We start from the raw sequence: 922,746 nt of genomic DNA, 5'->3' as shown, positions 1-922,746 counted from the left end.
ATAAGGGAGAAGGAATGAAAGGCGTTGTCATCGGACATGTGCTGGAGCGCGAACAGCATCCGAACGCCGACAAGTTGAATAAATGCCTCGTCGATATCGGCGAAGAAGAGCCTGTCCAGATCATCTGCGGGGCTCCGAACGTGGACAGAGGGCAAAAAGTAGCCGTCGCCACGGTTGGTGCGGTATTGCCCGGCAATTTTAAAATCAAAAAAGCGAAGCTTCGCGGGGAAGTGTCTAACGGCATGATCTGCTCTTTGCAAGAGCTTGGCATTCAAGGCAAGCTTGTGCCGAAAGAATATGCGGAAGGCATCTTCGTCTTCCCGGGCGATGCAGAAACCGGTGCGGACGCTCTTCAAAGCCTGGCGCTCGACGATGCGGTTCTCGAACTGGGACTGACGCCAAACCGCGCCGACGCCATGAACATGCTCGGCGTTGCCTATGAAGTGGCTGCGATTCTCGGCCGCGAAGTCAAGCTTCCTGAGACGGCTTATCAGGCAGGCGCCGAAAAAGCGGCGGACTATATTTCCGTCAAAATTGAAGATACAGAAGCCAATCCTTTGTACGCGGCAAAAATCATTAAAAACGTCAAAATCGGCCCGTCGCCGCTTTGGATGCAGACGAAGCTGATCAATGCCGGCATCAGACCGCACAACAATGTCGTCGATATTACGAACTTTGTTCTGCTCGAATACGGTCAGCCGCTGCACGCGTTTGATTATGACCGCTTTGGCTCAAAAGAGGTCGTCATCCGCAAAGCGTATGAAAATGAAACGATAACGACGCTTGATGAACAAGAAAGAACATTGACGCTTGAGCATCTTGTCATCACAAACGGTTCTCTTCCGCAGGCAGTCGCAGGCGTAATGGGCGGAGCGGACTCCGAAGTCCGCGAAGATACGGCGACAGTGCTGCTTGAGGCCGCGTATTTTAACGGTCAGACCGTTCGCAAAGCATCAAAGGATCTCGGTCTTCGCAGCGAATCAAGCGTCCGCTTTGAAAAGGGCATCGATCCTGCACGGGTGCGCCTCGCTGCAGAACGCGCGGCAGATTTGATCAGCCGGTATGCCGGAGGAACCGTCTTAGAAGGTACGGTTGAAGAAAACCACCTTGATATCAAAGAGAATGTCATCCGCCTTTCCGTTGATAAAGTGACGAAGGTTCTCGGCATGTCCATCAGCAAAGAAGAAATGGTCAACATTTTTGAAAGGCTCGGCTTTGCAGTTGAAGACGCTGAACGGGAACTGGTCGTGACGGTTCCGTCAAGAAGAGGCGATATTGCGATTGAAGAAGATTTGATCGAAGAGGTCGCAAGACTGTACGGATATGACAACATTCCGTCGACACTGCCGGAAGTAACAGGCTTTGCGGGCGGACTGACACCTTATCAGGACAAGCGCAGAAAAGTAAGACGCTTTCTGGAAGGAGCAGGCCTTTCCCAGGCGATCACATACTCACTAACAAACGATAAAAAAGCAACGGCTTACGCATTGGAAAAATCGTTTAAAACGATCCTTTCGCTGCCGATGAGCGAGGAAAGAAGCGTGCTGAGGCACAGCCTGCTTCCTAATCTGCTTGATTCGGTCGCATACAACCTGGCACGGCAGTCCGATTCTGCAGCTTTTTATGAGGTCGGTTCAGTTTTCTTGAAAGCCGAAGAACATACGAAACCGGTCGAAAAAGAACACGTCGCCGGAGCCGTGACAGGCCTGTGGCATAAAAACCTCTGGCAGGGCGAGAAAAAGCCGATTGATTTCTTCGTCGTAAAAGGCATCGTCGAGGGTCTGTTGGAAAAGCTCGGCATCACCGAAGGCATCGAATTCGCTCAATCTGAAAGAAAAGAGCTTCATCCCGGGCGGACGGCCAATATTTTGCATAACGGCTCATTAGTCGGCTTCATCGGCCAGCTGCATCCGTCAGTTGAAAAAGAGCTGGATCTGGGCGACACGTATGTGTTTGAACTGGACCTGCACGAGCTCCTTCGATTGGATGTACCGGAGATCACGTATACACCAATTCCAAAGTATCCTTCTGTTACCCGGGATATCGCGCTTGTTGTGAATAAAGAAACAGCGGCCGGTCAGCTTGAGGACGTCATCAAAACAGCAGGCGGCAAATGGCTCAAAGAAGTCCATGTCTTTGACGTCTACGAAGGCGAGCACATGGAAGAAGGCAAGAAATCTGTCGCCTTCAGCCTGCAATATTTGAATCCTGAACAAACATTGACTGAAGAAGAAGTGACAAAAGTTCACGACCAGGTGCTGAAAGCACTGGAGGATGCGTATCAGGCTGTATTGAGAGGATAACCGGTTCCCAGCCCAATTGAGGCTGCCCGGCTGCAGTACAAAAAAGGCGTCTCCGCTTTATGCGGAGACGCCTTTTTATAACTATTGATACCAAACTTTATTTTTCTCGATCAGGCTGTTGTGTTCCGCATCCCAGACATCGACGGTGTATGCGTAATCGTAGTTCATAATGCAACGGATGCCGCTTCCTTGCGGATCATGCTCCACCCCGAAATTATGGGAAAATTCGTGTCTTTGTGCTTTTGCCGTATTTTCCGTTCCCAGGTCGAACGTGACGCTGAAAGCAGGACCGTCCGGTTTAACAGGGTATTGAAAAGCGATGCCGCCCGCTTCAAAATTGTCGTTGGCTGTAAAGCCGGCTACGAATTTATAAGGCCGTCCTTCGAATTTGTCCGCCAGGTTGTCAAGAATGTCAGAGGCATTGCTTCCGGAAGAACTCCATGGGGCAACAGCTTCCACGACAAAATCAATATCGTGGTCGCGGTTAAACATTTCGTCCGCCTCTTCAACGATGTTGACGATTCTCGTTTTCCAGTCTTTGTGTTTCTGCCGGTACTGCTTATCAGCCACCGCGAGGACACTTATCTTTTGCTTGCCCGTGCTTGTCTGAGTCGAAAATTTACCGTTGTTTACATTCTTTTTAAATGTGATCGTACTCGTTTCATTTCCTTTCTCATCCAGCACTTTTGTTTTCGTTGTTTTTTCAATGTGAACTTTGCCTGTTAAATCTTTATAACCTTCCTTAGGTTTAGGCAATGCTTCCTTATGAATCCCTTTTGTTTCATGAGTATGCTCATGACCGCCCGTTTCCGCGACTCCGGCCACCCCGGGTATTAAACTTGCAGAAAGCAATAAAGTAAAGAATAAAGACCGTTTTTTCATTTGAAAAATTTCCTCCTTAGTTTTTAACAGACTAAAGATTCGTCTAGTTAACTAGAAATCCCTTCTTTCTATCCAAAAAGAGGAAAATATACATAGGTTCTTATGACAAACCTTTCAATGTAACTACAAAGTTCGTTAAAATCAGACAAGAAATCTGCCATTTGACAGTGATTTTTAAACAGAACTATAGGCCTTTTGTTTGCTAATATTCTGATAAATCGTAATATTCTCTAGCGAAAATGATCGAAATTCAGCAAAGATTGCTGAGTTTTGAATTGCCTGCGGGAATAGAAGCAAGAGAAAGGCACTGCTTGGCTGTTTCGCATAAATAGACAAGCCGTCCGCCTCTATAACCTTATTTTGCACCTAATTTCTTCTCTCAATAAATGTTAACCAAGTCACATTCCTCTGGCCCGCTGGAAAAAACTATTTCATATCTTTTTTTTAGTATAAAATCATTAATAGTTCAAAATAACCATTCAGAAAGGATTGGTACTATGACAAAAAACCCGAGCAACAGTACTCAAACATTTATCATTTTAGGCTGGATATGTACCGGTATATCACTACTGCTTTTTCCAATTTTATTTGGTGCAGGAGGAGTTATTTTTGGATATCTAGTAAGAAGTAATGGGAAAGTCCAACACGGGACAATCATGATGATCGCAGCTATCGCTTGTGGTTTATTTGGTGTTGTATTAGGAATGGCTTCTGCCGGATATTAAATTCATTCCAATCGATAATGAGAATCCGAGGCAGAACAGTATACATAAAAAAGCAGGCCGACGGGTCTGCTTTTTACTTGATTATAATGCCGGGATGCCAGGCCATAATCTCAGCACGCAATGTTTGCAGCCTCTTCATCTTCCTCCCTAATCTTGTCGGGCTCATAGGCCCTTTCCCGTAGGATAAGCGCATCCATATATATGTGGAAGATTTCCGTGATTCTAATATAACTAAGAACATATCATGATTAAGAAAAGCCTCATCTCATTATATTAATCAGGAGATAAAATGAATGATGGTAAGAGCATGAAGTTCATTACGTCCTGTCAAGACAATACACGATTCCGTTTCAAATATTTACTGTGAATGGATCGAAGAAAGAATTCGTAAGTTTCATTGCGAAGAGCCGGGATGAATGCGGGATATAGCCACAAGCGGAAATACTCCTTGGAACTCCGTGAATTGGTCTCTCGAGCTTCCTGCTAAAACAGCTGGGAACCCTGATAGTCAGGAGTTCCCGCTTTTTGGTGTATTCAGTTTTTCGACGCCAGGCGCACCGCTTTCTGTGTGTTCGCAAAATGGCGTTTCGTGAAATGACCGAGCGCTGCTTCGCCGTGTTTCTTGATCAGCTTTGCCGCCGCTTCATCGACGAGCGGACCCGCTCCTTTCGGGAGCGTCATCCCGGCTTCTTTCGAAAGCTTATCCATCTCCATTAAAAATGAATAGCGTGCGATGATCGAAGCCGCTGCAACTGAAAGATGGATGCCTTCCGCTTTTGTGCTGAAATATGTACGTTCTTTGATGGCGTTTTTGCCGGCCAGGTGTTTAAAATAGACGGCAGGTTCTGCGAACTGGTCAATTAAAATCGCTTCAGGCCGGGTTCCGTCCAATTTTTTGAGAAGGTTGCCGATCGCCTGGTTGTGGAGAAGGGCCTTCATTTTTCCCTGGCTCATCCCTTTTTCCTGCATTTCATTATACTTTTCATTTCTCAAGACGAGCAGGCTGTAAGGAACTGTCTTGATTAAGTCGCGCGCGATCTGAACGATTTGCGGATCTTTTAAGTTTTTTGAATCTTTAACACCGAGTTCCTTTAACAGCGGCAGCTTTACCTTGTCAGCGTATACGCACGCGACGGTGATCGGACCGAAATAATCGCCTGTCCCGACTTCATCGGAGCCGATCACAGACATGGAACCGATGCCTTCAGGCGGCTGATAGACGGACGGGATGCTTTTTTTGGATGCGGGCTTTTTGGAAGCCGGTGTTTCAGCATCCGCCGTCCAGCGCTCCGCTTCCTTTTCCGCGTTTTTTCCTTGGAACAGCACCTTCCCCGACCGGTATGCTGTAATGGTGCAGCCCTGTGGTTTGGCCTGGAAAACCGCGCCCTGTACGGAAAGGGAAGTCATGTGAGGCCCGTAGTGGCTTTGCATCCGTTCAATAACAGACGGGGGAACTTTTAAAACAGAATGTGACACGTTCTAATCTCCTTTATTAGCTGCTTAAACAGGCTAAATCATTGTTTTTATAAGTGTATCATAACAGCGGAGGGCTCGTCTTTCCATTCAATCTCTAAACATGTTATGATATAGACTAGGATTCTCGCATAATTGGAATGGAGGAGAAACGTTGTCTGATGGTCAAAAAACGAAAACAACAGTTGACATCTACGGTCAGCAATTCACAATTATCGGCGATGAGAGCAAGAGCCATATGAGGCACGTTGCCTCGATTGTGGATGATAAAATGAGAGAAATCAACGAAAAAAATCCGTATCTTGATATAAATAAACTGGCCGTTTTGACGGCTGTAAATGTGGTTCACGATTATTTGAAGCTGAAGGAAGAGCTTGAGAGATTAAAAGGACAAATTAAAGAAAAGGATTGAACATCACGATGCTAGATATCATCATTATCATTTTGCTTTTGTCCGGTTTGTTTATTGGACTCAAAAGAGGGTTTATCCGCCAGTTTATCCGTTTGGTTACGTTTATCGCAGCGATCGCTGTGGCCGCAACCTATTACGGCGACCTTGCACCTAAGCTCGGCTGGATTCCGTCTCCCGACTTTACGGGCGGCCAGTCTGCGCTGGCGTTTGTAAACGGAAGCCTTGAAGGCGCTTATTACAATATGATTGCGTTTTTGATTCTCTTTTTCCTGACGATTATCCTTTTGAGAATTGCCGCATCGTTTCTGGATGCCGTTGCAAGCATACCGGTTCTCAAACAGATCAACCAAGTACTTGGAGCCGTGCTCGGTTTTGCGGAAATCTATCTGTTCGTGTTTGTCGTTCTGTTCATCGGAACGCTTCTGCCGATCGATGTTCTGCAAAACATGATGGCCGGTTCGGTGATGGCTGATTTGATCATTCATAAAACACCGTTTTTATCAAACATGTTAAACAATCTGCTGCATCAGTACGGATCTTTGTAAAAACTTCTCTGTTTGTAGGGAAGTTTTTTTTCGGGGCTCTTGAGAACCCCGAAAACTGTCGAATAGGCCTGTTTGTTGTAGGATCAGCCAAAAATTTGTATGATTGAAGCAGGATGAACGAGGGGAAACAAGAGGTGAACAGCATGCATAAAAAAGATATCATCAAATTGCTTGAAACGATTGCGATATATATGGAACTAAAAGGGGATAACCCGTTTAAGATCTCCGCTTTCAGAAAGGCTGCGGCAGCTCTTGAACAAGACGACCGGAGCCTCTCGGAAATCGATGATATGATGTCCCTGTCAGGGATCGGCAAAGGCACGTATGCCGTCATCAAGGAATATATGGACACGGGAGCGTCCGGTACGCTGGAACGATTAAAGGAAGAGGTTCCGGAAGGACTTGTCCCGCTTTTGAAGCTGCCGGGCCTCGGCGGCAAAAAAATCGCCAAGCTGTATCAGGAGCTCGGCGTCTGTGATGCGGCGTCTTTAAAAGAGGCATGCGAACAGCAAAAGGTTCAGGGGCTTGCCGGATTCGGCAAAAAAACGGAAGAAAAAATCCTGCAGGCTTTAGGTGAAGCGGGGAAACGCCCTGAACGGTACCCGATCGCGGTCGCTTTGGCTGTCGCCGGCATCATCGAAGAACAGCTTGAAGGGCTCGAGGGCCTCATCAAGTTTTCGCGGGCTGGAAGCCTGCGCCGTGCCAAAGAAACGGTGAAAGACCTCGATTACATTATGGCTGTCACTGATCCGGAACTGGTCCGGGAAGGACTCTTAAAGCTTTCGAACATCAAGGAGGTCATTGCCGCAGGAGATACGAAAGTGTCTCTCACATTTGTGTTTGAATACGAAATCAGTGCGGATTTCCGGCTGGTGACGGAGGAACAGTTCCCAACGACGCTCCATCATTTTACCGGATCAAAAGACCACAATATCAAAATGCGCCAGCTTGCCAAAGAAAAAGGCGAAAGAATCAGTGAATACGGCGTCGAAACCGTTGAAACTGGAGAAATTAAAACCTTCTCAAGCGAACAAGAGTTTTTCGCCCATTTCGGGCTTCCGTTTATTCCGCCCGAACTGCGGGAGACAGGAAGAGAAGTTGAGGACTACCGCGATGACATCGGACTCGTTTCCGCCGAGGATATTCAAGGAGACCTTCATATGCACTCGGCTTGGAGCGACGGTGCTTTTTCGATCAGGGAAATGGCGGAAGCCTGCATGGCAAAAGGGTACCGCTATATGGCGATCACAGACCATTCCCAGTATTTAAAAGTGGCAGGCGGTTTGACGCCTGAGCGCCTGCGCATGCAGGCGAAGGAAATTGATGAACTGAATAAGGAATTGACCGATTTTCATATTTTTAAAGGCGTGGAAATGGACATCCTGCCTGACGGAACGCTAGATTATGACGATGAGCTGCTGGCGGAAATGGACCTTGTCATTGCTTCGATCCATTCAAGCTTTTCACAGCCGCAGCATGTCATCATGAAGCGGCTTGAAACCGCACTGATGAATCAGCACGTTGACATTATCGCTCATCCGACCGGCCGTCTGATCGGAAGAAGGGCGGGTTATGAAGTCGATATTGACCAGCTGATCGAGCTTGCGAAGAAAACGAATACCGCCTTGGAACTGAACGCAAATCCAGCGCGGCTCGATCTCAGGATGGAACACTTGATGAAAGCGAATGCTGCCGGAGTGACACTCGTTATTAATACGGATGCCCACAACACAGCGATGCTTGACGATATGAAAACGGGCGTTACGGCAGCGAGAAAAGGATGGACGCCAAAGGCCAATGTATTAAATACCCGCTCCTTTGAAGAAGTCCAGGCATTTTTGTCGCGCCATCGATCTTAAGGAGGTTTAATGGACGTTGCAGCAAAAAGCGCTATCAGCACTTGAATTTCATAAAGTAAAAGAACAGCTCACAGAGCATGCGGCATCTTCTTTAGGGAAGGAAATGCTTTTGGAACTCAAACCTTCCCGTTCGCTCGAAGAAGTCAAAAAGCTGCAGGAAGAAGTCGATGAAGCAGGAACCGTCCTGCGTTTAAAAGGAAACGCCCCTTTCGGAGGCCTTACCGACATTAGAAAAGCGTTAAGAAGGGCGGAAATCGGCAGCATTTTAAGCCCGGCGGAATTGACCGAAATATCGGGTCTGCTATACGCAGCAAAACAGATGAAGCATTTTCTCGAAGGCCTGTTCGAAGACGGGGTTGAGATTCCTTGTCTTCACCAATATGCAGAAAAGCTCATTCCGCTTTCCGAATTGGAAAGAGACATCAATTCGTGCATCGATGATCATGGAGAAGTGCTAGACCATGCATCTGAGACGTTAAGGGGAATCAGGACGCAACTGCGGACGCTTGAATCAAGAATCAGGGACCGGCTGGAATCAATGTTGCGTTCTTCATCTGCGCAAAAAATGCTGTCGGATACGATCATCACAATTCGCAACGACCGCTTCGTTATCCCTGTCAAACAGGAGTACAGATCAAGCTACGGAGGAATCGTGCACGATCAGTCGTCTTCCGGCGCGACATTGTTTATCGAGCCTCAGGCGATTGTCGATATGAACAATGCGCTTCGCCAGGCGAAAGTAAACGAAAAACAGGAGATTGAACGGATTTTGCGCGTCCTGACAGAAAAGACGGCAGAGCACACAAATGAACTCTTTCACGATGTCAAAGTGCTTCAGACGCTGGACTTTATTTTTGCAAAAGCAAAATACGCCAAAGCGACAAAAGCGGTTAAACCGGCTGTCAATGCTGACGGCTATGTCCGCCTGATTCAAGCCCGCCACCCGCTTTTGCCCCTGGATGAAGTCGTTCCGAATGATATTGAGCTCGGCGGAGAGTATACGACAATTGTCATCACGGGCCCGAACACGGGCGGTAAAACGGTGACGCTTAAAACGCTCGGGCTTTTGACCATTATGGCGCAGTCGGGATTGCACGTACCGGCGGAAGAAGGATCAGAAACCGCCATATTTGATCAAGTATTTGCCGATATCGGCGATGAACAGTCAATCGAACAAAGCTTAAGTACGTTCTCGTCACATATGGTCAACATCGTCGATATTTTGAAAGACATGACGGAAAACAGCCTTGTGCTTTTTGACGAGCTCGGCGCCGGGACAGACCCGCAGGAAGGCGCGGCCCTTGCGATCAGCATCCTTGACGAGGTGTGCCAGACTGGCGCGCGCGTCATTGCCACGACTCATTACCCTGAGCTGAAGGCATACGGCTACAATCGCGAAAATGTCATTAATGCAAGCGTCGAATTTGATATCGATACACTGTCACCGACCTACAAGCTGTTAATCGGAGTGCCCGGCCGAAGCAATGCGTTCGAAATTTCGAAGCGACTCGGGCTGCCTGATTACCTGATCGGCCGCGCAAAAGCGGAGATGACGGCCGAGCATAATGAAGTTGATACGATGATCGCATCGCTGGAAGACAGCAAAAAGCGCGCCGAGGCGGAGCTGAACGAGACAGAAGCCATCCGCGCCGAGGCTGAAGCCCTTCACCGCGACCTCCAGCAGCAGATCAGCGAATGGCAGGAGAAAAAAGAAAGGCTCTATGAAGAAGCGGAGCAAAAAGCCGCTGAAAAAGTCAAAGAAGCGATGAAAGAAGCAGACGAGATCATCCAGTCGCTCCGCATGATCAAGGAAGACCATAAAGCATTTAAAGACCATGAGCTGATCGAGGCGAAAAAACGCCTTGAAGAAGCGGTGCCTTCGTTTGAAAAAGCGAAAAAGCCGGCTCAGAAAAAAACGGACAAGCGCGAATTAAAACCGGGCGATGAAGTCAAGGTTTTAACCTTTGGTCAAAAAGGGACGCTGCTCGAAAAAACGGGTGCGGCCGAATGGAATGTTCAAATCGGCATTCTGAAAATGAAGGTTAAGGAAAAGGATCTGGAATTCCTGAAATCGGCACCTGAACCCGAAAAACAAAAAACGATCGCCGCCGTCAAAGGAAAAGATTATCACGTCTCGCTCGAACTCGACCTTAGAGGGGAGCGGTATGAAAATGCGCTTCACCGGGTTGAAAAATACTTGGATGATGCGGTGCTTGCGGGCTATCCAAGAGTCTCGATCATCCACGGAAAAGGAACCGGCGCCCTCCGAAAAGGCGTTCAGGACCTCTTGAAATCCCACCGCAATGTGAAAAACTCCCGGTTCGGCGAAGCGGGAGAGGGAGGATCAGGCGTCACCATTGTCGAATTAAAATAAAAAAGGGAGTCTAGAAGGATGAAAGAGTTTTGGGAGAACGACCTTGTGGAAATTGCCGCGTACTACAGCGTTTCCGTTTTGTGTCTTGTGATATTTTTATCTGTGTTTGAACTCGTCACCACCTATAAAAATTGGGAGGAGATTCAAAAAGGAAACATGGCGGTCGCGATGGCAACAGGCGGAAAAATTTTAGGCATCGCCAACGTGCTGCAAAAATCGATCAGCCAGCATAATTCCCTGCTGCAAATGATGGGGTGGGGGCTGTTCGGTTTTATCCTGCTTTTGATCGGCTACTTCATTTTTGAATTTCTGACGCCGCGCTTTAAAATTGACAAGGAGATTGAAAACGACAACCGCGCAGTCGGCTTCATTTCATTCGTCATTTCAGTCGGCCTGTCATTTGTCGTGGCTTCGGGTATCTAAAGGGGATCAACATGGAGAAATTAGCGAAAGTCCTGTTTTTCACAGCTGGGGTATTTGTGGTTATCGGCCTGATTTATATGATCTTTTATGCTTGAAAAAGGTGTCCTTTAAAAGGGCGCCTTTTTAAAAAGAAAAAATATCATTACTTTCTGAATATTGTTTTGATATACTGAAATCAAGAATATATTGTTTAAAAGGGGGGAGCTTATGCCGACTGAAAAACCGTGGCTGCGTCATTATCCCGAACAAATTCCTCACGAGCTGCAATTTGAAGATCAAACACTCCATTCCATCCTGCAACAATCCGCCCAACAGTTTTCTGAAAAAACAGCGATTCATTTTCTCGGAAAAAAATGTTCGTACCGGCAAGTTTATGAGGACGCTTTAAAAATGGCAGATTACCTGCTGTCACTCGGCATTCAAAAAGGAGACAGAGTCTCGATCATGCTGCCGAACTGCCCGCAGGCGGTTATCGCGTATTACGGCGTTCTTTTCTCCGGCGGCATCGTCGTCCAGACAAATCCGCTGTATACGGAAAGGGAGCTTGAACATCTGCTTCATGACAGCGGGGCAACCATCATCATTACGCTTGACATGCTGTACCCGGCGGCATATAAAATGAAAGCGCTGTCAAATATCCGGCACATCATTGCGACAAGCATAAAAGATTACCTGCCTTTCCCTAAAAATCTGCTGTACCCAATCGTGCAAAAAAAAGAGAATCAAATGTCGGTTGAGATCAATGAAAATGAGACGACACACCTCTTCCGAACCATCATGAAACGCCCCGTTCCAAGCGGTCCGCCGGGGATTGAAATCGATCCGGCCCACGACATTGCCGTCCTGCAGTATACCGGAGGCACGACAGGCACGCCAAAAGGCGTCATGCTCAGCCACCGCAACATACTAGCCAATATGGAGATGTGCGATGCCTGGTTTTATCAATTGAATAAAGGGGAGGAGAAGGTGCTGGGGATCGTCCCGTTTTTTCACGTCTACGGAATGACGGCCGTCTTGAATTTCACGATCAGGCAGGGGTATGAAATGATTCTGCTGCCGAGATTTGACGCGCGCGCAGCGCTGAAAACGATCGATAAAGAAAAGCCGACGATATTTCCGGGGGCACCGACGATATATATCGCCCTGTTGAACCATCCTGATCTTCACCAATTTGATCTATCGTCAATTAAGAGCTGTTTGAGCGGATCTGCAGCGCTTCCTGTTGAAGTCAAACAGCAGTTTGAAAAGGTAACGGGCGGAAGGCTTGTCGAAGGTTACGGAATGTCTGAAACCTCGCCCGTCACTCACGCCAATTTTATTTGGGATTTGAATAAAGCGGGCAGTATCGGCTGTCCTTGGCCTGGTACAGACGCGGCTATCTATTCGGAAGAAACCGGCGGTTTTCTCGGACCTTATGAGCATGGAGAAATCGCCGTCAAAGGACCGCAGGTGATGAAGGGCTACTGGAACAATGATGAAGAAACCGCTCAAAGTCTAAGGGACGGCTGGTTTTTTACAGGGGACATCGGCTACATGGATAAAGACGGCTTCTTTTATATTGTCGACCGCAAAAAAGACGTGATCATTGCCGGGGGATACAACATTTACCCGCGTGAAATCGAAGAGGTGCTCTATGAGCACGAAGCCGTTCAGGAGGCGGTTGTTGCCGGCATCCCTGATGAATACAGAGGAGAAACGGTTAAGGCTTTTATAGTGCTGAAAGATCATGTTACAATAACGGAGAAGGAATTGGACGAATATGCCAGATCGCGTCTGGCTCCTTATAAAGTGCCGAAAGTATACGAGTTCAGGGACGAACTGCCGAAAACGGCAGTCGGGAAGATTTTAAGAAGAGCGCTCGTTCAAGAAGAAAAAACCGGCGTCTGAAAAAGCGAAGTCTGCCGTCGATTTTGACGGCATGCTTTTGTGGTGCGATTTGAGTTAAGCTTCTTGACAAAGCGTCCATTTTTATTTACGATAAATTCATGAATGAGTATTCATTCATTAATTTGAAAGGAACGAAGCCAATTGAAACAAAAGAGACCAAAGTATATGCAGATTATCGACGCAGCTGTCATTGTGATTGCAGAAAACGGATACCATCAGGCGCAGGTTTCGAAAATCGCCAAGCAGGCCGGAGTGGCGGACGGCACCATTTATCTTTATTTTAAAAACAAAGAAGATATTCTCATCTCGCTATTCAAAGAGAAAATGGGACAGTTTATCGAGCAGATGAACGAAGAAATGGAAGTGACAAATTCGGCGACAGAAAAGCTCACGCTGTTCATCAAAAAGCACTTTGAACTGCTCAGCAGCGATCGCCACCTCGCGATTGTCACCCAGCTTGAGCTGAGGCAGTCGAATCTTGAGCTGAGGCTGAAAATCAATGAGATTCTCAAAGGGTACTTGACGATCCTGGAAGACATCATCACCGAAGGAAAAGAAGCGGGAGAATTTAAGAGCACGCTTGATGTCCGCCTGGCGAAGCAGATGATTTTCGGTACGGTGGATGAGACGGTTACAACCTGGGTGATGAATGATCAAAAATACGATCTGCCAAAGCTGGCAGACAGCATTCATGAATTGCTGATCCATGGGTTCGGCAGCCAAAAGACGAAGGAGGAGAAATAAAATGGCAGCATTAACATACGCCGTAGACGACTATATCGCAACCATTACGATTCAGCACCCGCCGGCAAATGCGCTATCGACGCAAGTGCTTGAAGACCTTTCCGCATGTCTTGAGGAGCTTTCAGAACGTCAGGATGTCAGAAGCGTCGTGATTCACGGGGAAGGAAGATTTTTCTCGGCAGGCGCTGACATTAAAGAGTTTACATCATTGATGGACGGGTCTGATTATGCAAATTTGGCTGATAAAGGCCAGCAGATTTTCGAAAAAGTAGAATCTTTTCCAAAGCCCGTGATCGCCGCGATTCACGGAGCTGCTCTTGGAGGAGGTCTGGAGCTTGCAATGGCATGCCACATCCGGATTGCCGAGGAGAGCGCTAAGCTCGGCCTTCCCGAACTGAATCTCGGAATCATTCCCGGCTTTGCGGGAACGCAGCGCCTTCCGAAGTATGTGGGCACCGCCAAAGCGCTTGAAATGATCGGGACATCAGAGCCGATATCCGGCAAGGAAGCTTTTGAATACGGCCTTGTCACGATTTTGGCGGCGAATGAAGAAGAAGTGCTGCAAAAGGCACAAGAGCTCGCGCGAAAATTCGCTGAAAAAAGTCCGCAGACGATGGCTTATGTCATTGAACTCCTGAATTCGAGCAAAGTGTATTCGTATGAAGGCGGCCTCAAGCTGGAAGGAAAATACTTCGGCGAAGTGTTCCAATCGGAGGATGCGAAGGAAGGGATTCAGGCATTTCTTGAAAAGCGGAAGCCGCATTTTAAAGGGAAATAACAAACGTGAAAACAAAGGGGATGAATAGAACATGAACATTTATGTCTTAATGAAGCGCACGTTTGATACAGAGGAGAAAATTCAGATTGAACAAGGGGAAATCAGCACGGATGGAGCGGAATTCATCATCAACCCGTACGATGAGTACGCCATTGAAGAAGCGCTTCAGCTGAAGGAGAAGCACGGCGGTGAGATTACGGTTGTCACAGTCGGCGAGGAAGAAGCTGAAAAAGAACTCAGGACGGCTCTGGCGATGGGGTGCGACAAAGCCGTTTTGATCAACATTGAAGACGATCTGGAAGAAGCGGACCAATATACGGCGTCAGCCATCCTATACAACTATTTGAAAGACCGCGAGTATGACATGATACTCGGCGGGAATGTGGCGATCGACGGGGGATCGGGACAGGTGGCGCCTCGTTTGGCCGAGCTGCTCGGCATCCCTTGTATCACGACGATTACAAAGCTGACGGTAAACGGCGGAGATGTTGAAGCGGAACGCGACGCCGAGGGTGACCTTGAAGTGATCCAAACGTCGCTTCCAATCGTAGCGACTGCACAGCAGGGGTTGAACGAACCGCGTTATCCGTCACTTCCGGGAATCATGAAGGCGAAGAAAAAGCCTCTTGAGGAGCTTGAACTTGATGATCTGGACATCGACGAGGAAGACGTGGCCGCCAAAACAAAAACGATCGAACGGTTCCTGCCTCCGAAAAAAGAAGCCGGGAAAATCCTTGAAGGGGAGCCGGAACAGCAGGCGGCAGACCTTGTATCACTGCTGAGAAGCGAAGCAAAGGTCGTTTGAAGCCGAAGGGAGCAAAAACACGGTCATTAAAATACAGGGGGAAATGGACATGAGCAAAAAAGTTATCGTATTGGGAGAGTTCAGGGACGGTTCGTTGAGAAATGTGACATTCGAAGCGATAGCTGCAGGAAAAACGGTTGCCGAAGGGGGAGAGGTGATCGGTGTTCTCTTCGGTGAAAGCGTTTCAAGCGATGCGGCACAACTGATCCATTACGGCGCTGACAGAGTGCTTACAGCCGAAAACCCGCTCTTGAAAAACTATACGTCTGACGGCTATGTTCAAGCCTTTATGCCGATCATTGAGCGCGAAAGTCCGGACGTGATCATTTTCGGCCATACGTCAATGGGCAAAGACTTGTCGCCGAAGCTTGCAGCCCGTATGGGAACAGGGCTGATATCAGATGCCGTCAACGTCGAAGTAGCCGGCGGCAACATCGTGTTTACAAGACCGATCTACTCAGGCAAAGCGTTTGAGCGGATCATTTCCGAAGATGAAACGATTTTTGCAACGATCAGACCGAATAATATCGCCCCGCTCGACAAAGATGAGACGCGAACGGGAGCGGTCGAAAGCATCGAAGCGGATATTCGGGACATCAGAACGGTTATCAAGGACATTGTCAAAAAAACGTCCGAAGGCGTCGATTTGTCTGAAGCGAAAATCATCATAGCCGGCGGCCGCGGCGTCAAAAGCGAGGAAGGCTTTAAACCGCTGCAGGAGCTTGCCGACGTACTGGGCGGCGCGGTCGGCGCTTCAAGGGGAGCCTGTGACGCAGACTACTGCGACTATTCGCTTCAAATCGGCCAGACCGGCAAAGTCGTAACTCCAGACTTATATATCGCCTGCGGCATTTCAGGAGCGATTCAGCACCTCGCAGGGATGTCAAACAGCAAAATCATCGTTGCCATCAACAAAGATCCGGAAGCCGACATCTTTAAAATTGCCGACTACGGGATCGTCGGCGACTTATTTGAAATCGTTCCGCTGCTCACGGAGGAATTTAAAAAGCTGAGCGTCAGTACTTGATCAAAAGCCGGCCTGAAATGGCCGGCTTTTTACATAGGCACATTTCCGCCTTTTGCAAAATAACATGGAATAAGGACATTTTTAGAAAGGCTAAAATCCCGATGTGTAAAACTGCGCAGATAGGGAAATGTATAATCAAGCATTATGTTAGCGTGAACCAAAGGGAGATGCTATACTAAAAAGCATAATTTCACAATTGGAGGAATGAAAGAATGGCTATCGTAAAAGCAACTGATCAAACATTCTCATCTGAAACAAGTGAAGGCGTAGTTCTTGCCGACTTCTGGGCTCCTTGGTGCGGACCTTGCAAAATGATCGCGCCAGTACTTGAAGAGCTTGATCAAGAAATGGGAGACAAACTGAAAATCGTAAAAATCGATGTTGACGAAAACCAAGAAACTGCCGGCAAATACGGCGTGATGAGCATCCCGACTCTCCTCATACTAAAAGACGGCGAAGTGGTTGAAACATCTGTCGGCTTTAAACCGAAAGAAGCCCTTGAAGAACTGGTCAACAAACATTTGTAAAATAGAAACCTGTGAAAAAGGCGATTCCAAAGGGATCGCTTTTTTCTTACAACGCGCCATCTTCCTTCTCCAATTGTAGCGAACGTACGGTCGGTCATGGTAAACTGAAATGAAGAAAAAACGCCGAAACAAGGAAGGATTTTTGATGAACAAAAAAATCAAAGAAAAGCTGGCCCTTCTCCCGGATCAGCCTGGCTGCTACTTGATGAAAGACAGGCAGGATACCGTCATCTACGTCGGGAAAGCGAAAATCTTAAAAAACAGGGTCCGCTCCTATTTCAGCGGGTCCCATGATGCCAAAACACAGCGTCTTGTCAGTGAAATTGAAGATTTTGAATACATTGTCACCTCCTCGAACATCGAAGCGCTCATTCTTGAAATGAATTTAATCAAAAAGTACGACCCGAAATATAACGTGATGCTGAAAGATGATAAAAGCTACCCGTTTATTAAAATCACGAACGAGCGGCATCCGAAGCTGATTGTCACGAGGAAGGTCAAAAAAGACAAAGGCCGCTATTTCGGGCCGTATCCCAATGTCCAGGCTGCGAGGGAAACAAAAAAGCTGCTGGACCGCCTCTATCCGCTCAGAAAGTGCGCCAAACTGCCGGACCGCGTCTGTTTGTACTATCATCTCGGACAATGTCTGGCGCCATGCGTATATGATGTGTCTGAGGAGACAAACCGACAGCTCACAGAAGAAATCACCCGCTTTTTAAAGGGCGGATACAATGAAGTCAAGAAAGAACTTGAAGCAAAAATGCTCGAAGCCTCGGAAAACCTGCAGTTCGAACGGGCGAAAGAATTCCGCGATCAAATGGCCCATATCGAGTCAACGATGGAAAAACAGAAAATGATGCTGAATGACATGGTTGACCGCGATGTATTTGCCTATTCGTATGACAAGGGCTGGATGTGCGTCCAGGTCTTCTTTATCAGGCAGGGCAAATTGATTGAAAGAGATGTCAGCATGTTTCCTTTATACAGGGAAGCAGACGAGGAGTTTTTGACGTTCATCGGGCAATTTTACTCGAAAAACAACCATTTCCTCCCAAGGGAAATTTTAGTTCCAGACAGCGTCGATAAGGACATGATTGAGGAGCTTTTGGACGTGAACGTGCGCCAGCCGAAAAGGGGAGCGAAGAAAGACCTGCTGCTCCTTGCCCATAAAAATGCAAAGCTCGCTTTGAAAGAGAAGTTTTCGCTCATTGAACGGGACGAAGAGCGGACGATCGGCGCGATTGAAAAGCTCGGCAAAGCACTGGGCATCTACACGCCGTACCGAATTGAAGCGTTTGATAATTCAAATATTCAAGGAACGGACCCCGTTTCGGCGATGGTCGTCTTTCTCGACGGAAAACCGCATAAAAAAGAGTACCGCAAATATAAGATTAAGACGGTTGAAGGCCCTGACGACTACGGGTCAATGCGCGAAGTCATCAGAAGAAGATATACAAGGGTGCTGAAAGAGAATCTGCCGCTGCCTGATTTAGTATTGATCGACGGCGGAAAAGGCCAGGTGTCTGCCGCCCTTGACGTTTTGGAAAATGAATTGGGGCTCGATGTCCCTGTTGCCGGTCTGGTGAAAGATGATAAACACAGAACTTCCAACCTTTTGATCGGCGACCCCCTTGAGATCGTCCAGCTTGAGCGGAACAGCCAGGAATTTTACCTGCTTCAGCGCATTCAGGATGAAGTGCACAGGTTTGCGATCAGCTTCCACAGGCAGCTCAGAGGAAAAAGCGCATTTCAATCGGTGCTCGACGGCATACCGGGCGTCGGCGAACAGCGGAAAAAACTGCTGTTAAAACATTTCGGTTCCGTTAAGAAAATGAAGGAAGCGAGCGCCGAAGATATCCGCAAGCTCGGCATCCCCCTGAAGACGGCGCAGCTGATTGAAGAGGCTTTGAAAAAATAATGTTGAACTTTTAAAAAGAATCTGATAGAATTTGTACTAATTTCATAATAAGATCGTGTGATATGGTGAAGATAGAGGTGCGAACTTCAAGAGTAGGCTTGATGAGGAAGATGGATTCCGATGAAAAAAGCCGAAAGGGGAGCGTCGCCGAAGCGGGGAAAAAATCCATTCGTTTTTCCTGCTGGCTTTACATTGAATAAATGTAAGGCTGTCAAGAAATCATTTCTTGGAGGGCTATCTCGTTGTTAAAATCATCGGCATTTTTGTTGGTTAAAGCAATGAGGGAATTTCTCTCATTGCTTTTTTTGTACAAAAAAACGTACAGCCCGCCGGTCAAGTTTTCCTCTTCATACATAAACAAGCACGAACGAAAACAAAAAGGGTGGTATTTGATGGGTCTCATCGTCCAAAAATTTGGCGGAACTTCAGTAGGATCAGTGGAAAAAATATTGAATGTCGCAAACCGCATCATCGAAGAAAAACAGCGCGGTCATGATGTTGTCGTCGTCGTTTCAGCGATGGGCAAATCGACGGATTCCCTCGTCGCGCTTGCTAAGGAAATTACCGAACAGCCGAGCAGCAGGGAAATGGATATGCTGCTGACAACAGGAGAACAGGTAACAATTTCGCTGTTGACAATGGCTTTGCAGAACAAGGGGTATGATGCGGTTTCCTATACAGGCTGGCAGGCCGGCATCGAAACCGAAAATATTCACGGCAACGCAAGAATTACGAACATTGATGCAGGCAAGCTGAAAGAGCGTCTGAATGAAGGGAAAATCGCCGTTGTCGCCGGATTCCAAGGGACGACAGCGGAAGGTGAAATCACAACGCTCGGCAGAGGCGGATCAGATACGACAGCCGTTGCCCTCGCAGCTGCCCTGAAAGCCGATAAATGCGACATTTACACCGATGTACCGGGGGTTTTCACAACCGATCCCCGCTATGTGAAAACAGCGCGGAAGCTGGCCGGAATCTCCTACGATGAAATGCTTGAGCTTGCCAATCTTGGAGCAGGCGTCCTGCATCCGAGAGCTGTTGAATTTGCGAAAAACTATCAGGTGCCTTTGGAAGTCCGTTCAAGCACCGAGAAAGAAGCGGGCACATTAATCGAGGAGGAATCATCAATGGAACAGAATTTAATCGTAAGAGGCATTGCATTTGAAGATCAGATCACACGTGTGACTGTATGCGGCCTGGCGAGCGGCTTGACGACGCTGTCAACGATTTTTACAACGCTCGCCAAACAGAACATCAACGTTGACATCATCATTCAATCAGTGACAAGCACAAGCCAAACGTCAATTTCTTTCTCCGTGAAAACGGAAGACTTAAAACGGACGGTCGAAGTTCTCGAAGAATACAAAGACGCGCTCGACTATGAACAGATTGAAACGGAAAACAGGCTGGCCAAAGTCTCGATCGTCGGTTCAGGCATGATCTCCAACCCGGGAGTAGCAGCGGAAATGTTCGCTGTGCTGGCGGAAAAAAACATCCAGGTCAAAATGGTCAGCACATCCGAAATCAAAGTTTCGACTGTCGTCAACGAAGGCGATATGGTGAAAGCCGTTGAAGCGCTGCATGATGCTTTTGAACTGTCGAAAATAAGCATAGCTGCGAATTAAACATCCTGCAATTTGCTAGCAGGAGGAGAATGGTATGTAATCAGAGTTAGTAAGGGCTAATGCAAAGTCGAATAAGGCGGGAAATCCGCGAAAATGAAGATGAATATTTTTCCTTAGGGAGCTCAATCATATCGCTGTTTTCCGCTCTGATAAGCTTTTATCCATTGTTTGTTGTGGAATGGCTCCAGTAGTCGGGAGACGATTGATAATAACACAGAGCGATTTTACGGTGCTGCATCCTTTTTCTTCATAAAATATATCCGCGGTCCCCGCCTATGACACTTTGTGCGAAATAAATTTGATTAAACATAGCCCAATACGGTTGCGATGTTTGTAATACCGAATCAGCCAGAGGCCAAATTTTATTCCTTTTTGATATAAATAATAGGCCGAAAAATAAAATGTTACTTTTCAGCTATTGGTTGGCTGTTTTGGTTTCTACTTGATGTATGGGTCCTTTTTTCATATTCAAGCTATGTGCTTTTATTGTATGATGAGCGATTTCTTTATTGCTTTTTCTATATCATCTAAAACAAGCGATCAAAAAAAGTATGATGATTAATCATGATCCATTAGGTAATGGCAAATATAATTTAAAAACGGCACCTTGTTTGTTATGGTTTTCTGCAGTGATTTTACCTCCATGCACTTCTAAAATCTCCTTGCTTATGGCTAAGCCCAATCCGGCTCCTCCTGTTTTTCGATTGCGAGAGGTTTCTCCTCTGTAAAGCGGCGTAAATATCTGGTCTAACTCGGACTCGTGCAGTCCCTTTCCTTTATCCCGAATGGCAATAACAGCGTATTTTTTCTCTTCGAACAGTGAAACGTAGATGTCGCTGTTTTTAAAAGAAAATCTTATGGCATTGTCTATTATGTTGTAAAAAGCTCTGGAAAAAAGCTCGGGATCTGCATAAACATATGTATCACCTTCAGGAATTGATTTTATGAGATGAATTCCCTTTTCTTCTAATATTGCTGAGTAATCGTTCAGGTAATCGTCAAGTAAGCGGTTTAGGTTTACAAACTCTACACTTGGTTTTTCTTTGTAAAGTTCTAGCTTCGTGTACGAGAATAGGTCTGACACTAAATGATTCAGCATATCCGCTTTATTTCTGCATGTCACAATATATTTCTTTACTTTTTCAGGGGCTTGGTGTAATTGCTTTTCTATAATTTCTAGATATCCCCGGATTGTAAATATTGGTGTTCGTAAATCATGCACGATAGAAGCAATAAACAGTTTTCTTTCGTTTTCAAGTGATTGTTGTTTGGCTAATGATTTCTTTAGCTGCAGCTGCATGGACTTAAATCCGTTTGATACTTCATGAATTTCTGTAACACGTGAAGAAGGAAGAGAAAAATTGAAATCCTGCTTTGAAATGAGCTGTGATGTTTTCTCCAGTGCAGTCAACGGAATTAATACTTGTTTATTCATAAACCATGCAGCTGTCGCCAAAAGCATTAGGAAAACAAATAATGCGATGAATAAGCCTCCATACTGTTCTAGAAAACTGTTTTCTGGACCATTGAAAGCATGGAGTACAGGCCTTTTATCTTGAACATATAAAATGCCTGCGAGTTTTTTGTTCTGATATACATAATATTCTTCAAGAAGATAGTTTGTATTCCCAACTGAGTAATCTGCTGTTTGCTCTATTTTTGTAATCTGATGATTATCTGGTTTTTCTACTGTTGAAAATAAGACTTTTTGATCTTTGTTTAGCAAGCGTATCCCTATATGAAGCTCATCAGTTTTATGATGTATTTGTTTTTGCCACTCTTTTTTGTTCCAATTTTCCGGCTGATTTAGAATGTTTTGTTCCAGCCAAGGCATTATATCTTCTATTTCAATAGAATTTGTTTTTGATTCATTATAAAAATGGACGGCCATTTTTGTAGTAAGAATGGGGAGCAAAATAAATGCAATCATAAAGAGAAACAGCCATTTTTTTATTGTCAGTCTTTTTTTATGCCCCTTTAACATGTTTATGCCCCCTCCACAAATTTGTATCCGACTCCCCAGACAGTTAGGATCCAGCGCGGCCGAGAGGGGGTTTCTTCAATTTTTTCCCTGATTCTCGCGACGAATACCCTTACTGTATGCGGATCACTATAATGCTCCCCCCATATAAATTGGATAATTTGATCGTGTGTAAATACTTGATGGGGATGTCTGCTAAGTAGAGATAATAAGTCAAATTCCTTTGAGGTGAGGGAAACTTTTCTTCCGTGTATATGTACTTCTCGGGATAAGTAATCAATTGTAAGGCCGTTGAATGAGTGTCCGGGTTTTTGCTGTCCGGAGCGCCGTCTCACTGCTTTGATTCTGGCTACAATCTCACCTGGTGTTGCCGTTTTTACAATATAATCATCACCCCCGACACTTAATCCCCTGATTTTATCGGTTGGATCCTCTTTGGCGCTTAAAAATAAGATAGGGACATCCTTTATGTCTCTCAGCTTCTTGCATATCGAAAAGCCTGATTCCCCCGGCATCATTACATCTAGCAAGATACAGTCGACCTCTTGTTTGTTGACAATGGAGAGGGCTTGTTCTCCATTAAATGCTGTTAGAACATTGTAATTCTCGATCTCCAGAAAGTCTTTCATCAGTTCAATAATTTCTGCATCATCATCGACGACTAAAATGGTTTCTTTCATTATCGCCATTCCTTTCTGTTTTGCTTCTGAATAACATTATGACGTTTTTTTGGTAATTGCGGAATATGTGTGAATAAATCTTGATATTTTATTGATATTTTATTAACGCCCTATTGAGTTTAGCTATTTAAAATGAAACTGAACTATAAAAAGAGGTGAAAAACATGAGAGCTTCAGTCCTGCAAACTAAAAAGTTATCAAAGTCATATGGAGAGGGAGCACATCAATTTTTTGCATTGAGAAATATTGATTTGGATATAAAAAAAGGTGAATTTACAGCCATTATGGGTCCTAGCGGCTCGGGAAAGTCTACGTTATTAAATATGCTGTCAGGGCTAGATAAACCAACTTCAGGAGAAGTCACACTAGACGGTATTCATTTATCTCATTGCAATGAGGCTCAAATTACACAACTCAGAAGAGATAATATCGGTTTTATTTTCCAAATGTTTAATTTGATTCCTGTTCTAACGGCGGAGGAGAATATAACGCTTCCTATACTCCTAGCTGGAAAGAAAGATAAATCGGTAAATAAAAAGGCAAATGATTTGCTGCAATTATTAGGGATTGGAAGACTCGCTTCTTCTTATCCGTCCCAGATGTCAGGGGGACAGCAGCAGCGGGTTGCAATTGCAAGAGCGCTTATTATGGAACCCAGTATCGTATTAGCAGATGAACCAACCGGAAGTCTTGATACAAAAACTGGTGATGCCATTTTGACAATTCTCCGCCACTTTTGCGATACGAAAAAACAATCGCTTATCATGGTGACGCATGATGCAAATGTGGCTTCACATGCACATCGGATTATATTTATGAAGGACGGGGAATTGGCGGGAGATATTCAGCTCACTGCGACTCCTAAAGTAAATTTAAGCCATATCACTAAAAGATTAGAGGATATATACGCATGAAATTAACTGCTCAATTGGCTTGGCGATTTTTGAAAGCAAGAAGAGCCAGGTCTATATTTGCTGTGATCGGTATTAGTCTTGGGGTTATGCTGCTCATTATTTCGCAAATCGTGATGACAACTTTAGAACAATCAAACGAAAAATCTGTGTTGGAAAAATACGGAGATTTTGATGTGGTTTCAGGTTATAACGGATCAACCAAAAAATTGAGTGCGAAAGATTTGCAAAAGATAGAGGGATTTCCAGATGTAGATCAAATAACCCCGATGTTATTTCCGTATGCAAGTGAAGATATGCCGGCTGCTGTTGCATCTCAGCCTGTTTATATAGGCTTTAAACATCACCAATTGGCTATGGAGCACCCGCTGGTTTCCATCGGTAAAGGTGGATTTCCGAAAGCTCAGGAAGTGGTAATCCCTGCTCGATATGCAAAAGCTAAGGGCTTGGATATTGATTCTGAAATTAGTTTCCCTTTTCCTCCAGGGGACGACGTAAAGGTACGAGTATCTGGTATTTTAAATGAAAGCGAGCAATTAAATAATATCGTCATTTTTGATTATGATTGGCTCGCAGCACAAACTCATAATGTAAATAAAGCAACGGCAGTCATGCTGAAATTAAATCAATCAGCTGATAAACAAAAAGTAATAGAGGATTTAAAGGAACATTTTGCAGACATATCCATTGATCAACGAAAGGCGATGACGACAGAGAAAGAACAACTGGGCGGGTTAAAACCGATTGTCAACGGTTTATCAATTACAGTCTTGTTAGGAAGCCTTTTAATCGTAGTCAGCACTTTGCAAATGTCGGTTCAAGAAAGACAAAAGGAATTAGCAACATTAAGACTTTTAGGCGGAAAGCCTGCCCAATTGTTTTATATGGTCATCTGGGAAGCTTTTCTGATAGGGACTATGGCTGCATTAATAGGAACGGTTACAGGTACTGTACTATGTTATGCCCTGACAAATATTGTTGAACAATTTATAGGCTATTCCATCCAATCAATATCAATCCCGGCAAAAAGTATAATCATTTCGTTTTTTGGAAGCATTCTTTTGACTGTCTTAGCAGCAACAATACCAGCTTTATCGACTAGCAGGCTTTCTCCTATCGCTGCATACAGCCAAAAAATCAGTAAAAGTAAAGCGGAATCAAAAGGAACCATTATCGGCCTGTCCATGATTTTGCTATTGCTGGCAGCTATGACATTTGCAGTGCATAAAAGCGGAGGAAGCGGCAGCTTCAGTATTCTGTTAGGGGTATCATTTGTACTCATTATGTTTGTGATGACTCCTGCAGTATTGAGGATCATTGTAACGGCACTAACTTTTCTCTTAAGGCCGTTTTATCAAATGGAAAGTATGATTGCCGGAAGAAATGCTCTGAAAAGAATGAGAAGAAGTCAGCAAATTGCCAGGGTATTAACGTTAGCAGTCATTGTTGGATTCGTTGGATATATGATTTTGCAAGCTGTTGTCAGTCAAACAGAAAAAACAATATCAAAACAATATCCGCTTGATTATGTCATACAGGCTACAGAAGCCTCGTATGAACCAGGTTTCTCTTCTTCAATTATAAAACAAATTGATCATATGAACGGAGTTGAAACAATCCCGGTTCAAACAAGTATATTAACACATACTTTGGATTTAGATATAAAAAAAGTAGATTCAAACTGGAACGGGCAATTTATGACCGTAAACGGAAAAAAAGAAGTTTTAACGAGTGTGGGTGGCCTGGATTTGGAAAAAGTACGCAACACTGCCCCTTTTGAAATTGTGAAAGGCCGAATTGATCACCTTAAAGATGATGAGGCCGTGATTACGAAACAATTCTCTGACGACATCGGGTTTCGAGTCGGAGATACAGTCACATTGGAACCAGATGAATTAAGTGAAGTTTCTGGCAAGAAGCCATTTACATTACGCATTGTCGGTGTGGTTGACGAAGTGCCTATTTTACCTGATGAAGATTTAAGATTCTTTACTAATGAGACTACGTTAAAAGAGTTATTTCATCTTCAAAAAACAGAACAAATATTTTTTAATATTAAGGACCAAAGTGAAAAAGGCCATATAAAGGCCAAAATTGAGAAACTGATGGAAAATCCCCAATATCAAGATGCTATTTTGTATGATAGAAAAGAAGAAATGGATAAATTTTATCAACAGTACAAACAGCGTATTGTATTATTGGGAAGCAGCGTGTTAATCATCACCTTAATTGCACTTGTTGGCTTAATGAATAGTATGGCAAGCAATTTAAGGGAAAGTAAAAAAGAGTTTGCGATGATGAGAGCCATAGGTGGAAAGCCGTGGCAAATCGTTCGACTCGCTTTATATGAAGGAATTGTTATTTCATTAGCTGGCTGTATAATGGGTTTAATTTCAAGCGTTATACTGGGGTATAATCTATTATCAGCTTTAGATGTAAAGAACCTCGAAATACCTTATGTGATAATTTTCATCATATTATTAATAAGTCCGTTACTGGGTATTCTATCTGCCCTTCCTTCTGCACTGTGGCTTTCAAAAAGTAACTTAGTAAAATCGGTGTTTGAAGATTAATTTTTAAGCATAACCGTTTCTAACGTGCTGGAAGAATGAAGCAGTGGATGTGTGATTTGCCGATATTCTCAACAGAAGGTTTAAGAATGTGTGTCTATTTGGGTTTTATTGTAAAAAGGCTGCTGAAAATCAACAGCAGCCTTTCGAGCATCATACCGGATCTTTCATATCCCATTTGACGGTCAATACAACTTTTCCGGCTCTTTTTTTCACTTGTTCATACGATTCGGCAATTTGTTCGTTCATCAGCTGGATTTGCTCGGCGATAAATCCGGCTTCTAGCTGAAAGCAGGGTTCCTTTTGATATTTGAGGCGGTTTGAGACCAGCGGGCCTTCGAGCTCAAACTCAAGCTCCTGTTTTTTTGAATGGGCGATCGTAAGCGTTCCCCAGCCTGCATCCAGAAAGAAAGCGGGAAGATCCTCCCTGGATTCAAGCGGGAACTTGCGGGCGAGCTTTTTTCCCGCCCAGTACATCATATCTGCGTAGTCTTGTCCCAGCATATCGGGAAGCAGCACTTCCCTGATCAACTCATAGCCATATGCGGAGACTTCCAGCTCTTTTAATTGCGCTAAGTTTGCTTCATATTTGTTCATATCCAATGTCTCCCCTCTTTTCTCCGTTTATTATAGCTTAAATGGGGTGAAAGATTACAGCGGGGACATGCAATTAGGAAGAAAAAAATCTGATATATTTATATTTTGATAAAATAAAATTTTCTAAAATATGATTAAATTTTAGAAAATTTCAATTTATGTACGCGTTTTCTTGACGCCTATTTCTCATAGGAGTAAAATGAAATTGTCATAAAAACTTAACAAAGTGCGATATTTGAAACAGGACGGGGGATAGGAGACCTTTCATTTTTACTGCACTTTTCAACTAGGGGGTAAAGCAATGGCCGGGAACAGAGAGTTTGTTTATCGAAGACTGCATTCTTTACTTGGCGTCATACCGGTAGGCATATTTTTAATCCAGCATTTGGTTGTCAACCATTTTGCGGCAAGCGGAGAGGAGGCGTTTAATAACGCCGCTCACTTTATGGAAAACCTGCCGTTCAGGTACGTCTTGGAAATCTTCGTGATTTTCCTTCCGCTGATTTATCATGCTGTTTATGGAGTATACATAGCTTTTACAGCGAAAAACAATGCGAACAGATTCGGCTTTTTTAGAAACTGGATGTTCGTTCTGCAGCGGATTACAGGAATCGTTACCTTGATTTTTGTCAGCTGGCACGTGTGGCAAACACGGATTGCCGCCCAAATGGGGGCAGAAGTAAACTTTGACATGATGGCTGATATTTTGAGCTCCCCGATCATGCTCGGCTTTTACATTGTAGGTGTCCTCTCAACAATCTTCCACTTTTCAAACGGTTTATGGTCGTTTGCTGTCACTTGGGGAATCACCGTTTCTCCTCGCTCACAGCGAATCGCCACGTTTGTGACAATGGGAGTCTTTGTTGTGTTGTCCTATGTAGGGCTGAGAGCGATTTTGGCATTTGTGTAAAAGAACTAGATTACTAGAGGGAGTGGGGCAGGCATGAGCAATTCAAGCATCATCGTTGTCGGCGGAGGACTTGCGGGTCTGATGGCGACCATTAAAGCTGCGGAAGCAGGAACAAATGTAAAACTATTTTCGATCGTTCCCGTTAAGCGCTCACATTCCGTATGTGCGCAGGGCGGAATCAACGGAGCGGTCAATACAAAAGGTGAAGGCGACTCCCCTTGGGAGCATTTTGACGATACCGTTTACGGAGGCGACTTTCTGGCCAACCAGCCGCCGGTCAAAGCGATGTGTGATGCGGCGCCGTCGATTATTCATTTGCTTGACCGCATGGGCGTCATGTTTAACAGAACACCTGAAGGGCTGCTTGACTTCCGGCGCTTCGGGGGAACTCAGCATCACAGAACGGCATATGCGGGGGCGACGACCGGACAGCAGCTCTTGTACGCGCTGGATGAGCAGGTTCGCCGCTTTGAAGTAGAAGGGCTTGTTTCGAAATATGAAGGCTGGGAGTTTCTCGGAGCCGTTCTTGATGATGACAATGCGTGCCGGGGCATCGTCGCCCAAAATCTGACGACGATGGAAATCGAGTCGTTCCGTTCAGACGCAGTCATCATGGCGACCGGGGGACCGGGCATCATCTTTGGAAAATCGACGAACTCGATGATCAATACCGGATCAGCCGCTTCGATCGTTTACCAGCAGGGCGCTTACTATGCGAACGGAGAATTCATCCAGATCCACCCGACCGCCATTCCGGGAGACGACAAGCTCCGTCTGATGAGCGAATCGGCGCGCGGTGAAGGCGGACGAGTCTGGACGTATAAAGACGGCAAGCCTTGGTATTTCCTCGAAGAGAAATATCCGGCATACGGAAACCTTGTGCCGCGGGATATTGCGACGCGTGAAATATTTGATGTATGCGTCAGACAAAAGCTCGGCATCAACGGCGAAAACATGGTATATCTCGATCTTTCCCACAAAGATCCGAAGGAATTGGACATCAAGTTGGGCGGAATCATTGAAATCTATGAAAAATTCATGGGTGACGATCCGCGCAAGCTGCCGATGAAGATTTTCCCTGCAGTCCACTACTCAATGGGCGGACTCTGGGTCGACTACAATCAGATGACCAACATTCCAGGACTGTTTGCCGCAGGGGAATGCGATTATTCAATGCACGGCGGAAACCGCCTGGGCGCGAACTCGCTCTTGTCAGCCATTTACGGCGGCATGGTGGCAGGTCCGAAAGCCGTTGAATATATTCAAGGTCTTGAAACATCCGCAGAAGATCTGTCTTCTTCCGTTTTCGACAGCTGCGTCAAAAAGGAAGAAGAAAAGTGGGCTGACATTATGAAAATGGACGGCAATGAAAATGCATATGTCCTTCATAAAGAGCTCGGCGAATGGATGACAGATAACGTGACGGTTGTGCGCCACAATGACAAGCTGCTGAAAACGGATGAAAAAATCCAAGAGCTTGCCGAGCGCTACCAAAACATCAATATCAACGATACGGCAAAATGGAGCAACCAGGGCGCCGTATTCACACGCCAGCTGCACAACATGCTGCAATTGGCACGGGTGATCACGCTCGGTGCATACAACCGGAATGAGAGCCGCGGCGCCCATTATAAACCGGATTTCCCTGAACGTAATGACGAGGAATGGCTGAAAACAACAATGGCGAAACATGCAGGCGATTTTGAAGCCCCGAAATTCCATTATGAGGATGTCGATGTTTCATTAATCGCACCGCGTAAACGGGATTACTCGAAGAAAAAGGTGGCGAAATCATGAGTGAAAATAAGACAATCAAGTTTATCATCACTCGTCAGGATACATCGGATTCTAGTCCTTACCAGGAAGAGTTTGAAATTCCATACCGTCCGAATATGAACGTCATTTCCGCTTTGATGGAAATCAGAAGGAACCCGGTAAATACGAAAGGGGAAAAAACGTCGCCGATTGCTTGGGATATGAACTGTCTCGAGGAAGTGTGCGGCGCTTGCTCGATGGTGATCAACGGCAAGCCGAGACAGTCCTGTACAGCCCTGATCGACCAGCTTGAGCAGCCGATCCGCCTTGAACCGATGAAAACATTCCCGGTTGTCCGCGACCTTCAAGTGGACCGGAGCCGCATGTTTGATTCATTGAAGAAAGTCAAAGCATGGGTACCGATCGACGGCACATATGACCTCGGACCGGGACCGAGAATGCCGGAAAGAAGACGGCAGTGGGCGTATGAGCTGTCAAAATGCATGACTTGCGGCGTATGTCTTGAAGCTTGTCCAAACGTGAACGATAAAACAAACTTTATGGGGCCTGCACCGCTCTCGCAAGTCCGCTTATTCAATAGCCATCCGACAGGAGCGATGAACAAATCGGAACGGCTTGAAGCGATTATGGGAGACGGCGGACTGGCCGAATGCGGAAATTCACAAAACTGCGTGCAGTCATGTCCGAAAGGCATCCCGCTCACAACCTCAATCGCTGCATTAAACAGGGATACAACCGTTCAGGCGTTTAAAAACTTCTTCGGAAGCGACAACACGGAATAACACGAAAAAACGCACCTCTTCAAGCCGAAGAGGTGTTTTTATGACCAAAGGGGATGAAAAACAATGAAGCTGCCGGGATATATTGAAGAACCGTTTGACACATGGTGTCAGTCATTTTCTTTTTTTGATGAAGTATCCGTCCGTTTTTCAGAAACGGACATGTTCGGTCATATGAACAATGTCACACCGTTTGTCTATTTCGAGGAAGCGAGGATTTCCTATTTCAAGCACCTGGGCGTCATGGACCGCCTTTCAGACGGGAAGAGCGCGTCCATTCCCGTCGTGGCGAGCCAGCAATGCGATTATTTTCAGCAGGTCATCCTTCATGAACATTTGAAAATCGGCGTCAAAACAGCATCTGTCGGCAACGCTTCCCTCACCCTCCACTATGCGGCGAAAAATGGGGAAGGTGACCTTTGCTTTACAGGGGTGGCGGTTATGGTGCAAATTGCGAAAGATACGGGTAAACCGGTGAAATGGACAGATGAACAAAAAGCAAAACTGCTTGGCAATCACTCATTTCCTGAGAAATAATTGAGAGGTAGAGGAAAATGAAAAAAGCGATGATCATCGGCGCGAGTTCCGGAATTGGCAAGGCGCTTGCCAAGCAGCTGTCAGCCGCAGGAGTTGAGGTCGGTCTTGCTGCAAGAAGGTATGAACTGCTAGCCAAATTGCGCGACGACCTCCCTGGACCTTCATACATTAAAAAGATCGATACAGCCGACAGCGAACGCTCGCCTATACTGTTGAAAGAACTGCTTGATGAGATGAATTGGGCAGATGCAGTCTTCATCTGTTCAGGTGTTGGATATTTGGAAAGCGAAATGGATTGGAGCAAAGAAAAGGAAACGATCGATGTCAATATGACAGGATTTGTGTCCTGCTCGAACGTGTTGATGGAGCATTTTATCAAAAATGGGAAAGGGCATTTAGTCGGCATTTCATCCATTGCCGCGCTGAGAGGAAACGGAGGGGCCGTCACCTACGCCGCTTCAAAAGCATTCGTTTCTAATTACTTAAAAGGGCTCCGTCAAAAAGTGAAAAAACTTGGGTATGATGAAATCGTGGTCACCGAAATTCAGCCGGGCTTTGTGGACACGGCTCTTGCAAAAGGTGATCACCTGTTTTGGACGGCTTCGCCCGAAAAAGCGGCTGCACAAATCATCAGTGTTGTGCAGAAAAAGAAAACGCACGCATATATTACGAAAAGATGGCGGCTGATCGCCTGGATTTTAAAATGTCTTCCTTAGAAGTTCAGCCCTGAAACGATGCCTGTGTCATGATCTGAAAAATAGGTGTTTGAGGGAACCCTTTTCTCCGTCAGAAACGTCACCGACCTTGCGTATGTTTCATATGATATCACGACTATATCGAAACCCATTCGTTTCAGATCAGCTCTCACCTTAGCAAGGAGGGTTACAATACTTGAAGGAGAAAGAGTTTCAATCAAAGCCGCTGCTAACAAAAAGAGAAAGAGAAGTGTTCGAATTGCTCGTTCAAGACAAGACAACAAAGGAAATCGCAAGCGAGCTCTTTATAAGTGAAAAGACTGTACGTAATCACATTTCCAATGCGATGCAAAAATTGGGAGTGAAAGGCCGTTCGCAAGCTGTTGTTGAACTTCTTCGAATGGGTGAGCTAGAGCTCTAAATTGAGCCGGTGTTCCTTCTTGTAACAAGAAGGGAACCGGTTATTTGTTTTGAGGTGCAATTTGTATATTCATGTTGAAGTCTTGCAATTTGTGTAGAAAAGAAGGAAAATAGACTCAAGTGTTTTGAAAACAAAACAACGAGTCGAGCGAGGTAGAGAAAATGAATTCGAATGCTTCTTTGAATCACATAGCGGATATTGAAAAATCACTCCGCCATATTGCGGGCATCATCAAACAAAAAGGAAGAGAAATTCTCACCCAATATACGATTACCCCTCCCCAGTTTGTCGGTCTTCAATGGCTGTATGAATACGGGGATATGACGATCGGCGAGTTATCACAAAAGATGTACCTGGCGTGCAGCACCACGACGGATTTAATTGACCGAATGGAGAAAAACAACCTCGTTGAACGGGTGAAAGATCCGTCCGACAGGCGCGTAGTCCGCATTCATCTTCTCTCGGAAGGAGAGCGGATCATCCAGGAGGTCATTCAAAAAAGGCAGGACTATTTGGAAGACATGTTAGAGGCGTTTTCCGAGGAAGAAACAGCCGCATTTGAAAAATTATTAATTAAACTTCAGCAGGAAATGAACAGAAAATGAGGCGATTTTGTTGGATCAACCGATAGGAGTCATCGATTCGGGAGTCGGCGGTTTAACCGTTGCAAAAGAAATCATGAGGCAGCTGCCGAAAGAAAAAATTATATATCTTGGAGATACGAAAAGGTGTCCGTACGGACCCCGGGACAGAAAAGAAGTCCTGTCATATACATGGGAAATGACAAATTATTTGTTATCCCGCCACCATATTAAAATGCTCGTGATCGCCTGCAATACAGCGACGGCCATCGCACTTGAAGAAATCAGCAGAGAAGTAGCGATCCCGGTCATCGGCGTTGTGCAGCCCGGAGCCAGAACCGCGATTAAAGTGACGGAGAACCAGCGGATCGGCGTGATCGGAACAGAAAACACGATCAAAAGCGGCGCATATGAAGAAGCGCTTCTTTCGCTGAACGGAGATTTAACGGTAGAAAATCTGGCTTGCCCGATGTTTGTCCCGTTTGTGGAAAGCGGTAAATTTTTGGATGAGACGGCTGATGAAATCGTCAGGTCGTCACTGCACCCGCTCAGGGATTCATCAATCGATACACTGATTCTCGGATGCACGCATTATCCGATTTTAAAAGAGCCGATTCAGCGCTATATGGGAGAGCGCGTCAACATCATTTCCTCCGGAGATGAAACGGCCAGGGAAGTCAGCACGATCTTGTCATACAACGGTTTATTAAGCAAAACGGGTGAACCGCCGGAACACTTGTTTTTAACAACCGGGGAGCGCGCCCGCTTCACAAAAATTGCAAATGATTGGTTTGGATACGAAGTGAAAAATGTGGAAAGCATTTCTCTTCAGGAAACCGCTATAAAATAAAGCTGCCGCACAAGCAAACGGCAGCTTTTTTCATGAGCCTTTTCTTTAAAAGAAAAGGTTTTTTGTATTCAGAGGGATTTTTTTAAAAAGCGGTCTAATTCAAAAACGGGCTCGTATACATAATAGTACAAACTGCCTTAGGAGGGAAAAGTATGCTGAAAAAAGGAATGAAAGGAATCGCGGTTTCGGTTACGGCCTCCGCGCTGCTTCTTTCCGGGTGCGGAATATTTCAGTCAGATCAAGCCTCAGAGGAGATAGATCCGCCGCAGGACATCACATATGTAAAAGAGGAGAAGGAGCAAGACAAAACAGACAAAACCAAAGATAAAACAGAAGACAAAGGCAGCAAAACGACAAGCGACGATAAAGCGGCTCAAACAAGCGATACGGTCATGAGAGAGCTTTATCTCATTGATAAGAACGGCTATGTGACAGCGCAGACGCTGCCGCTGCCAAAGCAGGAAGGTACGGCTAAACAAGCGCTTGAATACCTCGTTGAAGGCGGCCCTGTTTCAAACATCATGCCAAACGGATTCAGAGCCGTGCTGCCGGCGGATACAGCGGTCAATGTTGATATTAAAGAAGACGGAACAGCGATCGCTGACTTTTCAAATGAATTTAAAAACTATAAAGCTGAAGACGAGCAAAAAATCGTACAGGCGATTACATGGACGTTAACACAGTTTAACTCGATTGATAAAGTGAAGATCCGCATGAACGGCCATGATTTGAAAGAAATGCCTGTTAACGGCACGCCGATTTCAGAAGAACTCAGCCGCGAGGACGGCATCAACCTCGATACGGCGGGTGTGACCGATATAACAGCGACACAGCCGGTCACCGTCTATTATTTGGCTGAATCGGACAAAGGCACATACTATGTTCCTGTAACGAAACGGACGTCTGCAAAAGAAAAAGACCAGGTGACGGCGGCGATTAAAGAGCTGACGGAAGGACCGGGCAATAAAAGCGGCCTGCTTTCCGATTTCCAGGGCGATGTCAAGCTTGAAAACGAGCCGAAGATTGAAGACGGCCATGTGACTCTCGACTTTAACGAAGCGATCTACGGGAGCGCCGACGGCGAGAAGAAAGTGATATCGGATGAAGTGTTAAATAGTATTGTGCTGACATTAACCGAACTGCCTGATGTGAAAAGTGTGTCGGTTACTGTGAACGGAAAATCCGAGCTCGTCAATGAAAAAGGAGAAAAGCTTTCCAAGCCGGTTTCAAGACCGAGCAAGGTGAACACAGGTAGTTTTTAAGCAGAGATTTTTGATATACTATAAAAAAAGAGGTAAGCGATTAAAGCTGCCTCTTTCTTTATTCAGCTTTTTGGAAGAGCAGAATGATTGTGAAAGGTTTATGTACATACAATCGGAGGTAAAAAATGAGATACGATGGAAGAGAAAACAATGAACTGCGCCCTGTCACAATGGACCTCGACTTCATTACGCATCCCGAGGGATCGGTCCTGATCACAGTCGGCGGGACAAAGGTGATATGCAACGCGTCTGTGGAAGACCGCGTACCGCCCTTTTTGAGAGGAGAAGGGAAGGGCTGGATCACCGCGGAATACAGCATGCTGCCGCGGGCCACGAACCAAAGGACGATCAGAGAATCGTCAAAAGGGAAAATCTCCGGGCGGACGATGGAAATTCAACGGCTGATCGGACGAGCTTTGCGGGCGGTCGTTGATTTGGAAAAGCTCGGTGAGCGGACGATCTGGATCGACTGCGACGTCATTCAGGCTGACGGAGGCACAAGAACCGCGTCGATCACCGGAGCATTTACAGCCATGGCGCTTGCCGTCGGAAGACTTGTCGAAAAAGGCACACTGAAGGCGATGCCGATCACTGACTTTTTGGCTGCCACTTCAGTGGGAATCGATAAGGAAAAAGGATTAATCCTTGATTTGAACTACCAGGAAGATTCTGCGGCAGAGGTGGATATGAACGTCGTCATGACAGGCGAAGGCCGCTTTGTCGAACTTCAGGGAACAGGAGAGGAAGCGACATTCTCAAGAAGTGAATTGGACGGGCTTTTAGAACTGGCTGAAAAAGGGATCGCCGAACTCATCGAAAAGCAGAAAGAAGTGCTCGGCGACGTTGCATCAGCCATTCAACAATAACATGAGAAAGGCTTGATACACGATGAAAGAAGTCATCATTGCCACGAAAAACGAAGGAAAAGTCAGGGAATTCAAAGCGATGCTCGAACCAAGAGGCTACGATGTCAAATCTCTACTGGACATCGGCTATACGCCCGAAATCGAAGAAACCGGGCAGACGTTTGAAGAAAACGCGGTGATTAAAGCGGAAACGATTTCGAAAGAAACCGGCAAAATCGTAATTGCCGATGACTCAGGCCTGTCTGTCGACTACCTCGGCGGCAGCCCCGGCGTATACTCGGCCCGCTATGCAGGAGAAGAGAAAAACGATCTCGCCAACCTGAAAAAGCTATTGAAAGAGCTTGAAGGGGTGGAAAAAGAAGACCGCTCCGCGAGGTTCAGATGCGCGCTCGCATTATGCATTCCAGGACAGGAAACGAAAACGGTCGAAGGTTCTGTGGAAGGATACATTACCGAAGAACCGCGCGGCACAAACGGCTTCGGCTACGACCCGGTTTTTCTCGTCAAAGACAAAGATCAAACGATGGCCGAGCTCTCAAGCGGCGAAAAGAACAAAATCAGCCACAGAGCGGAAGCACTGAAAAAACTGTCCGCTCTCTTGGACCAAGCGTAAAGGAGGAGGGCCGATCATGAAGGTTCTGATTGTCAGCGACAGCCACGGCCTTGAAGACGAACTGGAAATGATCGCTGAGCGGCACGGGAAGGAAACAGATCTCATCATCCATTGCGGGGATTCCGAATTGGATCCTTCCCATCCCGCGCTTTCCTCTTACTTAACGGTAAAAGGAAACTGCGATTTTTACGGGGAGTTTAAAGACGAAATTGTCGTTCCCGTCGGATCAAAAAAGCTTTTTTTCACACACGGGCATTTATACGGCATTAAACAGTCGCTTTTAAATGTATACTACCGCGCTGAAGAACTCGGCGCCGACATCATCTGTTTCGGCCATTCCCACATCGCGGGAAGTGAACTGATGGACGGAAAACTGCTGATCAACCCCGGCAGCATCCGCCTTCCGCGGGTGCGGAAAGAAAAAACTTATGCTATACTGAACATTGACAAAGACAATGCAACGGTCCGCTTTTACGACTTGGACGGCCGGGAAGTCGAAAGCCTGACGAACCATATCCAACTGCCAGCACATTCATGAGGAAGAATTTTTTTCTTCCTCGTGAAGAAAAAAATTCTAAAAAGTTGTTGACTTTATGTCCCGATCCACATATAATAAATCTTGTCGCTGATAGTTAAAGCGAAACAAAACAACATCATGTCCCAGTAGCTCAGCAGGATAGAGCAACGGCCTTCTAAGCCGTCGGTCGGGAGTTCGAATCTCTCCTGGGACGTCTCTGGAAAAAGCCTCAAACTTCTTGGTATACAAGGGTTTGAGGCTTTTTTATTTTGCCAGAAACTTTGTTCTATTTTAGGAGCGGATTTATAGGAAATAACAGGAGATGATATTAAAAAAAAACAAATATTGACGATAATATTTAGTGACATTAAATCGTTAGGAGAGAGAGAGTTGAAAAAGAAAATATTTTTGCTTTTGATCATTTTAGTTGCCTCCGTTTTCCCTGGTAATGTACGGGTAGAGGCAGAACAAGCATCTACAACGAAAGAGTGGATACCACAAGCTTATCTTCCAGATAAAATAACTGCTGCTGCTGTAGCAGCAGTAGACAGAAAAATTTATGTAATCGGTGGTACAAGCAGTGGGAGATCTATAAATACCACTTATGTTTATGATCAAGATAGTAAGAAATGGACTGAGAAAGCAAGCATACCTTTAACGGTGTCTGCAGCCTCTGTAGCTGTAGTTGGGAAGAAAATTTATGTAATTGGAGGAACCTCAGGTAGTACTTATCGAAAGTCAGTTCAGATATATGATACACAAAATGATACATGGGAAAAAGGAATAGATATACCTACAGAAAGGTTAATTTTTTCCACTGCCTCTGTTGTAGACAATAGAATCTATGTAATGGGTGGAAACAATGCTGAAAGTTTATCTGCGAATTATTGTTATGATACAGAGACTAAAACTTGGACAAAGAAAAAAGACTTGCCCATTCCTTCGTCAGGGGCAACATCCCAGACAATTGATGGGAAAATTTATTTGATAGGTGGTGCGGATACAAGTATTGTTACACAACCAAAAATAAATGATTCTATTTATGAATACGATCCTAAGAGAGACATATGGTTAAAAAAACAAAATCTAATTATAGGAACACAATATCTTACTTCAACAGTTTTAAATGGGAAAATTTACATTATGGGAGGAAAAACAAACAAAAACGAGCCAACTACCAAAGTTCAGGTGTACAACCCTAAAGACGATTCAATATCAGATTTTCAACCTTTTAAAATTCCTAGATTAGCAGCGGGGGCAGCTACAATAGGAGAAAATCTTTATATAATTGGTGGACAATCAACAACGAATAATATAGTAATACAAGAAAATGGAATATACAACTCTGTACAAATGTATTCTGTTGAAACTCTTGATGATTCTACAGGAAATGGAGAAGATCCACAAACATCAGATGAACCGACTCAAGACATAAAAGGTAAACGAGCAATTCTAGTTGTAACTATGGTATCTGGTCTCGAAAAAGAGTTTGATCTATCGATGGAAGAGGTTAATGATTTTATTTCGTGGTACGATCAGAAAGCTGCTGGTACAGGCCCTGCGAGGTATGTAATTGATAAGCATGAAAATAACATAGGACCGTTTGATAACAGGAAAGACCATGTTATCTTTGGTAATATTCTTACGTTTGAAGTAAATGAGTATTCATCTAAAAAAGCTGAATAAAAACTGATGAAAATCTCTTTTTAATGAAGCTGTCCAAAAAAGTATCAGTCGTATAAAGATGAAGCCCTTTACCTGCCCGTAGAGGCTAACTACTAAGACCAACTGCATCATGAAATTTTATAAAAGGTGTCTCCTTTTTTGAATTATTATAGGGGAAATCGGAAATCGATGTTCCTTCTGTCCATGGGGCCATCGGCCTTCCGTCGGTCGGGAGTTCGAATCTCTCCTAAGACGTCACTGAAAATAAGCCTCAAACTTCTTGGTATACAAGGGTTTGAGGCTTTTGATATTGTAAAGCAACAACACCCTAAAAATTTCCTTTCATCATTTCGAACAAAATGAAAAAGATAAAGGGTGTGATCAATTTTAAGGAGGATGTTGTCATGACAAAACAACAGCAAAACCAGCAGCAAAAACAAAAGCAACAAAAACAAAAGCATGAGCAGCTGCTCGGAGTGAACATCACGGATACCGAACTTGCTCAGGAATTCGGAAATATCCAGCAGCAGCTTGCCCAGCTGGAGCAAACTGTTAATCAAATGGGGTCACAGCATCAGGGCCAAAGCGGCCAGCAGAGCTCTCAATTGAGCCAGGGAATCAATCAGCTGAAGCAGCAAATTCAGCAATTCAGCTCCCAATCTCAGCAGCAAATGCAGCAGACGGATCAGCAAATTCAGCAAAGCATTCAGCAGGCTGTTCAGCAGCTGAATCAGGCTCTTCAAGGAATCCAGACAAACCAGGCCATGAACCAAATGAGCCAGGCACTTCAGCAGGCGCAGCAATCATTTAACCAGCAAGGACAGCAAGGTCAACAGGGTCAGCAAAACCAACAAAACCAGCAGCACAATCAAAATTTCCAGCAGCCCCTCCAATAAAAAAGCTTAAAAGAGCCGTTTAGCACGGCTCTTTTTTATATCGGTCATTCCTCGTTTTGATCCTTTTCGTCATGGGTTGGATGCGCCCCGGGGTACTGTCGCGGCATTCCTTGGTGGAGGTTGCGGAATTCATATGTGAAATTGCTGTAGTACTGCTGACCTTCCTTCCATGGCGTGTTTTTGTTTTCAACAGGCTTGTCTTTGCCCTGGGCAGCTCCATACGCTCCTTCAGGAAATTCTTCTGCCGTTAAAAAGTTTCTTTGTGTTTCAACGTTTGACAGTTCTTTTTTGTCGTCCATCAGATCACCCCTGTTTTAGTTTTATTGTTGCCATGAAAAAGAAGAGCTATGTGTTTTCGTTTTGTGCAGTAGGATTCATTTTAAGAACGGGAGAAGATGCTCATTTTCTGCCGAGAGTACAACGGGCAAATGCGCCGATCGCAACGAAAAGCACAGAAAAAACCTTTCGGATGTTATGGTATTTTATGGTTTATTGGTTCTTTTCTCCTCAGCATTTAAGAATGGTTCTTCTATCTTAATACCCGTCTATTCTCGCTTTTTGTTATACATCTCAATTCAGCAATGGTTTAATCTGTTTTTCAGATTGATGTAAATGGGGCATTGGTTGTAAAATTTACCATGTAGAAAATCTTACAACGTTCGTTCTGCTTTTATTTTAGAAAGGGAGCTGAAGAAAGATGCAAACGCTAGAAAAAATGGAGCAAACAAATGTTCAGACGGCGAGAGATTATGTGACAAAAGCATACGAGACAGTGCGGCAGCGAAATCTTCACGAAAGCGAATTTCTTCAAGCTGTAAAAGAAATTTTCGATTCCCTCGTCCCTGTATTGGCAAGACATCCAAAGTATATCGAACACCGCATTCTTGAAAGGATTGCAGAGCCTGAACGGATGATCACCTTCAGGGTGCCGTGGGTCGATGATGAAGGCAATATCCAGGTTAACAGGGGATACCGGGTTCAATTTAACAGCGCAATCGGTCCGTATAAAGGCGGCATCCGTTTTCATCCTTCTGTAAATGCGAGCATTATTAAATTTTTGGGCTTCGAACAAATTTTTAAAAATTCTTTGACCGGCCAGCCAATCGGCGGCGGAAAAGGCGGGGCTGATTTTGATCCGAAGGGCAAGTCTGACAGGGAGATCATGAGTTTTACGCAAAGCTTCATGAATGAACTGTACAGACATATCGGACCGGACACGGATATCCCTGCCGGTGATATTGGTGTCGGAGCTAGGGAAGTCGGGTTTATGTTCGGACAGTATAAAAAGATTCGGGGCCGCTATGATGCAGGTGTGTTAACAGGCAAAGGCCTTGAATACGGGGGCAGTTTGACGAGGAAAGAAGCGACAGGGTACGGTCTGGTTTATTTCGTAGAAGAAATGCTGAAGGATCAGGGGCTGCGTTTTGAAAACAGCACCGTTGTCGTCTCCGGTTCAGGCAATGTCGCGCTGTATGCGATGGAAAAAGCCGCTCAATTCGGCGGAAAAGTAGTGGCCTGCAGTGATTCTGACGGCTATGTCTATGACGAAAAAGGCATCAGCCTTGAGACGGTGAAGCGGCTTAAAGAAAGCGGGAACGGAAGGATTCGCGAGTATGTCAGCGAGCATCCGGAAGCACACTATTTCGAAGGATGCTCCGGCATTTGGTCTATTCCGTGCGATATCGCGCTTCCGTGCGCGACCCAGAACGAAATTGACGAAGAGGCTGCCGGAGTGCTCATTTCAAATGGGGTCAAAGCCGTCGGAGAAGGGGCGAATATGCCGTCTGAAGAGGGCGCCGTCAAACGCTTTTTGGATGCGGGGGTTCTTTTCGGGCCGGCTAAGGCTGCAAATGCCGGCGGTGTGGCCGTTTCAGCGCTCGAAATGGCGCAGAACAGCGCACGGCTCCACTGGACGGCGGAAGAAACGGATGAGAAGCTCAGAATGATCATGACCGATATTTACAAGAGAAGCGTTGAAGCGGCTTCAGAATACGGACGTCCCGGCAATCTGCTTGACGGCTGCAATATAGCCGGATTTATTAAAGTGGCGGATGCGATGATCGCTCAGGGAGTCGTTTAACCGTAAAAAGAGAGAGCAAAATGCTCTCTCTTTTTTGTGCTTTGTTAATCTTCTCTGAATCCACCGGTAAAGCCGTGCACAGCGGGAACGGAAATTCCCGGATAGCTGATGCTGAATCCGAGAGTCGGAGTGGTGAACACTCCGCCGTACGGATAATAGGTATAGGGCCCGTGTGCTGAAGGATTATAGACATAAGTAGTCGGATAACCGAAGTATCCCGGGTATTGGCGCACGCGGGGATCAGAGTATGGAGGAAAGGTGCGGTACATCATATTCACCCGTTTCTATTTGGATTAACAGCAGTTTATGTAAAAAATCGTAAAATGGAGTCTGTACACAAATGTGGTAAAAAATCTAACCTTCCGGGATGAAATTTCAAAAAGTTGTCAGTCATAAAATCTAACAAAACTGTATAAAACACCAGTTTTTTTATGTAATCTTTATAGATTGCATAAAAAATTTCAAATTGTTTTTCAATTTTGCATTTCCTTTTATATCAATCATGTAAGCGTATACAAGTAGATTGATTAATCGAAATTGTCTAATAATTTTAAAAAATACGGTTGACACTGCATGTAAAGGGGCGTAATATGAGTTCAAACAAAAGAACAAATCACTTGAAAACTTTTCATCTTTCCCGGGAATGACAGCGGGAAAACGGGTTCCCGCATCATCGATTTTTAACCGTTTAAAGCGTTCATTTACAACAGAAAGGTGTGCTAGAGGGATGGGGGACCAGAAAGACCAGTGGATCTTCCTAAACGACAAACTCGTTAAAAAAGAAGACGCTAAAATATCAGTCTATGATCACGGATTTTTATACGGGGACGGCGTGTTTGAAGGGATCAGGGTATACGACGGCAACATCTTCAGAATGAAAGAGCACATGGACCGCCTCTACGATTCTGCGAGATCGATCATGCTGGAGATTCCATATCAGCAGGAAGAACTGACACAGCACGTTCTCAAAACAGTCGAAAAAAACGGGCTTAAAGACGCTTACATCCGCTTGGTCGTTTCAAGAGGAGCAGGTGACCTCGGACTCGATCCAAACAATTGTTCACACCCGAGTGTCATTATAATTGTCGAACCATTGGCAATATTCCCGAAACACTTATATGAAACGGGAATTGACATCGTTACGGTTCCGACAAGAAGAAACAGACCTGATGTGCTGAGCCCTAAAGTGAAATCGCTGAACTATTTAAACAATATTCTTGTCCGGATCGAGGCGCACATGGCGGGCGTGACAGAAGCGCTCATGCTCAATGATCAAGGCTATGTCGCCGAAGGTTCTGCGGATAACGTATTTATTTATAAAAGCGGAAAGCTTTTGACGCCTCCGGGCTATATCGGAGCGCTTGAAGGAATCACTCGGAATGCCATTATCGAAATAGCGCAGGAGCTCGGCTATGAAGTGAAGGAGGAGCCGTTTACCCGCCATGACGTATACACAGCCGACGAAGTGTTTTTAACCGGAACGGCTGCAGAAGTCATCGCGGTCGTTAAAGTTGACGGCCGCAAGATCGGGGACGGCAAACCGGGAGTCCACACAAACCGGATGCTTGAAAAGTTCCGCGAGCGCGTCGTCCGTGAAGGGATAAAAGTCAGCCTCGAAGATCAAAGCTTAAGTGTCAGTTGAATAAAGACAAACGTTGAAGAGGATAAGTAACAGCGGAAACGCCGCCTGCAGAGAGCCGGGATTGCTGGAAACCGGTGACGGCCTCCGCTTGTGAACTCCCCTCTGAGTGTCAGCCTGAACGACTTCCAAGTTTAGTAAGGCTGGCCGGGTGAACGTCACGAAGGTTCACTCGTTATTAAACCGGATAAGCGATTATCCATAAGGCGGCTTTCGAAAGCCGCGAACAAGGGTGGTACCGCGGAAAGAAAAGCCTTTTCGCCCCTTTGGCCTGCAAGGTGTGCAGCGTCAACAGTGGGCGGGAAGGCTTTTTTTAGCTGCAAAAGCAGATTGGAAACATGCTTTGCGGCATATATACATGAATTATTTTTAAAAAACCACGTGAATGAACAGTGATGATGATCACTTGATAAGGAGGAAGAAAAATGGGGACGAATGTACAGTTGGATGCTGAAAATGCCCAATGTACACAAACAATGGCAGGGGCGTCAATGCTGATTGAGGCTTTAAAAAAGGAAAATGTCGAAGTGATCTACGGGTATCCCGGCGGTGCGGTCCTGTCGATTTATGACAAACTCTACGGATCGGGGATGTTTCATGTACTAACGCGCCATGAACAAGGCGCTATCCACGCAGCCGAAGGATATGCGAGGATTTCGGGGAAACCGGGTGTCGTCATCGCCACATCCGGTCCGGGAGCGACCAACCTTGTAACGGGTCTGGCCGACGCGATGATCGATTCATTGCCTCTCGTCGTATTCACCGGTCAGGTTGCGACCTCGGTTATCGGATCTGACGCATTTCAAGAAGCTGATGTCATCGGAATTACGATGCCGATTACAAAGCACAGCTACCAGGTTCGCCATGCAGAAGATCTGCCGAGAATTATTAAAGAAGCATTTCATATCGCAACAACAGGAAGACCGGGCCCCGTTTTAATCGATATTCCTAAAGACATCGCCGTTGTAGAAGGAGAATTCCGCTACGACCATGAGATTCACCTTCCTGGCTATCAGCCGACGAAGGAACCGAATTATCTGCAGATCAGAAAGCTTGTGGAAGCGGTCAGTGCAGCGAAAAAGCCGGTAATTTTAGCGGGCGCGGGCGTATTGCACGGGAAAGCGTCAGAAGAATTAAAAAATTATGTCGAACAGCAGCAAATTCCGGTGGCGCATACGCTGTTAGGCTTGGGAGGATTTCCAGCCGACCATCCGCTTTTCCTCGGGATGGCCGGAATGCACGGAACGTATGCGGCCAACATGGCTCTGTATGAAAGCGATCTGTTAATCAGCATCGGTGCGAGATTCGATGATCGGGTCACAGGGAACTTGAAGCATTTTGCAAAATATGCGAAAGTCGCTCACATTGACATCGATCCGGCTGAAATTGGCAAAATCGTTCATACGCACATTCCGGTTGTCGGCGACAGCAAGCTTGTACTGACAGAGCTGATCAAGCAAAACGGCAAACCGAGCGCTTCCGATGAATGGAAAAAGCAGCTTGCGGACTGGAAAAACGAATATCCGCTCTGGTATGAAGAGAATGAAGCAGAAGGATTCAAACCGCAGAAGCTGATCGAATATATCCACCGCTATACAAAAGGCGAAGCTATTTTAACGACGGACGTCGGACAGCATCAAATGTGGGCCGCGCAATTTTATCAGTTCCAAAAAGCCGACAGGTGGGTCACTTCCGGCGGGCTCGGCACGATGGGCTTCGGACTTCCGGCGGCAATCGGGGCACAGCTTGCGGATAAGGATGCGACAGTTGTATCGATACTCGGCGACGGAGGATTCCAGATGACACTGCAGGAGCTGTCCGTCATTCGCGATCTGAACCTTCCGATCAAAGTCGTGGTCTTAAACAACCGCTGCCTCGGAATGGTCCGGCAATGGCAGGAGATCTTTTACGATGAGCGCTATTCACACTCCAAGTTCGCATCACAGCCTGATTTTATCAAGCTGTCTGAAGCATACGGCATCAAAGGTGTCCGAATCACATCTGAAAAAGAAGCGGAAGAAAAGCTGGAAGCGGCGCTAACGTCGAATGAACCGGTGGTCATCGATGTTCAGGTTGCACAAGCTGAAAAAGTATTTCCAATGGTTGCGCCTGGAAAAGGGCTGCACGAAATGGTGGGGGTGAAACCTTGAAAAGAATCATCACGCTGACGGTTTTGAATCAAAGCGGCGTCTTAAACAGAATTACAGGGTTGTTTACAAAACGGCATTACAACATTGAAAGCATTACCGTCGGCCACACCGAAACAGCGGGGATTTCCAGGATCACGTTTGTCGTGCATGTGGCAGATGAAAAAGAAACGGAACAGCTGACAAAACAATTAAACAAACAGATTGATGTACTGAAAGTCACGGATATTACAAATCAATCGATCGTCCAAAGAGAGCTGGCATTAATCAGGGTGGTTTCCCCTCCGTCGAGCAGGGCGGAAATAAACGGCGTCATTGAACCGTTTCGGGCGACTGTCGTCGATGTCGCAAAAGACAGCGTCGTGATTCAAGTGACGGGGGAATCAAGCAAGATCGAAGCCCTGATCGAACTGTTGAAACCATACGGGATTAAAGAGGTTGCCAGAACAGGCACCACGGCCTTTGCGAGGGGAACCCAGCAAAAGCCGTCCTCTATTAAAACAATATCAATTGTATAAAACATAAAAAGGGAGAGATTGAAATGGTAAAAGTATATTATAACGGTGATATCAAAGAAAACGTATTGGCAGGCAAAAAAGTAGCGGTAATCGGATACGGCTCTCAAGGCCATGCGCACGCACTGAACCTGAAAGAAAGCGGAGTGGACGTCATTGTCGGCGTCAGAAAAGGGAAATCCTTTGCAAAAGCAGAGGAAGACGGCCATCAAGTTTTCACGGTAAGAGAAGCGGCAGAACAGGCCGACATCGTTATGGTGCTTCTTCCGGATGAACAGCAGCAAAAAGTGTATGAAGCGGAAATTAAAGACGGACTTCAAGCGGGCAATTCACTCGTATTCGCCCACGGATTCAACGTTCATTTCCATCAGATCGTGCCTCCGGCAGATGTTGACGTATTCCTTGTCGCTCCTAAAGGACCGGGACATCTTGTCAGAAGAACGTTTGAACAAGGTGCAGGGGTTCCGGCGCTGTTTGCGATCTATCAGGATGTCACAGGGGAAGCGAAAGACAAAGCCCTTGCTTATGCTAAAGCGATCGGCGGAGCAAGAGCCGGTGTTCTTGAAACAACATTTAAAGAAGAAACTGAAACCGACCTTTTCGGTGAACAGGCGGTGCTGTGCGGAGGATTGACTTCCCTTGTCAAAGCAGGATTCGAAACGCTGACAGAAGCGGGCTATCAGCCTGAACTCGCATACTTCGAGTGTCTGCACGAGCTGAAGCTCATCGTCGACTTGATGTATGAAGAAGGTTTAGCAGGCATGAGATATTCGATTTCAGACACAGCGCAGTGGGGAGATTTCGTATCAGGCCCGCGCGTCGTCGATGAGAAGGTAAAAGCATCAATGAAAGAAGTATTGAAAGACATCCAAAACGGTACATTCGCGAAAGAATGGATCGTCGAAAACCAAGTCAACCGTCCGCGTTTCAACGCCATCAATACAAGCGAAAACGAACACGAAATCGAAGTGGTCGGAAGAAAGCTTCGCGAAATGATGCCGTTTGTCAAGCAGGGCAAGAAGAAGGAAGCGGTGGTAGCCGGTGCGAAAAATTAACTTTTTTGATACGACACTCCGTGACGGTGAGCAGTCGCCGGGCGTTAATTTAAACACGCAGGAGAAGCTGGCGATCGCCCAGCAGCTTGAAAAACTCGGGGTCAACATTATGGAAGCGGGTTTCCCCGCTTCATCCCCCGGGGATTTCAACGCAGTAAAAGAAATCGCAAGGACGATTAAAAACTGTTCGGTAACGGGGCTTGCCCGCTCTGTCAAAGGAGATATCGATTCGGCGTGGGAAGCGCTCAAAGACGGGGCTGAACCAAGGCTTCACATTTTTATCGCCACTTCTGACATCCATTTAAAATATAAGCTGAAAAAAACGCGCGAACAGGTTCTGGAACAGGCGGTCGCAATGGTGAAATACGCCAAAGAACGCTTCCCGATCGTCCAGTGGTCTGCCGAAGATGCGTGCCGGACCGACCTTCCGTTTTTAGCCGAGATCGTCAGCGAAGTGATCGCCGCGGGAGCGGACGTCGTCAATCTTCCGGATACGGTCGGTTATTTAGCGCCAGCCGAGTACGGAAATATCTTCCGCTATATTAAAGAAAATGCCCGCAATGCTGACAAAGTCACGCTTTCAGCCCATTGCCACGATGATTTAGGCATGGCTGTCGCCAACTCTTTGGCTGCGATTGAAAACGGAGCGGATCAAGTCGAATCGGTCATCAACGGCATAGGCGAAAGAGCGGGGAACGCCTCTCTTGAAGAAATCGCCGTCGCCCTCTATCTCCGAAAAGATTTCTACCAGGCGGAATCAACGATTCAGCTGAATGAGATTAAGCGGACAAGTGATTTAGTGAGCAAACTGACCGGCATGGCCGTGCCGCGGAACAAAGCGGTCGTCGGCGATAATGCCTTTGCCCACGAATCAGGCATTCACCAGGACGGCTTCTTAAAAGAAAAAACAACATATGAAATTATTTCTCCGGAGCTTGTCGGCGTAAAAACGGATGCGCTTGTCCTCGGAAAGCATTCAGGGCGCCACGCATTTAAAGATAAGCTGCAAAACCTCGGGTTCCAGTTTGGAGAAGAAGAAATCAATAAATTTTTTAACATCTTTAAAGAACTTACCGGCAAGAAAAAGGAATTTACGGATGAAGATCTCATCTCGCTGATTCTCGAGGAGAAAACGGCAGACCGCAAAATCGGCTATGAATTTATTTCGCTGCAGGTTCATTACGGCACCTCGCAGGTTCCGACAGCAACGGTTTCCCTTAAAGATCAGGAAACGGATCAGATCATCCAGGAAGCGGCGACCGGAGCGGGAAGTGTTGAAGCGGTGTACAACACGCTGAAGCGCTGTATGGATAAAGAAGTCCAGCTCCTTGATTACCGGATTCAATCCAATCGCAAGGGACAGGATGCATTCGCGCAAGTATACGTCAGGGTGATGATCGACGGAAAAGAATCCGGAGGACGCGGAGTCGCCCAGGATGTTCTCGAAGCATCTGCCAAAGCTTACTTGAACGCAGTGAACCGCTATCTCGTATTGAAGACGAATACGGAAGGATTGTCAAAACAGGCGGCTGTAGGATCATAACAGTAATAAGGAAGGAGTTTGTTGAATTTGAAAAAACGAATCGCACTTTTGCCCGGTGACGGAATTGGTCCCGAAGTATTAGACGCGGCTGTTGATGTGCTGAAAAGCGTTGCTGAACATTATCAGCATGAATTCGAATTTGAATACGGCCTGATCGGCGGAGCGGCAATTGATGAGGCGGGAGCGCCGCTTCCCGAGGAAACTGTCGCCGCCTGCAAAGCTGCGGACGCCATTTTGCTCGGAGCAGTAGGCGGGCCGAAATGGGATCAAAATCCTTCTGAGCTGAGGCCTGAAAAAGGGTTGCTCGCCATCCGCAAGCAGCTCGATCTTTTTGCCAATCTGCGGCCTGTTAAAGTATTTGAAAGCCTTGCGGGAGCTTCTCCGTTAAAAGCTGAATATATCGAAGGTGTTGACTTTGTCATCGTTCGCGAGCTGACGGGCGGCCTGTATTTCGGAAAGCCTAGCGAGCAGTACGTCAATCAGAACGGCGAGGAAGAAGCCGTTGACACGCTGTTTTATAAAAAGTCGGAAATGGAAAGAGTCATCAGGGAGGCCTTCCAAATGGCGCAGAGACGAAAAGGCAAAGTGACCTCAGTTGATAAAGCGAACGTCCTTGAGTCAAGCAAACTATGGCGCAAGACGGCGGAAGAAGTAGCGAAAGAGTTTCCTGACGTCAAGCTTGAGCACATGCTCGTCGACAATGCAGCGATGCAGCTCATTTATGCGCCTGGACAGTTTGACATTATCGTGACTGAAAACATGTTCGGCGATATTTTAAGCGATGAAGCATCGATGCTGACCGGGTCGCTCGGCATGCTGCCGTCGGCAAGCTTATCAAGCTCCGGACTTCATCTATATGAACCTGTGCACGGCTCGGCCCCTGATATCGCGGGACAGAACATAGCCAATCCGCTTGCGGCGATCTTGTCCGCGGCTATGATGCTCAGGACGTCATTCGGTCTTGAAGCTGAAGCGAAAGCTGTTGAACACGCAGTTGATCAAGTTCTCCGGGCAGGTAAGCGGACGAAGGACCTGGCAAAAGGATCGGAACATTCCACGACTCAATCGATTACAGGGGAAGTAAAAGCTGCGCTGGCAGACGACAATGCCATTTCAAACATCATGACCGCTTACGTTTAAGGAAAATGGATATTGGTAGAGGGAGGAAGAAAGATGATGCCTCGAACGATCATCGAAAAAATTTGGGATCAACACGTGATTAAAAAAGGTGAAGGGAAGCCTGACCTTCTCTATATCGATCTGCATCTGATACACGAGGTAACGTCACCCCAGGCCTTTGAAGGCCTAAGGCAAAAGAATAGAAAAGTCAGACGGCCTCAAAATACGTTTGCCACAATGGACCACAACATTCCGACTGTCAATCGGTTTGAGATTAAAGATGATGTCGCCAAACGGCAGGTCAGTGCGCTCGAACGGAATTGCGAAGAATTCGGCATCCGCCTCGCAGACTTGTCAAGCGTCGACCAGGGGATCGTCCATGTCATCGGGCCTGAACTGGGGCTGACGCTGCCGGGCAAAACGATCGTTTGCGGAGACAGTCATACATCTACACACGGAGCGTTTGGTGCGCTCGCTTTCGGAATCGGAACGAGCGAGGTGGAGCACGTCTTGTCGACGCAGACGCTTTGGCAGCAAAAACCGAAGACGCTGGAAATCCGCGTTGACGGCAAACTGCAAAAAGGAGTGACGGCTAAAGACGTCATTCTGGCGGTCATCGGAAAATACGGGGTTAAATTCGGTGCGGGTTATGTCATTGAATATACCGGCGAAGTATTCCGAAACATGTCGATGGACGAACGGATGACGGTGTGCAACATGTCAATCGAAGCTGGGGCAAGAGCAGGATTGATTGCACCGGATGAAACAACATTTGAATATGTCAAAACGAAAAAATATGCGCCAAAAGGCGAAGAGTTTGAGAAAGCTGTAGAAGAGTGGAAGAATCTGAGAACCGATCCGGGGGCGGTCTACGACCGGACGATCGTGATGGACGGAAGCGCGATTTCACCGATGGTGACGTGGGGCATCAACCCTGGCATGGTGCTGCCGGTTGATGAAGCGATTCCGGGCCCTGAGGCCTTCTCTCAGGAAGACGATAAAAAAGAAGCGCAGCGCGCATATGAATATATGGGTCTTGAACCATATAAAAAAATCGAGGACATTACAATCGAGCACGTCTTTATCGGTTCATGCACCAACTCGCGCATGACAGATCTTCGCCAGGCTGCTGAAATGATAAAAGGCCAAAAAGTCGCCGACGGCGTCAGAGCGATCGTCGTTCCCGGCTCGCAAAGCGTCAAAATTCAAGCTGAAAATGAAGGGCTTCACCAGATTTTCATCGAAGCGGGTTTTGAATGGAGAGAATCGGGATGCAGCATGTGTTTGAGCATGAACAACGATGTTGTCCCTGAAGGAGAGCGCTGTGCTTCCACTTCCAACCGCAATTTTGAAGGCAGACAGGGCAAAGGGGCCAGGACGCATCTCGTCAGCCCGGCGATGGCCGCGATGGCCGCGATTCACGGACGCTTTGTCGATGTCAGAAAATATTACCAAGAGACAACAGCTGTATAGAGGAGTGACAAGATGGAGCCATTAAAGACCCATACCGGAATAGCAGCGGTGCTAAACAGAATCAACGTAGACACGGACCAGATCATTCCGAAGCAATTTTTAAAGAGGATCGAAAGAACGGGATACGGCCGCTTTGCTTTCTTTGACTGGAGGTATTTGGATAACGGTGATCCAAACCCTGATTTTGAGCTGAACCGGCCGGAATACAAAGGCGCTTCGATTTTAATCGCCGGCGAAAACTTCGGCTGCGGCTCTTCAAGGGAACACGCCCCATGGGCGCTAGACGACTACGGATTTAAAATCATTATCGCGCCGTCTTTTGCCGATATCTTTCACCAGAACTGTTTCAAAAACGGCATGCTGCCGATCCGCCTTCCTTACGAGACGTGGAAAGTGCTTGCTGAACAGTATGAACATCAGTCTTTGCTGATGACTGTCGATCTTGAAAAACAGACGATAACAGACCATGCCGGGCAGCAGATTGCCTTTGAGGTCGATCCGCATTGGAAAGAGATGCTGCTGAACGGTTACGATGAAATTTCTTTAACATTGCTCCTTGAAGAAGAAATCGAACAATTTGAGAAACAGAGAAGTTCTTGGCTGCAAGCATAAAAAAGCTGTCCGATGTAGATCGGAGGCTTTTTTTGCTGAAGGCAGCATACTGCCGCCGGTTCTTTCTTGTGTTTAGCGGGCCGGGTTGATACACTTGTTAAAAAATAAGTGCCTGAAAGGAACTTAGAAATGAAGCATGACAAGAAAAACTCGAAGATCATCCCGTTCCCGAACGTTAAGGAGCGTTTAGTGCACAAAGGGATGGCCGCGCTTAAAGAAAAGAATTACCATGAAGCGCTCAGGCTGTTTTCTGAAGCGAAGCGCTATGATGACGAGGAATCGGATATTTATCTGGGAATGGCCATCTGCCTGCTGGAAATCGGCGAGCTTGAAGAAGCGAAAGGCATCTGTGAAAAAATGCTGAAAGAAGGCCACGGCCATTATTTTACCGTTTTACAAGTCTATATGACGATTTTAATCCAGCTCAGACAATACGAAAAAGTAAAAGAAACGATTGAAGCTGTACTCGAAGAAAATAAGCTGCCTCCTGAAAGCGCGGAACAGTTTTATAAACTGCTTGATTTCAGCCGCAAGATGACGGAAGACCCCGGACCTGAGGATATCACCGAAGACCTTCCCGAGACGGAGGAGGTTGATCAGGAAAGGCTTTTGAATGACACGGAAGAGCAGGTTAAGCTTCTTCACGGACTGAAGGACCGCAATCTGACAAGCTATATCGGCTTGTTGAAAACAATTTTGCAAAATCCGAGCGCGCATCCTGTCGTAAAAACGATGATTCTCCAGCTTTTGGCCGAGTCAGACCATGAAAAGCCGACACTTGTCGCAAAATTTGGCGATTCGATGACAATTAATCCGACAGAGACAGTCAAGCCGGATGATATGCCGATATTAAAGCATGTTCTGAGCGTGCTGGATGACACGCTGGGGAATGAAAATCCCACGCTGTACCAAGCGGTCGAAGAGCTGTGGAGAAGGCATATTTACGTCCTCTATCCGTTTCAGCCGAAATACTCAAACCGCGAGCTCTGGGCTGCTGCGCTGCATAAAGTCGGATACGAAATGCACGGGATCGACATCGATAAAGAGGAGCTTCATATTCTCTATGAATTCAATGACAGACAGCTTGACGAGGCCTGCGCGCTCATCAAAGACATAGAAGAAATTTCTTATTTGTAAATGTTGAAAGCAGCGGGCATTGTGTTATAATATAGTGGTTGCATTTGTGAAAAACGGAAGTTGATCCGTTTGCCGCTTAAAGTTCATTATTTATCTTTGTATACATAATGATGGCTGTCAGAAACACATGAGCTGCACACAGTCGGCAGCTTGCGATGGACGTAGCCGTTTGTTTGTTTTAAAATGGAAAACCGACACAACCTGAATAGATTTTGGAGGGAAACACATGTCAGTAAAATGGGAAAAGCAAGAAGGAAACGAAGGCGTTTTAACGGTTGAGGTAGATGCCGATACCTTTAATAAAGCCCTTGATGATGCATTTAAAAAAGTCGTAAAGCAAGTATCCATTCCTGGATTCCGCAAAGGGAAAGTACCGCGCGGTTTGTTTGAACAGCGTTTTGGTGTTGAGGCGCTTTATCAGGATGCGCTGGACATCCTGCTTCCTGTCGAGTATCCGAAAGCGGTAGAGGAAGCGGGCATTGAGCCTGTTGATCGCCCGGAAATCGATGTGGAAAAAATCGAAAAAGGCGAAAACCTGATCTTCACTGCGAAGGTAACGGTTAAGCCTGAAGTGAAACTTGGCGAATACAAAGGCCTTGGCATTGAAAAAGACGATACTGCCGTAACGGATGAAGACGTTCAAAATGAACTGAAGTCTCTTCAAGAGCGCCAGGCTGAACTCGTTGTAAAAGAAGACGGCAAAGTGGAAGAAGGGGACACTGTTGTTCTTGACTTCGAAGGATTCGTAGACGGCGAAGCGTTCGAAGGCGGAAAAGCGGAAAACTATTCCCTTGAAGTCGGTTCAGGCTCTTTCATTCCAGGTTTTGAAGATCAGCTTGTCGGACTTGAAGCCGGTGCTGAAAAAGACGTAGAAGTAACATTCCCTGAGGAATACCATGCGGAAGAGCTTGCGGGCAAACCTGCCGTATTCAAAGTGAAAATCCACGAAATCAAAGCGAAGGAGCTTCCTGAGCTTAATGACGAGTTTGCGAAAGATGTCGATGAGGAAGTTGAAACGCTTGCCGAGCTGACTGAAAAAACGAAAAAACGTCTCGAGGAAGCAAAAGAAAACGAAGCGGACGCTAAACTTCGCGAAGAGCTTGTCGTAAAAGCAGCTGAAAACGCTGAAGCTGACATTCCTCAAGCGATGATCGACACAGAGCTTGACCGCATGATGAAAGAATTCGAACAGCGTCTGCAAATGCAAGGCATGAACCTTGAGCTTTACTTCCAATTCTCAGGACAGGATGAAAACGCGCTGAAAGAGCAAATGAAAGAGGATGCTGAAAAACGCGTGAAATCCAACCTGACACTGGAAGCGATCGCCAAAGCTGAAAACCTTCAAGTCACTGACGAAGAAGTCGAAGAAGAGCTTTCTAAAATGGCTGAAGCGTACAACATGCCTGTTGAAAACATCAAACAAGCAATCGGTTCTACAGAAGGAATGAAAGAGGACTTAAAAGTTCGCAAAGCAATTGATTTTCTTGTAGAAAACCGTTAATATGTTTCATAATCATACTTTATATAAAACAGGGCGCGAATGTTTCGTGCCTTGTTTTATACAATTTTGACTTATCATCTTTTCTTTGGGAAAGGATAGATAATGTCGTTTTGATCAACATACATATTGAATATGCCGAACGGCAAACACAACGTTATCGCCTTTTTGGAAAGTGTGGTAAAATGCAATACATAATGGAACGAATGTTTTCAAGCGATGTTTCTTTTAACGAAGAAACAGGAATGACAAGGATATAAGGGGTGAAAGAATGTTTAAATTCAACGAGGAAAAAGGACAATTAAAATGCTCGTTTTGCGGAAAAACACAAGATCAGGTACGCAAGCTTGTCGCCGGACCAGGCGTATATATATGTGACGAGTGCATCGAACTTTGCACTGAAATTGTAGAAGAGGAACTCGGCTCTGAAGAAGAAGTGGAGTTCAAAGATGTCCCAAAACCAAAGGAAATCCGCGAGATTCTTGATGAATACGTCATCGGCCAGGACCAGGCAAAAAAATCCCTTGCCGTGGCCGTCTACAATCATTACAAGCGGATCAATTCGAACAGCAAAGTCGATGATGTCGAGCTGTCAAAAAGTAATATTTCCATGATCGGACCGACTGGAAGCGGAAAAACGCTTCTTGCTCAAACACTAGCCCGCATCCTGAATGTGCCGTTTGCCATTGCAGATGCCACTTCGCTTACTGAAGCAGGCTATGTCGGTGAAGATGTGGAGAACATTTTGCTTAAGCTGATTCAGGCTGCTGACTACGATGTTGAAAAAGCGGAAAAAGGCATTATCTACATCGATGAAATCGATAAAGTGGCCAGAAAGTCCGAGAACCCTTCAATTACACGCGATGTATCAGGTGAAGGCGTTCAGCAGGCTCTGCTTAAAATTCTTGAAGGTACGGTTGCAAGCGTTCCTCCACAAGGCGGAAGAAAGCATCCTCATCAAGAGTTCATCCAGATTGACACAACGAACATCCTGTTCATTTGCGGCGGAGCTTTTGACGGAATCGAGCAAATCATCAAGCGCCGTCTCGGTCAAAAGGTCATCGGCTTCGGCTCTGACAACAAGCATGAAGATCTTGAAAAAGAAGCGCTTCTTTCCAAAGTCCTTCCGGAAGACTTGCTTCGCTTCGGTCTGATCCCTGAATTCATCGGCCGTCTCCCGATCATCGCAAGCCTTGAACCACTCGATGAAAAAGCGCTGGTTGAAATTTTAACAAAACCGAAAAACGCACTTGTTAAACAATATAGAAAAATGCTTGAGCTGGATGATGTGGAGCTTGTATTTGAAGACGAAGCGCTCACAGAAATCGCTAAAAAAGCAATTGAACGTAAAACAGGAGCACGCGGACTTCGTTCCATTATCGAAGGAATCATGCTCGACGTGATGTTCGATCTGCCGTCACGCGAGGATATTGAAAAATGCGTGATTACAGGCAAAACCGTCACTGACGGCGAACCGCCGCGTCTCATTATGAAAGACGGCACGGTCGTCAATAAAGACAAAAAAACTTCAGCATAATGCAGAGAACCTCCTAGCCAAAGGAGGTTCTTTTTTTGCATTTGGAAACCGTCGCCATACAGAAAAAAGTGACGGTTTCCAAAAGCAAAATTATCCCTTTCTGTACGTTTATTCCCTCCCTGATCAGGAAATACTATCTGACATACTTAAAGATACGAAACCATTTCAGGAGGGACCATCAGTTGAGCTGGACGAGCATTGCACTTTTTGTACAACTATTTTTCGGGATCATCATCGGATTATATTTTTGGAATCTGCTCAAGAATCAAAGAACCCAAAAGGTTACGATAGACAGAGAGTCCAAAAAAGAGATGGAACAGCTCCGGAAAATGAGATCAATCCATTTATCAGAACCGTTATCAGAAAAGGTGAGGCCGACATCTTTTAAAGACATCGTCGGCCAAGAGGACGGCATTAAAGCGCTGAAAGCCGCCCTTTGCGGACCAAATCCGCAGCATGTCATTATTTACGGCCCTCCAGGTGTAGGGAAAACCGCAGCTGCAAGGCTTGTCCTCGAAGAAGCGAAAAAGAACAAGCGCTCACCGTTCCAGGAACATTCCGTCTTTGTCGAGCTTGACGCGACAACGGCCCGCTTCGACGAGCGGGGAATCGCCGACCCGTTGATCGGATCGGTCCACGATCCGATTTATCAGGGTGCCGGAGCGATGGGGCAGGCCGGAATTCCTCAGCCAAAGCAGGGAGCCGTTACGCATGCGCACGGCGGGGTATTATTCATCGACGAAATCGGAGAGCTTCATCCGATTCAAATGAATAAAATGCTGAAGGTGCTTGAAGATCGGAAAGTGTTTTTGGAAAGCGCCTATTACAGTGAAGAAAACACGCAAATCCCCAAACACATCCACGACATTTTTCAAAACGGGCTGCCGGCGGATTTCAGACTGATCGGCGCGACGACGAGGATGCCTGACGAAATCCCGCCAGCGATTCGGTCGAGATGTCTGGAAGTGTTCTTCCGCGACCTTGAAAAGCAAGAATTAAAAACGGTCGCCAAAAAAGCGGCTGATAAGATTCAGAAGAAAGTCGCAGAGGAAGGACTTGACCTGTTGACGCGGTATGCGAGAAATGGCCGCGAAGTCGTCAATATGATGCAAATCGCCGCCGGAATGGCTTTGACTGAAGAGCGCGACGAGGTGACGGTTGAAGATATCGAATGGGTGATCCATTCGAGCCAGCTGACACCGAAATACGAACAAAAAATCGCCTCCAAACCGCAGGTCGGCATCGTCAACGGACTTGCCGTCCACGGCCCTAACAGCGGTTCGCTGCTCGAAATTGAAGTCACAGTCAACAAGGCTGCTGATAAGGGATCGATTAATATCACAGGCATCGCAGAAGAAGAGAATATCGGCAACCAGTCAAAATCGATCCGACGGAAAAGCATGGCGAAAGGGTCGGTCGAAAATGTCATGACTGTATTGCGGACAATGGGAGTAAAAGCTTCGGATTATGATATTCACGTGAATTTCCCCGGCGGTATCCCGGTTGACGGACCATCTGCAGGAATTGCCATGGCGGCGGGCATTTTCTCCGCCATTCATAAGGTTCCGATAGACCATACTGTCGCCATGACGGGGGAAATCAGCCTGAACGGCCGGGTAAAGCCGATCGGCGGCGTGATTCCGAAAATCAAAGCGGCCAAGCATGCGGGGGCAAAAACGGTTATTATTCCGCACGAAAATGTCCAGTCGATTTTAAAGCGGATAGAAGGCGTACATATCATTCCCGTCAAAACCTTGCAGGAAGTGCTGGACCTTGCATTGGTCAACCCTCCTTCAGAAATGCCTGACGGCGCTCAGATGAAAAGAGAATCCGTATAAATCCCCATCATTTCAGATGGGGATTTTTTTCGGGCCGGTTTTCTCCGACAGGCGCCGGCATGTTTTCTTAGCGGAGGACATCTTTTCCTTTTTCAGAACTGAAAGAAAGGGTATACTACAGGAGACCCTTTTTATTTCGCCGGGCTTACAATTGTACAGGGATAAAAAAAGTATATTATAATGGTTCATACTAAAGTTACGGAGGTGTCAGTCAAAATGGCAGATGAAACGAAACGAAACATCCCGCTCCTCCCTTTAAGAGGTTTACTCGTCTATCCGACGATGGTTTTGCACCTTGACGTCGGGCGTGAAAAGTCGGTTCAGGCGCTTGAACAGGCGATGATGAATGACCATATGATTTTTTTGGCAACACAAAAGGACATATCCATAGACGAACCGGATGAAGACGAGATTTTTACATTCGGAACCTATACAAAAATCAAGCAGATGCTCAAGCTGCCGAACGGAACGATCCGCGTTTTGGTGGAGGGGCTGCAGCGCGCCCGCATTCTTGAGTACCATGATTTAGATGAATATACGTCTGTAAAAATCGAACGAATCGATGAAGAGACTGAAAAAGATGTTGAAGATGAAGCACTCATGCGCACATTGCTTGACCACTTCGATCAATACATAAAGATTTCGAAAAAAATATCGGCTGAAACATTTGCCGCTGTGACAGATATTGAAGAGCCGGGAAGAATGGCCGATATCGTCGCCTCCCACCTGCCGCTTAAGTTGAAAGACAAGCAGGAAGTGCTGGAAACGATCGATGTCAAAGCCAGATTAAACAAAGTGATCGACCTGATTCACAACGAAAAAGAAGTCCTTGAGATTGAAAAGAAGATCGGGCAGCGCGTCAAGCGTTCAATGGAAAGAACGCAAAAGGAGTATTACCTGCGCGAGCAGATGAAAGCCATCCAAAAAGAGCTTGGCGATAAAGAAGGAAAAACGGGCGAGGTCCAAAAGCTGACTGAGAAAATCGAACAGGCCGGCATGCCTGACAATGTGAAAGAAACCGCGTTTAAAGAGCTAAACCGGTACGAAAAAATTCCGTCAAGCTCAGCTGAAAGTTCTGTCATCCGCAATTATATTGAATGGCTTATTTCCCTCCCATGGAATGATGCAACAGAAGACAGGCTTGATTTAAATCTCGCCAGTCAAATTCTTGATGAAGAACATCACGGACTTGAAAAAGTGAAAGAACGGGTTCTCGAATATTTGGCAGTCCAAAAGCTGACCCGCTCGTTAAAAGGACCGATCTTATGCTTGGCCGGACCTCCGGGTGTCGGAAAAACCTCGCTGGCCAAATCGATCGCCAAATCGCTCGGACGCAAATTTGTCCGCATTTCCCTTGGCGGCGTGAGGGATGAATCCGAAATCCGTGGCCACCGCCGCACATATGTAGGCGCCATGCCGGGCCGCATTATTCAGGGGATGAAAAAAGCAGGCAAGAACAATCCCGTGTTCCTTTTGGACGAGATTGACAAAATGGCTTCGGATTTCAGGGGAGATCCTGCTTCAGCGATGCTGGAAGTGCTCGATCCTGAACAAAACCATACGTTCAGCGACCATTATATTGAAGAGACGTTTGATTTATCAAAGGTTTTGTTTATTGCGACCGCGAACAACCTGGCCACAATCCCGGGTCCGCTCAGAGACCGTATGGAGATCATCACGATCGCGGGCTATACGGAAGTGGAAAAGGTCGAAATCGTCAAAGACCATCTGCTTCCAAAACAGCTGAAAGAACACGGTCTGAAAAAATCCAATCTGCAAATACGGGAGCAGGCTGTCCTTGATGTTATTCGCTATTATACGAGGGAAGCCGGCGTCAGAAGTCTTGAACGCCAAATCGCAGCGATATGCAGAAAAGCGGCGAAGCTGATCGTATCAGGGGAAAGAAAAAGAATTACGGTCACGGACAAAAACCTTGAAGACTATTTAGGAAAAAGAATGTTCAGGTACGGACAGGCTGAGCTCGACGATCAGATCGGCGTTGTCACAGGTCTTGCCTACACGACGGTCGGCGGAGATACGCTGTCCATCGAAGTGTCTCTTTCCCCCGGGAAAGGCAAGCTCATTTTAACCGGAAAGCTCGGCGATGTCATGAGAGAGTCGGCACAAGCCGCATTCAGCTATGTCCGTTCAAAAGCAGAAGAGTTAAACATCAACCCTGATTTTCATGAAAAACACGATATTCACATTCACGTGCCGGAAGGGGCCGTTCCGAAGGACGGGCCATCCGCGGGGATCACAATGGCGACAGCTCTTGTTTCGGCGCTGACGGGCCGACCTGTTTCACGAAATGTCGGCATGACCGGCGAAATCACGTTAAGAGGCCGCGTCCTTCCGATCGGCGGCTTGAAGGAAAAGGCGCTCGGCGCACACCGTGCCGGCTTAAAGACTGTCATTATGCCGAAAGATAATGAAAAAGACATTGAGGACATTCCAAACAGCGTGCGGGAAGGCTTAACCTTCATTCCTGTCGCTCACCTGGACGAAGTTCTAAAGCATGCGCTAGTAGGAGAAGAGAAATGAAAGTAACGAAATCAGAGATTGTCATCAGTGCGGTGAAACCCGAGCAGTACCCTGAAGGGGGGCTGCCGGAAATCGCCCTTGCCGGGAGATCTAATGTCGGAAAATCGTCATTTATCAATACAATGATCAACCGTAAAAACTTAGCGAGGACATCATCAAAGCCGGGCAAAACACAGACATTAAACTTTTATATCATTAACGATGTCCTTCACTTTGTCGATGTGCCCGGTTACGGATTTGCGAAAGTCTCCAAAACGGAGCGCGAGGCTTGGGGCCGTATGATAGAGACGTATTTGACATCCCGCGAAGAACTGAAAGCGGTCGTCCAAATCGTCGACCTCAGGCATGCTCCTTCACAGGATGATGTCATCATGTACGACTTTTTAAAGCATTATGAAATTCCTGTGATCGTGATTGCGACAAAAGCGGATAAAATCCCTAAAGGTAAATGGGAAAAGCATGCCAAAGTCGTCAAAGAGACGCTCAATATAGAAAAAGAAGACCAGCTCATCTTGTTTTCCTCCGAGACGAAAAAGGGTAAACAAGAAGCGTGGTCGGCGATCGAGCAAATGATCGCGAGATAAAAGAAAAAGCACTTGCGGGATTGATGCAAGTGCTTTTTCTTGAATAAACTATTTTCTTTTTAAGAATAATAAAAGCAGACTAACCGCGATAAAAGCGGCCGGCCAATAAGCTTCTACATATGCCGTCTCGATATTCGCCGTCTTCAGCCAGGCGGCAATCTGCCGGAAAAAATAAAGATAGAGGGCGACTGCGATCATCAGCAGACTCTCATATTGATATTCTTTCGTCTTAAACGATTTGACAAGAAGCGCCGCACCGAGGATCAGCACGATGACCGCAAAATCATCCGCGCGGCTGAAATAGTCCTCTTTAAATGTGAAATAAACGCCGATCGCTGTCATGAAGAGCCCTGCAAAGGAATGGGCGGAATCGGCTTCCTTCTGCCCCTGATAAAAAAGAGCCAGCCCGATGAGCCCCGCAAGTACAGACCATTCTTCCTGTCCGTCAAACAGGCTGATCCGGCCCGACCGCAGAAAGGCGTAGACAGCCACGGCTATCAACAGCAATGGAAGCAAAACAGATTTCTTTTTCAAAGTATCACCTTCTTGATGTAGTGAAAGAAATAGAAACACATTTTCTACTATATCACATCAATTTTTTAAAATCTGTTCACATTTTGGGAAGAGAAAATAGTGAATATATGTTATAATCGTTTTGAATAATAAATTCTATATTATAATCATTCTAATTTAGATAGATGCTGGGGGTGCAAGCAAGAGTTATGCATATACTTGTCGTGGGATTGGATTACAAATCAGCCCCTGTTGATATACGTGAAAAGTTAACCTTTCAGCCGGATGAGCTGGGGCAGGCGATGTCGCAATTGAAAGAAGAAAAAAGCATACTTGAGAATATCATCGTGTCGACATGCAACCGGACAGAGCTGTATGCAGTCGTTGATCAGCTGCACACCGGGCGTTATTATATGAAAATGTTTTTGGCGAACTGGTTCGGACTAAGCAAAGAGGACATTTCGCCTTACTTGAAGTTTTATGAAAACGACGGAGCCGTTGAACATTTGTTCCGCGTATCGTGCGGATTGGATTCGATGGTTATTGGAGAAACGCAGATTTTAGGCCAAGTGCGTACAAGTTTTAAGCTGGCTCAGGAAGAGAAGACAATTGGTACCGTTTTCAACTATTTGTTTAAGCAGGCTGTCACCGTCGCGAAGCGCTGCCATGCCGAAACGGACATTGCTTCAAATGCTGTATCCGTCAGCTATGCAGCCGTCGAGCTTGCCAGGAAAATCTTCGGCGACCTTTCCGATAAACACGTGCTGATTCTCGGCGCGGGCAAAATGGGAGAGCTTGCGGTTCAAAACCTGCACGGCCACGGAATCGGACAGGTTACCGTGATCAACAGAACATTTTCAAAAGCGAAGGAGCTTGCCGGCCGTTTTTCAGGCGCGGCGAAAAGCTTAAATGAGCTGCAATGCGCTTTAATGGAAGCCGACATTCTCATCAGTTCAACGGGCGCAAGCGGCTATGTCGTCACAAAAGAGATGATCGAACATGTCAATAAGCTTCGCAAAGGATGTCCGCTTTTTATGGTGGATATTGCCGTGCCGCGGGATCTTGACCCGGCTCTCAGCGATGTGGAAGGCGTCTTTCTGTACGATATTGACGATCTTGAAGGGATCGTGGAAGAAAATCTGAAGGAGCGTCAGGCCGTTGCTGAAGAAGTGGAGCTGATTATTGAAGCTGAGATCGTCGCTTTTAAACAATGGCTGAATACGCTCGGCGTCGTGCCGGTCATCTCTGCTCTCAGGGAAAAAGCTTTGACAATCCAGGCGGAAACGATGCAGAGCATCGAACGGAAGCTCCCTCACTTGAGCACAAGAGAGAAAAAACTTTTAAACAAGCATACGAAAAGCATTATCAACCAGCTCTTGCGCGACCCGATTTTAAAAGTGAAGGAGTTTGCGTCAGAAGCTGATGCCGAAGAAAAGCTTGCACTGTTTACGCAGATTTTTGATATTGAAGAAGCGGCTTTTCCTGACGGAGAGAATCAAGACGAACGCCAGCCGGTTCATGCGTTTAAGCGGCAAAACCAGCAGGGTTTGACTTCTATCGCGAGCGAGTGACAGACATGACAGACACATTGTTAGCAAGGCTTAACGAAGTTACAATCGTGTTGTACGCGCTCACCGTCCTCTTTTATTTTATAGACTTTTTACAGCACAACCGGAAGGCGGGAAAAGCGGCCTTCTGGTTGCTTTCTATTGTCTGGATTCTGCAGACGGTATACCTTTTTTATTTCATGCAGTACACAGATCAGTTTCCTGTTTTGAATAATGCGCAGGGGCTTTATTTTTACGCGTGGGTGCTTGTCACGCTGTCTCTCGTTTTGACGAAGCTTTTGAAAGTGGAATTTCTCGTTTTTTTCACCAATCTCATCGGCTTTTCAATGGCGGCGATCCACACGTTTACACCGACGGCCCAGCAGTCGGCGGAGCTTTCGGGAAGGCTCGTGTCCGAGCTCTTGATCATCCACATTACAATGGCGATTCTTTCGTATGGAGCGTTTTCATTGTCGTTTGTCTTTTCCGTGCTGTATCTTTTTCAGTACCGTTTATTGAAAAAGAAAAAGTGGGGGAAATGGCTCTTACGAATCGAAGATTTGCCAAAACTTGATCATATGGCTTATGTCCTTAATCTCATCGGCGTTCCTATGCTTTTGCTGAGTCTGATTCTGGGGATTATCTGGTCGTATGTATCGCTTGAAACCCTGTACTGGGCGGATCCGAAAGTGCTCGGATCGATCGTGCTGCTTTTTTTATACGGATACTATTTATTTATCAGGATTGTCAAAGAGCTGCAGGGAAGGATCGCGGCCATGTGGAATACCGCGTCTTTTCTTGTTCTTTTAATCAATTTCTTTTTGCTCGGCAGCTTTTCGCAATTTCATTGGTTTAGTTAGTTAAAACGGTTGCCCGTGACGGATTGGGAGGAAGAAAACATGAGAAACATCATTGTAGGCTCAAGAAGAAGCAAATTGGCGATGACCCAGACAAAATGGGTGATCAAAAAGCTGGAGGAATTAAATCCGGATTTCACGTTTGAAATAAAGGAAATCGTTACAAAAGGCGACCGGATCTTGGATGTTACGCTGTCAAAGGTCGGCGGGAAAGGCCTGTTCGTCAAAGAAATCGAACAGGCGATGCTTTCCGGGGAAATTGATATGGCCGTTCACAGCATGAAGGACATGCCGTCGGCGCTTCCCGAAGGGCTGGTGGTCGGCTGCATTCCAAAACGGGAAGATGCCAGGGACGTTCTCATTTCAAAAAGCCGTCAAAAGCTGGCCGACCTGAAACAAGATGCGGTTATCGGCACGAGCAGCCTCAGAAGAAGCGCGCAGCTTTTGCAAATGCGCCCCGACCTTGAGATCAAGTGGATCAGGGGAAATATCGATACAAGGTTGAAAAAACTTGAAACCGAAGATTACGACGCGATTATTTTAGCAGCGGCCGGCCTGTCAAGAATGGGCTGGAAGGACGATGTCGTCACCGAATTTCTTGATCCAGAGAGCTGCCTTCCCGCCGTTGGGCAAGGCGCGTTGGCGATCGAGTGCAGAGGCTCGGATGAGGATCTGCTGTCCCTCTTTTCGCGCCTGAACGACCGCTACACACAGCTGACCGTCACGGCCGAGCGTGCTTTTCTTCATGCGATGGAAGGCGGCTGCCAAGTGCCAATCGCCGGATTTGCGACGATGGACGAAGACGGCGTCATCGAACTGACCGGTCTTGTGGCATCGCCTGACGGAAAAACCGCATACAGAGAAACAGTAAAAGGAAAAGATCCGGAGGCTGTCGGCAGAGAATGCGCGGCGGTCATGTCGGAAAAAGGAGCAAAGGCACTGATTGACCGTGTGAAACAGGAGCTGGAAGACAATGAAGCATGATCTTCCTTTACAGGGAAAGAAAGTGCTCGTCACCCGCAATAAAGCCCAAGCCCAATCCTTCAGGGAAAAGGTGGAGGCTTTGGGCGGAGAAGCTGTTTTAACGTCATTGATTTCGTTTCGGCCCGCCCTCCCGCGAGAACAGGCCCAGCGCTTTCGAGCAGATCTTGAAAGCGCGGACTGGCTTGTTTTTACAAGCGTGAACGGGGCAAAATTCTTTTTTTCTTATTTGAAGAACGCCGGGTTCAGCGTTCCTTTCGTATCAAAGGCCAAGGTTGCCGCTGTCGGTGAAAAAACGGCCAGGTATTTGCGCGACAGGGGTCTTTCTGTCGATCTGATGCCTGAGTTATACGTGGCTGAACATTTGGCGGAGGCACTGAAGCGAAATGCCGGCCGTCATGATAAAGTGGCCGTTTTAAAAGGAAATTTATCCCGGGACGTCATCAAGAAAACCCTCACTCCGCTCGGAATTCAAGTTTCGGAATGGATTTTGTATGAAACCGTTCGTGATGAAAAAGGAATTCTGGAGCTTAAGGAAGCAGCAAAACACGCGTCTTTTGATTTTGTGACATTTACCAGCTCCTCGACGGTACATACATTCATGTCCATTTTGAAAGAGGAGAGCAGAACGTGGGCCGAAAAGAACGGTACGGCTTTTATTACGATCGGGCCTATGACAAAGAAGGCGCTGTCGGACTACGGAATTCCTTCATATATGCCGGACGTCTATACAATCGACGGAATGCTGCGTGAAATATGCCGCATTTCAAGAAAGGGAGAATGACAAATGGAAGCATCATTTCAAAGACACCGCCGCCTGCGGACGACAGCAGGTATGCGAAAATTGGTAAGAGAAACCGAGTTAAGAGCATCTGACTTCATTTATCCGATATTTGTAACCGAGGAAGAGAACGTTAAAAGCGAAGTTCCGTCCATGCCGGGCGTATACCAGCTGTCTTTGGACCGGCTGAAAGAGGAAATGGAGGAAGTCGCAGGCCTCGGCATTCAATCTGTGATCGTCTTCGGCGTGCCTGAACACAAAGATGATGTGGGAAGCGGAGCCTATCACAACCACGGCATCGTTCAAAAAGCGATTGCGCAAATTAAACAAGACTTTCCTGAGCTTGTCGTTATCGCAGATACATGCCTATGCGAGTACACGGACCACGGTCACTGCGGCCTTGTGGAAAACGGTGAAATACTAAATGACGAATCGCTCGTTCTTTTGGCAAAAACCGCTGTCAGCCAAGCCCGTGCAGGCGCTGACATTATTGCGCCTTCAAACATGATGGACGGTTTCGTTGCCGCCATCAGGGATGCGCTTGATCAGGAAGGATTTACAAATGTGCCGATCATGTCGTACGCTGTAAAATATGCGAGCGCGTTTTACGGCCCGTTCCGCGATGCCGCGGGAAGCAGTCCGCAGTTCGGCGACCGCAAGACGTACCAAATGGATTATGCCAACCGCAGGGAGGCTCTCCGGGAGGCAAAATCCGATGTGGAAGAAGGCGCCGATTTCCTGATCGTCAAGCCGACGCTTTCATATCTTGATATCGTCAGAGAAGTGAAAAACGAATTTAACCTGCCTGTTGTCGGATACAATGTAAGCGGGGAGTATGCGATGGTCAAAGCCGCGGCCCAAAACGGCTGGATTGAAGAAAAAGCTCTTGTTCTCGAAATGCTGACAAGCATGAAACGGGCGGGCGCTGATTTGATCATTACGTACTTTGCAAAAGATGCGGCAAAATGGATTTCGGAATAAGAATTTGAACTGGGGGTTTTAGAGGATGCGGAGCTATGAGAAGTCTAAAGCGGCATTCGAGGAGGCGCAACGAGTCATGCCTGGCGGGGTGAACAGCCCGGTCAGAGCCTTTAAATCAGTGAACATGGACCCGATTTTTATGGAGCGGGGAAAAGGATCAAAAATCTATGATATTGACGGAAACGAATACATCGATTATGTCTTGTCATGGGGACCGCTTATTTTAGGACACAGCAATGAAAAAGTGGTGAAAGAAATTCAAAAGACGGCAGAACACGGGACAAGCTTCGGTGCACCGACAGAACTGGAAACCGAGCTTGCCGAGCTTGTCATCGACCGCGTTCCTTCCATAGAAATCGTTCGGATGGTGAGCTCCGGTACGGAGGCGACGATGAGCGCCTTGCGGCTGGCGCGCGGTTACACAGGCCGTAACAAAATCGTGAAATTTGAAGGCTGCTACCATGGACACGGTGATTCCCTGCTGATTAAAGCGGGCTCTGGAGTAGCAACGCTCGGCCTCCCTGACAGCCCCGGAGTTCCGGAAAGCATTGCAAAAAACACGATTACCGTTCCTTACAATGATCTGGAAAGCATGAAGCTTGTCTTTCAGGAATTCGGAGAGGACATTGCCGGCGTTATCGTTGAACCTGTCGCGGGCAATATGGGTGTTGTACCTCCGGTTAAAGGGTTCCTCGAAGGGCTTCGCGAGCTGACTGAGACGCATGGCGCTCTGCTGATTTTTGATGAAGTAATGACAGGCTTCAGGGTGGGCTACAACTGTGCGCAAGGCTATTTCGGAGTGACGCCTGATTTGACTTGCCTCGGAAAAGTGATCGGCGGCGGTCTTCCTGTCGGCGCTTATGGAGGAAAGGCGGAAATCATGGAGAAAATTGCGCCGAGCGGTCCGATCTATCAGGCCGGCACGCTGTCCGGCAACCCGCTTGCCATGACAGCCGGACTCGAAACATTGAAACAGCTGACTCCTGAATCCTACCAGGAATTCTCCCGCAAAGCAGACCGTTTGGAAAAAGGAATTTCTGAAGCTGCCGGGAAAAATGGCATTCCGTGTACATTTAATCGAGCGGGGTCTATGATCGGCTTTTTCTTCACAAATGAACCGGTCATCAATTATGATACAGCGAAACAGTCTGATCTCGGACTGTTTGCCGAATATTATAAAGGGATGGCCGATGAAGGCGTGTTTCTCCCGCCTTCACAGTTTGAAGGGCTGTTCTTGTCAACCGCTCATACGGATGACGACATTGAGCATACGATTCAAGCTGCTGAACGCGTATTCGAAAGAATCAGCCGCTCCAGATAAAGAAAAGGGCTGCCGGACATTGCCGGCGGCTCTTTTTTGCATGGTGCCGGTAACGGCTTATGATTTTTCTGTTCATATTCTGCCTGCTTTTCTCATACATCTTTACTGACATCTAATTTTAAAAATTAGGTGAAGGGAGGATATCAGTTTGCCGCAAAACAATCGTTTGCAATTTTCTGTAGAAGAGTCAATCTGTTTTCAAAAAGGACAGGAAGTATCCGAATTATTATCGATTTCATTGGATCCTGACATTACCGTTCAGGAAGTAAATGATTATGTATCCATACGAGGGTCATTAGAGCTGACAGGCGAATACAACATAGATCAAACCCGGGAATATGCAGAGCTGCCTGCGACAAGCCGATTTGTGGAAGATGTAAAGCTGAAAGGGGACGGCAGCGCAGAGCTGACGCATTGTTTCCCAGTGGATATCACTATCCCGAAAGACAAGGTCAATCATTTAAACGACGTATTTGTTTTTATTGATGCTTTCGATTATCAGCTGACAGATGCGAGGATGCTGACGATTCAAGCTGATTTGGCGATTGAAGGCCTCTTGAATGTAAGCGGTGAAGCCGGAGAAGAAGAACCGCGTACTATGCCTGCGGCCGTCCAGCCGGAAGAGGAGCTTGAGCCTGCCTTCAGATCACCTTCAAACGACGAAAAACAGGGTAAAGAGGAAGAATTTTTGATTCAGCTTGACAGATCTTATGAAGAGCAGGACGAAGAACAGCCGTATGAAGAAGCAGAAGAAACTGATACCGATGCGGAAGCGGTTCCGATTTACCAGTCGTTTCTCGGAGACGATACAGAGGAAACAAAGCCGTTTTTTACAGCGTCTTTGTCTGCGGCAGAGCGGACGAAGCGCGAAATGGAAAATCCAAAAGACGCCGCTCTTGAACATCCGGAAGAAGAATATGAGCTGAAAAGGGAGAAAGTAGAAGCAAAACCGGAAGAAGAATATGAGCTGAAAAGGGAGAAAGTAGAAGCAAAACCGGAAGAATATGAGCTGAAAAGGGAGAAAGTAGAAGCAAAACCGGAAGAATATGAGCTGAAAAGGGAGAAAGTAGAAGCAAAACCGGAAGAATATGAGCTGAAAAGGGAGAAAGTAGAAGCAAAGCCGGAAGAATATGAGCTGAAAGAGGAGAAAGAAGCAAAGCCGGAAGAATACGAGTTAAAAAGGGAAGAAGCGGAAGAAGAGCCGGAGCCGCTCCAAAGGGCTTATCAACCTCATGATAAACCGAAAGAAACCCCGTTCTACGGTGTTCCGCCTCTTTTGGAGGAAGACCAGAATGACAGGGAGCCTGAGACGTTTGAAGTTGAAGTGACACAGGAAGCAGAAGCGATTGATGAAGAAGAGGAAGCCGGGCATACCATTGAAATCCCGGAATATTCGTTTCATGAGCAGACGGAGCCTGAAGAAGAAAGAGATGAGATGCCGGCAGCAGACGACCAGGAAGTGTCAGCGAAGGAGAATGACAATGCTCTCTATTTGACAAAGCTGTTTACAAAACAGGGAGAGGAGGAGTTTACTCGAATGAGGATGTGCATCGTTCAGCAAAACGATACCATTGATCTTTTGTGCGAGCGCTATGATATTAATGTCCAGCAGCTCATCCGGATGAATTCCCTTTCCCTTGACGAGGAATTAAAAGAGGGACAGATCCTTTATATACCGGATTATCAAAGCAGCCATGCCTAATGCATTGATAAAAATGTGGTGAAGCCGATGGAAGGCATCCAGTCTGTTTTAAATGAGTACGGTCTTACGCCTGAATATATGGAATCGGTCAGTCCAAAGGTATGGAAAGTGTATACGGATCACGGTGTATTCGCCCTGAAAAAATTGGCGGCTTCAAGAAACGCCCGCTTCACAGAACAGATGATCTTGCTGGAGGAAAAAGGCTACAGGCAGTTTGTTCCCGTCTATCGAAATCGCACGGGCGAATTTTTAACGCAAGCCGGAGAAGATGTCTGTTATCTCATGCCTTGGCTTACCCTTGAAAGAGAGGAAGAGCGTGACCAAAAACACGAATATATGTTTAAAGAAATCGCTCTTCTTCACCAGCGAACGGAAAAAGAGCTCGGTGTGAGGCGGGAAGAAATACTCGGGCACTATGAACGGACAAAACGGAAATGGGAACAGCAAAAACAGAAATATGAAGAATTCATCTCAAGAGCGGAAAACGAATGGTATATGTCCCCGTTCCAGCTTCAGGCAGCCATGTATTTCAAAGAGACGATATCAGCTGCAGACTTTGCGCTTGCCCGCCTTGAAGAGTGGTATGAGACCATGAAAGACAAAGAGTCTTCGAGAATGGTTTTAAACCACGGGCAGCTGTCCGTCCGGCATTTTCTCTATAACGATACCGGAACGGGTTACTTTACGAACTTTGAGAAAGCGGGACACGGGCCCCCAGCGAACGATCTCATCGTATTTTTTACAAGAATGTTTAAGACGAATCCCGTGATGTGCACGGAATGTGTAAACTGGTTTTATACGTATCACAATGTCTATCCTTTGCGGGAGGAAGAAATCAGCTTATTCCTCAGCTATATGGCTTACCCCGGGCCTGTATTCGGTGTGCTGAACCGCTACGACCTTGAGAAGGGGCCCGGAGAAAAAGAAGCCTGTACAACGCTTTTGAAGGCGTACTGGCAAATGAAAAACGCCGAACCGCTTGTGATGAGCATTCACGAGACGGAAGAAAACAGAAAACTGCAGGAAGAAACAGAGTCCCCATCATCATGATGCGGACTTTTTTCGTGCTTATATCCAGTCAAGGTGAAAGGCGCACGCAAGGAATATGAGAATGCCCAAAAGGAGGACATCAAATGTGGTCGGAAAGATGATCGTGCGTATGCCCTGGAAGATCGTGATCGGGAGGACGACTTGAACAGCAACAAGCCTGACTTGCTTCAGCCACGGCTGGAATGAATGTGTGTTGAATTTTTTTCGCATCTTATGCCTCCTCTCTTATCGTTACAGCATCATATGAGGAAAAGGAGCTTGTGTGCATGGCCCAGTATCGTATAAAACAAGAGAAAAACGGAAAAGATGATTGACGAAAATGAAAAAGATTTAGTAATATAAGAAAAAGAAAAAGTACGTGCTGAAAAGTCAATGATCACCCGCTTTGAATGGGAAGAGTACAAAAACAGACGCTTGCAGAGAGGGAAGCCGGTTCGCTGAAAGGCTCCCAGTCAGTCTTTTTTGGAAGGTCGCCCAGGAGCGCAATTTCTCGAACAAAAAGTAGAGAAATTCGGGAAAGTCCCGTTATCCCATTTAAGTGCGTGAATGCGTTTTTTTCGCATTCATGAAAAAAGGTGGTACCGCGAGAGAGTTCTCTTCGTCCTTTTAACAGGATCGAGAGGGCTCTTTTTTATTGTTCAGCCGTTTAATACTGTTGGAGGTTTGAAAATGGATAATCAAGAACTGACGATGCCGACAAAATACGATCCGTCTGCAGTTGAAAAAGACAGATACGACTATTGGGTGAACGGCAAATTTTTTGAAGCGAAAAACGACCCTGAAAAAGAACCGTACACCGTTGTCATTCCCCCGCCGAATGTGACGGGTAAGCTGCACTTGGGGCATGCTTGGGATTCCACCTTGCAGGATATCGTGACAAGAATGAAACGGATGCAGGGCTATGACGTGCTCTGGCTGCCGGGTATGGATCACGCCGGTATTGCAACTCAGGCAAAAGTAGAAGCGAAGCTTCGCGAAGAAGGAAAAACGCGCTATGATCTCGGCCGCGAAAAATTCCTTGAAGAAACATGGAAATGGAAAGAGGAATATGCCGATTTTATTCGCAGCCAATGGGCGAAAATCGGCCTTGGCCTTGACTATTCAAGGGAGCGTTTCACCCTTGATGAAGGGCTTTCTAAAGCGGTTCGCGAAGTATTTGTGAAGCTATATGAAAAAGGGCTGATTTACCGCGGAGAATATATCATTAACTGGGACCCGGCCACTAAAACGGCTCTGTCTGACATCGAAGTCATCTATAAAGACGTACAAGGCGCGTTCTATCATATGCGCTATCCGTTGAAAGACGGTTCAGGCTCGATTGAAATTGCGACGACCCGTCCTGAAACGATGCTCGGCGATACAGCGGTTGCGGTACATCCGGAAGACGAGCGGTACAAACACCTAATCGGAAAAACGGTTATTCTGCCGATCACAGGAAGGGAAATTCCGATTGTCGGAGACGACTACGTCGATATGGAATTCGGCTCAGGTGCCGTCAAAATTACACCTGCCCATGATCCGAACGACTTTGAAATCGGAAACCGCCACAACCTTGAACGCATTCTCGTTATGAATGAAGACGGCACAATGAATGACAAGGCGCTTCAATATAAAGGCATGGACCGTTTTGAATGCCGCAAGCAGATCGTGAAAGATCTTCAGGAAGAGGGCGTGCTGTTCAAGATTGAAGAACATACGCATTCGGTCGGCCACAGCGAACGCAGCGGAGCAGTCGTTGAGCCGTATTTGTCAACGCAGTGGTTCGTGCAAATGCAGCCGCTTGCCGATGCCGCCATCGAATTGCAAAAAAGCGAAGGAAAAGTCAACTTCGTCCCTGACCGTTTTGAAAAAACGTATCTGCACTGGATGGAAAATATCCGCGACTGGTGCATTTCCCGCCAGCTTTGGTGGGGCCACCGTATTCCTGCGTGGTACCATAAAGAAACGGGGGAAATCTATGTGGGCGCTGAAGCTCCTGAAGATGCCGAAAACTGGGAGCAGGACAAAGACGTTCTTGACACATGGTTCAGTTCCGCTCTTTGGCCGTTTTCAACGATGGGCTGGCCGGATATCGATGAGGAAGATTTCAAGCGTTACTATCCGACGAACGTCCTTGTCACAGGATACGATATCATTTTCTTCTGGGTATCCAGAATGATCTTCCAAGGTATCGAATTTACCGGAGAACGTCCGTTTAAAGATGTTTTGATCCACGGGCTCATCCGCGACGACCAGGGCCGCAAAATGAGCAAATCGCTCGGAAACGGCGTCGATCCGATGGATGTGATCGATAAGTACGGAGCGGATTCGCTGCGCTACTTCCTTGCGACGGGAAGCTCTCCAGGACAGGATTTACGCTTCAGCTTTGAAAAAGTGGAGTCAACATGGAATTTTGCGAACAAGATTTGGAACGCATCAAGGTTCGCCCTGATGAACATGGACGGCATGACATACGAAGAGCTTGATCTGTCAGGAGAAAAATCAGTTGCCGATAAGTGGATTTTAACAAGGTTGAATGAAACGATTGAAACTGTGACACAGCTGGCTGACAAGTACGAATTCGGCGAGGTTGGCCGCCATCTCTACAATTTTATCTGGGATGATTTCTGCGACTGGTACATCGAAATGGCTAAACTTCCGCTTTACGGTGAAGATGAAGCGGCGAAAAAGACGACCCGCTCTATTTTAGCGTATGTGCTGGATCAAACGATGCGCCTGTTGCATCCGTTTATGCCTTTCCTGACGGAGGAGATCTGGCAGCATCTTCCTCACGAAGGGGAATCCATTACAGTCGCCAAGTGGCCTGCAGCTGTTAAAGAATATACGGACACCGAAGCAGCGGCGGATATGAAGCTTCTCGTTGAAGTCATCCGCGCTGTACGGAACATCCGCAGCGAAGTCAACACGCCGCTCAGCAAGCAGATTGAGCTTTATATTAAAACAAGCACGCCGGAAATCGCCGAACGACTTGAAGAAAACCGTTCGTACGTGGAACGCTTTACGAATCCGAGCCTTCTTCAAATCGGAACGGATATTCAGGCGGTCGATAAAGCGATGACCGCTGTCGTATCCGGCGCCGAGCTGATTTTGCCGCTCGAAGGTCTGATTAACATTGAGGAAGAAATCAGCCGCCTGCAAAAAGAACTCGATAAGCTGACGAAGGAAGTTGAACGGGTTCAAAAGAAATTAAGCAACGAAGGATTTATGAAAAAGGCGCCTGCACATGTCATTGAAGAAGAGCGGGCGAAAGAAGCCGATTATACGGCAAAACGTGAAGCTGTAGAAAAAAGAATCGCCGAATTGAAAAATTAATCACACGAAAAAAGGAGGTGTTTTCCAGGTCTTTCTAAAGGTGCTGGAAAACACCTTCATCAATTGAAGGGAAGGAATTCGCTTGTTCAAAACGTTTGATGAAGCACTCAGCTGGATTAACGGAAGGCTTAAATTCGGCGTGAAGCCGGGTTTGGAACGAATGGAATGGCTTCTGAGAAAGCTCGGGCACCCCGAGAAAAAGCTTAATGCGATTCATGTCGCCGGAACAAACGGAAAAGGTTCAACGATCGCTTTTCTCCGTACGGTATTAAATGAAGCCGGTTATACAGCAGGCACCTTCACATCACCGTATATCATTACCTTTAACGAACGGATCAGCGTTGACGGCGCACCGATCTCGGACGACGAATGGACGGCGCTCTTTAATGAGGTCGGGCCTCTCGTCCTTGAGCTTGAAAAAACCGAATTCGGAGCCGCCACCGAATTTGAAATTATTACGGCATGCGCATTTTTATATTTTGCTAAATACCGGCGCACCGATTTTGTTATTTTTGAAACGGGATTAGGCGGCCGTTTGGATTCGACAAACGTCGTGAAGCCGATGTTAACGGTCATCACTTCGATCGGCCATGACCATATGGCAATATTAGGCGGCACGCTGAAAGAGATTGCCGCAGAAAAGGCGGGAATCATCAAACACGGCGTTCCTGTTATCACAGCTGTTCATCAGCGTGAAGCAGCTGAAGTGATAAAGCGAAAGGCGATGGAGACAGAATCTGCTTTTATATCCCTTCATGAGGATTGCGAGCTGTCCGGAGAGCGTTCACTGCCCGATGGAGAGCAGTTTTCACTGAAAACACCGTTACATCGTTATGAAAGAATTGAAACAAGCCTGATCGGCACCCATCAGCGGCAAAACGCGTCTCTGGCCATACTTGCGGCCGAATGGCTGACAGCCGAAAAACATGCGGCCATCAGCGAAGAAGAGCTGAAACGCGGCATTCATAAGGCGGGATGGCCCGGCCGGTTTGAGAAGGTATTGAACAGGCCTCTCGTTTATATCGACGGCGCTCATAACAAAGAAGGGGTAGAGCGGCTGGCCGAGACGATCACGTCCCACTTCGACGGGCGAAATATTCACGTATGCTTCAGTGCTCTCAAAGATAAGCCGTACAGAGACATGATCCGCAAAATCGAGTCGTTTGCGTCATCGATTCACTTCACATCTTTTGATTTTCCGAGAGCGGAATCCGCTCAAAAGCTGTTTGAGCAAAGTACCGCTGATCATAAAACATGTGATGAAGACATCGGCTCTGTTTTCCGCTATATCGAAGAACAAGCTGAAGATGAAAAAGCGGTGGTCATTGTTACCGGGTCGCTTTACTTTATTTCCGCTGTCAGGGCAGTTTTAACTGAATAAAAAACATAAAAATGCGCTTTTGGCCATCGGCTGACTGCGCATTTTTATGTTTTATGAAAAGCGGAGGCGCTTCATATTTGCTAAAATAACAGCCTCAGGAAGCCGTTTTTTCCCATGAAGCGGTTAAATTTGATTGTGCGAGGCTGATAGTGATGTTCATCTTTTACCTTTTTACGGCGGGGTTAGTGCTCGGTTCCTTTTTTAGTTCAGCCGGGCGCCGCATCCCTGAAAAGATATCATTGATTGCTCCGCGTTCCCTCTGCCGGGCTTGCAAAAGAAAGCTGGGCCTCGCGGAGCTGATACCTGTTTTGTCCTATTTGATGCAGCGGGGGAGGTGCAAGGGGTGTCAAACCCCGATATCGATCGTGTATCCGGCAGTTGAGCTCTCCGCCGCCATCCTGTTTGCGTTTGCTGGTATGCAGGTTGGGCATCAGGGGGAGCTGGTTATTGTGCTTGCTCTTATTTCCCTGCTTTTGATCGTCTTTGTATCTGATGTGACACATATGGTCATTCCGGATGCTGTGCTTTGTTTTTTCCTGATTGTCTTTGCTGTCGGACGGTTTCTTGTTCCCCTCGAGCCGTGGCATTCCGGTTTAAGCGGTGCGTTTGCCGGCGGCATGCTTCCGCTCTTGACGCTGCTTTTGACGAAAGGAGGGATCGGCTGGGGGGACGTAAAGCTGTTTGCGGTGCTCGGCATGGCGCTCGGCAGCCGCCTCCTCATTCTCGCTTTTTTCCTTTCGGCAGCCGCAGGAACGGTGCTTGGTCTGATTGCATTGCTGGCAGGAAAGCTAAAGAAAAATGAACCTATGCCGTTTGCTCCCGCGATTCTGATCGGGACGCTGATAAGCTGTTTCTATGGCAATCCAATGATCGAGTGGTATCTTCAAATGGCACGGTGGTGAAAAATTTGACGAAACCTTTTTGGGCAAGACGACAAAAGTCTTGTTCTTTTTTTTTGAGGCTGTGATAAAGTGTGGACAATAAGAGGGACAGCCTTTGGGAGAACTCCTCCTTCCTTCTGGCTTCCCTCTGCCGATCGTATAGAGAGCGGCCAATCTGCCGCCTAATCTCAATATAAAACAATAAACGGAAAGCGAGGGAAGCCACATGAAAAAACGGAAGAGCAAGAAAAACTCAGCTAAAAAAGTGCCCCAGGAAGACCCGCTTAAAGTGATGATCAATGGCAGAGAAGAGACCATCTACGGAAATGAAAAAGAGTTTTCCAACAGAAATGAAGAAAAGAAGTTCACCTTTTCAAACTGGGAAGAAAAGAGAAAGGCGGAACGGGAAATATCGGCTTCAAAAGAGGACGGCGCACCTGAAACAGATGAATTTACATGGACGCCTCCAGACGAAGAAGAAACCGTGTACAAAGACGATCCCAAAGTGGTGGCGCCTTATCAAAAGAAAAACGAGGCTAAAAACAACCGAAAAGCGAAAATGTCCCTTACGTTTCCTTTGAAGCGCTTTGCTGCAACCATTATCTTTGCTGTGTTGCTCGGCACGGGACTCGGGCTGTTCGCGCTGAATCTCGCAACCCATAAAGAAGGAGTGCCGGCATCCGGCAGCTTGGGTGCGGATGCGGAAAACGGACAGGCGGTAAAAGCCGGTGACTCAGGTGCCGAAGAGAAAAAGAGCGGACAAAAAAATAGCGGACAAGCGGGAGAATCTTTTAAAAGCTTTGCCGTTCAGGCCGGCAAGTTTTCATCTAAAGAAGGAGCGGAGACGCTGGCCTCTCAAATCGCAGACAAGGGGTATGCCGCCGTTTCGATTGCCAAAGACGACGGATTTTATGTGATCGCCGGAATAACAGGGGAAAAACAGATGACATCTGAAATTGGCAAAATATTAATCGAAAACGATTTTGAAGCGTGGGGCGGAAAAGAGCTTCCGGTTGCACTCGAGCCCGGTTTGCTAGAGCCTTTTAAAGAAGCGGCCGAGCTGTCGGCAAAAGCGATTCTCGGCGCGGAGGTTACATCTCAAAACATAGCTGATGTCAAAGCTGAACTTGACGGCGCCAAATCAAAAGGAGAATCTGAAGAGGTAAAGAAGAGCATACTGGAAGCCGTCAACCTGCTTGAGAAACCGACCGCAGCCAACGGCTGGAAAAGCCAGCAGCTATTGCTGAGCCAAATAAAATAAAAAAACCAGCAGAGGCGCTGGTTTTTTTATTTTCACGATTTTTGTCATTAAAAAGTTACTTTTCTGAAATTGTGGCGGCGGCGTTCTTTTGGTAGGATAAAACAGGTATCTTTTTTTCCTATGCAAAAACCTTTGAAAGGATGTCTTCTTATGACCCGACAGCTCATATTGGCTTCACAATCACCCCGCAGAAAGGAACTCCTCGATCTTCTTCAGATTCCATACAGCATCGTTACGAGCAACGCGGAAGAAAAATTAATTCGAAACTTTTCACCAGCAGAAAACGTCAAATGGTTGGCGGAACAAAAAGTGCGTGCAGTAGCCGAACAATATCCTGATGCCGTCGTGCTTGGCGCCGACACCATTGTTCTTTATGACGGGGCTTATTTGGGCAAGCCCAAAGATGCCGAAGATGCAAAAAGGATGCTGAGCATGCTTTCGGGACAGACCCATTCAGTGCTTACCGGCGTCTGCATTAAGGACGGCGAGAGATGCGAAACATTTTTTGAAGAAACCGAAGTCTTTTTTTGGCCTCTTGAAGAAAAGGAAATCAGCGCTTACATCGCTACAGGAGAGCCGTTTGATAAAGCCGGTTCATACGGAATACAAGGAAAAGGCGCGCTTTTTGTCAAACAGATAAAGGGAGACTATTATACAGTTGTGGGTCTTCCGATTTCCAAAACGATGAGAATGCTGAAAACGTTCGATCTTCACTCCTTTTGATAAACCGAACGAGAAGGGAATCAAAAGGGAGGGTTTATCATAAGCGATCTGCCGTTGAAATTAAAGGATTTTCCTGATGAAGAAAGGCCGCGGGAGCGCCTTCTCAACACAGGCGCCGAAAGTTTGTCAAACCATGAACTGCTCGCGATACTGCTCAGAACCGGGACGAAAAAAGAATCGGTTCTTCAGCTTTCAAGCCGGCTGCTTCAAACGTTTGACGGCCTCCGTTTGTTAAAAGAAGCATCCGCTGAGGAGCTTTCAAGCATTTCCGGGATCGGCCGCGCCAAAGCCGTGCAGATTTTGGCGGCGCTCGAACTTGGCCGGCGCATTCACAGCCTTGCCTGCAAAGACCGTTATGTGATCCGTTTTCCCGAAGATGCGGCCAATTTTTTAATGGGGGATATGCGCTTTCTGTCTCAGGAGCACTTCGTATGCCTGTATCTGAACACGAAAAACCAGGTGATCCACAAGCGAACAATTTTTATAGGAAGCTTGAACTCTTCAATCGTCCATCCGAGGGAAGTGTTTAAGGAAGCTTTAAAGCGCTCCGCAGCCTCATTCATCTGCGTCCACAATCATCCGTCCGGAGATCCGGCTCCAAGCCGCGAAGACATAGAAGTTACACAGCGCCTTCACGAGTCCGGACAGCTGCTTGGAATCGAATTGCTCGATCATATCATCATCGGTGATCAAAAATTTGTGAGCTTAAAAGAAAAAGGATATTTGTAACACTTTTTTTTTCATTAAATTAAGCTATAATAGAATTTATGGGTTTTTGCTTAGGAATATTGTTTTAAGAAAGGAAGATACATACAAATGTTTGGAATTGGTGCGAGAGACCTTGGAATAGATTTAGGAACGGCGAATACGCTTGTTTTTGTGAAAGGTAAAGGAATTGTCGTCAGGGAGCCTTCCGTCGTTGCGCTGCAAACAGATACAAAGCAGATCGTTGCAGTCGGAAACGATGCGAAAAACATGATCGGACGTACGCCCGGCAATGTCGTCGCCCTCCGCCCGATGAAAGATGGCGTAATCGCTGATTATGAAACAACAGCGACAATGATGAAACATTATATTAGCAAAGCTGTTAAAAACAAAGGCTTATTTGCGAGAAAGCCTTATGTCATGGTTTGTGTCCCGTCGGGAATTACGGCGGTTGAGCAGCGTGCGGTAATCGACGCTACGCGCCAGGCCGGGGCGAGAGATGCATATCCGATTGAAGAACCGTTTGCAGCGGCGATCGGAGCCAATCTTCCTGTTTGGGAACCGACTGGAAGCATGGTGGTCGACATCGGCGGCGGAACGACCGAAGTCGCGATTATTTCCCTCGGCGGCATCGTCACATCCCAGTCTATTCGCGTTGCCGGTGATGAAATGGATGAAGCAATCATTACTTATATTAGAAAAACATATAACTTGATGATCGGTGACCGTACTGCGGAAGCGATCAAACTTGAAATCGGTTCTGCCGAAGCTTCTGAAAACGGAGAAAGCATGGAAATCCGCGGCCGCGATCTTTTAACAGGTCTGCCGAAAACGATTGAAATCACTGAAAAAGAAATTACAGCGGCGCTTCGCGACACTGTGACTGCAATTGTCGATGCCGTAAAAAATACGCTTGAAAAAACTCCGCCTGAACTCGCGGCTGATATTATGGATCGCGGAATCGTCCTGACAGGAGGCGGTGCGCTGCTGCGCCACTTGGACAAAGTCATCAGCGAAGAAACGAAAATGCCGGTTTTAATTGCGGAAGACCCTCTTGACTGTGTAGCGATCGGAACAGGTAAAGCTCTCGAGCAAATTCATCTATTTAAAGGCAAAAATTAAGGACACAGGGAATAGAAGAGGTGTATAATCATGCCGCAGTTTTTTACGAATAAACGGTTGATGCTTTTACTCCTTTGTATCATCATTTTAGTGGCAATGATTGGATTTTCGTTAAAGAATGACCGGAATGCAACTTGGCCCGAAAAATTTATTGGCGATACAACTGGTGTATTCCAGACGATTTTTCATACGCCCGCTCAATTTTTTGCGGGCTTCTTTGAAAATATCGAAGACTTAAAAAATACGTACAGCGAAAATGAGCGCCTGCGGAAAAAGCTCGACGGCCAGACGCAATACGAGGCAAAGCTGCAAGAGCTTGAAAATGAAAATAAGTCTTTAAGAAAAGAGCTCGGCCATTTGAAATCAATTAAAGACTACACGCCGATTCTGGCGACTGTTATCGCCAGAAATCCCGATAAGTATGAGTGGTGGAACCTGATCACGATTAACAAAGGTTCTAAGCACGGCGTCGAAAAGGATATGGCGGTCACAGATGAAAACGGCAACTTGATCGGAAAAATCAAAAGCACTAAAGTGAACAATTTCACTTCCACAGTCCAGCTTTTAAGCGCAACAGACAGAAACAACAGAATTTCTACGGTTATCGCTGCAAATAAAGGCAAGAAAACGGTCAACGGAATCATCAACGGCTACGACTCCGAGAAAAAGGCGCTGTCAATGGAAATCATTGAGCCTGATGAAGACAGGGAAGTGAAAAAAGGAGACCTCGTCGAAACTTCCGGGGCAGGCGGCGTTTTTCCGAAAGGCCTGACAATCGGAAAAGTGACAGAGGTTGAACCCGATTCCTACGGCTTGACAAAAATCGCTTATGTAGAGCCGGCGGCCGATATGTATAACCTTGATAACGTCATCGTCGTCGACAGAACGCTTGATACGGTGGATGTCAACAAGATGGACGATGAGGAGGAAGGTTCGTGAAACGCTTCCTTCTTCCCGTCGTGATGATGTTTGTTTTAGTATCTGACAGCGTCTACGCGGATTTTGTCAACCTGCCTTTTGTGACGGAAGAACAGCAGCTCATCCCGCGTTTTCTGCTGCTTGTCTTAGTTTTTATGACGGCTTATGTCAATCAGCCTTTTGCCATTACATATGGATTTATTTTCGGACTGTTATATGATATTAATTACACCGACCTTTTAGGTGTATATATGTTCGGTTTTGCCGGTATTTGCTATTTATCGTCAAAAGCATTCAAAGTATTGCAGGCAAACGCGCTGGTCGTCATTTTTATTTCGCTGCTCGCCGTCTGTGTTCTTGAATTTTACCAATATGGCGTGCAGATGCTGATACGTCCGGAAATCATGCCGTTCCATCAATTTGTGCTCGGCAGGCTCCTGCCTACGCTTGGGCTGAACGCCGTTGGCGGCCTTTTGCTCATTTACCCGTTCAAATGGTTTTTTACCAGTCTTAAGAAAGAGCTGAGGAATGAGTAAAAGAGGATTTTATGAGCCGATGTCGAAAAGAGTATGATGTTGAGGTGAACACCGTGAAGACCCAAAAGCAGCAATACGTAACAATTAAAGGAACGAAAAATGGATTGACGCTTCATCTTGATGACACATGCTCTTTTGAAGAATTATTGTACGGTCTTCAGGATATGCTGTCACTCGAACATTATATGGATGGAAAAGGCCAGAAAATCAGTGTGCTCGTTAAGCTCGGCCACCGTTTTGTGACCGAGGAGCAAGAACAGATCCTGACCGATGTGATCACTGAGAAACAAAATCTGTTCATCCACTCCATTGAAAGTGAAGTCATAACCAAAGATGAAGCAAACCGTTTAAAAGCGGAAAGCGAAATTATTTCTGTCGCTAAAATTGTCCGTTCAGGGCAAGTCCTCGAAACGGAGGGTGATTTGCTTCTGATTGGGGATGTGAATCCGGGAGGAATGGTGAAGGCCGGAGGGAATATTTTCATCCTCGGCTCATTAAGAGGGATTGCCCACGCCGGTTTTAATGGAAATAAACGAGCTGTTATTGCGGCTTCGGATATGAGACCGACTCAATTGCGTATCAATCATGTGCTCAATCGCTCCCCAGACCACATCCAAGAAGGGAACGACATGGAATGTGCTTATTTAGATGAAAATGAGAATATGGTCATTGACCGCCTTCAGCAATTAGCTCATTTAAGACCTAGTTTAACAAGGCTTGAGGGAGGAATGTAAAATTGGGTGAAGCTATCGTAATAACCTCGGGGAAAGGCGGAGTAGGCAAAACGACGACATCCGCAAATCTTGGCACCGCCTTGGCCATTTTGGGAAAACGGGTATGTCTCGTTGACACGGATATCGGCCTGCGCAATCTTGATGTCGTCATGGGCCTTGAAAATAGAATCATATATGATTTGGTAGATGTCGTTGAGGAGCGATGCAAAATCCATCAGGCGCTTGTGAAAGATAAACGCTTCGATGATTTGCTTTATTTGCTCCCGGCCGCCCAGACAAGCGATAAGTCGGCTGTTCTTCCCGAGCAGATGGTCAAGCTTGTCCAGCAGCTCAAACAAGACTTCGACTACATTGTCATCGACTGCCCTGCAGGGATTGAGCAAGGTTATAAAAATGCGGTCTCGGGCGCTGACAAAGCGATTGTCGTGACGACACCGGAAATCTCCGCTGTTCGTGACGCCGACCGGATCATCGGCCTGCTTGAAAAAGAAGAAAATATTGAGCCGCCGAGACTTGTCGTCAACCGGATCCGCAACCACTTAATGAAAAACGGCGATACGCTGGATGTTGATGAAGTCATTCAGCACTTGTCGATCGAACTGATCGGTATTGTTGCGGATGATGACGAAGTGATTAAAGCTTCCAATAACGGGGAGCCTGTCGTCATGGATCCGAACAATAAAGCTTCAATCGCATACCGGAACATCGCCCGCCGCGTGCTGGGCGAATCTGTGCCTTTACAGTCGTTTGAAGAAGAAAATAAAGGCGTTTTCGCAAAGATTAAATCATTTTTCGGCGTACGCGCTTAACTTGCAAAAAAGCAATCTCCAAAACGAGATTGCTTTTTTGCAGTTTCATTGATCGTTTTCGACTTTGTGCTTTAACAAGGAAAGCTTATTGTCCCAATACATGTCGAAGTAGGCGAGCCACTGCTGCAGCTCCGCGAGAGGTTCGGGATGAAGCCTGTACAGTTTTTCTCTGCCCGCTTTTCTTCCGCTGACAAGTCCGGCTTCTGACAAAATTCTCAGATGCTTTGAAACAGCCGTTCGGCTCATCGGGAAATGAGTGCTGATATCTGTTACAGGCAATTCCCTGCCGGCGAGGAGCTTCAGCATCTTTCGCCGTGAGGGATCGGAAACGGCTTGGAACACATCATGTTTTACGGCCGATGATGTCACTAGCCTTCAACTGCCTGACGCAGCTTTTGATTGACGATCACTTCCCAGCCGCCATTCATCCGATTGCGGACATCCGCTTGTTTTTCTCCCGCTTTTGCAACCGTTTCTTCCGGCGCGCCCCATCCTGAATGAATCAGGGTAAATTCGGTTTTTTCTGCAGACAGCTCTTTCAATTCAAATGTGACGATCCATCCCGACGTATCCCAGCTGAAAGCGAGTCGATGTGGCGCTTCAAGCTCGATCACTTTGCAAGGGGAGGGGCCGAACGGAGACTGCAAGGTGAATTCACAGCCGATCACCGGACGGAAATCATTTGGCATAAACCAGGCGGCGATGCCTTCACTGGTGGCGACGGCCTCCCACACTTTTTCTATCGATGCGTGAAAAACAGCCTGTTTATGTATATCAGGCACTTGTTGATTGCTCATAATAGACCTCCTAGAAAAAAGTAAAACCAAAAGGTTTCCTATCTATTATATGAAACCTTTTGGTTTTATGTCAATATACCGTCATAAACGCCTAGGACAAGACATATCATTGAACAAACGAACCTGAATGTAAAGGATGAGGGTTATGAGTCATAGAGCAGATGAGATTCGAAAAAGAATGGCCAGGAAAAGAAAGCGGAAGGCGCCGGATAAACAGCCCTTTTCGTCAGGCGGCAAAAAGCTGCCGGTCAAGCCGCCTGCATGGACAGCCTTTTCGGAAGATGAAAAGGCCGGAGACTTCCCTCCGCCTGAGGGAAGCTCCCTGCTGATAAATGGGAAGCACCCTCTTGTCAAAGCGGATGCGCTCATCATGAAATGTCTTCTGTCGGCATGTCTTGTCCTTGTGTCCGCTATTGCCTACAAAGGCCAGTTTGAACCCGCAAACCAAATCAAACCGGTCATCAGCCAGGTGTTTACTGAAGAGTTCCAATTTGCGGCTCTCCAGAATTGGTATGAATCCAAGTTTGGCGATCCCCTCGCATTCTTTCAACCGAAAGGTGAAAAACCATCCGGTCAGGTCGAGGTGAATCAAGATCTCGCTGTTCCTGCCATGGGAAAGGTTCAGGAGAAATTCTCAGGCCAGGGCATTAAGGTAGAAACAGAAGACGAAACGATCCGCAGCATGAAGGAAGGCTATGTCATTGAAGTGGACAAAAATCCGGAAACGGGCCTGACGGTGGTTTTGCAGCATGCGGACAACAGCTATACCTACTACGGCCAGCTGAAAAAAGCGGATGTCGCTTTATACGATTTTATAGATAAAGGAACGAAGCTCGGAACGATTAAGCAGGATAAAAATCAAAAAGGCGTCTATTACTTTGCGATCAAACAAGGAGAGGAATTTGTTGATCCGATACAGGTGATCACATTTGAATAAATGGACGGAGCTCTTCACCAAGCTTCACATTCACCCGCTGCTGTGGCTTGTCATGGCGATCGGTATCATGACAGGACATATTAAAGCGCTGTTTTGTTTAATGATCGTTATTTTGATCCACGAGCTTGGCCACGCTGCTGCTGCCGTTTATTTTTCATGGAGAATTAAAGGCATTTTCCTGCTGCCTTTTGGGGGAACGCTTGAAGTCGATGAACATGGCAACAGACCGTTAAAGGAAGAGCTGGCCGTCATCGCCGCGGGGCCTGTTCAGCATATCTGGCTTCAATTTGCTGCATGGCTTTTGGCGGTCAATTCGCTCGTCAGCCCTCATATATTTGAAACGTTTACCTTTTACAATCTGACCATCCTCTTGATTAATCTGTTTCCGGTTTGGCCGCTTGACGGCGGGAAGCTGCTGTTTTTGCTGTTTTCAAAACACCTTCCGTATCAGAAAGCACAGCGGGTGATGCTGGCTGTGTCGTGCTTTTGCTGTACTGTTTTAATCGCGGCAATTCTGTTGGTTTCCCCGTCACAGCTGAGCGCTTGGGTGCTCCTCGTATTTTTGGCTGCATCCCTTTACCAAGAATATCGCAATCGCCATTACGTCCATATCCGTTTTTTGCTTGAGCGCTATTACGGAAAGGAGAGGGAAGTGCGACGCCTCGCCCCGATCACGGTGTGCGCTGAACAGCAGATTTATGAGGTCATGCTCCTGTTTAAACGAGGCTGCAAACACCCGATCATTATTGAGAAGGACGGACAAAAACTGAGCCAGCTTGATGAAAACGAAGTTCTCCACGCTTATTTTACAGACAAGCGCACGACTTCCTCAATGGAAGATCTGCTTTTGGTTTATTGACCGTCCATCCTTCTAAAAGACATTGACACTCGGGCTCTTTTCTGGTATATTTTTTAATGTTATGGATGTAGCACCCGTGCTACAACCGCTCAGCACAGGTGTTAAGTGCTTTCTTAGCCCCCTGTGATTGGCGAGTCTTAGTTTATTAGGAGGTGCAGAGATGTACGCAATTATTCAAACAGGCGGAAAACAAATCAAAGTTGAAGAAGGCCAAACTGTATACGTCGAAAAGCTTGCTGCTGAAGCCGGCGAAACAGTTACTTTTGACAACGTATTGTTTGTCGGCGGTGAAAATGTTAAAGTTGGCAGCCCTACGGTTGAAGGCGCTACGGTAACAGGCAAAGTTGAAAAACAAGGCCGTGCGAAAAAAATTACCGTATTCAAGTACAAGCCGAAGAAAAACCAACATAAAAAACAAGGTCATCGTCAACCTTACACTAAAGTTGTAATCGAAAAAATCAACGCTTAAGGCGTGTATGATATGATTCATGCAAAGGTTACCAGAGCCCGATCGAACAAAGACATCTTAGGCTTTGAAATGTCGGGACATGCGAATTTTGCTGAACATGGTCAGGATCTCGTTTGTGCAGGGGCATCGGCGGTCGCCTTTGGAGCTGTCAATGCCGTCATGAAGCTGACGGGCATTGAGCCGGTCATTGACCTCGGGGAAGACGGCGGATTTTTATCTTTCGGATTCCCGGACGGTACGGATCGGGAGGCTTTTGAAAAGGCGCAGCTCCTTCTCGAAGGCATGATCGTCTCCCTTGAAACGATCGAACGAGACTACAAAGGTTACTTAAAAGTAACGACGAACAAAATATAGGAGGTGAGCTACATGCTAAGATTAGATCTTCAGTTTTTTGCATCTAAAAAAGGAGTAGGTTCAACGAAGAACGGACGTGACTCTGAGGCGAAGCGCCTAGGTGCTAAACGTGCAGACGGTCAATTCGTATCTGGCGGTTCCATCCTTTATCGTCAGCGCGGAACAAAAATCTATCCAGGTGAAAACGTTGGGCGCGGCGGAGATGACACTCTATATGCAAAAGTCGACGGAACTGTTAAATTCGAACGTTTCGGCCGTAACCGCAAAAAAGTGAGCGTATATCCTGTAGCCTAACCTTTAAACGAAACTCCGGTCGTTCTGACCGGAGTTTTTTACATACAGCACCGTGACTTGCTGAAAAACACCTTCCCGCCCCCTGGACAAGGCCGGGTTTCCGCTCTGATTCTGCTTCTTTAAAGTATATAAACGTGTTTCATTTATACTGCCTTCTCTGTTATAATTCAAAGTACAAACTGAATCAGACTCCTAAAATAGAGAACAAACGATTGGGAGTGCAAAAATGGAAGAAACTTCGAAAAAACAAGAAAAGACGATGGACGATAAGGCTTTGACCCATGAGCTTATTCATCTGCTCAGCCATTCAAGGCACGACTGGATGAATAAACTGCAATTGATTAAAGGAAACTTAACATTAAAAAAGTATGACCGCGTATTTGAAATTATTGATGAAGTGGTCATCGAAGCTCAGCATGAATCAAAGCTTTCAAACCTTAAAATCCCGCGTGCGGCGTATGAGCTGCTTACATTTAACTGGATGGCCCATTCGCTGACGCTTGAATATGAGGTGATCGGTCAGGTCAGAGATTTGTCAGCTTATGAAGAGAAGCTCGTCGTTTTCGTCAGAAAGCTGTTTGGGACTTTTGAGGATGCCGTTTTGAAAGGCGGCGACAATCATCTGACGATCACGCTGCAGACGGACGGTCCGGACGACCGGCTCGTCATCTTTCTGGATTTCCACGGCGTATTCACAAAGCTGACCGGTATCAAAGACTTTCATCATTCACTGGCTGATTTTTATGAAATCAAGCGGCTTGATGTAACAGACCGTGAGTGCATCGCTGAAATTCATATCAAGTAAAGCGGTTTTTTAGGAATAGAACGGAGGACATTATGTTTGTTGATCAGGTAAAAATATACGTAAAAGGCGGAGACGGAGGCAACGGAATGGTTGCTTTCCGCCGCGAAAAATATGTGCCAAAAGGAGGCCCTGCCGGAGGTGACGGCGGAAAAGGCGGAGACGTCGTTTTCAAAGTTGACGAAGGCCTCAGCACGCTGATGGATTTTAGATATCAAAGACATTTTAAGGCGACGCGCGGAGAACACGGCATGTCTAAAAACCAGCACGGCCGAAATGCAGAAGACATGGTTGTAAAAGTCCCGCCCGGCACGGTTGTCATTGACGATGATACAAAGCAGGTCATCGCTGATCTAACGGAGCACGGACAGGAAGCCGTCATCGCAAAAGGAGGACGCGGCGGACGAGGCAATACCCGTTTCGCGACGCCTGCCAACCCGGCGCCGCAGCTTTCTGAAAACGGCGAACCCGGCAAGGAGCGCTATATCGTTCTCGAGCTGAAAGTTTTGGCCGATGTCGGTCTTGTCGGTTTCCCAAGCGTTGGAAAGTCAACGCTCCTGTCTGTCGTGTCTTCGGCCAAGCCGAAAATTGCCGATTACCACTTTACAACGCTGAACCCGAATCTCGGAATGGTCGAAACGGAAGACGGCCGCAGCTTTGTAATGGCGGATCTTCCGGGACTGATTGAGGGGGCGCACGAAGGGGTTGGCCTCGGACACCAATTCCTCAGACATATCGAAAGAACGCGCGTCATCGTGCACGTGATCGACATGTCGGGTCTTGAAGGGCGCGACCCGTATGAAGATTATGTGACCATCAATAAAGAGCTTGAACAGTATAATCTGAGGCTGACAGAACGTCCTCAAATTATTGTCGCCAATAAAATGGATATGCCGGATGCGGAAGAAAATCTGAAGGCATTCAAAGAAAAGCTTACAGATGATTATCCTGTTTTTCCAATCAGCGCGTTGACCAGACAAGGATTGAGGGATCTGCTGTTTGAGATTGCCGACCGTTTGGAAACGACACCGGAATTCCCGCTCTACGACGAAGAAGACATGACTGAAAACAGAGTCATGTATAAGCTTGAGGATGAGGAAGCGCCGTTTGAGATCAGCCGTGATCCTGATGGCACCTTTGTGCTCAGCGGAGCCAAGCTTGAACGCTTATTTAAAATGACGGATTTTTCAAGAGACGAGTCTGTTAAGCGTTTCGCCAGACAGCTTCGCGGAATGGGCGTTGATGACGCGCTTCGGGCCCGCGGTGCAAAAGACGGAGATACGATCCGTCTTCTCGAATTTGAATTTGAATTTATCGACTGATCATACCGGAGAGTTTGCCAGGCAAGCTCTCCGACTTTTAGCTGAAAGGAACGCCTTTCCTTTCGCTTGCTGGATCAATGTAAAGGAATTAGGGTTTTTAAAAGGAGAGAAAAGTCTGTGAAAGAGGAGACCTTTTATCTTGTCAGGGAAGACGTGCTGCCGGAGGCAATGCGGAAAACACTTGAGGTCAAAAAGCTGATTGAGCGGAAAAAAGCGGAATCTGTAGCTGAAGCCGTCCAAAAGGTAGATTTGAGCCGAAGCGCTTTTTACAAGTACAGAGATGCGGTTTTTCCTTTTTATACGATGGTCAAGGAACAGATTATCACGCTTTTTTTTCATTTGGAGGACCGCTCGGGAACGCTGTCCCATCTGCTCCAAGTGGTGGCTGAATCGGGCTGCAACGTGCTGTCGATTCACCAGACCATCCCTCTTCAAGGAAGAGCGAATGTCACGCTGTCCGTCAGTACGAGAGGAATGGATGGAAATATCGATTTGCTGATGAACAAATTAAGAAAGCTGGAATTCGTAGAAAAGGTCGAAATACTAGGTTCGGGCGCTTAAAGGGAGAGAATGTCATATATCATGAGTATGAGAGTAGGTTATTTAGGTCCAGAAGCAACATTTACGCACCTTGCCGTCTGCTCCTGCTTTTCAGATGCAGACCAGCAAGCATTTAACACAATACCCGCCTGTATGGATGCGGCGATGAACGGCGAGATTGATCTGGCTGTCGTCCCGCTTGAAAATGCAATTGAAGGATCGGTGAATCTGACAATAGACTACTTAATCCACGAACAGCCCCTTTATATTGTCGGAGAAATCACCGCTCCCATCCGTCAGCATTTACTTGTGCATCCTGCAAGAAAAGAGGCTTGGGAAGACATTCAGAAAGTTTATTCCCATTCCCATGCGATCGCGCAATGTCATAAATTTTTGCACAGCCGGTTCCGCTCCATTCCGTTTGAATATGCGACATCCACCGGTGCAGCTGCAAAATACGTGAGTGAACATCCGGACGAGAACATCGGCGTGATTGCCAATGAAATGGCAGCCGCTACGTATGGATTAGACATCGTCAAAAGAGATGTGCATGACTATGAATACAATCACACGAGATTTGTGATGCTTCATCCGGATCACGAGGCATCTCCGCCGGTCAATCCGCACTTGACGGGAAGGCCGAAAACGACTTTGCTGGTAACCCTTCCTTCGGACAGATCAGGGGCTCTCCACCAGGTGCTGTCGGCTTTCGCCTGGAGAAATTTGAATCTTTCTAAAATTGAATCGCGGCCGACAAAAACCGGTCTCGGCAATTATTTTTTCATTATTGATATTGAAATGGCACTGGACGATGTGCTGATTCCAGGTGCGATAGCTGAGCTTGAAGCTTTGGGCTGCAAGGTGAAAATGCTCGGAGCCTACAATGCGTATACATTATAAAGAAAGGTCCTTTGCATTGATGACGGCAAAGGACCTTTTCTTTATTCGGGAATGAGGATGCCCGCTTTTTGCAGGGCGTCGCAAGCTTGTTCGATCTTCTCTTCGTCATCTGCCTCCAATGTGTGCAGATGGGTGCCGTTTGTCAGTTGAGACAGATAAGCGGCGTTTGTCGAAGAGATTTTTTTGACGAAGTCCGAGACTTCTTTTCTTGTGCTGACTCTGATCGAAGCTGTTAAGTCGCCGTAGACAGGATGTTCAATCGTTACATCTTTCACCGTTACGCCAAAGTCGACGATCAGATTCAGCTCTTCTTCCGTTTTTTCCGGCTCATGGTCGCAAGCGATGAGCCGCTGAACCGGCTGTTTTTTGCCGAGAACTGACTGCAAATACACGTATCCTTGGCTTGTTGCGATGATCGGTTCGTTTTTTGCTTTTAATAAAGAAATGTCCTGTACGATGACCTGCCGTGAAACAGATGCTCTTTTCGCCAGTTCGCTTCCTGTCAGCGGAGCCTCAGACTCCTTCAGCCAGGCCAGAAGCTGCTGGCGCCGCTCAGCGCCCGTAAGTTTTAATCCGTCTGTCAATCCGATGGTCTCCTTTCTCATGCATCATATCTTCAAAAACGTCCAACAGCTTATCAACATGTTCGCTTGTCGTATCGCATCCGAACGAAATTCGGACGAATTGAAGCGCGAGCTCCCTTGGGACTAAAAGGGCTTTCATCGTATTCGACGGCTCATGATAGCCGGCTGAACACGCGCTTCCGGTAGAAATGCAAATTCCTCTCCGATTACATTCCAGCATAGTATATTGTCCTTCAAAGGAATGAAAAAAACAACCTATAATATGCGGCAGAACATGCGAATTTGCCGAATCGGGCACAGCGAGGGAGACGGGAAGCTTCCGGGCTTTTGCCTTTTCCAGAAAACGGGCGCGCAGCTCCTGATGTTTAAGATACGCGGCATCCATACGCTTTATTGTCAACTCGGCAGCGGTAATGAAAGCGCCGATTCCAGGGACATTGACGGTGCCGCTCTTCAATCCGTTTTCATGTAAAGTGCCCGGGTAGACGGGTTTCCAGTTCACACCAGGCCGAATATAGACCGCTCCAACTCCTTTTGGTCCGTATACTTTATGGCTTGAAAAAGATAAGGCATCAGCGCCGAGCTCATCAATGCCGACCGGAATCTTGGCAAAGGTCTGTACGCAGTCGCTGTGCAGGAGCACGTCCCGCTTATGCAAGTAAGCCGAAAGCTTTGCCAGGGGCTGGATGACGCCTGTTTCTGAGTTGGCATGCTGAATTGAGACGAGACCTGTATCAGGACGGAGGTGCCGTTCCAGTATCTCTGTTGTGATGATGCCTGAAGCATTTGGTTTCATCAAGTCGACTTCAAAGCCCAGTATCTCAAGATGCCGCTTCAAAATGTGGATCGACTGATGTTCCATTTCTGTCATTAAAAAGCGCTGCTTTCCGGCGGGGAGTCCATTTAAGATGGAGTGAATCGCCAAAAAATTGGCTTCGGTGCCGCCGCTCGTAAAATAAACGCCTTCTTCTTCCCCGGATAAAAGTTCCGCCATCTTTTGGCGGCAGTAGCGCAGAATACTTTCGGCTTTCCCTCCTGCATCATGCAGACTACTCGAATTTCCGTACACGTCTGTGCTCAGTTTTTGAAACGCGTCCAAGGCTTCTTTTGCCGCCGGTGTCGTCGCTGCATAATCAAGATAAATCACGGCTCTCGTCTCCCATTCTTTATAAAAAATACTTGAGTTTATTTTATCGATATGTAAATATAGGTGTCAAGACACATGTAAATTTACAGGAGGAGTCGACATGTCTCATCAGACGATAATTGTTGTCGGAGCAGGTGCCGCTGCGCTGTCTTTTGCTGCATCCATTCCGCCGTCTTATGAAGTGATTGTGATGACAAAAGCATCTGTAAAAGACAGCAATTCAACCCTCGCTCAGGGAGGAATTGCCTCGGCTGTATTGCCTCGCGATTCCTGGTCAGCTCATGCGGACGACACATTATATGCCGGATGCGGCCACAATCAAATCGAAGCGGTTCAAGATGCCATTAAAGACGGCCAGCGCCTTGTTGATGAGCTGATTCTTCAGCATTTCCCTTTTGATACTGACGAATCCGGAAAGCTCTGCCTCGGCAAAGAAGGCGCACATTCGATGAACAGAATTTTGCATGCCGGGGGAGACGCTACGGGGCAGGCGCTGATCCGGCACTTAATCGGAAGGCTCGGTCCTCACGTCATACTGAAAGAATACGAAACGGCGGCGGATTTATGGATGGAAGACGGACGCTGTGCGGGCGTCTGGACGAAAGACCGCCAGGGAAAGACTTTTCTCAGGAAAGCCGATTTTGTTGTGCTGGCGGCAGGAGGCTGCGGAAATCTATTTCAAATCAACACGAATAACCGTTCTGTGACAAGCGATGCGATTTCTTTGGCATATCGGGCAGGAGCCGAGCTCGCAGATTTGGAATTCGTTCAATTTCATCCTACATTGCTCGTCAAAGACGGGCGCGCACACGGGCTTGTTTCAGAAGCTGTGCGCGGAGAAGGAGCTGTCTTGGTTGATGAAAACGGCCAGCGGGTGATGGAAGGGATTCACCCCATGCAGGATTTAGCGCCGCGGGACATCGTATCTCGTGCGATTCACGAAAAGCTTGCCTGCGGAAGCAGCGTATTTTTGGATATTATCCGCATATCAGACTTTAAAAGCCGCTTCCCTACGATTTCCTCTCTTTGCGAAAAAGCCGGAATTTCCATTGAAGAAGGCCGGCTTCCGGTTTCACCGGGCATGCATTTTTTAATGGGGGGCGTTTCTGTGAACAGATGGGGGGAAACGGCGGTTCCACACCTTTATGTGATTGGGGAAGCTGCATGCACCGGCTTTCACGGTGCCAACCGTCTGGCAAGCAATTCTCTCTTGGAATGCATCGTCTTCGGAAGGAGAGCGGCGGAACGGATACAAGCTTATCAAAAACTTGAGCCTGTCAGAGGACAATCTCCTCAGCCTGAGGATGTGACATATTCTGTTCCCCTGACAGATGTGAAGGATATTCAAAAACACATGACAGATCATGTGGCGATCGTGCGAACGGAGGATGAATTGACGAAGGCGAAAGAATGGCTTGAGCGAGTGCCTTTTCAAATCGTGAATGTGAAAGAAATCACAAAAGAACAGCTTGAATTAGCTCATTTATGGCAGACCGCCAAGCAGATGACGGCCTCGGCATTGCTTCGTACAGAAAGCAGAGGCGGCCATTACCGTTCGGATCGCCCGGTGCCTGATGATAAAAACTGGCATGGCAAGCAAATCGTTCACACAAAAGGCGGGATCAAGATAAGACAAAACGAAGGGATTGTGAAATATGCAGCGGCTCATACTTAGGAACATGCTTAAAGAATTTTTCAAGGAAGATATCGGCTGGGGGGATTTCACTTCTGAAGCCGTTTTCGATGCCAATCTTCAATGCGAAGCTGTCATCACAGCGAAGGATGACGGATGGTTTGCAGGAGAATTAGTAATTTTCGAAGGCTTTCGGCTGCTCGATGAAACGATTGCCGTGCAAATGCTGAAAACAGATGGCGAAGCGGTCCATAAAGGAGAAACGATCGCGCGACTCAAAGGCCGTGCAGCTTCTCTCATGACCGGCGAACGGGTCGTGCTGAATCTCATTCAAAGAATGTCGGGGATCGCCACTTTAACAAAGCAGTCCGTTATCAGGCTGAATGATCCGGATATCGCGATTTGCGATACGAGAAAGACGACGCCGGGCCTGCGCATTCTTGAAAAATACGCGGTCAAAACCGGCGGGGGCTGCAATCACCGTTATGGTTTGGACGGCGGCATCATGATTAAAGACAACCACATTGCCGCCTGCGGCTCGATTTCAAAAGCGGTTGAAAAAGCACGGGCAGCGTGCGGCCATATGGTCAAAATCGAGGTGGAGATCGAGTCTGAACAAGAGCTTCAAGAAGCGATTGAGGCTGAAGCCGATATCATTATGTTTGACAATTGTCCTCCTGACAAGGTGAAAGCATTTGCGGAAATGACACCCGCAGGCATTATGACGGAAGCTTCAGGCGGAATTTCATTTGAAAATCTCCCCGCATACAGGGGAACAGGGGTGCACTGTATTTCATTGGGCTACTTGACCCATTCGGCGAAAAGCCTTGATATCAGCATGAATGTCGATCTAAAAAAATAAGCGGGATTGGAGAGGTGACAGATGTCTATTTTAAACTTGATTCATGACAGGAACGCCGGCATGATGCCGGAGCTGTATAAAGAATTGACCGAAGAAGAAATGGCCGGAAGGATTTTGAATATCAAAAAGAAATTCGGAGAAAGGCTGTTTATCCCGGGGCATCACTACCAAAAAGACGAAGTGATCCAATTTGCGGACGCGACGGGAGATTCGCTTCAGCTGGCGCAAGTCGCCCAAAAAAATAAAAAAGCGGAATATATCGTGTTCTGTGGCGTGCATTTTATGGCAGAAACAGCCGATATGCTTACTTCCGACGAACAGATTGTCGTTTTGCCGGACATGCGCGCAGGCTGTTCGATGGCCGATATGGCCAACATGCAGCAGACGAATCGCGCCTGGGAAGAGCTTGCAGAGCTGTTTGGCGATACCATCATTCCCCTCACATATGTCAATTCGACAGCGGAAATCAAAGCTTTTGTAGGAAGAAACGGGGGAGCGTCCGTGACATCCTCAAATGCGGCCCGCATGTTGACATGGGCGCTATCGCAAAAGGAGAGAATTTTATTTCTTCCGGATCAGCACTTGGGACGAAACACGGCATTTGACCTCGGCATTCCCCTCAGCAGAATGGCGGTGTGGGATCCCATCGAAGAAAAACTTGAGTATAACGGCGATTATGAAGACATAAAAATCATTTTGTGGAAGGGGCATTGCTCTGTTCACGAAAAATTTACCGCGGCGAATATCAAAAGTGTTAAAGAACGGGATTCGGACATTAATGTTATCGTTCATCCGGAATGCACCCATGAAGTCGTCGCGCTCAGCGATTTCAGCGGGTCTACAAAAAAAATCATCGATACGATTAATGAAGCAAAACCGGGGAGCAAATGGGCGATTGGAACAGAGATGAACCTTGTTTCGCGCATTATTCAAGAACATCCTGATAAACAAATCGAATCCCTTAATCCAGATATGTGCCCTTGTTTGACAATGAACAGAATCGACATGCCGCATTTGCTGTGGTCGCTGGAGCAGATTGACAAAGGTGAACTGACAGGCGTGATCAAAGTTGATCAAGATATCGCAAAAGATGCCATTCTTGCGCTGAATCGGATGTTAACGATCCGTTAAATGTTTGGAGAACAAGTTTTTATCATAACCCCTCCGCTATGCGCATAAATTTGTGGAGAAGCATATTTGTTATTCTCATCTGTTCGTTCACGTTTTTGCATAGGAGGGGAAAACGTTGAAAATTCATATTGTCCAAAAGGGCGATTCTCTGGAAAAAATCGCGGAAAGATATGAAGTGGACTTTGAAGAACTGAAAAAGCTGAATTCGCAGCTGAGCAATCCAGATTTGATCATGCCGGGCATGAAAATCAAAGTACCATCAGGGGGAGTGCCGGTCAAAAAAGAAGAACAGCTCAATATGAGAAAAGAATTACCGAAAAAACAGCAGGAACATCCATTTGCAAAAGAAAAACCGAAAGGTAAGCTTGATGTTGAAGATATAAAACCGAAAGAAAAGCCTTCGGTTCCTTATGTTCCGCCTGTCCCGAACATCGGGCAGTCAAGTTTGCCTGAAGGCGACATTTCAAATTTGTATCAAAGCGTCAATCAGCTTCATCAGCCGTACGCACCTCCAAAACCTTATGAACATCAAGAGAAAGGCCCCAACATGTATAATCCATGGACAAATGAGGAGGAGAATCATATGGAAAATGTCAATTATCCGAATGTTCCGCAGCCGCCGAATGTCGGTGCAGCAGGTGATGAAAATAAGCAGTTTCACGGCATGCCAAATGTAGCTGCTGCCGGATATCATCACCATCACCATCCGCATCCTTATCCGTTCTATCCTGGAGGCTGCTGGATTCCTGTTTCACCGGTGCTGCCTGGATCGGGCTTATGCCACCCTTGGTATCCATATCCTGCTCAAATGCCTTACATGCCTCAGCCTAGCTATGTATCTCCTGCTGAATATGACGGTGATGACAACATGGGGCATGACAATGCCGGTCATCACGGATATCATCATCAGCCGATGACTGCTCCGGCATATGCGCCTTATCAGCCGTTTCCGGGATATGCATCACCAAACGTCGGACACGATCCCAATATGGCACACGGCAAAGAAGATGACTGCGGGTGCGGGCCAGGCCAATTCCCGGGAGGTTTTCCGGGTGCAGCGCCATATGGACAGATGCCGCAAATGGGAGCTCCGTACGGTATGGGCGGATACGGACAGCAGCCCGCAGGCGGACAGATGTTTAACAGACCGGAAGATGAAGAAGACTGATTCGGAATGGGACGATGATCTATCGTTCCTTTTTTATTGTGGGCCGCTATAAACACTTTCATGCTTTTTCACGGGACTGTCTATAACTGTCAAGGGTAACTCTTCACATCTCGCACATCCTAAAAAAGAGCGCAATGCTCAAATTCAGCGGTTTTCACGGGGGGTATTACCATTGGACAGCAAGCTGAAAGTGTTTTCGGGTATTTTGCTTTTGACAGCTGGTCTATCTGCCTGCGGAACGAACGACGCTATAGATAATGGAAACAATACGCGTCCGATCGGATATTATTCAAATGATGCAGATCGTAATAACGGTCTTGATAATGACGGTCCTGTTACAGAAATGCTTGAAAACATGAACGGGAGAAACGGTGCAACGAACGTGAACAATCGAGCGGGCAACGGCAATCCCGTTCCAACAGGCGATGGAACTTTCAGCCGGGGAGACATGAATTATCACAATCATTTGGTGAACACGGCGGACACGGGCTATAACAGACCGGAAAACCGTAAAATCTCCAGGAATATCACTGGACGCGTCAACAAGTTGAATTATGTTGACGAGAGTCAGGCCGTCGTAACGAATGAAACGGTCATCATCGCGGTACGGTCAGATAAACAGCTGACAAATAATGAGAGAACTCAAATTAGAAAAGCAGCCAAAACGTTTGCTGGAGACCGGACAGTTCAAGTTGTCGAGGACGACGGCGCATTTACAAGGCTGCGCGAAATGAACGACGACCCTCAGAACATTAGGGATCGCGGAGACACGACGAATAACAATTTGAACCGCTTGCGCAACCAATAAGCAGGGAATTGCCGGGGATTCCCCGGCAATTTTTTAGTAAGCGTTCGGCCGATTTCTTTACAAAAACGGGGAAAACCGTATAAAGTGTACATAGAGACGAGAATTTTTTTGGAGGTAGAAAGATATGGCTGGCCATTCTAAATGGAAAAATATTCAGAGAAGAAAAAATGCCCAAGATGCTAAACGCGGCAAAATTTTCATGAAGCTTGCCAAAGAAATATATGTAGCCGCAAAAGAAGGGGGACCCGATCCCGAATCTAACGCAAGTCTGCGTCTCGTCATCGATAAAGCCAAAAATGCAAACATGCCAAACGACAACATCGACCGCGCCATCAAAAAAGCTTCCGGCAGCCAGGATGGAAAAAGCTACGAGGAAATTACGTATGAGGGCTACGGCCCAAGCGGTGTGGCTGTCATGGTCAAATGTTTGACAGATAATAAAAACCGGACGGCGACAAACGTCAGAACTGCTTTCAGCAAAAACGGCGGCAGCTTGGGGGAAACAGGATGTGTTTCTTATATGTTCGACCGGAAAGGATATATTGCAATCGAGCGTGAAGATCTTGAGATAGATGAAGAGGAGTTTATGCTTGAGGTCATTGATGCCGGTGCCGAGGAGCTAGAAACGAGCGAAGAGCTGTTCGAGATTTATACAGAGCCCGAACAGTTTGAAGAAGTAAAGAAAAACTTGGAGGAGCGCGGCTACGAAACGGCGACAGCCGAAATGACAATGGTTCCGCAAACCTATGCAGAGGTCGATGAAACACTTCAGGAAAAAGTCGAAAAACTCATTGACGTACTTGAAGATGATGACGATGTGCAGGAAGTGTATACGAACGTTCATTAAAGGACGCCGCACCAGGTTCGCGGCGTCTTTTTATGCATTCAACCATTTAGCAGCCGTATCAAGCTGCTGCGGAATCAAGATTTGATTTTTCATCATATATTGTGAAGGAATCTGTCATCATGAGAGGAGGTTCTATAAATGGCTGAACAGCGCGAAAATGAGAAGCCTTTCACGGCTATAGACGCGGGTGCGCAAGATCAGGAAACCGCTCAAGTCATCGAAAAAATCAACAGCTTTATCACGGGATTTGGTCAATCCATCAATGAGCTGGTTCAGAAAAACAGCGGCATCGATCTGAGAGAGGCCGACCTCACAAAAAGTGAAAATGCAGAGATGAATCAAGCGGTCCAAAATATCATCAGCGAATACATTCAAAATATCAACAGCCTGAATGCTGATCTTAGCGGAAAGATCGGTGAATCGATCAACGGCATCGTCACAAACAAAGATCAAAAAGATGTTTAAGCATTTGACAGCATGACGTGTATTGCCGGCAAAGCTCCATTCAGCCTTGTCGGCAAGTTTTTTTATACATATGAGAATGTACTGTAACGCTAAATGCTTTTTTTCATGCCGCAGCGCCGGCATTCACGCAAAAACTGCCCGTTTTTTACAGAGCTTTTAAAAAGGGTGTAATCGCAATTGTCGCACCGTCCGTGGCGGACATCCGGATATTGATTGTAATCATAAACTTTTGTCAGGTCGTAGCCTTTTGTTTCATATTCTGTTTCCATGTTTTATCACCTGCATTTTTATTGTCGGTAATAGGATAACAGAACGGGGATGAAAAGAAAATATAACATCAGCAGCCGGCAGACGCGGCAGATGTTACTTTTATCAAACCGTATACCCCGTTTCTGATAGAATGCCTTATTCTCAAGCGGGATAGGCTGTAGGGAAAGTCGTGCAACAAGAGACGCCTATTCTTATGAGATTTTTTTCTTAAAATTTATCGATCTTTTAAACTAATGAAAAAGCATCATTTTATTTAAATTTTTATTTTTTATCAAACTTATTCATAATTGAACGCGTCATGTCTAAAGCGTAAAATAACTGTGTCACAAAAAAGCCAAATATACAATGAGGCTTGGAGGACATGCTTAGAAATCGAAAGGTAGTGTAAAAGGGGAATAATCAATGAAGAAAAAAGTACTCATCTACTTGGTGATCGCAGCAGTGATGATAAATGGCGCATACAGGTGGTTCGAAAAAACAACCCGGGAGAACTTTCAGATCCAGGCCGGGGACAGATACATGAATTTCAAGGAATTGCAGGAACACGAAAAAAGCGGTTATGACATTGAGTACCACGAAAAAGCGGGAAGCGACTGTTTAATTTTTTCGCCTCATGGAGGAAGAATAGAAGGCGGAGTAAGCGAGCTTGTCAGAGCTTTCAAAGATGATTATTCAACTTATTTATTCGAAGGAAAAAAGGATGAGAACAACTCGGATCTTCATATTACAAGCACAAACTTTGACGAGCCTCTGGCATTGCAGAAAATAAAAGAACACCGCTATACCATCGCATTCCACGGCTATTCCGGCGACCGCCCGCACACGCTTGTGGGAGGAACGGACAGAAAGCTGGCAAAAGCCATCGTCAAATCTCTGAAAGAGTCTGACTTTTCCGCAGAATTGGTCAAAGTGGACGGGAAATTTGCCGGAACTGCCGAGGAAAACATCAATAATGAAAGCCAGTCAGGAATGAGCGTGCAGCTTGAAATCAGCACGGCTCAAAGGAAAGAGTTTTTCGAAGACTTTTCCTATAAAGAGAGGGAGGAAACAAAAACGAGAACATTCCGCAAATATGTCAAGGCGGTCCGAAGGGTGCTGCAGGACAGATGCTGAAAATGGAAACTCGTGTTATTCTGTGTATGAACTGCTAAAACACGAAGGAGGAATAAAAAATGGAACGAAAAGACCGCATCGTTCAGGAATTTATGTCCCACCGTCTGGTGACAGAAGAACTGATTCAAAAGATTGATGAAAAACATCTCGATTACAAACCGACTGAAACGTCGATGCCAGCGAAGGAACTTGTCACGCATATGCTGCAATCTTTCTATGCCTTTGCTTCGGCGGCAAAAGAAGGAAACGGAGAGTCTTTTAAAAAGAAGCCGGAAGAAACAGGGTCAAGCCTGAGCGAGCTCGCCAAAACGTATACAGAAAAAACAAAAAAGCTGCTTGAATCTTTTACGGATGAAGAATTGGATCGTGAGGTCGATTTGACCGGCGTCTTCGGACGGAAAGTAGCCGGCGAACAGCTGCTGCAGCTAGCGATCGGACACGAAATTCATCACAAAGGCAATCTGTTTGTTTATGTGCGTGAAATGGGACACACGGATCTGCCTTTGTACGTAAAGATTCATTGATTACGGGAGCCTGAAGATCACCCCTCCTTGAAAGAAAACCGGCTCAAAAGGAATACGAAAGCAGCCGGGTGTACACATTATGAGTAAAAGCAAAAGGAGGGTGTCAGCATGAATACGCATCGTGCCCAGGAAATCGTCGAATCACCCGACATGGTTGATGTTACTTATAACGGCAGGCCGATTTATATTCAGCATGTCAACGAACAAAATGAAACCGCAAGAATTTTTCCGCTCGGCCAGCCGGAGAACGAGCAGGAAGTACCGCTCGCAAATTTGAAAGAGCATTAAAAAGCAACCCCTTCAAATGAAGGGGTTTTGTATTTGTCTTATCACTCGGCCATCAAAAAAAACACCCGAAAGCCCGAGTGTTTAATTTATGATTTTTGCAAGTCCTCTTACTGCCAGCCTCAGCACATAAAACAACGGCTCAAGCAAATCAACGAGATAAAGATAATCCCATTTATCATCATTTCGTTTCTTCTTTTTCTTCAACAGCTGTTTCTCCCTTCCTGACTTTAATGGGGTTATTTCATATACGGACGCGCCTTCTTTAAGTTTCAAATTAGGGGTGAAATTTGTTTTTTCTGGCGGCCCATTGTTTCTGAAGCCAGTTTTTTTTATAAAGATAAGCGATCAATTCCATCCACAGCTTAGGAAGCCTTTGCGGGAAACGGCTTTTTTTATAAATGGTTTGATAGGCTGTTTTTAAGTCATCCCACTGTCTGCATTCTTTCGTCTGCAAAAACCTGGCCACATCGATGACTTTGATTGTCCCAGCCGGCGTCAGTATCAGGTTTCTGAGGTGGATATCGGATGGATTCAATCCTTTCCGCTTCGCATCGTTCAATGCGCGGTCGACCTCGCAGATCATGTCATCATCGATCGGAATGCCTTTGTTTAAACACTCATAAAAAGTGTATCCTTTAATATACTCCATTAAAATATATGATGGCCCTGTTTCATATATATCAGGATAATAATTCGAATCAGAAAGCTTTTTGTAAATCTCCGCTTCCCTTGCGGCAATGTTCTTAAATTCGGGAAAAAAGACTTTAAGAGCCATTTCCCTGCCCTCTTCAGTCAGCTTAAAAACGTATGCGCTCCTGCCTTTCCCGATCAACTCTAAGTCATCGGGTTTTTGGATAAGTTTATTGAACTTTTTTTTCGTATTATACTTTACGGCCTCTGCATAGGTTTGCGCCTTTTTCACGCCGAACTCACCTTCTTTTTAAGGGCTGGTCAAACGAAAAACTCTCTATAATGTTGTTTATACATGAGAACGAGGGGTTTTGCACCTTAAATGCTTTTGAGTTCTTCATATTGGTTTAAAAATGTAACATTCGTAAACCGGTTGTCATCTAATTGCTTTTTTAGATTAATTTTTAAAAGCGTTGGTCAAACTATGGATATGATCGTTAAGGCAAAAAAGAAGGTGATATTGATGAACAGCCAAAGCAAGTTCAAAATCGGTTTATTGCTTATTGGAAGTCTGCTGGCCGCGCTCAGCTTTCACCTGGAGGCCCTGGCCGAAAAGCCGGCTAAAGTTCAAATCCAGCTTGAAAAGGTTTATCTGGACGGGGACGTTGGAATCGAAAATAAAGTAGAGGCCGCTCGAACACTGGAAGACTTTAAAGCTGCTTATAAAGGGTGGCAGCTCATCGATCAGAAAAAGGGGTTTATTCTGTTTCGCAAACAAGTGGACGACATTTCTCCCCTCAGCAAAACAAACGGTTATATCGGAGTGACGGAAGACGGCGTGATTTCGACTTTTCACGGCCGCCCGGGCATATTATCAGAGCCGATTCAATCGTTTTTTCAGATTGATATAAAGCGCCTGGAAAGCCGGATGGTGGATGATTTGCGCAAAGGGATCCCATACCGCACGAAAAAGGAATTTGAACATGTCATTGAAGCCGTAAAATCATCCAGAAGCCAACATCATGTAAAAGATATGAAGACATGACGCTGTTATGTCTTTTTTCAGCTGCAGACAGAAGCCATTTTTAGCGAACATATGTTAACTTTTTCATTCTAGCTTTGCCTGTTTTGTGTTACAATGAAGAGCAGTCAAAGAGGTGAATGAACGTTGATCGAATTCGTAAAAGGGACGATTGATTATGTATCGCCCCAATATATTGTCATTGAAAACGGCGGGATCGGCTATCAGATCTTTACGCCAAATCCGTTTATTTATAAGAAAAACAGCAACGAAACAATCTATACATACCATTATGTAAGAGAAGATACGAATGCGCTGTACGGCTTTTCGACAAGGGAAGAAAAAATGCTGTTTACGAAAATGCTGAATGTTACGGGAATCGGCCCGAAAGGAGCGCTTGCGATCCTCGCTTCCGGCGATCCGGGAGCGGTGATTGAAGCGATCGAGAATGAGGATGAAGCGTTTCTCGTCAAGTTCCCCGGCGTAGGCAAAAAAACGGCAAGGCAGATCATTCTTGATCTGAAAGGGAAGCTCGCGGACGCCGTTCCTGAAATCGCGGCCGATCTGTTTAACCATGAAGAGCGGGAGCAAATTCATGAAGCGGAAACGGCTCTTGAGGAGGCGCTTGAAGCATTAAGAGCGCTCGGCTATTCCGACCGGGAAATTAAAAAAGTCCAGCCTCATTTGAAAAAGGAAGAGGCGCTTTCGACGGATCAATACGTTAAAAAAGCATTGCAAAAATTGTTAAAGTAAGGTGATATCATGGATGAGCGGCTTGTATCAAGTGAACTAGACAACCATGAATCAGCGATCGAGCAAAGTCTGCGTCCGCAAAGACTGGCTCAGTATATCGGCCAGGAAAAAGTGAAAGACAACCTCAAGGTATTCATTGAAGCTGCGAAAATGCGGGAAGAAACGCTTGACCATGTCTTGTTGTACGGGCCGCCGGGATTGGGAAAAACGACGCTCGCTGCGATCATCGCCAACGAAATGGGAGTCAATCTCAGAACGACGTCAGGTCCGGCGATCGAGCGCCCCGGCGATTTGGCGGCGATATTAACGGCTCTGGAGCCAGGTGACGTTTTATTTATTGACGAGATCCACCGTCTGCACCGTTCGATCGAAGAGGTGCTGTATCCTGCGATGGAAGATTTCTGCCTTGATATCGTGATCGGCAAAGGGCCGTCGGCGCGTTCTGTGAGGCTCGATCTTCCTCCTTTTACCCTTGTCGGCGCGACCACAAGGGTCGGGCTTTTAACCGCGCCTCTCAGGGACAGGTTCGGCGTTCTGTCAAGGCTTGAGTATTACACGCGTGACGAGCTTTCAGACATCGTGATCAGAACGGCGGAGCTGTTTGAGGTTGACATCGATTCGCTCTCGGCTCTCGAAATCGCGAGACGGTCAAGAGGGACGCCGCGGATTGCCAACAGGCTTTTGAGGAGGGTCAGAGATTTTGCCCAGGTGCTTGGAAACAGCTCCATCACGGAGGAAGTGGCGGTGGATGCGCTGGAACGCCTCCAGGTTGATAAACTCGGGCTTGATCATATCGACCGCAAGCTTTTAATGGGCATGATCGAAAAATTTGGCGGCGGTCCAGTCGGCATTGATACGATTTCGGCTACCATCGGTGAGGAGTCTCACACGATCGAGGATGTGTATGAGCCGTATCTTCTTCAAATCGGTTTTATTCAAAGAACGCCGCGGGGGCGCATCGTAACCCCTGATGTATACAGCCACTTTAAAATGGAGGTTCCGAACCGTGACTGAATTTCCAAAGATTTTAATGGTGCTGGGCGCCGTCATTTTTGGCATCGGTTTATTCATGCAAGTCATCGGCAGGCTCCCCGGCGATATTTTTGTAAAAAAGGGAAACGTGACATTTTTCTTTCCGGTTGTTACATGCATTGTCATCAGCATCATTCTGTCCGTGGTGTTTTCGTTTTTCGGACGAATGAAATGACGCGACATTCAAGTCTATAGATAGAGTAAGGTGAAAAAAGATGAAAGTAGAATTATTCGATTTTGACTTGCCTGAACGCCTTATCGCACAGGTTCCTTTAAAAGAGCGGGATGCGTCCAGGCTGATGGTGCTGGATAAAAAAACAGGAGAAATCACTCACAGCACGTTTAAGCACGTGATTGATTTTCTGAACGCGGGCGATTGCATCGTGTTGAATGATACGAGGGTGCTACCGGCCCGCTTGTACGGAGTCAAGGAAGAGACGGGCGCAAAGGTTGAAGTTCTTCTGTTAAAACAGGAGGAAGGGGACGTATGGGAAACGCTTGTCAAGCCCGCAAAGCGGGTCAAGCGCGGAACCGTTCTTTCGTTTGGAGACGGCCGTCTAACGGCGGTCTGCACAGAAGAGCTCGAGCACGGCGGAAGAAAAATTGAATTCCGCTATGAAGGAATTTTTTACGAGGTGCTCGAATCGCTCGGCGAAATGCCTCTGCCTCCTTATATTAAAGAACAGCTCGATGACAGAGAGCGCTATCAGACGGTTTACTCAAAGAAACAAGGATCGGCGGCTGCGCCGACGGCCGGGCTGCATTTTACGGAAGAGATTCTGGATGCGCTCAGGAAAAAAGGCGTGCATATTGCGTTTATTACCCTTCACGTCGGGCTCGGGACATTCCGGCCTGTCAGTGCGGAAAATGTAGAGGAACACGATATGCATGCCGAGTTTTATGAAATGTCGGAAGAAACGGCAGCATTGTTAAACCGCGTCAGACAGGAAGGCGGAAAAATCATTTCCGTCGGCACGACATCGACGAGGACGCTTGAGACCATCGCTTCCGAACATGACGGCCGCTTCCGGGAAGCGAGAGGCTGGACATCGATTTTTATTTATCCAGGCTACACATTCCGGGCGATTGACGGGATGATTACCAATTTTCATCTTCCGAAATCGTCCCTCATTATGCTTGTCAGCGCGCTCGCAGGCAGAGAGCATGTGCTTTCTGCCTACCGCACCGCAGTGGAGCACGAATACCGCTTCTTCAGCTTCGGAGATGCCATGTTGATCAAATAAAATTCAAAAAGATTGGAGGGCTCATAATTTGTCGCAGCAACCGATACGCTATGAGTTCATAAAAGCATGTAAACAAACAGGAGCAAGGCTGGGGAGAGTGCACACCCCGCACGGCTCATTTGAAACGCCGGTGTTTATGCCCGTAGGAACGCTCGCCACCGTTAAAACGATGGCGCCGGAAGAGCTGAAAGAAATGGGTGCAGGCATTATTTTAAGCAATACGTACCACCTTTGGCTGAGACCGGGCCATGACATCGTCAAAGAGGCGGGGGGCCTTCATCAGTTTATGAATTGGGACCGCGCCATTTTGACGGATTCAGGCGGCTTTCAGGTGTTTTCCCTGAGCGAGTTCCGCAAAATCGAAGAGGAAGGCGTTCATTTCCGCAATCATTTAAACGGAGACAAGCTGTTTTTATCTCCTGAAAAAGCGATGGACATCCAAAACGCCCTCGGATCAGATATTATGATGGCGTTTGACGAATGCCCGCCGTACCCGGCAGAGTACGATTATATGAAGAGGTCTGTTGAGCGGACGAGCCGCTGGGCGGAAAGGTGCCTGAAAGCTCACAAACGCCCTGACGAGCAAGGGCTTTTCGGAATCGTTCAAGGCGGAGAGTACGAAAACTTGAGAAAACAAAGTGCGAAAGACTTGATTTCACTGGATTTTCCGGGATATGCTATAGGTGGACTATCCGTCGGAGAGCCGAAAGACGTGATGAACCGTGTGCTGGAGTTTACAACTCCGCTGCTTCCTGCGGATAAACCGCGCTATTTAATGGGGGTCGGCTCACCGGACTCTCTGATTGACGGAGCCATCCGCGGAGTGGATATGTTCGATTGCGTGCTGCCGACAAGGATAGCGAGAAACGGTACGCTCATGACGAGCGAAGGGCGTCTCGTCGTGAAAAATGCCAAATATGAAAGAGATTTCAGACCGATCGACGAGCAGTGCGACTGCTATACGTGCCGCAATTACTCGCGCGCTTATATCAGACATTTAATCCGCTGTAACGAAACGTTTGGAATTCGTTTAACTTCTTATCATAATCTTTATTTTCTGTTAAAATTAATGGGGCAAGTCAGAGATGCCATTCGTGAAGATCGTTTAGGTGATTTCCGGGAAGAGTTTTTTGAGCGCTACGGTTTTAATAAACCAAATGCTAAAAGTTTCTGACACATAAACGAAGAAAGCGATAAAGCCATTTGAAAGGGGTGAAAAAATAATGGAGATGCTTGGAACATTACTTCCGATTATTTTAATGTTTGCGGTTCTTTATTTCCTTTTGATCCGTCCGCAGCAAAAGCAGCAGAAGGCTGTCCGCCAGATGCAGGAGGAGCTGAAAAAAGGAGATAAGGTCGTAACGATCGGCGGCCTGCACGGCATCGTTGATTCAATTGACGAAAGCAAGGTTGTCATCAAAACAGGCGACAATACCCGTCTGACATTCGACCGCCGCGCGATCAGAGAGGCGTCAGCAGAATAGCCGAAAGGCTGATACATAAGCATCGGAAATCAGACTGTCGCAGGACGTGAAAACGGCGCTAGCGCCGTTCCTTATGTCTTGATGAAGCCGCAGTTGTTCCTGATGTGACATGGCATAAAAGAAGCCTGATGGGCATGAGAAAAGGGAGCGGTCATCCGCTCCCTTTTTGCTGTCTTTATGCACGGCTCCCCTGCAGATTGACCCCGAAAATCCCGCCCAGCATGCTGACTCCCAAAAAACCGGAATGATAGAGCAGCTGCTTCAAATTGAAGGCTTCGCCAAAGCCGAGATATTGAAACAAAAGCACCGTAAGAGAGAAGCAAAGCGCTGTCAACCCTCCGCTCAGCCACCCTTTTTCCTTCGATTTGCCTCCCGCAATAAAACCGCCGATGAACAAGGTAATAAAAGAAATGGCGGTAATAAACCAGCTGAATGAACTTTCGGTTAATGATGTGAAGGTGAGGAGCAGCGAAATGACCAGGCTTCCCGCAAACATCAAAGCGAAAATAACCGCCAAGCTGTATAAAATCCCTTTGCCGACTTGTTTTGGTTCGTTCATCACGATCCTCCTTTCAATATAGACGGGCTCGTCTTTTTAAATGTATTCTGCACGTTTGGCAAATAGACTAGCTCCCCCGACCTTTTATACATAAAAGCCTCAATTTTACAAAGGCTATGTTTATGATCATGATAGGCGGAAGGAGGCGGGCGGTAATGGATGAAATTTTAGCTCTTACGTTTCGGACGGTCGTTTTGTATTTCATCATCTTTATTTTGTTTCGCTTGATGGGAAAGAGGGAAATAGGCGAGCTGAGCATATTGGATCTTGTCGTTTTTATTATGATGGCCGAAATCGCGGTTTTGGCCATTGAAAATCTCGATGACCACCTTCTCCATACGATCATTCCAATTCTCGTTTTGACGCTGATCCAGGTTATATTTGCATATCTGTCATTGAAAAATCAAAAAATCCGCCGGCTTCTCGATGGAAAACCGACGATTATCATAGACCGCGGAAAAATTGATGAACACGCTATGAGGACACAGCGCTATAATTACGATGATTTGATGACGCAGCTGAGAGATAAGAATGTGGAACGAATCGGGGATGTTTCATATGCGATTTTGGAGCCGACCGGGAAGCTTTCAGTGTTTACAAAAGACGGGCCAAACAAAATGATCGAACTGCCGTTGATTGTTGACGGAATGGTTCAAAAAGAACAATTAGAAAAGATCGGGAAAGACCGGGAGTGGCTTGAGCAAAAGCTTGAAAAAAGAGGACACCGCGATCTTTCCAAAATTTCTTATTGCACATATAATAAAGGTTCTTTTTTTATTGATATAAAGGATGAATTTAAACCTTAAAGCGAGAGCTTACGAAATCCAGCGGCCGAACAGCGGAAACCGCTGGATTTCTTCTTTTTTGACCAGCTTGAAGGCGACCAGAAGGAAGACGTAAAGAAAGCTTGTAACCGCGACACACAAAAGCAGGCGCATCGGCTCGGACTGGTCTAAAAAAAGGTGTTCTTTCATCAGAAGGCTTCCCCACCCTGATATCAAAATGACGCCGAAGGATACGATATATTCTTTCAGGTTAATGCTGATGGGAAGCACTTTGCTGACGGTTGCGGCGTGCAGCAGGGTGACGAGGATGATCCCCGTCAAAATCGCCAGCGCAGCCCCCATAATGCCAAGCGAAGGCCGTGAAGCGAGAACAATAATGAGACCTGTTTTCACAACGGCGCCGACCAGGCTGTTCATCATTGCCGCGCCGGCCAGGTTTAAAGCCTGCAGGACGGCCTGCAGCGGACCTTGGAAATAGTAAAATAAAAAGAATGGAGCCATGATTTTCACATAAATCGCAGCATTTGACGACCCGTACATCACGCTGACCAGCTCATCCGCGTACGAAAACAAAATGACCGCCGATATTCCGCCGCTTAAAAGGCAAAGCCTCATCGCCTGCTCAAGCCTGTATTCCACGACTTGCATTTTTTTCTGTTCGATTCCTTCGCTGATGGCTGGAACGAGCGCCGTAGACAGAGAATATGTGATAAAGCTCGGGAGGGTGAGAAGCGTCAGGGCAAAGCCGGTCAACTCTCCGTACTGGCTCGTTGCGGCGGAAGCGGCGACCCCTGCTATTGCAAGGCTTTGCGCTACGACAATCGGTTCAAAAAACCATGACAGGTTGCCGATAAAACGGCTGCCCGTTGTTGGGAGCGAGACGCTCATCAGCTCGAAAAACGTGGTTCGTCCAGATTTCAGGGATTGGAAAAAACGTTTTCTGATGCGGATTTTCTTTTTGTATTTAAAGGCGACGAACAAATAAAGGAGTGAAGCCAACTCGCCAAACACGGATGACAGCATCGCGCCCGCAGCCGCATATTCGATGCCGAGCGGAAGGAATGCCGTCGTGCATACGGCGACAAGCGATATCCGGACAATTTGTTCGAGAACCTGGGACACGGCAAGCGGCCTCATATTTTGCTTTCCTTGAAAATAGCCCCTCAGCACGCTGGAAACAGCAATGATCGGAACGACCGGTGTAACCGCCAAAAGCGGATAAAGCGTTCTTTTGTCTGTGAGCAGCGTGTCGGCCATCAGCGGGGCGTAGATGAGAAACACCGGAGTAATGACGGCGCTGAGCGTCCCGGTAATTGCAAGAGACATCACTAAAATCTGCTTTGTCTTTCTGTGGTCTCCGCGCGCTTCCGCTTCAGCAACCAACTTGCTGATGGCGACAGGTAGGCCGAACTGGGTGAGGGTGACCGCCAGAAAAAAAGTCGGAGCCGCCATCATATAAAGCCCGACACCTTCACCTCCGATGAACCTTGCGATGACAATCCGGTTGATAAAGCCGAGCATTCTCGTAATCAAACCTGCCGCTATTAAAATGAGCGTTCCTTTTAAAAACGTCTGCTTCGTCATTTCTAGAGTCCCCTGCCTTCTCAAACAACCTTTAATCATATACAATAAGATATGCGCATACATCGTCCAAGCATGACAAGTCTCTCTGAAAAAATGTGAAAGGAGCGTGGCTTTGGCATGGGCAAACATCCGGCTGATCTGTACAAGGATCATTTAAAACCCTTTCTTCACAGCAAGACGGAAGAGTTCAGGATACTCGGTTATGACGATATTGAAATAGAGGAATTGTGGTCATACTTATTGAATAAGAAATGGAAGAAAAAGAAGGATGTTCAAATTCATCAGCTCGCCGGTGATATTTTATCTGTGAAAATTGGCGAATTTATGAACTATGCAACCGTAGAATCGTTTAAAACGTCTAATTTACTCGACAGCAAAGAAGGGCAGAATATGCTCGATGAGCTGCTGAGGTAGCCGTAGATTTTGGTTGATTTAAGGAGGAAATACATAATGAAAAAAGGACGCTTGATTGCGTTTTTCCTTACCGTTCTCTTGATCGGTACGGGACTGGGAATGTTCACGAAGCCGGCTGCAGACAGCATCAGCCTCGGCCTTGACCTTCAGGGCGGTTTTGAGGTTCTGTATGAAGTCCAGCCTGCCAAACAGGGCGACAAAATTGACAGGGACGCCCTCATCAGTACGGTTGAAGCACTGAACCGCCGGGCGAATGTGTTGGGCGTCAGCGAACCGAACATTCAAATCGAAGGAAACAACCGGATCAGGGTTCAGCTTGCCGGCGTCGACAACCAGAACAGGGCGCGGGAAATCTTATCCACACAGGCTCAGCTTACGTTCAGGGATACGAATGACAAAGAGCTTTTGAACGGTTCAGATCTTGTCGAAAACGGTGCTAAACAGTCGTTCAAGCAGGACACAAATGAGCCGATCGTGACGATCAAGCTGAAGGATGCCGATAAATTCGGCGAAGTGACAAAGAAAGTGCTCGATATGAAGCCGAACAACCAGCTCGTCATCTGGCTTGATTACAAAAAAGGCGACTCCTTTAAAAAAGAATCGCAAAAAGCGGATCATAAATACATCTCCGCTCCGAATGTCAGCCAGGTGCTGAACACGTCAGACGTGATGATTGAAGGAAATTTTACGATTCAGGAAGCAAAAGATATGGCGAGCATTTTAAATGCGGGCGCTCTTCCTGTCAAACTCGTTGAAAAGTATTCGACATCCGTCGGCGCGCAGTTTGGGGAGCAGGCTTTGAATGATACCGTGTTTGCGGGAATCGTCGGTATTGCTATTATTTTCTTATTTATGCTTCTTTATTATCGCTTGCCTGGTTTTGTCGCGGTCATTACGCTTTCTGTCTACATCTACATTACACTGCAGATCTTTGACTGGATGAATGCGGTTCTGACCCTTCCGGGGATCGCGGCTCTTATTTTGGGTGTCGGGATGGCGGTTGACGCAAACATCATTACGTACGAACGCATAAAAGAAGAGCTGAAGCTCGGCAAATCGGTCCGCTCGGCTTTTAAAGCAGGAAACAGAAGATCATTTGCAACGATCTTTGATGCCAATATTACGACGATGCTTGCCGGAATCGTGCTTTTCATATTTGGTACGAGCTCTGTCAAAGGCTTCGCGACCATGCTGATCCTATCCATTTTGACAAGCTTTGTTACAGCTGTCTTCCTGTCGCGCTTCCTGCTCGGCCTGCTGGTCGAAAGCCGCTGGCTTGACCGGAAAAAAGGCTGGTTTGGAGTGCGCAAAAAAGACATCCTGGACATCAGCAAGACAGACGAAAATACTGAGCCTCCGACTCCGTTTACCAAATGGGATTTCGTCGGTAAGCGTAAATGGTTCTTCGTATTTTCCGGGATTATTTTGGCTGCGGGAATTGTCATTCTGCTTGTTTTCAGGCTGAACCTTGGCATCGATTTCTCCAGCGGATCAAGGATCGAAGTGCAAAGCGACCACAAGCTTACGAGCGAAGAGCTGAAAAAAGACTTTGAAGAGGTCGGGTTGACAGCCGATTCAATCGTTCTTTCGGGTGATGATCAAAAACACGGCGTCGCCAGATTTGTCGGCGTTCCGGATCAGAAAAAAATTGCCGAAGTGAAGGATTATTTTAAAGATAAATACGGCTCGGAGCCGAACGTCAGCACAGTATCACCGACAGTCGGAAAAGAGCTGGCGAGAAACGCCCTCTATGCGGTGGCCGTCGCGGCTCTCGGGATCATCTTGTATGTTTCGATCCGCTTTGAATATAAGATGGCAATTGCGGCGATCGCTTCGTTGCTGTACGATGCATTCTTCATCATCGCGGTCTTCAGCATTACAAGGCTCGAGGTGGATATTACGTTTATCGCAGCCGTGCTGACGATTATCGGTTATTCGATCAACGATACGATCGTAACGTTTGACAGAATCAGGGAACAGGTGAAAAAGCGCAAGCCGAAGAGCTTCAGCGATTTATCGCATATTGTGAATCTGAGCTTGCAGCAAACGTTCACTCGTTCGATTAATACGGTGCTGACCGTCGTCATTGTGGTCATTGCGCTCCTCATTTTTGGCGCAGCATCGATTACGAACTTCTCTGTCGCGCTGTTAATCGGGCTGTTGAGTGGAGTGTATTCATCGCTCTACATCGCAGCTCAAGTATGGCTTGTCTGGAAAGGGCGCGACCTGAAAAAGCCGAAGCGCAAGCCTGCAGGAGAATAAATCGAGGACTGCCCGTACTGCCGGGCGGTCCTTTTTTGGTTTGAAGAGAAAAAAGTTGTTTTGGCGGCTTTCTATCGATCTTCTTTTTGTTTAAAATGGGAGCAGAGCGGGAAAATAACGCTAGAAAACGACGCGAATGGAGAGAGTATCTCATGAACAAACAATGGACGTTAATCTCTGCACTTATTTTTACATTAATTGTTGCTGTTTTCGCGGTCATTAATGTTGAACCGGTGAAGGTTGATTTTCTTTTTGGAACGGCAGAATGGCCTTTGATCCTGGTCATTTTGGTATCGGTATTGATGGGGGCGCTCATTATCGGCTCGGCCGGCGCTTTCCAGATCATGCGGCTGAAAAAAGAGCTGAAGGCGCTCAAGAGAGAAGAACGGGTAAAGTATCCTGAACTTGAAGCCGAATCGGCGGCCCCTGAAAATCAGAAAGACTAGAAAGATTGCACGAAATAAATTGAATCCCCTCATGCTGCTCTAGTATAATAGTGTGGTTGAGGGGTGAATTTATGTTAGCGTCAAAAATGCGTTGGGACGTGCAAACGCCCGACAAAGAAAAGGTGGAGCAGCTCGCCGGAAGATTAGGCATTACTCCCCTTGCCGCCTCATTGCTTGTCATGAGAGGTTACGATACAGCCGACAAAGCATCTTCATTTTTAAATGGCAAGGATGCAGTTTTTCACGATCCTTATCTGCTGAAAGATATGGAAAAAGCTGTACAGCGAATCAAACAGGCAATTTCAGATCAAGAAAAGATTATGATTTACGGCGATTATGATGCGGACGGTGTGACAAGCACGACTGTCCTTTTGCAAATGTTGAAAAAATGTTCAGCACAAGCCGATTTTTATATACCTGACCGCTTTAAAGAAGGGTACGGCCCGAACGAAGCGGCCTTTCGCGGGATCAAAGAATCAGGCTATTCATTGATCATCACAGTTGACACAGGCATTGCCGCCGTTCATGAAGCTGAAGTCGCTAAAGAGCTTGGCGTCGATTTGATCATTACGGATCACCATGAGCCGGGACCCGTTTTGCCGGATGCCTATGCGATCATTCATCCGAAGCAGCCGGGCTGCGGCTATCCATTTAAAGAGCTTGCCGGCGTCGGTGTCGCATTTAAGCTAGCCCACGCTTTGAACGGAGAGCTCCCGGAAGATTTGCTCGACCTTTGTGCGATCGGCACGATTGCCGACCTTGTGCCGCTTCATGATGAAAACAGGCAGATTGCCAAGCGCGGCATGGAACAGTTCAGGAGAACGAAGCGCCCCGGATTAAAGGCGCTGACCAAAATTGCCGGAGCGGAGATACATAGTGCGGATGAAGAGACCATCGGTTTTCAAATTGCGCCCCGCTTAAACGCGGTCGGCAGAATTGAACAGGCTGACCCGGCCGTTTACCTCCTGAACACAAAAGACGAAACAGAAGCGGAAGAGCTGGCCGAAGATATCAACGCCTTGAACAAGGAGCGCCAAAAAATCGTCAATCAGATGACAGAGGAAGCCGTTCAGATGATCGAGGAGGAAGGGCTTGACCGGCCGGTGATCGTCGCGGCGCGGCCGGGCTGGAATCCCGGTGTCGTCGGAATCGTGGCTTCAAAGCTTGTCGAGCGGTATTACAGGCCCGCCATCGTTCTCGGTATCGATGAAGAAAAAGGCATTGCCAAAGGATCTGCGCGCAGCATCAAAGGATTTGATTTATTTCAAAATCTCTCGGAGTGCCGGGATATTCTCCCGCACTTCGGCGGGCACCCGATGGCAGCCGGAATGACACTCAACCTGGAAGATGTTTCGGCACTAAGGGAGAGAATCAACCGTCAGGCTGAAGCGGTTCTGACCGAGGAAGATTTTATTCCCGTTCAAGACGTCGATTTGTGCTGCCGGCTCGAAGATATCACGGTTGACAGCATTGCCGAAATGAACATGCTGGCGCCGTTCGGCACGGGAAATCCGAAGCCCTTCGTCCTTGTCAGCGACGTTAAAATTGATGATTCCAGGAAAATCGGCGCCAACAAGAATCACTTGAAGCTTGTGCTGGCAGACGGCGAGAACAAGCTTGATTGCATCGGATTTTATAAAGGCGCCATCGAAGACGGGATCGTTCCTGGAGCAAAGATCTCGATTGTCGGGGAACTGTCGATTAACGAGTGGAATAACAGAAAAAAACCGCAGCTGATGATCAAAGATGCAGCCGTCAATGAATGGCAGCTGTTTGATCTGCGGGGAAAACGGTCATGGGAAGAAAAAATATTGCAGCTGGATCCTGCGAAACGGGCGTGCATCTGCTTCCGTGAGGAAACCAAAGCGAAGCTTGCGGGGACAGGCCTTGAAGAAGAGCTGACCGTCATCAGCGGTCCTGAAGATGCAGAGCGTCTCGTCCTTGAGAGCCGCTATGCGGTATTTATAGATATTCCGCCGTCGCTCGACATCTTTGACCAAGTGATAAAAGGCAAAAAACTGGAGCGCATTTATCTGATTTTTTATCAATCAGACGAACATTTTTTCTCAACATTTCCAACTAGGGAATATTTTAAATGGTACTATGCTTTCCTCCTGAAAAGAGGTTCTTTTGACTTGCCGAAATACGGCGGGGAGCTTGCCAGACATAAAGGCTGGACAAAAGACACAATTGATTTTATGACAAAGGTGTTTTTTGAGCTCGGTTTTGTTACAATAGAGAATGGTGTTTTATCTGTTGTTTATCATGCCGAAAAGCGCGATCTGACAGATTCTGAAACCTACCGGGAAAAACAGCGCCTGATTGAATTGGAGCAAAAGCTCATTTATTCTTCGGCGGATGAGCTTAAACAGTGGCTGGATAAGCGGATGGCGGAAAACGCCGTCGCTTATAAAGTATGAGGAGGACATGAAGACAGATGGATTTGAAGAAGTATGTGACAATTGTGCCGGACTACCCGAAGGAAGGCGTACAATTTAAAGATATTACAACATTGATGGACAAAGGCGACGTCTATCGCTACGCGACAGATCAAATTGTAACGTATGCGAAAGAAAAAGAGATCGATCTTGTCGTGGGACCTGAAGCGAGAGGATTTATCATCGGCTGCCCTGTCGCATATTCGCTCGGGGTAGGATTTGCGCCTGTCCGCAAAGAAGGCAAACTGCCGCGTGAAGTCATCAAAGTCGACTACGGATTGGAATATGGAAAAGATGTCCTGACCATCCATAAAGATGCCATTAAACCGGGGCAGCGCGTCTTGATCACTGACGACCTGCTTGCAACCGGCGGAACGATCGAAGCAACGATCAAGCTGGTTGAAGAGCTTGGCGGCGTCGTAGCCGGAATCGCTTTCCTGATCGAACTGACATATCTTGAAGGAAGAAATAAACTGGACGGATATGATATTTTAACCTTGATGCAATACTAAACAAATTTTATACTATAAAAAGCACTCATAAAAAGCGGGTGCTTTTTTTCCTATTCATATAGTATTCCGGGGCCGGCAAAAGTCCTTTTGAATTTCTTCTCTTTACATCTGTGACATTTTTCTTGATAATAATTACAATACAGTTTTCAATTATAAAAAAGGTGATTCCATGGCGAACGAACAAGTATTAACCGCTGAGCAAGTCATTGAGAAGGCGAAAAGTTACCTTTCCGATGAACATGTTGCTTTTATAAAAAAGGCTTATCAGTACGCGGAAGACGCACATCGCGAACAATACCGCAAATCGGGCGAGCCGTATATTATCCATCCGATCCAGGTCGCGGGTATCCTCGTCGATTTGGAAATGGACCCCGCCACAATAGCGGGAGGATTTCTCCATGATGTGGTGGAAGATACGAGCGTAACGCTTGAAGATTTAAAGGAAGCATTCAACGAAGAAGTTGCGATGCTTGTCGACGGCGTCACGAAGCTTGGGAAAATTAAATATAAATCACAGGAAGAACAGCAGGCAGAAAATCATCGGAAAATGTTTGTGGCTATGGCTCAGGACATCCGCGTCATTTTGATCAAGCTGGCGGACCGCCTTCACAACATGAGAACCTTGAAGCACCTGCCGCAGGAAAAGCAGCGCAGAATTTCAAATGAGACGCTTGAAATATTTGCTCCGCTGGCTCATCGCCTTGGGATTTCAAAAATAAAGTGGGAGCTTGAGGATACCGCTTTACGCTATTTAAATCCGCAGCAATATTACCGGATCGTCAATTTGATGAAGAAAAAGCGGGCCGAAAGGGAATTGTACGTCGAAGAGGTCGTAAACGAAGTGAAAAGCCGCGTCGAAGAGGTCAATATTAAAGCGGACTTTTCCGGCCGGCCGAAGCATATTTACAGCATCTACAGAAAGATGGCGATGCAAAACAAGCAATTCAATGAAATTTACGACTTGCTCGCAGTCCGGATCCTCGTCAACAGCATCAAGGACTGCTACGCGGTTCTAGGCATCATTCATACGTGCTGGAAGCCGATGCCGGGCAGATTTAAAGACTATATCGCAATGCCGAAGCCGAACATGTACCAGTCCCTCCACACCACCGTCATCGGGCCGAAGGGGGATCCGCTGGAAGTCCAGATCAGGACGTTTGAAATGCACGAAATTGCGGAATACGGAATCGCGGCCCACTGGGCTTACAAAGAAGGCAAAAATGTCAATGAAGATTCAAGCTTTGATAAAAAGCTCTCCTGGTTCCGCGAAATTTTGGAATTTCAAAATGAGTCGAGCGATGCCGAAGAATTTATGGAATCTCTAAAAATCGATTTGTTTTCCGACATGGTGTTCGTTTTTACGCCGAAAGGGGACGTCATTGAATTGCCGTCAGGCTCTGTGCCGATCGACTTTTCGTACCGGATCCATTCAGAAATAGGCAATAAAACGATCGGGGCGAAAGTAAACGGAAAAATGGTCACGCTTGATTACAAGCTGCGCACAGGGGATATCGTAGAAATTCTGACATCCAAGCATTCGTACGGTCCGAGCCAGGACTGGATCAACCTTGCGCAGACATCTCAGGCTAAGCATAAAATCCGCCAGTTCTTTAAAAAGCAGCGCAGAGAGGAAAATGTCGAAAAAGGCAGAGAACTGGTTGAAAAAGAAATTAAAAACCTGGACTTTGAAGTGAAGGACGTCTTAACTGTTGAGAATCTGCAGAAAGTCGCTGACAAGTTCAATTTTGCCAATGAAGAAGACATGTATGCCGCAGTCGGCTATAACGGCATTACAGCCGCTCAAGTTGCAAACCGTCTGACGGAAAAAGAACGGAAAATCAGAGATCAGGAAGAACAGGTGAAAAGCGTTCAAGATGTAACACCTGAACCGAAACCTTACCAAGGGAAAAAACGCGAAGCGGGTGTTCGCGTCAAAGGCGTTGACAACCTTCTGATCAGACTGTCAAAATGCTGCAACCCCGTTCCGGGAGATCCGATCGTCGGATTCATTACAAAAGGCCGTGGTGTATCCGTCCATCGCGAGGACTGCCCGAATGTTTTAACAAATGAAGCGCTCGACCGGCTGATTCAAGTAGAATGGGAGCATGAGCCGCAGACGCAGCGGAGAAAAGAATATAACGTCGAAATCGAAATTCTCGGCTATGACCGCCGCGGCCTTCTTAATGAAGTTCTTCAGGCCGTTAATGAGACAAAAACAAATATTTCATCTGTGTCAGGTAAATCGGACCGCAATAAAGTGGCGACGATCCATATGGCCATCTTCATTCAAAATATTAATCATTTGCATAAAGTGGTTGAACGGATCAAACAGATCAAAGATATCTACTCCGTGCGCAGGGTGATGAATTAGGAGGAAAAGCGTCATGAGATTAGTTGTTCAGCGCGTCACAGATGCAAGCGTTTCGGTAGGAGGCGAGACTGTCGGTCAAATCGGCCTCGGCTTGATGGTGCTTGTCGGCGTGACGCATGAGGATACGAGCGAAGATGCCGCATATTTGGCGGAAAAGCTAGTCAATCTGCGGATTTTTGAAGATGAAGGCGAAAAGATGAACCTGTCGCTTTTAGATGTCGGAGGCTCCGTTTTATCGGTTTCTCAGTTTACCTTGTACGGCGACACGAAAAAAGGAAGACGGCCGAATTTTACAAAAGCGGCAAAGCCCGATCAGGCGCTTCAATTATACGAGGAGTGGAACAGCATGCTTCGCGCAAAAGGCGTTGCTGTCGAAACGGGAAGATTTGGCGAAATGATGGATGTCAAGCTGACAAATTCGGGTCCCGTCACCTTTGTTATGGATTCGAAAGCATAAAAAAGCTCCCATTTGGGAGCTTTTTTATTAGTTAAAATAGTTTTCTAAGCCGCTTCTAATGCCGTCTGTCACTCTTTCTCTATAAGCGTTCGTGCTGACAACCGCTTCTTCTTGAGGATGGCTCAAGTAGCCGAGTTCAAACAATGCGGCGGGCTGTTTATTTTCTCTTAATACGAAGTAGTCCCCGAATAATACGCCGCGGCTTGGCAGAGGCGAGTGCTTTTCGATCTCGGACTGCACGTCTGCTGCGAGCTTCCGGTCTTTTGACGGGCTGTAGTAATAGGCGGTATTTCCCCTTACGGACGCGTTTGGAAAACTATCATAATGAATGCTGATAAAAGCGTCGGCGTTTCGGTAATGAGAGGTCGCGACCCGCGACTGAAGGCTGACGAAAGAATCGTCATTCCGCGTCATATAGACGTTGACGCCATCGGCTCTCAGTTTCGCGGCAAGAAGCGTTGCTGTTTTGATGGTCAGCCGTTTTTCGAGCGTCCCCCGCGTTCCGATTGTCCCGCTGTCATGTCCTCCGTGTCCGGCATCGATGACAACCGTTTTATTTTTAATTGTGCCGCTCGCGCTTGACCGCTTTGCCAAAGGCGGTGCTGCGCTTTTCGAATCTCCGGCTGAGCCAGACTGGTCAGCGGTCTGAACGACCCAGTTTGCCACATAGGCGGAATCGCCGTTTGACAGTTTGATTTCATACCAGTCGCCTTTTGCAGAGACGATCGGGTAAGACTCGCCTTTCCCTGCGCGCTTGACGATCGCTGAGGATGTCGAAGGCCCGCTTCTAACATTTGTGCCTTCATACACGATGGTGGCCTGCTGTTTTGACCCGGAGCCGCTGCTTGTTTCCGAAGTTCCGCTTTTCTGTTTGGGTCCTTCGAGAATATAGTGGCTTGCGACCCAGCCCTTTTGACCATTAAATTCGATTTCATACCAGCCGTGCTGTTCGTTTAAAATCGTCACACTTGCATTCCGTTGAAGCGACGCAATAATCCGTCCTTGATGGGAAGCTGTGCTTCTGACATTTAAGGTGGATACGCCGACCGTTCCTGATTTTGTTGATGAAGCGCGTGATGAAGACGATTGAGACTGTTTTGCTCCTGAACCTTGATTGACATAGTCTGAATGGACCCAGCCAGTGATGTTCTGATAGGAAATCTTCACCCAGTTTCCGTTGGTCTTTAGCAGGTCAGCCTGTTCTCCTTCAGGGAATACGCCTTGGACTTCATATGAAGTGCCGGGGCCTTTTCTGATTCTCAGGTTTGCTTCGGAAGATGTGACTTTTCCCGCCGCTGAATCAGAGCCGTTGGAGACTTGGCTTTTTTTCTTGATCAGCCAGGATACAACCCATCCTTTTTGTCCGCCGTTCAGCTGGATCTGGACCCAATCCCCGCGCTCTTCAAGAATCGGATAGCTTTCATTCCGGCTGACGACGCTGACGATTTCATGGCTCAGTCCGGGTCCGCTCCTGACATTGATTTCATCGGTGGCAATCACGGCTTCCCCGATGGCTGCAGAAGCTGTGTTTGACGATGTATAAAAGGCTGCTTGTGCTGCCAGCATCATCGATAGGATCAATACTGTTCTTTTTTTCATATTGTTACCCATCTCCTCCTTTCGGTAAAAAACTTGGAACACTACTTCTTCTTCTATATCGTATATTCCTTGCCGTTTTTTTAATAAAATGAAAATGATTTGTTTATACTATAGAAAAAAGATATCAAAAGGATGTTGTTATGTGAGGTATAATCAAAGAATGGGCAGAGCGATCCATGAGCAAGATGCAAATCTGCATCTAAAGGATCATGCGGATCCGGAGCAAGCCGGCTTTATGGAAGAAACGGCGACTGAGCTGGGGCTCGCGTCCAAAGAATCAATTCAGAATAAAAAGAACCGCAAATAGGGTTGACATGCACACTTAACACTCGTATTATAATATAAATTAGTGTACATATGAGTTGAACTGAAGATGGAGAATAGTAGGCAAGAGTACGTGAAAAGAGAGGAACCGCCCTGGGCTGAAAGCGGTCTGCACGGTATCTTGACCGAATGAACACTCCGAAGGTTTCCCGCTGAAAGCCCGGCAGAACTTGCGAGCAATTAGGCGGCGGACGTGAACCTGCGTTAAAGGCATGAGCGGGAACGGGTTGATCGTTCCAACTAGGGTGGCACCACGGGTATAACTCTCGTCCCTACTATTGGTTTTATAGTAGGTTCGGGGGTTTTTTTATTTCCATAAATGAAAAAAAGCATTTAAGTCATGAGGAGGATTTAAAAATGGGATTTAATATTCCAAGGGGAACACAAGATATTCTCCCAGGAGAATCGGAACGCTGGCAATACGTCGAAAAGATTGCGAGAGAAACGTGTCATGCGTATCAATATAAAGAAATCCGGACGCCTATTTTTGAACATACAGAACTATTTTCCCGCGGGGTGGGAGAATCGACCGATATCGTGCAAAAGGAAATGTACACATTCGCAGACAAAAAAGGAAGAAGCCTGACGCTTCGTCCTGAAGGCACTGCATCTGCAGTACGCTCTTTTGTGGAAAACAAACTTTTTGCTAATCCGGTTCAGCCGACGAAACTTTACTACATCGGACCGATGTTCCGCTATGAAAGGCCGCAGACAGGCCGCTACCGCCAATTTTATCAATTCGGCATCGAAGCGATCGGTTCGAACGATCCGGCGATTGACGCGGAAGTCATTGCCTTGGCGATGAGCGTATACCGGAAAGCGGGTCTCAGCAATCTGAAGCTGGTCATTAACAGCCTCGGCGACAAAGAGAGCCGAACCGCTCACAGAGAAGCGCTGATCCGCCACTTTGAGCCGAGGATCGACGAGTTTTGTTCAGACTGTCAAAAACGGCTCCGGCAAAATCCGCTGCGGATTCTGGACTGTAAAAAAGACAGGGATCATGAACTGCTGAAAACCGCTCCTTCGATTCTTGACTACTTAAATGAAGAATCCAAAGCCTATTTTGCGAAAGTGCAGCAATATCTGACCGACATCGGCATTGCGTTTGAGGTCGATCCGAACCTGGTGAGAGGTCTTGACTATTACAATCACACGGCTTTTGAAATCATGAGCAATGCCGAAGGTTTCGGAGCGATTACGACGCTTGCTGGCGGAGGGCGCTATGACGGCCTTACCGAGGAGTTCGGCGGACCGAAAGCGCCGGGCATCGGCTTTGCAATGAGTATCGAACGTCTTCTCGCCGCACTGGACGCGGAAAATGTGAAAGTCGGAGCGGATGAAGGCATTGACTGCTATATCGTGACACTTGGCGACAAAGCCAAAGACTATTCTGTATCCCTCCTTTATAAATTGAGAGAAGCAGGAATTTCCGCCGAAATCGACTATGAACAGAAAAAAATGAAAGGCCAGTTTAAATCCGCCGACCGTCTCAATGCGAAATATATCGCTGTTTTGGGCGAGGATGAACTGAGCCAAAATCAAATGAATGTCAAAGATGCGAAAACAGGAGATCAACAGGCCATCGGCCTTGATGAATTCATCCATTTCTTGAAAACAAACACTGAAAGTTAAAGGAGAGGACCGCTTTGTTTGGACGAACATATTATTGTGGCGAAATAACGGAGAAGGCGATCGGAGAATCCGTCGTTTTAAAAGGATGGGTTCAAAAAAGACGCGATCTCGGAGGCTTGATTTTTATTGATTTGAGAGACCGCACCGGCATTGTGCAGGTTGTATTTAATCCCGACGTTTCCAAAGACGCCCTTGAAACAGCTGAAAGCATCCGCAGCGAATATGTGCTTGACATTACAGGAAAAGTCGTTGCCCGTGAAGAAGCAACAGTCAATCCGAACTTGAAAACCGGAAGAATCGAAATCCAGGCGGAATCGGTCAATGTGCTGAGTGCGGCCAAAACGCCGCCTTTTGCGATCAGCGACCAGGCTTCAGAAGTGTCTGAAGACATCAGGTTGAAGCACCGCTATCTCGACTTGCGCCGACCGGAGATGTTCAACACCTTAAAAATGCGGCATAACGTTACAAAAGCCGTCCGCAGCTTCCTTGATGACAACGGCTTTATCGATATTGAAACACCGGTGTTGACAAAAAAAACGCCTGAAGGAGCGCGCGACTATCTCGTGCCGAGCCGCGTCCATGAAGGAGAATTTTACGCGCTGCCGCAGTCTCCGCAGCTTTTCAAACAGCTGTTGATGGTGTCCGGCTTTGACCGCTATTATCAAATCGCCCGCTGCTTCAGGGACGAAGATTTGCGCGCCGACCGCCAGCCGGAGTTTACGCAGATCGATATCGAAATGTCATTTATGAACCAGGAAGACATCATGAAGCTCGCTGAAGAAATGATGGCTAAAGTCATGCTCGAAACGCACGGTGTGGACATTTCTCTGCCGCTGCCGAGAATGTCATATCAGGATGCGATGAACCTTTACGGATCCGACAAACCGGATACCCGCTTTGACATGCTTTTGACCGATGTATCAGAAAACGTAAAGGATTCCGATTTTAAAGTGTTTGCGTCAGCTGTGGCAAACGGAGGCGCGGTTAAAGCGATAAACGTTAAAGGCGCTGCATCTAAATATTCGCGGAAAGACATTGACGCACTCGGCGAATTCGCCGCAAACTACGGGGCGAAAGGGCTGGCATGGCTGAAAGCCGAAGCGGACGGACTGAAAGGCCCGATTGCGAAGTTCTTCCAGGACGAAAAACAGCAGGTGCTCATTGAAGCGCTTGACGCGAAGGAAGGGGACCTCATCCTCTTTGTCGCAGACCGGCTGGAAGTCGCCAATGACGCGCTCGGCGCGCTGCGCTTAAAGCTCGGAAAAGAATTGAATCTGATCGATGAAAGCTTGTTCAACTTTTTATGGGTCGTTGATTGGCCGCTTCTTGAGTATGATTCAGAAGAAGGACGTTTCTATGCGGCACACCACCCGTTCACGATGCCTGTCCGGGAAGACCTTGATCTGGTCGACACGAATCCGGAAGACATGAAAGCGCAAGCCTATGATCTTGTCTTAAACGGCTATGAGCTGGGCGGCGGATCAATCCGTATTTTTGAAAAAGATGTTCAGGAGAAAATGTTTGCGCTTTTGGGCCTATCTGAGGAAGAGACGAAAGAGCAGTTCGGCTTCCTGCTTGAAGCGTTTGAATACGGGGCTCCCCCGCACGGCGGAATCGCGCTCGGCCTTGACCGGCTTGTGATGCTGCTCAGCGGCCGCACCAACCTGAGAGATACGATCGCATTCCCGAAAACGGCAAGCGCAAGCTGTTTGTTGATGGAAGCACCTAGCGAAGTGGACAGCGCCCAGCTCGATGAGCTGCACCTGTCAATCAACCGCAAAGTTCGACAGTAAATTGTAAAATATACGGCTGCACATCCCATTGAAAATCAAAGGGACGTATGATATCATTTTTAACAAATAAAGTCCTGATGTGTTTGTTGTACACCTAGTTTTGACCGAACATTTTTTTACTTGGGAGTTCGACGTTTCCAAATGGAGCAAATGCCTCTTATCACTCGTGTGCTCAGGAGGACTTGCAAAGTTTGGAACAGAACACCCACCTGCCGAGAGCGGGATCAAAACGAAGGAATACGACAACGGCACAATCGGGACTTTTTTTGTGCTTGAAAAGGCCTTTTTCGGCCATACATAGGATAATCTATGAGGCGAAGCGAAAAAATATGACGGGAAAATGAAATAGACCGCTTGTTTAATCACCTGATTATGATAAGATACTATCGGTAACTGTTAATAAAGATGGAGTGAGATTCTTGTTACATCAGTTTTCACGCAATGAATTAGCGATTGGAAAAGAAGGTTTAAATATTTTAAAAAACAGCACGGTCGCCGTTTTGGGCGTCGGCGGGGTCGGCTCTTTCGCCGCGGAAGCGCTCGCCCGTTCTGGTGTCGGCAGAATCGTGATGGTCGATAAAGACGATGTTGACATCACCAATGTCAACCGTCAGCTGCCGGCTTTACTTTCAACGGTCGGACAGCCGAAAGTTGACTTAATGAAAGCGAGAATCGCCGATATTAACCCTGAGTGTGACGTCATCGCTTTAAAAATGTTCTATACCGAAGAGACGTATGAACAGTTTTTTGCTTATGAACCGGATTATGTAATCGACGCGTCAGATACGATTCATTATAAAATTCACTTAATGAAAGAGTGCCTGAAGCGGGACATCAACATCATTTCAAGCATGGGAGCGGCCAATAAAACAGATCCGACAAGGTTCCAAGTGGCCGATATTTCAAAAACCCACACCGATCCGATTGCAAAAGTCATCCGGACGAGGCTTCGCAAGGAAGGCATTACGAAAGGCATTAAAGTCGTCTTTTCTGACGAAAGCCCGATCGTGATCCGCGAAGACGTACGCCAAATCGTCGGAAATGACGAAGCGAAAATTCGCAAAGCGCAGATGCCGCCGTCTTCGAATGCTTTTGTTCCGTCAGTCGCAGGCTTGATCATGGGCGGCCATGTGATCATGGAGCTTTTGAAAGATATCCCGATCAAAAGGGTGAAAGATAAGTAATACAAAAATGACGGCAACGGTGCTGTCGTTTAAGATTGTTGACAAAATCTCAAAACTAAAAGCCGTTTTGGGATTTTGTCATCCTTTAAAGCTCAGTGTAAGAATAAACAGCCTGTTCCCCATATGAAAAGGGAACAGGCTGTTTATTATTTTTGTTTCATCAGCTTGTCATATACTTGTTTCAGCGCGAGCTCAAATTTTCCTGTCTGCTTCGGCTGATAGTAAACTTTGTTTTTCAGCGGATCAGGCAGGTACTGCTGTTTGACCCAGCCGTTCTCGTAATTGTGCGGATATTTGTATTCGACGCCTCTGCCAAGCTCTGCGGCTCCTTTATAATGGGCGTCTTTTAAATGGTTCGGCACATCGCCGATCTTTCCGGAGCGGACGTCTGACAGCGCTTCGTCAACCGCAAGGATCGCCGAGTTCGATTTAGGAGACAGGCAAAGCTCGATCACGGCGTTGGCGAGCGGAATCCTTGCCTCCGGAAATCCGATTCGTTCCGCCGTTTGAATAGCTTGAAGCGTTCTTCCTCCAGCCTGCGGACTCGCCAGGCCGATATCTTCATAGGCGATAACAAGCAGCCTCCGTGCAAGGCTTTCCAAATCCCCCGCTTCAATGAGCCTTGCCAGATAATGAAGTGCCGCATTGACATCAGAGCCTCTGATCGATTTTTGGAAAGCGGAAATGACATCATAATGCGCGTCTCCATCTTTGTCGTGGACAAAGCTTTTTTTCTGCAGGCATTCTTCTGCGATTTCCAATGTAATGCGGATGGTTCCTTCGCTGTTTTCCTTTGTGGACAATACGGCAAGCTCGAGCGCATTCAAAGCGGAGCGGACATCGCCGCCGCAGCCGCGGGCCATATGGTCAAGGGCTTCATCGTCGAGGGCAACATCATAAGAACCGAGGCCTCTGTGTTCATCCTCAAGCGCCCGTTTAATGGCCGCTTTGATTTGTTCAGAGTCTAATGGCTGCAGCTCGAAAATCTGCGTTCTGCTTCTGATCGCCGGATTGATCGCATGGTACGGGTTGGCTGTCGTCGCCCCGATCATAATAATCATGCCGTTTTCCAAATACGGAAGGAGAAAGTCCTGCTTGCCTTTGTCGAGCCGGTGCACTTCATCAAGGATTAAGATGACCTGCCCCGACATTTTGGCTTCGGCGGCAACGGCTTCCATGTCCTTTTTATTATTGATGACAGCGTTCAGCTTTCGGAAAGCGATGCTTGTGCTGCCGGCAATCGCCGTGGCGATCGACGTTTTGCCGATGCCCGGGGGGCCGTACAGAATCATCGATGAGAGGTGTTTGGCCTGCACCATCCGATGAATGATCTTTCCTTCTCCGACCAGATGATCCTGGCCGAGAACCTCTTCGATTTTTGTAGGGCGCATTCGAAATGCGAGTGGTTTCATGATTGATCTCTCCCGAATGTATTCTTTTTATAGAGTAACGGAAAAAAGACGATTAGAAAAGAAATGAATATGGCAAGCTGAATATAGGGCCGAAAATGAAAGTTTATATAAAGTGTGCTATAATAACCTGTAATCTATCAGAAGGGCAAGGACGGTACCTTGCCTTAACCGAGTTTTTAATATATAACAGATGCTTAAAAACCAACAGCCGGCTTGCACCGGTAATTTCATTTGGAGAACGGCTTATGCCTTGTTAGGATGTGCCGGGCGCCTCCTGCGTCCGAACGGGACTCGGCTGCGTGCTTTTTCCTCCTTCGAGGAACGCCGAGTGCTTCGTCCTGGTGAGAAAGAAGACTCGGCTAAAGGCTTTCGCGTCCTTCGAGGAACGCCGAGTACCTTCGTCTTGGTGAGAAAGGAGACTTGGCTAAAGGCTTTCGCGTCCTTCGAGGAACGCCGAGTAGCTTTGTCCTGGTGAGAAAAGGAGACTCGGCTAAGAGCTTTCGCGTCCTGCGAAAAACGCCGAGTACCTTCGTCCTGAAGGCATGATTTATTATAGGTTAGAGGTGTTTATTTTGAAAATATCAACTAAAGGCAGATACGGGCTGACGATTATGATTGAGCTTGCTAAAAAGCATGGGGAAGGCCCGACTTCTTTGAAAAGTATTGCTCAGACAAACGATTTATCGGAACATTATTTGGAACAGCTTGTTTCACCTTTGCGGAACGCAGGACTTGTGAAAAGCATCCGCGGCGCGTACGGCGGCTATATTCTGGGTGACGAGCCTGAGGCGATTACGGCGGGCGATATCATTCGCGTTCTGGAAGGACCGATCAGCCCGGTGGAAGTACTTGAAAATGAGGAGCCGGCAAAGCGCGAGCTGTGGATCAAGATTCGCGACGCTGTCAAGGAAGTGCTGGACTCCACGACGCTTGAAGACTTGGCCAGCTATACAGAGGGCGAGCAAGAAGCGTATATGTTTTACATTTAAGATCGAGGTGTAATGGTAGGATGGAACGGATTTACTTAGACCATGCAGCGACTTCTCCGACTGACCCCCGGGTAGTGGAAAAAATGCTGCCTTACTTAACGGAAAACTTCGGAAACCCTTCAAGCATTCATTCCTTTGGGAGGGAGAGCCGAAAATGGCTTGACGGCACGAGGGAGCTGATCGCTCGGGAAATCGGAGCGCATCCCAATGAAATCGTTTTTACGAGCGGGGGAACCGAAGCCGACAATATGGCGATTCTCGGAACCGCACTGGCGAGAGAGCAGCAGGGCCGCCACATCATCACGACAAAGATCGAGCACCACGCCGTTCTGCATACGTGCAACAGGCTTGAAGAAATGGGATTTGACGTCACATATCTTGATGTCGACGAAAGCGGAAGAATCTCCGCTGAGCAGGTGAAAGACGCGCTGCGGGACGATACCATCCTGGTGACGGTAATGTATGGAAACAATGAAGTGGGAACGATTCAGCCGATAGATGAGATCGGCGATCTGCTAAAAGACCATCGGGCGCTGTTTCATACAGATGCGGTACAAGCCTTCGGCTTTTTGCCGATTGATGTGCAAAAAAGCCGTATCGATATGATGTCAGTCTCAGGACATAAACTGAACGGGCCGAAGGGGACAGGCTTCTTATACGTCAACGAAAAGGTGAAGCTCAGCCAGCTGCTTTTCGGAGGAGAGCAGGAACGCAAACGCCGGGCGGGAACGGAAAATGTCCCGGGAATCGCGGGACTCGGTGAAGCCGTTTTGCTGTCAGGTCAGGAAAGAGAAGAAAAATCGGCGCTTTACCGCCGGTTTAAAGACATCGTCATTCGTACGCTGGAAGCAGATGGCGTCTCCTTCGATGTGAACGGCAGCAGAGAGCACAGCCTGCCGCATATTTTAAATCTGTATTTTCCGGGAGTATCTGTTGAATCGCTGCTCGTTAATCTCGATATGGCGGGAATTGCAGTATCGAGCGGATCGGCGTGCACGGCCGGATCTGTGCTTCCGTCTCATGTTCTCTCCGCCATGTTTGGCGAGGAAGATGACCGGCTGACGTCATCCATACGGATCAGCTTCGGCTTTGGCAATACAGAGGAGCAGGTGGAGCGGGCCGCGAAAGAACTTGCGGCAATTGTTCAGCGCCTGTCATAAGTGTCGGGAAGCGACGCTCCGAGCTAAAGATTCGCATCTTGCCCGAAAATGATGATATGATCTGAAAGGACAAGTTTTTGAATTGATTTATTGGAGTTGATGAAAATGACGAAGCGGCCTGAAGATACACGGGTGGTCGTCGGAATGTCCGGAGGCGTTGATTCCTCTGTGGCGGCTTTGCTTTTGAAAGAGCAGGGCTATGATGTCATCGGAATTTTTATGAAAAACTGGGATGACACAGATGAGAACGGTTTTTGCACAGCGACGGAAGATTACGAAGATGTTATAAAGGTATGTAATCAAATCGGAATTCCGTACTATGCGGTAAATTTTGAAAAGCAGTATTGGGAAAAGGTTTTTCAATATTTCCTTGATGAATATAAAGCGGGCAGAACGCCGAACCCGGATGTGATGTGCAACAAAGAGATTAAATTTAAAGCCTTTTTGGAGCACGCTTTGTCGCTTGGAGCCGATTATTTGGCCACCGGCCACTATGCGCGGGTCGACCGTACGGACGGGCGTGTTAAAATGCTCAGAGGGCTGGACGAAAATAAAGATCAGACCTATTTTCTTAACCAGCTGACAGAAGAGCAGTTAAGCAAAGTGCTGTTTCCGATCGGCGAGCTTCAAAAAAGCCGCGTCAGGGAAATCGCAAAAGAAGCGGGGCTTGCGACAGCTGCCAAAAAAGACAGCACAGGCATCTGCTTTATCGGAGAACGGAACTTCAAAACGTTTCTCAGCCAGTACCTTCCAGCACAGCCGGGAGATATGCGGACGATGGAAGGCGAATTCAAAGGCCGCCACGACGGTTTAATGTACTATACGATCGGACAAAGGCACGGCCTCGGCATCGGGGGAAGCGGAGACCCTTGGTTCGTCGTCGGAAAAGACCTTGAAAAAAACATCTTGTATGTTGACCAAGGATTCGACAATCCGCTTCTTTTCTCCGATAAGATCACGGCGACAAACGTAAGCTTTGTGCATGACGGCGTCTTCGGCGGCGAAGACGAGCTCGCCTGCACGGCCAAATTCCGCTATCGCCAAGCCGATCACGAAGTCACTGTCAGAATGACCGGGACAGATGAAACAGAGGTCGTCTTTAAAGAGCCGGTCCGCGCCGTTACGCCGGGACAAGCGGTTGTCTTTTACAGAGGTGAAGAATGCCTAGGCGGCGGAACGATTGATGATGTGTTTAAAGACGGACAACAACTTTGGTATGTATAAAACCGGGGCTCTGGATAACACCCCGGAGCTTCTCGAACGGCTGCCGGCAATGTCGGCGGCCTTTTTAAAATAGTTCGTGAAAGGGAGAGGGCTTTTGGATTACAATCAAATTGGAATAGATGCTATGCAAAAAGGCGACTTTGAAAAAGCCGCAGAAGCCTTTACAAAGGCAATTGATGAAAACAGCGGCGATCCGGTGCCTTATATCAACTTTGCCAATCTGCTTTCGGCAGTCGGGGAACTGGACAGGGCGCTTAAGTTTTACGACCGGGCGGCTGCTTTGGACGAGAAAGCGGGAGCAGCTTATTATGGAGCCGGGAATGTCTATGTCATGAAAGAACGGTATCAAGAAGCGAAGGACATGTTTGAAAAAGCGCATCGGACGGGCATGGAAAACAGCGACTTATATTATATGCTCGGGACGACGCTTGTGAAGCTTGAGCAGCCGAAGCTCGCGATGCCGTATTTGCAAAGGGCCGCTGAGCTGAACGATACGGATGTCGAAGCCCGTTTTCAATACGCGATGTGCCTTGCCAATGAAGGGATGCTGGACGAAGCGATCACGGAGTTTTCAAATGTAACAGAGCGCGATCCGTCCCATGCAGATGCTTTTTATAATTTAGGCGTTGCCTATGCGTTTAAGGAAGATCGGGAAACCGCGCTTGCCATGCTGAACAAGGCGCTGGACATTCAGCCGGACCATATGCTCAGCATTCGCGCCAAGCAGCTTTTGGAAGAAGCTTGATTGATCAAGGGCCGTCATAACGGATTTTGAATGGAGAGGGGGAGAACAGTGATGCAGCGCCATAACCCGGACCAAATTGAAATGGAAGAAGCTTCATTTGTAAAAGGAACGGTTGCGGCTGTCATTTATCATAATGAAACAAACCTGTATACCGTATTAAAAGTAAAAGTGGAAGAAACATCGGAGTCTTTTGAAGACAAAACCGTTTCTGTCACGGGTTACTTTCCTTTGATCCATGAAGACGATATCTACACTTTTTACGGAAAAACCGCCTCCCATCCGAAATTTGGCCTGCAATTTCAAGCGGATCATTTTAAAAAAGAAGTGCCGACAACGAAAGAAGGTGTGATCCAATACTTGGCCAGCGATTTATTTGAAGGAATCGGCAAAAAAACGGCCGAGGAAATTGTTAATAAGCTTGGGGAAGGTGCGATCAACAAAATTTTAAGCGACGGCGCCGTCCTGTATGATGTTCCGAAGCTCTCCAAAAAAAAGGCGGATAAGCTTGCCGCTGCCCTGCAGCAGCATCAGGGGCTCGAACAGATTATGATCTCCTTGAGCGAATTCGGCTTCGGCCCCCAGCTGTCCATGAAAATTTATCAGGCGTATGAAGCGGAAACGCTTGATAAAATCCGCGAAAATCCGTACCAGCTTGTCAAGGATGTCGAAGGAATCGGCTTTATCAAGGCGGACGAACTGGGCGGCAGAATGGGGATCTCAGGCAAACATGAAGAGCGGATCAAGGCGGCGATTTTATACACGGTTGAAGCGACATGCCTTCAAGAAGGGCATACATACATAGACACGAGACAGCTCATCATCGAGACGCAAAAACTGTTAAACCAGTCTGCAGGTGATGAAAAAGTAACCGAGATGGATGTGGCGGACGCGATCATTTCTTTAGGGGAGCAAAAAGAGCTGTTCATTGAAGATGAAAGGTGTTATTATCCGTCCCTTTACTACGCTGAACAAAGCTTTGCCAAAAGGGTGCAGAAAATCGCCGGACAGACCGAATACGATGACCAGTTTCCCGAATCGGAATTCCTGCTCGCTTTAGGGGAGCTTGAAGAACGGATGAAAGTGCAGTACGCGCCAAGTCAAAAAGAAGCGATTCAAAAAGCGCTGATGTCGCCGATGCTGCTTTTGACAGGCGGACCGGGAACCGGGAAAACGACCGTCATTAGGGGAATCGTCGAGTTGTACAGCGAGCTGCACGGCTTAAGCTTAAATCCGGCTGATTACAAAAAGGATGAAACGTTTCCGTTTGTGCTCGCAGCACCGACCGGCCGGGCCGCTAAGCGGATGAGCGAGTCGACCGGGTTGCCGGCCGTAACGATTCACAGGCTTCTCGGCTGGAATGGAGCCGAAGGATTTACGCACGATGAAGACAATCCGATTGACGGACGGCTGCTCATCATTGATGAAACGAGCATGCTTGATATATGGCTCGCCAACCAATTGTTCAAGGCGATTCCCGACCGGATTCAGGTCATCATGGTCGGAGATGAAGACCAGCTTCCGTCCGTCGGTCCCGGACAGGTGCTGAGGGATCTTTTGGCATCGAATGTCATTCCTTCTGTCAGATTAACCGATATTTACAGGCAGGCTGAAGGCTCTTCCATCGTTGAACTGGCGCATGAAATGAAACAAGGAAAGCTTCCTGAAAACTTGACCGCGCCGACAAAAGACCGTTCTTTCATTCGCTGCCGCCAGCAGCAGATTAAAGAAGTCGTCGAAAAAGTCGTCAAAAACGCGCTGCAAAAAGGGTATTCGGCCAGGGATATTCAGATTTTGGCTCCGATGTACAGGGGAGCAGCCGGTATCAACGAGTTAAACGCGCTTTTGCAGGGCATCCTGAATCCCCCGAAGCCGAAAGGCAGGGAAATGAAGTACGGCGATGTCGTGTACCGTACCGGGGATAAAGTGCTTCAGCTCGTCAACCAGCCGGAACACAACGTGTTTAACGGTGATATGGGTGAGATCGTCTCGATTTTTTATGCAAAAGAAAATACGGAAAAAGAAGATATGGCCGTCGTCTCTTTCGACGGGAATGAAATCACCTTTACAAAAAAAGATTTTAACCAATTTACGCACGCCTATTGCTGTTCAATCCACAAATCGCAGGGCAGCGAATTTCCGATCGTCATCCTTCCGGTCGTCAAAAGCTATTACCGCATGCTGAGAAGGAACTTGCTTTACACGGCCATCACAAGAAGCAAGAAATTCCTGATTTTGTGCGGGGAAGAAGAGGCCCTTGAATGGGGCGTGAAAAATAAGGAATCATCGGAAAGGCAGACATCGCTTAAAAGAAGGCTTCAGCAGGCGGCGCATGAAGAGGATGAAGAGCTCATGGCGCTGCAAAAAGAGCTGCCTTTTAGCGTCTATGACGCCAATATCGGGATGGAAGGCATTACACCTTTTGATTTTATGGAAAAGGAAGCAGAATAAGTGTTTTTCATGGAATCCATTTCATCGTATGAGTCGCGTCGCAACAGCAGATCATAAGAATGTTCGTAAAAAGGTGGTTGATCACACTTTGAGAACATGCAATGAGCTGGAAGGACTCAATGTTTACGACAGACAATCTTCTCTCCCGCTTGGGGTGGTAACAGATATCTGTTTTTCCAATGAAGGGACATGTCTCGGATTGATTATGGAAGAGAAGCGGCGCTTTTACAATCCCCGTTCGCTTCTTCCGCTTCCCGCTGTCACCGAAATCGGACGTGACAGCGTATATGTTGATTTCACCGAATTCAAGCCGATGCAAATTCCGAAGCAGAGTCTTTCTTATGACCAGATGAAACAAAAAATGGTCAAAAACGGAGCAGGAGATACGCTGGGCATGCTGGAAGATGTATACTTTTCTTCCGACACGGGCATAATCGTAGCATATGAACTATCAGACGGTTTTTTTGCCGATTTGTCAGGCGACAAAAAGCAGATTCACTCATCTGGGGAACCGCTTGAAGTAGGCAGAAGCACAATCGTCTTGAACGAATAAGAGGTGTGTGTTCAAATGCTCGTTTGCCCGAATTGCAAAAGCAAAAACATCGGCAAAATCGGTGTAAATCAATATTACTGCTGGGGATGCTTTATTGAGCTGACCCTTTCAAAAGGAAAAATTTCGACTCATCAAGTCGAAGAGGACGGAACATTGAGCAGCCTGGACGATCTGTTTTCAGATGACGAACGAACGATTAACCTTTGAATGGAGGTTAGAAAGTTGAATCGTACAATGACTTCTCTCATTTCTTTAGGAGCCGGGGCTTTGATGTACTACATGGCGTCTCAGAACGATATGATGAACAAGCGAAACATGAGAAAGCTGAGAAGACGCGTCATGAAAATGTTTTAAGCAGAAGGGATACCCTTAAAAAGGGTGTCCCTTTTTTCTTCGGGAATAATTACAAGCAGAAATCAAAAGCTAACAAGGGGTGAAAAAAATGCTGAAAAAACCGCTGCAGCTTTTAATGTGGGTCTCGATCTTCATGCTTTTGCTATTAACCGTCTATATCTTTTTGCAGCTGAGAATGATTTGGGAGCCTGTCTGCGTGCTGCTGAAGTCGATTCTGATCCCGCTTGTAATTGCGGTTTTTATCACCTATCTGCTTTTGCCTGTCGTTGAAAAGATACACCGGGCCGGCGTGCCGAGAACATTGAGTATTTTGCTGATTTATGTTCTGTTTTTTGCCGGTCTCGGCTACGCCTTTTACAAAGGGGTGCCGATCCTCATTAAACAGCTGACAGAGCTATCAGAGGGAATTCCGTTTCTTGCCGCATCTTACGAAAGCATGCTGGATCAGCTGCATCATCATACAGACGGCTGGCCCGACGGCATGCACGACAGGATCGACAGGTTCGTCAATCAGACGGAGGAATTCGTAGCAAGCTGGGTGGAACGGACGATCAGAAGCATCCGGTTCGTTTTTGATTATATGCTCGTGGCGGCGATTATTCCTTTTTTAGTATTCTACATGGTGAAAGATATTGATACGATGAAGAAGGCGGTATGGTATTTGACGCCTTCTTCATGGAGGGCGAGAGGCAGCGAATTCATCCGCGATGTCGATGATTCTCTTGGAGACTACATCAGAGGCCAGCTTTTTGTCTGTCTTGTCATCGGCTTGGGAGCGAGCCTGTCATTTTGGTTTTTTGACCTGCCCTATCCGCTGATCCTCGGCCTTGTCATCGGCGCGACAAATGTCATCCCGTATTTCGGTCCCGTCATCGGCGCGATTCCCGCCGTTATGGTAGCTGCCGCTTTATCGACGAGGCTCGTTTTCGTGGTGATCATTACGATTTTGGTGCTGCAGTTTATCGAAGGCAATATTCTCGGCCCTCTTGTCGTCGGGAAAAGCCTGCATATGCATCCCGTCGTCATTATGCTTGGATTGCTGGCGGGCGGGGAGCTTGCCGGCATCATCGGCATGATTCTGGCTGTGCCTGTCATGGCCGTTATCAAAGTGATGCTCGTCCATTTTTTAGCGGCAAGAAAAGCGTGAGCGGCAGAAGTTTGACATAACGGCCTCCGTTGTCTATAATTTCGAAATAGACATACATACGTATCTCGATTGACGGATCCGAGTATACTGAAGCCCTGTTTTATAGAGAGAAGCTCCATTGCGGTGAAAGAGCTTTAACAGAAGATCAGTAGAAGCTAATCCTGAGTGCAGGCGAAAACCTGCCGTCTTCATCCGGCGTTATTCGGATATCAAGGTGATGGGCGTTTTGTTACGCCCATAATCAGGGTGGTACCGCGAGAGGAGCTCTCGTCCCTGTGTAAACGTTGTTTGCATAGGGCGGGGGCTTTTTAATTTGCATGTGCATCATTTAAAGGAGGAAAAAATAATGAAGACATTGACATCCGCACAAGTGCGCCAAATGTTTTTAGATTTTTTTAAAGAAAAAGGGCATGCCGTTGAACCGAGCGCCTCTCTTATTCCGCATGAAGATCCCTCCCTGCTTTGGATCAACAGCGGAGTTGCGACGCTGAAAAAATATTTTGACGGACGGGTTGTGCCGGAGAATCCGCGCATCTGCAACGCTCAAAAATCAATCAGGACGAACGATATTGAAAATGTCGGGAAAACAGCCCGCCACCATACGTTCTTTGAAATGCTCGGGAACTTTTCGATCGGCGATTATTTCAAAGAAGAAGCGATCGAGTGGGCATGGGAATTTTTAACCGATCAAAAATGGATCGGCTTCGATCCCGAACGGCTGTCAGTCACGGTCCATCCGGAAGATGACGAAGCGTATGAATTATGGTCAAAAAAAATCGGCGTTCCTGAGGAACGGATCATCAGACTGGAAGGAAACTTCTGGGATATCGGTGAAGGCCCGAGCGGACCGAATACCGAAATTTTCTATGACCGCGGTGAAGATTATGGAAATGACCCGTCTGATCCGGAACTTTACCCGGGTGGGGAGAACGAGCGTTACCTTGAAGTATGGAACCTTGTGTTCTCCGAGTTCAACCACAATCCTGACGGAACATACACACCGCTTCCGAAGAAAAACATCGATACGGGGATGGGTCTTGAACGGATGGTATCTGTTATTCAAGATGCCAAGACGAACTATGATACGGATTTGTTTATGCCGATCATCAAGGCGACAGAAGCCATTTCAGGAGAAAAGTACGGCACATCTGCTGAAAAAGATACGGCATTTAAGGTTGTGGCCGACCATATTCGAACGGCTGCGTTTGCGGTCGGCGACGGAGCGCTTCCGTCAAACGAGGGGCGCGGCTATGTCATCAGAAGACTGCTTCGCCGCGCTGTCCGCTATGCGAAGTCCATCAATATTAACCGTCCGTTTATGTATGAGCTCGTGCCGGTAGTTGCCGACATCATGGCCGCATTCTACGGCGAAGTCAAAGAAAAAGCGGACTTTATCGCGAAAGTCATCAAAACAGAGGAAGAACGCTTCCATGAAACATTGCACGAGGGCTTGGCGATTCTCTCAGAAGTGATTCAAAAGGAAAAAGCAAAAGGAAACCGCATCATTTCCGGGGAAGATGTCTTTAAACTGTATGATACGTATGGATTCCCTGTTGAACTGACCGAAGAATACGCCGAAGATGAAGGCATGGAAGTCGATCATGACGGATTTGAGCGCGAGATGGACAAGCAGCGCGAACGGGCCCGGCAGGCGCGCCAGGACGTCGGCAGCATGCAGGTTCAAGGCGGCGCTCTCCGCGATATCATGACAAAAAGCGAATTCATCGGCTATTCCGATATCAAAACGGAAACGAAAATCGCCGAGCTTCTTCAAGACGGGGAACTTGCCGACCTCGTTCAAGAAGGCAAGAAAGTTCAGTTTATCCTGGAAAAAACCCCGTTCTATGCTGAAAGCGGCGGGCAAATCGGTGATAGAGGCTGGGTTAAAAGCGGGGATGCCGCGATTCGCGTCACAGATGTTAAAAAAGCGCCGAACGGCCAGAACCTGCATGAAGGGATCGTGGAAAGCGGCGCAATTAAAAGAGGCATGAGCGTGACCGCAGAAGTCACGGAGCGGCTAAGAAAAGACATCGTCAAAAACCATACCGCGACACATTTGCTTCATCAGGCGCTGAAAGATGTGCTCGGTACGCATGTCAACCAGGCCGGCTCGCTAGTCACTGACAGCCGTCTGCGCTTTGACTTCTCTCACTTTGGACAGGTGACTAAGGAAGAACTCGAACAAATAGAAACAAAAGTGAACGAGAAAATTTGGGCATCGATTCCTGTGCAAATCGACTTAAAACCGATTGATGAAGCGAAAGCGATGGGAGCCATGGCGCTGTTTGGCGAAAAATACGGAGACATCGTCCGCGTCGTTCAAGTTGGCGACTACAGCATCGAGCTGTGCGGAGGCTGCCACGTGAGAAACACGGCTGAAATCGGTCTCTTTAAGATCGTGTCCGAATCAGGCATCGGGGCCGGCACCCGCAGAATCGAAGCGGTAACTGGGCAGGGCGCTTATGAAGAGATGAACGCCAAACTGGAGCTTCTCGAGCAGGCGGCAGAAGTCCTGAAAACCAATGTGAAGGAAGTGCCGAAACGGATCGAAGCGCTCCAGTCTGATCTGAAAGAAGCTCAGAGAGAAAACGAATCTTTATTGGCGAAACTGGGAAATAAAGAAGCCGGAGAGATTTTAGAAAAAGTAAAAGAAATTGACGGAATCAAACTGCTCGCAGAAAAAGTGAATGCCAAAGATATGAATCACCTGCGCACAATGGTTGACGATCTGAAGGCGAAACTGGGCTCAGCCGTCATCGTTCTCGGGGCGGTTCAAAACGAAAAAGTGAATATTTCCGCCGGAGTTACAAAAGATTTAATAGAGCGGGGTTTCCACGCAGGCAAGCTTGTCAAGCAAGTCGCAGAAGCATGCGGAGGCGGCGGAGGCGGCCGTCCAGACATGGCGCAGGCGGGAGGAAAACAGCCTGAGCGGCTTGCTGAAGCATTAGCATCTGCGGAAGAATGGGTAAAATCCGTTTTATAAATAGCCGTTGTGGTGTAGAATGGTGATTAGAAGGTAATCAGGCTGAAACTTTGCCTGCGAATTTGGGAAAGAGGTGCAAAACGGTGAGCTCATTTGATAAGACGATGAAATTTAACTTTTCCGACGATTCGATGGAAACCAATGTAAATGAAGTGCTGATAACCGTCCATGATGCGCTTCAGGAAAAAGGCTACAACCCGATCAACCAAATTGTCGGATACCTGCTATCAGGAGATCCCGCTTACATTCCAAGGCATCGAGATGCACGTAACCTGATTCGGAAAATAGAAAGAGACGAGATAATCGAAGAATTGGTTAAATCGTACTTAGAACAGCATAAAGAGGCGTAAACAAGCATGCGAATATTAGGTCTGGATTTAGGTTCAAAAACGCTCGGCGTAGCGCTGAGCGATGAAATGGGCTGGACGGCTCAAGGGATAGAAACGATTAAAATCGACGAGGCGGGCGGTGACTACGGCTTGAACCGCCTCGCCGAATTGACGAAAGACTATGTAATTGACAAGATTGTACTCGGTTTTCCCAAAAACATGAATGGAACCGTCGGCCCGAGGGGGGAGGCGAGCCAGAAGTTCGCGGAAGTGCTTGAAGAAACGTTTCAAGTTCCCGTCGTGCTTTGGGACGAGCGCCTCTCGACAATGGCGGCCGAAAGAATGCTGATTTCAGCAGATGTAAGCAGGCAGAAAAGAAAAAAAGTAATAGATAAAATGGCGGCCGTGATGATCCTTCAAGGATATCTCGACAGCCTAAACTCATGAGGTGATTAAGATGGAACACGGAGAAAAAAACATTACGATTGTAGACGACAAAGGAAACGAACAGCTGTGTGAAGTGCTCTTCACATTTGACAGCGATCAGTTTAACAAGTCATACGTGCTTTATTATCCGGTTGAAGCACAGGACGAGGAAGAGATCGAGATCCATGCTTCAAGCTTCGTACCGAATGAAGCCGGAGAAGACGGCGAACTGATGCCGATTGAAACAGAGGAAGAGTGGGATATGATCGAAGAGACGCTGAACACGTTTTTAGCGGATGAAGACGAAGAAGAATAAAGCAGCGGCTGAACCGCTTGACAAAATCCTAAAACTTAAACCGTTTTAGGATTTTGTCATTTTTTAAATGGGCATCTGCAATCATTTGCGCCCTGCTGCCGACAGGCGGCTTTTTTTATTAAAACATTTTGTAATAAATTGCCGAATGATAACGAATCATGTAGTATATACCATGGGAGGAGAGGAGGACACCAATGTTTGAAGATCAGACAAAGAAACCGTTTATAAAAAGACTCCTTAAACATAAAATAAAGTTTTGGCTGACTGTGGTCGCGGTTCTGCTGATTTTAACCGCAGGCGCTGTTTCGCTCTACGTCAAATCGGCGCTCGAACCGGTCGATAAAAATAATGCAAAAACGGTCAGCGTCTATATTCCGGAAGGATCGACCGTTACGTCCATCGCCGCCAAACTGAAAAAAGAGGACCTAATTAAAAACGAAAAAGTATTTATCGCTTATGTGAAATTTAAAAATGCCTCCGGCTTTCAAGCGGGGAACTTTCAGCTCAGCCAGTCGATGGATGCGGCCGGCATGGTCAAAAAGCTGACGAGCGCTTCGCATGTACCGGCATTTAAAATTACCGTTCCTGAAGGAAGACAGCTCCAGGAAATCGCAGCTATCATCGCCGGACAAACCAACTACTCGGCAGCGGACATTATGAAAAAGCTGGATGACCGCGAATTCATCAGCCGATTAAAACAGAAGTATCCGAAACTGATCACCGACGACGTGCTAAACAAGAATATCAAGCATCCGCTTGAAGGATACCTGTATCCTGCGACATATCCGTTTTACGACCCTGAGACGAAGCTGGACGCAATCATCGAAGCGATGATCAAACAAACAGATCAGCTGGCTGAAAAGTATGAAAAGCAGATGAAAGACAAAAAGATGTCCGTCCACAAAGCCTTGACGATGGCTTCGTTAATTGAAGAAGAAGCTACCGAAAAAGCGGACCGGCATAAAATCTCAAGCGTCTTTTACAACCGCATCAGCAAAAACATGCCATTGCAAACGGATCCGACCGTTTTATACGCGCTTGGGGAGCATAAAAACCGTGTCATGTACAAAGACCTTGAAGCGGATTCCCCGTATAATACGTACAAACATGCCGGTCTACCGCCTGGGCCGATTGCTAACGCGGGAGAGAGCTCCTGGGAAGCGGCATTAAATCCGGAGCAAACAGACTATGTTTATTTCCTTGCAAAGAAAAATGGGGAAGTCGTCTTTACAAAAACGCTTGAAGAACACAATAAAGCAAAAGCAAAATACATTACGAACACGCAGGACGAGGAAAAAGGAGAGTAAAAATTATTCTCCTTTTATTCGCAAATACAAAGGTTTTATGATAAAATATATCGGGTTGTTTATTGAGAAAAGACAGTCGACTGCTTTAGGAGAGTGCTGCACATCTGACCTAAGGCTCTTTTTTATGAAAGGGAGGCCATCTGCCTGTGAAGATTGGACACGAAGAATTGACCGGCTATCTTGAAAAGCTGCTGAAGCAAAGACCGGCTGAAATTATGAAACTGGAGGCCTATGCCGAAAAGCATGGCGTGCCCATTATGGAACCGACAGGAATTGAAGTGCTCCTGCAGCTTCTTTCACTCAAAAATCCGAAAAAAATTCTTGAAATCGGTACCGCCATCGGTTATTCGGCGATTCGGATGGCACTTGCCCTTCCCGAAGCTGAAATCTTTACGATCGAGCGCGATGAAGACAGGTATCGGGAAGCGTTGAAAAACATCCGGTCATTCCAGCTTGAAAACAGAATTCACGTGTTCTTCGGCGATGCGCTCAGCGAATCGGATGCCGTTCAATCGATGGCTCCTTATGATGCGCTTTTTATCGATGCCGCAAAAGGCCAGTATCAGAAGTTTTTCAGTATATATGAAAAAATGCTCGCCGATGACGGCATCATTTTTACTGACAATGTCCTTTTCAAAGGCCTTGTCGCATCAGATTACAATCAGATCGAAAACAAGCGCATCAAAAAGCTTGTATCGAAAATAGATCATTACAATCATTGGCTGATGGAGCATCCTGACTACCACACGGCGATCCTGCCTGTGGGCGACGGATTGGCCGTCAGTCAAAAAAGAGGTGAACGGATATGAAAAAGCCTGAACTGCTTGTGACGCCGACGGCTGTTTCGGATATTAAGCCTTTGGCAGAGGCGGGCGCCGATGCGTTTATCATCGGTGAACAAAGGTTCGGTCTGCGTTTAGCCGGGGAGTTTTCCAGAGAGGAAGTAAAAGAAGCCATCATTCAGGCTCATCAAAAAGGCGCAAAAGTATATGTTGCCGTGAATGCGATTTTTCACAATGACCGGGTGCCAGAACTGAATGACTACCTTTCTTTCTTGGCAGAGGCAGGCGCCGATGCGGTTGTCTTCGGCGATCCCGCTGTACTTATGGCTGCACGGGAATCAGCGCCGAATATGAAACTTCACTGGAATACGGAAACGACCGCAACCAACCATTATTCCTGCAACTATTGGGGGCGAAAGGGCGCGAAGCGCGCGGTGCTCGCAAGAGAGCTCAACATGGACAGCATCGTTGAGATTAAAGAGAAAGCAGAAGTCGAGATCGAAATTCAGGTTCACGGCATGACATGTATGTTCCAGTCAAAGCGCTCCCTGATCGGCAACTATTTTGAATACCAGGGAAAAGTCATGGATATCGAAGGAAAGAAAAAAGAAAAAGGCATGTATCTTCATGATAAAGAACGCGGTAACAAATATCCGATTTTCGAAGACGAAAACGGCACGCACATCATGAGTCCGAATGACGTCTGCATCATTGATGAGCTTGAGGATTTAATCGATGCCGGCGTCGATTCATTTAAAATTGAAGGGATTTTAAAATCGGTCGAATACATGACTGAGGTAACGGCCATGTACCGCGAAGCCATCGACCTTTGCATCGCAGACAGAGAAGCATACGAAGACAAGAAAGAAGAATGGATCGAGCGGATTGAACAGCTGCAGCCTGCAAACCGCAGCATCGATACCGGATTCTTTTTCAAAGAAACAGTATACTAAAAGGAGGGATAGCCATGTCTGCAGTAAAAGATAAAATTTCCAAAATCGTTGATGGAAAACGCGTCATTACGAAAAAGCCAGAACTTCTTGCTCCGGCGGGAAATTTGGAAAAACTGAAAATCGCTGTCCACTATGGCGCAGACGCTGTATTTATCGGCGGACGTGAATATGGACTCCGCTCAAACGCAGATAACTTTTCAATTGAAGAAATGGCTGAAGGTGTCGAATTTGCGAAAAAATACGGCGCAAGAATTTATGTGACGACAAACATTTTTGCGCATGAAGAAAATATCGACGGGCTAGAAGACTATTTGCGCGACCTCGAGGGAGCAGGCGTGTCAGGCATTATCGTCGCTGATCCCCTGATCATTGAAACATGCCGCAGGGTCGCGCCGAAGCTGGAAGTGCATTTGAGCACCCAGCAGTCCCTTTCAAACTGGAAAGCCGTTCAGTTCTGGAAGGAAGAAGGCCTTGAGCGGGTCGTGCTCGCACGCGAAACGAGCGCACTTGAGATCAGAGAAATGAAAGAAAAAGTGGATATTGAAATCGAAACATTCATACATGGTGCGATGTGCATCGCTTATTCCGGCCGCTGCGTGCTCAGCAACCATATGACGGCCAGAGACTCTAACCGCGGAGGCTGCTGCCAGTCATGCCGATGGGACTATGATTTGTATCAGACGGACGGGGCGAATGCACTGCCGCTATATGAAGAAGGCGATGCACCGTTTGCGATGAGCCCGAAAGATCTGAAGCTGATCGAATCGATTCCGCAAATGATTGAAATGGGTATTGACAGCCTGAAAATCGAAGGCCGGATGAAATCGATTCACTACATTGCGACAGTCGTCAGTGTGTACAGAAAAGTGATCGATTCTTATTGCGCTGACCCCGAAAATTTCGTCATCAAAGAAGAATGGCTGAAAGAACTGGACAAATGCGCCAATAGAGACACGGCGCCTGCTTTCTTTGAAGGAACCCCCGGATATGAAGAGCAAATGTTCGGCGTTCACGGCAAAAAGACAACATACGACTTTGCCGGACTTGTCCTTGATTATGATGAAGAGACAAAAATGGTCACGCTCCAGCAGCGGAACTTCTTTAAAACCGGAGATGAAGTCGAATTTTTCGGTCCGGAAATCGAAAATTTCACATGCAAAATTGACACGATATGGGACGAAAAAGGCAATGTGCTTGATGCAGCCCGCCATCCCCTGCAGATCGTCAAATTTAAAGTGGACAACAAGATATATCCTAGCAACATGATGAGAAAGGGGCAGTAATGGCATGGGGAAAAAACCGGTAGTTATCGGCATAGCGGGAGGCTCCGGATCTGGAAAAACGAGCGTCACCAGATCCATTTATGAACAGTTTAAAGGTCATTCGATCTTGATGCTGGAACAGGATTTATATTATAAAGATCAGAGCCATCTGCCGTTTGAAGAGCGGCTGAACACGAACTACGACCATCCGCTTGCATTTGATAATGACTATTTGATCGAGCATTTAAATGAATTGCTTGCCTACAAGCCGATCAAAAAGCCGATTTACGATTACAAGCTGCATACGCGTTCAGAGGAAGTCGTGCACGTCGATCCGAAAGATGTTATTATTTTGGAAGGAATCCTTGTCCTCGAGGATGAAAGGCTCCGCGACTTAATGGACATCAAGCTGTATGTCGATACGGATGCCGACCTGCGGATCATCAGAAGGATGGTCAGAGACATAAAAGAAAGAGGACGTTCGATCGATTCTGTCATCGAGCAGTACATCTCAGTCGTCAGACCGATGCATAACCAGTTTGTCGAACCGACGAAACGCTATGCCGATATCATTATTCCGGAGGGCGGACAAAACCGCGTCGCCATCGACCTGATGGTAACAAAAATACAAACTATTCTTGAACAAAACGCGATTTTATAATAACATAGCATAGACAAACACAACTCTGACCATATTATGTATAGAAATTGAAGGGTTCTCATCCTGAGCCCTTCTTTAACTGTATAAGCACCATTTACCGGAGCCTTCCATCCGGTTTATATGATACTTTACAAATATGGGAGAGAAGAAGGGGACAAGGGTTGTCCTCATTCTTGTATATTCAAGTCTATACCTCACATACAAGTGATGAGGAACCAACTAGAAGGAGTGAAGGAACATGGCACAAGAGAAAGTATTTCCTATGACAGAAACGGGAAAGAAAAAACTGGAAGAAGAACTTGAGTATTTGAAAACGGTTAAACGTAAAGAAGTTGTTGAACGTATTAAAGTGGCAAGAAGCTTCGGAGACCTCTCCGAAAACTCCGAATACGATTCAGCAAAAGAAGAACAAGCTTTTGTAGAAGGGCGCATCACAACCCTTGACAATATGATCCGCAACGCAAAGATCATCGAAGACGATGGTGCAAACTCAGATATCGTCGGCCTCGGAAAAACCGTTACATTTACGGAGCTTCCTGACGGTGAAGAAGAATCTTATACCATTGTGGGCAGCGCGGAAGCCGATCCGTTTGAAGGAAAAATCTCGAACGATTCCCCAATCGCGAAAAGCCTTCTCGGCAAACAGGTCGGGGACGAAGTGACCGTTCAAACACCGGGCGGCGAAATGCTTGTAAAGATTGTGAAAATTTCATAAAATTTGTTTAGCAAACGATGACCTCGTCCACAATGTGGATGAGGTGTTTTTATTATGAAATGGCAAAAGCGCATGAAGTGGGTGTCGATTATCATTTCGGCTGCCCTGTTATTTCTGCTGATCAGGCTCGCTGAAATTCAACTGTTTTTTACCGAATCCTTTTCTAAACGGAATGTGAACTTAATCCAGGAAAGCGTCAAACAGCGCACTGAGGAAGTTCGGATTTCAGACGGGAGAGGATCTTTTTTAGATCGGAACGGCGAACATTTGTCCGTCACCCAAAAACCGGCCATCGTCTTATTTCCTTTTTTAAAACATCAGCCATGGCCGGCCGAAGAAGCAGCCGAAATTTTAAACATGACAAAAGATGAGCTCGAGAATAAGCTTGAGCATGCGAAAAAACCTGTGATTCTTACAAAACATGAAGGAGCGTCCATTTCAAAGACGGCTCTCGAAAAAATCAAAAAACTGAAATATCCCGGCGTTTACGGCGTATACATAGAAGAAACAGAAAAGAACAGGCTGGCTTCGCATACGCTCGGTATGACCAATCAAGACCCGGACCTTCTCCGACGAAAATATCCCGATAAAGAGGGCCTCTCCATCAGCACGAAAATCGGCACCTTCGGCATGGAGCGGACATTTGATGAATTCCTGCTGCCTGAACAAGATACAAAACTGTTGTATCATGTGGACGGATTGGGAAACCCTTTGTTCGGTATGGACGTCAAATATACGGCAGATGCAAATCCGTTTTACCCGCTGCAAGTCAAAACAACGATCGACAAAAAGGTTCAGCGGGCAATGGAAGATGTACTGGCTGACCATCAGCTTGATAAAGGCGGAGCGGTTCTGATTGACATCGAGACGAACGGCGTGGCGGCGATTGCGAGCAAGCCCGATCTCAACATGGCATTGCAAAAAACAAGGCAAAACTATATGCTGACACCGGTATATCCCGGCTCGGTTTTTAAAACCGTGATTGCTGCGGCAGCGATCGAAAACGGCTTGGACCATCCGTCAAAAACCTTTAACTGCAATTTGAACCTGTACGGTGAGGCCGGAGAAGACAAAGGGAAGCTCAGCTTGGAAGACAGTTTTGCGGAAAGCTGCAACTACACGTTTACAAATCTTGCTGGGCAGCTCGTTGAAAAAAACAGCTCCGTGATCGAAGATACCGCCGCAAAGCTTGGGCTGACCGGACGGGTCGGCTGGGAAGGGAAACTGTATCATGAAGATGAGTTCAGACAGTTTCATTATGAAACTGCCGGATCAATCTGGGGGGATGAAAAGGACAAAAAAGTCAAAAAAGCTGTAGCCCAGACCGCCATCGGCCAAAAAAATGTGAAGCTGACCCCGTTGGAAATCGCCAACATGATGGCGACCATTGCAAGAGGCGGAGAGAAAAAACAAGTCAAGATCGCAGACCAGATCGAATATAAAAACGGCACATTGATGACGGCTTTTAAAGATCACAAGCTCCCCGGAGAGAAAATCGATCAGTATACCGCGCAAAAACTGCAGAAACTGCTCAGAAAAGTCGTCACGTCTGAAAAGGGGACAGGCCGGCGCTTCAGAGATCTTCCGTACGAAGTAGCGGGCAAATCGGGCACAGCTCAGACAGGCCGGACGGCAGATGACAAAAAATCGCTCTATCATAAATGGTTCGCAGGTTATTTTCCGGCGGACAAACCGAAATATGCGCTCGTCGTCGTCCATATGGATACGCCGGATAGCAAGGCTGCGACAAATGCCGTATTTTATGATATTGTTAAAAAAGTATATGAAATTGAAAAGAACCAGACATAGAAGAATGCCTCAGGTGATGATAAAATAGAAAGCGAGGCAAGAGGGAAAAAGGAGTGCAATGAACTTGAGCGAAACAAGGGAATCTCGTTTTGAAAATCGTGATAAGCGCAGGAAAGCGAATCTTGTGCTTAACATTTTAATAGGCATCGTATTGGTATTAATCGTTGTCGTCGCCAGCAGTCTGATGATGAACAGCCCGAAGGAGCAGGCGCAGCAAGATGCTTCGAAAAACGATTCTGAACAGACGACAGAAGCACCTGCTTCCGACAATAAGAAACAAACGTCTGACGAAGATGTAAAAGATGAGGACAAAGGAAAAAGCGATTCTGCCGACAAAGAAGACAGCGATTCCGACTCGGACAAGGATAAAGACTCTGCTTCAGACGAGGGCAAATCAACATCAGATGATCCGTTTGAAGGAGCCGAAGTGAAAGAAGGCGGTTCAAGCGCCAATGTTGAAAAAACGATCATCAATCCTGACTGGAAGCCTGTCGGCACACAACAGAGCGGACAGCATACCGCAACATATGATTCGTCTTCACAAGACTGGAAAGAAATGCTTGAAGCCATTTCATATGCGACAGGGGTTTCCCAAGACAACATGACGTTGATCTGGCTCGGAAACAACGGCAGCCCGCAAGATGCGAAAGGAACCATTCAGGCGAAGGACACCGGCGTCAAATACCAGGTAGCCATTACTTGGGTTGACGGGAAAGGCTGGAAGCCGACAAAAGTTGAACAGTTGAAATAAAGAAAAAAGCGTCCGGTTTTAACAACCGGGCGCTTTTTTTATGATTCGGCTTTAAAATGCACGACTGCGCTGTAGTGGATCCGTCCGTCAATGACCGCCGTCTGATGGGAAACCGAATGGACCCTCAGCAAAAGCGCCTGGTTGTTTTCAATCTGCTGACTGATCTTTTTTTCAAGCTCCTCTAAGCTCAGCGCCTCAAAAAACTCAATTTTATCTTTGATCAGATCGAGCCCGAAGTTCATAAACCAATCCTCCATTCGTTTCAAGTCATTTTTTATTAAAGCAAAGAAGCGTCCGGGTGACAAGGGAAATATAACCAAGCCTTTTTTGTACCCAAAACGAATGACTTGTGGTAGGATAAGAACTAATCAACTGAATAAATCATACTATACTTATAGGAATTGTAAAAATAGATGGAGAGTGACGATAAAATGGGAAGAGAGTTCATTCCTTTATTTGAGAACTGGGCAAATTCTTATGATGATACAGTAGTTGGCCGCGATCTTCAGTACAAAGAAGTGTTTCGCAACTACGACGGCATTCTGGATGATGTCGTCAGCCGCTCCGGGCATAAAGTTCTTGAATTCGGCGTCGGCACTGGCAATCTGACTGCAAAATTGCTGGCAGCCGGAAAGGGAGTCACAGGTGTAGAACCTTCAAAAGCAATGAGGGAAATTGCCGAGGCAAAGCTAGCGGAGACTGCAGTGATCGTTGACGGAGACTTTCTCGACTTTCCGGAACCGCCGTTTTCTCCCGACACGATTGTCAGTTCCTATGCGTTTCACCACCTGACAAACGAAGAGAAACGGGAGGCTGTGAAGCGATATGGAAAAATGCTCGGAAAGCATGGTAAAATAGTGTTTGCTGATACCGTCTTCAAGGATCGGGAAGCCTTCTCTGCCGCTGTTAAAAAAGCGAAGGAAAAAGGGTTCCTGCAATTGGCGGAAGACCTTGAAACGGAACATTATCCGACGCTTTCGGAAATGGAAATGATCTTTACCTCAGAACAATTCAGTATCGCCTTTCAAAAGCATAATGATTTTGTCTGGGTAATGGAAGCGGCAAAATTGTAATTTGAAGGGAAGTTTTAAGATATGAAAATCGCAGTTATCGGAGCAATGGAAGAAGAAGTCACGATTTTGCGAAGCAAGCTCGAACAGACGAACCAAGAAGTCATCGCAAACTGTGAATTTACCAGCGGATTTTATGAAGGAAAAGAAGTCGTACTTTTAAAGTCCGGCATCGGCAAAGTCAATGCAGCCATGAGCACGACGATTCTGCTCGACCGCTTTAAACCGGACGTTGTCATCAACACCGGATCAGCCGGCGGCTTCCATCATTCGCTTAATGTCGGAGACATCGTCATCTCGACCGAAGTCCGCCATCATGATGTCGATGTCACGGCATTTGATTATGAATATGGACAGGTTCCGAATCTGCCGGCCGCATACAAGGCCGACAGTACATTGATCCAAGCGGCGGAAGCCGAAGCGTCTGAACTGGGACACATTCAGGTTGTCAAAGGAACGATTGCAACAGGCGACTCCTTTATGAGCGATCCTGACCGCGTGGCATTCATCCGCGGCAAGTTTGCAGATCTTTACGCGGTTGAAATGGAAGCGGCTGCTGTCGCACAGGTTTCCTATCAATTTAATACGCCGTTCGTTGTCATCAGGGCGCTTTCAGACATCGCCGGAAAAGAGTCTGAAATTTCATTTGACCAATTTTTGGAGCAGGCTGCCAAGCATTCGACAGATCTTGTGCTCCGCATGATCAAAAGAATCAATTAAAAACAGGGGGGAGCCCCCCTCTGTTTTGCACCTCTTGAAGGAGGAAGGAACATGAATGTGATCAAGGACATCACCCAATTGATCGGTAAAACGCCGCTTCTGCAGATTTTGAATTTTCATATCCCCAGCGGTGTTAACATATATGCAAAGCTTGAAATGATGAATCCGGGAGGCAGCATTAAAGACCGGCTCGGAGAAGTGATGATTGCTGAAGCCGTCGATTCGGGAAAGCTGAAACCCGGTGGAACGGTCATTGAGGCGACAGCAGGCAATACGGGAATCGGCCTTGCCCTCGCCGCCAGAAAGCACAGGATTAGACCCGTTTTTTGCGTGCCCGAGCATTTCAGCATGGAAAAACAGTCGATCATGAAAGCGCTCGGCGCTCGAATTGTTCATACCCCCAGAAGTGCCGGAATGAAGGGTGCGATTGAAAAGGCACTTGAACTTGAGAAGGAGATTCCTGATTCTTATTGCATTTTGCAGTTTAAAAACCCAGTAAATCCATTGGCTTACTATAAAACGATCGCCCCGGAAATATGGGATGATCTAGAGGGCCGGATTGACGTCTTCGTCGCCGGTGCGGGATCAGGCGGGACATTTGCGGGAACCGCCAAGTTTCTAAAAGAAAAAAATCCGTCCATTAAAACGGTTATTGTTGAACCTGAAGGCTCGATTTTAAACGGAGGAGAACCGCACGGACATAAAACCGAAGGAATCGGAATGGAATTCATTCCGGAATATATGGACGAAAGCCATTTCGATGAGATTTACACCGTGCTTGACGAAGAGGCGTTCCGGCTTGTAAAAGAAGCCGCTGAAAAGGAAGGGCTTCTGATCGGAAGCTCATCAGGCGCCGCGTTGTTTGCCGCGTTGAAAGAAGCCGAAAAAGCGAAAGCCGGCACAAACATTGTGACAATTTTCCCCGACAGCAGCGACCGCTATTTAAGCAAAAAAATTTACGAAGGAGGAATATGAGATGAAGCCAAAAACGAAAATGATCCACGGCGGCATTACAGGAGACGAAAAAACAGGAGCGGTATCGGTTCCTATTTACCAAGTCAGCACGTACAAACAGCCGCGCGCCGGACAGCATACAGGATACGAATATTCCCGGACGGGAAATCCGACAAGAACGGCGCTCGAATCCTTGATCGCGGATGTTGAAGGCGGTGAGGCAGGCTACGCGTTCGGCTCTGGGATGGCAGCGATCACAGCGGTCATGATGCTTTTTAAAAGCGGCGATCACATCGTGTTGACAGATGATGTATACGGCGGCACATACCGCGTGATGACAAAGGTGATGAATCGCATCGGCATTGAAGCGACCTTCAGTGATACGAGCAGCATTGAAGACATCGAAAAAGCGATCAAGCCGAATACAAAAGCGATTTATGTTGAGACGCCGACAAATCCTTTATTGAAAATCACGGACATCAAGAAAGCCGCTGAAACAGCGAAAAAGCACGGCCTGTTGCTGATTGTCGACAACACCTTCTACACACCGTACTTTCAAAACCCAATCTCGTTGGGAGCCGATATCGTCCTTCACAGCGCGACGAAGTACTTGGGCGGACACAGCGATGTCGTCGGCGGACTGGTTGTGACAGCCTCGAAGGAACTCGCAGAAGAGATCCATTTCATTCAAAATTCTACAGGCGGGATTCTCGGGCCTCAGGATTCCTGGCTCTTAATGAGGGGGATGAAAACCCTTGGCTTGAGAATGGAAGCGCATGAGCAAAATGCCAGGAAAATCGCAGCTTTTTTAGATGATCATCCGGCCGTCAAAAAGGTTTATTATCCAGGGCTGCCGTCCCATCCGGGACATGAGCTTGCCAAGCGGCAAAGCACGGGCTTCGGCGGCATGATCTCGTTTGATATCGGAAAAGAAGAGAACGTGGACATTGTCCTTGGCCGTCTGAAATGGTTTACGATTGCCGAAAGCCTTGGCGCGGTTGAAAGCCTGATTTCAGTGCCGGCGCGGATGACTCACGCTTCGATCCCGCGTGAACGCCGGCTGGAGCTTGGCATTACAGACGGATTGATCCGCATTTCCGCCGGGGTAGAAGATATTGACGATCTGTTGGAAGACTTGCAGCAAGCGCTGGCCCCGATTTCTTAAAATGGCTGAATTTACATGTCTGGTCATCTGTCAATCTATGTTATCCTGAATCATATCCATTATGAAACAAAAGCAGGTGATCATGACATGCAGAAGAAAAAAGTCAAATCGCTGATGGAAGACTATAAGCAGTTTGCTTTTACGCTTCTCAGCGTAAGCGCATTTTTATATATCGGATCGGTCATTCCCGGACAAGGTTTGGAAACCGGCCAAAAGATGACAATGATGCTCGCGACATGCGGCTTTTTGGGAGGAGCCTTCTATTGTGTGAAGCGCTCGCTTAAATATAAAAGACAATTAGATGAGATGGAAGAATCGTAAGCGGAGAGACTCAGAGAGGGGCTCTCCGCTTTTTTTGTTTGATCAATCCGTCCATTTATTAAAAAAACGGTTTACAAACAGGAATTTGATGGATATACTTACAAAGTAAACAAAAAGCAAAGGAGGTTGATGAACATGAAACCAGCACTGACTACATACATTAGACTTTGTGAACGCCAATATCATGATTCATCAAACCTGTGGGAGAGATTGTGCACTTCCTTAACCGATGCTTTTTCAGCACAGCCGGTCCGTTAGGAAGTTAGGCATAATCATACGCTGCTCCTCCCGCAAGATAAAGACTCGATTCGTTTTTATCTGGCGGTTTTTGTTTGCGCCCGCAGGTTTGTCAGATAATCTGCGGGCTGTTTTTGTTTTTAGCGAACTTGAAAGGAGGTGAGCGATGTGACAATAAATCTATTCTTCTTAACACTAACCATTCAGAGACGATTTAAAAGTCCGGAAGAGTACGAGCGAGAATACGAAATCGAACAAATGTACAATGAAATGAAAGACCTGCAGCTGAAATATCTTTACATGAACAGCCAGCGCTAGCTTAAAGCGCGAAAAAAAATAAAGGAGGAGATCAAGATGATGCATAGAAGGGAACTGTTGGCACATTACACTCGGGAGAAGGACCAGGTTTAGCCGGGGCTGATACGAGTTCCGCATCTCCGCTTTTCTGCATAATATGAAGCAAGCAATTCAATGAATGCGGGTGAAAAGCATGCAGAAAAACGGCAGAATGCCTTTTATCGGCCACGGGTATACATCAATGCCTCATTCTTTCAAGCACGGATACGGTAATCCGTACCGGCGCCAAAGAATGGAGATGGCGCGCCAATTCGGGTATTGGCCGCATTATTGGTATTATTGAGAAAGAGCAGAAAACGTTTGTTTTCTGCTCTTTTTCATGTGGACAAACTGAATGGCAAAATAAAAAGGGGGGATTTAAAGCCCCCCTCCTGTTCATTTAGCAGACGTAACAAGCGCCGATGATAATTAACAGAATGAATAGAACCACAACAAGCGCGAATCCGCCTCCATAGCCGTATCCGCCGCCGTATCCACCGCCGTATCCGCCAGGGTAGCCACCCCATCCGCCGCAGCATCCGCCGCCGTAACCAAAGCCCATAAATAGCACCACCTTTTAGTGAAAATTCCATATATACTATGCATGGGTTTGAGTTGTGGAAAGGGCGGATAGACCAATTCATTAAAAAAACAGTTTTCTTAAAGCGAAACATTTTCAAAGCTGAAGCCGTCTAGTTATGGAATGTAACAAAAGAATGCAGTTATTTTTGCTAATGCTTTTAATATTCGGTTTATTGACCGATATGATTGGTGAAAGGCCCGTTTGAACGATTTGCAACCTGAAAAACCGGGCTAATTAGTTATTAAAGCAGGTGTTATAACGTGTTTGAACAATGGCTTGGAAAACAATTGCGGAGCCCGAGAGGCATTTTGTCGAAATGGGTCGCGTCATATATGGAAAACGGAAATCATGATATAAACGAATGGACCATCAATTTAATGGATGTCTGTCCGCATGAGCGCATCCTTGAAATCGGAACGGGAAGCGGAGCGGCGCTTTATCAGATCGCGGAGATGCTTGAAAGCGGCAAAGCCTGCGGCATAGACGCTTCAAAAAGCATGGTCAAGCAAGGGATGCGGCGAATCCGTCATATGAAAGAAGAAGGAAAAGCCGAATTGAAGCTCGGCCATGCCGAAAACATTCCTTATCCGGACCGTTCTTTTCATAAAGTATATTCAGTCCACACCCTTTATTTTTGGACGGATTTCAAACAAGCATTAAAAGAAATTTACCGTGTTTTACAGGTTGACGGCACGCTGTTTCTCGCCGTCCATCTGGAAGGGCAATTGAAAAAATCGAAAAAAACAAAAGGCTTTTCCTTATACTCAGAAGAGCAAATCAAGCAACTGCTTGAAGAAAGCCATTTCAGAGACATCACGGTACATATGAACGAAAATGACTGCTGCATTTCTGCGGTAAAATCGTGAGCTTTGTACGATCATCCCTTTCATACGAGAGGGATTTTTTATGTTTGATAGAGTTGAAACCAGATCTTAAATATCATATTTTTGATTTTTAAAGAAAAGTATTCCAATAACATAGCAAACATGGTTTAATATCAAAGTGAACGTTTTTACTATATTTTCCGGAGGTATTTATGAACAAAAGGATCGTGAAAAGTTCAATTGCTTTCTTTCTCCTTGTTGCATTGATTTTTGGCCAGCTGCCTCTACCGAAGACTATGGCGGCCGAAGACAGCGTTCCGATTAACGAAACCACACTGACCGGCGCGTCCCCAGTTGAAGCGTCATTTCAAAGCGATGATGAGGTGCATTGGTATAAAATCAATCCTTCAAATCAGGAAATCGCAAACCACACGCATTTCCGCGTTAAACTGAAATCAGATGCAGAGCTGAACATTTCCGTTTACTCCAGCCTGGAAAACGCAGCTGATCACCAAACGTTTGACAGATACAACGGCTACTCCTATGAAAATAATCCCGCTTTAATCGATTTTCCGATTGCCTGGAAAGGTCCTTACTACATAAAAGTAGAAAATCACCATGATGAGGAAAACGAAACCACTTCAATTACAGATATTTCTTACACCATCAGCTATGAAGGCGTCACCCTGCCTCCGGCAAACCAGGAGGCGGAAGAAGAGTGTCCTGCAGAATTAAGCGTCTCCGAAAGGGAAACCGGCAAGGGCATATTAAAACAGTTAAGAACGATCAGGGATGAAGTTCTTTCAAAAACTGAAAAAGGAAAAGAGCTGTCTTCCCTTTACTATAAAGCAGCTCCATTCATCAGCGCAAAAATGCTCTTTAACAAATCGATGAGAGACAGTGTCTACAAAGACTTGGTGCAGCTGAAGCCGCTGTTTTCCGATGTCGCAAAAAACGGAAAAGAGAGCGCATACACCATTACGAATGATGATCAAAAAGCGATCAGCCGTCTGTACGAAACAGCGCGCGAGTCCGTTCCCGAGTCGCTGAAAAAACAGCTGGATCAAGTGGCAAAAGACATCGGCATCGAACAATTAACAGGCAGCAAAGTATCGGCTGTGCTGGAGAAAGCGGGGATGGCGACAGCTACATCAAGCGCCCCTGAAAAACGCTATATTGTAAAATTGAAAGACGGCAAAAAACTGGGTTCTTTCAAATCTAAAGCCCAATCTTCCGGCGTCAAGGCATTAGAACCACTTGGTAAAAGTAAAACGAAATTTAAAGATATGTACGTTGTGGAAATGAAGGAAAGCCGTTCAGCCGGATTCAAAGCGGCGGCAAAGCAATATCAGACGGCAGCAGCCAAGATTGCCAAGATGCCTGAAGTGGAATTCGTCGAACAGGTTCAGCAATATGAAGCACTGTCAGCGGACACCCAGTATCCATATCAATGGTCGCTCAAAAATAACGGCAAAAACCGTGCTGCGAATGCAGACATACAATTTGAACAGCTTCAAAAACTGATGAAAGGCAAAAAGCTGAGAGATACAGTAATCGCCGTTGTCGATACGGGTGTTGATCATACGCTTGCCGATTTAAGCGGCAGCGTCAAAAAAGACGAAGGCTATAACTATATCAGCCGCACCGCGGACGCGATGGATGACAATGGCCACGGCACACACGTGTCAGGCATCATCGCAGCTGCGCAAGACAACCATTTTTCAATGGCGGGAATCAATGCCTATGCCAAAATCCTGCCTGTCAAAGTGCTGGATTCTTCAGGAAGCGGAGATACGGAACAGATTGCCAACGGCATCATCTATGCTGCCGACCACGGTGCAAAAGTCATTAATTTAAGCCTTGGCGGACCATACAGCAGGGTGATGGAATATGCGCTCAAATACGCGGCGTCCAAAAATGTGACGATCGTTGCCGCCACCGGCAATGACGGAGTGTCGGAGATTTCGTACCCGGCATCTTCGAAATATACGCTTTCAGTCGGGGCGACCAATAACCTCGATCTCGTCTCGGACTATTCCAATTATGGAAAAGGTCTCGATATGGTGGCGCCGGGAACCGATATTCCAAGCCTCGTTCCGGACGGAAATGTCACTTATATGAGCGGAACATCCATGGCGGCGCCGCATGTTGCAGCTGCAGCAGGACTTCTTTTGTCACAGAATCCATCTTTGAAACCAAAGCAAGTCGCAAAGCTATTGACCGAGACGACAGCAGATGTGGCATTTGAAGAACAGGATAATCCCAACCCGGACTATGATCTGGATGTAGAACCGGCTGCTCAAATCCCTGGTTATGATTTCGTTTCCGGGTGGGGGAGGCTGAATGTTTATCACGCAGCCAGCGTTTTTGAGCTGAACATGAAGGTTCATCCCGTTTTAAACCGCCATACGGCAGTGACAGGCACAGCCAAAAGCGGTGTGGCGGTCAAAATCTTGCGAGGGAAGCAAGTATTGGGCACGGGAACAGCCGGAAAATCAGGCGCGTTTTCAGTGAAAATTCCGGCCCAGAAGGCGGGGCAAGTTCTTCATGTCGCGGCATCGGGTTATCAGGCGGAAGCCTCGCTCAGAACCGTCGTGGAAAAAGCGCCGAAAAACCCTTCCGTCAAACGCATCACGAACAAAGATACTGCCGTAACGGGGAAAACGGCAGCCGGCTACACGATCAAAGTGAAAAACGCGTCCAAAAAAGTGATCGCGCAAGGCAAAGCGGATGCATCCGGAGCGTTTAAAGTGAACATCAATAAGCAAAAAGAATATGCCGTTTTGTATGTCTCCGCATCTGCTGATGACTACAGAGAAAGCGGCGATGTTAAAATGACGGTTGCTGATGTCATCCCGCCAGGCGCCCCGAAAGTTTATCCGGTTTCCGATAAAAGTACGGTGATTCAGGGAAAAACAGAAGCAAACGCGCAAGTCAGCGCAAAAGTAAAAGGAAAGACGATCGCTTCCGGTAAAGCGACCGGAAAAGGTGAATACAAGCTGAAAATCAGCAGGCAAAAAGCCGGAACGGTCATCAGTGTAACAGCAAAGGATAAAGCCGGGAATGTCAGCAAAGCGAAAGCCGTCACTGTGCTTGACAAAACTCCCCCGCCCACGCCAAAAGTGAATACGGTAACAAACAAGAGCACGGCCGTTAAGGGGAAAGCAGAGGCAAACGCCGCCATCACCGTCAAAGCAGGAAAGAAAACGCTTGGAACCGGCAAGGCCGATAAAAAAGGCGCGTTTTCCGTTAAAATAAAAAAACAAAAGGCAAACACTGTTTTAGCGGTCACTGCAAAAGATAAAGCCGGCAATACGAGCAAAGCGAGCATATTAAAAGTCAAAAAAGCAAAATAATCCGATGGCAGAGGGAACTGATGACATATCAGTTCCTCTTTTTTAATCGAAATTAATATATAAGAATACTATTAAACAGCCGCACTGCCTCCATTCGATTTATGAATTTCAACTCATGTCAACAGTTGGGTCTATTCTCCCTTTTTTTGTTTTCCTTTAAAAAATTTTATATTAAAAAAGGAATTTTCGAGTGTTCTGTCAAAAAGTGAATGTATTGGAAAAGCGGAATGAACGTTCATTCCGCTGGCTTGGAGGGCAAAATCAATGGAATCGGAAAGCAAATATCAGAAGATTATCGAGGCTTCGCTCGTCCTTTTCGCAGACCGTGGCTTTGACGCCGCAACCATTCCGATGATTGCCGAGAAGGCAAACGTCGGTGCAGGCACCATCTACCGCTACTTTGACAGCAAGGAAGACCTTGTGAACGTCTTGTTCCAAGACAGTGTGAAGAGATTTAAAGAAAAGATTGAGGAGGACTATCCTGAAGATTCAGCAGGGATAAAAAAACAATTTCAGCATATTTTCCGCTGCCTTTTCGAGTTTTCTCAGGAAAATGTCCATGCGCTTTATTTTTTGGAAATTGACAAAACCTCTCATTACCTGACAGAGAAAAGCCGTGAAGTCTTAAACGAACTGCTGGATTTCGTCTATTTATTTTTTGAAAAAGGGAAAGCGGCCGGCGTGATTCGCCCCTTGCCTTCTCACATCTTGTCGGCTGTGGTATTCGGGGCGTTCGTTCATATTCAGAAATTGGTAAGGGCCGGGGAAATCGAAGATCCTACCGGACTGATCAAAGAGATTGAAGAATGTTCCTGGCATGCTGTCAAACATCATGGATGAAAAGCTTTTTTCAAAACAGAAAGGATGATTTTCATGAACACGTTAAATGGAATTCCAATCCCTAAAACTTACGGACCGCTCGGCAACCTGCCTTTGCTTGACAAAAACAAGGTCTCCCAGTCTCTTTGGAAAATCGCGGATGAGATGGGGCCTATCTTTCAATTTAAGTTTGCGGATGCGATTGGGGTATTTGTGTCCAGCCATGAACTGGTTAAAGAAGTCTCTGACGAATCCCGGTTTGACAAAAACATGGGGAAGGGGCTATTGAAAGTTCGCGAGTTCAGCGGAGACGGGCTGTTTACGAGCTGGACGAAGGAACCCAATTGGCGGAAAGCCCACAATATCCTTCTGCCGAGCTTCAGCCAAAAAGCGATGAAGGGATACCATCCCATGATGCAGGACATCGCCGTCCAGCTCATCCAAAAATGGTCCCGTCTCAATCCGGATGAAAGTATTGACGTACCGGATGATATGACGCGGCTGACGCTGGATACGATCGGCTTATGCGGATTTAACTACCGATTTAACAGCTTCTACCGCGAAGGGCAGCATCCGTTTATCGAGAGCATGGTCCGGGGTTTGAGCGAAGCGATGAGACAGACGAAGCGCTTTCCGCTGCAGGATAAGCTGATGGTCCAAACGAAGCGTCAGTTTGACAGCGATGTTGAGTCGATGTTTTCTCTTGTTGACCGGATCATCGCTGACCGGAAGCAGGCCGGCGGCGAAAGCGGAAATGACCTTTTATCGCTTATGCTTCATGCGAAAGACCCTGAGACCGGCGAAAAACTGGATGATGAGAATATCCGCTATCAAATCATTACGTTTTTGATCGCCGGGCACGAGACGACGAGCGGTTTATTATCGTTTGCGATCTATCTGCTCCTGAAGCATCCGGATAAGCTTAAGAAAGCGTATGAAGAAGCGGACCGCGTGCTGACCGATCCCGTTCCTTCCTACAAACAGGTTCAGCAGCTGAAATACATTCGAATGATTTTGAATGAATCGATAAGGCTTTGGCCGACGGCGCCGGCTTTTTCTCTTTACGCAAAAGACGAAACAGTTATCGGGGGAAAATACTTGATTCCGAAAGGCCAGAGCGTCACAGTGCTCATCCCAAAACTGCACAGGGATCAAAGCGTCTGGGGAGAAGATGCCGAGGCGTTCCGGCCTGAACGGTTCGAGCAGATGGACAGCATTCCGGCGCACGCATACAAACCGTTTGGCAACGGCCAAAGGGCATGCATCGGCATGCAGTTCGCCCTTCACGAAGCGACGCTTGTGCTCGGCATGATTCTTCAGTACTTTGATCTTGAAGATCATGCAAACTATCAATTGAAGATCAAAGAATCGCTGACATTAAAACCGGATGGCTTCACAATCAGGGTAAGGCCGAGGAAAAAAGAAGCAATGATGGTGACGCCGGGTGCTCAACCTGAAGAGAACATGCGGCAGGAAGAAAAGCCTTCCGCACCGGTAGCGGAAAATACGCACGGAACCCCTCTCCTTGTGCTCTACGGTTCAAATCTCGGCACAGCCGAAGAGGTTGCAAAGGAGCTTGCTGAAGAAGCGCGTGAGCAAGGATATCGAAGCCGGATGGCGGAGCTTGATCAATATTCAGGCGACCTCCCGGCAGAAGGGGCTGTTATTATTGTGACGGCTTCCTATAACGGAAACCCGCCCGATTGCGCAAGGGAATTTGTCCATTGGCTTGAGCATGATCAGACAGGCGATTTGCACGGTGTCAAATATGCGGTATTCGGCTGCGGTAACCGGAGCTGGGCCAGCACCTACCAGCGGATTCCGCGCCTGATTGACAGCGCATTGGAAAAAAGAGGCGCCCAAAGGCTGCACAAGCTTGGAGAAGGGGACGCAGGCGATGATTTTGAAGGACAGTTTGAGTCATGGAAAAACGATCTGTGGCCGCTTTTAAGAACCGAATTTTCATTGTCCGAACCCGAGCCGAATCAAACAGACAGACAAGCCATATCTGTCGAGTTTGTAAGCGCACCTGCGGCTTCGCCGCTGGCTAAAGCTTATCAAGTGTTTACAGCGAAAATATCGGCAAACCGGGAACTGCAGTGTGAAGAGAGCGGGAGAAGCACGAGGCATATTGAAATATCGCTTCCTGAAGGTACCGCATATCAGGAGGGAGACCATCTCGGGGTGCTTCCGCAAAACAGCGAGGTGCTGATTGAACGCGTTTTTCAGCGGTTTGGGCTGAACGGAAATGAACAAATTATGATCAGCGGCCGGAATCAAGCATCACATTTGCCTTTGGAGCGGCCCGTTCATGTCAAGGATCTTTTTCAACATTGTGTCGAGCTGCAGGAACCGGCTGCAAGGGCCCAGATTCGCGAGTTGGCGGCACATACTGTTTGTCCGCCTCATCAGCGCGAGCTTGAAGACCTGCTGAAAGATGACGTCTATAAGAATCAAGTGTTGAAAAAACGGCTGACAATGCTTGACCTGCTTGAGCAATACCCGGCCTGTGAACTGCCGTTCGCCCGCTTTCTGGCGCTTCTGCCTCCGCTAAAACCGAGGTATTACTCGATTTCCAGTTCGCCGCAGCTTAACCCTCGGCAAACAAGCATCACCGTCTCTGTCGTAAGCGGCCCGGCATTGAGCGGCCGCGGGCAATATAAGGGGGTTGCATCGAACTATCTCGCAGGCCTTGAGCCGAAAGACGCGATTTCTTGTTTCATCAGGGAGCCCCAGTCAGGCTTCAGGCTTCCTGGAGATCCTGAAACACCGGTGATCATGGTCGGACCGGGCACCGGAATCGCACCTTACCGCGGATTTCTTCAGGCGCGCCGCCTCCAGCGTGATGCCGGGATAAAGCTCGGTGAAGCGCATTTGTACTTCGGCTGCCGCCGTCCGAATGAAGATTTTCTGTATCGAGACGAATTGGAGCAAGCGGAAAAGGACGGAATCGTCCATTTGCATACAGCGTTTTCCAGGCTTGAAGGCCGTCCGAAAACATATGTGCAAGATTTGCTCAGAGAGGATGCAGACATGCTGATTCACTTGTTGAACGAAGGCGGCCGCCTGTATGTGTGCGGAGACGGAAGCCACATGGCTCCCGCTGTTGAACAAGCTTTGTGCGAGGCGTACCGCATTGTACAGGGAGCGAGTCAGGAAGAGTCGCAAAGCTGGCTGTCCGGACTTTTGGAAGAAGGGCGGTATGCAAAGGATGTGTGGGACGGCGGCGTTTCCCAACATAACGTGGACGAGGGCTGTGCCGCGGACAGCATCGCAAGTACGTAAAACAAAAAGAGGCATTCTGAATTGATTTAAATAGACTAAACTTATAAGAGGATATTATGTTCAATATATGAGCATGTATCCTCTTTTCTTTGGCATATTATATTTGTTAATTAGATATTGAGATTATCGCAAATGGAATATAAACGATGTAGGTGAAATTAAGCAGTTAATACTAAAAAATGGATATTAATCTATACTCTTTTGTGTATTATTAATCCGATTATGCTTTTTCGCCCAAAGTTTTTCAATATAACCTGTTCCAAATAGAACTCCAGCTACAATAATTACAAATCCAATTAATTGTGAAGCTGTAATGTTTTCATTTAAGAAAAGTGCGGAGAACACAAGACCAAAAAAAGGAACAAAGTTATTAAATATGGCTGTTTTTCCGGCTCCTATCTGCTGGATCGCTGCATAAAAAACTATATACCCCACACCTGTTGCCACTACCCCTGACACAATAAATAAAAAGTAAATAAAGAAAGTGGCTGAAGTCATTTCGTTGAATCCTTTAGGTTCAGTTATAAAACTAATAATCAACAAACCTATTGAACCTAATAAATACATTATTGTTGTTACCTGTTTGGAATCGAGAGTTGCTGTTGCCTTTTTTACAAAAATAAAACTAATGGCTTGGACGAACATTGCAATAAATAAAATCAATTCTCCTTGAGACAATTGCATATTATTGAATGAACCACCTTGAATAAAAAAGACACCAATTAATGCGAGGAGAAATCCTATGATTCGCAATTTTGTTAATTGTTCACCTAAAAAGAGGACGGCAAGTATTGCTGTTGTAAGTGGTACTAATGATAGAATTAAAGAAGCATTCGAAGCATCAATAATTGTTAAGCCTATTGCTATAAGCGAGTGATGTAGAATGACACCAAAAACACACCCGAGTAGTGTATAAATCCATTCTCTTTTCGATAAACGACGAAATGATTTTCCAAGAACAATTATGATCAATGCCGTAATCCCAGCCATCATAATTCGAAATGCCGTCATGGTTTGTGGAGGTAAATGTTCCACCAATACTTTAATTAAAACCATATTAAGTCCCCAAATAGCTGTGACAAAAAATACTAAACCATAGATTAGTAATAATCGCTTTTGATCCACAAACTTCCCTCCTTTGAACCTTTTAGTTTTCATCGTCTACTCCTAATAATCTCGAAACTGCTTATATTTCGCATAGAATTAACCTGTTATTAAAATAAAGTAATGAATCGCCATTCTTTTTCCGAATTTAGACTTCGATTACTGTCGGAATATGCTTTGCATAAGTTAGGAAATTATTGACGATCAGCTTTGTTTTGACCTTCATATATCCGGTTGTCGTTCCATCGCTACATCCATACCACTCTTCCAAAAGCACATCCCTATCAAAAACAACCTGCACAACATTTTCCTTGTCCATTAAAACGCCAAATACAGTAGCAGCACCGATTTTTACGCCAAGAATACTTTCCATTAGTTCCGGCGGAGCAAAGGATACGCGTGAAATGTCAAGTGCATTGCTAAAATCTTTTGATTTGAATGGCTTATCAGCGGTGGTTATAAATAAATAAAACCTTGTCTTTTTACTATTGCAGAGCAACAGCGTTTTTACCATTTTCATATCCAATTTTTGATTGATCTCGATACAGTCCTCCATTGATATGGCTTCATCAGTAATCACTCGTTTAAATGAAATCTGTAACTTTGTCAATGATTCGTAGACCATTTTTTGTAGCGTAGACTTATAGCTATCTGGTACTTTTTCCATAATATCACTCACAAAAAACATCTTTATATCCCTAGCCTTTCCTAACTTGAATTTTTGATAGTAATAACATATCATGTTCATATGTATTACAAAAACGAATTTTTCTCATGATATGCATGACAAAAACAGATGGAAAAGGAAACGAGTATGAATATCCAAAAATATGTGGCGTTTGTAAAAGTAGTAGAATTGGGTAGCTTTACAAAAGCTGCTCAAAGCTTGGACTATACACAGTCGGGGATCAGCCGTATGATTAACGATTTAGAAACGGAATGGGGGGTTTCCCTTTTTGAAAGAGGACGTGCCGGTATTAATTTAACCTCTGATGGCTTAAAGTTACTGCCCCAATTAAAGAGAATATGTAATGAGCATGAGATCTTAATGACTCAGATCGAAGAGTTACACGATATAAAGACTGGGATGATTCGTATTGGGACATTTTCTAGCGTAGCAACCCATTGGCTTCCTAATATGATTAGAATTTTTAAGAAGGATTACCCAAAGATTGATTTTGAACTTCTGCTTGGTGATTATACAGAAATTGAAAGTTGGATTCTAAATGGACGTGTTGATTTTGGATTTGTGCGACTTCCATCAAAACCAGATTTAGATACTATCTTTGTGGAGCAAGACCGTTTGCTGGTCGTAATGCCATTAAATCATCCTCTTGCTAATTGTGAAAAATTTCCAATCGATAACTTATTGAATAGTCCGTTTATGCTACTGGAAAAGGGAGCAAAAGCAGAAATCTCTGAAATTTTTGAGATGCACCAAATTTCACCCCAAGTTAATTTTACAACATGGGATGATTATGCCATTATGTCTATGGTGGAAAACGGACTAGGAATCAGTATATTACCAGAATTGATCTTGAAGCGTATTCCTCACAAGATTATAGCGAAAGAGCTTGAAATTCCTGCATTTAGAAATATTGGTATAGCCACAAGGGACCAAAAATCACTTTCCCTTGCGTCCAAGGAATTTTTAGAATATTTATCATATAGGAACATTGAGTGAATAAGTATGATGGATCAAAATGTAAAATACACATACAGTCAGTTTGAAATATTTCAAATCATGGTTCGCGACTATACTCGAGTCCGGACCTTTTAAAATACTCAAAAGAGTATTCAGACAGGTAATAAAGCATGTTTTTTCGCATTTTCAACTATTCAGCAATAGAAGCTAATGTTGAATAATCAAGCCGAAAAAACAACAGATCTATTAGCTACGTAGTACAACGGTGCTGCGCATTCAAATAACATCAATCTGACTAACTTTGTGAAAGAATGTACTTAAAGTAACGGGGGCGTTAGTTGAAGAAGAAAGGGCATAACATATTAGTCATATAAAATATGTTATGCCCTTTAATTTATTTATCTTTTTTCAATTTAGGTCTTGTAATCTTAACAGGATGCCTCTTTTTTAGAGTTTGTGATTCTTCCATTGATATAGATGAAAAGGTTTAATCCCAAGAACCAAACGAGCAAAATATATCCCCATTTTGCCGGCGTCTCCCAGCCCTCGAAAAAAGGCAGAGAATCAATGAATGTTTGCCCTTTCATGATGACAAACACCAATAACGCCACAGAGGTGACGAGAGCGAGCCCTTGTAAAATGAGCGTTTTTGCACTTCGTTTTTTCAAATCTCCCCATACGTACATCAGTACGAAGACCAGGGAGACCATTGAGATGATATCATTCGCTGTGCCGTTTATTTTGAGCCCAAACCTGAGAAAAAGATTCAAACATGCAGATGCCAAAAATCCGTTAAATCCAATTGTTTTAAGCAAGATGATTCCCCCTCAAACCATTATAGAGGGAGATAAAGGAAAAGCCAACATGACAGGCTGCATTTATTCATTCTAAAAACGGCTGATCTTCAGGAGGAATCGTCATGCTGGCTTTGATTTAAATATCGGCATGTGGTGAAGAAAGTTTAGCTTTTATTTCGGATCTGTGTATCGTCTTGCCGCTTGTTCCTTTTGGCTTCGGCAAAGAAAATTGCCGGATAAGCGGCCAAAAGCAGCAAGGTAATGAAGGCGACGATTCCCGGCCATTTAAAATGAGTCCAGAAGAAGCCTCCGAAAGACCCTGCTAAGCTTGAGCCGAGATAATAGCTCAGCAAATAAAGGGAGGAAGCTTGAACGCGCTGTTCGCCGGCCGTCTGCCCGACCCAGGAGCTTGCGATCGAATGCGAGCCGAAAAATCCGAATGTAAAGACAGCGATTCCGGCGATTTTCAGAGAAAGCTGAGGCAGAAGCGTAAGCAATGCGCCTCCCGCGATAATGGCAATCCCGATTTTCAGCATCAGCGGGCTGCCAAAACGGTCGGCTTTCTTTCCCATATAAACGGAACTGATTGCCCCTGCCAAATAAACGATAAAGATGAACCCGATGACAGTTTGAGAGAGTCTGTACGGAGGGCCCATCAATTGAAATCCGATATAATTGAACAGCGTAACAAAGCTTCCCATTAATAGAAATCCGAGTGAAATAATCGACAGCAGCCGTTTGTTCATCAAGACGGCAGAGTAGGCGAGGCTCGCCTTTTTCATGCTCGTTTTTCGCTTAGCGGAGTGCTGTGGACGGGGCAGCAAAATCCAAAACAAATAGCTTAATAGCACTGATAATCCCCCGATGATTCCAAGCGCTGCACGCCAGCTGAACAAGTCTGTCAAAAGGCCGGTCAAAAGCCTTCCGCTCATTCCTCCAAGGCTTGTGCCGCTAATGTATAACCCCATCATTTTCCCGAGCCCTCGCGGATCAAATTCCTCTCCGACATAAGTCATGGCGATCGCGGGTACGCCTGCAAGGAAAAAGCCAAGCAGCCCTCTCATCACCAAGAGCGCCGCGAAGTTCGGACTAAAGGCGGTCAAGAGGCCGAGCACAGATGTCGCAAACAGGGATATTGCCATAATTGTCTTCCGGCCGAATCCGTCAGATAAAGCTGCTGCCGTAAGCAGTGCAAAAGCCAATATACCTGTTGAAATGGATAAAGTTAAGCTTGCAGCTGCCGCCGATATGCCGAATTCCTCCGCAAACAGAGGCATGAGCGGCTGTGTGGTGTAAAGCGTGGCAAATGTCACAAAACCGCTGATGAATAAGGCGATGCTTGCTTTTTGATAATCTTTCGTATGCGGCTGTATGTAAGTCATGGTAGCTCCTCTTTTCCAGAATGACAATCTATGTTTCATGGTACGCTTTCATTTGTGATGTGTCTAATTTATAATATCTATCAACATCATGCATTCTAGTTATGAAGGAGCGGATGAGCATTGGAACTCTATCAAATTGACCATTTTATTGCCGTGAGCAGGCATAAACATTTTACAAAAGCCGCCCTGGAACAAAGGATTTCCCAGCCGGCTTTGAGCAGGTCGATCAAAAAGCTTGAAGAAGAATTGGGCGTCCCGCTGTTTATTCGAAAAACAAAATCGATCCGCCTAACAAAGTACGGCGAGCAGTTCCTCATCAAAGCGAAACAGGCCCGCCTTGCTCTTGACGAAGGCGTCCAGCAAATCAGGGAAAGCGTCAATCCGAATGCCGGGGAAATCTCGGTATCTTTTTTGCATACGCTTGGTTCACGCCTGATGCCGCAGCTGATTGCCGGTTTTAAAAAGAAATACCCGAATGTTGCGTTCCGTCTGTATCAGGCCGCAAATGAACATCTTCAGCATATGGTGGAGACGGGCGAGGCTGATATATGTCTCAGCTCACCACCCCTTCCAAACGAACTTCTTGAATGGACGGTGCTGGATACTGAACCGCTTTACCTGGTGCTTCCCGCCGACCACCCGCTCGCAGATCGGAAAGAAGTCGCGATCAGATCCATTGCCCATGAGGACTTTGTCGGTTTTAAGCCGGGTTATGGTCTTCGATATGTGTTTGATCAAATGTGCCGGGAACTGTCCATCAGCCCGAAGCTTGCGTTTGAAGGGGAAGAAGTGTCGACGATTTTGGGCCTTGTGTCAGCAGGGCTCGGTGCGGCGATCCTGCCGAAAACGGCGGAACACATCCATTCTCCGGTGGCATTTTGCCGAGTGTCAGACTACCGTTCTGAGAGGACGATCGGTCTCGCCGTTTTGAAAGACTATTATTTATCGCCGGCGGCACGCAACTTTAAAGAATTTGTCATCGAATACTATCGACGGAATGAGCGGCCTGATCAGCCGTAAAGCAAATAAAGACTTCTCATGGTGACAATTATCCTGTATATTGATAATGATAATTATTATCAATTGGAGGGTTGAACATGACGAAAAAGCAGTATTCTTATATATTGACCGTTTTACTCGCATTTTCTGTTTTTCTTTCAGGCTGTCAAAGCGGCCAAAAACAGACGGCATCAAAGAACGAAGCGAAAACAAGAGTGGTGAAAACAATCAACGGAAATGTCACTGTACCGGCCAATCCGAAGCGCGTCGTTACGATAGGATATGCAGGGACAATGCTTGCATTCGGAATCAAGCCGCTTGGAGAAACAGGGAAATATCTTGAAAGTCCCTATATTAAAGATCATATTTCAGAAATAAAGAATATCGGGGGAAAAGACGGTTTTTCAGTATCTGTGGAAAAGATTCTTAAGCTTAAACCCGATTTGATCGTATCGATGACAAACGATAAAAAAGAATATGAAAAGCTCTCAAAAATCGCTCCGACTGTCGTTTATCCGTTCGGCACGTTTAAAGATGCACGCGATGAAATGAAAACGTTTGGCACGCTGCTCGGCAAGGAAAAGGAGGCCCGGGAGTGGACGAAAATGTTTAATCAAAAAATGAAAGTCGCCCGCGCGAAAATCAAAGATGCATCTGTGCAAGGCGAAACGTTCTCTTTAATCGGCGCATATGCAAAATCTGTGTATGTCTACGGGGCCTACGGGTATCGGGGCGGAGAGGCGATCTATACGCAGCTGGGACTGACGCCGCCTGAATCTGTTAAAAAGGATGCCATTGATACAGCTGATGGATATAAAGCCATATCTTTCGAAGTTCTGCCGAAATATGCCGGAGACTACATATTTGTCGATGAATCATACAACGGAAAGCTTGATCAGGACAATCCGGTTTGGAAGTCGCTTGACGCGGTGAAAAAAGGCAAGGTCTTTTTCCTCGATCCGGACAGGTTCTGGCCGTATGATCCAAACGCTGTTCAGGCGCAGGCCGAAGAAATCGCGGACATGATTTCCAAGAAAGCGAAAAACGAATAGAAAAGCGGGGAGCCGAAAAGAATGATCCGGCTTCCCGCTTTTTCATTTTTCATAATGCTGAAATTGAATATCCAGTGTCCGGAGGTACGTTTGCAGGCCCGCATCTTGGATGGGGATGATATAGGCCGCTTCACCTGACTCATTATGGTGGGAATGCCATAATCCCGGCGGTGTAATGAAGGCTTTTCCGGTTACCCAGTCAATCCGTTTCGGATCGATGATTTCCTTTGTGTCCGGATCGATTTTGCTTCCGACTAATGTGTACGTGCCTGGTGCGGCATAGGCGACAAAATCGAGAGCCACCGACTTGTGGCTGTGGGGCGCTTGATTGGAGCCGGGAGGCACGATGCCGAACATCGCCCACAATACATGGGTGATCGTCAGCGTTTGATCGAATATATCATTGTTTAAAAGAACGGAAATACGGTTTCGGAAACGGGCGTCAGGAGCGGCGGCCGCTTCAGCCAATTTTGCTTTTGCCTGTTCAGCGGTGTAGATGGTTGGTTGAAAGCGGGATTCCGACGGCTTTACGCCCAAATAATGCAGGAGAGGTGAATCGGTGATGTAATAAATGGCTGCATCTTCTGCTGCGGTATGCTGGCTGCTTGAACCGGCAGGCAAAGTCAAAAAATCGCCTTTCTGCCAGTGAATCGTATCTTCGCCCGCTTCGGTACGCCCTGCGCCGCTGACAATGTAATATAGTTCGCTTGTCGCGCGGGGGGCGGTGTGAATCGTGTCACCCGAACGAATCTTGATGAAGTGGGCGAGAAGGGAAGGGCTTGAAGCTGGATATTCCGTCTTCAGTTCTTCTGAGATGTCCAGCGGGATGATCCGCGTTTCACCTGTTTCATACAATTCAGGTCCGAACTCTTTCACAGGAATCGGACTGATTATTCCGCTTCCAATCGGGTCAGAGGCAGTGGTATACTCGAAAAAACGGGCATGTTTCGTCAAATGCTCGGCTCGGGTTTCAAATTGAGAATGCATTGAAAAACCTCCTGTTATTTTTTGATAATTCAATCATATCTCATTTGGAAGATGATAGTAAACCATTACATTGATAGAAACAGATACGGAAAAGAGGGATTGGATTGGGAAAAGGATTGAACGGCAGAAGAATTGCCATCGGAGCATCGCGAAAAACGGATGAAATGAGCACATTAATCAAAAAGCAAGGCGGGGTTCCCGTCGTACGTTCCCTTCAGGGTACCGTGTTTTTGGCCGAAAAAGAAGTAGGTCCTGATTTGCGAGCCTTTGTTGAAACGGGAGCCGACTGGGTGATTTTTACGACAGGAATCGGGACGGAGACGCTTGTCAACCTAGCTGATAAACTGGGGATCGGTGAGCGCTATTTACAAGCGATCCGCGGGGCGAAGGCGGCATCGAGAGGCTACAAAACAATCGCCGCATTAAAAAAGCTCGGCATTACGCCGGTTGCGGCGGATGAAGACGGCACCACCAAAGGACTGATCGACTCGCTTCAATCCCATGATTTTTCCGGGAAACGGGTGATGGTCCAGCTTCACGGCGAAAACGCACCGTCACTGCTTCAGTTTTTGGAAGAGAAAGGTGCAGCTGTTTTTCCGCTTTTGCCGTATCGCCATGTTGCACCGGACCGGGAAACCGTCGCCTTATTGTGCAGCGAGGTCATCAACCGTGAAGTGGATGCAGTTTGCTTTACAACAGCCGTCCAAGTCCGCTCGCTTTTTCATTTTGCGAAAGAAAACGGCTATGCGGAGAAAATTGTCCAATCTTTTCAAGACAGCGTGTTGGCAGCCGCTGTCGGAAAAGTGACGGCAGAAGCTTTAAGAGAAGAAGGAGTTGAACGCCTGCTCGCTCCCGGCCTCGAACGAATGGGAGCGATGATTGTGGAGCTGGCTCGGTTTTATGAAACGGAAGAGGAAATCAAAACACAGTAAGTGCGAAGGAAATCAGCAGATTGGGGCGTGAGAGTCTCCTTGGGAGGCGCTGTCATGTATGCAGACCCAAAAGGAAAAAAGCCGCAGACACAGCTTGCCGTGCGGCTATCATTTTCTGGGCTGTGATACTTTTTGTGCATCATGCTTTTGAATATGTTGATCGTGAGCCGTTGATGTCAAATTTTTCTGTTTTGCTGGGTTTGAGTCTCACCGTGTTTTTTCTGACGGAAAGCCTGGTCAAACGGCTTGCAGCCGCAAAAACAAGAAAAACGCTTCGCCGATGAGCCGAAGCGTTTTTTGCTTTATAAAACAAATTGATCTGAAACGAATACCGCGCCGTCTTCATTAAAAATCCGTGCGGGCTTTGTTCCGATGACCCGGATGTCTGAAATGCTTGCGGCGATTCCCGTTTCTTCCGGCAAGGCGATGACGGGAGTGTCAAAGGCATGCCTATACCTTTTAATCAGCGGATCATGTTCAACCTTGTAGTGACACCAAACCGCATAGTCTCCCAGAAGCTTTAATCCGTTAAAATCGCGCAATCCGCAAGCATTGCGGTCCATATAAGAGCAAGTCATGATGTTCTTTCCGAGAATGACGGCGCCTGCGCTTCCGCCGTAAATGACGCCGCCGCTTTCGGCATAGCACTTTAACACCTCGATAAAATGTGATTCAATGAATTGTTTGAGCAGACGAAACGTATTTCCTCCGCCAATATATACGGCAGAAAATGCGTCTAAATCGTGCACGGTTTTGCCTTTGACATCCGTCCACATCACGATATTTTTAACGCCGAGCGGGTGAAAGAGCCGGCTGATCCAATCGAAGCCTTCATCATACCTGTCGGCGTCCATGGCAATCGGAATATACAACAAAGGCTTATGCGGGCAGAGGCTCCCGGCAAAATGTCGATCCAGCCGTTCAGTTTGGTGCGCATCTCCGCCCCCGGAAAGAAACCATTTTCCCATCCTGACCTCCATCTATTTATTATGTTTCCTTTAATTGTTCATTCAGCACGCTGTCCTCCAAAACGGCAAATTTGTCTCCATACACTTTCGTAATATGTGTTTCACCCCAGGCGCACAATGAATCCAATATGTCTTTAAGCGTCCATCCGTATTCGCTGAGTTCGTATTCGACCTTCGGCGGCACCTGCTGGTACACGAGCCGATTGATGACGCCGTCCTCCTCCAGTTCGCGCAGCTGCTGGGTCAGCATTTTCTGCGTAATGTTCGGCATCAGCCGCTTCAGCTCGCTCGTGCGTTTTTTGCCGTGCGTCAAATGGCACAAAATCACACATTTCCATTTACCTCCAATTACTTCAAGTGTAGCTTCGACAGATATATTGTACTTTTTCGGCTTCATGTTCTCCTCCAAACCATAGGAACCGAAAAGTACCTATCTAACTTTTTGGTTCCTATCGCACTTAAAAGTGCGTACTTTTTTTTATAGATGATATGTACCATAATATCATTTGCCGGCAGACATTTGCTATACATTAAAAACGAAAGGGGGAAAAAGAATGACTTCTGTTCATGATAAAAAACGCAGTACATTAGCGCTTTTAGCCTTGGCGGCCAGCGCATTTGCCATCGGAACAACCGAATTCATCAGCGTGGGGCTTCTGCCTTTAATTGCTGATGACATGAACATTTCAGTGACGACCGCGGGGCTGACTGTATCGTTATACGCTTTGGGCGTGACAGTCGGCGCACCCGTATTGACGTCTGTCACATCGAGTATGCCGAGAAAAGCGCTGTTGCTTGTGATTATGATTATTTTTATGATCGGAAACGGGCTTGCGGCATGTGCCGGAAGCATCGGTGTTTTATTAACCGCCCGCGTGATTTCCGCGTTTTCTCATGGCGTATTTATGTCAATCGGTTCAACGATTGCGGCAAGCCTGGTCCCGGCGGATAAAAGAGCCGGAGCGATATCAATTATGTTTACCGGTCTGACGATTGCGATGATTACCGGAGTTCCCATCGGCACGTTCCTCGGTCAGCTGTTCGGCTGGCGGATTGCTTTTGCGGCGATCGTCGCTATCGGCGCACTGGCGTTTATCGCCAACAGCTTTCTTGTTCCGGCCGATTTGCCGAAAGGCGTCCGAACGTCTTTCAAGAGCCAATTGAAACTTGTAACCAATGGCCGTCTGCTGCTTTTATTCATCATTACGGCGCTTGGTTATGGAGGAACATTTGTTGTCTTTACGTATTTATCCCCGCTGCTTCAGCATGTGACAGGTTTTAAACAGGAAGCTGTTGCCGTCATTTTGCTTACTTACGGCATTGCCGTCGCGCTCGGAAATATCATCGGAGGTAAAGCGGCCAACCAAAAACCGCTTACTGCATTATTCTATATGTTCATCGCCCAAGCGGTTGTGCTTCTCATCTTAACGGCGGCTGCTCCTTATCAGGCAGCGGGCTTTATCGTCATCATGCTGATGGGATTTTTAGCATTTATGAATGTCCCCGGGCTCCAGTCCTATGTGGTAATTCTGGCTGAACGGTTTGTTCCGGGGGCGGTAGATGTCGCATCAGCTGTCAATATCGCTGCATTCAACGCCGGGATCGCGATCGGATCTTATACAGGAGGCGCCATCACACAGTCGATCGGTTTGATTCACACTCCATGGGCCGGAGCTTTGATGGTGCTCGGCGCCGTCGCGCTGACGGGCTGGAGCAGGGCGCTGGAACGAAATGACCAAAAACAAAATCAAGCTTTAAAGAAAAACTGCGCATGATGTATACAAAAATATGAGGAGGCCAATTAGATGACGGCAAAAAATCTGCAAGATCGAATCACATTGAATAACGGGACGGACATGCCCTGGTTTGGACTAGGCGTGTTTAAAGTAGAGGAAGGGCCCGAACTGGTGCAAGCCGTAAAAACGGCAATCAAGCACGGCTACCGCAGTATCGATACGGCAGCCATCTACGGAAATGAAGAAGGGGTTGGCCAAGGAATTCGCGAAGGGTTGAAAGAAGCCGGAATTTCTAGAGAAGACTTGTTTGTAACGTCAAAGGTCTGGAATGACGATTTAGGCTATGACGAAACGATTGCAGCCTACGAAGCGAGTCTCGAAAAGCTCGGGCTCGATTACCTGGATTTATACCTGATCCACTGGCCTGTTGAAGGGCGCTATAAAGCGGCGTGGAAAGCCCTTGAAACTCTTTATGAACAAGGGCGCGTAAAAGCAATCGGCGTCAGCAATTTTCACGTTCACCATCTGGAAGACTTGCTGAAAGATGCCGCCGTCAAACCGGTGATCGACCAGGTCGAGTATCACCCGCGGCTCACGCAGAAAGAGCTGCAAGCGTTTTGCCGTTCGCACAGCATCCAGCTTCAAGCATGGTCGCCGCTGATGCAAGGCCAATTGCTCAGCCACCCGCTGCTGAAAGATATCGCGGACAAGCACGGCAAGACACCTGCTCAAGTCATTTTACGCTGGGATTTGCAAAACGGAGTCATCACCATTCCAAAGTCGACAAAAGCGGAGCGAATTGCCCAAAACGCGGACGTATTTGATTTTGAACTGACCCTCGAGGAAATGAAGCAAATTGACGGGCTGAATGAAAACACCCGTGTCGGTCCTGATCCTGATAACTTTGACTTTTAACAAAAAACGGCCCCGTTCGAATTTCCGAGTGGGCTTCGACACATTTTTTATCCGCCGTTTTTCACAGGTAAAAGCCATAACATGAAAGAGAAAACGAGATATTAAGAGAAAATAGAAGGTAATAAGTCATAAACTGTGTAAAAAAGGTTATAAAATTGATAAACGAGGAAATTTGATCATTTATGAAACTTTACACGATGATTGAACGGGCGTAATATAAATCTCATCAAAAAACTGAATAAAATTTCCAATTAACGTAACCGCTGAATTCCAATTGGAAGCGGGGGAACCAATTTTTTGTGGCGCTGCCACTTGGGGTGAATCCTTTTCAAGGTAAGGTGACTCTTTGCACCTGAATCCGACAGCTAACCTCGCAAGCGTTTAAAGAGAACCAAAAAACGTGCATAAAGCACGGTTTCTTAACTGTGCCCAAAAAAGCCGTAAGAGGTTTGTTCTCTTGCGGCTTTTTTTCGTGCAAAAAACATGAAAGGAGGTGAGCGGAGTGCTGGATATCGTGATGCTGGCCATTGTCGCATTTTTAGCGGGGATGATGTTTCTGTTGCTGAGATGGGCGGGGAAAACCGCTGATCAATCATAAATGTGAAAGGAGTGATTGCCATGGCGCTATTGGCAGCGGGAGCAGCCGCCATGTTTGTCTATTTGACTTATGCTTTATTGAATCCTGAGAAATTTTAATTGTACACAAATTGGGGGTATTGAAATGACGTCGCTCATATCCATCTGTTTTATCCTGCTTGCCGCATTGCTGGCAGCCAAACCAATGGGGCTTTACATAGCGAAGGTATTTGACGGCGCCCCGTCCAAAATCGACCGGTTTTTCCTTCCGGCGGAACGCTTGCTGCTTGAGCTGGGCGGAGTAAAAGGAGAAAACCAATCGTGGAAGAAATACGCCGCCGCGCTGGTACTCACGAATACGGCGATGATTTTCATCGTTTATCTCGTTTTTCGTCTGCAGGGTGTACTGCCTTTAAATCCTGAAAAGGTCGCGGGAATGGAACCCACACTGGCTTTTAATACGGCAGTCAGTTTTATGACGAATACAAATTTGCAGCATTACAGCGGCGAAAGCGGTCTGTCCATGCTTTCGCAGATGATTGCGATCACCTTTTTAATGTTTGCCGCTCCCGCTACGGCGCTGGCAGCCGCGGTTGCGATGATTCGGGGGCTCGCCGGGAAACCGTTCGGCAACTTTTTTGTCGATTTGGTCCGTTCGATCACGCGGATTTTACTGCCGATCACAGTTGTGGTGTCGCTTGTTTTCGTCGCCCTAGGCGTACCGCAGACGCTTGACGGTTCCGTGACAGCCCATACGGTGAGCGGAGGTGAGCAGTCCATTGTTCGGGGGCCGGTGGCGTCCTTTTTATCCATCAAAGAGCTGGGGAACAACGGCGGGGGGTATTTTGGCGTCAACTCTTCTCATCCATTTGAAAATCCGAATGGATGGAGCAATGCGATTCAAATTTTATTAATGCTCTTGATTACCATCTCACTGCCGTTTACGTATGGGAAAATGGTTGGGAATCTGAAGCAAGGCCGCATTCTTTTTGTATCCGCAGGTCTTTTGTTTTTGCTTTCAGCCGGGGCAGCTTTCATGGCGGAATCGCAAGGCAATCCCGTCATCAATCAGCTCGGAATCGAGCACACAGAAGGCAGCATGGAAGGTAAGGAAGTGCGTTTTGGAACATTGAATTCAGCTTTTTATGCGATGGTTACCACCGCGAGCGAGACAGGAGCTGTCAATACGATGCACGACACGCTCACGCCACTCACGGGTCTTTTGGCATTGCTTAATATGATGCTGAACACGGTGTTTGGCGGAATAGGCGCCGGATTGATGAACATGCTTCTATACGCGATGGTTGCGGTTTTTCTGTCGGGCTTAATGGTCGGAAGAACGCCTGAGTTTTTAGGCAAAAAAATTGAAGGAAAAGAAATGAAGCTTTTAGCCGTTACTCTGTTGATTCATCCTTTGTTAATCTTAGGGGCGTCAGCGCTTGCCGTCATGACGCAAGCGGGTCAGGCTGCAATTTCAAATCCCGGATTTCACGGGATCAGCCAGATTTTATACGAATATACGTCTTCAGCCGCGAATAACGGTTCAGGATTTGAAGGGCTCGGAGACGCGTCGCCTTTTTGGAATATAACAACGGGAATTGTGATGTTTATCGGCCGTTATTTCTCAATTGTCACACTGCTCGCAGTTGCGGGGTCACTTTTGAAAAAGCAAACCGTTCCGGAAACAATCGGAACATTTCGCACCGATTCAAGCCTGTTCAGCGGGATTTTTATCGCTTCGATCCTGATCGTCGGGGCTTTAACATTCTTTCCGGTGCTTGTGTTGGGACCGGCCGCAGAATATTTAACATTACGATAAGGGGGCTTTACTCATGAACGATTTGCATCATTCCAGTCAACAGGCCACACCGGATGCCGTTCACACAACAAAGCAAACGATGAACGACACGATCATCAAAGATGGGTCAAACATGCCTTTTTAAAATTAGATCCGCGAACTATGATCAAAAATCCGATTATGTTTGTCGTAGAAGTCGGATTTTTCATAACGGTTCTGCTTTCCGTGTTTCCCCGGTTTTTCGGCAGTACGGCGGCTCCCTGGTTCAATCCGGCGGTTTCTTTCATTTTGCTGATCACCGTGTTATTCGCGAATTTCGCCGAAGCGCTGGCTGAAGGAAGAGGAAAGGCGCAGGCCGATTCTTTAAAACAGACGAAAAAAGGGGTTTCGGCCAATAAAGTAATGGATGACCGCATTGAGAAGGTAGCGTCTGCCGAGCTTAGAAAGGGGGACATCGTCATCGTCTCCCAGGGAGAAATGATACCTGGCGACGGTGAAGTCATCGCGGGTCTCGCATCAGTAGACGAATCGGCCATCACGGGAGAGTCTGCTCCGGTCATAAAGGAAGCAGGCGGTGATTTCAGCTCTGTTACGGGAGGCACCCGGGTCGTCAGCGATTCGATTAAAGTCAAGATCACGAGTGATCCGGGTGAAACGTTCCTCGATCAGATGATCGCTTTAGTCGAAGGGGCTGAAAGGCAAAAAACGCCGAATGAAATCGCGTTGAATACGGTTTTAACGAGCTTAACGCTGATTTTTCTGATCGTTGTTGCGACACTCCCGTTTTTCACGTCCTATCTCGGTTTTCAAATTGATCCCGCCGTCTTAATTGCCCTGCTTGTCTGTCTTATACCGACGACGATCGGCGGGCTCCTGTCAGCCATCGGGATTGCGGGAATGGATCGCGTGACCCGCTTCAACGTTCTGGCGATGTCGGGGAAAGCTGTCGAGGCTGCGGGCGACATTAACACGATTGTTCTTGATAAAACAGGGACGATCACTTTTGGAAACCGGATGGCCGGGGAATTTGTTCCTGTCGGAGATGAATCGCTTCAAACCGTTGGTGAATATGCGGCGCTTGGCTCCATCCATGACGAAACACCGGAAGGACGCTCAGTCATCGAACTCGCTGATAAACTCTCGATTCATTATGACTCGTCCGTTGCTGAAGCAGGAGAACCGATTGAATTCAAGGCGGAAACGAGAATGAGCGGCGTGAACCTGCCCGACGGAAGGCACATTCGCAAAGGCGCTGTCGATGCCGTGAAAAAGTGGGTGATCAACAATGGCGGAACGATACCTTCGAATCTCGATCTGGAAAGCGAACGGATTTCGAAAGAAGGCGGAACACCGCTGGCTGTAGCGGCAGACGGAACAATCTTCGGTTTGATCTATTTAAAAGACACCGTTAAACCGGGCATGAAAGAGCGCTTTGCCGAGCTTCGCAAAATGGGGATCAAAACGGTGATGTGCACAGGCGACAATCCGTTAACGGCCGCTACGATCGCAAGGGAAGCGGGCGTTGATGACTTTATTGCCGAAAGCAAGCCCGAAGACAAGATTAATGTGATCAAGCGCGAACAATCTGAAGGAAAGCTTGTCGCCATGACGGGCGACGGAACCAATGACGCGCCCGCACTTGCGCAGGCTGATGTCGGGCTTGCCATGAACAGCGGCACAACAGCTGCCAAGGAAGCAGCGAATATGGTGGACCTTGATTCGAATCCGACAAAAATCATTGAAGTCGTCTCGATCGGAAAGCAGCTGCTTATGACGCGCGGCGCCTTGACTACGTTCAGCATCGCAAACGATATCGCCAAATATTTTGCCATCATCCCGGCGATGTTTATGCTGGCGATTCCCGAGATGAACGCGCTGAACATCATGAGGCTTGGTTCGCCGATTTCAGCAATCTTATCTGCGCTGATATTTAACGCGCTGATCATCCCGCTTCTTGTGCCTTTAGCCATGAAAGGAATTGCTTATAAACCGATGAGCTCAAATGCTTTGCTGGCCCGCAATTTATTGATCTATGGCCTCGGCGGCGTCATCGTCCCTTTCATCGGAATCAAGCTGATCGATATGCTGCTTCAGATTATGTTGTAAGGAGGAATCGTCATGAAAGAAATCGGAGTAATCTTCAGAATCAGCCTGCTGTTAATGCTGGTTTGCGGGCTTGGATATCCGCTCGCGCTGACAGGGATTTCACAGGCCGCCATGCCTGGAAAGTCAAATGGAAGTCTTGTGTATGACCGGCAGGGGAATGTGATCGGCTCTGAACTCATTGGCCAGCGGTTTAGAGACCCGCGGCTCTTTCAAGGAAGGGAATCCAGCATCAAGTATGATGCCGCAGGATCTGGATCCCCAAACGAAGCGCCGTCAAATCCCGATTTGCTGAAACGGATGAAAGCATCGATTGAAAAGTGGAAGGAGGAAACCCCTGATGTTCCGATCAGTAAACTGCCGGTCGATTTAGTCACGAACTCCGCTTCGGGATTAGACCCTGATATCAGTCCCGACGGGGCGATGGCGCAAATTCCGAGAATCAGCCGTCTGACAGGACTGCCGGAGAAAGAGCTTGTGCAGCTTGTTCATCAGCATACCAAAAGCGACTTCTTAAGTGAACCGCGCGTCAACGTGCTACTTCTCAATATCGATTTAAAAGAAAAACTGAAGTAGAATGCTGCCCGGTGTCTGATCATACGACACCGGGAAAAACAAACTTGATGGAAAACGGAGATGCTGCAATGCGGACAAAAAACACCCGTGATTATCGAAGGAAGACGCCGGGAGAACTGCTGGCCGAAATTGAACAGCTGAAAAGAGGGTATTGGACCATTTATATCGGTTCTGCGCCGGGAGTCGGAAAAACGTATCGGATGCTCCAGGAAGCGCACGATTTAAAGCGGGAAGGGATCGATGCCGTGATCGGCCTTGTCGAAACGCATCATCGAAAAGACACGGCCGCACTCGTCACAGGTTTAGAAGTCATTCCAAAACGAAACATTTCATATAAAGGGATAACGATGGGAGAAATGGATGTCGATGCGATTATTAACCGGAAGCCAGACCTTGTGCTTGTCGATGAACTGGCTCACACCAATGTGCCAGGTTCGAAAAATGAAAAGCGGTACATGGACGTTGAAGATATTTTACAGGAAGGCATCAACGTGCTGTCCGCCGTCAATATCCAGCATATCGAAAGCGTCCATGATATCGTTCAACACGTCACCGGGGTGAAAGTGAGAGAACGGATCCCGGACCGCGTATTGGAATTGGCGAATGAAGTCATCTTGATTGACGTCACTCCGGAAACATTGCAAAAGCGGCTTCAGGAAGGAAAGGTATATGAAAAACATAAGATTCAACAGGCTTTAACCCATTTTTTTACGAAAAATAATTTAGCTGCGTTGAGAGAGCTCGCCTTGCGTGAAGTTGCAGATGATGTGGATGATCGTCTGGAGCGGACGAACGGCAGCCTCCGGCCGAGGGGAACGAATGAAAAGATTTTGGTGTGCGTCCAGCACGGAAAAAATGCCGAAAAACTGATACGGCGCGGATGGAGAATCGCAAGCCGGCTGAAGGCCGATCTGCTCGTTTTAAACGTGTCGCGCACGTCAAAGGAGCAGCTGGCCCCGACAGAACGGGATAAAATCGGGCAATGGGAGACGCTCTGTGCACAATTCGGCGCCGAATTCATTTTTAAACACTCAAACAAAAGGCGCATTTCTGAAACGATCACTGATACAGCGAAACAGCACGGCATTACACAAATCGTGCTCGGCCAATCCGCCCGATCGCGATGGGAAGAAATCAGAAAAGGCTCGATTGTCAACAGCATTATGAGGCATACAGACGGAATCGACCTTCACATTGTCTCGGATGAGAAAGCTTGAGATCGGGATGCCGTTGTTAAAGGATGTTCAGCGGCGCCTGCGGCCTCCAGTATCAGCAGTTCTTTTTTCATCTCCAATCCGCCTCGGTATCCCGTGAGCTGCCCGTTTTTGCCGATAACCCGATGGCACGGCACCACTATTAACAGCGGATTTGCGCCGATCGCCGTACCTACGGCCCGGACAGCGTTCCGCTTTTGTATACGCCCGGCGATATCGGAATAGGAACGCGTGCTGCCGAAAGGAATTTCGGAGAGCGCCTGCCACACGGCTAGCTGAAAAGGCGTTCCGGCAAGGTCGACAGGAAAGCTGAAATGAGTCCGCTTGCCATCTAAATACGCCTGAATCTGCTCGGCGTATTCTGCCAATCCTTTGTCATCCCGAATGAAAACTGGCTGTGCGTACCTTTTTTCAGCCCAAGCGGCCAGCTCCCCGAATCCTTGATTCCATGCCCCTGTAAAACAGAGCCCGCGGGTAGTCGCCGCAATGTGAATCTGCGAGCGGCGGCAAGTCAGCGTACGCCAGTATACGATTTGATCTTCCATATGTTTACCTCCGTTTCATTTGCCGGTATGACGTCGGTGATTGCCCTGTTTTCTTTTTAAACAAAGCGGCAAAATAATCCGCATTCCCGATGCCTACCATTGAGGCGATTTCTGCGATCGTTCGTTCAGAATGGGCAAGCAAATCGAATGCTTTCTCAATCCTTTTCTGCAGGATGTATTCTGCCGGCGAGACGCCTTTGATTCGTTTAAACGTCCGCTGCAGATGAAAAGGGCTGATATGGCACCTGTCTGCCAAAGCTTGCAGAGACAGCGGATCGCGATAAGATTCCTCGATGATTTGCACCGCCCGCTGTGCCAGCTCTTCATCCGGCAGCAGCATCCCGGCCGGATTGCAGCGTTTGCAGGGGCGGTACCCTTCTGATAAAGCATCTTTTGCATTGAAAAAGATTTGCACATTTTCGATTTGCGGAACTCTCGATTTGCAGGAAGGGCGGCAAAATATCCCGGTCGTTTTGACCGCGTAATAAAAAACTCCGTCATAGGCGGAATCGTTTTCCGTAATCGCCCGCCACCTTTCAGGCGTCAATCGTGATTTGCTGTTCATATCTTCACCCCGATCTATGTCAGTATAACCTAAATGACAGCCGGAGGTGGAGAGGCGGGGAATGGCACAGCAAGAAGACAAAGAAGAAGAGGGACGGTTGCCTGCGTCTCCGAAACGCGCTACAATTCATTTGCAATACAGGATGAGGTGAGAATATTGCCGAAATCAGAGAAGCAGGCCTCCTAAAATAAAAAAGCTATATTTTAGGAGGTGAAACATGAATTTTCAAACAATCGATCTCGACACTTGGTATAGAAAATCTTATTTTGACCATTACATGAAGGAAGCGAAATGTTCTTTCAGTATAACGACAAACGTCAATGTGACCAATTTGCTTGCCGTGCTCAAGAAAAAGAAGATCAAGCTGTACCCGGTTTTTATTTATATCGTATCAAGGGCCATTCATTCGCGTCCTGAGTTTAGAACAACTTTTAACGACAAAGGACAGCTGGGATATTGGGAACAAATGCACCCGTGCTATACGATTTTTCATCAGGACGACCAAACGTTTTCCGCCCTCTGGACAGAATACTCAAATGATTTCTCGCGGTTTTATCGTCAATATCTTCAGGATGCCGAGCGCTTTGGAGACAAAAAGGGCTTATGGGCTAAGCCGGACATCCCGCCCAATGCGTTTTCAGTTTCTTCTATTCCATGGGTGCGCTTTACAAACTTTAATTTAAACCTAGATAACAGCGAACACTTGCTGCCGATTATTACAAACGGGAAATACTTTTCAGAAGGCGGTGAAACATTTTTGCCGGTTTCCCTGCAAGTACACCATGCAGTGTGTGACGGCTATCATGCCGGCGCTTTTATGAACGAGTTGGAACGGCTTGCCGCCGATTGTGAGGAGTGGCTTATGTGACAGAGGAAAGGCCGATTGGATTCGGCCTTTTTTATATGCACTTCTTAGCGGGTCTCCTACCATCTCTCCCTGCTGTTTAAATTTACTCACGGGATTTGGAACGCCGGCTCTCAACAAACTTCCGGTAATGAAAATCATGAACCAAACGGATCGTCGGCCTGATTAACAGCTGAAAGCTGCCGATCACAAACATCCATATTCCCGCCGGCTTCAGTTCCTCGAAGAAAAAACAGAAGCTCCCGACAAGGAATAAAAGACCGATAAGAAAATCGTTTAATGTATGAAGAACTTTGTATCTTTTTTTGAAAAAGAGTTCGTATCGATCATTGTGGTTTTGCGGCATTGCTTGATCCCTCCAGTCCTTTTATTACCCTGCCGGAAGCAGGAGTGAAACGTCGGTATGCATAGGATTTATGAATAAGGAAAAACATATAGGGACATCGACCATCGAGGAGTGAAAAATATGCGGCTATTCATATGTGCATTGTGCCTGTTCAGCATGATTGTTCCGACAATTGAAACGAGAGCGCTGACGTTTGAAGAATTGCCGGTTAAACAGGCTTCAAAACAATGGGAAGTTCAAATCGGTAAAGCCGAAGCAAAAAACGGAATGGCGAAGCCGGAAAAAGGTAGCTTTCATACTTATGCTGTCGAAATCAAAAACATTGGACACGATGTAGCTTCGGCGGAAATTTATCTCTATCGGAATGAACCCAATTCTTCAACGAAATTTTCGCTTTGGAATATTCCTCACGACAATGCGGTCTCTTTAGCCAAAAGCTTAAATGACGGAAGCCCTGTCAAGCACCGGAATTTGCTATTGGCAGAGAATGCGACCGAATTGGAAGTGGACTTGATTTGGACGGAAAAAGGGAGCGAAGGCAGACTTTTAAAGGAATCGTTTATTTTCAAAGGGAGATGAATCATAAAGATAGAGGCCGTTGAACCGTCAACGGCCTTTTTTGTGAAAGTTAAGGCAGCCGGTCGTTCGGCCAACATAGTATCGAAGTGAACGTTGATCAGCAGAGCTTTCACAAAACATTTACATTTAGAGAAAAATACAGGATGTTTTCACCAATATTTTCTCAATAATGATACACTATTGACAAGCTGCTACTTTGGGTGGGGTGTTTCTGTGGATTCTGATGAAGCAAAAACACCAGACTGTGTCATGAGAGCACGAACAAATCGATATAAAAGTAGGAGAGTCAGGATTGTCAAACTGTAAAAGATCTTTTTTTATCCCGTGATTCGGCTTTAAAGTTCTGAATCTTCAAGAAGTTTGCCGCCTTTTTGCTGATCAATCGAGAACAAAGGATGATACATATGAAAAGAATAGATAAAATCTACCATCAGCTGCTGGATAATTTTCGCGAAACGAATATCCATCAGCTTTTAAAGATACAAGGGAATTCGGCTCAAGAAATCGCCGGTCAGCTGCAAATGGAGCGTTCAAATGTCAGCTTTGAATTAAACAATCTCGTTCGTGCCAAAAAGGTGATCAAGATTAAAACGTTCCCTGTGCGCTATGTCCCGGTGGAAATCGTTGAAAACATCTTGAACATCAAATGGAACTCAGAGTTGATGGAGGTTGAAGAACTGAAGCGGCTGGCTGACGGCCAAAAAAAGCCGGCGCGCAACATGTCCGCCGATCCCCTCGAGCTCATGATCGGGGCTAAAGGGAGCTTGAAAAAGGCAATCTCTCAGGCGAAAGCGGCTGTCTTTTATCCTCCGCACGGCTTGCACATGCTGCTGCTCGGTCCGACGGGTTCAGGTAAATCGCTGTTTGCGAACCGGATCTACCAGTTCGCCGTTTATTCGGACATATTGAAGCCCGATTCCCCGTTCATCACATTCAACTGTGCCGATTATTATAACAATCCTCAATTATTGCTCTCGCAATTGTTCGGACATAAAAAAGGGTCGTTTACAGGTGCCGGCGAAGACAAAGCAGGATTAGTCGAACAGGCGGACGGGGGCATTCTGTTTATGGATGAAATTCATCGTCTCCCGCCGGAGGGGCAGGAAATGCTGTTTTATTTCATTGACAGCGGCACATACAACAGGCTTGGTGAAACAGAGCATAAGCGAACGGCAAAAGTCCTGTTTATCTGCGCAACAACAGAAAACCCGAGTTCTGCATTGCTGAAGACATTTTTACGGAGAATTCCGATGACCGTACATATTCCGTCGCTCGATGAACGCTCCCTTGGAGAAAGAGTGGAGCTGACAACGTTTTTATTGGGGAAAGAAGCAGAGCGGATCAAGAAAAACTTAAATGTTCATATCGACGTCTATAATGCATTGATTCATTCTGCAAAATTCGGAAATGTCGGGCAGCTGAAATCAAATGTGCAGCTGGTCTGTGCGCACGGATTTTTAAATAACCTTGACAAAGACGAGGTTGTTGAACTGACCGTCCGGGATCTTCCCGATGAGATTAAACAGGACTGGATGTCCAGCAGCAAAAATATCGAACGGAGCAAAATGATTTCTGAATACGTCAACATTACAACGATCATCTCTCCGATTGTGGAAGATGATACAACGAAAATCGATGACTCATTTAACTTATACCATGTTATAGAAGAAAAAGCGAAAATCCTGAATAAAGAAGGCTTAACAAAAAAACAAATCAATCAATATATTTTAACGGATATTCATTTGCACGTCAGAAGCTTTTTTAATCAGAAAATGCTTCAAAACCACAGCTTGCTCAAATTCGTTGAAGACGACGTGATTCAGATGACGAAAGAATTAAAGGAAGTCGCTGAACATGAGTTAGACTGCAAATTCGACCGTAAATTCATCTATTTCCTGAGCATGCACATCGCCGCATTTTTAAAGCGCGGAAAACAGATTGATGTTTTAAACCCGCAGGAAACAGATGAAATCAGGGAAACCCATGTGAAAGAATATGAGGTCGCACTGATTTTCAAAGATAAAATTCAAGCGTATTTTAAAGTAACCGTTCCGGAAATCGAAGTCATCTACTTGACGATGCTGATTCAGTCGATTAAATCATGGAAAGAAAACAAAAGGACGGGCATTGTCGTGGCGGCCCATGGAAACAGCACGGCGAGCTCTATGGTTGAAGTAGCCACTGAACTGCTGGGGAGCACCCCGATTGCTGCGGTTGATATGCCTTTGACCGTTTCACCTGCGGAAATCGTAAGCAGTCTGGCGGAGAAAGTGAAGCAGGTTGATGAAGGAGAAGGCGTATTAATGCTTGTCGACATGGGATCGCTTGCGATGCTGGAAACAAGGCTCGAACAACAAACGGGCGTAAAAATAAAAACGATCAGCAATGTTACGACATCGATGGTGCTTGATGCTGTCCGCAAGGTGAATTATTTGAATTTGAATTTGCACGCCATCTATGATTCGGTTACAAAGGATTTCATCGATTTATGGGCCGATAAACCGCGGGTCTCAGGCAAAAAGAAGGCGATCGTCTCCATTTGCACGACAGGCGGCGGAACGGCGAAAAAGCTCGAAGAGATCTTAACAGCAATCGTGAGCAGGACATCAGATGAACAAATCAGCATTTTGACGGTGTCATCGATCAAATTAGCAAGCCGCATGAAAGAAATTGAAAAAGCGTATGAGATCCTTGCCACGGTGGGCACGAAGAATCCTAAAATCGATGCTCCGCACGTGCCTTTAGAAGTATTGATTGAAGGCGAAGGAGAAAAAGTGATTCAGCAAGTGATTGGAAACGGCAATGTCCCTGCGAGCGGCGGATTATCCGGTAAAAATGTGGTGGTGAAGGAGCTGTGCGAAGACAGCCTGAAAAAATATCTTGTCTTTTTGAATCCCTATCATATGATAGACATGCTGTTGGAGTGGCTTCAGACGGTTCAAGACGAACTGCGCATCACATTCAGCAACGCGGTGCTGATCAAAGTCATCATGCATACCGCTTTTGCTTTTGAAAGGGTGATCAAACAGAATCCGATCGCTTTTCCTGAGGAAGAAGAAATGAATGATCAGCTTCAAAACGTTCTTCACATCACAGAGAAAACATTAAAGCCTTACGAAGAAAAGCTTGGACTCGCGATCAGCGAAGATGAAAAAATATTTATCGCGACCATCTTTTCTGAAGAGTTATAGCTGTTTTCCATGAGCGATTTTTTCAGGTAAACCTGTATTAAGTGGAATCCCATTTTAATACAGGTTTATTTTTATGCTTGAATGTGTTTCAAACTTGAAAATCATTCGTCTTGAGATGCAGTGAAAGCGCTTAATACAACTTTGTTGGCACGATCCTTGCATTATAAATAAGCGAACGAAAAAAGAAAGGAGCAATGTACATGATTACAGTCATTATCAGCGGCCACGGAAACTTTCCCACAGCATTAAAAGAATCTTCAGCGATGATATTCGGAGAAGAAGACAGCCTGATCGCGGTGCCGTTTCTGAAAGGGGAAGGCATTCAGACACTGCAAGAAAAATATCATCAGACGCTGAAGGACATTCCGGAGGAACACGAGGTGCTTTTTTTAGTGGATATTTTCGGCGGGACGCCATACAACGCAGCGACTCCTTACATCGCGAAGGAGCGGAGATTCGATATGGCAGCCGGCGTGAACCTGCCGATTTTGTTAGAGGCATTGAGCTTGAGGGAGCATATGCCGCTCAAACAACTGCTGAACCAGTTGAAAAAGATGAGCCGGGAATGCTTCCAAATCTGCAGCGAGCAATTGGAAAAATTCAGTCAGTCTAATCAGGGAAGAGAGGATGAATTGTAATGAAAATCGTTTTAGCAAGAATTGATGACCGCTTTATTCACGGCCAAGTATTAACAAGATGGATTAAAATCCACGCTGCTGACCGCATTATCGTCGTCTCTGATGAGGTGGCGCAGGACGAAATGAGAAAAACGCTGATCCTTTCTGTCGCACCTTCAAATGTGAAAGCCAGCGCCGTTTCGATCTCCAAAATGGCCAAAGCGTTTCACAGTCCGCGGTACGAAGATACGACGGCAATGCTGTTATTCGAAAATCCGGGCGACATTGTTTCTTTAATCGAAGCAGGTGTTCCGATCGAAACAGTCAATGTCGGCGGGATGCGCTTCGAGAATAACCGCAGGCAAATCACGAAATCGGTAAGCGTGACTGAAAAGGACATCAAATCGTTTGAACAATTGCACGGATTGGGCGTGAAGCTGGAACTGAGGCAGCTGCCGTCAGATTCGAGCGAAGACTTTATGCAGATTTTAAGAAACGCAATAAAATCCTAGAAGGAGGGTTCTAAAGCCATGTCAACGATTCAAATTATTTTGCTGCTCGTCATTGCAGCTATAACAGGTATCGGTAGTGTATTGGACGAAGGGCAGACACACCGTCCGCTGATTGCCTGCACGTTGGTCGGCCTGGTTCTCGGGGATCTGAAAACAGGCATCATTCTCGGCGGAACGCTGGAGCTGATGGCGCTTGGCTGGATGAACGTCGGTCTTGCAATGGCCCCCGATACGGCTATCGCTTCCGTGATTTCGACCATTTTAGTGATTACCGCCGATCAGGGAGTCGGTGAAGGGATTGCCGTCGCGGTGGCTTTGGCTGCTGCGGGTCAGGCGCTGACGATTTTCGTCAGGACGATCACCGTATTTTTAATTCACCGTGCCGACAAATACGCAAAGGATGGCAATTTTAAAGGAATTGAAATCATGCATATTACCGCCATGGCGTTTCAGGCGCTGCGCGTTATGATTCCGACATTGATTGTGGCTCTGATCAGTGTCAGCGCTGTTCAGGCGTTTTTGGGAAATATTCCGGACGTCATCACAAAAGGTTTGCAAATAGGCGGGGGGATTATCGTTGTTGTCGGATATGCGATGGTCATCAACATGATGAACATTCCGTATTTGAAGCCGTTTTTCTATATCGGTTTTTTGCTGGCCGCGTTTACCGATTTCAATTTAGTCGGCTTCGGTGCCCTCGGGCTTTGTCTGGCATTTTTATATCAGCAAGTGATGCAAAAAAATCATGCGCAGGGGGCGGTGGCTGCCGCCAGTGACAGCAGCGTTGCTGCATATGATGATGACGATGATCTGGATGCTTAACTATTGAAGGAGGGACGAATAATGAGCACAGAAAAAAGGTTAACAAAGAAAGAGATTTTCAGTATGTTTATCCGCTCAAACTTTTTGCTCGGATCATTTAACTTTGAGCGTGTACAGGCGCTCGGCTACTGCTACGTCATGATTCCGGCGATCAAAAAATTGTACGGTCCGGGAGCGAAACGGAGCGAAGCGCTCCAGCGCCACTTGGAATGGTTTAATACGCATCCGTGGCTGACAGCGCCGATATTCGGCGTGACCGCTGCGATGGAAGAAGAAATGGCCAACAATAAAAAGATTGATGCCAAAGCGATTAATGGAATGAAAATCGGCTTAATGGGCCCGTTGGCAGGTGTGGGCGACCCGATTTTCTGGGGGACGCTGCGTCCCGTTCTGGCAGCCTTGGGAGCGTCGCTTGCTTTAAGCGGAAACATCGCCGGCCCGCTTTTGTTTTTCTTTTTAATCAACGCGATCAGGTTAAGTACAAAATACTACGGGTTAAAGTACGGCTATGTGAAAGGCATGGAAATTTTGCAGGACTTGGTCGGGAACCGCATTCAGAAACTGACGGAAGGCGCTTCAATACTCGGGCTGTTTGTGATGGGAGCGCTCGTTTCCAAGTGGACGACGATCAATATCCCGATCGTCGTGTCGAGAATTAAAGATGATGCAGGCAAAGTCGATGTACAGACCGTGCAAAACATTTTAGACAGCATCATGCCGGGGGTACTGCCTCTAGGATTGACATTGCTCGCTGCCTGGATGCTTCGCAAAGGGGTGAATCCTCTTCTCATGATTTTCGGTATTTTTATCATCGGGATTGTCGGCTATTGGGCTGGCTTTTTGGCATAAAATGATTTAGTTGTTCTTTTCTTAGCTTTTGGAGAGGCAGGTCCATTCGGCCGCAAAAAGGGGGAGGCTGTTTGGACTTCCTGCCTTAACCGTCACTAAAAACCGTGTGAAGAAGAGGGGAGAAAAGGGATGAAAAAGAGAATGATTCAGATGGGGATCATAGGGGCTATGATGTTTCCGGAAGCCTTTTCCGCAGCTGCGGCCGACCCGGACTACTATAACGAGGATCATCGGCCCAAGTATCATTTCACGCCGGAAGCAAACTGGATGAATGACCCGAACGGGATGGTGTATTACGCGGGGGAATATCATCTGTTTTATCAATATCATCCGTATGGCTTGCGCTGGGGGCCGATGCATTGGGGGCACGCAGTAAGCAAAGATTTGGTCAAGTGGGAGCATTTGCCGGTCGCGCTGTATCCGGATGAAAAAGGGACAATTTTTTCGGGAAGCGCTGTCGTCGATCGGCATAATACAACAGGGTTTCAAACAGGGACGGAGAAGCCGCTCGTTGCCATTTATACGCAGGACCGGGACGGGGAACAAGTACAAAGCATCGCCTACAGCAATGACAAAGGCAGGACATGGACGAAGTACTCAGGCAACCCCGTCATTCCAAATCCGGGAAAAAGAGATTTCCGAGATCCGAAAGTCGTTTGGCACAAACAGACGAAAAAGTGGGTGATGGTGCTTGCGGGCGGCGACCGAATTTTAATCTATACATCGCCTGACCTGAAGCACTGGACATATGCGAGCGAATTCGGCGAAGGAGAAGGCAGCCATGGAGGCGTGTGGGAATGTCCGGATCTGTTTGAGCTTCCTGTAGAGGGCAGACCGAATGAAACGAAATGGGTGATGCAAGTCAGTGTTGGAGACGGTGCTGTCTCAGGAGGATCAGGCATGCAATATTTCGTCGGAAGCTTTGACGGCACAACCTTTAAAAATGAAAACCCGCCGAATCGCGTATTATGGACAGATTACGGCAAAGACTTCTACGCAGCTGTCAGCTGGTCTGATATCCCGCGGTCTGACGGGCGAAGGCTTTGGTTAGGATGGATGAGCAATTGGCAATACGCAAACGATGTTCCCACTTCCCCGTGGAGAAGCGCAATGTCTATCCCGAGAGAACTAAAATTGAAAGCGTTTTCCGAAGGATTCAGAATTGTTCAGGCTCCGGTAACTGAGCTGAAGTCGATCAGGGGTGCATCGCAAATGTGGAAAAACAAGATCATTTCACCTCGAAACAGAAATTTTTTGAAAGCGCTGTCAGATAATGCGTACGAAATCAATGCGGAATTTCAAGTAAATACCGGAACTGCGGCCGAATTTGGCTTTAAAGTCCGAACAGGGGAAAACCAATATACGAAAATCGGCTACAGCAAAAACAGCGCTTCACTGTTCGTCGACCGAAGCCAATCCGGAAACGTCTCCTTTAATCCGAACTTTAACACCGGAAAGCATGCGGCCCCGCTGCAACCGGTCGGTGGGAAGGTGAAGATGCGCATTTATGTCGACCGCTCTTCAGTTGAAGTATTCGGCAACGACGGGAGGCAGGTGATCACCGACATTATTCTGCCGGACCGATCCAGTAAAGGGCTTGAAGTATACGCATCTAACGGGTTTGTCAAGCTGAATTCAATGACGGTTCATCCTCTGAAAAACGTATGGGGAACGTCACCCTTTCAATCGAATTTGACCGGCTGGACGACCGTAAACGGTGTATGGGCCGACACGATTGATGGAAAACAAGGGCGATCTGACGGGGATTCGTTCATTTTATCTTCAGCAAAAGGAACAGATTTCACATATGAAGCAGATGTCACGGTAAAGGATGGAAATGGCAGAGGGGCGGGTGCTCTCGTGTTTCGGGCCGACAAGGATGTTCAAAACGGATATCTTGCCAATGTGGATGCCAAGCATGATGTGGTGAAGTTTTTCAAATTTGAAAACGGCTCGGCCTCTGTTATTGCCGAACACCGCACACCGATAGAAACCGGCCGGAAATATCACCTGAAGGCGGTGGCCCGCGATTCCAACTTTCATATTTACTTGGACGGCCGATTGGTGATAAGTGCTCGGGATTCCACGTTTACCGAGGGAGCATTTGGCTTGAATGCATGGGATGCGACCGCAGTCTTCCAACATGTTTATGCTGATCGATAACGATGAAGCTGGAATGCCGGGCATTCCAGCCTTTCATTTAAAAGACGCTGCGGACCAATCCGCCGTCCGCCCGCAAGGCTGCACCATTGATCGGCGAGGAAAGCGGACTGCTTAAAAAGGTGACAAAGTGCGCGATTTCTTCCGGCCGAATCAGCCTTTGTATGATAGAGGTCGGCCGGTTTTCTTTCATAAACCGCCTTTCCGCTTCTTCGATCGTCAGGTTTTCATCTGGATAAAGAGTCTTCAGCATCGTTTCAACGCCTTCGGTTAAGGTTGAGCCCGGCATAACGGTATTGACAGTCACATTTGTACCCGTAGCAAGCTCTGCCAAGCTCCGGGAAATCGAAAGCTGCATCGTTTTTGTTGCGCTGTAATGCGCCATTTCCTGTGACGGCATAACCGCAGCTTCGCTCGCAATAAAAATGACCCGGCCTTCTTTTTTCTCGATCATGCTTTGCAAATATCTCCGCGAGAGCCTTACTCCGCTCATAATATTCACTTCGAAAAAGCGGAACCAATCCTCATCCGGAATCTCAAAATATTCCGCCGGCTCAAAAATTCCTAAATTATTAATGAGAATATCAACATGCGGGAACGCTGCTATTAGGTCTTGACACCCTTTCTCAGTGCCAAGATCATAAGGGGCCGGATGAAGAACAGCCTCGGGGAATTGGCCTTTCAATTCGTCTATTATTTGATTGACCTTGTCTTGCCGGCGTCCGTTAATGATGACAGACGCACCTTCTTTCGCAAGTGAAGCGGCAATCGCTTTGCCGATTCCGGACGTTGATCCGGTCACCAATGCTGTTTTTCCTCGTATGTTCAGGTTCATCATGGATCCCTCCGTTTTCTTTTCAGTATAAACAGAACAATGTCATACAAAACATCATTCATGATTATGGAACAGAAGAACCCGAAACGGAAGTACGCACTTTAAAGTTATATAGGCACTTTTTTGTGCCCCCTCAGTTTAAAGAGGGGACCGTTTGTTTGACCAGGCAAAAAAAGCATCAAAAAACCGCCGTCTGTAAACGGCGGGCTTACTGTTTATGGGGAATTCAATCATAGCAAGTAACGGTGATGTATGTATCGTTCCCTTTAAACAGAACGAGTTCTGCTTTTTTGTTCGCGCCATCTGTAAAATCGCTGACATCGATCACCGGACTGTTGCTTTTCGGTCCGACGTAGATATTTTTTCTAACGATTTCGGGAGTGCTTCCCGCCCCGTCAACTTCATACAGCGTAAAAGTAAAGCCATAAAAGCTGTTGTTGTGAAAATAAAATTTCCCTCCGCCTGATTTAATGATCGGAGTCTGCGATGTCATGCCGTATGTGCCGATATTATCCCATACACCGGCACCTGCTGCAGACGCAGAAGAAAAAGGCAAAAGCAAACACGCCAAAGTGAGCAGTAAGGCACCGATTTTGCTGAATTTCATGATTGGTCCTCCTTTTTAGTCACTACACTGGGGATTGTATCATTCATCACAGATGAAAGAATGAGGCATTGTTCCCTGAAAAATTGGGTTTATCTTTTTACGCGATGCACTTTTTGCAAGCGGCATCCATAAATTGTGCTTTTATTAAGAAAAAAGGCCGATCATGGTGCTGCGGCGCTGTAACAAATGAAGCTGATATCCCATGAAGGCCTCCGCGGTTTTTCGAGTTTTTTTCTTTTGAAATTGAAATAGACACTGCTAATGATTGACAACATTTTCAAACTGACTTAAACTTAGTTTGATGATTAAACTAAGTGTGTGCATAAGGAGTGGATGAAAGAGGGAGATCATTTTATGTTCTGATCAAAGCAACCTTCGAAATCTGATTCTTGCGAAAATTGAAAAATGGAGGTAATAAGATGACATAAACCTACAATCTAGTATTCGTGGTTGACGAGTGAAGCATCTGTCTCACTTCGGCTGAAAGGCCGCTTGCCAGGTTCAATGTATGCGCTTTCATAAAAACTTATCATAAAGCCGTTTTGAAAGGCTGTGGAGGAGGTAAGAATCATGACGGGTGGACATGTAAACCAAGTTAGTATGTATGAGAAATCCGGTTATGCTTCTGGAGATTTAGCATGTAATTTAATTTACACCACGGTTTCTACATATCTGTTATTTTTCTATACGGATGTTTATGGTTTATCAGCCGCTGCCGCTGGAACAATGTTTCTGATTGTTCGAATCATTGATGCGCTTGCCGATCCTTTTATCGGAACATTAGTAGACCGAACAAACAGCAGATTCGGGAGGTTTAGGCCGTATCTGCTGTTCGGCGCGTTTCCGCTTGCTGTACTTGCCATCCTCTGTTTTACAACTCCAGATTTTTCAGATACCGGAAAATTAATCTACGCTTATATCACGTATGTCGGGTTATCACTCACATATACAGCGATAAATGTTCCATACGGCGCATTAACCTCCGCGATGACGAGAGATAATCAAGAGGTCGTCAGCATTACTTCGGTTCGGATGGTCTTTGCCAATCTTGGCGGACTCATCGTATCTTTTTTTGTTCCTTTACTTTCTACTTATTTAGGTGATACGACAGGAAACACGGCTCTTGGCTGGCAGCTGACGATGAGCATGCTGGGGATAATTGGCGCCTGTCTATTAATCTTTTGTTTTAAAAGTACAAAAGAACGGGTCACTCTGCCAATGTCCGAAGAAAAAATTAAATTTTCCGATCTATTCGAGCAATTCCGGGTGAATCGTCCGTTAGTCGTTTTAAGCATTTTCTTTATCATTATTTTTGGCGTCAACTCGATAAGCAATTCCGTCGGCATCTACTACATGACGTACAATGTAGGCAGAGCCGATCTTGTGAAATGGTACGGCTTGCTTGGAAGCCTTCCTGCATTGGCCATCCTGCCGTTTATACCCCGAATCAATAAGTGGCTGGGAAAGAGAAAGCTATTAAATGCCGCTTTATTATTAAATATCATTGGACTTTTAGCCATTCTCATTGTTCCGCCAAGCAATGTGTTTCTGGTGCTCTTCTTTCGGGTCATTGCCGCAGTTGGAAGCGTGACGGCCGGGGGATATATGTGGGCGCTTATCCCTGAAACAATCGAATATGGCGAATATAAGACAGGGAAACGTTTGAGTGGATTGATTTATGCGATTATCGGCTTCTTTTTCAAGTTTGGCATGGCACTCGGCGGAATCGTTCCAGGACTCATATTGGAGAAGTTCGGCTATGCCGCAGGCCAGGTCCAAACACCTGAAGCGTTGACAGGGATATTATTAACGACAACTGTAGTTCCGGTTATTTTCCTTATATTGGCTATGATCGACATTAATTTTTACAATTTAAGCGATGAAAAATATGCAAAAGTCGTACGTGAATTAGAGAATAGAGATAAAGTGACTTGGACTCTATGAAGAATTTCAGTAGAAATATACATTTTAAAGACAACCGTGAGGAGGAATGAAGATGAAAATTATCAATCCGGTGCTTAAAGGTTTCAACCCGGATCCATCCATATGTAGAGTAGGGGAAGATTATTATATCGCAGTATCCACCTTCGAATGGTTTCCAGGAGTGCAAATCCATCATTCAAAAGATTTGGTGAATTGGCGTTTAATTGCACATCCGTTGCAGAGGGTTTCACAATTGGATATGAAAGGGAATCCCGACTCAGGCGGTGTATGGGCGCCTTGTCTAAGTTACAGTGAAGGAAAGTTTTGGCTTATATATACAGATGTAAAAGTTGTGGATGGAGCCTGGAAAGACTGTCATAACTATTTAGTTACTTGCGAAACCGTCGATGGAGATTGGGGGGAGCCGATTCAACTAAATAGTTCCGGCTTCGATGCTTCATTGTTCCATGATGTCGACGGAAGAAAATATTTGTTAAATATGCTGTGGGATCACCGGATCGGCCGCCATTCATTCGGAGGCATTGTGATGCAGGAATTTTCCGTGCGCGAAAAAAGGCTTATCCATCAACCGAAAATCATTTTTGAAGGCACAGATATTAAACTGACTGAAGCGCCGCACCTTTATCATATCGGGGATTATTACTATTTGTTGACAGCGGAAGGCGGGACCCGTTACGAGCATGCCGCCACAATTGCCCGTTCAAAACATATCGAAGGACCATATGAGATTCACCCCGACAATCCAATTTTAACGTCTTGGCACGAACCTCGGAATCCGTTGCAGAAATGCGGACATGCATCAATTGTGGAAACGCATACAGGCGAGTGGTATTTAGCTCACTTAACCGGGCGTCCTATTCATCCTGCTGATGACTCGGTTATTCACCAAAGAGGATATTGTCCTTTGGGAAGAGAAACCGCGATTCAAAAATTAGAGTGGAAAGACGGCTGGCCTTATGTGGCAGGCGGAAAAGAGGGGAGGGTGGAGGTGGAAGCGCCCCGCATATCTGAAACAAAATTTCCATCGACCTATCAGGAAGTCGATCAATTTGCTGATCGGACATTAAATATGAACTTTCAGACATTGCGGATTCCCTTTACGAAAGAATTAGGATCATTGACTGAAAGGCCGAATCATTTACGTTTATATGGACGTGAATCACTAACCTCCACATTTACCCAGGCGTTTGTAGCCAGGCGTTGGCAAAGCCTCCGTTTTACAGCGGAGACTGCTGTTGATTTCAACCCGGAGACCTTTCAGCAAGCCGCGGGACTCGTGAATTACTACAACACCGAAAACTGGACGGCTCTTCAAGTGACTTATGATGAAGACCTTGGGCGCATTTTGGATGTAACGATATGCGATAATTTTACATTCTCACAGCCGATAAAAGACAAAATTGTCATCCCGCGGGACATACAATATGTTTATTTAAGAGTAAATGTCGAATGGGAAACATATTATTACTCCTATTCTTTTAATAAAAAAGACTGGTATAAAATTGAGATCCCGTTGGAATCTAAAAAACTGTCAGATGATTATGTGCGCGGAGGAGGATTCTTCACCGGAGCTTTTGTGGGAATGCAATGCCAAGATACAAGCGGAGCACATCAACATGCCGATTTTGATTACTTTATGTACAAAGAGCTATGAGTCAACAAAATACCGCTCCCGACAATCGGGAGCGGTTCAAATTTGTTTTCTTCCCTTCCCATTTTAATGCCTCTTTCCTTCCTCGGTTAATTTAAAAGTTGTCATCCTCGCTCGCTTTGGGGTAAGTGAAACGCAAAAGGAGCAGATGCATTATGAACCTTTCAAATTAAACTTCATTACTAAACAATGATTACAGAAGGTGTTCATTAATGAACATCCATAAGACAAAAGACCGGGGGGATAGGCGCTCATTTTGCATGCATATGCTCTTTTTTGCTGGTGTCGATGAAAAATACAAAAAATTTATATTTTTCAAATTCCCACTTTACAGGTAGGTATAGTATAGATTATATTTAACAATAAAAATAAACCAATTGAAGTGGGAGGCCAACATGAAAAAGCTGATTGTGTTTGTCTTGATAGGATTATTTGCGCAGCTGATAGATGGCGCCTTAGGGATGGCGTACGGGGTGACATCGTCGTCATTGCTGCTTGCCTTCGGCATCGCACCGGCGGTTGCGTCAGCATCCGTTCACCTGGCGGAAGTCGTCACAACCGCGGCATCCGGTGTGTCGCATATAAAGTTTGGAAACGTTGATAAACAAACGGTCAAACGACTCGTCATCCCGGGATCACTCGGGGCATTTCTCGGCGCTTCCTTTTTAAGCAACATTCCGGGCGAGCTTGCGAAACCTTATATTTCAATATTTCTGCTTGTCCTCGGCGTGTATGTGCTCACTCGATTTCTATTCATGTTTAAAATAGGAGAGCAAAAAAGCGGTATCAGCCTTTCGAGAAAAAAAGCCGTTCCCCTGGGATTAATCGCGGGTTTTGCTGATGCAACCGGAGGGGGAGGCTGGGGGCCGATTGCCACTCCAGTTTTGTTATCCAAAAAAGGCGTCAGTGCGAGAAAAGTAGTGGGTACTGTTGACACAAGCGAGTTTGCTATTGCCGTTTCGGCAACGTTAGGATTTTTCATTTCTCTCGGCTGGGAAGAAGTCAATTGGCTGTGGGTTGGTGCATTGATGATTGGCGGAATTATTGCGGCTCCGATTGCCGCCTGGCTGGTGCAGAAGGTGCATGCCCGATTAATGGGCGTTCTGGTCGGCGGACTGATCATTCTCGTCAACACAAGAACGCTTGTCCATTCGTGGATCAATCAAACAGCATTATATCCGGCTATTTATATTGGAATCATCGCAGTTTGGATATCAGCTATTGTATATATTGTTGTAAAAATAAGAACAAGTGATCAAACTGCTCAAGCATTAAATCAATAATCTTGCGACGGCTTCAGATATCATGAGCGTTTTAAAAAAGATGCGGAAGTCGATAAGCAAGAGAAGGGAAGAACTTCAGGCCGTCAACAAACGAATACATTCCGATCGGACAACCGAAGGGCTCCTGTTAGACTGCCGTTCCTTGAAAAGGAACTGTAAACTAAGAGGACTTTTTATTTTTAAATTTACTTATAGCGAGATCGGCATAGCGCCGGTCTCAACTTGTTTTCATGCCTCTTTTTGCATTCCCCGTCTCATTTCTAAACAATGAATGCGGAAGGTGTTTATTAATGAACATCTCCAGCTTGATTGCCGATTGAATGCGGGTTTTCCTGGAATTATAATATTTGTGAATGAGTGGATGTGAATAGCCTAACGCACTATCGCGGTTTATCATTCCGGTGCAGGCTGTTATTTACAAAAATAGAGATGGAGGTAGGATGTATGTCTTCAAAACAAGAGGAGAGCTTCGCCATATTAACTGAGAGAGAATTGTCTTCTGCGGCATTTAAAGATGAAGCGTACGAATTTTACAAGCGATTACGCGCTTCCCGTCCTGTCTATCCCGTATCGATGGGGGATCTGGGCGAAGGCTGGCTCATTACGAGGTACGATGACGCGGTCCGTATATTAAAGGATGCAAGAATGAAGAAAAACTACGAAAATGTGTTTACAGAAGAAGAATTAGAAAACTTCTCCGCTCTGGGAAATGAAGAACCTTTATCAAAGCATATGCTCAACTTAGATCCTCCCGACCACGGCCGTTTGCGGTCCCTTGTTCAGAAAGCATTTACTCCCCGGATGATATTGCAGCTCGAAGGAAGAATCCAACAAATCGCTGATTCCTTATTGGATGAAGTAGAACCGAACCATTCTATGAATCTTGTAGACGACTACGCTTTTCCCCTGCCGATTATCGTGATCAGTGAGATGCTTGGTATTCCAGTTGAAGATCGGCAAAAATTCAGGGTTTGGTCCCAGGCGATTATTGATTTTTCCGACACTCCTGAAAGCCTGGAGGAATACAAGCATAAAATAGGCGAATTCGCTGAATACCTGGAATATTTGGTCCGCAAAAAAAGGGAGGAGCCGGCTGAAGATTTAGTCAGTTCGCTCATTCAGGCAGAAAGCGAAGGAACGAGATTAAGCATAGAAGAGCTGTATTCGACGATTATGCTCCTTATCGTTGCAGGACATGAAACGACGGTAAACTTAATAACCAATATGACCTTTGCCTTGCTGAACCACCCTGATCAGCTGGAAAAGCTTCGTCAAAATCCTGATTTAATCGACTCAGCCATTGAAGAGGCGCTCAGATTTTACAGTCCAGTGGAATTAACCACCCTGCGCTGGGCGGCCGAACCATTTACATTGCACGGGCAGGAGATTAAGCGAAAAGATGTGATCATCGTTTCATTAGCGTCAGCCAACCGCGATGACACGGTTTTCCCGAATGCCGACCGCTTTGATATTGAAAGAAAGGATAACCGCCACCTTGCCTTTGGCCATGGCAGCCATTTTTGCCTCGGCGCACCGCTTGCCCGGCTGGAAGCCAAAATCGCAATTCAAACATTGCTGCGCCGCTTTGAACATATAGAGATCAAAGGCGAAAGGGAGCAGATCAAATGGAAAGGCAATTTTCTGATGAGAGCTTTAGATGAACTGCCATTATGTTTTTAAATGGTTGGATTTACAGTCAGCCGTGATATGTTTGCTGTCATTTCGGCTCGAAGAAAAAGCAGACGACCATCTATCACAGGACTCATAAAAATCGTACTCCCCGATATGACGGGGAGTACTTTTCTTGCCGGCTTAATTGTCTAATACTTTTTCAGGCCGCTTTTGCGAATGCAGCCTCTCATATTTTCCTCGCAGGTTTACAGCCCTCGACAGTAAAAACCTTTAATTCTCTCATTGATTTTAAAATTTGTAAGTTTCTTGTTTCTGTTTATAATTAGAAACATATGCTAATGTTCCGCCGCCTTAAAACTGATTAACAGATGAGCATTCCCGGAATGTTCCGTGAGACGTTTTAAAATATACTGGCTAAAGAAGAAAGGTGTTTTTAAACTTGAGAGGATTCATCAAATGGACAGGGGTGGCCATTCTGTGTATTGGCTTGATCGCCTGTACTTCCAACAAGAATGCTGAAAATGTTCATTACGCAAAAGACGACAGACAAACATTGGATATTTATACACCGCAAACAAACGAGGGTGAAAAACATCCTGTTCTCATCTATCTTCACGGTGGAGGGTGGACAAGCGGCGACAAAAGCAGGGCTGCTTCGAAGCCGGCATTTTTCACGGAAAACGGCTATGTTTTCGTATCTGTCAACTATCGGCTTCATCCCGATGTTCAATATGAAGAGATGGCTGATGATGCGGCTAAGGCTGTTAAATGGGTGATGGATCATGCTGATGAATATCAAATCGATCCGTCAAAAATCAATGTTATGGGACATTCGGCAGGAGGGCACTTGGCCGCCTTAATTGCCGCAAATCCGGCATATTTAAATCGTGTCGGCCTCACGCCGGCCTCGCTCAATTCGATTGTGGTTTTAGATGGACCCTTGGATATGAAACGATTCATCGAAGCGATCCCGTCTTATCAAAAAGTGTTCGGTTCCGACGAAAAGGTATGGACAGAAGCTTCGCCGCTCTCCTACATCAACAACTCAAAATTACCGCCTGCCTATCTTGTGACCCGCTGGGAAGACCCCGCCGTCTACAAATTCGCGGAAACCGTAAACAAAGCGAAAGCAACGGATTTTGTGTATCGGGTCAACAGCTTATCTCACAGTGATTTAAATAAGATGTTCGGCTCACCGGATGCGCCGGCAGAAGCACAGAATCTGACAAAAGCGGTTATGGCGTTTTTAGAGAAGGAAAATAAATAGACTAAACAGGCCGATTTAGCCTCCTATGCACTGGATGAAAATGTATAAACAGCTGTTAAACTAGCAGAGAAAGGCCTGAATTTTAAATCCGGCCTTTCTCACCCCTTGTTACCCTCCTCACTCATAATGCATCAATCTGCAAAATCCCAAAATTTAAACAAAACATTAATAAAATCAAGCCATTTGATTTAACAAATTTACGATACGATCATATAGAACTTGATGGTTGGGAGATTAAGAGCAAGGGGGATATGATGTGAGAATGAAACGATTAAGGATGAGGAAGCATTTACTGATAGCTGTCTGTTCTTTGGCACTTCTTCTAAGTTCTCTGGTTGTAGGCGATGCGAGCGCGGCAACTAAACCAACAACTGCAGCTTCGCCGCAGTCTTCCGGATTTTTCGTAGATCATTACAAAAATAATATCTCTGCTAATATGACGGTGGAATCCAATCCAGTCATCGGGGTGCTTTCCGAATTTAATAAACTTTGGATCCCCGGAAAGACGTGGAATACCGGTACTAAACTGAACAGAAGAGTGTTGGATGCCAACATCCAAAAAGTCGTGGATATTACTGAACACCGCACGATGTTTGAGGAAAATGCTGCATATTTTGATGATCGGAGGGGCCAGAGCTACAGTGTTATTGACGGCCTCGGGAAGCTTGCTGACGTCTATCGAATGAACGCGGGAGCGACGACAACGATCATCAGCATCCCGGCAGATGCCTCGATAAAAAAATATCATGATGAAGGAACCAATTCAGGCAGCACCAGTTCGGAACTTGGACATGTCGTGAGCTTGGTCAATACTTTACGCGGCAACTATTCTTCATCGAATCCGGCTAAAGGCTATTTTAATTATCCCCGTCCGTTTCGCTGGAAAGACAATTCGATCATTGTTCCAACGCTTATTCCCGTCATCAATCCTGATCCGAGCAAAGACGGAGGTTTTCCAAGCGGACATACGAACGCCGCATATCTCAGCGCTTTTGCCATGGCCTATGCGATACCAGAGCGTTATCAGGAGCTGCTGACTCGCGCTTCTGAACTCGGTCATAACCGGATTGTTGCCGGTATGCATTCCCCGCTGGACGTTATGGGGGGGAGGGTCATGGCTACAGCATTGTCAGCTGCGATTCTGTCTGATCCCGACAATGAAAAATTGAAGAAAACGGCTTATGATGAAGCTCATCGTAAACTATTAACGCAAACCGGTACAGGCGAAGACAGATACAGCGATTATGAAACGAATAAAAAACAATATACGGAACGATTGACATATGGATTTCGTCAAATGAAGACAACCGCTAAACCAATGGCAGTTCCAAAGGGAGCCGAAGTCCTGCTGGAAACGCGTTTTCCTTACCTTGATAAAAAGCAGCGCCGTTTGATGTTAGCCACTACCGGTCTTCCGGCCGGCTATCCTGTTCTTGATGATGCGGAAGGATGGGGAAGGCTTAATCTCTTTTCCGCCGCAGATGGGTATGGTGCTTTTACCAAAGATGTTACCGTGAAGATGGATGCTGCCAAAGGCGGCTTCCATGCAACGGATCGCTGGCGCAACGACATCTCCGGCGCTGGAAAGCTGACCAAAAAGGGGACAGGCACTTTGAAGCTGGAAGGGAAAAATACATATTCCGGCGGTACACGGATTGATCAAGGGACGCTTGAGGGCGGTTCGGAGACAGCTTTCGGGAGAGGTGATGTTTCATTGGGAAGGGGCACCCTTAGGGAAGATGTGCCGGGAAAACTGATGATCGGGGGAGACTACAAACAATCTGCTGAAGGAATACTTGAACTTCATCTCAGCGGAAAAAAAGATCAGTTGAAAATTAAAGGAAAAGCAAGATTAAAGGGGACATTACGTCTCAATTTTACAGACAATTACGTTCCGGCTGATGGATCGGCGGTCATAACCTTCCGCAAGCGTCATGGCTCATTTTCTTCCGTCGAAACCAGAGGATTGCCAAGCAAGTATAAAGTGAAGATCATCTATAAGTCCAACAGTATTCAGTTGAAACTTGATCAAAAGGGGAGAAGCTGATCTTCATCATAAGCTGCAAGCTGGCGCTTACTGCCGCCAGCTTGTTTTTCGTTTTGACGAAGTCTATCTTGAACAGGAGATCTTAAAAAATAGTCGGCACCATTCCCCCGTCCATACGGATCGGAGACCCTTTAAATGCGGATGCATAAGGACTGCATACAAATGCCGCCAGTCTGCCGATTTCAATAGGTTTGATAAATCGCTGTATTTCGGATTGAGGCAGGTTTGTGGTCATGAATTTCTTCTCTTTTTCTGAAAAAGTCATTCCTTCATCAGGGTACATTCCCTCAATGATTTGCTTCACATTCTCAGAGAGCGTCGGCCCCGGCATGATCGTATTGACCGTCACTTCTGTTCCGATTGTTAATTTAGATAAGCTTTTTGACAATGATAATAGCATTGATTTTGTCATACAATACTGAGGCATCTGCCCAGAAGGCATCATCGCTTCTTCACTCGCAATCAAGATGATGCGGCCAAAATCATTTTTCAGCATTTTCGGCAAATAAAATTTAGTTAAACCGTTTGCAGCCAGAACGTTGGTGCGGAAGTATTTTTCCCATATTTCATCGTCAACGTCCTCATATTCCATGATTTCATAAATGCCCATATTGTTTATTAAAATATCGATTTGAGGGTATTTTTTAAATAAAGCTTCCCTTTGCCTAATATCCACGATGTCAGCCGCGGCGTTTTGGGGAGAGGTGGCAGGAAAAGCTGATTTTATTTCATTGACTGTTCGTTCTGCCTCTTCCTCATTTCGTCCGTTAATGAGGACATGAACACCTTCTTTGGCAAGTTCAATAGCGATGGCTTTTCCTATCCCTTTCGTCGATCCTGTAACTAAAGCTGTTTTGTTTTTTAATCCCATATCCATCAAACATTTCTCCTATTCTAGTTAAGTCCATTCAGCCGGGTTTGCTTACGCCAATTAGAAGGTGTCTCGCCTTCCCAGAGGCGGAAGGCCCGGTAGAACGAGTTCTGATCTTCATATCCGATCAGAAAGGCCACTTCTTTAATATCGAGCGAAGGGTCTGCCAAGTACTCCCGCGCCTGCTTATGTCTGACTTGGATCAACAGCTGTTTGAAGCTAGTGCCTTCATCAGTAAGCCGGCGCTGCAAGGTGCGGCCGCTCATTCCCAATTCGCCCGCGACAGTCTGAATGTCTGGGTGCCCTCCTGTGAGCGTGCGTTTCATGATCCACTTGACCACTTCAGTGATTGAAAGGCTATTTTGCTGATCATTCAACGATTGATCCAGCACAGGAGTCAGAATCTCCAGCAACTCTGCATTATACGAGACAAAGGGGCGGTCCAGATCTCCTCGATGCAGCGTCAGCCGATTCCGATCTGCACCGCTCCGGATACGGCAGCCGAAGTATGCTTCAAGCGCCTGCATGTCGCCCATTGGGTGTGCAAACTCGACCGACTTCGCTGTCAACGGCTGACCTGTACCCCGGCGCCCGAGTTCCAGAAGAAATGCCAGTGTAATGCCAATCAAGAGCGGCGGACCGGGTTGCTTATCATCCAACCATTCCAGTTCGATTGTGCAGTGCTCACTTTCCTCGGTGATACGCAAGCTTTCGGGAGGGCACAATTGTTTATAGCGGGCCATTCGCTTTAGCGCGTCGCGGTAGTCACGAGCATGGTAAGCCGCTAATACGGCTGGAGGGTAATGTGCCGGCTCAAAGCCGGTCGCAAGCTTGATGATTCCTTTGGAAACATCATCAACGAGATCGGAATACGCCTGCCAGATCGCGAGGTATTGGGCGGCGGTGACAACTGGTTCAGTCATCATGGTGAGCGGCAGCTGGGCTTTTCGGAGCACGTCAGAGGCGTTAATTCCTAAGTGACGCAATCCCGCCCAAAACCCTGCCGGGAATTTAATTCGATTATGAGACATCATACGTATGAGCACTCCTTTAACTTTCTGCACCTTCGCTCACTTGGTCGTCATTCCATCCTGCCTTATTGGCGGGACAGTTATAACTTTACCTATCCATTGTCGGACTGTAACTAGCAAAGGACGACATTTAACTTGCCGATTACGCCGAACGTGTCAGCGTACGAAGACTGTGACAGGCAGGCGCTGTATTCTATCATTACCTTCAAATAGGAGGGACAAGTATTATTGTTTGAATCTTCAATTGATGTATGCAGTCCTTAGATATAGGAAACAAGCCGGGAGGAAACTCCCGGCTGTAAAATCATCCCTTGCCAAACACGGGATTTCCTGTTTTCATCACATGTTTTCTCGTCATGAAAAAGAGGAGGGCGGCGACAAAAAACTCGGAAAGCGGCAAGGATAGCCAAACTCCCGTGACGCCAATAAACTTAGGCAAAATCCAAAGCAGGATGAGAAGGGACACGAAGCTTCGCAATATGATGATCAAAGCCGATGAACCGGCCCGGCCAATGGATTGAAAGTAACTCATATAGACAAAGTTATAGCCAAGGAAGATATACCCGATAAAAAATAGGCGGATTCCATCGATGGCCAGCTCCTGGATTTCGGTTGATTCTATTCCGAATAAACCTACAAGGAACGGTGCAGCCACCCAACCGATAACGAGCAAAAGAATTCCCAGGATAACAGCGGTCTTCTCCCCAATCTTCATGCTGCTTTTGATTCGTTCGCTTTCTTCAGCACCATGATAATAACTGATCATTGGCTGAAGCGCCATTTCAATGCCGAAGAAGGACAGGAACATAAACCCGTGAAGGTAGTTGATGACCGAGAAGGCAGCGACCCCTCCCGTGCCTGCCAGTCCGGACATCGCCAGGTTATACCCTGTTACAAATATGAGGAGCCCGGCCTCCGCCAGAAAACTTGGAAACCCGATGGCAAAGATGTGCAGAAGGGATTTCCGGGACCACTGAAACGCCAGCTTTCTCAGTTGCGCTTGCCGGTTAAAGAAATGCAGGGATAATACAAGCAGTCCGGCGAATCCGCCAAGCACCGTTGAAATCGCAGCACCTGTTACCCCCATGTTCAAAATCATGATTGTATAAAAATTCAGAATGATATTCACAATCGATGTTGTTGCAAGAGCTATCATCGAAAGCTTTGGACTGCCGTCATTCCTTACAAAAATACTTAAGACCTGTTCTAATGCGATGACCCAGCCGAATAAAAACATGACGTTTAAGTACTCTATGACGTAAGAAGAGGTGTCGGAGTTAGCGCCAAGCCATAGGGAAATGGCTTGAATATTAAAAAGCCCGAACACCCCTAAAAGCGCACTGATGATTAGTGTAGAGAAGAGAGCCAGAGAAAAAACGCTGCTTGCCTTTTGCGGACGATTCTCCCCGATGCTGATAGAGTACTTCGTTGCTCCGCCTATCCCAATCCACAGAGCGATGGCCATAATCAAAGAAATGACCGGATAGGAAAGGTTCACTCCAGCCAGTGCTGCGGTTCCAATCCCATTTCCAACGAATAGGCCATCAATTAAAATATTCGCTGACATCAAGAGTAATCCAAGCGTTGCAGGGATGAAATATTTAAAAAACACTTGATTAACTGGTAATTTCATTAGCTGCTGATGTGTTTCTGTCATCATGTATTCCTCCTATAATGAGCTACAGGAGTATTCTAAACCTTCAAGTTACTTGAAGGTCAATCAAAACTTTGTCACCGGAATTTGGATTAAAGTGACAAAATGATCGGACTCCTTGATGACAGCCTCATCAAGAACGGAAATCTCAACGGGGATTCCTTCAAGTTTATATCCTTCCTCTTTCAGCTGACGTAAAACAAGCTGATAACTTTTTCTCATGTCCTCGTAGGGGCCAATATGAGGATAGCTTGCATACAAACCTTCGTTTAAATATTCATTGCTGTTTTCGCCGTGCAGCAATTCAAATAAGCCGATGTATTTTACAGGTCCTTCTTGCTTCAAGCTTTCCATATCCACGATCGTTCCGATGTCTCCGGTGAAGAAGCCGTTATTCTCGATCGACTGGCTCGAAAGCGTTTCTCTATCCTTTAAATAGATGTCGTCGCCTTCCTCTATCAGATCAACAGGTTTGTCAAAATACAGATAGGAAACAGGCCGTTTTGGGAAATACTGAAATGTTAAAGCAGGATGACCGGCAAGTTTTATTCCTTCTTCGATTGTGGAAATTTTGTTTTCGATCCTCGCCGCACTGCGTTGGAGCCGGCAAATTTCCATCCTCACTTCCTCAAGCTTCTTCTTCAAAATATCCATCGTCGTTTCCGGAGTCCTTTTATCTAACTGATGCTGAATGTCTTTTAACGAAAATCCATTTTTCCTTAAAAAAATAATGGTATCCAGAACCTGAAATTGTTCAACACCATAATATCGATAGGATGTTTCAGGGTCAGTATACTTTGGCTTGAACAGTCCGATTTCATCATAGTAACGCAGAGTCGATGCGGGCAGCTTGAAAAGCCGTGCTACTTCTCCCACACGGAATCGATTATTCACCATTTTTCACCTCATTTGTTGGTATGTGAACTTTTTTTAGGGTTATCGGATGTATATCTTAAGCCTACTATTGACATTAGGTGAAAATGCATGCCTGGTCAATAAGGAACCGCAGCCTCTAAAAGGGGCATTACGCCAAATGATAGATTTTCAAAAATAAATGAGGGCTTCATGATTGGAAGCCCTCATTTATTTTTCACAAACGTGAATTAAAGAAGCTCATTTCAGAGAAAAGGTTTGAAATGTTCCCGGCAAGTTTATTGCTGAACCGCCCTTGTTCCGATTGAACGAAATCGCGGGTGCTCTGCCAGTATGGAACGCTTCATTTCTTTTACAACCGGGTGGTCTGACTTTAAAAACCGATCTTTCTCGTAAAGCCCGGTCAATTGGCCGTGATCTAAAACACCTAGTGTATCACTTAATTGATAGGCGGCTTTTAAATCATGCGTTATAAAGAAATACGACATTCCAAAATCGTTTTTGAGCTCTTTTAATAAATCCAATATAAGCGTTTGGGTTACCATGTCCAGGCTGCTGACAGACTCGTCCAATACGATCAGCTTCGGCTTGAGCGAGACTGCTCTTGCAATATTAATTCGCTGCAATTGGCCGCCGCTGAATTGATGCGGATATTTTGTTAAATCCTCTTCAGTTAAGCCTACTCTTTCCAACAGCTCGATAATGGTCCGTTTTTGCTCGGCGATTGTGAGCCTTTCATAGTTTTCCAGCGGTTCTGCTATGATTTGTTCCGCCGTCATTCGCGGGTTGACGGAAGAATATGAGTCTTGAAAAACAGCTTGAAGGTCGCGGCGGATTTTCCGCCGGATGGATTGCTCGGCTTTATATAGATCATGACCTTGAAAAAAGATTTGGCCTGATTGCGGCCGTTCCAAACCGAGCATCACTTTTCCCAATGTGCTTTTCCCGGCTCCGCTTGGTCCAAGCATGCCCAGACATGCGCCTTCTTCAATTGAAAAGCTGACATTGGAAAGGACTTGTTTCGATGGAGCTTTCCATTTGAACAATTTGCGCGCCGTATAATGATGAGTGACGTCTTTCACTTGTAATAAACTCACTTGTTCACCCCATATCAAATGCAGGTCTTCTTCATACTGACTCAAGTGGCAAGTTGATCCATTGGCAAAGTCAACCGTGCACTTAACAGCTTCTTTGTATAGTCATGTTTTGGTTCATCAAACAGCTGAAACACATCTCCATTTTCTACAATTCTCCCATTCTGCATCACAGCGACTTCATCGGCCATTTCAGCAATGACGCCCAGATCATGAGATATAAGCAAAATCGCCGTGCCGAATTCAGATCGCAAGCCGTCTAAATATTTCAGCACCGTCTTCTGATTAAACACGTCGAGCGCAGTTGTGGGTTCATCCGCAATAAGAACGGCCGGCTCCAGGCATGCTGCAATTGCAATCATGACCCGTTGAAGCATTCCGCCGCTTAATTGAAAAGGGTAGGAATGCAAAAGTTTAGCGGGGTGGGGGAGGTTTACATGATGCAATGCTTCGGTCGCGAGCTCTTTCGCCTGTTTTTTGCTAAAAGATGTATGAGAGCGAATCGATTCGATCATTTGCTGGCCGATCGTAAAAACGGGTGTAAAAGCGTTCATCGGATTCTGCATGATATAGGCTATATCTTTGCCGCGGATTTTACGCATGTCCTGTTCTGCTAATCCGTTCAATTCCCGGCCCCGCAATGCAATACTTCCTTCCACCTTGGTTGTGTTTGGATCAAGCGTCTGAAGAATAGACATGCTCGTTACCGTTTTTCCGCAACCGCTCTCACCAATTAAACCAAGAACCTGTCCGCGCTTCAGTTCAAAATTAATCCCTTGAACGATAGTTGAATTTCCTTTTTGATTGTGAACCTGCACATGCAAATCTCTGACTTGAAGTACAGTTGATTGTTCTGTTCCCAACTTCCTCATTCCTTTTTATCATCGACGTTTGACGCCGTATTGATCTGATAAGGCTTCGCCCAATAAATTGAACGTCACAACGACAACCATGATCATCAGCCCTGGATAAATCATTAACTCGGGGTTCGTCCGAATATACGATTTACCTTCATGAATCATCGCTCCCCACTCAGCTGCCGGGGGCTGAACGCCTAATCCGAGAAAAGACATGGCGGAGATATCCATAATGGCCCAGCCCATTTCCAACGTGCCGATGACGACGAGGGGAGGGAGGACATTAGGGATAATATGCTGTTTAATAATTTTCCATTGTGAAGATCCATTGATTTTTGCCGCCGCAATAAAATTCTCCTCTTTCAGGCTAAGCACCATTCCTCTAAAAATTCTTGCATAATAGACCCATTGCACAAGCATGAGGGCCACAATGACTTGAGGAAGTCCAGGACCGAATATGCCCACGAGGCCAAGAACTAAAATTAAGTTCGGAAAGGCCATCACACCATCGCAGCATCTCATTAACAGCTGATCAATCCAGCCGCCTTTATACCCTGAGATCGTCCCGATTATGAGGCCGATAACGAGTGAGGAAATGAAAATGAGCATCGCGAATCCAAGAGAAATCCGGGCGCCGTACAAAAGGCGGGATAAGTTGCATCTTCCCAGATGATCAGTTCCTAAAGGAAACGTCCAGGATGGAGGCTGCAGCTTATAGACCAAATGGACATCAGCAGGGTGATGCGGCGCAATCCAAGGGGCGAATACAGCGATGATAAAAAGGACGGTTAATATGATGGTGCAAATTGCGATCACTTTTGGGCCTTTGAAAATCTTGCGTATACTTATCATCGATGCTGTCCTTCTTTCCTTGAAATGCGCGGGTCAATATACATTTGAATAAGGTCAACAATTAAGTTGCTCAATATAAAAAAGGCGGCGGCTAAGAACACATAGCATTGAATGACAGGGATGTCCCGATTGAAAATGGCCTCAATAAAATAACGGCCAAAGCCCGGCCAAGAAAAAACGACTTCAACAATGATTGTGCCGGTGAGCAGCTTGCCAAGGTTCATTCCCAGCCCCGTAATCATCGGAGAAATGGCCATTCGCAATACATGTTTGGCCATAATGTTCATCCTCGTCATTCCTCTTATGCGAGCAAATTGCACATAGGGTTCTTGCAGGTTTTCGATGACACTTGCACGGAGCAGCCTTGTATACATCGCGATTAAAGGAAGCGCCAAAGTCATCGACGGCAGTACAAGATGCTGCCATGTCCCGATTCCCTCTACCGGCAAAAGGTCTAACTGAACAGAAAAGAAAAAAACCAGCATATACCCTAACCAAAAAGTCGGGATGGATGCTCCGAAAAAGGAAATGAAGCGGCTGATATGATCAACTGCACCGTTTCTTTTAATTCCCGCTAAGAAGCCTAGCGGCACACTGACAAGCACCGCAATCATTAAACTCCCAAGCGCGAGCTCGATCGTCGCCGGCATTCGGTGTGCAACTTCATCCCAAACCGGCTGATTCGAAACATAAGATATGCCAAAATCAAGTTGGCATATCTTCAATACAGAGTTTACATATTGAATAAAGAATGGCTGATCCAAGCCAAACTCATGTCTTTTTTGCGCTAAAATTTCATCGGTTGGCTGGATATGTGCTGCGGCTAAGTATGCTTCAGCTGGGTCAACCGGTGAGAGATGAATCATTCCAGTTGTGAGAAGTGCAGCTAAAAGAAACACTGGAATAATAGACATGATTCGTTTCAATATATAGTTGCCCATAAAAGCCTCCTAGTGTTGCTGCTTGATGCGAATCCCTGTAAATGGATGTTCGTCACGATTGGCAGGGAACGTAAAGTTGCTGATATTCTTTTGATATATCGCCGTCTTTTTAATATAAGAAACAGGAACGATGGCTCCCTGGTCTTGAAGGGATTTTAAAATAGATGAGTAAAGCTCCTGCCGCTCTTTTTCATCAGTCGTTTGAGGTACCTTTGCCATCTGCTTGATCAGCTCGTCCTTGTTTGGATAGGCTGAAATCGCTTCATTAAATCCGAATCCTTTGGAGGAGACAATGTTTAAAAATGTGTGCGGGTCATAAGGCGCACCATAGTTGCTAAAGAAGTTCATATCAAACTCATTCGCTTTAAACCGTTTGACTTGGGTTGCCAATTCTACACCTTCAAGATTCAGCTTTACCCCGATCGCCGCCCATTCTGCCTGCAGCGTTTCGGCCATTGTTTTTTGAATGGATTCCGCTGAATCATACATTAAACTAAATTCAAGAGGCTTTCCGTCTTTCTCGCGCACCGTCTTGCCATTCGGAAGCTTCCAGCCTGCCGCATCTAATAGCGCTTTTGCTTTCTCTGGATCATAGTTGATTTGCTTTACATCAATATCAGACGTGTATGGGAAGTCTGTCGGCAAAATATGATCTGCTTTTTCTTCTAACCCGGAGGTGATGCCTTTCACCAAGGCTTCTTTGTCAAAACCATAGTGGAGGGCTTGACGCACGCGCTCATCAGAGAGCTGTTCTTTTTTCGTATTCATGACAAGCTGTCTCGTCGCCACAGGTTCAGAAAGGCTTGTTTCATATTGGCCTGTCGCTTGCAGCTGCTTGAATGCATCCAAACTGATAACGCCTTCGCCGTAAATGAGGTCAAGCTCACCTTTTTCAAATGCAAGCACCCTTGTTTCGGCGTCCGGGATGACTTTCACCTTGATTTTCTCGACTTTTGGCTTTTCACCCCAATAATGTTCATTGCGTTTAAAAACCGCATATTCATCAGCTTTATGCTCTTCCAATACCCACGGGCCCGTACCTACCGGTTTTGCGACACCCTTTGATGTATCGCCGTCCTTAGGGAAGCCGGCTTCTCCCAAAAACCGGACCGGCCGTACTACGGCTAGTTCCTGAATGGTCGGGTAATATGGTTCAGTTAATGTCAATTTAAATGTATGATCATCAATCACTTCTGTTTGGGCTATTTTTGAAAGAAACCCTAACCAGCTGTGTAATTCAGTATGTTTTAAAATGGAATCAAAATTCTTCTTCACAATTTTTGCATTAAACGTTGTCCCATCTGAAAATTTTACATTCTTACGCAAATGAAACGTATATACTTTACCGTCATTTGATATATCCCAAGATTCGGCTAAATGCGGTTTAAGCTTTCCTCCCGCTTCATAGGTAACCAAAGGTTCATATACCATCGACTGGGCAAATAATTGGGAAGGATTATACACATGCGGATTCATCTCGCCAATATCTCTAGGCCAAGCCATTGTGACCATGTTTTCATGCGTTTTCTCTGTTGAATTTCCTGAGGTTGTACATCCGGCCAATAAAATAGAAAAGGCGAGCATTAATACAAAAGTAATTTTAATTTTCGAACTAATCCTTCCGCTTATCATGCTTTGTTTCCTCCTAAATGAAGTTGATAATCATTTTCATTCTATGCAGGAAGCATGCCCTTGTCAATGTAAGATATAGGAACTGCTTACATGCTGCGGAATGGGGAAGCGGCGGCATCCCGTGAAGAACGAGCGCAAAGAGGGAGAGGCGAAAATGAAGTGGCGAAGAATGAACTTTTTATTAAAATGGATTGTAAAAACGAAGCAATCAAAGTACACTTGATGATAATGATAATCATTTACGATTGAGGGTGTAAACTCATGACATATACCGGGAGTGAAGAGCGATGAGCAGAAATGAAGTGTTTGATGTGACCGTGATCGGCGGAGGTCCGGCCGGTTTATATTCCGCCTTTTACAGCGGACTGCGGGGAATGAAAACGAAGATTATCGAATATCAGCCGATGCTGGGCGGAAAGGTTCACGTATATCCTGAAAAAATGATCTGGGATGTCGGGGGGCTAACGCCGATTTCCGGAGCCAGGCTGATAGAACAGATCGTGCAGCAGGGGCTAACATTTCATCCTGAAGTGCTGCTGAATGAGAAAGTTAAATCGATTGCCCGCAATGAAGAAGGGTTGTTTGAGTTACATACGGCTGCCTCAGGGGTGCATCTGTCCAAGACGGTCATCGTTGCCGTGGGCGGCGGCATCCTCAATCCGCAAAAGCTTCAGATTGAAGGAGCAGAGCGCTTTGAAGTGTCCAATCTGAATTATACGGTCAAATCGCTGCAGCATTTTAAAGATAAAACGGTCATAGTATCAGGCGGCGGCAATTCGGCTGTCGATTGGGCCAACGAGCTCGAACCTGTAGCGAAAAAGGTCTACCTCGCTTACCGCAAAGATGCGCTCAGCGGGCATGAGGCCCAGGTGGATCAGCTGCTGAACAGCTCGGTGAGCTGCTTCTTCCATACACAGATTACCAAGCTGATCGCTTCGGAAGATCATGAGGTGATCGAACGGGTCGAGCTCACGAACGCTCAAACCGGTGAGGTGATGGAGCTGCCTGTCGACGAAGTGGTTATCAACCACGGCTATGAACGCGACACCTCACTGCTGGAGAACAGCCGGCTTCATATTACCAGGGTTGATGACTATTATATTAAAGGTACCGCCAACTGCCAGTCTTCCGTGCCCGGACTGTATGCGGCAGGGGATATTGTGCATTATGAAGGCAAGCTGCACTTGATCGCCGGAGCGTTTCAGGATGCGGCAAACGCGGTCAACAGCGCCAAGCGCTTTATCGATCCCGAAGCACACAAGAGTGCGATGGTGTCGTCACATAATGAGGTTTTCAAAGAGCGCAACCGCGAGCTTGTGAAGAAGATGTTCGTGTAGAAAAGGAACGTTTCCGCCGTGGGAGCGGCTGATTCGTCGAGGGGATCTTGGAGATATGCCAAGATTCTCTTTTTATTTAAACCAGCCTTTTTCCTTTGAACGGGTAATGGCTTCGATCCGATTTTTGACCTCAAGCTTTTCAAGAATCATTGAGATATAATTTCGCACGGTTCCGCTTTTGATGCTGAGTTCTTGGGCGATTTCTTTTGTGTTTTTTCCGTCAGCCACAAGTTCGAGCACTTCTTTTTCTCTATCTGTGAGGGGATTGGCCTCACTGTACATGTCTTCCATCAATTCAGGCGCATAGATCCGCTTTCCTTTCATGACGCTGCGGATGGCGCTCGCAAGCTCTTCGCTTGGGCTGTCCTTTAACAAATAGCCTTTAACACCTGCTTTAATGGCCCGCTGAAAGTAACCGGGGCGGGCAAAAGTGGTTAAGATAATAATGTTGCAGCCTGTATCCTTTAGTTCCTCAGCAGCTTCAAGTCCCGTCTTTCCCGGCATTTCAATGTCCATAATGCATACATCAGGCCGATGTTTTTTTGTGAAATCAACGGCATCCTGTCCGGTTGTGCCTTTGCCGACGACTTCCATATCATCTTCTAAATTCAGTAGTGATCCTAAAGCGCCCAAGAGCATCTGTTGATCTTCCGCAATAAATATACTAATCATGCAAGCCATCCTTTTTTGTTTATTTTGAGTTATTAGGAATTGACATGGTAAGCTTGGTGCCGTTTTTTGTATCAATGTGAAGGCTTCCGTTTGCAAATTCAAGCCGTTCTCTCATGCCAAGCAAGCCGTGTCCTTTTGAAAAGTACTTCTCTTCACCTTGAAACGTTCCATCGTCAGTCACTGTAATGACAACTTCCTTCCAGAGCTGCTGGATGTCAATGCGGCAGGTTTTAGCCTGACTGTGCTTGACGACATTAGTGACAGCTTCCTTTAAGCACATGCTCAATATGTTTTCATTAAGCAATGAGATATTTTCCGGCAATTTTTCTTCTTCATAGATGAACGCAATGTCGGCTGCTTCAAGAATTTGTTTGATGTTGATCATTTCATCCTTGAGCCGGATGCCTTTCATGGAGGATACAATTTTTCTGACTTCATTTAAAGAAGTTCTCGCAGTTTGCTGAACGCTTTTCAGTTCACGCGCGGCTTGATCGGGATCTTTGTAAATTAATTTTCTCGCCAAGTCGCTTTTTAAACCGATCAGAGACAGCTTTTGTCCAAGTGTATCGTGAAGGTCGCGGGCAATCCGCTGCCGCTCTTCTAATTTTACCAAATTGGCGATCCGTTCATTAGCATACTCGAGTTTTTCTTCGAGGCGTTCGCGCTCCTTGCGGTTTCTAATACTGAACGGCAATAAAATCGCGCTGATGAGGGTGATGACCACAAAAGGAATTTGTGTCAGGAAAAATTCCTTTTTTAACACGAGGCTGAAGTTGGCAGCGACGGCTGCGCTTATTAAATGAACATAATATAAAATGTGAAAAGGGGCTCGTTTTTTTATGTTCCCTATAAAATACGCGATAAAAAAAGCAAAATAAATATAGCTGAACAGCATAATCGAGGCGGTTGAAATGCCGATTAATATAAACGCCCACAAATAAATGTCCCAGCCTTTTGAAACAAACGCAAATCTGTATACCGCAAAAAATAAAAGTGTCAAAATGATGCCGACGACGATGACAAGGGTAGATGATGATTGCATGATAAAGTAGAAGGGCAGGATGAAAAATATCGTCCATATATACGGCGAGATCCCGTTAAGTTTTTGAAATGCAAAATGCTTTTTGAACATGATATAACCTCGTTTTCAGCTTTTCATCTTTAGAGTAACTTTACCATTGCCTGAGCCGGATTGCATCATCCGACAATAAATAAGGAAGCCTTCTTGTTGATATAAGAAGACCTCCTCATCGTCAGGCGTTCTTTCGCAGTTTCTGTTTTTCCGTTGAATTCTGCGGAAGAGGGGAAGATGTTTGTTTCATGTCCCGAAAGGTTACAAACTGCTTTTTTTCTTCATCCCAAAGCCGGAACGCGAGTGATTGCAGGCTTGTTTTTAAAGTGATGGTCGGGACGTTTTTTAGTGGTTCGTGCTGCTCATGTGCGATTTCAAGTTTATAGTTAGGCACCTTTGGGCTCAGATGGTGAACGTGGTGGTACCCGATATTGCCTGTAAGCCATTGAAGCAGTTTCGGGAGCTTATAAAATGAACTTCCTTCCACAGCCGCCTGAACGTAGCTCCAGTTTTCATCCGCTTCAAAATAAGAATCTTCAAATGTATGCTGAACATAAAACAGCCAAACGCCGATTGAACCTGAGATCAGAAAGATCGGACCCTGTACGAGCAAGAACGATTGCCAGCCAAAGATCAGGCAGCAGACAGCAGCCAATGCCGCGATTGCAAGGTTGGTAAGATATGTGTTCACACGTTCCTTTCGTCTTGCACCTTTTTTGTTAAAGCGGTTTGTGATCAGAAAGACATAAATCGGTCCGAGAATAAACATGATAAACGGATTTCTGTAAAGTCTGTATGCGATTTTTGTGCGTAGAGGTGCGGCTTTATATTCGTTTACCGTCAGCAGCCAGATATCGCCTGTTCCGCGTTTATCCAGGTTGCTGCTTGTCGCATGATGAATCGAATGGCTGTGCTGCCATTGAAGATAAGGAAATAAAGTCAGAACGCCTGTCAAAAAGCCGAGAATATGGTTATGGCGCTTTTGTTTGAAAAAGGATAGATGGCAGCAGTCGTGAAAAATAATGAAAATTCTCGTCAAAAACCCTGCGGCAATCACCGTTATTCCTAATGTAAGGAGGTAGGAGACATCGAGGCTGAGATAGGCAAGAAACCACAGTCCGAAGAAAGGAATAAACGTATTGAAGAGCTGAATCAGACTGTTTTTGGTATCAGGCTGGGCAAATGCAGCAACCTGTTTTGTTAACTGTTTTTGTTTATGTGTGGTGGTTTGTTCAGTCATAGTAAAGTTATCCTCTCATAAATGGGTCTTAAGTTAAGTTTACGGTACAGAGAGATGTCTTTGTAGTAGCACACATCATGCTTCGAACATGACACTTGTCATGTTTCCTTCACCCGAATGGATAAGAAGATTGACAATGTCATGATGGGCAAATCCGTATGATGATATGGTGAATAATGGAATTTGCAAAAACGCGATGATTGATTAGTTAAACAAAGTTCTTTTACAATGATGTGATAGATGTTCATTGTTTAGTCATTTCATAAGGAGAGAATTCATATGTCACGAATGGAAAATAAAACATTTAATTGTGAGAAGGAGCTGACGCTCAACATTATCGGCGGAAAGTGGAAAATGCTGATTTTGTGGTTTTTAGGAAAAGAAGGTACGAAAAGGTTCGGAGAATTAAAAGCTTTGATGCCCGGCATTACGCAAAGAATGCTGGTGAATCAGCTGCGTGAATTAGAAGAGGATCATATTGTACATAGGGAAGTATATCCGGTTGTTCCCCCAAAAGTTGAATATTCCCTAACAAAACAAGGAGAAAGTTTAATGCCTATATTAGAGGCGATGTATGAATGGGGTAAAAATTATATAGAAACGAACTTTTCAAAAGATGATGAATAGAATGATTGACTTTAAGATACTGTTTTGGAGACAGTATCTTTTTCTATACCATATGAGGAAAAGTATAGTATGTAAAAAAAAAGTGCGTACTATTAATGGAATTTTCCCCTTGTTATACTCTTGATGTAACAAAATATGAAAAGAATAATCCGCGGAATTCTTAATTCAAACAGGAGTGATTGTAAGTGGAATTACAGTTAGCATTAGATTTAGTCAATATACCGGAAGCCATCGAAGTAGTAAAAGAAGTAGAAGAATACATTGATATTGTAGAAATCGGTACGCCGGTTGTGATAAATGAAGGACTCCGTGCAGTGAAAGAGATGAAAGCCGCTTTCCCGAATTTGAAAGTGCTGGCAGACCTTAAAATTATGGATGCGGCGGGGTATGAAGTGATGAAAGCATCAGAAGCAGGAGCCGACATCATCACCATTTTAGGGGCTGCTGAAGATATGTCTATTAAAGGCGCTGTAGAAGAGGCGAAAGCGCAAGGGAACAAAATCCTGGTGGATATGATTGGGATTAAAGACATCAAATCGCGTGCTAAGGAATTGGATGAGCTTGGTGTCGATTATATTTGTGTCCATACCGGTTATGACCTTCAAGCCATTGGCCAAAATTCATTTGAAGACTTAATGACGATTAAAAATGTTGTGAAAAACGCTAAAACGGCTATTGCAGGCGGAATTAAATTAGACACACTGCCCGAAGTCGTTAAATTAAAACCTGATTTGGTTATTGTCGGGGGCGGTATTGCAAATCAAGACGATAAAGCTGCGGCAGCCGCAAAAATGAAGCAGATGATCCAATAAACATGAAGACTTATGATTATGTAAAAGCGATCATCGCAGAGCTTGATCATGCAACGTCTCAAAATCAAGCGGAAGGTATAGAAGACTTAATATCCACTATCTTGTCTTCTGAAAAAGTGTTTGTTTCCGGTGCAGGCCGCTCCGGTTTAATGGGGAAATCATTTGCTATGCGATTAATGCACATGGGGATCAATGCGTTTGTAACAGGGGAAACCGTAACACCGGTATTTACCGAAAAAGACTTGCTTATCGTGGGCACGGGATCTGGGAAAACAGAAAGTTTGCTTCATATGGCGGAAAAGGCAAAAGATATCGGAGGCACTGTAGCAACAGTTACGATCTCTCCAGATTCGCCGATAGCTGAAATATCTGACCTGATACTGCAACTGCCCGGCTCCCCAAAAGATCAAACGACAGGCAATAAACAGACGATACAACCGATGGGCTCGCTTTTTGAACAGACTCTTTTATTGTATTATGACGCTATCATATTGCGAATCATGGAAATGAAAGGGCTGAATACTCATAACATGTATGGAAATCATGCCAACCTTGAATAATAGAAAATCGCCATCCGTAATCTTGGATGGTGATTTTTTTGTATGCAAATCTGTTTTTAATATATCATTTACATCTATATTATATTTTTAAAATGTGGATAACGTAAACTGGAGCAGGGACTAAATGGATATATGAAGAAAGGAGCTTATTATGCTTACAAGTTTTAGCTTGGTTGGGTTTATCCCTTTATTTGTTTTTATTATTTTCATCATATTCGTGTTGAGAAAGCTTGTCCCTTTTTTTTTAGAAATAAGTAGAGTGTTGATAAAGAAGGAGGCGGTCTTCGTAATTTCCGCCTTAACCGCATTCGATTTCATTTGACTGGAAGACAAAAAAAGCGTTTTCTGATCATATTATTGTCATGTTTTGATGAACTATTATGTACATACTCATCTCCTAAAGAACAGGTGTCAACTAATTTTTAATAATACAGACCTTATATCTTCGATACTGATAAAGCAGATGAAAAGATTATCAATTGTTGAATATATTTTGGTTATGTGTTATGTTTTTATCAAGTTAACAGACATCATTTCTTGTTATTTTGCTAACGAAATTTAAAATGATCAAAAAGGGGATAAACAAATGCCATTATTACGTTTCGATCTAATAGAAGGCCGTGATGAACAAGCATTAAAAAAATTATTAGATACCGCACACGATGCGATGGTAGAAGCGTTTAGCGTTCCGGAGAAAGACCGCTATCAAATTGTCCATCAGCATCCGGCGAATGAGCTTATTATCCAAGATACAGGCTTGGGATTGAATAGATCAAAGGATCTGGTTGTGATCAGCATCACCAGTAAAACAAGAACAGAAAGCCAAAAAGAGAAATTGTACGCTTTACTTGCTGAAAAGCTTGAAGCGGAATGCGGCATTTCACCTGAAGATGTCATGGTGTCCATCACAGAAAATGGAGATGCCGATTGGAGTTTCGGCCTCGGCGAGGCGCAGTTTTTAACTGGAAAGCTGTAAGCGGGCAAAAGGAATGTTGACAGGGACATCTGAATCCCTCCGGAAAAGCTTAAGCTGCTGACGGGAAGTCAGCAGCTTTTTTCTTTATATTTCTCCGGGTTTTCGCTTATTTGCTCTTGGCCATTTGTGGTGCATCACATATTGAGTCATCGTGTTAAAAATAACCGCCCATTGGTTTTCGGTGAGCGTTCCAACGGTTTTTTCATTGTTGATTTTTAGACTTTTTCTTAAGTGTTTCATTTGACGCGGGGTAAAAATTCCGCGTAAAGCAACACAGAAAGGGGCTTGCGGCTCCTTTAGCGCATATTCGGCAAGCCCAAGAAACGCAATGTAATGTTTATGTGATAGAGGCGCTTCTTTTTTTCGTGTTATTCTGACCATTGCCGAGTCCACTTTTGGAGGGGGAGAAAAATGCTCTTTCGATATTTCTCTGACAATGCCAATATCAAACCACATTCTCCAAGCTAAAACATAGGAATTTTTAATGAATTTTGATGTGAAACGTTTAGCAGCCCCTTTTTCCATTACGATGATCCCTTTTTGAAATCCGCTTGCAGGATTGTTCAAAAGCATTTTCATGATGGGGGTTGTGATGGCATAGGGAATATTAGAGACCACCACAAACTTTTCTTTTGGTAAATGAATCTTCATGATATCTTGATGAATAATTTTCGTATTTGAATGCTGTGCCGTTTTACGTGTGAGTATAGCAACGAATTTAGAATCGTTTTCCACTGCCAATACCTTACCGGCTTTTTGACTTAGCACAGTTGTCAAAGCCCCTTTTCCCGCTCCTAACTCTAAAACCGTATCGTCTATGCTAATATTTGCCCGATCCACAATTTCTTCAATTAATTTTTTATTATGCATCAAATGCTGTCCGGAAAAATTCGGAGATTCCCCTCGGTTTAACTTTTTTCCTCTGTACTTATGATTTTTTTTCTTCATGTTTCCTCTTCCTCTCATCATAAAAAATCACAGGCGGTCTGCCTGTGATTCAGAGTAAAGGGAAGAGCCATCCTTTAAGGATGAAGCCGCGGTATTTCCATAACCAAATAAGCCTTTCTCAGCCGTTAGAAAAAAGGATTAAACAAAAAAGAAAGGCAGAACGATCCGCCTTTCTACAAATTACAAATTTTATATGCAAATTGAAGATTATTAAAAAAGGACAGACTGATCCCGTTTACTCTGCATACACAAACAGAGCCTTTGAACGTATTTAATTACTGGTTCAAAGTTGGGAAACGAAGTCTCATTGAGTGTGTCATTTTTTAATAATCCTCCTGAAAAGTTAAAGTTACGATCTCATTGTAGGGCATTCTTTGGAAAACGTCAACGTCTGGAATTTTCTCGTCCCTTACGAATATCGCAGGAGGCCATCAGGCAAGGCATGTGTGAAGAAACGGGAGTCAACGAAACGTCTTCATCAGCGGCCGGCGGTGACATTTCGTTTTCAGACCCAAAAAAGCCGCCATGTTTTGATTGGCGGCTTTTTGAAGACTAATCAATCGGAATTATAATCAGATCAAGAAGCAAGGTGCATTAATGTCGAGTTCTTTTAACCAGCAAAGCGGCCTTCTGTATTATAAATCCCGCTATTAAAAATACGACTAGCAGCAATGTGATGGTTGCTCCCGGAGGTGTACCCCACTTATAAGAAGAGGTAAGACCAGAGAGAATACTTAAAAGAGCAATGATGATAGAAACCGAAAAAACAGCTGTAAAGCCTTTGAACAGCCGAATGGCAAATGCCGCTGGAAGCACTAATAATGCCGACACAAGCAAAACTCCGATTGTTGGTATAATCACAGCGACTGTCATTCCAACTAAAATGCTGAATGAAAGAGAAAGCAGCCGAACATTTACTCCGCTTGTTTCGGCTGTATCCTCATCAAAAGTCATTAAATAAAGCTGTCTTTTAAAAATAAAGAAATATAATAAGACAAGCAGCGTAATTCCGCCCATAATGTAAAGCTGTTCAATGCTGATCGTTACAATAGAGCCAAATAAGTATTGCTCAATATTCGTCGTCATTCCACCCTCAGTAACACTTAATAAAAAGAGAGCAAAAGAAAGACCAGCAGCCATTAAAATGGCAATGGAGACCTCGGAATACGTACGGTAAGCTCTCCTTATATATTCAATGCCTACGGCTCCAACTGTTACAACTAAAAAACTTGATAACGTTATATTCGTATGGACAAAGAAACCGATGGCGACGCCAGCGAGTGAAATATGAGATAGAGTATCGGCCATGAGAGCCTGTCGTCTGAGGACAAGAAAGACCCCGAGTAATGGAGCTATGATCGCAATTAAGCATCCTGCATAGAAGGCTCTTTGCATGAATTCCAAATCAAACATTTCCATCTGCTGTTCTCACCCCTCTCTAAACGAATAGTTTTTGTTAAATATGGCTCCGCTTCGTCTTGGTCATGGGTAATCATGATAACGGTTTGATGATGTTGTTGTACTTGCCGGTCCATCATTTGATAAAAGGACCGGCGGCTTTCAACATCCATACCTGTTGTGGGTTCGTCCAGGACAAGGATGTCAGGTTCTGAAGCCAAAATTCTGGCAATACAAACTTTTTGTTTTTGTCCTCCAGATAAATGGCCAATTTTGCGATGACGAAATTCCCACATTCCGACCATCTTCAGGGACTCCTCTATTTTTTTATGATCTTGTTCCTTTAATTTGCTAAACCAGCTTCCTTTCTTGTACCGCCCTGAGCGCACAAGCTCGAGCACAGTACTCGGGAACCCTGCATTAAAAGAAGCAATTTGCTGTGGCAAGTATCCGATTTTCAAACGTTCCCCGCCAGGATTGGCTGCACTGATGTTCACACTTCCATGCCAAGGCTTTAACAAACGAAGCATAAGGCGAAGAAGCGTTGATTTTGAGGCCCCGTTAGGGCCGGTAATCCCGACAAATTCTCCGCTATTAATGGTGAATGTTATATCTTCCAATAGAGGTGTATGCTCATATCCGTACATCACATTGTGTAATGAAATAAGTTCCAATATCATTCTTACCTTTCCATCAAAAACAAGTTGCATGTCTCATCATTGAGATAATGACGATTCTAACTGTTTTAAATTATTTTTCATTAAATCAATATAGTCCAGTCCTTGTTTTTGCTCTTCTTTACTTAGTCCTTCCAATGTATGGAGCACTTCAGTTTTAGCTCTAATTTCATCTGCTAATGTTTTCGCAACTTTCGGAGAAGCGAGTTCTTCAAAGAAAATGGTTTTAATATGGTGTTTCTGTGCGAACTTTTTTAATTCTGCAAGTTTAGCTGCACTTGGCTCTTGTTCAGGAGAAAGACCCGCGATAGGCACTTGTGTTAATCCATATTGCTTCGTTAAATATCCGAATGCTGCATGCTGTGTAATGAGCTCTTTGTTTGGAACATCTTTTAATGTTGACTTATATTCTTGATCAAGATCCTGTAATTTCTGCAAAAATGCATCGCGATTCTTTTCATAATAATCTTTATTGTCCGGGTCTGCTTTTTCAAGCGCTTTTGTGATATTTTTTACTTCCTGCTGGGCAAGGACAGGATTTAACCATACATGGGGATCATATGTATGCTCATGCCCGGAATCTTCATGTTCTTCTTCCTCTTCTCCGTTTCCTTTCATCAGTTCAATGCCTTTGCTTGCTTTTACAAAAGCAGGGCCGTTTTTTCCCACGCTTTTTTCAATAGAAGGTTCCCATGTTTCCATATAAGGACTGTTATAAACCAGGACATCTGATTCCCCGATCTTTTGAACATCTTTTGGGGAAGGCTCCCATTCATGAGGCTCAACAGTAGATGGAATTAAAAGGTTAACATCTGCTTTATCTCCCGCAACTTGCTTTGTAAACTCATACATTGGGTAAAATGTTGTGGTGACCTGTAATTTTTGATGATCTGATGAGGAGCCGTTTGCTTGTTTTCCCTCATTTCCAGAACATCCTGCAAATAGTGAAAGACAAGTTGCCGCAACCAAAGCAGTTGTCATCTGTTTTTTCATGTTTATTCCTTCTTTCTTAAAAAGTATTCATTCGTTCATTACCATTACTTGTGGTTGATCATTCAGATCGATAACACTTAACTTAATGAACTAATTCTATATTAAATCATAATCATTACGATTTGTGAAGTGTTTTTAATTGTTCAGGGTAAGATCGGCAGTATCACAACCTTTTAAAAAATCTAAACAGGGCGGGACAGACCGAACAATCATCATGAATTGCTTCTTTCCCTTAACATTGAAATGATAGATGTGATTGTTTATACTTTAAATTGTAAATCGTAACAATTACGATTTAAAAATAACTCAAGTAGAAAAGTGGTGCAATAACATTGAATCAATCATTCGCATTCTCACGGCATCGCAGACTGCGCTCAACGCCGGGTATCCGGAATTTGGTAAGAGAAAATCGGCTTTCCGCTAACGATTTCATATATCCTCTATTTGTCCAAGAGGGTAGGGGGTTAAAAACAGAAGTACCTTCCATGCCGGGCGTTTATCAACTGACATTAGATTTATTAGAAGAGGAAATTCATGAGTTAAGAATACTCGGAATTAAAGCGATTCTTCTCTTCGGAATTCCAAGTTGGAAAGATGATTTGGCAACGTCTGCTTATGTGTCAGATGGAATTGTTCAACGAGCGGTTAGGCAAATCAAGGCTTTAGATTCTGATTTGGTCATCATTACAGACACATGTATATGTCACTATCAAACAGAAGGCCATTGCGGCATACCTGTAAACGGCAGGATCGATAATGACATGTCTTTAGATATACATGTAAAAGTCGCCGTATCTCAGGCGGAGGCAGGTGCCGATATTCTGGCGCCCTCAAGTATGATGGACGGATTTGTGACGCATATACGACATGCGCTGGATGAATCGGGTTATAAAGATATACCGATCATGTCGTACGGTATTAAATATGCTTCAAGCTATTATGGACCATTCCGTGATGCCGCGGATAATTCGCCGGCTTTCGGTGACCGCCGCACCTATCAGATGGACCCGGCAAACCGTTTGGAGGCTTTTCGTGAGGCTCAGTCCGATATTGAAGAGGGAGCGGATTTTATGATCATTAAACCTGGTTTGCCTTATTTAGACATCATCAGGGATATGCGAAATTCTCTCCAGATTCCGCTGGTTTCATATCAAGTAAGCGGTGAATATGCCCAAATAAAAGCTGCATCGCAAAACGGCTGGATAGATGAAAAAAATACAGTGTTGGAAAGCATGCTTGCGATGAAGAGGGCCGGTGCAGATCTAATTGTTACATATTTTGCAAAGGATATAGCAAAATTTCTTCGGGAGGATGATAGGTCGTGAAACGGGCCGCGATCGTATTCATTCGATTCTATCAAAAGGCGATATCACCTCTTTTCCCGCCAACTTGCAGATTTTATCCAACATGCTCCAACTATGGGCTTGAAGCGATTCAAAGGTTTGGGTTTATCAAAGGCAGTTATTTGCTCATCAAACGATTATTGAAATGCCATCCTCTTCATCCCGGAGGCTTTGATCCTGTTCCAAGCAAAACAGATAAAAAAAGTGGAGGGGATTCAAATTAAACAGGATTTAACTCTTTTCGATCGCAGGGCAGGTAGGGGAAGTTGAACGCTTTCCTGAAGAATTCCTGCACATTCAGGGCAGTAAATAGAAAAGGATACATAAAGATGACCGGGTGTATGTTTTAGCAATACACCCGGTCATCTCAGCTTTTTATGCTTTAAACCGTTTTATTATTTTGTTGTTCCTCATGGTTTTTTATCGCAAAGAGACTAGTCAGCTTCTAACAAGCTGGTTTTCTCTAGATTGCACAGTGTCTTTTGCAGTGTATGATGATCTAAATCATCACCAATAAAAACGAGTGTATTGTTCATCTTCAATCTTGATTTTGTTTGCAAAGGCATGCCGTAAGCGTATTGAAAAAGCAGTGTATCCGGATTTCCTGTAAAACGGATATAGCCTTTAATACGGTAGATCGTATCAGGCATTGTTTTTAAGAAATCTTCAAATAGCCTCTCGCTGATCGGATGTAAGAAAGTATGAACATAAGTTTTCATATGAAGATGCTGAATAGCGTGTACTTTCTCATGTTCGGCTCTTTCTTTCTTTTTAAGATTCGTCATGGTTTGAATATCGATGTCAGCGAATTCAGCCGGAATCAGCTTTCCCGCTGGATTTATACGATGTAATTCCTCTTCGATTCTCTTTTGGCTTTGCTTTGATATACAGTCAATCTTATTCATGACGATCATATCTGCATGCTTTACTTGCTCAACAATCAGCTTTTGGAGAGGAATCTTTAACTTTTTGCGTTCCATCCAACAGGCAGCGTCCAAAAGAGTAATGATAGAACCAATTCTTACTTTCTCAGCTAAACGGGGAGATAAACAGGCGTCCAACACTTCAACAGGATGGGCAACCCCCGTTGTTTCAATATAAATGACATCAGGATCATATTGATTTAACAGTTCGGATAATTGAACTTCGAGCTGATCAGACAGTGTGCAGCACACACATCCATTTAGCAATTCCTTTAAAGGTGTTTCGCTGGGAACCGAATCTGAATCGATGGAGACTTGACCCATTTCATTCATTACAACAGCTGCTGTTCTTCTTTCTTTTTCTAGAATTTTTTGAAGCAAGGTTGTTTTTCCGGAACCTAGGAATCCAGATAAAATAATGATTTCTGCGTTTGCCACGATGATCATCCTTTTCTTTTTAAATGTACCGGAAAGGGAAACAGATTTGCCGGTCAGTCTCTGGCTCATTGAAAAAGTGAGCTTCTACACCGAATACATCATGTAAAGTTTTCTCTGTTATCACGTTTTCAGGACGCCCCTGTGTGTAGAGCCGCCCGTCCTTCATAATCATCATCTGGTCACAATATTTTATGGCCTGATTTATGTCATGAAGCACCATGACAACCGTCTTCCTTTGTTGCTTATTTAAGGACTGAATTAAATCCAATACTGCGAGTTGATGCTGTACGTCAAGAAAAGTGGTAGGCTCATCCAATAAAAGAATAGGACTCTCCTGAGCAATGGAAAGAGCTATCCATGCCCGCTGCCTTTCTCCCCCTGACAAATGAGACAGCTTGCGATCTTGATAATTCACCAGTTTCGTCAGCTCGAGCGCTAATTTAATTGCTTCATGGTCCTGTTTTTTGAGCATTTTAATCGCTCCCGCATGCGGAAACCTTCCTTGTTCTACAAGTTCATAAACGGTCATGTCAAGGTCGCTGTCATACGATTGAGGCAGCATGGAAACAGTCTGTGCCAGCTGCTTTGCCGAATAGCTGGTAAGCGGCTTTCCGTGAATAGAAATTCGTCCAGAATCGGGTTTCAGCAATTTGGATATCGTTCGGAGAAGGGTGGACTTCCCCGAACCATTTGTGCCAAGTATCCCGGTTATTTCATTGTTGGGGATGTTCACAGACAGATTGCGAATAATGTTGTTATTTGAGATTGATACAGACAGGTTTTCGATCGTAATGGCATCCATGGTATGATTGATAGCACCTCGCTTTTATCATGTTTGTTTTCTTAATAAATAAAGAAAAAAAGGCACGCCCATAATGACGGTTACGGCTCCTGCGGGAAGCTGGATGTTTTGGCTGATGAAAGAAAAAGGCAAGAATGAAAATATATACTGTGCAATTAAATCGGCTGTTAACAGCAAAAGAGAAGATAGCAGCATACTGATAGGAAAGCTTTTTCTCGCATCCTCGCCAACGATCCGTTTGGCAATGTGAGGGCCGATTAAACCGATAAAGCCAATTGCGCCAACAATCGAAACCGCTCCTGCTGTTAAAAGGGCAGAGATGAAAAATAAAAGAGCGTTTGTTTTCTTTAAAGAAAGGCCCAGGAGCACAGCAGATTCTGTTCCCAGCCTCCAGGCATTTGCTATTCCCGCTGTCAACAATCCCGCAATGAGCGCAGGAACAGCAATTGGCCATAAAAGATTCAAGTGAGTCCAAACCCTTCCATTCAATGATCCGATTGTCCACAATAAAATGCTTCCAAGCGCTTCTTGGTGTCTTAGCAAAATAAATGAAGTCACAGCTTGCAATACCGCTGAAATTAAAATGCCGTTTAACAAAAAGACAGACGACATCTTCTTGGTATAAGAGCTTAATACATAAACGAAGAAGGCCGCCAAAATTCCGCCGAAGCATGCAAAGAATGGCAGAAAAAATGAAAGCTGCAAATGAGCAGGACCAAATGTAATCCATAAAACAGCAGCGCAAACTCCGCCAGCTGTAACACCTATCAGCCCCGGTTCAGCCAATGGATTTCTCGATAAGGATTGAATCATAGCGCCTGCAAGCCCAAGCATTCCGCCTGCCAATATCGCAGTTAATCCCCTCGGAATTTTCAGATCTTGGATCACTTCATACCGGTAAGCAGGAGCAGTTCCATTGATCATGTCAGAAATGACAGACAGGGGGGATGCGTTGTTCTCCAGGATCATGGAAAGCGAAAAAAACACGATTAAAAAGAATACGTTCAAAAAAAGCAGCATGACAAATCGGTTTCTAGAGTTCATGTGCTCTTCCTCCTTTTATTTAAAAAGAACAAGAGCAATAAACCGCCAAACATTACGGTAAACAATCCGACCGGCAGTTCTTGCGGATAAAACAACATCCTTGTACTCAAATCGGTTCCCATTAACGTGCAGCTTCCGATCAACCCTGACAGCGGTAAAATGACAAAAGCATTGCTGGTTCCCATTATGCGCCTCGCTAAGTGAGGCGCAATAAATGCTATGTATCCAACAGGGCCGCATACGGCAACCCCGGCGGCTGAAAGCGAAACACTGAGAAATAAAAGAAAAGTACGCATTTTCACGACTGAAACGCCTCTGCCTTGGGCCGCTTCATCTCCGAGTCTAAGAACATTCAACGGCTTTGCCATGGCCAAAGCCGCCGGTACACAAACAAGAAACCAGGGGGCGATTTCTATCACGTGATCCCAATTTCTGTTGGCAAGACTGCCTATCAAATAAAAAAATAGCAAACCGATATCATTTTGACTGCCGATACTGATGGTGATAATGATTAAACTTTGGAAAAAGGCACTGACTGCAGCGCCGATTAAAATCATATTTTGTTTATTGGCTTTTCCCATCGTGCATAAAATAACAACGATCCCTCCAGCCAGTCCTCCAGCCAGGCTTATAAACGGATGGAGATAAAACGCTACAGGCAAATGCAGAACAGTCAACACTGCCATTGTGAGTGAAGCGCCCGCACTAACACCTAATAGTTCAGGACCAGCCAGACCATTATGGAAAGTATCCTGCAGGATAGTTCCGCTCAGCGCGAACATCATTCCTATGAAAAAGGCGATCATTGCCCGCGGCATCCGAATCTCCATGATGGAAACGTAAAGCAGCGGGTCACTCTCTCCGCCCTTTGTCAATATGCGAAACACACTGCTGAAAGAAGCGGAAGGAGAACCTGCTGAAAGGGAAAGATAGAATAGGTATATACATGATAAAGCAAGGACGAGATATAAAATCAATAATCGTTTATGCTTCACGCCCATTTATTTTATTCCTTTTCAACATCAATCGTTGGATATAATTGTTCCATTGCTTCACGGAGAATAATTGTTAACGAACCGACACCCCGACCATTTGCCCAAATCGAAGTCCGGACTTCATGGACGTTGTCATTTTTCACGGCTTTCAATCGTTTCCAAATGCGGTTATTAGCAAGCTGCTCTGATAATGAAGGGCCTTTATTATTTCCGAAATTGAAGGTTTCGACAAAGATGACATCGGGATTTTCCTTTAAGATTTCTTCCAGCGAGTATTTGGTTCCACCGGCATTGTGTCCTTCTTGCTTTCCTTTGACTTTCCACGGGTAATCAGTTATTTCATTTAAAATAGAACCGACAATGGAACTTTGTGTATCAATGCCGAAGTTAATATCAGACCCGTACATAACTAAAGCCTTTTTATTTTTCGGCGACATCTTTTTAACTTGCTCCAATTTCTTTTTAAAGTCATTTGTCAGCTGTTTTGCTTTCTTTTCTTCACCAAGCATCGAACCAAATGTTTCAACGAAAGAAAGCGAGTCTTGATAATGATTGGGATTGACTAAGAAGAGAGGAGCTTTATCGCCCAGGCCGTCTCTTAAATTATCATGAACACCGCCAAGCCCAATCACCAAATCCGGTTCATATTGATAAATGTTCTGAAGGTTAGGTTCATAAAACGTGCCGCCGATTAATGGAATTTGATGGTCTTTTCCATAAAATTCGTCTTGGCTGACAAGTCCGTCTTCGAGCACAGCTTCAGGCTTCAAACCTAATTCATGCAATGTATCACTGCAAATTTCTGTTAAACAAATAATCTTTTTAGGTGTTTTCGAGAAAGAAATTTTATGGCCCGTGTCATCTGTATACGACATTTCTTTCTTTTGACTGCCTTTGTTATGGCTAGTATCACTGTTCTCCGGCTGGCTTGAGCAGGAAGAAAGGATAACGATGAACATGGCAATCAAGAAAATGGCTTTCTTCATATGGATGCCCCTTTCAAATCGTAATTGTTACTATTTATAAGTTTAATAACATTTTACAACGTTGGCAAGTATGGAAAAAATAAAAATTCTTGACATATAAAGGAATAAAAATTATGATGAGTTTCAAATCGTAACCATTTCGATTTGATTGTTGGATGAATGACAAATGGAAAGGAGGGCGAAAATGATTTCTTTTCGATGGGAGGTGGCTGCAGAGGATGGAGCCATGCTTTGCGCAGATGCTTATGTACCGGCTGAAACCGGTGCATTTCCAGTTATACTCACGAGAACTCCCTATGGCAAATCAGCATTTTCCGAGACAGCTAAAGCGTGGTGTGAATTAGGTGTCGCGTTTGTAGCGCAAGATGTAAGAGGGCGCTATCAGTCAGGCGGAAGATGGATACCGTATTCTGCAGAAGCAAAGGATGGTGCAGCAACGCTTAAAGCGTTGAAGAGGGCTTCGTGGTGCAACGGACATATTGCATTAATGGGTGAATCTTATGGAGCGTTTACAGCTTTTTCAGCTGCTCAATCGGAAATTGGCAGGCAAACGCCGTCAGCTTTAATTACACTCGTGCCTGCAATGGGACTGAAAAAAACTGCATTCACTTCTGATCGCGTTTTTTATCTCGGCGACCGGCTTTGGTGGGATGCCTCATTCGGTTCTTCACGAGAAAATATAGAGCATCTGTTTTCAGCCGTATTGAACAAGCATTCTTCCGCTGTTTTCACATTGCCGGTGATTGACATTCCAACAGTCTTTCCCATGCAGCTTGCCAACTGGCGCCGGATTTTAGAGAATGAGAACAATGAAGAATCGTTAAACTTGGAGTCTGTCCATCAGCCTTGTTTACATATTGGAGGATGGTACGATCCATTTGTATCCCACACCATTCATAATTTTAAAACCTTAAGAAAAAAAGAGAAGCGTCAGGCGCTGGTGATTGGCCCGTGGAGCCATGAAGTGAACCGGATTCCAGCCTTTGAAATCTTACATGATCAAAAACATGCCGTGATTCCTCTTGGCTCGCTTGAACATGCATGGCTTGAGAGTATATGGTCTGACAAGCTGTATCCATTTCCTGAAATCCTGCTGTATGTGACAGGAGCTGATCAATGGATAGCACCAGAGGAATGGCCGCCAGCCGGTACAATGGATTTCACTTTATATTTACGCGAATGCCGGTTGTCGACTGATATGCCGGCAGGGGGAGAAAACACAAGTTCCTCTTACACTTACGATCCTTTACAGCCTGTTCCTTCCCAAGAATATCCTTCTAAAAGAAATGAAATTGAAAAAAGGGCAGATGTATTAGTATTTACCTCAGCCCCCTTTGTTCGTGACATCATTTTGTCCGGTGCTCCGGCCGTAAAATTATGGGTCAGCTCTACCGCCCCTTCAACCGATTTTATTGTTGTGATAACTGAAGTTTTTCCGGATGGAACGTCAGTATATTTAACACATGGCCATATAAGAACAGGCGATGAGAAAGGAGGTATCAGACCGCAAGACGTGACGATATCGATGGAACCGAGATGCCACAAAATAAAAAATGGCCGCCGGATTCGTCTTTCGATATCGAGCAGTTCATTTCCGAAATACGCCAGGCACCTTAATCGAAATGGAGATCAACACCTTCAGTCTTCACCCCAAATTGCTGAACAGACGATTTGGCATTCTGAACACATGCTGTCACATCTCAAAATACCAATAGAAAATTCATTGTTAGAGAGGTGTTCATATGAGTTTACCCCTGGATGGCCAACTGCTCATTGATAAAAGAACCGGTATTATTAATGGTTTGCAAAAAGTGGATATTGAACCTGTTTTACCGAGGAAAGCCGTCTCATGGAGAGCGCAAGTCACCAATGGAAGGATCCTTGCTAATATTCCGTCAGATCGCATTGCGGGGGGCACTCATTTTTCCAATGATCAAGCAAGGAATGCAGCCATCGGGGAAGCGATTGAGCGATATTCCGGAAATTATAAAGGAGGGCCCTTTATTCGAGGCTCCTATCAGGAGTTGAAAAGAAAGGGCTACAAGCTGCTGGACCCTGACCGGATTCCTCTTTATTCTACTCGGCAGTATGCTGAAAAAGGTTTTCCTTTTATCCCGTTTACAAAGGATTTAAAAGTGAATTGGGTACAAGGTTTTTCTCTTACATGTAAAGAAGAGGTGCTGCTGCCCGCCTCGCTTGTTTATATTAACTATTATGAAGGGATATTTGCCAATGAGCCGCCTGTTCATTTTGTGAATTATGCCGGCATTGCCAGCGGGCCGACCTTGGAATTTGCACTTAAATCAGGCCTTTTGGAACTGATAGAGAGGGACGCAACCGCAATCTGGTGGGGATGCAGGGGCCAGATTAATGCCATTGACATAAATGATCATCCCGATCTTCTTAACAGTTTGGAAGCAAGAGAAGAAAGTGAAATACGCTATACTTTTCTTCCTTTAACAACAGATATAAATATTCCAGTCATTGGGGCGATGCTGTATGACCCTGTTCGTCAAATTGCATGTATGGGTTTTTCGAGCAGGCCCGATCCGAAAAAAGCCTTGCTGAAGGCTGCTGCAGAAACGGTTCAATCCTATCATTTATCATTGGATTTACTGGATCCGGATAGCCCGTTATGGGACGCGGTTCATACAGGAATACTGCATCAGGCTGCACTGCATTCCTATCGAAAAGACAGGAAATATGTTCAGTCATTTAAATCGGATTACCATGATATGATTGATCTTTTGCATAATAGCCAGTATTATTTAGATCCTGACTCACATCAGGATATTCGCCATATCTTTGATGCAGAAGAAAAGGGAATGCTTCCGGAAAAGCAGTCTCTTACTTCATCAGATATTGCAGAGGCTCTGGCAAAACATCAAATCGAGTGTTTTTATGCAGATGTGACGACTGAAGATGTCAGAACTGCCGGTTTCACAGTAACACGAGTGATCGCTCCCGGGCTTGTGCCTAATGCACCGGCAGCCTTTCCATACCTTGCGCCTAAACGTCTGTATGAAGTGCCGTACCGCATAGGGTGGTCAGAACATGTGCTGGACGAGCATCATATCAATTTGAAGCCCATTCCTCACAGCTAATCATGAAGAGGGATGATATTGACCTTTATAAAAAGAGGTGTTTTTCATTGCCTTTTTTATGTGAGACCGCACCTGTCAGAACCTATGCGCGAAATCAAATCGTTCCTTTGGAAAACAGCCGGATTTACATTGTTCAATCAGGCCTTGTTTTTATATGGGAAACACATCTTGACGGACGTCAAGTTTTGGTGAATATCCTTGACGGAAATTCGGCCATTCAAATTCATAACTTTGTCCATGCCTCATATGAAATGCAAATCAAAAAAACGTCCTTTCTGCAAATTACATTTCTTGAAGCGATTGATAATCAAATGAATATACTCCATGCATTGAGAAAACAAACATTTATGTCAGAAGAGCTTGCAGCGATCCACAGGGAAAAATATGTAGAGCATAGGCTGTATTTTTTTCTTCAATTTCTAAAAAGACATTTTGGAAAGGAAATCAAAAAAGAGCATTATTTAATAGCAGTGCCTATCACACATGAAGAGCTTGCATCCGCTGTAAATTCAACAAGGCCGACCATTACCAAATTGTTAACCAAAATGATTGATAAAAATCAGGTTGTCTATCAGCAAAACGGGAAAAATCGCTGGATCATATTAAAGCCGCTGTTCTTTTCTGCTGCAGAGCCGTTCTAAAGATAAAAAAAAGCTGCGTCAACTTCAAATTGACGGCAGCTTTTTTTATCTTTTATTAATTTTCTTCGTTGTCTTTTTCTTCTTCCCAAACGAAAGGATTGTGAACCAGTGCATGATGGTGTGGATCTACAGCAAATGTTCTGCCTTCATCTAAAACTTCCAATAACGTTTTGCTGGCTTCTGAAACTTGTTTGCTCATTTTTCTCCACCTCTTTGAAAAATTTTTGAGATTGCATGCATGCTTGATCTCATCTTTATTTTCTATCAATTGGCAACGTATTTCTGTCAGATCAATGACGACAGAATGGTATGGAGAAACACAGCTTTGACAGCGAATTTTATTTAAGATGATAGAAAAAAGGGTGATCTGATGACACACTATATATTTCCTCATCATATGATTCCGTTTCTAGGTTCCGATCAACAAGCCTATTTGATGAATGAAGAAGGAGAAATCATGAAAGTAGGATTTCTGAATGAACGTTCTAACATGTACTGGGGACGTTTAAAACCTGGCGCTTCGATTCAATTGCCGGATGAAGAGACAGAACTGATCCATGTCATGAATGAAATTTCTCAAAGAGAGGAATTCATATCTCCCTCTATTCATATGGTTACTGACGATTCTTTTTCAAAAAAGCTTGAGGCGAAATTTGAACAATCCGGATTTTTTATATCGTCGACAAACCAAAAGGGGATTCACATTGTATTCAGCGGATTTTTCAATTGCGATTCTTTTCAAAGATTCAGTGATGATGCCCAAGAAAACCAGCTGCATTGGCTGCCGCTTTATTTCGACGGACGTATTGCCAGAGTAGGTCCATTGCTTGGTCCTTATCTTCAATTTGAAGATTTAAGGAAGCGGCTATTAGCGGCAGCATATTTTCCCGATGTCACTGATTCTTTATGGAAGGCAGCGCAAACGGCTCCCTTTTCAGAACATCACCTCCCTCTTGTCCATCTGGAATGGCTGCTGACGCAAATCAGCTGGATCGTTCATGATTACAGCTCTGCAAATCAACTCCGGCTGCATATGCATCAGATCAGCCTTGACCCCGCAAACATGGAAACAAAACGCCATCCGATATTAAAAGTGCCGTCTCCTATTCCAAGTCATGAAAGAAAGGATGAATGTCATGTCCGCTAATGTGCTGGGACTTCTCGGAAGTCTCCGCTATCCGTCAAAAACAGAAGAAGCTTTAAGGATATGCCTGAAGGCCGCAGAGCGCAGAGGTTGTACCACAAGTATATTTGATGGCAGGATCACGCCGCTTGAATTTTGTGACGGACGCGATGAAGAGGATACATATGTGGAAGGGGTGGCTTTGTTGAGGGAAAAAGTGCGGGAAGCGGATGCAATTGTCATCGCGTCTCCGGAATACAGCGGAAGCTATTCTGCTTTTGCCAAAAATATGATTGATTTTCTCGGGCCGGATTATCTGCAGGGAAAATGGGCGGGTGTTATAGGGGTGGCAGCCGGAAATTCAGCGGCCAATACGGTAGCGCATCTTTCAGCAATTCTTGCACGAAACGGATGCTGGCTCGTCCCCACCCCTGTAGAACTGCCGGCAAGCCATACCATCTTTTCACAGCACGCGTCTTCGCCGACCGCAAAGCATTTGGTAAGTTTGCTGAATGCACTGGGCGAAAATATCGCTTTCAGCGTTAACCAAATAAATCGGAGGCAATATGAAAACCATACAAGTCAGTGAGACCGTTATGTTAAGAGAATTCAAGACAGAAGATGCTGAGAGCCTGTTTGAGTTGATTGATCGATCCAGAAATCATTTGATAGAATGGCTTCCTTGGGTTGACGGGGTAAAAAGTGTGAAAGACAGTCAAGGGTTCATTACGTTTGCACAAGAAGAAGCGGTATCCGGATCTTCGCTACATCTCGGCATTTTTGAAAAAGGCCGTTTGGCAGGGAAAGTGTGCTTATATCAAATCAATGACAGAATCAAAACAGCCTCTATTGGCTACTATATAGGTGCGGATTTTGAGGGAAGAGGACTCGTGACACAAGCTGTAAAACAGCTGGCTGCTTTTGCCTTTCAGACGCGAGGGCTAAATCGCTTAGAAATAAAAATGATCAGCCAAAATAAACGAAGCCTCGCTGTACCTCAGAGACTTCGTTTCTCTTATGAGGGCTGTTTGCGAGAAAGCGGAGAATTTCAGGGAAAGCCTGCTGACCAGCTTATATTTTCGTTGCTAAAAAGGGAATTTCAATCATAAGGATGCGGAAAAAGAAAGATTTTAGCTAACGTTTAAAAATGACCACGACAACAATTGACTGAAGTGCCGGCAGTGCTGGGATTAAAACGAGTTTTAGAGAAGCATGGAAATGAAGATGCTCCGAGTTTGAATGAAGCCTGAGCTTTTTGAATGGCCTTGTGCTTTGACAAAAAAGGATGAACTAAGCTACAATCCAAATCGTAATGTTTAAGATTTATATAGGGGGAAAGACTTCTTATGAAGCATAAACGGCGAATTGGATTATTGATAGTAGCTTCTGTATCTCTGGTTGGCACAATGGCAGCTTGTTCAAAGTCAAAAGCTGAAATGGAGCAGGTGAACGCTGAAGTAAACCAGCCTGCTGATACGTCATCAACAGAAACATCGAAGAATGTAAAAACAAAAACGGAGAAAAAAGAAATCGACTGGACAAAACCTTCAGACGGAAAATACCCTGACATTAAAAATAATGATTCCATCTGGATTGATGTGTCTACAAAAAAACAGGAGGCCTACATAAAAGATGGAAGTAAAACAATCTATACGATGAATATTTCGTCAGGTCTCGATCAAACAGAGGATGATTCAACACCAAAGGGTACATATTATGTAGAGCCTGAACGAGGTGAGTGGTTTTTCTCCCCAAAATATCAGGAAGGTGCAGAGTATTGGGTTTCATGGAAAAATCATGGTGAATTCTTATTTCATAGCGTACCATTCAACAAAGATAAAAAAGTCATTGAAAAAGAAGCAAAAAAATTAGGGAAAAAAGCTTCCCATGGATGCATCAGGCTTGCGATTCCAGATGCAAAATGGATTTATGAAAACATACCTGAAAAAACAAAAGTAGTGATCAGCTGATTTGGCTCGTTTTATTTATCAAGTTAGGAGACTCTTTTTTTAAGAGTCTTCTTTTTGCAAATATCGGTGGCATCCGAATTTGACGCATGAAGAGGAAAGGCGGTCAAAAATAGACCCCTTTCTGCTTTTTAGAATGTTTCATATAATAAACATAAATGATATGAATGAAGTGCAGAGGAAATGTAGTTTTTAATCAGACTTAGGAAACAAACCAGCCGCTAAAAAAGATGAGGATCATACATGGCAACTGATCTTTTCATGCTGATGTACTGGTTATGGAGGGCATTAAAACAAATAAAGTTGATTTGTAATGATTAGATGAAGTGTAAGAGCATGATAATGGAATAAAAGAAACGAATTTAATTTAAAGAAGGAAGTGAAAGCATGGATCTTGAAACGGTTATGAAGGAACTTGAAGCGCTGGGTACGGAAAATATGAAAAAAAGATACATAACGAATGGTGCACACGAACCGCTTTTTGGTGTGGCGACAGGCAAAATGAAGCCGCTCGCAAAGAAAATCAAGAAAAATCAGCCTTTGGCGGAGCAGCTTTACGCTACCGGGAACTACGATGCCATGTATTTTGCCGGCATTATTGCTGACCCAATCACAATGACTGAAGCTGATTTCGAGCGCTGGATCGATGCGGCGTATTTTTATATGCTTTCTGATTATGTTGTTGCCGTAACTTTGGCAGAAACCGATTTTGCGCAGGCTGTCGCAGATAAATGGATTTCAAGCGGTGAAGAACTCAGAATGTCGGCAGGCTGGAGCTGTTACTGCTGGCTTTTAGGTAATCGATCGGACGATGAATTTAATGTGACCAAAATTGCCGGTATGCTTGATCAGGTGGAACATGCGATTCACGATTCTCCGGATCGAACAAAATCGGCTATGAATAACTTTATCTACACAGTCGGGATTTCATATTTGCCGCTTCATGAAAAGGCGGTTGAAACCGCAAAAGCAGTAGGCCCGGTCGAACTCAGGCGAGGCAAGAAAAAAAGCAGTATCCTGAATGCTTCCGAAAATATCCAAATGGATATTGATAGAGGCCGTCTTGGTTTCAAACGGAAATATGTAAGGTGTTAGCATAGTTTTAGTAAACCATCTAAAAATAAATAGGAAGTGGAATATGGAAAATAACGTTTTTGAACAGATGGCAAAACGATATGATACAGAAGAAAGAATTGAATTAGCAAAAGTGATCGTGAATGAAGTAAGACAGGAATTGAGAAATAGTCAATCAAAATCTTTAATCGACTATGGGAGCGGTACGGGTCTCATTAGTTTAGAATTATCAGATTTAGTACATTCTATTTTGTTGGTCGATTCATCAAAACAAATGCTGGAGGCGGCAAAAGCTAAAATTTCTCGCAAAGGAATCGCCAATGCAAAAGTGCTTTATTCAGATTTTACCGAAGAAACTCCTGAACTGAAGGCAGACATCGTTTTAATGTCACTCGTCCTTCTTCATATTCCGGATACGGATAAAATTTTACAAGAATTGTTCGGTGTTTTAAATAATGGCGGAAAGCTCTTGATTATTGATTTTGACCAAAACGATAAAATTCAACATCCGAAAGTTCACAGCGGTTTTTCGCACGAAGAATTGAAAAAAAGATTATCCGATGTTGGATTTAAATCAACTGAAATGAAGACATTCTATCACGGCCATCGTATTTTTATGAATCAAGATGCCTCAATGTTTATATCTAGCAGCATAAAGTGATTTCTTGTTTTTTGAAAAGAAATAGCGGAAGCCGGAAAACGATCCGGCTTTTTCTGCTTTCTATTTCTTCAAATAAGGCCGAAAGGGCCGGCGATGACTTCTTTTTCTCTGCCGTCCAGGGTGTTCGTTTTTTTAAGCTCTGTGCCTGAGCTGGATAGTGTCAATGGCGTTCTCCGATCCAGAGAACCTCGATGAGCGAAATTTCGTTTACTACTAGAATTTATCCGTTTCCTGAGCGAAAAAGAAGTGAGCGGTTTTAAACTTAAACAATAAAGCTATTAATAGAGATGATATACGAAAACGAAATATCATGCTCGGGTTAGGAGATTTTCAAAAAGCCCTTGATTTCGATTCAAGGGACTTTAAATGTGAGGCGATTTCTTCAATAAAGTCGGATTTCAATCTTGGCCTATCAAAAAACAGGAATCTTCACTTTTAATGATGAACTAGAGCTTATTAATAATGACAGTTAATTTATAATTAACATGTCTGTTTAAGTTGATCAAAAACTGATCTAATGATTCATTGGATGGGAATTTGCATTCCAGGAGATAACAGCCGTCTCCGCTGATTTTATAATTGTTGATGACATATTCATCTTGTGTTTTGATAAAGGATAAATAGGATTGATGATGTGTACTTTTGGTATAGATATTGAGCATCGCGTGAACAGTATAACCCATCTTTTTTTCATTTACTTTAATTGTATACCCCTCAATCACTCCGTTATCTTCTAATTTTGCGACCCTGGCGGCAGCTGCTTGTCCTGTCAAATGGACTTTTCCGCCCAGCTCTTTCATCGTAATTCGGCTGTTTTTAGACAGTTCCTCCAAGATCTGCATATCCGTTTGATCTAACATAGCATTCAAATCCTTTCAAAAATCAAGTTAATCGGCAAAAAAGAGTGATTGATTCTATGCATTCTCGTCAATGAGTGACATTGTAAACTATACGGAGATAAAAGAAAAAGAGATGTGTCTCATGAACGGTTCTCATACTCAGTTCGACTGGAACTTCAAGATTAACACTCCAACTATTATGGGGGCATCCCTTCAGGCAATGAGCAACCTTCTGGCGGCATGTCCGAGTCGCCCGTTGAGGAGGCCGGCGGCGAGGTGGCCATAAGTGGGTAGGGACGCATCAAGAGAATCTTCCAAAGCGGATCACCACTTCAGCGTAATTTCGGCGCCGGCGAAATCACCTCACTAAACGAGAGAGGTTTATCTCAAAGTGTGTCATCGAGCAATTGATGCCTTTTTTATTGTCATTACACTCCATTTAAAAGAGTTTTTTAAGCTTATTTTTATATATAATATACGGTCTTTCCAAAACAAGTCAAACGGTCAAAAGATCAAAACGGCGAACACTTAAAACCTTGACCAGGCAAAATATAATATATTTTAAAATCACTCAAGTTCACTTAATTACCCGGAAATGTCCCACGGAGTTCGCGCTTGATGATATCTTCGATAATGTTCCCTTTATAAAAAAAAACCCTCCTTTTTAAAGAATCAAAATATATAGAACGTCCTTTCTATTTGTAACATAACATAATTGAGGTAATCAACCTTAGGGGCCCGGAATTCTTTTAATGACTCTATGATTCATCCATTTTTATTGTGAAAAAGTACACATAATGAATACCATTCCAAAATTAATGCAATTCGATGAAGTGTTTGACTACAGAAGCAGTCAATTGGTAATCTGGAGATAAAAAGTTGTTCGATCTAACTAAAGGAGAAGTTGATTAAATGAGTCGATCTGCAAAAAAAGATAAATTACTTCAAGTGGCTGAGCGATTATTTTATGAGCACGGATTTCGCGGAGTAGGACTGAAACAAATCATCAGTGAAGCGAATGTAGCCACAATGACGCTTTATAATCATTTCCCCTCCAAGGACAATTTGGTTGAAGAAGTACTTCGGCAGCGTGAGGAACGCTATTGGTCTTATTTGGATTCGCACGTTGAATTGGATTCGGATTCTCCTTTTATCCTTGCTGTTGAAGCCCATTGTCGCTGGTTAAAAGAACACTCTTATAAAGGAGATATGTTTTTAAGAGCGATAGAAGATTACGCAGGAACCGATAATGACATTGAGAAAATTGCGAGAGGACATAAACACAAATTGCTTCAATACTTTCAAAAATTAGCTCAGAGAAAAGGGAAAACAAATGAGCAGGATTTAGCTTACCAATTTACACTACTCCTTGAAGGAACCACTTCTATGACCACATTGATTGGTGCGGAAAAAGCTACTGAATATTCAATTGCAATGGCGAGGACACTTGTCCAACATACATCATAATTTTTTTATAAATAAATTAGAGAAACTAAAGAGATCAAGCAATGGCTTGGTTTCTTTTTTCATGAAAACAATAAATTTGAAGCCGACATGATAGCGTCGCCTGGCTGCTCCTTACCACTTCTCATTTAAAACAGTGATTCTATATAAGAAGAAAAAAGATAAATTTTGGCCTATTGATCAATAACAATCGGCAATTATAGAGTGATCTACTCGTTTACTCTCCAGAATCCACCAAGAAAAACAACAGCTTTTCTCTTGTGAATTGATATATGAGAGGGCTCATGATAAGCGTTTTCGTACATAGATGAATTAAAGCATATACAAAATCCCCTGTTGAACTTGCTTCATTTAATCATTATCTTTAACCACTCCGATTTTTCTAATTTGGCAACGCTAGAGGTAGCTGCTTGTCCCTTTCTCCAATCGCAATACGACTGTTCTAAAAAAATTCTATTAACACTAGCGCTTTTGTCCGCGTTCAGAATTTAAAAACATTATCCCAAAATTCAGGCTATATTTAAGCTTGCTTTGCATCCATGAATACATTCTTTCAAAATTCAAGTCAAACGGCCAAAAGACTTGATTTAATCCATGTATTTGATAATTGAGTGTAGGTAAACTATAGGTATATCAAAGAAAAGGAGTTTTACACATGAACATTCAACAAATTCGTAATGCCACGCTTATTGTCGAATATGCAGGCAAAAAGTTTTTAATAGACCCAATGTTGGCTGAAAAAGGTGCTTATCCTCCATTCCCAAATGCGCCAAGGCAAGATCAAAACAACCCTTTAGTTGAATTGCCAACGTCTGTCGACAATATTATCAATAAGATTGATGCTGTTATTGTTACTCATTTACATTATGACCACTGGGATGAAGCTGCTAAAGAGGTATTGCCGAAAGATATCAAGTTGTTCTCCCAAAATGAAGAAGATGCAACAGAAATACGAAATGCCGGCTTTAAAAATGTCGAGGTTTTAACAAAAGATACAGTCTTTGAAGGTATTCACTTAATCAAAACCAAAGGTGAACACGGAAGAGGAGAAGTTTTAAAACTTGCAGGACTTGTATGCGGCGTAGTGTTCAAACACGAAAGCGAGAAAACGTTATATGTAGCCGGAGATACCGTATGGTATGAGGGGGTTCAGGAAGAAATTGATACACATCAACCTGAAATCATTGTCATAAACGGCGGAGATAATCAATTCTATGAAGGCGGTTCGCTTATCATGGGTAAAGAAGATATCTATGAAACGCATAAGGCTGCCCCAAATGCAAAAATTATCGTGAGCCACATGGAAGCTGTCAACCATTGGGGATTATCCAAAGAAGAATTAAAATCCTTTATTCATGAAAAAGGAATCTCTTCTCATGTTTTAGTACCTGAAGATGGCGAATCATACTCATTTTAAATTCAAACAGAGAAATATTTAAATGAAGGAGACGAGCATTCATGATGTCCATTGAAAATAATAAAGAATTGGTTCGTCGTTACTTTGAAATAATTGAACAAGAAAAGTATGAGGACTTGAAAGACTTTTGCCATAAGGACTTTGTATTCTATCCGCAATTAGATACACCGTTTCCGGGTGTAGAGGGTTTAATTGAATCAGAAAAGAAAAATTTTGATGCTTTCCCAGGTTTCAAAATGCCAATTCAAGCGATGGTAGCTGAAGGAGACCTAGTAGCCGTTTATTTTATATTTGAAGGTAAGCACACAGGTATCCCATTTGCTGGAGTTCCTGCAACGGGAAAAAACGTTAAATTCTCTCTTATGATGTTGTTACGTATTGTTAACGGTAAAATTATTGAGCATAGATCTCATGTGGATGTGCATGATATTCTCCGTCAGCTTAGCGGTAATGCTTAATATAAAGTACAGTAAAACTTTTTCTTATCTTTTTTATTAGAAGACTCCTTTTTTAAGGGGCTTCTTTTATATATCGATGTCAACTAAAAGGAGTGTTTGTTGTGAAAACAAATGTTAAGATTGATTGGAAGAATGGTGTCAATGGGAACGGTTCTCTTAAAACAGTATTCCTGAATACAAACATTGCGATTCCTGCTGAATTCGGCGGTAGTGGAAATGGAGCCTCTCCCAAAGAAATTCTTGTAGCATCTGCAACAGCTTGTTTTACATCTGTTCTTATCTCTATGATCGAATCAAGGGATCTTCCTGTCATTGATGTGGCGGTTGATTCTGAAGGGCTTAACTCTGAAGATGAATTTAAAATCATTCATCACCCTCGTATCGTTTTATCCGGGAATAAGACAGAAGAACAAATTCAAACAGCAAACCGCCTATTTGCAATGGCTGATAAAGGATGCGCCATTGGGAATTTGCTGAAAAAAGCTGGTGTTAAAATTGAGATTCAAGGAGAAATCTTAGCGAAATAAATCGAATCATGGTTTCGATAGATAACAAGTTTTAAAGGATCGCTTATTATACTTCCCTTTCTTTACAGGAGCCTAAAATTTGATTTATCCTCATTAGTTCAGTATATTATACACATAGGGGTATGTGTATTGCGCGGGTGATATTCCAGTAGAATAGGCTGTTTTGTACAAAAAGTCATCACAGGCTGGATTCTTAACGAATATGACAGAAATGCAGGACAGTTCATATCCGCATAGTAACGGTTTCGCGAAACTGTTGATAAAAATGATATGCTATCATCATAAGAAAATGGGAGGTAATCTGATGGAATACGATGATCAATTAAAAAATAGGATCAAACGAGTTGAGGGTCAAGTTCGAGGGATATTAAAAATGATGGATGAAGGAAAAGAGTGTAAAGAGCTCGTAAGCCAAATGTCAGCGGTTCGTTCCGCATTAGATCGCGCCATTGGTGTTGTTGTCAGCAGCAACTTGGAGAAATGCGTTCGCCTTCAAATCGAAAGAGGAGAAGATACCGAAGACCTCATTCAAGAAGCCGTTAATTTATTGGTTAAAAGCAGATAGTGTTAAGATGGCTGTTGATAATACAGCCTCTGTACACCCCCCCCTGGTTAAAATAAAATCCCTTAAGGGTATAAAGAGCTGAAGCTTATATTTTTTTATTTTTTACATACCCATACGGGTATGAGTATATAAAAATAGGAGGGTTGATCTATGTCAGACCAAAAAGAAAAAACGACCATTGTTTTATTTAGCGGTGACTTAGATAAGGCGATTGCCGCTTTTATTATTGCAAATGGCGCCGCTGCTTATGATCATGAGGTAACAATTTTTCATACATTTTGGGGCCTTAACGCTTTAAGAAAAGATGAACCGGTGCCAGTAAAGAAAGGGCCGCTTGAAAAAGCGTTCGGCTTCATAATGCCCCGGGGTCCAAAGAAATTCGGATTATCTAAAATGAATTTTGCCGGTATCGGGCCTAAAATGATCAAACATGTCATGAAAAAGCACGGCGTGCTGTCTCTGCCTCAGCTGATTGAAATGGCCCAAGAACAAGGAGTTAAGCTTGTTGCCTGTACAATGACAATGGACTTGTTAGGCTTGCAAAAAGAAGAACTTATCGATGGTATTGATTATGCAGGAGTTGCCGCATATCTCGGGGATGCCAACGAAGCAAAAGTGAATTTATTTATATAACGGTCTCCAAATTAACCGGTGCTTTAAGGAATATGGTTGCCGGAGCGATCAAATGGAACCGTGATACAGAAAATGAGTATGGAGGGATGATTGATGAACATCAAATCTGACCGCGTGTTAGATGCAAAGGGGCTTGCTTGTCCAATGCCCGTTGTAAAAACGAAAAAGGCCATTAATGAGTTAGAACCGGGGCAGGTAATTGAAGTGCATGCTACTGATAAAGGGTCTCTTGCTGATATACAGGCATGGACAAAAGGAAGCGGCCACCAGTATCTCGGGACGACAGAAGACGGAGATATATTAAAGCATTTTCTTCGTAAAGCAGGTCACTCGGAAATAAAGAAAGAAAAAACGTTTCCTTATGTGATTCAAAATGAAGAACTTCAAAAAAAGGTAGAGGCGGGAGAACGGATAACAGTCGTTGATGTTCGGGAACCTGCAGAATACCGTCTCGGCCATATTCCAGGAGCGATTTCAATCCCATTAGGTGAACTTGAAAAAAGAGCAAATGAACTGAATAGAGACGGGAAAATGTACGTTGTTTGCCGTACAGGTAATAGAAGCGATCTGGCAGCTAAACAGCTTGCAGCTAACGGCTTTAAAGACGTTGAAAATGTGGTGCGGGGAATGGAGGAGTGGTCAGGGCCTATTGAAAAAGGATCAATAAATTGAACGGCTGCAAAAGTTGCGACCATTGCAACATGATGCCAATGAGATGCTAACAATCTAAGGAGGTTTAGAAGTGGACTTTACAATCATTTCACCAAAAGAAGTAACCGAAAAGCTATTAAGAAAAGAATCGTTTTTTATTTTAGACGTACGAAATAAAGATGCCTTTAGTGATTGGAAAATCGAGGGCAGCCGGGTTGAGCATTTAAATGTTCCGTATTTTGATTTAATTGATGGTGTAGATAAGATTGCAGGCCAAGTTCCTAAAGATCAAGATGTTTTAGTGGTTTGTGCCAAACAAGGGTCTTCAGAGATGGTTGCACAGCATTTAGTGGATGCCGGTTTTGAAAGAGTTTTTGCGCTTGAAGGCGGCATGAAGGCGTGGAGCGAATTTTTACATCCTGTAAAAATCGGAAACTTGAAAGAAGGAGGCTCGATCTATCAATTCGTAAGAATGGGGAAAGGCTGTTTATCCTATTTTATTGAGACTGACGGAGAAGCAATGGTAGTGGACCCTGCTCGTACTGTAGACGCATATATAGATTTTGCAAAAGAGAGAAACGTTACAATTAAACATGTGGTCGATACACATTTACATGCGGATCATATTTCTGGCGCACGTTTACTGCGTGAGCGTACAGGAGCCGCATACTACCTGCCGCCAAAAGATGCAGAGGAAGTGCGATTTTCGCATGAATCGTTAATTGAAGGTCATGATGTTTCGATAGGAAACACAAGCATGAAAGTGGAGCCTATCTACTCACCGGGCCATACGATCGGAAGCACATCTTTAATTGTTGATAATCACTATTTGTTAACAGGAGATATTTTATTTGTTGAATCAATCGGCCGGCCAGACTTGGCTGGAAAAGCCGGGGACTGGGCAGAGGATTTACGTAACACGTTGCATGAAAAATACAAACAAATATCAGGTGACTTGATTGTTCTTCCAGCTCACTTTTCGACAGTCAGTGAATTAGGCGATCAAGGGCAGGTTCAAGCTAAGCTGAGTGATGTATATAAAAAGAATGCCGGTTTAAATCTGGATGAAAATGAGTTCAGACGTGCTGTATCAGAAAACCTGCCGCCACAGCCAAATGCCTATCGGGAAATTCGGCAAACCAACATGGGCAGAATAATGCCGGATGCTGACAGACAAAGTGAGATGGAAATTGGACCAAACCGTTGTGCGGTTCATGGATGAATATAGATTTGAAGATAGGGAGAGATAAAACATGAAATCAGATAAAGTCATAGATGCTAAAGGATTCGCGTGCCCGATGCCAATTGTGAAAACAAAAAAAGCGATGGATGAATTGCAATCCGGAGAAGTGTTAGAAGTACATGCCACTGATAAAGGGGCAAAAAGTGATCTGACAGCATGGGCGAAGTCAGGCGGTCATGAGTTGCTTCAAGGTACTGAGGAAGATGGTGTACTAAAGTTTTGGCTTAAAAAAGGTTAAGGTGATAAAAGGGGGGACTATTCCCCTTTTTATTGAAGAAAAGGGGGAAAGCCGGTGGACATCTCTTTTATTCTTCTCATATTTTTCATCGGATTTGTTGGCTCTTTTATGTCCGGAATGCTTGGTGTCGGCGGGGCAATAATTAATTACCCTCTATTATTATATATTCCTGTGTTATTAGGGTTTACAGGTTTTAATGCTCACCAGGTTTCAGGTATTGTCGCAGCCCAGGTTTTTGTTGCAACATTTTCCGGTGTATGGGCTTACCGGAAAGACGGTTACTTAAATAAAGAACTGATCTCCATCATGGGATTAAGTATTTTGATCGGCAGTCTGATCGGTGGTTATGGGTCACATTTTTTCTCTGAAGACGCCATAAACCTGGTTTACGGATTATTGGCGATTATCGCTGCCATCATGATGTTTATTCCAAAGACAGGAACAGAAGCTCATCAAAGTGATCACGTTCGCTTTCCAAAGATATTAACCTCAATCATGACTTTTGCAGTCGGTTTGACTTCGGGCATAGTCGGTGCGGGCGGAGCTTTTCTGCTTGTTCCGCTCATGTTAGTCGTTTTAAAAATACCTACACGAATCACAATCGCAACATCGCTCGCAGTTACATTTATTTCATCGGTTGGAACAACAGCCACAAAGCTTATATTCGGACAGGTGCCCATTTTACCGGCTTTGATTGTAATGGCTGCCAGTCTAATTGCATCCCCGATCGGTGTTTTCATTGGCAAGAAAATGAATGTCAAAGTTCTTCAAGGTATTTTGATATTCGTTATTTTGCTTACAACAGTGAAAATTTGGGTTGATATCTTCCGTATTTAAGGATTTCTGTATGATCCGTTTTGAAGGAGGGATTGGATGAAAGAGATTACAGAGCTGACTTCAATGGTGGCAATTGAGAAGTTTATAACCGGTCATAAATTAAGTTTTATATATATATCAAGGCCTCAATGTACAGTATGTCACGCTGTTCTGCCGCAGCTTAGAGTACTGTTGACTCGCTTTCCAAAGATTAAATTAGGGCATATCAACGCTGATAGAGTGGAGGAGGTTGCCGGCAGGTTTTCAGTCTTCACAGTTCCTGTGCTTCTTTTGTTTATTGAGGGAACCGAATGTCTAAGAGAAGCGCGTTTTGTTCATTTTGAACAGCTTGAACAGAAGCTAAAAAGAGTCTATCAGTTGTACGAGGAATAGATAGCTGAGGGAGGGGCCATGATGTGTCAAAAACCGACTTTTTTTGAACGGTCTAAAGAAGAAGGAAAGTCAATGGAAAGCGGCTATTTAAGGCAGATCTTTGACCATTTGCAGGATGGAATCATCATGATGGATCAGGAACGCCGAATTCTGGTGATGAACCCGTCCGCAGAGAAGATGACGGGATGGAAATTAGGGGACAAGGTTCCGTATTGTTCCTACTGCCAAACGAGAAAATTGGAAGCGGGAGAAGCGCGTTGTTATTTGCTGGCCAAGCGGGAAGTTCCTTATTTTCTTTCTTCGATGCCCACCTATGAAGGACGATTCGTCGACATGGAGATGAGTACGGCTGTCATTTCTGAAAACGGCGATCAAATGGAAGTTCTTTTGGTTCTGAAAGATTTAACGATAAAGAAAAAGGAAGAGGAAGCGCGGATCTCCAAGCTGGTTCTGCAAAAAACGCTAGAAACTCAGGAAAACGAACACAAGCGGCTGGCCCAGGAACTGCACGATGGCGTAGGGCAATCGCTTTATTCGGTTTCAGTAGGTATTCAAGCGATTCAATCGCGCATGGAGCAGGAAGAAACATTTAGAGAGTACATGCAGGAAATCATCGATGAATTGGAAAAGGCGATCCAAGACGTCAAGCTCTACGCTCTCCAGCTGCGGCCGCACAGTCTCGATCAGCTGGGGCTGATTCCTGCTGTCGAGCACCTTGTGTCCAGCTTAAACAAGACTCATCAGGATGTTTCTATTACGTTTGCCTCAAGCGATATCAGCAATCGCTTGCTGCCGATTTTTGAAATCAATTTGTACCGAATCATTCAGGAGGCGCTGCATAATGCCCTGAAATATTCGCAGGCGACACTAATTGAAGTCATACTGTACAAAGAAGGCGGTGAGCTCGTTTTGATCATTCAGGACGATGGCATTGGTTTTGAACGCGGGCTGACAGAGGAAGGCTTGGGATTCAAACATATGGAAGAAAGAGTCGATCAGATGGAAGGAAGCCTTCGAATTCACTCGGCACTTCAGAAAGGAACGACGATTAAAGTGAAAGTACAGGACAAGGAGGGGAGGGGGAGTGATCAAGGTATTGCTGGTCGATGACCACATGATGATTCGCAAGGGCATCCGTGTCCTTTTGGAAGGTTTTTCTGAAATTGAAATTGCGGGAGAAAGCAACAATGGCAATGAAGCCGTTTTTAAGACCGGACAGTTGAAACCGGATGTCGTGCTGATGGATTTGTCGATGCCAAACGGGTTGGACGGATTCACAGCGAGCACTGCGATCCGGAAGATGAACCCTTCTGTTAAAATCGTGATTTTGACAATGCATGATGAAGAAATTTTTATCCAAAAAGCGATAGAGGCGGGGGCCCATGGATACGTCTTGAAAAACAGCCATTATCAGTTGCTTTATCAGGCAATTGTCGAAGTGTACAGGGGAAATCTCTATTACAAGACATCTGTATCGCCAGACATCATTGATCAATGGCTGAATTCAGAGTCCCAAAAGCCGCCTTCTGTTTTAACTGTTCGCGAAAAGGAGATTCTCAGATTCATCGTTCTGGGTTATGCCAATAAGGAGATTGCCGATAAACTCTCAATCAGCGTCAAAACCGTCGAAAATCATAAAACAAATATGATGCAGAAATTAAAACTGGACTCGAAACACGAATTAATCCAATATGCGATCAAAAACAAATATCTCGATCTGTCGTTGTAACATACGGCCCCTTAACCTTGTCAGCTTGGGAAGACGGGGCTCACATAAAAGTAGGGGAGTTCCCCTATACAAAAAAAGGAAGATGGATGGTAACTTAAAAAACGAGAGACACATCTTTAAGACAAACAGCAACTTTTTAAAACAAAAGGTGGTTGACTATGGCAAGACAAGCTCGTTATACCATTGTCATTGTAGGAGCAGGGACTGCTGGCATCTCTGTCGCCGCCCGTCTCGTCCGGGCTTCTAAAACACTCAAAGGACAAATTGCCATCATTGACCCGCAAACAAAGCACTACTACCAGCCTTTGTGGACATTAGTCGGAGGCGGCGCAGCGAAGAAGGAAGAGTCCGAGCGCGAATTAGCTTCCCTGATTCCTGCCGGGGTAGACTTGATCGGCGATGCTGTAACAGAGTTTCGCCCGAATCAGAACACACTTCTTACAAAACAAGGAACGATCGTTTCCTATGATTATCTCGTGGCAGCAGCCGGTTTGCAAATCGATTGGGACGGGGTCAAAGGTTTGAAAGATGCGGTTGGAAAAAACGGGGTTTGCAGCAACTATTCATATCATACGGTAGACAGCACTTGGGAAAATATCCGCAATTTCAAAGGCGGAACCGCCATTTTCACTCATCCTGATTCTCCCGTGAAATGCGGGGGAGCTCCGCAAAAAATTATGTATTTAGCAGACGACTATTTTCGCAAGTCAAATGTTCGCAATCAATCGGACATGATTTTTGCATCGGCGAAATCAACCATTTTTGATGTCACCAAATACGCAAATGCGCTCGAAAAAGTCGTCCGGCGCAAGGATATCCAAACGATGTACAAGAGAAATCTAATCGAAATTCGGCCTGATTCAAAAGAAGCCTTGTTCGAAAACTTGGATACGGGAGAGCAGGAAGTATTAGCATATGATCTTCTTCATGTGACGCCGCCGATGAAAGCGCCTCTATTCATCAAAGAAAGTGCATTGGCGGATGCCGGCGGCTGGGTCGATGTTGATCCGTACACTCTGCAGCACAAAAAGTTTGCCAATGTTTTCGGAATTGGTGACTGTGCCAACCTGCCGACGTCCAAAACAGGAGCTGCAGTTCGTAAACAGGCTCCGGTTGTGGTGCGAAATCTGTTGTCCTTGATCAAAGGATTATCATTAGATGCAAAGTACGATGGATATACCTCGTGCCCCTTGGTTACAGGATACAACAAACTCGTGCTGGCCGAGTTTGACTATCACAAGGTGCCGCAAGAAACGTTTCCATTTGATCAGTCCAAGGAACGATTCAGCATGTACCTGTTAAAAAGAAGATTGCTGCCCATCATGTATTGGAATGGCATGTTAAAAGGACTGATGTGATGCGAACTCAAAAAAGGATATATTCCGATAAATGTTTCAAGAGGGGGAATACAACATGTTATTGCGCTATTTTTACGATGAAAAACTAGCCCATGCATCCTATCTGGTTGGCTGCCAAAAAACAGGGGAGGCGATTGTCATTGATCCCGGCCGCAATCTGAAACCATATTTGCAAGCAGCCGAAGATGAAGGGCTAAACATCACAGCGGCCGCAGAAACCCATATTCACGCCGACTTTGTTTCCGGCGCTCGCGAACTCGGCGCTACACATCAAGCGAAGCTGTATCTTTCCGATGAAGGAGACGCAGACTGGAAATACCAATATGTCGATGAATTGAACCATCAACTTGTAAAAGAGGGCGATCGCTTTTCCATCGGAAACCTGATGTTTGAGGTTATGCATACTCCCGGCCATACCCCGGAAAGCATTTCCTTCCTGTTGACGGACGGCGGAGGAAATGCGGATCGTCCTATCGGCATCTTTACAGGAGATTTCGTCTTTGTGGGCGACATCGGCAGACCCGATTTGCTCGAAAAAGCGGCGGGAATCAAAGGAACGTCAGAATCGGGAGCAAGAGAGATGTTCAAGTCCCTCGGAAAGTTTAAACAACTCCCGGATTACTTGCAGGTTTGGCCGGCTCATGGCGCAGGCAGCGCTTGCGGCAAGGCATTGGGAGCCATTCCAACTACGACTGTCGGCTACGAAAAGATGTTTAACTGGGCAATGGCATACACCGATGAAGAAGAATTTGTTAAAGCCTTGCTTGACGGGCAACCTGAACCGCCAAAGTATTTCGCTGTGATGAAACGAGTAAATAAAGAAGGTCCTGCATTGCTCAAAGATCTTTCTGCTGTTTTAGAGATTACTTCGATTGAACAAGTGAAAGATTTGCAGGGAAAAGAGCAAATTGTGGATACCCGCTCTTCCCGAGAATTTGCTGAAGGGCATATCAAAGGCACAATCAACATTCCATTCAACAAGGCGTTTACGAACTGGGCTGGCTGGCTCATCGACTACACTCGTCCTGTATACTTCATAACGAATCCGGCCGAAGTGAACGAACTCCTGGAAGCGCTGCGCTCTGTGGGCATTGACAATGCGGCAGGGTTTATAGATCGGGACAAAATCCTGGCAAGCGGTGCTTTTTCACTTGAATCGTACGCGGAGATTACACCACCTGAAATCGCAAAATTAGTCGATGACGGATTCGTGCACGTGCTTGATGTTCGCAATCTGACTGAATGGCAGGAAGGTCATATTCCGAATGCACAACACATCATGTTGGGAACGCTTCAAGAACGTCTGGATGACATTAGAAAAGACTGTCCAATCCTTGTGCAATGCCATTCCGGAGCCCGATCTGCAATAGGGGCCAGCATCCTGCAAGCTAACGGCGGTTTCAAACAAGTTTTGAGTTTGAGCGGCGGCATTGTCCAATGGCAGAAAGACGGTCTTGCCATTTCAACCCCTTGCAGCGGATTTTAATGAAAGAAAATTTCTGCTCAAGTCATGGAATAAAGAGTCAAGAGGCCGATATTGTCTTACTCCCGGCCTCTGACTGATATTATTTCCGCTTTTCCTTCTCCGTCCGATCAAACCTCTGAAACATTTCCACAGCCCCGCTTCTTCGCGTTTTCTCTGCCTTCGGATCATGGCCGACGATGACTTCTTTTTCTCTCTCCTTATGGATGTCGATGTATGATTCACTTTTCAAGTTTCATACCTGAACTTGCTGGTGACGATGAAGCTTTCGTTTTCCGACCCTGAGGACATCGTAAGGGTGATTTCGTTGCCACTCGACGGTTATTCGTTTTGTACGGATAAAGAGACCGTTCAGGGAGAGTTTATGGTCATGATCTGTATACAAGTTCAGGTGGCGGATTAAACATTGCACTTGGAGATGGCTTAGTATGTCGCATATCTGTTGTTTTTTCCAGCACAATCCCTGAGAATACGGCTATATTCAAGACTTATATACACTCCATCGACCGCGAAATTGCTATAATGTGGTTAATTTCCATTCGCATTTCGGTGATCAGAAGAACCATGAACATAAAGAATAGAAACTAAAAAGAAAGGATGAGATTAATGAAGGAATATTTTTCAATCGGGGAAACAGCCCGTCTAAATAACATTTCTATTCAAACATTGCGCTATTATGATAAGATCGGAATTTTCAAGCCTCAATGTACAGATCAGGATAATGGCTATCGATATTACCATGTTAAACAGTTCTTTTATTTAGATATTATAAAATATCTCAAATCTATTAAAACGCCGTTGGGAGAAATTAAGCGCATGATCTCACATACATGTACCCCCGAACTGATGCAAGCCTTTCTTGAGGAGCAAGAAAGCGTGATTGAGCGTGAGATGGAAAGACTCGAATGTGCCAGGCAATTGCTTCAAAGAAGAAAGAACCAGCTTCATGAACAATTGGAGATCCGCACTAAAAAAGAAGAAGGTCTAGTTTATGTTCGACATATAGGAGGCCAAACCATTTTAAAAGCAACGGCACCTCAAGTGAATCCTCATGACCAATCAGATTTGTACTACCGAAAATTGGCTGAAGTTCTTGAAGAAAGTGGAGATATCGTTGATAACTATTATGGACTGATTTATGATTTAAAGCCTTATAAAGATTCCGGTGACATTTATTGCAACAGCGTTTATACGACGATTTATGATGGAGTAAAGATAGATACAGGGGAACAAAACACGAGGTTAGATACAATCCCATCCGGCGAATATGTATGTATTTCATTTGATTGCACGGCAACAAATTATTTTGACTACTATCAAAAACTGTACCATTTTATTGAATCACATGGTATTCAAACGGATGGAAAAGTATATCAAGTTTCTTTTCCAAATAGCTATAACTCATTAAAAGAAGAAGACTTCCTCACAGAATTTAGAGTGCGGAAAAAATAACAATCCCCTTGACCCTATAGTTGCTATAGGGTTTATGATTTATGCATCGTTCTGATGAATATTCGAAAGGGAGGATGTATAAAAATGGCAGAAAATAAGACGCTTCGGTTACTCATGCCAAAAAGCCTGCTGGAAGCCCATTTATTAAATTCTAAACGAATGGTTCATCTGAAGAAGTACCTAGCGACTTAGATGTGTGCCTCTCAAATTTAATGAATCTAAAACAAAAGGAGCGATGAAGATGAGAGCACCGATAGATGAACCCATTTGGTACGCTTACCCTGGAATGGTAGCTGTCGTTACGGCTCAATATAAAGGTGAAAAAAACGCAATGGCTTCCGGGTGGCATACGTATATTGGATCTTCTCCCGGAATGTATGGGATATCGATAAATAAAGAGACATATACTTACAAATTGATTGAGAAAAGCGGCGTTTTCGGTGTGAATTTTCTTCCGGGGAGATGTTCGGAACTCATTCAAGCATTAGGCACCCATAGCGGCAGAGATTTAAATAAGTTTGAAGCATTTCATATTCAATACGAAGAAGGACTAAAAGCTGAGATACCGATTTTAACTGATGCGTATTTCGCTTATGAGTGTAAAGTACACAGTGTTTCCACTTTAGGCGATCAAGAGTGGATTGCGGGAGAAGTTTTACAGAGATATCAAGATCAAGAGCTTTTCTTAAAAAATGGTATGCCGAATTTAGAGAAATTGGATGTTCCGCTTCATATTGGAGGGGCCAGCTATCGAATATTAAATAGTCAAGCAGAGGAGCGTCAACACGTTTTTTATCCCAAAACTGATTGAAACATTCAGGTTTCTCCGCATAGAGTAGAGGAAACCAATCAATGAATGTATCTGCAGCGGACTCCGCTGGAACTCATTGACTTATACGAAGTAAAAAAGAGACCAAAGACCGCAACGCTTCTCTTTAAGAAGGCTTTGCGGTCTTTTTATATTTCTAAGGCTCAATTCATTTTACCCTCCAAAAGGTATTTAAATTTCCATTTGCAGACTATCTGTTTTTGTTTTGGGAAAATTGCAAGTTAAAATTCATCTTCATTAATCCTATTATTAAGTTGCTTTTGTTGTCTTAATTTCATAGGCATGATAAAATTCCAAATAACCAAACATCCTATGTTTGATAAATGCATTACAGGAGGATAGACATATGCTTCAGAAAACAAACCGGCAGACGCTGGTTGAGCAAGTCGCACTACAAATAGAAAGTATGATCGAATCTGGTAAGTGGGGTGTCGGGATGCGCATTCCTGCCGAGCCGGAGTTGATGAACGAGTTGAATGTTAGCCGCAATACATTAAGGGAAGCAATTCGGGCATTGATACATGCGGGACTCTTGAAGACGAAACAAGGTGACGGAACTTATGTCTGCTCTTCAAGTGCCTTGGGAGCCGTGTTGAAAAAACGCATTTTGCGATCAGATACGCTGCAAACATTAGAAGTTCGATATGCACTCGAACGAGAGGGAGCTCATCTTGCTGCACAACGCAGAACCGATGACGAGGCGCGCGACCTTCTTCTTCAGCTGGAACGCTGCGAGGCAGCGGCAGAACTCGGTGACATTGATAGCTTTGTAGCGGCCGATATTGATCTGCATCAAAATATTGTCAAGGCATCTCATAATGAAATATTGATTGAAATATACAGCCATATCGCCGAAGCGTTACAAGATTCGATCACAAGCCTGACCCGTTATGAAGTAGATGCGGATTTCTTGGAAATGCACCGTCAACTGGTCGAAGCGATTGTTGGTCAAAACGCTGCTCGTGCCGTGGAAGCAGTTCATCGCTATATCGGGGAATCGAAGGATGTTATTGCCGGTGAAGAGGGGGAGCGGCTATGAGCGTACAAAGTGGTACAAAGCCAACTGAGGCAAAGCTTTCGTTCTCATTGAGTTTGCCGATCATCATAGGCATTGTCCTTATTTCACTGACGATGCGGTCACCGCTGACATCGGTAGGCCCACTGGTAGGTTCGATTCGCGAGTCCCTTGGATTATCAAATACTGCGGCAGGCTTGCTCACGACATTGCCGTTGCTTGCTTTCTCGCTTCTTTCCCCCTTCGCACCTATCTTGGCGCGCCGCTTCGGGATGGAACGGATTATACTTTATGCCTTGGTTCTGCTCATGATAGGTATCGCTGTCCGCTCTCTGTCCGCAACAGTTCCTTTGTTTGCAGGCACCGTTTTGCTTGGGCTTGCGATTGCGGTGTGCAACGTGCTAATTCCAGGTCTGGTTAAACGGGATTTTTCTCATAATGTCGGTTTGATGACAGGACTGTATTCAGTATCGATGAATTTATGCGGGGCGATAGCCTCCGGTGTAAGCGTCCCGCTTGCCCGCAATCTCGGTTTTGGCTGGAATGGCGCACTTGGAATCTGGGGTCTGCTCGCTCTGATAGCCGCACTATTCTGGTTTCCTAAAGCGCGGGCGAGTCACGCGTCAGCCGGAATAACAACTAGCGGTGCGTCGACGCGGCGAAGTCTGTGGCGTTCACCGTTGGCATGGATAATTACACTTTTTATGGGATTGCAGTCTTTGCTTTTCTATGTATTGATCGCTTGGTTACCTGAAGTCATGACAAGCCGGGGCTTGAATGAAGACAGCGCTGGCTGGATGCTATCGTTGTTTCAATTCGCTTCGCTTCCCGTATCATTCATCGTACCAATCGTTGCGGGACGCATGAAGAACCAGCGTTTACTGGTTGTCATCATGACTATCCTGTTTTTTGTTTCATTAGGTGGCCTTTATTTCGGCGATAATGCACTTATTTTGTTATGGACAATTTTACTTGGAATTGCTGGGGGATGTGCGTTCAGTTTGGCTATGATCTTTTTAAGCTTGCGGACGAAAGATGCCACCGATGCGGCTTCTTTATCTGGTATGTCCCAATCTGTCGGATATTTGCTGGCTGCAACAGGACCGACCTTGTTTGGATTGCTCCATGATGTCACGGCAAGATGGAACCTCCCAATATTACTGTTGCTTATGGTCAGCATTCTGCTGTTCATATTCGGTCTGGGCGCGTCAAAAAATCAAACGGTATAAAGGGCTCTGTTTCAGCAAAGCTCTTGCTGAAAGAGCTCATGAACTGCCCAGAATAAATAAAAATAAATTGAATTGGTGTAAGGCAAATCAATTTCAATAGCTAGGTTGAGGGCCTGGTGAAATAAAAGGGAAGCCGGAACTTATGGACCGGTTTCTTCTTCATTTCCCCTTCTTCCGCTTCTCCGCCTGGTAAAGCTAATGAAATATCTACTGTAACTTAAGGAATGTTTAAGGTCGATCACAAGTAGATACTAGATCAGGCCAAAGGTATCAATTCGATTGTTTATTACTAAGCCTATGTATTTCACGAGCCATTGATTCCAAAATATACATAACGGGGATTTGCGTAGTAATATTAGCATTTTCAAACCACTCTTCCGTCACGTAATACGAGATATTAATGTCGGATATTCTGGCAATGGTGGAGTGCTTATGATTTGTAATACTGATCACTTTACTTCCTTCTTGCTTGAGCTGATGAAGATGAGTGACTGTAGAATGGCCTTCACCTGAGACGGATAAAGCAATCGTGATGCTATTGCGGCGGAATTGGGAATGTGTCGGAAAGTAAGGATCTTTAATATACATTGAAAATTTGCCTAAACATGAGAAGTACCTTGCTCCGTACTCAGCAAGAATACCTGAGCTTCCTACGCCGATAAAAATGACACTCTCCGCTTTGGTAATTAGAAGCGCGGCCTCCGCAATCTTTTCTTCAATGTCTCCTTTTAACGTTCTCTCAAAAAACTCGGCTATTGAATGTTGGGAACTCTTCAATACCGTCTTTTTATCTTTTTCTAACTGCATTTTAAGCTTTACTTTAAATTCCGAAAAACCCTCACAATTTAGTTTTTTACAGAAACGCAGAATGGAGGCTGTTGATACGTGCGTTTCATCTGCCAATTCGCGGATTCGCATATAGACGACTTTCTCGCCATTTTGACAAATGTAATTATATAAAGAAGTTTCCAGTTCATTAAACGAAGCGATGATCTCATGGGTAAACATGTATGCGGGGCTCTCCTTCCCTTGACCCTTTTTGCTAACTTCATCTTAGCATACCTGCTTCCTAAGAAACATAGTGTTACATATGTGCAACAAATGACTTCTTGTGTGATTAAAAACAACATGTTACCGGCTTATTTACCGGCTTGCTCATCTGCAGATACAATTGATCCATAAGTACTTTTGCTAAATTACCCGGAGGTGTAAAGAGGATGACACAAGGAATTAAAATTGTCACGATAGGCGGGGGATCGAGTTATACTCCTGAATTAGTAGAAGGGTTTATCAAACGGTACGATGAATTGCCGGTTCGAGAATTATGGCTGGTAGATATTGAAGCGGGAAAAGAAAAATTAGAAATCGTCGGAAACCTTGCGAAAAGAATGATTGAAAAAGCCGGTCTTCCAATTGAAATTCATTTAACGCTTGACAGGAGATCAGCTTTACACAATGCCGATTTTGTTACGACTCAGTTTCGCGTAGGGCTGCTTGATGCCCGTGCAAAGGATGAAAGAATACCTTTAAGTCATGGAGTTTTAGGCCAAGAAACAAACGGACCGGGCGGATTGTTTAAGGGACTGCGTACCATTCCGGTTATATTGGATATTGTAAAAGATATGAAAGAGCTATGTCCGGATGCCTGGTTAATCAACTTTACAAATCCTGCCGGAATGGTGACCGAAGCTGTCCTTCGCTACACTGACCATAAGAAAATCGTCGGCTTGTGCAATGTTCCAATCGGAATTGAGATGGGGATCGCCAAGCTTTTGGATGTCGATCATTCACGGGTTCGCATTGATTTCGCCGGTCTCAATCATATGGTATATGGATTGGATGTATACGTCGACGGAGTCAGTGTAAAAGAGAAAGTGATGGAGCTGTTATCAGATCCGGAGAACAGCAGTTTTGTAAAAAACATCGAAGGGCAAGGCTGGGAGCCGGAATTTATTCGGGCCTTAAATGTATTAACCTGTCCATATCATATGTACTATTATAAGACAGATGAAATGCTGCAAAAAGAATTGGAAAACTTTAAAAAGGGAACAACGAGAGCTGAAGTCGTTCAGAAGCTTGAAGAGGAATTATTTGAGCTGTACAAAGATCCCGACCTGGCCGTTAAACCGCCTCAATTAGAGGAGCGCGGCGGTGCGTATTACAGCGACGCAGCCGTTCGTCTCGTTTCGTCTATCTATAACGATAAACGTGATATTCAGCCGGTTAACACAATCAACAATGGAGCGATTGCAAGTATTCCGGATGACTCTGCGGTTGAAGTAAGCTGTGTGATTACAAAGGAGGGTCCAAGGCCAATCGTTCATGGTGATCTGCCAGTTGCAGTCCGGGGACTCGTTCAGCAAATCAAGTCATTTGAACGAGTAGGCGCCGAAGCCGCTGTAACAGGAAGCTATGATACAGCTTTGCTGGCGATGACGATCAATCCGCTTGTCCCTTCTGATAAAATCGGCAAAGCGATTTTAGATGAAATGCTTGAAGCGCATAAAGAGCATTTGCCAAGGTTTTTTAAAAAAATAGAAGCATAAGGGGGGAGCAGTTGGTTAAATTGGGCGTTCACTTTATGTTCAGCTGATAAGGAGGAAAAAGTGAGCATAAAACTAATAGCGGTTGATATGGATGGAACATTTTTGGACGATGACATGAAATATAACAATGATCGTTTTATGAAACAATATCATGAATTAAAAGCACGGGGAATAAAATTTGTGGTTGCAAGCGGCAATCAATATGATCAGCTTAAATCCTTTTTTCCATCAATTAAAAATGAAATAGCTTTCGTTGCTGAGAACGGTGCTTACGTAATAGATTCGGGAAAAGAAATATTCTCAGACGAAATGTCTAAAGAAACGATAAAAAAAGTTATCGATGTTATAGAAAAGTATGAATACACAAATCTAATTGTTTGCGAACAGCTTAAAGTTTATCATGCCGGGTTCTTAGTATCTACAATTGTCCTTGCCATAACCTTCATCCCACACATAAAAAAGCTAAATAAACAAATGGTCACTAGTGAAGTTGAAACACTCGAAGAGCAATCAAAATTAGCTGATTTATTCCATACGGAGAAACTTCATCGAGCAGAAGACGCACCCGTTATCCAGCCAAATTAGCTGGCATAAAAAGAGGCTGGGTTTTATATTATTCCTAGTCTCTTCATTGATCTCACTTCCGCTTCTCCTTCTCCGCCCGGTAAAACTCATGAAACATCTTCATCAGCGTGCGCTTTTCAATCCGCGAAATCCCGAGCTCCTTCGCAATTTCCCGCTGCATCTTCTCTTTCTTCAAATCAAGGCTGAAGCGGCCGGCGATGACTTTTTTTCTCGATAAGGCTGATTTAAATGCCACTCACAGGTTATCCGTTTTGGGCAATTACTTTTACCAGGTTGAGGGACTGAACTAAAAAGATACCGAACTATATCTAAATAGTTCCTGTTTGATGACAAAATAAAAAGATGCAAACTGAAGGTAATGAATGATCAATCCTTCGTATAAAAAAATATATTTTTGTTTCATTTTTGTATAAAAAATTATATAATGAAGTCAAGAATGAAATCACTTGTGATAAATGCGGGTAAATGAAAGTTAGGTGTTAGGTTTGACTGAAGCAAAACAGGTTTTAAAAAGTTACATACCATTTGCAAAAACGATAGGGGAAATGTTTGGTGCAAATTGTGAGGTTGTCATTCATGATTTGACAACCCCCCAGTCTTCCGTCATTTTTACAATGAACAACCATGTGACGGGAAGAGAGGTTGGCCAATCCTTTGACCACTTGGTGAAAAAGGTTCTTTTATCCAATGAATTTAAAGAGGATTACTTAGCTGGATATGAAATTCAAACAGATGATGGGAGAACAATAAAATCATCGACTACCCTCATTAGAGATGGCCAGCAGCAGGTGATTGGGGCATTTTGCATCAATTACGACATGAATGTAATGATTCAAATGAAAGAAATGTTAGATGCATTTATGCCCGGTGTTGAAAAGAAAAATCAAATACAAACTTCGAATACGGCGGAGCAGGAAGCTTCGATTCAGAATGTAGAAGAGATCACGAACCAGTTAATTGAACAAATTGTGGCGAATCGCAAACATTCCCTGATGAAACGCCGGGAAAAAATCGAGCTGATCAGATTTATGGATGAAAAGGGAATATTCCTCATGAAAGGTGCCATTGATAAAGTAGCAGAACAACTAGGCATTTCAAAGGTAACCGTCTACAGCTATTTGGATGAAGTGAAAAAAAGACAATCGGAGTGAGCGGAGTGGAGAGTATTTTTGAAGCAGGGAATTTAAAATCGAACGGTCATTATGCATTAGCTGTAATTCATCAAAACACGGTCTATGTATCAGGGCAATTTGCCATTGACCCAATCACGCAGGAAAAGAAATTTGGTACCATTGAAGAAGAGACTTTACAGGCATTGTCAAATATAGAGTATATCTTAAAAAAAGCCGGCAGTCATAAAGGCAAAATTGTAAAGATGACCCTATATCTACACGATATCAATTTATTAGACCGTGTTGACAATGTCTGTCAGGATTTTTTTCGCGATTATCGCCCAGCACGGTCAGTTGTTCCGACGAACGAGCTGCATTACGGTTTTCAGGTTGAAATTGAAGCAAGCGCCAGTCTGTAATATATTTTTTTGCCTAAAGCATATAAAAAAATATATAACATATAAAAAAATATATAATAGGAGGTCTAAAAATAATGGAACAGTATCAATGTCATTCCTGCCGTACGAAATACAATGTATCTGAACAGGTGTGGAAATGCCAGTGTGGCGGAGTGTTAGACCTTGTAAAAGAAAAAGTAGAATGGTCCGATTCAAAAGTGCTCAAAGATATTCCTTCTATGTGGAGATATATTGATGCTATGCCATTTGATCGCGACTCCACCATATGGAGCGGCATCACTATGGGGGAGGGATACACACCTTTAATCGTGTTAGACAGCGGGGAGCCGAACACTCTTGTGAAAGTGGACTATATGATGCCTACTTTGTCTTTTAAGGATCGCGGTGCTGCTGTATTAATAGCTAAGGCAAAGGAGCTGGGAGTGAAGCATGTAATAGCTGACAGCAGCGGAAATGCGGGGACATCTATTGCAGCTTACGCCAAGCGGGCTAACATCGCATGTGACATCTTTCTTCGGAAGGGTACATCGCCTAAGAAAATCGCGCAGGTGAAAGCGCATGGAGCCAACGTTCGCGAAATTGAAGGAACAAGAGAAGATGTGGCTGAAGCAGCACAAAAGGCTGTGAATATAGAGAAAAAATTCTATGCCAGTCACGTTTTTAATCCATATTTCTATGAAGGAACAAAAACGTATGCCTTTGAGATTTGGGAACAAATGAATGGAGCGCCGGATACGCTTATTATTCCAGTTGGCAATGGTACGTTATTACTTGGAGTTTACTATGGATTTAAAGAATTACTAGAGAGCAAATGTATAGACAAAATGCCAAGGCTTGTTGCGATACAGGCAGAGAATTGTGCGCCGTTGGCAAAGGCATTTATCAACAATCAACAAGTTGCTCAACCCGTCAAAAGCAGCGGAACACTTGCAGAGGGCATCGCGATTGCCAAACCGGCAAGATCTGCTCAAATATTAGAAGCCATCCGTGCCACAAAAGGTCAAATCATTACAACCAATGAGGAAGAGATTCTAAAAGCTCGTACAGCATTAGCAAGTAAAGGCTTTTATGTTGAGCCAACAACAGCAGCTAACTATGCAGGATATTTAAAATACGATCATTCTTCTGATGAAAAAATCGTGATTCCATTATGCGGTGCTGGGATTAAATCTAATTAGGAACGAAGAGAGAAACCTTGAATATGGAAATGGGGGAGTTAGCATGGAAAACAAGAAAATCATTTTGCTGAGTACCGGCGGTACAATTGCAAGTAAGCCTGATCCTGAAACAGGTCTATTAGAAGCAGGTGCTATGACAGGTGAAGAGCTTTCTGAAATGTGCCGACTGCCTTCTCATATAGAGATTGAAATCAAGTCAGTCTTTCAAATGTCAAGCAGCCATATGACATTTCATCACCTTAAAATTTTAAAAGAAAATATAGAGAGCTTTTTCCGGAATGAAGATGTTGCCGGAATTGTGATACCGCATGGGACAGATACCCTTGAAGAGACTTCGTATTTCCTTGATCTGGTTATTTCTGATGATCGGCCGGTCGTGTTAACGGGGTCACAAAGAGGACCGACACTTGACGGTACAGATGCATTTGTGAACCTAAGACAAGCTTTCTTATTAGCGGCACATCCTGATGCGAGAGGATTAGGGGTAACAGTGTTGTTTAATGAGAGGGTCTTTGCTGCTCGATATGTGAAAAAACAGCATGCGTCAAATATTGATGGTTTTTTCTCACCGGGATTCGGTTGTTTGGGAACGGCCGATCAAGATGAGATCGCAATTCATCAAAGATTAATCAAGCATGAGGCGTATCAGCTGATTCAACCATTGCCAAATGTAGAACTTATTAAGTGTTCACTTGGATCAGACGGAAAGTTTATAGATTATGCGGCCGAGTGCGGAAGTGCAGGAATCATTATTGAGGCGCCGGGAAGAGGGCATACGGCTCCAGCAATATTAGAAAGTGCAAAGAAAGCCGTAGAGAAAGGGATTCCTGTCGTTCTGACAACAAGTGCTGATGAAGGTGAAGTCAAGGGAGTATATGGATTCAAAGGAAGTGCTTCAACATATGCAGATGCCGGAATCATACTAGGCGGCTGCTATGACAGTAAGAAAGCAAGGATCAAACTCGCTGTTTTGCTGGCTGCTGGACAGAAGATTGATGAGGCTAGGTTTAAATACTAAAAGGGATAATAGGAGGCGATTTTATTGAAGCCTGTACACACGAAATATTCAACACGTGATGGGGGCCATTACGTGCCAGCCATGGAACACAATGGTGTTCTCTATATTTCAGGGCAGTTGTCGATGAATCCGGAAACGGGGAAAATTCCGGCTGGGGGCATCAAAGAAGAAGCAAAACAGGCGTTGGCAAATATGGAGCTTGTCCTCAAGGAACGGGGATTAGCCAAGGAAGATGTGATATTATGCAGACTTTATACCCCAGATGTAAAGTATTGGCCAGATATCAATGAGGTCTATGCTCATTTCTTCGGCAATCATAAACCGGCAAGAGTAGTTGTTCCATCAAATCATTTATATGCCGGGTGTCTTGTTGAAGTTGAAGCCATTGCAGCGATAAAGGAGGAGGTACAATGAATGATTTACAATTAGATACACCAGCTCTTTTAATCGATAAAGACGTGATGTTAAGCAATATGAAGGATATGCAAAATTACGCTAATGAACAGAAAGTAAACTTACGACCTCATACAAAAACACATAAAATGCCTAAATTAGCTAAGCTACAAGAAGAAATGGGAGCTACAGGAATCGCTGTAGCGAAAGTAGGAGAAGCTGAAGTGATGGCGAGAAATGGCTTAAAAGATATCTTTATCGCAAATGAAATTGTTGGGAAATCAAAGCTTAAACGTATTAGAAAACTATCTGAAACGATTGATATCTCTTTTGGAATCGATAGTGCGTATCAAGTACGTGAAATTGAAGAAGTATTTGAAGGAGCTTCAAAGAAAGCCCAAGTGTTAGTGGAAATTGAAGTAGGAGAACAACGCTCCGGAATTATTGAAGAAGATGATTTTCGTACTTTATTAGAATTAATCAAAACGTGTCAAAATGTCGAGCTAAAAGGAATCTTCTCACATGACGGACATTCTTATAAAGCGAAAAGTGTAGCACATTGTAAAGAACTCTATAAAGAAAGTGTAGAACGAACATTACATTTTGCCCGAATTGCAAAAGAAATGGATCTAAAGCCGAAAGTGGTTAGTATTGGCTCTACTCCCCCCTTCATGTTTAAGTTTGATATTCCAGAAGGGGTGACAGAAATTAGACCTGGCACTTACATTTTTATGGACGCCTCACAAGCAAATGTAATTGGTACGTATGATCGCTGTGCTGCTTCTGTACTCACAACCGTGATTAGTAAACCAACAAAAGAACGAGTCATTACAGACGTAGGGGCCAAGGGAATTACCGCCCAAACACGAAGCGAAGGGCTTACTGCAACCAAAGGGCTTGGCCGTATCAAAGAATACGAGGACGTTTATATTCATGGCGTATTCGACGAACATGCTATTATTTATCATGAAGAATTCAACAAAAAAGTAAGCATTGGAGATAAGGTGCGAATTATTCCAAATCATATCTGTCCAGTATGTAACTTGCACGATAAAGCCTATCTAGTCGATAATGGAGAGGTTGTAGATGAATTAAATATTGAAGCTAGAGGAAGACTTCAATAATTTAAAAAATAAGGGGAGATGGCATGAGTCCGAATCATCACAAACTTTTTTACAAAGATCCCTATCTTAAAACGTTCGAAACGAAAATCTTGAAACAGCAACAGGACAAAAAAGGTGATTTTTATATTACCCTAGAGGAAACAGCCTTTTATCCAACAGGCGGGGGCCAGCCCCATGATATAGGAACATTGAACGGTGTCAAGGTTTTAAACGTTGAAGAGGTCGATGGAGAAATTCGTCATTATGTAGAAAGGACTTTACCGAATTTAGATGATCAGGTTGTTGGGGTTATTGATTGGGAACGGCGTTTTGATCACATGCAACAGCACACCGGGCAGCATATTTTGTCGGCGGCATTCGCGCAGTTATACGATATTCATACAGTTGGATTCCATCTTGGAAATGATACGGTTACCATTGACCTTGATGTATCAGAATTAACAGAGGAAATGGCAGGCAAAGCAGAGAAGCTTGCAAACGAGATCATAACGGAAAATAGGTCCATAGTAGCGAAATGGGTAGAATATGATGACTTAGTAAATTATCCGATTCGTAAACTCCCATCTGTAAAAGAAAATATTCGTCTTGTCATGATTGATGAATTTGATTACAACGGATGCGGCGGAACACACCCTAGCGCTACAGGAGAAGTCGGAGCAATTAAAGTATTGAATTGGGAAAGACAGAGGAAAAAAATTCGTTTGTATTTTGTATGCGGAAATCGGGTTATAACGCATTTCGATCAAAAACAAAAAGCAATCGTTGAATTGACTGGATTACTTAATCGTCCTGAAGGGGAATTAAGCGAAGCTGTCAAACGGTTGCTTGAAAATATAAAAAAGCTAGACAAAGCGCTTCTAGAATCTAATGAAAAAAACCTTCAGTATGAAGCCAATGAATTATTAGCCAAAAACACCATTCAAAATGATACTGTCATGGTGATCGAAACGTTTTCAGATCGATCGATTCAAGAACTTCAAAAGCTAGCAAAAATGATCGCTGATCGAGAAAAACGGGCCCTTATTTTTTTCTTATCAGAGAACGATCATCGCTTCCAATTGGTTTGCGGACGAGGAGAAGCAAATAAAATGGATATGAGAACCCTAATGCAAGAAAGCCTTTCCCTTATTGATGGAAAAGGTGGAGGAAATAAAATGTTCGCTCAAGGTGGAGGGACTGCTTCATTAACAATAGAGGAATTTATGAAAAATGTTATGAACATTATAGCAACACAAATAAAATCAGAATTCAACAGACCTCTGTAAGTGGATAACAAGCTCTCACTTTTATTGAGGTCATAGAGGAAAGAAATAGAAGCCGGATTATTAGACCGGCTTCTGCGATATCACTTCTCCTTCTCCGCCCGATAAAACTCATGAAACATCTTCATCAGCGCCCGCTTCTCAATCCGCGACACATAGCTCCGAGAGATCTCGAGCTCCTTCGCGATTACGCGCTGCGTTTTTTCTTTCTTCAAATTAAGACCGAAGCGGCCGACGATGACTTCCTTTTCCCGTCCGTCCATAATGTCGATGTATTTTTTGACTTTTTCAAACTCTGTGCCTGAGCTGGATGGTGTCGATGACGTCTTCGTTTTCCGATCCTGAGGACATCGATGAGGCTGATTTCGTTGCCTTCTTTGTCCTGGCCGATCGGGTCATGGAGAGAGACGTCTTTTTTCGTTCTTTTCAAGGCGTGCAAATGCATGAGATTTCATTATTCATTACAAAAGGGGGGTGATTTCCTATCACTGATTGATTAAATCAATGTTGAGTCAGCCTCCTGTAATACTAGCGAATGAAGGAGATACTTTAAATAGCCAAGCTGCATTTTCAATTGCGTGTGATTATATGTACGAAAGGTTAATATGACGTAACATGAAAGTTCGAATGCAAAAGTGCATACCATGTAAAGTTCGGCTTTTTCGGCTGTCCAAGCATATATTATAAATTCCGCTGTATTTAAGTGCGAAGCTTGTAACAGGTTTAAACGAAAGCCTGATATCTAGGTATTATGCTTTAAACACACATCTGGATTTCTCTAGAAAAGCAAAGGTATTTGGGGGTTTATGTAAAAAAATAGTAAATGCCTTATGCAACAAACAGGCTGTAGAGCAAAGTGAAGCATATCATCAACTTTCTGACCGAAATCAAACATGAAAACTGAATAAACCCTCTTAATAGAGGTTTTTTATTTATGTATTGGATTGGTTTAAAATTTACAATTGAGTCAAAAGGTGAAAAAGCTCTATCCTATTTCTAGGATAAAGCTTTTTTTATTGTTAGACAGCATTAATACATTTCTCTAAAAAAGTTACCAGCAACTCTCTGCGGCATCTCGCCGTGTTCAATTGTTTAGTCCTTTTTTTTCATAATCTTTACAAATCTGAAAAAGTCATCATCATTCGGCAGGGGCTTGTCATCTTCGCGTCCATTGCGATGCATATGCGGATCAGAGTGATGTTCATTGTAGAACTCTACGATGTGGAATCCACACTTATTCACATAGAAGTTGATATTTCGCTTTTCGAAATAAGGTGTCACGGTTTCCCAAAGCACAGTATCCGGATACTGTGCTTCAATGGCTTTCCAAGCAGAAAGACCAATCCCTTGGCTGTGATATTCTGGAGATACATAGAATAAATCTAGCGAATTATGATTTGTTTGGCTGTTGATACGTACTACTGCACCACCGACATTCTTACCATCCTGAAGAATATGATATACCACCGCTCCGGGAGCATTGAAAGACTCCTGAACATCATTGTCCGATGGAATCGGTCCATCTTCGCAATCACCGAACGTTTCAATCACGGCGATCGCAAAGGCTTCTTGTAATTTTTTTTGGAATTCTGGCAGATCAGATTCCTTTGCTAGTTCCAGAATAACTTTTGGTTCCTTTTTTGTTTTCATGATTGTTCACTCCCTCAGTTGCTGAAATATCGAGTTCAGTCGTTCAGTAGAAACATTCCAGCTGTTCTACGAGCCCTTATCACAAAAAGTGATTCCGTCGCTTTTTCTTCCGCGGTAAATTTGGCGTTAAAATACTTCAAAAGCTTTCTCCTGTCTTTTTGTATGATTTCTTTTTCTTTGTTTCATTGGAAAACAAGCTGCATGTAACCCTTATTTACTATCGTTCACTACCGTATTAAGTGTGTATGCGGGATTTGTCATCATTCTCGAATTTTTCCTGCGAAAAGATACAAAAATAGTCGAATGAGGCGCCTTTGACTATGAACATGCGTAAAAGATTCAATTTAGATTCGATCATGAGCAATGCACATTGAGTAAACTCTGGTGGATTTATTAGCCCAAAGAAGCCTAAATGATATAAAAATAACTAGTCCATATATCAAATCTGTCCGTTTAATGCCCGCTTCATTCAACAACACTAATTTGAAGTCATGCAATCTGTGCAAGGGGGTTATTTCTGAATAGATTTTTCCGAGTGCAGCGGAGTTGCTTTGGGACTCCCGTTTAATTTGCCATACGTCAGCTTGCGCCATATTAATTCCATCGGACCGTACTTAAATCGTCTCAACCACAATGTACTAAAGATCATAAGCACGAAATACACGGCCAGGCTGAACATGAACGTGCCGGCAGATTGAATATGACCCGCAAGCCCGAATCCGTACCTGAGGAACAGAACTGTTCCAATGATAGAGTGAAGCAGATAACAGGTCAATGACATCCGTCCGACTTTGGTGAATATCATCATAGGGCCTCGCAGCTGAGGAACGTATAGAAACAGCATTGCAAAAGTGCTCATATAAAACATACTTCCGGTTAAGCCGCCATTTTGACTCAAGACAGAGGAAATGTCCTTCCACAGCATATTCTCAGAAAGATTAAACATGTCTAGTAATATACTGCTTTGTGTTATTAGAAAAGCGATTGTGCTAATGATCCAGATACGCTTCCATATAGGCTTTTTCGCTTCCATGTCTTTGAAAAATTCCATCTTAACAAAGTACACGCCCAGCAGAAACATGAGAAACATGGAATAGATCATAGAGAAAGAGCCAGCAGCCATCGTGACCATATCTGTCCACCGAGTGCTGATGGATTCCACGTAGGTAAGGCTGCTGTGGCTAAACAAAGTAAACTCTGAAAAATTTGGGTTTTTTGACCCTGCAGTATTGATGACATTGTACAACATTGTGAAAACAGGAGTCAGGAATTGAAACACGATAAGTGCGATAATCCATCTAAGCACCGTTTTGGCCGTGCGTTTATAGAAGGCGAGTAACAGGAAGCCGCTTACGGCGTAAAAGGCTAATATGTCACCGACCCAAACAAATGTGATGTGCAAAATGCCAAATCCCAACAGGATAGATAACCTACGGGCAAACAGCTTGTTGGGACTATCTACCTTCTGCGCGGCTCGATCCATAAAAATCATAAACCCAACCCCGAACAGGAAGGAGAATAACGTAACGAATTTCCCTTCGGCAAACCAGGAAACCAGATTGTGCAGTACGTCATCGGAGGTCATTTCGAATCCCTTTACTGAATCTACGATCAGGAAATAATTGACAATAATAATGCCCAGCAAGGCAAATCCGCGTACGATGTCCAGAAAATGAACCCGTTCCCGCAGACTCACCGGTTGCCCGTGTCCTTCTTTTTGTACAGTCATATCAATGCTCCTTTTCCATTTATCATCGCAATGTGTGGTTCGGATCTGAAAAACCTGAGCCTTACAATGGATAAATATAAAGACCGAATCTTAACAATTTATGAAGAGTCATCGTTTTTTTAGAAAATGTGACAAATTTGTGGCGGGCATCAGCTTTCATAAATTGTTAAGATTTACGTAGTATCTTATAACGTACTTAACGATGAACGATATATAGTAAGGACACACGAGAAATAACATCAAGAATCATGAGGTGATAGAGACATGACCCATCGAATATTAGTCGTAGAGGATGATCAGGATATTGGTGATCTTTTGGAGGAATCCCTTACGCGTGCAGGCTACGAGGTGCTAAGAGCCAAGGATGGAAAGCGAGCATTGCAACTTGTGGATGACTCGCTTGATTTGGTTATTTTGGATATTATGATGCCAGGCATTTCGGGAATTGAAACATGTCAGCACATCAGGAAATCCTCTAACGTCCCGATTCTGTTTCTGACGGCCAGATCGAGTACACTCGATAAAACTGAGGGGTTACTCGCCGGCGGCGATGATTATATGACTAAACCATTCTCGGAAGAGGAACTTCATGCTAGAGTGATTGCTCAATTACGCAGATATACTATCTATCAGGAAAAGAAGGAACAAGAAGAAACATTTCTTATCGGGGGCAAACTAAGAGTGAGCGAAGAATTTAATGAGGTCTGGAAAGAGGAGCAGCAAATCAAGTTGTCAGATCTGGAATATCGTATCCTGAAACTTCTGATGAGCAAACGCAACAAAATATTTTCTGCCCAAAATATATATGAGAGTGTGTGGGGACAGCCTTACTTTTACTGTTCCAACAATACGGTGATGGTGCATATTCGGAAGCTGCGCTCCAAAATTGAGGATGATCCGGCATGTCCGGTTTATATAAGAACTGAATGGGGAAGAGGATATCGATTTGGCGCATCGTAAATTTACGCTAACCAAAAAACTGGCTTTGCTGATCATGGTTGCTGCATTTGTGAGTGGTGTGATCTTTCTGACGTTGCAAAAAATCACAGATGATCTGATCGAGGGATATCTGAGTTCGGATGAGTATTATCACGAGGAGTCAGCAAGATACATTCAAAAATTCAGCAAGTACGTTTCAGAAAATGAGTTGTCTACATCAGATAGAAAAGCGTTTGGTGAGTGGGTCAAAAAAGAAAATTACATTAACCTCACCATATTCAAGGATCAGGAGCTGCAATATGATTCCATTTATTCCGAATCGGATTATGGAAAGGAAAAGCTGACTCAGTACGCTCAAAATCATTCACATCCTGTCAAGTTTAGCGATGGTGAAGGAAGAGTCATTATCGACGGTTTCTACTCTTCCCGATATTATAGTCTGGCCTTTACATTGGATTTGCTCGGGGCAACCCTCATCTTTTTAATCATTGTTCTCTTTGGCATTCGCCAAAGTCTTCGCTACCTTAAAACGATTCACCAAGAGATTCATATTCTTGAAGGGGGCGAACTGGACTACGAGATGACGATAAAAGGGCATGATGAATTAGCGATGATTGCAAAGAGCATTGAGGATCTGCGGAAAGCTTTCCTGGACAAACTTAAAGCTATCGAGGAATTGCAAGCTGAGAGCCGTAGCCTGGTTACCGAAATGTCGCACGATATGCGCACACCGCTGACGTCGCTGATCATGAATCTGGAGTTTGCCAAAAAAGCGGGAGGCGAAGCGGGTACCAGCAAAGATCGGTATGTAGCCAATGCTTATGGTAAAGCACTGCAATTAAAAAGCTTGTCTGACAATCTGTTTGCGTATTTCCTGCTGGACAAGGAATATGAGGCCGATCTGGAGACCGTTGCAGTAAAAGAAGTGATCTACGATCTAATATCAGATCAGATTGCTATCCTTCATCAGAAGCATTTCCGGGTCAATATTTCAGGCGAGCTGCCGGAAACCTATATTAACGTGAATTTGGAGGAGCTTGGTCGTGTATTTGATAATGTGATGTCAAACTTATTTAAATACGCAGATCCGGAAGAAGAAATCAGCATCACGTTTGTATCGGATCAAGAGATATTTGAGATCCATGTTAGCAATACGATTAAACTTGCGGATATAACACCGGAAAGCAACGGACTCGGTGAAAGGAGCATTGCGCGAATGATGTCCCGTATGCAGGGACAGTTTCACAGTATACAAAAGAATTCTAAGTACTACATTGTGCTACGATTTTGGAACACCAAGATGTAGGCTGAGAATAAAAACCACGAATATATTGAAATAGGAGACAACATGATGAGATTTTCCAACAAATTCAAAAAGGTGCCTTACCTGTTACAAGCGCTTCTCAATGTCTGTCTGTTCTTCCTGGCGATAGCCTTAAGCGCACTTCTGATCAGTGAGACATGGTACATTGTGCAATTCGTATACAAGTCACTGTTCAACAAAGTGGACAGCTATTATGAGATGCTTGGAGAACTGCTTATATTCTTCATGTACTTTGAGTTCATTGCTTTGATTATCAAATACTTCAAATCAGACTTTCATTTCCCGCTTCGCTACTTCATTTATATTGGCATCACAGCTGTCATTCGTTTGATTATCATCGATCATGATCAGGCGATCTCAACGTTCTGGTGGGCGATGGCCATTCTTGCAATGATCTGTGGATTCTTTATTGCCAATAGACGAAATTCTGTTGTTGAACATTAATAAATTAGTTCACTTTATGCGATACGCCGCCGAAATGTCCTAATTGTGAATGGGAACTGGAACAGAATAAAAAAATTGATAATCGGTATTTATAAGTCTAGCTGTTTAATGTCAGTTCAGAAATCTGTAGTGGATCAAAGTGGATTGTGGTTGTGAGTGGATATCTGAATGTATTTTTTGGCTACTTTAACAGACATGTCCCGATGACATAGCATTAAGAACTGAAAATCGCTTCTTTATTTTAAAAGGAAGAGGTTGAAATTCTTAATAAATAAGATGAAAAAGTTAGGATGGACGTTTATTGTTTTTTCTCGCTATTTTTTAACCATAATTGATATAAACGTATAGAAATGTAATGAAAATAAACTTTCATAACCAATGAGATAGATTTACTATATTGAGGGCCCAGTAATATAGAATACAGATCGATGGTTCAAGCCATCGGTTTTTTATTTGTTTTCATACTGAAAATCACCCATTAGGACAAACAGTTATTACATAGCATTACCCAAGGTGTGATGTATTTATGAAGGTGATGCTCATCGAGGGACCGCAAGCTGACAAATGCATGAACGATTCCTCTCATTATTTAATAAAACTTGATAGGAAGTAGATCCAGAGTGATGGCAATGTATATAAGGGTATGGATCGAGCAACCATACCCAGATCGAGGCCTGTATAAAGAAAGCAGGGACGATGCGATTAAAGAACTCATAATCAGTTATCTGCTATGATCCAGATTGTCTTTCTCATAGAGCTTATTAGTGTGCAAAAACAATTTTCATAACTCTTTCATCTATTTCTTTTAAAATAAACTTTAGTGAAAATAGAGAAAAGCCGGAATGTCCAATCCGGCCTTTGCTAAATTATTTCCCCTTCGCCTTCTTCCGCTTCTCCTTCTCCGCCCGATAAAACTCATGAAACATCTTCATCAGCGCGCGCTTCTCAATCCGCGACACATAGCTCCGCTAGATCCCAAGCTCCTTCGCGATCTCGCGCTGCGTTTTTTCCTTCTTCAAATCAAGACCGAAGCGGCCGACGATGACTTCCTTTTCCTGTCCGTCCAGAATGTCGATGTATTTTTTCACTTTTTCAAGCTCCATGTTGAGCTGGATGGTGTCGATGACGTCTTCGTTTTCCGATTTGAGGACATTGATGAGGCTGATTTCGTTGACTCCTAGAGGTTATCCGTTTTTGTTGTATTAAAGTAATAAAGAATTTTTAAGTTTAACGTTATTTAAAAAAGAAACATACATACGTATTTGGTATGTCCCCCATGATGCTATTCACACGTATGAAAGTAACGGTCTTGAAAATATGTGGGGAGACGCACAAACAATTGCAATGAAAATTAAAGATGACATGAAAAGATAATTTGGTTTGCCATGAACTGTTGGAATTGAACCGAATACGCTGCTGGCAAAACTCTGTCTTGACACGAGTTTTTGGGCATGCCGAGATGTGAAAACAAAGAAATTTCAGTTTCTCTTTCCAATATTCAGGAGACAATTTAATCAAGCTCAATCTATTTCGCCCTGATCAAGAAAAAAGCGAATACTTGGGTACGTTATGGACGGTTTCAGAGAACGGTACGGCTCGTCAGCACTTCTACACGAAGTTTTTTATACAAACGCCGGAACCGCAAGATTGAGATTAAAGTTAGAAAGGAAAATTGTGTATGCTGCGGGACAGAGGAAGTATCAAATGGGTGTCAATGATGTTACCGGAACACGTTGAATTGCTCAAAGAATATCATGAAAGTCTTGATAAAGTGAAAAAGCTGGTTGGTTGTCATATCATTTTTAATGACCTTTCTAAAATGGAGTCGTGTAGTTTATACGGTCACTGATACTCCTTCGTCTATATCCACTTACATTCTTCTGCTGAATGATAATGTCCATTACTCTATCTAAATTGCTCCCAGCTCTTTTGATGTTGTAGATGATGCACCAAAGAGCTTTTTCTACACACCTGCAGCCTTTCCTTGTGCAAGAGGGGAAGTGTCTACACGTAGCCCCACATGCAATGCACTACTTATCCCATTTTCTTCTCCCCACTGAAAAATTCTGATCTCTCCTTCTCTAAATATTTATATAGACACAGTATTTTTTACTGTGCCTATCCTAACTTTTCCCTTGATATCTCATCTAGGTTAGAAAAAAGAATGTCACACCCTAAGAACAGAAATGTAATAAAAAAGGATAAAAGTAACTCTCCACCTTGAAATATGGATACATTACTTAGATGGCTATTTGTAACATACTCTATGGAGAAATAAACGGCTATCCACGCAACAGCAAACTCAAATATATAAGTTACCCACTTAGGAATTCTAACAAATATTGAGAGTCCTTTTATAACTGCCATAAGTATAAGCATGTAAACAAGTGCTAATGAGCTTACTAATAAAGAAAATATGTATAAATCAGATCTAGAGCTATAATTTACATAGTCGCCTAAGAAATGATTAACACCTAAAGAAACAAAATAAATAATTAGGCTAGGAACAGCCATTGCAAAGAATAAACAAAAGCCTATGAGGAGGATAAAAGATATGAACGCCAAGGTGTTTGGGGGATTATCTATAACCCCCTTTTTAATCAAAAGTAAAAACAAAACACAGGAAATAACCAAACATGAAAGTATAGCTAGAGTTATTGCTGTAAAGATAGTCATCTTTGACCTCCATTAGAAAAGTGCCATTAGTGGGGAACTAACAGCACTTTCTTAAATTTTTTATTCGTTAAATCAGCGTAATAATGAATTTTGCCAATGCTCTTGCCACATCAGGCGGACAGCCAATGCCTCTCAGTCCATTATAAAACTGATTCTCAGTCCATTTTTCGCCTTTATCCATCAACTTAGCTACTTTAGCAGAGTTTTTTCTAACCCATGCGGCGGCCTTTGGAGACAAAGGTCTAAGCATTTGCGATAAAACCCAACCTCCTGAGCGGAGAGCTAATTTAAAGGCTTTATAAGTCCATGACACTGCGCCTTGAGTTTGAAAATTCCCATTAGCAGTAGCTACTGTTTTAACAGGTACATTCTGTGACTTGATAGCGTTTTGTACCCCTTTATGAACAGTCACTTTCATAGCAACAGGAGTAGATGACGCTGTTTTTTCAGATGCTAATGCACCTGATGTGCCTAAGAAAGATGTAAGAAGCGTGGCGCTTAGAACCACTGAAGCTATTCTCTTTTTATTTTTCATATATATTTATCTCCTATTATATTATGAATAATTTTAAAACGATTTAATTGCAATGGTTGTCCAATATGCTAAAACTTTGGCATTTATGTTAGAAAGTCCTGATTTTTTAAGCGAATTATATAGCTTATTTTGGACATCAGACCACCCAAAGGCATAATACTCATCTAAAAGGTCTTTTAGTACGGGTTCTATATACTTTGTAAACCTTTCTTCAAGTTCATTTCTTACTTTCTTTCCTGCAAGCCTTTCTACAAGTTGAAAAAGCTTTGCTTTATTCTTTAGAACTGCCCGGATAGCATCTTTAACAGGCTTTGTAGCAGAGTTTTTATTTTGTAATTCAACCTTTGGTGTGAACAGACTATCTACAGTATAAACAATGGGTACGGATGTTCCAGTGGCATTAGTATCAATCTCATCATTTTCCTTAGCTTGAGATGACTGGACAAAGGAAGTAGAGCCAAGGGCTAAAGAAGCTATTACTATGAATCCTTTAGCTAGTCTATTGATAATCATTTCCTCCTCTACGTATAATTAGTAGCAAACCAGTGACTATGTATTTAGGTTACAACCTGTAATTGTTTGCTTTGGTATGAATTCCCACCTCCTTGTGATTATTCTATCAGTAGTAAAAATATGGGTAAATAGGAAAAAGGAATAATATTTATTTACATAATTTACATTATTAAAAAGTTCAAAAAATATAATTGTGTATAGCTTATCTGTCATATGAGACTCTTTATAAGAGGAGAATAATGTACTAATAAATATTATCCCCTTCCATCTCTACCTTCCCTTTCGCCTTTTGTTTAATAATCTATTTTTAATCAAAATAAGACTTTCTAATGAACTTTACCAGGACTCAATCAGTGCAGGTTAAAGGCTTAGTGATGACTAATTTCATAAAGGCCAAATAAGTTTTCTAAAACCAAACTCAATTGACCTTTAGCAATGTTAAAGCCTATTATTTTGGGAGAGAGGTGCTATAATACTTTTACTCTTAAAAAAGGAGGAGGAACCTTATTAAGTTCCCCCTATATTCGACACAGTGGAGGCTGTAGCTATAGATTTATACTTCTAGTGTTGTAGGTAACTAGCAATTGGTACAGATTCTGCCCTTTCAAAGTAGTTTGCGATTTAAATAAGCAAAAAAAGACCAGGGTTATCTACTTCCTGGCCTTCTTATATTTTATTTTCCCTTCGCACGCTTCCGCTTCTCCTTCTCCGCCCGATAAAACTCATGAAACATCTTCATCAGCGCGCGCTTTTCAATCCGCGACACATAGCTCCGCGAAATCCCAAGCTCCTTCGCGATTTCGCGCTGCGTTTTTTCTTTCTTCAAATCAAGGCCAAATCTGCCGACGATGACTTCCTTTTCCCGTCCGTCCAGAATGTCGATGTATTTTTTGACTTTTTCAAGCTCCATGTTGAGCTGGATGGTGTCGATGACGTCTTCGTTTTCCGATTTGAGGACATCAATGAGGCTGATTTCGTTGCCTTCTTTGTCCTGGCCGATCGGGTCATGGAGGGAGACGTCTTTTTTCGTTTTTTTCAATGCGCGCAAATGCATGAGAATCTCGTTTTCTATACACCGTGCCGCATAAGTGGCGAGCTTTGTTCCTTTTCCGGCTGAATAGCTTTCGATCGCTTTGATCAGCCCGATCGTTCCAATGGAAATCAGGTCTTCTGCATCTTCGCCTGTGTTTTCGAATTTTTTGACGATGTGGGCGACCAGCCGGAGGTTATGCTCGATCAGCATGTTTCTCGCGTGTTCATCCCCCTGGGCCATCAGCTCCAAGTACTTTTTTTCGTCACTGCTTGACAGCGGCTGTGGAAAGGCATTGTTTTTCACATATGATACTAAAAAAACGAGTTCCTTGATGACATAACCGAGCGCTGCAAAAACACCTGTCATTATCGGCACCTCCACATAATGTATGTAGGCAGAAGCCTATATGTAAATGTATGTGGGAGGGGGGATGTCTGTGTCTGTACGCGGCAAAATTGCCGGACTGCCAAATATTTCGGCGTTCTGTTCGGCATGCAGCCGCTTGTTTTCGCAACCGCTTCCATTTTTTAATCGTTTACAAAAGTTAACAATAGCGGGATAATAAAGGCAAGGAGGTGAGGGTGCCGGACGGTTCACCATAGGGTAAACGCTATCAATCAGTTAGTCCGGTGCAGCAGATGAAAAACAAACGTCTGTTCATACTTTCGTTGATTGTGCTGAGCGTGGTCATGATCGGGGTTCAGGAAACCTTCCCAAATCTGCTGACGACAGGGTTAATGACTGTCGTTATTGCAGTGGCAGTTTTTAATATTTTAAAAGAATCGCTGAATAAAAAAGATGAAACACACAGCAAATGAGGCGGTAGAAAGCGACGGTGCTTCTATCGCCAATAGGAAAAACCGGCTCAAAGTGGTGAGCCGGTTTTCTTATTTGTCAGTCTTTCAATGCTTTTCCCATGCCTTTTAAAAATTGCAGACCGAAGCCGACGGCTCGGTTGATGTCAGGGTCGTTCATGGCTTTCAGCAGGTCAAGGACCCCGGTTTTTTTATCGCTTTTTAAAAAGTCTTCTCCTTGTTTTGTGCCGGCGACGATGCTTTCTACCAGTTTCCCCATGACTTCCGGTTCGGCTTTGGAGAGAGCGCCGCCTGCCGCAATGGCTGTATTCATCAGGTTTTTGGCCGGCTCTTTAGACAGCTGGCCGAGGACGATTTTGGCGATATCTTCCTTTGCGCCGATCATGCTGTCTGCGGCATCAAGGACCCCGAGGCCGTTCAGTTCGCCGAGAAGCTTCATCGTTTTTGAAACGGCGGCTTCCTGTTCAGCCAAAAGGGTTTTGAGTTCTTCTAATTTTTCAAGCTTCATTTGCTCCTCAGATTTGTCTTCTTTGCGGATGGCGGTGATGGGAGCTGCCATGTGTGATGACCTCCTTTTGATTTAGTCTGTTAAATGAACGTATCCCGGTCGCTTCCATTTCCGCTCGACTTCAGCTCCGTTTTGCGGATGGCGTTTCTTATTGCGCGGATTTGTTTTCGGAAGCGGCGGTTCTGCGCATCCGCCGAGCACTTCCATACGCACCTTTGTCTGCTTGTAAGCAGGTGTATTGGTACGCGCATCTACTGTGGGGCCGGTCAAGAAATTGATTGCAGATTCTTTATCTGTCGAGTTCATCGGCAAATACAACTCGTTCGCTCTAACCCGGTCTGTCACAAGCGCGGTTAATTTTACGGCGCCAAACGGCGAGATCAGTCTGACCTGCGATCCGTCGCAGATGCCCCTGTCTTTGGCAAGCTCAGGCGAGACTTCAACAAAGACGTCCGGCACTTTCGCCTGGATGCCTGCCGATTTGTTCGTCATATTTCCTTCGTGAAAATGCTCCAGCATTCGGCCGTTGTTAATGTGAAGGTCGTATTCTTCAGGGAATTCGGCCGGCTCTGTCCAGTCTGCGAGGGCAAAGCGCGCTTTCCGGTCAGGGAAGTTAAAGCCGTCTTCATATAAAAGAGGCGTGCTTTCTCCGGTCAGGCTGCCCCACAGGAAGCTGTTCCATCCTTCAATTGCGTCATAATCGGCCTTTGCGAACAGCGGTGACAGGCTTGCCATTTCTGAAAAAATATCTCCCGGGTGGCTGTAATGCCAGTTAACTCCAAGCCGGTTTGCGATGTCTTGAATGATGACCCAGTCCGGCTTTGCGTCTCCGAGCGGCGAAAGGGCCTGATACAATCGCTGTACGCGTCTTTCCGTGTTTGTAAAAGTTCCTTCTTTTTCAAGCGAAGCTGACGCAGGGAGAACAACGTCGGCGTATTGGGCTGTTTTCGAAAGGAACATATCCTGAACCACAAGGAAATCAAGGCTTGATAAAATGTCATGGACCCGGTTTGCGTTTGAATCGACTAAAGCCATATCTTCTCCGACGATATACATAGCTTTCATTTTGCCTTCTTCAACGGCGTGAAGCATTTCGATGTTGTCAAGTCCGGGTTTCTCGTTGATTGTTGTGCCGTAAGCTTTTTCGAACTTTTTCCGCGCTTTGTCATCTGTAATGTGCTGATATCCCGGAAGCCAGCCGGGAAGCGTCCCCATGTCGCATGCGCCCTGGACATTGTTATGGCCGCGGAGCGGGTACGCCCCAGCGCCCGGGCGGCGGTAATTACCGGTAGCTAAAAGCAGGTTTGAAATCGCGGCGGACGTGTCGGAACCGCCTGTGTTTTGGGTGACTCCCATTCCCCAGAGGACGCACGTACCGTCGGCGTCGCGGATCATCTCAGCGATTTGGATCAGCGTCTGTTGATTGATGCCTGTGATTTTTTCTGCATATTCAAGGGTGTATGTCTCAAGCGATTGCTTATATTCTTCAAAGAAATTGACGTTTTCATTGATAAACGCTTGATCGTGCCAGCCTTGGTCAATCATATACTTGGTCACGGCCATCAGCCATACTTGATCAGTTCCTTGCCGCGGTCTGATAAACAGATCCGAGCGTTCGGCCATTTCGTTTTTGCGAAGGTCAGCGACGATCAGCTTTTGTCCGTGAAGCTTATGGGCGCGCTTCACACGGGTTGCCAGTACCGGGTGGCCTTCGGCCGGGTTGGCGCCGACGATGATGACGAGGCCTGCTTTCGCGATGTCTTGAATGGTGCCAGCATCGCCGCCCATGCCGACTGTGCGGAACAATCCGTCCGTTGCCGGAGACTGGCAGTACCGCGAGCAGTTGTCGACATTGTTCGTGCCAAATACTTGCCGCGCCAGCTTTTGCATCAAGTAGTTTTCTTCATTCGTAATTTTTGAAGACGAAATAAACCCGACGGCGTCTTTTCCGCTCTGCTCCCGAATTGAGCCTAATTTGCGGGCGACGTAGTCAAGCGCTTCTTCCCAAGTTGATTCGACAAATTCGTCATTTTTGCGGATCAGCGGTTTGGTCAAACGCTCTTCCGCATTTACGAAATCCCATCCGAATTTCCCTTTCACACACGTCGAAATGGCGTTGACGGGAGCTTCTGACACCGGCTGAATTTTTAAGATGTCACGGCCTTTTGTCCATACTTCATATGAACAGCCGACACCGCAAAATGTACAGACGGTCTTTGTCTTTTTGATCCGCTGTGAACGCATCGCCGCCTCGACTTCTGAAACGGCAAAGATGCTGCTGTATCCCGGCTCTACATCTTTGACAAGGTCGATCATCGGCTCCATGACATCCGGTTTGATGCCTGTCATGAACCCGGCTTTTCCAAGCATCGATTTTTCCATTAACGCATTGCACGGACAAACCGTGACACACTGCCCGCAGCTGACGCATGATGACTCGTTGATTGAAACGCCTTCATCCCAGATCACCCGCGGACGGTCACGCTCCCAGTCAATTGAGAGCGTCTCATTGACCTGCAGGTTTTGGCAGACTTCAACACATTGTCCGCATGCGATGCACTGATTCGGATCATAGCGGTAAAAGGGATGCGACATATCGACTGCGCAAGACGGGTCTTCTTTTGGCGTGTAAGGGTATTTCTGCTCTTCGATTCCCATCATTTCTGCCGTATTATGTAGCGTACAGTTGCCGTTGTTGTTGTCGCATACCGTACAATAAAGCAAATGGTTTTCGAGCAGGCGGTCCATTGCTTCTTTTTGTGCTGCTTTGACCCGTTCTCCAGACAGGCTGACCGTCATTCCGTCTTCTGCCCGCAGGGAGCATGCCCGCTTTAATTTTCCGTCTGCTTCCACAATACAGGTATCACACGTTTGAATAGGATCCGTCTCTGGAACATGGCATATTTGCGGGTGTTCAAACCCGTTTTTGTTCAATATGTCTAAAACGGTTGCCCCGGCCGCTGCTTTAATTTCTTTGCCGTCTATCCGGACACTGATTGGCTTTCCGTCCATCTTTATTCCCCTCCATCATCTTTTCAAAATCAAAAAAGCCATGTACATATATACCGAATCCTGGCGTGGAAAGCGGTATAAACATACATGGCGGAATAGTTTACTAGCAAAGCTTACTAACAGACCAATCCTATATTGTCAGAATTCGATAGATTCATAACACGACGGTATTACAAATCCATCAGCCCGGCTTTTATTATAAAGTGATATTGATTATAATTCAATAGAATAGGAAAATTTTAACCAAGTGAAATGTCTAAGGGGACATCGAGACAGATGGAAGGTTTAAACGGAAGGGGTAAGCATGATGTCTAAAAAAATCCACGAATTCAACGATATGATCCGCAAGCTTCGAAAAGAGCTGTTTGGCAAGGGGCCTGAACGGATTCACACAGTCTTTGTCGACAATATGGCAGTTTCGACGCTTTACGGCAATTTGACGGCGAGCGAGCAATTTATCGCAAGCACGTCGGAGGGAAGGGAAATGGTCCATGCCGCAAGGACGACCCTGATTCAGAAACACTACTCCAATCACGTGCCGGAAGGAATGGAGCAGCTCATCGGAGCGAAGCTCGAGCACCTTTTTACAGACATCAAAATTCAGGAGGATATTGCGGTGTCTGTTTTTATCTTTGACCGCAATATTGAATACGGCACCGAATCAGCCAGCGGGGCTTGACGGTCTCAAGTTCGAGGAGGAGTTATGATGATTGAACTGAAATCGAGTGAAAAACGAAAAGCAAAGGTTTTGTTAACAGACGAAAGTCCGACATTCGCGCATGCGATAGCCGAAGGACTTATCGAAGGAAACGTTTATGTCGATGATTTCTTCACACCGGCCACTGTTCTTTTTCGAACAGCTGCCGGGATTTATTATGTCGCTGGAGATATCCCCGACAGCGGAAGGAGCGAATGGCTTCACTATTTGAATGAACAGAGGAACGGAGCGCGCTTTACCGTGTTTTCGGCTTCTGAGGAGTGGGACGCCTTTTTAATTGGGGGGCTTGGCGATCCTCTGCAGCAAATGGAGCGCGTGTCATTTTTCCTTGGAAAAGAGGAATATGTTCGCAGCGCCGCATTTGCTGGTGTTGAAAGATTTTCTGAAGATGACTTTCAAAAAAGCGCGAATTTCACGGAAAAATACGCGATTGAGTATTGGGGAGGGCCAGGCCGTTTTTTGAAGAACGGTTTCGGATTTAAAGTGTCGCATGAAGGTGTGATCGCCAGTGAATGTGTCACCATTTTTTGTTCGGAACGCTTTGCCGAAGTTGATATCGTAACACACCCGGATTACAGGGGACGTGGGTTTGCAGCCCGCTGCGCCGGCGCTTTTATCGCATATGCAATAGAGAACCGCTTGAAACCGCGCTGGGATTGCGACCGGCAAAACGTTGCATCGATTCGCCTCGCTGAAAAATTAGGCTTTCGACCTGTCAAAACATATACATTGTTTGTCGGAAAACCGTGAACCAATACGAATGTTTTTAAACAGGGGGGACAGGTTAAATGCATAGTAAGGACTATACGCTTGCAGGATGGCAGAGATTTCTCCCATTGAAAGTGCAGCTTCTCTCCTATATGATCGTAGTATTGGCTTTTGGAGGTGGAACGAATGAAAAAAAGCTTGGTGATGGTCCTCATCTTTCTGCTTCTGCTTGCAGGCTGCGGAGAGGACGATCCCAGAAAAGTCGTAGCATTTGGAGACAGCAATACACGCGGCTCAAATTGGCAATTTCGCGATTATCCAAAAGCGGAAAAATGGGTCAATTTACTTCAGACTTCCCTTCAAGGGCAGTACAAAATAAATAATGCGGGAATAGGCGGAGAAACGACAGAAGACGCCAGGCTTCGGTTCAGGAAGGATGTGCTGGATGAGCAGCCGGCATATCTTTTTATCATGTTCGGAACAAATGATGCAGCAATTCTTGCGAAAGGGCTGCCGCGCGTATCCAAAAAAAGGTTTAAAGAAAACCTCTATTATTTTGTTAAAGAAAGCCGCCGCCGCGGAATAGAGCCGATATTAATGACGTGCCTGCCGATCGTCGAAGGAAGCGGGGACAACATCTTTTATTATGCAAGATACCGGGCTGCTTCGTTTGAAAAATACGGAGGAGCGCGCAAATGGCACGATTCCTATAATGATGTCACAAGGGAAACGGCGCGTGAACTTGATGTGCCGCTGATCGACAACTGGAAAAACATCGTGAAAAAAGCAGGCGGAGCTACAGATGAGAAGCTGATCCATTCGGGGTTTATCGACCCATCGGGAAATCACTTAACCCCAAAAGGCGCGCGAATTATTTTTGAAGGAATTAATGAAAGTAAAGTCATAAAAACTTCTTGATTTAAGTAAAAGGCCTAGCCATTTCTCCTTTTTCTTCATAGGCTGTTACTATAACAGTCTAAAGGAGGAATGATGCGATGGGATATCCTTTTCCCGCTGGTCCGTGTTCTTACCCGGCTTATCCCGGATATGCAGGCGCCGCATACGGATATGCGTTCGTTGTCGTCCTTTTAGTCGTCCTGCTCGTCATCGGCGGGTTCTACTGGCTTAGTCCTCACGGATTCTTCAAATAGCACCTCTTTTAGAGAGGTGTTTTTTCATGAAAAACAGTAGTAAGCGTATTATTCAAGTGATATAATATCAACCTAAGTGAAAAAAAGCGGCAAGAGCGCTCGGGAGTGCTTGAGCTATGAAGAGACGGAAAGCAGATGACCGAGCGACCTTCTTTTGATTTCGGTTTCAATCAGCTCGATGAATTCGCGGTTCAAATTCATCTCATTTGCTTTAATGTATGATTCTATTAAAAGTTCATCAGACAGCTTTTTCATACTCGGTACCCATTTAATGGGGAAGACACCTCCTCATAAAAATTGGAATAACCTGTTTGGAATAAGCATAAAATGTTAAGTTATATGATCTTTGTTTGAAGTACCTATAATCTATCATGAATATTGGGCGAGAACAATCGTTCTGTTATCCACACCAAAAAGTGGATAACTTGTGGGTATCATGTTTATAATTTAATAAAAGGTCGATGAAATATGAGTGGATACTGTGTGTAATTTTATCCACACCTGTTGAAGAATCCTATTATATGTCGAAAACTTTTCGGACAGCCGATTTTTTAAGACACTTTTAGATTTGATTCGACACATTGAAAAAAGAAGCAGTAATTGAAAGGAAAGGGTGCGGCTTTGTGTTAAAAAAGTTCTTTTTGCCGGATGAATTTGTAAAAAATATTTTTCATATTACCCCTGAAAAACTAAAAGAGCGCAATGTAAAAGGGATTATTACGGATTTGGACAACACGCTTGTAGAATGGGACAGGCCTAGTGCGACACCGCGTCTCATCGAGTGGTTTGAAGAGATGAAAGAGCACGGCATTAAAGTGACAATTGTCTCAAATAATAATGAAAAACGAGTCAAAATATTTTCTGAACCGCTTAATATCCCGTTTATTTACAAAGCGAAAAAGCCGATGGGCAGAGCTTTCAGAAAAGCCGTCAAAAATATGGGTCTTAAAAAAGAAGACGTCGTTGTCATAGGAGATCAGCTCATGACAGATGTGCTGGGAGGGAACCGCAATGGGTTCCATACCATTCTTGTCGTGCCTGTGGCTGCTTCCGACGGCTTTTTTACGCGTTTCAACCGCCAGGTGGAACGCAGAATTCTCAGCGCTTTAAAACGGAAAGGCCATATTCAGTGGGAGGATTAAAGAATGGAAAAGGTAGTTTGTATCGGATGCGGAGTCGCCATTCAAACCGAAGATAAAAATAAACTGGGCTACGCGCCTGAAGCATCGCTGTTAAAAGATAATGTCATCTGCCAGCGCTGCTTCAGATTGAAAAATTATAACGAAATTCAGGATGTTTCACTGACGGACGATGACTTTTTGAAAATCCTGCACGGCATCGGGGAAACGGATTCGCTTATCGTGAAAATCGTCGATATCTTTGATTTCAACGGAAGCTGGATCAACGGCCTAAACCGCTTTGTCGGAGGCAATCCGATCTTATTAATAGGAAACAAAGCAGACATTCTCCCTAAATCAGTCAAGCGCGAGCGCCTTGTAAACTGGATGAAGCGCGAAGCGAAAGAGCTCGGCTTAAGGCCTGTTGATGTGCTGCTCGTCAGCGCCGGGCGCGGGCAGGGGATAAAAGATGCGATCGACGCGATCGAACATTACAGACAGGGCAAAGACGTATATGTCGTCGGATGTACGAACGTAGGAAAATCAACGTTTATCAATCGGATTATTAAAGAGGTTTCCGGAGAGGGCGACATCATTACGACATCTCAATATCCGGGGACAACGCTTGACGCGATTGAAATTCCTCTGGATGATGGATCGGCGATGTATGATACGCCGGGAATCATCAACCATCATCAAATGGCGCACTATGTCGCGAAACGCGATCTGAAAATATTAACGCCGAAGAAGGAGCTAAAGCCCCGCACCTTTCAGCTGAACGAAGAACAGACGCTGTTTTTCGGCGGATTGTCGCGGTTTGATTATGCAAGCGGAGGCAGATCTTCGTTTGTATGCTATATGCCGAATGAACTCAACATCCACAGAACAAAGCTTGAAAACGCGGATCAGCTGTATGAAAAGCACGCTGGGGAAATGCTTGCTCCCCCTGCAAAAGAAGATCTTGACTCGTTTCCGGAGCTTGTTAAACATACGTTTACGATTAAAGAGCCGAAAACGGACGTTGTGTTCTCGGGCCTCGGCTGGGTAACTGTCCAAGAGGCGAACCAAAAAATTGTCGCCCACGCGCCTAAAGGCGTTCACGTGTTTTTACGCAGATCTCTAATATAAGTGCTAAGGGGAGAGAGTTATGAAACCGATGTACGGACTGATTGGCAATCCGGTGGCTCATTCCATGTCTCCGGACATCCATAATGCGGCTTTGGAGGATCTTTCTTTAGAAGGACATTATCACGCTTTTCGCGTGGAAAACGAAGATCTTGAAGATGCTGTGAAAGGTATGCGGGCCCTTGGCATTCAAGGGTTTAATGTGACGGTCCCCCATAAAGTATCGATCATGAAGCATCTCGACCGTATTGATGAAAGCGCCGAAGCTCTCGGGGCGGTCAACACTGTCAGAAGAGAAAAAGAAGGGCTGGTCGGATATAATACAGATGGAGCAGGATTTCTTAAATCGCTGAAGCCATCCCTTGATCGTCCGCTTTCTGAGCTCTCGATACTGTTGATTGGGGCAGGCGGTGCGGCGAGGGCGATATTTACCACTCTGGCAGCTGAGATGCCGAAGCAGCTGGACGTGGCGAATCGTACACCTGAAAAGGCACTAGCATTCACTAAGCGTTTTGAAGGAGAGGCACGTGCTTTGTCGTTGCAGGAAGCAGAAGCAGACTTGTCAGCATATGATATCGTGATTCAAACGACGTCGGTCGGGATGCACCCGAACATCGAAGCTGCCCCGCTTTCATTGGCGAATGCGAAAGAAACGTGCCTTGTATGCGATATTATCTACAATCCGCTGAAAACGGCCCTGCTGCAGGAGGCTGAAGCAAAAGGCTTGAAAACATTGGACGGAGTCGGCATGTTCATCGGCCAGGCAGCCCTTGCTTTTGAGCTGTGGACCGGACATGAGCCTAATATGGAAAAAATGAAATCAATTGTGTTGCAGCAACTAGGAGGAAAATCATGCTAACAGGAAAACAAAAACGCTATTTGCGCCGGGAAGCGCATCATCTGTCACCGATTTTTCAAGTCGGTAAAGGCGGAGTCAACGAAAACATGGTCAAACAAATCAGTGAAGCGCTTGAAGCCAGGGAATTAATCAAGGTGAGCGTGCTGCAAAACTGCGAGCAGCCTAAAGAGGAAGTAGCCGAAGCGCTGGCGGGCGGAGCACGCGCCGAACTGGTGCAGACGATCGGAAACATTATCGTGCTGTATAAGGAGTCGAAAGAAAATAAAAAAATTGAGCTTCCTTAACGCTTAAAGGTGGTAATCATGAGGAAAATCGGGATTTTTGGAGGGACATTTGATCCTCCGCACAACGGGCATTTATTAATGGCAAATGAAGTCCTGTATAAACTGGATCTTGATGAAATTTGGTTCATGCCCAACCAAATTCCGCCGCATAAACAAAAAAACTCGTTTTCGCTAAGTATGCACAGGGCGGAAATGCTGAAGCTCGCCATATCGGGGAAAGAGCAATTTAAATTGGAGACGATCGAACTCGAAAGGGAAGGCCCTTCTTATACATTTGATACCGTTCGCCTGCTGAAAGACCGATATCCAAACGATAAGTTTTACTTTATTATCGGCGCGGATATGGTGGAATACCTGCCGAAATGGTCAAACATTGACAAGCTTGTCAACATGATTCAATTTGTCGGGGTGAAACGGCCCGGCTTTCAAATTGAGACGCCGTATCCGCTCGTTTTTGTCGAAGTGCCTATTTTTGAAGTATCATCATCTTTACTTAGGGACCGCATTAAAAATCAGCAGCCGACAGATTATTTAATCCCTGACGAAGTGAAGGTCTATGTGAAGGAGAATCATCTATATGAAACGTGAGGAAGCCTTAGCCTGCGTGCAAGAACAGCTGACAGAACAGCGCTACATCCATACGGTCGGTGTAATGGAGACGGCTGTCAAACTTGCCGAACGGTTTGGCGCAGATGTGAAAAAAGCCGAAATCGCCGCGATATTTCATGACTATGCCAAATTTCGCCCGAAAGAGGAAATGAAACAAATCATCCTCAACGGGGGCGGGCCGCTTGAAGTGCTCGATTTTCATCATGAACTTTGGCATGCGCCGGCAGGAGCAGCGCTTGTCAAAACAGAGGTTGGAATTACGGATGAAGACATCCTGTCAGCCATTCGATTCCATACATCTGGGAGGCCGAATATGACGCTTCTTGAGAAAGTGATTTATGTAGCGGATTATATCGAGCCGGGCCGCCGTTTTCCAGGGGTTGAAGAGGTTCGGACTCTCGCTGAGGAAGATTTGGATTTGGCGCTTATCCAGGCGTTGAAAAATACGATGACATTTTTAATTTCAAAAAATCAGGCCGTTTATCCGGAAACGGTCGCCACATATAATGCTTTAGTAAACGATAGACACTAGGAGGAATTGCTGAATGGATCAAGCTTCAATTTTAAAAATTGCCGCAGAGGCCTGCGATGATAAACGGGCGGAAGATATGATCGCCTTGAATATGCAGGGGATTTCGCTTGTGGCTGATTATTTTCTGATTTGCCATGGGAATTCTGACAAACAGGTTCAGGCCATTGCCCGGGAAATTAAGGATCAGGCTGAAGAAAATGGAATCAATGTGAAGAAAATGGAGGGCTTTGACGAAGCCAGATGGGTTTTGATCGATTTGGGCGATGTCGTTGTCCACGTTTTCCACAAAGAGGAACGAGGCTATTACAACCTTGAAAAGCTGTGGGGAGACGCGCCGACTGAAGACCTTTCGTTCGGAGTTAATGAATGATTTATAAAGGATTTTCCGGTATTTATGACAAGCTGATGTCTCACGCTCCTTACGATGAGTGGGTCAGCTGGATTGAAAAAACGATCGGTGCACAGCAGAAAGAACGTATACGGATACTTGATCTGGCGTGCGGAACTGGTGAAATATCGGTCCGCTTGGCTGAAAAATGCTACGCTGTCACAGGAATCGATATAAGCGAAGATATGCTTGCACAGGCTCAGTACAAAGCAGCCGTTCGGCAGCTCGATATTCAGTTCTTTCAGCAGGATATGCGCGAGCTTGCCGGACATGGGCAAGAGTTTGACGCGGTTGTGATCTGCTGTGACTCGCTGAATTATCTAAAGAGCGAAAAAGACGTTTTCAATACTTTTAAAAACGTTTTTTCTCTATTAAAAGAAGGCGGGCTTCTTCTGTTTGATGTTCATTCCATTTACAAAATGGATGTCATTTTTCCGGGAAGTACGTATGCCGATCAGGATGAAGAAGTCAGCGTCATTTGGCAAAGCTATGCGGGGGATGAGCCTCATTCAGCTGTTCACGATTTGACCTTCTTCGTAGAAAGCGGAGGCGTATACGAAAGGTTTGATGAATCGCATGAACAGCGGACTTTCCAGACGGAAAAGTATATCAGCTTATTGCGGCAAGCCGGATTTGAGGTGCAGTGCGTGACTGCCGATTTTTCAAAATTGGAGCCTGGCGCAGAGTCGGAACGTCATTTTTATACAGCGAAAAAAACAAAAACCATCGTTTAATCGTAACGATGGTTTTTCATAATGTATTTTTCCTTTGTTGAAAATCTCAGCGCGTTCGTGAAACAATGAATCAAACGGAAAATTGCTTCTTGACTAGAGCGATATCTTCTTCATACTTCAAATGGGTGTTCCGGAACATCTGGCGGAACATATCCTTAACGCCGCTTTCCAGCGCCTTAATTCCCTCACCGGTTACACCGCCTTTAACGCACACCTTTTCCTGCAGGGCGGGCAATGTGTAATGCCCTGTTTCGAGCAGCCTTCCCAAACCTACCAGCATTTCTGTCGTCATTAAAATCGCGTCTTCTTTTGAGACGGAGGTTTCTTCTACAGCGGCCTGAATAAACTCCTGAACCAAATAACTGACAAAGGCGGGGCCGCAGCTGACAATGTCTGAGGCGACCCTCGTAATCCCGCTTTCGATTTCAAGAGGGATTGAGATCTTGCTCACTAAAGCCGTCAATTTTTCTTTTGCCTCAGCTGTGCAGCTTTCTCCGAAAGTCAATAATGACACGCCAGACAACGCTCTGTTCGTAATGCTCGGGATCACCCTTGCCGCCTGGCAGGAGACGATGGCTTCCAGCTGTTCGACCTGCACCGGACTCGTAATGGTGACCACAATCTGATCGCGGGTGAAGACGGGTGAGAGCCGCTTTAGCAAAGGATAAATATCCAGCGGCTTTACACAGATAAACACGGCATCACTTTCCGTGATCACTTCTTCCGGCCGTTCTGCAACCTGAATGTCTGGGAATCGTTTTTTTAAGTTTAACGCTTTGTCGATCGTTCGGTTAGTAATTGTTAAAGATGAGGGAATGACCGCTCTGGATTCAATCAACGCCTCAATTAAAATGGTCCCCATATTTCCTGTCCCGATAAAGCCGATATTCAATCGTTCTCCCCTCCTTTGAACCTGTATCTTTTAAACGATATGAAGGCTTCAGTCAAAATATGTATGAAAGCAGGTGAGCAGTTTGACAGATTGGCTAAAACAATATAAATGGCATGCGGCGGGAGGTGTGGCACTCGTCTTGATCATCAGCGCTGCCTTCATGCTGTTAAGCGGAAAGCGTGAAACTTCATCCGGCTTCTCCATTCCTGAAGAAGCTTCTGCACAGACTTTTGACAAGAAAGAGGAGGTGAAGCGGGAAAAAAACGCGGGGGAAGAGGAGGTTATCATCGATTTGAAAGGCGCTGTGAAAAATCCGGGCGTCTATCAAATGAAGGAGGGAGACAGGGTGCACGATGCATTGAAAAAAGCAGGCGGCACCGAGAAAAAAGCGGACCAAAAGCAGATTAATCTGGCAGCCGTTTTGCGGGACGGTATGGTTCTTTACATTCCATTTGAAGGGGAAGAGGCCGCTGGCTCTCTTTCGGAAGCGGACTCAAGAGCAGACGGCAGCTCAAGTGATATCGTCAATATTAATACGGCTTCCTCTGAGGAGCTTCAGACGATTCCCGGGATCGGTCCTTCAAAAGCGGAAGCGGTAGTCGAATACCGCGAGGAGAACGGAATGTTTCAGACGATTGAAGACATAACAAACGTTTCTGGAATTGGAGAGAAGTCTTTTGAAAGAATAAAATCTTCAATCACGGTAAAGTAAATTGACGTTTGCGGATAAACATATGTAAACTTAGGGAAGTCGACATCGTATTTTTGGAGGGAAAACAAGTGGAACGGATTTCTTGGGATCAATATTTTATGGCGCAAAGCCATTTGCTGGCGCTTCGCAGCACGTGTACAAGGCTTGCTGTAGGGGCGACGATTGTCAGGGATAAACGAATTATCGCAGGAGGCTACAACGGATCGATCGCCGGAGGTGTTCACTGTGCGGATGAAGGCTGCTATATGGTGGACGGGCATTGCATCAGAACGATTCACGCCGAGATGAACGCGATTCTTCAGTGTGCAAAATTCGGCGTTCCGACCGAAGGCGCTGAAATATATGTCACGCATTTTCCGTGCATTCAATGCTGTAAATCGATCATTCAGGCAGGTATTAAAACGATATACTATGCGAAAGATTACAAAAACCATCCTTACGCGGTTGAACTTTTCGATCAGGCTTCTGTTAAAGTGGAGCAGGTAGAGCTCGATGAGATGATTATCGACTTGAAAAACCAGGAAAAGTTATCGTTTGTGGCCGATCTGATCAAACAGCTGGCTGATAAAGGCCTTGAGGAAGAGGAAATCAGGAAAATACACGCAGAGGCTAACAAACTATTTACAAGCTACGTGTAATCCAATGGACAGACATCGCATCTTCCCGTGCGGAGCGATTTCAGCGGCAGCCGGAATCGCCTCCGCTCACTCTTCTCTTTATCTCTTCCTCGCCGTCGGTTTTTTTCTGTTCTTTATCCTCTGTTTCTTCAAGAAACAAATACTCCTTTTCATCATATGTGCAGCGATTTGTATTTTATATTTCACCTCTTTTTACATGATTGACCATTTCAATACAACGATTTATCATGAAGGCAAATTTCACACGTTTGCTTCTGTTCGGGATATCCCCATAATAGACGGAGACCGGCTTTCATTCACAGCCGAAACAGATAAGGGGGAAGCTTTGAAAGCGGGCTATACGATCCGGTCTCCGCAAGAAAAACGGGCGCTCTCCGCTCTTCAGCCGGGAAGCCTCTGTGTCATGCAAGGTGAATTAAGAGCGCCGAAAAAAGAGACGGTTCCTGGAACTTTTGATCAAAAAGAATCCTTGTATCAAAAAGGGATTCACTGGATATTTGCGGTTCAGTCCATTGAAAACTGCAAGCCGGGCGGCGGTCTTATGCCATTTCTATTGAACATCCGAAAAGCGGGCCTTGATTTTACAGAAGAAAATATGGCTAATCCGGCTGCCGGTATTGTAAGAGCGCTTACTTTCGGGGACCGGTTTCTCATTGAACAAGATGTGCTGGACGGCTATCAGCGTCTCGGGATCATTCACCTTTTAGCGATTTCCGGGCTTCATGTCGGTCTGTTGTCGGCCGCTCTGTTCCACGTATTTATTCGCTTCGGTTTGACGAGAGAATGCGCCAAATGGCTGCTCGTTTTCGGGCTGCCCGTTGCGGCAGTTTTGACCGGAGGCGCCCCGTCGGTAGTGAGGGCGGTTCTCATGTCTGAAATCTATCTGCTGGCATCACTGTCCAATAAGAACTTCAAAAGCGCCGATGTGATCAGCATCGCCTGCCTCGGACTGCTGTTGTATCATCCTTATCTGCTATTTCAAGCCGGATTTCAGCTTTCTTTTGCCGTATCCTTCGTTTTCATTCTTTCAAAAGAAATATTGATCAAGCCGAAAAGCCGAATCTCTCAACTGCTATTGGGGTCATTTTTGGCTCAGCTCGCCTCCCTTCCGATCCTGCTCATCCATTTTCAAGAGTTTTCATTTCTCAGCACAGTGATGAATCTGCTTTTCATACCTCTCTATATTTTTATCATCATGCCGCTGTCTTTCGGAAGTCTGTTGGCTTTCATATGTTTTCGTCCTCTCGGGGAGGCGGCAGCCTGTGTGCTGGACCATCTGCTTGTGTGGAGCCATCAGGCTGTTAAATCGGTGTCTGCCGCGGATATTTTCGTTTTTTCTGCGGTTAAACCGCCGGATATTTTGTTGTTTTTCTACTTCGCAGCTATTTTTCTGTTTTTGCTGTTTCTTGAAAAAGAGATGTCGTTTCGTGCGGTCATGATTTCGTCCGGCTTCCTTGCCGCTGTGTTTGCTATTCACGTATGTCTTCCTCAGTTTGCAGGAGAAGGAGAGGTCACAATGCTTGATATCGGCCAAGGTGACAGCATGTATGTCAGCGCTCCCGGTCAGAATGGCACCGTCTTCATTGATACGGGAGGAACCGTATCCTTCCGGAAAGAGCAGTGGAGAAAGCGGAAAAAGGATTTTTCCCTGGGAGAGAGCGTATTAATGCCATTTCTGGCATCCAAAGGAGTCAAGAAGCTCGATGCTTTAATTTTGACTCATGCTGATCAGGATCATATTGGTGAAGCTCAAGTGCTGATCCAAAAACATAAAGTCAAGCAATTGATCGTGCCGAAAGGCTTCGCAGCCGAACCGTCTGATGAAAAGCTGCTTCGCCTTGCCTTGAAAGAAGGCGTCAAGGTGCATGTAGCCAAAAGAGGTGACATCCTTCATATTGGCAATCTTGAATTTTATGTTCTTTCACCGAAAGAGGCGGACAAAAACAGCAAAAACAACGGTTCCCTCGTGTTGTGGCTGAAAGCTGGCGAATTTTCGTGGCTGTTAACGGGCGATTTGGAGAAGGAAGGTGAAAATGAGATGATGAAAGTGTATCCGAATCTTAAAGCGGATATTCTGAAAGTCGGTCACCATGGAAGCAAAGGTTCTACGGGGGAAGATCTGATTAAGCAAATTGAGCCGAAAGCAGCCATCATTTCGGCGGGAGAGCACAACCGCTACGGCCATCCCCACGGGGAAGTGCTGGATATCTTAAACCGCCACCATGTGAAAGTATTCAGAACGGATCAGCACGGTTCGATTCAGTACCTATTTCGAGGCGGAAACGGAACGTTTTTACTTCATCCCCCATATGATAAAGTACATTCCTCGCAAGAAAAAAAGACTGCTGAAAAACAGCAGCCGTCAAAAAGCCGCTTGCCTGACGGAGAGTAAAGCGGTGTCCATGACTTGGCTTGATTAAGCGGCCAGATGTATAACAGTAGCGATAATAAACATTGTAGCGAAAAAGCCAAAAGACACGATAAAACCGACACCTGAATCTACAAGATCGTTACGTTTGCTTTGCACGTCTTTTTCAAATTCATTCACAATTTACCCCTCCTATTGATATCCAGTATAATTCAATTCTTTGCAAAAATCTAGGAGCTTCATGCAACCGTTTTCTAAAATTTATGAACATCGTCTTCTATAAACTGACCCGGGGGTTTATGGAAGGCGTTTATTATAAATGAGAGAGCGGGTGACTCCGCTTCTCTCTTTACTAATTGCAAAACACGCTTTAGGATAGAAAGGAAGGATGAAAGAGGGGAAAGTGCAGATGACGGTATTTGATATTTGGAAAAGCTTAAAAAAAGGCGATATTCATCCTGTTTATTGTTTATACGGGAAAGAGACGTATCTTCTGCAGGAGACGGTTCAAAGGATCAGACAAGCCGTTGTTGACGAAGAGACGAAGGATTTCAACCTTTCCGTATTTGATCTGGAAGAAGAGGCATTGGACCTTGCTGTTGAAGATGCTGAAACTTTTCCGTTTATGGGGGATAAGCGTCTTGTTGTTGCGAAAAACCCGTCTTTTTTAACAGCTGAAAAAAAGAAAGATAAAACGGAGCATAACCTCGGGAGCCTGGAGGATTATATTGCGCAGCCGGCGCCTTATTCCGTTTTTGTGCTGCTCGCTCCTTATGAAAAGCTTGATGAGAGGAAAAAGCTGACCAAGCTCTTGAAAAAACACGCCCATATGGTTGAAGCAAAAGAACTGAACGGCCGGGAAACGGCTGATTTTATCACTGGGCTTGCAAAATCAGAGGGGAAGCTCATAGAACGAGAAGCGGCGGAGGAGCTTGTCATCCTGTGTAATGCCAGCCTGTCGGCCATTGCCCAAGAGGTGAAAAAGCTTAGTACATATATTGGTGATCGGGATTCGATCACACTTGAGGACGTCAAAAAGCTCGTTGCCAGAGGTCTCGAGCAGAATATTTTTGAATTGATCAACAAGGTTGTGAACCGGAAGCGTACAGAAGCGCTGCAGATTTTCTATGATCTGTTAAAGCAAAATGAAGAACCGATCAAAATGATGGCGCTGATCGCAAACCAGTTCAGGCTTTTGATGCAGACGAAATACTTTTCGCAGCAGGGGTACGGGCAAAAGCAAATCGCCTCAAACCTCAAAGTTCACCCGTTCAGGGTGAAGCTCGCGATCGACCAGGCGAGGCTGTTTTCTGAAGAAGAGCTGAAAAGCATCATCGAGCATCTCGCCGTTATGGATTATGAAATGAAGACAGGCAAAAAAGACAAGCAGCTCCTGCTTGAGCTGTTTTTGCTCAAGCTTTTGCAGTCCGATTGAAAAAACGGCTCTCTAATTTTAAGAGAGCCGTTAGGCTGTCGAGAAAATCTCGACAGCCTTTTCAGTTGTTCTTATTTCTTTTTCCGTTTCCCCTCATAATCGGCAAGCTTCATCCTTCCTTAGGTGATAAAACATGCTTTGCATATCGCTTCGCTTCGTTTTTGAGGATATTGTCATGAGGATTGTGGGATGTAAAAGCCGGAAGAAACGTGCCATGACATCGGATAATAGTACCCTCAATCGGCCGTAAATACTCTTCTACAGTGAACATATTGCGGCCCCCAACGCGATATTCTTCTTCCGCTCCGCCTGTTGTCGTAGCAATCATGAATTCTTTGCCTTTCAAGTTTTCGCCTCCGGGGCCGTGCGCCCAGCCGTATGTCAGCACATCATCAAACCATTTTTTCAAAAGAGGCGGACAGCTGAACCAATAAAATGGGAACTGAAGAACGATCCGGTCATATTCAAGTAATAATTGCTGTTCTTTTTCAACATCGATACTCCAATTTTGATACTCCTGATACAGATCACGAATAAAGATATCAGGATGATTTTTCAATTCGTTCATTAGTGCCTTGTTCCATTTGGACTCCCTCAAATTTGGATGTGCTGCAATTACCATTATTTTCATAAACATCTTCCTCTACCGTTTGTTGTTTTTCTTGAACCTTTCTTCGTCCCAATTATTACGAATATTTTTGGCATTGCAAAGTACGCTTTTTTTTCGTACATAGACCTTTAAACCGTACTATTGCGGTGAAAGAACTTGTTTATGGTAGTCCGGTAAACCGTACTATGTATGTAAAATAAGAGTACTACCGCGAATCAGAATGATATGGTAACGTAACTGATATCACGAATACCGAATCGGGAGTTGACAAAGATGAAGTCAAAAGTACGGGAAATGAAGACGACGGAAGGTATCATCATAACTTTGGCGGCCATAGGAGGAAAATGGAAGCCGCTGATCCTGTTCGTATTACTTCATGAAGGCACCAAACGCTTCGGAGAACTAAGACGGATGCTCCCTGGAGTTACACAGGGGATGCTGACCAACCAGCTTCGGGAGCTCGAACATGATGGTCTCGTCAAACGGCAAGTTTATCAGGAAATCCCTCCGAAGGTCGAATATAGTTTAACCGGGCACGGAAAAACGTTGGCGCCGGTGTTGACCGATATGTGCAGCTGGGGATATAAACATCTCGACTTTGTCAAGCAATTGAGTGAAGAAGAGAAATGAGTTTGACCTAAAAGTCTTTGCATCAATGGGGACTTTCATGATTTGTGTCTATTTTTCGCTTCAGCCCGGATCATTGTTTTTGGGACGCTTCCCTTTCTTTCGTTTTTCGCTTTGATGCCTGCTCCAGTTACTCACAGGTTATAAGTAAAACCATCCTTACTAAACCGCTATGACGATCCAGGAACCAGTTGGAGCTTCGATTTCTGAAACCGACGATTTCGCAGCCTTTCTTTTTCCAGAAGATAGTTTAACGAGTTTCGGTGTATCCTGAATATGAACATCAGATGCCAAACATAGCAAAGGGGCACGATTGCAAAAAAGAAAAGATAAAATCGGAAACATTGAAAATGTGCGGAAAAGGAGAAATGAAATGACAAAGAATTTAAGGACTTGCAGCAAAGGACACCAGTATGATAAAAGCAGTGATTGTCCTGTTTGCCCGATTTGTGAGCAACAGCGCAAACCTGACAACGGATTTCTTTCATTGCTCTCTGCGCCAGCCAGAAGAGCTTTGGAACACAATGGAATAACTTCTTTGCAGGATCTGTCAAAATACAGCGAAAAAGAGATTTTGAAATTTCACGGTATGGGACCAGCGTCTTTACCTAAATTGCGGGTTGCTTTGAAGGAAAATGGATTATCATTTAAAAGTTAAACACCGGAATAATTAAACTTGTACATAGCAAGGGAATTTCCTTTTTGGAAGTTCCCTCATTTTGTATAAAAATCAACAATATTTAGCACAAAAAATAGCGTCGTGCGAGTGAACATAGCTGACAGGTGGAAGGGAAGCTCTCCCCCTGATAAGTCTTATACGCTATTTCATTTCATGTCCAGTTTACTCAATCCGCGAATATTTCGCTTCGGCACGGACGGGGTTCAGGCTTGACGACAAAAAAAGGCCGGACCTCAGAGGATGAGATCAGCAAGCATTCCCTTTTCTGCAGAGCCTACCTTATGGCTGGATTGACCGTATATTTTTGCAATGCAGCGCATCGCGCACATTGTCATGTTGATTTTCTTCCGCCAGCTGACCGCGCGTTTTTTACGATTTATCGGTGGTCTGACGGCTTCTCATTTAAGAGAGCCGTTTTTTATGAAGGCAAGCAAAAAAGCTTGGCATGGCCAAGCTTTCTATTATGCAGAAAGTCCGTTCACTTTTTTCGCTAGGTTTGATTTGTAACGAGCTGCGGTGTTTTTGTGGACAAGACCTTTTTTAGCTGCTTTATCGATTTTCTTTGCTGCTGCAGAAAGAGCTGCTTTCGCTTTGTCTGCTTCGTTGTTGCTTACGAAAGTTTCAACTTGTTTCATAGCAGTGCGCATTGAAGATTTGATAGTTGCGTTGTGCGCGCGGCGCTCGTTGTTTGTTTTTGTGCGTTTGATCGCTGATTTAATGTTTGGCAATGTGTTTCACCTCCTAAGACATAACCTCTGTTCCTTTTCTATAGGTTAGATCTCAACAATAGAACAAATTGTATTCTATCAAACACACCCTTAGATTGCAATATAAATGTAAAGTATTTTTGTTTGAAAGCTCCGCTTCGGGGGAATGTTCACAGACCTTGTGGGCACACTAACACCAGTTATGTTTTTGGAGGGAATGCAAATATGGAGAAAAAGAAGCTTGATTTAAGTCAATATGCAGTCCGGACAGACTTAGCCGTGGAAGCGAGGGATCTGGCAGAGGAAAAGGAAGCTTCTCCAAAGAAAGAGCTGAAAGGGTTTACAGTCAAAGAATACGAAAAAGACGGGATCAAAATTCAGACGATGGACATTGATGAAGAAGGAGCGAAGCTGTCGGGGAAAAAAGCCGGCCGCTATTTAACCTTTGAAACACAAGGGATCAGACAGCAGGATTCCGTCTTGCAGGAAAAAGTCGTCAATGTGTTTGCGAAGGAATTTTCCGCATTTCTCGATTATTTGAACATTCCGCGGGATGCCAGCTGCTTAATTGTAGGGCTTGGCAACTGGAATGTCACGCCCGACTCACTCGGCCCCCTAGTAACGGAGAACCTTCTCGTGACGAGGCACCTTTTTCAGCTGCAGCCCGAAAATGTAGAGCATGGCTACCGTCCAGTGAGCGCGCTTTCCCCTGGAGTCATGGGCTTGACCGGCATTGAAACGAGCGATATTATCCAAGGGGTAATCGATCGCTCAAAGCCCGACTTTGTCATTGCCATCGATGCGCTGGCCTCAAGAGGGATCGAGCGTGTGAATTCTACCATTCAAATTTCAGACAGCGGGATACACCCCGGATCTGGGGTAGGGAATAAAAGAAAAGAATTAAGCGAGGAAACGCTTGGCATTCCGGTCATCGCCATCGGTGTTCCGACGGTGGTCGATGCCGTCACGATCACGAGTGATACGATTGATTATATGCTGAAGCATTTTGGAAGAGAGATGAGAGATGACAGTCCGTCCAGGTCGCTCGTTCCCGCGGGGATGAGCTTTGGGAAAAGAAAGGTCCTCACCGAAGAAGACCTTCCCGATGAGGAGCACCGCAAATCGTTTCTCGGTATAGTCGGAGGCCTCGCAGAGGATGAAAAAAGGCAGCTGATCCATGAAGTCCTCGCTCCGCTCGGCCATAACTTAATGGTAACCCCAAAAGAGGTCGATACCTTTATCGATGATATGGCAAATGTGATTGCGAACGGTCTGAACACAGCGCTTCATGAAAATGTCTCGCAAGACAATAAAGGAATGTATAACCACTAAGATTAAGGCGGCTGACCAGGCCGCTTTTTTTCGTGCTTATAGCATTGCCGGAACTTGTTCTACTTCCTCTATCTTGTACATAGTCTATTTACTAGACAAGCTCTGGAGGGATTTGCGATGAGAAAAAGAGGCAGGAATCGTCAGTTTGTGCTGGCTGTAAATGGAAGAAGTGCGATTAAGACAGTATTCTTATTTATCGTCAGCCTGCTGCTCGTTTTTATTTTATCAGGCGTGCTGACATCGCTGCGTCCTGAGTTAAGGCCGTCTTCATCGTTGTACCGGGTGACCGATGAATTGGCGGGCGAGACCTTTGGGCTCATTTTGGGAATGGAAAACCACTACTTCGCATCAGAATTGCCGGAACCGAATAAACGCTTTGAACTTTCTCCGATCGTCTTGAAACTGGCGACCAGCATTAATTTAAAAGATCCGCGAAGTTTTCTCGGTCGGGAGCTTCCGGGCTTCTCTCATTTTGACTCGGAAATCCTTATTGCAGGGCAAGGGACGGATTACACGAATATGCCGTCAGAATCTCCGCCGCCGACTGAGGTTTTAAAAGAGGAGAGAGAAGCGAATCTTGCAGAGCTTGAAGGGAAACAGAAAAAGCAAACAGGGGAGGAAAAACCTCCTGAGCAATCGACGGGCGGCCGAAAAGTCGTATTTATCTACAATACGCACAATACGGAGTCGTATCTTCCCTTTTTAAAAGGGGAGACGGTACCTGATCGGGCGCTTCATTCGAAAGCAAATGTGACGCTTGTCAGCGATATGCTCGCAAATGCGATGAAGTCGCAGGGGGTCGGGGCAATGGTGGATAAAACTGACTTTCAGGCGAACTTGCGGAAAAAAGGCTGGGCTTATGCCCGTTCCTATGATGAATCAAGGCCGGTCGTTAAAGAGGCGATGGCTCAAAACAAAGATTTGCAGTATTTTATCGATATTCACAGGGATTCGCAGCGGAAGAAAGCGACAACCGCAACTGTCAAAGGAAAAAGCTATGCACGTGTTGCATTTGTGCTCGGCAAGAAGAGCTCTAATTTCGAATCGAACTTAAAACTGGCAAAAGAACTGCATGAACGGCTGGAAAAAAAATATCCCGGTTTGAGCCGCGGTGTTATATCTAAGGGAGCTGCCGGGGATAATGGCATATATAATCAAGATTTAAACGAAAGATCCGTCTTAATCGAATTTGGCGGCGTAGATAATAACCGCGAAGAGCTGGAGCGGGCTGCAGAAGCGATGGCGGATGTATTCAGCGAGATGTACTGGAATGCTGAAAAAGTTGATGCAGACACCGGTGAAGACGATAAGAAAAAACAATAGGACAGGTGATGGAAGTGGCTTCTTTTATGGGGAAATGCATATTGGCTTGCTGTGTCATGTTTTTCGGCGTCCTTCTCGGCATGCAGCAGGCGAACAACGGAATGATTGAAATGAAAGGGTATCAGGACCCTGATTTAAAAGCGGCGCTCAGCATATCTGAAGGGGATGCGAAGGAGGCGTCAGTCCTCGGCCATCAAATCGATTTGGAGGAAAAACAAAAAGAGCTGGAACAGCTGGAAGCTTTCAACCTCTTTTCCTCGGCCGGCCGCGCCCTGGCCGATTCGGTCACAAACACAGCCCGTTCATTGTATGACTGGATAAAGGAAAAAACGGAATAAGTAAAAGAAAAAACGAGTCGGATGCAGGACTCGTTTTTTCTTTTTCGGGTTTAGAAAGCATATGTGACTTAGCATTGAATCTTCACAACCCTATTGATATAATCTAAGCTAGCGCATATTGCGTTTCATAGTAGGAGTGATTAGTGTGACAGATAAAGAAAAACGATTACAAAGGCAGTCGAGAATCCGAAATTTCTCTATTATCGCCCATATCGATCACGGCAAGTCAACGCTTGCGGATCGAATCCTGGAAAAGACGGCGGCAATCACTCAAAGGGAAATGAAAGAACAGCTCCTCGACTCGATGGATTTGGAACGTGAAAGAGGAATCACCATTAAACTGAACTCCGTACAGCTGAAATATCAGGCAAAGGACGGAGAGGAATATATTTTTCATCTGATCGATACCCCGGGACACGTCGATTTTACGTATGAGGTTTCGAGAAGCCTTGCCGCATGCGAAGGCGCGATTCTCGTCGTCGACGCCGCACAGGGAATCGAGGCGCAAACGCTGGCAAACGTTTACCTTGCGCTTGATAACGACCTTGAAATCCTGCCGGTCATTAATAAGATTGACCTTCCGAGCGCAGAACCCGAACGCGTCCGCCAGGAAGTCGAGGATGTCATCGGTCTTGACGCTTCAGAAGCCGTCCTTGCTTCAGCAAAAGCAGGCATCGGAATTGAAGAAATATTGGAGCAGATCGTTGAAAAGGTTCCCGCACCAAGCGGAGATCCGGAAGCGCCGCTTCAAGCGTTGATCTTTGACTCTCTGTATGATGCATACCGCGGGGTCGTCGCCTATATCAGAGTCGTCCAAGGTACCGTAAAAGCCGGTCAAAAAATCAAGATGATGGCGACCGGAAAAGAATTTGAAGTCACTGAAGTCGGCGTTTTCACACCGAAGGCCGTTCCGGTTGACGAACTGACTGTCGGCGACGTCGGATTCCTGACGGCCGCAATCAAAAACGTCGGAGACACTCGTGTAGGGGATACGATTACAAGTGCGGAAAACCCAGCGCCCGAAGCCCTGCCAGGCTACAGAAAACTGAATCCGATGGTCTATTGCGGTCTGTATCCGATTGATACAGCGAAATACAACGACTTGCGGGAAGCGCTTGAAAAACTTGAGCTGAACGATTCAGCCCTTCAGTATGAGGCGGAAACGTCCCAGGCTCTCGGATTCGGCTTCCGCTGTGGTTTCCTGGGGATGCTCCACATGGAAATTATTCAGGAGCGGATTGAACGCGAATTCAACATCGATTTGATTACGACGGCTCCGAGCGTTATCTATGACGTGTACATGACAGACGGAGAAAAAATCGTTGTCGATAACCCGTCAAATATGCCTGATCCGCAGAAGATCGACCGGGTGGAAGAACCGTTCGTCAAAGCGACGATGATGGTGCCGAACGATTTTGTCGGAGCGGTCATGGAACTGTGCCAGGGCAAGCGCGGCCAGTTTATCGATATGCAGTACCTTGATGCGAACCGCGTCAGCATTGTCTACGAAATTCCGCTTGCGGAAATCGTCTACGAGTTTTTCGATCAGCTTAAATCAAATACGAAAGGCTATGCGTCATTTGATTACGAACTCATCGGATATAAACCGTCCAAGCTCGTGAAAATGGATATTATGCTGAACGGCGAAAAAATCGATGCCCTTTCCTTTATCGTTCACCGCGATTATGCGTATGAACGGGGAAAAGTTATTGTCGAAAAGCTGAAGGAACTCATTCCGCGCCAGCAGTTTGAAGTGCCTGTCCAGGCAGCCATCGGCACAAAAATTGTCGCCCGTTCAACCATCAAAGCCATGCGCAAAAACGTTTTGGCGAAGTGCTACGGCGGGGATATTTCCAGAAAACGCAAACTGCTCGAAAAGCAAAAGGAAGGAAAGCGAAGAATGAAACAGGTCGGCTCTGTCGAAGTTCCGCAGGAAGCCTTTATGGCAGTCCTGAAAATGGACGACAGCAGCCCGAAATCATAATCATGAGCTGCCGCAGCGTAACACACTGCGGCTTCTTCCTGTAAAAGAAGGTGAAAACAATGAAAGCAGCATATATCCATATTCCGTTTTGCGAGCACATTTGCCATTATTGCGACTTCAACAAGTTTTTTATTCAATCTCAGCCTGTTGATGAATATTTGCGTTCTTTAGAGAAGGAAATGGCCAATTCAATGGAAGCGGCCGGACATCCGGAGCTGAAAACGATCTTTATCGGGGGAGGAACGCCGACATCGCTGTCGGAAGCGCAGCTTGAGCGGCTTCTTGATTCCATTCATCGCGTTTTGAAACCGTCCGAAAGCCTTGCCGAATTTGCAGTGGAAGCAAATCCCGACGATTTATCGGCTGAAAAGCTGGAGGTTTTAAAAGCCGCCGGTGTAGACAGGCTGAGCTTTGGCGTACAGACGTTTGAAGACGAGCTGCTAAAAAAAATCGGCAGAGTCCACGAGCAAAAAGACGTACTCGTTTCCTTTGAAAGAGCGCGAAACGCGGGGTTCGATAATATCAGCCTTGACCTGATGTTCGGTCTGCCAGGACAAACCATCGGCCACTTCGCTTCATCGCTCGATACGGCGCTTGCCCTCGGGGCTGAACATTATTCGGTCTATTCGCTGATCGTCGAACCGAAAACCGTTTTTTATAACTTGATGAAAAAGGGCCGGCTTCACCTGCCTCCGCAGGATCAGGAAGCAGAAATGTACGAACTGGTGATGCGGAAAATGGAAGAAGCGGGCATCGGCCAATACGAAATCAGCAACTACGCCAAAAAAGGATATGAGAGCAAACATAACCTCACATATTGGAACAATGAGGAGTATTTCGGTTTGGGCGCGGGCGCGCACGGCTATATCAATGGTAAAAGAACGGTAAATGCCGGCCCTGTTAAACATTATATCGACCTGATTGAGCAGTCAGGTTTTCCTTATAAAGAAAAACACAGGGTTACAAAAAATGAACAGATTGAAGAAGAAATGTTTCTCGGTCTTCGAAAAACCGCGGGAGTAGACAAAGAACACTTTTTCCAAAAATACGGAAGAACTGTTGACGATCTCTTCCCGAAAGTGCTCCGTTCGCTGGAAGAAACAGGGCTGATTGTGAACACGAGCAAAAACGTATTTTTAACACATAATGGAAAACTGTTAGGGAATGAAGTGTTTCAAGCATTCCTGGGTGAGTTATAATTGACATTTTGATTTTGGTTTGGTAATTTTGATATACAATTAGCACTCAGTTGTGTCGAGTGCTAACAGGGGTGATATGGATGTTAACAAATCGTCAGCTGTTAATCTTACAGGTTATCGTCAACGATTTCATTCGTTCAGCTCAGCCGGTAGGATCAAGAACGCTTTCCAAAAAGGAAGATATCACATTCAGCTCAGCAACGATCAGAAACGAAATGGCTGACTTGGAAGAGCTCGGTTTTATTGAAAAAACCCACTCATCTTCAGGCCGGATTCCTTCTGAAAAAGGCTATCGCTATTATGTCGATCATCTGCTTTCACCCGGAAAGCTGTCAAAAACGGACTTGAACATTATTCATTCGGTTTTCAAAGAAAAAATCTTTGAACTCGAAAAAGCGGTGCAGAAGTCGGCTCAAGTGCTGTCTGATCTGACAAATTATACATCGATTGTCCTCGGTCCGAGACTGAGCGAAAATCATCTCAAACAGATCCAGATTGTGCCGATTCAGCCTAAGAAGGCCGTTGCCATTCTAGTAACGAATACCGGCCATGTCGAGAATAAAACGATCAATTTTCCGGCGGAGGTCAATCTTTCCGATCTCGAAAAGCTGGTGAATATATTAAATGAACGCCTTAGAGGCGTGCCGATCTCAGAGCTGAAAGACAGGATTTTCAAAGAGGTCGTCATCTTCTTAAAGTCGCATATCCAAAATTACGATACGATTTTACACGGGCTCGGCGCAACGCTGGATTCATCTGTTCAAACCGACCGGCTGTTTTTCGGCGGCAAGATTAATATGCTGAATCAGCCCGAATTTCACGATATTGACAGAGTGAAATCGCTATTGTCGCTCATTGAGAAAGAACAGGAGCTTCTCCGGCTCTTTCAGTCGACTGAGTCCGGAATTACCATTAAAATCGGCAAGGAAAACGACTATGAAGAAATGGAAAACTGCAGCCTGATTACCGCGACATACACGGTCGGTTCAAAACAGATCGGCTCCATCGCGGTCATCGGGCCGACGCGCATGGACTACTCCCGCGTCGTCGGTTTGCTTCAGCACGTATCATCTGACTTGTCAAAAGCGTTGACAAGTTTGTATGATGGGTAAGGCAGTACCCGAAAACAAAACAGAAGGGAGAAATCCCTTCTTTATCATGAAACTCATCCTTTAAGGGAGGTGAACACAGATGGCAGAAGAAAAACAAACTGAAGAGCTAAACGAACAAGAGGAACTGAACGAGACAGAAGCGGAGACAGCCGAAGCCGAACAAACGGCTGCTGAAGCTGATGCCCCGGCAGAAGACACGCAAACAGAAATGCTTGAAAAACAACTAAAAGAACTTCAAGAACGTCTTGAAGAAAAAGAAAATAAACTTTTACGTGTTCAGGCGGACTTTGAAAACTACAAACGACGCGCACGCCTTGACCTTGAGGCTGCTGAAAAGTACCGTTCCCAGCGCATCATCAGCGATTTGCTGCCGGCGCTTGACAACTTTGAACGCGCGCTACAGATCGATCCTGACAACGAGCAGACGAAAAGCCTGCTTCAAGGGATGGAAATGGTGCACCGTCAAATTTTGGAGGCTCTTAAAAATGAAGGAGTTGAACAGATTCCTTCAGTCGGAGAGCAATTTGACCCGAACATGCACCAGGCTGTTATGCAGGTCGAGGATGAAGCGTACGAATCAAACGCAGTCGTTGAGGAACTGCAAAAAGGCTATAAACTTAAGGACCGGGTGATCCGTCCTTCTATGGTAAAAGTCAACCAATAACTACATAGCAGGAGGTAAAAATCATGAGCAAAGTAATCGGAATCGACTTGGGAACAACGAACTCATGCGTTGCAGTGCTTGAAGGCGGAGAGCCGAAAGTCATCCCAAATCCAGAAGGAGCCCGCACGACTCCTTCGGTTGTTGCATTTAAAAACGGAGAGCGCCAGGTGGGTGAAGTGGCGAAACGCCAGTCCATCACGAATCCGAACACGATCATGTCGGTCAAGCGCCACATGGGCACGGACTATACAGTTGAAATCGAAGGCAAAAAGTACACGCCGCAAGAAGTGTCTGCCATCATCCTTCAGCATTTGAAATCATATGCTGAAAGCTATTTAGGCGAAACTGTATCTAAAGCCGTAATCACAGTTCCTGCATACTTCAATGATGCAGAACGTCAAGCGACAAAGGATGCCGGCAAAATCGCCGGACTTGAAGTTGAGCGGATCATCAACGAGCCGACTGCAGCTGCGCTTGCATACGGTCTGGATAAGACGGAAGAAGATCAGACGATCCTCGTCTACGACCTTGGCGGCGGTACATTCGACGTTTCCATCCTTGAATTGGGAGACGGCGTATTCGAAGTTCGTTCTACAGCGGGTGACAACCGCCTTGGAGGAGACGACTTTGACCAAGTGATCATCGATCATCTCGTCTCAGAATTCAAGAAAGAAAACGGCATTGATCTTTCTAAAGATAAAATGGCGCTTCAGCGCTTAAAAGATGCGGCTGAGAAAGCGAAAAAAGACCTTTCCGGCGTATCTTCTACACAAATTTCGCTGCCGTTTATCACAGCCGGTGACGCAGGTCCGCTGCACCTTGAATTGACACTGACCCGCGCGAAGTTTGAAGAGCTGTCTTCACACTTGGTAGAGCGCACAATGGGTCCAGTCCGCCAGGCTCTTCAAGATGCGGGGCTTTCTGCAAGCGAAATCGACAAAGTAATTCTTGTCGGCGGATCAACACGTATTCCTGCCGTTCAGGAAGCGATCAAAAAAGAAACTGGAAAAGAAGCGCATAAAGGCGTCAACCCTGACGAAGTCGTAGCCCTTGGTGCAGCCATTCAAGGCGGCGTCATCACAGGCGATGTCAAAGATGTTGTCCTTCTGGACGTAACTCCGCTGTCACTTGGTATCGAAACAATGGGCGGCGTGTTCACGAAGCTGATTGACCGCAACACGACAATCCCGACAAGCAAGTCCCAAGTGTTCTCAACAGCGGCTGACAACCAAACAGCGGTTGACATCCACGTGCTCCAAGGTGAGCGCCCGATGGCTGCCGACAACAAAACGCTCGGACGCTTCCAGCTTACAGATATTCCGCCGGCTCCTCGCGGCGTACCGCAAATCGAAGTGTCATTTGACATCGATAAGAATGGTATCGTCAACGTCAGCGCGAAAGATCTGGGTACCGGCAAAGAGCAAAACATCACGATCAAATCTTCTTCAGGTCTTTCTGACGAGGAGATCGAACGCATGGTGAAAGAAGCTGAAGAAAACGCCGAAGCGGATGAGAAGAAAAAAGAAGAAATCGAGCTTCGCAACGAAGCGGATCAGCTTGTCTTCACAACTGAAAAAACGCTGAAAGATCTTGAAGGCAAAGCCGATGAAGCGCAAGTGAAAAAAGCGAATGATGCAAAAGACGCGTTAAAAGCTGCGATCGAGAAAAATGACCTTGATGAAATCAAGGCGAAAAAAGATGAGCTGCAAGCGATCGTCCAAGAGCTTTCAATGAAGCTTTACGAAGAAGCTGCAAAACAGGCTCAGGCTCAGCAAGACGGCGGCGCCGGCGCTAAAAAAGCCGACGACAATGTCGTTGACGCTGAATATGAAGAAGTAAACGACGACAAAGATCAAAAATAATTGAAATAAAATGTGCTGTGCTTACCCCGGTTTGCACAGCACATGACCTTACAGGCGATGAAAGTCAAAGTCAGGATCTCTTGACTTTGACTTTTTTCTTCCTAAAGGACAAAAGGAATTGAAAAAACATAATTTGAAATGATACAATCTAATTTATGTGAGAAAATCGGGAGTGTGAAGAGATGAGTAAGCGTGATTACTATGAGGTGCTTGGGGTAGGTAAGAGCGCTTCTAAAGATGAGATTAAAAAAGCTTACCGCAAGCTTTCTAAAAAATATCACCCGGACATCAACAAAGAAGCCGGAGCGGATGAAAAATTCAAAGAAGTCAAAGAAGCCTATGAAACACTTTCTGATGACCAAAAACGGGCCCATTACGACCAGTTTGGCCACACCGATCCAAATCAGGGATTTGGCGGCGGAGGTTTCGGCGGCGGCGACTTCGGCGGCTTTGGGTTTGACGATATTTTCTCAAGCATTTTCGGAGGCGGCGCAAGGCGGAGAGACCCGAATGCCCCGAGGCAGGGCGCCGATCTGCAGTATACGATGACACTGTCATTTGAAGAAGCGGCCTTCGGAAAAGAGACGACGATCGAAATTCCGCGTGAAGAAACATGTGAAACATGCAGCGGCTCAGGCGCGAAACCGGGAACAAAGCCGGAAACCTGTTCACACTGCGGCGGCTCTGGCCAGCTGAACATGGAGCAGTCGACTCCGTTCGGAAAAGTTGTCAACAGAAGAGTATGTCATTACTGTAATGGAACGGGTAAGCAAATTAAGCACAAATGTTCAACTTGCGGCGGTACAGGAAAAGTGAAAAAACGCAAGAAAATCAATGTCACCATCCCGGCGGGTGTGGATGACGGCCAGCAGCTTCGAGTATCCGGACAGGGTGAACCGGGGATCAACGGCGGTCCGTCAGGTGACTTATTCGTCGTTTTCCGCGTCCAAGAACACGAATTTTTCGAGCGCGATGGAGACGATATTTACTGCGAAATGCCGCTGACATTTGCACAGGCTGCGCTCGGGGACGAAATCGAAGTGCCTACTCTTCACGGTAAAGTAAAATTAAAAGTGCCCGCGGGCACGCAGACAGGCACCAAGTTCCGTTTAAAAGGAAAAGGCGTTGCCAACGTACGCGGGTACGGTCAAGGCGATCAGCACATCGTCGTCCGCGTCGTGACACCGACGAATTTAACAGAAAACCAGAAAAATATTCTCCGCGAATTTGCAGAAGTGAGCGGAAATATGCCGGATGAACAGGAAATGAGTTTTTTCGATAAAGTAAAGCGCGCCTTTAAAGGCGATTAATGATTGGATGAGGAGTTGGTAGTATGAAATGGTCCGAAATCTGCATTCACACGACACATGAAGCGGTTGAGCCCATCTCGAATATTTTGCATGAAGCTGGTGCGAGTGGAGTCGTAATTGAAGATCCGCTTGATTTAATTAAAGAGCGTGAGAATGTATACGGAGAAATCTACCAGCTCGACCCCAATGATTACCCTGATGAAGGAGTCATCATTAAAGCGTATCTCCCGATCAACAGCTTTTTGGGAGAGACCGTAGAAGGAATCAAGGAAACCATCAATAATCTGCTGCTGTATGATATTGACCTCGGACGCAACAAAATCACCATCAGCGAGGTTAACGAAGAAGAATGGGCGACAGCATGGAAAAAATATTATCATCCCGTAAAAATTTCCGAGAAGTTTACGATTGTTCCGACATGGGAAGAGTACACACCGGTTCATACGGATGAGCTCATCATCGAGATGGACCCGGGAATGGCGTTCGGAACAGGCACACACCCGACAACCGTACTTTGCATACAGGCGCTCGAAAGGTATGTGAAAGAAGGGGATTCGGTCGTGGATGTCGGAACGGGAACAGGCATTTTGAGCATTGCATCAGCCATGCTTCGCGCCAAACAGGTTGAAGGATATGATCTCGATCCTGTAGCCGTGGAAAGCGCCCGCTTGAACTCCAAGCTCAATAAAGTCAGCGATCATATCGAGATCAAGCAAAATAATCTGCTTGACGGCGTCGAAGGGGAAAAAGACGTCATCGTCGCCAACATCCTGGCCGAGGTCATCTTGCGCTTTACGGATCAGGCATACAGCCTGTTGAAAGACGGCGGTTATTTCATTACTTCGGGAATCATTCAGCAGAAAAAACAGGAAGTCAAAGATGCACTGGTGAAAGAAGGCTTTACGATCGTCGAGGTTCTTTCAATGGAGGACTGGGTCAGCATCATCGCTAAAAAATAATCGTTAGTAGGTGTGACAAGCGTATGCAACGATATTTTATCGAACAATCAAAACAAGAGGTCACGGCCGCACCTGTGTTCTCGATCAAAGGCGAAGACGTTCATCACATTGCGACCGTGATGAGGATGTCTCCCGGAGACGAGGTCATTTGCTGTGCAAAAGACGGCCATGAAGCGAAATGCCGGATCGAGTCCGTCACAAAAGAAGAGGTTTTATTGAGCGTAATCGAATGGACGGGGAAAACACGCGAACTGCCCGTCCAGATCCATATTGCAAACGGCCTTCCAAAAGGAGATAAGCTGGAATGGATCATTCAAAAAGGGACAGAGCTCGGTGCAAGCTCGTTTATTCCTTTTCAGGCATCACGCTCCGTTGTTAAACTTGATGAAAAAAAGGCAAAGAAAAAGCGGGAAAGGTGGGCGAAAATCGCCAAGGAAGCCGCAGAACAGTCCCACAGAAACACGATTCCCGATGTGGCGCCGGTTCACACGTTTCAACGTTTGCTTGAGAGCCTTGAGGACTTCGATAAATGTGTCGTTGCATACGAAGAGTCATCAAAGCAAGGCGAGACAAGCCGGTTTCAATCCGTGCTCAAAAGCCTGCCGGAAGGATCATCCGTGCTCATGGTGTTTGGTCCTGAAGGCGGATTTTCAGAAGATGAAATTGAGGCGCTTAAAGAAAAAGGAGCCCTCGCCTGCGGGCTCGGTCCGCGGATCTTAAGGGCGGAAACAGCTCCGCTGTACGCGTTGGCGGCAGTTTCTTATCATACAGAGTTATTAAGAGGTGAATAACAATGGCAACCGTTGCATTTCATACACTTGGCTGCAAGGTCAACCATTATGAAACAGAAGCAATTTGGCAGCTTTTCAAAGAAGCCGGCTACGAAAGAAAAGAATTCGAAAGTTCGGCGGACGTATACGTCATTAATACATGCACCGTCACAAATACAGGTGATAAAAAAAGCCGCCAGGTGATCAGACGGGCGATCCGCCAAAATCCTGACGCCGTTATTTGTGTGACAGGGTGCTACGCCCAGACTTCCCCGGCGGAAATCATGGCGATCCCGGGCGTTGATATCGTCGTCGGTACGCAGGACCGCGAAAAAATGCTCGGCTATATTCAGCAGTACCAGGAAGAAAGACAGCCGATTAACGGCGTCAGCAATATTATGAAAGCAAGAGTGTTTGAGGAGCTTGATGTTCCTGCATTTACCGACAGAACGCGTGCTTCATTGAAAATTCAAGAAGGCTGCAACAATTTCTGCACATTCTGCATCATTCCGTGGGCGCGCGGCCTGCTTCGTTCCCGCGACCCTGAGGAAGTCATCCGCCAGGCGCAGCAGCTCGTTGATGCCGGCTATAAAGAAATCGTTTTAACCGGTATTCACACCGGCGGTTATGGAGAAGATATGAAAGACTACAACTTTGCACAGCTGTTGAAAGAACTGGACAGCCGTGTGAAAGGTCTGAAACGAATCCGTATCTCTTCAATCGAAGCGAGCCAAATTACAGACGAAGTGATTGAAGTGCTTGACCGCTCAGACAAGATCGTCAGACACCTTCACATTCCGCTTCAATCCGGCTCAAACAGCGTTTTAAAACGGATGAGAAGAAAATATACGATGGAGTTTTTCGCTGACAGGCTGACGAAACTCAAAAAAGCTCTTCCGGGGCTCGCAGTCACTTCTGATGTGATCGTCGGCTTCCCGGGGGAAACGGAAGAAGAATTCATGGAGACGTACAACTTTATTAAAGAACACAAGTTTTCCGAGCTCCACGTCTTCCCGTACAGCAAACGGACCGGAACTCCAGCAGCACGCATGGACGGCCAGGTTGACGAGAACGTGAAAAACGAAAGAGTTCACAAACTGATCGCTCTTTCAGATCAGCTTGCGAAAGAATACGCATCAGATTATGAAGGCGATGTTCTGGAAATCATTCCGGAAGAGCCGTTCACGGAAACGGGCGAAGACAATCTGCTTGTCGGCTACACGGACAACTATATGAAGGTCGTTTTCGAAGGTTCCGAAGACCTGATCGGCCAGCTTGTTAAAGTGAAGATCTTAAAAGCCGGCTATCCGTACAATAAAGGCCAGTTCGTCCGCGTCGCCGAAGACGACGTCCATGAAAACATCCGCTTATCGTCATAAATGATCAATTTAGCCGGTTCACGAAAAAGGTGTTCCGGCTTTTTTTGCGAATATCATAAAAGACAACCACTTGAAAAGGAGTCGTGACGATGACAAAACAAATTGCGCGAATGATCGATCACACGCTATTGAAGCCTGATGCTGTCACATCCGAAATCGAAGCGCTTTGCAAAGAAGCACGTGTATACGATTTTGCTTCCGTTTGCGTCAACCCTTGCTGGGTAAAGCTGTGCGCCGAGCTTCTTAAAGATTCAGAAGTGAAAGTGTGCACGGTTATCGGCTTTCCTTTAGGTGCGGCGTCTCCGGAAACAAAAGCCTTTGAAACCAGGCAGGCGATTGCAGACGGGGCCGGTGAAGTTGATATGGTGATCAACATCGGTGCATTAAAAGACCGCGATACCCGAACCGTGGAGCATGACATCAGAGCGGTGACAGACGCGGCAGACGGCAAAGCTCTCGTAAAAGTCATCATAGAGACCTCACTGTTGACGGATGAAGAAAAAAGGCACGCTTGTGAACTGGCCGTAAAAGCCGGCGCCGACTTTGTCAAAACATCGACCGGTTTTTCCGGCGGCGGTGCGACAGTTCAGGATATAAAACTGATGCGGGAAGCTGTCGGACCTGTTATCGGCGTTAAAGCATCAGGGGGCGTCCGCGATAAGGAAAGCGCCCTTGCCATGGTTGAAGCCGGAGCGACGAGAATCGGAGCAAGCGCAGGCGTGTCGATTGTCAAAGGCTTAACAACGGATGAAGACTACTAATCAACAAAAACCAGGCGTTTACCGGGCCTGGTTTTTGTTTGGAATGAGAAACATGATCAGCGAATGAAACAGATTTGAGAGCGGCAGAAACAATAGGGATGTGACGACGTTGAAGAGCAGGCTGAAATGGGCAATCTGCTGAGCGGGGCTTTCAGACAGTCCGGAGATAAAGCCTGTTATTGATGAGAGCAGGGGGTATACAGCTGCTACACCGATGACATTAAACAGCACATGGGCATAAGCCGTTTGCCTGGCCGCAGCTCCGCCTTTGAAGGACGCCATCACGGCTGTGATGCATGTCCCGATATTGGAGCCGAGAACAACGCTCATCGCTTCGGTCAAACCGACGACACCTTGATCCATAAAGCTCATCAGGATGCCGACACACGCCGAACTGGAATGAATCATCGCGGTCAACACCGTGCCGATGATTAAGGCGTAAAGCGGTGAATTTTCAGCAAGCTGCACAATATAAGCGCCCGAGTCTAGCTGTGACAACGGCACGGCAAGCCGGCTAAAGCCGCTGATACAGAAAAAAATAACACCCAAGCCGATCATGCTTACGCCCACTTGCCGAAAAGGGGATTTTCCGGCCATGAAAAGAACCGCACCTGCGGCAAAGAGGGCAAAAATCAAAAATTCCAGCTTCACCGCCAAAAATTCCGTTGTGAAGGTGGACCCGATGTTTGTTCCCAAAATGAGCGGAATCGAACGTTTAAATGAAAGGGCGCCTACCGAGACAAAGCCAATGACGATCACCATAAATGCCGAGCTGCTTTGCAAAACCCCCGTAAATACAATGCTGACCAAAAAGGCTTTCACCGGATGATCCGTGAAAAACAGCAGCCGCTTTTCGATTTTTTCAAATGTCAGTGAAATCAAACCTTTTCTCAGCATGCTCATGCCTTTGAGAAAAAGAACGATCAATATTATGAATAAGATCAAGATTATCATCAGTTTTTCGAACAGCCTCCTTTATAAATATATACAGACAAGCTGCCGAAATCATGACTGAACAATAAAACGATTCTCCTTGGTTGACCTTACCGGAGGCTTATATTATAATGTCAAAGTACATGTTTATATGTATGTCTTTTTTTAAAGCAGTCGATTGGTGTATTCGGAGGGAGGGAAAGAGAATGTCAAAAACGGTCGTTAGAAAAAACGAATCGCTTGAAGATGCTCTTCGTCGCTTCAAACGCAGTGTATCAAAGACAGGTACTTTGCAGGAAGCAAGAAAGCGTGAATTTTATGAAAAACCTAGCGTAAGACGCAAGAAAAAGTCTGAAGCTGCAAGAAAGCGCAAATACTAAAAGAGGGTGGATTTATGAGTCTTCTTGAGCGGCTGAATCAAGATATGAAGCTCTATATGAAAAACCGTGAGAAAGACAAACTGACTGTCATTCGCATGGTCAAAGCTTCGCTTCAAAACGAAGCAATCAAGCTTAAGAAAGACAGGCTGACCGATGATGAAGAACTGACTGTTCTTTCTCGTGAATTAAAACAGCGTAAAGACTCCCTCCATGAATTTTCAAACGCTAATCGTTCAGATTTAGTAGATAAAGTTCAAAAAGAGTTAGACATTCTGGAAGCTTATATGCCTGAACAGCTGACGGAAGAAGAGCTGCTCGGCATCGTCAATGAGACGATCGCCGAAGTCGGCGCCTCTTCAAAAGCGGATATGGGCAAAGTGATGAGCGCTATCATGCCGAAAGTCAAAGGCAAGGCGGACGGCGGTCTCGTCAATAAGCTTGTCAGCAAACAACTGTCTTAAGAAAAAGACGCCTTTAAGCAATTAAAGGCGTCTTTTTTTGTGCGTGTTCATACAATAGAAAAGTAGTAGAAAGATGAAACCTTTGCTACATTTATAACGTATGTAATGTTAATGATAATAGGGGAAGGAGGTCTCAGACATCGTTGCTGCTGAAAAAATTTAGAATTTTTGTTGCTCTGGCCAGCGGTTTTGTTTTATTCTTATTACTAGGCGTTCATTTGACCGTGAAAGCGGATGGAGATACAGTGTATGTCATTCCGATCGAAGAAACGGTTGAAAAAGGGCTTTCAAAATTTCTTGAGCGTTCTTTTCAAGAAGCGGAAGATATGAATGCCAAACATATCATACTCGATATCAATACCCCCGGCGGAGCGGTCGATGCAGTCCTTGACATGGCTGATACGATACATAACTCCGACATTCCGGTGACCGCTTATGTGAATAGAAGGGCTCTGTCCGCAGGCGCTTACCTCGCCTTGAATGCAGACGATATTTATATGGCGCCCGGCGGGAAAATGGGAGCTGCCGCGATCATTGACACGCAGGGAAATGCCGCTGATAAAAAGTCGGAATCTCTGTGGCTCGCTGAAATGGAAGACGCAGCCAAAAAAAACGGACGTGATCCGAAATACGCTCTCGCGATGGCCGATGCGGATGTCGATGCTAAAGAAGTTGGGGCGCCGAAGGGCGAGCTGCTCACATTAAGCCCTGACAAAGCGCTGGAAGTCGGCTATTCCGAAGGCACAGTTTCGAGCCTTGATGATCTTTTGAAAAAGCTGAACTTGAAGGATGCCAAAATCGAGCGTTCCGAGGTGAGCTTCGCCGAAAAGGTGGCCCGGTTCATCACGCATCCGGTCGTGATTCCGATTCTCCTTTCAATCGGAAGTCTCGGGCTGATTGTCGAGCTTTATTCGCCTGGTTTTGGGATCCCCGGCTTTATGGGACTCTCCGCGCTGCTGCTCTTTTTCTACGGTCATCTCGTCGCCGGGCTTGCCGGAATGGAAACGATCCTTCTGTTTGCAGCAGGCATTATTTTAATCATTTTAGAGATTTTTTTGCCGGGCGGAATAGCAGGGATTGCCGGCCTGATCGCGATTGTTGCGAGCCTCTTTTTAGCATCGGGAAGCTTTAAGGTCATGGCCGTCTCCATTTTGATTGCAACTGCTGTTTCTATAGCGGCATCCATTCTATTAACAAGGGTGTTGGGGAAGCGTATGAAATTTTTTAAAAAATTGATCTTAACTGACTCGACAAGCACGGAAAGCGGATATGTGTCAAATGAAAGCCGGCGCGATTTAATTGGTAAAACCGGCGTCACGTTTACACCGCTCAGACCGTCCGGAACGGTCATCATCGGCGATGAACGGCTTGATGTCGTATCTGAAGGCTCGTTCACCGCGAAGGACAAGAAAGTGAAAGTGGTTAAAGTGGAAGGCTCACGCATTGTTGTGAGAGAATTATAAATTATATTATTAGGAGGAATATTATGGATCCGTCAACACTGTTTCTTTTGCTTATTATAGCAGCCGGAATCATCTTACTAGCTGTCTTCTTTACATTCGTCCCGGTCATGCTGTGGATCTCGGCTTTGGCCGCTGGTGTTAAAATCAGCATTTTCACACTGATCGGAATGAGGCTCCGCCGCGTCATTCCAAACCGCGTGGTGAACCCGCTGATCAAAGCGCATAAAGCGGGACTTGATGTTACTATCAATCAGCTTGAAAGCCACTATCTTGCAGGGGGTAATGTTGACCGGGTTGTCAACGCGCTTATCGCTGCCCAGCGTGCAAACATTGAACTCACATTCGCCAGATGTGCGGCCATCGATTTAGCGGGCCGTGACGTGCTTGAAGCCGTTCAAATGAGCGTTAATCCGAAAGTCATCGAAACGCCGTTTATTGCCGGTGTAGCAATGGATGGTATCGAAGTGAAAGCAAAAGCGAGAATCACGGTTCGCGCAAACATCGACCGCCTTGTCGGGGGAGCGGGAGAAGAAACAATCATTGCCCGTGTCGGCGAAGGGATCGTTTCGACAATCGGTTCCTCCGATAATCATAAAAAAGTGCTTGAGAACCCGGATATGATTTCACAAACCGTCTTGAGCAAAGGATTGGATTCAGGCACAGCGTTTGAAATTCTATCGATCGATATTGCTGACGTTGACATCGGCAAAAACATCGGAGCGATTCTGCAGACCGACCAGGCTGAAGCCGATAAAAACATCGCCCAGGCGAAAGCAGAAGAACGCCGCGCCATGGCGGTTGCGCAAGAACAGGAAATGCGCGCCCGCGTCGAAGAAATGCGTGCTAAAGTCGTCGAGGCAGAAGCCGAAGTGCCGCTTGCGATGTCTGAAGCTCTCCGCAGCGGAAAGATCGGAGTCATGGACTACCTCAATATGAAAAACATCGACGCCGACACAGACATGCGCGATTCTTTCGGAAAGATGACGAAAGACCAAAATGAAGAGGATCATAAATAAACAAGCCCCTGTAAAAAGGAGGGAGCTCATTGCTTGATATCCTGTTCGACAATCCGATTATCATGGCGGCCATCATCGCAGCCATCTCCTTCATATTCAACAAGCTCGGAAAAAATGATGAAAATGAAGAAACCAAGCGAAAACCGGTGCCTGAACGGCCGAAAACGCAGACGACGCCGAAGCAGACGGCACAGCGCCAGCCGGCAGAAAACAAACAACAACGGCCTGCAGCAGCAGCGGCTGCTGCAAAAAGCGAAGATATGGCCGCAGAACTCCGCAGAATACAAGCGGATGCCGAGCGGTCCATGCCGGCCGTTGAACGGGCCATTAAAAAGCAGAGCAGCCGGGTGGTCAACCGGAAACAAGAGCTGCTCGATATGAATAAAAACACGATTGTCCAAGGCGTTGTACTCAGCGAAGTATTCGGCCCTCCGCGGTCGAGAAAGCCGCATTACACAATGAGGCGCCGGCCTAAAATTTAAGTATTAGAACCCCCATATCACTCATACATATGAGATGAAAGGGGGTTCTTTTTTTATGGCGCAAAGAAAAAACCGCATCAAAGCGTGGCTGACAAGAACATTGGAAATTCCCCCTGATGTCATGATGGATCTTCCGAGGATCACGATGATAGGAAGACTTCACATATATATTGAAAACCACAGAGGGCTTTTGCTTTTCAGCGATACGGAAGTAAGGCTGATGCTCAAACAGGGGCAGTGCATCATTCAAGGCAAAAACTTTGTCATCAAAACGATTTTGCCTGAGGAAATTCTGCTTGAAGGCACGATTGAGCTCGTACGCTATATCGATTCATAAGTCGGGGGGAAAGAATCGTGAAGAATAAATGGCTTTCTTTTTTTTCAGGAAAGATCCAGCTTGAGATAACGGGAAAGGGGATCGAGCGATTATTAAATGAATGCACCAGGCGCAGCATCCCGATGTTTAATGTTAAGAAAAAGAAAGACGCTGTCTTTCTTTATATTCCGCTTTCTGATGTACATGCCTTCCGGAGGGTCATAAGGGATTTTGACTGCAAGTGCCGCTTCGTCAGACGAAAAGGTTTCCCTTTCCTTGTGCAGAAGTCTAAACGGAATAGCGGCTTCACTATTGGAATTGCTGCTTTTTTTATCATCATGTTTTTATTGTCCAACATGCTTTGGAAAATTGACATAACAGGAGCCAATCCGGAGACAGAACATCAAATCAGACAGCACTTGAATCAAATCGGCGTCAAAAAAGGGCGCCTTCAGTTTACGATGCTGACCCCGGAAAAAATTCAGCAGGCGCTTACAAAGCGCGTCGAAAACATCACCTGGGTGGGCATTGAATTAAACGGCACGGCCCTTCACATGAAAGTGGTTGAAAAAAATGAACCTGACAAAGAAAAATATATTGGTCCGAGGCACATCGTCGCTAAAAAAGGGGCGACCATCTCGAAAATGTTCGTGGAAAAAGGCGAGCCGCTCGTCACCGTAAACCAGCACGTTGAAAAAGGGCAAATGCTTGTTTCCGGACTGATCGGGAGCGAAGAGGAAAAGCAAAAAGTCGGAGCCAAAGGGAAAATCTACGGTGAAACCTGGTACAAGTCAAAGGTAACGGTTCCTCTTGAGACATCATTTGACGTTTTTACGGGTAAAGTAAGGACAAGTCACAAGCTATCCTTCGGTTCTTTTTCTGTGCCTGTCTGGGGCTTTTCTTTTAAAAAAGAAGAGTTCTCGCGTCCGAAGACAGAAACCGAAAAACACTCGCTGCATTTTATGAATTTTACGCTTCCTGTCGCATATGAAAAGGAACATACGAGAGAGAGCGAACAAATCAAAAGGGTGTACTCGAAAAAAGAAGCGGTCCTTGAAGGGATCGAAATGGGAAAAAGAGACATCAGGAAAAAAATCGGCAGCGACGGGAACATTATCAGTGAAAAAGTTTTGCACGAAACGAGTGAGAATGGTAAAGTTAAATTGATCATCCTTTACCAGGTTATTGAAGACATTGTTCAAACAACACCAATTGTTCAGGAGACTAAAGAATGACAGAACACTTACTTGCGATTCATCAGCAACTGGAAAGTCCGAACGAGGCTCAAGCGCTGTTTGGGAACCAGGATTCCCATTTGAAGTTAATGGAGGAAGAGCTGAACATTTCGATTGTCACGCGCGGTGAAACCGTCTATGTGACCGGAGACGAAGAAACGTTTGAAATCGTGGACAGCCTGCTTGCATCCCTCTTGAATCTCATCCGCAAAGGAATCGAGATATCAGAACGCGATGTCTTGTATGCGATCAAGATGGCGAAAAAGCAGAAGCTTGAGTTTTTTGAAAGCATGTATGAAGAGGAAATTACGAAAAACGCCAAAGGAAAACCGATCAGAGTCAAAACCATCGGTCAAAGAGAATATATCGCCGCCATGAAAAGGCACGACTTAATCTTCGGCATCGGCCCTGCAGGAACGGGGAAAACCTATTTGGCTGTCGTAAAGGCCGTTCATGAACTGAAAAACGGACGCATCAAAAAAATCATTTTGACAAGACCAGCTGTTGAAGCAGGGGAAAGCCTCGGGTTTTTGCCGGGGGATTTAAAGGAGAAAGTCGACCCATATTTAAGACCGCTATATGACGCGCTCCATGACGTGCTCGGAACGGACCATACGGCACGGCTGCTTGAAAGAGGAACGATCGAAATCGCGCCGCTTGCTTACATGAGGGGGCGGACGCTCGACGACGCATTTGTGATTTTGGATGAAGCGCAGAATACGACACCGGCACAAATGAAAATGTTTTTGACGAGATTGGGTTTTGGTTCTAAAATGGTCATTACAGGCGACATTACACAAATCGATTTGCCGAAGGGCGTCACATCGGGGCTTGCTGTTGCAAAAAAGATGCTCCTTGATATCGAAGGCATTTCAATTGTTGAACTGGATCAGACGGACGTGGTCAGACATCCGCTTGTCGCCCGTATTATTGAAGCATACGAAAAGTCAAAATAATTCCGAATGGCCCGATCGCCCGTTATCGGGTCATTTTTTAGTTTCCCGCGGGAAAAGAGGTGCTTTTGTTGAAAAAGAAAAAAAGAGACGGAAAGTTTCGGCCCATCCGCTTGGAAAACGGCCGCTTCCTCCCCGTCGTTCTTTATGCGGCTTTATCCGCGCTAATGTTCATCCTGCTGTTTTTCCATGTGAGGCCCGAGTCCCTCGACCTCGATTTATTTTCGATCAGCGAGAATACGATCTATGCGCCGGCAACAGTCGAAGATCAAAAGGCAACGGCTAATAAAAAGCAGGAAGCGAGAGAGGAAGTTCCCGACCAGTACACCTTGAAAAAAGAGTACTCTGACAACAGGGTCGACCTTGTCTCATCAATTTTCGACATCATTAAAGAAGTGAAAAAAGAAAGCGCAGAACAAGAGAAAAAAGACAAGCAGGCCCCATCTGAAAAAGACCAGATCAAATCTGTCGAAGAAAAGCTGACTTCAGATGTGACGGACTCGCTGTCGCAGGATTCAGTCAAACACCTGCTGAAGGCCAGCGACGGAGAACTTTCCATGACACAGGATTCGGTCATCACCGCCGTCAATGACGTGATGAGCAAAGAAATCCGCGCCGGCAAGCTTGATGAAGCGAAAGAGCATGTAACGAAAGAGCTGAAGGGTAATTCAATACCTTCAAAATTAAAAAACGCCGCCGATGAAATCGGACGCTTTGCAATCATTCCCAACTATGTATACGATCCTGACAAGACGGAGCAGAAGCGTCAGGAAGCGGCAGACAGCGTGCAGCAGGTGCAGATCAAGCAGGGGCAGATACTTGTTGAGGAAAATCAGCTGATCGACAGGGAAGTCTATCGAAAGCTTGAACTGACAGGACTTTTAAGCGGAGCCAACATCTTCAAGCCTGTCGGCGGACTGCTGCTTTTAATCGCGCTTTTCATCTCAGCTTTGGTTTACTATTTCGAAAGGCAGTACAGCAGCCGGATTCCGAAAAATAAGTCGCTCATGCTGTTTTCATTGATTACAGCGATCGTTTTAATCGTCATGGAAGTGATCAGCCTGTTTCAGCAGCTTGAAATCGGCCATATCGGCTATCTCGTGCCGATTGCGATGGGCGTGATGCTCATTAAACTGCTGATCAATGAAAGGCTGGCGATCCTGTCGAGCATGATCCTTTCCATTTGCGGAAGCATGATGTTTAACCAGGGTGTGACAGGCACGTTTAACTATGGAATCGGAACGTATTTCTTGATCAGCTCGATGGCGGGTATACTGTTTTTAGGGAAGCATAATGCGAGGGCGAAAATCCTCCAGGCCGGTTTGTTTGTCTCCCTGATCAACATCGTCGTCCTGTTTACCCTGCAGCTGATTCAAAACACGGCGCAAACCGGACTTGAGATGGGGACATACCTTGTCATGGGAGCGGTGTCCGGCATCGGATCGTCAGTTCTTGTTCTCGGGCTCATGCCGTTTTTTGAAAGCGGCTTTGGGATTCTGTCCACGATGAAGCTTCTCGAGCTTTCAAACCCGAATCATCCGCTGCTCCGCAAAATTCTGACGGAAACACCCGGCACATACCATCACAGCGTTATGGTCGCGAACTTATCGGAGGCGGCATGTGAAGCTGTCGGAGCAAACGGGCTTTTGGCAAGAGTCGGAGCCTATTACCATGATATCGGCAAGACAAAGCGGCCCCAATACTTTATAGAAAACCAAATGAATATTGATAATCCGCATGACAAGCTTTCTCCGCAGCTGAGCAAAAACATCATCATTGCCCATGCGACAGACGGCGCCGATATGCTGAGGGATCATAAAATGCCGAAGGAGCTTGTCGACATCGCCGAACAGCATCACGGCACATCGCTGCTCAAGTTTTTTTACTATAAGGCGAAAGAAAAAGGCGATCAGACGACTGAAGAAGAGTTCCGCTATCCTGGCCCTAAGCCCCAGACAAAAGAGGCGGCGATCATCTCGGTGGCCGACAGTGTCGAAGCAGCCGTCCGCTCAATGCATAACCCGAATCCCGAAAGGATTGAAAAGCTGGTGCGCGGGATCATATCAGATAAGCTGCAGGACGGGCAGTTTGACGAATGTGATTTGACTTTAAAAGAGCTCAATATTATCGCGAAGACGCTCTGCGAAACGCTGAAAGGCATTTTTCATTCCCGGATCGAATATCCGGAAGCTAATCCTAAACAGAAGGTGAAACATACATGAGTTTAATTCTAGATATCACAGACGAGACCGGACGGGTCCCTGAAGACCAGCTTGCTGAAATTGAGAAAATTCTTCAATTCGCATCGGCAGAGGAAGGCGTCGCAGACGGCGCCGAAGTTTCGGTTACGATCGTCAACAATGAAGAGATCCAAAAAATCAACAAAGAGTACAGAGGCAAAGATTATCCGACTGATGTCATTTCATTTGCCCTTGAAGAAGACGGCGAAGGAGAGATTGAAATTATCGGCGCTGACATGCCGCCCGTTCTCGGAGATATCATCATCAGCGCTGATAAAGCACGGGAACAGGCCGAAGAATACGGGCATTCACTGATGAGGGAGCTGGGTTTTCTGACGGTTCACGGTTTCTTGCACCTCCTCGGCTATGACCATATGACAGAAGAAGAGGAAAAAGAGATGTTCACTAAGCAAAAGGACATTTTGAATCGATATGGGCTCTCAAGATCCTCATAAACAAAATGAATGGCGCCGTCTGAAATGGAGTTTTTCAAACGCCTTTACAGGAATAGTCAAGACGTTCATGTCGGAGCGCAATTTTAGAATTCATTCCGGGGCCGCCATCCTTGTGATCGTCTGCGGCTTTTTCTTCAGGCTGACTCTGATCGAATGGTCCATCATCTTGATCCTGATCGGCGGAATGCTCGCCTTGGAGCTGATGAATACGGCTGTGGAGCATACGATCGATCTTTTCACAAAAGAGAACCACCCGCTTGCAAAGGCGGCAAAGGACGCGGCGGCCGGGGCGGTTTGCGTGTTTGCGGCCGTTTCGTGTATGATTGGGTTACTCATCTTTTTGTCAAAATTGTTTTGATGCCGTGCCTTTCATTGTGCGCAATTCTTACAAAAATTTTACATTTGTGATTTGGGCGTGAAAAAGAAGCCATTTTTATGTAAAATAAAAGTGTTAGCGGTACCATAACCGCTATAGGAAGGAATACACACATTGACTAAACAAGAATTGATTGCAGAAGCTTTAAAAGCAAGGGAATTTGCATATGTTCCGTATTCGAAATTCAAAGTCGGCGCTGCCCTTTTGACTGAGGACGGCAAGGTGTACAAAGGCTGCAACATTGAAAATGCTGCATACAGCCTGTGCAACTGCGCCGAGCGGACAGCGTTGTTCAAGGCTTACTCGGAAGGGGAAAAATCGTTTAAGATGCTTGCCGTCGCTGCGGATACGCCGGGTCCGGTGTCGCCGTGCGGAGCGTGCAGACAGGTGATTTCTGAACTTTGTTCACCAAACATGCCTGTCATCTTAACCAATCTGAATGGCCAAATCAAAGAAATGACGGTTCAAGAATTACTGCCAGGAGCATTTTCATCGGAGGACTTACATGACACAGGAAAGCTTTAAATCAGGATTTGTCTCCATTATCGGACGACCAAACGTAGGAAAATCTACATTTTTGAATCGCGTGATCGGCCAAAAAATCGCCATCATGAGCGACAAACCGCAAACAACAAGAAACAAAGTGCAAGGTGTGCTGACAACCGATACATCCCAGACGATTTTTATCGATACGCCGGGCATTCATAAACCGAAGCATAAATTGGGCGATTTTATGATGAAGGTGGCGCAGAACACTTTAAAGGAAGTCGACTTGATCTTGTTTATGATCAATGCGGAGGAAGGCTACGGAAAAGGCGACGAATTTATCATCGAGCGCTTAAAAGGAGTCAAGACGCCGGTATTTTTGATCGTCAACAAAATCGACCGGATTCATCCGGATGAGCTTCTTGTGCTGATCGATGAGTACAGAACCAGGTATCCGTTTCAGGAAATCGTTCCGATCTCCGCCCTTGAGGGAAATAATATCGATACGCTTTTAAAGCAAATTGAAGATTATTTGCCGGAAGGTCCGCAGTTTTACCCGAGTGACCAGGTGACCGATCATCCGGAGCGATTTATCATTTCTGAGCTGATTCGGGAAAAAGTGCTGCATCTGACAAGGGAAGAGATCCCTCACAGCATTGCGGTCTCGATCGAGTCCATTCAAGAACGGGAAAACGGTTCTGTGTATGTGAGCGCGACCATCGTCGTCGAACGCGATTCACAAAAAGGGATCGTCATCGGAAAAAGAGGCAGCCTGCTTAAAGAAATCGGCAAGCGGGCAAGAACTGATATCGAGGCGCTGCTCGGATCATCGGTGTTTTTAGAGCTGTGGGTTAAAGTGCAGAAAGACTGGCGCAACAAGATGTCTCAGCTTCGTGATTTTGGATTTAGAGAAGACGAGTATTAACGGACAGAGCTTGACCGCGGTTTAGTCGTGACAAAATCTCTCGAAATCAAAGATATATTAGAAAAAATTGTTTAACATGAAATGGAGGATACAAGGTCAAGATAATCTTAAGAATTTGGATGTTTAAAAAGCTAGTTATAAACAGAAAGGTGGGGCTTTTTATGTTGAATTTTACTTGGAATGTATTTTCACAAACAGGAAGCGTAGACACGTACCTCCTTTTTAAAGAATTGGAAAAGGAGAACCTGGAAAGACCCGAAGTACTTGAAGAAGAGCTAGCGCAAATTGACTTTCCAATTTTGTGATCATGCTTGACCCCTCCAATTTTTGGATGGTGCACATATGCTGACGAAATGTGAAGGTATCGTCCTTCGTACAAACGACTATGGTGAAACAAATAAAATCATTACGCTGTTGACGAGAGAACACGGGAAAATCGGTGTGCTGGCAAGGGGCGCCAAAAAGCCGAACAGCCGCTTGTCAGCGATTTCCCAGCCGTTCCTTTATGCTTCTTTTTTATTCCGCAAATCATCCGGTCTCGGCACATTGGAGCAGGGCGAGATGATCGAAAGCATGAGGCATATACGCGAGGATCTGTTTTTAACAGCATACGCGGCCTACATCACTGAATTAATCGACAAGGGAACGGAGGAAAAGAAACCGAATCCGTTTTTATTTGAGCTGCTTCTTCAGTCGATGAGGAGGCTCGATGACGGTACAGATCCCGACATTATCGCCAACCTTATCGAAGTTAAAATGCTCAGCGTGATGGGGCTGTATCCGGAGCTGGATGAATGTGTACATTGCAAAAGCAAAGACGGCACATTTCATTTTTCGATCCGCGACAACGGCTTTATCTGCCACCGCTGTTTTGCGAAAGATCCATACAGGATACCGCTGTCTCCCGCATCCGCCAGGCTGTTGAGGCTGTTTTTTTATTTTGACCTGTCAAGGCTCGGAAATGTCTCGGTTAAACAGGAGACGAAGGATGAGCTGAAAAGGGTCATACAGACGTACTATGACGAGTACTCAGGGATCTACCTGAAATCGCGGCGCTTCATGGAACAAATGGACAATATGAAAAAGATGCTGGGCGATGAAAACAAAAGTTGACAACCTCTTCATCTTTTTATAAGATCATGTCATGAAGATTGGATTCAATAATGACGTTGCGTTGACGGAAAGAAGTAATTGCGCACGGCCTCATTGAAGCGACTCCGGGGCGGTGAAAGCCGGGGATGAGAGCGTAATGAAAGGCATTCCCTGAGCAACTTTTAAAAAAGAGGCTGAGACATTTCCTCTCAGCAATTAGGGTGGAACCGCGGGAGAACTCTCGTCCCTATGTTTGTGGGCAAACAAGCATAGGGACGGGAGTTTTTTTCTGCCCAAACCAGCCCTATGCCAAAAATTAAACTTGAAAACACGTTTTATGGAGGTGCTTCATTTGAATATTCAAGAAATGATTTTGACCCTGCAAAAGCACTGGTCCAATGAAGGATGCGTACTTTTGCAGTCGTATGATGTAGAGAAGGGTGCAGGAACGATGAGTCCATATACATTTTTGCGGAGCCTTGGACCTGAACCTTGGAAAGTCGCTTATGTGGAGCCGTCAAGACGCCCTGCGGACGGAAGATACGGGGACAACCCGAACAGGCTTTATCAGCACCATCAATTCCAGGTGATCATTAAGCCGTCTCCCGACAATATTCAAGAGCTTTATTTAGATTCATTAAAAGCTCTTGGAATCGACCCTCTGGAGCATGATATCCGTTTTGTCGAGGATAACTGGGAAAATCCGTCGCTCGGCTGCGCCGGGCTTGGCTGGGAAGTGTGGCTTGACGGCATGGAAATCACCCAGTTTACCTATTTTCAGCAGGTCGGCGGGCTTGAGTGCAAACCGGTTTCTGTGGAAATCACATACGGTATTGAACGCCTTGCTTCTTATATTCAAGACAAAGAAAACGTCTTTGACCTCGAATGGACGAAAGGCTATACGATAAAAGACCTGTTCAAGATGGCTGAATACGAGCATTCCGTCTATACGTTCGAGACATCTGACGTCGACATGCTGTTCGAATTGTTTGCCACGTACGAAAAAGAAGCGAACCGTCAGATGGATCAGGGACTTGTCCATCCTGCTTATGATTATGTACTGAAATGCTCGCATACGTTCAACTTGCTTGACGCAAAAGGAGCGATTTCCGTCACGGAGCGCACAGGATATATTGCAAGGGTGAGAAATCTGGCCAGAAAAGTGGCGAAAACGTATTATGATGAACGCGAAAAGTTGGGTTTCCCAATGCTGAAGGAGGAAGAGGCTTCACATGAGTAATCAAGATTTGCTTTTAGAAATCGGATTAGAAGAAATGCCGGCGCGCTTCATGCATGACAGCATGACTCAGCTTGGTGAAAAACTGGAAAGCTGGCTCAAGGAAAAAAATATTGCCTTCGGTTCCGTCAAGCTCTATAACTCCCCTAGAAGACTGGCCGTTCTTGTCGAGAACGTGGCGGAGAAGCAGGACGATGTGACAGAAGAAGCGAAAGGACCGGCAAAGAAAATCGCCCTTGACGAAAACGGCGAATGGACAAAGGCGGCCATCGGCTTTTCACGGGGGCAAGGAGCAAGTCCGGAAGATTTGTATTTTAAAGACATCAAAGGAACGGAATATGTTTTTGTGCAAAAATTCCAAAAAGGTCAGGATACGTTTTCATTACTTCCTGAGCTCGGCGACTTGGTGACAAGCCTCCACTTTCCAAAAAACATGCGCTGGGGCAGCGAAGATTTGAAATACATCAGGCCGATTAAATGGATCGTCGCGCTGTTCGGCAGTGAAGTCGTTCCGTTTTCAGTCGCTCATGTCGAAACCGGCCGCACAACACAGGGACACCGCTTCCTTGGAAAAGCAGCCAGCTTGAGCGCACCTTCTGAATACGAAGCGGCACTGGAAAGCCAGTTTGTGATTGCCGATCCGGACAAACGGAAGCAGCTGATCGTTAAGCAGCTTGACGAACTGGCGGCTGAAAAGTCCTGGGACATTCCGAGAGACGAGGATCTGCTGGATGAGGTTACCCATCTGGTTGAATATCCAACGGTTCTGTCCGGTTCTTACGAAGAGGAATTTCTCGCAATTCCTGAAGAGGTGCTCGTGACAACGATGAAAGAGCATCAGCGCTATTTCCCTGTCAAAGATAAAAACGGCGATTTGCTTCCTTACTTTGTGACCGTCCGCAACGGAGACAGCCGCGCCCTTGAAAACGTGGCGAGAGGGAACGAAAAAGTACTGAGAGCGAGGCTTTCAGACGCCGCCTTCTTCTATAAAGAAGATCAAAAATTAAACATTGACGAGAATGTGAAAAAACTCGAAAAGATCGTTTTCCACGAAGAACTGGGATCGCTTGGAGACAAAGTAAGACGCACTGAGGCGGTTGCTGAACGGATCGCTGAAATCATCGGTGCGGATCAAGAGACGGTGCAGCTGATCAAGCGCGCTTCGCACATTTCAAAATTCGACCTTGTGACACACATGGTTTACGAATTTCCTGAGCTGCAGGGCATCATGGGTGAAAAATATGCGCGGATGCTCGGGGAGAAAGAAGAAGTGGCGCTCGCTGTCAATGAGCATTATATGCCGAGACAAGCCGGAGGGGAAACACCTTCATCAATCGTCGGCGCCGTCGTCGCATTAGCGGATAAACTCGATACGGTCGCTTCATTCTTTAAAATCGGCGTTATTCCGACAGGATCTCAGGATCCGTATGGACTAAGAAGACAGGCGAGCGGCATCGTCCAAATCCTGCTTGACCGGAACTGGGGCATTTCATTCAAAGAACTGGCTGCGTTTGCCGGACAGGAAGCAAACAGCGAACTGCTCGAATTCTTTAAACAGCGCCTCAAATACGTATTAACAGCGGAAAACATCCGCTACGATGTGGTGGATGCCGTGCTCGAAAGCTCGAACCTTGAGCCGTATTCGGCTGTCGAAAAAGCCGCTGTTCTTGAATCGGCTGCAGCAAAACCGGAATTTAAAGAAACGGCTGAAGCGCTGGCAAGGGTTATTTCGATCAGCAAAAAGAGCGAAACGAACGCCATTGATGCGTCACTGTTTGAAAACCCTCAAGAAGAGGAGCTTTTCAAAGCTTATGAGGCGTGCAGACAGCAATTAGAGACCCTTTACCAAGCAAAAGATTATGAGGGAGCCTTCAGTGAGCTGTCCAAGCTAAAAGAGCCGATCGAAGGTTATTTTGATCACACGATGGTCCATGCCGAAGATGAAAGATTAAAAGCGAACCGCCTGGCGCAAATGGCAAGCCTGGCGGAGCTGATCCGATCTTTTGCAAACATCAATGCCATCATTGTAAAATAAACACCGCAGAAGACGGTTGCTGACAAGCTGGCAATCGTCTTTTTGCTCAAATTGATTTTTCACATCCTTGTCAATTTGTGCCTGTCTTTTTCATAGAATTCAATTGTAATTGCTGTTATTTTAGTCTTCATATGCGTTATAATATGTTATCGACTTTTATACATAACGAACGAATTGTGAGCTTCGGCTTAAAGGTGGTGAGTACGATCGAACTAAATAAACGTCAGGAGCATATTTTGCAGATTGTCAAAGAGAACGGACCGATTACCGGAGAACATATCGCGGAAAAGCTGAATCTGACAAGGGCTACGCTTCGTCCGGACTTGGCGATATTGACGATGTCAGGATTTTTGGAAGCAAGGCCGCGGGTCGGTTATTTCTACACGGGAAAGACGGGCACGCAGCTCTTGGCTGATAAGCTGAAAAAGCTGCAGGTGAAAGACTTCCAGTCCATTCCGGTGGTCATTCATGAAAATGTCTCCGTTTATGATGCGATTTGCACGATGTTTTTAGAGGACGTAGGAACGCTTTTTGTCGTTGATGATAATGCCATCTTAGTCGGTGTACTTTCACGAAAAGACTTGCTCAGAGCCAGCATCGGCAAACAGGAGCTCCCTTCAATACCCGTCCATATCATTATGACGAGAATGCCGAACATTACGCTTTGCAGGCGCGACGATTTCATTTTGGACATTGCCAAGATGCTTATCGAAAAACAAATTGACGCACTGCCTGTTGTAAAAGATACAGAAAAAGGCTATGAAGTTGTGGGAAGAATTACGAAAACGAACATGACAAAAATTTTAGTCGGCTTATCTGAAAATGAAATCATGTAGAGTGAACTTCAAATGGAGGGATATCATGAGTAATCGGACGATTTATGTTGTATCAGACTCTGTCGGCGAGACCGCTGAGCTCGTAGTCAAGGCGGCTATCAGCCAGTTTAACGGTTCATCCGAGCAGACAAACATCAGGCGGATTCCTTATGTCGAAGACCGCGGAACAATAAAAGAAGTGATCTCACTGGCAGAAGCGGACGGAGGCATCATCTGTTTTACGCTTGTTGTCCCGGAGATTCGTGATTTTTTAATCGCCGAAGCGGAAAAGGCGAATGTCGTGTATTACGATATCATCGGCCCGCTGATTGAGAAAATGGAGACGGTCTATGGCTTCAGCGCGAAATACGAGCCGGGCAGAGTCCGGCAGCTGGACGAAGATTATTTTAAGAAGGTAGAGGCCATCGAATTTGCCGTAAAATATGACGACGGCAGAGACCCAAGGGGCATCTTAAAAGCGGATATCGTGCTGATCGGCGTGTCGAGAACGTCCAAAACTCCGTTATCCCAATACTTGGCGCACAAACGGTTAAAAGTGGCAAACGTTCCGATCGTTCCCGAGGTGGATCCTCCCGAAGAGCTCTTTACCGTTGATCCGGCTAAATGCATCGGGTTAAAAATCAGCCCGGATAAGCTGAACCATATTCGCAAAGAGCGCCTGAAATCGCTCGGCCTCAACGACAAAGCGATTTACGCTAATATCAACCGCATCAAAGAAGAGCTGGAGTTCTTTGAAAAGATCGTCGGCCGCATCGGCTGCAATGTCGTAGACGTATCAAATAAAGCGGTAGAGGAAACGGCCAACATTATTCACAACATGATGACAAAAAGGGTCTAAGAATAAAACTCAGGACACCCCATCCTGGGTTTTTGCTTTGATGGTTTTGGGAAAAGTGAAAATGTTAGCATCTTTAACCCATTTGTATTATAATAAAAAATTGTGATAAAATAATTAACTTTTAGGTTTAAGCTTAGTACAGAACGAATAAACTATTATGGGTATCGTGTCAAGAATTTCCCGAAAAAAACTTTCGACAAATTCTTATAGATCGATTATTTTTGAAACCTGTGTGATTTTGCCTGTATTTATAGCAGGAGATTGATGGAGGGATGGAGAATTAGTCTTCTTGAAAAAGAAAGGACGATTTTTGTCGATGCAGACGCATGCCCGGTGAAAGATGAAGTGCTCAAAACAGCGGCGGATTTCGACGTAAAGGTCATATTCGTGGCTTCATTCGAGCATTTTCAAGTCACAAGGAAAGAAGAAGAGAATTGGACATATGTCGATCCGCATAAAGAAGCAGCCGATCTGTACATTGCCAACCATGTTCGACCAGGTGATGTCGTCGTCACACAAGATATCGGGCTGGCATCACTTTTGCTTGGCAAAAAGGTCTATGTGATGTCGGAGAGAGGCTATCTTTTCGAAGAGGACTCCATCGATCATGCTCTTTTCCGCCGTCACGTCGCACAAAAATTGAGAAGAAGCGGACGTTACACGAAAGGCCCGAAAAAACTGGTCAAGGAAGACCGAGAGCGATTTGTCAAAGAGCTGCAAAAAATCTTGTCGAAAATTGAAGGATTTACGTACTAAGCAGCGAATTATGTACGACGGAGTGTTGGAACATGGGCAATCGTATACCAGACGAAATTGTAGAACAGGTGCAAAAATCAGCTGATATCGTAGAAGTTATCGGAGAGTACGTCCAGTTGAGAAAACAGGGGCGTAATTATTTTGGGCTTTGTCCTTTTCATGGTGAGAATACGCCATCTTTTTCCGTTTCCGGAGAAAAACAGATTTTTCATTGTTTTGGCTGCGGAGCGGGAGGGAATGTTTTTTCATTTTTAAGACAAATGGAAGGTTATTCATTTACGGAGGCCGTCTCTCACCTGGCGGACAAATATCAAATAGATCTGCCGGAGCAGGTAGCGGCTGTATCAGCATACAGCACAGGCAGTTCGGATGAACAGAAAATGGCGGAAGCTCATGATCTGTTAAAGAAATTTTATCATCATTTGCTGGTCAATACAAAGGAAGGCCAGGAAGCGCTCGATTATTTGCTCGAAAGAGGCTTTGAGATGGAGCAGATCGAGCAGTTTGAAATCGGATGCGCCCTTGATTCATGGGATTTCATCACAAAGTTTTTGGAACGGAGAGGTTTTGATCTTGCGCTGATGGAAAGAGCTGGACTCATCATCAGACGCGAGAACGGTGACGGCTATTTTGACCGTTTCAGAAACAGGATTATGTTTCCGATTCATGATCATCACGGCGCAACGGTCGCTTTTTCCGGAAGGACGTTCACCGGGGAGCAGCCAAAATATATGAACAGCCCGGAAACGCCGCTTTTTCGAAAAAGCAAGCTTCTCTATCATTTCCATCAGGCCCGCCTTCACATTCGAAAAGAAGAGAGGGCCGTCCTTTTTGAAGGATTTGCCGACGTCATCTCAGCCGTCAGTTCCGGTGTGAAAGAATCGATCGCCACGATGGGCACATCGCTGACAGAAGAGCATGCGAAAATCATCAGGCGAAATGTCGGAGAGGTCATACTGTGCTATGACTCGGATCATGCCGGTTATGAAGCCACGCTGAAAGCGGCAGAGATTCTTCAGAAAAAAGGCTGCGACGTCAAGGTGGCCATGATACCTGACGGGCTGGATCCCGATGACTACATCAAAAAATTCGGAAGCGAGAAATTTAAGAATGATGTAATAGGGGCCAGCGTTACGATGATGACGTTTAAAATGAACTATTTCCGCAAGGGCAGAAACCTGTCTGATGAAGGAGACCGTTTAGCCTATATCAACGATGTACTGAAGGAAGTCAGCCTTCTCAGCGGACCTTTGGAACAGGAAATATACGTCAAACAGCTGGCAAATGAATTTTCAATCTCATTTGAATCCTTGAAGGATCAGCTTTCCGTATTTGAAAAGCAGGCTGTAAGCCGCAGCAGGGAAAGCAGCCGTCAGGACTCAAAAGAGCGGCAGGCGGCCGTTTCGCGCGCCCCGCGGAGAAAGACAGGTCTTCGGCCGGCTCATGTGAACGCGGAGCGGATGCTCCTGGCTCACATGATTCATGACCGGGACGTCATTCGAAAGGTTTTAGACCGGGTGGGCTTTGAATTCAACCTTGATCAGCACCGCGCGATTGCCGCTTATTTGTACGCCATGTATGAAGAAGGAGCGGACATTTCCATCCAGGAGCTCTTTAAGAGAGTTGAGGATCAGGAACTCGGTCAGCTTCTGACAGATATCTTAATGCTTCAGGTGAACGAAGAATTAAGTGAAGCGGAATTATCTGATTATGTAAAAAAAGTGTTGAATTATCGAAATTGGTCAATGATAAAAGAAAAAGAAGCTGCAAGGGCGGAAGCCGAGAGGCAAAAAGACTTCATCAAAGCGGCAACTTTGGCACAGGAAATTGTTAAGCTGAACCGTTCGCTGAAATAAACCGTTATATATAATAGGAAAAGCTTTTGGCAATGAATCCTAACGGAGGAGCAAAAGCTGCTTGTCCTAATCATATATTGTCAATTTATGATTTGCTTTCCCGTGAAGCCCTAGATGAGAGAGAAGGCTTTATTCGTGAAATAGGAACAAAAAAAGCGGGATGCTTTTAGAATTCGTCTGTAAGTTTTGGAAGGAGGGATCCATGAATGGCTGATAAACAAGCACACGAGACCGAAACTGAATTCACATTTGAACAGGTGAGGGATCAATTAACAGAAGCCGGAAAAAAGCGCGGAGTGCTCACATATGAAGAAATTGCAGAGCGCATGTCCAGCTTCGAGATCGAATCAGACCAAATGGATGAGTATTATGAATTTTTAGGAGAACAAGGCGTTGAATTAATTAGCGAGAACGAAGAAAATGAGGATCCTAATATTCAACAGCTGGCCAAGGCCGAAGAAGAATTTGACCTTAACGATTTAAGCGTGCCTCCGGGCGTTAAGATAAACGACCCTGTCCGCATGTATCTGAAAGAAATCGGACGGGTAAACCTTTTGTCTGCAAAAGAAGAAATCGAATACGCGAAAAAAATCGAAGAAGGCGACGAAGAGTCGAAGCGCCGTCTGGCTGAAGCCAACTTGAGACTTGTCGTCAGCATCGCAAAACGGTATGTCGGCCGCGGAATGCTTTTCCTTGACCTTATTCAGGAAGGAAACATGGGCCTGATGAAGGCGGTAGAAAAGTTTGACTACCGCAAAGGATACAAATTCAGCACATACGCGACATGGTGGATCAGACAGGCGATTACAAGAGCGATTGCCGACCAGGCGAGAACGATCAGGATTCCTGTTCATATGGTTGAAACCATCAACAAACTGATTCGTGTTCAAAGGCAGCTCCTTCAGGATCTCGGCCGCGAGCCAACGCCTGAAGAGATTGCGGAAGATATGGATCTGACGCCTGAAAAAGTCCGTGAAATTCTAAAGATCGCCCAGGAACCGGTTTCACTCGAGACTCCGATCGGTGAAGAGGACGATTCACATCTGGGAGACTTCATTGAGGATCAGGAAGCGACTTCTCCGTCAGATCATGCAGCATATGAATTGCTGAAAGAACAGCTTGAAGATGTACTGGATACATTGACAGACCGTGAAGAAAATGTGCTCCGCCTTCGCTTCGGCCTTGATGATGGTCGTACAAGAACATTAGAAGAAGTTGGTAAGGTATTTGGGGTAACAAGAGAACGAATTCGTCAAATAGAAGCTAAAGCACTTCGTAAATTAAGACATCCAAGCAGAAGCAAACGCTTGAAAGATTTTCTCGAATAAACTTGAACGGGTCAGGAGATCCGTTCTTTTTTTCACGACAGAATGAAAGCGCTATTATTGGTAACCCGATTATATTTTACTTAATTTCTTTCGAATTTGCAAATATCCAAAAGTGCATTTTGAGTCATTATAACCTTGAGATCGAAGGAAAGGCCCTTTATAATTATTGTTGTAACCGTATTCAAAAACTGGTCTTTAAATGGAAAATGAACAATTGCTTCATCATCCGTTATTTTGTCTAAAATGTGAACTTCATCAGCTTTTGTTTCATAATTGGTTTACTTTTTGTAAAATTAAAGTAGAATTAGAATTGTTTACATAAGGGGCAGGGGTAAATTAAAAAGGGGGATGTAAAATGAACCGCAATCCATTGATACCATTTTTATTAATCGCCATTATGGGCATAGGACTGGTTTTTATCTTATCCATAAAAGGCCTTTATGACGAAAAAGAAATTGCAGGCGAAGGGAATAAAACAGCTCAAGAAGACAAAGCGGATGCCTCGCCTGAAGAAATTTACAAAGCGAACTGTGTAACCTGCCACGGCGAGAATTATGAAGGTGTATCAGGACCTAAACTGAAGGGCGTCGGAGACCGGATGGATACAGGTGCGATTAAAGAAAAGATTGAAAAAGGCGGTAACGGAATGCCGGGAGGACTGGTTCCGGCGGAAAAGCTTGATGATATGGCAAAATGGGTGTCAGAGATTAAATAGGTTAAAACCGTTTCATCACCAAAAGGATTCGCAATGAAAGCTTTGATAAGAGCTTTTGTGCGAATCCTTTTTCTGTTTTCGGTAAATGGGTGATCTTGCTTGACGAGGAGTCACCTCGAAAGGGTGATTTGAACTGTTTCAGCATCCGTGATTCCGTCCTTTATGACGGTGCGGCGTCTATCGGGAATAGGTCTTTATTACTTTTTCTGAAGACTGCACTCATCTTTGCAAGGGAAAAAATAAGCAATCCACCCTATTTAAGTAAGATTGCATCTATTTTACTATTATATAAATGGAAAGAATGCAGCAGATGCACTGGTGCCATCCGTCTATTTGAGTATTTCTTGAGGTGAATCATATGAGTCATGAGAGCACATTGAATCATATCCACAGCACGATTAACCAAAAGCTGGCTGATGTAGAAAGCCGGATTGAACGTGTCAAAACAGCAAAAAAGGAAATTGAGAAAGAACACGAAACCGGGATTGTCGAGATCAGACAAATCTTGCACCCTCACCTGAACAGCCACTGGACGGGGGACTTCGCCAATGATTTTGATGACGAACGGGATGAAGCTCATACATCAATGTACAACATCGTGAACGGAAAGTACGAAGGCTATATTTCACAGCTGGAGAGAAAAATTTTCGCGCTGGAAATTGAAAAACACAGCCTTGAATTGGCGGGAGCGGCAGCTAAAGAGGCGGATCATTTGCTTTCTCTCGGAGAAAAAGCGGTTGATCAGTTGAGCGATAAACTCCGCTCAATCAAAAACAGTTGGAGCTGGTTTTAATGACGACAATCAAGCTGAAACATGAAGCGGTCATCAAAAAGCTGGAGGCCGTAAGAGAGGCGCTCGATGCCCTAGACCTGCCAAATCCTCCGAAAGCTGCGGGGAAAAATAAATTGACATATGTGACAAAGTGCCACGAACGCGAGCAGAACATACATCAGATGGTGGCCGATTACAAAAAAGCCGTACACAAAAACATAAAGGATACGAAGGAAAATGTCGATTTGCTGAAAGAGCAGGACAAAGCAATCGCCAGAAAATAGCCCTTAGGTTAGAGAGGACAATTCAATGAAAGTATTTGAAGCGCATTCTTTAATTGAAGCAGCGAATAACCGCAAGAAACAATACGAAACCTTTGAGGATCAACTGCAGACGCTCAAAAAAGCGTTTCTTGGGGTCGCTGATTTAGGTGAAGATTTTCAGGGGAAAGGTGCCGACAACATTAAAGACTTCTACAAAGGACAGGCAGAGATCGTAGACAGCTGGTTAAAGCTTGTTGAAGCGCAGATTGCTTTTTTTAAAGGTATATCGGGTGATATAAAGGACAAAAAGCTGTCCGATTCTTATGTGGAAATCTCTTTTTTGGATCATGAACTGAAAAACGCTGATTTGAAAGCGACGGAAATCGTCTCGGGGCTCAAGTTGGAAATGGATAAAATCATCGCGAGTATCAGCGATATCGTTGACTTGGACAATTGGACGCTCGACGACTATATTGATAAAATGTCTAAAGCGCAAACAACTCGGCAAAACACCATCGACGCCGTTAATCAGCTGGATGAATCGCTCAAGACCGAATACACAAACTTACAAGCACTCGACAGCGCCGTGCTCGGCAAATATTCCGGGCTAATGGAAGCTACAAGCCACGGAAAAACCGCCTCGCCGATGTATTTTAGCTTGAAATCGTTCCACTCAAGCGAGATCTATAAAAATACGATAGACGTCGAAAATCAAGCCGCCAATTATATTGAATTCAAAAATGAACAGGCAGAAGCGCGCAGGCTTCAGGAAAAACAAGAAGAAGAAGCGAACAAGCCTTGGTATTTAAAAGCGCTCGACGCAGCCGGAACATTTGTCGGAGAAGTCAGCGGGTATTATGATTATAAGAGAGCCGCTGACGGCGTCGACCCGGTCACAGGAGAAAAGCTGACAGACGGCCAGCGTGTCGCCGCCGGAGCAATGGCGGCAGCAGGATTTATTCCGATCGTAGGGTGGGCAGGCCGAGCCTTCAAAGGCGGCAAAGCCATTTATAAAACAGGAAAAGGACTCATCGCCGCTGAACACGCGCTTGACGCTTACAAAGCCTCAAAAACGTTGAACGTCTTGAAAATGACGGAAATGGGCGCCTACGGCCTTGTCGCTTCAAATGGGTTCTCAGAAGCCGTCACGGGCAAGGACATGTTTGGAAACAAAGTTTCTGAAGAGAGGCGGAAACAAGGCCTGATCGAAGCAGCCTTGAGTCTCGTCGGCGCAGGTGCTGTCGCAAAAACGGCAAACCACGGCGCTCAAACATTGGCCAAAACACCTGGCAAAAATATTCCGCTCGCAAAATCGCCAAAAGCGGCGCTGGTACAAAAAGGAAACAACATCCTTGAAAAGGTGAAATCCTTCCAAGTTCCGACAAACGTCCGCGTCTACGTCGAACAGCCGGCCTCCACAACAGGCCACCGCATCGGCACCCCAATTGTCCGCGTGAATGTTGAGAAAACGCCGGTGAAAGAGCTTGGAATTGTGAAGATGGTGAGTGGTAAGGGGATGGGTAATGGTAAGATCCAACTGGGTAAAGAAGATCTGGATGTTTTACGGAAAAAGTGGAATGTTCCAGAGACTAATACAATTGCAGTTGGTAAAACCGATGTAAAAGGACTTGAAAAAAGGACTTTTGAAGGTGGATCTCCAGAAGTAAGAAAAGAAGCTGGACTGCCTTCATTGGATACAATCTTACCAAATAGAGAGATCAGGGCCCCATACGATCATATGAAAAATCCTAAATTAGCACAGTTTACAAGACATGCTGAAGAAGGAGTTTTAAACGAGTTTGATTCTGCTGTAAAGAAGGCAGGCATCAAACCGACGGAAGTAACAGGTACATTAAGAGTTCACCAGTCTAATCCAAGAGGCGTATGTAATAAGTGTAGTAAAGGATTACTTAAACCTTATCCTATTGAAAAGAGTGGTATATTTTATCAAGCAAGCAAGAAATATCCCAATCTAACAATAGAAGTAACATCAGAGATTGATGACAGTGTTAAAACTAATGGACTGTTATCTTTCGTTTTAAAAGATGGAAAGATTATCGGATAATTTTAAGGAGGAAATCATGGATAATATTTCAATCGATAATTTACAAAATGAAGTTAAAGTAGGCTTTGTTTTAACAGTTGCCGAAAGAGTATTTTCTGTAATCAGCAAAGACGATGAAAGGTATCCTGAAGGGAGAGAAGCATTGGACAAATGCTGGTTATGGGTTGAATCTCATGCTGTTACTGGTGATGACTTATACGAGCTAATTGATAACGCAGACTTTACAGGAATTTCAGAATTTGCTGAGGAAGAAGAAGACTTAAATATTGCTAGGCTATGGTCACTATTAGTTGATGCTGTCGCTTATACTTCTTGGGAAGCTTATAAAAAGGAAAAAGTGAAATATTTACCACAAGCGTTAGAGAGTATTAATAACGATAGTATTACCATCTTTTTAAACAGTGCAGTGGAAACTGGTTTTATCACATTGAAGGAGATTGAAAAAATAGGAAAAGGCATTGAAAATTATCAGAGCACAAACACTGAGATCCCAACAAAAAGAGAAGAGTTTATAAAGTTATTTTAATTAGGAAAAAACTTATATAACAATCGTAAGTTTAATATATGTTTATTAACTGCTCCTAAAGTTAAGAATAAAGCACTTGGTTGTAAATAAAAGGAAACGAGTGCTTTTTCTAGTTTTAGGATAGAAAATGAGTAGGTACATTATAATTTTACGAAGTGATTCTAATGGCCGTGAAATGTAAAGAGGGATAATTAAAGGGTTGTATTCTCTCGGAAGTCATCGCAACAAATCAACAGTTTATATTATACAAATCAGGAGTGAACGATTTGTCTAATTCCATAAAATCATTAGAACCTATAAATATACCGTGCGGCTGGTTCGTTAAATATCATGATTTAACGGTCACACAAGAAACAGTTGAACCAAATACCAAATTAATAGAATTAGAAAAACAAAGATATCATGCTGCGGTCAAAATCATTAAAGGCCATGATGATTATCTTATACATATTTGTGACAATCATGGAGAAACGATTGACACAATCAATGTTGAAGATCGCCGGCAGTTAGTGGACGAATTGGAACGGATCATTTGGAAAATAGAAGCAGCGGCATTTGGAGGGAACATTTTTATTTTTGAAGGCCCTCCTGACTATTTACGCCTGAGAGTTCCTCAAGGATGGACTGTCTCTTATAATAAACTAATTGATATCGATCCAGATCAGTTAGAGGAAGACAGTGATGACTGGTTCAACTTTACGTCATCATTATTGCAGTTGGAGCATAAAGAAAGCCGCTTGACTTTAGATGTCGGCTGGTACATAGATATTGATCCTTCAGGCACCTTTTATATGCTGTTAATAAAAAATCTAGACTGGGATAACCCGTTAGAAGACATGGAAACGAGAAGGCCGGAAAAATTAGTGGACCACATCGAAGCCACACTTCAAAAAGCAGCCGAACATAAATATAAATAGCCAGCCGATGATTTGTTAGATTTTGGTCAAAAAAAGTTGGATTCCATATACCCAGAGCCGGCATCTTATGAAGAATATGTACCGAATCATTGGATCGGAATTTATGAGGACTTTACAAATCTAGTTCCTACAAATCAAAAGTATTGGATCAATCATAAAGGGAAAAATTTATTTTCAAAAAGATAGGAGAGTGTCTTATGAATAGTAATGATACGGTAACCATGTTAAATGAGGAATTTGTGAATGATCAGACAGGTGAAAAGGTCGAAGGCATTACGATTATCATAGATGGACAATTTAAACAAGTTTTAGATATCATTAAAGCCAAAAGCGACAGTTATGAGAATTACACTGAAATCATACGGGACGCTGTTTTTGAGGGTGTAAACAGTATGACGATGAAGCTGAGAAATAAAGAATAATAATGAATGATTAGAAAATACTTCGATTTACAAAAAGACAAACAGAGCTCCCAATTTTTGGCTTGTTGAGGGGTTCTTTTTTATATGCTGCTCATTCTATAAGACATCTTGCTGTCCCGGCTTATCCCGGTATGAATCAATAACTTTGAATGAACTGAACAATTTAGATATGATCTGGATAAAAGTGCTTTGAAAAATGGGATGATAGAAAGTTGGTTTTTAAAGATGAACATCAACAACATACACGATTTTAATTTAAACCAAGAAAATGACTTTTTAACGATACAAACAAAACTAAAAAAACATATCAATCTAGTAAACTCCATCAGTAAAGACGATCTGCAAACCTGTGCGGGGGTTGATTTAGCTTATTGGGAGGAAGATGGTGAAGCGTTTGGTGTCTGCAGTATCATCGTGCTGGATTTTCATACGAAGCGTGTCATTGAAAAAGTACATAGTGCAGGAAAAATCGCTGTGCCTTATATCGCGGGGTTTCTTGCTTTTAGGGAGCTGCCGCTTATTATTAAGGCAGCTAAGAAGCTGACGATTGAACCGGATGTTTTTTTATTTGACGGGAATGGCTATCTCCATTTTAACCATATGGGGATTGCGACACATGCGGCGTTTTTTCTCGAAAAGCCAACGATCGGCATTGCGAAAACTTACTTGAAAATAAAACAAACTGATTTTGTGATGCCTGATAATAATTTCGGTGCTTATACTGATATTGTAATTGGTGGTGAAGTCTACGGACGTGCGGTGCGGACAAGGCAAGATGTCAAACCGATATTTCTATCATGCGGACATTTGATTGATTTAGACAGCAGTTATGACATCGCGATGAGCTTGGTCAATCGAGAAAGCAGGCTGCCGATTCCGGTTCGGCTCGCGGATCTTGAGACTCATGCTTTACGTGCGTACTACAGAGAAAATCAAAAATTGATCAAGTAAAATGTTGATTTGCTGTTCCAGCTTGGAAACTAAAGCGATTTTTTATATGATAGTAAAGGAAAAATGAATCTAGAAAAGTTGTGATAATTGTGAATGAATTGAAGTTATCGAAAAGGCTGCAGACTGTGGCGAAATACATAACAAAAGGGGCGGTTGTGGCTGATATCGGGTCTGATCATGCGTATTTGCCTTGCTTTTGTGTGCTGAATCGACTGGCAAGTGCCGCGATCGCCGGAGAAATCACAGATGGTCCTTTTCTTTCTGCGAAGCAGCAGGTTGAGAAATTGCAATTAAGTCCGCTCATATCCGTAAGGAAAGGCGACGGGCTTGAAGTGATTGAAAAGGGCGAAGCTGATGTGATCACGATTGCCGGAATGGGAGGCTCGCTCATTGCTCACATTCTAAAAGCGGGCAAGGATAAGCTCTCAGGTAAGGAACGTTTGGTTTTACAGCCGAATATCCACGCTCACCATATTAGAGAATGGCTCTATCAGGAAGGCTATGCACTGATCAATGAAGAAATCCTTGAGGAAGACGGCAAGTACTATGAGGTTCTCGTCGCGGAAGCGGGCGATCGGGATGCGGCTTACGATGGGATTTCCTTTGCGGCAGGCATGCTTGTCGGCCCATTTTTGGCCAAACAAAAAAATGCTGTTTTTATCAAAAAATGGTCGCAAGAACTGAAACATACGGAAAACATCTATCAACAAATTGAAGCGGCTCTTCCGAGTGCAGAAAATCAACAAAAATTGCTTGAACTGTCAAAACGGATAGAGGTCTTAAAGGAGGTACTTAGAAGATGACAAAAACGATAAACGGGCATGAAATCATCCAATTGTTTGAACAATTTTCACCAAAGTCATACGCCGTTGAAGGCGATAAAATCGGCCTGCAAATCGGCACGCTGAACAAAACGGTGTCCAATGTCATGGTCACGCTAGATGTTCTCGAAGAAACGGTTGATGAAGCGATTGCAAAGAACGTTGACTTAATCATTGCGCACCATCCGCCTGTTTTCAGGCCGCTGAAACATGTCATCACAGACCAGCCCGGCGGAAGGCTGATCGAAAAGTGCATCAAGCATGATATCGCCGTTTATGCGGCTCATACAAATCTCGATGTTGCTGACGGCGGTGTCAACGACATGCTTGCGGAAGCGCTGGAATTAAAGAACACAAAAGTGCTCGTTCCAACCTACGAAGAGCCGCTGAAAAAACTCGCCGTCTATGTCCCGAAAGATTATGAAGAACAGGTGCGCGCAGCGCTTGGAGACGCCGGAGCCGGTCATATCGGCGCCTACAGCCACTGTGCGTTTTCTTCAGAAGGAGTCGGCAGCTTCAAGCCGCTGTCTGAAGCCGATCCTTTTATCGGCAAGCGGGGCGAGCTTGAACGGGTCGAAGAGGTAAGAATCGAGACCGTTTATCCGTCAGGTATTGAAAAATCCGTGATCAAAGCGATGAATGAGGCTCATCCGTATGAAGAAGTGGCCTTTGATATTTATCCCGTCGAGCAGAGTCCGCTTCGAAAAGGGCTGGGCCGTATCGGTGAATTGAATGAAGAGATGACACTCGAAGCATTTGCCCGTTATGTGAAAGAAAAGCTGGAGGCAAACGGAGCGCGGATGGTGGGCAAGTCTGATGCGAAAGTGAAGAAGGTCGCTGTATTAGGCGGCGACGGCAATAAATACATCCATCATGCAAAACGTATGGGCGCCGATGTATATGTAACAGGAGATCTTTATTTCCATACAGCGCACGATGCCATGATGATCGGGCTGAATGTGGTCGACCCTGGACATTATGCCGAACAAATCATGAAAAACGGAGTTGCGAAAAAGCTGACGGCGATGTGCCGAAAGAAAAAATACAATGTCGCCGTCTTTCCATCAGATACAAATACGAACCCGTTTACATTTTTATAAAAACAAAACCTGAAGCGATGGATGCTTCAGGTTTTTGCTTTTACTTTAGGCAAGATTTTTTGAAGAGGTACTTCGTGACTGATCTTCCATGTGGAAGGATCTTCACGATCGAATTGTTCTAAAAAGCGGATGACTTCTTTTGTAATCGGAGTCGGGGTCGATGCGCCGGCCGTTACAGCGACGGTTTCCACGCCGTCGAGCCATTCCAGCTTTAATTCGCTTAAATCGCCGATCCGGTATGCTTTCGTGCCTGCGATTTCCTCGGAGACCTGGGCGAGGCGATTCGAGTTATTGCTTTTCGGATCGCCGACAACGATTGTCAAGTCGGCTTTTTTCGCCTGTTCGGACACCGCTTCCTGACGCACCTGGGTGGCCAGACAAATCTCCTGGTGGAATTCAACATCCGGATATTTTTCTTTTACTTTTTCCATAATATCATGGACATCCCATTGGGACATCGTCGTTTGGTTCGTGACAATCAGTTTCTCCGCTTCAATGTCCAGCCTTTCCACGTCTTCTTCGGTTTCGACAAGATGAACGATATCCGGGGCGACACCGACCGCTCCTTCAGGCTCCGGGTGTCCTTTTTTTCCAATGTAGATGACGTGATAGCCTTCCGCTTTCATTTTTCGGATTAAATCGTGTGTTTTTGTCACATCAGGGCAGGTGGCGTCAATCGCGACAAGACCTTTATCCTCAGCTATTTTACGGACTTCGGGCGAAACGCCGTGAGCGGTGAAGATCACCGTTCCTTTGTCGACCTGATTCAAAATCTCAAGCCGGTTCGGACCGTCAAGCGTATAAATGCCCTCTTTTTCAAATGCGTCGGTGACATGTTTATTGTGAACGATCATTCCTAAAATATATATAGGTCTCGGCAGACTTTTATCGAGAGCCGCGTTTTTTGCGATGACCATGGCGTCGACGACACCGTAGCAATAGCCGCGCGGCGATATTTTAATTACGTTCATTCTTAGTCCTCCTATAAAGAAGTAAGAGCCGGGCATGATAAAAAGCCGTAAAAAACGGCTTATTTTTGCAGTCTCTATAGACCTCATTATATCTGATCCCGCAGGAGATATCAAAGAATGTTATACATACAGTTTAGGTTTTGATCCTCCGGTTTTTCTTTTTGCAGACGGAGGGGCTGAACGGCTCCGTTTTTTTCTGATTTCTTCGGCTTTGGATTTTTCGGGTGTTTTGGAAGACACTTTTATTTCTTCTTTCTTTTCGCCGCTCGTTTCGGTCTTGTTGTCCGGTTCGTCTTTTTGTTGTTCGCTGTCCTCCGCTTCAGTATCATCGGAATTCAGCTGTCTGAACATTTTCACCATGCCGGGGAGATTGCGGACGAGAGGTCCGTATTGCTGAATCATCGGCGTTACTTGCTGGGCTACACCGAGCGCTTTTTGAACATTGCCGAGCATGTTTGAAATGGTAGCCGGATTGGCAAGACCCTGAATGCCTCCAAGGCCGCTTCCGGTTCCGCCGAGGCCTGCTCCTGTTCCCCCGGACGCGGCAGATCCAGGAAGGATTTTCGAGAGCAAACCCTGAATCCCGCCGCCTCCTCGCGCCCCTGCTTGCTCCTGGGCGGCGCCCATCGGCTGAAACATTTGCTGCAGGCCGCGCTGCTGCGCTTGAGGGGGCTGCATTCTCATCCCCAGATGTCTCGGCATCAAGGCTCTGCCGGGCCTTTGCGGAATCTGCGGTCTTGGCTGATTTCTCATCGGCTGTTGCTGAAACATACTTGTACCTCCTTTCAAAATCCTTCTCTTGATAGGGTATGCACCAACGGTGGCAAAGTGTCTTTGCCGCCGGCCCGAATAGGGCGGGGGTGATGGTTTTTTTCCGCAGGATCAGTTATAATTTAATGATGGACATGATATCAGCCTTTTTTTAAGCAGTGCGGCATAAAAAAGGATACATAAGCGCACAATTCAGCCATATAGGATAAAGCTTGGAGCGCCGGAATAAAGGCTTTCCAAGAAGGAGTTGGGAAAATGAAACAAACGAAATTTGAAATGTACGATTTAAAGCCGTTTATTATAGAGGCTGTTCACGACTTGGGATTTTATGAGCCGACTGATATTCAGAAGCGGTTAATTCCTGCGGCGCTGAAAGGGGAGAGCGCGATCGGACAGTCGCAGACAGGTACGGGAAAAACGCATGCCTATCTGCTCCCGCTCTTAAGCAGGATCGATTTTGAAAAAGAGTTCGTTCAAGTCGTGATTACGGCTCCGACAAGGGAGCTCGCCAACCAGATTCATCAGGAAGTCCTGAAAATCACCAAGTTTTTAGGGCCTGATGAAGCGGTTCGTTCGAAATGTTTCATCGGCGGTACCGATAAACAAAAATCGATTGACAAATTAAGAACACAGCCCCATCTGGTGGTTGGTACGCCGGGGCGGATTGCAGATCTGATCAGGGAGCAGGCGCTCGATGTTCATAAAGCCGGTTCGCTCGTTATCGACGAGGCGGACTTAATGCTTGATATGGGATTTTTGGAAGATGTCGATTTTATCGGGTCGCATATGCCTGAAGGCTTGCAGATGCTCGTATTTTCCGCAACGATTCCAGAAAAATTAAAGCCTTTCCTGAAAAAGTATATGGCCAATCCGAGGTATGCGCATGTTGAGCCGAAGCACATCACGGCCGAAAAAATCGAACACGTGCTGATACCTTCCAGACACAGGGATAAAAATGAGCTGCTGCTCGAGGTTATGACCCATTTAAATCCGTATTTGGCGATTGTTTTTGCCAATACAAAAACAACGGCTGACGAAATCGCCGCATACCTGACGGACAAAGGGATGAAAGTCGGACTTCTTCACGGAGGGCTTACGCCGCGGGAACGAAAAAAAGTGATGAAGCAAATCGGCGATCTGGAATTCACCTATATCATAGCCACTGATTTGGCTGCAAGGGGAATCGATATTAAAGGCATCAGCCATGTCATTAACTATGAACTGCCAGACGATCTTGATTTTTACGTTCACCGCGTCGGCCGTACAGCGCGCGCCGGAACATCCGGAACAGCGATGACGTTTTATGATACCTCTGACGAAGATGCACTTGTGAAGCTTGAACAGATGGGAATCGTGTTTGAAAACATGAGGCTTGAAAAAGGCGAGTGGAAAAAGATCGATGACCGCAAGCGCCGTCAGAATCGAAAAAGAACGCCTGATGAAACGGATGAGGCCGCTAAGCGGCTTGTGAAAAAACCGAGAAAAGTCAAGCCAGGATATAAGAAGAAAATGCAGACGGAAATCAATAAAATAAAAAGACAGCAAAAAAGAAAGCAATTTAGAAAAGGAAAGTAGGGGAAACAGTTTTGTTGAAAATCGGTTCACACGTCTCAATGAGCGGAAAACATATGCTGCTTGCGGCCAGTCAGGAGGCAAGCTCCTACGGCGCCAATACATTTATGATCTATACGGGAGCGCCGCAAAACACGCGCAGGAAAAAAATCGAGGATTTAAATATTGAAGCAGGAAGAGCCCATATGGAGGAGAACGGCATCTCTGATATCGTCGTTCATGCCCCGTATATTATCAATATCGGCAATACAACAAATCCGGCCACATTTGAGCTCGGTGTCGAGTTCCTGCGTTCTGAAATTGAAAGGACGTCGGCGATCGGCGCCAGACAAATCGTTCTTCACCCGGGAGCTCATGTAGGTGCAGGCGCAGAAGCGGGCATTCAAAAAATCATCGAAGGATTGAACGAGGTCATCGACCCGAATCAGAATGTGCAGATCGCTTTGGAAACGATGGCCGGCAAAGGTTCAGAATGCGGACGGACGTTTGAGGAGCTGGCACAGATCATCGACGGCGTTACACACAATGAACATTTATCCGTCTGCTTCGATACATGCCATACCCATGACGCGGGTTACGATGTCGTATCCGACTTTGACGGTGTCTTAAACGAATTCGATAAGATCGTCGGAATCGACCGTTTAAAAGTGCTTCATATTAATGACAGCAAGAATGTCAGAGGCGCGAGAAAGGACCGGCACGAAAACATCGGATTCGGAGAAATCGGTTTTGATGCGCTTCAATACATCGTCCACCACGATCAGCTGAAAGATATTCCGAAAATCCTTGAAACGCCTTATGTAGGAGAAGATAAAAAGAACAAAAAGCCGCCATACCGGTTTGAAATTGAAATGCTTAAAAATAAACAGTTTGATGAAGGGCTGCTGGAAAAAATCAAGCAGCAATAAAAAAAGGGGGGCGTATCAGCTCCCCTTTTTTTATGATACGTATTGAGAAAATAGCTGGTTCAAGAGCTGCACCGCTTCTTTTGAAGTGACCTCTTCCACCTGCTTGAGCAGTTTATTGCGTTCTTCCTCATTAAAAATATTGATGTTTTTTCCTTTCACAAGCTTTTCCACTTCAAGCGCCTGTTTTCTTGTTACATGAATTCCGTATTGTTTAGCGTACTTCAGCACCTCGTCAGCCGTGACCTGATTTAAACGCTGCAGCACGATTTTTTGAAATAAAATCACGTCCATTCCTCCCCTCTGAACTAATGTATGGCGTAAAATTAAAAATGTGTCATTTTTTTATTTCAGTCTGTTAAATGATATGATGATAAGGGACAGTTTGGCCAGTTTGGAAAAAGGAGAGACAGAATGGCAAATACCATAAAACAGCATAAAAAAGAATCAGCGGTCAAAGTGGCGTTTCGGATCGTCATGATTCTCGTCGGGGCTGCCTGTGCAGCCGCCAGCATCGAATTATTTTTAGTGCCGAACAACATCATTGACGGGGGCATTATCGGCATTTCACTAATATTGGACTACATTTTTAAAGATACTCCGTATATCAACTTCGCACTGCTCGTCGTCGTTCTTAACATTCCGTTTATGTTTTCAGGCTACAAGCACATCGGAAAAACGTTCTTAATTTCAACCCTGATCGGAATCATCAGCTTATCAATTATTGAAACCTTGTTGCATCATGTAGAAGGGGTTACGACTCAGCCCGTTCTGGCAGCCGTATTCGGCGGTCTTCTGCTCGGATTCGGCGTAGGGCTTGTTATTCGTAACGGCGGTTCTATGGATGGAACTGAGATACTCGGCATTTTGCTTACGAAAAAGCTGCCATTTTCAGTCGGCGAATTTGTCATGTTCGTCAATGTCTTTATTTTTACGTGGGCAAGCTTTGTATTCGGCCTTGAGCAGGCTATGTTTTCGGTTATGACGTACTATATTGCGATGAAGACGATCGACGCCGTTATTCAAGGGCTTGATGAGACGAAAGCGGTCATCATCGTTTCAGATCAATACGAGGAGATTTCCGATGCGCTGCTGCATCGCCTCGGCCGGGGAACGACAAAGCTCAAAGGGAAAGGCGGCTATTCCGATGAGGATACAGAGGTGATTTATGCCGTTGTGACCAGGCTTGAAGTGACAAAGCTGAAATCGATTGTTTTCAATATTGATCACAATGCTTTTATAACGATTATGGACACGCACGAAACGCGTGGAGGAAAGTTCAAAAATGCCATCCATTAGGCTTTCATTTACTTTTTTTTAGTTTATATGTATAATTTAAAGATGAACTGGTCAATCGTGAAAATGGCTTGCTGCTTTTCGGCTGCCATTTTCTTTTTGTGCAATAAATCGTAATGATTCTGGAGAAGTTGAAGGTGAACGTATTGAAACAACCTATTATTGAAATGAAGCATGTATCATATTCCTATGATCATCGAAATGTGATAGAAGATATCAATTTAAACATTGAAGAAGGGACTTTTCTCGGCTTGGTCGGTCCAAACGGATCGGGAAAGACGACATTGCTGAAATGCATTCTGGGGCTGATTAAGCCGCAGACAGGCGAACTTAATTTGTTCGGCGTCCCTCTCAGAAAATTTAAGGACTGGAGCAAAATCGGCTTTGTATCCCAAAAAGCAAACAGCTTTAACACCGGTTTTCCCGCTTCCGTATATGAAGTGGTGGCAAGCGGTTTAACAGCGAAGCTCGGCTTATTCAGACGCATGTCCAAAGCCGATAAGCAAAAGGTGGATGAAGCGATCGAAGCCGTCGGCATCACGTCCCTGAAAGACAGGAACATCGGCGAGCTTTCGGGGGGACAGCAGCAAAGAACTTTCATCGCGAGAGCGCTTGTGAGCGAACCGAAGCTGCTCATTCTTGACGAGCCGACGGTTGGAGTCGATCAAAAAACAGTTGAAGGGTTTTACAAGCTGCTGGAGAAGTTGAATCGTGAAAAAGGCATTACACTCATTCTTGTCACCCATGATGTCGGCACGGTTTCCGATAAAGTCACACACGTTGCCTGTATGAATAAACATCTTCATTTTCACGGCAATACAGAAGAGTTTGAGTCCATGACAGATCAAGACTTGTCTCAATTTTACGGGCATGATGTTCAAGCCATCAGCCACAATCACCATCATCATGGAGGACACGAATAATGCTGACACCTTTTTTTCATTATGAGTTTTTGCAAAACGCTTTTATTTCAGGAATATTAATCGGCCTCATCGCGCCCTTGCTCGGTGTATTCATCGTTGTCAGGCGCCTGTCGCTGATCGCAGATGCGCTCAGCCACGTCTCTTTAGCCGGCATAGCAGCGAGCCTGTATGCAGGCAAACAGTTTGCAGTGCTCGCCGGCGTCAGCCCGATCTATTTCGGAATGGCGTTTTCTGTTGCCGGTTCTTTGATTATCGAGAGGCTGAGAACGGTTTATAAACATTATCAGGAGCTGGCGATCCCGATTATCATGTCGGGGGGGATCGGGATTTCCGTTATTTTTATTTCGCTTGCGGACGGATTTAATACGGATCTGTTCAGTTATCTATTCGGCAGCGTCAGCGCTGTTTCGCGGGAAGACATGCTGGTGATTGTCGGAATTTCCGCGGCCGTTTTGATTGTGGTATTTTCCCTTTTTAAAGAGCTGTTTCTTCTGTCGTTTGATGAAGAGCATGCTAAAGCTTCGGGGATTTCCGCAAAGTGGATTCATTTTATATTTATTTTGATCGTTGCGCTTGTTATCGCCGCCTCTATGAGAATCGTCGGTACGCTTCTCGTTTCAGCGCTGATGACGCTCCCTGTCGCTGCGAGCATGCGCATTGCCAAGGGGTTTAAGCAGGCGATCTTCTTATCGATTCTATTCGGTGAACTTTCCGTCATCGTCGGCCTGGTGCTTGCTTATCATCTCGATCTTGCGCCGGGGGGAACAATCGTGATGCTGTCGATCTTTATCCTGATACTGTGCATCAGTTATAATAAAATCAAAAGGAGGATTCGCCGTGAACGTACAGGAAGCGCTTGATTTACTGAAGGAAAAAGGATATAAATATACAAGCAAACGGGAGGATATGCTTCAGCTGTTTAGTGATTCTGATAAATATTTAACGGCGAAAAACGTCCTTTCCGCTTTAAACGATGATTATCCAGGGTTAAGCTTTGATACGATCTACAGGAATTTGTCGCTGTTTGAAGAACTCGGCATTTTGGAAACGACTGAGCTTTCCGGTGAAAAGCTGTTTCGCTTTAAATGTTCTTCTGCTCATCACCACCATCATTTTATTTGCATGATATGCGGCAAAACGAAGGAAATCGAGCTATGCCCGATGGAAAAGCTGACAGACGATCTTGACGGCTACCAGATCAGCGGCCACAAGTTTGAAATTTACGGAACGTGCCCGCGATGCGAAGAAAAAAGCGCAGAAGCGCAGTAAAGAAAAGCGGCATATGGCGTTAAAAAGCCATATGCCTTTTTAACGCAAAAAGCATGTAAGAGACTTTATCTTACATGCTTTTTGCGCCTTTAATCATTTTCTCGTTCTTTTTCAGCCATTGGGCGGCTTCAAGCCAGCTGTCGACTCTGACGATGTTTGAATCGATCGGAAGCTGATTATATGGCGTATTAAACAACAGAACCGGAATGCCTGCTTCTTTTGCAATCATGGTTGCATTCCCGTGGTGGTCCTCAAAGAAAACATCGATCTTATGCCTGAAGACGGCTTCCAGTTTATCGTGACCGCCGACAAGTTCTATATGGTCATAGTGAATGTCGCGTTTCTCGAACCAATCAAAGGTGATATCCTCCAGATGGTGTCTTCTTGCCGTAATGTATATCAGCTTATGCTGCTTTTTCAGCTCATCCAGCGTCTGTTTGGCATATTGAGCCAGCAATGCTTCCTGATAGATGCGGGGCTCGTTTTCGTTCATCCATTTCCAAAAATCTTCCTGGGATATATTCAGCAGCTTTGTTAAGTCATATTCCTTAATATCTTCCAATGTAATGGAGAGGCTGAACGACTCGTTCAAATAGGGAACAAAAGTATCCTGGGCAGTGATCGTTCCATCAATATCGATTCCTAAATGTAACATGTCCACACTCCTTATCATCCATTCCTCCAGTGTATCATAATCTTTTAACATTTACAGTAAAGTTTAGCAAACATGAATCGGGCTAAAATGCTTAAACTATAAATGCTCCTTTATGGATTAAAGAGGGGGGATATCGAATGGAAAGAGATCAAAATGTTCGCGGTCGTAACCGGGCCGGTTATGATGCTGACCTAGTCGATGCGACTTTAGATAATGATGACTTTTTAGAAGAAACAGCAGCAGAAGTTGCCCCGACTTATCGTACGGATAACAGGGACAACGGTGACGCGCGTAACGATGCCGATGCTGCCGGCGGACGCGTAACCGGGTATATCGCGCTTGCGCTTTCGATTATTTCCTTGTTTATGCTTCCAGTGCTGTTAGGAATTGCAGGGATCATTGTCGGTTATATAGCCAGAAGACAAGGAGCAGCTGGCTTAGGAGCATGGGCAATGGGTATCGGTGCAGTTTCCTTGGTGCTTGGCATATTCATCACCCCGTTTTTCTAACGGAAAAAGCTTGACGGATATCCGTCAAGCTTTTTTATTATGTGTTTAATTTTTCTTTTTCGGCCGCTTGTTTGGCATAATGCTCTTCGGCGAGCTTGTCGATTTCTTTTTTCAATTCCTCGACCATCGTTTCCTCAGGCACTTTCCGGACGATTTCGCCTTTGCGGAACAGGAGGCCTTCGCCGCGTGCGCCGGCAATCCCGATATCGGCTTCACGCGCTTCTCCGGGACCGTTGACGGCACAGCCGAGAACGGCAACTTTAATCGGCGCCTTGATTTTAGCGATGTAATCTTCGACTTCATTGGCGATGCTGATCAAATCGATTTCGATCCGGCCGCAAGTCGGGCAGGAAATCAATGTCGCTGCATTGGAAGCGAGCCCGAAAGATTTCAGGAGCTCCCTGGCGACTTTTACTTCTTCGACCGGGTCCGCGCTTAAAGAAATCCGCAATGTATTGCCGATTCCTTTTGAAAGGATCGCGCCGAGACCGGCGGCGCTTTTCACCGTACCGGCAAACAGCGTACCCGATTCGGTGATGCCTAAATGAAGCGGATAATCGAATGCTTTTGCCGCTTTTTCGTACGCTTCAATCGCCAGATTGACATCAGACGCCTTCATGCTGACGATGATATCGTGGAAATCGAGATCTTCAAGAATTTTAATGTGGTGCAGTGCACTTTCGACCATGCCGTCTGCTGTCGGATAGCCGTATTTCTCAAGGATTCGTTTTTCCAGAGAGCCTGCATTGACACCGATCCGGATTGGAATGCCCTTTTCCTTCGCTGCATTGACCACCGCTTCAACCTTTTCGCGGCGGCCGATGTTTCCCGGATTGATGCGGATTTTATCGGCTCCGCCTTCGATCGCTTTTAAAGCCAATTTATAGTTGAAATGAATATCCACGACAAGAGGGATGGATATCCGCTTTTTGATCTCAGGAATCGCGTCTGCAGCCCGTTCATCAGGACAGGCGACGCGGACGATTTGACATCCCGCTTCCGCGAGTCTGTTGATTTCGGCGACGGTTGCTTCAACGTCATGTGTTTTTGTTGTTGTCATGCTTTGAATGACGACTTCGTTATTGCCGCCTATTGTTAAAGGTCCCACTTTAACGGGACGCGTTTTTGTACGATGTGTGATTTCACTCACTTGAATTCGCTCCTTAAGTATAATTCGGAGGCGGTTGCTCCTTTTCTTATACCAAATCGTTTACAAGTCTTATTGTAACAGCCCGTTCATGAAACTGACAAGAAATTAACGCTTATTCAGGATAAACGGGAAACTTGTAGGTGATGCCTGCTTGAATGCGGCTCGCCTTCACATTCGGATTCAGCGCTTCAAAATCTTCGGCTATTTTGTCGGCCGGAACGGCGCTGTTCCCGATGATTGAAAATACGGTCTGTCCGGGTTTGACGGTAACGGTCTTATATTGCAGGCTTGCAGCCGGAGCTTCTGCTGCCATGGTTGAAGCCGGCAAGGCGTTTTGAGGGATGGTGCCTGATTTCAAGTCATAATAAACAATGAACAGGGCGAGCAAAATCGAAAACAGCACAATCACACGTTTCATCTGATTTGTCCCCATTTCGTGCATTTTTTATTATGTTACGCTTGTCCCTCTTTCAACATGACAATAAATTTGCTCCTGCCCGTTTTACCTTGCTGCTTTAGAAGACGGCGTCTCTTTAATGGCGAGAAACAGGATGATAAAGTTCACAAACCAGTTCAGGAGGAACTGACTTGGAACCACCGCCTCCAGCGCGTCCATAATTGCAAAAAACACGGTCGCGAGCGTGATCGAATAAGCAGACATCACCCAAAGGTGCTTATAGGAGAGCATTTTCTTCTGTCCATTGCGAATGATCAGCCCGATGACGGCAAGAACCGAGACATCAATGAATTTTCCGGCTGCCGTCGCCAAAAACAGCAGAACGCATAAGACGGGAACAATCACCGATTTATTTTGATCAACTAAAGAAAGGATATCGTCCTTGGACATGTCTTCGGGAAGCATGGTGTACGGCATTTCCTGAACTTGGCCGTCAATGGCGATGACGAACTTATCTTTCAGAATGCCGACGGAATTCCGTTTGTCTTCGATCTGTTTTGTTTTATAAGAGCCGCTCGGATCAAAAACGATGACAAATCCGAATGACTGTGATTCAATCGCTTTCTTTGCATCTGTTTGCAGTGAGCCGTCTTTTATGGAGAAAGCGGGGAATTCTTTTACAGCTGACTGAAAGCTGTTCATTGTATTCACCACTCCGCTGCTGATATGGTAAAGGTTCGGGAGAGCGGCGATGATGCTGAGCAAAAATACGTATAAAATCGTTTTCCCTATGCCTTGGAAACGCATTTTGCCAATCGAGTGAGGGGAATATGTACTTTTAAAAAATCGCTGAAATAAATTCATTCGTTTTTCACTTCCTATTTCTATAATGTATCTGCATTATTGTATCGTCACAAAAGGACGAATACAAGAAAACTTATCGATCAACAGGGACTCTGGAAGTTTCCTTTTGGAAAAATGGGTATAATATGAAGCATCACAATCGATTGGAGGAGATTCGGATGGATGTTTTATATTGGATCATCATTGCGGCGATGTTCGTCATTGCGTTCATCGGCCTTGTTTATCCCATCATTCCGAGCGTCGTTTTCATCGTAGCCGGCTTTGTGCTATACGGTTTTTTATTTACATTCGGGCATTACTCCTACCTGTTTTGGATCATTGAAGGCATTTTTACAGCCGTATTGTTTGCTGCTGACTATATTGCAAATCTCCTCGGTATTAAGCGCTTCGGCGGCAGCAGGGCGGCGATATGGGGCAGCACAATCGGCCTTTTGATCGGACCTTTTGTGATACCTGTGGCGGGCATTATTTTGGGGCCCTTTGTCGGGGCCTTGGCGGGTGAGATGATTGTCCATCAGAAGGATTTGAAAACAGCGGCCAGAATCGGGATCGGTTCATTGATCGGATTTATTTCAGGCGTTTTTGCGAAAAGTGTGATTCAGCTGATAATGATCGGCTACTTTTTATATACTGTGCTCTAAAATTTTCCCGTCCATGTTTAAAAAGAAGGGGAAAAGGATAAAGTTTAGTGAGCGCTTGAAATGCAACTGTGATCATTTTGTGAGCATTTCCATTGAAACAAGCCTTTTCTTTTGATACATTGAAAGAGGAAAGGCTTGCTAAAGGCGGCATTTCAATACATACAAATTAAGGAGGAATTGATATGGCTTACAAACTTCCAGAATTACCTTATGCTTACGATGCGTTAGAACCTCACATCGACAAAGAGACGATGAATATTCACCATACGAAGCACCATAACACATATGTTACAAAATTGAACGAAGCGGTGGCAGGCAAACAGGACCTTGAAAGCAAATCTGTTGAAGAGCTTGTTGCAAACCTTGATGCTGTACCGGAAAACATCCGCACAGCTGTCCGCAACAATGGCGGTGGACATGCCAACCACTCATTGTTCTGGAAACTTCTTTCTCCAAACGGAGGAGGCGCTCCGACTGGTGAATTGGCAGAAGCGATCAACAGCAAATTCGGCAGCTTCGATCAATTCAAAGAAGACTTTGCCGCTGCAGCAGCTGGCCGTTTCGGCTCCGGCTGGGCATGGCTTGTTGTCAATAACGGAGAGCTTGAAATCACAAGCACGCCAAACCAAGATTCTCCTCTTTCAGAAGGCAAGACCCCTGTCTTAGGTCTTGACGTATGGGAGCACGCATACTACCTGAATTACCAAAACCGCCGTCCAGATTACATTAAAGCATTCTGGAACGTCGTGAACTGGGATGAAGTTGCCCGCCTTTACAGCGAAGCAAAATAATCCAGTTTGAGAAAAGAGGCCCGCGAAAAGCGGGCCTTTCAGATTGTTGATAAAATCCCAGAACGACTTTTTGTTTTGGGATTTTATCATCCCTTTTCAGCGTGATTGAAAACCCTTGCAGTCTAGGAAGGCCGAGCATCGGAGCGGAGCGAATGTTGGATTCGTGAGTACCGACGCGCAGGCCTGACAACGAATGCGAGGGTTTGTCGACACGCTGAGAGGCCCGCGGAAAGCGGGCCTTTTTATGTTGTTCGCGAAGCGGAGCGGCTGTTGAAGGACCGGCAAAAAGCCGGTCTGTTTGTTTTTCGTTTCTTTTGCTCTGAAGTACATAACTGACTTTTGATGAGACAGACTAATGATGATCAGTAAAGGGGAGTCAGTTATGAGCAGAATCAAAAACATAATAGGCGATGTTGAAGTAAACAGGGACCTCCTGCTGTTGCTTGCAGTCGGCGGCCTTTATTCTCTTAGCATTGCCCTTTCCAATACGTTTGTGAATGTATATCTGTGGAAGCAGTCCGGACAGTTTGTCGATTTGGCCATTTACAATTTGTCGATCGTCGTGATGCAGCCTATCATCTTTATGTTTGCAGGCCGCCTTGCTAAAAAAATCGACAGGGTGTTTATACTCAGGTTTGGCGTTTCGTTTTTGGCTGTATTTTATTTAACCGTGCTGTTGGCGGGGGAGAATGCGGGATCACGGCTTGTGCTGCTCGGCAGTGTGCTCGGAATTGGCTACGGATTTTATTGGCTTGCGTTTAATGTCCTGACATTTGAAATCACTGAGCCGGACACGAGAGATTTTTTTAACGGGTTTCTCGGCATTTTAAATTCCGGCGCGGGAATGATCGGTCCGATTGTCGCCGGCTATGTTATTTCACGGCTTGCTGACAACACGGGGTACACGGTGATTTTCAGCCTGTCTTTGGCTTTATTTTCAGTGGCTGTCATCACGAGCTTTTTTTTAAAGAGGCGTGAATCGCGCGGCCGCTACATTTTGAAGAAAATCTGGGCAGAACGAAATTCAGACCCGAATTGGCGCAGCATTACAAATGCTCATTTTTTTCAGGGGCTGAGAGAAGGGATTTTCGTTTTTTTAATCAATGTCTTTGTCTTTATTACGACAAAGAGCGAGTTGGCATTGGGGAAGTTCGGCTTGATTAATTCAGCTGTTTCTTTTTTTGCATACTATTTCGCAACGCGGCTTATTAAAAAAGGAGCGCGCAAAAAGGCGATTTTAATGGGCGGTCTCATCCTGTTCGGCGCTCTCTTTCTGATTTTGTTTCATATGACGTATGTGACGCTGCTGCTGTATGCTGTAGCGATTGCGATCGGCTATCCGATTTTGCTCGTACCGTATTCATCGCTCACATATGATGTGATCGGTAAAGCAAGGTATGCCCGGAAAGCGCGGATCGAATATATTGTCGTCAGAGAGGTTTTTTTAAACATCGGACGGATTGTCTCGATCTTGGTCTTTTTGCTGCTCGTGTCGCTGCTGAAAGAAGACCTGGGCATTCCGGTTTCCCTCGTTTTGCTGGGGGCAGGCCACACGCTGATCTACTATTTCGTCAAAGATATCCGTCTGACAGAGCCCGCCCGCGAAACGGTCGGAAAAGATGCGCATAAACAAACAGCTGAACCCAATTATTTAGAAGGAAAAAGGTAAGCCGCAAGGGAAAATAGTAGAAAAATGCCGAAAAAAACTTTACAATAGATTTGGCACCTTTTCATAAGGTGTCTTTTCTTTATTTCAAAAAGGTGATGCTAATGATGAACAAAAAAATGAAAACTGAAAAACGCAAATCGCTCCCCATTAGATTGAACATATTGTTCCTGCTCGCTTTTATTATTTTCACCATCGTCGTCGTGCGCCTCGGCATGGTGCAGATCGTCTTTGGCGAAGACTATACGAACGAAGTGCAGAAGCAGGAAGAAGTCGATGTCTCGACAAGCGTTCCGCGGGGGAAAATATATGATCGGAACTTAAACACGATCGTGAAAAATAAACCGATGAATGCCATTACATACACAAGGACATCATCGACCTCTCAAAAGGACAGGCTTAAAATAGCAAAAAAACTTGCAGAAATGATCAAAATCGATACAGATAAAATAACGGAGCGCGATAAAAAGGACTACTGGATTTTAACGAGGCCGAAAAAAGCCGAGAAGCTCATCACCGATCAGGATCGGAAAAAAGTTAAGGACGGCAAGCTGAAAGAAGACGATTTATACCAGCTGCAGCTTGACAGGATCACGGAAGATAAACTGAAAGAACTGACAGATCAAGATTTGAAAGTCTTGGCAATCAAGCGTCAGATGGATTCTGGATACGCGTTGACTCCGCAGTATATTAAAAACAAGGACGTAACCGCAAAAGAAATGGCGGTTGTCAGCGAACACCTGGACGAGCTCCCTGGAGTCGATGTGACGTCAGATTGGAAGCGGGATTATCCTTATAACGGTCTGCTCAGAACGATGATCGGCAGCATATCTGATTCAAATGAAGGGCTTCCGAAAAGTCTGCTTGATCATTATTTGTCGCTCGGCTACAACCGGAATGACCGGGTTGGAAAAAGCTACCTTGAAGCCGAATATGAAAATGTGCTTCAGGGACAGAAAGAGAAAGTGAAAAATATTACCGACAAATCAGGGGACATCGTCGATACGGAAGTCATTTCAGAGGGGAAAAGCGGAAAAGATTTAGTCTTGACGATCGATGTTGATATGCAAAAAGAGATTGAAAAAATTATCGAGGATGAACTGAAGTCCGCCAAAGCCCAGCATAGCGCTCCGCTTCTCGACCGCGCATTCGTCGTCATGATGGACCCGCGAAACGGGGAAGTGTTATCGATTGCCGGCAAGCAGCTTAAAAACGAAAGCGGCAAATTAAAGGTTGACGACTATGCCCTCGGCGCGATGACGTCTTCTTACGCGATGGGCTCGGCTGTCAAAGGGGCCACTGTTTTAACAGGTTTGCAGACGGGAGCCATTAATTTAAATACGACTTTTCTTGATGAACCGCTTTGGATCGGTGACTCGCCGAATCCGAAAAAGTCATGGAGAGTGGGCTTGGGAACACTGGGTATCCAGGGAGCGCTTGAACAATCTTCAAACGTGTTCATGTTTAAAACGGCGATCGCCCTTGGTAAAGGTCAATATAAGGCGCACCAGCCTCTCAATCTTCAAACAAAAGCATTTGATACATTCAGGTATTATTTCAGCCAGTTCGGCCTCGGCGTCAAAACCGGAATCGATCTGCCAAATGAAGCAACAGGCTACAAAGGATCTCAAAGACTGCCTGGTTTCTTGCTTGACTATTCCATCGGACAGTATGACACATACACACCGCTGCAGCTGGCTCAGTATGTATCAACGATTGCCAATGGCGGGTACCGCATGAAGCCGCAGCTCGTGAAAGAGATCAGGGAGCCTGATTCGAAAAAAGGAATCGGGGCCGTTACACAGTCCGTGCAGCCTGAAGTATTGAACAAATTAGACATGAGCGATCAATATATTAAAGAAGTCCAAAACGGATTCAGGCGCGTAATGACAAAAGGTACGGCAGCGGGTCAGTTTGCTTCTGCTTCATATAAACCAGCAGGAAAAACAGGAACGGCCCAGTCTTTCTATGACGGACCGGACAAATCGAAAACGGGAACACCGACATACAATACAACGCTTGTTGCCTACGCTCCTTACGATAATCCTGAAGTCGCAATTTCCGTCGTCGTTCCTTGGGTTTATAATGACTATGGCCAAAGATATTCAATTACAAACGAACTCGGCCGGAAAGTGCTTGATAAGTATTTTGAACTGAAATCAAAACAATCGAAAGAAAATACCGCCGAAAAAAATAAAGACAAAATCGAAAAAGAAGCTACAGAATAGGACTTTTTCATTAAAACACCTGCATTGAACCATGCAGGTGTTTTTTTGTGCGCCCGTTCCTTTCACCCGCATTCTATACAAAGTTCAAGCTTATTTTACAAAACCTTAATAATTCATTTAAACAAGATTAACACTGAAAAGTTACGCTATACCCGTAGGACAAATTACACATTTACGCGGGAGGATTAAGAAGTGAAACCATTTAAAAAAATCACACTGATGTTCATCATGTCCGTTTTAGTTGTCTTCGCAGCAGCTTGCGGAAGCAGCAGTACAAACAACAATGCAGACGAAGGCAAACAAAGCGATAAAGCAGAGAATAAGGCTTCAGGTTCTTTGACGATTTCGGGTTCTTCGGCGATGCAGCCTCTTGTTTTAGCAGCGGCTGAAAAATTCATGGATGAAAATCCTGATGCCGATATTCAAGTTCAGGCTGGAGGTTCTGGCACAGGTCTTTCCCAAGTGGCTGAAGGCACAGTCCAAATCGGCAACTCCGATGTCTTTGCCGAAGAAAAAGAAGGCATTCCTGCCAAAGAACTTACCGATCATCAAGTTGCGGTTGTCGGAATGGCAGCTGCGGTCAATCCTGAAGTAGGCATCGATGACATTTCGTTAGAGGATCTCAAAAAGGTATTCACAGGTAAAATCAAGAACTGGAAGGAACTAGGCGGGAAAGATCAAAAGATTACGCTTGTCAACCGTCCTGATTCTTCAGGAACCCGCGCGACTTTTGTTAAATATGCACTTGACGGAGAAACTCCGGCTGAAGGAATCACGGAAGATTCTTCAAACACAGTGAAAAAGTTAATCGCTGAAACGCCTGGAGCAATCGGATATCTTGCGTTTTCTTATATCAAGGATGACACTGTCACTCCGCTTTCAATCGACGGCGTTAAGCCGACAGCCGAAAATGTACAAAAAGGCAAATTCCCGATCTGGGCATACCAGCATTCTTATACGAAAGGCGAGCCTGAAGGCTTGGCGAAAGAATTCCTCGACTATTTGATGAACGATGACATTCAAAAATCCATCGTGACGGAGCAGGGCTACATTCCAGTAACAGACATGGAAGTCAAGCGCGATGCGAATGGAAAGCAAACTGATAAATAATTGACAATAGAAGGCGGGAAAGTGTGCTCCTGACACTTTCCCTCTTATGACTTGTTCTTATAGGAGTGTAAAAAAATGGTTCAAAAAATAGAGAAACTGTCCGCAAAAGAGCGGCTGATCAGCTCCAAGCATAATCGCAAAATGGATGAAATCCGCGGGAGGATTTTGGTTGCGTCGTGCGCGTTTATCATGATGGCGGCGGCGATTTCGATCACAATTTTTCTCGGAAATAAGGGGTTGCAATCTTTTCTGGCCAATGGTGTAAGTCCAATTGAGTTCTTAACCAGTCTAGATTGGAATCCAACGAACGAAAACCCTGAATACGGAGCCCTTCCGTTTATACTCGGATCTTTTGCAGTGACCCTTCTTGCATCTTTGATTGCTGCACCGCTTGGAATAGGAGGTGCGATTTTCATGACGGAAATCGCGCCATCATGGGGCAGAAAAGTACTGCAGCCGGTTGTCGAATTGCTTGTTGGTATTCCTTCCGTCGTTTATGGATTCATAGGCCTTACAGTGTTAGTGCCGTTCATTTCACAGTTTAAGTCAAGCGGATCGGGCCACAGCCTTCTGGCGGGAACGATCGTCCTGGCTGTCATGATTTTGCCGACGGTCACTTCTATTTCAACGGATGCGCTCATGTCTCTGCCGAAAAATCTGCGCGAAGGATCATACGCATTGGGCGCAACCCGCTGGCAGACAATCCGAAAAGTGCTGATACCGGCAGCGCTGCCTTCGCTTCTGACAGCCGTCGTCTTAGGAATGGCGAGGGCGTTCGGCGAAGCGCTGGCCGTGCAGATGGTCATCGGAAATTCCCGAAACCTGTTTGAGAGCCTTTTAGACCCTGCGGGGACATTAACAACGATTATAACGTTGAATATGGGCCATACAACATACGGAAGCGTGGAAAACAATACGCTCTGGTCAATGGGCCTTGTCCTTCTGATCATGTCGTTCTTGTTCATCCTGCTCATCCGCTATCTGTCATCCAGGAGGAAACTGTAATGAACAGCAAAGTAACAGATCGTTTAGCAACCGGTGTTTTTGGATTGATTGCTGCGGTAATCGCCGCCATTCTTGTCGGTTTGTTCACTTATATCATCATCAATGGTGTTTCACATATCAGTCTCAGCTTTTTAACTTCGCGTTCCAGTGCGCTTTCAAGCGGCGGCGGAATCCGCGATCAGCTGTTCAACTCGTTTTATATTCTCGCACTGACGATGCTGATCACGGTTCCCCTTGGAGTCGGCGGAGGAATTTATATGGCTGAATATGCGCCCGCCAACAAATTGACCGATTTTATCCGTGTCTGTATTGAAGTTTTGTCATCCCTTCCTTCGATCGTCATGGGGATGTTCGGCATGCTGCTGTTTGTTAATTTGACCGGATGGGGGTACAGCATTATCGGCGGAGCGCTTGCTTTGACGATTTTCAACCTTCCCGTCATGGTCAGGGTGACAGAGGATGCGATCCGCTCTGTACCTAAGGAACAAAAAGAAGCTTCCCTTGCTTTAGGTGTGTCCAAGTGGCATACGATTAAAACGGTCTTGATCCCTGGTGCGGTGCCGTCCATCATCACAGGGGCGATTCTTGCGTCGGGCCGCGTATTTGGCGAAGCTGCCGCTTTGCTGTTTACAGCCGGACTAACCACGCCGAGACTGAATTTCGCCGATTGGAATCCGTTTTCTGAGACCTCGCCGCTCAATATTTTCAGACCGGCTGAAACGCTGGCCGTTCACATTTGGAATGTAAACACACAGGGGATCATCCCTGATGCTGAAGCGATCGCAAACGGGGCATCCGCCGTTCTTGTACTGTCCGTCTTGATCTTTAATTTGGCAGCCCGATGGCTCGGCTCTTTTATTCATAAAAAGTTAACGGCAAACAAATAAGAAGGAAGGATGAAATCATATGGTTCAGGTTCAGATGCCGGTTTTGGAAACCGTGCGCGACACTATCGGAATCGCTCCGTTTCCTGAAGCGAAAGAACATATTTTAGAAGTGAAAAATTTAAATATTTACTATGGAGAAAAGCGGGCCGTCAACGACATTTCCATGCATGTTGACAAACATGCCGTTACGGCTTTGATCGGCCCGTCAGGCTGCGGAAAATCAACTTTTTTAAGAAGCATCAACCGGATGAACGATCTGATTCCATCAGCCAGAACATCCGGAGAAATACGATATGAAGGACTTAACATCCTTGATTCCAATATCAATGTCGTCAATCTGAGAAGGGAAATCGGAATGGTATTTCAGAAGCCGAATCCCTTTCCAAAATCGATTTACAGCAACATTACCCATGCTTTAAAGTATGCGGGTGAACGGCGTAAATCTGTGCTTGATGAGATCGTGGAAGAAAGCTTGAGGAAAGCCGCGCTGTGGGATGAAGTGAAAGACAGGCTGCATGAGTCGGCTTTTTCGCTGTCAGGCGGGCAGCAGCAGCGCCTCTGCATCGCCCGGACGCTCGCGATGAAGCCTGAAGTCCTGCTTTTGGATGAGCCTGCTTCAGCGCTCGATCCGATTTCAAATGCGAAAATAGAGGAATTAATCGTCGGTCTAAAAGAGGAATACTCGATCATCATTGTCACGCATAACATGCAGCAAGCTTCAAGAATTTCCGATCAAACGGCATTTTTCCTTAACGGAGATTTGATCGAATACGATCGTACGGAAAAGATCTTTATGAATCCTTCAGAAAAAAAGACAGAGGATTACATCAACGGCAGGTTTGGATAAGGAGGGGCCGGTATGAGCGCTGTAACAGCCGTAAAGCCAAAAGATGTGTACCAGATCAATGATTTGAATTTATGGTACGGCGAACATCACGCATTAAAGAACATTAACTTGACAATACCCGAGTACGAAATTACCGCCATCATCGGTCCGTCAGGCTGCGGAAAGTCGACCTTCATTAAAACGCTGAATCTCATGATCAATATGGTTCCGAATGTCAAAATGACCGGAGAGATCAGCTACAACGGAACGAACGTACTCAACAGCAAAGTCGATCTTGTTGAGCTGCGGAAGAAAGTCGGTATGGTGTTTCAAAAAGGAAATCCGTTTCCCCAGTCGATTTTTGATAATGTCGCATACGGACCAAGGATCCATGGACTGAAAAACAAAAAGGAATTGAATGAGAGGGTGGAAAAAGCGCTTGTGGATGTGGCGCTGTGGGATGAAGTGAAAGACCGCCTTCATTCCCAGGCGCTCGGACTTTCCGGGGGGCAGCAGCAGCGCCTCTGCATCGCAAGGGCGCTGGCCACCAATCCGGACGTTCTCTTGATGGATGAACCGACATCAGCTCTTGATCCAGTTTCGACTTTGAAAATTGAAGAGCTGATGTTCAAGCTGAAAGAGAAATACACGATTGCAATCGTCACGCACAATATGCAGCAGGCATCGAGAATTTCCGATCAAACGGCATTTTTCCTCATGGGCGAGCTGATTGAGTGCAACGATACGGTCAAAATGTTTTCAAGTCCTGACGACTATCGGACAAAAGATTATATTACAGGCCGGTTCGGATGAGAAAGAGGCTGCCGCTTTAAAGCGGCAGCCTTTTTTGCACCGGAGCGGAGGCAATAAAAAAGCAGGCTGGTACGAAGGGGACCGGTCCCATAAGATGAGACAAATAAAAAACACCTTCAAAGTTGAACGGATAGTTGTTATCCGAAATAAGACGTGGAGGTGTTTTTTCTATGGGGACAAGAGTGAATTATCCGGTTGAAGTCAAACGGAAGGCTTTAGAAATGAGATTGGTAGGCGTACCTAAGAAAGAGATCATGCAGAAATCGAATATCAAGAATAAGGCGCGGGTTCAGGCATGGGGCAGGTGGTATAAGGCTGCGGATAAACACTTATTCGAACAGCCTGTTGGAAAACAATATACTTATCGAAAGGATCCCGAGTATTCTTCTGAATGCAGGCAGAAAGTCGTTAGCTGAAACAACAAAATGAAGTTTTAAAAAAGGGGGTAGTCCCAGAGGCATTCTTTTCGATTTTCACGAAACAATTCAACCTTAAATTTACCTTAATAAATAAAATCCCATATTGACCAAACATTGTAAAAGGTGATATGTTTTTAATAGAATTAACAAAAAATACTTTTGTTTATATAAGGAGCATTTATGGATAATAAACAAAACTTTATTACTCTCGTACATCATTTCATATTTTCTCCAAAGGACTTTCTTTCTATCAAGTATTCTAGCGATAAGAATTATCGTCATTCTTGGTTTGTCTTCCTAGCTGTATTGTTTCTGTTCTTAGGCTTTTATTTAGCTATCTTCCCAACACTCTCTACCTTGATTAATAATTCATTTCAAGACAATGGAATTGATTATACAACTGATATGAATACACTCATTATGATCATTACATTAGTATTAGGTATTATTCAATTTACCTCGATGGTTCTTGTAAGCTTTTTTATTATACATATTATTGGGATATTAATTGGCGGGACCGCTACAGCCAAAGAATTTTTCCCTAGTTTTATTTATTCAATCATACCTATAGGCATCAAATTTACAATACTCATTATTTTTTCTTTCTTTTTAGGTAGTGATTTCGCCTTTTCAGTTATTTACCCAAATTCTCAACAGCCGCTAGATATTATCTTGAATATTATTATCGACCCTTTCTTTTGGTGGTCTACTATTCTAGGGTGTATTGCCTTAAAAGTAATACATCAAATTTCTTATAAAAAAACCATCATAATCATTAGCATTACAATGTCTTTAGGTATTATTTCTCTTTTTTCAACAAGTTTATTTTTATAAACTGAAAGGAGGTGAGATTTCAAGATGAAAAATAGCAATCTTTTTAAAATTGCAAGTATTACAGGTGTAGTTTCTCTCTTTGCCATTGCTACTTTCCTTATGGGCTCTTCAGAAGGTATTGCAGGTTTAGCTTCTATTGACTTTAGTTCAGGTCATCAGTTCGCTTTAGACCTTGCAACAAACCTAGGAATTAGTAAAAAAACAGCCTATGTAGCAATCGGTGTTATTATGACAACAGGCGATGTATTAACAATTCTCAGCCTATTGGCTGTTGTTTTGGGCGGAACTGGTCTAATTACAGCTGCAATGGTAGCTACAGCGAAAAAGCTAGCTAAAAAATACGGCAAGAAATATGCTGCTGAATGGTAAGATGCTCAAAAGGAAGAGATTGAGGAGTATAATTATACTCCTCCTTATTTTCGTTCTAGGAGGAATATACACATGCTCAACAAAAGGGTTCTCATTGCAAACTTTAAACTAACCTATAGACGAACTTTAAATCGCTTGATTTATTTTTTCCCATCAAGCGAAAATTTACTTAAATCAAATAAAATTCTATTTGTCTTTGCGCCCTTTTTCTTGGTGTATATATTTATTCTATATAAAGCCTCACAGACTCTTTTAACTGGAGTTCCAGAGCATATTCTAACTCTAGGTACTAACTTTATCATTCTCTTTTTTGTTTTGAATATATTAAAATCATCGACTGATATCATACATCGATATGTATATCCTGAAGATTTTCTTCTTCTTCATACTTTAAAAACGGATCCCAAAAAAATTTTATTATCAAGATTCTTCACAACAATTTTTCTAAACATCCTGTTTAAATTAACAGTAGTGTTATTCCCTATACTCTTTTTTATAAATTTTTCTACACATGACCGTATATATCTTTTGTTATCATTTCCATCACTGCTAATATTTATTGTTGGACTGACAAGTCTTTATTCATCGCTTACATACATCGTTTATTCTAAATTTCTACATAACATTTTAAATTCACGATTAAAAAGCTTGTTATCCCTTATAGGAATTGCCTGTATATCTGCCATTTCAACTACTTTTCTTGGTTGGATTGGACTTAATTATTTTTATCAAAATGATCTCCTCGAAGCTATTGGCAATTTCATATATCTATTCAAATTAGATACGATATTAACCACCAATTGGCTGCCTACAAATTGGTTTTTACTTTCAACAAGTGATATACATTTATTTTTTTTATGTTCTATAGGTTATATTGCTTTAGGTTGCCTTTTCGCCTTTATTACCTTTCATTTAATTTTGAAAGTATTGATTATAAAAGAAGCAGTACCTAATAATCTTTTGCCAAAATTAAAACCAATCAAGTTGCCTTTTTTAAGTTTCTTACAAAAGACCTTACCACGGCAAAATATTGCTATTCTAAAGAAAGACCTTACTGCATTATTAAGAGCTAATTTTACAATAAAAAAACGACTGGTACTTTCCATTAATATGATTGCAGTAGAACTAGGTGTATTGATAGGTCTTAGTTTAAATCAAAAGTGGTTTGATTTCTCAGACATTTTTGTTATCTACCCAATTTTATTTGCTGTGACTTATAATACATCTTTATTAGGAGAGGGATTACTTGGCGTAACTTCAGCAGATGCAGAGCGTGAGAACCTTTACGTTTATAAGAGCTCGGGTGCTTCTATTTTTAAATTGATCGCAGGAAAATCTTTATTGCACTTATCTGTAATTCTTATTTTAATGAATACGTTATTTTTATTCATCTTATTGTTATTCAACTTAGATATTATGACGCAGCTTATATTGTTCATCATGATTAACTCCATCAGTCTTATCATAGGGGCTGGACAAATTATTGGAACATTTCTCTATCCTCGTTTAGATTGGGAGAACTTTGAAGACATTGGTTCATCTGTTAAAGCATCATTTTTTGAACATACTATTCTCGGAGTGTTACTGGCATTTTACCTTCAGTTGTATGGTATCACAGGCGTTCTCGTTACTTTTAATATTATTAATAGGGGAGTATTCTTTTTAATCATTGTGACAGGTACCATTTTATTTGTTATAGGTATTGGAGTCTTTTATTATTTTTGGATTAAAAGAATAGGAACGAAAAATTGGGAGATGAAAACATGAACATTGAAAATGTGTCTTTCAAATATAAAGATAAACTGATCCTTGAATCTATTAATTTAAAGATAGAGAAAGGCAAAGTTTACGGCTTACTTGGACCAAATGGAGCTGGTAAATCAACTCTTTTAAAATGTATCCTTGGTATAGTGAAACCTTACGAAGGTAAAATCACTGTCAAAGGAGAAACCTTGGAATCTGAAAGATCCTCTTACCTTAAATATATAGGATACGTTCCAGACGCACCTTTTATCTATCATTATTTAACACCTAGAGAGTACCTTGAGTTTGTTGCTGATTTACAAGAAGTCCCTTATGAGATTAAAAATGATAGAATAGATCTTTTGTTAAGTCAATTTAAATTGAAAGATAATGAAAACGACATGATATCTACATTTTCTTTTGGTATGAAACATAAGTTATCTGTTGCAGGAGCCATAGTTCATGAACCAGAAATATTAATATTAGATGAACCATTAGGGGCATTTGATCCCCCCACTACAAAGATGATGAAAAGTTTTCTCAAACGTTATGCTGAACAGGGGAATACTGTCATCATGTCTACACACCTTGTAAACATAGCGCAACAACTATGCGATAAGGTTGGTATACTGATTAATGGTACTTTAGTTAAAGAATATAATCACCTGACAGACATAAAGGATTTTGAAGATTTGATTATAAGGGATATGGATACGATACTAAAATGAAGGAATTAATAAAAAGAAATAAGCGTATACTCTATATAGCAAGCTCCTTTTACATAGTGGGTTTAGTTCTTGGTGTGATTTTTAACAATATTCTACCTAGCCTTAGTCAAGATAATGTTCAAAATATCACAGTATCAGGTTACTTTACACATAATTTTGCAGCAAATTTATTTCTCATTTTTTCAATGTTTACATTTGGAATTTTGACATCTATCTTATTACTATTGAATGGCTTCTTAGTCGGTCTATCTTCTTTACATAGTATCACTGACCATGGAAACGATGTCTTATTTATATTAACTGCTTTGGTTCCTCACGGTATTTTTGAGATTCCGGCAATGATTTTGTCGGGAGCACTTGGTTTCAAATTGTTAGATTACGTGTATATGAAGATAAGGGGTATTTATTTTTCAAAAAAACAGTTTTTACAAGATTTTTTGTACTTTGTTATTATACTTTTTTTATTGACATTACTTGCTGCTGTTACAGAAGCATTAATAACGCCTTATTTACTTAACAAATTAACATTAGGAGGCTCTTATGTTCTTTAATAAAAAGCAGATAGATAAATTACTGGATGATCATACAGAAGAAGAACAAAAAGAAACGAAAAGTAAAGTTAATACTTCATTTATAATAGTATTTTATTTTTCAATACTACTATCAATCTGTACTGTCTTTTTTGATTATAGGTACTTTTTGATTGCTTTGTTTGGCCCGACCATTTTAGTAACTTTTATATCCCCACCTTTCCAAACCAAAAAAGGTATTTATAGAATTTTTTCGGCCATATATTTAATACTTTTAATTACAGTTACTTTCTTTTGGTTAAATTGATTGCTTAATTCTCAATCAAAAAACGTCCTTAATGGATGTTTTTTTATATCGTTTAAATTAATAATTTGAATTGCTTTTTGACAAGTTCCACTCCGTACTACGAATGGGTTCTCCATCTTTTTTTATTGTATAGGTATGTAAACGGTTTCTGTAGGGGGAGGGCTTATGTTAACGTTTACTGGTTTGGGGAAAGCAAGTCCGACCATGGTGCCTTTTGTAGGGGTGCTTATTTCTGGATTTGGCATCAATGATATTTAAAGAAGGGATTATCAAAGTACTGCCAGTGGCGACCATGTTTATCTTCGTCACTTTAATTTTTGCATTCTACAAGACACAGGATTCTTTGAACCTCTAATCAAAGCATTAAACAGCTGACAAAGGGGAATGTTGTCACTGTTTCCATGGGTACAGCTGCAAGTGGGATGATCTCACACTTAGATGGTGCAGGAGCCACAACCTTTTTATGAACTGTACCCGCACTGCTTCAGCTTGTAAAAATTACATATGGGTCCTTGCTTACTGTGCGATCAAGGTTAAGTGTATACATCTTATGAGTATCAGAAAGCTATTAATATAATGCCTCCATCGGATCGTTTCATTCCTCACTAAAGTCTGAAACGTTTGATCTTAACAGCATTGATCGAACTACGACTGCCATCGTAGAACACACTGTTAAAGAAATACATTCATTATTTTAACAATATTCGTATTAAAACAAAACTAAACAACCAATCACCGGTAAACTATCGGGAATTGGTTGTTTAAAGGTGTTTTTAAATCCTGTCTCAAAACGGGGGTCAGTCCCGTTCCAGCCTGCTTTTTTATTTGGACAGTGTTTTGACGATGTTTTTCAAGCTGTCACCGCGCTTCAGTTCGTACTTACCTGCGCGGATTTTAGATTCGTTTCCGGTCTTTTTTACATAATCTTTGAAGTCATCGGCAGATGAAATGACTTTTCCTTTTGCAAGGAGGTCTGCTATCTCAGCCGTGCTCATGCCGCTTTTGATTTCAAGCTTATACTTGGAATCTTTTTTTTCTGCTTCTTTCTCTTTTTTGTTTTGAGACGAAGCATCCTGCTTCAGAGCGGTCTCTTTATAATGGAGCAGCTGCTGGTATTCTTCGCGTTTCAGCGAAACCTGCTGGTTGTCCTTTAAATAGGTTTTGACATCGGTTTCGCTGATATTTTGAGCGTCTTTAGAAGCTTCAGCTTTTCCGTTATCTGTCAAATAAAATGCGCCTGCAAGAACGGCGGTAGCCAAAATCATTCCACCGGCAAATGCTTGTACACTTTGTCTGGTCATACAAGCACCCTCTCATTGTCTTTAATGATCGCTTTCACATCTTCGACAGATACGTGCTCAGCTTTAGCGATGGCGTCTACAGACATGCCGTTTTGGTATTTTGAAAGAATCTGCTTCGCAATATGCTGGCTGATGCCGGCATTTGGTCTGCGGACGACCACATTTGAATCGAGGAGCTCTTCCTCAAGCACGGTCATCTTCTTTTTCAATTTATAGATTTCCTGCATGGCGGACAGCTGAAGGGTTTCCAACTCCTGTTCAACTTCCTTGATCGGTTCTCTTTGAAAATATGAGAATGCAATCAGCGCAATGCTGACAACGAGCAGCGCAATGATAGCAATTTCCACGTTCATCACCTTCAATTCTAATTTTCTCCTTCTTTTTTATACCATAAAAACGCTTGCTTCAAAAGGAGTTAATGCAAAAAATAAAAATTTTGTCGAAGAATTTTATTTTCGTTGCGCCTGCGGGGCCATTTCCAATAGGATAAATACATAACAGGGCTTAACGGGAGGGCGCACGGTGAAAAGGATAATCATCTCGAAAAAACCTTTTCAACATAGTATTCGAAGCGAATCTTTGTTTTGTAACGATATTTTAAAAATATCTTCGCCGGATCATGAAACCGTTCGGCTGAGCTGGGAAATCTCAGATGCTGTGCTTTCAGCGGCTGAAGCGGTTCTGTTTGAAAGTATAAAAGACGTCGAAAAGCAAATTCTTCTCTTTTGCGTAAAAAACGGAGAGCGCAGCGTACGGACGATCCATACCGATGCATTTAAAGGAGAAGCCTCGGTTTTTCCCGCTGCAGGCAATGCGTTCTACAAAGCGGAATACCGGATATACAATTCGCTCAACATGTCGCTGGCCGTTCTCACCTCCGGCTGCTTCTACCTTGGGGAAAACGGAATCCATTCAAACAGCAGCTGTTTTCTGTATCACGACAATCAGCAGGATTGGACGACTCAATTTTCCGCGTACACGAGTTATTCTTTAATAGAAGGAAAGGAGCGTTTCCGTTGATCAATGTATTGCTGCTGTCGTTGGAAAATCCTCTTTTATTGAAAAGCGGAGCGGGGCGCTATGTGAAAAGTCACCTTGAACTATTGCGGAACGAAGTCAGCTTTACCGTCTGCACGACGGCTGCCGGGCAAAACAGCAATGGATGGAAAACGCTTGAGATTCCGCTTGATTTAAAAGCGTTCGCTTCTTTTGAAGAGGCGGTGGCCGCCATGAATTTTCAGATGATCAAAACCGTGCTGGCGTATAAAGGACAATTTAATTTTATCCATGCAAATGATGATATCACCGCGCCTGCCGCCGTTTATCTCAGCGAGGTGCTGGCTCTTCCGCTGATTTCCACGGTACACGGCCTTGAAAGCGGCCGGAAAACGGCAGCAGGCGAGAATGTCCACCCATACAGAGCAAGCCTCGAACGGCTTCTTGCTGAAAAAAGCGATCAAATTCTCGTGCTGAGCAGCATGATGAAGACAGACATGCAAAAGGCGTTTTCGCTTTCTTTCGAGCAAGTCAGGGTCATTCCCCATCCGTGCATAAAAAGCCGCACGGTGAAAAAACGAATGAAAAGCGTACCGTACTTTTTTTCCTGCGGAAGGTTTGTTCCGGAAAAAGGGTTTATCGAATGGCTGCACGCCTTTCAGCAGCTTCGCAAACGGCAGCCTGATCTTGAACTTGTCATTGCCGGGGAAGGACCGCTTCAAAGCGGGATCGAGACCAAGGCAAGAGAATTGGGCATTAAGGAAAGTGTGACAATTCTTCCTTTCCTTTGTGAAGAAGAAAGAGAGAGCTGGCTGGGATTTTGTGAAATGGCTGTTTTCCCAAGTTGTTATGAGCCGTTCGGCATCGCTGCTCAAGATAGCATGGCAGCCGGCGTTGCCGTCGCCGTCGGAACCAACGGGGGATGGAACGATTTCGTCATCGATCGGGTGACCGGCTTTCAGATTGATTTTAATCATCCTGATAAAGCTGCATATGCGCTTGCAGAAATTGTCCGCGATAAGGAGCAGCTGCTCAAGGTCGGGCAAACGGCAGAGGCTTATATATTGGATTTGCATGATCCTGGATATATCAAAAATGTGTTTTTGCAACATGTGTATCACACGTCTTTTTAACAAACCGTGACAAACTAAAAAAAACGCCTGGCATTCCGGCATCATAAGTGGTATTATAGATAAGTCTGAACAGAAATGATATATAGTTTGGAGGGAAAAATAAATGCGCGTTAATATTACTTTAGCTTGCACTGAATGCGGCGAGCGTAACTATATTTCTACAAAGAACAAGCGTAACAATCCAGATCGCGTTGAATTCAAAAAGTATTGCCCACGTGACAAAAAATCAACATTACACCGCGAAACAAAGTAAGCAGCAGGGATTTTCCTGCTGTTTTTCTGTTTTTAAGGGGGAAAGAGATGTGAAGCGTTCTTTACGAAATGAGGTCAGAAAGAGGCTTGCAAACATGCCGGAACAGGAGTTTCTTCTAAAGGCGGAAGCGATTCACCGGAAGCTTTTTCAATCAAAACAGTGGAAAAAAGCGTCTGTCATTGCCCTTACGATATCCAGAAATCGCGAAGTTCCGACAGAACCGATTATCGAACAGGCACGGCTTGAAGGAAAAACGGTGTGCATTCCGAAATGTATGCCTGAAACAAAAGAGATGCACTTTCGCAGCTATCAGGATGAAAGCGATCTTGAAGTCGTGTATTTTGGCCTGCAGGAACCGATCGTGCACAAAACCGGGCGGATGGAGCCCGAAGACATCGACTTCATCCTTGTGCCGGGAATTTGCTATGACCGGACAGGATACAGAATCGGCTATGGAGGCGGCTATTATGACAGATACCTGGCCGGTTTCACAAAAGATACCGCATCGCTGGCTTTCGAGTGCCAAGTGATCGATCATGTCCCAAAAGAACCGCACGACATTCCGGTTGAGCAAATTTTTACCGAAGACGCCGTTTACACCTGCAGCGGGTCTGCTGAATAATTATTAAAAAATGAGACACGATACGGTTATAGGAGGGATCATATGAGAAAAGTTACATTCATTGCAGTAGGCGTCATTGCCGCCCTTGTGTTTTTTCAAAACCGTTATCGTGTCATCAATTTCATTCTTGGTCAAAACCAGATCCGCCACTATTTTATCCATTTGATGATGAGAATTCCGTTTTTTCGCAATAAGTTTATACAGCAGGCTTTCTGAATCCCGTTTAAAAACGGGATTTTTTTAAAGCGCTTAAAAGGCGCAGAATGACGCGTTTCCTGTTATAATGGACAAAAACAATTGTGGAGCGTCGGTATGTATTCAATCGATTATTTGTATTGGAATTTCATCGGGAACATCTTAGACAGGGATTTTGAGCTTGTGCAGGCACCAGCTTCATTCGGAGAAGCCTGGCTTGAAGCAAGGGGGAGCGCGCCGTATGATTTGGTTCGCGTTTTTCGGAAGGATATCGATTTCAGACAGGATCTCGTCGGTGACTTGGAATCTCTTTATGAAAGAGCGGAGCGCCTGAGAGCAGCATCAAGGCAGCGAAAGCTCTCGATATTAAACGTCTATTTGTCACAGGAAGCACCTGTAGATGAGTGGGAAGATGTTGTCAGTCATCCGGTCGCAGATAAACGGATCAGCATCGTGCCGGTTTTTATTGAGCACGCTTCGGCTGAAGAAGGCTTCCGCAAACTCGCCGTTGCTTTAAACATGGGGCCGGATGAGCTGACAGGCCACATGCACGATGCCGGATACGAGAATGTGGAAGAGAAGAGAGCCGAAGTATTAGCAGCGGCTAAAGCAAGAGAAGAAGAAAGGCGGCGGGAAGCGGCTGTATTTGAGAAAGGCAAACCGATGTTTACCTGGATTTTTGCAGTGCTTCAAGTCTTCATGTTTCTGCTTCTGGAAATGTCGGGCGGCAGTCAGAATACCGACACGCTCATCCGGTTCGGTGCGAAGGAAAACAGCCTCCTGTTAGCAGGGGAATGGTGGCGGCTTGTCACGCCGATCGTTCTTCATATCGGATTGGTCCACCTCATGTTCAATACATTTGCATTGCTGTCTGTCGGAGCCGCGGCAGAAAGGGTGTTTGGATCATTCCGCTTTCTTGTCATATACATATCAGCCGGAATTTTTGGATCGATCGGCAGCTTTCTGTTCAGCCCGTATCCGTCCGCAGGGGCTTCGGGAGCCATCTTCGGTTGTTTGGGAGCACTTTTGTATCTGGCTTTTTCAAATCGGAAAGCTTTCTTAAAAACGATTGGAACAAATATCATTGTGATTATCATTCTGAACCTCGGCCTCGGTTTCACGATTTCAAATGTTGACAATGCCGGCCATATCGGCGGATTGATCGGCGGACTCCTGACGGCCTTGGCAGTCGGAATCCCCGGGAAAAAAAGACCACTCCAGCGGCTGACAGGCTGGGTTCTCATCTTTGTCATCGGAGGAGGCGCTCTGTACATTGGGACACATTCAGCTTCGATGCAGGAAAATGCCATGCTGCATCAGGCGGCGAAATGGTATGAAGAGGGAGACTATGAAAAGGTAAAAGATGCCTTGCAGGAAGCGGGCTCAAAGCAGGACGCTTCCAGCGACACTTTAAAGCTGCTCGCTTATTCCGAATTTCAGCTCGGCGAGTTTGAAAACGCTGAGAAAAGGTTCGAGGCCGTCGTTGAAAAAGATCCATCAGATCACGCCTCACTCTATAATCTTGCCAGGCTCTATGCTCAAAAAGGCGAGTTCGCCAAAGCCGAACAGTCTGTTGAAAGAGCGTTGGCAGAAAAGCCTGATGAAGAGATGTATAAAGCGTTTCGGGACGAACTTAAGAAAGAAACCGCCCGGTAACCAAGTATGAAAAGCTTCCGTTATGTTAAAAATGGTCTTTAGTATAGACTCATTTGACGGGAGCTTTTAATATACAATGGAAAAAAAGCATGCGGTCCAAAAAAATTTAGCGAAAAATGTTGAATATTTAAATGAAAAGCTGGGGGTCGACAAAAGCTTCGATATGATCCGGCTTGATGTTGTTTATGCTGATAGAGACATGTCGCTTTATCTTGTCGACGGCTTTGTAAAAGATGATATTATGCACCACTTGCTTAAGAATCTCTCAAGGCTCACCCCCGAAACTCTGGAAGACGATCCGCTTGAGAAGCTGATCAAAACGTACATCCCATACATCGAAATTGATACGGAAGACGACCTCGACAAAGCAGCCGCCCAGGTGCTGTCCGGGCCGGCCGTTCTCCTTGTCGACGGGGTGGACCATGCCATTATTATCGATGCGCGGACATACCCGGCAAGAAACCCGGAGGAACCCGACAATGAACGTGTCGTCAGAGGTTCAAGAGACGGCTTCGTCGAAACGATCGTGTTCAACACCGCACTGACGAGAAGAAGAATCCGCGACCGGTCCCTCAGAATGGAGTTCCTTCAGGTCGGCAGAAGAAGCAAAACAGATGTTGTCATCTGCTATTTGGAAGATATCGCTGATTTGGAAAGTGTAAAAAAGCTGAAGCAATCGCTTGAAGCGATCGATACGGACGCTTTGACAATGGCGGAAAAGACACTGGAAGAATATATCGGCGGCCGTCATTGGAATCCTTATCCGACGGTCCGCTATACAGAAAGGCCTGATACTGCGGCCGTTCATTTGTACGAAGGCCACATTCTCGTCTTTGTGGACGGTTCGCCAAGCGCGCTGATTACCCCTGTTACTTTTTGGCACCATCTGCAGCATGCCGAAGAGTACAGAAACAAACCGCTTGCAGGCGCCTATTTGCGAGTGGTCCGTTTTATATCTGTGTTGGCATCGATCTTTTTGCTGCCGCTGTGGTTTTTGCTCTCTGTCCATCCCGATCTTTTGCCGGACGCCCTTCAATATATAGGGCCTGAAAAAAAAGGGGCCCTTCCGCTGCTTGCGCAATTCATCATAATTGAAATAGGCGTCGACATGATGCGGATGGCTGCAATCCACACCCCATCGTCTCTGGCTACGGCTCTCGGACTTGTAGCTGCTTTAATGATCGGAGAAGTGGCGGTGCAGGTCGGACTTTTCTCGCATGAAGTCGTCTTGTATCTCGCTGTTGCGGCTATCGGCACGTTTGCTACGCCGAGCTATGAGCTGAGCATAGCGAACAGGCTGGCAAGAATCGTTCTCCTGATCGCGGCCGGCGCATTCGGACCGATCGGCTTTGTCATCGCGATCTTCTGCTGGGTGATTTATCTGGTCAGAATGAAGTCGTTTCATGTGCCGTATTTATGGCCGTTTATCCCCTTTGACTACAGAGCCTTTCGAGATATCGCGATTCGAACGCCAATGCCGCTGAAAAATAGAAGGCCCGTATTTTTGGATCCCCAGGATCCAGACCGCTGAATGTCTGTTTTCCTTCAGGAAAACAGGCTTTTTTTTTGCTTGACGCCGGACAGCTTTATGAATACTCTAATGTTAGACCTTTAAAGAATGGTGAAATAAAATGAAAACAGCCTATGATGTACAGCTGTTGCTGAAACAGTTTGGATGTTATGTTTATTTTGGAGATCGCGAACTTGAACTTGAATATATGATGGACGAACTGAAAGAAATGTTTCTTTCGAATCTGATAGAAAAAGAACAGTGGCTTAAAGGCGTTTCAATTTTGCAGAATGAACTCACAAAAGTAAAGAGAAAATAAAACAGGGATTAGAGGGGGAGCAAAATGAATGACAGCTGGCTGGTCGGAGTCGACCTTGGAGGAACAACGGTAAAGCTCGCTTTTGTAAGCGCTTATGGTGAAATCCTGCACAAGTGGGAAATTCCGACCGATAAATCGGGGGAAACGGTTACGGTAAGCATCGCAAAAGCCATCGACGGAAAATTGAAAGAGCTCGGCAAACCGAAGCACATCTTAAAATGGATCGGCATGGGCGCTCCGGGCCCCGTCAATACGGAGACCGGCATCGTTTATAAAACGACGAACATGGGCTGGGAGAACTATCCGTTAAAAGACCACCTTGAAGCAGAGACAGGATTAGCGGCGGTCATTGAAAATGACGCGAACATCGCGGCTCTCGGCGAAATGTGGAAAGGAGCGGGAGACGGCGCAAAGGATTTGATTCTTGTCACGTTGGGAACGGGTGTCGGAGGCGGCATTATTGTAAACGGAGAAATCGTCCGCGGGCAAAACGGTGCAGGCGGAGAAATCGGCCACATCTGTTCAGTTCCTGAAGGAGGAGCGCCGTGCAACTGCGGGAAAAGCGGCTGTATCGAAACGATCGCTTCGGCTACGGGCATCGTCAGGATTGCCAAAGAAAAAATAGAATCCGGTCATCTAGATACAGACTTGCGTGCATGTCCGGATATCACGGCGCGCGATATTTTTGAAGCGGCCCGGGAAAATGATCCGGTTGCTTGCGAAGTCGTCGATTATGTGGCGGGTCATTTAGGAATGGTCCTCGGCAACTTGGCGAGCTCGCTCAATCCTTCGAAAATCGTAATTGGCGGAGGCGTCTCAAAAGCAGGAGAAATCCTGCGCTCCAAAGTTGAACAATCTTTCAACCGCTTCGTATTCCCGCGGGCCGGCGAGGCGGCTGAGATCGTAATCGCTTCACTTGGAAACGACGCAGGCGTGATCGGCGGCGCATGGATCGCCAAAAACCAATGGCTGAAAAGCCAGGCGGAGCCTGTTTTATAAGCATTTTCGGACCGCTTTGCAGCATTGTTAACACTTTTAAGCCAATGTGAAAAATGATTGATTTTTTTGTACAGACAGGTTAAGATATGATTTAGTAATTTTAGCGATTTTTCTAAAATAAAACAATATGTGGAAATTCAGTTTGCGGAAACATGCGTCTTGCTGCATAGGGAGGTTTCGAATGCGAAAGTCATTTTTTTCAAAAATTTCGTTTTTGTTAATTGCGACATTGCTGATGTGGCTGAAAACGTATGTCGTCTACAAAACAAGCTTCAACATTAAAATTGAAAACTTCATGCAAGAGTTTATATTGTTCATCAATCCTTTAAGCTTTTTGCTGTTTATATTCGGAATCGGCCTGTTTTTCAAAGAAAAAAACAGGAACCGGTTTATTATCGGGGCAAGCATCGTCCTGACGTTTGTCTTGCTTGCGAACATGATCTTCTACCGTTTTTACAACGACTTTTTAACGATTCCTGTATTGTTCCAGACGAATAATATGGGTGATTTGGGAAGCAGTATCAACTCTTTGTTTATGCCGACCGATTTGCTCCTCGTCGTCGACATTGCCATTTTAATTTGGCTGTACAAGCGCCAGCCTGCCAAAACAGGCGGAAAGGCGACAAGAAAGGAACGCGCGGCTTACTATCTATTTGTCGCTGCCGTTTTCTTTTTCAATTTAGGGATTTCTGAAACAGAAAGACCGCAGCTTTTGACAAGATCGTTTGACAGGGAAGTTCTTGTGAAGAATATCAGTCTTTACAACTTCCATATCTATGACGGGCTGATCCAGTCAAAGCAGTCTGCACAGCGTGCGCTGGCCGACAGCAACAGCCTCACGGAGATTGAAAACTATGTCAACGCAAACCGCACGGACACCAATCATAACCTGGCCGGGATCGCCAAGGGTCGGAATGTGATCCTCGTTTCCCTGGAATCCACCCAAAGCTTTGTCGTGAACCAAAAGTTAAACGGCAAAGAGATTACGCCTTATTTAAACGACCTGATAAAGAAAAGCTACAGCTTCGAGAATTTCTATCATCAGACAGGCCAAGGCAAAACGGCAGATTCCGAATTCATCGTTGACAACTCTCTCTATCCTCTTGGAAGAGGAGCGGTCTTCTTTACGAATGCAGGAAACGAATATACGGCAATGCCTGAAATATTGAAAAACCACGGCTATTATTCCTCGATTTTCCATGCGAACAACAAAAGCTTCTGGAATCGGGATATTATGTACGATACGTTTAAATACGATAAGTTTTACGATATCAATTCCTATGATGTAAACGAAGAAAACTCAGTGGGCTGGGGACTGAAAGATAAGGAATTCTTTGAACAAACATCAGAGCTGATGAAAGAAATGCCTCAGCCGTTTTATACCCGCCTGATCACGCTGACAAACCATTTTCCGTTTGAGCTGGATGAGGAAGATAAACTGATCGATGAATTTGATTCAAAAAGCCGTACGTTAAACAGATATTTCCCGACCGTCCGCTATCAGGATGAGGCGCTTAAACGATTTATTGAAAAGCTGAAAGAAGACGGCCTCTACGATAATTCTGTTATCGTGTTATACGGTGACCATTACGGGATTTCCGAAAACCATAACGAAGCGATGAGCCAATTCCTCGGCAGAGAAGTAACCCCGTTTGAGGAAGTGCAGCTTCAAAGAGTCCCGCTTGTGATCCACATTCCGGGAGTGACGGATAAAGAGCCGAAAGCCATTGACACCGTCGGCGGCCAAATCGATATTCGGCCGACTGTACTGAACCTTCTCGGAATCGATTCGAGCGATCAGATCCAGTTTGGAAACGACCTGTTTGCCAAAGACAAAACGGAGTTTACAGTGCTTCGCGACGGCAGCTTTATTACGAAAGACAAAGTATACACAGACGGCATATGCTATGATAAATCGACAGGAGAGCCGTCTAAAGATAAAAAAGGCTGTGAGCCGTACATTGAAAAAGCGAAACAGGAGCTTTCATATTCAGATCAAATCATTTATGGCGACTTGCTGAGGTTTTATGACAGCGAGCGCTTAAAAAAGCAATCTGACGCCAAGCCGAAAGACGAGTAAGCTTTTCTTTTGGCGGAGAAAGCTGATGCAGCAGGCCGGATATCGTTCCGGCCTGTTTTTAATGACAAGAGTCCGTCATGAAAATCATGATCCAAGCCGATGCCGGTTATGATATAGTTGATAATGATTCTCTTTATCGATATTCAAACCAGAAAGAAGGTATGAAAGGTGAATATGAAAGGAAAGACGCTCGCTGGAGCATGCTTTGTACTATTATTGATCGCAGCATTGACAGCATGCGGCAATCAAACGGAGAGCAAAGATTCGTCTTCTCAATCAAAAAGCGAAGAAACGATTACATACAAGGCTAAAAACGGAACGGTTAAAGTTCCGAAGCATCCGAAACGGGTGGTTGTCATGGCTGACGATTATTTCGGCTATTTCAAGACACTCGGTCTCAATGTAGTGGGTGCCCCTGACAGGGTATTCAAAAATCCTTATTTCAAGGGGAAAACCGAGGGTGTGACAAACATTGGTGAAGGAAATTCCGCTGAAAAGGTTATTCAATTAAAACCGGACCTGATTGTCGTATGGACGACCCAAGGCGCTGATATCGAAAAGCTGGAAAAAATCGCTCCGACGGTCGCTTTGAAATATGACAGCTTGAATAACACTGAACGGCTGAAGGATTTCGCAAAAATGACAGGTACTGAAGATCGAGCGGAGAAATGGCTGGCTGAATGGGACAAAAAAGTTGCCGCGGCAAAATCAAAAATTCAAAAAGCGGTCGGGGACAAAACGGTTTCCATTATGCAAACGAATGGCAAAGAAATCTTTGTATTCGGCGATCAATTTGGAAGGGGAGGAAGCATTGTTTATCAAGATCTCGGCTTAAAGGCGACAAAGCTGACGAAGGAAAAAGCAATCGACGAAGGGCCGGGCTACACGAGCATTTCATTAGAAAAGCTGCCTGAATTCGCCGGAGACTATATATTTATAGGGCCCTGGGAATCAAGCGGAGACGACAGCGCCGTGCTTAATACCTCCATTTGGAAGAACCTTGGCGCGGTCAAAAATCAACATGTCTATAAAATCGACCCTGTCGGCTTCTACTTTTCCGATCCAATTTCATTAGAGGGCCAGCTTGACTTTATTACAGAAAGCTTAGCGAAATAATAGATGAACTTCCGCCTATTTGGGCGGAAGTTTTTTTGCGGGCTGAAACCTTATTGAAAAAGCGTTTTTTAAGCGAACCGGGAGAGTTTTTAAACGAGCCTTCATCATATGCTATTGTGGGAGGGATCATTGATGGCATTCATCAACATCAAACCGGAGTTAAAGCAGAATATGGAAAGATTGTCTAATATCCTGAACATACCCGAACTGCTTTTAATCAGCGCAAACGCGAATGCAGCCGCGGACGAATTTTATTTTCCGGGAGCGTCTTTTCAAGCAGGAAAAAACGTTCCAGCAGCCGAAACATATGAACAGCTGCAATTATTGGTGAATCAATACACACTTGAAGATGAACAGTGGCTGACAAAAACAGTCGCTTACGATTCAGCAGTACTGAAAAAGGAAATTGACAGATTGACGGAGTGCTTTCCGTTTGTTACTTCCCGCATCATCGGTCGCTCAAGCATGGGCCAGCCTATATACGAACTGCTTCTCGGAGCTGAAAATGCCGAAAAAAAAACGCATATGAATGCTTCTTTTCATGCCAATGAATGGATCACCACTTCTGTTTTGATGAAATGGCTCAAAGAATATTGTTATCATTTATGTACAGGCCGGTCCGCTTTAGGTTTTTCACCGCTTGACATTTTTTCATCAACAAAGCTTTCCGTCGTGCCGATCGTTAATCCCGACGGGGTTGATCTTGTGCTTAACGGTCCCGGTCATCTTGGGATAGCGCGGGAAGCACTGGATGAGATGAATGAGCATCAACCGGATTTCCGGGAATGGAAAGCCAATATAAACGGAGTGGATTTAAATAATCAGTTTCCGTCTTTTTGGGAGATCGAAAAACAGAGAAAACCGCCCAAATCCCCTTCCTACAGGGACTACCCCGGAGATGAACCGCTGACAGAACCGGAAGCGGCAGCGATGAGGGATTTAATCGCAAACGAGCCGCCTGATCGGCTTGTGGCGCTTCACACACAGGGAGAGGAAATTTATTGGGGGTACAAGGGGCTGGAGCCTCCTGAATCAGCCGATGTGATCCAAACATTTGAGCGCCTGAGCGGTTATAAGGGCGTCAGATATATAGACAGCTATGCAGGATTTAGAGATTGGTTTATTCATTTTTTCGGAAGAGAAGGATATACTGTTGAACTCGGCAAAGGAAAAAATCCTTTACCACTGAAACAATTTGACGATATATATTGTAAAAGCAGAGGCATACTTTGGGCATCCTGCTTTTTTGAAAGCTGAAACTTTTCACGGTGAAAATCGTAAATTAGACAGCCAATCATTTATGGAGGGAGAATGGCCGGTTTGAGAGTTTCGTTATGGCTTATTGCCGCTGTGATGACCGTGGCTGCGGCTGGTTGCACACCGCAGCATCAGGAAGGAACGAAAAGCGTTCATCATGAGGAGCCGGAAGGGAAAAAGAAAAGCAGTGCAGCAGTAAAAGATAAAAAAGTGATAGCGCTGAAGGACCGGCACTTTGATGAGGCGGCAGGATGGCTTGATAATGAAACCGTTATATACACCGCAACCGATCCGGTCGCAGGAAGTGAAGTCAAATCATATGATATATTTAAAGGGACGGGCGAAACGATCTACAAGACGGATGACAGGCTGATAGCGGCGGAAGTAAACAGGGAAAAAGGCATGATTCTCATCCAAACCGCCGGAAACGGCTCTGAAATGAAGTTAACTTTGCTTAATTTACAGGGAAAACAGCTGTACACAAAAAAATTTCGCACGCATGAACTGCAAGTGGACTGGAATCGGTTTGACCCTTATCTTTTATACGTCACAACTTTTACGAAAGATTGGAATTATGAATCGCGCCTGATTGATGCGAAAGAACAGCAAACCGAAAAAGACATCGCACAGGCCGCCTTTGTTCATTGGACTTCCGCCGACACTTTTGAATATATCAAATGGAATGAACGGAACCGGGAAAAACCGGCTCCTGTTTATTCCTTCAAGACAGCGGACGGACGGAAAAAGAAGCTCGCCGGTGATGCCGTACTGCTCGATGTTCTGGGGGATATGCGGCTGATTGTAGCGCCTTCATCCAGTCATCGCCAGGGCACCTACATATTTTCAGACGTTTCTTCTTCGGAAAAGAAAATTTCTTTCAAATTGCCGCTGTTCTCGGAATATGGCAGCCTGTCACCGATGGAATACAGCTACGACCCTCGGCATGAGCTGTTTTATACGTATCAGCCGAATGAGTCGGGCTCCTTGTATGATCTGATTTCCGTCAGTCTCAAAACCGGCAAACGGGAAGTCATTCGTGAAAAAGTGGAAATGCTTCCGATTACCGTATCTCCTGACGGGGATTATGCATTGTACGGTTATACCCAGGATCAAATCATTTCATTCAACTCAAAAACTGCAGCACCCCTTGTGACAAAAGAATAGAAAGGAGAATGGACAGTGGCCATAGCAGACGTTACCATCATACCGATCGGTACCGAAACTCCGAGCGTAAGCACGTATGTAGCGGAGATTCAAACCATTTTAGAAGGATTTAAAAAAGAAGGCAAAATCCAATATCAGCTGACACCGATGAATACTTTGATTGAAGGGGAATTAAGCGATTTATTTGAGGTGATTCAGACGATTCACGAAGCGCCTTTCCAAAAAGGCATCCACAGAGTGGCGACGAATATCAGGATTGACGACCGCCGCGACAAGAAAACGACGATGGAAGGCAAGCTTGCAAGCGTCCAGCGTCATTTCAGCCAATAAGAAAAACAGCCTTATTCCGGAATAACGGAATAAGGCTGTTTTTGTCTAAAGGCACCGGGTTTAGTGGACTGTCGGATACCCGCTGTTAATGATGGTCATGACGGTAAACCATCCAAACACTAAAAAAGCCGCCCCGCCAAATAAGATGCCAAGAACGTTGATTTGTTTAAGAGAACGAAGAACTCCAAGAGCAGATAATATCGTGACTAGACCGAAAATGATCACGAGCAACATCAATATAAACCCCCTTCGTTTGGATCCCCTGCAGTATATTTCCAATTTTATTTTAACCGTTTTCATCAAATTTGTCGAGGACAACATGATTCATTGAAAGTTTCCCGCAAAACCTTCATAATGGAACAAAGAAAGATGAATCTGAGGTGAAGAAAATGAAATGGAGAAGAATGCCTTTAGGGCCAATCCAGACGAACGCTTATATTTTATCCCATGATGACGGTACCTGTTTAATAATTGATCCCGGCAGCGAATCAGGGAAACTGAATGCATACATAAAAGAAAACGGTTTGAAGCCTCTTGCAGTATTGCTCACTCACGCTCATTTTGATCATATCGGAGCCGTGGACAATGTCAGAAAAGAATGGAACATTCCTGTATACGTACATAAAAATGAAGCTGAATGGCTGACTGATCCTTCATTAAATGGTTCAGCGTTGCTTACGGGACAGACGATCACAGCAGAAAAAGCAGATCATCTGATCGAAGAAGAGGGGGATCTTAAAATCGGCTCTTTTACGCTCCGCATGCTCTTTACGCCTGGACATTCTCCGGGCAGCGTCTCGTATTATGCGGAAGAAGAAAACCTGATCGTTTCCGGGGATGTTTTATTTAAAGGGGGAGTCGGGCGTACAGACCTGCCGGGAGGAAATCAAAAGGTGCTGATGGACAGTATTCATCAAAAACTGCTGACGCTTCCGGAAGAGACGCTTGTGTTAAGCGGTCACGGCCCCGAGACGGACATTGCAACAGAACAGGAACAAAACCCGTTCATCAACGGATTTACTTTGTAAAACATAAAAAAGACGATCCATCGGGATCGTCTTTTTTAATGGCCTCCTTGCCCGGGAACCATAATAAACACAGAATAATATGTAAATGCGGCAAAAAAGACTGTCAAGTAAGCACCGAAAATATAAATGTACATCCGCTCGGTCAAGTTGAGATACGATAAGAACACAAAAAATACAGTTTGACCGAAGAACAGCAGTGATGCATCTTTCATATTTCCTAAATAAAACATGACCGCAAAGATACCTGTCCAGAATCCTAACACACGGAACATGCGATTCATTTATATCCCTCCCAAAAAGCCCCTTTGATTTTATTATAAGCCAATTTATCTTGAAATGTAAACATTTTCATTTTGGGAAAATCAATTCATTTTTTACAATTTTGTGATAAGCATTTTTAAAAAATCACCTGTCACGTGTTTAAACGGAAAATATCACGGGTACTAAAACATACAAAGACAAAGTCAGTACATGTTAAGGAGGAATCATTCATGGAAGAGCTGACCTTTTATTCATACCCGAGCTGCACATCATGCCGGAAAACGAAACATTGGCTGAAAGCGAACCAGGTTGATTTTACAGAGCGGCATCTTTTCAGGGAAACGCCGAATCAGGACGAGCTGAAACATATTTTGTCTCTCACGACCGAAGGAATTGATGAGATATTGGCGACAAGAAGCCAGGCATTTAAAGAGTTAAATCTTGATATCGAAGAATTAACGGTCAGCGAAGTACTGGAATTGTTAATTCAAAAACCAAAGCTGCTGAGACGCCCGATTATCGTAAACGGCGATAAGCTGGTTGTCGGATATAATCCCGGCGAACTCTTAAAATTAAAAAAACACACCTTACACCGTTCTGTTTCCTGAAAAAAACGAAGATTGCTGACACATTGCATGTTCAGCATATCTTCGTTTTTTCGCCTGTGTAACTGGGCTAGCTGGATTCGAACCAGCGCGTCACGGAGTCAAAGTCCGTTGCCTTACCGCTTGGCTATAGCCCAATGCGCTTACGTATAGTGTAGACAATCGATTTCGTTTTATACATAGTGATCAAAATGTTGGTCATATAGCAGATTGATTTTAAAGGAAAACAATGAGGAGGATTGACATGGAAAACAAGCATGCAGCCCTTTATGAGTATTTGGTCAAACAGGCGGACAGAATCACCGATGAATGGCTGTCCCGAACAGCGTCTGAAAAAGAAAAAACGGCACAGCAATATAAGGACTTTTTACTGGCTGTTTCAAGGGTATTTGCCAAGGATGAACAGGCGCTATGCTGGGATAAAGCCTCCGGATGCGCCAAGGAAATTGCCTACGACAGGGCTGTCAGCCAAATTCCGGTGACTGAAAGCATAAAGGGGTTTAAAGTGTGCCGTGAACTTTTAATAGATGAAATCGAGCATTTTTCGGATAAACATGCACCGGACTGTTCGAAAAAAGACTTTTTTATCTGGAATAAACAGCTTCACTCAATGATGGATGAGGTTATTGAACAGTTTATTCTTGAATATGAGCATACGACAAAGAGACAATTGAAGGCGCAGACCGAGATGATACGCGAACTGAGCGCACCTGTTATACCGGTATCAGAACACATCGGTGTGCTGCCGCTCATTGGCGAAATTGATACTCACAGGGCAACGGTGATCATTGAATCTGCGCTTAAGCAGTGTGCTGAGCTTCATCTCTCGCATCTGTTTATTGATATTTCCGGTGTTCCTGTCGTCGATACGATGGTTGCCTACCAGTTGTTCAAAGTCGTAGACAGCACAAAACTACTTGGCGTTGAGACGGTTCTTTCGGGCTTGAGACCGGAGATTGCCCAAACAGTTGTGAAGCTTGGGATGGATTTTTCGCATATTAACACAGAACAGAGCCTTGCTAAGGCGCTTTGCAATAAAGGCTTTTGCATCCGTGAAAACGGCAAGGCTGAAGAGAAGGTTTAAATTTCTCATTTCAGCAGTTGGAAGCTGAATAAAATAGTCAAATCGGTATTCGGAAATTCCGTTTTTGCTTCGTATTCAGCTTGATTTGCGATTTTTAAGGATTTGATGCTTCCGATGTTTTTCGTATAAACTGCGCTTAGAAAGGAGGCGCAATGGTTTGTACACGATTGAATCATTAAGCGGAAGATTAATTGACGAGGCATATAGAATGAAGGCGTCAGACATTCATATTGTTCCCGGTGAAAAAGAGGCGGTGGTTCGCTTCAGGATTGATGATGAACTTTTTCAAAAAGAAAGATTAACGAGAAATGAGTGCTCAAGGCTCATTTCTCACTTTAAATTCCTTTCTTCGATGGATATTGGGGAAAGACGGCTGCCGCAAAGCGGAGCTTTGACTCTTTATATCAACCGTCAGCCCGTTCATTTAAGAATGTCCACTCTGCCCACCATCCATGATGAAAGCTTGGTCATCAGGCTTCTTCCCAAGATGAGCAGCAAGCCGCTCACAAAGCTCTCATTGTTTCCGAGTGCAACATTCAAGCTGCTGTCTTTTCTGAAGCATTCCCACGGATTAATTCTGTTCACCGGTCCGACAGGCTCGGGGAAAACGACAACACTCTATTCTTTAATCGAATACGCTAAGCGGCATTTTAAGCGAAATATCATTACCTTGGAAGACCCTGTTGAATCAAGAAGCGAAAACATTTTGCAAGTGCAAGTAAACGAAAAAGCTGGCATGACTTATTCTGCGGGGTTGAAGGCGGTGCTTCGCCACGATCCGGACATGATCATCCTCGGGGAAATTCGCGATGCCGAAACAGCCCAAATCGCAGTCAGGGCAGCTTTGACAGGACACCTTGTTTTATCGAGCATGCATGCGAAAAATGCCAAAGGCGCAATATACAGGCTGCTCGAGTTCGGCGTTGATATGACAGAAATTGAACAAACACTGGTCGCAATCAGCGCCCAGCGCCTCGTCGGTCTCGTCTGCCCGTTTTGCGGCGACAACTGCTCTTTATATTGCAGATTGTCGAGGCCTGTGAGAAGAGCAAGCGTCTTCGAGCTTTTGTACGGAAAAAGCCTCAATCTCTGCATCGAAGAAGCAAAAGGCAGGTGCGGTGACATAAAAACAGAAACATTGAAAACGCTGATCCAGAAGGGAATAGCACTCGGATATCTGCCGTCGAATACTTATGAACGCTGGATAGGCCATGAAGATTAAAAAGAAGTGGCCCGTCCGGGAACAGGCGGACATTCTGAAAAAACTCGGAGACATGATGAAGAGCGGATATACGATTTTGGATGCTTTAAGTATGCTGAAACTGCAATTGAATGAAAGGCGAAGAGCAGATCTGACATTTGCGATGGAGAAGCTGACAGAAGGGCGACCTGTGTTTCAAGTGCTTGAAATGATTTCATTTCATAAGGATGCTGTTACCATTGTTTACTTTGCCGAACAGCACGGGAATTTGCCATATGCCTTTCGGCAGAGCGGAGAGCTGCTTCACCGCAAGATCGCTCAAACCGAAAAACTAAAGAAAGCCGCCAGATATCCCTTGTTTTTAGTTTTAACGGTCTGCGTCATTATCTCTATTATGAAATCGGCAATCATCCCGCAATTTTCCGCGATCTATGAATCAATGAACGTTGAAACGTCTTTTGCAACGACCCTCATCTTTTCGGTTTTTGATCATTTTTATCTTTTTATCGCAGGAATGATGTTGATTGCCGCCGCTTTATCCCTCTATTATCTGTGTTCATTTCGCCATAAACCTCCAGAAGACAAAATGACCTTTCTCATTAGAATTCCCTTGCTGGGCCAAACCTTCAAACTATTCAACAGTTATTTTTTATCGCTCCAATTGAGCAATCTTTTGCAAGCTGGTCTGTCTGTATATGACAGTTTAAAAGCATTTGAAAGCCAGCCGTTTTTATCATTTCATAAAAATGAAGCGAAGCGTCTGATCGAGCGGCTGAAACAAGGGGAGAGTCTGGAGCAGATGCTGGCCGGGCATCCGTTTTATGAAAATGATCTGGCGAAGGCTGTTGCTCACGGCCAATTAAACGGACTCTTATACAGAGAGCTGTATTCATACAGTCAATTTTTGATTGAACGGCTTGAACGGAAAGCAGAAAAATGGACAGGTTTGATCCAGCCATTGATTTACGGGCTAACAGCGGCGATGATATTAATTCTTTATTTGTCTATGCTTTTGCCAATGTATCAAATGATGAACCAGTTATAAGGAGGACGGAACTGTGAATGAAAAGGGATTTACACTGATAGAAATGTTAGTCGTCATGCTCGTCATCTCCATCCTGCTGTTGATCACCATACCGAATGTGACCAAGCATAATCAAAGTATTCAAAAGAAAGGATGCGAAGGGTTAATTAATATGGTTCAAGCGCAAATCACGGCTTATCAAATGGATCATGACGGGAAAACGCCGAGTAGGGCGGACCTTGAATCTGAAGGTTACGTGAAGAAGAACTTAAAGTGCCCGAATGGGAAAGCAATTAAAATTTCAAACGGCAAAGCACAGGCTGATTGACGGTTATGAATCAAAAAGGATTTACGCTTTTGGAAAGCCTAACTGTATTGATGATCGGTTCCATTATGCTCTCTCTTCTCTTTGCCACACTGCCTCCCGTTTATGAAAAAAGAGTTGTTCAGCACTTTGTCTCACAGCTTGAAGAGGATCTGCTTTACGCACAGCAGACAGCTCTCGTCCGCCATGCGACGGTTAAGGTGCAGTTTGACTTTGCCGGCTGCCGCTATATTATTAAGCACGCGGACGAAGGCTCATCGCCTAAGCTGGTCAGGACATACAGTTGCCATATTGCGTTCAAAAAAGCGACGCTCAAGCGAACTCTTACTTTTAACCCAAGCGGAGTTCCGAATCAAGGGGGGAAAATCGTGATCGATACACAGCACGCCTCTTTTGCACTGACGATCTATTTAGGAAGCGGAAAGATTAATGTGCAAAAAAAATAGAGGCTTTACAACAGTTGAAGCTGTTTCCGCATTGGGCATTTGGGTCATGATCACCATGTTATTGATTCCTATGGTTCATCAGCTGTCTTTGCAGCGCGGGGCATCTGAAAAAGAAGAAGAGGCATATCGCATATTGGATGAAAAGATCAGCCGCTACACACTGACCGGACGGTTTCAGCCTAAAGAAACTGTGCTTTACCGAAACACATCTTACTTTATTGAATGGAAGGAGCAGGGAGATGATTATGAAGTATGCATCTCCATTAAAAAAAGAGACAGTCAAAGGCGTTGCTTCACCATTTTGCGGTCAAAAGGGATTTACCCTTCTTAATGTACTTGTTTCCTTAATGGTGTATATGTTCATTGCAGGAACGATGGCCTCGATATTTCATCTGTTTTTATCCCCGGAAAGAAACGGTGCGGATATTCACCCGCGCGAATGGACGATTACTGCCGAGCAAATATTGAAGGAATGCAGGAACTCGGTTGATCTAAGAGCGGGCGACGATCATCAGTCATTGGAAATGACAAATCGCCAAGGTGCCGCCGTTCGCTATGAGAAATATCAGACAGTTATTCGAAAAAGAGTCAATGGAAAAGGTCATGTGCCGCTTTTGCAACATGTCAAACACATGAGGTTTGTGATTGAAGATCGTCTGCTGATCCTTGAAGCGACAAGTTTAAGCGGCAAGTCATACCGTAAGTCCATTCCGCTCTATCATATGTAAAAGGTGATCACGTGAAAAATTCAAAAGGATTCATTTATCCGGCTGCTGTTTTCACAGCTGTGATTTGCATGCTCTGCGCGGGTCATTCAGCCGTTTTATTAACGAATCAACGAATGTTTGCACAGCAAACAAAAGAATTTCATATTCAGCAAAACCTACTCCAAAATGGAATGCTCCATGCCTTGTCTCATATTCACGAAGAGACAAAAGAGAAAATTCAAAAACAGCATGGCTTGATATCGTATACTGTCAATCCGGCTTATCAGCGGCTCAAGCGAGTGAAGATAGAGGTAACGACAGCTTCCGGCACAGAAACGAGCGCTGAATTTCAATATGATTTGAGCACTAAGAAAATCACACAGTGGAAAGAATATTAAAAATTGTGTGTCGGAATCATGAAGAATGTATAAAAAAAGATTCGTATGACAACACTTCAACTGACAGAACTCCCCAAGAGGTGATGTGATGAAAACGAACGATTATGTTAAATATATGACGGAACAGCTCGTAAAATATATGGACACGCCTAAGCAGGAAAGAAAAGAAATGAAAGAAAAACGTAAAGAATCAAAGCCGCCGTCCAGGATATATCAATGGTTCGGCATTCTTCCTCTTGGGTGTATCATGTTTTTTAAAAGGCATAAATAAAGACAAGCCGCTTTCTACTGCAAAGCGGCTTATTTATATTCTTCCACAACGACGACTTTGTTGATTTTGTGTGTCGCAGGTTCAAATGAAATTGTAACAAATACTCCGAAATTTTTATTTCCTTCACTCAATGTGACATGGTATTGTTTGACCGCTTCATCCGCCCGCTTTCGATCCCATACTTTTTTCGTGAGACGCACTTCTGCTTCCGGATACCTCTTTTTTGCTTCCTCAACCGCTTTTTCTTCCCACTTAGACATGCGGGCTGTTTCGTAAGCTGCCGCATGGGCATTGAGCGGCCCGATGCTTGCAAGCAGTAAAAAAGAGCATAACATAGCATTTTTCAGCACGGGGCATCATCCTTTCTATCCTATTTTTTCCTTGTCAACAGTGTTTATACAAAAATGAAGAAGAAATTATGTACTTTATAAAGAACTTCAAACTTTTCAAAAAGATGAGAATTTGAGAGATTTTTTGAGGAATTAAACGAAAACGTTCTGTAAAACGAACTTAATCGACTATTTTGATAGTTTTCAAATGGCACATTTGTTCTTTATACTCTAACTATCAAGTTCTTTAAAACGAACGAGCGAAAAAAGCCATTACATACTCGCTAGGAGGGTAGTCATGATCCGATTATCTCGAACTAGGAGATCCCGAAAAAGAGCCGGAAAAAACATCATCGTTTTTCAAACGCTGCTGATCATTTATCTTTTAATTGGATTGGGGAGTCAGCTGTCACAGCAAACAAACGCATCATTTCACGATGTGGAAACATACAGCATGACAATGAAAGCGGCCTCTTCATTTCCTCAAGATGGGAAACAGTGGGACGAGAGCAATTTGAAGCTTCAAAAACAGACAAAGACGAAAGGAACGGTCTGTGCACCGCTGACATTGTTTGCAGAATATAAAAACCGCGGCAGCCAAATCGCCGACTCTGAATGGAAGTGGGAGCTGCATAAACTCGGTAATGCCAAAAAACCGTTAGAGGACGGGACTGTGATCGATAAAGGCGCGTTCAAAAAAGAAGCCGAAAAGAACATCTACCGGATAGAGTCAAAGCGGGCGGCAAAAGGAGGGCTCTACGCATTTAAATTGATTAAGCCTGAAGGCCATCCCGATGTGAAAAAGGGCAAACCTTTTATTTGGTCAAATGTGATGAAGCTTCAAGACTGTAAAGAAGAAACACCGAAGCCGCCTAAAAAAGCATCAGAAAAGCCGAAGCAAACAGAACAGACAGAAACACGGGAAAAGTCTGAACAGGACATAGAGAAAACACCAAAGAGCAGTGAATCCGTAGATAAAGAAAATAGAAAAGAAGAAAATTCATTAGAAAGCGGGGAAGCGTCATGAAACATGTGATCAAATGGGTCAGCAATATCTTATATGTGATTATTTTCACACTCATCATCGCCGCGGTCATCGTCGTAATTTCGACAAAGTCGTCCGGCGGAGAGCCGCAGCTTTTCGGCTATCAATTGAAAACGGTTTTATCCGGTTCGATGGAGCCGGAGTTTAAAACAGGTTCTGTGATAGCCGTTCAAAAGATTGAAAATCCCGGGTCTTTGAAAAAGGGAGATATCATTACATTCATGCAAGACGAAAACACCATGGTTACCCACCGAATTATCGGTATAACAAAAAATAAATCAAACCTCATGTTTAAAACAAAGGGTGACAATAACCAAAACCCTGATTCCGATCCGGTGCTGGCGGAAAATGTTGTCGCTAAGTATTCGGGCATTACGGTTCCGTATGCCGGGTATTTTCTGGATTTTGCAAGTAAACCGATCGGCACAGCTATATTGCTGATCGTGCCGGGACTCTTGTTGATTCTTTATGCAGTGATTACTGTATCCGCGGCTTTAAGAGAGATTGACCAAAAAACTAAAGCAATTGAAGCCGCCGGGAAAGATCAATCAGTTTCCATGTAATCTTCGTTGGTCACCTGAACATTCAGGTCTCCATATATACAGATTTTCTTATTATAAAAGGAGGAGTTATCAATGGGTACAAAGAAAAAACTCGGATTAGGCGTTGCGTCTGCTGCGCTTGGACTGGCATTAGTAGGAGGAGGAACTTGGGCTGCGTTTAACGACATCGAAACAACTCAAGCAACTTATGCAGCAGGTACGCTTGACCTGAATGCGAAAGATACATCTGCAAGAGTGAACTTGTCCAACTTAAAACCTGGCGACAAATTCACTAAAGATTTCGAATTCAAAAATGACGGATCACTTGCGATTAAAGAAGTGCTGATGCAGGTTGGCTACAGCAATTTCGTTGACGGAAACGCGAAAAACGGCGGAAAAAGCACAGCGGAAGACTTCCTGAAACAATTTAAAGTCAGCGTTCTGACTGTCGGAGTTGAAGGCGGAAACGGCTATCCTAAAAACATCATTTTAGATGAAGCCAACCTTTATGATCTGTACAATATGTCCGCGAAAAAAGATAAGGCCGCGTACGAAAAAGTGAAGAAAGCAATCGAGCCAGAGTTCCTGCATGACAATGGCAAAATCAATGTAGCGACAATCAACGGAAAAACGGCGCCTGAATACGACGGCATTCCGAAAGATCCATATGACTTTGACAAAGTTCAATTGGTGATTGAGTTCGTCAATGACAAAACAACAGACGCCAGCGGCAGAATGGTACAGAACAAATATCAAGGAGATTCTGTGCAGCTTGACTTCTCATTCGAAGGTACTCAATGGAACGGCTTGACAATCGACGGCAAAAAACATGCCGATGAAAAAGGTTATGTAAAAGAGAACGAAAGAGCGCACAGTGAAGATAAATAATGGTGCAATTTAAAAAACGGATCTGTATGATCCGTTTTTTTATGTTCATGAGGAATCGGCTTATTCAGCGTAAAAAATGCCAAAGGGAGTAAGATATGTTTCCCTTACTCCTTTTCCTGTCTTTTCTTCCACTTTTGATAATCTAAAAATTCTCGAAATTGTTTTTTAGAAACCCCTGATGCCATAGCGTCACGAACTAGATTTTCCCATTCACTATCTAATTGACCATCGTATTCGGTTTCATCTTTCTCATTGAGCAGGGTATGAACCGAGACGTCCAGAACAGCGGAGACTTTTTCTAGAAATTGAATGGAGGGGTTTGTTTGCAAGTTTCTTTCTATTGAACTTAAATAAGACTTCGCTACCCCAGCCTTTTCAGCTAGTTCAGATAGTGAGTAGCCTTTTTCTTTTCGATATTGTTTAATACGCTGGCCAATCAATGTCATCACCTTCCTTTCGATATTATAGCACATTCAGAAAGGATTTATTGAATGACTTCTTTCAATTGATGCGGAAGGTTTTGAAGACTTCTTACCCAAATTGAGAAAAATACGTATATCCTCTGGACTAATGCCTTGTTCAAGAGCGTGTTTAATCAGTTCTGTCCACTCCTCATCCAATTCTTCTTTCTCATTTTTATCTTTATTCATACATTTCCCCCCCAAAATACTTCATTATGTATTTCAGACAACCGTGTTGTGATAAACAAAGATAAACCCCGAGACTCAACACTTTACCAAGCTTGTCCAAATGGTGTTACGAAAGTTCCTCCTATCTCTTTAGTTCTATTATAAGTCCAGCTCACTGAATAAAAACAAGAATGTTGTCGAATCGGAAAAATTATCCTGAATTTTTTTTGTGCAAATAAAATAATCCCCCGTTTTGAACTTTAATATCGATTTTAGGCTCGTAAAGCGTTTGGAGAGCCTTTTTCTCAATTTCGTATTCCTCCGGTTTTTCTTCAGTATCCTCGTAAAATTGGTTTAAAAGTGACAGGTCGTTATTCCAGCGTTTCAGGGAAGCTTCAGCCCAATCAAGCGGCTCGCTTCTGGCCGCCTGTTCGATATAGCGCTCAAGCCGTTTAATGCCGCTTTCCGGCTTAATCAACGGCGACATCGTGTAGCAGTAGTCAGAGATCTGTGAAGAGAGATCTCGGGCCTCCATTTGTTCTTGAAACGATTCGACCAGCTGACCGCTGATTAAATGAAGGCCGAGAGACAGAAGCTTATCTTTTTTCATGTCGGATTGGTACGAGATCGTCACATTCATGCCGAGCCACGGTTCCAGGGAAATATGGGCTCCATCGGAACGGATTTTCTCATAAAGGCGAATAAATTTGCCGTTTTTTTGCACGGCCTGGAAAATTTGAAAAAGTCTTGGTGATCCAAAATGAATAAACTCACCTTCGATATCGGAAGGGGCCTCGTCTTCATTCGTGATCAGCGTGATTTTCATCGGATTAGGTTCTCCGCCCGTCTTTTCGAGCCAGTGCCAGTAAAACGGCCTGTTCATAATCTGTTTATCGACTTCAACCGTCAGCTGCACAGTCATGTGGCCTGAACTTTTGTCGGTGATCGTGCAGCCGTTTGCGATGAAAAAGCGTTCTAAAAACAGGTATATTTCTTCCTGACGCATTTGATTTTAGCCTCCGATCTGTTCTTGGTTTGAAACGGCTTCATTTCCGTATGAAATGAAAGAGGTTAAGTTTTCCATTTTAATCTTCATTTCCTCGTCTGTCGCGGAGTAAAAGAGAATGTCATGAAGGTGGTCTTCAAAATTGCCGACCTCGATTTTTGTTAAAATATCATCCAAGTCTCCGACGACTTTTTCGAACAAATGGATCTTTTCATAGAGAAGTTTTAAAATATGCTCTTCTACGGTATGCTTTGTTGCCATGTTGTAAATGTAAACATCGCGTTCCTGGCCGAGCCGGTGAATCCGGCCGATCCTTTGTTCGAGACGCATCGGGTTCCACGGAAGGTCATAGTTGATGATTTTATTGCAAAATTGAAGGTTGATCCCTTCACCGCCTGCTTCAGTCGCGATCAGAACTTGAACTTTGCCCCTGAACAAATCTTTCATCCAGTCTTTCTTTCCTCTTTTAAATCCGCCTCTGAACGGTACAGAACTGATGCCGTTCTGCTGGAGGAACCATTGCAGATAAATCTGCGTCGCCCTGTATTCAGTAAAGATGATGACTTTGTCATCGAGTTCTTGAATGAGCTCAACAACTTTCAGCGCTTTTGAATTTTGCGCGACCTCGTTGACCTTTTCGATCAAATGGTGGATGACAGGTTCGGAGATCACCGGCGCTTCGCGATCCTTTCGGTCAAGCATGTTTTTCAGCGTCATATAGACAGCTTCTCTGCTTGAACAGCATTCGCGCTCCAATGTCATGATTGAGAACATGCTTGATGAATGCTGATGACTTGTCTTCAGCTTTTTAATCTCGTCATACAAAGCCTGTTCTGTAGGAGAAAAGGAAATGGGCACGGTTTCGACATGGCGCTTCGTCCAGGTGATGCCGGTATCATGCCGTCTGTTTCTGATCATGACTTTATTGATAAGGGACTTTAAGCGTTCATGCGCTTCAGCTGAATTGATCTGTTTTGTATAATCTTTGTTGAAGTTGCTTTCATTTCCCAAGTGTCCGGGTTTTAGCAGGGAAACGAGATTAAATATTTCGTCGATCTTGTTTTGGATGGGCGTCGCCGTCAGCATCAGGCAATATTTTTTCTTTAAGCTGCGGACAAACTCGTAATTTTTTGTTTTATTGTTTTTCAGTTTGTGAGCTTCATCAATAATCACCACATCATACTGGATCGACAAAACCGTCTCCCTGTGCGGCGACCGCTTTGCCGTGTCAAGGGAGGAGACGACAACATCGCACTGCTCCCAGACATAGCTTTTTTTCTGTTCCACGGCCGGAATTAAAAACTTTTCCCGCAGTTCCTTCACCCATTGCGAGACGAGCGAGGCGGGGACGAGGATTAAGATTTTCTTGGCCAGCCCGCGAATCATGTATTCTTTTAATATCAGCCCAGCCTCGACCGTTTTGCCGAGGCCCACTTCATCCGCCAAGATGGCTTTTCCGTTCATCTGCTCGACTACCTTCCGGGCGACTTCGAGCTGATGGGGAAGCGGGGTGAAGCCTGGGAGGTGATAAGGGGCCTGCAAGCCTTCAAACGTCGGAATCGCAAGCCTTTTCTGCACTTCACAGGAAAGCTTGTAAAGCTCCCAATTCGCCCATGGTCCGTCTTCATCAAGGTGCTTTTTGAACTGTTCCGGCCACTCGTTGTCGAAATGAATGTCTGGTCTCATCACTAATGCCGCCTTTCTCTTCTGAGATTCAAATGTTCTTTTTTAAAAGAAAATCTTGCGTGAAAAAAACGGATTTTACTAACAAATAAACAAAACACGAACATTCTTATTTTAAAATAATAAATTGTTAATGATTTTTCCTGTTGCCCAATTGTTGTGATGATGGTAGGATATTTGTAGATCATCAGTAAAAAAATCATAAGCTTTATATAGTATGTCCATGAAAAGAAATGAATATGAGCGAATGACAGCAAGGGGAGAGACCGATAGCGGGAAACCTTAAAGCGGCGCCGAAGGAGCAAGCTGGGGAAACAGTGAATCTCTCAGGCAAAAGAACTCTTGCTTGACGCAACTCTGGAGAGAGTTTGTATCATATGATGTTTTAACAAACCACCAAAGGGGACATCTTTGCTTTTGATGCAAAGTAAACTTTCAGGTGCCAGGACAGAGAGCCTCAGAACTGACAAAGGGGCTTCTCTGTCCTTTTTTGTGCCGTCCAAAGCGGCGGAACCATCCAGGTGATGTTGGAATCTTTCTTGTTTTCTGATGATTGGCAAACTTGTTTTTAGTTTGAAAAGCGAAGGGGGAAGCAGAATGCTTAAACGAACGCCTTTATTTGACCTTTATAAGGAATATGGCGGAAAAACGATTGATTTTGGCGGCTGGGAACTGCCTGTTCAATTTTCTTCAATTAAAGAGGAGCATGAAGCCGTCAGGACGAAAGCGGGGCTTTTTGACGTCTCACACATGGGGGAGGTCGAAATCACAGGAACAGACAGCCTTCCGTTTTTGCAAAAACTGTTGACAAACGATGTTTCGACACTGAAAGAAGGCGGTGCCCAGTATACGGCCATGTGCTATGAAGACGGCGGAACGATCGACGATCTCCTCGTCTATAAAAAAGCGGCCAATGTCTACATGCTCGTCATTAACGCAGCCAATATCGACAAAGACGTCGATTGGATGAACAAGCACCAAGAAGGAGACGTTTCGGTTCGAAACGTGTCTGGCGAGATTGCGCTGCTTGCCCTTCAAGGACCGAAGGCCGAATCGATTTTAAAACAGGTCGCAGATAGCGATCTTGCCGGGTTAAAGCCGTTTACGTTCAGGGATGATGCGGCGATTGGCAGCGTGCAGGCGCTTGTGTCCAGAACGGGATACACGGGAGAGGACGGCTTTGAGATTTACTGCCGGAGTGAAGATGCAGCCTACATTTGGAAGCTGCTTCTTGAAACGGGCAAGGATTCGGGATTAGTGCCGTGCGGCCTCGGGGCCAGAGATACGCTGAGGTTTGAAGCGAAGCTGCCGCTGTACGGACAAGAGCTCTCAAAAGATATTACACCGATCGAAGCCGGCATCGGATTCGCCGTCAAAACAAACAAAGCCTCGGACTTCTTCGGAAAAGCCGTCCTGGCAAGCCAAAAGGAACATGGAGCGGACAGAAAGCTCGTCGGCCTTGAAATGATCGATAAAGGCATTCCAAGGCACGGCTACGCCGTCTATTATCAAGGCGAACAAGCAGGCGAGGTGACAACCGGCACACAGTCGCCGACCTTAAAGAAAAACGTCGGCCTCGCATTGCTGAAAAAAGAAGCCTGCGCCCTCGACACCGTCGTTGAAGTGGAAATCAGAAATAAGCGCTTGAAAGCCAAAATCGTGAAAACCCCATTTTACAAACGGCAGCCGTAAGTTTGCCAAGGCCGTGAAAGGAGACTGAAGATGAAGCACCGTTACCTGCCAGCTACAGATCAGGATAAAAAAGAAATGCTTGAGGCAATTGGAGTCGAGAAGATCGAAGAGCTATTCTCCGATATACCCGAAAGCGTCAAATTTAAAGGGGAATACCAAATTAAAAAGGCAAAGTCCGAGACTGAGCTCACAAAAGAGCTGACGAAACTCGCGGCTAAAAATAAAGATACAGTGATGCACGCCTCTTTTTTGGGAGCGGGCGTATACGATCATTACCAGCCCGTCATCGTGGACCACGTGATTTCGCGGTCGGAATTTTACACGGCTTATACACCGTATCAGCCTGAAATTTCTCAAGGGGAGCTCCAGGCGATCTTTGAATTTCAAACGATGATTTGCGAGCTGACGGGCATGGATATCAGCAACTCGTCGATGTATGACGGGGGAACGGCATTAGCCGAAGCGGCAATGCTTGCTTCAGGACATACAAAAAAGAAAAAAATCGTCGTTTCGGAAACCGTCCATCCCGAATCGCGCGAGGTTTTAGTAACGTATGCGAAAGGACAGTACATCGACGTGGTAGAAGTCCCTGCCAAAAACGGAACAACAGATCTTGCGGCTCTTGATGAAGCCGTCTGCGAAGATACAGCAGCAGTGATCGTCCAATACCCTAACTTTTTCGGGCGAATTGAGCCGCTGAAAGACATTGAACCGATCGCCCATAAAGGGAAAAGCATGTTCATCGTGTCCGCCAATCCGCTGGCTCTCGGGCTTTTAACACCGCCCGGGGCACTGGGAGCTGACATCGTTGTCGGGGATGCCCAGCCGTTCGGAATACCGGCCGCTTTCGGCGGGCCGCACTGTGGATTCTTTGCCGTCACGAAAAAATTGATGAGAAAAGTGCCTGGCCGTCTCGTCGGTCAGACGGAAGATGAAAACGGGAAAAGGGGATTCGTTCTCACCTTGCAGGCGCGCGAGCAGCATATCAGACGGGATAAAGCAACATCAAATATATGCTCCAACCAGGCGCTCAATGCGCTTGCCGCATCAGTCGCCATGACGGCGCTCGGCAAAAAAGGCGTCAAGGAAATCGCATGGCAGAACCTGCAAAAAGCGGCTTACGCAAAAGAAGCAGCTAAACGGGCCGGTCTTGAAGTCGTGTTTGACGGGCCGATGTTCAATGAGTTTGTCGTCAGGCTCAATGAACCTGTCGAAAAAGCGAATGAACGCCTGCTTGAGAAAAATATTATCGGAGGCTACGATCTCGGCGCTTCATATCGGGATTTAAAACAGCACATGCTGATCGCCGTGACAGAGCTCAGAACAAGAGAGGAAATCGATACACTCATGAATGAATTGGGGGATCGCCATGAATAATCAGGATCAATCGCTTATTTTTGAAGTATCAAAAGAAGGGCGGGTCGGCTACAGCCTTCCTGAGCTTGACGTCCCTGAAACAGATGTGACAGACGTCCTTGACGAAGCGTATCTCAGAGATGAACCGGCAGATCTCCCCGAAGTGTCTGAGCTTGATATTATGCGCCATTATACGGCTTTATCGAGGCGCAACCACGGAGTGGATTCGGGCTTTTATCCGCTCGGTTCATGCACGATGAAGTACAACCCGAAGATTAACGAAAAAATCGCGAGAATCCCAGGACTTTCTGCGATCCATCCGCTCCAGGATGAACGGACCGTGCAGGGTGCGCTGGAGCTCTTGTACGACTTGAGCGAGCATTTGGAAGAGATCACGGGGATGGATGAGGTCACTCTTCAGCCGGCTGCGGGTGCGCACGGCGAGTGGACCGGGCTGATGATGATCCGCGCGTTCCATGAGGCAAACGGCGATCATAAAAGGACGAAGGTCATTGTACCTGATTCGGCCCACGGTACAAACCCGGCGTCTGCGACTGTTGCCGGATTTGAAACGGTCACCGTCAAATCGAATGACGACGGTCTTGTTGATCTCGAAGATTTAAAGCGTGTCGTAGATGAAGAAACAGCCGCGTTAATGCTGACTAATCCAAATACGCTCGGCCTTTTTGAAGAAAATATTTTAGAAATGGCTGAAATCGTCCATAAAGCCGGAGGAAAGCTGTACTATGACGGAGCGAACCTGAACGCCGTTCTCAGCAAAGCAAGGCCGGGTGACATGGGATTTGACGTCGTCCATTTGAACCTTCACAAAACCTTTACAGGACCGCATGGAGGCGGAGGACCTGGATCAGGCCCTGTCGGCGTCAAGAAGGAATTGATTCCGTATTTGCCGAAGCCGGTGCTGGTGAAAAAAGATGGCCGTTATACCTTTGACCATGACCGTCCGCATTCGATCGGCAGGGTGAAACCTTACTACGGAAACTTCGGCATCAATGTGAGAGCTTATACGTACATTCGTTCAATGGGGCCGGACGGGCTCAAAGAAGTAACGGAAAACGCCGTTTTAAATGCGAATTATATGATGAGAAAGCTTGCTCCATACTACGATCTGCCGTTTGACCGGCACTGTAAGCACGAATTTGTGCTGTCGGGAAGGCGCCAGAAAAAGCTGGGAGTCAGGACGCTTGACATCGCAAAGCGGCTTTTGGACTTCGGCTTCCATCCGCCGACTATCTATTTCCCGCTCAATGTCGAGGAATGCATCATGATTGAACCGACAGAAACAGAGTCTAAAGAAACGCTCGATGCGTTTATCGATACGATGATCCAGATTGCAAAAGAAGCGGAGGAAACGCCTGAAGTCGTTCAGGAAGCACCGCATTCAACCGTTGTGAAACGCATGGATGAAACAAAAGCTGCGCGGAAGCCCGTGCTGCGTTATGAAAAATGATAAGAAGCCGGCGGATCGATTTCGCCGGTTTTTTTGTAAAAAAAACATCTTTATGTAAACGGTTTATGTACTGAATGATAAGGATTTCTCTCGTATTAAATAGTAAATTCATCAAATTTAAAATTAAAAATAAAAATTACATTGTAAAACGTGATAGTTTCAATGTTTTTATCAAATATAATGGTTTAATTTGCCTTAAAAGAAGAGGATTATGGAGTATTTAAAAGGATTCACAAGGGTAGAGAGTGACAACGATGAATATGAAGGTTTGATACAAAATGACAGTGAATATGCCGTTTGTCTCATATGTTACATAAATGTTACGGTATATTAGATTGCTTCATACGGGAGGAGAAATATGAATTCAGACGAAAAGCCAATCAAGATAAAAGTAGAAAAAGTGTCTAAAGTTTTTGGGAAAAATACAAAGAAAGCAACGCAGCTGCTTGCCGATGGCAAAACCAAAAAAGAAATTCTGAAAGAAACCGGGGCGACCGTCGGGGTGAACCAAGCGGATTTTAGCGTGTATGAAGGTGAGATATTTGTCATCATGGGTCTATCAGGGAGCGGTAAATCAACCTTGGTGCGGCTTTTAAACCGGCTGATTGAACCGACTGCAGGACATGTGTACATAGATGGTGACATGATAACAAATATGTCTAAAGACCAGCTTCGGGAAATCCGCCGGAAAAAAATCAGCATGGTCTTTCAAAAGTTCGCTCTGTTTCCGCACAAAACGATTCTTGAAAACACAGAGTACGGATTGGAACTGCAAAAAGTCGATAAAAGTAAACGCCGGATAAGAGCTATGGAATCATTAAAGCTTGTCGGTCTTGAAGGATATGAACAGCAATATCCGGATCAGCTGAGCGGCGGGATGCAGCAGCGCGTCGGGCTTGCCCGCGCATTGACGAATGATCCGGACATTCTGCTGATGGACGAAGCGTTCAGCGCGCTTGACCCGCTGATTCGCAAAGATATGCAGGATGAACTCCTCGATTTGCATGAATCAGTAGGCAAAACGATTATTTTCATTACCCATGATCTTGATGAAGCGCTGAGAATCGGCGATCGAATCGCATTGATGAAAGACGGAAACATCGTTCAAATCGGTACGCCGGAAGAGATCTTAATGAACCCGTCAAATGAATATGTTGAAAAATTCGTTGAAGATGTCGACTTGTCTAAAGTGCTGACAGCCGGTCATATTATGAAACGCGCTGAAACCGTACGCGCAGACAAAGGGCCGCGCGTCGCTCTGACGCTGATGAAAAACCTCGGGATTTCCTCGATTTATGCCGTTGACAAACACAATAGGCTTCTTGGTTCTGTTGATGCTGAAACAGCTAAAAAAGCAGCCGAAAAAAGCCAGACGCTGGAGAGCGTCATCTCGAGAGACATTACAACCGTGGAAGAGAATGCGGTCCTGACGGATATTTTTGAATTGGTCTCTGATGCCAGCATCCCGATTGCTGTCGTCGATGAAAAACAGCGGATGAAAGGGATCATCGTCAAAGGCGCGTTAATCGGAGCGCTTGCCGGAAATGACCGGTATATTAATGCACATTCAGATCATGAACCAGCTCATGAAACTGTTGTTCAGGAGGTGAGATAATGTTTACTTTATCATCGCTTCCCCGCATTCCTTTAGCCGATTGGATCGATCAGTTTGTTGACTGGCTGACGGTGTCGTTCGGCGGGGTATTTAACGGAATTGCCAGCGGAGTGGAATCGTTTGTTGATGCGATTGTCCAAGGCCTGGGTTTTGTTCCGCCGGTTATTTTGACCGTTATCTTTGCCGCGCTCGTCTGGCTGATCAGCAAAAGAGGCATTGCGCTGTTTACTTTAATCGGATTTTTTATCATTGATTATTTAGGATATTGGGACGCCATGCTCCAGACATTGGCGCTTGTCGTCACATCCGTTCTGATTTCTGTCATTATCGGCATTCCGGTCGGAATCTGGGGCTCCCAAAAGAAAACGGTTCGGAGAATCGTTACGCCCATTCTTGACTTAATGCAGACGATGCCGGCATTCGTTTATTTGCTTCCGGCCATCTTCTTTTTCAATATTGGGGTTGTGCCGGGTGTTGTCGCTTCCGTTATCTTTGCGATGCCTCCGACAATCCGGATGACAATCTTAGGAATTCAGCAGGTGCCGGAAGATCTGATTGAAGCTACAGAAGCATTTGGTTCAACGACAAGCCAGCGGCTCTTTAAAGTGCAGCTGCCGCTTGCGACGAAAACCATTCTGGCCGGTATCAATCAAAGCATCATGCTTGCGTTGTCAATGGTCGTTATTGCATCCATGGTAGGTGCGCCTGGACTTGGAGAAGAAGTTTACCGGGCTGTTACCCAGCTGCAAACGGGTACTGGTGTAGAAACCGGGCTTGCGATTGTTATTATTGCGATCGTACTTGACCGGGTTACACAAAATATAAAATTGAAAAAAAGCAGGGGGAATGCATAATGTGGAAAAAGATAGCGGGAATCGGCACTGCAGCAGTACTGACATTGGGTCTGGCTGCCTGCGGAAGCAGCAATAATAATGAAAACGCGTCTGTAGGCGATCAAGTCAGTTATAAAATTACCGGCATTGATCCTGGAGCGGGCATTATGAATGCAACGGACAAGGCGCTCAAGGATTACGATCTCAGCAAGTGGGCTGTAACATCAGGCTCAAGCTCAGCGATGACAGCCGCATTGAAAAAAGCTTACGATAAAAAAGATCCGATCATTATTACGGGTTGGACACCGCATTGGATGTTTGCAAAATACGATCTCAAATATTTGAAAGATCCAAAAGGTTCTTACGGCGATGCCGAAGAAATCCATACTGTTACGCGCAAAGGATTCAAGGACGATCATCCGGGCGCACACAAGCTGCTCAGCCAATTCAGCTGGACAGAGGATGATATGGGAGAAGTCATGCTTGCCGTTCAGGAAGGCAAAAAAGCGGAAGAAGCTGCAGCAGATTTCGTTAAAAAACATCAAGACCTTGTTAAGAAATGGACAAAAGGCGTCGATAAAGCGGACGGCGAAAAAATTAAGCTCGGCTATGTGGCATGGGACAGTGAAATTGCGAGCACAAATGTCATCGCAAAAGTTCTTGAAGACTTAGGCTACAACGTGACGCTCAGCCAAGTAGAAGCAGGCCCGATGTGGACTGGAATTGCAAATGGAAGCGTCGATGCTTCACTTGCTGCATGGCTGCCGCAAACGCATAAAACATATGCTGAAAAATACAAAGGCAAATACGAAGATATCGGTACAAGCATGACAGGCGTAAAAATTGGCCTTGTCGTTCCGACCTACATGAAAGATGTCAATTCAATCGAAGACTTGAAAAAATAACGAACAAAGCCGGCGAACCCATTTCGCCGGCTTATTTTTATTTGAAGGATCATCTGCTCCGCCTGTTTTGATTGTCTGCAGGATATGCTAAAAAAAATCCTAAAACGCAAAGACGCTTTAGGATGTTGGCCGCAACTGGAGACAGCTGCGGTTATTAATTTTTCGTTTTAATTTTTCCGCCCCATTTTTTGAACCCGCCTTTCAGGTTGTAAATCTCCTTACAGCCGTGTTTGCGGAGCGTTTGGGCGGCTCTTCCGCTTCTGACGTTGTTTTGGCAGTACAGGTAAACCGGTTTGTCAGGACGGATTTCGCTTTTTCTTTGCTTAAGCTGTGAAAGCGGAATGTTTCTCGCACCCAAAATGTGGCCGCCTTCATACTCGTTCGGCTCGCGCACATCGATGAGCTGTGCTTTGCGATAGCCGGCCCGGAATTCTTCTTCTGTCAAGGTTTTCATAATGCGCTGCTGATAGATGTATGAAACGACCGCGTAGATGATGAGCGCGGCGCAAATCAAGAGAATGATAATGCTGCTGGTAGACAATCTGATCCGACTCCTTTTTGAATTCATCCCGTCTGATAATCGGGAGATTTTTAACGATATGTTAAGACAAATACTATTATAGTAAAGCCTCAGAAATCTGTCATCTGATTCGCCGAATTTATTTTCAATTTTAAGAGGGAATGGTAGACTTATTTTATACCAAAGAAAAAGAGGGTAGGTTATGGAAAAAGAAATATGGCGTTTTATCGATTCGGGACGACAGGATCCCGCTTTTAATATGGCGCTCGACGAGGCGCTCCTTTATTGGCACAGCGAAAATAAGATTCCGCCGACCATCCGCTTTTACGGCTGGAATCCGCCAACGCTTTCAGTCGGCTATTTCCAAAATATCGAAAAGGAAATCAATCTGGATGCCGTCAAAAAACACGGTTTAGGCTTTGTGAGAAGGCCGACCGGCGGAAGAGGCGTGCTCCATGATCAAGAGCTGACCTACAGTGTTATTGTGTCTGAAGAACACCCGGAAATGCCCAAGACGGTGACGGAAGCGTACCGCGTCATCTCAGAAGGTATTCTTGAAGGCTTCAGAGAGCTGGGACTTGATGCGTATTTCGCCATACCAAGAACGGAAAAAGAGAAACAGAGCCTGAAAAACCCGAGATCTTCCGTCTGTTTTGACGCGCCGTCGTGGTATGAGCTCGTTGTCGAAGGCAGAAAGGTCGCAGGAAGCGCCCAGACGAGGCAGAAAGGAGTCATTCTCCAGCACGGTTCGATCCTTCTTGATCTGGATGAGGACAAGCTCTTTGATTTGTTTATTTACAAAAATGATCGCCTCAGAGAGCGCATGCAGAGAAACTTCAAACAAAAAGCGGTCCCCATCAATGAGCTCGCAAAAGAAAAAATCACGATTGAAGAAGCGAGCAAAGCTTTTAAAAAAGGGTTCGAAAAGGGGCTTAACATTCATTTGGAGCCTTATGAACTGACAGAAGAGGAAACGGAATTTGTCGCCGATCTCGCCAGAACGAAGTATGCGGCAGATGAATGGAATTATAGAAGGTAATCGGGTGAAAACGTTATCCCGTTGCTTGTTTTTTACATGCACATAGTGTAAACTTGTTATGATTTGAATAGGTGTGATTTGGAGGGATTTGATGACAACACCGAGTATGGAAGATTACATAGAACAAATTTATATGCTGATTGAAGAAAAAGGATATGCAAGGGTCTCAGATATAGCCGAAGCTCTGGCCGTCCATCCCTCCTCGGTTACAAAAATGGTTCAAAAACTCGATAAAGACGAATATTTGATTTATGAAAAGTATCGCGGCCTCGTGCTGACGCCTAAAGGGAAGAAAATAGGCAAACGTTTAGTATACAGACATGAATTATTGGAGCAGTTTTTACGAATCATTGGTGTTGACGAAGAGAAAATTTATGATGATGTCGAAGGAATCGAGCATCATTTAAGCTGGAACAGCATTGACCGTGTCGGAGATCTTGTGCAGTATTTTGAAGACGACAGCAAAAGAATCGACGATTTGAGAAGCGTCCAAAAAAGAAACGAACAGGAAAATCAATAAAAGCCGCCGGGGAACGGCGGCTCCAGATTGTTGACAAAATCCCAAAACGACTTTTGGTTTTGGGATTTTGTCATCCTATCAGCGTGATTGAAAACCCTTGCAGTCTAGGAAGGCCGAGCATCGGAGCGGAGCGAATGTTGGAATTCGTGAGCACCGACGCGCAGGCCTGACAACGAATGCGAGGGTTTGTCGACACGCTGAAGCCGCCGGGTAACGGCGGCTTTTCTCTTTCCGTATCAGTTTTTCCAGCTGCCGCTTTGTCTCATGGTCTTTTTTTTCTGTCCGTTTCTTAAAATGGTGTAAAGCCATCTTTTAAGGGAGGGAGATCGCGATGTACATCGACGGGGTTTTTTCAGGCGGCGGTATGAAAGGGATTGCACTTGTGGGGGCATACGAGGCGCTTGAGAAACGGGGCTTCCGATTTAAAAGGCTGGCCGGAACGAGCGCCGGTTCGATTATTGCCTCGTTTATCGCGGCAGGTTATACAAGCGCGGAGATCCGTCAAATGATGGAAGAATTAAATGAAAGCGAGCTCCTTGACCCGAGATTTTCACTCTTGCCTTTGAAAATGCTGCAATGGGCATCGATTTATTGGCGGCTCGGTTTATATAAAGGAGATAAACTGGAAAACTGGATTTCCGAAAAGCTGAAAGCGAAAGGCATTTCAGTTTTCGGGGATCTTGAACAGGGAAAACTGAAGTTGATCGCCTCCGACTTATCGAATGGCAAGATGCTTGTGCTGCCTGACGATTTAAACAGATACGGCTTAAACCCAAGGCGTTTTTCCGTCGCCAGGGCGGTCCGGATGAGCTGCAGCATTCCTTATTTTTTTGAGCCGGTGAAGCTCAAGTCCTCCAGCGGCATCAGCGTTGTCGTAGACGGCGGAGTTCTGAGCAATTTTCCGATGTGGCTGTTTACAACAGAAAAAAAACGGCCGGTATTGGGGATCACGCTGATGCCCAACGAAAAAGAGAGGCCGAAGAAAACGATTAAAAATGCGTTCGAACTGTTCGGGGCGCTGTTTGAGACGATGAAAGAGGCGCATGACGCCAGGCACATTGCCACAAAACATGAGCGCAACATCATTTTTTTACCTGTTGAGGAAGTCCTGTCGACTGAATTCGCGATGTCGGCAGAAAAAAAACTAGCTCTAATCGAGCTAGGAAAAAAACGAACAGAATTATTTTTGAAACAGTGGACGTTTTAAAAGAAAGCCCTGTTTTTCTTTTTGCTTTTTTTGCCTTCAATCACTGTCAGCTGAGTCTGGCTTTTTTTCTTCACCAATACCGGCTTCGATTTATTAATAGACGGTACGCTTCTCAGATGATTAACCTTGCCTTTTATAGAGCGTTTTTTGTGATCTTGAAAACGCTTGTTGGATTGCTTGGCTGCTTTCTTAAAAGCGGCTCCTTCACTGCCCATATCGCGATTGGAAATGCGCCTGATCACGAAATAAATGATGGCGCCGACCGCTGCAAAAACAACCAAGTATTGGAGCAGGCGGCCCGGACTTGTGACGGCGAAATAGACAAACCCAAAAATTCCAAACGCAATAATTAAAGCTGAGACAGGATGTACGCGTTGCTTCATAACTGTCCACCTCCCAAAAAATTAACCAATTCGTTGCATTACATTACGATATTAGAAGGTTCCTTCTGTTCGTCCTCTGCTTTGGTCTCCATATGAAGAAGCTCATTGAAGCTTGCGATGGCGACTTCCACCTGATCGTCAGACGGCTCTTTCGTTGTTAAAAGCTGCAGCCACAAACCCGGATAGCCGAGCACCTTCAATACGGGGATGTCTCTCAGTTTGTTTGTCAGCTGCAGAACTTCAAAAGAAATGCCGAGAACGACGGGTATCAGTGCGAGTCTATTCAAAATACGGACCCAGAGAGGGTCAGTAGGAACGAGCAAGTAAACAAACATGCCCACGATGACGGTGAATAAAATAAAGCTGCTTCCGCATCGGTAGTGCAGTCTTGACTGCCGCTGAACGTTTTCAACCGTGACCGGCAGATTTTGCTCGTAACAGTTTATGACCTTGTGTTCTGCTCCGTGATATTGAAAAACTCTTTTAATAAAAGGAGTGCATGATATGGCGTAAATATAGCTTAAGAGAAGGAGCAGCTTAAAAAAGCTTTCGATCATAATCTGCGCGACGTCCGACTGAAAGACCGGACGGGTGAGCTCCGCTAAAAAAACGGGCACGAGCGTAAAAATAAACTTGCTGAACAAAAAAGACAGGACGCCGACTGCGGCGAGGCCAAAAATCATCGTCAGCTTGGACGGCTTCTCTTCTTTCAATTGATCGTCTAAAGAAGGATCGAGGTCATAGCGTTCGCTCGAAAAATTCAAGTGCTTGGTGCCGTTCGCGCTTGCTTCAATAATCGCGATAATCCCTCTGAGAAAAGGAATTTTTTTAAATTTTTCAAGCGCCGGATTGGTTTTCCGAGGCAGCTTAAAAAATTCAAGGCTTCCGTCTTTTCTGCGGATCGCGGTTACATAATGGCGCCTGCCGCCGAACATAACGCCTTCGACGACAGCCTGCCCTCCGTATGCGGGCTGTTTTGTTTGATTTGACATTTGCATCAACCTATCTGTATCAATCTATGAGTACATTAACCATTTCCTTACACCTATTGTACAGGAAAAACGCTGAAACCTCTAGATTGACGGGCTCAAAAATTTAAGAAATTCGAACCTATTACAAAGCCAAATCTAATTAAAGTATACCCTTTTTCATGCTTTTTACACTCGGATCTTAAAAATCCGGGAAAGCTGATGTTGGCGAGGCTGTTTTTGGACATACTGGAAATGGAGGTGATCTGGACTGTATGGGTAATGAAGACAATCAAAAACAGCCGGAAGAGCTTGAGCAAAATAAGCGTGAAACTCCGATGACTTTCATCGGAAGGGTGATCACGACTGGCTTTGTCGGCGGAGTGCTTTGGAGTGCACTCGGTGAGCTTGCGTACCTTTTTAAGTTCTCCGAAGTCAATGCAAACATGATTCTCCAGCCTTTTGTCATCGGCGATTGGAAAAACGGATTTCTCGGGACGTTTATCAGCATCCTGCTGATCGGTGTTATTTCCATCGGAGCTGCCCTGCTTTACTACGGCACTTTGAAGCAGGTCAAAGGCATGTGGGCAGGCATTGTATATGGAGCCGTTTTGTGGGCTGTCGTGTTTTACCTGTTCAATCCGATGTTCCCAGATGTTCAGACTGTGGCTGAATTAAAGAGGGAAACGGTTGTGACGACGCTTTGCATTTACCTGCTTTACGGTTTATTCGTCGGCTATTCCATTTCGTTTGAATACAATGAGCTCAATTCTGAAAAGTTGACGCGGGCCCTTGGAGAAACAAGAGAATAGTGCCTGATCAGGAAGCAATATGATAAAATGTTCACTGTAAGTGGACATTTTTTTGCGTGATGAGAAGGGGGAGGCAGAGTTGCCGCATATTTTAATATTGAACGGACCGAATTTAAACCGGCTTGGAAAACGCGAACCCGATGTATACGGTACAGACACATTAACTGATTTGGAACAAAAACTTTTTCAATTTGCCGAAGGCATTCAGATTGAATTGACTTTTTTTCAATCAAACCACGAAGGGGACCTGATTGATGCTCTTCATGAGGCAGAGGAACAATACGATGGAATTGTCCTGAATCCGGGGGCTTTCTCCCATTACAGCTATGCCATCCGCGATGCGGTGGCAGCAATCAGCATACCGGTGATTGAGGTCCATCTTTCAAACCCTCATGCGAGGGAAGAGTTCCGGCACCGCTCGGTCATCGCTCCGGTTGCAAGAGGCCAGATCACGGGACTCGGCTTTGAAGGTTATAAGCTGGCCATCTGTTATTTTATGAACGCAAATAACAAATAGGGGGACTAGTGGACAATGAAACTAAACAAATTGAGAGAGCTTTTCGGCGGTTTGGGTATTGACGGGATTTTGGTGACGAGCAGCGTTAATCTGCGGTACATCACCGGATTTACCGGATCTTCAGGGCTGGCGGTCATCTCCGGCGACCAAGCGGTCTTTATTACAGATTTCCGCTATACAGAACAGGCGAAAGATCAAGTCAAAGGCTTTGACATTGTTCAGCATGCCGGCGGAATCGTTCAAAAGGCCGCCGAAGTGATCAAAGAGATGGGGATAAACAAAATCGGTTTTGAACAGGATAAAATGACATACGGAACGTATGCCGCCTACAAAGAGCAGCTTGGCGCAGCTGAACTCGTTCCTGTTTCTCAATCTGTGGAAAAGTTGCGCTTGATTAAGTCTAGTGAAGAGATTAAGATATTAAAGGAAGCTGCAAAGATTGCAGATGATGCATTCAGCCATATTCTGACGGTCATAAAGCCCGGCATCACCGAAATTGAAGTCGCCAATGAGCTCGAGTTTTACATGCGGAGCCAGGGAGCGGATCATTCGTCCTTCGATATGATCGTGGCATCAGGCGTACGCTCAAGTCTGCCGCACGGAGTGGCAAGCGGCAAAGCGATTGAGAAAGGCGACCTTGTGACATTGGACTTCGGGGCTTACTATAAAGGTTACTGCTCGGACATAACGCGTACGGTCGCGGTAGGAGAGCCGGATGATGAGCTGAAACGCATTTATCAAACCGTGTTTGAGGCGCAGGCTATCGGCATGCGGAGCATCAAGCCGGGAATCACCGGGAAACAGGCTGACGCTTATACAAGGGACTACATATCTTCACAAGGCTACGGCGAGTATTTCGGCCATTCAACAGGCCACGGCCTCGGCATGGAAGTTCATGAAAGTCCGGCGCTTTCAGCACGTTCGGACCAGATGCTTGAAAAAGGCATGGTTGTAACGGTTGAACCGGGAATTTACATACCGGGAAAAGGCGGGGTCAGGATAGAAGATGATATTGTCCTGACAGAGGAAGGAAACGAATCCCTTACCCATTCCGCGAAAGAATTAATTATTTTATAATCCGTTTGATTGGAGCAATAGGAGGATAATCATGATTTCAGTAAACGATTTTCGTACAGGATTAACGATTGAAGTAGATGGAGGCATCTGGCGCGTTGTTGACTTCCAGCACGTTAAGCCGGGAAAAGGTGCGGCATTTGTCCGCTCCAAACTGAGAAATCTTCGCACAGGCGCGATTCAGGAAAAAACATTCCGCGCAGGTGAAAAAGTGGCACGCGCCCAAATTGAAACAAAAACGATGCAGTACTTGTATGCCAACGGCGACCAGCACGTTTTTATGGATACGACATCTTACGAGCAGCTTGAGCTGAACGAGAAGCAAATCGAACACGAGCTCAAATTCCTGCTTGAAAATATGTCTGTCCACATCATGATGTATCAGACAGAGACGATCGGAATCGAACTTCCGAATACAGTTGAACTGAAAGTTGTGGAAACAGAACCGGGCATTAAAGGCGACACAGCCTCAGGCGGAACAAAACCGGCAAAAACAGAAACAGGCCTTGTTGTCAACGTGCCGTTCTTCGTAAACGAAGGAGATACGCTTGTTGTCAATACTTCTGACGGATCTTACGTATCAAGAGCATAAGAGTAACAGCGGGAAAGAGTCGGCTTCATTGAAGCCGGCTCTTTTTTTGCTGTCTGAAATCTTTTACCTCTCACAGGCCAAATAGAAAAATCGGAAGACTACTTTTTCAATGAGGAGCATAGATTGTAAAAAAAGAGGATGTGTTACTGGAGGTTTAAGATCATGAAGCTTTTCTTTGGACAAGTCAATCCGACGGTTTTGACAATGGCTGCGTTAAGAGTGGTGTCATCTTTGATCGAACTGACGGCGGCTGTGGTAATGCTTTTGACAAACGACGTCAGAAAAGCCGTGGCGGTCAACAGTGTGCTTGCGATGGTCGGACCGCTCATCTTTATTATTACAATGACAATCGGCATCTATCAGATTGCAGGGCAGCTTTCTTACGCAAAGCTGATTTTGATCTTTATGGGAGTGGTGTTGATCATCGCGGGGATCTATAAATAGTGACACATGATAAGAGAGACCGACTTGTCATAATGTCTTCCGTTGATCATACATTTTTATAGAAGACAAGCAAAAAGAGGAGGGAGTGTTTTTGCATCACATCACAGAGATTCTCCCCGATACGATCAAACGCGCGCTCAACGGTCTTGGCGACCATGAAATCAATCAGATAGAAGAAATTCGGATTCGGACAAGTCGTCCGCTCGAACTGGTGAACAAAGGAAAGCCACGCTTTCTCCCTTATGCGGCGACGCCTGAAGACTCGGCGCTTCTTTTAAACAGGCTGGGAAATTACAGCATGTATACACTAGAAGAGGAATTGAAAAAAGGATATGTCACGATCAGAGGCGGACACCGCGTGGGGCTTGCCGGCCGGGTTGTCGTCGAAAACGGAGCAGTCAAAGGAATCAGAGAAATATCATCATTTAATATCCGCATTGCCAAAGAAAAAATCGGCATTTCCGAACCGTATGTCCCTCATTTATTTCAAAACTCGTGGCTGAACACGCTGATCATCGGTCCGCCGCAAACCGGAAAAACAACACTGCTCAGAGATCTCGCCAGGCTGATCAGCTCAGGGAGCGGCAACGTGTCTGCCAAAAAGGTGGGAATCGTCGACGAAAGGTCTGAAATCGCAGGTTGTGTAAACGGCATCCCGCAATATCGGCTCGGCGACCGGGCAGACATCCTTGACGCCTGTCCAAAAGCGGAAGGCCTGATGATGATGATCAGATCGATGAGTCCGGAGGTTATGATCGCCGATGAGATCGGAAGAATGGAAGACGCAGAAGCGCTCTTGGAAGCGGTCCATGCGGGGGTGTCTGTCATCGTTTCGGCTCACGGCTCCTCATATGCCGATATCGCCAGGCGTCCATCATTGAAAATGCTTCAGGAGCACCGGGTTTTTGAGAGAATCGTGGAACTATCCAGAAAGAACGGTCCCGGCAGCCTGAGCCGCATCTTGAACGGGAATGGAGAGCCGCTCGGTGCGGCGAAGAGGATGTTATCATGCTGAAGCTTTTAGGTGCCGTGCTTATTTTGGCAGCAGCCACATGGACAGGATTTGAAATGGCGAAGCCTTTCAGGGATAGACCGAAGCAAATCCGCCAGCTGTTGGCCGCTTTGCAGTCTTTAGAGGCTGAAATCATGTACGGGCACACACCGCTCCTTCAGGCGTCAAAGCAGATCGCACACCAGCTTTCCGGGCCGATAGCTTCTTTGTTTCAGACATTTGCAGAACAGCTGGAAAAAGGCAGCGCTTCAGCGGGGACGGCATGGGAAGACAGCTTGGAGAAAGTATGGCCCGAAACGGCTCTCAAAAAGAAAGAATACGAGATTTTACGGCAATTCGGCGAAACGCTTGGCCGTCATGATCTGATTTCTCAGCAAAAACATATCAAACTGGCGTTAACCCATTTAGAGACAGAGGAAGCTGAAGCAAATCTCGCCCAGGCGAAAAATGAAAAAATGGTGAAGAGCCTTGGGTTCTTGTCGGGACTGCTGCTGATTCTTCTATTGATGTAATGAAGAGGGGAGCATACACGAAATGGGAGTAGACGTAAATATTATTTTTCAAATTGCCGGCGTCGGGATCGTCGTCGCTTTTCTTCACACCATACTGGATCAAATGGGGAAGAAGGAATATGCCCAATGGGTCACGCTTTTAGGATTCATTTATATATTGTTCATGGTGGCTACTGTTGTCGATGATCTATTCCAAAAGATAAAAGCTGTCTTTCTATTTCAAGGATAGGGGGGGCTCACTCATTGAAATCGTACAAATCGTAGGATTGGGAATGATCGCCACCTTCCTCAGCTTGATTGTGAAAGAGCAAAAACCGACGTTTGCTTTTATGATTGTCGTTTTTGCCGGATGCACGATTTTTTTATTCTTAGTCGATCAAGTCTACGAAATCATTCGGATGATTGAAAAAATAGCTGCCAATGCCAACATCAACATGATGTATGTCGAAACGATTTTGAAAATTATCGGGATTGCTTATATAGCGGAGTTTGGCGCCCAGCTGACGAAAGATGCCGGACAGGGTGCGATTGCTTCAAAAATCGAATTGGCAGGCAAAATCCTCATCTTAGTCATGGCCGTGCCTATTTTAACCGTCATTATCGAAACGATCATCGGACTCATCCCTTCCATGTCTTAGTCAGAAAGGAGGATTTCCTGAGTGAAGCGTTTTCTGTTCTGGCTCTTGGTCATAGGAATCGTATGCTTTGGAGCGCATGATGTACAAGCTTCGCCAAAAGAAGCGGAGCCGGTTGGGGAGCCCGCCGCGGAAGAATCGGCTGAAGCGATGGCCAGAGAGCAGGCTGAAGGTTTGGAGCTTGACCGGGTCGGGGAGTTCTGGAACAACATTTTGACTGAGTATGGAGGACACCTTCCCGAAAGTCAAAAAGGAAGCCTGCTTGAATTTGTCAAAGGTGAAAAGCACTTTTCGCCTGAGGAATGGAGCAAAGCGCTGTTTTCTTACTTGTTTCATGAAGTGCTGGCTAACGGGAAACTGCTCGGGACGCTGATCCTGTTGACCATCTTCTGCGTGCTGCTTCAGCTTTTGCAAAACGCGTTTCAGCAAAGCACCGTCAGCAAAGTGGCGTATGCAATTGTCTACATGGTACTGATCATTCTTGCGCTCAACAGCTTTCGGGTTGCCGTCACATATGCGAATGAAGCGATCCAGACGATGACAAGCTTTATTCTGTCGCTCGTACCTTTGCTTCTAGCGCTGATGGCGACTTCGGGAGGAGCCGCCTCAGCCGCATTTTTTCATCCGGTCATTCTCTTTCTCATGAACACGAGCGGCTTGTTTATCCAATATATCGTGCTGCCGCTTTTGTTTTTATCAGCGATTTTAAGCATTGTCAGCACGATGACGGACCAGTATAAAGTCACACAGCTGGCTCAGCTCCTCAGAAACGCGGCGATCGGCACGCTGGCTGCATTTTTAACCGTGTTCCTCGGTGTCATCTCGGTTCAGGGCGCCTCAGCCGCAGTGACGGACGGCATTACTTTGCGGACGGCCAAATTCATCACCGGAAACTTCATTCCCGTATTGGGCCGCATGTTTACCGAAGCGACGGACACGGTGATCAGCGCGTCTCTCCTGTTGAAAAACACCGTCGGGATACTCGGGGTGGCGATCTTGATTTGCATCGCAGCCTTTCCCGCAATCAAAATCCTCTCCCTCGCGCTCATATACAAAATTGCCGCAGCCGTTCTCCAGCCTCTCGGAGGCGGTCCGGTGATCAGCTGCCTGGATGTCATCAGCAAAAGCGTCATCTACATTTTCGCGGCCATGGCCATCGTTTCGCTGATGTTTTTTTTAAGCTTAACCGTGATCATTACAGCGGGGAATTTGACGATGATGATGAAGTAGGGAGGGATGAGATGGAATTTCTGACAGAGTGGCTCACGAACATTATTCTATTTATTCTGATGGCGATCGTCATCGATATGCTTCTGCCGAATTCGAGCATGCAAAAATACGCGAAAATGGTGATCAGCCTGCTCTTGATCGTTGTGATACTGAATCCGATCTTCTCTTTATTCAGGACCGATCCGGATGTAATCTTTGAGAGGCTTACAAAAAACGGACAAGTTCAGTCAAACGAAATAAAAAATCAGTTGAATTCAGAAAAAAAAGAAATACAAGCCTCACAACAAGCATATATCTTAGAACAGATGGCTGTTCAATTGAAAAAGAGCGCAGAGGGAAGGTTTATCAGCGACAAATACAAGATTGACCGAGTCGCGGTCTCTTCTGACAGCCAGCTGAAAACAGAGAAAGATCTCAGTAAGCATGCGGAAGTCTCGGTATTCATGGAACCGGCATCCGAAAAAACTGTCCAAGCCGTCGCTCCTGTCGAAATCAATACGGATCGAGGCTACCAGCCAATGCGAGAAAGAGAAAAGAAAGAGACGGGGGAAGTCAGAGAACAGCTTGCAGGCATATGGGAAATAAGCCCCGACAAGATTACAGTTCATATTGAAGGGGGAGAACGAAGCGGCAATGAATAAAAGAACCTGGATCGAAAAGCTGATCGGCCACCTGCTACCCAAAGACGAGAAAAACGGAAAAAAGCTGACGAAATATCACTATTTTCTGCTGCTTTTTGTTCTCGGCGTTTCCTTCATGCTCGTCAGTCAAATCTTCTCTTCCGAACCTTCTCAAGATCGAGCGGCAGATCAGCCGTCGGCTTCACAAAAAGCTTCGTCTGAAAGCGCCGGACAGAGCGGTGAAGGTGAAAAAGAAGTGTTCAAACCCGCCTCAGATGGCAAACCGAAGGACTCGATCCAAGATTACGAACAGGAATATGAGAATCAGCTCAAAGACATATTGGAAACGATTATCGGCGTGGAAGACGTATCAATCGTCGTCAATGTTGATGCAACCTCATTGAAAATATTCGAGAAAAATAGAAAAACCCAGGAGACTTCAACGAATGAGACAGATAAACAGGGAGGCAAGCGAACGGTGTCTGAAATGTCTTCTGACGAAGAAATTGTCATCATCAAAAACGGAGATAAAGAGACGCCTGTCGTCGTTCAGACGAAAAAGCCCGATATCAGGGGTGTTCTCGTTGTCGCTCAAGGAGTCGACAACGTTCAAATAAAAAAGACCATCATTGAAGCAGTGACAAGGGTTCTTGATGTTCCGAGCCACCGCGTCGCTGTTGCCCCTAAAAAAATGAAGGAGGATTCATAAATGATGCTGAAAAAACAAACGGTTTGGCTTTTAACCATGTTAAGTCTCGTCGTTGTGCTGAGTGTCTACTACATTATGTCGCCTGAAGGAGAAAATGTCGTCACGGTGGATGACAAAGAACAAGTCGCTGCTGAAAAAGAAAAACCGATGAAAGAAGAGCCTGCCAAAGATGGCAAAGAAGACACCGCGCCTGCTAAAGACAAAACTGAAGGGAAAGACACAAAAGATAAAGAAACGTCTGCGAGTGAGCAGAACGGAGAAGTTGTAACAAAAGAATCATCCGGTGATGAAGATTTATTCACAACATACCGCATGGAAATGGACGATCAGCGCAGCAGGGAGAGGGAGGAATTAACCGAAATCGTCAGAAGCGATAAAGCGACGGCAAAAGAAAAAAGCGAAGCTTACGACAAGATGACAGAGCTCAGTGAAGCTGAAGGAACGGAAAAGACGCTTGAAACGCTGATCAAAACAAAAGGCTATAAAGACGCCTTGGTCAATGCCGACGGCGATAAAGTCAATATTACGGTGAAGGCGAAGGAGCACTCGAAGGCCGCTGCCACCGATATCATCGACATCGTCGCAAAAGAAGTGAAAAACTTAAACGATGTGGCTGTGACGTTCGAGCCAGCAGAGTAAACATGTCCCGCTTGCAAAAAGCGGGATTTTTTTATGCTTGAGGCTCCTGTTGATGCAGGGCGCTCATGATTGTAGTTGAATTCGGCATTCCTCTCCTGTAAGATGAATATAGTATGTACTTTTAGTACTAACTGATAAATGCGTAAAATCTTTTTCATTAGGAGTGCGATAGCATGTTAAACATTGATGAAATCAGACAGTTGATAAAATTAATTGATGAATCTTCGATAAATGAATTTACATACGAAAACGAAGGATCGAAGGTTGAACTGAAAAAACAAAGCGGAACCGTGCAAACCATCCAGCAAGTGGCTGCGGCGCCTGTTCAAACACCGGCTCCGGAAGCTCCCGCGAAGCAAGCGCAAGTTCAGGATGCGCCTGCAGCAGAAGAAGCCGCAAAAGACGGCGGAAACCTCCACAAAATCACCTCTCCGATGGTCGGAACGTTTTATGCGTCTTCTTCGCCTGAAGCCGACCCTTACGTAACAGTCGGTTCGAAGGTAACAGAATCCTCTGTCGTCTGCATTGTGGAAGCAATGAAGCTCTTTAATGAGATCGAAGCCGAAGTGAAAGGCGAGATCGTTGAAGTATTGGTTGAAAACGGCCAGCTGGTTGAATACGGACAACCTTTATTTTTAGTAAAAGCAGAGTAAGGAGCAATAAGATGATCAAAAAGCTATTAATTGCGAACAGGGGAGAAATTGCTGTCAGAATTATCAGAGCTTGTAAAGAACTGGGGATCGATACAGTAGCCGTCTTTTCCGAGGCCGACAGAGAGGCGCTCCATGTTCAGATGGCTGATGAAGCATTTTGCATCGGACCTAAGCTATCAAAAGACAGCTACTTGAATATAACGAACATCGTCAGCGTCGCCAAAATGACCGGCGCTGATGCGATTCACCCGGGCTACGGCTTCCTGGCGGAAAACGCCGATTTTGCCGAGCTTTGCGAAGAGGTAAACGTAACCTTCGTCGGTCCGACAGCAGACGCGATCTCTAAGATGGGGACAAAGGATGTTGCTAGGGAAACGATGCAGCAGGCTGGCGTTCCGATCGTACCGGGTTCCAAAGGAATTATTGAAGATATTGAAGATGCGGTTTCATTAGCGCGCGATATAGGGTATCCTGTCATTATAAAGGCAACTGCCGGGGGCGGCGGAAAAGGAATCAGGGTCGCCCGTACGGAAGAAGAACTGATCAACGGCATTAAAATCACTCAGCAGGAAGCGGCCACTGCTTTCGGCAACCCGGGTGTGTACATTGAAAAGTACATTGAAGACTTCAGACACGTCGAGATCCAAGTGCTTGCGGACACACACGGAAATACGATTCACTTGGGTGAACGCGACTGTTCAATCCAAAGAAGGCTCCAAAAGCTGCTTGAAGAAACCCCTTCACCTGCGCTTGATGAAGGAATCAGGGAGCAAATGGGGCAGGCGGCTGTCAAAGCGGCTGAAGCCGTTAAGTACACGGGCGCGGGAACAGTTGAATTTATCTACGATTACCGCGAGCAGAAGTTCTACTTTATGGAAATGAACACGCGCATTCAGGTTGAGCATCCGGTAACAGAGATGGTGACGGGCGTTGATTTGATTAAAGAGCAGATCAGAGTGGCGTCAGGTGAAAAATTAGCCCTCACCCAAGATGAAGTCACTTTTAACGGCTGGGCCATCGAATGCCGGATTAATGCGGAAAACCCTGAGAAAAACTTCATGCCTTCTCCGGGAAAAATCGAGATGTATCTGCCTCCGGGCGGGCTCGGCGTCAGAGTGGATTCTGCGGCTTATCCGGGATACTCGATTCCTCCTTATTACGACAGCATGATTGCAAAAGTCATCACATACGGGAAGACGAGGGAAGAAGCTGTATCAAGAATGAAAAGAGCGTTGAGCGAATTCGTCATCGAAGGCGTTCATACGACGATACCGTTCCATCTGAAACTGCTCGAGCACGAAACATTCGTAAGCGGAGAATTCAATACGAAGTTTTTAGAAATATATGATGTAATGGGGTCGTAATTTTAACGGAGGTGAACATATTGAAAGACGACAACAGCTTATTGGAAATGAGCCATGAAGACAATCATTTAGGAAAAGTGGAAATCGCTCCGGAAGTCATCGAAGTCATTGCCGGAATCGCAGCTTCCGAAGTTGAAGGCGTAGCTGAAATGCGCGGCAATTTTGCGACAGGTGTCGTGGAACGGTTTGGAAAAAAGAATCACGGCAAAGGCGTCAAAGTTGATTTGTCAGATGACGGAATTATCATTGATGTTTATTGCGTGATGATGTTTGGCGTTTCAATTCCTAAAGTTGCAAATGCCGTTCAGGATAATATCCGCCAGACGCTTCTCAATATGACAGCTCTTTCGATTAATGAAATCAATATTCACATCGTTGGCATTCAATTCGATTCAAAAACGCACGAGGTGGAAGTCGATCAAGAGATGTAGTGCGGTGAAGTGGAAGAACCAAGGGGAATGACGGCCCTTTGGTTTTTTCATGTTCCGTTTTAAAAAGTGACGTTTAAAAGCATCTTTCCGCTGTTATCGACCAAAAATAAGAGGAACCGGAAAGTTTGCAAAGAAGTTCTAAAAACGAATGATAACAAATGTTTTTTTCTTATTATTCGGTTATTGACGATAAAACCGCGATTTTTGCATGCGGAAAGACTAAAAATATGATATGATCTCTTTGTGGCTTAAACGGCAAGCGGCAAAGAGGGTTAAAGGAGAAAAAGAAAGAATGAAAAGAAGAACAGCAAGAGAAAAGGCTTTGCAGTCACTATTCCAGATTGATGTCAGTGATACAGAACCGAATGAAGCGATGCAGCACGCCTTGGACGGGCAGGAAAGCGACGCTTTTTTCGAGCAGCTTGTTTACGGGGTCTTAGAGAACAAAGAGAAAATCGATGAGATGATCAAACGGCATCTCGTCAATTGGAAGCTTGACAGGCTAGCGAATGTCGACCGCGCGATTTTGCGTTTGTCCGCCTACGAAATGATTTTTTTAGAAGACATACCTGTCAACGTCTCTATGAATGAAGCGATTGAACTGGCCAAGCAATTTGGAGATGACAAGTCGGCGAAGTTTGTAAACGGTGTTCTTTCTAACATTAAATCCGATCTTGAATAATCTAGGAGGAGAGCAAATGACAGCAACCATCATCGACGGGAAAGAAACAGCAAAGGAAAAGCGCGGGCAGCTGGCCAAGGAAGTTGAAGAGCTGAAAAAACAAGGAGTGACCCCGGGACTGGCCGTTATTTTAATTGGTGATGATCCGGCGTCTCTTTCATATGTACGGGGAAAGAAAAAAGCAGCTGAAGCCATGGGGATTCGTTTTCAGCTGGATCATTTCGATGCAAGTTTCTCTGAACAGGAACTTCTTGAAGTAATTGACCAGTACAACCAAAATAACGACTTTCACGGAATTCTTGTCCAGCTGCCTCTTCCGGATCATATTTCCGAACAAGCGGTGATTGAAAGAATATCCCCTGACAAAGATGTTGACGGTTTTCATCCATTAAACGTAGGAAAGATGCTGCTTGGCGAAGATACATTTCTGCCTTGCACGCCTGCGGGCATCGTGGAGCTTTTAAAGAAAACCGAGATTGATCTGTCGGGAAAAGAGGTTGTTGTCGTCGGGCGAAGCAATATCGTCGGAAAGCCGGTAGGGCAGCTGCTCTTGAACGAAAACGCAACCGTTACGTACTGCCATTCAAGAACGGCCGACATTACGGCTCACACAAAAAAAGCCGACATTCTGATTGTCGCTGTCGGAAAGGCGAATTTCATCAAAGCGGATCAAATGAAAGAGGGAGCCGTTGTCATTGATGTCGGCGTTAACCGCCTTGACAACGGAAAGCTCGTCGGTGATGTCGATTTTGAAGAAGCGAAGGAAAAGGCTTCCTATATTACACCCGTACCGGGCGGTGTCGGTCCGATGACGATTACAATGCTGGCCCATAACACGGTTAAATCAGCGAAGCGTACAATTTAACTTTAATGTACAGCCGTTCATCCGCCTGGTCTCGCGCCGGCGGATGAACGTGCTTGTGCCTTCTTAGAAAGGAGACTGTGCCATGAGTGAAATTTCATTTGTCACGGTCACGGCTTTGACAAAATATATTAAGCGCAAATTTGACGTGGACCCCCATCTTGAAGATATTTGGATCAAGGGCGAGCTGTCAAATGTTAAAATACATAGCAGAGGCCATATTTATTTTACACTGAAAGATGATAACGCCCGCATTCAATCCGTCATGTTCGCCAGACAAAACAGAAATCTCGCCTTTACCCCTGAAAACGGGATGAAGGTATTGGTGAGAGGCGGCATTTCGGTATATGAACCGAGCGGCAACTATCAGCTCTATGCAAAAGAAATACAGCCTGACGGCATAGGTGCGCTTCATCTCGCGTATGAAGAACTTAAGAAAAAGCTGTCGCAAGAAGGCTTGTTTGATGAAAAACATAAGAAACCCATCCCCGCGTTCCCATCCGTCGTCGGTGTTGTCACATCTCCAACCGGAGCGGCTGTACGCGATGTGATCACCACCATTAAAAGAAGATACCCCCTTGTAAAAGTGATCGTCTTTCCAACGCTCGTTCAAGGAGTAAACGCGGGCGAGTCCATCGTCAGCAGCATCAAAGAGGCTAACCGCAGAGATTTATGCGATGTATTAATCGTCGGACGCGGAGGGGGATCGATCGAAGAGCTGTGGGCATTTAATGAAGAGGCTGTCGCCAGGGCCATTTTTTCTTCCGACATTCCGATCATTTCCGCCGTCGGGCATGAAACGGATTTTACAATCAGCGATTTTGTTGCGGATTTGCGCGCGGCGACCCCGACGGGAGCGGCCGAACAGGCCGTACCTAATATGATTGATTTGCTGGAGCGTCTGAAAACGCTCGAAGCGAGAATTGCAAAATCGATGAAGCAGGATTTAAGAAAGCGGCAGGAGCGCGTGAAAACCCTCCAGTCCTCTTATGCCTTCCGCTACCCGAAACGGCTGTATGCCCAAAAGGAACAGGAATTCGACCTGATATTCGACCGTTTCCAAAAACAGCTGGCGATGACCGTTGAACGCAAAAAACAAAAACTGAACGAACAGACATACAAGCTGGAGATGCTTCATCCCGAGGAGCAGCTTAAACAAGCGAGAAAGAGGCATGAAGAGCAGACAGTCCGGCTGAAGCGGAATATGGATGTGCAGCTTAAGCAGATTCACTCGCAGTTTCAGACGGTTCTTGGTAAACTGAATGCATTAAGCCCTCTCCAAGTGATGGAAAGAGGGTACAGTTTGACATATAAAGAAAACGAATTGATTAAAAGTATTGAACAGGTTCATGAAAAAGACGAGATCCGCGTCACATTAAACGATGGGACGCTGACCTGTGAGGTACTGCAAAAGAGAGGCGAAACAAATGGCTGAAGAAAACAAAACAAACCGGGAAGACCTGACATTTGAAGAGGCGATGAAAGGTCTGGAACAGATCGTATCAAAGCTTGAAGAAGGGGATGTGCCTTTGGAAAAGGCGATCGACTATTTCCAGGAAGGGATGGCTCTTTCGAAAATGTGCCACGAAAAACTGCAAAATGTCGAAAAGCAGATGGACTACATTTTGCGGGAAAATGGGGAATTAGCTCCTTTCAGTGTTCGGGAGGAGGAAAAAGGTGACCGGTAAACTTGACGGATTTTTAAAATCGAGAAAAACAGTAATTGAAGAACGCCTTCCGATGTATATTAAAGACCTGCGAGCGCCGTCCATCCTTAAGGAATCCATGCTGTACTCATTGGAAGCCGGAGGGAAACGGCTGAGACCGATTTTGGTACTTGCGCTTCTTCATGCGTACGGAAAAGACGAAGAAGCCGGAATTCCGGTAGGGTGCGCGGTTGAAATGATCCATACGTATTCATTAATCCATGACGATCTCCCTTGTATGGATGACGATGACCTCAGAAGGGGAAAGCCGACAAACCATAAAATATACGGGGAAGCGACGGCCATTCTCGCCGGAGACGCCTTATTAACTGAAAGCTTCAAAATGATCACTTCCAATATGCCTTCTGATGTATCTGCTGAAAAACGCATCAGACTGGTGAATGAGTTGATATCGGCAGCGGGGGCTGAAGGTATGGTCGGCGGTCAAATTTTAGATATGGAAGCGGAATCAAAGTCTGTCTCTCTTGATGAACTGCAGCGGATTCACGAAGGAAAAACGGCTAAACTCCTCAGCTTCAGCGTCATCGCGGGGGCGATTCTAGCAGATGCATCTGAAAAAGAGATCGAAAAGCTCCGCGAATTCAGCCATCATATCGGCATCGGCTTCCAGATCAGAGATGACATTCTCGACCTTGAAGGATCAGAGGATAAAATCGGCAAACGGATCGGATCTGACGAGACAAACGGAAAATCGACCTATCCGTCGCTCCTTTCGCTTGAGGGCGCCAGCCAAAAGCTTGATGAACATATTGAAAAAGCAAAACGGCTGATTTCAGAGCTTCCGCTTGAAAAAGAGCTTATGTACGAGTTTTGCGATATGATTGCCGCAAGGGATCATTGATACAGGGCTTCCATTTGAGCATCAAAGGCTTATTATGCTAAAATATAAAGAGTTGAACTCTAAAACGCCGCGCCGTTATCACGTTGTGTTAGCGGCTGTTTTTTCAAACGAAGCGTCCGCATATGCAAGTTTGCGCATGGGGATGAATTCGTCATATAATAATTCAAGCTGAAACTTAAAATGAAGCAAGGCGCATACTTGCAGAAATCATGCTGAAAGTGAGTTGATCCGATTGGATCTGTTATCGATAAAGGACCCTGCATTTTTGAAGAACCTTTCAAATCAAGAACTGGAAAGCTTGAGCGCTGAAATTCGCCGTTTTTTAATTGAAACGCTTTCTGAATCCGGAGGGCACATTGGTCCGAATCTCGGCGTTGTCGAGCTTACCATTGCATTGCATAAAGAATTTAACAGCCCGAAAGATAAGTTTTTGTGGGATGTGGGGCATCAATCGTATGTCCATAAACTGCTGACCGGCCGCGGAAAGGACTTCGCCACCCTGCGTCAGCATAAAGGACTGTGCGGTTTTCCAAAGCGGAATGAAAGCGAACATGATGTCTGGGAAACGGGCCACAGTTCGACTTCTCTCTCCGGTGCGATGGGGATGGCAGCTGCGAGAGACTTGAAAGGGACAAACGAATATATCATCCCGATCATCGGAGACGGTGCACTGACCGGCGGCATGGCTCTTGAAGCGCTTAACCATATCGGCCATGAGCAAAAAGATATGATTGTCATTTTGAATGACAACGAAATGAGCATCGCTCCAAACGTCGGAGCGATTCATTCCATGCTCGGAAGGCTGCGCACAGCCGGAAAATATCAATGGGTCAAAGATGAGCTTGAGTATTTGTTCAAGCGGATTCCTGCTGTTGGCGGGAAGCTTGCCGCTACAGCCGAGCGGATCAAAGACAGCCTGAAATACCTGCTGGTATCCGGGATGTTCTTTGAAGAGCTCGGATTTACGTATTTAGGGCCTGTAGACGGTCATTCCTATGATGAACTGTTTGAAAACATGCAGTATGCGAAAAAGACGAAAGGCCCGGTACTCCTCCACGTTATTACGAAAAAAGGAAAAGGCTATGAGCCTGCGGAAACCGATAAAACCGGCACATGGCACGGAACCGGCCCATATAAAATCGATACCGGTGATTTTGTTAAGCCGAAAGCCGCTGCGCCATCATGGAGCGCGCTCGTAAGCGAAACGGTCAGGAAGCTTGCCCGCGAGGATGAAAGGATTGTAGCCATTACTCCGGCCATGCCTGTCGGTTCAAAACTTGAAGGGTTTGCGAGCGAGTTTCCGGAGCGCATGTTTGATGTCGGCATTGCGGAACAGCATGCGGCAACGATGGCGGCTGGTCTCGCGACTCAGAATATGAAGCCGTTTCTGGCGATCTATTCGACATTTCTTCAGCGCGCTTATGACCAGGTTGTCCATGATATTTGCCGGCAAAACCTAAATGTATTTATCGGCATTGACAGAGCGGGCCTAGTCGGCGCTGATGGGGAAACACACCAGGGCGTGTTTGACATTGCTTTTTTACGGCATATTCCGAATTTGGTTCTCATGATGCCGAAAGACGAAAACGAAGGCCAGCACATGGTCAACACGGCTGTCAAATACGATGACGGCCCGATTGCCATGCGCTTTCCGCGCGGAAACGGACTCGGCGTCAAAATGGATAAAGAATTGAAAACGATCCCGATCGGAACGTGGGAAGTGCTGAGACCCGGGACAGACGCGGTCATTTTAACATTCGGCACCACCATTCCGATGGCGCTTGCTGCCGCGGAGGAGCTGCAGAAAGAAGGACGTTCGGTCAGAGTGGTTAACGCCCGTTTTATCAAGCCGCTTGACGAAAACATGCTGATGGAAATCCTGAACGAAGGGCTTCCGATTTTAACGATCGAAGAGGCTGTGCTCCAAGGCGGATTCGGCAGCTCGATCCTTGAGTATGCCCATGAACATCAGTCATACAGCCCGATCATTGATAGAATGGGGATACCTGATCAATTTATTGAACACGGCAGCGTCGCCAAGCTTCTGGAAGAGATCGGAATGGCAAAAGAAGACGTCATCAGACGAATAAGACTATTGACGCCCGTAAAGACTCATAAAGGAATTGGATCATGACAGGAAAAAAAGAACGGCTCGACGTTTTATTAGTAGAAAGAGGGTTAATGGAAACGCGGGAAAAAGCGAAAAGAGCCATCATGGCCGGCATCGTCTATACGAATGAAAACAGACTGGACAAGCCGGGCGAAAAGGTCGACCGCACGATTCCGCTGACCGTTAAAGGAAACCCGTTAAAATACGTCTCAAGAGGCGGATTAAAACTTGAAAAAGCATTAAAAGAGTTTCAGCTTTCCGTTCAAGGCAAGCTGATGATTGACATCGGCTCTTCCACCGGCGGCTTCACAGACTGCGCGCTGCAAAACGGCGCTCTCCGCTCATATGCCGTTGATGTCGGGTATAATCAGCTCGCCTGGAAGCTGAGACAGGATGAGCGGGTTGTAGTGATGGAACGCACGAATTTCCGGTATTGCACACCTGCCGATTTTACGGAAGGACTGCCGGAGTTCGCGACGATCGATGTCTCTTTTATCTCACTGAAAATCATCCTGCCTGTGCTTAAGAGCATTTTAGTTCCGGGAAGCGACTGCATCGCTCTCGTCAAACCGCAGTTTGAAGCAGGGCGGGAATCCGTCGGGAAAAAAGGGATCGTCCGCGATCCCCTCGTCCATCAAGCTGTGCTTGATGACATCAGCCGGTTTGCGGCTCGGGAAGGATATGACTGCAGAAACGTCTCGTTTTCGCCGATTACCGGCGGCGACGGCAACATCGAATTCCTTCTCCATTTGCATTGGGACGGAGAAGAGCAACCTGGCACGCCGATAGCAGAAGAAACGATCAATCAAATTGTCGAAGAAGCTCACAAGACATTAAAAGCGAAAAAAACGGATCCGCGTGATTAAAAACCCTTGAGAGCCGTACGGCGAATGCGAGGGTGGCCGGCACGCAAAAAGGAATAATAGTGGGCTATTATTCCTTTTTTACTGCAAACATGTACTTTTCCGACAAAATCATTTAACATAAATGTATAAACATACACAATTTGTGTATAAAACGAGGTGTGAAATGAACAAAGGTCAAAGGCATATTAAAATCAGGGAGATTATCACCGCTAATGAAATTGAAACGCAGGATGAGCTTGTCGATATTTTAAAGAAAGACGGCTATAATGTGACGCAGGCCACCGTCTCGCGGGACATTAAAGAGCTTCATTTGGTCAAGGTGCCGACAAACAACGGTTCCTACAAATACAGCCTGCCTGCTGATCAGCGCTTTAATCCCCTTTCCAAATTAAAAAGATCATTGATGGACGCATTTGTCAAAATCGACTCAGCCAGCCATCTGATCGTTTTAAAAACAATGCCGGGCAACGCGCAGGCGATCGGGGCGCTGATGGACAATTTGGATTGGGAAGAAATCATGGGAACGATCTGCGGAGATGATACCATTTTGATCATCTGCCGGACGCATGATGATACCAAAATCGTACAGAAGAAAATATTGGAGCTTTTATAAACGAAGGCCTGAAAAGAGGTGTCATGAAAGCTTGTTAGCTGAATTATCGATCAAAAACTTTGCCATTATCGAAGAATTAACCGTTTCTTTTGAAAAAGGGCTGACGGTTCTGACCGGTGAAACCGGGGCCGGAAAATCGATCATCATCGACGCCGTCTCTTTGCTTGTCGGAGGCCGCGGCTCGTCCGAATATGTCAGGTATGGCGAAAAAAGAGCCGAATTGGAAGGGCTTTTCCTCCTTGACAGCGGCCATCCGGTTTTTGATTTGTGCACAGAACTGGGGATTGAAGCCTCGGATGACATGATCGTTATGAGGAGAGATATTAACGCAAACGGCAAGAGCATCTGCCGCGTCAATGGAAAACTTGTCACCATTGCCGCTTTGCGGGAAGTCGGCAGACTGCTGCTTGACATACACGGGCAGCACGACAATCAGCTGCTGATGGAGGATGAGCACCATCTTCAGCTTCTGGACAGGTTTGCAGGAGAAGAAATCGAGCATGCTCTAAAAGCGTATCAGGAAGTTTACAGCCGCTACATGGACGTCATGAAAAAGGTGAAAGAGCTTTCTGAAAGCGAGCAGGAAATGGCTCACAGACTCGATTTAATACAGTTCCAGCTTGATGAAATCGAATCTGCAAACCTTGAGCCGAAAGAGGACGAACTTCTTCAGGAAGAGCGCCGTCAAATCGCTAATTTCGAAAAAATATACGAAGCTCTGCAAAATGCCTATAATGCGCTTCGCAACGAGCAGGCCGGGCTTGACTGGGTCGGCATGGCTTCAAGCGAGCTTGAAAACGTCTCAGGCATCAATGAAGGGCTCAATAAAGTATCTGAATCCGTAGCCAACGCATACTACATTCTCGAAGATTCAACTTTTCAGATCAGAAATATGCTGGATGAACTCGAATACGACCCCGAGCGCCTCGATTATATCGAATCGCGATTAAACGAAATCAAACAGCTGAAACGCAAATACGGCGCTACTGTCGAAGATATCCAAGCTTATTCGGCTAAGATAGAGGAAGAGATCGACCGGATCGAAAACCGGGACAGCCACTTGCAGGCTTTAAAATCCCGCCTCGAATCAATCGGCAAGGATGTGGCGATTGAAGCCGCCAATGTGTCCGAAATCAGAAAAAAATGGGCGAAAAAACTGGCCAAACAGATTCAGCAGGAACTGAAAGATCTGTATATGGAAAAATCGACATTCGATACGGAATTCCAGGTGAAAAAAGCGGAACGGGATGATGATGCACCCGTCGTCAACGGTATGCCGGTTCAGCTCACAAAGCACGGCATTGATACCGTCCATTTCCTAATCTCAACAAACACGGGAGAACCGCTCAAATCTTTGTCAAAGGTTGCATCTGGAGGAGAGCTGTCAAGAATCATGCTGGCCATGAAAAGCATTTTCTCTGCTCAGCAGGATGTTACATCGATCATTTTCGATGAAGTGGATACGGGTGTAAGCGGCAGAGTCGCGCAGGCGATCGCCGAAAAAATACACCGCGTCTCGATCGGCTCTCAAGTTTTATGCATTACCCACTTGCCGCAGGTGGCCGCGATGGCTGACACCCATCTTTTGATTACGAAACAGTCGAAAGACGGGAGAACGACGACAAGCGTCACACCGTTGACAAAACAGGAAAAAATAGCGGAAATCGGCCGGATGATCGCCGGAGTCGAAGTAACGGATCTGACGAAGCGCCATGCGAAAGAACTTTTGAACCAAGCTAAGCTTGTTAAAACTACCGGATAAGCTGTTCATCCTGAACAGCTTATTTTTTTGTCGGCATTTTCTTATACAAACTCTTTCTTATCATTTTATCCAATGATTTTCTTCCGTCCGCAGTTATAAATCGCTGTCCGAAAGGCAAAAGTAATGAATGTAGCGAAAGAAATTTTATATGGTGTGGGTTAGGTGCGAGGAGAGTGAAAAGGTGGATGTTGAAAAAATCAGAAAAGTTGTGGGTATGATTCTCCTTGTTTCTTTAATAAGTGTAGGGTTTTACAAACCGGTGAAAGAATACATTGTAATCCCAAAAAACTTGAACATTTTTGAGACGGGTACCCGTGCGGTTGAAACGAGCTTATCCGTCAGTGCTTCGAAAGATGGATCATCGGAAGCATTCACACTGAAAGAAAATCAAAGTGAAGTGGAAATAAAAGGTGAAAAGAATGGAAAGGCAGAACTCGTCTATGATTTTGCCGGATTCCCAGTTAAAAAAACGAAAGTAAATGTCCTGCCTGATTTGAAAGTGGTCCCCGGCGGGCAGTCTATTGGTGTAAAGCTTCACTCCGTTGGCGTATTGGTCGTAGGTTTTCATCAAATCAATACCTCTGAAGGCAAAAAATCGCCCGGTGAAGCAGCCGGAATCGCGGTAGGCGACATTATCACCGAAATCAACGGCACGAAAATCGAAAAAATGAATGACATTACCCCTTTTATTCAAAAGGCCGGGAAAACAGGAGAAACCTTACATCTGTCGATTAAAAGAGATAAACAAGAAATCAAAACGAAGCTCATTCCGAAAAAAGACCAGGCTGAAGATAAATACAGAATCGGCTTATATATCAGGGACTCTGCCGCAGGAATCGGCACAATGACTTTTTTCGAGCCGAAATCGAAAAAATACGGAGCGCTTGGTCACGTCATTTCAGACATGGATACGAAAAAACCGATCGTTGTTGAAAAAGGGCAAATCGTGAAATCGACCGTCACTTCGATTGAAAAAGGAACAGGCGGAAATCCCGGAGAGAAACTGGCCCGTTTCGCATCAGAACGAAAAGTGATCGGTGATATCAACAGAAACAGTCCATTCGGGATCTTCGGGACGCTTCACGAGTCAATCAAAAACCGCATCGCTGACAAAGCCATTCCGATTGCATTTTCAGATGAAGTAAAAGAAGGCCCGGCCCAAATTTTAACGGTTATCGAAAACGACAAAGTCGAGAAATTCGATATTCAGGTCGTCAGTACGACACCTCAGAAGTTTCCGGCTACAAAAGGGATGGTGCTGAAAATTACCGACCCGAGGCTGTTGAGCAAAACAGGAGGCATCGTTCAAGGGATGAGCGGAAGCCCGATCATCCAAAACGGAAAGATCATTGGCGCCGTAACTCACGTTTTCGTCAATGATCCGACGAGCGGATACGGCGTGCATATTGAATGGATGCTGTCTGAAGCAGGAATCGATATTTATAAAAAAGAAAAAGCAAGCTGACTGCCGGATTCCTCCGGCAGTTTTTGATTTCGTCTTTTTTTCTTGCGCGTTGTGCGTTAAAATGAAAGAAGAAAAGATTTTTCGACAAATTCACGTTCCCCGGTTTGTCAAGTCGCATTTCGAGTCGAAAAATCGAGAAAATCAGAAAAAAACAGAGAAAAAGCGAGAGATACCACTATTATTGGAAAAATCCTTTTTAAAAAAAGGGAATAAAGTGGTGCTGTCGAATTAAACATATTAGAAAAGAATGATGAAATTTATCAACATACACATTGGGGAGGAAGAAACGTGGAGAAAATTAAAGTATGTGTTGCTGATGATAACAGGGAGCTTGTCGGCCTATTAAGCGAATATATCGAGGGACAAAGCGACATGGAAGTACTTGGTGTCGCATACAACGGACAGGAATGCCTTTCGTTGTTTAAAGACAAGGAGCCCGATGTGCTTGTGCTGGATATTATCATGCCTCACCTCGACGGATTGGCCGTTCTTGAAAGGCTGAGGGAATCGCAGCTTAAAAAGCAGCCGAATGTCATCATGCTGACGGCGTTCGGTCAGGAAGACGTGACGAAAAAAGCTGTAGATTTGGGCGCGTCGTATTTTATTTTGAAGCCTTTTGACATGGAGAACTTAGTCGGCCATATCCGCCAGGTCAGCGGAAACGGATCTCAATTGACACACCGTGCCCCGTCTTCTCAAAGCAGTGTGCTTCGGCCGCAGTCGGAATCGCCGAAGAAAAACCTGGACGCCAGCATTACGACCATCATCCACGAAATCGGCGTGCCCGCTCATATAAAAGGCTATTTATACTTAAGGGAAGCCATCTCCATGGTGTATAACGACATCGAACTGCTCGGAAGCATTACAAAAGTGCTTTATCCGGATATCGCCAAAAAATTCAACACGACTGCAAGCCGAGTCGAACGGGCGATTCGCCACGCCATCGAAGTCGCATGGAGCAGAGGCAATATCGACTCGATTTCGTCACTTTTCGGCTACACAGTCAGCATGTCAAAAGCCAAGCCGACGAATTCAGAATTCATCGCGATGGTCGCAGACAAGCTGAGACTGGAGCATAAGGCTTCTTAAACGTTGACATGGCGCGGTTTTGACGAAGATTTACCGTTGAATTGCCGACCTGTTTCTAACGAATAGTTTATCGTAATTCCGATGAATTTTTCGTCCTTATTGCGATGAATTGCGATCCGAAGGGTTTCATACAGTATTTGAAGGTCTCGTTTTTATAAACGAGGCTGTTTTTTTGCTCTTAAATGTACTGTTTGTGTTTCAGCACGGTGTGTATTGTGTAAAGTCAGCCTAACAGCTTATCAAAAAATACCAAAATATTGTAATTTGTGCACTTTTTAGACATGCCTGTTTGTTATATGATGAAATCGAAATGAAATAAATGGAAAAGGAGTTGTTTTAAAATGAAAGTCAATAAATTATTAACTGGTACGACTCTGGCTGTTGGTTTACTTATTTCTACAGCGCCGGTATTTGCTGCACCGCATTCATCTGAGGTGATTGCACATCCGACTGCTCAATACATCAATTGTCCAAGTGACTTGCCAAGCTCATTCAAAAGCAGCAAATCATCAAAATGTGTAAAATCTTCTTCAGGAGTTTTCAGTAACAAATTTTCTGATAGCGATGGAACATGGTATTTCAAAGGGAAATTTTACAGTAATGTTTTTAACACTTGGGTTGGTTTTTACGAAGGATGAACAAAAAAGGGGGGCTCCCCCTTTTTTTGTTTTCCTTTTAGTAATTTCACGGAAATAGATGGCGGAGAATGTAAAACCTTTCGAAAAAGCCAATCTCGAGTTAAAAGTATGAAATAAGCAGGTGGTATGATGATCTTTACGAAAACAGATCTTCGCTATTATCTCGAACAAGACAAGAAAGCGTTAGGAATCTCAAGTCGAAAAAGGCCTAAATGGTTTGGCGATGATATTTGGAAGTATCAGATAGCCTTGCGCAAACATGAATATTACTCAAATGCCAACTCCAAGGTGTTCAAGCATGTTTACCGGTATCTGCATAAAAAGAGAGGATTGAAGCTCGGATTTGACATCCCGGTGAATGTTTTCGGTCCGGGGTTGAGGATCAACCATTACGGATTGCTCATCGTAAACAGCAATGCAAAAATAGGTGCAAACTGTGACATTCATCAAGGAGTTAACATCGGGCAAAATCACGCTCACCACGATGTTCCAACAATCGGAGACAATGTCTGGATCGGGCCTGGAGCAAAGCTCTTTGGCAGCATTCACATTGCCGACGGCATTTCGATTGGCGCAAACGCCGTAGTCAACAAATCTTTCACTGAGGAAAACATTACAATAGCCGGTGTGCCTGCCAAAAAGATTAAAGAGGCGCCGTCAACAATGGACCGGAAGCAGGCTCTGCAGCAGCAAATATAAGCATGAGAACTGCGGAAGGAGCAGCGCTGCTAAATCATCCGCTATGAAGGACTAAATGTTGTCATGAAGCAGCCGGGCTTTAAAAAATGCATTCCTGCAAGTTCTGATAAAAGCCACATAGCACGCAGCCAGCTTTCGGTGTATCCGTCTATTTTTCAAAGTTTGTCTCACGCCCGGTGCATTGGCGTCATAGACTGAATCATATAAAGCGAAAGCCGCATGAAACGTCTTTTTTCTTATGAAAAAAGACGTTTTTTTATACAAAAAAATAAAAATGATGAAATAGATCTGATTTCTTCCAGATGACAACCATTTTTCGCCTTGGGTAGACCGTTTTTCACAGACGTTTTTGAGCGGATGGCTTCTAACAATTCGGAAATCCCTGGGGCGTTGGACGGATAAAACGGGCGAATATCTGCTGGCGTGGCCTGCTTTACAGCCGCCGGGTATTAAAGATAAGGTACGGGGTGTAAAAAATTCAGCGGGCGAGGTGGTCGACATGAAAAAAGGAGTCATCCTTGTTTTGTTCGCTATGCTGCTATTGGCAGGCTGCGGGACAACGCAACATAATGAGAGCCGAAAAGGAACAGGCGGGGAAACGTTTGTGAAAGAAGGCACCTTTGTCGGTTTGGCGGATCAGCATACCGTCGCCGTCAATATTGACGGTAAAGAAACGACGTTTCAGGTCCCTCCCGAAAAACGGGATAAATATAAGGGGATCAAGGATGATACAAAGGTGGAAGTGAAGTACACGAAAACAGAGGACGGAACATTACAGCTTGAAGATATGAAAGAGAAAGAATGATCGTTTGCAAAAAGGGATTGTAGGAGGAACTAATCGTGAAACTGTTAATGAGGAGTTTAGTTTTGCTGCTGTTTTCGTTTATTGCGGTTTTTCCAGCTGCTTTTGCAGCTGAGCCGCTTTCCGGTAAGACGGTATATGTTGACGCAGGTCACGGGGGCGAAGACAGCGGCGCGGTCGGAAACGGGCTGCTTGAGAAAGATGTCAATCTTGAAGTGGCAAAGCTGGTTGATGAAAAACTGAAAGAAGAGGGAGCTGCCACAGTCGCCTCAAGAACGGATGATACGTTTTTGACGCTGGAAGACCGGGTGGCCAAAGCGAGCAAGCACGCTTCGGACTTGCTGATCAGCATTCATGCAAACTCGGCCGTCCCTGAAGCGTCAGGTACAGAAACATACTTCGATTCTGCCTATCAAGCCGCTGACAGCGAACGCCTGGCGTCTAACATTCAAGAACGCCTTCCGGATGCGCTTGGCACTCGGGACAGAGGTGTAAAAGAATCAGGGTTTTATGTCATCAAAAATTCTCAAATGCCGAGTGTTTTAGTCGAACTCGGCTTTATCACGAACAAAACTGATGCAGCTAAACTCGAAAGTCCGGAATATCAGGAAAAAGCGGCAGACGCGATTGCTGACGCTGTCACAGCTTATTATGAATAACAATAGGGGCCCCGGTATAAGACCGGGGTTCTTGTGTTATGTTTATGTTAAAAAAGGCCTTATGTGTGGAAAGAAAACAGTAAGACCTTCATAATGGGATATAAACTTGCAATTCTTGTAGAGGTGAACCAGAAATGACGAAAATATTTGCACACCGAGGAGCTTCAGGCACTTTTCCCGAAAATACAATGGAGGCGTTTAAGCAGGCGGCGGCCATCGGTGCAGACGGCATCGAATTGGATGTACAAATGGCAAAAGACGGACGTCTTGTTGTAATACATGATGAAAAGCTTGACAGGACGACTTCGCTGAAAGGATATGTAAAGGATCTTACATATGCGGAGATCAAGCGCGGAGACGCAAGCCACCGTTTTTCCGAAAAAACCGGCTCTGTCCCGGTACCGACCCTTGAAGAAGTGTTTGAGTGGGCGGCAGATGCTGAATTTCTTCTCAATGTAGAATTGAAAAACAGCATTATCCGTTATGAAGGAATGGAAGAAAAGGTGATGTCGATGATTGAAGCGTACGGCCTTCAAGACCGGATCATTCTTTCATCATTTAATCATGAAAGCCTTGCGTTATGCAGCAGATTGAATCCAAGTATCGAGTTGGCCGCGCTTTACATGGATGTCATCTACAAGCCTGAGGAGTACATTGAAATGATTCCGGCTGCAGGATTTCATCCGTATCGCCGTTCAATGTCGGTTGACATGATCAAAAACGCCCATTTGAAACAAAAAGCGGTCCGGCCGTTCACCATCAACCGTGAAGAGGAGATGAAAAAGCTGATTGCTGAAGGAATTGACGGTTTCTTCACCGATTTTCCCGAAAAAGCGTTAAAAATAAAAGCCAAGATGTGACACGCTGAAAGGATTACAAAATCCCAAAACTAAAAGTCGTTTTGGGATTTTGTCAACAATCTGAAAGCCGCAGACAATATCTGCGGCTTTTTGCTTTCCGTTCGCAGAGATCACACCTCGCGGCCGCTCTGCTTTTTTCTAAAGCGGGGGCTTACTTGGTTGCGTTTTCTGTCTCTGTATAGAATAAATCCGCCTAATAAATAAAGGCCGCCTGCGAAGCATATGAACCCCGCCAGCCCCTGAAGCCAAAGGATCTGAAACGGGCTGATCAAAACGCCGAAAACAGTGTCGCGCATCAATTTAATTCCGAGAGCAGCCAGGCCTCCCGGTATCAGCAAAACGAGCAGTGCGATCATTCTCCCCATACACGAATCCCCTTACCAAAGATTTACCTTTATTGTCTATTTGAAAAAAAAGTTTGTCAAGAAAGGAAAACATGATAACATAGATGTTGTGCAAATTGTTGCAAGTGAACGTGATAGTGTGCAAAATTTTTCATACAAAGGGGTAAAGGGATGATGCAAAAAGTACTGATCGTTGGTGCTGGAAAAGGGGGGACTGCTCTCTTGGATGTGCTGCTGAAAACAAAGACGATGCATATCGAGGCGGTCATCGATAAAAATCCGGAAGCTCCCGGGCTTTTCATCGCGCAAAAAAACGATATCGAAACGGCGCTCGATTGGGCGCCGTACATCACAGAACAGATCGATATCATCATTGAAACGACCGGAGACGCCGGTGTATTAAAGCAACTGATGCGAAAAAAGCACGACAGTACGATCGTGGTGCCGGGATCGCTCGCTTATATCATCTCTCAGCTGATGAACGAAAAGCAGCAGCTCATCCAAATGTTAAAAGAGCAGACGTATAAACACGACCGTATTTTCAACTCTATGAATGACGGCATGATTTTTATCGACATTAACGAAGAGATCATTTTGTTTAACAAAATGGCGGAAGTGATGACCGGGACAAAGCGCACTGAAGCGATCGGCCAGCATATTCAAAGCGTGATCCCGACGACGAAGCTGCCGCGCATTCTCAATACGAGAGAGCCTGAGTATCATCAAAAACAATTTCTCCATCCGAACAGGCAGATCGTCACGACCAGAATTCCGATTATCGATGACGGAGGGACGCTGCTCGGGGCGCTTAGCATATTTAAGGACATTACCGATGCGGTCGAGCTGGCTGAAGAGGTGACCAACCTGAAGGAAGTCAGAACGATGCTTGAAGCGATCATTCAATCTTCGGATGAAGCGATATCGGTCGTTGATGAAAACGGAAACGGGATGATGATCAACAGGGCGTATACAAAGATGACGGGCCTGACAAAAGACCAGGTGATCGGGAAGCCGGCCAATACCGACATATCCGAAGGTGAAAGCATGCATTTGAAAGTGCTTGAAACGAGGCGCCCTGTCAGAGGGGTCAGAATGAAAGTCGGCCCCAATAAAAAAGAAGTGATCGTCAATGTCGCGCCGATTATTGTTGACGGTATTTTAAAAGGGAGCGTCGGTGTTATTCACGATGTATCTGAAATTCAATCGCTCACAAACGAGCTGAACAGAGCGCGCCAGATTATCCGTACACTCGAGGCGAAATATACATTTGCCGACATCATCGGTTCAAGCGAGCAGATGCTCGTCGCGCTGGAACAGGCGAAATTGGGGGCGAAGACGCCTGCGACGATTTTGCTGAGAGGCGAATCGGGAACGGGGAAAGAGCTTTTTGCCCATGCCATACATAACGAAAGTGACCGAAAGTATAATAAGTTTGTTCGCGTCAATTGTGCGGCCATTTCGGAATCACTGCTTGAATCAGAGCTGTTCGGCTATGAAGAAGGCGCTTTTTCAGGCGCGCGCCGCGGCGGCAAAAAAGGATTTTTTGAAGAGGCGAACAACGGCAGCATTTTCTTGGATGAAATCGGAGAGCTCACGCAAAACACACAAGCGAAGCTCCTCCGCGTTCTTCAGGAAAAAGAAATTGTCAGAGTCGGCGGGACCAAACCGATTTCTGTGAACGTCCGGGTCATCGCAGCGACAAACGTCAATATTGAAAAAGCGCTCGCTGAGGGCAGGTTTCGCGAAGACTTGTACTACCGGATCAATCGCTATCCGATATCAATTCCGCCGCTCAGGCAGCGGAAAGAGGATATCGAAGCCTTGAGCAGGCATTTGATTGGGAAGATCAATCAAGAATACGGACGCAATGTAAAGGGGCTCACGAAAAACGCACTCAAATCGTTAAAAGCACGGAAGTGGCCGGGGAATGTCAGAGAGCTTGAAAATGTCCTTGAGCGGGCGATGATCTTTTTAAAACCGCAAATGGAATGGATTGATCTCGAACACCTGCCTGAAGCAGACCGTCCGAAAAAAAAGGTGGAAGCCGGAGCAGCTTTCCCTGAGATTGAAGAGGAAAAGCTGTCTGATGCGGTTGAACGGTTTGAAGCTCATGTCATAAAAGAAACGCTTGAAAAGCATCAATACAACAGAACGAAAACGGCGAAAGCGCTTGGAATCAGTATCCGCAATCTCTATTACAAAATGGATAAATACAATCTTGCAAAAGATAGCATGCAATAAATTGCAAAACGAGTGCAAAATCATGCAAACTGTAAAACAGGATCACAGTACCGAACCGCTTTTTTATACTGGCACGAAACTTGCATGATATAGTGGGCGGATGTTTGCTAAGAAAGGTGGGTACTATGAAGCTGAAACAATTATTGCAAAAAGCGGCGGAGCTAGACAATAAAACGGTCGCCGTCGCACATGCAGAAGATGACGAAGTGCTGCAAGCAGTCAAACTTGCGGTCGACAAACAATTTGCCCGGTTCTTGTTGATTGGGCACAGAGAAAAGATCAGGCATATGATGACAGAACAGAACATTTCAAAACGGCACGTGGATATCATTCATTCGGAATCGCCGGCGGATTCGGCGAGAATTGCCGTTCAAGCTGTCAAAAGCGGAAATGCTGATGTTCTCATGAAGGGGAATGTCCCGACAGCCGTGCTATTAAAAGCCGTTTTGAATAAAGAGTACGGGCTCCGTTCCTCGCATGTGCTGTCACATGTAGCAGCTTTTGAAGTCAGCGGGTTTGAGAGGCTGATTTATGTAACAGATGCGGCAATGAATATCAGCCCCAAGCTTGATGAGCTGAAACAAATTTTAGAAAACGCAGTCGGCGTGGCGAGAGCGGTCGGCGTGCAAATGCCGAAAGCCGCTTGCCTCGCCGCGGTGGAAACGGTGAATCCCGCAATGGAAGCGACATTAAATGCAGCTGCCTTGACGCAGATGAATCATCGGGGCCAAATCAAAAATTGCATCGTTGACGGGCCTCTTGCGTTGGATAACGCGATCTCACCGCTTGCCGCCCGGCATAAAAACATTTCCGGAATCGTTGCGGGCGAGGCTGACATCCTGCTTGTTCCTTCAATTGAAACAGGCAATGTCCTTTACAAATCATTGATTCATTTTGCGGGTGCGAAAGTGGGAGCCATTTTGGCAGGGGCAAAAGCGCCCATCGCCTTGACAAGCAGGGCCGATTCCGCAGAAAACAAGCTGTATTCGATTGCTTTGGCGCTGTGTACGTCTGAAGCACGACAAGAGGAGGAATAAAAAATGGAACTATTTCGATATATGGAACAGTATGACTATGAGCAATTGGTATTTTGCCAAGATAAACAGTCCGGATTAAAAGCGATCATCGCGATTCATGATACGACGCTCGGGCCGGCTCTCGGCGGCACGAGAATGTGGACATATGAAAGTGAAGAAGCCGCAATTGAAGATGCGCTGCGCCTTGCGCGGGGAATGACCTATAAAAACGCGGCGGCCGGACTGAACCTCGGAGGAGGCAAAACCGTTATTATCGGCGATCCGCGCAAAGATAAAAACGAAGAAATGTTCCGCGCTTTCGGCCGTTACATTCAAGGGCTGAACGGCAGATACATCACCGCGGAAGACGTCGGTACAACCGTTGAAGATATGGACATCATTCATGACGAAACTGATTTTGTTACAGGCATTTCGCCTGCTTTCGGTTCATCTGGCAATCCTTCCCCGGTAACGGCTTACGGGGTATATAAAGGGATGAAGGCTGCGGCAAAAGAGGCCTTCGGGACAGATTCGCTTGAAGGAAAAACCGTTGCTGTCCAAGGGGTCGGAAACGTGGCATACAATCTGTGCCGTCATCTCCACGAAGAAGGCGCGAAACTGATCGTGACCGACATCAATAAAGAAGCGGTCGAACGCGCAGTCGCCGAATTCGGCGCCCGTGCCGTCGATCCGGATGATATTTATTCACAGGAGTGCGATATATATGCACCGTGTGCTCTGGGAGCGACAATCAACGATGATACGATTCCGCAGCTGAAAGCCAAAGTGATTGCCGGGGCAGCCAACAATCAGCTGAAAGAAACGCGCCACGGGGATCAAATCCACGACATGGGTATCGTTTATGCCCCTGACTATGTCATCAATGCCGGCGGCGTCATCAATGTCGCTGACGAGCTTTACGGCTATAATTCAGAGCGCGCGCTGAAAAAAGTCGAAGGCATCTACGGAAATATTGAACGCGTCCTTGAAATTTCAAAACGCGACCGCATTCCGACATACTTGGCCGCAGACCGCCTGGCGGAAGAGCGTATTGAGCGCATGCGCCAATCGAGAAGTCAATTTTTGCAAAACGGCCATCACATTTTAAGCAGGCGTTAAGATCATAACCCCTATTCGCTATTGGAGGTTTTATATCAATGCAGGTACAGGAAAAACGTATTCTCGTCATCAATCCGGGATCAACATCTACAAAGATCGGCGTTTTTCATGATGACCGTTCGATTTTCGAAAAATCAATCCGTCATGACGAGGCTGAGTTACAGCAATACCAAACCATTATTGATCAATATTCGTTCAGAAAACAGGCGATACTCGAAACCCTGCATGAACAGGGAATCAATATTTCTAAATTGGATGCCGTTTGCGCCCGGGGAGGGCTGCTCAGACCGATTGAAGGCGGCACTTACGAAGTCAACGATGCGATGATCACCGATTTGAAGAACGGATATGCGGGGCAGCATGCATCAAATCTCGGGGGTATCATCGCCAGGGAGATTGCCGACGGATTAAATATTCCCGCTTTTATCGTCGACCCCGTTGTTGTGGATGAAATGGCCCCTATCGCAAAAATTTCCGGCACGCCGGCCATTGAAAGGCGCAGTATTTTTCACGCGCTCAACCAAAAAGCTGTCGCGAGGAAAGCGGCCTGGCAGTTTGGAAAGCGGTATGAAGATATGAAAATGATCATCACCCACATGGGAGGCGGCATTACGACCGGCGTTCATTGCCACGGTCGGGTGATCGATGTCAACAACGGCCTCCACGGAGAAGGTCCGCTCAGTCCGGAGCGGGCCGGAACCATTCCTGCGGGTGATCTGATCGAAATGGCCTTCTCCGGCAAGTATACGAAAGGCGAGCTGATGAAAATGCTAGTCGGCGGCGGAGGCCTCGCCGGCTATCTCGGCACGACGGATGCGGTTAAAGTTGAGAAAATGATCAAGGAAGGCGATCAAAAGGCTGCGCTCATCTATGAAGCGATGGCTTATCAAATCGCCAAAGAAATCGGGGCGGCCAGCGCCGTCTTAAAAGGCGAAGTCGATGTCATTATTTTGACAGGCGGACTGGCGTACGGAAAATCGTTTGTTACCTCGATCAGACAATACATAGACTGGATTTCGGATGTCGTCGTCTTTCCGGGAGAAAATGAGCTTCAAGCATTGGCTGAAGGTGCATTTCGCGTATTGAACGGCGAAGAAGAGGCGAAACAGTATCCGAACCAGAGGAGGGAAAGTCATGGCAACTGAATACGATCTCGTGATTCTTGGAGGGGGCACAGGCGGCTATGTGGCTGCCATCAGAGCTTCGCAGCTGGGGCTGAAAACAGCCGTCGTTGAAAAGCGGAAACTCGGCGGCACGTGCCTTCATAAAGGCTGCATCCCGTCGAAAGCGCTCCTAAGAAGCGCGGAAGTTTACAGGACAGCAAAAAAGGCGGACGAATTCGGAGTGGTCATTTCTGAAGTCGGCCTGCGGTTTTCTCAAGTTCAAAGCAGAAAACAAAAAATAATTGACCAGCTGCACAACGGTGTCAAACACTTGATGAAAAAAGGAAAGATTGATGTTTACGAAGGAATCGGACGGATTCTCGGGCCGTCGATTTTTTCCCCGATGCCGGGGACGGTTTCCGTTGAGATGGCAAACGGGGATGAGAATGAGATGCTCATACCGAAAAACGTCATCATCGCCACAGGCTCAAGGCCCAGGTCGCTGCCGGGGCTTGAGCTTGACGGGGAAAACGTGCTGTCATCCGACGAAGCGCTTGAACTTGAGCAGCTTCCGGCTTCCATGCTGATTGTCGGAGGAGGTGTCATCGGAATCGAGTGGGCTTCCATGCTGTGCGATTTCGGTGTTGACGTGACCGTCATTGAGTATGCAGACCGGATTTTGCCGACTGAAGATGCCGATATTTCTAAAGAAATGCAGACGCAGCTGGCGAAAAAAGGCATCACCATCATCACGGGAGCGAAAGTGCTGCCCGACACATTGGCGAAAGGCGATACGGTCAGCATTCAAGCGGAAAAAGACGGAGAAAAACAGACCTATTCCGCTGAGAAAATGCTCGTATCTGTCGGAAGGCAGGCAAATGTTGAAGGGATCGGTCTGGAAAACACAGATATCCAAGTGGAAAACGGCTTTATCGCGACAAACAGCATGTACCAGACAAAAGAATCCCACATCTATGCGATCGGAGATGTGATCGGCGGCCTTCAGCTTGCACATGCTGCTTCCCATGAAGGGATTACGGCTGTTGAGCACATTGCTGGCGAGAATCCGCACGACATCGACTATTCGCTTGTCTCAAAATGCATCTATTCAAGTCCTGAAGCCGCATCGGTCGGCTTGACAGAGGATGAGGCGAAGGCACAGGGCAAAAGCGTCAAAGTAGGCAAATTTCCGTTTCAGGCGATTGGCAAAGCGCTCGTGTACGGTGAGACGGACGGCTTTGTCAAAATCGTCGCCGATCGCGAATCAGATGATATTTTGGGCGTTCACATGATCGGCCCGCATGTGACAGACATGATATCTGAAGCCGGTCTGGCAAAGGTGCTTGACGCCACCCCGTGGGAAGTCGGACAAACGATCCATCCGCATCCGACGCTGTCGGAGGCGATCGGAGAAGCCGCCCTTGCCGTAGATGGAAAGGCGATTCATTTTTAGAAAGCATGAAGGAGTGAAAAAAATGGGCAATAACCGTCATGAAGCAGTTGGATTAACAGATGAACAAGCAATCGACATGTACAAAACCATGCTTTTAGCCAGAAAACTTGATGAGCGGATGTGGCTCTTAAACCGTTCAGGCAAAATTCCTTTTGTCATCTCTTGTCAAGGACAGGAAGCCGCCCAGGTCGGAGCGGCATTTGCATTAGACCGTGAGAACGATTATGTGCTTCCATATTACAGAGATATGGGCGTTGTCCTTGCTTTTGGCATGACGGCAAAAGATTTAATGCTGTCGGCGTTTGCAAAAGCCGAGGATCCGAATTCGGGAGGAAAGCAGATGCCGAGCCACTTCGGTCAAAAGAAAAACCGGATCGTCACGGGCTCTTCGCCAGTGACAACGCAAGTTCCGCACGCGGTGGGTGTAGCGCTTGCCGGAAGGCTTGAAAAGAAAGACATCGCGACTTTTGTGACGTTCGGTGAAGGCTCTTCAAACCAGGGGGACTTCCATGAAGGGGCGAACTTTGCCGCCGTTCATAAGCTTCCCGTCATTTTCATGTGTGAAAACAATAAATACGCCATTTCGGTTCCTTACGAAAAGCAGGTGGCTTGTGAAAACATTTCCGACCGTGCCGTCGGTTACGGCATGCCCGGCGTGACTGTTGACGGAAATGATCCGCTTGAAGTCTACAAAGCGGTTAAAGAAGCAAGGGAACGTGCCGGAAGAGGCGAAGGTCCGACATTAATCGAAACGATATCATACCGGCTGACCCCGCACTCCAGCGATGATGATGATCGAAGCTACAGAGAGCGCGAAGAGGTGGCGGAGGCGAAGAAAAATGATCCGCTTAACAAATTCGCGCATTACTTAAAAGAAACAGGCCTTCTGGACGACCAGTCTGAGAAGCAAATGTCGGATGAGATCACAACCATCGTCAATGAAGCAACAGATTATGCTGAACATGCACCTTATGCAGATCCGGAAGATGCGCTGCGGCATGTTTATGCGGAGTAAGGGGGAAGAACAATGCCAGTTATGTCATATATAGATGCTGTCACTTTGGCTTTGAAAGAAGAAATGGAAAAGGATTCCCGCGTCTTTGTTTTAGGGGAGGATGTCGGCAAAAAAGGCGGTGTGTTCAAGGCAACAGCCGGTCTTTACGACCAGTTCGGCGAAGAGCGGGTGATGGACACGCCTTTGGCGGAATCCGCAATTGCCGGCGTCGGAATCGGGGCTGCCATGTACGGGATGAGACCGGTCGCCGAAATGCAGTTTGCAGATTTTATCATGCCGGCTGTCAACCAGATTATTTCAGAAGCGGCAAAAATCCGCTACCGCTCCAACAATGACTGGAATTGTCCGATCGTCATCCGCGCACCTTACGGCGGAGGCGTGCACGGCGCGCTGTACCATTCTCAGTCAGTTGAATCCGTATTTGCCAACCAGCCCGGGCTGAAAATCGTCATGCCTTCGACACCTTATGATGTCAAAGGGCTTTTGAAAGCGGCCATCCGCGATGACGACCCTGTCCTGTTCTTCGAGCATAAACGTGCGTACCGGCTGATCAAGGGCGAAGTGCCGAGTGACGACTATGTGCTGCCGATCGGAAAGGCGGATGTGAAGCGGGAAGGCGAAGACATTACCGTCATCACATACGGATTGTGCGTCCATTTCGCCCTTCAGGCTGCTGAGCGGCTTGCCAAAGACGGGATTTCCGCACATATCCTTGATTTAAGAACAGTATATCCGCTCGATCAGGAAGCGATTATTGAAGCGGCTTCCAAAACGGGCAAAGTGCTTCTGATGACCGAGGATACGAAGGAAGGCAGCATTATGAGTGAAGTAGCCGCGATCATTTCAGAGCATTGCCTGTTCGATTTGGATGCGCCGATTAAGCGGTTGGCGGGCCCTGACGTCCCGGCAATGCCGTATGCTCCTACAATGGAAAAATTCTTTATGGTCAATCCGGATAAAGCAGAAGCAGCAATGAGAGAATTGGCCGAGTTTTAATATAGCGAAGGAGGACATATCGTATGGCAGTGGAACAAATGACAATGCCGCAGCTCGGAGAGAGCGTGACGGAGGGAACCATCAGCAAATGGCTTGTCAGCGTCGGAGATCACGTCAACAAATACGATCCGATTGCTGAAGTGATGACGGATAAGGTCAATGCTGAAGTCCCTTCATCGTTCACGGGAACGATTACCGAGCTTGTCGGGAAAGAAGGCGAAACTCTGCAAGTCGGAGACGTCATCTGCAAAGTCGAAACAAACGAAGAAGCGAAACCGGAGGCTGAGGCTGTTTCCAATCTGGATCAAGCGGAAGCGGAGCCGGCCAAACCGGAGGAAAAAGATACATCTCAGAAAAAACGTTATTCCCCGGCGGTGCTGAGACTTGCCGGTGAGCACAACATTGATTTGGAGCAGGTGGAAGGTACCGGTGCCGGCGGACGGATCACCAGAAAAGACATCCAGCGCATCATTGCTTCCGGAGCTGCTCCTCAAGCTGATGCGGCGCCGGAAAAACAGCCGGATACAAATGCCGCGGGAGCGAGTGAACCCGTCCAAAAGCCGGCGCAAGCCGCCCCTCAAGCTGCACCGCCTCAAAGTGCGGCTGGAGACGTCGAGATTCCTGTGACCGGAATCCGTCATGCGATTGCGACCAATATGGTCAGAAGCAAGCATGAAATCCCTCATGCCTGGACGATGATGGAAGTGGATGTCACAAGTCTTGTGAGCTACCGCAACAAAATAAAGGACGAATTTAAGAAGAAAGAGGGCTTCAGCCTGACCTTTTTCGCGTTCTTTGTCAAAGCGGTCGCACAGGCGCTGAAGGAATTCCCGCAAATGAACAGCATGTGGGCCGGAGATAAAATCATTCAGAAAAAAGACATCAACATCTCAATTGCAGTAGCGACTGACGATGCGCTGTACGTTCCTGTCATCAAGCATGCCGATGAAAAAACGATTAAAGGCATCGCGAGAGAAATCTCCGAACTGGCTCATAAGGTCAGAAGCGGCAAGCTGACGAGCGGGGATATGAGCGGAGGTACGTTCACGGTCAACAATACCGGTTCGTTCGGGTCGGTTCAGTCAATGGGGATCATCAACCATCCGCAGGCGGCCATCCTGCAGGTTGAATCGATCGTCAAGCGTCCTGTCGTCATGGAGCATGGCATGATCGCGGTCAGAGATATGGTGAACCTGTGCTTATCCCTAGACCACAGAGTGCTTGACGGCCTCGTTTGCGGCAGATTCCTTGCCCGTGTGAAAGAGATTTTGGAACAAATCGATGATCATACTTCCATTTATTAAAAAAGAAGAGCTGGCCCGTTAAGGGTCAGCTCTTTTCTTTTTCTAAGGGGGCGAGCATGCGGAGATGTCCGTTTAGCACCTCGATTGAAGCCGGCGTTTTTGTGCAGATTTCGCCGTCTGTATCGGCTTCCATTGGGAGGGCGGTTTCAACTTCAACGGTTTGCCCCTGATAATAGGAGAGCTCGCCTGCAAAGGAATCCCATTCGGGATCATCCATTGCAAAAAGTTCTTTCAATGCAGCCAAATTCGTATTCCGGCAGACGAGGATGTCCGCTTTTCCGTCGTTAATGCTCAGCTGCGGAAGGGGGATCTTGTTTGTTCCGATAAATGGTCCGTTCAGCACGACCACCATGACCGCTTCGTCAGTAAACTCTTCTCCGTCGATCGACAGGCGGAAAGAGAAAGGCTCAAGATTGGAGATGGTCCGCAGTGCGCTTGTAAAATAACTGATTCTCCCGAGCAGCGCTTTTTCCGTTTGATTGATATGGGTGGAAGCTTCCGTAATCAATCCGATGCCCCAGAAGTTGAGACAATAATGATCATTTGCTTTTAACACATCGACCGGGACAGGTTTTCCATTGACGAGCGCTTCCGCCGCTTTTTCAATGTTCTGGGGAATGCGGAGCGCCCTCGAAAAGTCGTTGCATGTGCCGCCCGGGAGAATGCCGATATCTGGCTTCGTTTGAAGCTGGCTGATGCCGTTAATGCATTCGTGCACCGTTCCGTCACCGCCTAATATAAACAATTGCCCGATATCCTCCCCGATCTTTCGGCAAAATTCGAATGCATCACGTTTCTTTCTCGTCGGTTTTACGATGAGTTCGTCTATAGCCTGTGAAAGAACAGGTACGGCAGCACCCAGTGTTTTTTCAACATTTTTTTGTCCTGCATTTCCGTTGTAAATCAGCATTGCTTTCTTTCGGTTCATAAAGGTGCTCCTTTATTTGATAGAGTCTTTACTTATTTTTCCCCGGGCTGCCCGTGCCATAAACCTGAAGGAACACGAATCGCCTGATTTGCGGTTCGGACGGTTTCAAAGTATCATTAGAACAGATGAGCAAACAGCGCCTTTAGCATCATGCTAAAGGCGGCTAAAAAGGAGAGATCTTAAAGTGAACATGGATTTTAATCTGTTTATGAATGATGTCGTGCGCCAAGCCAGACAGGAAATAACGGCTGCCGGCTACACCGAATTGAAAACGCCTGAAGAGGTCGATGAAGCGCTCACGAAAAAAGGGACTACGCTTGTGATGGTCAACTCCGTCTGCGGCTGTGCAGGGGGAATTGCAAGGCCAGCCGCACATCATGCGGTTCATTACGATAAGCGCCCGGATCATCTCGTCACCGTTTTTGCCGGACAAGACAAAGAAGCGACGGCTCGAGCAAGGGGATATTTTGAAGGATATCCGCCTTCTTCTCCGTCATTCGCCCTTTTAAAAGACGGCAAGATTTTAAAAATGGTCGAACGCCATGAAATTGAAGGCTATGAGCCGATGGCTGTCATCACTAAGCTTCAAGGATTGTTTGAAGAATACTGTGAAGAAGTATAAGGTAAAGGAAATACCGCCTGCCAAAACAGTGGCAGGCTTTTTTTGTGTATAAAAATTCTTTTTATATGCAATCAGAAAGATAAAAACACAGGCTTTCAATTGGTATTTAAATGCTTGTTTGAAGGTTTTTCAGTTATTTTTCAAAATGGTATTGCATCTGGCCTAGAAAATGTTTAAAATACATATCAACGAATAAATATTCAAAAAAGGTTCAGGGGGATACACAACATGAAAAAATGGATGTTACTGGTAGTGGCAGCATGTGTCACATTTGCATTGACTGCATGCGGGACGAGCAGCAGTTCTGCTGATAAAAAAACATTGGTGATGGGAACTTCAGCCGATTACCCGCCTTTTGAATCGAAAGACGGAGATAAGATTGTCGGTTTTGATGTTGATCTGGCCAATGCACTGGCTAAAAAAACGGGCCATGAAATCGAAGTGAAAGACATGGACTTCAACGGCCTGGTGACCGCTCTTAAAACAAACAAAGTCGACATCGTGCTTTCAGGAATGACGCCGACGCCTAAACGCAAAAAACAGGTCGATTTTTCAAACGTCTATTATACGGCTCACAACATGATCGTTACAAAAAAATCAAGCGGCATCAAATCGCTTGACGATTTGAAAGGAAAAACGGTCGGCGTGCAGCTTGGCTCCATTCAGGAAGAAAAAGCGAAGGAGCTTACGCCGGATTATAATTTAAAAGTTGAAAACCGCAACCGCATTTCGGATTTAACCGAAGAAATCAAAGCGGGCCGCTTTGACGCAGCAATCATAGAGGATATCGTTGCCGAAAAATATATTAATAAAAATGAAGAACTGGTTGGCTACAATCTGCCGAAAGAACCGGATGAAAAAGCCGGCTCCGCGATCGCCTTCAAAAAGGGAAGCGATTTGACCGAGAAGTTCAACAAAGCGCTTGAAGAAATGGAGAAAAGCGGAGAACTTGAAAAGCTGAAAGAAAAATGGTTCGGCGGAGAAACGAAAAAGTAAGCGTGAAAAGTTCAACTTTTTGTTGAACTTTTTTTTCTAAAGCGATGTGCGCCTCTTTGATGATGAGGCGGGAGAGGGAGAGTCACATGAATTTTCTTGATTTTTCTAGTACAATACCCGAGATGCCTTTCATTTTGGAAGGCTTGGGCGTCACCTTAAAAGTGGTCGCGGCTGCGGCCGTGCTTGGATTTTTGCTGGGGGTTTTGATTACGCTTTTAAAAATCAGTTCGATCAAGCCCCTCGCATGGATTGCCGATTTTTACACTTCCATATTCCGGGGGACACCGCTTGTTCTGCAGCTGATGATCGTCTATTACGGGCTGCCTCAGGTGCTGGGCTTCGATATTGATGCTTACTGGGCGGCCGTCATCGCATTCGGCTTAAATTCCGCCGCTTATGTGTCAGAAATCATCAGAGCCGGAATCAATGCGATCGACAAAGGGCAAAAAGAAGCGGCGATGGCGCTGGGCGTCCCGTATGCAAAGATGATGAAGGATCTCTTGCTGCCGCAGGCCTTTAAAAATATCATGCCAGCGCTGATCAACGAATCGATTACACTGACAAAGGAATCGGCTGTTGTCACCGTCATCGGACTCGGCGATATTATGAGACGAAGCTATCAGGCGGGAGCGGCGATCTACAGCCCGCTTGAGCCGATGCTGTTTGCGGGTCTCATCTACTATGTGCTCGTTTTGATCCTGACGTTTGTCGGCAAAGCGATTGAAAGGAAGCTGAATGTCAATGATTAATGTTCGCAATCTCTCAAAATCTTTCGGAAAGCACGAGGTGCTTAAACATATTTCCGTTTCCTTTGAAAAAGGCGAAGTAGCCGCTGTCATCGGTCCGTCAGGCTCAGGCAAGTCCACGTTTCTGCGTTGCTTAAACATGCTCGAAAAGCCGACGGAGGGCAGCATTTTCATTCAGGATCAAGAGATTACAAGCCCGAAAACAAATGTGCTGAAAATCAGAGAGAACATCGGCATGGTCTTTCAGCATTTTCATTTGTTTCCGCATAAAACGGTTCTTGAAAATATTACGTATGCACCTGTCCATGTCAAAAAAGAAAGCAAACAGGCAGCAGCGAAAAAAGCGGAAGAACTGCTTGAGAAAGTGGGGCTTATCGATAAAAAAGATGATTATCCGAACCGTTTATCAGGGGGGCAAAAGCAGCGCGTTGCGATTGCGAGGGCGCTGGCGATGAATCCGGACATCATGCTGTTTGACGAGCCGACATCGGCCCTTGATCCTGAGATGGTCAAAGAAGTGCTTCAGGTGATGCAGGATTTGGCGAAAACCGGGATGACGATGGTGATCGTGACGCACGAAATGGGCTTTGCCAAAGAAGTCGCCGACAGGGTGCTTTTCATGGATGAAGGAACCATTGTCGAAGACGATGATCCTAAAGCGTTTTTTTCTTCTCCAAAATCGAAAAGAGCTCAAGACTTTTTAGAGAAAATACTATAAAATAAGCTGAAGAAGATGCTGATCTTCTTCTTTTTTATTCACTAAGACTAGCAGAAAAGATTGGGGTTAACGATGTTTAAAATAGGTTATCGCACATTAAAAACAGCGCTTGGCACAGCATTGGCCATCTATATCGCACAGCTGCTCGGCCTTCATAATTTTGTGTCGACAGGGATCATCACGATCCTCTGTATTCAAGTGACGAAAAAGCGGTCCCTTCAGGCATCATGGGCCCGGTTTGCGGCATGCATTCTTGCGATCGTTTTTTCATACGCGTTTTTTGAACTGATCGGCTATCATCCGGCTGTCATCGGTCTGATGCTGCTGTTCTTTATTCCGACAACCGTTCTTCTGAAAATAAAAGAAGGAATCGTTACAAGTTCGGTCATCATTCTTCATCTTTATATGTCAGAAGGGATCACCCTTTCTCTCATTTGGAATGAATGCCTCATCATCATTACGGGAATCGGCGTTGCCCTGCTGATGAATTTGTACATGCCGAGCCTCGATAAAGAGCTCAAACAGTATCAGCAGAAAATCGAAGATAACTTTGCCAAGATTTTTGAAGAAATCGAACGCTATTTGCTGACCGGGGAACAGGACTGGACGGGAAAAGAGATTCCTGAGACGCACCGTTTGATCAATGAAGCGAAGACCCTGGCATACCGTGATGTGGAAAATCACTTTCTCAGGCACGAAAATCTCTATTATCACTACTTTAAAATGAGAGAAAAGCAGTTTGAAATTATCGAAAGGGTCCTGCCGAAAATCACGTCGATTTCGATGACGGTTGAACAGGGGCATATGATCGCAGCGTTTCTTCATGATTTAAGAGGAGCCATCCATCCCGGCAATACGGCTCATAAGTTTTTGAAGCGGCTCGTGAAAATGAGAGAGGAAATTGATGAGATGGAGCTGCCGACGACACGCGAAGAATTTGAAGCGCGCGCTGCTCTTTTCAATTTTCTCGGCGAAATGGAACAGTATCTTGTGATTAAGAGCTACTTTAAAGGAATTAAATCTCCTGCATAACCGCATGAGTTTCTCCTTCATTGGTCAATCTAATGGAACAGGGGGAAACCCGTGCGGTTTTTTCTATTCCTGCGGAAGTCCGGGCTTGAAGAAAAGCAGGCGTTTCTCCGCAAAAAGAGCCGCCTGCTTTCATGATTTGTATTAAAAAATCATGCTGAGTCCGGTAAGCAGAGTCGTCAGCACCATGACGCCGATCATTAAAATAACCATGAACTTGATGAATTTTCGAGACAAGCTTTTCACCTCTGTTTTTTAATCTCCCATTATTTTATACTGCTTTTTTTCATCGGACAAGTTTCGTGTAAGAATCAAATAGAGAAGGGGCAGAACACGATGAATATGTTTGAAAGAGTCGACGATTTAAACAACAGCCGTCAACAAGCTTTGCTTGGGGGCGGGCAGGAACGGATCGACAGGCAGAAGCAAAAAGGCAAGCTCACCGCCAGAGAGAGAATCGATCTTCTGCTTGATGAGGGAACGTTCACTGAGCTGAATGCTTTTGCCAGAAGCCGGCAGTCCGGCGGCCCGTTAGGCGACGGGGTTGTCACGGGATTCGGAAAAATCGACGGGCGGCCCGTTTATCTGTTTTCCCAGGATTTTACCGTCACCGGCGGAGCGCTCGGAGAAATGCACGCCAAAAAAATAGCGGCCGTCATGGATCTTGCCCTCAAAAATAAGGCCCCTTTCATCGGTCTGAACGACTCAGGTGGTGCGAGAATTCAAGAGGGTGTGCTATCATTAGATGGATACGGTCATATTTTTTACCGAAATGTCCTTTGCTCAGGCATCATTCCGCAAATCTCTGTCATTCTCGGCCCTTGTGCGGGCGGCGCGGTTTATTCTCCAGCTTTGACCGACTTCGTTTTCATGAACGAAAAAACCGGACAGATGTTCATTACCGGTCCGAAAGTCATCAAAACGGCGACAGGCGAAGCTGTCAGCTCCGGAGAATTGGGGGGCGCCTATATACATAATTCAATCAGCGGGAATGCCCATTTTTCCGGGGATTCCGATGAGGCCGTCCTCAGTGAGGTGCGCAAGCTCTTGTCCTACATCCCCCAGAATCACGAAGAAAAGCCCCCGGCTAAGGCAAGAAAGGCGAAAGACGATGAGGTAAGGCCTGATTTAATGACGATTCTGCCTGAAGACGGTCAGCGGCCGTATGACATCAAACAGATCATCGCGGAAATCGCAGACAGCGGAACATTTTTTGAAGTGCAGCGCCACTTTGCCAAAAACGCGGTGATCGGTTTTGCAAGGATAGCGGGGGAAACGGCGGCGATCGTGGCCAACCAGCCGAAGTATTTAGCCGGAAGCCTCAGCATGGATGCGGCTGACAAAATCGCCCGGTTTATCCGTTTTTGCGATTCCTTTCAGATCCCGATTTTGACTTTGGTGGATTGCCCCGGCTTTCTTCCGGGAATACGCGAAGAGCACGGCGGGGTGATCAGACACGGCGCTAAAATCCTTTACGCGTATGCGGAAGCCGCCGTCTGCAAGGTGACGGTCATTTTAAGAAAAGCATACGGCGGAGCATATGTCGCTTTAAACAGCAAGGCGCTTGGAGCGGATGCCGTGTTTGCTTGGCCGAATGCAGAAATTGCAGTGATGGGCGCCTCGGAAGCTGCGGATGTGCTGTTCGCGAAGGAAATCGAACGGTCGGAAGACCCGCGGGCCGCCCGCGAGGAAAAAATCCGGAAATGCATGCACGCTTCAAGCCCTTTTGCCGCTGCAAGATACGGCATGGTCGACGATATCATCGATCCGAAAGAGACGCGGAAGAAGCTGATCCAAACGTTTGACATGCTGAAGAGCAAAAGAGAAATCCGGCCGGACAAAAAGCATGGAAATATACCGCTTTAAAAATGGAGGGGAAACTAGCATGAATGAAAAACGCCTGTTAGAAGAGTTTTTAGAACTTGTGCAAATTGATTCCGAGACAAAACATGAAGCTGATATTTGCAAGGTGCTGAAAGAAAAATTTGCTGCTCTTGGAATGGATGTCGTGGAGGATGACACCGCGCCAAAAACGGGGCACGGAGCGGGAAACCTCGTGTGCACGCTTCCTGGAACGAAAGAGGCGGACACGATTTACTTTACATCCCACATGGATACCGTCGTGCCCGGAAAAGGTGTGAAGCCGGTCATTGAAGACGGATATGTCAAAACAGACGGCACAACGATTTTGGGAGCTGACGACAAAACAGGCCTTGCAGCGATGCTCGAAGCCGTAAAAGTGCTGAAAGAAAAAAACATTCCGCACGGAACGATCCAGTTTATCATTACGGTCGGCGAAGAATCGGGGCTTGTCGGAGCGAAAGCTTTAGACCGATCGCTGATCAAAGCCGATTACGGATATGCGCTTGATTCCGACGGGAAGGTCGGCAATATTATCGTAGCAGCGCCGACACAGGCGAAAATTAGAGCAACTGTCTACGGAAAAACGGCTCATGCCGGAGTAGAGCCGGAAAAAGGAGTCTCCGCGATCACGATCGCTTCAAAAGCGATTGCCAAAATGCCGCTTGGCCGCATCGACGAGGAGACGACGGCTAATATCGGCCGCTTTGAGGGCGGAACGCAAACCAATATCGTCTGCGATCAGGTCGACATTCTCGCTGAAGCCCGTTCGCTTGTTCCGGAAAAAATGGAAAAGCAGACCGAAAAAATGAAGCAGGCGTTTGAAGCAGCCGCCGCTGAAATGGGTGGCAGAGCCGAGGTGGAAATCGAAGTCATGTACCCGGGCTTTAAATACAAAGACGGGGATCTCGTCGTTGAAATCGCCAAAAAAGCCGCCGGGAAAATCGGCCGTCCGTACGAGCTATTGACGAGCGGCGGAGGAAGCGATGCGAACGTCATCGCAGGACACGGCATTCCGACTGTCAACCTTGCAGTCGGATATGAACAAATCCATACGAAAAACGAAAAAATGCCGATTGAGGAACTTGTCAAAACTGCAGAAATGGTTGTTGCCATTATTGAGGAAGTAGCAAACCCGTCATAAAGGCGGGTTTTTACAGGGACCGTTTCAGCTCGAGCCGATGGTTTCAGCGGAAACGGTCACACTACCTGAAGTCGCGATCGAGAAGATGGAAGGGAAACGCAAAAAAGCTTGCGCCTTTAAAGGCGCAAGCTTTTTTATTTTGTAGCCGATTCAGCAGGCTGAATGGCTTTTTTGTTTTTTTGGTAAACTTGATGAAGAACGACGGATTGAATCGTCAGAAGCAGTCCGCTTGTCAGCCAGTACAGCGGCAGGGCTGCAGGGACGTTGATCGAAAAGATCGTCATCATCACAGGGAAAAAGAAGCCCATGATTTTGGCGGACTGCTGAGCCGCCGGATTTGTTTGGGCGTTCTGTGCGTTCAGCTTTTGAGACACATAGAACTGGATAAAATACATGAACCCGGCGCATAAAGATACGATAATATCCGAATGCCCGAGGTTAAACCAGAGAAAAGAGTGTGAAGCAATTTCGGGCGTCGAGCGGATCGCATAATAAAAACCGATCAGGATCGGAAACTGAATCAGCATCGGCAGGCAGCCCATCGCCAGCGGATTGATGTTATGCTTTTGGTAAAGCTGCATCATCTCCTGCTGAATTTCCCTCTGCTTCACAGGATCTTTCGTCTTTTTTAGCTTGCTTTGAATCGCATCCAGCTCAGGTTTGACAAGCGCCATTTTTTCCTGCATGGCCCGCTGTTTTTTATACTGGTTGGCAAACAGCGGAAAGACGAGAACCCGGACGATGATGGTCACAAAAATAATCGACAGTCCGTAGTTTCCGTGGAAAAATCCGGCGATTCCTTTAATCAGCTCTGAAAAAGGCCCCACGACATAGTGTTGGAAGAAGTTGTCGCTTCCTCCGGTACTGCCGGTGGCTGCCGAAGCTTGTTCACCTATAAACATGGTCATGATCAAAAACATTGCAGTCGCAAACAATTGTTTTAATTTCGTGTTCAACACGTTCTCCTCCTTCTGAATAAAAGGGCCCGTCTGCCGGACACCTTTTCCCGTTTAAATTGAAAGAAGAAGGGAACGGTGGTCTTCATCGTCGTTCGATGAAGCTTTCATGCGAATGACTTTACTTATCCATACCGTAATGCGATGATATAGGATGATAAGAAAATCGATTGCAGAAACAAACTGTATTGCATGATATTCTTCAAACCGTTTCGTTTTCCAGCTGTCGCCCGTACTGCAGTCCTTTAGGATGAGGGCGATACCGATCGCCGTCAGTGCGGGAAGGACGATTGTGAAAAACTCAAACAGTAAAAAAGCATCGTTGAAAGATTCAAGAATCATCTATTATCACTTCCGTTTCATTTAACATCTTACTATATGAATGCCGGGATGTCTAATCTGAGTACCAGGAGGGAGCCGTTTTGTCTGCTGATAAACAAAAGGGAAGAGTCATCTTTCATATCGATATGAACAGCTTTTACGCGTCTGTTGAAATGGCGTATGACCCTTCGCTGAAAGGCAGGCCGCTCGCCATCGCGGGAAATGCAAAGGAGCGGAAAGGCATCGTCGTCACGTGCAGCTACGAGGCGAGAGCACGCGGCGTAAAACCGCCTATGCCGCTTTGGGAAGCGAAGCGGCTCTGCCCCGAGCTGATCGTCAAGCCGCCGAATTTCGACCGCTACAGAAGCTCTTCAAGAGAAATGTTTCAAGTGCTCAGGGAGTATACGGACCTTGTCGAGCCTGTTTCCATTGATGAAGGGTACATGGATTTAACGGACACGCCATACAGAAATCGGGCATATGAAACGGCGAAGGAAATTCAAGAGCGCCTTCAAGAAGAACTGCTTCTTCCGTCAAGCATCGGGATCGCTCCGAATAAATTCCTGGCCAAAATGGCTTCGGATATGAAAAAACCGCTCGGCATTACGATATTGAGAAAGCGCGAAGTGCCCCGGATTCTTTGGCCCATGGACATCAGCGAGATGTACGGAGTCGGCCGGAAAACCGCTGAAAAGCTCAAGACGCTTGATATCGGCAAGATCGGCGATTTGGCTGCCGCAGATGAGTATGCTTTAAAGCGCCTCCTAGGTATCAACGGCCCCCGTTTAAAAAGGAGGGCAAACGGCATCGACACCGGAGAGGTGAATCCCGACAGGATATACGAATTCAAAAGCGTCGGCAATTCCTCGACTCTCCCGTATGACAGCACAGATGAGAAGGAATTGTGCGGCCTGATTGACAAGCTTTCCGTCTCAGTAAGCGACAGGCTGAAGCGAAAAGAGGTCATGGCAGCAAAAGTTTTCATCATGATCCGCTTTGCGGATTGGACAAACATAACCAGAAGCAAGACCCTTCTGAATCCGACCGATTCAAGAGAAGATATTGCGAAGGAAGCGAAAGCCCTTTTCAGGCAGCATTGGCACGGAAGCCCTGTCAGACTTTTAGGCGTGACGGGAACAGACCTCGTCAATCGGAAGGAAGCCGTCAAACAGCTTGATTTATTTTCGTTTCATGAGGATGCCAAAGATGAGCCGATCCAAAAAGTGATGGCCGAATTGAATGAAAAATATGGAACAGACCTCATCAAAAAAGGGATCAGGATCGTGAAAAAAGAAAGCAAGACGAGCGGAACAAGCTTTAACAAAGATTTTTTCCAGGACGAGAGACAAGATCAATAGCTTGAAAATGTAGGTCAAAGTGTGGTAATTTCAATTTAAATAAAAATTAAACTAAAATGCTAAACGCTTTAGAAGGGACGTTAGACATGGCAAAACAACAAATAGGTGTAGTTGGTTTAGCAGTAATGGGAAAAAACTTGGCTCTAAACATTGAAAGCCGCGGGTTTACGGTTTCTGTTTACAACAGATCAAGCGAGAAAACGGAAGAGTTTCTGAAAGAAGCCGAAGGCAAAAACGTTGTCGGTACATACAGCATTGAAGAGTTCGTTCAATCTCTTGAAAAACCGCGCAAAATTCTGTTGATGGTCAAAGCTGGAACACCGACAGACGCAACGATTCAATCGCTCCTGCCTCATCTTGAAAAAGGCGACATTTTGATTGACGGCGGAAATACATATTATAAAGATACGCAGAGAAGAAACAGAGAGCTGGCCGAAAGCGGCATTCACTTCATCGGCACCGGTGTTTCCGGCGGTGAGGAAGGCGCTCTGAAAGGTCCTTCTATCATGCCAGGCGGACAAAAAGAAGCCCATGAGCTTGTCAAGCCGATTCTTGAAGCCATTTCTGCAAAAGTAGACGGCGAACCGTGTACGACATACATCGGTCCAGACGGCGCCGGCCATTATGTAAAAATGGTTCATAACGGCATCGAATACGGAGACATGCAGCTGATCTCAGAATCATACTTTATTTTGAAACACATTGTCGGTCTGTCTTCAGATGAGCTTCACGAAGTCTTCTCCGAGTGGAATAAAGGAGAGCTTGACAGCTATCTGATTGAAATCACGGCTGATATTTTCACGAAAAAAGACGAGGAAACTGGCAAGCCGCTCGTTGACGTCATCCTCGATAAAGCAGGTCAAAAAGGCACAGGAAAATGGACGAGCCAAAGCGCTCTTGACCTGGGCGTGCCGCTTCCGATCATTACGGAATCCGTTTTCGCCCGCTTCATTTCTTCCATGAAAGAAGAGCGCGTCAAAGCAAGCAAGCTTCTGACAGGTCCTGAAGCGAAACCGGCCGCCGAGAACAAAGAAGAGCTGATCGAAGCGGTCAGAAAAGCACTCTTCATGAGCAAAATCTGTTCTTACGCACAGGGCTTCGCTCAAATGAAAGCCGCATCAGAAGAATACGGCTGGGATTTGAAATACGGCGATATCGCGATGATCTTCCGCGGAGGATGCATCATCCGCGCGGCGTTCCTGCAAAAAATCAAAGAAGCGTATGACCGCGATCCGGGGCTTGACAACCTGCTTCTTGATCCTTACTTCAAAAATATCGTTGAAGGCTATCAGGGCGCTCTCCGCAAAACGATTTCTCTTGCGGTTGAACAAGGAATTCCTGTACCTTGCTTCTCAAGCGCTCTCGCTTATTTTGACAGCTATCGCACTGCGACATTGCCGGCCAACCTGATTCAGGCGCAGCGCGACTACTTTGGCGCACATACGTATGAGCGTACAGATAAAGAAGGCATTTTCCACACTGAGTGGATGAAATAAGATGTAAAACCGCAAGCTGAAAAGCTTGCGGTTTTTTGATTTCGGAAGGATGCATGTTTAAGCGCTTCTGTGGAAACCTACTCAAAAGAGAGTTTCAATAAGGAGGAATCAACCTATGTATCCTAGTTTAGAGGGAAAAACGGTGGTTATTACAGGGGCGGGTACAGGTCTTGGAAAAGCGATGGCACTTCGCTTCGGTTCTGAAAAAGCCAATGTAGTGATCAATTACTTCAAGGAAGAAGAAAATCCTGAAGAGACGGTGAAGAAAATAGAAAACAGTGGAGCGCGCGCGATTGCCGTTCAAGGAGATGTCTCAAAAGAAGACAATGTAAAAGCGCTGATCAGACAGGCCGTTGACTCATTCGGTTCCGTTGATGTGATGGTGAACAACGCTGGGGTGGAAAATGAAGTACCTTCTGAGGATTTGTCTCTGGAAGACTGGAACCGCGTCATATCAACTAATTTGACAGGGATGTTCTTAGGATGCCGGGAAGCGATCGGCTATATGCTCGATCATAATATTAGAGGCTCGGTCATTAATATGTCGAGCGTCCATCAGCAAATCCCGTGGCCGCATTTTGTCCATTATGCGGCAAGCAAGGGCGGGGCAAAACTGCTGACGGAAACCCTTGCCCTTGAATATGCCCCGAAAGGAATTCGGGTAAATGCGATCGGACCCGGTGCGATCGATACGCCGATTAACGCCGAAAAATTCGCTGATCCCGAATTGAAAAAAGGCGTTGTTGAATTGATTCCGATCGGGTATATCGGAAAGCCGGAGGAAGTCGCGGCTTGCGCGGCCTGGCTCGCATCCGAAGAAGCGAGCTATGTGACGGGCCTGACGCTGTATGTGGACGGCGGAATGACGAAATACCCGGGATTCCAAGCTGGAAAAGGATGAAAAGAAGGCGGGGGCCTTCTTTTCATCATAAGCCCAAAAAAATTTACATAAGATTAATAGAAAGCAAAAGTGCTGTTTACATAGCAATGATAGTGTAGGTTTGTCAACAAAAAGCGGTTATGGAGGGAGTACATAAGAATGGGTTTCTTACGCAACAGAATCGTCGGCATTACACTGGCAGGCGCAGTCGCTTTAGGATCAGCGGGAACAGGCAGTGCAGCAATGGAAACAGCGAAAAAGAAGGAACAACCAAAGGTGAAAAACGTGATCATGATGGTCATGGATGGAACAAGCTCTTCTGCAACAACATTGGCACGCTGGTATAAAGGCGAACCGCTCGCGATGGACCAGATTGTCAGCGGCGGTGTCCGGACGCATTCGGCAGAATCGGCGATCACTGATTCTGCACCTGCAGCAACTGCGATGGCAACGGGACGAAAATCAAATTCTTCCTATATTGGAGTGCTGCCTTCAAAGGTGAATACACCAGGTGTCGAGAAGGTCGGTAAAAAAGATCAATACCGGCCTGTGGCAAACGTGCTGGAAGGCGCCAAACAGAAGGGAAAAGCAACTGGCATTATTGCAACCTCTGAGATTCAGCATGCCACGCCTGCCGGCTATTCCGGCCATCATAAGGACCGCAATAACTTTGAAGTGCTCGGTGAACAGCAGGTTTATCAAAACATGGACGTTGTCCTTGGCGGAGGAAAAGAATCGCTTCAGCCGGGGACAAAGGATAAAAGCCGCAAAGACGGTGAAGACCTTGTCAAAGTGCTCAAAGATAAAAAGTACGATTTTGTTGAAACGAAAGATCAGCTCCTCAAGTCAAAATCGAAAAAAATTTGGGGCGCATTCTCACAGCGCGATCTCGCGTATGACATGGACCGCCGTGCAACGCATCCAGAGCAGCCGACGATTGCGGAGATGACGAAAAAATCGATTCAGACGCTTTCTAAAGACAAGGACGGTTTCTTTTTATTCGTGGAAGGAAGCAAGCCTGACTGGGCAGCGCATCAAAACGATCCGATCGGCATGATCAGCGATGTATTGGCATTTGATAACGCGGTGAAAGAAGCGCTTGAATTCGCTAAAAAAGACAAACATACAATGGTTATTGCCGTCTCAGACCACGGCAACAGCGGCATCTCCATCGGCAACAGCAACACGACGAAAGGCTATGACACAACGCCGGTATCAGCATATATCGATCCGCTGAAAAAGGCTAAAATGACGGTGGAAGGCGCAACCGGCAAATTAAAAGACGATTTATCGAATATCGAAGAAGCGGCAAAGCTTTACGGACTTGATGATTTAACGCCGGCAGAGAAGGAACAGCTGAAAAGCGTGAAAAACAAAAAAGAAGCGGCTTCATTATTCACCAAGCTGCTCAGCAACCGAGCCAACATCGGATTCACAACAGGCGGTCATACAGGTGAAGATGTCTTCCTGTATTCGTACGGTCCCGAAAAGCCGCAGGGGCTCGTCGATAACACCGGCATCGCTAAAACGATGGCAAAAGCAATGGGCTTCAACTTAGACAAATTAACAAACGAATTATTTATCGAAGCAAAACAGGCATTTAAAAAAGCCGGAGCCAGCGTAACGATCGATCAGAAAGATCCGGCTAATCCAGTTCTTATCGCATCGCGCAAAAAAGGGAAAGCCGAAATGCCGGTGAACAAAAACCTCATCAGAATCAACGGAAAGGAATATGAATTAGACAGCGTGATTGTTGAAAGCAATGGATCCTTCTACGTGCCGAAGGAAGCAGTTCAGCTGTTCAAAAAATACGCCCGATAATTTGTTTGGCCCCCCTCTTGAAAGAAGAGGGGGTTTTTATTATTCAAAATAAATACATACATTTATTTTTAAATGTCTAGACATATAAAAATAAAAAGATATAATAATAGTTGTGTGAAAGCGCTTTTAATAAAGGAGGATATGACGATGAAAAAGATTTTACTTGCATGCAGTTCGGGTATGTCGACAAGTCTCCTTGTCACCAAGATGGAGGAATACGCGCATTCAATCGGTGACGAGGCAAAAATTTGGGCGGTCGGACAGGACCAGGCAAAAAAAGAGATGGCAGAGGCAAACGTCGTTCTCATCGGCCCGCAAATGAGCTTTTTAAAAGGCGAGCTGCAGAAAGAAGCAGAACAGTACGGTACTAAGGTTGATGTGATTGATATGATGGCTTACGGAATGGCAGACGGAAAGAAAGCTTATGAACAGGCGCTCAGCTTGATCGGAGATTGATGATGATGGGAAAATTAAAACTCGATGAATTAACAGGCGAACAAATTTGCTTTCAGCTCATTCTTCATAGCGGAAACGCCCGCAGCAAAGTCATTCAGTCCATCAGGGCATACCGCGCCGGCAGCGTTCAGAAAGCAGAGGAGCTGCTGCACCAGGCTGAAGCCGATTTGCAGCAGGCCCATGATATTCACTTTCAAATGATTCAAAAAGAAGCGGGCGGGGAAAAAAGTGAGTTCTCTTTGCTGCTCTTGCACGCGGAGGACCATTTGATGTCGACGCTCACGATGAAGGAACTTGTGTCCGAATTATTGGAATTATTCAAAGAGAAAAATCTATGATTCGCACTGTATGGCAAAATCGAAGGGGGATAAGAGACCATGTTTGAAAAATTGAGCAACCTCTTGGTGCCGATTGCCGGGAAGCTGAATAACAACCGGTATTTAGGCGTGCTGAGGGATGCGTTTATGCTGGCTTTTCCGCTCACCATTTTCGGATCGATCATTGTCGTTTTAACCAATTTGCCGTTTCTCAATAAAATGATGAGCAAATCGGCGCTTGAAACGTTCCAGTCGGCTTTAAGCATAGCGCCGAGTGCAACGATCAGCATTATGTCCGTTTTCGTCGTGTTCGGGATCGGGTATTATTTATCCAAAACTTATGAAGTCGATGCGGTTTTTGGAGGAGTCGTCGCTTTGGCATCGTTCCTTCTGCTGACTCCGTTTGTATTAAACGGCGAAGGAGGGGAAGTGATTCCGAACGTCATCCCGATTGACAGGCTCGGTGCGAAAGGGATGTTCCTCGGAATGATTACCGCCTTTACATCCGCGGAGATTTTCAGATTTTTTGTCCAGAAAAACTATACGATCAAAATGCCCGCCGGCGTTCCACCTGCTGTAGCTAAATCTTTTGCCGCGCTGATTCCGGCGGTGATGACCTTGTCTGTCTACTTGGTCATCAATATCCTTGTGACCCAAGCGTTCAATACGAATATGCACGATTTAATTTACAATCTGGTACAGGCTCCGCTTGTCGGCCTTGGAAGCGGTATCATTCCGACCTTGATTGCTATATTTTTTACTCAGCTTCTCTGGTTTTTCGGACTCCACGGGCAAATTATCATCAACTCTGTTATGGATCCGATCTGGAATACGCTTTCGATCGAAAATTTGAATAGCTATACCGCAACAGGGGAAGTTCCGCATATTATCAATAAGCAGTTTATGGAAGTGTACACCGTCGGAATGGGCGGAACCGGGATGACACTGGCCGTGATTATTGCCATCCTGCTGTTTATGAAGAGCAAGCAAATGAAGCAGGTCGCAAAACTCGGAGCAGCGCCGGGGATTTTCAACGTAAATGAACCGATCATTTTCGGCCTGCCGATCGTCATGAACCCGCTCATTTTTATTCCGTGGGTGATCTCGCCGATGATCGTCACTTTAATTACGTATTTCGCAATGGCGTCCGGGCTTGTGCCGCCGCCGACCGGGGTCACGATTCCTTGGACTGTGCCGATTTTTATCAGCGGAATGATGGCGACCAATTCGCTTGCCGGTGGCATTCTACAGATTGTGAATTTAGCCGTTGTCTTTATGATCTGGTTCCCGTTTTTGAAATTCATCGACCGGATGAATATGAAAAAAGAGCAGGAAATCAATGCAGCGGAACAAGATCAGACAACGCTAGGACTTTAAAAGGAGATTGATGACATGTCAAAAACAGAACTGCAGCTAGAACAAATTCAATACCGTTTTCCAAAAGGCTTCTGGTGGGGGTCGGCGGCATCCGCGACTCAGACTGAAGGAGCGGCGGCTGAAGGGGGCAAAGGAAAGAACATTTGGGATCACTGGTACGAAAAAGAGCCGAACCGATTTTTTGACGGAGTAGGCCCTGAGAAGACTTCGCGTTTTTACGAGACTTACAGAGAAGATATTCAGCTGATGAAGGAGCTCGGCCACAACTCTTTTCGTTTCTCCATTTCGTGGGCCCGTCTGTTTCCTGAAGGAAAAGGGCGGTTGAACGAGGAAGGAGCTGCCTTTTATAACCAAGTCATCGATGAGCTGCTGGCGGCTGGGATCGAGCCTTTTGTCAACCTTTATCATTTTGATATGCCGCTTGCGCTCCAGCATATCGGCGGATGGGAAAACAGGCAAGTCGTCGATCACTTTGTTTCATACGCGGAAACGTGCTTCCGGCTGTACGGGGATCGTGTGAAAAAATGGTTTACCCACAATGAACCGATCGTTCCTGCTGAAGGCGGCTATTTATACGATTTTCATTATCCGAACATCATCGACTTTCAAAAGGCCGTCCAGGTCGCATACCATGAAATTCTTTCAAACGCCAAAGCGGTCGAAGCCTACCGCAGACTCGGAGGCGACGGCAAAATCGGCATCATTTTAAATTTAACGCCATCCTATCCGCGAAGCCAGCACCCGGCAGATGTGAGAGCTTCTGAAATAGCTGACGCTTTCTTTAACCGGTCGTTTCTTGATCCTGCCGTTAAGGGTGAGTTTCCGCAGCTTTTAACAGATATTTTAAAAGAAAAAGGCTATTTGCCTGTCAAGGAAGAAGGAGACTTGGAGCTGATCAAAAATCACACTGTCGATCTGCTCGGCATCAATTATTATCAGCCGAGACGGGTGAAAGCGAAGGAGCACATGCCTCATCCGGACGCGCCTTTTATGCCGGAGCGTTTTTTTGACCATTATGAAATGCCCGGACGAAAAATGAACCGCCACCGCGGCTGGGAAATATACGAAAAAGGAATCTATGATATTTTAATGAATGTCAAAGAAAACTATGGAAATATTGAATGCTTTATTTCTGAGAACGGAATGGGTGTTGAAGGAGAAGAGCGTTTCCGCGGCGAAGACGGCATAATCCGCGATGACTACCGAATTGCGTTTATCGAAGAACACTTAAAATGGGTGCACAGAGCGATTCAGGAAGGAGCGAATGTCAAAGGTTATCACCTTTGGACATTCATGGACAACTGGTCATGGACGAACGCCTATAAAAACCGCTACGGATTTGTATCTGTCAACCTTGACAAAAACGGCGAACGAACGATTAAAAAAAGCGGATACTGGTTTAAGAAACTTGCCGAGAACAACGGTTTTTAAAAAGGACTCGGGCTAAAAGATGGTCTGTTGGGCCATCTTTTTATTTCCGCTTCAAAACCGATATAATGATAAGGAAGGTGTTACAAGCATACAGAATCCTTAGTAATGGTGGTTAAAACATGAGAAAATACGAATATATTTCAAACGAAATGAGGAGGCGGATTCAGGAAGAATACTATCCGATTGATCAGCCCATACCTGATGAGCTTTCTCTCGCCAAAGAATTTTCCTGCAGCAGAATGACGATGAAAAGAGCCCTCGATATTCTCGTGTCAGAAGGCATGCTGTACCGCAAGCGCGGACACGGCACCTTCATAGTAAAATCATCGATTCAGCAGCTTCCCGTCAGTGTGACAGACCGCGAAAACCTCGGGCTGACCAAGCTTCTCGCCAATAAACAAATCGAAAGCCGCATCATTCAATTTGATGTCGAATTCCCTTCAGATGAAGTGGCTAAGCAATTGTCAATCGAAAAGACCGTTCCGGTGTATCATATCATCAGGCTCAGAAAGGTTGAAGGCGAACCGTATGTCATTGAAGAAACGTATATGCCTTCGAATGTCATCTCTGAATTAAATGAAGACGTTCTTCACGGCTCCGTTTACCGGCACATCACCGAGACGCTGAAACTGACAATCGCCGGCTCGCACCGGAAGATCAGGGCGGATAAGTCGAATGCGCTCGACCGAGAGTACTTGGAATGCGCCCCTGATGATCCGGTTCTTGAAGTTGAACAGGTCGCTTTTTTAAATACGGGAGAACCGTTTGAATATTCTTTTGCAAGGCATCGCTACGACAAGTTTGTGTTTTCCAGCGTCCATGTTCGGAAATGAAAAACCTGCATAACCGCGGGTTTTTTGTTTTGTCATGCAATCTTCCAGCACGCTTGTCCTCCGAGGGGATCGTGGGCTGCCATCGCTTTAGCGGAAGGGAATTTCCGAGGCCGTGCGCATATTCAGAACCAGCTGCTCATAAAATTAACTAAATAATTAGAAATAAAACAATATATTGACAACTAATACATTTTTCGTGGTACGATAGGATTGTTATTTGTCCAACAAGCAAAGGGGGAGAATGAATGAAAAAGTGGAAAAGCTTATCATGGATTGTATTGCTGCTGACGCTTGTCATGGGATTGGCAGCGTGCGGAAGCGGCAATGCATCAGGAAATAAGGTCGGCGGATCTGCGTCAAAAGGATCAGAAAGCTACAGTCTGCTGACAGGGGGAACCGGCGGTACATATTATCCGCTCGGCGGTCAATTTGCAAACCTTTGGGAGGATGCAACAGGAGACAAATTTACGACGCAGACTACAGGTGCTTCTGCTGAAAACATGGCAACTCTGCAAAAAGGGGAAGCTGAGGTCGCTTTTTCTCAGACGGACATTGCCACTTATGCCATAGAAGGCAAAGAAATGTTTAAAGAAAAAATTGACGGAATCAAGGCGATTGCCGCCCTGTATCCTGAAACTGTACAGATTGTAACAACGGAAAAAAGCGGAATCAATTCGATTGAAGATTTAAAAGGCAAAACGGTTTCCGTGGGTGCTGCGGGTGCAGGGGTCAACATTAATGCCAAGCAGATTTTGGAGGTTCACGGGATGTCTTTTGACGACATCAAACCGCAAAACCTGTCTTTTGAAGAGTCGACCGACGGCATTCAGTCAGGCGCGATCGATGCCGCCTTCATCACGGCTGGAACGCCTACCGGGGCTGTCGAAGGGCTTTCTGCGCAAAATAAAATAAAAATTTTAAATATTGAAAAAGATAAGCAGGAAAAGCTGATGGAAAAGTATCCGTTCTATGCTGAGGATACGATCAAAAAAGGCACCTACGGCATCGGGAGCGATATGAACACGGTCGCTGTCAAAGCGATGCTCGTCGCATCCGACAAGATGGATGAGGACACCGTCTATAAAATGACGAAAGCGCTGTTTGAAGCCGATAAAATCAATCATGCCAAAGGCGAATTTATCAAGCCTGAAACCGCGCTTGAAGGATTGGGCGATATTGAAATTCATCCTGGAGCGGCTAAATATTTCAAAGAAAAAGGGATAGAAAAATCGTAAAGCCGCAGGCAGATAAGCGATGAACAAGCCCGGACAATCGATAGACCGTTGCAATGAAACATCGGTCTATCGTTTTTCTATTCGGCAGGGGATTTGGAAAAATGGGGAAATTTAAAATTGTAAAACGGCTTGTGCCGGCGCTGATTATTGCCGCTTTTGCAGCGGCATGCCTGATTCCTTATCAGACCGCTGTCGTGTTCGAGAAAGAGGACAGCGGCGAGATCATCGCTTTTCTTCCCCTCCAAAAGAAGAAAAGCTTTGATGTGATCTATACGCATTCCATCCATCGGACAGAAGTGATCGAATCGTATGTGTGGGAAAAAGGAATGATTCGGCAGACCGCTCTGACCTATCATGATCCGGCCGTCGGGATGCCGGCAAACGCGGAGCAAGGTGAAAGGCTCGTCATCAATAACGGTGTCTATACCATTTCGGATATGAAGAGGACCTTTCCGTTCATTGACATGCGGATCGGAAGGGTGAGGGCGAATCACAGGATCAAGTATTCAGGCGCTGAACATGAGTTAAAGCGGTACATCCGCCCCGGCACATGGACAAGGATGAGTGTCCGAAAACTAAATGTCTTGCAACAACTGAGGGGAGTGAATATCAATGACTGAGCAGCTTTCGGAAAAAGATCAGCAGGAACTGCTGGAGAAATACGATCCTGAAGCGGGGACGAGAAAGCTCAAAGGGTTGACGGGGGTCATTGCATTTGTCGGCCTGCTCGCTTTTTCTTTGTTTCAATTATACACAGCCATTTTTGGCGTTTTTCCGGCTCAAATTCAAAGGTCGGTTCATTTAGGATTTGCGCTCGGTCTGATTTTTTTATTGTTTCCGGCGACAAAAGGTTTACGGAAGACCGGCAAATTCAAAGTCGCCTGGTATGACGCAATCTTAGCCGTATTAGGAGCGGGCGTCGGCGCTTATTGGGTTGCCAATTATGAAACGATTGTAGGCGGGATCGGATTGATCACGGAAACGGACTTTTATGTCGGACTGTTGGCCGTCCTGCTCGTATTGGAAGCGACAAGACGTGCTGTCGGGCTGCCGATTACGATCATCGCCGGCCTGTTTCTTTTGTACGGCCTTTACGGCTCGTATCTGCCGGGCTTTTTGTCTCACAACGGCCTGACGCTGGAAAGGCTCGTTCAGACGATGTATTTTACGACGGAAGGAATTTTGGGCACGCCGCTCGCTGTGTCTTCGACATTCATCTTCCTGTTCATCCTGTTCGGTTCATTTCTTGTCAGAACCGGTGTGGGGCAGTATTTTAATGACCTTGCTGTGGCGATCGCCGGACGAAGCACTGGCGGACCGGCAAAAGTCGCGATTTTTTCAAGTGCGCTTCAGGGAACGATCAGCGGAAGCTCTGTCGCCAATGTCGTCACTTCCGGATCGTTTACGATTCCGATGATGAAAAAACTGGGCTATAAAAAAGAATTTGCCGGTGCAGTCGAAGCTTCCGCATCTACAGGCGGGCAGCTGATGCCTCCGATCATGGGAGCCGCCGCCTTTTTAATGGTTGAGTTCATCGGCGGAGGCATTACGTACTGGGATATCGCGAAAGCCGCGATGATCCCGGCTGTTTTGTACTTTACGGGCATCTGGATTATGACCCACTTTGAAGCGAAGCGCCTCGGCCTGCGCGGATTAACGAAAGAAGAAATGCCGAACCGCAAGGAAGTATTCAAAAAGATTTATTTGCTGCTTCCGATCGTTTCGGTCGTCTTTTTGTTAATGTCGGGCATCACGGTCATGCATGCCGCTTTGTATTCGATCGTTCTGGCGATCCTGGTCGGTTTGTTCAACAGGGAAACGCGAATGGGTCTTAAAGGGATTGTGCTGGCTCTCGCGGAAGGAGCGAGAATGGCGCTTTCCGTTGCGGCGGCAACGGCAGCTGCCGGCATCATCGTCGGAGTCGTCACAAAGACGGGTCTCGGCCTCAAACTTGCAAACGGCCTGCTCGATTTGGCAGGAGGCGCATTGCTGCCTTCGCTCTTTTTGACAATGATCGCCGCTCTTGTTCTCGGAATGGGATCGCCGACGACGGCAAACTATGTAATTACGTCAACGATTGCCGCACCAGCCTTGATTTTGCTGAATGTTCCTGATCTGTCGGCCCACTTGTTCGTGTTTTATTTCGGCATCGTAGCTGACATTACACCGCCCGTTGCTTTGGCCGCATTTGCCGCCGCCGGTGTTGCGGGAGGAGAGCCGATCAGAACGGGGATCAATTCAGCAAAGCTTGCGATTGCCGCTTTTATCATCCCGTATGTATTCGTCCTGTCTCCGGAGCTTCTCATGATTGACGCACATTGGTATGAAATTCTCTGGGTGATCTTTACCGCATTGTCCGGAATGATCGCCATCGGTGCGGGCATGATTGGATTCTGGATGAGAAAAGTGTTCTGGTTTGAAAGAATAATGGCGGCTGCCAGCGGTCTTCTGCTGATTTATCCGGAGGGCTATTCCGACATAATCGGTCTCGGCATATTCCTTCTGTTGTTCGTTCTTCAGCTGATGTGGAAGCGGGACAAAAGCCATCCAGAAGAAATGCAGGCCTTAAAAGCATAAATAAAAAAACAGCCTTCAATGTGAAGGCTGTTTTTTATTAAAGCGGCCACCAATGAAAGCCGTCTTTTGCGAGCAGGTCATCAGAAGCTTTCGGTCCCATAGAGCCCGCCTCATAGTTAGGGGAAAGGGTTTTGTTTTCCTCCCAGTTTTGAGAAATCGCATCAACAAAACTCCAGGAAAGCGCAACTTCATCCCAGTGGGCAAAGTTTGTCGCGTCTCCGTGCAAACAGTCCAAAATCAGCTTTTCATAAGCTTCAGGCGTGTTGATGCCGTCCCCGCAGTTATGGCAGTAGTCGAGCTTGATCGGCTGGGCAAAAGTGCCGCCTCCAAGCTTCCTTGCGTTTAAATGAAGGGTGATGCCTTCATCCGGTTGAATATGGATCACCAGCAGGTTAGGATGCATCGTGTTGCCGTTTCCGTAATAAAGATTCATCGGAATGTCTTTAAATTGGACGACAATCTGGGTTGATTTTTTCTGCATCCGTTTCCCTGTCCGGATGTAGAACGGCACACCGGCCCATCTGAAGTTGTCGATCAGCAGTTTGCCGGCAACGAACGTTTCCGTATTCGACTCTTTTGCTACATTTTGCTCATCGCGATAAGCCGGAACCTGTTTTTCGTCAACGACACCCGCGTCATACTGGCCGCGCACAAAAAACTGATCGACTTCGTCTTTTCGAATCGGACGAAGGGCTCTGAGCACCTTCACTTTTTCGCTGCGGATCTCTTCCGTGTTCAGCTTGATCGGCGGTTCCATCGCAAGCAGCGCCACCATTTGAAGAATGTGGTTTTGAACCATGTCTCGAAGCGCCCCGGATTTTTCATAATATCTCGCTCTGTCTTCCACACCCAAATCTTCACTTGACGTGATTTGAATGTTCGAGATGTATCTGTTTGTCCAAAGCGGCTCAAAAATCGCGTTGGCAAAGCGGATGACTTCGATGTTCTGCACCATTTGCTTTCCTAGATAATGGTCAATCCGATAGATTTGATCTTCTGTAAAGGCTTCACGAATTTCCTGATTCAAGGATTTTGCGCTCGGCAGATCATGTCCGAAAGGCTTCTCGATCACGAGCCTTGACCAGCCTGTTGTTGAAGTGACACCCTCTGATTTTAGGAACTTTGCAATCGTTCCGAAAAATTCAGGAGCCATCGCTAAGTAAAACATCCGGTTATTCGGAATATCATATGTACTTTCCAGCTTCTCTAAAAGTTCGTTCAATTCCCGGTATGAGCCGGAATTTGTAACATCAAAAGGATGATAGTAGAAGTGAGATGTAAACTCGTCTACATCCTTTTCGTTTAACGGAAACTTCGAAACCGATTGCTGTACGGTACTGCGAAAGTCTTCATTTGTCCAAGGGCGTCTGCCGACTCCGACAACCGCGAATTCATTCCCGATTTGTCCGTTTTCGTAGAGCCTGTGGATAGAAGGATATAGTTTTCGTTTTGCCAAATCCCCTGTTGCGCCAAATATTACGATAACTGCTTTTGGTTCCATTTGATCTTTTTTCAATTAAACGTACCTCACTTTATTCGAAGCTAAGTTTATTTTCTTCATTTTAAAGCTAATAATCCCTTAAAGCAAACATTTGAGATCGAATCGTATGAAAAGTTTACTGAAAACGGGCAGGGTATTTAGTTGCATAGCATGGCGTGAAGCCGGCGTTTCTTTTTTCTCAGACTTCCTGTATGCTTGTGATAGATGAAGTTTTTAGCAGGAGGAAAGGATATTGGAGTTATTATTTTTAGGAACGGGAGCAGGCATCCCCGCAAAAACGAGGAATGTCACATCCGTTGCATTGAAGCTTTTAGAAGAAAGGCGGTCTGTTTGGCTGTTTGACTGCGGGGAGGCCACACAGCATCAAATTTTACATACATCGATCAAGCCCAGAAAAATTGAAAAGATTTTTATTACCCATCTTCACGGCGATCATGTATACGGGCTTCCGGGTCTTGTCAGCAGCCGCTCTTTCCAGGGAGGAGAAGGTCCGCTGACCGTGTACGGACCGCAAGGAATCAAAACGTTTCTTGAAACGGCGCTTGACGTATCGGGGACGCATGTCACATATCCGCTTGTGATTAAGGAGATTGAAGAAGGGACAGTCTTTGAAGATGACCAGTTTATCGTGACGGCGAGAAGCGTATCTCACGGCATCCCCGCTTTTGGATACCGCGTGCAGGAAAAAGATGTTCCAGGCGCACTTGACGCCGAAGCGCTGAAACAGACCGGAGTCTCGCCTGGCCCTGTTTATCAAAAGCTGAAAAACGGGGAGACGGTCACATTGGAAGATGGCCGGAAGATTCGCGGTGCAGACTTTATCGGACCGCCGAAAAAAGGGCGGATTGTCGCTTTTTCCGGAGATACGAGGCCATGCGAGAATGTGAAGAAGCTTGCCGAAAAAGCCGATGTCCTCATCCATGAAGCAACATTTGCGAAAGGCGACAGGGAGCTTGCCGGAGACTATTATCACAGCACTTCAGAACAAGCGGCGGAAACAGCGCGGGAGGCCTGCGCAAAAGAACTGATTTTAACCCATATCAGTGCAAGATACCAGGGGGAAAACGTGCTTGAACTGGTCAATGAAGCGAAAGCGATCTTTCCTGATACCGTGGCAGCTTTTGACTTTTATGAGCATGAGATCAAAAGAACTTAATTGGCATTCGAAGCTTCTTTGTTCCGGCAATGCGGGACGGGAAGCTTTTTTTGTTGACACGGTTTTAAAATGGTGTATAATAAAGCGTAATCATTACGTTTTGAAAAGGAGGACAACATGAGAGTCAAAATTACATTGGCGTGTACTGAAACAGGGGACCGCAATTATATTACGACAAAAAACAAACGTACAAATCCGGATCGCCTGGAATTGAAAAAATATTCTCCGCGTCTGAAAAGGCACACGATACACCGAGAAACAAAATAACAAAAAACCAGCAGAATGTCTGCTGGTTTTTTTGTTTAATTGGCGGCTTGATAAGCGTATGTTTGCTGCTGTGCGGCATACCACACATCATAGATCGCAAGCTGGACGATGTGGGGCTCATCATGATGGATCAAATGCGAGCTGTTTTTCGCTTGAATCCAGCCGCTTTGATGCGAAAGAGACAGCAGTCTGCTGTGAAGCTTCAGCCACTCGTGATGAGCCTGTTTCGCCGCCTCCGTTCTTTTTCCCGCCGAAAGGACGAGCAAAGGAACCGAACCGAGGTGTTTCTTTTCCTGCTTCAGAATGTCTAGGCTTTGTTGAAAGTCCTCATGGGACCCTTCGATCGAAAACTGTTTGCTGTAGTCTTCTTTTAATGTTTCCGGAAGAAGAGGCAGCACTGTTTCCTCCTGATCTTCACAAGCGGGATCAAGCAGCACCATGCCGATGACTTCATCGCTGTACCGGCTTGCAAACAACCTTGCAATGACGGCGCCGAACGAATGGGCAACAAACAGGTATGGCGGTTTGACGCCTGCTGCTGCAAGCAGCGCTTTTAGTTCCTTCACCATCTGATCCGCTGTTCTTTTGCTGCTGCTCGGCCCGCTGTTGCCAAGGCCTGCACGGTCGTATGCAAACAAGCCGAGATCTTCGTCTATATCGGGTAAAATGGGCTGCCAAGTCTTTGAAGAAGAACCGTAGCCCGCTTCAAAAATAATGGTTGCGTTCTTTTTTCCTTTTCTCTGCTTTGTGTAAAACATGCATCCTTCAACTGTATATATTCTTTCCGTTATGGTCATAGAGGTCATCCTCTCTCTGTATATGGTGTTCTATTAGGAAAGACGCACGAACAAGGATGTTCGTTTCTCACGAGTTTGAAAAAAAGAAATATCCCGCCTTGAGGCGGGATATCAGCAACTTACCAGGCTCTGTCGTACTGAACAGGTCCTTCAATTTTTGTGTTCAGCTGTTTGGCAGCGGTTTTCGGCCAGTATGGATCTCTCAGCAGCTCTCGCGCAACGAAAATGAGATCTGCGCGTCCATTTTGGAGGATTTCCTCAGCTTGAAGGCCGCTTGTGATCAACCCGACTGCACCTGTCTGGATTTCGGCTTGGGCGCGAATTGTATCGGCGAAGCCGACTTGATAGCCCGGGAAGACGTTGATGTCGGCAGGCATGACTGCACCGGAGCTGACATCGATCAAATCAACGCCCTGTTCTTTCATCCATTTGGCGAAACCGACATAATCGGCGACATCAAGGCCTTTTGTTTTGTAGTCTGAAGCTGAAACGCGTACGAACAATGGTCCGTCCCAGACTTCTTTTACAGCGTCGATGACTTCGCGAAGCAGCCTGTAGCGGTTTTCCGGTGATCCGCCATATTCATCCTCGCGTTTGTTGGAAAGCGGTGATAAAAATTCGTTGATCAAATATCCGTGGGCCCCATGAATCTCAATGATGTCAAAGCCGGCGGCTTTCGCGCGTTCAGCTCCTTTTTTGAAAGCCTGAACGGTTTCTTTTATGTCTTCTTTTGTCATTTCAACAGGTGTTCGCGAATTTTCGTCGAAAGGAAGAGCTGAAGGCCCGTAGATTGTACCTTCGACCTCGGCTTTTCTTCCGGCGTGTGCCAGCTGAATCGCCGTTTTGCTGCCATACGGCTTGATTTGTGACGTTAATGCGGCAAGTCCGTCAATATGCGCGTCATCCCATATACCAAGATCCTGATCGGAGATTCTGCCCTCTGGGGTGACGGCGGTAGCTTCTACCATGATCAGTCCGACTTGTCCGACGGCGCGGGAGATGTAGTGGGTCATGTGGAACGGCTGCACTTTTCCATCCTTTTCATGGGAGGAATACATGCACATCGGCGACATGACAATCCGGTTTTTTAGTGTAACTCCTTTTAAACTCCATGGTGTGAACAGTTTTCGATTACTCAAATTTTTTCGCCTCCCGTAAGTTTTCGCCTCGATTATACCAATTCTGCCCATTCACGTCATATAAACTGCTCAAGTCATTTCCATATGTAAGAATGTTCAGTACAATAAAGTTGTTCACATTCTATTTTTTACTAAATACGATATTTGCATACACCTGCGGAAAACAGCGAAAGAGGGGGGTTTGCTTTGTGAAGTGGCAGACAGTGGAAGAACTGAAACAGCTGCTCATTTCTCTAGTTCAATACGAAAGCATCTCAGACACGGCCGGAGAAGTGGCGCTTGCGAAGTATATGCATGATTTATTAAAAGACCGTTCGTACTTTCAAAAGAATCCTGAATATTTAAAGCTTCACCCGATGGAAGACGGGCGTTATTTTCTAACCGCCCTCGTCAAAAAGGAAGAGAAATCAAATACGGTGCTCCTCTTGAGCCATTTTGACGTGGTCGATACGGCAGACTACGGCGAATTCAAACATACGGCATGCAAAGTCCCGGAACTCATGGATGTATTAAATGATAAAAAAGAACTTTTGCCTGAACGGGTCAGAAGAGACTTGGAAAGCGGCGAGTGGCTGTTTGGAAGGGGAAGCATGGACATGAAAGCGGGTCTTGCTGTTCAATTTTCGATGCTGGAACGGGCGATGAACGGAGAATTTGACGGAAACCTTCTATTAATTACGGTTCCGGACGAAGAAGTCAACTCACAGGGGATGCTTGAAGCCGTACCCGCACTGAAAGCTTTAGAAGAGGAATTTGGCCTTCATTATACATCATGCTTAAATTGTGAGCCGATGTTTGAAAAACATCCGGGAGATCAGAAGCAATACGTCTATTCAGGCAGCATCGGCAAAGCGCTTGCCGGATTTTTCTGCAAAGGGATTGAGACGCATGTCGGCGAGCCGTTTGCAGGGGTGAATGCGAATTTAATGGTGTCCGAAATCAACAGGCTGCTCGAATTAAACGTTGACTATTGCGAAGAAGCGGATGGAGAAGTGACGCCTCCCCCGGCCAATCTGATGCAAAAAGATTTGAAGGAAGCGTACTCGGTTCAGACTCCTCACGCAGCGGTGTCGCTCTTTAATGTGCTGATGATGGAGCGTTCCGCCGCCGAGCTCCATCACATGCTGCTTGACACAGCCAAGGAAGCGGCCGCCAATATTCAAACAAATATTGAGCGTAAAACGGCCGAATATCAGCGATTTGAAGCATTCACGCCAATGAATCCGACCGTTTCCGTGCTGACGTTTGAGGAGCTGTGGAACAAAGCAAAGGAAAAGGCCGGGAAGTCCGAGGCGGAGCGCATACTCAACTTTGCATTTGCCAACAGGGGGAAGCTTGGAGACCGCGATTTTTCAACGAAAATCGTGTCTGAATTGGCTTCGCTCTGCAAAGAAGATGCTCCGATGATCGTTCTGTTTTACAGTCCGCCGTTTTATCCGGCTGTTTCTTCAAAGGACGATCCTTTGATCCGAAAGGTGATGAAAGATGTGAAACAGTATGCGGCCGACAGGTACGGTATTGAATTTACAGAAGTCCAATATTTTCCCGGCCTGTCCGATTTAAGCTACCTTCAGCTGCAAAAGCAGTCTGTCGATGCGTTCACATCCAATATGCCGCTGTTTCAACACGGCTATTCATTGCCTAAAGGACGAGAAAACGCACTGTTTGTGCCGGTCATCAATATCGGGCCGGCCGGCAAAGACCCTCATAAATGGACGGAACGCCTCCATGTGCCGTTTTCATTCGGAAAGCTGCCCGATATCCTCCGGCTGGCGATACACAAGCTTCTCTAAGTATACGGACGGGGCCGCTTGGGGAAAAATCGGGAACAAGCGATACGCTGTCTCCCGGTTTTTTTAAATTTTGGCCGCAAACATATCCCTGATTTCCGCAGAACGATTCGCCGCTTCTTTGACGCAGGATATGACGATCTGTTCGAATTGATGGTCGTCAAGCACCCGAAGGCCCGCTTCCGTTGTCCCTCCGGCGCTTGTAATCTCTTTTCTCATGACAGAAGGGTTCCTGCCGGTTTCAAGCATTTGAGCCGCACCTGACATCATATCGATAATCAGCTGTTTCGCCGTTTCTTCAGGAAGTCCCAATTCCGCAGCTGACGCCTGCAGGGCTTCGACAAATCGATAAACAAAAGCGGGGCCGCTTCCGGCTACTGCTGTCACCGCATCAAGGGCAGATTCCTCAACGATTGCAACGCTTCCGACTGTCGCAAAGAGGTCAGCTGCTTCCCGCATCTGCTCTTTCGTCACGAGCGGGCTTGCCGCAAAGGCTGTGGCTGATTTTTGAATGGCGGCCGATGTATTCGGCATGGCCCTTACAACTGGCAGATCAAGCCCGGCGTAGTGCTGGATCGTGCGAATCGGAATGCCTGCAAGGACTGAAATCAGCAGCTGATCTTTTCGCAAATAGGGGCGGAGTGCGGCCATTCCGGCCGCCGCGTCCTTCGGCTTCATCGCCAAAACGAGTGTATCCGAACGGGCGGCGACTTTTGCCGTATCGGCTTCTCCGCACACCCCGTATGTCTCGCTTAACTCACGAAGTCTGGCCGTATTCGACTGATTCGTAACGAATATCGCTTCCGGCTCCATCGCACCGCTTTTGACAAGCCCCTTAATCATCGCTTCAGCCATCGAACCGGCTCCGATAAATCCCATTCGTTTCATTATGAATTCCTCCTTCTAAAAAACAAAAAAACCTTTCCGTCTTCACAAAGGACGAAAAGGTTTCGCGGTACCACCTTCATTAGCATATAAATGCTCAGCTCTTGCCCCGTAACGCGGGATACGTTTAGGTTTGCCTAAGCGCTCTGAGGGCAGGTTCAACATGCAAGCGGGCTGTGAAATCTTTCAGCCGTGGATTTCACTCTCTTTCACCATTGCTTGTTTACTATTCCTCTTCATTGCGTCTTCAATCATTTACCTGCATATATTTGTTGTTCATTATGCTATGAGGAATGATGAAATGTCAACAGGCATTTGAAGCAAAAATGACATGCGCGGGAGAAAAAGGTAAAATATGATCAACATCAATTCGCAGGATGAGGAGAATCAAACGATGAAAGACGCAAGAATCATTCCTATTTCACTGCCGACTCCGTTTGCAGTCGGAGACGTCAACATTTATTTGGTCAGAGGCGAGGCGCTGACTCTGGTCGATGCCGGGCCCAACACAAAGGAGGCGGCCGCCGTTTTGAAGAAAGAGCTGGCCGGCCAGGGACTGTCATTAAACGATATTGACCAGGTCGTTCTGACCCATCATCACGCTGATCACGCCGGACTGCTGGACGAATTCCCCGCAGGGGTCAACATCATCGGCCATCCGTTCAATGAACCGTATATCAGCCAAAATCCCGATTTTATTGAAAAACAAAAGGCCTTTTTTACATACCTGTATCAGCGATTCGGCGTTCCCGGCGATATGAAGCCGCCGGGGCTTACGGTAAAAGCGTCGTACCGGTTTTCCTGTAATCGGACTTTGACAGAGACCGTTTCAGAAGGCGCGCAAATTGACGGGCTTGAAGGGTGGAGGGTTCTTGAGACGCCCGGACACGCCGCTTCACATATTGTCCTTTATCATGAGGAGCTTGGAAGCATGCTCGGAGGAGACTTGCTGTTAAAGCCGTCTTCTTCAAATCCGCTTCTTGAAGTGCCGCAAAAAGGAGAAAGGCGCCCGACTCCGCTGCTGGACTATTTGAAATCGCTCGGCAGGCTGCGGGAGCTTCCGCTCAACATTATTTATCCCGGCCACGGGGAGGACATCACAAAAGTGAATGAGCTTGTCGCCAAAAGGCTGGAAAAGCAGCGAAACAGAGCCGAAGAGGTGTACCGCATCCTTACTGAAAAACCGCATTCACCTTATCAGATATGTCAAAAACTGTTCCCTGCAGTCTATGAAAAAGAGCTGTTCTTAACGATGTCAGAAACGATTGGGCAGCTTGACGATTTGGAATCCCAAGGGAGGATCGGAGCAGAAACGGCCGATGGAATCGAGTACTATTACGCAAAGTAGGTGACGAACATGCAGCAAAAGTTGAAAGAGCAAAACGTGATGATTACAGGGGCTTCAGGAGGACTTGGGGAACGGATCGCATACCATGCCGCCAAGGAAGGAGCCGAGGTCATTCTGGCTGCGCGCAGAAAAGACCGCCTCATGGCTTTGAAGCAAAACATCGCCGATGAAACCGGTGCAAAATGCCGCATAATCGCATTGGACGTCAGCCGGACGGATGACATAAAAGCGGCGTTCCAAGAGGCCGGTCCGGTTGATATTCTTGTGAACAACGCGGGATTCGGTATTTTCGAAAACGCGCTTGACGCTTCCCTTGAAGATATGAAAGCGATGTTTGAGGTCAACGTATTCGGTCTGATCGCCTGCACGAAAATGGCACTCCCGCATATGATCAGGCAAGACAAAGGCCATATTATCAACATCGCCTCGCAAGCGGGCAAATTAGCGACGCCCAAGTCAAGCCTTTATGCGGCAACAAAGCATGCTGTGCTCGGGTATTCAAACAGCTTGAGAATGGAGCTTGCCGAAACGGGGGTCAACGTGACAACGGTCAATCCTGGACCGATTCAAACCGACTTTTTTAAGACGGCCGATAAAAGAGGGGATTATGTCAAAAGCGTCGAGAGATGGATGCTTGATCCGGATCAGGTTGCTAAGAAAGTCGTCTCGGCAATGATGACGAACAAGCGAGAAATTAATCTTCCAGGCTGGATGAACGGCGTCAGCAAACTCTATCAGCTCTTCCCAGCCCTGGTTGAACGAGCAGGCCGGAGCGCTTTCTATAAAAAATGATCGTCTCTGAAAGGAACGGAATCGTCCGTTTCTTTTTATTTGCATTTTTTTAGATGATCTCCTGTCAGAGAGGCTCAAAATATCATATAAAGACAGGGAGACTTTGTCCCTCTTCAAACCGCTGCACCGAACCTGTGCTTCCTTCTATAGGCTTTGCTTGATCTGAAGGCACCTGTCCCGTCTGAGGAAATCGATATAAAAATACTGTATGCCGAAAGATTCCGTGCTTCCGGGAACACGTGCCGGCCGCTGATGAAAAATAAGGTAAAGGTCGCTTTCGTTATGCTGTTCTTCTTATATAAAATGGCAACTGGGTGACGAAAAGGAGTAATATTTTACCATTTATTGAAATTCTCTCATCCCGGCCGAAACATGATATCACGTGATACTCGCAACAAAATACACGATAAAAGGAGTTTCTTAACGGTGCAGGAAGAATGGAACCCATTGATGAAAAATCGTTGCATCATCTGGTTAGTCACGGGGATTTGCTTAACGGTCATCTTTCAATTTCCGCTGCAGAGCGTCGCTTCATCTGCAGACAAATACGCCAATTTTGCCGAGCTTGCCGAACATGAAACAGAAGGAGAAGATTATCAAATCGAATATACAGACATGGGCACCGAACTGCTGATTCTTTCGCCGCACGGCGGAGGAATCGAAGGAGGTGTCAGTGAACTTGTCCGCGCCTTCAGCGCCGATTATTCCACTTACTTATTTGAAGGAATCAAACCCTCGCAAAACTGGGATCTTCACATCACAAGCAATCATTTTGATGAACCGCAGGCCGTCAAAGCGGTCAAAGAGCACAACTATACGCTGGCTTTTCATGGATATCATGACATCGTTGAACATACGCTTGTGGGAGGAACGGATACCGGAGGGGCGAAAGCGATTGTCAGAGCGCTGCACAACCAAGGTTTTTCAGCGGAGCTGGTCAGCCCAAGCCACCGGCTTGCAGGGGGAAATCCCGAAAATATCAATAATCAATGCCAATCAGGTCAAAGCATTCAATTGGAAATCAGCACGCCTCAACGAGAGGCTTTTTTTTCGGAGTTCGGCCTGTGGACGCGGGCAAGTTCTAAAAATGAGACGTTCCAAACGTATGTCTCAGCTGTTAAAGAAGTTTTGGAAACGCGGTATAAATAAGATTGTATATTTGGGTCACATTAAAACTAAAGACATTTAAGAGGGTGAGTATGTTGATCTATATATACAACTGTTACGGCGGCACTCATTCTTCTGCACTTGCCGCCGCTTATCATCTGAAAAAGCTCCCATTCAGCAGAAAACCGTCGAAAAACGAAATTTTAAGCACCGACTGTTTTAATCAATTAAGTCCGAAGGAAATGGGGAAATTAATCTTTCACGGTCTTGATGAAGAAGGCCACCAGGTGTACACGATCGGCAGAGGATCATCAAAAGCGGTCATTCCAGCCATGCTGGGCGTTTTCGAGCTGTTTGAAAAAAACGGAAAACTGCAGGAAAAAGTCGTTTTTTCAAACACGTCTCCGACTGTGCCCATTGCGATGACATTCGGCGGTTTATTTTCAAGAAGGCTGAAAATCGATCCGATCGGGGTTCCTTTGCTGGTGCTCGGAGCGCAGCAGTCATACAAAGACATCATCAAACTGGTGCAGCAAACAAAAGACCGTTCAAAAACGACTTCTTCGGTGATCGAAGTGCTGGATAACAATTTCATAAAAAAATGAACATCTAAACAGCTTCCAGTATGATGAGTCTTTCGGCTTCCATATCGGAAGCGTTTTTTTATTTTTTAAATATAGTAATTGTATTTTAAAAAGGACATTTTCTAAAAAATTGAATATAAGATAGAGGATATTGTTGAAATAGGACGAATCTATAACCTTAGAATTACTTTTCATAAATTTACTTCTTTGTAAATTTGAAGGGTAGAGATCAAGGATTTCCCTTCCACTTTGCTAGAGAATACTATCTGAAAGAAGAAACGGGGGGTTAAAAAGACGGCTGCAATCGTTATGAGAAGCAGCGATTTTATATTGGGAAATTCAATCTGTGACACTTTAAATGATAGAAGTGTAGTTTTGAAAATGAAAATCAGCGTGATAAGAGACGGAAAATTAGAATGATGTTATTTTTTTAGAATAACAAATAGAGCCGTCTGTCTCAATACAAATTAGGAGGCGCCTATGAAAAAAATGTTTTCTATTTTTCAAAATAAAAATTATGCGCTGCTGTTCTTCGCATCCTTTACCTCACAAATGGGAGGGATCATCGGACTCACTGCCCTCTTGTTTTACCTGCTAGACCGTTTTTCCAATCAGCCTGCATATGCCACAATGACCGAGCTGATGCTGTCATTGCCTACATTGGCTGTATTTTTCCTCGTTGGTGTTTTCGCGGATAAGTTTGACCGGCAGAAAATCGCCAAAAACTGCGATTGGATCTGTATGGGACTATCGATTGTATTACTGCTGTCTCTCTATCTTGAATGGATGCCGTTTACATTTGCCGTTCTTTTTTTAAGAAATGCCGTTAAAAGTTTTTTCACCCCTGCCCAAACTTCTCTTATTCAAGGAATATTATCTGAAAACGAATATTCGCTGGCCGTCGGATTGAATCAAATGGTAGCCAGTTTATTTATGCTGTTCGGAAACGGGCTTGGCGTATTTTGTTATTGGACGCTTGGAGTTGAAGGAGCCGTTATGGTTGATGCAGCCAGCTTCGCACTGAGCGGGCTTTTAATTCAAGCCTGCCGGATTTCCGATGCCGTCCGCATGCCAAATGGAAAACATTCCATTAGACAGCTGAATATCGCTGGTATATGGAAAGATTTCACACTTGGTTTTACTTATATTCTCAACCATAAATTGCTGCTTGCCCTCGTGTCCGGATTCGTCCTTTTCGGAGTTGTCAATGGGGGGCTCTCGGTCATGCAGGTGTTTATATTAAAATACAAGCTTGCACCTGGAAACTATGAAGAGATGTCGATTGTACTCGGCATTGTTTTCGGTGCGGGGTTTTTGGCGGGGAGCATCGCCGCATCCTTGCTTTCTCAAAAATTGAAGCTTTATCAACTTTTGATCCTAGCGCTGATTGTTTGCGGATGTGCCACGATTTCCGGCTCCCTGGTTAAAAGTTTGTGGATGTATATGGTCTGCTCCTGCTTTATCGCGGTTTCGCTTCCAAGCATCAACGTTGCCATCGGAGGGTGGATACCAAACATCGTCAATCCGAAAATGATGGGTAGGGTGCAGGGGTGGATTCATCCGCTTATGATGCTCTCACAGTCGCTGACCCTTCTGTTTATTGCGTGGCTTTACCCGGCATGGATCGCGCTTGAAAGCCTGTATTGGCTAGTCGGGGGAAGCCTGATTGCTGTTGGCGTTTTCTACATGATTATCCTTCCGAAGTTTTTAGCGCTGAATCGGACGGCTGACGTATCTGTCGATTAACGGCTTATTCACCAAAAAATATCTACAACGAAAGGGAATGATAGAAATGAAATTATTTTGCCTGCCTTACGCCGGCGGATCCGAATCTGCATTTTATTCCTGGAAAGGCCATATGCAGCCCGACATTGAGATTTGTCCGATTCAGCTGAAGGGAAGGGGCCGGCGTTTCAACGAGCCTTGTTACGAAAGCCTTGAAGAAGCAGTTCAAGACATTTTTGAGCAGGTTCAAGCTGAACGAAAAGGTGACGACTACGCTCTTTTTGGGCACAGCATGGGAAGCCTTTTGGCATATGAACTTTACTATCAAATGAGCGGGGCGGGAGCTGAAAAACCGGTTCACATTTTTTTCTCGGGCTATAAAGCGCCAAACAGGATCAGAAAGAAAGAAAAACTGCATACCTTGCCCAATCCTATTTTTAAGAAAAAAATTGTCGAGCTCGGGGGAACACCTGAGGAGCTCATCAATCATGAAGAGCTATTTGAATTGTTTATCCCCATTCTCAAAAGCGACTTTAAAATGGTAGAAAACTATATCTATCAAGAAAGAAACAGCAAAATAGATTGCGACATTACCGTTCTCAACGGAAAAGAAGACGCTATGAGCAAGGAAGATGTATCCGATTGGAAACATCATACTTCAGGACACTTTACAGCCTACTACTTTGAGGGGAATCATTTCTTTTTGCACCATCACGTTGAAAAGATCACCGGCATCATCAATCATTCATTGACAGCCAGCCGGACGTTTTAACCTACGATTTCGGCGAGATTCAAGCCCGGGTCTAATCTATTTTTCCTTCCTCCGCCGCTTCGAAAATTACTTTTATTATAATCGGAACAGTGTTTTTTAGGTCTTTTGATCTGGTTGCTGTTTATCTTGTCTCATAAATACGTGTTTCGACAATGTAAAATATAAAATATCCAATTCATAAAAAATTAACCATTATTAAACAATATTCCCATGGAAAATAATGATTATTTTTGATAATCTGTTTTCACAAGACGGAGGTTCAATAAAAAATCGGTAAAAGAGCAACTACAGACCAATATTATGGTGAATATTTTATCAAAAAGGAGAATTTTTATATGGTTGCTAAACATTCATTAGAAAATGGGGTATTTCACAAAATGACAGAGAATGAAAAAGAACTGATCCTACATTTTAACAACACAAAGACCGATTATCCAAAAAACAAGACGCTTCATGAGCTTTTTGAGGAACAGGCCATGAAGACGCCTGACCAGACGGCTCTTGTGTTCGGTGCTCAGCGCATGACCTACAGAGAGCTGAATGAAAAAGCAAACCAAACTGCGAGACTTCTCAGGGAAAAAGGGATCGACAGAGGCTCGATTGCCGCGATGATCGCGGAGCGCTCCTTTGAAATGATCATCGGCATCATTGGCATTTTAAAAGCGGGAGGTGCGTATCTGCCGATCGACCCTGAAACGCCGAAAGACAGAATGGCCTTCATGCTCAGCGACACGAAAGCCGCGGTGCTGCTAACGCAAGGAAAAGCGGCAGACGGAATCGATTGTGAGGCTGACATCGTTCAGCTGGACAAAAAGGCTTCAGATGGATTCAGTAAAGAACCGCTCAGTTCTGTCAATGATTCCGGCGATACCGCCTATATTATCTACACATCAGGTTCCACGGGAACGCCAAAAGGCGTCGTCACCCCGCACTACAGTGTCATAAGGGTCGTTCAAAATACCAATTATATCGATATCACAGAAGACGACGTGATCCTCCAGCTGTCCAATTATTCGTTTGACGGATCAGTGTTCGACATCTTCGGCGCTTTATTAAACGGAGCGTCGCTGGTCATGATTGAGAAGGAAGCGTTATTGAACATCAATAGACTTGGAAGCGCTATCAATGAGGAGAAGGTCAGCGTGATGTTCATTACGACGGCACTATTCAACATGATTGCAGATATTCATGTCGACTGTCTGTCGAATTTACGAAAAATCCTCTTCGGCGGGGAGAGAGCGTCGATTCCGCATGTGAGAAAAGTGCTGAATCATGTCGGCCGGGATAAATTGATTCATGTTTACGGCCCGACGGAAAGCACGGTATATGCGACATATTATTTCATCAATGAAATAGATGAAAAAGCCGATACAATCCCGATCGGCAGCCCGCTGGCGAATACGTCAGTCTTGATCATGGATGAAGCCGGCAAGCTCGTGCCGATCGGGGTTCCCGGAGAGCTGTGCATCGCAGGCGATGGTTTAAGCAAAGGATATTTAAACCGCGAGGAACTGACGGCGGAAAAATTCATCCCGCATCCGTTCATTCCGGGAGAAAGGCTGTACAAAACAGGTGATTTAGCGAAATGGCTGCCTGACGGCAACATCGAATTCATCGGCCGAATCGACCACCAGGTGAAAATCCGCGGTTTCAGGATCGAACTCGGCGAAATCGAAAGCCGGCTGGAGATGCATGAAGACATCAATGAGACGATCGTCATCGTCCGGGAAGACGAAGAAAGCCGCCCGTACATTTGCGCCTATATCACGGCAAATCATGAGATTTCCCTTGATGAGCTGAAAGGATTTTTAGGTGAAAGGCTTCCGGACTACATGATCCCCGCATATTTTGTCAAATTGGACAAGCTGCCCCTCACCAAAAACGGGAAAGTGGACAGAAAAGCCCTGCCTGAGCCGGACAGAACGGCGGGGGCGGAAAACGAATATGAAGCGCCGCGAAATGAAACGGAAGAAAAGCTGGCAGCTGTTTGGCAGGATGTTTTGCACGTTGAAAAAGCGGGCATTCATGATCATTTTGCACAAATGGGCGGACATTCATTGCATGCGATGGAGCTCATCGCCAAAATAAAGGAAAAAATGAATGTTGAAATTCCCCTGCATCAGCTATTTAAGCTTGCGACCATAAAGGAATTGAGCGCTTTTATCGAAGCTAATCAACAAGAAGACAAGGGAGACGGCTTCGTGACAAGGGCTGCCGATCCGGAAAATATCCATGAAACATTCCCGCTTACAGGCATTCAGCTGGCTTATTTAGTTGGAAGAGATGAGTCGTTCGAAATCGGCGGAGTCGCTACGAATTTAACTGTCGAATTTGAAGCTGATGTCGATTTGAATCGATTTCAGCTGACACTGCAAAAATTGATTGACAGGCATCCGATTCTCCGCACGATCGTATTTGAAAACGGAACGCAAAAAATTCTCGAAGCAACACAACGTTATACAATCGAAACTCAGGATTTAAGAGGTTTCACAGAAGAAGAAATCAACGCCAGAATTTTAGAACAGCGGGAGAAGATGACATCAAAGATCATTGATCCAAGTGTATGGCCTTTGTTTGAACTCAAAACGTTTATGCTGCCGGGAGAGAAAAAATATTTTTTCCTCAATGTGGACCCGCTCATTTGCGATGACAGCAGTATGAAACGATTAATCAGGGAGTTTAAACAACTATATGAAAACCCCGGCCTCAAACTGCCTTCACTAGCATACAGCTTCAGAGATTATGTTTTGGCCTCGATCGATTTTAAGCAAACAAGCAGATATCAAAAAGACCAAAAATATTGGCTGGATAAACTGGATCATTTTCCAAGTGCGCCTGAGCTGCCTCTTAAATCAGATCCAGCCCATGTAGCGAAACCTTCGTTCAAGAAGTTTTCAACGTTTTTGGATGGACATACATGGAATGAATTAAAAAAGAAAGCCCGGCATTATCATCTCACGCCGACCTCAGTCCTTTGTGCTGCATATGCCTATATTTTAGCTTATTGGAGCCGGCAAAACCACTTTGCTATCAATTTAACCGTATTTAACAGAATCCCGTTTCATCCGGATGTCAAAAACATGATCGGAGATTTTACCTCTTTAATGCTGCTGGACATCCATGCCGAAGAAAACACGAGCTCTTTCTGGAGATTTGCTTTAAATGTTCAGGACACGCTTTTAGAAGCACTGGAACACAGACATTATGACGGAGTTGATGTGATTAGAAACATCGCCAAAAAGAATGGCATGAATAAAAAAGCGGTCATGCCGATCGTATTCACAAGCGTGCTGAGTGAAAATCCCGACGACTCATTTGACAGTCTTGTCGATTTTGACAACATTCATTTCTTTAGCACGAGAACGTCGCAAGTATACATTGACAACCAAGTATATGAAATAAACGGCGGCCTTTATATTACATGGGACTATGTGGAGCAAATTTTTGAACATGAAGTAATTGAATCGATGTTTGACGAGTATATCGCAGTCATCCAGAAAGCCGTATCCGGCGAGGACGTTTCAACCATCCAAATAAATGAAAAAAGCCGCCAGATGATCAGCGCCTATAATGACACAGATCAATCTTTCGATACCGAGCCCTTGCACGAATTGTTTACCGGCCAGGTTAAACATGGACCTGACAGAGTGGCACTCAAGCATCATGATGAGGTGATGACCTATCAGGAGCTTGACGAAAAATCCAACCAGGTCGCAAGATTTCTCATTGGAAAAGGGGTTGAAAGGGGCGACTATATCGGTGTCATCGGCAAAAGAAGCCTGGGGACGATTGTCAATTTATTGGCTGTATTGAAGACTGGAGCAGCTTATATCCCTCTCGATCCGGATTATCCAGAAGAAAGAAAGGCGTATATCCAATCAAAAAGCAACTGCAAATTCTTCATCAGCCATGACGTGTATGACAAAGAACATATCGAGCGCTTCTCAAAAGCGCCGGTTGACCGAAAAGTCGATTTGGATGACATGGCATATGTCATCTTTACGTCAGGAAGCACAGGCAAGCCAAAAGGCGTTCAGATTACGCATGGTGCCGCAGCGAATACCATTCTCGATATCAATGAAAAATTCAACGTCACAGAACAAGATAACATAATGGGCATTTCCTCATTGTGCTTTGATTTATCTGTTTATGACGTGTTTGGCGCTTTAAGCAGCGGGGCGTCACTTGTCATCATTGATGACCAAAGGGATGTATTCAGTCTGAAAGAGACAGTCGAAAAAGAACGGATTACAATTTGGAATTCTGTTCCGGCGATTATGGGAATGACGGCCGATGTATACCCGGCCAACGAGCTCAATCATCATCTCAGACTCATCCTGCTAAGCGGAGACTGGATACCGCTTCAGCTGCCTGCAACCATAAAGAAGACGTTTAAAAACGCAGAAGTGATTAGTTTGGGAGGCGCAACAGAGGGATCGATCTGGTCGATCTACTATCCGATTCAAAAAGTAGAGGAAGACTGGAAAAGCATTCCTTATGGAAAACCGCTGGCCAATCAAAAAATATACGTATTGAACCAGAATAAACAATTATGTCCCGTCGGTGTCGAAGGAGAGCTGTACATAGGCGGAGCAGGGGTAGCAAGCGGGTATATTCATGATCAAGAAAAAACGGATCATTCATTTATCCATCATCAGGAATTAGGTTACATCTATAAAACGGGTGACTATGGCGTCTTGAAAGAGGACGGTTATGTAGAGTTTCTCGGAAGAAAAGACAGCCAGGTGAAGATCAGAGGCTACAGAGTGGAAATGGGGGAAATTGAAAATACTCTCGTAAGCCATCAGGAGATTACGAAGGCATCGGTTATTGATTACACAAGTCCGGATGGAATCAAAAACTTATACGCTTTTGTTGTAGCAGAGAACGCGATCAGCCAATTAGATGTAAAGGAATTTTTGCAAAAAACGCTGCCTGACTATATGATTCCTGCGAAATTCGTGGAAATTGACAAAATCCCGTTAACTGTAAACGGAAAAGTCGATAAGCGCACGCTCCATGACTTGGCTGAACAGCATACCGCAGATGAAGGTCAACGAGGCGGATCGATGCTGCCGGAGAATGAAACACAAGCCATGCTTCTGGAGATTTGGAAAGATATATTTGGCCTAGACAGCATCAATCTTCATGTCAGCTATTATGAAATCGGCGGAGACTCACTCAAAGCGATATCCATCATCACGGAAATCAACAAACGAATGAATGTTGAGATGCCGATCAGCGAAATCTTTAAAAATGATTCAATCATCGCTTTGGACCACTATTTGAAAAACAGAGAAGAAAGCGATATGGAACATCCGATTCAAACAGCTCACGAAAAAGAGTATTATCCGACATCCCCTGCCCAACAAAGAATGTATATGCTGTCGATGCTGGAAAATGAAAGGGGAGCTTACCATATTCCGATGGCCCTTCTTGTCGAAGGCCGGATAAACGCCATACAGCTTGAAAACGCATTGAAGACATTTTTGCAAAGACATGAAGTTTTGCGAACCGGGTTTGAAATTCAAAACAATGAACTCATCCAAAAAATTTATGAGAATGTCGAATTCCGCCTCGAATACGAGTGCTTAGACGCTTCAATTACAGATCAGCATGCTTTAATGGAGATCACAAGCAGGTACTGTAAAGAATCCATTAAGCCTTTTGATTTGAGCCGGCCGCCTCTTATGAGGGCCAAGCTGATCAAAATCGACGATAATAGGCATATACTGGTCATAAATTTTCACCACATCATCAGTGACGGGGTTTCTCAAGGGATCCTGATGAATGAAATATTGGAACTTTATAGCAATGTGCCATTGCCGGAAGTAAATGTGCAATATAAAGATTATGTGGAATGGAATCATACATTTAATCAATCAGCCGCGATGAAAAAGCAGGAAGCTTATTGGCTTGACGTTTATCGCGATATACCGTCAAAGCTGGACTTTCCTTATGACTATAAACGTCATCATATCGACACGTTTGAAGGAAGCAGCGTGTTTTTGGAAATGGAGCGGGAGCTGTCAGATCATATAAGGAAGCTGGCGAAACACACCGGAACAACTCTTTATACGGTGATGCTGAGCGCATATTATGTGCTTTTAAATAAATATACAAATCAAACAGATATCGTTGTCGGAACGGCTGCTGCGGGAAGGCTGCATCCTGATCTACAAGATGTATTCGGCGTTTTTGTAAATACACTTGCTTTGCGGAACGAGATTGATACTTCCAACAGCTTTAAAGAATTTTTGCAGCAGACGAAAGAGCGTACGATAGCGGCCTTTGACAATTCCGAGTATCCGTTTGATGATTTGATCCGCAAACTCAATGGTGTACGGGAGTCTAACCGCAATCCTTTGTTCGACACGATGTTTGTTCTGGAAGATGCCAGGATGTTTACCAAACAGAAAGGCGATGTCAAGCTGAGTCCGATCATCTTTGAACTGGACAATGCAAAATTTGACATGATCTTTAATGTGTTGGATTTTGAACAAAAGATCGTATTGAACATTGAATATTCGACAAACCTTTTCAAGGAAGAGACGATTCAAAAGATAGCGGAAGATTATTTCAGGATTTTAGAGGAAGTTTCAGAAAACCTTGATGTTACTTTACATCAAATCGATATGATATCCCGTCAAGAAAAACGGACACTTTTAGAGTCCTTCAACCATACAAAGACGGCATATCCAAAAGGAAAAGCAATCCACCAGCTGTTTGAGGAGCAGGTGAATCGAATACCAGATCACACTGCGGTTGTTTTTGAAGATCAAAAACTGACGTACCGACAGTTGAATGAAAAAGCAAATCAAGTGGCAAGGCTGTTGCGAGAAAAAGGTGTCAAGCCGGATACGCTCGTCGGGATCGTGATGGAGCGGTCGTCCGATATGATTGCAGCGGTTCTCGGTGTGCTGAAAGCAGGCGGCGCCTATTTGCCGATTGATCCTGAGTATCCTCTGGAGCGGATGAGATACATGGCTTTTGACAGTGAAGTCAAAGTCATCATCTCTGACGTTCCGCTGGCCGAGGAGCTTACGGCGGAATCGATCGAGTTGATTCATATGGATGATGAGAGGATTGCCGGGCAGGATCGGTCAAACATTGACAATGTCAATCAAAGCGGCGACCTTGCATATGTCATCTATACGTCGGGTTCAACAGGAAAGCCAAAAGGCGTGATGATCGAGCATCAATCATTGATCAACTTGTGCCGCTGGCATCAATCCTGTTTTGAAGTCGGACAAAACGACAACAGCTCGATTTATGCGAGCATCAGCTTCGACGCTTTTGGATGGGAGCTGTTCCCTTATATAACAGCGGGAGCCACCGTTCATGTCCTCAATCAGGAGACAAGGCTGGATGTTGAAAAGCTGAACCGGTATTTTCATAACCATCATATTACGATCAGCTTTTTGCCGACACCAGTCTGCGAACAATTTACAGCGCTTGACAATCATTCGTTAAGAACGCTGTTAACGGGCGGAGATAAATTAAACGTCTTTAAAGAAAAAAGCTATCAAATCGTAAACAACTACGGACCGACGGAGAATACAGTCGTTGCTACAAGTTTTCCAATCGACAAATCGTATCAAAATATTCCGATCGGAAAACCGATCGATAACGTCAAAGTGTATATATTGAACAAAGACCTGCAGCTTTGTCCGCTCGGAGCCAGCGGCGAGCTCTGCATCGCGGGGGAAGGGCTGGCCCGCGGGTATGTAAATAGACCGGAATTGACTCGGGAAAAATTCATCGAAAATCCATTTGTACCCGGGGAAAGAATGTACCGCACAGGTGATCTTGCCAAAATGCTGCCAGATGGAAACATTCAGTTTCTGGGACGGGTTGACCTGCAGGTTAAGATTCGCGGCTATCGGATCGAACCCGGCGAGATCGAGAACCAGCTGCTTAAATATGAAAAGATTGAAGAAGCGGCGGTCATCGCAAGAGAAGACGGAGATCATGACCCGTATCTTTGTGCATATGTAACGGCTAAAAAGGAAGTCGAACAGGAAAAGATCAGAGCGTTTTTAAAGAAAAGCCTTCCGGATTATATGATTCCTCAGCACTTTGTCCAGCTTGACGGGCTGCCGCTTACCGTGAATGGAAAAGTGGACAAGAAAAGCCTTCCGGTTCCGGAACGGAGCATCACAATGGATCGCTGCTATGAAGCGCCGCGGGATCAGATGGAAGAAAAACTTGTTTCCATATGGGAAGAGGCTTTAGGAATCAATAAAATCGGAATCAACAGCAGCTTCTTTGAAGCCGGCGGGCATTCGCTTAAAGCCGCCGCTTTGGTATCAACTATTCATAAAGAACTGAATGTCAAGCTGCCTTTAAGACAAATATTCGATACCCCGACGATTAAAGGGCTGAGGGAATATATCGGTGCGGCGAAGGAAAGTACTTTTACATCGTTAGGAAAAACGGAAGAAAAACCATATTACCGATTGTCTTCAGCGCAAAAAAGGCTCTATATCCTTTCTCAAGCAGGCAGTCATGTTGCATATAACATGCCTTTTGCCATGACGCTCGAAGGCGATTTTGATATCCGCCGATTTGAGAATACATTCAAAAATATGATTAAAAGACATGAATCATTTCGAACTTCATTTGTCATGATCGACGGTGAAGTGATGCAGCAGATTGAAAACGAGATCGATTTTCAAGTCGCATACAGTGACATCGGCAAAGAAAGTGCCGAAGAAAAAATCAAAAGCTTTATCAGGCCGTTTCAATTGGAAAAAGCACCGCTTTTAAGGGCGGAGGTCGTCAAAGTGAATGAACGTGAGCACTTGCTGATGTTCGATATGCACCATATCATTTCCGATGGCGTGTCCACCGACATCTTCATTCAAGAGCTGGGAGCACTGTATGAAGGGAAATCACTGGAACCGTTCGATATTCAATATAAAGATTACGCAGAATGGGAAAATAGCCATGCCCGCACCGAGGAGCTGAAAAGACAGGAAGAATACTGGCTGAAGACGTATAAAGGCGATATCCCGGTCCTTGATCTCCCGACAGATCATAAAAGGCCGCTGACGAAAAGCTCTGAAGGTGACACCGTCACTGCAGCAATCGAAAGTGAAACATTCCGCAAGCTTCAGCATATGGCGAAAGAAAACGGCGTTACGATGTACATGCTTCTGTTGGCCGGTTATACAGCACTGCTTTCCAAATATACAGGTCAGGAAGATATCATCGTCGGGACTCCGGCTGCAGGGAGAAATCATGAGGATATTCAACATCTCATCGGCATGTTTGTCAATACCTTGGCGATCAGAAACCATCCGGAAGGGAAAAAGACTTTCAGACATTATTTGCAAGAGGTAAAAGAAAACACGCTTCAGGCTTATGAAAACCAGGATTATCCGTTTGAAGAGCTTGTAGAAAAAGTAAACATCAAACGGGACATGGCCCGAAACCCGCTCTTTGATACGATGCTCGTGTACCATAACACAGACGTAAAGCCGTTTGAAGCAGAGGGGCTGAGAAGCAGGCTGGTGGAGATCAAGCGCGGCATTTCCAAGTTTGACATCACAGTGACTGCGAGTGAAGCGGCAGACGGATTAAGATTGGAAGTTGAGTATTCAACGACGCTATTCAACAAGGAAAGAATGGAAAGACTATCTGAACACCTGATCAGCTTGTTGGAACAAGCGGCGGATCATCCGGACATTGCCATCAATCAGATAGATGTCCTGACAAAGGGTGAAAGACATCGGGTTCTGTATGATTTTAACCGAACAGACGGTGTGTTCTGCAAAGAGATGACGATACCGGAGCTGTTTGAAAAGCAGGCGGAAAAAACGCCTGATCATCCGGCGGTTGCCTTCGGGGATGAAACGATTTCTTACAGGGAGCTGAATGAAAGGGCGAACAGCCTGGCTTTCACCTTGCGTCAAAAAGGAGTAGGCCCTGATGTGATAGCAGGGATTCTCACAGAACGGTCAATCGAAATGATCGTCGGTATTATGGGTATTTTGAAAGCTGGCGGAGCCTATCTGCCAATCGATCCGGCGTATCCGCAGGAAAGAATAAGCTACATGTTAAAAGACAGCGATGTCAGCGTATTATGCGCGGCAGGCGATGTGGATCTGGGTGAAGCTTATGCCGGAGACATCATCCGGATTGATCAAACCGGACAAAATGACCACGTGGAAAACCTTAAGCATGACATCAAGCCGGAGCATTTGGCATATGTCATCTATACATCGGGATCCACTGGAAAACCGAAAGGCGTCATGATCGAGCATCATAGTGTGAACAATCTTGTTCATGGATTAAATGAAAGAATTTACCATCATCTCGATGCTCATTTAAATGTAGCACTGGTTGCGCCTTATATATTTGATGCCTCTGTCAAACAAATATTCGCAGCGCTTCTCTTCGGGCATACCCTTTGCATCGTCCCGCGCGAGACAGCTTGGGATGCGATGAGTTTAATTGAGTATTATTCGAAAAACAACATCAATGTATCGGACATGACGCCTGCTCATTTAAACATGCTGGCGTATGTAGACAAAACGGAACTCGAATTCGATCTGAAGGAATTGATTGTCGGCGGAGATGCTTTAACACCTGATGTCATAGGCGGCCTATTTCATAAATTCCCGAATCTGTCATGCAATATCACGAATGTATACGGCCCGACAGAGTGCTGTGTTGATGCTGCTTCACATCAAATCGAATCGGGAAAAGTGCCGCAAACACCGTCCATTCCGATCGGCAGACCGCTTCTCAATACAAGCATCTATATTGTGGACAAAGACCTCCACCCTCTGCCGGTTGGGATTGCCGGAGAACTATGCATAGCAGGCGAAGGGGTTGCCAGAGGGTATGTAAACAGACCTGAGCTTACGGCGGAAAAGTTTGTCGACCATCCATTTGAGCCGGGCAAAAAAATGTACAAAACCGGAGATTTGGCGATGTGGCTTCCTGATGGACAGATTGAGTTTTTGGGACGCGCCGATCATCAAGTGAAAATCCGCGGCTATCGAATAGAGCTTGGCGAAGTGGAACAGCAGCTCTTGTCACATGAGAAGATTAAAGAAGCGGCGGTGATCTCAGGAAAGGATCAAAACGGCAACAGCTATTTATGCGCCTATTTCGCGTCTGATCAGGAATTGCCTGCAGCTAATGTCCGACAATTTCTTGAAAGGGAAGTGCCTGATTATATGATTCCGTCCTATTTTGTTAAGCTTGACAGGCTCCCGCGCACCCCAAGCGGTAAAGTGGATAGAAGCGCACTGCCTGAGGCGGACGGCAATTTAATAGAAGGAACTCGGTACGATCCGCCCCGAAATGAAATCGAACAAAAACTCGTGCAAGTCTGGAGAGAGATTCTCGGTGCCGAGGACATCGGGATCAGCCACCATTTCTTTGCGGCAGGGGGAGACTCGATCAAGGCGCTCCAGATCGTTTCCAGGCTGGCAAAGATGAACCTGAAACTTGAGATGAAGGCGCTGTTCGCCAATCCGAAAATAAAGGATCTCAGCCGATTGATCACAGAAGAAACGAGACATCGCAAACATAACAAACCCGTTACAGGTGAGACGGAACTGCTTCCTATCCAAAAGAGATATTTTGCGAACAACAAAGAGGAGCTTGACCACTTCAACCAGTCATTTATGCTCTTTAGAAAAGACGGCTATGACGAAAACTTCGTCAGAACAGCCTTCAATAAAATACTGGAGCAGCATGACGCGTTAAGAATGATCTATGAAGAAAAAGACGGAGACATCATTCAATACAACAGAGGCTATCGTGAAAACTTGTTCGACCTGGATGTTTATGATGTAAGAGGCCTTGACAATCAAGCGGAAAAGGTGTTTGAGCTGGCGACAGGCATTCAAAAAAAATCATCGATTAGAAAAGGAAAACTCGTTCATCTTGGCATCTTCCGGGCTGATGAGGGCGATCACCTGCTCATTGCGATCCATCATCTTGTCGTTGACGGCGTATCGTGGAGAATTTTGTTCGAGGATTTTGAAACATTGTACCTTCAGGCATTGAAAGGCAAACCTCTCGACATCGGATACAAAACGGATTCATACCAAGAGTTCGCCCGTCAATTGAAGAAGTATGCCCAAAGCCGCAGGCTGTTAAAGGAAAGGGAGTATTGGCAAAAGGCCCTGGAAGCGGATGCTCCATTTATTCCTGCTGAAAAGCTTGAACGAGACACGTTTGAACACAGCGCGACCTTGTGCATCAGAATCAGCCCAGACGTGACAGCAAAACTTTTGCGAAACGCAAACAAAGCCTACAACACGGAAATCAACGATATTTTGCTGACGGCATTAATCTCCGCAGTCAGGGATATCACCGGAGAAAACAAATTGAAGGTCATGATGGAAGGGCACGGCAGGGAGGACATCTTAGACGGTGTTGACATCACGAGAACGATCGGCTGGTTTACGACGGTTTATCCGGTCTTTATCGATTTGGGAGAAGAAAAAGAAATATCGCAAAATATCAAAATGGTTAAAGAAACGTTGAGAAAAATACCGAATAAAGGAATCGGCTACGGCGTTTTAAAATACATGACAGAAGAGCTTCAGAAAATACAAACTCAGGCTCCGCTTTCTTTTAACTATTTTGGAGAAATGAACAATGATATGAATAGAAAAGTATTTTCCCAGTCGCCATTTTCACCGGGCGAAAGCATCGGCGGAAAAATCGCTAGGCACTGCGCCGTCGAAATGAATGCGATCTCTTTAAACGGCGAATTGACAATCTATACGACGTTCAACCAGGACCAATACCAAACAAGCGCAATCGAACAACTCAATCAATCATTCAAAGAAAACCTGGAAAAGATCGTCGATCATTGCGTTGATAAAGAAGGATCGGACATGACGCCTTCCGATTATGGCGATGTCTCACTTGGTCTTGAAGAGCTGGAGCGTATTAAAGATAAGTACAGCGCTTTTCAAATCGAAAAGATCTATCCGCTGGCCAACATGCAAAAAGGAATGCTATTTCATAACGCTATGGATCAGACATCAGGGGCATACCTCCAGCAAATTGTCATCGAATTAAAAGGACGTGTCCATCCGGACATTTTAGAAGAAAGCTTTCACGAGATCGTGAAGAGGCATGAAATCTTAAGGGCGTCTTTTGAATATGAAATCACATCCGAACCGAGACAGATTATAGCTAGAGAACGGAAAACGCCTTTCGCATCAATAGATCTGACAGGCGAAAATCGGACTCGCCAGCATAGGTTCATAGAAACATATTTAAAAGAAGATCAGGAAAAAGGCTTTGATCTGAGCAGTGAAGCCCTCATGAGGGTTTGTTTGATCAGAATGAATGACGAATCGTATCGGCTGATTTGGAGTCATCACCACATCCTCCTGGACGGCTGGTGTCTGGGTATTGTTTTGAGCGAGCTGTTCAGTCTATATGGAAAAATAATGAAAGGTGAATCCCGCCGATTAAAAGAGCCGAAGCCGTATGGAGACTATATCAAATGGCTGGAAGAACAAGATAAAGAAGAAGCGGCGGCATACTGGAAGGATTATCTAAAAGGGTATGAGTCGCGGTCTGAACTTCCGGCGTTCAATCGCGGCGCAACGTCAGAAGAATATGGCGGCAAAGAAAAAGTCATATCGTTTTCAAAAGAACTGACAACGAAAATCACCCGGATCGCCAAGACGCATCATGTCACCATCAATACGGTTCTTCAAGGAATTTGGGGCATGATTCTAGCCAAATACAACGATACCGATGAAGTCGTATTCGGAACCGTCGTCTCGGGGCGGGAGGCTCCTGTTGACGGCATCGAAGAGATGGTCGGCTTGTTTATTCATACAATACCGACCCGTGTCAGCTTTGAAGGCGCAAGAAGATTTAAAGAGGTGTTAAAGAAAACACAAGCCGAGTCTATCGAAAGCAATCGATACAGCTATATGAGTTTATCGGAAATTCAGGAACTGAGTGAAATGAAAAGAGAGCTGATCACCCATGTCATGGCCTTTCAAAATTATGCGTTTGATGAAGAGCTGTTCAGAAGCCAATCCGGGGAAAGCGGTTTTGAACTGGAAGGTGTTCATGGAAAAGAACAAACCAACTATGATTTTAATCTGACCGGCGTTTTAGAAAATGAGCAGCTGAAACTCAAATTGACATTTAATGAAAATGTGTATGACGACACCATCATCGAAACATTAGAAAAGCATATCATCACCGTCGCAGAACAAGTGGCGGAAGATGAGACACAAACATTACGAGACATCAACCTTGTGTCAAAAGAAGAAAAACACAGAATTTTACACATATTCAACGACACAAAAACGAATTACCCGAAAGACAAGACGCTTCATGAGCTTTTTGAGGAACAGGCCATGAAGACGCCTGACCAGACGGCTCTTGTGTTCGGTGCTCAGCGCATGACCTACAGAGAGCTGAATAAGAAAGCAAACCAAACCGCGAGACTCCTCAGGGAAAAAGGGATCGGGAGAGGCTCGATTGCCGCGATCATCGCGGACCGCTCCTTTGAGATGATCATCGGCATCATTGGCATTTTAAAAGCGGGAGGTGCGTATCTGCCGATCGATCCTGAAACGCCTAGGGACAGAATCGATTATATGTTGGAAAATAGCGGTGCGGCATTGTTAGTAACAACAGATTCGCTTCTTCAACCATTTGATATAAAAACCGTTGATTTGCGTTCGGACGAGTTGCACTTACTAAGCGGAGAGAATCTTCCGCGTGTGAATTGCTCAAGCGATACAGCGTACATCGTCTACACGTCCGGCTCAACCGGAACACCAAAAGGAGTGGTCATCCCGCATTACAGTGCGGCGAGAGTCGTTCAAAATACCAATTATATCGACATCACAGAAGATGACGCCATTCTCCAGCTGTCCAACTATTCGTTTGACGGATCGGTGTTCGACATCTTCGGCGCTCTCTTAAACGGAGCCTCACTCGTCCTGATCGAAAAAGAGACGGTCTTGAATACACATGAGTTGGCCGAAGTGATTGAGAAAGAACGAGTCAGCGTGATGTTCATTACGACAGCGCTGTTCAATACGCTCGCCGACATCAATATCGGCTGCCTTGCCAAGCTGCGGAAAATCCTTTTCGGCGGGGAGAGAGCGTCGATACCGCATGTGAGAAAAGTGCTGGATCATGTCGGCCGGGATAAATTGATTCATGTTTACGGCCCGACGGAAAGCACGGTATATGCGACATATTATTTCATCAATGAAATAGATGAAAAAGCCGATACAATCCCGATCGGCAGCCCGCTGGCGAATACGTCAGTCTTGATCATGGATGAAGCCGGCAAGCTCGTGCCGATCGGGGTTCCCGGAGAGCTGTGCATCGCAGGCGACGGTTTAAGCAAAGGATATTTAAAGCGCGAGGAACTGACGGCGGAAAAATTCATCCCGCATCCGTTCATTCCGGGAGAAAGGCTGTACAAGACGGGCGATTTAGCGAAATGGCTGCCTGACGGCAATATCGAATTCATCGGCCGAATCGACCATCAGGTGAAAATCCGCGGTTTCAGGATCGAACTCGGCGAAATCGAAAGCCGGTTGGAGATGCATGAAGACATCAACGAGACGATCGTTACCGTCAGAGAAGACGGAGAGAACCGCCCGTACATTTGCGCTTATATCACGGCAAATCGCGAGATTTCCCTTGATGAGCTGAAAGGGTTTTTAGGTGAAAAGCTCCCGGAATACATGATTCCCGCCTATTTCGTGAAAATGGACAAGCTGCCGCTCACCAAAAACGGGAAAGTGGACAGAAAAGCCCTGCCCGAGCCGGACAGAAGCGCAGGAACTGAAGCAGAGTACGAAGCGCCAAGAAATTATGTCGAACAGCGCATCATTTCCATCTTGGAGGACGTACTCGGAACAGAGCGGATGGGTATTTCCTGCCATTTCTTCGACAAGGGGGGCAATTCGCTGAAAGCGATGCAAGCTGTTCATTCCATTAACAAAACGTTTGGCCTTAATATGAGGATCAGCACGTTCTTTAAACATCCGACTGCAAAATCATTAGCGCGTTTTGTATTAACCGCTGAAGCCGAATCGGCCGTTAGTGAGGAGTACGCGGAAGAGGAAGTGTGATGGAATTGCACTGTACAATCTATCATTTGAAATGATAGATTGTACAGCTGCCCCATTTTCCGCAAAAAAACGATACTGATATTGGCCGCAAGTCTGACGAATGGAGTGAGATGAGTATGAGCATAATGGACTTCATAAATGATTTGAAAAAGAAAAATATCACCTTATACCATAACAAGGGCAAAATCAAAATCATCGGTCCTCAAGAATTATTGACGGCTGACTTAAAACAGCAAATCAAGCGGTATAAAGAAGACATCATCGCCGCGCTGGAAGCGTGCGAAACGGACATTGAGCGAAGCTTTCCGAAAGCGGCGCCGTCTAAAAGCGGAACCTATCCTTTGTCAAGAGAACAAAAAAGGATGTTCATTTTAAATCAGCTTGATGACAGCAAAACGGCCTATAACATGCCGCTGGCTGTAAAAATAAACGGTGAAGTTCAAATCAGCCGAATTGAACAGGCATGGAAAGCGCTCATCAAAAGGCATGAATCGTTAAGAACTTCTTTTGTCATGCTCGATGGCGAACCGGTGCAGAAAATCGAACAGGAAGCCGAGTTCCGACTTGAATACAGCGAGTTGGGGGATCAAAGCATTCAGGAGAAAATCAGCCGTTTCATCAAACCTTTTCAATTAGAAAAAGCCCCGCTTTTAAGAGCGGAAATCGTAAAAGTGGATGAAGCTGAGCATATGATGATCGTTGATATGCATCATATCATTTCAGACGGCATCTCTATCGGAATATTAATGAAGGAATTCGCCGACTGCTGTGAAGGCAAAGAATTACCTCCGGTGGCGGTTCAGTATAAAGATTATTCAGAGTGGCAGAAAGACATCGAGCAGCAGAGCCGGTTGAAGAAGCAGGAAGCGTATTGGCTTAACACCTTCCGGGGAGACATTCCGGTATTGAATATGCCGCTTGATTTTCCGAGACCGAAAATCCGAAGCTTTCAAGGGAACAGAACGGTTGTGGAATTGGATCAGGACACCACAAAAAAACTGAAGACGATAGCCGCAAGAAACGGCGTTACAATGTACATGCTTCTTTTGGCAGGCTACACCATTCTGCTGTCAAAATACACCGGACAAGAGGATATCATTGTCGGCTCGCCGATTGCCGGAAGACCGCATGCCGATTTAAACGGGACAATCGGAATGTTTGTCGGCACCCTTGCGCTGAGAAACCGGCCAACGGGGAACATGACATTTAGCGAATATGTCCAAACGGTCAAAAACAATACGCTGAACGCCTATGAAAATCAAGATTATCAATTTGATGCATTGATCGAACATCTGGGCTTGACACAGGACATGAGCAGAAATCCGCTGTTTGATACGATGTTTGATCTGCAGCATGCGGATGATTTCGCATCTGAAGCCGGCGGGGGGCATTTTGACACGTATGATATTCCATTTCATGTCGCGAAATTCGATGTAAGCCTGACGGCATTTTTGCATGGAGACAACCTGAAATTTGATTTTCAATATTGCACGGATCTGTATAAAAAAGAAACGATTGAAAGAATGGCCGGACATTTTTTGAATGTTTTAAAAGACGCTGCTCATCACCCTGAACTGGCGTTAAGCGAGATTAGGATGATGTCGGAAGAGGAGAAAGACATCATCTTACATACATTCAATCATGAGAAGACAGATGGTCCGAAAAACAAGACACTCAGCCGGCTGTTTGAAGAGCGGGCTGAAAAAACACCCGATCACCCCGCTGTTATATTCGAAGATCAGCAATTGACATATAGAGAGCTGAACGAAAAAGCCAACCAATTGGCCTGGCTTTTAAGAGAGAAGGGCGTAAAGCCGGATACAATTGTCGCGATCATGACAGACCGTTCACTCGAGATGATCATCGGAATTATCGGAATTTTAAAAGCCGGCGGAGCCTATCTGCCAATTGATCCGGATTATCCGGAGGACAGAGTCAAATATATGCTGGAAGACAGCGGGGCTGATATGGTCGTCATCCAGGAGCCCTTTAAATCGAAAATAGACGGGCGTCAACTGATAACCGCCGAAGACACCCGATCTTTCAGCAAAGAAAATCTCCCAAATGTCAATAAGGCTTCTGATTTGGCATATGTAATTTATACTTCGGGTTCTTCAGGCAGGCCGAAAGGTGTCATGACGACTCACCGCAATGTCGTTCATTATGTTGATGCTTTTACGAAAAGGATCCCTTTGAGCGAAGATGATACAGTTTTGCAAGTCGTATCCTTTTCATTTGATGCATTTTCTGAAGAAGTCTACCCTATTTTAGCTTGCTCAGGGCGCTTGGTGATCAGCAGAAAAGTAAGCGATCTGAACATTGATGAACTGGTGAAAACGATCGGGAAGCATCGTGTCACACTTGTCAGCTGCTCCCCGCTTCTATTGAATGAAATCGATAAAAATCAGCACTTAACCTTTCATCCGCAGATGAAATTTATTAGTGGAGGCGACGTATTAAAATTTGAGTACGTCGAAAATATCATCAAAGGCGCCGACGTTTACAATTCTTACGGTCCCACGGAAGCGACAGTTTGTGCAACCTATTATCAACTAAGCAGCGCAGACCGCAAAAAAACGAGCATTCCTATCGGCAAGCCTTTAAGCAATTATAAAGTATACATTGCAGATCAATACGGCCGGCCGCAACCGGTTGGAGTACCGGGCGAACTATTGATCGGCGGCGAAGGGGTCGCAAGGGGATACTTGAATCATGAAACATTGACAAAAGCGGCCTTTGTGCTGGACGAATCAGGCGAGAGAGTATATCGTACAGGCGATTTAGCCAGATGGCTGTCTGACGGAAACATCGAGTTTTTAGGCAGAATCGACAGCCAAGTCAAAATCCGCGGCTATCGGATCGAACTGGAAGAAATCGAACACCGGTTGCTGATGAACGACGATATTAATGAAGCCATCGTGGTGGCGAAGGAAGATCAGGAAAACAGCAAATATCTATGCGCCTACATCGCATTCAATAACAAAAACGCAGATATTGAGCAGGTTCAAGAACGTTTGGCGAAGGACCTTCCGGAGTATATGATTCCGTCCTGCTTTATCAAGCTTGATCAAATTCCCCGCACGATCAATGGAAAGGCTGATCTTAAGGCATTGCCGGAGCCGGATCGAGGGGCATTTGCCCAAGCCCGCTACGAAGCCCCGCGCAATCAAACGGAAGCCTTACTTTTATCGATCTGGCAGGATATCTTGCCAGCGGAACAGATCGGGATTAACGACCATTTCTTTGACATCGGCGGACACTCGTTAAAAGCTTTTTCAATGGCCGCGAAAATTCAAGCGGCATTAAAAGTCGAAGTGACGCTAAAGGAAATCTTCAGCCATCCGACGATTAAAGACATCGCAGCTTATATCGTACAAAAACAAAAACAAGTTCAATCCGACATTCTAAAAGCGAAAAAGAAAGAATACTACCCGCTTTCTTCCGCTCAAAAAAGGCTGTACATCCTCAATCAAATCGAAGAAGGCCAAACCGCCTACAATATGCCTTTTGCGATGAAAATAAGAGGTGGGCTCCAAACGAAAAAGGCCGAGAAGGCCTTCAAAACGCTAATCAAAAGACATGAGAGCTTAAGAACATCCTTTGTGACCATCAATGGCGAACCCGTTCAGAATATAAACGAAGAGGTCACATTTGAAATGAAATACCGGGAGCTTGACAATTGCAGCCTTCGGGAACGGATGAATCAATTTATCAGACCGTTTGACCTGGAAAAAGCCCCTCTTCTGAGAGCGGAGCTGGTGAGGGTGAACGCAGCCGAACACATTCTCCTGCTTGATATGCACCATATCATTTCCGATGGCGTATCAATCGGGATCTTGATGAAAGAATGGGCGGCTTTATATGAAGAAAAGGAACTTGCACCGTTAAAGATCCAATATAAAGATTATTCCGAGTGGCAGCGAGAGTCCTGTCAAAAAGACCGGTTGAAAAAACAGGAAGAATACTGGCTATCCGTTTTTCAAGACGCCATCCCTGTTCTGAACATGCCGACAGACTTTCCAAGGCCGCAAATGCAAAGCTATGAAGGAGATCGAATCGCATTTGCAATCGAAAGAGAGCTGACGGATAAGCTGAAAAAAACAGCGAAAGAAAACGGAGTCACGATGTATATGCTGCTGTTGGCCGGGTATACAATACTGCTTTCGAAATACACCGGACAGGAAGATATCATTGTCGGTTCGCCGATTGCGGGGCGAACCCGGGAGGAGTTGGAACAGACGGTCGGGATGTTCGTAGGCACCCTTGCGATGAGAAACCATCCGAAAGGCGGCAGGACATTCATTGAGTATTTGCAAGATGTAAAAGAAAATACGTTTAACGCCTATGAAAATCAAGATTATCCTTTCGATGAACTCGTAGACAAATTAGATTTGGAACGGGACATCAGCAGAAATGCCTTATTTGACACAATGTTTGATATGCAGGCGCTGGATGATGCAGAGCCTGATATAGAGGGATTGCATGTTGAACCCGTTGATTTGGAGTTTCAGATTTCAAAATTCGATTTGTCGCTGGCAGCAGCAGAGTCCGCAGGCGTCATTACGTTTCACCTGGAATTCTGCACAAGGCTGTATAAAAAAGAAACCGCCGAAACGCTGGCGCAGCATTTCGTGAATATCCTAAGAGATATTTCCGATCATCCGCAGAAGCCGTTAAACGAAATCAGCATGCTTTCAGAGGAACAAAGGAACACAGTGCTGTATCAATTTAATGATACGAACGCCGAACACCCGTCGGGAATTTTTTCTGAGCTGTTTGAAGAGCAGGCCGAAAAATCACCGAATCATCCGGCGGCGGTCTTCAAAGATCATATGTTGACATACCGCGAATTAAATGAAAAAGCGAATCAATTGGCCAGAACATTGCGGAAAAAAGGGGTTCAGCGGGAGTCAGTAGTCGGAATCATGGCGGAGCGTTCGTTGGAAATGGTGACAGGCATATTGGCGGTTCTAAAGGCCGGCGGGGCGTACATGCCGATCGATCCGGGGCTTCCGAAAGAGCGCATCCAATATCTTATCACGGATAGCGGAGCTGATCTTTTGCTGACCCAGCATCAGCTTATTGGCAGCATCAGCTTTGCCGGAGAAATCATCCAAATCGATCAGGCCGATGCTTACGACACGGATGGAAGCAATCTGGAGCATCTTAATTCCCCCGGTGATTTGGCATACGTCATCTATACCTCGGGTACGACGGGAAACCCGAAAGGCGTGATGGTCGAGCACCGCAATATCATTCATGCCCACTATACTTGGAGAAAGCACTATGAATTGGCATTTTCAGTTAACCTGCTCCAGCTTGCCAGCATGTCGTTTGATGTATTCGCAGGAGATTTATGCCGCAGTCTTCTCAACGGCGGAACAATGTATATGGTCCCGGATGATGTCAAACTGGAAATGAATCTGCTGTATGACATGATCAACAAATACGGCATTCATATGTTGGAATCGACGCCAAGCCTGATCATTCCTTTGATGAAATATATCGATCATCACAAGCTTGACCTTTCAAGCATGAAGCTGTTGATCATGGGTTCTGACACTTGCACGATCAAAGATTATAAGTGGCTCGTTGAACGGTTCGGACAAAGGATGAGAATCATCAACAGCTATGGCGTCACAGAAGCTTCTGTCGATTCCGGCTATTATGAAGAAGCTTTGGATCGGATTCCAGAGATTGCGAATACGCCGATAGGAAAGCCGCTGGACAATACAGCATTTTATATATTGGATTCCTCATTAAACCCGCAGCCGGTCGGCGTTTATGGTGAGTTGTACATCGGCGGTGAAGGGGTCGCGAGGGGATACTTAAACAAACCGGAACTCACGAAGGAAAGGTTTGTTCCAAATCGTTTTGCCGCCGGGGGGAAGATGTATAAAACGGGAGACTTGGCAAGGTGGCTGCCTGATGGAAATGTCGAATTCCTCGGGAGAATCGATCACCAAGTCAAGATTCGCGGTTTCAGAATAGAAACAGGCGAAATTGAAACGAAGCTTTTGGAAAATCAAAACATCAGCGAAGCTGTCGTTATAGACCGGGAAGACAAGAAAGGACATAAGTACCTGTGCGCCTATATTGTCGCTCGAGCGAAAACAAACGCAAATGAACTGAGGGAATATTTGTCCGATCATTTACCGGATTATATGCTCCCTTCCTATTTTATTCAAATCAACAAGATGCCCCTCACGCCAAACGGAAAGATCGATCGAAAAGCGCTTCCTGAACCTGCCGGAGACGCCATAGCGGCAAGCGGATATAAAGCGCCGCGCAATGAAACGGAAGAAAAGCTGGCCGCTGTTTGGCAGGAGGTGCTGGACAGGGACAAAATCGGAATCAACGATAATTTTTTTGAAATCGGGGGAGATTCAATTAAGGCTCTGCAAATCGTTTCAAAATTATCAAGAGCCGATCTCAAGCTTCAGGTTAAAGATCTGTTTACCAATCCGTCCATCAGACACCTCAGTAAATATGTCAAAAAAGAAACGAAAGCTCGCACCAGCGAAATCGTGCAAGGGCAAGTGCCGCTGACTCCTGTGCAAAGGTCGTTTTTTGAAGCGAATCAAAGGGAGCAAAACCATTATAATCAAGCGTTTATGCTCTACAGGGAAAACGGGTTTGCTGAAAGGATCGTCGAAAAGGTTATCCGTAAACTCACAGAACACCATGATGCATTACGGATGGTCTATCGGGAGAAGAACGGTGAAATCATTCAGCATAACCGCGGCTTGGAAGACAGCGTCTTCGATCTGAATGTCTATGATTTGAAAACGGAAAAAAATCTCGAGGAAACTGTTTATCAGATAGCGACGAATATTCAAAAAGACATATCCATCAGCGAGGGCAAAATGATCAAGCTCTGCGTGTTTAATACAACGGAGGGAGACCATCTGCTGATTGCGATCCATCACCTTTTGGTAGACGGCGTGTCCTGGAGAATATTGTTCGAGGATTTTGAAGCGGCATACGGTCAAGCCCTGCAAGGCAAACCGATAGAGCTCGGTTATAAAACGGATTCGTACAAAACGTTTTCCGAAAAACTGGCTGAGTACGCAAGCAGCAAAAAGCTCCTGAAAGAACAAGAATATTGGCGGGAGATATCCAAAGGAAAGATGGCATTCCTCCCTAAACATCGCCAAGCGGTACATGATAACTATGAAAATAGCAGAACACTCAGAATATCCCTCAGCCAAATGGAGACGGAACAGCTCCTGAAAGAGGCGCATAAAGCATACAATACGCAGATTAATGATCTCCTTTTAACGGCTTTGTTGATCGCCTCAAGGCAGCTGACGGGGGAAAACAGGCTGAAAATTCTTATGGAAGGCCATGGAAGAGATGATATTTTGCAAGATGTGGATATTACGAGAACGGTCGGCTGGTTCACCGCAATGTATCCGGTATTCATCGACTTAGAAGATGAAACAGACTTGTCTGTGATGATTAAGATCGTGAAAGAAACTTTGCGGAAAATACCGAATAACGGAATTGGATACGGCATCCTCAAGTATTTGAGAAAAGACGAAGGGCTTATAAAGGATGAAAAGCCTCCGATCTTATTCAATTATCTTGGTGAGCTCGATCATGATCTGACGACTGAACAATTTTCATCGTCAAAGCTTTCAACAGGTCAAAGCATCGGAGAAAAAAGTGCAAGAGATGCTTCTGTTGAAATCGATTCAGTTGTTGTCGGCAGGCAATTGATGATCAGTACGACATTTAACGAATACGAGTATTCTCCAGATACGATCAGCGAATTGAATCAAGCATTCAAAGAAAGTTTGCAAATGGTCATCAGCCATTGTACGGGCAAAAATGAAACCGAAAAAACGTCCTCTGACTACGGTTATGACAAACTCTCGTTGGAAGATCTTGAAGAATTATTAAATGAATATGAATCTATCGACAGCTAGACATCATGAAAAAAGCTAAAGAAGCCCCCTTGAAATGGTTAACCTGCTGCTTAAAAATGGGCGGCCCATGTGGATCTGAAAACAAAAGGAATTCTAGGAGATGAGATGACGATATGAAAACAAAAGTTGAGAAAATATATCCGTTATCAAACATGCAAAAAGGAATGCTGTTTCATGCCATGAAAGACGAAGCGTCACACGCATATTTTGAGCAGTTCATCATTGAATTAAAAGGTGATGTGGATGAGCGGATGTTTGAAGAAAGCCTAAATGAAGTCATGAAAAGGCATGAGATCCTAAGAGCATCATTTCATCACAGATTGGATGAGCCGCTGCACGTCATTATCAAAGATCGGCACATGAAGTTTGACTATCTTGATATACGAGGCCGGCATGATCAAGACGGCGTTTTGGAGAGATATTTGGCAGAAGATAGACAAAAGGGTTTTGACTTAGCCAAAGATACGTTGATGAGAGCTTGTCTCATCAGAACGTCTGACGATTCGTATCAATTTGTCTGGACGTATCATCACATTTTGCTTGACGGATGGTGCCTTGGCATCATCCTGGATGAGCTGTTGACGATATATGAAATGAAGCGGAAAGGCCAACATCATCAATTGGAAGACCCGAGGCCGTACAGCGATTATATCAAATGGCTGGAGGATCAGGATAAAAAAGAAGCTCAGAGCTATTGGGAGAGCTATTTGAGCGGCTATGATCAAAAAAATTCACTTCCAAAGCTCCGCACACCTTCTGAGACGGGTTTTAAAAGAAGAGAAAAAACAATTGTATGTTCCAAAGAATTGACAAATCGCCTGATCAAATTGGCCAACCAGAATCATGTAACGATCAATACCGTGCTGCAAAGCATTTGGGGCGTGATTTTGGCGAAATACAACAACAGCGAGGATGTGGTGTTCGGAACCGTTGTTTCCGGCAGAGATGCCGAAGTGGAAGGTATAGAAACAATGGTCGGCGTCTTCATCAACACCATCCCGACCAGAATCAGGCTGGGCAAAGACAAGCTTTTTAAAGATGTTCTGCGCCAAACCCAAGCCGACGCTTTAGAAAGCAGCCGCTACAATTACATGAATTTAGCGGAGGTTCAAGCGCTAAGCGAGTTGAAAAATGATTTGATCGACCATGTCATGGTCTTTGAAAACTATGCCGTTGACCAAAAAGCGTTTGAAGAAAAAAATGATGTAGGTTTTGAAATGGTGAATGTCAGCGGGGAAGAACAGACCAATTATCATTTCAGCATTTCCGCGGCTCTTGACGATCAATTAAAGCTGCTCTTCATCTATGATGAAAATGTATATGACGACACCATCATCGAAACATTAGAAAAGCATATCATCACCGTCGCAGAACAAGTGGCGGAAGATGAGGCACAAACATTACAAGACATCAACCTTGTGTCAAAAGAAGAACAACAGAGGATTTTAGACACATTCAACGATACAAAAACGGATTATCCGAAAGACAAGCCGCTTCATGAGCTCTTTGAGGAACAGGCCATGAAGACGCCTGACCAGACGGCTCTTGTGTTCGGTGCTCAGCGCATGACCTATAGAGAGCTGAATAAGAAAGCAAACCAAACCGCGAGACTCCTCAGGGAAAAGGGTATCGGCAGAGGCTCGGTTGCGGCGATCATCGCGGACCGCTCCTTTGAAATGATCATCGGCATCATCGGGATTTTAAAAGCGGGCGGCGCATACCTGCCAATCGACCCTGAAACGCCTAAAGACAGAATGGCCTTCATGCTCGAAGACACAAAAGCCGCGGTACTGCTTACACAAGGAAAAGCGGCAGACGGAATCGATTGTGAGGCTGACATCGTTCATCTGGACAAAGGGGCTTCAGACGGATTCAGTAAAGAACCGCTCAGTTCTGTCAATGATTCCGGCGATACCGCCTATATCATCTACACATCAGGATCTACGGGAATGCCAAAAGGCGTCGTCACCCCGCATTACAGTGCGGCAAGAGTCGTTAAAAACACCAATTATATCGACATCACTGAAGATGACGCCATTCTCCAGCTGTCCAACTATTCGTTTGACGGATCGGTGTTCGACATCTTCGGCGCTCTCTTAAACGGAGCCTCACTCGTCCTGATCGAAAAAGAGACAGTCTTGAATACACATGAGCTGGCCGAAGTGATTGAGAAAGAACGAGTCAGCGTGATGTTCATTACGACAGCGCTGTTCAATACGCTCGCCGACATCAATATCGGCTGCCTTGCCAAGCTGCGGAAAATCCTTTTCGGCGGGGAAAGAGCGTCGATACCGCATGTGAGAAAAGTGTTGGATCATGCCGGCCGGGATAAATTGATTCATGTTTACGGCCCGACGGAAAGCACGGTATATGCGACATATTATTTCATCAATGAAATAGATGAAAAAGCCGATACAATCCCGATCGGCAGCCCGCTGGCGAATACGTCGGTCTTGATCATGGATGAAGCCGACAAGCTCGTGCCGATCGGGGTTCCCGGAGAGCTGTGCATCGCAGGCGATGGTTTAAGCAAAGGATATTTAAACCGCGAGGAACTGACGGCGGAAAAATTCATCCCGCATCCGTTTATGCCGGGAGAAAGGCTGTACAAGACGGGCGATTTAGCGAAATGGCTGCCTGATGGCAACATCGAATTCATCGGCCGAATCGACCATCAGGTGAAAATCCGCGGCTTCAGGATCGAACTCGGCGAAATCGAAAGCCGGCTGGAGATGCATGAAGACATCAACGAGACGATCGTTACCGTCAGAGAAGACGGAGAGAACCGCCCGTACATTTGCGCCTATATCACGGCAAAGCGTGAGATTTCCCTTGATGAGCTGAAAGGGTTTTTAGGTGAAAAGCTTCCGGATTATATGATTCCCGCCTATTTCGTGAACATGGACAAGCTGCCGCTCACCAAAAACGGGAAAGTGGACAGAAAAGCCCTGCCTGAGCCGGACAGAACGATGGGAGCGGAAAGTGAGTATGAGGCGCCGCGAAATGAAACGGAAGAAAAGCTGGCAGCAATTTGGCGTGATATTTTAAAGGTGGAAAAGACCGGTATCAACGATCATTTCTTCGAGCTGGGGGGACATTCTCTCAAAGCGGCCGCGATGGCGGCAAGAATCCGAAAGGAGCTCAAAGCGGAAATCCCTCTTGGGCAAATCTTTAAAACACCGACAATCAAAGGATTGGGAGAATATATCAGATCGACAAAAGATAGTGTTGATTCATCTATTAAAAAAGTGGAAGAAAAAGAATACTATCGTCTTTCATCCGCGCAAAAAAGACTGTACATTCTAGGTCAAATCGAAGGGAGCGGATTGTCCTACAACATCCCTTTTACCATGAAAGTCAAGGGTTCCTTCGATATACGCCGGTTTGAGAACGCATTGCAAATTGTCATTCAAAGACATGAAGCGCTTAGAACGTCCTTCTTGATGGCGGATGGAGAGCCAGTTCAAAAGATTGAAAAAGAAGTAGATTTCAGTATCAAATCCAGCGAAATAGAGTCTCTATCCATTCAAGAGATCATCAAACAATTTGTCAGACCGTTTGATTTGAAAAAGGCCCCGCTTTTTAGAACAGAGGTGGTCAAGGTTGACGACGAGGAACATATCATTCTGTTTGATATGCACCATATCATTTCAGACGGCGCATCGATGGGGGTTTTGACAAAAGAAATTTGCGATTTGTACGGCGGAAAAGAACTGGAGCCGCTCAGCCTCCAATATAAAGACTATTCAGAATGGCAAAGGGCTTTTTATCAAAAAGATGAGATGAAAAGGCAAAAAGAGTACTGGCTCAATATTTTCAAAGGCGAGATTCCAGTCCTCAACATGCCGACGGATTACCCGAGGCCGCAAATGCACAGTGTTGAAGGCGATAGAATCGGTTTTGCAATCGACGGCGAATTGACGAAGAAGCTCAAGCGGATCGCCAAAAACAACGGAGCGACCATGTATATGCTTCTTCTGGCGGCGTATACGGTTTTGCTTAGAACATATAGCGGACAGGAAGATTTGATTATCGGAACGCCGATTCAAGGAAGAAAACATCACGAGCTGAAACATGTAATCGGAATGTTTGTCAATACGCTGGCGATGAGAAATCATCCGAAGGGCGACAAGACATTCGCTGAATTTTTGCAAGATGTAAAAGAGACGGCGCTGAAGGCGTATGAAAACCAAGATTATCAATTTGACGATCTTGTCGAACAGCTTGACCTTGAACGCGACATGAGCAGAAATCCGCTGTTTGATACGATGTTTGTCCTGCAAAACTTGGAAAAAGCGGATGCTGAAATAGAAGGGCTCACATTTGAACCGTTTGAAAGCGACATCCATATTTCAAAATTTGACCTCACTTTATCGGCAATCGAAAAAGACTCGAAGATCGAATTTGATTTGGAATACTGTACAAAGCTGTTTAAAAGAGAAACGGTCGAAAGGATGGCGGCGCATTTCGTCCGTGCTTTAGAGGATATTTCCAATCGGCCGGACAAGCGGCTTGATCAAATAGAGGCCATGTCAGAAGACGAAAAAAACACATTGTTATACCGGTTTAATGATACGAAAACTGATGCTCCAACAGACAAAACCATTTGCCGGCTGTTTGCGGAGCGGGCGGAGACATCGCCTGACCAAACCGCGGTCGTGTTTGAAGATCAAAAGCTGACATATCGACAATTGCATGAGAGGTCAAATCAGCTGGCCCGGTTTTTAAGAGACAAAGGGGTTAAACCGGACACAGCCGTCGGCATCATGGTGGACCGCTCTCCCGAGATGATCATCGGCCTTCTGGGAATTTTGAAGGCCGGAGGCGCGTACCTGCCGCTTGATCCGGCATATCCTGAAGACAGGATCAAATACATCCTAGGCGACAGCCAAACAAAGTTTCTTCTGTCGGAAGAGGCGCTCATCAAAAAACGGTCCTTTATCAAAGAGGCTGGCATGATCAACATTGATATTCACGACAAACAAATTGCCGCACTGGATGCGGCTCAATTGGAGACTGTCAGCCATAGTGGGGATTTGGCTTACATCATCTATACTTCAGGGTCCACAGGAAAACCGAAGGGCGTCTTAATCGAACAAAAAGGGCTGAGCAATCTTGTTTCAGCAGTTGTCAAATTGATGCATTTAAACACGGACAGCAGAGTGATTCAATTTGCTTCACTATCATTTGATGCGTCAGCATTTGAAATCTTTCCGGCGCTGGCAGCCGGGGCGGCTTTAGTGTTGGGACGGCAGGAGGAAATGATGCCGGGGCAGCCGTTAACAAGCTTTCTAAGACAGTATGACATCACTCATGCGACTTTGCCGCCGACCGTTCTGAATGTGTTGGATGAATTCAGATTGGAAAACCTCAAAGTGATCGTTTCCGCGGGCTCTGCCTGCACTGAAGAACTCGCAAAAAGGTGGTTCGGAAATCGGCTGTTTATCAATGCCTACGGACCGACGGAAACGACGGTCTGTGCAACGGCGGGGGTTTACGGAGGATCCGGTCGTCCTCATATCGGCAGTCCGATTGACAATACAAACGTATATGTATTGGATCAAAACCAGAAGCCTGTGCCGACAGGCGTTGTTGGAGAGCTTTGCGTCGGCGGAATCAGTCTTGCACGCGGGTATTTAAACCGGCCGGAACTGACAGCCGAAAAGTTTATTTCACATCCGTTTGTATCAGGGGAAAGATTGTACCGGACGGGTGATCTGGCCAGATGGCTGCCCGGTGGACATCTCGAGTTTTTAGGAAGAATAGACCATCAGGTGAAAATACGCGGATACCGGATTGAACTGGGAGAAATCGAGAATCAATTGCTCAAGCTTGACAAAATCGACGAAGCGGCGGTTATAGCCAGGAAGGACGATGACAACAGCGATTATTTGTGCGCTTATATCGTCTCCAAAGAAGACTGGACATCAACCGAGCTCAGTGAATGGCTCGAAAAAGAGCTCCCTCACTATATGATTCCGGCTTATTTTGTCAGACTGGATAAGCTGCCGCTCACCGCAAACGATAAAGTCGATCGAAAAGCCCTCCCTGCACCTGACAGACATGTCGCAACAGGAGCGGAATACGAAGCACCGCGGGATGACACAGAAGCTAAGCTCGTTGACATCTGGAGGGATGTTCTCGGTGCCGGAGACATCGGTATCAGCCATCACTTCTTTGCAGCAGGAGGAGATTCGATCAAGGCGTTGCAAATTGTCTCAAGGCTGTCCAGGCTTGGCCTGAAGCTTGAAATGAAGGATCTGTTCGCCAATCCGAGAATCAAGGATCTTTCCAAGTATGTTAAAAAACAATCACAGAGGCAAAATGCCAATACAATCGTCACGGGACATGCAGAACTCACTCCGATCCAAAAATGGTATTTTACTAATAACAAAGAAGAGCTGGATCACTTTAACCAGTCATTTGTGCTCTTCAGAAAGGGCGGATTTGACGAAAGCTGTGTTAAAAAGACTTTCAATAAAATAATGGAGCAGCACGACGCGTTAAGGATGATCTATGAGGAAAAAGGCGGGGACTTCATTCAGTACAACAGAAGCTTTCAGGAAGACCTGTTCGACCTGGATGTTTATGATGTAAGAGGGCTTGATCGTCAAGCGGAAAAGGTGTATGAGCTGGCGACAAGCATTCAAAAACAAACATCGATCAGAAAAGGAAAACTTGTTCATCTCGGCATCTTCCGGGCTGATGAGGGCGACCACCTGCTCATTGTAATCCATCACCTTGTCGTCGACGGTGTATCGTGGAGAATACTGTTTGAGGACTTCGAAACATTGTACAGTCAGGCATTAAAGGGGCAAACGCTCGAGATCGGCTACAAAACGGATTCCTATCAAGAATTCGCCCGCAGGTTAAAAGCATACGCCCGCAGCCGAACCTTATTGAAGGAAGCCAAGTATTGGCGGAACGTTGCCAAGGCACGTGTCCGGTTTATTCCGCCAAAGAACATATTAAAGGAAGATGTATACGAAAACAGCACGACGTTGAGCATCAAGCTCGGCAAAGAGGCAACAGCGGACCTTTTGCGAAACACGAACAGAGCCTACAACACCGAAATCAACGATATTTTGTTAACGGCATTACTAACCGGAGCAAAGGACATCACAGGGGAAAACAAACTGAAGGTCATGATGGAAGGCCACGGCAGGGAAGATATTTTAGAAGGCGTTGACATCACGAGAACAATCGGCTGGTTTACGACGATGTATCCGGTGCTTCTTGATGCAGGAGAAGAAAAAGCCCTCTCCCAACATATCAAAATGGTCAAAGAAACGTTGAGAAAAATACCGAATAAAGGAATCGGCTACGGGCTCTTAAAGTATATGGCCGAAGACCCGGATTTTATCAACGAAGAAAAGGCCCGGATTTCATTTAACTATTTAGGCGAGATCGATGCCGACATGAATCGCGGCGAATTTTCCGGCTCAAGCTTCTCCGAAGGGGAAAGCATCGGCGGAAAAATCGCGAGAAGTCATTCTATCGAAATCAACGCCATCGTGATTCATCATGAGCTGGTGATTCATACAACCTTTAATCAAATGGAATACGAAAAAGATACGATCAGCCGGCTGAATCATCAATTAAAAGAACGCCTGGAACAAATCATTAAGCACTGCACGCAACAGACGGAAAGCGAAAGAACGCCGTCCGACTATGGAGATACAAATATCAGTTTAGACGAACTTGAAGAAATCAAAGGAAGATACAGAGGCGTCATTGAAAAAATCTATCCGCTTGCCAACATGCAAAAAGGTATGCTGTTCCATGCCATCGAGGATCATACCTCAGATGCATATTTTCAGCAGACGATTATGGATATTGAAGGATATGTCGATCCGGCGATTCTTGAGGCAAGCTTTAATGACATCATGAAACGGCATGAAATCTTAAGGGCCTCTTATGAATATGAAATTGTTGAAGAACCGAGGCAGATCATCATCGAAAACCGCAGCATCGATTTCACCTATTTCAATATCGCGAAAAGCTCCGCACAGCAACAGGAAATGTTCATTGAGAGATTGATCAATGAAGATCGAAAAAAAGGCTTTGATTTAAGCAGAGATGTGTTAATGAGGGTTTACTTGCTGAAAACGGCGGAGCGCTCGTACCGGCTTGTCTGGAGCCATCACCATATTTTACTCGATGGCTGGTGCCTTGGCATCATCATGCGTGAGCTGTTTGTCATCTACGAAAACCGGATGAACGGCAAAGCCAGTCCATTAAAGGAGACGAAGCCGTACAGCGATTATATTAAGTGGCTTGAAAGACAGGATCAGGAAGAGGGCCGTCAATATTGGCGCGAATATTTAAAAGGGTATGAGGAACAGGCACAGCTGCCTACATTAACAAAACGCAAAAAAAGCAGCCTGTATGACCGCCGGGAGAAGGTCATCCATTTGTCAAAACAGCTGACAAAACAATTGAAGGCGCTCGCTGCTAAAAACAGCGTTACGCTTCATACGGTGATTCAAACGATTTGGGGCTTGATGCTTACGAAATATAATAAGATCGATGATGTCGTGTTTGGAACGGTCGTATCGGGCAGGGAAGCAAACGTAGACGGAATCGAAGACATGATCGGTCTATTTATCAACACCATCCCGACAAGAATCAGATTCAATGAGCAGGCGCGTTTTAACGAATGTTTGCAAAAGGTTCAGGAAGATGCGATTCAAAGCAACCGCTACAACTATATGAATCTCGCTGAAGTCCAGGCTTTGAGCAGCTTAAAGAAAGATCTGATCGATCATATTCTCGTATTTGAGAACTATGAAACTGATGAACAGGACTTTGAAGAGAGTCAAATGAAGACAGGCTTTAAGGTGAATGAGATCAGCGCTGCGGAACAAAGCAATTACAGCTTTAGCATGTCGGTGACTCCTGGCGAAGAGCTCACCCTTGTTTTGACATATGACGGCAATGTCTATGACAGGGATATCATCAACAATATCGAAGGTCATATCAAAAGGGTCGCTGAGCAAGTGACGGCAAATGAGAACCGGAAAATCGCAGAGATTGACATGCTGGCGGAGGAAGAAAGAAAGACGCTTCTATATGAGTTCAACCGGACAAACGCAGATTATCCAAGGAATAAAACGATCCATCAATTATTTGAAGAACAGGCGGAACGGACGCCTGGGCATACTGCGGTCGTATTTGAAAAGGAGAAGCTCTCGTACAAAGCACTGAATGAAAGGTCAAATCAGCTGGCGGGACTGTTAAGGGAAAAAGGCGTAAAACCTGACATGATCGTCGGCGTTATGGCGGAGCGTTCTGTGGAGATGATTGTCGGAATGCTGGCGGTGCTGAAAGCCGGAGGCGCATACTTGCCGATCGATCCCGAATATCCGGAAGACCGGATCAGATACATGATCGAAGACAGCGGCATCAGCATCCTGCTGAAAAAGGCGGACAAACAGATTGACGTTGATCTCACCTGTATCGATATGAACGAAAAAGGGCTGACAAAAGACAAAGCCACAGAGAACTTAGAGCACACGAGCGGTTCTTCTGACATGGCTTATGTCATCTATACCTCAGGTTCGACCGGAAAGCCGAAGGGTGTCATGGTCAACCATCAATCAATTGTTAATACGCTTTATTGGAGGAAACAATCGTATGGCTACAGTACAGCCGATGCCACACTTCAAGTGCCGTCCTTTTCATTTGACAGTTCTGTTGAAGATATTTTCACGACGCTTATATCTGGGGCGAAGCTGGTTTTAATTAGAGATTTGCGGATGAATCCGCGTGAGATCATCGGTGCGTTGCGAACGCATAAAGCGACAAACTTGCTGGCCGTTCCGAGCTTTTATCTAAGCCTGCTCGACACGATTGAGCAGCCTTTAGAGGATTTAAGATTTATCACGGTCGCAGGGGAAGGCTTCAATGAAAGTCTGATCCGGCAGCATTTTGAAAAGCTGCCGAACGTCAAATTGTTTAATGAATACGGACCGACGGAAAACAGCGTTTGCTCAACGCGGGGCGAGCTGCAAAAGGATGACGAAAAAGTCGTCATCGGCCGGCCGATCAGCAATCACAAGGCTTATATTTTAAATCACAACCAGCAGCTGCTGCCGTTGGGCACACCCGGTGAACTTTGTCTGAGCGGGGAAGGCCTTGCCCGCGGATACTTAAACAGACCTGACCTCACGCTTGGAAAATTTGTTCCCAACCCGTTTGTTCCAGGAGAAAACATGTACAGGACGGGGGATCTCGCAAGATTTTTACCTGATGGCCAAATCGAATATTTAGGAAGAATCGACCACCAAGTCAAAATCCGCGGATTCAGAATCGAACTGAGCGAAATCGAAAACCAATTGCTGAAAATAGAAGGCATTGACGCGACGGCAGTTATGGCGCGGGAAGATCAAGCCGGCGGAAAATACCTATGCGCATATATCGTCGCGGACAAAACGGCTGGCGTTGCAGACGTCAGAAAATGCTTGTTAAAGGAACTGCCGGATTACATGGTGCCGTCATACTTTGTCAAGCTCGATCAATTGCCGCTTACGGCAAACGGCAAAATCGACAGAAAAGCGCTCCCTGAACCTAGCGGCACAATCAGTGAAGCGACGTACGAAGCACCGAGGAACCGCACAGAGGAAAAGCTTGTCTCAATCTGGGAGGACGTTTTAGGGATCGAAAACATCGGAATCAGCCACAATTTCTTTGAACTTGGCGGCCATTCCTTAAAAGCTGCGGCATTGACTGCAAAATTGCATAAAGAAATGAAGATTGAAGTCCCTTTAAGACAAATATTCGAAACACCAACAATCAAAGACATCGGTGATTTTATCGAATCCATGAAAGAAAGCCCTTATGCGTCCATCACACAAGCGGAAGAGAAAGAGTATTACGCATTGTCATCCGCACAAAGAAGGCTGTATATCCTTAATCAAATCGAACCAGGCGGCCTCTCTTACAACATGCCTTTCGCCATGAAAATTGCAGGAGATTTTGATGTCGACCGGTTCGAGGATGCTTTTCGGCAATTGATAGAAAGACATGAAGCCTTGAGGACGGCCTTTGTGATGGTTGACGGCGAACCTGTACAAAAAATCGAAAAAGAAGTCGATTTTAAAGTGAAGTACGGACGACTCGGACAGGACCGGCTGGAAGAAAAAATCAAAGCGTTCATCAAGCCGTTTGCTTTGGAAAAAGCGCCGCTTTTAAGAGTGGAAGTATTAAAAGCGAGTGGTGATGAACATGTACTGATGTTCGACATGCACCATATCATTTCAGACGGGGTATCCATGGCCATTTTCACAAGAGAACTGGCCGAGTTGTATGAGGGGAAAACATTGCAGCCGTTAACGATTCAGTACAAAGACTTTTCAGAATGGCAAAAACTTTTTTATCAAAAAGATGAGATTAAACGCCAGGAAGACTACTGGTTCAACGTTTTTCAAGGTGAAGTGCCGGTGCTGAATTTGCCGGCGGATGAAAAACGTCCGCAAAAGCGTTCGATTGAAGGAGATATCGTTCAGTTTGAAATAGACGGCGAAACGTCCGCCATGCTGAACAAACTGGCGAAAGAGAACGGCGCGACGATGTATATGTTGCTTTTGGCGGGATACACAACGCTCTTGGCGAAGTATACAGGCCAGGAGGATATCGTTGTCGGCTCACCGATCGCGGGAAGGCATCACAGCGATTTGAAACATGTCATCGGAGTGTTTATCAACACGCTGGCGATGAGGAACCATCCAAAAGGAGACATGCCATTTGTCGATTATTTAAAAGAGGTTAAAGAAACGGCGCTGAAAGCTTATGAAAATCAAGACTATCCATTTGATGAACTGGTTGAAAAACTTGATGTCAAACGGGATATGAGCAGACACCCGCTGTTTGATACCATGCTTGTTCTGCAAAACTTCGACGGCGATGAAGCGGACATCGATGGCTTGATATTCCAGCCACTCCAAACCGAGGTGAACATCTCAAAATTTGATTTGACTCTGACAGCCGCTGAGACAAATGAAGGCATTCAATGTGTTTTCAACTACAGTACAAAATTGTTTAAGCGGTCCACGATTGAAAGAATGGCGGGCCATTTGATCAATATTTTAAAGGAAGCGGCAAACGATCCGCAAATGCCGTTGAGCGACGTGAACATGCTGTCAGATGAAGAAATGCGAGTGCTTCGGGATCAGAATCAAGGACAACAAACAGATTACCCTAAAGATCAAACGGTTCATCAGCTGTTTGAGCATCAGGCTGGCAAATCGCCGGAGCAAACAGCGGTGGTCTTTGCGGATGAAAAGCTGACGTACAGGGAACTGAACGAAAAAGCAAATCAATTGGCAAGGCTTTTGAGAGACAAAGGAGCAAGCGCCGGTGCGCCTGTAGCGATCATGATTGAACCATCGCTTGAGATGATCATTTCCATGCTGGCGGTACTGAAAGCCGGAGCGGCTTACGTGCCGATCGAGTCGGAGCAATTGGCCAAACGGACGAATGAGATTTTAAGTGACAGCAGAGCTGCAATATTGCTTGTCAAAGGCTCTGTCAAAGAAAACGTCGCGTTCGCTGGAGAAATCGTCAATGTTGCCGACGGTTTGATTGATGCGAAGGCCGCGTCAAACCTGTCTACATCGGGTGCAGCCGATCAGAATGCATATATTATATACACATCAGGCTCCACCGGAAAGCCGAAAGGCGTATTTATCAGACACGGGAATGTGGTGAATTATACAGCATGGTTTATGAAGGAAGCGGGTCTTACAGAAAACGACAAAGCCATGCTTGTGTCTTCATATGCGTTCGATTTGGGCTATACGAGCATCTTTTCGGCGCTGTTAAGCGGAAGCGAACTGCATATCGCACGAAAAGAATGCTATACAAATGCGCACCGGGCTTTAAAGTATATCAAAGAAAACGGCATCACCTATATCAAACTGACGCCGTCTCTGTTTAACATTTTTGTCAATGATCCGGGCTTTTCCGCCGAAAAACCTTGCGCTTCTCTCAGGCTGGTCGTCTTGGGCGGGGAGATGATCAATACAAGGGATGTTGAGACATTTTACAACCAATATCCCGATCATGTAGTCATGAATCATTATGGCCCGACGGAAACGACAATCGGCTCAGTCTTTAAAGTAATCGACCCGGAACACCTCAATTCTTTCAAAGAATATCCGGTTATCGGCACTCCGATCCATAATACGAATGCATATGTGCTTGATGAAAATATGAAACTGCTTCCGGAAGGTGTGTACGGAGAGCTCTGCATCGCAGGCGCCGGAGTGACAGGCGGCTATGTAAACAAACCGGATATCACGAAAGAAAAATTCGTCGAAGATCCGTTTGCACCGCATACAAAAATGTACAGGACCGGGGACCTTGCCAGAAGGCTGAGCGATGGAAATATCGAACTTGCAGGACGGATGGACAGCCAAGTAAAGGTAAGGGGCTACAGAATAGAACCGGAAGAAATCAAAAACAGGCTGTTGGCTCATGATGATATCAAGGAAGCCTTTATTGCTGCAAGGGAAGACCATAAAGGTGCAAAACAGCTGTGCGCCTATTTCACAGCAAACGCCGAATTACCGTTCGAGGACATCAGGACGTATCTGATGCGCGAGCTTCCAGAATATATGATTCCGTCTTCATTTGTCCAAATTGAGAAGATGCCGCTTTCAGCCAACGGAAAGATCGATACAACCGCATTGCCTGAACCGCAGCCGGGAAAAGAGACGAAATACGAACCGCCGCGGAACGAGACGGAAGAAAAGCTTGTTCAAATATGGGAAGATGTGCTTGGCATTGACAAGATCGGGATCACTCATCACTTTTTTGCAGCAGGCGGCGATTCCATCAAAGCGCTGCAAATGATCTCAAGATTATCAAGAGAAGGCCTGTCGCTAGAAATGAAAGATCTGTTTGCAAATCCGCAAATCAAGTCTTTGAGCCGATATGTCAAGGCCGAAACCGACAAATCAGCATCATATGAAACGGTAGAGGGCGAGGTTCTCTTGACTCCGATTCAACAAGAGTATTTCTCGTTGAACAAAACGGACAGGAACCATTACAACCATGCGGTTATACTTTATAGGAAAAACGGATTCGACGAGAGCATCGTCAAACGTGTATTCAGAGAAATCATCCAACATCACGATGCACTCCGGACGGTGTTTAGAGAAGAAGGCGGAAAGATCATTCAGTACAACCGGGGACCGGGCAAAAAGCTGTTTGACCTATTTGTCTATGATGTCTCGAGCGAAAACGACCAGCCTCAGAAAGTGTACCAATTGGCAACGGAGCTTCAGCAAAGCATCGATATTAAAACCGGCCCTCTGGTTAAACTGGCGCTCTTCAAAACGAATAATGGGGATCACCTGCTGATCATCATCCATCACCTTGTGGTCGACGGTATCTCCTGGAGAATATTATTTGAAGATTTGGCGCTGGGGTACAGTCAGTTATCAAATGGGGAAAAAGTCGAGTTCTATCCAAAAACAGCTTCCTACCAGGAATATGCACATCACATCACGGAATATTCAAAAACTGAAAAACTGCTTGGTGAAAAACAGTATTGGCTGAAGGCCGTTTGTGAAGACGTCAAATTCCTGGAAATGAATGAAGATGCAGGTGTCTTCAAAGTTGAGGACAGCAAAACATTCAGCACGGAACTCGAAAAAGAGGAGACAGCGCGGCTTTTAAGAGAAACAAACCAAGCTTACCGTACCGAAATCAACGATCTTCTGATCGCTGCGCTTCTGGTGGCGGCAAGAGATATGACCGGGCAAAATAAATTAAGAATCACGCTGGAGGGGCATGGAAGAGAACAGGTGGCAGATGGCATCGATATCAGCAGAACGGTCGGCTGGTTTACCTCGAAGTACCCGGTATTCATCGATTTGGGACAAGAAACAGACATGTCCAGAACGATTAAAATAGTGAAAGAGCACTTGCGAAACGTGCCGAACAAAGGCATCGGCTACGGAATTTTAAAGTATCTCACCCGGGACAGTGAGATCGCAAAAGGCGCAACATCACCAATCTTGTTCAATTACCTGGGACAGCTTGATGAAGACATCAACAGCGGAGAATTTTCTTCATCACACCTGTCGCCGGGAGAAGCAGCCGGAAAGGGCATCACTAGAGAACATCCACTCGAAATCAATGCGGTGGTCTTCAGGGGACAACTGGCCATTCAAACGACCTATAACACAAGAGCATACAGTGAAGACGTCGTCAGAACTTTTGCTCAAAAATATAAAGAAGCCTTGAAAGCGGTCATTCGCCACTGCGCGGAACGAGAAGAGACGGAAAAAACGCCGTCCGATTACGGAGACAAAGGCATCAGCTTAGATCAGCTTGAGGAAATCAAACTGAAATATAAAGGGATGGAAATCGAAAAAATCTATCCGCTTGCCAACATGCAAAGGGGCATGCTGTTCCACGCACTCGAAGACAAGGAATCACAGGCGTACTTTGAACAAATGGCCATCGATATGAAAGGATTGATCGATGAGCGTCTGTTTGCAGAAACGTTCAATGACATCATGGAAAGACACGAGATTCTAAGGGCCTCGATCGAGTATGAAATAACGGATGAACCAAGAAATGTGATCATCAAGGACAGAAAGATCAATCTTGACTATCATGACTTGCGAAAGCAGAGTCCGGCGGAACGGGAGCAAGTGATTCAAACGTATCGCAAAGCAGATCGGGAGAAAGGTTTTTGCTTAAACAGCGAACCATTGATCAGAGCCGCGCTAATGAGAACCGAGGATGACAGTTATACGTTCATATGGACAAACCACCATATTCTGCTTGACGGCTGGTCCCGGGGAATCATTATGGGAGAGCTGTTCCAAATGTATCATATGAAAGAAGGCGGGCAAAAACACCGGCTTGAAGAGGCAAGACCGTACAGCGATTATATCGGGTGGCTAGAGCAACAGGATAAAGAAGCTCCAAAAGCGTACTGGAGAAACTATTTATCAGGCTTTACCGAAAAATCGCCGATTTCGGTTTTGGCGAGTTCTTCCGGACATGCGAAATATAAGAGAAAAGAGGCCGTCATAGAATTCCCGCAACAATTAACCGGCCGGATCACAGAGCTTGCCAGCCGTAACAATGTCACCCTCCATACTGTTTTACAATGCATTTGGGGAATGCTTTTGGCAAGGTACAATCAAACGGATGATGTCGTATTCGGTACAGTCATTTCCGGCAGGGATGCACAAGTAGCCGGAATCGAAAAAATGGTCGGATTATTCATCAACACTGTACCGACGAGAATTAGACTGGAAAAAAGCCAAAGCTTTAAGGAACTCATCAAAAGCGTTCAGGAACAGGCTTTGGAAGGCAGGACATATCATGACATGAATCTGTCGGAAGTACAGTCGCTCAGTGAATTAAAAAGAGAGCTGCTGGATCATATCCTGATTTTCGAAAATTACGCGGTTGATCAGAGTGCATTTGAGACAAGCGGTAAACGCGGTGCTGGTTTTATCTTTGAAGAAATTCACGCCGAAGAACAAACAAATTACGGATTTAATATTGTGGCCGTCCCGGGCGAACGTTTGGTCATCAAATTGACTTATGACGGAAATATCTATCATGACCACATCATCGCCGGTATCAAAGGACACCTTCAACAAGTGATGGAACAGGTCGTCCAAAATGAAGATCAGTCATTAAACGACATCACAGTCCTTTCGGAAGCTGAAAGAAACAGGCTGTTGTACGAATGGAATGACACGAAAGCGGAATATCCGAATCAGACGATTCACCGGCTGTTTGAGGAACAAGCCGAAAAAACCCCTGAGCTTGCTGCGGTTGTCTCAGGAAATGACAAACTGACGTACCGTGAGCTCAATGAAAAATCAAATCAGCTTGCCAGATACCTCAGGGACAAAGGAGTCAAAGAGGATACGATTGTCGCCATCATGGCAGAACGCTCACCGGAAATGGTGGTCGGAATCATGGGCATTTTGAAAGCCGGAGGAGCCTATTTGCCGATTGATCCCGATTATCCGGAAGAAAGGATCAAGTATATGCTTGAAGACAGCGGAGCGGCCATCATCCTTGTGGATCACAAGCAGGACTTGGGCACACTTCATCAGGAAGCCGTCGAATTAACCGGAGATTTCAGCAGTTATCCGGCTGACAATCTGGAACTGGCGGGTAACACCGACAGCCTTGCATATATCATCTACACGTCAGGATCCACAGGAAAACCAAAAGGGGTCATGATCAGGCAAAGAGGGCTGGTTAACTATATTACCTGGGCTGCCCGTGTATATGTCCAAGGCGAACAGCTTGATTTTGCCCTCTACTCATCCATTGCCTTTGATTTAACGGTGACATCGATATTTACGCCATTAATCTCAGGCAACCGGGTGATTGTGTATCAGCATAGCAGGGACGGGGAACCGCTGATTCGAAAAGTGTTCAGAGACCAAAAAGCCGGGATTGTCAAATTAACCCCGTCTCATTTAAGCCTTGTCAAAGACATGGGTGCCAGCGGATCAAGCATCAAACGCCTGATCGTCGGCGGAGAAGATTTAAAAACGGAACTGGCCAAAGAAATCACGGAGAGATTTCATCACAACATTGAAATCTACAATGAATACGGTCCGACCGAAACGGTTGTCGGCTGCATGATCTATCAATATGATGCCGGACGGGACCGGCAAGTTTCTGTCCCGATCGGCAAGCCGGCCTCCAATGTCCAGCTCTATATTCTGGATGAGCGTCAGGAAGTACAGCCGGTCGGAATTGCCGGAGAGCTGTATATCAGCGGAGACGGAGTCGCAAAAGGCTATTTGAACAAACCGGAACTGACGTCTGAAAAATTCCTGCCAAATCCGTTTTTACCGGGTGAAAGAATGTATCGAACAGGAGATCTTGCAAGGATGAGGCCGGATGGACATATTGAGTATCTGGGCCGGATCGATCACCAAGTCAAGATTCGGGGCTACCGCATCGAACTTGGCGAAATCGAGCATCAATTGTTAAGGCACAGCGATATAAAAGAAGCGGCGGTTGCCGCCAAAACAGATCAAAGCAACGATCAAGTTCTTTGCGCATACGTCGTTTCCGAAAGAGACATCACACAGGAAGACATCAAAGCGTTTTTGGTGAAGGAGCTTCCGGAATATATGGTGCCGTCCTATTTGCTGAAGCTTGATGAGCTGCCGCTGACACCAAACGGAAAAGTCGACTTGAAGGCCCTTCCAGAGCCAGATCGAAGCGCGGGCGCTTTACTGGAATATGAGCCTCCAAGACATGAGTTGGAAGAAAAAATGGCCGCCATTTGGGAAGACATCCTGAATATCGAACTGATTGGCATCAACGCCAACATATTCGATATCGGAGCGAATTCTTTAAACATCATGTCATTTGTCTCTAGGCTATATGCAGAGCTTGGCTTCAGAGTTCCGTTTAAGGACATTTTCTCCAAGCCGACCATTAAAGAGCTGTCTGATTTTCTGAAGCATGCACAAGACCTGCTGAAAGACTACACAGATGATTGCATGCAGCTGACCAGGGCGGAAGAAGGCGGCAAAAACCTGTTCTGCTTCCCGCCGGCCGCGTCGATGGGCATTGCCTACATGGGCTTGGCCAAGTATCTAAAGCAGCATTCGGTGTACAGCTTCAACTTCATTCCATCCGCAAACAGGGTTCGAAAATACGCGGATATCATTAAAAACATTCAAGGTGAAGGGCCGTACACATTAATCGGCTATTCATCCGGCGGAATCCTGGCATTTGATGTGGCGAAAGAATTGAACCGGCAAGGATATGAAGTCGAAGATTTGATCATCATCGATTCAAAATATCGGACAAAAGCCGAGAAACATCAGTTCACAGAGGAGGAATACAGAGAAGAGATATCCAAAACATTTGAACTTGAGAAATACCGCGATGCAGAGAAATTATTGAGCGACTATTTAGTGGACTTGGTGATGAAGTCTTATGTATATATACAAAACACAGTCACAACCGGCGCAATTGACGGACATATCAGCTATATCAAGTCAAGCGACAATCAGCGGGATGAAAATATGATGATGTGGGAAAAAGCGGCGTCCAAAACCTTTACAGTCGTTCAAGGAGCCGGAACCCATATGCAAATGATCTCCAAGTCCCATCCCGACATTCTTGAAAGAAATGCAAGATTGATCCATGATATCATCAATAAGACTGTCAAAATATGAACAAAACGGCATCCTTTTCAGGGTGCCTTTTGTTTGCCTTATCAACTCTCTGTTATAATGAAAGGCAAAGAAAAGAGAGGAAATATTTCAAAAAACAAGCAGCAGCTGGTGCTGCGGTGTGAACATCTATCAAGACAAAATAAAAGCGGGTGAACCAAGTGGAAACCATTCGAGTGCTCATAGCGGATGATGAAAAAGAAATCAGAGATTTATTGAAAACCTATTTAAAAAGAGAGTGTTATGAGGTTGACGTGGCAGTTGACGGAGAAGATGCGTTAAGGCTGTTTGAACAAAACCATTACCACCTCGTGATATTGGATGTCATGATGCCGAAAATCGACGGCATCGAGGTCTGCAGAAGGATGAGGAATCATACGAATGTTCCGATCCTGATGCTGACCGCCAAAGACCTTGAAGGCGATAAAATTTTAGGACTGTCCATCGGCGCCGACGATTATATAACAAAGCCCTTCAGCGTAAACGAAGTGCTTGCGCGGATCAAAGCCATGCTGAGGCGCTTTTTGGTCCTCGGAAGCGAAAGCCGCTCCGATGAACAATCGCTGATTCAATTTAAAGGATTGACCATCGATTTGAAAACATATACGGTCACCGCGGGCGGACAGGAGATCTCTCTGACGGCGAAGGAGTTTGAACTGCTGAAGTTTTTCGCCTCAAATCCGGGGCAGGTATTTACGAAAACGCAGCTGTTTCGAAACGCATGGAGCGATCAATACATAGAAGATGACAATACGGTCATGGTGCATATCAGAAGGCTGAGAAAAAAAATAGAGCCGGACCCTTCCGATCCACAATTTATTCAAACTGTTTGGGGAATTGGCTATAAGTTTGTAGGTGAGAAAGATGCTGACCGATAAAAAGCTGCTGCTTCTCATTCTGCAATGTGCGGCGATTGCAGCACTTTTGTTCATCTATATGAAAACGGCTTCCTTTGGGGTTTTCAGCACAATGTTGTTTATTTTTCTGTTTGCCGTTACCGCGCTGCTGTTTACGATGAGGCTTCGCTTCATCGATCGCTTAAAGCTGATCGAAACCGAGCTGAAGCGCGTGGCGGATGGAAATTTAAGAAGAAGATTGCTGGCGAAAGGCGGTCAGCCGTTTAATGAAATCATTTTTTCCATTAACGAATTGATAGAGCAGCTTGAAAAAGTTCAAATCAACGCCGCAAAATCGGAAGCGGCCAGAAAACGGCTGCTGTCTAATATTTCCCACGATATCCGAACGCCGCTCACATCAATTATTGGCTATGTTGATGCATTAAAAGACGGGGTCGCGTCTTCGGAAGAAGAGAAACAGGAATATCTCAATATCCTTTCTAAAAAATCCAACAGCCTCAAGCAATTGATCGATGAAATATTCAACATGGCGAAATTAGACGCGAATGAAGTCCAGTTGAAAACAGAGTTTTTTGACCTGGCCGAAGTCGCTAGGGAAACGCTGATCGACTTTTTGCCGGAACTGAAAAAACATGACATTGATTTGAATGTACAGATCCCGGAAAAGAAATGCTCTGTTATTGCAGATCGGCTCAGCTTGATCCGCGTGATCGAAAACATCGTGAGAAACGGCATTCATTATGGAAAAGAGGGAAAAGTACTTGGAATCGAACTGACGGAATCAGAACATGAATATCAGCTTCTCATCTGGGATCAAGGTCCGGGAATTCCGGAAAACGATATTGAAAACGTGTTTGATAGAATGTACCGCAGAGACCGGTCGAGAAGCCTTGATGACGGGAGCGGCCTGGGGCTTGCCATCGCCAAATCGCTCGTCGAAAAAAACCGCGGACGCATATGGGCACAGAGCGTCCCGTGGGAAAAAACGACGTTTGGTTTTTCGCTGCCTAAACAAAACCATCTCCAATCATTTAAGAATTAATTAAGAATTGGTTAAGAAGAAGTTAAATCCTTCTGTTTATGATGTAGTTATAAGGCGAGTGAAAGAGAGTGGATCAACTTTGAACACAATTATTAAAACGACGGATCTCACGAAAATGTACGGGCCGCAAAAGTCTGTAGACCATCTCAATATCAATGTAAAACAAGGAGATATATACGGATTTTTGGGACGAAACGGCGCCGGCAAAACGACGACGATCAGAATGCTACTGGGTCTGATCAAACCGACCAGCGGGCAGATAGAAATTTTCGGAGAGAATTTTTTCAAGAATAAAAAAGAAATTTTAAGAAGAATCGGATCTATCGTGGAAGTGCCCGGCTTTTACGCGAACTTGACGGCAAGGGAAAACCTGCTGATCAATGCGAAAATCATAGGTATCCATAAAAAAAATGCGATCGATGAAGTATTGGAGATCGTGGGCCTGCAGCATGAAACGAAAAAGCTCGTCGGCAAGTTTTCCTTGGGCATGAAACAAAGGCTGGGAATTGCAAGAGCCTTGCTTCACTATCCGGAGCTGTTGATACTGGACGAGCCGACAAACGGCTTGGACCCGATCGGGATCAAAGAAATGAGAAGACTCATTCATTCTCTCGCCAAAGAAAGAAACATCACCATCTTTATATCAAGCCACATTTTGTCTGAAATCGAACAGCTCGTCGATCATGTCGGGATCATTCATGAAGGAAAACTGCTTGAAGAAATTCCGTTTGACCATCTCAAAAAAAGAAACCGCAAATATCTGGAATTTCAATTATCCGATCAAAATAAAGCGGTCGTTCTGATGGAACAGCATTTTGATATTCATGACTACGAAGTTCACCAGGACGGGATCATCCGGGTATACTCCCATTTGGGCCAGCAGGGAAAGCTCAATAAATTGTTTGTCGAAAACGGAATAGACGTATTGAAGATTGCGATGAGCGAAGACAGTCTTGAAGACTATTTCGTGAAGTTGATTGGGGGCGGGACGATTGGCTAATTTGCTATATACCGAATTGCTGAAGCTTAAGCGGTCACAGATGTTTCTTGTCAGTATCCTGGGAGCGGCGGCAGCCCCTTTCATCTGTTTTATATCGTCTTTGGCTAAAAAAGCCAAGTACCCTGATGTACCGATTCGCTTCAGTGAGACCTTTTCCGATACCAACCTGTATATTGTGCTTTTGATCGGAGTCCCGTTGTATGGCGTGATTACATCATATTTATTCAATCGGGAATACGCTGAAAGCACGCTAAAGAATCTATTGACGATTCCTGTTTCAAGAATCAGCCTGATTGTCAGCAAATTGGTTCTGCTCCTCATTTGGATCATGATGCTGACGTTGATTGCCTGGCTGCTGACGCTGCTGTTTGGGCTGATCGGCCAGTTTGAAGGGCTCAGTTCGGCGGTTTTAATAGATGGGTTTAAACAATTTATGATAGGCGGGGCACTTCTTTTCTTCCTGGTCAGTCCAATTATATTTGTGACACTGCTGTTTAAAAACTACGTGCCCACCATTATCTTTACAATCATTATATCAATGGTCAGCATTATGGTATACGGCACGGAGTACAGCGCTTTACTCCCCTGGTCGGCGGTATGGGTGATCGCTTCGGGTACGTTCTTTCCGGAATATCCGCCCGAATATTCTTTTATCAGTGTTGCCGCCACAACCGTTCTTGGATTAGCCGCGACAATCGTTTACTTTAAAAAAATCGATATTCATTGATGCAGGAGGAGTCTAAGGGAATGTGCAACACATGTTTGTACATTCCTAATCCCGATAAAGGCTTATTGCACAATTTTGATGGATATATTTAGGATAAAAGTATAAAAAAGGAGAATGGAACATGTCTTTTTCAGAATTAAATATTGATGCTTTTCGTTTCATTAATGATTTGGGAAAAGAGTATTCGATGCTGAATCCGGTCGTTTACTTTCTGGCCGAATATATGATGTACTTCCTCGCGTTGGGTCTTGTCGTTTATTGGCTGACCCGGACGACAAAAAACAGATTGATGGTCATTTATGCAGTCATCGCATTTGTGATTGCCGAAATTCTTGGGAAAATCATGGGCTTTCTGCATTCCAACTATCAACCGTTTGCCACGCTTCCGAATGTCAACAAGCTGATAGAGCATGAAATTGACAATTCGTTTCCGAGCGACCATACGATTTTGTTTTTTTCAATCGGCTTTTTAATCTTCCTGTTTCACAAAAAGACGGGCTGGCTGTGGCTTGTGCTTGCGTTTGCCGTAGGCATTTCCCGCATTTGGTCGGGCGTTCACTATCCGCTCGATGTTGCGGCGGGAGCCCTTCTTGGCGTGTTGTCAGCTCTGTTTGTATTCTGGACAGCACCGAAGCTGTCATTTATTCATCAAATGCTGTCCCTTTATGAAAAGGTGGAACACCGGATTGTTCCTTCCAAAAGCAAATCGAACGATAAATCGAAGAACTTTTAAAGGATGAGGCTGCCTTGGATTTAGGCAGCCTTTGCTATGTGCACTCACAAATAAACGATCGGCTTCTTCATCCTCCAAATCGAAGGCGGTTCCCGACAGCAAGAGTATATGACCGTCTCCATGAAGGTAGACGGTCTGTCGGGTGCTTTGTTTTTTTGTACGAATAACAGCTGTAGAATCGCTTTCCAGGTATATAGGTTCCTCTTCTTCCTCCTTTTTTCCTCCCCATTATAAAAGATGCGGGCTATCCATGACGAAAATTCCAAATAATAGTAATTGAATATAAGTAAAAATATGGTATAATATCAATTACATAGGAGGTGATAATTTCCAATAGGTAATGATAAAATGGTCCATTCTGCTAGAAATCTATTTTTTCATCCATTAAAATGAGAGAACTCGGACCTTAAATTGTTTTGGATGCGGCAGTAGCTTATGGATGGCAGCTGAAGACGTACATACGAATTATCAAAAATACGGAGGGAAACGAAATGAAAAAAGCGATTTTAGGGTTTTCTTTGTCTGCGGCGCTCCTGGTTCCATCCTCATTCGCTGCGGCTGCTGGGGACGGGCAGCTGACAAGTGAGCAAAAAGAACTGCTTGAAGCCAAGACAGAATACGTGCAGTCACTTCCTGAACAGGCATCTGTCCAAAGCGGTGTGACGGCATATGCAGGAAAAAGGCTCACAATTAAAAGAGGAAGCTTCCTCGCCTGGTCGAAAGATTATATCGACTGGTACTACAACGGCAAAAAAGTATCGAAAAGCAGCGGATCGCAGGATGTCGGCTACGTCTTTCCGAATGTCGTGAGAGCAAAAGGGATTAAAAGGTATTACAAGTCTTCAGGGCTTCACAAATGGAGAGCGAAAAAAACGCTGAGCTTCGGGACCGTTACACCGTGGGGAGATGTTGAATTCGCCAGCTCAACCTTTACAGACAGAAGGTGGGTCAATAAAAAAGGAAAATACGGAAACGATTAATTTGCCGTAAGCCATTTCATACAACGCTGCTAAAAGACTATTTTGAAATTAATGGCAGCGTTGTATAATGGAGAATGTTGCAACACCATCCTGATGCAAGAAAGGATTTTTTAATTGATCAAAATCGATGACCTGACGAAATCTTATGGAAGCAAAAAGGTATTCAACCGTCTCAACATGAATATCGAAAAAAACAAAGTCACCTTCCTGATGGGGGAAAACGGCGCCGGGAAAACGACGCTCTTGAAATGCCTGCTCAAGCTGGAACATTTCGAAGGCGGCATTCTGTACGACGGAGAGCCGCTTGAAGCCGTCAGGAGCAAAGTGCACGTTATCTATGACGATTCCCCGTTTTACGATCATCTGAGCGGATATCAAAATATTAAACTGTTGATCAATAAACCTGCCGGCAAAGAAGAGCTGGAACAATTATCGCAAAAGTTCCTCGGCCGGGCGCTGCTGAAAAAAAAGGTTAAGACCTATTCATACGGACAAAAGAAAAAGCTGGCCTTAATGATCGCTGCATTAAACAAACCGTCATATTTGTTTTTGGATGAGATATCAAACGGGCTTGACTACCGGTCCATGATGGAGCTTCAGGCGCTGATCAATGACTGGTCGAGCAGGATGACGATTGTTGCCGCCGGCCATCAGTTTGAGTTTTATTCTTCAATCGTCGATCAATTATATGTGTTGAAAGACGGTTCAGCTATCCACATAGACAATTTTAAAACGAATGGAGCAGAATTGGGCGATGTCTATAAAGAATATTTATAATATTTTCAAAAAAGAGCTTGCATTTCAATCATATTCTAAAATGCTCGTCATGTTATTGCTTCCTCTATTATTCATTTCATCCGGATACATATATGTACATTATAAAAATACAATTGACAGCTATCAGCAGTTTAAAAAGACTGAAGACGAATATAAAGAACTCGGCATCGATATTAAACAGGCGCTGGCGTCGCCCGTCAAGGTGAAGGAAGGGGAGCTGAAAAGCGAGGATGGCGACGGAGAGATCGTCGAAAATATTTTAAGGTTTGACTATGAGAATTTCGTCTTGTCCCTCCATCATCTGGAGCCCAAGCAGTCGGTTATCATGACGCTTGAGCTGATGGGCTTCATCATTTTTCCCTTGGCTTTTACGCTGTATGCCATCTATATCTCCTCTTACGACATCAGGTTCAAGACGGTGAAAGTGAGAGCTGTCAGCCATGATTGGAAATCCGTTCTGCTGGCCAAACAGTGTTCGGTTTACATGGTGATGGCTGCCGCCGTGATCGCCGTTGTATGTACGGCATATGTGTCAAGCTTCGTCTTTTATTCCCTGGCTTCAAGGGCCATACCGGTCGGCGAGTTCACAATACCCGCTGTTTCAAAAAGCAATATCCCGCTTCAGCTCGTTGTCGTTCTGGCGGTCAGCTTCATTTTTTCGACGGTCGGATTTTATTTGGGCGTCCTCTTCAGAAGCTTTATTACGCCTGCTTTGCTGTATATCGTTTACAGCCTGCTTATCCCTGCTTTGGGGAGATTCGATTTGAAAAACCTGCTGTCTAATCTCGGGCATGCGGTTTTCAGTTTCAGCGGCGGCTTTAAACTGTTTACACCGGTGAAGGTGGACATGATTCCGGTCGTCATCATTTTAGCCGCATCCATCGGCTTGCTGTCTGCGGTTACTTATTATATGGCGCACAGGCAAAGCAAATATGTCGTTTGAAAAAAGAGCGCAGGCACTTGCGCTCTTTTTTTTGCAAGCGACGGATGCCCGTTGGCTCAGGTTTGGCAGGCGAGTGTCAAATAGTTGGAACAACAGAATCTGCCGTCTCTGGATGAGGCGGTTGTTTTGATTGAAACCTTGTTCCTCGTAAATATTCGAAAAATTCTATATAATAATAAAGCGGTCTCAGGAATTCATGCACTTTTTAGTAAACAGCTTTTGAACAGAGGGCAGGTGAGTATAATGGCGAATCAGGATTTGAATTTGCACACGTTATATACGAGTCATACCCGCGATGCCTGGGCAAATCTCGGCGGGCATATGGCGGTAGAAATGACCGAAGAGGAAGTAAAAAGGCTTGAAGGTTTAAATGACTATCTGTCTTTGGAAGAAGTCGAAACCGTTTATGTTCCGCTGGCGAGGCTGCTTTATTTACACCGGACAACTCAATATGAACGGAACACCCGGGTGAACGGTTTTTTGAACCATCCTCACGCGGCCAAAATTCCGTTCATCATCGGGATTGCCGGAAGCGTCGCGGTTGGAAAAAGCACGACGGCCCGCATCATTCAGACGGTGCTCTCCCGTTTGCAGGAACGGCTGAAAGTCAGTCTGATCACAACCGACGGTTTTCTTTATCCCAATGCGGTGCTGACAGAAAAACAGATGATGTCGCGGAAGGGGTTTCCGGAAAGCTATGATGTCAAAGCATTGCTTGAGTTTTTAAACGATTTAAAATCCGGCAAGGAAATCGTTCGCGCACCCGTTTATTCCCATTTAACGTACGACAGATTGGAAGGGGTTTACGAAACGGTTGAACAAGCGGATATCGTCATCATCGAAGGCGTCAATGTGCTGCAGACACCGACGATCGAAGACGACCGGACAAAACCGCGGGTTTTCGTTTCCGATTTTTTTGACTTCTCAATTTATGTGGATGCCGAAGAAGACCTCATTATCAAATGGTATCTTGAACGCTTTCGCATGCTCAGAGAGACGGCATTTCAAGATCCGAGTTCTTATTTCCATAAATTCAAAGACCTTGCGGACGAAGAAGCGGACCATATGGCAAAGTCAATATGGGAGACCGTCAACCGTCCGAATTTGTATGAGAACATTCTGCCTACAAAATTCCGGTCTGATTTAATCTTGAGAAAAGGCGAAGGCCACAAGGTGGAAGAGATTCTCGTCAGACGGGTGTAGAAGAGGAGGCTTGCATGATCCATCATATTGAACTGTATGTTTCAGATTTGGAAGTGTCGAAGCGCTTTTGGGGCTGGTTTCTCGGAGAGCTCGGCTATGAGGTTTTTCAACAATGGGAAGACGGGATCAGCTGGAAAGCAAACGGCGCCTATCTCGTGCTTGTGCAGGCGAAAGAGCAGTTTGTCAAAGCAGGTTATCACAGGTGCCGCGTCGGTTTAAACCATCTTGCTTTTTACGCGGCATCCAAAGAACAGGTCGACGAAATGACAATGAAACTGAGGGAGCGGGGATGCCGCATTTTATATGAAGACAGACATCCGTTTGCCGGCGGAAGCGGGCATTATGCCTTATATACCGAAGATCCCGACCGCATCAAAGTCGAACTTGCGGCGCCTTGAGGCGGGCGTACGCCGGAAGGCCGGCCTTTGACCGAGCCGGCCTGTTTTCAATTAATGCTGCATCGTTTTTTTCGAACTTAATTTGACTTTTGCTTCATCTATTTTGAGCTTCCGGAAGGCTGCCACCAGGAAAGGAACGCCGCAAATAGTGACAGCAGACAGGATTGCAAAAGTGAAAAACGGCTTTTCCGCTCCAAAGGCGTCCAGCAGCATTCCCCCCGCCCAAGGGCCGATCACGCTTCCCAGCTGGGTGAAGCCTATAGCCCCGAAGTAAGTGCCTTTCAGCTCAGGCCGGGCAATCCGGTCGACCAGTAAATCCATCATCGAAAAGAGAAGCACTTCCCCGATCGTAAACACGATAATGATCAAGACGATGGACCATAGATCGTGGAAAAACGAGAGGCTGAACAGGCTTCCGCTAATCAGCACATTTCCGGCAATCAGCGATAAAATCGGTGAAAACCGTTTGGCGATATGTACGATCGGGTACTGTACGACAAGCACGGCCAAGGCATTCAGCGTCAGCATCATACCGAACACTTTCGTCCCGTCTTCGATGAACGGGCTGGCCGCCATGTATTGTGCGAGCGTGGATGTGAAGTGGGAATACCCGAATAAACAAAGAATCGAACCGATTAGTGTAATCGTAAATACCCGGTCTTTTTTTGTCACCTCCAGCGCGTCCCGCACTTTTATACGCTTATTCCGCTCAGTTGCCGGTACGGTGTGGTGTTTAAACTGAATGACCAGCACCGCCGCATAAATAAAATAAATGAAAGCCGCAATGAAAAACGGCAGCGTCGTTTTCGAAGATCCGAGGTACAGGCCTAAAAGCGGACCAAAGACGACGCCGAGGTTGATCGCGGTATAGCGGAGATTAAAGACGAAAAGGCGCGTTTCGGGTTTGGATACGTCTGAAAGCAGCGCTCTTGAAGTCGGTTCAAACAAAGCGCGGCATAATCCGTTTAAGGCATTCATGACAAAGAATGTCCAGACATGATCGGCGAGCGCGAAACCGGCGAACACGAATGTCCAGCCGAAAATCGAAACGAGCATGATGGTTTTCCGGCCGAACCTGTCTGATAAGTACCCGCCGTAAAAGCTTGCCGCAATTCCGATCAGAGAGCTCGCTGCAATAACGGCGCCGGCAAAGCCGGAAGAGGCGCCTTTCACTTGTGTCAAATAAATTGCTAAAAAAGGGATGCTCATGGCTGTGCCCATACGTCCGAAAATGGTTCCGACAATAATGGTCCAGCTGAGCGGGTGGATGTTCTGCCATTTTTGTTTCATGATAAACTCTCCGTTACGTTTTTATTTGTTTATCATACATGAAACAAATGGCGGTGAATAGAGGAATTTCTATATGCTGGGTGATCAAAAGGAGAACAAGCCTTGATTTGTGACATAATCATAGATGACATCTTCGATATGGGCATGCAGCCCCTCATTCGGTTCCTCGATCCGCCTTTCCTGCAAAGCCAGCTTCAGGATTTCTTTTTCGCCGGGGCTGAGCGGATCGGTTGCAACATTGCGTCCGTACTGCTTCAGCGCCTGTCCGAGCATTTTTTCAATCAGTTTCTCATCCATTTGTCTTTCTCCTTTAGGAGCGCTTTTTCTTTTATCTTACTAGGAAAAAACGAGGTTCTCAAGGGAGCTTTCAATTTGAGCCATTAAACCGGATGCGGCAGCATTCCGAACTGGAATGATCCGCCATGTCACCTTCTTTCCAAAGAAGGTGTTTTTTGTTGCTTTCAGCCAGGATTTTCTTTGGATAAAATTACGCCTGGAAATCGAACGTATATTCGGAGTATAGTATTCATACACTAATTGTGCGAACATCAGTTCTTTTTGGAGGGAGAGAGATGGATTACGGTCAATATCCGTCGCGTTCGGTTTTGTGCGTTGATATGCGGAGCTTTTATGCAAGCTGTGCCGCAGTCCTGCTCGGACTTGATCCGATGACTTGCCTGCTGGCGGTTGTCGGAAACACGGAGCGGCAGGGGAGCATCGTTCTCGCTGCTTCTCCGGCTCTGAAAAGAGAGTTCGGCGTGCAAACGGGAACAAGGCTTTATCAGCTGCCGGATGATCCGCGCATCAAGCTGGTCAATCCAAAGATGGGGCTGTTTGTCCGTGTTTCTACAGAGCTCACCCGGCTGTTCTGCCGCTATGTGCCGCCTGATGCCATTCATACGTACAGCGTGGATGAAAGCTTTATTCAGGTGGACGGTGTTGAGAGCATGTGGGGAGACGCCCGAACGATTGCGATGAAAATTCAAGATGATATGGAAAGGGAGTTTGGCCTTCCCTGTGCTGTCGGAATCGGACCGAATCTGCTGATGGCAAAGCTGTGCCTTGACCTTGAAGCGAAAAAATCAGCAGACGGAGTGGCCGTTTGGGGCTACGAAGACGTGAAAACGAAGCTGTGGCCGCTGTCTCCGCTGCACCGCATGTGGGGAATCGGCTCCAGGCTGGAAAAGACGTTAAACCGGATGGGGATTTTTACAGTCGGTCAGCTGGCTCACTATGATCTCAAGCGGCTTGAGAAAACATTCGGGGTGATGGGAAACCAGCTCTATTATCACGCTTGGGGCATCGACCTTTCAGCGATCGGAGCGCCGCTCTTGGAGGGGCAGGTCAGCTATGGAAAAAGCCAGATTTTGCTTCGCGATTACCCGAATCCGGAGGAAGTCAAGCATGTCATTCTTGAAATGTGTGAAGAAGTGGCCAAAAGGGCGCGCGCCCACCGCCAGGCCGGCCGGACCGTCAGTCTTGGCGTCGAATACAGCCGCGATGAGCTTGGCGGCGGGTTTTACCGTTCAAAAACAATGGAAAGCCCTTCAAATGTCACCCTTGATCTCTACCATACATGTCTGGCATTGTTCGAGCGGTTTTATGCCGGCAAAACGGTTCGGAAAATTTCCGTCTCTTTGTCCAATATTCAAGACGACACCAATATGCAGCTTGATCTTTTTCGTCCCGATCAGGAAAAGAAGCGGCAGCTCGGGTACGTGATGGACGGCATCAGAGAACGGCACGGATCAACAGCGCTTTTGCGGGCTGTTTCCTATACAAACGCCGGGACGGCCCGGCTGCGGTCAAAATTGGTCGGAGGCCATCAGGCATAGAAAGGAGAATCATTTATGCTTCGCGACAGAGGCAGTATCAAATGGGTTTCCATGATGCTGCCTGAGCACGTGGAATTGCTCAGGGAATATCATGAAAGCCTTCAAAAACTCAAAAAACCGATCCTGGATGAACAAAAATATGAAGAATTTAATGAAATCATTTGTGAAGCGATGGCAGAAAACAGAATGTTGCAATTTGCCTATTATCGGCAGGGGGAAGTGAAAACACTGGCCGGCCGGATTCACTATGCCGACGCCCTGAAAAGGGAGCTGCGGATCGTAAGCCGGGCGGATGAAATATGCATTTTAAAGATGGAGGATATCATTGAGATTGAATACGATTGTCGTTTATAATAGAATCAGTATTCGGAGGTGGATAAAATGGTAAATGACATTCATTTGCCGACTGCAGCGTCTCATGCAAAGCCTGTTATCTTGAAAGGCGATACTTTGCATGAGGCGGGGTTATAAACAAATCGCCTAAAAAAAGCAAGGTATCTTCTGATCATCCGGCTTTGCACCTTATTTTTAAATATAGATCCATAAATAAGGAGCTGGCAGAAATGAAGACACCTTTTATCAGAAATGACCAATATAATTTTATTAAGTTTCAAACGGACAGCCTTGTTCAGGGACATGCGAACATCAATGACGAAAACGTACTTGACGCTTTGAAATGCAATGCGCTCGATCAAGTGTTCAACCTGTTTCCTGATCTCAGCAGCGATCAAAAGTCTTTGCTGCAGAAGATGGCAGAAGTGGAAGACAGCGGTGAAGCGATGCGCTTTTTAGCCGAATTAAAGCCTCATGTCATTCCATTTCAGCGTATAACAGTAAAAACCGCTAAAAAGCTATTTTCTAAAGTGAAGAAGTTAAAGACGCCCGATTTTGAACAGATGGATTTCAGCGGATATTCCTACCTGGGATGGAATGATGCAGGATCAGGCAGAAAGTACATGATTGTGGATGCCGGCGGAAAGCTGACCGGAATACACGGCACCATCAAATCCAGCAATAAAAAAGGAATCTGCGCGATATGCAACAGGACCGAAGAGATCGGACTGTTCATGGCCCGGGTGAAAAGCGGGAAAGAAACCTATACAGACAGAGGCAATTATATTTGCTGTGACAGTGAAACATGCAATCAAAATGTGATGACGCTGGATCATCTGAACCATTTCGTCGCACAATTAACGAAAGAATAAACGAGAACCCCCCGGCTAAGCTTTAGCCGGGGGGTTTTATGATTTGGCTTTTAGCCTGCCTCTTTCGCAGCACTTCGCTCTCCGAAGAGACGGGTGGTCAGCCCGGGAACAGCCATACATAAGAATACGGAACGTCCAAGGCTGAATAAAAGAAAAGCGAGCCACAGCCCATGGTTTCCGAAAGCGGGCACAGCGGTAAAAAAGGCGGCCAGGAAGACGAGAACAGCCAAGAACATTGAATTTCTGACCGGGCCTATTTCAGTCGCTCCTGTAAAAATCCCGTAAAAAACGAGTCCGAAACTTGCGGCCAAAGGAAAGAGAGCGATCCAAATATCGTAGGTTTTCGCTGCTTCCAAAACGCTTTCAAGCGGTGTAAACAAGGGAAGGATTACACCTTTCAAAAGAAAGTAGCCGACTGAAAGCAGCGCGGCCGAGATCAGCGACCACTGGATCGAAAGGGAAAGCGTACGGGAATAAAGTTCCCGATCCATTCTTCCAACGGCTTTCCCGGCAAAAATGCTCGATGCATTGGCAAATCCGTCAAACACATAAGCCATCATATAATGAATTTGAATTAAGATCGCATTTGCGGCCAAAACTTCAGCGCCGAAGCCGGCTCCTTTAGCCGTAAACAAATTAAAAACCGTTAAAAGGCACAATGTCCGAATCAATAGATCGCGGTTGACAACCATCATTTTTTTAAACGGTTTCGGGTCGAACAAAACCTTGACGGACGGCAGCTTAAACCGCATGGCGGCATTCGTTTTCACAAGCCAGCAGCCGATCAGGCAGCCCGTCACTTCCGCAATCAAAGTGGCTAGAGCGATGCCGTATACTTCCATGTGAAAGACGTAGACAAAAACGATGTCAAGCACGATATTCAAGACGTTCATCGAAATCTGCAAAAGCAATGTCACTTTGATAAGGGACATTCCCATCAGCCAGCCGAGAATGCAATAGCTGATTAAAGCAAATGGAGCGCCCCAAATCCTCAGCGAAAAATACTGCGAGGCGAATTCAGCGGTATGGCGGTCAGGCTGTATCAGCGTCAGCGCTGCGTATTCAAGCGGTTTTTGCAAGAGAATGAACATCAGTCCGGCAAAAAACGCGATGCAAACAGGCCGGGCAAGAGCCAAAACGCTCTCTGATCTGTTTTGGGAGCCGAGCGACTGAGCAGCGAACCCCGATGTGCTCACCCGCAAAAAGCCGAGGAGCCAATACATCGTATTAAAAATCATCGTTCCGACTGCAACACCGCCGATGTAAGCAGGGGAGGAAAGCTGCCCGGCTACCGCCGTATCGACCGCCCCCAGCAAAGGAGTGGTGATCGTTGAAATGATCAGCGGAACGGCGAGTGCTAGATAATGTCTGTGATTCATCTCTTATGACCCCCTTAGGATTCAAACACCTGAAGCAGCTTTTTGGCATATGGGTGCCTTTCGGCAGAAAAAAGCTCTTCTTTTTTAAATTGATCGGCAATCTGCCCGTCTTTCATGACCATGATGCGATGGCTCATAAAGTGGACAGCGGCCAGATCATGGGAAATAAACAAATAGGAAAGCCCCATATCATCCTGCAAATCTTTGAGGAGGTCGAGGATCTTCGCCTGACTGGTGACATCCAGGCTTGCCGTAGGCTCATCAAAGATGATTAAAGACGGGTGAGTGCTGATGGCTCTGGCGATTAAGGCCCTTTGGAGCTGCCCGCCGCTTAATTCATGCGGATAGCGGTCAAGGAGGCTCGAGGGAAGGCCGACCATTGAGAACAGACGCTCAGCCGTCAGACGGCGGCTGCCTTGGAAGTCCTTTAAAAATGGCGGTATGTCTTGTTTGGAAACATCAAGCGGCTCCATAACTGAATCGATAATATTGAGCTTTGGATTCAATGATGCGGCCGGATTTTGAAAAACAGCCTGCAGCTTTCGGCGCAGTCTTCGGGTCTCTTTTTTGTTTATGCCGGGAAGCGGATGTTGATGAAGCCGAATCTCTCCGTGATCGATTTTTTCGAGCAGGAGAAGGCAGCGCGCGAGGGTGCTTTTCCCGCTGCCGCTCTCGCCGGCGAGCCCGAGGCATTCGCCTTTTCGAATGGAGAACGATACATTGTCAACGGCTTTGTGGCCGCAAGCGTAATGTTTTGTCAGATTGCTGACAAAAAGAACGGTTTCTGCTGAATGGGTCATCACGCACCTCCTGTTCCCGCCAGCGCCGCTTCCTTTGTTTCAGGCGCGGCTGTCAGCCTCGGCGGAGGATTTTTCAGCGGCGGGACGGCTGCGAATAAACGTCTTGTACATTCATGTACCGGTTGTCTGATTAAATCAGCGGTTAAGCCGCTTTCGACGATTTCTCCGTTTTGCATGACAGCGGTTTGATCGGCGTACCTTTTGACAAGCCGGAGGTCATGAGTGATAAAAAGGATGGCGCAGTTTGTTTTGGCGCGCATCACGGTGAGCTGTTGCAAGACGTCCGCGGCCGTGATGCTGTCTAAAGCCGTTGTCGGTTCGTCTGCGATGAGAAGCTTCGGGCGGAGCACCATCGCTTGAGCGATCGCGGCCCTTTGGAGCTGCCCGCCGCTCAATTGAAACGGGTAGCTTTCATATACTCTGTTTTCCGGCAGAGAAACCTCCCGAAAAGCGCGGAGAATCGCTTCTCTTCGCTTGTTTTTAGACCAATCGGTATGCGTTTTGACCATTTCGTCAATTTGTTTGCCGATCCGTATAAAAGGGGTGAATGCTCCGTGACAGTCCTGAAAAATACAGGCGATATCCTTTCCGCGCATGCGTCGGAGCGCTTTGCGGCCGGCTTGAAGCATCTGGCGGCCCTCAAATATCACATCTCCGCCGGACACCGTTAGTCCGTCCGGAAGCAGCCCGGCTATGGCCGAAGCGGTCAGGCTTTTTCCGCTGCCGCTTTCCCCGAGCAGCGCGAACCATTCCCCTTCATGGATCGAGAAGGAGGCATTTTTGACAATGGTGTGCTGTCGGGAGCTGATTGATAAGCCCTCAATGGATAACATCGGCATGCTAAGAAACTCCTTTCTTGTGTTTAACGTCAAACCTGTCCCTTAAACGATCACCGTACAGGTTGGACAACAGAACGATGAACATGATCGCAAGACCGGGAATCACCATAAGCTGAGGCGCATGCAAAAAGTAATGTTTTCCGTCATTCAGCATGGCGCCCCATTCCGGGTATGGAGGCTGAGCACCCAGTCCGATATAGGACAGGGCAGCAATCATTAACACCGTTTTTCCGATATCAAGTGTCGCAAGTACGGAAACGTTGCCGAGAACATGGGGCAGCAAGTGCTTTTTTAAAATCGCCCCGGAGCCTAAGCCCGTCAGCTCGGCCAAGGCGATGTAATCTTTTTGTTTTTCCGAAAACACCGTGCTGCGGACCAGCCTTGCATAGCCGACCCATTTGACAGCGACAACGGCTAATATTAAGTTCATCAGACCGGGGCCAAGCAAACCGCTTAAAACAATCGCGACAATATAGTCCGGAAACGCCATGACCGCGTCAACGATTCTCATGATCATCCGATCCAGCCGTCCGCCGAAAAAGCCGGAGACAAGCCCGACGGGAACGCCTATGAAAACGGAGATCAGAATCGCGGCCAAGGCGGTGCCGACCGTCGCTTTCGCACCGGCGATCATTCGGGAAAATATATCTCTGCCCAAATGGTCTGTCCCGAGCCAGTGCTGCAAGCTGATCGGCTGGAGACGGTTGGCCATATCTGTGCGGAGCGGATCGAACGGCAAAAAGAAGGGGACGGTGAACAGCGCCGCGGAAAACAGCAGCACGAACCACAGTCCTGTTTTGGTTCGGAATATAAGTTTGACGTTTTTTCTCATCGGCGTCCAGCCTCCTTTAAGCGAATTTCCGGATTGAGGTACCGATAGGAGAGGTCGACCAAAAGATTGATCAGGACAACCGTGATCCCCATGAAAAGAATGTACCCCTGAATGATCGGATAATCACGCTGAACGATGGCGTCAACGACAAGCTTGCCGACGCCGGGATATGCAAACAGGACTTCAATAATCACCGTGCCGCCGAGCAGGCTGCCGAGGCTGACCCCGAATATCGTGATGACAGGGACAAGACAGTGGCGAAACGCGTGAAAGAAGAAAATTCTCGCCTCGCTGATACCGCGCGCCCTGGCTGATCTGATGAAATCCTGACCAAGGCTTTCGATCAAGCTTGACCGTACAAGGCGGACATAAACGCCGGACATCGCGATCCCGAGCGTGAGAGAGGGGAGAATCAAATGTTTAAACGTTCCGGCTCCCATCGACGGCAGCCAATTCAGCCTGACGGAGAAGAGATCGATCAGTATCAATCCGAGCCAAAAGCTTGGGAGCGCGGCTCCCACTAAAGCGAGCAAGCGGCCGAGATGATCGATCCACCGATCCCGGTATAAAGCGGAAAGCGTTCCGACCGGCACGGCGATCAGCAGCATGACGAGAAGCGATGCGCCGGTCAGAAGCAATGTCGCCGGGAATTTCCGGCTGAGCTCGTCGATGACGGGTTCGTGTGTTGTATAGGATTTTCCCAAATCAAATTGGAAAAAGCGTTTAAACCAGTTCCAATATTGAATATAAACCGGTTTGTCCAAACCGAGCTCCTCTTTGAATGCCTCGATCTGCTCGTCTGTTACCGCTACATCATCTACGCGAAGCATCTGTTTCACCGGATCACCGGGAGCCGCTTTCATAAATACAAAGCTGATAAACGAAAGCAGGAATAAGAATAGAACCAGTTCAAACAGCCGCTTAGCGATCTGCTTCATTTCGTTTTCACATCCAAATCTTTCGTCAGCATATAATACTCACTTTTGCTCGTTTCCCAATTTAATACACCGTCTCGGTATGCCGTGATGTTTTCGGGAGTGACGATAAAAGAGTTCAATGTCTCCTTCTCGATCAATTCAGCTGCTTTTTTAGCAAGGCGGTCCCGCTTCTCTTTGTCGATTGTGCGGTTGAATTTCTCAATCCATTTGATCAAGGTTTGATTTTCGATGCCGCTGTAGTTTAAAGCGCCATTCGGCATATAGGCGGTGTTCAGCAAATAGCCGGCATCGCCTCTGGGCGCGGTCATCGAGCTGTATGTCGCCAAATCCCAATCATCGTTCTTCGCCAAATACTCATCGATATTTTCGACTTGTTGAATCTTAATCGAAATGCCCAGTTCCTTCGCATTTGATTCAAGAATTTGTGCGATTAAAGGCAATTCCGGACGAGACTGATAGGTTAGCAGTGTAAAAGATAAGGCTTGTCCGTCCTTCACGGCTTTGCCGTTTTCAAGCTCGTAGCCGGCTTTTTTCAGCTCAGCTTTTGCCGCTTCCAGTCCGCTCGGCTTTTGAACCGTACCGGCGGAAAACGGGAAATCCGCTAAGAAAGGTCCGTCTGCCGGCTGAGCATGCCCGTTCAAAATGCTTTCAGCGATTTCTTTGCGGTCCAGTAATGCGTCGAAGGCGCGGCGCAGGTGACGGTCAGCGAAATGATCCTTCTTTGTATTGTAGAGAATCTGGTGAACGCGCAAGCTCGGCACCGAATCAACGGTAATCGATGAATCTTTTTGAATTTGGTCAATATCCTCCACGCTCGGTCTGTAAATAATGTCGGCATCTTTTGATTGGAGAGCCATGACGCGGGCGTTTGCGTCTTCATTAAACGAAAATGTGACGTGCTTCAGCTTCGGTTTGCCGTCCCAATAATCGTCATACCGTTCTAACTCTATTTTATGGCCGGCCTCAAAAGAGGAAACTTGAAAAGGGCCCGTCCCAACGGGCTGTTGAGAAATGTTTGCTGCGCTGACGTCAATGATCGATGTGTTTGGATGAACCAACTCTGAAGGGAATTCGGGAAAAGGCTCCTTTGTTGTAATCGTCAATGTTTGTCCTGCAGCTTTGATTTCTTTAATTTTTAAGGCGTTATTCATCGCTTTGCTCTCGCGTATCGTCCGTTCTAAAGACGCTTTTACCGCTTTGGCATCCGCTTTTTTGCCATTTTGAAACGTCAGATTGTCTTTAAGGGTGAAGACCCATGTTTGTCCGTCTTTACTTTCCCAATCCTTGGCAAGCCAAGGTTCGATGGAAAGGTCAGCGCTGATTTTGACGAGCGTTTCGCTGATGCCGGCGCGGACAGCCGTATAATTGACATCGAGATTCGGGTCAAGGGTTTGACTTGGAATATTGAAAAGAAAGGTGAGTTTCTTCTCATCACCTTTCGCTGAGTCAGCGCCTCCGGCGGAGCAGGAAGCGAGAATGAAGAGAAAAACAATCGGTATGATCATGCGTTTTGCTATGTAAGCCATCGGTTAATACCCCCAAGTAGTAATGATTTCGATTTACCCTCATTATCATAGGGGATATTTCCTTTGTTGTAAAGGAATGTTTGTTCGTGTTTGACGAAAGTGCGTGGACAAATTTTTCGGAGCCCGGCCAGCTTTTCCATATAAAATAGGTCTGCAAAAAAGAAAGCCCGAATAATTTGAAACAAGGGAGTTAATGGAACGATTTACAGGGGAAAAAAATATGCTGTTAATAAGATGTTCAAACAGCAAGTGAAAGGAGCCATAAAGCGATGATGATTACAGTAAAAATACGCCATACCGCTGAAACCGAAGGCACAGACATAGGTGACTTCACTCCTGCTGAACTCGAAAGCATCGTCCAGACGATCAGAAAATACGGAGCTTGGCTTTCACCTGATGCCGACGCAGATGATTATAAATTTACATTCCAAGACGCTAAATACAATCTCGAACAAAGAGTCTTTGAAATCATTGTGGAATAATCATATATCGACGGGGTTGACGGACACTGAATGAACGATCGGAAATGGCGTTTATTTAGAGTCCTTTTTATTTTTGCCGGGCGGGAAGACAGTCCCGATAAATGAGGAGGAGCCTTGAAGAAATTTAGCTCTTCAAGGTTCCTTCACTTTTACTTCCCGTTGACGGTCAGCCCGTCTTTAATCAAGGCATTCACTTTGCTGCTGAATAAAAGGCCGACATGGCTTACGCCTGAGATTTGCACATTGTTTGCACCACCAAGTTTGGAGAGGCTGTTTAAGACGATATAGTCGCTTGTGCTGTAAATCGAAGTGTATGAGATTTTGTCATTCGGAGCGATTCCCTGAGGCGCCGTGTTTGTAACCAGCCGGTTAGCACCCCCAAGGGTAACGACATGTCCGACTTTATCTGCTCCGTCCAGATTTTTAATATAATAGAGCGTATTGGCCCCGCCCATGCTGTGGGCGACAATATCGACTTTTGATGCTCCTGTTTGATTCAGCACATGCTTGATGTATTCGGATAATGTCGGCGCATTAATTTTATTATTTCCTGTTTTATCGATAAAGTTGATGGCGTAAAGCTCACTGCTTGTCCAGCCTTGAGATTGTAAATACGATTTAATGCCGATGAAGTTATAATTGGCTCCGCCGATGCCGTGAACCATGACGACCGGATTGTGGGAAGCGGCGGAAGCTGTTGAAGGCCGGCATGAAAATACGGACACAACAGACAGCATGCAAATCAATAGAATAGATAAAAATGAATGGCGACGCATTGTTTCTCCTCCTAAAAAAGTAATAAGTTCACAACAACGACAATTCTATAAAACGAACATATGAAAACGAAGTGTAAATTTATCTATTTTTTACACTCGGAAAAAGAGCAGTATATGAAACGGTTTTTTGCCGCTGGGCGCGCCGGTATCCTATGGGGCAAGGTGAGTGAAGCTTTTCAGGGAGATGGCAAATCGATTTGTGCTGTTGAATTAGAACTAAGAATTTACTCCCATTCATCTACTGACGTATTAAAATGGTAAATTGGGAGCGGGAAACGGTATAATAAGGAAGCATATCCATTGCTTAGTTGCAGAACATTTGTGCCGATGGTCAGGTATAATGTTGAAAGGAGAGGTTAGATTTTGATGAAAACATGGGCATTGAAAACAATGTGCCTGTGCTCTCATGTGCAGTTTTTTTCCGACTGCAAAGCGGTCCGCTGCATATCAACAAAGTGTTGATTGCTTATCAGCGGAAAACGGGATTTTCGTAAAAAAAAGACGTTTCGAATGATGACAGACCGGATCAGGATCAAGTCCTGTTTACCAAAGGGGGATGAACATGATTTCAAAAACGCCGGAGCCGCCGTATTACGCAGTGATTTTCACATCGGTCAGAACGAACGGGGATCATGGCTACAAAGAGACGGCTGCGAACATGCTAAAGCTTGCCGCAGCACAGCCAGGCTTTTTAGGAGCAGAAAGCGCAAGGGACATGAACGGAAAAGGAATAACGGTTTCCTATTGGGAAAGCCTTGAGGCGATTGAAAAATGGAAGTTTCACAGCGAACACCGGCAGGCGAAGGAAAAAGGCCGAACAAAATGGTATTCTGACTTTGCCGTGCGGGTTGCAAAAGTTGAAGCCGCAAGGATTTCGGAGCGGCCCGGCCGGCCCCCGTCAGATGGCACCGGCGGGGAGGAAATGCAATGATTCAATTGTTAAATCATAAAGACCCGCACACGGCCCGCTGCATTGTAAATGTTCAAAGGCCGGCTTATGAAAAAGAAGCAGAGATTATTCAATTTCAGGGCATTCCGCAGCTGAATGAAACAGCTTTTGATGTGATGGATTCCCGTGAAACTTTCATCGGCTGGTTTGAGGGAGGAGAATTAGCCGGAATCGCTTCCTTTATACATACAGCCGAAAAGCTGACGATCTGCAGGCTGGCCGTTCATTCCGTCCATTTTCGAAAAGGGATTGCGATGGCATTGCTTCGTTATCTATTGATGGAGAAGGAAGCCGAAGCGTTTGAAGTGACGACGGGAGCGGAGAATGAACCGGCAAAAGCGCTATATCAGAAATTGGGATTTTCCGAGATTGAGCAGTATGAACCTGAAAAAGGAATTGTTCTTTCAAGACTGACGCTGAATGCGCCGAGAAAGGTTAAAGTCGTCTCCTATCAAGAGGAGTGGAAGGGCGAATTTTTCAAAGAAAAAAAGCAGCTTGAAGCGCTTTTCCAGAATGAAGTCTTGCATATTCACCACATTGGAAGCACGTCAATTCCGGGGATGAGCGCCAAGCCTGTCATTGATATCCTGATCGAAGTAAACGATCTCGGCTCCGCAGCCCGCTTCGAAAAGGGGATGAAAATGCTCGGCTATGAATCGAAGGGGGAAAACGGAATTCCGGGGAGAAGGTTCTTTCAAAAAGGAGGACGGAAGCGTACACACCATGTCCATCTGTATGAAAGCGGGCATCCCGATATCAGGCGGCATCTCGCGTTTCGGGATTATTTAATCTCGCATCCGGAGCGGGCCGAAGAATATGCTGCTCTGAAGATGAAGCTGGCGGAGATGTTTCCGCTTGACATGGCAGGCTATGTTGACGGCAAAAACGGCTGGATAAAAGAGACTGAGCACTTGGCTGAACAATGGGAAAAGGGAGGGGAGGACAGGTAATGCCCCCTCCTGTTTCAGGCTCTGACACAAGATTCAAACGTTCCTTTGTGGCTTCCGTCACAGTAAGGCATTTTCAGCGATTTTCCGCATCTGCAGAGCGAAAAAGCGGGTTTTTCAGGGAACGGGTTTCCTTCCATATCGATCAGTTCGACGTCTCCCGTGACCCGGAAACCGCCGTTGTCCATCACTTTAATCTGCACTTTTTTGGGCATCATTCCACCTCCGAATCCCTTCATATTTATGCCTGACAGTCGGAAACGATGCGCTTTTTCCCGCTCCTGTGGTACAATGTCCGTAAACGAAATAGAGAAGGATGATATCATGCAGCTTGAAATCACTGCACAGGCAAAACAAGCCATTCAACGGGCAACAGAGCCTTATCCTGATAAAAAGATCCAGCTTCGCTATGATTCCGAGGGCTGCGGATGCGCGGTCAGCGGCGTGCCGGTTCTGTGGCTGACGGACGAATTATCGGGAAGTTGCGAGCCCCTTGAGACAAACGGGCTTCCGATTTATATTCAGTCATCGCAAAAAGTCTTTTTTGATGAAGCGATGACCATCGACTATTATGAGAAAGCGGGTGCCTTGATGCTGAAAAGTCCGGCACAGGTGCTTTCTCCCAGAATGAGTATTTTAGTGAAATAGGGTGGCGTTCGATTTGAATCAAAAGGTAAAATCTTTAAAACAAACCGCTCAAAATAAAACATGGGCGTCCTTTTTACATCAAAATCATCCGTATACACTCCTTCATTGGTCAATCGGAGGGACAGAGTCCGTCAAAAAGGATGTCTGGCTTCTTCAGGATGAAATGACTTTTGAAACAAAGGAATTCGATACAATTGAGACGGCCATCTCTTGGATCGGCGATCATATGAGCGACATTACGGATATTTTGTAGCACAAAAGAAGGCGGACGAGACTTATGCTCGTTCGCCTTCTTTACGCCGATTTGTGATCTCTTGAAGAAAGTCCCGCACCGTGTTTTTGTAGCTGGTTCTGTTTTGGGTATAGCTCATCGCGTGCGCACCTTTTTCAGCGATATAAAGCCTTTTCTCCCCCGGCTTCTTCTCGTAAAGCATTTCGCTCGATTCAGGCGGGATATAGTCGTCTTGTTTGCTGTGAATGAACAGCACCGGTTTTTTGATCTTCCCGACGACGGATAAAGGGGAGACATCACCGATGCGGTAGCCGTCCCGCCATCTCAAAAAGAGGCTGGCAAGCGGCAAAATGAAAGCTCCCGGAAGATGAAAATCTTCTTTCAGCCGGTAAACGAGCTGATCCTCAAATGTGGCAAACGGACAGTCGGCCACGTAAAAATCAGCGTCGGCATCGTCCATTCCCGCGTAAAGAAGCGTCGTGACAGCGCCCATCGATTCGCCGTGAATGCCGATCAGCGCGTGTTCGCCGTGTTTTTCCCGAAGCCAATGGACAACCGTTTTCAAATCGTTTTTTTCATAATATCCGTAGCTCGTTGTTTTTCCGCCGCTTGTGCCGTGCCTCCGGTGGTCATATATGACGGCGTTCCAGCCGAGATCAAGAAACAGATTCATATATTTGATCGAATTCAACAGATTCATCGTCACCCCGTGGCAGATAATCACGGTGTTTTTCGTTTTGTGCGGATGGACGTAGTATCCTTTAATATTGTAGCCGTAAGAAGAAGGGAGGTTGATTTCTTCTTTCGGGAGAGCGGCAAAAGCTTTTTCGTCATAATGGCCGTCAGCCGTTTCCCGCTCGATAATGTATTCGTCTGTCCGTTTTTTAATGTACATGATTTGATTCGTAAAATAGATTCCGAGCGCGGCAATAAACAGCAAAACCGCCCCGATAGCAGCCAGCCAAATCAACATCTGATGTATTCTTCCTTTCTTAAATGCTTCTCACTTTATCATACCACACAACGATTGGCATTTGCTGAGAGAGACGGCTCTCCGAGTGACGGCTTGCCTGAACTTTTAGATTCCTGATAAACTATCATCACAAACAGGGAGAACGGAGGACAGGATATGGGAAAGAAAAAACAAGACCCAAATGCCCGGCAGCTGCTGAAAGATGCGCTCGCCGACGATTTGAAAGATAAACTTCAGCAAATGAAGAGCGAATTGAAAGAGGAGGACGAAAAAAGAAAAGAGCGTGAGAAAGAACGGCTCATCAAGGAAAGACAGGAAAGGGAAAAAAATAAAAGTTTTGAAGAGCTCCTCAACGAAAGCGGAATTGACGACTGGAAGAAGTATAAGTAAGAAAGCCCTGTCTGATCAAGAGACGGGGCTTTCTTATTGCTTTATTCGCGATGTGCAGTGTACACGCCGCGTTTTGTATAAAAGCGGAGTGCTTTGATTTCCTGTTCTGTCAGACCGCGTCCGCCGACAGATTCAACGTTTTCCCGAAGCTGGGAGATTTTGCTCGCTCCGGGGATGACCGCTCCGACAGCCGGCTGGGCGAGAGTATACTTCATCGCGGTTTCGGTCGCGGATAAATCAGGCGCCGTTTTTTCAATGTCCGCTTTTGTTTTAACGAGTTCATCGTAGGAATACGATAAATAGCCGTTTTTCTTGATCGCGGCGTTTGCATCTGACAGAGGTTTTTCTGTCAGAATCCCTTTTGCCAAAGGTCCTCTTGCAATCACGCTGATTCCATGTTCTTCAAGGAGAGAAAGCCATTCCTCAGGCCGTCTGTCCAACAAGCTGTATTGCATCATGACCGTGACGATGTTTGATTTTTTGATGTATTCCTTAATGACGTTCGGCCGAATTGAAGAAATGCCGTAATGGCGGATGACGCCTTCCTGTTTTAATTCTTCAAAAGCTTCGATCGTTTCGTCGATATTGTCTTCAATCGTGCCGCCGTGCAGCTGATAAAGATCGATGTAGTCGGTTTGCAGCCGCTTTAAGCTGTGCTTGACGGCTTCTTTTATGTACGCTTTCCGGGGATCCCAGAACCAGCCCGGTTTTCCTTCCTCCCAGCGGTTTCCTGCTTTTGTCGCAAGGATCACGTCTTGGCGCCTTGATTTGATTGCTTCACCGACAATCTCTTCGTTGCGTCCAAAATCGTACAAGTCGGCAGTATCCAAATAATTGATGCCAAACGCCAAAGCTTCATCCAAAATTGACAGTGCGTGCTTTTTGTCTGTTCCGAGAGACATGCAGCCGAGGCCGACTTCACTCACCTGTAAATCGGAATGTCCGAGCGTCCTTTTTTTCATAAGCTTCACTCCTTTTTTTCTTACTTTGAACGTAATACAAAGGAGCGAAGTTTTCAACCCATCGGCATCGGAATCAGAAGTACAGCTCGAAGATGATCACGCTTAGGGCGCAAATCAAACAAACCGCGGCAGGGATGGCCGTAAAAAAAGGCTGCCGCGCCCGGAATAGGTGGGCATGAATGGCGCCTGTCATAAGCAGGGAGAACAACAGCCCCGAGCCGACAGCCAGATGCACATTCCAAATCCCGGCGATCATGCCGAGCGCTCCGGCGATTTCAAGAAATCCTGTTACTGAAAGAAACCACAGCGGGTATTGATAATGGCGCCAATGTTCCACTTGAAAAGGAACGTGCATCGCCTTGATTACGCCTCCGGTCAGCATAAATGCCGCCAATCCTGCTTTTACGAAAATAAATGCCACCATGTTCACTCCGTTTCTGGATGTTGCGGATTAACGAGCATCCCGTGGATCAAAAGATCCGTGATTTGTTTTGCGAGACTTGAGGGGTCTTTTGATCCGTCAAGCAAATAGATATCGGCAAGGTGCTCAATCATGCCTGTCAGGCATTCGGCAACGGTCTCCATTTCCAGGCCGGACCGGAAGTAGCCAAGCTCCTGCTCTGCTTTCAAGTTTTCTTTCAAGGCCAGTGTTAAATCTTTTTTCATTTTGCATGCTTCCGGGCTGAGAAAAAAACCGATGCGGGTCAAATCCGGGTCCTCTGCCAAAAACCGAAATACAGCCTCTACAGCAGCCGTTACCCGTTTTGATACGTGTTTTTTCTCGATTCCTTCTTCTAAACGAAACGATTCGATCAGATTTTTTAAGTTCGCGTGAAAGCCATTGATCAGCTCGTTATAGATGGCGTCTTTGCTTGGAAAGTATAAGTAGAAAGACGGCTGAGTCAGCCCCGCTCTTTTGACAATCGTACTTACTTTCGTCTCATGGAATCCCCGGTTTGCAAATTCGTTTGCAGCAACTGTGAGCAGCCGCTTCCGGCTTTCTTTGCCTTTGCGTCCTTTTTCATTTCCCACATTCATCCGCCTCCAAAATAATACTTTCAAGTAACGTTACTAAAAAGTATTATTTCATGCGATCCTTCTTGATGTCAATCAAAATCATTCGATTTTCTTTTTCAGAAAGCCAGTCTTTCACATAGTGATACATTCGTCCGTATTCCTTCAGCTTGGCGCGGATTTCCCATGCTTTCCCCGACATGACGATGCGGTTGTTCAGCCGGTAGACCTTCATGGCGTGTCCCCCTTCCATGGTGTATGATAAAATGTATGGGATCAAAAGCCAGAGCAGAACTTAGGAGATGATCAAACTGAAGCATTTAGAGGAGAAAACCATATCTAAAGAAAAACTTTTTTCGGGCAAGGTGATCGATCTTTATCTTGAAGACGTCGAACTGCCGAATGGTAAAACGGGAAAGCGCGAAATCGTGAAGCATCCGGGCGCTGTTGCGGTGCTTGCTTTGACTGATAAAGGAAACATCATTTTGGTGAAGCAGTACAGAAAAGCGCTTGAACGGACGATCGTTGAAATACCGGCAGGCAAGCTTGAAAAAGGAGAGAAACCTGAATATACCGCGCTGCGGGAGCTTGAGGAAGAGACGGGATACACGGCGGCAAAGCTGGAGAAAATCACCGCTTTTTACACATCGCCGGGCTTTGCGGACGAATTGGTGCACCTGTATCTTGCCGAAGAGCTGACACCGCTTGAAGAAAAGCGCGAACTTGATGAAGACGAATTTGTAGAAGTAATGGAGGTGCCGCTTACAGGTGCGCTGAAATTGATGGAAACTCAGGACATCTATGATGCGAAAACGGCTTATGCCGTGCAGTATCTGGAGCTGAGAAAGGCCCTGCAAGCAAAAAAATGAAAGAAATATTCGCAGACATGCATATCCATATCGGGCGGACGGAATCAGGCCGGCCCGTTAAGATAACGGCTGCCAGAACGCTTACGCTCGACGAAATTTTGATTGAAGCAAGCGAGCATAAAGGAATGGAACTGATCGGCATTATAGATTGTCATTCACCGGAGGTGCTGGCGGAAATTGAAAAAGGGGTGTCTTCAGGCCGTTATACAGAGCTTGCAGACGGCGGAATCAAATATAAAGATACCGTGCTTCTGTGCGGTTCTGAATTGGAAATCAATGATGACAGATGCCGGGGCCCGATTCATGTGCTGGCATTTATGCCGTCGATCTCCGCAATGAAGCAGTTTTCCGCCTGGCTCTCGGAAAGGGTGACGAATATCCATCTGAGCTCCCAGCGCATCTATGAGACAGGCATCGGCCTTCAGCGGAAGGTAAAAGAGCTCGGCGGCTTGTTCATTCCCGCGCACATTTTTACGCCGCATAAGAGCCTGTATGGCAAAGGAGTCAAATTTTCGCTGCAAGAAGTGCTTGACCCGAAGATGATTGATGCGGTTGAACTCGGGCTGAGCAGCGACACCGATATGGCTTCACACGTATCCGAACTGAATCCCTATGCATTTTTGACCAATTCGGACGCCCATTCTCTTGGGAAAATCGGCAGGGAGTATAATAAGCTACACATTAAACATGCCAGCTTTCAAGAGTTTTCACTTGCTTTAAGAGGACAAGAAGGGCGCTGCATTGCCGCCAATTACGGAATGAATCCGCAGTTGGGCAAATATTTTCAAACCGCTTGTGAAACATGCGGCCGTTTGCAGGAGGCAGGTGAAACGGTGTGTAAAGCGTGCGGAAGCCGAAAGTTTACAAAAGGCGTCAGCACACGTCTAATGGAGCTTTACGATCAGGATAAAAGCCCGGTCAAGCGCCCGCCGTACGTTCACCAGGTTCCGCTGCAGCTGATCCCCGGCATCGGTCCGAAAACGATTCAGAAGCTGAAAGATGCTTTCGGCACTGAGATGAATATCCTTCACCGGGTAAAAGAAGGCGAACTAAAAGAAACCATTCGTCCGCAGACGGCTGATCTCGTGATCAAAGCAAGGAACGGGGATTTAGAGCTGAAAGCCGGAGGCGGCGGAACCTATGGAAAAGTGCAGAGCTGAAGGGGGCTTTGGAAAAAGGGATGGAGTGGAAACTAAAATCGTATGAGGAATTGTCGAAGGAAGAGTTGTACCGCATCATCAAGCTTAGAATAGACGTCTTTATCGTTGAACAAAACTGTCCGTATCATGAGCTTGATCACTTAGATGAGCGGGCACACCATTTATTTCTGAGCCAAGAAGGAGAGATCGCTGCGTATTGCAGGCTGTTCCCGAGCGGTACGGCTTACCCGGAGGCATCAATCGGCCGGGTGATCGTCCGTAAAGAGGACAGGGGAAAGGGATATGCGCAGACGCTTCTTGATCAAGCGCTCCGCTTTTTGGAAGACGAGCGGGGGGAGAAAAGGGTCAAGATCAGCGCCCAGAATCATTTGCGTTCCTTTTACGGCTCCTTCGGATTTAAAGCAATATCAGACGTCTATATGGAGGACGGCATTCCGCATGTGGATATGATCAAAACGGCAGAAACCGTATGACTTGCGTTCAGAACCCCGCCTTTCTATAATAATAAGATAAAAATTTGACAGGAGAGTGGGGAACATGGCCAAAAGCAAGGCAAGGAAAAAGCGTGAGCACATGTTGAGAAACACAGGCAGAGATGCCGCCGCATCAAGAGGCAAGGCGCCTGAATTCAGCACGCACGTCAGAAAAACGAAAAGCAGGCGGGAAGAGCTTGCAAAGCTGCATATGAAACATAAACGAAAGAACCCTTATGATTTGCTTCATGAAGATCATAAGGGTTCTTTTTTTAGAAGATGCGCGAATACATGCATGTGTCCCGATGTTCGCTTAAATCATTCGAAAGGTCATCGCTTTGTAAAACGGCTTCCAGCTGAAAGCCGAGGCGCTCCGCCATTTTTCTGCTTTTCGTGTTCATGCTGTCACAGCATATCTCAAGCCGCTTGGCTTTGATGTGTCCCCTCGCGAAATCAATCAGTCCGTTAAGTGCTTCGGTCATGTACCCCTGTCCGGCAAATTCAGAACTGCGCCAATAGCCGATTTCAAACCGTTTCGCTTGCCAGTTCATGCGGTGAAGGCCTGTGCTGCCGACGAATTTCCCCGTTTCTTTATGGAAAATATGCATCCGTAAATCGTTGCGCAAAATAAAATCGGCCTGTGCCTGCCTGACGTTGATTTCTACATGTTCTTCCTCGGGCATTTCCCTTGCAAACGGCATCCACGGCTTGAGCTCAGGCAACGATTTTCGAATGGCGTCATGGACGGCCGCGCCGTCGCCTGCCCTTGGCGCTCTGACAAAAAGGCGCGGGGTTTCAAAACTGTCCGGAAAATCGAGTAGTATCGGATTCATCCAGGTTCCCTCCAGATATTCTTTCTATTTTCGATTGTGCCATCTTCCCATCACAATCGTGTTGTTATATGTTCCGTCAGAAAGCCGCTTGTCTTTTTTTAAAATCCCTTCTATTTTAAAGCCATGCTTTTGATACAGGGCAGAAGCCCTCTCATTTGTTTCCGACACGCGCAGGGTCATTTTTTGAATGCCTGCGGCATCAGCCCAAACAATCGATTCGTTTAAAAGGCGTTTTCCAATGCCGTATCCCCAAAATTCTTTCAATACGCATACGCCAAACTCCACTTGATGAGAGAAGCGTTTTAAATCCTGTCCGGCACATCTTGAAAAGCCGACAATCCTGTTTCGAGCGACCGCCACTAAAAACAAGCATCGGTCATGTTCGCTGTCTCTTTTGATCAGCTCTCTAAAACCCGCTTCATCAATAAAACCTTCACCCTTTTCCCTGTCCAAATATTCGGTTTCTCCATCGATCTGTACCCTTACAGCAGATAATTCCTTTGCATCTTGTTGGACAGCTGGCCTGACGATGTAGCTCAGCCCTTTACCATCAAAGCGTTTGTTCATGAGATACTCCAATCATTTTTTATATCCATTAGTCTATCACATTCCTTAGCTCGAATTTGTTTAAAATGACTGAATATAACAAAAAATGGATCGCAAATGGCGTTTCGCGGTCCTTGAGCCGGTTCGGCCGTTACCTTGAGCCCGTGCTTATACATTGCTTTCGGCAGCATAGTCAGCGGTTTTATCTCTAAGGACGCCGGGTGGATGGATGCGCATCAAAAAGATGTATGCGGCAAATGCGAGCAGCACACCTGAAAACCATGAAATATCATAGAGGGGTTTCAGGGCCGGCAAGTATGTCCCGATCAAAGACATAAACGCTCCGAGTCCAACTGCGGCAAATGCGCGGTAATTGTAGCCTTTATAGTACGTATACCTCCCGGTTAGAGAGTAGAGATCTTCGATGTGAAGCGTGCGCTTCCGGATGATAAAATAATCGGCAAGCATAACGCCTGCGACCGGCCCCAATATTCCGCCGATTGTGCCGAGAAACGAAAACACGCTCGCTTCATTCTCCATCAGCTTCCATGGGAAAGTGAACAGGGCCAAAACAGCTGTCAAATAGCTGCCTCGCTTAAAATCGATATATTTCGGCAAAAAATTGGCCAGGTCATAGGCTGGCGAGACAATATTCGCTGCAACGTTTACCGAAATGGCGGCGATGCAAAGCGTAATGACCGAAAGCGCGATCACATACGGGTTGTCAAAATGGGCGAGAATATCGACAACATCCCAAATCGGCTCCCCGAAGGCAGCCTGTGAGCCGGAGGTGACGGTAATGCTTGCAAATGCAAACAGAACGAATGTGCCCGGCAAACCGTAAAACTGCCCTCTGATTTGTTCTTTTTGAGAGGCAGCAAACCTCGTAAAATCGGGAATGTTCAAAATGAGTGTCGCCCATATGCCGATAATTCCCGTCACACCGGCAAGAAACGGCCAAATCAATTCGCCGAATGTCTGAAATTTTCCCGGCTGCGAATAAATCGGACCGAGTCCTCCCGCAATATCGACTGCCCACCACACCATTCCGCCAAAGACGAGATAAACGAGCGGGCCGGCCCAGACTTCAAACTTTCTGATCGACTCCATTCCGTGGTGAAGGACAAGCAGATGAATTCCCCAAAAGAAAGCAAATGACAAAAGCCCTGATAAATGCAATCCAAACAAGTTCCAATCGCCGCCAATATCTTTCCAGCCGCTCCACACATTTAAGATCAGGATGTTAAGCGCCATGCTTCCCGCAAACGCTTGAATGCCGAACCACATAATCGCCACAAAACCTCTGAGAAGCGCCGGAATATTAGCCCCGTATATCCCGAAAGAAGCCCTGATTAACACGGGAAAAGGCACGCCGTATTTTGTGCCGGCATGTCCATTCAATGCGAGGGCTGCATAGAGCACGACCGAAGCGACTGCGATAATCCCAAGCACCTGCCACGGAGAAAGCCCGATCGCTATCAGTCCGCCAACCGTTGCGTAAGTCGGGATGTTATGGATGCAGCCCATCCAGATCGATGCGAAATTGACCGCTTTCCATGTGCGTTCCTCAGGCTTTAGAGGCTGCAGGTCGCTGTTTGAGAGTGTACGGTCTGATTGAACTTTTTCATATTGGACAGATTTCATATAATCCCTCCGCTTATTTTTAAGGAAAAATATAACTTATTATTCTGAAAAATTCATTAGATAAACTAAACAAATGTTTCAAGGCGTTTGTTGAGGTTGACTAAACGAGCCGTTTGAAACCGTTATAAAAATATTGATTTTTATGAAACAGTTGTCTATCTCGGTCATAGGATAAAAGACCAGGTTGAAATATTACTCCGCATTGTAATGAAAGCGTTTTCTGATCGGCGGGGAAAAAGGTGAAACTGAAGGGGGTTAACAAATAATGAAGAAAATTTTATTGGTTTGCGCGGCCGGCATGTCAACGAGCCTGCTTGTCAGCAGAATGAAAAAGCATGCCGAGGCGCTGAACGAAGAGGTCGACATCATTGCACTGCCTGTATCCGAAGCCGGGACTGCCGCGTCAAGCGCGGACGTCGTACTGCTGGGGCCGCAAGTCAGGTACCAAAAGTCACAGGTTGAGGCGAGCGCGGGAGACACGCCGGTTCAGGTGATCGACATGCGCGACTACGGCACCATGAACGGCGAAGCTGTGTTGCAAAAAGCGCTGCAGCTGATGAAATAAAAAGGAGGGGAGACAGGGATGAGCGGGTTTATGGAGAAGTTTGAGCGGAACGTGGAACGGTTTTTGGTTCCCGTTGCTGCAAAACTGAACTCACAGCGCCATATATGTGCGATCAGAGATGCTTTTATTCTATCATTTCCGATTATTATGGCAGGGTCGATTATCATTTTATTGAATTTCGCTATTTTATCTCCGGACGGGTTTATCGCCAACATTTTGTTCCTTGAAAAGATATTTCCGAACTTGGCTGATTATCAGTCGGTCTTTACCCCCGTACTGCGGGGATCGCTCGATATTATGTCCATATTTGTTGTGTTTCTCGTCGCACGCAATTTAGCCATCTCAATGAAAGCGGATGAACTGCTTGCCGGATTAACGGCCGTATCCTGTTATTTTATCATTTATTCACCGTACCGCCTGATCGAAAACGAGAGCTTTTTAACGACGAAGTGGCTCGGTGCGCAAGGGCTGTTCGTTGCCTTAATCATCGGGATCCTCGTCGGTGAAGTGTTCAGCAGGCTTTCAAATGCCAAGCGCCTGCAAATTCATATGCCTCCGCAGGTGCCGCCTGCGGTTGCCCGGACATTTAAAGTGCTGTTTCCGATCATCTTCATTACAATTGGTTTTGCGATGTTAAGCTTTGCGCTATTGTCTCTGTCGAAAAACGGTTTGCATGAATTGGTGTATACCGTGCTGCAGGCGCCGTTGAGAGAGATGGGAACGAATATTTTCACTGTTGTTTTCCTTGGAATCGTCGCCAACTTTTTATGGCTGTTCGGCATTCACGGCCCGAATACAATCGCGGCGATCAGAGAAACGATCTTTGCCGAAGCAAACCTTGAAAATCTCGCTTTTGCCGCCAAAACAGGCTCTGCCTGGAACGCTCCGTTTCCTGAAACATGGGCGCTGAATGACGCCTTTGCAAACTACGGGGGATCGGGCATGACGCTGGGGCTTTTGATCGCAATATTCATCGCTTCAAAGCGCCGGGATTATAAAGATATCGGTAAGCTTTCGATCGGGCCGGGGATATTTAACATTAATGAACCTGTTATTTTCGGACTTCCGGTCGTGCTCAATCCAATCTTCATGATTCCCTTTATCATCGTTCCGGCAGTCAACACTGTCATCGGCTACTTGTTCATCAAGTTTCAGCTGATTCCGCCGATCGCATACGCTGTTCCGTGGACAACGCCCGGGCCGTTGATTCCGTTTCTCGGGACAGGAGGAAACTGGCTTGCGCTCGGGGTCGGCTTTCTTTGCCTCGCCATTTCAACAGTGATTTATCTGCCGTTTGTAATGGCTGCCAACAAGACTGTGAATACGGACAGGGAGCATTCTTCGGAAAACAGGGAGGAATCATAACGTGATCAGGGCGCCTTTTACGGGCGCCTGTCTTTTTTCAAAAAAAGTCATGCGGCTCTCTTTTCTCTCATACAATCTATTAAAATCAAAAGCACGTCTGGGAGGAAGATACATGCGGAAGCCCACAATCAAAGAGCTCATCTTTCAACATATGAAGGATCATCTGTCAATCTATTTATTTGTTTCAGTACTGTTTTTAATGGGTGTGATTTTCGGCGCGGTCATCGTCAACAGCATGACGATCGGTCAAAAAGAAGATTTGTTCTACTATTTGAATCGATTTTTTGGACAGCTTTCAGAAGGAAAAGCAGCCAGCTCAAAGGAAATGTTTTTGCAGAGCTTTCTTCATAATATGAAATATTTAGGCTTAATGTGGATTCTCGGGATTTCCATCATCGGCTTGCCCGTCATTTTTATCATGGTCTTCTTAAAAGGGATCGTCGTCGGATTTACAGTCGGCTTTCTCGTCAATCAAATGGGAATCAACGGCTTTTTCCTGTCTTTTGTCTCCGTGCTCCCGCAAAATATGCTGCTGATCCCGGCTTACTTGATCATGGGGACTTGCGCCATCGCCTTTTCGATGAGGCTCATCCGCCAGCTTTTTGTCAAACGCAGCCTTGCAGAAGCGCCTGTCCATTGGTTTGGCCGGTACGCTTTTGTGCTCGTCCTGATTCTCGCGATGTCTCTTATATCCTCTTCCTTTGAAGCATATCTTTCACCGGTGTTGATGGAAAAGCTGACGGAGTACGTCTTGCCGAAACAGCATTAATTTATAATGATTATTAAAAAATATTCATTTTGTTTCTCAATTTATAATGATTATAGTTGGCTCCCTGCGCTTGTTTTGTTATAATAAGCTAGGTAATGCGGCGTAGGAGGGAAAGTCAATGGAAACACGTATTGATCGGATTAAAAAGCAACTGCATTCTTCCAGCTATAAACTCACCCCTCAGCGCGAGGCTACTGTAAGGGTGCTGCTTGAGAATGAGGAAGACCATTTAAGCGCAGAAGATGTATACCTCCTCGTAAAAGAGAAATCTCCTGAGATTGGTCTTGCGACAGTATATCGGACTCTTGAACTGTTAACTGAATTAAAAGTAGTGGATAAAATCAATTTTGGCGACGGTGTGTCAAGATATGACCTCCGTAAAGAAGGTGCCGCGCATTTCCATCACCACCTTGTTTGCATGGAATGCGGTTCGGTTGTTGAAATTGAAGAAGATTTGCTTGAAGACGTGGAAGAAATCATTGAAAAGGATTGGAAATTTAAAATAAAAGACCACAGGCTGACGTTCCACGGCATCTGTCATGACTGTCAGCAAAAGGAATCGGAATAGTCTAAACCGGAGAGAACCCTTTCAGCCATGAGCGGGTTCTTTTTTGATTCAGACGTATAAAACTTGTCTCATTTGGCATAAGTTTTAGTAATCGAATCAAAAGAAGGGACCTGAAACCGTATGAAAATGCTGAAAACGGCTGCCGATATGATCAAGGTGTTCGTGCTGTTTACCGGTTTTACCGTCTTGTTTTATTATGCTATGATATGGATAAATTCAGAGTATGAAAACTATCATCGGTATGATAAACCTGAAGGAGCAGCCCTCAAGGTCGCCTCGATGGAAGGGGACGAGCAGGGCAGCTGGTTTAACCGGTTAATCTTTTTTTATTTGAACGGGGAGTAGGATAGCGTGAAAGTTCATATTAAAGACTTTATCCACTACGCCGTTGTTGAACGGGGGCTTTCCCACAACACGGTTGTGAGCTATGAACGGGATTTGAACAGCTACGCCGCCTATTTAGAGGAACAGGAGCAGCTGAGCTCTTTTGACCAGGTGACAAGGCTTACCATCATCCAGTTTTTAAAGCATTTAAAAGACGCCGGAAAATCCGGTAAGACGATTGCGAGGCATCTCGCTTCCATCCGCAGCTTTCACCAGTTTCTGCTGAGGGAAAAAGTAACGGCCCAGGACCCGTCCGTCCATATTGAGTCACAAAAAACGGAACGGACGCTCCCGAAGGTGCTGTCATTACAGGAAGTCGAAACGCTTCTGGATACGCCGAAGCTGACGGGGCCGTTCGGCTACCGCGATAAAGCGATGCTGGAATTACTGTATGCGACAGGAATCCGCGTCAGCGAGATGATCGCATTAAAGCTGTCCGATGTCCATTTATCGATGGGCTTTATCCGCTGCTTCGGGAAAGGAAGAAAGGAGCGGATCGTTCCACTCGGCGAAGCGGCGTCACATGCGGTCGGCGAATATCTGTCAAAAGCGAGGGGAAAGCTTTTGAAAAAAAATTCCGAAGACGCCCTGTTTCTGAATCACCACGGCAGACAGATGAGCCGGCAGGGGTTTTGGAAAAATTTAAAGAAAATCGCCTTGGAAGCGGGAATTAATAAAGAGCTGACGCCGCACACACTGAGGCACTCGTTCGCCACACACCTGCTCGAAAACGGAGCCGATCTCCGGGCCGTTCAGGAAATGCTCGGACACGCCGACATTTCGACGACGCAAATTTATACACATGTGACGAAAACAAGGCTGAAAGACGTATATAAGCAATACCATCCCCGTGCATAGCCTAAAAGAACAGGCGAAAGCACGGTTTTTCATGTTGAGTGAGCAGCAAATTGCGGGAAGTTTCTCACTATTCCCGTTCGTATTGTCAACTGTTGTGTAAACGGTTTATACTTGGCTAATAGCGGTATTTTGGTTTTTTTATGCCAAGCGTGACAGCCTACAGCTGACAGAAAGAAAAAAAGGAGGCCGACAAATGCCTGCATTTGATTACAACCGCGTATTTTTAATTGTGATGGATTCCGTTGGAATCGGCGAGGCGCCTGATGCCGATCAATTTAATGACAAAGGCGCAGATACATTGGGCCATATTGCCGAACACATGGGAGGCATCCGCCTGCCGAACATGTCGAAGCTCGGACTCAGCAACATCCGAGAAATCAAAGGTGTCGAAAAGGCAGAAGAGCCGCTTGCCTATTACGGCAAAATGAAAGAAGCCTCAAACGGAAAAGATACGATGACTGGTCATTGGGAGATAATGGGACTTTACATAGAGAAACCTTTCCAGGTGTTTCCCGAAGGTTTTCCGGACGAATTGATCCATGAACTTGAACAGAAGTCCGGAAGAAAAGTGATTGGAAACAAACCTGCATCAGGCACTGCGATTTTGGATGAGCTCGGTGCGGAGCATATGGAAACCGGCGCGCTGATCGTCTACACCTCAGCGGACTCCGTTCTGCAGATTGCCGCACACGAAGAAGTCGTACCTCTCGAGGAATTGTACAAAATCTGCGAGATCGCGCGCGAGCTTACGCTTGACGAGAAATATATGGTCGGACGCGTCATTGCGAGGCCGTTTGTCGGCAAGCCGGGCGAATTTAAACGGACGCCGAACCGGCATGATTATGCGCTGAAGCCGTTTGACAGAACCGTAATGAATGAATTGAAAGATGACAGCTTTGATGTGATTGCGATCGGCAAAATCTCCGATATCTACGACGGCGAGGGCATTACGGAATCGCTTAGAACGAAATCGAATATGGACGGGATGGATAAGCTGGTGCAAACGCTTGACAAAGATTTTACAGGGATCAGCTTTGTAAACCTCGTGGACTTTGACGCGCTGTTCGGGCACCGCCGCGATCCTGAAGGTTACGGAAAAGCGCTCGAGGAATTCGACGCGCGCCTTCCTGAAGTATTTGAAAAGATGCGTGAAGACGATCTGCTCATCATTACCGCCGACCACGGCAATGATCCGGTTCACCATGGCACAGACCATACAAGGGAGTACGTGCCGCTTCTTGTATACAGCAAAAAGCACGAAAAGCCCGGTGCGCTTCCGCTCGCAGATACATTCGCGGACATCGGCGCGACGATTGCCGACAACTTTAAAACGAATATGCCAAAGTACGGAAAAAGCTTTTTATCCCTGCTGAAATAGGAGGAAACGACGTGAAACAGATGATTGCAAATGCCGCAGACTATATTAAAAGCAAAACAGAAATCAAACCGGCGGTCGGCCTGATTTTGGGATCGGGCCTTGGCGTGCTTGCTGATGAGATAAAAGACGCCGTTCGCATTAAATATGAAGACATCCCGGATTTTCCTGTTTCCACTGTTGAAGGGCATGCCGGACAGCTTGTCATCGGCAGACTTGAAAATGTGCAAGTCGTCGCGATGCAAGGGCGTTTTCATTTTTACGAAGGATATTCAATGGACAAGGTAACCTTCCCGGTACGTGTCATGAAAGAACTCGGGATCGAGACTTTAATTGTGACCAATGCCGCAGGCGGCGTCAATGAATCGTTCCGTCCCGGCGATTTGATGATCATATCCGATCATATCAATTATATGGGAACGAATCCGCTGATCGGGCCGAACGATTCCTCGCTGGGTGTCAGATTCCCTGACATGTCATCCGCATATGATAAGGAACTGCGCCTCTTGGCGAAAAAAACAGCCGAAGAATTGAACATCAGTGTACAAGAAGGGGTTTACACAGCCGTCACAGGACCTACATACGAAACGCCTGCCGAAGTGCGCTTCCTCAGAACGATCGGATCGGATGCTGTCGGCATGTCGACGGTTCCGGAAGTCATCGTTGCAAAACATGCGGGCCTTCGCGTGCTCGGCATTTCGTGTATATCAAATGCGGCAGCCGGAATCCTCGATCAGCCGCTCTCCCATGACGAAGTGATCGAAGTCACCGAAAAAGTAAAAGCCGACTTTTTGCGGTTTGTTAAAGCGGCCGTCGCCAAAATCGGCTAAAACCGCCGCGAAGTTGAAATGTGAGCCAATGCAAGTTCAAATAAGAACCTGCATTGGCTCTTTCTTTTTGCCTGATGAGAAATTTTTTCCAATCAATCCGTATAAATCCAACTGGATTGGAAAAAATAGAGAGGATTACGAAATGGAGGTCTGGGTGATGAAACGTCATTTATCCAAATTGCTGATTTTTACGATAATCCTGATGACTGCGCCGCCGGCGTTTGCAAAAGAGAGCGAAAAGAAACCGTCGGAGCTTGCTGATGACGCAAAATCTGCCGTTTTAATCGAGCGGGATACCGGTAAGGTGATGTATGACAAGAACAGCCGTGAAAAGCTTCCCCCGGCCAGCATGACAAAAGTGATGACCATGCTGTTGATCATGGAAGCTCTTGATGAAGGCAAGATCAAAATGAAAGACAAAGTCAGAACAAGCGAGTATGCCGCTTCAATGGGGGGATCGCAAATTTTCCTTGAGCCCGGCGAAGAAATGACGGTTGAAGATATGCTGAAAGGGATCGCCATCGGATCGGGTAATGATGCCTCTGTGGCAATGGCAGAGCATATTGCCGGATCTGAAGAGGAATTTGTCAAAAGAATGAATGAAAAAGCCGCTGAGCTCGGCCTCAAGGATACATCTTTTCAAAATACGACAGGTCTGCCTGAAGAAGGCCATTACAGCACAGCCTATGACATGGCACTCATGGCGAAAGAGCTTTTAAAATATGAAAACATCACGAAATTTACGGGAACATATGAAGACTATCTGAGAGAAAACAGTGATAAAAAATTCTGGCTCGTCAACACAAACCGCCTCATCAAATTTTATCCCGGCGTTGACGGAGTCAAGACCGGCTTTACAAATGAAGCAAAGTACTGCCTGACAGCTTCAGCGAAAAAAGGAAACATGCGCGTCATCGCTGTCGTTTTTGGTGCCAGTACGCCAAAAGAACGAAATGCCCAAATCACAAAAATGCTTGATTTTGCATTCAGCCAATATGAAACGCATCCGATGTATAAACGCAATGAAATCATTTCCGATTTGAAGGTCAATAAAGGCCATGAGCAAAAAATAAACCTTGTCACATCGGAACCGATTTCCCTTTTGACGAAAAAAGGCGAAAATATCGAAGCTGTTAAAAAAGAAATCAAACAGAAGGAAGATATCCAGGCCCCTGTCAAAAAAGGCACAGAGCTTGGGACGCTCGTATTGAAAAAGGACGGAAAGGTTCTCGCTGAAAGCCCTCTTGTCGCGGAAAAAGACATGGATAAAGCAGGGATGTGGACGATGTTCAAGCGGACGATGACCCACTGGACGAAGTGGAGTGAATAATGCCGAACGGTCACTAGTTTTGTCACGGTGAAGGAATTTATAAAGTCTGAAGCGAAACACTCATTATCCGATTTAAACCAAGGAGGAATGAGGATGAGCCTCGGAATCGATATTCACGTCAAAGAATCCGTACTATGCATTCGGTTGACAGGTGAACTCGATCACCATACAGCAGAAACCTTGAGAAAACAAGTCAGTGACCATCTGGAACAATCCGGCATTCGCCATATTGTCATGAATCTTGCAGACCTTTCGTTTATGGACAGTTCAGGACTTGGCGTCGTGCTCGGCAGATATAAGGAGATTAAACAGCTCGGCGGAGAAATGATCGTCTGCGCCATTTCTCCTGCTGTCAAACGTTTATTTGATATGTCCGGGCTGTTTAAAATCATTCGCCTTGAGCAATCAGAGCAGCGTGCACTTGAAACGTTGGGGGTGGCGTCATGAAAAATGAAATGAATATCCAGTTCACGGCACTCAGCCAAAACGAATCGTTTGCACGGGTGACAGTCGCTGCTTTTATCGCTCAGCTCGACCCGACGATGGATGAACTGACCGAAATTAAAACGGTCGTATCCGAAGCGGTCACAAACGCGATCATACACGGTTATGAAAACTCAGGGCAGGGAGACGTATACATTTCCGTCACCCTTCATGATCATATCGTCTACTTAACGATTCGTGACGAAGGAGTCGGCATCCCTGATCTTGAGGAAGCGCGCCAGCCCCTGTTCACGACAAAGCCTGAACTCGAGCGGTCGGGAATGGGCTTTACGATCATGGAAAATTTCATGGATGATATCTCGATCGACTCCTCACCTGAGATGGGAACCACAATACACTTAACAAAGCACTTATCAAAAAGCAAAGCGCTTTGCAATTAAGGGAGATTTGTTATGGATGTGGAGGTTAAAAAAGAAAACCAGAACACTCAGCTTAAAGACCATGAAGTGAAAGAACTGATTAAAAACAGCCAGAACGGCGATCAAAAAGCAAGGGACCTCCTCATAGAAAAAAACATGCGTCTTGTTTGGTCTGTCGTTCAGCGTTTTTTGAACAGAGGCTATGAGCCTGATGACCTCTTTCAAATCGGCTGCATCGGCCTCTTGAAGTCGGTGGACAAATTCGATCTTTCCTATGACGTTCGGTTTTCCACCTACGCCGTCCCGATGATTATTGGCGAGATTCAGCGGTTTATCAGAGATGACGGAACCGTCAAAGTGAGCCGCTCGCTGAAAGAACTCGGCAACAAAATCCGGCGGGCAAAAGACGAGCTTTCCAAGTCAAACGGACGGATTCCGACCGTTCAGGAAATCGCCGATTATCTCGAAATCAGTTCGGAAGAAGTCGTGATGGCTCAGGAAGCGGTCCGCTCTCCCTCATCCATTCATGAAACGGTTTACGAAAACGACGGAGACCCGATTACACTTCTGGATCAAATCGCCGATCAGTCGGAAGAGAAGTGGTTCGATAAAATCGCTTTGAAGGAAGCCATCAAGGATTTGGATGAACGGGAAAAGCTGATTGTTTATTTAAGGTATTACAAAGACAAGACGCAATCTGAAGTTGCCGACCGCCTCGGCATATCCCAGGTGCAAGTGTCGAGGCTTGAAAAAAAGATTTTAAAGCAAATCAAAAACCAGATGGATCAATTTGAAAGCTGAGGCTGCTCGGATGTCTAATGAAAAACCGGAACGCTCCAAAAAAGAGTGTTCCGGTTTTTTTGTGGTAATTTATGGTCTTTTGCCGCTTGCTGAATGATAAATGGGATGTACTTCATACTACAACTATAACCATCATATAGGAAGTGACCCAGATGGAACGTCAAGTTTTTATCAGACTCCGCCACCGGCTTGAGGCCGATCCCGATGAATTGATTCTGCTCGGCCATATCGCACAGGTAGCGGGCGACCGCCGATACAAAGAAAAGCTTGAACGGCTGCCTATTTATCAGGTCAGCAAAGCGGATCAAAGCATGGTGGTGTTGGACGTGATGAAGGTGATCGAAGCTGTACATAAATCGTTTCCTGACCTTGACGTCCAAACCGTCGGCGGTTCCGAAACAATCGTGGAGATCCAATATCCGAAAAGGGGGCTGTCTCCCGTACTGTTCGTCGGCGTCTGGCTGCTCCTGTTCGTCGGTGCCGGCCTTGCTGTCATGAACTTTCATGAAGATGTCAGCATGAGGGACGTACACATCTTGCTTTACGAAATGGTGACGGGCAAGGAGAACCGCTATCCATACCTTTTGCAGATTCCGTACAGCATCGGTCTCGGTCTCGGCATGATTTTGTTTTTTAATCATTTATTTAAAAAACGGTTTAACGAGGAGCCGAGCCCTCTGGAGGTCGAGATGTTTAAATATCAGCTTGATTTGGACCATTATGTGGCATTGCACGAAAACAAAGAAACGACAAAGGATATTCATGATCATTAGCGTGATCTTTATCATCTTTCTCGGACTCGCAGGAGGGATTGCGGTTGGATCTGGATTTGTCGCTTTTCTTACCGTGCTTGGCATTATACCGAGACTGACTCAGCTGACGAAAACGCAAGGGTTTATCCAGGCGTATGAATGGGCTGTCATTCTGGGCGCGGTGTTCGGAGGATGGGAATCGCTGAACATGTCCCGCTTTTTTTTATCCAAATGGCTGCTTGTTCCGATCGGCCTTTTTGCGGGCGTTTTCATCGGAATGCTTGCAGCGGCGCTGACAGAAGTGTTGAACGTGCTTCCGATACTGGCGAAACGCATCGGTATGGGGGACAGGATTTTGATTCTTTTAATGGCCATTGTGTTCGGGAAGATCCTTGGCTCGATGTTTCAATGGCTCATTTTTGTTCATTTGTCATAAAAGGAGGAATATGATGTCAAGTTTGAAAGATAATTACCAATCGAAAGTCAAAGCTTATCAGCCTACGCCGCCTTATGTCCTGAACTGTATCAAGGCTTTTCTTGTCGGCGGTCTGATCTGTACGATCGGCCAGGCTCTCCAGAATTTTTATATGGCCGTATTCCACTTTGATGAAAAAACAGCTGGAAACCCGACGGTTGCTACGCTCATCTTAATCTCCGCTCTGTTAACAGGCCTTGGCGTCTACGACAGAATCGGCCAGTTTGCCGGCGCTGGTTCCGCCGTTCCGGTTACAGGGTTCGCCAACAGTATGACGAGTGCAGCCCTTGAGCATAAAAGCGAAGGCTATGTTCTCGGCGTGGGGACAAACATGTTCAAGCTTGCCGGAAACGTCATCGTGTTCGGCGTTGTGGCCGCTTATATTGTGGGAATGATCCGCTTTGCCTTTGACAAGTTGTTTTAGGAGGAAAACATCATGAAATTAACTGGAAAACAAACATGGGAGTTCGAGAACCCGCTGTTTGTTAACTCGAGCGGAACAGCGGTTGGACCTAAAGAAAAAGAAGGTCCGCTTGGACACTTATTTGACAAAACCTATGATGAAATGCACTGCAACCAGAAAAACTGGGAGATGGCAGAGCGCAAGCTGATGGAGGATGCGGTTCAGACTGCGTTATCAAAACAAAATCTTAAAAAGGAAGACATCGATATCTTTTTGGCAGGCGATCTGCTCAACCAAAACGTGACAGCCAACTATGTGGCGAGGCATTTGAAAATTCCTTTTCTTTGCTTATTTGGAGCATGCTCGACATCAATGGAATCGATCGCGATCAGTTCGGCATTGATTGACGGAGGTTTCGCAAAGCGTGCCCTAGCGGCAACCAGCAGTCATAATGCTACTGCTGAAAGGCAGTTTCGCTACCCGACGGAATACGGCGGCCAAAAGCCGGGAACCGCTACATCCACAGTGACCGGAAGCGGAGCAGTCGTCCTCAGTCAGCAGCCAGGCGGCATCAAAATCAGCAGTGCAACCGTCGGAAGAGTTATCGACTTGGGGATTACCGATTCGCAGGATATGGGGTCGGCGATGGCCCCCGCTGCGGCGGATACGATCAAGCAGCATTTAGAGGATCTGGGACGCACCCCTGATGATTACGATTTAATTTTAACCGGCGACCTTTCAGGTGTCGGCAGCCCGATTTTGAAGGATTTGTTAAAAGAGGAAGGAATCAATGTCGGGACAAAACATAATGACTGCGGACTGATGATCTATACGCCTGACCAGCAGGTTTTTGCAGGCGGAAGCGGATGTGCTTGTTCCGCTGTCGTCACCTTTGGCCACATTTTTAAAGAAATTGAAGCGGGAAGGCTGAACAGAGTGCTTGTTGTAGCGACAGGCGCCCTTTTAAGCCCGACGATCGTCCAGCAAAAAGAATCGATACCATGCATTGCCCATGGCGTCGTATTTGAACGGGCCGAAGGGGGGAACGCTTAAGATGGAATATGTCATTGCTTTTATTGCAGGAGGATTGATTTGCGTCATCGGCCAGCTTTTGCTTGATATCTTTAAAATGACGCCGGCTCATGTCATGTCAACTTTTGTCGTATCAGGAGCGATCCTTGACGGTTTCGGCCTTTACGACCGTTTTATCGAATTTGCCGGTGCCGGGGCTACAGTCCCGATTGTCAGCTTCGGCCATTCTCTTTTGCACGGCGCGATGCACCAGGCTGAGGAACATGGCTTTATCGGAATCGGCATGGGGATATTCGAACTGACATCTGCCGGTGTATCTGCCGCTATCTTGTTTGCTTTTCTTGTTGCCGTGATTTTTAAACCGAAAGGATAAAGGATAATGCCAGCAAAACGCAAGGTCATTTTGGTCACAGACGGCGATATATACGCTGCAAAAGCAATCGAATATGCGGCAAGAAAAACGGGCGGCCGCTGTATTTCCCAATCGGCGGGGAATCCAAGCATTAAAACGGGACCGGAGCTTGTATCCATGATCCTAGAAACCCCTCATGATCCTGTATTCGTCATGTTTGATGATTCCGGACTTCAAGGCGAAGGGCCGGGAGAGACAGCGATGAAATATGTAGCGATGCATGCCGATATCGAGGTGCTCGGGGTCATCGCCGTCGCTTCAAAAACTCATTATGCAGAGTGGACAAGGATCGATGTATCAATCGATGCGGAAGGTGAACTGACGGAATTCGGCGTCGATAAACACGGGGTCAAAGAGCTCGATGTCAAACGAATGAACGGTGACACGGTCTATTGCCTTGATCAGCTGGATGTTCCGATCATCGTCGGAATCGGTGATATCGGTAAAATGAACAGAAAAGACGATGTGGAAAAAGGGTCGCCGATTACAATGAAAGCGGTCGAGCTCATTTTAGAAAGGAGCGGGTATCATGAGTGCTCAAAAGCAAGAGAAGACGAACGTATTCCTTGATCCTTCTAAGAATGAAGCGTATTTCAAGAAGCGGGTCGGCATGGGAGAAAGCTTTGACCTTGGCGTACGCAAGGTCTTTATCCTCGGCCATGAAGTTCAGCTTTATTATGTCAACGGGTTGTGCGACACCCAATACATCATTCACCTGTTAAGGGAACTGGTCCATCTCAATGATAAAGAAAAAGAGTCGGGCGAGGTCGAAGACATTGTCGAAAACAGGCTTTTGAACCAGCAGGTTTCAAAAGCAGAAACGCTTGATGAAGCGGTGGACCAAGTGCTGTCGGGACTGGTTGCCATCATCGTCGAAGATGCGGGATTTGCATTTATCATTGATGTCAGAAGCTATCCGGGCAGAACGCCGGAAGAGCCTGATACAGAAAAAGTCGTACGCGGTGCAAGAGACGGGCTCGTCGAGAACATCATCGTCAACACAGCCCTGATCAGACGCCGGATCAGAGATGAACGCCTGCGCTATAAAATGCTTCATATCGGTGAACGCTCCAAAACAGACATCTGCCTTTGCTATTTGGAAGATGTTGCAGATCCCGATCTTGTTGAAGTATTAAAAAAAGAAATTGAAAATGTGAAGATCGACGGACTGCCGATGTCGGATAAATCGGTAGAGGAATTCATTGTCGGCCAAGGCTTCAATCCGTTTCCGCTTGTCAGGTTTACGGAAAGGGCAGACGTAGCCGCAAGCCATATTTTAGAGGGGCATGTCATCGTGATCGTCGATACGTCGCCAAGCGTCATCATTACGCCGACGACCTTGTTTCACCATGTACAGCATGCTGAGGAATACAGACAGACACCGGCTGTTGGGACGTTTTTAAGGTGGGTGCGGTTTTTCGGTATTTTGGCCTCCACCTTTTTGCTGCCGCTTTGGCTATTGTTTGTCATTCAGCCGTCGCTCTTGCCTGATCATTTATCGTTTATCGGTTTAAACAAAGACACTCATATCCCGATTATCATGCAGATTTTCCTGGCGGATCTCGGCGTCGAATTTTTAAGAATGGCCGCCATTCATACGCCGACGGCGCTTTCGACTGCAATGGGCCTGATCGCTGCCGTATTGATCGGCGATATCGCGATCAATGTCGGCTTGTTTTCTCCCGAAGTCATTTTATACGTTTCCCTCTCGGCAATCGGAGCGTACACGACACCAAGCTACGAGCTGAGTCTGGCGAATAAAATGGTGAAGCTGTTTATGCTGATATTGGTGGCGCTTTTTAAAGTGGAGGGATTTGTCATCGGATTAACGATCTTAACTATAGTGATGACTTCGATCAGATCATTGCGGACGCCTTACTTATGGCCTCTCCTCCCGTTCAACGGAAAAGCGTTTTGGCATGTTCTCGTGCGCACTTCCGTTCCCGGGGGAAAAGTCAGGCCGAGCATCGTTCATCCGCGAAACCGCTCCAGACAGCCGTGAAGACGGTATTCCAAGAGGCTTTTCCCCGGGGAAAAGCCTCTTTTTCAGTAATCGAATTCAGGTCTTTGGGTCCCGATACCTCTGTATTCGTTCGCAGAGATCGCGACTGCCCGGAGGCTGCAGATGTTGTTCTGTCTTCTGATCGGATAGACGACATACAGCATTTCGCGGCCGGACGGGTCAAACGTTGACGAATGAAGGAAAACCTCGGTTCCTCTCCGCCAAAATCTCGTATTCGCCGGAGCTGTAATAATCTGCCCTTCATAAGGCTCGTAAATTCGCTGTTCATGATGTACAGCCGGCTGATAAGAGCCGTATACATCTTCCGGTGTATAGCCTGGAGCCGGGGTGTAGGGGTAACGGTTTGGATACATATGATAACCTCTTTCCCACTTCGTTTTTTTAGGTTTCATCTTTAAGATTATATTCAGGTAAATGCCTATTTGTATGGGCGATAATCTCGATTTTTCAGCTCTTTTTTTAACTGAATGGACGTTATGTATGCCTATTTCTATCAAGTGCTGTTTTCTGTTATTCTATAATCAATAGAATGGATTGGTTTTTTAGGGGATTATTCCCTTTGTAAATCAAGAAAATTTGGACAAATGGTGGTTTAGTTTTTAAAACGAAATGTTATAATACAACATAAGAATCGCACTATCATGAAGCCGGAAGATGCATCGGGCAGCAATCGGACCGCCCCTTGCACCTTTGTAGATAGAGAAAGAGGGAATGACAATTGTTTTTACATGGTACTAGCAGACGAAATGAAAGTGGACACCTCGAAATCGGCGGTGTCGATGTTCTATCATTGGCAGAAAGATATGGAACACCTCTTTATGTATACGATGTCGCGCTGATAAGAGAGCGCGCCCGAAAATTCCAGAAGGCATTCAGGGAAGCCGGTTTAAAAGCGCAGGTAGCGTATGCAAGCAAGGCGTTTTCAGCGGTCGCCATGATTCAGCTTGCCGAACAAGAGGGGCTGTCTCTGGATGTGGTATCGGGAGGAGAGCTTTTTACTGCGATCAAAGCAGGGTTCCCCGCTGAACGGATTCATTTTCACGGAAACAATAAGAGCCCTGAAGAACTAGCCATGGCTCTGGAGCATCAAATCGGCTGCATCGTGCTCGATAACTTTCACGAGATCGCCATTGCAGAAAAGCTTTGCAAGCAATCAGGACAAACTGTAGACGTTTTGCTCAGAATCACACCGGGAGTTGAAGCGCACACGCATGATTATATTACGACGGGACAGGAAGATTCGAAATTCGGTTTTGATCTGCACAATGGGCAGGTCGAACAAGCCATCGAACAAGTCCTTCGCTCATCTGCGTTTAAGCTCCTCGGCGTGCACTGCCACATCGGTTCGCAAATTTTTGATACGGCGGGATTTGTTCTTGCGGCAGACAAGATCTTTGAAAAGCTCGCTGAATGGAGGGAGACTTACTCATTCATTCCGGAAGTGCTCAATCTCGGCGGGGGCTTCGGCATCCGCTATACAAAAGACGACGAGCCGCTCGCTGCCGATGTCTATGTTGAAAAAATCATCGAGGCGGTCAAAGCAAATGCCGAGCATTTCGGCTTTGACATCCCTGAGATTTGGATCGAACCGGGCAGGTCTCTCGTCGGAGATGCGGGAACCACGCTGTACACGACCGGTTCGCAAAAAGAGGTGCCGGGCATTCGCAAATATGTGGCTGTTGACGGCGGCATGAGCGATAATATCAGGCCGGCGCTTTATGAGGCAAAATATGAAGCGGCCGTCGCCAACAGGATGAACGATGCTTGTCATGATACCGTATCAATCGCAGGAAAATGCTGTGAAAGCGGAGATATGCTGATTTGGGATTTGGAAATCCCCGAAGTTCGTGACGGAGATGTGCTCGCCGTTTTCTGCACCGGTGCATACGGCTACAGCATGGCCAACAACTACAACCGCATTCCGCGCCCGGCCGTCGTTTTTGTCGAGGATGGAGAAGCGCAGCTCGTCATTCAGAGAGAGACGTATGAGGATATCGTCAAGCTGGATCTGCCGCTGAAATCGAAAGTAAAACAATAAAAAAATGGAGATTCCCTCAAGGGGGTCTCCATTTTTTTATTCAAAAAGAATTTTTTCCCGTTTGCCGCATGAAGAATATTTCCCGGCCATCGGGCGGTGTTTTTTGCAAAAAAGATCATGACATGCATAGAACAGCGACCGGGCTGATTGTATATAATATTGGGAATTTAACAAAAATTTAACAAAGGAGATGGTAAAGGCAATGATCAAGGTGAAAAGGATGAGATTTGCTGATTTTGCGGATTTAGAGGCGGAGTAGATGAAACCGGCCAAAGTATCCCTACTCCACCGCATGCTCCAGTGCCTGAAGCAATGTGTTGATTGTAACATAGCGAAGTGTTTTACAGCAATAAACAGTTCTGTGAATATTTTATTAATTTCTGCTGTGATTTCATTCCCATATTCTGCTGCGGCTCATCCTGCAACACAGTCCGCTGATAAATATTCAAGCTTTGAAGAATTGAAGCGGAATGAAGATCCGGCGTCTTACCGAATGACGGAGAAGGACGCAAAAGTGCCGATGCTCATCATGGCGATCCATGGAGGCGGCATCGAACCCGGAACAAGTGAAATCGCCAATGAAGTGGCGAAAAATTATTCCTTGTACTTGTTTGAAGGGCTGAAATCATCAGGCAATAGGGATCTTCACATTACAAGCACCCGTTTTGACGAGCCGGCGGCGCTCGCCATCACTGCGAGCCACCAGTATGTCATGTCGCTTCACGGCTATTACAGTGAAGACCGCGCTATTAAAGTGGGCGGGACAGACCGCGTTAAAATCAGAATATTGGTTGATGAGCTGAATCGCTCGGGGTTTGCCGCTGAAATGCTGGCGACGGACGACAAGTACGCCGGAACCCATCCGAATAACATCGCCAACAAGTCGCTTTCCGGGCTGAGCATTCAGCTTGAAATGAGCACAGGATTCCGCCAATCTTTATTTGATCGGTTCACGCTAAAAGACAGGGCAGCGACGCAAAACGAAACGTTTTACCGATTTACAAAACTGCTGACCGATTTTATTCACGAAAACTATGAAGAAGACGGAGGGGACTTCCCCTCTGCAAAAATAAAACACCCCCTTCAATTGAAAAAGGAGGTGTTTTGGCGGTTGTGTTAACCGTTGGACTCTGAGGTGCCGCCGCCGGTGAATACGGAAACGATGGCATTCCACAGAGACACAAAGAAGTCGATCAGTTTTTGAAGGAAATTTTGTCCTTCTTCAGAATCCAGGAATTTCGTGATTTTATCTTTTGCTTTGTCAAGCTGGTCTCCAACCTGGTTCCAGTCGATATTAATATTTTTCATGTTATTAAATAAAGACATGAGAGATTTTTTCTGATCCTCTGTGAGCGTCACTCCCAGATCGGAAGCGGCGGAATCAATCGTTTTTTCCAATTCCTCTTTTGATTCGGGAACCCCGTTTTTCGAGATTTCTTCCTTGACTTTGGCCATCAGCGCTGATGCATTCTCACTGCCGATTTTCTCGCCAAGCTCTGAAGTGGTGACTAGCTCTTCATTCGCGACTTTTTTCACGTCTTCGGAGATCTTTTCGCCCGAAGTCGTTTCATAGGCTTTCATTAAACCGGTCAAAGCGGCTGTGCCTGATACTTCAAATGGTGCAGTGATATAGACTTTAGCGTCTTTTACACCGGCTGTCATCAGCGCGTTTAAATACATTTCATCCGTAATTCTGCTGATATTGTGTGTCTGCACTTCCAAACCGGTGCCTTTTTTCGCTACGGTAATCGAAGAAGAAGAAATCGCTCTTGTTCCGATTTGTGCTTTCGGTATATAATCCCCTAAATATTTATGCTCCTCATCATTTGTCACCTCGATGATGGTCGCATTTTCAGGCGCATTCATTTCTTTTAATACCTTTTGTCTGTCCTGGCTTGACAAGTCTTTCCCCAGCGTGACGATCACATCACCCACTGCGGCGTCAGCAAAGCTGACCTGCGGGAAAATGAGCAGACACAATGCTGTAAAGATTCCTAGTATCGATTTTTTCAAGCTCAATGCCCTCCTTAAAAATGCAGGCTTCAGGCAGAATTGCTGTACTTTTAAAGAAGCCTGCCGGAACGGAAATAATGCGTTCCGAAATATAGACGGATGAAAGATGAGAGAGGTTTCAAAGAAAAAAAGTGATCCATTTTTCTTCAAGTCAAATGCCCTCCGGGTATCGTATCACACCGCTCTTTTATCATTCATGATTTTCACAGGCGATTCAACCTTTTTTAAAAATCTTTTACAAAAGTGATGCAAGAGCGCCGTTTATTTCAGGTAGATTGGCTCTGTGCTTCTTTGATATGATATAATGACCCTTGTGAAATGAAAGGAGAGAATCAAGATGGCTAAAAAAGGATACATACAACTGACAAACGGCAAAAAAATCGAGTTTGAACTATATCCGGAAGCGGCGCCGGGAACTGTCGCCAACTTTGAAAAACTTGCAAACGAAGGGTTCTATGACGGGTTGAAGTTCCACCGCGTCATTCCGGGCTTCGTCAGCCAAGGAGGCTGCCCGCACGGCACCGGAACAGGCGGACCTGGATATACGATTAAATGCGAGACAGAAGGGAATCCGCATAAACACGAAGCCGGTTCTCTCTCAATGGCTCACGCAGGAAAAGATACTGGAGGCAGCCAATTCTTTATCGTCCATGAGCCTCAGCCGCACTTGAACGGCGTACACACTGTTTTTGGAAAAGTCACATCAGGTCTTGATGCTGTCACTTCAATGGAGCAGGGACAAGGCATGGAAAAAGTCGAAGTATTTGACGCATAATTAGAAAGCGAAGAAACAGCCCGCTAAGCCGGGCTGTTTTTTTGTCTGAAACGGTGTTCATTTTCCAGATGCAATAGGACCAGGGACCGATTCTTCGACCGCGTTTTGCTAGGAAATGATGATCCTAATAAATAAAATAATTGTGAAAAAATGACCCTTTATGTAAAATATATTCAAGTGAAGAGCTAGAAAGAGAACGCAATCTGTATAAAAGGAAGGGGCGTAAGGGGTGAGCGTAAAAATCCCATCGACTGCAGTCGGCGTAAAAATTAATGACTGGTATAACGCGATACGCAAATTCAATGTTACGGACGCCGAAATGCTGAAGGCAGAAATTGAGCGCGAAATTTCTCAAATGGAAGAAGATCAAGACTTATTATTGTATTACGCCTTAATGGAATTCAGACACAGAATCATGCTTGATTACGTAAAACCATTGGAAGAAGGCGAAACCCCGCCTGACTTTTCTGAAATATTAAAAGATATCGAAGATGAACAAGGAAAGCTGACAGGCCTGCTTGAATATTATTTCAATTTTTTTAGAGGGATGTATGAATATAAAAACCATGATTATATTAAAGCGATCTCTTTTTACAGGCGCGCCGAAAAAAAGCTGCTGCATGTCGAGGACGAAATAGAGAGAGCCGAGTTTCATTTTAAAATGGCTGAAGTGTTTTATCATATGAAACAGAGCCACGTGTCGATGAACTATGCGCTTCAAGCGATTGAAACCTACCAGGCGCATGAAACTTACACGGTTCGGAGAATCCAATGCGAGTTCGTCATCGCAGGCAACTATGACGATCTGGATTCGAATGAAAAAGCGCTTTCGCATCTTGAAAAGGCGCTGAAGCTTTCACAGGAGAAAGGCCAGCTCATATTGGAAGGACACACCTATTACAATTTGGGTAACTGCTATTATAAGATGGGGGATTTTAATCGGGCGGCTGAATACTTCAACAGAGCTGCTGCGATTTATCAAGAAGAGTCATCAGATATTCTCCCAAAAGCGTTTTTTAGTCTTGCACATGCATATTTCAAGCTGAAGCAGCTGGAACAGGCGGATGACGCGTTAAACAAAGGGATTGACATCGCCCGGCGATCAGACGATTCGATCTATCTATCAAAATTTCATTTTTTGAAAGCCTTGTATCTTGATGATGACGGAAGAGCTCAAATGCTGGAAACTTTTCAGCTGCTCGGGTCAAAAAAGATGTATCCCGATATTGAGGACTTGGCATTGGAAGCTGCTGAATACTATAATGAAATTGGGCGCTTGAGCGACTCTGTTTATTTCTATCAAACGGTATTCAGTGCTCGAAAACAAATGAAAAAAGGGGACTGGTCGTATGAAATCTAAACTGTTGTTAACCGCCGCTGCTTCAGTAGCAGGACTTTCTCTGGCAAGTGCTGTGCTGATGACGCAAACAGATGGTATGAAAGTCGCCGAGAGAAATGTAACGTCCGCACCGACGCAAATCGCCGAGAGAAACGTAACGTCCACACCGGTGCAAATCGCTGAGAGAAATGTAACATCCGCACCGGTACATGTTGCTGAGAGAAACGTAACATCTGCCAAAACGTCACCGATTCATATCGGAGAACGAAATGTAACATAATATTCCGTCAAAGGGCAGTGCTCGCTTATATGAGCACTGCCTTTTTTATGTCCGATAAAAAGAGGATAGGTGTGAAATAACACGTAAAAAGTCCCCTTTAGGGGATATTTTTTGAAACAAAATGCAAATAAGGACGTATATTCTTGGAAGGGATGCTAAATTTTTTTATAATAAAACTTATCAGAACTAAATAAGGAGATCAATAATGAGGACTTTGGTACTGCTTAGAGGCTGCCCTGGCACCGGAAAATCAACCTGGATCAGGGATCATCAATTGAATCAATATACACTGTCTGCTGATCAGCTGAGGCTGATCCATCAGTCACCCGTGTTAAATTTGGAAGGGAAATACGACATTTCTCAAAAAAATGACGGAAAAGTATGGAAGCTTTTGTTCACCCTCCTTGAAGAAAGGATGGAAAGGGGGGAATTCACCGTTGTTGATGCCACACATGCGAAACCAAGCATGATTTCAAGCTATAAAGCTCTCGTTTTAAAGTATCGCTACAGAGCGTATGTGGTTGATTTTTCCGATATTCCGCTTGAGACCGCTCTGTTGAGAAACCGGGAGAGGGCTGAGCATAAGCGGGTGCCCGACAGCGTGGTTCACGCCATGCACGAGCGGATTTTAACCGAACCGGCGCCTTCCTGGACAACGGTCATCAAGCCGGAAGAATTTGACGATGTGATGCAGTATAAGCCGAGGCGGCTCGACAGTTATGAAAAAATACATGTGATCGGGGATGTGCACGGCTGTTTTACGGTGCTGGATTCTTATTTGAAAGGCAGACTCGAAGATGACGAGTTATATATTTTTACAGGTGATATGCTTGATAGAGGAATAGAAAACGCAAAAGTCGTTCAATTCCTGCTCAGTATCAAAGATCGTAAAAATGTGATTTTGCTCGAAGGAAATCATGATAAATATTTGAAGCAATACGGGCATGATGAAGAAACAAGAAGCAGCGTATTCAACAAGAAGACAAAACCGGAATTAGACGAAGCAGGCTTTGACAAAAAAGATATCAGGGAACTGGCCAGGCGCTTCCACCAAATTGTCTACTTCACGTATGGAGAAGATACTTACATCATCACGCACGGAGGTATTTCCGCGCTTCCTGACAACCTTCTGCTTACAGCTACCAGCCAGCTGATCAACGGTGTCGGCGGATATGAGACAGATATCGACCATGTCTTTACGAAAAATATGGAAGGGCGGAACATCATTCAAATCCACGGGCACAGAAACATGTTCCGGCTTCCAGTGCATGCAGCCGCAAAATCATATAACCTGGAAGGGCAGGTGGAGCACGGCGGGCATTTAAGGGTTGTCACCATCGATCGGTCTGGCATTCAAACACATGAGATAAAAAATGATGTGTTTAAAACGTCCGCTCCTTCGCTTGATTCTCATCACGAACACGAGGAGCTGACAGTCGACCATTTTCTAAAGCATTTGGACGAACACGATTATGTATCTGAGCAAAAATTAGGCGGAGGCATTTCCTCTTTTAACTTTACGAGGAAGGCTTTTCAGGAGAGAAAATGGGACAGCGTCAGCATGAAGGCAAGAGGGCTGTTTATCAACAGAAACACCAAGGAAATCGTCAGCAGAAGCTACAACAAATTTTTCAACATCGATGAACGCCTGACGACGAAAATGCATGTTCTCGTTAACACGCTGCGCTTTCCGGTCACTGTTTATGATAAGGCGAATGGATTTTTGGGAACGGTCGGCTACAATTCTGAAACCGATGAGCTCGTCTTCACCTCAAAATCTTATACATCGGCAAGCGGACAAAAAGACGGCCATGCGAAATGGGTGGAAGAGCTGTTTCACAAAACGTTTGACGCATCTCAGATTGAGGATATAAAAGAATATGTAAAAACACGCAATGTTTCGTTAGTGTTTGAAGTCGTGCTGCCAGAAAAAGATCCGCACATTATCGAGTACAAATCGGATAAGCTTGTCCTTCTCGACATTGTCAAAAGACAGATGAAATATGAAAAGCTGCCGTATGAAGATGTCCTCTGTTTTGCTGAGACATTTCGCGTAGAATGTAAGCAAAAAGTCATTTCTTTTGACCAGTGGACCGATTTTTATAAATGGTACCTGTCTGTGTCAAATGACCCGTCGATTGAAGAGGAAGGATATGTGATTGAAGACTCGGCAGGATTTATGACAAAATTAAAACTGCCTTTCTATCAATATTGGAAGTTCGTGCGCGGTATCAAGCACAGACTCGGCGCGGCTGCTGGTCGCTCGCCCCATCACGAGGCCCTGTTCCATTCCGAGCATGTGAAGTTTCTCGCCTGGGCCAAAACGAAAGACAGCGAGTATCTTAAAAATCAGTCCGTTATCACCATCCGAAACGACTTTTACAGCGAAACCTAAAGCGAAGAAAACAGAACAAACGGTCGGTTTCTTGGAACATAGTTATTTAGACTCAATTTTCAAGCTTGTTTTCACACACACCCCTAAACCAGAATGTACATTCGTAGGTTATAAGTAGTATTTCGTCTGAATATGAAACGATTTCCCTTCATTTTGCGTTATACTTAAAAACCACATATTTTCCGTCTGAATCGAACATGTTTTATTTCATCATTCACAGGAAATAAACATAGGATAGTTCAGAACGTGTTCTGGAGGTTTTGATCATGGGGAAAATAAGATTCAAGCTCACGGTTCTGCTCGTTTTGGCTGCCGTACTGGCCGGAGGCTTTTATTATTTAAAAAACGGAAGCGTTCAAGATGTCTCAACGGCGCTCAGCCAAACCGTCTCATCTGAGGAAAAGAACTATACCATTTATCAATATAAGATCACCAAAATTGACGGCACTGAATACCACGGGGTATCAGATAACGGAACGAAGATCATTTTCAATGCGAAAAATCTCAACCAGGATCTGTCCGACATTAAAGAAGGAGACAAAGTAAAGGCCTACTTCTCTAATGCCAACAGAATCGACGGATTAATCAAAGTCGTCAAGGTGGCAGATTAAAAACCCTCTGTTTCTCAGAGGGTTTTTTTGTGCAAGCAGTTTTCATTGCAATTTTAATATGCGGCCGCTATAATTACGCATAAGGACAAGTAAATATCGATTGTATCCTTCGGGGCTGGGTGAAAATCCCGACCGGCGGTAATAAAGCGAGAGACAGCTTTAGAGCCCGTGACCCGCTGTGCTTCGTGCAAAGCGGTGGATTCAGTGAGAAGCTGAAGCCGACAGTGAAAGTCTGGATGGGAGAAGGATGAAGAGACTATGTGAAAAATAATGATGATGCATAGTTTTATTTCTCATGCACAAAAACAACCCCCCGGATCGACATCCGGGGTTATTTTTTTGGAAGAAGGGAGGGAAATTCATGACAGATGCGCATTATATGAATTTTGCATTGGAGCTTGCGAAGCAGGGTGAAGGTCAGACAGGAGCCAATCCGCTTGTCGGAGCCGTTGTCGTCAAAGACGGTGAAGTGGTCGGAATGGGGGCTCATTTAAAATACGGCGAAGCGCATGCAGAAGTGCACGCCATTCAAATGGCAGGCCGCCATGCGGAAGGAGCCGTCATTTATGTGACGCTTGAACCGTGCAGCCATTACGGCAAAACGCCTCCTTGCGCGGAACTGATTATCCGTTCCGGTTTGAAGCGGGTAGTCGTGGCGGCCGAAGATCCGAATCCGCTCGTTTCCGGAAGAGGAATCGGGATGCTGAGAAGTGCCGGGATCGAGGTCGAAACAGGCGTTCTCAAAGAACAGGCGGAAGAGCTGAACGAAAAGTTCATGCATTTTATGCGGACAGGCCTTCCGTATGTGACATTAAAAGCAGCTGCCAGCCTTGACGGCAAAACCGCTACCGCAACAGGCGACAGCAAATGGATTACTTCTGAAGAAGCGCGGATGGACGCTCACCAATACCGAAAAAACCACCAGAGTATTTTAGTGGGATCGGGCACAATAAAAGCAGACGACCCGAGTTTGACATGCCGTCTCCCCGGTGCAGTGAATCAGCCGGTGCGTGTCGTTCTCGATACGACGCTGTCAATCCCGCTTCAGTCAAAAGTCATTCAGGATAAAGCAGCGGCAACCTGGATTTACACGACGTCCAAGGCAGATCCCGAAAAGGTTCGGAACCTGGGAAAAGAAGGTGTACAGGTAACCGTGCTGGATGCGGATGAACTTCCGGTGCGCGACGTGCTTCTGCACCTTGCAGACCGAGGTATCGCTTCAGTCTTTGTCGAAGGTGGTGCGACGGTTCACGCAAGCTTCGTCAAAGAAGGACTCTATCAGCAAATGATCTTCTATCTTGCCCCTAAATTAATCGGAGGGCTGCAATCTCCCAGCATCCTCTCCGGTGAAGGCTTTCAATCGATGAAAGATGTCCCCTTACTGCATTTCACAACCATTACCAAAATCGGCCAGGATATAAAGCTGGCGGCAAAACCGATAAAAAAATAAGGCGGTGGCATATGTTTACAGGCATCATTGAAGAAGTCGGAATGATTTTGGACATGAAAAAGGCGGGAAGCGCCATGTCTTTAGTCATCCAATCCAACAAAGTGACCGAGGATGTGAAGCTTGGCGACAGCATTGCTGTCAACGGAGTCTGCCTGACCGTAAATGAGTTCGGTTCCGGCAGTTTCACGGCGGATGTCATGCTTGAAACTCTGAAAGCAACATCACTCGGCACATTAAAAAAAGGAAGCCGCGTCAATCTTGAACGGGCGATGGCGGCAAATGGCCGCTTCGGCGGGCATATGGTGTCGGGGCATGTCGACGGCACCGCGTCTATCGTGCGCATAGAAAAAGCGGCTAACGCCGTATACTATGATTTAAAACTTGACCCTTCACTGGCCAAAATGCTTGTGTTAAAAGGTTCGATCGCCGTAGACGGCGTCAGCCTCACCATTTTTGGACTGACGGAAGATCAAGTAACAGTCTCGCTTATCCCGCACACATTGGATGAAACGATTTTTTCGGAAAAAAAGCCCGGAAGCATCGTCAACATCGAGTGCGATATGATCGGCAAATACATTTACCGGTTTCTCCACCAAGCAAAACAAGACAAACAGGCAAAGCCATTGACTGAATCGTTTTTTAAAGAAAACGGGTTTTAAATGAAAGGAGGCTGCGCGCCTATGTTTCACACAATTGAAGAAGCGATACGCGATTTGAAGCAAGGAAAAGTCATCATCGTGGTCGATGACGAGGACAGGGAAAACGAAGGCGATTTCGTTGCGCTGGCAGAATACGCAACACCTGAAGTGATCAACTTTATGGCTTCGCACGGAAGGGGTTTGATCTGCGCGCCGCTTAATGAAGAGATCGCTTCACGGCTCGACCTCCATCCGATGGTGGACGAAAATACCGATTCTCATCACACGGCATTTACGGTCAGTGTGGATCACCGCGATACAAAGACGGGGATCAGCGCTCAAGAGCGGTCGTTGACCGTCATGTCGCTGATTGATGATCACGCGCTTCCGGGCGATTTTAAAAGACCGGGGCACATTTTCCCCTTGATTGCGAAAACAGGCGGCGTTTTAAAAAGAGCCGGACATACGGAGGCGGCCGTTGACCTTGCGGAGGCGTGCGGTTCCGCGCCGGCCGGCGTCATCTGCGAAATCATGAATGAAGACGGCACGATGGCAAGGGTGCCTGAACTCAAAAAAATAGCCGACCAGCACGACTTGAAAATGATTACGATTAAAGATTTGATCGAATACCGCTACAGCAAGGGAACGCTGATCAACCGAGAAGTGAAGATTACGCTGCCTTCCGAATTCGGCACATTCAAGGTTTACGGCTATACAAACGAAATCGATGACAAGGAACATATAGCACTTGTCAAAGGCGATATACCTTTCGGAGACGAGCCTGTCCTTGTCCGCGTACACTCAGAATGCCTGACGGGCGATGTTTTCGGCTCTTACCGCTGCGACTGCGGCCCGCAGCTTGCTGCCGCACTCGCGCAAATCGAACAAGCGGGCCGGGGCGTGCTCCTTTATTTGAGACAGGAAGGAAGAGGAATCGGCTTAATCAATAAACTGAAAGCTTATAAACTGCAGGAAGAAGGATATGACACCGTGCAGGCTAATGAAAAGCTCGGTTTTCTCCCAGATCTTCGCAACTACGGGATCGGCGCCCAAATTTTAAGAGACCTCGGCGTGAAACAAATGAAGCTGCTGACGAACAATCCGCGAAAGATTGCCGGTCTCGAAGGCTACGGACTGACGATCGCAGACAGGGTGCCGCTGCAGATGGAGACAAAAAAAGACAATGAAAAGTACTTAAAAACGAAAAAATCAAAATTGGGGCATATGCTTCATTTTTAAACTAAAATCAATCACAAAAAAGGACGGGATTCATATGAATAAAATAGAAGGTCATGTAATTGGAACAGATTTGAAAATTGGGATCGTTGTGTCAAGGTTCAACGATTTTATTACAAGCAAACTTCTAAGCGGTGCAGAAGATACGCTGTTGAGACATGGGGTCAAAGCTGATGATATTGATGTCGCCTGGGTTCCCGGCGCATTCGAGATTCCGCTGATCGCCAAAAAAATGGCTGAAACGAAAAAATACGACGCCGTGATTACACTGGGCACGGTCATCAGAGGAGCGACAAGCCACTATGACTATGTCTGCAATGAAGCGGCAAAGGGGATTGCGGCGAGCAGCATGTCAACAGGCGTTCCGGTGATCTTCGGCGTATTGACGACAGACACGATCGAGCAGGCGGTAGAACGCGCCGGAACAAAAGCCGGAAATAAAGGTGCAGAAGCTGCCGCGGCAGCGATTGAAATGGCGAACCTGACCCGGTCGCTTCAATAATTACCGAAAAAGAGTTTAAAAAGGTTATAAAAATGTTTATAATGTGATGTGAAGCGACTAGCCTTCGTTAGATCCACATTTTGATATATTGAGGGGTATTTATGTTAATTCGTTATAAAAAGTCATTCGAAAAGATTGCGATGGGGCTCCTTTCGTTTATGCCGAATGAGAAGGACGTCAAGCAGCTTCAGCAGACAATTAAAGACTATGAAACGGACACTGAAAGGCAGCTGTTCCTATGGAAAGAAGGCGAGGATATTGTCGGCTGTGTAGGAGTAGAGAAAAGAGAAGAAGAAGTCGAGATCAAGCATATCAGTGTAAACCCGTCTCACCGTCATCAAGGAATCGGCAAAAAAATGGTGTCGGCCATTTCGCAAATGTTTGCACCTAAACCGCTGGTTCCGAATGAATTAACTAAAGGATTCTTTGAGCGCTGTCAGGATCACGAAAATGAAGACATCACATATAACCAATGAGCAGAGGCTTCTAGCCTCTGCTCTTTTTTCGCCGTTCGATTTGTTTTTCCCTCTCGGCAACCACTTCAGTCCGGTCTCTCAGCAGGTGTTTATCAATGATGAAGGCGTCCGGTGGATCGTTTGCTCCCCACTCATACGACTTTTTTTCACATTGTTTCCGGCATGCTTTGATCAAAGATTCATCTGTGATCGGAAGCATGATGCTTTCATAAGGAGAATGGGCTTTGATTTTTTGGTAAGTCTTCCTTAACAGCTTGATGAAGCGGCTGTAATCTAATCCGAGCGATTCGACTGCGTCTTTTTCGGACACCAGGATGCGGATGCTGTTCGCCATTAATCTCTCTGCACCGGCAAAATTGTTTCTCCGCTGATGATAGAGTGCGACTGCCAGCTGAATCAATCCAACCCAGTATGATTTCCGCTCGCCGGGATTGTCCTTTTTCCAATGGTCTTCTAAAATTTCGTGGCATTCAAAATAATCCCTTGACCCGTGGAATTCGGCCAGGTAATCGATATAAGCTTGGGGATACATCTGACATCCTCCTTTAAGTTTCCGTTAAAGTGTATCATAAGAACGGAACGGAGGAAAAACGGAGATATATCCAGGCTATGAAAAAAGCGCCCGGGTAACGGACGCTTCTCATTTTTATGTTAATAGATCCATGCCGCTCCTACAATAATCAACAAAATAAACAGAACGACAATCAAAGCAAATCCTCCGCCGTAGCCGAAGCCTTTACCTCCCATGTTGTTCCCTCCTCAGGTTTAAGATTTTACACAGTATTCTATGCAGCATACGCTCAAATCGTATAGGCGAATGCCAAAGCTTCTTAAATTATATTGGACTTCATGCAGACGCGTAATTTATACTAAAGGGTAGCCAGTTTTAGCCGGCTTAGAAGCGATTTTGAAAATGGTGAGAAATGAACATGGAATATCAGGTGAAAATCGAGGCGTTTGAAGGGCCGCTGGATCTGCTGCTGCACTTAATCAACCGCCTTGAAATAGACATTTATGACATACCTGTTGCGAAGATAACCGAGCAGTATTTATTATATGTGCATACGATGCGCGAACTTGAGCTCGACGTGGCCAGTGAATATTTGGTGATGGCTGCGACCCTTCTCAGCATTAAAAGCCGAATGCTCCTTCCAAAGCAGGAAGAGGAGTTGTTTGACGAAGAGTTTCTCGAGGAGGAAGAGGACCCGAGAGAAGAATTGATTGAAAAATTAATAGAGTACAGAAAATACAAAAGTGCCGCGCAAAATTTGAAGGAGCGCGAGGAAGAGCGGCAAAAAGCATTCGCGAAGCCGCCGAGCGATTTAAGCGACTATGCCAAGGAAATCAAACTCAGCGAGCAAAAGCTGTCCGTCACCGTTTACGACATGCTCGGGGCGTTTCAAAAGGTGTTAAACCGCAAAAAAATCAGCCGGCCGTCTGAAACTAGAATTTCAAGACAGGAAATACCGATAGAAGAACGAATGACGCAAATCGTCGATTGTTTGAAATCGTCCCGTCAAAGGATGCATTTTATGGAACTGTTCCCATACGAACAGAAAGAGCATCTCGTTGTGACGTTTTTGGCGATTTTGGAGCTGATGAAAAACCAGCTGATCATCATTGAGCAGGAACACAACTTTTCAGACATTTACATAACAGGGAGTGAAGCGATTCATGACGCTTGATATCGTGAATTGGAAAGCCATTGTCGAAGCGCTTTTGTATGCCGCCGGCGACGAGGGCCTGACAAAAAAACAGCTATTATCCGTTTTGGAGATCGATGAAGCCGAGCTTCAGGATATTATGCTTGATGTCAAAGAAACCTATGAAAAAGAAGACAGGGGCATCGAGCTTGTCGAGTACGCGGATACGTACATGCTTTCGACCAAAAAAGAATTCGCCGTCTATTTGAAAAAGCTGATTGAAGCCCCTTCAAAAGGGCTTTCTCAGGCTGCCCTCGAAGTTTTGGCCATCGTTTCATATAAGCAGCCGATTACGAGAGCGGAAGTCGAGGAGATCAGAGGGGTCAAATCTGAACGGATTCTCCAGAGCCTTGTCGCAAAAGCGCTGTTGTGCGAAGTAGGCCGGGCGGACGGACCGGGCAGGGCAATCTTGTACGGTACAACCGAAACATTTCTTGAACAATTCGGCTTAAAAACGCTTGAAGAGCTTCCGCCGCTGCCCGAAAATGTAGAAGAAGACGGGGTTCAGGAAGAAGCCGATCTGTTCTTTGAGAACTTTAACCAGACGTTCGAAGATTTAAAATAGACTCACCTTAAGGACCGAAGTATGATAATATATATTATCGTATTTTTTATGTTTAATTTCATGCATGAAAGAATACGATTGTAACAAAGCGATGAGGAGAGGGTGCCGACACCAATGGGAAAATCTATGGCAAGAGCCCAAACCGAGCAGGCAGGCGAATTTTTAGCACAGACCGTTCAGACGCTGAGCGATTATTTAAACGAAACGACGCTCTCATCCCTTGAAGCCGAAGAGCCCGGGAGCAGAGATTATTATCGCGATGTCCTCAGTAACTTGAGAAAACTGGCGGTTTACTGTGAAGAAGGGCTTCTGGCTTGCCGAATCAGGCTGAAGCAGGTTCCTTTTCAGGACGCTGCCGCCGAAAGGACGCTCTATCAGATCTATCATCGATGCATAGAAGAATTTTTTACACCGAAAAAAGATACTTGGTACGAAGACAGCAGAGCGGCCTACACGGGAAAAAACGCCATTTGCTTTCACGAACCAGCGCCGGCCTCATTAAAAAATTTGATGGCTTCGCTTGAAACAGAATATCAATCGATGAGAGAAGAATTGGAATACTATGCGACTGACTATCGGATGAAGATGGTTCAGCCGAGATCATAGCTTAAATGAACCGTGTGCCGGAACTCCCCCTTTCATGAAAGGGGGAGTTTTAATGTTGCTTGAGATTTTTCTCGGGGAATCATCCAATTGGTGTTCATAACGGAAAGACAAGCGCATAAACTTGTACAAACAACCACAAGGACGTGAGAAAAAATGCGCTTTTTTCTAAAACAGGCTGCAGCAGCCATCATCATATGCTCTCTTTTATGCTCTTCATACCAAATCGCTGAAGCACAGCCTTCCCTTCATGTCAGCGCAAGAAGCGCGATTGTCATGGACGGGCAATCCGGACGGGTATTGTTTGCGAAGGATGAGCATGAAAAACGGCGCATTGCAAGCATTACGAAGATTATGACAGCCATTTTGGCCGTGGAATCGGGCAAATTGGATGAGACAGTCACGGTCAGCGACAGGGCGGTCAAAACGGAGGGATCATCAATCTATTTGACAAGCGGGCAAAAGGTGAAGCTGAAGGACCTTGTTTACGGTTTGATGCTGAGATCGGGAAATGACGCAGCTGTTGCGATTGCTGAGCATGTGGGCGGAAGCCTGGAAGGGTTTGTCTACATGATGAATCAAAAAGCGGCCGACCTCGGCATGGAAAACACCCTGTTCCGCAATCCGCACGGACTCGATGATCACCCTGACCACTATTCCTCGGCCTATGATATGGCGCTTTTGACGAAATATGCGATGACAAACGAAACGTACCAAAAAATCGCCGGAACGAAGCGCTATAAGGCAGAAACGATGCAAGGCATCTGGAGAAATAAAAACAAGCTTTTAACAGGGCTTTACGAATACAGTACAGGCGGGAAGACGGGATATACCAAGCTGGCGAAGCGCACGCTGGTCTCCACTTCATCGAAAGACGGAACCGATTTGATCGCCGTCACCATCAATGCCCCTGACGACTGGAATGATCATATGAACATGTTCAACTATGTATACGGCCACTACAAAACATATATCATCGCCAAAAAAGGCGAGGTTCCGAAATTAAAAGACTCTTTTTACGGGAATAAAGCTTTTATTAAACGGGATGTCACATATTTGTTAAACGAAGATGAAAAAGAAGACGTGAAGGTTGACATCGAGCTTCTTAAACCGAAAAAATCGTGGCGTAAAAACAAAAAAGAAATCCCGGACATCATCGGGGAAATGAACGTCATGTTCAACGGAAAAACGATTGCAAGTGTACCGATCTATTATGAAAACGAACGCAACAAAAAGCCGAAAAAATCGTTTTTCGAGACCTTTCAATCCGTATTCCAAAAAGCGGCAGGCGGTTCATCATGGTCAATATAATCTGGGTCGGCTTAACGGTGATCGGTCTGGTGTTTGCGCTTTTCAACGGAACGGTTCAGGAAGTCAATGAGGCCGTATTTAAAGGTTCGAAGGAAGCTGTCACGATTTCGATCGGCCTGATGAGCGTCCTTGTTTTTTGGCTGGGGCTGATGAAAATCGCCGAACAATCCGGGCTTCTCGAAAAATTCAGCAGGTTGTGCCGGCCGTTCATTTCAAAGCTGTTTCCCGAGATCCCTCCGGATCATCCGGCGATGGGGTATATTTTATCCAATTTAATGGCCAACTTTTTCGGATTGGGCAATGCGGCGACACCGCTCGGCATTAAAGCAATGGAACAGATGAAGGCGCTCAACCGGAACCGCAGGGAAGCGAGCCGCTCAATGATCACCTTTCTGGCGGTCAATACGTCAAGCATTACCCTGATTCCGACGACCGTCATCGCGGTCAGGATGACATATGATGCAAAGGCGCCGACAGACATCGTCGGGCCGACCATTTTGGCGACTTTAATATCGGGAATCTTTGCGATCTTCATCGACCGATACTTTTATTATAGAAGAAAAAGGAAGGGGTGAGCATTTGGAATTCATCAATTGGCTTTCTCTGGCCCTTATCCCGTTTATCATCGCCACGATTCTGCTGTATGGCACATTCAAAAAAGTCCCGACTTATGAAGCGTTTGTTGAGGGAGGGAAGGAAGGAATCCAAATTGCGTTTTCCATTATCCCTTATTTGGTCGGTATGCTTGTAGCGATCACCGTTTTCCGTGCTTCAGGGGCGCTCGATTTTTTTATGAATCTTTTAAAGCCTGTATTTTCCGCCGTGGGAATTCCGACGGAAGTGGTTCCGCTGGCTCTGATCCGGCCGATTTCGGGAACGGCGGCGCTCGGCATGACCACCGATTTAATCGCAGTTTACGGACCCGATTCGTTCATCGGCCGGCTGGCCTCTGTCATGCAGGGATCGACAGACACGACGCTGTATGTTTTGACTGTCTATTTCGGCGCGGTCGGAATCAAGAAAATGGGGGATGCTTTAAAAGTGGGACTGCTTGCTGATTTAGCGGGGATTATCGCGTCTGTGATTATTGTAACATTGCTGTTTGGAAGCGCCTGATCAACAGGCGCTTTTTTGCTTTTTTAGCCAAAACTGTTTTACTTTTGACGTGAGAAAGGATACATTTAAGGGCGGAGTGCTTCTTTCCTAAGGAAGAAGGCGCCCGCAAACTTGTTTGTTGGTCTGGAAAAAAGTAAGATAATACATGAGGTGAAAGATATGGAACGACTTCAAAAAGTAATCGCCCACGCCGGTATTGCATCAAGGCGAAAGGCGGAGGAACTTATAAAAGAAGGGAAAGTCACGGTCAACGGCAAAACCGTCAGAGAGCTCGGCGTTAAAGTATCAAGCTCAGACCGGATCGAGGTAAACGGCGTCCAGCTTGAAAGCGAAGAACCCGTTTATTTTCTCCTGTATAAACCGAGAGGGGTTATATCAGCGGTTAAAGACGATAAAGGCCGGAAAGTTGTGACCGACTTTTTCACAGAGGTGGAGGAGCGGATTTATCCGATCGGAAGGCTTGATTATGATACAAGCGGCCTCTTATTGTTAACGAATGACGGGGACTTCGCCAATAAATTGATGCACCCGAAATACGAAATTAATAAAACGTATGTGGCAAAGCTGAAAGGCATTCCTTTAAAGGAGAATTTAAAAAAACTTGAGCGGGGCGTACGCCTTGAGGAAGGAAAGACAGCTCCGGCAAAAGTGAAGCTTTTGTCACTCGATAAGAAAAAGCAGACCAGCATCGTCCAAATCACAATCCATGAAGGGCGAAACCGTCAGGTCAGGAGAATGTTTGAAGCCATCGGACACGAAGTGCTCAAGCTGAAAAGGGAAGAGTACGCTTTTTTGAATCTGGCGGGCTTGAAAACCGGGGAAAAAAGAGAGCTCACGCCTCATGAAGTGAAAAGGCTCAGGGCATTGGCTGAACACGGTAAAGCGGCTTTCTAAATTTTCACACAACCTTCAAAAAAGGCAAATGGCAGGCAGTCATGAGATGATATAATGATACTGAATGTCTAAATGAGGGGGCGGATTATGAAAAAAAAGCGTTTTTACATTCGGACAGGCATCCTCCTTGTGCTGCTTGCAGCGCTTGGCTACACGCTGTACAGCGCCGTGTTTCAAAAGACGGAGAGTGTGGCGGTGGGGGAAAAAGCTCCCAATTTTTCGCTGGAGGATGTTGACGGCAACCGTCTCAAACTGGACGATCTAAAAGGCAAAGGGGTATTTTTAAACTTTTGGGGAACATGGTGCGAACCATGCAAAAGAGAATTTCCTTACATGGCGAATCAATATAAAGTGTTTAAGGATCAAGGGGTTGAAATCGTCGCCGTCAATGTCGGCGAATCAAACCTTGCCGTCCGAAACTTTATGAAAGACTACGGCGTCAATTTTCCGGTTGTGCTTGATAAAGACAGGCAGGTTCTGAACGCATACGATGTCACACCGCTGCCGACCACGTTTTTGATCAATCCTGACGGAGAGATTGTCAAAGTCGTGTCTGGCACGATGACAGAACGAATGATCCATGATTATATGAATATGATCAAACCAGAGGGATCGTCATGATGAAAGAAATCAAATGCGAATGCGGCCATGTGAATCCGACGGGCACCGTTTTGTGTGAATCGTGCGGAAAGCCGCTCGTCAAACAGGATGCCAAACTCCTTGACATGCGGTATGACGGAAGTGCGAGACGCTCTCAAACATATAACAAAACAATCGTAGATAAAATATGGAATTTCTTTTCGTCTGTAAAGGTCGGCGTCTGGCTGATCGTCATTACGCTGACAGCATCTGCTTTTGGAACGATTTTCCCGCAGGAAATGTTCCTGCCGCCGGGTGCGCAGGCTGATACATACTACAGCGAACAATACGGGCTTCTCGGACAAATCTATTATACTCTCGGTTTCCACAATCTTTACGGTTCATGGTGGTTTATTGTTCTGGTTGCTTCAATCGGCATATCGCTTGTGATCTGCAGCCTTGACAGGGTCGTTCCTTTGTACAGGGCGCTGAAAAATCAGGGCGTCACGAGAAATCCGAACTTTATGGAGAGGCAGCGCCTTTTCAGCCGGACGGAAGCGGACATGTCTGAAGACACCAGATCACAAATCGTCGGTAAACTGAAGAAAAAACGATACCGAGTCAAAGAAGAAAACGGAAACCTGTTTGCGGAAAAAGGCCGTTTTTCAAGATGGGGCCCATATGTGAACCATATCGGGCTAATCATATTCCTCATCGGTGTCATGCTCAGATTTGTTCCGGGCATGTATGTCGACGAAACCCTTTGGATCAGGGAAGGGGAGACCGTGCCCATCCCGGGAACTGACGGCCATTACTACTTGAAAAACAACCGGTTTACAAAAGAAATGTACGACAGTGAAAAAGAAAAAGAAGTATTTTCAGAGGCGATTACTAAAGCAGGTGACGGTACTGTCGCAAAAACATATCAAACCGATGTTGAACTATATGAAAGAAAAAATGACAGCCTCCCGGGTGAAGCGCCTGAATTGAAGAAAGTGAAAAGCGGCAAGATCAGGGTCAATGACCCGCTGAAATTCGGTTCATATGCACTCTATCAGCTGACTTACAAGGAAGGCGAGCTCGACAAAATGGTCTTTCAGCTGATTGAAAAAGACAGCGGGAAATCTTTCGGCAAAGTGGCAATCAACCTCTTGGAGCCGAAGCCGGAATATGATCTTGGCAACGGTTACAAAGTTCATATTGCAAGCTACCTGCCGGACTTTTATTTTAACAAAGACGGGGAGCCGAGCACGAAAACGAGGAATCCGAACAATCCGGCTTTTGTATTCCAGATCACCGCCCCGGATAAGCCTAAAGGAGAAAAGAGTTTCGTTGCGATTCAGGAAACAATCGAAGGTTCTGACGACAATAAATACAAAATGAAGTTTGACCACGTCGAAACGAAAAATCTCTCAGGCCTCACCATTAGAAAAGATTTGACTTTGTGGGTGCTCATGGTCGGCGGCGCCATCTTTATGATCGGCGTCATCCAGGGGATGTACTGGCACCACAGAAGGATCTGGCTCAGAACGCTGGACGGGCATGTGCTCGTCGCCGGACATACGAATAAAAACTGGTACGGGCTGAAACAGGACTTGAAGGCCGTACTTGAGGATACGGGGATATCCGAACCGGCCGATCAAAAAGAACTGTCAAAGGAAAAAAATAAACGGCCAGCATAGGGAGGGGTTTTCATGGCAGAGTTAAGCGGCAATTTATTGTACGCGGCATTTCTCTTGTATCTCTCAGCGGTCTTCTTTTTTGGCGGCTCCATCAGGAGCAAGGCTTCAGACCGGAAGAAGAAGAACCGCTGGGCGTCGATCGCAGTGTTGATCACGATCATCGGATTTGTATGCCAGTTTGGATATTTTATTGCGAGATGGATCGTTTCCGGACACGCACCGGTCAGCAATCTTTTCGAATTTACAACTGCTTTCAGCATGATGCTCGTTCTGGCGTTCATCATCATCTACTTTATTTACAAGCTGTCTGCTTTGGGGCTGTTTACACTGCCCGTTGTCCTGCTGTTAATCGCATATGCCAGCATGTTTCCGACCGATATCACACCGCTGATTCCGTCGCTTCAAAGCAACTGGCTTTATATTCATGTTACGACTGCAGCTCTCGGACAGGCGATTCTCGCCATCAGCTTTGTCGCCGGCGTGATCTTTCTGCTCAAGCATGTGGATCAGTCACAGCCTGGCAAAAAAACGTTCTGGCTCGAATTTGTCATGTTTATGCTTGTGACAACGCTCGCGTTTATCCTTGTCACGACCTCATTCCGCATTGGGGGCTATGAAGCGCAGTTCAAGTGGATTGATAAAGACAACCAGGAAGACGTCATGATTTACGAGCTTCCCGCTCTGATCGGGCCGAACAAAGGCGAACTTTTAACAGAGGAGAGAATGGAGCCGCTTGTCAATGTGCCGCCTATTTTTTCAGGACGGAAGCTGAATACGGTTCTCTGGTCGTTTGGAACCGGCGCATTGCTTTACGGTGTCATCAGGCTGATCATCAGAAAACGCATCAGTCAGCTTCTTCAGCCGCTCGTGAAAAATGTGAACCTTGACCTTGTCGATGAAATCGGCTATCGATCCGTTTCGATCGGCTTTCCGGTTTTTACGCTTGGCGCGCTTATTTTCGCGATGATATGGGCACAGCTGGCATGGAGCAGATTCTGGGGCTGGGATCCGAAAGAAGTCTGGGCGCTGATTACATTTTTGTTTTATGCAGCTTATCTGCATCTCAGGCTTTCAAGAGGCTGGCACGGCGAAAAATCGGCGTGGCTTGCCGTTATCGGTTTTGCCATTATTATGTTTAATCTTATTTTTGTAAACCTTGTCATCGCTGGACTTCACTCTTATGCATGATCCGTGCGGTGCAGGAAGGTCCGGGCTTTTCGCCGGGCCTTCCGCAGCTTATCGTTTTAAATTGGGAAAGGCCATTCTTAGCTTGGCTTACGATCGCTTTTCTAATAAAATGAATGTAAGAAGATTCAAATCAGGAGGTTTACGATGGAACAGACGAAAGAGACAAAAATATTAGTAGTAGACGATGAGGCAAGAATCAGACGACTTTTAAAAATGTACCTGGAAAGGGAAAATTATAAGATCGAGGAAGCCGAGAATGGCGACGAAGCCATCGATAAAGCCCTGGGCAACGAATACGATTTAATCCTGCTCGATTTGATGATGCCAGGAACCGACGGCATTGAAGTATGCCGCCAAGTACGCGACAAAAAAGCCACTCCGATCATCATGCTGACGGCGAAAGGCGAAGAAGCGAACCGGGTGCAGGGCTTTGAAGTCGGAACCGATGACTATATTGTAAAACCTTTCAGTCCGAGGGAAGTGGTGCTGAGAGTCAAAGCGCTCTTGAGAAGATCATCGCAAACCTCTTATCTGAATACAGATACAACGGCAAAAAATGTTCTTGTTTTTTCTCACTTATCCATTGATCACGATGCTCACAGAGTTATGGCGGACGGAACCGAAGTCAGCCTGACGCCGAAAGAATATGAACTGCTTTACTTCCTGGCCAAAACTCCTGATAAAGTATACGATCGTGAAAAGCTGCTGAAGGAAGTATGGCAATACGAGTTTTTCGGCGATTTGAGAACGGTCGACACCCATGTTAAACGTCTACGTGAAAAATTGAACAAAGTCTCGCCGAAAGCTGCGAAAAAAATCGTAACGGTATGGGGTGTCGGGTATAAATTTGAGGTCGGAAACGAATGAAGTTTTGGAAGAGCGTAGTCGGTAAACTGTGGTTTACCATACTGCTTTTGGTTTCATTTGTCTTATTTATCCTTACGTTCTTTCTGCTTGAGTTTATTGAAAACTACCATGTCGATGAAGCGGAAGCTGATTTGACAAAGCTCGCCAGCAAGGTGGCCGTCATCATGGAAAACCATAAAGACCAGGAGACAGCCAGATCGATCACATGGGAGCTTGCCGATGAACTGACGAGCATCACCGTTATCAAAAATGAGAATGAATATTGGTATTCACCGCGGGAAAATCAAAAAGTGGCTTCCATTACATTAAAAGATATTAAAAATGATTCCGATCTGAACGAAGCGCTTCAGAAGCATCAAAAAGTGCAGAAGCGGACGGTCATCTCCAATCAAAAGAACGATCAGCTGATTGTCGGTGTACCGTACGGGAAAGGCGAAGATGAAGGCATGGTGTTTCTTTCTCAATCGCTTCTTGCCGTGAAAGATACGACACAGCATACGACAAGGTATATTCTCTTTGCCGCTGCGATTGCGATTGTGTTAACGACGATTTTCGCTTTCTTCCTGTCAAGCCGGATTACCTACCCGCTCAGAAAAATGCGGCAGGGTGCACAGGATCTTGCAAAAGGGAAGTTTGATACGAAGATTCCGATCCTGACCCAGGATGAAATCGGCGAGCTGGCGATTGCCTTTAACCAAATGGGGCGCCAGCTGAAGTTCCATATTACAGCGCTCAATCAGGAAAAGGAGCATTTGTCGAATATCTTAAGCAGTATGGCAGACGGCGTGATCACCATCAATATCGACGGGACGATCCTTGTGACTAACCCTCCGGCTGAACGCTTTTTACAGGCCTGGTATTATGAGCAGAACATGAATGTAAAAGAAGGCCATGAACTGCCTCCTGAAGCGCGCGAGCTTTTTCAAAACACCGTCGGCACGGAGAAGGAGCAGATGATTGAAATGACCCTGCAAGGCAGAACATGGGTGCTGCTCATGAGTCCGCTGTACAATCAGTCACATGTGCGCGGAGCGGTCGCCGTTTTGAGGGATATGACGGAGGAAAGACGGCTTGATAAGCTGCGAAAAGATTTTATCGCCAATGTCAGCCATGAGCTGAGAACACCGATTTCGATGCTTCAAGGGTACAGTGAAGCAATCGTTGACGACATTGCAAGCTCTGAGGAAGAAAAAAAGGAAATCGCGCAGGTCATCTATGACGAGTCTTTACGAATGGGAAGGCTTGTGAATGATTTGCTGGACCTTGCCAGAATGGAGGCGGGCCATATTTCCTTAAACGTAGAACAGGTGGAGCTCCGCGAATTTTTCGAGAGGGTGTTCAGAAAGTTTTACGGAGTGGCCGGTGACAAAGAAATTACGCTTTCTCACAATCTTGATCTGCACGAAGCCAAATTTGTGTTTGATCCGGACAAAATGGAGCAGGTATTAACGAACCTGATTGACAACGCGATCCGCCATACAAATGCCGGCGGCACCGTACATGTCGATGTGCAGTCAGCGCAAAGCGGGCTGAAAATCGCCGTGAAAGACTCGGGCAGCGGCATCCCAGAAGAGGACCTGCCGTTTATTTTTGAACGCTTTTACAAGGCGGATAAAGCAAGGACGAGAGGAAAAGGCGGGACGGGCCTCGGACTTGCGATCGTTAAAAACATCGTCGATGCACACAACGGATCGATCACCGTCCACAGCATGCTGAACGAAGGTACTTCCTTCACGTTTTACATTCCAAGAAATAAGCAGGATGTTGGCCAAATTTGACGAAGAATCTTGTTCCATAAGAAACAAAGAGCACCTGTTCATGAAGAACAGGTGCTCCGTTATTTGAGGGCAACTTGTATCCAAGTTGTAAAATTTCTGCTTATCCTGAAACGTTTTTGCCTTTGTTGCCGTTAAAAGAGTGGGGATTCCAAAAGACAGATGAACATCAGAGGAAATGGATGAAGGATTTGGACAAATGGACTAGTGAAAATCACATATGGACATAATTGCTCCCGTTCTGATCATCTATAAAAGGCCGTTTATTTTTTCTGCGCCTTAAAAGTCCGCCAGCGCTCCAATTGCGGACCGTCAAAGGAAGAGTTTGGTTTGGATTTATGTATAATCTCTATAGAAGGATGCGAGAAACAAAAGAGGTTTCTAGACAAAATAAACTTGAAACAGGGAATGAGTGATGACTTTATGGATAAAACCAAAATACTGATTATAGAAGATGATGAAGCAATTGCTGATTTGCTTGCTTACGGGCTGACGTCCGAAGGTTTTGAAACGTGCACGGTCAATAACGGCTCTTCAGGCATGAGGGAATTAGATCAATTCAAACCTGATCTTCTGCTGCTCGATTGGATGCTGCCTGACTGCAGCGGATTGGATATTTGCAAAACAGTGACTGAAAGCTATAATATTCCGATACTGATGATCACCGCAAAATCAGATGTCACGGATAAAATACTCGGGTTGGAATTCGGGGCCGATGACTATATTACAAAGCCGTTTGATCTGCGCGAAGTTGTCGCGAGAATTCGCACGATCCTTCGGCGTCTGGAACAAGCCTATCATGTGAACGAACGGGAAACGGAAAAAGAGGATGAGATCCGGTTTAAAAATATTGTGATCATCCCGGGTGAAAGACTGGTGAAAAAAGACGGGGCAGCCGTCGAATTGACTCCTAAAGAATATGATCTGCTGATGACTTTGGTTGATCATCGGGGAAAAGTTTTTACGCGTTCAGAGCTTTTAGAATTCATTTGGGGATACGATTTTTTCGGTGACACCCGTACAGTTGATACCCATATTCAAAGACTCCGCAAAAAGCTCGATGCAAGCGACTTGATTAAAACGGTGTTCGGTATCGGATATAAATTCGAGAAGCAGGAGGAGTAGAGAGTGTTACGGACCATCAAGGGCAAGTTTATTGTTGGCTTTTTTCTGATTTTTTCTCTCTCTTTCCTTGTGCTCAATCATACGGTTAAGAACGTGATTTGGTCGAGTAATGAAAAAATTGTAACATCGGATTTAGTCGAACTGAAAAAAAACAGTACCGTCTATGTAAACCAGGCATTTTTAATCAATCATTATAAAAACAATGAACTTTATTTCGGTGATATGGCCGATGAAATGGTAGATAATTTGAATCACTCCACAGGAAGCAATGTCGGTGTTTATACCGTGAATGGCGCATTGTTGTCTGCTTCTGATCAGAAGGCGTTTTCCCGTGGAAGTGATGAAGATCTTAAACAGGCGATCAAAGGAAAGACTGCCTATCATATCACCTATAACCGCAATAAAGCAGAAGTGTTTTTTTTCATACCCGGTTGTCGTTGAAGGCACAAAAGTAGGCATATTACGCTTTTCGAAAAATTTCGACCTGCAGTATAAGCAAAGCGGAGAGATTCTGGATATTGTTTTTTACATCGCACTTGCCATATTTTTGGCGGCGTTTCTTTTCTCCTATATCCTGTCCAGACATATCACGATTCCGCTCGTCAAGCTGACAGATGCCACCTCGCAAGTCAAGAAGGGTAAACTGGATATGGATATCCACTTTAATAGAAAAGATGAAATTGGCCAGCTTGCCATCAACTTTAACGATATGATCAGCAGAATTCGAGAACAAATTTTAACTATCGAAAGGGATCGTGACCGTTTAAAGGAATTGAACGAACAAGAAAAACGATTTTTTGACAATATGACGCATGAGCTGAAAACACCTCTGACTTCCATCCAAGGATATGCAGAGATCATAAAAGATAAAGGGGAATCGGATCGGGTGTTTTTTGATAAAGGAATGAACCACATTGTTGAAGAAAGCAGGCGCCTGCATCATTTGGTGATCAAGCTTCTTGAAGTATCCCGGGAACCTGCCAAGGGTGCTCAATTTGACAGGGTCGAGGCAGGGGAAATTTTAAAAGATGTTTGCGAATCGATGAAGTTTCGGGCAGAACGGTATAAGAAAAGGATCACCTGTGACATTGAAGATGGCCTGTACGTTCACAGTCATGTGAGCAGGCTGCGCCAGCTTTTTATCAATCTGCTGGACAACGCCATCAAATACAGCTTATCTCATTCGGAAATCATCATTAAGGCCGAAATCATTGGAGAAACCATTCTTTTTACATTCAAGAATCCAAGTGCTCCATTGGAAAATGACCAACACTCCAAAATGTTCCAGCCCTTTTATTCAGTCAATCAGAAGATTAAGGAAGAAGGAAGTGTAGGCTTGGGATTAAGCATTGTGAAAACAATTGTTGACGAACACGGAGGAACAATCGAGATGTACTACAAGGAAAACCAAACAGTGATTCATGTTGAATTAGCTTACGCAAAGGTTGAGAAATGATGAAAAACAAACCGTTTATCATTTGGGCAGGAGTGCTGTTGTTTCTGGTCATTATCGTGTCCAGTTATAATGTCGGAAAAAGATCGGAAACGATTATTATCCCGAGCGGGGAAGAAAATCATAGCGATGACCAGAAGACCCGCCCTTTTCAAGTCAATACGATTTATCGCCTTCCAAAAGCAGGGCAGCTGCTTGGGTGGTCTTCACCGGATTCCGTTGTCGGTTTTTTCAAGGGAGATGGGACATCCGAACGTACAGCGCGCAGTCTTCAGCGGCTTTCCTCCCCCTATGAAAAAGCTGAAATCGTAAAAGGCATTGAAAGCAACATGTCCAACCTGAAAATGTCTCCAGACGGAAAGCGTATCGCCGGAGTCACTTTGTCATTAAGTAAGACATCAATGCAGCTGTTTTCGCCGGCGAACGGAAAAAACACAGAAATCGCCAGCATCTCCGCCAGCAATGAGGTCTATGTCCAAGATGTTTCATGGTCAAATAATAGCAGATACGTTTGTTATCTCGTTTTAGATGTTGGGCAGGGGAATCAGACAAGCCTTCGTGTTTATGATACGGATTCCGGAACGCTCAAAACGTATACATTGAATGATTTTGCGGAGAAAGATTCGCTTACGGGAGTTAACATCTCTGATAATGGACGAGATTTGCTGCTTACCGTGTTGCAGCGTTCCGACGAGTACGGGATTAGAATGGGAACGATTGACGGCAAACGCATCAAAATCCAGGACAAGCGTCTGGACAGCCGCGGCGGGCCTGTTTGGTTAAACAATGATCAATTTGTATTCCTGGACACAGGGGAAACCCTGTACGAATATGATCGCAGAAACGGCGAGCTTTCTGCTCTGCTCGAAAAAGTAACTGTTTTTAAATTCTCAAACGACTTAAAGAAAATCGCTTACTCTTTGAAGGATGAAGACAATATCTATGCAGGCAAGCTTCAAGGGAAAAATATCCTGTATGAAGAACCGATATACCACGGCACCATCCCTTCGGAAATATATTGGAGCCCGGACGGCAACAGCCTGCTCGTTAGCGCACAATACCAGTATCCTTCTATGGAGAGTGCATCGGCGCGATTTTTAGAAGAACAAGCTTATATCATCACATTTAAATAACCGATCGTTTTATACTTTAATATCAGGAAAAAAAACCTTATTTCAGTTAAATACCGAAATAAGGTTTTTTTATCCATTCCTTTCTCACTATCCCCTTCAAGGTAATAAGTCTTATTATTTACTGATTAACATCCCTCAAAAAATGATGTTTTTCCTCTTTTTGTGACATTTTGTTTACAAGTTGGCCGAACTTCTGCGATATCTTCCCTTTATATTTAAAGAGCATCCTTCTTATAGAACGTTGTCTTGTATGTGACGAGATTAAAAGAAACCTAGTGATTGATAATTACAGCTTAAGGAGTTGGAAAAAGTGTTAAATTCACCAAAAGAAGATCGTAAATTGAGCGCACTAGGAAAATTAGTGCTGGGTATGTTGATTGTACTGGGGGTGACTTTGTTATGCATTTCGTGGAATACACTCGCTGGTCCAAAGCAGGAACCGCTAAAAGAAAATTCCTCCGCTTCAGCACCTGTGACGGGAGGCAAACATAAAGCAGAGAAAAAAGAAAATAAGCAAACAGCGCCGGAAATCGGAAAGGTCGTCTATTTGTCATTTGACGACGGGCCGAATCCTGCGGCTTCAGATAAAATCTTAAGTTTGCTCGATAAGTATCATGCAAAAGCTACTTTTTTCATGTTAAAACCGAATATCGAACAAAATCCCGATATTGTGAGAAAAATGGTTGAAAGCGGCCACTCTGTCGGCTCTCACGGCGTGACGCACCAAGTATCGAAAATCTATAAATCTCCTGAAAGCTTTGCAGCAGAAATGAACGATACGTTGAAAACGATCAAAGAAACGACCAACGTTGACACGCATTTGATCAGATCGCCTTACGGATCAAAGCCTTATATTACCGGTCCATTTCAAGAAGTCATTAAGCGCGACCACTTTAATCTTTGGGACTGGACTGTTGATTCAGAGGACTGGAAATCTGCAAATACAAACGGTCAATTCGTCAATAATGTGATTCAGCAAGTCAATAACCTTTCCGGTGTTGAGCCGCTTGTCGTATTAATGCATGAAAAACCGACAACTGCGGCCCATTTGGAGAAACTATTGAAATACTTTCAGGAAAACGGATATGAAATGAAGCCTATTCATGATTCGATAAAACCGGTTCATTTCAGATGGAATTAAAAAATATGACCTGGATCAACAAGGAAGGGATACTATGGTGAAAATGAGAAAAAGAAAACTAAAGATGAAAAATGTGATATTGTTCGCCCTCGCGCTAGTGATAACGATTGGCAGTGTGGTTTCATACGGGATTTACCGTACCGTCGCAAAATCAATAAATGGAATGTACGAGCCTCTTCACAGGGATACCGAGCAGAAGGATACTGCTCCGCACGATCCTATATCCATTCTCTTATTAGGGATAGATGAGCGCCCTGGTGATAAAGGACGACCGGATTCTATGATTGTGATGACGATTAACCCGGAGACAAAGAAAACGACAATGACAAGTATTCCGCGTGATACAAGGGTGTTTATCAAATCGAAGAATAAATTTTCGAAAATGAATTCGGCCTACACCTATGGCGGAATTGAAGGGACCGTTGAAACTGTAGAACAATTTTTGAACATTCCCATCAATTATTATATTAAAATCAATATGGATGGGTTTAAAGATATTGTCGATGCAATTGGCGGCATTACGGTGGATAATCGGATTGATTTCACCCTTGAAGGCGTGCATCTGTCAAAAGGAAAGCAGCATCTTAATGGCAAAACTGCTTTGACATATGCTAGGATGAGAAAAGACGATCCTCGCGGTGATTTTGGACGTCAAGAGCGTCAGCGTGAGATCATCAATGAAATCATTCATGAAGGTGCCCAATTAAAATCATTAACAAACTATCAAGAAATTTTGACAGCATTAGAAAAAAACATCAAAACAAACTTAACACTGGACAAGATGATCGATATTCAACATTCTTATAAAGAAGCTGCCAAGGATATTAAACAGATAGAAATTGAGGGTGAAGATAAAAAAGTTGACGGCTTATGGTATCACCTGGTGACTGACGAAAAGAGAAAGGAGATTTCCAAAAAGCTTCGCCAACAATTGGACTTAAAGTCATAAACGGATGAAAATCAGTCCATTTCAAAGGATCCGCCTTAAGGAACGTTCCGATTATGAGTATACGGACGCAGCTTAGTGAGAAAGCGGAAGTTCCTGTAAGCTTGGCACCTGTTCATTTAGAACGGGTGCTTTTATGCTTGTTAAGTTAAAATTAAGCTTAACTTTAGTTAAACCCCCTTTCCATTTTCATATGTTCGTAATATAGTTGTAATAGTTGTAATGTAACCTTTTAAGATTGACAAACGACAATAAATTGAACGGAGGGGTTTCAGGTGGAAGAAACCTTTCAGAAAATATATGATCAGTATCATCAGGATTTATTTCAGTTTTTATTTTATATGGTAAAAGACAAAAACCAGGCAGAAGACTTAGTTCAGGAAGTATACATCCGCGTCCTGCATTCTTATGAAACATTTGAAGGCAGAAGCAGCGAAAAAACCTGGCTTCTTTCGATTGCGCGGCACGTTGCGATCGACTGGTTCAGAAAGCAGCAGACGATCCGCCAGCGGATTTTGGGGACGTTTGACTGGGAGAAGCAAGATGTAAAAGACCGCAAGCCTCTGCCTGAGGACATCGTGATGCAGAATGAAAACCTGAAGGAAATTTTCGAGGCCCTTGACAGGTGTACGCTTGATCAAAGATCCGTTATCGTATTGCGGTTTATCCAAGGGTATTCGATCAGTGAAACGGCAAAAGCCTTAAATTTTTCCGAAAGCAAGGTGAAAACCACTCAGCACCGCGGTCTGAAAGTGCTTCGTAAACAGATGGAGCTTTTGAAGGAGGATCCAAAGAATGAAGAAGTCAGAATGGAACGAAGAACGGCTGAAGGCGTTACTAAGCCAACTTCCAACGGTTAAGGATAATCGTTCGGCAAATCAGATCTATCAAAAGCTGATTTTCGCACCAAAGCGTAAATCACCGAAAAAACGGGTCGGCGCATTTGCTGCTACAGTTTTGGTTCTCTTTCTTCTGATGCTGATCACTCCTCAATTAATCGAACAGATCAGATCTCAAAACAGCGCCGACGCCAACATTTCATCTGACGGAAAATTGGTGCAGACGGAGGCTGATGCTGCCAAGTCTGAACCTGCAAATACGTTTGTCGTCTCCCAGAATGAAAAAGACGACTATATCACCTTCGCTTTCCTTGACAAGTCCAAGTCTGTCGTTGTCCCGATAAGTCTTGAGAAAAGCATAAGCATGACGAATCTTGAAGATGCACTTCACGCATACAGCCGGCTTAAAGTGGACCAATTTACATCATTTGATACATCTTATCTTGATCAGGTGAAGTTCAAAGAACAGAAAAACGGTAAAAAACTGACGATTCAAGTAAATGAAAAAATACCGGAGCTTTCAGTGGAAGATTTCGAACGGCTGAAAAATGTGATCAACGAAACCTTTAAATGGGGTTCATATGATTCTGTTTTGTTTATTTCCGATGATGAATCTGGCGTTGAATTTGAATCATTCGGAATGCTCGCTGATATGGCGATTATGCATCAGACGCAAAAAGGCTACTATTTATATGAAAGCTCTGATGGACGCCGGTTCCTTGCACCTTCAAGCGAATCTTACGAAACGGTGCAGGAAGCGATAAAGATGATGAAAGTTAAAGAAAGCGGCACTCATTTACAACCCATTCTATCCGATGATACAAAGATTGAAGATATTCAAAAGAATGGAAAAGAACTGATCATTCAATTTTCTTCCTCCGCGAATATTGAAAATAAACCTAAAGACGTTTTGATGGTGGAAGGCCTTCTATTGACCGCCAAAGATTTCGGGTTCACAAAAGTGAAATTTAAAAATGCATCCACAACCAAGGTCGGCGCCTATGACTTGTCGAAATCTGTACAGGTTCCTTACGCACCGAATCCGATAACGATAGAAAGCTAAAAGACTCCCCGCGCGGAGTCTTTTTTTGATGTATAAAATGTATTGATTTGGAAGTATACTAAGCTGTCTCCGAATCGGGGGAATTTTACCGCAGATGCTTGTAATAGGAGGATATGGAAACCCTTGAAGATACTCAGACATCAAAACTTCCTGTTCGCGATCGCATGGCTTTCGGGGCTTGCGTTTCTCGTCACTACGCCGGGAGCGGCAGCTTCAGAGTGGATTGAACCGATTAAAGGGGAGATCACAGATCAATTCGGGACGAGAGACGGAAAACATAAGGGGCTTGACATTGCCGCTCCTGAAGGGGAAGCTGTAGCGGCAGCCGCAGACGGAACGGTAAGCAAATCGTATCAATCGGACTCCTACGGCCACGTGATATTTATCAAACATGACAACGGATATGAAACCGTTTATGCCCACTTAAGCAAGCGCCTGAAAAAGGAAAAAGAACGGGTGAAAAAAGGCGAGCAAATCGGAATCATCGGCAATACGGGAATATCGACCGGAACCCACCTGCATTTTGAAATGCATTACGGTTCATGGACTGAAGATAAAAGATATGCAATCAATCCGCTGACGGTGCTTCGTGAAGAAGCGTTCCAGCAAAATTCGGTCCACGTTCATCAAAACACCGGGACAATGAGCGGTGCCGTAACTGTTCAAAAAGGGGACACGCTCTGGAAAATCAGCAAGGATAGCGGTATATCTATCGAGGAGATCATGAGAATAAACGGGTTGAAACATTCGAAGCTTAAGGCCGGCCAAACACTCCGCCTTCATGACGATGAACCGAAGACCGGCACATATGTGGTGCAGAAAGGGGATACGCTTCATCATATCGCCGAAAAAATGGGCGTTACTGTCCGGCACCTCAAAGAATGGAACGATTTGAAAGGCGAGCAGATTTATCCCCGCCAGCTGCTTGAGATCAGGGAGAGTTCCTAAAAAAAACGGAACCCGAAAGGAATTTCTTTCAGGTTCCGGGGCTTTTTATTAAGGAAGGTCGATGACTTTAACAGACACGATATCCGGGATGTTTTTCAGCTCATTTAAAATATCGTCCTCAAGGTGGCGGTCAAATGAAAGCATCATGATCGCTTCTCCGCCTTTTTCTTTTCGGCCCACCTGCATAGTGGCGATGTTGATGTCATGGTCTCCTAAAATTCGTCCGACATGGCCGATAGCCCCCGGTTTATCCTGGTGGTGAATATACACAAGGTGTCCAGCCGGATAAAAATCGATATCAAAGCCGTTTAAGGCAACGATGCGACCGCCGAAGTGCGGAATGTACGTCGCTCTTAAAGAGAATGTCGTCACATCTCCGGTGACAGTCACAGAAATGCAGTTTTCATAGCCTGACTCATTGGAAGAAATTTTTTCGCTGAAGCTGATGCCGCGCTCTTTCGCGACAGTGCCGGCATTCACTTCGTTGACGGTAGCCGCGACCCTCGGCTTCAGGAATCCGGCCAAAAGGCTTTTCGTAATAAATGACGTTTCAAGCTTGGCGATAGAGCCTTCATATTGAATGGCTACATCTTGAACAGGCTCATTCATACACTGAGACACAAGGTTTCCGATCGTATTGGCAAACTGATGATAAGGCTGGATTTTTTCGAATGAATCCTTTGTCATGGCCGGAAGGTTGATCGCGGACATCACAGGATTTCCTTGCGCATATTGAAGGACTTCTTCGGAAACTTGTGCAGCGACATTCAGCTGAGCTTCTTTCGTTGAAGCGCCCAAGTGAGGAGTCGCGACCACAAGCGGATGATCGATCAGTTTTGAATCGACCGGAGGCTCGACTTCAAACACATCGAGGGCAGCGCCTGCGACATGTCCGCTTTCCAAAGCTTCCAAAAGCGCCGCTTCATCGATGATCCCGCCTCTTGCACAGTTCACGAGACGAACGCCTTTTTTCGTCTTTGCGATGGTTTCTTTGTTCAAAAGTCCCTTCGTTTCTTTTGTGAGCGGGGTATGAACTGTAATAATGTCAGCGCATGCCAGAACTTCTTCAAAGCTGTTCGCGTTAACGCCGAGCTTGCTTGCCCTTTCTTGCGTCAGGAACGGGTCAAATACATGAACGGTCATGCCGAACGCTTTTGCGCGGCTCGCGATTTCGCTTCCAATGCGGCCCATTCCGATGATGCCGAGCGTTTTTCCGTAAAGCTCTGAACCGACGTAAGCCGAACGATTCCACTCCCTGGATTTAACGGAGATGTTTGCCTGCGGAATATGTCTCATTAACGCTGAAAACATTGCAAAAGTATGTTCAGCAGTTGAAATTGTATTTCCGTTTGGCGCGTTTACGACGATGACACCGTGCTTTGTCGCCTCGTCAATATCGATATTGTCGACGCCGACACCTGCTCTGGCAACAATTTTTAGCGAAGTCATCTTTTTAAACAATTCTTCGGTCACCTTCGTGGCGCTCCGCACCAAGAGAGCGTCAAACGTATGAAGCTCGTCTTCCGCTTCCGCAACATTCTTTTCTACAATTTCAATAAAATCTGCTTCCATTAATGGTTTGAGGCCGTCGCTGGACATTTTATCTGAGACCAATACTCGAAACATGTAAGATTTCCTCCTAAATAAGCGTCATAAATATCTGATAATTTACCATATTCCATAAAGGGTGTCAATGAGTTTCGCGCGGAAAGACGAAAATTAAAAATGAAATAACTGTGAATGTGCGGTTTTTAGTGTGTGGAAAAAGTGAGTTTGCCGAAATATCCTGAAGGACGTCCCAAAACAGCTCAATAAGCTTTGAATCTGTACATTTTTTCACAATTCATTTATAATAATATCAGTATCAAAAATAAATAAGATCAATCTTCGGGGCAGGGTGAAATTCCCTACCGGCGGTGATGAGCAAGCGCTCTAAGCCCGCGAGCCTCTTTAGGGGCAGGATTCGGTGCGATTCCGAAGCCGACAGTATAGTCTGGATGGGAGAAGATGGAGGTTCCGTGCGTTTTGAAATGATATTTTCAAACGTTTATTTGACCTGTCTGTAAAACAGCCCCGCTTTTTCAATAAAGCGGGTTTTTTGTTTAGGGCAGGGGGAAAGAACCATTCCTCTTTTCGTGAGATGTGATCGAAAAGGAGAGAGTGACAAAATGAAACACAACAAGGTGAGACGTCTCGTCTCAATCAGCATGCTGAGCAGCATCGCATTTATTTTAATGATGCTGAGTTTTCCGATCTTGGGGGCATTCCCGTATTTAAAAATCGATTTTAGTGATATCCCGGCACTGCTCGCTGTTATTTTGTATGGTCCGGGAGCCGGAATTGCTGTTGAAGCGATCAAAAACGTGCTGAATTACTTTATTGCCGGAAGCGCCTCAGGCGTTCCGATTGATCAGGCGGCTAACTTCATTGCCGGAACATTGTTTATCCTGCCGGCGGCTGTGCTGCTTAAAAAATCAAGTTCTGCCAAAGGGTTTGTCACAGCTCTTTTCGCAGGGACGCTTGTGATGGCCGTTTCGATGAGCATTTTAAATTATCTATTATTTCTGCCTGCCTACACTTGGTTTTTAAATGCTCCAGTGCTATCGGGAGAAGCGCTCAAAACCACAGTTTTGGCCGGAATCCTGCCATTTAATTTCATCAAAGGCATCGCTGTGGCTCTCGTGTCCACGCCGATTTTCCTTTCGTTGAAGCCGCGGCTGAAGGAAAACGTCCGCATGGCCACCAAATAAATAGACATGAAAAATGCCCGGCACAGTGCCGGGCATTTTCAGCTGCAGAAGGAGCCGGCTTCTTTTTGCTTGTTGGCGAAGCAGTGCTTATCTGATAAAAAAACATCCGGCACTTTGTGCACCGGATGTTTTTTTGCTTTATTCGTGTTTAAGCGGGTCGCCTTCGAACGGCTCATCCGCAACTTTGATCGAATCTGTAGGACAGCCTTCAAATGCGTCCATCATGTCTTCTTCCAAGACGTCAGGGACTTCGACGACACCCTGATTGTCGTCAAGGGTGACAAACGCGATTCCCTCATCGTCGTAATCATAAATATCAGGAGCCGCAGCACCACAAGCTCCGCATGCGATGCACGTATCTTTGTCTACAATTGTATATTTTGGCATGAATAAAAAACCTCCCAGATTGTTCTTCGTTGGAACAAATGGTTTAACCCTCTATCTATCCGATATGAAACCTATTCCCATTCCTTATTGTAATGGTGTTAATCTTACATTTCAACTCAAAAATATTGAGAATGCTTATCACACAAGGGTTCTACTGCTAACATACCCCTTTTATATGAGTTTAAACGTCGATTTCTCCGCAAAATCTGTTAAAATAAAAAGAAGAAAAGATCGAATGTGCCGGAAGATTGTAGGTGATGATATGCCGGTTCATTTTTTTGACGCCATTGTGCTCGACATTCTGTCATCCATGAAGGGTGAGCGTTCTTCAAGCGCGGTCTATCATTTATTAAAAGGAAAAAGGTCGTCACAGACGATACAGGACGCCGGTTTATTTGCCGTTTCAAAATACTTTGGCTTTTGTTCGGCTCTATCCAGAGAGCAGGTGACAGTCAGCGTTCAACAATTGAAACAGGAGTCTTTGGTCAGAGAAAAAGCGGAAAGCGGCGCTTACATCGTCACCGAAAAAGGAGAAGCGGAACTTGCCGGCTTTTTTGCCCTTTACCCGTGGCCCCGCCATTTTCACGGCGGCTATTATCAGGCGGCAGCCAAAATCATGTGGGCAAGGATGTCGCTTTTGATTCAGGTGCTCTCCAACAAACTTTACCGCGAACGCGTGTATTTACCGATCGTAAAAGATTATCAGATTCAGAACTGGGTTAAACAATATTTAAGAAGCCGGAATGCCGCTGAAACAGCAGCCCAGTTTCACCATGAGCTGAAAGAGAAGCTGTCTGTTTTGAACGATGATGAACAGGCCGCTATTTTTGTCCACTCCCTGACTTCCGGGGCAAAAGCGGGCTATACATTTAGACAGCTTTCCGAAAAAATGGACCTTGATGAGTGGTACATATATGCACTGTTTTGGGATGTTCTGCATCATTTTATTCAATCCGCCCAAAATGGTGAAAGTCCGCTTTTTCAAACGCTTATTCAGGACATTCCTTTGAATGATGGCTTGACACAATCGACGAGAAAAACGCTTTTTCTTATAAAAGAAGGGCATACAATAGACCGGATCGCAGACATTCGAAAGCTGAAAGCGGCGACGATCGAGGATCACATTGTGGAAATTGCCATTCATGATCCGTCTTTTTCCATCGATCAGTACGTGTCGAAAGAGGAGCAGAAAATCATTGCCGATTATGCGAAAGCGAACCAAACCAATAAAATCAGACAAATTAAAGAGGGGCTCGGCGGCCGATACAGCTATTTTAAAATCCGCCTGGCCTTGTCGAAAACGGTGATCAGGAATGGATAAACTTCATCAGGCGCTCCGCCGGTACTTTGGTTATCATACTTTTAAAAACGGCCAGGAAAAGATCATCAAAAGCGTGCTGGAGGGGCGGGACACGGTGGCGATGCTTCCGACAGGAGGCGGGAAATCGCTGTGCTACCAGCTTCCCGGATTGTTGAAAGACGGAACCGTCCTGATCGTCTCACCGCTTTTGTCTTTAATGGAAGACCAGGTGCAGCAATTAAAAATGCGCGGAGAGAAGCGGGCCGCGGCCTTGAACAGCGCTTTGACACACCAGGAAAAAAATGACGTATTAAGTCGGCTTCACAGCCTCAAATATCTGTATATTTCACCAGAAGCCCTCCAATCCGGCCAAGTGCTAAAAAAGCTTCAATTGCTCAATGTCAGCCTTTTTGTCGTTGATGAAGCTCACTGCATTTCACAATGGGGGCATGATTTCAGGCCTGATTATTCGAAGCTTGGAGACATCAAGGCGCTCCTCGGTCATCCCGTCACCCTGGCGCTTACAGCGACGGCAACCGAAGCGACATTGAAGGACATTTCCAATATGCTGGGGCTTAAAGGCGCCAATTATTTGATCCATTCCGTTGATCGCCCGAACATTGCGCTTCATATTGAAAAGTTGCGGGATACCGCTGAGAAGACGGAGCGACTGACAGGGCTGGTTCAAAAGCTACAAGGTCCCGGTCTTGTTTATTGCCCGACAAGAAAATGGGCTGAAGAACTGGCTGACAAGCTTCGTGATGAGACAAAATTGAGAACGGGATTTTATCATGGCGGGATGGAGGCAAGCGACAGGATGCTGATTCAGCAGCAGTTCATTCGCAACCAGCTTGATGTAGTCTGCTGCACGAACGCCTTCGGTATGGGAGTTGACAAGCCTGATGTCAGATATGTGATCCATTTCAGCCTCCCGCAGACGACAGAGGCGTATCTGCAGGAAATCGGACGTGCGGGCAGGGATGGAAAGCAGAGCGTCAGCATTTTGCTGAAAGCACCGGGAGACGAGGAAATCCAGGAGCAGCTCATTCAAATGGAAGCACTCTCTCAAAGTGATATCGGCTTTTTATACGAAAAGCTTGCCGGAGTGAAAGATGAGCGAAACCGGCGGGAAGTTCTACAGCAGGCTGGTTTATCTGAAACGCAAGCCCGCCATTTTCTACATCTTTATCAGAAGGTGCATCACCTTGGCGACGACGGCCGGGCGGTCATTCAGAGGGAGATGGACAGCCGCAGGGAGCTCAAGTTGAAAAAAGCGGCTGGGTTCGCCGCCGTCACCGAAAGCGAAGGGTGTTTCAGGGAAAGCTTGCTCGCTTATTTTAATGAACAAAAAGAACCGCTGGAAACGGATGACACAGCGTGCTGTACATCCTGCGGTTTAAGTCTTGAAGCATACGAAGCCAAAGGAGACCGTCCGTCTATGAACAAATTGACAGCGTGGGAAGAAGAATTAGATGCCATATTTGCCGCCAGCTGTGATCGTGTATGCTGAAAAAGCAGTCGGAAATCATACGTCGCCTGTCAGACAGGGAAATGCTGAAACAGCTCTATTTTTCCCAGATGCTGATGCTTTTTACCGCATTATTGATGGGCATCTTTTTATTTGATGATGCAGACGATTTTTTGTCGCTTTGGAATCCATCGGACTTGAGCATCTTGAAATACGGGGCGCCGCTCGCGGCTCTCGTGATTATCGCCGACCTGATGGTGATGAAATGGGCTCCGAAGCATATGTATGACGATGAAGGGATAAATGAAAAGCTTTTTCGTGAACGCTCGTACCCGCATATCGTGATTCTTACCCTTTTCATTGCATTTGCAGAGGAAATATTGTTCAGAGGCGTTATTCAGACGCATTTCGGTCTCTGGGCAGCGAGCATTATTTTCGCGATTTTGCATTTTCGTTATTTGAAAAAATGGCTGCTGTTTGTAATGGTTGTGTCCATCAGCTTTTTGCTCGGATTGAGCTTTGAATGGACAGGGAATTTATTCGTTCCTGTGACGGCACACTTTTTGATCGATGTTGTATTTGCGTGCCAGATTCGTTTTCAACACGTAAGGAGGAGTTCGCATGACGGAGATGTCAAGGATAGAGAGGAAGAAGAAGGAGCAGGAGAAGACCCGTGCTGAAATGAGCCGGGAGGCGGCCGCGGCTGTTGAACTGAAGACACCTGATGATGACATTCCTTCCAGGCAGACGTATCACAAAAAAAAGAAGCACAGCAAAAAAAAGAATAAAGACAGAAATCCGCTATTCACGTCACTTGCAGTCATGTTTGTTTTCATTCCGATCATCGTCTTCGTGGTGTTTATGTACATGCTGAACCAAGACAAAGGCGGCGATTCCAACTCTGATCAGTATGATAATGTGTTTTATGAAAACAAATCCGGTGAGACGGGAATGACGAATGAAAATCAAAACGGTGAACAAGAAGCGGATCAAAAGGCGGCTTCGCAGCATACAGCCGCCGCCCTTCAAGAAGAAAAGCTGAAAGAGAACAAACAATCGGAAAATAAAGAGGATGAACCGTCAAAAAAAGACGAGCAAAAGGAAAAAGAGCAGCCTAAAGAGGCAAAAAAAGCTGAGGAGAAGCCTGTCGCTGCAAAGAAGCCTACCGCACCGAAGCAGCCTGCGGAACAAGAGAAGAAAACGGCAAGCGCAGCTCAAACGCCGCCCGTTCAGCAAGCGCCGCAGCCCAAAAAGGTGCTGAAGCACACGGTTGGCGAAAAAGAGACGCTTTATCGGATTTCGATGAAATATTATAAGAACCGGTCAGGAGAGGAAAAAATCCGCAATTATAATCAATTATCAGGCAACAATGTCTACACCGGCCAGATTCTGAATATCCCAATTTATTAACAATGGCATCATTTTGCCCGCGAATACATATACATTGTACTATCAAATAGGACAAGGTGTGAGGACTGTGGGAAGCGAGCTTGAAGAGCTGAACCGTTTTACGGACGAACCGACGAAACAAATGCTCCGCGCCTTAATTAAAAGGAAGAAAAAGTACGAAAACTATGCCAGACAGACATTCAGGTGGCAGGCGCTGGCGGCGATATGCGCGGTTTCGTTTTGTTTGTTTGCAGCGTCAAAAGGGCTCGGGCAAAACGGCTTCCTTTCCGGCTTGCTGAATGACTCCGTCTACCTGCTTTGGATTTTGTCGGCCGCTTTTGCATACAGCACCGCTTACTATTTTAAAAAGAAGGAAGAAAAAGCAGAAGGGGAATTTCATAAGCTGAGATGCGAGATTATTCAGAAAAGCACGGATTTATGGCCCCAGCCTGAAGAGTGGAAATCAAGGGAAACGGTTTTTAAGATCATGAAACAGCAGTATGACATTAATCTTTATTTCGAAAGCAAATAAAAAAGACGTTTTCTTATTAAAAGAAACGTCTTTTTGCATAAAGCCGTCTTATGATAAACAAAACAGATTGGAGAATGCACATGATCTATTGGCTCAGTCTGGCTTCGGCCGTTTTCATCGGTTTTGCTGCTTTAGTGTGGAAAATGTCAGGTATCGCGCGAGAAAACCGGGTATTGAAAGCCGAGTTTTCGCTCAGGCGCCTAAATAACGAATTGACCGTCTTTTTTATTTCGGATATTCATAGGCGGACAGTCAGTGAAGACATTATTCGTGAAGTGAAAGAACACGGGGTTCAGCTCGTCTTGATCGGCGGCGACTTAGCGGAGGGCGGCGTTCCTTATTCGAGAATTGAAGAAAATATCAAAAGGCTTTCAAGTTTGGGAAAAACGTATTTTGTATGGGGAAATAACGATTATGAAGTTGATCAGGAAAGGCTGCAGGAAATATTCAGGGCACACGGCGTAACGCCTTTGCGCAATGCTTCGGTTTTGCATGACCATCAAGGACAAGCCGTCAATATTTGCGGAGTGGATGACATCAGGCTCGAATTGGATGATTACCCGGCAGCGCTCAGAGGCGTGCAGCAGGATTTTCCGACCATCCTTGTGTCACATAATCCGGAGATTCATCATCAAATACAGGAGACGGACGGTATTGATCTCATATTGAGCGGTCATACCCACGGAGGACAGATTCGCCTCGGCAGATTCGGGCTCTGTGAAATCGGAGGAACCGGAACCGTTCATCAGGCGCCGTACTTGATCAGCAACGGCTATGGCACATCGAAGCTTCCGCTACGGCTGGGAGCGAGGCCGGAAACCCATCTGATTAAGCTGGTCCCGGAACCCTGCATGGAAGGAAACTGATGCTTTTTCACTGAAAAGGAACGAAAAGGCGGCATTGTGCTTGTCTTCCGCCCAAACACAGTGTAAACTGGTATCAAAATTAAGAACCTATGACTCATCATCTCCATATAATAAGATATATGATGTGTGCAAGAAGAGGCAGGAGGGAACGTTATGCGGCTTGAGCGTCTAAATTATAATAAGATCAAAATCTTTCTGACACTTGACGATCTGACAGACCGGGGGCTGACGAAAGAAGACCTTTGGAAAGACTCATTTAAAGTTCAGCAGCTGTTTAAAGACATGATGAACGAAGCGAATACAGAGCTCGGGTTCGAAGCGAATGGCCCAATCGCTGTTGAAGTGTATTCTCTTCAAGCACAAGGAATGGTCATCATTGTCACAAAAAATCAAGAAACAGATGAAGACGATAATGAGTATGATGAGGACTATATTGAAATGCAAGTCAAACTTGGCGAAAGTGTTGACATTATATATGAATTTCAAACGTTTGAGCATCTGATTGAACTTTCCAAAAACCTGGACCGCATCGGTATTCAAGGCGGGACAGTCTACCACTATGAAGACAGGTATTTCTTAAGTCTCGACGATTTTGACTCCCATGAGGCTGACGGCGTGATTTCGATTTTAGCCGAATATGGGAATCCGACGACTTTAACGATTTACAGGCTTCAGGAATACGGAAAGAAAATCATGGAAAACAATGCCGTTCAGACCATTCAGACATATTTCAAATAGCCCGCATTCAAAAAAGATATTCTGCTGTGTTAAACAGCAGTTTTTTTCTGCCGAAAATAAGAATATAAAAAAAAGATTTTTCTCGAATATTTTCACGAAAAATGGTTGATTGTTCTTTGCATGATTAGTGCAAGGGTGTATACTATTCTCTGAAAGGACAACATGCCAGAAAGACTTTAGGAGGTTAACTTATAATGGTAGCCGATCAAAACACCGGTCATACTGAAGAAAACACACATGACGTTTTGAAATCAACGCAAACGGTGATACATAAGGCGCTTGAAAAATTGGGGTATCCTGAAGAGGTGTATGAATTACTAAAAGAACCGATCCGTTTTTTAACGGTGAAAATTCCGGTTCGCATGGACGATGGATCTGTTAAGATTTTCACGGGCTACCGAGCCCAGCACAATGATGCAGTAGGGCCGACAAAAGGCGGCATCCGTTTTCATCCGGGAGTTACAGAAAAAGAAGTTAAAGCGCTTTCTATTTGGATGAGTCTGAAATGTGGCATCATCGACCTTCCATATGGAGGCGGAAAGGGCGGGATCATCTGTGATCCGCGGGATATGTCCTTTCCTGAACTGGAACGTTTAAGCAGAGGGTACGTCCGGGCGATCAGCCAAATTGTCGGACCGACAAAAGACGTGCCGGCTCCCGATGTATTTACCAATTCTCAAATCATGGCATGGATGATGGACGAATATTCAAGAATCGACGAATTCAACTCGCCGGGCTTCATTACCGGCAAACCGCTCGTTTTAGGTGGTTCTCACGGCAGAGAATCTGCGACAGCAAAAGGGGTTACAATCTGCATTAAAGAGGCGGCGAAAAAGAAAGACATCGACATTGAGGGAGCTTCTGTCGTCGTGCAGGGGTTCGGAAATGCGGGAAGCTACCTTGCGAAATTCATGTATGACGCGGGTGCAAAAGTTGTCGGCATTTCTGATGCATACGGCGGCCTGTATGATCCTGAAGGGCTTGACATCGATTACCTGCTTGACCGCCGGGACAGCTTTGGGACGGTCACAAAGCTGTTTAATGACACCATTACAAACAAAGAACTGCTGGAACTGGAATGCGACATTCTGGTGCCGGCTGCAATAGAAAATCAAATTACCGCGGAAAACGCCCATAACATCAAGGCGAAAATCGTTGTCGAAGCAGCCAACGGCCCGACGACGCTCGAAGCGACGAAAATTCTTTCCGACCGCGGCATTCTTCTTGTACCGGACGTGCTGGCAAGCGCCGGCGGTGTAACCGTATCGTATTTTGAGTGGGTGCAAAACAACCAGGGATTCTACTGGACTGAAGAAGAAGTTGAAGAACGTTTGGAAAAAATGATGGTCAAGTCGTTCAACAATATTTACGAAATGGCGCACAACCGCAGAATCGACATGCGGCTTGCAGCCTATATGGTGGGCGTCCGCAAGATGGCGGAAGCATCCCGCTTCAGAGGCTGGATATAGGTTCAAACATTTGCAACAACCCAAAAAATCTCCTATCATAAAATAGGAGATTTTTTGATTTGCCCGATATGACAGGAGATGAACGGAACATGAAAGAAGAAAAAGTGATCATTATCGGCGGTGGCCCCTGCGGGCTTTCAGCAGCTATTCACATGCAAGAGATCGGAATAGATGCACTCGTCATTGAAAAAGGAAACATCGTCAACAGCATTTATCAATATCCTACACACCAAACCTTTTTCAGCTCAAGCGAAAAACTTGAAATTGGCGATGTCGCTTTTATTACTGAAAATCACAAGCCGGTCAGAAATCAGGCGCTTTCTTATTACAGGGAAGTCGCCAAGCGGAAAAATTTGCGGATCAACGCGTTTGAGAAAGTTCAATCCGTCACAAAAACAGAAAATAACCAATTTGTCGTGGAAACATCAAAGGATACGTATTTGTCGTCATTTTGCGTGATCGCAACGGGATATTATGACAACCCGAACTATATGAACGTCCCGGGAGAAGACCTTCCGAAAGTGTTCCATTATTTTAAAGAGGCTCATCCGTATTTTGATAAAGATGTTGCGGTTATCGGCGGGAAAAACTCAAGCGTCGACGCGGCGATGGAGCTCGTTAAAGCGGGCGCAAGAGTGACCGTTCTGTACAGAGGGAACGAATATTCCTCCAGCATCAAACCATGGATCCTTCCCGAATTCCTTTCGCTTGTCAAGCACGGAAAAATCAGAATGGAATTCCGGGCGGTCGTCAAAGAAATTACGGAAGAAGAGCTGATTTTTTCTGTCGACGGAAAAGAGACCAAGATCAAAAATGATTTTGTATTCGCGATGACAGGCTATCACCCTGATCACGGCTTCCTTCAAAAAATGGGAGTCGAAATTGACGCGGAGTCGGGCCGTCCTTCCTTTAATGAAGAAACGATGGAGACGAACGAAGAAGGCATCTTCATCGCCGGCGTTATTGCGGCCGGGAACAACGCAAATGAAATCTTCATTGAAAACGGACGTTTTCACGGCGGCTTAATTGCAGCTGAAATTGCTAAACGAATATAAAACCAATATTTTATGATTTTTATCAGGCAAAAGAGAGCATATTCTATAAATAGATGTGCTCTCTTTTTTTATCGGCACACAGACCAACATGAAAAGGGGCAGCCTGACATGAAAAAGAAAGTGGCTCTTATTACAACGGGAGGAACGATCGCCAGCCGGAAAACCGAAAGCGGCAGGCTTGCGGCAGGGGCGATCAGCGGTCCTGAATTAGCCGAAATGTGCAGCCTGCCGGAAGATGTCCAGATCGATGTCTATCCGGCGTTTCAGCTTCCGAGTATGCATATTACATTTCAGCATTTACTAGAACTCAAACAAACCGTCGAACGCGTTTTTCAGGACGGCAGCTATGACGGCGTGGTTGTGACGCATGGTACGGACACGCTTGAAGAAACCGCTTATTTTTTAGATTTAACCTTGCAGGATGAGAGGCCGGTCGTTGTCACAGGCTCACAACGAGCCCCCGAGCAGCAAGGAACAGATGCATATACAAATATCAGACACGCCGTTTATACAGCGTGCAGCCCAGATATAAAAGGAGCCGGCACGGTCGTTGTTTTTAACGAGAGGATCTTCAACGCGCGCTACGTTAAAAAAGTGCACGCTTCGAATCTGCAGGGTTTTGACGTATTCGGCTTCGGTTACTTAGGGATTATTGACAATGATAAAGTATACGTTTATCAAAAGCCCTTAAAGAGGGATGTTCATCAGCTGCAAAGACCGCTTCCTGAAGTGGATATCGTCAAATGCTATCTGGATGGAGACGGCAAGTTTATCAGAGCCGCTGTCCGCGAGGGTGCAGCAGGGATCGTCCTTGAAGGAGTTGGAAGGGGACAGGTACCGCCGAATATGGTGGGCGATATTGAGCAAGCTTTACATCAGGGCGTTTATATCGTCATCACGACGAGTGCAGAGGAAGGCGAAGTGTATACGACCTATGACTATGCGGGCAGCAGCTATGACCTCGCGAAAAAAGGTGTCATCTTAGGCAAGGATTATGACAGCAAAAAAGCGAGAATGAAACTGGCCGTCCTTCTTGCAAGCTATGAAGAAGGCATAAAAGACAAATTCTGCTACTAGGCGGCCCGTTCTTTTTCAATTTCAAAACAATCAGAATCATGGTAGGATAGAATGAGATGAAAAGGAAAGAGGTTTCCTCATGTTCGGAATTATCTCAGCAGGCTTAGCTCCCGGAATCGCACTGTTAATGTATTTTTACTTAAAGGAAAAATATGAATCCGAGCCCATTCATATGGTCATCCGCCTTTTTATACTGGGGGTCTTGCTCGTTTTTCCGACGATGTTTATCCAGTATGTATTGGAAAAAGAACACATTTCTGAGGGCAGTTTTGTCGTTTCATTTTTAACTTCCGGCTTTTTGGAAGAATTTTTAAAATGGTTTTTGCTGATGGTCAGCGCTTTTCAGCATATCGATTTTGATGAACACTATGACGGGATCGTATACGGGACAAGCCTTTCATTGGGGTTTGCGACGCTTGAAAATATATTGTATCTCATCGGGAACGGGGTGGAGTACGCTTTTATGCGCGCTTTGCTTCCGGTTTCCAGCCATGCCTTATTCGGAGTGATCATGGGCTTTTACATCGGCAAAGCCCGTTTTTCCTCAAGTAAAACAAAGATGAAATGGCTGTTCTGCTCGCTTTTTATTCCGGCTTTGCTTCACGGTCTCTACGATTATATTCTGCTTGCCTTAAAAAACTGGATTTATTTTATGCTGCCCTTTATGGCGTTTCTTTGGTGGTTCGGCTTGCGCAAAGCAAAAAAAGCCCGTTCCGTCAAAGCCGGCGGGCAGTCTCTTCAGCAATAGCCGCCTCGAGCATAGGCGGTTTTTTTTCATTTTCTGTCCGGCATATTTACCTAAAGTTGAAACAGAAAGGAAAGCGTGTATAAAATCTGCCTCTCTACAAAAGATATGGGTACAAAAATGCTGGAGGAGGCTTAAAACATGAAGTCGAAAGGTTCTTTTTGTTTGAATGTCATTTTATGTACCATTATGGCAACCAGTCTTTCACTTCCATTCAGTCAAAAAAGCGCTGCCTTTTCTGAACAGGTGATACAGCGGGGGGCGACAGGGGATGATGTGATTGAACTGCAGGCAAGGCTTCAATACAACGGCTATTACAATGGCAGAATTGACGGAGTATACGGATGGGCGACATACTGGGCCGTCCGCAATTTCCAAAATCAGTTCGGCTTAAAGGATACAGACGGCCTGGTCGGGCCGAAAACAAAACGATTTTTAATCAATCATACTAAATATTACAGCGACTACGTGCACAGACAACTTCGAAAAGGAAACCAATTTACACATTACGGCGGACTGCCGCTAAAGTATCAGACGAAGCCTTCAAAAGAAGTGCAGCAGCAGGCGAGAAAAAAGGCGGAAGCAAGACAGCAGCAGGGCGCACAGCAGCAGGGCACTGCCCAAAAGCAGCCGCAGCAAAAGCAGCAGGCCGCTCCTGCACAGCCGAAAAAACAAGCGCAGCCAAAGGCTGCACCTAAACAGCAGGCGCCTAAAAAACAGGATGCCGTTGCAGCCAACATGCCGGGCGGTTTCTCGAACAACGACATTAATCTGTTGGCCCAAGCGGTTTACGGTGAAGCGCGCGGAGAACCGTATGACGGCCAGGTTGCTGTTGCAGCCGTTATTTTAAACAGGCTCGACAGCCCTACCTTCCCGAACACGGTGGCTGGTGTTATCTTTGAACCGCTTGCATTTACAGCTGTCGCGGATGGACAGATTTACATGACCCCGGATGAAACCGCGAAAAAAGCCGTTCTTGACGCCATCAATGGCTGGGATCCGTCAGAAAATGCGACTTACTACTTTAACCCTGACACGGCCACTAGCTCATGGATTTGGGGCAGACCACAAATTAAAAGGATCGGTAAACACATTTTCTGTGAATAAAAGCGAGGTGCTATAAATGATCAGAGGAATTTTAATCGCCCTTTTAGGTGTCGCCATCGTCGGAACAAGCTATTGGGGCTATAAGGAACATCAGGAGAAAGACGCCGTTTTGCTTCATGCCGAAAACAACTATCAAAGGGCATTTCACGATTTAACTTATCAGGTGGATCAGCTGCATGACAAAATCGGGAGCACACTTGCGATGAACAGCAAAAAAAACCCTGTCTCCCGCCTTGGCGGAAGTATGGAAGACGACTTCTGAAGCGCATAACAATGTCAGCCAGCTGCCGCTGACCTTAATGCCGTTTAACAAGACAGAAGAATTTTTGGCAAAGGTCGGAGATTTCAGCTACAAAGCAGCCGTGCGCGACCTTGACAAAGAGCCGCTTAATAAAAAAGAGTACGCTTCTTTAAATCAGCTATATGAAAATTCAAAGGATATACAAAATGAATTGCGTAATGTCCAGCATTTGATTATAGACAAAAATCTGAGATGGATGGATGTAGAGCTTGCGCTCGCGTCCGGCCAAAAACAAAGCGACAATACGATCATTAATGGATTTAAAACCGTTGAAAAAAGCGCAAGTGCGTTTTCTGATACGGATTTAAGCGCGACAGAGATGACGAACACGAAAAAAGAGCAGCAAGGGTACGACCATTTAAAAGGCAAGAGAATAACCGAAAAAGAAGCGCGCAAGATTGCCCAAAAATTCGCTCAGGACAAAAATTACAATATCAAAGTGTCGAAAAGCGGCAAGAAAACGAACAGGGATGTATACAGCATCAGCATGCAGGACCCTGATCAAAAAGCGGATATTTATATGGACATTACCGAAAAAGGCGGATATCCGGTTTATCTGATCCAAAACAAAAAAATTAAAGATGAAAAAATCAGCCTGAACGACGCGTCGAACAAAGCCCTTCAATTTTTGAAAAAAAACGGCTATAAAACCGAAGACCTGAAGATGGATGAAAGCTCGCAATACGACGGCGTCGGCGTATTTTCGTTTGTTCCGGTCCAGGACGGCGTCTGGCTCTATCCGGACAGCATCCGCATCAAGGTCGCGCTTGACGACGGCGAAATTACCGGATTTAATGCAAAGGATTTCTTAATCTCCCATAAAAAAAGAGACTTGCCGAAGCCGAAATTAACGCTTGAAAAAGCGAAAGCAAGCCTGAATCCCAACGTAAAGGTTCAGGAGACGCGCCTTGCTTTAGTCACAAACGAGCTTTCACAAGAAGTGCTCTGCTACGAAATTCTCGGCACGATTGAAAACGATACATTCCGCATGTTTATCAATACTGAAGACGGCACGGAAGAGAAGGTCCAAAAAATGAAAAGTGCAGAACCGATATATAACGATTTGTAAAACGATAGATCAGAGGGAAAAGGCGGATACATGCCTTTTCCTTTTTAGCATTCGGAATAATTCGTCCTAAACATTTCCATACTGAACGTATGGGCGGAACGTCCGCCGGTGAAAATTGAACATGCCCGGTGCCATAAACTTTCCGGGCAGCGGAGGAATGTTATGAAAACAATTGAACGGTTATTATTTAAGATTCTTGTCGTACAGGCGGTCATATTAATCAGCGTGCAGCTTCTTTTTCATTTCTCCAAGGCTGAGCCTTATCTGTCAAAAGTTGTGCAGTATGAAGGCGTGAACAACATGAAAATCGGCGAATGGATCGAGACATTTAAGCCGTAAATTCACGCTAAAATCTCCCCTTTTTCGCCTGATACATGATACAATCCTATAAGGAGTACCAGATAGCAAGGAGAGGAATTATGGAAAAGAAATTATGCATTGCAATAGACGGCCCTGCGGCAGCCGGAAAAAGCACCGTGGCTAAAATCGTGGCCGGAAAAAAGTCGTATATTTATATCGATACGGGTGCCATGTACAGGGCGATTACGTATTTAGCGCTGAAAAAGGGCGTCGATTTAAACGACGAAGCGGCGTTGACGGCCTTGTTAAAAGAATCTGCCATCGATCTCACGGTTTCGCCTGAAGGGGAGCAGAAGGTTTATATCGCAGGCGAAGATGTAACAGAGGCGATCCGCACGGATGACGTGAGCAACCAGGTTTCAATCGTCGCCAAATACGCCGGGATCCGCGAAGAAATGACGAAAAGGCAGCAGCAGCTGGCTGAAAAAGGCGGCGTCGTCATGGACGGCCGCGACATCGGTACCCACGTTCTCCCGAATGCGGAAGTGAAAATATTTCTTTTGGCGTCCGTTGAAGAGCGGGCAAAACGCCGCTTTGAAGAAAACGTCAAAAAAGGGTACAATGTAAACTATGAAACGCTTGCAGAAGAAATCAGGCGCCGTGACAAACTCGATTCAGAGCGCGAGATTTCGCCGTTGAAAAAAGCGGACGATGCGCTTGAAATCGATACGACTTCACTGACGATCGATGAGGTGGCCGAAAAAATCCTGCAGGTTGTAGACAAAAAGGCTCAAAAATAAAAAATCCGGGCAAATTACTTATTGTCTGCATGTTTTGACTTGACAAACACAGGCTTTTATTAGAAGTTAGTAATAATAAATCATGTTTTAGAACATTCAAATATCCATTTTTGAATGGTTCTTTAATACATATCGGCTGTCCGGATCGGATATCAATTCGTCCGGAATAACCGTTTTTACAAAAGCTGTGTAGGTTTGGACCAAGGAGGTTATTGAAATGACAGAGGAAATGAATCAAATTGATGTTCAAGTACCAGAGGTTGGAGATGTGGTGAAAGGTATTGTAACGAAAGTTGAGGACAAGCATGTCGATGTTGACATCCCCAACTGCAAGCAAACCGGAATTATCCCAATCAGTGAATTATCAAGTCTTCATGTTGAAAAAGCATCAGATGTCGTCAATGTAGACGATGAGCTTGAATTAAAAGTGACAAAAGTGGAAGACGATGCATTGATTTTATCAAAACGTGCTGTTGATGCAGACCGCGCTTGGGAAGACCTAGAGAAAAAGTTTGAGTCAAAAGAAGTGTTTGAAGCCGAAGTAAAAGACGTCGTCAAAGGCGGTCTGGTCGTCGATATCGGCGTGCGCGGATTCATTCCCGCATCGCTTGTAGAGGCGCATTTTGTTGAAGATTTTACAGATTATAAAGGAAAGACGCTTACTTTAATCGTCGTTGAGCTTGACAGAGATAAAAACCGCGTGATTTTATCACACCGTGCGGTTGTTGAAAAAGAGCAGTCGGAAAGAAAACAGGATTTTCTTCAAACGCTGGAAGCGGGACAGGTACTTGAAGGAAAAGTGCAGCGCCTGACAGATTTCGGTGCTTTCGTTGACATCGGCGGCATTGACGGTCTTGTTCACATCTCCCAGCTGTCGCATTCACACGTTGAAAAACCGTCAGACGTAGTCGAAGAAGGCCAGGATGTCAAAGTCAAAGTGCTGTCCGTCGACCGCGACAATGAGCGAATTTCGCTATCAATCAAAGAAACGCTTCCTGGGCCTTGGTCCAACATCGGCGAAAAAGTGAAGCCTGGAGACGTATTGGACGGAAAAGTCCAGCGCTTGGTGAGCTTCGGTGCGTTTGTCGAAGTGCTGCCTGGAGTTGAAGGCCTCGTCCACATTTCGCAAATCTCGAACAAACACATCGGAACACCTCATGAAGTCCTTGAGGAAGGCCAGGACGTTAAAGTGAAAGTTCTTGACGTCAACGAAGAGGAAGAGCGCATTTCTTTAAGCATGAAAGAGCTTGAAGAAAACACCGATAAAGCAGAGCAGGAAGATTACCGTCAATACCAGGCGAAGGAAGAGTCTTCAGGATTCCAGCTTGGTGAAATGATCGGAGACAAACTGAATAAATTAAAGTAAAATTTGGTGATGATGGTGACGCGAGCAAAAAGAAAAAAAGAACACATTGATCATGCCTTGTCCACCGGACAGAAACGTCAGACCGGGCTTGATGATATTACGTTTGTTCACGTCAGCCTTCCGGAAACGGAATTGTCACAAGTTGATACTTCAACCAAAATAGGCGAACTGTTTTTAAGTTCGCCTATTTTTATCAATGCGATGACAGGCGGGGGCGGGAAGGCGACGTTTGAGATCAACAGGGCTTTGGCGAGGGCGGCTGCACAAACGGGCATACCGGTCGCTGTCGGCTCGCAAATGTCCGCTTTGAAAGACCCTGATGAACGTCCTTCATACGAGATCGTCAGAAAAGAAAATCAGAAGGGTCTTGTATTCGCCAATTTGGGGAGCGAAGCGACGGTGGATCAGGCCAAACGGGCGGTCGACATGATTGAAGCCGACATGCTTCAAATTCACCTCAATGTGATTCAGGAAATTGTCATGCCTGAAGGCGACCGCAGCTTTACAGGTCGCCTGCACCGGATTGAAGACATCTGCCGAAATGTCAGCGTACCGGTCGCCGTAAAAGAAGTGGGCTTTGGCATGAGTAGGGACACCGCGGCCCGGCTTTTTAACGCTGGGGTCCAGGCGGTCGATGTTGGCGGTTTCGGAGGAACGAATTTTTCGAAAATCGAAAATTTGCGCAGGGATAAAGCGGTTCAGTTTTTCGATCAATGGGGCATATCGACAGCAGCCAGCCTGGCCGAAGTCAGCTCTCTGTTCGGCGATCAGCCGATTATCGCATCCGGAGGCATTCAAGATGCCCTTGATCTGGCCAAATCGATAGCGCTGGGTGCGTCTGCGGCGGGGATGGCGGGCTATTTTCTCCAAGTGCTGACAGCTTCGGGAGAAGAGGCGTTAGCCGCCGAAATCGAGAGCCTGATCGAAGATTTAAAAAGGATCATGACCGTCTTGGGGTGCCGGACGATTGAACAGTTGAAAAAAGCACCGCTCGTCATCAAGGGCGATACATATCATTGGCTGAAAGCGAGGGGTGTTGACCCCTTTGTTTACAGCAAGCGCTAAAAAAACCGGCTTCTCATGAGCCGGTTTTTTTACGGGTTTCGCTTCCGTGCGTCCTCCGCACTTTCGAGAGAGGCGGCCCCATTGTAGCTGATGGACTGGTCACGGTCGGATTCGGTTCGCTTCTGCTGTTTCAGCTTCTTTTCCTGCCTGTCTTTTCCCAACGCTGTTCCCTCCTTATCGCACGTTTAAAAAATCTCAAGTCACTCCATACTGAAAATGGAGGACGAAAACATATGGAAGAATTCTATTATTATTGGTCAATGTGGTTTTTATGGGTGTTAACGACTTTTATTCTTGAGAAAAACAGCTTTCGCTTTTATGCGTCAGCATTTATTCTGCTCAACATCATGTTAAGTATGTATCAGATTCAGCTCTTTCTGCATTTTAATGCCGCCTATTTGTCGTTTTATATAGGAGCTTTCATGCTGTGCGGTTATTTAAGGCTTCATAAAAGCGTCAAGCGGCTCCTGCTTCATTTGTCGATGGTGTCCGCCTACGGTTTTTTGTTTCTGTTTGCATTATATGACCCTGTTTGGTTTATCCTAAAGCCTGAATGGCTGATCATCATTCTGTTTGTCATCATGACGACGGCTTTTGAAAGAAGCTTCGCCGCCCGTCTCGGGATGTTTGTGCTCGGTGCGTGCCAGGGGGAGCTCTTGTATACATTCGTCATCAGAAAGCTTTATGGAGACATTGCAGCCGGCGGTTATTCATGGCTGTCAATGTGCGCTGCGGGGATCGTTCTCGTTTACGGAATCTCCCAGTATGAACGGCTGATGCATCAGTTCTATCACAAATGGAAGCGATTGAATAAAGGAGCAGCAAAAATGTCATGAGCCAATATACTTATCCGATCATCTTGGGAATTATCGCCGGTATTGTTGTCAGAGTGTACATGCTCCGAACCGACTACCGCCAGTACCCCACATATCTTCATGGGAAAACGATACATATTGCGCTGGCTTTGATCGCTGCCAGCATTGGAGCGATCATTATTCCGTCGATCTTAAAATCGGATTATACAGCGATTACGTTTTTAACGCTGGCTGCAACCCAATTCAGGGATGTCCGGAATATGGAACGCGAAACATTGACGCAGCTTGACGGCTATGAACTTGTTTCAAGAGGCAGCACGTATATCGAAGGAATTGCGATCGCCTTTGAAAGCAGAAATTACATTGTCATTTTCACATCGCTCCTGACGACCCTCGCATATATTCTGTTTTCATCGGTATGGGCAGGCCTTGCTGCAGCTTTCATCTGTTTTATCTCGGGCAGGGTCTTAATGTCCGGAAGCTTTATTAAGGACATCGTCGATATAGAGTATAAAAAGCCTCATTTTGAAGGAGCCGGCCTTTATGTCGACAATATTTACATTATGAATATCGGGCTTCCTGAAAAACAGAAGCTGATTTTGGAACACGGCATGGGTTTTATTTTAAAGCCGAAAAATTTTAATTCCGCAGTAACCATTGCCAATCTCGGGCAAAGGCAAGCGATTTTATTCGACGTTTCCAATGTGCTCGGCGTGTATCGAGACTCCGGAGAACCCTCTCTTTCGCCGCTGGCGAAAAGGGATTTGAATGACGGGCGGGTCGCGGTTTTTGTCCTTCCGGTCATCAAGGACAAGGAGACGGCGATCAGGGTCATCGGCGATGTTCCGACGCTGGAAAACGCCATTCGCGTACCGATGGAATTTATTAAAGAAAAGCACAGCAAGGTGATAAAATGAGCGAATCAATCGAAAAATTCATCCTCGCCGTCGTCACAACAAGGCGAGAGCGAGTGATCGGAGGGACGGCTGCATTTTTCTGCGACACCCCCGAGGAAATGAACACGTACGCGAAAAACCTTGAAGCCATTCTCGACGGAATCGCCCACGGAATAGGAGATGACCTTTATTTGATTGTGAAACATTTTTAATTACAGTTGTGATCTTTTTAGAAATTGATATAATATATGAGTTAAGCCCTTCTCATGGAATAAGAAGGGTTTCTTTCTTCAAACTGTTTTTTGAAAAGAGAAATAAATGATGATTCATTTAAAGATGGAAAAGCTTTACTGAATTGAAAGGAAGGGTACTATGGGAAAACCTGTCGTAGCCATAGTTGGAAGGCCCAATGTGGGGAAGTCCACGATCTTTAACAGGATCGCTGGCGAAAGAATTTCGATTGTGGAAGATACACCTGGCGTGACGCGGGATCGGATATACAGCTCTGCCGAGTGGCTGAATCACGACTTCAACCTGATTGATACAGGCGGAATCGAAGTCGGTGATGAGCCGTTTTTGGCGCAGATTCGCCATCAGGCCGAGATCGCCATGGAAGAAGCAGATGTGATTATTTTCATGACGAACGGCCGCGAAGGCGTCACGGCTGCTGATGAAGAAGTGGCAAAAATTTTATACCGTACAAAAAAACCCGTCGTTCTGGCGGTTAATAAAGTGGATAATCCTGAAATGAGAGCAAACATTTACGATTTTTATGCCCTCGGCTTTGGCGAGCCGTACCCGATTTCAGGGACGCACGGCCTCGGTCTCGGCGATCTGCTTGATGCGGTCAGCGAACATTTTAAAAACATACCCGAAACGAAGTATGAGGATGAGGTCGTTCAATTTTGCCTCATCGGCCGGCCGAACGTCGGAAAATCCTCTCTTGTAAACGCCATGCTTGGAGAAGAGCGCGTGATCGTCAGCAATATTGCGGGAACAACGCGCGACGCCATTGACACGAGGTTTACATACAATCAAAGAGACTTTGTCATCGTTGATACAGCCGGGATGAGAAAAAAGGGAAAAGTGTATGAGGCAACTGAAAAATACAGCGTCCTCCGGGCTTTAAAGGCGATCGACCGCTCAGAAGTCGTCTGCGTCGTCTTGGACGGCGAAGAAGGCATCATCGAGCAGGACAAGCGGATTGCCGGCTATGCGCATGAAGCGGGAAAAGCCGTCGTCATCGTCGTGAATAAATGGGATGCAGTCGAAAAAGACGAGCGGACGATGAAAGAATTCGAAGAAAAGGTTAGAGATCACTTTCAATTTTTGGACTACGCGCCTGTTTTGTTTATGTCCGCTTTGACGAAAAAGCGCATCCATACGCTGATGCCTGCAGTCATGACGGCAAGCGAAAACCATTCGATGAGGGTGCAGACCAATATTCTTAATGATATCATTATGGATGCAGTGGCTATGAACCCGACGCCGACGCATAATGGCAACCGCTTAAAAATTTATTATGCGACACAAGTGGCTGTGAAGCCGCCGACATTTGTCGTATTTGTCAATGATCCTGAGCTGATGCATTTTTCTTACGAACGCTTTTTGGAAAACCGGATACGCGACGCCTTCGGATTTGAAGGAACACCAATCAAGATTTTCGCAAGAGCAAGAAAATAAAGAGGTGTAGTAAAAATGACAAAAGTATCGATTTTGGGAGCCGGAAGCTGGGGAACAGCCTTGGCGCTCGTTTTGGCGGACAACCAGTACGATGTGTGCATTTGGGGCCATCGTGAAGAACTGATTCAGCAAATTAATGAACACCATGAAAACAAAGATTATCTGCCGGGTGTCAAACTTTCTGAAAACGTGCATGCCACAACAGATCTCGAAGCTGCAGTGGCCGATGTCAAGACGATCATCGTCGCCGTTCCGACAAAAGCGATCCGCGAAGTTCTCGCACAGGCTGTTTCCTTCATCGACCAAAAGGCGATTTTTGTACATGTTTCAAAAGGAATTGAGCCTGACACACTGCTCCGCATTTCTGAAATGATGAAAGAGGAAATTCCGGCTGAATTAAGGGAGGACATCGTCGTTCTCTCCGGACCGAGCCATGCGGAAGAAGTCGGTTTAAGACACCCGACGACCGTAACCGTAGCTGCCGACAGCAGCATTGAATCGGCACAGGCGATCCAGGATATGTTTATGAATCAGAATTTCCGCGTGTATACCAATCCGGATATGATCGGCGTAGAGATCGGCGGCGCGCTGAAAAACGTCATTGCGCTTGCCGCGGGCATTACAGACGGTTTGGGGTACGGAGATAATGCGAAAGCTGCGCTGATTACAAGGGGCTTGGCAGAGATCGCCCGACTCGGCACGAAAATGGGCGGAAACCCGCTGACATTCTCGGGGCTTACAGGAATCGGGGATTTGATCGTCACCTGCACGAGCGTCCATTCACGAAATTGGCGAGCCGGTAATATGCTGGGTAAAGGCTTCAAACTGGATGAAGTTCTGGAAGAAATGGGGATGGTCGTTGAGGGGGTCCGCACGACAAAAGCCGCTTATCAGCTTTCAAAGAAATTTGATGTGAAAATGCCGATTACCGAGGCATTGCACAAAGTATTGTTTGACGGCGAAAAAGTTGAGACGGCAGTCGAATCATTGATGGCGAGAGTCAAAACACACGAGATGGAAGATCTTGTGAACACATTTGAAAATCAAATGAAATGACCACTCCATCACCAACTGCTTTATACTCTCCTCTAAGTTCGTTTTAAAAAAACCGAAACATTTTGGAGACTTAGGCAAGAGAGGATACATTTGTCCGAAGACTTGCATAAAATAGAATCGAAGTCTGGAAGAGCTGTATCTTACCAATTGGGTTATATAGTCACAATCGTTATGCCTGAAGCAAAGCCCCCCTCTTTGCTTCAGGTTTTTTTTGCGGTTTTTTCCGTTTTGAAATATTGGAAAAGCTGTTGAACTTCTGGTTTTTCTTATATAAAATGAAATATAACGCTTACATCACAAGAAAAGGTAGAAGGAGGGCTTCAATGTGAATGTCGGTCTGTTAAAAATGTGGTTTGCCTTGGGATCAATGGGCCTGATGTTCTTAGCGGTGATTGCCATATACATAAGCAGATATAAATTTAAAAACCGTTTTTTAAAATTGCTCACGTCGTTCGTCGCCTATACATGTATGCTCATCTCCGGCGTGATCGTCTTTTTTGTCGTCTTCAGCGGTCCCGTCAACGAATAAAGCATAAAAAAGGAAGATTCATATGAAAATCGTAAACGCACTGCTTGTTACTGTATTGACCGCAATCATGCTAAGCGGCTGTTTGTACCCTGAAGAAAGAAAGGCGAAAAACAGCGTGCCGTATCAGCACCAGCTCAAAGAAGTGCAGGCGGCCGTTGATGAATTCAGGGAGGCGACGGGAGGGCTTCTGCCGATTAAGACAAGGGATATGAGCGTTCCAATCTATCAAAAATACCCTATCGATTTTAACAGGCTGTCCCCCCGGTATATGGCTGAGCCGCCGGGTACTTCCTATGAAAGCGGCGGAGAGTACTTGTACGTTCTTGTCGATGTAGAAAAAAAGCCGACGGTCAAGCTCATTGATATAAAAATGTCGGAAATGATCAGAGAGCTAAAGCTTCGGGTCGAAATGTATAAAGATCAGCACAAGTATCCGCCGTATAAAAAAGTCGTATCCAATCACTTATTCATGCTTGACCATGAAAAGCTCGGACTGAAAGAGGCGCCTTCTGTCACGAGTCCGCTTTCCGGCACCTCGCTGCCGCTTCTCGTCGATGAAAAAGGCGACATTCAAGTGGATTACCGAGTGGATTTGGCCAACCTGATAAAGCGGTCGAAAAAAACGGTAAAGCCGGGTGAGGAAATTCAGGATTTGATGTGGAAAGAGACGCCTTTTGTTCCGGCGTTTTCGGTAAAGTATACAGTGAATGACAAACAGGAACCTGTTTTTCTCGAATAGAATATCGGTCAAAATGCAAGTATCAGTCATGAACCTTTCTCCTCAGCATACAATGAGGAGAAAGGTTTTTTCATGCATGCCGAAAAAATTTCCCTAAGCTGTCATATTGAAATAGGACAACGTCATACACTATAGTGTCCTGTTTTTGATTGATGAAGAAGTAAAAAATTGAAAAGGATTGGAAGTCCGGGAGGGGATCACTTGGAAAAGGTCGATATTTTCAAGGATATCGCTGAACGAACAGGAGGCGATATATACTTAGGTGTCGTAGGAGCTGTACGTACAGGAAAATCTACGTTTATTAAAAAATTTATGGAGCTAGTGGTGCTCCCGAATATCAACAATGAAGCAGACCGGGCGCGCGCACAAGATGAGCTCCCCCAAAGTGCCGCTGGCAAAACCATTATGACAACTGAACCGAAGTTTGTTCCGAATCAGGCAATGTCAGTTCATGTCAGTGACGGACTCGATGTGAATATAAGGCTTGTCGACTGTGTCGGCTATACTGTACCCGGAGCAAAGGGATACGAGGATGAAAACGGGCCGAGAATGATCAACACTCCTTGGTATGAAGAGCCGATTCCGTTTCACGAAGCTGCCGAAATCGGCACGAGAAAAGTCATCCAGGAACACTCCACCATCGGTGTTGTGATTACGACTGACGGCACGATTGGAGAAATCGCCAGACAGGATTATATCGAGGCTGAAGAACGGGTGATCGATGAATTAAAAGAGGTTGGAAAACCGTTTATCATGGTCATCAATTCCGTAAGGCCGTACCATCCGGAAACGGAAGCGCTCAGGCAAGAGCTGATGGAGAAATACGACATTCCGGTGCTGGCGATGAGCGTTGAAAGCATGAGGGAAGCAGACGTTCTGAGCGTTCTCAGAGAAGCGCTTTACGAATTCCCTGTACTCGAAGTCAACGTCAATCTTCCGAGCTGGGTCATGGTATTAAAAGAGAATCATTGGCTCAGGGAAAACTATCAAGATTCCGTTAAAGAAACCGTCAAAGATATTAAAAGACTGAGAGATGTCGACCGCGTCGTCGGACACTTCAGCGAATTTGATTTTATCGAGCGCGCCAGCCTCGCCGGAATTGAAATGGGCCAGGGGATCGCCGAAATCGATTTGTACGCGCCGGATTACCTGTACGATGAAATTTTGAGGGAAGTCGTCGGCGTTGAAATCAGAGGAAAGGATCATCTCCTTCAGCTCATGCAGGATTTTGCCCATGCCAAGACCGAATATGATCAAGTATCAGATGCGTTGAAAATGGTGAAACAAACCGGTTATGGAATCGCTGCTCCCGCATTAACCGATATGAGCCTTGATGAACCGGAAATCATCAGGCAGGGGTCAAGATTCGGAGTCCGCCTGAAAGCGGTGGCGCCGTCGATTCATATGATCAAAGTCGATGTGGAGAGCGAGTTTGCGCCAATCATCGGAACAGAGAAGCAGAGCGAAGAGCTTGTCCGCTATTTAATGCAGGACTTTGAGGATGATCCGCTGTCAATCTGGAATTCCGACATTTTCGGAAGGAGCCTGAGCTCCATCGTCAGAGAAGGAATTCAGGCGAAGTTGTCCCTCATGCCTGAAAATGCAAGATATAAGCTGAAGGAGACGCTCGAGCGCATCATCAATGAAGGATCAGGCGGCTTGATTGCGATCATCTTATAAAAGGGAAGGCCTCTTATCATACGGGAGGTCTTTTTTTCATGCCTGAAACAGGATGAACAGGCGCCGTGAAAGGGATTGAGACGGCAGGGGCAAGCGGCTGGAAATATAGGAAAGATTATGATTAAAAAAGGAAAAACAGGAATATTTGTTCGTTTCATTCTGCTTAAACCTTGACGAATAAGGGATCATCGCTTTAAAATGCTTGATATGGTTATTCAGATGTGTTAATCTACATACAGAAAATCTTCACTTTACTGGACAAACGTTCCTCTCAAAGTGAAATTTTCACTGAAAGCCGTGAAATGCCTTTTCTATATTTATTTGAAATTTCTGTTCAAACAGGTATAGAAACAGGTTGAACTGTGAAGAAATGATGATAATCTATTGTTTGATACCTTTTGGGAGGAGGTGAAAGGCATGAACAAGACAGAACTAATCAATGCGGTTGCAGAAGCAAGCGAACTATCTAAAAAAGACGCTACTAAAGCAGTTGATTCTGTTTTTGATACAATTTTAGATGCACTTAAAAACGGTGAAAAAATTCAATTGATCGGTTTTGGTAACTTTGAGGTTCGTGAGCGCTCAGCTCGTAAAGGACGCAATCCTCAAACAGGTGAAGAAATCGAAATCCCTGCAAGCAAAGTACCTGCTTTCAAACCAGGTAAAGCGCTTAAAGACGCTGTAGCAGGAAAATAATTGTATGTATATATGCCGTTTTCGCGCGTAATACATACCATGTTGTTTCTTCACAGGAAAGCCCCTTTTCAAAGGGGCTTTTCATAATTTTAAGGCTTTTTTTCAGATGGAAAACATTTTGCCGGCAAAAAACCTTTCATTTTGCTTTTATAAGCTGAAGTGTGCTAGAATCTGAATTAAATGTATGCGTTTCTGGAGGATATAAAACAATGAGAGAAATCAACAAAGAACAAATTGAACAAGCTGTCCGGCAAATATTGGAGGCGATCGGAGAAGATCCGAACCGTGAAGGCCTTCTTGATACACCGAAAAGAGTCGCGAAAATGTACGCCGAAGTATTTGCAGGGTTAAACGAAGATCCGAAAGAGCATTTCAAAACGATTTTCGGCGAGGATCACGAAGAGCTTGTTCTTGTTAAAGATATTCCCTTTTATTCAATGTGTGAGCACCATTTAGTCCCTTTCTACGGGAAAGCCCATGTAGCTTATATCCCTAAAGGGGGAAAAGTGACAGGACTCAGCAAATTGGCGAGAGCCGTTGAAGCGGTGGCAAAGCGCCCGCAGCTGCAGGAGCGGATTACGTCAACAATCGCCGACAGCATTGTTGAAACGCTGACTCCGCACGGTGTCATGGTTGTTGTTGAAGCCGAGCACATGTGCATGACGATGCGCGGCGTGAAAAAGCCGGGTTCAAAAACTGTCACTTCAGCCGTAAGAGGAACGTTTAGACAAGATGTAGCCGCTCGCTCTGAGGTGTTGGAGCTTATCAAAACATCATGATTAAAAATGAGAAGGTGTGCGATGAACATGACCAATAATCAATCGAATGATTTTGTCGTTATCAAAGCCGTCGAAGACGGCGTCAACGTGATCGGCCTGACGAGGGGCACGGACACAAGATTTCATCATTCAGAAAAGCTTGATAAAGGAGAGGTGATGATCTGCCAGTTTACCGAGCACACCTCTGCGATCAAGATCCGGGGCGAGGCCCTGATTCAGACGGCAAACGGCGAGATGAAAAGCGAGTCGAAAAAATAGATAGCCGGCCTTTTATGGCCGTTTGCGTGGCATAAGACAATATCTTTCAACATATTATGGTATAATTAAACTTTCTCCGCTCAAAAAAGATACATAATCAATCAAAAAGAAAAACTGCGAATTTTGGGACAAGGGTGATATCTTTGCAAGACATCTACGGACAATTATCTTATTTGAAAATCAAGCTGAATCAAAAGCTTTCACATCCATATTTGGCGAAGCATTTGACTGCGCCGAAAGTTGATGAGGATAAGCTGTTTCTTTTCTACGCTCTGTTTGAGGAAACGGATTTAAAAGAAGCTGACAAGGAAAGTTACATCTTAACGGCGATGCTTGTTCAAACAGCCCTTGATACCCATGATGAAGTCACGACCGCAGCTTCAATTAAGCAGGACGACTATAAAAACCGCCAGCTGACCGTATTGGCCGGTGATTATTTCAGCGGCATGTACTACTCGCTGTTATCGGGTATGAAGGATATTTATATGATTCGGACGCTCGCTGCGGCCATCAAAGAAATAAACGAACATAAAATCAGGATTTACGACCATTCCGCAAAAGATGCGGACAGCCTGAAAAAAAGCGTCAGCATAGTGGAAGCTGCACTTTTTCACCATCTCGCCGACCACTTTTACCTGCCTCACTGGAAAACAGCCGCCAATGACTTTCTTGTGTTTAAAAGGTTTGCGGCCGAAGAAAAAGCTTCAGATTCCCGGCTGCTGGAGACGATCATACAGAAAGAGTTTCCGGAAGACCAGGCTTCATGCGGACAGCTGGCTGCAGCGGCTTATGAAGAAGCCAAGCTTGCGATCAACCAGTCGCTTGCTGCAAAGCCCGCCGTCCAAAAATGGCTTCTGAAACGCCTGCAGGAAATTCGGCCTGAAAAACGAACTTATCATCAGAAAGTGGAAGAAGGGTAATCATGGTGCAGTCAAAAGAACAGCGCGTACACGGCGTGTTTGAAAAGATTTATAAAAATTACGACCAGATGAACTCCGTCATCAGCTTTAAACAGCATAAAAAATGGCGCGACAAAACGATGCAGCTCATGAACGTACCAAAAGGAGCCAAAGCGCTTGACGTCTGCTGCGGGACGGGCGACTGGACAATCGCGCTCGCTGATGCGGCCGGAGAGACAGGGGAAATCAAGGGCCTTGATTTCAGCAAAAACATGCTGAGCATCGCCGAACAAAAGACCGACAGCTACAGCCAGATCGAACTGATCCACGGCAACGCGATGGAACTGCCCTTCCCGGACAATACGTTCGACTATGTCACCATCGGCTTCGGGCTTCGCAATGTTCCCGACTATTTAACCGTATTAAAAGAGATGGCGCGCGTGGTAAAACCCGGCGGCCAGGTTGTATGCCTTGAGACGTCCCAGCCTGAAATGTTCGGGTTCAAACAGCTGTACTTCCTGTACTTCCGTTTTATTATGCCCATGTTTGGAAAGCTCTTTGCCAAAAGCTTTAAGGAGTATTCATGGCTTCAGGAATCGGCCAGGGAATTTCCTGGTATGAAAGAGCTTGCTGCATTGTTTGAAGAGGCTGGATTAGAAAATGTTCAATATCATCCGTTCACAGGCGGCGTAGCGGCTACACATGTCGGCTTGAAGCGATGATGACTACTGAAATACTCGGGTGAATCGATATGAAATTGACAACGTTTTATTCTTTTTTAAATGACGATATTGAATTAATAGAAAAAGAGCTTGAAAAGACCGTGCACTCCGACTATCCATTGCTAAGTGAAGCGAGCCTGCATTTGCTGCAGGCCGGAGGCAAGCGGATTCGTCCTGTGTTTGTCCTGCTTTCCGGCATGTTCGGTGAATACGATATCAACAAAATTAAAAATGTCGCTGTTTCATTGGAATTGATACATATGGCTTCGCTCGTACACGACGATGTCATCGATGATGCGGAGCTTAGAAGGGGACAGCCGACTATCAAAGCGAAGTGGGATAACCGGATTGCAATGTACACAGGTGATTATTTGTTCGCTCGCTCACTTGAAGCGATGACGAAAATAAACGAACCGAAAGCCCATGAAATCTTGTCCAAGGCGATTGTCGAAGTCTGTCTTGGAGAAATTGAACAAATCAAAGATAAATATAATATGGAGCAAAACCTCAGAACCTATTTGCGGAGAATCAGGCGCAAGACAGCCCTTCTGATCGCATCGAGCTGCCAGCTAGGCGCCATTGCTGCCGGCGCGGGTGAAAACATTCATAAAACGTTGTACTGGTTTGGCTATTATGTCGGCATGTCCTATCAAATTATTGATGACATCCTCGATTTCACCTCAAGCGAAAAAGAGCTTGGCAAGCCTGTGGGTAGTGATCTGCTTCAGGGGAATGTCACGCTTCCCGTATTATATGCACGGAAATCGCCTGAATTAAAAGCGCGGCTTATGCTGGTCAACAGTGAAACGACTCCGGAACAGATCAAACCAGTGATCGAAGAACTGAAGAAAACCGATGCTATCGAACAATCGTTCAGAGTCAGCGAAATGTATTTAAATAAGGCTTTCGCACTGCTTGAAACGCTCCCGAAAAACCGGGCGCGGACGGCACTGGGTCAAATTGCGAAATACATCGGTAAACGAAAGTTCTAAAAAAAGACAAATGAGTCGAAAGTATGAATATTCTCCACCCTTTATTGATTAATTGTTTGAAAAATGCTATATTTCTGTTGTAGTGTTGAAAGCCTATACATATTAGCGGGGTGGAGAATCGACTATGGAAAAAACCTTTGTGATGGTAAAACCTGACGGCGTTCAGCGTCAGCTGATCGGCGAAATTTTGTTAAGATTCGAACGTAAGGGCTTACAATTAATCGGAGCCAAGCTGATGAAGGTCTCAGAAGAGACGGCAGGCGAGCATTATAAAGAACATAACGGCAAACCGTTTTTCGGCGAGCTTGTCGACTTTATTACTTCAGGCCCGGTATTCGCCATGGTGTGGGAAGGCGAAGAAGCAATCGCGGTCGCCAGACAGCTGATCGGGAAGACGAACCCTAAGGAAGCGCTCCCAGGAACAATTCGCGGAGACTTCGGCATGTTTGTCGGAAAAAATATCATTCACGGTTCAGATTCTCCTGAAAGTGCAGCACGCGAAATCAACTTGTTTTTTAAAGAAGACGAACTTGTTGAAGACGAGAAGTTAATGAATCAATGGATTTACTAAAAATCAGCTGAAAAGCTGATTTTTTTATATGGATCAGAATGGCTGCCGCCGGGCAGGCTTTTTTCTTTTTAAAGATACAAATTTAAAAGAAAACAAGCTATAATTGTACTCATATCAGCACGACGATTAGGAGAGAAAACATGGACAATTACAGTTTCTTTGTTGATAAATGGAAAAAAATAACTGGTGTGGATTTGGCATTGTACAAAGAAGCGCAAATGAAAAGAAGGCTAACATCTCTTTATGAAAAAAAGGGGTACGGCGATTTCCGCGAATTTGCGCTTGCTTTAGAAAAGAATGAAGCTCTTCTGCAGGAAACGCTGGACAGGATGACGATTAATGTTTCAGAATTTTACAGAAACTATAAGAGGTGGGAGGTTCTCGAAAAAACCATCCTCCCGCTCTTAAAGCCTGCGAAAACATTGAAAGTATGGAGTGCGGCATGTTCAACCGGTGAAGAGCCGTATACATTATCGATGATTTTAAGCAGACAGAAAGGCCTCTCAGACTATCAGATCATCGCAACAGATATCGATGACAAAGTTCTTGCGAAAGCGAAAGAAGGCGTGTATCAGGAAAGATCTCTGCAGGAAGTGCCGAAAGAGATAAAGGAACTTTATTTTACGCAAGACGGAAACCGATTTGCCGTCAAAGACGAGATCAAGAAAAACATTCGCTTTCAAAAACACAATTTACTGGCTGATGCATATGAGAAAGATTTTGATATCATCGTATGCCGCAATGTTCTCATATATTTTACAGAGGAAGCAAAAGAGAGGATCTATCATAAGTTCAGCGGCAGTTTGAAGAATAATGGAGTTTTGTTTGTCGGAAGCACGGAACAGATCTTCAATCCGGAAAAATACGGTTTTCAATCGACAGATACGTTTTTCTATCAAAAAAGTTAGCTGACTTTTTATAAAAGGTTATGTTATAGTTTTACTTAAAAGCGTTAATGTGATGAAGGGAGAACGAAAGCATGAGGTATTTAACAGCCGGTGAATCTCACGGTCCGCAGCTTACGACAATTATCGAAGGAGTCCCAGCAGGGCTTTATATCACAACAGAAGACATTGATTACGAGCTTCAAAGACGTCAAAAAGGCCACGGCCGCGGACGCCGGATGCAAATCGAAAAAGATCAGGCACGGATCACAAGCGGTGTAAGGCACGGGCGTTCTCTTGGATCGCCGATCGCTCTCGTCGTCGAAAACAACGACTGGAAACACTGGACGAAAATCATGGGATCAGAGCCGATCACGGCTGAAGAAGAAAGCGAAATGAAACGACAGATTTCAAGGCCAAGACCGGGTCACGCTGATTTGAACGGCGCGATCAAATACGGGCACAGAGATATGCGCAACGTGCTTGAACGTTCATCTGCCAGAGAAACGACCGTCCGTGTGGCGGCAGGAGCCGTCGCCAAAAAGATCCTTTCCCAGCTCGGCATCCAAGTGGCCGGCCACGTGCTGGAGATCGGCGGAGTAAAAGCCGAAAAAACAAATTATGAATCTATCGAAGACTTGAAAAAAGTAACCGAAGAGTCTCCTGTCAGATGCTATGACGAAGAAGCGGGCAGAAAAATGATGGACGCGATCGATGAAGCAAAAGCAAATGGCGATTCGATCGGCGGAATCGTCGAGGTGATTGTTGAAGGGGTGCCGGTAGGAGTCGGCAGCTATGTCCATTACGACCGCAAACTCGACAGCAAGCTGGCTGCCGCCGTGCTGAGCATCAATGCTTTTAAAGGTGTTGAATTCGGCATCGGCTTTGAAGCTGCACGCAAAAACGGCAGTGAAGTCCATGACGAAATCATTTGGGACGAAGAAAAAGGCTATACGCGCGCTACAAACCGTCTCGGCGGCCTTGAAGGCGGGATGACAACGGGAATGCCGATTGTCGTCAGAGGCGTGATGAAGCCGATTCCAACGTTATACAAACCGCTCAAAAGCGTTGATATCGAGACGAAAGAGCCGTTTACAGCAAGCATCGAGCGTTCCGATTCCTGCGCTGTCCCTGCCGCAAGCGTAGTGGCTGAAGCGGTTGTTGCATGGGAAATCGCCAAGGCGATCGTCGAGCAGTTTGGCGTTGACCAAATGGACCGGATCGCTGAAAATGTTGAGAAAATGAGAAAGCTTGCGAGGGAGTTTTAATGAAATCACTTCAAATCGAAACCGCTTCTTTGTCCTACCCGGTGTTCATCGGGGGAGGCATTAGAAAAAACGCGGCAGAGCTCTTGTCATCCTTGAACCTTCCGATGACGAAAGTGCTATTGATCACCGACGAAGAAGTTGATAAACACTATGGAGAAGAACTGTTCGGCCTTCTCCGCAGCAAATGGCCCGTCAAAAAGGTTGCGGTGCCAAGCGGTGAACAGGCCAAATCAATCGATCTGTTTATGAAGCTCCAGACGGAAGCCATTCAATTTCACCTTGACCGTTCGTCATGCATTGTGGCGTTGGGCGGCGGCGTTGTCGGCGATCTTGCAGGGTTCGTCGCTTCAACTTTTATGAGGGGCATCGATTATGTGCAATTCCCAACGACTCTGCTGTCTCATGATAGCGCGGTCGGAGGGAAAGTTGCCATTAATCATCCGCTCGGAAAAAACTTAATCGGCGCTTTTCATCAGCCGAAGGCGGTGGTTTATGATACCGAATGCTTGAGCACGCTTTCTGAAAAAGAAATGCGTTCAGGTCTTGCGGAAGTCATTAAGCACGCATTTATCCGTGATGAATCTTTCTTGAGCGAATTGCTTAAAATTGATTCAATTAAAGCGATTACGACCGGCCAGCTCAGTGAAATGGTGTACAAAGGCATTTCGATTAAAGCGGAAGTTGTCTCACAAGACGAGCGCGAACAAGGAATCAGGGCCTATCTGAATTTTGGGCACACGCTTGGCCACGCCGTTGAAGCCGAATACGGCTACGGAGAGATGACCCATGGCGACGCTGTCGCTTTAGGCATGCAATTTGCTTTGTTTGTCAGCGAAAAGGTGTTGAATTGTCCTGTTGACCGCACAAAAATCGCCGCCTGGCTGAAAAATCTCGGCTATCCGGAAAGCGTAAAACGCGAAGTTTCAACAGAAGCTCTCATCAATCGAATGATGAACGATAAAAAAACACGCAGAGGCATCATTCAGTTTGTTCTGCTGGATAAGATCGGCAGTGTGCGGCTGCACTCCTTTAAAGCCGATGAAATTGAACGATGGCTGAATATGTGGAGATTGGAGGGAGGCAAATGATGATGCGCGGAATTCGGGGAGCGACGACAGTTGACCAGGATACAGAAAAAGACATTACGGAGCGGACGAAGCAGCTGATCGGAAAAATGATCGATGAAAATCAACTCAAACCTGAGCAAGTCGTGCAGATCTTCATTTCTGCCACTTCCGATATTCACGCTGCTTTTCCCGCAAAGGTCGTCAGAACGTTTGACGGCTGGCAGCATGTGCCCGTCATGTGCATGCAGGAAATGGATGTTGAACACGCTCTTAAAAAATGCATCAGAGTGATGATGACGGTTCAGACGGATATGCGGCAGGATGAAGTCCGCCACGTTTATTTAGAAAATGCCGTAACGCTCAGACCTGATTTATCATTGACAAAAAATACTGAATTGTAATACGATTGTAGAAACCTTGAAATACACAGGAGTGTGTATGGGGTTTTAGTTTAGAAAAGCTGAGTATGAGACTAGGGTAGATTGAGAATGAGCTGAGATGAGCTGAGTTGAGACAAAACGTTTATTCATTCTACCCAAAAGACGCTGTTCTTTTGGGTTTGTTTCGTTTTCCCCTCTTCAATTCAATCATTTGTCCTCTAAAGGCCTTCTTCTCATTCTCTCCGCCTGAATAAGGAGTGAGAGATTGTTGAGTCTGCAAACCGATTTTGCCTCTTTTTCAGAGGATACTTCACACTTTAAAACAATACCGATAATTGAGAGTTTTTCCGTCGATACGCTGACGCCCGTTCAATTGGTCGAGAAGCTGCAGGAAAACATCGTGTATTTGCTGGAAAGCCAGGATGAAACCTCTGCATGGTCAAGATATTCTTTCATCGGTCTGGATCCCTTTTTGACGATCAAAGAAGAATGCGGCCGGTTTCACGCCTGCGATCAAAAGCAGAAAAAGCTATATTCAGCTTCACAGTTAAAAGAAATTCTCGAATGGATGTCGGAGACATATTCGATCAAAGCGCCTGAGCTCGACATCCCGTTTACAGGGGGAGCGGTCGGCTATTTAAGCTATGATTTAATGCCGCTCATTGAACCGTCCGTCAAAGGGCACAGCAAAGAAACGGAGATGGAAAAATGCCTCCTGTTTGTCTGCCGGACGATGATCGCCTATGATCACGAGCTGAAAAAGCTGCATTTCATCCACTATGCAAGGCTTGAAGGCAGTGAAACAAGGGAGGAGAAACAGCGCATTTTTAAAAAGGGGAAAGAAGAGCTCAAACAGCTTACACACAGGCTGTCAGGCCGGAAAACGACGAAAGAGCTGTTTCTCCCGCAAGGACGGCACACGGCCCCCAGCTTTAAAGGGGTTCAATCAACATATGAGAAATCCCGGTTTTTGGCCGATGTCAATCGCTTGAAAGAGTACATTAAAGCGGGAGACATTTTTCAAGGCGTCCTTTCGCAAAGGTTCGATATTCCGGTGAAGGTCAGTTCTTTTGAGTTATACAGAGTGCTGAGAATGGTCAACCCGTCCCCGTACATGTACTACATGAAGCTTCCTGACCGCGATCTCGTCGGAAGCTCGCCTGAACGCCTGATCCATGTTCAAAACGGTCATCTTGAAATTCATCCGATTGCCGGCACGAGGAAAAGAGGCGGTGATCAGGCTGAAGATAAGCGGCTCGAAAAAGATCTTTTGGCTGATGAGAAAGAAAAAGCGGAGCACTACATGCTCGTCGATTTGGCGAGAAATGATATCGGCAGAGTAGCTGAGTACGGATCTGTCCAAGTGCCCGAGTTTACGAAAATCGTTTCCTTTTCACACGTCATGCACATCATTTCGATCGTAACCGGCTCGTTAAAAGCGGGCGTTCATCCGGTAGACGCTTTAATGAGCGCATTTCCGGCCGGAACTTTGACCGGCGCTCCGAAAATCCGCGCGATTCAGCTTTTAAATGTACTTGAGCCCGAACCGAGGGAAACATATGGGGGATGCATTGCTTATATCGGATTTGACGGAAATATCGATTCATGCATCACGATCCGGACGATGAGCGTGAAAAACGGAGTGGCGTCCATCCAGGCCGGAGCAGGCATCGTAGCCGACTCCGTGCCTGAAAAAGAGTGGGAAGAGACCTGCAATAAAGCGGGGGCTCTGTTAAAAACGATTCAAATCGCTGAAGAAATGTTTCTCGAAAAGGGGGAGGACGGCAATGAACGAACTGCTGAAATCATGCGTTAATGGAGGAACAATGAATGAAACCGAGGCACACAGCATCATGCGTGACATGATGACCGGCTCGCTGAGCGCCGCGGAAATTGGAGGCCTCCTGTCCGTTCTCGCCTACAGGGGAGAAACGGCTGAAGAGATTGCGGGATTTGTCAGAGCCATGCGGGAGCAGGCGCAAACAATAAACGGGCCGGAAGATGTTGTTGATACGTGCGGAACCGGAGGAGACGGAAGCTCCACCTTCAACATTTCCACAGCGGCGGCGATCATCGCTTCATCAGCCGGGGCAAAAATCGCCAAACACGGTAATCGTTCCGTTTCTTCAAAAAGCGGGAGCGCTGATGTTCTCGAATATCTCGGCGTTTCAATTCAGACGTCGCCTGAAGAAACGATTCAGAGCATTGAACGCCGCAATATGGGATTCCTCTATGCGCCAAGCTATCACTCTTCCATGAAGCACGTGGCCGGCGCAAGGAAGGATTTGGCTTTTAGAACCGTATTCAATCTGCTCGGCCCGCTCAGCAATCCAATGAAAGCCAAGCGCCAGGTGATCGGCGTCTACTCGATTGAAAAAGCAAAGCTCATGGCCCGCGCACTTGAAGCGTTTGAACCGGAACACGTATTGTTTGTATCGAGCCGGGACGGTCTTGATGAACTGTCGATCACATCGCCGACAGATGTGATTGAACTGAAAGGCGGCAAAACATACGAATACACCGTTGAGCCTGGCGATGTCGGTCTGCCGTTCGGCAGGATAAGCGACATTCAGGTGGCGACGCCTGAAGAAAGCGGCCGTCTCATCGTCGATATTTTGAAAAACCGCGCTCCGGATTCGGCTGTTCATATCGCAGCGTTTAATGCCGGAGCCGCTTTATACGTCGCAGAACAGGCGCCGGGTTTAAAAGAAGGCGTTGCACTCGCTTTAGAAGCTGTTGCAAGCGGTGAGGCGCTTGATCAGCTGGAACGATTAAAACAGAAAGAGGAAGAGTTGTATGCTTAATCAAATTATTGATAGAAAACGAGAAGACATTCTGAAAATCGAACTGCCGGAAGATTTGAAGCTGCCAAAGCGGTCATTTAAAAAGGCGCTTCTTTCTCCTAACCGGTTTGTCGCTTTAATTGCGGAGGTGAAAAAAGCTTCACCGTCAAAAGGTGTGATTCAGGAAAACTTTGAGCCCGTAAAAATCGCTAAAGAGTACGAACAGGCTAAAGCCGACTGTTTGTCTGTTCTGACAGATACACCTTTTTTTCAAGGGAAGAACAGTTATTTGTCAGATGTGAAACGCTCGGTTTCGCTGCCAGTACTGCGCAAGGATTTTATCATTGATTCCATTCAGGTTGAAGAAGCGGACCGCATCGGAGCGGATGCGATCCTGCTGATCGGAGAAGCGCTTGAACCGCAAAAGCTGTTTGACCTCTATCAGCAAGCTGCTGAAAAAGGTATGGATGTGCTTGTCGAAGTTCATGGCGAAGAGACGCTTGAAGGTATTTTAAATGTCTTTACACCCGAAATCATCGGCGTAAACAATCGAAATCTAAAAACCTTTGAAACATCCGTCGGGCAAACGGAGCGTATGGCAAAACTCGTTCCGTCAGGGAGCGTTCTTATCAGCGAAAGCGGCATCGGACAATCGGAAGACCTCGCTTTTGTAAAAGCGTGCGGAGCCCGGGCTGTGCTAGTCGGCGAATCGTTAATGAGAGAGCCGTCACAGCTGGAGGCTGTCCATGCGTTATTCGGAGAGAACGGATGATGGAGAAACCGGGCTTAAAATATTGCGGGATTCATTCATTGGAAGATTTAAAGGTGACAGCCCGCTCGAAAGCCGATTACCTCGGATTTATTTTCGCCGAAAGCAGACGGTCGGCAGACCCGGAGGATGTGAAACGCTGGTGTGGCAAAACGGATACAGCGGGTAAAAAGCTTGTCGGCGTCTTTGTTAATGAAAATATTTGCAGAATAGCAGAAATCGTAAAAGATGCCGGTTTGGACGTGATCCAGCTTCACGGAGATGAAACAGAGGCAGACATCAAGCGGCTGAAAAGCATGACAGACTGCGAGATTTGGAAGGCGCTCCACCATGGGGATGATACCGTTCAGCGCATGGCATCTTTCGCACCTTACATCGACGGGTATGTCATCGACTCGTCTGTTAAAGGGCTCAGAGGAGGAACGGGCGTTTCGTTTTCGTGGGACAGCGTTCCGATGTATAAAGATGCAGCGCAAAGAGAAAGAAAGCGACTGTTTATCGCCGGGGGCGTGAACCCGGACACAATCGTGGATCTTTTAAAGCGGCGCCCGCCGGGAATCGACCTGGCAAGCGGAATTGAAGAAAGAGGCAGGAAAAGCGAAAAGCTGATCGGCCTTTTAGAAGAAAGGATGTTCGAACATGTATTCATATCCGAATGAACAAGGCAGGTTTGGTGATTTTGGCGGGAAATTCGTGCCGGAAACACTCATGCAGCCTTTGGAAGAAATCGAAAAAGCGTTTCTTGAACTGAAAGACGACCCCTCGTTTCAAAAGGATTATCAAAAGCTTTTAAAAGACTACTCAGGCAGGCCGACGGCTTTGACGCTCGCTGACCGGCTCACAAAGCAGCTGGGCGGAGCGAAGATTTATTTAAAAAGAGAAGATTTAAACCATACAGGCGCCCACAAAATCAACAATGCCCTCGGCCAGGCTCTGTTGGCCAAGAAAATGGGGAAAACAAAGCTCATCGCTGAAACCGGCGCAGGGCAGCACGGCGTGGCTGCGGCGACTGTCGCTGCAAAGTTCGGCTTGTCATGCATTGTCTTTATGGGTGAAGAAGATGTTGCCAGACAATCGCTGAACGTGTTCCGGATGAAGCTCTTGGGAGCGGAGGTCGTTCCGGTGTCAAGCGGAAACGGGACATTAAAAGATGCTACAAACGAGGCGATCCGTTACTGGGTTCAGCATTGCCAGGATCATTTTTACATGATCGGTTCCGTCGTCGGGCCGCACCCGTATCCTTATATCGTCCGTGAATTTCAACGGATGATCGGCGAAGAGGCGAAAGCGCAGTTTTATCAATTGGAGCAAAGCCTCCCCGATAAAGTTGTCGCCTGTGTCGGAGGCGGAAGCAATGCGATCGGGATGTTCAGCGCATTCATTGAAGAAACTGTTGAACTGATCGGAGTCGAAGCTGCGGGAAAAGGTGTCGACACCCCCCTTCACGCGGCAACGATCACAAAGGGTACAAAAGGCGTTATCCACGGTTCTTTGACCTACTTGATTCAAGACGAGTACGGACAGATCATTGAGCCTTATTCCATCTCAGCAGGACTTGATTATCCGGGGGTCGGCCCCGAGCACGCTCATCTTCATCAAACAGGGCGCGTCACATATGAATCTGTCACTGATGATGAAGCGGTCTCGGCATTAAGGCTGCTGACAGAGACAGAGGGCATTTTGCCGGCTATTGAATCCGCCCATGCATTGGCAAAAGCATTTGACATCGCTAAAGAACTGCCGAGAGAGAAAAGTGTTCTCGTCTGCCTTTCAGGCAGGGGAGACAAAGACGTCCATACCTTGATGAAGGTGTTGGAAGAAGAGGTGAATCAAGATGTTCAATCTGAAAAAACAGCCGTCCGATAAGTTATTTGTTCCGTTTATTACAGCGGGAGACCCGCTGCCTGAAATCTCGATCGAGCTGGCGAAATCCCTTCAAGAGGCGGGGGCGTCCGCCCTTGAACTCGGGGTTCCGTATTCTGATCCGCTCGCTGACGGCCCGGTGATTCAGCGCGCATCCAAAAGGGCGCTTGACAACGACATGAACATCGTAAAAGCGATCAGGCTTGGCGGTGAAATGAAAAAAAAACGGCGTCCATATTCCGATTATTCTCTTTACGTATTATAATCCTGTGTTACAATTAGATACAGATCACTTTTTCGCTTTACTGCGACAAAATCGGCTAGACGGACTCCTTGTACCGGACCTTCCTTTTGAGGAAAGTGTATATTTGCAGCAGCAGTGTAAAAAACACGGGATTACCTATATTTCGCTGGTCGCGCCGACAAGCGAATCGCGCATTCAAAAAATAACGCAGCAAGCGGAAGGCTTTGTGTATTGCGTTTCTTCGCTCGGTGTGACAGGTGTGCGCAATGAATTCGAAGATTCTGTTTCTTCATTTATCAGGTCAGTTAAAGGAATGAGCTCCGTCCCGGTTGCCGTTGGGTTTGGGATTTCCAGCTCCAAACAAGTGGAGATGATGAATGAACTGGCGGACGGCGTTGTCGTGGGAAGCGCCCTTGTCAGAAAGATCGAAGAGCTGAAAGACGAACTCATCGCCCCTGAGACAAGGGAACAAGCCTTAAAGGCGTTTGAGGCATACGCTAAGACATTTAGCGGATCGTACATGGTAAAATGAGGTGACAGAATGTTGCAAATTAAAGAACAGTTAAAACAATTAACGCCTTACAAGCCGGGCAAACCGATTGAAGAGGTCAAAAAAGAATTCAACCTCGACCGGGTCGTCAAGCTCGCTTCAAATGAAAATCCTTACGGCTGTTCGGAAGCGGCAAAAGCAGCGCTCCAGACCGAAGTGCAGCAAATGGCTCTCTATCCTGACGGCTATAGTGCGGCATTAAGAACAAAGCTTGCCTCCCATCTCGGCGTAAACGAAACGAACATCATCCTTGGAAACGGAACGGACGAAGTCATTCAAATTATTTCCCGCTCTTTGTTGGATCCTGCATCAAACACTGTAATGGCGAATCCGACATTTTCACAATACAAGCACAATGCTGTCATCGAAGGAGCGGAAGTCAGGGAAATCGGCCTGCTTGAAAACGGCTGCCACGACCTGGATGCAATGCTGGAGGCGATCGATGAACAGACGAAGGTTGTCTGGGTTTGCAGCCCGAACAATCCGACCGGAACGTATGAATCCAGCCGCAACCTGATCCGTTTTCTTGAAAAAGTCCCGGAACATGTCCTTGCTGTCGTCGATGAAGCTTATTACGAATACGTAACGGCTCAAGACTACCCTGAGACCATTCCGCTTTTGGAACGCTTTTCGAACTTGATGATTCTCAGGACGTTTTCAAAAGCTTACGGTTTAGCGTCTTTGAGGGTTGGCTACGGGATTGCCTCTGAACAGCTGATTCAGGCGGTTGAGCCGGCGAGACAGCCGTTTAATACAAACCGGCTCGGCCAGGCTGCCGCGCTTGCCGCGCTGGGCGATCAGGCATTTATCGACGATTGCGTGAGAAAAAACAATGAAGGGCTCAAACAGTACTACGATTTCTGTGATGAGCACGGGCTAAATTACTATCCTTCACAAACGAACTTTGTGCTGATCGATTTTAAACGGAATGCAGACGAACTTTTCATGGAGCTGCTGAAAAAAGGCTATATCGTCAGATCGGGGAATGCGCTCGGCTTTCCGACATTCCTTAGAATATCGGTCGGTACGAAGGAACAGAACGAAGGCTTGTTGAAAACGTTAGCCGGCATGTTGTAAGAGGTGATGATTCAGTCACCTCTTTAGTCTATTGATGAACTTAGGTGATAAAAAATGACTCAACCAAATGAAACGATTTTATTGGCCGGTTTGGGCTTAATCGGCGGTTCGATCGCCCTTGCCATCAAAAAGGAACACCCCGGCAAACGGATCATCGGGTTTGACGTGTCAGAAGAGCAGGCAAGAGCTGCACAAAAGCTTGGCGTTATTGATGCTCCGGCTGTTTCTTTTTTAGAAGGGGTGAAAGAAGCATCAACCGTTTTTTTAGCGGCGCCGGTCGAACAGACGCTTCACATGCTTGATGAACTTGCCGCTTCAGGCATCAGAAAAAAGCTGCTCATTACAGATGTCGGCAGCACGAAACAAAAGGTCGTCAGCCATGCCGAGAAAGTGCTGCCGGATGAATACAGGTTTATCGGGGGCCATCCGATGGCCGGATCGCATAAATCGGGCGTCGCAGCCGCCAAAGACTTCCTTTTCGAGAACGCGTTTTACATTTTGACGCCTTCCGGCTCCGCCGGCAAAGAAGCGGTTGCTTCCTTAAAAGATCTGCTCAAAGGAACAAATGCAAAGTTTGTGGAAATGTCTCCGGCTGAACACGACGCCGTTACAAGCGTAATCAGCCACTTTCCGCACGTCGTAGCGGCCAGTCTCGTCCACCAGACCGTCAAATTCGAAGATCATTATCCGCTCGTCAAGCGTTTTGCCGCAGGGGGCTTCCGCGATATTACGAGAATTGCCTCAAGCAGCCCGGCGATGTGGCGCGATATTCTTTTGCACAATAAAGATAAAATATTGGAACGGTTTGACGAATGGAAATTTGAGCTGGACAGAATCCAGTCTTTTATCGAAAATGAAGATGCAGACGGGCTGTTTGAATTTTTTCGGCAGGCCAAGGAATACCGCGACGGTCTGCCTTTGCGGCAAAAAGGCGCGATTCCTTCCTTTTACGATCTTTATGTCGATGTCCCCGACCATCCCGGGGTCATCTCGGAAATTACGGCGATTCTCGCTGACGAGAAAATCAGCATTACGAACATCCGGATTATTGAAACAAGGGAAGACATAAACGGTGTTCTCAGAATCAGCTTTCAATCCGATGAAGATCGAAAACGCGCCGAAAAATGCATTCAAACCCGCGCAAAATATGAAACATTTTATGCTGATTGAGGTGGAACACATGAAAAGAGGAAAAATCAGTTCACTAAAAGGAGAGCTTCATATTCCGGGAGATAAATCCATCTCTCATCGCTCTGTTATGTTCGGAGCCATAGCAGAAGGGAAAACGGTCATCAAAAACTTTTTGCCAGGAGCCGACTGCTTGAGCACGATCGCCTGCTTTCGGAAAATGGGTGTGGAAATCGAACAGAATGGCAGTGATGTCACCGTCCTCGGCAAAGGGCTCGATCAGCTGGCTGAACCTGCGGAACTCCTTGACGTGGGGAATTCCGGAACGACGATCAGGCTGATGCTCGGCATTTTGGCAGGACGCCCGTTTCACAGCACAGTCGCCGGCGATGAGAGCATCGCCAAAAGGCCGATGAAGCGTGTCACAGAACCGCTTCGAAAAATGGGAGCGAAAATCGACGGCCGCGCCGGAGGGGAATATACACCGCTCTCTGTCCGCGGCGGACATCTGGCAGCGATCGATTTTCAGTCGCCTGTTGCAAGTGCGCAAATCAAATCTGCCGTTTTGCTTGCAGGTCTGCAGGCCGAAGGCGCCACAACGGTGACGGAGCCTCATAAATCAAGAGACCATACGGAACGGATGCTGTCAATGTTCGGTGTCAGCCTTCAGGAAGATGAAACAAGCGTAACAATTGAGGGCGGGCAGCAGCTGAAAGCGGCCGAAGTCTTCGTGCCGGGTGATATTTCATCAGCTGCGTTTTTCCTGGCAGCGGCTTCCCTAGTTCCTGACAGTGAAGTCGTGCTTCGCAATGTCGGACTCAATCCGACCAGGACGGGAATCATCGATGTCTTGAAAGAAATGGGGGCCGATCTTGAAATCGAAGAAAAAAATGCCGGAAACGCCGAGCCGTACGGCGATCTCAGAATCAAAACGTCCTCTTTGAAAGCCGCTGAGATTTCGGGCGATTTGATCCCGCGCCTCATCGATGAAATACCGATCATCGCTCTTCTCGCTACACAGGCTGAAGGAACGACGGTCATCAAAGACGCGGCTGAGCTCAAAGTAAAAGAAACGAACCGAATCGATACCGTCGCCTCAGAGCTGAAAAAAATCGGTGCGAACATCGAGCCGACAGAAGACGGGATGAAGATTCACGGCAGGACGCCTCTTACAGGCGGCGCGAAAGTCTCAAGCCACGGGGACCACCGGATCGGAATGATGCTGGGAATCGCCGCCTGCATCTGCGAGCAGCCGATCGACATTTTACAGCCTGAAGCTGTGAGCGTCTCATATCCTTCGTTTTTTGAACATATTGAAAAGCTTGCAAAAAAAGCCTGAAGCCTTGTGCTCAGGCTTTTTCAGCCCGGAAAATCATGAAAGCCGGGCGTTTGATCATAAAACGAATGTCTCCCGCATAGCTTGTCTTAACAGAATCAATCTGCTTCATACAGGTGTGCGGGCAACATATTTGCCGGAAGCCGCCGCGTGAATTATGATAGTAAGTAACTCACCGCGATATGCCGGCTGATACGGCAGGCGATGAATTGACGAAAGAAAGGGACGTTTAGATTTGAATACTTCGATTCAAGAAGCCATAAAATTAGTTGAAGCAGGCCACCCGGAAAGCGGATTGAAAAAGCTTGCTGATATCGAGTCTGACCTTCATGATGAAGACAAAGCCATAGTAGCTCAGCTGTATTACGAATGGGGCATTGTCGATAAGGCTATCGCCATAGCGAATGATCTCCATGAACTGTATCCGGATGAAACGGAACTGACATGCTTTTATGCCGAACTCCTCATCGAAACCGACCAGGAAGAAAAAGCGCTCAGCGTGCTCGAAACGATTCCGGAAACAGATGAAGCGTACCCGCAGTGCCTGCTTTTAATGGCTGACCTCTATCAGATGCAGGGTCTGTTTGAAGTCAGCGAGCAAAAGCTGTTAAAGGCCCAAGCCATTTTGCCGGATGAGCCGATTATCGATTTTGCCTTGGGAGAGCTGTATTTCACTCAGGGAGCTTACGGCAAAGCGGTCCGTCAATTCAAAAAAGCGGCCGAAGAAGAAGCCGTCATCGGCGGCGTCAATGTGTACCAAAGGCTGGCGGAATCATTAAGTTCATCCGGCGCGTTTGAAGAAGCGCTTGAATGGTATGAAAAAGCCGTCAAGGAGAACCCGGAGCCCAACACACTGTTCGGGTTTGGTTTTACGGCGCTGAAAGCGGGGTATCCTAAAACTGCGATTAAACAACTGACAGAGCTGAAGGAAATGGATCCTGCTTATTCTTCACTTTACAAGCCTCTGGCAAAAAGCTTTGAAGCAGAAGGGCTTTATGAAGAAGCATTTGAAACGGCAAAAGAAGGAATCCGCTTCGATGAATTCAACAAAGAGCTTTATCTTTCTGCTGCAAAAGCAGCCTTAAAAACGAAAAGGCATTCGGAAGCGAAAGAGCTGCTTCGTGAAGCGCTGGCGCTGGACCCCGGATTTCTGGAAGCCGTCCATACCCTGCTTGCCCTGTTTCTTGAAGAAGACGACGATGAGAGCATTATTGAACTTGTACAGGAAGTGCGCAAATACGGAGAGGATGATCCGAAGTTCAGCTGGCATCTGGCATCGGCGTTCGCCCGGACAGAGGTGTACGACAAGGCGCGTGAGGAATATGAGAACGCATTTTTGCACTATCGGGATGACGCCGATTTCCTTTACGAATATTCAATGTTTCTGCTAGAAGAAGGACGGCGAAAAGAAGCGCTGCCTCTGCTGAAAAAACTGGCAGAGCTCGACCCGGCAAACGAGGAAGTCCAGGAGACGATTTTCAGAATCGAAGATGAAAATTCCTTTGAATAAGCAGGATATGATCGGTTTGTGTGGAATTTATAAAGTAATACACAAGATGCGATAGAGGAGGGAATAACATGCAGACCCCTGTTTCTGTCAATGAAAAAAAAGATTTTATCCGCTGGTTTCTCAACCATTATCAGCTGAAACGAAGAGAGTGTGTATGGATTCTGAATTATTTAATGAGCCATGACTCGCTGATGGAAAAAGTGCATTTTGTCGAGCAGGCCGAATTTTGTCCGAGGGGCATTATCATGTCTACCCACTGCGTTGAGGAAGTGCCTTTTCGTTTTTATAAAGAAAATGTCATGACGACCGATGCAGAAAAATCATTTCATGATATCAGGCTGAATAAGCAGCAGGATCTCTTTATCCAGCTGAACTTCCGCTCAGCCTATAATTCTCCGGAATATGCGGCGGTACTCGAAGCCAACCCCCATATTCCGAAAGACCTATATGAAAATGAAAAAGATAAAATTGTCGCTGAACAGATTTTGGAGCATTCCATTTCCACTTTTCAGAGACAAAAGCTGCTGCGGGAAATCGATGAAGCGCTTGACCGCCAAGATAAAGAGAGCTTCGAAAAACTAGCTAAACAACTGAGCCAGCTGCGATAATCCGCTGCCAATCAAGCCTTGCCGAGAGCAAGGCTTGTTCAGCTCCGGAGAAAGCGCTGTCAAAACGAGGAGGCCGGGAGCCGTGAAATGGAATACGCACGATGCGGATATTTACTTGAACGCGAAAGAATACATCGATACAGCTGTCATCCCTTTAATATCGGTTAATTTGGGAGATCAGTTTAAATCGGCCGTATCAAAAGGGGAATTTACGTCTATACTTGCAGAAGAACTTGAAAGGCAGCTGAAGGGCAGAATCTATTTGTTTCCGCCCTGTACATATTTAGATGCGAATGAAAAATCGGCGCAGCATATCGCCGATTTAAAAGAAATGGCCGGAAAACATTTTCGCCACATCGTTTTTTTAACGACGGATGAACGCTGGAAGCAGGTGCTCGAAAGCGAGCAAAAGCTGCTGTGGGTTCCGGCGATTCCTCTCGAACATATGAAGGATTCGTTAAAGCAGAAGCTGCTGGAAGACCAAATTGAGCAAATATTGAACATTTTGTTACAATATTGGAACTCTTAATAAAAACACTTACATTTCCTTTGTATAATGATTTTGGGAATGTTGACCTTCCTAAAATATTGATATATTATGAGGGTGTCCTAGTTTCATGAATTTTTTTCTATTTCAGTTATATTGTAGCTGGGGACTTGAGGGGGGATATGAAGATGAGCGAAAAAAGACATCGGGTATCCAGACGTCAGTTTTTAAACTATACGCTGACCGGAGTCGGCGGCTTTATGGCGGCGGGGATGCTCATGCCTATGGTTCGCTTCGCGCTCGATCCGGTTTTAAGGCCGACTGAAGATCAGGACATGGTTCAGGTTGTCAGCGTTGATGAATTGACAAATGAACCGCAGCGCTTCGATTTTAAAATCAAACAAGTGGATGCCTGGTACGAATCGGAAGAATCGAGATCAGCGTGGGTTTTCAAAAGTGGGGACGAAATTGTAGCTTTATCACCGGTTTGTAAACATTTGGGGTGTACGGTCAACTGGAACAGCGATCCTAAAAATCCGAATAAGTTCTTTTGTCCGTGCCATTACGGACTTTATGAAAAGGATGGTACCAACGTGCCCGGAACTCCGCCGCTTGCTCCTTTGGACCGCTATGAGCAAGAGGTTAAAGACGGCTACCTTTACTTAGGGAAAGCCAAGCCGAGGAAGGATGGGTGATCATGCTAAACAAAATTTATGACTGGGTGGACGAAAGACTTGACATTACGCCGCTCTGGCGGGACATCGCCGACCATGAAGTTCCTGAACACGTGAACCCGGCTCACCATTTTTCAGCTTTCGTGTACTGCTTCGGGGGATTGACGTTTTTCGTTACGGTGATTCAGGTGCTGTCCGGCATGTTTTTGACGATGTATTACGTTCCGGATATTAAAAACGCCTGGGAATCTGTTTATTATTTGCAGAATGAAGTGGCGTTCGGACAGATTGTAAGGGGAATGCACCACTGGGGTGCAAGCTTGGTCATTGTGATGATGTTTCTTCATACGCTCAGGGTTTTCTTCCAGGGGGCCTATAAGAAGCCGAGAGAGCTGAACTGGATTGTCGGCGTTTTGATCTTCTTTGTCATGCTCGGTTTAGGTTTTACAGGCTACCTTTTGCCTTGGGATATGAAAGCTCTGTTTGCGACAAAAGTAGGTTTGCAGATTGCTGAGGCGACGCCGCTGATCGGCTCGGAAATTAAAACGCTGCTTGCCGGTCATCCGGATATTGTCGGCGCTCAGACGTTGACGCGCTTTTTTGCCATACACGTCTTTTTCCTGCCAGCCGCTCTGTTCGGACTGATGGCTGCACACTTTATCATGATTCGCAAGCAAGGAATTTCTGGGCCGCTGTAAGCGAGCGACTCAATTGAGAAGGAGGGGATGGCATGAAGAGGGGAAAAGGGATGAAGTTTGTCGGTGATTCACGGATCCCGGCGGAAAGAAAACCGAATATTCCAAAAGATTATTCCGAATTTCCAGGGAAAACGGAAGCGTTCTGGCCGAATTTCCTGTTGAAAGAATGGATGGTCGGGGCGGTTTTCCTTGTCGGTTTTCTCGTGCTGACCATCGTGCATGAGCCTCCGCTCGAGCGGATGGCAGATCCGACCGATACCGGCTACATACCTTTGCCAGACTGGTATTTTCTATTTCTTTACCAATTGCTGAAATACGAATATGCTGCCGGGCCGTATACGGTGGTCGGCGCAATTATTATCCCGACAATTGCATTCGGAGCGCTATTATTGGCACCGTTTCTTGACAGAGGCCCTGAAAGAAGGCCGTTTAAACGCCCGGTTGCCGTAGGGTTGATGCTTTTGGCAATTTCAGCGACGATTTTCTTAACATGGCAGTCCGTTGTCACCCACGACTGGGCCGCTGCTGAAGAGCAGGGTAAGATCAAGGAAGAGGCCAATATAGATACGAGTGCAGCAGGGTATAAGATTTATCAGGAGCAAGGCTGTATTTCGTGCCATGGAGACAACATGCAGGGAGGAGCGGCAGGCCCGTCTCTCGTTGACAACGGCTTGTCTCCGGAAGAGATTGCGAAAATCGCCAAGGAAGGAAAAGGCGAAATGCCTGCTGGCGTTTTTAAAGGATCTGATAAAGAGCTTAAAGAACTGTCTAAATTCATCTCCGAAACAACGGCGAAATAAAACGGTTGTCAAGTTGATGAAGGCAGGCTATACTCTTGATAGAGCTGAAGCTGACGCCAAGTCAGCCTCTCGGGCTGTCGACGATGTCGATGGCCTTTTCAATTTTGACCGCTGCTGATCGTGAACCGTACGGAAGCCGGAAAGGCCGCTGCTTCTTGGCGCACGTTTCTGCGGTCAGTCTGTGAAGCTGACTCGGCGGCGGCTTTTTTTATTTAAAGAGACTGTGAGTTGATTGCTTTGAAACTGATTTCCTACATGCTCGCTCAAAAGCCGCTGCTTCTGCTGCTTTTGATCATTAATTTCTTCGGTACGGTTTACGGGTATTACTGGTACCTTCCGCAACTGACGAATACGCCTGCGAAATTTCTGATTTTCGTTCCCGACAGCCCGACGGCGACATTGTTTTTTTTATTTGTTCTCATCGGACTTTTATTGGGAAGGAATGCTCCTCTCTTTGAGGCGCTTGCGCTTGTTACGCTCGTCAAATACGGGCTGTGGGCGGTTGTGATGAATATTCTTGTGCTTGCGGTGTCCGGAAGCCTCCATTGGACGGGCTATATGCTGATCGCGTCGCATTTCGCAATGGCTGTGCAAGGCGTGCTGTACGCCCCTCATTACCGGTTTAAAGGGTGGCATTTGGCGCTTGCGGCTGTTTGGACGCTGCATAATGATGTCATTGATTACTTGTTTGGCATGATGCCGAATTATTCAATGCTCGATCAATATATGCCGCAGATCGGCTATTTTACATTTTGGCTCAGTATCGCTTCGATTGCTTTGGCCTATTACTTGGTTTTGTCCCGGAAAGCTTTTAAGCTGTAACACGGATTCACAATCTAGGTCTAACCTTGTCCCTCTCTTCATACGCTTTAATAGAAGGAGTGGGAGGGACCGTAATGATACGAAAGGTGATCCTTTGCATGATGCTTGCGCTTGTTTTTCCTGCGGCCGGTTTAAAAGCGAAAGAATCATTGGCTTTGCAGGAATTGACGGAACTGTCAGATACGGTATTCCAGCTAACAAGGCAGTCTCAATATGAGGAAGCGGTACAAATTCTTCAATACTTTGAAAAACGGCTGAAAGCAGCGGAGAATGGGGAAACAGAGGGTATTATGACAGGCTCGGAAATCCGCCAGGTCAGTCTGGCCTACCATGATACGCTGAAAAGGCTGGAAAGCGAAGATGTCGCACAGCAGGAGAAATTTAAAGCCGCTGCCCAGTTTAGAATGCTGATGGACGCCATAGAATCTGACCATGATCCGCTGTGGAGCAGTTTGAAAAAGCCGATCATGGATTCTTTCAGCGCTTTGAAGGCCGGGATTCAGAAAGAAGACAACCTGACATTCAGGGAAAAGTGGAATCATTTTTTATCCTTGTATGATACGATTTATCCAAGCTTAACGATTGATGTTTCGCCAAAGCAGTTAAAAAGCGTCTCCAACCATATTGCAGTCGTGGAAAACGGGGGCTTTCAGCAAATGACGGAAAGCAGCAAGCTGGAAAGGCTGACGCTTTTGGAAAAAGATTTGGAAGATGTGTTTGATCAAGTAGAAGAAGATGATGCAGACCCTTCACTGTTATGGGTCATCCTGACGACAGGAAGCATTATCCTCTCGACGCTGACATATGTCGGTTTCAGAAAGTATAAAGCTGAAGAGGACAGGCGCAGAAAAAGAGAAAAAGATTGGCCGAAATAAGAAGCTCCGCTGATCGCGAGCTTCTTTTTTTTGCTGACCTTCAATCAGCGTGTGATGGGATTTTTGTTCTCATCAAGCGTAAACCCTTCTCCCAGAACGTCGTGTACGTCGCTTACGGCTACAAAAGCGTGCGGGTCGACCGAGGTAATCACGTTTTTCAGCTGGAAAACCTCATTTTTCGGAACGACGCAGTAGAGAACGTCCCGCTCTGTTTTCGTATATGACCCCTGACCTTTTAAAACCGTGACGCCTCTTTCCATTTCTTCAATGATTTTGCGCTGGATCTGGTCGTTCTTTTCAGAGATGATGGTGGCGCCTTTTGCAGCATAACCGCCTTCCTGCATAAAATCGATGACCTTTGAGGCGACAAATACGGCAACAAGCGTGTACATCGCTTCCTTATAGGAGAGGTAAAAAATAAGGGATAATGTAATGACGCAGGCGTCAAACACAAACATGGCTTTGCCCATCGGCACTTGAAAATATTTGTTGATCAGCCGCACAATAATATCGACGCCGCCCGTCGTTCCGCCGTATCTGAAAATAATGCCCAATCCGGTACCGATAAACACGCCTGCAAAAAGAGCCGCGAGCGCAAGATCGTTTTGTAGCGGCATATGAATCTGGAAGCGCTGAAAAATCCATAAAAACACCGACAGACTGACTGTGCCGAGAATGGTATATGAGAAGACCGTTCTGCCGAGGAGTTTCCAGCCGATGAAGAAGACCGGGATGTTCAGCACCAGATTGGATATGGAAGGATCGATGTTAAACAGGAAATAAAGCAGCAGGGTAATGCCGGTAAAACCGCCTTCCGACAAGTTGTTCTGCATATTAAAATGAACGAGTCCAAAGGAAAAAACAGCGGCGCCTGCTAAAATAAACAGGACGTTTTTCATTCTGATGTCTCCGAACATAAAAAAACTCCTTTCCTTCCATAAGCTGGCGTTAATATTATAGTGTATCCGTTTTAAAACAGCAAACCCGTCTTAAACATTTGTCAAACTTGTTTGAATTCGCTAACATGTAAGAGATGACAGGAGGTTTTGTCAGCATGACGAAAGAAAAAACGATGAAAGATATACAGCGTGAGGTTGACGAATATATCGGCCAGTTTAAAGAAGGCTATTTCAGTCCGCTTGCCATGATGGCCAGGCTGACGGAAGAGCTTGGCGAACTGGCGAGGGAAATCAACCATCATTACGGTGAAAAACCGAAGAAAAAAACCGAATCGGAAAAAAAGATCGATGAAGAAATCGGCGACGTATTGTTCGTTTTAGTTTGTCTTGCGAATTCGCTTCATATATCATTGGATGAAGCGCATGATATGGTCATGGAGAAGTTCAACACCCGTGACAAAGACCGCTGGACAAGAAAAGAAGAAGGAAAGTAGAGGAGAATCAAGATGCAAAAGGAGACCATTAAAATCGCAATAGCAGGACCGCGCGGAAGAATGGGAAGCGAAGCGGTCAAACTTGTTGAAGATACCGCACATTTTGAGCTTGTCGGTGCAATCGACCGTACATATAACCGTGAAAAGCTGTCAGACGTGATGATATCAAGTTCAGAAGCCGTCATTTACACCGATATTACCGAATGCTTTTCAGAAACGGCTCCGGACGTTCTGATTGATTTGACAACGCCGGAAATCGGCAAGCTACATACAAAAATCGCGCTGGAGCACGGCGTCCGTCCTGTTGTGGGAACGACAGGATTTTCTGAGAGTGACCTGAACGAGCTTATGGAACTGACCGACGAGAAGGGGATCGGAGCCATCATCGCGCCAAACTTCGCGCTCGGAGCCGTGTTGATGATGAAGTTTTCGCAAATGGCTGCCAACTATTTTACCGATGTCGAAATCATTGAACAGCACCATGATCAAAAGCTTGACGCACCAAGCGGAACGGCCTTGAAAACGGCGGAAATGATTTCGGCTGTTCGCGAAGCGAAAACGCAGGGGCATCCGGATGAAAAAGAAATTCTGCCGGGAGCAAGAGGAGCCGATCAAAACGGAATCCGTCTCCACAGCGTTCGTCTGCCGGGATTGATCGCCCATCAGGAAGTGATGTTCGGCGGAGACGGCCAAACCTTGAAAATCCGTCATGATTCATACAACCGCGCATCTTTTATGTCTGGTGTGAAACTGGCTGTTGAACAAGTGATGAAAATCGATCAGCTTGTCTACGGCCTTGAAAATATCATAGAGTAACAAGAAGGGGGAAATCGCTTTGAAAATCGCCTTAATTGCCCATGACCGAAAAAAACAGGACATGATTCAGCTGACGACCGCTTATAAAGATATTTTAAAAAAGCACGAGCTGTTTGCGACAGGGACGACCGGTTTAAAAATCACCGAAGCGACAGGGCTGCCCATCGTGCGTTTTCAATCGGGACCGCTTGGCGGAGACCAGCAGATCGGTGCTTTAATCGCGAAAAATGACATCGACCTTGTGATTTTTCTGAGAGACCCGCTGACGGCCCAGCCGCACGAACCTGATGTGTCAGCTCTTATCCGCTTGTCTGACGTTTATGCCATTCCGCTCGCCACCAATATGGGAACGGCGGAAATCTTGATCCGATCTGTCGAGGAAGGCGCGTTTGAATTCAGAAACATTGTCCACGGCGGGGATCGAGATGCTTGATATACTGGCTTTCGGCGCGCACAGCGATGATGTAGAAATCGGCATGGGAGGAACCATTGCCAAATATACTAAAAAAGGCTTTCAAATTGGCATCTGCGATTTAACCCAGGCTGAACTGTCTTCAAACGGAACAGTCGAAACGAGAAAAAGCGAAGCGGCGCAGGCGGCCGACATTCTCGGCGCCAGCGCGCGGATTTCCCTCACGCTACCGGACAGGGGGCTGTTTCCCAGCCAGGAGGCGATCAGGGAAGCGGTTGCCGTCATTCGAAAACATAAGCCGAAGCTTGTCTTTGTCCCTTATCCGAAGGACCGGCATCCCGATCACGGGCACGCAGCGGAAATCGTCGAAGAAGCGGTCTTTTCCGCTGGAATACATAAATACGAAGATGCAGAAAAACAGCCGGCCCATAAAGTCCAAAACGTGTACTACTATATGATCAACGGTTTTCACAAACCTGAATTTGTCATCGACATTTCCGAAACGATCAATCAAAAAAAGGAAAGCCTTGCTGCTTATCAGAGCCAGTTCACCCGTTCCCGGCAGTCGGTTGAAACACCGCTGACGAACGGATATATTGAAACGGTCGAAGCAAGGGAAAAGCTTTTGGGAAAAGAGGTCGGCGTCGCATACGCGGAAGGGTTTTTTTCAAAGCGGACTCTTCTGTTAAACAACGATTTATTTGGGGGCGGATGATGAAACAGTTAAAAATCGGAATCACATGTTATCCGAGTGTCGGAGGATCAGGAATTATCGCTACCGAACTCGGCAAGCTCCTTGCGGAAAAAGGACATGAAATTCATTTTATTACATCAAGTGTTCCGTACAGGCTCAATAAAGTGTATTCCAACATCTATTTTCACGAAGTCGAAGTCAATCAATATGCCGTGTTTAAGCACCCGCCATATGATTTGGCTTTGGCCAGCAAAATGGCGGAGGTGGCGAAGCGGGAACAGCTTGATGTTCTGCATGCCCACTACGCGGTGCCTCACGCGATTTCCGCTTTTTTAGCGAAGCAAATGCTGAACGGAAACATTAAAACGGTCACAACGCTGCACGGCACAGATATAACCGTTCTCGGCTATGATCCGTCTTTAAAAGATCTGATCAAGTTTGCGATCGAGTCGTCTGACCGCGTAACAGCGGTTTCTTCAGCTCTTTCCGCGCAAACGTACGATTTGATCAAACCGAACAAAAAAATCGAAACGATCTATAATTTTGTGGATGAGCGCGTGTATTTAAAAAAGCAGGAGCATCATTCGCTGAAAGAGCAGTACGGCATCGCCCCTGATGAAAAAGTGATCATCCACGTATCCAATTTCAGACAGGTGAAGCGCGTGCAGGACGTCATCCATGTCTTCAGCCGCATTGTCAAACGAATGAAGTCGAAGCTGATTCTCGTCGGCGACGGGCCGGAGATGACCGTGATCTGCCAGCTTGTCAGACAGCTCGGACTAAAAGATGATGTTCTTTTCCTGGGCAAACAGGACAGCGTAGAAGAGCTTTACGCCATCAGCGATTTAAAGCTGCTTTTGTCCGAGAAGGAAAGCTTCGGTTTAGTGCTGCTGGAGGCGATGGCCTGCGGCGTTCCGTGCATCGGCACCAATATCGGAGGGATTCCCGAGGTGATCAAAAACGGTAAATCCGGTTACTTGGTCGATGTAGGAGATATTGAAGGCGCAGCTCGTAAAGCGCTCCATTTGCTGACTGATGAAAGCCTGCAGCGCCAGTTTGCGGAAGCGGCGCTAGAAAGCATCAAGGAGCGCTTTTCTTCCAGTAAAATCATCGCGCAATATGAAGAAATTTATCAACAATTAACAGACGGGGAGTGTGACAATGGAGGATCTCTTTTTGAAGGCTCTTCCTCTCCTTCGTGAGCTGAAAAAACACGGCCGGCAGGCCTACTTTGTAGGCGGATCTGTCAGGGATGCCCAAATGAACCGGGATATCGGTGATATTGACATCGCTACAGATGCATCCCCGGAAGAAATTGAAGCCATTTTTCCGAAAACCGTTGATGTCGGAAAGGAACACGGAACCATCATCGTCCTCTTTGAAGGAGAATCCTATGAGGTGACGACCTTTCGCGCAGAGCTTGAGTACGAGGATTACAGAAGGCCGAGTGGCGTTCAATTTATCAAATCGCTGAAAGAAGACCTGAAGAGGCGGGACTTGACGATTAATGCCATGGCGATGGATGAACAGGGGAGACTGATCGACTATTTCGGCGGACTCCGCGACATACGGGAAAAATTGATTCAAACGGTCGGCGACCCGGCGGAGCGTTTTCACGAAGATGCGCTACGCATGCTGCGGGCGCTCCGTTTTATGAGTCAGCTCGAGTTTGAGCTTTCTCCAAATACAAAAAAAGCGATTTGCGAAAACCGTCTGCTCTTGGCTCATATTTCTACAGAGCGGAAAACGGTTGAATTCGAAAAGCTTTTAAAAGGAAAAGCGGCGGACAGGGCTTTGGAAGCGGCGGCTGAAACAGGGCTTTACAAAGAGCTTCCGGGGCTGGACGGCAAAAAGGAGCGCGTTCTGGCTGCCCGTGCTTTTCCTTTTTACCAACTTCAAAAAAGAGCGGATATATGGGCGGCTTTCATTCACATGATATCACTCGATTCCGCTGAGGCTCACCGGTTTTTAAAAGGGTGGAAGCTTCCGGGGAAAGTCATAAAACAGGCGCTCCTGACGGCTGAACGAATCGATCAAAAATGGGATGCCGTCTCGATGTATGAGGCGGGGGAAGAGACGCTGCTGTCCGCTTCCGCCATCCGCAGCTTAAGGGACAAGCAGGCAATCGATGAAAAGCGGCTGGCTGAAATCAGACAGTCGTACCGCGCGCTTCCGATTAAAAGCCTGAAAGACCTGGCGGTGTCTGGAAGCGATTTGTTGAATTTCAGAAAGAAGCCGGCCGGGAAATGGGTGTCCGATGATTTGAAACGGATTGAGCGGGCCGTGTTAAACGGGGAGCTTGCCAATCAAAAAAAAGCCATAGAGGAGTGGCTGGATTCATGCAGTCAAATTTAAGAAAGAAACTCATTCAATTGTTTACAGAGGCCGACGGCGAATTCATTTCAGGCCAGAAAATCAGCGAAGAGCTCGGATGCTCAAGGACCGCCGTTTGGAAGCATATCGAAGATCTGAGAAAATCGGGATATGAACTTGAAGCGGTCCGAAAGCTCGGCTATAAAATGATAAAAAAACCTGACAAAATCACCGAAGATGAAATCAGGCTCGGGTTAAAAACGAAAAAAATGGGACAGACCATCCATTTTCAGGATGTCGTCTCATCAACTCAAAAAATCGCCCATGAGCTAGCAAACAACGGTGCGCCGGAAGGAACGATCATCGTTGCCGACAAGCAGACTGAAGGAAGGGGAAGAATGGCGAGAGCATGGCATTCCCCAGAAGGAAACGGCATTTGGATGAGCATCATTTTAAGACCTGAAATGCCCGTGCAAAAAACGCCGCAGCTGACGCTTTTAGCCGCAGTCGCGATCGTTCAGGCAGTCGAAGAGCAAACCGGCATCGCAGCTGAAATCAAATGGCCGAACGATATTTTGATCAACCGCAAAAAAGTCGTCGGGATCTTAACCGAACTGCAGGCGGAAGCCGATCAGGTCCATTCTGTCATCGTCGGAATGGGGATCAACGTCAATCAGCTTGCTGGCGACTTTCCGGAAGAATTAAAAGAAACAGCGACAAGCCTTCGTCTCGCAAGCGGTGAAAAAATCGACAGAGCCGCTTTGATTCAAACGATAATGGCGACATTTGAAAAAAGGTATGAAGACTATCTCGCCTACGGTTTCGAGCCGATCAAGCTTTTATGGGAGAGCTACGCTTTGAGCCTGAACCGTGAATTGACGGCCAGGACGCTGAACGGAACGTTTCACGGCAAAGCGCTGGGAATAGACGAAGAAGGCGTCTTGATCCTGGAAACGAGTGACGGCATCAAAAAAATATACTCCGCCGATATCGATATAAATCCATCATAGTTGGAAGGATCCATGCGTTTTTGGTATACTTCGGATGGGCAGTATCCTGTAGGAACTGCACCTGGAAAACATGCAACTGATAAAAAACAGTCTGCCTTGATCCAAAAAGGACTGGGACAGAGGGATGATTCTTGCCGAACACGGACGATTCGAAATCCTTCTTCTTGCCGGAAGGTTTTTTTGCTGTCCGAAAAGATGCTCATGCAAGCACGGCAGCTCATCTCCTCTGAAAAAGAGGAGGAGAAAACATGAAGACAAAGATTGATTTTCTAAAAATGAAACAAGAGGGAGAGCCGATCGTCATGCTGACGGCCTACGATTACCCGGCGGCAAAGCTTGCCGAACAGGCCGGCGTCGATATGATTCTTGTCGGCGATTCGCTCGGCATGGTTGTGCTCGGCCTTGATTCGACCGTATCTGTGACGGTCGCTGATATGATCCACCATACAAAAGCTGTCAAACGCGGGGCAAAAGATACGTTTGTGGTGACGGATATGCCGTTTATGTCTTATCACTGCTCTTTGGAAAGCGCTCTGAATAATGCCGCGGCGATCGTTCAGGAAAGCGGAGCCGATGCTTTGAAGCTTGAAGGCGGCGACGGTGTATTTGAGACGATCACGGCTTTAACACGCGGCGGAATACCTGTTGTCAGCCACTTAGGCTTGACTCCTCAATCCGTCGGTGTCTTGGGAGGCTATAAAGTTCAGGGGAAAGATGAAGAAAGCGCCCGCAAGCTGATTGAAGACAGCAGGCGCTGTGAAGAAGCAGGCGCAATTGCGCTCGTTCTCGAATGCGTCCCGGCAGCGCTCGCTGAACAGATTTCAAAGGAGCTCACGATTCCTGTCATCGGCATTGGAGCAGGCCCTGGTACAGACGGACAAGTTCTCGTTTACCACGATGTTGTCGGACACGGAGTGAGCCGGACGCCTAAATTTGTAAAACAGTATGTGCAAATCGATCAGCCGCTTGAACAAGCGCTTCGGGGATATGTTGAGGATGTCAGAAGCCGCGTGTTTCCTGAAGATGCTCATTCATTCCGTATCGATCAGCAAGTTCTTGAAGGATTATACGGAGGGAAATAAGCATGATTCAGATCCATACAGCAAAAGATATACAAAATGCAACGAAAAATTATCGCAAAGAAGGCAAAACGATCGGTTTTGTGCCGACAATGGGCTTCCTTCATGAAGGCCATATGTCGCTTGTGGAAAAAGCGCGAAAAGACAATGATATTGTCGTGATGAGCATTTTTGTCAATCCTATGCAGTTCGGTCCGGGTGAAGACTATGAAGCGTACCCGAGAGATATCGAAAGGGACCGGCAGCTTGCGGCTGACGGAGGAGTGGACATCTTGTTCACTCCTGAGCCTGAAGAAATGTACGGTCAGGAGTCGACGGTTACCGCAAGCGTGAAAAAGCGGACGGACGTCCTTTGCGGCCGTTCAAGGGAAGGTCATTTCGACGGTGTCGCAACAGTGCTCACAAAGCTGTTCAATCTCACCTTTCCGACAAGGGTTTATTTTGGCATGAAAGATGCGCAGCAGGTTGCCGTTGTCGACGGGCTGATCAACGACTTTTTCATGGATATTGAGCTGATCCCGGTTGAAACAAAACGGGAAGAAGACGGGCTTGCCAAAAGCTCAAGAAATGTCAACCTGCGAGCAGAAGAACGGCAGGAAGCACCCGCTCTCTTTCAAGCCCTTCAGCGCGGCGCCGAGCTGATCCGCGATGGAGAGAGGGATGCGGAAGCTGTTAAGCGAGAGGTTCGGAGCATTCTTGAAAAAACGAGCGGTGTCATCGATTATGCGGATATTTATTCATATCCCGATCTGGAGATCAGGGAGCCATTGACTGGAAAAGTCATCATAGCGGTTGCCGTTCAGTTTTCCAAAGCCCGCTTAATTGATAATATCATCGTCGATATCCCGGCAGATCAAAAGGAGGATTTATGATGTACCGTACGTTAATGAGCGCAAAACTTCACAGAGCGAGAGTGACGGAAGCCAATTTGAACTACGTCGGCAGCGTGACAATTGATGAAGATTTGCTGGATGCCGTCGGAATGATGGCAAATGAAAAAGTACAAATTGTGAATAATAATAACGGGGCCCGGCTGGAAACGTACATCATTCCCGGTGAAAGGGGGAGCGGCGTCGTTTGTTTAAACGGAGCTGCCGCCCGCCTTGTTCAAGTGGGAGATGTCGTCATCATCGTTTCTTATGCCATGATGTCTGAAGAGGAAGCAAAGACCCATAAGCCGAAGGTTGCCGTTTTGAACGAGAGAAACGAAATCGAGGAAATGCTGGGTCAGGAGCCCGCCCGTACCATTCTGTAGCCCCCTTGCCTTTAGGGGGCTTTCATATCGTTTAGAAAGAGTAGAAGGCGAAGCTTTTTCCCCGCATCTTTCTAAAACGTGTTACACTTTTGTCGAAGGTATCGAAATTGAGGTGTCCATTGAATGAACAATCAACGATATGTGGTCATTGATGTGGAAACGACAGGGAATTCGCCGAAAAAAGGCGACAGAATCATTCAAATTGCAGCGGTTGTGATTGAAAATGGACAAATGACCGAACGTTTCTCCAAATATGTGAATCCCAATCAGCCGATTCCCGCTTTTATCGAGCAGCTGACGGGAATTTCGAATGAAATGGTTGAAAATGAAGAGCCATTTTCGGCGATTGCCGAAGATATTTTTGAGCTGCTTCAAGACAGCTGTTTTATCGCTCATAACATTCATTTTGATCTTGCTTTTGTAAAGTATGAGCTGCAGCAGGCCGGTTTTGGCGAGCTTGAATGCAGCGTTCTCGATACGGTGGAGCTTTCGAGAATCGTTTTTCCGGGTTTTGACGGCTATAAATTGACTGAGCTGAGCGAAGAGCTTCAGATTCGCCATGAAAACCCGCACAGGGCTGACAGCGATGCGGAAGTGACCGCTTTGATCTTTTTACATATGATGGACAGACTGAAAAGGCTGCCGATTCCGGTTTTGAAATCAATCAGACGTTTATCCTGGCATTTGATCAGTGACGCGCAGGAGCTTTTTGACGGCTTGATCGCTGAAAAAGGTGCCGATGCCGAACTTGATGCCGGCTTTATGAAGGTTGGTTCCTTTGTGATCAGGACCCCTGAAGACGAGGATGAAGAGGCCGGTCATAAGAGCCGGGTCCCGCAGACAGAGCCGCTTATTTGGGAAAAAGACGGCGGGCTTTCTTCATTGAACGACCGGTTTGACAAGAGAGAAGGACAGACGAAAATGATGCGGGAGGTCTGGACCGCTTTTCAAAATCATGAGCATGCTCTGATCGAAGCTGCCACTGGAATCGGAAAAACGCTCGGATATCTCGTGCCGGCTGCAATCCGCGCCAAGCAAACAGGCAAGCCGGTCGTGATCAGCACATATACGACATTGCTTCAGCAACAGATGATCAACCGTGATATCCCGCTTTTGGAAAAGATTTTTCCTTTCCCGGTCAAAGCCGCGGTTTTAAAGGGCCGCTCTCATTATTTATCCATTCGCAAGTTCAAGCATATTTTACAGGAAGATGATGACAATTATGATAGCGTCCTTGCAAAAGCGCAAATTCTCGTCTGGCTGACAGATACAGAAACGGGCGATTTATCGGAAATTAATCTTCCGTCAGGCGGAAAGCTTCTGTGGGACAGACTGGCATATGATTCGCATTCATATGCAGAAAACAGCAGCTTAAGGAAACTGTGTTTTTATGAGAGAGCCAAAGCGCGGGCGCAGAAGGCTGATATGATCATTACCAATCATGCGCTTCTGTTGACTGACGAAGCCAATCAGCGAATTCATACCGGTGATGCCGATACGTTTGTTATTGATGAAGCCCATCACTTTGAACGCGCAGCGGGCGAGCAGTATGGGGCAAGAGCAGACTATGTTTTTCTCCATAAAAGGTTGATGCGGCTCGGCACCCTCAAACAAAGGGGGATTTTAAAAAAAGCCGAACGCCTCTACCGGTCAGCAGGCATTTCACCAGAATCTTTTTTCCAAATGGACGAATGGCTCGCTCAGCTTCTTGAAGAAAGCGATCTGTTCTTTACGGCTGTTCATTCTTTTGTCAAGCGGAGGAAACCAAGAAACGATCTCAACCGTCTCTTATATAAGATCGGCGAAATCGGTGAAAGCAGGGCATGGAACAGGCTTGAAGAAAGCGCGAGAAGACTGTGTTCCTTGCTGTATGACATGCACCGGCTGTTTTCGGATCAAAAGAAAAGCCTCGCTGAAAAACAGGCTTCCTTCACCAGCCGCCAGGTGTTTTTGTTAGAGGAATACGATTCATGCATGGACGACCTTGAAGAATATCGAAAGACGCTCGCCCGCTTGATGTTTGACCCTGTCGAAGATGAGGTCGTCTGGATTGAAATTGACGCGAAGGGCGCAAAAAACGCCGCGGCCATTTACGCTCAGCCGCTTGATACAAGCGAAATTCTGGCCGACCGGTTTTTCACCGAGAAAAAAAGTGTTGTGCTCACATCGGGGACGCTTGTCGTCGAGAACTCATTTGACTATATGATCAAAAAGCTCGGTTTAAGCGATTTCTATCCGAGGACCTTGCAAATCGAGGCGCCTTTTTCTTATGATAAGCATATGAACATCATGATTCCGACGGATGTCAGCCCGATTCAAAACGATCCTGAAGACTATATTCGAGATGTCTCACGTTATGTCAAGGCGCTTGCAAAACAGAAAAACGCCAAAGTGCTCGTCCTGTTTACGTCTCATGATATGCTGCGAGATGTCTACCATGCAATAAAACAAGAGGAAGACTTTCCTTGTCAGCTCCTTGCGCAGGGGATTTCCGGCGGAAGCCCCGTCAAGGTTATGAAATTGTTTAGATCGTATCCCCATGCGGTTCTTCTCGGAACGAACCATTTTTGGGAGGGCGTTGACTTTCCGGGTGACGAGCTGACGACGCTGGTCATCGCAAGGCTGCCGTTCAGGCCGCCAGACCACCCCGTTGAATCAGCCAAGTGTGACCGGGCAAAGAGAAGGGGAGAAAGCCCGTTTCAAGCGGTATCTCTGCCGGAAGCTGTCCTGGCATTCAGGCAGGGTATCGGCAGGCTGCTTCGCTCGGAGAAAGACAGCGGAACGGTCGTGATTCTCGACCGCCGCATCCGAACCTCTTCCTACGGTACGGTGTTTATGAAGGCTCTGCCCCCTGCAAAAGTCATGGAGCCTACATTCCTTGAGCTTGAAGCGTACATAGCCGGGAAAAACGGCTAAAAGCCGCATAAAGCGGCTCTTAAATGGTGTGGATTAAGGTTTTATTTTTTAGGCTGTTTATTTAAACGGTTATCCCGTTGTAACAACTAGTATGGCTTTAGGCACAGAGAGTATGAATTACAATTATTGTTTCGTTCGGAGGTATTTGAAAAATGGAAAACAAAATCGAAATTTTATCTACCGTAAGCGTCGAGCATTCAGAAGACCTGTATAAAATCGTCGACCTTTTGAACCGCACGCTCAAACGCGATGATCTCATGTTCGGCCTCGCTCTCGATGAAGAAGATCAAAAACAGGCCATTTTTACGATTTATCGTACTTAGGAGCAGAAAATGGGCAAAAAAACATTAATTTTCATACTGATATTTGGTATTATCTTTTTAACAGCACTTCTTGCGGGAGCGAATGTCTACCGTACGGCTATGGATCAGAAAGAAAGCGGCCACGAGCAGGCTGCCGAAACAGCCAAGCAGGAAGCAGGCTTAAAACAAGTTGACAGCGTGGAGACGTTTGTCGGCAAAGAAAAGCAGTACATTGTCACAGGGACGGACAAAAAAGGCGGCAAAATGTATGTTTGGGTGCCTGCTGACAAAAAGCAGAAAACGATTTACAAAAAAGCGGCAGACGGCATTACCGGCCGCCAGGCTTCAAAAGCGGTTCAGGATGAAGGCCTTGTGTCTGAGCTTAAAGAGGTGCACCTTGCAAGGGAAGGCAATGTTCTATTGTGGGAAGTTACATACTTAAATAAAGATGGGCAGTACAGTTTAAGCTATGTGGACTTTATAAACGGAAAAATTCACAAAAATATTACGCCTTAGACGAAACAGGGGGAAATCGAGTTGAATCTAGCTAAAAGAGTATCAGCGTTAACACCATCTGCAACACTGGCAATCACTGCAAAAGCAAAAGATTTAAAAGCGGCAGGGCACGACGTCATCGGTCTTGGGGCGGGTGAACCGGATTTTAATACGCCTGAGCACATCATTGAGGCGGCTGTCCGTTCGATGAATGAAGGACATACCAAATACACGCCTTCCGGAGGTCTTGCGGCGCTGAAAGACAGCATCCGCGAAAAATTCAAGCGCGATCAGGGAATCGAGTACCGCCAATCTGAAGTTATCGTGTGCACAGGTGCAAAGCATGCTCTTTACACCCTATTTCAAGTGCTCCTCGACGAAGGGGACGAAGTGATTATTCCGACTCCGTACTGGGTCAGCTATCCTGAACAAGTCAAGCTTGCAGGCGGCAAACCGGTATTTGTGGAAGGCCTTGAGGAAAACAGCTTCAAAATTTCTCCGGAGCAGCTTGAAAAAGCCGTCACGGAAAAAACGAAGGCTGTGATCATCAATTCCCCAAGCAATCCGACAGGCATGATGTATACGGAAGAAGAGCTGAAAGCGCTCGGTGAAGTATGCCTTCGCCGCAACATTCTAATCGTATCTGATGAAATATATGAAAAGCTGATTTACGGCGGAAAAAAACATGTATCCATCGCACAGCTTTCTCCAGAACTTAAAAATCAAACCGTAATCATCAACGGGGTTTCCAAGTCACACAGCATGACCGGCTGGAGAATCGGGTATGCGGCAGGCAGCGAACCGATCATTAAAGCGATGACGAACCTTGCCAGCCACAGCACGTCAAATCCGACATCTGTCGCACAATACGGAGCCATTGCCGCTTACAATGGACCAAACGAGCCTGTTGAAGAGATGAGAAAAGCTTTTGAAGACCGGCTGAACAAGGTGTATGAACTGCTTGTTGACATTCCGGGATTGACATGCCTGAAGCCTGAAGGGGCCTTCTACTTGTTCCCGAATGCAAAAAAAGCGGCAGAATCGTGCGGCTTTTCAAGCGTTGATGAATTCGCCGAAGCGCTTTTGGAAGAAGAAAAAGTTGCGATCGTTCCCGGTTCAGGGTTCGGCGCACCGGACAACATCCGTCTGTCGTATGCGACATCCCTGTCACTTTTGGAAGAAGCGGTCGCACGGATTCGCCGCTTTGTCGTGAATCGCAGCCGCTAGAAGCAGAAAGCGTCCGCAGCTGGACGCTTTTTGCATGCACGCAAGCTGCATTGACCTGATCGAATCAAAAAAGGTATAATATACGTTATGGACGTCAGAAAGAATGAGGGCTTGACCGAATTCTTTCGTGTTTTGGAGGGAAACGATAGTGAAAACAACAATAAACCAAGTGTACAAGCATGTTGGTGAAGAAGTAACAATCGGCGCTTGGATCGCCAACAAACGCTCAAGCGGCAAAATTGCGTTTTTGCAGCTTAGAGACGGGACAGGCTTTATCCAAGGAGTCGTCGTCAAAGCGGAAGTGGACGAAGAAACATTTCAAGCTGCTAAATCTGTCACACAGGAAACATCTTTATATGTAAAAGGCGTCGTCAAAGAAGACGAGCGTTCGCCACTCGGCTACGAGCTTGCAGTCACATCGCTTGAAGTCATCCATGAAGCGACAGATTATCCGATTACGCCAAAAGAACACGGAACAGAATTTTTGATGGATCACAGACATTTGTGGCTCCGTTCAAAACGGCAGCACGCAACGATGAAAATCCGCAATGAAATCATTCGCGCTACATACGAATTTTTCAATAAGGAAGGCTTTGTTAAAGTCGATCCTCCGATTTTGACGGGAAGCGCACCTGAAGGAACGACAGAGCTTTTTGCGACAAAGTATTTTGACGAAGATGCCTACCTTTCGCAAAGCGGCCAGCTTTACATGGAAGCAGCTGCAATGGCTTTAGGAAAAGTCTTTTCATTCGGGCCGACTTTCAGAGCTGAGAAATCAAAAACGAAGCGCCATCTGATTGAATTCTGGATGATCGAACCGGAAATGGCGTTTGTCGAATTCAATGAAAACCTTGAAGTTCAAGAGAACTATGTCTCTTTCATCATTCAAAGCGTGCTTGAAAACTGCAAAATTGAACTGAATACGCTCGGCAGAGACACTTCCAAACTGGAGCTTATCAAAGCGCCTTTTCCAAGAATCACGTATGATGAAGCGATTCAGTTCTTAAAAGAGAAAGGCTTTGACGATATTGAATGGGGCGATGACTTCGGCGCTCCTCACGAAACGGCGATTGCCGAAAGCTATGACAAACCGGTATTTATTACACACTATCCGACATCATTAAAGCCGTTTTATATGCAGCCTGCACCTGACAGGGACGATGTCGTACTGTGCGCTGATTTGATTGCGCCTGAAGGCTACGGTGAGATTATCGGCGGATCTGAACGGATCCATGATCTTGAGCTTCTCGAAGCGCGCCTGAAAGAGCATGGTTTAGAATCGGATGCTTATCAATGGTATGCAGAGCTGAGAAAATACGGCTCAGTTCCGCATTCAGGATTCGGACTCGGACTCGAACGGACGGTTGCCTGGATCTGCGGTTCTCCGCACGTCCGCGAAACGATTCCGTTCCCAAGACTATTAAATCGCTTATATCCTTAAGAAAAAAGTCTCCTGATTGCAGGAGACTTTTTCACAGTCATCCATGATATACTGGAAGGTAAGAGGTGTATCGAATGAAAAAACAGCACTTTATTAAGATGCAGGAGATGGGATCTGTCACCATTCCGAATCTGCTTTTTTTGAACTATCGGGAGCTTGGCTTAAATGAGACAGAATTCATGCTGCTCTTAAACATTAAAATGCATGTTGAAAGAGGTTCATTTTTTCCGACGCCGGAGGAATTAAGCAAGACGATGTCGATTGAAACCGAACAATGTATGAACATGCTGAGAATGTTCATTCAAAAAGGCTTCATCTATATAGAAGAATGCGAAGACCAGAACGGCATTAAGTTTGAAAAGTATTCGCTCGAACCTCTCTGGGGCAAGCTGTTTGAGCATCTTGAAATGGACGAGCAGAAGAAACTCGCTGAACAGAATGAAGGCGAAGAGAAGAGCCTTTATACGATCTTTGAAGAGGAATTTGCGCGGCCGCTGTCTCCGCTTGAATGCGAGACGCTCAGCATCTGGCTTGACCAGGATCATCACGATGCACAGCTGATCAAACAAGCTCTCAAAGAAGCCGTCATATCAGGAAAACTCAATTTCCGCTACATTGACCGGATTTTGTTTGAGTGGAAGAAAAACGGCATTTCAACAGTCGAACAAGCCGCAAACTACAGCCAAAGATTCAGGCGGAAGACCGCACCGCGGCAGAGTGAGCAAAAGGAGTATACAAGACAGGTTCCTTTTTACAATTGGCTTGAACAATAAAGTGAAAGGTGAAGACATGCTGACAAAAAAACAGATCGAGTTTTGTTTAGAAACAATCGGTGAAATGTTTCCGGATGCTGAATGCGAATTAGTCCATGACAATCCGTTTGAACTTGTTATCGCCGTCGCTTTATCGGCCCAATGCACAGATGCGCTTGTCAATAAAGTGACGAAAACGCTTTTCAAAAAATATAAAAAGCCTGAAGATTATCTTGCTGTTCCGCTTGAAGAGCTGCAGCAGGACATCAAATCGATCGGCTTATACCGGAATAAAGCAAAAAATATTCAAAAGCTCTGCAAAATGCTGCTGGAAGAATACGGCGGTGAAGTGCCGAAAGACCGGGATGAGCTGGTGAAACTTCCGGGCGTCGGGAGAAAAACCGCCAATGTCGTCGTTTCGGTTGCATTCGGTGTTCCCGCCATTGCCGTCGACACCCACGTGGAAAGGGTCTCAAAAAGGCTCGGCATTTGCAGATGGAAGGATTCGGTCACGGAAGTCGAAAAGACGCTGATGAAAAAAGTGCCTGAATCAGAGTGGTCCGTTACTCATCACCGCCTGATCTTTTTCGGACGCTATCACTGCAAGGCGCAAAGGCCGAAATGTGAAGAATGCCCGTTGTTTTCTCTGTGCAGGGAAGGGCAAAAACGATATAAAAAAGGGCTGGTGAAGCTGCCGTGACAAGCGTTTCTCTGTTGGACGAATACGAAAAAACGCTGCGTAAGAGAAGACCGGAATCCGGCGAAAAGCTTGACGTTCTTTTGGAAAATCCGCTCTGCTGCGATTTTTTTCTGGACATAGAAGAGGACAAGCCGTGGGAGCATGCGGAAGAATGGGTTCCGCTTCTGTTTGCGGCTTGGGAGCGTACAAAAGAAAAGCTTCTGCCCGTCTTTAAAACGAGAAAGTCAAGGTGCAGCCAGGATGATATGCTGAACGGGGTGTGCTGCTTGATCGCAAGCCTCCACTGGACGATGGGGGAGCCTGTCACAAGTCTCAACTGGGAGGCTATCACCCGTAAGGATTTTGGAGCTAAGCCGATGAACTGGACGGAACGCCTCGAGTTTATCCTCCAGAAACCAACGCAGTATCATTGTTTTATTCAGCTTGACGAATTGTTTACGGAAATGAAAAAGCAATTTTATAAATATGTTACCATCAATCATAAAAAAGCCACTCACTAAACTGTGAGTGGCTTTTTAGATTAATGGGTTCCGGTTGATTGACCATTGGAATTTGTTTGTTGATCATCTGTGTTGCTGTCTTGATCCGGGTTTTTGTTTTTGTCTTTATTCTGATCTTTGTTTTGATCATCGGCGTCATCATCTTTTCTGCCGTCTGTATTTCCCGGATTTTGATTGTTTTGATCTGGATTGCCTGAATTTTGATCATCCGGCTGATTAGAGTTGCCGTTATTTTGTTTGTCTTTGTCCTGATCATCATCAGCATCCTGCTTCTTCTCGTCATCCTCGTCTTTCTTTTCATCGTCCGCTTTTGACTCATCATCTTCAGCCGCATTGACTTTAAGCGTCACAGAAGCAGGGTCGCTTTCGCTATCTTCAGTAACGGCCGTGACTTGGAATTTGTAGACGGATCCTTCTTTTGCATTCGGTATGACGGCTTCTTTCGCACTGCTGCTTTGAATTTCGCTGTATCCGCCTCCGTCAACAGATTGTTTGACTTTAAAGGATACATCACCGTCTCCGGAATATGACCATGAAAGCTTGATGCTCTTTGATGCTTCATCATATTCTGCGCTCAAACCTGTCGGCTTGTCGGCATCTTCTTTTTCCTCATATTTTTTCGAAACAGTCGTCGGCTGTGTGCCTTTTACAAAGTACTCAGTGACTTTTTTATCGCTAGGCGTGTTGCTGCTGGCGAGCACCGGCGGGTTCGAGCCTTTTAGAACGGTCGCTTCAACGACGCTGTCAGGCTTTTCAAATGAGCCGCTGCCGTTGTCCACCTTGGCAATCAGTTTTTTGAACAGAAGTTTGGCGACTTGCTGTTCGTTTGCGCTCAGCGAATTAAAGCCTTCTTTACCGGTCCAGACCGCTGCCGTATATTGCGGCGTATAGCCGACGAACCATGAATCCCTCGCTCCATTTCGACTTATGCCGTGTTTTCTAATGTCGTCCTCGGTAAAGTTCGTCGTACCCGTTTTACCTGCTACAGTAACGCCATTGACTTGGGCGGCTGTTCCTGTTCCTCGCTGAACAGCGCTTTTCAGCATATCCGTTATCATAAATGCGGTATAATCGCTCATGGCTGCCTTTGATTCAGGCGTCAAATCAAGCTTTGTGCCGTCATTGAATTCCACCGCTGTAACAGTATGAGGCTCATTGTAGTAGCCGTTGTTGCCGAATGCGCTGTACGCTCCGGCCATTTGCAGAGGCGACACACCGTTTCCGAAGCCGCCGATTGCGTAAGCTTCCACTAAATCATCTGAATTTATGTTAAGACCAAGGTTGCCTGCGAATTTTACAATATTGTCTTTTCCGGCTGCCTGGAACGCTTTTAAAGCTGGAACGTTCCGAGAATCGACAAGTGCCTCTCTCATCGATATCCAGCCTCTGTGTCTTCTGTCATAGTTGTTAATCGGATCTCCGGTTGAATACGTGTATGCTTCATCGTTAATCTGTTCATACGTCGACCATTTCTTGTTCTCAATGACTGGGCCGTAGTCAAGGATTGGCTTAATCGTTGAACCAGGTTGACGTTTCGTATCTACTGCATAGTTAAATTCGCCTGCTTTCCGGTCGCGTCCACCCCCGAGCGCGCGGATTTCTCCGGTCTTCGTATCAAGCAAGGTGAGGCCGGCCAGCATTTTTTCGGTATACGGGATTGAATCGCCGTCCATCAGCTCATCCACATAATCTTGGGCGTCTGTATCAATCGTTGTGTAAATCTTCAGTCCGTCCGTTCCCGGAGTGACGTTCGCTTTTTCTTTCACTTCGGCGACGGCCTGCTCGATAAACGCACTGTATTTGTTGGACGTTGATTTTGCGTACTCCTTCGGAGAGACAAGGCCTTTTGTGACGGCTACTTTTTTCGCTTTGTTGTACTCTGCGTCAGAGATAAAGCCGTGTTTATTCATCAGACTCAGCACGACATTGCGCCGTTTCTCGGCTTTTTCCGGATGTTTAATCGGGTTGTAGTTATTCGGGCTTTGCGGCATGCCGGCAAGCGTTGCGGCCTGCTCGACCGTTAAGTCGTTAAGATCTGTAACCCCGTAGAACTGCTCCGCCGCTTTTCCGACACCGTAGGCCTGCGGCGAGAAGTAAATCCGGTTTAAATACATTTCCAGAATTTCGTCTTTTGAATATTTTCTTTCGAGCTGGAACGACAGCCAGACTTCCTGGACTTTCCGTTTCAGCGTTTTTTCATGTGACAGAAGGGAGTTTTTGACGACCTGCTGTGTGATCGTACTTCCGCCTTCAGAACCGAATCCGCCTTCGAAGTTTGCCAGAAGCGCTCCTCCGATCCGGATCGGGTCGACGCCGTGGTGGTCATAGAAACGCGCGTCTTCCGTTGCAAGAAATGCGTTTTTGACGGAATCAGGGATGTCTTTAATCGACACGTACGTCCGCTTTTCTGAACCAATTTCGGCGATTTCTTTTCCGTTTTTGTCATAGACGGTGGAAGAGTACGGTGTTTTCAGTTTTGCGTCATCAAGGGACGGCGAGTCCGCTACCATCACCGCAAAAGTGACGCCCCCGGCAATCAAGCCGATAACACCAATGATTAAAATGGATAAAAGAATTTTCTTAAACAATCCTGCTTTTTTCTTTTTCTTGGGTTTAGAATGAGTATTAGACCTGCTATTGCCCTGCTGGGCTTTTCGCCGTTCCTGGCGGCTGTTAAATTGATCTGACATAACATCTCAACCTTTCGTAGTTAAACCTTTCCGCTCACATGACTTTAAAATCATAATTTATGATGGCGAAAAATACAACTGATCAATAATCTTAATATAATCAATTCTTGGCGAGTATCCAAGTGAAATAGGGTGAGCGGCTTCCTGAAGCTCGTCTTTTCGGATCGATTTTCTGCCGTTTTGCTTTTTCCGCTCCCAGAAATAAAATAATTTTTCTGCTTCCAAAAAATAAATTTCTTCAAAAGCGGATATGATAACAAAACAAATGCCGTCTTGCGCCACAACCTGCTTCATATGCTCGATCTGATGATCGTGGAAATTTTGAAGCGGGAAAGAGGTCCGGCTCTTCGTTTCTTTCGCTTCAAAATCGATGTAGCGGCCTTTATAAACCCCATTATAATCAGTAGTTGACGACTGCTTGAAATATGCTTCCTTGATCACCGCAGCGCTTCGCTTCGGATAATCGACCTGAACAATCTGTACAGGAGTCGGTTTTTTATGGATGACCGCAATCGAATGAGATTGATAATACATATTCGTTTCATTCAGGTCATCTTCGAGGGTCATGCCGCGATTGGAATACGACGGCTTCTTTTGCAAGGATGAGGCAGCTGTTTTCGGCTGATACGATTTCCCGTTCGGGTAACGAATCACTTTCTTCATCCTCCTTTTACAAAAAATATGGATACTAACGGAAGTGGCTGATCTTGCACAACACTTTTTCCGCGGCGGAGCTGACGAGCCGCATTCAAGAGCTGACCGCAAAACTGAACAAGGACAATATCTCACGGACAAATGCCTACAAACGCTACTTTGACCGCCATCCTGAAATCAAGTGGTCGCTTTTGGCTTCATTTGTTTCCAGGAATGCCGGCTGGTCGATGACCGATTTAAAAGGGCGTTTATTCGAGCTCGGACTTACGGCTTTTCAGCAGAAGTGGCTGTTTTTAACGTATGAAAGAGCGAACTGGCTGATTTTTTCGGACGCCTATCCGCAGCTCCTGTTATACCATTGGTCCAAGCAGCTTGGCCAGCCGCTGTTTCATTTGCTCTCCTCATTTGGTGTGTCTTCATTTATGAAAACGGAGTGGGAGCGGTTCTGGCATGAGCGCGATCAAAAGCGGCTCATGTACGCTCTCATTATAAATGAACAAAACACTATCCAAACTCCTATTATACAAAATCCTTTGTTTAAAAAGAATGTTTTTCAGACGATTCCTTTTCAGCTATGTGAATGGTTTCACTTCAACACAGTCATTTTTCCGACGGTAGAAGGCGTTTTTTACGGCGTGTCTGTCAAACGCTTCACTAGTTTAAAGGAAAGGATCAAGCTCGGCAAGCAATTAAGCGAGCTGCTGTTTTCGCCTGAGCTTTTCCCCGGTTTTTTTCACTTTACATCATGTGTTCCGCATACCGGGTCGCGCTTTGATATGGAACGCTGGGCAGGGGTTAAAATCAGAACCTCGCCATTTTTGAGAACGTGTTATCCCGTTGTTGCCCATTCATTAGACGGATTAAAATCCGATTGGTTTCGCGGAGGAAAGAGAGAGGCAATGTTCAAAGATGAAAAACTGCCGAAAACGATCGAAATCACCGATTGGTATTTTCAAAAAAGAAGGCAGCTGCAGGCATTGTTTTCACTGGAGCATTGGCTGAATAAGAGGTAAAACAGAAAAAAGCAAGGGTTCTCCTTGCTTTTTAAGTGGACGGGCGGTTAGGTCCGCCTAATTTCTTATCCAGTGTGTCTGTTTGTTTAGCATCAGGTTTTGTTTTCGCAGGTGATTTCTTTTTGTTGTTTTCCACAGCGGGCACCTCCTTACCTTTTTAGATTTTGCAAAAAAGCGCTGATCATACCATTTTTCGCAAGATCACTTGTCGAAAGCGGGCGTTTGGCTGGAAAATGAGTTTCTTTGGCGGTTTGCTTCTAGTTTTGTCAGCTGCGGAGGAGAGGGGGCGCGTAGGGGAGAATGCATAGAAGGCGATCAAAAAGGAGGGAAGCAAATGAACGGATTTGCAAGCAAAGACTCGGTCCTTCAAATGCTTTTGGAAACGGAATCACACATGTCGTCTGCTGAGAAAGCTTTGACAGAAGCCGTACGCCGGGCGGAGCATGAAAAGCGGGCTAGCTGGAACGAACGGCTCGATCTGATTGAAAAAGAACTGGCAGAGCTCTCAGCTTGTTTAAACAGCACGTTAATGGGAGTGGAGCCAAGAGGAGAGACGGCATAAGCCGGATTCGTTGTAACGGTCGTCTTCCTTTGGTACGATAAACCCGAGGTGAAAAAATTGGATACACAATCTCTTCTTGTACAGACACGGGAATTAATCCGCCTCGTAAAAGAAGCGGAAGAACGATACAGTAAGGGAAAAGAGGAAGGGACGGAATACGATTTTTTCGAGGTTGTCAAACCTTCTGTCGAGAGATTCGAACAAACAGTGAAAAGCTGGCTGGCGGAAAGCCTGCCTTATATCAAGGCGAATCGGCCAAAATACATTTATGAAGAGCAGCTCAGCTCGGTTGAGGAAAATGCAAATGAAATTTTCATGCAGTCCTATTTCTGCAAAACCCATAAAAAACGCTTTAAAGATCTGACGGAGTCCGTCCTCTATACGCTGAAAAACGTAGAAGACGATATATTAAAAGAAGACCGGGATTAGAACCCGGTCTTCTTTTTGTTTGTTTAGCTGGCGTCCGTATTCATATCATAAGCAGGGTGCTGTGCGCCATTCGCTTCAAGAACTTTCATACTTGTGCGAAATTCGTTTAATGTCAGATGTCCCTGGATATACAAAAACTTGGCAAAATCCATCAGTTTGTTCATGCAGTCTGTCTCATACTGTTTCATCTCGGCAAAACAATTTCTTAAGTATGATACGTTCATATGGTGCATCCCCTCTCCTTTATATTAATAATATCGTACCATAACAATTCGACTTTTTTCTGTTTTTCAAATATTAAAATTTTCGACACTTTTTGACAAACTTGTGACAGAACCTTTGGAACAGGAAATGCCTTTATATCATACACATATAAAAAAGGGCTTTAGGAGGAGAGGAAAGATGGAAGAGAGGAGAACCGCCGTATATCCTTATTCCGGCCCCGGTGCGTATGTTCAAGCCGATCAGCAAAACCATCATGCCTATCATCCCGTTCAGCCGTACTACAGCCAGGAAACCGTCCCGTACGCTCATCCAGCTCAGCGGCCGCAGGCCTATCAGCAGCCGATCGAGCAGAATGTGGACCCGTTTTCAGTCTATCATCAGCCTGTTCAGCAGCAAATGCAGCCGCCGCTTCCGCCGTTTCAGGCATTTCCTTATCAGCATCCATATCCCTCGCCGCGGCCGAATCTCCACCAGCCATCACAGTTTCAAAGCTTTCTGTCGCAATTCAAAAAAAAGAACGGGCAGTTTGATTTCAGCAAAATGATGGACACCGCTGGCCAGATGGTGAGCACGGTCAACCAGGTCGGAGCGCTGGCCAAAGGGTTTATGGGATTCTTCAAATAAAAAAAGCATGGATGAAGGTCATTCATGCTTTTTTTGCTCCGGAAATGAGACCGTGAGGATATTTTGGTTCCACGACGTCTTCATTGTTTCTTCGCGGACGGGATATGGGAGCAAAACGGTTCTGGACAGGCTTGTAAACGATGAAGAACCGCCGCTTTCTTTTTTCTCCTTCAAGGCGACATGAAGATACCTCGATTTCGCTTCAATCATGATATCTCCGTTTTGAAACGATTCAGGAACGGCAATGTCGACGTGAAGCGCCTCATTCTCCTCTCTGATGTTCATGGAAATGGTGGAATTCTGAAGCTGGTCTGATATCAGTTTTTGGAATGAATTTAAAATATCGTGGAAAGGTGAATTGTAAAATAACTGTTCAACCGCTTCTTGAATTTCGTCTTTCTTGCTGAGCGAGTGATTGTCGTTTTCCTTGAAATCCATTCTTCATCACCCCGGTTTTTTATTTTCAGCTTATGCAGGGGCTCTTGGTATGGTTATTCATTGATGGGAATTTGAAAGTGTGGTTAAATAGTGGGGAATCCAAAGATTTATTTAACCTGTTCCTCTTTTAATAGCCATCATAAAGAGGCGTTTTGAAAGGAGCCCAACTGTATTGCTGAAAAAATTATTCGGTATTGGTCAGAAACAAAATGAAATGAAAGAAGAAACCGTTTTTTCACCGGTAGACGGACAAGTTTTGGAACTTTCAAAAGTCCCTGACCCCGTTTTCTCCCAAAAGATGATGGGTGACGGAATGGCTGTCGAGCCTTCCGCAGGCGAGATCGTATCACCTGTCGACGGGGAAGTGATCCAGCTGTTCCACACAAAACATGCCATCGGCATCCGTTCACTGTCCGGCGTGGAACTCTTGATTCATATCGGTCTGGAAACCGTAGCGATGGAAGGCGAAGGTTTCACAGCCCATGTCAAAGAAGGAGACAAAGTAAAAGTCGGCGATCCTTTGATAACGTGCGATTTGGAACTGATCAAGGAAAAAGCGAGCAGCACCATTACGCCGATCGTCATTATGAACGGTGATGTGTTGGAGCGCGTCACAAAACATGAAGAGGCAAAGGCGAAAAAAAGCGAGACAAAGCTCATGGAGCTTAAAGTTAAGTAACAGCAAAAAAGCAGGGAGCGATTCTCTGCTTTTTCATTTTCTCAGGAAATCACCTCTTTCAGAACGAACGGACATTCGCTAAAATAGAAGGGAGAGGTGACAGCGTTGTTTCAAAAACGAAATTTGACAGATATGATTCAGCTTCTGAAAGAAGACCAAGCTTTCAGCAGGCAAATTGTTCATTGGCATACAATTGAGGAAAAAGAAGCGGATTACCGCGATTTTCCTGAAGGTTTAGATAAAAGAATCGTGCATGCTTTACAGCAGAGAGGGATAGAAAAGCTGTATTCCCATCAGGCTGACGCGTTTCTGCACAGCGCCGCCGGCAAAAACGTGACGCTTGTGACGCCGACGGCATCCGGGAAGACGCTTTGCTACAATCTGCCCGTCATTCAGCGGATCACAGAAGACCAGGATGCGCGCAGCTTATATCTTTTTCCGACAAAGGCATTGTCGCAGGACCAAAAAAGTGAACTGAACGAATTAATCGATGAAATCGGTGCGTCGATCAACTGTTATACATATGACGGAGATACGTCGCCTTCGATCAGGCAGAAAGTCAGAAAAGCAGGACATATCGTCATTACAAACCCGGATATGCTGCATTCGGCGATCTTGCCCCACCATACAAAATGGGTGTCATTGTTTGAAAATCTGAAATATATCGTCATCGATGAGCTTCACGTATACAGGGGAGTCTTTGGCAGCCATGTAGCCAATGTCATCAGACGGCTGATGCGGATCGCTGAATTTTACGGAAGCAAGCCGCAGTTTATCTGTACATCCGCGACGATCGCCAATCCATTGGAGCTCGCTGAGACGCTCACAGGGCAGCCGATGCATCTGATTTCAAACAACGGCGCCCCGTCGGGAAGAAAGCATTTTTTATTTTACAACCCGCCGATGGTCAACCGTTCGCTTAACATCAGGAAAAGCGCGACCCTTGAAGTGAGAAAGCTCGCATCCGAATTTCTGAAAAACGGCATTCAAACGATTGTGTTTGCAAGAAGCAGAGTCCGGGTTGAAATTATATTGACATACTTGCAGGAAGTGATGAAACCGATTGTCGGCCCTCATTCGATTCAGGGGTACAGGGGCGGCTATCTGCCGAACGAGCGGCGCGTCATTGAAAAAGGCCTTCGCAGCGGGGACATTAAAGGCGTTGTCAGCACGAATGCGCTTGAGCTGGGCGTTGATATCGGACAGCTGCAGACATGCATCATGACCGGATATCCGGGAACGATCTCGAGCGCCTGGCAGCAGGCCGGCCGCGCTGGAAGAAGGCACAACGAAGCGCTGATTGTCATGGTGGCAAGTTCCGCCCCGCTCGATCAGTACATTGTACAGAATCCGGATTATTTCTTTAAACAAAATCCCGAGACTGCCGTCATTAATCCGGATAACCTGGTCATTCTTGTCGATCATATTAAATGCGCAGCCTTTGAACTGCCTTTCAAAAGAACGGACACATTCGGCGGTGCCGACATCGAGGATATTCTTGACTACTTGGCAGAAGAAAGAGTCCTCCACTTAACCGGGAACACGTATCACTGGATGAATGACGCTTTTCCGGCGCACGGCATCAGCTTGAGGTCGGCTTCTCAGGAAAATGTTGTCATTATTGATCAGTCAAAGCGCGAGAAGGCGAAAGTGATCGGGGAAATGGACAGGTTCAGCGCCATGACGCTTCTGCACGATGAAGCCATTTATTTGCATCAAGGCATCCAATACCAGGTGGAAAAGCTTGACTGGGAGGAGAAAAAGGCGTTTGTCCGCGAGGTTCAAGTTGATTACTATACGGATGCCAATCTCGCCGTCCTATTGAGAGTTCTCGAAGTTGACAAGGAGAAAAAGACAGAAACCGCAGCGTTCGGTTTTGGGGATGTGACCGTTCAGGCGAAAGCGACGATTTTTAAGAAAATAAAATTTGAGACGCATGAAAATATCGGCTCAGGCCCGATTCATCTGCCTGAAGAGGAACTGCATACCAATGCGGCTTGGGTGCAGGTGAACGATGAGGAGCGGCAAAATTGGAACGACATCAAATTGGAAGAAGCTTTGCTTGGGACTGCAAACGTCCTGGGACATGTCGCCGCCTTAAAAGTGATGTGCGATCCGTCTGATCTGCACGTTTTTTCCGCAAATTAAAGCCGTTCATAACGAAAAGCCGACGATCTTTTTGTATGATCGCTATCCCGGCGGAGTGGGGCTGTCTCAGAAAGTGTATGAACAAATGCCTGAGATCATCAGTGAAGCGCATCGGCTGATTTCAAGATGTCCGTGTGAGTCAGGATGCCCTTCCTGCATAGGAGTGGGCGGCAGCGGCGATCAGACAAAAAACAATGCGCTGCGCCTTTTAAAAGGCTGGAAAGGTTGAGCGGAATGTCTTTAAAACGAAAACTTAACCGCTATAAGCATCACCTGGGAAATCAAGCGAAAGAAGAAAAAACGGATTCTCCGGCAGAAAAGCGGACTTCCGCGTCCGTCGGCTTTGAGAAAGAATGGGCCGAACTCGGTGTTAAACCGTATGTGTTTGAGGACTGCTATTGCCTGATCAGGGAAGTCGTTTATCCGTTGACACATGTTCATGGCCATTACGCATTTTCTGAACTGCATGAGACGGTTAGGCGCTGGAACAACAGCGACGTTTCCCATTCGCTTTCAAGCAAAGGGTATACACCGAGCCAGCTTTTCTTCTTTGATACGGAAACGACCGGTCTCGGGGGAGGGGCCGGCAATACGATCTTTTTGCTCGGCCATGCACGGGTGTATGACGACCGCGTAGTCGTCAAACAGCATCTGCTGCCAAAGCCGGGGCACGAAGCCGCCCTCTATCACAGCTTCCTGAGTGAAGTCGATATTCAGTCTCTTGTCACCTATAACGGGAAAGCGTTCGACTGGCCTCAGGTGAAAACGAGGCACACGCTGATCCGCGACAGGGTTCCGAAGCTGCCGGATTTCGGCCATTTTGACCTGCTCCACGGATCCCGCCGCCTTTGGAAGCATAAGTTTGACCGCGTCTCTTTGGGGACAGTGGAAAAGGAAGAGCTGGGTGTTGTAAGAACTGAAGATACGCCGGGCTACCTGGCGCCGATGATGTATTTTCATTTTTTAAAGGAGGAGCGTCCGGAAATCATTGAAGGCGTTTTGCGCCACAATGAGCTTGACGTGCTTTCTTTAATTTCTCTTTACATCCATTTATCGAAGAAAATCCTCACTCCGGAGCAGACAGCGGAAGCAAACGAAAAGTACGCGATGGCCAAATGGCTTCTCGCCAACCGGGAGACAGAGCTTGCGACAGCGCAATTGCAGGAGCTTGAAAAAAAGCCTTTCGAGCAGTCTGAACGCGCATCATTCGATTTATCCATGCAGTATAAAAAGCAGGGCATGCTAAAAGAAGCCGCATCCCTTTGGCTGAAGCTCCAAAATGGAACAGACGGAAAAATCGCCTGGCGCGCAGGCATCGAACTCGCCAAATACTTTGAACATCGAAAGCGGGACATTCGGGCCGCCCTCGAGGTAACGGATAACCTGATGCTGCAGCACGGTTCACAAAAGTTTGAGCTGACCGAAAAAGAAGTAGCCGGCCTTTTGAAACGGCGCGAGCGGCTGGAAAGGAAATTCGGACGAAATATTCCCCGGGCAAGCGCAGAAAACGACGATCTTCGAAAGCCAAACATTTCAAGCATGTTATGAATTGTAGAAACCGATCGCTTCTTGTAAAATAGCGTTAGAATGGTTTGAAGGGAGCGTCGATATGTATAAGGGGCTGTTTTATCTGTTTTTTGTCGTCGTACTGTTTATCGTATTAATCATGACGAATTTCAAGGAAAGCTTTATGGCTTACTTTTAAAATAGGTTTTTATATTAGTACATGTTTACCCCTTGCTTCATAGTTTAATAGTGTATATAGAAGCTTAAAGAAAGGGGAATTTTCATGCACTGTAAACCGCATGTAATGGCGCCGATTGTTCATCCTACTCAATGCTGCTACAACCATACGCAAAGCAAAACCGTCGTACCGCACATTCACCCGCAGCACACAACGAATGTCAACCATCAGCATTTTCAGCATGTTCATTACTTCCCGCAAACTCAATCAGCTGTCAACCAGGCATCACATCAGCACTTCGTGAGCCCTGGCGCAGGAATGATGCCCGGGCCTGGAGCGATGCCAGGACCTGGAATGGGTATGGGTCCTTACTAAAAAGGATTTTCGGAAGTTTTGTCAGGATGAACGAGCGCCGGATTGAACGTGAGCAACAGAATATCTTTTAAAAAAATGGGGCGGAATACGGCCCCATTTTTTAGCAGGTGATCATAATGAAAGTATTGGCCGTTACAGGGTACAAGCCGTTTGAACTGGGGATTTTCAAACAGGATGACAAGGCTCTGTTCTACATAAAAAAAGCGCTTGAAAACCGATTGACCGCCCTGCTTGAGGAAGGGCTGGAATGGATCCTTATCTCAGGCCAGCTCGGCACGGAACTATGGGCGGCGGAAGTTGCGTTTTCGCTGCAGGAAGAATATCCCGACTTGAAAGTGGCGGTTATCACTCCGTTTTTGGAACAGGAAAAGAAGTGGAACGAGAAAAATCAAGAGCAGTATGAAGCTGTGCTCGCAGCCAGCGATTTCACTGAAAGCTTGACACACAGGCCGTACGAAAGCCCGGTCCAATTTAAACAAAAAAACCGGTTTTTCATCGAAAAGGCGGATGGCTTATTGATTCTGTACGACGAAGAAAGAGAAGGCTCGCCTGTGTATATGCTGAATGAAGCAAAAAAAGCTCAAGAAAAACGCGATTTTCCGATTTACACGATTACGATGGATGACCTGAGAGTCACCGTTGAAGAAAGCAGCTTTTACGAAGAGTAAAAAGTGCAAGAGAAAATTTGACATTGCACACGTTTTCTGAAAAAATATAAGATGATGATTCACGATATGAGGTGAAAAAGATGCTTGCTGATAAAGTGAAGCTTTCTGCTAAAGAAATTTTGGAAAAAGAATTCAAAACAGGAGTCAGAGGCTACAAGCAGGAAGATGTTGACAAATTCTTGGACATGGTCATTAAAGACTATGAAGCCTTCCATCAGGAAATCGAAGAATTGCAGCAGGAAAACCTGCAGTTGAAAAAACAGCTTGAAGAAGCGAACAAGAGACAGCCGGCTCAATCAAATACGACCAATTTTGATATTCTAAAACGGCTTTCCAATTTGGAAAAACATGTGTTTGGAAGCAAATTATACGATTGATGAAAACCGCTTGCCCTTTAGAACAAACTAAGCTATAATAGTTGATGTCTTAACGTTCGGGTAATCGCTGCAGATTTTACATCTGTAGAGGAAAGTCCATGCTCGCACGGTGCTGAGATGCCCGTAGTGTTCGTGCCTAGCGAAGTCATAAGCTAGGGCAGCCTTGCAGAAGGCTGACGGCAGGAAAAAAGCCTACGTCCTTTATGGATATGGCTGAGTATCCTTGAAAGTGCCACAGTGACGAAGTCTCACTAGAAATGGTGAGAGTGGAACGCGGTAAACCCCTCGAGCGAGAAACCCAAATTTTGGTAGGGGAACCTTCTGGACGGAAATGAACGGAAAGAAGGACAGAGTTGACTCTGTAGATAGATGATTACCACCCGAGTACGAGGCTTAGCAGCCGACAGCAGTACGACGGAACAAAACATGGCTTACAGAACGTTACACACTATTATGATGATGACAATGTATAAGCTCTCCGCAGGTAGGAGAGCTTTTATCATGTAAAAAACATACATAAAAACAGGTGATATGATGAAAACCTATACATTAATTGCAACAGCGCCGATGGGAATTGAAGCGATCGTTGCCAAAGAGGTGCGAGATCTAGGATATGATTGTACGGTTGACAACGGCAAAGTCGTGTTTGAAGGTGATGCCCTCGCCATCTGCAGAGCCAATCTGTGGCTGAGAACTGCTGACAGGGTGAAAGTGCAGGTTGCCGAATTTACGGCCAAGACCTTTGACGAGTTATTCGAGAAGACAAAAGCGATCGACTGGAGCGCCTATCTTCCTGAACACGCCTCATTCCCCGTGACGGGAAAGTCTGTTAAATCAGTGCTTGCAAGCGTGCCGGACTGCCAGCGCATCGTCAAAAAGGCGATCGCCGAGAAGCTGAAATCAGCGTATCAGACACAAGGCGGGTGGCTTGAGGAAACAGGCCCGGAATATAAAATCGAAGTCTCCCTTTTAAAAGACAAAGCGGTCATTACGCTTGATTCATCCGGAGCCGGGCTTCATAAACGGGGATACCGAACCGGTCAAGGGGAAGCGCCGCTGAAAGAAACCCTCGCTGCAGCATTGATTCAATTGACAAATTGGACGCCTGACAGACCTTTCGTCGATCCGTTTTGCGGTTCGGGCACGATACCGATCGAAGCGGCTTTGATCGGCCAAAATATTGCGCCGGGTTTCAACAGGGATTTTGCATCCGAAAGATGGGAATGGATCGGCAAAGAAGTGTGGGATCAAGCAAGGCTTGAAGTCGAAGACAAAGCGAATTATGATCAGCCGCTGTCAATTTCGGGGTATGACCTGGATCATCGTATGATCGAGATCGCCAAAGCGAATGCCGAGGAAGCGGGACTAGCCGATTTCATCGAATTTAAGCAAATGCAGGTAAAGGATTTTCGGACGAAAGAGGAATACGGCGTGATTGTCGGAAATCCGCCGTACGGGGAACGCCTCGGTGAAAAGAAAGCAGTCGAAGCCATGTATAAAGATATGGGCGAAGCATTTGCCGGACTTGATACGTGGTCTGTTTACATGCTGACATCAAACGAGCGTTTTGAAGAGTGCTACGGGAAAAAAGCGACAAAAAAAACGGAAACTCTTTAACGGTTTTATTAAGACGGACTATTACCAGTATTGGGGGAAAAGGCCGCCAAAACCGAATAAAGAGAAGTGAAGCTAAAAGGCTGCCATGAAACGGCAGCCTTTTTTCTTTCCATAGCTGGAAAGCCGCCGAACGGCGTTTTTAAATTTGCGCGCCCGCGGGATTATCCCCTTAAAAGCGCATGGCAAAACATCGATTCACTAGTAAATCCATGAATCATTTTTCTTTTTATAAGACGAATCATAGCATTTTTTGCGCGGCTCATAGTAGCAGTCTTTCTTGCAAGGTTTGTGGTAATCGTAGTCTTTTTTACAAGGCTCATGGTAGTAATAATCCTTTTTGCAATAATCGTAATCCTTCTTGCAAGGCTTATGGTAATCGTAGTCTTTTTTGTAATCCTCATGGTAGTAATAATCCTTTTTGCAATAATCGTATTCCTTCTTGCAAGGCTTGTGGTAATCGTAGTCTTTTTTGTAATCCTCATGGTAGTAATAATCCTTTTTGCAATAGTCGTAATCCTTCTTGCAAGGTTCATGGTAATAGAAGTCTTTTTTGCAAGGCTCATGGTAGTAGTAGTCCTTTTTGCAATAATCGTGATCTTTCTTGTAAGGATCATAATCATAATCCCAATAATCTTTCTTTGCCGGTTCATAATAGTACATAAACTCTCCACCTTTAGTCTATAAATTTTTAAGTCCCTACAGGATATGATAGAAAAACAGAATAGACTGGGTTTTTATTGTGGATAAAGCGCACATTGTCTAACACAGTCCTTACTATCTGATGTTAAGCTGTTGTTTGACTGGAAAAAGGGTGTTTGACCGCTGTGAAAACGGTTAAACGTAAATGTTGATATTTGATAACTTCCCCGAAATTTTGATACAATCAAAATCAGAACAAATATTCGATGGTAAGTTATCAAGGTGAGCAAAGCGTTTAGCAACTTGTTAAAGGATATCGGCAGATTACCACATACCCAAAAAGAACAAGATGGGTTAAACGCTATGTTGAACCTTCTTCCACTGTGGGTGGTCGATTAATCAAGGTGTCGCTGCGAAATATCTTGATTTTTATTTGTCGATAGTCGAAATGACAGTTTACGACTCGCAAAAATGAATGTGCAGTCCTAATTCAACCATTAAGCAGATTGTTAAAAAATGTTGAATCATTAAAAAAGAAAAATGAGGTTTGTATATGAATTCTGTCAGCCAAGAAATCCAAGATTTGTCCATTCAATCGTTGGAGTCAACTTTTAATAAACTAACAAATGCTTATAAAAGCACGAAAGAAAAAGGTTCAAACACAACTCTTGTCAAAAAGAGACTAAACGCAGTAAAAATTGGTTTAGAAAGCCTAAAAGGTATTTGGAATGGAGAAGATTTTGGCTATAACGAAGAAATCATATTGACTTCTAAAGAAGTTTTACAAGGTATCATTCCATCTATTGAAAAACAAATAGCCAAAGCAAAAGAAGGCAGTCCTCAAAAAACATTAAATGAGCGTCGCTTGACTGCACTAAAACTGGCAATCGAATCTTTGGAGAACCGTCTTATATAAGACGGTTCTTAAAGTTTTTAATTGTTCCGGAATCGGGTGAGTTACATAACAAGATTGAAGGAAACCATATATACTATGGATTCCCTTTATTTTTGCGTATTTATCAAGAGCAAAGAAAAAACATAAAATCAGCCTGTATAAAAACGATTCATCCTGCATATACTCGGGATTATTGATTTTGAAAAGGGGTGATTTCATGTTGAACAGCGATCACATTCATATGATTCAAAAAGCGCTGGAGACGTCAGAAAACCAGCTCGAGGACATTGGCGAAGAGCGCCTTACATATGCGAAGGAAGAATTGAAAAACGCGATCAGCCATATGGAATCGACGGATCATCCGTTTTTGACGCATTCGATTTACCGGAAATAGTTAAGAGAGGCTTCCTGCTCCTTTTCTCAAATCTTTCTTGTTGAATTTCCCGAATCATAGTGATAGGATAGAAGTTCTGAAAACTCGATAGTTGGGGGTTGGAGCAGGGTGACAGCATCTCGTCTGCCTTTTTCATTAACAAAAACAAAAAACTTTTATGAAGAACTGAACAATTGGATCGGTGATGTATTTTACGATATTCTTCCTGAAAAAGGCTTTGATTTGCGCGATGAGCAAATATTCATGGCTTTTCAATTAGAACGGGCATTTAAGGAAAAGAAGGTCATGTTTGCAGAAGCCGGAGTCGGAACCGGAAAAACGCTCGTCTATCTTCTGTTTGCCTTGAGCTATGCCAGGTATACGGGCAAGCCGGCGGTCATCGCTTGTGCGGATGAGACGCTGATCGAACAGCTCGTCAAAAAAGAAGGCGATATTTACAAAATTTCCGAGCATTTGGGCTTGACGATTGACGCAAGGCTCAGCAAATCGCATGATCAATATTTATGTTTGAAAAAACTGGAGAAAACGATGCAGCGATCTGATGATGAGAAATGGCTTGACCTCTACGAAAGTCTGCCGTCTTTCGTTCATGAATCGCAGGGCATGCAGTCTTTTTATCCGTACGGCGACCGCAAAGAGTATTCGTCTTTATCAAATGATGAATGGTCTGAAATCGGTTACGATTCTTTTCAAGACTGTCTCACGTGCGACATGAGGCACCGATGCGGACTTACACTGTCAAGAGACCATTATCGAAAATCAACCGATTTCATCATCTGTTCCCATGATTTCTATATGGAGCACGTTTGGACAGAAGAGGCGAGAAAACGGGAAGGCCAACTTCCGCTTTTGCCGGAACACAGCGCTGTGGTTTTCGATGAAGGGCATCTGCTCGAGTTTGCGGCGCAAAAGGCGCTGACGTACAGGGTGAAGCAATCGACGCTCGAAATGTTTCTCGAGCGCCTGCTCGGCAATGACATCAGAGAAGAATTTGCAGAGCTTGTCGAAGAAGCGCTTCGCGCCAACGACGAATTTTTCGGTTTGCTTTCAGAAAACGCCGAAAAAGCAGAAGGCTCTGAGCGCATGCGCATCAAAGATCATGCCAATCTGAAAAAAGCGGCCGCCGAGCTGTATGATTTGCTTGAAAAGATCGGGGAGGCGCTCGTTTTTGAAGGCGAGCTGTACACGATCGACCAATACGCTTTAACCGTTGTTGAAGAGTATCTCGAACAGATGGCTTACTCCCTTTCGCTCTACAGGAAAAATGCGATCAGCTGGCTTGAGCAAAAAGAGCTTGAGTCAACATTCGTCGTCATGCCGAGAACCGTTTCCGAAGTTCTCGGAGAAAAAGTGTTCTCCAAGCAGATTCCATTTATTTTCTCATCGGCGACATTATCGGAAAACGGATCGTTCGATTATTTAGCGACAAGCCTTGGGATCCGCGACTACTTATCATTTACCGTTGATTCCCCGTACGACTATGAAGAGCAGATGAAAGTGTACATCCATCGAATTGAGGAAAAAGAAGCAAAAGAAAAAGCGGCAATCCGTGCAATCAAAGAATCCGGCGGGAAAACGCTGATTCTGTTTCCGTCTTTTGAGGAGCTTCTGTCCTTCAAGCGCCGGACTGCACAGGAATCATTTTCGTTTCCTGTTTACTTTGAGGGGGATGAAGAAATCAGTACAATTGTTGAAAAGTTTCAAACGGTTGAAGAATCCGTTTTGTGCTCTGTGCATCTATGGGAAGGGCTCGATATTCCCGGAGATCCGCTGCAACATGTCATCATCTGGTCGCTTCCTTTTCCGCCGCATGATCCTGTGTTTGAAGCGAAGCGGAGCGGTTTGGAAAACGCCTTTCGCGAAGTAGACCTTCCTTACATGCTGCTAAGGCTGCGCCAAGGCATCGGCCGTCTGATCAGATCAAACAGCGACCGCGGCACGATCAGCATTTTTGCGGGCGATGAACAAGAATGGAATGTGATAAAAGAAGTCGAATCTGTGCTTCCTGTTCAGCCGGTTTATGTATAAAGAAAAGCGGACATCCCGCTTTTCTTTTTTTTGGTTGCATAAAAGTTGACTTTCGTAAATATTTCCATTAGTCTGATTACAATTCGCATCATATAAGGGAAGAGGAGGATGAATGATGTCGATCAATACATATGAAAAAGAGTTTTTAGAAACATTAAAGAAAATCAGCCGGTATGAGCAGGCGATTAACGTGATGTATTGGGATATGAGGACGGGCGCGCCGAGAAAAGGCGAAGAAAGCCGCGCCGAAGCGATCGGACAATTGTCGGCAGACGTCTTTCAAATGAGAACGTCCCCGCGGATGAAGGAGCTTTTGGATGCCCTTGCCGAGCAAAAACAGGATCTGCCTGCCGATACACAGAAAGCGGTTGAGGAAGCGAAAAAAGAATACGATTTAAACAGCAAGATTCCGGAAGAGGAGTTCAAAGAATATACGACGCTGACATCCAAAGCGGAATCCGTCTGGGAAAAAGCGAAAAAGGCGTCCGATTTTTCTCTCTTTGCTCCGTATTTAGAAAAAATCATCGACTATAAAAAACGGTTTATCTCGTACTGGGGATATGAAGGCCACCCCTATAACACCCTTCTGGACCAATACGAACCAGGCGTTACAGTCGAAAAGCTCGACGGCCTTTTTTCTGAATTGCGGGAGGCGATCGTTCCGCTTGTACAAAAGATTGCCGCCAGTGATCAAAAGCCTGATACGGGCTTTGTGCACGAACGTTTTCCAAAAGAGCGGCAGCGCGATGTATGCCACTTTTTCTTAAAAGAACTGGGCTATGATTTTGAGGCGGGGCGCCTGGATGAGACGGTTCATCCTTTCCAGGTGACGATCAGTCAAGGGGATGCCCGGGTGACCACAGCATATAATGAAAACGATTTTCGCTCGGCCGTTTTCGGAACGATTCATGAATGCGGCCATGCCATTTATGAACAGAACATTGATGAAGCGCTGGGCGGAACCAATTTAGCAGACGGCGCATCAATGGGGATACATGAATCCCAATCCCTTTTCTATGAGAACTTTATCGGCAGACATCAAGGTTTTTGGAAGCGGTATTTTGAGAAAATAAAAGAAGCAAGTCCTGACCAGTTTGCAGGCGTTACTGCCGAAGGGTTCTACAGGGCCGTTAATGAATCAAAGCCGTCGCTGATTCGGATTGAGGCTGATGAGCTGACATATCCGCTGCATATTATGATTCGCTACGAAATTGAAAAAGCGATTTTCAGCGGCGAAGTATCGGTCGGAGACCTTCCGAAACTATGGAATGACAAATATGAAGCATATCTGGGCATTACGCCTCCTGACGATGCTAAAGGAATTCTGCAGGATGTCCATTGGTCCGGCGGCGATTTCGGTTATTTCCCTTCATATGCGCTCGGATATATGTATGCGGCTCAACTGAAATCAAGCATGCTGAAAGATTTTCCGGAGTTTGACCGCATGATTGAAAACGGCGAATTTGAACCGATCAGAAAGTGGCTGACAGAGCACGTTCACATCCACGGCAAAAGAAAAAAACCGTTGGACATCATCAAGTCTGCGACAGGCGAAGAATTAAACGTCCGTCATTTAATCCGCTACCTGAAAGAAAAATATACAACACTCTATTTGTAAAAAAGAAATCCCTCCCGTGAGCCCGGGAGGGATTTTTGGATCAGAATTTTCTGTTAAATACGAACATTAAACTGAAAAAAATGTGTGCAGGTTCGTCTTTTTTGTTTTATCCCTTTTCAACCGGATCGAAAGTTGATATAATTTGATACATTATATCACTCATATAATCGCGTGGATATGGCACGCAAGTTTCTACCGGACACCGTAAATGTCCGACTATGAGTGGGCGCTAAGAAAACGAACGTCTTTTAGTGAAACAGACGGAATTCGTCTTTTTAAGCATTGCCCGCTCGCATTCAAAATCCGAGCGGACAATGCTTTTTTTATGAAGGGCAATTGATGAACGGAGGGGTTTAATGGAAAAGCTAAAACGAAAAATTGCAGAGCATGGCACGGTGTTGTCTGACGAAGTGCTGAAAGTTGATTCATTTTTAAATCATCAAATCGATCCGGAATTAATGCTTGCTGTGGGCGAAGAGTTTGCCTCGCTTTTCCGGGAGGAAGGCGTCACGAAGATTGTGACGATTGAATCCTCAGGCATCGCACCTGCCGTGATGGCAGGCTTGAAACTGGGCGTGCCGGTAGTATTTGCAAGAAAGCGTCAATCGCTTACCTTAACGGAAAATCTGTTGACGGCTTCTGTCTATTCATTTACAAAAAAAACGGAAAGTACGATTGCCGTATCAGCCAGCCATCTTTCAAAGGATGACAAAGTTCTGATCATCGACGATTTTTTGGCAAACGGACAAGCGGCGAAAGGGCTCGTTTCCATCATTGAACAGGCCGGCGCAAAGGTGTGCGGAATCGGGATTGTCATCGAAAAATCATTCCAGACGGGCAGGGAGGAGCTTGACAATCTTGGAATCAGAGTCGAATCCCTTGCGCGTATTGCATCTCTTGCCGATGGAAAAGTTACCTTTTTACAGGAGGTTGGGTCATGAAACTTACGGCCGGTAAAACCGTTTCATTAAGCATTCAGCACGTCCTGGCCATGTATGCAGGAGCCGTTGTCGTGCCGCTGATCGTCGGCGGCGCTCTCGGCTTGACGCCGGCTGAGCTCACATACCTTGTGTCTGCCGACATTTTGATGTGCGGTGTGGCGACACTGCTGCAAGTTTGGAAAAACCGCTTTTTCGGAATCGGTTTGCCTGTTGTATTGGGGTGTACGTTCACAGCCGTTTCACCAATGATTGCGATTGCTTCAAAATACGGTATTCCAGCGATCTATGGAAGCATCATAGCAGGCGGTGTGATTGTCGTTATCGTTTCTTTTTTCTTCGGAAAGCTTGTTAAGTTTTTCCCTCCCGTGGTCACAGGATCGGTCGTCACGGTGATCGGTATTACCTTGATTCCCGTTGCGATGAACAACATGGCCGGCGGTGAAGGCAGCAGCGATTTCGGCGAGCTGTCCAATCTTGCTTTAGCTTTTTCCGTTTTACTGGTCATCGTCCTTTTATATCGTTTTACAACAGGATTTATCAAATCCATTTCCATTTTAATCGGTTTAATTGCAGGAACAGCCGGCGCCGCTCTGATAGGAAAAGTTGATTTTACAGAAGTGGCAAACGCAGGCTGGGTGCAGATGATCCATCCGTTTTACTTCGGCACTCCCGTTTTTGAGATCACACCGATCTTGACGATGTCTCTCGTCCTGATCGTCAGCCTTGTCGAGTCTACAGGCGTCTACTTTGCATTGGGTGATTTGACGGACCGCCGGCTGACAGAAAAAGATTTGGCAAAAGGATACCGTGCCGAAGGGATTGCCGTGCTGTTGGGCGGGGTTTTCAACGCCTTCCCTTATACGGCCTACTCGCAAAACGTCGGTCTCGTCCAGCTGACAGGAGTTAAGAAAAACAGCGTGATCGCGCTCGCTGGAGCTTTTCTAATTATGTTGGGGCTGTTTCCGAAAGCCGCTGCTTTAACGACGATCATTCCTAAACCTGTGCTCGGCGGCGCTATGGTCGCGATGTTCGGCATGGTGATCGCCTACGGGATCAAAATGCTGAGCCGGGTTGATTTCGGAAAGCAGGAGAACTTATTGATCGTAGCGTGTTCCATCGGACTCGGCCTAGGCGTGACGGTTGTACCGCAAATGTTTCAAAACCTTCCCGATGCCGTCAAGCTTTTGACAGAGAACGGAATTGTCGCGGGAAGCTTTACAGCCATTCTCTTGAATGCGATCTTTCATATCCATCCGTTTTCTCGTCATGCTGAACAGCCTGAAGCAGTTCCAACTGAAAAATCAGCCGTTTAAAACCTCACAGATTGTGAGGTTTTTTTGCATTGCGGATAAGCCATACTACCGGTATGAAGAGGAGGCGTAACGAATGGAAACTGTGAATGAGCTTGTCGAACGAATCAGCACGAAAGACGGCGGTGAAGCTGTCATCCGTCCCGTCAAAATGGCGGATGCCCCCGACATCATTGAAGCAGTAAAAGATGTGATTCAAACCGGTGTGTACATCCAAAAAGAACGGCCGCGCACACTTGAGGAAGAGCGGGCATTCATCAGCGATATGATGGAAAAGGATAACATGTATGCGGCGGTTGAAATCGATGGTGCGGTGTACGGAATTGCCCGGGTCATTCGCGGCGACCTCAAAATGAAGCGGCACACGGGGCTGTTCAGAACATGGCTTCACAGCAAAGCGCAAGGGCTTGGAATCGGCAGGGAAATCATGTCCTACACCCTCAACTGGTGCAGGTTGCATCGTCTGCATAAGCTCTGCCTGACCGTATTTTCTGCAAATAAAGCAGCGCTGTCGCTCTATGAGAAAAGCGGCTTTATCATTGAAGGGGTTCAAAAGGAGCAGGTTTTTGCGGACGGGAAATATGAAGATGAAGTGCTGATGGCCTATTTTTTCGAGAGGTCCACATAAGGCCGGGCGATTCGGGAGACGCTGTAAATAGAGGTGGTGTTATGGCCTACGTCATTTCGGCGGGGACAAGCCTTCCCCGCTGCCATGTTGACCAGAAGGAAGCGGCCGTTTTTGCGAGGGAGATGTTCAAAGATTCATTTAAAGACATTGACCGACTGCTGTCAGCTTTCCAAAATGGAGAAATCGCTTCAAGACAATTTGTCATGCCTTTGGATTGGTATAAAGAATCCAGGAGCTTCAAGGAAAAAAATCAGGCGTACATTGAAATGGCTGTCAGACACAGTGCAGAAGCCGTTTCGAATTGCCTGTCAGACGAACGGTTTTTGAAAAAAGAAATCCCTTTCGAAAAAATTGAAGCGATTTTTTTTATATCTTCTACAGGCATCTCGACTCCCGGCATTGAAGCGAAGCTCATGAACATTCTGCCTTTTTCAAAACAGACGAAGCGGATTCCGATTTGGGGGCTCGGCTGTGCAGGAGGAGCTTCAGGTATAGCGCGGGCATTCGAATACTGCAAAGCGTTTCCAAAAGCCCATGTCCTTGTGATTGCGGCGGAGCTGTGCAGCTTAACGTTTCAAAAGGATGATCAATCGAAAAGCAACCTTATCGGCACATCTTTATTTGGCGATGGAATCGCCGCACTCTTAATGTGCGGCAAGGAAGCGGATATCTCATCAGCCGGATTGGAGGTTCTTCCGGAAGTAGTGAGCTCACAATCAGCCACCTTGGAAGATTCGGAAGATGTCATGGGCTGGGAAATCAATGACAACGGTTTCCGTGTCGTTTTTTCCAGGGACATTCCGACATTGATCAAAACACATTTAAAGAATGATGTCGAAGCATTTCTCAATAGGGAACAACTCGCTTTGGAGAACATTCAAGTATTTCTTGCCCATCCTGGCGGAAAAAAAGTTCTCGACGCTTATATGGCAAGCCTCGGCTTTTCCGAAGCGCACATCGACTGTTCAAGAAAAATTTTGGCCAGGCACGGCAATATGTCATCAGCCTCTGTGATGCATGTTTTAAAAGAATATTGCCTGCATGGCAGTCCCATACCGGGAAAATACGGTCTCTTAGGGGCGCTCGGCCCGGGCTTTTCATCGGAGCTGCTGCTTTTGAAATGGACAAAAAGAGAGTGACTGACACATGTTTTGGACAATTTTAAGCATTTTTGCCGCCCAGCGCCTGCTTGAGCTGGCAGTCGCGAAGTTCAATGAAAAAAACGCTCTGAAAGAGGGAGCGGTCGAATACGGGAGACGTCATTACCCTTATATCGTCGCGATGCATGTTTTGTTTTTCATATCTTTGATTTGGGAAACGATCGCTTTTCAACGCGGACCTCTTCCGATGGCGCTTGTCGTATTAACAGGCCTCATCTTCACTCAGGCCCTCCGGTATTGGGCGCTCTTTTCTCTGGGGAGATGCTGGAACACGAAAATCCTTGTCATCCCTGGAACGAACCTTGTCCGAAAGGGGCCTTATCAATGGTTCAAACACCCGAACTATGTGGCGGTGGCTCTTGAATTTCTGCTTTTGCCCTTGCTTTTCCAGGCATACGCCACCGCACTTTTATTTACGGTGCTCAACGCTGCTGTCATGTACATCCGCATCCGCACGGAAGAACAGGCATTAGAAAAATTACACCATTGAAAATGATTATCATTTCATTTATAATGATGATAAACATTCTCATTATAGGATGGTGAGTCGCGTATGACGATGTTTTTTTTGCTGGCGGCGGTCAGTACATACAGTTTATTGATTGGTTATGTCTTAAAAGGTATCGCAGGAGCGAATCCGCAAAAATAAATAAATACACGTGCTGAAGCTGCCGAAACAGGCAGCTTTTTCTCGTTTTTTCTTTCAGATTGTGAAGAAAAATACAGCAAGGTTGTGTAAAATGGGAGAAAGGGCTAAGATGGCAAACAACAACGCAAAAAGGGGTAGGAAACATGGCACAAATAAACACGAAAGACGACCTGTTGAAAAGAGCCGGAGCGGTTTTCGGGGAGCTCAGGAAGAACGGGGATGACAAGCGGTCTGCGCAGCTTGCGGGAATCATCCGAAAATGGCTGAGAAAAGAAGTGTACATTGCGTTAACCGGACATTATTCAGCAGGAAAATCATCGCTATTGAACGCGCTGCTTCAGGAAGACGTCCTGCCGACAAGTCCGATACCGACGAGCGCCAATCTTGTGCTGGTCCGCCGGGGGGAAATGAAAACAACACTCCATACGATCGATGGAAGATACGCCCGGATGGATGGCTCTTATGATAAAGAAAAAGTGCAGGCGTACTGCAGGGACGGCAGCCAGATTGAAATGGTGGAAATCGAGGGGCCATTTTTAGGAATCGCGCCTCAGGCCGTCTTAATTGACACGCCCGGAATTGATTCGACGGACGATGCCCATTTTTTATCGGCGTCTTCGATACTTCACCAGGCGGATGCCTTGTTTTATGTCGTGCATTACAATCATGTCCATTCTGAAGAAAATGTGAAATTTCTTCGATCAATAAAAGATCAGATACCCAATATTTTTTTCATCGTGAACCAGATTGACCGTCATGACGAAGCAGAAACAGGCTTCCATGCCTATAAAAAGCAAGTGCTTGATATGCTGCAGAAAGAAGGGATCGATGAAGATCATCTCTTTTTTACATCGGTCACCGAAGCCGGTCATCCGCTGAACGAATTCACCCGGCTTCGCGCTGTGCTGGAAAGGTTGCAGCATCAATCCGAACAGCAGCTAAAGGCATATACGGAGCAAAAAATCAGCAGCCTGATTCATGACCATATCAAAATGCTGATCAGTGACGAAGACACGGCTCTGTCTGAAGAAACCGCTTCCTTAAGAGAAAAAGTCGAGTCTGTAAAAGCACGGCTTGCTGATTTGATAGAACAGGAAAAACGGGCGGAGGAACAAATCAAAAAAGACATTCATACAATTGCCCAAAACGCAAACTTAACGCCGTTTGAGATGAGAGAACTGGCCAAATCGTATTTGGAATCTATCGAAAAAGGCTTTAAAAAAGGCTTTCTTTTCAGCAAGGCCAAAACGCTTGAAGAAAAACAAAAACGAAAAGAAGTGTTTCTTGCCGACGTTCAAAAAAGGGTTCAAGCCGAAATCGACTGGCATGTCATTGAAGCAATCAAGGCTTTCATGAACCGCTTTAACGTCCAGAGTGATGAACTGCTTCGGGACGTTCTTCAATTTCGGACAGAGGTAGATGAAAATGAACTGCTTCGTTCCCAGAAAAAAGGGGCTGAGCTTACACCGGAATACGTGCTGAACTATACGAAAGAACTGGCTGAAAACATCAGAAGAAAGGCAAAAAGACAAGCGCAGCCGCTTATCGATCAGCTCAAAACATTCATCAAAGAAAGAAGCGGCCTGCAGGCGGAAGCGATGAAAGTCGAATATGAAGCGGAACAGGCGAAGCTCGCCGAGCTCGAAAGCCGGTTGATCGAACAGCAGAAGTCATATGAAAAAGCAAACCGTCTCTGGGATCAATGGGAACACGGCGATCAGAGCGAGCTGCCAGCGAATTGGTATGCCGAAGAAAAAAAGCCCCTTGAAAAACCGCTTGATGCCCGACGAGCGGAACCGGTCCGTGTGCAAGGGGAAAACAGCAGCCGTAAAGACGATGTGCTCCATCCGAAAAAGGGCGTTTCTGAGTACATTGAGCACTTTTTCGACTTGGCCCGGTTTTTGGCGGATATTCCTGCTTTGGAAAAGCAGCGAAAAGCATTCTTGGACAAAACGGAACGCCTTCATACAAAGCAGTTTACCCTGGCGCTCTTCGGCGCATTCAGTTCCGGCAAATCGTCTTTTGCAAATGCGCTCTGCGGGCGGAAAGTGCTGCCGTCATCTCCGACGCCGACAACGGCAACGATTAATAAAATAACAAAACCGTCGGGAACCAAAAGGAACGGGACGGCTGAAGTCGTTTTTAAAACGGAAGAGGAAATCAGAGCGGAACTGGATCAGCTATTGGAGGGGAAAATGGCTGCGGCAAAAGGCTCCGCTTTTGGCGAAAAACTTGGAAACCTTTTGAAAAAAGGAGACCTGGATGATGATGAACGGCTGCTGATCAAGAACTTCCTCAAAGCTTATGAGCGTTATGGTTCATATATCAACGATCGGGAAATCCTGACGATTTCCGCTGAAGATCTGCATCCGTATGTCGCTGAAGAACAAACGGCCTGCGCCGTCCGTGAAGTCACCGTTTATTTGAGCACACCGGTCACGGAGAAAGGAATTACGATCGTCGATACACCGGGTGCCAGCAGCATGAATAAGCGGCATACTGAGCTTGCGTTTCAATACATGAAAGATGCCGATGCTCTGCTTTACTTAACATACTACCAGCATGCATTTTCCAAAGCGGACCGGTCGTTTTTGCGCAAGCTCGGACTCATTAAAGACGCTTTCAGCATGGATAAAATGTTTTTTATTTTAAATGCGGCAGACCTCGCGGAAAACCCGGCCGAATTACAGACGGTTGAAGACTATGTTAGGGGAGAGCTCTTGAAAGAAGGCATTCAAAACCCGCATCTGTATCACGTATCGAGCAAACAGGAGCTCAGCAAAAAAGCTTCGCCGAATAACGATTTCAGCAGATTAAAGCGGGAGCTCGACGATTTTATCGAAAATGGTCTAGCCAGAACAGCTGTCGAAGAGCTGCTTGATGAAGGCAAAAAACTGTGTGAAACCGTCTTTCAGCTCCGCTGTTCATTGCACCGTTCCGCTGAAGAAAAGGAAGCGGAGCAAAAGCGGATCGCCAAAGCTTATCAAGCGGCTTTAGCTGTCATTGAAGAAGCAGAAAAGGGATCATCAATCCTTCAAATGACCGAAAAGGATGTGGAAGAGCAATTTTACCACATGAGGCAGCGCCTGGCCTTTTATGCACACGATTTATTTAAAGCTGCAATCCATCCAGGGCTTCAGAACGGAGATTGGCGCGCCAATCTGCAAACCGCTTTGAAAAGCTGCTTAAAGGAGTATGAATTCGAATTTTTGCAGGAACTAAAAGCGCTTGATATCAGAATGGAAAACATCATGCTCAAGTATGCCGGCGAACAGTGGGCAAATGCCGTAAAAGAGCGGCTTGCCGATAATCCTTATTTTGCGGTTCATATCACAGCTGACCGCCCTGAGACCGGCAGCTGGGAAACAGCTGCAGCGTCAGCGGATGAAGGGGAATTTGCAGATGAACTGAAAATGTTCAAAACGCCTAAAGCGTTTTTTCAGCAAAATGGCAAAGCCCGGCTTGTCGAGGCGTTTACTGCAAAGCTTTCGGCTATCACGGACGAATGGATTCAACGTGAAAAGCGGACATGTTTAAAGCGCTGCAAAACGAGCGCCGGACAATTACAGAAAGCGGCTGTTCTGTCCGCAAAAGCTCAACTCGAAGAACAAAAAGAAGCGTACTTTCATGAGCCGTTGGAAAGCGCAGAGCGTGAAAACATTGAAAAAGCGCATAACTTGGCAGGCGAATGGCTCCGCTCAAGTTGAATCAGATTGATATTGGTATGGATATCTGGCCGGCAGACATGATAGACTGAATAAAAAAAGAAGGGAATTAGATGATGACAAACGTTCATGAAGCCATTACAGCACATTCCAAAAAACAGCACCAGCACATCAAGCAGTTCGTGCGTCTCGAACAGGAGAGGGAAAAAGCGATCGATGAAGCGGTTGATAAGTGCCGGCGAAATGAAGCATTTTCAACCGGCCTCATCAACCAAATTACCATGCAAATGAACGAATTGGCCAAAAAAGGCATCGTTCCCACGAGACGGCTCGTCTCGAAAGAAATGGTCGCCGAATACGTCAGCCGAAAATATCCGCAGGCCTAGCTGGTGAATCCTTCCGCGTGTGGCGTCATGTTTTTTTGCAAAACATAAATCATGTCACGCCCGCTGGAGGTGAAGTGTAATGGGAAGAACAAAGCTTGGCAACGCGAATGCACAGCGAAACAACAACGCTAAAAAGAAGAACGGCTTTAATACTGAATTTGCGACTGAATCCTATTCGCAAATGGAAGCCGCCAAATTAATTTCTAGCAAAAAACAGCACCAAAAATAGAAACAGCGTCGATTGACGCTGTTTTCATCATTTTTGCTCCTGTGGTACAATAAGTGCATTGTATGATGAAAGGAAGTTTCCATAATGAACAAGAAGCTGCTGCTTGTAGACGGGATGGCTTTATTATTCCGGTCTTTTTTTGCGACTGCGGTGCACCGCAATTTTATGCTGAATGACAAAGGGGTGCCGACAAACGGGGTTCACGGCTTTTTAAAGCATCTGTTAACCGCGGTGTCTGCGTTTGAACCGAGTCATGTCGTCTGCTGCTGGGACATGGGAAGCAAAACGTACCGCAACGATTTATTTAAGGACTATAAAGCGAATCGCGGCGAGCCGCCTCTAGAATTGATACCGCAATTTGACATGGCAAAGGAAGCGGCGGAAGAGCTCGGGATTTTAAATATCGGCATTGCGGGCTATGAAGCCGATGACTGCATCGGCACGCTGTCAGCGATGTTCAGCGAAGAAGCGGAGATCACGATCGTCACCGGTGATAAAGATTTGCTTCAGCTTTTAACAGTCAATGTTAAAGTCGCCCTGCTACAAAAGGGAATCGGCAATTATAAAGTATACACGGAAGAATCATTCAGTGAAGAGACCGGTGTCGAGCCGAAGGCTTTGATTGACATCAAAGCGCTGATGGGTGATACAAGCGATAACTACCCGGGTGTAAAAGGCATCGGCGAAAAGACGGCCTACAAACTGATTAAGGAATATTCGACTGTTGACCGGCTGCTGGAAAACATCGGACAGCTGACAAAGGGTCAGCAGACGAAAATAACCGAATGTCTTGAAGACCTGAAGCTGTCCAGAATCCTTGCAGAAATCAAATGCGATGTACCGCTTTCCTGCTCATTGGACGACGCAGACTTCACCTTGATGCATGACAGGGCGAAAGCGATGCTGAGACTTCATCAAATACGGGGAATCGAACCGCTGCTGGTAAAATTCGAAAAAAGAGAGATCGGATAACCGATCTCTCTAATGTTTTGTATTGCTTTTTTTCGCCCGGTTTTCAAGCTCGGTTTTTGGGTCTGTATGCCGGTTATCCCGGTTTAATACAATATCTCCCTGGGGCGTGACACCGCCTGTCAGGCGGCCTCTTCCTGCTGAATGCTGTTTTTCCACATGAACCACCTCACTCGTTATGATGTGCAGCGGGAATGGATTTTACTCGGGGTGATTCAGCAATATCGCCTTTTTCGCAAGCTTGTCAGCCGCCTGGTTAGACTTCGAAGGAATCCACTTGATAAAAAATAAATCAAAATCGTTTTTTAAGCGGATGATTTCATCCAGATAAGGCTTAAATGCCTGATTTTTGACAAACTCCAAATCCGCCGTGCGCTCGACGATCTGCGAATCGGTCCGAAACGAAACGATCCGGTAGTTTCGTTCGGCGCACAGCTTCATTCCTTCGATCAGCGCCTTGAATTCCGCTTCATGATTGCTCAGTAAGCCGGCGGGAAGGGAGAAGGACTCGGTCTTCTGACCGTCTTTGATGAAAATGCCAAGTCCGGACGGTCCGGGATCACCCGCGCTTGCTCCGTCGATATAGACCTCAATCGGCATTGTTTCCGCTCCTTTCATCCAAAGGGGTGATTCTTTTAGCGGCATAAGCGTACGGCGCTGCGAAAACGGCGACAACGAATTTCAAGACATATGTCGTGATGAAAATCTGAATCCAGACATTCAGCGGATAAGCGCCCATAAATGCGACGCTTGTAAAAATCAATGTATCGAGCAGCTGGCTTAGGGCTGTGCTGCCGCTGTTGCGAAGCCACAGTGCCCGATCGGAAGGAAATAACCTTCTGATTCCCGAATATACATAAACATCAAGCGTTTGGCTGATGATATAGGCGAGCAGGCTGCCGAGCGCCACACGGGGCAAGAAGCCGAATATCGTCTCCAGCGCAGGCTGTGCAATGTCTTCCGGATGCGGCTTGAACAGAAGCGCTCCCTGCATGACGAGCGTCAAAGCAATCAGAATGAAAAAACCGATTGAAACGGCTTTTTTCGCTTCTTCCTTTCCGTATCTTTCATTGATGACGTCGGTCGCAAAAAATACGCTTCCGTACAGGATGTTGCCGAGTGTCGCGGTCAACCCGAACAGCTCGACCGTTTTGACCACCTCGATATTGGCGGCGGCTGTCGCAAAACCGATCCAGACAAATAAACCGGTTTTGCCAAATCGTTTAAAAAAGAAGAGAACAATGATAAAATTAATGATCGCAAAACTAATCCATAATATTTCGTTAAACAAGAACGGGTACTTCCTTTCTGAATAAACTGTTTTGATTATAGCATAACAAGCCATAATTTGAATAAAGGTGATTTTGTGAAACTGAGAGCAGGTATGAAAATCAAGATTAAAGGGTCTTCACCCATTCCTTTTACAGCTGATGAATGGATCGAGATGAAAGAGGCAGTGGCGGCCGGGCGTCAGCTTTCTCAAAGTCCGTATGTCACTGAACTTGAGTTTGAAGATGAGAAGGGCAGCTTTTGGACTCTGAAAGAGCTGGAAAAGCTGAAAGAAGAACTTGCGGCTGAACCGGATGAGATCACCGTCTATTTTGACGGCAGCTATGATAAAGAAAGTCAGCTCGCTGGTTTAGGCATTGTGATATATTACTCCCTCGGCGGGGACCGGTACCGATTGAGAAAGAACAAGAGCTTTCGGCTGACAACGAATAACGAGGCGGAATATGCGGCTCTCTCCGAAGCCGTTAAAGAGCTTAGAGACCTTGGGGCAAGCAGGAACTCCATCGTCATTAAAGGGGATTCGCTCGTCGTGCTGAACCAGCTTGAAGGTAACTGGCCATGCTATGACCCCGTTCATTCGAAATGGCTGGACAGAATCGAGAGCCAGCTTCAAAAATTAAAGCTAACGCCCACCTATATTCAAATCAGCCGTAAAGACAACAAGGAAGCGGATCAGCTCGCAAAAAAAATGCTTGAGCATACCATTGTGGAAAGCCAAATCAAACTAGATGAATAACGGAGATGAACGTTTTGGATAAGAAAGAGATCTTTAAGGAACTCACACATTTGCAGGACACCTACTGTGAAGGGTGCTTCATTAAAAAACACTTCAGAAAAGAATACGGAAAAACGTATGCCCACGCATTTTGCATTTCAAAATGCACGGTCGGAGAAAAGCTCCGAACCTATGGAGACGTGCTGACAAACAAAAATTGATCCCCCCAATAAACCATCATCCTTGGGCCGCGCTAAAAAAACCGCTGAACGCGGTTTTTTTAATGCTGTGATTCGTCAAGCTGGTGCTGGCAATCATTTAAGATGTTGAGCTGTTCGTTTAAGAAGTCTTCATCCAGTGCGGATAGTTCCTCAGCCTGTGACAGCTGTCTGGCGTCTTCGATGGATTGATACGCCGATTTCAGCAAAGTGGAGCTCTTTTGCCTCGTCGCCATTCCCGTCGTCTTTTGGGCGGTTTCTACGGCTATTTCAAGCTGCTTGCGCTGATTAAATCCCGTTACAAGATCATCGCGATGTTCTGAGTTCATGATCATACACCTCCGACAAGTATTTTTTCTAAAAAAGGCATTTTTATGTGTGAAATAGAAAAAATAAAGTAAAATTAATCCGATATAACTATTGAACCTAAAAAATATAAGTCTTTATTACTAATTTAGGTAATCATGAAAAAAAGGAGTCTGAGGAACAGTGGAAAGCAATGAACTGCAAACCGTTCTTCACAAGACATTTGTGGAGGTATATAAAGATCTTGAACAGCTCGTTGATATCGCGAAAAAGGGGCGTCCATCTCTCGAGAAGAACATTGAGGAAATCGAGCAAAGGTTGAAGCAAAATATACTGGCAATCGAAATTCAGCTGAAAATTAAATAGGAGAGGCAAAAAATGCCTCTCCTCTTATTTGAAGTCTCAATTGTCTTGATTTTGTTAAAGCTTTACAACGTTAGATGCTTGAGGTCCACGATTACCTTCAACAATCTCGAAAGAAACTTCTTGTCCTTCTTCTAGAGATTTGTATCCGTCACCTTCGATTGCAGTGAAATGGACGAATACATCGTCTCCGCCTTCAACTTCGATGAAGCCGAAGCCTTTTTCATTGTTAAACCATTTTACTTTACCGTTTTGCATATTGCTTAATCCTCCTAGTACTGTAGCACAATGTGCTAAAAAAAATTTTCATCATCTAACGGTGTTCTGCTAAATGATGGTTTCACTATACACTATCTATGGAGGCTTCGTCAAGCTGTCAAGAGAAAAAAATGAACTTTAATGCTTTTTTAAGGAATTTCTTTGAAATCGTTTTCAGTTTCTGGTTATTGATCATTATTTTTCGCAAAGTGGACGAAACATTTTAAGCGTCAGCCCGTATATAATAAAACCAATATCAGGAATGCGAAGAGGAGTGTTTATAGATGAACCGTTATTCGGTTGATGAGTTTGTATCCAAAACCCAGCAGGAAGACAAAGGGGAGGGGCTGTTTGAAATGGAAACACCCCGTCTCTTGGAAGTTAATCTCGATGGAAAAGTGTGGGCAAAGGCCGGTTCGATGGTTTCCTACAGGGGAAGAGTCAAATTTAAGCGTGAAGGGGTATTTGAACACGGAATTGGACGGATGGTGAAAAAAGTGTTCAGCGGAGAAGGGGCTGCACTGATGAAAGCGGAAGGAAACGGAAAGGTGTACCTCGCTGATCAAGGAAAGAAGATCTCCATCTTAAACTTGAAGGGGGACTCCATATTTGTGAACGGGCACGATCTGCTCGCATTTGAGCCGTCAATCCATTGGGACATCAAACTGATGAAAAGAATTTCCGGCATGCTGGCCGGTGGATTGTTTAACATTAAGCTTGAGGGAACTGGAATGGCTGCAATCACAAGCTATTACGAACCGCTCACTTTGATCGTAACCCCGGAAAGCCCAGTCTATACCGATCCAAACGCAACGGTTGCCTGGTCTGGAAGCCTTCAGCCTGAATTTGTGACAGATGTATCTTTTAAGACGTTCATCGGCAGGGGAAGCGGGGAATCGATCCAAATGAAGTTTTCAGGGAACGGGTTTGTCGTTGTGCAGCCGTTTGAAGAAGTTTATTACTCGGAATCTTAATATTAAACGAAAAAAACACTTGCAGGGCAAGTGTTTTTTTGACTCGGGCTTTTTTAGGACAGCGCCCGGACAGTCTGTTTTTTGTTCATGATGATTTCAGACTGCTCGATAATGTCCGTCAGGATGACTTCTGATGAATTGGATAAATGCAAGTTTTTAATGTTTTTCTTCATTTCGTTTAACTTTTTCTCATCAGCCAAAAGGGAGGAGACTGATTCAAGAATTTCCTCATGCCTGTTGACGACGATGGCAGCTCCTCTGTCTTCGAAGAACAGGGCATTTTCCTTTTCCTGCCCGGGAACAGGCTTGTAAAGGATGACGGGAACGCCGATTGCCGTGGCTTCCGTCAGGGTAATTCCGCCCGGCTTTGTGATCATGCAGTCAGCCACCCTGAACAGCTCGTCAATTCTTTCAATATAACCGAGTGATTTCAGCTTGTTTGGATAAAGGGCTTCAATGTCTTCCAGTGAAGATTTCAGCATCGTATTTTTTCCGCACACGACGACGACTTGAACATCCTCTTTCGTCACCAGAGATTCACACAGTTCCTTTACGTTTTTAAGAACCCCGTGTGCGCCTGCCATGATCAGCAATATCTTCTTGTCGGGAGACAGCTGATACTTCTCGTAGATTTTATCTTTGTCCATTTCTTCTTCAAACTGCCTGCGGATCGGAATACCCGTGATCTTGACATTGCTCGGGTGAGTGCCGATTTCGAGCAGTTTTTCCTTCACATAATCAGTGGCAACGTAATATTTGTCAATGTGTTCGTGGACCCAAATTTTGTGAAGGCAGAAATCCGTCATGACGTTAAAGGTCGGAATGACTTTTCCCATTCTCCGTCTGTATTCGGGTACGACAATCATTGGAAACGTATTGATGATGATGTCTGGCTGATGTTTTTTAACCAGTTGGTCCAGCCGTTTATTTCCCATTTTGAAATAAATATTAAACTTTCTTTTATTGTAAATTTTATCGACCCCATAGTAGAAAAGGCGATAAAACTGTTTACCGATTGAAAAGCTTTTCAGGTAGAGATACTGTGTGATCTCTGACACAATCGGGTTTGATTCTTGATACAAATTCGAAACAGTTACATTCTTAAAACCGAGCCGTTCGCACTCTTGGTAGAGCGTTTTGGCTACTTGAACATGGCCATTTCCGTAATTTGCAGTCAAAATTAATATATTTTTATTGGTATTCAAGCATATTCACCTCAATTAATTCAAACAGCAAGAGCTAAAATGGTAAAAAAACAGGAGTCAATGTCCACACATACCATACCATAAATATTATTTTAATTATAAATGAAGAACAAAAATTAAGGTATTTTTAAAGTATGGATCGGCAGGAAAGCACTGGGTTCCTTATTATTCCTGCTTTCGCGGCCAAGCCGAACCCCCTTATGGAAGACTAACCCAACAGTATTTTAACACATTTTGAATGTCTTGCATCAGACCAGGGCATGAGAATTTCATTTCCACTCGTACGGTGTTTCCTGGTAAACGTAATAATTCAGCCAGTTCATGAACAAAAGAGTCGCGTGGGCTTTCCAGCGGTTTACAGGCGCCGCACCGTCCGGCCCGTCTTTAAAATAATTCACCGGCGGATCAATGTCCATGTTTCTGGCCAAATCCCTTTCATACTCTTCTTTAAGAGTATCTGTATCATACTCAGGATGTCCAGTTAAAAAAACTTGTTTTTCATCTTTTGAAGCAATTAAACAGACGCCCGCTTCATCGGATACGCTGAGCACTTTTAAATGAGAAACGGCTTTTAGGTCATCCATATTTATATCTGTATGCCTTGAATGCGGGACATAGTAGAACTCTTCAAAGCCTCTGATCAGTCTTTCATTTTTCTCCATTATTCTGTGTTCGAAAACGCCAAATGTTTTTTTCGGCAGTTTGACTTTGCGAATTCCGTAATGATGATAAAGCCCCGCCTGCGCTCCCCAGCAGATGTGGAGCGTTGACGTGACATGCGTTTTGCTCCACTCTAAAATCTCCTGAAGTTCTTTCCAATAGGACACTTCCTCATACTCCAGGTGCTCGATCGGCGCGCCGGTAATGATCATGCCGTCAAATTTTCTGTTCCTGATCGAAGAAAAAGTTGTATAAAACTGTTCCAAATGCTGCCTTGGTGTATGTTTTGGCGTGTGTGTAGACGGTATTAAAAAAGTGAAATATACCTGTAAAGGAGAATTTCCGAGCATTCTGAGCAGCTGTGTCTCGGTCCTGATTTTCTGCGGCATCAGATTAAGAATCACAATATTTAAAGGTCTGATGTCCTGATGAAAAGCCCGTTTTTCATCCATGACAAAAATATTTTCACTTTCAAGAATCTGCTTCGCTGGCAAATTGATAGGTATGTTGATAGGCAACACGCCACCTCCGGTTTTCTCCGCTGATTTTTCTTCATTATAGGAACTTTTTGGCGATATTTCAATGTGTGAATTGTGTTACAATGAAAGAAGTGTGTGAAAAATATGGAAAATCATCGTGTGATGAACCAAAAGGAGGATCCTCTTGCAAATGAAATCCCATCTATCAGACATAGAAATCGCCCAAAGTACGGAATTAAAACCGATTGCCGAAATTGCACGGAAGCTCAATATAAATGACGATGAAATAGAGTGTTTTGGTTGCACAAAAGCGAAAATTTCTTTAAAAATTTTTGAGCGTTTAAAAGAAAAAAACGATGGACAGGTGATTTTGGTAACCTCCATCAACCCGACCCCGGCCGGCGAAGGGAAGTCGACTGTCACCGTCGGATTGAGCCAGGCGCTCTGGCAGATTGGCAAAAAATCGATCGTTGCACTGAGGGAACCTTCACTCGGTCCGACAATGGGACTGAAAGGCGGGGCTGCCGGAGGAGGATATTCCCAGGTTCTTCCGATGGAGGATATCAATCTTCACTTTACAGGAGATATGCATGCGATCACAGCTGCGAACAACGCTTTGGCGGCTTTTATAGACAATCATATTCATCAGGGAAACGAATTAAACATCGATATTAGAAAAATCGTCTGGAAAAGGACGCTTGACCTCAATGACAGGGCGCTGCGCGAAACCGTTGTCGGCTTAGGCGGAAAAGCGAACGGATTTCCCCGGGAAGACGGCTTTGACATTACTGTCGCATCGGAAATCATGGCCGTTTTATGCCTGGCCGGAGACTTGGCCGATTTAAAAAGACGTCTGGCAGCAATGATCGTTGCCTACACTGTTGACGGACAGCCGGTGACGGCCGGCATGCTCGGTGTTCAAGGAGCGCTCGCTCTCCTGTTAAAAGATGCCATCAAACCAAACCTTGTTCAGACTGTTGAAGGAACACCGGCGCTCGTCCACGGAGGCCCGTTTGCAAACATCGCACACGGGGCGAACAGTTTGATCGCGACTAAAACGGCGGCGAAACTGGCTGATTATGTCGTGACTGAAGCGGGATTTGGCGCGGATTTGGGTGCGGAAAAATTCATGCACATCAAAACGAGAGCCGGCGGGTTCACCCCGGGAGCGGTCGTGATCGTCGCCACCGTAAGAGCGCTGAAAATGCACGGCGGAATGCCTCTCGCCGATTTGAAGCAAAAAGACGTAAACGCGTTAAAAAGCGGAATCGCAAACCTTGCCAAGCATATCGAAACGATAGACGCCTTCGGTCTTCCGTACGTTGTGGCCGTCAACAGGTTCGTACACGATGCGGAGGATGAGCTTGAGACGGTTCTTGGCTGGTGCAGGGACAACGGGCATCCGGCTGCACTGTGCAATGTTTGGGAAGAAGGCGGAAAAGGCGGGATTGACCTGGCAAGGGAAGTCATTCATGTCATGGAGCAAAAGGACAATCATTTTTCCTATTTATACGAATTAACCGACTCGATCGAAGACAAATTAGCCAAAATTTCCCGCACCGTTTATGGAGCCGAGGGGGTAGAGTTTACCGAAAAGGCGAAAAAGCAGCTGCTGGAATTGAAAAAGAACGGATTGGACGGGCTGCCAGTATGCGTGGCCAAAACTCAGTATTCTTTATCAGATGATCCGGGGAAAATTGGCAGGCCGAAAGGTTTCAGCATCACCGTCCGTGAATTAAAACCATCGAGGGGCGCGGGATTTATCGTCGCTTTAACTGGCAGCATTTTAACAATGCCCGGGCTGCCGAAACATCCTGCTGCACTTAAAATGGATGTCGGTGAAGACGGCAGGGCCAAAGGTTTATTCTAAAAAGGAGGGACCGTCATGTCCATTTACGATATCAGCGTCAAGACGATTAAAGGCGAGGACACGACACTGCGGCCGTATAAAGGCAAAGTGCTTCTCATCGTCAACACGGCCTCAAAGTGCGGATTTACACCCCAATATCAACAGCTTCAAGACTTGTATGAAACATATAAAGACCGGGGGCTTGAGATTCTGGGCTTTCCCAGCAACCAATTCATGAATCAGGAGCCTGGCGATGAAAAAAGCATAGAAGAATTTTGCAGCGTAAACTACGGGGTCACGTTTCCGATGTTTTCGAAGGTGAATGTAAAAGGAGATCAAATCCACCCGCTGTTCCGCCACTTGACGAACAAGGCGAAGGGCATGCTTGGAACAAAAGCGGTCAAATGGAATTTCACAAAATTTCTCGTTGATCAAACCGGGGAGAACGTTGAGCGTTTTTCACCGCAAACCAATCCAAAGGAGATGGAGGAGGCCATTCAGAAATGGCTGGGCTGAATCAGGAACAAACAGAACAGATCCGCTTGATGTCCGAATGGGTAAGAAAAAAGCTCGCAGCCGAAGGGACAGGACATGACTGGCTGCATATCGAAAGGGTTCGGAACATAAGCCTTCAGATTGCAAAAGAAGAGGGTGCAGACCTGTTTGTGACCGAAGCTTCCGCCCTTCTCCACGATATGATTGATGTAAAGCTGGACGATGAACACCGGGTTCCGCTTGATGAGTTGAAAAGGCGCCTCTCAGAAGACTGGAAGGTCGATCCTGGAACGGTTGACGGGATTCTTGCCATCATCACAAGAATGTCATTCAGAGACAGAGAAAAATATAAAGACGAACGCCTTTCAAAAGAAGGTATGGCAGTTCAGGATGCCGATCGGCTTGATGCGATCGGCGCCGTCGGGATCGCCAGGGCTTTGATGTATGCAGGGGCAAAGGGTCATCTCCTCTACGGGAGCGCCAATGCGCCTACTGCTGTCGGCCACTTTTACGAGAAGCTTCTCCTTTTAAAAGATTTGATGAATACAAAGACGGGACGGATGCTCGCGGAAAAAAGGCATCAGCTGATGCTCGAATTTCTCGGCGAACTGGAAAATGAATGCGCCTTCTCCAGAGAAAGCCGCCTTGATAGATCAGGGCCGGGGGTTATGGTAGAATAAGACCGGATCTTTTAACAGAGGGGGACAATGATGAAAATTAAATCGATAGAACCGACACCGAGCCCGAATACAATGAAGGTGATTTTGACCGAAGAACTGCCGGGCGGAAAAAGCAATAATTATAAAAAGGACCATGCGGAAGGCGCGCCTCCCGTCATCCAAGAGGTTTTAAACATAGAGGGAGTAAAAGGCGTCTACCATGTGGCCGATTTTATCGCTGTCGAGCGCAATGCGAGATTTGACTGGAAAGACATCCTCCCTGCCGTGCGTGCTGCTTTCGGAATGGACGAAGCCGAAGAGGCGGGGGGCCGTTCCGAAGAAAAAGAATCGTTTGGCGAAGTTAAAGTCTTCGTGCAAATGTTCAGCGGGATACCGATGCAGGTGAAATTGACCGACGGCGAGCGCGAGGAGCGCTTCGGCCTTCCAGAACGTTTCCAAGAAGCGATCTTGAAGCTTAAAACCGCGTCTTCCAACGTCGTGCTCGAACGGTCTTGGAAAGAGCAAGGCGTCAGATTCGGCGATTTTTCAGAAATCGGCCGTGAAGTAACGGAAGAGCTTGAGGCGGCTTACGATGAGGAGCGCCTGCGGAAGCTGACGGAATCAGCCGCATCAAGCGATGCTGAGGATAAACGCGCGGCTGTGCAGCGAAAGTCTTACCGGGTAACGCTTGAAATGATGGATGAGGAAGATTGGCAAAAACGCTATGCCCATCTTGAACAAATGGATCCGGATGAAAAGGACATTCCAGTACTCGAAAAAGCGCTCAATGACCCGAAAACATCGATCAGAAGACTTGCTGTCGTTTATTTGGGCATGATCGAAACGCCTGCGGTGCTTCCTCTTTTATATCAAGCACTCGAAGACAAAACGATCACGGTCAGAAGAACAGCCGGTGATTGTCTGTCAGACATCGGAAACCCGGAAGCGATTCCGGCAATGATCAAAGCGCTCAAGGACCCGAGCAAGCTTGTGCGCTGGAGAGCCGCCATGTTTCTGTACGAAGTCGGCGATGAGAGCGCGCTTCCCGCTTTAAAAGAAGCTGAAAACGATCCCGAATTTGAAGTCAGCCTTCAAGTCAAAATGGCGGTCGAACGGATCGAATACGGTGAAGAAGCGAAAGGCTCCGTATGGAAGCAAATGACGGAAAGCCGCAAAAAAGACGGCTGACAAGGACGCTGGAAACAGCGTCTTTTTTTATGCCTTAAGCTCTTCGCTCTGCAGCGGGGATCCATCCGGGAATTTTGAAAAAAGTCACGCGTCTTGTTATAAAATATCACTTTTTCTATAAAAATATTTCGAATATTGTTGAAAAACACGCTGAAAATATATATAGTAGTTAGCAATCATATGGAATGTGGAGGTTCTGATTCATGGGGAATGATTTACAGATGAAGATCAAAACAACCGTCATCTTGCGGATCAGTCCGGCAAGCGGTTAGCAGACAGTTTTTTAAAACTGAATATTCAGAAAATATAGAATGTAAATACGAAGATGTTTAGGAGGATCACGATGACAGGTTTACGCAGTGACATGATTACAAAAGGGATCGACAGAGCGCCGCACCGCAGTTTGCTGCGCGCGGCTGGGGTAAAAGAAGAGGACTTCGGCAAACCGTTTATTGCCGTTTGCAACTCATATATCGATATCGTACCGGGTCATGTCCATTTGCAGGAGTTTGGAAAAATCGTCAAAGAGGCGATCAGAGAGGCCGGCGGTGTTCCGTTTGAATTTAATACAATCGGGGTCGACGACGGAATTGCGATGGGGCACATCGGAATGAGATATTCTCTTCCGAGCCGCGAAATCATCGCCGATTCAGTGGAAACGGTTGTATCAGCGCACTGGTTTGACGGAATGGTATGTATTCCAAACTGCGATAAAATCACGCCGGGTATGATCATGGCAGCAATGCGGATCAATATTCCGACCGTGTTTGTCAGCGGGGGGCCGATGGAAGCGGGAAGAACGAGCGACGGACGGAAAATCTCGCTTTCCTCTGTATTTGAAGGCGTTGGCGCTTATCAATCAGGCAAAATCGATGAGAAAGGGCTTGAGGAGCTTGAACAGTTTGGCTGTCCGACATGCGGATCATGCTCGGGCATGTTCACGGCCAACTCGATGAACTGCCTTTCTGAAGCTCTTGGCATCGCCATGCCGGGCAACGGCACCATTTTGGCGACATCGCCCGACCGCAGGGAATTTGCCAAACAGTCGGCCCGCCAGCTGATGGAGTTGATCAAGTCGGATATTAAACCGCGCGACATCGTGACCGAAAAAGCGATCGACAACGCGTTCGCTTTAGACATGGCGCTCGGTGGATCAACGAATACGATCCTTCATACGCTTGCGATCGCCAATGAAGCGGGGGTCGACTACTCGCTTGAACGGATCAATGAGGTAGCGGCAAGGGTTCCGCATTTATCAAAGCTTGCGCCGGCTTCCGATGTGTTTATTGAAGATTTGCATGAAGCTGGAGGCGTATCAGCAGTCTTAAACGAGCTGTCGAAAAAAGAAGGCGCGCTTCACTTGGATACGCTGACCGTAACGGGAAAAACGCTTGGCGAAAATATTGCCGGGCGCGAAGTGAAAGATTACGAGGTCATTCATCCGATCGATCAGCCGTTTTCAGAGCAAGGCGGACTCGCCGTCCTGTTCGGCAACCTGGCGCCTGACGGTGCGATCATTAAAACCGGCGGCGTCCAAGACGGGATTACCCGCCATGAAGGACCTGCGGTTGTCTTTGACTCACAGGAAGAAGCGCTTGACGGCATCATTAACCGTAAAGTAAAAGCGGGAGATGTCGTCATCATCCGCTATGAAGGTCCTAAAGGCGGACCGGGAATGCCTGAAATGCTTGCACCGACTTCGCAGATCGTCGGAATGGGCCTCGGTCCGAAAGTTGCTTTAATTACCGACGGCCGCTTTTCCGGAGCCTCCCGCGGTCTTTCGATCGGCCACGTTTCGCCAGAAGCAGCCGAAGGCGGCCCGCTTGCTTTCGTAGAAAACGGCGACCATATCATTGTTGATATCGAAAAGCGGATTTTAAACATCGAAATCTCCGATGAAGAGTGGGAAAAAAGAAAAGCAAACTGGCCCGGATTTGAACCGAAAGTGAAAACGGGCTATCTCGCCCGGTATTCAAAGCTGGTGACATCTGCCAATACCGGCGGCATTATGAAAATCTAGCGGTTTTTTCGCCCGGTGTTTGAAATTCAGCCCCCGCTGTAGTATCCTTGACATCAGTAGCAAGGTTTATAGAGGGGGCTTTTTAATATGTCAACAGCTTATGAAGAATACATGCGCCAGCTCGTTCTTCCGATGCGTCAGGAATTGGTGCAGGCCGGCTTTAAAGAGTTATCGACCGCGGAAGAAGTTGAGACATTCATGGAAGGTGCAGAAGGCACGACTTTCGTCGTCGTCAATTCAGTCTGCGGATGTGCCGCAGGGCTGGCGAGACCGGCAGCCGTTCAGGCCGTCTCCGGAAGCGAAAACGGGCCTGATGAGACCGTTACAGTCTTTGCCGGACAGGACCGCGAAGCAACGGCGAAAATGAGGGAATACTTCGAAGGATATGAACCGTCTTCACCTTCAATGGCACTGCTGAAAGGCAAAGAAGTCGTTCATTTCATTCCTCGTGAACAGATTGAAGGCCGTGAAATGACGGAGATTATGAAAAACATCACGGACGCTTTTGAAAAACATTGCTAAAATGCCCTTTGAAGGGCATTTTTTACGGAGAAGAACATGATTGTCACAACAAGCTACAGACCGACTGAAAACACGGTTTTAACGGCGGAAAAAATCAGCCGGACGCTCGGCGCCCGCTTTTCCGAACGGAGAAAACGGCCGATTCGCCAAATCCGGGAGACAGAGCAGGAAGATGTTCTCGTGGTTGGAAAAGAGCGCTTCGAGCTGTATCATTCAGAAGGCGAAAAGTTCTTTTTCCACCCGAACTCTGCGATGTTCCGGGCGAAGCGCATGTTAAGAGGCGAACCGGATCCTTTTGTCGAAGCTGCACAAGTTGAACCGGGAGACAAGCTGCTCGATTGTACGCTCGGCCTTGGATCAGACGCCATCATTGCAAGCCTTGCCGCTGGCGAACAAGGCGAGGTGTGCGGAATTGAAAAAAGCCCGCTCCTCGCTTTTCTTGTCGAGGCGGGGCTTCAATCGTGGGAGACAGGCCTTGACGCTTTGGATCAGGCGATGAAAAGGATTCGGGTTCATTCCGGCGACAGCTTTGAATATCTGCTGGAGCTTGATGATGATTCAGCAGATATCGTCTACTTTGACCCGATGTTTGATGATGGAATCGAAGAATCAAACGGCATCGCCCCTTTAAGAAAGTGGGCGCATTCCGAGTTTACGCTTGACGGTGCTTTAAATGAAGCCCTTCGGGTCGCCAGAAAAAGAGTGGTCCTGAAAGACCACTGGAAAAGTCCGCGCTTCGAAAAATACGGATTTCGCGTAAAAAAACGCAAAACGGCCCTGTTTCATTACGGTGTTCTCGAAAAATGAAATCCCAAGGCATATACCTTGGGATTTTTTAATCTGCGATTTCCATGACGATAAAATAAGCGAGGGTAATCAATGAAGCGGTTATAAAAAGACCTTCAATCATGAACGATCACTCCCAATTTTGGAATTTTCATCTTTGATTGTAAACGTTTTATCGCCAAAAGAAAAGGCGTTTTGTTTATTTGCACCGTCACTTTATGAATGACTGAAAATTCAACCTATGATAGAATAAGAGAAAACGAGAAAGCGATCCAAAAGGGGACTAACCAGTCATGAAGATGTGGATGAGAAAAGCGCTTGTCACATTATTTACAATTGCAACGTTCGGCCTTGTATCTCCTCCTGCGGCATTAATGGCGGACAAGCCGCAGGAGCATCAGAGCATGAAAGAATCCGGGTATACAGCTGTTTATCAAAAGCAGGAAGAGCCCGAACTTGAAGAAGACGGCGAATCCAAATCTTCATTTGACAGCTACAAGGATGAACTGCTCAATGAAGCAGAAGATCTGTCATTCGTAAAATTCGGCAGCAGGATATCGCCGGTCATCGAAGACGAGTACAGGGAAGAAGTGCTTCCAAAGGTCGAGGAGATCATCGTCAGCCATCTCATGACAATGCAGGACAATGACGCTTACCAGGATCTTGTCATTTCCAAAACGCCGACGGCGGGGAAGTCGGAGAGAATCTTCCACGTTTACAACCGGAAAACGGGGGAGGATGTGCTGAGGTTCCATGTGCGCAGGGACAAGCCGCCGCATAAAGGGTACTGGTTTAACTTTCATTATCATACTGCCGAAGACGGCTTTCAAAAACATCACGATCTCGGAAGCATATACTGGGACCGCAATACACCGCCTAACTGGATGAGCCACTAAAGGAGATTGATGCAGATGAAGAAGTATACGATGAATGAAATGGTGCACTTAACGAAAAATATGCTGAATGAGCGCGGGGTTACGATTGAGGATATTGCACTGATCGTACAAAAGCTGCAGGAAAAATACCATCCTGATCTGTCGCTTGCTGTATGCGTTGAGAATGTCGAAAAGGTCTTAAACAAAAGGGAAATCGTTCATGCCGTGTTAACGGGGATAGCGCTTGACCAGCTTGCCGAGAAAAAGCTATTGCCTGAACCGCTTCAATATTTGGTCGAAACGGATGAACCCCTTTACGGGATCGACGAGATTATTCCGCTTTCCATCGTAAACGTCTACGGTTCGATCGGCTTGACGAACTTCGGCTATCTGGATAAAGAAAAGTTCGGCATCATTAAAGAACTGGACGACTGTCCGGACGATGAGGTTCACACGTTCCTTGATGATATCGTCGCTGCCTTGGCGGCAGCTGCTGCAAGCCGAATTGCCCATTCGCATCAGGATCTTGAGGATGAAGAGAGAACAGACGGACAGAGCGTTGCGAAAAGCCGTTGAAAGACCTCGCCCTCCCCGCCATCAGGCGGGGTTTTTTTATGCCGATATTTTATGTCTTTTCCCGAAAAATGTCTTGTTTTCGAAAGGTTAAACAAGATACACTACAAAAGGATGAAAAAAATGAAACATCATGCGGATATATCCCGTCATATGTTAGAGAACCGGAATTGAACAAAACGGGGAATGACACCAATGCATTCGGGCGGCCTGATCAGAATGAAAACCTCGAAGAAAGGTTTCCTCTCATCACAGCTTTAACCTCCATCTTCATGCATCATGTTCACAGATGATCACACAAAGAGATGAGCATCATCCGGCATTATTTCGCTACAAACATCATAAGGGGGCTTTAAATTAATGATTTCATTGATTACCGCCATGGACAGAAACCGCCTGATCGGCAAAGATAATGATCTGCCATGGCATCTGCCGCAGGATTTGAAGTATTTTAAAGAGGTGACGAAAGGACACGCCGTGATCATGGGGAGAAAGACGTTTGAATCCATCGGCAAACCTTTGCCTCACCGGGAGAACATCATCGTCACATCCAATAAAGAACTGGATATTCCGAATTGTCAGGTGATGCACTCGGCAGAAGAAGCGGTGCGGTTTGCGAAAAACAAAAACGAAGAATGTTTTGTCATCGGCGGTTCAACACTGTACGCGGAGATTCTGCCTTTTGCGGACAAGCTGTATGTGACAAAAATCGATGAAACCTTTGAAGGGGACCGGTATTTTCCTGAATTCAGCGAAGCTGAGTGGGAAATCGTTTCGAGGCGGAAAGGCCTGAAAGATGACAAAAATCCATATGACTACGAATTCCTCGTTTATCAAAGAAAAGGATAGAGGAGAGGATTTTCATGTTTCGCTATTGTTTTTTATGGATGTATTCGGCCTATATGTTCATCAAGCATATCAAGCTCCTGCAGGCGCTACAGACACTTGACCCGCGCCTTTCGTACGCCAATCAGATGGAAGCTGTCTTTGATAAGCCGAAAGCTTTTTTACGGGGGTGCATCGGCTTAACCGGTTCGACCGTTTCCATCCATCAGAATGGAAGATCCCCGGCTGGCCCCGTCCTTTACGTGCATCCAAAGCTCGGCCTGTCAGAGCTCGCCGTGCTGCTCGGACACCTTGATAAAACGGCTTCGTTTTTTGCTGATCCGCGCGCCTTTCGTTATCCGCTGCTCAGCGGCTGGCTCAATAAAATGGCCGCGGTCAAAAAAAGCGCCGACAAGGAAGCATCACTTGAAAAAGTGGAAGAGATCGTCAGGAAAGGCCAAAGCTTTATTCTGTCTGAAGATGACGGGCTCGATTACAAATCTTTATCCAAAAAGCTCGGCATTCCGATCGTTGCAGTCGAAACAGCCGGTACGGAAGACATGAAGAAAGGCAAGTTGTTCAAGAGGCTGAGACCTGCTGATATCGACTTGACGATCTACCCGGCATACGTCCTAACCGAAAACAAACAGCTTCGGGCATAAAAAAACCAGGCTTCCTTTATGGGAGCCTGGTTTTCGCCGTTTATGATATAAACGGCACCTTTGCCACGTAGAAAAGCACGCAGAAAAACATGGAGGCGCTGCCGCCGAGTACGAAGGTGTGCCAAATCGCATGATGATACGGGATCTTTCTCCATAAATAAAAGATCGTTCCGACAGAATACAATATTCCCCCTAAGAGCAGCAGGGCGAATCCTTCTCCGGTCAAGGCCGTATAAAGCGGCTTGATCGCAATAATCGCCATCCAGCCCATCACAAGATACACCAGCGTGCTGACCACGATAAATCGTTTCACAAAAAAGATTTTAAATACAACTCCGCCAATCGCAAGTCCCCAGACGACCGCAAGCATTGTATAGCCGAGCGTGCCTTTCAAAGGTCCGAGGAGCAGCGGTGTGTATGTACCCGCAATCAGTACGTAGATGGCTGAGTGATCGATGATCTCAAGAATATCTTTTGTTTTTTGGTGCTGAATGCTGTGCAGAAGGGTCGAACTTAAATACAGGAACAGCATGGAAGCGCCGAAAATCGAAAAGCTGACAACATCCACCGGACTTCCGTAGCGAATCGCAAATATCACCAAAAATACGATGGCGGGTATGGAGAGGAGAACGCCGAGCCCATGGGTAATTGCATTCGCAATTTCTTCTTTAATCGTGTACATACCAAGACACCCTTTCTATTCTTGAATAATGTGATGCTTTAAAGAGCTTAAAAAGCGGAGGCCTTCAAGCGTGATTTTTGTCCCGGCTCTTCCGCGGCCCTTTGTAATAAACTCTCTTTTTTCCAAATAATCCAATCTGCTGCGCACTTGCTGGGGGGTAAGCTCCGACTTGCCGTTTTTGCTCAGTTCAGACAGAACTCTGCGGCTGGCAGGCTCTCCTTTTTCATTTAATTGCTTGACTGCATCGAGCAAAAACGCAAACTCCTCTTTTTCCATTAAAGTCAGTGATGTTGAAGCCGTTTTTTTATCTTTTGGCTTCTTCTTTTCGATTTGTTCTCTTAACGCCGGCGGAGTGTCGTAAAGCTGAATCGTTTTCCCGTCTGAGACGGTTTTCATATAATCCGTCATGTTTTTGAGTTCTCTGACGTTCCCCTCAAACTCATGCTGCTCTAAAGCCTTCCAAACGACCGGTTCGACATATATGTCATGATCCCCGCTTTTTAAAAAATGATGCACGAGAAGGGGGATGTCGCTTCGCCGTTCAGCAAGGGGGGGAAGCGGAAGGTCGAGCACATTGAGCCTGTAGTACAAATCCTTGCGGAATTCGCTGCTTTCAATCCGTTCACCGAGCGGCACGCTTGAGGTGACAATCAGTCTTTTTGGCATCCCTTTTTCAATGGCTGCCAAAAGCTTGCCCTGGAGAGGCAAGGAAAGCCCCCACACTTCGTCGAGAAACAAGGTTCCGGATTCATTCATCTCTGAAAGAAAAAAGTCTTCAGCCGCTTCATCTTCATTCAGCGTGCTGCAGCTTACGTGTGTGAAGGGATCATGGTTGAAAGATGATCCGGAATGAATGGCTTTGGCGAACAGCTCTTTGCCTGTGCCTGTTTCTCCATGAATCAGAATCGGATGGGAAGAGGCTGCAAATTGTATCGCTCTGTTTTTCGTTTGCAAAAAGGAATCGCATTCCCCGATCAGCTCGGAGAACCCTATGGATGGGTACGTGTGTTTAATCATGGCGGATCTCCTTTTGGTTCTAATTGGTTCTATTATAACACCCAATTAGAACAAATAAAGAGTTTTTTGAAAAAAAGTATATTTGGCTGCACATTAAGAATCGAAAAGAACTCCGTATATATTGAGAAAGTGTATAATATTCTGTAAATAACAAAGAATTGCCCTTTAAATTTTGAATATTCATGATATAATGGCGTATTAAATAAAGCTTTATACAGAAAGGATCTTATACATGAAACCGTTGCTTAAAGAAAACTCTCTCATCCAAGTCAAAGACATTTTAAAAGCCCATCAAAATGTAAAAGATGTTGTCATTCATACCCCCCTCCAAAAAAATGAGAGGCTCTCCGAGAGGTACGATTGCAACGTATATTTAAAAAGAGAAGACCTGCAGGTTGTCCGCTCTTTTAAACTGAGAGGCGCCTATTATAAAATGAAGCAGCTTTCAAAAGAAACGACGAAAAACGGGGTCGTCTGCGCCAGTGCAGGAAACCATGCGCAGGGGGTCGCTTTTTCCTGTAAACATCTCGGTATTCACGGAAAGATTTTTATGCCGTCGACGACTCCGAGGCAAAAAATTTCTCAAGTCGAATTGTTCGGCAAGGAATACATCGAGATCATCCTGACAGGCGACACGTTCGATGATGCATATCAAAGCGCAGTCGCCTGCTGCGAGGAAGAAAAACGGGCATTTATCCACCCGTTTGACGATCCTGCCGTCATGGCCGGACAGGGAACGGTTGCGGTCGAAATCTTAAACGATATCGAAACAGAACCCCATTATTTATTTGCAAGTGTAGGCGGCGGCGGCCTGCTTTCAGGAGTGGGAACCTACATGAAAAACGTGTCCCCGGATACAAAGCTGATCGCGGTTGAGCCCAAAGGCGCGCCGGCTCTATTTGAATCAAACAAAAAAGGCGAAGTCGTGACCCTCGAGAAAATCGATAAATTTGTAGACGGAGCCGCCGTGCAAAAAATCGGCGAAGAGACATTTAAAACGCTTGAAACCGTTGTAGATGATATTTTGCTCGTTCCCGAAGGAAAGGTATGCACCGCGATTCTTGAGCTGTACAACCAATGCGCGATTGTCGCCGAGCCTGCGGGAGCGCTGCCGATCGCCGCTTTAGACCTTTACAGGGATGAAATCAAAGGAAAGAATGTCGTATGCATTGTGAGCGGAGGAAACAACGATATCGGCAGAATGCAGGAAATCAAAGACAGATCGATGATGTATGAAGGACTCCAGCATTATTTCATCGTGAACTTCCCGCAAAGGGCGGGAGCTTTGCGCGAATTTCTAGATGAAGTGCTCGGGCCGACCGATGATATCACCCGGTTTGAATATACGAAGAAAAATAATAAAAGCAGCGGCCCTGCGCTCGTCGGCATCGAATTGAAACAGCGCGAAGACTACGAGCCGCTGATTGCGAGAATGGACCGCAAAGGCTTCCGCTATGTCGAAGTGAATAAAGATGAAGGGCTCTTTCATTTGCTGATTTAAGAAATTTTTTTGAAAACACGTATAAATCAAAGACAACGGCTCCTGAGATTATGTATAATAAAGAAAATATCTCATAAATGAGGATTGATAGCTTGTTACTTAAAAGCCTGGAGTTCAAACGTTCGGATGGACAGAAGGTGAAGGTGACGGAAATACCCCTGCTGAAGGAGGACGACCCGCATTTTTTTATGGCCAGTCTGAGGCTCGAAATCTTTTTAAAGACACTCTATTGCTCAAAGCGGAAAAAAAAACGTCTACTCCTTTAGGGACTACTTAAAGAGAGCATTGAAATGGCAGGATTACCTCGCCATTTATCAAGAGGAAGAATTGAAGCATAATGCATAAGAATTGATAGCATTCTTTGCCGGCCCATGAAGACAGCCAAATCCGCTTGGAAAAGGGCGGAAGACGGCATTCGGCCGGCAAAGAATTTTTCATGCCGAATTTGGCCTCACTAGGAAATTCACCATTTGAACCGACAGGATGTGAAGGGAATTGCCAAGCATTAAAATTGTAACGGACTCAACAGCTGACTTGAGCGAAGAACTGCTCAGAGAATATCATATTTCCGTTCTCCCGCTCTCGATATCAATCGACGGCATTGTTTACAGAGACAGGTTCGATATTCAGCCGGACGAATTTATTGAGAAAATGGAGAGCGCCGCAGAACTCCCGAAAAGTTCACAGCCGCCTTTAGGCGCTTTTATCAAACTGTACGAAGAGCTGACCGCTGACGGAAGCGAAGTGATCAGCATCCATCTCTCAAGCCAATTGAGCGGGACATACCAGACGGCTGTAAGCGCTTCAAACATGGTCGACGGGAATATTACGGTGATTGATTCCATGTATATTTCAAAAGGCCTCGGCTTTCAGGTCGTACGAGCCGCCTTGCTGGCCGAAGAGGGAATGACGGCCGAAGCGATTGTAAAAGACCTGGAGAACTTGCGCGACCGGACATCCCTCTATGTGACAATTGATCATTTTGATAACTTGATCAAAGGCGGCCGCATCGGGAAAGGAAAAGCGCTGATCGGCTCATTGCTCAAGGTTAAGCCGATCGCGAGGCTTGAGGACGGAATCTATACGCCTGAAAAAAATGTCAGGAGCACCAGTCAGCTTATCCGTTATTTAACGGGTCAATTTCTTTCCGCGGTGAAGGGAAGGACGGTGCAAGCGATCGGAATCGCCCATGCCGATGCACTCGACCTTGCTCATAGGCTGAAAGACTCTTTGCTTGAACATATCCCGGGAATCGATATTGATATTGCGTACACAACGCCGATTATCTCTGTTCATACCGGAAAAGGAGCGATCGGTTTTACTTTTTACACCGATTGAAAAAGGGGATGGAAGGATTGAAAAACGTTTTTGGCATTTTCCTTGCAGGGATTCTCACAGTGTTTCTTTCGTCCTGCGGAACTAGCAAGATTGAAAATTCTTTAAACTATGACGTACAATCTTTTTCTTTTCAAAATCAAGACGGGAAAACCGTGTCTCTTGAAAGTTTAAAAGGCCAGGTGTGGGTGGCCGACTTTATATTTACGAACTGTAAAACGATCTGTCCGCCGATGACTTCACATATGGCTGAACTGCAAAAACAAATGGAAGAGGAAAACCTGCAGGCCCGCATCGTCTCTTTCAGCGTTGACCCCGAAAATGACACGCCGGAAAAGTTGAAAAAATTTGCGGCCAACTATCCGCTCAATTTTCAAAACTGGGATTTTTTAACTGGATACTCGCAGGAGGAAATTGAAAAATTTGCGCTGAAAAGCTTTAAAGCAATCGTGAAAAAACCTGAAGATGAGGATCAGGTGATTCACCAATCGTCATTTTATCTAGTCGATCAAAACGGCAAAGTCGTCAAGGATTATGACGGTGCAAAAAATACGCCGTACGATGAAATCATCGCCGATATTAAGACGCTGGAAAACCGTTGATAAAAACGGGCGCCTGCCGCTGAAGCCTGCTTCCTGACCACCGGAAACAGGCTTTTTTTTACACCTGTCAAATCATTTTCAAAAGAATCAAAACATGGTACACTTTTTTTTAGGTATCTAGAAGGAAGGGGCATCATTTTTGAACATACGGTTTATAACAGTCATGATGGCCCTCGTCTGTCTGCTTTCAGCCTGTACGGAATGGAATGCGGGCGTTGAAAAAACATCGGTCTCCCCTAAGCGCGATATCGTGATTGCAGCAGTGGGCGATTCTCTGACAGAGGGGGTAGGCGATCAAGAGAAGAAAGGCTATGTCGGCATGGTGGCCGACGAGCTTGAAAGCCGGAGCGATGTGAAGTCCGTAACGGTCAAAAATTATGCCGTTAAAGGCTCCCGGACTGATCAGCTGCTTGAAAGATTAAAAGAAAAAGAAGTACAAGAGGGCCTGAAAGATGCAGACTACATTTTGTTTACAATCGGGGGCAACGACCTGATGAAAGTCGTCCGCCAAAACTTCGCGCACTTAACGCTTACACCTTTCCGCGTTGAACAAAAACTGTTTGAAAAGCGGTTTTCGAATATTTTAGCGGAAATTAGAGAGCAAAACGCCAGCGCTGAATTGATTTATGTCAGCATGTATAATCCGTTTAAGTTTACGCTGTCTGAACTGAGGGAAATTGACCAAGTCGTAGACGAATGGAATGAAGGAGCAGAAAAAAGCCTGAAAAAGGTCTCCAACACGAAAATAGCGAATATCGCTGATATTTTTGAGGAATACAGCGATGAAAAGAAGATTGCAAAAGATGAGTTTCATCCTAATCAATACGGATATTCTTTAATAGCGAAACGCGTTTACGAACAAATTAAAAACGAAGACCCCCAAGCAGAATAAGGTGAAAAAATGAAGAAATGGAAGAACTTATTTTTAATTTTAGCAGCAGTCAACGTCATCATACTTGCCGGGATTTTCATTCTCGTATTCATGCCCGGCGGTCAAAAGGAACCGTCGCGGCCGACTCCGAGCGAATACCAATTGAACGTGACGAGCACGAAAGAATCATTGGCCGCATTCATCAACACATATTTGGAGAAGGAGTCTTCGCCGGATCTTGACTATCAAATCGAAATCGACGATGAATTCCACATCGTCGGTGCGATCCGCGCCTTTTCCTCGACAGTCGATGCGAGGGTGTCCTTTCGGCCGACAGTGGAAAAAAACGGAGATGTGGTTCTTGACGTGACGAGATTTTCGATCGGCAAGTTAAATGTTCCGATATCGATGGTGCTGAACTACATGGATCAATTTTATGATCTTCCTGATTTTGTACACGTTCGTTCGGATGCTAAAGAAATTCAAGTCCGTCTGTCAGAGATGCCGCTTAAAAACGGAATGTATGTGAAAGCAAAAGACATTGATTTAGAAAAAGATCAAATCGAATTTGTTTATTATCAGCCTGCACAAACAGATTCATAGATCGTGCGGCGGGATTTACAGGGGTGAACATATGGAACGTATCTACACATATTTCAGCTTGCTGTCTATGTTGTTTTCACTGTACTTCGGCGGCCTCGCCGCCTTCAGTTTCATCGATGAAAACATGGACAAGATGTATTTGAACATCGGGTATTGTGCGTTGTTTTTAAGCATTATGATCTTTACCCTAGATGCGAAAAAACATAAAAAAACTGACCATCACAATCAATAATTGCCGGCAAAATCCTAAAACATGAGACCGTTTTAGGATTTTGTTGTCCATGCTTCAGCAGACTGTAAAAGAGACATCATGTCTCTTTTTTTTCGCTATGAAGGCGGAGCTTTGGCAGGAAACGGCGCCGCTTTTATTGTGAGAGAAGGGGAGCCGTTGACGAAACCGAGGCCATACAAAGTTGTGGATTCCCCGGCGTGAAGCGTGATTTTCGGAACCTTCAGCAGGACCGCTGTTGAACCGGCGGCCTTTACCTCCATGTCGATTTTCTGTGAACGCACCTGGATGTACCGCGTGACCGTTTGAAAGGGGACACCTGAAAACAGGACAGGTCCGTTTTGCACTGCAAAGTCAAGAGCCGGAGAGTCCGGTGATAAATGAACGAAACGGATGCTGCGGCTTTCCGGATCAGCCGCAGGCCGGTCATACATTCCGACGGGAATGAGCTTTGCAGCTGTGCCTGTAACGGCAACCGTGCAGTACCCGCCGTGGATCAGGTGATACTGTACCGACAGCAAGGGACCGTGCGCCCTGCCTCTTTGGAAAACATCGATTTGAATACGGCCGGCAGGAAACCGGACATAAGAAGATAAATCTGTATAGGAGATGTTTTGAAAAACGGATATGCCGTTTACGAATACGTCGAGATTGTCGGTGTGAGGAGCCGCGTGGAGCAGTCTGATCATCGCTGCTTTTCCGCCGTTTCGAAAATAAAAGGGCGCCTCTACAGGCGGAAGATGGTAGCAGTTCCTCCGAAAACCCTCCGCCATTTGACGGGCATCATGATCTGTAGAGAACATTTTGTCACGCCCCTTTGCATGCTTTCTGACATTATATGAGGCTGCGAAGCCATCGGTCACATCGCGATCAAGACGACAGATGAAAAGGAGTAAACAATGAAAACGGATTTTACATACGGAAATGTGTTTAAACAGCTGGTCTTTTTTTCCGGCCCGATCATTTTAGCCAATCTTTTGCAGATTTCATTTCAATTCGTCGATAGCTTGTGGGTCGGAAATCTGCTCGGAGCAAAAGCACTCGGTGCTGCGGCCGTCTCAGGGACGGTTTTCTTTACGGTGCTGGCGTTCGTATTGGGCGTCAACAATGCGGCGCTGACGATTCTTGCGCAGCAGAAAGGAAAAGGGGATAAGAAGGGACTTACTTCATATATCAACGCGTTTGTTGTTCTGATGACAGCGATGAGCGTATTGCTCGGGGTTATCGGCTATTTTTTCACAGAGCCTCTGCTTTCGCTTCTTCAAACGCCCGGCAATATGGTGGATTTGGCTGCAAGCTATTTGAGCATTCATTTTATCGGGATTATATTCTTATTCGGCTATAATTTCATCAGTACAGTGTTAAGGGCGGTCGGCGACAGTCAAACACCTTTGCGTTTCGTCCTCTTGGCCGTCATCCTGAACCTGTTCATGGATCCGCTGTTTATCTCGGTATTCAACCTCGGAATTGCCGGAGCGGCCTATGCAACCGTCGTTTCCCAAGGGATTGCTTTCATTTACGGTGTGGTCTATACGGTGAGAAAGCGGCTTGTTCCATTTTCAAAGCCCGCGCTTCCGTCTCTGGAAGAGACGTCCGTCATTTTGAAGCTCGGAGTGCCTGCCGGCTTGCAAATGATGGTGATTTCAGGCGGCTCGATGGCGATTATGAGCGTTGTCAATTCATTTGGAGAACGTGTCGTGTCAGGGTTTGGCGCGGTACAGAGGCTTGACAGCCTGCTGATACTCCCGGCGATGGCCATCGGCACGGCTGTCAACAGTATGGCTGGCCAAACCGTCGGCAGCGGCGATATGGAGCGTACGAAAAAAATTGCTCACTACGGCGTCATTTATGTTCTGCTGTTTATGGCTGCCGTCAGCACCGCGATATTTCTGACAGGCTATCATGCGGTCAGGCTGTTTATTTCGGAAGCCGATTCAGCTGCATTCGGGGAAGAATATTTAAAAACGATTGCTTTTTTCTATCCGTTTATCGGGATTAACTTTGTGTTAAACGGTGTTGTAAGGGCAGCGGGTGCGATGTTTCAAATTTTGGTGCTGAACGTGATTTCTTTTTGGGTTTTGCGCTATCCGTTTACATACTTATTTTCAAAGTGGCTTGGCGAAAACGGCATAGCACTTGGCATTGGAATGAGCTTTATGCTGAGCAGCCTGACCGCGTTTTTATATTACCGCTACGGGAAGTGGAAGGACCTCGTTTTATTTGAAAAATGAAAGAACAAGCTCCTGCGGCAAGCCCCGGAAGCGATTCCCGCCGGGCATCTGAAGCAAAGAAACAAAAATGCTGTTAACGTCTTAATAATTGACGATATATACAATATAAAATGAGTTTGGTGTTGGGGGCTTGTCATGTTTTTAATCGATTTATTTTTAAATTTGTGCATTTTAATTACTTCACTCTTTATCTACACTCAGCTAAAGTGGAATATTTTTTCCCGAAAAGCTACAAACAAACAACTTAATTGGATTGACGGCGTCATGGGAGGATTGCTCGGGAATGTGCTCATGTTCTTTTCGATCCAGGCAACCGATGAAACGATCGTTGATTTGCGTTATGTGCCCGTTATGATTTTGTTTCTATTTACGGGCGTCTTTCCGGCCTTTATTTGTTCTCTGCTGATTATAGGAGGAAGATTTGTTTACGGGGGGAATATATCTTCGATTGCAGCGCTTACAGGAATGATCGTTATATTCATAGGATATTATCTCATCCTCAGGGTCATGGATAAAGACGCTGACACTTATCGAAAGACATTTGCTTTGGTTATTTTTGCTAATGTGGCGATTTCAATTGTGATCTTGATGCTCCTCCATGATTTCCATTTAGTAAAAATTTTAATGATATGGTTCTGGATTTTATCTACTATCGGCGGATTTACATCAGTATATGTCGTCTCATATTTAAAAAAATCTCATTTTCTGTTGAAAAAGTATGAAGAGGAGTCGTCGCTTGATTATTTAACGGGATTGAATAATGTCCGCCATTTTGATGCGATATGGAATGCTCATATTTCAAACGCAAGGGAGAAGAACGAGAAACTGTCTTTGCTTATGATCGATATCGATTATTTCAAAACGATTAATGATACATACGGACATTCAAATGGAGACGTGATTTTAAAAGAACTGGGAACGATTTTAAAAAAGTCAACACGTGCGGAAGGTATCGTATCAAGAAACGGCGGAGAAGAGTTTTCGGTCATATTGCCGAACAGTTCTCATTCGCAGGCTGCAGAGATTGCTGAAAGGATACGCAAGGAAGTGGAGACACACACTTTTTCAATTTCTCATTCTAAAAAGATTCATATTACCGTTTCGATTGGGGTTGCGGCATTTCCGGAGGTCATTCGCAGTACGGACGAGTTGATTGAAAAAGCCGACCAATGTTTGTACAGGGCTAAGCACCTTGGGAGAAACCGGGTGTGCGCCTCCGTTTGAATTCACGTTAAGCTGCACGAAAAAGGATAGATGAAACGATGTCCATCTATCCTGTCTTTATTATGTTCGTTTATCGAATTCCGCAAGTTTGATAAAAGTCTTTTCGTCTTCAATTAATCCGCACGCGCCGCACTGCACTTTTATGGCGGGACCGCTGTAGGGCAGGTGAAATGGAGAAAGCTCGTCATCTGAATACGTTTCCATGATCTCCCCTGTTGCCGGATCAATCTTAACGGATGTCGGAGACTGTTCGATTAAGTTGAACCGTGTTCGGTTTGTTTTGCAGTTTGGACAAAGATAAGGAGCTGTCATATGTCAATACACCTCTTTTTTAATTAAGGTGCACAGATTCGGGCCAATTTATGAAAACCCGATTAGCGCTGTTCCCGTTTTTTGTCCAATTTGCTGAACAGTTCAATCAGCGTTTTCAGCTCTTCATCACTGAAGCTGCTGAACCGCTTGAAATAATATTCCGTTTTCTTTTCTTCAAAATATCTGATAATTTCTTTTCCCGCGTCTGTCAGATGGATTTTGATGATCCGTCTGTCTTCTTTTGACCGGACTCTCGTGATCCATCCTTTTTCAACCAACGCATCGGTTACAGCTGTGATATGGCTCGCAGAAACGCCTAAAATCGTTGCAAACTCCGTGACTTTCTTCGGACCTTGCTCACTCAGCAGGCGGAGAATCATGAATTCATTGCGGGACATCTCTTTTTCGAGCAGCTCATTTATCTCATCACGTATCTGTTTAAATACTGTGCGAAGCAGTGCTTCCATATCATACATCATTTGTTCTCTAACTTTCAAAATTTCGCCCCTCCATATAAGTAGCAAATTTCAGCTTTTTTTAAAAAGGAATGACCGAATCAGCATGAATATTATTTTTCATGAACATGATATCACTATGATACCATAATTTTCGTTTTTCAAGTGTATGTTTCAGAAGATTTTTAGTTCATTTGACCATCAATTGAACAACGGTCCATGACAATGATAGATGAATACTGCTGTTTCTTAGAATTTGGTGATGGCAATGACATATTATTGTCATTTTTTCTTTTTAGGCAGCGGCTGATTTTGCGATGAGCGGGAGAGGGCTTAAAAATGAGCATGCTGTGATATAATGGTTCCCAACAAATGTTGAAAAGAAGGAGGCAGAACAGATGGCTGAAAAACGAGAACTCGCCACATTTGCCGGAGGCTGCTTTTGGTGTATGGTCAAGCCTTTTGACGAACAGCCGGGCATTATAAAAGTCGAATCCGGCTATACCGGCGGCCATACGGAAAATCCGACCTATGAAGAGGTTTGCAGCAATACAACGGGACATAGGGAAGCGGTGCAAATCACGTTTGATCCCGATGTCTTTCCATACGAAAAACTGCTGGAACTCTACTGGCAGCAAATCGATCCTACTGACAGCGGAGGACAATTCGCAGACCGCGGCGAGTCTTACCGGACAGCGATTTTTTTCCATAATAACAAGCAGCGGAAACTCGCTGAGGAATCGAAGAAAAAGCTTGAAGAAAGCGGCATCTTTAAAGATCCAATCGCGACCGACATTCTGGAAGCCGCGCCATTTTATCCGGCTGAAGAATATCATCAGGATTATCATAAAAAGCATCCTGAACGCTACACACAGTATCGGATCGGAAGCGGAAGAGAAGGATTTTTACAACAGCATTGGGGGCGAAAGCATGGCGAACAATAAAGAAGAACGGCTGAAGCAGCTGACCCGGATGCAGTATGAAGTGACGCAGAAAAACGGGACGGAGCCTCCATTCCAAAACGAATACTGGGATCTGCACGAAGACGGAATCTATGTCGATATCGTGTCGGGAAAACCGCTGTTTTCATCGCTTGACAAATTTGACGCACACTGCGGCTGGCCAAGCTTCACAAAACCGGTCGATACCGGGGAGATCGAAGAAAAACTTGACACTTCACACGGCATGGTTCGGACTGAGGTGAGAAGCAAGTCTGCCGATTCCCATCTTGGACACGTGTTCCCGGACGGCCCCGGACCGGACGGCCTGCGGTATTGCATCAATTCAGCAGCCCTCCGTTTCGTGCCGAAGGATGACCTTGAGAAAGAAGGGTATGGCGAATATGCCAAGCTGTTTGAAGGGGAAAATAGGTCTTAAAGGCGCTGGGCGTGCATCTCAGTTCTCAAAAACGGTAACAGCATTGAAATATCAATATCTACAAAGGTTTTTTGGTCCAAGGTGGTTTAATCCAGATTGAATGAACATTACAAAAAACTTAACAGATTTAAAGCATCGGCTTCTTGCTGGTGCTTTTTTTGGCATTAATTCGAGATAATAATTTTGTGTTGTTTGAATATTTATATGTCCTAATTGTTTTGATACATATGCTATATCTATATCTTGAGCAAATAAAAATGACGCATGTGTATCTCTTAAACCGTGAAAAGTAGTTTTCTTTATGTTTATCTTTTTCAAATAATTCTACTAATAGTTCCGCTTATTTAAATCCCCCAAAGCTAAAAATATAACCATCATTTGATTCCCAAACACAATACTAATTACATTTTTAGATAAAGGTTTCTTTTGTGTCTGTTATAATAAAATTAATGAAAATATAAAATTTGACAACAGAAAGAAGTGATTGTTTGGGGAAGTATAAAAATATAATTTCAACAATCGGTCGTAATAAGTTAAGTCGGTGTACGGATGCTGAAGGAAGAACCTTCAATCGAGAAGAACTTATTAATAGTTGGAAAGAGTCATATCATGAGAGAGTCTCTCGAAATGAAGATGAGGTTGGTTTACGCTTGCCTCAATTCGGAGCATTATCTGCAATTCGTGCACATTGGGCTACATCAAATTCTCCAGCAACAATTGTCTTACCAACTGGAACAGGAAAGTCTGAAACAATGTATGCTACGATAATTTCTGAAAGAATAGCTTCATCACTTATCATTGTACCTTCTAATCTTTTGAGGGAACAAATTTTTGAAGGAGCAAGACGTTTTGGGATACTTCCAAAATTAGAAATGATATCAGACGAAGTTATTTATCCAACGACTTTTCTTTATAAGTCAAAAGTTGAAGACGAGGAAGAAACAATTCTGATTGATGCTCTTGAAGAGGCTAATATAGTTGTTTCAACTCCTAGTATGATTAAAAAAATGCCTTCTCCTGTGTTGGATACACTCGTTGAAAAGGTAGAGGTTGTAATATTTGATGAAGCGCACCATATCGTAGCTCCCGATTGGGGAACAGTAAGAGAAAAATTTTCAGGGAAAAAAATTCTACAATTTACTGCCACTCCATTTAGAAATGATGGGAAAAAGATTGATGGTAAAATAATTTTCAATTATGGTTTAGCGCTGGCTCAAAAAGCTGGGTATTTCAAATCGATCGATTTTTTTCCAATTCAAGAATTTGATGAGCGAAAGTCTGACGAAGAAATTGCGAAAATTGCCATTAAACAATTAGAAAAAGATTTTTTGGAAAATGAATATGAGCATGTACTTTTAGCAAGAGCAAACACCCGAAAAAGAGCTGATGAGTTGTATGAAAAAATTTACTCTCAGTATAAACTGTATAATCCAGTTGTGATTCACGGGGGCATTCCCGCTGTGAAGAGGAATAAAAACTTACAGCAAGTTAAAGATGGTAAATCGAAAATTGTGGTATGTGTAGATATGTTTGGTGAAGGCATAGATATTCCAACTTTGAAAATTGCAGCAATTCATGACAAATATAAGTCGCTTCCGATTACACTTCAATTCATTGGACGATTTGCTCGAACGAGTGGAAATAAGTTAGGAAATGCAAAGCTCATCACGAATGTGGCAATGGATGATTTGAAAGAAGCAATTGATGAGTTGTACCATCAAGATGCTGATTGGAATCAACTTCTTAATATCCACTCAAATCGAGCTATCAATAAGGAAGTTGAGCTAGATGAATTCATTGGTAAGTTTAAAAAAGGTCATGTGAAGGAGATAGATTTATCCCAATTAAAAATGAAAGTAAGCACAAGGATGTTCCAGCACGCTTCAAAAAAATTTTCTGTTAATGGGTGGAAACAAGTTTTGGATCCCGATAGAACTACGTCATTAATAAATGAAGAAGATTTTGTTTATGTTTTCATTGAGGAAATTGAAACAAAGGTTGTCTGGTCAGATCAAAAGGATATAGTTCAATATGATTATGATTTCTTTGTGTTGTTCTTTGATAGGGATAATGGAATCGTTCATATAAACGAAACTGATGCTGGAAAAGGAAATCGGCTTGTGGATAGTATGTTTTCGGAAGCATCAGCAATTAAGGGAGATTCAATTTATCGAAGCTTAGATGGAATTAATAGATTAATGATTGGAACGTTGGGGTTAAAGCAAAAACCTAGCGGAAAGATTAGCTTTAGAATGTTTGCAGGTGCTGATATTAAGGCTGGAATTAGTGAGGCTGTTGCATCGGGTTCGATTAAGTCAAATTTATTCGGTTATGGCTATCGAGATGGAGAACGAATTAGCATAGGCTGTTCATACAAAGGTAAAATTTGGATGCGTTGGGTAGAACGGATAAAATTTTGGACAGACTGGTGTCAAAAAATAGGGAAGAAGGTATTGGATAATTCCATTAATACGAATAATATATTGAATAATTCCCTTGCTTTAGAGGTTATTACGGAATTTCCAAAAGTCGTTCCTTATAAAATATCGATGCCAGAGATGATTGAAGTTTCTAGTTCCTTCAGCAAACTGTTGTATATTTCTAAAGAACAAAAGACATTTCCGTTCTTTCAAACAATGTTAAAGAATCCACGTTTAGTTAATGGAAATCTTCGCTTTGAATTTTGGATAAATGAACGAAAATTTATCTTTGAGGAGATTATTAATGAGACTTCATATAGTTTCAATCAAATCGAAGGTGAAGAACTATTAGTGAAATTAGGCAATGGAACTGTTAAAATGACTGATTATCTGTATGAACATTCACCGGAAGTATCATTCATACAAAGCGATGGAACTATTATTGTAGTACAAGAAAATTTACAAACAGTTATAAAACCAAAAAGTGGAATGGAAATACCACAGGACTCTTTCATTGCTATCGATTGGACTGAATTTAAAGTAGATATTAAATCTGAATCTCAAGGAAGAGGAAGAAAGGCTGATTCGATTCAATACGCTACAATACATAATATTGTAGATCAGAAATCAGATATTATTTTTGATGACGATGGAGCGGGAGAAATTGCAGATGTCGTTTCAATTAAAATTGATTCCAGAAATCAAAAGATTATATTTCATCTTTATCATTGTAAATATTCAGCCGAAAAACTTCCCGGAGCTCGTGTTAGTGACTTATATGAAGTATGTGGTCAAGCTGAAAAGTCAATTATGTGGAATGATAATGTCTTACAAATTATTCAGCGGATGATTGAACGAGAAAATATGAGGCAAAGAAAATATAATGAAACTCGGTTTGAGAAGGGAAACCTACGAACTCTACATAAGCTGAAAAAGATGGTGAAATCTGGTTTTGAAACAGAATTTGAAATATCAATTGTTCAGCCAGGAGTCTCGATTATGAAAATTACAGATTCAGTGAAACAAATTATTCTGGCAACTGATACTTACCTCAAAGATACTTACGGCTTACGACTAACATGTTATTTTAGTCAATAGAAAAACTGGTTGTCGCAGTAAATGTTTTAGTCGTTTTAAAAGCAGCATGTTCAGATGACTTTTTTCAAAAGGGCCATCTTTTTTAGAGGATTTTCTGCTCTGAAAGCGAAAAACAATATAATAGAACATCTTAGAAAAGAGGCAGCCGTTGTGACATCCATTTCAAACACAGAAGACCGTTATTTAATGCTGACATGCAGCAAAAAAGTTGAGTCGCATTATCATATATACACAGATGACCAGATCCCGCAAATGTTTTCATCTCATTTTCTGCAGCTGCAGGACGAATTTCCGCTGACAGAGCTGTACTCCCTGCTCGTTCGGGTACCCGATATTTTAAACCGAAATTATATTCATGTGAAAAGCTCTTTTAACCGCGATCTCCCTTTCACAATGAAAAAGTCGCTCTTTGATCTTGGATACATTCTTGATGAAGAATTGTTTTATTCGATCCGGCTTGCAGATTGGAAAGGAGTTTCCCCTGTGCGGGCAGAATGGGGGACGAAGAAATCTCTCATTGACGGCTGCCGCATCATGCAGGCTTATGATTCGTTGTCGATCAATGAAGCGTTTGCGAAGGAAAAGCTGCTGCGCAAGTATCGTTTTTACGAGGAAGGCATCATTCAGCTGTGTGTCTGCTACTCGGAAGAAGGAGAACCGATTGGATGTGCCGAGCTTTATCTCGATCAGGACGAAAACGTTGCTAAAATCGAGGAAGTCGCCATTTTGGAGCCTTATCAGCGGAAAGGCTATGGATCGGGCCTTATCAAGCAGATGCTCGTCGCTGCCAAACAATCGAGCATGGAATCGTGCTATCTTGTGACTTCGGGAAGCGATCAGGTGAAAACGTTTTATGAAAAGCTGGGTTTTCAGCAGAAGGGAAAGCTTACGACGATATTTAAATATTTGTTCGAATAAAGTAGGCAGGTGCACATACCAATTGGGACTTGGCCTGCATAGGCTGGGGTGTAGACTTTATACGAAAGGATGATAAGCCTGTGCATTACTCCCATTATTGCTGTCCTACTGGAGGATACGGCTACGGGTTTCACGGCAGAAACACATTTGTGCTCATCGTTGTCCTCTTTATTTTGCTCATCATTGTCGGTGCGGCTTTCATTTGCTAGCTAAAAGCCCAACGCCCGGTCGCTTGACATGCTCACAAAGCCTTCCATCCGGAAGGTTTTTTGTTTTCGTTGTAAAAATTTACATATATATGTAATATAATCATGAGGTGAAAATATCGGACAAACGGGGGAGAAACTTTGAAATATGCTTGGGTCATTAAAGGGGACTTTTTCAGACTGTGGTCTGGAACGTTTTTATCGCTCTTTAGTTCGGTTCTTTTCTATTATTCATTGGTATGGTGGTCTTTAGCTGAAACCGGAAGCGCCCTTTCGGGAAGCGTCGTGATCGGCATCGGGCTGACTGTCTCGATTTTGATATCGCCGTTTACAGGCTGGCTTTCCGACAGGTTTCACAGGGGGAAATTGATTGCGGCTTCAGATATGATCATTTCAACTGTATTTTTAATAATCGGATTTTTGGCGCTGTCAGGCATGAGTTCAGTTATGTTACTGGCGGTTGCAAGGGTGATTGTATCGGCATGTTTGACCGCAATCGAACCTGCTGCAAGATCGCTCTTGCCGGATACACTGAGGAAAGAACAAATTGAAAAAGGAATCGCATTTCAAGAAGTGATCACACAGCTTATCCAAGTGATCGTTCCGCTTGTCACAGGGGTTCTGTTTTCCTTTCTGCATTTCGGCTGGTTATGGGTGCTGTGCGGGAGCCTCTCCTTCCTATCCATCTTTTTGGAGTGGAGAATCAAAGATAAAAGGGGCAGCCAAAAGCGTATTCCTTTTACAAACAAACAATTGTTCAGCGGTTTTACAAGCTTGCTTCAAAATAAGCCGCTCAAGTATTTGTTGTATGGGACGAGCATACAGCAGCTTGTATTCAGCGGTTTTCCAATATATATCGTCATTTGGACCTCGCTATTATTAAAAGATCAGGCTTGGCTGGGCGGCGCTTTTCAATCATTTTGGGCGTGCGGGACGCTGTCTGCGGCGCTTTTCTTGTCTTTTATCGCAAAACCGGAGCACGCAAAAGCTGCTGTGCCCGCTTTAATGCTGATTTTCGGCCTGCTTTTGTCGCCTCTAGGCTGGATTAATCATGTCGTGCTCGGCGCCGCGATTTTGATCGTCATCGGAATGATCAGCGGCGTAGTCAACATCTATATTGAAGGTTACTTGCAAAGGGTAACGGAAGGTGAAAACAGAGGCAGATCGCTGGGCGCTTTTTTTGCGGTCAACAGCGCTTTTATGCCGCTCGGCTATGCGGCCGCGGGAATGTTGTCGGATGCTGTCAGTCCCGAATATTTATTCCTCATCGTCGCACTGCCCGCGCCGTTTGCTGCGTTTTCGATGATGAGATCATTTTATTTATGGGAAAAACAGACGAAGGAAACCGTTGCTTTGCAGGACAAAACGTCAATGTGAATAAGCGCGCTTGGAAAAATAAAAGGAAATGTCCTTTTATTTTTTTGTTTACACTAACGGCGATCGCTCCGAAATCAACCATTTCACTTGAAAAGAGAATGCCGCCTTTTCCCCATTCATATAATGTAAAGAAAAACCTCTCATTGGGGAAGGGGGGATGTTTTCATGTCATTTTTGATTAAGCCGGATTTGCACGCAAGCTATCCGGTCGTTCAGTATGCAAAAGGAAGCTGGATTGTCGACAATTCCGGAAAACGGTACCTTGACGGCTGTTCGGGGGCTGTTACCTGCAATCTCGGGCACGGTGTACAAGAAGTGATTGATTCTCTCATAGAGCAGCTTGATTTCGTTTCATTTGTCTACCGTTCACAGTTTACGAGTGAACCAGCTGAACAGCTTGCCGAACTCCTTGCTGAATGGCTGCCGGGTGATCTGAATTGGTCTTTTTTTGTCAACAGCGGGTCGGAAGCTGTTGAAACCGCCATGAAAATCGCCGTTCAATACTGGCAGGAAAAAGGACAAAACGACAAAACGATTTTCCTTTCAAGATGGAACAGCTATCACGGAATTACAAACGGAGCCCTGTCGCTGTCGGGATTTTATGAGCGCCGCTACAGGTTTACGCACATGCTGCACAAGTATCCCGCCGCTTCCGCGCCAAACTGCTACAGATGCCGGCTTTCTCATCCCGACTGCCAGGAAGCGTGCGTGAAAGAAATCGAGCTCGCCATTAAAAGGATCGGCAAGCAATTTATCGCGGGCTTCGTGGCCGAACCCGTCATCGGGGCTGCTGGAGCAGCCATAACAGCGCCCGATGGTTATTACAAAAAAGTAAAAAAGATTTGCGAAGAAAATGAAATTCTTTTTATTGCGGATGAAGTCATGAGTGGGATGGGAAGAACCGGCCGGTTGCTGGCGATTGAACATTGGGGTGTGACCCCGGATATTGCCGTACTCGGCAAGGGGATGAGCGCAGGGTATTCACCGATTGCCGCAGCTGTCATATCCGATGACATCATGGAAACGGTCAAAAACGGCTCAGGAGTCATCATGAGCGGACATACGTACAGCGCAAACCCTTTTTCAACCCGTGCGGCGCTCGCCGTTCTCCGCTACATTCTGAAGCACGATCTTGTCAAACAAGCCAGGATAAAAGGGGAAAAGCTGAAAAAGATGCTGAAAGAAATCATGAAACAGTCGAGCATCATTGGCGACGTTCGGGGCAAGGGGCTTCTTATCGGGATTGAATTTGTCGCCGATCGAAAAAGCAAAAAGACATTTCCTTCATCAATGCCGGTGTCGGCTCTCGTCATTTCCGAAGCGAAAAAAAGAGGCCTGCTTCTTTATCCGTCCCAGGCGGGCATTGACGGCGGCGGGGGAGATGCGGTCATCATTGCGCCGCCCCTTACGATATCGGATCAAGAGCTGGAAGAACTTATTCATATATTTAAACATGCCGTACACGAGATTGAAAAACAAGCAGAAAAGGTGATACGCGAAAGATGACGGTCCTGAACAAACGAATTGCTGTTGAAGATGCGATTGCCGATTTGAAAGACGAAGCGACCGTCATGTTTGGCGGATTTGGGGGAGTCGGTTCACCGCCTTCTTTCATCAGTGCGATTTTGAAAAAAGGCGTAAAAAATTTAACGGTCATATGCAATGACGCAGGCTTTCCCGGCATCGGCATCGGGCCATTAATCGTCAATAACCGCGTAAGGCGGCTGATCGCTTCCCATATCGGATCAAATCCCGTTGCGGGAAAACAAATGACTGACGGTTTTCTCGCCGTTGAATTTTCACCGCAAGGGACGCTCGCGGAAAGAATCCGTGCGGGCGGCACAGGTCTTGGCGGCATTTTGACCGATATTGGGATCGATAATGACATGGTGCGTCAAGGAAAGAAGATCGTTTCTTTGAATGGTCGTGCATACCTTGCCGAAGAAGCGCTGAGTGCGGAATACGCTTTTATTTATGGGAAAACCGCCGATGAATTCGGCAATATCATCTACGACAAAACGGCGCGTAACATGAACCCGCTTATGGCGATGGCTGCTGATCGGACATTTGCCGAAGTGGAGCGGATCGTTCCCCTGGGAGAGCTGGATGAAGAAGAAATTGTAACACCCGGTGTTTTTGTCGAAGGTGTCGCTGAAACGGAAGGGGTGAACTGGAAATGGGTTTGGGAGTCATAGAGCGGGAGAGAATTGCAAAACGGGCGGCCCGCGAAATCAAAAGCGGAATGATTGTCAATCTGGGCATCGGCATTCCGTCTTTAGTTCCCAATTTTTTAGATCCGGGCACTTCCGTTATGATCCAATCTGAAAACGGGCTTCTCGGCATCGGCGAGTCGCCTGAAAAAGGAAGGGAAGATGAGAATCTTTGCAATGCGGCAGGCTGGCCTGTCACCGTAGTAAAAGGCGCTTCTTATTTTGATTCGGCTCTGTCGTTCGGCATGATCAGAAAGGGCGCGATTGATGTCACGATTCTTGGTTCTCTGCAGGTCAGCCAGTCAGGGGATCTGGCCAACTGGATCGTCCCCGGCAAAAAGGTTCCTGGAATGGGAGGGGCGATGGAGCTTGCCCAAAAGGCGAAAAAAGTCATTGTCGTGATGAGCCATACCGATAAAAACGGCGCCCCCAAACTTGTCGCCGACTGCACTCTGCCACTGACTGCAAAAGGCTGCGTTGACATGGTGATTACAGAAAAAGCCGTGATCACCATTGACAGCGGCGGCTTTGTATTAAAAGAGCTGATGAATGAAGAGGATCTTGATGATGTGCTGCGGCTGACGGATGGAAAGGTCCGGATCGAACTGCCGCTTTCGTAAGAGGAGGAATTGGATGGAGAACATAGAGAGAAAGGTGTGCGATTGGATCGATTCGCACGAGAAAAAAGCGGTTCGCCTTTTGAAAAAACTCGTCGGAGAAAAAAGCACAATGGGCAGTGAATTTACCGCCCAAGCTGTCGTCCTGGAGAAACTGAGGCAATTCGAAGCTGAAATCGATGTCTGGGAGCCGAGCATGAAGCAATTGGAACAGCACCCGCTGTTTAAATCAGACAGAACAAGCTTTAAAGAAAGCCCGAATATTACGGCTGTCAAAAGAGGAAAGGGCGGCGGGAAATCGCTGATCTTAAACGGACACATCGATGTCGTGCCTGAAGGAAACAGAAAAGACTGGGAGACGGAGCCTTTTCAGCCGGTCATGAAGCAAGGACGGATATACGGCCGGGGCACAACTGACATGAAAGGCGGCAATACGGCTCTTTTAATGGCGATGGAAGCGCTGGAGCAATGCGGGGTTCACTTAAAAGGAGACCTGATTTTTCAAAGTGTCGTAGACGAGGAGTGTGGCGGAGCCGGGACGCTGGCGGCCGTCATGAGGGGCTACAAGGCGGACGGCGCTTTGATTCCCGAGCCGACAAATATGAAAATGTTTATTAAGCAGCAGGGGTCGATGTGGTTCAGAATCACGGTCAAAGGGCTTTCTGCACACGGCGGCACAAGATATGAAGGTGTCAGCGCCATTGAAAAAAGCATGCTTGTCATCCAGTCGCTTCGCCAGCTTGAACAGGTCAGGAATAAGAGAATAACAGATTCTTTGTATGACAATATCCCGATTCCGGTTCCGATTAACATCGGCACGATCAAAGGAGGCGCATGGCCTTCATCGGTCGCTGACACGGTGACACTGGAAGGAAGGTGCGGAATCGCTCCGAACGAATCTCCTGAAGCCGTCCAGTCCGAGTTTGAAAACTGGCTCAATGATCTTCAATACCATGATGAATGGTTTAAACACTACCCTGTTGACATAGAATGGTTCGGCGCCATGTGGCTCCCAAACGATTTGGCTGAAGACCATGAACTGACGAAAGTGCTGAAATCCGCCTATCAAACCATCACGGCAAACGATCCCCTAATCGAAGCTTCCCCGTGGGCGACAGACGGCGGAATATTGTCGCACGCCGGAGGCACCCCTGTCATCGTCTTCGGTCCGGGAGAAACGAAAATGGCTCACCAGGCAAATGAATACATTGAAAAAGACGCCCTGATTCAGTCAGCCAAAATCATCAGCCTGTTTATTATGAATTGGTGTGATTATGAACGGTGAAAAGATCAGCTGTTTTGGAGGTTAAATATGGTGGAAAAATGGAGCAATGACAGCTGTACGCTTGAAGCGGATGTCGACTTGTTCAGTAAAAGAATCAGAATCATCAATTATGAAGGCGATGTGTGTTCATTTTTTCCCGCCATATTGAAAGAAGCAAAAAAACACGGCATAGGGAAAATGATCGTTTTCACCAAAACGAATGACAGAAACGCTTTGCTTGAGCGGACGTTTGAACCGGAAGGGAAAATTGACGGATACTTTAACGGGCATGATGCTGACGTGTTCGTAAAATATGTGAAAGAAGACAGGCGAAAAACCGCTGACTGGCTTGCGCAGGATCAAATGCTGACAGAGCTGTTCAGCACTCCCCGCATCGCGGAGGCCCAAAACGCTTCCTTTCAAATCAGGCGGGCCGCCTCCAGTGATGCGCCTGGTCTCGCCGATCTCTACAACTGCGTCTTTCCTGTATACCCCGCGCCTGTTTCAGATCCGGCATATCTTAAGGAAGCGATGGGGAAAGGGGCTGTTTACTACCTCGCTTTTGACGGGGAAAAAGTGATTGCATCAGCAGGTGCAGACGTGAATCCCGTTTTGGGGAATGCGGAAATAACAGACTGCGCCGTCCTGCCGGAATACAGGGGCTTTTCATTGACGAGGCGGCTGATTGCCGCACTCGAAACCGATTTGAAACAAGCGGGTATCTTTTACGTTTATTCAATCGCAAGAGCAGCTTCTTTCGGGATGAACGCCAGTCTTTATCATTTATCATACTCATATAGGGGCCGGCTTTTGAACAACTGCCTCATTTATAAAACCATCGAGAACATGAACATCTGGTGCAAAAATTTAAGCCGGTCTTAAAAAGCGGTCTTCCGCGGGTTTTATATTTGAAGAGACACTTTTCACACCGGTCACATAACCTGAAAAGTATAGGGAAAATGCTGATAGGGGGATGAAAGATGGAAAACGGTCTGTTTCAGCCGAAAAGGCACTGGAAGGATATTGAGCTTTGGAAAGATGTTCCCGAGGAAAAATGGAACGACTGGATCTGGCAGCTGACCAACACCGTCAGAACGCTTGACGATTTGAAAAAAGTCGTCAATCTTACGAAAGAGGAAGAAGAAGGGGTGAGAATCTCCACAAAGACGATCCCTTTAAATATTACGCCGTATTACGCTTCACTGATGGATCCGGATGATCCGCGCTGTCCGATCAGAATGCAGTCGGTGCCCCTGGCAGAAGAAATGCACAAAACAAAATACGACCTTGAAGATCCCCTTCATGAGGATGAAGATTCGCCTGTCCCCGGCTTAACCCACCGCTATCCGGACCGGGTTTTGTTTCTCGTCACTAATCAATGCTCGATGTACTGCAGATACTGTACAAGGCGGCGTTTTTCCGGACAAATCGGCATGGGCGTGCCGAAAAAGCAGCTCGATCAGGCGATCGCATATATCCGGGATACGCCCGATGTCAGGGATGTCCTGATTTCAGGAGGGGACGGCCTTCTCATTAACGATCAAATTCTTGAATATATTTTGAAAAACCTCCGTGCGATCCCGCACGTGGAAATCATCCGGATCGGCACGAGAGCCCCGGTCGTCTTCCCGCAGCGGATTACCGACAAACTTTGCAGCATTTTGAAAAAGTATCATCCCGTCTGGCTGAATACGCATTTCAACACGAGCATCGAAATCACGAAGGAAGCGAAGGAAGCCTGTGAGAAGCTGGTCAACGCCGGGGTTCCGGTCGGCAATCAGGCCGTGATTTTGGCTGGTATAAATGACAGCGTTTCCATTATGAAAAAGCTGATGCATGATTTGGTGAAAATCAGAGTCCGTCCGTATTATATCTATCAATGCGATTTGTCTGAAGGAATTGGCCATTTCAGAGCGCCTGTCTCCAAAGGTCTTGAAATCATTGAAGGCTTGCGCGGACACACAAGCGGCTATGCAGTCCCTACCTTTGTCGTTGACGCGCCGGGCGGGGGCGGAAAAATCGCCATACAGCCGAATTACTTGATTTCGCAAAGCCCCGATAAAGTCGTGCTCCGCAATTTTGAAGGCGTCATTACGTCTTATCCTGAGCCTGAGAACTATATTCCGGGAAGAGCTGACGACTATTTTGCCAAAATTTTCCCTGATGTAATGAAGGAAAAAGAGGAGATCGGCATATCGGCAATCTATGCGGATCAAGCTCTTTCATACACACCGGACGGCTTAAAACGGCTTGAAAGAAGGGAGAGCTATTCCACAAGGCCCGATCATGAAACATTGAAAAGCCGCCGGGCAAAGCGCGATGAATTGAAAGAAAAGAAATTCCTTGCTCAGCAAAAAAAAGAAGGCGAAGCTGAGGGGCGTGTGCAATGAAGAGGTGTGAATGGTGCAGTGAAGAAAAAGCCGGGGAAGCCCGCACGGCGGTTTATTGGGAGCTTCCTGACGGGACGAAAGCGATCGAAATCACCGATACACCTGCGGTGGAATGCGAAGGCTGCGGCATGGTCTATCAGGAGGACAATGTCACTTGGGAAATTGAAAATCAGCTGCTCTTGATCGATACAAAAAAACTGCCTTCGTCCGTTTCGTATGATGCGCTGATGAAAACAGAGCGCATATTGAAGCGCAATTACTTTGATTTTTCTTCATGAAGCCGGCTTTTTGCCGGTTTTTTTTGTTTGTATTTTTTCAGACGCCCTGTATAATAGAACATCAAAAGAGGACAGGAGGGGAGACCGTGAAGTCTTTTTACCATTATTTAATGAAATACCGCCATCCGAAACCGAAGGACGCGATCAGCGAATTTGCGAACCACGCTTATCTTGATCACGGATTTCCCAAGACATCAACTCATTACGATGAAATCAGCTCTTACCTTGAGCTTAATGGGGATTATTTATCGTCAATGACGACATTTGATGAGGCTTGGGAGCAATATATTTCGGAAACAAAGCGATAAAAAATCCGCAGTTCTGAATAACTGCGGATTTTTTACGTTCGCCTAAAGCCGGCTGGGCTTTTCGGAAAACTCATCGGGCTTTGTAACCTTAGCCCATGCGAATTAACAGCACTCAGCATACGATAAGCGTAACACGGAAGCTTCAAGGCAAGGGGGAATCCAAATATGAAGTCAAACGCGCCTAAATTCAAAGTCGGGGATGTTGTCGTTGTCGTGATGTACGGGACGGTCGGAACGATTACAAAAGTTCATAAAATCGATAAGCATTTTTTGTATGAAGTCAATCATAATGAAGTGCTTTATTTTGAAACTTCTCTTCAGCTCTACAAAGATTATGACGGGGTCATTGTCGATACGGAAAAGCTTGATATCGAATATGAATTTTTAATCGGGGATGTCGTCTATGTAAAAGATTACGGCAAAGAATTGTTTAAAATCACCGGGCACAGAACGGAAATTTGGAGATATGTGGAGGATGGCTGGGAAGACATCATTTACGAGCTGACCCGTTTGAAAGACGGGGAATGGCTTGAAACCGAAGAAGAAGATTTAACGCTCGTTCTCAGAACTTACGAAATGGACCAGTTCGTCCATCAGCTTCTGTTTGTTCATTATGTCGGCGAAGCCGGACAAGAGCTTGATGAACCGATATCTGAAAAGGTGTTTCTGCCATTCGCGGGGGATCCCGAGGAGCATGAGCATGAGCGCAACATGGCTGTTGCTGTCGTGGATGAGCTGCTTGATATTTACAATGACTATAAAGTATTGTATGAAATGTTTCAGGATGCGGAATATAAAGAAATGATGGAGTTTGTGTTAAGCAGCCTGAAGGAATATTTCAAATGATAAACAACAAATATAAAAAGTAAGGAAAACAGCCGAACACAATCAGGCCGAACATGGCTTTCAAGACCTTCCCCAATACCAGGTCAAACCCTTCTCCGTCAAGTGCTTCAAGCGTTTTTTGGATCATTTTCTTTTCCCCTTCCGGCTTTTGTCTTGTTACGACATGTATATGACAGAGGACAAACATTATGACAAACCGGTTATAAAACCGGATGCCAGCTCATACATCAGAATAAGGAGGCGATCACAATGAAAGAAATTGAACTGATGATAGATACAGAAGAAATCGCTGATTTTTTTTATCTAGAGCTGACAAGAAGAGGCTACATACCGAGCGAGGACGAACTATTCGAAATTGCCGATATCACCTTTGATTATCTGATTGCAAAATGTATGATAGATGAGCATATAGAGGATTGAAAAAAGGGACCGGGGCGCACCTGCTCCGGTTTTTCTTATAAATTTGCCCGGCGGGGGAGCCGGGTGTAAAATGTTTAAAAACAATGACAAGGAGGCACTGATTTTTTCAATGTATAAAGCACTATTTTCAGCCGCTGTCTTTGCAATGATGGCCATTCTTATCCGCATCCCGGCGGTTCAATCGTTTGATGTGAGCGTGATACAGGCTCTCGAATCTGTCAGACACCCGGTTCTCACAGCGTTTTTTAAAGCGGTGACAGAGCTTGGGTCAAGCGGCTTCATGCTGCCGCTGATGCTTGCTTTAACCTTGGTACTTGCCGTCTATAAAAAAGCAGCGGCATCACTGTATCTTTATTTGCTGTTTTTTGTTGAAAGAACGGCCAATGAAGCTTTAAAAGGCTGGGTTGCCAGAGAGCGCCCTTCGATAAACCCGCTCGTGCACGAACCGTCACACAGCTTTCCGAGCGGCCATTCAATGAATGCGGCGAGCATATATCCGTTTATCGCATATCTCTTTTTGCTCTGCATTCCTTTTTTTCAACAACGCAGCCGCGCACTTTACATGTGGACAGGCCTTATCGTCGGACTTATCGGCATCAGCCGCATGTATCTCGGCGTTCATTATATGACAGATGTCATCTCAGGATTTTCTCTCGGTCTGGCGCTGTTTTTCATCTTCAAAAAAATTGGCGAAAAGTACCCGCTTGTTCGACAAAAGTAGTCAAAGGGATTGAGCCGCGAAGCGCCAATTGTATAAAAAAAGGAGGGATCTGTATTGCCGTTAATGTTTCAACTGTTTAAAAAGAAGCTGACACCTTATGATGTGACGATTTTTCAAACGCCTTGCTTTGGTGAAGATAAGGGATATGAAATGGTTTACAGAACGGAAATAAACGGCAGAACCCATGAAGATGTGCTGGAACGGACATTTTCCACTTTCAATGTTTATGACACGGTGCCGAATGATTATAAGGCGAGATTCCTTGCAACAGGCGACATCGTTTTAATCGATGAAGGAAGAAAGGGAAAAACCTATTATAAACTGCTGTCTACGGGATGGAGCAAAATCAACCGCATTTTGCTGCAGTCATCGTAAAGCTGAAAAAACTGCGGAAGCGCTGTCCGCAGTTTTTTTATGTTGTATTCTTTCGTTTTCTGGCGCTGAATTCCTTTTCGTGTGCATCCTCTGCTGCGATGACGTCCTTTGTCGGGATGTGGTTGTTCTTTTTCAGACCGGTGACTCTGTTTCGCTGTTTTTTGCCCATCATTTATGACCTCCTTCCTAAAAAATAGGATGACTAAACGCCCCGCTATTTATCCAAGAGAAAGTCGTCTTTATTCTGTCATATTGATCGCGGCCGGGTAGACATACGGCTGCTTCGGCTCGCTGATCTCCTTCCATCGCTTCGTGCGGATGATCGGGATGACAGCGCCGTTATAAGATGATTTGCCGAGCGTTCCTTCCAATTCGATCCATGTATCAGGCTGCAATTGCTCAGCGCCGCTCCATTCGGCGAGAAACCCGATCAGGCTGGCGTCTGCGATGCAGTGCGTGATCATAAATCGGGACAGCACGAGCTGGCGTGCGCTCAGCCCCGCTTCCTTATGGACGAAGCCTTTGACCGTGATTTCTTTTCCAATGTAATGATCAAGACGGCTTGTCACTTCATCATAATAGTCTGCAAACATATCGTCATTCATGACAATTCGCTTTTCATGCTTAAATTGCTCCATCTTCCGGTCATACGCCGACTTCGGCATCGCTGAATCGGCGAGCCCCTGCTGAATCTCCGGTGTCATGACATGTTCCTTTTCGCCTTCGGTTTGAGGGGCGATCTCCGTTTTGGTGAGCATCGTCCCTTTATTGGCGGCGACAGACGAATTCAGTACAGCCGGGGAAAGGGTGAATCCGGTGATAAGGGGAAGCGTGATTACGCCATAATGCATCAGCCTGATGAAAAAAAGCTTTGATTCGTCATGATCATGTCCGCAGCCGCAATCTCCAGAGTGGTCATCCTTCACCGTCCAGACCCTTGTCAGCTGAATGATAAACAGAAACGCAAACACACCTGCGGCGATGAGGCTTGTGTAATCGTATTTCGGATTGATCAGCTTATCAATTTCCCCTGTGTAATGGAGCTTGAAAATAAAGACGGAAAAAGCCGCCAACACGAGTGCGCGCAAAAATTGCCGAGGCTGAAAAACCATTGGTGAAACCTCCTTTCTAAAGCAAACTGACAAATTTGATACAAACATAGACAACAACTGTGATCAGAACAGACAAACAAATGACGAACTTCGGCTTAAACGCATGCAGCATCATGACCGTATTTTTTAAATCGAGCATTGGTCCGTATACGAGAAAAGCAAGGATGGACGAAGAAGGAAACAAATTGGAGAAGGAGGCGCCGATAAATGCATCCGCTTCAGAGCACAGTGATAAAAAGTAAGCCAGTCCCATCATGACCAATGCCGAGTCGAGCATGCCCCCTCCGAACAAAAACAGCGATTTTAACGGGAGGTAGGTTTGCACAAGTGCGGCAATTAAAGCGCCGATAATCAGAAACCTTCCCATATCAAAGAATTCGTCAACAGCGTGTTTCAGCATATCAAATAGCTTTTCCGAAAAAGGGGATTGTCTGCCGGAATGGGCGCAGTGTGCAGCTGTTATGCTGCTTTCCGTTTTCAGCTGGCTGGAGCGGAACATCATGCTGATCGCAAAAGCGATGATGACCGCTGCGGCAAAACCGACAGCAACCCTTGAAACGGCCATTCGCAAATCATTGCCAAATGCCATAAAAGTGGATAAGATGACAATCGGATTGATCAGCGGACCTGTCAACAGAAAGCCGACGCCGGCGTAGATGGGAACGCCTTTTGAGACGAGCCTTCTCACGATCGGGACAATTCCGCATTCGCAAGCCGGAAAACAAGCGCCGAGCAAACAGCTGACAATTACTCCTGAAAACCTGTTTTTTGGAAAAAGCGAGCGGATGTGCTCTTCAGTTACAAAAATCTGGATGAAACCGGCGATCAATACCCCGATTAATGCAAAGGGAAGAGCTTCGATTAAAATGCTGATGAAAATCGTATTCAGCTGCTGAACGGAAGCCGGAATCTGGAAGGGGAGGCCTGCGGCGAGCGATCCGCCGGCTGACACAAGGCATAGCAAAACACCGATGACAACAAGCCCGGTAAAGTCGATTAAATAACTATTAAGTGAACGAAACATCACTTTTCCTCCATCCTGAAATAGCTAATCGTAATGATTCTTTTTTAAAGGTATGCCTGTCCTTTTTTAAACATGACAACAAAAGAATGATGCCGAAGCGTTGCAGGGCTTTATTTTCTTTTTCCGCGATGTTGGTTTATAATACATATGCGAGTGGATGCTGCAATCATCATCACCAATCAGCTTTAAAAAGGCAGGAGGAATATTCATGAGCGTACATATTGGCGCAGAAAAAGGACAAATTGCAGAAACGGTGCTGCTGCCGGGAGACCCGCTGCGTGCAAAATATATCGCTGATACATATTTGGAAAACGTTGAATGTTATAACGAAGTACGGGGAATGTACGGCTTTACGGGCACTTATAAAGGAAAGCGCGTTTCCGTACAGGGGACAGGCATGGGTGTGCCGTCTATTTCAATTTATGTCAATGAACTGATCAGAAGCTATGATGTGAAAAACCTGATCCGCGTCGGATCGTGCGGTGCGATCAGAAAAGACGTCAATGTAAGAGATGTCATTCTGGCAATGACTTCATCAACCGATTCGCAAATCAACAGAGTGGCATTCGGATCGATCGACTTTGCGCCCTGCGCAGACTTCGGCCTGTTAAAAGCTGCTTATGACGCTGCAAGTGAGCGGAACATCCCGGTTACGGCAGGGAACGTGTTTACGGCGGATCAATTCTATAATGACGACAGCCAAATTGAGAAGCTTGCCAAACATGGAGTGCTTGCGGTCGAGATGGAAACGACGGCGCTTTATACATTAGCTGCGAAATTCGGCCGAAAAGCCCTCTCCATTTTAACGGTCAGCGATCACGTTATTACCGGCGAGGAAACAACAGCAGAAGAAAGACAGACGACCTTTAATGATATGATTCTGCTGGCTCTGGATACCGCATTGTAACCAGATACATGCACTGAAAAAGGATGGATTCGAATGAACGGAAAGTACAAATACGTGACGATTGCTTCATTGCTGAGTGCAGCGGTTCTGCTTGGCACAGGATGTACCATGACTGAACAGAAGCAAAATGACACGGCTAAAACACAGAACACTGCAAATGCAAGCAAAGATGCGAAAGACCAAAAGGACGACAGCAGCCTGGAAGATCAGGAGTTCATACTTGAGAGCAAGTATTTTAATCAAATTAAAGATGTAGACGGGCTGCCGACGATTCAAAATCCGGAAAACATACTGGCGCTTGTCAATAAAGAGTACGCGCTTCCCGGCAACTATGAACCGAGCGACTTGACAGTGCCTGATGTCGCGTTTTCTTTTACCGAGGATATCGACAAGCGGTATATCAGAAAAGAAGCCGCCAAAGCGCTTGAAGAGATGTTCAGTGCCGCGAAAAAAGAAGGCTATGAACTGGCTGCGGTGTCCGGCTACAGATCCTATGACAGACAAAAAGCGATCTATAACAACGAAGTGAGCCAAAAGGGAGAAGAAAAGGCGAAAGAAGCTGTGGCATATCCGGGTCAAAGCGAGCATCAGACAGGACTTGCGATGGATATTTCCAGCAAAAGCAACGGCTTCGCCTTATCAGAGGACTTCGGCAATACGAAAGACGGACAATGGGTCGAGAAGAACGCCTACAAATACGGCTATATCATCCGTTATCCGAAAAACAAAGAAGACATTACGAAATATAAGTATGAACCATGGCACCTGCGCTATGTAGGCAAAAAAGCGGCTAAAGTCATCCAAGAACGCGGCTTGACGCTTGAAGAGTATTTTAAACAGGTGAAAAAGATATAAAAGGGAAAGGCCGATAGATATCGGCCTTTTCATGTTACCAAAAAAACAAACCTGCAAGGGCCACACCTGCAATTAAACCGAGGCCAAGTCCGTATACAGGGCCCCAACCCCATCCGCCGCCGTAATATCCGTAGGCGAACCCGCGGCCTCCCCGTCTGATCATCGGGGCGATATACACTTTGCTTGGTGATACACGGACGATTCTTCCGACATGGACGCGGCCTCCTTTGTCGGTGATTCTCGCAACTCTGCCAACATTTTGGTGGCAAAACCTATAATATCGGTCCACTTGAATGCTCCTTCCATCATCTAATCTATTCCTAGTCAGCTTATGATAGTTTCAATAGAAAAGGTTGGACGAAAGAAGGAGGACAAATGATGGTTTATAGATGTGATATAAAAATAATATGATCAAGAGAATCCCGGTATTTTTCCAGGTAATGCAGGTGTTTTTCCATTGTTTCATAGTTTTTGTCGGAAATCGAAGGCGACAGATCCATTTCGACGGCGTCATCAGGGTCTGCTGTGTCTTCCAATAGGACAGGGATGATGCTAACCTTTGAAAATCCTTCTTCCCGCAGGACATTGACCCATTCATTCTCGGCATATAAAGCGGTGAATCCGTAAAAGTCCGTGATTTCTTTTTTGGCTTCGTCTGTCAGAGCGTTGCCTTCCTTAAGGCACACTTCGATCGCGATTAACATCCCTCCGGGTTTTAAAATCCGCCGGATTTCCTGTAAAGCGGACCGGATATCTGTGAAGCTCAGTACAGATTCAGATAATACACAGGCAAAGCTTTCAGACTGAAACGGCATTTCCTCGAGTGGAGAGTGGACAATCGGAATGGATAGCTGTTCTTTTTTGAAACGCTGTCGGGCTTTATCGATCATGACCGGGTCGGCATCAAGGGCAGTGACAGGAAACAGCATCTGCCCCAAATAAGCGGCGGTCTGGCCAGTTCCGCAGCCTGCATCAAGAATCGGCTGCTCAGGGTCGATGCCGGCTTTGGCGAGCACTGCCTTTGACAGGGACATCCCGCCAGGATGAGCGGATGAGACGCCGAAGCTGGCAAGCATGTCTAAATAATCGCTCAAATTGAGATCCCTCCTTTTTTGTATGCATATGCAAAAAAGGAATAATGGTTGAAAAACGATCGAATCCCAGCAGACCGGAAAATCGGATCCTGAGTAATTCGAGTTGACGAATAAAGATTCGTCCATGATAATATGGTAAGAAGAAAAGGTGGTGTTCGTTTGAAACAGCAGTTAAAACTCTTTTTGGCTGTATTGATTACGGCTGTCGCCGCCTCCGCACTGACGCTTTATCTGGTGGGCAAAGGCAGCGGCGGTTCAGTATATTCCGCTTCAGACTCCGAGAAATTCGAAAAGCTGATGGCGGCGTACGACAAAATCAAGAGCGACTATTATCAAAATGCAGACGATGAAAAGCTGACTGACGGGGCAATTAAAGGGATGCTTGGAGCTTTGGACGATCCATATTCAACATACATGGATAAGAAAGAAGCTAAAAGCTTTGAAGAAAGCATTACCTCTTCTTTTGAAGGAATCGGCGCCCAAGTAGAAGAAAAAAATGGACAAATTCTAATCGTCGCGCCTATTAAAGGATCTCCCGCAGAAAAAGCCGGCTTAAAGCCGCATGATGAAATTCAGAAAGTGGACGGCAAAAGCGTAAAAGGCAAGACCGTCAACGAAGCGACAGCAATGATCCGCGGCAAAAAAGGCACGAATGTCAAGCTTGTTCTCAACAGGGGAGGCGTCGGCCAAATCGATGTTACGATTAAGCGCGATACGATTCCAATCGAAACGGTGTACTCTAAAATGATCGGCGGCAACATCGGTGAAATCCAAATTACGTCTTTCTCTGAAAATACCGCTAAGGAACTGACGAAAGCCATTGATGACTTGTCTGAAAAAGGTGCGGAACGATTCGTGCTTGACCTCAGAGGAAATCCCGGCGGCCTGATGGACCAAGCGATTATGATGAGCAACATGTTTGTCGATAAAGGCAAAACCATTATGCAGGTTGAATCCAAAAACGGGAAAAAAGAAGTGTACAAAGCTGAGAAGGAGCGAAAAGTGAACAAGCCGACCGTCGTTCTCGTCAACGGAGGAACGGCAAGCGCCGCTGAGATCATGGCCGCAGCACTTCACCAGTCTTCAGGCATCCCGATTGTGGGTGAAAATACGTTTGGAAAAGGAACGGTTCAAAATGCGGAGAGCTTCTCTGACGGATCGACCGTCAAGCTGACGATTGCCAAGTGGCTGACGCCAAATGGTGACTGGATTCACGAAAAAGGAATCAAACCTCAATATAAAGCGGAGCTCCCAAGCTATGCTAAACTGCCGTACCTGGATTCCAAAAAAGAGTATAAGGCAGGCAGCACCGGAGACGAAGTGAAAGCTGCCCAGCAAATGCTCCAAGCGCTCGGCTATAAGCTGAATGCGACGGGGGCATTCGACGCACAGACAGAGGCTGCCGTTAAGGCTTTTCAAAAAGACCAAAAGCTGAAAACGACAGGCATCCTAACGGGCGAGACGACGATCAGCATGACAAGTAAGCTGCAGGCTAAGCTTGCTGACAATGATACGCAGCTGGATAAAGCGATTGAGATCTTAAAAAAAGAAAAATAAAAGAAACCCTTGCGCTCACACGAAGCGCAAGGGTTTTTTAGTGATCAAGCGCTTTTTTGCACATCCTTCTTAGCATGGAACAAAAAGCTGATCACAGAATTGTGTTTTACATTTTTCACAAAAAACGGATTCAACAAGACAACGGTCAAAAGATTGGCGGTAAGCCCCCAGAAGCCTTCGTAAATGCCGAAAGTGGCACCTGTTAAATAAACGGTAAATGTAACGGCCAGGCCGATGAGAAGACCGATGATCGTCGCTTCCTTCGTCTGGTTTTTCCAGAACAGGCTGATGACGATGGCAGGGAATATCTGCACCATGCCTGATACACCGAGCAGCTGAAGCGTTACAAGCGCTGCCGGGAACAGCATTCCGAATAAAAGGGCCAGACCGATGACGACGAATACCATCGAGCGGGTGATGATCGTCAGCTTTTGTCCCGAAACGCGGGGGTTGATCAAATCGCGGTATAAATTGTTAGCGAATAGGTTGGATGCCCCTATCGCCATAATCGAACACGGGATCAGACTTGCCAGGGCAATCGTTGAATAGGCGAATCCTTGCGTGACGCCGCCGTAGGAACTTTGAATTAAATACAGCAATGCAAATCTCGGGTTAATGTCATCAGGAAGTACGAGAAATGCGATAAAGCCTAAGAAAATGACTAAAATCAATACAATATTGTACAACGGCAGAAACATACTGTTCTTTCTGAGTGCATCCGCGCTGTTCGCCGTGAAAACGCCTGTCGCCGCATGGGCCCACATGAACAGAGCAAACGCGGAAACGATCGATGCCGTGATGAACCAGGCGATTCCGCGAGGTCCGTCAGAAGGGATTGTCAGCATATGCGGCGCTTCATTTGCCAGCTTGTCAATCATCGGCGTCCAGCCGTTAAAATGGATGAGCGGCAACGAAACGACCATAAACAGCATCATCACCCAAACTAAAATGTCTTTAATAATGGCAGTGTATGTAGGACCTTTGATGCCGCTGAAAAACGTATAAAGCGCGACAAGGACGAACGAAATGATTACGACGACATTGACGTTAATAAACCCTGTACCCGCGACTTGAAGCGTATCCTGAATTCCGCTGAGCTGCAGGCAGATATACGGGATCAGCATTAAGACGCCGACAATCGCAACAAGCGAAGACAGGAGCTTGCTGCTGAAGCGCTCCCTTGCATAATCGGCCAGCGTTGTGAGCTGGTGCACTTTCGCAACCTTCCAAATCTTCGGCAGAAAAAAATAGGCGATGAAATAGGCCAAAACCGAATAAGGAATCGCGAAAAAAGCGACGCTTCCGCTTGTAAAAGCGGTGCTTGTCAATCCTAAAAACGTGTAGGCCGTATACAAGTCGGCACCCACAAGAAACCAGACGAGCAGCCCTCCGAACCGCCTTCCGCCGACAGACCACTCTTCAACCGATTTCCGCGACTGCTTATTGCTGCCGGCGATAAACCCGATACAGACCACGGTCAAAATAATGCCGGCGGTGATGAGGAGCGCTGTTAAATTTCCCTGCATCACTCATAACCTCCGTTTCTTTTCTCAAATCTGTAAATCGCAAATGTGATCATCGGTGTCAGCACAATCCACAGCACCAGCCAAAAATGAAAAAATGGAAGTCCGAAAACGATCGGATCAATCCGGTTTACAAATGGTAGCAAGGCAAGCTGCCCGATAAAAGGGATGATGAACAAAACCCATTTAAAAAGCTGTTGATTCACCTTTTTTCCTCCTTTAGCGATTTTAATGTTCATAATCATAGCAGTTGTCAGATTTAATCACAAGATAATTATTAGAAAAAAGTGATTTTTTAAATTATTTAAACAGGCGTTCTGGCTTGCATATTCGAAAGTATAACTTTACAATAATTAATATCTTGAATTCGAGATAAAACAGAATGAAGAGGATCACCATGCAGGAGACTGCTGAGTAAAAGAATGGGAAAGAGACGGGCGAACGGGGGCTTTTTGATTGATGAACCGCTGGAAAGCACCGGCGCAATGACATCGCTGAAACAAAATGGGAAAAGGAGTGAAAGGAAATGAATCATATATATGAGAAAGGGAATTCTGATACCACCCTGTTGTTATTGCATGGAACAGGGGGAAACGAACACGATCTTCTGCCGATCGGCAGGATGATTGATTCCGATGCAAATTTACTCGGAGTCAGGGGAAATGTGCTGGAAAACGGAATGCCCCGTTTTTTCAGGCGCTTGAGAGAAGGGGTGTTTGACGAGAAAGATTTGATCGACCGGACGGATGAATTAAAAGCGTTTTTAGATGAAGCAGCAAATGAATTTCACTTTGACAGGAGCCGGGTGGTCGCAATCGGTTATTCAAACGGCGCCAATATCGCGGGAAGTCTGCTGTTCCGTCATGAACGTGTACTGAAAGGGGCGATTTTGCATCATCCGATGGTTCCGTTTAGAAATCGCAAGCTCCCTGATATGACAGGCCTGCCCGTGTTCATTGGAGCCGGCAAAACAGACCCCCTCTGCCCGCCGCAGGAATCAAGCGAGCTTGCCGGCTATTTCACAAACGCCGGCGCCCAAGTGCTCCTTCACTGGGAAAGCGGCGGTCATCAGCTGACACACAGCGAGATCGACCAGGCGAAAATCTGGTATGAAAAGCATATAAAAGCATAAAAATAAACCTTAGTCCTTTTTGGGGACTAAGGTTTTTAGCGTGTTTACAGCCATGTAGATACGTCAGACACATCAAAACGATTGCTTTTGTGCGCAGGTTTGACCGGTTTTCCGATCGAAATCAGCATGACCGGTACATAACGTTCATTGATGTTGAATTCTTTAACGAACGCTTGCTTGTCAAAGCCGCCCATCGCGCATGTGTCATAGCCCATAGCTTTAGCCGCAATCATCAGCTGCATGGCCGCGAGCGATGCGTTAGTAAAGGCGGCGTCTCTTGCAAATCCGCTGTTTTGATAAGCGCCGTTGATTTGTCCGAGCAGCGTGTTTTTAATGTCTTCGGTCATATAACCTGCTTCTGTCAGAGGGCCGTATACGGCTTCACCGTTCAGGTTCGCTTGTAAGTCTCCAAGCACGGCTACAACCGCAGATGCCTGGCTGACTTGTTTTTGGTTGAACGCGATCGGAAGGAGTTTATCTTTTGATTCTTGGCTGTGGAAGACTGTAAAATGCCAGTGCTGCAGATTCCAGGCTGACGGAGCCTTTGTTGTGACGCTCAGCAGCTTTGTCAGCTCCTCTTTGGAAATGGAAACGCTTGTGTCATATTCTTTAATCGAAGTACGCTCTTCCAGAATGTTGAGAGCGGTGTTTTCTTGTGAAGACATGTGACTTCCTCCTTTGGGCTAAACATGTTATGATAGAGTCAGACAAAAAGTTAGAAACTTACTTTTTGTAACTTTATTGAGTATTTTAATGGCACACATTATATTTGTCAACTGGATATGGAGGGGTGAGAGAATTGGGGTTTACAATGTGTCCTAGAATGGAAGCCGCCTTTTCTTTACTCGGCAAACGATGGAATGGATTGATCATCCATGTATTGTTGGATGGACCTAAACGGTTTAAAGACTTGACCGAAATGATACCGATGATTAGCCAAAAAATGCTGGCTGAACGTTTAAAAGAGCTCGAACACTGCAAAATAATCGAGCGCCAAGTGCTGCCGGAAACGCCGGTAAAAGTCATCTATCAATTGACAGACAAGGGAACGGCGCTAGAGCCTGTCCTCAGAGAGATACAAACCTGGGCCGAGCATCATTGCGATCCGGAAGGGAGCTGACCGGATTGACTAGTAAAGAAACAGTCGTCATTACAGGCGGGGCCAAAGGCATCGGAAGAGACCTTGTGACCGCCTATGCTCAAAAAGGTTTTATCGTCGTATTCGCCGATGTACTGAAGGAAGAGGGTGAACAGCTTGAAAAAGAGCTGACCGCTTCCGGAGCGCGGGTTCAGTTTGCAGCTTGTGATGTGGGATCTGAAGAAGATGTGAAACAGCTGATGCAGGAAGCTTCCCGAAACGGCCGTTCGATATCTGCGCTCATTAATAACGCGGGCAGATCAGTTTGGAAGTCCCCTTATGATTTGACGGCGGAAGAATGGGACGATGTTCTGAATACCAATTTGAAAGGCGCGTTTCTTTGCGCAAAAGAAGCCGCCAAAAAAATGAAAGAAGCGAAAACAGGCGGAGCCATCGTCAATATCGCTTCGACAAGGGCGTTTATGTCCGAGCCTGACTCGGAAGCCTATGCCGCGTCAAAAGGGGGCTTAATCGCTTTGACTCACGCATTGGCCGCGTCTTTAAGCAAAGATTCAATCGTCGTCAACAGCATTTCCCCGGGATGGATCGAAACCGGTGATGATACTGCCCTGCGGCCTATTGACCACGAACAGCATTTGTCAAACAGGGTCGGCCGCCCTCAGGATATCGTCAAAGCATGCTTTTACTTGACCGATCCGGACAATCGCTTTGTCACCGGTACAAACTTGACGGTGGACGGCGGAATGACCAAAAAAATGATTTATGAAGAATAGCCCAAACGTTTCCCGACTTTATGAATACCTTTACTATAGGCAGACATAAAGGAGGATAAAAGCCAATGAACCCTCATATGCTTTATTCGAGATCAGGTCCTGCCGGATACCCGGCCAGATTCCCGTTATTCTGGGGTTTTGGAGCGCCGCTTGTCGGCGGATTGCTGGGCGGATTTCTCGGAAGTGCGATTTTTAACTACCCAAGACCTTACGCTTACCCGCCGCCATACCCGGGACCTTACGGCGGCACGCCTTATTACGGCTACGGGTCAGCTCCTGGGGCCGTTCCGTACGGAGGTGTTCCGGGCGCAGCTCCATTCAGAGGGGCGGGACCGGGCTATTGATCAATAAGCCAATTGTTGCTGGCATCTAAATGCCGGATGTCCAATATGAAGCGGCGGCCAAAGCTTGCGAATCTTTTCGCCTTTGGCCGCCGTCTCATTCTTTCCGGATCGATCAGTCAGGGAACTGTACTTTTCCAGGTACGGTATATGCGCTTGACGTCCCGTTTTCCGGCAGTTTTTTGATCGTGTCTTTTACGACTTTTCCTCGGATATCTGTAATTCTGACTTTAAGCGGACTTGTCCCAAGATTGGTGCTGACGAAATGGTTGTAGTCCGTTTTCTCCATGTTGATCCACTTTCCGCCTTTGTAATATTCCATTTTCATGACGGGATATTTGTGATTTCTGACTTGGATTGCCGCCCACCACTGGCTGCTGCCTTCTTTGATCCGGTAAGTGAAATTGCCGGTAATCGGCGCTTTGACTACACGCCATTTAATGTTGATTTTGCCGTCTTTCATATCGCCGATCTGGCGAAAAGCGTTCGGTGAAAGGTCAAGAGCTCCCGGCGCGCCTTCAGGATACAGATCGGTCACATAGACGGTCGTTTTTCCTTTCGGCCCTTCAACCCGCAGATAGGCGCCGGCAAGAGCTGCTTTCACTCCGCGGTAATTCATATCTGTCGGATTTAAAGCGGTGATCTTCATATTGGACGGAATAGGATCCAAAAGCAATGCACCGCCGGAGTAACCAGACCCCGTGTAAGTGGCGTAGCCCTTATGCAGTGAGTTGTATGCTGCAGAAGCTTGAGGTGAAAAACAAAGGATCGTCAAAAACATTGCTGTGATCAATAAGCTGATTTTCTTTTTCATATCCATCCTCCTGTTTTATAAATTGAGAACCATTATCATTATAAGGACTAACTGACAACAGCCGAAAGAGCAAATAGTTACAGAGATTTTTTAAGGAATAATGACTAACACCGTCGAAATGTAAAGGTTCAGCCGCATGTCAGGCAAATGAGGTGATCATCCTTGAGGACTAGTGTTAAAATGGTACAGGAAGAAAAAAAACAGCCTGCTTTGCCAAGCTGGCCGTTTTCAAAACGTGATGTCGATTTCAGACAGGTTAAAGTCCTCATTTTTTAAGAACATCACTTCTAAAATGCCGTCTTTAAATATTGCTTTCGTACCCTTTCTGCGCACTAGAGAGGGGAGAACGACTTTTTCCTGCCGCCCTTTTTCAGGGTAGTTTTCTATGATCAGGGTTTGTGAAGTATGTTTAATTTTCAGAAGGTTAAGCTGTTCTTTGGTGAGCGGTATTTTAACAAATACATGGCTTGTCGTTTCAAAAATATCAATCGGATCAGATTCATCTGCCGCCTGTGTTTCTTTTGAGAGAGGGTCACGAAAAGGAAATTGAACTGCATACCCCGGGCCGAAAACGCTTTTCATCATGTGGTGGATATACTGCTCCACATCTTTCGGATCAGCGTTTTTTAATCCGTCCTTGGAAAACTGCTGAAATGGAAAAAAGCGTTGCCAATCAAACACGATCACACTTCCTTTCACATAGACGGTACAGTATATGCAAAAAAGTGCGGAAAGTGATGAGAAGAAAGGAAAGAAACAGACATGAATCATTCATCTCAAACGAAAGGAATCATTTACACAGCGCTTTCTTATCTGCTGTGGGGGCTCCTTCCTTTATATTGGAAAGTGCTCGATCAGACGGCTGCGCTCGATATACTGGCGCACCGGATTATCTGGTCATTTGTTTTCATGTGCGGCGTGCTTCTCGTTTTGCGGCAGTGGAAAAACGGAGTCAAAGCATTTCGCGCGCTTTCGGGAAACCGTAAGGAATTTGTACCGCTCATTTTGTCGTCCGTTCTGATTTCGATCAATTGGTATGTCTACATATGGGCTGTCAGCAACGGTTATATTCTTGAAGCGAGCCTGGGCTATTACATCAATCCGCTCGTATCGATCGTGCTCGGAATTGTCTTTTTAAAGGAAAAGCTGACGCGGATGCAGGGAGCGGCAGTTCTTCTCGCTGCCTTCGGCGTGCTTATTTCCGCCTTCCAGTACGGTTCCGTGCCGTACATCGCCCTGATACTTGCATTCAGTTTCGGGCTCTACGGACTGGCGAAAAAGCGGACATCGCTCTCAAGCGCCATAGGACTTACCCTGGAAACGATGATGATCGCTCCGGTTGCAGTGATCTATCTGTTGTTCTTCAGCCATCCGGAAAAGGCTCAAGCCGCTTCAGGGAGCATCGGCATGATGGTACTGCTGTTTTTGGCAGGAGTGTTAACTGCGATTCCGCTGCTTTTATTTGCGGAAGGTGCGAAAAAACTTCCGCTTTATCAAGTCGGCATTTTGCAATATATCGCTCCGACCATTACATTATGCTTAGGCGTGTTCGTCTACCATGAACCGTTCAGCAGCAGTAAGGTCTTTACGTTTACCTGCATATGGGCGGCGCTGATTTTGTTTACACTTTCGCAATTTCAATGGAAGAAACCGGAGAAGGTATTTTTAAAAAGAAAAAATTCCTTTCATCCGTAAGCCCTTTTTCTTTTCAATAAGCACTGATTATGTATAATTAAACATTATTGAAGCAATTCGGAGGTTATTCCGTCATGGCAGACGAACTAGAGCTTTTCCGGGCGTATAAAACCCTTTGGAAAAACCGGACGATGGACGGAGAAGGCAGGCAGGCGCTTCATCGGGCGATTGATGATGAGTTGAACGACCTCCGCACCCATCCAAGGCTCAGAAAGACGAAGCACGAAAAATACTATCAATCAATCCGGCGCATTGTGAATTCACAATTGGAACCAGATATGAAGCTCAAGCTGATTGAATGGCATACGGAACGATTGGAGTTATTAACAAACGAAGAAAGCAGGGAGTAACATGAAAGCAATAATAAAAGAAGATGTGCAGGCTTCTTTGGAAACATTTTTAAACCAGCCTGTTTACATTCATTTGGAGACGACAACCGGATCGTATTCCGCGCATAAAGATGAGCAGAACATGACCGTGGTGGCGTATATCAGAAACGCGAAGGTGACATGCTCCCGCGCCAAAATCACGGGCGAGGGGCCATTTCGCGCCGGTTTGAAAATCGAAGACGGCTGGATCTACGCCGAAGGCCTGACGGATTATACGGTTGATGATGAAGGAAGGTTGCTTCTCGCCGGCTATTTGCCGGGCGGCAAACTCGCCATTTCGCTTCAAATCAGCAAAAAGCCATTTGCAGTCTAAAAAGAAGGTGTTATAGATGAAAAAACATTTACTCGTGATCTTGCCGCATCCTGACGATGAATCTTTCGGAGTCGCCGGCTTGATCGCCTTAAACCGAAAAGAAGATATACCTGTAACATACGCGTGCCTGACGCTGGGCGAGATGGGAAGAAATATGGGAGACCCGCTTTTTGCCAACAGGGAAACCCTTCCGCTGCTCAGAAAGCAAGAGCTGATCGACGCCTGCAGGGAAATGGATGTACAGGACTTGCGCATGCTCGGATACCGCGATAAAACGCTCGAATTCGAGGATGAAGAAAAACTGGCCGATCGAATAGAGGCTGTCATTGATGATGTAAACCCGAGCCTTGTTGTGACGTTTTATCCGGGACACGGCGTTCATCCTGACCATGATGCGTGCGGTGCTGCGGTCATCAGGGCATTATCGCGGAAAAAGAAAGAAGACCGGCCGCGCGTCTTATGCATGGCCATCACCCACCACAGGGAAGAGGTTCTTGGCAAACCTGACGTCGTTCTTGATATCAAAGAAGCCGCAGATATTAAAATGAACGCGCTCAAAGCGCATAAATCTCAAACAGGCGGCTTTATGAAAGAAATAGAGAAAAAACTCGCCAATGGCGAGCCGGTTGTTGAGACATGGTTTGAAAAAGAAACATTTTGGACCTATCAATGGAATGATTAAAATGATCAAAAAAGGTGTCGGGCATATGAGCCCGGCACCTTTTTACACGCTTTGAGTGTGAATATAGCGGTTTTGAATGCGTTTGAGCCTGAAAAACAGCCCGACTGCACCGGCTGCGAGCCCCGTGATCAGTCCGATCCAGTACCCGAAAGCTCCGAATGAAGTATACGTTCCGATCACAAAACCGACCGGAAGCCCGATAATCCAATACGAGACGAGAGCTGTGACAAGCGTGTAGTTAACATCTTTATATCCTCTGAGCGCTCCTTGAATCGGAGCCGCGATGGCATCTGACAGCTGAAAAAACAACGCAAACAGCAAGAAGTCCTTTGTCAGAAGCAGCACATCCCGGTCAGCCGCATACAAACCGGCGATTTGCTCTCTGAACAGTAAAATGATGAGTGCGGTGAATAATGAAAAACCGACCGCTATTGAAATGCCGAGATAGCTGTAGGTTCTCGAGTCTTTAAACCGTTTTGCTCCGGCCTCAAAGCCGACGACAATTGTCAGCGTCATCGATACGCTCAATGGAAGCATGTAAAGAAGCGAAGCGAAATTCATTGCCGCCTGATGGGAAGCGATCGTGACCGTGTCAAAATGGCTCATCAGCAAAGTGACAGCTGCGAATATACTCGTCTCAAAGAAGATGGCGAAACCGATCGGAATGCCGATTTTCAGCAGTTTCATACTTTCAGCAAAAGAAAATGAATAGAATGTTCCAAAAATCCTAAACTGGTGAAACGGCGTCTTTTTGTGGACGATGTATAAAGAGATCAGACAAATGCACCAATATGTGATGGCGGAAGCCATACCGGCTCCTGCTCCTCCAAGCTTTGGAAAGCCGAAGTTCCCGAAAATGAACAAATAATTCAAAACAAAATTAATGGGCAGAGAACAGAGCGTAACCAGCATCGTCACCCGCGTTTTTCCGAGTGAATCAATAAAGCAGCGCATCACATTGTAAACAAACAACGGCAATATGCCGAGCCCGATGCAGATTAAATATTGCTTTGCGATGACCGCTACCTTCTGTTCAAGATCGAGATTCTCAAGCACCGGATCAATCAGTAAGTACCCGGAGACGATCACGGCAATGCTGATGATTCCGGCCACATAAATCGATTGAATAACAGTATAAGGGACATCCTTTTGCCGCTTGGCCCCCATCAGTTGGGCGACCATCGGTGTTACAGCCGTCAAAATGCCGGCAAGCCCTGTATAAACCGGGGTCCACAAACTCGAGCCGATTGCGACGCCGGCGAGGTCGGCGGCACTGACTTTGCCTGACATCACCGTGTCGAGAACCGTAATGAGCGACAGTCCCGCTTGCGTAATCAAAATCGGAATTAAAATCGTTAAAAACTGCCTTGTTTTCTCCCGCAAATCCTTTGTTTCCCTCATATCAGTTCCCCGTTTCTTTTGGATAACGAGAGAAATTATAACACGTTATGTATAAAATGCAATAAATGTCTGTTCAATCTTTTTTCGCCTGTTTTGCTTTTTTAAACATTTGCACATAAATAAAGGAAAGAGAAAGAATTCCTAAACACGTACATAAATATTGACATATTTTTTGAATGGTCAAGAAGATTCACCTCCATATCTTAAAATGCGTCATAAAAGGAGGAAACATGCATGAAAGCGGCGGTAATAAACCGGAAGTTTTTTTATGTGTTTTCTAATAGTAAATAACGACTATTGATATACAAAAAAGAATGGGTATTAAGTGTTAATTTTACATTTATCTTTATATTAAGATAGGAAATAAGAATCTATAGATGAAATAGTAAAACGCCGTTCGATCTAAAAAAAAGATACTCCCAATTCCGGATGTTGGCAAAAAAAAATGTATGATATAGTCAATTTATGGTTTCGTGGAGGAATTTGTGCTGAAATGTAGAAATGTATAAGTGATCCTGATCTTTGCTTTTCGATTAGGCAATAGATGAGGATTGATCGGCGATTTACGGTAAACTAATGAATAAGAATACGCAGTTTTTACACCCTCAACTTGAACGCTGGGCTTGACCGTTTGATCCGAAAAAGAAAATCGGCTGTAAAACGGCACAGAAATCCGCATGTTACGGCGTCTATTCGGGCTGTTTCGGCACATGCAGCATATCCAGTTAACTCCTTCTCGCTGTTTTTCACCATGAACCTCTGATTTTAAAACAACTGATCATCGTATTTCCGAAAACTTAAAACTCAAACCTTTGCAAAAAAAGCACCCGATATCTCGAGCATTGAAAAAAGTGTTGATTTTTGTCAATGTGCCTATCAGTCTGTATTTTTAATAAGAAATTTGTAAAAAGGCAAAAAGACTATTAAAAAAATATAAATTAGACCGATACAAATCGTGAATTGCATTTTTTGCTTAAGAATATAAAAGGGGGCTTTCAGCCAAAGGCCATCCATACGGTGATCAGATCACCTGCCTGACCGGCTGGATAAAGTCTTAAGCAATGGCAAATGTAATGGCATACATAGAGAGAACGAAAATGAAACGGGAGGTTAAGAGGTTATGAAGAAGAAGATAGCAGTAGGTTTGGCGGCCTCTGCGGTAGTTGGAACTTCATTGGCGGCGTCACCGGTAGAAGCCCAAACCATCAAGGTGAAAAGCGGAGACTCACTGTGGAAGCTTTCAGCTGAGTACAATACCAGTGTTTCGGCACTTCAATCAGCCAACAATCTTTCATCTACAGTTATTTATGTCGGACAAACTTTAAAAGTACCGGACGGCAAGTCAAAAAGCAGCTCACAGACAAAATCCGCAAGTTCCAGCTCAAGCTCAAGCACTGCAAAGTCAACTTACACAGTGAAATTAGGAGATTCCTTGTGGCTGATTGCCAAAGACTACAAAACAACCGTAAAAGAGATTAAAAACTTAAACGGTCTGAGCAGCGATATGATTTACCCGGGACAAAAGCTGGTTATTAAAGGAAGCGCGAAAAACACCGGTTCCAGCTCTGGCTCAAGTTCGAGTTCCAGTTCGAAATCATCCAGCTCATCCTCAAGCTCGCAAAGTTCAAGCAGCACATACAAAGTCAAATTGGGCGATTCTTTATGGAAAATTGCCAATAATTTGAATATGACAATCGCCGAAATTAAAACGCTGAACAACTTGAAGTCGGACACGATCTACCCGAACCAGGTTCTTAAAGTGAAAGGAACGGTTTCCAGCGGAAGCAAAACATCTTCTGGTTCGTCTTCAAATTCTTCATCAAGTAAAACGAACACAAGCAGCAGTTCAAAAACGACCACTTACACGGTTAAACCAGGCGATTCTCTGTGGAAAATTGCAAATTCGATGAATGTGACAGTACAAAGCATCAGAGAAGCTAATCGATTAAAAACAGATGTCCTGCAAGTCGGCCAGAAGCTTAAAATCTCCGGTGCATCGACTTCCGGATCATCTGGCAGCCCGTCTTCCAGCTCGCCGAACTCTTCAGTTTCAACCGGCACTTCGACAAGTGCAAAGGTCGAACGGATGATTGCAGAAGCAGAAAAGCATATCGGCGTGCCTTACAGATGGGGAGGCAACAACCCTTCAGGCTTTGACTGCAGCGGATTCATCTATTACACGTTGAACAAAGTCACATCTGTCTCAAGGCTGAGCGCAGCCGGATACTGGAGCGTCATGTCACCAGTCAGCCAACCTTCAAGAGGAGACTTCGTTTTCTTCCAAACATATAAAGCGGGCCCTTCACACGTCGGGATTTATTTAGGAAACAACAAGTTTATCAATGCCAACGATTCCGGTGTCACTGTCAGCGACATGAACAATTCCTACTGGAAACAGCGCTATCTCGGCGCAAAACGGTATTCATTCTAAAAAAGCCATTTTATATGGCTTTTTTTTTGCGTGTTTTCAGGATAGGAAGGACAGGTTTAATGCCCCTCTTCGTTGTCTAAACTGAAAAGAAAAGCGAAGGGGGGAGCCGTTTGAGAACATTACATTACATATTGCTCACATGTATGGCCGTTTGTTTGGCAGCTGCATGTACACAGCAGAAAGAAATTCAGCAAAAAAATGTCGAACAGGAACATAGAGTAACCTTTGAAGCGATGACACAGCCGTTAAAAGTACCGCTGATCAAACGCGACGGTACGGAAACCGGTTTTATAGAAGTGTCTGAATCTGCTGCAGAAGGCCTTGATATCAGAGTCAGCGCCCATAATCTGCCGCCGGGAATGCTTGCTTTTCATATTCATGAAACGGGCGTGTGTAAAAAGCCTGATTTTGAAAGTGCGGGTGCTCATTTCAATCCTGACCAAAAGGAGCACGGCTTTCACAATCCGAAAGGACCGCATGCCGGTGATTTGCCGAATATTGAAGTCGGAGCCGACGGCAAAGTCGACGTTATCGTAAATGCGCCGGACGTCACCCTCGATCAGAAAAGCAAGTTCAGTCTGCTTGATCATGACGGAAGTGCTTTCGTCATTCATGAGCATCAGGATGATGATCTGACAAATCCATCCGGAAACTCCGGAGCCCGGATGGTTTGCGGAGCGCTGACGAACACCGGAAAAAAGTGAATCGGCGCATGGAAGCCGTTTATATTGAGGGCAGTGCATCTTTTCTAGTATACTTACATACAGAAGACGCTTTGAGAAAGGAATTTTACAACACATGAAATATGATCTGCATGAACTAGAGCTGCCTGAAAAAATAAAAGAGCGGCTGATTCAGTCTGCCGCTAAACCTGTTGCCGCGGAATACCAATCATTGATTGGAACGCCCGGTTATGAAGCGGAAGACAGCGCCATTCTCTATGACGCGATGATCGCGCTGTCACTCGGAAAAAACGTTTTGTTAAAAGGCCCGACAGGCTCCGGAAAAACAAAACTTGCCGAAACGCTCTCCGCTTATTTTCAAAAACCTATGCACAGTGTCAACTGTTCTGTGGATCTTGATGCAGAGGCGCTTGTCGGTTACAAAACGATTGAAAACACCAACGGGAACGCCTCTATTGAATTTATCGAAGGTCCTGTGACAAAAGCGATGAACAACGGCCATTTCCTATATATTGACGAAATCAACATGGCGAAACCGGAAACGCTGCCGATCTTAAACGGGGTGCTCGATTATCGGAAAATGATGACCAATCCGTTTACGGGGGACGTCATCAAAGCGAAAGAGGGATTCGGCGTGATTGCAGCGATAAACGAAGGCTATGTCGGAACGGTCCCGTTGAACGAAGCGCTGAAAAACCGGTTTGTCATTATCGACGTGCCCTACATTAAAGGTGACCTGCTGAAGCGGGTGCTTGAAACACAATCCGAACTAAAAAATCAGAAGCTGCTGAACCGGTTTGTTACCCTGTCATCGGACTTAATGACGCAGGCTCATAATGGACAGGTTTCTGAAGAGGCCGCTTCCATCAGAGCGCTTCTCGATACTTGCGACCTGTCGACATATATTCCGCCGCTGCGAGCGATCGAACGCGGCATCGTTGAAAAGCTTGATGATGAACGCGAAAAAGCGGCGGTCCGAAATATTGCCCAGACTTTGTTCGAATGAGGGTTTTTTTATGAAGTTTATTAAATTCAATGACAGCAAGATTGACTCTCTGCTTTTTATGGAGCTGACAGATCTCGCGAAAACGCTCGCGAAAAGCGATCAGGTTGAAGTGGAGTACGGGGTTCAGTCTTACTACAATCCTTTTGAGAAAAAGATCTACATGAGCCATTTTTGGAAAGACCGGAACCACCGGGATATGGTAGACGGTTTGAAAAGCGATGTATACTTGCGGTCAATCGGCTCCCGTTACAGCTCGATGAAAGACTTTTCCCGCATACTTGACGCGACTCGGAAATATCATTTTAAGAGTTTGGCAAAACAGTTGTTTATGCTTTTTGAAGATATCAGAATCGAAGAGTTCATCAAGAGGGAGCGGCCCGGTACAAAACCGGTATTTTCGAGCCGGAAATCAATGTACCGGAAACATTTTGCGACCCAGTTGACGCTGAATCTGGAGCGGAGCATTTTTACAGATGCTTTGTTTTGCGCTGTATATCTTAAGCTGACCGCGGAGTCGCCGCTTGATGAGATACCGGCTATCCATGAATCGGTCGATCCGATGAAGGGATTTATAGAAGCCGAGCTCGCCCGCGTATTCGAAGCGCGTTCAACTGCTGACATCGTCTCGATTGTAAGCGGGCTGATGGAAGGTTTTGAAGAGGTGCTCGAAAAAGATATGCTGAATACGTACTTCTTTTTTCCGGAATTGGAATACGAACAAGTTGACGAAGAAGCGCTTTTTCAAGATTTGAAAGCAAAACCGAAGCTGAGCGAGGATCTGACGCTTGAAGAGAAAAGTGCGGGTGATGAGGAAGTTCATGAAGAAGAAATGCCGACTTGGCACAGAGAAACGGAAGCTCCGGCGAAAAGCTTTCTCCAGTTTGATTTGGAGCACGGTGCAAAAACCGATATTTCCGGCGGGGCTTTAAGAGAAGGCGAAGACGGCGACCAAGCGCTCGGGTCAGTTCAGGGAACGGCGAAGCAGACGAAAAGAAAAGACTATTCAAAACTTGAATCGCTTGAATCTGTACAAGATGAGCCAAACGGCGGCGCCGCACCAGCCGGCAAAGAAAACCGCTATGCGTTTTCGGTGATGAAGCCTTCGGAAAAACCTTCTAACGAAGACATATTAGACTACCAGGCTCAAGCAAAAACAATCGAATCGTATCAAAAACGGCTCAAGCAGATGATTCAAAAAACGCTCGAGCATAAAAAAACGCTCCCGAGAACCGATTTGCATGCAGGCAGATTGAACAATAAACTGCTCCGTTACTTTACAGAGCGCAATCCACGGCTCTTCTATAAAAAGCAAGAACCGTCAACAGAGATCGACGCCGTTTTTACATTGCTCGTCGACTGTTCAGCAAGCATGCATGACAAAATGGCGGAGACGAAACGGGGCATTGTCCTGTTTCACGAAGCGCTTAAATCTGTTGCTGTCCCTCACCAAATCGTCGGTTTTTGGGAAGATACGAACGATGCGACAGAGACGAGTCAGCCCAATTACTTTCATACGGTCGTCTCTTTTGCGGATTCCTTAAAAGCAGGCGCCGGACCGCATGTCATGCAGCTTGAACCGGAGGAAGACAACCGGGATGGATATGCGATCAGACAGATGACGAAGATGCTTGTTCAAAGAAGCGAAGCTCAGAAGTTCCTGATTGTCTTTTCAGATGGGGAGCCGGCCGCATTCGATTATGAACAAAACGGGATTGTCGATACACATGAAGCCGTTATGGAAGCGCGGAAACGAAATATCGAAGTCATCAATGTATTTTTATCAAACAGCGAAATCGAAGAATCGCAAATCAAGACGATACAGGACATGTACGGAAAGTACAGCCTTTTCGTCCCGGACGTCGATCAGCTTCCCGATGTTCTGTACCCGCTTTTAAAAAAGCTGTTGAACAAAAGTATAGGCTAGATAGGACAGATGGCAGCAATACTCGCGGCCATCTGTTTTTTATCGTAGAAACACAGTGAAATATTGAAATTTTTATTATTTTTATCAACTTAATTTTTTGCGGAGCACATCGGGATGTTAAAAAATAGACGGTCAGGGGAAATATGTGAATAAATAATGAGCCGGTTTAAAAGAATTCGGTCTGAAAGTTCAAAATTATAAAATTTTTTATTTTTCAAGATGATTTTTTAATTTTATTTGAACAATCTGTGTAGAAACAAATGAGAAACAGTGGTAAAATGTACGTGGAAGCGTTTTTATTACATATTTCTGGGCGTAAGGTTCAGAAGATATATTAAGATAGTGAATCATTCACTTGATTATTAGGTTGGGGGTAATGTTCAAATGTTTCAAAATAGTATGAAACAAAGAATGACTTGGGAAGAATTTCACGGTCCGAACCTCGGCTATGTGCTGGAGCTTTACGATCAATACGTCAAGGATCCAGAAAGCTTGGATGCTGATTTAAAAGAGATGTTTGACGAACTTGGAGCTCCCCCGGGCGATATAAGGGCCGCCTCTCTAAAAAACGAAGAGGCAGATTTCACGGCTGGATCTATTCAAAAAATCGCATCAGTGATAAAACTCGCAGAAGATATTAGAACCTATGGCCATTTAAACGCTTCCGTCAATCCACTGAGAAAAACACAAGAGAAACAGGAGCTTTTTCCTCTTGCTGAGTACGGGTTAACTGAGCAGGATGTGAAAAAAATTCCGGCGTCTGTCATATGCAAAGATGCCCCTAAAGAAGTAACGAACGGTTTAGAAGCCATCCAGTACTTGAAAAACACATACAAAAAATCGATTTCTTTTGAATTTGACCATGTGCACATTTTTGAAGAGCGCAACTGGCTGATGAAAAAGATCGAATCCGGGGAATTATTCGCCCCGAAATCGAAAGAAAAGCTGGTGGAAGTTTTAAGAAGGCTGACAGAAGTTGAAAGCCTTGAACAGTTTCTCCACAAAACCTTTGTCGGGCAAAAACGCTTTTCAATAGAAGGACTTGATGCGCTTGTGCCCATGCTGGATGATATTATCGCCAAGTCCGTTTCGGCAGGTACGACAAACGTTAATATCGGAATGGCGCACAGGGGCCGCCTGAACGTTCTTGCGCATGTGCTCGGAAAACCTTATGAAATCATTTTTTCTGAATTCCAGCATGCGCCGAACAAAGATCTCGTTCCGTCGGAAGGTTCGACAGGGATCAATTACGGCTGGACGGGTGACGTAAAATATCACCTCGGCGCCAACCGTCAGATTCAGGATGAGCATACGAAAACGGCGCGCATTGCGCTCGCGAACAATCCGAGCCACCTGGAGTTCATCGATCCGATCGTTGAGGGATCGACAAGAGCCGCCCAGGAAACGAGAACGGAGAGCGGCTATCCGCTTCAAGACGTTAAAAAATCGCTGGCGATTCTGATTCACGGCGATGCGGCATTCCCAGGGGAAGGCATTGTCGCGGAAACGCTGAATTTAAGCCAGCTTAAAGGCTATCAGGTGGGCGGAGCGATTCACATTATCGCCAATAACATGATCGGCTTTACGACGGAAAGCAATGAGTCAAGATCGACGAAATATGCAAGCGACCTTGCAAAAGGTTTTGAGATTCCGATCGTCCACGTCAATGCGGATGATCCTGAAGCATGCCTTTCAGCGGTTCAGCTCGCTGTTGAATACCGCATGACTTTCAACAAAGACTTTTTGATCGATCTGATCGGCTACCGCCGTTTCGGCCACAATGAAATGGATGAGCCGTCTGCAACGCAGCCGATGCTGTATGATGCGGTCAGAAAGCACCCGACCGTCAAGAACATCTTTGCTGAAAAGCTGATTCATAACGGGATCGTCGATAATGAAACCGTCGACAAAATCGGGGACGCTGTCATGAAGCGTTTAGAAGAAGCCTATCGCAAAGTGCCGGCCAAAAAGGAAGATATGACGCATGAAATCGTTCTTCCGGAACCTGTTTCCAACGGTTTTCCTGATGTTGACACGTCGGTTGATGTTGAAACTTTGCGCAAAATTAATCAGGAGCTTGTTTCATGGCCTGAAAACTTCAACGTTTTCGATAAGCTAAAGCGAATCCTCGAAAGGCGCGCCAAAGCGTTCGACGATGACCGAAAAGTCGACTGGTCGCTTGCAGAGGCGATGGCTTTTGCATCCATTTTGAAAGACGGCACACCTCTAAGGCTGACCGGGCAGGATTCAGAACGCGGCACATTCGCACACCGCAACCTTGTCCTTCACGACAGCAAGACAGGGGACGAATTCATCGCACTGCATCACCTTGCAGATACGAAAGCGTCATTTGCGGTTCACAACAGCCCGCTTTCTGAAGGATCCGTCCTTGGCTTTGAATATGGATACAACGTGTCTTCGCCGGAAACGATGGTGATCTGGGAAGCGCAGTTTGGAGACTTTGCAAACGCGGCGCAAGTGTACTTTGATCAGTTCATTTCTGCAGGAAGAGCGAAATGGGGACAAAAATCAGGGCTCGTTGTTCTCTTGCCGCACGGCTATGAAGGGCAGGGACCTGAGCATTCAAGCGGAAGAACGGAACGCTTCCTTCAGCTGGCGGCGGAAAACAACTGGACTGTCGCCAACTTGACGAGCGCTGCCCAGTACTTCCATATTTTAAGAAGGCAGGCGAAGATGCTCCTTCGCGAGGAGATCCGCCCGCTGATCATCATGACGCCGAAAAGCCTGCTGAGAAATCCGAATACCGTATCAGAAGTGCAGGAGCTCAGCGACAGTAACTTTAAGCCGGTCTATGAAATGTCAGGACTTTCCCATCAGTATGACAAAGTGACGCGCCTCGTCCTTTCAAGCGGTAAAGTTTCGATTGACATCAGCAGCCATTTCAATAAAATGGAAGGTGAAAAAGATTGGCTGCACATTGCACGGGTTGAAGAGCTGTATCCTTTCCCTGCAAAGCATATTAAAGCGATCTTCAGCAAACTCCCGAATTTGGAGGAGATTGTCTGGGTACAGGAAGAACCGCAAAATATGGGTGCATGGAACTATATCGAGCCTTATTTAAGAGAGATTGCTCCAAAGGACGTGAAGGTCCGCTATATTGGCAGAAGAAGACGTTCAAGTCCGGCAGAAGGGGATCCGACGGTTCATAAAAAGGAACAGGAACGCATTGTATCTGATAGCTTGACTCGCAAAAATTAAGGGGGAACTAAAAAATGGCGGAAATTAAAGTACCTGAATTAGCGGAATCAATTTCAGAAGGAACGATAGCCCAGTGGCTGAAACAACCGGGAGATTATGTAGAACAAGGGGAATTCCTGCTTGAGCTGGAGACTGATAAAGTCAACGTTGAATTGACGGCAGAGCAGTCCGGCGTTCTTCAGGAAGTGCTGAAAGATTCCGGTGACACGGTTCAGGTCGGCGAAATAATCGGAACGATTTCAGAAGGCGAAGGAGAAGGAGGCCAATCAACGGCTCCTCAAGCTGACGCTCAAGAAAGCGCCGGCGCTTCGGAAGAGAAGCCAGCCACGTCTGAAAAGACAGCCGAACCTCGCGAAAGCGCGAACGATGAGGCGGATACAACCAAAACAAGGACAATCGCTTCTCCGGCTGCCCGAAAGCTCGCCCGTGAAAAAGGCATCGATTTATCGGAGATTCCTACCGGTGATCCGCTCGGAAGGGTCAGAAAGCAAGATGTTGAATCTTATCAGAAGAACGAGCAGCCGCCAAAAGCTCAGCCTGAACCAAAACGCGAAACACAGGCGCCGGCTGCTAAACAAACCGAAAATGCAGGTAAACCGGTAGAGCGTCAAAGAATGTCCCGCCGGAGACAGACTATCGCCAAACGCCTCGTTGAAGTTCAGCACACCGCCGCTATGCTGACGACATTCAACGAAGTGGACATGACGGCGGTCATGAACCTAAGGAAACGCCGAAAAGATCAATTCCTTGAGCAGCATGATGTGAAGCTCGGATTCATGTCATTCTTTACAAAAGCTGTGGTCGCCGCGCTGAAAAAATATCCGCTCCTCAACGCGGAAATTCAAGGCGACGAGCTTGTGATCAAACAATTCTATGACATCGGAATCGCTGTTGCTGCGCCGGATGGCCTCGTCGTACCGGTCGTTCGGGATGCAGACCGCAAAACCTTTGCTGATATTGAAAAGGATATCGGAGAGCTTGCGAAGAAAGCGAGAAACAACAAATTGTCGCTCAACGAGCTTCAAGGAGGCTCCTTTACGATCACAAACGGAGGAACGTTCGGATCACTGTTGTCGACTCCGATTTTGAACAGTCCGCAAGTTGGTATTTTGGGCATGCATAAGATCCAGCTGCGCCCTGTAGCAATTGATGAAGAGCGTTTCGAAAACCGCCCGATGATGTACATTGCATTATCGTATGACCACCGGATCGTCGACGGTAAAGAGGCAGTCGGCTTCCTGGTTACGATTAAAAATCTGCTTGAAGATCCTGAACAGCTTCTGTTGGAAGGTTAAATCAAGAAAAAAGCTTTGGCCGCATGTACGGTCAAAGCTTTTTGTTTATCATCTGCGGGGCAGGAGAATAATTGTTATTCTTCTGCTTATTTGCTTTCTTGCTCCAGTATGTCGCAAGCCATGAGCCTGAAAGGTTATGCCAGACGCTGAAAACAGCGCTCGGGACAGCGGAAAGAGGAGAGAAGTGCGCCGTTGCCAATGCTGCACCGAGACCCGAATTCTGCATGCCGACCTCAATGGACACGGCTTTTTGTGATGCATAATCCATTTTAAAGCACTTTGCCAAAACAAAGCCAAGGAAAAGGCCGAGGCCATTATGAAGAACGACGACTGCAAAAATCAACAGCCCTGATTGAATAATGTTTTCCCGGTTGCCTCCGACGACCGCGGTGACGATGGCGACGATGCCGAGAACAGAGACGAGCGGAAGCACCTGCACCGCTTTTTTCACTTGTTTTTTAAAGAAAAATTGAACGATCAGCCCGGCGATAATCGGGAGCAGCACCGCCTGTAAAATCGACAAGAACAGTGAGCCCGGAGATACCGGAAGCCATTCTTTTGCGAAAAATAAAATGAGAAACGGCGTTAAAAAAGGGGCAAGCAATGTGGAAATCGTTGTAATCGCCACTGACAGGGCGATATTCCCCTTCGCCAAAAATGTCATGACGTTTGATGCCGTTCCCCCGGGACAGCATCCCACTAAAATGACCCCAACCGCTATTTCGGAGGGAAGCCCGAGTCCATAGGCCAGTCCAAAAGCGAGCAGCGGCATGACCGTATATTGAACCAGCACACCGATCAGCACATGCAGGGGACGTCTCAGCAGCTCTTTAAAATCGTCCGCTGACAATGTCAATCCCATGCCAAACATAATCACGCCAAGCAGGATGGTAATATAAGGGGTGATCCAGGTGAATTGCGTCGGAAAGGCAAAGCCGAGAACCGCAAACAGAATCACCCAAATGGCAAACGTTTTTCCTGCAAATTGACTGATTTTGATCAAATAACTCATAAGTCCAGCTCCTCACATCTGTAGAAAATATAACATCCTCTTATTATAATTAATATTCTGAATAATTCAATACTTGTAAAATTCGAATTTGTTTTAAATAATATTATTATGTAAACTGAAAGAAATGTTTGAAAACCTTGACGAATTCGTTTATGCTTTTTAAAATGATAGTTTGTAGCCATATGCAATTAGACCGAGAAGAAGAGGTGCTTAAGTGGAAAATCAACAAAATATATGGTCATCAAAGCTTGGATTTATCTTAGCTTCGGCCGGCTCGGCAATCGGGCTCGGCGCGATATGGAAGTTTCCTTATGTCGCCGGAACAAGCGGCGGCGGAGCATTTTTACTTATGTTTATTCTTTTTACTTTATTGATTGGGCTTCCGTTATTAATGGCGGAGTTCATTATCGGCAGAAAGACTCAAAAAGATGCCGTTGAATCCTATAAGGAGCTGGCGCCCGGCTCGCTTTGGCATTGGATCGGCCGGCTCGGCATTATCACGTGTTTTATTCTGCTGTCTTTCTATAGTGTTGTCGGCGGCTGGATCATCATTTATATTATCAAAGGACTGACCGGCGAACTGTCAAGAAGCACGGATTATGCAGGTCTTTTCGGAGAGACAATTGCAAATCCGTATCTCGTTCTTGCGAGCCAGTTTGCATTTATCATGATCACGATTCTTGTTGTTGCAAAAGGGGTCAGAAGCGGAATTGAAAAAGCGAGCAAGTTTATGATGCCTGCTCTGTTCGTTATTTTTCTGCTTTTGATCATCCGTTCGCTTACACTTCCCGGTTCAATGGAAGGCTTGGAATTTTTCTTAAAACCTGATCTTTCCCATATCACAGCCAAAACGGTGCTGTTTGCGCTTGGACAATCCTTTTTCTCGCTGAGTGTCGGTGTTTCCGTTATGGTAACGTACAGCTCTTATTTATCGAAAAAAGAAAACCTTATACAGTCGGCCGTTTCAGTGACATTGCTCAATGTATCTGTAGCGATTCTTGCCGGGTTTGCGATTTTTCCGGCCGTTTTTTCATTCGGATTATCTCCTGATGCCGGCCCGATGCTGTTATTTAATGTGCTGCCGTCAGTCTTTCACAAGATGCCTTTGGGAATCGTCTTTTTATTGGCGTTTCTGCTCTTATTTTTATTTGCTACACTGACGTCCGCATTTTCAATGCTTGAGATCCTTGTTTCTTCCTTATCAAAAGGGGATCCTAAAAAAAGACAGGCTTTCGCTTGGGCCGGGGGAATTGCGATTTTCCTATTCGGAATTCCTTCAGCATTATCATATGGCGTGCTTCAGGATGTATCGATTTTTAATCTATCTATTTTTGATGCGGCGGATTACCTTGTCAGCAATATTTTAATGCCGCTCGGCGCTTTGCTCATCGCCGTTTTTGTGCCGCTCAAAATCCCGAAAGAAGAGCTTTTTGCCGAATTGAGGGAGGGCTCTAAAATCAGCAGAAAATGGTTTGCAGCATGGCTTTTGCTGATCCGCTACGCCGCTCCGATCGTTATTATTGTCGTCTTTTTGGACGTCATTGGCGTATTTTAAGATTGAATTGTTTATAAGGCCGGATTTGTCCGGCCTTTTTTTCATGCAGACAGTTTGTCAGCGGTACTTTCTTTTCTCTCTGTGAAATGGCAGCGGTATGACCGGCAAGGGAAGTGTTTGATTAATCGGCTTTTTTCTGCGGCAGACATATTAAAAAGGCCTGCCGTGAATTCGTTCTTGACGATTTTACCGGCAGGCAGAAGAGGGGGATACTTTGACTTTGATTAAGGCTTGCGGAATGTTACAGTTTGGCCGTTTCGATCAAACCAGCCTTTAAAGGCCCAGTTAATCCAGCCGCCGTCTCCCTGGTTTGTAAATTGTCCGCTTTCAAATACCCAAATGCCGTAAATCACGCCATGATAGTTGGCAGATCCATAAAATTTAACTCCTCTTAAACCGTTGTGATAGCCTTGGCTTAAGTTGAACACCATGACATTGTATCTTTGCCCTGCAGAATAAAAAGCGGTTTCCATGCAGTTTTTGACGAAACCGCTGCGGTTATTGCTTTGAACGATGGCGTCTCTAATCGAGTTTCCGATTCCTAAGAGGTCGAGGCTGATGTTGAGATTAATAGCGGAAGTTTTAAACTGTTGTTTTTCCTGGTCCAATGACTGATTGAGAGATGTGGATATAGACATAGAAGGCAAGGTTGTAACAGAACTGTCCGTATGCTTTGATTCTTTCGCTTCTGATAAGTACGGCAAACAAGTCAAACCGAGCATTAAGGCTGTAAAGAAAGCAAACATTTTTTTCATGATTTACCCTCCTAAAATAAATTTGCCATTTTCGAAAAACTGACCGGCTGAATCAGACAAACATCGACAGTTTGTTCATTTATTCCCTCCCTTCTTGTAGAATAGCTTAACGATTTTTGGAATTAGAAGAATGAGAAAAAACGACTATTTTCCAAATAAATCAAAAAATGTTCACATTCCATACTTAAGGCACAAATTTGGGATATATTGATAGACTGTTGAGATTCAGTATTTCATAAAGGGATGATCAAAATAGCAGATTCAGAAGGATGTATGGTTGTGGGGATTCTCTTCCGACTCCGCCTCGCCAATCTTCGTGTAGCGGTCTTAACAATCCTCAAGAGAAACTGGGATATTTAAACTTTTATTTGTTATCTTATTACAGACGATAGAGGGTTTAAGGGATATAGATACGGTATTGAGAGTGATAAGGTATCGGCACTTTCGCTCGATTCGGCCAGTGTCGACGGCTGCCTGGCGCAGAGAAGAGAAAGGTGCGAGAGGAAAGGCTCGTCCGCTTTTTGAGGCAAGGCTTTGACGGGGAGGCCGATGTCGGGCGCAACTACCGAAACAAAAGAGGACTTCAGTAGTTGAAGTCCCGCCATTGAATTTGAATCAGAAGGGCTCCCATAGAACGCGCTTTGCTGTCGCAAACCGCCTTTCAGGTTCTCTCCAGTCAACGACATTCCACCAATTATCGACGTATTTTGCCCTTTCATTTTTATATTGAAGGTAGTATGCGTGTTCCCATACGTCGAGCGGGAGAAGGGGGATCACATCCCATTGGCTCATCAGCTGATGTTTTTCTGCGATCAGAATTTCCAAGCGGTGTGAGCGAGGCGCCCAGACAAGGATCGCCCAGCCCACGCCTTCCACCTTTTTCGCCGCTTCGGAAAATTGTTCTTTAAAGGCCGAATAGCTGCCGAAAGAACGGTTAATCATTTCCAGCAATTCGCCTGTCGGCCGCCTTTTTCCTTTTGGATGCATCGCGTACCAAAATATCGTGTGCAAATAGTGCCCGGCTCCGTGGAAGGCGAGCTCTCTTTCCCAGTGGTTTACAAGGTCGAATTGTTTGGTTTGCCTTGCTTTCTGCAGTTCTTTTTCAGCTTTGTTCAAGCCGTCGACATAGCTTTGGTGATGTTTTGTATGATGAAGAAACATAATTTCTCTTGAAATATAAGGCTCAAGGGCTGAATAAGAGTAGGGCAGGCTTGGCAGGCGATGGCCTCCGATCGGCACTGTTCTGAATGGCTGCCGGCCTGCTTGAGACGCATCACTGCGGGAGATGGCTTGATACACGGCTTCTGCCTGTTCATACCATTCCTGTTCGGTCGCACGAGGATCATCCAGTGATTGAAAAAGTTTTTCTAACTGGCTTTCTATAGAAGGATCATCTTTCATCTGGTCTTTCAGACCTTTGGCCCATGACGCTATTTTTTCTTTGTAAGCATTCAATATGTCTCCCTCATTTCCGCTTTTTTAATAAATGCGCTTGAAGCGAGCAATGAAAACACAAAAGGATAACTGTGATAGCGGATGTAGAATTGTTTCGGCAGCCCGATTCCCGTCGGGTATTCGAGTCGCTCAGGCGAGCTTTCGTGATCATCGGTGAGAAAACGAATCCCTTTTAAGATCTTAGGGTCATCCGGACGCTCATATTGCAAAAGCGCCTCCAGCGCCCATGAAGATTGAACAACTGTTCCAAAGTGAAGAGGGACAAAACGCTTCGCTTCACAGCTTTTGCAAGATTCTCCCCAGCTTCCGTCTTCGAGCTGGATCGATTTAAGCCAGGAGACCGCTTTTCTGACAGACGCGTGATTGCGGGAAATTCCGACGGCTTTCATTCCGGTGAGTGCGGCCCATGTCCCGTAAATAAAGCAGACGCCCCATCTGCCATACCACGAACCGTCAGCTTCCTGATGGTGATCAAGCCACCTTAGAGCGCTTCTGACTGCGGGATGGTCATCTGTCAACCGCTCTTTAAGTCCGAGCAGATGAAGAACCCGCCCAGTCAAGTCTGCCGTTGACGGATCGACCGCTGCGTCAGCGGCAGATTCGAGCGGCAGATGTCGGATGAGCGGATGGTCAACGTTTTTTTCAAATGCTGAAAACCCCCCATCCTTGTTTTGCATTGATAAAAGCCAGGTGAGCCCCCGGTTCCAGGCAGCCGGACGCCTTTGAAACGGAATTGCTTTTAATGCCGCAGCGGTATCGTCCAAATCGGGATTGTTTGTATTGATGTGTGAAAAACCCCATCCTCCCGGTGCCGCTTGAGGGTTTGAGACCGCCCAGTCCGCTTTTTTCACATGCTGTCTTTTGAGAAGGTAGTCCGCTGCCGATGAGATGGAAGAATGTTGTTCAGGTATTCCGGATTCCTGCATGGCATAGCTGATGAGCGCGGTGTCCCAGACAGTGGAAGTTGAGTTTTCCAAATGGAAGCCTTCCTCTCCGCATGAGGAAATAAGGCTTTTGATTCCGCCGACTGCTTTTTTAACAACGGGGGCGTTTTTTGATATTCCCATCGCCAGCAGGCTGTAAATCATGAACATGGTCGCGCTCGCATAGCTGTATAGTGTTCCGTCTTCTTCGATTCTGTCCAGCATATATTTTTTGCCCGCTTCAAATCCGAGCTGATGGACATAAGCCGGCCATTGAAAGAGCTGCTTCCATTGCAGATTGAAAGAATAGAAGGTTCTCTCGTCAAAAGAGCGGATGTTCAGCCATTCGAGAGGATTTTTTGACATGGTTTCATCCAGATGCCGAAGCGAGCCGATTTGGTTGTTTTTTAAAGAGAATCGTCGATTAAACGTAATGGCCATCGGGACAAAATGAATTCTTGCGTATGTGCTGAAATGGTAAAAATGCAGCGGGAAATAGGGCGGGATCAGTAAAAACGAAAGCGGAATATAGGCTCTCGGCCATGGATACAGCCCGTTGGCAGCGAGCATCCACTTCGTCATAAAGTGCACATTCTTCAAACCGCCTGCTGCCTTAATAAACGCCTCGGCTTTCTGCATATGCGCATCTCTCCGGTCATAGAGCCCCGAAGCCAGCATCCCGGTATAGCCCTGGACTGTCGCGGTCAAATTGCCTGCCGTTTCATCCGGATGATTGCGAAACGCACCGTCTCCGCTCTGCTTCGAACGGATTCGTTCAGCAAGACTTGTGATGAGAGAAGAGTCCTGATCGCCAAGTGAGGTCAGCATTAAAATGAAAAAGCTGTCTGTCATCACGGGCCCTTCAAAACAAAACCGCCATGACCCATCAGGTCTCTGTCTATTTTGAAGCTTTGCGAGCGTCTTTTGTCTGAAAGCTTTCACGTCTTCTAGTAAAGAACGCAATCTTCTCATCTCCTTCATTTTACTGTATTCATTTCGGAAATGTGTCATGCCAACCGGATGAAAACAGAAGAACAGCGATTTAGAATATGTGATGAGCATACAGAGGCATTCGTCAGCGCGGGCATGCGTGAGCATGATCAGGAAATCATGAATATCTTCGTTTACCTCTGTTCCATTATCAGGTATTGTAAAAAGAGAGACCTTAGAAACAATGTTTGGGGGATGTTGCTGAATGAATATTGAACAGATGCTGTATGACACCGCAGTCGAATTGATCAAAAAGAGGTATCCGACCGGATGGGGCGGGGCAGCTGCCATGTATACCGAAGACGGGAGAATCTTGACGAGCGTAGCGCCGGAAGTAATCAACGCTTCAACCGATTTATGCATTGAAACGGGCGCCATTCTCGAAGCCCATAAATATCAGGCAAAAATTACGCACTCTGTTTGTGTTGTGAGAGATGATGAACATTCCGAATGCAAGGTATTAACGCCGTGCGGGGTATGCCAGGAAAGACTTTTTTATTGGGGGCCGGATCTTAAAGCAGCTGTAACTGTACCGGATGGGCGTCTGCTTTATAAATCTTTAAAGGAAATACAGCCATACCATTGGTTTGCTGCGTATCAAAAGTAGCAGGGGAGGGGCGTTCGATGTTTGAGTGCCGCAAGGTTTATCTCAGACCTGTTGAAAAAGGCGATATGGAGAGCTTTTACAAAGCTGTTCAAAATGAAGACATCAGATATATGACGGGCACGACGCGCGAATTTACGATGGAAGACCTTTATGAGCACTACGAGAGAATCACAAGCGATGAGACGCGCTATGATTTTGCCGTCTGCTTAAAGGAGGACGATCGTTTGATAGGCGATCTGTCCATCATTGACATCGACCGGACGAATCGAAAAGCGGGGTTTAGAATCGCTTTGCACAGCCCCGCTTATTTGAACAAAGGCTATGGTTCTGAAGCGGTGCGGCTGGCCATGCAGTTGGCATTCGAAAGACTCGATCTTAACCGCCTTCAGCTCGAAGTATTTTCACACAATAAGCGCGCGCTGAAAGCATATGAAAAAGCCGGATTTAAAAGGGAAGGTACGGTCAGGGAGGCTCTTTATATGAATAAACAGTACTCAGATGAAATCATTATGGGGATATTGAAGCGGGAATACGAAGAGCTGATATCCCGCTGAATCAGAGGGCGCGCAGCATGTTATTCTACTGAGCGCCGCTTTGTTCATTCTTATTTTTCAATCTTTGCTGAACGGCTGTAAATGCCGCCGGCAATCAGCGCCATTGTCATCGAATATCCACAGCAGCTTCATCGTTCTATTTGCCTTGCAGACTGGCTGTACGTTCTCACATCCCGCACGAAAAATGTGACAGCGGCTGTTCCGGCATATAATACAGCGGCAGCGATAAATACGCTTTGGATCCCGATCAAGTCCGCCAAAGCCCCCATAATGGCGATTGTTAAGACAGACCATGCAGTCAAAATAGTATTTTTGGCGGCGGTGACCGGTGCACGCTCTTCATCTGTCAACGTATCTTGAAGGATAACCGTCTGGCTGACGTCTCTTACTTGATAAAGCGGACCCATCATGATACAGAGGATGACCGAAAGGAGGGGATTTGACGAATAGGCGAATAAAAGCGTTGTGATTCCCATTGAAACAGAACCCAAGACAATCATGAGGCCAAGCCTTTTTTTGAGCTGGTTGGAAAAGAGCACAGCGAGAATGCCGCCCAAAATCGCTCCCAAAAAATAACCGGCATTGATGAATCCCCACCAAGCCTCCCCTTTATTTAGCACCTCTTTCGTAAAAGCCAGCAAAACGGCGGAAGTCCAGACCGCATTTGCTAAACCTTCTGACATGTCCATCATCGTAAGCAGCAAAACGGTTTTCTTCCTGTATACAGTGCGCCAGACTGATTGTGTGCGGGTTTTTTGACGAGGGATAACCGCTGTTTTCAAATCCGGCAATTTGATTAAAAGTCCTGATGCGAAAAAGAGTCCTGCTGTAAACACTGTCAGCGTGTGAGTTTGGGCCAAAACGGTTAAATAGCCGCCGAGCCCCCAGCCTGCTGCCTGAATAAACTGGTTGACCGTTACGATGCTTCCCGATGCCGCCACGTAATCGCGCTTTTTAATCGCTTGATACAGTAAACCTAACTGTGCGGGGGAATACCAGGAACCGACAAAGCTTTGCAAAAACAGCAGCACATAAATGATATAAGAGGGTAAGCCCAGCGATTGGCATAAGCCGATGCATAATGCGCAGACCGCTCTGAACCATGTTGAACAAGCCGCTGTTTGAAGCAGGTCGAGGCGCTGAATAGCAAAAGAAGCCATCGCACCGCCTAATACACTGCCGAACGAGGATAAAGCCAAGACCAGACCCGATCCGAATACAGAGTTCGTTTCCTTAAACACATCGACCATGACGATGATCGTCATCAAAATCGACCCGACAGCCTGTGCTGTTTGTGATGCCCATATGTATCTAAAACTTTTTTGATTCCAGAGGGTTTTGCCAAGAGAGGAAGAAAACACGATTCTATCATTCCATTCGACTTAAACTATCATCCATTTTACCATATGTGTCTATAAATGTTTATTTCTATAAAAAAGAAAACCGCCCTGATCGACAGGGCGGCTGCAGAAACTCATATCGTGCGTTATTCGCCTGTATGAATCCAGACGCTTTTTACTTCTGTATAGTTATCCAGAGCGTATGAGCCCATTTCACGTCCGAGTCCCGACTGTTTGTAGCCGCCGAATGGGGATGCGGCGTCAAAGGCATTATAGCAGTTGACCCAAACGGTACCGGCTTGCAGACGGTCGGCGATATAGTGGGCGTTTTTCAAATTTTCCGTCCATACGCCAGCAGCAAGGCCGTATTCGCTGCGATTGGCCCGTTCGATGACTTCATCTACCGTTTCATAAGGGATCGCCGCCAAAACAGGACCAAAGATTTCTTCTTTTGCTATTGTCATCTCGTCTTCGACATTGGTGAATACAGTCGGAGAAACAAAGTATCCCTGCTCATAAGGGCATGTTCCGCCGGCTGCGATTTTCGCACCTTCCTGACGTCCTTTTTCAATATACGAGAGGACGCGTTCGTGCTGCTCTTTGCTGACAAGCGGTCCCATTTGCGTGTCTTCATGAAGGCCCGCACCCTGGCGGAGCGACTTGGAATATGCGGCCATTTCATCGACGACTTTGTCATATTGGTCCTTATGGATGAACACGCGCGATCCCGCACAGCACACTTGGCCTTGATTGAACATGACGCCGGTTAGTGCGCCTGGAATCGCTTTCTTCAGATCGGCGTCAGGAAGGATGATATTCGGCGACTTTCCGCCGAGTTCAAGGGTCACCCGTTTAACCGATTTGGCCGCTTTCTCCATAATTTTTTTGCCGATTTCCGTTGACCCTGTGAATGCCAGTTTGTCGACAAGGGCATGATCGGTCAGAGCTTCTCCGGCCGTCTCACCGAAGCCAGGAATGATGTTGATGACGCCTTTCGGGAAGCCTGCTTCATCGATCAGTTCCGCCAAATACAGAGCGGAAAGCGGCGTTTGTTCCGCCGGTTTTAAGACAACCGTACATCCGGCTGCAAGAGCGGCTCCCATTTTCCACATGGCCATCAGAAGCGGGAAGTTCCAAGGGATAATTTGCCCGACAACTCCGACAGGCTCATGTCGTGTATAGTTAAAATAAGGTCCGTTAACAGGAATCGTCTGTCCGGTTATTTTCGTCGCCCAGCCGGCATAATAGCGCATATGTTCAATTGACAGCGGAATATCGCCTGCGGTCGTTTCGCTGATCGGCTTCCCGTTATCCAGCGTTTCAAGCTGAGCCAGTTCCGTTTTGTGTTCCTCCATCAGATCGGCGAGTTTGTACATCAGCCGGCTTCTTTCGGCCGGGTTCATCGTCCGCCACTCACCGCGGTCAAAAGCTTCCCGCGCGGCTTTCACCGCTTTGTCCACATCCTCGGGACCTGCTTCATATAAGGTGGCGAGCGTTTCACCAGTCGCCGGGTTTGGGGTCTCAAACGTTTTGTTTGAGGCGCTGGCTACAAATTCCCCGTTAATATAGAGCTTCTTTGTTCCCTGCAAAAATACCTCCAGCTTTTTACTGACCTGCATTGTTAATGAACTCATGTTTGTCAAACAAACCTCCTTTGAAATTTTGGTCTGTCTTCGGGTGAGTTGTCTTGGTGCTGGTTTGTCTTTTGATTTGGTCATTGCGCGGATGAAAGAGGGATATATTTCTGATTTTGGAACTATACACCACCATTCTATAACAGGGAATGAAACCAAATCAATATCCATGCTCTTTAAAATCACATTCGCCTCCAGATCGCATTGCATTTCGGTGAAAAAACGCTACAATGGAAACTATACACGTATGAAAAAGGAGACATCCGCATGATTCACGAAAAATGGCAGAACAATAACACCATTAAAAAAGTAAAGTGCATACATACCGATGCCAAAAAGTACATCGTCAACAGAGCGCTGACCGTAGGCAACGTATACGAGGTCAAAAACGAAACGGAAGAGTTTCTGTTTATCATCGATAATACAAACAAAGTCGGCGGCTATTACAAAGAGTACTTTGAAGAAGTAAAAGCCTGAATCAATTTGCACGGGTCATCAACAGCAATGAATGGGAGTTGAACATACACCCGCACGCATTCATAAAAAATCGGCTGACTGAATCAGTTGCTTGACCGAAGCAGAAGCAAGTGCCTGATATGTGCATTTCAGGCATAATAGTCAGAAGAGAACCGCAGAGGAAGAACATCCTGCTGCGGTTTTTTGTTTTATCCGTTATCCACCTTTTGATTGGTAGCAAACGAAAAATAAGCTGAAAAAACTGATAAAAAGTTGAAACCTCCCGCGTCCGCCGGGCGTATTAATTGATAGTAAAAACAAACATATAGCGTTAAAGAAATGTAATCTGCTCGTAATTGTTTATAAATCAGGGTTATCGTATTCTTATTAGTAACTGACAAGTATACTTTGCCTTGTGCATAAACATAAATTGGATATACAGAAAGAGGGGTTTTGATTGGGCGTTTTTTCAGCAAGCAAGACAGCAGACGGCAAAAAATTTGAACCGCTGCTCATAGAAGGAGAAAAAATTGAATCGGTTTGCAGACTGAGGATAGATCAAATTTGTTTTACGAACAAGCGGATTATTTTTTTTGATAATAAACTGTTTTCCAAAAAGAAAGTCCGCGTCTTTCTGCCATACAGATCGATTGAAGGCTTTGCGATTAGAGAAGTCAGCATGTTCAATCCAGACAGTTCTCTTTCTCTGATGACCAGCAGCAAAATCTTTGACCTGGAATTTACGAAGGATACCGACATGCTTGAAATTCAAGCGCTGTTATCAAAATACTTATGTGCATAAACCGTAAAGGCTGTTCACCGCTTGCCCGCGTCTGAACGGCCTTTTTATTTTGGAAAGGCGGGTTTTTCTCCCACGAAATCGGGAAAGGAAGAAGAAAGGAGGAGGATCAGCCATGCCATTAACACAAAAACAAAAAGACCATCTCTACCATAAATTAATTGACTTAAAACAAAGCCTTTCCCCTGCAGAAGGAACAGATCAGTCGATGGCGGAAGAAACGGGCGAGCTTTCAAACGGAGTTGACAATCATCAGGCTGACCATGCCAGCGTTTATTTTGAACGAATGAGAGAGCAGACCTTCCGGCAGACGGACAGAAATTTATTAAAAGAAGTGGAAGACGCCCTCAAGCGATTGGAAGACGGCACATACGGAATATGTGAAGCAACAGGTCAAGAAATACCATATGAGCGCCTCGAAGCCGTTCCATATGCAAGAAAAACCGCGGAGACTCAAGCTGAAACAGAAAAAAGAAATCAAGAGGGGGAAGGATATGACGAGCAATTTACACGGCAAATGAAGGATTTGACAAACAGAGAAACGATGGATCAAAAGCGTTCATATGCTTACGAACGTCTTGATGAGGAGCAGGATTCAAAATAAGCACCCGCAAAAACAGGGTGCTTTTTTCTATGGCTCTGTTTGTTAAAAGAGATGTCCTACAACTGTCGACGGGGAGTCAAGTACTCGACACAATAAAACATTTATCAGTTATCGGAGGTTTAATTGCAGCTATTGATATTCTAGAGAAAAATCCGGACATCCAGGAAAAGTTACACGAAAACGAAAAGTACTTAAGAGACGGCATTCAACAAATAGGTCTTAATGTATTACATAGTGAATCACCTATTATTCCAATTATTCTTCCAGATCGCGACACAACTTTACGTTTTGCAGACTCACTTCATCAAGAAGGTGTCTACGTTAACCCAATTCTCCTCTTCGCATACCTGTTTCTAAAGCTACTAAGACGAGCACATGAAATTCTTCCTCTGTGTGTGCTAGTAGATATGTTCTTAGCTTTTGGAAGTCCGTAATGGATAACGCTTTGTTTCGTTTCGATAACTCTTTCCCACGAGGTTTGACAAGTTCTGCGAAATCATTCGTGAGATAACCACGAGCGTAAGCGTCACGAAGTGCCATTTTGACTTTTATTAACAAGCTGCGAGTGGTACTGTGAGAACGCTTCTTTGCGTATTCATCAATTTTTCTTTGCACAGCAATGTCATTCATATCTTTTAACTGAATATTTCCGAATAACTTTCTAATAATCCCTGACGCTTCTAGGTATCTTTGAAACGTAGCTTTTTGTATATCATTTTCCTTCACAAGATATATCCAGTGTTAGTTGTTTAAAAGAATCTACATGCCTAAGTCAAATCTCTTTGTTTCTTCCATCAATCTGATATAAAAGTCTTTTTTTATCACCTTTTTTATCCAATTCCTTGATATGTCCGCCACAAAATTCCAGCACAGGACATCATTTCCCTTACCGTATCAACGGATTCCATACTATTATTCTCTATTTCCTACCTCCCTGTTAGATATGGAGAGGTAGAATGGTGTCGTTGCTACGCAACGACACGCACACCGCTTCCACTTGCTCGCTTTTGCTGCCGCTTGCGGAAGCGGTGTCACTTCGGCAGTTTTTCATAATTTCTCCATGCACTCACTTCCATTGTGAAAAATGAAGCACTATTTCTATTTATCTCGCTAACCGTTCGTATTCGGTATCTCGGCGCTTATCAATCGCTCTGGAATAGGCTTCCATCATGGCGATATATAGTAGATTGTTTTTACAATCATTAGTCTACATAACAGCTTTTACGGTCAATACTGCTCGCTGTTTTATCAACTACAATGTTTAGAGACTGCTTGTATGTCTCGCTTGAAACAAGTCATCTTAGGTTTCCATTCATGAATGTAGTAGTTTCAAACTTCTGTATTTAGTTGTATGGGAGTATTTTTAAATAATTCCTTTCAAAGACAGCTTATGAAGTGATTTTTCGCATGTAGAAAGGTTTTAGTATGGCTATTCTCACAAAATAAATATCACGATATGCAATGTTGTTTTTTAAAAAAATAGCTCTTCATACATCGCTCTTTCTCATTTTTATTTTCTCGCTTGCTAAGTTTCTGTCTATATCTTTGTTACGGTTAATATCATATTACGATTTGTATTGGAGTTGTAGGGGGGGCAAAATAAATCTTTATTTGTTCAATGTTATTATCGCATGATGTGTTGTGATATTGTGTAATATCCTTATCATATCAACTATTAGAGAGGGAGAAAAAAGTATCAAATTCTGCAATGAAATTCTTGCTGCAATAAAATTCTTGCGGACATATTGTCATAGGGGCATAATCGATGTTGAGTGAGAGACAGAACGCCGATAAAGTATAATATCTGGATATAAAACGAAGAAACAATTGCTTGATGGATTGTAGACATGAAAGCATTGAATATACACCTATCAAAATCTTTTACATTAGCAGAAAAATAAGGAGATTTACATATAATCATGTTTAATATGTAAATTTCTCTATTATGTTTATCAAAGATAAGGTAATAGTTTTTACGTACTGCGCCATAACTTAATCTATCTTTTTCCATTTTATTAATCTCATTACATATTCAGAAATAACCTTTTCCCTTGTATAATCGGTATAATGTGTCTGCTTTGAAATGAAAAAATATAGTGGCATCATGATCACAGATAGCGAGTCAATATTTTATTACTGGGGGTGTCTCATGGGAAGTAAGATGATAATTATAACAATAATCACAGTATTTATGTTGTTTGTTGGATTTAACACCTCAGCCTATGCATTGACAGAGGAAGAGTCTGTTGCAATCCAATCATTATTAGAAGATGCTAGGCGTATATCTGGCACACCGGGCATGTCAGTTTCAATACAATCAAGGGATGATACCTATTTCTTTTCATCCGGCTATGCAAACTCTGAGGAAGGGATTTTGACCAATGAAAACACCATATGGGAGTTAGCCTCCGTCAGCAAAGCTTTTACTGCTTTAGGAATTTTACTTTTGGAAGAGCAGGGATTTTTGTCTATGGACGATTCGGTTGTAGAGTATTTACCTTGGTTCTCATTGCGATATCAGGGACAGCCCGTTGACATGCAGAGTGTTACTTTGAATCATTTCCTTCATCATACTACAGGGTTAATCAATAGGTATCATACTCAGCATATCCCAGAGGGAAATACACCAGATATGTTGCAAAAGACCGTTGAAATGTTAATAGATGCCGAAGTGGTATTTCCACCTGGCGAAAGATATGAATATGGGACGGTAAATTATGATGTGCTGGGCTTGGTGATAGAAACCGTATCGGGGCAAAGCTTTGAGGATTTTATGGAAGAACAAGTATTTCGACCACTGGGGTTGTATGAAACTTATGCGAATAGAGGTAAGGTACAAGCGACAGGTCAGTTGGCACAGGGCTATCGTTCCGCTTTTTTCATGACGCTGCCATATGATGCACCGGAATTTAGAGGAAACACACCTGCTGGGTATCTGTTTTCGCCCTCTCAAGACATAGCCCGTTGGATGGGAATTCAATTGGGAATTGTTGAAGATATTCCGGAAATCTTTCAAGGGCTGATTGCAAAATCACATGAGGGCAATAGGTCTGTTGCGGCTGTGGATGAACTGTACTATGGGGCGGGGTGGGTCGTGAATGCAGATCAGACATTCATCCAACACGCAGGTGGTAATCCAACGTTTGCAACAAATATATTCTTATTCCCAGAAGAACAGCTAGGTATCTCTCTATTATCCAATAGTGCCAGTACAAATATTGATATGTTATATAATATTAAGGATATTTTAGACGGAAACATCTCCCAAAGCTATCAAATGAGTTTGATGCAGATTTCCGATATCGCCCTATCTTCCGCTACAATTGCTCTAACATTACTAGCAATTCTATTTTTCTTTTTAGGGGTGCGTAGAAAGAAACAGAATAGGAAATTACCGTTAACGAAAAAGAGATTGATACTCATAGCTTTTTGGCTTGTGACTACAATTTTTATAGGTATCCTATGCCTAATCCTCCCCACAATATTTGGGGCTAGTTGGAGGTCATTTCTAGTTTGGCAAACGTATAGTTATCTAACCGCACTGATTGCGTTGTCTTTACTAAGTGCAAGTATCACTTGGTTTGTATATTGTTATCGATATAAATGTTCCTAATGAGATGTGCCATTGTAACCTAAACGAAAACTTTTTTATTTGCTTCGCAGCATATTCCTACCACGCATAAATATGCTACATAATATAATATTTTATGCTTGAACTTAAATAATGTTGTATTATCCGAACGAAAGTTCTTGCTGATATGAGCAATCGTTTGTTTTTTATCAAATATGAACAGGGCTTTTTTGATAGAAACATCTTTTGGCATCAAAATAAATGAGTTGACTTTCTATTTAAAAGAAAGTAACATACTATTTGTAAGTAAATATTGAAACGTTAGCACGGGAGGAAAATAGAATGTCTAAAGTATTGTTTGTTAAAGCTAATGACCGTACTGCTGAAGAAGCTGTATCTGTAAAACTTTATGATGCGTTTCTTAACAGCTATAAAGAAAATCATCCAAACGATGAAATTGTAGAGCTTGATCTTTACAAAGAAAACCCGCCGTACCTGGGCAGAAATGCTATTAACGGGACATTTAAAGCAGGAAAAGGCATGGAATTGAACGAGGAAGAAAAAGCAGCTGCAGCTGTAGCGGACCGTTACTTGGACGAATTCGTCAAAGCCGATAAAGTTGTTTTTGCTTTCCCATTGTGGAACTTTGCTGTTCCAGCTGTACTTCACACTTATGTGGACTACTTGTCCCGCGCAGGAGTGACGTTTACATACACTCCTGAAGGACCTAAAGGCCTGATGGGAGACAAGAAGGTTGCTCTGTTAAATGCCAGAGGCGGCTTCTATTCTGAAGGACCGATGGCTGCAATGGAAATGTCATTGAACTACATGAAAACCGTCATGGGCTTCTTCGGTGTTCAAGACCTGCATACCGTTGTCATCGAAGGACACAACGCTGTTCCTGACGACGCTCAAAAAATCATTGAAAACGGCTTAGCAGAAGCTAAAAAACTTGCAGCATCATTTTAATTGTGAAACCCTTGTTCCAAAAGCGGAACAAGGGTTTTTTATTTATGTCGGCTGCTTCATGCTTAATAAATAATAAACATAGTCAGTCGGCACACCCGCTTCACCCATTTGCCTCAGCATCGCTGAAATGTTGCCTCTGTGGTACGTGCCGTGATTGACCACGTGATGAAGGAGTTCGCTAACAGGCGTTTTGATTTCGCCGAATGCCGGATGTGCAATCGTGATTTCACCATCGGGGTCTTCAAGATTTTCAAAAAACGTTTCATATTGAAGCGCCGTGTCTTGAAAAATGGAGACGAAGTCGTCAATCTTTTTTCCCTTTAACATTTCTTTCAGCCGCATGCCGGTTTCCTTTGCTTCCTCGTAAGCGGCTCCGGATATTACTTTCAGCCACAAGGCGTCGGCCACGCACATATGGGTAACGACCTCAGATACAGATTGAAAAACGCTTTGGATTTCCCGGGTGAACAGCTCTTCAGGCAGGCTTTTCAGGTGGCTGAGCACCCTTTGATTCGCCCAGTTGTGATAATCTAAATGCTTTAGTGCGCGATGTGTCATATTTTTAGCCCTCCTCACTTTTTTATTATCAATTCGTGAAAAAGATCGATATTCCTTTAAATGAGGAAAAAATACCTCGGGGCATAAAAAGTAAAAAACCTGCCGATCGGCAGGTTTTTGTGCTTAGTCTTCGTCCTGTTTTTTAGATGGGGTAACCGGGTAAAGTTCTTCCGATGCTTCACTTTGATACTGCAATGAGCCTGGCTTTTCCCGTTTTTCGTTTTCCGTTTCGCCCAAAACGTTGGCTTCCATATAGCGGTGGAAGAAATATTCGAACACTGTGACGCCGATTGCTGACACGATTGAAGCTGCAGCAAGCGAACCATACGGCGGATTATTTTGCATGGCGAGAATCGCCCAGATCAATACGAGGGAAAGGCCAAAGTCTCCCATTGTTGCAGTTGTATTGTTTGTTCTCGGCAGAAGAAGAAGATCTCCGATCAGATAGGAGATCACACCTAAAAACAATGTCAAAACAAACATTTCGCCAAATGGAACGCCAAAAAACAGAGTTAGCACCACATATAAGAGGACAAGGCTCACAATAAATTTTAAACACAATGCTCTTACATGCTTCATTTCGTTTCCACACCTTTCAGCTTATTTTAAAGCATTCCTGTTTTGTTGCTGTTTTTTGCTTTTGTTATCCTGCTGGAATGCGCTTTCTGTTTCGTGGTCGTTTTTCAGCTGCTCGAGGCTGCTGTTTTGAATGCCTTTCTTCTGCATGGTCTCACCACCTTTTTCACTATATTTTGGATTATTTTTGATTTCTTATACATACCACGAAAAAAGCAAAAAAGAGGGTTATCCCTCTTCCTGAAAGCCTGTCATTTTTTTCTCAGTCCTGCCGCGTATGCAGGGCCCATCCCAGTTATTTTTGATAAAATGAGCGCCATATCATGCGGCGTCTCTTTCATGCCGTTTTCCAGCCATTGCTGCATGACGCTGATATGAGCGCCGGTTATATAGGAAATCAAGTAGTCCTCCGGTACGATCGGATCCGCCTTGATCGCTTTTTTCAGCCGTTTTAAATTGATGCTCAAAACCGATTTGAATTTCATACGGAAAGAACCCGGGCCTTTCGGGCCTAAAATTGCCTTCATAAAAACCTCGTTTTCTCTTATATATTGAAAAATATCGACGACAAACGTTAGCGGATGATCAATCACATCCTGATTTAATATGTCCATTGAGTGAATCGAGCGTTTAGCAATGTTACTGATCTCTTGGATAATTTCCTCCTCGCTTTGTTCCAGCAAATCGTATTTATCTTCGTAATGCAAGTAAAACGTGCCGCGGTTAATATCGGCTTTCGTTGTAATGTCCGTGACGGATATCTCTTCAAACGTTTTATTTTTCATCAGTTCAGAAAGTGCGTCTCTAATCATTTTTTTCGTGCGCTTTACCCTGCGGTCTTTTTTTTGTCCAGTCATACAAATCCTCCTGAGGTCCATGAAAATCAACAATGTCCATGTTTGTGTTGAGAACTTAACATTTGCTGATTGATTGTTCATTGCATTCGCCTTTTGTGCAATTATAATAAACATGATGAATATTAATCAACACAGTGTTCAATATTTGTGTATGAAAAAGCATGCCTCATAAGACAAAGTGTGTTGAAAGTCCGGCCAGGGCAAAATCAATTGTCCAAAATGAGGCGTGGAATTTCAAAAAGCGGCTCTAAGGAGAGGATAGAATGGAGAAATATGTGCTGTATTTCAATGAAATCGATCAATTTGCTTTGCCCTATGTCGGCGGAAAGGGGGCGAACCTCGGGGAAATGACAAAAGCGGGTTTTCCCGTTCCCGAGGGGTTTTGCATATCAACTGCCGCCTATCGCGCGTTCATACAAACAAGCGGCATCATCGACAGCCTGCTCGACCAGCTTGGACAGCTCAAGCATGATGATCTTGAACAGATTCGGATTGCGGGGAAGCAGATTCGCGAGCATCTTGCCCAGATTCCCATACCTGACGAGATCAAATCGGCGATACTGGAAGGCGTTGATACGACCGGCAAAGATAAAGCCTATGCTGTCCGCTCCAGTGCTACGGCAGAAGACCTGCCGACAGCTTCATTTGCGGGGCAGCAGGATACCTTTTTGAATGTCTGCGGAAAAGATCAGCTTCTTGATGCGGTAAAACAATGCTGGTCCTCTCTGTTTACGGACAGGGCGATTTCCTACCGCGCGAAAAACGGTTTCGATCACCGCTCTGTTTTTCTTGCAGTTGTCGTGCAAGAGATGGTTTTTCCCGAGGTGTCCGGTATTATGTTCACTGCGGACCCGATCACGGGGCACCGCAAAACGGTTTCCATCGATGCCAGCTTCGGCTTGGGTGAAGCGTTGGTGTCCGGAATTGTGAGCGCTGATCTGTATCAGGTTCAGTCAGGTGAAATCGTCAAAAAACAACTTTCGAAGAAGGAATCGGCCATTTACTCCGTTCCAGAAGGAGGAACCGTTCAGAAAACCCTCTCTCCGGAAGAACAACAAACACAGGCTTTGCCGGATCCAAAAATCGTCGAATTGGCAGAACTGGGGCGCAGAATCGAGGCTCACTACGGTAAGGAACAGGATATAGAATGGGCTTTTGCCGGCGGCAGCTTTTACATTCTTCAAAGCCGGCCGATCACATCCCTATACCCGGCCGTACACGTTTTTGATGATAAGCCGCATGTATTGATTAATTTTGGCTATATCCAAATGATGACCGATCCAATGAAACCATTGGGTGTATCGGTGATCAGCCAAGTTCTCCGATTTTTAAAAAAAGACCCTTCGGCACAGCCGATTCTTCGCGAAGCGGGAGGAAGAGTGTTCGCCGATATTACGGGTGCTCTTTCCCTCAGATCCGCCCGAAGCCGGCTGCTTAAAGTATTAAATGGTATGGATCAGCTGATGGCATCTGCTGTATCGGAGGCAGTCAAGCGCAAAGAACAACAGCTTAATTCCATTTCGATAAAAGGCATGTTTCATATTGCCGGGAGATTGATGCCGATTTTGATTCCGGCAGCATTAAAGGTTGTCGGAATCCTGCTGATGAAAAACCCCGATAAAGCCGAGAAAAAAGCGGAATTGATCATTGAAGCGATCGTGACGGACACCGAGGAGAAGCTTAGCCGGACTTCCGGTGCTGAGACGATCCGCGTCATCCAAAAAGGAATGGAAAGGATGTTCCAAGACGTGCTTTCAAAAGTCGCTGTATATGTCTTCAGCGGAATGATTGCAGCCGGAGCGCTCGAAAAAAAGCTGAAAAAAAAGCTGGGGGACGAAAAAAGCGCTATTTTACTGGGGAAATTATATAAATCCCTGCCTCATAATGTCACAACGGAAATGGGTCTTGAGTTGGGGGATCTTTCCGATCAAGCGAGGAAGTATCCTGAAGTCATTGACTATTTCAAGCGTGCAGACAGCGAAAACTTTATGGAAGAATTGCTCAAAATCCCCGGCGGCGCCGAATTGAAGGCGAGTTTAGATGGTTATCTCAAAAAGTACGGGATGCGGTGCGTGGGAGAAATCGATATGACAAGGCCAAGATGGGCAGAGGCTCCGGTTCAGCTCGTTCCGTCCATACTCAGCCATATTCGGACGACTGCCCAAGGGGAACACAGGAGGAAATTTAAACAAGGCGAAATGGAAGCGGAAGAAGCAAAAAAGGAAATCATCTCTCAATTTCGTTTCACGGAAAAAAAGAGAATCTCCCGGCTCGTTCATATGTATCGAAGCCTGATGGGAATGCGGGAGCATCATAAATTTACACTTGTAAAATTGATGTTTTTATACAAAAAAGCCATTCTTAAAGAAGCCCGCCACCTCGTTGAAAAAGGAATCCTCAATTGTGAAGACGATGTTTTTTACTTGACGCTTGAAGAGCTTATCGCGCTATTGGAGAATCGCAGCATCGGGAATATTCCGGAATGGTTAACAGACAGAAAACGGCAGCATATGTCCAATCAAAAGCTCACATCCCCCCGCGTGATGACAAGTGAAGGGGAAATCATTACAGGGAGGCTGCGAAATGCAAAAAGTCCCGAAGGAGCTCTCACAGGGACACCGGTTTCTGCGGGCATCATTGAAGGGACCGCCAGAGTTGTGAAGAGCCCTGAAGACGCGAAGCTGAATCAAGGGGACATCTTAGTGGCGCCGTATACTGATCCGGGCTGGACTCCGCTTTTTACTTCAGCGGTTGGACTGATTACGGAGGTGGGCGGCATGATGACTCATGGTTCAGTAGTGGCAAGGGAATACGGCATTCCTGCGGTCGTCGGAATTGACAAAGCGACAGACATCATAGAAGACGGCGCCTACATCCGAATCGACGGAACAAACGGGTTTGTTCAAATATTGAACAGTGACGGCTCATGAGCGCTTATATTGATGTTTGATGCTTATACGAATCCCTGATATAATAAAAATAGAACAAGAGTTCGGTTTGATTCTCAAGATGAGCAAAGCGTTTAGAGCTTTCAAAGAACAAAGCAGATTCATGAAGGAAGAAGCCAGTCAACCCAATGAAAATGAAGGAGAAATGAATGTCGCAAAATGGAATTGTTTTAGTAGCCAGTGTATCAATCTTACGGGATGATAAAGTCTTGATGATAAAAGAGAATAAGCCTACCGCCGTTCATAAGTGGAACTTTCCGGGTGGACGTATCGAATATGGAGAGGACATTCTCCATTCAGCTCGAAGAGAAGTTAAAGAGGAAACTGGATTGGACATAAAACTGATTGCGGCTGCTGGTGTATATAATTTTATCAGCAGGACGAAGAATCAAGTTATTTTATTTCATTTTATTGGTGAAGTTACCGGAGGTTCTATCAAGCTCGAAGAAGATGAAATTTCAGACTGCAAGTGGATAAAAGTAAGTGACCTTGTAACATTTGAGAACGAAGACTTACGAGAACCAAATGTAATAAAGCAAATCATTGATAACCTATTAAAAGAGAATGTACACTCAATGAGTGTGTATAATGAGCAACTGATTCAATAGTTCTTATCCAGCTAACAGAGACGTTAGTTGAACAAGTATAGAGGAAACCCTAATCATAGGATTTCCTCTATTTTCATGCAATATCAACATTAAAATTCAACAGAGCCTAAATCAAAAAAGCCAGCCTCTTAAAAAGGCTGACGAAGTCGTTCTTACCAGCTTGCTTTTTTAACGCCGGGGATATGCCCTTTGTAAGCAAGCTCACGGAAGCAGATGCGGCACAATTTAAACTTCCGAATCACGGAATGCGGTCTGCCGCAGCGTTCACAGCGGGTGTACTCTCTGACTTTGAACTTTTGTTCCCGTTTTTGTTTGACAATCATTGAAGTCTTGGCCATCTTTTTACCTCCTTCATTTTAAATTCATCGATTTATATAAATAAAAATAGAATTTATTTCTGTAAACAATTTATTATAACATTTAAAATATCATTTGTAAATAAATTCAAAAGACTCGCTTTGCAGATAAAAAGCGAAAATGAATCTCATTGATTAAAGCAATTAAACGATCCCGTTTCTCCTTAAAAAGCGGCATATTCTATCAAAAAAGACCCACGCCCATCGATTGACTGATCTGCCATCCCTAAGATCGATGTGTCCGCTTTGCTCGATCTGATGATTTGGATTGAGCGGAAAATAACCGATTTGCATCATTACGAAGCAGCGGGAAATTTGTATACTGGCTTCAAAGAAAGGGGGGAAGGATAGAGAACAACGGTATTTAGATTTTTGTCTCATTGTCTGACACTCCACTATACAATGAAACGAAGGAAGAATCTAACACAGCAAGAAAGCGCTGCAGAATTTGACAGTCTTGTGATTCGACTCCAGCCAAAGAAACAAATCACTTCGATTCCGCAACACCAGCTCCCGCTCCAGATCAAGCTTGAAAACGAATCACGGAATGCAGGGCTGTTCATTTTCACATGAACCTCGATGTTCTAGGGATGACATTGCCGCTGTGTCCTTGAAAACGGCGCCGACGGTGGAAATGGTAAACGCGTCAAATGTTATAAGCGGTAAAATCGGGAAAAGGTGTGCTGGCTGCACACCTTTTTTTCAGCGGCTACCTTTGGCTGATCGCTATTTTAAGCCCGATCAAAGCGAATAAAGACCCTTCCAGCAAATGAACTTTTTTGGCGGCTTGCGGACTTCTGCGCAGCCGGTCTCCGACTTTTTCCGCAAACAGGCTGATCATCACAAAGATCACAAACGCTTGAATTAAAAATAACATGCCGTAAACGAGCATTTGCGTTGTCACGCTGAAGGTGCCGGGATGAATAAATTGCGGAAGAAAGGCAAGGAAGAACAATGAGACCTTCGGGTTTAATAGATTCATCACAACGCCTTTTTGGTATAAAGCCCTGCGGTTCAATGAATCTTTAGCTTCAAGATTGAAACCAGCACTTTTTCGCCGGAAAGACTGGTAAGCTAAAAACAACAGATAGGCTGCACCTGCATATTTCACGATCGAGAAGGCGACAGCTGATTGATAGATCGCAGCAGAAATACCTGCTGCAGCAGCTGTGATGTGGACGACTAACCCTGTGCATAGCCCGCATGCGGTTGCTGTACCTGCCGATTTTCCCTTTGAGATGCTCTGTGCCAAAACGAACAAGTTGTCAGGGCCCGGCATAAGTGTAAGCAGTACAGCCGCACCTAAAAAAGAAACGATCGATATCACATCCATCTGTCCAACTCCATTTTCATTAGTATTTTTTTATTATACTATCAGAGAAACTTTTTTTTGAGTGAAAAGGCGGGGAAAATGGACGGTTTTTTAGTTTCTTGTATTAGTACAAGTTTGTGCTAATCAACATATTTTGATAATGAAGAATGAAACTCAAGGAAGGGAGAAGTGCTTATGTCTTACTGCAAACCGCGCGTTCTGCCGCCAGTTGTGCATCCTACTAGGTACTGTGAGGATCACAGATACTCTAAAACGATCGTTCCTCACATCCATCCGCAGCATATTAAAAAAGTGGATCATCAGAAATACGAGCATGTTCACTATTATCCGCATTCTTATTCAAGCTATAAGCCGGTTTATCATGATCACTCTTACTGCGGTAAACCTTGTAATCGCTACGAAAAATACTAACCTTTCCGGAAGAAAAAGTTCTTCTCATGAAAAAAAGGCCGTAAGAAGCGTCCTAATGGTGCTTCTGCGGCCTTTTTTTAATTTAGTTCCTGCAACCTTGCAAAGTCCCCTGCAAAACAGCTCGGCCGGCCTTTTTCGTCTTCGAATTGAAAGGACGCACTTCGACTCGGGTATTCACAGTCAGCTCTGATGATATTTCATCAAATTTGCCCGCCCAAAGACTTCCGCCAAACCAGCTTGGCGCGTCTTCCCGGACGAGATGCATGGTGAAGCGCCAGCTGATCTGGTCCGGTATCCGGGCCATTCCTTCATATTGATCATAATCTCCAAATGAAGCAGGGGCCGGAAGCCAATCGGCGTAGATGCCGACGCTTCGCCGTTCCCTGACTGGACTGTCAGGTGCTTCGGTATACGGTTTTTTCACTTTTGCAATTAAAGCCGTTCCACGGGCATTGGGAATATCCTGGGCTGGATGAAGAACGACGCTGCATGGATAAGGTATTGGTGCGGCAGGCTGCGCTTGGATCGCCGCCGCAGGCAGCATGAGGACAAGCGACAGCGCAAGACTTCCCAAGCGTTTCATCATTGAACCACCTCCGTATCTTGAAATAGTCTAACCAGTCACACCTTTTCAAATTCTTCACCTTCAGCCGCCAGGACATTCACCTATTGACATTTTGGGAGTACCTTATGGTAAAAGACACCATGATTGGGGGCGACGGCATGGGATACTTTATTCAGGCAGAATCAGGCGTTAACCTGTACGTAGAAGACATCAATCCTCAAAGCCGCAAAACAATTGTATTTTTGCACGGCTGGCCATTAAGCCATCTGCAGTTTGAATATCAATTTGACGATCTTTCACAAAAGGGATACCGCTGTATCGGCATTGACTGGCGGGGATTCGGGCGTTCGGATAAGCCGGCGACGGGCTACAATTACAACCGTTTGGCTGACGATATTCGCGCTGTCGTTGAGACGCTTCAACTAAACCGCTTCACGCTTGCCGGTCATTCAACCGGCGGCGCCATAGCACTTCGCTATATGTCGCGATACAGGGGTTCCGGGGTCTCAAAGCTGGTTTTGATCGATGCAGCGGCACCTGTGGGATTTACAGAAGAGACGGCAGCCAAATTGCTTCAGCAAGCGTCTCACGATCGTCCTAAGATGATGCGTGAAGTGAGCGACACATTTTTCTTTCAATATATTACACAACCGTTCTCGGACTGGTTTTTTCAATTGGGATTGCAGGCGGCAGGCTGGTCAACAAAAGCGGTCATCGACATGCTGAGAGATGAGAAACTGTATGATGATCTTGGAAAAGTCGCTGCTCCGACCTTGATCATTCACGGTGTTCAAGACAAGGTGATTCCGTTTGCACAAGCAAAGGAACTCAACCGCAAAATAAGAAATTCATATCTTGTTCCGTTTCAATACAGCGGACACGGTCCGTTCTGGGAGGAACGCGACATGTTCAACCGTATTTTAACGCAGTTTATCGGTTGATTCTATACCGAGGAGCTGCCGCCACATAATGTTCAAAAAGCAGAAAGGAATATTTTGGATAACGTGTTATGATGATAATCACCGAGACTGCTTCTACAGTTTGTAGCGTAAAAATACCCGAATAATTTTGCACTCCAGGGAAGAGAAGAATCGCAATTTTTACTAGGGTGAATCTCCGTTTTGGGCAGAAGCAGAAGGAAGCATGACGTTTCTTGAGGGGGAATGGAATTTAATGAAGTCAATTCAAGCAATCACCGTTCATTCAAAGCAATATATTGTAGGTGAGCCATGCCATCCGCCAGGATTTAAAGACGAAGCGACCGTTATGAAAATTACAGAAAAAAACAAGTTCTATGGATTAATCAGAGGCTTTGTTGTTCATTTCGATACAAAAACAGAGCTGCATATTCATACAGAGCCCGTCAAGGTATATTGGAGATGAAGGACTTTAAGCGAACATTTAAAGTATTCGTTTAGTGTCTTTTTTTAACTCCGGAAGCAAGGGGTATTCAACCGGCGGATGCTTCAGGGTAATCAAGCAGATTTTCCAAACACGATCTTCAGAAAATGAACGGGCAAAAATAGGGACAAAGTATAGGTACTTATGCAGTCAGGCTTTAGCTTTTCAGCATAATGTACTAGTGAATCTATAAAATGAAAGGAGCGTGTACACATGTACTGCAAAAAACATCATGAGCCGCATGTTTACCCTACGAAATATTGTGAGGATCATAAGTATTCAAAGTCTGTCGTTCCTCATATTCATCCGCAGCATACTAAAAAAATTGACCACCACAAATATGAACATGTTCATTACTATCCGCACACTTATTCACATCATAAAGACGTTTCGCATGAACACTATCATTGCGGAAAACCTTGCAAAGGCTATGAAAAAAAGTCGGACTATGGCCATTGCTATTAATAAAAGCTTGATTATACCATATTTTGATCGCAGTTAAATATACGTTCACTCATTTCACAGACCATAGCTTTTTTATGGTCTGTTTCCATTTGGGAGGTAGTAACCGTATATCGTGATTGCGAGCAGTATGAAAGCAGAATTTACGATAAATACACAACGCATCATTGCAATTTAAACAACCGCTGTTTCCTGCAATTCACCTTTCTTTTTTTTCTAACGTGATCGTGTACTGCATCTCTTCCATCTAGCTCAGAAGGCGGATTTTCAAGTCGCACAATACATATTAATATCATTTATACCTTTTTTATTTTAAAATGGTACATATAGGATGCTGTTTTTTCTAGTTGGCTGGGAAGAAAGGAGAACCGTTATGAAAAAAACACTTTTTCAAAATGCAACGATTGTAACTCTTGATCCGCAGCTTCATACGATCGAAAAAGGGGACATGCTGATTGAAGGCTCCTTCATTCTGGACGTTGCCGAGTCGATTGCACCGGGAGACGCTGAGATTGTTGATGCCTCCAACATGCTGATCATGCCTGGATTTGTCGATACACACCGCCACGTATGGGAATCTGTGATCCGCGGAATCGGAGCCGACTGGTCCCTGCAAACCTATTTAAACCGGATTTATTATGGCAATTATGGATCAATGAGAAGGCCTGAGGATGATTGGGTCGCGAACTATTTAGGAGCGCTTGAGGCGCTTGAGGCAGGGGTCACAACTTTGCTGGACTGGACGATGATTGAATCGCCTGATCATACAGACCAGCTGATTGCGGGACTGAAAGACGCCGGCATTCGCGCAGTATTCGCTTTCGGAACATCCGGTGATGCCGAATATTGGGACAGAGACAGTGATCTTTCGAATATGGACGAAGCGAAACGGGTAAAAAAAGCATATTTTCAATCGAAGGATCAGCTTTTGACGATGGGGCTTGCCATTCGCGGTCCGGAGTTTTCTTCATGGAAGACATCTGTGTTTGAAATCGAAACGGCCCGGGAACTTGATGCCTTATGCAGCATGCATATTGCGTTTGGCAACTGGGGAGCGAAAGATCGTTCGATTGAGAAGCTGAATCAAGCCGGGCTGCTCGGTCCCGATTTAAATATGGTGCATGCCAATGCGATGAGTGAAGAAGAAATGAAAATGCTTGCGGCTCACGGAAGCTCGATTTCTGTGACACCAGAAATTGAGATGATGATGGGGCACGGCTATCCTGTTACAGGGCTCGCCTTAAAAAACAGGGTTCTTACTGCACTTGGGGTTGATGTTGTGACATCGACGGGAGGTGACCTTTTCGCACAGATGAAATTTGCCCTTCAAGCAGAGCGTGCAAAGCGCAATGAAGAGCTGTTGAAAGAAGGGATCATGCCTGGTCCCGAATTGAGCATATCGGCCGAACAAATCTTGAAAGCAGCGACCATTGACGGGGCGAGGGCATTAAGGCTCGATCATAAAATCGGCTCGCTTTCCCCTGGCAAAGAAGCTGACTTTATCATGGTGAAAACGGACAGCGTCAATTTGCTCCCTTTGACTGATGCGGTGGGGGCCATCGTCCAAAGCGCGCACACCGGAAATGTAGATTCCGTATATGTCGCAGGAAAAGCAGTGAAACGAAACGGTCGATTGGTTGATGCAGATCTGGAAAAGGTGAGACAAAAAGCGCTGGAAGCTAGAGACCATATCTTATCCCGATCCCCTGAAGGCGCCTATTGATCTTTCCTTTGAAATTCAGTGATAAACTTACCTTGCTTGACTTCAGAAGGCCGCTCTTTGGGAATTGTTTCTGTTTGAAGACCAGCTTTTTGGTTTAGTTTTCAGAGAAGAGTATGTATGGAAAAGGTTATGATGATGTTATAACCTTTTCCTGTCGCTTATAAGTTTTGATTAAAAGGGGATATAATTCACGCCATTAAGCATTTCTCTCCACAGATGATCATTAGACTGCCAGATTTCACGATCTGGAAGTGTAACCGCGCATATTCTTTTTAATGGCCAATTCTGCTCGACAATTCCTTTAACTTTTGAGTGATTGATAAGGAGTACCCTGAAGTCGTTTTGTACTAAATCCGATAATACGGACTCCAGTTCTTGAGCCTCCTTGTAGGTTCCGTTAGTTCTGACAAAAAGGATCCGATTAGCGGTTGACATCTTTTCATAAAATCTGTTGATTCTTCTATTGAATTTTTCCATCACTTCATTGTATGTGGCAAGATGTTCGAGTGTATTTTTATCTGCTTTAAAATCATGAGCTGAATCGACATGATAATAATCATCTGTTAAAGAGATATAACGGTCAGTAGTATAAACACCTGTTGAGTAGCCTGTTACCCTTAGATTTTGGGGTGCCATAAAATTTGAAAAGCGATTCTTTAAAAGACGGTTCAGTTCGGTCAGGGAAGAGGTACCGACCCAGTCTAAAGGACCCGCATACGGCCTTAAATTGTTTTTCCTAAGCTGAAGAGCAGTTAAACAGAGGTGGCCTAATCCGAAAATGGCATTATAGTCTCCTTTTATATCATTCAAATTCATAATCTTAACTCCTTTTGTGGATTAATTTCCAACAATATATTTAGTATTCTATGTTTTATAAAAGGGTTGAGTAACAACAGTTGCCTACATTGAGGTCTCGGAACAGGAGAGTTTAAAGAATGGGGCGGAAACATAAATAAAAAACAACGTAAAAGTTGTTTTTTAAAGGGAATCTTTTATCTGTAATAAAAGGATGTCTATAACAGAGTCATTCAAATTCTTTAGAATAGCTGAAATGTCTAAAACCAGCCTTCTTGTTTGTTCGTTATCAAGGATTAAATCTTTATGATGTGAAATAATAGATTCCAAAACAACGGCAAGTTCGACACCATTGTCAATATTTGCTATCAATGAGCTTTCTTTTATTTTTGTCAGAAGCCAATTTAAATCATCCAAACCTTCAATAGGGTAGTAATGAATCTGGTACAGATCGGCTGTCGAATTTTCAATCAGAATCTGTTCCGCTTTTTCTTTTGTGATGGCATCTTCCGAATAGACATAGGGAATATCTGCATTCCCAGAATGTATGCCTCCCGTATGTCCGCAGCGGTCATCATCAATGGAGTCATCTGTATAAAGTTTAGAGAGAAATTCTCCAAATGAGCCGGCTAATCTATAATCTTCTTCAAATTCTGAGTCAAAATAGTGAACGGGCGGATTTTCTTTCGTCTCCCTGTAGTCAAGCGCTATCCACGTATGGCCGTCTCCATGAATAAGGACCAGGTTGTCAGGCAGTCCCCATTCTTTAATAAAGGCTTTACTCTCGAGAATTCCATCCTTTTTCCCTATGCCTAATAAGTAGTCAAACTGGACATGATCTTTAGCCCAGGAGGTGGGCCGTTCAGAAGGGAAGGCGTTAAAATTGATATAGCCACCATTTTGTTCAAGAATAAGCGCTTTATATTCCTCCGGAAGTCTCACACCTAACTTTTTTTCAGCTTTCAGAATGCCTCTCTCTGATATGCTTTTTAAAGTGTACGGATCTTCGTCTTCGTATATCCAAAAGTTTTTCAAATGATTCCCCCACATTCGTTTATATCAGTATCTATCATGCAAAATGCTGCTCGGGCCTTTATGCTTGTATTGCCTTCCTGCAGTCTTTTATAACGGCTATCTTTGGCTGAAGACTGAGAAATTATCATACGTTTGCGGAATAGCTCCGTATGTTCCTTTAATACGAATATCTTTACATTCACCTTCGGTATTCTCAAAATAAAGCCTGTAAGTCCTAGGCATCAATGTGATGACATCCTGAGCAGTTCGATCAGGCCAGTTCCCTTCAAAATCTTTAATGCTTAAACTCATAAACCTGCCGGAAAGATGCATCATCTGAATTTTAATCGTTGTTTTGCAGTTTTCTGCATTAAAAATCGTAAACTTGTAGCCAATATGCCAGTGAGAAACGTTAGAGTCGCTATAGGGAATGTCCTCCACATGAGTTCCCGTAAACGTAAGATTCAGCTTGTGCGGGAACGAATAAGCTTCAGCACTGCTCCCAAAACTGAAAAATCCACAAAATAACACCATGACCAGCAAAAAGCGTTTCATTCAAAACCCCCTCCTTTTTCCATTTTATTGTAGCATAGATGAGTTGAAAAAGATGGAAGTTTTTTGAGGGAGAAGCACAAAACCAAAAATCGCGTATGGCTTTGATAGGGTGTAAAAGCCTCTCCAACTTTTTTTAACCGGATGGTCGAGCAGCCATGAAATTGAAGATCTTGGTTTGACTTTTGCTGTAGGGGTTGATGAAGGCCGAGAGACTGCTCTTGAAAAAATTTATTTAAATGGGCGTCAATGATCCAAAGAAAGATCGAATTACCTTGACATACCAATATGTTAATCCGTACACAGCAGGAGCCCAGATTGCCGGGCATGATGAATGCTGGAACGAGCTATTTGCTTCAAACGTTATCGGTGTCAATAGGGAAATCAAATATGCAGGAGCTGCAGCCATTAACGGAAAAACAAATAGGCTCCTTGGTTTACTAGATGAAAAAGATGTAGACGGGATCATGTGGATCAAAGGGAAAGGCGGTACTGTCAAAAACTATGAAAAACAAAAAACAGATGGTCATGGCAGTCAGTGAAAGGGATAGAAGGAATGGGTGGAAGGTTGATCATAAACAAAGTGACTGTTCAGAAAATTGAATCGTGGGACTAGGGGGCTGCCGATTTCACCTTTGGCTCCCCCTAGGTTGTTGATTGCAAGAAACAGCTTCTTGTCCTACCGACGAAGGAAAAGAAATATGGAACATGAAAAATCAAAGAATTTTAAAAAATGTCGATGGCCGTTTATATTATTCTCCTTCAATAGGGAAAAAACGGTTTTACCGTAATTTCAAAATGACCCGCAGGTCTAGATTTTCCGTTTAAGATTAGCCTTCCCGTGTTTGGAGAGGCTTATGTTGGCTATGTCCAAATAGTTTATTTAATCTGCCATTCTTTAATGACAAGTGTTGAAGAGCCGCTGTCAACAATCGGATCAGAATTTCCGATCTCTGTTGCTTCCTTGAGAGACTCTGCGCTGATAAGATAAGCGCCCCCGGAAGCATCGCTGAAAGGGCCAAACATTTCCAAGCGGTTCTCGGCTTTAAGCCTGTCCAAAAATTGATAATGGGCTGGCACATATTGATCTTTAAAATTCTCGGTTCTGGTTGTTATGAGTAAATATTTTTTCATCGTAGCACGCCTTTCTGTCAAAAGATGACTTTATCTTAGCACAAATATATAGAAGATTCATATAAAAGTTCGATCGGCGGAAGGCGTAGCTGTTTTCCTTTCGATTGCGCCACATTGGCAATGATTGAAAGTGATTTTGAAGTAAAGGAGCGGAAGACCAAGGAGACGGGATTTGAATTTCATGAAAAGAGTGACACGGATAATAATAGGGAAACAGGGAATAAAAAAATAGATATTTACAAAAATATTAGTCTTAAATGGAGAGTCCTCGGACACAAAACCAGCGCAATCATGAGTTTGCTTTGTGTCTTTTTTATTTTAAGGAGGGATCAATCATCTTTTTATAATTGTCAAGATCATTGAGGGAATTCTAGAGATGAGGCAGTAAAAAGACTAAGCTTGTCATTCGGTCATCACTTTTGATTTACTGAATGATTAATTTGGGACTTGAGAACATCGATACTTTGTTAATCTAAGCGGAACTAACTTACTTTTTAAGTTAGTTCCGCCGTTCAAATGACTAATCCAGATTTTGATCGATCGTTCCTTCAAAATAGTCATCACTGACTTGTTCATGAGTTTCAGCCAATCCTTTTTCCAACTGCGTGGCTCCTTCATAATCCGAGGGGTCAAAATATTTTCCTGCCACATCCGTGCTGTCATTCATGTTTTCTTTGTTATCAGTTTCAGTATTAACGTTCTCTGTCTTAGCATTGCTGTCTAACGATTGCTGAGAATCGTATTCCTTGTCTGCTGAAGAAAATCTTTTGTAGTCATCGGGTCTGTCTGCTCCATGTTTTTGCGTCACGTTTATCACTCCATATTATTGAATTTTATGTTTCCTTTAAAATAGAAAGGGGCATTTTCAGTCTGATGATCATTCAATACAATGGTTTCACTCCTTTGCGAATTGTGCTGAAATATCAACTCTTTTTATTGTGTCTGTTGAGGTGGTATTCATTCGCTTTTTCGGGAAATCAATCTTCAACCCTATATCAAGGGAAAGAGAACAGGCGCACAAAAATCATAAAGCAAAACCGGGCGTGCAGGAACGACGCCAATCCTTTCAATGGCAGACATCAAACAGGATAACTTCTCATTCATGATTAAGGCTTATGTATTTAAGAGCATGTGAACTTACGTTGGGCGCCTCCTTTGGGAGATAGAAGCGGAAAAAAAGCGAATTCAACTCTGGAATATATATTTTCCTGCATGTTTATGTTTTTTGTTTCTATATGATGAAATGGTTGTTTTCAATGATGCATATGAACCAATAGCTGCGTAACCATAGAATCCGCCCATAAATACTCCAGCTATGAGGCTGTGTCGATGGCTTATGCAAACAGATATGATTAAGCCTAGTGCGATCGCAATTGATGGGACATACTTTTTGGGAACCTTGAGAAAAATTTTAATTATCTGTGTGACGATCAAAATAATTGGCACTGCTATAACAGCATCCCAAAAGTTTGTATGAATGATTGGAAAATCCAAAAAAGACACCACCTTTTCATCAGTATTTCTTGATTTGCTGAAAAGTATTTAACCCGAGCAGCAGAAAAACTTACGGATCGCATAAATGAGGCATTATATCAGCTTCAAGAAACATCACAAGCGCTCTCAGTCATGATGTTGTTGTTTAGCTTAGAAATAAGTTTTGAATTATCTTTTTGCAGCCGTTTCATTAGCGGCATTTTTTATGCGCTTGAAATTCTTGATTAAAGAATAGTTGAAAGGATTTATTCACCAATTCCTTTCCGTATAGTGGTAAACTTTTAGTTGGTTATTACTTTTGTCATACATTTTTCGGGAAGCGAGGTATTGCAAATGATCGGTTCAATACTTGGAGAAACGCTGGCTTTAGATATCATGAAAGTTGATTTATCGATGAAGAAAGAATTTTTGACAGAGCTGAAAGCTTGCCGTAAAGAGTTAGAAAAAGACAAAACGGAGTTCTCTGATTCTAAAAAGACGATCACCGAACCACAGTTGTCGTCTCATTCGTGGCAAGGCAGTCTTGCTGACTCCTTTGACCGTATTCGAGGCCTGATGAAGACTGCCTACAATGACATCAGCGGAAAACAGCTTTCTGATCTTTTAAGCAAAATCGATGAACGAATCAAATCTTTAGAAGAGGATATTCAATCGCTCAGCCAGGAAGTTCGTTCTTTAGAGAAAAAGATTGAGAATGCGAAGCGCGAAGCAAGGAGTAAATGAAAAATGGGTCAATAAATAAAAGTAAATACCGGGGAAGTCAAACAAGCGCTTTCTAAAAAAATTCCCTAATGAACTAAGAGAGTTTTATTTAAGAGTAGGGTATGGTTTTATTTGTAATCTTGATAAAACCCATAGATATAGAGTAATGGATCCCCATGAACATGTTAGTCTTTTTTGAAGGGTGAGGGGACATATCTTACTCTAGATTTAGAACGGGAAGAAGAGAACGGTATTTGTCCAGTATATTATTTTGACAAGAAAATAGCGGCATCACTCGAAGAGTTTTTGAAGAAAATGGATGAAGAACCAGACTATTATATTCATGCTTAAATTGACTTGAGAATTGATTAACTTTGAAGAACTACCTTGATTGGCTATTGCCTTTCAAGGTTTTTTATATTTAATCCGAAAAAAATCGAAAAAAGGGGCATAGAATGGGAGACACACCTATTCCTGATCAAATGATGTATTGAATGATAATGAAGGTCGTCAGCTTCACAGGAGGAGCCGATGGAGTCTATGCAGTATTGCACGTGGTCGCCATCACAGGGCAGTAAGATTTAGTAGCCTTTCAATGCCTTCTTCTTTTCTTTTTTAAAATTATGTGTCATAGTACCGATATAATGATTAAGTAGAATTGAAAGAGTGATGTCCATTGTTATCTTTAGGAAATATTATAACAATAGAATTTGAAAACGAAATTCAAGAATATGTCCTTGCGAAAAGTAAAGTGTTATCAATTGAAGACAATGTTTTAAGAGTGCATTATCCTGTTGATGAAGAAACGGGGAGAACTGTTATTATTCCAACAAATACAGCAGCAACAGTTCATTTTATAAATGAGCAACAAGTCCCATATAAATTTAATAGTGTAATAAAAGGCCGGGAAATTTATCAGGATATACCTGTACTAAATATGTATTTACCTGAAGAAGTTCAAATGAAAAAAGTTCAAAGACGGCAATTTTTTAGAGTCAATACAACGCTTCCCGTCACTGTTCGCTCATATGGATCTGGCTCAATGTTTAAAACATATACAGCAAATATCAGTGCTGGAGGCGCTGCGTTAATCATTGAAGAAACGCAAAAACACGAACCGGAAGAAGATTTGAATATAAGTATCCATCTGCCAAATGAGGGACATGATGAAGATGTGATTGACGTCCATGCTCAAGTTAAACGCACTTACATTGATCGCAGAACAAACAAACAGCTCATGACAGTTGAATTTATCAAGATGAATGTACATGATGAGCAAACCCTTGTACATTATTGCATAAAATTGCAATTGACAGAAAGAAGGAAATTGAAAACTGAATGAATGGAAGTTTAGGAATACAGTGATCTGCCTGATATCCCTCAATTAATTCAGAGGAGATGTTTCGTCCCCGCCATATACATTTATGGAAACCTGTTGGCAAGTTGGCGTCCAACTCTGCCAACAGAAGTCATCAACTGCACTGAAGTGTAGTGATCCTTCATATGTAACAGATATTCTGCATGAAAACGGCAGATCGACAAGCAACACCGTCGGTGAAGCAGTGGAATCCTAGGCTGCGCCGGCCGATTTCAAGGTCAAAAAAGAAGCTTGAGTTCTCGTCGCATAAGCTTGGAATGCGTTATCAAAAAAGGTGACATAACCGGGATTTAATGGTCGCGACCGCTGAACCAACGAAAAAAAGAGAAGCCTTTTTTCTTCTGCCAATGAAGAAAAAGGGCTTTTTAATTTGCTGAAAAACTTCTTTTTTGAAGCAAAGCACCAAACACCAGTAGAAAAAGGCGGTCGTAAGATTTCTGTGAGCTCTCGTCTGGCAGAATCGAATACGAATTGAAAAAAGGTTGAGAAATTGCTTGATGACAAATTAAAGCCAATCAAGACTTAGTTAAAAAAGGCCGTTTGGGATGGCTTATTTTAAAAGGAAGATTACGATGAGAAACCAGGAGATTATCAAAAAGGCAGAAATAACGTTTGCTACTCTTAAAAGCGGTGGACTGGTGATTCCAGCTTAAGTATCAACGTGATGATGGCCGTGTCATTCGGATGGACCATGATGCCCAGAAATCCTGAGAAGAACGGTTTCTGGACTGCGTACCATAAGAGCTGGTGTGAAGGAAATTGAAACCTAACATTATTTAATTCGTATCTATAGTAATTTGAACATTATAGGGAGTGTTAAATTGAAGATTGCACTATTGATTATTGCAGGTATAATAATTTCTCTTGGTTTAGTAATAGCAATCGGTATTCTTATGTTTCGGAGGGAAATAAAAAAGTTAAATCCAGAGTATATTGTACAGTTTGTTAAAGCAAAATCAGGAAGCGGGAATGTCTCATTATCCATAAAACACAACGATGAGAATTGGGTTGATGTTAACGTAAACGAACAACTCCCTCTGGCAAGTACTGTGAAAATCATCTTAGCCATTGAATATGCACAACAAGCAGCAGCAGGAAAAATCGATCCGCAAAAAGAAGTAAGATTAAAGGAATTAGAGAATTTCTATATCCCAAAAACAGACGGCGGTGCGCATGAGGCTTGGATTATTCAATTGAAAAAAGACAAAGAGATAGATCGTGTTCCATTATGTGAGGTAGTCAACGGGATGATTGCTTACAGTTCTAATGCAAATACTGAATACTTAATTGAGGTGCTGGGGCTTCAAAACATCAATCATGTTCCAAAGAGCTTAGATATGTTAAAGCATGAGCCTATGTATCCCATTGTAAGTGCACTTTATATACCTGCCCAACTGATGAATGAAAAGAACTTATCGAAAAAAGAAGTCCTAGAAGTAATGAAAAACATGGATATGCATGAATACCGTAATAAAGCGATTGAAATTCATAATAGATGGCTGAGCCAACCACTAACTGATCAAGAAAAAAAACAATTAAGAAAAACTTTGGACAATGATTTTCAAAAAATTTGGTCCGACCGTTTGCCCCGATCAACGACTAGAGATTATATATCTATTATGAAAAAGCTAAATAGCAAAGTATATTTTAGTGAAAGTGTATATCAATATCTTGATCCAGTAATGGAACAAATAATGAGAAATCCAAACAATTGTGAATGGCTTGTTCATGCGGGACAAAAGGGAGGATCTACCGCGTTTATTCTTACAATTGCAATGTATGCGACAGATAAAGATGGAAACCAGACAGATATTGCATTTTTTGCAAATGATTTAACTCCAGTCGAGAAAGCAAAACTTTCTCGAAATATGAATGGGTTCCTGCTGAAATTTTTAAAAGACTCTAAATTCCGCGCCCATATCAAAAAAGAATTATCTATTTTAGATTTGCCTGGTTCACTTTCATGACTATCCCCCATCGGAAACCACGCTCGCGGTCTTTACCGTATTTGGCCAAAATATAATTTCAATTCTTGGTTTCTCGAAATCAATAATCTTAGCTGTTTACTCTCAGCTTAATAGAGACACGCAGCGTAAAGAGTTTATCAATGTTGAAGTGCTACTTCCTTCGTTCAGATTTGATCAATTTTACGCTACTGAAGAATTCAACATCAAATTGCAATCGGTATTTGTGAATGCGGGCTGAGACTCATGTTAAAGGTCGTTGGAAATATCAAAGAGGAAGAGGTCAATTCCGTTGGGGATGATAGTGTGTTTCAACAAGTTGTTGCAAAAACAGGAGTTGCTTCAGTGGCAAACGTACAAGTGCCAAATCCAGTCGTCTTGGCTCCATCATATAGAACGTTCGCCCAAGTTGAGCAAGCCAGAGTCAGAATTTATATTCAGAATGAAGAATGGTCCAATCTGTGCACTTTTTGAGGCTGATGGTGATACATGAAAGATCAAAGCGATGGACTCAATCAAATATTATGTCGCAACTGCTTTGAGTGAAGAAATCAAACAAAAGAAGTCCAAGTCATCGCGTAATGGGCAAGAGAAAAAAGCGGTGGTACGGAACAGCTTACGAAGCTAAGGCACCGGAACATGGAAAAACGATCATTGAAACGGTGAAGGGTGAATTTCCTCGTGTTGATTACAGAATGGGTTACAAGATTAAGTAGGAAATTTATAAAAGGATTTAAATTCTTCTTTTGTCATACCAAAATAGATTTCATCAAAATATGAACCATTTGTATAAATCATATTTCGTAACCTACCTTCTTCAACAAAATTAAGATTTTTGTGAAGAGTTATAGATTCATTGTTAAACGAGTAAACACAAATGGTTGCCTTTTGATATCTAAGTTCAAAGAAATAGTATCTCAACACAGTTAAAATCATATCTTTACTAAACCCTTTCCCTCTATAGCTAGGGAAAACAGATAAGGCATAAGAAAATGTACCATTTTTAATATCACAATCAAATGTTTCAATCGTGCCGATTACATTTTCATTTTCATCTTCAGCAATAAAATAAAAATCGTCACTTTCATTTAGGGGAGTTTTTGAAATAGTATCAATCCATTCTTGAATTTGTATTCTGGTTCGAGGAAAAGAAATTGAATTCAGATTCTTTAATATGTCACGATCCAAAGTATCAAATATATGTATGTCTTCTTTTAAAGGTGCTCTTAACTTAATTGTATTACCGAGCCAATAAGCTGATTTCATTAAGTCTCATACCCTTCCATAAAAAAATGAATCAATCAAATTATACCATTTTAAAATTTATTGGAAAGGATTAAAAGAATTATATAAAGACAATCATCGTTAATTCAAATACCTTATTGTGGGCGAACCATGCCCCCAAATGGGATTTAAAGATGGGGCTACTGCTTTGAGGATTACAGAAAAAATTCTTTGGTTTCAATGGCTTTGTGGTTCACTTTGACACGAAAACAGAGCTGCATATTCCAATCGTATGATGTCATTGTTCATTAAAGATGATTATTTATTATATTAATTAAATTTTGGAGGTAATATTTTGAGACTAAAAGAATTGAAACTACATTTTAGTTCAGAAGGTCTAAAAGTTGATATAATGGGGGGAGAGGAAAACTTTGCGATTTTGTTACATGCAATAACCATTTGACACGTTGCTGCTCTATTGGAATACATACCGTTTGCTTTAAAACTCTCTAATGCTCTTTCAGCATGATTTAAGGAAAAATAATTTTGCCGAATTTCATAGTATGCAATGGCAACTTGATAATTAAACTCTGCCCTTTCGATTTCATCAGGGATTTTATGTAGATGACTTTCAGCAATTCTATAAAAATTAATAGTTTGGGTGAATCTTTTCTTATAAAACTCATACAACCCGGAAAAGAAATAGTACTGAATCATATCATCAGTACAGGATTCTAAAGCTATTGATTTGATATCGTTTAACAGATCTCCAGATTCTTTGTAATTCTCGGTCATCAGTTTAAAACGGAATCTATAAGGTTAAAATATAACAGCACATTTTGGTTTTTTTTCATATTAGGCAGTATATTTTTAATTTCTTCCCGCAGTTTAGTAGCATTTTGAATAAAGCAATACCAATCATTAAGCATTTTACCGACTTTATCAAACGCAACTTTAGCTTCCAATGCCCCCAGCATCCTTTCATATAGTTGATTTTAAATATTCGAAAAATTAAACCTTTTTTTACAATGATTTTCCTTTTTTGGAATCTGAAAAAGGTTATGCCGAACGTGTCAGGGTATAAGACCTACTCAATAAGATTCATTTTCATGGATTGACAGGATTTATTCACCAATTCTTTTCTATAAAGTGGTAAAATATTTCGTGGTATGTCACTTTAGTATTAGAGGAGAATGCTATGAAGACTCTTGATGTTCAGGCGTTGCACAAAGCCATTGATCAAACGCTGGAACAATTAAAACATCAATCTGATGAATTCGCCAAAGTCAAAAAAGCCGTAGAGGGTATTACATCACTTGATGATGCTTTAAAAGGAAAAGGCGGAGACGCGATCCGCGCCTTTTACGAGGAGTGCCACACTCCTTTTTTGCGGTTCTATGATACTTTCATAGTGGAATATCGTTCCACGCTGAAGAAATTGAAAAGCGCGCTGAATTCCCTAGAACCAAACCACAACGGATTTATTTCACAGTCCTTTCTCGAACACGAGCTGGAACAAGGGGTGAATGCGGCCGACCGCACAACGAAGCGTTTGGTATCTAAAACAAATGCCTCGATCGCAAAAGTCAGCCACATCGTCGATTTGCCTGATTTGAATGACAGCGATTTTCACGAACAGAACAGGAAAGCATTAAAGGAAATCAATCAGACAATTGAAAAGCTGCACACTTTTGACCGCGAACAGACAAGCGCTCTTAAAACTGCTGAACAAGACCTTGAAACGATGCAAAAATACATCACAGAGCTTGAGAAAATGTACACAGGCCCCAAAATCGAGATTACAAGCTATAAAAAAGGCTCAATTTTAAAACCGGATGAGAATACAAACATTAACGGTCCGGTCGGCGGTTTAAAGGGAGAGTTAGAAAATGCTGAGCCTTCGCCGATGGAAATCATGCTAAAAAAATTGTCCGATCAAGAAGAATCTGAAGTCGATTCACTTACCAAAGCAGATCATTTTAAAAAGATTGATACAGGTATTCGCATCATCAAAGGCAAAGTATATAATATGAAGGGATACAAAAAGCTCGGTTCTGTCGATGTCACCGATGAAATCGGTACAGGCAAGGACTTCGTCGGCGGTTCGTACATGCTTTATTCAAACGGTCAAATTGTCCGAAAATACATATCCGGCGGTGAAGTGAAATACGAACTTGTCAGTCGTATACCGGAAAGCAGAGTGAAGAAAAGCGACATTGAAAAAGCTCTTGATTGGGCTAAAGACACAGTTGGAGAATTGTCCGGTGGTTATGATGGTTATAGAGCGATAACAGGTGTTGACCCTGTGACTGGTGAAAAACTATCCGTCACTGACCGTATCCTGTCCGGTGTTTCTGTCATACCCGCTACTAAAGTAGTCAAGGTAGGAAAATATGTTTTCAAAGCGAATAAAGGTGCGAAGACGGCGAAAAGGGTTTCGACCAGTACTGCTAAAAGGCCAGGGGGATATCTCAAGGAAGATGTTGATGAACATGGCTATTTAAGCCCAGGGGTTAATCGTGCACCAGGGAACAAAAATATTGCTTCTGATAATCGAGTACAGTCTCACCACCCAATACAAAATGAGTGGGCGAAAAGATGGGCTAAAGAAGGTGGATTTGATTATAACGAAAAGAAAGCATCCGCAATACTTCTCCCGTCAAGCTCGGGGCATTCACACGCAAAAATCTCTTCTATGCAAAGAAAGCGAAGAAAAATCGAGGGATTTAATACTGACATACGTTATGAATTTAATGTGAGTTATAGGGAAATGATTGAAGCAGGTGTTGATCAAAAAGCTACCCGAAAAGCAATGAAGGATGCATATAAATATTTCGATGGTTTGGGAGGTTTTGTAAAGTGATTGATTTATCAATGGTTTCAGATTTGATAAAAAATACTCCAGCAAGTGAAAGTGAAATTCAAGAGTCAGAAGATATTCTACAAGCTAAATTACCAAATGTATATAAGGATTTATTAAGAAATACAAATGGTTTTTCAATTGGTGGTGAGGTGGCTATTTATGGTACAGAAGATATTGTGGAAAGAAACGAGACATGGGAAGTAGATGAATATGCAAGAGGATATGTTGCTATTGGAGATGATGGCGGAGGTAATGTTTTCTTAATGCTTCAAAATGAAAAGGAAACAGAAGTATTGATTGTTGACTCTGGAGACATGGATCCAAGCCATGCTACTGTAATCACTTCAGATTTTATTGAATGGGTGAATAGTGGTTGTATTATAAGGGAATCGGAACAGAAAACAATAAGTGAGCCACCTGATACATGCAATATAGTGTTAGCAAAGCCTCTTGATGGAGGATTGAAAGATTTAATAAAAATAAAGAATATATTAGGTATTGAGATTTCAACAGCGGACCTACTAAAGGGTTCAAAAAATCCCCCTTATTTATTAATGGAGAGATTCCCATATGGAAAGGCAAAGAAACTAATTGAAAAATTAGGACCCATTGGTACGGTGCTGAGTTTAGAGCCGATTGTCAAAGATAATTAATATTGGAAAATTAAAGAGAAATACTGCTGAAATCACCAAAACCTTGATTGGCTATTGCCTTTCAAGGTTTTTTTATGTTCTAATCCGATAAAAATCCGACAAAAAGGGGGATAAAATGGGGGACTTTTTCTATTCCACTTTGTCATACGATAGAGACAAGAAAAACGAACGTATACCTGAGTCCAAGAAGGAGAGCCTGCGGACACTGATCTTTTGCACACGGATGTTGTGCAGCTGATTGGTGGCCGCTTTTTTATTGGCCAGAATGGGAGACGCACCTTTCCCTTATCAAGTGTGTACTCGGATGTATCGAATGATGATGAAGGTCGTCAGCTTCACAGGAGGAGCGGCTGGAGTCTATGCAGGATTGCGCGCCTTCAGTTACGGTGTTTGTCGGTGTTGAAAAGGACGCCGCCCCAAAGCCGGAAAGAGAGCCTGTCAGTGCTGCTGCCACGGTTAGAACAGACATTGTTTTTTTTCATGCTGATCCCTCTTTTTCATCTACCCTCTCGTTTCCCGGTGAGGATGCAATAAAACATGTGAGTGCGCTTTGTATGTTTTATTGATCCCTTGCAAGGGAAGAGAAATGGGTAATTCGGTATATACACAAGCAAGAAAGGGGAATGGAGATGGCTGACAAGAAAAAAATCACAATAAACGGCGTTGAAATGGAAGCGTCCGAGGAACAGACGGTGCTGCAGCTTTTGAATAACAGCTCGATTGAAGTGCCGCTAGTTTGCTATCATCCTAGCTTAGGGCCGATTGAAACATGCGATACGTGCATCGTCAGCATCAATGGCGAGCTGAAGAGGTCGTGCTCCGCTGAATTAAAGGATGGCGACGTCATTGATACGCTTTCGTCTGATGTGAAAAAAGCGCAGGTTATCGGGATGGACAAGATTTTATATAATCATGAGCTTTATTGTACAGTTTGCGATTACAACAATGGGGGATGTGAAATACATAATACGGTGAAAGAAATGAAAGTCAATCACCAAAGCATCCCGTTTGATCAGAAGCCTTACCATAAGGATGAATCAAATCCGTTTTACCGGTACGATCCGGATCAATGTATTTTGTGCGGACGCTGTGTCGAAGCGTGTCAGGATGTTCAGGTAACTGAAACACTGACCATAGACTGGGAGCGGAAACGCCCGCGCGTCATTTGGGATAATGATGTGCCGATCAATGAGTCATCTTGTGTATCATGCGGACACTGTTCTACCGTCTGTCCATGTAATGCGATGATGGAAAAAGGAATGGAGGGGGAAGCCGGATATTTAACAGGAATCGATGACGAAACGCTGCGTCCGATGATCGAGATCACAAAAGGCGTAGAAACAGGGTACGGCTCGATTCTCGCCATTTCCGATATGGAATCTGCCATGCGTGATGAACGAATCAAAAAAACGAAAACCGTCTGCACATACTGCGGCGTCGGCTGCAGCTTTGATGTCTGGACAAAGGGCAGAGACATTCTGAAAGTCGAGCCGCAGGAGGAAGCGCCGGCCAACGGCATTTCTACTTGTGTAAAAGGAAAGTTCGGCTGGGATTTCGTCAACAGCGAGGAACGCCTGACAAAGCCGCTGATCCGAGAAGGCGACCATTTCCGCGAAGCTGAATGGGAAGAGGCGTTATCGCTGATCGCCAGCAAGTTCACGGATTTAAAAGAGGAGTTTGGCCCGGATTCGCTTGCCTTTATTACATCTTCTAAATGTACAAACGAAGAATCCTACCTCATGCAAAAGCTGGCCAGAGGGATCATCGGCACAAATAATGTCGACAACTGTTCGCGCTATTGCCAATCTCCTGCGACTGCCGGCCTGTTCCGGACAGTCGGCTATGGCGGTGACTCAGGGTCGATTACAGATATCGCGGAAGCGGACCTTGTGTTGATTATCGGTTCGAACACGTCTGAATCGCATCCGGTCTTGTCCACTCGCATTAAACGGGCTCATAAGCTGAGGGGACAGAAAGTGATCGTAGCGGATATCAGAAAACACGAAATGGCAGAGCGCTCTGATTTATTTGTCCAGCCGCGTGCCGGATCAGATATCGTCTGGCTGAATGCCATCGCCAAATATTTAATTGAAAACGGCAAGGCAGATGAACGCTTTTTGCAGGAAAGAGTGAACGGACGGGACGAATATGTGAAAAGCCTAACGCCGTATACCCTTGAATATGCCGAGGAGAAAACCGGAATTGATCAAGAAACCCTCATCCAAATGGCGGAGATGATTGGTCAGGCTGACAGTGTGTGCGCATTGTGGGCAATGGGCGTGACACAGCATATTGGCGGAAGCGACACGAGCACGGCAATTTCTAATCTGCTGCTTGTGACAGGAAACTACGGTAAACCGGGAGCAGGCTCTTACCCATTGCGCGGCCATAACAACGTGCAGGGGGCAAGTGATTTCGGCAGCATGCCTGACAGAATGCCGGGGTATGAAAAAGTGACGGACGAACAAGTCCGCCAAAAATACGAGCGGGCGTGGGGTGTGCCGCTGCCGAAGGAGCCGGGCATGACCAACCACGAAATGATCGAAAAAATCCATTCCGGCCAGCTGAATGCGATGTATGTAAAAGGTGAAGAAATGGGTCTGGTCGATTCCAATATCAATCATGTACACGCCGCATATGAAAAGCTTGATTTCTTTGTAGTGCAGGACATTTTCTTTTCACGAACAGCCGAGTTTGCTGATGTTGTTCTTCCTGCGAGCCCGAGCCTTGAAAAAGAAGGAACCTTTACAAACACAGAACGCCGTATTCAGCGGCTGTATCAGGTGTTTGAACCGCTGGGCGAATCAAAGCCTGATTGGCAGATTATTATGGAGGTAGCCAATAAGCTTGGCGCCGGCTGGCACTATGAGCACCCTGGAGAGATTATGGAGGAAGCAGCCATGCTGTCGCCGATTTATGCCGGCGTCACCTATGAACGCCTTGAAGGCTACAATTCCCTGCAATGGCCTGTAAGCGCTGATGGAAAGGATTCGCCTTTACTCTTTACAGAGCGCTTCCCTTTCCCGGACGGCAAGGCCAAACTCTACCCTGTTCAGTGGGCAGAGCCTGAAGAGTTCGGTGAGGAATATGACATCCACGTCAACAATGGGCGGCTCTTAGAGCATTTCCACGAAGGGAACCTGACCTACAAATCAAAAGGGATTTCGAAAAAAACGCCGGAAGTGTTCTTAGAAATTTCTCCTGAACTGGCGTCAGAGCGGGGAATTCAGGACGGAACCCTTGTCAGACTCACATCGCCTTTCGGAAATGTCAAAGTGAAGTGCTTGATCACTGATCGTGTCAAAGGGAAGGAAGTGTATCTGCCAATGAACGATTCAGGGGAAGCAGCGATCAACCTGTTAACAGGCAGCCATGCTGATAAGGATACCGATACGCCTGCATACAAAGAAACATCGGCCAAATTGGAAATTTTGAAGCGCGATGGAACCAATCCGCTGCCTAAGATCAATCACCGCAACGGCAATCCGCAGCCGCAAATCGGTGTGCAGGTACAAAAGAAATGGGCGCGGAAGGATTATATTTTCCCTGGCGACGCTGTGAAAAGGGGGATTGGGCATAATGGCTAAAGCGATTAAACGAATTCAGAAAATCGAGATAACCGAAGAGGATCAGAGAAAGCGTGATATGAAAGAAATAGAAGATGCATTAGTCGAAAATAAGGAAGCCATTCTTGAAACGCTGCATATGATTGGGCACATGAACGAGCGCGGTGTTTTGCCAATGCTCCGCGGCCTTTTTGGCCAAGGAGATAAAGTTCTGGACATCTTAGTGAAAAAGGCAGATACAGAGGAAACGGCCAACACGCTTAAAAATCTGCTTCTTCTGTTTGGGACGCTCGGCATGTTAGACGTGAAACAGCTGGAACCTCTCATTTTGAAAGTGAATGCGGGGGTGGCAAACGCGGTGGAACAAAAGGACAGCGAAGAGAAAACAGGTTATTTTGATGTCATCCGCTCACTCAAAGACCCGGAAATCAACAAAGCAGTTACACTGCTATTCTCCTTTTTAAAAGGAATGGGACAAGATACAGAGGAGCTGGAACGCACGACTCAGCCTCCGGAGCACCAAAAACATCATCAGGAACCCCGAGAGAAAAGAGGAATGAATAAGAGGGATTGACCCCGCCCGAGCCGGCTGTTGCCAGCTCGGGTTTTTGGTGAAAAGATCTCATGAACTAGTTATAAATGATCAAATACGAGGCAGCCGGCTAATCAATATGAAATCGAAGCAAAAAGAGCTCACTCAAAAAACAGGAAGATCTTGCGAGCGGGAGTGGTATGAAAAAGTGTTGGATGCAGGCAGCACATTTGCAGGAAACATCACCGGATATTATGATTACAAGAAAGCCACTGAGGGTGTTAATCCCGTTACAGGAGAAACATGTCTCCTTCACATCATGACTTCAAAAAATTCACCATTGTTCCATCTGGATCGGCAAATGCCGAAAATCTATTTAAGTTGTTGGAGGAATGATTCAGTATGTTAACAAGAGAAGATATCTTTAAGCATGTCAAAGAAAAATTCGGTACATCGCCAGATTACCCATTTCAAAAATTTCCAAACTATGCCGCTTTAAGACATGAATCTAACGAAAAATGGTATGGTCTTGTAATGAATGTTCTTCCAGAAAAGTTAGGCTTAGATGGAAATGACGAAATAGATATTCTGAATTTAAAATGCCCTCCCGAAATAAGCGGCAGTTTAAGAAATGGAAAGAGTATTTTACCTGGATATCATATGGATAAGGAAAATTGGATATCACTTATTTTAGAACGTATAGATTCAGAAGAAGAAGTTTATAACTTAATTGAGCAAAGCTTTAATTTAACCAAGTAAATCATGAAATGATCGTTTCGCAAAAGGAACCAGAAAATGTTCAAACTTTTTTATAAAACCGAAACTTAAATTCGTTGGATAAGAATCCGTTTTGATCAATCTTTTTTTTCAAAACGGGTTCTTTCTATAATATGTGGGTTCTCATGATGATTTTAATCAACTTTATTTTAAAGCAACAACAACACGGCCATTAACAAAAGAGGCAAACCCTTACGTACCAAGGGTTTGCCTCTTCTCATTTAAAACGTCCCAGGAGAGATTCGAACTCCCGACACACAGCTTAGGAGGCTGTTGCTCTATCCACCTGAGCTACTGGGACACAGAACAATATTATAGTGCAAAAATCAGAAAAAATAAAGAGGTTGCAGCGGTTTTTTTAAAAATTTCTTCGGGAAAACATACATCCGGCAGACTTTGCAGCCTGCTGAATGTATGTTTTGGCCTTAACCTTTCAGGTCAATATGATGTCCTGAAACGGGATGTGGCGCCTGAACCATGTCAACGAGCTGCTGTGCGCTTTGTTCGGCGGTGTCCAAAGCCGTCTTTGTCAGCGACATTTGCACGTTTTGATAAAGAGCGGCCTGACTCATGGCCATTGATAAAACAGCAATATCCAACATAACCACCTCCTTAACATGTGTATCGGTTAGAGAGGTGAGGACTTTACTCATATTTACTAATCTGAATATTCAATTTAATATAGTTGTAAACCGATCCCAGCGGCATCTTAAACACCATGAAAAAGAAGCCGTCTCTCACCGCCACTGACCGGTTCCTTGTTTGTCTTCGAATAAGAAGAGCTGTTTTGTATCTTCCGCGATTCTTCACTTCCTGAGCATTTGTCTAATGTCCTTTGTTGATTTCATTCTCGAAGAGGCTGATGATTCTATCATTCTGCTTGACAATCGTTCGCAACATGGCAACAATGTTTCCTGCAAATCCGATCAATATGATCATTAATATGATGATGATCCACATGGTAAACCACACCCTTTTGCACAAAATTTTCCTTTCGATTCTACATTACCACCTGGTCTTTCACAAAACAACTTTCCTTTTGAAACGGAGGCTGATTTTATGGATTGGCTTGAATTTGTTTCAGCGACGGTTCAATCATTGGCATGGCCAGCTACTTTGATGATGTGCGTTTTGCTGTTAAAGGAACCTTTGTCTGAACGGATGAAGGAATTGATCAAACTGAAATACAAGGACTTTGAATTGGAGTTTGACAAAAGGCTTCAGAAGCTCGTCTCCGTACGGGAAAAAAGGTTATCGGGACTGACATCTGTACGGTCAGCGCCGGCAGGGGAGAACATGATCGAAAGCGCTTGGTCTGATGTTCACAATGTTCTGCGGGAAACAGCCTCGACATTTGATCAAAATGCGATCCGCCTTGAAGGCGATGAATTGATTCAAATGCTGCATGACCGCGGAATGATACAAGACGACGCGGCATCTGTGCTTTCAGAGCTTTCCGCTCTGCGTCGGGATGCATCGGACAGAGTGAGCATTACCGGAGCCCTGGCATACAAAACACTTTGCTTGGAGGAAGCGAAGCGTTTGCAATTATTAGCTGAACAACAAACTGCGATTAAATGAAAGGCGAAACGATTCATTTGATACTCTGACGCTTTACATCAGCGCCGGAGTTTTTTTGTATTTGAGCTAAAAATGAATTTTCTTTATCGAATAGACGATTTTACGGAGAGAGGCTGATGCCGGTTTAAATATGATATCATGGTGGACAGGAAGAAGTTTATGATAAGAGAGGGTTTCATTTATATGCTAGAGAAAGCTGAAGCTTTATTGCAGCACTATTATGGCTATCCTTCACTGCGTCCGGGTCAGAAGAAAGCCATTCAATCGGTCGTTTCTGAAAAACGGGATACAGCATGCATTATGCCTACGGGCGGAGGGAAATCAATCTGCTACCAAATTCCCGCGCTCCTTATGGAGGGGACAACCATTGTGATCTCTCCTTTAATTTCCTTGATGAAGGACCAGGTGGATGCGTTAAATCAGCTTGGAATTCAAGCTGCGTACGTGAACAGTTCTTTAGGCCATGGCGAAATCGCTGAGCGGCTTTCCGTTTTAAAGGAAGGCGGCTACAAGCTGTTTTATGTCACACCTGAGCGGCTGACGTCTCCCGATTTTATTCGCGTGCTTTCCCGCATTCATATCCCGCTGACAGCGATTGATGAAGCTCACTGCATTTCACAGTGGGGCCACGATTTCAGGCCGAGCTACAGACATATTGAAAGCTTTTTAAATAGCCTCGGCACCCGTCCGGTCGTATTGGCATTGACGGCTACCGCAACGCCCGAGGTTCATGAGGATATTTGCACACAGCTCGGGATCGAAAAAGAGAGCACGGTTTTCACCGGTTTTTCACGGGATAATTTGACGTTTAAAATTTTAAAAGGCGAAAACAAGGATCGTTTTATCGAATCATATGTGGAGAAAAACCGCTCAGAGGCGGGAATTATTTATACAGCGACAAGAAAGGAAGCCGAAAGAATATCAAGCCGCCTGTCTCAAAAAGGAATTGCGGCCGGGTGCTATCACGGCGGGATGAATGATGAAGAAAGGGACCGGCAGCAGGATCTCTTTTTAAATGACGAGATCAGTGTGATGACAGCGACCTCAGCATTCGGAATGGGCATCGATAAATCCAATATCCGCTATGTGATTCATGCTCAAATTCCAAAGAACATGGAGAGCTATTATCAAGAAGCAGGACGAGCCGGACGCGACGGTCTTGACAGCGAGTGTATCCTGCTATTTTCTCCTCAGGACATCCGGCTTCAGCGGTTTTTAATCGAACAGTCGACAGAAGATGAAGACATTCGGGCACAAGACGTGAAAAAGCTGAGGCAAATGGTTGATTTTTGCCATACTGAAGGCTGTCTTGAGCGGTTTATTCTTTCTTATTTTGGCGAAGTTTCGACTGAAGACTGCGGCAGGTGCAGCAGCTGTCTCGACACCCGAAGCATCACCGATGTGACGAAGGAAGCACAGATGGTACTGTCCTGCATCATCCGCATGGGAGAAAGGTTCGGAAAAACCATGGTGGCGCAAGTTCTGGCAGGTTCGAAAAATAAGAAAGTGACCGAAAACGGCTTCCAGCAATTATCGACTTACGGAATTTTAAAGAACCGGTCTATTGCCGACATCAGCGATTTTATAGAGTTTTTAATCGCAGATGAGTACATCCAGATGTCCGACGGAACATATCCCGTTCTCTTTGTCGCCAACAAGGGGCGAAACGTTTTGCTCGGCCGGGAAGTGGTGATGCGCAAAGAAAAAATGCAGACAAGTCAAATTGTTAAAGATGACGAATTGTTTGAACGGTTAAGAGCGCTGCGCAGAAAACTTGCCCAGGAACAAGGCGTGCCTCCTTTTGTCATATTCTCTGATGAAACGCTGCGGGAAATGAGCGGGAAAGTTCCCCTGACAGACGAAGAACTTTTGTCAGTCAAAGGAGTGGGAGAACAAAAAAGAGTAAAATACGGCGCTGTATTTCTACAGGAGCTTCAAGCCTATAAAACTGAGAAAGAAGCATAAAAACCCAAAAACATCATATGTAAAAAGTTTTTTTAGTAAATCTCCTATTGCAGATAAAAAAAGATTGGAACCCTTGATACACCTGAATTTATGCCGATTTTTGGACGGCTGAAAATCCTCCTCGTAAAATAACTGTAATCAAAAACAAATTGTTTTGTTATTGATTTGACATTTTCATATGTTACGATTGCTCCTGTTAGCCGGACAATAAAAAGCTAACAAGGGAGGATTTACTTATGAAGAAGACGTTTATGTCCTTTGTTGCAGTTGCAGCACTATCTTCAACTGCATTCGGAGCGAGTGCCTCTGCAAAAGAAGTAACAGTCCAAAAAGGTGACACCCTTTGGGGAATCTCGCAAAAACAAGGGGTAAATCTGCAGGACTTAAAAGAATGGAATCAGCTTTCCTCAGACCTGATTATTCCAGGACAAAAGCTGAACGTTTCTGAAAAACAGACAGAAGAAAAGAAACAATATACCATTAAAAAGGGAGACACTCTCTGGAAAATCGCTCAACAATTCGGCGTTTCCGTGAACGACCTTAAAAATTGGAACAACATAAAATCAGATATCATTTACCCGAATACATCCATAACTGTTGACGGACAGGCGACGGTTCAAGCTGCTGCGGCGCAGCCTGCGGAAACAAAGCCTGCCGTACAAAAAGAAGCGAAAGTTGAGAAAGCTGCGCCTGCACCTAAGCAGGAAAAAGAAACGGCTTCCCGTTCAAACGAATCTCAAAGCTCTCAAAGCGCTGCAAAAGAACTGACGGTTACCGCAACGGCATACACTGCCAATGACGGCGGAATGACAGGCGTGACAGCTACGGGTTTTGATCTGAATGCCAATAAAAACGCCAAGATTATTGCGGTGGATCCAAACGTGATCCCGCTTGGATCCAAGGTGTATGTTGAAGGCTACGGAGAAGCGACTGCTGCCGACACCGGCGGTGCGATCAAAGGGAACAAAATCGACGTATTTGTTCCAAGCAAATCCGCGGCAAAAAACTGGGGCGTTAAAACGGTTAAAGTAAAAGTTTTAAAATAAGAAGTTTTACCATTGATGGACACTGACCATGGAGATGATCAGTGTCTTTTTTCTGTTTTCTGCATCTTTTTTTCGATTTAGATGTTTTTTTAGATTGGCAAATGGGTAGTTCAATAGATATGTACATATCAGCTGATTTAGAAAAGGAGATGTAAGAGTATTGCTGTGGATTATCATGACATTTTTATTGATTAATGCAGGGATTTTTATTTTTTCTTATCTGAGGACAAAAGATATTAATTTGAAGACGTCAGACGGTTATTTTCTCGGTGGGCGCAGTCTCACTGCTCTCTATATTGGAAGTTCGCTGCTTTTAACCAATTTGTCAACAGAACAAATGGTAGGGTTAAACGGTCAAAGCTATTCGGGAACGATGAGTGCGATGGCTTGGGAGGTTACAGCACCGCTTGCGCTCATTATGCTGGCATTCGTTTTTTTACCGAGGTATCTCAGTTCTGGGGTTACGACGATACCTGACTTTCTTGAAAAACGCTATGATCAAAGAACGCGGCAAATCGTCTCGATTCTCCTGCTTCTGGGATATGCGACCTCGTTTCTGCCAACCGTATTGTACTCCGGGGCGCTCGTTCTCGATCAAGTGTTTAATATTTCCTCTGCGCTTGGAATCAGCAAGTTTGCGACTGTTTTTTTCATCTCGCTTGTGATCGGGGCCGCAAGCTGCTGCTACATATTTTTTGGGGGACTAAAAGCTGCGGCATCGGCTGATGCCATTTATGGCGCCGGTTTAATTCTTGGCGGTCTGTTTATTTTTGTGCTTGGAATCATGGCAATCGGCGACGGCAGTCTCTTAAACGGCTATACTGAGCTGACGAGTGTACATAAGGAAAAGCTGAATGCCATTACAGCCGACAACGCTGCAGAAGTCCCGTGGCCGACGATTTTTACGGGACTGCTTGTGAACAACTTATTTTATTGGGCTGTTAATCAGTCGATCGTTCAGCGGGCGCTCGGGGCGAAAAACTTGGCTGAAGGGCAGAAAGGCGCGTTGCTGGCCGGTGTATTTAAGACGATCGGTGTGTTTTATCTCGTTCTTCCCGGGGTTATTGCTTACCATCTTTACGGAGGTCATATTGAAAATGCTGACACCGTTTACCCTAAGCTGATCGTTGATTTGCTGCCGACTGCACTTATCGGTGTCTTTGCCGCGATTTTATTCGGAGCGATTCTCAGCTCGTTTAACGGTTCGCTGAACAGCACGATCACGTTGTTTACATTGGATTTGTACAAACCGATCTTCAAGCCTGAGGCAAAAGAAGAAGAGCTTGTGAAAACGGGAAGGATCTTTGTGGTGATCCTTGCCGCGGTGTCGATTATCATCGCGCCTTTTATTCTGTTTGCGCCGTCCGGACTTTACAATTATTTGCAGGAAATGTTCGGATTTTTCAATGTCCCTGTATTGGCTGCCGTCGTTGTTGGATTCTTTACGAAAAAAGTGCCGGCGCTTGCCGTGAAATGGGCGATATTCGCACACATTGTTTTGTATACCATCTCAAAAATCTATTTTGGCCATATTCATTTTCTCTATATATTGGCCGTTTTGTTTCCGTTTTCCGTCCTTTTGATGCTTTTCATCGGAAAATTGAAGCCAAGGCCGTCAGAATTCAAGCTTGAGAAAAATGCTAAGGTTGACTTGCGGCCATGGAAGCATGCCAAACTTGCTTCTATTCTTGTGATTTGTCTGATGGCCTGCATTTATCTGTTATTTTCGCCTTGGGGTCTTGCCAAATAAAAAAAGGCAGAGGATGTGTTCATCCTCTGCCTTAATGTTTTGTGATACAAAGTGATACATGTTCTTTCTGTGCGTCGATCCGGCACCGTCCGCCAATCGGAAATGTAAAGAAAGGGGTTGTATGGCCGAAATCTATATTTGCGATAACGGGTATTTGAGAAAGCTCTTTTTTTGTTTGCACAATTTGTTTAAGGCGCTCAAGCGTTACGGCTGATGCTGTCTGAAAACGGCCAATGAGAACGGCTTTGACACCGGAAAAATCGGGCAGATGAAGCAAGGACTGCAGATCGCGGTCAAAAAACGCTGCCGGCGATTCCCAATCATCCTCAAGAAACAATACGGCGTTCTTGATGTCAGGGAAATATTCCGTACCTTGCAATAGGTTCAATGTGCACAAATTCCCTCCTATGATCTTTCCGTCTGCTGAGCCTTCGTTGATCACAACAGGGCCGCTGTTTTGTTTGGGACATTCTTCAGTTTCGATTTCTTCACACCACATCGATGATGGTTCAACATCGTAGACACCGCTTGCGCAACAACACTTCAAAAAGTAATCTGTCATATAGTTTAGTCCATACCCCATTGAAAAGCTTGAAAAATGAGGTCCCGAATAGGTGACAAGCCCGGTTTTTGCATAGATCGCCGCTGAAAGAGCGGTAATATCTGAAAAGCCGCAGAACACTTTTGGGTTGGCTTTTATGAGTTCATAATTCAAATGTGATAACAGCTGATTGCTGTTATACCCGCCGAGCACAGTGAGTATTCCTTTGACGCGTTGATCGGAAAAGGCATCATGGAGATCGCTTACTCTCGATTGAATGCTGGAGGAAGAACATTCATCAATTTCATTAGCATGTGCGGAAAACGAGATTCGAAATCCGAGATTGTTTAAAACCGTTCTCGCCTTTTCGATCTTATCGGTGTTGAGAAGTGACAGGCTTCTCGATGGGGCAATCACCCTGATTTCGTCACCGGGCTGTAGTTTTTCTGGAAACATGAACGGGCACACCTTTCATTGTTTCTATCTATTTCACCATACTTTTAAAGATCCTGCCACTGAATTTCACCGGATTTTGAACCGGGGTCGATCGTTACTTCAAAATGATGCTTTTCATAAAAATGGATCAGCCGGTCCACATGGTCCCAATCCCTTTCAGCAATGTCCCCCGTGATGACCGGTATGTTGTGCTCGCGGGCTTTTTCTTTTAAATACTTCATGCAGATGGAACCATAACCGTAGCTTGCCGGCCCTTTAATATCCCCGATATGGATCGCGCGTTTTTCTTCTTTGTAGGAAGCGACAAGAGAAAAATCACATCTTCCGCGGTACGGCGACTGGCAATCGCTTAACATGATCTTGCATGTCCGGCCATCATCAATCGAATGGACAATCATCCATTCATCGTCTTTCGATTGATCAATACCGAGCACTCGCGAATCTTTGGAGATATCCTTCATATTTTCACGCATCCGAAACAGTTGAAATTGCAATTCGTTCAATTCCTTCTGCAAGCCGGAGCTGTCTTTTTGCAGTTCTTCATCCGTTATCATAAAACTTGCTCCTTTCCATTAAAACATACAGTTTTCGATTATAGTAAAAAGAACGGCAATTTGCAAATGGGTTGCTAGAATTAAATTTTAATGTAATTTTAAACAAAAATTTCACATTCTACGATTTTTTTGTGATAGAATTCATATGACTTCTGGTATATTTACCTAGGATACGAGACAATGGATCCTCCTAATTCCAGAAAAACCATGACAAAAGGAGCGTACGATTTTGAAGAAAAGAATTTTTTCTCTATTGATGCTGATGTCAGCTTTTGTTCTTGTATTAGCTGCATGTCAGCAGGCTGATCCAAAAGGATCTTACGCAACGGCTTATAAAAAGCTGATTTCTGCGAAATCATACGAATTTTCAAGTGATATCGGCTTGAAAGTTGACGCATCCAACCTTGGAGCGGAAGATAAGCAAGTTGCTGATATGCTGAACGATGCAACATTAACGATCAGCGGAAAAACGAATGCTGAAACGAAACAGTCTGAGGCTGTGATTAAAGCGAAGCTGAAAGTCCAAAACATGTCGCTTGATTTCGATATTCCGGTTTATATGGACGAAAAGAAACAAGTCGGCTACATCAAAATTGACAGCGTTCTTGACAGCTTCGGCTTCTTCCTTGGAACAGCCGGCATGAATTTTGACAGCGTCAAAGGCAAGTACCTTGAATTCCCGCTTGAAGATGACAAAACTTCATCTCAAGATACGGATGAACTTCAAAAACAATTGATGGAATCCATCAAAGAAGCTGCAGACAATCTGCCTGCAGATAAGTTTGAAAAAGCGGATCTGACAGATAAAGAAAAAGAGCAGGGTGCTGCTCAAAAAGTCGCTTTCAGCTTTAGTGACAAAGAAATTAAAGCTGCGGTCGTCAAGTTCATCGAAATCGCCGGAAAAGCGAGCGGAGAAGCTGTTCCGAAGAGCGAGCTGAACAAGATTAAAGACGGACTGAAAGACGTCACATTCAAAAAGTTCGATGTGACATCAACAATCGATGACAAAGAAAATCTTCTGACTGAAAATGCGGATATCTCTTTGTCTGTTGACAGCAAAAAAGCACCTCAATCTTTAGGCATCACGGCATCTACAACTTACAAAAATATCGATGGTGACGTAAAGTTTGAGCATAAACCGAATAAAGAAGATATCGTAACTGAAGAAGAATTCGAAAAATTAATGGCTAAAGATGCTATGAATTTCTAAGGCATCCGCCTTGGTTCCCTTCCTCGTTCTAGAGGAGGGGAATTTTTGTATATTCTGTGACTAAATTCTGACGAAAAGCCGAAAACGTTGACATTCCTCCTGAATTTGAATACGATTTTGATAGCTTGCACAAATAGGAGAGATTGCCCGATATGACACATACACAAAAAAATAAAAACTATACAGGCATTGTTGTTGCTCTGACGATTATCATAAACGGTGTCATTGCCCTCTTGTTTTTCATGCCGAAAAGCGACAAATTCGCTCATTTGGATTTGACTTTTCTGCCGCTTTTGAACGCAGTCTGCAACAGCTTCACATTCATTTTCTTAGTGGCTGCACTGATCATGATTAAACAGAAAAACATTAAGGCGCACAAGCGGTTTATTTTTGCCGCTTTTACGACAACGTTCATCTTTCTTGTTTCATACTTAACTTACCATTCATTAATGCCTGACACTCATTTTGGCGGGGAAGGGATTATAAGACCGATCTACTATTTTATTTTGATCACACACATTGTCTTGTCCGCTTTAATCGTTCCCTTGGCCTTGTTTACGTTGTTCAGAGGCCTGAGCATGCAGGTGGAACGCCACCGCAAAATCGCCCGCTGGACGATGCCGCTTTGGCTGTATGTCAGCCTGACAGGTGTTCTCGTCTATATGATGATTTCCCCATACTATTAAAAGCCGGAGAATCCGGCTTTTTTTGTTCCCGCAACATTCTTCTCTTTTAAAAGCGATTTTCCTCTGGTACAAAAATATATGCTGAAATAGATGATCGTCTACACAAGATATGGAAATAGGAATATAAATAATTAGAGCTTTTTATAGAAATGAAAAAGGGAGATGGATATGAAAATTTTGCTTGCCACTTATTGGAATATACCCCATGTAGGTGGTGTATGGACATATATGGAGCAATTAAAAGAAAAGCTGGAGTCCTTAGGACATGAAGTGGATTTGCTCGGATATGGAGAAGAGAGCAGTATCGTTCATATCGTAGATGAAAACCGCAGCGTCAAAAAAGATGAGCTGCTTCCATTAGTTAAAGCGATGATGAGCGAAGAGAAGTATCCGGAAATATACGCAAATCAATTGGTCAGCTATACTGAGCTTCAGCGCTATGTCTATGAGCTGGGCGCTGCCTATTTGGGACTTGACAAATATGATCTAATTCATGCGCAGGATATCATTTCAAGTACATGTATTAAGCGTGTTATGCCTAAAGATCAATTGCTTGTCACGTCGCTTCACGGCAGTGTCGCATATGAAATCAGAGATCAGCTCAACACCATCCACAGATCGTCGACTTCCCATGTTGCAAAGGCATATTTTGACCACCTAGAAACAATAGGTGCGATGTCTGGCGATACGGCGATTGTTGCAAACAACTGGCTTAAAGATATTTTGACGGAAGAATTTGAAGTGCCGGAAGAAAAAATCCTTGTTTCTCAGTACGGCTATGATATTGACGGATTTCTGGGACGGATGGACACAAAGGCAGCTGATATGCCTTTAACGGATAAGAAAGTGATCCTTTTTACTGGAAGAATGATTGAAAATAAAGGTATACATCACTTAATTGAATCACTAGCTCTATTAAAAAACCGTCGAGACGATTGGGTATGCTGGCTGGCAGGAGAAGGGGAAAAGCTCGCCGGACTCAGAATTCAAAGCGAGCAGCAGGGGATTGATGATAACGTCGAATTTCTGAGAAATCGGAAAGATGTGCCTTACTTGTTATCCCTCGCTGATATATATGTTCTTCCAAGTCTTTTGGATAACCAGCCTTTATCTTTAATTGAAGCTCAAATTGCCGGGGTTCCTGCAATTGTCAGTGATGCTGGAGGTTTGCCGGAAATGGTAGAGCATGAAGTGACCGGCCTTATCGTATCAAAGGGAGATGTGAATGCACTGGCAAATAGTTTAGAACGATTGCTGGAAGACGATGATTTTAGAAATCAATTGGGGAATAACGCCAGGGAGTTTGCTAGGAAGCATTGGGATATGGATGAAGCCGTCACCAGGGTCCTTGATATTTATCAAAATGAGAAATAAGGAGTGAAATTGAATGAAATCTTTAATTATTAATCACTTGTTTGAAGGTTTAAACAAAGAAATAGATGCTGAATGGTGGGCAAAATATGTGGATCTGCTGGTCGAATTCACCGAAGAGCGGAATAGCCAGAAGCAAGATAGCTCAACGGCATCCGCAGAATCAGATACAGATGTGAGTGAATCTGTCGATGAGAGCCTTAAACCTTTAATAGCAGAGCTAAAAGATATTTTTGAAGATATGAATAGCAGCATTTTGGAGAATAATAATAAAGTTTTAAAAGATATTCTAGGGGCTGCAGCTCAAGGAATTGATCGCAATGTTTTAGAGGAAATCATCGAGTCAGTGCGTAAAGAAGTCAGAGTGTCTGATCCCGAAACGGCAGAGTCTTTAGAAACGTTTAAAGAATCGACTGACAATAATACGGTTACCAGCTCTACTGAAAGTTTGGAACGGTCAGTTGTAGAAACACTTACAGAATCACTGCCCGAAGACCACACAATCCCAAGCCCCGAAACTGTAAAGGTGCTTAAAGCAGTTCAAGAAAATCGTAATGAAAGTGAAAACAATTAAAAATAAAAAGCCTTCGCAATCCGAAGGCTTTTTATTTTTTTGTATTCTTATTATTTCAAATTGAAATTAAATGCAGTAGGTAGCTGTCTTTTACCTTTTTCCGTTACGAGGCATACAATACTATCAGCAGTATATCTTTTTCCTATTAAAGAAGAACATAAAATAGGAGGGGAACGATGAGGTGATTGATAGATGAATTTAAAAGACATTAAAGGTCAATATGATGCCGTTTTTAGTCTGGGACATCTTTGTTTAGCGGCTATTCAGCTGAGAAACAATGATTTAAGGCCTTTTGCAGGACCTCTGGACTGGGTTACCACGAATTCTCTCTCAGATCTCAATCGGCTTCTTAGAAATCGCTTCACCGGCTTTATGAATTCTAAAAATATCAGAGTCATTGGCTATAATACAGGTGAAAAAAAAGAAGAGGGATCTACAATCTATGTTTTAGATGACTTTTATAACATTGGCTCTGTTCACGACTTTGACGCGGATCAAAATACGCTTGATCAATTGATCACTTATTCTGAAGTGATGGAGAAGTACAACAGAAGGATTAACCGCTTTTTGGAGAAAGTTTCAACAGGCAATCGCATCCTATTTGTCAGGACAGAAGGAGAAGGCAGCTTTAAAGAAGCACAGGAACTTGAACTTGTATTATCAGATTTGGTTCAGCACGACTTTAGCGTTCTTCTGGTGAAGCACTCGAAGGTGAATGGGATTGTAGAGAAAAATTGGCCATTAGAAAAGACTTGCACTGTTGAACTGCCGGACAAAGAGATATGGGAGTCAAACAATGATCTATGGGCATCGTTGTTTAAAGGAATCACTCTCGTTTAAACCGGATTTTTTTGGAGTTTACCAGAGGAGGAAAAGAAATGTTTGAAAATAAAACGATATTCATTACTGGAGGAACAGGCTCATGGGGCCAGGAACTCATTCTTCAGCTGCTATCCTTAAATCCTAAAAAGCTCATTGTATTTTCCAGAAATGAAGAAAGACAAGTTCAAATGAGAAGGCAGATTGAAGATCCGAGGCTGACGTTTTTCATCGGGGATATCAGAGATCGGAAAGCGCTGAATACAGGATTAAAAGGTGTCGACTATGTCTTTCATTTAGCTGCGCTGAAGCATGTGCCGGTTTGTGAAGAACAGCCGCTTGAAGCATTAAAAACGAATGTCACAGGGACGGAAAACGTTATTGAAGCAGCGATCGAAAACGGGGTTAAAAAAGTCATCAACGTCTCGACTGACAAAGCGGCTGACCCTGCCAACTTTTACGGAATGACGAAAGCGATCGGCGAGAAGTTGATCGTATATGCGAACCATCTCTATTCAGACACGGATTTTATTTGTGTAAGGGGAGGAAATGTGCTCGGAAGCAGCGGAAGTGTTCTTCAGCTTTTTAAAGACCAGATCAGGAAAAAGAACCAGGTCTCCATCACAGACAAAAGAATGACCCGTTTCTTCCTCACGAAGGAAAAAACGATCCGGCTTTTATTAAAAGCGGCTGAAAGCGGTCAAGGCGGGGAAATTTTCATTATGAATTCGCCGGCCTGCAGAATTTTAGACATGGCTGAAGTGCTGATCGAAGCTTACGGAAACGAAAAAACGTCCATTGCAGAAACGGGGGCAAGGCCGGGGGAGAAGCTTCATGAACTGCTGATTTCACCTCATGAACGGCAGCATGCTGTTTCATTTACAAATGACCTCGCGGTGGTGCTTCCTGCAATCAAAATGCCTGAACTTCATAAAAAGTATGCGGATTGTCAGCCTTTAGAAACTGATCATTTGAGCTCAAAAGACTTTTTAATCTCAAAAAAGGAAGTAAAAGAAATGCTGAAAGAAGGCGGTTTTTTGGAGTAGAAGGATGGACCGAAGCGTTCACGGAGAATACGCGAACTGATGACAGGCATGGCATGCGGCTGCAGGCGATGCTTCTGTTCGCTCCTCGAAAACAAGACAAGCCGGACGAAAATTCACCCGGCTTGCCGTTTTGTCAATGTTCAAGTGTTAACCCTTCGATATGTTCTTCGACTTTTTTTGTGCGTTCCATTACTTTTTCCGTGTAAGAGTAATCCCCGTAGCAATAAGGGTAGCGGAAATTGTTTGTATCTCCGCCGCAATTATACAGATCGGGGTTCTTTTTGACTTGTTCCTCGGAAAATGCCTTTGCCAGCTTCTCTGAGTGCTTTCCGCCGTGTTTTGAGACGTAATCGATATAACCCGATCCCATATTATAGCTTTGGATGATCGTTTCAATATCGACGCTTTTTTTCTGTCCCTTTTTATACATTGCTGTAAAGTGGCGCACACCCTGCTTAATGCTTGCTTTTGGATCGTCAATCTCATTTCGCTTCATACCGAGAGATTCCGACGACTGCATCGGATCACCGCCTCTGCCTTTCGACTCCTGATACATCATGCCCAATAAAAGAGCGGTGTATTGTGAAAGATCCTGTTCATCGAGTTCTTCTTCAACAAGAGGTTTGTAATCTTTTAATCTCTCAAGAATGTTAGATTCAGTGTCAAGAGGAAGCCATTTTAATTGTTCCAGACCGGAGATGGCAAAGAAAATGATCAAGGGAACAAACACAAAAAAAGACAAACAGCCAGCTCCGGCTAAACATCCCGATTTCTTTTTCTTCAATGGTTTCACCTCTGTAGCGCCCTGATGCAAAACAGTATACAGCCTCATTTATTATGACATATATCTTCAAGAAGACCAAGCGATATCCTTCTATCTTGGATCGCGGTCAAAGCCGAATGTGACGTTCGGAAGAGTACGGATTCTGAACAAAAAGTATATAAAACCGGCAATCAGCCAGCCGGCTCCAATCATGAGCGCATTTTTGCTGATGCTAAGCAGCAGCCAGCCGCAGAAAGAGGCTCCCAAAAAGGGCAGAACCAAATAGCGAAGCGTTTTTAAAAAGCCTCTTTCCTGTTTTCGAATGTAGTAATGGCCGATGACAGACAGGTGGACAAAAATGAATCCGATCAGCGCGCCGAAACTGATGAATGAATAGATGACCTCGAGTTCCCCGATCATGGCCGTCAATGAAATCAGCCCGATGAACATAATGTTAAACACCGGCGTCTTTAAAGTCGGATGCACATAGCCGAAAAAGCGTTTCGGAAGAGAGCTGTCCCGCCCCATCGCATACAAAAGCCTCGAAGCGCTCGCATGCGAAGAAAGCGAGGATGAAACGACAGCGACCATCGTGCCCGCCAAAAAGAAGGACTTTAAAAAAGCGCCTCCTGTATATAGGGCTATTTCCAGCGATGCCGAATCGGCATGCTGGAAGCTATCATAGGACGGATAGATTTGCTGCATCAAGTAAGAAATCGCCGTAAACAGCGTTCCGCCGATCGCTACTGTTAAAAAGATGGCTAACGGAATGTTCTTCTTCGGGTTGACCGTTTCTTCAGACATGGTGGAAATCGCATCAAAGCCAAGAAACGAAAAACACAAAATCGTCGCTCCTGATACAATCAGGGAAGGCTCGATATCAGAACGGAAAAACGGATCGGCTGAAACCAGCTCGCCCGTCCCGAGGCCGTCTGCGAGCCCGGCGATCATAAATCCGGCAAAAGTCAGGGCGACGATCACTTGAAAAGCGACGAACAGCCCTGTAATATTTGCGGTTAGTCTAATGCCTAAAATATTGACAACGGTAATCGATAAAGCGAGCAGAACGACCCAAAAGCCATGCGGCACTTCAGGAAAAGCCGCCGTCAAATAAGCGCTGCCGATCGCAAAATTGACCATCGGCAAAAATAAATAGTCTAGCATGATCGTCCAGCCGGCTAAAAATCCTGCGTGCGGATGAATGCTTTCATATGCATATGTATAAACCGATCCCGCTTTTGGATAGGCTTTGACCATGCTGCCGTAGCTCAAAGCGGTCAAAAGGAGTGCGGCAACAGTGAATATGTATGCCGCCGGAACGTGCCCCTTTGTCAGTTGTGCGACCACTCCGTATGAATCAAATACGACGAGCGGGTCCATATAAGCAAGGCCGATCACAACAAGCGGGCCGAGTGTAAGGCTTCGTTTAAGCGCAGTTTCGTTTTTCAATGACTTCTAAATCCCCTTATGTAAAAAATACAGAAATTAAGACATATTTTATCTGTTTTTTTGCGCTTGAGCAACTGTATAAAACCTCTTTTTTTCGTATAAAAATAGCAAATGTTGCAAACCCTTTGAAAAAAGGCAAGGAGTATGAAGGTATGGATATATTGAGAGGCTATGTTGAAGCCGTCAAAAGAAATATGGAGACGATGAATGCATCTGATTATGATGGAAAAGAAGAGGATCTAAGAAGACAGCAGGAAGAGCTCGAACGCTATGAACAACGGTTAAAAGAGAAAAGCGCTTCGGCCGATCGCTTTGATCAGGTAGTCGATGCCGCTGTAGATTGTGCGGCCGGCGATATTTCATTTTCACAGCTTGAACATATGTATCAGCAAGAAGGCAGCTAGCGTCCGGATCAGCGGACGCTTTTTTCGCGTTTCAGGATGATGCGGACAGATCAGCCTGGATAGCGAAATATATAGAAGCGAAAAAATCATGTACATGTGAAGGAGATGGTAAAATATAGTTTGAAAGGGGAGGAGCAATTTTGACTAACTATATTTGCACGACGTGCGGTGTTCAATATGACGCTGCTCCGAAAGAGCCGGCGGAATGCATTATTTGCAATGAAGAAAGACAGTATGTCAATCATTCAGGGCAAGCTTGGACAACGCTGGAAGAAATGAAGCAAAGCGGAAGGTTTCAAAACGAAATCGCATTGGAAGTAGAGCGATTATACAGTTTGACGACAACCCCCGAATTCGGCATCGGTCAATCGGCATACCTGATACAGGAGCCCGGTTTTAACTTACTGTGGGATTGTATCACATACCTGGATCAGCGGACGATTGAGAATATCGAGCGGATGGGCTGAGTCCAAGCGATCGCTTTATCACATCCGCATTATTATGCTGCACAAACGGAATGGGCTGAAATGTTTGATGCTCCGATCTACATTCATGAAGATGACAAACAATGGGTGCAGCGGCCGAGCAGCCGGATTGTGTTTTGGTCCGGCGATTCCCTCAAGCTGTCAAGCGGGTTGACCTTGCACAGGCTTGGCGGCCATTTTAAAGGGGGAGCGGTCTGCCATTGGGCAAACGGAAACGGAGGCAAGGGAATCCTCCTTTCAGGAGACATTATCCAAGTCGTTCAAGATCGCAGATGGGTGAGTTTTATGTACAGCTATCCAAATTTGATTCCTCTTCCTGCCGGCAAAGTGGAGCAAATAGCTGATCAATTAAAAAATGTTCCATTCAACCGGCTGTACGGCGCTTTTCGCCGCTCTGTGGAAAACCATGCCGGAGAACGTGTACAGCTGTCAGCCGCAAGGTATGCAGAAGCGCTTCAGGGAACGCTGTTTTCGACTTGATCTGTTCCCTGGCTATAAAACTTTTCAACCGGTATGTTTTGGTATATGATATGAAGGTAAAAGTTGCGCGGAAAAGGTGAAAAGCATGAGTGAGCACAATCAGGAAACAACAGAAAAACAGGTGCGGGCCGAGTTAGATGAAGAAACTTTATTTCTCGTTTCACAGACGTTTAAAGCGCTCTCAGACCCTACGAGAATCAAAATTCTTCATCTGCTCTCACAAGGCGAACATTCGGTCAATGAAATAGCAGAGAAGCTGAGTCTGCTGCAGTCAACCGTTTCGCACCAGCTCAGGTTTTTAAAAAATCTTCGTCTCGTTAAATCAAGAAGGGCAGGGACTTCCATTTTTTATTCTCCGGAAGACCAGCATGTCCTCGATGTACTTCAGCAGATGATCGATCATACACAGCATGACTAAAGCTTATGAAAAGGCAAACTCCACATCCCGAGTTTGCCTTTTACGCTGAGCGTTTTTCTTCGTTTCTTCCTTTTTTTAAAACAAAAAAAGAGAAACCGACATAATAAACGGCCAGTACAAAAAAACCGATCATCGTGGCCGGGTCCTGCGCAAAAAGGGCGCCGTACGCTGCTGAACCCCTGTTTGAAACCGCAGTCTGGAGCTGGCCGATCTCGGCGATCCGGTAAAGAAACCGGTATAAAAATAACAAAAGTACGATCAATTCAATCCATAAATGCGTTCTGAAATAAAGGATGCCGTCCCGATTTTCAATTGACACATGCTTCAGCGCATAGGCGGTCAAGATGAGTCCGAGCGCGATCCCAATCAGATCATAGAAGTATGATAAAGGGTGAAGTGCGCTCATCGTCAGCAGAAAAACGAAAATTCCCGAAAAGAGGATGATCCGGAACAGCATGCGTGCCGGCTTTAGAGGCTGATAGCCGACTGAGCGTTTGAACTTGATATAGACGAAGGACACAATGGCGAAAAACTGTAAAAAATAATATATGATGTTTTTAAAACCTCCTTTTTTAAGGAGTATATGTCCAAACTGTATAAATCGTAACAGGAAAAGTGATTTTCTAAATAATTGGGTGATGAGATCCCCTTTTTTGTCATGATATTCCAAAATGGTGTGTGCTTTAGAATGAAAATTGACAGCGTAAGATGAATGTGAGGGATCTGCGGTGAAAATTGACCGGCTATTGGCCATCGTGATTTTATTGATTAATAAACGCCAAGTGCAGGCAAAGGAGCTTGCCGGCATGTTCGAAGTCTCTGTCAGAACGATTTACCGGGATATCGAGGCGATCAACCAGGCGGGCATTCCGATTGTTACCTTACAGGGAGCGGGAGGCGGGATCAGCATCATGGAGCGGTTTCGGCTCGAAAATAAACTGCTTTCTGCAGACGAACTGGCTGCCATTACTACGGCTTTGGAAAGCGTTTCTTCGACGTATGAAGTCCTTCATCACGGTTCTGCCCTTGAAAAAATCCGGTTTCTCGTTTCCGAAGAAGAAATGCCGGAATTCCGCAAGAAAACGGAAAAATGGTTTGTTGACATCTCTTCCTGGGGAGAAAGTCCTGTCATCAAAGAAAAGATCCGTTTGTTGGATGAAGCGGCAGACAGCACGCGGGCGGTCTCCTTTACATACGTGAACAGAGAGGGGCAAACCGGAACAAGGAAAGCTGAGCCGCATACCCTCGTCCTAAAGGGAAGGCACTGGTATTTATATGCGTTTTGCCTGAAGAGACAGGCGTTTCGCTTCTTTAAACTGTTGCGTATGAAAGACGTGCAGATGCTTGAAGAAAAGTTTGAAAGAAAGGAAGTTGATCTGTCTTCACTTCCTTGGGAAACATCATGGTACAAACCGGACAATATGACCGAGTTGACCCTTCTCATTAAACCGTCGGGAGAGCCTTTGGCGAGAGAATGGTTTGGCTCAGAAGCTCTTACTTATGAAAACGGACAATGCGTGGCAACCGTTTCTTATCCGGAAGATCAATGGCTGTACGGATTTCTCCTCCAATTTGGAACACATATTGAAGTTCTCACACCTCCCCGCATCCGTCAAAAAATAAAAAACTTGGCTAATCAAATTGTACATTTATACGAAACCTGACACGATGCTGTCAGGTTTCTTTTTGTATGATGAAGAAAAAGGAGGAATGAAACATGGAACATCATGTTTGCCAAAGCTGCGGCATGCCGATGACAAGCGAACTTTTCGGCACAGAAAAAGACGGGGGGAAGAATCGCGACTACTGTATGTACTGCTATGAAAACGGAGCATATACACATCCGGATGCAACATTGAAAGAGATGATTGACATCTGTGTTCCTTATATAAAAGAAGAGGGAAAAACCGAGGCCGAAGCGAGATCGCTCTTGGAGCGGACGCTCCCTCATTTAAAACGGTGGGCGTCGGATACGCAAACGAAAGGCGGGCAGAGAAGATGAGCTTTTCTCATTTCGAAAAACAGAAGGCAAAGTTATTCAGCGGGATATCGACCGTGACAAGCAACCGGGATGAAGTATCTGAAAAAGGTAAAATTCCTTCCATGTGGAGTTTATATCGCGAAAAATTTCCGCATACTGAACGCCAGGACATTAGGAGAGACACGATCGCACTTTATTCAGATTATGAGACGGACGAACACGGGACATATACATTTTCAATCGGAACGTTCGTTGATCAGCAAGAAAAAACGGCCAATCTCATTTCGCTCCCTGCATCCGAATATGCCGTTTTTGTTTCAAAGCGGGGGAGGATCGCGGAGGTCGTGTTTGAAACTTGGCAAGAGATTTGGACATGGGATGAAAAAAATCTTCGTACTTATACCGGAGATTTTGAAGTTTATGATGAACAAGCAGAAAATCCCGAAAATGCCCAAGTTGTCATCTATGTTGCTGTCGATCGAAAAAAATAATGCTTGCAAAACTAATACCATTAGTTTTAAAATGAAAACTAACGGTATTAGTTTTTTATTTTGATCGAAGAGGTGAAAGCGATGAGGATTACCCGATTTGAATCGGTCTACCAGCTGACTTTTTTTCCGCGCCTATTTCCTGTCAACTGTTATTTAGCAGATGAAGAAGACGGCCTTACATTAATTGATACAGGGATTCCGATCAGCAAAACAGGGATTTTAAAGGCTGCGGATCATCTCCGTAAGCCGATTAAACGGATTTTGCTGACCCATGCCCACAGCGACCATGTCGGTTCGCTTGACGCGCTGTACTACAGCCTTCCCGGTGTGAAAGTGTCCATATCTGAACGGGATGCGCGTCTGTTAAAAGGTGATACAAAGATGCTGGAAGGGGAGCGCGGAACAATCAAAGGAGGCGTTCCGAAAAACATCAAGACAAATCCTGATATCCTTTTAAAGGAAGGAGACAGGATCGGTTCATTGCTGACTGTTTCATCACCTGGGCATACGCCTGGCAGCATTTCGTTTTTGGATGAAAGAAGCGGTCTTCTCATAGTCGGTGACGCGTACCATACGCGAAGCGGCATGACGGTATCAGGACATTTAAAGCTTTCATTTCCTTTTCCGGCTTTGGCCACGTGGGACAAAGAAATCGCTTTAGAAAGCGCGCAAAAGCTGTTAGATTTAAAACCGAAGGCGCTTGCCGCCGGCCACGGCAATCTTGTCCATGATCCGGTTCAAGCGATGACAAAAGCGGTGAACGAAGCACATATCAAATTGAACAGGAAAGGATGAAGAAATCGTGTCTCCACGAATCGGTTTGAATAAAGAAGCAGTATTGGAAGCTGCGGCATTTCTGGCTGATGAGGAAGGCATTCATGAAGTGACGCTTGCTTCTCTTTCCAAAAGGCTGAATGTCAAATCTCCGTCTCTGTACAATCATATAAAAGGATTGAACGACTTACGGAAAGAACTCGCACTTTACGGCTTGACGATACTTTATGAAAACATGGCTTCTGCTGTCCAGGGAGCCGAAGAGGATCAGGCTGTCAGCAGAATGGCTCACGCCTATGTCACTTTTGCCAAAAACAGGCCGGGGCTTTATGAAGCAACTTTTATTGCAATGCCTGATGAAGATGAACGGCTTGACGAAGCAGGAGACAGAATCCTCGCCTTGGTGCTTTCCGTTCTGAAAGACTATCATTTAGACAATGACTCCGCGATCCATGCGGTCAGAGGCTTGAGAAGCATCATGCATGGATTTGCAACACTCAGGCAACACGATGCGTTCGGTCTTCCTTATGATGTGGAAGAAAGTTTTGATTTGACAATCCGTGCCTTCCTAAAAGGCATCGCTATCTATCAGACCGAATAAACAAGGGAATTTTTCCTTAATTGTTTACATTTTTTCGAAAATTTAGTATGATTGTCGTATGGCTCTTCCATTTTTTGAGTCATAGGTATGAGAAGGCTTAACCAGCCATTAATTGCCTTGGCCTAACAGCCGAGGATTTTTTTATGTCGGCAAAGAGAGACTGGATATGCAAAAATTGGTTCACACATGATGTGTTCCATGTTATGCTGTTATTGTGAATATATTCACAAAAGGGCGTGCGCAATGAAAAAAACTCCGATTTACGTAGAAATATCTATCCAGACAGATATGGAGCGGCTATGGCGCTATACTCAAGATCCTGCCCTCCATCGGCAATGGGACTTGCGATTTACGGACATTACCTATTTAAAGCGCAGACCGGGTGAACCGCAAAGGTTTTTATACGAAACGAGAATCGGCTTCGGTTTAAAAATTTCCGGTACAGGAGTGTCTGTCGGAAACGTATATCAAGACACGGGAGACAGAGTCTCGTCACTCAAGTTCGCTACAAACCACCCGCTTTCTGTCATTCGCGAAGGCCGAGGATATTGGAAATACAGCGAAAGCGAAACCGGGATCACGTTTATGACACAATACGATTATGACACCCGTTACGGGAGGCTGGGCCGGCTTGCAGATAAGGCATTCAGGCCGCTCATCGGCTGGGCGACGGCCTGGAGCTTTGCTGCGCTGAAGATCTGGCTTGAAAAAGGACACCATCCAAGGCTGCTTTTTCAAAAAACATTGATCTATTGGCTCGTTTGTCTGCTGTTTTCTTTCGTCTGGATTTACCAGGGGCTTGTGCCAAAGCTCATGATGGTTCATCCTGAGGAAATCAGCATGCTTTCGACTTTCACGGGCGGCCGTTTTCATCCCGAAATGCTCCTGAAACTGATCGGCATGGCCGAGGTGATGGTCGGCGTGTTATGGCTTTATCCAGGTCGGAAAAGGAAGTGGTTTCTTTTGCATATCGCCCTGCTTGTGCTGCTTTCGGTATCTGCAGGAATGGCTGATCTCGCATCTTTTGCCCAACCTTTTAACCCGGTCGTGCTTAATGCCGCGCTTATCATCTTGTCCGTTGTCGGCTATGTGAGCGCTTGCGGCATTCCAAACGCGGGTAATACGATCAGAAAGAGGCGTTGATTTGGTTTCGATGTATGAACGGGTGATCGAGGATTTTCACCTTCTTCACCCAAAACTCAAGGAACGGTATCACCTCACCCAAGAAAGCGCGTTCAGAGGAAAAGGAGTGATGACGGAAATATCCGGCGGTTCGTACTGGATCAGGCTGTTGTTTAAAGCGGGAACGGTCTTCCGCTGTTTTTTTCCCGAAAGAGGGAGGAACATTCCGTTCACGATTGAAAATCACATTCGGCTGACGAAAAATGATACACCGGCAGCCGTTTGGAACAGGACTTTCTTTTTTCGTGATAAACAAAGGTATTTTGATGCTGTCATGATCTATGATGAAAGCCGGGGAGAAATCATCGACTATTTCGGACATCCGCCAATCTTAATTTCAAGCCTGCGGTTTAAGGCGGAAGCTGACGGATCACTGTCGATTACTTCTGTCAGACAATGGCTGCCTTTATTCAGTAAAAAGCTGCCCCTTACAAAGTGTTTATACGGTATTTCCAGGGTGAATGAATCGTATGACGAAGAAAAAGGCTGTTTTACGATTGATGTTCATGTGAAAAATCCGCTGTTCGGAACGCTGTTTGCCTACAGAGGAACGTTTAACAGGGAGGAGGAGATGGCATGAAATTCCGCCGCTTTTTTGTAAGCGTTCTTTGCTATGCGGTTTTTTTCGCCGGCAAAGCGCCGGACATCCCGCCAGCAGAGGCGCTGCTTTTATTAGCGATGCTATTTTTTGTTCCGGCCGCACTCGATCTTACTCAGCATGAAAACGGAATGTTTCGGCTGATCAGCGCGTGCTTTCCTTATGCGGCTTGTGCGGCTTCGTTATCCCTGTTGTTCCATTCCCCGCTTTTTTCAGCGATTTGGCTATGCTATACGGGGATGATCGCCTTATACGGCGTCCTTCGTCTCTGGGAAAGAGGAGGAAAGGGCCTTGAAGAGGCATCGATTGACAGCGGTCTGCTTTACCTTCCTTTCGGAGGGGGTTGGCTTTTTGCTTATACGCTGAATCTCCAGGTCATGGATTTCAGCCCGCTGATCGTGCTGCTGACAGCGGTGCATTTTCATTATTCTGCATTTCTCATTCCGATTTTTAATGGAATGCTCGGAAGGAAGCTGAAAAAGAAAGGCCTTTTTTATACAGCGGTGACATGGCTCATCATGCTGTCTCCGCTTTTCATTGCGGTCGGCATATCGTTTTCGAAAACCATTGATGTCTTCGCCGTTGCGCTGTATTTGGCGGCCATATACGGCAGCGGCTTTCTCGTCTCGATCGCGGCCTTCAAAAACAGCGCGGCTCGCCGCTTTGTGATCTTTTCGTCTTTTACATTGATGATTACCATTGCTTTTTCACTTATTTACTCTTACGGTGTTTATCGCGGCCGGCCGACTTTTACAATTCAGGAAATGATTTGGATTCACGGGCTTGTCAACGCTTTTGGCGTCATTATTCCAGCGCTGACCGGCTGGCGTCTTGAATCTCCTGAGCCGGACTGTGAAAGGAGGCAAGGCGAAATGATGAGCAACATTTACGGGTCATGGAGAATCGGAGCCGATTTTTTACAACGGCACCGATTACAAAGCGATTCGTCTTACCAAGGTCTTGCCGATGATATGAGCGCATTTCAGAGAAACGGATTTCAGCTTGAGACGGTTTCTCCTCTCATTCTCGATTTCTATGAGCATACTGCCGATTATTCGTTAACAGCGGAGATCGCCTGGCGTCCATGGTTTAAGCCGCTTGCGCACATGTATCAGCTGATTTCAAAAATGACAGGGCAAATTCATTTGGGGACAAAGACCGGGCGGCAAACGATGGAGGGCGAGATTATCGGTGTTGATTCAGCCAAAGACGGCAGGAAGAATGTGCGCGCCTGGGTCAGAACGAACGAGGAAGGCGAGACTGTGTTCGTGGCGCTTTATTCTGCTCATACCCATGATGACATCACATATATGAATATTGCACTGCCATTGCCGTTTTCCAATATGACAGGCATTTTAAAGCCGAAAGCAGAGGACGGCTGCCTGATTTTGACGAGCAGTGACAAACGATCTGACCGGGGTGATGAAGGCATTTTCCTTTCGACCGGAACAGGTACGTTTAAACTGCCGCTTGCCGAACGCTTTATCATCAAAGAGCAGGGACGAAAGAGGCTCTGCGCTCATCACTGCATGTGGCTGTTCGGCATACGGTTTCTCGACATTCAATATCATATTGAAAAAAAGGATTCTGCCGTCAATAGGGCGAAATTAGCAAAAGAAAGCTAGGCAAAAATCGAATCGAACTGGAGGGTATTTATGCTAAAAAACATTTTGCTTGAACAGTTTAAAGCATGCTTTAACGAAACGACTTGGTTTGTTTGTTTTCAAACGGCTTCCGCTGATCTTACGGAAAGCCAGGCAAGGCAAAAAGGGGAAGGTTCGGAAAATTCGATTTTAGAAATTGCCAACCATTTGATTTTTTACAACGAGCGCTATTTAAAGTGGTTTAAAGGAATTCCCGTTCCGGCTTTTGATTATACGATCGATGATACGTTTGTAAACAAAAGCGGACTGGGCTGGGAAGAAAGCCGGCAGGAACTGAATACGATCTATAACGAATGGATCGATGCGCTTTCGGCATGCGAAGAGAAGATGCTGAAGGAGCCGGCCCAGCATGATCCGCATTCCACCTGGGCGGAGATTTTGTCCCTTCTCATTCTTCATAACGCTTACCATCTGGGACAAATCGTCACGATCCGAAAACAGCAGAAATCGTGGGACCCTTCAAAAGGCGTCAACTAACGGTGTTGTCAGGCAAGATGGCGGCTTAAGGCGGTCACCCACCCTAAGCCGCAGTTCATTTTGCCTGGGTCAAGCTTCGATTATTGCTTTCAGGTGATAATAGGCGTCTTTTAGCCAGGGATGGACAACTTTCAGTTTATCTTTTTGTTTCCACAAATACTGAATATAAACAAACGCCCCGTGCTCCAGAGAAATTTCAAGCGCTTCACAAAGCTCCTTGATATAAGGCGGAGTCCCTGTCTGATCCCATTCTATTTTGTCCGCTGAAAACAGGACAAGGTCGAGCTGGGAGGGATTTTTTTTAAGCGTTGTATGGCATTCTATTGCATCTAAAATATCTTGATCCGCCACCTGAAACAGGTCCCGCGCCATCACTTTCGACAGTTTTTGATGGATAATCATCGGAAATATCCGTTCTTCGGGCAGAATATCAATACCGAGCGCCTCAGCAGCCGCAATTCTTTTTTCATTAGGGATGACACCGCTGATGTCATGCATAATACCGGCTATTCCCGCTTTTTGTGCAGGAACATGAAAACGCTTTGCCAATTCTTCCGCCGCTTTTTTCACTCTTATCGAATGTTCGGCTGTTTTTTCGTGGTTATGGCGTCTCAAAAATTCAAGGGCATCTGAACATACATCACCTGTGCAACGAACTTCCATCTCTATTCCTTCAATATTCATCAGAGATTCTCCTTTTTGAGGTTGTTTCATGATAAACAAAACACATTTGTTATCTGATTTTACCTTATCATAACATTGACAAATCCTAAAACATACCATTAAAATATTTTGTTAACCGGAAAATAAAAAGAAGGGACTGTCCATTGACTATGTCTGAACTGACAAAACAGCTGATCTATGATATGTATGTTAAACTCCTGCACCTGAACGAACAAAAAGCGGATACTGATCTCAAGGCATTTTTAAAGCAGGCGGCAGAATCTGATGTTAAACGGCTCCCGGGGAATATGACGACCATCCATGTCATCAGCTGTATCGGTGATGATGAACCGATTAATAATACAGGCATCGCCAAAAAAATGAATTTGTCAAAAGCAAATATTACAAAAATCAGTTCAAAGCTGCTGCAAGAAGGCCTCATTAAACGGTTTCAATTGACGGACAATAAAAAAGAGATCTACTTCAGGCTGACGCCCAGCGGAAAACAAGTGTATGAACTTCATGAAAAGCTCCATCAGCAAAAAGCGGAACAGTTTCAGAGGTTTCTCGATTCGTTTTCAACAGCAGAACAGGGAGCTATTTTGAAATTTCTTCAAGGTCTGACACTTATGACAGAAACGGATAGGAAACAATAATAATATTATGTTAACTTGAATGAGCGATTGACAAGAAACCCCTTCCAGATTATAGTTGAATTAATGAGTTAGTTATTCAGATAACTAAGAGGTGAAGTGAATGGCGAGGCCGAATGTGACTTCAAAAGAAACGTTAATTGAGGCAGCTAAGCGCCGCATTGCCGGACAGGGTCTGGACAAACTGACGTTAAAGGCGGTTGCTGAAGAAGCAAAGGTGACACAGGGAACGGTTTACTATCATTTCCGGACAAAAGAGCAGCTTGTGTTTGAAGTGGTCCGCGACCTTTGCCGCGCGTCGTGGGAACGGTTGAAAGCAAATGATAGACCCGCTGCCGAAAGGATAAAAGACGGATTGTCATCGGCGAAATCAAGAACACGGAAAGATGCGTATTACCATCAACTTTTTTTAGAATTAGCCGTTTTAGGTTTTCGAAATGAAAAGATAAACGAGCAGCTTGGAGAACTTCTCGAAGAGGAAAATGCGGTGTTGGCAGAACAGCTTTCCGAGATGTGGAAGCGTTCTCCTGTTGACGGGGTTTCTTTCAGCACGTGGGGCATTCTTTTAAACGCACTAATCGACGGTCTTGCTCTTCAGTCGCTGATGTCTTCGGGATTTTCCTCTGAAAAAGTCTACGGGGAATTAGAGGCGGTTCTGCAGATGCTGACGGAAACCGCCGTAAAACAGCATGGAGGGGAGTAAAGGGAGATGGAGATGTTAACTGAAAAACTCGGTTTGGCTCTTGTTTTTTCGTTCGTTGTCTGGCTTGGCGCCACCGTGTTTTTTATGCTGTTCGGCAGTGCGGTTCTTGCCGAACCCGGCCAAGATTCTTTTATGCTCCGCTTTTTGCTTCTTGAAGCCGGAACTTTTGGCCTACTATATGCCGTGATCCTCGCTTACCGGCGAGTTGACAAATCGAGGTTTGCTGCGGTTAAGTTTGGCATTGTAGGGTCGGCAGTCGGTTTGTTTCTCGACACATTTTCTTTATGGCATCATTCATTGATCTTCCCGGCGCTTTCAAAGGGCCAGGTGATTGGATTTGCGGTTTGGATGGTCTTCGCGTATGCCATGTATTTGACGATACCGCTCATACTTGAAAAAAGAAGGTCTGCGGTTTAAATCTTTTATGTAAGATTCGCCCGCTTTATGCTAAAACGGGCGAACGGTCTTTAATCTTGCGGAACCGATTGTTCTGCATTGATGTATCCAGCACCGTAAACATTTGGATCGCGATCTTTCCATAAATCGGTTCCGTTTATTAACAGTTGTTTGATTTCATCAGGTCCTGTCCCTGGGGCTTGCTGAAGAATAAGGGCTGCAATGCCTGCGCAGATCGGCGTGGCCATCGAGGTTCCGGATAATATCATATAATCTGTGCCGACTCTGTTTGCTTTTTGCATCTTATCGAGGAAAGATCCAGGTGAACGAAGCGATGTAATATTTGTGCCCGGTCCCAGCAAGTCCGGTTTAACTTGACCGTAGATCGTCGGCCCTCTGCTTGAATAAGAGGCAACATCATCATCCTCCCGGCTGACTGTATCCCGGTCATCCAAAGCTCCGACTGTAATAATCTTGCTGCTGACGCCAGGGCTGGCAATCGTTTGCGCATCAGGACCGGAATTTCCGGCTGCCGCACATACAACAATGCCTGCGTCCCATGCTGCATGAACAGCTTTAACGACCGGATCTTCTTCCTCATTCTCGTAGCGTAACGCATCTGCCCCCAATGACATTGAAAGAATGTCGATCGGATCATCAGGGTTTTCCTCATTGAATTGAATGCACCAATCGATCCCTTGAATGACAGTTTCCAGCGTGCCGGATCCCATTTTGTCCAATACTTTTACACCGACAAGTTCCGCTTCAGGAGCAGGCCCCCGGTACTGACCCGATGAGGCAGCTCCGTTTCCACAAGCATCGCCGGCGCAGTGTGTGCCATGGCCATTGTCATCATACGGTTCTGTCCTTTGGTTGACAAAGTCTTGAAAAGCCCTGATCCTGCCTTCAAGATCTTTGTGAGGGTATATGCCCGTATCAATGACAGCGATTGTAACACCTTTGCCTGTCAGCGTCTGGTTGTTTCTGATCACCTCTTTGGCACGGCTTGATTCAACCGCTACGTCGAGGAGCGCTTTCACTTTGCGATTTAAATAAATTTTGCGAATGTCACCGCATTGAGATAGAAGCGATTGCAAAGAAGAAGGGGTGACTTCCGCGCTGCAGCAGCTAATGTTGGAAAAGCGATGCTTGATTTTGTTTCTTCTCTTGCTGCCGATCATTTCATTGACTAATTGATAGCCTTTATGGTGGCTGTCTTTTTCAAATTCAATAATGACCGGTATTTTTTTGTTCTTCATTAATATTTTTTCGAAAAATCCGTGTAAAAAGCAAGGTGTCCATTTAAAAGGTTTATAGAGTTTCAGCACGCTTTCTCTCAGCGGCCGGTCCAGTTTATGGGCGTTGGACCTTACCATTTGAACCATATAGGAACCGAACATCCTAGTTCCACCTCATCTCTTATAGTTTATTCTTCCTCTTAATCTATGAATGAAAGGGGGTTCCCGTAAAGTTGGCTGTCCTAAAACGGCGGCAAAAGAGGCCTGTTTCCCATTCGCTTCTGAAAGTGGCAACGGAAGTCCAGGGTTTAAACGAACCAAAATACATGATATTCTAGTCATGTCAATATCACCCTCTAGAAAGCGGCCAAAGGAGCTGAATTCATGGCAACAATCGAAGATTTTTTAAAGCTGGATATTCGGATTGGGACAATTTTAAAAGCGGAAGAGTTTCCTGAAGCGAAAGTGCCGGCTATTAAGCTTGAGATCGATTTCGGAGAAGAGATTGGCGTCAAACGTTCGAGCGCTCAAATCACAAAGCGTTATACACCTGAAAAGCTTATAGGCCGGCAGGTGACGGCAGTCGTCAATTTTCCGCCGCGGCGGATTGCCGGGTTTAAATCGGAAGTTCTCGTTCTTGGCGGCGTGCCGGAAAAAGGCGACGTTATTTTGCTGGCGCCTGATCAAGAAGCGCCCAATGGAACGAAGATCAGCTGATACATAAAAGAGAGGCTCCCTCTACCAGAAGGAAGCCTCTTTTTTTATTTCACCTTGAATTTTTTCGTTAAATCTCGCAGATCTTCCGCCATTTGTTCAAGTGTGGCAGAAGACGTACTGATTTCTTCCATTGAAGCCAGCTGTTCTTCCGCTGATGCTGCAATATCTTGTATTCCAGCTGTGTTTTCCCTTGAAACATCGGCGATTTCCTGAACGGCACCGGAGACTTCCTCTGAGCCTTTCGACAATTGTTCGACCGCTGCATTGAGCGTTTGCAGCTTGCCGGCGATCTCATTCGTCATGCCGCTGATTTCGTGAAAGCTCGTTTCTGTTTTCTCGGTAATTTTGAGTCCGGATTGGACTTCATGGTTGACCGATTGAAACATCTTGAGAGAATGTTCGATTTCTTTGACGATTTCCTGAATCAGCGCTTCGATTTCTTTTGCCGATTCCGCTGATTGGGCAGCAAGCTTTCGAACTTCTTCGGCGACGACGGAAAAGCCTCTGCCTGACTCGCCGGCGCGGGCCGCTTCAATCGCGGCGTTCAATGCCAATAGATTCGTTTGATCGGCAATTCCATTAATGACCCTGAGAATTGATGTGATATCTTTCGATTTGCCTTCGAGACCTTTGACGACGCTCTCAGCTTGTTTGACAGATCGATCGATGGAGTTCATCTGGCCGACCGTTTTCTGAACGAGTTCTCCGCCGGTTTCGGCGATTTCTGTCGATTTGATCGATGATTCAGTAATCGATTCCGACACTTCGGTCATTTCGCTCAGATGTTCATTCATTTGGCTGAGCTGCTGCGAGCTGGTTTCGACTTTTTCATTCTGGCTTTCGGCCCCGTTAGAGAACTGTTCGATCGCAGAAGTAATATGTTCTGTCGCTTGGCTCGTCTGTTCCGCGCTTGCTGTCAGCTGCTCTGATGATGAGGCGACATTCTCAACCGATTCCTGAATGGTGCCGATCAGTGTGCGGAGCGATTCCGCCATATCATTGAAGCTTGTGCCGAGCTGCCCGAATTCGTCATTTGAACGCACTTTAATTTGCTGTGTCAAGTCGCCGCTGCTGATGTTTTTTGCAGATTGAACGAGCTGATTCAATGGTTTGCTGATCGCGCGGATGATAAAGAAAATGAGAATTCCGCCTAGCACCAAAGCCACTGAAAAGACGATCAGAGCCATATAAAAGACGGGCTTTGTGGCGTTTGTTATCTCATCGGAAAACATTGTCCCGGCAATTTTCCAGCCTGTCAGTTTGTTTGTTGCAAACGCCATTTGCTTTTCTTTTCCTTCAAAAGTATATTTGAATTCACCTTTTTCTTTGCCGTAAACTTGGTCAACCCAACCGCCTTCACCTTCAGTTCCGGCTTTAATCTTCGGATGGGCGATATATTTTTTAGATGCACTTGAGATAAAAGCAAAGCCGTCTTTTCCGACTTTGACATCATTTGTCGCTTTAATCAGCTCATCGATATTCAAGCTGAGCGCCGCGACGCCTGACCCGTCTTCATTCTGCTTGGCGATGGTAATGACCGTGTTGCCGGTAGCGGCAGAGGTGTATGGATCAGTGACGATGATTTCGCCTTTTTTCTCAACCGCTTCTTGGAACCATGGCCTTTCCGCGGGATTATAGCCGTCAGGCATTTTCGTATAAGGATGCTGCACGTAGACACCGTCTGCAGAGCCTGTGAACACGGCTTCTACATCTTTATTTTGTCTGGCGTATTGTTCAAACTGTTGTCTTAACGAAGTCTGGCCTTTATCCTTGTATGTTTTTTCTTTGATCACTTCACTGAAATATGTAATAGCATCCGCTTTTTTTTCGATATTTTGATCGATCGTTTCGTTTAATTGATCCACGCTGTTTCTTGCGCTTCTCATGATTTCATCTTCAATCGAACTTCCCGCCGTATAATAGGAAACACCTGAAAGGATTAAAACAGGGAGTGTTAAAATCAATAAAAATGAGACCGCTAATCTTTTGGAAAGAGATGGATGCTTGATCCAATTTACTATTTTTTTCATTCGCCAAAACTCCTTTTTATAGGTTACGAGATTAATATCGGACAATTTTCACACTTTTGCATCAAATTTTAAAATTTAGACTTCAAAATAAAATGCTCAACTAAGGCGAAGGCAACAGTTTTCGGGATTGGCTGAAAAAAGGGCTGCATAACTGTTGACAAAGTTTACCTTCGTTTATATACTAATCGGTAAATACAGTGAAAGGAATAGGTATAGGGGACATGAAGCAGTAATCTTATTTTCCATCGTTTTTTTTAATATGAAAAAACGGAAACTTGGAGAATAGGATGAGTATGCCCTTTTATACCTTGCATCAATTTCTGAAATTTGCATGTTTTTTGTCGTGCAAAGAAATGGGATCGGTTCATACCGCTTTCACGGTGCATATTTTGGCATGATATCCTCTCCGGGTTTCCGCGAGAGGTTTTTTGTTGTCAGCCAAAATAAAAACAGAGGTGAACGGTATGACGATCTTAATGAAAATAAGAGGTTTGCAAAAAAGCTTTGGAGAGCAAACGATTTTAAAAAACATCGATTTTGACATTTCCAATCAAGAGCGGATTGGGTTGGTCGGATACAATGGAGCGGGGAAAACAACGCTCGCAAATATATTGAGCGGTCATATAAAAGCTGACAAAGGCACTGTTCAAACAGACCGGACGCTTAAAATCGGCTATCTGCTCCAGTCGATTGAGTACTCCGTTCATGACTTCAACAGCATATTAACAGACGATGAGGGCGGGAAATTATATCAGTTGACCAGCCGTCTTGGCTTATCAAAGGTCCAAAGCTGGAATTCCGAGCGGCTCAGTCATTTGAGCGGGGGAGAAAAACTAAAGCTTGCGCTGGCGCACGTCTGGAAAACGATGCCTGACCTCCTCATCTTAGATGAGCCTACCAATCACTTGGATTTAAAAGGAATCAGCTGGCTCCTTGAAGAACTGCAACAATATCGAGGGGCTGTATTGATTATTTCTCATGACCGTTATTTCTTGGATCAATCCGTTTCCAAAATACTTGAGCTGGAAGATGGAAAGTTGCACACTTATCAAGGAAACTATAGTGCATACCGGCAGGAGAAAAAACGGTTATATGAAGAACGTCTGCACCAATATGAAGTCCAGCAAAAGCAAAAAGAAAGAATCGAGTCACAGATTGCAACGCTCCAAAATTGGTCCCAGAAAGCCCACCGTGACTCAACAAAACAGGGATCACGGTCAGAACGAAGGCAGCTGGGCTTTAAAGAATACCACCGGGTAAAAGCCAAAAAGCTCGATAACCAAGTCAAATCAAAGCTTAGACGCCTTGAACAGGAACTTGAAAAAAACAAAGCGGAAAAGCCACAAGAGGCAGAATCTGTCAATTTTCAATTTTCATCGGGAGAAAAAAGGGGCAAGCGGATTATCGAAGCGAAAGGCCTGACAAAAGCGTTTGACGGACGCACCTTATTCAAAGACAGCCATTTTTATGTCAAACATGGCGAGAGAATAGGGCTTATCGGAGACAATGGCTGCGGCAAAACGACCCTTGTGAAGATGATGTTGGATGCTGAACCTGCAACAGCCGGAACGCTATGGAAGAGCCGATCTGTAAAGGCCGCATATTTAAGCCAGGATGTCAGTGATTTAAGCGTTGATCAAACAGTGGCTGAAGTACTGAATTTGTCTGACAGAGCCGAAATCGCAAATGCGCGGACCATTTTGGCCAATATGGGAATCAAAGAAAACCGCTTTCATAATGAAATCGGGACATTCAGCCTCGGGGAGCGGACCCGGATTAAACTGGCAGGTATGATTTTAAAGGATTATGATCTGCTGATTCTGGATGAACCGACCAACCACCTTGATTTGCCAAGCAGAGAGCAGCTTGAACAGACATTGCTTGAGTTTCAAGGCACGATCATCATTGTGTCGCATGACCTGTATTTTACAGATCAATTGTGTAACAAACTTCTCGTATTTGAAAATGGGCGCATCACCCGCGTCGAAACCGGATTGAAAGATTATCGGAGCAGAAAGAAACAGCGACATGCAAAACGCGATGAAGAGGAACGGCTTCGCATCGAAAATCGGATGACCGCCGTTCTCGGAGAATTAGCCGGACTCACACCCCAAGACCCGAGATATCATGAATTGGATCAGGAATTTTCAGAGCTGGCCAAACGCAAACGGGCGTTTTTAGAAAAAGAATAAATGGACAGAACCATTTGTGTTTTTTAACACAGATGGTTCTTTTTTGTTTGACGTGGTTTAAATTACCACCCATTAGAGATGGCACCCAAGGTAATAATAGGATAAAAATGATGGACTTACTACAGCAATAAAAAAGGGTGATCAACATGTGGAAAACGATTGTTTCCTATTTTCCGGACTGGATGGTCCTGATGCAGGCTTTTTTTGTTTTTTTCGTCCCGTTTGCCATATCAAAAGTATTTCTGTGGCTTCGTACGGCAGGGGATGATTGATATGAGATGGTGGAAAGCAAAAACGCGCAGATTGATACAATCGTCCAACAAGCCGGAAAAACCTAAAAATGAAGTGCCGGCTTTGGAATCAACGGGGTATTTGACCGGCGATTTTGATCACGACCTGCAAGCGGTCAAAACAGCCTTGGAGAATAACTCAGACGTTCATTTCCGAGAATTCAACTTAGGGCGCACCGGCATCCGGGCGGCGATTGTTTTTGTTGAAATGCTTGCAGATCAAGACCTGATTGACAAACATATTATGAAATCCCTTATGGATGATTTCTCCAAAGAATATAACATTGAGCTTTCTTCATTAAGCAGCAATATACCGGACTTAATCCAAAAGCAGATTTTATCAATCAGCGGAGTATCAGTGGCAAAGCATGTCAGCGAAGTGGTGCCGGAAGTGTTGATGGGTACGGCCATACTGCTGATCGACGGTTCAGCGGAAGTTTTATTGCTGGGAACCGTTAAAAAAAATACAAGGAACATTGAAGAGCCCGTATCTGAATCCTTGGTCAGAGGGGCGCGCATCGGCTTTACGGAAACGATTGGCACAAATACAGCCCTTTTGAGGCAGCACGGCAAAAATCAAAATTTGTCTATGGTTCAATTTCAAGTTGGGAAGCGAGCTGTCAAAAATCTTGTCGTCGCCTATATTAAAGACGTGGCTGAACCAGGACTGGTGGAAGAAGTCAAAAAAAGAATCGAAAAGATTGATATCGATGATGTGCTCGAATCAGGTTTTGTCGAGCAGCTGATCGAAGACAATTATCTCAGTCCATTTCCGCAGGTGCAAAGCACTGAACGTCTTGACAGGGTGATGAGTGCGTTAATGGAGGGCAGAGTGGCCATCTTATTGGACGGGACGCCTTTTGTTTTAATCGTTCCGGTTACATTCAGTATGCTCCTGCAATCGCCCGAGGATTATTATGAACGCTGGCTCCCGAGTTCACTGATCCGCATCATGCGAATTGGCGCAGCGATGATCTCGCTTCTTGGACCCGCTTTATATATTTCCTTTATTTCGTTTCATCCTGGGCTGATTCCGAGTGAACTTGCGATTTCCATTACCGGAACGAGGGTGGGTGTACCTTTTCCATCGCTGATCGAAGCGCTCATTATGGAAGTGGCGATCGAAATTTTGCGCGAAGCCGGCCTCCGGCTGCCAAAACCAATCGGTCCGGCGATGGGAATCGTCGGCGGTATCATCATCGGGGAGGCTGCCGTGCAGGCAGGCATTGTCAGCCCGATTATGGTCATCGTTGTCGCCGTTACCGCGATTTCTTCATTCGCCATTCCGCAATACAGCGCCGGTATTTCGCTGCGCATGTTGAGATTTGTGGCGATGTTTTGTGCAGCCACGTTCGGTTTGTACGGGGTGATTATGTTTTTCCTCATGCTTGCCAGCCACGCGGTGAAGCTGAAAAGCTTTGGCGTTCCATACGCAAGCCCGGCTGTCCCTTATCGTTTGCAAGATTGGAAAGATTTCATCGTTCGCATGCCGATACAGTTGATGAAAAAGCGGCCGAAGTTGCTAAAAACAGACGATTCGACACGTCAGTAGCAGAGAAAGGAGGGAGACACTTATGATGGTCAGGCACGAAGAGCGCATTACCACTTCGCAAACAGCTGTTATCATCACCAATTTCCTGCTTGGGACAGGGATCCTGACGCTCCCGCGAACGTCTGTTGACGAGGTCGGAACCCCTGATGTTTGGATCACGCTTATATTAGGCGGCTTAGTCGCTCTCTTGGCCGCGGTCATCATGGTAAAGCTCAACCATCAATATCCTGATAAAACCTTTTATGAATACAGTCAGGACATCATCGGCAAATGGATCGGCAGCCTGATCAGCTTGTTTTTCGTATCTTATCTATTGGCCCATTCCGGTTTTCAGGTCCGCTCGATGCTTGAAATCATCCGCTTTTTTTTACTGGAAGGAACCCCCCGCTGGGCCATTGTCATGATTTTTTTATGGGTGGGATTATACTTGATCGTTGGCGGTTTAAGTTCGATCGCCCGATTGTTCCAAATCGTGCTCCCCATTACATTTATTCTTTTTCTGCTGGTCGTGTTTATGGGTATCGGAATTTTTGATGTGGACAACTTGCGTCCTGTACTTGGCAAGGGAATAGGGCCTGTCTTAAAAGGAATAAAGGTGACCGCATTGTCTTTTTCAGGTATTGAAATCATTTTGATCCTGATGCCCTTCATGTATCAGCCTCGCAAGGCCATTCATACGGTTGTGATCGGGATCGCCATCCCTTTGCTTTTCTATATGATCACCGTCGTTATGGTAATCGGCGCCCTGTCTATAGACGGGGTGGTATCACGAACCTGGCCGACGATTGATTTGATGAGAAGCTTTGAAATACCCGGTCTGATATTTGAACGGTTTGAGTCTTTGCTGCTGGTCATCTGGATCATGCAGCTGTTCTCCACCTTTGTCATTTCTTTTTATGGTGCAGCATTAGGCCTGGCCCAGCTCTTTAAAACAAATATTCGGCCGATGCTGTTTGCTTTACTTCCGGTGATTTATCTCATGGCCATGATCCCGAAAAATATCAACAACATGTTTGCATTCGGAGATTTTATTGGAAACAGCGGCGTTTATTTAGGCGGCATGACACCGCTCGTCCTGCTGGTGATTTCAAAAATAAAAAGGAGGAAACAAGGAACTGACAGAGGCTGATGATTGAAAAAGGAAAGGGGGGATTTCTCCATGATGGTGAGTCAGCAAGACAAAATTACCGTTTCGCAAACCGTCATCGTCATCACGAATTTTCTGCTGGGAACTGGTATCTTGACACTGCCGCGGACATCTGTGGAAGCGGTTAAGACGCCGGATGTCTGGCTGTCTGTTGCATTTGGAGGATTGATTGCTCTATTGGCAGGTTTCATCATGGTGAAATTAAGCATGGAGTACCCCGAAAAAACGTTATATCAATACAGCCGCGATATTATTGGCAAGTGGCCGGGAGGGCTTTTCAGCCTGCTTTTGATTTGCTATTTTCTCGCAACGTCGAGTTTCCAAGTCCGTTCTGTTACAGAGGTTATGGGATTTTACTTACTGGAAGACACGCCGCTTTGGGCGATGGCGATGGTTTTTTTATGGAGCGGGATCTATTTAATAATCGGCGGTATCAATCCGATTGCCCGACTTTATGAAATCATTTTTCCGATTACAGTTCTCATTTTTCTTGTCGTCATATTTATGAGTGCAAGCATATTCGAGACCGACAATTTGCGTCCGGTTCTCGGGAAAGGGATCGTGCCGGTGATGCAAGGAGTCAAGACAACGTCTTTTGCTTATACAGGCATAGAAGTTCTGCTGATCATCGTTCCTTTTATGAGAAAGCCCGAGCAAGCGTTAAAAGCTACTTTAATGGGCATTTCTTTCCCGATTATCTTTTATATGATCACCGTTATTATGGTCATCGGTGCACTGTCGGTCGATGGAGTGACATCACGGACCTGGCCGACGATTGATTTAATGAGAAGCTTTGAAATGCCGGGGCTGATTTTTGAACGGTTTGAGTCCATGCTGCTGGTCATCTGGATCATGCAAATATTCTCCAATTTTACGATTAGCTATTTTGCTGCTGCTATAGGTCTGTCACAACTCTTGAAGAGGAGGATGGAACCGATATTATTCGGCTTGCTTCCGGTCATTTATCTCATTGCGATGACGCCTAAAAATATCGACCAGCTCTTTCAAATGGGAGATCTGATCGGCAACAGCGCCATCTTTTTAGTCGGGCTCATCCCGCTCATGCTTTTGGTGATATCGAAAGTAAGGAGGAGAAAGTTTGAAGAAAATTAACACCATTCGCTACTTAACGATTGCTTTACTTTTGTTTTTATTAACCGGATGCTGGAGCAGCCATGAAATTGAAGAGCTGGGTCTTACATTTGCGATGGGGATTGACAAAGGCAAAGAAACCGAACTCGAAAAAAAATTTGACGAAATGGGAGGTAATTACCCGAAAAAAGATCGGATCACGATGATCTATCAATACGTGAACGAACAGGCGGCCGGTTCAAAATCGACCGGAGGAAGCACTGATCAAAAATCGTATATTAACGTTTATGGAACGGGGGACTCGCTTCAGCAAATTAACTCTGAAGTAGCATTGAGACAGGACAGGCCTGTATTCAGTCCTCATTTAAAGGTGATTGTCATCGCCGCTGAGCTTCTCCGCACCTATTCGCTGGCAGAACTGCTTGATCAGCCTCTCCGCGATAATGAAATCAGGCCGAGCAGTATGGTGATCGTCACAAGAGGGCGGGCGAGAGACACGCTTGAGCTGAAGGAAACCGGTGAAATGCCGGCGTTTCGACTGCGCAAAATCGTCGAAAATGAATATAAAGCGAAAAAAATTCTTCCTCCTGTGACACTTGCCAAACTGACAGGCAAAATGAGGTCAGGAACGAGCTATCTGCTTCAAAATGTTATTGGTACCGATGGGGAAGTCAAATATGCAGGAGCAGCCGCGATCAACGGAAAAACCAATAAGCTGATCGGTTATTTGGATGAACATGACTTAGAAGGGGTAATGTGGATCACCGGAATGGGAATTGGAGGCACGGTTAAAAGTTATGACCCGGAAGAAAAAAAAGTGACCGCATTTGGTGTCGAAACGATTAAAAGCGACATCAAGCCTATCGTCAAAGGAAACCGTCTTTCTTTTGAAGTGAACGTAAAGTCAGATGGTTATCTTGCGGAAAACTGGAGCACGAATGAAAAAGCTTTTGATAACAAATTTTTAGAAAAGGTCGAAAAAACAACCGAGAAAACGGTGAAAAAAACGATGGAGGACATTACAAAAAAAATGAAAACCGAATACAAAGCAGATCTTGCCGGATTCGGGAACGAGCTGAGGATCAAGCATCCGAGGCTTTGGGAAAAACTAAAGAAAAATTGGGATGAGACCTTTACCGATATACCGATTACATTTCATGTGCAAATCACGATTAAAGAATACGGTACCGTTGGGGATCAGTAACAGAAGCACTTCTAATCACGAAAGGCGGAGAAATACGCAATGATCCGTTCCGAAGATAAAATTACGACTTCTCAGGCCATTATTGTCTTAGTCAGTTATATTATGGCTGCCGGGATTCTCACCTTGCCAAGAACCGCTGCAGAAGAAGCCGGTACGCCGGATGTATGGATTTCCGTCCTATTAGGCGGAATTATCACAATGGCAGCCGGAGTGGTGATGACAAAATTAAGCCAGGATTATCCCGGGCAAACATTTTTTCAATATGGGGAAAACATTGTCGGAAAGTGGCTCAGTATTGTGATCAGCCTACTGTTTATTGAGCATTTTGTGATGATTGCGGCTTTTGAAGCAAGAATTATGGCAGAAGTCATCACCTTTTTTTTGCTGCAGCAAACACCGATTTGGGCGATCGTCATGTCGATGATGTGGGTCGGATTTTATTCGATAAAAGACGGTATGGGATCGCTTGCCCGTTTATTTGAAATCATTTTTCCGATTACAATCCTTTTCTTTTTAACCGTCGTATTTATGAGTTTTGGCATATTCGAACTGGATAACCTGCGGCCAGTCCTCGGGGAAGGCATCATGCCGGCATTAAAGGGGACAAAAGCGACAATGCTTTCATTTATCAGCGCAGAAGTAATGATGTTTCTTTTGGCGTTTATGAAAAAGCCGAAAGATGGTGTCAAAGTCGTTGTCATGGGAATCGGCATTGCGATACTCTTTTACTTAACGACGGTCGTATTCGTGATCGGAGGGCTGTCAGTCGACGGGGTAACCGCGTTGACATGGCCGACGCTTGATCTCATCCGCAGTTTTGAAATGCCCGGCTTAATATTTGAACGTTTTGAATCGCTGCTCCTTGTCATCTGGATTATGCAGTTGTTTGCGACTTTTTCCGTCTCATTTTACGCCGCATCGCTGGGGCTGTCGCAAATTTTCAAAAAAAAGAGCAGACCGATTATGTTCGGTCTGCTTCCGGTGATGTATGTTATCGCGATGACGCCCAAAAACCTCGATGGCGTTTTTTCTCTCGGCAACATGATCAGCTACATTGCGGTGGTTTTATTCGGCATTGTGCCGGTTCCGCTTTTATTGATTTCGAAAATGAGGAAAAAGAAACCTTTGCAAAGCTAGATGTTCAGCCCGCTTTGTTCACTTGCTTCTTAGCTCTCGGTTTCACCCTGTCATTCGGCATGAAAAACACGAGCAAAAAGGCGGCCGCTGCGGGGAAAATTGCCCAAGTAAACGTATGAACAATCGAATGTGACAGCGCCTCGGTGATGTGATTTAAAATATCCGGTGGCATTGATGCCCGGGCACTAGACAAAATCTGGTTGGCATCATTCGGTGAGGCGAGATTTGAAGCGCCTGTGCTTTTAAACATATCTTCCATCTGTTCTGAAAATTGGTTTTTTTGAATCATGCCGAACATACTGGCGCCGATCGTCATGCCGAGAGAGCGCATAAAGTTGCTCGTAGAAGTCGCTGAGCCGCGCTGTTCCGGGCCGAAATGATGGATAGCCGCCATGCTTAATACAGAGAAAGAAAAACCGACTCCCAAGCCGACAACAATCATATAAATGGTTAATAATAAACGCGGAGTGTCAATGTTAAGCGTGCTTAATAAAGAAAACCCGCTGACGAGAACCAGTCCGGAGATGAGCATAATGTTCCGGTAGCTCATTTTTGTCGTTAAGAATCCGCCAAGCTGGGCTGATACGACAGAGCCGAGCATCATCGGCAAAAGAACAAGCCCGGAGTTTGTCGCAGAATCTCCGTAAACACCCTGAACAAAGATCGGAATCTGGATGGTAGCTGAAATAAATGTCCCGCCGTAAAATAAAGCGACAAGCGTGCTGCCGGCAAACAGCCGGTTTTTAAACATATGAAACGAAATGATCGGTTCACTGGCCTTACGTTCGATCAAGAGGAAGCAAACCAATAAGACGGCTGCACTTCCGAAAAGTGTAAGGATGACATTCGGATCCCAGGCGTATTTCTCGCCGCCGAGCTCCAACGCAAACATGAGGCATACGACTGCTCCTACGAGCGTGATCGCCCCTAGCCAATCAATGCGATGCTTTTCATGCTGTTTCGTTTCTTTGTAAAATAGAAGAATGAAAACAAAAGAAACCATACCGAGCGGCAGATTCATATAAAAAATCCAGTGCCAGCTGATGTAGTCAGTGACATAGGCGCCGATGAGCGGTCCGAAAATGCTCGAAAGGCCAAAAACAGCGCCGAAAAGTCCAGTGATCTTACCGCGTTTTTCCAGCGGGAAAATATCAAAAATGATGGTAAAAGCAATCGGAATGAGCGCGCCTCCGCCAATTCCTTGGATCGCGCGGTAAATGCTGAGCTGCTCAATGGTTGTAGCCGTTCCGCACAATGCTGATCCCGCCATGAACACGATGCTGCCAAAAAGAAAAAAACGTTTTCTTCCATACATATCCGACAGCTTGCCGAATATCGGCATGCCGGCCATTTCAGCGACCATAAAGGCAGATACAACCCAGACAAAGCTGTCGAGTCCGCCAAGATCGCCGACAATTGTTCCCATTGCCGTGACAACGATGGTATTGTCCATCGAAGCCATCAAAATAGCAAGCAAAAGCCCTGCTACAACAAATCCTAATTTTTGATTTTGAGTTTGTGACAAATCAATCTATTCTCCTTTAAATAAATTCGTTCTAAAGCAGCGTTTGGCATGGACGCTTCATCCTGTTATGATCATTTATATCAGGAAATAAATATCTTAGCTGCTAAGACATAATGATTTTATAGAAGGGTGTTACCGATGTCAAGAACAAATCATATTGAAGGAGAAGGGCTGCTCAACGAGCTGATACAGCAGTTGAGATTTCACAGCAGCGCAACCATTTTTCTGCACGAGGCGATCGGCGAGAAAATCGGACTGAACGCCACGGATCATAAATGCCTTGAGATTATCGCGCGGGAAGGGAAAGTAACAGCGGGGGAGCTTGCCGCAAAAAGCTGGCTGACAACGGGAGCGATCACAGGCGTGATCGACCGCCTTGAGAAAACGGGCTATGTCAGACGCATCAGGGATTCGTCCGACAGAAGGCGTCTTTTAGTCGAGCTGATCCCGGAAAACATGGAGAAGATCTCTCATATCTTTCAAGACTTGGCGCAAGAATCTGCCGGATTTTTAAGCCGATATTCAGAGGGGGAACTGCAAACCATTATCAAATTTTTGAAAAACAGCACGGCGTTCGCCGCTGATTATGCCAAAACTTTAAAGAAGACAAAGTGACAAAAGACCGGTTTGTTTTCAACCGGTCTTTTGTACACGTTCATATTTTTTCAATTTGAACTCTTCCGGAAAAGAAAGTTGCTCCACCGCCCATATCAGCTAATCGATCAGGCGTCAGCGCATTGACGAGATAATGCTTCCCATCTGCATCCGCCCATAATCCTTGGCTGACGGCCACACCCGGAAGGACGTGTTCTCCGACCGCAGCGGGCAGGATACATGATCCGCGGTCATTCCAAACCTTCACCAAATCTCCGTTTTCGATGCCTTTTTCTTCGGCATCCTTTCTATTTAAGTGAAGTTTCGGCTCCTTTTCTAATTTGATATGCTTTTCATTGTTTGAAAAGGTCGAATTTAAAAAATTATGATTCGGTCCGGGTACAAATAAAAACGGATACTTGTCAGTTTCAACAAGCGGGGTATGAGTCGGCAGGCCCGGATAGCCGTGCTGTTCCATCAGTTTTGAGTACAATTCAATTTTTCCGCTGGGCGTTGGCAGTTTATCAGGAAAAATCGTTTTCCGATTGGCTTTGACAAAATGCTTTTCAGTCAGGCTGTCGTAGTCAATGCCGTCGAGCCACGGATTATCAGGGTAGTCAAGCGCCTGTCTGATCATCTCTTCGTCGGAATCTTTCAGCGGTTCATCATCAAAGCCCAGCGCCTCAGCCAAAAGTCTGAATACTTCTGTATTTGACTTGCTCTCACCGTATTTTTCAATAACAGGCTGCTGAATTTGCGCATAATGGTGCCAATATGATGTATAGAAATCCGTATTTTCGAAAGCGGAAGAAGCCGGCAGGACGATATCGGCATACCGTGCCGTTTCCGTCAGGAATAAATCGTGAACAACCGTGAATAAATCTTCGCGCTCAAGCCCTTTCCTGACTTTGTTCGCCTCCGGCGCGACGACGGCCGGATTGCTGCTGTACACAAACAGCGAACGGATCGGAGGCTCGGTTTCTAGGAGAGCTTTGCCGAGCTGATTCATGTTGATGACTCTCGGCGTTCTGCCTTTTAGTAAATCGGGACGCTGCAAAGCTTTTGTATTATAGGCCAAAAATGCCGTGTTGCCTTTGATCGCTCCGCCTCCTTTTTTCGTCCATTGGCCCGTGATCGCGGGCAGGCACGCGATGGTGCGAACAATCATTCCTCCATTGTCATGATGCTGAAGACCGTTGCCGATCCGGATCAGGGAAGGGGAGGTGCGGCCGTACAAGCGGGCGAGCTCGATAATATCATTCCGGGATACGCCGGTGATTGCCTCTACAGTGGCGGGATCGTATTGCAGTACATGGCGACGGAGCTCTTCATGGCCGACTGTAAATTCTTTCAGAAATGGTTCATCAGCCAAATTTTCCTCGAATAAGACATGCATAATGCCAAGCGCAAGCGCGCTGTCCGTGCCGGGACGAATCGGAATAAACCAATCCGCCATCCGCCCTGTCTGATTTTTATGAACGTCGATCACAACGATTTTTGCACCGTTTTTCCGGGCTTTTTGAGCAATAGTGATTTGATGCATGTTGGTTGAGACTGCATTGATTCCCCAAAAGATAAACAGTTTTGTTTCCGTTGTATCTTCAGGGTCTGTGCCGATGCTTCCGCCCATCGTGTATTTATAGCCGACAGAACCGGCAGGAGTGCAAATCGCCCGGTCAAGCTGGCTCGACCCGAGGCGGTGAAAAAAGCGCCTGTCCATTCCTTCAGCCGTCAAATTCCCCATATTGCCGTAAAAGCTGTAGGGCAGAATGCTTTCGGGGCCTTCCTGTTCAATGAGCGACTGCCAGCGGGAGCGAATCGTTTCAATTGCTTCATCCCAGCTGATCGGTTCAAAAATCCCGTCACCTTTTGGACCCGTCCGTTTCAGCGGAGTTTTCAGCCGTTTGGGATCATAAATACGCTCCGTCATATTGCGGACTTTATTGCAAATATTGCCCTGTGTGACCGGATGATCCGGGTCGCCTTGTATTTTAACGATTTTTCCGTCTTTTTTATGAACGAGCAGCCCGCATTGATCCGGGCAGTCGAGCGAACATACGGATTTGAAAATCCCGTCTTTTTGATCAACAAATGACTCCATGGAATCCGTTCCTTTCCGATAAAATGAATATGATTCTAGCATTATATCACAAAATCTCGTCAATTCTGAAAATAAGAGCCGAAAGAATCGCGGCAGAACAACGATAAAAAAGGATGCCCCTGGAAGGACATCCTTTAAGTTTTTGTTTATTCTTTATCAAAATCAGGCGCGACCGCTTTTTTAATAAATAAAGCGGTAAAGAAAGCGATACAGCATAAAGCAAGCGCAAACCAGTAGGCATGGTGAACACCGTGAGTCATCGCTTCATGCACGATTTGTGGGCTTGCGGCTTCTTGTCCGGCAAGATAGCTTTTCTGGCCTTGGCTCATGATGCTGACGAACACCGAAACACCGAGTGCGCCTGCAACAGGCTGAAGCGTGTTGGCGATTGCCGTTCCATGAGGATATAAATGTTTCGGCAATTCGTTTAATGCATTCGTCTGCGCAGGCATCATGATGGCTGAGATCGACAGCATCAAGATGATGTACACAATAATAAACGCCCAGACCGGCACCGAAGGATTGATCCTGCTGAAGAAAAACATCACGCCGACGAGAACGATCGTACCCGGAATGATGAGTTTTCTCGGCCCGAACTTATCGAATAAAGCGCCCATGGCCGGTGACATGAGACCGTTTAGCAAGGCCCCGGGCAAAAGTAAAAGCCCTGCTGCTTTGGCTGTAAAACCAAGCGGTCCTTGCAAATACATCGGCATCACGATTTCGGAAGCGAACATCGCCATAATCACAATCACAAATAGGCAGACCCCGCGTGTGTAATTTTTATAGGCGAACACACGCACATCGAGCAACGGTTGTTCAAGCTTCAGCTGACGAAGCACGAACAACACGATACTGATCAGGCTGACGATGATTACACCGATGATCAGAGGGGACTGAAACCCTTCCGGAGCCTCTCCGGCACTGCTGAATCCGTATACGATTCCGCCGATCCCGATGGTTGAGAGAACGATCGATAAAAAATCAGCCCGCGGGCGCGTCGCTTCTCCGACATTTTGCAAATACTTCACCGCAAACAAGATTGAAAATACTGCAAAAGGGATGACGATAATAAACAGCCAGCGCCAGCCGAGGATGTCAACAATGACGCCCGAAAGAGTGGGGCCGATCGCCGGAGCAAACATGATGACCAAACCGAACGTCCCCATGATTTTCCCGCGGACTTCAGGCCGATAAATGAGCAAGAGCGCGTTCATAATAATAGGGATCAAGAGACCTGTACCGACCGCCTGAATCATGCGCCCCGTCAAGAGCATCGGAAAATTCACTGCACAAGCGGCGATGATGGTTCCGACTAAAAAAATCGACATGACGCCGATAAACATCTGTCTTGTCGTGAACCATTGAATCAGTAAAGCGGAAATAGGCATTAAAACACCCATGACAAGCATAAATCCGGTTGCCAGCCATTGAACAGTCGGGGCATCAACGTGAAAGACTTCCATCAGCTCTGTTAATGCGATGTTCAACAGCGTTTCATTTAATATTGCAAAAAATGCACCAATCATGAAGGTGACTAATATTGCTTTGGAATTAAACTTTTTCTCCATATCAAACCTCCTGTAATACAATTTACCCAAAAACATGACGACAAATGATATGTAGGATTCCCAGATATCCGGAGTCCCAATTTGTTTCTTTCGTTTTTCATCTTATATAATAACGTGTCTCCACCGCCGTTCATTGTTTTTCTTCATGATTGGCAACTATATGAGTATACTCGGTTTCACCCATATTTACAATAAAATTGTCAGGTTCATCTTTTGAAGTTAACGTATGGATGATTATGAAAAGACAGGGAGGGAAGGACATAGATCATCTTTTCAGTCAAATCAGCCGATTATTACAGGTATAATTTACCTGTATTGCTGGCAGCTGTTCTGACTGAAGAAATTTATCTCCGGATCCTTTCCCTGATAGATACTAAATCTGAAGAGTTCTTTTAAATGCACTGTCGACTCCCGTATTTATTTGGGCAACAGACACCATTACAATATTTCGATATATCCCTCTGTGCCATGCACGCGAATTTGTTGCCCATCTTTTATCAGCCCAGTCGCATTCTCCACTCCGACGACTGCCGGCAGGCCATATTCGCGTGCGATCACTGCTCCGTGGGTCATCAATCCGCCGACTTCGGTGACCAGGCCTTTTATGGATACAAATAATGGTGTCCAGCCTGGGTCTGTAAAGGAGGTGACTAATATATCTCCATCTTCCAGATCGGCATTTTCCATGTTTAAAATGACACGTGCTCTTCCTTCTATCACTCCGGAAGAAACAGGCAGGCCTGCAATCGCATTAGGCGGCAAATTTTCTCGTTTGTACGCACTTGTAATGATTTCGCCATCAGACGTGATCACACGCGGTGGAGTTAGTTTTTCATATAATTTGTACTCGTCTTTCCGTTTGCTGATGATCTGGTTATCTATTTTTTTTGTGCGTGCGACTTCGTAAAGCTCTTCAAAAGTGAGGTAGTATATATCTTCTTTTTCATGGATAACGCCCGCTTGTACGAGTTGTTCGGCTTCTTTCAGCAATGCCTGCTTATATACGAAGTAGCGACTGACTATGCCGTATTTTGGATATTCCCGGTAGCCGATGAAATTCCGGATGAGATCGATCATTCGTTTTGTTTCTTTAGCTTTTTGTTCACCATCCGGCAATTGCTTCAATCGATCAATTAACTCTTGTTCTTTTTCCAAAGCAGCCCGCCGCCCTTGCTCAAACTTTCGATTGCCGGCGTTAGGCTCGAAGTTTTTGATATGACTAAGAATCATGGGGACAAGTGTAATTGGTTTTTCACTCCAGCGAGGTCTTGTAATATCAATTTCTCCGGGACACCGCATTCCGTATTTGCTGAGATAATCATAAATAGCGTCTTGAATTTCCTTTCCACCATCAAACTTAACCAGTTCATCGAGAAAGTTATCTTCTTTTGCATGCTGCAAATAATCAATCACTTCTGGATAAGGGCGAATCACATCCGCGACATCCATCAGCTCCAGACCCATTTCCGAAGTAATATTGCCCGGTACAGATTGAGAAAGGGTATCAGCGGCGTTTTTTTCGCCTAGCCACTTGTTCATGTTTTCATTGATCCATGTTGTCGCATTTATAGCAGCCATAAACACAGCCGTACTTTGCGGGTCAAATACGATCTTCTTTAATTGCTGGATATCTTCCAGTATAAAATCAAACAAGTCCGATCCCGATTTCGCTTGGATGTTTTGCTTTAACTCTTCGATCGATGTTTGATTGCGCTTCATCAAATCAGAAACGATTGTCGGATCGTTCTCGAATTGCACCGGCATATCTGTTTGACCGTTGCCCGGAATCGGTGCTGTTTGATCATTTGGCATCAATTTTATAAAATCTCGCTCGATTACGGTCATGATTGCGTCTTTTGTAAGCGGATCTGCTCCCACGGTGTTTAATAAAGCTTCCCGGCCGGCACGTGTCGTCAGCCTAGGCGCAACATCAACAAACAATCTCCCGCCGGCTTTACGCATAGGTGCAGGAGTAATTAACAGATAAAAAGACAATCCCAACGGTTTAATGGGATCAGTCATCATTTGCTGATGACCAACAGATAGATAGACGTGATTTTCTTGATCATTCGCTTCAGGGATCGGGAATAAAGTCGTGATCGGCCGGCTCTGAACAATATAAAATGTATCATCAGCCAAACACCATTCGATATCTTGCGGCTGGCCAAAATGAGCTTCGATCTGTCTTCCGATACGTGCCAGCTGTAAAATTTGCCCGTCAGTGAGTGCTTGAGACATCTGCTGATCAGGATCGATCTGCTTTGTCTCTGTTCCGCCTTGTGCTCGTCCATAAATCGCCAATTTCTTGGCCGCTATTCTCTTATCGGCGATTTGTCCGTTTTGCACTTTATAACAATCGGCAGAGACCAAGCCGGAGACCAGAGCTTCTCCAAGTCCAAAACCGGCATCGATTGAAAGCAGTTTCCGGTTGGAAGTCATCGGATCAGCGGTAAATAAAATTCCTGAAGCATGCGGGAAAACCATCTTTTGAATGATAACGGATAAATAAACTTGCCTGTGATCGAATCCATTCTGCATACGGTAGATGACCGCGCGCTCCGTAAACAGGGAAGCCCAGCATTTGCTGATATGCTGCAAGATCGCATCCTTGCCGATAACATTTAAATAGGTATCTTGTTGACCCGCAAAAGAAGCATGCGGCAAATCCTCGGCAGTCGCGCTAGAACGCACTGCATAAGCATGTTTCTTGCCAAATTGAGAGAGATAGTGAGCAACTGCTTTCACAACATCAGCAGGAATTTCTCCTTCCATAATGATTTGCCGAATCTTCCTGCTGATGTCACTAATTTGATCCCGATCCTCAACTTTTAGCATGGCCAGTTGAGCCAGCAACGCTTGGAACGTTTCGTTTCCTTTGACGGCTTTTTGAAATCCTGCTGTCGTGACGCAAAAGCCTTCTGGTACTTGTATTCCTTGAATTTTTGATAATTCCCCTAAATTTAACCCTTTTCCCCCGACAAGCAAAAGCTGTGTTTTTTCCATTTCATGAAAACCGAGAACGAAATGACTCATTCTGCATCTCTCCTTCGAAAAAAAATTTGACAAGAGCTTTCCGATATGGTAGACTTAAAATGTAAGATGGGAAATCTATGACATTTAATTTTAAACGTACGTGATCTGATTATATCATCGCGTCTGTTTTTATGCAATATTAAAAGAACCTGGTAAAACCATGGTTCTTTTTTTGTTTCTTCATGCAATCGAATATAACGATGGCCGATTTAATCCGGTCGGTTCGCGGAAGATGCCAGCTGCGCAGGAGGTTTATTCTTCGCAAGTCGTCATATTTGCAAAAACGTAGTTTATTTTCCTATAATTTAAACGTGTGATACATATAGAAAGGAAGTTTTTCATATGCAATCTTTACAAAACAAAACCGCTCTGATTACAGGAGGGGGAAGAGGGATCGGCCGCGCAACAGCGATTGCCCTTGCAAAAGAAGGCGTACATATCGGCCTTATCGGCCGTACAGCTGCGAATCTTGAAAAAGCAGCAGAGGAATTAAAGGCGTTCGGCGTAAAAGTATCTGTAGCCGCAGCTGACGTAAAGGATTTAACAGCTGTAGAACGTGCAGTCCAATCCGTAAAAGGAGAGCTTGGACAAATCGACATTCTCATTAACAATGCCGGGATCGGCGGGTTTGCAGGATTTCTTGAGCAATCCCCCGAGGAGTGGGAAAATATTGTCCAGGTGAATCTGATGGGAGTTTATAATGTAACACGCGCCGTTCTGCCTGAAATGATCGAAAGAAAAGCCGGCGATATTATTAATATTTCTTCTACAGCAGGCCAAAGGGGAGCAGCCGGGACAAGCGCCTACAGCGCGTCTAAGTTCGCGGTACTCGGACTGACCGAATCGCTGATGCAGGAAGTCAGAAAGCACAATATCCGCGTGAGTGCTCTTACACCGAGCACGGTTGCGACGGACTTGGCAATCGACTCCAAATTAACAGACGGCAATCCGGAACGCGTCATGCAGCCTGAAGATCTGGCGGAATACATGGTTGCCCAACTTAAACTGCATCCGCGCATTTTTATTAAATCAGCGGGCATGTGGTCTACAAACCCTTAAACAATCAGGAAAGGACAGGCTTGAAACAGCCTGTCCTTTTTTCGTGCTATTTTTGCGAAAGGCGTACGGGGAGATGACGGACGCCGAAGACAAACGGACTTTGAATCGCTTCAAGCTCCTCTGAGCTGTCCTTTTCCACGGATGCATGCCACAGCAAGTAATCGAGTGCGACTTTCGCTTCAAGCCGGGCAAGGGGAGCACCGAGACAAAAGTGGATGCCGAAGCCGAAGCTCATATGAGGGTTTGATTTACGATCAAGCTTAAAGCTGTCAGGGTCGTCAAATTTCAGTTCGTCACGGTTCGCTGAAGCGACCCAGTTGATCACCGTGGAACCTTTTGCAATCCGCACGCCTTTGATGTCAAGGTCTTCAGCCGCCGTGCGGCCGATTGCTTGCACGGGCGGATAATACCGCAGTGTTTCTTCAACAAAAACAGGAACGAGGGACAAATCTTGCCTTACGGCTTCCTGTGTGGCTTTGTCTTCGGTGAGATAGCGGACGCTGTTTGCGATCAGGTTAGTTGTCGTTTCGTTGCCTGCGACCAAAAGAATGATGCAAAAATTCAGCAGTTCTTCTTCTGTCAGCGACTTGCCGTCAACTTCTGCCCGTAGCAAAAGCGAAATCAGGTCGTCTTTTGGCTCTTTTTTGCGCTGCTTGATAATGTTTTTAAAATAATCCGCCAAAAACCGATTGCCTTCTTCACGGCGTTTGTACATCTGTTCAGCGGCTTCAGCCGAGCGGTCTTCCGCACCTGCGACAAGGATGTCTGAATAATGTTTAAACATGAGGCGGTCTTCAGCCGGAACGCCCAAAAGTTCAGCAATGATAATGACGGGAAGGGGAGCAGCCAAGTCATCCACCACATCAAACAAATCCTTCTGTTTCGCTTCGTTAAATAAAAAAGCCGTCACTTCTTCGATATGCGGCTCAAGCTCTTTCACCGCTTTCGGCGTAAAAGCTTTATTAACGATGGCCCTCATTTTTGTGTGTTTCGGCGGGTCCATTGTTAATATGCTTTTTCCTTCCATATTACCGCCGCGTTTTGAAGAGAAAAGCTTCGGGTTTTTTAACACGAATTGAACGTCTTCATACGAAAAGATATCCCAGCATTTTCGCTCATCATCGTAACGCAGAGGAGACGTCTTTCTGATCCGGTTATAAATCGGGAACGGAAACAGCCGGTCATTACTGGAGCTGATTTCTTTCATCGGAATCCAATTGGCATAGTGCTTGCTTGATTGAAGTGAATTTGAATTTGCCACGTCAACTCTCTCCTTTAACATGAATCGTTTATACATGATGAACCGGTTCAATCTTTACGTTATCACTATTTTTACAACGGTTTCAACGGACATATCATGAAAAAATTGTCAATTGGCCGAAAGTATCGGATCTAAAAAAGGAAAAAAGGCGAGGTATGCTCACAACACCGGGAACATCAGCTCAGAGATGGATGAAAAAAACGAGGCCGCACCTGATGAGGTACGGCCTCGATCTTTCAGCTTACGGCTTCTTCCCGGGAGAACTGGCTGTTATACAAATCGGCGTAAAAACCGTTCTCGCGGAGAAGCTCTTCATGGCTGCCTTTTTCAATAATATCTCCGTTTTTCATCACAAGAATCAGGTCGGCATCTTTAATGGTAGAAAGACGGTGGGCGATGACAAAACTCGTGCGGTTAGCCATCAGTTTGTTCATCGCTTTTTGAATATTCATTTCCGTCCGGGTGTCGACACTGCTAGTCGCTTCATCCAATATTAAAATCTTCGGATCGGCTAAAATGGCTCTCGCGATCGTGAGGAGCTGCCGCTGCCCTTGCGAGATGTTTTGGGCATCTTCGCCCAGTACCGTATCATAGCCGTCCGGCAAGGTACGGATAAAATCGTCGGCATAGGCGGCTTTTGCCGCCCTGATGATGTCTTCATCTGTTGCGCCATCACGTCCGTAGGCGATGTTTTCGCGGATGGTGCCGTTGAACAGCCATGTGTCCTGCAAAACCATCGCAAACATGCTTCTGGCCTGTTCGCGCGACAGTTCGCTGATGTCAGTGCCGCCGACCTTGATGCTGCCTTTGTTTAATTCATAAAACCGCATCAGCAAATTGATGATCGTCGTTTTTCCTGCACCAGTCGGTCCGACGATCGCAATTGTCTGGCCTTCTTTGGCATGGAGGCTTAAATCGCGGATGACCGGAACGTTTTTATCATAGCCGAAGGCGACACGTTCAAACGATACATCGCCTTTTAATGCGCCGGTATCGATGGAAGCCGGCGTCTCCTCGGTTTCCTCGTCTTCGTCTAAAAGACTGAACACCCTTTCGGCGGATGCGATTGCCGATTGGATTGTATTCGCGATTCCGGCAGCTTGAACGAGCGGCTGGGAAAATTGCTGCGTGTATTGGATAAAAGCCTGCACGCCTCCGATTAAGAGGGTGCCGTTAAGAACGAAAATACCGCCGGTTATGCTGACAAACACATAGCCGAGGTTGCCGATGAATGTCATGATCGGCATCATCAGACCTGAAATAAACTGCGCTTTCCAGCCTGACTGGTAAAGACGCTCATTCACTTCATTGAATTGCTGAATCGCTTTTTCTTCATGACCGAATGCCTTTACTTCCTGGTGCCCTGTAAACATCTCTTCAACGTGTCCGTTGATGTCGCCGAGTTCTTTCTGCTGCGTGCCGAAGTGTTTCTGCGAAAATGAGGCGATAAATCGGACAGCGAGCATGCTGAGCGGAACCGTGATGAAGACGACGAGCGTCAGCACAGGGCTGATCAGGAGCATCATGACGATGATTCCGACTATGGTAATGACAGACGTAATCATTTGCGTCAGCGCCTGCTGCAGTGACGTATTAATATTGTCAATATCATTGACGGCGCGGCTGAGCGTATCGCCATGCGAATGCTTGTCATAGTACTTTAAAGGGAGTCGCGTCAGCTTTTCATTCACTTCCTGGCGCATTTCGTATATCGTTTTCTGGGCTACGCCGGCCATCAGGTATTGCTGCAAGAACGTAAAGAAAGCAGAAAGCAGATACAGTCCTGCCAGGATCATCGTGATCCGGCCGAGAAAGCCGAATTGAACACCGGTGCCTTCTGTAAAGCTTGCGAAAAGGGAAGAGGTCGCATCTCCGAGAAGTTTTGGACTGATGACATTAAACAACGTCGCCAATATTGCAGCACAGACAACGAGCACCAGCTGGAAGGTCCGCGGTTTTAAATAGCGGGCCAATCTCAAGAGGGTCTTTTTAAATTCTTTCGGTTTTGTCTCGTGCATTCCTTTTGGTATCGAGCCGTGATGCTTTTGTTGTTGGCTCATGCGCTTTCCTCCTCGGCCTGCTGTGATGCCACAATTTCCTGGTAAATTCCATTTTCAGCAAGCAATTGTTGATGGGTGCCGATACCGGCTATTTTTCCTTCATTTAATACGATGATTTGGTCCGCATCTGTAATCGTGCTTACCCTTTGGGCAACAATAATGACGGCGGCATCAGCGGTGGTTTTCTGAAGCGCTTTTCTCAGCTTTTGATCCGTTTTGTAATCAAGCGCCGAAAAGCTGTCGTCAAATAAATAAATTTCCGGTTTTCTGACCAATGCCCGGGCGATGGAAAGCCGCTGTTTCTGGCCGCCTGAAAGGTTGGCTCCGGCCTGCTCGATATCAGATTCAATTCCATTTTCCTTGCCTTCCACAAACTCGGCAGCCTGTGCCGTTTCAAGTGCTTCCAAAATTTCTTCATCTGTTGCATCTTCTTTGCCAAATCGGATATTGTCCTTGATCGTCCCGCTGAATATTGAAGCTTTTTGCGGGACATAGCCGATTTTCGCGCGAAGCTCCTTTTGCGCCATCTTTCTGACATCTGTTCCGTTGACAAGCACAGACCCTTTTTCAATATCGAAAAATCTCGGGATCAATTGAAGAATCGTCGTTTTTCCGGCCCCTGTGCTGCCGATGATCGCAGTCGTTTCACCCGGTTTTGCCTTGAACGTAATATTTTCGAGAACGGGCTTTTCAGCTCCGGCATAACGAAAAGTCACATCTTGAAATTCCACATAACCGCGCAAGCCGCTGTCTTTCTGCGGCTCTTTCGGATCGGTAATCGAAGGCACTGTTAACAGCACTTCGTTAATGCGGTCGGCAGATGCCTGAGCCCTTGGAATCATCACGAATGTCATCGCAAGCATGATCAGCGCGATTAGAATCATGGATGCATATTGAAGGAAAGCCATTAAGTTCCCGACCTGCATGCTGCCTTGATCGATGCGGATGCCTCCGAACCAGATAATCGCGATGTTCGTGAAATTCATCATAATCATCATGACAGGAAATAGAAAAGCCATAATTCTGTTGACGGCGATGCCTGTATCGCGAAACTCTTCGTTTGCCTTTTGAAAACGGGCTTTTTCTTGATCAACTCGGTTAAAGGCGCGAACGACGCGAACTCCAGTCAAACCTTCCCTAAGAACAAGGTTGAGACGATCCGTCTTTTTTTGAAGAACGCCGAATAAGGGAACAGCTTTTCTTGTAATGAGAAAAATCAGCCCCGCAAGGATCGGGAGAGCGGCCAGAAATATAATCGACAGCTTGGCATCTCTGGACACGGCAAGCACAATACCGCCGACCAGCATTAACGGCGCTCTTGTCATCAATGAAAGCATCATGTTGAGTACATCCTGGACTTGCTTGACATCATTTGTGGTACGGGTAATGAGAGAAGCAGAACCGATTTTTCCGAATTCATCCATTGAATAGTGTTCAACTTTGACAAACAGCTTGCGCCTGATATCCCTTCCAAAGCCGAGGGCTGTTTTCGAAGCGAAAAACGCTTTTCCGACAGTCATGATGATGGCCAGAAGGGAGCAGGCGATCATCCAGCCGCCGGTTCTCAATATGAATGGCATGTCGCCGTTCACGATTCCGACATCAACGACATCTGCCATTAACGTCGGCAAATAAAGCTCAAGCACACTGCTCAGCAAAGTAAAAACAGCGACAAGAATCACTTGCAGCTTATAAGGCTTTAAATATTTTAAGAGTGAGATCATTTTTCAACCTTCTTTTCACTTGTTTTTTCTCCGTGTTCGATAAACTCGGATAACTTATGAATCAAATCGGCGAACTGCCTGCTTTCATCCTCGCCCAGAAACCGAGTGAGCTGCAGGAACCACCGGTTCAGCCCTTTAAGCGCATCGTCCGCCGCTTTTTTTCCTTCATCGGTTAAAAAAATCCGGACGATCCTCCTGTCATCCTCATCCATGCGCCGAAAAACGAGCCCTTTTTTTTCCATTCTGTTCAACATCTGCGTGACGAAAGGGGAGGTGACATGCAGAGCGCGGCTGATTTCGGATGCCATTTTGCCTTCACCGCTTGCTTCATTTAAAAACATCAGCGCTTTTGCCTCAGTCTTTTTCCATTCAACTGCAGGAAAAGACTGCTTCATTTCCGCATACCGCAGCCGGTTGAAAGCTTCGATCAACTGCACAACGGTCTTGCGGCTGACTTTATCTTGTTTCATAAAAAGCACCTGCTTCTCCATTTTAATTAATTAAGTAAATAAACTAAAACACGGTATTATCATACATAGAACAACAAAAGATTGTCAAAGAAGAAACTTATAAAAAAGAAAAAACCCGATCATTGATGACATGAACGGGTCATTGTACGAGCTTCATAAAAAAATCTTTCATTTCAAGGTGGCGAAGATGTTCCGGAACTTTTTCCGAACCGACGATGATCATCGGAGCCAAGCTATCCGTTTTATAAAGTGAGCCATGGCCGCCTCCGCCAAAATGGAGGGGAGACTTTTCGCCGGCAAATTGGAACCCGGGTTTCGCGTCGGCGATCACAAACTGTCCGCGATGCGAATGCATGGCGCTGTATAGGCGGGCAAGAGCATCCGGGTAATCGCCGTATTGGATCGAGACGCCGTCTGCTTTAATGTCCAATAAAGAAAAATCTCCGCTGATCGTCCATGACTGCCCGTAAGGATCTTGATAGCCGCCTTTTGGACGAAACCGAAGCGGTTTTAAAGAACGCTTCGAATCAACATATATCCAGCCGCTTTTTTTCCACGCTGTGAAAGCGATTCGTTCGTCTTTTTTCAATTCATTGACGGCACCTTGCAGCGGCATGTTTCGATCCGTGACATAAATGTATGCCATTCTGTCGTTTACTGCAAAAAGAAGCTGGGCGTTTCGATCGGGGGCTTCGTTTATTTTAGCGATCCGGTATCCTTTAAAAAGCGAATGAAGCCGGATGGCGGCCTTGTCTTTATCGCGTCCGATCGCTGTCTGCCCGCCATCACCCATGACGACCCATACCGCTTTTTCGGCCGCATCGCGCCAAGAATCATATGCATTCAATATACGCTGCAGCTGCTGGTCCATTTTTTCGAGGCCTTTCATATCCATCGGGCCTTTTTTGTGTGCATCATGGTCAAAATCGGGCAAGTAGGCGACAGTCAGCGCAGGAAGCTTCCTCTTTTTAATTAAATAGGCCACTTCCTGTGCTGTGAACTTGTCGTTAACGCCATAACTTTGCCAAATATGGTGGTGGGGGTTATCGGGATCGAGCTGGGCAAAGCGGCCGAACGAAAAAAGAGCCGGCCCGTTTACCATCATATGTTCAGGCATCAATTTAAGCTTTTTGAGCGGGGGCGGGATATTTAATTCGTGGCGGTCAGGCCCTCTGTATATGAGCCCGTTGATGGATGCCGACTGTTTTCCTCGCACTTGCAAATCATCATGGACCGTTGTCACCTTCCGGCTTAAATGGCGGTGATTAAGAGAAAATATCCCGTCTTCGATCGTTTGTTTGATGCCGAGTGTGGCGATTTCTTTTTTATCGCTCCCGTAATTCACGATTCTCTGTTCATCCTGATCATACCAGACGAGCCCGGGAACGCGGTGGATATTCGGATAAGTTCCGGTGAGCAGGGTGCTGTCAATCGAGACCGACATGGTCGGATACGCGTTTACCACTTCAGGTTCATAATGACCGTTTTCAAGAAAGAATTTTAATGCCGGGGCGCGGCCTGCTTGAATCGCTTTTTTCAAAGGCTGATCCATCAAAGAGTCGATGATCAGGACAATGACCGGTTTTTTGGAGGATTTGACGGCCTCTGCTTCTTCATCCGGGAGTCCCAATTTTTCATTCCCGGCATTCAGCCATATAATAAATGAAATTAGCGCACATATAAAAATGGCAAGAACAATGCTTAGCTTTTTCAAAATGGCCTCATTCCTTTAATCCCATCATATGCATATTCTGGCATGGGACGCCGGAAGTTATAGCTGGTAATACGTTCTAAATGATTCACGGCAGCTCTGGGGAATCCTATTCAATTAGAAAGGAGGGTCAATGATGAAAAAGCATAAATGGTTAGCCGCATTTGCTATCATCGCGATTTTAGCCGTAATTGGCTATATCACGGTCAGACATCTTGAACCGGAATATGTATATATGCCTCCTAAAGAAAAAGTCATCTCAAAAGAAAAACGAGTGCACGGATACGATCTATGGGGAGCATTTACACCGGACAAGCCCGCCTCCGCAGAGGAGGGAGCTGTAAAGGTTGATGACCGCCTTCTCGACTTGGGACGGGAGACATTTTATAAGGAAACTTTCGGCAACGAAGTGTTTTTGACAGATATCATCGGACTCCTTGACGGTCCCATTACAGCAGCCAACATGACGAAAGCCATTGCCGGATTGAAAGGGAAAGGGACGACGAACTTGCGCATCGAATTAGCTGAAACAGTTAAGGTCGGCGGGAAAATCTTTAAAAAAGGCGAGAAGATCGACACCGGCATTGATGTTCCAAAAGGGGCATACGCACCGCTCGGCATGCCTTTCAAATACGCTGACGGAAAAATCAAAGCCGGCATCAGCTGTGCGGCCTGCCACGCCGCAGTCGATCCGAAAACGATGAAGGTGATGGAAGGCGTGACAAACTCTGATTTAAATACAGGGCTGATGCTGGCGCTGGCGACAAATTCAGCGGCTTATTTTACACATGCCGAAATTGATAATATTCAACAATTTATGAATGATAAAAGCCCTGTGATCACTGCCAGAAACGGCAAAAAAGAACGCCTTCCCGATCCGGACCGCCTCGAAGATGCGGTCGATCGCATTTTCCTGAAGTGGCCGAGAGGTTTTTTCGACTCGACGATCGATATGAAAAGCAATCCCACGCAGATTCCGGATGCCTATACATTGGGCGACCATCCGTACAGCTGGAGCGGTTCGGCAATGGCCGGTCCTTTTAAAGGCTTGACTGTGTTCAGCAATAATGTTCATGCGCAAAATTCGGACAGCCTCTCGCAAGCCCCGGCAAGCCGGGCGCTTTTCGGCATGAGCGAAGATGTTTATATCGGGACGATCCTGCAAAGGGCTCCCGTCTCAACATACAGGTATCAGCCGAAAAAAAAGGAAAGTCCGACTGCGTTTTTCAAAAAAGCCGATCCCACTCCCGGAGTACCGGGCGTCAACCAAATGGTCAAGCCGCCAAACTATCCTAACATCACATTGGCGGCGCCCGACGGCGTACTTGTGAGCTCACCCGGACGAAAAGTGAATGAAGAAAACAACGCTGTATCCGCCTGGCAAAATACACTTAGACCTCCTGATCCGCGGCAAAAAACCGACAGCCAAACCGTCAGGCGCGGCAGGCGTGTTTTTGAACAAGCGGGCTGCATATCCTGTCATGCCGGCCGGTATTTGACGAACAACAAGGTCATCTCGGTTGAAAAAATCGGAACCGAGCCGACAAGGGCCCGGTCTTTTAAGAAAACGGAAAACATATTCGGGAAAAGCCTTATTCATTCGCCTGACACACCGGTGCCTCTGCCGCGCAAACCGAAGATCCTGAAAGTCCCGACAGCCGGGTTTGACCCCGAACAGATCAAGCTTTCCTGGGCGCAGGGAGATTCCAAAGGCGGGTACAAAGTGCCGAGTCTGATCGGCGTTTACTGGCGCGCTCCTTATTTGCACGACGGAGGGGTTGCAGTGGGAAGCTCATTAAAAGAGACAGGCTTACCAAAGACGGTCATAAAAGGTAAGCAGGCGGATCCTTATAACAGTTTGCTGGCGATGATCGACAGAGATTTAAGACAGCAGGTCGTCAAAAGCAATTCGGAATCGCCCGACTTAAAAGCGGTCAGGGTAACCGGCAAAGGGCATGAATTCTGGATCGACGCCAAAAGCGGCTTTTCCGAACAAGAGCAAAAAGCGTTGATTCATTATTTAATCCATGCCGATATGCCGAAAAAGTAAGGAATAAAATGAAACGATAAGCCGCCTGAATGGCGGCTTTTTTTAAAACTTCATCACGGGAGCGGCGATATGATCGCCTTTTCGGTCCTTTGTGACGGCGCGATCCGGCTGACGGAATATGTCATTCACTTCAGCGGTTTTGACGAGTCAAAGGCCGGTTCCAGGCTGCAGCCAGTGCAGGCGAGCCCGTTTCCAGACAGAAAAAACTGGCGTCAGTATGAAAAATCAGCATAAAAAAAAGGGGATAAACATACATATATAAGATGTACTTTTTACAATAGAAGAGATGCGCAGAGAATAAATGGACAGAAAATTCAGACATTAATCATTGTTTATGATAAAATGAAAACAGCCAAGCTTTTGCGCCCGGCTGAATTCGTTGTCATACTGGCTATTGGTATTGCTGAAGGCGAGAAAAAAACTTCTTTACGAACTGATAAAAGACTTTTGCAGAAGGGGAAAGCTCCCTGTTTTTAGGGGTGATGATTCCGACTGTGCGCTTTACTTGAGGATAATCAATCGGGATCTTCTTTGTAAAACGGGGAGCCGTTTCATTAAAGGCGCTTTCCGGCAAAAGCGTCACACCCATATCAGCAGAAACCAGCCCTTTGATCGCATCCAAATCTTCGCCCTCTGAGGAAATTTTAGGCGTATATCCTACTTGCTTGCATGCATCAACAGCCATTTTTCGAAGGATGTATCCGTCTGGAAACAGCACATACTGATCATTTCTGAGATCGCCGAGATGAAGGCTTTGCTGGCCTGATAGGGGATGATTGATCGGCACGAGTGCCAAAAGGCTTTCCGAAAACAAAATGTCCCCTTTAATCTCAGCGATATTTGACGGAACAGGACCGAGAAAAGCCAAATCGATATCCCTGTTTTTCACCGCTTCGATTAAAAATTTATAAGATCCCTGCCTTAAAAGAAAAGCGACATGAGGATGCTCCTCTTTAAAAGCGGAAATAACCGTCGGGAGGAACTGGCCCGCAAGGCTTGTCGGGAAACCGATTTTAACGGTCCCGCGATTCGGGTCCAAATACTCATCGATTTGTTCCTTCGCGAAATCGATCGCTTTCATCGCTGTTTTAATATGGTCTAAAAACTGTCTCCCGATCGGAGTCAGCTTCACATTGCGGCCTTCGCGCTCAAACAAATCAACACCGAGCTCTTCTTCGAGATTGGCGATCTGCCTGCTGATCGCCGACTGAGCGACATGAAGGTGCATGGCCGCTTCCGATACGTGCTCTCTTTCTGCAACTTCCATAAAATAATGCAATTGGCGTAATTCCATCGTTGTTTCACCTGCTCATCTCAAAATGAGATAGTTTTAATCTAAATTATATATTGTTTGTATAGATTTGAAAACCTACAATAGGATTAGAGTTTGTAAGATTTTATGACCGGGGACAAACGGGAAAAATGAACGGGGGAGAGGTACAATGACTTATAATCAACTACCAAAGGCACAAGGTCTCTACCGTCCTGAATTTGAACATGATGCATGTGGAATCGGCCTTTACGCTCATTTGAAGGGCCTTCCTACTCATGATATTGTCAAAAAAGGATTACAAATGCTTTGCCAATTAGACCACCGGGGCGGTCAGGGCAGTGACCCGCATACCGGAGACGGAGCAGGCATCATGATGCAGATTCCGGATGTTTTTTTCAAAAAAGTCTGCGCCGGTTTCAACTTGCCTGAAAAAGGACGCTACGGCGTCGGGATGATCTTCTTTTCTAAGGATGACAGCGGGCGCGAAAAAACCGAAGCGCGCATTAACGAGCTGATCGAACAGGAAGGACAGACGGTGCTAGGCTGGCGAACTGTACCTGTAAATGTCGGAAAAATCGGAACAGTCGCACAGAAAAGCGCGCCAGTCGTCCGCCAGGTATTCATCGGAGCAAATGAAGCGCTGAAAGACAATCTGGCATTCGAACGGAAGTTGTACATCATTCGCAAACAGGCCGAAAATTGGGCGAAAGAACATGACAAAACGTTCTATTTTGTCAGCCTCTCTAGCAATACCATCGTATATAAAGGACTTTTAACGCCCGAGCAGGTTGATGCTTTCTATGAAGATTTACAGGACGAGGACTTCGTCTCAGCTTTTGCATTGGTTCACTCCCGTTTCAGCACAAACACGTTTCCGAGCTGGGAAAGGGCACATCCGAACCGCTATCTGATCCACAACGGGGAAATCAATACGCTGCGCGGCAATATGAACTGGATGAAAGCGAGGGAGCAGCAGTTTGTTTCCGAAGCGTTCGGCGAAGACTTGCCAAAGGTTTTGCCAATCCTCGATGAAAACGGAAGCGACTCCTCGATCCTGGATAACGCTTTTGAATTCTTTGTTCTGGCTGGAAGGAATCCGGCCCATGCTGCAATGATGCTGATTCCGGAGCCGTGGAACGAGAACCCGTACATGTCAAAAGAAAAGAAGGCATTTTACGAATATCACAGCTCTTTAATGGAGCCATGGGACGGCCCGACTGCGATTTCATTTACAAACGGAAAACAGATCGGGGCCATTTTAGACCGGAACGGGCTCAGACCCGCTCGCTATTATGTCACTAAAGACGACTACCTTATTTTTTCCTCCGAAGTCGGCGTGATTGATGTCGAACAGGAAAACATCTTATATAAAGACCGGCTGGATCCCGGGAAAATGCTTCTTGTTGATCTTGAAGAAGGGCGGATTATCTCCGATGAAGAAGTCAAATCCGAAATCGCCGGGGAGTTTCCGTACCAGGAATGGCTCAGTAAAGAACTGGTTCATGTCTCAAACGATATTGAGGAAACCGAAGAAAAATCTGTGCCTGACCTATTGACCCGCCAAAAAGCATTCGGTTTTACGTACGAAGATATTCACAAATATTTAATTCCTGTCATTACAGAAGGCAAAGATCCGCTCGGTTCAATGGGCCACGATGTCCCGCTGGCGGTGTTGTCAGACCGTCCGCAATCGCTGTTCAACTATTTTAAACAGCTGTTTGCACAAGTTACAAATCCGCCGATTGATGCAATCCGCGAGCAGATCGTCACTTCGACATTGACATGGCTCGGAGCGGAAGGCGATATTCTCCATCCGAATGAAAGCAGCTGCCGCCGGATTAAATTGTATACACCGGTCTTGACAAACGCACAGTTCAATTCTTTAAAAGGACTTGTGCATAAGGATTTCAAAAACAAGACGATTCATACGCTCTTTACAGACGACTTGAAGAGCGGCCTCGAAGATATGTTTAAAGAAGTGGACAGAGCGATCGCCGAAGGCGTGACTCTCCTTATTTTATCCGACCGCAAAATGGACGGTCAGAAAGCGCCGATTCCTGCGCTGCTAGCCGTCAGTGCCTTGCATCAGTATTTAGTCCGCGCGGGAAAACGTACGAAAGTCAGCATTATCGCCCAATCCGGTGAAGCGCGCGAAGTTCACCATTTTGCCGCCTTGATCGGCTACGGAGCGGATGCCATTCATCCGTACCTCACGTATGCGACATACAAGCAGGCGATTGAAGACGGAGCACTTTCCATCAGCTATGAAGAAGCCGTTACAAAATACAGCAAAAGCGTGACAGAGGGCGTCGTAAAAGTGATGTCCAAAATGGGTATTTCCACTGTTCAAAGCTACAGGGGCGCACAGATTTTTGAAGCGGTTGGGATCAGCAAAGACGTCATAGACAGCTATTTCACAGGAACGGCATCACAGCTCGGCGGAATCGGTCTGGATACGATTGCCGAAGAAGCGAAGCGCCGCCACAGGGAAGCGTATGAAGATACATTCAGCGAAACGCTTGATTCGGGAAGCGATTTTCAATGGAGAAAAGGCGGGGAGCACCACGCTTTTAACCCGAAAACGATTCACACGCTGCAATGGGCATGCCGCAAAGGTGATTACAGCCTGTTTAAACAATATTCGAAAGCAGCTGATGAAGAAAGAATCGGTTTTCTCCGCAATCTCTTCTCATTTGATGAAAACCGGAAGCCGCTGCCGCTTGAAGAGGTCGAATCCGCTGAATCGATTGTGCGCCGCTTTAAAACAGGGGCGATGTCATTCGGCTCTTTAAGCAAGGAAGCCCATGAAGCGCTGGCGATTGCAATGAACCGTCTCGGCGGAAAAAGCAACAGCGGGGAAGGCGGAGAAGATCCGGCGCGCTTTACGCCTGACGCAAATGGCGATAACCGCCGCAGCGCGATCAAGCAAATCGCTTCAGGCCGTTTCGGTGTGAAGAGCCATTATCTCGTCAATGCCGATGAGCTGCAAATTAAGATGGCGCAGGGTGCAAAACCTGGAGAAGGCGGACAGCTTCCTGGCAACAAAGTGTATCCATGGGTTGCCAATGTACGCGGATCTACGCCTGGGGTCGGCTTGATTTCACCGCCGCCGCACCACGACATCTACTCGATTGAAGATTTGGCGCAGTTGATCCACGATTTGAAAAACGCCAACCGCGATGCACGGATCAGTGTAAAGCTTGTCGCTAAAGCCGGGGTCGGCACGATTGCAGCCGGAGTCGCCAAAGCGACTGCCGATGTCATCGTCATCAGCGGCTATGACGGGGGCACTGGAGCCTCACCGAAAACAAGCATTAAGCATACCGGCCTTCCGTGGGAGCTTGGACTCGCAGAAGCTCATCAAACACTGATGATGAACGGTTTGCGCGAACGCGTCGTATTGGAAACAGACGGCAAATTAATGACCGGCAGAGACGTTGTCATGGCTGCGCTTTTAGGAGCCGAAGAATTCGGTTTTGCCACAGCGCCGCTCGTTGTTCTCGGCTGCGTTATGATGAGAGCCTGTCATTTGGATACTTGCCCTGTCGGGGTAGCGACGCAAAACCCTGAGCTGCGCAAAAAGTTCATGGGCGATCCGGATCACATCGTGAATTACATGCTCTTTGTCGCAGAGGAAGTTCGCGAATTGATGGCCCGGCTCGGTTTCAGAACAGTTGATGAAATGGTGGGCCGCACGGATGTCCTTCGTGTCAGCGAACGGGCGAAAGCACATTGGAAAGCGGGTCAGCTCGATTTATCAAACCTGCTATATCAGCCGGAAGGCGCACGCACATTCCGTACGCCGCAAAACCACAAAATCGATGAATCACTTGATATTACGCAAATTCTACCCGCCGTCCAGTCAGCTGTTGAAAACGGCACGTCTGCGGAAGCATCCTTTGAAATCCGCAACATCAACCGTGTAACAGGAGCCATAACCGGAAGTGAAATTTCTAAGCGCTACGGCGAAGAAGGCCTCCCTGAAGATACGATTACGCTCAGATTCACAGGTTCAGCGGGGCAAAGCTTTGGCGCGTTCGTACCAAAAGGAATGACAATGTATTTGACAGGAGATGCCAATGATTATATCGGCAAAGGTCTTTCAGGCGGAAAAATCGCCGTCAAAGCGCCTGACGAATTCAACCCTGCATTCCGTGAAAATGTTATTGTCGGAAATGTTGCGTTCTACGGTGCTACAAGCGGAGAAGCTTATATTAACGGACTCGCCGGCGAACGGTTTGCCGTCAGAAACAGCGGAGTCAGCGTTGTCGTTGAAGGCATCGGCGACCATGGCTGCGAATACATGACCGGCGGACGCGTCGCTATTCTCGGCGACGTCGGCAAAAACTTTGCCGCGGGCATGTCAGGCGGAATCGCCTACGTGTACGCCGAAGACAAAAAAGCCTTTAAACGGAAATGCAATCCTGAAATGATCGAATTTGAAACACTTGAAGCACCTGAGGAAATCGCCGAACTGAAAACGATGATCGAAAACCATTACAGATATACTGAAAGCTCAAAAGCAGCTTCGATACTTGATCATTGGGAAGAGGCCGTCGGCCGGTTTGTGAAAGTGATTCCGAAAGACTTCAAGCAAATGATAGAGCGGATTAAAGAGCAAAAAGAAGCCGGCTTGTCTGATGAAGAAGCGCTGATGTACGCGTTTGAAGCCGGTACGAAGCAAAAGATTGAACCGTCTGCGGCTGCTTCATCAAAAGAAGCGGTGGCACAGTAAGAAAGGGGAGGGGAAAATGGGCAAAGCAACAGGATTTATGGAATTCAAGCGGGAAAAGCCTGCTGAACGCGATCCTCTCACACGAATAAATGACTGGAACGAATATTCGTCTCCATTTTCTGAGGAAGCATCAAAAAGACAGGGAGCGCGCTGCATGGACTGCGGCACCCCCTTTTGTCAAATCGGCATGGATATAGGCGGTTATACGTCAGGATGTCCGATACACAATTTAATCCCTGAATGGAACGACCTCGTTTACAAGGGAAGGTGGAAAGAAGCGCTTGACCGCCTTCTGAAGACAAACAACTTCCCTGAATTCACGGGGCGGGTCTGTCCGGCGCCTTGCGAGGGCTCTTGTACGGTGGCGATTTCCGACCCGGCCGTATCCATCAAAGGGATCGAACGGACGATTATTGACAAAGGATTTGAAAACGGATGGATTCAGCCGCGGATTCCGAAAAAACGGAGCGGCAAAAAAATCGCGATCGTGGGCTCAGGGCCTGCCGGTCTGGCAAGCGCCGATCAATTGAATCAAGCGGGGCATTCGGTCACTGTTTACGAGCGCAGCGACCGCCCGGGCGGCCTGTTAATGTACGGCATTCCAAGCATGAAGCTTGAAAAAAGCGTTGTCGAACGCCGCATCAAACTATTGACGCAGGAAGGCATCGACTTTGTCACCAATACGGAAATCGGCAAAGATATTACAGCCGACGAGCTAAAAGAACAGTACGATGCGGTTATCCTTTGCACAGGAGCCCAAAAACAGCGCGATCTCTTGATTGAAGGCCGGGAAGCAAAAGGTGTCCACTTTGCCATGGACTATTTAACAGGCACTATAAAAAGCATGCTCGATTCGAATTTTAAAGATAAACAGTTTATCAATACGAAAAATAAAGATGTCATCGTCATCGGCGGGGGAGATACCGGAGCAGACTGCGTTGCAACGGCCTTGCGCCAAAAAGCGCGAAGCGTCGTCCAGTTCGGCAAACATCCGAAGCTGCCCGATACAAGAACCGCCGAAAATATGTGGCCTGAACAGCCGCATGTCCATTCACTGGACTATGCTTATGAAGAGGCGCAAGCAGCATTCGGCAGCGATCCGAGACAATATTCGATCCAAACGAAAAAGCTTGTCGCAGACAAAAACGGCCATTTGAAAGAACTGCATACGATTCAAATGAAAAAAGTAAAGAATGATCAAGGAAAATTTGAGTTTCACGAAATTCCGGGCACGGAAAAAGTATGGCCTGCTCAATATGTCTTTATCGCTATCGGCTTTGAAGGAACGGAACAGCCGCTGCTTGAACAATTCGGGGTAAATACGGTGAGAAATAAAGTTGACGCAGCATACGGGGAATTTAAAACGAATGTCGATGGAGTCTTCGCAGCAGGGGATGCGAGAAGAGGACAGAGCCTGATCGTTTGGGCGATTCACGAGGGACGCGAAGTCGCCCGTGAGGTTGACAAATATTTAATGGGAAGTTCTGTACTGCCATAAAACAAAGGGGTTTTCACATCATATAAATAAAGCCTGTCCTGCGACCTTCTTTAGGTTGACAGGGCAGGCTGATTTTTTGTTTGCTTCACAATATTCACCTGCTGATTCGACTTGCCATATCGTTATTTGTTCGAATTTATACAAAGGCAATGATAAAAAAATTGTGTACGTACTCCATTTAATGGTATATAACATAACCTAAAGTATGCAACGCAATAAAGGAGGCTATAACAGTGGAAGAAACTTATCAATATCAAGATGACTGGACGGATGCGGATAGACAGCAGCCTTTTACTTATGGCGGCTACGGCGGCTACCCCTATCCGCGGCCAAGACCGCGCCCTAGACCGAGACCGCCGTTTTATCCGTATCCATTCTTCTATCCGTTCTTTCCTTTTTATCCATACTACCCTTACTACCCGTACCCTTGGTAATGGGTAAAGCGAAGCTGTCTGGTGAAACAGACAGCTTTTTTCATTTTGATGAATTTTTCAAAACGCTTCCACGAATAATAACAGCGATATGATAAAAGCTCTATATTTTCAAAAGAGAACAAAATTGGATGTGGTATTCGTGTCGTTATTCGTCAAAAAGACCAGCAAGGAAAAGCGATATTTAATTTTCGCATTCAGTGTCATTCTTCTCTATGTCCTTCCGCTTTACATATTAAATGAAGACGCTCATATCCGCGTGCATGACAACCTGGATTCCAACATTGCATGGTATAAGGTGCTGGCGGAAAGCGGTCAACTGCTCGGCGGTGTTAAAGCCGTTATTCCGCAAATCATCAACGGACTGCCGCGGGATGCTTACGGAACGGAATGGAGCGGCATTGTCTGGCTTCATGCCTTGTTTCCCTCGATGACCGCATACGCTATAAGCCAAACGATCACGAGGGTGTTTGCCTTTGTCGGGATGTACCTGCTGCTGAAAAGCCATTTGATTCGCGATGAAAAAGCGTATTTCATCAGAATCGCGGTATCACTTGCTTTTGCCCTGACACCCTTTTGGCCTTCGGGAATGCTCAGCACGCTTGGCCATCCTTTAGCTTTATGGGCTTTTTTAAACATCAGGGCAGGAAGAGACTCATGGAAAGAATGGGCGACCCTTGCGCTTTTGCCGCTTTACTCAAGCTTTGTGCTCGGTTTCTTCTTTTTCCTAGCAGCCGTTTCACTGATTTGGCTTTATGATTTGGTTTCAAAGCGCAGCTTTAACCTTCGCTTTCTCGGAAGCATCGCTCTCATGACGGGCATTTTTCTGGCGATAGAATACCGGCTTGTTTATTCGGTTTTCGCTTCAGGCGAAACGATGCATCGGGTTGAATTTATTTCATCCAGGCACGACATCCTTCATTCGTTTCGGCTGTCATTTAAAAATTTCGTGCTCGGCCACAATCATGTCATGACCGTCCATACGGCGGTGATCCTGCCTTTGATTGTGCTCACTTTTGGGCTCGTCGTTGCGAGACAACGAAAAAAGCGGCCAAGAGAAGAAAAGCTGTTCATCTTTTTATTCATTTTAAATTATGCGCTTTCTTTATGGTATGCCCTCTGGTTCAACAAGCTGTGGGCGCTTCCCAAGGAAAAGATCAGTCTGCTTTCGGCATTCAATTTCGCGCGTTTTCACTTTTTGCGCCCTCTTGTGATATACGCAAGCTTTGCAGTTGCATGCTACATATTGTGGAAAATGGGGAAGAGATGGCGGCGCTTCGTCCATGCCGCGCTGGTCGCCCAGCTGCTCGTGCTTATACCGTTTCATGAAGAGCTGACTTACGGCGCATACCACCATGCCCCGACCTTTCGGGAATTTTATGCATCAGATCAGTTCAAACAGATCAAACGGTTCATCGGCCGGTCTCCCGATTCCTACCGGGTGGCGAGCATCGGCCTGCATCCCGCGATTGCGCAGTATAACGGTTTTTACACACTTGATACGTATGCCAATATTTATCCGCTGAAGTACAAGTATCAATTCCGGAAAATCATCGCCAAAGAGCTTGATAAAAATCCGGTCCTGAAACGCTATTTCGATGAGTGGGGGAGCCGCTGCTACTTGTTTGTTGACGAGCTCGGAAAACATTACGCGTTCAAAAAGAGCACGAAGAAAAAAATCACGAACCTCGAATTGAACACTGAAGCGTTCAAAAAAATGGGGGGGCGATATATTTTTTCTTCGGTTCCGATTATGAATGCAAAACAAAACAAGCTGGCGTTTTTAAAGCGGTTCAGCCACCCGCAGTCCGCTTGGAACATCTATGTATATGAAGCGAAATAAGCATCGATAAGGAGGAAGCAAATTGAATCTTCAACAGCCTTTGCTGACAATCGTCATACCCTGCTATAACGAAGAGGACGTGTTTGCCGAAACCGCAAAACAGCTGACTGCGGTATTGGATGATCTCACAGCAGACAAGCTGATCTCTGCAGAGAGCAAGCTTTTATTTGTCGATGACGGATCGACGGACCGCACATGGCCGCTGATTGCTATGGAAAGCACAAAAAACCGCTATGTGACAGGCTTGAAGCTGGCCCGTAATTCGGGACATCAAAAAGCTCTCTTAGCCGGACTAGATAAAGCGAAGCAAAAATCGGATTGCGTTATTTCAATCGATGCCGACCTTCAGGATGACATTTCGGCAATTCGCCGGTTTATCGAAAAATATCATGAAGGCTATGAAATCGTCTACGGCGTACGCCGCAGCCGGAAAACGGATACATGGTTTAAACGAACAACAGCCGCATGGTTCTACCGGATCATGAATAAGCTCGGCATCCAGCTGGTCGATAACCATGCCGATTTTCGGCTTTTGAATAAACGGGCGCTTGAAGAGCTCAGCCGCTATGCAGAAGCAAATGTTTTTCTGCGCGGTCTGGTGCCCCTGATCGGCCTCCGGTCGGCCAAAGTGTTCTATGACCGAAAAGAGCGGCTGGCTGGAGAAACGAAATATCCGCTGAAAAAAATGCTGTCTTTCGCTTTTCACGGGATTACGTCATTCAGTGTCGCTCCGATCCGTTTTTTTACCCTGATTGGCTTCTTCTTATTTTTCCTAAGCTGTATCGCAGGTTTATATGCAATGATTCAAAAGCTGCTCGGCTACACGAATGCTGGCTGGGCTTCGTTGATCATTTCGATATGGTTTTTGGGCGGTTTGCAATTGATGGGGATCGGCATTATCGGCGAATATATCGGAACGATTTTCACCGAAGTGAAAAGAAGGCCGAGGTATGCGGTGGATATCGATTTATATACGGAACGGCTCGGCCGGCGCGAACCTGAAAAACGGCCGGAAACGAAGTTCAGTTGATGACGGATCAAACGGATTACTTAACTTTTACAGTTCATTTTGAATAAGGAAGGATGTACAAATTTATGACAGAAAAACAAACCTCTGGCATGACGGTTGTCGCGATCGGGTCGATCCCATTGATTATGACGTTGGGAAATTCGATGCTGATTCCGATTTTGCCGAAGATGAAATCTGAACTCAATTTATCGCAATTTCAAGTCAGCCTTGTCATTACCGTGTTTTCGATTACTGCAGCGCTCTTTATTCCGCTGCTGGGTTACTTGGCGGACCGCTTCTCAAGGAAAGTGGTGATTATTCCGTGCCTGTTCCTTTACGGGGCCGGCGGGATTCTTGCAGGATTTGCATCGACGACCTTTGCGAACGCTTTCCCGTGGGTGCTTTTCGGGAGAGGACTGCAGGGGCTTGGAGCAGCCGGTACAGCGCCGATCGCAATGGCGCTGACAGGAGACCTTTTTAAAGGATCTGAAGAAAGCCGGGTGCTCGGTCTCGTTGAAGCCTCGAACGGCTTCGGAAAAGTGCTGTCTCCGATTTTAGGATCATTGATAGCATTGATCGCTTGGTTTTGGGTGTTTTTTGCATTTCCTGCTTTCTGTATTGCACCGATCATTTTGACTTGGATTTTTATCAAAGAAAAAGACAAGAAAAAAGATCCGCCGCCTCTCGGAAAATATGTGAAAGGGCTGACAAGCGTTTTTAAACATGAGGGCAGATGGCTTTTCACCGCATATCTCGCAGGGGCCGTCTGTTTGTTTACTCTGTTTGGCATCCTCTTTTACTTATCTGATGTTTTGGAAAAAGAATTTCATACAGACGGCGTAAAGAAAGGTCTGATCTTGGCGATCCCTCTGCTTGTCATGTGTACAACATCATATATTACGGGCAGCAAAATCGGACAAAATCAGCAGCTGATGAAAAAAATGATGGTTATCGGGCTCGCTCTGATTACGGTTTCCTACGGCACACTGTCTTTTTTCTCCGCGCTCATTCCTTTTATTTCGATCCTTGTCATCAGCAGCATCGGTACAGGCTTTGTTCTGCCGTGTGTCAACAGCTTCATAACCGGGGCTGTCGGAAAAGAGAGGCGCGGCTTTGTGACATCGCTGTACGGATCGGTCAGATTTTTAGGAGTCGCGATCGGTCCGCCGATTTTCGGGAGGCTGATGGAATGGTCGAAACTCGGCATGTTTATGTCGATTGCGGGCCTGACATTAGTCGTCGGTGTGTTGGTGCTGACGATGATTCATGTCAAAAAGGAAGACACCAAAAAAGGGGAGAAGGGGCTGCAGCCTGCTGACGCAAGATAGGAGGGAAGAGAAAAAATATGCGCATTGAAAAGGTTGACACATTTCCGCTGTTCCACAGGCTTTCCTCCCCTTACGGCGATGCGAACGGATTGAAAAGCTACAGAACGTGCTACCTGATTCGGATCACGACAGCTTCAGGCCTGTCGGGATGGGGAGAATGTGCGGATTGGCTGCCTGCTTTGGATGCGGGCTTTAAAAAACGGATCATTCCTTACTTAATTGGAAAAGAAGCGGGCAATCGCACGGAGCTTGTCACCGTCATCAAAAAGTGGCATCAGCGGGCCGCAGCTGCCGTTAGCATGGCTTTAACGGACATTACGGCGAAAAAAGCAGGCCTTTCGGTATGTGAATTATGGGGAGGAAAACTGAGGGAGCAGATCCCGGTCTATGCCTCATTTCAATCATATTCAGACAGGCCCGATTGGAGCCGCCATTCCCTCCGGCTCGTCGAAAAGGCCGTGCGGTCCGGATTTAAAACCGTCAAGCTGAAAGCGGGAGGCAAGTTGTTTTCCGAAGACTTGGCGCATATTCAGGCGTTCCAGGAGATGACAGGCCAAAACACCGGACTGATACTCGATGCCAACCAGAGTTATGACCAGGCCGCCGCACGGAAGTGGGAAACGTGGTTTTCCGCCTGGGGCAACGTGCTTTGGTTTGAAGAGCCCATGCCGTTTGACGTTCCCGCTGAATACCGGATGCTGCGTTCAGCGCTTTCTGTTCCGGTTGCCGGAGGAGAAAATGTAAAAGGCGCAAAACCGTTTTTGCCGATTTTTCTGGAGAACGCAGTCGATATTGCTCAACCCGATGTTATGCACTGTGACGGCACAGACGATTTTCAAACCGTTCTGAAGCTCGCCAGGCATTTCGGAAAAAGGGTTTCTCCCCACAGCTATGACGGCGGACTTTCAAGAATGTACGCCGTTTTCGGACAAGCCTGTCTGCCGCCTTGGAGCAAAATGGACGGAGAAGATATCGAACCGCTCGAATGGGATGCCATGGAGAATCCGTTCACAAAACTCGTGCCCGTCAGCATAAAAGACGGATACATTCAAGTCCCGGACAAAATCGAAATCGATACAGAGCTCGTAGAAGCGTATGGATGGGACGGCTCGTCTTACATGTGAAAGCGCCAACTCGAAAAAATGTGATATTTTTCATTTCCCCTTACATATAGTAGGAAGAGGACAAGTTTCTTTAAAGGGGATTATATCCGTATGGGAAGAAAGCTCAAAATCGTACATGCTATCGTGCTGGGCAGCGTGTTACAGGGTCTCGGCATGGCGCTGTTTTTGTTTCCGAACCATATTCCTTCAGGGGGCGCAGCCGGCATCGCTGTTTTGCTCAATTTTTGGTTTCAGGTTCCGCACGGATTAACCGTCTGGGCTGTCAACTTTTCGCTGCTTTTAACGGCCGTTAAATGGCTTGAACCCGTAACGGTCTTCGGAACGATGGGGGCGATTACCATGACGTCCGTTTCGGTGCAGATCTTCGAATCCTGCATGCCCCTCATGACGACGAACAATATCTGGCTGGATTTATTTTACGGATCCGTCCTTTTGGGGACGGGGGTTGGACTGCTATATAAATACAATATTTCTAACGGCGGTTTTGGCGCCCTGGCTTTAATGATATCGATTTACCGCGGCGGAAAACCGGGAACTGCACTGTTTATGATGAACGCATTCATCTTCCTTTTGACGGCGTCTGTCATCGCCTGGGGAATCGTTATCCAAGCACTAATCTGCCAGTGGATTTCTACGAGGATCATCGATGCGATTTATCAGATTCGCTTCCGTCCGTTATTGATGCCTATCGCCAGTTTCCGCAATAAAAAATAGGCCGCTTTTCAAACGACCCTAATCATATAAATAAAATGTATCTGATCGAAGTCCCAGTCTCAGCGTTTCAAGCGGAATGGCATCCTGAAACGGTATATTCGCCAAATTGGCGTCAGGACCGATTTTTTCAATGAAACACGTCTGCAGCTGTTTCGTCGGCGCTTCAAAAATTAAATCCCTTGAAGCGATGCCGGAATGAAGGATCTCCTCAATAAGCTGGGACCGCATTTCTCCATCGCTTTTGCACAGCCCGCTCGTGCCGCTTTCCCTCGTTTCCGTGATCACTTTCTCGGCTCCGGCTTCAAGATCTTCGAGGATGTAATCGATCCATTCGGCTGACTCGAGCTCACTGCTGAGGGCGCTGTCTTTGCTGCCGACTTCGCTGAACACGTGAAACTCTTTCGAAAAATCGGAAATAAAGCTTGCTTTATCTTTATTAGAGAGACGGACCGTTCCGTTTGATATTTCCACATAACGACATCCATATAATTTGCAGTAGCGATAGTAATCTTCAATTTTATCCTGGCTTAAAAACTTCTCAAACAACGTTCCGCCAAAAAAGAATTGAACGTCATTTTGCTTCAGACAATCGATTTTCTCAACCAAATATTTCGTAATTAAAGATGTTCCCCATCCAAATTTCACAAAATCTATATAATCTGCCGCTCCGTGAATCGTATCTTTAAAAAAGTTCAAGGGAACCCCGTTATCAATCAGGATGGTGATCCCTTTTAATCTTGGTTTAAGCTGCCTGTCGGGCAGTATCAGTTCAGATGAAATCATTGATTACCCCTCACAATCTGCTGTATCTTTCATACTTTTAGGTAAATGTCTGTCGGCCATTATTCAGCTGTCACAATAAGAATTAACCTTTTCCCGTTTATCGTTTCTCCCATTCATGTGTTGCCGTTCGGCAAGGAGTGATCTTCGTCCACCTCCCATTAGGCAGCATGTTAGCCTCTCATCCTCCTGACTTGCTTCTCAACTAGGTATCTATCCATTTTGTGAAGTCAAAGTAAGTATATTCGCCGTCCTTTCATATGGTTCCTCACTAGTTCTTCACAATGAAAACTGACGTAAAAAGAAGGCCCGCGACAGATACGCGAAGCCCTTACTTAATCTTAGAAAATATATCAGTATATCAAATCCGGATCTCTCACCGCCAGTTTTTATTTTAATGCCGCAAGACAGATGTAATGATTGACTGATAGGAATCGGTTTATTTCAATTTGGCGCGCCGGGTCTTTCAGATATTCACAAAATTGCTGAAATCATAACAATTTCCAGATCACATTTAGTTTAAAAAGTGAATAATCTGCCTATATGTTCTTTCAGTTCATGTTTCGTATCAGGGGGTAAGAAAACTAACCTTTAGGACGTATTGGGGGAAAATCGATGAACGATGTTTTAACGTATCACACATGGAATGAAAAAGCTTCTGAAGAGGTGATGGATACCTTCAGCGGCGAGATGGACGTTTTGAAATGGGCGTACAGCACGTATCAAAAAATTGTTTATGCCTGCAGTTTCGGCGCGGAAGGAATCGTTTTGATCGACTTGATTTCAAAAGTTGTGAAAGAAGCGGACATCGTGTTTTTAGATACAGGACTGCATTTTCCGGAAACATATGAACTTATCAATGAAGTGAAAGATCGCTATCCCGGTCTGTCGATTCGCTTTTTAAAACCCGGCCTCTCGCTTGAAGAACAGGAAAAACGCTATGGCAGCGAACTTTGGAAACGCCATCCGGACCATTGCTGCCGCCTTCGCAAGATCGAGCCGCTCAGAGAGCATCTGTCAGGTATGGAGGCATGGATGACCGGGCTGAGGCGGGAGCAGTCGGAAACACGGAAACATGTCCGTTATATCAACAAGGACGACAATTTTAAACTGATTAAAATCTGCCCCCTTATTCACTGGACATGGGAAGATGTCTGGACTTACATTAAGCTGAATCAGCTGACGTATCACAAGCTTCATGATCAAGATTATCCGAGCATCGGCTGTGAGGTGTGTACGTCTCCCGTGGCAGACGGCGGCAATTTAAGAGCGGGAAGGTGGGCCCGTCAGGAAAAAACAGAATGCGGGCTGCATCAATTCCGGTAGGAGCTGGGTAAAAGATGACGATTACCATTTTGGCATTCATTATCGCTTTGTTTTTTGCCATGAACATAGGAGCGAGCGGAGCAGCAGCTTCAATGGGAATAGCGTATGGCGCAGGTGCCGTCCGGAAAAGGCAGGCGGCCTTGTGGATCAGCGGAATCGGTGTATTTTTGGGCGCCATGATAGGCGGAGGAGAGGTTGTGAAAACAATCGGTTCAGGCATTATCCCCACGTCTATTCTCAATGTGCATATTGTCGTGATTATCCTCGGAGCATCTGCGATTTCGCTGTTTATTGCAAACATCGCGGGGATTCCCCTTTCAACCAGCGAGGTGACGGTCGGCTCGATTGTCGGGGTCGGCGTCGCATTTCAAGCGGTATTTACCGATAAGCTGTTGGTGATCGTCATGTATTGGCTGATCATTCCGATTGCCGCTTTTTTTCTCGCTTTTTTCATTGGACAATTGCTGAAAAAAGCCGAGAAGAGGCTGCGGTGGCTTAAACAGCAAAAATGGGCGCGGCTGCTCACCGCACTAGTGATTTTAACCGGGTTTTTAGAAGCCTTTTCGGCGGGAATGAACAATGTCGCGAATTCCGTCGGACCTCTCGTTGGAGCAGGCCTCTTGTCAGTCAGCAGCGGAACGCTTCTTGGGGGACTGTTCGTGGCTATCGGAGCCATTTGCCTTGGAAGCAGAGTCATTGAGACGAATGGGAAAAAAATCACCGAGTTTTCGCTTTTGCAAGGGTCATGTGTTTCCGGACTCGGTGCGTCCCTAGTCATCGGCGCTTCGCTATTTGGCATTCCCGTGCCGCAAACCCAGATTACGACTTGCAGCATCATTGGGATTGGCCTTTCTGAAAAGGGAAGGGCAATTTTTCGTAAAAGCGTTATTTTGAAGTTAATGAAAGTATGGGTTGTTTCACCGGTTTTTTCACTTGTCATTTCGTATAGTCTCGTGAAAATCTTTCTCGATTTTGATTTATATTCAGTTGCAGTTGTTTTATGTGTTTTTCTTGCCACTCTTGGATCTGTAAGCCTTATGAAACATGCCAGGCAGAAACAATCAGATGTCCGAAGAAACAGGGATCATGTAAAGTCGATCGTTGGAGGAAGAGGGCGTAAAAGAGAACCTGCCGCATGGAGGGACTTTAGTTAACCGGCCCGCCTGTTTTGGATGATTGGGACTAAGGCCCGGAATCAGCCGGATTTAAAAAAGGCGCTCGTGCAGCTTTATCTGTTTCATTGCCTGATCGTGAGAAGTCATGAGCGGAACGGCACTTCTCAGCCGTATGATCGAAGAAGAGGTTGGCACGACGCCGCTATTTTTTGAAGAATACCAATGGATTGGCAGAAGGCGCGGCGCAGCAGATGGCCCTTTTTCTCAGGAAAAGTATTCCTCTGGTTTAAACTACATCCCGATTGTTAACAATGAAGAGAGAGATTCGGGAGGGAACCTTGATGGAATATGTACACTTGGTAGTCGAACTGACGATAGGGTTTGCAGCTTTATTTCTGATGACGAAAATTCTGGGGAAAACCCAATTTGCCCAAATTACGCCGTTTGATTTTATTTCCGCTTTAATATTGGGGGAAATGGTTGGAAACGCGATTTTCGATCAGGATGTCACCATCTGGAAAGTCCTTTTCGCCATCCTCGTTTGGGCCATTCTAATCTATTCAATAGAAGTTTTATCACAAAAAGTGCAAAACATCAGAGGTTTTCTCGAGGGCAGGCCAAGTATTGTGATCAATAAAGGAAAAATCGATTATAATGCCCTCAAAAAAAATAAATTGGACCTGAACCAGCTGCAGACATTGGCACGTGAAAAAGGCTGTTTTTCCTTAAACGAGATTCAATATGCCATCCTTGAAACAGACGGTTCGCTTAGCGTCCTGCCAAAACACAAATACGGGATGCCGACAAAAGAAGACTTAAACATCCCTTACAAACCGGTTCAGCTCCCGGTGCCGTTAATCCTCGACGGCGAGCTCGAAAAGAACAATCTGCATGAAGCCGGCTTTGACGAGCTTTGGCTGCAAAATCAATTATCAAGTCAAGGTATTACACAGTATCAAGAGGTGCTTTATGCGGAATGGCGCGGCGATGAGGGGCAGCTTTACGTTACAACCTATTGATATTGGCAAGCGCGGGTTCGACAAGCTTCGAGCCCGCGCTTTTCTATTTGCGCTCACACGGCTAAAGGATCGTACTTTTTTACCGGTCCGAAAGGCTGTCAATCTCTAAAAAATTCCGTTAAATCATTCAAACGGCCTTCAAATGGAGGAAAGACAAACGACAAAAGGTGCAATTGAAGCTGAAAAATCTGCTTTCAGCCTCTTTTTCTTTTCCTTTTTTCTTCAAAAATCTCCATTTTTCACATGACCTGCGCCGTCCAATCAAAACACGCAAACTTGACATAAATATCTAAAGTGTTAATATACTAACCGTGTTCGAAAAAATACGAACAGAAATGCGAACAAAGGGAGATGTTAAAGATCTTTAATCAAAAAAACGTAGCTTTTATAGGGGCAGGATCAATGGCAGAGGGAATGATCTCAGGCATCGTTCAATCCAAAAAACTGCCTGCTTCGCAAATCTATGTTACAAACCACACGAACCACCGGCGTTTAGAAGAACTCCAGCAGAAATATGGAATACGAGGCGTCAGAAAAGAAGAACTTGACTATCAGAACATCGATTGCTTCATCTTGGCGATGAAGCCGAAAGATGCAGAGAGTGCTCTTATTTCCATGAAACCGCATATTCAACCCCATCAGCTTATCGTGTCAGTTTTAGCTGGCATATCAATTTCATTTATTGAAAACGAGCTGCACGGCATGCAGCCTGTCATCCGAATCATGCCTAACACCTCAAGTGCAATCGGCGCATCTGCAACCGCCATGGCCGAAGGCAGCCATGTAACAGCCGATCTGTCAAAAACCGCGAAACAACTGCTTCAATGCATGGGAGAAGTCTATTCCATCGAAGAAAGCAAAATGGACATTTTCACCGGCATTGCCGGCAGCGGGCCTGCTTACTTTTATTATTTAATGGAGCACATCGAAAAAGCGGGAGCCGAGGCTGGATTAAGCCAAAAACTAACGAGGGAAATCGGCGCGCAGACATTGTTAGGCGCCGCCAAAATGCTGTTGGAAAGCCCTGAAGATACAGCTGTTCTCAAAGACAACATCACTTCCCCTAACGGTACGACTGCCGCCGGTTTAAAGGCCTTGGAGGAAAGCGGCGGAGGCGAAGCGATCGAACAGGCGGTCAAACAAGCCGCAAAACGATCCAAAACCATCAGTCTCGAACTTGAACAATTAGTCGCAGCAAAGTAAGCACCCGTAACGAAGAAAAATACTACAGGAGTGATAAAATGACCTCTAATCAACAGAGGGTAGTTGTCAAAGTGGGAAGCAGTTCTTTAACAAGTCTTCACGGCGAAATCAGCAGCAAAAAGCTCGAAAAGCTCGTTGAGCAGATCGTCCGCCTCAAAGATGAAGGGCACGAAGTCCTCCTCGTTTCATCTGGCGCTGTGGCGGCCGGATACCGGAAACTTGGCTTCATTAACAGGCCGGATACATTGCCTGAAAAACAAGCATCCGCATCTGTCGGCCAGGGCTTACTAATCGAAGCGTATTCCAAGCTCTTTTTATCCCATGGCTATATCGCTTCACAAATATTAATCACAAAAAGCGATTTTTCAGATGAAAAACGGTACAACAATGTGAGAAATACGATGAATGTTCTGTTGAAACGCGGCATTATTCCGATCATCAACGAAAATGACACAGTTACCGTCAACCGGCTCAAATTCGGAGACAATGATACGCTTTCTGCTAAAGTGGCGGGTCTGATCGACGCTAACCTGCTGACCATCCTCTCTGATATAGACGGCCTTTATGACGCGAATCCGCGAAAAACGCCGGACGCCGCACTCGTCCGGGAAGTAAATGAAATCACGCCGGAGATAGAAGCTTCAGCAGGGGATGCCGGAAGCGAAGTCGGAACAGGCGGCATGAAGTCGAAACTGGACGCTTTTAAAATTACAATGGCTTCAGGCATCAAAGGATTTTTAGGGCGTGCAGACACCTCCGGTCTGTTGCAAGAAGCAATCAGCGGGACTGCGAGGGGAACGTATTTTATTCCGAATGACGATTCACACACACTCAACCATAAAAAGCAATGGATAGCATTTAACTCTGGACCTGAAGGAGACATCATCGTCCACAACGAAAGCAAAGAGTTTATTATCGACCGTAAAAAAAGCCTGTATCCTTCTAGTATTTACGAAATTAACGGCCGTTTCAGCAACGGTTCCGTCGTTCGAATCCTTGATCAGGAAGGAGAGGAAATCGGCCTCGGCGTCGTCAACTTTTCCTCATCCCAGCTTCGTAAATGGAAGAAGGATACGAATCAGGAAACAGCCGCTTCCTCACAGGCTGTCGTTGACAGAGAAGCGTTTGTCTGTCATTTAGAGCTATCCGTTCCGCTTTAAAAAACAAATCAAAGGAGGAATTGACATGACGGCGACAAGCGAGAACATCAGGGCACAAATCGAAGAAAAAGCGATAAAGGCAAAAACAGCTGCAAAATCTTTGCGGCTGACAACTGAAAAAGACAAGAACGAGGCGCTTGCTACACTGGCCGAACACCTGAAACAAAACATGAGCTATATTCTCACTGAAAATGCCAAAGATATTGAAGCGGGACGAAAAAAAGGCTATGATGCAGCCTACATCGACCGCCTGTCGCTCAATGAAGACAGGGTACTGGATTTTGCCGATGGACTGCTGGAAGTCGCGGAACTGGATGATCCGGTCGGAGAAACGCTATCAAGCTGGACGCTCGACAACGGGCTAAAGGCGGAAAAAGTCAGCGTTCCTCTCGGCGTCATCGGCATGATCTATGAAGCGCGTCCGAATGTGACTGTCGATGCGACCGGGCTCGCTCTAAAATCGGGCAATGCGATCGTTTTGAAAGGCGGCTCTTCCGCCATTCATTCGAATACAGCGATCGTATCGGTCATGCACCAAGCGCTGGAAACGACAGACATTCCCCGCGATGCTGTTCAATTTATCGAAAGCACGGACCGAAGCGCCACGAAGCAGCTCTTCAAGATGAAAGAGCATATCGATGTACTCATCCCCCGGGGAGGCGGTGCCCTCATTCAGGAAGTCGTTGAGAACGCAACCGTTCCCGTTCTTGAGACGGGAGTCGGCAACTGTCACATCTATATCGACCGGGAAGCAGACCCTGAAAAAGCAATCAATGTCATGATCAATGCGAAAACAGACCGCCCCGCCGTCTGCAATGCGCTTGAAACGCTGATCGTTCACGAAAAATGGCTTGAGGAAAACAGTGCAGCGCTTATCAATGCTTTAAACGAACACGGTATTCAAGTTCACGGGGACGAAAAGGCGGTTCAATGGATTCCAGGCGCGATACCAGCGGGGGAAGCCGATTGGCAGAACGAATATTTAAGCCTTGATCTCGCGGTTAAAGTCGCAGCAAGTCTTGAAGAAGCCTGCGATCATATCGAAACATACGGAACAAAGCATTCAGAAGCGATTATCACCGAAAATCCGAAAACAGCCAAGGCTTTTCTGAATACCGTTGATGCGGCAGCACTGTATCACAATGCCTCAACCCGGTTCACCGACGGCGGCGCACTCGGCTTCGGCGCGGAAATCGGGATTTCTACACAGAAGCTTCACGCCCGCGGACCTATGGGTCTGAAAGAATTGACCACATGCAAATATATCATGAGAGGCGACGGCCATATCAGAGGATAAATAAAAAAGCTTGCATTGAAACTGCACCTCAATTGTCACCTGACAATCTTGAGGTGCAGTTTTTTCTTACGGCTGCATCCGCCGTATCACGGAAAACATACGGCGCAGTGGTTTTTCTTTAAGCGTCCTTTAAACTCCTTCCTTTACATCCTTTCAATCAAATTACATAATGATCTATGATATAGGATTCAGAAGGAGAGTGTACGTTATGCAACCCCCAACCGGAAAAACCTGCGTTCCGACCGGTGTGGATCTTAAAAACACCGGTTTTGGATATACGTTGTCATTGATAAGCGGCAAATATAAAATAATCATTCTATATTGGCTGTCTGAACGCGAAGTGATGCGGCATAATGAGCTGAAGCGAAGCATCGGCACCATTTCCTTCAAAACGCTGAGCATCATGTTAAAAGAGCTGGAGGCAGACGGCCTTATTATACGTAAGGAATTTCCCCAAATTCCCCCAAAGGTGGAGTATTCATTATCTGAACGCGGACGTTCTCTCTTACCTTTGTTCAATATGATGTGTGAGTGGGGAGAGAAAAACAGGCTGGGCTGACAGCCTGTTTCAACCGGAATGATTTCCGCAAAACTTAAAGATTGTCAATAAAACGCAAATAATCCCGGGCGCTTTTCTCCAATTCTCCCGCTCCCGGCCCGGTCGCTTCTTCCTCATTTCCGCCGGGCTCATTTTCCTTGCCGTAAAACCCAAAAAATGAACGATAGTCTGCATGACAATATCGGAATGTCGTTTCAAATGGAACTAATATTTGTTCAAGCGTATAGCGGTACCTTCCGTTTTCACCATAATCTTCTTCTTTAATTCCGGCGGATACACCTAATGCCACTTTACGATTTTTTAATCGATCACCTCCATTTGAACCATAAGCCCATCCGTAAGCCAATACATCATCAAGCCATTTTTTAAGAAGAGGCGGACAGTTAAACCAATAGATAGGGAATTGAAAAACAAGATTGCCGTGCGCTTCCACCAATTTTTGTTCTTTTTCCGCGTCAATGTTTCCATCCGGATATACGTCGGACAATTCGTGAACCGTATACTTTTCCGGATATTTTTTGAGCTCCTCTACCCAGCGCTTATTGATAACTGATGTTTCTAAACTTGGATGTGCAACGATAATCAGTGTTTTCAAAAATTTTCCTCCTTCGGCATGTTTTCATCTTGATTATAAAGTTCACACTGCGAATTTGTAAGTATGCACTTTTGGTTCAGGTACTTACGTAAAGGTAAGTATCAGTTGTCATCAAACGGTCCGATTTTGCCTGTCCAAAATCCTCTGGCATGAAAAATGCACTTTTTTAATATAATGTTACAAAGCTCTGCTGCCTAAGGAATTTGACGATCCAAAAAGGGGGTCACTTTATGAATTTTGAACTAACCAGAGAACAGCAAATGGTTCGCGAACTCGCCAGAGATTTTGCGAAACAGGAAATTGCACCGCATGCCGAACATGTTGACAGGACGGGAGAATTTCCGGTTGAGACATTTAAAAAAATGGGGGAGCTCGGCCTCTTGGGAATTCCGTTTCCGGAATGCTACGGCGGGTCAGGCGGGGATACGATTTCCTATGCGCTTAGCGTCGAAGAAATCGGCAAAGCGTGCGGGAGCACCGGTCTAAGCTATGCTGCGGCTGTATCGCTCGGGGCTGCACCGGTTTATTATTTCGGCACCGAAGAACAAAAACAAGAATATCTCGTGCCGCTTGCGACGGGCCGGGCGCTCGGAGCGTTCGGGCTGACCGAACCGAATGCAGGATCAGATGCGGGCGGCACCCGGACAAAAGCCCGCTCGGAAGGGGACAGCTATGTGATCAGCGGGGAGAAATGCTGGATCACCAATGCCGGATATGCCCGGACCGTCATCGTCACCGCCGTCACCGGAAAAGATGACAACGGAAAAAAACATCATCTCCGCCATCATCGTTCCGACAGATTCGGAAGGCTTCACCATTAATAGCGAATATGACAAAATGGGTGTCCGCGGCTCCAATACATCGCAGCTCATCTTGGACAATGTCCGCGTTCCAAAACAAAATCTGTTGGGAAGCCCGGAAAAAGGGTTTAAACAGTTTCTCAATACACTTGACGGGGGCAGAATTTCGATCGCCGCGCTGGCCGTCGGTATCGCTCAAGGCGCTTTTGAGGCCGCGCTTGCATACGCACACGAACGAAAACAATTCGGCCGGCCCATCTCCTATTTCCAGGCGATTCAGTTCAAGCTTGCCGACATGGCCATGGAAATTGAGCTTGCCCGCAATATGGTGCTGAAGGCCGCCTGGCTGAAAGATCAAGGCCGGCCGTTTACAAAGGAAGCGGCTTTCGCCAAGCTTTATGCCTCAGAGATGGCGTTCAGGACATGTAATCAGTCCATTCAAATACACGGAGGATACGGGTATATGAAAGAGTACGGAGTCGAGCGGATGCTGCGGGATGCCAAATTAATGGAAATCGGTGAAGGAACTTCAGAAATTCAACGGCTCGTCATCGCAAGGCAGCTCGGCATAGGCAAACAAGCGGCAAAATGAAAACGCTTTCCGGGAGAAGGGAGGGACAACGTTGGCAGAGCTGCTCCATTTGACTATCGGAAAATTGTTGGAGAAAACCGCGGCAAACGCACCTGATCACGAGGCTGTCGTCTATCCGGATCGCCGTCTCCGTTATACGTACCGGCAATTTGACCAGTTGTGCAGAAAAGTCGCAAAAGGACTGGTGGCGCTCGGTATTGAAAAAGGTGAACATGTCGCAATTTGGGCTTCCAATACTCCGGAATGGCTCACCGCCCAGTTTGCCTCGGCAAAAACGGGCGCGGTGCTTGTCACAGTCAACACGAACTATCAATTATCAGAGCTTGAATATGTGCTGAAACAGTCAGATGCCACAACACTCATTTTAATGGAATCATACCGGGGCACTTCTTACATTGATATCCTTTACAAACTGATTCCTGAATTGAAGGAGTCGGAACCGGGTAAGCTCGCATCTGAAAGACTGCCTTTCTTAAAAAATATTATTTTGATGGGAGATAAAAGGCATCCCGGCATGTACCTTTGGGATGACATATTAAAGCTCTCCGGTTCGGTAAGCGAAAAAGCGCTTGATCACAGGATGGAACGACTCAAAGAGCATGATGTCATCAATATGCAATATACATCAGGTACGACAGGCTTTCCAAAAGGCGTGATGCTCACTCATTCCAATTTGGCAAACAACGCGGCAAATATTGCGGAATGCATGAATTTATCGAGAAAAGACAGAATGTGCATCCCCGTACCCTTTTTTCACTGCTTTGGATGCGTGCTGGGAACTCTCGCTTGCGTCACCGCCGGTGCGACGATGGTGCCGGTGCAAGAATTCAATCCAAAAGAAGTGCTTTCCGCTGTCGAAACGGAAAAATGCACGGCGCTGCACGGTGTACCGACCATGTTCATTGCCGAACTGAATGATCAAGATTTTGCATCATATGACTTGTCTTCTTTAAGAACGGGTATCATGGCCGGTTCAAACTGTCCGATTGAAGTTATGAAAAAAGTGATCAATAACATGGGGATGTCTGAAATAACGATTGCATACGGACAGACAGAAGCATCACCGGTCATTACCCAGACGAGGGTCAACGATTCGCTCAAAAGAAGGGTCGAAACCGTAGGGCGCGCCTTGCCGAATGTTGAAGTCAAAATAACTGAACCGGGCACAAATCAGGAGGTTGCAAGAGGCGTTCAAGGCGAGCTGTGCACACGCGGCTACCATGTCATGAAAGGCTATTACAAAAATTCTGAGGACACGGCAGCGGTGATTGATGAGGACGGATTTTTGCATACAGGTGATTTAGCCGTAATGGATGAAGAAGGCTACTGCCGGATTACCGGGAGATTAAAAGACATGATCATCCGAGGCGGAGAAAACATATACCCGCGGGAAATAGAAGAGTTTTTATACAAGCATCCCAACATTCTCGACGTCCAAATTGTCGGTGTGCCTGACGAAACATTCGGTGAAGAGATATCGGCCTGGATCAAACTGAAAAGCGGAGCATCCATGACAGCTGACGAATTAAAAGAATACTGCAAAGGTAAAATCGCCCGTTATAAGATTCCGCGCTATATCGCATTTGTCGAAGAGTTCCCGATGACGGCATCGGGAAAAGTGCAGAAATTTAAATTAAGGGAGCAAGCGCTTGAACATTTTCAATTGTAATTTTCTCTTGCAAGTGCGACGAACTAAAATGAGGGACTCTTTTGTTAAACGGATCATCCGCACATGTAAACGGATACCGTGTAGCCTAAAGCTTTTGAAAGTGAAGCAAAACTGTATCTTAATTGGTTAAGGTACAGTTTTTTTATGAGGTTTTTCAAAAACACGTGAGATGATATTTTTTACGAATAAATGATGACAATTTATTTCCATTTCTGCTCGGAGTGCGTGGAATTCCAGCTCTGTTTTTTGAATAAAATGGTATAAACATCGTGATATTTTCTCCGCTTTAGAGCTTTTCTTATGTTATGAGCAGTAAAGACAAGAATTTTGCAGATGAGATAAAATAACCATTTTCTAAAAAATTATTGAATTTATTGTAAACATTGTTGTATTTTATCGAATTTGTATTACAATGATTCTCATACGTATGATTTAGCCATATATTGTCATATAACCTGTAATTATTTTACTTTTTTATTCTCTTATATTTGAAATGGAGGGGTTCCATTGAACACAACCTACACTTTGACCCATGCTCAAAGGAGAGTATGGTTTACCGAGCTGCTCGATCCGGGTACAAGTATCTGCAATCTTGCAGCCTGTGTCAAATTCAGGGGCGCTATTGACCTTGATGTGCTGCGGCGGGCTTTGGATTTTTCAGTTTCCCGGCATGATTCACTTCATTTTCAGCTGACAGAAGGGAAAGGGGAAGAGCCTGATCTTTATCTCGCTGAACATCGCCCGCTTTCCATAGAGACCATTGATTTGACAAAGGCCGGCAAGTCCGAACGGAATAAGTGGATTGACGATCAGACTTCGATTCCGTTTAAGCTGTTTCATTCACCGCTTTATCAATTCACCCTGCTGGCGATTTCGAGCGAAGAAGTTTGGCTCTATGCAAAATTCCACCATATCATAATGGACGGTATTTCTCTTAATCTGCTAGGCAATCAACTGATAGAGATGTATCAAAAAATGATTCGGAATGAACCCTTACCTCAACATCATGAACCTTCCTATCTCACCTATATCGAAAAAGAGAAGCAATACTTGCAATCTTCCCGGTTTGAAAAAGACCGCTTATTTTGGACAAACACCTACCACACCATTCCAGAACATTTCCCACTAACAGAAAAAGCCTTGCCTCAACAACAAAGCACCGCCGCTTTAAGAGAAACCCTGACTCTTTCACATCCCTTGGCAGAATCAATCCGACACTTTTGCGAAAAGCATCAAATCAGCATTCTTTCTCTGTTTATGGCTTCGTTTTACATATGCATCAGCAGAATGACATCCAGCAAGGATATTGTGATTGGGACCTATTACGGTAACCGCGCCTCCAGGCTGGAAAAAGACATGCTCGGTATGTTTGTGAGCACACTGCCAATCAGAATGGAAGTCGATCCGGATTGTGATGTTCTTTCATTTGTCACAAGCATCGGGAAAGAACAGCTTTCAGTCATGCGTCATCAAAAATATCCCTACAATCTGCTGATGAACGAATTAAGGCATCAGCATGGTGATCTGCAAAATTTAATTGTCACTTCCATACAGTATCAGCCGCTTCAATGGCAACAAGCAGATGGCTTTGAATATGAAACGGCCATGTATTTCAGCGGGCGCACTGCAAATCAGCTGTCTGTTTCAATTAAAGAGCGCCTTGATACCGGTATCATACAGTTAAATTTTGATTATCAAACCGCTATGTTTACTGATCATGACATCAAACGGATTCAATCCCATCTTTTAACCGTTTTGGAGAAGGCACTTGAGAAGCCGGACCAGCCGATTAAAAACATCGATATGGTAGAGTCCAACGAAAAGGAACGGATTTTGTCTGCTTTTAACCAAACAGATTCCGTCAAACCTTTGGCGCCGACGCTGTATGGTTTTTTCACCCGCCGCGCGGCGCTGTCGCCGAACTTGCCGGCGGTTCGTTTTTCCGGCGGTATCTTAACGTACCGAGAGCTTGATCAGTATACCAATCAACTTGCTGTCCGGTTGAAGAAAAAAGGCGTCGCCAAAGAAAGTGTGGTCGGCGTGCTCGCCGACCGTTCACCGGAGATGGTGATCGCGGTGCTGGCTGTTTTGAAAGCCGGCGGCGCTTACGTGCCGCTTGATCCAGACTATCCTGAAGAACGGCTCAGATATATGCTCGCTGACAGTGGCGCCCGGCTTCTCGTCACAGGGCCGGGTTTGTCCGTCTCCGGATTTTCCGGGGAAACGCTTGAAGTCAATCTGTCATCACTTCGAACGGAACCAGCGGAGAACGAACCGGTTTGCGCTCATACGGATGGCGGCTCACTCGCCTATGTCATCTATACATCCGGTTCAACCGGGACACCGAAGGGCGTCGCGGTTGAGCACCGACAGGCTGCCGCCTTTTTGTCCGGGATGCAGCGCCAGTTCCCATTAACTGAAGATGATGTCATTGTGCTCAAGTCATCGTTTTCATTTGATGCTTCGATCTGGCAGTTGTTTTGGTGGATGATTCCCGGCGCCTCCATGTATTTGCTTCCGCAGGGCTGGGAGAAGGATCCCGCTTTAATGACAGAAGCCTTCACAAACGAAGGAGTGACGACGACGCATTTTATCCCGGCGATGGCCAACAGCTTTTTAGACCAGGTCGAGATGGAAACAGAGGAGAAAAGGACAAGCCTTGCGAAAACCTTGAAACACGTATTCGCCGGAGGTGAAGCGCTCGCTCCCCAGACAGCCGCCCGATTTGCCCGGTCTTTGCCGGAGACTGCGGTCATTCACGGCTACGGGCCGACAGAAGCTACGGTGGATGCCGCATTTTTTCGGTACGACCATGAAAAAGACAGGGAACGGATGCGGCTTCCGATCGGAAAACCTGTACCGGGAGCCCGTCTTTATATTTTAGACAGTGAGAAAGCTGTCCAGCCCATAGGGGTGGCCGGAGAACTGTATATCGCAGGCGCGGGTGTCGCAAGGGGCTATTTGAACCGTCCGGAGCTGACAGAAGAACGGTTTCTCGATGACCCGTTTTATCGAGGGGAACGCATGTATCAAACGGGCGATCTGGCGAGATGGCTCCCGGATGGAACCGTTGAATGGCTGGGCCGCATGGACGGCCAAGTGAAAATCCGCGGCTACCGAATCGAACCGGGAGAAGTCGAAGCGGCGCTTCGCCAGATCGACGGCGTGCGGGAAGCGGCGGTTGTCGCCCGGACAGAAGGGGAGGAAACCGAGCTTTACGCCTATATTGAAGGTCAGGATCAAAAGACCGCAAGGACAGAACTAGGCAAACGCCTGCCGGCCTATATGATGCCTTCATCATTCATCGAGATGCGTGACTGGCCTGTCACTCCGAGCGGAAAGCTTGACCGCAAGGCGCTGCCCGCTCCCGACGGAGCGGCTGAACGACGCGCTTACACCGCGCCGCGAACCATCACGGAAATGAAGCTCGCCAAGCTTTGGGAAGAGGTGCTGAAATACGGCCCTGCCGGCACTCGCGACCACTTTTTCGAACAAGGCGGCCACTCGCTGAAAGCGACAGCGCTTGTCTCCCGCATTGCCAAAGCCTTTGGCGTGCAAGTGCCGCTGAAGGAGATCTTTGCCAAGCCGACACTGGAAGAGCTCGCCGCCGTGATTCAGGAATTGGATGAGAGCCCATATGCGGCGATTGAACCGGCGGAAATACAGGACACCTACCCGGTGTCCTCGGCGCAAAAGCGGATGTATGTCCTTCAGCAGCTGGAAGACGGCGGTGTCGGCTACAATATGCCGGCGGCGCTTAAGCTGACAGGACCGCTCGACCGCGCGCGGCTTGATGAAGTATTCAGGCAGCTGATCCGCCGCCACGAATCGCTCAGGACGTCGTTTGAAACCGGGGCAGACGGCGAGCCTGTCCAGCGCATCCATGATGATGTCCCGTTTCAGCTGATGGAGTTGGCGGCGGCTGAAGACTTTGTCCGTCCGTTCCGGCTTCAAGAAGCGCCGCTTTTCCGCGCCGCTCTTGTGAAGGAAGCAGAGGAGAGTCATCTGTTGTTGGTGGACATGCATCACATCATTTCCGACGGGGTGTCTGTCGGCACCTTAATCCGCGAATTCAGCGAGCTGTACGCCAGCCGGATGCTTGCCCCGCTGCGGATTCAATATAAAGACTACGCCGTCTGGCAACAGGCATTCAAACAAGGGGAGGCGTACAACAGACAGGAAGCCTATTGGCTGAAGCAGCTCGACGGAGAGCTGCCGGTGCTTGAGCTTCCGGCCGACAACGCCCGCCCGGCGGTGCGAAGCTTTGCCGGAGATCATGTGTCCTTTTCACTTGATGCGGACACTTCATCCGGCCTATACAAGATCGCCCGCGACAACGGCTGCACCCTGTATATGGTTCTTCTCGCCGCGTATAGCACGCTTCTTGCCCGGCTCAGCGGACAGGAGGATATCATCATCGGTTCGCCGATCGCCGGAAGGCCGCACAAAGACTTAGAACCTGTCATCGGCATGTTTGTCAACACATTGGCGATCAGAACGCATCCGGCAGAAAACAAATGTTTCAGCAATTTCTTAAGAGAGGTCCGCGAAACGGCGCTTGAGGCATTTGAACATCAGGATTATCCGTTTGAGGAGCTTGTCGACAGGCTTGATGTCGTCCGTGATATGAGCCGCAATCCGTTGTTTGACGCCATGTTTATTTTGCAAAACATGGAACAGCACGATATGCAATTAGCCGGCCTTCAAGTCAATCGCGTTCAAACATTTGCCCATCAAGTATCTATTTTTGACCTTACATTGACCGCTTGCGAATCTAACGGGAATATCCGTCTCGACATGGAATTCAGCACCGATCTTTTCTTAAAAACAACCATCGAGCGCTGGATGAAACATTTGCTTGTACTTTTGCGCCATATCGCCCATCAGCCCGAGACAGATCTTGCACGCTTCAATCTTCTGAACGATGAAGATCAATACCAAATTCTTGTTGAATTTAATCACAAACACCTTCAACTTCCAGAACGAACAGCAGTGTTTCACGAACTGTTTGAAGAAACAACAGCGAATAATCCTCAGAAAATCGCAGTCATTGAGGGCTCGAAACAGATCAGCTATCACCAATTGAATGGTCGCGCCAATCGACTGGCGCGGACGCTTCAAACAGCCGGAATCGGTCCTGGAAAACGAGTTGCGATTTTGGCCAATCGTTCGATTGAAGCCATCATAGGTGTTTTGGCCGTGCTGAAAGCGGGAGGAGCGTATATCCCGATAGATTCCCATTATCCAGAAGAAAGAATTCGGTTTTTATTAAAAGACAGCGAAGCATCTGCGCTACTGGCCCAGGCTGAATATATAGATATCGCTTCACTTTTGACAGATGGCAGTATGCCTTGCATCCAGCTTGACCATGAACATAATGGCCTGCACGAGGAAAATATGGTTTCAACAGCAACTCCAAAAGATACTGCCTATGTCATCTATACTTCGGGAACAACAGGAGCGCCAAAAGGAGTTGAAGTCAGACATCGCAATTTCACACATGCAGCGCTTGCTTGGCGAAGCATCTATGAGCTTGACCGCACACCGGTGAGAGTGCTGCAAATGGCCAGTTTCTCGTTTGATGTCTTTTCAGGAGACATAGCCCGGGCATTCTTAGACGGGGGAACGCTTGTGATTTGCCCGGATGATGTCCGAATTGAGCCCGAACTGTTATGTAAGCTGATGAATCAACAGCAGATTACATTAATGGAATCGACACCAGCCCTGATTGTTCCCTTTATGGAATATGTTTACCGGCGGAAATATCGATTACCGAGCCTAAAGGTGCTGATTCTGGGCTCAGATATTGTCAGTGCACAGGATTTTTACACATTAAATGAACGATTCGGAAAAGAGATGCGGATCATCAACAGCTACGGTGTAACAGAGGCGACCATTGATTCAAGCTATTATGAAATCACGATGAGTAAAGAGCGCTATCACGATTTTGTACCGATCGGCATTCCGCTCCCAAATGTACAAATGTATGTTCTCAACAAGAACAAACAAGTTCAGCCCATCGGCGTCCCGGGAGAACTTTTTATTGGGGGAGAAGGCGTGGCCAAAGGTTATTGGCAAAAAGCTGAATTGACAAAAGCCAAATTCAGCGATCCATTAGCGCAAGGTCGGCCGCTGTATCAAACCGGAGATCAGGCCTGCTGGCTTCCCGACGGCACCCTCCGTCTTTATGGGCGTCTTGATCAACAAGTCAAAATAAAGGGCTACAGAATTGAGCTCGAAGAAATAGAAAATGCGCTTTTGAAGAACGAGCATGTCAAAGAAGCGGCAGTCGCCATTCAAAAAGATATTGAAGAAAAAACCTATTTGGCGGCATACGTCGTTCCTAAAGAAGCAGACATCATCGATTTGCGTTTAGATTTGGCAAAAAGGCTTCCGGCTTACATGATTCCAGCTCATTTTGTCGGTTTAGAGAAAATGCCGCTTACATTTAACGGCAAATTGAATAAAGACGCTTTGCCTGCTGCACATGTTCAGCCACTGGAAACTTACCATGCCCCGCAAAATGAAAAACAAGCATTGCTATGCCGGATTTGGGAGGATGTTCTCCATGTACGGCAAGCCGGCATCACCGACTCTTTCTTTCAGCTGGGGGGAGACTCCATAAAAGCGCTGCAAGTGTCGGCTCGTCTTGCCGCTGAAGGATGGGATATGACGATTCGGGATTTATTTCAATTTCCGACCATAGAAGAACTGGCGAGTCACCTGACTCCGACCGTATCAATTGCCGATCAGGGACCTGTTGAAGGGAATGCCAGTCTAACACCTGTACAGCAAAGGTTTTTTGCCTATCCTGGCGCCTTTGAACATCATTACAATCAAGCTGTCATGCTCACAAGTGAAAAAAGATTGGACGAGACTGCACTGCGCCGGGCCGTATCCGCTTTAATCAAGCATCATGACGCCTTGCGGATGATGTTTAAAAAAGACGATAACGGACGCATCCTTCAATATAATCGCGGAATCAGTCAAACGGATGAGGATGGATTCAGCTTTAAGACCATAGACCTCGCCGATGAGACGCAGATTGCCGAACGCATAGAAGCGGAGGAAAAACGAATACAGCGGGCAATGCGTTTGGACGAAGGACTCCTTTGTCACATTGGATTGTTCAGATTGCGGGATGCAGACCATCTGCTGATCGCCATTCATCATCTGATTGTGGATGGTGTGTCATGGAGAATTTTGCTTGAAGATTTACAAACAGCTTATCAGCAAGCTTTAGCAGACAGAAAAATTAAATTGCCGCAGAAAAGCGATTCTTACGTAACATATGCAAACAGGCTGCATCCATTGTCAACAAGCAACGAACTGCTTGAGGAAGCGGCATATTGGGAGCATGCAATATCTTTTGAAACGACCGCATTACCAAAAGACGGTCATAGGAATGCGGACAGGCTGCAAAAAACGGCACTCATCGCTTCGCGCATGTTAAGCGTGAAACTGACAAACCAGCTGCTGTTTCAGACAAAACAGGCATACGGCACAGAGGTGAATGAACTGATGCTGGCGGCCTTGGGAATGGCGCTTGCCGATTGGACGAAACATGAGCATTTCCTTGTCAGTGTTGAGGGACATGGCAGGGAAGGACATGTTCCGGACATTGATATTTCCAGAACTGTAGGATGGTTCACCTCGATTTATCCGGTTCTTCTGGACATGAGTGCACCGGACAATTCAAGCGAAAAAACCGCTTGCCGTATAAAAAACGTGAAAGACATGATGAGACGCGTGCCGAACCAAGGAACCGGATACGGGCTTTTGCAATCGTCCCAACGTATTCAGCACCGTGAACCTGAAATCTGCTTTAACTATCTCGGACAGTTCGACGGTCTCGAAGGAATGATGCGGATGTCTCCTTATCAGCAGCGCCACAACATT

910 protein-coding genes, 3 tRNA genes, 2 other RNA genes, 18 pseudogenes, 6 riboswitches and 5 other annotated features (2 of these 944 cut by a window edge) are annotated in these 922,746 nt (G+C 45.6%); of the genes and pseudogenes, 722 read left to right on the top strand and 211 right to left on the bottom strand.

Annotation, left to right across the window (positions count from 1 at the left end; translation table 11 throughout):
- Nucleotides 1-2,303 carry the 3' portion of a phenylalanine--tRNA ligase subunit beta gene (pheT, locus tag M1D59_RS15665; RefSeq protein ID WP_458117516.1) on the top strand. The gene continues 112 nt to the left of window position 1, outside the view, so 2,303 of the gene's 2,415 nt are visible here — the last part of the coding sequence; its start codon lies beyond the left edge, outside the window; the stop codon is at nt 2,301-2,303.
- Nucleotides 2,304-2,384: 81 nt separating this feature from the next.
- Here pheT and M1D59_RS15660 read toward each other — a convergent pair whose 3' ends face one another.
- Nucleotides 2,385-3,185, bottom strand: a complete 801-nt coding sequence (locus M1D59_RS15660) for a zinc-dependent metalloprotease (RefSeq protein WP_448156438.1) — start codon at nt 3,183-3,185, stop codon at nt 2,385-2,387.
- 497 nt (nt 3,186-3,682) lie between these two features.
- Between M1D59_RS15660 and M1D59_RS15655 the strand changes: the two genes are divergently transcribed.
- A complete protein-coding gene (locus tag M1D59_RS15655; protein ID WP_020452508.1) occupies nt 3,683-3,910 on the top strand; it encodes a hypothetical protein in 228 nt (75 codons plus the stop codon).
- A 534-nt stretch (nt 3,911-4,444) separates the two neighbouring features.
- On the opposite strand, the gene rnhC is transcribed toward M1D59_RS15655, so the two are convergent.
- The gene (gene rnhC / locus M1D59_RS15650; RefSeq protein WP_229128939.1) at nt 4,445-5,386 is read right to left on the bottom strand and encodes a ribonuclease HIII; all 942 of its coding nucleotides are present in this window, start codon (nt 5,384-5,386) and stop codon (nt 4,445-4,447) included.
- 151 nt (nt 5,387-5,537) lie between these two features.
- Here rnhC and zapA point away from each other — a divergent pair, with 151 nt between their 5' ends.
- The 13 genes from zapA to M1D59_RS15585 all read left to right on the top strand — a co-directional run bounded on the left by zapA (nt 5,538) and on the right by M1D59_RS15585 (nt 20,307).
- Nucleotides 5,538-5,795 carry a cell division protein ZapA gene (zapA, locus tag M1D59_RS15645; protein WP_020452506.1) on the top strand — a complete coding sequence of 86 codons (258 nt, stop codon included), beginning with the start codon at nt 5,538-5,540 and terminating at the stop codon, nt 5,793-5,795.
- 8 nt (nt 5,796-5,803) lie between these two features.
- Entirely contained in the window at nt 5,804-6,340 is a 537-nt protein-coding gene (locus M1D59_RS15640) for a CvpA family protein (protein ID WP_023855455.1), read from the top strand.
- A gap of 143 nt (nt 6,341-6,483) precedes the next feature.
- Nucleotides 6,484-8,199 carry a DNA polymerase/3'-5' exonuclease PolX gene (polX, locus tag M1D59_RS15635; protein ID WP_458117515.1) on the top strand — a complete coding sequence of 572 codons (1,716 nt, stop codon included), beginning with the start codon at nt 6,484-6,486 and terminating at the stop codon, nt 8,197-8,199.
- 16 nt (nt 8,200-8,215) lie between these two features.
- Entirely contained in the window at nt 8,216-10,573 is a 2,358-nt protein-coding gene (locus M1D59_RS15630; RefSeq protein WP_023855454.1) for an endonuclease MutS2, read from the top strand.
- 18 nt (nt 10,574-10,591) lie between these two features.
- Nucleotides 10,592-10,996: a DUF350 domain-containing protein gene (locus M1D59_RS15625; RefSeq protein ID WP_026579111.1), complete on the top strand. Its 405-nt coding sequence runs from the start codon at nt 10,592-10,594 to the stop codon at nt 10,994-10,996.
- Nucleotides 10,997-11,203: 207 nt separating this feature from the next.
- Nucleotides 11,204-12,883 (top strand): long-chain-fatty-acid--CoA ligase, encoded by a 1,680-nt coding sequence (locus tag M1D59_RS15620; protein WP_020452502.1) that lies wholly within the window; start codon nt 11,204-11,206, stop codon nt 12,881-12,883.
- Between the two features lie 141 nt (nt 12,884-13,024).
- A complete protein-coding gene (locus M1D59_RS15615; RefSeq protein WP_020452501.1) occupies nt 13,025-13,627 on the top strand; it encodes a TetR/AcrR family transcriptional regulator in 603 nt (200 codons plus the stop codon).
- A gap of 1 nt (nt 13,628) precedes the next feature.
- Nucleotides 13,629-14,405 carry an enoyl-CoA hydratase gene (locus M1D59_RS15610; protein WP_020452500.1) on the top strand — a complete coding sequence of 259 codons (777 nt, stop codon included), beginning with the start codon at nt 13,629-13,631 and terminating at the stop codon, nt 14,403-14,405.
- A gap of 31 nt (nt 14,406-14,436) precedes the next feature.
- On the top strand, nt 14,437-15,210 hold the full coding sequence (locus M1D59_RS15605) for an electron transfer flavoprotein subunit beta/FixA family protein (RefSeq protein ID WP_020452499.1): 774 nt from the start codon (nt 14,437-14,439) through the stop codon (nt 15,208-15,210).
- Nucleotides 15,211-15,259: 49 nt separating this feature from the next.
- Nucleotides 15,260-16,237 (top strand): electron transfer flavoprotein subunit alpha/FixB family protein, encoded by a 978-nt coding sequence (locus M1D59_RS15600; RefSeq protein WP_229128943.1) that lies wholly within the window; start codon nt 15,260-15,262, stop codon nt 16,235-16,237.
- Between the two features lie 212 nt (nt 16,238-16,449).
- Nucleotides 16,450-16,764, top strand: coding sequence for a thioredoxin (trxA, locus tag M1D59_RS15595; protein WP_020452497.1), 315 nt, complete (start codon nt 16,450-16,452; stop codon nt 16,762-16,764).
- A 145-nt stretch (nt 16,765-16,909) separates the two neighbouring features.
- Nucleotides 16,910-18,682 carry an excinuclease ABC subunit UvrC gene (gene uvrC, locus M1D59_RS15590; protein ID WP_023855450.1) on the top strand — a complete coding sequence of 591 codons (1,773 nt, stop codon included), beginning with the start codon at nt 16,910-16,912 and terminating at the stop codon, nt 18,680-18,682.
- 64 nt (nt 18,683-18,746) lie between these two features.
- Nucleotides 18,747-18,927, top strand: a riboswitch (Lysine riboswitch).
- Nucleotides 18,928-19,074: 147 nt separating this feature from the next.
- Nucleotides 19,075-20,307, top strand: a complete 1,233-nt coding sequence (locus M1D59_RS15585) for an aspartate kinase (protein ID WP_458118052.1) — start codon at nt 19,075-19,077, stop codon at nt 20,305-20,307.
- Nucleotides 20,308-20,869: 562 nt separating this feature from the next.
- Here M1D59_RS15585 and M1D59_RS15580 read toward each other — a convergent pair.
- A complete protein-coding gene (locus tag M1D59_RS15580) occupies nt 20,870-22,291 on the bottom strand; it encodes a sensor histidine kinase (RefSeq protein ID WP_458117514.1) in 1,422 nt (473 codons plus the stop codon).
- Between the two features lie 2 nt (nt 22,292-22,293).
- Nucleotides 22,294-22,968 carry a response regulator transcription factor gene (locus M1D59_RS15575; protein ID WP_105980114.1) on the bottom strand — a complete coding sequence of 225 codons (675 nt, stop codon included), beginning with the start codon at nt 22,966-22,968 and terminating at the stop codon, nt 22,294-22,296.
- A 164-nt stretch (nt 22,969-23,132) separates the two neighbouring features.
- Between M1D59_RS15575 and M1D59_RS15570 the strand changes: the two genes are divergently transcribed.
- Together M1D59_RS15570 and M1D59_RS15565 are read left to right on the top strand one after the other, a co-directional pair.
- The gene (locus M1D59_RS15570; RefSeq protein WP_458117513.1) at nt 23,133-23,882 is read left to right on the top strand and encodes an ABC transporter ATP-binding protein; all 750 of its coding nucleotides are present in this window, start codon (nt 23,133-23,135) and stop codon (nt 23,880-23,882) included.
- Complete coding sequence (locus tag M1D59_RS15565) at nt 23,879-26,452, top strand: ABC transporter permease (protein WP_458117512.1); 2,574 nt, start codon at nt 23,879-23,881, stop codon at nt 26,450-26,452. The genes M1D59_RS15570 and M1D59_RS15565 overlap by 4 nt, the downstream gene beginning before the upstream one ends.
- Nucleotides 26,453-26,602: 150 nt before the next feature.
- Here M1D59_RS15565 and M1D59_RS15560 read toward each other — a convergent pair whose 3' ends face one another.
- Entirely contained in the window at nt 26,603-27,046 is a 444-nt protein-coding gene (locus M1D59_RS15560) for a YslB family protein (protein ID WP_144498754.1), read from the bottom strand.
- 301 nt (nt 27,047-27,347) lie between these two features.
- Between M1D59_RS15560 and M1D59_RS15555 the strand changes: the two genes are divergently transcribed.
- The 15 genes from M1D59_RS15555 to M1D59_RS15485 all read left to right on the top strand — a co-directional run bounded on the left by M1D59_RS15555 (nt 27,348) and on the right by M1D59_RS15485 (nt 39,414).
- Nucleotides 27,348-27,956, top strand: coding sequence for a succinate dehydrogenase cytochrome b558 subunit (locus M1D59_RS15555; RefSeq protein ID WP_023855447.1), 609 nt, complete (start codon nt 27,348-27,350; stop codon nt 27,954-27,956).
- A 33-nt stretch (nt 27,957-27,989) separates the two neighbouring features.
- Nucleotides 27,990-29,753 (top strand): succinate dehydrogenase flavoprotein subunit, encoded by a 1,764-nt coding sequence (sdhA, locus tag M1D59_RS15550; protein ID WP_020452492.1) that lies wholly within the window; start codon nt 27,990-27,992, stop codon nt 29,751-29,753.
- The gene (gene sdhB, locus M1D59_RS15545) at nt 29,750-30,514 is read left to right on the top strand and encodes a succinate dehydrogenase iron-sulfur subunit (protein ID WP_020452491.1); all 765 of its coding nucleotides are present in this window, start codon (nt 29,750-29,752) and stop codon (nt 30,512-30,514) included. Before sdhA ends, sdhB begins: the two co-directional genes overlap by 4 nt.
- A gap of 63 nt (nt 30,515-30,577) precedes the next feature.
- Nucleotides 30,578-31,048 carry an acyl-CoA thioesterase gene (locus M1D59_RS15540; RefSeq protein ID WP_026579117.1) on the top strand — a complete coding sequence of 157 codons (471 nt, stop codon included), beginning with the start codon at nt 30,578-30,580 and terminating at the stop codon, nt 31,046-31,048.
- A 17-nt stretch (nt 31,049-31,065) separates the two neighbouring features.
- Nucleotides 31,066-31,764 (top strand): SDR family NAD(P)-dependent oxidoreductase, encoded by a 699-nt coding sequence (locus M1D59_RS15535; protein ID WP_123032342.1) that lies wholly within the window; start codon nt 31,066-31,068, stop codon nt 31,762-31,764.
- A gap of 175 nt (nt 31,765-31,939) precedes the next feature.
- Nucleotides 31,940-32,164: a spore germination transcription factor GerE gene (gene gerE, locus M1D59_RS15530; protein ID WP_003184172.1), complete on the top strand. Its 225-nt coding sequence runs from the start codon at nt 31,940-31,942 to the stop codon at nt 32,162-32,164.
- 161 nt (nt 32,165-32,325) lie between these two features.
- On the top strand, nt 32,326-32,769 hold the full coding sequence (locus M1D59_RS15525) for a MarR family winged helix-turn-helix transcriptional regulator (RefSeq protein WP_003184148.1): 444 nt from the start codon (nt 32,326-32,328) through the stop codon (nt 32,767-32,769).
- A 7-nt stretch (nt 32,770-32,776) separates the two neighbouring features.
- Nucleotides 32,777-33,595, top strand: a complete 819-nt coding sequence (gene racE / locus M1D59_RS15520; RefSeq protein ID WP_020452488.1) for a glutamate racemase — start codon at nt 32,777-32,779, stop codon at nt 33,593-33,595.
- Between the two features lie 152 nt (nt 33,596-33,747).
- Complete coding sequence (locus M1D59_RS15515; RefSeq protein WP_023855442.1) at nt 33,748-34,857, top strand: GerMN domain-containing protein; 1,110 nt, start codon at nt 33,748-33,750, stop codon at nt 34,855-34,857.
- Between the two features lie 125 nt (nt 34,858-34,982).
- On the top strand, nt 34,983-35,723 hold the full coding sequence (gene rph / locus M1D59_RS15510; protein ID WP_020452486.1) for a ribonuclease PH: 741 nt from the start codon (nt 34,983-34,985) through the stop codon (nt 35,721-35,723).
- 22 nt (nt 35,724-35,745) lie between these two features.
- On the top strand, nt 35,746-36,336 hold the full coding sequence (locus M1D59_RS15505) for an XTP/dITP diphosphatase (protein WP_020452485.1): 591 nt from the start codon (nt 35,746-35,748) through the stop codon (nt 36,334-36,336).
- A gap of 16 nt (nt 36,337-36,352) precedes the next feature.
- Nucleotides 36,353-36,874: a YfcE family phosphodiesterase gene (locus M1D59_RS15500; protein ID WP_023855441.1), complete on the top strand. Its 522-nt coding sequence runs from the start codon at nt 36,353-36,355 to the stop codon at nt 36,872-36,874.
- A gap of 119 nt (nt 36,875-36,993) precedes the next feature.
- Nucleotides 36,994-37,067, top strand: a tRNA-Arg gene (locus tag M1D59_RS15495).
- A 176-nt stretch (nt 37,068-37,243) separates the two neighbouring features.
- The gene (locus M1D59_RS15490; RefSeq protein WP_145654322.1) at nt 37,244-38,539 is read left to right on the top strand and encodes a Kelch repeat-containing protein; all 1,296 of its coding nucleotides are present in this window, start codon (nt 37,244-37,246) and stop codon (nt 38,537-38,539) included.
- A gap of 383 nt (nt 38,540-38,922) precedes the next feature.
- Nucleotides 38,923-39,414 carry a hypothetical protein gene (locus M1D59_RS15485; protein WP_458117511.1) on the top strand — a complete coding sequence of 164 codons (492 nt, stop codon included), beginning with the start codon at nt 38,923-38,925 and terminating at the stop codon, nt 39,412-39,414.
- Nucleotides 39,415-39,458: 44 nt separating this feature from the next.
- On the opposite strand, the gene M1D59_RS15480 is transcribed toward M1D59_RS15485, so the two are convergent.
- Nucleotides 39,459-39,713: a hypothetical protein gene (locus M1D59_RS15480; protein ID WP_020452482.1), complete on the bottom strand. Its 255-nt coding sequence runs from the start codon at nt 39,711-39,713 to the stop codon at nt 39,459-39,461.
- Nucleotides 39,714-40,111: 398 nt separating this feature from the next.
- Between M1D59_RS15480 and gdhA the strand changes: the two genes are divergently transcribed.
- Entirely contained in the window at nt 40,112-41,494 is a 1,383-nt protein-coding gene (gdhA, locus tag M1D59_RS15475) for an NADP-specific glutamate dehydrogenase (protein ID WP_103750219.1), read from the top strand.
- A 44-nt stretch (nt 41,495-41,538) separates the two neighbouring features.
- Here the strand turns inward: gdhA and M1D59_RS15470 are convergent, their stop codons facing one another.
- The gene (locus M1D59_RS15470) at nt 41,539-41,763 is read right to left on the bottom strand and encodes a hypothetical protein (protein WP_081691800.1); all 225 of its coding nucleotides are present in this window, start codon (nt 41,761-41,763) and stop codon (nt 41,539-41,541) included.
- A 458-nt stretch (nt 41,764-42,221) separates the two neighbouring features.
- Between M1D59_RS15470 and ilvE the strand changes: the two genes are divergently transcribed.
- The 14 genes from ilvE to yihA all read left to right on the top strand — a co-directional run bounded on the left by ilvE (nt 42,222) and on the right by yihA (nt 60,732).
- Nucleotides 42,222-43,136 (top strand): branched-chain-amino-acid transaminase, encoded by a 915-nt coding sequence (ilvE, locus tag M1D59_RS15465; RefSeq protein ID WP_023855438.1) that lies wholly within the window; start codon nt 42,222-42,224, stop codon nt 43,134-43,136.
- Nucleotides 43,137-43,140: 4 nt separating this feature from the next.
- Nucleotides 43,141-43,402 (top strand) — a binding site (T-box leader).
- 156 nt (nt 43,403-43,558) lie between these two features.
- Complete coding sequence (gene ilvB, locus M1D59_RS15460; protein WP_079289276.1) at nt 43,559-45,283, top strand: acetolactate synthase large subunit; 1,725 nt, start codon at nt 43,559-43,561, stop codon at nt 45,281-45,283.
- Complete coding sequence (gene ilvN / locus M1D59_RS15455) at nt 45,280-45,798, top strand: acetolactate synthase small subunit (RefSeq protein WP_020452477.1); 519 nt, start codon at nt 45,280-45,282, stop codon at nt 45,796-45,798. The genes ilvB and ilvN overlap by 4 nt, the downstream gene beginning before the upstream one ends.
- Before the next feature lie 23 nt (nt 45,799-45,821).
- Nucleotides 45,822-46,850, top strand: coding sequence for a ketol-acid reductoisomerase (ilvC, locus tag M1D59_RS15450; RefSeq protein WP_020452476.1), 1,029 nt, complete (start codon nt 45,822-45,824; stop codon nt 46,848-46,850).
- Nucleotides 46,837-48,393 carry a 2-isopropylmalate synthase gene (locus M1D59_RS15445; RefSeq protein ID WP_026579125.1) on the top strand — a complete coding sequence of 519 codons (1,557 nt, stop codon included), beginning with the start codon at nt 46,837-46,839 and terminating at the stop codon, nt 48,391-48,393. Before ilvC ends, M1D59_RS15445 begins: the two co-directional genes overlap by 14 nt.
- 27 nt (nt 48,394-48,420) lie before the next feature.
- A complete protein-coding gene (gene leuB, locus M1D59_RS15440) occupies nt 48,421-49,533 on the top strand; it encodes a 3-isopropylmalate dehydrogenase (RefSeq protein WP_023855435.1) in 1,113 nt (370 codons plus the stop codon).
- A 33-nt stretch (nt 49,534-49,566) separates the two neighbouring features.
- The gene (leuC, locus tag M1D59_RS15435; protein ID WP_020452473.1) at nt 49,567-50,985 is read left to right on the top strand and encodes a 3-isopropylmalate dehydratase large subunit; all 1,419 of its coding nucleotides are present in this window, start codon (nt 49,567-49,569) and stop codon (nt 50,983-50,985) included.
- 12 nt (nt 50,986-50,997) lie between these two features.
- Entirely contained in the window at nt 50,998-51,597 is a 600-nt protein-coding gene (gene leuD, locus M1D59_RS15430) for a 3-isopropylmalate dehydratase small subunit (RefSeq protein ID WP_035338217.1), read from the top strand.
- A gap of 129 nt (nt 51,598-51,726) precedes the next feature.
- Nucleotides 51,727-52,734, top strand: coding sequence for a DNA damage checkpoint antagonist DdcA (ddcA, locus tag M1D59_RS15425; RefSeq protein WP_023855434.1), 1,008 nt, complete (start codon nt 51,727-51,729; stop codon nt 52,732-52,734).
- A gap of 226 nt (nt 52,735-52,960) precedes the next feature.
- Nucleotides 52,961-54,235, top strand: coding sequence for a trigger factor (gene tig / locus M1D59_RS15420; RefSeq protein ID WP_020452470.1), 1,275 nt, complete (start codon nt 52,961-52,963; stop codon nt 54,233-54,235).
- 268 nt (nt 54,236-54,503) lie between these two features.
- Nucleotides 54,504-55,769 carry an ATP-dependent protease ATP-binding subunit ClpX gene (gene clpX / locus M1D59_RS15415; RefSeq protein ID WP_003184083.1) on the top strand — a complete coding sequence of 422 codons (1,266 nt, stop codon included), beginning with the start codon at nt 54,504-54,506 and terminating at the stop codon, nt 55,767-55,769.
- Between the two features lie 182 nt (nt 55,770-55,951).
- Nucleotides 55,952-57,607, top strand: a complete 1,656-nt coding sequence (lonB, locus tag M1D59_RS15410; protein ID WP_026579128.1) for an ATP-dependent protease LonB — start codon at nt 55,952-55,954, stop codon at nt 57,605-57,607.
- Nucleotides 57,608-57,823: 216 nt separating this feature from the next.
- Nucleotides 57,824-60,148, top strand: coding sequence for an endopeptidase La (gene lon, locus M1D59_RS15405; protein WP_020452468.1), 2,325 nt, complete (start codon nt 57,824-57,826; stop codon nt 60,146-60,148).
- The gene (gene yihA / locus M1D59_RS15400; protein ID WP_025811037.1) at nt 60,145-60,732 is read left to right on the top strand and encodes a ribosome biogenesis GTP-binding protein YihA/YsxC; all 588 of its coding nucleotides are present in this window, start codon (nt 60,145-60,147) and stop codon (nt 60,730-60,732) included. Before lon ends, yihA begins: the two co-directional genes overlap by 4 nt.
- A gap of 48 nt (nt 60,733-60,780) precedes the next feature.
- Here the strand turns inward: yihA and M1D59_RS15395 are convergent, their stop codons facing one another.
- A complete protein-coding gene (locus M1D59_RS15395; protein WP_020452466.1) occupies nt 60,781-61,266 on the bottom strand; it encodes a hypothetical protein in 486 nt (161 codons plus the stop codon).
- Nucleotides 61,267-61,454: 188 nt separating this feature from the next.
- Here M1D59_RS15395 and hemA point away from each other — a divergent pair, with 188 nt between their 5' ends.
- The 8 genes from hemA (at nt 61,455) to ysxE (ending at nt 70,465) form a co-directional block, all read left to right on the top strand.
- Complete coding sequence (gene hemA / locus M1D59_RS15390) at nt 61,455-62,816, top strand: glutamyl-tRNA reductase (RefSeq protein WP_020452465.1); 1,362 nt, start codon at nt 61,455-61,457, stop codon at nt 62,814-62,816.
- A 5-nt stretch (nt 62,817-62,821) separates the two neighbouring features.
- Complete coding sequence (locus M1D59_RS15385) at nt 62,822-63,652, top strand: cytochrome c biogenesis protein (protein ID WP_020452464.1); 831 nt, start codon at nt 62,822-62,824, stop codon at nt 63,650-63,652.
- A 39-nt stretch (nt 63,653-63,691) separates the two neighbouring features.
- Nucleotides 63,692-64,633 (top strand): hydroxymethylbilane synthase, encoded by a 942-nt coding sequence (hemC, locus tag M1D59_RS15380; protein WP_458117510.1) that lies wholly within the window; start codon nt 63,692-63,694, stop codon nt 64,631-64,633.
- Entirely contained in the window at nt 64,623-65,414 is a 792-nt protein-coding gene (locus tag M1D59_RS15375; RefSeq protein ID WP_458117509.1) for a uroporphyrinogen-III synthase, read from the top strand. Before hemC ends, M1D59_RS15375 begins: the two co-directional genes overlap by 11 nt.
- A gap of 3 nt (nt 65,415-65,417) precedes the next feature.
- On the top strand, nt 65,418-66,392 hold the full coding sequence (gene hemB / locus M1D59_RS15370) for a porphobilinogen synthase (protein WP_020452461.1): 975 nt from the start codon (nt 65,418-65,420) through the stop codon (nt 66,390-66,392).
- 25 nt (nt 66,393-66,417) lie between these two features.
- The gene (hemL, locus tag M1D59_RS15365) at nt 66,418-67,713 is read left to right on the top strand and encodes a glutamate-1-semialdehyde 2,1-aminomutase (RefSeq protein WP_079289279.1); all 1,296 of its coding nucleotides are present in this window, start codon (nt 66,418-66,420) and stop codon (nt 67,711-67,713) included.
- 148 nt (nt 67,714-67,861) lie between these two features.
- Entirely contained in the window at nt 67,862-69,415 is a 1,554-nt protein-coding gene (locus M1D59_RS15360) for a LysM peptidoglycan-binding domain-containing protein (RefSeq protein ID WP_458117508.1), read from the top strand.
- A gap of 27 nt (nt 69,416-69,442) precedes the next feature.
- Nucleotides 69,443-70,465: a spore coat protein YsxE gene (ysxE, locus tag M1D59_RS15355; RefSeq protein WP_020452458.1), complete on the top strand. Its 1,023-nt coding sequence runs from the start codon at nt 69,443-69,445 to the stop codon at nt 70,463-70,465.
- Nucleotides 70,466-70,483: 18 nt separating this feature from the next.
- On the opposite strand, the gene M1D59_RS15350 is transcribed toward ysxE, so the two are convergent.
- Nucleotides 70,484-70,675, bottom strand: coding sequence for a hypothetical protein (locus M1D59_RS15350; RefSeq protein ID WP_020452457.1), 192 nt, complete (start codon nt 70,673-70,675; stop codon nt 70,484-70,486).
- Nucleotides 70,676-70,841: 166 nt separating this feature from the next.
- Nucleotides 70,842-71,074, top strand: a binding site (T-box leader).
- 60 nt (nt 71,075-71,134) lie between these two features.
- Here M1D59_RS15350 and M1D59_RS15345 point away from each other — a divergent pair.
- From M1D59_RS15345 to minD, 11 genes are all read left to right on the top strand, one after another.
- Nucleotides 71,135-73,777, top strand: coding sequence for a valine--tRNA ligase (locus M1D59_RS15345; protein WP_020452456.1), 2,643 nt, complete (start codon nt 71,135-71,137; stop codon nt 73,775-73,777).
- A gap of 82 nt (nt 73,778-73,859) precedes the next feature.
- Nucleotides 73,860-75,158, top strand: a complete 1,299-nt coding sequence (locus tag M1D59_RS15340; RefSeq protein WP_187362334.1) for a bifunctional folylpolyglutamate synthase/dihydrofolate synthase — start codon at nt 73,860-73,862, stop codon at nt 75,156-75,158.
- A gap of 152 nt (nt 75,159-75,310) precedes the next feature.
- Nucleotides 75,311-76,060, top strand: a complete 750-nt coding sequence (locus tag M1D59_RS15335; protein ID WP_020452454.1) for a prepilin peptidase — start codon at nt 75,311-75,313, stop codon at nt 76,058-76,060.
- 205 nt (nt 76,061-76,265) lie between these two features.
- A complete protein-coding gene (locus M1D59_RS15330) occupies nt 76,266-77,300 on the top strand; it encodes an SPOR domain-containing protein (protein WP_041817272.1) in 1,035 nt (344 codons plus the stop codon).
- A 150-nt stretch (nt 77,301-77,450) separates the two neighbouring features.
- On the top strand, nt 77,451-78,023 hold the full coding sequence (locus tag M1D59_RS15325) for a Maf family protein (RefSeq protein ID WP_020452452.1): 573 nt from the start codon (nt 77,451-77,453) through the stop codon (nt 78,021-78,023).
- A gap of 54 nt (nt 78,024-78,077) precedes the next feature.
- Nucleotides 78,078-78,752, top strand: coding sequence for a RadC family protein (gene radC / locus M1D59_RS15320; protein ID WP_020452451.1), 675 nt, complete (start codon nt 78,078-78,080; stop codon nt 78,750-78,752).
- 87 nt (nt 78,753-78,839) lie between these two features.
- A complete protein-coding gene (locus M1D59_RS15315; RefSeq protein WP_003184042.1) occupies nt 78,840-79,850 on the top strand; it encodes a rod shape-determining protein in 1,011 nt (336 codons plus the stop codon).
- Nucleotides 79,851-79,880: 30 nt separating this feature from the next.
- Nucleotides 79,881-80,789: a rod shape-determining protein MreC gene (gene mreC / locus M1D59_RS15310; protein ID WP_020452450.1), complete on the top strand. Its 909-nt coding sequence runs from the start codon at nt 79,881-79,883 to the stop codon at nt 80,787-80,789.
- Complete coding sequence (mreD, locus tag M1D59_RS15305; protein ID WP_458117507.1) at nt 80,786-81,304, top strand: rod shape-determining protein MreD; 519 nt, start codon at nt 80,786-80,788, stop codon at nt 81,302-81,304. The genes mreC and mreD overlap by 4 nt, the downstream gene beginning before the upstream one ends.
- A 53-nt stretch (nt 81,305-81,357) precedes the next feature.
- Nucleotides 81,358-82,038 (top strand): septum site-determining protein MinC, encoded by a 681-nt coding sequence (gene minC / locus M1D59_RS15300; protein WP_096748468.1) that lies wholly within the window; start codon nt 81,358-81,360, stop codon nt 82,036-82,038.
- A 2-nt stretch (nt 82,039-82,040) separates the two neighbouring features.
- Nucleotides 82,041-82,847 carry a septum site-determining protein MinD gene (gene minD, locus M1D59_RS15295; protein WP_020452447.1) on the top strand — a complete coding sequence of 269 codons (807 nt, stop codon included), beginning with the start codon at nt 82,041-82,043 and terminating at the stop codon, nt 82,845-82,847.
- A 45-nt stretch (nt 82,848-82,892) separates the two neighbouring features.
- Here the strand turns inward: minD and M1D59_RS15290 are convergent, their stop codons facing one another.
- Nucleotides 82,893-83,216 carry an ArsR/SmtB family transcription factor gene (locus M1D59_RS15290; protein ID WP_023855421.1) on the bottom strand — a complete coding sequence of 108 codons (324 nt, stop codon included), beginning with the start codon at nt 83,214-83,216 and terminating at the stop codon, nt 82,893-82,895.
- Nucleotides 83,216-83,644 carry an SRPBCC family protein gene (locus M1D59_RS15285; protein WP_026579136.1) on the bottom strand — a complete coding sequence of 143 codons (429 nt, stop codon included), beginning with the start codon at nt 83,642-83,644 and terminating at the stop codon, nt 83,216-83,218. Before M1D59_RS15285 ends, M1D59_RS15290 begins: the two co-directional genes overlap by 1 nt.
- Before the next feature lie 145 nt (nt 83,645-83,789).
- Between M1D59_RS15285 and M1D59_RS15280 the strand changes: the two genes are divergently transcribed.
- The 9 genes from M1D59_RS15280 (at nt 83,790) to pheA (ending at nt 90,121) form a co-directional block, all read left to right on the top strand.
- Nucleotides 83,790-84,581 carry a peptidoglycan DD-metalloendopeptidase family protein gene (locus M1D59_RS15280; protein WP_105980149.1) on the top strand — a complete coding sequence of 264 codons (792 nt, stop codon included), beginning with the start codon at nt 83,790-83,792 and terminating at the stop codon, nt 84,579-84,581.
- Nucleotides 84,574-85,440, top strand: coding sequence for a M50 family metallopeptidase (locus M1D59_RS15275; protein WP_020452443.1), 867 nt, complete (start codon nt 84,574-84,576; stop codon nt 85,438-85,440). The genes M1D59_RS15280 and M1D59_RS15275 overlap by 8 nt, the downstream gene beginning before the upstream one ends.
- A gap of 73 nt (nt 85,441-85,513) precedes the next feature.
- Nucleotides 85,514-85,588 (top strand) — a sequence feature (ribosomal protein L21 leader region).
- Nucleotides 85,589-85,600: 12 nt separating this feature from the next.
- Complete coding sequence (gene rplU, locus M1D59_RS15270; protein WP_003184027.1) at nt 85,601-85,909, top strand: 50S ribosomal protein L21; 309 nt, start codon at nt 85,601-85,603, stop codon at nt 85,907-85,909.
- A gap of 12 nt (nt 85,910-85,921) precedes the next feature.
- Nucleotides 85,922-86,263 carry a ribosomal-processing cysteine protease Prp gene (locus tag M1D59_RS15265; protein ID WP_020452442.1) on the top strand — a complete coding sequence of 114 codons (342 nt, stop codon included), beginning with the start codon at nt 85,922-85,924 and terminating at the stop codon, nt 86,261-86,263.
- Between the two features lie 12 nt (nt 86,264-86,275).
- Nucleotides 86,276-86,557, top strand: a complete 282-nt coding sequence (gene rpmA, locus M1D59_RS15260; protein WP_003184023.1) for a 50S ribosomal protein L27 — start codon at nt 86,276-86,278, stop codon at nt 86,555-86,557.
- A gap of 226 nt (nt 86,558-86,783) precedes the next feature.
- Nucleotides 86,784-87,362, top strand: a complete 579-nt coding sequence (locus tag M1D59_RS15255; protein ID WP_020452441.1) for a sporulation initiation phosphotransferase B — start codon at nt 86,784-86,786, stop codon at nt 87,360-87,362.
- A gap of 32 nt (nt 87,363-87,394) precedes the next feature.
- Complete coding sequence (gene obgE, locus M1D59_RS15250; protein WP_020452440.1) at nt 87,395-88,681, top strand: GTPase ObgE; 1,287 nt, start codon at nt 87,395-87,397, stop codon at nt 88,679-88,681.
- A gap of 117 nt (nt 88,682-88,798) precedes the next feature.
- On the top strand, nt 88,799-89,242 hold the full coding sequence (locus M1D59_RS15245; protein ID WP_023855415.1) for an ACT domain-containing protein: 444 nt from the start codon (nt 88,799-88,801) through the stop codon (nt 89,240-89,242).
- A 27-nt stretch (nt 89,243-89,269) separates the two neighbouring features.
- Nucleotides 89,270-90,121 carry a prephenate dehydratase gene (gene pheA / locus M1D59_RS15240; protein WP_025811045.1) on the top strand — a complete coding sequence of 284 codons (852 nt, stop codon included), beginning with the start codon at nt 89,270-89,272 and terminating at the stop codon, nt 90,119-90,121.
- 41 nt (nt 90,122-90,162) lie between these two features.
- On the opposite strand, the gene M1D59_RS15235 is transcribed toward pheA, so the two are convergent.
- Together M1D59_RS15235 and M1D59_RS15230 are read right to left on the bottom strand one after the other, a co-directional pair.
- On the bottom strand, nt 90,163-90,705 hold the full coding sequence (locus M1D59_RS15235; RefSeq protein ID WP_020452437.1) for a transcription repressor NadR: 543 nt from the start codon (nt 90,703-90,705) through the stop codon (nt 90,163-90,165).
- Entirely contained in the window at nt 90,674-91,852 is a 1,179-nt protein-coding gene (locus tag M1D59_RS15230) for an IscS subfamily cysteine desulfurase (RefSeq protein WP_020452436.1), read from the bottom strand. The genes M1D59_RS15235 and M1D59_RS15230 overlap by 32 nt, the downstream gene beginning before the upstream one ends.
- Nucleotides 91,853-91,952: 100 nt before the next feature.
- On the opposite strand from M1D59_RS15230, the gene nadB reads away from it, so the two are divergent.
- The 7 genes from nadB to M1D59_RS15195 all read left to right on the top strand — a co-directional run bounded on the left by nadB (nt 91,953) and on the right by M1D59_RS15195 (nt 98,766).
- The gene (nadB, locus tag M1D59_RS15225; protein ID WP_458117506.1) at nt 91,953-93,527 is read left to right on the top strand and encodes an L-aspartate oxidase; all 1,575 of its coding nucleotides are present in this window, start codon (nt 91,953-91,955) and stop codon (nt 93,525-93,527) included.
- Entirely contained in the window at nt 93,508-94,347 is an 840-nt protein-coding gene (nadC, locus tag M1D59_RS15220; RefSeq protein WP_035338343.1) for a carboxylating nicotinate-nucleotide diphosphorylase, read from the top strand. The genes nadB and nadC overlap by 20 nt, the downstream gene beginning before the upstream one ends.
- A 21-nt stretch (nt 94,348-94,368) precedes the next feature.
- A complete protein-coding gene (gene nadA, locus M1D59_RS15215) occupies nt 94,369-95,478 on the top strand; it encodes a quinolinate synthase NadA (protein WP_035338345.1) in 1,110 nt (369 codons plus the stop codon).
- Between the two features lie 115 nt (nt 95,479-95,593).
- On the top strand, nt 95,594-96,646 hold the full coding sequence (gene safA / locus M1D59_RS15210) for a SafA/ExsA family spore coat assembly protein (protein WP_023855408.1): 1,053 nt from the start codon (nt 95,594-95,596) through the stop codon (nt 96,644-96,646).
- A gap of 172 nt (nt 96,647-96,818) precedes the next feature.
- Entirely contained in the window at nt 96,819-97,454 is a 636-nt protein-coding gene (locus M1D59_RS15205) for a YhcN/YlaJ family sporulation lipoprotein (RefSeq protein ID WP_023855407.1), read from the top strand.
- Between the two features lie 124 nt (nt 97,455-97,578).
- Nucleotides 97,579-98,301 carry a YebC/PmpR family DNA-binding transcriptional regulator gene (locus M1D59_RS15200; RefSeq protein ID WP_144498728.1) on the top strand — a complete coding sequence of 241 codons (723 nt, stop codon included), beginning with the start codon at nt 97,579-97,581 and terminating at the stop codon, nt 98,299-98,301.
- A 138-nt stretch (nt 98,302-98,439) separates the two neighbouring features.
- Nucleotides 98,440-98,766, top strand: coding sequence for a hypothetical protein (locus M1D59_RS15195; RefSeq protein ID WP_023855405.1), 327 nt, complete (start codon nt 98,440-98,442; stop codon nt 98,764-98,766).
- An 89-nt stretch (nt 98,767-98,855) separates the two neighbouring features.
- On the opposite strand, the gene M1D59_RS15190 is transcribed toward M1D59_RS15195, so the two are convergent.
- Entirely contained in the window at nt 98,856-99,035 is a 180-nt protein-coding gene (locus M1D59_RS15190; RefSeq protein WP_003183993.1) for a hypothetical protein, read from the bottom strand.
- Nucleotides 99,036-99,438: 403 nt separating this feature from the next.
- Here M1D59_RS15190 and M1D59_RS15185 point away from each other — a divergent pair, with 403 nt between their 5' ends.
- From M1D59_RS15185 to M1D59_RS15175, 3 genes are all read left to right on the top strand, one after another.
- Nucleotides 99,439-100,149, top strand: a complete 711-nt coding sequence (locus M1D59_RS15185) for a poly-gamma-glutamate hydrolase family protein (protein WP_144498726.1) — start codon at nt 99,439-99,441, stop codon at nt 100,147-100,149.
- A 59-nt stretch (nt 100,150-100,208) separates the two neighbouring features.
- Nucleotides 100,209-100,673, top strand: a complete 465-nt coding sequence (locus M1D59_RS15180; RefSeq protein WP_026579142.1) for a DinB family protein — start codon at nt 100,209-100,211, stop codon at nt 100,671-100,673.
- A 108-nt stretch (nt 100,674-100,781) separates the two neighbouring features.
- Entirely contained in the window at nt 100,782-100,961 is a 180-nt protein-coding gene (locus tag M1D59_RS15175; RefSeq protein WP_023855402.1) for a small acid-soluble spore protein H, read from the top strand.
- An 81-nt stretch (nt 100,962-101,042) separates the two neighbouring features.
- Here M1D59_RS15175 and M1D59_RS15170 read toward each other — a convergent pair whose 3' ends face one another.
- Both M1D59_RS15170 and M1D59_RS15165 read right to left on the bottom strand, forming a co-directional pair.
- Nucleotides 101,043-101,165 (bottom strand): hypothetical protein, encoded by a 123-nt coding sequence (locus tag M1D59_RS15170; RefSeq protein WP_023855401.1) that lies wholly within the window; start codon nt 101,163-101,165, stop codon nt 101,043-101,045.
- A gap of 70 nt (nt 101,166-101,235) precedes the next feature.
- Nucleotides 101,236-101,883 carry a protein kinase family protein gene (locus tag M1D59_RS15165; protein ID WP_020452425.1) on the bottom strand — a complete coding sequence of 216 codons (648 nt, stop codon included), beginning with the start codon at nt 101,881-101,883 and terminating at the stop codon, nt 101,236-101,238.
- 231 nt (nt 101,884-102,114) lie between these two features.
- Here M1D59_RS15165 and M1D59_RS15160 point away from each other — a divergent pair, with 231 nt between their 5' ends.
- From M1D59_RS15160 to yajC, 7 genes are all read left to right on the top strand, one after another.
- Nucleotides 102,115-102,636 (top strand): BofC C-terminal domain-containing protein, encoded by a 522-nt coding sequence (locus M1D59_RS15160; RefSeq protein WP_458117505.1) that lies wholly within the window; start codon nt 102,115-102,117, stop codon nt 102,634-102,636.
- A 123-nt stretch (nt 102,637-102,759) separates the two neighbouring features.
- Nucleotides 102,760-103,365: a Holliday junction branch migration protein RuvA gene (ruvA, locus tag M1D59_RS15155; protein ID WP_023855399.1), complete on the top strand. Its 606-nt coding sequence runs from the start codon at nt 102,760-102,762 to the stop codon at nt 103,363-103,365.
- A gap of 9 nt (nt 103,366-103,374) precedes the next feature.
- Entirely contained in the window at nt 103,375-104,379 is a 1,005-nt protein-coding gene (gene ruvB / locus M1D59_RS15150) for a Holliday junction branch migration DNA helicase RuvB (protein WP_023855398.1), read from the top strand.
- Nucleotides 104,372-104,572, top strand: coding sequence for a DUF2905 domain-containing protein (locus M1D59_RS15145; protein ID WP_003183984.1), 201 nt, complete (start codon nt 104,372-104,374; stop codon nt 104,570-104,572). Before ruvB ends, M1D59_RS15145 begins: the two co-directional genes overlap by 8 nt.
- Before the next feature lie 40 nt (nt 104,573-104,612).
- On the top strand, nt 104,613-105,641 hold the full coding sequence (gene queA, locus M1D59_RS15140) for a tRNA preQ1(34) S-adenosylmethionine ribosyltransferase-isomerase QueA (RefSeq protein WP_020452420.1): 1,029 nt from the start codon (nt 104,613-104,615) through the stop codon (nt 105,639-105,641).
- 28 nt (nt 105,642-105,669) lie between these two features.
- The gene (gene tgt, locus M1D59_RS15135; protein WP_020452419.1) at nt 105,670-106,815 is read left to right on the top strand and encodes a tRNA guanosine(34) transglycosylase Tgt; all 1,146 of its coding nucleotides are present in this window, start codon (nt 105,670-105,672) and stop codon (nt 106,813-106,815) included.
- 46 nt (nt 106,816-106,861) lie between these two features.
- Entirely contained in the window at nt 106,862-107,125 is a 264-nt protein-coding gene (gene yajC, locus M1D59_RS15130) for a preprotein translocase subunit YajC (protein WP_085959518.1), read from the top strand.
- 175 nt (nt 107,126-107,300) lie between these two features.
- Here the strand turns inward: yajC and M1D59_RS15125 are convergent, their stop codons facing one another.
- The gene (locus tag M1D59_RS15125; RefSeq protein WP_020452418.1) at nt 107,301-107,684 is read right to left on the bottom strand and encodes a TIGR04086 family membrane protein; all 384 of its coding nucleotides are present in this window, start codon (nt 107,682-107,684) and stop codon (nt 107,301-107,303) included.
- 155 nt (nt 107,685-107,839) lie between these two features.
- On the opposite strand from M1D59_RS15125, the gene M1D59_RS15120 reads away from it, so the two are divergent.
- Nucleotides 107,840-108,490, top strand: a complete 651-nt coding sequence (locus M1D59_RS15120; RefSeq protein ID WP_020452417.1) for a DUF421 domain-containing protein — start codon at nt 107,840-107,842, stop codon at nt 108,488-108,490.
- 9 nt (nt 108,491-108,499) lie between these two features.
- Here M1D59_RS15120 and spoVB read toward each other — a convergent pair whose 3' ends face one another.
- Nucleotides 108,500-110,053, bottom strand: a complete 1,554-nt coding sequence (gene spoVB, locus M1D59_RS15115) for a stage V sporulation protein B (protein WP_458117504.1) — start codon at nt 110,051-110,053, stop codon at nt 108,500-108,502.
- A gap of 117 nt (nt 110,054-110,170) precedes the next feature.
- Here spoVB and M1D59_RS15110 point away from each other — a divergent pair, with 117 nt between their 5' ends.
- The 7 genes from M1D59_RS15110 to dtd all read left to right on the top strand — a co-directional run bounded on the left by M1D59_RS15110 (nt 110,171) and on the right by dtd (nt 118,953).
- Nucleotides 110,171-110,467 carry a post-transcriptional regulator gene (locus M1D59_RS15110; RefSeq protein ID WP_023855396.1) on the top strand — a complete coding sequence of 99 codons (297 nt, stop codon included), beginning with the start codon at nt 110,171-110,173 and terminating at the stop codon, nt 110,465-110,467.
- Nucleotides 110,468-110,503: 36 nt separating this feature from the next.
- Nucleotides 110,504-112,729: a protein translocase subunit SecDF gene (secDF, locus tag M1D59_RS15105; protein WP_039072894.1), complete on the top strand. Its 2,226-nt coding sequence runs from the start codon at nt 110,504-110,506 to the stop codon at nt 112,727-112,729.
- A gap of 152 nt (nt 112,730-112,881) precedes the next feature.
- Nucleotides 112,882-113,175 carry a LapA family protein gene (locus tag M1D59_RS15100; protein WP_023855393.1) on the top strand — a complete coding sequence of 98 codons (294 nt, stop codon included), beginning with the start codon at nt 112,882-112,884 and terminating at the stop codon, nt 113,173-113,175.
- A gap of 71 nt (nt 113,176-113,246) precedes the next feature.
- The gene (recJ, locus tag M1D59_RS15095; RefSeq protein ID WP_026579146.1) at nt 113,247-115,595 is read left to right on the top strand and encodes a single-stranded-DNA-specific exonuclease RecJ; all 2,349 of its coding nucleotides are present in this window, start codon (nt 113,247-113,249) and stop codon (nt 115,593-115,595) included.
- A 17-nt stretch (nt 115,596-115,612) separates the two neighbouring features.
- Nucleotides 115,613-116,125 (top strand): adenine phosphoribosyltransferase, encoded by a 513-nt coding sequence (locus M1D59_RS15090; RefSeq protein WP_023855391.1) that lies wholly within the window; start codon nt 115,613-115,615, stop codon nt 116,123-116,125.
- A gap of 169 nt (nt 116,126-116,294) precedes the next feature.
- Nucleotides 116,295-118,496 (top strand): RelA/SpoT family protein, encoded by a 2,202-nt coding sequence (locus M1D59_RS15085; protein WP_023855390.1) that lies wholly within the window; start codon nt 116,295-116,297, stop codon nt 118,494-118,496.
- Nucleotides 118,497-118,509: 13 nt separating this feature from the next.
- Entirely contained in the window at nt 118,510-118,953 is a 444-nt protein-coding gene (gene dtd, locus M1D59_RS15080) for a D-aminoacyl-tRNA deacylase (protein WP_197407180.1), read from the top strand.
- Between the two features lie 27 nt (nt 118,954-118,980).
- On the opposite strand, the gene M1D59_RS15075 is transcribed toward dtd, so the two are convergent.
- Nucleotides 118,981-120,552 (bottom strand): SH3 domain-containing protein, encoded by a 1,572-nt coding sequence (locus tag M1D59_RS15075; RefSeq protein WP_197407179.1) that lies wholly within the window; start codon nt 120,550-120,552, stop codon nt 118,981-118,983.
- Between the two features lie 142 nt (nt 120,553-120,694).
- On the opposite strand from M1D59_RS15075, the gene M1D59_RS15070 reads away from it, so the two are divergent.
- The 5 genes from M1D59_RS15070 (at nt 120,695) to M1D59_RS15050 (ending at nt 125,485) form a co-directional block, all read left to right on the top strand.
- Nucleotides 120,695-120,859 (top strand): YrzK family protein, encoded by a 165-nt coding sequence (locus M1D59_RS15070; RefSeq protein ID WP_023855388.1) that lies wholly within the window; start codon nt 120,695-120,697, stop codon nt 120,857-120,859.
- 54 nt (nt 120,860-120,913) lie between these two features.
- Nucleotides 120,914-121,153 (top strand) — a binding site (T-box leader).
- Between the two features lie 80 nt (nt 121,154-121,233).
- Complete coding sequence (gene hisS, locus M1D59_RS15065; protein WP_023855387.1) at nt 121,234-122,508, top strand: histidine--tRNA ligase; 1,275 nt, start codon at nt 121,234-121,236, stop codon at nt 122,506-122,508.
- A 14-nt stretch (nt 122,509-122,522) separates the two neighbouring features.
- Complete coding sequence (gene aspS / locus M1D59_RS15060) at nt 122,523-124,301, top strand: aspartate--tRNA ligase (protein ID WP_023855386.1); 1,779 nt, start codon at nt 122,523-122,525, stop codon at nt 124,299-124,301.
- Between the two features lie 68 nt (nt 124,302-124,369).
- Nucleotides 124,370-124,566: non-coding RNA, 6S RNA (ssrS, locus tag M1D59_RS15055), on the top strand.
- A 154-nt stretch (nt 124,567-124,720) separates the two neighbouring features.
- Complete coding sequence (locus tag M1D59_RS15050; protein WP_025811059.1) at nt 124,721-125,485, top strand: tRNA threonylcarbamoyladenosine dehydratase; 765 nt, start codon at nt 124,721-124,723, stop codon at nt 125,483-125,485.
- A gap of 146 nt (nt 125,486-125,631) precedes the next feature.
- Here M1D59_RS15050 and M1D59_RS15045 read toward each other — a convergent pair whose 3' ends face one another.
- Nucleotides 125,632-126,897: a replication-associated recombination protein A gene (locus tag M1D59_RS15045; RefSeq protein WP_023855383.1), complete on the bottom strand. Its 1,266-nt coding sequence runs from the start codon at nt 126,895-126,897 to the stop codon at nt 125,632-125,634.
- Nucleotides 126,898-127,469: 572 nt separating this feature from the next.
- Here M1D59_RS15045 and cymR point away from each other — a divergent pair.
- From cymR to M1D59_RS14940, 21 genes are all read left to right on the top strand, one after another.
- Entirely contained in the window at nt 127,470-127,886 is a 417-nt protein-coding gene (cymR, locus tag M1D59_RS15040; RefSeq protein WP_023855382.1) for a cysteine metabolism transcriptional regulator CymR, read from the top strand.
- Between the two features lie 20 nt (nt 127,887-127,906).
- The gene (locus tag M1D59_RS15035; protein WP_103749543.1) at nt 127,907-129,046 is read left to right on the top strand and encodes a cysteine desulfurase family protein; all 1,140 of its coding nucleotides are present in this window, start codon (nt 127,907-127,909) and stop codon (nt 129,044-129,046) included.
- Between the two features lie 105 nt (nt 129,047-129,151).
- Nucleotides 129,152-130,270 carry a tRNA 2-thiouridine(34) synthase MnmA gene (gene mnmA, locus M1D59_RS15030; protein WP_224067329.1) on the top strand — a complete coding sequence of 373 codons (1,119 nt, stop codon included), beginning with the start codon at nt 129,152-129,154 and terminating at the stop codon, nt 130,268-130,270.
- Nucleotides 130,271-130,364: 94 nt separating this feature from the next.
- Entirely contained in the window at nt 130,365-131,015 is a 651-nt protein-coding gene (locus M1D59_RS15025) for a tetratricopeptide repeat protein (RefSeq protein ID WP_025811062.1), read from the top strand.
- Between the two features lie 51 nt (nt 131,016-131,066).
- The gene (recD2, locus tag M1D59_RS15020) at nt 131,067-133,463 is read left to right on the top strand and encodes an SF1B family DNA helicase RecD2 (RefSeq protein WP_023855378.1); all 2,397 of its coding nucleotides are present in this window, start codon (nt 131,067-131,069) and stop codon (nt 133,461-133,463) included.
- A gap of 88 nt (nt 133,464-133,551) precedes the next feature.
- Nucleotides 133,552-134,016, top strand: coding sequence for a PRC-barrel domain-containing protein (locus M1D59_RS15015; protein WP_023855377.1), 465 nt, complete (start codon nt 133,552-133,554; stop codon nt 134,014-134,016).
- A gap of 15 nt (nt 134,017-134,031) precedes the next feature.
- Nucleotides 134,032-134,223, top strand: a complete 192-nt coding sequence (locus tag M1D59_RS15010; protein ID WP_016885531.1) for a hypothetical protein — start codon at nt 134,032-134,034, stop codon at nt 134,221-134,223.
- A gap of 15 nt (nt 134,224-134,238) precedes the next feature.
- Nucleotides 134,239-134,370 carry a YrzQ family protein gene (locus M1D59_RS15005; RefSeq protein WP_003183926.1) on the top strand — a complete coding sequence of 44 codons (132 nt, stop codon included), beginning with the start codon at nt 134,239-134,241 and terminating at the stop codon, nt 134,368-134,370.
- A gap of 88 nt (nt 134,371-134,458) precedes the next feature.
- Nucleotides 134,459-135,517 (top strand): AI-2E family transporter, encoded by a 1,059-nt coding sequence (locus tag M1D59_RS15000; RefSeq protein ID WP_023855376.1) that lies wholly within the window; start codon nt 134,459-134,461, stop codon nt 135,515-135,517.
- 346 nt (nt 135,518-135,863) lie between these two features.
- Entirely contained in the window at nt 135,864-138,500 is a 2,637-nt protein-coding gene (gene alaS, locus M1D59_RS14995; protein ID WP_023855375.1) for an alanine--tRNA ligase, read from the top strand.
- 83 nt (nt 138,501-138,583) lie between these two features.
- The gene (locus tag M1D59_RS14990; RefSeq protein WP_003183920.1) at nt 138,584-138,850 is read left to right on the top strand and encodes an IreB family regulatory phosphoprotein; all 267 of its coding nucleotides are present in this window, start codon (nt 138,584-138,586) and stop codon (nt 138,848-138,850) included.
- 6 nt (nt 138,851-138,856) lie between these two features.
- Entirely contained in the window at nt 138,857-139,276 is a 420-nt protein-coding gene (ruvX, locus tag M1D59_RS14985; RefSeq protein ID WP_003183918.1) for a Holliday junction resolvase RuvX, read from the top strand.
- A gap of 10 nt (nt 139,277-139,286) precedes the next feature.
- Complete coding sequence (locus M1D59_RS14980; RefSeq protein WP_016885528.1) at nt 139,287-139,571, top strand: DUF1292 domain-containing protein; 285 nt, start codon at nt 139,287-139,289, stop codon at nt 139,569-139,571.
- A 194-nt stretch (nt 139,572-139,765) separates the two neighbouring features.
- Nucleotides 139,766-140,878, top strand: coding sequence for an endolytic transglycosylase MltG (gene mltG / locus M1D59_RS14975; RefSeq protein ID WP_023855374.1), 1,113 nt, complete (start codon nt 139,766-139,768; stop codon nt 140,876-140,878).
- A 146-nt stretch (nt 140,879-141,024) separates the two neighbouring features.
- Entirely contained in the window at nt 141,025-141,687 is a 663-nt protein-coding gene (locus M1D59_RS14970; protein WP_020452393.1) for an O-methyltransferase, read from the top strand.
- The gene (locus tag M1D59_RS14965; RefSeq protein ID WP_023855373.1) at nt 141,684-142,613 is read left to right on the top strand and encodes a peptidase U32 family protein; all 930 of its coding nucleotides are present in this window, start codon (nt 141,684-141,686) and stop codon (nt 142,611-142,613) included. Before M1D59_RS14970 ends, M1D59_RS14965 begins: the two co-directional genes overlap by 4 nt.
- Before the next feature lie 14 nt (nt 142,614-142,627).
- The gene (locus M1D59_RS14960) at nt 142,628-143,896 is read left to right on the top strand and encodes a peptidase U32 family protein (protein ID WP_020452391.1); all 1,269 of its coding nucleotides are present in this window, start codon (nt 142,628-142,630) and stop codon (nt 143,894-143,896) included.
- A 4-nt stretch (nt 143,897-143,900) separates the two neighbouring features.
- Nucleotides 143,901-144,536: a uridine kinase gene (udk, locus tag M1D59_RS14955; RefSeq protein ID WP_020452390.1), complete on the top strand. Its 636-nt coding sequence runs from the start codon at nt 143,901-143,903 to the stop codon at nt 144,534-144,536.
- Between the two features lie 238 nt (nt 144,537-144,774).
- Nucleotides 144,775-145,251, top strand: coding sequence for a transcription elongation factor GreA (gene greA / locus M1D59_RS14950; protein ID WP_020452389.1), 477 nt, complete (start codon nt 144,775-144,777; stop codon nt 145,249-145,251).
- Between the two features lie 54 nt (nt 145,252-145,305).
- Entirely contained in the window at nt 145,306-147,060 is a 1,755-nt protein-coding gene (locus tag M1D59_RS14945; RefSeq protein WP_458117503.1) for a peptidoglycan D,D-transpeptidase FtsI family protein, read from the top strand.
- A gap of 58 nt (nt 147,061-147,118) precedes the next feature.
- Nucleotides 147,119-147,811 (top strand): YrrS family protein, encoded by a 693-nt coding sequence (locus M1D59_RS14940; protein WP_145624154.1) that lies wholly within the window; start codon nt 147,119-147,121, stop codon nt 147,809-147,811.
- A gap of 38 nt (nt 147,812-147,849) precedes the next feature.
- Here M1D59_RS14940 and M1D59_RS14935 read toward each other — a convergent pair whose 3' ends face one another.
- Nucleotides 147,850-148,053, bottom strand: a complete 204-nt coding sequence (locus tag M1D59_RS14935; RefSeq protein ID WP_023855370.1) for a YrzA family protein — start codon at nt 148,051-148,053, stop codon at nt 147,850-147,852.
- Nucleotides 148,054-148,242: 189 nt separating this feature from the next.
- On the opposite strand from M1D59_RS14935, the gene M1D59_RS14930 reads away from it, so the two are divergent.
- From M1D59_RS14930 to M1D59_RS14900, 7 genes are all read left to right on the top strand, one after another.
- Entirely contained in the window at nt 148,243-148,884 is a 642-nt protein-coding gene (locus M1D59_RS14930) for a class I SAM-dependent DNA methyltransferase (RefSeq protein ID WP_103749536.1), read from the top strand.
- A 21-nt stretch (nt 148,885-148,905) separates the two neighbouring features.
- The gene (gene mtnN / locus M1D59_RS14925) at nt 148,906-149,601 is read left to right on the top strand and encodes a 5'-methylthioadenosine/S-adenosylhomocysteine nucleosidase (RefSeq protein WP_020452384.1); all 696 of its coding nucleotides are present in this window, start codon (nt 148,906-148,908) and stop codon (nt 149,599-149,601) included.
- 51 nt (nt 149,602-149,652) lie between these two features.
- Complete coding sequence (locus M1D59_RS14920; protein WP_020452383.1) at nt 149,653-150,576, top strand: PLP-dependent cysteine synthase family protein; 924 nt, start codon at nt 149,653-149,655, stop codon at nt 150,574-150,576.
- A 1-nt stretch (nt 150,577) separates the two neighbouring features.
- Nucleotides 150,578-151,720 (top strand): bifunctional cystathionine gamma-lyase/homocysteine desulfhydrase, encoded by a 1,143-nt coding sequence (locus tag M1D59_RS14915; RefSeq protein ID WP_020452382.1) that lies wholly within the window; start codon nt 150,578-150,580, stop codon nt 151,718-151,720.
- A gap of 87 nt (nt 151,721-151,807) precedes the next feature.
- Complete coding sequence (locus M1D59_RS14910) at nt 151,808-152,041, top strand: YrhC family protein (protein WP_011198155.1); 234 nt, start codon at nt 151,808-151,810, stop codon at nt 152,039-152,041.
- Nucleotides 152,042-152,446: 405 nt separating this feature from the next.
- A complete protein-coding gene (locus tag M1D59_RS14905; protein ID WP_020452381.1) occupies nt 152,447-152,596 on the top strand; it encodes a YrzI family small protein in 150 nt (49 codons plus the stop codon).
- A 172-nt stretch (nt 152,597-152,768) separates the two neighbouring features.
- Nucleotides 152,769-152,918 (top strand): hypothetical protein, encoded by a 150-nt coding sequence (locus M1D59_RS14900; RefSeq protein ID WP_164468297.1) that lies wholly within the window; start codon nt 152,769-152,771, stop codon nt 152,916-152,918.
- Between the two features lie 96 nt (nt 152,919-153,014).
- Here the strand turns inward: M1D59_RS14900 and M1D59_RS14895 are convergent, their stop codons facing one another.
- A complete protein-coding gene (locus tag M1D59_RS14895; protein WP_020452380.1) occupies nt 153,015-153,176 on the bottom strand; it encodes a YjcZ family sporulation protein in 162 nt (53 codons plus the stop codon).
- 281 nt (nt 153,177-153,457) lie between these two features.
- Between M1D59_RS14895 and M1D59_RS14890 the strand changes: the two genes are divergently transcribed.
- The 4 genes from M1D59_RS14890 to M1D59_RS14875 all read left to right on the top strand — a co-directional run bounded on the left by M1D59_RS14890 (nt 153,458) and on the right by M1D59_RS14875 (nt 161,481).
- Nucleotides 153,458-154,063, top strand: a complete 606-nt coding sequence (locus M1D59_RS14890; protein WP_020452379.1) for a class I SAM-dependent methyltransferase — start codon at nt 153,458-153,460, stop codon at nt 154,061-154,063.
- Between the two features lie 170 nt (nt 154,064-154,233).
- Entirely contained in the window at nt 154,234-157,377 is a 3,144-nt protein-coding gene (locus M1D59_RS14885; protein ID WP_458117502.1) for an Ig-like domain-containing protein, read from the top strand.
- 264 nt (nt 157,378-157,641) lie between these two features.
- Nucleotides 157,642-158,217 carry a TetR/AcrR family transcriptional regulator gene (locus M1D59_RS14880; RefSeq protein ID WP_023855364.1) on the top strand — a complete coding sequence of 192 codons (576 nt, stop codon included), beginning with the start codon at nt 157,642-157,644 and terminating at the stop codon, nt 158,215-158,217.
- A 33-nt stretch (nt 158,218-158,250) separates the two neighbouring features.
- A complete protein-coding gene (locus M1D59_RS14875; protein WP_458117501.1) occupies nt 158,251-161,481 on the top strand; it encodes a bifunctional cytochrome P450/NADPH--P450 reductase in 3,231 nt (1,076 codons plus the stop codon).
- 186 nt (nt 161,482-161,667) lie between these two features.
- On the opposite strand, the gene M1D59_RS14870 is transcribed toward M1D59_RS14875, so the two are convergent.
- The gene (locus M1D59_RS14870; RefSeq protein ID WP_145624148.1) at nt 161,668-162,606 is read right to left on the bottom strand and encodes a DMT family transporter; all 939 of its coding nucleotides are present in this window, start codon (nt 162,604-162,606) and stop codon (nt 161,668-161,670) included.
- A gap of 127 nt (nt 162,607-162,733) precedes the next feature.
- A complete protein-coding gene (locus tag M1D59_RS14865; protein WP_318601722.1) occupies nt 162,734-163,252 on the bottom strand; it encodes a prolyl-tRNA synthetase associated domain-containing protein in 519 nt (172 codons plus the stop codon).
- Nucleotides 163,253-163,399: 147 nt separating this feature from the next.
- Between M1D59_RS14865 and M1D59_RS14860 the strand changes: the two genes are divergently transcribed.
- A complete protein-coding gene (locus tag M1D59_RS14860; RefSeq protein ID WP_145624144.1) occupies nt 163,400-164,269 on the top strand; it encodes a LysR family transcriptional regulator in 870 nt (289 codons plus the stop codon).
- A gap of 389 nt (nt 164,270-164,658) precedes the next feature.
- On the opposite strand, the gene M1D59_RS14855 is transcribed toward M1D59_RS14860, so the two are convergent.
- The gene (locus tag M1D59_RS14855; protein ID WP_458117500.1) at nt 164,659-165,045 is read right to left on the bottom strand and encodes a YoqO family protein; all 387 of its coding nucleotides are present in this window, start codon (nt 165,043-165,045) and stop codon (nt 164,659-164,661) included.
- A 146-nt stretch (nt 165,046-165,191) separates the two neighbouring features.
- Nucleotides 165,192-166,409, bottom strand: coding sequence for an MFS transporter (locus tag M1D59_RS14850; RefSeq protein ID WP_023855361.1), 1,218 nt, complete (start codon nt 166,407-166,409; stop codon nt 165,192-165,194).
- Between the two features lie 120 nt (nt 166,410-166,529).
- Here M1D59_RS14850 and M1D59_RS14845 point away from each other — a divergent pair, with 120 nt between their 5' ends.
- Both M1D59_RS14845 and M1D59_RS14840 read left to right on the top strand, forming a co-directional pair.
- Nucleotides 166,530-167,429 (top strand): LysR family transcriptional regulator, encoded by a 900-nt coding sequence (locus M1D59_RS14845; RefSeq protein ID WP_020452373.1) that lies wholly within the window; start codon nt 166,530-166,532, stop codon nt 167,427-167,429.
- 77 nt (nt 167,430-167,506) lie between these two features.
- A complete protein-coding gene (locus M1D59_RS14840; protein ID WP_458117499.1) occupies nt 167,507-168,460 on the top strand; it encodes an ABC transporter substrate-binding protein in 954 nt (317 codons plus the stop codon).
- A 42-nt stretch (nt 168,461-168,502) separates the two neighbouring features.
- On the opposite strand, the gene M1D59_RS14835 is transcribed toward M1D59_RS14840, so the two are convergent.
- Nucleotides 168,503-169,447: a cupin domain-containing protein gene (locus tag M1D59_RS14835; RefSeq protein WP_023855360.1), complete on the bottom strand. Its 945-nt coding sequence runs from the start codon at nt 169,445-169,447 to the stop codon at nt 168,503-168,505.
- Nucleotides 169,448-169,551: 104 nt separating this feature from the next.
- Between M1D59_RS14835 and M1D59_RS14830 the strand changes: the two genes are divergently transcribed.
- Nucleotides 169,552-170,379: a uroporphyrinogen-III synthase gene (locus M1D59_RS14830; RefSeq protein WP_026579209.1), complete on the top strand. Its 828-nt coding sequence runs from the start codon at nt 169,552-169,554 to the stop codon at nt 170,377-170,379.
- A gap of 302 nt (nt 170,380-170,681) precedes the next feature.
- On the opposite strand, the gene M1D59_RS14825 is transcribed toward M1D59_RS14830, so the two are convergent.
- Nucleotides 170,682-171,347, bottom strand: a complete 666-nt coding sequence (locus tag M1D59_RS14825; RefSeq protein WP_458117498.1) for a peptidase E — start codon at nt 171,345-171,347, stop codon at nt 170,682-170,684.
- A gap of 19 nt (nt 171,348-171,366) precedes the next feature.
- Nucleotides 171,367-171,744 carry a winged helix-turn-helix transcriptional regulator gene (locus tag M1D59_RS14820; protein WP_020452368.1) on the bottom strand — a complete coding sequence of 126 codons (378 nt, stop codon included), beginning with the start codon at nt 171,742-171,744 and terminating at the stop codon, nt 171,367-171,369.
- 157 nt (nt 171,745-171,901) lie between these two features.
- Between M1D59_RS14820 and M1D59_RS14815 the strand changes: the two genes are divergently transcribed.
- From M1D59_RS14815 to kdpDN, 7 genes are all read left to right on the top strand, one after another.
- Nucleotides 171,902-173,122, top strand: coding sequence for an MFS transporter (locus tag M1D59_RS14815; protein WP_458117497.1), 1,221 nt, complete (start codon nt 171,902-171,904; stop codon nt 173,120-173,122).
- 30 nt (nt 173,123-173,152) lie between these two features.
- Nucleotides 173,153-173,998, top strand: a complete 846-nt coding sequence (locus tag M1D59_RS14810) for an aldo/keto reductase (protein ID WP_023855356.1) — start codon at nt 173,153-173,155, stop codon at nt 173,996-173,998.
- A 251-nt stretch (nt 173,999-174,249) separates the two neighbouring features.
- Nucleotides 174,250-174,392: riboswitch (cyclic di-AMP (ydaO/yuaA leader) on the top strand.
- A 224-nt stretch (nt 174,393-174,616) separates the two neighbouring features.
- Nucleotides 174,617-174,694: a K(+)-transporting ATPase subunit F gene (gene kdpF / locus M1D59_RS14805; RefSeq protein WP_075213487.1), complete on the top strand. Its 78-nt coding sequence runs from the start codon at nt 174,617-174,619 to the stop codon at nt 174,692-174,694.
- A 25-nt stretch (nt 174,695-174,719) separates the two neighbouring features.
- On the top strand, nt 174,720-176,393 hold the full coding sequence (gene kdpA, locus M1D59_RS14800) for a potassium-transporting ATPase subunit KdpA (protein ID WP_023855354.1): 1,674 nt from the start codon (nt 174,720-174,722) through the stop codon (nt 176,391-176,393).
- A 141-nt stretch (nt 176,394-176,534) separates the two neighbouring features.
- Nucleotides 176,535-178,478 carry a potassium-transporting ATPase subunit KdpB gene (gene kdpB / locus M1D59_RS14795; RefSeq protein ID WP_458117496.1) on the top strand — a complete coding sequence of 648 codons (1,944 nt, stop codon included), beginning with the start codon at nt 176,535-176,537 and terminating at the stop codon, nt 178,476-178,478.
- 12 nt (nt 178,479-178,490) lie between these two features.
- Nucleotides 178,491-179,051, top strand: coding sequence for a potassium-transporting ATPase subunit KdpC (gene kdpC / locus M1D59_RS14790; RefSeq protein ID WP_224067322.1), 561 nt, complete (start codon nt 178,491-178,493; stop codon nt 179,049-179,051).
- 68 nt (nt 179,052-179,119) lie between these two features.
- On the top strand, nt 179,120-180,268 hold the full coding sequence (gene kdpDN / locus M1D59_RS14785) for a KdpD-like non-kinase potassium sensor (RefSeq protein ID WP_205802273.1): 1,149 nt from the start codon (nt 179,120-179,122) through the stop codon (nt 180,266-180,268).
- Here the strand turns inward: kdpDN and M1D59_RS14780 are convergent.
- Both M1D59_RS14780 and M1D59_RS14775 read right to left on the bottom strand, forming a co-directional pair.
- Entirely contained in the window at nt 180,241-180,810 is a 570-nt protein-coding gene (locus M1D59_RS14780) for a methylated-DNA--[protein]-cysteine S-methyltransferase (RefSeq protein WP_101561135.1), read from the bottom strand. The two genes, kdpDN and M1D59_RS14780, sit on opposite strands and share 28 nt — an antisense overlap.
- Before the next feature lie 4 nt (nt 180,811-180,814).
- A complete protein-coding gene (locus M1D59_RS14775) occupies nt 180,815-181,375 on the bottom strand; it encodes a bifunctional transcriptional activator/DNA repair enzyme AdaA (RefSeq protein ID WP_101561134.1) in 561 nt (186 codons plus the stop codon).
- Between the two features lie 217 nt (nt 181,376-181,592).
- Between M1D59_RS14775 and catA the strand changes: the two genes are divergently transcribed.
- On the top strand, nt 181,593-182,243 hold the full coding sequence (catA, locus tag M1D59_RS14770) for a type A chloramphenicol O-acetyltransferase (protein WP_020452359.1): 651 nt from the start codon (nt 181,593-181,595) through the stop codon (nt 182,241-182,243).
- A gap of 82 nt (nt 182,244-182,325) precedes the next feature.
- Here the strand turns inward: catA and M1D59_RS14765 are convergent, their stop codons facing one another.
- A complete protein-coding gene (locus M1D59_RS14765; protein WP_023855347.1) occupies nt 182,326-182,586 on the bottom strand; it encodes a YrhK family protein in 261 nt (86 codons plus the stop codon).
- A 120-nt stretch (nt 182,587-182,706) separates the two neighbouring features.
- Between M1D59_RS14765 and M1D59_RS14760 the strand changes: the two genes are divergently transcribed.
- The 7 genes from M1D59_RS14760 (at nt 182,707) to M1D59_RS14730 (ending at nt 191,319) form a co-directional block, all read left to right on the top strand.
- Nucleotides 182,707-183,165 carry a hypothetical protein gene (locus M1D59_RS14760; protein ID WP_020452358.1) on the top strand — a complete coding sequence of 153 codons (459 nt, stop codon included), beginning with the start codon at nt 182,707-182,709 and terminating at the stop codon, nt 183,163-183,165.
- 404 nt (nt 183,166-183,569) lie between these two features.
- A complete protein-coding gene (locus M1D59_RS14755) occupies nt 183,570-186,356 on the top strand; it encodes a sigma 54-interacting transcriptional regulator (RefSeq protein ID WP_025811079.1) in 2,787 nt (928 codons plus the stop codon).
- Nucleotides 186,357-186,556: 200 nt separating this feature from the next.
- Entirely contained in the window at nt 186,557-186,994 is a 438-nt protein-coding gene (locus M1D59_RS14750) for a mannose/fructose/sorbose PTS transporter subunit IIA (protein ID WP_101561132.1), read from the top strand.
- Nucleotides 186,994-187,485 carry a mannose/fructose/sorbose PTS transporter subunit IIB gene (locus tag M1D59_RS14745; protein ID WP_023855343.1) on the top strand — a complete coding sequence of 164 codons (492 nt, stop codon included), beginning with the start codon at nt 186,994-186,996 and terminating at the stop codon, nt 187,483-187,485. The genes M1D59_RS14750 and M1D59_RS14745 overlap by 1 nt, the downstream gene beginning before the upstream one ends.
- Nucleotides 187,486-187,503: 18 nt before the next feature.
- Nucleotides 187,504-188,307: a PTS mannose/fructose/sorbose transporter subunit IIC gene (locus tag M1D59_RS14740; RefSeq protein WP_020452354.1), complete on the top strand. Its 804-nt coding sequence runs from the start codon at nt 187,504-187,506 to the stop codon at nt 188,305-188,307.
- Nucleotides 188,308-188,328: 21 nt separating this feature from the next.
- A complete protein-coding gene (locus tag M1D59_RS14735) occupies nt 188,329-189,156 on the top strand; it encodes a PTS system mannose/fructose/sorbose family transporter subunit IID (protein WP_020452353.1) in 828 nt (275 codons plus the stop codon).
- A 129-nt stretch (nt 189,157-189,285) separates the two neighbouring features.
- On the top strand, nt 189,286-191,319 hold the full coding sequence (locus M1D59_RS14730; RefSeq protein ID WP_023855342.1) for a GH32 C-terminal domain-containing protein: 2,034 nt from the start codon (nt 189,286-189,288) through the stop codon (nt 191,317-191,319).
- 37 nt (nt 191,320-191,356) lie between these two features.
- Here M1D59_RS14730 and M1D59_RS14725 read toward each other — a convergent pair whose 3' ends face one another.
- Nucleotides 191,357-192,151, bottom strand: a complete 795-nt coding sequence (locus tag M1D59_RS14725) for an SDR family NAD(P)-dependent oxidoreductase (protein WP_224067379.1) — start codon at nt 192,149-192,151, stop codon at nt 191,357-191,359.
- Between the two features lie 226 nt (nt 192,152-192,377).
- The gene (locus tag M1D59_RS14720) at nt 192,378-192,758 is read right to left on the bottom strand and encodes a hypothetical protein (RefSeq protein ID WP_059231398.1); all 381 of its coding nucleotides are present in this window, start codon (nt 192,756-192,758) and stop codon (nt 192,378-192,380) included.
- A 570-nt stretch (nt 192,759-193,328) separates the two neighbouring features.
- Between M1D59_RS14720 and M1D59_RS14715 the strand changes: the two genes are divergently transcribed.
- The 6 genes from M1D59_RS14715 (at nt 193,329) to M1D59_RS14690 (ending at nt 202,582) form a co-directional block, all read left to right on the top strand.
- Nucleotides 193,329-194,702 carry an MFS transporter gene (locus tag M1D59_RS14715; protein ID WP_043054411.1) on the top strand — a complete coding sequence of 458 codons (1,374 nt, stop codon included), beginning with the start codon at nt 193,329-193,331 and terminating at the stop codon, nt 194,700-194,702.
- 52 nt (nt 194,703-194,754) lie between these two features.
- Complete coding sequence (gene xynB, locus M1D59_RS14710) at nt 194,755-196,356, top strand: xylan 1,4-beta-xylosidase (protein WP_020452348.1); 1,602 nt, start codon at nt 194,755-194,757, stop codon at nt 196,354-196,356.
- Nucleotides 196,357-196,748: 392 nt separating this feature from the next.
- Entirely contained in the window at nt 196,749-197,636 is an 888-nt protein-coding gene (locus tag M1D59_RS14705) for a sulfite exporter TauE/SafE family protein (RefSeq protein ID WP_020452347.1), read from the top strand.
- A gap of 444 nt (nt 197,637-198,080) precedes the next feature.
- On the top strand, nt 198,081-199,316 hold the full coding sequence (locus tag M1D59_RS14700; RefSeq protein WP_458117495.1) for a cytochrome P450 family protein: 1,236 nt from the start codon (nt 198,081-198,083) through the stop codon (nt 199,314-199,316).
- A 391-nt stretch (nt 199,317-199,707) separates the two neighbouring features.
- Nucleotides 199,708-200,535, top strand: a complete 828-nt coding sequence (locus M1D59_RS14695; protein ID WP_101561129.1) for an alpha/beta hydrolase — start codon at nt 199,708-199,710, stop codon at nt 200,533-200,535.
- 262 nt (nt 200,536-200,797) lie between these two features.
- Nucleotides 200,798-202,582 carry a phosphatase PAP2 family protein gene (locus M1D59_RS14690; RefSeq protein WP_224067378.1) on the top strand — a complete coding sequence of 595 codons (1,785 nt, stop codon included), beginning with the start codon at nt 200,798-200,800 and terminating at the stop codon, nt 202,580-202,582.
- A gap of 82 nt (nt 202,583-202,664) precedes the next feature.
- Here the strand turns inward: M1D59_RS14690 and M1D59_RS14685 are convergent, their stop codons facing one another.
- From M1D59_RS14685 to nikA (M1D59_RS14645), 9 genes are all read right to left on the bottom strand, one after another.
- Nucleotides 202,665-203,459: an SDR family NAD(P)-dependent oxidoreductase gene (locus tag M1D59_RS14685; RefSeq protein WP_458117494.1), complete on the bottom strand. Its 795-nt coding sequence runs from the start codon at nt 203,457-203,459 to the stop codon at nt 202,665-202,667.
- Between the two features lie 17 nt (nt 203,460-203,476).
- Entirely contained in the window at nt 203,477-204,484 is a 1,008-nt protein-coding gene (locus tag M1D59_RS14680) for an AraC family transcriptional regulator ligand-binding domain-containing protein (protein ID WP_458118051.1), read from the bottom strand.
- A 304-nt stretch (nt 204,485-204,788) separates the two neighbouring features.
- Nucleotides 204,789-206,144, bottom strand: coding sequence for an MATE family efflux transporter (locus tag M1D59_RS14675; RefSeq protein ID WP_458117493.1), 1,356 nt, complete (start codon nt 206,142-206,144; stop codon nt 204,789-204,791).
- A 60-nt stretch (nt 206,145-206,204) separates the two neighbouring features.
- Complete coding sequence (locus tag M1D59_RS14670; RefSeq protein WP_023855332.1) at nt 206,205-207,035, bottom strand: MerR family transcriptional regulator; 831 nt, start codon at nt 207,033-207,035, stop codon at nt 206,205-206,207.
- 254 nt (nt 207,036-207,289) lie between these two features.
- Entirely contained in the window at nt 207,290-208,108 is an 819-nt protein-coding gene (gene nikE / locus M1D59_RS14665) for a nickel import ATP-binding protein NikE (protein WP_035339356.1), read from the bottom strand.
- A 41-nt stretch (nt 208,109-208,149) separates the two neighbouring features.
- A complete protein-coding gene (gene nikD, locus M1D59_RS14660; protein WP_245117877.1) occupies nt 208,150-208,968 on the bottom strand; it encodes a nickel import ATP-binding protein NikD in 819 nt (272 codons plus the stop codon).
- Nucleotides 208,969-208,986: 18 nt separating this feature from the next.
- Nucleotides 208,987-209,814: a nickel ABC transporter permease subunit NikC gene (nikC, locus tag M1D59_RS14655; protein ID WP_023855330.1), complete on the bottom strand. Its 828-nt coding sequence runs from the start codon at nt 209,812-209,814 to the stop codon at nt 208,987-208,989.
- Nucleotides 209,811-210,755, bottom strand: a complete 945-nt coding sequence (gene nikB / locus M1D59_RS14650) for a nickel ABC transporter permease subunit NikB (protein WP_035338411.1) — start codon at nt 210,753-210,755, stop codon at nt 209,811-209,813. Before nikB (M1D59_RS14650) ends, nikC (M1D59_RS14655) begins: the two co-directional genes overlap by 4 nt.
- 9 nt (nt 210,756-210,764) lie before the next feature.
- Nucleotides 210,765-212,387: a nickel ABC transporter substrate-binding protein gene (nikA, locus tag M1D59_RS14645; protein WP_020452335.1), complete on the bottom strand. Its 1,623-nt coding sequence runs from the start codon at nt 212,385-212,387 to the stop codon at nt 210,765-210,767.
- A gap of 287 nt (nt 212,388-212,674) precedes the next feature.
- Between nikA (M1D59_RS14645) and M1D59_RS14640 the strand changes: the two genes are divergently transcribed.
- Complete coding sequence (locus M1D59_RS14640) at nt 212,675-213,724, top strand: NAD(P)/FAD-dependent oxidoreductase (protein ID WP_231005919.1); 1,050 nt, start codon at nt 212,675-212,677, stop codon at nt 213,722-213,724.
- Nucleotides 213,725-213,796: 72 nt separating this feature from the next.
- Here M1D59_RS14640 and desR read toward each other — a convergent pair whose 3' ends face one another.
- The 3 genes from desR to desA all read right to left on the bottom strand — a co-directional run bounded on the left by desR (nt 213,797) and on the right by desA (nt 216,708).
- On the bottom strand, nt 213,797-214,396 hold the full coding sequence (gene desR, locus M1D59_RS14635; RefSeq protein WP_043926574.1) for a two-component system response regulator DesR: 600 nt from the start codon (nt 214,394-214,396) through the stop codon (nt 213,797-213,799).
- 19 nt (nt 214,397-214,415) lie between these two features.
- Entirely contained in the window at nt 214,416-215,528 is a 1,113-nt protein-coding gene (locus M1D59_RS14630; protein WP_103749530.1) for a sensor histidine kinase, read from the bottom strand.
- A 121-nt stretch (nt 215,529-215,649) separates the two neighbouring features.
- Nucleotides 215,650-216,708: a Delta(5) desaturase DesA gene (desA, locus tag M1D59_RS14625; protein ID WP_216904345.1), complete on the bottom strand. Its 1,059-nt coding sequence runs from the start codon at nt 216,706-216,708 to the stop codon at nt 215,650-215,652.
- A gap of 279 nt (nt 216,709-216,987) precedes the next feature.
- Here desA and M1D59_RS14620 point away from each other — a divergent pair, with 279 nt between their 5' ends.
- The 4 genes from M1D59_RS14620 to M1D59_RS14605 all read left to right on the top strand — a co-directional run bounded on the left by M1D59_RS14620 (nt 216,988) and on the right by M1D59_RS14605 (nt 219,683).
- Nucleotides 216,988-217,335: a winged helix-turn-helix transcriptional regulator gene (locus tag M1D59_RS14620; protein ID WP_003183789.1), complete on the top strand. Its 348-nt coding sequence runs from the start codon at nt 216,988-216,990 to the stop codon at nt 217,333-217,335.
- Between the two features lie 185 nt (nt 217,336-217,520).
- Nucleotides 217,521-218,147 (top strand): 3-hexulose-6-phosphate synthase, encoded by a 627-nt coding sequence (gene hxlA, locus M1D59_RS14615; RefSeq protein ID WP_003183787.1) that lies wholly within the window; start codon nt 217,521-217,523, stop codon nt 218,145-218,147.
- Nucleotides 218,148-218,149: 2 nt separating this feature from the next.
- Nucleotides 218,150-218,707: a 6-phospho-3-hexuloisomerase gene (hxlB, locus tag M1D59_RS14610; RefSeq protein ID WP_023855326.1), complete on the top strand. Its 558-nt coding sequence runs from the start codon at nt 218,150-218,152 to the stop codon at nt 218,705-218,707.
- 586 nt (nt 218,708-219,293) lie between these two features.
- On the top strand, nt 219,294-219,683 hold the full coding sequence (locus M1D59_RS14605) for a tautomerase family protein (protein WP_411202591.1): 390 nt from the start codon (nt 219,294-219,296) through the stop codon (nt 219,681-219,683).
- Between the two features lie 84 nt (nt 219,684-219,767).
- Here the strand turns inward: M1D59_RS14605 and erm are convergent, their stop codons facing one another.
- The 5 genes from erm to M1D59_RS14580 form a co-directional block, all read right to left on the bottom strand.
- Nucleotides 219,768-220,631 carry a 23S ribosomal RNA methyltransferase Erm gene (gene erm / locus M1D59_RS14600; RefSeq protein WP_103749528.1) on the bottom strand — a complete coding sequence of 288 codons (864 nt, stop codon included), beginning with the start codon at nt 220,629-220,631 and terminating at the stop codon, nt 219,768-219,770.
- 275 nt (nt 220,632-220,906) lie between these two features.
- Nucleotides 220,907-220,951, bottom strand: a complete 45-nt coding sequence (locus tag M1D59_RS14595) for an erythromycin resistance leader peptide (protein ID WP_105980607.1) — start codon at nt 220,949-220,951, stop codon at nt 220,907-220,909.
- 274 nt (nt 220,952-221,225) lie between these two features.
- Nucleotides 221,226-222,050: a metal ABC transporter permease gene (locus tag M1D59_RS14590; protein ID WP_458117492.1), complete on the bottom strand. Its 825-nt coding sequence runs from the start codon at nt 222,048-222,050 to the stop codon at nt 221,226-221,228.
- Complete coding sequence (locus M1D59_RS14585; RefSeq protein WP_025808056.1) at nt 221,996-222,703, bottom strand: metal ABC transporter ATP-binding protein; 708 nt, start codon at nt 222,701-222,703, stop codon at nt 221,996-221,998. The genes M1D59_RS14590 and M1D59_RS14585 overlap by 55 nt, the downstream gene beginning before the upstream one ends.
- A gap of 42 nt (nt 222,704-222,745) precedes the next feature.
- Nucleotides 222,746-223,699, bottom strand: coding sequence for a metal ABC transporter substrate-binding protein (locus M1D59_RS14580; RefSeq protein ID WP_458117491.1), 954 nt, complete (start codon nt 223,697-223,699; stop codon nt 222,746-222,748).
- Nucleotides 223,700-224,031: 332 nt separating this feature from the next.
- On the opposite strand from M1D59_RS14580, the gene hemB (M1D59_RS14575) reads away from it, so the two are divergent.
- Both hemB (M1D59_RS14575) and yidD read left to right on the top strand, forming a co-directional pair.
- Complete coding sequence (hemB, locus tag M1D59_RS14575) at nt 224,032-225,024, top strand: porphobilinogen synthase (RefSeq protein ID WP_458117490.1); 993 nt, start codon at nt 224,032-224,034, stop codon at nt 225,022-225,024.
- A complete protein-coding gene (gene yidD, locus M1D59_RS14570; RefSeq protein WP_023855320.1) occupies nt 225,021-225,266 on the top strand; it encodes a membrane protein insertion efficiency factor YidD in 246 nt (81 codons plus the stop codon). The genes hemB (M1D59_RS14575) and yidD overlap by 4 nt, the downstream gene beginning before the upstream one ends.
- Nucleotides 225,267-225,476: 210 nt before the next feature.
- On the opposite strand, the gene M1D59_RS14565 is transcribed toward yidD, so the two are convergent.
- The 5 genes from M1D59_RS14565 to M1D59_RS14545 are packed head-to-tail and all read right to left on the bottom strand — an operon-like array spanning nt 225,477 to nt 230,230.
- A complete protein-coding gene (locus M1D59_RS14565; RefSeq protein WP_026579224.1) occupies nt 225,477-226,403 on the bottom strand; it encodes a CobW family GTP-binding protein in 927 nt (308 codons plus the stop codon).
- A gap of 19 nt (nt 226,404-226,422) precedes the next feature.
- Nucleotides 226,423-227,205 carry an ABC transporter ATP-binding protein gene (locus M1D59_RS14560; RefSeq protein ID WP_026579225.1) on the bottom strand — a complete coding sequence of 261 codons (783 nt, stop codon included), beginning with the start codon at nt 227,203-227,205 and terminating at the stop codon, nt 226,423-226,425.
- Nucleotides 227,206-227,232: 27 nt separating this feature from the next.
- A complete protein-coding gene (locus M1D59_RS14555) occupies nt 227,233-228,249 on the bottom strand; it encodes a FecCD family ABC transporter permease (protein WP_051303761.1) in 1,017 nt (338 codons plus the stop codon).
- On the bottom strand, nt 228,246-229,250 hold the full coding sequence (locus M1D59_RS14550; protein WP_458117489.1) for a FecCD family ABC transporter permease: 1,005 nt from the start codon (nt 229,248-229,250) through the stop codon (nt 228,246-228,248). The genes M1D59_RS14555 and M1D59_RS14550 overlap by 4 nt, the downstream gene beginning before the upstream one ends.
- 5 nt (nt 229,251-229,255) lie before the next feature.
- Nucleotides 229,256-230,230 (bottom strand): ABC transporter substrate-binding protein, encoded by a 975-nt coding sequence (locus M1D59_RS14545; protein WP_051303762.1) that lies wholly within the window; start codon nt 230,228-230,230, stop codon nt 229,256-229,258.
- Nucleotides 230,231-230,414: 184 nt separating this feature from the next.
- On the opposite strand from M1D59_RS14545, the gene M1D59_RS14540 reads away from it, so the two are divergent.
- Genes M1D59_RS14540 through M1D59_RS14530 form a run of 3 tightly spaced genes read left to right on the top strand, consistent with a single transcriptional unit; the run spans nt 230,415 to nt 233,975 of the window.
- Nucleotides 230,415-232,007 carry a CocE/NonD family hydrolase gene (locus M1D59_RS14540; RefSeq protein ID WP_458117488.1) on the top strand — a complete coding sequence of 531 codons (1,593 nt, stop codon included), beginning with the start codon at nt 230,415-230,417 and terminating at the stop codon, nt 232,005-232,007.
- Complete coding sequence (locus tag M1D59_RS14535) at nt 231,973-233,334, top strand: YcaO-like family protein (protein WP_026579227.1); 1,362 nt, start codon at nt 231,973-231,975, stop codon at nt 233,332-233,334. The genes M1D59_RS14540 and M1D59_RS14535 overlap by 35 nt, the downstream gene beginning before the upstream one ends.
- A gap of 47 nt (nt 233,335-233,381) precedes the next feature.
- Nucleotides 233,382-233,975 carry a Crp/Fnr family transcriptional regulator gene (locus M1D59_RS14530; RefSeq protein ID WP_023855312.1) on the top strand — a complete coding sequence of 198 codons (594 nt, stop codon included), beginning with the start codon at nt 233,382-233,384 and terminating at the stop codon, nt 233,973-233,975.
- 55 nt (nt 233,976-234,030) lie between these two features.
- Here the strand turns inward: M1D59_RS14530 and M1D59_RS14525 are convergent, their stop codons facing one another.
- On the bottom strand, nt 234,031-234,174 hold the full coding sequence (locus M1D59_RS14525; protein WP_161513139.1) for a hypothetical protein: 144 nt from the start codon (nt 234,172-234,174) through the stop codon (nt 234,031-234,033).
- 171 nt (nt 234,175-234,345) lie between these two features.
- On the opposite strand from M1D59_RS14525, the gene M1D59_RS14520 reads away from it, so the two are divergent.
- From M1D59_RS14520 to M1D59_RS14495, 6 genes are all read left to right on the top strand, one after another.
- Nucleotides 234,346-235,122, top strand: a complete 777-nt coding sequence (locus tag M1D59_RS14520; protein ID WP_023855310.1) for a hypothetical protein — start codon at nt 234,346-234,348, stop codon at nt 235,120-235,122.
- Entirely contained in the window at nt 235,112-235,687 is a 576-nt protein-coding gene (locus M1D59_RS14515; RefSeq protein ID WP_049936996.1) for an NADPH-dependent FMN reductase, read from the top strand. The genes M1D59_RS14520 and M1D59_RS14515 overlap by 11 nt, the downstream gene beginning before the upstream one ends.
- Nucleotides 235,665-236,207, top strand: a complete 543-nt coding sequence (locus tag M1D59_RS14510) for a GNAT family N-acetyltransferase (protein WP_023855308.1) — start codon at nt 235,665-235,667, stop codon at nt 236,205-236,207. Before M1D59_RS14515 ends, M1D59_RS14510 begins: the two co-directional genes overlap by 23 nt.
- A gap of 237 nt (nt 236,208-236,444) precedes the next feature.
- Nucleotides 236,445-237,068: a L,D-transpeptidase gene (locus M1D59_RS14505; RefSeq protein ID WP_023855307.1), complete on the top strand. Its 624-nt coding sequence runs from the start codon at nt 236,445-236,447 to the stop codon at nt 237,066-237,068.
- Nucleotides 237,069-237,452: 384 nt separating this feature from the next.
- The gene (locus M1D59_RS14500) at nt 237,453-238,160 is read left to right on the top strand and encodes a DNA alkylation repair protein (protein WP_458117487.1); all 708 of its coding nucleotides are present in this window, start codon (nt 237,453-237,455) and stop codon (nt 238,158-238,160) included.
- A 43-nt stretch (nt 238,161-238,203) separates the two neighbouring features.
- The gene (locus M1D59_RS14495) at nt 238,204-238,800 is read left to right on the top strand and encodes a class I SAM-dependent methyltransferase (protein WP_458117486.1); all 597 of its coding nucleotides are present in this window, start codon (nt 238,204-238,206) and stop codon (nt 238,798-238,800) included.
- 446 nt (nt 238,801-239,246) lie between these two features.
- Here the strand turns inward: M1D59_RS14495 and M1D59_RS14490 are convergent, their stop codons facing one another.
- Entirely contained in the window at nt 239,247-239,660 is a 414-nt protein-coding gene (locus M1D59_RS14490; RefSeq protein WP_023855303.1) for an Lrp/AsnC family transcriptional regulator, read from the bottom strand.
- A gap of 891 nt (nt 239,661-240,551) precedes the next feature.
- Here M1D59_RS14490 and M1D59_RS14485 point away from each other — a divergent pair.
- From M1D59_RS14485 to M1D59_RS14415, 15 genes are all read left to right on the top strand, one after another.
- A complete protein-coding gene (locus M1D59_RS14485) occupies nt 240,552-241,106 on the top strand; it encodes a TetR/AcrR family transcriptional regulator (protein ID WP_023855301.1) in 555 nt (184 codons plus the stop codon).
- A gap of 652 nt (nt 241,107-241,758) precedes the next feature.
- Complete coding sequence (locus M1D59_RS14480) at nt 241,759-242,520, top strand: MBL fold metallo-hydrolase (RefSeq protein WP_458117485.1); 762 nt, start codon at nt 241,759-241,761, stop codon at nt 242,518-242,520.
- A 41-nt stretch (nt 242,521-242,561) separates the two neighbouring features.
- A complete protein-coding gene (locus tag M1D59_RS14475) occupies nt 242,562-242,978 on the top strand; it encodes an ester cyclase (protein ID WP_026579231.1) in 417 nt (138 codons plus the stop codon).
- Nucleotides 242,979-243,079: 101 nt separating this feature from the next.
- Nucleotides 243,080-243,505 carry an OsmC family protein gene (locus tag M1D59_RS14470; RefSeq protein WP_023855298.1) on the top strand — a complete coding sequence of 142 codons (426 nt, stop codon included), beginning with the start codon at nt 243,080-243,082 and terminating at the stop codon, nt 243,503-243,505.
- A 304-nt stretch (nt 243,506-243,809) separates the two neighbouring features.
- Nucleotides 243,810-244,070, top strand: a complete 261-nt coding sequence (locus M1D59_RS14465) for a metal-sensitive transcriptional regulator (protein ID WP_009327831.1) — start codon at nt 243,810-243,812, stop codon at nt 244,068-244,070.
- A 150-nt stretch (nt 244,071-244,220) separates the two neighbouring features.
- Nucleotides 244,221-244,703, top strand: a complete 483-nt coding sequence (locus tag M1D59_RS14460; protein ID WP_101561122.1) for a DsrE/DsrF/DrsH-like family protein — start codon at nt 244,221-244,223, stop codon at nt 244,701-244,703.
- 93 nt (nt 244,704-244,796) lie between these two features.
- Nucleotides 244,797-245,375, top strand: a complete 579-nt coding sequence (locus M1D59_RS14455) for a sulfurtransferase TusA family protein (RefSeq protein ID WP_458117484.1) — start codon at nt 244,797-244,799, stop codon at nt 245,373-245,375.
- 70 nt (nt 245,376-245,445) lie between these two features.
- The gene (locus tag M1D59_RS14450) at nt 245,446-246,576 is read left to right on the top strand and encodes an MBL fold metallo-hydrolase (RefSeq protein WP_271725481.1); all 1,131 of its coding nucleotides are present in this window, start codon (nt 245,446-245,448) and stop codon (nt 246,574-246,576) included.
- 31 nt (nt 246,577-246,607) lie between these two features.
- Nucleotides 246,608-246,835 carry a sulfurtransferase TusA family protein gene (locus M1D59_RS14445; RefSeq protein ID WP_023855297.1) on the top strand — a complete coding sequence of 76 codons (228 nt, stop codon included), beginning with the start codon at nt 246,608-246,610 and terminating at the stop codon, nt 246,833-246,835.
- A gap of 54 nt (nt 246,836-246,889) precedes the next feature.
- Nucleotides 246,890-247,672, top strand: coding sequence for a sulfite exporter TauE/SafE family protein (locus tag M1D59_RS14440; RefSeq protein WP_023855296.1), 783 nt, complete (start codon nt 246,890-246,892; stop codon nt 247,670-247,672).
- Nucleotides 247,673-247,708: 36 nt separating this feature from the next.
- The gene (locus tag M1D59_RS14435) at nt 247,709-248,044 is read left to right on the top strand and encodes a thioredoxin family protein (protein WP_212110679.1); all 336 of its coding nucleotides are present in this window, start codon (nt 247,709-247,711) and stop codon (nt 248,042-248,044) included.
- 18 nt (nt 248,045-248,062) lie between these two features.
- A complete protein-coding gene (locus M1D59_RS14430) occupies nt 248,063-249,154 on the top strand; it encodes a PAS domain-containing sensor histidine kinase (RefSeq protein WP_224067309.1) in 1,092 nt (363 codons plus the stop codon).
- On the top strand, nt 249,129-249,773 hold the full coding sequence (locus tag M1D59_RS14425; RefSeq protein WP_035338402.1) for a response regulator: 645 nt from the start codon (nt 249,129-249,131) through the stop codon (nt 249,771-249,773). The genes M1D59_RS14430 and M1D59_RS14425 overlap by 26 nt, the downstream gene beginning before the upstream one ends.
- Before the next feature lie 158 nt (nt 249,774-249,931).
- Complete coding sequence (locus tag M1D59_RS14420; protein ID WP_212110685.1) at nt 249,932-251,131, top strand: NAD(P)/FAD-dependent oxidoreductase; 1,200 nt, start codon at nt 249,932-249,934, stop codon at nt 251,129-251,131.
- 55 nt (nt 251,132-251,186) lie between these two features.
- Entirely contained in the window at nt 251,187-252,617 is a 1,431-nt protein-coding gene (locus M1D59_RS14415) for an MBL fold metallo-hydrolase (RefSeq protein ID WP_458117483.1), read from the top strand.
- A 79-nt stretch (nt 252,618-252,696) separates the two neighbouring features.
- Here M1D59_RS14415 and M1D59_RS14410 read toward each other — a convergent pair whose 3' ends face one another.
- Entirely contained in the window at nt 252,697-252,846 is a 150-nt protein-coding gene (locus M1D59_RS14410; RefSeq protein ID WP_156125050.1) for a hypothetical protein, read from the bottom strand.
- Between the two features lie 374 nt (nt 252,847-253,220).
- Here M1D59_RS14410 and M1D59_RS14405 point away from each other — a divergent pair, with 374 nt between their 5' ends.
- From M1D59_RS14405 to M1D59_RS14390, 4 genes are all read left to right on the top strand, one after another.
- Nucleotides 253,221-254,066: a MerR family transcriptional regulator gene (locus M1D59_RS14405; protein ID WP_458117482.1), complete on the top strand. Its 846-nt coding sequence runs from the start codon at nt 253,221-253,223 to the stop codon at nt 254,064-254,066.
- Between the two features lie 241 nt (nt 254,067-254,307).
- Nucleotides 254,308-254,877 carry a flavin reductase family protein gene (locus M1D59_RS14400; RefSeq protein ID WP_039072867.1) on the top strand — a complete coding sequence of 190 codons (570 nt, stop codon included), beginning with the start codon at nt 254,308-254,310 and terminating at the stop codon, nt 254,875-254,877.
- A gap of 364 nt (nt 254,878-255,241) precedes the next feature.
- Nucleotides 255,242-255,934, top strand: a complete 693-nt coding sequence (locus M1D59_RS14395; protein WP_105980233.1) for a FadR/GntR family transcriptional regulator — start codon at nt 255,242-255,244, stop codon at nt 255,932-255,934.
- Nucleotides 255,931-257,139, top strand: a complete 1,209-nt coding sequence (locus M1D59_RS14390) for a CynX/NimT family MFS transporter (protein ID WP_145624106.1) — start codon at nt 255,931-255,933, stop codon at nt 257,137-257,139. Before M1D59_RS14395 ends, M1D59_RS14390 begins: the two co-directional genes overlap by 4 nt.
- Before the next feature lie 270 nt (nt 257,140-257,409).
- On the opposite strand, the gene M1D59_RS14385 is transcribed toward M1D59_RS14390, so the two are convergent.
- Nucleotides 257,410-258,147 (bottom strand): MurR/RpiR family transcriptional regulator, encoded by a 738-nt coding sequence (locus tag M1D59_RS14385; protein ID WP_035338395.1) that lies wholly within the window; start codon nt 258,145-258,147, stop codon nt 257,410-257,412.
- A gap of 209 nt (nt 258,148-258,356) precedes the next feature.
- On the opposite strand from M1D59_RS14385, the gene M1D59_RS14380 reads away from it, so the two are divergent.
- A complete protein-coding gene (locus tag M1D59_RS14380; protein WP_105980235.1) occupies nt 258,357-259,685 on the top strand; it encodes a 6-phospho-beta-glucosidase in 1,329 nt (442 codons plus the stop codon).
- Between the two features lie 60 nt (nt 259,686-259,745).
- On the top strand, nt 259,746-260,270 hold the full coding sequence (locus M1D59_RS14375) for an HAD hydrolase family protein (protein WP_458117481.1): 525 nt from the start codon (nt 259,746-259,748) through the stop codon (nt 260,268-260,270).
- A 52-nt stretch (nt 260,271-260,322) separates the two neighbouring features.
- Here M1D59_RS14375 and M1D59_RS14370 read toward each other — a convergent pair whose 3' ends face one another.
- A complete protein-coding gene (locus tag M1D59_RS14370) occupies nt 260,323-260,505 on the bottom strand; it encodes a hypothetical protein (RefSeq protein WP_095290960.1) in 183 nt (60 codons plus the stop codon).
- 250 nt (nt 260,506-260,755) lie between these two features.
- Between M1D59_RS14370 and M1D59_RS14365 the strand changes: the two genes are divergently transcribed.
- The 7 genes from M1D59_RS14365 to M1D59_RS14335 all read left to right on the top strand — a co-directional run bounded on the left by M1D59_RS14365 (nt 260,756) and on the right by M1D59_RS14335 (nt 266,779).
- Entirely contained in the window at nt 260,756-261,421 is a 666-nt protein-coding gene (locus tag M1D59_RS14365; protein WP_026579249.1) for a helix-turn-helix transcriptional regulator, read from the top strand.
- A 5-nt stretch (nt 261,422-261,426) separates the two neighbouring features.
- The gene (locus M1D59_RS14360; RefSeq protein WP_128822609.1) at nt 261,427-261,801 is read left to right on the top strand and encodes a RidA family protein; all 375 of its coding nucleotides are present in this window, start codon (nt 261,427-261,429) and stop codon (nt 261,799-261,801) included.
- A gap of 74 nt (nt 261,802-261,875) precedes the next feature.
- Nucleotides 261,876-262,979 (top strand): threonine synthase, encoded by a 1,104-nt coding sequence (locus M1D59_RS14355; RefSeq protein ID WP_458117480.1) that lies wholly within the window; start codon nt 261,876-261,878, stop codon nt 262,977-262,979.
- A gap of 43 nt (nt 262,980-263,022) precedes the next feature.
- Nucleotides 263,023-263,997: an asparaginase gene (locus tag M1D59_RS14350; RefSeq protein ID WP_458117479.1), complete on the top strand. Its 975-nt coding sequence runs from the start codon at nt 263,023-263,025 to the stop codon at nt 263,995-263,997.
- 24 nt (nt 263,998-264,021) lie between these two features.
- Nucleotides 264,022-264,411 (top strand): RidA family protein, encoded by a 390-nt coding sequence (locus tag M1D59_RS14345; RefSeq protein ID WP_095290970.1) that lies wholly within the window; start codon nt 264,022-264,024, stop codon nt 264,409-264,411.
- Complete coding sequence (locus M1D59_RS14340; RefSeq protein ID WP_458117478.1) at nt 264,408-265,514, top strand: D-TA family PLP-dependent enzyme; 1,107 nt, start codon at nt 264,408-264,410, stop codon at nt 265,512-265,514. Before M1D59_RS14345 ends, M1D59_RS14340 begins: the two co-directional genes overlap by 4 nt.
- A gap of 23 nt (nt 265,515-265,537) precedes the next feature.
- Complete coding sequence (locus M1D59_RS14335; RefSeq protein ID WP_458117477.1) at nt 265,538-266,779, top strand: alanyl-tRNA editing protein; 1,242 nt, start codon at nt 265,538-265,540, stop codon at nt 266,777-266,779.
- Nucleotides 266,780-266,859: 80 nt separating this feature from the next.
- On the opposite strand, the pseudogene M1D59_RS14330 reads toward M1D59_RS14335, so the two are convergent.
- The 5 genes and pseudogenes from M1D59_RS14330 to M1D59_RS14310 form a co-directional block, all read right to left on the bottom strand.
- Nucleotides 266,860-267,224, bottom strand: a pseudogene (locus M1D59_RS14330) (sigma factor-like helix-turn-helix DNA-binding protein); the annotation flags it as partial.
- A 53-nt stretch (nt 267,225-267,277) separates the two neighbouring features.
- Nucleotides 267,278-267,522: pseudogene (locus M1D59_RS14325) on the bottom strand (ImmA/IrrE family metallo-endopeptidase); the annotation flags it as partial.
- A gap of 346 nt (nt 267,523-267,868) precedes the next feature.
- Nucleotides 267,869-268,426, bottom strand: a complete 558-nt coding sequence (locus M1D59_RS14320; protein WP_416720051.1) for a GNAT family N-acetyltransferase — start codon at nt 268,424-268,426, stop codon at nt 267,869-267,871.
- 344 nt (nt 268,427-268,770) lie between these two features.
- Nucleotides 268,771-269,019 carry a hypothetical protein gene (locus M1D59_RS14315; protein WP_128822602.1) on the bottom strand — a complete coding sequence of 83 codons (249 nt, stop codon included), beginning with the start codon at nt 269,017-269,019 and terminating at the stop codon, nt 268,771-268,773.
- Nucleotides 268,938-270,155, bottom strand: coding sequence for a DUF418 domain-containing protein (locus tag M1D59_RS14310; RefSeq protein WP_026579255.1), 1,218 nt, complete (start codon nt 270,153-270,155; stop codon nt 268,938-268,940). Before M1D59_RS14310 ends, M1D59_RS14315 begins: the two co-directional genes overlap by 82 nt.
- A gap of 264 nt (nt 270,156-270,419) precedes the next feature.
- Here M1D59_RS14310 and yrkP point away from each other — a divergent pair, with 264 nt between their 5' ends.
- Genes yrkP through psiE form a run of 3 tightly spaced genes read left to right on the top strand, consistent with a single transcriptional unit; the run spans nt 270,420 to nt 272,862 of the window.
- Nucleotides 270,420-271,115 carry a two-component response regulator YrkP gene (yrkP, locus tag M1D59_RS14305; RefSeq protein WP_023855274.1) on the top strand — a complete coding sequence of 232 codons (696 nt, stop codon included), beginning with the start codon at nt 270,420-270,422 and terminating at the stop codon, nt 271,113-271,115.
- Complete coding sequence (gene yrkQ / locus M1D59_RS14300; protein WP_224067299.1) at nt 271,102-272,400, top strand: two-component system sensor histidine kinase YrkQ; 1,299 nt, start codon at nt 271,102-271,104, stop codon at nt 272,398-272,400. Before yrkP ends, yrkQ begins: the two co-directional genes overlap by 14 nt.
- 45 nt (nt 272,401-272,445) lie before the next feature.
- Entirely contained in the window at nt 272,446-272,862 is a 417-nt protein-coding gene (gene psiE / locus M1D59_RS14295) for a phosphate-starvation-inducible protein PsiE (protein ID WP_023855272.1), read from the top strand.
- Between the two features lie 866 nt (nt 272,863-273,728).
- Here the strand turns inward: psiE and M1D59_RS14290 are convergent.
- A pseudogene (locus M1D59_RS14290) lies at nt 273,729-274,034 on the bottom strand (sigma factor-like helix-turn-helix DNA-binding protein); the annotation flags it as partial.
- Between the two features lie 506 nt (nt 274,035-274,540).
- On the opposite strand from M1D59_RS14290, the pseudogene M1D59_RS14285 reads away from it, so the two are divergent.
- Nucleotides 274,541-274,642, top strand: a pseudogene (locus tag M1D59_RS14285) (YolD-like family protein); the annotation flags it as partial.
- Between the two features lie 338 nt (nt 274,643-274,980).
- On the opposite strand, the gene M1D59_RS14280 reads toward M1D59_RS14285, so the two are convergent.
- From M1D59_RS14280 to sigK, 4 genes are all read right to left on the bottom strand, one after another.
- Nucleotides 274,981-275,538, bottom strand: coding sequence for a hypothetical protein (locus M1D59_RS14280; RefSeq protein ID WP_458117476.1), 558 nt, complete (start codon nt 275,536-275,538; stop codon nt 274,981-274,983).
- A gap of 67 nt (nt 275,539-275,605) precedes the next feature.
- Nucleotides 275,606-276,073, bottom strand: coding sequence for a hypothetical protein (locus tag M1D59_RS14275; RefSeq protein WP_026579257.1), 468 nt, complete (start codon nt 276,071-276,073; stop codon nt 275,606-275,608).
- A gap of 33 nt (nt 276,074-276,106) precedes the next feature.
- Nucleotides 276,107-276,586: a hypothetical protein gene (locus M1D59_RS14270; RefSeq protein WP_023855267.1), complete on the bottom strand. Its 480-nt coding sequence runs from the start codon at nt 276,584-276,586 to the stop codon at nt 276,107-276,109.
- 673 nt (nt 276,587-277,259) lie between these two features.
- Complete coding sequence (gene sigK, locus M1D59_RS14265) at nt 277,260-277,985, bottom strand: RNA polymerase sporulation sigma factor SigK (RefSeq protein ID WP_023855266.1); 726 nt, start codon at nt 277,983-277,985, stop codon at nt 277,260-277,262.
- Between the two features lie 272 nt (nt 277,986-278,257).
- Between sigK and M1D59_RS14260 the strand changes: the two genes are divergently transcribed.
- Complete coding sequence (locus M1D59_RS14260; protein ID WP_023855265.1) at nt 278,258-278,437, top strand: hypothetical protein; 180 nt, start codon at nt 278,258-278,260, stop codon at nt 278,435-278,437.
- Nucleotides 278,438-278,513: 76 nt separating this feature from the next.
- On the opposite strand, the gene M1D59_RS14255 is transcribed toward M1D59_RS14260, so the two are convergent.
- Both M1D59_RS14255 and fdhF (M1D59_RS14250) read right to left on the bottom strand, forming a co-directional pair.
- The gene (locus M1D59_RS14255; protein ID WP_025811120.1) at nt 278,514-278,993 is read right to left on the bottom strand and encodes a helical membrane plugin domain-containing protein; all 480 of its coding nucleotides are present in this window, start codon (nt 278,991-278,993) and stop codon (nt 278,514-278,516) included.
- Between the two features lie 21 nt (nt 278,994-279,014).
- Nucleotides 279,015-281,954, bottom strand: coding sequence for a formate dehydrogenase subunit alpha (gene fdhF, locus M1D59_RS14250; protein WP_458117475.1), 2,940 nt, complete (start codon nt 281,952-281,954; stop codon nt 279,015-279,017).
- A gap of 307 nt (nt 281,955-282,261) precedes the next feature.
- Between fdhF (M1D59_RS14250) and M1D59_RS14245 the strand changes: the two genes are divergently transcribed.
- The 4 genes from M1D59_RS14245 (at nt 282,262) to M1D59_RS14230 (ending at nt 284,531) form a co-directional block, all read left to right on the top strand.
- Nucleotides 282,262-282,633, top strand: a complete 372-nt coding sequence (locus tag M1D59_RS14245) for a Na-translocating system protein MpsC family protein (RefSeq protein WP_025811122.1) — start codon at nt 282,262-282,264, stop codon at nt 282,631-282,633.
- Nucleotides 282,634-282,660: 27 nt separating this feature from the next.
- Nucleotides 282,661-283,422 carry a GNAT family N-acetyltransferase gene (locus M1D59_RS14240; protein ID WP_096748243.1) on the top strand — a complete coding sequence of 254 codons (762 nt, stop codon included), beginning with the start codon at nt 282,661-282,663 and terminating at the stop codon, nt 283,420-283,422.
- Nucleotides 283,423-283,566: 144 nt separating this feature from the next.
- Nucleotides 283,567-284,298: an SGNH/GDSL hydrolase family protein gene (locus tag M1D59_RS14235; RefSeq protein ID WP_020452283.1), complete on the top strand. Its 732-nt coding sequence runs from the start codon at nt 283,567-283,569 to the stop codon at nt 284,296-284,298.
- Nucleotides 284,299-284,375: 77 nt separating this feature from the next.
- Nucleotides 284,376-284,531 (top strand): hypothetical protein, encoded by a 156-nt coding sequence (locus M1D59_RS14230; RefSeq protein ID WP_023855260.1) that lies wholly within the window; start codon nt 284,376-284,378, stop codon nt 284,529-284,531.
- A 114-nt stretch (nt 284,532-284,645) separates the two neighbouring features.
- On the opposite strand, the gene sda is transcribed toward M1D59_RS14230, so the two are convergent.
- Entirely contained in the window at nt 284,646-284,786 is a 141-nt protein-coding gene (gene sda / locus M1D59_RS14225) for a sporulation histidine kinase inhibitor Sda (RefSeq protein WP_003183713.1), read from the bottom strand.
- A 368-nt stretch (nt 284,787-285,154) separates the two neighbouring features.
- Between sda and M1D59_RS14220 the strand changes: the two genes are divergently transcribed.
- From M1D59_RS14220 to M1D59_RS14185, 8 genes are read left to right on the top strand one after another with little or no spacing between them, the layout of a single operon-like run.
- Complete coding sequence (locus tag M1D59_RS14220) at nt 285,155-285,673, top strand: YqeG family HAD IIIA-type phosphatase (protein ID WP_020452282.1); 519 nt, start codon at nt 285,155-285,157, stop codon at nt 285,671-285,673.
- Nucleotides 285,674-285,676: 3 nt separating this feature from the next.
- On the top strand, nt 285,677-286,777 hold the full coding sequence (gene yqeH / locus M1D59_RS14215) for a ribosome biogenesis GTPase YqeH (RefSeq protein ID WP_224067297.1): 1,101 nt from the start codon (nt 285,677-285,679) through the stop codon (nt 286,775-286,777).
- Nucleotides 286,778-286,796: 19 nt separating this feature from the next.
- Nucleotides 286,797-287,633 (top strand): shikimate dehydrogenase, encoded by an 837-nt coding sequence (gene aroE / locus M1D59_RS14210; RefSeq protein ID WP_020452280.1) that lies wholly within the window; start codon nt 286,797-286,799, stop codon nt 287,631-287,633.
- Complete coding sequence (gene yhbY / locus M1D59_RS14205) at nt 287,627-287,917, top strand: ribosome assembly RNA-binding protein YhbY (RefSeq protein WP_003183704.1); 291 nt, start codon at nt 287,627-287,629, stop codon at nt 287,915-287,917. The genes aroE and yhbY overlap by 7 nt, the downstream gene beginning before the upstream one ends.
- Nucleotides 287,918-287,935: 18 nt before the next feature.
- Nucleotides 287,936-288,505 (top strand): nicotinate-nucleotide adenylyltransferase, encoded by a 570-nt coding sequence (locus M1D59_RS14200; protein ID WP_224067296.1) that lies wholly within the window; start codon nt 287,936-287,938, stop codon nt 288,503-288,505.
- Nucleotides 288,495-289,058 (top strand): bis(5'-nucleosyl)-tetraphosphatase (symmetrical) YqeK, encoded by a 564-nt coding sequence (yqeK, locus tag M1D59_RS14195; protein WP_026579268.1) that lies wholly within the window; start codon nt 288,495-288,497, stop codon nt 289,056-289,058. Before M1D59_RS14200 ends, yqeK (M1D59_RS14195) begins: the two co-directional genes overlap by 11 nt.
- A gap of 13 nt (nt 289,059-289,071) precedes the next feature.
- Nucleotides 289,072-289,428, top strand: a complete 357-nt coding sequence (gene rsfS, locus M1D59_RS14190; protein WP_023855256.1) for a ribosome silencing factor — start codon at nt 289,072-289,074, stop codon at nt 289,426-289,428.
- Nucleotides 289,425-290,180 carry a class I SAM-dependent DNA methyltransferase gene (locus M1D59_RS14185; RefSeq protein WP_224067295.1) on the top strand — a complete coding sequence of 252 codons (756 nt, stop codon included), beginning with the start codon at nt 289,425-289,427 and terminating at the stop codon, nt 290,178-290,180. The genes rsfS and M1D59_RS14185 overlap by 4 nt, the downstream gene beginning before the upstream one ends.
- Before the next feature lie 70 nt (nt 290,181-290,250).
- Here the strand turns inward: M1D59_RS14185 and comER are convergent, their stop codons facing one another.
- Complete coding sequence (comER, locus tag M1D59_RS14180; protein WP_229128976.1) at nt 290,251-291,072, bottom strand: late competence protein ComER; 822 nt, start codon at nt 291,070-291,072, stop codon at nt 290,251-290,253.
- Nucleotides 291,073-291,154: 82 nt separating this feature from the next.
- Here comER and M1D59_RS14175 point away from each other — a divergent pair, with 82 nt between their 5' ends.
- The 3 genes from M1D59_RS14175 to M1D59_RS14165 all read left to right on the top strand — a co-directional run bounded on the left by M1D59_RS14175 (nt 291,155) and on the right by M1D59_RS14165 (nt 294,814).
- Nucleotides 291,155-291,784 carry a helix-hairpin-helix domain-containing protein gene (locus M1D59_RS14175; RefSeq protein ID WP_096748238.1) on the top strand — a complete coding sequence of 210 codons (630 nt, stop codon included), beginning with the start codon at nt 291,155-291,157 and terminating at the stop codon, nt 291,782-291,784.
- Between the two features lie 68 nt (nt 291,785-291,852).
- On the top strand, nt 291,853-292,422 hold the full coding sequence (locus M1D59_RS14170; RefSeq protein ID WP_020452273.1) for a ComE operon protein 2: 570 nt from the start codon (nt 291,853-291,855) through the stop codon (nt 292,420-292,422).
- A 4-nt stretch (nt 292,423-292,426) separates the two neighbouring features.
- Nucleotides 292,427-294,814, top strand: coding sequence for a DNA internalization-related competence protein ComEC/Rec2 (locus M1D59_RS14165; protein ID WP_224067294.1), 2,388 nt, complete (start codon nt 292,427-292,429; stop codon nt 294,812-294,814).
- A 24-nt stretch (nt 294,815-294,838) separates the two neighbouring features.
- Here the strand turns inward: M1D59_RS14165 and M1D59_RS14160 are convergent, their stop codons facing one another.
- Complete coding sequence (locus tag M1D59_RS14160) at nt 294,839-294,970, bottom strand: YqzM family protein (protein WP_003183686.1); 132 nt, start codon at nt 294,968-294,970, stop codon at nt 294,839-294,841.
- A gap of 229 nt (nt 294,971-295,199) precedes the next feature.
- Here M1D59_RS14160 and holA point away from each other — a divergent pair, with 229 nt between their 5' ends.
- Nucleotides 295,200-296,225 carry a DNA polymerase III subunit delta gene (gene holA, locus M1D59_RS14155; protein WP_023855252.1) on the top strand — a complete coding sequence of 342 codons (1,026 nt, stop codon included), beginning with the start codon at nt 295,200-295,202 and terminating at the stop codon, nt 296,223-296,225.
- Between the two features lie 109 nt (nt 296,226-296,334).
- Here the strand turns inward: holA and M1D59_RS14150 are convergent, their stop codons facing one another.
- Complete coding sequence (locus M1D59_RS14150; RefSeq protein ID WP_025811130.1) at nt 296,335-296,856, bottom strand: NAD(P)H-dependent oxidoreductase; 522 nt, start codon at nt 296,854-296,856, stop codon at nt 296,335-296,337.
- Between the two features lie 252 nt (nt 296,857-297,108).
- Here M1D59_RS14150 and M1D59_RS14145 point away from each other — a divergent pair, with 252 nt between their 5' ends.
- On the top strand, nt 297,109-297,465 hold the full coding sequence (locus M1D59_RS14145; RefSeq protein WP_023855250.1) for a winged helix-turn-helix transcriptional regulator: 357 nt from the start codon (nt 297,109-297,111) through the stop codon (nt 297,463-297,465).
- A gap of 370 nt (nt 297,466-297,835) precedes the next feature.
- Complete coding sequence (locus M1D59_RS14140; RefSeq protein ID WP_025811131.1) at nt 297,836-298,120, top strand: RNA polymerase alpha subunit C-terminal domain-containing protein; 285 nt, start codon at nt 297,836-297,838, stop codon at nt 298,118-298,120.
- 482 nt (nt 298,121-298,602) lie between these two features.
- Here M1D59_RS14140 and rpsT read toward each other — a convergent pair whose 3' ends face one another.
- Nucleotides 298,603-298,869, bottom strand: coding sequence for a 30S ribosomal protein S20 (gene rpsT, locus M1D59_RS14135; protein WP_020452267.1), 267 nt, complete (start codon nt 298,867-298,869; stop codon nt 298,603-298,605).
- Between the two features lie 204 nt (nt 298,870-299,073).
- Here rpsT and gpr point away from each other — a divergent pair, with 204 nt between their 5' ends.
- The 13 genes from gpr to deoC all read left to right on the top strand — a co-directional run bounded on the left by gpr (nt 299,074) and on the right by deoC (nt 313,841).
- Complete coding sequence (gene gpr / locus M1D59_RS14130; RefSeq protein WP_039072854.1) at nt 299,074-300,180, top strand: GPR endopeptidase; 1,107 nt, start codon at nt 299,074-299,076, stop codon at nt 300,178-300,180.
- A 117-nt stretch (nt 300,181-300,297) separates the two neighbouring features.
- Nucleotides 300,298-301,503 carry a stage II sporulation protein P gene (spoIIP, locus tag M1D59_RS14125; RefSeq protein ID WP_020452265.1) on the top strand — a complete coding sequence of 402 codons (1,206 nt, stop codon included), beginning with the start codon at nt 300,298-300,300 and terminating at the stop codon, nt 301,501-301,503.
- A gap of 14 nt (nt 301,504-301,517) precedes the next feature.
- Entirely contained in the window at nt 301,518-301,841 is a 324-nt protein-coding gene (locus M1D59_RS14120; RefSeq protein WP_023855247.1) for a YqxA family protein, read from the top strand.
- Between the two features lie 145 nt (nt 301,842-301,986).
- Nucleotides 301,987-303,825: a translation elongation factor 4 gene (gene lepA / locus M1D59_RS14115; RefSeq protein WP_020452263.1), complete on the top strand. Its 1,839-nt coding sequence runs from the start codon at nt 301,987-301,989 to the stop codon at nt 303,823-303,825.
- Nucleotides 303,826-303,884: 59 nt separating this feature from the next.
- Nucleotides 303,885-305,024, top strand: a complete 1,140-nt coding sequence (gene hemW / locus M1D59_RS14110) for a radical SAM family heme chaperone HemW (RefSeq protein ID WP_411202581.1) — start codon at nt 303,885-303,887, stop codon at nt 305,022-305,024.
- Between the two features lie 80 nt (nt 305,025-305,104).
- A complete protein-coding gene (gene hrcA, locus M1D59_RS14105) occupies nt 305,105-306,136 on the top strand; it encodes a heat-inducible transcriptional repressor HrcA (RefSeq protein WP_020452261.1) in 1,032 nt (343 codons plus the stop codon).
- 79 nt (nt 306,137-306,215) lie between these two features.
- Entirely contained in the window at nt 306,216-306,800 is a 585-nt protein-coding gene (gene grpE, locus M1D59_RS14100) for a nucleotide exchange factor GrpE (RefSeq protein WP_020452260.1), read from the top strand.
- A 23-nt stretch (nt 306,801-306,823) separates the two neighbouring features.
- Nucleotides 306,824-308,662 (top strand): molecular chaperone DnaK, encoded by a 1,839-nt coding sequence (gene dnaK, locus M1D59_RS14095; RefSeq protein WP_025811135.1) that lies wholly within the window; start codon nt 306,824-306,826, stop codon nt 308,660-308,662.
- Between the two features lie 182 nt (nt 308,663-308,844).
- Nucleotides 308,845-309,972, top strand: coding sequence for a molecular chaperone DnaJ (gene dnaJ / locus M1D59_RS14090; RefSeq protein WP_020452258.1), 1,128 nt, complete (start codon nt 308,845-308,847; stop codon nt 309,970-309,972).
- A 23-nt stretch (nt 309,973-309,995) separates the two neighbouring features.
- On the top strand, nt 309,996-310,931 hold the full coding sequence (gene prmA / locus M1D59_RS14085; RefSeq protein WP_095291031.1) for a 50S ribosomal protein L11 methyltransferase: 936 nt from the start codon (nt 309,996-309,998) through the stop codon (nt 310,929-310,931).
- 23 nt (nt 310,932-310,954) lie between these two features.
- Nucleotides 310,955-311,722: a 16S rRNA (uracil(1498)-N(3))-methyltransferase gene (locus tag M1D59_RS14080; protein WP_026579279.1), complete on the top strand. Its 768-nt coding sequence runs from the start codon at nt 310,955-310,957 to the stop codon at nt 311,720-311,722.
- Nucleotides 311,723-311,724: 2 nt separating this feature from the next.
- The gene (mtaB, locus tag M1D59_RS14075; RefSeq protein ID WP_026579280.1) at nt 311,725-313,080 is read left to right on the top strand and encodes a tRNA (N(6)-L-threonylcarbamoyladenosine(37)-C(2))-methylthiotransferase MtaB; all 1,356 of its coding nucleotides are present in this window, start codon (nt 311,725-311,727) and stop codon (nt 313,078-313,080) included.
- An 89-nt stretch (nt 313,081-313,169) separates the two neighbouring features.
- Nucleotides 313,170-313,841: a deoxyribose-phosphate aldolase gene (gene deoC / locus M1D59_RS14070; RefSeq protein ID WP_128822577.1), complete on the top strand. Its 672-nt coding sequence runs from the start codon at nt 313,170-313,172 to the stop codon at nt 313,839-313,841.
- 18 nt (nt 313,842-313,859) lie between these two features.
- Here deoC and M1D59_RS14065 read toward each other — a convergent pair whose 3' ends face one another.
- A complete protein-coding gene (locus tag M1D59_RS14065) occupies nt 313,860-314,795 on the bottom strand; it encodes a Na/Pi symporter (protein WP_145654286.1) in 936 nt (311 codons plus the stop codon).
- Nucleotides 314,796-314,980: 185 nt separating this feature from the next.
- Between M1D59_RS14065 and rpsU the strand changes: the two genes are divergently transcribed.
- From rpsU to M1D59_RS13900, 33 genes are all read left to right on the top strand, one after another.
- A complete protein-coding gene (rpsU, locus tag M1D59_RS14060; protein ID WP_003183654.1) occupies nt 314,981-315,154 on the top strand; it encodes a 30S ribosomal protein S21 in 174 nt (57 codons plus the stop codon).
- Between the two features lie 14 nt (nt 315,155-315,168).
- Nucleotides 315,169-315,615, top strand: coding sequence for a GatB/YqeY domain-containing protein (locus tag M1D59_RS14055; protein ID WP_023855244.1), 447 nt, complete (start codon nt 315,169-315,171; stop codon nt 315,613-315,615).
- A 143-nt stretch (nt 315,616-315,758) separates the two neighbouring features.
- Nucleotides 315,759-317,078, top strand: a complete 1,320-nt coding sequence (locus M1D59_RS14050; RefSeq protein ID WP_020452250.1) for an NfeD family protein — start codon at nt 315,759-315,761, stop codon at nt 317,076-317,078.
- A gap of 23 nt (nt 317,079-317,101) precedes the next feature.
- Nucleotides 317,102-318,094, top strand: coding sequence for a flotillin-like protein FloA (gene floA, locus M1D59_RS14045; RefSeq protein WP_020452249.1), 993 nt, complete (start codon nt 317,102-317,104; stop codon nt 318,092-318,094).
- Nucleotides 318,095-318,123: 29 nt separating this feature from the next.
- A complete protein-coding gene (locus M1D59_RS14040) occupies nt 318,124-318,576 on the top strand; it encodes a hypothetical protein (RefSeq protein WP_020452248.1) in 453 nt (150 codons plus the stop codon).
- A gap of 55 nt (nt 318,577-318,631) precedes the next feature.
- Nucleotides 318,632-318,913, top strand: coding sequence for a sporulation protein YqfC (gene yqfC / locus M1D59_RS14035; protein ID WP_020452247.1), 282 nt, complete (start codon nt 318,632-318,634; stop codon nt 318,911-318,913).
- A 17-nt stretch (nt 318,914-318,930) separates the two neighbouring features.
- Nucleotides 318,931-320,127, top strand: a complete 1,197-nt coding sequence (gene yqfD / locus M1D59_RS14030) for a sporulation protein YqfD (protein ID WP_020452246.1) — start codon at nt 318,931-318,933, stop codon at nt 320,125-320,127.
- Nucleotides 320,124-321,083, top strand: a complete 960-nt coding sequence (locus tag M1D59_RS14025) for a PhoH family protein (RefSeq protein WP_017474322.1) — start codon at nt 320,124-320,126, stop codon at nt 321,081-321,083. Before yqfD ends, M1D59_RS14025 begins: the two co-directional genes overlap by 4 nt.
- Before the next feature lie 164 nt (nt 321,084-321,247).
- Nucleotides 321,248-323,302, top strand: a complete 2,055-nt coding sequence (locus M1D59_RS14020) for an HD family phosphohydrolase (protein WP_237612057.1) — start codon at nt 321,248-321,250, stop codon at nt 323,300-323,302.
- The gene (gene ybeY, locus M1D59_RS14015; protein ID WP_079289175.1) at nt 323,299-323,775 is read left to right on the top strand and encodes an rRNA maturation RNase YbeY; all 477 of its coding nucleotides are present in this window, start codon (nt 323,299-323,301) and stop codon (nt 323,773-323,775) included. Before M1D59_RS14020 ends, ybeY begins: the two co-directional genes overlap by 4 nt.
- Entirely contained in the window at nt 323,753-324,133 is a 381-nt protein-coding gene (locus M1D59_RS14010) for a diacylglycerol kinase family protein (protein WP_145624080.1), read from the top strand. Before ybeY ends, M1D59_RS14010 begins: the two co-directional genes overlap by 23 nt.
- Nucleotides 324,134-324,265: 132 nt before the next feature.
- Entirely contained in the window at nt 324,266-324,676 is a 411-nt protein-coding gene (locus tag M1D59_RS14005) for a cytidine deaminase (RefSeq protein ID WP_020452242.1), read from the top strand.
- Complete coding sequence (gene era, locus M1D59_RS14000) at nt 324,657-325,562, top strand: GTPase Era (protein ID WP_023855242.1); 906 nt, start codon at nt 324,657-324,659, stop codon at nt 325,560-325,562. The genes M1D59_RS14005 and era overlap by 20 nt, the downstream gene beginning before the upstream one ends.
- 161 nt (nt 325,563-325,723) lie before the next feature.
- The gene (locus M1D59_RS13995) at nt 325,724-325,867 is read left to right on the top strand and encodes a YqzL family protein (RefSeq protein WP_003183626.1); all 144 of its coding nucleotides are present in this window, start codon (nt 325,724-325,726) and stop codon (nt 325,865-325,867) included.
- 37 nt (nt 325,868-325,904) lie between these two features.
- The gene (recO, locus tag M1D59_RS13990; RefSeq protein ID WP_020452240.1) at nt 325,905-326,675 is read left to right on the top strand and encodes a DNA repair protein RecO; all 771 of its coding nucleotides are present in this window, start codon (nt 325,905-325,907) and stop codon (nt 326,673-326,675) included.
- Nucleotides 326,676-327,006: 331 nt separating this feature from the next.
- Nucleotides 327,007-327,894 (top strand): glycine--tRNA ligase subunit alpha, encoded by an 888-nt coding sequence (glyQ, locus tag M1D59_RS13985; protein ID WP_020452239.1) that lies wholly within the window; start codon nt 327,007-327,009, stop codon nt 327,892-327,894.
- A complete protein-coding gene (glyS, locus tag M1D59_RS13980; protein ID WP_458117474.1) occupies nt 327,887-329,926 on the top strand; it encodes a glycine--tRNA ligase subunit beta in 2,040 nt (679 codons plus the stop codon). Before glyQ ends, glyS begins: the two co-directional genes overlap by 8 nt.
- Nucleotides 329,927-330,123: 197 nt before the next feature.
- Nucleotides 330,124-330,762 (top strand): helix-turn-helix transcriptional regulator, encoded by a 639-nt coding sequence (locus M1D59_RS13975; protein ID WP_025804968.1) that lies wholly within the window; start codon nt 330,124-330,126, stop codon nt 330,760-330,762.
- Between the two features lie 25 nt (nt 330,763-330,787).
- Entirely contained in the window at nt 330,788-331,600 is an 813-nt protein-coding gene (locus M1D59_RS13970) for a pyruvate, water dikinase regulatory protein (RefSeq protein ID WP_023855239.1), read from the top strand.
- Between the two features lie 264 nt (nt 331,601-331,864).
- On the top strand, nt 331,865-332,356 hold the full coding sequence (locus M1D59_RS13965; RefSeq protein WP_023855238.1) for a YaiI/YqxD family protein: 492 nt from the start codon (nt 331,865-331,867) through the stop codon (nt 332,354-332,356).
- Between the two features lie 32 nt (nt 332,357-332,388).
- Nucleotides 332,389-334,212, top strand: coding sequence for a DNA primase (gene dnaG, locus M1D59_RS13960; RefSeq protein ID WP_458117473.1), 1,824 nt, complete (start codon nt 332,389-332,391; stop codon nt 334,210-334,212).
- Between the two features lie 32 nt (nt 334,213-334,244).
- The gene (locus M1D59_RS13955) at nt 334,245-334,382 is read left to right on the top strand and encodes a hypothetical protein (protein WP_155266823.1); all 138 of its coding nucleotides are present in this window, start codon (nt 334,245-334,247) and stop codon (nt 334,380-334,382) included.
- 36 nt (nt 334,383-334,418) lie between these two features.
- Nucleotides 334,419-335,540 carry an RNA polymerase sigma factor RpoD gene (gene rpoD, locus M1D59_RS13950; protein ID WP_020452234.1) on the top strand — a complete coding sequence of 374 codons (1,122 nt, stop codon included), beginning with the start codon at nt 334,419-334,421 and terminating at the stop codon, nt 335,538-335,540.
- A gap of 355 nt (nt 335,541-335,895) precedes the next feature.
- Entirely contained in the window at nt 335,896-336,255 is a 360-nt protein-coding gene (gene cccA, locus M1D59_RS13945; protein ID WP_020452233.1) for a cytochrome c550, read from the top strand.
- 358 nt (nt 336,256-336,613) lie between these two features.
- Entirely contained in the window at nt 336,614-337,048 is a 435-nt protein-coding gene (locus tag M1D59_RS13940) for a YwqH-like family protein (RefSeq protein ID WP_020452232.1), read from the top strand.
- Nucleotides 337,048-337,311 carry a YwqI/YxiC family protein gene (locus M1D59_RS13935; protein WP_025811144.1) on the top strand — a complete coding sequence of 88 codons (264 nt, stop codon included), beginning with the start codon at nt 337,048-337,050 and terminating at the stop codon, nt 337,309-337,311. The genes M1D59_RS13940 and M1D59_RS13935 overlap by 1 nt, the downstream gene beginning before the upstream one ends.
- Before the next feature lie 25 nt (nt 337,312-337,336).
- Complete coding sequence (locus M1D59_RS13930; protein ID WP_035338388.1) at nt 337,337-339,355, top strand: ribonuclease YeeF family protein; 2,019 nt, start codon at nt 337,337-337,339, stop codon at nt 339,353-339,355.
- A 16-nt stretch (nt 339,356-339,371) separates the two neighbouring features.
- Nucleotides 339,372-339,881 carry an Imm6 family immunity protein gene (locus M1D59_RS13925; RefSeq protein WP_020452229.1) on the top strand — a complete coding sequence of 170 codons (510 nt, stop codon included), beginning with the start codon at nt 339,372-339,374 and terminating at the stop codon, nt 339,879-339,881.
- Nucleotides 339,882-340,138: 257 nt separating this feature from the next.
- The gene (locus tag M1D59_RS13920) at nt 340,139-340,798 is read left to right on the top strand and encodes a hypothetical protein (protein WP_224067291.1); all 660 of its coding nucleotides are present in this window, start codon (nt 340,139-340,141) and stop codon (nt 340,796-340,798) included.
- A gap of 197 nt (nt 340,799-340,995) precedes the next feature.
- On the top strand, nt 340,996-341,220 hold the full coding sequence (locus M1D59_RS13915) for a hypothetical protein (RefSeq protein ID WP_020452227.1): 225 nt from the start codon (nt 340,996-340,998) through the stop codon (nt 341,218-341,220).
- 225 nt (nt 341,221-341,445) lie between these two features.
- Nucleotides 341,446-342,171, top strand: coding sequence for an endonuclease V (locus M1D59_RS13910; RefSeq protein WP_123032410.1), 726 nt, complete (start codon nt 341,446-341,448; stop codon nt 342,169-342,171).
- Nucleotides 342,172-342,326: 155 nt separating this feature from the next.
- Entirely contained in the window at nt 342,327-342,974 is a 648-nt protein-coding gene (locus tag M1D59_RS13905; protein WP_031304752.1) for a tRNA (adenine(22)-N(1))-methyltransferase, read from the top strand.
- Nucleotides 342,971-344,092: a Nif3-like dinuclear metal center hexameric protein gene (locus tag M1D59_RS13900; protein WP_020452224.1), complete on the top strand. Its 1,122-nt coding sequence runs from the start codon at nt 342,971-342,973 to the stop codon at nt 344,090-344,092. Before M1D59_RS13905 ends, M1D59_RS13900 begins: the two co-directional genes overlap by 4 nt.
- Before the next feature lie 26 nt (nt 344,093-344,118).
- Here the strand turns inward: M1D59_RS13900 and M1D59_RS13895 are convergent, their stop codons facing one another.
- Together M1D59_RS13895 and vrrA are read right to left on the bottom strand one after the other, a co-directional pair.
- Entirely contained in the window at nt 344,119-345,063 is a 945-nt protein-coding gene (locus M1D59_RS13895; RefSeq protein WP_023855228.1) for a 4-hydroxy-3-methylbut-2-enyl diphosphate reductase, read from the bottom strand.
- A 120-nt stretch (nt 345,064-345,183) separates the two neighbouring features.
- Nucleotides 345,184-345,834, bottom strand: coding sequence for a VrrA/YqfQ family protein (gene vrrA / locus M1D59_RS13890; RefSeq protein ID WP_458117472.1), 651 nt, complete (start codon nt 345,832-345,834; stop codon nt 345,184-345,186).
- Between the two features lie 255 nt (nt 345,835-346,089).
- On the opposite strand from vrrA, the gene M1D59_RS13885 reads away from it, so the two are divergent.
- Nucleotides 346,090-347,409, top strand: coding sequence for a DEAD/DEAH box helicase (locus M1D59_RS13885; protein WP_026579291.1), 1,320 nt, complete (start codon nt 346,090-346,092; stop codon nt 347,407-347,409).
- A gap of 11 nt (nt 347,410-347,420) precedes the next feature.
- Complete coding sequence (locus tag M1D59_RS13880) at nt 347,421-348,314, top strand: deoxyribonuclease IV (protein WP_020452220.1); 894 nt, start codon at nt 347,421-347,423, stop codon at nt 348,312-348,314.
- 30 nt (nt 348,315-348,344) lie between these two features.
- Here the strand turns inward: M1D59_RS13880 and M1D59_RS13875 are convergent, their stop codons facing one another.
- Nucleotides 348,345-348,599 (bottom strand): DUF2624 domain-containing protein, encoded by a 255-nt coding sequence (locus tag M1D59_RS13875; RefSeq protein WP_229128985.1) that lies wholly within the window; start codon nt 348,597-348,599, stop codon nt 348,345-348,347.
- A gap of 126 nt (nt 348,600-348,725) precedes the next feature.
- Between M1D59_RS13875 and M1D59_RS13870 the strand changes: the two genes are divergently transcribed.
- The 4 genes from M1D59_RS13870 (at nt 348,726) to M1D59_RS13855 (ending at nt 351,799) form a co-directional block, all read left to right on the top strand.
- Nucleotides 348,726-349,610: a YitT family protein gene (locus M1D59_RS13870; protein ID WP_026579292.1), complete on the top strand. Its 885-nt coding sequence runs from the start codon at nt 348,726-348,728 to the stop codon at nt 349,608-349,610.
- Between the two features lie 143 nt (nt 349,611-349,753).
- A complete protein-coding gene (locus M1D59_RS13865; protein WP_023855223.1) occupies nt 349,754-350,530 on the top strand; it encodes a metal ABC transporter ATP-binding protein in 777 nt (258 codons plus the stop codon).
- Nucleotides 350,530-351,390 (top strand): metal ABC transporter permease, encoded by an 861-nt coding sequence (locus tag M1D59_RS13860; protein WP_023855222.1) that lies wholly within the window; start codon nt 350,530-350,532, stop codon nt 351,388-351,390. Before M1D59_RS13865 ends, M1D59_RS13860 begins: the two co-directional genes overlap by 1 nt.
- The gene (locus M1D59_RS13855) at nt 351,368-351,799 is read left to right on the top strand and encodes a Fur family transcriptional regulator (RefSeq protein WP_035338384.1); all 432 of its coding nucleotides are present in this window, start codon (nt 351,368-351,370) and stop codon (nt 351,797-351,799) included. The genes M1D59_RS13860 and M1D59_RS13855 overlap by 23 nt, the downstream gene beginning before the upstream one ends.
- Nucleotides 351,800-351,869: 70 nt before the next feature.
- Here M1D59_RS13855 and M1D59_RS13850 read toward each other — a convergent pair whose 3' ends face one another.
- A complete protein-coding gene (locus M1D59_RS13850; RefSeq protein WP_023855220.1) occupies nt 351,870-352,454 on the bottom strand; it encodes a nucleotidase in 585 nt (194 codons plus the stop codon).
- Between the two features lie 137 nt (nt 352,455-352,591).
- Here M1D59_RS13850 and M1D59_RS13845 point away from each other — a divergent pair, with 137 nt between their 5' ends.
- Nucleotides 352,592-352,963: a hypothetical protein gene (locus M1D59_RS13845; protein WP_023855219.1), complete on the top strand. Its 372-nt coding sequence runs from the start codon at nt 352,592-352,594 to the stop codon at nt 352,961-352,963.
- Nucleotides 352,964-353,000: 37 nt separating this feature from the next.
- Here M1D59_RS13845 and ispG read toward each other — a convergent pair whose 3' ends face one another.
- From ispG to M1D59_RS13830, 3 genes are all read right to left on the bottom strand, one after another.
- Nucleotides 353,001-354,119 (bottom strand): flavodoxin-dependent (E)-4-hydroxy-3-methylbut-2-enyl-diphosphate synthase, encoded by a 1,119-nt coding sequence (gene ispG, locus M1D59_RS13840; protein ID WP_085959519.1) that lies wholly within the window; start codon nt 354,117-354,119, stop codon nt 353,001-353,003.
- Between the two features lie 106 nt (nt 354,120-354,225).
- Nucleotides 354,226-354,531 (bottom strand): LysM peptidoglycan-binding domain-containing protein, encoded by a 306-nt coding sequence (locus M1D59_RS13835; RefSeq protein WP_026579294.1) that lies wholly within the window; start codon nt 354,529-354,531, stop codon nt 354,226-354,228.
- Between the two features lie 84 nt (nt 354,532-354,615).
- Nucleotides 354,616-355,374, bottom strand: coding sequence for a DUF1189 domain-containing protein (locus M1D59_RS13830; protein ID WP_035338383.1), 759 nt, complete (start codon nt 355,372-355,374; stop codon nt 354,616-354,618).
- Nucleotides 355,375-355,532: 158 nt separating this feature from the next.
- On the opposite strand from M1D59_RS13830, the gene M1D59_RS13825 reads away from it, so the two are divergent.
- From M1D59_RS13825 to M1D59_RS13745, 17 genes and pseudogenes are all read left to right on the top strand, one after another.
- Nucleotides 355,533-356,015, top strand: coding sequence for a DUF456 domain-containing protein (locus M1D59_RS13825; protein WP_026579296.1), 483 nt, complete (start codon nt 355,533-355,535; stop codon nt 356,013-356,015).
- Between the two features lie 182 nt (nt 356,016-356,197).
- The gene (gene sodA, locus M1D59_RS13820) at nt 356,198-356,806 is read left to right on the top strand and encodes a superoxide dismutase SodA (protein WP_023855215.1); all 609 of its coding nucleotides are present in this window, start codon (nt 356,198-356,200) and stop codon (nt 356,804-356,806) included.
- 382 nt (nt 356,807-357,188) lie between these two features.
- Complete coding sequence (locus M1D59_RS13815) at nt 357,189-358,475, top strand: MFS transporter (protein ID WP_023855214.1); 1,287 nt, start codon at nt 357,189-357,191, stop codon at nt 358,473-358,475.
- A gap of 101 nt (nt 358,476-358,576) precedes the next feature.
- The gene (locus tag M1D59_RS13810; protein ID WP_035338382.1) at nt 358,577-360,700 is read left to right on the top strand and encodes a peptidoglycan D,D-transpeptidase FtsI family protein; all 2,124 of its coding nucleotides are present in this window, start codon (nt 358,577-358,579) and stop codon (nt 360,698-360,700) included.
- A gap of 192 nt (nt 360,701-360,892) precedes the next feature.
- A complete protein-coding gene (locus M1D59_RS13805; protein WP_023855212.1) occupies nt 360,893-361,810 on the top strand; it encodes a phosphate ABC transporter substrate-binding protein in 918 nt (305 codons plus the stop codon).
- A gap of 75 nt (nt 361,811-361,885) precedes the next feature.
- Complete coding sequence (gene pstC / locus M1D59_RS13800) at nt 361,886-362,815, top strand: phosphate ABC transporter permease subunit PstC (protein WP_003183532.1); 930 nt, start codon at nt 361,886-361,888, stop codon at nt 362,813-362,815.
- The gene (gene pstA / locus M1D59_RS13795) at nt 362,815-363,702 is read left to right on the top strand and encodes a phosphate ABC transporter permease PstA (RefSeq protein ID WP_025811149.1); all 888 of its coding nucleotides are present in this window, start codon (nt 362,815-362,817) and stop codon (nt 363,700-363,702) included. The genes pstC and pstA overlap by 1 nt, the downstream gene beginning before the upstream one ends.
- Nucleotides 363,703-363,736: 34 nt before the next feature.
- The gene (pstB, locus tag M1D59_RS13790) at nt 363,737-364,549 is read left to right on the top strand and encodes a phosphate ABC transporter ATP-binding protein PstB (RefSeq protein ID WP_043054596.1); all 813 of its coding nucleotides are present in this window, start codon (nt 363,737-363,739) and stop codon (nt 364,547-364,549) included.
- Nucleotides 364,550-364,561: 12 nt separating this feature from the next.
- Nucleotides 364,562-365,341, top strand: coding sequence for a phosphate ABC transporter ATP-binding protein PstB (gene pstB / locus M1D59_RS13785; RefSeq protein ID WP_458117471.1), 780 nt, complete (start codon nt 364,562-364,564; stop codon nt 365,339-365,341).
- Nucleotides 365,342-365,511: 170 nt separating this feature from the next.
- Nucleotides 365,512-365,783, top strand: a pseudogene (locus M1D59_RS13780) (IS3 family transposase); the annotation flags it as partial.
- A 157-nt stretch (nt 365,784-365,940) separates the two neighbouring features.
- Entirely contained in the window at nt 365,941-366,594 is a 654-nt protein-coding gene (locus M1D59_RS13775) for a YIP1 family protein (protein WP_020452201.1), read from the top strand.
- Between the two features lie 24 nt (nt 366,595-366,618).
- Nucleotides 366,619-366,963, top strand: a complete 345-nt coding sequence (locus M1D59_RS13770) for an uberolysin/carnocyclin family circular bacteriocin (RefSeq protein WP_020452200.1) — start codon at nt 366,619-366,621, stop codon at nt 366,961-366,963.
- Nucleotides 366,964-367,035: 72 nt separating this feature from the next.
- On the top strand, nt 367,036-368,730 hold the full coding sequence (locus M1D59_RS13765; RefSeq protein WP_020452199.1) for a hypothetical protein: 1,695 nt from the start codon (nt 367,036-367,038) through the stop codon (nt 368,728-368,730).
- Nucleotides 368,727-369,434: an ABC transporter ATP-binding protein gene (locus tag M1D59_RS13760; protein ID WP_020452198.1), complete on the top strand. Its 708-nt coding sequence runs from the start codon at nt 368,727-368,729 to the stop codon at nt 369,432-369,434. The genes M1D59_RS13765 and M1D59_RS13760 overlap by 4 nt, the downstream gene beginning before the upstream one ends.
- Entirely contained in the window at nt 369,431-369,985 is a 555-nt protein-coding gene (locus tag M1D59_RS13755) for a stage II sporulation protein M (protein ID WP_026579300.1), read from the top strand. The genes M1D59_RS13760 and M1D59_RS13755 overlap by 4 nt, the downstream gene beginning before the upstream one ends.
- Nucleotides 369,975-370,271, top strand: a complete 297-nt coding sequence (locus M1D59_RS13750) for a hypothetical protein (protein ID WP_020452196.1) — start codon at nt 369,975-369,977, stop codon at nt 370,269-370,271. The genes M1D59_RS13755 and M1D59_RS13750 overlap by 11 nt, the downstream gene beginning before the upstream one ends.
- Nucleotides 370,272-370,808: 537 nt before the next feature.
- Nucleotides 370,809-371,036: pseudogene (locus M1D59_RS13745) on the top strand (IS3 family transposase); the annotation flags it as partial.
- Between the two features lie 56 nt (nt 371,037-371,092).
- Here the strand turns inward: M1D59_RS13745 and M1D59_RS13740 are convergent.
- Nucleotides 371,093-371,572, bottom strand: coding sequence for an endolytic transglycosylase MltG (locus M1D59_RS13740; protein WP_023855204.1), 480 nt, complete (start codon nt 371,570-371,572; stop codon nt 371,093-371,095).
- The gene (locus M1D59_RS13735) at nt 371,569-371,919 is read right to left on the bottom strand and encodes a hypothetical protein (RefSeq protein WP_011198121.1); all 351 of its coding nucleotides are present in this window, start codon (nt 371,917-371,919) and stop codon (nt 371,569-371,571) included. Before M1D59_RS13735 ends, M1D59_RS13740 begins: the two co-directional genes overlap by 4 nt.
- 175 nt (nt 371,920-372,094) lie before the next feature.
- On the opposite strand from M1D59_RS13735, the gene M1D59_RS13730 reads away from it, so the two are divergent.
- From M1D59_RS13730 to M1D59_RS13665, 14 genes are all read left to right on the top strand, one after another.
- Nucleotides 372,095-372,592, top strand: a complete 498-nt coding sequence (locus M1D59_RS13730) for a hypothetical protein (protein ID WP_101561082.1) — start codon at nt 372,095-372,097, stop codon at nt 372,590-372,592.
- Entirely contained in the window at nt 372,589-373,701 is a 1,113-nt protein-coding gene (locus M1D59_RS13725; protein WP_458117470.1) for a glycosyltransferase family 4 protein, read from the top strand. Before M1D59_RS13730 ends, M1D59_RS13725 begins: the two co-directional genes overlap by 4 nt.
- Before the next feature lie 103 nt (nt 373,702-373,804).
- Nucleotides 373,805-373,954, top strand: a complete 150-nt coding sequence (rpmG, locus tag M1D59_RS13720) for a 50S ribosomal protein L33 (protein ID WP_003183500.1) — start codon at nt 373,805-373,807, stop codon at nt 373,952-373,954.
- A 49-nt stretch (nt 373,955-374,003) separates the two neighbouring features.
- Nucleotides 374,004-374,576: a 5-formyltetrahydrofolate cyclo-ligase gene (locus M1D59_RS13715; RefSeq protein WP_458117469.1), complete on the top strand. Its 573-nt coding sequence runs from the start codon at nt 374,004-374,006 to the stop codon at nt 374,574-374,576.
- A gap of 42 nt (nt 374,577-374,618) precedes the next feature.
- Nucleotides 374,619-374,792, top strand: a complete 174-nt coding sequence (locus tag M1D59_RS13710) for a hypothetical protein (RefSeq protein ID WP_020452191.1) — start codon at nt 374,619-374,621, stop codon at nt 374,790-374,792.
- A gap of 96 nt (nt 374,793-374,888) precedes the next feature.
- A complete protein-coding gene (locus tag M1D59_RS13705) occupies nt 374,889-376,427 on the top strand; it encodes a rhomboid family intramembrane serine protease (RefSeq protein WP_458117468.1) in 1,539 nt (512 codons plus the stop codon).
- 76 nt (nt 376,428-376,503) lie between these two features.
- Entirely contained in the window at nt 376,504-377,958 is a 1,455-nt protein-coding gene (locus tag M1D59_RS13700) for a spore germination protein (protein WP_023855199.1), read from the top strand.
- A 100-nt stretch (nt 377,959-378,058) separates the two neighbouring features.
- Nucleotides 378,059-378,256: a YqgQ family protein gene (locus M1D59_RS13695; protein WP_020452188.1), complete on the top strand. Its 198-nt coding sequence runs from the start codon at nt 378,059-378,061 to the stop codon at nt 378,254-378,256.
- 24 nt (nt 378,257-378,280) lie between these two features.
- Nucleotides 378,281-379,255: an ROK family glucokinase gene (locus M1D59_RS13690; protein ID WP_020452187.1), complete on the top strand. Its 975-nt coding sequence runs from the start codon at nt 378,281-378,283 to the stop codon at nt 379,253-379,255.
- Nucleotides 379,256-379,436: 181 nt separating this feature from the next.
- Nucleotides 379,437-381,335, top strand: coding sequence for an LTA synthase family protein (locus M1D59_RS13685; RefSeq protein ID WP_020452186.1), 1,899 nt, complete (start codon nt 379,437-379,439; stop codon nt 381,333-381,335).
- Between the two features lie 174 nt (nt 381,336-381,509).
- Nucleotides 381,510-382,451 carry an iron-hydroxamate ABC transporter substrate-binding protein gene (locus tag M1D59_RS13680; RefSeq protein ID WP_458118050.1) on the top strand — a complete coding sequence of 314 codons (942 nt, stop codon included), beginning with the start codon at nt 381,510-381,512 and terminating at the stop codon, nt 382,449-382,451.
- A gap of 132 nt (nt 382,452-382,583) precedes the next feature.
- A complete protein-coding gene (locus M1D59_RS13675; RefSeq protein ID WP_224146167.1) occupies nt 382,584-383,708 on the top strand; it encodes a M14 family metallopeptidase in 1,125 nt (374 codons plus the stop codon).
- A 63-nt stretch (nt 383,709-383,771) separates the two neighbouring features.
- On the top strand, nt 383,772-384,872 hold the full coding sequence (locus M1D59_RS13670; protein ID WP_458117467.1) for a YqgU-like beta propeller domain-containing protein: 1,101 nt from the start codon (nt 383,772-383,774) through the stop codon (nt 384,870-384,872).
- 15 nt (nt 384,873-384,887) lie between these two features.
- The gene (locus tag M1D59_RS13665) at nt 384,888-385,202 is read left to right on the top strand and encodes an MTH1187 family thiamine-binding protein (protein WP_095291085.1); all 315 of its coding nucleotides are present in this window, start codon (nt 384,888-384,890) and stop codon (nt 385,200-385,202) included.
- A 60-nt stretch (nt 385,203-385,262) separates the two neighbouring features.
- Here M1D59_RS13665 and M1D59_RS13660 read toward each other — a convergent pair whose 3' ends face one another.
- The gene (locus tag M1D59_RS13660; RefSeq protein ID WP_003183486.1) at nt 385,263-385,436 is read right to left on the bottom strand and encodes a DUF2759 domain-containing protein; all 174 of its coding nucleotides are present in this window, start codon (nt 385,434-385,436) and stop codon (nt 385,263-385,265) included.
- Between the two features lie 155 nt (nt 385,437-385,591).
- On the opposite strand from M1D59_RS13660, the gene M1D59_RS13655 reads away from it, so the two are divergent.
- Nucleotides 385,592-386,230, top strand: a complete 639-nt coding sequence (locus M1D59_RS13655) for an MBL fold metallo-hydrolase (protein ID WP_020452181.1) — start codon at nt 385,592-385,594, stop codon at nt 386,228-386,230.
- A gap of 35 nt (nt 386,231-386,265) precedes the next feature.
- Here the strand turns inward: M1D59_RS13655 and M1D59_RS13650 are convergent, their stop codons facing one another.
- Nucleotides 386,266-386,511, bottom strand: coding sequence for a DUF2626 domain-containing protein (locus tag M1D59_RS13650; RefSeq protein WP_020452180.1), 246 nt, complete (start codon nt 386,509-386,511; stop codon nt 386,266-386,268).
- Nucleotides 386,512-386,721: 210 nt separating this feature from the next.
- Here M1D59_RS13650 and M1D59_RS13645 point away from each other — a divergent pair, with 210 nt between their 5' ends.
- Nucleotides 386,722-387,099, top strand: coding sequence for a Spx/MgsR family RNA polymerase-binding regulatory protein (locus tag M1D59_RS13645; RefSeq protein WP_003183482.1), 378 nt, complete (start codon nt 386,722-386,724; stop codon nt 387,097-387,099).
- 62 nt (nt 387,100-387,161) lie between these two features.
- On the opposite strand, the gene M1D59_RS13640 is transcribed toward M1D59_RS13645, so the two are convergent.
- Nucleotides 387,162-387,233 (bottom strand) — tRNA-Gln (locus M1D59_RS13640).
- A 107-nt stretch (nt 387,234-387,340) separates the two neighbouring features.
- Between M1D59_RS13640 and M1D59_RS13635 the strand changes: the two genes are divergently transcribed.
- The 9 genes from M1D59_RS13635 (at nt 387,341) to M1D59_RS13595 (ending at nt 392,552) form a co-directional block, all read left to right on the top strand.
- The gene (locus M1D59_RS13635) at nt 387,341-388,180 is read left to right on the top strand and encodes an STAS domain-containing protein (RefSeq protein ID WP_020452179.1); all 840 of its coding nucleotides are present in this window, start codon (nt 387,341-387,343) and stop codon (nt 388,178-388,180) included.
- Between the two features lie 157 nt (nt 388,181-388,337).
- The gene (gene comGA / locus M1D59_RS13630) at nt 388,338-389,402 is read left to right on the top strand and encodes a competence type IV pilus ATPase ComGA (RefSeq protein WP_039072848.1); all 1,065 of its coding nucleotides are present in this window, start codon (nt 388,338-388,340) and stop codon (nt 389,400-389,402) included.
- Nucleotides 389,392-390,426: a competence type IV pilus assembly protein ComGB gene (gene comGB, locus M1D59_RS13625; protein WP_041817253.1), complete on the top strand. Its 1,035-nt coding sequence runs from the start codon at nt 389,392-389,394 to the stop codon at nt 390,424-390,426. Before comGA ends, comGB begins: the two co-directional genes overlap by 11 nt.
- Nucleotides 390,427-390,439: 13 nt before the next feature.
- Nucleotides 390,440-390,733 carry a competence type IV pilus major pilin ComGC gene (gene comGC / locus M1D59_RS13620; protein ID WP_020452176.1) on the top strand — a complete coding sequence of 98 codons (294 nt, stop codon included), beginning with the start codon at nt 390,440-390,442 and terminating at the stop codon, nt 390,731-390,733.
- Between the two features lie 5 nt (nt 390,734-390,738).
- Nucleotides 390,739-391,176 carry a competence type IV pilus minor pilin ComGD gene (comGD, locus tag M1D59_RS13615; RefSeq protein ID WP_256164103.1) on the top strand — a complete coding sequence of 146 codons (438 nt, stop codon included), beginning with the start codon at nt 390,739-390,741 and terminating at the stop codon, nt 391,174-391,176.
- A complete protein-coding gene (gene comGE / locus M1D59_RS13610; RefSeq protein WP_020452174.1) occupies nt 391,160-391,507 on the top strand; it encodes a competence type IV pilus minor pilin ComGE in 348 nt (115 codons plus the stop codon). The genes comGD and comGE overlap by 17 nt, the downstream gene beginning before the upstream one ends.
- The gene (gene comGF, locus M1D59_RS13605; RefSeq protein WP_229030039.1) at nt 391,416-391,904 is read left to right on the top strand and encodes a competence type IV pilus minor pilin ComGF; all 489 of its coding nucleotides are present in this window, start codon (nt 391,416-391,418) and stop codon (nt 391,902-391,904) included. The genes comGE and comGF overlap by 92 nt, the downstream gene beginning before the upstream one ends.
- An 11-nt stretch (nt 391,905-391,915) precedes the next feature.
- A complete protein-coding gene (comGG, locus tag M1D59_RS13600) occupies nt 391,916-392,281 on the top strand; it encodes a competence type IV pilus minor pilin ComGG (protein WP_458117466.1) in 366 nt (121 codons plus the stop codon).
- 88 nt (nt 392,282-392,369) lie between these two features.
- Nucleotides 392,370-392,552, top strand: a complete 183-nt coding sequence (locus M1D59_RS13595; RefSeq protein WP_020452171.1) for a YqzE family protein — start codon at nt 392,370-392,372, stop codon at nt 392,550-392,552.
- Between the two features lie 29 nt (nt 392,553-392,581).
- Here M1D59_RS13595 and M1D59_RS13590 read toward each other — a convergent pair whose 3' ends face one another.
- Nucleotides 392,582-392,902 carry a YqzG/YhdC family protein gene (locus tag M1D59_RS13590; protein WP_023855188.1) on the bottom strand — a complete coding sequence of 107 codons (321 nt, stop codon included), beginning with the start codon at nt 392,900-392,902 and terminating at the stop codon, nt 392,582-392,584.
- A gap of 277 nt (nt 392,903-393,179) precedes the next feature.
- On the opposite strand from M1D59_RS13590, the gene tapA reads away from it, so the two are divergent.
- The 3 genes from tapA (at nt 393,180) to tasA (ending at nt 395,356) form a co-directional block, all read left to right on the top strand.
- Entirely contained in the window at nt 393,180-393,908 is a 729-nt protein-coding gene (gene tapA / locus M1D59_RS13585; protein ID WP_458117465.1) for an amyloid fiber anchoring/assembly protein TapA, read from the top strand.
- Nucleotides 393,905-394,489, top strand: a complete 585-nt coding sequence (sipW, locus tag M1D59_RS13580; RefSeq protein ID WP_231005870.1) for a signal peptidase I SipW — start codon at nt 393,905-393,907, stop codon at nt 394,487-394,489. Before tapA ends, sipW begins: the two co-directional genes overlap by 4 nt.
- A 72-nt stretch (nt 394,490-394,561) precedes the next feature.
- Nucleotides 394,562-395,356, top strand: coding sequence for a biofilm matrix protein TasA (gene tasA / locus M1D59_RS13575; protein WP_020452167.1), 795 nt, complete (start codon nt 394,562-394,564; stop codon nt 395,354-395,356).
- A 104-nt stretch (nt 395,357-395,460) separates the two neighbouring features.
- Here tasA and sinR read toward each other — a convergent pair whose 3' ends face one another.
- From sinR to M1D59_RS13555, 4 genes are all read right to left on the bottom strand, one after another.
- The gene (sinR, locus tag M1D59_RS13570; RefSeq protein ID WP_023855185.1) at nt 395,461-395,796 is read right to left on the bottom strand and encodes a transcriptional regulator SinR; all 336 of its coding nucleotides are present in this window, start codon (nt 395,794-395,796) and stop codon (nt 395,461-395,463) included.
- A gap of 33 nt (nt 395,797-395,829) precedes the next feature.
- A complete protein-coding gene (gene sinI, locus M1D59_RS13565; RefSeq protein ID WP_096748221.1) occupies nt 395,830-396,006 on the bottom strand; it encodes an anti-repressor SinI in 177 nt (58 codons plus the stop codon).
- A gap of 190 nt (nt 396,007-396,196) precedes the next feature.
- Entirely contained in the window at nt 396,197-396,991 is a 795-nt protein-coding gene (locus M1D59_RS13560) for a YqhG family protein (RefSeq protein ID WP_020452164.1), read from the bottom strand.
- 6 nt (nt 396,992-396,997) lie between these two features.
- The gene (locus tag M1D59_RS13555) at nt 396,998-398,677 is read right to left on the bottom strand and encodes a DEAD/DEAH box helicase (RefSeq protein WP_020452163.1); all 1,680 of its coding nucleotides are present in this window, start codon (nt 398,675-398,677) and stop codon (nt 396,998-397,000) included.
- Between the two features lie 244 nt (nt 398,678-398,921).
- Nucleotides 398,922-399,026: riboswitch (glycine riboswitch) on the top strand.
- Nucleotides 399,027-399,271: 245 nt separating this feature from the next.
- Here M1D59_RS13555 and gcvT point away from each other — a divergent pair.
- The 6 genes from gcvT to M1D59_RS13525 all read left to right on the top strand — a co-directional run bounded on the left by gcvT (nt 399,272) and on the right by M1D59_RS13525 (nt 406,546).
- The gene (gene gcvT, locus M1D59_RS13550; RefSeq protein WP_023855182.1) at nt 399,272-400,366 is read left to right on the top strand and encodes a glycine cleavage system aminomethyltransferase GcvT; all 1,095 of its coding nucleotides are present in this window, start codon (nt 399,272-399,274) and stop codon (nt 400,364-400,366) included.
- Between the two features lie 30 nt (nt 400,367-400,396).
- Entirely contained in the window at nt 400,397-401,743 is a 1,347-nt protein-coding gene (gene gcvPA / locus M1D59_RS13545) for an aminomethyl-transferring glycine dehydrogenase subunit GcvPA (protein WP_020452161.1), read from the top strand.
- A complete protein-coding gene (gcvPB, locus tag M1D59_RS13540) occupies nt 401,736-403,193 on the top strand; it encodes an aminomethyl-transferring glycine dehydrogenase subunit GcvPB (protein WP_020452160.1) in 1,458 nt (485 codons plus the stop codon). The genes gcvPA and gcvPB overlap by 8 nt, the downstream gene beginning before the upstream one ends.
- A gap of 358 nt (nt 403,194-403,551) precedes the next feature.
- The gene (opuAA, locus tag M1D59_RS13535) at nt 403,552-404,808 is read left to right on the top strand and encodes a glycine/proline betaine ABC transporter ATP-binding protein OpuAA (RefSeq protein WP_023855180.1); all 1,257 of its coding nucleotides are present in this window, start codon (nt 403,552-403,554) and stop codon (nt 404,806-404,808) included.
- Entirely contained in the window at nt 404,808-405,662 is an 855-nt protein-coding gene (opuAB, locus tag M1D59_RS13530; protein ID WP_023855179.1) for a glycine/proline betaine ABC transporter permease subunit OpuAB, read from the top strand. Before opuAA ends, opuAB begins: the two co-directional genes overlap by 1 nt.
- Nucleotides 405,662-406,546: a glycine betaine ABC transporter substrate-binding protein gene (locus tag M1D59_RS13525; RefSeq protein WP_023855178.1), complete on the top strand. Its 885-nt coding sequence runs from the start codon at nt 405,662-405,664 to the stop codon at nt 406,544-406,546. Before opuAB ends, M1D59_RS13525 begins: the two co-directional genes overlap by 1 nt.
- A gap of 154 nt (nt 406,547-406,700) precedes the next feature.
- Here M1D59_RS13525 and M1D59_RS13520 read toward each other — a convergent pair whose 3' ends face one another.
- A complete protein-coding gene (locus M1D59_RS13520; protein ID WP_043054396.1) occupies nt 406,701-407,114 on the bottom strand; it encodes a rhodanese-like domain-containing protein in 414 nt (137 codons plus the stop codon).
- Between the two features lie 154 nt (nt 407,115-407,268).
- Between M1D59_RS13520 and M1D59_RS13515 the strand changes: the two genes are divergently transcribed.
- From M1D59_RS13515 to M1D59_RS13505, 3 genes are all read left to right on the top strand, one after another.
- Nucleotides 407,269-408,105, top strand: coding sequence for a lipoate--protein ligase family protein (locus M1D59_RS13515; RefSeq protein WP_458117464.1), 837 nt, complete (start codon nt 407,269-407,271; stop codon nt 408,103-408,105).
- A 91-nt stretch (nt 408,106-408,196) separates the two neighbouring features.
- Entirely contained in the window at nt 408,197-408,625 is a 429-nt protein-coding gene (mntR, locus tag M1D59_RS13510; protein WP_020452154.1) for a transcriptional regulator MntR, read from the top strand.
- 331 nt (nt 408,626-408,956) lie between these two features.
- On the top strand, nt 408,957-409,832 hold the full coding sequence (locus M1D59_RS13505) for a patatin-like phospholipase family protein (RefSeq protein ID WP_020452153.1): 876 nt from the start codon (nt 408,957-408,959) through the stop codon (nt 409,830-409,832).
- Here M1D59_RS13505 and M1D59_RS13500 read toward each other — a convergent pair.
- Together M1D59_RS13500 and M1D59_RS13495 are read right to left on the bottom strand one after the other, a co-directional pair.
- A complete protein-coding gene (locus M1D59_RS13500; protein WP_020452152.1) occupies nt 409,829-410,215 on the bottom strand; it encodes an SA1362 family protein in 387 nt (128 codons plus the stop codon). The two genes, M1D59_RS13505 and M1D59_RS13500, sit on opposite strands and share 4 nt — an antisense overlap.
- 38 nt (nt 410,216-410,253) lie before the next feature.
- On the bottom strand, nt 410,254-411,207 hold the full coding sequence (locus tag M1D59_RS13495; RefSeq protein ID WP_020452151.1) for a DUF1385 domain-containing protein: 954 nt from the start codon (nt 411,205-411,207) through the stop codon (nt 410,254-410,256).
- A 251-nt stretch (nt 411,208-411,458) separates the two neighbouring features.
- On the opposite strand from M1D59_RS13495, the gene M1D59_RS13490 reads away from it, so the two are divergent.
- The 32 genes from M1D59_RS13490 (at nt 411,459) to M1D59_RS13335 (ending at nt 438,102) form a co-directional block, all read left to right on the top strand.
- Nucleotides 411,459-411,995, top strand: coding sequence for a YqhR family membrane protein (locus M1D59_RS13490; RefSeq protein WP_020452150.1), 537 nt, complete (start codon nt 411,459-411,461; stop codon nt 411,993-411,995).
- Between the two features lie 79 nt (nt 411,996-412,074).
- Entirely contained in the window at nt 412,075-412,512 is a 438-nt protein-coding gene (aroQ, locus tag M1D59_RS13485) for a type II 3-dehydroquinate dehydratase (RefSeq protein ID WP_020452149.1), read from the top strand.
- 15 nt (nt 412,513-412,527) lie between these two features.
- Nucleotides 412,528-413,589, top strand: coding sequence for a M24 family metallopeptidase (locus M1D59_RS13480; RefSeq protein ID WP_020452148.1), 1,062 nt, complete (start codon nt 412,528-412,530; stop codon nt 413,587-413,589).
- Between the two features lie 31 nt (nt 413,590-413,620).
- Nucleotides 413,621-414,178, top strand: coding sequence for an elongation factor P (gene efp, locus M1D59_RS13475; protein WP_020452147.1), 558 nt, complete (start codon nt 413,621-413,623; stop codon nt 414,176-414,178).
- A 162-nt stretch (nt 414,179-414,340) separates the two neighbouring features.
- Nucleotides 414,341-414,622 (top strand): YqhV family protein, encoded by a 282-nt coding sequence (locus M1D59_RS13470; RefSeq protein ID WP_003183412.1) that lies wholly within the window; start codon nt 414,341-414,343, stop codon nt 414,620-414,622.
- Between the two features lie 91 nt (nt 414,623-414,713).
- A complete protein-coding gene (gene spoIIIAA, locus M1D59_RS13465; protein ID WP_020452146.1) occupies nt 414,714-415,637 on the top strand; it encodes a stage III sporulation protein AA in 924 nt (307 codons plus the stop codon).
- Nucleotides 415,631-416,146 (top strand): stage III sporulation protein SpoIIIAB, encoded by a 516-nt coding sequence (spoIIIAB, locus tag M1D59_RS13460; protein ID WP_020452145.1) that lies wholly within the window; start codon nt 415,631-415,633, stop codon nt 416,144-416,146. The genes spoIIIAA and spoIIIAB overlap by 7 nt, the downstream gene beginning before the upstream one ends.
- Before the next feature lie 22 nt (nt 416,147-416,168).
- The gene (spoIIIAC, locus tag M1D59_RS13455; RefSeq protein WP_003183409.1) at nt 416,169-416,375 is read left to right on the top strand and encodes a stage III sporulation protein AC; all 207 of its coding nucleotides are present in this window, start codon (nt 416,169-416,171) and stop codon (nt 416,373-416,375) included.
- Between the two features lie 13 nt (nt 416,376-416,388).
- A complete protein-coding gene (gene spoIIIAD, locus M1D59_RS13450) occupies nt 416,389-416,784 on the top strand; it encodes a stage III sporulation protein AD (protein ID WP_256164082.1) in 396 nt (131 codons plus the stop codon).
- Between the two features lie 21 nt (nt 416,785-416,805).
- Nucleotides 416,806-418,011 (top strand): stage III sporulation protein AE, encoded by a 1,206-nt coding sequence (gene spoIIIAE / locus M1D59_RS13445; protein WP_020452143.1) that lies wholly within the window; start codon nt 416,806-416,808, stop codon nt 418,009-418,011.
- Between the two features lie 11 nt (nt 418,012-418,022).
- Entirely contained in the window at nt 418,023-418,652 is a 630-nt protein-coding gene (gene spoIIIAF, locus M1D59_RS13440) for a stage III sporulation protein AF (protein WP_048349980.1), read from the top strand.
- The gene (gene spoIIIAG, locus M1D59_RS13435) at nt 418,645-419,340 is read left to right on the top strand and encodes a stage III sporulation protein AG (RefSeq protein ID WP_458117463.1); all 696 of its coding nucleotides are present in this window, start codon (nt 418,645-418,647) and stop codon (nt 419,338-419,340) included. The genes spoIIIAF and spoIIIAG overlap by 8 nt, the downstream gene beginning before the upstream one ends.
- Entirely contained in the window at nt 419,341-419,979 is a 639-nt protein-coding gene (locus tag M1D59_RS13430) for a SpoIIIAH-like family protein (protein ID WP_035338363.1), read from the top strand.
- Between the two features lie 173 nt (nt 419,980-420,152).
- Nucleotides 420,153-420,632, top strand: a complete 480-nt coding sequence (accB, locus tag M1D59_RS13425; protein WP_458117462.1) for an acetyl-CoA carboxylase biotin carboxyl carrier protein — start codon at nt 420,153-420,155, stop codon at nt 420,630-420,632.
- Between the two features lie 11 nt (nt 420,633-420,643).
- Nucleotides 420,644-421,996, top strand: coding sequence for an acetyl-CoA carboxylase biotin carboxylase subunit (gene accC / locus M1D59_RS13420; RefSeq protein WP_020452138.1), 1,353 nt, complete (start codon nt 420,644-420,646; stop codon nt 421,994-421,996).
- A gap of 47 nt (nt 421,997-422,043) precedes the next feature.
- A complete protein-coding gene (locus tag M1D59_RS13415; protein ID WP_031304734.1) occupies nt 422,044-422,427 on the top strand; it encodes an Asp23/Gls24 family envelope stress response protein in 384 nt (127 codons plus the stop codon).
- A gap of 292 nt (nt 422,428-422,719) precedes the next feature.
- On the top strand, nt 422,720-423,109 hold the full coding sequence (gene nusB / locus M1D59_RS13410) for a transcription antitermination factor NusB (protein ID WP_020452136.1): 390 nt from the start codon (nt 422,720-422,722) through the stop codon (nt 423,107-423,109).
- Nucleotides 423,110-423,125: 16 nt separating this feature from the next.
- A complete protein-coding gene (gene folD, locus M1D59_RS13405; RefSeq protein ID WP_020452135.1) occupies nt 423,126-423,974 on the top strand; it encodes a bifunctional methylenetetrahydrofolate dehydrogenase/methenyltetrahydrofolate cyclohydrolase FolD in 849 nt (282 codons plus the stop codon).
- Nucleotides 423,975-424,056: 82 nt separating this feature from the next.
- On the top strand, nt 424,057-425,406 hold the full coding sequence (gene xseA, locus M1D59_RS13400; RefSeq protein ID WP_161517330.1) for an exodeoxyribonuclease VII large subunit: 1,350 nt from the start codon (nt 424,057-424,059) through the stop codon (nt 425,404-425,406).
- Nucleotides 425,399-425,659, top strand: coding sequence for an exodeoxyribonuclease VII small subunit (locus M1D59_RS13395; RefSeq protein ID WP_020452133.1), 261 nt, complete (start codon nt 425,399-425,401; stop codon nt 425,657-425,659). The genes xseA and M1D59_RS13395 overlap by 8 nt, the downstream gene beginning before the upstream one ends.
- Entirely contained in the window at nt 425,649-426,539 is an 891-nt protein-coding gene (locus M1D59_RS13390) for a polyprenyl synthetase family protein (protein ID WP_020452132.1), read from the top strand. Before M1D59_RS13395 ends, M1D59_RS13390 begins: the two co-directional genes overlap by 11 nt.
- 232 nt (nt 426,540-426,771) lie before the next feature.
- Nucleotides 426,772-428,673, top strand: a complete 1,902-nt coding sequence (dxs, locus tag M1D59_RS13385) for a 1-deoxy-D-xylulose-5-phosphate synthase (RefSeq protein ID WP_458117461.1) — start codon at nt 426,772-426,774, stop codon at nt 428,671-428,673.
- Nucleotides 428,670-429,515 carry a TlyA family RNA methyltransferase gene (locus M1D59_RS13380; protein WP_020452130.1) on the top strand — a complete coding sequence of 282 codons (846 nt, stop codon included), beginning with the start codon at nt 428,670-428,672 and terminating at the stop codon, nt 429,513-429,515. Before dxs ends, M1D59_RS13380 begins: the two co-directional genes overlap by 4 nt.
- Nucleotides 429,516-429,678: 163 nt before the next feature.
- Nucleotides 429,679-430,128: a transcriptional regulator AhrC/ArgR gene (gene ahrC / locus M1D59_RS13375; protein WP_020452129.1), complete on the top strand. Its 450-nt coding sequence runs from the start codon at nt 429,679-429,681 to the stop codon at nt 430,126-430,128.
- A gap of 31 nt (nt 430,129-430,159) precedes the next feature.
- Nucleotides 430,160-431,890 carry a DNA repair protein RecN gene (gene recN / locus M1D59_RS13370; protein WP_025811171.1) on the top strand — a complete coding sequence of 577 codons (1,731 nt, stop codon included), beginning with the start codon at nt 430,160-430,162 and terminating at the stop codon, nt 431,888-431,890.
- 214 nt (nt 431,891-432,104) lie between these two features.
- A complete protein-coding gene (gene spoIVB / locus M1D59_RS13365) occupies nt 432,105-433,355 on the top strand; it encodes a SpoIVB peptidase (RefSeq protein WP_031304732.1) in 1,251 nt (416 codons plus the stop codon).
- A 288-nt stretch (nt 433,356-433,643) separates the two neighbouring features.
- On the top strand, nt 433,644-434,444 hold the full coding sequence (spo0A, locus tag M1D59_RS13360) for a sporulation transcription factor Spo0A (RefSeq protein ID WP_075213036.1): 801 nt from the start codon (nt 433,644-433,646) through the stop codon (nt 434,442-434,444).
- Between the two features lie 341 nt (nt 434,445-434,785).
- Nucleotides 434,786-435,082: an antimicrobial peptide LCI gene (locus M1D59_RS13355; protein ID WP_020452126.1), complete on the top strand. Its 297-nt coding sequence runs from the start codon at nt 434,786-434,788 to the stop codon at nt 435,080-435,082.
- Between the two features lie 129 nt (nt 435,083-435,211).
- Entirely contained in the window at nt 435,212-435,781 is a 570-nt protein-coding gene (locus tag M1D59_RS13350) for a serine O-acetyltransferase (protein ID WP_020452125.1), read from the top strand.
- Between the two features lie 499 nt (nt 435,782-436,280).
- The gene (locus M1D59_RS13345) at nt 436,281-436,586 is read left to right on the top strand and encodes a membrane lipoprotein lipid attachment site-containing protein (RefSeq protein ID WP_020452124.1); all 306 of its coding nucleotides are present in this window, start codon (nt 436,281-436,283) and stop codon (nt 436,584-436,586) included.
- A gap of 35 nt (nt 436,587-436,621) precedes the next feature.
- A complete protein-coding gene (locus tag M1D59_RS13340; RefSeq protein ID WP_020452123.1) occupies nt 436,622-437,242 on the top strand; it encodes an N-acetylmuramoyl-L-alanine amidase family protein in 621 nt (206 codons plus the stop codon).
- 134 nt (nt 437,243-437,376) lie between these two features.
- Nucleotides 437,377-438,102, top strand: a complete 726-nt coding sequence (locus tag M1D59_RS13335) for a glycerophosphodiester phosphodiesterase (protein WP_197407168.1) — start codon at nt 437,377-437,379, stop codon at nt 438,100-438,102.
- Nucleotides 438,103-438,212: 110 nt separating this feature from the next.
- Here M1D59_RS13335 and M1D59_RS13330 read toward each other — a convergent pair whose 3' ends face one another.
- Nucleotides 438,213-438,467, bottom strand: coding sequence for a DUF2627 domain-containing protein (locus M1D59_RS13330; RefSeq protein WP_020452121.1), 255 nt, complete (start codon nt 438,465-438,467; stop codon nt 438,213-438,215).
- Nucleotides 438,468-438,620: 153 nt separating this feature from the next.
- Here M1D59_RS13330 and M1D59_RS13325 point away from each other — a divergent pair, with 153 nt between their 5' ends.
- The 8 genes from M1D59_RS13325 (at nt 438,621) to M1D59_RS13290 (ending at nt 448,693) form a co-directional block, all read left to right on the top strand.
- Complete coding sequence (locus M1D59_RS13325) at nt 438,621-440,687, top strand: sigma-54 interaction domain-containing protein (protein ID WP_023855158.1); 2,067 nt, start codon at nt 438,621-438,623, stop codon at nt 440,685-440,687.
- Between the two features lie 125 nt (nt 440,688-440,812).
- A complete protein-coding gene (gene yqiS, locus M1D59_RS13320) occupies nt 440,813-441,724 on the top strand; it encodes a phosphate butyryltransferase (RefSeq protein ID WP_023855157.1) in 912 nt (303 codons plus the stop codon).
- 3 nt (nt 441,725-441,727) lie between these two features.
- Complete coding sequence (gene bcd / locus M1D59_RS13315; protein WP_020452118.1) at nt 441,728-442,822, top strand: branched-chain amino acid dehydrogenase; 1,095 nt, start codon at nt 441,728-441,730, stop codon at nt 442,820-442,822.
- A gap of 38 nt (nt 442,823-442,860) precedes the next feature.
- Nucleotides 442,861-443,967, top strand: coding sequence for a butyrate kinase (gene buk / locus M1D59_RS13310; RefSeq protein ID WP_023855156.1), 1,107 nt, complete (start codon nt 442,861-442,863; stop codon nt 443,965-443,967).
- Nucleotides 443,957-445,378 (top strand): dihydrolipoyl dehydrogenase, encoded by a 1,422-nt coding sequence (lpdA, locus tag M1D59_RS13305; RefSeq protein WP_020452116.1) that lies wholly within the window; start codon nt 443,957-443,959, stop codon nt 445,376-445,378. Before buk ends, lpdA begins: the two co-directional genes overlap by 11 nt.
- A gap of 22 nt (nt 445,379-445,400) precedes the next feature.
- The gene (locus M1D59_RS13300; RefSeq protein WP_020452115.1) at nt 445,401-446,393 is read left to right on the top strand and encodes a thiamine pyrophosphate-dependent dehydrogenase E1 component subunit alpha; all 993 of its coding nucleotides are present in this window, start codon (nt 445,401-445,403) and stop codon (nt 446,391-446,393) included.
- Nucleotides 446,394-446,405: 12 nt separating this feature from the next.
- The gene (locus M1D59_RS13295) at nt 446,406-447,389 is read left to right on the top strand and encodes an alpha-ketoacid dehydrogenase subunit beta (protein ID WP_020452114.1); all 984 of its coding nucleotides are present in this window, start codon (nt 446,406-446,408) and stop codon (nt 447,387-447,389) included.
- A 23-nt stretch (nt 447,390-447,412) separates the two neighbouring features.
- A complete protein-coding gene (locus M1D59_RS13290; RefSeq protein WP_025811177.1) occupies nt 447,413-448,693 on the top strand; it encodes a dihydrolipoamide acetyltransferase family protein in 1,281 nt (426 codons plus the stop codon).
- A gap of 25 nt (nt 448,694-448,718) precedes the next feature.
- Here the strand turns inward: M1D59_RS13290 and M1D59_RS13285 are convergent, their stop codons facing one another.
- Nucleotides 448,719-449,621: a YegS/Rv2252/BmrU family lipid kinase gene (locus M1D59_RS13285; RefSeq protein ID WP_020452112.1), complete on the bottom strand. Its 903-nt coding sequence runs from the start codon at nt 449,619-449,621 to the stop codon at nt 448,719-448,721.
- Between the two features lie 184 nt (nt 449,622-449,805).
- Here M1D59_RS13285 and M1D59_RS13280 point away from each other — a divergent pair, with 184 nt between their 5' ends.
- The 5 genes from M1D59_RS13280 to M1D59_RS13260 all read left to right on the top strand — a co-directional run bounded on the left by M1D59_RS13280 (nt 449,806) and on the right by M1D59_RS13260 (nt 453,735).
- Entirely contained in the window at nt 449,806-450,243 is a 438-nt protein-coding gene (locus M1D59_RS13280) for a BrxA/BrxB family bacilliredoxin (protein ID WP_023855153.1), read from the top strand.
- 228 nt (nt 450,244-450,471) lie between these two features.
- Complete coding sequence (locus M1D59_RS13275; protein WP_023855152.1) at nt 450,472-451,239, top strand: transporter substrate-binding domain-containing protein; 768 nt, start codon at nt 450,472-450,474, stop codon at nt 451,237-451,239.
- A gap of 86 nt (nt 451,240-451,325) precedes the next feature.
- The gene (locus tag M1D59_RS13270; protein WP_020452110.1) at nt 451,326-451,988 is read left to right on the top strand and encodes an amino acid ABC transporter permease; all 663 of its coding nucleotides are present in this window, start codon (nt 451,326-451,328) and stop codon (nt 451,986-451,988) included.
- On the top strand, nt 451,981-452,703 hold the full coding sequence (locus M1D59_RS13265) for an amino acid ABC transporter ATP-binding protein (protein WP_026579330.1): 723 nt from the start codon (nt 451,981-451,983) through the stop codon (nt 452,701-452,703). The genes M1D59_RS13270 and M1D59_RS13265 overlap by 8 nt, the downstream gene beginning before the upstream one ends.
- 72 nt (nt 452,704-452,775) lie before the next feature.
- A complete protein-coding gene (locus M1D59_RS13260) occupies nt 452,776-453,735 on the top strand; it encodes an aromatic acid exporter family protein (protein ID WP_020452108.1) in 960 nt (319 codons plus the stop codon).
- Nucleotides 453,736-453,876: 141 nt separating this feature from the next.
- On the opposite strand, the gene prli42 is transcribed toward M1D59_RS13260, so the two are convergent.
- Nucleotides 453,877-453,978: a stressosome-associated protein Prli42 gene (gene prli42 / locus M1D59_RS13255; RefSeq protein WP_230368212.1), complete on the bottom strand. Its 102-nt coding sequence runs from the start codon at nt 453,976-453,978 to the stop codon at nt 453,877-453,879.
- Nucleotides 453,979-454,068: 90 nt separating this feature from the next.
- Between prli42 and M1D59_RS13250 the strand changes: the two genes are divergently transcribed.
- Together M1D59_RS13250 and M1D59_RS13245 are read left to right on the top strand one after the other, a co-directional pair.
- Nucleotides 454,069-455,598, top strand: coding sequence for an acyl-CoA carboxylase subunit beta (locus tag M1D59_RS13250; RefSeq protein ID WP_103749516.1), 1,530 nt, complete (start codon nt 454,069-454,071; stop codon nt 455,596-455,598).
- Nucleotides 455,599-455,617: 19 nt separating this feature from the next.
- The gene (locus tag M1D59_RS13245; protein ID WP_023855148.1) at nt 455,618-456,736 is read left to right on the top strand and encodes a tripeptidase T; all 1,119 of its coding nucleotides are present in this window, start codon (nt 455,618-455,620) and stop codon (nt 456,734-456,736) included.
- 134 nt (nt 456,737-456,870) lie between these two features.
- Here the strand turns inward: M1D59_RS13245 and M1D59_RS13240 are convergent, their stop codons facing one another.
- Together M1D59_RS13240 and M1D59_RS13235 are read right to left on the bottom strand one after the other, a co-directional pair.
- On the bottom strand, nt 456,871-457,656 hold the full coding sequence (locus M1D59_RS13240) for a membrane protein insertase YidC (protein ID WP_229078641.1): 786 nt from the start codon (nt 457,654-457,656) through the stop codon (nt 456,871-456,873).
- A 90-nt stretch (nt 457,657-457,746) separates the two neighbouring features.
- Entirely contained in the window at nt 457,747-458,034 is a 288-nt protein-coding gene (locus M1D59_RS13235; protein ID WP_020452104.1) for a hypothetical protein, read from the bottom strand.
- A gap of 80 nt (nt 458,035-458,114) precedes the next feature.
- Here M1D59_RS13235 and M1D59_RS13230 point away from each other — a divergent pair, with 80 nt between their 5' ends.
- From M1D59_RS13230 to M1D59_RS13175, 12 genes are all read left to right on the top strand, one after another.
- Nucleotides 458,115-459,371, top strand: a complete 1,257-nt coding sequence (locus M1D59_RS13230) for a DNA polymerase IV (RefSeq protein ID WP_020452103.1) — start codon at nt 458,115-458,117, stop codon at nt 459,369-459,371.
- An 86-nt stretch (nt 459,372-459,457) separates the two neighbouring features.
- Nucleotides 459,458-460,867, top strand: a complete 1,410-nt coding sequence (gndA, locus tag M1D59_RS13225; protein ID WP_020452102.1) for an NADP-dependent phosphogluconate dehydrogenase — start codon at nt 459,458-459,460, stop codon at nt 460,865-460,867.
- Between the two features lie 115 nt (nt 460,868-460,982).
- Nucleotides 460,983-461,768 (top strand): SDR family oxidoreductase, encoded by a 786-nt coding sequence (locus M1D59_RS13220; RefSeq protein WP_195536629.1) that lies wholly within the window; start codon nt 460,983-460,985, stop codon nt 461,766-461,768.
- 138 nt (nt 461,769-461,906) lie between these two features.
- A complete protein-coding gene (locus M1D59_RS13215) occupies nt 461,907-463,568 on the top strand; it encodes an alkaline phosphatase (RefSeq protein WP_195536630.1) in 1,662 nt (553 codons plus the stop codon).
- Between the two features lie 147 nt (nt 463,569-463,715).
- The gene (locus M1D59_RS13210) at nt 463,716-464,024 is read left to right on the top strand and encodes a PTS sugar transporter subunit IIB (protein WP_020452099.1); all 309 of its coding nucleotides are present in this window, start codon (nt 463,716-463,718) and stop codon (nt 464,022-464,024) included.
- Between the two features lie 5 nt (nt 464,025-464,029).
- Nucleotides 464,030-464,362 carry a PTS lactose/cellobiose transporter subunit IIA gene (locus tag M1D59_RS13205; RefSeq protein WP_025811183.1) on the top strand — a complete coding sequence of 111 codons (333 nt, stop codon included), beginning with the start codon at nt 464,030-464,032 and terminating at the stop codon, nt 464,360-464,362.
- 39 nt (nt 464,363-464,401) lie between these two features.
- Nucleotides 464,402-465,718 carry a PTS cellobiose transporter subunit IIC gene (celB, locus tag M1D59_RS13200; RefSeq protein WP_025811184.1) on the top strand — a complete coding sequence of 439 codons (1,317 nt, stop codon included), beginning with the start codon at nt 464,402-464,404 and terminating at the stop codon, nt 465,716-465,718.
- A 15-nt stretch (nt 465,719-465,733) separates the two neighbouring features.
- A complete protein-coding gene (locus tag M1D59_RS13195) occupies nt 465,734-467,149 on the top strand; it encodes a glycoside hydrolase family 1 protein (RefSeq protein WP_145930193.1) in 1,416 nt (471 codons plus the stop codon).
- Between the two features lie 119 nt (nt 467,150-467,268).
- On the top strand, nt 467,269-467,982 hold the full coding sequence (locus M1D59_RS13190; RefSeq protein WP_020452095.1) for a GntR family transcriptional regulator: 714 nt from the start codon (nt 467,269-467,271) through the stop codon (nt 467,980-467,982).
- Nucleotides 467,983-468,227: 245 nt separating this feature from the next.
- Complete coding sequence (locus M1D59_RS13185) at nt 468,228-469,217, top strand: TAXI family TRAP transporter solute-binding subunit (protein WP_458117460.1); 990 nt, start codon at nt 468,228-468,230, stop codon at nt 469,215-469,217.
- A 101-nt stretch (nt 469,218-469,318) separates the two neighbouring features.
- The gene (locus M1D59_RS13180) at nt 469,319-469,837 is read left to right on the top strand and encodes a DUF1850 domain-containing protein (RefSeq protein ID WP_224067271.1); all 519 of its coding nucleotides are present in this window, start codon (nt 469,319-469,321) and stop codon (nt 469,835-469,837) included.
- Nucleotides 469,830-471,794, top strand: a complete 1,965-nt coding sequence (locus M1D59_RS13175) for a TRAP transporter permease (RefSeq protein ID WP_025811188.1) — start codon at nt 469,830-469,832, stop codon at nt 471,792-471,794. The genes M1D59_RS13180 and M1D59_RS13175 overlap by 8 nt, the downstream gene beginning before the upstream one ends.
- A gap of 37 nt (nt 471,795-471,831) precedes the next feature.
- On the opposite strand, the gene zwf is transcribed toward M1D59_RS13175, so the two are convergent.
- The gene (gene zwf / locus M1D59_RS13170) at nt 471,832-473,295 is read right to left on the bottom strand and encodes a glucose-6-phosphate dehydrogenase (RefSeq protein WP_031304722.1); all 1,464 of its coding nucleotides are present in this window, start codon (nt 473,293-473,295) and stop codon (nt 471,832-471,834) included.
- Between the two features lie 232 nt (nt 473,296-473,527).
- Between zwf and rnz the strand changes: the two genes are divergently transcribed.
- On the top strand, nt 473,528-474,451 hold the full coding sequence (rnz, locus tag M1D59_RS13165; protein WP_025811189.1) for a ribonuclease Z: 924 nt from the start codon (nt 473,528-473,530) through the stop codon (nt 474,449-474,451).
- A gap of 117 nt (nt 474,452-474,568) precedes the next feature.
- Nucleotides 474,569-474,718 carry a 50S ribosomal protein L33 gene (gene rpmG / locus M1D59_RS13160; protein ID WP_003183271.1) on the top strand — a complete coding sequence of 50 codons (150 nt, stop codon included), beginning with the start codon at nt 474,569-474,571 and terminating at the stop codon, nt 474,716-474,718.
- 35 nt (nt 474,719-474,753) lie between these two features.
- Here the strand turns inward: rpmG (M1D59_RS13160) and M1D59_RS13155 are convergent, their stop codons facing one another.
- Both M1D59_RS13155 and namA read right to left on the bottom strand, forming a co-directional pair.
- The gene (locus M1D59_RS13155; RefSeq protein ID WP_105980377.1) at nt 474,754-475,515 is read right to left on the bottom strand and encodes an alpha/beta fold hydrolase; all 762 of its coding nucleotides are present in this window, start codon (nt 475,513-475,515) and stop codon (nt 474,754-474,756) included.
- A 119-nt stretch (nt 475,516-475,634) separates the two neighbouring features.
- On the bottom strand, nt 475,635-476,705 hold the full coding sequence (gene namA / locus M1D59_RS13150; RefSeq protein ID WP_396021752.1) for an NADPH dehydrogenase NamA: 1,071 nt from the start codon (nt 476,703-476,705) through the stop codon (nt 475,635-475,637).
- Nucleotides 476,706-476,842: 137 nt separating this feature from the next.
- Here namA and M1D59_RS13145 point away from each other — a divergent pair, with 137 nt between their 5' ends.
- Entirely contained in the window at nt 476,843-478,447 is a 1,605-nt protein-coding gene (locus M1D59_RS13145) for a M20/M25/M40 family metallo-hydrolase (protein WP_224146175.1), read from the top strand.
- 63 nt (nt 478,448-478,510) lie between these two features.
- Here M1D59_RS13145 and proC (M1D59_RS13140) read toward each other — a convergent pair whose 3' ends face one another.
- Nucleotides 478,511-479,332, bottom strand: a complete 822-nt coding sequence (gene proC, locus M1D59_RS13140) for a pyrroline-5-carboxylate reductase (RefSeq protein WP_025811192.1) — start codon at nt 479,330-479,332, stop codon at nt 478,511-478,513.
- 44 nt (nt 479,333-479,376) lie between these two features.
- Nucleotides 479,377-479,578, bottom strand: a binding site (T-box leader).
- A gap of 145 nt (nt 479,579-479,723) precedes the next feature.
- On the opposite strand from proC (M1D59_RS13140), the gene M1D59_RS13135 reads away from it, so the two are divergent.
- The 19 genes from M1D59_RS13135 (at nt 479,724) to M1D59_RS13045 (ending at nt 537,538) form a co-directional block, all read left to right on the top strand.
- Entirely contained in the window at nt 479,724-480,677 is a 954-nt protein-coding gene (locus M1D59_RS13135; RefSeq protein ID WP_023855135.1) for an MBL fold metallo-hydrolase, read from the top strand.
- A gap of 9 nt (nt 480,678-480,686) precedes the next feature.
- Nucleotides 480,687-481,469: an SDR family NAD(P)-dependent oxidoreductase gene (locus M1D59_RS13130; protein ID WP_023855134.1), complete on the top strand. Its 783-nt coding sequence runs from the start codon at nt 480,687-480,689 to the stop codon at nt 481,467-481,469.
- A 426-nt stretch (nt 481,470-481,895) separates the two neighbouring features.
- Nucleotides 481,896-482,618: a poly-gamma-glutamate hydrolase family protein gene (locus tag M1D59_RS13125; protein ID WP_328038205.1), complete on the top strand. Its 723-nt coding sequence runs from the start codon at nt 481,896-481,898 to the stop codon at nt 482,616-482,618.
- 53 nt (nt 482,619-482,671) lie between these two features.
- Complete coding sequence (locus tag M1D59_RS13120) at nt 482,672-483,181, top strand: DUF3189 family protein (RefSeq protein WP_318602267.1); 510 nt, start codon at nt 482,672-482,674, stop codon at nt 483,179-483,181.
- A gap of 459 nt (nt 483,182-483,640) precedes the next feature.
- The gene (locus M1D59_RS13115; RefSeq protein ID WP_025811195.1) at nt 483,641-484,906 is read left to right on the top strand and encodes an MFS transporter; all 1,266 of its coding nucleotides are present in this window, start codon (nt 483,641-483,643) and stop codon (nt 484,904-484,906) included.
- Between the two features lie 46 nt (nt 484,907-484,952).
- Nucleotides 484,953-485,657, top strand: coding sequence for a thioesterase II family protein (locus M1D59_RS13110; RefSeq protein ID WP_025811196.1), 705 nt, complete (start codon nt 484,953-484,955; stop codon nt 485,655-485,657).
- 335 nt (nt 485,658-485,992) lie between these two features.
- A complete protein-coding gene (bacA, locus tag M1D59_RS13105) occupies nt 485,993-501,757 on the top strand; it encodes a bacitracin non-ribosomal peptide synthetase BacA (protein ID WP_458117459.1) in 15,765 nt (5,254 codons plus the stop codon).
- Nucleotides 501,758-501,873: 116 nt separating this feature from the next.
- Complete coding sequence (gene bacB, locus M1D59_RS13100; RefSeq protein WP_458117458.1) at nt 501,874-509,688, top strand: bacitracin non-ribosomal peptide synthetase BacB; 7,815 nt, start codon at nt 501,874-501,876, stop codon at nt 509,686-509,688.
- A gap of 113 nt (nt 509,689-509,801) precedes the next feature.
- Entirely contained in the window at nt 509,802-528,881 is a 19,080-nt protein-coding gene (bacC, locus tag M1D59_RS13095) for a bacitracin non-ribosomal peptide synthetase BacC (RefSeq protein ID WP_458117457.1), read from the top strand.
- Between the two features lie 158 nt (nt 528,882-529,039).
- Nucleotides 529,040-529,756, top strand: coding sequence for a response regulator transcription factor (locus M1D59_RS13090; RefSeq protein WP_025811198.1), 717 nt, complete (start codon nt 529,040-529,042; stop codon nt 529,754-529,756).
- Nucleotides 529,743-530,777, top strand: coding sequence for a sensor histidine kinase (locus M1D59_RS13085; protein ID WP_023855963.1), 1,035 nt, complete (start codon nt 529,743-529,745; stop codon nt 530,775-530,777). The genes M1D59_RS13090 and M1D59_RS13085 overlap by 14 nt, the downstream gene beginning before the upstream one ends.
- A 79-nt stretch (nt 530,778-530,856) precedes the next feature.
- Nucleotides 530,857-531,777 (top strand): bacitracin resistance ABC transporter ATP-binding subunit BcrA, encoded by a 921-nt coding sequence (gene bcrA, locus M1D59_RS13080; RefSeq protein ID WP_023855962.1) that lies wholly within the window; start codon nt 530,857-530,859, stop codon nt 531,775-531,777.
- Nucleotides 531,770-532,504 (top strand): ABC transporter permease, encoded by a 735-nt coding sequence (locus M1D59_RS13075; protein ID WP_224067264.1) that lies wholly within the window; start codon nt 531,770-531,772, stop codon nt 532,502-532,504. Before bcrA ends, M1D59_RS13075 begins: the two co-directional genes overlap by 8 nt.
- 121 nt (nt 532,505-532,625) lie before the next feature.
- Nucleotides 532,626-533,237, top strand: a complete 612-nt coding sequence (gene bcrC / locus M1D59_RS13070; protein WP_023855960.1) for a bacitracin resistance undecaprenyl-diphosphatase BcrC — start codon at nt 532,626-532,628, stop codon at nt 533,235-533,237.
- Nucleotides 533,238-533,728: 491 nt separating this feature from the next.
- The gene (locus M1D59_RS13065; protein WP_023855959.1) at nt 533,729-534,217 is read left to right on the top strand and encodes a hypothetical protein; all 489 of its coding nucleotides are present in this window, start codon (nt 533,729-533,731) and stop codon (nt 534,215-534,217) included.
- 114 nt (nt 534,218-534,331) lie between these two features.
- On the top strand, nt 534,332-534,994 hold the full coding sequence (locus tag M1D59_RS13060; RefSeq protein WP_023855958.1) for an ATP-binding cassette domain-containing protein: 663 nt from the start codon (nt 534,332-534,334) through the stop codon (nt 534,992-534,994).
- A complete protein-coding gene (locus tag M1D59_RS13055) occupies nt 534,972-535,937 on the top strand; it encodes an ABC transporter permease (RefSeq protein WP_458117456.1) in 966 nt (321 codons plus the stop codon). The genes M1D59_RS13060 and M1D59_RS13055 overlap by 23 nt, the downstream gene beginning before the upstream one ends.
- A gap of 243 nt (nt 535,938-536,180) precedes the next feature.
- Nucleotides 536,181-537,140, top strand: a complete 960-nt coding sequence (coaA, locus tag M1D59_RS13050) for a type I pantothenate kinase (RefSeq protein WP_020452068.1) — start codon at nt 536,181-536,183, stop codon at nt 537,138-537,140.
- A gap of 14 nt (nt 537,141-537,154) precedes the next feature.
- A complete protein-coding gene (locus M1D59_RS13045) occupies nt 537,155-537,538 on the top strand; it encodes a VOC family protein (RefSeq protein ID WP_458117455.1) in 384 nt (127 codons plus the stop codon).
- 51 nt (nt 537,539-537,589) lie between these two features.
- Here the strand turns inward: M1D59_RS13045 and M1D59_RS13040 are convergent, their stop codons facing one another.
- Both M1D59_RS13040 and M1D59_RS13035 read right to left on the bottom strand, forming a co-directional pair.
- The gene (locus M1D59_RS13040) at nt 537,590-538,828 is read right to left on the bottom strand and encodes an MDR family MFS transporter (RefSeq protein ID WP_023855955.1); all 1,239 of its coding nucleotides are present in this window, start codon (nt 538,826-538,828) and stop codon (nt 537,590-537,592) included.
- Nucleotides 538,829-538,912: 84 nt separating this feature from the next.
- Nucleotides 538,913-539,125 carry a YqzH family protein gene (locus M1D59_RS13035; RefSeq protein ID WP_023855954.1) on the bottom strand — a complete coding sequence of 71 codons (213 nt, stop codon included), beginning with the start codon at nt 539,123-539,125 and terminating at the stop codon, nt 538,913-538,915.
- Between the two features lie 275 nt (nt 539,126-539,400).
- Between M1D59_RS13035 and M1D59_RS13030 the strand changes: the two genes are divergently transcribed.
- The 3 genes from M1D59_RS13030 (at nt 539,401) to M1D59_RS13020 (ending at nt 541,868) form a co-directional block, all read left to right on the top strand.
- Entirely contained in the window at nt 539,401-540,663 is a 1,263-nt protein-coding gene (locus M1D59_RS13030) for a Y-family DNA polymerase (protein WP_458117454.1), read from the top strand.
- A gap of 15 nt (nt 540,664-540,678) precedes the next feature.
- A complete protein-coding gene (locus M1D59_RS13025; RefSeq protein WP_020452064.1) occupies nt 540,679-541,017 on the top strand; it encodes a YolD-like family protein in 339 nt (112 codons plus the stop codon).
- Between the two features lie 209 nt (nt 541,018-541,226).
- Nucleotides 541,227-541,868, top strand: coding sequence for a FusB/FusC family EF-G-binding protein (locus M1D59_RS13020; protein WP_020452063.1), 642 nt, complete (start codon nt 541,227-541,229; stop codon nt 541,866-541,868).
- 50 nt (nt 541,869-541,918) lie between these two features.
- Here the strand turns inward: M1D59_RS13020 and M1D59_RS13015 are convergent, their stop codons facing one another.
- From M1D59_RS13015 to nikA (M1D59_RS12990), 6 genes are read right to left on the bottom strand one after another with little or no spacing between them, the layout of a single operon-like run.
- Complete coding sequence (locus M1D59_RS13015; RefSeq protein WP_075754060.1) at nt 541,919-543,247, bottom strand: MATE family efflux transporter; 1,329 nt, start codon at nt 543,245-543,247, stop codon at nt 541,919-541,921.
- Between the two features lie 14 nt (nt 543,248-543,261).
- Nucleotides 543,262-544,047 carry an ABC transporter ATP-binding protein gene (locus M1D59_RS13010; protein ID WP_020452061.1) on the bottom strand — a complete coding sequence of 262 codons (786 nt, stop codon included), beginning with the start codon at nt 544,045-544,047 and terminating at the stop codon, nt 543,262-543,264.
- Entirely contained in the window at nt 544,047-544,886 is an 840-nt protein-coding gene (locus M1D59_RS13005; protein WP_075754062.1) for an ATP-binding cassette domain-containing protein, read from the bottom strand. Before M1D59_RS13005 ends, M1D59_RS13010 begins: the two co-directional genes overlap by 1 nt.
- A gap of 1 nt (nt 544,887) precedes the next feature.
- The gene (gene nikC, locus M1D59_RS13000; protein WP_020452059.1) at nt 544,888-545,718 is read right to left on the bottom strand and encodes a nickel transporter permease; all 831 of its coding nucleotides are present in this window, start codon (nt 545,716-545,718) and stop codon (nt 544,888-544,890) included.
- Nucleotides 545,715-546,656 carry a nickel ABC transporter permease gene (gene nikB / locus M1D59_RS12995; RefSeq protein WP_020452058.1) on the bottom strand — a complete coding sequence of 314 codons (942 nt, stop codon included), beginning with the start codon at nt 546,654-546,656 and terminating at the stop codon, nt 545,715-545,717. Before nikB (M1D59_RS12995) ends, nikC (M1D59_RS13000) begins: the two co-directional genes overlap by 4 nt.
- Complete coding sequence (gene nikA / locus M1D59_RS12990; protein ID WP_458117453.1) at nt 546,653-548,182, bottom strand: nickel ABC transporter substrate-binding protein; 1,530 nt, start codon at nt 548,180-548,182, stop codon at nt 546,653-546,655. The genes nikB (M1D59_RS12995) and nikA (M1D59_RS12990) overlap by 4 nt, the downstream gene beginning before the upstream one ends.
- 269 nt (nt 548,183-548,451) lie before the next feature.
- Here nikA (M1D59_RS12990) and M1D59_RS12985 point away from each other — a divergent pair, with 269 nt between their 5' ends.
- Complete coding sequence (locus M1D59_RS12985) at nt 548,452-548,664, top strand: hypothetical protein (protein WP_023855949.1); 213 nt, start codon at nt 548,452-548,454, stop codon at nt 548,662-548,664.
- A gap of 149 nt (nt 548,665-548,813) precedes the next feature.
- Here M1D59_RS12985 and M1D59_RS12980 read toward each other — a convergent pair whose 3' ends face one another.
- Complete coding sequence (locus M1D59_RS12980; protein WP_023855948.1) at nt 548,814-549,440, bottom strand: esterase/lipase family protein; 627 nt, start codon at nt 549,438-549,440, stop codon at nt 548,814-548,816.
- Between the two features lie 556 nt (nt 549,441-549,996).
- Between M1D59_RS12980 and M1D59_RS12975 the strand changes: the two genes are divergently transcribed.
- Both M1D59_RS12975 and M1D59_RS12970 read left to right on the top strand, forming a co-directional pair.
- Nucleotides 549,997-550,371, top strand: a complete 375-nt coding sequence (locus M1D59_RS12975; RefSeq protein WP_223254782.1) for an antibiotic biosynthesis monooxygenase family protein — start codon at nt 549,997-549,999, stop codon at nt 550,369-550,371.
- Nucleotides 550,368-551,339: a bifunctional GNAT family N-acetyltransferase/GrpB family protein gene (locus tag M1D59_RS12970; protein WP_128823201.1), complete on the top strand. Its 972-nt coding sequence runs from the start codon at nt 550,368-550,370 to the stop codon at nt 551,337-551,339. The genes M1D59_RS12975 and M1D59_RS12970 overlap by 4 nt, the downstream gene beginning before the upstream one ends.
- Before the next feature lie 14 nt (nt 551,340-551,353).
- On the opposite strand, the gene M1D59_RS12965 is transcribed toward M1D59_RS12970, so the two are convergent.
- Entirely contained in the window at nt 551,354-551,551 is a 198-nt protein-coding gene (locus M1D59_RS12965; RefSeq protein ID WP_023855944.1) for a CDGSH iron-sulfur domain-containing protein, read from the bottom strand.
- A 109-nt stretch (nt 551,552-551,660) separates the two neighbouring features.
- Here M1D59_RS12965 and M1D59_RS12960 point away from each other — a divergent pair, with 109 nt between their 5' ends.
- Nucleotides 551,661-551,984 (top strand): iron-sulfur cluster biosynthesis family protein, encoded by a 324-nt coding sequence (locus M1D59_RS12960; RefSeq protein WP_020452052.1) that lies wholly within the window; start codon nt 551,661-551,663, stop codon nt 551,982-551,984.
- Between the two features lie 13 nt (nt 551,985-551,997).
- Nucleotides 551,998-552,237: a YqkC family protein gene (locus tag M1D59_RS12955; protein WP_003183211.1), complete on the top strand. Its 240-nt coding sequence runs from the start codon at nt 551,998-552,000 to the stop codon at nt 552,235-552,237.
- Between the two features lie 22 nt (nt 552,238-552,259).
- Here the strand turns inward: M1D59_RS12955 and M1D59_RS12950 are convergent, their stop codons facing one another.
- On the bottom strand, nt 552,260-553,189 hold the full coding sequence (locus tag M1D59_RS12950; protein WP_023855943.1) for an alpha/beta hydrolase: 930 nt from the start codon (nt 553,187-553,189) through the stop codon (nt 552,260-552,262).
- 156 nt (nt 553,190-553,345) lie between these two features.
- Between M1D59_RS12950 and M1D59_RS12945 the strand changes: the two genes are divergently transcribed.
- Nucleotides 553,346-553,579: a YqkE family protein gene (locus M1D59_RS12945; RefSeq protein ID WP_023855942.1), complete on the top strand. Its 234-nt coding sequence runs from the start codon at nt 553,346-553,348 to the stop codon at nt 553,577-553,579.
- Nucleotides 553,580-553,620: 41 nt separating this feature from the next.
- Here M1D59_RS12945 and M1D59_RS12940 read toward each other — a convergent pair whose 3' ends face one another.
- The 4 genes and pseudogenes from M1D59_RS12940 to mciZ all read right to left on the bottom strand — a co-directional run.
- On the bottom strand, nt 553,621-554,541 hold the full coding sequence (locus tag M1D59_RS12940; RefSeq protein WP_458117452.1) for an aldo/keto reductase: 921 nt from the start codon (nt 554,539-554,541) through the stop codon (nt 553,621-553,623).
- Nucleotides 554,542-554,614: 73 nt separating this feature from the next.
- On the bottom strand, nt 554,615-554,962 hold the full coding sequence (locus M1D59_RS12935; RefSeq protein WP_026579346.1) for a DoxX family protein: 348 nt from the start codon (nt 554,960-554,962) through the stop codon (nt 554,615-554,617).
- Between the two features lie 5 nt (nt 554,963-554,967).
- Nucleotides 554,968-555,573: a TetR/AcrR family transcriptional regulator gene (locus M1D59_RS12930; protein WP_145645572.1), complete on the bottom strand. Its 606-nt coding sequence runs from the start codon at nt 555,571-555,573 to the stop codon at nt 554,968-554,970.
- A 100-nt stretch (nt 555,574-555,673) separates the two neighbouring features.
- A pseudogene (gene mciZ / locus M1D59_RS12925) lies at nt 555,674-555,790 on the bottom strand (Z-ring formation inhibitor MciZ); the annotation flags it as partial.
- A 76-nt stretch (nt 555,791-555,866) separates the two neighbouring features.
- Here mciZ and M1D59_RS12920 point away from each other — a divergent pair.
- The 3 genes from M1D59_RS12920 to M1D59_RS12910 are packed head-to-tail and all read left to right on the top strand — an operon-like array spanning nt 555,867 to nt 558,057.
- The gene (locus M1D59_RS12920; RefSeq protein ID WP_026579348.1) at nt 555,867-556,424 is read left to right on the top strand and encodes an NUDIX hydrolase; all 558 of its coding nucleotides are present in this window, start codon (nt 555,867-555,869) and stop codon (nt 556,422-556,424) included.
- Entirely contained in the window at nt 556,421-557,584 is a 1,164-nt protein-coding gene (locus tag M1D59_RS12915; protein WP_026579349.1) for a TIGR00375 family protein, read from the top strand. The genes M1D59_RS12920 and M1D59_RS12915 overlap by 4 nt, the downstream gene beginning before the upstream one ends.
- Nucleotides 557,585-557,604: 20 nt before the next feature.
- Nucleotides 557,605-558,057: a GNAT family N-acetyltransferase gene (locus M1D59_RS12910; protein WP_023855935.1), complete on the top strand. Its 453-nt coding sequence runs from the start codon at nt 557,605-557,607 to the stop codon at nt 558,055-558,057.
- A 272-nt stretch (nt 558,058-558,329) separates the two neighbouring features.
- Here the strand turns inward: M1D59_RS12910 and M1D59_RS12905 are convergent, their stop codons facing one another.
- The 3 genes from M1D59_RS12905 to M1D59_RS12895 form a co-directional block, all read right to left on the bottom strand.
- Complete coding sequence (locus tag M1D59_RS12905; RefSeq protein WP_039072810.1) at nt 558,330-558,890, bottom strand: GNAT family N-acetyltransferase; 561 nt, start codon at nt 558,888-558,890, stop codon at nt 558,330-558,332.
- Between the two features lie 24 nt (nt 558,891-558,914).
- Nucleotides 558,915-559,457: a GNAT family N-acetyltransferase gene (locus M1D59_RS12900; RefSeq protein ID WP_043054374.1), complete on the bottom strand. Its 543-nt coding sequence runs from the start codon at nt 559,455-559,457 to the stop codon at nt 558,915-558,917.
- A 147-nt stretch (nt 559,458-559,604) separates the two neighbouring features.
- Nucleotides 559,605-561,080 (bottom strand): NCS1 family nucleobase:cation symporter-1, encoded by a 1,476-nt coding sequence (locus M1D59_RS12895; protein WP_026579352.1) that lies wholly within the window; start codon nt 561,078-561,080, stop codon nt 559,605-559,607.
- A gap of 265 nt (nt 561,081-561,345) precedes the next feature.
- On the opposite strand from M1D59_RS12895, the gene M1D59_RS12890 reads away from it, so the two are divergent.
- The 19 genes from M1D59_RS12890 to M1D59_RS12800 all read left to right on the top strand — a co-directional run bounded on the left by M1D59_RS12890 (nt 561,346) and on the right by M1D59_RS12800 (nt 575,864).
- Nucleotides 561,346-561,645: a PTS sugar transporter subunit IIB gene (locus tag M1D59_RS12890; protein WP_003183185.1), complete on the top strand. Its 300-nt coding sequence runs from the start codon at nt 561,346-561,348 to the stop codon at nt 561,643-561,645.
- A gap of 18 nt (nt 561,646-561,663) precedes the next feature.
- The gene (locus M1D59_RS12885; RefSeq protein ID WP_023855931.1) at nt 561,664-563,010 is read left to right on the top strand and encodes a PTS sugar transporter subunit IIC; all 1,347 of its coding nucleotides are present in this window, start codon (nt 561,664-561,666) and stop codon (nt 563,008-563,010) included.
- Between the two features lie 112 nt (nt 563,011-563,122).
- Complete coding sequence (gene spoIIM, locus M1D59_RS12880) at nt 563,123-563,779, top strand: stage II sporulation protein M (RefSeq protein WP_026579353.1); 657 nt, start codon at nt 563,123-563,125, stop codon at nt 563,777-563,779.
- A 118-nt stretch (nt 563,780-563,897) separates the two neighbouring features.
- Nucleotides 563,898-564,347 (top strand): ferric iron uptake transcriptional regulator, encoded by a 450-nt coding sequence (gene fur / locus M1D59_RS12875; protein WP_003183178.1) that lies wholly within the window; start codon nt 563,898-563,900, stop codon nt 564,345-564,347.
- 120 nt (nt 564,348-564,467) lie between these two features.
- Complete coding sequence (locus M1D59_RS12870; RefSeq protein WP_023855929.1) at nt 564,468-564,692, top strand: YqzK family protein; 225 nt, start codon at nt 564,468-564,470, stop codon at nt 564,690-564,692.
- A gap of 6 nt (nt 564,693-564,698) precedes the next feature.
- The gene (gene xerD / locus M1D59_RS12865; protein WP_023855928.1) at nt 564,699-565,589 is read left to right on the top strand and encodes a site-specific tyrosine recombinase XerD; all 891 of its coding nucleotides are present in this window, start codon (nt 564,699-564,701) and stop codon (nt 565,587-565,589) included.
- A 193-nt stretch (nt 565,590-565,782) separates the two neighbouring features.
- Nucleotides 565,783-566,967: a phosphopentomutase gene (gene deoB / locus M1D59_RS12860; RefSeq protein WP_458117451.1), complete on the top strand. Its 1,185-nt coding sequence runs from the start codon at nt 565,783-565,785 to the stop codon at nt 566,965-566,967.
- Nucleotides 566,968-566,987: 20 nt separating this feature from the next.
- Nucleotides 566,988-567,794, top strand: coding sequence for a purine-nucleoside phosphorylase (locus M1D59_RS12855; RefSeq protein WP_031304985.1), 807 nt, complete (start codon nt 566,988-566,990; stop codon nt 567,792-567,794).
- Between the two features lie 157 nt (nt 567,795-567,951).
- Nucleotides 567,952-569,124, top strand: a complete 1,173-nt coding sequence (locus tag M1D59_RS12850; RefSeq protein WP_020452034.1) for a D-alanyl-D-alanine carboxypeptidase family protein — start codon at nt 567,952-567,954, stop codon at nt 569,122-569,124.
- A 93-nt stretch (nt 569,125-569,217) separates the two neighbouring features.
- Nucleotides 569,218-569,571 (top strand): anti-sigma F factor antagonist, encoded by a 354-nt coding sequence (spoIIAA, locus tag M1D59_RS12845; protein ID WP_020452033.1) that lies wholly within the window; start codon nt 569,218-569,220, stop codon nt 569,569-569,571.
- Nucleotides 569,568-570,008: an anti-sigma F factor gene (spoIIAB, locus tag M1D59_RS12840; protein ID WP_020452032.1), complete on the top strand. Its 441-nt coding sequence runs from the start codon at nt 569,568-569,570 to the stop codon at nt 570,006-570,008. Before spoIIAA ends, spoIIAB begins: the two co-directional genes overlap by 4 nt.
- 12 nt (nt 570,009-570,020) lie before the next feature.
- Complete coding sequence (gene sigF, locus M1D59_RS12835) at nt 570,021-570,788, top strand: RNA polymerase sporulation sigma factor SigF (RefSeq protein ID WP_020452031.1); 768 nt, start codon at nt 570,021-570,023, stop codon at nt 570,786-570,788.
- A gap of 152 nt (nt 570,789-570,940) precedes the next feature.
- Nucleotides 570,941-571,561: a stage V sporulation protein AA gene (locus M1D59_RS12830; protein ID WP_020452030.1), complete on the top strand. Its 621-nt coding sequence runs from the start codon at nt 570,941-570,943 to the stop codon at nt 571,559-571,561.
- Nucleotides 571,551-571,976 (top strand): stage V sporulation protein AB, encoded by a 426-nt coding sequence (locus M1D59_RS12825; protein ID WP_025811211.1) that lies wholly within the window; start codon nt 571,551-571,553, stop codon nt 571,974-571,976. Before M1D59_RS12830 ends, M1D59_RS12825 begins: the two co-directional genes overlap by 11 nt.
- Before the next feature lie 13 nt (nt 571,977-571,989).
- Nucleotides 571,990-572,439, top strand: coding sequence for a stage V sporulation protein AC (gene spoVAC, locus M1D59_RS12820; RefSeq protein ID WP_020452028.1), 450 nt, complete (start codon nt 571,990-571,992; stop codon nt 572,437-572,439).
- Between the two features lie 12 nt (nt 572,440-572,451).
- Nucleotides 572,452-573,471: a stage V sporulation protein AD gene (spoVAD, locus tag M1D59_RS12815; RefSeq protein WP_020452027.1), complete on the top strand. Its 1,020-nt coding sequence runs from the start codon at nt 572,452-572,454 to the stop codon at nt 573,469-573,471.
- 1 nt (nt 573,472) lies between these two features.
- Nucleotides 573,473-573,823 (top strand): stage V sporulation protein AE, encoded by a 351-nt coding sequence (gene spoVAE / locus M1D59_RS12810; RefSeq protein WP_020452026.1) that lies wholly within the window; start codon nt 573,473-573,475, stop codon nt 573,821-573,823.
- Nucleotides 573,824-573,829: 6 nt separating this feature from the next.
- Nucleotides 573,830-574,432, top strand: coding sequence for a stage V sporulation protein AE (locus M1D59_RS12805; protein WP_020452025.1), 603 nt, complete (start codon nt 573,830-573,832; stop codon nt 574,430-574,432).
- Complete coding sequence (locus tag M1D59_RS12800; protein WP_020452024.1) at nt 574,392-575,864, top strand: spore germination protein; 1,473 nt, start codon at nt 574,392-574,394, stop codon at nt 575,862-575,864. The genes M1D59_RS12805 and M1D59_RS12800 overlap by 41 nt, the downstream gene beginning before the upstream one ends.
- Before the next feature lie 44 nt (nt 575,865-575,908).
- Here the strand turns inward: M1D59_RS12800 and M1D59_RS12795 are convergent, their stop codons facing one another.
- The gene (locus M1D59_RS12795) at nt 575,909-576,238 is read right to left on the bottom strand and encodes a hypothetical protein (protein ID WP_023857499.1); all 330 of its coding nucleotides are present in this window, start codon (nt 576,236-576,238) and stop codon (nt 575,909-575,911) included.
- Between the two features lie 365 nt (nt 576,239-576,603).
- Between M1D59_RS12795 and lysA the strand changes: the two genes are divergently transcribed.
- Nucleotides 576,604-577,923 (top strand): diaminopimelate decarboxylase, encoded by a 1,320-nt coding sequence (gene lysA / locus M1D59_RS12790; RefSeq protein ID WP_195536653.1) that lies wholly within the window; start codon nt 576,604-576,606, stop codon nt 577,921-577,923.
- Nucleotides 577,924-578,182: 259 nt separating this feature from the next.
- Nucleotides 578,183-579,043 carry a poly-gamma-glutamate hydrolase family protein gene (locus M1D59_RS12785; RefSeq protein WP_023857497.1) on the top strand — a complete coding sequence of 287 codons (861 nt, stop codon included), beginning with the start codon at nt 578,183-578,185 and terminating at the stop codon, nt 579,041-579,043.
- Here the strand turns inward: M1D59_RS12785 and M1D59_RS12780 are convergent.
- A complete protein-coding gene (locus tag M1D59_RS12780) occupies nt 579,040-579,936 on the bottom strand; it encodes a DUF1002 domain-containing protein (protein ID WP_020452020.1) in 897 nt (298 codons plus the stop codon). The genes M1D59_RS12785 and M1D59_RS12780 overlap by 4 nt on opposite strands.
- A 337-nt stretch (nt 579,937-580,273) precedes the next feature.
- Between M1D59_RS12780 and M1D59_RS12775 the strand changes: the two genes are divergently transcribed.
- The 10 genes from M1D59_RS12775 to M1D59_RS12730 all read left to right on the top strand — a co-directional run bounded on the left by M1D59_RS12775 (nt 580,274) and on the right by M1D59_RS12730 (nt 589,638).
- Entirely contained in the window at nt 580,274-580,711 is a 438-nt protein-coding gene (locus tag M1D59_RS12775) for a peptidylprolyl isomerase (protein WP_020452019.1), read from the top strand.
- A gap of 229 nt (nt 580,712-580,940) precedes the next feature.
- Entirely contained in the window at nt 580,941-582,071 is a 1,131-nt protein-coding gene (locus tag M1D59_RS12770; RefSeq protein WP_043054368.1) for a Rap family tetratricopeptide repeat protein, read from the top strand.
- Nucleotides 582,061-582,330 carry a hypothetical protein gene (locus M1D59_RS12765; protein WP_023857494.1) on the top strand — a complete coding sequence of 90 codons (270 nt, stop codon included), beginning with the start codon at nt 582,061-582,063 and terminating at the stop codon, nt 582,328-582,330. Before M1D59_RS12770 ends, M1D59_RS12765 begins: the two co-directional genes overlap by 11 nt.
- A gap of 205 nt (nt 582,331-582,535) precedes the next feature.
- Nucleotides 582,536-584,725: an RNA ligase gene (locus M1D59_RS12760; protein ID WP_035338484.1), complete on the top strand. Its 2,190-nt coding sequence runs from the start codon at nt 582,536-582,538 to the stop codon at nt 584,723-584,725.
- A gap of 266 nt (nt 584,726-584,991) precedes the next feature.
- Complete coding sequence (locus M1D59_RS12755) at nt 584,992-585,336, top strand: hypothetical protein (RefSeq protein WP_020452015.1); 345 nt, start codon at nt 584,992-584,994, stop codon at nt 585,334-585,336.
- Nucleotides 585,337-585,437: 101 nt separating this feature from the next.
- Nucleotides 585,438-585,588: riboswitch (FMN riboswitch) on the top strand.
- Between the two features lie 109 nt (nt 585,589-585,697).
- Nucleotides 585,698-586,786 (top strand): bifunctional diaminohydroxyphosphoribosylaminopyrimidine deaminase/5-amino-6-(5-phosphoribosylamino)uracil reductase RibD, encoded by a 1,089-nt coding sequence (gene ribD, locus M1D59_RS12750; protein WP_458117450.1) that lies wholly within the window; start codon nt 585,698-585,700, stop codon nt 586,784-586,786.
- 11 nt (nt 586,787-586,797) lie between these two features.
- Nucleotides 586,798-587,445, top strand: coding sequence for a riboflavin synthase (ribE, locus tag M1D59_RS12745; protein ID WP_023857491.1), 648 nt, complete (start codon nt 586,798-586,800; stop codon nt 587,443-587,445).
- Nucleotides 587,446-587,466: 21 nt separating this feature from the next.
- Nucleotides 587,467-588,663, top strand: a complete 1,197-nt coding sequence (locus tag M1D59_RS12740) for a bifunctional 3,4-dihydroxy-2-butanone-4-phosphate synthase/GTP cyclohydrolase II (RefSeq protein WP_020452012.1) — start codon at nt 587,467-587,469, stop codon at nt 588,661-588,663.
- 34 nt (nt 588,664-588,697) lie between these two features.
- The gene (gene ribH, locus M1D59_RS12735) at nt 588,698-589,162 is read left to right on the top strand and encodes a 6,7-dimethyl-8-ribityllumazine synthase (protein ID WP_003183115.1); all 465 of its coding nucleotides are present in this window, start codon (nt 588,698-588,700) and stop codon (nt 589,160-589,162) included.
- Nucleotides 589,163-589,263: 101 nt separating this feature from the next.
- Nucleotides 589,264-589,638, top strand: coding sequence for a GNAT family N-acetyltransferase (locus M1D59_RS12730; protein ID WP_020452011.1), 375 nt, complete (start codon nt 589,264-589,266; stop codon nt 589,636-589,638).
- Between the two features lie 10 nt (nt 589,639-589,648).
- Here M1D59_RS12730 and M1D59_RS12725 read toward each other — a convergent pair whose 3' ends face one another.
- On the bottom strand, nt 589,649-590,170 hold the full coding sequence (locus M1D59_RS12725; RefSeq protein WP_035338489.1) for a DUF309 domain-containing protein: 522 nt from the start codon (nt 590,168-590,170) through the stop codon (nt 589,649-589,651).
- A gap of 119 nt (nt 590,171-590,289) precedes the next feature.
- On the bottom strand, nt 590,290-590,385 hold the full coding sequence (locus M1D59_RS12720) for a YjcZ family sporulation protein (RefSeq protein ID WP_003183108.1): 96 nt from the start codon (nt 590,383-590,385) through the stop codon (nt 590,290-590,292).
- A gap of 182 nt (nt 590,386-590,567) precedes the next feature.
- Here M1D59_RS12720 and M1D59_RS12715 point away from each other — a divergent pair, with 182 nt between their 5' ends.
- The 20 genes and pseudogenes from M1D59_RS12715 to M1D59_RS12620 all read left to right on the top strand — a co-directional run bounded on the left by M1D59_RS12715 (nt 590,568) and on the right by M1D59_RS12620 (nt 610,569).
- Nucleotides 590,568-591,323 carry a segregation/condensation protein A gene (locus tag M1D59_RS12715; protein ID WP_023857489.1) on the top strand — a complete coding sequence of 252 codons (756 nt, stop codon included), beginning with the start codon at nt 590,568-590,570 and terminating at the stop codon, nt 591,321-591,323.
- Nucleotides 591,313-591,906, top strand: coding sequence for an SMC-Scp complex subunit ScpB (scpB, locus tag M1D59_RS12710; RefSeq protein WP_023857488.1), 594 nt, complete (start codon nt 591,313-591,315; stop codon nt 591,904-591,906). Before M1D59_RS12715 ends, scpB begins: the two co-directional genes overlap by 11 nt.
- Before the next feature lie 114 nt (nt 591,907-592,020).
- Nucleotides 592,021-592,512, top strand: coding sequence for a YpuI family protein (locus M1D59_RS12705; RefSeq protein WP_023857487.1), 492 nt, complete (start codon nt 592,021-592,023; stop codon nt 592,510-592,512).
- Between the two features lie 153 nt (nt 592,513-592,665).
- Nucleotides 592,666-593,820, top strand: a complete 1,155-nt coding sequence (locus M1D59_RS12700; protein ID WP_023857486.1) for a D-alanyl-D-alanine carboxypeptidase family protein — start codon at nt 592,666-592,668, stop codon at nt 593,818-593,820.
- Complete coding sequence (locus M1D59_RS12695) at nt 593,808-594,395, top strand: nucleoside recognition domain-containing protein (RefSeq protein ID WP_458117449.1); 588 nt, start codon at nt 593,808-593,810, stop codon at nt 594,393-594,395. Before M1D59_RS12700 ends, M1D59_RS12695 begins: the two co-directional genes overlap by 13 nt.
- Before the next feature lie 4 nt (nt 594,396-594,399).
- Nucleotides 594,400-594,936 carry a spore maturation protein gene (locus tag M1D59_RS12690; protein ID WP_023857485.1) on the top strand — a complete coding sequence of 179 codons (537 nt, stop codon included), beginning with the start codon at nt 594,400-594,402 and terminating at the stop codon, nt 594,934-594,936.
- 159 nt (nt 594,937-595,095) lie between these two features.
- A complete protein-coding gene (gene rluB / locus M1D59_RS12685; protein WP_020452003.1) occupies nt 595,096-595,830 on the top strand; it encodes a 23S rRNA pseudouridine(2605) synthase RluB in 735 nt (244 codons plus the stop codon).
- Nucleotides 595,831-595,914: 84 nt separating this feature from the next.
- Nucleotides 595,915-596,451 (top strand): thiol-disulfide oxidoreductase ResA, encoded by a 537-nt coding sequence (resA, locus tag M1D59_RS12680; RefSeq protein WP_023857484.1) that lies wholly within the window; start codon nt 595,915-595,917, stop codon nt 596,449-596,451.
- Nucleotides 596,451-598,091, top strand: coding sequence for a cytochrome c biogenesis protein ResB (gene resB, locus M1D59_RS12675; protein ID WP_023857483.1), 1,641 nt, complete (start codon nt 596,451-596,453; stop codon nt 598,089-598,091). The genes resA and resB overlap by 1 nt, the downstream gene beginning before the upstream one ends.
- Nucleotides 598,092-598,103: 12 nt before the next feature.
- Nucleotides 598,104-599,279, top strand: coding sequence for a c-type cytochrome biogenesis protein CcsB (ccsB, locus tag M1D59_RS12670; RefSeq protein ID WP_020452000.1), 1,176 nt, complete (start codon nt 598,104-598,106; stop codon nt 599,277-599,279).
- A 144-nt stretch (nt 599,280-599,423) separates the two neighbouring features.
- A complete protein-coding gene (locus M1D59_RS12665) occupies nt 599,424-600,146 on the top strand; it encodes a response regulator transcription factor (RefSeq protein ID WP_020451999.1) in 723 nt (240 codons plus the stop codon).
- Nucleotides 600,143-601,924, top strand: a complete 1,782-nt coding sequence (locus M1D59_RS12660; RefSeq protein ID WP_026579360.1) for an ATP-binding protein — start codon at nt 600,143-600,145, stop codon at nt 601,922-601,924. The genes M1D59_RS12665 and M1D59_RS12660 overlap by 4 nt, the downstream gene beginning before the upstream one ends.
- Nucleotides 601,925-602,344: 420 nt before the next feature.
- On the top strand, nt 602,345-603,046 hold the full coding sequence (locus M1D59_RS12655) for a response regulator transcription factor (RefSeq protein WP_101561245.1): 702 nt from the start codon (nt 602,345-602,347) through the stop codon (nt 603,044-603,046).
- A gap of 3 nt (nt 603,047-603,049) precedes the next feature.
- Nucleotides 603,050-604,502, top strand: a pseudogene (locus tag M1D59_RS12650) (HAMP domain-containing sensor histidine kinase).
- Complete coding sequence (locus M1D59_RS12645) at nt 604,499-605,632, top strand: WD40 repeat domain-containing protein (protein WP_144499142.1); 1,134 nt, start codon at nt 604,499-604,501, stop codon at nt 605,630-605,632. Before M1D59_RS12650 ends, M1D59_RS12645 begins: the two are co-directional and overlap by 4 nt.
- A 310-nt stretch (nt 605,633-605,942) precedes the next feature.
- Nucleotides 605,943-606,773 carry a polysaccharide deacetylase family protein gene (locus M1D59_RS12640; protein WP_023857478.1) on the top strand — a complete coding sequence of 277 codons (831 nt, stop codon included), beginning with the start codon at nt 605,943-605,945 and terminating at the stop codon, nt 606,771-606,773.
- A 34-nt stretch (nt 606,774-606,807) separates the two neighbouring features.
- Nucleotides 606,808-607,722 (top strand): LCP family glycopolymer transferase, encoded by a 915-nt coding sequence (locus M1D59_RS12635; RefSeq protein WP_035338500.1) that lies wholly within the window; start codon nt 606,808-606,810, stop codon nt 607,720-607,722.
- Nucleotides 607,723-607,994: 272 nt separating this feature from the next.
- Complete coding sequence (sigX, locus tag M1D59_RS12630; protein WP_023857476.1) at nt 607,995-608,579, top strand: RNA polymerase sigma factor SigX; 585 nt, start codon at nt 607,995-607,997, stop codon at nt 608,577-608,579.
- On the top strand, nt 608,515-609,621 hold the full coding sequence (locus M1D59_RS12625) for an RsiX protein (protein WP_268489272.1): 1,107 nt from the start codon (nt 608,515-608,517) through the stop codon (nt 609,619-609,621). Before sigX ends, M1D59_RS12625 begins: the two co-directional genes overlap by 65 nt.
- Nucleotides 609,622-609,744: 123 nt before the next feature.
- Complete coding sequence (locus M1D59_RS12620; protein WP_145645748.1) at nt 609,745-610,569, top strand: M23 family metallopeptidase; 825 nt, start codon at nt 609,745-609,747, stop codon at nt 610,567-610,569.
- 48 nt (nt 610,570-610,617) lie between these two features.
- Here the strand turns inward: M1D59_RS12620 and serA are convergent, their stop codons facing one another.
- Nucleotides 610,618-612,195, bottom strand: a complete 1,578-nt coding sequence (gene serA, locus M1D59_RS12615; protein WP_023857473.1) for a phosphoglycerate dehydrogenase — start codon at nt 612,193-612,195, stop codon at nt 610,618-610,620.
- Nucleotides 612,196-612,448: 253 nt separating this feature from the next.
- Nucleotides 612,449-612,582, top strand: a riboswitch (FMN riboswitch).
- A gap of 155 nt (nt 612,583-612,737) precedes the next feature.
- On the opposite strand from serA, the gene M1D59_RS12610 reads away from it, so the two are divergent.
- Complete coding sequence (locus tag M1D59_RS12610) at nt 612,738-613,319, top strand: ECF transporter S component (RefSeq protein WP_268489276.1); 582 nt, start codon at nt 612,738-612,740, stop codon at nt 613,317-613,319.
- A gap of 138 nt (nt 613,320-613,457) precedes the next feature.
- Here M1D59_RS12610 and M1D59_RS12605 read toward each other — a convergent pair whose 3' ends face one another.
- The gene (locus M1D59_RS12605) at nt 613,458-613,706 is read right to left on the bottom strand and encodes a ferredoxin (RefSeq protein WP_003183064.1); all 249 of its coding nucleotides are present in this window, start codon (nt 613,704-613,706) and stop codon (nt 613,458-613,460) included.
- A 262-nt stretch (nt 613,707-613,968) separates the two neighbouring features.
- Here M1D59_RS12605 and M1D59_RS12600 point away from each other — a divergent pair, with 262 nt between their 5' ends.
- From M1D59_RS12600 to fni, 17 genes and pseudogenes are all read left to right on the top strand, one after another.
- On the top strand, nt 613,969-615,027 hold the full coding sequence (locus M1D59_RS12600; protein ID WP_023857471.1) for a YpbB family protein: 1,059 nt from the start codon (nt 613,969-613,971) through the stop codon (nt 615,025-615,027).
- Complete coding sequence (locus M1D59_RS12595) at nt 615,020-616,516, top strand: RecQ family ATP-dependent DNA helicase (RefSeq protein WP_149169636.1); 1,497 nt, start codon at nt 615,020-615,022, stop codon at nt 616,514-616,516. Before M1D59_RS12600 ends, M1D59_RS12595 begins: the two co-directional genes overlap by 8 nt.
- A complete protein-coding gene (locus M1D59_RS12590) occupies nt 616,510-617,154 on the top strand; it encodes a CPBP family intramembrane glutamic endopeptidase (protein WP_020451986.1) in 645 nt (214 codons plus the stop codon). The genes M1D59_RS12595 and M1D59_RS12590 overlap by 7 nt, the downstream gene beginning before the upstream one ends.
- Nucleotide 617,155: 1 nt before the next feature.
- Entirely contained in the window at nt 617,156-617,884 is a 729-nt protein-coding gene (locus M1D59_RS12585) for a LysM peptidoglycan-binding domain-containing protein (RefSeq protein WP_026579370.1), read from the top strand.
- A gap of 121 nt (nt 617,885-618,005) precedes the next feature.
- Nucleotides 618,006-618,395, top strand: coding sequence for a YpbF family protein (locus M1D59_RS12580; protein WP_229029999.1), 390 nt, complete (start codon nt 618,006-618,008; stop codon nt 618,393-618,395).
- An 80-nt stretch (nt 618,396-618,475) separates the two neighbouring features.
- The gene (locus M1D59_RS12575) at nt 618,476-619,261 is read left to right on the top strand and encodes a metallophosphoesterase (RefSeq protein WP_326455500.1); all 786 of its coding nucleotides are present in this window, start codon (nt 618,476-618,478) and stop codon (nt 619,259-619,261) included.
- A gap of 153 nt (nt 619,262-619,414) precedes the next feature.
- On the top strand, nt 619,415-619,999 hold the full coding sequence (locus tag M1D59_RS12570; protein WP_020451981.1) for a genetic competence negative regulator: 585 nt from the start codon (nt 619,415-619,417) through the stop codon (nt 619,997-619,999).
- A 194-nt stretch (nt 620,000-620,193) separates the two neighbouring features.
- Complete coding sequence (locus tag M1D59_RS12565) at nt 620,194-621,468, top strand: Glu/Leu/Phe/Val family dehydrogenase (protein WP_020451980.1); 1,275 nt, start codon at nt 620,194-620,196, stop codon at nt 621,466-621,468.
- 89 nt (nt 621,469-621,557) lie between these two features.
- A complete protein-coding gene (locus M1D59_RS12560; RefSeq protein WP_023857466.1) occupies nt 621,558-622,523 on the top strand; it encodes a YpdA family putative bacillithiol disulfide reductase in 966 nt (321 codons plus the stop codon).
- A gap of 108 nt (nt 622,524-622,631) precedes the next feature.
- Nucleotides 622,632-623,600 carry an asparaginase gene (locus M1D59_RS12555; RefSeq protein WP_020451978.1) on the top strand — a complete coding sequence of 323 codons (969 nt, stop codon included), beginning with the start codon at nt 622,632-622,634 and terminating at the stop codon, nt 623,598-623,600.
- Between the two features lie 79 nt (nt 623,601-623,679).
- Nucleotides 623,680-624,348 (top strand): glutamic-type intramembrane protease PrsW, encoded by a 669-nt coding sequence (prsW, locus tag M1D59_RS12550; protein WP_023857465.1) that lies wholly within the window; start codon nt 623,680-623,682, stop codon nt 624,346-624,348.
- A 186-nt stretch (nt 624,349-624,534) separates the two neighbouring features.
- Nucleotides 624,535-625,452 (top strand): spore cortex-lytic enzyme, encoded by a 918-nt coding sequence (sleB, locus tag M1D59_RS12545; protein WP_371268733.1) that lies wholly within the window; start codon nt 624,535-624,537, stop codon nt 625,450-625,452.
- A 16-nt stretch (nt 625,453-625,468) separates the two neighbouring features.
- Nucleotides 625,469-626,822: pseudogene (gene ypeB / locus M1D59_RS12540) on the top strand (germination protein YpeB).
- A gap of 162 nt (nt 626,823-626,984) precedes the next feature.
- The gene (locus M1D59_RS12535; protein ID WP_023857462.1) at nt 626,985-627,161 is read left to right on the top strand and encodes a YpfB family protein; all 177 of its coding nucleotides are present in this window, start codon (nt 626,985-626,987) and stop codon (nt 627,159-627,161) included.
- Between the two features lie 80 nt (nt 627,162-627,241).
- Nucleotides 627,242-627,922, top strand: coding sequence for a (d)CMP kinase (gene cmk, locus M1D59_RS12530; protein WP_025811219.1), 681 nt, complete (start codon nt 627,242-627,244; stop codon nt 627,920-627,922).
- Nucleotides 627,923-628,139: 217 nt separating this feature from the next.
- Complete coding sequence (gene rpsA, locus M1D59_RS12525) at nt 628,140-629,288, top strand: 30S ribosomal protein S1 (protein WP_023857460.1); 1,149 nt, start codon at nt 628,140-628,142, stop codon at nt 629,286-629,288.
- A gap of 15 nt (nt 629,289-629,303) precedes the next feature.
- Nucleotides 629,304-630,353, top strand: a complete 1,050-nt coding sequence (gene fni / locus M1D59_RS12520) for a type 2 isopentenyl-diphosphate Delta-isomerase (RefSeq protein ID WP_023857459.1) — start codon at nt 629,304-629,306, stop codon at nt 630,351-630,353.
- A 29-nt stretch (nt 630,354-630,382) separates the two neighbouring features.
- On the opposite strand, the gene M1D59_RS12515 is transcribed toward fni, so the two are convergent.
- On the bottom strand, nt 630,383-630,514 hold the full coding sequence (locus M1D59_RS12515) for a YpzI family protein (RefSeq protein ID WP_003183025.1): 132 nt from the start codon (nt 630,512-630,514) through the stop codon (nt 630,383-630,385).
- Between the two features lie 72 nt (nt 630,515-630,586).
- Here M1D59_RS12515 and M1D59_RS12510 point away from each other — a divergent pair, with 72 nt between their 5' ends.
- From M1D59_RS12510 to ypjB, 37 genes and pseudogenes are all read left to right on the top strand, one after another.
- On the top strand, nt 630,587-631,189 hold the full coding sequence (locus M1D59_RS12510; RefSeq protein ID WP_026579374.1) for a YphA family membrane protein: 603 nt from the start codon (nt 630,587-630,589) through the stop codon (nt 631,187-631,189).
- Nucleotides 631,186-632,085: a YIEGIA family protein gene (locus M1D59_RS12505; protein WP_458117448.1), complete on the top strand. Its 900-nt coding sequence runs from the start codon at nt 631,186-631,188 to the stop codon at nt 632,083-632,085. Before M1D59_RS12510 ends, M1D59_RS12505 begins: the two co-directional genes overlap by 4 nt.
- On the top strand, nt 632,082-632,276 hold the full coding sequence (locus M1D59_RS12500; RefSeq protein ID WP_023857457.1) for a capping complex subunit for YIEGIA: 195 nt from the start codon (nt 632,082-632,084) through the stop codon (nt 632,274-632,276). Before M1D59_RS12505 ends, M1D59_RS12500 begins: the two co-directional genes overlap by 4 nt.
- A gap of 160 nt (nt 632,277-632,436) precedes the next feature.
- Nucleotides 632,437-633,747: a ribosome biogenesis GTPase Der gene (der, locus tag M1D59_RS12495; protein WP_020451968.1), complete on the top strand. Its 1,311-nt coding sequence runs from the start codon at nt 632,437-632,439 to the stop codon at nt 633,745-633,747.
- 15 nt (nt 633,748-633,762) lie between these two features.
- Complete coding sequence (locus M1D59_RS12490) at nt 633,763-634,803, top strand: NAD(P)H-dependent glycerol-3-phosphate dehydrogenase (RefSeq protein WP_026579376.1); 1,041 nt, start codon at nt 633,763-633,765, stop codon at nt 634,801-634,803.
- Between the two features lie 325 nt (nt 634,804-635,128).
- On the top strand, nt 635,129-635,332 hold the full coding sequence (locus M1D59_RS12485; protein WP_458117447.1) for a DUF2768 domain-containing protein: 204 nt from the start codon (nt 635,129-635,131) through the stop codon (nt 635,330-635,332).
- 22 nt (nt 635,333-635,354) lie between these two features.
- Complete coding sequence (locus M1D59_RS12480; RefSeq protein WP_020451965.1) at nt 635,355-636,071, top strand: hypothetical protein; 717 nt, start codon at nt 635,355-635,357, stop codon at nt 636,069-636,071.
- 201 nt (nt 636,072-636,272) lie between these two features.
- Nucleotides 636,273-637,751: a stage IV sporulation protein A gene (gene spoIVA, locus M1D59_RS12475; RefSeq protein ID WP_020451964.1), complete on the top strand. Its 1,479-nt coding sequence runs from the start codon at nt 636,273-636,275 to the stop codon at nt 637,749-637,751.
- 417 nt (nt 637,752-638,168) lie between these two features.
- Nucleotides 638,169-638,447: a non-specific DNA-binding protein Hbs gene (hbs, locus tag M1D59_RS12470; RefSeq protein ID WP_003183006.1), complete on the top strand. Its 279-nt coding sequence runs from the start codon at nt 638,169-638,171 to the stop codon at nt 638,445-638,447.
- A 209-nt stretch (nt 638,448-638,656) separates the two neighbouring features.
- Complete coding sequence (gene folE / locus M1D59_RS12465; protein WP_020451963.1) at nt 638,657-639,226, top strand: GTP cyclohydrolase I FolE; 570 nt, start codon at nt 638,657-638,659, stop codon at nt 639,224-639,226.
- A gap of 27 nt (nt 639,227-639,253) precedes the next feature.
- A complete protein-coding gene (mtrB, locus tag M1D59_RS12460) occupies nt 639,254-639,484 on the top strand; it encodes a trp RNA-binding attenuation protein MtrB (RefSeq protein WP_023857455.1) in 231 nt (76 codons plus the stop codon).
- Between the two features lie 143 nt (nt 639,485-639,627).
- Nucleotides 639,628-640,404 carry a heptaprenyl diphosphate synthase component 1 gene (locus M1D59_RS12455; protein WP_023857454.1) on the top strand — a complete coding sequence of 259 codons (777 nt, stop codon included), beginning with the start codon at nt 639,628-639,630 and terminating at the stop codon, nt 640,402-640,404.
- A gap of 2 nt (nt 640,405-640,406) precedes the next feature.
- The gene (locus M1D59_RS12450; RefSeq protein ID WP_020451960.1) at nt 640,407-641,105 is read left to right on the top strand and encodes a demethylmenaquinone methyltransferase; all 699 of its coding nucleotides are present in this window, start codon (nt 640,407-640,409) and stop codon (nt 641,103-641,105) included.
- A 29-nt stretch (nt 641,106-641,134) separates the two neighbouring features.
- Nucleotides 641,135-642,097 (top strand): heptaprenyl diphosphate synthase component II, encoded by a 963-nt coding sequence (gene hepT / locus M1D59_RS12445; RefSeq protein WP_020451959.1) that lies wholly within the window; start codon nt 641,135-641,137, stop codon nt 642,095-642,097.
- Between the two features lie 124 nt (nt 642,098-642,221).
- Entirely contained in the window at nt 642,222-642,668 is a 447-nt protein-coding gene (gene ndk, locus M1D59_RS12440) for a nucleoside-diphosphate kinase (protein WP_026579377.1), read from the top strand.
- 140 nt (nt 642,669-642,808) lie between these two features.
- Entirely contained in the window at nt 642,809-643,576 is a 768-nt protein-coding gene (locus tag M1D59_RS12435) for a CheR family methyltransferase (protein ID WP_026579378.1), read from the top strand.
- 71 nt (nt 643,577-643,647) lie between these two features.
- Nucleotides 643,648-644,820, top strand: a complete 1,173-nt coding sequence (gene aroC / locus M1D59_RS12430; RefSeq protein ID WP_020451957.1) for a chorismate synthase — start codon at nt 643,648-643,650, stop codon at nt 644,818-644,820.
- The gene (gene aroB, locus M1D59_RS12425; protein ID WP_458117446.1) at nt 644,820-645,908 is read left to right on the top strand and encodes a 3-dehydroquinate synthase; all 1,089 of its coding nucleotides are present in this window, start codon (nt 644,820-644,822) and stop codon (nt 645,906-645,908) included. Before aroC ends, aroB begins: the two co-directional genes overlap by 1 nt.
- Entirely contained in the window at nt 645,905-646,288 is a 384-nt protein-coding gene (gene aroH / locus M1D59_RS12420) for a chorismate mutase (protein WP_023857449.1), read from the top strand. Before aroB ends, aroH begins: the two co-directional genes overlap by 4 nt.
- Before the next feature lie 247 nt (nt 646,289-646,535).
- On the top strand, nt 646,536-648,083 hold the full coding sequence (trpE, locus tag M1D59_RS12415) for an anthranilate synthase component I (protein WP_458117445.1): 1,548 nt from the start codon (nt 646,536-646,538) through the stop codon (nt 648,081-648,083).
- The gene (trpD, locus tag M1D59_RS12410) at nt 648,055-649,071 is read left to right on the top strand and encodes an anthranilate phosphoribosyltransferase (protein WP_023857447.1); all 1,017 of its coding nucleotides are present in this window, start codon (nt 648,055-648,057) and stop codon (nt 649,069-649,071) included. The genes trpE and trpD overlap by 29 nt, the downstream gene beginning before the upstream one ends.
- Nucleotides 649,064-649,822, top strand: coding sequence for an indole-3-glycerol phosphate synthase TrpC (gene trpC / locus M1D59_RS12405; RefSeq protein ID WP_026579382.1), 759 nt, complete (start codon nt 649,064-649,066; stop codon nt 649,820-649,822). The genes trpD and trpC overlap by 8 nt, the downstream gene beginning before the upstream one ends.
- Nucleotides 649,822-650,478, top strand: coding sequence for a phosphoribosylanthranilate isomerase (locus tag M1D59_RS12400; RefSeq protein WP_023857445.1), 657 nt, complete (start codon nt 649,822-649,824; stop codon nt 650,476-650,478). The genes trpC and M1D59_RS12400 overlap by 1 nt, the downstream gene beginning before the upstream one ends.
- Nucleotides 650,459-651,685, top strand: coding sequence for a tryptophan synthase subunit beta (gene trpB, locus M1D59_RS12395; RefSeq protein WP_020451950.1), 1,227 nt, complete (start codon nt 650,459-650,461; stop codon nt 651,683-651,685). The genes M1D59_RS12400 and trpB overlap by 20 nt, the downstream gene beginning before the upstream one ends.
- A pseudogene (gene trpA / locus M1D59_RS12390) lies at nt 651,654-652,458 on the top strand (tryptophan synthase subunit alpha). Before trpB ends, trpA begins: the two are co-directional and overlap by 32 nt.
- A gap of 9 nt (nt 652,459-652,467) precedes the next feature.
- Complete coding sequence (gene hisC / locus M1D59_RS12385) at nt 652,468-653,553, top strand: histidinol-phosphate transaminase (RefSeq protein ID WP_020451948.1); 1,086 nt, start codon at nt 652,468-652,470, stop codon at nt 653,551-653,553.
- A 54-nt stretch (nt 653,554-653,607) separates the two neighbouring features.
- Entirely contained in the window at nt 653,608-654,723 is a 1,116-nt protein-coding gene (locus M1D59_RS12380) for a prephenate dehydrogenase (protein WP_025811226.1), read from the top strand.
- Nucleotides 654,724-654,733: 10 nt separating this feature from the next.
- Entirely contained in the window at nt 654,734-656,020 is a 1,287-nt protein-coding gene (gene aroA / locus M1D59_RS12375) for a 3-phosphoshikimate 1-carboxyvinyltransferase (RefSeq protein WP_023857440.1), read from the top strand.
- Between the two features lie 232 nt (nt 656,021-656,252).
- Complete coding sequence (locus M1D59_RS12370; protein ID WP_458117444.1) at nt 656,253-657,527, top strand: tetratricopeptide repeat protein; 1,275 nt, start codon at nt 656,253-656,255, stop codon at nt 657,525-657,527.
- 68 nt (nt 657,528-657,595) lie between these two features.
- Complete coding sequence (locus M1D59_RS12365) at nt 657,596-658,135, top strand: ReoY family proteolytic degradation factor (protein WP_020451944.1); 540 nt, start codon at nt 657,596-657,598, stop codon at nt 658,133-658,135.
- An 82-nt stretch (nt 658,136-658,217) separates the two neighbouring features.
- Nucleotides 658,218-658,664: a YpiF family protein gene (locus M1D59_RS12360; protein WP_025811228.1), complete on the top strand. Its 447-nt coding sequence runs from the start codon at nt 658,218-658,220 to the stop codon at nt 658,662-658,664.
- Nucleotides 658,665-658,810: 146 nt separating this feature from the next.
- Nucleotides 658,811-659,317: a QcrA and Rieske domain-containing protein gene (locus tag M1D59_RS12355; RefSeq protein ID WP_003182954.1), complete on the top strand. Its 507-nt coding sequence runs from the start codon at nt 658,811-658,813 to the stop codon at nt 659,315-659,317.
- Between the two features lie 2 nt (nt 659,318-659,319).
- The gene (qcrB, locus tag M1D59_RS12350) at nt 659,320-659,994 is read left to right on the top strand and encodes a menaquinol-cytochrome c reductase cytochrome b subunit (protein WP_003182952.1); all 675 of its coding nucleotides are present in this window, start codon (nt 659,320-659,322) and stop codon (nt 659,992-659,994) included.
- A gap of 32 nt (nt 659,995-660,026) precedes the next feature.
- Nucleotides 660,027-660,794, top strand: coding sequence for a menaquinol-cytochrome c reductase cytochrome b/c subunit (locus M1D59_RS12345; protein WP_020451942.1), 768 nt, complete (start codon nt 660,027-660,029; stop codon nt 660,792-660,794).
- Nucleotides 660,795-660,829: 35 nt separating this feature from the next.
- Entirely contained in the window at nt 660,830-660,979 is a 150-nt protein-coding gene (locus M1D59_RS12340; RefSeq protein ID WP_164468298.1) for a hypothetical protein, read from the top strand.
- Nucleotides 660,980-661,031: 52 nt separating this feature from the next.
- Nucleotides 661,032-661,616 carry a lipoprotein heptaprenylglyceryl N-acetyltransferase LhaT gene (gene lhaT, locus M1D59_RS12335; RefSeq protein ID WP_026579388.1) on the top strand — a complete coding sequence of 195 codons (585 nt, stop codon included), beginning with the start codon at nt 661,032-661,034 and terminating at the stop codon, nt 661,614-661,616.
- Between the two features lie 74 nt (nt 661,617-661,690).
- Nucleotides 661,691-662,491, top strand: a complete 801-nt coding sequence (ypjB, locus tag M1D59_RS12330; protein ID WP_035338516.1) for a sporulation protein YpjB — start codon at nt 661,691-661,693, stop codon at nt 662,489-662,491.
- 44 nt (nt 662,492-662,535) lie between these two features.
- Here ypjB and M1D59_RS12325 read toward each other — a convergent pair whose 3' ends face one another.
- The gene (locus tag M1D59_RS12325; protein WP_023857433.1) at nt 662,536-663,408 is read right to left on the bottom strand and encodes a YitT family protein; all 873 of its coding nucleotides are present in this window, start codon (nt 663,406-663,408) and stop codon (nt 662,536-662,538) included.
- Between the two features lie 137 nt (nt 663,409-663,545).
- On the opposite strand from M1D59_RS12325, the gene M1D59_RS12320 reads away from it, so the two are divergent.
- The 18 genes from M1D59_RS12320 (at nt 663,546) to M1D59_RS12235 (ending at nt 679,796) form a co-directional block, all read left to right on the top strand.
- Nucleotides 663,546-663,884 carry a nucleotide pyrophosphohydrolase gene (locus M1D59_RS12320; RefSeq protein ID WP_023857432.1) on the top strand — a complete coding sequence of 113 codons (339 nt, stop codon included), beginning with the start codon at nt 663,546-663,548 and terminating at the stop codon, nt 663,882-663,884.
- A gap of 12 nt (nt 663,885-663,896) precedes the next feature.
- Complete coding sequence (dapB, locus tag M1D59_RS12315) at nt 663,897-664,700, top strand: 4-hydroxy-tetrahydrodipicolinate reductase (RefSeq protein ID WP_050820863.1); 804 nt, start codon at nt 663,897-663,899, stop codon at nt 664,698-664,700.
- Nucleotides 664,701-664,719: 19 nt separating this feature from the next.
- Nucleotides 664,720-665,133, top strand: a complete 414-nt coding sequence (gene mgsA, locus M1D59_RS12310) for a methylglyoxal synthase (protein WP_026579389.1) — start codon at nt 664,720-664,722, stop codon at nt 665,131-665,133.
- Nucleotides 665,126-665,827 (top strand): bacillithiol biosynthesis deacetylase BshB1, encoded by a 702-nt coding sequence (gene bshB1, locus M1D59_RS12305; RefSeq protein ID WP_020451935.1) that lies wholly within the window; start codon nt 665,126-665,128, stop codon nt 665,825-665,827. Before mgsA ends, bshB1 begins: the two co-directional genes overlap by 8 nt.
- Nucleotides 665,827-667,008 carry an N-acetyl-alpha-D-glucosaminyl L-malate synthase BshA gene (gene bshA, locus M1D59_RS12300; protein WP_458110759.1) on the top strand — a complete coding sequence of 394 codons (1,182 nt, stop codon included), beginning with the start codon at nt 665,827-665,829 and terminating at the stop codon, nt 667,006-667,008. The genes bshB1 and bshA overlap by 1 nt, the downstream gene beginning before the upstream one ends.
- Nucleotides 666,968-668,161 carry a CCA tRNA nucleotidyltransferase gene (locus M1D59_RS12295; protein ID WP_050820864.1) on the top strand — a complete coding sequence of 398 codons (1,194 nt, stop codon included), beginning with the start codon at nt 666,968-666,970 and terminating at the stop codon, nt 668,159-668,161. The genes bshA and M1D59_RS12295 overlap by 41 nt, the downstream gene beginning before the upstream one ends.
- Nucleotides 668,146-669,129, top strand: a complete 984-nt coding sequence (locus M1D59_RS12290) for a bifunctional biotin--[acetyl-CoA-carboxylase] synthetase/biotin operon repressor (RefSeq protein ID WP_026579392.1) — start codon at nt 668,146-668,148, stop codon at nt 669,127-669,129. Before M1D59_RS12295 ends, M1D59_RS12290 begins: the two co-directional genes overlap by 16 nt.
- 248 nt (nt 669,130-669,377) lie before the next feature.
- Nucleotides 669,378-670,211 carry a 3-methyl-2-oxobutanoate hydroxymethyltransferase gene (gene panB, locus M1D59_RS12285; RefSeq protein ID WP_020451930.1) on the top strand — a complete coding sequence of 278 codons (834 nt, stop codon included), beginning with the start codon at nt 669,378-669,380 and terminating at the stop codon, nt 670,209-670,211.
- Between the two features lie 2 nt (nt 670,212-670,213).
- Nucleotides 670,214-671,080 carry a pantoate--beta-alanine ligase gene (panC, locus tag M1D59_RS12280; protein ID WP_458117443.1) on the top strand — a complete coding sequence of 289 codons (867 nt, stop codon included), beginning with the start codon at nt 670,214-670,216 and terminating at the stop codon, nt 671,078-671,080.
- Nucleotides 671,080-671,463 (top strand): aspartate 1-decarboxylase, encoded by a 384-nt coding sequence (gene panD, locus M1D59_RS12275; protein ID WP_003182918.1) that lies wholly within the window; start codon nt 671,080-671,082, stop codon nt 671,461-671,463. The genes panC and panD overlap by 1 nt, the downstream gene beginning before the upstream one ends.
- Before the next feature lie 123 nt (nt 671,464-671,586).
- On the top strand, nt 671,587-674,379 hold the full coding sequence (gene dinG / locus M1D59_RS12270; RefSeq protein ID WP_458117442.1) for an ATP-dependent DNA helicase DinG: 2,793 nt from the start codon (nt 671,587-671,589) through the stop codon (nt 674,377-674,379).
- Nucleotides 674,380-674,531: 152 nt separating this feature from the next.
- Nucleotides 674,532-674,702 carry a YpmA family protein gene (locus tag M1D59_RS12265; RefSeq protein ID WP_003182913.1) on the top strand — a complete coding sequence of 57 codons (171 nt, stop codon included), beginning with the start codon at nt 674,532-674,534 and terminating at the stop codon, nt 674,700-674,702.
- Between the two features lie 9 nt (nt 674,703-674,711).
- Nucleotides 674,712-675,197: a cell wall elongation/penicillin-binding protein regulator TseB gene (gene tseB, locus M1D59_RS12260; RefSeq protein WP_020451926.1), complete on the top strand. Its 486-nt coding sequence runs from the start codon at nt 674,712-674,714 to the stop codon at nt 675,195-675,197.
- 21 nt (nt 675,198-675,218) lie between these two features.
- On the top strand, nt 675,219-676,403 hold the full coding sequence (locus tag M1D59_RS12255) for a pyridoxal phosphate-dependent aminotransferase (RefSeq protein ID WP_023857423.1): 1,185 nt from the start codon (nt 675,219-675,221) through the stop codon (nt 676,401-676,403).
- A gap of 148 nt (nt 676,404-676,551) precedes the next feature.
- Nucleotides 676,552-677,844: an asparagine--tRNA ligase gene (asnS, locus tag M1D59_RS12250; protein ID WP_023857422.1), complete on the top strand. Its 1,293-nt coding sequence runs from the start codon at nt 676,552-676,554 to the stop codon at nt 677,842-677,844.
- Nucleotides 677,845-677,918: 74 nt separating this feature from the next.
- On the top strand, nt 677,919-678,617 hold the full coding sequence (locus M1D59_RS12245; RefSeq protein ID WP_023857421.1) for a DnaD domain-containing protein: 699 nt from the start codon (nt 677,919-677,921) through the stop codon (nt 678,615-678,617).
- A 16-nt stretch (nt 678,618-678,633) separates the two neighbouring features.
- Complete coding sequence (gene nth, locus M1D59_RS12240; protein WP_023857420.1) at nt 678,634-679,296, top strand: endonuclease III; 663 nt, start codon at nt 678,634-678,636, stop codon at nt 679,294-679,296.
- Entirely contained in the window at nt 679,293-679,796 is a 504-nt protein-coding gene (locus M1D59_RS12235; protein ID WP_075213147.1) for a YpoC family protein, read from the top strand. Before nth ends, M1D59_RS12235 begins: the two co-directional genes overlap by 4 nt.
- Before the next feature lie 20 nt (nt 679,797-679,816).
- Here M1D59_RS12235 and M1D59_RS12230 read toward each other — a convergent pair whose 3' ends face one another.
- Both M1D59_RS12230 and recU read right to left on the bottom strand, forming a co-directional pair.
- Nucleotides 679,817-682,486 carry a PBP1A family penicillin-binding protein gene (locus tag M1D59_RS12230; RefSeq protein WP_458117441.1) on the bottom strand — a complete coding sequence of 890 codons (2,670 nt, stop codon included), beginning with the start codon at nt 682,484-682,486 and terminating at the stop codon, nt 679,817-679,819.
- 57 nt (nt 682,487-682,543) lie between these two features.
- On the bottom strand, nt 682,544-683,140 hold the full coding sequence (recU, locus tag M1D59_RS12225; RefSeq protein ID WP_003182896.1) for a Holliday junction resolvase RecU: 597 nt from the start codon (nt 683,138-683,140) through the stop codon (nt 682,544-682,546).
- A 53-nt stretch (nt 683,141-683,193) separates the two neighbouring features.
- Here recU and M1D59_RS12220 point away from each other — a divergent pair, with 53 nt between their 5' ends.
- Nucleotides 683,194-684,153, top strand: a complete 960-nt coding sequence (locus M1D59_RS12220; RefSeq protein ID WP_020451919.1) for a DUF2515 domain-containing protein — start codon at nt 683,194-683,196, stop codon at nt 684,151-684,153.
- Nucleotides 684,154-684,184: 31 nt separating this feature from the next.
- Here the strand turns inward: M1D59_RS12220 and sspM are convergent, their stop codons facing one another.
- On the bottom strand, nt 684,185-684,289 hold the full coding sequence (gene sspM / locus M1D59_RS12215; RefSeq protein ID WP_009328007.1) for an acid-soluble spore protein SspM: 105 nt from the start codon (nt 684,287-684,289) through the stop codon (nt 684,185-684,187).
- Nucleotides 684,290-684,487: 198 nt separating this feature from the next.
- Between sspM and M1D59_RS12210 the strand changes: the two genes are divergently transcribed.
- A complete protein-coding gene (locus M1D59_RS12210; protein ID WP_023857416.1) occupies nt 684,488-684,715 on the top strand; it encodes a YppD family protein in 228 nt (75 codons plus the stop codon).
- Between the two features lie 57 nt (nt 684,716-684,772).
- Nucleotides 684,773-685,144, top strand: a complete 372-nt coding sequence (locus tag M1D59_RS12205; RefSeq protein WP_458117440.1) for a YppE family protein — start codon at nt 684,773-684,775, stop codon at nt 685,142-685,144.
- Between the two features lie 23 nt (nt 685,145-685,167).
- Here M1D59_RS12205 and M1D59_RS12200 read toward each other — a convergent pair whose 3' ends face one another.
- Complete coding sequence (locus M1D59_RS12200) at nt 685,168-685,368, bottom strand: YppF family protein (protein WP_011198064.1); 201 nt, start codon at nt 685,366-685,368, stop codon at nt 685,168-685,170.
- Between the two features lie 178 nt (nt 685,369-685,546).
- Here M1D59_RS12200 and M1D59_RS12195 point away from each other — a divergent pair, with 178 nt between their 5' ends.
- Nucleotides 685,547-685,993 carry a YppG family protein gene (locus tag M1D59_RS12195; protein WP_020451916.1) on the top strand — a complete coding sequence of 149 codons (447 nt, stop codon included), beginning with the start codon at nt 685,547-685,549 and terminating at the stop codon, nt 685,991-685,993.
- 18 nt (nt 685,994-686,011) lie between these two features.
- On the opposite strand, the gene M1D59_RS12190 is transcribed toward M1D59_RS12195, so the two are convergent.
- Nucleotides 686,012-686,431 (bottom strand): Hsp20/alpha crystallin family protein, encoded by a 420-nt coding sequence (locus M1D59_RS12190; protein ID WP_023857414.1) that lies wholly within the window; start codon nt 686,429-686,431, stop codon nt 686,012-686,014.
- A 172-nt stretch (nt 686,432-686,603) separates the two neighbouring features.
- Here M1D59_RS12190 and M1D59_RS12185 point away from each other — a divergent pair, with 172 nt between their 5' ends.
- The 8 genes and pseudogenes from M1D59_RS12185 (at nt 686,604) to M1D59_RS12150 (ending at nt 694,049) form a co-directional block, all read left to right on the top strand.
- Nucleotides 686,604-687,110 (top strand): PTS sugar transporter subunit IIA, encoded by a 507-nt coding sequence (locus tag M1D59_RS12185; RefSeq protein WP_020451914.1) that lies wholly within the window; start codon nt 686,604-686,606, stop codon nt 687,108-687,110.
- Nucleotides 687,111-687,242: 132 nt separating this feature from the next.
- Nucleotides 687,243-689,487: pseudogene (locus tag M1D59_RS12180) on the top strand (DEAD/DEAH box helicase).
- 5 nt (nt 689,488-689,492) lie between these two features.
- A complete protein-coding gene (locus M1D59_RS12175; protein ID WP_224146198.1) occupies nt 689,493-690,806 on the top strand; it encodes a ribonuclease H-like domain-containing protein in 1,314 nt (437 codons plus the stop codon).
- A gap of 241 nt (nt 690,807-691,047) precedes the next feature.
- On the top strand, nt 691,048-691,317 hold the full coding sequence (locus tag M1D59_RS12170) for a CotD family spore coat protein (protein ID WP_020451911.1): 270 nt from the start codon (nt 691,048-691,050) through the stop codon (nt 691,315-691,317).
- 116 nt (nt 691,318-691,433) lie between these two features.
- A complete protein-coding gene (locus tag M1D59_RS12165) occupies nt 691,434-691,985 on the top strand; it encodes a DUF1273 domain-containing protein (RefSeq protein WP_039072801.1) in 552 nt (183 codons plus the stop codon).
- An 80-nt stretch (nt 691,986-692,065) separates the two neighbouring features.
- A complete protein-coding gene (gene gpsB, locus M1D59_RS12160; protein ID WP_003182873.1) occupies nt 692,066-692,362 on the top strand; it encodes a cell division regulator GpsB in 297 nt (98 codons plus the stop codon).
- 52 nt (nt 692,363-692,414) lie between these two features.
- Nucleotides 692,415-692,801: RNase P RNA component class B (gene rnpB, locus M1D59_RS12155), an RNA gene on the top strand.
- Between the two features lie 95 nt (nt 692,802-692,896).
- Nucleotides 692,897-694,049: pseudogene (locus tag M1D59_RS12150) on the top strand (THUMP domain-containing class I SAM-dependent RNA methyltransferase).
- A 128-nt stretch (nt 694,050-694,177) separates the two neighbouring features.
- On the opposite strand, the gene M1D59_RS12145 reads toward M1D59_RS12150, so the two are convergent.
- A complete protein-coding gene (locus tag M1D59_RS12145; RefSeq protein WP_145930233.1) occupies nt 694,178-694,639 on the bottom strand; it encodes a hypothetical protein in 462 nt (153 codons plus the stop codon).
- 261 nt (nt 694,640-694,900) lie between these two features.
- Here M1D59_RS12145 and M1D59_RS12140 point away from each other — a divergent pair.
- From M1D59_RS12140 to M1D59_RS12070, 15 genes and pseudogenes are all read left to right on the top strand, one after another.
- Nucleotides 694,901-695,019: pseudogene (locus M1D59_RS12140) on the top strand (IS1595 family transposase); the annotation flags it as partial.
- Between the two features lie 152 nt (nt 695,020-695,171).
- Nucleotides 695,172-695,534: a hypothetical protein gene (locus tag M1D59_RS12135; RefSeq protein ID WP_020451907.1), complete on the top strand. Its 363-nt coding sequence runs from the start codon at nt 695,172-695,174 to the stop codon at nt 695,532-695,534.
- 196 nt (nt 695,535-695,730) lie between these two features.
- On the top strand, nt 695,731-695,907 hold the full coding sequence (locus M1D59_RS12130) for a hypothetical protein (protein WP_020451906.1): 177 nt from the start codon (nt 695,731-695,733) through the stop codon (nt 695,905-695,907).
- Between the two features lie 108 nt (nt 695,908-696,015).
- On the top strand, nt 696,016-697,935 hold the full coding sequence (locus tag M1D59_RS12125) for an ATP-dependent DNA helicase (protein ID WP_075213141.1): 1,920 nt from the start codon (nt 696,016-696,018) through the stop codon (nt 697,933-697,935).
- 115 nt (nt 697,936-698,050) lie between these two features.
- On the top strand, nt 698,051-699,553 hold the full coding sequence (locus tag M1D59_RS12120; protein ID WP_039072799.1) for a carboxypeptidase M32: 1,503 nt from the start codon (nt 698,051-698,053) through the stop codon (nt 699,551-699,553).
- Between the two features lie 139 nt (nt 699,554-699,692).
- Nucleotides 699,693-699,792, top strand: a riboswitch (purine riboswitch).
- 117 nt (nt 699,793-699,909) lie between these two features.
- Complete coding sequence (xpt, locus tag M1D59_RS12115) at nt 699,910-700,494, top strand: xanthine phosphoribosyltransferase (protein WP_020451903.1); 585 nt, start codon at nt 699,910-699,912, stop codon at nt 700,492-700,494.
- A complete protein-coding gene (locus M1D59_RS12110; protein WP_035338544.1) occupies nt 700,491-701,807 on the top strand; it encodes a nucleobase:cation symporter-2 family protein in 1,317 nt (438 codons plus the stop codon). Before xpt ends, M1D59_RS12110 begins: the two co-directional genes overlap by 4 nt.
- A gap of 73 nt (nt 701,808-701,880) precedes the next feature.
- A complete protein-coding gene (locus M1D59_RS12105; protein ID WP_020451901.1) occupies nt 701,881-702,432 on the top strand; it encodes a GNAT family N-acetyltransferase in 552 nt (183 codons plus the stop codon).
- A 41-nt stretch (nt 702,433-702,473) separates the two neighbouring features.
- Nucleotides 702,474-703,571: a type III polyketide synthase gene (locus tag M1D59_RS12100; RefSeq protein WP_458117439.1), complete on the top strand. Its 1,098-nt coding sequence runs from the start codon at nt 702,474-702,476 to the stop codon at nt 703,569-703,571.
- A 7-nt stretch (nt 703,572-703,578) separates the two neighbouring features.
- Nucleotides 703,579-704,082 carry an isoprenylcysteine carboxyl methyltransferase family protein gene (locus tag M1D59_RS12095; RefSeq protein ID WP_039072797.1) on the top strand — a complete coding sequence of 168 codons (504 nt, stop codon included), beginning with the start codon at nt 703,579-703,581 and terminating at the stop codon, nt 704,080-704,082.
- 63 nt (nt 704,083-704,145) lie between these two features.
- Nucleotides 704,146-704,241, top strand: coding sequence for a Fur-regulated basic protein FbpC (fbpC, locus tag M1D59_RS12090; protein WP_003182857.1), 96 nt, complete (start codon nt 704,146-704,148; stop codon nt 704,239-704,241).
- 143 nt (nt 704,242-704,384) lie between these two features.
- A complete protein-coding gene (locus tag M1D59_RS12085; protein WP_458117438.1) occupies nt 704,385-707,948 on the top strand; it encodes a dynamin family protein in 3,564 nt (1,187 codons plus the stop codon).
- 74 nt (nt 707,949-708,022) lie between these two features.
- The gene (locus M1D59_RS12080; RefSeq protein WP_023857403.1) at nt 708,023-708,292 is read left to right on the top strand and encodes a YpbS family protein; all 270 of its coding nucleotides are present in this window, start codon (nt 708,023-708,025) and stop codon (nt 708,290-708,292) included.
- Nucleotides 708,293-708,371: 79 nt separating this feature from the next.
- Nucleotides 708,372-708,521 carry a hypothetical protein gene (locus tag M1D59_RS12075; protein ID WP_003182852.1) on the top strand — a complete coding sequence of 50 codons (150 nt, stop codon included), beginning with the start codon at nt 708,372-708,374 and terminating at the stop codon, nt 708,519-708,521.
- A gap of 84 nt (nt 708,522-708,605) precedes the next feature.
- Nucleotides 708,606-709,493, top strand: coding sequence for a 5'-3' exonuclease (locus M1D59_RS12070; RefSeq protein ID WP_020451896.1), 888 nt, complete (start codon nt 708,606-708,608; stop codon nt 709,491-709,493).
- A 9-nt stretch (nt 709,494-709,502) separates the two neighbouring features.
- Here the strand turns inward: M1D59_RS12070 and sspL are convergent, their stop codons facing one another.
- Genes sspL through M1D59_RS12055 form a run of 3 tightly spaced genes read right to left on the bottom strand, consistent with a single transcriptional unit; the run spans nt 709,503 to nt 710,781 of the window.
- Nucleotides 709,503-709,649, bottom strand: coding sequence for a small, acid-soluble spore protein L (gene sspL, locus M1D59_RS12065; protein WP_003182847.1), 147 nt, complete (start codon nt 709,647-709,649; stop codon nt 709,503-709,505).
- A 42-nt stretch (nt 709,650-709,691) separates the two neighbouring features.
- Complete coding sequence (locus tag M1D59_RS12060) at nt 709,692-710,090, bottom strand: reverse transcriptase-like protein (protein WP_020451895.1); 399 nt, start codon at nt 710,088-710,090, stop codon at nt 709,692-709,694.
- On the bottom strand, nt 710,080-710,781 hold the full coding sequence (locus M1D59_RS12055) for a queuosine precursor transporter (protein ID WP_023857402.1): 702 nt from the start codon (nt 710,779-710,781) through the stop codon (nt 710,080-710,082). The genes M1D59_RS12060 and M1D59_RS12055 overlap by 11 nt, the downstream gene beginning before the upstream one ends.
- 75 nt (nt 710,782-710,856) lie before the next feature.
- Here M1D59_RS12055 and M1D59_RS12050 point away from each other — a divergent pair, with 75 nt between their 5' ends.
- Nucleotides 710,857-711,516 carry a reverse transcriptase-like protein gene (locus tag M1D59_RS12050; protein ID WP_216920200.1) on the top strand — a complete coding sequence of 220 codons (660 nt, stop codon included), beginning with the start codon at nt 710,857-710,859 and terminating at the stop codon, nt 711,514-711,516.
- Between the two features lie 14 nt (nt 711,517-711,530).
- Complete coding sequence (locus M1D59_RS12045; protein WP_003182841.1) at nt 711,531-711,716, top strand: zinc-finger domain-containing protein; 186 nt, start codon at nt 711,531-711,533, stop codon at nt 711,714-711,716.
- Between the two features lie 59 nt (nt 711,717-711,775).
- Here M1D59_RS12045 and M1D59_RS12040 read toward each other — a convergent pair whose 3' ends face one another.
- Nucleotides 711,776-712,042 (bottom strand): DUF2564 family protein, encoded by a 267-nt coding sequence (locus M1D59_RS12040; RefSeq protein ID WP_020451892.1) that lies wholly within the window; start codon nt 712,040-712,042, stop codon nt 711,776-711,778.
- A gap of 160 nt (nt 712,043-712,202) precedes the next feature.
- On the opposite strand from M1D59_RS12040, the gene M1D59_RS12035 reads away from it, so the two are divergent.
- A complete protein-coding gene (locus M1D59_RS12035; protein ID WP_003182837.1) occupies nt 712,203-712,385 on the top strand; it encodes a hypothetical protein in 183 nt (60 codons plus the stop codon).
- Between the two features lie 54 nt (nt 712,386-712,439).
- Here the strand turns inward: M1D59_RS12035 and cspD are convergent, their stop codons facing one another.
- A complete protein-coding gene (cspD, locus tag M1D59_RS12030; RefSeq protein ID WP_003230776.1) occupies nt 712,440-712,640 on the bottom strand; it encodes a cold-shock protein CspD in 201 nt (66 codons plus the stop codon).
- Nucleotides 712,641-712,924: 284 nt separating this feature from the next.
- Here cspD and M1D59_RS12025 point away from each other — a divergent pair, with 284 nt between their 5' ends.
- A complete protein-coding gene (locus tag M1D59_RS12025; RefSeq protein ID WP_025811255.1) occupies nt 712,925-713,614 on the top strand; it encodes an AIM24 family protein in 690 nt (229 codons plus the stop codon).
- 53 nt (nt 713,615-713,667) lie between these two features.
- Here M1D59_RS12025 and M1D59_RS12020 read toward each other — a convergent pair whose 3' ends face one another.
- Together M1D59_RS12020 and metA are read right to left on the bottom strand one after the other, a co-directional pair.
- Nucleotides 713,668-714,819, bottom strand: a complete 1,152-nt coding sequence (locus M1D59_RS12020; RefSeq protein WP_020451890.1) for a diglucosyl diacylglycerol synthase — start codon at nt 714,817-714,819, stop codon at nt 713,668-713,670.
- A gap of 269 nt (nt 714,820-715,088) precedes the next feature.
- Nucleotides 715,089-715,997, bottom strand: a complete 909-nt coding sequence (gene metA, locus M1D59_RS12015; RefSeq protein WP_025811256.1) for a homoserine O-acetyltransferase MetA — start codon at nt 715,995-715,997, stop codon at nt 715,089-715,091.
- A gap of 151 nt (nt 715,998-716,148) precedes the next feature.
- Here metA and M1D59_RS12010 point away from each other — a divergent pair, with 151 nt between their 5' ends.
- The 11 genes from M1D59_RS12010 to M1D59_RS11960 all read left to right on the top strand — a co-directional run bounded on the left by M1D59_RS12010 (nt 716,149) and on the right by M1D59_RS11960 (nt 726,412).
- A complete protein-coding gene (locus tag M1D59_RS12010) occupies nt 716,149-717,828 on the top strand; it encodes a formate--tetrahydrofolate ligase (RefSeq protein WP_103749549.1) in 1,680 nt (559 codons plus the stop codon).
- Between the two features lie 15 nt (nt 717,829-717,843).
- Nucleotides 717,844-718,323 (top strand): glutathione peroxidase, encoded by a 480-nt coding sequence (locus tag M1D59_RS12005; RefSeq protein WP_020451887.1) that lies wholly within the window; start codon nt 717,844-717,846, stop codon nt 718,321-718,323.
- Nucleotides 718,311-718,982 (top strand): HD domain-containing protein, encoded by a 672-nt coding sequence (locus M1D59_RS12000; RefSeq protein ID WP_035338550.1) that lies wholly within the window; start codon nt 718,311-718,313, stop codon nt 718,980-718,982. The genes M1D59_RS12005 and M1D59_RS12000 overlap by 13 nt, the downstream gene beginning before the upstream one ends.
- A 30-nt stretch (nt 718,983-719,012) precedes the next feature.
- Complete coding sequence (locus tag M1D59_RS11995) at nt 719,013-720,149, top strand: conserved virulence factor C family protein (RefSeq protein ID WP_026579412.1); 1,137 nt, start codon at nt 719,013-719,015, stop codon at nt 720,147-720,149.
- 343 nt (nt 720,150-720,492) lie between these two features.
- Nucleotides 720,493-722,169 carry a dihydroxy-acid dehydratase gene (ilvD, locus tag M1D59_RS11990; protein ID WP_020451884.1) on the top strand — a complete coding sequence of 559 codons (1,677 nt, stop codon included), beginning with the start codon at nt 720,493-720,495 and terminating at the stop codon, nt 722,167-722,169.
- Nucleotides 722,170-722,256: 87 nt separating this feature from the next.
- A complete protein-coding gene (locus tag M1D59_RS11985; RefSeq protein ID WP_025811259.1) occupies nt 722,257-722,691 on the top strand; it encodes a BrxA/BrxB family bacilliredoxin in 435 nt (144 codons plus the stop codon).
- Nucleotides 722,692-722,727: 36 nt separating this feature from the next.
- Complete coding sequence (locus M1D59_RS11980; RefSeq protein WP_035399808.1) at nt 722,728-723,498, top strand: class I SAM-dependent methyltransferase; 771 nt, start codon at nt 722,728-722,730, stop codon at nt 723,496-723,498.
- 272 nt (nt 723,499-723,770) lie between these two features.
- Nucleotides 723,771-724,373 carry a YpjP family protein gene (locus M1D59_RS11975; RefSeq protein ID WP_023857393.1) on the top strand — a complete coding sequence of 201 codons (603 nt, stop codon included), beginning with the start codon at nt 723,771-723,773 and terminating at the stop codon, nt 724,371-724,373.
- A gap of 15 nt (nt 724,374-724,388) precedes the next feature.
- Nucleotides 724,389-724,928: a phosphatidylglycerophosphatase A family protein gene (locus M1D59_RS11970; protein ID WP_025811261.1), complete on the top strand. Its 540-nt coding sequence runs from the start codon at nt 724,389-724,391 to the stop codon at nt 724,926-724,928.
- 357 nt (nt 724,929-725,285) lie between these two features.
- Entirely contained in the window at nt 725,286-725,774 is a 489-nt protein-coding gene (locus tag M1D59_RS11965) for a dihydrofolate reductase (RefSeq protein ID WP_020451878.1), read from the top strand.
- Between the two features lie 14 nt (nt 725,775-725,788).
- Complete coding sequence (locus tag M1D59_RS11960; protein ID WP_020451877.1) at nt 725,789-726,412, top strand: acyltransferase YpkP; 624 nt, start codon at nt 725,789-725,791, stop codon at nt 726,410-726,412.
- A 40-nt stretch (nt 726,413-726,452) separates the two neighbouring features.
- Here the strand turns inward: M1D59_RS11960 and trhA are convergent, their stop codons facing one another.
- Both trhA and M1D59_RS11950 read right to left on the bottom strand, forming a co-directional pair.
- A complete protein-coding gene (gene trhA / locus M1D59_RS11955) occupies nt 726,453-727,094 on the bottom strand; it encodes a PAQR family membrane homeostasis protein TrhA (protein ID WP_020451876.1) in 642 nt (213 codons plus the stop codon).
- 15 nt (nt 727,095-727,109) lie between these two features.
- A complete protein-coding gene (locus M1D59_RS11950; RefSeq protein WP_023857390.1) occupies nt 727,110-728,111 on the bottom strand; it encodes a sigma 54-interacting transcriptional regulator in 1,002 nt (333 codons plus the stop codon).
- A gap of 232 nt (nt 728,112-728,343) precedes the next feature.
- On the opposite strand from M1D59_RS11950, the gene ilvA reads away from it, so the two are divergent.
- From ilvA to ypmT, 7 genes and pseudogenes are all read left to right on the top strand, one after another.
- The gene (gene ilvA / locus M1D59_RS11945) at nt 728,344-729,612 is read left to right on the top strand and encodes a threonine ammonia-lyase IlvA (RefSeq protein ID WP_020451874.1); all 1,269 of its coding nucleotides are present in this window, start codon (nt 728,344-728,346) and stop codon (nt 729,610-729,612) included.
- A 92-nt stretch (nt 729,613-729,704) separates the two neighbouring features.
- Nucleotides 729,705-729,957: pseudogene (locus tag M1D59_RS11940) on the top strand (YpmP family protein).
- Between the two features lie 150 nt (nt 729,958-730,107).
- Nucleotides 730,108-730,950: a DegV family protein gene (locus M1D59_RS11935; RefSeq protein WP_020451872.1), complete on the top strand. Its 843-nt coding sequence runs from the start codon at nt 730,108-730,110 to the stop codon at nt 730,948-730,950.
- 8 nt (nt 730,951-730,958) lie between these two features.
- A complete protein-coding gene (locus M1D59_RS11930) occupies nt 730,959-731,549 on the top strand; it encodes an SCO family protein (protein WP_031305174.1) in 591 nt (196 codons plus the stop codon).
- A 139-nt stretch (nt 731,550-731,688) separates the two neighbouring features.
- Nucleotides 731,689-732,441 carry an SGNH/GDSL hydrolase family protein gene (locus M1D59_RS11925; protein WP_020451870.1) on the top strand — a complete coding sequence of 251 codons (753 nt, stop codon included), beginning with the start codon at nt 731,689-731,691 and terminating at the stop codon, nt 732,439-732,441.
- A 9-nt stretch (nt 732,442-732,450) separates the two neighbouring features.
- Nucleotides 732,451-733,023, top strand: a complete 573-nt coding sequence (locus M1D59_RS11920) for a YpmS family protein (RefSeq protein WP_020451869.1) — start codon at nt 732,451-732,453, stop codon at nt 733,021-733,023.
- Nucleotides 733,024-733,054: 31 nt separating this feature from the next.
- Nucleotides 733,055-733,255, top strand: a complete 201-nt coding sequence (gene ypmT / locus M1D59_RS11915; protein WP_020451868.1) for a protein YpmT — start codon at nt 733,055-733,057, stop codon at nt 733,253-733,255.
- A 95-nt stretch (nt 733,256-733,350) separates the two neighbouring features.
- Here ypmT and M1D59_RS11910 read toward each other — a convergent pair whose 3' ends face one another.
- Nucleotides 733,351-734,055 (bottom strand): DUF4397 domain-containing protein, encoded by a 705-nt coding sequence (locus tag M1D59_RS11910; protein ID WP_020451867.1) that lies wholly within the window; start codon nt 734,053-734,055, stop codon nt 733,351-733,353.
- Nucleotides 734,056-734,151: 96 nt separating this feature from the next.
- On the opposite strand from M1D59_RS11910, the gene M1D59_RS11905 reads away from it, so the two are divergent.
- A complete protein-coding gene (locus M1D59_RS11905) occupies nt 734,152-735,483 on the top strand; it encodes an MATE family efflux transporter (protein WP_458117437.1) in 1,332 nt (443 codons plus the stop codon).
- A gap of 135 nt (nt 735,484-735,618) precedes the next feature.
- Nucleotides 735,619-736,707 carry a diguanylate cyclase gene (locus tag M1D59_RS11900; RefSeq protein ID WP_020451865.1) on the top strand — a complete coding sequence of 363 codons (1,089 nt, stop codon included), beginning with the start codon at nt 735,619-735,621 and terminating at the stop codon, nt 736,705-736,707.
- Nucleotides 736,708-736,767: 60 nt separating this feature from the next.
- Here M1D59_RS11900 and M1D59_RS11895 read toward each other — a convergent pair whose 3' ends face one another.
- Nucleotides 736,768-737,019, bottom strand: a complete 252-nt coding sequence (locus M1D59_RS11895; protein WP_020451864.1) for a hypothetical protein — start codon at nt 737,017-737,019, stop codon at nt 736,768-736,770.
- A 62-nt stretch (nt 737,020-737,081) separates the two neighbouring features.
- Nucleotides 737,082-737,516 (bottom strand): MarR family transcriptional regulator, encoded by a 435-nt coding sequence (locus M1D59_RS11890; RefSeq protein WP_020451863.1) that lies wholly within the window; start codon nt 737,514-737,516, stop codon nt 737,082-737,084.
- Nucleotides 737,517-737,872: 356 nt separating this feature from the next.
- On the opposite strand from M1D59_RS11890, the gene msrA reads away from it, so the two are divergent.
- Nucleotides 737,873-738,418 (top strand): peptide-methionine (S)-S-oxide reductase MsrA, encoded by a 546-nt coding sequence (msrA, locus tag M1D59_RS11885; protein ID WP_023857385.1) that lies wholly within the window; start codon nt 737,873-737,875, stop codon nt 738,416-738,418.
- A complete protein-coding gene (gene msrB, locus M1D59_RS11880) occupies nt 738,405-738,851 on the top strand; it encodes a peptide-methionine (R)-S-oxide reductase MsrB (RefSeq protein ID WP_458117436.1) in 447 nt (148 codons plus the stop codon). The genes msrA and msrB overlap by 14 nt, the downstream gene beginning before the upstream one ends.
- Nucleotides 738,852-738,902: 51 nt before the next feature.
- Here msrB and M1D59_RS11875 read toward each other — a convergent pair whose 3' ends face one another.
- The gene (locus tag M1D59_RS11875) at nt 738,903-739,169 is read right to left on the bottom strand and encodes a tyrosine-type recombinase/integrase (protein WP_458117435.1); all 267 of its coding nucleotides are present in this window, start codon (nt 739,167-739,169) and stop codon (nt 738,903-738,905) included.
- Nucleotides 739,170-739,339: 170 nt separating this feature from the next.
- Here M1D59_RS11875 and M1D59_RS11870 point away from each other — a divergent pair, with 170 nt between their 5' ends.
- The 13 genes from M1D59_RS11870 to M1D59_RS11810 all read left to right on the top strand — a co-directional run bounded on the left by M1D59_RS11870 (nt 739,340) and on the right by M1D59_RS11810 (nt 752,783).
- Entirely contained in the window at nt 739,340-742,369 is a 3,030-nt protein-coding gene (locus M1D59_RS11870; RefSeq protein WP_458117434.1) for a DEAD/DEAH box helicase, read from the top strand.
- 150 nt (nt 742,370-742,519) lie between these two features.
- Entirely contained in the window at nt 742,520-743,287 is a 768-nt protein-coding gene (locus tag M1D59_RS11865; RefSeq protein WP_123032390.1) for a GNAT family N-acetyltransferase, read from the top strand.
- A gap of 80 nt (nt 743,288-743,367) precedes the next feature.
- Nucleotides 743,368-743,496 carry a YjcZ family sporulation protein gene (locus M1D59_RS11860; protein WP_003182774.1) on the top strand — a complete coding sequence of 43 codons (129 nt, stop codon included), beginning with the start codon at nt 743,368-743,370 and terminating at the stop codon, nt 743,494-743,496.
- Between the two features lie 138 nt (nt 743,497-743,634).
- Entirely contained in the window at nt 743,635-744,870 is a 1,236-nt protein-coding gene (locus tag M1D59_RS11855; RefSeq protein ID WP_020451857.1) for an MFS transporter, read from the top strand.
- Between the two features lie 165 nt (nt 744,871-745,035).
- Nucleotides 745,036-746,376, top strand: coding sequence for an aspartate aminotransferase family protein (locus M1D59_RS11850; protein ID WP_458117433.1), 1,341 nt, complete (start codon nt 745,036-745,038; stop codon nt 746,374-746,376).
- Nucleotides 746,373-747,065, top strand: a complete 693-nt coding sequence (locus M1D59_RS11845) for a CoA transferase subunit A (RefSeq protein ID WP_020451855.1) — start codon at nt 746,373-746,375, stop codon at nt 747,063-747,065. Before M1D59_RS11850 ends, M1D59_RS11845 begins: the two co-directional genes overlap by 4 nt.
- A complete protein-coding gene (locus M1D59_RS11840; protein WP_020451854.1) occupies nt 747,047-747,700 on the top strand; it encodes a 3-oxoacid CoA-transferase subunit B in 654 nt (217 codons plus the stop codon). Before M1D59_RS11845 ends, M1D59_RS11840 begins: the two co-directional genes overlap by 19 nt.
- Nucleotides 747,701-747,713: 13 nt before the next feature.
- Nucleotides 747,714-748,982, top strand: coding sequence for a peptidase (locus tag M1D59_RS11835; RefSeq protein WP_020451853.1), 1,269 nt, complete (start codon nt 747,714-747,716; stop codon nt 748,980-748,982).
- Nucleotides 748,983-749,009: 27 nt separating this feature from the next.
- Nucleotides 749,010-749,843: a putative beta-lysine N-acetyltransferase gene (ablB, locus tag M1D59_RS11830; protein WP_023857378.1), complete on the top strand. Its 834-nt coding sequence runs from the start codon at nt 749,010-749,012 to the stop codon at nt 749,841-749,843.
- A 98-nt stretch (nt 749,844-749,941) separates the two neighbouring features.
- Nucleotides 749,942-751,351 (top strand): lysine 2,3-aminomutase, encoded by a 1,410-nt coding sequence (kamA, locus tag M1D59_RS11825; protein WP_020451851.1) that lies wholly within the window; start codon nt 749,942-749,944, stop codon nt 751,349-751,351.
- The gene (locus M1D59_RS11820) at nt 751,348-751,629 is read left to right on the top strand and encodes a YokU family protein (RefSeq protein ID WP_020451850.1); all 282 of its coding nucleotides are present in this window, start codon (nt 751,348-751,350) and stop codon (nt 751,627-751,629) included. Before kamA ends, M1D59_RS11820 begins: the two co-directional genes overlap by 4 nt.
- 86 nt (nt 751,630-751,715) lie before the next feature.
- Nucleotides 751,716-751,937 (top strand): YozE family protein, encoded by a 222-nt coding sequence (locus M1D59_RS11815; RefSeq protein ID WP_020451849.1) that lies wholly within the window; start codon nt 751,716-751,718, stop codon nt 751,935-751,937.
- Between the two features lie 165 nt (nt 751,938-752,102).
- Entirely contained in the window at nt 752,103-752,783 is a 681-nt protein-coding gene (locus tag M1D59_RS11810) for a hypothetical protein (protein WP_020451848.1), read from the top strand.
- Here M1D59_RS11810 and M1D59_RS11805 read toward each other — a convergent pair.
- Nucleotides 752,776-752,910 (bottom strand): hypothetical protein, encoded by a 135-nt coding sequence (locus tag M1D59_RS11805; RefSeq protein ID WP_020451847.1) that lies wholly within the window; start codon nt 752,908-752,910, stop codon nt 752,776-752,778. The two genes, M1D59_RS11810 and M1D59_RS11805, sit on opposite strands and share 8 nt — an antisense overlap.
- A 122-nt stretch (nt 752,911-753,032) precedes the next feature.
- On the opposite strand from M1D59_RS11805, the gene M1D59_RS11800 reads away from it, so the two are divergent.
- The 3 genes from M1D59_RS11800 (at nt 753,033) to M1D59_RS11790 (ending at nt 754,299) form a co-directional block, all read left to right on the top strand.
- Nucleotides 753,033-753,203, top strand: a complete 171-nt coding sequence (locus tag M1D59_RS11800; protein ID WP_020451846.1) for a YozD family protein — start codon at nt 753,033-753,035, stop codon at nt 753,201-753,203.
- A 109-nt stretch (nt 753,204-753,312) separates the two neighbouring features.
- Nucleotides 753,313-753,924, top strand: a complete 612-nt coding sequence (locus tag M1D59_RS11795) for a phosphatase PAP2 family protein (protein ID WP_041817450.1) — start codon at nt 753,313-753,315, stop codon at nt 753,922-753,924.
- Between the two features lie 63 nt (nt 753,925-753,987).
- Nucleotides 753,988-754,299 carry a YodL domain-containing protein gene (locus M1D59_RS11790; RefSeq protein WP_173636688.1) on the top strand — a complete coding sequence of 104 codons (312 nt, stop codon included), beginning with the start codon at nt 753,988-753,990 and terminating at the stop codon, nt 754,297-754,299.
- A gap of 37 nt (nt 754,300-754,336) precedes the next feature.
- On the opposite strand, the gene M1D59_RS11785 is transcribed toward M1D59_RS11790, so the two are convergent.
- The 3 genes from M1D59_RS11785 to M1D59_RS11775 form a co-directional block, all read right to left on the bottom strand.
- Entirely contained in the window at nt 754,337-754,468 is a 132-nt protein-coding gene (locus M1D59_RS11785; RefSeq protein WP_023857374.1) for a hypothetical protein, read from the bottom strand.
- Between the two features lie 70 nt (nt 754,469-754,538).
- Nucleotides 754,539-755,411: a TIGR03943 family putative permease subunit gene (locus tag M1D59_RS11780; protein ID WP_458117432.1), complete on the bottom strand. Its 873-nt coding sequence runs from the start codon at nt 755,409-755,411 to the stop codon at nt 754,539-754,541.
- Nucleotides 755,412-755,427: 16 nt separating this feature from the next.
- Entirely contained in the window at nt 755,428-756,435 is a 1,008-nt protein-coding gene (locus M1D59_RS11775) for a permease (RefSeq protein WP_458117431.1), read from the bottom strand.
- 208 nt (nt 756,436-756,643) lie between these two features.
- Between M1D59_RS11775 and deoD the strand changes: the two genes are divergently transcribed.
- Together deoD and M1D59_RS11765 are read left to right on the top strand one after the other, a co-directional pair.
- A complete protein-coding gene (deoD, locus tag M1D59_RS11770) occupies nt 756,644-757,342 on the top strand; it encodes a purine-nucleoside phosphorylase (RefSeq protein ID WP_003182742.1) in 699 nt (232 codons plus the stop codon).
- A gap of 33 nt (nt 757,343-757,375) precedes the next feature.
- Entirely contained in the window at nt 757,376-758,197 is an 822-nt protein-coding gene (locus M1D59_RS11765) for a M15 family metallopeptidase (RefSeq protein ID WP_458117430.1), read from the top strand.
- Nucleotides 758,198-758,231: 34 nt separating this feature from the next.
- Here the strand turns inward: M1D59_RS11765 and M1D59_RS11760 are convergent, their stop codons facing one another.
- Both M1D59_RS11760 and M1D59_RS11755 read right to left on the bottom strand, forming a co-directional pair.
- The gene (locus tag M1D59_RS11760; protein WP_020451839.1) at nt 758,232-758,486 is read right to left on the bottom strand and encodes a hypothetical protein; all 255 of its coding nucleotides are present in this window, start codon (nt 758,484-758,486) and stop codon (nt 758,232-758,234) included.
- Between the two features lie 94 nt (nt 758,487-758,580).
- Nucleotides 758,581-759,291 carry a class I SAM-dependent methyltransferase gene (locus tag M1D59_RS11755; protein WP_023857372.1) on the bottom strand — a complete coding sequence of 237 codons (711 nt, stop codon included), beginning with the start codon at nt 759,289-759,291 and terminating at the stop codon, nt 758,581-758,583.
- Nucleotides 759,292-759,450: 159 nt separating this feature from the next.
- Here M1D59_RS11755 and M1D59_RS11750 point away from each other — a divergent pair, with 159 nt between their 5' ends.
- Nucleotides 759,451-760,848 (top strand): S41 family peptidase, encoded by a 1,398-nt coding sequence (locus tag M1D59_RS11750; protein WP_020451837.1) that lies wholly within the window; start codon nt 759,451-759,453, stop codon nt 760,846-760,848.
- 44 nt (nt 760,849-760,892) lie between these two features.
- Here the strand turns inward: M1D59_RS11750 and M1D59_RS11745 are convergent, their stop codons facing one another.
- Both M1D59_RS11745 and M1D59_RS11740 read right to left on the bottom strand, forming a co-directional pair.
- Nucleotides 760,893-762,374 (bottom strand): sodium:solute symporter family protein, encoded by a 1,482-nt coding sequence (locus M1D59_RS11745; RefSeq protein WP_023857371.1) that lies wholly within the window; start codon nt 762,372-762,374, stop codon nt 760,893-760,895.
- The gene (locus M1D59_RS11740; protein ID WP_020451835.1) at nt 762,374-762,577 is read right to left on the bottom strand and encodes a DUF3311 domain-containing protein; all 204 of its coding nucleotides are present in this window, start codon (nt 762,575-762,577) and stop codon (nt 762,374-762,376) included. Before M1D59_RS11740 ends, M1D59_RS11745 begins: the two co-directional genes overlap by 1 nt.
- A gap of 320 nt (nt 762,578-762,897) precedes the next feature.
- Here M1D59_RS11740 and M1D59_RS11735 point away from each other — a divergent pair, with 320 nt between their 5' ends.
- Complete coding sequence (locus M1D59_RS11735) at nt 762,898-763,503, top strand: alpha/beta hydrolase (protein ID WP_020451834.1); 606 nt, start codon at nt 762,898-762,900, stop codon at nt 763,501-763,503.
- 44 nt (nt 763,504-763,547) lie between these two features.
- Here the strand turns inward: M1D59_RS11735 and M1D59_RS11730 are convergent, their stop codons facing one another.
- Entirely contained in the window at nt 763,548-764,168 is a 621-nt protein-coding gene (locus tag M1D59_RS11730) for a nitroreductase family protein (RefSeq protein WP_020451833.1), read from the bottom strand.
- Between the two features lie 134 nt (nt 764,169-764,302).
- Between M1D59_RS11730 and M1D59_RS11725 the strand changes: the two genes are divergently transcribed.
- The 3 genes from M1D59_RS11725 (at nt 764,303) to M1D59_RS11715 (ending at nt 765,719) form a co-directional block, all read left to right on the top strand.
- Nucleotides 764,303-764,623: a winged helix-turn-helix transcriptional regulator gene (locus M1D59_RS11725; protein WP_023857369.1), complete on the top strand. Its 321-nt coding sequence runs from the start codon at nt 764,303-764,305 to the stop codon at nt 764,621-764,623.
- Between the two features lie 5 nt (nt 764,624-764,628).
- Entirely contained in the window at nt 764,629-765,375 is a 747-nt protein-coding gene (locus tag M1D59_RS11720) for an SDR family oxidoreductase (RefSeq protein WP_025811284.1), read from the top strand.
- Nucleotides 765,376-765,440: 65 nt separating this feature from the next.
- Nucleotides 765,441-765,719, top strand: coding sequence for a hypothetical protein (locus M1D59_RS11715; protein ID WP_023857367.1), 279 nt, complete (start codon nt 765,441-765,443; stop codon nt 765,717-765,719).
- Between the two features lie 112 nt (nt 765,720-765,831).
- Here M1D59_RS11715 and M1D59_RS11710 read toward each other — a convergent pair whose 3' ends face one another.
- The gene (locus M1D59_RS11710; protein ID WP_020451830.1) at nt 765,832-766,530 is read right to left on the bottom strand and encodes an expansin EXLX1 family cellulose-binding protein; all 699 of its coding nucleotides are present in this window, start codon (nt 766,528-766,530) and stop codon (nt 765,832-765,834) included.
- Between the two features lie 228 nt (nt 766,531-766,758).
- Complete coding sequence (locus M1D59_RS11705; RefSeq protein WP_020451829.1) at nt 766,759-767,211, bottom strand: germination protein GerT; 453 nt, start codon at nt 767,209-767,211, stop codon at nt 766,759-766,761.
- Between the two features lie 81 nt (nt 767,212-767,292).
- Between M1D59_RS11705 and rarD the strand changes: the two genes are divergently transcribed.
- The 4 genes from rarD (at nt 767,293) to bshB2 (ending at nt 769,609) form a co-directional block, all read left to right on the top strand.
- Nucleotides 767,293-768,225 carry an EamA family transporter RarD gene (rarD, locus tag M1D59_RS11700; protein ID WP_020451828.1) on the top strand — a complete coding sequence of 311 codons (933 nt, stop codon included), beginning with the start codon at nt 767,293-767,295 and terminating at the stop codon, nt 768,223-768,225.
- A 74-nt stretch (nt 768,226-768,299) separates the two neighbouring features.
- Entirely contained in the window at nt 768,300-768,575 is a 276-nt protein-coding gene (locus M1D59_RS11695; RefSeq protein WP_023857365.1) for a hypothetical protein, read from the top strand.
- A 1-nt stretch (nt 768,576) separates the two neighbouring features.
- Nucleotides 768,577-768,927 carry a YojF family protein gene (locus tag M1D59_RS11690; RefSeq protein ID WP_020451827.1) on the top strand — a complete coding sequence of 117 codons (351 nt, stop codon included), beginning with the start codon at nt 768,577-768,579 and terminating at the stop codon, nt 768,925-768,927.
- Nucleotides 768,928-768,943: 16 nt separating this feature from the next.
- Nucleotides 768,944-769,609 (top strand): bacillithiol biosynthesis deacetylase BshB2, encoded by a 666-nt coding sequence (gene bshB2 / locus M1D59_RS11685; protein WP_025811289.1) that lies wholly within the window; start codon nt 768,944-768,946, stop codon nt 769,607-769,609.
- Nucleotides 769,610-769,651: 42 nt separating this feature from the next.
- Here bshB2 and M1D59_RS11680 read toward each other — a convergent pair whose 3' ends face one another.
- Nucleotides 769,652-771,010, bottom strand: coding sequence for an MATE family efflux transporter (locus M1D59_RS11680; RefSeq protein ID WP_023857362.1), 1,359 nt, complete (start codon nt 771,008-771,010; stop codon nt 769,652-769,654).
- Nucleotides 771,011-772,130: 1,120 nt separating this feature from the next.
- Between M1D59_RS11680 and M1D59_RS11675 the strand changes: the two genes are divergently transcribed.
- The 6 genes from M1D59_RS11675 to odhB all read left to right on the top strand — a co-directional run bounded on the left by M1D59_RS11675 (nt 772,131) and on the right by odhB (nt 781,568).
- Nucleotides 772,131-773,441 (top strand): C40 family peptidase, encoded by a 1,311-nt coding sequence (locus tag M1D59_RS11675; protein ID WP_023857359.1) that lies wholly within the window; start codon nt 772,131-772,133, stop codon nt 773,439-773,441.
- Nucleotides 773,442-773,584: 143 nt separating this feature from the next.
- Entirely contained in the window at nt 773,585-774,145 is a 561-nt protein-coding gene (locus M1D59_RS11670) for a superoxide dismutase family protein (RefSeq protein WP_407640594.1), read from the top strand.
- Nucleotides 774,146-774,239: 94 nt separating this feature from the next.
- Nucleotides 774,240-775,130 (top strand): ATP-binding protein, encoded by an 891-nt coding sequence (locus M1D59_RS11665; RefSeq protein WP_023857357.1) that lies wholly within the window; start codon nt 774,240-774,242, stop codon nt 775,128-775,130.
- A 10-nt stretch (nt 775,131-775,140) separates the two neighbouring features.
- Nucleotides 775,141-777,054: a nitric oxide reductase activation protein NorD gene (locus M1D59_RS11660; protein ID WP_145930243.1), complete on the top strand. Its 1,914-nt coding sequence runs from the start codon at nt 775,141-775,143 to the stop codon at nt 777,052-777,054.
- A 384-nt stretch (nt 777,055-777,438) separates the two neighbouring features.
- Nucleotides 777,439-780,273 (top strand): 2-oxoglutarate dehydrogenase E1 component, encoded by a 2,835-nt coding sequence (gene sucA / locus M1D59_RS11655; protein ID WP_020451820.1) that lies wholly within the window; start codon nt 777,439-777,441, stop codon nt 780,271-780,273.
- 14 nt (nt 780,274-780,287) lie between these two features.
- Nucleotides 780,288-781,568: a 2-oxoglutarate dehydrogenase complex dihydrolipoyllysine-residue succinyltransferase gene (gene odhB, locus M1D59_RS11650; RefSeq protein ID WP_020451819.1), complete on the top strand. Its 1,281-nt coding sequence runs from the start codon at nt 780,288-780,290 to the stop codon at nt 781,566-781,568.
- A gap of 31 nt (nt 781,569-781,599) precedes the next feature.
- On the opposite strand, the gene M1D59_RS11645 is transcribed toward odhB, so the two are convergent.
- Nucleotides 781,600-782,580, bottom strand: coding sequence for a bile acid:sodium symporter family protein (locus tag M1D59_RS11645; RefSeq protein WP_231006193.1), 981 nt, complete (start codon nt 782,578-782,580; stop codon nt 781,600-781,602).
- A 214-nt stretch (nt 782,581-782,794) separates the two neighbouring features.
- Between M1D59_RS11645 and M1D59_RS11640 the strand changes: the two genes are divergently transcribed.
- Nucleotides 782,795-784,135 (top strand): sodium-dependent transporter, encoded by a 1,341-nt coding sequence (locus M1D59_RS11640; protein ID WP_020451817.1) that lies wholly within the window; start codon nt 782,795-782,797, stop codon nt 784,133-784,135.
- A gap of 224 nt (nt 784,136-784,359) precedes the next feature.
- Here M1D59_RS11640 and M1D59_RS11635 read toward each other — a convergent pair whose 3' ends face one another.
- The 3 genes from M1D59_RS11635 to M1D59_RS11625 form a co-directional block, all read right to left on the bottom strand.
- Nucleotides 784,360-784,890, bottom strand: a complete 531-nt coding sequence (locus M1D59_RS11635; RefSeq protein WP_020451816.1) for a hypothetical protein — start codon at nt 784,888-784,890, stop codon at nt 784,360-784,362.
- A gap of 615 nt (nt 784,891-785,505) precedes the next feature.
- Nucleotides 785,506-786,291: a superoxide dismutase gene (locus M1D59_RS11630; RefSeq protein ID WP_224067368.1), complete on the bottom strand. Its 786-nt coding sequence runs from the start codon at nt 786,289-786,291 to the stop codon at nt 785,506-785,508.
- Between the two features lie 50 nt (nt 786,292-786,341).
- The gene (locus tag M1D59_RS11625; protein WP_458117429.1) at nt 786,342-788,240 is read right to left on the bottom strand and encodes a terpene cyclase/mutase family protein; all 1,899 of its coding nucleotides are present in this window, start codon (nt 788,238-788,240) and stop codon (nt 786,342-786,344) included.
- Nucleotides 788,241-788,463: 223 nt separating this feature from the next.
- Between M1D59_RS11625 and M1D59_RS11620 the strand changes: the two genes are divergently transcribed.
- A complete protein-coding gene (locus tag M1D59_RS11620; RefSeq protein ID WP_035338563.1) occupies nt 788,464-788,865 on the top strand; it encodes a cytidine deaminase in 402 nt (133 codons plus the stop codon).
- Between the two features lie 17 nt (nt 788,866-788,882).
- A complete protein-coding gene (locus M1D59_RS11615; protein WP_035338564.1) occupies nt 788,883-789,419 on the top strand; it encodes a GNAT family N-acetyltransferase in 537 nt (178 codons plus the stop codon).
- A gap of 128 nt (nt 789,420-789,547) precedes the next feature.
- On the opposite strand, the gene M1D59_RS11610 is transcribed toward M1D59_RS11615, so the two are convergent.
- Nucleotides 789,548-790,684: an MFS transporter gene (locus tag M1D59_RS11610; RefSeq protein WP_458117428.1), complete on the bottom strand. Its 1,137-nt coding sequence runs from the start codon at nt 790,682-790,684 to the stop codon at nt 789,548-789,550.
- Between the two features lie 221 nt (nt 790,685-790,905).
- Nucleotides 790,906-792,393: an aldehyde dehydrogenase family protein gene (locus M1D59_RS11605; protein WP_035339375.1), complete on the bottom strand. Its 1,488-nt coding sequence runs from the start codon at nt 792,391-792,393 to the stop codon at nt 790,906-790,908.
- Nucleotides 792,394-792,660: 267 nt separating this feature from the next.
- Here M1D59_RS11605 and M1D59_RS11600 point away from each other — a divergent pair, with 267 nt between their 5' ends.
- From M1D59_RS11600 to M1D59_RS11585, 4 genes are all read left to right on the top strand, one after another.
- Entirely contained in the window at nt 792,661-792,870 is a 210-nt protein-coding gene (locus M1D59_RS11600; protein WP_020451809.1) for a DUF6501 family protein, read from the top strand.
- A 436-nt stretch (nt 792,871-793,306) separates the two neighbouring features.
- Nucleotides 793,307-793,651, top strand: coding sequence for a PH domain-containing protein (locus M1D59_RS11595; protein ID WP_020451808.1), 345 nt, complete (start codon nt 793,307-793,309; stop codon nt 793,649-793,651).
- A 112-nt stretch (nt 793,652-793,763) separates the two neighbouring features.
- Entirely contained in the window at nt 793,764-794,252 is a 489-nt protein-coding gene (locus M1D59_RS11590) for a TraR/DksA family transcriptional regulator (RefSeq protein WP_020451807.1), read from the top strand.
- A gap of 29 nt (nt 794,253-794,281) precedes the next feature.
- Nucleotides 794,282-794,686: an aminotransferase class I/II-fold pyridoxal phosphate-dependent enzyme gene (locus M1D59_RS11585; protein ID WP_043054340.1), complete on the top strand. Its 405-nt coding sequence runs from the start codon at nt 794,282-794,284 to the stop codon at nt 794,684-794,686.
- Here M1D59_RS11585 and M1D59_RS11580 read toward each other — a convergent pair.
- On the bottom strand, nt 794,574-794,978 hold the full coding sequence (locus M1D59_RS11580) for a hypothetical protein (RefSeq protein ID WP_458118066.1): 405 nt from the start codon (nt 794,976-794,978) through the stop codon (nt 794,574-794,576). The genes M1D59_RS11585 and M1D59_RS11580 overlap by 113 nt on opposite strands.
- Before the next feature lie 1,423 nt (nt 794,979-796,401).
- On the opposite strand from M1D59_RS11580, the gene M1D59_RS11575 reads away from it, so the two are divergent.
- Nucleotides 796,402-797,865 (top strand): serine hydrolase, encoded by a 1,464-nt coding sequence (locus tag M1D59_RS11575; protein ID WP_458117427.1) that lies wholly within the window; start codon nt 796,402-796,404, stop codon nt 797,863-797,865.
- A gap of 300 nt (nt 797,866-798,165) precedes the next feature.
- Nucleotides 798,166-798,792: an FMN-dependent NADH-azoreductase gene (locus tag M1D59_RS11570; RefSeq protein ID WP_020451803.1), complete on the top strand. Its 627-nt coding sequence runs from the start codon at nt 798,166-798,168 to the stop codon at nt 798,790-798,792.
- Between the two features lie 42 nt (nt 798,793-798,834).
- On the opposite strand, the gene M1D59_RS11565 is transcribed toward M1D59_RS11570, so the two are convergent.
- The 4 genes from M1D59_RS11565 to M1D59_RS11550 all read right to left on the bottom strand — a co-directional run bounded on the left by M1D59_RS11565 (nt 798,835) and on the right by M1D59_RS11550 (nt 800,783).
- Nucleotides 798,835-799,350, bottom strand: coding sequence for a DinB family protein (locus M1D59_RS11565; protein ID WP_020451802.1), 516 nt, complete (start codon nt 799,348-799,350; stop codon nt 798,835-798,837).
- Nucleotides 799,351-799,473: 123 nt separating this feature from the next.
- Nucleotides 799,474-799,929 (bottom strand): YndM family protein, encoded by a 456-nt coding sequence (locus tag M1D59_RS11560; protein WP_020451801.1) that lies wholly within the window; start codon nt 799,927-799,929, stop codon nt 799,474-799,476.
- Between the two features lie 21 nt (nt 799,930-799,950).
- Nucleotides 799,951-800,076 carry a hypothetical protein gene (locus M1D59_RS11555; protein ID WP_023857342.1) on the bottom strand — a complete coding sequence of 42 codons (126 nt, stop codon included), beginning with the start codon at nt 800,074-800,076 and terminating at the stop codon, nt 799,951-799,953.
- 101 nt (nt 800,077-800,177) lie between these two features.
- Nucleotides 800,178-800,783: a TetR/AcrR family transcriptional regulator C-terminal domain-containing protein gene (locus tag M1D59_RS11550; RefSeq protein WP_458117426.1), complete on the bottom strand. Its 606-nt coding sequence runs from the start codon at nt 800,781-800,783 to the stop codon at nt 800,178-800,180.
- Nucleotides 800,784-801,046: 263 nt separating this feature from the next.
- Here M1D59_RS11550 and M1D59_RS11545 point away from each other — a divergent pair, with 263 nt between their 5' ends.
- Together M1D59_RS11545 and M1D59_RS11540 are read left to right on the top strand one after the other, a co-directional pair.
- Nucleotides 801,047-803,713, top strand: coding sequence for a phosphoenolpyruvate synthase (locus M1D59_RS11545; RefSeq protein WP_229129018.1), 2,667 nt, complete (start codon nt 801,047-801,049; stop codon nt 803,711-803,713).
- A gap of 167 nt (nt 803,714-803,880) precedes the next feature.
- On the top strand, nt 803,881-804,339 hold the full coding sequence (locus M1D59_RS11540) for an NUDIX hydrolase (protein WP_020451797.1): 459 nt from the start codon (nt 803,881-803,883) through the stop codon (nt 804,337-804,339).
- A gap of 152 nt (nt 804,340-804,491) precedes the next feature.
- Here the strand turns inward: M1D59_RS11540 and M1D59_RS11535 are convergent, their stop codons facing one another.
- Nucleotides 804,492-804,677, bottom strand: coding sequence for a type Z 30S ribosomal protein S14 (locus M1D59_RS11535; protein WP_003182651.1), 186 nt, complete (start codon nt 804,675-804,677; stop codon nt 804,492-804,494).
- Between the two features lie 727 nt (nt 804,678-805,404).
- Nucleotides 805,405-806,028 (bottom strand): LysE family translocator, encoded by a 624-nt coding sequence (locus tag M1D59_RS11530; RefSeq protein ID WP_023857338.1) that lies wholly within the window; start codon nt 806,026-806,028, stop codon nt 805,405-805,407.
- 174 nt (nt 806,029-806,202) lie between these two features.
- On the opposite strand from M1D59_RS11530, the gene M1D59_RS11525 reads away from it, so the two are divergent.
- On the top strand, nt 806,203-806,439 hold the full coding sequence (locus tag M1D59_RS11525) for a CotD family spore coat protein (protein WP_065643871.1): 237 nt from the start codon (nt 806,203-806,205) through the stop codon (nt 806,437-806,439).
- A gap of 82 nt (nt 806,440-806,521) precedes the next feature.
- Here M1D59_RS11525 and M1D59_RS11520 read toward each other — a convergent pair whose 3' ends face one another.
- A complete protein-coding gene (locus M1D59_RS11520) occupies nt 806,522-807,025 on the bottom strand; it encodes a hypothetical protein (RefSeq protein WP_031305168.1) in 504 nt (167 codons plus the stop codon).
- 137 nt (nt 807,026-807,162) lie between these two features.
- On the opposite strand from M1D59_RS11520, the gene M1D59_RS11515 reads away from it, so the two are divergent.
- The 4 genes from M1D59_RS11515 to M1D59_RS11500 all read left to right on the top strand — a co-directional run bounded on the left by M1D59_RS11515 (nt 807,163) and on the right by M1D59_RS11500 (nt 810,590).
- Complete coding sequence (locus tag M1D59_RS11515; protein WP_224146239.1) at nt 807,163-807,945, top strand: alpha/beta fold hydrolase; 783 nt, start codon at nt 807,163-807,165, stop codon at nt 807,943-807,945.
- A 232-nt stretch (nt 807,946-808,177) separates the two neighbouring features.
- The gene (locus tag M1D59_RS11510; protein ID WP_020451793.1) at nt 808,178-808,387 is read left to right on the top strand and encodes a hypothetical protein; all 210 of its coding nucleotides are present in this window, start codon (nt 808,178-808,180) and stop codon (nt 808,385-808,387) included.
- Nucleotides 808,388-808,618: 231 nt separating this feature from the next.
- Nucleotides 808,619-808,870: a CotD family spore coat protein gene (locus tag M1D59_RS11505; protein ID WP_020451792.1), complete on the top strand. Its 252-nt coding sequence runs from the start codon at nt 808,619-808,621 to the stop codon at nt 808,868-808,870.
- A gap of 370 nt (nt 808,871-809,240) precedes the next feature.
- Complete coding sequence (locus M1D59_RS11500) at nt 809,241-810,590, top strand: amidohydrolase family protein (protein WP_026579561.1); 1,350 nt, start codon at nt 809,241-809,243, stop codon at nt 810,588-810,590.
- 171 nt (nt 810,591-810,761) lie between these two features.
- Here M1D59_RS11500 and M1D59_RS11495 read toward each other — a convergent pair whose 3' ends face one another.
- The 3 genes from M1D59_RS11495 to M1D59_RS11485 form a co-directional block, all read right to left on the bottom strand.
- On the bottom strand, nt 810,762-811,406 hold the full coding sequence (locus M1D59_RS11495; RefSeq protein ID WP_020451790.1) for a DUF1796 family putative cysteine peptidase: 645 nt from the start codon (nt 811,404-811,406) through the stop codon (nt 810,762-810,764).
- Between the two features lie 162 nt (nt 811,407-811,568).
- Nucleotides 811,569-812,420: an SMI1/KNR4 family protein gene (locus M1D59_RS11490; protein ID WP_224146213.1), complete on the bottom strand. Its 852-nt coding sequence runs from the start codon at nt 812,418-812,420 to the stop codon at nt 811,569-811,571.
- A 96-nt stretch (nt 812,421-812,516) separates the two neighbouring features.
- Entirely contained in the window at nt 812,517-812,954 is a 438-nt protein-coding gene (locus M1D59_RS11485) for a hypothetical protein (RefSeq protein WP_020451788.1), read from the bottom strand.
- Nucleotides 812,955-813,226: 272 nt separating this feature from the next.
- Here M1D59_RS11485 and M1D59_RS11480 point away from each other — a divergent pair, with 272 nt between their 5' ends.
- Entirely contained in the window at nt 813,227-813,493 is a 267-nt protein-coding gene (locus tag M1D59_RS11480) for a hypothetical protein (protein WP_224146214.1), read from the top strand.
- A gap of 337 nt (nt 813,494-813,830) precedes the next feature.
- On the opposite strand, the gene M1D59_RS11475 is transcribed toward M1D59_RS11480, so the two are convergent.
- From M1D59_RS11475 to M1D59_RS11465, 3 genes are all read right to left on the bottom strand, one after another.
- Nucleotides 813,831-814,085, bottom strand: coding sequence for a YciI family protein (locus tag M1D59_RS11475; RefSeq protein ID WP_101560992.1), 255 nt, complete (start codon nt 814,083-814,085; stop codon nt 813,831-813,833).
- A 520-nt stretch (nt 814,086-814,605) separates the two neighbouring features.
- Nucleotides 814,606-814,893, bottom strand: coding sequence for a YozQ family protein (locus tag M1D59_RS11470; protein WP_020451786.1), 288 nt, complete (start codon nt 814,891-814,893; stop codon nt 814,606-814,608).
- A gap of 377 nt (nt 814,894-815,270) precedes the next feature.
- On the bottom strand, nt 815,271-815,579 hold the full coding sequence (locus M1D59_RS11465) for a hypothetical protein (RefSeq protein WP_149169608.1): 309 nt from the start codon (nt 815,577-815,579) through the stop codon (nt 815,271-815,273).
- Between the two features lie 333 nt (nt 815,580-815,912).
- On the opposite strand from M1D59_RS11465, the gene M1D59_RS11460 reads away from it, so the two are divergent.
- The 5 genes and pseudogenes from M1D59_RS11460 to M1D59_RS11440 form a co-directional block, all read left to right on the top strand.
- On the top strand, nt 815,913-816,302 hold the full coding sequence (locus M1D59_RS11460; protein WP_458118049.1) for a YwqH-like family protein: 390 nt from the start codon (nt 815,913-815,915) through the stop codon (nt 816,300-816,302).
- Nucleotides 816,303-816,957: 655 nt separating this feature from the next.
- On the top strand, nt 816,958-817,623 hold the full coding sequence (locus M1D59_RS11455; RefSeq protein WP_458117425.1) for a flagellar brake protein: 666 nt from the start codon (nt 816,958-816,960) through the stop codon (nt 817,621-817,623).
- Between the two features lie 857 nt (nt 817,624-818,480).
- On the top strand, nt 818,481-819,626 hold the full coding sequence (locus M1D59_RS11450; protein WP_318601912.1) for a serine hydrolase: 1,146 nt from the start codon (nt 818,481-818,483) through the stop codon (nt 819,624-819,626).
- Between the two features lie 342 nt (nt 819,627-819,968).
- Entirely contained in the window at nt 819,969-820,097 is a 129-nt protein-coding gene (locus tag M1D59_RS11445) for a hypothetical protein (RefSeq protein ID WP_257007282.1), read from the top strand.
- A gap of 134 nt (nt 820,098-820,231) precedes the next feature.
- Nucleotides 820,232-820,339 (top strand): annotated as a pseudogene (locus M1D59_RS11440) (XtrA/YqaO family protein); the annotation flags it as partial.
- On the opposite strand, the gene M1D59_RS11435 reads toward M1D59_RS11440, so the two are convergent.
- The gene (locus M1D59_RS11435) at nt 820,332-820,889 is read right to left on the bottom strand and encodes a GNAT family N-acetyltransferase (protein WP_080131425.1); all 558 of its coding nucleotides are present in this window, start codon (nt 820,887-820,889) and stop codon (nt 820,332-820,334) included. The pseudogene M1D59_RS11440 and the gene M1D59_RS11435 sit on opposite strands and share 8 nt — an antisense overlap.
- Nucleotides 820,890-821,641: 752 nt before the next feature.
- Nucleotides 821,642-821,812 carry a response regulator aspartate phosphatase gene (locus tag M1D59_RS11430; protein WP_231692455.1) on the bottom strand — a complete coding sequence of 57 codons (171 nt, stop codon included), beginning with the start codon at nt 821,810-821,812 and terminating at the stop codon, nt 821,642-821,644.
- Between the two features lie 233 nt (nt 821,813-822,045).
- Between M1D59_RS11430 and M1D59_RS11425 the strand changes: the two genes are divergently transcribed.
- Entirely contained in the window at nt 822,046-823,710 is a 1,665-nt protein-coding gene (locus tag M1D59_RS11425; protein WP_105978785.1) for a T7SS effector LXG polymorphic toxin, read from the top strand.
- Nucleotides 823,707-824,363: an SMI1/KNR4 family protein gene (locus tag M1D59_RS11420; RefSeq protein WP_025811315.1), complete on the top strand. Its 657-nt coding sequence runs from the start codon at nt 823,707-823,709 to the stop codon at nt 824,361-824,363. The genes M1D59_RS11425 and M1D59_RS11420 overlap by 4 nt, the downstream gene beginning before the upstream one ends.
- A gap of 376 nt (nt 824,364-824,739) precedes the next feature.
- Here the strand turns inward: M1D59_RS11420 and M1D59_RS11415 are convergent.
- Nucleotides 824,740-824,832 (bottom strand): annotated as a pseudogene (locus M1D59_RS11415) (YjgB family protein); the annotation flags it as partial.
- A gap of 160 nt (nt 824,833-824,992) precedes the next feature.
- Between M1D59_RS11415 and fdhF (M1D59_RS11410) the strand changes: the two are divergent.
- From fdhF (M1D59_RS11410) to M1D59_RS11395, 4 genes are all read left to right on the top strand, one after another.
- Nucleotides 824,993-827,950 carry a formate dehydrogenase subunit alpha gene (fdhF, locus tag M1D59_RS11410; RefSeq protein ID WP_458117424.1) on the top strand — a complete coding sequence of 986 codons (2,958 nt, stop codon included), beginning with the start codon at nt 824,993-824,995 and terminating at the stop codon, nt 827,948-827,950.
- Nucleotides 827,943-828,503 carry a helical membrane plugin domain-containing protein gene (locus tag M1D59_RS11405; RefSeq protein ID WP_023855691.1) on the top strand — a complete coding sequence of 187 codons (561 nt, stop codon included), beginning with the start codon at nt 827,943-827,945 and terminating at the stop codon, nt 828,501-828,503. Before fdhF (M1D59_RS11410) ends, M1D59_RS11405 begins: the two co-directional genes overlap by 8 nt.
- A 97-nt stretch (nt 828,504-828,600) precedes the next feature.
- Complete coding sequence (locus tag M1D59_RS11400) at nt 828,601-828,870, top strand: pre-toxin TG domain-containing protein (protein ID WP_025811318.1); 270 nt, start codon at nt 828,601-828,603, stop codon at nt 828,868-828,870.
- The gene (locus M1D59_RS11395; RefSeq protein ID WP_458117423.1) at nt 828,864-829,220 is read left to right on the top strand and encodes an MmcQ/YjbR family DNA-binding protein; all 357 of its coding nucleotides are present in this window, start codon (nt 828,864-828,866) and stop codon (nt 829,218-829,220) included. Before M1D59_RS11400 ends, M1D59_RS11395 begins: the two co-directional genes overlap by 7 nt.
- Nucleotides 829,221-829,465: 245 nt before the next feature.
- Here the strand turns inward: M1D59_RS11395 and M1D59_RS11390 are convergent.
- The 3 genes from M1D59_RS11390 to M1D59_RS11380 all read right to left on the bottom strand — a co-directional run bounded on the left by M1D59_RS11390 (nt 829,466) and on the right by M1D59_RS11380 (nt 830,198).
- Nucleotides 829,466-829,539 (bottom strand) — tRNA-Arg (locus tag M1D59_RS11390).
- Between the two features lie 124 nt (nt 829,540-829,663).
- The gene (locus tag M1D59_RS11385; RefSeq protein WP_003182594.1) at nt 829,664-829,840 is read right to left on the bottom strand and encodes a YjfB family protein; all 177 of its coding nucleotides are present in this window, start codon (nt 829,838-829,840) and stop codon (nt 829,664-829,666) included.
- A gap of 223 nt (nt 829,841-830,063) precedes the next feature.
- Entirely contained in the window at nt 830,064-830,198 is a 135-nt protein-coding gene (locus M1D59_RS11380; RefSeq protein ID WP_257878874.1) for a hypothetical protein, read from the bottom strand.
- A 99-nt stretch (nt 830,199-830,297) separates the two neighbouring features.
- Here M1D59_RS11380 and M1D59_RS11375 point away from each other — a divergent pair, with 99 nt between their 5' ends.
- From M1D59_RS11375 to M1D59_RS11360, 4 genes are all read left to right on the top strand, one after another.
- Complete coding sequence (locus M1D59_RS11375) at nt 830,298-830,819, top strand: hypothetical protein (protein ID WP_079289251.1); 522 nt, start codon at nt 830,298-830,300, stop codon at nt 830,817-830,819.
- A gap of 183 nt (nt 830,820-831,002) precedes the next feature.
- On the top strand, nt 831,003-832,784 hold the full coding sequence (gene recQ / locus M1D59_RS11370; RefSeq protein WP_035339381.1) for a DNA helicase RecQ: 1,782 nt from the start codon (nt 831,003-831,005) through the stop codon (nt 832,782-832,784).
- A 236-nt stretch (nt 832,785-833,020) separates the two neighbouring features.
- The gene (locus M1D59_RS11365) at nt 833,021-833,830 is read left to right on the top strand and encodes a 3D domain-containing protein (protein ID WP_023855696.1); all 810 of its coding nucleotides are present in this window, start codon (nt 833,021-833,023) and stop codon (nt 833,828-833,830) included.
- A gap of 160 nt (nt 833,831-833,990) precedes the next feature.
- Nucleotides 833,991-835,580 carry a solute:sodium symporter family transporter gene (locus tag M1D59_RS11360; RefSeq protein WP_144498577.1) on the top strand — a complete coding sequence of 530 codons (1,590 nt, stop codon included), beginning with the start codon at nt 833,991-833,993 and terminating at the stop codon, nt 835,578-835,580.
- Nucleotides 835,581-835,611: 31 nt separating this feature from the next.
- On the opposite strand, the gene M1D59_RS11355 is transcribed toward M1D59_RS11360, so the two are convergent.
- Both M1D59_RS11355 and M1D59_RS11350 read right to left on the bottom strand, forming a co-directional pair.
- Nucleotides 835,612-836,577, bottom strand: coding sequence for a S66 family peptidase (locus M1D59_RS11355; RefSeq protein ID WP_020451768.1), 966 nt, complete (start codon nt 836,575-836,577; stop codon nt 835,612-835,614).
- Between the two features lie 44 nt (nt 836,578-836,621).
- Nucleotides 836,622-837,131, bottom strand: coding sequence for a GNAT family N-acetyltransferase (locus M1D59_RS11350; RefSeq protein WP_224146218.1), 510 nt, complete (start codon nt 837,129-837,131; stop codon nt 836,622-836,624).
- A 229-nt stretch (nt 837,132-837,360) separates the two neighbouring features.
- On the opposite strand from M1D59_RS11350, the gene M1D59_RS11345 reads away from it, so the two are divergent.
- The 6 genes from M1D59_RS11345 to M1D59_RS11320 all read left to right on the top strand — a co-directional run bounded on the left by M1D59_RS11345 (nt 837,361) and on the right by M1D59_RS11320 (nt 842,837).
- Entirely contained in the window at nt 837,361-838,341 is a 981-nt protein-coding gene (locus tag M1D59_RS11345) for a hypothetical protein (RefSeq protein WP_020451766.1), read from the top strand.
- Between the two features lie 152 nt (nt 838,342-838,493).
- Nucleotides 838,494-839,027, top strand: coding sequence for a DUF420 domain-containing protein (locus M1D59_RS11340; RefSeq protein ID WP_020451765.1), 534 nt, complete (start codon nt 838,494-838,496; stop codon nt 839,025-839,027).
- A 168-nt stretch (nt 839,028-839,195) separates the two neighbouring features.
- Nucleotides 839,196-840,401: a glycosyltransferase family 4 protein gene (locus tag M1D59_RS11335; protein ID WP_101560982.1), complete on the top strand. Its 1,206-nt coding sequence runs from the start codon at nt 839,196-839,198 to the stop codon at nt 840,399-840,401.
- A gap of 13 nt (nt 840,402-840,414) precedes the next feature.
- Nucleotides 840,415-840,972 (top strand): hypothetical protein, encoded by a 558-nt coding sequence (locus tag M1D59_RS11330; protein WP_101560981.1) that lies wholly within the window; start codon nt 840,415-840,417, stop codon nt 840,970-840,972.
- A gap of 192 nt (nt 840,973-841,164) precedes the next feature.
- Nucleotides 841,165-841,812, top strand: a complete 648-nt coding sequence (locus tag M1D59_RS11325) for a DUF1796 family putative cysteine peptidase (RefSeq protein WP_101560980.1) — start codon at nt 841,165-841,167, stop codon at nt 841,810-841,812.
- Between the two features lie 38 nt (nt 841,813-841,850).
- Nucleotides 841,851-842,837, top strand: coding sequence for a polysaccharide biosynthesis protein (locus tag M1D59_RS11320; protein ID WP_020451761.1), 987 nt, complete (start codon nt 841,851-841,853; stop codon nt 842,835-842,837).
- Between the two features lie 133 nt (nt 842,838-842,970).
- On the opposite strand, the gene M1D59_RS11315 is transcribed toward M1D59_RS11320, so the two are convergent.
- On the bottom strand, nt 842,971-843,621 hold the full coding sequence (locus M1D59_RS11315) for a lysozyme family protein (RefSeq protein ID WP_224146223.1): 651 nt from the start codon (nt 843,619-843,621) through the stop codon (nt 842,971-842,973).
- A 90-nt stretch (nt 843,622-843,711) separates the two neighbouring features.
- Nucleotides 843,712-845,049, bottom strand: coding sequence for an APC family permease (locus tag M1D59_RS11310; protein WP_023855703.1), 1,338 nt, complete (start codon nt 845,047-845,049; stop codon nt 843,712-843,714).
- Nucleotides 845,050-845,201: 152 nt separating this feature from the next.
- Here M1D59_RS11310 and M1D59_RS11305 point away from each other — a divergent pair, with 152 nt between their 5' ends.
- The 3 genes and pseudogenes from M1D59_RS11305 (at nt 845,202) to czrA (ending at nt 846,836) form a co-directional block, all read left to right on the top strand.
- A complete protein-coding gene (locus M1D59_RS11305) occupies nt 845,202-845,453 on the top strand; it encodes a YnfE family protein (protein ID WP_023855704.1) in 252 nt (83 codons plus the stop codon).
- A gap of 140 nt (nt 845,454-845,593) precedes the next feature.
- Nucleotides 845,594-846,418 (top strand): annotated as a pseudogene (locus tag M1D59_RS11300) (hypothetical protein).
- Between the two features lie 85 nt (nt 846,419-846,503).
- Complete coding sequence (gene czrA / locus M1D59_RS11295) at nt 846,504-846,836, top strand: Zn(II)-responsive metalloregulatory transcriptional repressor CzrA (protein ID WP_003182557.1); 333 nt, start codon at nt 846,504-846,506, stop codon at nt 846,834-846,836.
- Between the two features lie 40 nt (nt 846,837-846,876).
- On the opposite strand, the gene M1D59_RS11290 is transcribed toward czrA, so the two are convergent.
- On the bottom strand, nt 846,877-847,356 hold the full coding sequence (locus M1D59_RS11290; protein ID WP_457981977.1) for a sporulation protein: 480 nt from the start codon (nt 847,354-847,356) through the stop codon (nt 846,877-846,879).
- A gap of 208 nt (nt 847,357-847,564) precedes the next feature.
- Between M1D59_RS11290 and M1D59_RS11285 the strand changes: the two genes are divergently transcribed.
- The 9 genes from M1D59_RS11285 (at nt 847,565) to M1D59_RS11245 (ending at nt 854,604) form a co-directional block, all read left to right on the top strand.
- A complete protein-coding gene (locus tag M1D59_RS11285; RefSeq protein ID WP_145654376.1) occupies nt 847,565-848,500 on the top strand; it encodes a helix-turn-helix transcriptional regulator in 936 nt (311 codons plus the stop codon).
- 53 nt (nt 848,501-848,553) lie between these two features.
- A complete protein-coding gene (locus M1D59_RS11280) occupies nt 848,554-848,838 on the top strand; it encodes a zinc ribbon domain-containing protein (protein ID WP_023855708.1) in 285 nt (94 codons plus the stop codon).
- Nucleotides 848,835-849,308, top strand: coding sequence for a GyrI-like domain-containing protein (locus M1D59_RS11275; protein WP_023855709.1), 474 nt, complete (start codon nt 848,835-848,837; stop codon nt 849,306-849,308). The genes M1D59_RS11280 and M1D59_RS11275 overlap by 4 nt, the downstream gene beginning before the upstream one ends.
- An 81-nt stretch (nt 849,309-849,389) precedes the next feature.
- Entirely contained in the window at nt 849,390-850,103 is a 714-nt protein-coding gene (locus M1D59_RS11270) for an MBL fold metallo-hydrolase (protein WP_035338584.1), read from the top strand.
- 7 nt (nt 850,104-850,110) lie between these two features.
- Entirely contained in the window at nt 850,111-850,683 is a 573-nt protein-coding gene (locus tag M1D59_RS11265; RefSeq protein ID WP_023855711.1) for a TetR/AcrR family transcriptional regulator, read from the top strand.
- Between the two features lie 243 nt (nt 850,684-850,926).
- Entirely contained in the window at nt 850,927-851,826 is a 900-nt protein-coding gene (locus M1D59_RS11260; protein WP_020451751.1) for a DoxX-like family protein, read from the top strand.
- Nucleotide 851,827: 1 nt separating this feature from the next.
- On the top strand, nt 851,828-852,445 hold the full coding sequence (locus tag M1D59_RS11255; protein ID WP_026579579.1) for a DUF4166 domain-containing protein: 618 nt from the start codon (nt 851,828-851,830) through the stop codon (nt 852,443-852,445).
- The gene (locus M1D59_RS11250) at nt 852,442-854,088 is read left to right on the top strand and encodes a YndJ family protein (RefSeq protein ID WP_458117422.1); all 1,647 of its coding nucleotides are present in this window, start codon (nt 852,442-852,444) and stop codon (nt 854,086-854,088) included. Before M1D59_RS11255 ends, M1D59_RS11250 begins: the two co-directional genes overlap by 4 nt.
- A gap of 30 nt (nt 854,089-854,118) precedes the next feature.
- A complete protein-coding gene (locus M1D59_RS11245; protein WP_020451748.1) occupies nt 854,119-854,604 on the top strand; it encodes a DinB family protein in 486 nt (161 codons plus the stop codon).
- 69 nt (nt 854,605-854,673) lie between these two features.
- On the opposite strand, the gene yqeK (M1D59_RS11240) is transcribed toward M1D59_RS11245, so the two are convergent.
- Nucleotides 854,674-855,288, bottom strand: a complete 615-nt coding sequence (gene yqeK, locus M1D59_RS11240; protein ID WP_023855716.1) for a bis(5'-nucleosyl)-tetraphosphatase (symmetrical) YqeK — start codon at nt 855,286-855,288, stop codon at nt 854,674-854,676.
- Between the two features lie 149 nt (nt 855,289-855,437).
- On the opposite strand from yqeK (M1D59_RS11240), the gene M1D59_RS11235 reads away from it, so the two are divergent.
- The 3 genes from M1D59_RS11235 to M1D59_RS11225 all read left to right on the top strand — a co-directional run bounded on the left by M1D59_RS11235 (nt 855,438) and on the right by M1D59_RS11225 (nt 857,040).
- Nucleotides 855,438-855,923 carry a MarR family transcriptional regulator gene (locus M1D59_RS11235; RefSeq protein WP_041817221.1) on the top strand — a complete coding sequence of 162 codons (486 nt, stop codon included), beginning with the start codon at nt 855,438-855,440 and terminating at the stop codon, nt 855,921-855,923.
- A gap of 100 nt (nt 855,924-856,023) precedes the next feature.
- The gene (locus tag M1D59_RS11230) at nt 856,024-856,623 is read left to right on the top strand and encodes a TetR/AcrR family transcriptional regulator (protein ID WP_020451745.1); all 600 of its coding nucleotides are present in this window, start codon (nt 856,024-856,026) and stop codon (nt 856,621-856,623) included.
- Between the two features lie 6 nt (nt 856,624-856,629).
- Nucleotides 856,630-857,040 (top strand): DUF5367 family protein, encoded by a 411-nt coding sequence (locus M1D59_RS11225; protein ID WP_101560971.1) that lies wholly within the window; start codon nt 856,630-856,632, stop codon nt 857,038-857,040.
- 50 nt (nt 857,041-857,090) lie between these two features.
- Here M1D59_RS11225 and M1D59_RS11220 read toward each other — a convergent pair whose 3' ends face one another.
- Nucleotides 857,091-858,419 carry a S8 family peptidase gene (locus M1D59_RS11220; RefSeq protein WP_101560970.1) on the bottom strand — a complete coding sequence of 443 codons (1,329 nt, stop codon included), beginning with the start codon at nt 858,417-858,419 and terminating at the stop codon, nt 857,091-857,093.
- Between the two features lie 222 nt (nt 858,420-858,641).
- On the opposite strand from M1D59_RS11220, the gene csaA reads away from it, so the two are divergent.
- The gene (gene csaA, locus M1D59_RS11215; RefSeq protein ID WP_023855721.1) at nt 858,642-858,974 is read left to right on the top strand and encodes a chaperone CsaA; all 333 of its coding nucleotides are present in this window, start codon (nt 858,642-858,644) and stop codon (nt 858,972-858,974) included.
- Between the two features lie 44 nt (nt 858,975-859,018).
- On the opposite strand, the gene tlpB is transcribed toward csaA, so the two are convergent.
- Nucleotides 859,019-861,004: a methyl-accepting chemotaxis protein TlpB gene (gene tlpB / locus M1D59_RS11210; protein WP_103750503.1), complete on the bottom strand. Its 1,986-nt coding sequence runs from the start codon at nt 861,002-861,004 to the stop codon at nt 859,019-859,021.
- Nucleotides 861,005-861,468: 464 nt separating this feature from the next.
- Here tlpB and abc-f point away from each other — a divergent pair, with 464 nt between their 5' ends.
- From abc-f to M1D59_RS11175, 7 genes are all read left to right on the top strand, one after another.
- On the top strand, nt 861,469-863,196 hold the full coding sequence (abc-f, locus tag M1D59_RS11205) for a ribosomal protection-like ABC-F family protein (protein WP_023855723.1): 1,728 nt from the start codon (nt 861,469-861,471) through the stop codon (nt 863,194-863,196).
- Nucleotides 863,197-863,342: 146 nt separating this feature from the next.
- Nucleotides 863,343-863,468 (top strand): hypothetical protein, encoded by a 126-nt coding sequence (locus M1D59_RS11200; protein WP_023855724.1) that lies wholly within the window; start codon nt 863,343-863,345, stop codon nt 863,466-863,468.
- A 1-nt stretch (nt 863,469) separates the two neighbouring features.
- Complete coding sequence (locus M1D59_RS11195) at nt 863,470-865,038, top strand: spore germination protein (protein WP_026579586.1); 1,569 nt, start codon at nt 863,470-863,472, stop codon at nt 865,036-865,038.
- Nucleotides 865,039-865,060: 22 nt separating this feature from the next.
- Nucleotides 865,061-866,167: a spore germination protein gene (locus M1D59_RS11190; RefSeq protein ID WP_095292022.1), complete on the top strand. Its 1,107-nt coding sequence runs from the start codon at nt 865,061-865,063 to the stop codon at nt 866,165-866,167.
- 30 nt (nt 866,168-866,197) lie between these two features.
- Entirely contained in the window at nt 866,198-867,298 is a 1,101-nt protein-coding gene (locus M1D59_RS11185) for a spore germination protein (protein WP_128823590.1), read from the top strand.
- Nucleotides 867,285-868,481 carry a Ger(x)C family spore germination protein gene (locus M1D59_RS11180; RefSeq protein ID WP_128823660.1) on the top strand — a complete coding sequence of 399 codons (1,197 nt, stop codon included), beginning with the start codon at nt 867,285-867,287 and terminating at the stop codon, nt 868,479-868,481. Before M1D59_RS11185 ends, M1D59_RS11180 begins: the two co-directional genes overlap by 14 nt.
- Before the next feature lie 39 nt (nt 868,482-868,520).
- Nucleotides 868,521-869,618 (top strand): spore germination protein, encoded by a 1,098-nt coding sequence (locus M1D59_RS11175; RefSeq protein ID WP_411202520.1) that lies wholly within the window; start codon nt 868,521-868,523, stop codon nt 869,616-869,618.
- Nucleotides 869,619-869,622: 4 nt separating this feature from the next.
- On the opposite strand, the gene M1D59_RS11170 is transcribed toward M1D59_RS11175, so the two are convergent.
- The gene (locus M1D59_RS11170) at nt 869,623-871,080 is read right to left on the bottom strand and encodes an MDR family MFS transporter (RefSeq protein WP_458118048.1); all 1,458 of its coding nucleotides are present in this window, start codon (nt 871,078-871,080) and stop codon (nt 869,623-869,625) included.
- A gap of 201 nt (nt 871,081-871,281) precedes the next feature.
- Here M1D59_RS11170 and M1D59_RS11165 point away from each other — a divergent pair, with 201 nt between their 5' ends.
- Nucleotides 871,282-871,758, top strand: a complete 477-nt coding sequence (locus M1D59_RS11165; RefSeq protein ID WP_048350069.1) for a MarR family winged helix-turn-helix transcriptional regulator — start codon at nt 871,282-871,284, stop codon at nt 871,756-871,758.
- A gap of 40 nt (nt 871,759-871,798) precedes the next feature.
- Here the strand turns inward: M1D59_RS11165 and M1D59_RS11160 are convergent, their stop codons facing one another.
- From M1D59_RS11160 to ppsA, 3 genes are all read right to left on the bottom strand, one after another.
- Complete coding sequence (locus M1D59_RS11160; RefSeq protein WP_023855732.1) at nt 871,799-873,838, bottom strand: molybdopterin-containing oxidoreductase family protein; 2,040 nt, start codon at nt 873,836-873,838, stop codon at nt 871,799-871,801.
- Between the two features lie 146 nt (nt 873,839-873,984).
- Nucleotides 873,985-875,409: an MDR family MFS transporter gene (locus M1D59_RS11155; protein ID WP_026579590.1), complete on the bottom strand. Its 1,425-nt coding sequence runs from the start codon at nt 875,407-875,409 to the stop codon at nt 873,985-873,987.
- A 438-nt stretch (nt 875,410-875,847) separates the two neighbouring features.
- On the bottom strand, nt 875,848-878,442 hold the full coding sequence (gene ppsA, locus M1D59_RS11150; protein ID WP_216920763.1) for a phosphoenolpyruvate synthase: 2,595 nt from the start codon (nt 878,440-878,442) through the stop codon (nt 875,848-875,850).
- Between the two features lie 342 nt (nt 878,443-878,784).
- Between ppsA and M1D59_RS11145 the strand changes: the two genes are divergently transcribed.
- Nucleotides 878,785-879,501, top strand: a complete 717-nt coding sequence (locus M1D59_RS11145; RefSeq protein ID WP_020451729.1) for a 3-ketoacyl-ACP reductase — start codon at nt 878,785-878,787, stop codon at nt 879,499-879,501.
- A gap of 46 nt (nt 879,502-879,547) precedes the next feature.
- On the opposite strand, the gene M1D59_RS11140 is transcribed toward M1D59_RS11145, so the two are convergent.
- The 5 genes from M1D59_RS11140 to M1D59_RS11120 all read right to left on the bottom strand — a co-directional run bounded on the left by M1D59_RS11140 (nt 879,548) and on the right by M1D59_RS11120 (nt 886,730).
- A complete protein-coding gene (locus M1D59_RS11140) occupies nt 879,548-880,762 on the bottom strand; it encodes a cytochrome P450 (protein WP_458117421.1) in 1,215 nt (404 codons plus the stop codon).
- Nucleotides 880,763-880,998: 236 nt separating this feature from the next.
- A complete protein-coding gene (locus M1D59_RS11135) occupies nt 880,999-882,822 on the bottom strand; it encodes an ABC transporter ATP-binding protein (protein WP_026579592.1) in 1,824 nt (607 codons plus the stop codon).
- Nucleotides 882,819-884,546, bottom strand: coding sequence for an ABC transporter ATP-binding protein (locus tag M1D59_RS11130; protein WP_023855736.1), 1,728 nt, complete (start codon nt 884,544-884,546; stop codon nt 882,819-882,821). Before M1D59_RS11130 ends, M1D59_RS11135 begins: the two co-directional genes overlap by 4 nt.
- Nucleotides 884,543-885,016, bottom strand: coding sequence for a MarR family winged helix-turn-helix transcriptional regulator (locus M1D59_RS11125; protein WP_026579593.1), 474 nt, complete (start codon nt 885,014-885,016; stop codon nt 884,543-884,545). Before M1D59_RS11125 ends, M1D59_RS11130 begins: the two co-directional genes overlap by 4 nt.
- 139 nt (nt 885,017-885,155) lie before the next feature.
- Nucleotides 885,156-886,730 (bottom strand): alkaline phosphatase family protein, encoded by a 1,575-nt coding sequence (locus tag M1D59_RS11120; protein WP_026579594.1) that lies wholly within the window; start codon nt 886,728-886,730, stop codon nt 885,156-885,158.
- A gap of 130 nt (nt 886,731-886,860) precedes the next feature.
- Between M1D59_RS11120 and M1D59_RS11115 the strand changes: the two genes are divergently transcribed.
- Both M1D59_RS11115 and M1D59_RS11110 read left to right on the top strand, forming a co-directional pair.
- Nucleotides 886,861-888,777 carry a di-heme oxidoredictase family protein gene (locus M1D59_RS11115; RefSeq protein ID WP_079289115.1) on the top strand — a complete coding sequence of 639 codons (1,917 nt, stop codon included), beginning with the start codon at nt 886,861-886,863 and terminating at the stop codon, nt 888,775-888,777.
- Nucleotides 888,778-888,846: 69 nt separating this feature from the next.
- Complete coding sequence (locus tag M1D59_RS11110) at nt 888,847-889,011, top strand: hypothetical protein (RefSeq protein WP_023855739.1); 165 nt, start codon at nt 888,847-888,849, stop codon at nt 889,009-889,011.
- 157 nt (nt 889,012-889,168) lie between these two features.
- On the opposite strand, the gene M1D59_RS11105 is transcribed toward M1D59_RS11110, so the two are convergent.
- Complete coding sequence (locus tag M1D59_RS11105) at nt 889,169-890,071, bottom strand: LysR family transcriptional regulator (protein WP_020451722.1); 903 nt, start codon at nt 890,069-890,071, stop codon at nt 889,169-889,171.
- Between the two features lie 148 nt (nt 890,072-890,219).
- Here M1D59_RS11105 and gltB point away from each other — a divergent pair, with 148 nt between their 5' ends.
- The 8 genes from gltB (at nt 890,220) to M1D59_RS11065 (ending at nt 902,732) form a co-directional block, all read left to right on the top strand.
- On the top strand, nt 890,220-894,785 hold the full coding sequence (gene gltB, locus M1D59_RS11100; protein ID WP_458117420.1) for a glutamate synthase large subunit: 4,566 nt from the start codon (nt 890,220-890,222) through the stop codon (nt 894,783-894,785).
- 16 nt (nt 894,786-894,801) lie between these two features.
- Entirely contained in the window at nt 894,802-896,283 is a 1,482-nt protein-coding gene (gene gltD, locus M1D59_RS11095) for a glutamate synthase small subunit (protein WP_020451720.1), read from the top strand.
- Between the two features lie 233 nt (nt 896,284-896,516).
- Entirely contained in the window at nt 896,517-896,717 is a 201-nt protein-coding gene (locus M1D59_RS11090; RefSeq protein ID WP_020451719.1) for a hypothetical protein, read from the top strand.
- A gap of 139 nt (nt 896,718-896,856) precedes the next feature.
- Nucleotides 896,857-898,557, top strand: coding sequence for a DUF6044 family protein (locus M1D59_RS11085; protein WP_243456961.1), 1,701 nt, complete (start codon nt 896,857-896,859; stop codon nt 898,555-898,557).
- 22 nt (nt 898,558-898,579) lie between these two features.
- Entirely contained in the window at nt 898,580-899,587 is a 1,008-nt protein-coding gene (locus M1D59_RS11080; protein ID WP_020451717.1) for a glycosyltransferase family 2 protein, read from the top strand.
- Between the two features lie 65 nt (nt 899,588-899,652).
- A complete protein-coding gene (locus tag M1D59_RS11075) occupies nt 899,653-900,894 on the top strand; it encodes an MFS transporter (protein ID WP_020451716.1) in 1,242 nt (413 codons plus the stop codon).
- Between the two features lie 17 nt (nt 900,895-900,911).
- Nucleotides 900,912-902,018 (top strand): mandelate racemase/muconate lactonizing enzyme family protein, encoded by a 1,107-nt coding sequence (locus M1D59_RS11070; RefSeq protein ID WP_023855743.1) that lies wholly within the window; start codon nt 900,912-900,914, stop codon nt 902,016-902,018.
- Nucleotides 902,019-902,108: 90 nt separating this feature from the next.
- Nucleotides 902,109-902,732, top strand: coding sequence for a YitT family protein (locus M1D59_RS11065; protein WP_020451714.1), 624 nt, complete (start codon nt 902,109-902,111; stop codon nt 902,730-902,732).
- An 18-nt stretch (nt 902,733-902,750) separates the two neighbouring features.
- On the opposite strand, the gene M1D59_RS11060 is transcribed toward M1D59_RS11065, so the two are convergent.
- Nucleotides 902,751-903,515 carry a phosphosulfolactate synthase gene (locus tag M1D59_RS11060; RefSeq protein ID WP_020451713.1) on the bottom strand — a complete coding sequence of 255 codons (765 nt, stop codon included), beginning with the start codon at nt 903,513-903,515 and terminating at the stop codon, nt 902,751-902,753.
- A gap of 612 nt (nt 903,516-904,127) precedes the next feature.
- Here M1D59_RS11060 and M1D59_RS11055 point away from each other — a divergent pair.
- The 7 genes from M1D59_RS11055 to M1D59_RS11025 all read left to right on the top strand — a co-directional run bounded on the left by M1D59_RS11055 (nt 904,128) and on the right by M1D59_RS11025 (nt 911,191).
- Complete coding sequence (locus M1D59_RS11055) at nt 904,128-904,838, top strand: phosphoadenylyl-sulfate reductase (protein WP_020451712.1); 711 nt, start codon at nt 904,128-904,130, stop codon at nt 904,836-904,838.
- Between the two features lie 14 nt (nt 904,839-904,852).
- On the top strand, nt 904,853-905,992 hold the full coding sequence (locus M1D59_RS11050; protein ID WP_026579602.1) for an inorganic phosphate transporter: 1,140 nt from the start codon (nt 904,853-904,855) through the stop codon (nt 905,990-905,992).
- A 302-nt stretch (nt 905,993-906,294) separates the two neighbouring features.
- Nucleotides 906,295-906,972 carry a DUF421 domain-containing protein gene (locus M1D59_RS11045; RefSeq protein ID WP_020451710.1) on the top strand — a complete coding sequence of 226 codons (678 nt, stop codon included), beginning with the start codon at nt 906,295-906,297 and terminating at the stop codon, nt 906,970-906,972.
- Nucleotides 906,973-907,323: 351 nt separating this feature from the next.
- Nucleotides 907,324-908,175 carry a pyrroline-5-carboxylate reductase gene (proC, locus tag M1D59_RS11040; RefSeq protein ID WP_075213104.1) on the top strand — a complete coding sequence of 284 codons (852 nt, stop codon included), beginning with the start codon at nt 907,324-907,326 and terminating at the stop codon, nt 908,173-908,175.
- Nucleotides 908,176-908,213: 38 nt separating this feature from the next.
- Nucleotides 908,214-909,335 (top strand): glutamate 5-kinase, encoded by a 1,122-nt coding sequence (gene proB, locus M1D59_RS11035; RefSeq protein WP_020451708.1) that lies wholly within the window; start codon nt 908,214-908,216, stop codon nt 909,333-909,335.
- A gap of 25 nt (nt 909,336-909,360) precedes the next feature.
- Nucleotides 909,361-910,632, top strand: a complete 1,272-nt coding sequence (locus M1D59_RS11030) for a glutamate-5-semialdehyde dehydrogenase (RefSeq protein ID WP_458118031.1) — start codon at nt 909,361-909,363, stop codon at nt 910,630-910,632.
- Between the two features lie 208 nt (nt 910,633-910,840).
- Nucleotides 910,841-911,191 carry a winged helix-turn-helix transcriptional regulator gene (locus M1D59_RS11025; protein ID WP_020451706.1) on the top strand — a complete coding sequence of 117 codons (351 nt, stop codon included), beginning with the start codon at nt 910,841-910,843 and terminating at the stop codon, nt 911,189-911,191.
- Between the two features lie 34 nt (nt 911,192-911,225).
- On the opposite strand, the gene M1D59_RS11020 is transcribed toward M1D59_RS11025, so the two are convergent.
- Complete coding sequence (locus M1D59_RS11020; protein WP_458118030.1) at nt 911,226-911,786, bottom strand: NAD(P)H-dependent oxidoreductase; 561 nt, start codon at nt 911,784-911,786, stop codon at nt 911,226-911,228.
- Between the two features lie 230 nt (nt 911,787-912,016).
- On the opposite strand from M1D59_RS11020, the pseudogene M1D59_RS11015 reads away from it, so the two are divergent.
- The 3 genes and pseudogenes from M1D59_RS11015 to M1D59_RS11005 all read left to right on the top strand — a co-directional run.
- Nucleotides 912,017-913,178: pseudogene (locus M1D59_RS11015) on the top strand (acyl-CoA dehydrogenase family protein).
- Between the two features lie 31 nt (nt 913,179-913,209).
- Nucleotides 913,210-914,847, top strand: coding sequence for an AMP-binding protein (locus tag M1D59_RS11010; protein WP_020451703.1), 1,638 nt, complete (start codon nt 913,210-913,212; stop codon nt 914,845-914,847).
- Between the two features lie 507 nt (nt 914,848-915,354).
- On the top strand, nt 915,355-922,746 hold the 5' portion of the coding sequence (locus tag M1D59_RS11005) for an amino acid adenylation domain-containing protein (protein WP_458118029.1). The gene runs 264 nt beyond the window's last position; the window shows 7,392 of its 7,656 coding nt (coding positions 1-7,392); it begins with the start codon at nt 915,355-915,357; its stop codon lies beyond the right edge, outside the window.

It is taken from the genome of Bacillus sp. PK6-026 (genome assembly GCF_054161455.1).
Note: the sequence above shows the minus strand (reverse complement) of the source record. Positions and strands in the feature narration are given on the sequence as shown.

Bases quoted from the DNA above. Each gene is read 5' to 3' on its own strand.
- M1D59_RS15660 (WP_448156438.1), bottom strand. From the start codon at position 3,185: ATGAAAAAACGGTCTTTATTCTTTACTTTATTGCTTTCTGCAAGTTTA.
- M1D59_RS15655 (WP_020452508.1), top strand. From the start codon at position 3,683: ATGACAAAAAACCCGAGCAACAGTACTCAAACATTTATCATTTTAGGC.
- M1D59_RS15640 (WP_023855455.1), top strand. From the start codon at position 5,804: ATGCTAGATATCATCATTATCATTTTGCTTTTGTCCGGTTTGTTTATT.
- polX (WP_458117515.1), top strand. From the start codon at position 6,484: ATGCATAAAAAAGATATCATCAAATTGCTTGAAACGATTGCGATATAT.
- M1D59_RS15625 (WP_026579111.1), top strand. From the start codon at position 10,592: ATGAAAGAGTTTTGGGAGAACGACCTTGTGGAAATTGCCGCGTACTAC.
- M1D59_RS15620 (WP_020452502.1), top strand. From the start codon at position 11,204: ATGCCGACTGAAAAACCGTGGCTGCGTCATTATCCCGAACAAATTCCT.
- M1D59_RS15610 (WP_020452500.1), top strand. From the start codon at position 13,629: ATGGCAGCATTAACATACGCCGTAGACGACTATATCGCAACCATTACG.
- M1D59_RS15605 (WP_020452499.1), top strand. From the start codon at position 14,437: ATGAACATTTATGTCTTAATGAAGCGCACGTTTGATACAGAGGAGAAA.
- M1D59_RS15600 (WP_229128943.1), top strand. From the start codon at position 15,260: ATGAGCAAAAAAGTTATCGTATTGGGAGAGTTCAGGGACGGTTCGTTG.
- trxA (WP_020452497.1), top strand. From the start codon at position 16,450: ATGGCTATCGTAAAAGCAACTGATCAAACATTCTCATCTGAAACAAGT.
- uvrC (WP_023855450.1), top strand. From the start codon at position 16,910: ATGAACAAAAAAATCAAAGAAAAGCTGGCCCTTCTCCCGGATCAGCCT.
- M1D59_RS15585 (WP_458118052.1), top strand. From the start codon at position 19,075: ATGGGTCTCATCGTCCAAAAATTTGGCGGAACTTCAGTAGGATCAGTG.
- M1D59_RS15580 (WP_458117514.1), bottom strand. From the start codon at position 22,291: ATGTTAAAGGGGCATAAAAAAAGACTGACAATAAAAAAATGGCTGTTT.
- M1D59_RS15575 (WP_105980114.1), bottom strand. From the start codon at position 22,968: ATGAAAGAAACCATTTTAGTCGTCGATGATGATGCAGAAATTATTGAA.
- M1D59_RS15570 (WP_458117513.1), top strand. From the start codon at position 23,133: ATGAGAGCTTCAGTCCTGCAAACTAAAAAGTTATCAAAGTCATATGGA.
- M1D59_RS15565 (WP_458117512.1), top strand. From the start codon at position 23,879: ATGAAATTAACTGCTCAATTGGCTTGGCGATTTTTGAAAGCAAGAAGA.
- M1D59_RS15560 (WP_144498754.1), bottom strand. From the start codon at position 27,046: ATGAACAAATATGAAGCAAACTTAGCGCAATTAAAAGAGCTGGAAGTC.
- M1D59_RS15555 (WP_023855447.1), top strand. From the start codon at position 27,348: ATGGCCGGGAACAGAGAGTTTGTTTATCGAAGACTGCATTCTTTACTT.
- sdhA (WP_020452492.1), top strand. From the start codon at position 27,990: ATGAGCAATTCAAGCATCATCGTTGTCGGCGGAGGACTTGCGGGTCTG.
- sdhB (WP_020452491.1), top strand. From the start codon at position 29,750: ATGAGTGAAAATAAGACAATCAAGTTTATCATCACTCGTCAGGATACA.
- M1D59_RS15540 (WP_026579117.1), top strand. From the start codon at position 30,578: ATGAAGCTGCCGGGATATATTGAAGAACCGTTTGACACATGGTGTCAG.
- M1D59_RS15535 (WP_123032342.1), top strand. From the start codon at position 31,066: ATGAAAAAAGCGATGATCATCGGCGCGAGTTCCGGAATTGGCAAGGCG.
- M1D59_RS15525 (WP_003184148.1), top strand. From the start codon at position 32,326: ATGAATTCGAATGCTTCTTTGAATCACATAGCGGATATTGAAAAATCA.
- M1D59_RS15515 (WP_023855442.1), top strand. From the start codon at position 33,748: ATGCTGAAAAAAGGAATGAAAGGAATCGCGGTTTCGGTTACGGCCTCC.
- rph (WP_020452486.1), top strand. From the start codon at position 34,983: ATGAGATACGATGGAAGAGAAAACAATGAACTGCGCCCTGTCACAATG.
- M1D59_RS15505 (WP_020452485.1), top strand. From the start codon at position 35,746: ATGAAAGAAGTCATCATTGCCACGAAAAACGAAGGAAAAGTCAGGGAA.
- M1D59_RS15500 (WP_023855441.1), top strand. From the start codon at position 36,353: ATGAAGGTTCTGATTGTCAGCGACAGCCACGGCCTTGAAGACGAACTG.
- M1D59_RS15485 (WP_458117511.1), top strand. From the start codon at position 38,923: ATGACAAAACAACAGCAAAACCAGCAGCAAAAACAAAAGCAACAAAAA.
- M1D59_RS15480 (WP_020452482.1), bottom strand. From the start codon at position 39,713: ATGGACGACAAAAAAGAACTGTCAAACGTTGAAACACAAAGAAACTTT.
- gdhA (WP_103750219.1), top strand. From the start codon at position 40,112: ATGCAAACGCTAGAAAAAATGGAGCAAACAAATGTTCAGACGGCGAGA.
- M1D59_RS15470 (WP_081691800.1), bottom strand. From the start codon at position 41,763: ATGTACCGCACCTTTCCTCCATACTCTGATCCCCGCGTGCGCCAATAC.
- ilvE (WP_023855438.1), top strand. From the start codon at position 42,222: ATGGGGGACCAGAAAGACCAGTGGATCTTCCTAAACGACAAACTCGTT.
- ilvB (WP_079289276.1), top strand. From the start codon at position 43,559: ATGGGGACGAATGTACAGTTGGATGCTGAAAATGCCCAATGTACACAA.
- ilvC (WP_020452476.1), top strand. From the start codon at position 45,822: ATGGTAAAAGTATATTATAACGGTGATATCAAAGAAAACGTATTGGCA.
- leuC (WP_020452473.1), top strand. From the start codon at position 49,567: ATGATGCCTCGAACGATCATCGAAAAAATTTGGGATCAACACGTGATT.
- leuD (WP_035338217.1), top strand. From the start codon at position 50,998: ATGGAGCCATTAAAGACCCATACCGGAATAGCAGCGGTGCTAAACAGA.
- ddcA (WP_023855434.1), top strand. From the start codon at position 51,727: ATGAAGCATGACAAGAAAAACTCGAAGATCATCCCGTTCCCGAACGTT.
- tig (WP_020452470.1), top strand. From the start codon at position 52,961: ATGTCAGTAAAATGGGAAAAGCAAGAAGGAAACGAAGGCGTTTTAACG.
- clpX (WP_003184083.1), top strand. From the start codon at position 54,504: ATGTTTAAATTCAACGAGGAAAAAGGACAATTAAAATGCTCGTTTTGC.
- lon (WP_020452468.1), top strand. From the start codon at position 57,824: ATGGCAGATGAAACGAAACGAAACATCCCGCTCCTCCCTTTAAGAGGT.
- yihA (WP_025811037.1), top strand. From the start codon at position 60,145: ATGAAAGTAACGAAATCAGAGATTGTCATCAGTGCGGTGAAACCCGAG.
- hemA (WP_020452465.1), top strand. From the start codon at position 61,455: ATGCATATACTTGTCGTGGGATTGGATTACAAATCAGCCCCTGTTGAT.
- M1D59_RS15385 (WP_020452464.1), top strand. From the start codon at position 62,822: ATGACAGACACATTGTTAGCAAGGCTTAACGAAGTTACAATCGTGTTG.
- hemC (WP_458117510.1), top strand. From the start codon at position 63,692: ATGAGAAACATCATTGTAGGCTCAAGAAGAAGCAAATTGGCGATGACC.
- M1D59_RS15375 (WP_458117509.1), top strand. From the start codon at position 64,623: ATGAAGCATGATCTTCCTTTACAGGGAAAGAAAGTGCTCGTCACCCGC.
- hemB (WP_020452461.1), top strand. From the start codon at position 65,418: ATGGAAGCATCATTTCAAAGACACCGCCGCCTGCGGACGACAGCAGGT.
- hemL (WP_079289279.1), top strand. From the start codon at position 66,418: ATGCGGAGCTATGAGAAGTCTAAAGCGGCATTCGAGGAGGCGCAACGA.
- ysxE (WP_020452458.1), top strand. From the start codon at position 69,443: ATGGAAGGCATCCAGTCTGTTTTAAATGAGTACGGTCTTACGCCTGAA.
- M1D59_RS15350 (WP_020452457.1), bottom strand. From the start codon at position 70,675: ATGCGAAAAAAATTCAACACACATTCATTCCAGCCGTGGCTGAAGCAA.
- M1D59_RS15345 (WP_020452456.1), top strand. From the start codon at position 71,135: ATGGATAATCAAGAACTGACGATGCCGACAAAATACGATCCGTCTGCA.
- M1D59_RS15335 (WP_020452454.1), top strand. From the start codon at position 75,311: ATGTTCATCTTTTACCTTTTTACGGCGGGGTTAGTGCTCGGTTCCTTT.
- M1D59_RS15330 (WP_041817272.1), top strand. From the start codon at position 76,266: ATGAAAAAACGGAAGAGCAAGAAAAACTCAGCTAAAAAAGTGCCCCAG.
- M1D59_RS15325 (WP_020452452.1), top strand. From the start codon at position 77,451: ATGACCCGACAGCTCATATTGGCTTCACAATCACCCCGCAGAAAGGAA.
- M1D59_RS15315 (WP_003184042.1), top strand. From the start codon at position 78,840: ATGTTTGGAATTGGTGCGAGAGACCTTGGAATAGATTTAGGAACGGCG.
- mreC (WP_020452450.1), top strand. From the start codon at position 79,881: ATGCCGCAGTTTTTTACGAATAAACGGTTGATGCTTTTACTCCTTTGT.
- M1D59_RS15285 (WP_026579136.1), bottom strand. From the start codon at position 83,644: ATGAGCAATCAACAAGTGCCTGATATACATAAACAGGCTGTTTTTCAC.
- M1D59_RS15280 (WP_105980149.1), top strand. From the start codon at position 83,790: ATGAGTCATAGAGCAGATGAGATTCGAAAAAGAATGGCCAGGAAAAGA.
- rplU (WP_003184027.1), top strand. From the start codon at position 85,601: ATGTACGCAATTATTCAAACAGGCGGAAAACAAATCAAAGTTGAAGAA.
- M1D59_RS15265 (WP_020452442.1), top strand. From the start codon at position 85,922: ATGATTCATGCAAAGGTTACCAGAGCCCGATCGAACAAAGACATCTTA.
- rpmA (WP_003184023.1), top strand. From the start codon at position 86,276: ATGCTAAGATTAGATCTTCAGTTTTTTGCATCTAAAAAAGGAGTAGGT.
- M1D59_RS15255 (WP_020452441.1), top strand. From the start codon at position 86,784: ATGGAAGAAACTTCGAAAAAACAAGAAAAGACGATGGACGATAAGGCT.
- obgE (WP_020452440.1), top strand. From the start codon at position 87,395: ATGTTTGTTGATCAGGTAAAAATATACGTAAAAGGCGGAGACGGAGGC.
- pheA (WP_025811045.1), top strand. From the start codon at position 89,270: ATGAGAGTAGGTTATTTAGGTCCAGAAGCAACATTTACGCACCTTGCC.
- nadB (WP_458117506.1), top strand. From the start codon at position 91,953: ATGTCTCATCAGACGATAATTGTTGTCGGAGCAGGTGCCGCTGCGCTG.
- nadC (WP_035338343.1), top strand. From the start codon at position 93,508: ATGCAGCGGCTCATACTTAGGAACATGCTTAAAGAATTTTTCAAGGAA.
- nadA (WP_035338345.1), top strand. From the start codon at position 94,369: ATGTCTATTTTAAACTTGATTCATGACAGGAACGCCGGCATGATGCCG.
- M1D59_RS15200 (WP_144498728.1), top strand. From the start codon at position 97,579: ATGGCTGGCCATTCTAAATGGAAAAATATTCAGAGAAGAAAAAATGCC.
- M1D59_RS15195 (WP_023855405.1), top strand. From the start codon at position 98,440: ATGGCTGAACAGCGCGAAAATGAGAAGCCTTTCACGGCTATAGACGCG.
- M1D59_RS15190 (WP_003183993.1), bottom strand. From the start codon at position 99,035: ATGGAAACAGAATATGAAACAAAAGGCTACGACCTGACAAAAGTTTAT.
- M1D59_RS15185 (WP_144498726.1), top strand. From the start codon at position 99,439: ATGAAGAAAAAAGTACTCATCTACTTGGTGATCGCAGCAGTGATGATA.
- M1D59_RS15180 (WP_026579142.1), top strand. From the start codon at position 100,209: ATGGAACGAAAAGACCGCATCGTTCAGGAATTTATGTCCCACCGTCTG.
- M1D59_RS15175 (WP_023855402.1), top strand. From the start codon at position 100,782: ATGAATACGCATCGTGCCCAGGAAATCGTCGAATCACCCGACATGGTT.
- M1D59_RS15160 (WP_458117505.1), top strand. From the start codon at position 102,115: ATGAACAGCCAAAGCAAGTTCAAAATCGGTTTATTGCTTATTGGAAGT.
- ruvB (WP_023855398.1), top strand. From the start codon at position 103,375: ATGGATGAGCGGCTTGTATCAAGTGAACTAGACAACCATGAATCAGCG.
- queA (WP_020452420.1), top strand. From the start codon at position 104,613: ATGAAAGTAGAATTATTCGATTTTGACTTGCCTGAACGCCTTATCGCA.
- M1D59_RS15125 (WP_020452418.1), bottom strand. From the start codon at position 107,684: ATGAACGAACCAAAACAAGTCGGCAAAGGGATTTTATACAGCTTGGCG.
- M1D59_RS15120 (WP_020452417.1), top strand. From the start codon at position 107,840: ATGGATGAAATTTTAGCTCTTACGTTTCGGACGGTCGTTTTGTATTTC.
- spoVB (WP_458117504.1), bottom strand. From the start codon at position 110,053: ATGACGAAGCAGACGTTTTTAAAAGGAACGCTCATTTTAATAGCGGCA.
- M1D59_RS15110 (WP_023855396.1), top strand. From the start codon at position 110,171: ATGGGCAAACATCCGGCTGATCTGTACAAGGATCATTTAAAACCCTTT.
- secDF (WP_039072894.1), top strand. From the start codon at position 110,504: ATGAAAAAAGGACGCTTGATTGCGTTTTTCCTTACCGTTCTCTTGATC.
- M1D59_RS15100 (WP_023855393.1), top strand. From the start codon at position 112,882: ATGAACAAACAATGGACGTTAATCTCTGCACTTATTTTTACATTAATT.
- recJ (WP_026579146.1), top strand. From the start codon at position 113,247: ATGTTAGCGTCAAAAATGCGTTGGGACGTGCAAACGCCCGACAAAGAA.
- M1D59_RS15090 (WP_023855391.1), top strand. From the start codon at position 115,613: ATGGATTTGAAGAAGTATGTGACAATTGTGCCGGACTACCCGAAGGAA.
- M1D59_RS15085 (WP_023855390.1), top strand. From the start codon at position 116,295: ATGGCGAACGAACAAGTATTAACCGCTGAGCAAGTCATTGAGAAGGCG.
- dtd (WP_197407180.1), top strand. From the start codon at position 118,510: ATGAGATTAGTTGTTCAGCGCGTCACAGATGCAAGCGTTTCGGTAGGA.
- M1D59_RS15075 (WP_197407179.1), bottom strand. From the start codon at position 120,552: ATGAAAAAAAGAACAGTATTGATCCTATCGATGATGCTGGCAGCACAA.
- hisS (WP_023855387.1), top strand. From the start codon at position 121,234: ATGGGATTTAATATTCCAAGGGGAACACAAGATATTCTCCCAGGAGAA.
- M1D59_RS15045 (WP_023855383.1), bottom strand. From the start codon at position 126,897: ATGAAACCACTCGCATTTCGAATGCGCCCTACAAAAATCGAAGAGGTT.
- M1D59_RS15035 (WP_103749543.1), top strand. From the start codon at position 127,907: ATGGAACGGATTTACTTAGACCATGCAGCGACTTCTCCGACTGACCCC.
- mnmA (WP_224067329.1), top strand. From the start codon at position 129,152: ATGACGAAGCGGCCTGAAGATACACGGGTGGTCGTCGGAATGTCCGGA.
- recD2 (WP_023855378.1), top strand. From the start codon at position 131,067: ATGCAGCGCCATAACCCGGACCAAATTGAAATGGAAGAAGCTTCATTT.
- M1D59_RS15010 (WP_016885531.1), top strand. From the start codon at position 134,032: ATGCTCGTTTGCCCGAATTGCAAAAGCAAAAACATCGGCAAAATCGGT.
- M1D59_RS15000 (WP_023855376.1), top strand. From the start codon at position 134,459: ATGCTGAAAAAACCGCTGCAGCTTTTAATGTGGGTCTCGATCTTCATG.
- alaS (WP_023855375.1), top strand. From the start codon at position 135,864: ATGAAGACATTGACATCCGCACAAGTGCGCCAAATGTTTTTAGATTTT.
- ruvX (WP_003183918.1), top strand. From the start codon at position 138,857: ATGCGAATATTAGGTCTGGATTTAGGTTCAAAAACGCTCGGCGTAGCG.
- M1D59_RS14980 (WP_016885528.1), top strand. From the start codon at position 139,287: ATGGAACACGGAGAAAAAAACATTACGATTGTAGACGACAAAGGAAAC.
- mltG (WP_023855374.1), top strand. From the start codon at position 139,766: ATGTTTGAAGATCAGACAAAGAAACCGTTTATAAAAAGACTCCTTAAA.
- M1D59_RS14965 (WP_023855373.1), top strand. From the start codon at position 141,684: ATGAAAAAGCCTGAACTGCTTGTGACGCCGACGGCTGTTTCGGATATT.
- M1D59_RS14960 (WP_020452391.1), top strand. From the start codon at position 142,628: ATGTCTGCAGTAAAAGATAAAATTTCCAAAATCGTTGATGGAAAACGC.
- udk (WP_020452390.1), top strand. From the start codon at position 143,901: ATGGGGAAAAAACCGGTAGTTATCGGCATAGCGGGAGGCTCCGGATCT.
- greA (WP_020452389.1), top strand. From the start codon at position 144,775: ATGGCACAAGAGAAAGTATTTCCTATGACAGAAACGGGAAAGAAAAAA.
- M1D59_RS14945 (WP_458117503.1), top strand. From the start codon at position 145,306: ATGAAATGGCAAAAGCGCATGAAGTGGGTGTCGATTATCATTTCGGCT.
- M1D59_RS14940 (WP_145624154.1), top strand. From the start codon at position 147,119: ATGAACTTGAGCGAAACAAGGGAATCTCGTTTTGAAAATCGTGATAAG.
- M1D59_RS14935 (WP_023855370.1), bottom strand. From the start codon at position 148,053: ATGAACTTCGGGCTCGATCTGATCAAAGATAAAATTGAGTTTTTTGAG.
- M1D59_RS14930 (WP_103749536.1), top strand. From the start codon at position 148,243: ATGGGAAGAGAGTTCATTCCTTTATTTGAGAACTGGGCAAATTCTTAT.
- mtnN (WP_020452384.1), top strand. From the start codon at position 148,906: ATGAAAATCGCAGTTATCGGAGCAATGGAAGAAGAAGTCACGATTTTG.
- M1D59_RS14920 (WP_020452383.1), top strand. From the start codon at position 149,653: ATGAATGTGATCAAGGACATCACCCAATTGATCGGTAAAACGCCGCTT.
- M1D59_RS14915 (WP_020452382.1), top strand. From the start codon at position 150,578: ATGAAGCCAAAAACGAAAATGATCCACGGCGGCATTACAGGAGACGAA.
- M1D59_RS14910 (WP_011198155.1), top strand. From the start codon at position 151,808: ATGCAGAAGAAAAAAGTCAAATCGCTGATGGAAGACTATAAGCAGTTT.
- M1D59_RS14900 (WP_164468297.1), top strand. From the start codon at position 152,769: ATGCAGAAAAACGGCAGAATGCCTTTTATCGGCCACGGGTATACATCA.
- M1D59_RS14895 (WP_020452380.1), bottom strand. From the start codon at position 153,176: ATGGGCTTTGGTTACGGCGGCGGATGCTGCGGCGGATGGGGTGGCTAC.
- M1D59_RS14885 (WP_458117502.1), top strand. From the start codon at position 154,234: ATGAACAAAAGGATCGTGAAAAGTTCAATTGCTTTCTTTCTCCTTGTT.
- M1D59_RS14880 (WP_023855364.1), top strand. From the start codon at position 157,642: ATGGAATCGGAAAGCAAATATCAGAAGATTATCGAGGCTTCGCTCGTC.
- M1D59_RS14875 (WP_458117501.1), top strand. From the start codon at position 158,251: ATGAACACGTTAAATGGAATTCCAATCCCTAAAACTTACGGACCGCTC.
- M1D59_RS14865 (WP_318601722.1), bottom strand. From the start codon at position 163,252: ATGGAAAAAGTACCAGATAGCTATAAGTCTACGCTACAAAAAATGGTC.
- M1D59_RS14860 (WP_145624144.1), top strand. From the start codon at position 163,400: ATGAATATCCAAAAATATGTGGCGTTTGTAAAAGTAGTAGAATTGGGT.
- M1D59_RS14850 (WP_023855361.1), bottom strand. From the start codon at position 166,409: ATGACTTACATACAGCCGCATACGAAAGATTATCAAAAAGCAAGCATC.
- M1D59_RS14840 (WP_458117499.1), top strand. From the start codon at position 167,507: ATGACGAAAAAGCAGTATTCTTATATATTGACCGTTTTACTCGCATTT.
- M1D59_RS14835 (WP_023855360.1), bottom strand. From the start codon at position 169,447: ATGCATTCTCAATTTGAAACCCGAGCCGAGCATTTGACGAAACATGCC.
- M1D59_RS14825 (WP_458117498.1), bottom strand. From the start codon at position 171,347: ATGGGAAAATGGTTTCTTTCCGGGGGCGGAGATGCGCACCAAACTGAA.
- M1D59_RS14820 (WP_020452368.1), bottom strand. From the start codon at position 171,744: ATGAAGCCGAAAAAGTACAATATATCTGTCGAAGCTACACTTGAAGTA.
- M1D59_RS14815 (WP_458117497.1), top strand. From the start codon at position 171,902: ATGACTTCTGTTCATGATAAAAAACGCAGTACATTAGCGCTTTTAGCC.
- M1D59_RS14810 (WP_023855356.1), top strand. From the start codon at position 173,153: ATGACGGCAAAAAATCTGCAAGATCGAATCACATTGAATAACGGGACG.
- kdpF (WP_075213487.1), top strand. From the start codon at position 174,617: ATGGCGCTATTGGCAGCGGGAGCAGCCGCCATGTTTGTCTATTTGACT.
- kdpA (WP_023855354.1), top strand. From the start codon at position 174,720: ATGACGTCGCTCATATCCATCTGTTTTATCCTGCTTGCCGCATTGCTG.
- kdpB (WP_458117496.1), top strand. From the start codon at position 176,535: ATGATCAAAAATCCGATTATGTTTGTCGTAGAAGTCGGATTTTTCATA.
- kdpC (WP_224067322.1), top strand. From the start codon at position 178,491: ATGAAAGAAATCGGAGTAATCTTCAGAATCAGCCTGCTGTTAATGCTG.
- kdpDN (WP_205802273.1), top strand. From the start codon at position 179,120: ATGCGGACAAAAAACACCCGTGATTATCGAAGGAAGACGCCGGGAGAA.
- M1D59_RS14780 (WP_101561135.1), bottom strand. From the start codon at position 180,810: ATGGAAGATCAAATCGTATACTGGCGTACGCTGACTTGCCGCCGCTCG.
- M1D59_RS14775 (WP_101561134.1), bottom strand. From the start codon at position 181,375: ATGAACAGCAAATCACGATTGACGCCTGAAAGGTGGCGGGCGATTACG.
- catA (WP_020452359.1), top strand. From the start codon at position 181,593: ATGAATTTTCAAACAATCGATCTCGACACTTGGTATAGAAAATCTTAT.
- M1D59_RS14765 (WP_023855347.1), bottom strand. From the start codon at position 182,586: ATGCCGCAAAACCACAATGATCGATACGAACTCTTTTTCAAAAAAAGA.
- M1D59_RS14760 (WP_020452358.1), top strand. From the start codon at position 182,707: ATGCGGCTATTCATATGTGCATTGTGCCTGTTCAGCATGATTGTTCCG.
- M1D59_RS14755 (WP_025811079.1), top strand. From the start codon at position 183,570: ATGAAAAGAATAGATAAAATCTACCATCAGCTGCTGGATAATTTTCGC.
- M1D59_RS14750 (WP_101561132.1), top strand. From the start codon at position 186,557: ATGATTACAGTCATTATCAGCGGCCACGGAAACTTTCCCACAGCATTA.
- M1D59_RS14745 (WP_023855343.1), top strand. From the start codon at position 186,994: ATGAAAATCGTTTTAGCAAGAATTGATGACCGCTTTATTCACGGCCAA.
- M1D59_RS14740 (WP_020452354.1), top strand. From the start codon at position 187,504: ATGTCAACGATTCAAATTATTTTGCTGCTCGTCATTGCAGCTATAACA.
- M1D59_RS14735 (WP_020452353.1), top strand. From the start codon at position 188,329: ATGAGCACAGAAAAAAGGTTAACAAAGAAAGAGATTTTCAGTATGTTT.
- M1D59_RS14730 (WP_023855342.1), top strand. From the start codon at position 189,286: ATGAAAAAGAGAATGATTCAGATGGGGATCATAGGGGCTATGATGTTT.
- M1D59_RS14725 (WP_224067379.1), bottom strand. From the start codon at position 192,151: ATGAACCTGAACATACGAGGAAAAACAGCATTGGTGACCGGATCAACG.
- M1D59_RS14720 (WP_059231398.1), bottom strand. From the start codon at position 192,758: ATGAAATTCAGCAAAATCGGTGCCTTACTGCTCACTTTGGCGTGTTTG.
- M1D59_RS14715 (WP_043054411.1), top strand. From the start codon at position 193,329: ATGACGGGTGGACATGTAAACCAAGTTAGTATGTATGAGAAATCCGGT.
- xynB (WP_020452348.1), top strand. From the start codon at position 194,755: ATGAAAATTATCAATCCGGTGCTTAAAGGTTTCAACCCGGATCCATCC.
- M1D59_RS14705 (WP_020452347.1), top strand. From the start codon at position 196,749: ATGAAAAAGCTGATTGTGTTTGTCTTGATAGGATTATTTGCGCAGCTG.
- M1D59_RS14700 (WP_458117495.1), top strand. From the start codon at position 198,081: ATGTCTTCAAAACAAGAGGAGAGCTTCGCCATATTAACTGAGAGAGAA.
- M1D59_RS14690 (WP_224067378.1), top strand. From the start codon at position 200,798: ATGAAACGATTAAGGATGAGGAAGCATTTACTGATAGCTGTCTGTTCT.
- M1D59_RS14685 (WP_458117494.1), bottom strand. From the start codon at position 203,459: ATGGATATGGGATTAAAAAACAAAACAGCTTTAGTTACAGGATCGACG.
- M1D59_RS14680 (WP_458118051.1), bottom strand. From the start codon at position 204,484: ATGTCTCATAATCGAATTAAATTCCCGGCAGGGTTTTGGGCGGGATTG.
- M1D59_RS14675 (WP_458117493.1), bottom strand. From the start codon at position 206,144: ATGATGACAGAAACACATCAGCAGCTAATGAAATTACCAGTTAATCAA.
- M1D59_RS14670 (WP_023855332.1), bottom strand. From the start codon at position 207,035: ATGGTGAATAATCGATTCCGTGTGGGAGAAGTAGCACGGCTTTTCAAG.
- nikC (WP_023855330.1), bottom strand. From the start codon at position 209,814: ATGATAAGTATACGCAAGATTTTCAAAGGCCCAAAAGTGATCGCAATT.
- nikB (WP_035338411.1), bottom strand. From the start codon at position 210,755: ATGGGCAACTATATATTGAAACGAATCATGTCTATTATTCCAGTGTTT.
- nikA (WP_020452335.1), bottom strand. From the start codon at position 212,387: ATGATAAGCGGAAGGATTAGTTCGAAAATTAAAATTACTTTTGTATTA.
- M1D59_RS14640 (WP_231005919.1), top strand. From the start codon at position 212,675: ATGAGCAGAAATGAAGTGTTTGATGTGACCGTGATCGGCGGAGGTCCG.
- desR (WP_043926574.1), bottom strand. From the start codon at position 214,396: ATGATTAGTATATTTATTGCGGAAGATCAACAGATGCTCTTGGGCGCT.
- M1D59_RS14630 (WP_103749530.1), bottom strand. From the start codon at position 215,528: ATGTTCAAAAAGCATTTTGCATTTCAAAAACTTAACGGGATCTCGCCG.
- desA (WP_216904345.1), bottom strand. From the start codon at position 216,708: ATGACTGAACAAACCACCACACATAAACAAAAACAGTTAACAAAACAG.
- M1D59_RS14620 (WP_003183789.1), top strand. From the start codon at position 216,988: ATGTCACGAATGGAAAATAAAACATTTAATTGTGAGAAGGAGCTGACG.
- hxlB (WP_023855326.1), top strand. From the start codon at position 218,150: ATGAAGACTTATGATTATGTAAAAGCGATCATCGCAGAGCTTGATCAT.
- M1D59_RS14605 (WP_411202591.1), top strand. From the start codon at position 219,294: ATGCCATTATTACGTTTCGATCTAATAGAAGGCCGTGATGAACAAGCA.
- erm (WP_103749528.1), bottom strand. From the start codon at position 220,631: ATGAAGAAAAAAAATCATAAGTACAGAGGAAAAAAGTTAAACCGAGGG.
- M1D59_RS14590 (WP_458117492.1), bottom strand. From the start codon at position 222,050: ATGGAAATGTTTGATTTGGAATTCATGCAAAGAGCCTTCTATGCAGGA.
- M1D59_RS14580 (WP_458117491.1), bottom strand. From the start codon at position 223,699: ATGAAAAAACAGATGACAACTGCTTTGGTTGCGGCAACTTGTCTTTCA.
- M1D59_RS14560 (WP_026579225.1), bottom strand. From the start codon at position 227,205: ATGGATGCCATTACGATCGAAAACCTGTCTGTATCAATCTCAAATAAC.
- M1D59_RS14555 (WP_051303761.1), bottom strand. From the start codon at position 228,249: ATGAACTCTAGAAACCGATTTGTCATGCTGCTTTTTTTGAACGTATTC.
- M1D59_RS14550 (WP_458117489.1), bottom strand. From the start codon at position 229,250: ATGGGCGTGAAGCATAAACGATTATTGATTTTATATCTCGTCCTTGCT.
- M1D59_RS14545 (WP_051303762.1), bottom strand. From the start codon at position 230,230: ATGAAGAAAGCCATTTTCTTGATTGCCATGTTCATCGTTATCCTTTCT.
- M1D59_RS14540 (WP_458117488.1), top strand. From the start codon at position 230,415: ATGATTTCTTTTCGATGGGAGGTGGCTGCAGAGGATGGAGCCATGCTT.
- M1D59_RS14535 (WP_026579227.1), top strand. From the start codon at position 231,973: ATGAGTTTACCCCTGGATGGCCAACTGCTCATTGATAAAAGAACCGGT.
- M1D59_RS14525 (WP_161513139.1), bottom strand. From the start codon at position 234,174: ATGAGCAAACAAGTTTCAGAAGCCAGCAAAACGTTATTGGAAGTTTTA.
- M1D59_RS14520 (WP_023855310.1), top strand. From the start codon at position 234,346: ATGACACACTATATATTTCCTCATCATATGATTCCGTTTCTAGGTTCC.
- M1D59_RS14515 (WP_049936996.1), top strand. From the start codon at position 235,112: ATGTCCGCTAATGTGCTGGGACTTCTCGGAAGTCTCCGCTATCCGTCA.
- M1D59_RS14510 (WP_023855308.1), top strand. From the start codon at position 235,665: ATGAAAACCATACAAGTCAGTGAGACCGTTATGTTAAGAGAATTCAAG.
- M1D59_RS14505 (WP_023855307.1), top strand. From the start codon at position 236,445: ATGAAGCATAAACGGCGAATTGGATTATTGATAGTAGCTTCTGTATCT.
- M1D59_RS14500 (WP_458117487.1), top strand. From the start codon at position 237,453: ATGGATCTTGAAACGGTTATGAAGGAACTTGAAGCGCTGGGTACGGAA.
- M1D59_RS14495 (WP_458117486.1), top strand. From the start codon at position 238,204: ATGGAAAATAACGTTTTTGAACAGATGGCAAAACGATATGATACAGAA.
- M1D59_RS14490 (WP_023855303.1), bottom strand. From the start codon at position 239,660: ATGTTAGATCAAACGGATATGCAGATCTTGGAGGAACTGTCTAAAAAC.
- M1D59_RS14485 (WP_023855301.1), top strand. From the start codon at position 240,552: ATGAGTCGATCTGCAAAAAAAGATAAATTACTTCAAGTGGCTGAGCGA.
- M1D59_RS14480 (WP_458117485.1), top strand. From the start codon at position 241,759: ATGAACATTCAACAAATTCGTAATGCCACGCTTATTGTCGAATATGCA.
- M1D59_RS14475 (WP_026579231.1), top strand. From the start codon at position 242,562: ATGATGTCCATTGAAAATAATAAAGAATTGGTTCGTCGTTACTTTGAA.
- M1D59_RS14465 (WP_009327831.1), top strand. From the start codon at position 243,810: ATGGAATACGATGATCAATTAAAAAATAGGATCAAACGAGTTGAGGGT.
- M1D59_RS14460 (WP_101561122.1), top strand. From the start codon at position 244,221: ATGTCAGACCAAAAAGAAAAAACGACCATTGTTTTATTTAGCGGTGAC.
- M1D59_RS14455 (WP_458117484.1), top strand. From the start codon at position 244,797: ATGAACATCAAATCTGACCGCGTGTTAGATGCAAAGGGGCTTGCTTGT.
- M1D59_RS14445 (WP_023855297.1), top strand. From the start codon at position 246,608: ATGAAATCAGATAAAGTCATAGATGCTAAAGGATTCGCGTGCCCGATG.
- M1D59_RS14435 (WP_212110679.1), top strand. From the start codon at position 247,709: ATGAAAGAGATTACAGAGCTGACTTCAATGGTGGCAATTGAGAAGTTT.
- M1D59_RS14430 (WP_224067309.1), top strand. From the start codon at position 248,063: ATGATGTGTCAAAAACCGACTTTTTTTGAACGGTCTAAAGAAGAAGGA.
- M1D59_RS14420 (WP_212110685.1), top strand. From the start codon at position 249,932: ATGGCAAGACAAGCTCGTTATACCATTGTCATTGTAGGAGCAGGGACT.
- M1D59_RS14415 (WP_458117483.1), top strand. From the start codon at position 251,187: ATGTTATTGCGCTATTTTTACGATGAAAAACTAGCCCATGCATCCTAT.
- M1D59_RS14405 (WP_458117482.1), top strand. From the start codon at position 253,221: ATGAAGGAATATTTTTCAATCGGGGAAACAGCCCGTCTAAATAACATT.
- M1D59_RS14400 (WP_039072867.1), top strand. From the start codon at position 254,308: ATGAGAGCACCGATAGATGAACCCATTTGGTACGCTTACCCTGGAATG.
- M1D59_RS14395 (WP_105980233.1), top strand. From the start codon at position 255,242: ATGCTTCAGAAAACAAACCGGCAGACGCTGGTTGAGCAAGTCGCACTA.
- M1D59_RS14390 (WP_145624106.1), top strand. From the start codon at position 255,931: ATGAGCGTACAAAGTGGTACAAAGCCAACTGAGGCAAAGCTTTCGTTC.
- M1D59_RS14385 (WP_035338395.1), bottom strand. From the start codon at position 258,147: ATGTTTACCCATGAGATCATCGCTTCGTTTAATGAACTGGAAACTTCT.
- M1D59_RS14380 (WP_105980235.1), top strand. From the start codon at position 258,357: ATGACACAAGGAATTAAAATTGTCACGATAGGCGGGGGATCGAGTTAT.
- M1D59_RS14355 (WP_458117480.1), top strand. From the start codon at position 261,876: ATGGAACAGTATCAATGTCATTCCTGCCGTACGAAATACAATGTATCT.
- M1D59_RS14350 (WP_458117479.1), top strand. From the start codon at position 263,023: ATGGAAAACAAGAAAATCATTTTGCTGAGTACCGGCGGTACAATTGCA.
- M1D59_RS14340 (WP_458117478.1), top strand. From the start codon at position 264,408: ATGAATGATTTACAATTAGATACACCAGCTCTTTTAATCGATAAAGAC.
- M1D59_RS14335 (WP_458117477.1), top strand. From the start codon at position 265,538: ATGAGTCCGAATCATCACAAACTTTTTTACAAAGATCCCTATCTTAAA.
- M1D59_RS14320 (WP_416720051.1), bottom strand. From the start codon at position 268,426: ATGAAAACAAAAAAGGAACCAAAAGTTATTCTGGAACTAGCAAAGGAA.
- M1D59_RS14315 (WP_128822602.1), bottom strand. From the start codon at position 269,019: ATGGCGCAAGCTGACGTATGGCAAATTAAACGGGAGTCCCAAAGCAAC.
- M1D59_RS14310 (WP_026579255.1), bottom strand. From the start codon at position 270,155: ATGACTGTACAAAAAGAAGGACACGGGCAACCGGTGAGTCTGCGGGAA.
- yrkP (WP_023855274.1), top strand. From the start codon at position 270,420: ATGACCCATCGAATATTAGTCGTAGAGGATGATCAGGATATTGGTGAT.
- psiE (WP_023855272.1), top strand. From the start codon at position 272,446: ATGAGATTTTCCAACAAATTCAAAAAGGTGCCTTACCTGTTACAAGCG.
- M1D59_RS14280 (WP_458117476.1), bottom strand. From the start codon at position 275,538: ATGACTATCTTTACAGCAATAACTCTAGCTATACTTTCATGTTTGGTT.
- M1D59_RS14275 (WP_026579257.1), bottom strand. From the start codon at position 276,073: ATGAAAAATAAAAAGAGAATAGCTTCAGTGGTTCTAAGCGCCACGCTT.
- M1D59_RS14270 (WP_023855267.1), bottom strand. From the start codon at position 276,586: ATGATTATCAATAGACTAGCTAAAGGATTCATAGTAATAGCTTCTTTA.
- sigK (WP_023855266.1), bottom strand. From the start codon at position 277,985: ATGACAGGTGTTTTTGCAGCGCTCGGTTATGTCATCAAGGAACTCGTT.
- M1D59_RS14260 (WP_023855265.1), top strand. From the start codon at position 278,258: ATGAAAAACAAACGTCTGTTCATACTTTCGTTGATTGTGCTGAGCGTG.
- M1D59_RS14255 (WP_025811120.1), bottom strand. From the start codon at position 278,993: ATGGCAGCTCCCATCACCGCCATCCGCAAAGAAGACAAATCTGAGGAG.
- fdhF (WP_458117475.1), bottom strand. From the start codon at position 281,954: ATGGACGGAAAGCCAATCAGTGTCCGGATAGACGGCAAAGAAATTAAA.
- M1D59_RS14245 (WP_025811122.1), top strand. From the start codon at position 282,262: ATGTCTAAAAAAATCCACGAATTCAACGATATGATCCGCAAGCTTCGA.
- M1D59_RS14240 (WP_096748243.1), top strand. From the start codon at position 282,661: ATGATTGAACTGAAATCGAGTGAAAAACGAAAAGCAAAGGTTTTGTTA.
- M1D59_RS14235 (WP_020452283.1), top strand. From the start codon at position 283,567: ATGAAAAAAAGCTTGGTGATGGTCCTCATCTTTCTGCTTCTGCTTGCA.
- M1D59_RS14230 (WP_023855260.1), top strand. From the start codon at position 284,376: ATGGGATATCCTTTTCCCGCTGGTCCGTGTTCTTACCCGGCTTATCCC.
- sda (WP_003183713.1), bottom strand. From the start codon at position 284,786: ATGAAAAAGCTGTCTGATGAACTTTTAATAGAATCATACATTAAAGCA.
- yqeH (WP_224067297.1), top strand. From the start codon at position 285,677: ATGGAAAAGGTAGTTTGTATCGGATGCGGAGTCGCCATTCAAACCGAA.
- aroE (WP_020452280.1), top strand. From the start codon at position 286,797: ATGAAACCGATGTACGGACTGATTGGCAATCCGGTGGCTCATTCCATG.
- yhbY (WP_003183704.1), top strand. From the start codon at position 287,627: ATGCTAACAGGAAAACAAAAACGCTATTTGCGCCGGGAAGCGCATCAT.
- M1D59_RS14200 (WP_224067296.1), top strand. From the start codon at position 287,936: ATGAGGAAAATCGGGATTTTTGGAGGGACATTTGATCCTCCGCACAAC.
- yqeK (WP_026579268.1), top strand. From the start codon at position 288,495: ATGAAACGTGAGGAAGCCTTAGCCTGCGTGCAAGAACAGCTGACAGAA.
- rsfS (WP_023855256.1), top strand. From the start codon at position 289,072: ATGGATCAAGCTTCAATTTTAAAAATTGCCGCAGAGGCCTGCGATGAT.
- M1D59_RS14185 (WP_224067295.1), top strand. From the start codon at position 289,425: ATGATTTATAAAGGATTTTCCGGTATTTATGACAAGCTGATGTCTCAC.
- M1D59_RS14165 (WP_224067294.1), top strand. From the start codon at position 292,427: ATGGACAGACATCGCATCTTCCCGTGCGGAGCGATTTCAGCGGCAGCC.
- holA (WP_023855252.1), top strand. From the start codon at position 295,200: ATGACGGTATTTGATATTTGGAAAAGCTTAAAAAAAGGCGATATTCAT.
- M1D59_RS14150 (WP_025811130.1), bottom strand. From the start codon at position 296,856: ATGAAAATAATGGTAATTGCAGCACATCCAAATTTGAGGGAGTCCAAA.
- M1D59_RS14145 (WP_023855250.1), top strand. From the start codon at position 297,109: ATGAAGTCAAAAGTACGGGAAATGAAGACGACGGAAGGTATCATCATA.
- M1D59_RS14140 (WP_025811131.1), top strand. From the start codon at position 297,836: ATGACAAAGAATTTAAGGACTTGCAGCAAAGGACACCAGTATGATAAA.
- gpr (WP_039072854.1), top strand. From the start codon at position 299,074: ATGGAGAAAAAGAAGCTTGATTTAAGTCAATATGCAGTCCGGACAGAC.
- spoIIP (WP_020452265.1), top strand. From the start codon at position 300,298: ATGAGAAAAAGAGGCAGGAATCGTCAGTTTGTGCTGGCTGTAAATGGA.
- hemW (WP_411202581.1), top strand. From the start codon at position 303,885: ATGAAAGCAGCATATATCCATATTCCGTTTTGCGAGCACATTTGCCAT.
- hrcA (WP_020452261.1), top strand. From the start codon at position 305,105: ATGTTAACAAATCGTCAGCTGTTAATCTTACAGGTTATCGTCAACGAT.
- grpE (WP_020452260.1), top strand. From the start codon at position 306,216: ATGGCAGAAGAAAAACAAACTGAAGAGCTAAACGAACAAGAGGAACTG.
- dnaK (WP_025811135.1), top strand. From the start codon at position 306,824: ATGAGCAAAGTAATCGGAATCGACTTGGGAACAACGAACTCATGCGTT.
- dnaJ (WP_020452258.1), top strand. From the start codon at position 308,845: ATGAGTAAGCGTGATTACTATGAGGTGCTTGGGGTAGGTAAGAGCGCT.
- prmA (WP_095291031.1), top strand. From the start codon at position 309,996: ATGAAATGGTCCGAAATCTGCATTCACACGACACATGAAGCGGTTGAG.
- M1D59_RS14080 (WP_026579279.1), top strand. From the start codon at position 310,955: ATGCAACGATATTTTATCGAACAATCAAAACAAGAGGTCACGGCCGCA.
- mtaB (WP_026579280.1), top strand. From the start codon at position 311,725: ATGGCAACCGTTGCATTTCATACACTTGGCTGCAAGGTCAACCATTAT.
- deoC (WP_128822577.1), top strand. From the start codon at position 313,170: ATGACAAAACAAATTGCGCGAATGATCGATCACACGCTATTGAAGCCT.
- M1D59_RS14065 (WP_145654286.1), bottom strand. From the start codon at position 314,795: ATGATAATCTTGATCTTATTCATAATATTGATCGTTCTTTTTCTCAAA.
- rpsU (WP_003183654.1), top strand. From the start codon at position 314,981: ATGTCAAAAACGGTCGTTAGAAAAAACGAATCGCTTGAAGATGCTCTT.
- M1D59_RS14055 (WP_023855244.1), top strand. From the start codon at position 315,169: ATGAGTCTTCTTGAGCGGCTGAATCAAGATATGAAGCTCTATATGAAA.
- floA (WP_020452249.1), top strand. From the start codon at position 317,102: ATGGATCCGTCAACACTGTTTCTTTTGCTTATTATAGCAGCCGGAATC.
- yqfC (WP_020452247.1), top strand. From the start codon at position 318,632: ATGGCGCAAAGAAAAAACCGCATCAAAGCGTGGCTGACAAGAACATTG.
- M1D59_RS14025 (WP_017474322.1), top strand. From the start codon at position 320,124: ATGACAGAACACTTACTTGCGATTCATCAGCAACTGGAAAGTCCGAAC.
- M1D59_RS14020 (WP_237612057.1), top strand. From the start codon at position 321,248: ATGTTCATCCTGCTGTTTTTCCATGTGAGGCCCGAGTCCCTCGACCTC.
- ybeY (WP_079289175.1), top strand. From the start codon at position 323,299: ATGAGTTTAATTCTAGATATCACAGACGAGACCGGACGGGTCCCTGAA.
- M1D59_RS14010 (WP_145624080.1), top strand. From the start codon at position 323,753: ATGGGCTCTCAAGATCCTCATAAACAAAATGAATGGCGCCGTCTGAAA.
- era (WP_023855242.1), top strand. From the start codon at position 324,657: ATGACACAGGAAAGCTTTAAATCAGGATTTGTCTCCATTATCGGACGA.
- M1D59_RS13995 (WP_003183626.1), top strand. From the start codon at position 325,724: ATGTTGAATTTTACTTGGAATGTATTTTCACAAACAGGAAGCGTAGAC.
- recO (WP_020452240.1), top strand. From the start codon at position 325,905: ATGCTGACGAAATGTGAAGGTATCGTCCTTCGTACAAACGACTATGGT.
- glyS (WP_458117474.1), top strand. From the start codon at position 327,887: ATGAGTAATCAAGATTTGCTTTTAGAAATCGGATTAGAAGAAATGCCG.
- M1D59_RS13970 (WP_023855239.1), top strand. From the start codon at position 330,788: ATGAGTAATCGGACGATTTATGTTGTATCAGACTCTGTCGGCGAGACC.
- M1D59_RS13965 (WP_023855238.1), top strand. From the start codon at position 331,865: ATGGAGGGATGGAGAATTAGTCTTCTTGAAAAAGAAAGGACGATTTTT.
- dnaG (WP_458117473.1), top strand. From the start codon at position 332,389: ATGGGCAATCGTATACCAGACGAAATTGTAGAACAGGTGCAAAAATCA.
- M1D59_RS13955 (WP_155266823.1), top strand. From the start codon at position 334,245: ATGAATCCTAACGGAGGAGCAAAAGCTGCTTGTCCTAATCATATATTG.
- rpoD (WP_020452234.1), top strand. From the start codon at position 334,419: ATGGCTGATAAACAAGCACACGAGACCGAAACTGAATTCACATTTGAA.
- cccA (WP_020452233.1), top strand. From the start codon at position 335,896: ATGAACCGCAATCCATTGATACCATTTTTATTAATCGCCATTATGGGC.
- M1D59_RS13940 (WP_020452232.1), top strand. From the start codon at position 336,614: ATGAGTCATGAGAGCACATTGAATCATATCCACAGCACGATTAACCAA.
- M1D59_RS13935 (WP_025811144.1), top strand. From the start codon at position 337,048: ATGACGACAATCAAGCTGAAACATGAAGCGGTCATCAAAAAGCTGGAG.
- M1D59_RS13930 (WP_035338388.1), top strand. From the start codon at position 337,337: ATGAAAGTATTTGAAGCGCATTCTTTAATTGAAGCAGCGAATAACCGC.
- M1D59_RS13925 (WP_020452229.1), top strand. From the start codon at position 339,372: ATGGATAATATTTCAATCGATAATTTACAAAATGAAGTTAAAGTAGGC.
- M1D59_RS13915 (WP_020452227.1), top strand. From the start codon at position 340,996: ATGAATAGTAATGATACGGTAACCATGTTAAATGAGGAATTTGTGAAT.
- M1D59_RS13910 (WP_123032410.1), top strand. From the start codon at position 341,446: ATGAACATCAACAACATACACGATTTTAATTTAAACCAAGAAAATGAC.
- M1D59_RS13900 (WP_020452224.1), top strand. From the start codon at position 342,971: ATGACAAAAACGATAAACGGGCATGAAATCATCCAATTGTTTGAACAA.
- M1D59_RS13895 (WP_023855228.1), bottom strand. From the start codon at position 345,063: ATGAACGTAATTAAAATATCGCCGCGCGGCTATTGCTACGGTGTCGTC.
- vrrA (WP_458117472.1), bottom strand. From the start codon at position 345,834: ATGTTTCAGCAACAGCCGATGAGAAATCAGCCAAGACCGCAGATTCCG.
- M1D59_RS13885 (WP_026579291.1), top strand. From the start codon at position 346,090: ATGAAACAAACGAAATTTGAAATGTACGATTTAAAGCCGTTTATTATA.
- M1D59_RS13870 (WP_026579292.1), top strand. From the start codon at position 348,726: ATGGCAAATACCATAAAACAGCATAAAAAAGAATCAGCGGTCAAAGTG.
- M1D59_RS13860 (WP_023855222.1), top strand. From the start codon at position 350,530: ATGCTGACACCTTTTTTTCATTATGAGTTTTTGCAAAACGCTTTTATT.
- M1D59_RS13850 (WP_023855220.1), bottom strand. From the start codon at position 352,454: ATGTTACATTTAGGAATCGATATTGATGGAACGATCACTGCCCAGGAT.
- M1D59_RS13845 (WP_023855219.1), top strand. From the start codon at position 352,592: ATGGAAAGAGATCAAAATGTTCGCGGTCGTAACCGGGCCGGTTATGAT.
- M1D59_RS13835 (WP_026579294.1), bottom strand. From the start codon at position 354,531: ATGAAACGTGTGATTGTGCTGTTTTCGATTTTGCTCGCCCTGTTCATT.
- M1D59_RS13830 (WP_035338383.1), bottom strand. From the start codon at position 355,374: ATGAATTTATTTCAGCGATTTTTTAAAAGTACATATTCCCCTCACTCG.
- M1D59_RS13825 (WP_026579296.1), top strand. From the start codon at position 355,533: ATGGATGTTTTATATTGGATCATCATTGCGGCGATGTTCGTCATTGCG.
- sodA (WP_023855215.1), top strand. From the start codon at position 356,198: ATGGCTTACAAACTTCCAGAATTACCTTATGCTTACGATGCGTTAGAA.
- M1D59_RS13815 (WP_023855214.1), top strand. From the start codon at position 357,189: ATGAGCAGAATCAAAAACATAATAGGCGATGTTGAAGTAAACAGGGAC.
- M1D59_RS13810 (WP_035338382.1), top strand. From the start codon at position 358,577: ATGATGAACAAAAAAATGAAAACTGAAAAACGCAAATCGCTCCCCATT.
- pstC (WP_003183532.1), top strand. From the start codon at position 361,886: ATGGTTCAAAAAATAGAGAAACTGTCCGCAAAAGAGCGGCTGATCAGC.
- pstA (WP_025811149.1), top strand. From the start codon at position 362,815: ATGAACAGCAAAGTAACAGATCGTTTAGCAACCGGTGTTTTTGGATTG.
- pstB (WP_043054596.1), top strand. From the start codon at position 363,737: ATGCCGGTTTTGGAAACCGTGCGCGACACTATCGGAATCGCTCCGTTT.
- pstB (WP_458117471.1), top strand. From the start codon at position 364,562: ATGAGCGCTGTAACAGCCGTAAAGCCAAAAGATGTGTACCAGATCAAT.
- M1D59_RS13775 (WP_020452201.1), top strand. From the start codon at position 365,941: ATGGATAATAAACAAAACTTTATTACTCTCGTACATCATTTCATATTT.
- M1D59_RS13770 (WP_020452200.1), top strand. From the start codon at position 366,619: ATGAAAAATAGCAATCTTTTTAAAATTGCAAGTATTACAGGTGTAGTT.
- M1D59_RS13765 (WP_020452199.1), top strand. From the start codon at position 367,036: ATGCTCAACAAAAGGGTTCTCATTGCAAACTTTAAACTAACCTATAGA.
- M1D59_RS13760 (WP_020452198.1), top strand. From the start codon at position 368,727: ATGAACATTGAAAATGTGTCTTTCAAATATAAAGATAAACTGATCCTT.
- M1D59_RS13755 (WP_026579300.1), top strand. From the start codon at position 369,431: ATGAAGGAATTAATAAAAAGAAATAAGCGTATACTCTATATAGCAAGC.
- M1D59_RS13750 (WP_020452196.1), top strand. From the start codon at position 369,975: ATGTTCTTTAATAAAAAGCAGATAGATAAATTACTGGATGATCATACA.
- M1D59_RS13740 (WP_023855204.1), bottom strand. From the start codon at position 371,572: ATGACCAGACAAAGTGTACAAGCATTTGCCGGTGGAATGATTTTGGCT.
- rpmG (WP_003183500.1), top strand. From the start codon at position 373,805: ATGCGCGTTAATATTACTTTAGCTTGCACTGAATGCGGCGAGCGTAAC.
- M1D59_RS13710 (WP_020452191.1), top strand. From the start codon at position 374,619: ATGAGAAAAGTTACATTCATTGCAGTAGGCGTCATTGCCGCCCTTGTG.
- M1D59_RS13705 (WP_458117468.1), top strand. From the start codon at position 374,889: ATGTATTCAATCGATTATTTGTATTGGAATTTCATCGGGAACATCTTA.
- M1D59_RS13700 (WP_023855199.1), top strand. From the start codon at position 376,504: ATGGAAAAAAAGCATGCGGTCCAAAAAAATTTAGCGAAAAATGTTGAA.
- M1D59_RS13695 (WP_020452188.1), top strand. From the start codon at position 378,059: ATGAAAACAGCCTATGATGTACAGCTGTTGCTGAAACAGTTTGGATGT.
- M1D59_RS13690 (WP_020452187.1), top strand. From the start codon at position 378,281: ATGAATGACAGCTGGCTGGTCGGAGTCGACCTTGGAGGAACAACGGTA.
- M1D59_RS13685 (WP_020452186.1), top strand. From the start codon at position 379,437: ATGCGAAAGTCATTTTTTTCAAAAATTTCGTTTTTGTTAATTGCGACA.
- M1D59_RS13680 (WP_458118050.1), top strand. From the start codon at position 381,510: ATGAAAGGAAAGACGCTCGCTGGAGCATGCTTTGTACTATTATTGATC.
- M1D59_RS13675 (WP_224146167.1), top strand. From the start codon at position 382,584: ATGGCATTCATCAACATCAAACCGGAGTTAAAGCAGAATATGGAAAGA.
- M1D59_RS13660 (WP_003183486.1), bottom strand. From the start codon at position 385,436: ATGTTGCTCGTGATCATTTTCGGTCTAGTCACGATATTATCTGCTCTT.
- M1D59_RS13655 (WP_020452181.1), top strand. From the start codon at position 385,592: ATGAAATGGAGAAGAATGCCTTTAGGGCCAATCCAGACGAACGCTTAT.
- M1D59_RS13650 (WP_020452180.1), bottom strand. From the start codon at position 386,511: ATGAATCGCATGTTCCGTGTGTTAGGATTCTGGACAGGTATCTTTGCG.
- M1D59_RS13645 (WP_003183482.1), top strand. From the start codon at position 386,722: ATGGAAGAGCTGACCTTTTATTCATACCCGAGCTGCACATCATGCCGG.
- M1D59_RS13635 (WP_020452179.1), top strand. From the start codon at position 387,341: ATGGAAAACAAGCATGCAGCCCTTTATGAGTATTTGGTCAAACAGGCG.
- comGB (WP_041817253.1), top strand. From the start codon at position 389,392: ATGAAGATTAAAAAGAAGTGGCCCGTCCGGGAACAGGCGGACATTCTG.
- comGD (WP_256164103.1), top strand. From the start codon at position 390,739: ATGAATCAAAAAGGATTTACGCTTTTGGAAAGCCTAACTGTATTGATG.
- comGE (WP_020452174.1), top strand. From the start codon at position 391,160: ATGTGCAAAAAAAATAGAGGCTTTACAACAGTTGAAGCTGTTTCCGCA.
- comGF (WP_229030039.1), top strand. From the start codon at position 391,416: ATGATTATGAAGTATGCATCTCCATTAAAAAAAGAGACAGTCAAAGGC.
- M1D59_RS13595 (WP_020452171.1), top strand. From the start codon at position 392,370: ATGAAAACGAACGATTATGTTAAATATATGACGGAACAGCTCGTAAAA.
- tapA (WP_458117465.1), top strand. From the start codon at position 393,180: ATGATCCGATTATCTCGAACTAGGAGATCCCGAAAAAGAGCCGGAAAA.
- sipW (WP_231005870.1), top strand. From the start codon at position 393,905: ATGAAACATGTGATCAAATGGGTCAGCAATATCTTATATGTGATTATT.
- tasA (WP_020452167.1), top strand. From the start codon at position 394,562: ATGGGTACAAAGAAAAAACTCGGATTAGGCGTTGCGTCTGCTGCGCTT.
- sinI (WP_096748221.1), bottom strand. From the start codon at position 396,006: ATGAATAAAGATAAAAATGAGAAAGAAGAATTGGATGAGGAGTGGACA.
- M1D59_RS13560 (WP_020452164.1), bottom strand. From the start codon at position 396,991: ATGCGTCAGGAAGAAATATACCTGTTTTTAGAACGCTTTTTCATCGCA.
- M1D59_RS13555 (WP_020452163.1), bottom strand. From the start codon at position 398,677: ATGAGACCAGACATTCATTTCGACAACGAGTGGCCGGAACAGTTCAAA.
- gcvT (WP_023855182.1), top strand. From the start codon at position 399,272: ATGCTTAAACGAACGCCTTTATTTGACCTTTATAAGGAATATGGCGGA.
- gcvPA (WP_020452161.1), top strand. From the start codon at position 400,397: ATGAAGCACCGTTACCTGCCAGCTACAGATCAGGATAAAAAAGAAATG.
- gcvPB (WP_020452160.1), top strand. From the start codon at position 401,736: ATGAATAATCAGGATCAATCGCTTATTTTTGAAGTATCAAAAGAAGGG.
- opuAA (WP_023855180.1), top strand. From the start codon at position 403,552: ATGAATTCAGACGAAAAGCCAATCAAGATAAAAGTAGAAAAAGTGTCT.
- opuAB (WP_023855179.1), top strand. From the start codon at position 404,808: ATGTTTACTTTATCATCGCTTCCCCGCATTCCTTTAGCCGATTGGATC.
- M1D59_RS13525 (WP_023855178.1), top strand. From the start codon at position 405,662: ATGTGGAAAAAGATAGCGGGAATCGGCACTGCAGCAGTACTGACATTG.
- M1D59_RS13520 (WP_043054396.1), bottom strand. From the start codon at position 407,114: ATGAATTCAAAAAGGAGTCGGATCAGATTGTCTACCAGCAGCATTATC.
- M1D59_RS13515 (WP_458117464.1), top strand. From the start codon at position 407,269: ATGGAAAAAGAAATATGGCGTTTTATCGATTCGGGACGACAGGATCCC.
- mntR (WP_020452154.1), top strand. From the start codon at position 408,197: ATGACAACACCGAGTATGGAAGATTACATAGAACAAATTTATATGCTG.
- M1D59_RS13505 (WP_020452153.1), top strand. From the start codon at position 408,957: ATGTACATCGACGGGGTTTTTTCAGGCGGCGGTATGAAAGGGATTGCA.
- M1D59_RS13500 (WP_020452152.1), bottom strand. From the start codon at position 410,215: ATGAAGCAACGCGTACATCCTGTCTCAGCTTTAATTATTGCGTTTGGA.
- M1D59_RS13495 (WP_020452151.1), bottom strand. From the start codon at position 411,207: ATGTCAAATCAAACAAAACAGCCCGCATACGGAGGGCAGGCTGTCGTC.
- M1D59_RS13490 (WP_020452150.1), top strand. From the start codon at position 411,459: ATGGGTAATGAAGACAATCAAAAACAGCCGGAAGAGCTTGAGCAAAAT.
- M1D59_RS13480 (WP_020452148.1), top strand. From the start codon at position 412,528: ATGAAACTAAACAAATTGAGAGAGCTTTTCGGCGGTTTGGGTATTGAC.
- efp (WP_020452147.1), top strand. From the start codon at position 413,621: ATGATTTCAGTAAACGATTTTCGTACAGGATTAACGATTGAAGTAGAT.
- M1D59_RS13470 (WP_003183412.1), top strand. From the start codon at position 414,341: ATGAAGCTTTTCTTTGGACAAGTCAATCCGACGGTTTTGACAATGGCT.
- spoIIIAB (WP_020452145.1), top strand. From the start codon at position 415,631: ATGCTGAAGCTTTTAGGTGCCGTGCTTATTTTGGCAGCAGCCACATGG.
- spoIIIAC (WP_003183409.1), top strand. From the start codon at position 416,169: ATGGGAGTAGACGTAAATATTATTTTTCAAATTGCCGGCGTCGGGATC.
- spoIIIAF (WP_048349980.1), top strand. From the start codon at position 418,023: ATGGAATTTCTGACAGAGTGGCTCACGAACATTATTCTATTTATTCTG.
- spoIIIAG (WP_458117463.1), top strand. From the start codon at position 418,645: ATGAATAAAAGAACCTGGATCGAAAAGCTGATCGGCCACCTGCTACCC.
- M1D59_RS13430 (WP_035338363.1), top strand. From the start codon at position 419,341: ATGATGCTGAAAAAACAAACGGTTTGGCTTTTAACCATGTTAAGTCTC.
- accB (WP_458117462.1), top strand. From the start codon at position 420,153: ATGTTAAACATTGATGAAATCAGACAGTTGATAAAATTAATTGATGAA.
- accC (WP_020452138.1), top strand. From the start codon at position 420,644: ATGATCAAAAAGCTATTAATTGCGAACAGGGGAGAAATTGCTGTCAGA.
- M1D59_RS13415 (WP_031304734.1), top strand. From the start codon at position 422,044: ATGAGCCATGAAGACAATCATTTAGGAAAAGTGGAAATCGCTCCGGAA.
- nusB (WP_020452136.1), top strand. From the start codon at position 422,720: ATGAAAAGAAGAACAGCAAGAGAAAAGGCTTTGCAGTCACTATTCCAG.
- folD (WP_020452135.1), top strand. From the start codon at position 423,126: ATGACAGCAACCATCATCGACGGGAAAGAAACAGCAAAGGAAAAGCGC.
- xseA (WP_161517330.1), top strand. From the start codon at position 424,057: ATGAGTGAAATTTCATTTGTCACGGTCACGGCTTTGACAAAATATATT.
- M1D59_RS13395 (WP_020452133.1), top strand. From the start codon at position 425,399: ATGGCTGAAGAAAACAAAACAAACCGGGAAGACCTGACATTTGAAGAG.
- M1D59_RS13380 (WP_020452130.1), top strand. From the start codon at position 428,670: ATGACAGGAAAAAAAGAACGGCTCGACGTTTTATTAGTAGAAAGAGGG.
- ahrC (WP_020452129.1), top strand. From the start codon at position 429,679: ATGAACAAAGGTCAAAGGCATATTAAAATCAGGGAGATTATCACCGCT.
- spoIVB (WP_031304732.1), top strand. From the start codon at position 432,105: ATGATTCTCCTTGTTTCTTTAATAAGTGTAGGGTTTTACAAACCGGTG.
- M1D59_RS13355 (WP_020452126.1), top strand. From the start codon at position 434,786: ATGAAAGTCAATAAATTATTAACTGGTACGACTCTGGCTGTTGGTTTA.
- M1D59_RS13350 (WP_020452125.1), top strand. From the start codon at position 435,212: ATGATCTTTACGAAAACAGATCTTCGCTATTATCTCGAACAAGACAAG.
- M1D59_RS13345 (WP_020452124.1), top strand. From the start codon at position 436,281: ATGAAAAAAGGAGTCATCCTTGTTTTGTTCGCTATGCTGCTATTGGCA.
- M1D59_RS13335 (WP_197407168.1), top strand. From the start codon at position 437,377: ATGACGAAAATATTTGCACACCGAGGAGCTTCAGGCACTTTTCCCGAA.
- M1D59_RS13330 (WP_020452121.1), bottom strand. From the start codon at position 438,467: ATGGGGAGAATGATCGCACTGCTCGTTTTGCTGATACCGGGAGGCCTG.
- M1D59_RS13325 (WP_023855158.1), top strand. From the start codon at position 438,621: ATGCAAAAAGTACTGATCGTTGGTGCTGGAAAAGGGGGGACTGCTCTC.
- yqiS (WP_023855157.1), top strand. From the start codon at position 440,813: ATGAAGCTGAAACAATTATTGCAAAAAGCGGCGGAGCTAGACAATAAA.
- bcd (WP_020452118.1), top strand. From the start codon at position 441,728: ATGGAACTATTTCGATATATGGAACAGTATGACTATGAGCAATTGGTA.
- buk (WP_023855156.1), top strand. From the start codon at position 442,861: ATGCAGGTACAGGAAAAACGTATTCTCGTCATCAATCCGGGATCAACA.
- lpdA (WP_020452116.1), top strand. From the start codon at position 443,957: ATGGCAACTGAATACGATCTCGTGATTCTTGGAGGGGGCACAGGCGGC.
- M1D59_RS13300 (WP_020452115.1), top strand. From the start codon at position 445,401: ATGGGCAATAACCGTCATGAAGCAGTTGGATTAACAGATGAACAAGCA.
- M1D59_RS13295 (WP_020452114.1), top strand. From the start codon at position 446,406: ATGCCAGTTATGTCATATATAGATGCTGTCACTTTGGCTTTGAAAGAA.
- M1D59_RS13290 (WP_025811177.1), top strand. From the start codon at position 447,413: ATGGCAGTGGAACAAATGACAATGCCGCAGCTCGGAGAGAGCGTGACG.
- M1D59_RS13285 (WP_020452112.1), bottom strand. From the start codon at position 449,621: ATGAACCGAAAGAAAGCAATGCTGATTTACAACGGAAATGCAGGACAA.
- M1D59_RS13275 (WP_023855152.1), top strand. From the start codon at position 450,472: ATGAAAAAATGGATGTTACTGGTAGTGGCAGCATGTGTCACATTTGCA.
- M1D59_RS13270 (WP_020452110.1), top strand. From the start codon at position 451,326: ATGAATTTTCTTGATTTTTCTAGTACAATACCCGAGATGCCTTTCATT.
- M1D59_RS13265 (WP_026579330.1), top strand. From the start codon at position 451,981: ATGATTAATGTTCGCAATCTCTCAAAATCTTTCGGAAAGCACGAGGTG.
- M1D59_RS13260 (WP_020452108.1), top strand. From the start codon at position 452,776: ATGTTTAAAATAGGTTATCGCACATTAAAAACAGCGCTTGGCACAGCA.
- M1D59_RS13250 (WP_103749516.1), top strand. From the start codon at position 454,069: ATGAATATGTTTGAAAGAGTCGACGATTTAAACAACAGCCGTCAACAA.
- M1D59_RS13245 (WP_023855148.1), top strand. From the start codon at position 455,618: ATGAATGAAAAACGCCTGTTAGAAGAGTTTTTAGAACTTGTGCAAATT.
- M1D59_RS13240 (WP_229078641.1), bottom strand. From the start codon at position 457,656: ATGTTTTTGATCATGACCATGTTTATAGGTGAACAAGCTTCGGCAGCC.
- M1D59_RS13235 (WP_020452104.1), bottom strand. From the start codon at position 458,034: ATGATTCTTGAATCTTTCAACGATGCTTTTTTACTGTTTGAGTTTTTC.
- gndA (WP_020452102.1), top strand. From the start codon at position 459,458: ATGGCAAAACAACAAATAGGTGTAGTTGGTTTAGCAGTAATGGGAAAA.
- M1D59_RS13220 (WP_195536629.1), top strand. From the start codon at position 460,983: ATGTATCCTAGTTTAGAGGGAAAAACGGTGGTTATTACAGGGGCGGGT.
- M1D59_RS13215 (WP_195536630.1), top strand. From the start codon at position 461,907: ATGGGTTTCTTACGCAACAGAATCGTCGGCATTACACTGGCAGGCGCA.
- M1D59_RS13210 (WP_020452099.1), top strand. From the start codon at position 463,716: ATGAAAAAGATTTTACTTGCATGCAGTTCGGGTATGTCGACAAGTCTC.
- M1D59_RS13205 (WP_025811183.1), top strand. From the start codon at position 464,030: ATGGGAAAATTAAAACTCGATGAATTAACAGGCGAACAAATTTGCTTT.
- celB (WP_025811184.1), top strand. From the start codon at position 464,402: ATGTTTGAAAAATTGAGCAACCTCTTGGTGCCGATTGCCGGGAAGCTG.
- M1D59_RS13195 (WP_145930193.1), top strand. From the start codon at position 465,734: ATGTCAAAAACAGAACTGCAGCTAGAACAAATTCAATACCGTTTTCCA.
- M1D59_RS13190 (WP_020452095.1), top strand. From the start codon at position 467,269: ATGAGAAAATACGAATATATTTCAAACGAAATGAGGAGGCGGATTCAG.
- M1D59_RS13185 (WP_458117460.1), top strand. From the start codon at position 468,228: ATGAAAAAGTGGAAAAGCTTATCATGGATTGTATTGCTGCTGACGCTT.
- M1D59_RS13180 (WP_224067271.1), top strand. From the start codon at position 469,319: ATGGGGAAATTTAAAATTGTAAAACGGCTTGTGCCGGCGCTGATTATT.
- M1D59_RS13175 (WP_025811188.1), top strand. From the start codon at position 469,830: ATGACTGAGCAGCTTTCGGAAAAAGATCAGCAGGAACTGCTGGAGAAA.
- zwf (WP_031304722.1), bottom strand. From the start codon at position 473,295: ATGGAACCAAAAGCAGTTATCGTAATATTTGGCGCAACAGGGGATTTG.
- rpmG (WP_003183271.1), top strand. From the start codon at position 474,569: ATGAGAGTCAAAATTACATTGGCGTGTACTGAAACAGGGGACCGCAAT.
- M1D59_RS13155 (WP_105980377.1), bottom strand. From the start codon at position 475,515: ATGACCATAACGGAAAGAATATATACAGTTGAAGGATGCATGTTTTAC.
- namA (WP_396021752.1), bottom strand. From the start codon at position 476,705: ATGGGCAGAATTGGTATAATCGAGGCGAAAACTTACGGGAGGCGAAAA.
- proC (WP_025811192.1), bottom strand. From the start codon at position 479,332: ATGAAACGAATGGGATTTATCGGAGCCGGTTCGATGGCTGAAGCGATG.
- M1D59_RS13135 (WP_023855135.1), top strand. From the start codon at position 479,724: ATGAAAGACGCAAGAATCATTCCTATTTCACTGCCGACTCCGTTTGCA.
- M1D59_RS13130 (WP_023855134.1), top strand. From the start codon at position 480,687: ATGCAGCAAAAGTTGAAAGAGCAAAACGTGATGATTACAGGGGCTTCA.
- M1D59_RS13115 (WP_025811195.1), top strand. From the start codon at position 483,641: ATGAAAAAAATGTTTTCTATTTTTCAAAATAAAAATTATGCGCTGCTG.
- M1D59_RS13110 (WP_025811196.1), top strand. From the start codon at position 484,953: ATGAAATTATTTTGCCTGCCTTACGCCGGCGGATCCGAATCTGCATTT.
- bacA (WP_458117459.1), top strand. From the start codon at position 485,993: ATGGTTGCTAAACATTCATTAGAAAATGGGGTATTTCACAAAATGACA.
- bacB (WP_458117458.1), top strand. From the start codon at position 501,874: ATGAGCATAATGGACTTCATAAATGATTTGAAAAAGAAAAATATCACC.
- bacC (WP_458117457.1), top strand. From the start codon at position 509,802: ATGAAAACAAAAGTTGAGAAAATATATCCGTTATCAAACATGCAAAAA.
- M1D59_RS13085 (WP_023855963.1), top strand. From the start codon at position 529,743: ATGCTGACCGATAAAAAGCTGCTGCTTCTCATTCTGCAATGTGCGGCG.
- bcrC (WP_023855960.1), top strand. From the start codon at position 532,626: ATGTCTTTTTCAGAATTAAATATTGATGCTTTTCGTTTCATTAATGAT.
- M1D59_RS13065 (WP_023855959.1), top strand. From the start codon at position 533,729: ATGAAAAAAGCGATTTTAGGGTTTTCTTTGTCTGCGGCGCTCCTGGTT.
- M1D59_RS13055 (WP_458117456.1), top strand. From the start codon at position 534,972: ATGTCTATAAAGAATATTTATAATATTTTCAAAAAAGAGCTTGCATTT.
- coaA (WP_020452068.1), top strand. From the start codon at position 536,181: ATGGCGAATCAGGATTTGAATTTGCACACGTTATATACGAGTCATACC.
- M1D59_RS13045 (WP_458117455.1), top strand. From the start codon at position 537,155: ATGATCCATCATATTGAACTGTATGTTTCAGATTTGGAAGTGTCGAAG.
- M1D59_RS13040 (WP_023855955.1), bottom strand. From the start codon at position 538,828: ATGAAACAAAAATGGCAGAACATCCACCCGCTCAGCTGGACCATTATT.
- M1D59_RS13035 (WP_023855954.1), bottom strand. From the start codon at position 539,125: ATGGATGAGAAACTGATTGAAAAAATGCTCGGACAGGCGCTGAAGCAG.
- M1D59_RS13030 (WP_458117454.1), top strand. From the start codon at position 539,401: ATGGATTACGGTCAATATCCGTCGCGTTCGGTTTTGTGCGTTGATATG.
- M1D59_RS13025 (WP_020452064.1), top strand. From the start codon at position 540,679: ATGCTTCGCGACAGAGGCAGTATCAAATGGGTTTCCATGATGCTGCCT.
- M1D59_RS13020 (WP_020452063.1), top strand. From the start codon at position 541,227: ATGAAGACACCTTTTATCAGAAATGACCAATATAATTTTATTAAGTTT.
- M1D59_RS13015 (WP_075754060.1), bottom strand. From the start codon at position 543,247: ATGAATCACAGACATTATCTAGCACTCGCCGTTCCGCTGATCATTTCA.
- M1D59_RS13010 (WP_020452061.1), bottom strand. From the start codon at position 544,047: ATGACCCATTCAGCAGAAACCGTTCTTTTTGTCAGCAATCTGACAAAA.
- M1D59_RS13005 (WP_075754062.1), bottom strand. From the start codon at position 544,886: ATGCCGATGTTATCCATTGAGGGCTTATCAATCAGCTCCCGACAGCAC.
- nikC (WP_020452059.1), bottom strand. From the start codon at position 545,718: ATGAGAAAAAACGTCAAACTTATATTCCGAACCAAAACAGGACTGTGG.
- nikB (WP_020452058.1), bottom strand. From the start codon at position 546,656: ATGAAGCAGATCGCTAAGCGGCTGTTTGAACTGGTTCTATTCTTATTC.
- nikA (WP_458117453.1), bottom strand. From the start codon at position 548,182: ATGGCTTACATAGCAAAACGCATGATCATACCGATTGTTTTTCTCTTC.
- M1D59_RS12985 (WP_023855949.1), top strand. From the start codon at position 548,452: ATGATGATTACAGTAAAAATACGCCATACCGCTGAAACCGAAGGCACA.
- M1D59_RS12980 (WP_023855948.1), bottom strand. From the start codon at position 549,440: ATGCGTCGCCATTCATTTTTATCTATTCTATTGATTTGCATGCTGTCT.
- M1D59_RS12975 (WP_223254782.1), top strand. From the start codon at position 549,997: ATGAACATGATTTCAAAAACGCCGGAGCCGCCGTATTACGCAGTGATT.
- M1D59_RS12970 (WP_128823201.1), top strand. From the start codon at position 550,368: ATGATTCAATTGTTAAATCATAAAGACCCGCACACGGCCCGCTGCATT.
- M1D59_RS12965 (WP_023855944.1), bottom strand. From the start codon at position 551,551: ATGCCCAAAAAAGTGCAGATTAAAGTGATGGACAACGGCGGTTTCCGG.
- M1D59_RS12960 (WP_020452052.1), top strand. From the start codon at position 551,661: ATGCAGCTTGAAATCACTGCACAGGCAAAACAAGCCATTCAACGGGCA.
- M1D59_RS12950 (WP_023855943.1), bottom strand. From the start codon at position 553,189: ATGTTGATTTGGCTGGCTGCTATCGGGGCGGTTTTGCTGTTTATTGCC.
- M1D59_RS12945 (WP_023855942.1), top strand. From the start codon at position 553,346: ATGGGAAAGAAAAAACAAGACCCAAATGCCCGGCAGCTGCTGAAAGAT.
- M1D59_RS12940 (WP_458117452.1), bottom strand. From the start codon at position 554,541: ATGAAAAAAAGGACGCTCGGACATTCCGATTTACAGGTGAGTGAAGTC.
- M1D59_RS12915 (WP_026579349.1), top strand. From the start codon at position 556,421: ATGAAAGAAATATTCGCAGACATGCATATCCATATCGGGCGGACGGAA.
- M1D59_RS12910 (WP_023855935.1), top strand. From the start codon at position 557,605: ATGGAGTGGAAACTAAAATCGTATGAGGAATTGTCGAAGGAAGAGTTG.
- M1D59_RS12905 (WP_039072810.1), bottom strand. From the start codon at position 558,890: ATGAATCCGATACTACTCGATTTTCCGGACAGTTTTGAAACCCCGCGC.
- M1D59_RS12900 (WP_043054374.1), bottom strand. From the start codon at position 559,457: ATGAACAAACGCTTTGATGGTAAAGGGCTGAGCTACATCGTCAGGCCA.
- M1D59_RS12895 (WP_026579352.1), bottom strand. From the start codon at position 561,080: ATGAAATCTGTCCAATATGAAAAAGTTCAATCAGACCGTACACTCTCA.
- M1D59_RS12890 (WP_003183185.1), top strand. From the start codon at position 561,346: ATGAAGAAAATTTTATTGGTTTGCGCGGCCGGCATGTCAACGAGCCTG.
- M1D59_RS12885 (WP_023855931.1), top strand. From the start codon at position 561,664: ATGAGCGGGTTTATGGAGAAGTTTGAGCGGAACGTGGAACGGTTTTTG.
- spoIIM (WP_026579353.1), top strand. From the start codon at position 563,123: ATGCGGAAGCCCACAATCAAAGAGCTCATCTTTCAACATATGAAGGAT.
- fur (WP_003183178.1), top strand. From the start codon at position 563,898: ATGGAAACACGTATTGATCGGATTAAAAAGCAACTGCATTCTTCCAGC.
- M1D59_RS12870 (WP_023855929.1), top strand. From the start codon at position 564,468: ATGAAAATGCTGAAAACGGCTGCCGATATGATCAAGGTGTTCGTGCTG.
- deoB (WP_458117451.1), top strand. From the start codon at position 565,783: ATGCCTGCATTTGATTACAACCGCGTATTTTTAATTGTGATGGATTCC.
- M1D59_RS12855 (WP_031304985.1), top strand. From the start codon at position 566,988: ATGATTGCAAATGCCGCAGACTATATTAAAAGCAAAACAGAAATCAAA.
- M1D59_RS12850 (WP_020452034.1), top strand. From the start codon at position 567,952: ATGAAACGTCATTTATCCAAATTGCTGATTTTTACGATAATCCTGATG.
- spoIIAA (WP_020452033.1), top strand. From the start codon at position 569,218: ATGAGCCTCGGAATCGATATTCACGTCAAAGAATCCGTACTATGCATT.
- spoIIAB (WP_020452032.1), top strand. From the start codon at position 569,568: ATGAAAAATGAAATGAATATCCAGTTCACGGCACTCAGCCAAAACGAA.
- sigF (WP_020452031.1), top strand. From the start codon at position 570,021: ATGGATGTGGAGGTTAAAAAAGAAAACCAGAACACTCAGCTTAAAGAC.
- M1D59_RS12830 (WP_020452030.1), top strand. From the start codon at position 570,941: ATGGAACGTCAAGTTTTTATCAGACTCCGCCACCGGCTTGAGGCCGAT.
- M1D59_RS12825 (WP_025811211.1), top strand. From the start codon at position 571,551: ATGATCATTAGCGTGATCTTTATCATCTTTCTCGGACTCGCAGGAGGG.
- spoVAC (WP_020452028.1), top strand. From the start codon at position 571,990: ATGTCAAGTTTGAAAGATAATTACCAATCGAAAGTCAAAGCTTATCAG.
- spoVAD (WP_020452027.1), top strand. From the start codon at position 572,452: ATGAAATTAACTGGAAAACAAACATGGGAGTTCGAGAACCCGCTGTTT.
- spoVAE (WP_020452026.1), top strand. From the start codon at position 573,473: ATGGAATATGTCATTGCTTTTATTGCAGGAGGATTGATTTGCGTCATC.
- M1D59_RS12805 (WP_020452025.1), top strand. From the start codon at position 573,830: ATGCCAGCAAAACGCAAGGTCATTTTGGTCACAGACGGCGATATATAC.
- M1D59_RS12800 (WP_020452024.1), top strand. From the start codon at position 574,392: ATGAGTGCTCAAAAGCAAGAGAAGACGAACGTATTCCTTGATCCTTCT.
- M1D59_RS12795 (WP_023857499.1), bottom strand. From the start codon at position 576,238: ATGTATCCAAACCGTTACCCCTACACCCCGGCTCCAGGCTATACACCG.
- M1D59_RS12785 (WP_023857497.1), top strand. From the start codon at position 578,183: ATGAAACCGGCCAAAGTATCCCTACTCCACCGCATGCTCCAGTGCCTG.
- M1D59_RS12775 (WP_020452019.1), top strand. From the start codon at position 580,274: ATGGCTAAAAAAGGATACATACAACTGACAAACGGCAAAAAAATCGAG.
- M1D59_RS12765 (WP_023857494.1), top strand. From the start codon at position 582,061: ATGAAATCTAAACTGTTGTTAACCGCCGCTGCTTCAGTAGCAGGACTT.
- M1D59_RS12760 (WP_035338484.1), top strand. From the start codon at position 582,536: ATGAGGACTTTGGTACTGCTTAGAGGCTGCCCTGGCACCGGAAAATCA.
- M1D59_RS12755 (WP_020452015.1), top strand. From the start codon at position 584,992: ATGGGGAAAATAAGATTCAAGCTCACGGTTCTGCTCGTTTTGGCTGCC.
- ribD (WP_458117450.1), top strand. From the start codon at position 585,698: ATGACAGATGCGCATTATATGAATTTTGCATTGGAGCTTGCGAAGCAG.
- ribE (WP_023857491.1), top strand. From the start codon at position 586,798: ATGTTTACAGGCATCATTGAAGAAGTCGGAATGATTTTGGACATGAAA.
- M1D59_RS12740 (WP_020452012.1), top strand. From the start codon at position 587,467: ATGTTTCACACAATTGAAGAAGCGATACGCGATTTGAAGCAAGGAAAA.
- ribH (WP_003183115.1), top strand. From the start codon at position 588,698: ATGAATAAAATAGAAGGTCATGTAATTGGAACAGATTTGAAAATTGGG.
- M1D59_RS12730 (WP_020452011.1), top strand. From the start codon at position 589,264: ATGTTAATTCGTTATAAAAAGTCATTCGAAAAGATTGCGATGGGGCTC.
- M1D59_RS12725 (WP_035338489.1), bottom strand. From the start codon at position 590,170: ATGTATCCCCAAGCTTATATCGATTACCTGGCCGAATTCCACGGGTCA.
- M1D59_RS12720 (WP_003183108.1), bottom strand. From the start codon at position 590,385: ATGGGAGGTAAAGGCTTCGGCTACGGCGGAGGATTTGCTTTGATTGTC.
- M1D59_RS12715 (WP_023857489.1), top strand. From the start codon at position 590,568: ATGGAATATCAGGTGAAAATCGAGGCGTTTGAAGGGCCGCTGGATCTG.
- scpB (WP_023857488.1), top strand. From the start codon at position 591,313: ATGACGCTTGATATCGTGAATTGGAAAGCCATTGTCGAAGCGCTTTTG.
- M1D59_RS12705 (WP_023857487.1), top strand. From the start codon at position 592,021: ATGGGAAAATCTATGGCAAGAGCCCAAACCGAGCAGGCAGGCGAATTT.
- M1D59_RS12700 (WP_023857486.1), top strand. From the start codon at position 592,666: ATGCGCTTTTTTCTAAAACAGGCTGCAGCAGCCATCATCATATGCTCT.
- M1D59_RS12695 (WP_458117449.1), top strand. From the start codon at position 593,808: ATGGTCAATATAATCTGGGTCGGCTTAACGGTGATCGGTCTGGTGTTT.
- rluB (WP_020452003.1), top strand. From the start codon at position 595,096: ATGGAACGACTTCAAAAAGTAATCGCCCACGCCGGTATTGCATCAAGG.
- resB (WP_023857483.1), top strand. From the start codon at position 596,451: ATGAAAGAAATCAAATGCGAATGCGGCCATGTGAATCCGACGGGCACC.
- ccsB (WP_020452000.1), top strand. From the start codon at position 598,104: ATGGCAGAGTTAAGCGGCAATTTATTGTACGCGGCATTTCTCTTGTAT.
- M1D59_RS12665 (WP_020451999.1), top strand. From the start codon at position 599,424: ATGGAACAGACGAAAGAGACAAAAATATTAGTAGTAGACGATGAGGCA.
- M1D59_RS12660 (WP_026579360.1), top strand. From the start codon at position 600,143: ATGAAGTTTTGGAAGAGCGTAGTCGGTAAACTGTGGTTTACCATACTG.
- M1D59_RS12655 (WP_101561245.1), top strand. From the start codon at position 602,345: ATGGATAAAACCAAAATACTGATTATAGAAGATGATGAAGCAATTGCT.
- M1D59_RS12645 (WP_144499142.1), top strand. From the start codon at position 604,499: ATGATGAAAAACAAACCGTTTATCATTTGGGCAGGAGTGCTGTTGTTT.
- M1D59_RS12635 (WP_035338500.1), top strand. From the start codon at position 606,808: ATGGTGAAAATGAGAAAAAGAAAACTAAAGATGAAAAATGTGATATTG.
- M1D59_RS12625 (WP_268489272.1), top strand. From the start codon at position 608,515: ATGAAGAAGTCAGAATGGAACGAAGAACGGCTGAAGGCGTTACTAAGC.
- serA (WP_023857473.1), bottom strand. From the start codon at position 612,195: ATGTTTCGAGTATTGGTCTCAGATAAAATGTCCAGCGACGGCCTCAAA.
- M1D59_RS12610 (WP_268489276.1), top strand. From the start codon at position 612,738: ATGAAACACAACAAGGTGAGACGTCTCGTCTCAATCAGCATGCTGAGC.
- M1D59_RS12605 (WP_003183064.1), bottom strand. From the start codon at position 613,706: ATGCCAAAATATACAATTGTAGACAAAGATACGTGCATCGCATGCGGA.
- M1D59_RS12600 (WP_023857471.1), top strand. From the start codon at position 613,969: ATGCCGGTTCATTTTTTTGACGCCATTGTGCTCGACATTCTGTCATCC.
- M1D59_RS12595 (WP_149169636.1), top strand. From the start codon at position 615,020: ATGGATAAACTTCATCAGGCGCTCCGCCGGTACTTTGGTTATCATACT.
- M1D59_RS12590 (WP_020451986.1), top strand. From the start codon at position 616,510: ATGCTGAAAAAGCAGTCGGAAATCATACGTCGCCTGTCAGACAGGGAA.
- M1D59_RS12585 (WP_026579370.1), top strand. From the start codon at position 617,156: ATGAGCCGGGAGGCGGCCGCGGCTGTTGAACTGAAGACACCTGATGAT.
- M1D59_RS12580 (WP_229029999.1), top strand. From the start codon at position 618,006: ATGCTCCGCGCCTTAATTAAAAGGAAGAAAAAGTACGAAAACTATGCC.
- M1D59_RS12575 (WP_326455500.1), top strand. From the start codon at position 618,476: ATGATCTATTGGCTCAGTCTGGCTTCGGCCGTTTTCATCGGTTTTGCT.
- M1D59_RS12570 (WP_020451981.1), top strand. From the start codon at position 619,415: ATGCGGCTTGAGCGTCTAAATTATAATAAGATCAAAATCTTTCTGACA.
- M1D59_RS12565 (WP_020451980.1), top strand. From the start codon at position 620,194: ATGGTAGCCGATCAAAACACCGGTCATACTGAAGAAAACACACATGAC.
- M1D59_RS12560 (WP_023857466.1), top strand. From the start codon at position 621,558: ATGAAAGAAGAAAAAGTGATCATTATCGGCGGTGGCCCCTGCGGGCTT.
- M1D59_RS12555 (WP_020451978.1), top strand. From the start codon at position 622,632: ATGAAAAAGAAAGTGGCTCTTATTACAACGGGAGGAACGATCGCCAGC.
- prsW (WP_023857465.1), top strand. From the start codon at position 623,680: ATGTTCGGAATTATCTCAGCAGGCTTAGCTCCCGGAATCGCACTGTTA.
- sleB (WP_371268733.1), top strand. From the start codon at position 624,535: ATGGCAACCAGTCTTTCACTTCCATTCAGTCAAAAAAGCGCTGCCTTT.
- M1D59_RS12535 (WP_023857462.1), top strand. From the start codon at position 626,985: ATGAAAACAATTGAACGGTTATTATTTAAGATTCTTGTCGTACAGGCG.
- cmk (WP_025811219.1), top strand. From the start codon at position 627,242: ATGGAAAAGAAATTATGCATTGCAATAGACGGCCCTGCGGCAGCCGGA.
- rpsA (WP_023857460.1), top strand. From the start codon at position 628,140: ATGACAGAGGAAATGAATCAAATTGATGTTCAAGTACCAGAGGTTGGA.
- M1D59_RS12510 (WP_026579374.1), top strand. From the start codon at position 630,587: ATGGAAGAATTCTATTATTATTGGTCAATGTGGTTTTTATGGGTGTTA.
- M1D59_RS12505 (WP_458117448.1), top strand. From the start codon at position 631,186: ATGAGCCAATATACTTATCCGATCATCTTGGGAATTATCGCCGGTATT.
- M1D59_RS12500 (WP_023857457.1), top strand. From the start codon at position 632,082: ATGAGCGAATCAATCGAAAAATTCATCCTCGCCGTCGTCACAACAAGG.
- der (WP_020451968.1), top strand. From the start codon at position 632,437: ATGGGAAAACCTGTCGTAGCCATAGTTGGAAGGCCCAATGTGGGGAAG.
- M1D59_RS12490 (WP_026579376.1), top strand. From the start codon at position 633,763: ATGACAAAAGTATCGATTTTGGGAGCCGGAAGCTGGGGAACAGCCTTG.
- M1D59_RS12480 (WP_020451965.1), top strand. From the start codon at position 635,355: ATGAAAATCGTAAACGCACTGCTTGTTACTGTATTGACCGCAATCATG.
- hbs (WP_003183006.1), top strand. From the start codon at position 638,169: ATGAACAAGACAGAACTAATCAATGCGGTTGCAGAAGCAAGCGAACTA.
- folE (WP_020451963.1), top strand. From the start codon at position 638,657: ATGAGAGAAATCAACAAAGAACAAATTGAACAAGCTGTCCGGCAAATA.
- mtrB (WP_023857455.1), top strand. From the start codon at position 639,254: ATGACCAATAATCAATCGAATGATTTTGTCGTTATCAAAGCCGTCGAA.
- M1D59_RS12450 (WP_020451960.1), top strand. From the start codon at position 640,407: ATGGTGCAGTCAAAAGAACAGCGCGTACACGGCGTGTTTGAAAAGATT.
- hepT (WP_020451959.1), top strand. From the start codon at position 641,135: ATGAAATTGACAACGTTTTATTCTTTTTTAAATGACGATATTGAATTA.
- ndk (WP_026579377.1), top strand. From the start codon at position 642,222: ATGGAAAAAACCTTTGTGATGGTAAAACCTGACGGCGTTCAGCGTCAG.
- M1D59_RS12435 (WP_026579378.1), top strand. From the start codon at position 642,809: ATGGACAATTACAGTTTCTTTGTTGATAAATGGAAAAAAATAACTGGT.
- aroC (WP_020451957.1), top strand. From the start codon at position 643,648: ATGAGGTATTTAACAGCCGGTGAATCTCACGGTCCGCAGCTTACGACA.
- aroB (WP_458117446.1), top strand. From the start codon at position 644,820: ATGAAATCACTTCAAATCGAAACCGCTTCTTTGTCCTACCCGGTGTTC.
- aroH (WP_023857449.1), top strand. From the start codon at position 645,905: ATGATGATGCGCGGAATTCGGGGAGCGACGACAGTTGACCAGGATACA.
- trpD (WP_023857447.1), top strand. From the start codon at position 648,055: ATGAACGAACTGCTGAAATCATGCGTTAATGGAGGAACAATGAATGAA.
- trpC (WP_026579382.1), top strand. From the start codon at position 649,064: ATGCTTAATCAAATTATTGATAGAAAACGAGAAGACATTCTGAAAATC.
- M1D59_RS12400 (WP_023857445.1), top strand. From the start codon at position 649,822: ATGGAGAAACCGGGCTTAAAATATTGCGGGATTCATTCATTGGAAGAT.
- trpB (WP_020451950.1), top strand. From the start codon at position 650,459: ATGTATTCATATCCGAATGAACAAGGCAGGTTTGGTGATTTTGGCGGG.
- hisC (WP_020451948.1), top strand. From the start codon at position 652,468: ATGTTGCAAATTAAAGAACAGTTAAAACAATTAACGCCTTACAAGCCG.
- M1D59_RS12380 (WP_025811226.1), top strand. From the start codon at position 653,608: ATGACTCAACCAAATGAAACGATTTTATTGGCCGGTTTGGGCTTAATC.
- aroA (WP_023857440.1), top strand. From the start codon at position 654,734: ATGAAAAGAGGAAAAATCAGTTCACTAAAAGGAGAGCTTCATATTCCG.
- M1D59_RS12365 (WP_020451944.1), top strand. From the start codon at position 657,596: ATGCAGACCCCTGTTTCTGTCAATGAAAAAAAAGATTTTATCCGCTGG.
- M1D59_RS12355 (WP_003182954.1), top strand. From the start codon at position 658,811: ATGAGCGAAAAAAGACATCGGGTATCCAGACGTCAGTTTTTAAACTAT.
- qcrB (WP_003182952.1), top strand. From the start codon at position 659,320: ATGCTAAACAAAATTTATGACTGGGTGGACGAAAGACTTGACATTACG.
- M1D59_RS12345 (WP_020451942.1), top strand. From the start codon at position 660,027: ATGAAGAGGGGAAAAGGGATGAAGTTTGTCGGTGATTCACGGATCCCG.
- ypjB (WP_035338516.1), top strand. From the start codon at position 661,691: ATGATACGAAAGGTGATCCTTTGCATGATGCTTGCGCTTGTTTTTCCT.
- M1D59_RS12325 (WP_023857433.1), bottom strand. From the start codon at position 663,408: ATGTTCGGAGACATCAGAATGAAAAACGTCCTGTTTATTTTAGCAGGC.
- M1D59_RS12320 (WP_023857432.1), top strand. From the start codon at position 663,546: ATGACGAAAGAAAAAACGATGAAAGATATACAGCGTGAGGTTGACGAA.
- dapB (WP_050820863.1), top strand. From the start codon at position 663,897: ATGCAAAAGGAGACCATTAAAATCGCAATAGCAGGACCGCGCGGAAGA.
- bshB1 (WP_020451935.1), top strand. From the start codon at position 665,126: ATGCTTGATATACTGGCTTTCGGCGCGCACAGCGATGATGTAGAAATC.
- bshA (WP_458110759.1), top strand. From the start codon at position 665,827: ATGAAACAGTTAAAAATCGGAATCACATGTTATCCGAGTGTCGGAGGA.
- M1D59_RS12295 (WP_050820864.1), top strand. From the start codon at position 666,968: ATGGAGGATCTCTTTTTGAAGGCTCTTCCTCTCCTTCGTGAGCTGAAA.
- M1D59_RS12290 (WP_026579392.1), top strand. From the start codon at position 668,146: ATGCAGTCAAATTTAAGAAAGAAACTCATTCAATTGTTTACAGAGGCC.
- panB (WP_020451930.1), top strand. From the start codon at position 669,378: ATGAAGACAAAGATTGATTTTCTAAAAATGAAACAAGAGGGAGAGCCG.
- panC (WP_458117443.1), top strand. From the start codon at position 670,214: ATGATTCAGATCCATACAGCAAAAGATATACAAAATGCAACGAAAAAT.
- panD (WP_003182918.1), top strand. From the start codon at position 671,080: ATGTACCGTACGTTAATGAGCGCAAAACTTCACAGAGCGAGAGTGACG.
- dinG (WP_458117442.1), top strand. From the start codon at position 671,587: ATGAACAATCAACGATATGTGGTCATTGATGTGGAAACGACAGGGAAT.
- M1D59_RS12265 (WP_003182913.1), top strand. From the start codon at position 674,532: ATGGAAAACAAAATCGAAATTTTATCTACCGTAAGCGTCGAGCATTCA.
- tseB (WP_020451926.1), top strand. From the start codon at position 674,712: ATGGGCAAAAAAACATTAATTTTCATACTGATATTTGGTATTATCTTT.
- M1D59_RS12245 (WP_023857421.1), top strand. From the start codon at position 677,919: ATGAAAAAACAGCACTTTATTAAGATGCAGGAGATGGGATCTGTCACC.
- nth (WP_023857420.1), top strand. From the start codon at position 678,634: ATGCTGACAAAAAAACAGATCGAGTTTTGTTTAGAAACAATCGGTGAA.
- M1D59_RS12230 (WP_458117441.1), bottom strand. From the start codon at position 682,486: ATGTCAGATCAATTTAACAGCCGCCAGGAACGGCGAAAAGCCCAGCAG.
- M1D59_RS12210 (WP_023857416.1), top strand. From the start codon at position 684,488: ATGAACGGATTTGCAAGCAAAGACTCGGTCCTTCAAATGCTTTTGGAA.
- M1D59_RS12200 (WP_011198064.1), bottom strand. From the start codon at position 685,368: ATGAACGTATCATACTTAAGAAATTGTTTTGCCGAGATGAAACAGTAT.
- M1D59_RS12195 (WP_020451916.1), top strand. From the start codon at position 685,547: ATGGAAGAGAGGAGAACCGCCGTATATCCTTATTCCGGCCCCGGTGCG.
- M1D59_RS12190 (WP_023857414.1), bottom strand. From the start codon at position 686,431: ATGGATTTCAAGGAAAACGACAATCACTCGCTCAGCAAGAAAGACGAA.
- M1D59_RS12175 (WP_224146198.1), top strand. From the start codon at position 689,493: ATGTCTTTAAAACGAAAACTTAACCGCTATAAGCATCACCTGGGAAAT.
- M1D59_RS12170 (WP_020451911.1), top strand. From the start codon at position 691,048: ATGCACTGTAAACCGCATGTAATGGCGCCGATTGTTCATCCTACTCAA.
- M1D59_RS12165 (WP_039072801.1), top strand. From the start codon at position 691,434: ATGAAAGTATTGGCCGTTACAGGGTACAAGCCGTTTGAACTGGGGATT.
- gpsB (WP_003182873.1), top strand. From the start codon at position 692,066: ATGCTTGCTGATAAAGTGAAGCTTTCTGCTAAAGAAATTTTGGAAAAA.
- M1D59_RS12145 (WP_145930233.1), bottom strand. From the start codon at position 694,639: ATGTACTATTATGAACCGGCAAAGAAAGATTATTGGGATTATGATTAT.
- M1D59_RS12135 (WP_020451907.1), top strand. From the start codon at position 695,172: ATGAATTCTGTCAGCCAAGAAATCCAAGATTTGTCCATTCAATCGTTG.
- M1D59_RS12130 (WP_020451906.1), top strand. From the start codon at position 695,731: ATGTTGAACAGCGATCACATTCATATGATTCAAAAAGCGCTGGAGACG.
- M1D59_RS12120 (WP_039072799.1), top strand. From the start codon at position 698,051: ATGTCGATCAATACATATGAAAAAGAGTTTTTAGAAACATTAAAGAAA.
- xpt (WP_020451903.1), top strand. From the start codon at position 699,910: ATGGAAAAGCTAAAACGAAAAATTGCAGAGCATGGCACGGTGTTGTCT.
- M1D59_RS12110 (WP_035338544.1), top strand. From the start codon at position 700,491: ATGAAACTTACGGCCGGTAAAACCGTTTCATTAAGCATTCAGCACGTC.
- M1D59_RS12105 (WP_020451901.1), top strand. From the start codon at position 701,881: ATGGAAACTGTGAATGAGCTTGTCGAACGAATCAGCACGAAAGACGGC.
- M1D59_RS12100 (WP_458117439.1), top strand. From the start codon at position 702,474: ATGGCCTACGTCATTTCGGCGGGGACAAGCCTTCCCCGCTGCCATGTT.
- M1D59_RS12095 (WP_039072797.1), top strand. From the start codon at position 703,579: ATGTTTTGGACAATTTTAAGCATTTTTGCCGCCCAGCGCCTGCTTGAG.
- fbpC (WP_003182857.1), top strand. From the start codon at position 704,146: ATGACGATGTTTTTTTTGCTGGCGGCGGTCAGTACATACAGTTTATTG.
- M1D59_RS12085 (WP_458117438.1), top strand. From the start codon at position 704,385: ATGGCACAAATAAACACGAAAGACGACCTGTTGAAAAGAGCCGGAGCG.
- M1D59_RS12080 (WP_023857403.1), top strand. From the start codon at position 708,023: ATGACAAACGTTCATGAAGCCATTACAGCACATTCCAAAAAACAGCAC.
- M1D59_RS12075 (WP_003182852.1), top strand. From the start codon at position 708,372: ATGGGAAGAACAAAGCTTGGCAACGCGAATGCACAGCGAAACAACAAC.
- M1D59_RS12070 (WP_020451896.1), top strand. From the start codon at position 708,606: ATGAACAAGAAGCTGCTGCTTGTAGACGGGATGGCTTTATTATTCCGG.
- M1D59_RS12060 (WP_020451895.1), bottom strand. From the start codon at position 710,090: ATGCCGATTGAGGTCTATATCGACGGAGCAAGCGCGGGTGATCCCGGA.
- M1D59_RS12040 (WP_020451892.1), bottom strand. From the start codon at position 712,042: ATGAACTCAGAACATCGCGATGATCTTGTAACGGGATTTAATCAGCGC.
- cspD (WP_003230776.1), bottom strand. From the start codon at position 712,640: ATGCAAAACGGTAAAGTAAAATGGTTTAACAATGAAAAAGGCTTCGGC.
- M1D59_RS12025 (WP_025811255.1), top strand. From the start codon at position 712,925: ATGAACCGTTATTCGGTTGATGAGTTTGTATCCAAAACCCAGCAGGAA.
- M1D59_RS12010 (WP_103749549.1), top strand. From the start codon at position 716,149: ATGAAATCCCATCTATCAGACATAGAAATCGCCCAAAGTACGGAATTA.
- M1D59_RS12005 (WP_020451887.1), top strand. From the start codon at position 717,844: ATGTCCATTTACGATATCAGCGTCAAGACGATTAAAGGCGAGGACACG.
- M1D59_RS12000 (WP_035338550.1), top strand. From the start codon at position 718,311: ATGGCTGGGCTGAATCAGGAACAAACAGAACAGATCCGCTTGATGTCC.
- M1D59_RS11995 (WP_026579412.1), top strand. From the start codon at position 719,013: ATGAAAATTAAATCGATAGAACCGACACCGAGCCCGAATACAATGAAG.
- ilvD (WP_020451884.1), top strand. From the start codon at position 720,493: ATGACAGGTTTACGCAGTGACATGATTACAAAAGGGATCGACAGAGCG.
- M1D59_RS11985 (WP_025811259.1), top strand. From the start codon at position 722,257: ATGTCAACAGCTTATGAAGAATACATGCGCCAGCTCGTTCTTCCGATG.
- M1D59_RS11980 (WP_035399808.1), top strand. From the start codon at position 722,728: ATGATTGTCACAACAAGCTACAGACCGACTGAAAACACGGTTTTAACG.
- M1D59_RS11975 (WP_023857393.1), top strand. From the start codon at position 723,771: ATGAAGATGTGGATGAGAAAAGCGCTTGTCACATTATTTACAATTGCA.
- M1D59_RS11970 (WP_025811261.1), top strand. From the start codon at position 724,389: ATGAAGAAGTATACGATGAATGAAATGGTGCACTTAACGAAAAATATG.
- M1D59_RS11965 (WP_020451878.1), top strand. From the start codon at position 725,286: ATGATTTCATTGATTACCGCCATGGACAGAAACCGCCTGATCGGCAAA.
- M1D59_RS11960 (WP_020451877.1), top strand. From the start codon at position 725,789: ATGTTTCGCTATTGTTTTTTATGGATGTATTCGGCCTATATGTTCATC.
- trhA (WP_020451876.1), bottom strand. From the start codon at position 727,094: ATGTACACGATTAAAGAAGAAATTGCGAATGCAATTACCCATGGGCTC.
- M1D59_RS11950 (WP_023857390.1), bottom strand. From the start codon at position 728,111: ATGATTAAACACACGTACCCATCCATAGGGTTCTCCGAGCTGATCGGG.
- ilvA (WP_020451874.1), top strand. From the start codon at position 728,344: ATGAAACCGTTGCTTAAAGAAAACTCTCTCATCCAAGTCAAAGACATT.
- M1D59_RS11930 (WP_031305174.1), top strand. From the start codon at position 730,959: ATGGAAGGATTGAAAAACGTTTTTGGCATTTTCCTTGCAGGGATTCTC.
- M1D59_RS11920 (WP_020451869.1), top strand. From the start codon at position 732,451: ATGAAGAAATGGAAGAACTTATTTTTAATTTTAGCAGCAGTCAACGTC.
- ypmT (WP_020451868.1), top strand. From the start codon at position 733,055: ATGGAACGTATCTACACATATTTCAGCTTGCTGTCTATGTTGTTTTCA.
- M1D59_RS11910 (WP_020451867.1), bottom strand. From the start codon at position 734,055: ATGTTCTCTACAGATCATGATGCCCGTCAAATGGCGGAGGGTTTTCGG.
- M1D59_RS11905 (WP_458117437.1), top strand. From the start codon at position 734,152: ATGAAAACGGATTTTACATACGGAAATGTGTTTAAACAGCTGGTCTTT.
- M1D59_RS11900 (WP_020451865.1), top strand. From the start codon at position 735,619: ATGTTTTTAATCGATTTATTTTTAAATTTGTGCATTTTAATTACTTCA.
- M1D59_RS11895 (WP_020451864.1), bottom strand. From the start codon at position 737,019: ATGACAGCTCCTTATCTTTGTCCAAACTGCAAAACAAACCGAACACGG.
- msrA (WP_023857385.1), top strand. From the start codon at position 737,873: ATGGCTGAAAAACGAGAACTCGCCACATTTGCCGGAGGCTGCTTTTGG.
- msrB (WP_458117436.1), top strand. From the start codon at position 738,405: ATGGCGAACAATAAAGAAGAACGGCTGAAGCAGCTGACCCGGATGCAG.
- M1D59_RS11850 (WP_458117433.1), top strand. From the start codon at position 745,036: ATGTCATTTTTGATTAAGCCGGATTTGCACGCAAGCTATCCGGTCGTT.
- M1D59_RS11845 (WP_020451855.1), top strand. From the start codon at position 746,373: ATGACGGTCCTGAACAAACGAATTGCTGTTGAAGATGCGATTGCCGAT.
- M1D59_RS11840 (WP_020451854.1), top strand. From the start codon at position 747,047: ATGGGTTTGGGAGTCATAGAGCGGGAGAGAATTGCAAAACGGGCGGCC.
- M1D59_RS11835 (WP_020451853.1), top strand. From the start codon at position 747,714: ATGGAGAACATAGAGAGAAAGGTGTGCGATTGGATCGATTCGCACGAG.
- ablB (WP_023857378.1), top strand. From the start codon at position 749,010: ATGGTGGAAAAATGGAGCAATGACAGCTGTACGCTTGAAGCGGATGTC.
- kamA (WP_020451851.1), top strand. From the start codon at position 749,942: ATGGAAAACGGTCTGTTTCAGCCGAAAAGGCACTGGAAGGATATTGAG.
- M1D59_RS11820 (WP_020451850.1), top strand. From the start codon at position 751,348: ATGAAGAGGTGTGAATGGTGCAGTGAAGAAAAAGCCGGGGAAGCCCGC.
- M1D59_RS11810 (WP_020451848.1), top strand. From the start codon at position 752,103: ATGAAGTCAAACGCGCCTAAATTCAAAGTCGGGGATGTTGTCGTTGTC.
- M1D59_RS11805 (WP_020451847.1), bottom strand. From the start codon at position 752,910: ATGATCCAAAAAACGCTTGAAGCACTTGACGGAGAAGGGTTTGACCTG.
- M1D59_RS11800 (WP_020451846.1), top strand. From the start codon at position 753,033: ATGAAAGAAATTGAACTGATGATAGATACAGAAGAAATCGCTGATTTT.
- M1D59_RS11795 (WP_041817450.1), top strand. From the start codon at position 753,313: ATGTATAAAGCACTATTTTCAGCCGCTGTCTTTGCAATGATGGCCATT.
- M1D59_RS11790 (WP_173636688.1), top strand. From the start codon at position 753,988: ATGTTTCAACTGTTTAAAAAGAAGCTGACACCTTATGATGTGACGATT.
- M1D59_RS11785 (WP_023857374.1), bottom strand. From the start codon at position 754,468: ATGGGCAAAAAACAGCGAAACAGAGTCACCGGTCTGAAAAAGAACAAC.
- M1D59_RS11780 (WP_458117432.1), bottom strand. From the start codon at position 755,411: ATGGTTTTTCAGCCTCGGCAATTTTTGCGCGCACTCGTGTTGGCGGCT.
- M1D59_RS11775 (WP_458117431.1), bottom strand. From the start codon at position 756,435: ATGTTTCGTTCACTTAATAGTTATTTAATCGACTTTACCGGGCTTGTT.
- deoD (WP_003182742.1), top strand. From the start codon at position 756,644: ATGAGCGTACATATTGGCGCAGAAAAAGGACAAATTGCAGAAACGGTG.
- M1D59_RS11765 (WP_458117430.1), top strand. From the start codon at position 757,376: ATGAACGGAAAGTACAAATACGTGACGATTGCTTCATTGCTGAGTGCA.
- M1D59_RS11745 (WP_023857371.1), bottom strand. From the start codon at position 762,374: ATGCAGGGAAATTTAACAGCGCTCCTCATCACCGCCGGCATTATTTTG.
- M1D59_RS11735 (WP_020451834.1), top strand. From the start codon at position 762,898: ATGAATCATATATATGAGAAAGGGAATTCTGATACCACCCTGTTGTTA.
- M1D59_RS11730 (WP_020451833.1), bottom strand. From the start codon at position 764,168: ATGTCTTCACAAGAAAACACCGCTCTCAACATTCTGGAAGAGCGTACT.
- M1D59_RS11715 (WP_023857367.1), top strand. From the start codon at position 765,441: ATGAACCCTCATATGCTTTATTCGAGATCAGGTCCTGCCGGATACCCG.
- M1D59_RS11710 (WP_020451830.1), bottom strand. From the start codon at position 766,530: ATGAAAAAGAAAATCAGCTTATTGATCACAGCAATGTTTTTGACGATC.
- rarD (WP_020451828.1), top strand. From the start codon at position 767,293: ATGAATCATTCATCTCAAACGAAAGGAATCATTTACACAGCGCTTTCT.
- M1D59_RS11695 (WP_023857365.1), top strand. From the start codon at position 768,300: ATGGCAGACGAACTAGAGCTTTTCCGGGCGTATAAAACCCTTTGGAAA.
- M1D59_RS11690 (WP_020451827.1), top strand. From the start codon at position 768,577: ATGAAAGCAATAATAAAAGAAGATGTGCAGGCTTCTTTGGAAACATTT.
- bshB2 (WP_025811289.1), top strand. From the start codon at position 768,944: ATGAAAAAACATTTACTCGTGATCTTGCCGCATCCTGACGATGAATCT.
- M1D59_RS11680 (WP_023857362.1), bottom strand. From the start codon at position 771,010: ATGAGGGAAACAAAGGATTTGCGGGAGAAAACAAGGCAGTTTTTAACG.
- M1D59_RS11675 (WP_023857359.1), top strand. From the start codon at position 772,131: ATGAAGAAGAAGATAGCAGTAGGTTTGGCGGCCTCTGCGGTAGTTGGA.
- M1D59_RS11670 (WP_407640594.1), top strand. From the start codon at position 773,585: ATGGCCGTTTGTTTGGCAGCTGCATGTACACAGCAGAAAGAAATTCAG.
- M1D59_RS11665 (WP_023857357.1), top strand. From the start codon at position 774,240: ATGAAATATGATCTGCATGAACTAGAGCTGCCTGAAAAAATAAAAGAG.
- M1D59_RS11660 (WP_145930243.1), top strand. From the start codon at position 775,141: ATGAAGTTTATTAAATTCAATGACAGCAAGATTGACTCTCTGCTTTTT.
- sucA (WP_020451820.1), top strand. From the start codon at position 777,439: ATGTTTCAAAATAGTATGAAACAAAGAATGACTTGGGAAGAATTTCAC.
- odhB (WP_020451819.1), top strand. From the start codon at position 780,288: ATGGCGGAAATTAAAGTACCTGAATTAGCGGAATCAATTTCAGAAGGA.
- M1D59_RS11645 (WP_231006193.1), bottom strand. From the start codon at position 782,580: ATGAGTTATTTGATCAAAATCAGTCAATTTGCAGGAAAAACGTTTGCC.
- M1D59_RS11635 (WP_020451816.1), bottom strand. From the start codon at position 784,890: ATGAAAAAAATGTTTGCTTTCTTTACAGCCTTAATGCTCGGTTTGACT.
- M1D59_RS11630 (WP_224067368.1), bottom strand. From the start codon at position 786,291: ATGAAAGATGATCCTTCTATAGAAAGCCAGTTAGAAAAACTTTTTCAA.
- M1D59_RS11625 (WP_458117429.1), bottom strand. From the start codon at position 788,240: ATGAGAAGATTGCGTTCTTTACTAGAAGACGTGAAAGCTTTCAGACAA.
- M1D59_RS11620 (WP_035338563.1), top strand. From the start codon at position 788,464: ATGAATATTGAACAGATGCTGTATGACACCGCAGTCGAATTGATCAAA.
- M1D59_RS11615 (WP_035338564.1), top strand. From the start codon at position 788,883: ATGTTTGAGTGCCGCAAGGTTTATCTCAGACCTGTTGAAAAAGGCGAT.
- M1D59_RS11610 (WP_458117428.1), bottom strand. From the start codon at position 790,684: ATGACGATCATCGTCATGGTCGATGTGTTTAAGGAAACGAACTCTGTA.
- M1D59_RS11605 (WP_035339375.1), bottom strand. From the start codon at position 792,393: ATGAGTTCATTAACAATGCAGGTCAGTAAAAAGCTGGAGGTATTTTTG.
- M1D59_RS11600 (WP_020451809.1), top strand. From the start codon at position 792,661: ATGATTCACGAAAAATGGCAGAACAATAACACCATTAAAAAAGTAAAG.
- M1D59_RS11590 (WP_020451807.1), top strand. From the start codon at position 793,764: ATGCCATTAACACAAAAACAAAAAGACCATCTCTACCATAAATTAATT.
- M1D59_RS11585 (WP_043054340.1), top strand. From the start codon at position 794,282: ATGGCTCTGTTTGTTAAAAGAGATGTCCTACAACTGTCGACGGGGAGT.
- M1D59_RS11575 (WP_458117427.1), top strand. From the start codon at position 796,402: ATGGGAAGTAAGATGATAATTATAACAATAATCACAGTATTTATGTTG.
- M1D59_RS11570 (WP_020451803.1), top strand. From the start codon at position 798,166: ATGTCTAAAGTATTGTTTGTTAAAGCTAATGACCGTACTGCTGAAGAA.
- M1D59_RS11565 (WP_020451802.1), bottom strand. From the start codon at position 799,350: ATGACACATCGCGCACTAAAGCATTTAGATTATCACAACTGGGCGAAT.
- M1D59_RS11560 (WP_020451801.1), bottom strand. From the start codon at position 799,929: ATGAAGCATGTAAGAGCATTGTGTTTAAAATTTATTGTGAGCCTTGTC.
- M1D59_RS11555 (WP_023857342.1), bottom strand. From the start codon at position 800,076: ATGCAGAAGAAAGGCATTCAAAACAGCAGCCTCGAGCAGCTGAAAAAC.
- M1D59_RS11550 (WP_458117426.1), bottom strand. From the start codon at position 800,783: ATGACTGGACAAAAAAAAGACCGCAGGGTAAAGCGCACGAAAAAAATG.
- M1D59_RS11545 (WP_229129018.1), top strand. From the start codon at position 801,047: ATGGAGAAATATGTGCTGTATTTCAATGAAATCGATCAATTTGCTTTG.
- M1D59_RS11540 (WP_020451797.1), top strand. From the start codon at position 803,881: ATGTCGCAAAATGGAATTGTTTTAGTAGCCAGTGTATCAATCTTACGG.
- M1D59_RS11535 (WP_003182651.1), bottom strand. From the start codon at position 804,677: ATGGCCAAGACTTCAATGATTGTCAAACAAAAACGGGAACAAAAGTTC.
- M1D59_RS11530 (WP_023857338.1), bottom strand. From the start codon at position 806,028: ATGGATGTGATATCGATCGTTTCTTTTTTAGGTGCGGCTGTACTGCTT.
- M1D59_RS11525 (WP_065643871.1), top strand. From the start codon at position 806,203: ATGTCTTACTGCAAACCGCGCGTTCTGCCGCCAGTTGTGCATCCTACT.
- M1D59_RS11520 (WP_031305168.1), bottom strand. From the start codon at position 807,025: ATGATGAAACGCTTGGGAAGTCTTGCGCTGTCGCTTGTCCTCATGCTG.
- M1D59_RS11515 (WP_224146239.1), top strand. From the start codon at position 807,163: ATGGGATACTTTATTCAGGCAGAATCAGGCGTTAACCTGTACGTAGAA.
- M1D59_RS11510 (WP_020451793.1), top strand. From the start codon at position 808,178: ATGAAGTCAATTCAAGCAATCACCGTTCATTCAAAGCAATATATTGTA.
- M1D59_RS11505 (WP_020451792.1), top strand. From the start codon at position 808,619: ATGTACTGCAAAAAACATCATGAGCCGCATGTTTACCCTACGAAATAT.
- M1D59_RS11500 (WP_026579561.1), top strand. From the start codon at position 809,241: ATGAAAAAAACACTTTTTCAAAATGCAACGATTGTAACTCTTGATCCG.
- M1D59_RS11495 (WP_020451790.1), bottom strand. From the start codon at position 811,406: ATGAATTTGAATGATATAAAAGGAGACTATAATGCCATTTTCGGATTA.
- M1D59_RS11485 (WP_020451788.1), bottom strand. From the start codon at position 812,954: ATGAAACGCTTTTTGCTGGTCATGGTGTTATTTTGTGGATTTTTCAGT.
- M1D59_RS11475 (WP_101560992.1), bottom strand. From the start codon at position 814,085: ATGAAAAAATATTTACTCATAACAACCAGAACCGAGAATTTTAAAGAT.
- M1D59_RS11460 (WP_458118049.1), top strand. From the start codon at position 815,913: ATGATCGGTTCAATACTTGGAGAAACGCTGGCTTTAGATATCATGAAA.
- M1D59_RS11435 (WP_080131425.1), bottom strand. From the start codon at position 820,889: ATGAAATCAGCTTATTGGCTCGGTAATACAATTAAGTTAAGAGCACCT.
- M1D59_RS11425 (WP_105978785.1), top strand. From the start codon at position 822,046: ATGAAGACTCTTGATGTTCAGGCGTTGCACAAAGCCATTGATCAAACG.
- fdhF (WP_458117424.1), top strand. From the start codon at position 824,993: ATGGCTGACAAGAAAAAAATCACAATAAACGGCGTTGAAATGGAAGCG.
- M1D59_RS11405 (WP_023855691.1), top strand. From the start codon at position 827,943: ATGGCTAAAGCGATTAAACGAATTCAGAAAATCGAGATAACCGAAGAG.
- M1D59_RS11400 (WP_025811318.1), top strand. From the start codon at position 828,601: ATGAAATCGAAGCAAAAAGAGCTCACTCAAAAAACAGGAAGATCTTGC.
- M1D59_RS11395 (WP_458117423.1), top strand. From the start codon at position 828,864: ATGTTAACAAGAGAAGATATCTTTAAGCATGTCAAAGAAAAATTCGGT.
- M1D59_RS11385 (WP_003182594.1), bottom strand. From the start codon at position 829,840: ATGTTGGATATTGCTGTTTTATCAATGGCCATGAGTCAGGCCGCTCTT.
- M1D59_RS11380 (WP_257878874.1), bottom strand. From the start codon at position 830,198: ATGTGGATCATCATCATATTAATGATCATATTGATCGGATTTGCAGGA.
- M1D59_RS11375 (WP_079289251.1), top strand. From the start codon at position 830,298: ATGGATTGGCTTGAATTTGTTTCAGCGACGGTTCAATCATTGGCATGG.
- recQ (WP_035339381.1), top strand. From the start codon at position 831,003: ATGCTAGAGAAAGCTGAAGCTTTATTGCAGCACTATTATGGCTATCCT.
- M1D59_RS11365 (WP_023855696.1), top strand. From the start codon at position 833,021: ATGAAGAAGACGTTTATGTCCTTTGTTGCAGTTGCAGCACTATCTTCA.
- M1D59_RS11355 (WP_020451768.1), bottom strand. From the start codon at position 836,577: ATGTTTCCAGAAAAACTACAGCCCGGTGACGAAATCAGGGTGATTGCC.
- M1D59_RS11350 (WP_224146218.1), bottom strand. From the start codon at position 837,131: ATGATAACGGATGAAGAACTGCAAAAAGACAGCTCCGGCTTGCAGAAG.
- M1D59_RS11340 (WP_020451765.1), top strand. From the start codon at position 838,494: ATGACACATACACAAAAAAATAAAAACTATACAGGCATTGTTGTTGCT.
- M1D59_RS11335 (WP_101560982.1), top strand. From the start codon at position 839,196: ATGAAAATTTTGCTTGCCACTTATTGGAATATACCCCATGTAGGTGGT.
- M1D59_RS11330 (WP_101560981.1), top strand. From the start codon at position 840,415: ATGAAATCTTTAATTATTAATCACTTGTTTGAAGGTTTAAACAAAGAA.
- M1D59_RS11325 (WP_101560980.1), top strand. From the start codon at position 841,165: ATGAATTTAAAAGACATTAAAGGTCAATATGATGCCGTTTTTAGTCTG.
- M1D59_RS11320 (WP_020451761.1), top strand. From the start codon at position 841,851: ATGTTTGAAAATAAAACGATATTCATTACTGGAGGAACAGGCTCATGG.
- M1D59_RS11305 (WP_023855704.1), top strand. From the start codon at position 845,202: ATGGATATATTGAGAGGCTATGTTGAAGCCGTCAAAAGAAATATGGAG.
- czrA (WP_003182557.1), top strand. From the start codon at position 846,504: ATGAGTGAGCACAATCAGGAAACAACAGAAAAACAGGTGCGGGCCGAG.
- M1D59_RS11280 (WP_023855708.1), top strand. From the start codon at position 848,554: ATGGAACATCATGTTTGCCAAAGCTGCGGCATGCCGATGACAAGCGAA.
- M1D59_RS11275 (WP_023855709.1), top strand. From the start codon at position 848,835: ATGAGCTTTTCTCATTTCGAAAAACAGAAGGCAAAGTTATTCAGCGGG.
- M1D59_RS11270 (WP_035338584.1), top strand. From the start codon at position 849,390: ATGAGGATTACCCGATTTGAATCGGTCTACCAGCTGACTTTTTTTCCG.
- M1D59_RS11260 (WP_020451751.1), top strand. From the start codon at position 850,927: ATGAAAAAAACTCCGATTTACGTAGAAATATCTATCCAGACAGATATG.
- M1D59_RS11250 (WP_458117422.1), top strand. From the start codon at position 852,442: ATGAAATTCCGCCGCTTTTTTGTAAGCGTTCTTTGCTATGCGGTTTTT.
- M1D59_RS11245 (WP_020451748.1), top strand. From the start codon at position 854,119: ATGCTAAAAAACATTTTGCTTGAACAGTTTAAAGCATGCTTTAACGAA.
- yqeK (WP_023855716.1), bottom strand. From the start codon at position 855,288: ATGAATATTGAAGGAATAGAGATGGAAGTTCGTTGCACAGGTGATGTA.
- M1D59_RS11235 (WP_041817221.1), top strand. From the start codon at position 855,438: ATGTCTGAACTGACAAAACAGCTGATCTATGATATGTATGTTAAACTC.
- M1D59_RS11230 (WP_020451745.1), top strand. From the start codon at position 856,024: ATGGCGAGGCCGAATGTGACTTCAAAAGAAACGTTAATTGAGGCAGCT.
- M1D59_RS11225 (WP_101560971.1), top strand. From the start codon at position 856,630: ATGGAGATGTTAACTGAAAAACTCGGTTTGGCTCTTGTTTTTTCGTTC.
- M1D59_RS11220 (WP_101560970.1), bottom strand. From the start codon at position 858,419: ATGTTCGGTTCCTATATGGTTCAAATGGTAAGGTCCAACGCCCATAAA.
- csaA (WP_023855721.1), top strand. From the start codon at position 858,642: ATGGCAACAATCGAAGATTTTTTAAAGCTGGATATTCGGATTGGGACA.
- tlpB (WP_103750503.1), bottom strand. From the start codon at position 861,004: ATGAAAAAAATAGTAAATTGGATCAAGCATCCATCTCTTTCCAAAAGA.
- abc-f (WP_023855723.1), top strand. From the start codon at position 861,469: ATGACGATCTTAATGAAAATAAGAGGTTTGCAAAAAAGCTTTGGAGAG.
- M1D59_RS11200 (WP_023855724.1), top strand. From the start codon at position 863,343: ATGTGGAAAACGATTGTTTCCTATTTTCCGGACTGGATGGTCCTGATG.
- M1D59_RS11195 (WP_026579586.1), top strand. From the start codon at position 863,470: ATGAGATGGTGGAAAGCAAAAACGCGCAGATTGATACAATCGTCCAAC.
- M1D59_RS11190 (WP_095292022.1), top strand. From the start codon at position 865,061: ATGATGGTCAGGCACGAAGAGCGCATTACCACTTCGCAAACAGCTGTT.
- M1D59_RS11185 (WP_128823590.1), top strand. From the start codon at position 866,198: ATGATGGTGAGTCAGCAAGACAAAATTACCGTTTCGCAAACCGTCATC.
- M1D59_RS11175 (WP_411202520.1), top strand. From the start codon at position 868,521: ATGATCCGTTCCGAAGATAAAATTACGACTTCTCAGGCCATTATTGTC.
- M1D59_RS11170 (WP_458118048.1), bottom strand. From the start codon at position 871,080: ATGGCTTCGATGGACAATACCATCGTTGTCACGGCAATGGGAACAATT.
- M1D59_RS11165 (WP_048350069.1), top strand. From the start codon at position 871,282: ATGTCAAGAACAAATCATATTGAAGGAGAAGGGCTGCTCAACGAGCTG.
- M1D59_RS11160 (WP_023855732.1), bottom strand. From the start codon at position 873,838: ATGGAGTCATTTGTTGATCAAAAAGACGGGATTTTCAAATCCGTATGT.
- M1D59_RS11155 (WP_026579590.1), bottom strand. From the start codon at position 875,409: ATGGAGAAAAAGTTTAATTCCAAAGCAATATTAGTCACCTTCATGATT.
- ppsA (WP_216920763.1), bottom strand. From the start codon at position 878,442: ATGAGTCATTTCGTTCTCGGTTTTCATGAAATGGAAAAAACACAGCTT.
- M1D59_RS11145 (WP_020451729.1), top strand. From the start codon at position 878,785: ATGCAATCTTTACAAAACAAAACCGCTCTGATTACAGGAGGGGGAAGA.
- M1D59_RS11135 (WP_026579592.1), bottom strand. From the start codon at position 882,822: ATGAGCCAACAACAAAAGCATCACGGCTCGATACCAAAAGGAATGCAC.
- M1D59_RS11130 (WP_023855736.1), bottom strand. From the start codon at position 884,546: ATGATCTCACTCTTAAAATATTTAAAGCCTTATAAGCTGCAAGTGATT.
- M1D59_RS11125 (WP_026579593.1), bottom strand. From the start codon at position 885,016: ATGAAACAAGATAAAGTCAGCCGCAAGACCGTTGTGCAGTTGATCGAA.
- M1D59_RS11115 (WP_079289115.1), top strand. From the start codon at position 886,861: ATGATGAAAAAGCATAAATGGTTAGCCGCATTTGCTATCATCGCGATT.
- M1D59_RS11110 (WP_023855739.1), top strand. From the start codon at position 888,847: ATGATCGCCTTTTCGGTCCTTTGTGACGGCGCGATCCGGCTGACGGAA.
- M1D59_RS11105 (WP_020451722.1), bottom strand. From the start codon at position 890,071: ATGGAATTACGCCAATTGCATTATTTTATGGAAGTTGCAGAAAGAGAG.
- gltB (WP_458117420.1), top strand. From the start codon at position 890,220: ATGACTTATAATCAACTACCAAAGGCACAAGGTCTCTACCGTCCTGAA.
- gltD (WP_020451720.1), top strand. From the start codon at position 894,802: ATGGGCAAAGCAACAGGATTTATGGAATTCAAGCGGGAAAAGCCTGCT.
- M1D59_RS11075 (WP_020451716.1), top strand. From the start codon at position 899,653: ATGACAGAAAAACAAACCTCTGGCATGACGGTTGTCGCGATCGGGTCG.
- M1D59_RS11070 (WP_023855743.1), top strand. From the start codon at position 900,912: ATGCGCATTGAAAAGGTTGACACATTTCCGCTGTTCCACAGGCTTTCC.
- M1D59_RS11065 (WP_020451714.1), top strand. From the start codon at position 902,109: ATGGGAAGAAAGCTCAAAATCGTACATGCTATCGTGCTGGGCAGCGTG.
- M1D59_RS11060 (WP_020451713.1), bottom strand. From the start codon at position 903,515: ATGATTTCATCTGAACTGATACTGCCCGACAGGCAGCTTAAACCAAGA.
- M1D59_RS11055 (WP_020451712.1), top strand. From the start codon at position 904,128: ATGAACGATGTTTTAACGTATCACACATGGAATGAAAAAGCTTCTGAA.
- M1D59_RS11050 (WP_026579602.1), top strand. From the start codon at position 904,853: ATGACGATTACCATTTTGGCATTCATTATCGCTTTGTTTTTTGCCATG.
- M1D59_RS11045 (WP_020451710.1), top strand. From the start codon at position 906,295: ATGGAATATGTACACTTGGTAGTCGAACTGACGATAGGGTTTGCAGCT.
- proC (WP_075213104.1), top strand. From the start codon at position 907,324: ATGTTAAAGATCTTTAATCAAAAAAACGTAGCTTTTATAGGGGCAGGA.
- proB (WP_020451708.1), top strand. From the start codon at position 908,214: ATGACCTCTAATCAACAGAGGGTAGTTGTCAAAGTGGGAAGCAGTTCT.
- M1D59_RS11030 (WP_458118031.1), top strand. From the start codon at position 909,361: ATGACGGCGACAAGCGAGAACATCAGGGCACAAATCGAAGAAAAAGCG.
- M1D59_RS11025 (WP_020451706.1), top strand. From the start codon at position 910,841: ATGCAACCCCCAACCGGAAAAACCTGCGTTCCGACCGGTGTGGATCTT.